This is a genomic window from Chitinophaga qingshengii (genome assembly GCF_014529935.1).
Classification (GTDB): Bacteria; Bacteroidota; Bacteroidia; order Chitinophagales; family Chitinophagaceae; genus Chitinophaga; species Chitinophaga qingshengii.
In genome coordinates, this window is sequence record NZ_JACVFC010000002.1 from 57,672 (window position 1) to 980,417 (window position 922,746).

A 922,746-nucleotide genomic window follows, 5' to 3' on the forward strand; every position below is an offset into this window, starting at 1 on the left:
CACAACGGACTAACCCGGCTGGATCCGGCCCGGGATAAGTTTCAGACCTATACCGTCAGCGATGGCCTCGCGGGTAATGTGTTCAACTACAACTCTTTCCTGCGCGACAGCCGCGGCGAATTCCTCTTCGGCGGCTATAATGGTATTACCAGTTTTTTCCCGGAACGTATCATCACCAATACCCATGCTGCTCCTATCCGGTTTACCGGTCTTCGTTTATTCAACAATCCGGTGGGCATCAGCGGGCAAGATCAACTGCTGGCAAAAGACATCAGTTATACAAAAACTTTGCATTTCCAGCACAACCAGGATGTATTCACCCTGGAATTTGCGCTGCTCAACTATATTAAAAGCAACAAAAACCGGTATGCCTACCGGCTGGAAGGCGGCGACGGCAGCTGGATAGAGACTACCACCCCAGCGGTGACCTACACGAATCTTTCATCCGGTCATTATACTTTTTGGGTAAAGGGCGCCAACAACGACGGCATCTGGAGTGAACCGGCCAAAATGGAGATCACCATCCTGCCGCCTTTTTGGCGCACCTGGTGGGCGTATGCCATCTATGGCGGATGTGTCATTTTGCTCGTCTTCTTCGTCACCCGGTTCTTTTTCCTGTGGGCATTGCTGCATAAAGAAGAAGAGTTGCACCAGGTGAAACTGAATTTCTTCACCCATGTGTCCCATGAAATCCGGACCCATCTGACCCTGCTGTTAGTGCCTGTGGAGAAGATGATGGATAATTTGAAGAAAGATGACCCGCTACAGGCCACCCTGTCGCAATTAAGGAACAACGCCGACCGGCTACTGAAACTGGTGAACGAGCTAATGGATTTCCGGAAAGCGGAAACCAATCATCTTACACTGCATGTGCACGAACAGGACCTGATCCCTTTCCTGGAGCGGATCTACAGCAGCTTCCGGGAACTCTCGCTGGACCGGAATATCCGTATCTCTTTCAGTCATGATGTAGAACAGGTGGAACTTTACTTTGACCGTGAACAGCTGGAAAAAGTATTTTTCAACCTGCTCACCAATGCATTCAAATTCACGCCGGATGGTGGTCATATACAATTGCATGTATCACCCGTACGGCAAAACATAGTAATCACCGTTACTGATAACGGCCGGGGTATCGCGCCCGAATACCTCGACAAACTATTCAACAATTTCTTCCAGGTGCAGGACCATGGCCTGCAGAATACCGGGTACGGTATCGGGCTGGCTTTGTCCAAAAATATTGTGGAGCAACACAAAGGTACCCTCACTGTAGAAAGCGAACCTTCCACGGCAGATAAAGAAGGGCGTACTTGCTTCACCGTTAGTCTGCCTACAGGTGCCCGGCACTTTGAAGGCACCCCGCACACGGTAGGCGGTGAACCAGCCCGGTCCGGCAACTCCCTGAAAATGCCGCTGGTAAACGAAGAACCGGACATTGTTATCTCTGATAAGCCACAACCTTTCACCATACTCATCGTAGAAGACAATCCCGAACTGCGGGCCCTGATCCGGGAAACCTTCCAGGGTCACTACAAAGTGCTGGAATGCGAAAACGGGGCGGCGGGTTTGACCGTCGCCACCACCCAGATCCCGGATATCATTGTCAGTGATGTAATGATGCCGGAAATGGACGGGCTGCAGTTCTGCCAGGCCCTTAAAACCGATGAACGCACCAGCCATATCCCGGTGGTGTTACTCACCGCCAAAAGTTCCCAGGCTGATCATGTCAGCGGACTGGAAACCGGCGCCGATCTTTACCTTACCAAACCATTCAGCACCCGGGTACTGGCGCTGAACGTCCGTAACCTGATTCTTTCCCGGGAGAAAATGCGGGAACGCTACAGCCGCCAGCTGCAAACCGAAACTGTTGTCCCCGACCCGCTACCCAACAGCCTGGACAATGCTTTCCTGGAAAAAGTGATTGCCCTGGTGGAAGAACACATGGATGATCCTGCATTCGGAGTAGAGATGCTGGCCCGGAAAGTAGCCATGAGTCAACCGGTGTTATATAAAAAGTTGAAAGCTGTCACCGATATGTCGGTGAATGACTTTGTAAAATCATTACGGCTCAAAAAAGCGGCGGCACTGATCCGTACCCGTCAGCATACGGTATACCAGGTAGCCTATATGGTGGGATACAACGACCGGAAGTATTTCAGCCGGGAATTCAAAAAACAGTTCGGGAAAACGCCCACGGAGTTCGCAGAAACGCCGGATTTGTGAAAATTCACCCTATTCACTTGGAAAAATCACCCCGCCGGCACAACGGGGATGCTTAGATTTGTTACAAATCCCACCGTTATGAAAATGAGAATTTTACTCCTGGTCGGACTGCTGTGCCATACCCTTGGCGCAGGAGCCCAGGAATACACCACCATCATGGACCGTATCCGGGAGGAACTGCTGTCCCAGGTATCCAACACCACTTCGCTGGACAATAACGTGGCTGCCACGCTGGCCACCTTACAGTCCAACGGCTCCTGGCCCGATGTAAGCTATGCCTACAGTGCCACCTCCTATACAGCAGATGTACACATCAACCGGGTGAAAACATTCGCCCAGGCCTATACGAAACCGGCCAGCACCTACTACCATAGTACCAGTCTTTTTGCGGCCATTGTGAGCAGCCTTTCCTACTGGAACACTGCCGACCCCAAAAGCTGGAACTGGTATCACAACGATATCTCCAATCCTCAACGTATCGGTGAAATCCTCATCCTGCTGGAAACAGCGCCGCAAAGCCTGGGTACCCTGCGTAACGCCCTGCTCACCCAAATGAGCCGTGGCAACCCCAGCAAACAAACCGGGGCCAACAAACTGGATGAAGCGACTCACTTTATGTACCGCTCCTGCCTCACCGCCAACGATTCCCTGATGCAGTATAGCGTTCAACAAGTTTTTGAGCCATTGCAGCTCACCACGGCTGAAGGGATACAGCATGACCTGTCCTACCATCAGCACGGTCCCCAGTTGTATTTCTTCGGCTACGGTACAGTACTGGTAGAAGGTGAAACCAAGGTGGCTTATTACCTCCGCGGTACCTCCTACGCCCTCTCCGGCGCATCACTCGATGTCTTCAGCAATTTTGTACGCAACGGTTTCCTGAAAGCCATGCGGGGCAAATACATAGACTATGGTACCAACGGCCGTAGTATCAGCCGGGTAAACGCGCTGTCCGCCGGTGTTACCTCCTTACTGGAAAAACTGAAAATACTGGACCCCGCCAATGTGGCAGAATATGATCAGAACATTGCACGGCTCAATGGTTCCCAGCCGCCAGGATACCAGTTACCTTCCCTGCACAGCCATTTCTGGCGCTCCGACTATACCCTGCATCATCGCAGCGGCTACCTGTTCGGGCTGCACCTGACTTCCACCCGCACCGCCAAACAGGAAAATGGTAACGGGGAAAACCTCAAAGGATATTATCTCTCCGACGGCTCTACCCATATCGCCGCCAGGGGCGACGAATATTACAACATCCCGCCGGTATGGGACTGGAGCCGTATTCCCGGCACTACGGTCCCCTACCTCACCAGCATCCCGCTACGTACTTCCTGGGGCGTTAACTTCGGCACCACCGCGTTTGCCGGCGGCGTGTCTGACTCGCTGTACGGCGTATCCGCCTTGCAGTTCTCCGATTATAATACACAGGCCCGCAAAGCCTGGTTTTTCTTTGATAAAGAAGTGGTTTGCCTCGGCGCGGGGATTAACTCCACCGCAGCGCAACCTATCAACACCACGGTAAATCAGTGCCTGCTCAATGGCGCTGTATCCGCTAAAGTGAACGGTTTCGTCAGCACCATCAGCAACGGCACCTACAGCTACAACAACACCTTAAAATGGATCACCCATAACGGTATCAGCTATTATTTCCCGGCAGGCGGACAGCTACAGCTGAGTATGCAATCACAGTCCGGTACCTGGAAAAGCATCAACAACGGCGGTACCACTACGGTACAAAATATGAATGTGTTTCAGCTGTGGTTTAATCATGGTAATGCGCCGGTCAACGGCAACTATGTATATTACGTATTGCCAGGGCAAGACATGAGCACCTACGACACTGCAGCCGTACGCATAGAACAGAATACGGCGGATATACAGGCGGTATATCATGCAGGGCTAGACATCCGGCAGCTGGTATTTTACCAGGCGGGTACCTTTCAGCAAGACTCCGTTACCATTACAGTAGACCGTCCCTGTGCGCTGTTGCTGCGCGGTATCGGCACCTCCGAAGTAAAAGTATCGGTAGCCGATCCGGCGCAGTCATCCTTACCGGTCAATATTTACCTGGCCTTACCAGGTATTTCGCAAACAAGGCATCTGGCAGCCACCCTGCCTTCCGGCCCCTATGCCGGTGCCACAGCCAGTTATGTTGTTAATAGCAGCACACCGGTATATACTGTGTCTGCTGTTACAGCCATTGCAGATGCCTACGTACGGGGTGGCACCTACAACACCACTAATTACGGTACCGGTACACTCGTATTGAAACAGGATGCCAGCGTGAGTTATACACGCGAGATATTTCTGAAATTTAATGTAAGTACGTTGCCCGCAGGCACCAACCAGGTGAACCTGCGCATGTATGTCAACTACGCCAATACCGGCATCGCCACGGTACCCTGGATCGCCCGGTTTGTCAGCAACGACAGCTGGACTGAATCCGGTATTACCGACAGTAACAAACCCGCCGTGACCAAATCGGTAGACACCATTATGGGTCGCGCCGCCGGTAACTTCGCAGAATGGGACGTAACAGATGTAGCACTGACCGAAAAATCCGGTGATGGTATACTGACGCTGAAACTCGAATCCGGACTGGCAGGCGCTACTACAGACGCTATCTTTATTTCCCGTGAAGGCAGCGACTCTACACAACGTCCCATGCTCGTTTGCAGTAGCAACAATACCAGCTCCCTCGCCATGATGGCGGTAGCAGATAAATCAAACGGGGCAGGTATCACCCTGTCACCCAATCCTGCCCGCGATTTCATTCGCATACAAACAAACACGCCCTGGCAACAGGCAGAACTAAGGGATGCCGCGGGAAAAGTAATTAAGACAGAGAAACTAAATGGCCGGCAACAGTTTGAATTACCCTTGACGAATGTGCAACCCGGCTTGTATTGGTTGGTGTTCAGCGGTCAGGGAAAACAGGTAGTGAAGAAGATAGTGAAGATGTGAAACAGAAAAGGCTGTTCTCAGGGGAACAGCCTTTTTATGATATCCTACAAAAACATTTTCCTGGAGCGGCAAAACTCCGACAAACAGTTTTTCAACGCTTTAAACCGCATGGAATAAACATAATGTGTATCTCCCTTGCGGATATACCTAAGCAGATAAAAAGATCCGTGATAATTATAGAGCATTCCATTGTCATCCTGCTCCAATACCCTGATACCTTCCTGTTCAAAATCGGCGACAATTTTTCCAATATCGGTCTTGAAGCGGCCATTTTTCAACGCATATACGCCGCCGTCAGCCAGCTCCAGTGACCTGTTTCCGTCTTTATCCACTTCTTCCACAGGGTTGTAATGGCTATTGGGATCCTTGCTCGAAAATGCCAGGCTGTCCGTCACCCCAAATTGATAGAAATTACTGCCCCCTGTTGAGAATTCGCGGAGGCGGTAATTGGCAGGCAATGTTACAGAAAGTGCTCCTACGGTGTGATTGACTCCCTTGGTATCACATCCAGGAAAATTATAGGCGTCACGACTAATACCTTTTTTCTCCGCTTTCAGCGAACGGAAGATGGATACCATGGGAAACAGTTCCGCCACTTCCTCCTTATTGGCAGTAGTTATATTAACATATCTATCAGCTACAGATACACTGTTGGTCAGCAGATAACCATCTGCACCTTTCTCCTTCGTATTCCAGGCATAATAAGGATGAGCGCTCAGCCATAGGTCACCTTCCTTCGCCACCGGCCAAAACTCCCTGAGAGACAGTGAATCATTGTTATTATAACCAGCAGTACTGATGGCAAAATCGCTCTCCGGCTCACCGTTTTTGGGAAGAAACTGGTAACTGCCAGGCGCAGACCGTACAATAAAATATTTATCACGGGGCAACTGCAGACTGTATCCATCGAGGTTTACCGCTACTGCATCATTGGCGGCGTCGTTTTTGGGCAGCTGAATGGCCGGAAGTTCTTTTATAGCAGCCATCAGATTGTTATGTACCTGCATTTTGCCCGCCTTTACCTGTTCCAGGAAGGCAGATTCATTGTCGGCTGCCGGTTTACAGATGAGGAAGCCAATGTTGTTATTGTTACCGTAAATAAGCACTTTGAGTTTCCCATCCACGATTTTTGGTGTGACAACCAATTCTTTTTTTCCCGATGTTTTACTATCAAAAGCGTTGGGCTTTAAATCCTGCGTATAAGCGTCATAATACCCGATCTCTCCTGTTGTCTGATCATATGTCAGGTAGTCCAGTGGGGTAAATTCCTGCATCAACACGTCAAAAAACAATGAGGTGACGATGACAGGTTTCGTATGCTCCACCTGCCAATAAGTTTTTTGTGCAGATGAACATAACGGGAACAACAATAGTAATATGGTTAATGGTCTCATGGTTGGTGGGGGGTAGTATTTTTCCTGATTTCAGGATCGTTAAAATAGTCTTCTGATTTGCTGTAAAAAGCTGGCTGTACCTGGTTATAGATAGTCAGCTTTCCATTGCGGCCATCCTGTTTAACACCATTCCTTGTTTCAGTCGCATTGCCGTCCAGCAACTCGTTTTCAATGGTAAGGCGCGCTACGACGCCATTTTTTTTCCAGATATACACGGCGCCGGTATAACTTTTCTCCCGCACTTTCTTTTCAGGTCCCCAGATGGCGCTCAGTTCTTTTCGCAGCGTCACCACATCATTATCAGAAAACACGCCTGCCATCTGCTGGCCTTTGGGACCGTGGTTACCGATGTCAGCAACAAAGATGACTAACCGTCCCTCTTTATCCATCAGTAATTTCGGGTCCCGCAGGGGAACAGACTTAAAATAGATGACCGGCTTAATCGTTTCTTTGCTCCAGTCGATGTTATACCGGGGGCTCACCACGCTGATGATTTGCTCCGGAACTTTTTCACCGTAAAGACCCACGGTGTAATTTTTGTTCTCATCAAAAACGACCGTGTCTGTCCGGATTCCTGCCGTCTTCAGCTGGGGGAATACCGGTGCTGTCAATAACTGAACAGCCTGCAATTGTTGTCCATAAACGTCGGGAATCACTATTCTGCCGGCTAACAACAATGCTGTAATAATAGAAAAACGTATATGCTTCAGGGTATACATTTTTCAAAAGTAAGCAATTTATTTTATCACGGCTTGGCCCAGAACAGGTCAGGATTGTTGGTCACATAAGTTGTATAGGAATTTTTCGCGGGATTTTCTGATTTACTACCTTCCTGGTTAAGCCCACCCAGAGGAACCAATTGTATGTAGTTCACCTGTTTTCCGGCTACTACTGTTTCCGTATTGTATACACTGGCAGCAGTACATTCCATACGATACAGGTTCTTGGCCATATAGGTTTCCAGGTATTTTGCTTTTGTCTGCGAGATCTTCCGGTTCCAGTTAGCGTCAGGGTTCAGGATCAGCTGTTGGCCATTGATAAGCCGCTCCCGTACTTCTTTCGGCCCCAGCAACTCCCCTTTTTCATCCATCACATAAGCATTAAAAGTAGGGTCCATCCAGATCCATTTTTGCGCATCGTTGGAATACACCATATTGATCACATGGCAGTCATCAAACTTCAGCTCTTTAGGCATACAGGTCAGAAAGCGGGATTTAAAGCCCATGGCCAGGTAACATTCGTTTAATACGGTACCCATCATACGACAATTAACCGCACGTCCTTCCTGTTTGCAGATACCAATAATATCGATGGCATTCTTGATAGCGGGGTTATTGGTATTGCCATCATGCCGGATAATGTTGTGTACCCATTGCATCAGGTTAATCATCCGGGAAATCTCATTGCCGCTGCCGGCAACAGAATCGAGTTTAAACTCCTCCCGGATACGCTTCAACGCCGGATCATCGGGCGATTGATAGGTAAAGGCCGGGAACGCCCGTTTGTCTGCGAAGTTGTACTTTTTTGCCTGCTTCAGCATCTCCAGGCGGGGAAGTTGAAAACTCACCCGGATAAGCGCCGAATCCTTATCATTCAACAGGATATAAAAATCCTGCGGCTTGTCCGGTTTCACCTTGATAACTATAGAATCCATATCCGTATAAAAAACTACTTTTTTGGCAGAAGTGGTATAAATATCCGGCTTAGTCGCCGGTTCAACAGTCCCGGCATTTTTGTAGAAATTGGGGCCGTCCTTGACACTCACAGTTTTGGAAGTAGCGCGAATCACAGGAAGCTGGTGTTGGGCTGATACAGGGATCGTCCATCCTGCTAAAAGGAGGAGTACAGGTAATGCTTTCATGTTTAGATAGATTTAATGACTAACATATGATGCATACCAAAGACGACCGGGAACGGAAAATGTTGCAGGATGATTACATTATAACGATTACTCGATTAATTTATGACAGAAAAATATTACTGTAACAACGGGACAATCTCTTTCCCGATCAGCTCAATGGAATGCATCAGTTTATCATGTGGCAGGTTAGCATTATCCATTTGAAAAGTAAACCGGGATATACCACCCAGTGCTTCGCTATGACGTTTAATCTTTTCGGCCACCTCCTGCGGACTGCCCACCAGCAAAGCGCCAGTCGGCCCGTTCTGTGCATCAAACTGGCCACGGGTAACAGGTCCCCAACCCCGCTCTTTACCAATACGGGTGAACACCTCGGCATAACCCGGAAAAAATTCATCCCTGGCCTGCTGCGATGTAGCAGCGACGTAACCCAACGAATGCAGTCCCACTTTCAGCCTATCTTCCGCATGACCAGCCTTCCTGCCAGCTTCCCGATAGAGGTCCACCAGGGGACGGAAACGATGCGTTTCGCCGCCAATGACAGCCACCATCAACGGAAGCCCTAACAAACCTGCTCTGACAAATGATTGCGGTGTGCCACCCACACCTACCCACACCGGCAACGGTTCCTGTACCGGCCTCGGATAAATAGCCGCATGTTGCAACGGCGCCCTGAACTTACCGCTCCACTCCACCCGTTCTTCATTCCTGATCTTCAGCAACAAGTCCAGCTTCTCGGTGAATAACGCATCGTAGTCGTCCAGGTTATAACCAAAAAGCGGAAAGGCTTCAATAAACGATCCACGGCCTACCACCATTTCCGCCCTGCCTTTGGAAATAATATCCAGCGTGGCAAAGCTCTGAAACACCCGTACCGGATCAGCGGCACTTAATACCGTTACCGCACTGGTGAGCCGGATGTTTTTAGTCCTGGCCGCCGCTGCCGCCAATATCAGCGTGGAAGCGGAATCCAGGAATTCCCGGCGATGATGTTCACCCAACCCGAATACAGCCAGGCCTGCCTGGTCCGCCAGGTCAATACGCGCCAGCAGGTTATCCATTTCCTGCATATCAGCGGCCGCATCATGGCCGCCACTTTGTGATTTGGTGGCTGCAAAACTGTCGATACCTATTTCCATAGTTCATGGTTTTTAATGATGGTAGATTTTTTGTGCATCCTTCGGAAGCTGTTGTACATGCATCACATAAGCCCTTACTTCTTTGTCCCATTCTTCCGGATAACTGTAACCTGATTCCGAGGCAACGAATGCCGCGGCATCCCTGAACAGGTCCATAGCCACGTACACCGACTCCCGGATAGCAGGCAGCGCTGCAACCGGATAAGTAGCCAGCAAACGGGCATACATTTCCGGTTCCAGGTAACGTTGATAGAATTTCCCCATCTTACCCGGGTTCACGGCAAATTCATGTTGGCAGCCAATATACCAATGCAGCATTTGCATTAACGCGCCACGGATTACCTGGTTCATCAATTCCTGCACCAGGATGACTTCCTCCCGCCATAGTCCCTTCGCCAATCCCGCATTGGTATACCAGAATTCGTTACAGCAGTCCGTGAAAGCACGTTCGGAGGGCTTTCTCACAATATAGCTGTCGTCGCTGGCAAGCGGCAATGGATGGTCTTTAAACAATCCCGCTTTATCCCAGATGATCTTACAAAGACTATCGGATGTAAAATGGGCTAATTTATCCAACGGCACCATCATCAGGTCAATGCGGTTACCATCCTTAAGCTGCATCAGGTAAGAGAAGGCTCCTTCCAGGTCGGGGTCAGGCGGATACAATTCCATGTCTTCCGGCAGCTGCATGATCATCCTCTCCCCGAAAACATCCACCCAGCGGTGGTCCCGCAGGAAAGGGGCTATGGTTTCCACTACATAGATGATATCATAATCCTGGAATATATCGGGCTTTACGTTGGGATTGGAGCGTGAGCCGTCTTGCAATACAGCCAGTATGCGGGAGTCTTTTTTTGCTACATCCAGTATCAAAGCCATCATCGTTTCCTCATTTCTGCTCATCATATCGTCAGAAGTTTAGGCTAATGTAGCAATAATTCTTCAGGGAACCGGCTAGCGGGTTAGTCCCCGGGCGGTGACCAGCAGCAGTATCAGGGCGTAGTCGGATAAGAGTTCATTGCTGAGCAGGCGCATGGCTTTGCTCATGTGTTTTTCCACCATGCTGACGGAGACTTTTAACCTGGCGGCAATTTCCCGGTGAGAGAGTCCTTGTTCCCGGTGCAACAGGTACACCTCCCGGCAGGCGTCTGGCAGCCGGTTTTCCTTCCCTGTCAATATCGAAAAAGACCAGCAGTATACTGGTGCCTGTCCGATAGCCCGGGTACCTTTCACGCAACAACGGTAACGAATACACGAAATACATCTGCCGGCACGGTAAAATTACGTCTGGTGCAGCTTTGTCCGGATGCGGACTCTGTCAATCTGCGCCTCGGTACCCAACTGCTGAGAGGCATACAAAACCTGCCGTACCGCAGCGTTTCCGGTTACGTGGAATATCCGCTGGCTGCTGACAGCACATTGAAACTACGGTTATTCAATGCCCGCGACACGCTGAACACCATCGCCCGGGCGGATTTACCGGTTACACCCGGACAGGTATACCTGTTGATTCTCCGGAACTACAGCAAAAATCACCAGTACAAGGATTATACAGGCCAGCTGGTCAATGTTATTCCCAGTGGAGTAATAATAAACGAGGGACCGGCTTTGAAGCCGGTCCCTCGTTGTACAAGAATAAGTTATGCTTTATTGAGCAACCAGGAATACCTTCGTGGATACACGGGAACCATCCCGCCATACAAAAGTATAGTAACCCATTTTCAACCCGGTCAGGTTAACCTGTGTTTTGGATTCCCCAGCTCCGGTTGTTAATGTTTTCACCACATTTCCCATCATGTCCAGGATCTGTACATTCGCCGGTCCTGCTGATACCGGGTGCTCCAGCCAAATAGCACCTATTGCCGGATTCGGATAAACGGATATGTTCTCCTCCGGCGCAGGCGTTGCAGGTTGAATAAAAGTAAAGCCGTTCAATATCAGTTGACGGTCTTTTTTATTGACCTGTACCAAGCCACTGGCGCCGGCTCCTACGATGGCTATCATCGTAGAATCGTTCATCACATTAAAAGTCCTGGCAGGCATGCCACCGAAAGTTACGCCAGTCGCACCGCTTAAACCTCGTCCCCTTATCCGTACAGTGGCTCCTTCCATGGCCTCAACAGGCGAGAACTCAAAAATGGCCGGCGGCAGGTATTCAAATATAGGCCCGGATAACGGTGCTCCATTTTTGAACCGGAGGCTCACAGGTCCGGTTTCTCCTGCGCCAACAATAGCGTTGATTTCATGATCTGAAATGATATGGAAAGCTGTAGCCGGCATATTTCCAAAGTATACTGCGGTTACTTCACCAAGATTGTCTCCCCATATAATAACATTGGTACCTTCTGTTCCGGACGGAGGCCACACCTTGCCAATGGCTGGTGTAACGGGTAAATACACAAATCCTGGTAAAGACAGCGTTCTATCATTCATAACAATCTTTACATTACCGCTCGCGCCTTCTCCTACAGTAGCCGTAATCACGCTATCCGAGAGCACCTGGAAGTTAAGTGCAGGTGAAGTACCGAAACTAACCTGCACCACATTGGCAAAGTTATGCCCCCTGATAGTAATACTGGTACCTGTTTTTCCTTCTGCCGGATAAAAACCGGTCATTACCGGAGACTGTATAAACGTAAATCCAGGCATTGCTGTTTTCCCTGTACGGGTTGTTATGCTAACGGCTCCTGTAGCCCCGTTTCCGATCGTAGCATTAATCACGCTATCGGAAGCAACCTGGAAAGAGGCCGCCGGCACATCCCCAAAAGAAACAGCTGTAACGTCAGTAAAATTGTTCCCATAAATCTTCACGGAAATACCCGTTTGGGCTGATTTCGGAAGAAAATCGCCGATATAGGGTGCTGGCACAGGCCTCTTAAAAATAAAACCCTCTAAAGCGGTGGTGCCGCCCTTAGTGCTGACCTGCACTGCTCCGCTTTCCCCCAGCCCTACTACAGCAACCATCTCATTTTCGGAGACTATCTGCCAGGAGGCAGCGGCAACACCTCCAAAGCTTACCGCAGTTACATCTTTCAGGTTATTGCCACGAATAGTTATCGTAGCTCCCTGCTCTGCTGTAACCGGATTAAATGAAAAGATAACCGGTGGTTTTATTACCTGGAAAGTACCCATCGTGTCTGCACCTACGGCATTCACTACCCGGACCAAACCAGTACTACCTCCTCCTACAACAGCATGAATAATACTGTCAGACAGTATTGTAAAGGATGCAGCAGCAGTACCGCCGAAACTAACAGAAGTAGTATTACTGAAACCGGTACCTCTTATTGTAACAACTGTACCGGATGTTCCTTCCTGTGGATCAAACGCTTTTATCCTGGGAGATGCCGCCGGTAAAGGACGGTAAATGAATCCATCGAGTAATGCGATGCCATTGGGCGTAGTAACCTGTACTACACCGGAAGTGCCATTGCCCGGAACAGCAGTGATTATCGCATCGGAAACTACCACGAAGGAACTGGCGGGAGTTCCTCCGAAAGAGACGTTGGTGGCGCCATTGAAGTTAATCCCCGTTATAGTCACCTGTTGTCCGGGTGTGTAGATAGCAGGTGAAAACGATAATATGGAAGGTGCCAGGTAAGTAAATCCACCCAAGGTATCAGCACCGCTGCCGGTCATTACGACTACGTTACCAGTAGCTCCTTTTCCCACCCTGGCGGTAATAACAGTATCTGCAACAACAGTAAAAACACTGGCAGGGACACCACCAAAAGAAACGGTAGTGGCGCCGGTAAACCCGGTACCGGTAATCGTTACATCAGTACCTTCAATTCCTCCCGCAGGTGTAAATGCGCTGACTTCAGGGACGGGTTGCAGGTACGTAAATGACTTATAGGAGATTGTTCCATCCGGTGTTGTTACCACCACTTCACCAGTGCTACCATTACCTACAGTTGCCGTCATCACCGTATCTGACACTACTGTCAAAGCAGTCGCGGGCACGCTGCCAAAGCTAACGGCAGTAGCCCCGGTAAAATGTTTACCATAAATAGTTACTACAGTGCCGGCAGTACCTTTTCCAGGAGTAATAGAATCAATGACAGGGGCTTGTGCGGCACCTGCCAGATTCAGGAAAACAGCCAGATTGCTCCCTACAGGCCACCCGGCATTTGCCATCACAATATCCTGTTTCCCGTCGCCATTAATATCTCCGGAATGGATGTCATAGACCATCGCGCCGGAAATCAGGTCCACTTTAGCCGCCAGCGCAATATTGCCGGGGCTGCTGTTATTTTCGAATAGACTGATCGATTTCCCATCTCTGTTATACACTACCACTTCCGGTTTTCCATCGCCGTTAAGATCATTCATCAACACCCCTTCTGACCGTTCTCCGGCGGTCATCTTCATCATCGTTCCGAAAGTAATCTTACCATCAGTGGTGGTGTTAGGGTAAATGGAGACAGTTCTTTCTCCTCGGTTGGCAGAAAGCATTTCTGGTCTTCCATCACTGTCAACATCTCCTACAAATACCCCATCAGACCAGGTTCCGGCATCATACGTGATGTCATGCGCAAACTGTATGTCACCCGGTTTACTTTTGTTTAATAACACCGACAGGTAGCTAGATGACACATTGGACTGCACGAGGTCTGGTTTCCCGTCCCCGTCAAGGTCGCCCACGGCTAGCTTCGCCGGGCTATTGCCTGCATTAAAGTCAGACCTGATAAAGGCAAGATAACCAGGTGCACTGATGCTGCGCAGCACACAAACACGGTAACCCAGGTCACTGTTGACGGCAATGTCTACACGGCCATCATTGTCAAAGTCTGCGACTACAACACCGGAAGCCCGGCTATCTACTTCAACGTCAACTACTGGTTCAAAAGCAATATGACCCTGTGTGCTGATATTTCTGAATACGCAAATTTTTCCTCCTCCATAAACAGAGACTATAATATCCAGCTTACCATCGCCGTCAATATCTCCGGTTTGAATGTTCCGGATACTGAACTTATCTTCTTGCAATGTAACCGGTGTCTCGAAGGTGATGTTTTTACCACTGCTGGTGTTTCTGCATACTTCCACCTGTGTACCTCCTCCTGAGGATATCAGGTCAACCAGACCATCACCGTCAATATCTGCCAATGATACATACAGTATCTCTTTGGGCGCCGGCAGGTCTATGCGGGGAGAAAAAGAAGCAGCTGTAATGTTGCCTCCATTGCTGAAAGCGGTGCTGAATTGTTTGGTAGAGATAGCGGTGAGCCCGTTCGTGGTGACGGTAACATACCGGTAGCTGGCGCCTGACGGCACTACTACACTGAGACTATTTGCAGTGGCTGAGGACACGTGGGCTTTAACAGGACCAAAGTACACAACGTTATTGGATGCCACCGGATCGAAGTGCTGGCCTGTAATAACAACTGTAGCGCCAACAGGAGCGACGAGCGGTGACACATTGGTAATAACCGGCGCCACCACGTACCCGAATCCATCTACAGAGGCAATCCCCCTGTTGGTGGTGACGGTTATTTTTCCAGCGTTACCAGTCCCCACCACAGCGGTAATCACTGAATCGGAAACTACGGTAAAACTGCTGGCTGCTACCCCTCCCAGCGTAACACCTGTGGCGCCTGTAAAAGAATCTCCTTTGATAGTAACCGTCGCTGCGAAACTTCCTGTTACAGGATAAAACCGGTTGATGACAGGTATACCGATGAACTTAAATCCGCTGAGGGTAGCAGAACCTCGTGGGGTCGTCAACGTTACATCTCCCGAGACAGTATTTCCTACTACAGCTTTGATAGTTGTATCATTCACTACCTGGAATGAAAGCACATTTACGCCTCCCAATGTAATACTGGTAGCAGTATTGATAAACGCTCCATGTATAGCGATGGTATCTCCGGCCGCAGCGGCTTTAGGAATAATCCGGTATAAGGAAGGAGGTGGAATAAAAGTAAAACCAGCTATGCTGGCTTTGTTGGCGGCTAAACCTGTTACAACGATCGTTCCGGACGCACCTTTACCCACAGTAGCCTGTATCTTGTCGTCTGCCAGCACCTGAAATGCGGTAACCGGAACATCGCCAATGGTGATCTGATTTACAGTAGACAAATAACGACCGGTAATGGTGATGATATCCCCTTCCCCGGCACTGGCCGGATTAAATGCCGACAGCTCCGGCGGTGGTATATAGATAAAGCCGGTAGCATTACCGGTACCTAACGGACCGGTGACTTGTATACCACCGCTGGTAGTGGCGGGTACTACTGCCGTTATTATTGAATCTGACAAAATCTTAAATGAAGTAGCCTCTTTCCCTCCCAGCTGCACACTGGAAACACCTGCGAAACCGCTTCCGCGGAGAGTGATAGTACTCCCCAGGCTAGCGGTATCCGGCCTGAAACTATCGACCTTAGGCGGTCCCGTAAGATTCTGAACCTGCACAACGTTCACCATATTTTGCCCGAAAGACGCCAAAATCAGCTCCGGGTGACCATCCCCGTTTATATCGGCAACATTAAGCCCATAACTGAATTCGTTGATCAGGTGTTTTGTCAACGACTGCTGGTCCAGGGTACCTGCAACTGCTTTATTTTTAAAGACAGCCACCGTCGACGAATTATAATTACCTACACAGATATCCGGTTTTCCGTCTCCATCAATATCTCCTATGGCTATTGTGTTAGGTCCATCCCCTGACACGTAATCAATCTTGTTTTCAAACGAGGCTGCAGTCAAACCGCCCGGAGTGGCCTTGTTTCGGAAAACCGACACGGTACCTCCCTTTGTATTGGCCACCACGAGGTCCGGCCGCTGATCGCCATCAATATCGCCCGCAACTACAAACTGCGGCCCGTTACCGGTAGGTATATCTATCGGCGCGGAAAAAGCGGGTTGACCGGATGTCGTGATATTTCTAATAATAGAGAGACCGTTAAGCCCCGGAGCAACAGTAATAACATCCTGTTTTCCATCCCCGTCCAGGTCAGCAACTGCAATGCTTTGTATCAGGTCATTCATACTGCCGGATGAGGTAATCCGATAGGGGCCGGCAAAAGAACCTTGTGTGATAGGGCCTTTGGTGATTGTATTCATCAGTATGCCCAGTTGCCCGTAACCAATGGCAAAAAGAATATCCGGTCGGCCATCAGCATCAATATCACCAATTTCCACCGCATAACTGATGTTAAAATAAGATGCCTTTTGTGTAAAGACGATATTACCGATGGTGGAGTTATTTTCAAAAACAACCAGTTTACCACCGTTGATATTGATGGCTACCAGGTCCAGCTTTCCATCACCATTCAAATCACTCAGGGCCACATTAACGGTATTATAACGATCACCGGCAGCTATATCTATGTGCGGGGCAAAACTATTATCATTAATGCTCCCGTTAACAGCAGTGTTCCGCAATACAGATACGGTACCATCATAATAATTGGCAGAAACAATATCCGGTTTACCATCCCCGTCCAGGTCTCCTACCGCCATTTTCGACGGACCTCCTCCCGTGGAAAAATAAGTTCCCGGGCCTGGTACCTGCTTAATCAGGGCATTCTCACCGGTTATACCGGGATATGTTGGTAAAAACGGTTGTGCGGAGTATCCCGTTAAACCAGTGCTGGTGTTCAAAACACTCACCGGCGCATAGGTGGCGCCAGCCGGTACCATTACCGTAAGATTATTGGAACTGGTACTGACAACGGCTGCTTTCACCGCGCCGAAATACACCACATTATCTGTTCCGAAATTATTTCCCTGAAGGGTAACTACCTCTCCCGGAGAGGCTGATCGGGGAATAACAGCACTAATGCTTGTTTGAGCTAACACAGGTAAGGTAAACAGTAGGGGCAATAAAGTAAATATATACCTTAGTTTACTGTGCGCAGATTCCTGGCACGAACGATTCATATTACTTTTTATTGTAAATGTAATATATTTTTATTTACACAATATATTATTATTCAAATATTATATTTTATTTCAATTAATATAAACTCAAGGGAGCAGTCGGTAATGTATGTCTGTATAATGTTATTTTTCTTTGATTGTTTATCCCTATAAAATTTTGAATCAAAAAATTCTGCAATTTTGGCCCCGATAAACAGACCTTTAATCTGTTCAACTCAATTAAAAAATTTAGACGAATGAAAAAATTGCTTTTAGCTGCTTCCGTAATTTCTTTGTTAGCGGCTTGTGGTGGTCCTTCCAGCGATAAGGCTACAACTGAAGAGAAAAAAGACGCAGCAGCAGTTACCGGTGAATCATTTACCATTGACACCGCTGCTACTACCGTTAACTGGCGCGCTACCCACAAAGGTGGTATGGCTCCCCGTTTCGGCACTATCCGCACCGATGCAGGTTCCCTTTCTGTTGAAAACGGCGCCCTGACAGCCGGTAACTTTGAAATCAACCTCACCAGCCTGACAACTGATACCGCTTCCGTAACTGAAGCCGGTAAAAAATCTACTGATCTGGATGCTCACCTGAAAAGCCCGGATTTCTTTGATGTGGCCAAATATCCTAAAGCGAAATTTGTGATCACCAAAGTAGCCCCTTACGACAGCCTGCAACAAAAAAGCCTGTTACCTGGTGCAACTAACTTAATTAGCGGTAACCTGACACTGAAAGACAGCACCCTGAACATCACCTTCCCGGCTCAGGTAGCTATCAATGGCAACGAACTGACTGCTACTGCTAAATTCACCATCGACCGCAGTGCATGGGGTATCTCCTACAAAACTGATGGTAGCCCTGAAAACTGGATGATCAGCAAAGACGTGGAAGTTGGCTTCAACGTGAAAGCGACTAAAAAATAATCATCGGTTTTTACAATAAAAAGCCCCTGCCTGGTAGTCAGGCAGGGGCTTTTTTATAGGCCAGCTATTGTTAATCCTTCAACCCCAAATAATCTTTCACCGCCTTATAATTATTCCAATCCACCGCATTCGCTTTCCGTGCCGCAGTGCCACCCGGAATAAGTATATACCGGTATTGAAGCACTTTCGCGCCTGCATTATTCAGGTACGTACCCGCGTTAACGTTGGCATCCAGCTGCAGGGACTCCTTGAAGGCCACATACCGGATGTAAATACCATTACCCTCATTATATGGCAACGGCGCAACAACCGGATCAGCAGCTGTACCCAGGTTAATATACACTTTCACCTCACCGGAAGTCAGAAGGCTGACAGACAACTTGGGAGCGCTAATACCAGCATACCAGCCGATCGTGTCAATTCTGCCACCAGCCATATGAACGGTATCAGGCTTAAAGGGAACATCCAACCAATCAGAGTAAATGACATTAGCCGTACCCGGATCACCTTTGGAACCGCCGGCGCCGGTATCGCCTTTATCACCTTTATCACCTTTTTGCCCTTGCTGACCGGCAGGACCAGCATCGCCTTTTTTGCTGCAGGAAGTAGTAAATAATACAGCTGTTGCCATTAACAACAGAATAGGGAGGGAATACATTAAACGTCTCATGGATAATTGAATTTTGGAGGTTTATATTATTAGAAGTTGGCTGAAAACAACTGGAATAGGCATAAGGAAAAAGTATTATTCAAAATAATACTATGATTAAAGATAATAAAAACCTGACCAAAGTCTAAGATTCCGCTTTCACCGCCTCAAACCAGGCATCAAAAACATCTTTGGATGTCTTTGTCCTGCTGTTGGTAAATTGCAGGCCATAACTGATTTTATTGTCGAGCTTTCCCGTAGCAGGCGCATAAACCAGCTGCATCAGCGTAGGTACGTCCCTGTTATCCTGCTGAAAAAGTGCCGTCATCTCTTTGAGGTAACTATTTCCCTGCGTTAATAACCGGAACATGCGCTCAGTGGATATATCACAGGGCTTTTTTAATACTGTATTGACTTTATGCAGCTTTACCAATTGCCCGTTAATACTATAAAAAACGTTGTAGGAACATCCGCCTTCCATGGAAGCATACAGGTAGATGTGATCTACCTCCTCACTGTTATGATGTACAAATTCGAAGGCAATTTCCACCATTTTAGCAGTAAGCTCCTGGAAAGCGTTGTCAAATACGTTATTCATATTTTCTATTACTATCGGTTTTAAGTGGGTTTGAATTTAAATAAAACTATGGTTATTCCGCTGCAAAAAGAAACATTACAGCTGGCAAAAGAAAAACAGCTGGAGGAAGATCCTCCAGCTGCCTGAAAATTTATCCTGGTGTCGGATCAAATCTGAACTTCTGTCGCCCTGGCTGTATATTTTCCGGTTATAATTTCCCCAAAATAGCGGGCAAGCTCTCCGGCATAAACATCCGGTTGCTCCATGGCTGCAAAATGACCTCCCTTATTCATTTTATTAAAGCTTACGACATTTGCCTTCCTTTCCGCCCATTCCAATGGGAATTGGGCTTCTTTCGGGAAAAGGGATACTCCTGTCGGTATCTCCACCCTTTTGGAAGATTGTAATCCTCCCATATAGGTCGCGCGCGCATTTTCGGCATACGTCCTTATCGTTGAATTGATCGATTGGCTTACCCAGTAAATCATGATGTTTGTAATCAATTCATCCTTTGTGAAACAGTTTTCCGGATTACCGTCGTTATCACTCCAGGCATAAAATTTTTCAATCATCCACGATGCCAGGCCGACCGGGCTATCGTTGAGGCCATAACCGAGGGTTTGCGGTTTGGTGGACTGGATCATGTTAAACGCCCCTTCCGTAAAGAACCAATGCTGTATTTGCTGTCCGAACGCCTGTTCTGCGGGAGTCATGGTACTCCAGTCCTCGTGGCCTTCAGGATAACCGACATCCGTCAGATGAATTGCTTTTACATTTTTGGGAAACTGCACCGCGAGCGATTTTGTAATCAAAGTGCCCATATCCCCGCCTGCGGCAAAATAGGTGGGATAGCCCAATACTTCCGTCATTAGCTTATTAAACAGGACAGCTGTCTTATCGGAATTTAAAGCCGTTTGCTCAGAGAAGCCAAAACCAGGTATGGAAGGGATGACCAGGTCATAAGCGTGGTCGCTGTCTGATGCCCCGGTCAGCATAGGAATGATCTTGATAAACCGGTAGAAGGAGTCGGGCCACCCATGGCTCAGGATGAGAGGGGACGTATTTTTTCCACGGCCTTTTACATGAATAAAATGAACGGTGATCCCGTCGATCTCGGCCTTGTATTGAGGGAATTTGTTGATCTCCGCTTCATGGGTCCTCCAATCGTACGCTGTCTGCCAATAGTCCACCAGTTCTCGTAAATACCCAGGGTTGGTACCGTAATTCCACCCGGCATTTTCGGGTTCATCGGTCCATCTCGTCTGCTTTAATCTTACTGATAAATCGTTTAATACTTCTTGCGGTACATTGATCTTGAAGGATTTCATATGTGTTGTATTTATTTTGTTGAAACAAAGGTAGACCACAGCGACTCTCCCGCATTGTAAAAAATTTACCTGCCAGCCAGTCAGCGATGCGTATCACTCCGTACCACCGTCATCAGGAATTTGCAGAATCACATCGGGGACCAGCTTATTTGCGTCCAATGCCAATTGTGATCCCAGATATTCCATTGGTTTTAAACCTGTAAAATGCGAAAAGTCCTTTATAAAATGAGCCTGATCAAAATAACCATACCGGTGAATGATGGCAAACCAATCAATATGGTCTTTATTCCGTTGAATTTCTGTCACCACCTGGTTTAATCGATGGATCCTTTGCAGGTATTTGGGGGAAAAGCCGGTATATGTTTTAAGCAGATGTATGACATGTTTTTGTGAATAACCCGATTTTTGTATTAACCAGTCGAGAGGCTTGTCTATATGCTGGTTTATAAATTTCACAATATGATCGCCCATATTCTCCTCAACCGAATACTGTAAAAAATAGCGCTCGATGAATGCAACTCTTTCAGCAAAGGAGCTGGCATTGAGCAATTGTTCATGTAACCGCATAAAGGAACTTCCGAAAACTGCTTCTGCTTCAATACCTACCTCGTCCAATGCTGCTACAGGGATCCTGGTAAGCGAAAAAAAACCGCCGGCTGTAAAGCGGATCGCCATGATAGTAGAATTCGGATTGTTTTTGTATACAATGGCCTGTTTCTGCATGCCGGAGATCCAGGCATTCTTTACAGCCTTCTTACTGCCGGTCATTACTTCCAGATAGACAGTATTTACAATATTTTCATTCAACTCGATCACCAGGTTTACACCGCCCTGCGGTAATTCGCTCAGGTGACGAATCGGTAATGCACCGCTTACGTAAACGATGTGTTGAATAAAGTTGCATAGCGGATATTTTGGGATATGCTGTTGTACCTGCATCATTGGTCTAAAGTTACGTTAGAAAAGCCAAATAAACAGTGGAGGAAAGCTAAACTTCTATTGATCAGGAAATGGAAAATAATCAAAAAAAGCGGTGAGGAAAAAATGGATACGTATGACTGATATACGAAAAAAAAGGAGCTTTTTAACAAAGCTCCCCAGGGGTTTAATTTTAAGTAAAAAGCACAATAAATAGAGGGATGCCTTTATATTTGCGACGAGGGCGTCACGTCAGACATCCATGCTACTTTCTGTTGGGACTGATGTTCCTGTCCAATAATCTCCCGATAGAGTTCGGGGCGGCGGGCCTGGATATAACGATACCCTCCGGCCATCCGTAGTTTTTCGCGAATGAGTGTGGCGGTAACCAATTGATCGCCAAGTTCGATACACTCTGCTATAATATCTCCAAAAGGATCGATTATCATAGACCGGCCGTTTCTGAGCTGGTCGTCGTCTATGCCAATGGGGTTAGAAAAGATACAATAGATAGCATTGTCATAGGCTCTTGCCGGCAGCCATTTCATTAACCAGTCCCGCCCTTTCATGCCTTCAAATTCCAGGCGCAAAGAAGTAGGGTCATTCTCTTTATTTTCCCATAGGCGGAGATCCACAAAACCCGCGCCTGGACGAGGTGATGGGGTACACATGGTGGCATGCGGCATAAAGATGATTTCGGCGCCCAACAACCGCGTTGCCCTTACGTGCTCAATTATATTATTATCGTAGCAGATTAAAATACCGCATTTCCAGCCAAAGAGGTCGAAAATGCAATACTCACTCCCGGGACTGATATGGGGATTGATAAAAGGGTGCAGCTTTCTGAATTTGGCAACAAGCCCGTTTTTATCTACGCATACGTAGGCTTTATAAAGACGCTGCTGTTCATCTTTTTCAAAGAGACCGGCAAGAATGACAACGCCATAAGTTTCAGAAATGGCCGCCAGCCTTCTTATGGAAGGCCCTTCCGGGATCAGTTCCGCCAGGTCCAGCATTTGCTCTTTGGAAAGTTTGCTGGCAAATGTATATCCCGTGATAGAACATTCATGAAAGGCGATGACTTTTGCGCCCAGTGCAGCTGCATTGGCAGTCATGCGTTCAATAGTATCAAGATTGTAGGACTTGTCCCCGCTACGATGCTCAAATTGAGCGGTCGCCATAATAAGTTTTTCCATAGGGTAAAATTGCACCAAGTCATTCGGAAAAAATTGTACAAACGCGACAGCTCTTTTTTCAGGATCACAGCCGAAGGAAATTGACCGCCAACGGTTCGGAATGCCTGAAATACTGGGATGGGGTGAGTCCTGTAATTTTCCTGAATTCCCGGATAAGGTGAGCCTGATCATAGTATCCGCTATCGTAGGCGCCGTGGGTGAGGTTGGGTTTGGACGCAGCGTTCTGTAAAGATTTAACGAAGCTGAGGGTTCGCACGATGTTACAGAAATGTTTGGGGCTGAGTCCAATAGCAGTTTTGAATTTACGCTCAAGCTGCCGGGTGTGGCAACCGATTCCGCCGGTAAGCTGCCGGATGGTAAGTACGCCTCTATGCTGGTGGATCAAATTCAACGCGGTGTCGACTAATGGGTCACCCATGAAACAATGGGTACTGAGTATCTTCCGAAGATAAAACTCAATACGCTCTACTTTTACACTTAGACTATCGGCAGCGCTTACAGCGCTTTCCAAAGCCAGGCCCACGCCGGCGAAAAGATCGGAGAGAGAAATGATCTTGTCATTTAACTCGCTGGCCGGAACGTTGAGGAGACGGTTGAGGCCATGAGGATGAAAGACAATAATAATTAACCGGGTATGGCCCTCGCAGCATATCTCTTTGTATGCCGTTATCTGTCCGTAACAAAAGGCCGTAGGAAGCGGCAAGGAATCAAGGAAAAGAGATGGATAGGGGTTGAGTACGATTCCGCTGCTGCCGTCCGAAAACAAACGGAGCTTTCGGCTATGATTTCCTGCTATGTCCAGGAAAAGATAATGCCTGATAAATCCGGATAGGTCTATGGAAGGAGGAACCTGCATTCGTAAATACACGGGAAATCTCTTTGTTTCCGCAACTTAAAGGTAGGGTATTTTCTTAGGCTTATGATGGCAAAAAATAAAAAGAGCTCATACAAAGTAAAATTCAAGTCCTTTTTTTAAGTACAATCGCTCTATGGCTTTCCCCCCACTTAATCATCTCCTGAATAATCTTTCCAAAAGAACGACAATGTTCCGTTGGTTCATATTCTATCAATACGGGCGTATCAGCATATACGGTTCTTTTAACCAGTTTGCTCATTTCCATTTCTTTTAATTCCTTAGACAGCATCCTGGTTGTTATTCCCGGGATACTGCGCTCTATCTCACGAAAGCGCTTATTGCCATTGCAAATAGAATTAATAATAGGGATGCGCCATTTGCCCCCGATAAAATATAATGTGTCTTGCAATGCCTGCAATTCGTTTTGTTGATTCCTTGCCATCTCAAAATATGTTATCTGATATACGCTGTTATACCGATTACAAAAGTATATCACACAAGGTTTACTTTTGTTAAAAAGTTTAAAGAAATGGATTTAAAAGACAAAATTGCCATTGTAACAGGAGGAAACAGTGGAATTGGTTTTGCAACAGCAAAAGAATTAATCAAACAGTCTGCAACTGTAATTATCACCGGCAGAAGAAAGGAGGCGATTGAAAAAGCCGCAGCAGAAATTGGGGCAGTCCCTTTTGTGGCTGACCAGGCAAATGTTCAGGACATTGTAGAACTCGGCAACTTAATTAAACAACAATTTGGCAAGGTGGATATTTTGTTTATCAATGCAGGAATAACCGGGGAACCTTCACTGATTGAAAATGCAAGCGAAGAGAATTTTGATGCGGTGATGGACATTAATTTCAAAGGAGCTTATTTTACCCTAAGCAGGTTTATTCCTTTGCTGAATGATAGTGCTTCGGTAGTATTTTTGTCATCTAACACAGCTACCATGCGAAGCCCTCAAAGTTCCATTTATCAGGCAAGTAAAGCAGCTGTAAATTCGATTGCGAAAACAGCAGCAGCAGAGCTGGCATACCGTAAAATCAGGGTAAACACCATAAGCCCCGGCCCTACACGTACAAATGTTCTAAACAGGTCGTATGGCGAAGAATCGGCAAACACAATTTGGGACAATCTTGCCAATATGGTTCCATTAAAGAAAATCGGAACACCCGAAGACGTAGCTAAAATGGTGGTCTATTTGAGTGGGGAAAATGCTACATACATAACAGGTGCAGATTTTCTAATGGATGGAGGAATGACTTTATAAAGATCTTTGGTAGTGTAAAATAAACTGTGTCGACATTTAATTTACAACCGTAATTTCAGCCGCTCACCAAATATAACTGATACTTGACAGGGTGTTTATTACCGCTAAATGCGATTCTTCAAATTCAGATTTAGTCCTTTATATATTAGATCGAATGAATTTTTAGTGTGATCCTTTGCTGTTTGGAAACGTTCATATGTGCCCTCAGCATATCCGACTTCAAGACCAATGGTCTTTTACATAATTTCATTATGGACAGCAAATTCACATCGCGCTGGATTCCATTTTTTCTCTAAACCAGACGCCTTAGGGTCTTTATCGACGCCGCATATTTCCTGGAATATTTACGATTTTGGGGCATTTCCAGGAAACAAAAAAGCCTGTAGATTTGAATATCTACAGGCTTTATGCACCTTTTACCAAGGCTATTTGCGGAGAGTCAGGGATTCGAACCCCGGGACCTGTTACAGTCAACAGTTTTCAAGACTGCCGCAATCGACCGCTCTGCCAACTCTCCAGTGGAGCGCAAAGGTATATAACAATTTTAAATTAACAAAATAATTTCTAATATTCTGTAAAACCGCTACTGTACTGCATTAAAAGCGCATAATAGAAAGAAAACCCCGTCCGGTAAAAACCGGACGGGGCCCCTTTTTCTATTTGGCTTACTATATTACTGTTGAACTTTTCTTTTGCTGTTGATTCTTCAAAACTGTCTGTTGATCTTTATTTATCATCATTGCCTTACTGTTATTCGTATATCCTTACGGGTGATAAAAGCCCTGCTGTTGTTTTTTTTTGATAGATGTTTATTTCCAGCCGCCACCGAGCGATCTGTACAGGTCCACCATGGCGCTCAGGCGCTGACGGTCCACATCGGCCTGGCCCAGTTCTGCCTGTAAGGAGCGCGACTGTGCCGTGATCACTTCCAGGTAGGTAGCCATACCGCTGCGGAACAGCATCTGGGCCTGTTGTACGGCTAACTGGGTAGTAGCCACCTGGTCGCCCGCAATCTGTTGCTGTGTTTTCAGCTTGTCCAGTTTTACCAGGGCATCGCTCACTTCGCCAACAGCGTTGAGCGTAGCCTGACGGAACTGGATCACAGACTGTTCGCGTTCTATTTTGGCTACTTCCAGTTGTGTTTTCAAGGCACGGCGCTGGAAGATAGGCTGTGTAATGCTACCCGCAACGGTCCCAAACAGGGACGCCGGCAGCGTAAACCAATTGCTGGCTTTAAACGCATTCACGCCACCGTTGGCAGTGATGTTCAGGGAAGGGTACATATTCCCCTGTGCGGCGCCTACACGCGCATTGGCGGCTACCAGTCCCATTTCCGCAGCCCGTACATCCGGACGGCGGCTCACCATTGCGGCAGGGATGCCGGTTGGCAGGGAATCGCTCACCTGGAAATCATGCAGGCGGCTGTTTCTGGCGATAGGCGCCGGCAGTTCGCCGGTTAAAATACGGATGGCATTCTCCTGGATGGCAATACCCTGCTCCAGCTGTGGTACCAGCAAAGCGGCGGTTTGTTTCTGGGAGATCGCCTGTTGCACGGCCAGCTCTGTCACTTCACCGGCTGTTTTCTGCAGGCGTATCATCTGTACGATCGTGTCGCTCAGGGCTACGTTGCGTTGGGCAACAGTCAGCTGTTTGTCCAGCATCAGCAGGTTAAAATAACTGCTGGCGATAGCGGCTACCAGCCCGGTTTGCACCGCCCGTTGTCCTTCGTAGGACTGTAAAAAAGTGGCCTGTGCGGCTTCACGCTGACGGCGGATTTTACCCCATACGTCAATTTCCCAGGACACGCCCACACCCAGGTTATAGTCTTCGATATGGTCCCCGAAATTGAAATTGCTCAGGTTCATACCGGTAAAACTATTCTTGGACGGGAAGTTGGTATTGGCAGCGGCAGTAGCGTTAACGGACGGCAGCCACGCGGCTTTGGCTTGTTTCAGGTAAGCCTGGGAAGCCTCTACTCTTTTTACGGCCAGCTGCAGGTCGTAGTTGCCGGTAAGGGCTTTGTCTATCAACTGCTGCAGGGTAGCGTCGGAGAAGAATTTTTTCCATTCCATTTCAGCAATACTGCTGTCAGATGGGGCCACGTTGCCAAACTGCTGGGGCAGCGCCACCGGGGGCCGCTCATAATTGCGGCCTACCCGGCAAGCTGCTAACCCTACAACTAAGGACAACAACAAAATTAAAAAGGTGCTATATCTGGTATTCATTGTCTGTTTTCGTTTCTGTTATAGATATGCTGACGGTTAGTGTACCAGTTCGGCGATCTCTTCTTTTTTCTCTTCTGCCACAATCGGTTTGCGGCTGATCTTTTCCTGCAGATACTGGAAAATCACATACAATACCGGGATAGCAAATACACCGAGTATCACACCGGTAAGCATACCGCCGGCAGCACCGGTACTGATGGAACGGTTACCCAGCGCCGAAGAGCCGGTAGCGCGCATCAGCGGCAACAAACCTGCGATGAAGGCAAAAGAGGTCATCAAAATAGGGCGGAGACGCAGGCGGGCCGCACGGATACCGGATGCTACCAGTCCCATGCCACTGCGTCTTCTCTGTACCGCGTATTCCACGATCAGGATGGCGTTTTTAGCCAACAACCCTATCAACATGATTAAACCTACCTGTACATATATATTGTTATCGATACCGAACAGGTTGATGAACGCAAATACACCGAAGATACCCAACGGTATGGAGAGGATCACCGCCAGCGGCAGGATATAACTTTCGTATTGCGCTGCCAGCAGGAAGTACACAAATATCAGACAGAGGGTAAAGATGATGGTAGACTGGCTACCGGCACTGATTTCCTCTTTAGACATACCTACCCATTCGTAAGTGTAGCCTCTCGGCAGGTACTGTGCCGCCACTTCTTCTACGGCCTTGATGGCATCACCACTACCGTAACCAGGTTTCGCTGTACCGTTGATGGTCACCGCATTGAACAGGTTGTTACGGGTTACTGTCTCCGGTCCGTATACGCGTTTCAGTGCTACTACAGTGTTGATAGGCACCATTTCATTATGCTGGTTTTTAACGTATACCCCATCCAGTGAGGAAGGGTCTTTACGCTGATCAGCATCTGCCTGTACAATCACCCGGTAATATTTACCAAAACGGTTGAAGTCGGAGGCAAACATACTACCATAGTACACCTGCATGGTCTGCAGGATATCGCTTACAGCAATACCCAGCTGTTTGGCTTTACGGTCGTCGATTTCTATTTCATATTGCGGGTGACCATTATTGAACGTGGTGAAGGCAAAAGCAATTTCTTTACGCTTCATCAGCTCTCCGATAAAACCCCAGGCGGTATTGCCCAGTTTATCCAGCGCTCCGGTACCGGTACGGTCCTGCAACACCATTTCAAAACCGGCTACGTTACTAAAGCCCGGTACGGTAGGCATGCTCATGCTAAACACCCTCGCTTCCGGTATGGTAGAGAACTTGGCCTGCAACATACCCATGATGGCATCCATGTCTTTGATCTTACCACGGTCGGCATGCGGTTTCATTTTGATAAAACCCACACCGGAAGTAGCACTGCTGGAGTTGCTCATGAAGTTGAAACCGGATACGCTCAGGTAAGCGTAGGTACCTTCCAGGTCTTTAATCATATTCTCTACTTTCTTCACCACTTCACGGGTACGTTCCAGGGAGGAACCGGGAGGCATGCTCACCACAAACACCGCAAAACCCTGGTCTTCTGTAGGAATAAAGCCGGTAGGCGTTTTCCGCATCATCCAGAAAGTAGCGCCACCAATCACGATCAATGCACCAATGGTGATCCATTTACGTTTGATCAGGAACTGCAGGCTACGGGCATATTTTTCAGTCATGGCGTTGAAACCCACATTGAAGGCGGCAAAGAAACGTTTGCCGAAACTTTGTTTGGGTTGTGGCGCATGACCATTCAGTTTACCATTTTCATGTCCGTGCCCCTCCGTGTGGTTGTTTTTCAGGATCAATGCACACAAAGCGGGGCTTAGCGTCAACGCGTTCAGCGCCGAAATCAGGATGGCGATAGCCAGTGTAAAGGCAAACTGCCGGTAAAACACGCCCACCGGGCCTTCCATGAAACCTACCGGCACAAACACCGCAGACATCACAAGCGTAATGGAAATGATGGCGCCGGATATCTCCTGCATAGACGACAAGGTCGCTATGCGCGGATTGGCGCCTTTCTCCATTTTCGAATGGACCGCCTCCACTACCACAATGGCGTCATCCACTACGATACCAATCGCCAGGATCAGGGCGAACAGCGTGAGCAGGTTAATGGAGAAACCAAAAAGTTTCATGAAGAAGAAGGTACCTATGATCGCCACCGGTACGGCAATAGCCGGAATAAGGGTGGAACGGAAATCCTGCAGGAAGATGAACACCACGATGAACACCAGGATGAAGGCTTCAATCAGTGTATGTTTCACCTGATCGATAGACTCGTCCAGGTATTCTTTTGTGCTGTAAATATTAAAGTATTCGATACCGGTAGGGAGAGATTTTTCAGCTTTTTTCATCAGCTTATTGATCTCTTCCTGTATTTCATTCGCGTTGGAACCAGCGGTCTGGTTGATAGCGATACCAATACCATACTTACCATTTACCCGGGTATCACTACCATAGGTGAAAGAACCAAATTCCACGCGGGCTACGTCTTTCAGGCGCAATACGGAACCATCCGCATTGGAGCGCAGGATGATGTCTTCATATTGTTTATCCTTGTTGAACTTGCCTTTATATTTCAATACATATTCAAAAGATTCCTGGCTGCCTTCACCAAAGCGGCCGGGAGCTGCTTCCAGGTTTTGATCGCGGATAGCACCCAGTACTTCCTGGGGAGACATATTGTAAGCTGTCAACCGGTCAGGGCGCAACCAGATACGCATGGAATAGTCTTTGGCGCCAAACACCATGGCTTGCCCTACCCCTTTTACACGCTGTATCTCCGGGATGATGTTGATCTTCGCATAGTTCTGCAGGAAGGTCTCATTATACTCCTCTTTGTCGCTCTGCAGGTTCACCACCATGATCATACCGTTCTGTACTTTCTGGGTGCTCACACCTGTCTGAATTACTTCAGCCGGTAATTGGCTGGTAGCTTTGGATACACGGTTCTGCACGTTCACCGCGGCCAGGTCCGGATCGGTACCCAGGCGGAAATACACCGTGAGGGCCATGGAACCATCGTTGTTGGATTGAGAGGTCATGTAGGTCATGTTCTCCACCCCGTTCACCGCCTCTTCAATAGGCGTTGCTACGGAACGGGCCACCACTTCAGCGTTGGCGCCCGGATAGGAAGCCGTTACGGAAACGCTGGGCGGCGCAATGTCCGGGAACTGGCTCATGGGAAGCGTAACCAGCCCCAGTATCCCCAGTAAGACCAGCAGGATGGATATAACGGTAGCCAATACAGGCCGTTCTATGAATTTTCTAAACATAATGTCAATAGTATTTAAACATCATCCGGAAGGATGACGGAATGAGGGTTATCCGCAAAGCACAGTGCCGGTAACGGCTGGCAGCCCCGCTTTGCGGATGCGTCACAAAAACATCAGAGTGGCCTTACTTTCAGCAGGCTGTCCAGTGACATTTGTTGCGGAGCGATCACGGCGCCGTCCTGCAGACGGTCCAGACCGGAGTAAACAATCCGTTGGCCGGACTTCACGCCTTTCTCCACAAAATAGTAGTTACCGCTTTTACCGGATATGGTAATGGGAACACCTGTCACTTTGTTGCTGTCAGCTACGATAAACACCATCACTTTGTCCTGCAGCTCGTAGGTAGCTTCTGTGGGAACCACTACCGCATCGCTGAACTGTTCAGGGATGAGGATCTTACCGGTGTTACCGGTACGCAGCAGTCCGCCGCCATTCGGGAAAGTAGCCCGGAAGCTGATAGCGCCCATGGTTTTATCAAACTGACCTTCCATGGTTTCTATTTTTCCTTTTTCTGCGTAGATGGTATTATCTGCCAGTTTCAGGCCTACCGCCGGTAACTGTTTTACTTTATCAGCGATGCTGCTGCCGGCAGTTTCATTTTTAAACTTCAGGAAGTCGCCTTCGCTCATGGAAAAGTAAGCGTATATCTCGTTTACATCAGAGAGTACCGTCAGTGGTTGTGGCTCAGCGCGGCCTACCAGGGCTCCCACTTTATAAGGAATCCTGCCAATATAACCACTCACAGGAGCGGTAATCAGCGTATAGCCTACATTGATACCTGCGCTGCCCAGTTGAGCCTGTGCCTGCGCTACGGCTGCCTTGGCAGCCTGGTAGTTGGCCTGTGCGGTTTTCAGCTGCACTTCGCCCACTACATTATTATTTACCAGCGGCGTAAGACGGTCCACTTCCAGCTGTGCCTTTTCCAGGTTAGCTTTAGCGGCCAGCAGTGTAGCGCTCGCATTGCTTTGTACTTCAGTATACACGCGGTCATTGATCTTAAATAGCGGTTGACCGGCTTTCACGTATGCTCCTTCATCTACATAAATCTTATCCAGTATACCTTCTACCTGCGGACGGATCTCCACATTGGTACGGCCCTCCAGCGTAGCGCTGAATTCACGGTAAGTGGTGGCCGGTACGGCATTCAGTTTCAGTACCGGTAAAGCGGCCGCCTGCGGTCCTTCCTGGTGCGCCTGCGAAGTACCGCAACCAGACAACAGGGAAAGAATCACGACACTATACAGTAAGCCTGCCGGCAAGTTTGCAAAAACGGATCTTTTTGGTTTCATGCTTGTTTTTTTAATCATACGACAAATAAATCTCCCCTCTGGTGTGAAGGCAATACAACTCACATTGCTTCACAGCAGCAGTTTTAGTAAACAGCGTTCGGGAGTGAAATACAGAAAGTCAACGTTGCGGCTTCGGGCCACGTATAACGTCACAGCATTGTTATACGTAAGCACGCAACAAAATGTTACTTCTGTAAATAATAAAATAAAAAAGAAGGGTGTTACGGCTAATCCGCAATCAAATCATTCATGGTTTTCAAATTTATAAATGATGTACGGGCAACATCATTTCTATTGATAACGATGCAAAATTAATATATTAATGTTAACGGACGTTTAAATTATTACGGGTTTAATTGTACTTTTCACGGGTCGTTTTCTGGAACGAGGCCGGCGTAAGTCCCGTATGTTTCTTAAAAAAACGGTTAAAGTAAGCATCATCCTCGAAATTCAGACGGGCGGCGATCTGTTTTACGGAGTGTTCTCCCCAGTACAATAGACGTTTTGCTTCCATCGTCCTTTTTTCATCGATCACATATTTGGCATTTCTGCCGAGCAGGCTTTTTACCGTGTCATTTAAATGTCCGGGCGTCACGAACAACATTTCCGCATAGTCAGACACTTGTGTCTTCTCATGGAAATGCTGGTCTACCAGCACTTTAAACTGACGCGCCATATTGAACTGCGAGTTCTCGGCACTCAGCCAGGAATTGGAAGGCTCCGAAATACGGCCGATAGCAATAACCAGCGCATTCAGCAGGTTACGGATCACCGCTTCCTTACGCGCCTTATCACTTTCATACTCCTGTTTCAGTAACCGGGCATAGGCCATCAGTTCATCCAGTTGTTCCTCATTCAACGGCACCATACCGGAATTAAAAATACAATGCCAGCAACTGATGACGCCCTGCATTTCAGGGACCAGGAATTCGTGTGTAAAAGAGATATTGATCAGCTCCACATCTTCCCCCATGGCATGCTGATGGACCTGGTCAGGCTCCATCAGCATGATGGCGGGTGCAGTTACTTCATATTGTCTGAAATCAATGGCTTGCCGGATAGTTCCTTTCAGCAGTATATCGATACTGAACACGTTGTGGCGGTGCGGCACACTCCAGTTTTCCAACGCCTCCTCATTACAACCATCTATCTGACCAATGTAAAACGGCATGCCGTCCACACAGTCTTCCAACCGGTACATGGGTATCTCTGCTATCTTTCCTGCTTTTGTAACTTCCATGGTTCTTTTTTTTGAAGTGATCAGTCAACGGGCTCTGTCGGCTTTTCCTGTACAACTACGAGGTCGCTCAATTTCACATTGATCGGAATGTTGCCCAGCTGTACAATACCGCGTTTGTCCCGGATTTCTATCAGGCGGCCTACCTGGCGGTTGGTCAGGATTTTCACCTGGTCACCCACCTTCACATCCTTGCCTACCTCTTCAAACTTATCCTGCACTTTTTTATTGTGCTTTTCATTGATTTGCTTTTCACGGCGACGGAACAGCAGTATCTCCGCCTGTTTCATCACCTTCTCTCTGTCGTTGCTGTCGCCGGCACGTTTCCATTCAACCACGATCTGCTTCAATTTGCGTTCCATATCCTTCAAATATGCCAAATCGGTTTCTTTGATCTGGTTTTGCAGTTTCAGGAACGTGATCTGCTGATGTTTTTTCTCTTTATCTGACAGAACTTCATACTCACGCTTCAACCTTTCATTTTCTTTGAGCAACTTCTGTAACTCTTTTTCTTTGGTCTCTACTTTCTGAAGATCCTGTTCTGCCTTGTTCAGCAACTTATCCAGCTGGAAATGACCTTCATCTACCAGCTTCTTGGCCCGGGCTATCAGCGCGGGGTTCAGGCCAATCCTTTCAGCGATGGAGAAAGTGTAGGAGCTACCGGGCTTACCGATCATCAGCTTATACATAGGCATCAGCGTTTGTTCGTTGAAGCCCATCGCGCCGTTGATGATACCTTTTACTTTGTTGGCCATCACTTTCAGGTTGAGGTAGTGGGTAGTCACAATGCCAAAAGCATGTTTCTTCGCCAGTTCCTCCATGATCACCTCCGCGAAAGCACCGCCCAGGTTAGGATCTGAACCACTACCCAGCTCGTCGATGAAGAACAGCGTCCTGCCGTTGGCAGTCTCCATAAAATATTTCATGTTCTTCAAATGGGAGCTGTAGGTACTCAGCTCAAACTCCAGGGACTGTGTATCACCAATATGGATCATCACCTGTTTAAAGATGCCCAGCTGGGAAGACGGATGTACCGGTACCAGGAGGCCGGACTGCAGCATCAGCTGTATCAGGCCTACCGTTTTCAGTGTCACCGTTTTACCACCGGCATTGGGACCGCTGATCACCAGGATATGCGCGTCTTTGTCCAGGCTGATACTCACTGGTATGGTAGGCTTACCGTTTTTGCGGTTATATAATAATAACAGCGGATGATAAGCCTGTACCAGGTGCAGCTGCGCATGGGGTACGAGTGACGGGTAGTTACCGTCCATATCCAGCGCCAGCTTGGCTTTTGCCCGGATAAAGTCGTACGTGCCCAGTATCTGGTGATAATTATTGAGCAGTGAACTATAACCGCTCAGCGAGCCCGTAAGTGATTTCAGGATGCGGTATACTTCCCGGCCTTCTTCTCTTTCGAGCGATTGAATGTCGTTGTTCAGTTCAATCGTTTCTTCCGGCTCCAGGAAGGCGGTTTTGCGGGTATCGGATTCGCCATGAATGATACCCTTGATCATGCGTTTGTTTTCTGCGTAGATAGCCACTACCCTTCTGCCATTGAGAAAAGCCTCTTCCTGGTCGGCCAGGTAATTGAGTTTCTGCAGTTTTTGAAGGATGCGGTCAAACACGCGGCGTAATTCTGTTCGCTTACGGAATAGCGAGATCCTGATCTTGGCCAGTTCAGGAGTAGCATTGTCGCGTACCTGCCCGGTTTCATCCAGCACTTCATCAATGAGTGCGGTGATCTTTTTCTCATAATAGGTGTCCTTGATCACCTCATACAAGCCACCGTACTGAATGCGCCGGTCATGGTCAAAAAACTTGACGATGCTGTGCATGCTCTCCGCCAGTTTACGGAGCGACATGGCCTGCTCACCGGCGAGTACAGCGCCCTGGATAGACAGCAACCGCAGTTCGGTATGCAGGTTCAGGACGTGATCATTGGGGAAATACTCCTGCAACAGGATCAGTTGTTTATATTCATGCGCCTGTTGCAAGGCAGCTTTAACGTAGTCTATATGCGTGTGCAAACGAAGCTCAACGGCCATTTGCGTACCCAGTTCCGTTTTACAATGGTCCTGGAGCAATGCTTGTACTTTATCGAATTCCAACTGCACCAACGCAGACTCAGGAAAATATTTCAAGTGATTATATATTTAGTTGGACGGCACTAACTTACAACAACAGAAGTAGGCTGCCGGTTAAATGAATGTGCTGCGGCTTCCGCCGGAGCCAGTAAATAATAAATATGCCGCTACTTTAAGCGCTGTAGCTGCTATGGGAGAAGTATGCTGGGAAATAATTAGTTCTTTCTCATCGGCTTTGTCATTGTACTATCAATAGTATCCGGTTTACCCGGTGTTTCTATCTATATTGCTGCTGCTGCTGACTACTTTTTTGAGGGCTTTCAGGCCCTTGATGGGTTCCTTCTGGCTAAAAAAGAATGTTAAAGTTACTAACTTGTAACTTAACCTGTATCATTTTTTCCGTAATTTATTATTGAAACCGGTGTTGCAAACATACAAAAATGTTCTGAAACACCGCTACAGTGCTGAATTTTACATATATAAAAAAGTAAGTATTTTTTAATAAAAATTTATGCGCAAATACTCAATATTCATCTTTTTCGTAACATTGGCCTTATTCGCCTGTGCGCAAAACAAGAAAGAAAAAGTTCCTGCAGATATGGAAATACCCAATAATATACATGTAGAAAAGGCCACTTTCGGAGGCGGCTGCTTTTGGTGTACCGAAGCGCAGTTTCAATACCTCGACGGTGTGCTTAAAGTGGAATCCGGCTATGCCGGCGGCCATGTACCCAATCCAACCTACGAACAGGTGTGCGAAGGCAATACTGGTCACGCTGAAGTTATCCAGGTAACCTACGATACGGCTAAAATCAGCTACGATGAGCTGTTACAGGCCTTTTGGGTAAGCCACGATCCTACTCAGCTGAACCGTCAGGGCAATGACGTAGGTACACAGTACCGCTCTGTCATCTTCTATCATACTCCCGAACAAAAGGAAAAAGCGGAGTACTACAAGAAAAAATTACAGGAATCCGGCGCCTACGATAAACCCATTGTCACGGAAATAGCACCGCTGACGACGTTTTATAAGGCAGAAGATTACCACCAGGACTACTACAACCTGAACGGACGGCAACCCTACTGCACGTACGTGATCCAGCCTAAACTGGAAAAATTCAAAAAGGTTTTTAAAGATCACCTGAAGAAACAATAGTCCTGATGTTGAAATGGAAAAAGCACTGACAGGCTGGCCCCAAAGGCCGGCCTGCCTTTTTATAGCCTGGTTTGTTGGCCAGCCTCAATTTATCGCCGCTAATTCGTATTTTTTTCCTATTTTAAAGAACAACTCCTAAAAGCTATTAATGACATCAATTCCACCAACTATCTGCCCCTATTGCGGCAACAAAGAGCTGATACGCACTGTTCCCGAAAAAGATCCATTTAATGTAATGGTGATCTGCCACAATTGCCAACGGGTGATCAGCCCTGAACAAACTGTTACTTCCGGCAAAAAAGCCGCTACTGTCAGCTCCATCGCCGAAAAAGCAATCCAGATATGCCTCAGTAACGGTAAGCTCCATGGCATCAGGTATTATTACACCGAGGTCAACAAACTATCCGACACCAAAACATCACTCCATCATGCCAAAGAAACGGTAGAAGCCCTGCTTCAAGCCCGCGGTTTGAGCAGCGCCGTTAAACAACCGGGCCGCAATGGATGTGTTATCGCGTTGATTATCATTCTTCTGATTGTTGCCAGCATTGTCTATTTCTATAGCCGGAGATAACCGGTCTCTGCCAACAGGATAATTTTTTTCCTTTCTCCCCATTTGGCGTACCTTTGTACTGTAATAAATAGAATTACAGAATGAATAACGCGCGGTTTCCCATATCCTTACATATTCTGACGCTTCTCGCAAGGGAGAACGGGGCACTGTTGTCTTCCGACTACATTGCCGGTAGTATCAACATTAACCCCGTACTGGTCAGAAAGGAAATCAGCAACCTGCGCAACCACGGCATGGTGGAAAGCAAGGAAGGTAAAAACGGCGGCGCCACCCTGGCCAAACCGGCGGAAGGTATCCTGTTGTCGGAAATTTATCACGCCGTGCAACAAACATCCCTGCTGGGTAACAGCCGAAACCATCCTAATCCGGATTGTCCGGTCGGCAAAAACATTAATCTGCACCTGGAAGATCTTTACAAGGAAATAGAAGGCGCCCTGCTGCGGAAACTGGAAAACATGACCCTGGCAGACTTCGCCAATAAATTTTGATATTTAGTCATTTGATTATTTGGTTATTACTGTCTACAGCACATCTTATTACTGAAGGAATAACGTTTACAAATGACAATCACCAATAACCAAATATCAAAATAACCAAATAACCAAATACCAAAATGAATATGGATTTACAAGGCTTTCACCATATCACCAGCGATTTAAAAACCGCAGAAAAGGCAATGCCGGTTATGTTTATCGGTCACGGTAATCCTATGAACGGCATCAGCGACAACGCATTCACCCATGCACTGTCACAGATGGGCCGGCAACTGCCCGACAGGCCACGCGCCATCCTCGTGATCTCTGCACACTGGCTGACAAAAGGCACCCACGTACTGGTAACACCGCAACCGCAAACCATCCACGATTTCGGCGGATTCCCGGAAGCCCTGTACCAGGTACAATACCCCGCACCCGGCGCTCCCGCGTTCGCCCACGCTACCAAAGCACTTATCACCTCCACCCGGGTAGTGGAAGATGACCAATGGGGACTGGATCACGGCGCCTGGACGGTACTGAAACACATGTACCCCGTGGCAGATATACCGGTATATCAGCTAAGCATCGACTATCACCAACCACCGGAATATCATTTCAAACTGGCAGCGGAATTGCAAGCCCTCCGCCATAAAGGCGTATTAATCATGGGTAGCGGCAACATCGTGCACAACCTGCGCCGCATCATATTTTCAGACGACGCCCAACCATTCGACTGGGCGCTATCTTTCGATGCACTGGTAAAGGAAAAACTGGAGAAAAAAGCGTTCGGCGACCTGGTCAACTACCATACCCTGGGTACTGCGGCAGAACTGTCCATACCCACCAACGACCACTACCTCCCGATGCTTTACACGCTCGGGCTGGTCAAGCCAAACGAAGAAATTCAATTTACCTACGAAGAAATACAAAACGGCAGTATCAGCATGCGCTGCTTCCGCACGGCATAATCAATCCGCCCGGAGGCTCTTCACCGGATTGGCCGCAGCTGCCCTGAATGCATGGTAACTGACGGTGAGCAAGGCTACCGCTGCTACACCGGCGCCGGTAAATACAAACACCCACACGCTGATGCCTGTACGATAAGCAAAATGCTGCAACCAACGGTCCATGATCCACCAGGATAACGGGAACGCCAGTACGGCAGCAAACAATACCAGGCGCAGAAAATCCTGCGACAACATCTTCACAATACTACCGGAAGACGCTCCCAGCGTTTTGCGTACGCCAATCTCCCGTGTGCGCTGCGCGGCCATAAAAGCAGCCAGACCAAATAATCCGAGACAGGCGATAAACAACGCCAGCACCGTAAACATCAGGAATATTTTCTCCTGCTGCTGTTCTCCGGCATACTGTTTGGCAAAATTATCATCGAGAAACTGGTAACTGAACGGATGCGAGGCATCGAAACGCCGGTACACCTTTTCCATATAAGCTAAGGCGGCGGGGATATTTTGCGGACTAACGCGCACGTACATATTATCCTCCATTTCCGGGAATGGCGCCATCTGCATGACCAGCGGCGCAATCTTATGCTGCAGCGAATAGGTATGGAAATCCTTCACAACCCCTACCACTACCCTTTCTGCGCGGGTACCTTTATTGTCTATCTTAAACTGCACCCGCTTACCCAGGGGATCTTTCAACTGAAACTCCTTCACCAGTGTTTCATTTACCAGCACGGCATGATAACGGTCTGCTTCGCCGGTATCTGAAAAATTACGTCCCTGTTGTAAAGCGATACCCATCGTTTTCAGGAAACCCGCATCTGCCATCAGGCTTTGGGCCAGGATAGAAGATTCGGAAATACTGCCGCTTTGTTCAAAAAAATAACCGCTGGTACCTAAATCATTACGCCCTATCGGGTTATTCACCGCTGCCACATCCCGGATCAGCGGATTGCCCAGCAGCTGTTGTTTCATAGCTGGAATATTCCTGCGGGCAGACACATCGCTGATATGGAAAGAAAGCAACTGCTCCCGGTTAAAACCCAGGTTGGTATGCATCACGTATTGCAGCTGATCATAAGCCACCAGCGTACTGGCAGTGAGCACAATGGCAATCATAAACTGGAAGGTGACCAACCCCTTTCGGAAACCCGCATGACTACTGCCACTCAAACGCCCTTTTAAAGCACTGATCACCCGGAAACCAGACATAAACACCGCCGGATATATACCGGCCAGCAACCCGGTCAACAATACCAGTAAGAGGATGGCGCCGATAGTCCGGGCTACTCCAAACTGCCACAACGACAACTGCCGGTGCGCAAAATTATTGAAATACGGTAACGCCAGTACGACTAATCCCAATGCCACCACACCCGCTATCACAGTCAATAACAACGATTCTGCCATAAACATCCGCGCTATTTCTTCACGGCCCGAGCCCATTGTTTTGCGTACGCCGATTTCCTTCACCCGGCTGGTGGCCCGTGCGGTGGACAGGTTCATATAGTTGATACAGGCTATCATCAATATCAATAAGCCGGTAAACAGGAACACATATACGTAGAGAACGTTACCATTCGATCCCATCTCATAACCCAGGTGCGAGTGCAGATGGATCGACGGGAGCGGCTGCAACGTCATGTTGTAGGTTACCTCACCCATGTGGGGTTTTACATACCGTTCTCCGAATTGCGGCAGTTTTTTTTCCAGCGCTTTTACGTTTGCCCCTTGCCGTAATAACAAATACGTATATACGTCAAAATTCTGCCAGCCATCGGCGTTATAGTTAGCGGGCAATACACGCACCGCACTAAAAGCAAAGTGAGAGTTGGAAGGTACGTCTTCGAGGATGCCGGTTACCTGGAACACCAGCGAACTGTCCTCTGTGCGGATCATTTTCCCCATGGCATCCAGGGGATTACCAAATATCTTTGCCGCCAGTGACCTGGTCAGCAATAAAGCGTTGGGCTGCTCCAGACAGTGTTTTGCATCTCCTGCTGCCAGCGGAAAAGGAAGTACTTTCAATAGCGTACTATCTGCAAAAATGATATCTTCTACCTGCATCTTTTTCCCACCATATTCCAGCAGGCTGCCACCATCGGGTAAGATGCGCGTCACTTCTTCTATTTCGGGATAATCTTTTTTAAGCGGTGCAGCAAAAGGCGCAGAAGTAGTGGCTACATTCAGGCTGCCGCCGGCCCAGCTGGCATTATTTACAGCACGATATACCCGGTCTTTATTGGTGAAAAAGTTTTCATAGCTGGTTTCTCCCAATACATACAACAACAGCAGCCAGCAGGTAGCCAGTCCAATTGCCAGTCCGGCAATATTGATCAGCGTGTAATACTTATGCCTGGTCAGATTACGCCAGGCGATCAATAAATAATTCCTGAACATGTGGTTACAGTTTAGGGTAAACATACCTTCACCTCATCCCGACGAATAAACATGCCACGCAGCGCCTGCTATAAAAAGAAAGGACATATGCATAACAAAAAATATACACATGTCCGTTTCTGATACACTCGTTGTTCGGTTATGCCTTTAGCAGATCGCCTTCCACCTGCACTACCTGGTTGGCGACGTTGATATCTATTGCTTTCAGGATCTCTTCTTTCATTTCTTCCGTCACCCGGCTATAGCCAAACAGTTTTGCGATAAAAGGCACCGCATCCTCCCGTTGTATGGCGATAGCGTCTTTAACTACTTTCTCCAATGCGGCCCCTATTTCTTCTACCGAAATATAACCGATTTTACGGGCAGCAGGCGGCAACAGGCTGCGATTACGTACCACCGGCTCTGGCAGGGCAGTGTGCCATAAAAACTGCCCTTTTATCTTGATACGTTTGCTGGCATCCGAATGCCTTACAGCATGCCGCAGTATCTCCCGTATGCGTGGGCCTACCCGCGTAATACCCGCTGCCTCCACCATACGGCGGGCCACTTCGTCGAAGTGTACCGGGCTTTCTATATTCACCACCTGCTCTATCCAGTCGCATAAACTGCCAATAGGCGTGGCATGAAATTCCTGGTCCCGGATTTCTTCCGGCAGCACGGCTACTTCATACAACTGCGTTTCATCGGTATCTTCGACGACCACCTCTCTTTTTAATGTTGGCGGGGCAGGCGGTATTTCTTCCTTCACTTCATCATCGATAGCCAACGCCGCTTTCGCCGCTTCGATGGCTGTTATCAGCCGCTCCAGTTCTTTAGCCGGATTACGGAACCAGTCCGTACTCCAGATCCGGTGTATCTTCCAGCCGATAGCTTCCAGCATCTGCTGCCGCAACCGGTCACGGTCACGCGCGGAGCGGGCAGAATGATAGGCCGCGCCGTCACATTCAATACCGAGTATATAACGTCCGGGATTATCCGGGTCCACAATAGCCATGTCGATATAAAATCCACGGGAACCTACCTGCTTCCGCACAATGTATCCTTTCTCTTCCAGCTTGGCAGCTACGTTCTCTTCAAAAGGACTATCGGCCGGCAATCCGGTTTCCACCGTCATATTGAGCCGTCCGTGCTGAGCATAGTACAGGAAGTTTTTCAACGCAGCAATACCCTGGCTTTGTGTCCGGTTCAGATCTATATCATCGGCGGTAAGGTTGGTAAACACCTCACAGCGCAATTTTGCACGGGTAATCAGTACGTTGAGCCGGCGTTCGCCGCCTTCGTTGTTGAGCGGACCGAAAGACATCGCCACATAACCTTCCTCCGTACGGCCGTAACCGATAGAAATAAAAATGACGTCTCTTTCATCACCCTGCACGTTTTCCAGGTTCTTCACAAAAAACGGCTCATCGGCATGCTGACGGAAAAAGGATTCCAGCTCAGGATTATTGCGGCGCCGCGTTTCCAGCGCTACCGTAATAGCTTCCCGCTGGGAGGTGCTGAAAGCCACCACTCCCAGGCTCAAACCCGGATGACGGCGCGCATGCTCCATCACCGCATCTGCCACCGTTTCCGCTTCTTTAGGATTGGAGCGGGTTTTACCACGGTCGTACGCGGTTTCCGGCAGATGGTGAAACACCAGGCCGCGGCTGTCTTTGGAACCGGGGCTGGGGAATATCACCAGTTTGTTATCATAAAATTCATGGTTGGACAACGTGATCAACGATTCATGGCGGCTACGGTAATGCCAGCGCAACATACGTTGCGGCGCACCTTGCGCATCACACAAACCGAGGATGCTCTGCATATCGGCGGTTACGTTCTCTTCGTCTTCCACTTCTTTCGTCAGCGTATCAAAGAAACTGGTAGGCGGTAACTGTTTGGTATCACCCACTACCACCAGCTGTTTACCACGCAACACCGCGCCCAGCGCTTCTACCGGCCTCACCTGGCTGGCTTCGTCAAAGATCACCAGGTCGAACTCCAGCGCCCCCGGCGGCAGGAAATTGGCGATAGACAAAGGACTCATCATAAACACCGGTTTAATGGCCTGAATAGCCAGCCCCGCTTCCTTCATCAGTTTCCGCACCGGCATATGCCGTGCTTTTTTGTTGAATTCTGTGCGGATAATATTTACCTGGCCGCCAGCCTCCATACGCGGTAGTTGTTCCCAGTGGCTCAGCGCGGCACGGGCACGGTTATACTGTAAGTTCATGGCATCGAGGCGGCGGAATTGTTGTACCAGTTCCTCATGCCCGGCCCTGTCGAAACGACGCAACGCAGGATGCGCTTTCACGGCGGATTCCAACAGGTATTCGTACCATGTTTTCTGTAATACCGTCTTCAGCAGGCGCGCCGCTTCCGGCCAGTCCGCCGACGGCGTGATCAGGCAGGATAAATTTTCCTGTGCAGCCGTATCCCTGATATTGTTCCAGGCAATGGTATGGTGTATTTCCGGTAACCGGTCTTTCCACATAGCCAGTTGTTGCGCTGTAGCGGTAAAAGCCGCCGGCCACTGATGGTCCGGCATATCCAGTTGTTGTAATACACCGGCTTGTAACGCACCTGTTTTATCGCAGGCCTGCTGTAATGCATCGCGGTCAGCCGCTGCTACCGCAGGGTCTATGTTTTTATGCAGACAGTCCAGCACGGCTTCCGGGCAGGTACCGGCAGCGATGCGTTTATGCATGTCCGTTATATAGGCAGTAGCCGTGTCCAGCGCATCCCAGTCGGTTTGATGTTTTTGCCAGCGCGGACCAAACAGGTCACGGGCCAGTGCGGCATGTTCCTGTAACAAAGCATCATGACGGCGATACTCCATGATACCGTCCACATATTGCAATTTTTCGTCGTTATCTTTTGGCAATGCGCCCTTACAGAGGGCGGCCAGTTGTTTATTACTGCGGTTATAGCTGCCGATCAGGAACTTGTACCACCTGGTGCCATGTGCCAGTAAGTTTTGGCGCACCTCCATCAGGTCCTGGGAAAAAGCTTCCGGTATCAGTACATCCTGGTAAGCCGTATGAATAGCCGTCAAACGGCGGCCGGCTTCCAGCCAGGAAAGGATATCCTGCTGTTGCAGCAACCAGGCTTTACTGCCGGTATTCAATCCGTTGAGGTCCGGTTGTTGCGACAGTAAATCGCAGATATGTATCAGTTGTTGCGTAGCTGATATATCAGGTGGTATCTCGAGTCCCATTTTTCCGGCAATGCGGGCAACGGCATCCTGTAATTCCTGTAATGCGGCCATCGTTTCCTGCAGTTGTTTTTGCAACGCTTCCTGCTGATGCGGCAGCAGCACGGTCAACCGGCTGCCCAGGAACAACAGTTGAGCAGGCATACCCGCTTCGCTCAAACAGGCCTGTATACGTTGAGCCATGGCCGTAGCCTTGTTCATAGCCGCAGTATCCCAGGAAGCCATGTCCGGCGGGGTGATGGCCGGCAACGTTTTACCCGCCACGGCTTCGTTTATACGTAACAGGTAGCCAGTGAGCCGATGCACCGAAAGACCGCTCTGTCCTACCGGTTCATTGATCGCCTCACAATATTCATTCAGCTCCTGCCGGTGTGTATTGAGCAGCAATACTTCTTCCCGTAACTTTTGCACGGAAGGGCGGCCCAGTTCCAGCACCCGGCGCAGTTCCTGGTGTAATTCTTTTTTATTGGCTTTATGGCTGTGCAGTTCCAGGCAGGCTTCTCCCAGCTGAATGTTATCCAGCCGGCGTTTTACCACTTCCAGCGCGGCCATTTTCTCTGCTACGAACAACACTTTTTTTCCACGCCCTACCGCATCGGCAATGATGTTGGTGATGGTCTGTGATTTACCGGTGCCCGGCGGGCCCTGTATCACCAGGTGTTTGCCTTCCTGTACGGCCAGCATGGCCAGTATCTGCGAACTATCCGCATCTACTACCTGGAATAGTTCATCGGCACGGGGTTCGTTGTCAATAAAAGCATCTTCCGCAATACCGGGTTGATTATCGGAAAAACCGCCGCCAAACAGGCTGTTGATGACGGGATGGTTCAGCGGTCCGTTTTCTTCCGGCCAGTTAGCGGCATCCAGATCGTTATAGATCATGAATTTCCCGAAAGAGAAGAAACCCAGCTCTATGGCGTCGGGCTCCACTTTCCAGCCGGGCATGCCTTCAATGGCGGCAGCTACGGCTTTAAAATATTCATCGATATCAAAATCCTCTGTCTCCGGTAGTTCGGGCAGCCCTATGTTAAAATCGGCTTTCATTTTCGCTTCCAGCGAAATGTTGCCCTCCACTTCTTCCTGGGTATATTTCAAACGGAAACGTTCCCGGATATCCGAACGGTCCAGTTGCACCGGCACCAGCACCAGGGGCGCCAGCCGGGCTTCTGTACTGCCGGCTTCGCACCATTGCAGCATCCCGAGCGACAGGTACAGGATATTAAAACCCTGTTCTTCTATGCTCATCCTGGCGGCATAGTAGGTGTTGAGCAAACGGGTATGCAGGTTCAGTTGCGATTCGTTGGTCTGTAGCCGGGTATCGTGCACGGCATCTTTACCGGTGGCAGCGGGCTGCTCCTGGTACACCACCTCGGGCTGTCCGGCTTTTTTATCCGGACGGTCGAGGAACGTCAGTGTTTTATTTTCCTTTACCAGCAACCCGTAAACGGCTGCGGAAACTTCGTCGACAATGTGTAACCCTTTGCTGGCAGATAACTTGTAGTTTAAAAGGGGATTTTTCAGTCCCAGATCCAGCAGCTCTTTTCGGGATGACTCCAGTCTGGTCAATATGGATGCAATCATAATTAGCCTGGCAAAATATAAACGTTGCAAATATACTCCTATTAACGGTGCACCCGAGGAAATATTTGATGATAACAAGATATAGTGAAGAAGCCCTTTCAGCAAAGATCCTGCCTGAAAATACATCCTTCCTTGGCGCATTAACTTTTTTATTATACTTTGCTGCTGCAAAAATACCCCGCCGAAGTCATGGACCATCGAAGAATACTGGAAGAAGTTACCCGGACCAGCATCGACCTACTGATGCAGGAACCTTTTTATTCCCATTTTTTTGCAGCGATCAATAAAGAAGTCACCAGCCCGGATTCAGATATCAGCACCATGGCTGTAGGCCTGCGTGAGAGAGGACATACCCTGTATATCAACCCGGAATTCTGGGACAATTTTTTTAAAGATAAGCGGCACCGTTATGGCGTGGTAAAACATGAAGTATTGCACATCGTCTTCAAACATACGCTGGTGAATGATCCGCTGGCCGACCGCCTGCTGGTCAACATTGCCATGGATATTGTCGTCAATCAATACATCGACCGCTCGCAGCTGCCGGACGAATCCGTTTTCCTGGAAGGTTTTCCGGAACTGGAACTGGAGAAAGACCAGACCTGGCAATACTATTACGCCAAACTGAAACACCTGAAAGACAACGCTGGCACGCTGTTTAAAGACTCCGCCTCCGCCGCCATGCTGGCAGCTATCACGGAAGCCTCCCATGGCATGGAACGCCATCGCCGCTGGCGGGAGATCTACAACCGCCTGCAGCTGGAAAAAGACCTGACCAGCGCAGAAATAGATAATCTCATCGGCATTGCACGGTCACGTACCAACGAAAAAACATATGGCAAGCTGCCCGGCGCTATCCGGTCCTACCTGGAATCTATCCTGCTGAAAAGCAAACCACTGGTAGACTGGCGCCGGGTGATCCGCCTGTTTTCCGAAAGCAGCAGCAAAACAAAAGTGCGCAATACACTCAAACGCCCGTCCAGACGCTTTGGCACCAATCCCGGTATTAAAATCCGGAAACAGAAAAAACTGCTGATCGCGGTAGATACTTCCGGCAGCGTAGGTGGCAATGATCTGGCCTCTTTTTTTAATGAAGTACATCATATCTGGCGCCAGGGCGCCGAAATACGGATACTCGAATGCGATGCCGCCGTACAACGGACCTACAGCTACAAAGGCACGCCACCCGAATTTGTATTGGGCCGCGGCGGTACCGATTTTAATCCGCCGATTCATTATGGCAACGATACCTTCCGCCCCGATGGACTGATCTATTTCACGGACGGATATGCACCACCACCAGATGCGACGCCCAGGTTCCCGCTTTTATGGGTCATCAGCACCGACGGCATAACCGCTGATTCCGCCGAATTCCGGCAGCTGCCGGGCAGAAAAGCCAAACTGATAGCATACTGAATATATACCGACTCAGAAAAATATTATGACAACAACGAAAACACTGCAATTCAACTACATCACCTACGGAACAAAAGTAAATGCCCAACAGGTGGAGAAAATGCTGGAACATGTAACCCATCAGCATTTTGACAACCCCGAACATGCCGGTAAACGCAGACCTACCCCCGTTTGTATCTGGGGTTTGCATGGCATTGGTAAAACAGAAATGGTGCGCGACTTTGCCCTGCGCAAAGGATATCAGTTCACCTATATTGCCCCCGCACAGTTTGAAGAAATGGGCGATCTCTTAGGGATGCCTAAAATAGCCCAGCAACAGGATAATGCCGCCACCTTGTTTGTTGCGCCCGACTGGGTACCCAAACAGGCCGGCCCCGGCATCTTCCTGATCGATGACGTGAACCGTGCCGATGACCGTATCCTTCGTGGTATCATGCAGCTGTTGCAGAACTACGAACTTATCAGCTGGCGCTTCCCCGAAGGCTGGATCATTGTACTCACCGCCAATCCTGACGGCGGCGACTATTCCGTATCTACTATGGACGACGCCATGCTCACCCGCATGATGCATGTGACCATGGAGTTTGATGTAAAAACCTGGGCACGCTGGGCAGAAGGCGCCGGCATTGACTCCCGTGGTATCGACTTCATTCTCTCCTATCCGGAAGTGGTGACCGGCGCCCGTACCACACCACGCTCACTGGTACAGTTTTTCCAATCCCTCGAAACGATTTCCGATTTGCGCGCCAACCTCGACCTGGTAAAAATGCTGGGAGACGGTTGTCTGGATGAAGCCACCACCACCGCTTTTATCACGTTCGTGAATATGGACATGGATAAACTCATCGAGCCACACGATATTATCCACGCGCCTAACTTCCAGATCATGGAAGCGCAAATAAAAGGGCTGGTAGATGGTAAAACCAAACGCATGGACATCCTCTCCGTGATGATGACCAGGCTGACCAACTACCTGCTTTATATGAAAGAAGAGCTCAACGATAAATCTTTCGCCAACCTGAAAGCCTTTATATTACTGGATTTCATCCCGAACGATCTGCGACTGTCTATGGCGCAGGACCTCGTTAACGCTTCCAGCAAAAGCCTGAAAAAACTGTATAGCATACCTGAAGTAGCCAAACTGCTGCTCACCAAAATGTAATGTCATGACTGATTTAAGTAGATATATCCGTTACACCCCTGCCCTCCGCTTCCTGCAAATCGATGATGCCGATGGCGCTCTGCATAGCCTTCCGGAGGACATCTTCCTGCAATATCCCAACACACAGGAACTTTCCATCACTGTAAAAAACCTGACGGTGTTGCCCGGTTCTCTTTTTACATTACAGCAATTAAAGGTGCTGTCCATCCGGGGAACTAAAGTAAAAGCCATACCAGCAGAAATAGTACAGCTGCAGCAGTTGGAAAGTATCGACCTCAGTAATGGCAATATGGATTTGAATAAAGGATTGCCACTACTGGCAAAGCTTCCGGCACTGCGTAAACTTTCACTGTATGACTGGCGGGGATATGCCTTTCCGGAGAATATATACCAGCTGAAGAACCTGACGCAGCTGGTCATTCAAAATAATAAAATGACCGGCAAAGTAAAGGAGATACTGGCATTACAACCGGCCATTCCGGCACTCCGTGAGCTGCGTGTTGCCGTTAACCAGGAAGACTATACGCAGTTACTTGCCCTGGAAAATATGCCCCAACTGGACAAACTCGATCTGTTAGGGCTGTGGCATATCAACTACTGGAATCTTCATTCGGTGAACAGCGCGTTATCGCTGGCTGTCACCAAACATGTCAACATGTATTATGATTTCAGCGATTCCCTACCGGCATTCCGTCACCGGATGAAAGGCAAGACCTATAATGCATCACAGCTGCAGCTGTTGTTTGCATTGCACGTGGAAATGATCGCTGCTATCAACCAGTTATTGCCTAACCTCCTGGCACAGGCCATTGCAGACAAAAAACAACCGAGCCTCTACCTGATGGTCAAACCCAAAGGAGAGAGCCAGAAATCCATCAACGAAAAGCTGGAAAAATACGGGATCAGCGTCAACAGTAAACAAACCGATGCCAACACCATCGTGGTGATTGGTCCGGGTACTACGATAGAAGAACTGATGCCTTTACTGGATGCCGGCTGCCAGGTGATTACGGTAGACCAGCTCTCCGAAATACTGATCGGACAAGGCGACCACTGGCTGCTACAAGACGACAATGAAGCCGCCAATACACAGCTCATGCGCTTGTTTGCCTCCAATGATCCGGACAACTACCGGCTCGCCTTTGAAATTATTGAAACCGGCGGTGCCAATAAAATCATACAAACCTTACTGGCTGTGGTGATGCTGGCCCATCCGGATAAAACGATCCATAAAAAAGCAGAAAAACTGTATGACAAATATGGTTCCCAGGCTTTTCGTCAGTATATAAAAAGCAATAAAATATCACTTCGTGTAGGCGGTAACGTTAACAGCAAACTGCAACGCATTGTGGTGAATAAAGACGATGTAGATGAAGTGATGTTCCGTCTCATGTACCAGCTGGTAGCAGGTTCCAACAATAACATCAGCAAGGTCCGCGCAGATGCTTTCAGTATGAAAGGCATCGCTAATATTACCCTGCCTCCTGAAGTAGCGTATTTTACACAGATTACCGACTGGGATTTTGAGAACTGCGAAGGTTTTAATATTGAAGCAGCTATTCCTGTTTTCCAGGAGATGACCAACATGAAGTACCTGCGGCTTAACTCCTGTCATATTCAAATACCCGCTTCCATCAACACACTAACGCAGCTGGAAAGACTGGAGATAGCGCACAATACCCTGGCCGTAGAAGATTCCCTGCAATCGCTGGTACATCTTCAATACCTGGATGCTACCGGGTTAAAACTACAAAACTGGGATTGGTTGCAATCGTTGAAAGGTCTTCAGACGCTGATGCTGAGCAACAATCAGCTGACGGCCATTCCGGCAGCGGTGTTCAACATGCAGCAACTTTCCCGCTTTGAAGTCCGGTATAACAAATTAACAACCGTACCGGAAACCCTGGGTCAGCTGCCTAAATTAGAACACCTGGATTTCAGCAATAACCTGATTAAAACGTTCCCTTATTTCCTGGGGAAATACAAGAACTCGACCTTGTTATTGCGCTCCAACAAAATACCGGAGATGGACCCACATCAACTGATGGCCGCTACCGGCGGTCAGCCGGTGGTATGGACCGACCTGAATCTTTCCCGTAACCTGTTGAAACAATTTGAGTTTACCGGCGGTAATATTAAAGTTGATGTCCTGGATATTTCGCACAATCAGCTGACGGTATTACATCCTTCGGTGTTTGAGAAACCAATGTCCAGTTTTTACGGGCATCATAACCAGATCAGCATTCTACCGCAAATGCAGCATGAACGGTTCCGGGATTTCTGGATGCAGCATAACCTGTTGGAGGAGCTACCCGCGCACCTTTCCCATGCACGGATAGAAAACGCGGATTTCAGCCATAACCGGATTTCATCCGTACATCCTCACTTTGAAATCTATGGCAACGAGAATTATTCCAGGCTTTACTGGAAAGTACATAACAACCCGTTACCTCCAGGTAAAATAGGCGGTATGTATCTGCGGTAGAAAATAAAACAGGCGGACAAAAATGTCCGCCTGTTTTATTTTTTTATGTAAAAATGTGTTTAATAACCGATACAGGCCAGTTTACCATCCATGGTGCTTACCAGCACTTTCCGGTCGCCAATGGGCAGCACCGCATTCACCAAACAGTTGGACAGTTTATGTTTCCATAATAACGTATGGTCTTTCGCGTTAACCGCATACACCACACCGGAATGGGTAGGGGTAAAGATCACGCCATCCCTTTCAATGGCAGCCGCAGGATTCAGCTCATAGCCCATTTCAATGGGTGATTGCCAAAGCAGCTGCATAGTATCAGCAGTAGCAGATACGCCATACAGGTTACCTTCCATGGTTTTAATGAAGGTCTGGCTACTATCTGCCGACAGTCCGATAGATTCGCGCATTCTCACATCAGCCCTGTTTTTACGCCATATAACGCGGCCGCTTTGCGCATCAAAAGCTGTCATGTAACGGTCCGGCGCCACGATGAACACACGGCCCTGTGCCCCCACCGGGTAACAGGCCGCCGGTGAAAACATGCGGTTGGAAGCGCCGTTGTTCCATTTCCATTTCAGCGCGCCGGTAGCAGCGTCAAGGGCATAAAAATCGTTGCCCCAGCTGCCGAAGTACACATTGCCCTGGTATACCAGTGGTTTATCTTCCACAAAACCTTTTACGCCCTCAAACTCCCATACCAGTTTTCCGGTATTCACATTGATGGCGCGGAAACGCCCGTCAGACGCGCCTACATAGGCGATACCGTTAGCGATCTGCGCACTGGCTACCACCGGTTTACCGGTTTCAACGCGCCAACGTTGTTTACCATTGGATGCCTGGATACAGTAGATATAATGATCGGAAGAGGCTACCACAATATTATCACCGTCTACTACCGGTGTAGCATATACTTTTCCACCGGTTTTGAATGTCCATTTCTTTTTACCGTTACCCGCCTGCAGCGCATATACTTCGCCAGCAGTATTGGTGGAGATCACCAGGTCTTTGGCCATTGCCATACCGGAACCGATATCGCTGTTATCCTGGAAAGCCCAGCGTACTTTTACTCCCGGGAAAGAATCATTCATGGCATATGACGGGCGCTCGAAAGGCGCAGCGTCATAACGGGCATGGTGGCTTTTCAGCGGTCGTACTGTCCACTCACGGTTTTTATGGATCAGCGGGGTACGTTCTTCAAAGGTAGCTTGCCCGTTGGCAACAGTGATGATATTATATCCACCGATGCTGTCTTTGGCCCGCAGGTTGGAACGGCACATTACACCCGGAATATTTTCAAAATCATAGGTCTTGTTGGTATGACCATGACCACAAAGGATCAGCTGGATATTATGTTGTTTCAGGCGATCCAGCGCCTCATACCAGTTATTGAGGTCCGCGTTTTGCGGGTAGTGGTTGATGTAAATAATCGGTGTGGTGGTATCTTTTGTTTTCAGCAAATTATCGAGCCACACTACATTTTCGCGGGGTACCTGCCCGGGGCCCATACGCATATTAGGACCGCAGTTGGTACCGATGAACCAATAACCCCCATGTTTAAACGAAAATGTTTCATTGCCGAATACGCGGCGGAAGGTGTTACCACCACTTTCAGACCATTTGGTATCATGGTTGCCGGGGATAATGTACCAGGGTTTATTCAGGCTGTCGAGTAAACGTTTAGCGAGTTTCAGTTCTTCATCCGCGCCAAATTCAGTGATATCTCCTGAAATAATCACAAAAGCAATGGATGGATTCTGATTAATATCGGCCACACTACGTTGTACGTCTTCTGCGGCGTTGTCACTGCCTACGTGGATATCGGTCATCAGTGCAAACCGGAAAGGTTGTTGGGCTACTGTCACTGTACTGCATAGGATAAGCAAGGCAAAGGTGCTCAGCAGGAAAAATTGTCTCATCATTTAGTCTTTAGGTGCATAGTATTTTGTTTTTTCCAGCCATGAGTTAAAGACAGTATAGAACACCGCCAGGATAATGGCGCCTTTGAACATACCCGTAAATCCCCATGCGACCATACCGCCGATAACTCCGAGGAAAAGCACAAGAAACGGAAGTTTTCCGCTTTTTGCAATGAGAATCGGTTTTAATACACTGTCCAGCACCAACACCCCGGCGCCGTAGATCGCCAGGAAGATAGCCCATCCGGTGCTTCCCTGCATAGCCATCCATATAACCAGGGGAATCCAAACCCACAGCGGTCCTACCTGTATCAGTACCAGGAAATACACCACCGCCGCTAATGCCAGGGCGAACGGAATACCGGCTATTTTAAACCCTATCCAGGAAACGACCGCAGCGGTAAGCGCGGTGCCCATTACACCGATAGAAACACCCTTAACAGCCTGTGCAGTGGCAGCCAGCAGGGCATAGCCGTCTTTATCACCAAACATGTGGGTCATGGTCGCCCGCACCGGGCGCATCAGCCGGTCGCCACTGACGAGGAAAATAGCAGAAACAACAATGCCCAGCACTACCTGCAGGGCCATACCCAGAATACCCACCCCTGTCGTCACTACGTGATGTACACTATGCATGATCTGCCTTTCGTAGATACCGGCTGTTTCCCGTGGACGCAGCTGTAGCTCATGCCAGAACTGCGCAATCTCTTTGCCTACCAGGGGTAAATTGGTGATCCATACGGGCAGGTCCGGAATGCCGTCTTCCCGCGCCGTCATTAACCACTGCCCTATATCTTTCAGGTGCTGGTTGATGGTAGAAACAGCATAGGCAAAGGGCAGCGCCACTACCGCTACCAGCAAAATGGAATAGATGACTGCCGTCAGCTTGCGCCGGCCCCCCAGCCATTTTACCCCCTTTTCGTATAGGTTAAACATGGAGACAGAAAAAATAATCGCGAAAGTGAACACCCCGAAAAATATCTTCAGGGCGTCGTACAAGGCATACATGAGCCCCAGCAGCAGCAACAGCACAATGATGGTTTCGATGATCCTCCGGGAGGTGGATGGAATTCGGGTGCTCATAATCGGAAAACCGGATTTATTTCGGATACAAACAAATTACTAAAAGATTGGCGAATAAGCAATGATCAACAGGGGTTAACAAAGAAGCCCCGGAAACGATATTGTTTCCGGGGCTTGTAATCGATGAATGGCATCAGGACAAATTACCAGGTATAACCAGGGTTTTGTGAAAGGGCGGGGGCATTTTGTATTTCAGAAGGTGGAATGAATAAAAGCAGTTTATCATTGGACCATGGTTGTTTTTCAGGAATCTTCCCCAGTACGTCCGCCGCTTTGCCGGTACGTTTCAGATCAAACCAGCGATGTCCCCATTCTACGAATAGCTCCACCCGGCGCTCCTGTGCTACTGCGTCCAGCAGCGCTTCCCCGGAAGCGGCCCTGGTAGCAGGCAATCCCGCACGGGAACGGATGGTGTTCAGATCGGTGGCGGCTCCGGCAAGGTCGCCTGCATGAGCCCGGGCCTCTGCCCTGATAAGATATTGCTCTCCCAATCGCAGCACCGTATAATAGGGAGGTATTATTTCCTGGTTCGCTGTGAACCGGGGATATTTGGCGGCAAAGCGGTAACTGATACCATTCCAGGGAGCCACAGCAGGAGCGGTAAGACTGTCCGTCCATTTATCCAGGCGCTTGTCGCCCGGTTCAAAAGCCTGTACCAGCTGGGCGGTCATGATATAAGGAGCAATAAACATATAACTGTATTCCCTGAACATGTCCGGCTCCAGCATCATCTCCCGGCTGGCTGGGTCCAGCAGCGATAAACTGGCCTGTGGCATCAGTAACCGTGGTTCTTCCATATCGGGCGAAATCCCATCGCCTTCTACAGCATGTTTCATTTGCCAGATCGCTTCAGCACTGCCAGGACCAAAAGTTTTTTCCAGTTCGGTGAGACTGAACTTTCCACTGTTGATGATGACGGTTGCCTGCGCCACGGCGTCTTCCCATTTTCCCATGTAGAGATATTGGCGCGCCAGTAGCGCTATCGCTGCATATTTGTTAGGCCTCACTTTTTCTCCCTGTGTCAGGTTAAAATTGTCCGGCAGTAGTTCAGCCGCTGCTTTGAGGTCTTCCACCATCTGTTCCCGGACTTTCTCAACCGGCTGGCGTTTTTGCCGGGCTTCTTCCATCACGGCGGTACTCAGCGGCATTGGCACATCTCCGAAATTATTCACCAGGTAAGCATAACAAAAAGCCCTGGCAAAACGGCATTCTCCGGTGAGCTGCCTTTTGATGCTGTCTGTGATAACAGGCGCAGTAGTTAACCGGATATTTTCCAGCAAAGCGTTAGTGAGATAAATCGCCTTGTAGGCACAAGTCCAGAAAATGGGCTGCACCAGTTCATTCTGTAACAGGAGCTTATTGGTATAAAACTGGTAGTCCACCGCTACGGCCGCGCCGCTGTAAGGATACAATTCATCGGCCAGCAGTCCGCCGTAGACCGTCATATGCCCGTTACTGAAAGTAGGCGTGCCGGTATTCGTCATCAGCGTATAATAAATGCCGGACAAGGCGGCAGTAATTTTTTCCGGATCGTTTAACACAACACCGGTATTCACAGAGTTGATCGGCGGATCAATTTCTATCAGCTTTTTACATCCGCCTGCCATCGTCAGCAGCACGGCAAGTACTACGGTAACGGTACTACGCTTATATTTAGGATAAACCATCACTTTTTTGTTTTAGAAGGATATATTACAACCCAGTGTAACCGTACGGATACTGGGAACAGCGCCTGAAATGTCAGGGTCTACCCCCGCATGGTAGTTGGTCAGCAACCACAGGTTATCTGCGTTCAGCGTGAATGCCAGTTGCGACATACGGGCTTTGGTTAACCAAGCCTGTGGCATATTCCAGGAAAGCAGCATTCCTTTCAGCCGGAATACATTGATCATTTTATAATTGGCATCTGAGTTATAAAAACGGTCGGGCTCCGTCGTTTTCACAGCCGTCATAGGTGGTAATAGTCCATCGGGCCGGTCGGGTGACCATTGATGTTCCAGTTGCCAATAAGACATATTACCTAATTCGGTACCATACGCCATATACCCTATCGGTTTAATGACACGTATAAAACTGAATGACGGTGAAATCCGCCAGCCTTTATACCGGAACGAGGTCTGAAATCCACCGCTGAATGCAGGATTCATATCCAGGAAAACTGCCCGGTCATCATCTGCCGTGCCTGGTGCAACGCCATAATTGTAGTTAATCTTTCCGTCACCGTTAAGATCCTGGTAATGCCCTTCCCCCGTTTTCGGATCTCTGCCGAGAAAATGGAAAAGTGCCTGGGCATTCAGGGACTCGCCTACCCTGTAGAGCGTAGCATAAGGCGACAGCTCCAGGCCGGGATAAGCCAGTAACTTGTTGAATTGACGGTTGATGTTAAAACTGATACTCCAGTTAATATCTTTCCGTTTCAACAACTCGGCATTCACCATCAGGTCTACACCGGCATTTTGCACATTCGCCACCGTATTGGCGGTAATGGTATTAAAACCTGTGAATAACGGCAACGGATATCCGAGCAACTGGTCGTCACAGCGGTTACGGTACCAATCGCCTATTATGTTGATCTTATCCCACATGCTGAACTCCAGCGCCAGTTCCAGCTTTTTGTTGGTTTGCCAGTGAAACTGATCGTTGGCAACGATCGTTTCCATCAGGGGCGCCACGCCATTGTATTTCAGCGGCGTATTTTTGATACCATCCGAATATTGCGGATATGCCCACTGTGATAAATATTGATAGTCACCCACACCATCACTTCCGGTAAGGCCATAGCTACCGCGCAACTTCAGAAAGCTGACTGCCGCTGGCAACCACTTTCTGACCCAGGATTCTTCACTCATAATCCATCCGGCAGCAATTGCCCAAAAATTACCAAACTGTTTTCCTGGTCCGAACCGGCTGCTGCCATCCCGGCGGCCACTCAGTGTAACCATATACCGGCCTGCCAGGTTGTAGTCGAGGGAACCGAAAACGCCCACATATTTGTATTGCCCCACATTATTCCGAACATTTATGCTGGGTGCAGCAGACAGGTCCCGGATCATATCGTCACTGAGATATCCTATGCCGCCGATATAGTTGCTTTTAGTAGTGTTGGACTGATACGTACCTCCCGCCAGCAGATTAAGTACCCCATTGCCAACCGGCTTGTTCCAGTTAAGTTTAGGCTCTACGGTGAGGTTGCTGATATTCGTACTGCCGGCACTATGCTGCCCCGTAGGAATTGAACCACTCACAGACTTAGGTGCCTCTGCCGACATCGGACTCAAATAATCGCTGCTATTGAATGAGCTGTTATAACCGATCTGTGCGGAAAGTTCCAGGCCGTCCATCACAGTGTACCCTGCACTAAATCCTGCGTTGATGCGGTTCGTTGTGGAAACATAATTCTGTCGCAGCCCTTTGAAGGGATAGTTCTGCCCCACTCTCTTGTATTCCACCCAGTTTAATTTACCCAGGCTGTCATATGCCTCTGGTTCGTGCGGACGCAGATTGCCCAGCGACCCCAGATTACCGGGGGATGAGTTAACGCTGTTGATATACATGGCGCTGAGAGATGACTTAAACCGGTTGTTCAGGCTGCGGTTATCCAGTTTTAACAATACGCTGGCCGACTGGTCTCTGGCACTGGAAGGCGTAATGTCGGTTTGCCTGGTATAAGTACCCGACACCATATAGGAGCTGGTGGCAGTACCGCCAGTCAGCCGCGGGTTCACCGTCGTATACAAACCGGTTCCTCCATACATATAACGTTGCCAGTCGGTATAACGCGTAGTGTCCATCAGGTATAGCTCCGGTGCATAACCATTCTGCCCCGGTACCGGCGAAGGAGTGAGGCCGCTGTTGGCATAGGCTTGCCGGCGCATAGCCAGATAGTCTTTTGTATTTAGGTACGGTTGATACTTTACGGCTGTTTTGATACCCTGGGACATATTCATGGAGAAGCGGGTTTTCCCCTGTTGCGTTTTTTTGGTGGTGATGAGGATCACCCCGTTGGCTCCACGGCTGCCATAGATAGCCGTAGCTCCGGCATCTTTCAGTACCTCGATGGACTCAATATCGTTCACGCCCAGCCCAAACATCATGTTCAGCCCTCTCCCCATTCCCGACTGATCGAGACCGTCAGATATAATATTCGCATTTCCACGGGGAGACTGTGGCTGCACGTCCAGTACAGTTTGCGGTACTCCGTCAATCACAAACAACGGGTCAGATGAAACAAGGCCATTGATGCCGTTTCTACCCCGGACTTCCACCCGTAACGGAGATCCGGGCGAGTTATTGGCCCGTGTAATCATTAATCCCGGCACCCTGCCTTCCAAAGCCATTAAAGGGTTTTGTACCGGCAAGTCCTGCAGTTCTTTACCGGAAACGGTGACAATGCTACTCGTATTGAAACGTTTGCTGGTAACCCCGTAGGCTTTTACCACCACTTTATCCAACAGGTTATCTGCCGGTTGCATCATTACATTGACAGTGGGTTGCGTAACAATGGCTTTATATTTTTCATACCCTACATAACTGACCAGGATCTCTTCTCCCAGCAACACCCCTTTCAGTTCAAACTCCCCTTTTTCGTTGGTGAGCGTAGTGCGTTGGGTAAAGGAAGAAGATACGGATGCATTTTCCAGGGGGCCGAATGTCTGCAGGGAAGTGACCCTACCCTTCACGGTAATGGACAAAGTATCCTTGGCTGCTATATTTTTTTCCGGCTTATTGTTCCGTAGCGCCGTATTGATGGAAACCACCTTGTCGGTCACTTCATAGCGGTAGGATGTACGGTCAAAGATCTCCCGCAGCGAGGTGTTCACATCTGCATTTTTCAATGCCACGGTCACCAGCGGATTGTTCTGCCGCAGGTTGGCCGGGTACACAAAATAGTACCCGGTTTGTTTTTCTACCTCTTTGCATACCTTTTCCAGCGGCATACGGTTGGCAGATAAAGTAACGGTTTGGGCGGAAAGAGAGACGGCAGGCAGTATCACGCTTAGCAGTAAACTGCCAAAGCAGCCGCTGCGGCGCAAAACATCTTTGCCAGCAGCGCTATGGCGCTGCCTGTTCACAGTTGGTTGTTGCATGTAACTAAACTTCGTTTAGATTGTTGGTTGTTGTTGTCAAGGCGCTACAGTAACAGTTTTCCCGGAAATACTAAAATGTACCCATCCGGTAGATTCCAATACTTTTAGCACAGCAGATAACTTCATATTACGCGGGATCTTCCCTACAAATTGTTGTTTCACTTCACCCTGGTATACAATGTCCACATCATACCAGCGGGCAATCTGCCGCATAATCTCTTCAATACCGGCTCCTTCCAGCGGGAATAAACCCTCTCTCCAGGCCAGCGCCGTTTCCATGTTGGCTGTACGTACTACCGGCGACTGGTCACCGGCTACCACGGCCTGTTGCGATGGCAGCAGCATCACCTGTTTGCCCGCGGCAGACACGCTTACTTTTCCGTTTACCAGGGTGGTAATATTATGCTGTTCGTCAGTATAGGCGTTCACGTTAAAAGCCGTTCCCAGCACGGTAATATCAGCCGGCCGCCTGCCTGTTACTTTTACCAGGAAATGTTTATCCGCCAGGGGCGCCACTTCAAAATAAGCTTCCCCCTTCAATTCCACCATCCTTTCGGCATTTGTAAAAGCCGTAGGGTAGCGCAGGGATGAAGCGGCGTTTAGCCATACCCGTGTGCCATCCGGCAATACTACCTGGTATTGTCCTCCTTTGGGTGTAGTAATGGTGTTAAAAACAACTGCTGCGCCTTTGGTGGTATTTACCGGCTCATACGCCAATGTACCGGCAGCGGTTTTCGTCACTACCGCTTGTTGCTGGCGTGCCAGTGGTCCGTTCGCTGCGCTGTCCAATACAATTATGCTGCCATCAGCCAGTTGCAGCGTGGCCTTGTTGCCACCCGGTAAGGCTTCGCCCTGGTAACGTTCTGCTACCGGTAACGTTGCCAGTGATGGTGATCGATGATGGCGCCACAACAGGCCAATGCCCGCTGACAACACCACAACAGCCGCTGCCACGCGGTACCATACCATCTTCCGGATACGCGGCGGCGTTATTTCTCCTGCCGGTTCAATTCGATGTTTTACCTCCTCGAGGGCAGCATCTTCCCGGATACTGTCCATCGTTGCGAGGTGCTTCTCCAGTGCCGGCCATTGCTGCAATGCTTCGTAAAACTGCCTGTCTTCCTGAGACCGGGCATCCATCCAGCGTTGCAACGCTGCGGTTTCCTCCTCCGTGAGACGGTCCTGCAGCCGGCGATGCAACAGCTCCGCCACCCATTCCATCGTCTCCAGCTGCTGCCGGTCTTTCTCTGATAATGATATCGACAAGTTGAACTTCTTTTAATGAGCTAAAATTTACCAACCCGAAAAATACCTCAGTACACACACATTTTCAGGCCATTAGCATTATAATAACAAATTTGTACCTGTTTAATGATTAAAACACGGTGTACAGATAGTTGAACTAGTCCGGCTGAAAAAAAAATTTTCCTGCCAGTTGTCCCGCTTGCAGGTATCCGCATATTTGATTAGTTTAGCCCGCCGGAGAGGGTCTGTCAACCAATACAGTTTATCGCAATGGAGAGTTTAGATAATTTGGAAGCAATTATTCCCGCGTTTCAACAAGGGAGCCCGCAAGCCTTTGATGCATTCTTCAAAGCATATTACAAGCCGCTGGTATTCTTTGCAGCACAGCTGCTTGCCGACGCAGATGAAGCGGAAGACATTGTGAAAGACTGCTATGTCAAACTATGGCATAAACATGCGGACTTTAATCATCCCAAAAGTATAAAAGGGTTCCTGTATACGTCTACCCGCAATGCCTGCCTGAATCAGCTGCGGCACCGGAAAGTGCAGGATCATTACCTGCAGGAAATGATCTACCTGGATGATCAGAAAGGGGAAGACTATATTCTGCAGCAGATGGTGCACGCCGAATTACTGCAATCCATTCACCGGGAAATTGCGTTATTGCCCGCCAAACGGCAACAGGTATTCCGTATGATTTATTTCGAAGGTTTACGGCTGGAAGCCGTTGCAGAACAACTGGGCATCTCCGTGTTCACGGTAAAGGAACATAAGGCCAAAGCGCTGGCGCAGCTACGGCTGCGGTTTTCGGACGAGCAGCTACTGTTATTTTTTTTACTCTCCGGCACCGCGCTACTCAAAGCGTAATCAACGAAAAAGCCCCGCGGATAGATATCCACAGGGCTGATCACAATGTTGTTGATTTTTGCTTATGAGAGCCTTTAAATATTCTTAGCCATCAGCGCTATTTTCTCACTCATCGATACCAGGTGTGCTTTCGTTAACTCATCAGCAGCACGGGGTATGGCTTTATTAATCATAGCAGCAATGGCGCGGATGTCCGCACTGGCGATAGACGACGCTTCCGATTCGCTGACGGTGGATTTACTGTCGCGGGTAATTTTGTACAGCGCCCCCAGGTACGTCTTCTGCATATTGCGATGATAAGCATCCACTTTCACACTGCCGCTGTTGAGATCTGACCAGATACCCTGATGCAGCAGTTGCATGTACTCTTCAATACCCAACGCTTTTACAGTGCCATAGCGGCGTTCCAGCATCATCACATAATTGATGCGGCTCGCATCCAGGAGGCTGTTTACCGCATTGACCTGCATCAGGTCTACGGGTGTCTGCACCGCCGGGTTATCTATCCGGTCAGTAATGGAAGGCTCCAGTAACCAAAGTGGCGTATTGAATAACTCATCGTTAAAGAACTTTACCGCCGCCAGCTGCCGGGCTTTGGGCACGGGCACATAAGACGGGCGGTCATCTCCGTCTGGATATACGGTGTACTGTACGGCTGCAATGTTTTTGGCTACATGTACCACATAACGGTGATATTGCTGCATCACATTTTCATACATGCTTTTCAGCGCCTGCCGCTGCCCGTCATCTTCGCGGGTCCATTTTTGCAGGTTGGCCATCACCCTTTTCAGGTTTTTAATGCCATAGATGCTTGCCCTGGCGGCATCATCTCCCAGGTCTTCTGTCTGGCACCGCGGGTCTATCTGCCGGCTCTCGCCATCTCCGAACCAAAGGCGGTTATTGGCTTCCAGACGGGTTGTTACCAGCTTGCCCATGATCTTGTTATCTTCTTCGGAAGTACGCGCGTTTACCACGCGGTACCCAAATTCAATGGCCCATTTATCATATTCACCGATACGGGGAAACAGCAACTCCTGCGGAATACGGTCTTCCGGCTGGGCTACATAATTAAAGCGGGCATAATCCATTATACTGGCGGTATGGCCGTATTTACGCAGATAAGAAATGCTGCGCAGGCTGTCAACCGGTGTCTGGCTGCTGCTGCCGAAGTTATGGCGCAGTCCCAGTGTATGCCCCACTTCGTGACTGGACACAAAACGGATCAGTTGTCCCATCAGCTTTTCATCGAATTTGGGCAGGCGGGCCTGCGGATCATTAGGGCCGGCCTGTATCATGTACCAGTTGTGCAACAGTTCCATTACATTATGATACCAGCCGATATGTGTTTGTATGATTTCTCCGCTGCGGGGATCATGGGTATTGGGACCGTAGGCATTGGATACCTCGGAGGCAAAATAATTGATAAAGGAGTAGCGTACGTCCTCCATATGCATGGTGGTATCGTTTTCAGGCCATTCTTTTGCGATGATGGCATTTTTGAAGCCGGCCTGTTCGAAAGCCACCTGCCAGTCGTTCACCCCCGCGATCAGGTATGGACGCCATTGTTTAGGCGTAGCCGGATCGATGTACAATACAATTGGCTTCGCCGGTTCCACCAGTTCACCCCGTTTATATTTTTCCATATCTTCCGGCTTAGGCTCCAGTCTCCAGCGGTTAATAAAAGCGCGTTTCTCTACTTTCTGCTGGTTATCGCCATATTCCATGAAATAGTCGGCAAAGTACCCTACCCGCTGGTCGGCAAACCTGCGCTGTAAAGGTTTTTCAGGCAGGGCGATAAAGGAGGTGTTGGTTTCCAGGGTAGCAGGGCGTGCCGGTACCGGCGTAAGACCGCCGATAGGTTTTGTCATCCCGTTTTTGGAAACCGCTATTTCCACGTTTTCCGGGAAGGCGAGGATGGACTGTACTTCCAGGTCTTTCATGGTTTTCACGTCCAGCGTTTTCTTCAACCCTTCATGCCCCTCTCCGGAATTCACAAAAGAGCCGGGTTCGCGTAAAAATTTGCTGACATCAATGACATAACTGGCAGTATCTTTTCCATATGCCTTGATAGGGAAGGTGGCGATCACCGGGTTCAGGTTGGATTTGGTAACGGCGCGGTAAATGGACTGGGAGGAGTCCGCATCGCTGATCACCAGGTTTAAGCGTATCAGGATAGTTTCATTCGGTCCTTTTTCAAAAATAATGGTATGATTGTCCAGTTCTTCGCCGGCATAGGCGCCGGTTCCACCGGGGGCCTTGCGGATACGGTTCACCACCAGTATATCTCTTCCTAATAGTTTATCACCTATTTCAAAAAATATGCTGTCCATTTCCGGGGTCTTATGTACCGTAAAAAGGCCTTTTTGAGTATTCAGGTTGGCAGTGATCACGGAAGCATAAGGTTTGACGCCGTTTTTGTTAGGTGCAGCTGCAGGTTTAACCGGCGTAGCGGCCGGAGTAACAGCAACAGCTTTTTTCTTTTTTTTATCTCCCCCTTTAAACACGGCACAGGAAGCCATTGCAGCTAAAAATGGAATATAGAAATAACGTTTCATTAGTGAATATGAATGGTTTTAGTAGATAATTTTTTCGATTTGTTATAACAGAGTGGAAAGCAGCGCTATCTTTTCCCGCAGATCTTCCAGGTGGGCTGTTACTACACTATTGGCGGCCGCTGGCAGCGCTTTGTTGATCATGCCGGACAGGATTTTAATTTCTGCGGTTGCTACCGTTACGGCATCCGATTCGTTCACATCCCGCTCCCCGCTTTTGATGATGGTAAAGAGCGCGCCAATGCAAGCCTTTTGCATATTGCGGTGATAGGCATCGATATGCACGGCAGGACTGGTCAGGTTCTGCCATATAACACCCCGTACCTTCGCCAGTGTTTCTTCCACAGTAAGTGTTTTGTCTGTTCCGAAACGTTTGGTCAGGCTTAGCAACGTGTTTAGTTTAGTGGCACTCAGCAGCACATTGACAGCCTTTATCTGCATATCCTCGATATAGTTCATCGTGTAAGGCAGGTGGCATTTGTTGAGGATGGCCGTATCCAATATCCATTCAGGAGTGGTGAAAAGCTCCTGATTAACATAGTTTAACGCTGCCACCTGTTTTTCTTTGTCTACAGGCACAAACGATGGTTGCTCATCCTCGTCGGCACGCAGGGTATAACAGATACCGCCAACATTGTTGGCTACATGATTGAGATAGTTATAGTATTGTGAGAGTATTGCGTTATAGGCGTTACCGAGATTTTCACGGAATCCACCCTCTACGGCTGTCCAGTCAGCCAGGTTAGCCATTACCCGTTTGAGGTTGCGGATACCCAGCGTATTGGCTTTCGCGTTATCATCACCCAGATCTTCGGTTTGACAGCGGGGGTCGCCTGAGCCGGACTCACCGTCGCCATACCATAACCGGGGATTGGCAGCCAGCCTGTCTTTTGCCAGCCGGTTCATGATGCGGCTATCCGCCTCGGGTGTAGCTGCATCTGTAAGCCGGTATCCCCATTCAATGGCCCATTTGTCATATTCATTTACGCGGGGAAAGAGCAGTTCCTGCGGGATGCTGTCTTCCGGTTGTGCTACATAATTAAACCGGGCATAATCCATGATGCTGGCCGTGTGTCCGTGCTGTCGCAGATAGGTGATGCTGCGCAGGCTGTCCACCGGTGTTTGGCTGCTGCTGCCGAAGTTATGCCTCAAACCCAGGGTATGTCCAATCTCATGGCTGGATACAAAGCGGATCAGCTGTCCCATCAACGCTTCGTCAAAGCGGGACATACGCGCCATAGGATCGTTGGGCCCGGCCTGTATCATATACCAGCTTTGCAGCAGTTCCACAATATTGTGATACCACCCGATATTGGTCTGAATGATTTCTCCGCTACGGGGATCATGGATATTGGGACCATAAGCATTCGTTATTTCTGAAGCCAGGTAGTTAATGAAAGAATAACGTACATCTTCCATATGCATACTGGTATCATTTTCCGGCCATTCTTTGGCAGTAATCGCGTTTTTAAACCCCGCCTGCTCAAAAGCCGGTTGCCAGTCATTAACCCCTTGTATCAGGTATTTACGCCACTGCCGGGGAGTGGCCGGATCGATATACAATACAATAGGATTGGCAGGTTCCACGAGTTCGCCGTTGCGATAACGTTCCCTGTCTGCCGGCCTTGGTTCCAGCCGCCAGCGGTTGATCAGGCCCCGCTTATCTACCGCCTGCTGGGTATCGCTGTAGGCTATCAGATCATCTGAAAAATATCCCACCAGCTTATTGGCATAACGCGGCTGCATCGGCTTTTCCGGCAGCATCACAAACGAGGTATTGGTTTCCAGACTGGCAGGCGAAGGTACTTTGCTATACAACGTTTTATCGGCCATCCCATTTTTGGAAACCGTTATTTCCACATTAGCAGGATACACCCGTATACCAGTCACCTCATGCTCTTTCATGTATTTTACCGTGAGAAAATTATTGATCTGTGCCCCTTCAGCATCATTCACAAAACTGGCAGGATCTTTCAAAACGGCGGTCATATTTACGACAAAACTGGCGCTGTCTTTTCCATAGGCGAGAATAGGCAAAACTGCCAGTACCGGTTGGGTGTTGGAGGCAGTCACCGCCCGGTGGATGGCCTGTGAACTATCGGCCCTGTTAAGCAGGTAGCGTTGCCGCAGCAACAATGTTCCGTTATTCCCTTTTTCAAAAAAGATAGTATTGTTGGCCAGTTGCTCCCCTGCATACATTTTTACCCCACCGGACACCTTCCTGATTCGGTTAATGGTGAGTATATCTTTTCCCAGCAACGGTTCCCCGATTTCAAACAATACGGTGTCCATACCGGCAGTATGATGTACTGTAAACAGGCCACGCTGAGTATGCATATTCGTTGTAATCAGCTTATTATAGGGTAACCTGCCATTTTTTCCGGCGGGGACTTCCTGTTGTACGGGCAGAGGCTGTTTACCGCCATTTTTCTTAAACATGGCACAGGAAGCCAATACCATTACGCATGGTATATAAGCATAACGATTCATTCTAAATTAGTGTTAGCGATTAGTAAAAGCAGCGTTTGGCAGGTGGATCTTGTAACAGTTGTCTGTCAGGAAGCCCGGTAGCGGGCAACTGCAACAGGAGGCTGTCATTGAGCAGCGGCCGGCTGGCATGAAGAACAAGTGGCAAGGTTTCTATCCATTGTATATACCGGTTGGCCCGTTCGGTGGTAGCGTCGTCCCATACCAGCACTGCCGGGAAAGATGTTTCTCCGGCCTGTACCAGGAATTCGGCTTTGTGTGTATGGTTTCCGTTGTTACGCAGATCAAGCAGGATACCCGTTTGCCGGGACGCCCATTGACCGATCAGCACAGGCGCCGCTATCTGGTAACGGTTTATCAGTTCATCCACTTTTTGATCATCGGCCATATCAGGCAACGACAGTACTACAAATTTTGCCTGGCGCCCGTTGAGCTGCCATTCCATATAACGCGGTACAAAAGGGAAACCGGCGGCATCATCTTTCCATTGGTCTGCCTGCTGATCTTCCCCCAGGTTAAGAATATGATGGTCGGGCAGCATGCTTCTGTCAGGCATCTCCTTCCCTCCCGGCGCCGTATGCCTGGCCCCACAGCCATACAGCAGGGTACATAACAAGACAGCTATTCCACCCAGTCCGCAATCTTTCTTTCTAAACAGCATCTGATTAACTATTTAGCTATTCAAACACGGGAAGGACGAATATGAACTAGTGGCCGGCGAAAATTTATCAGATTGCCGATGTACCATCCACATCCTATATTTTTGTAAAAATCATCCGTGTGAAAAAATTGGTCAAATACAGCCTGATATTCCTGGGTAGCGTGCTGCTACTCCTTCTTCTCCTTATCGGCGGCTTCTGGATAAGCTCAGAGCGGAAATTCCGGCAGGCGGAAGAAGACGGGGAAAAATACTCCCGGCTATGCGATACAATAAAGGTGATTACCGAAAAACCGGAGATCCGGTTTGTGGGATTCAAGCCCCGCGAGATCGGCCAACTGCGTTTTAAAATCCTGAGAGGAGGACAATTTATACGGGATACACTGGTAAAACCCCGGTTCAACTACTCGTCAACGGATAGTACTTATTTTACCATGTCGATGCCCTATGATATATTTTTGAAAACAGACACCGTTGTAGCTACTACTGCCGGTGGCTTGCAATATTACATCTCCGGTTACCATCATTATGCTTACCTGCATCATGGTATGATGGGTTATCTGGGCAGCCATGATTGCCGCTTTGCAGAAGGCTGTGTTATCAACAACGAACCTTCCAGCGGCGCCCTGGTGAAAAACGATGGATGGCTGCATCCTGAAAAAGAGTTGCTGAAAAAATTAATCCAGCCTGATACACCTGCATTTGACAGCGTTTCGGCGAATGCCGCCATATCCTACGAAAAAGCCGGAGAGATCTTCCAGGAGAACAGGCTCGATAAACAGAGCGCTTCCCGGATTACCTACCGGCTAGAACTCGGTGAAGAAGGTAACTTTTATGTATTTGGAGAAGAAGTGAATGGACATATTGATATCGTGAAAATCAATATGCAAACAGGCGCATGTGAACGAACGAAAAAATAAAGCCTTACAATATAGCATTGTAAGGCTTTTCAGGTAGAAATATCTTTAGCAACTACTTCCCGCTAATCAACTTGCGCACATATTCCATCTGAGTATCTTTTCCCTTCATGTAATCGTCGAACGTTTGCCACACTTCATGGTCAGGCATAATACCCCTGCCTTCCGGTTGCATAGGCTTCACAGGCGCATCCTGCTCAACATATACAATGGAAAACTTCGTTTTGATTTTCGAGTGCGGCAGTTCATACACCAATGGCGAATGACCATTATGCGCATAATAGCCACCCACTGTTTCCACTCCTGCGATGGTGACATTCCGCGCATAGGCTCTCACCAGAGAAGCCAGATGAGAGGCGGCGGAAGCCGTGTTTTCATCCATCATCAGGTATAGATGTCCTTTATAGGCTGGTTGTTTGGGGTGATAAACCGGGTTCACCGCAGGCGCCTGGTAGCTTCTTCCCTTGCTGTAGGGCTGGAAATTTTCTTTCAGGAACTTTTTGCCTTCCACCAGTTCTGCGGGCGTCATCCGGGCGGTAGTGCTCACCCCCCAGAAATACTGCATATAAGGAATCGTATCCCGGTCAAAATTAATATAGGCCTGCACATTTTCTTTAAAAGGATGATCGGTAAGATACATCATCGGTTGCTCAAAGGTAGGATCACTACCACCAGGATTGCCCCTGATATCGATGATGAGGTTGGGTACGGCATTCTTGTCCAATACCTGGAACACGCTGTCGATGAAACGTACATATCCCGGGAACCGTGGATCATCCGCACCATCTGCCATGCTGAATATCCGGAAACTGAGCAGTCCGGTGGAGGAGTCCATCATCCGGAAACTGTGCGTCGGCTGCACATTATAATCGATGATACTGTCCAGCGGTGCACTAAAACGCTGAAGCAGGTTCGCTTTACGGGCGTCCAGGGTAACAGCCGGCAGGGTAACCGTCTTTACCTCCGTACTGTACGGCGGTGTAAAAGTAACCGTAAAATGATCCTTTACACCGTATTCCAGCAGATAACGCAGCCCGAAGGAACGCTGTACGCTGCCGGTCAGTTTCTGCGTAATCGTATAGCCGTCTGCGGTGCAGTACTTGTAAAAAGATTGCATCAGCGCAGTGTCCGGTACACCGTTAACGCTCAACACACGGGACCCGGCCGGAATATCGGCCGTCTGATTGTTGAAAACGATTTTCCCTTCGATATACTTTACATCATAAGGGAAAAAACCACGCTGACGATTCAGGTAATCCAGTAAGTCTTTCCCTACTTCCGTATAATTATGGCAGCTGCCTTCAAAATCAGTCAACTGCAGCAGAATCTTATAGTACTCCGTGGTACTCAGGGGCTTTTTAGCTTCCCTGGCCGCCCACCTGTAAATACTATCGATCTGCTTTTGGGTACGGTAGCGATATAGCCCGGAATTGGCCTTTTCCCGGATGTCGCGGAAAACCTGCAGGTCCTCCTTCATTTGCCGGGGTGTCAGTACTTTGTTATAAATTCCGGTACTGTCGTTCGCCGGTGGCGTTCCGGCCATTATCTCCGGTGACAGTGATTGTGACAGCAAAAACAATAAAAACAGCTTTCTCATAAGTTATTCTCCAGTGGCAATGTTGGTTGATATATATTGCTACCTTGCGAATATACGCCTTAAATGGTTTTGAAAAACTAACGAGGTTTATCAATAAAATCAGGAAAAGGGCTAACAAAAAAGTATATTTAATATCACAATCTACCAACGGTAAACCGGTTACCCAAAAACAGCAACACCATGTTACAAACACATAAAGACAGCCTGTGGAAACAATTTGGCGCCAGCATCGATATGTTGATCAATGCTGTTTCCGCCTATCCTGAAAATCTTTGGTATACGGAGAAGAAGTTTTTCTACATCTCCTATCACGTAGCCGTTTTTCTCGATTATTACTTAACCATTCCTGCCGGCCCGCCCGCCTCCCCGCTTCCGTTCACACTCACGGAAGATATCCCGGAAGATGCCATCGACGATATTATCCCCGACCGCATTTATAGTCAGGATGAAATACTGTCCTATTTACAGGCCAGCAGAAAAAAATGCCATGACCTCCTCTTCAACATGACGGAAAACGATTTCACACAATCATGGGTAGAAGTAGAAGGAAACAAGGTAATGCCTGTTTTTGAGTTGTTCCTGTACAATATGCGGCATGTACAGCATCATGCGGCCCAGCTCAATATGCTGCTGCGGAAAGATACCGGCGATGCGCCGCGCTGGGTGAGGGCTGCCAAATAATCAACCCTTTCGCCTGATTTCATATTTCCCGTGGATAGCGGCCAGCTCGCGTTTCACGCTCTTTATGAGCGACATGCTTCCGGTGGCTACCAGCACTTCCCCTTTTTCCATAACAGACTTGATCTCTCCCAAAGGGATATTCAGTTTGTTCTTCAGGTACAGGGTAATTTTTGCATCTTGTTCACCTGCAGTCAGCAGGTATATTTCATATGTATTGACATCCATTACCAGAAAGCCTTCCCCTGACAGGTGTACGATCTGCTCAAATTCCGGTGTGGGTAAAACGAAGTAATAGTAACAATCGTGTCCGATATTCAGGTGCCCAAGGCTAAACCCTTCTGCATTCAAGGCTGCGTTCAGTGCATTGAATAATAAAGGAAGATATTCTCCCCGCTTGGGTTGCAAGGCAAGTATATCTTCTTCGATCCCGTCATTTTTCCATTGGAAGGAACCATGGTTTTGTATTGCCAACATGTGAGAAATAGCTGCTCTCACATCTCCCAATTCCTCTTCCCCGCTCCAGTCTATCACCGATACCAGTTGATGACCGACCGCCAGCGCCAATAAAAGCAATACCTCCTCAATACGATCCCGCTTATCATCTAGCAGGTAATCAACGTCTACAACACGTTCCAGTATATCCCGCTGTTGTTCTAAAAACGCTCTCACAGGCGTTTTTTGCAGCTCCTGGAGGAGGCGCTCAAATTCAACTGCTTTATCTTTTAATAGGTACCTGGCGATGGAATGCAACGCAGCTATCTCTTCTTCATAAGGATCTGCTATCTCATCTTCCATTACTATCTGAGCGTAGTTTCCGGTTAAGTAAGCAGGGTATGTGGCTCTCAGCTGCTTAAAGATCTCTTCCGGTGCTGTATCACATTCAGTATAACGTTTAAAATCGTCTATGGTGATGTTGATCGCTGCTGCAATAGCGTGATCTTCCAGCGCAATGTTATCCAGCAACGCCTTTTGCTTCAATACATCCACCGTAACAGTAAAAGATTCCTTCAGGGTCCGGGCGTCAATGGTTGCCTTAGTAGTATAGGCTTTTGTGATTTTTTTTGTCATAAATTGATAGGCATATTGGATTAACTGAAAAGAGAAGGTACGACAATCTGACTTTATAGGCATAAAAAAGAGGAAAACCGCTTCCGCAATTTTCCTCTTTCCTGTGTCCCGGATTGGATTCGAACCAATGGCCTACTGCTTAGAAGGCAGTTGCTCTATCCAGCTGAGCTACCGAGACTTATATTTTATTTTCCTTCTCAATGTGAAATAAATTCCTATATTTATCTCTCATTTTGGGAGTGCAAATTTATGGAAATATTTTCCAATAAATCAAATTTAATTTATTTTTTCCAAAATATTGATTGAAAAACTATGGATGTACAGATCGAAGAAAGCTGGAAAGAGATACTCAAAGATGAGTTCAACAAGAACTATTTCGCGGAGATTGTCATGCACCTGAAACACGAAAAAGCACTGGGAAAGACTATCTACCCTGCCGGTAACAACATCTTCAACGCGTTTGAGCAAACCCATTTTGACAACGTGAAAGTGGTGATCCTCGGACAAGACCCCTACCATGGCGCCGGACAGGCACACGGACTGAGCTTCTCCGTACCGGACGGTATTAAACCGCCCCCCTCCCTGGTTAATATCTACAAGGAAATGAAAACTGACCTGGGCCTGGAAATACCCACCAGCGGAAACCTCACCAAATGGGCGCAAAATGGGGTACTCCTGCTCAACGCCTTCCTGACGGTAAGAGCCAGTGAACCAGCCTCTCACAGTAAAATAGGCTGGGAAAACTTCACCGACGCGGTTATCCGGAAAATATCCGAACAAAAAAACAATGTGGTATTCCTGCTGTGGGGACGTTTTGCGCAGGATAAACAAATCCTCATAGATGCTACCCGCCACCATATCCTGAAAGCGGCGCACCCTTCGCCTTTCAGCGCAGCCAACGGATTTTTTGGCTGCAAACACTTTTCCAAAACCAATGAGCTGCTGCTCAAAGCCGGCATTGAACCGGTTGACTGGCGCCTCTGATCATTTCAGTATCTTTACCATAATCTGTCAGTTTATGTTAAAAAATATACTGGGAAGAATTTACGCATTGTACGCATTGTTACTCTTTGTGATCACAATGCTGATCGTCTTTATCCCTATATGGATCGCCTCTTTCTGGCCAGAGCCTAAGCCTACAGCCTTTTTTATTGCTATCGGCCGCCAGTGGATGAACATCTACCTGCCGCTGATCGGCTGCCGCGCCAGACTCAAAGGCCAGGAACACTTCGCTCCCGGTCAAACCTACGTCATCGTGTGCAACCACAACGCGCTGATGGACATCCCCATCACTACGGGCTATATCCCCGGCGCCAATAAAACACTGGCAAAGTCCTCTATGGCTAAAATCCCTGTGTTTAATGTGTTGTACAAAATCGGCAGCGTACTGGTAGATCGCAGCAGTGAAGCCAGCCGAAAACAGAGCGTCGCTGATATGAAACATACCCTCAGCCTCGGCGTTCATATGTTGCTGTACCCGGAAGGTACCCGCAACCGCACTGCCGAACCACTGAAATCATTCTACGACGGCGCTTTCGCCCTGGCTATAGATACTCAGACTCCGCTGATGCCCTCCGTACTGTTCAACACCCGGAAAATTCAGCCGCCGGAGAAAACGTTCTACGCCTGGCCACATCCCATCCACTATCATGTGCTGCCGCCTATTTCCACTACCGGCATGACACGCGAAGACCTGCCGGCGCTCAAGGAAAAGGTGTTTAAGATAATGTGGGATTACTACACTACCACCAAACTCTGATGGTCATGATGAATGCTGATTTCGCTGATGAGCGAAGATCAATACGAAGATAAAAAGGAAAGAACCCGTTTGATATTATTCAAACGGGTTCTTTCCTTATAGGCATAGGACAATAAAACAAACCTCTATAATCGCTCTTAGCCCAGGGCTTCAGCCCCGGATTTAGTACAACGGATTCTGCGTCATATTCGGATTCGCCAGCAATTCATTCAAAGGAATAGGATAACGAAAATCACGTTCTACATTACAGGAACGGGTTTCTACCATCGCCGGCTGATTGGTAGCCGGATCTACAGCCCCGAACACCTGCCCGTTCATTACATCTCCCAGGATACCCCAGCGACGGATGTCATAAAAGCGGGCCCCTTCAAACGCCAGCTCCGCGGTACGTTCACGGCGTATCAGCGCGCGCAGCTTGTCCTGACTGTTGTAACGGGCGGCATCAACTACGGGCATGCCTGCACGCGTACGGATATCATTGAGGTGTTTGATGATATCCGGATTCTGCCAGTCGCCCAGCTCTACCAGCGACTCTACATAATACAACAACACTTCTGCATAACGGATGATCATATAATCCAAAGATGGACTGGCGCCGTTACGGTCTTTAGGGTCCAGGTATTTTTTTACCCAGAAACCGGTAGCGGTGCTGTTCAGGATACCAATACGATCACTGCCTTCGCTGGCAAACGGACGTAAGGTGTCTTTTTCATAAATCTGTCCGGGTACCAGTACTGAAGCCACCAACCGCGGGTCACGGTTGTTCTTGTAGAAAGGATCTTTCTGGTAAATAGCCAGGGAATCGGGGCTCAGCTCCTGCAGGGTTTTACCCTGCAAGGTTTCAAAACTGTTCACCAGCTTCATGGTAGGCGACACCACTGTCTGTCCGCCTACACCATAAGGTGCAAAGGTTTTCCAGGCGTTGGAACAACCATTGTCCCTGAAAAATACCCGCTCTTTATTCAACTCGCCGGCGTAGGTAAACAATTCCGCAAAACTATTTACTTTGGTATTCGTGCTGCGGTATAAACTATATACGTTCTGATCTATTACTTTCTGAGCCGCCATTTTCGCGGTTTCGTACTGTTTGTAAAATATCGCCAGCTTGCTGATCAGGGCCCAGCATACACCGGAGGATATGCGCCAGGCTTCATTGTTATTGTACACATCAGGCAGGTGCGGCGCACATTCGGTCAACTCAGCAATCACAAAGTCGTACACTTCTTTTTCTGTGTTGCGGGAAGTATTGCTGTTGGAAGGCGCCAGTGATTTAGTGACAATCGGAATACCGCCGAAGAACAACATCATCTCCATATGATAATACGCGCGCATGGCCCTGGCTTCATACTTGTAACGGTCTTTCAGCGAAGAGTCCATATAACAGCGATCCACATTTTCCAGGAAACGGCAAGCACGACGGATGTCTTTATAGTCATCCTGCCACAGGCTCAAAGCCACGCCCCAGCTACTGTTCTGAAGCCCTTTGGCATACGCTTCGTAAGCGCCGCGGGAATCCTGACGGGCCACGGCTTCATCACTCAGCGCAGAAAGAAACATCAGCTGCCGCCCGCTGGAACCGCCGGGCAAACCAGCATATACAGACCCCAAAGCGCCGGTAGCATTGGATTCTATCTTCCACCAGTTATCATCGGTCACACTCACAGGATCATCATGCGTAAGGAATTTTTCACAACTGCTGCATATCAGCACCACGGCTGAAAAAATGACTGCATATATCTTTTTCATACGACCATTATTAAAGTTGAACATTAATACCGGCAATAAATGCCTTCATGATACCATACGTCCACTGATCACCCTGGCTTTCAGGATCGGTGAGCTTCAATTTGGTGAGGGTAAACGGATTCTGTGCGTTCATATAAAAACGGAGCCCACGGATACCTATACGTTTCAGCCTGTCTGACTGGGTGTTATAGCCTAGCTGTATGTATTTTACGCGCAGATAAGCGCCGTTCTGGAACCAGAAATCAGAAGACAATTTATTGTTGGTAGGTAACGTATTCAAACGCGGGAACATAGCGTTGGTACGCTCCGGTGTCCAATAGTTCTCAGAATAAAAACGGGTAGGTACACCACCATCTTTACTGTTGTCCATCGGCAGGGCCAGCATACCGGCCAGTACTACATCGGATTTGCCGGTACCTTGTAACAGGAACTCCAGGTCGAAGTTTTTATACGCTACGCGGAAGTTGGCGAAATAGTTCAACCTTGGAATCGGGTTACCAATATAAGTTTGGTCGGACCCATCGATAATTTTATTACCGCTGATGTCCAGATACTTGATGTCACCAGGTTGGGCGCCGGGTAATACCGGTATCAAGGGGTTGCCATCTTTGTCGAAATCGCTTGCCTGCAACAGCCCAGCGGTTTTGTAACCGAAGATACCGCCATACGGACCGCCTTCCTGCTGAATAGAGGTCGAACTTACATAAGGACCGTTCAACAGGGTAACGATCGTATTTTTGTTATAGGTAACACCTGGACGGAAAGACACCGAAACATTTTTGCCGATATTACCGTTGTAGTTGACAGATGCCTCCCAACCTTCGTTACGCAGCTTGCCGGCATTGACGGGCACTTTACCTTCAAAACCGCCGGTATAGGACAGTGGCGGACGCAGGATAATATCTTTGGTAAGTTTGTTATAATAATCCACCACAATTTCCAGCTTGTTGTTGAACAAGCCCAGGTCCAGCCCCACGTCAGCCATATTCACGGTTTCCCAGCTCAGGTCAGGATTACCATAGTTGGTTTCAAGACCACTACCGGAATTGATGGTGGTCTGGTATTGATACAGGTCCACATCGGATTCATTACCCAGCTGTCCGTAGGAAGCACGCAACTTCATGTTGCTGACGGCCTTTACAGACGACATAAATTTCTCCTTGCTGATATTCCACCCCAATGCTACGGAAGGGAAGAAACCATATTTGTGGCCTTTGGCGAATTTGGAAGAAGCATCCATACGGCCGGTCAGTTCCAGCAGGTATTTATCCTGGTAGGAGTAGTTCAGCTTGGCATAGGAAGACAACAGGGAGTTGATATATAAGTACGTACCTGCTGAACTGGCGCTGGTATTTTTCTCTTCCTGTGAATAACCTGCCATCAGGAAGAAATGATGATCTTTCAGATCGAGCGTATAGTCTGCATTGGCTGCGATGTAGTAATACGTGGTCCTCGCCTGGACATAAGCCCTTTGTTGTCCCCATGTTTGCAGCAGCTGACCGGTGTAATAATCGAAGAAGTTGTAGTTATCACGCAGACTGCCTGTCAGGTCGCTGTTAAGACGGTAGCTGAACTGACCTCGCAGGTTCAATCCGGGAATCACTTCCCATTTAGGTTGCAGGTTGATACTGGATTGTCCGTACTCATTGACCAAACGGCCACCTTTTTCCGCGTACGCCAGCGGGTTAACGATATCTACATAACGGCCATAGATGTCGTCAGCCCCCTCCTTCGTCGGGTACTTGGGCAGAATAGTGGGCGGCACCCGGAAGATGTCTTCCAGCAAACGGGTACCATCATGGCCAAGTGTTCTGTTGGGCAGCAGGATATTACGTTTGATAGCCAGCAGGTCCATGTTGATCTGGAAGTTTTTTGCCAGTGATACAGAGGTGTTGGCGCGGATGTTATATTTCTTGCTGCTGGTGAGTGGTGTCATACCATCCTGGTACTGGTAGTTGGCATTGAGGGCAAAACGGGCAAGGCTGTTACCGCCGCTCACTCCTACGGAGTGACTGGTGATGGGCGCTCTTTTGTTAACAATGACTTTCTGCCAATCGGTATTGGGGTATTTTATCGGATCGGTGCCGGCTATGGTTTGTTGAATATCGTCTTCGGAATACAGGGGAGCTTTACCGGAATTGGCGAGGGCTTCATTGTACATACGCATGTACAGCGGTGCATCTACCGTTGGGGGCATTTTAGTGGGAGATTGAATACCGTAGTAGCCGTCATACGTAACGGCTACACGGCCGGGCGTACCTCTTTTGGTGGTTACCAGGATAACGCCGCTGGCGGCTCTGGCGCCGTAGATAGAAGCAGCGGCGGCATCTTTCAGCACCGTTACGCTTTCTACGGTCAACGGGTCAATATAGTTCATATCCATCGGGATACCATCTACCAGTACCAGCGGATTGGAGCCGTTGAGCGAGGTGATACCGCGTATTTTGATGGTGGCCGCATCGCCGCCGGGCAGGCCGGAAGCCTGGCTCACCTGCAGGCCGGTCACACCACCCTGCAATGATTGCGAGATGGTGGTGATCGGTTTACCGCTCATGGCTGATTTTACATTGAGGGAAGCGACGGAGCTGGCGATATGTTTACGTTGTTGTTCTGTAATGCCCACTACCACTACTTCATCAAGGGCGGACACTTTTTCGTTCAACGCAATGGAAAGCCCGGTATTACTGCGCAACACATTGTATTCCGTGGCGATAAACCCCATCTGGCTGAATACAAGTGTAGCATTCTTCGGCGCCTGGATGGAGAAATAACCATCGGCATCGCTGGTAGTTCCGCGGGAAGTACCTTTCACTGCAATGGTAACGCCAGGTAAGGCCACCGGGGGCTCGTGGGTATCGTATACTCTACCTTTGATAGTGAGCAGACTGTCCTCGCGCAATTGTTTCAGCGGACGCACGGGTTGTTCATCTTTCGGGACAATCGCCACTTGCGTGCCTACAATCGTATAGCCGAGACCGGTACCATCCAATGCCTTGTCCAGCACCTCTACCAGCCTTTTGCCGCGCAGGTGCAGGGTGATGTTTTTCTCACCACGCATCAGTTCATCTTTATAAAAAATACGCCAGTTGCTCTGCGCCTGTATCTGGCGGAACAGCTCCGGTAGCGGAGCATTATTCACCCGCACATTCAGCGGGACATTCTGGGAGAAGGTTTTTCCGTGAGCGCTTACCAGCCCCACGAACAACAGGATCATGATTAGCCGCATAACATGCCATAATTTGGCTGGCGCCATGCCCGCAGGCAGGTAGCGCCAACAAACGTAAAATTTTTGCATACATTTGTTTGGTTTAATTAATGAAATAGTTAGCCGGGCCGCCTGTTACCGCAGGCAGTCTTCACCGGAAGATGTTACCGCATCTTCCGGTTTTTTTGGCTTTTCGCTGGTGCTTATTTGGTTTTAAAAATGATTGTGCTTCCCTCCCTTTCATACTTCAGGGAAGTAGTCGCTGCTATTATGTCAAGTACATCGTTCATTGTTTTCTGCAGATCAAGGTTACCCGAAAATGTTTCATTACCCGACCGCGTGTCTGTTGTTATTGGTTGATTGTAATACCTGGATAGTTTTCTCAGTATTTCATATAAAGAAGTATGTTCTGCGATAATAACACCGTCTTTCCAGGAGATAAACCCGGCAACGTCTACTTTGTCCACTGTCATATTGCCGTTCTTACCGGTGTACAAGGCCCGGGTACCGGGCGACAATTCTACCGGCGCTCCTTTCTTTCCCGGTCCCCTGAAGGCTTCCAGCCGAACGCTTCCACTGGCTAGTACTACCTGTGAAGCCGTCTCATCGTGGTAGGCAGAAATATTAAACGCGGTACCCAATACGGCTATCTTCATATCGTCGGCGTATACACTAAAAGGACGGTGTGCATCTGCGGCTACGTCAAAATAGGCTTCTCCTTCCAGGAATACTTCCCGCTGCTGCTGCCCGAAGGCGGCTGGATATACCAGCCGGGAACCGGCATTGAGCCATACTTTGGTGCCGTCTTCCAGCTGCAGGGAGGCTACGTTGCCATAGGGTACCAGCAGGGTATTAAATACCGGCCGGTCCGCTGCCAGCTCCTGCCGTATCTGCTGTGAATCTATCTTTAGCTGCGTGCCACTCGCCTGATACGCAATGGCGGCGTGACTATTATGGATGTTCAGCTGCTGCTGATTGCCCAGTATCATACGGGTGACAGTCGTATCTCCGTTGGAATAGGTCTGCCCGGCGGCATAGGCCACCAATGCCGGTAATGGTTCGTGCGGGCGTTGCCATTGCCACCATCCCAGGCCGGCAGATAACAGCATCACCACTGCGGCGGCCACTCTCCACCAGGAATGCCACCAGTGGCTGACGGGCGGTTGCACCATGCCGGCGGCTATGCGTTCCCATAACAGGGCCTTTTCTGCTACAGACAACTTTTCATTACCGGATGCCTGCACGATGGAAATCATCCGCTCTTTGTCCGCTCCGGCGCCTTCTTCCATACCATATAAATGGTTGTTCATGTCCATAGATAATATTTGCCCCTATATAACAGAGCAGGCTGATTCCATTTTATAGACTCCTTTCCGGAAATTTTTTTAAAAATTTTTCAGGCAGATCAATAATAACATACCGAAGGTTGGTAGTGTGTTGACCGGCATTTCCTGCCGGAGCTGACGAATACCCCTATAGGCAAGGGTTCGGCAGGTAGGTACGGAAATCTCCATCAGTTCAGCTACTTCTTCGTAGGAAAGCTCGCAGTTGTATTTCAGGTAGAGAATTTCTTTTTGTCGCGCAGGCAGTTTATTCATCTCCGCAGCCAGGCGGTTTAAAGCGGTCTGTTGCTCTTCCTGTGCAATCATATGGCTTTGTACGTCGTTGGCCTCGAAGGTAAGCCGGAAGTAGTTTTCGGCCCGGGCCATATCTTCCTGGAAAGAAAAACGGGATTTTTTCTTTAAAGCAGCATTCAGCCGTCGGCGGAAAGATACCAGTAAATAAAAACGGAGATTCACCTTCCGGGCCAGGTTCCGGCGTTGTATGTACAGATCGGTGAACAGGTCATGTATACAATCCATGATCATTTCCCGGTCGCTAAAATAGCGCAACGCATAAGCATACAGCATATCAGCCGAAGCTTCATACAATACGCTGAAAGCCTGCTGATCGCCTGCTATCACGTCTTTCCATAACGTTTCCTCATTGACTCCGGTTAGCTTCATCAGATCGTTGGATTATTGCAGATCGATATCAAACTTTAAGTTACATAACAGGATATAAAATTAAAAATACATAGACGGGTTTAATATTATGAAATCATTATCAAGCTGAGAAGGATGAAAAAGAGAGAAAATAACACCGGAATTTATAGATTTAGGGATTTACGGATTTACGGATTTCGGGATTTATAAAAAGCGAAGACCAGAGCGATATATGTTTGCTCAGGTCTTCGCTTTTTATAAATCCCGAAATCCGTAAATCCGTAAATCCGTAAATCCCTAAATTAAAAATCGTAGAACTGTCGCGATCGGTTGATCCGCAAATCCCGCAGGATACCCGCTTTCGGGTTGATAGTAATACTAAACTGCCGGAATGTACCGAATGGTATCAGGTTGATAGACATCTGCCAGCAATGCAGGTCCCTCGATATATACATATTCGTATAGGCGATCTGCATATTCGTGAAATCAAAACCACTGTTCAAACCCACTTTCCATTTAGGTGTCAGGCTGAAGTCGCCATTGAAACTAACGTATTGGGTTACACGCTTTACCACCCCGCCGGAATCAGGAATAAGCTGGTTGGTATACGATAAGCTGTAAGACAGGTCCACGCGCCAGGGTATATCAAAATCCACATATTCGCCCGGGTTGTTACGCATCATCTGTAGTTGCCGTTGCTGCGCTGCCATGGCAGCATCCGCATTGGTAATATTTTCAAGCGAATCTATCTTCTTCTGTTTGTCCTGCCCCTTCTTGTCTTTCGACTGGAAAGAAGTACTCAGTGAAACACTGGCAGTCGTTATCCGGCCGAGACTGAATTTACCCTGTTGCCATACATATTTATCAACAGGGTGTCCACGGCCGTCATCTGCATATGGGTTCAATGTCGCATTGGCAGAGATATTCACCTTATCAAACAGGTTGGTACGGGCATAAAGGGCGAAAGGCGATAATTTAAAGGAGTCGGCAACGAAGTTGTAACTGCCGGTAATACCGAAACCGTCTAACAACTTGACCTTCTTCTCATGATTACCCGATGTATCCTTCCTGGAAAACACTTTCATCTCCAGGTTATTGTCCAGGCCGAAGTTAAGCCCCCCGAAAGTACCGGCCTTGGGCACACCCACGATGGAACCGTCAAAATAGGAGATTCTCATACTATCCCGGTCGCCTTTACCATACCGGTACCCATAATAATAGGCGCTGGAGAAATCCGGGCTATAGTTGGCACTCACGGTAGGGCGCATCACGTGGCGGATGGCCTTGATATTGGAATGTTTGCTGAAAGCGTACATACCATACACCGCAGTAGACAGGGCAGCACTCATGGTCACATCGCGCGCGGTAAAGAAACCAGGAATATAGGTAGTATCCACACCTCCGAAGGAAGTATCGGTAATCCTTTTATTGTTATTCCATTTTTTAAATACTTTCTTGGTATACCAGTATTCGTTATAGTTGACACTGGGGGAGAAAGTCAGCGTTTTCAGCACCGGGATAGAAAAAGACACCGGGATGGAATGCTGCATACCACTCTGCATAGCGTTAAACATGGCCTGTTTACCAAACAGGGAGTCTTTGAAGCTGGCCTGGTTACGCAATATACCGTTATAGGAAATACCGATTTTTTCGTACCATTTGGGGGTGCCCACCATCTCTTTCGGCTGGAACGGATAGATGGTATTGACCGTAAAGGTACCATCCGGGAAAGAGATAGACACGTCGCGGGTAGCCAGGTTCTGGGAGTGGTTCAGCCCCAGGGTAAGGTTATAGGGCTTGCCCTGCCAGGTCTTGGAGAAGGTGACAGACGACCCGATGTTGTTGTTCACACGGGTGCTATAGTCAAATACGTTGAATCTGTTGTAGGAAGAGCTACCGAAGTTCACGCTGGCGCCGAAGTTCACCCCCGGACGGGCCTTGCTGTCCATACTGTGGTTCCAGGTAATGCGGAAGTCACGCGACTTGGTAAACTCCGAAGGTACCGCCGGGTCCCCGAAACGGGTATTGGCAAAGCTCAGGTTCAGGCCTCCATTGTATTTATACCGCTTCCGGTAGGTAGGACTGGCGGTCAGGCTCCAGCTGCCGTAGGAGTATACGTCGCCCCGCAGGGTGAGGTCCATATGCTCCCCCAGGCCAATGTAGTAGCCACCGTTTTCCAGGCCCATCCCCTTCTGCTGGTTCATCACATACTGTGGCGGCAGGATACCGGAGCGTTGTCCCTGGGTGATGGGGAAAATGGCAAATGGGATGTACAAAGGCGTGGGTATACCCATAATTTCCAGGTTTGCCGGCCCGGAAATGATTAATTTATCAGGTATTACCTTTATTTTACGGGCTCTGAAGCTAAAGTGCGGCGTATCCAGGTTACAGGTAGTATAGCCGTTTTTGAAACCGAAGATGGTATTATCCGATGCCTTTTTGGTAAGCTCACTGTGAACATAGCCTTCGCCGTACTGGGAGCGGGTATTGTAGATCTTTGCTTTCTGGGAGGTAAAGTTGTATTTGAGCGTATCCGACTCAAAACTCTGTCCCCCGTCGTTCATGACAGGGCGGCCGATAATCTTTCCTGCCGTATCTTTGGCATTAGTGGCCTGTAATACGCCGGTATTCTGGTCGAAATTCATTTTTTCGGCAGAAAGATCGATCGTTTTATATTTGGTGTTGGCAGAGCCATACAGGTAAAACTGCTTGTCAGGCACCATCAGGATGATGGAATCCTTGGCCTTGTAGGTTACCGGCGCATCCAGCGTATCTTTGGACACTTTGGGAATAAAAACGGTATCCACCGTCACTTCTTTGGAAGTGTCCTGGTCTTTGGATACCACATTGGTATCTGCTCCCGGTTTGGAAGTCACTTTGGGCACTTTAGGCGGTACGGTGTCTTTCCGGGCAGGAACGGTATCTGCCAAAGTTTTGTTAAAAGTCGGCGATGCGTGTGGCCTGGCGCCACCTGATGCATCTATAATAAAGGGAACGGCAATAACCACACCTGCAAAAGCCAGGTATGTCTGCCGTAAAAACTTTTTATAATTATTTTTGTAGCTAGAGCTCATGAGTTAAGGCGGGCACAAACCTACAAGAAATTATACAATTTATTACAAAAGACGACTTGTAAAGTTTGATGCCAGCCGGCGGACAAGAGACTGAAAACACGCATGGAGCAAAGGAATTACTATTTTAACAGATAAACTTATTTTTTTATTTTTTGTGATAACAGCACCCATTAAAATGAGAATCATGCGCTGGAACCGATTTTGGATTTTAGGACTGGGAACTCTTTTCACCTGTACCTTTTTTATTCAGGCAAAAAACAATCCAGTTTCAAAGAAACAGGAAAACCCTATCCGGACTATTGTAATTGATGCCGGTCACGGTGGCGAAGACCCCGGGGCCAGAGGAAGCTACTCCACAGAAAAACAGGTAACACTGGCCGTGGCACTGAAACTGGGGAAAATCCTGGAAGACAACCTGCCCGATGTAAAGGTAGTGTATACACGAAAATCTGACCGCTTCGATGATCCCCGCAAAAAAGCGCAGATCGCCAACGACGCCAAAGGCGACCTTTTTGTGTCTATCCACTGTAATTCTACCGGCAAAATCAGAAAGGTAACCGGCTATAAAACCGTCTACCATAAAAAAGGGAAAAAGAAAATCCCCGTAAAACAACCCATCTATTCCTATTTCGCGAGCAACGCCAAAGGAACGGAAACGTATATATGGGCCACCAGTAAGAACAACGCCAAAATGGAGTCCCTCAAACAGAACTCCGTGATCGTACTGGACGCCAATTCAGAAGAAACCAAACAACTGATGGATGATACCGACCCGGAAACCTTCATCCTCCTCAATACACTGCGTAACGCCTACTTCGACCAAAGCCTCCGGTTATCTACCCTCATCGAGGACGAATTTACCAAGGCTGGCCGCATCAGCAGGGGCGCCCGTCAGAGGAATGAAAAAGGTATCTGGGTACTTTCCGCTACAGCTATGCCCAGCGTACTCGTAGAACTGGGCTTCATCAGCAACCCGGAAGAGGAAGAATATCTCAACTCTATGAGCGGCCAACAGGAACTGGCCATGGGCATCTTTAAAGCCATCAAACGGTACCGCGATGAACTGGAACGGTTTACCAACAACCGCAGCTCTACCAACGGCGATGAAGCCACTGCCAGCCGCCCGCAGGCTTTCCATAAAGCCCGTAAACAAGCCGGTAAGGATAAAATTAAAGCCGGTAAAGAAAAACCGACCGTACCAGACCCCAACGACGACTACTGCATTCAATTAATGACCACCGATAAATTATATACACCGGGAGCTTCCATTTTCAGGAAGCTCCACGGTAATATCAGTCATGAACAGATCGTGCTGAATAAAAAAAAAATGCACCGATATACCTGGGGACACTTTAAAACAGACCGGCAAGCCTCCACGGCTGTACGAAAAGCCCGCAAACTCGGCTTCAGGGATGCTTTCGTAACTTCCTGCTGATCACTCACTTCCCCTCTCCCCCATACCCCGATACCCCGCTTCCCCCTTTTTATTACCAACATTTTCTCCCACCTACGCCCCGTGCATGCTTTTTGATTATTTTTGCGGTGAACGTATACGAATCTCATGCTCAAATTATCTAATGAAACCAAGGTAGGCATACTTACCGTGCTGGGTATCACCTTACTCGTACTGGGCTTTAATGTATTGAAGGGAAAGAGCCTGTTTTCACACAACAAAACCATCTATGCTGTCTACAAACAGGTAAATGGACTACAACCCTCCAATGCCGTACAGGTAAATGGACTGGTGGTTGGAAACGTTTCAGAGCTGAATGTAAAGGACAACGATCCCTCCAGGATACTGGTCACCCTTACCATTACCAAGAAAGTAAATATCCCCCGTAACTCAGTAGCCCGCATCAGCAGCGACCTGCTGGGCACCAAAACCGTGCAGATGGACCTCGGTAACGCTACCGAATACCTGCAAAACGGCGATACCATCTACGCTGCAGTAGACGGCTCCATGACAGACGCCATCAAGGAACAAATCACCCCACTGGTGAGCAAACTGCAAGGCACCCTGTCCAATATCGACTCTGTACTGCTGGCGGTAAGCGCTATCCTCGATACCACCGCCAAAGGTAACCTCCAGGAAACCATGCGCAACCTGAATGTCACCATGCGCAATTTCTCCCATACCTCCGCTTCGCTCAACGGTATGCTGGACCCGCAAAAAGGCAACATACAAGCCACTGTCAACAACCTGGCTTCTGTTACCGGCAACCTGAAAGCCAACAATGAAAAAATCGGCGGTATCCTCGATAATGCCAAAAAAGCCACCGACGCACTGGCAAACGGTAATATTGACAAAACCCTGCAGCAGTTGCAACAAACAACCGCCAGCCTCAATAGCACCATGGCCAAACTCAACACTACCGACGGAACCGCAGGCCTCCTGCTCAATGATAAAAAGGTGTATAACAACCTGCAATCATCGCTCGGTAACCTGAACAAACTACTGGAAGACCTCCGCGTCAATCCTAAACGTTATGTGCATTTCTCCCTGTTCGGCAAAAAAGATAAAACGAAACCACTGCCTTCCGATACTGCAGCGGTACAACAATAAGCGTACATGAATCAATATATCAGATCAGTCCTTTTACTGGCAGTGATATGCCTGGCAGCGATATTGCCGGCCCATGCCCAGGTGCCGGGCCAGCCCGCACCTAAAAAAGGTACCGTGATCGAAATCCTGGGAGCAGATACACTGCAGATTATCGAAAAAGATACCATCAACGTCACCCGCTTTATCGGCCATGCCCGGTTTAAACAAGGCACTACCCTGTTTTTCTGCGACAGCGCCATTAAAAACAATAAAACCAATATCGTAGACGCCTACGGTAACGTACATATCAATCAGGCAGACAGTGTCCACATCTACGGTAACTACCTCAACTACGACGGTAATACCCGTATCGCTATCCTCCGGGAAAACGCCCGCCTTACCGACGGGAAAGTGACCATCACCGGCCCGGAACTGCAATACGATATGAACGCCAAAATAGGCAGCTATGTAAAAACAGGCCGCCTGGTCAACGGGAAAAGCGTGCTCACCAGCGATGAAGGCTACTACTACACCGAAACCAAGGAAATGCATTTCCAGCGTAACGTGGTACTGGTAGACCCGGAATATACGCTTAGCACCGATGCCCTCCTGTACAATACCGAAACAAAAATTGCCAACATCATCGCCCCTACCACCATCAATGAAGGGAAACGCATCATGTACGCTACCAGCGGTTATTATGATACCGATAAAGGTTATGGCAACTTCGGCAACCGGCCTACTATCGAAGACAGCACCGGCACCCTCACCGCCGATAACATAGAAATGGACAAACTGACCGGCTTCGCCTATGCGACCGGTAACATGGTATATAAAGATACCGTCCGCAAAATGTCGCTGCTGGCTAACCATGGAACGGTCAACCAAAAAGAAAAGACCCTCCTGGCTACCCAGAAACCGCTGCTCATCATGGAAAAAGGTAAAGACACCATGTACCTGGCTGCTGATACCCTCTTTACGGGTGTCATCCGCCATGGCGACAGCCTCTCCATCCCCTCCGTGGCCGGCCTTAAAAAGGAACCGGTGAAAGAGCCGCTGCGCGCCGTTAAAACCATACGGCCACCCCGGGAACATATCCCTATCGGTATATCCCTCATCAACCAGGGCGACTCCCTGGCCAGAAAACAACTGGACAGCGTTCCCGGCACGATCATGATGATGGCAGCCGACAGCGCACTGGCCAAAACAAAAGATAAACTGGATTCCAACCGCGTTAAACTGGTGAAAATGGCACAACCGCCGCCTGTCGTCATGAAAGACTCGCTGCCGGGTATCAAACACCATGCAGACAGTATGGCGCTTTCCGCACCTAAAGACACGGCTGAACAACGGTATATCCTCGCCTATCACCATGTACGCATGTTCTCCGACTCCCTCCAGGGCGTGGCGGACAGCGTCTATTATTCTACCAAAGATTCCATCTTCCGCTTCTTCCGTGATCCGGTGATGTGGTCCAATAATACCTCCCAGCTCAGCGCCGATACCATGCTGCTGTTCACCAAAAACCAGGCAGCCGATAAAGTGCTGATGATTAAAAACGCTTTCATCATCAATGAAGCCGGCCCGGAAATGTACAACCAGGTAAAAGGCAATACCATCACGGGTTACGTCCTGGGAGAATCCATCGACTGGATGCATGTGGAAGGTAACGCGGAAACCATCAACTACGTTAAAGACCAGGGTGGCGCCTATATGAGCGTGAACAAAGCACAATGCGGTATCATCAATATCTTCTTTAAAAAGGGAGAAGTTGATAAAGTAGTGCTGATCAAAGACCCGGAAGGCACGGTGTATCCGTTTACACAAAGGCCCAAGGACCAGTTGCAATTAGATAACTTCCACTGGGATATCAAACGCAAGCCGAAGACAAAATATGAGCTGATGCAATAAAATTTATTTACTCATTTCGTCATTTGGCCATTTGAAGGAGGCTCCGCTTCCCTTAAATGGCCAAATGATTTAATAACAAAATATCAAAATGATTAGAAGCGCGTTTAAAACACTCCTGTCCCCGATTCACACATTTTTAAAAGATAGCCGCGCAGTAGGCATCATCCTGATCCTCTGCACCCTTGTCTCCATGATATTGGCGAATTCGGCCTGGCAGGAAGGTTATGTCGACTTCTGGAATGCACTCTTTGATCCTGCCGGCGGGCACCACTACCAGTACCGCGCCCTGCATCTGCCCAACTCCTATCTGTTATGGATAAACGACGGGATGATGGTACTGTTCTTTTTCCTGGTAGGCATGGAAATAAAAAGGGAACTCACCGTAGGTGAACTGTCGTCCCTGCGTAAGTCCATCCTGCCGGTGCTGGCAGCCATCGGCGGTATGTTGTTTCCGGCCCTTATCTTCAGCCTGTTTAATGGCGGCAGCGACTATGCACATGGCTGGGGCATCCCCATGGCTACCGACATCGCTTTCTCACTCGGCATCCTTTCCCTGCTGGGTAACAGGGTACCGGTAAGCCTGAAAATTTTCCTCATGGCGCTGGCTATCATCGATGACCTGGGCGCTATTCTGACGATCGCTATCTTTTATACGCCACATCTCAATGTCCAATATTTGCTGATGGCAGGTGGTATATTGTTGATACCCATTGCGCTGAACCTGCTGAAAGTTCAACGGCTGATCCTGTATTTTATTCCCGGTATTATATTGTGGTACTGCCTGTTCAATTCCGGCGTACATGCCACTATTGCTGGTGTATTACTTGCGTTCTGCATTCCGCAGGATAAAATCGCCGACCTGGTACATGGACTGCATGATCCGGTGAATTTTGTCATCATGCCCGTTTTTGCATTGGCCAATACTGCGATACAATTGCCGTCAGACATCATCGGCGCACTGCATAACGACATCAGTTATGGCATTATCGCCGGGCTCGTACTGGGCAAACCGCTGGGTATTTTTATACTTTCTTTTGCAGCAGTGAAATTAAAAATGGCCAGTCTGCCTTCCAAATCAGGATGGTTACAACTCATTGGCGTAGGGCTTATTGCAGGTATCGGCTTCACCATGTCTATATTTATATCTTCACTGGCATATGTAGAAAGGGAGTACCAGATTATTGCGATCATTTCCGTGATAGCCGCCTCCCTCATAGCCGGTATTGCGGGTTTCACCTTTCTTCGTTTATTGAAGCCCGTTATCCCGGTCAAGAAAAGTAAATGATGGATTGGCACTGTTATTGTAAGGCTATCCCGAATTTTATTCAACCGGATATACTTTAGAGAGAATAGCCAACGTTAATAGACGCAAACATTTTTTGCATTAATAAATAAGCAACATCTATGAAAAAAGTCGTGTTATTTTTGAGTTTGTTTGCCCTGCTGGCAGTACAAGCTAACGCGCAGAAGAAAAAAAGCTATGGCAACAATGTTGAAAACTACAACACCGCGCTGGGCATTCGCCTGAACCCGTGGGTAGTAGGTTTTACTATTAAACATTTTATCCAGGGCCCTCACGCCATTGAAGGTATCGTAAGCACCAACCACGAGCACAAAGCTAACGTAACTATCACTGGCTTGTATGAATATCACTGGAATATTGGCAGACCGGAACTGAATATGTATGCAGGTGGTGGCGCCCACATCGGTTTCTACGATCGTCGTGATTATGACTGGGACCGTTATGTAGACAAAGGCAAAGGTACTTATGTATCTCCCGGCCTGGACGGTATCATCGGTGTTGAATGGACCTTTAAGAAAATACCGTTGAACCTGAGCGCTGACCTGAAACCATACGTTCAGTTTGTTGGCCCGACCAACTACATTGGTGAAGAAATTGGTGGTGTATCTGCAAGATTCACCTTCTAAGATAGCGGAAACGCTAGTAACCCGTAAACGGATCATGAGGCAAGCATGATCCGTTTTTTTATGTTCCTTATTTTTGATTTACTTTTAGGAATATGAAAATCTTCACCGCTGCACAGATCCGGGAGGCAGACGCCTTTACCATTACACAGGAGCCTGTAAGCAGTACAGACCTGATGGCGAGAGCCGCAGGGAAGTGCGCAGACTGGCTCATGGATCGTTTTGCGCCATCTCATTCCTTCTTTATTTTCTGTGGAAAAGGTAACAACGGCGGCGATGGCCTCGTCATTGCACAGCGACTGCTGGAAGAAGGTTACCAGGTGACCGCTTGCCTGTTGGAATATGGTAACAGGGCCAGTGAAGATTATGTATATTATTACCGCCGGTTACAACAACAATATGCCGGCCGTATCCGTGAAATAGCCGATGTTACCGCCTTTCCGGAACTACCCGCGTCCGCCGTTATTGTAGATGCTATTTTTGGTACCGGTCTCAATAAACCCATTGAAGGCTGGCTGGCCGGTATGATCCATAAAATCAACGACCAGTATCCCCGCCATACTATTGTGGCCATTGATATGCCCTCCGGGCTGATGGCTGATGCCAGCTGCCGCAATACGCCTGTGATACAGGCCCATCATACCCTTAGCTTCGAATTTTATAAACTCGCCTTCCTGATGCCGGAAAACGCGGCACTCGTTGGTCAGGTACAAATAATACCTATCGGACTTTCACCGGACTATATAACGCATACGCCTGCACGCTATCATCTGGCAGATAAGGAGATGATGCACACCATTTACATGCCCCGGCCCCCCTTTGCACACAAGGGAACCTTTGGCCACGCCTTGCTGATTGCCGGCAGTATGGGAAAGATGGGAGCCGCCGTGCTGAGTGCCAAAGCCTGTCTGCGCTCTGGGGTAGGACTCCTTACCTGCCATATCCCCCGTTGCGGGTATGATATTATGCAGATCAGCGAGCCCGCGGCCATGAGCGTGACCGATGAACTGCAGGACCACAGCGCCCATTTTCATGAACAGGCCGATGCCCGCTATAAAACAATCGGCATAGGGCCCGGACTGGGTGCGGCTACTGCCACCGCCCGCTCCCTGGAAAAACTGCTGTCCACCTACAAACGCCCTATGGTGATTGATGCAGACGCATTGAATATACTCTCCGTATATCCGTCACTGTTATACCAGGTGCCGGCTGGTTCTATTCTTACACCGCATCCTAAAGAGTTTGAGCGGCTTTTTGGCGCTACCGCCAATGATTTTGAAAGACTGGAACTCCTATCCAGGCAGGCGGTACGGCTGCAGCTGTATATCCTGCTGAAAGGCCGTTATACAGCCATTGCCTGTCCGGATGGCGCGGTATACTTTAATGCCACCGGTAATCCCGGCATGGCTACCGGCGGCAGCGGAGATGTGCTCACCGGTATACTGACCGGTCTCCTGGCACAGGATTATGCCCCCAAAGCGGCCGTATTGCTGGGCGCCTGGCTGCACGGTTATGCCGGCGATCTGGCAGCCGCAAGCCTGTCGCAGGAAGCCATGACGGCTAATGACATCATTTCCCATCTGGGCGCGGCTTTCCTGGAATGTTTTTATTAGGATACAGGCCCAATGGCCCTTCGGGGAATTCCCGGATAAAATAACCATTCTACCGGTACGGATGACACGCTTCAAATCCGCTACCACATTAACTTTCTATTCATTTCTTTATTGCCTGCGGTAATTCCTGAACCGTAATTCGTAATTCAAAATTTTATTATTTATATTTATTGGATAACATTTATTCAATCAATACGCTATTTTTTCAACCGAGCAATTTAAATACGCTTCTATGAGTATCGTTTTCCTCGTTCCCTGTTTTGGATTACTGGCCTTGTTATTTACTGCAGTCCGCAGTTCCTGGGTTTCCCGCCAGGATGCGGGCAATGAAAAGATGAAAGAAATAGCGCAGCACATTGCGGAAGGCGCTATGGCATTCCTGAAAGCGGAGTATAAAGTACTCATCTACTTTGTTATCATAGCTGCGCTGTTACTGGGTTATATGGGAGCATCCCATCATACCTCCCACTGGTCGATAGGCCTGGCCTTCGTTATCGGGGCTGTCTTTTCTGCCACTGCCGGATTTATCGGAATGAAAATAGCAACCAAAGCCAACGTGCGCACTGCACAAGCCGCCCGTACCAGCCTGGCTAAGGCGCTGGGAGTATCCTTCACCGGTGGTTCTGTGATGGGTATGGGTGTTGCCGGCCTCGCGGTATTGGGGCTAGGCTCTCTGTTTATTATCCTCAAATCGTACTTTGGCGCCGCTGCCAATACTACTGAAATGATCAGAACCATCGAGGTGCTGACCGGTTTCTCCCTGGGTGCGGAGAGCATCGCGCTCTTTGCCCGTGTAGGCGGCGGTATCTATACCAAAGCGGCCGATGTAGGCGCCGACCTGGTAGGTAAGGTGGAAGCCGGCATCCCGGAAGATGATCCGCGTAACCCCGCCACCATCGCCGATAACGTAGGCGATAACGTAGGCGACGTGGCCGGTATGGGCGCCGACTTGTTCGGCTCCTATGTTGCCACCGTACTGGCTACCATGGTACTGGGCTCTGAAACAGCCTCCCAGGACATGTTTGGCGGCCTTGCTCCCATCCTCCTCCCCATGATGATTGCCGGTAGCGGTATCATTTTCTCCATCATCGGCACTTTCTTCGTACGCATCAGCGATAGCGCAGGGCTTAATACCGGCGTGGTACAGAAAGCGCTCAATATGGGCAACTGGGGTTCTATTATCCTCACAGCTATTGCTTCCTGGTTCCTGGTTAACTGGATACTGCCCGACGGCCCTATGGTGCTCCGTGGTCACGAATTCACCAAAGGCCAGGTATTCGGCTCTATCGTGGTAGGACTGGTAGTGGGTACCCTTATGAGCATCATCACAGAATATTATACGGCCATGGGTAAACGCCCGGTACGTTCCATCATCCGTCAATCTGCTACCGGCGCTGCCACCAACATCATCGGTGGTCTCTCTGTAGGGATGGAATCTACGGCGCTGCCTATCCTGGTACTGGCGCTGGGCATCTATGGTTCCTACGCTTTCGCCGGACTCTACGGCGTGGCGATTGCCGCTGCCGGTATGATGGCCACCACGGCTATGCAGCTGGCGATCGACGCCTTCGGCCCTATCGCGGACAACGCCGGTGGTATCGCTGAAATGAGTGAACTGCCGAAAGATGTGCGTGAAAAAACCGATATCCTCGATGCGGTAGGCAACACTACCGCTGCTACCGGTAAAGGATTTGCCATCGCTTCTGCTGCCCTCACCGCACTGGCGCTGTTCGCGGCTTTCGTAGGGGTAGCCGGCATCAAAGGCATCGATATTTATAAGGCCGACGTACTGGCCGGACTTTTTGTGGGCGGTATGATCCCTTTCATCTTCTCCTCACTGGCCATTGCAGCGGTAGGACGCGCAGCCATGGCGATGGTGGAAGAAGTACGGCGCCAGTTCCGTGAAATACCCGGCATCATGGAAGGAACCGGCAAACCGGAATACGATAAATGCGTGGCTATCTCTACCCAGGCTTCTATCCGCGAAATGATCCTGCCTGGCGCTATCGCACTCATCTCCCCCCTGCTCATCGGCTTTATCGCTGGTCCTGAAGTATTGGGCGGCTTCCTCGCCGGTGCTACTGTCAGCGGTGTACTGATGGGTATCTTCCAGAACAACGCCGGCGGCGCCTGGGATAACGCGAAAAAATCCTTCGAGAAAGGCGTGGAAATTAACGGGGAGACCTTCTACAAAAAATCTGAACCACATAAAGCATCTGTAACCGGTGATACGGTAGGTGATCCGTTTAAAGATACTTCCGGTCCTTCTATGAACATCCTCATCAAACTGATGTCGATCGTTTCATTGGTCATTGCACCTACCCTGTCAGAGAAATTCCACACCAAGGAAGAAGTACCACCGGTAGTAAAGGTAAAAACCGTTACACCGCCTGCTGTGAAAGCTCAACAGGCGTATGTCCTGGACCTGAAATAAAATAAAACCAGGCTCTGTCCTCCATATGATAGCGGACAATTAGCGGAAGCAGGTCATAATAACATGATTAACAATCAATTATTACCTATTCCCCCTAATTGTCCGCTTCTTTTTAAAAATTTACTGTAATTTATTTTGTTACAGTTAAAAAGAACCCTACTTTTGTGTTGTTAAACTGTAACAAAAAACAAAACAGTTAAACAGGTTATCGATTCAGATTGTTATTACATTACGATAAAATTGAACTAAATATGAAAGTAGCTATCATTGGTGCATCAGGATTCATTGGCAGTGCCATTTTAAACGAGGCCTTAAACAGGGGTCATGAAGTAACTGCGATCGTCCGCAACCCGGAGAAAATACAGGTTAAAAATGATCACCTTACTATTAAACAAGGCGACGTTACCAACGAAACGGAAGTAGCAGGCCTGGTAGCCGGCAACGACGCTGTCATCAGCGCCTACAGTGCCCATGATACCGCTACCTATGTGAAAGCCATCAGGGCCATTATCGGCGGACTGAAACAGGCTGGCATCAAAAGGCTCATCGCCGTTAGTGGCGCCGGTAGCCTCGAAGTAGCTCCGGGCCTGGAGTTACTGGATACCCCTGAATTTCCCGCTGCCTGGAAAGAAGGCGCCAGCGCTACCCGCGAAGCTTATAAAATCATCAAACAGGATAAAGACCTGCAATGGACGGTATTAAGTCCGGCAGCCATGATCGCCCCCGGCGAACGTACCGGCAAATTCCGCCTCGGAGGTAACCAACTCCTCACCGACGCCAATAACGAAAGTAAAATTTCTACCGCCGATTACGCTGTTGCCCTGATTGATGAACTGGAAAAACCAGCGCATATACAACAGCGGTTTACGGTAGCTTACTAACCGCTGAAGCCATGACTAGTGGTGATATCGCTGATTTGCGAAGATACCGGCATTACAAGTCATCAAATCTTATTTGTAATTTTTCATGATAAAAAGACAGCCCATCGAATAATCGATGGGCTGTCTTTTTATCAATATCTTACTCTCTATTAATGCAATAAAACATTCTCCGCTCCTATCTCCCCAAATCAGCGATATCAACACTAATCATGGCCATTACAGTCCATAGTGAGAGGGTGCCACTCCATACTTCTTCTTAAACGCACCACTAAAATGCTGAGGGGATGAATACCCGGCCTCTTCGGCGATCTCCGCGAGAGATTTACCACCGGCCAGGATCATTTCCCGGGCGAAGCCAAGGCGGTGATCATTGAAATAACCGAATACGGTATTGTCAAATACAGCTTTGAAACCGGATTTAAGTTTAAACTCGTTGAGACCGGTCAGGCGGGAGAGTTGTGACAGGGAAGGCGGTTCGTGGAGGTTCTGTAACAGCAGGAAGCGGGCGTGTTGCAATTGTTCCAGTTCCCGGCCGGTAATACTACGCTGCGCTACATGGGTAGGGCGGAATTCATTCTCCACCTGGTCACATTGCAGGGCCAGCAGTTCCATGGCTTTGGATTGGAGAAACAATTTCTTTAAGCCGCCTTTGAAACGGCATTGCCGTATCTCTGCCAGCACAGTTTTCATGCGGGGCGTGATATGCGGGTTTATCTTCTCCGTCAGGGCAACCCGTTTCTGGTTGGCTACCCTGTCGGCCATTTTACCCAGTACCTGCCCGTTGTTGTCGGCCAGATCAAGGAAACGCTCAGGGGAGAAATTCATACCGATCACCTGGATGCCTTGTTGTTTTTGCAAGACAGCGGTTTCCTCCCAATGGGGAGAATACATAATATTATGTTCCCGGGAAGAAAAACGAAACTGGCCGTTGACGCCCTGCAGACTGGCACGCACGTCGCCCTGCTCCATAAAAAGCATGGATACGTGAGGGGCAATATCGTCTGATGCAATGGTCACGTTTTGATAAACCTCTGCAGAACAGATGATCAGATGGATACCATCAAATTTACATTCCTGTATTTTATAGGCGCCAAAATCAAGTTGCTGCTCTTTACTTTCTTCTATCATACTCCTGGACGCAATGGCGCCTTCAGGCGAAAAAGGGAAACTTTCCTGCAGCAATACTTCGTTCAGCTCATTTTTGATCACTACAGCCATAAAATAATCCGTTTCGTATAAGTTTTAATCCTTTTCGTGTAACAGCTATACGGACAAACAGTAGCAAATTTGCACAAATATATTCCGCAATTTTCAAATCTTAAGACCATGATTGGAATATTCCGTACAAATATTAACACCGCCAAGGATAAAGACAACGTAGTTGACGCAATTTTTTCTCATTTTAGTGTAAACGCCTGCAGCGTGGACATTGAAGATTGTGACAAAGTACTGCGGGTGATCAGTCCCCAGCAACTGACCGAAAATGCTATTATCGACTTCGTTACCCGTCTGGGATTCAATTGTGATATCCTCGACTGATTCCCCGCAAAGCCTCTCCTATGCTGAATATTGAGCTTGAAGTACAAGCCCCATGCTTCAACCTCAATATTCTTTCTCACTTTTCCAGATTATCTTCACAACTAATATTAACCAAAAATAATCTGATCCCGGATAGGGGTACAGATTTCCCAGTCCGTCTTAATAGCAACGTCACAAAAACTGGAAACGTCATTAAAATCGAGATTTACCTATTATGAAAACTTTGGTCACCATGTGGATGACATTGCTGGTAGTAATATTGGCAATAGGTCCAACGCGCGCACAACAGCAACGTTTTACCGTTAGCGGTTATGTAAAAGACAAACAGAACGGGGAAAGTCTGGTCGGAATTTCCATCGGGAAACCGGGAACCTCCATCGGCACTGTTACCAACCAATACGGATTCTATTCACTGACGCTTCCTGCCGGAGATCATGAGCTGCAGTTTTCCTATATGGGATACGCTCCCGTGAAAACTACTGTCAGCCTCCATGGCAACAAAACGCTGGACATTCGCCTGGAAAGCAGCAGCAGCCAGCTCAATGAGGTCACCATCAACGGACAGAAACAGGAAAGAGCCGTCAATACACTCAACACCAGCATCAACCGCCTGGACATCGCCCAAATGAAAAAGATGCCCACCTTTATGGGTGAAGTAGACGTACTCCGTTCTATTCAGACCCTCCCTGGCGTAACAACTGTGGGTGAAGGTTCTTCAGGCTTCAACGTTCGGGGTGGTAACAGCGATGAAAACCTCATTCTGCTGGATGAAGCCCCCGTATACAACTCCAGCCACATGCTGGGCTTCTTCTCTGTATTCAACCCGGACGCGGTAAAAAGCCTCAACCTTATCAAAGGCGGCTTCCCGGCTGAATATGGTGGCCGAACTTCTTCTGTGCTCGATATCCGCATGAAAGACGGTAACAACCAGAACTTCAATGTCAACGGCGGTATCGGTAACATCTTCAGCCGCCTCTCCGTGGAAGGCCCGCTGGTAAAGGATAAATCGTCCTTTATCGTAGCCGCCAGAAGGTCTTATATTGATATCCTCATGAAACCTTTTATGAAAGGTGATATGAAAGATACCAAACTAAACTTCTATGACCTCACCGCTAAAGCCAACTACAAATTCGACAAAAACAACACCCTCTTTGTCAGCGGTTATTTCGGCCGTGATAAATTCGGTCTGGGTAAAGATGTGGACATGAACTGGGGTAATACCACCGCCACCATCCGCTGGAACCATGTATTCACCAACCGCCTGTTCCTCAACCTCACCACCTACTACTCTAAATACGATTATAGCCTCAACTTCAGCAACGGTTCCAAAAAACAGGAAGATGAACAACTGCAGGGTTATAAATGGACGTCCAACATCATCAACTACGGATTAAAACCATCTTTCACCTACTACGTAAACAGTAGCAACAGCCTGCATTTCGGAGTACAGGGTATCTACTATACTTTCCGTCCGGGTACGGGTACCGGTGTAGAAGGCGATATCACCCGTATCAAGGAAATGACCGAAAAACATGCGCTGGAATCTGCTGTATATGTGGACCATGAGTGGAAACCTTCCAAAAAATTCGGTATCCAGTACGGCGGCCGCCTGTCTGCCTATCAACTGCTGGGTAAGGGAACTGCCTACTATTTTAATGACACCACACCTGGTATCCGCAAAACACTCACCGGCAGCAAAACTTACGGCGCCAATGAACTGATCAAAGGTTACTACTACTTTGAACCCAGGCTCAGCGCCCGCTACGCTATCAACGATCAAAATGCGGTGAAAGTAGCCTATAGCCGTACTTCCCAGTTCATGCACCAGCTTTCCAATACGGCCTCTCCTACGCCGCTGGATATCTGGACACCGAGCACCAACAACATCCAGCCCAGCCTGTCTGACCAGTACACCATCGGTTACTTCTACAACTCTCCCAACGACTCTTATGAGTTTTCTGCGGAAGCGTTTTATAAAACCACCGATCACCAACTGGATTATATCGACAATGCCAACCTGCAGTTGAACCAGCTGATTGAAGCGGACCTGCTCCCTTCTCAGGGCCGTGCCTACGGTCTTGAGTTGTATGCTAAAAAAGATATCGGTAAAACAACCGGCTGGATCAGCTATACCTTGTCCCGCTCCGAAAGGAAAACGCCGGGTATCAGCATGGACGAGTGGTTCCTGAACCGCTATGACCGTACACACAACATCAACCTGGTACTTACCCATACCTTCACTAAACGTACCTCTCTGTCTGCCAACTGGGTATACGCTTCCGGCACACCCGGTACCTACGCCGACAACCGGCTTGAATTCCAGGACTGGGATATCCCCTATAACAGCACCGAGAAACGTAATAACTACCGCCTGCCCGCATTTCACCGTTTAGACCTCTCTTTCACCCTGAAAGGCAAACAACTGAAACGCTGGAAAGGAGAATGGGTATTTTCACTGTATAACGTATACGCCCGCAGAAATGCTTACAGTATCTACTTCAAGCAAAATGAAGATGATCCCAACAAACGGGAAGCCGTTCGCCTGTCTATTATCGGCTCCATCATCCCAGGTATTACGTACAACTTCAAGTTTTAATCTGTCTAAAAAAGAAACTACATGAAAAAACTGTCATTGTTCATCATATCAGCCTTCGCCGTGCTGACCGCCTGCGAGGATAAAATAGACCTGGATATCGCACCCGGAAAGTCTTACCCCGTGCTCGATGCCTGGATCACGACGGAAACTGGTCCGCAAACGATTAAATTCACGATGTCCGTGCCGTTTACAGATAACAGTCCGGCGCCTATTATCAACGATGCCAATATCACCCTGCTGGACGAAACCATCGGCAAATCCTATGCATTTGCCTTTAATAAAGACCGTTACAGCTACGATGCAGGCAACAACCCCATCGGTGTTGTAGGCCATGCCTATAAACTGCACATTGAGTATAAAGGGGAAATCTTTGAAGCATATGATACCATTAAACGGGTACCGCCGGTAGATTCCATCACCCTGAAATTTAAGACCAAGGAAGAATCCATGTCGGGCAAAGAAGGCTACTATGCCACGATGCACGCGAAAGATATCGAAGGCGGCCCAACGGATTATTACTGGATCCGCTCCTACCGTAACGATACTACCCGCCGTTTAAGGGATGCATTTTCTATCGACGGTTCCTACGATGAAGGCGTATCTGACGGCGCCACCTTCATTCTGCCCATCGCAGAAAGCATCACCGATTACAGCAAACCATTCCAGCTTAATGAAAAAGTGATTGTAAAACTGAGAGCCGTTACCAAACGCAGTCACGATTTCCTCACACAGGTAGACCAGCAGGTAAACGCCGGCGGTATGTTTGCCAAAGTGCTGGAAAACGTTAAATCTAATGTCAATAATATCACCCCTTCCGGGAAAACCAGAATCCTGGGCTGGTTTGGCGCCTCGGCAGTGAGCAGGGCGGAAAAACCGATAAAATAACGGGATATTGGATTATTTGGACATTTGGTTATCGATAGACGATCAAAAAATCGTAAATTATATAACCAAATGTCCAAATACCTTAATATCCAAAGCGTATGCCTCCTAACCTGATCATGTATGCCATTCCCGGCTTTGTGTTGCTGATATTGCTGGAGATCACCATTACCACTATCGACCACCGGCATTTGTATGAGCCCAAAGATGCCCTTAGCAGCATAGCCATGGGGCTGGGCAATGTCTTTATCGGCCTGTTTACCAAAGGCGTTATTCTCGCGATCTACCTTTTTGCTTACCACTATCGTTTTTTTACCCTCGGTTTTACCTGGTGGGCCTGGGTTTTATGTTTTTTTGCAGATGATTTTACCTACTACTGGTTTCACCGTAGCAGTCATACCGTCCGTTTCTTCTGGGCTTCCCACGTTATTCATCATTCCTCCCGGAAATACACGCTGGCAACCGCCCTCCGGCAAACCTGGACCGGTAATCTCTCCGGTTCTTTCCTGTTCTGGCTATGGATGCCGCTGGTTGGGTTTCATCCGGTGATGGTGTTAAGCATGCAGGCCATCAGCCTGATTTACCAGTTCTGGATACATACCGAGGTCATTAACAAACTTCCGCGGCCTATTGAGTTTATCTTCAATACGCCTTCCCATCACCGGGTACATCATGGTTCCGATATTGAATACCTGGACCGTAACCATGCCGGCATCCTCATTATCTGGGACCGGATGCTCGGCACCTTCACCCCGGAAAAACAACGTCCGGTATATGGACTCACCAAAAATATCAACACCTACAATCCTTTCCGTATTGCTACCCATGAATGGATAGATATCTGGCGCGATCTGCGCCGGTCGCGTTCCTTCCGGGAAGCCATCCATTACCTGCTGGATGCACCGGGCTGGAGCCCCGATGGCAGCCGGCAGACCACCAAACAATTAAGGGGCTGGTAAACGCTGAGCCTCCGGTTTGGATCCGGTGCCCGGAGTATTATCTACTGCTTCCGCTCATCCGGTTTTAAACTACTTTATCATTTTCTTCCACAATTAATTTTGCAATTACGAAAACTATCGTACATTAGCTACGAAGATATTCGTACAACAATAATCATCCTTGATAAAACATCATGACTGTGAAACAAATAAAGCCTACAGATAGTGAACTGGAAATACTGAGCATCCTCTGGGAGAAAGGGCCCCGCACCGTACGGGAGGTGCACGACATCCTTTCTGCCACCAAAGATGCCGGTTATACCACCACCCTGAAGCTGATGCAGATCATGCATGAAAAGGAGCTGCTGGAACGTGACACCAGCAGTAAAACACACGTATACAAAGCAGCTGTTTCCCAGGAAAAAACCAGGCAACAGCTCCTGAATAAAATGATCGATACCGTTTTTGGCGGATCGGCGTCCAGCCTGGTGATGCAGGCATTGGGACAACACCGCTCTTCCGATGCGGAACTGGAAAAAATCAGGGAATATTTAGCAGCGATAGAAAAACAAGAAAAGCGATAAAGGTAAAACAGCTACTACTATGAACTTATTACCTATTACCGGCGACCTGGTACGCGCGCTTGGCTGGAGTATACTTCATGCCCTATGGCAGGCTTTTTTCGTATATGCCTGTTTAAAAATAGTGCTGAAACTATGGCCCATGGCCAGTGCCAGGATTAAATACAATCTATCTTTTTTTGCTCTCTCAGGTATCTTCACCTGGTTCCTGATCACCTTTTATCAGCAATGGCAAACGGTTACCGTAGCCAGACAGTTGCTGGTACAATACACTCCCATGGAGGCGACCGAACCGGCACAACAAACAGCGGTTCCCTACACCGGGCAATTGAGAGCCATCGAACTCTTTCCCACCCTGGAACAGTGTTTCCCGATACTGGTAACCTTGTACCTGGCGGGCATGTTGCTCATGGCTATTAAATTCACTTCCGACCTGGTACAACTGCATCACATCCGTACCACCATGATAGAGCCGATGGGCGAAGCCTGGGAAAAACACCTGCAACAGCTGATGAAACGGTTGCAGTTATCCCGCCCGGTAAAACTGCTGATATCCCGTTATATCCAGGTACCGGTGATGCTGGGATTCCTGAAACCCGTGATCCTGCTGCCTGTCGCCATGGTCAACAACCTGTCGGAAGAACAGCTGGAAGCCATTTTGTTACATGAACTGGCACACGTCAAACGCAACGATTATCTGTTGAATATCTTCCAATCAATTGTTGAAACCATTCTTTTCTTCAATCCTTTCGTATGGCTGATTTCCCGTATCATCCGCCAGGAAAGGGAACACTGTTGCGACGACCTCGTTATTGCCGGTACCGTCCAACCCCTGCATTATGCCCAAGCCCTGATGGCGCTGGAAACGTACCGGTTAACTTCCAACCCCATGGCTATGGCTGCTGCAGATGATAAACAACATCTGTTTCACCGCATCAAAAGAATTATGGAGATGAAAACAAAACATCTTAACTATAGTCAAAAATTATTAGCAGTCCTCATCATCGCCAGCGGCCTTATTTCCATTGCATGGCTCAATCCCGCTAAAGGCAAGGACAACGGCAAAAAAGATCCTCAACTCATGATGGTAGGAGATACCAGCATACCAACACCCCCATCCCCTCCCGCTGCACCACCAGCGCCACCAACTCCGCCAGCTCCACCGGAACCAGCTGTCACCCCTGACCCAGTCGTAGTGCCCGATGTGCCAGATGCACCCGATGCTCCTGACGCTCCTGACGCTCCGGAAATCATGAATGACAACACACTGAATCTTCCGGCACTTCAAAACATGATGGTGATGAATGCGAAAGGCAGCCCTATGGTCATCATGTCCGACTCCACTCCTGTTCGTTTCAGCCATATCCGGAACACCGAGCAAATGAAAAAACAACTGCGTGAGGCTCAAAAAAGTGTAGAGCAAGCCATGCAACGCCTGAAGGAAGTCGATATGAAAAAAATCCAGGCCGAAGCACAAGCTGCCGTGAATAAAGTAGACTGGCAGGCGATAGCCAAAGAAACACAAGAGGCGCAACAAGCTGCCAGGGAAGCGCTAAAAAGCATCGACTGGAAACAAATCCAGCAGGATATCGACAGCAGCTTCGATTTTAAGTTTGACTTCAACGATGAAAACTGGAAAAGCGATCATGCTAAAATGCGCGCCGAATGGAACGCTGACCGGAAAAAAATGTACGTCAGCCAACAGAAAGCCATGAGAGCAACCCGGGAAAGAATGATGGCCGCCAACAAACAACGGATGATCGTTTTCCGTGATTCCGCCAGGGTATTCAACGATTCCCACAGACAGACGATGGACAGAAGAAGGGATTCTTCATTCCGTATAGCCGAAAGAGGCAGGATGGAAGCTGACAAAGCGCGCATCAGAGCCGACAATGCACGCAAAAGAGCCGACGAGGCACGCTCCAGAGCCGACGAGGCCCGCAAAAGAGCAGATGCCACTTCCAAAAAATATCACGAAATGATAGATAAAATGGCAGGAGACAATCTGATCGATAACAAACATACTTTCACCATCGAAAAAAATAAAGATGGCTTGTATATCAACGGTACCAAACAACCAGATAACGTGGCCGATAAATATCGCTCCTATCTGCAAAATGAACGGACTGTTATCAAACAAGCGGAACCCGGTAATCTGAGTATCAACGTAGAGAATTAATTACCTCTCTATAAAAGAAGAAGCGCAAAGAATGATACGGCTGGAGTTGCGACAGCGGCCCGTCATATTCTTTGCGCTTTCTTTATTTCAGGACTACCGCCTAATAGGGAAAAGCGGTAGTCCAGGCATAGGAAAGGAACACCAGAACCTGTTATCTAACCAGGTTTATATAGAAGGATAGCAACCCTTAAGAATGAGTTACGAATGGAGCATTACGAATTACGAAACGGCTTATAGCTATGCGTATTCACACGCGTATGAATCAGTCAACAACAACCCATAAAAGAATAACAATTGAATAGCGTTTGATGGGGCACTGAATAAAACGGAATACAGCTGCGCGCAACTCAAAAGACAACCATGAATAGCGGGGGCACTGAATATGACTGTATACAGCTGAACAGCACTAATACTATCAGATACAGCGCATTAATACAGGCAGCTTAATGCATACCGCTTAATGAAGAATGGTAAACCCTGACACATGCTGCACCGGTCCCACACTAATCTCCATTTCCGTTACTTTAGCCATGGCCGGTCCTTTCCGGCACCAGGACAGGAATTGTTCCATCACGGGTTCTTCCGCTTCCGCCAGAATCCATACCGCTTTATCCGGCATATTCCTGATTTGTCCCTGCACGCCCAGCAGATCTGCCATATGTTTTGCATTAGCCCGGTAGCCAACTCCCTGTACGCGGCCTTTCACAACGATCTCTTTGTGTACGATTGATTTGGTTGTCATAACGTCCATGGTTATTTCAAAAAATGTCTGAATCAGGGTGGATACAGATCAGCTGATCCATTGGTCCATAATAGGTTGAATGGCCAAACGAATGTAACATTTAATCCCGGGGCACTGAAATAGATTTCTCCGGCGGCATCGCCTGCCATCTGCGCAAACAGTTGTTGGCATTCAACTTACACCGGTTATGTAATAACAGCAACTCCCCGTTAAGAGGAAAGATAGAGAATGGTTAACTTGAGGGAAACAAACTACAGATGAAAACTGAAGGGGTCACAAAATAATAGCCTGCAAGTTCTTTACAGCATTTATGATACAGCTCGTTCAGTTTCCATCCAATGCATCTCCAATCCGGCTCTTCCCGATTCAGACAATGATATATAAAAAGTTCAACCTGCTAAGCAGCATAATTGAACAAAGATCCTGTCATATGTTCAATATCGCCAAACACGATATCCCGCACCCGTTGATACTTACCACCTGTTACCGGCCGCTTCAGCAGCGTAAAACAATGGCAGTTAAAACTCCGCACAAACAAACGTTGCGTTAAAGCCGGCAACACCTTGCCGATAGCAGTATCATCCAGCCCACGCGCAATCGTCATACCCGGCTTAAAGGCCTGTGGCTTCAGATCAAAACACTGCAGAATGCTCTTGTGCAGCTCCACCAATGGCTTAGGATTGGCCACATTCACACAGATACTCTGCCGGCCATCTGCATGCCGCACCGCCTCCAATCGCGATGTATAAATAGCAAAACCTGACTGACGTTTGGCAACTTCTTCCACCATGTCAATAAAGTCATCTTCAAAACGCGCCGGAAACTCGGATCTGAATAGTGGGATATGCACCGGGGATGTTATGCTTGCAGCATCCTCCAGGGACGTCGCAATAAACTGCCGTATACGGTTTACATCTTTCGCTACTACCACATCCGGATTCACTACCAGCAAATAATCAAATAACGCTTCCGAAGTTTCATAATTCGTATTCATAACCTGATATTTTAACACTGACTGTTAGAATGACAATACGAATATACAACCTTTTTTCGGAAATACTAATTTTTTTAGCATTTTATACTAAAAAAATACGCAGATTTTCAACCGGCGCATAAAAAACAGCAGGGATAAGCGTTTCCGCCTATCCCTGCTTCATGCTTTATGTTAAAAAATACTAACCCAAATGCTGGATAATCGCTACAAAATCATTCGCCACTAAAGACGCACCACCAATCAAACCACCGTCTACATCAGGATTGGCAAACAGCTCCGCTGCATTGCCCGGCTTAGCACTGCCACCATACAGGATGGTCAGATGCAATGCCGCCTCTCTGCCAAATTTATTAGCAATCTGTGAACGGATAAAGGCGTGCATATCCTGCGCCTGTGCTGCACTCGCAGTAAGACCGGTACCAATAGCCCAGATCGGCTCATAGGCAATCACTACATTTTTAAGCTGCTCTTCGGTCAGGTGATACAGGCTTTCTTCCAGCTGTTTGGATACATAAGCGTTCTGGGTTTCAGACTGACGCACTTCCAACGGCTCGCCACAGCAGAAAATAGGTTTGATACCGGCAGCCAGGGCCAGGTCCACTTTCTTGGCCAGCACTGCGTTGCTTTCCTGGAAATATTCCCTTCTTTCGGAGTGACCAATAATCACATAATCCACGCCGATAGACTGCAGCATGTCTGCAGACACTTCGCCGGTATAAGCGCCGGATTTTTCGCTGGCGCAGTTCTGTGCAGCCACATAGAAACCGGGATAGTTCTTCAACAGTGACTTAGCCTTGGTCAGGTACGGGAAAGGAGTGGCTACCACTACTTCCTGTCCTTCTGCCAGCTTAAGGCCAGCCTGCAGAATGTCATTGATCAATTGTTCACCCTGCGCCAGCGTGAGGTTCATCTTCCAGTTACCTGCAACAATTTTTTTTCTCATGATGTACTGTGATATTAAATTTTATGGTCGTTGTGTGTTTGTTTCGTGAAATATGGCTTCCAGTACCTTTCGATCGGTATCTTCCAGCTGCCGCCCTTTAAACGCCATCCAGGCAGCAGCATCGCGCAGCGCCTCAGGCAGGCGGTAGGCGGTCATCCCTACCTGGTGCCCCCAGCTGAAGGAGGGCATAAATGCAGGCGGAAACCCCGCTCCGAAAATATTACAGGATACCCCCACCACCGTACCGGTGTTGAGCATGGTATTGATACCGGTGCGACTGAAATCCCCCATCATCACGCCGCATTTCTGACCGGCCGGCTCTGTTGCCTGTTTGGCCTCCATCCACACTTTCACTACGGCAGCGTTGTTTTTTACATTGGAACAGTTGGTATTGCCTCCCAGGTTACACCACTCGCCTATCACGGCATCACCAACATAACCGTCATGTGATTTATTGGAATAGCCGAAAAATACGCTGTTTTTGATTTCACCGCCACCAATACAATAAGGCCCCAGGGTAGTGGCCCCATATATTTTAGTCCCCATTTTTAGCACGGCACCTTCTCCGAGGGCCAATGGCCCTCTTACGGCACAGCCTTCCATAATAAGGGCATTACGGCCAATATAAATGGGACCGGTGGCGGCGTTGAGTATGGAGCAATGTACGGCGGCGCCCGGCTCCAGGAATATATTTTCGGGATGCGATACCTGGCAGCCTTCCGGCAGCGGTGCAGAGCTCCGCCCTTCGGTTAACCGGGCAAAATCCTCCCGGATGGCCCGGTCATTTTGCATAAAAATATCCCAGGGCCTGAAAATACCGGCTACCGGGCCGGTATAATTTTTACGGCTCACAGCGGGCAACAGATGTACTTCCCGCCCCTGTATTTTTTTCGCAATCAGGCGATTATCCTTATACAACTCCTCATCAGGCGCTAATTCACCGATGGCAGCTACCAAGGCTGCGTCGGGCATAATATGCCCGCTGATCAATATGTTCACGGTAGTATCGCCTCCACGTTGCAGCGGATACTTCTCCTGCAAATATGGTACGGTAAAGTGACTGACGTCTGCCCCCAGCCAATGTTCCCACTTTTCCTGTATGGTAAGAATCCCTACTCTGCAGGCGGCAATGGGTCTTGTATGCGTAAAGGGGTATAACAGGTCACGTTCGGGCGTGTCGAAAAGAATGTAATTACGCTCCATAGGGGTTAAAAATAAAAAATCCCATCGATAAGCCGATGGGATTCTTTATAAAAATATTGTTGCGAACAACTAGGCTTTTTTAGCGTAGCGTTTGTTGAATTTGTCGATACGTCCTGCGGTATCCACCAACACATTCTTACCAGTATAGAAAGGGTGAGAAGTATTGGAAATTTCCAACTTAATCAACGGATACTCATTGCCATCTTCCCACTTTACAGTTTCTTTGGAAGGAGCAGTGGAACGGCTTAAAAAGCTGTGTCCGTTTGACATATCTTTAAATACCACAAATCTGTAATTTTCCGGATGGATTCCCTGTTTCATATCAAATATTATTGTAAATACAGGGTGCAAAGGTAACCAAATTTCTTTAACACCCAAAGTTTATTGTAAAAAAAATCAGGATTTCATATTTATATACTGCAACGGAATACCCAGGTTGGCTTCCCGGCACTTCTGTATAACCTCCTGTAAATCATCTATTTTTTTGCCTGTCACCCGAACAATGTCGTCCATAATGGCAGCCTGTACCTTGGTTCCGGAATCTTTGATCAACTTCACGATCTTTTTGGCATCTTCCTGTTTAATACCGTTCCGGATAGGCACTTCTTTCTTATATACCTTACCACTCTGATAAGGCTCTTTACTCTGGTCGTAAATGGTGGCTTCCAGGCCCTGCCGCATGGAACGCGAAATCAGCACGTCCAGCACCTGCCCCAGCTTCATATCACTGTCTACCTCTATGTTCAGCACCAGATCTTTTTTGTTCAGCTCTATTACCACATGTGAGCCTTTGAAGTCAAACCGGTTGGTGACTTCCTTCTTCACAGTGTTAACCGCATTATCCAGTGTCTGTAAATCTACTTTGCTAACAATATCAAAGGACGGCATAAATCAATTATTTTTATATTCGAACGACAAATATAAAAAAGAAAAAGCAGGTAGTGAACTACCTGCCCGTCATATATAAATCTAAATCTAAAAAAAATTAAATGGGACGCACGTTACCCATGCCGGAAACGGACTGAGTAACAGCGGGACTGCCTTTATACCTCACCTTTCCCACACCGGATACGCTTACATCCAGTTTTTTCTCTGCAAACACCTTGGCTTCACCGCTACCGGAGATAGCCACCTTCACCTCCTGTGTCTGAAAATCCAGGGCATTGATGTGCGCTGCGCCGGAAGCTCCGTAAGATACCTCGCTGCAAGTGCCTTTCAGGTCTACCTGGCTGGCGCCGGACATGCCGACTTCCAGTTTCCGGGCAGCCAGATTCAGATCGGCAGAGGTAGCGCCACTTAATACCACTTCCAGGTCATCAGATTTGATAGGCCCTTTCCCGGTAAAACTGCAGGCTCCGCTGGCGGTCAGTTTTTTCACCTGCTGGATGGTTACATGCACGATGATTTTTTTGGTAGGATCAATGTTGATTCCTTTGCGGGTGTAAATTTCCAGCTGATTGCCGGAGATGTTTGTCTCGATATATGGCAATAAATTTTCTTCTGCATCTATCTGGATACTGTTGGTGCTGCCTTGTTGCAGTTCTACATGGTACACGCCTCCAGTGCTGATTTTATTGAAATTACCGGCAGTCCGGCTTTCGGATTTCATTTGACCATTACCTCTTACACGTTCCTCCAATATTGCTCGGCTGATAGTGAAAGATGCCAGCAGGGCGCAAAACGCGACCAGGAAAGTGCCGGATACTACATACTTAAAAGTTGTTTTCATGTGGATCTTTTTTAGAAATTGATTTATAATCAGGTTTTAGAATGGGCGTTATAGATGATTAATATACACTCAGGCTGGCGTCTGCATTGGTGCCTTTTATCCGTATGACTGGTGAACTTTCGTTACCGCCACCTGCCTGGGCTTTATATATTATGGTACTGGATGTTTTATTGGAATTTACGTTTTTCAGTTCCAGGCCACTAACATTCACATTCCCATTCACCATCACGAAATCCAGTTGCAGCGGCAGCTTACGCGGTACGGCCATTTTTACATCGGAATAAGTCAGTATCAGGTCGGCACCTTTAAAGCCTGGCAAAATCCTTTTCACGTTCAGGTCGCCGTAGGTGATCTTCAGGTTGATGTTTCCTACCAGATCACCGAGATTGGTATCTGAAAAGGTAACACGGCCATCTACTTTTTCTACCCGTTGTATCTTGTAGTTATCGTAGTTGGAGGATACCTTCAGCGTTCCCAGGTTGGTAACATTATAGCTGCTATAGTTGGAGCTCACATCCAGCAACTCCAGCTGCTCTGCTTTCAGATCGGAGTAGTTACCTTTCATCACTACCTTGTTAGCTTTGCCGATACGGCCTCTGTCACAGTAATTGAGCTTCAGTGTCAGGTCCGCTGCGTCGCGGATATCGTAAGCGCAGTAGTTGAGCGATAACTCTGCGGGGAAGTTGAACTTATCTGCGATCACATCTCCGAAGTTATTGTCCACCTTCAGCCGGGAAAGGCTTTGCGGGATATATACCTCATAATCTATATTCACATACTCCTTGGAATCTTTTTTCCCGCCGGAGAAGATCCAGGAGCCGGACTTATATGCACTGTAATTGGTGGTAAGGCTTACGCCGGCACTGTTCTGGCTCGCATCGATGTTTACATTATCCACGATACCCTGGGATTCCTCACTGCTTTTACCAAAACCGGTAATGGTGATGACCGCTTTAATTTCATTTTTGCCCCAGGCATGAAAAACCACTTTACCATATTTATTGCTCAGGTTTAATACGGCCCCTGGGCTGACAGTAAATTCCTTGTTGATCGTTTTTTTATACGTTACGTCGCCTGTGGCGAAAGTGAACAGCGGCAACACAAGGCACAACAGCAAATTAAATTTCAGCTTCATATTGTTTTTTTGTGTGAGTGGGAGCTGCATGGCGTTCGTGCAACTCTTCGAGGATTTTGTCGAGCAACTCTAATTTGAGCTGGTAGTAGCGGACCATGGCGCCCCGGATTCGTTCGTTGCCCGGGTTCTTTTTGAGCTCATTTTCCAGCGTTTTATAGGTATCATTACGTAACTGCAATTCCTGTTTGGCGGTGCTGTCAAGCCCCAGCTCACTGGCCGGATAGGCGTTGATCAGTTCCAGCTTTTCGTTGATGCGGGTAGTATAATACACTTTGGCATCCTGCATTTCGGGGATCACCACGGCCAGGTCCTGCTGTTGTTGCTGTTTATGCCTGGCGAAATAAAACAGTACCGCGGCGTTGACCAACAGGACCGCAATCACAGCGGCTTTAAACCAGTTTTTGCCCAGCATCGACACTACCCTGCCTTTACGGCTTCCTTCCAACTCTTTTTCCAATGCGTCCCACACCCTGGGTGAAGGTCCGGGCTCGTCAAATGCACCCCGGTGCTGTTGGATAAAACTTTCAAAATCTTCCGGCATTAACGAATACAATTTTGTTGTTTTACAATTTGTCTTACTTTTTCCTTTGCCCGCATATACTGGGTTTTTACGGTAGATTCCGTAATGCCCATCATATCGGCAATTTCACGGTGGGAGTACTCTTCAAAAAGATAAAGGTTCAGTACTGTGCGGTATCCCTGCGGTAGTCCGTGAATAGCCGATTTAACGGCGGCCACGGTCCAGGTGAAGGATTCCTCGTCTATCCCCTTTTCTTCTGCCACTTCCACTTCTTCCACTTCTTCAAAGTACACTTTTTTCTTTCTAAGATTATTCAGGCAGTGGTTGACCACTATCCTTTTAATCCACGCTGTTACACTCGCGTCCCGCTCCAGCTTGCCAATGTTACGGTGTACCTGTATGAAGGCTTCCTGTAAGGTATCTTCCGCATCACTCACGTTTCCGGTCATACGCAAACAGATGTTGTACATGGCGCCAGCATAAGCATTATACAGTTCGCGAAATGCGCGAACATCCCCTCTTTTGCAGCGGTCTATTACATTCCCGTCTATTTGCGTCTGATTCAAGTTATTGGCTGATGCTTTCATTATAAAGACAATGATTGTAAAAAAGGTTGCATGTGGTAAGGCCGTTCTTTCGGATTTTTTCTACGACTGATAGGTAAGGCCTGTTGAAATATTACATCTAAGTATATAATTATAAATATTTTATATAGATATATACCTGTAATGTCTCTTTAAAAATTTTTCTAAAATTACTGGGAAGAGATGCTTTTCCTGTTTTAAAATCCACCAAACCCTGCTTTTTTGTGACGAAAACGGTTTTTTCAGCGAAACCGGAAGAAAACGCAGCCCTGACGAAAAGGGCCGCGTTTTTCCATCCTTATATATACCTAAAAAACCATCTTGAGTCCGGGTTTTAATTACCGCCTTTAACACGGTTTTGTTCTGCTTCCAGGCCGGTTTCGCGGCTACGGGCGGCTTTCACGTTACTGTTACCAAAACGGTAGTTAAAGGCAATTCTTACCTGTTGTGCATCCCATTTGCTGACCAGTGCGGTAGTTCTGCCGGCATTGTCGAAAGAGCCACGGAAATAATTGGTCCTGAACACATCGGTCACACTCAGTTTCAGCGTGCCCTTGCCTTTCAGTACTTTCTGTTGTACGCCCAGGTCCAGCCCATAGAGGGATTTCATTTTGAACAACCCTTCCTGCATCACCTGCGGAGAAAGATAAGTGAAGGTGGCTTCTGCACTGGTGTTTTTAGCCAGCGTGAAAGTCTGTTGCGTACGGCCCATAAAGCCTCCGGAAGAGAGTTTCACGTTGTTTTTATCTACTACGGTTTCGTAGCTGTTGTAGGAGAAGGATAAAGTAGTAAAGGATGTCCACCATTTGGTAACAGGTATCGGAACAGACACATTCAGGTTAAAGTTGTCGGCCTTGGCCACGTTCTGGTACCGGTAAATGATGGCGGAAGTATCGCCGGTAGCCGGATCAACCGCCGCTTCCAGAATCCTGGTCATCATATCTTTGGTATGGCTATATCCGAAAGAGGTGATCAGGAAATCTTTGAAAGTGTGCGTGAGCTCGAAGTTATTGGAATATTGTGGTCTCAGGTTCGGATTACCGGCTTCCCGGGTATAACGGTCCAGGTACCCTTCAAACGGATTAAGCTCTTCATAATCCGGGCGTTGAATACGGCGGCTGTAGGTCAGGCCCAGGCTGTTATTTTTATCCAGCTGGTAAGTCAATGCTGCACTGGGAAACAGGTTGATGTAGCTGGAATCGTTTTTGAGCACTTTTGCTTCCTGGTTTTTGGTGAACCGGGAATCGCCGCTGATATGGGTTTGTTCGCCACGGAGACCTACCTGTACATGCAGACTTTTAAACTGTTGGCTGTAATTGATATAGGCTGCATTTACATTTTCTTTGTAGATGAAGTGGTTGGAGCGGCGTTCATCCCGGATCCAGTTGCCGGTGCGGAGTGAGTCGAACTGCGCGTCGTTATCAGTGGTCACAAAACTCACTTTGGCGCCGGCTTCCAGTTTAGCGCCCCCTTTTAGCGGATGCACATAATCGATTTTGGCGGTTTTGATTTCAATGGTAGAAGGCCGGTTGTTACGGGAAGTATCACTGCCAAGGATGCCTTTGTCAGCACCATCGCGGGTGATAGCGAAGATAGAAGAGCTTTGCTTATTGGTATTCCGTGCGTAATCCAGGTCGATGTTCAGTTCTTTACCGGTAGAATCCAGGATACCGCGGTAGTTCAGGTTGTAAGCCCCGCGCTGCCATTTACTTTGATCAGGTGTAGCGGTATGCAGGATAGAATCGATGATATGACCGTTACCGATTTTAGTCACCGCATCACTGGGGCTTTTGCCGGTCCAGCTGGACAAATCAGCCATTACACCGATGGTATGGTTTTTAGAAACGAAATAATCCATTCCTACTTTACCCGCGTGGTAGTTTGATTTGTTTTCGGAGATATTGTTCTGATCAAATACCTGGTAACGGCCTTCGTTGGTCATGGTACGCAATACGCTCAGGTTCTGTTGCTGTTCCCGGTGGCTATAGTTATAAGACCCGAACAGGTTCATTTTTTCATTACGATGATTCAGATTGAGCCCGCCATTGGCGCGGCCCCTGATACCATAAGCGGCGCCGAGGTTCAGGCTCCCGTTGGTACCGTAGTTTTTATTCTTCTTAAGTTTCAGGTTGATGATACCCGCATTACCGGCAGCATCGAACTTGGCGGAAGGATTGGCGATCAGTTCTATTTGTTCCACATTGGAGCTGGGCATGCTTTTCAGCATCTCTGTCACATCCTGTGAAGACATATTGGTTGGCTTGCCGTCGATCATAATTACCACTCCGCTTTTTCCCTTCATGGAGATTTTACCATCCTTGTCTACATTGATAGTGGGCGATTTTTCCAGCACTTCCATCGCACTGCCGCCGGCGGCAGTGATGCTGTTTTCCACGTTTACCACCATTTTATCGGCTTTCTGTTCAATAAAAGGCTTGCGGGCAGTTACGTCAATCGCTTTCAGGTTTTTAGAAGCCGCTTCCATGGCAAGTACCGGTATGTTGATCGCACCTGTACCCATTTCAAAAGGTTTGCTGTAGGTTTTATTCATGCCAACGGCTGCTGCAGCGATCAGGTATTTACCCTGTTTCACCTGTTCAAATTCATATTTACCATTGATATCTGCTATGGCTCCTTTTACGAGGGAGGAATCGCCGGCTTTTAAGAGGGTAACCGTAGCAAATTCCATGGGTTGTTCGCCGGTACGAACGACTTTACCGGCTATTTTATTTCCGTTTTGTGCCTGGGTAGTTAACACAGCGCTTATCATTCCTGCTGTTAATGCAAACGCTTTGAAAATTGATCTCATAAGGGCAGATTTAGAATTTTTCTGGTTTTTTAGATTTTAGATGTTCCTGGTCCATTCATTCGGTTATACCATCTTAAAGAACCTTGGTTAATATACTACAGTGGTTTGTCAACTACAGTAGCTTATCAACTACATTGTAAAAGTAGGTATCATGCATTACATAGTACCAAATTGTTACACCAACGGTTCATATACAGGGATGAATGGTAATAAGTGACAGGAACAATAAGAAGACGACCCAAAAAGACAAATGTTTCAGCCCGGATACCGGGATATGCCGGGGGGTGAATTAGGGGTATAAGCGGTTTAAAAGGGATGAGGAACGGCAGGATTAGCAAACGCTGCCTTATGAGAAAGTCAGTTTTTTCGAGGAGCGTAATGGGGGAATGGATAAAAACCAGGCAGGTATCTTCCGAAGGAAGCAAAAGGCAAAACATCTCCCCAAAAACAAACATTAAATAAAAAAAGCGCCTATAGGCGCCTTTGCACAGTTATTTAGGTTTTCGCTGTGTTCACGTTCTTGATATATGCTTTCTCATTACGTCTTCAATTCAACCGCTCATCTATCCGGAACAACTCCTTCGGTTCCCGGCGGCGATGAATATACTGCATCACATATATAAATAACACCATCATCAACGATACCGCTACAAACAACCAGGTATCCAGGAGCCATTGGAAGAAATAACCGGCATCCAGCACTGTTCCCATACGCAGCACCCTTTCCGTCCAGGCAGCCATTTGATCGGTATGAGGGTTAAAATCCCGGTAACGCTGTCCGATAGGTATGTGTACCTGGCCAACCAGCGCGGACATCAGCGACCGTACCCGGTTTAGCTGCCCGGTTTTGGCAATAGCCGTCAGACTGAAGGCGCCGGTACGGGTGAGCATACGCACTTCATAATTAAGGATGGCGTTTGTTGAGCCTAGTTGCAACACACGTGGTAAGTGCAGGGTATTATCTGTTTCATGATAACCGGGGGGCAGCGCCCAGTACATGTAGTCCACTGTACACAGTCCTTTGCCGTCACGCCACTGGTTTTCAACCAGCAGATGCTGTTGCATTTCCTGCATCAGGTTGGTGTAGTTAAGTTCCCGGGCTTCCGGCTGACTAAGATACCCGGACTCATCCTCGGAGATTTCAACACCAAAAAGATCATCATCCTGTGCGTTGGGTAATAACACGCCCAGGAAGCCCGGATTCCGGGGATTGCCCCAGAGGCCTTCCACCAGCATACGGCCCTGGGCGGCATTCAGAAAACGGTATCCTTCCGGAATTACCAGCACAGTTCCGTTATCCAGCACTACTTTCCCTGTCTGATAAGAAAAGGAAGCACGGAGACTATCCTTCAGGTCCAGCTTTTCATACTTGCTCAAACTGTCCTCCCTTGTACCCGCGCAGGCAGCGGACAACCCGAATAAACAAGTGATTAAATAATATGTAAAAACCTTCCACATAAAACCCTTTGAGTGGTTTAATGGACGAACAAAAAATGGATACGGATGGGTTTATATAAGGATAGGATAAAATTAAGACGGATGGCTGCCATCAGTATGCACAGGTTAAGCTGGCAACCGGTCTGCCGCAGCGGATGGACCACCGCAGCAATGCTTCATTGTTCTTATAACAAGATATCAAAAACCTTTTACTTTTCCCACTGAATATTTTCCAGGACCTGGGGTAATTTTTCCTGGATCAGTTCAAAAAGCACTCTTTCCTCTTTTCGTATATGCGTTTCGAGGCTGGTGGCTATTTTGTCCATATCATCTTCCAACCGGGTACTCTCCGTTACAGCGCTGTACATACCGGAAATAATCCGGTGTTCTTCCTGTAATTCCGCGATCAGGGCGTCTATACGGGCATCATAGCCGGTACATTTTTCGAAAAGGTATTCCTCTTTTTGAATGTGCGGTACCATCACTTCCTGGAATACCTTCACCATGTATTCAAACCGGGCCTGTGTTTCCAGTGGGAACCCTTCGTAGGGCGCCGCATCCTTTTTCAGGTAGCGGCACACAAACAGGAGTCGTTTATGCTCGTGCGATAAAGGTATGAGTGTTGAATGTCTCTGCATGTAGAATTATCAGGAGGCTGCAGTAGCAGCTGCATTTTTTTTACGGCAATACCATATCCATACAAGACCGCCAATAACCATCAGGAAAGAGATAATTTCCGCCTGTGTAGGATGAAAACCGAAGATATTGTATTTGGTATTGACACGGATTTTCTCCACAAAGAAACGTTCCATACCATTGAACACCAGGTATATTCCGAAGATCACACCAGGAACGGTGATTTTCTTGCGGATAGCCCACAGCACGCCGGTCAGTATCAGGCAAGCCAGGATTTCATACAACGGTGTCGGATATACGCCTACGGGCAGTACGCGGCAGTAAGGCCCATCGCAGCCAGGCAGCTGAACACCTTCGTTCACTACGTTATGTGCGTAACCGGATGCAAAGAACCAGTCGGGCAGAAAGCTCAGTGCTGCCGGTTTGGCAAAAGCAGCATGGGGAATATGAGCGGTATCGCTGTATTGTTGCTGGAAGAAAGCAATATTCTGTTGTACAGCTTTGTTGAATTCAGCCGGAGGGACCTGTACCACATGACCGGTAGTATCTGTAATATAAGCGCTGTTGTAGATACCCCAGTCACCATCACCGGCAAACTGGCACCCCATTCTACCTACGGCATATGCCAGCATCAATGCAGGAGCAGCACTATCTATCAGGTGTTTGATGCCGATCTGTTTTTTACGGGCATAACGCAGGATCACGACCGTAGCCACAATCAGGCCGCCGTAGAAAGTGAGACCACTGAAAGAAAGCAGGGAACCGATAGGGTCCTGTACAAAGTCGTTCCAGTTTTCGAGGTTATGAAACACTTTCGCGCCCAGCAAACCGGCGATAGCAGCCATCACAATGATGTCCGGTACCCGCTGGTGAGGCCATATGCTGACGTTTTCCTTTTTGGCGGCAGTGCCTTTTTTACCTTTCGAGCCATTGTATTTCAGGAAGACAAACAAGGCCGCCAGGGCGAGACCAGCCAGGAAATTACCTTCCCCGGAAAGAATAAAGCCCTGGAAGTTTTGAGAAACTTTTTCCCAGTTAAGTATCAGGCCAATACCTTTCCAACCCAGCAGGAATCCAAGAATTCCGTTCGCAATATATTCATTGGTACCAGCGGGACCGCCTACAGTCACTGTTTCGGAAACAGGTTTTAACCACCCGAGTTTTTCACGGCGCTTCAGTTCTTTGGTTAATACATAGGCCCCTGCCAGGAAGGCAATTGCCACAAAGAAACCAAATGTCTGAAGGATTTTAAATACAGGAATCTCTATACCGAACAGATCTCTGAAAGCGTAATATAAATTAGGATACATAGCCTAAAAAAAATTGGTGATCTGAGTTTTCCTATGAACAAAGCCGAATTAGTCAACAAGGAAAATCAAACCACCAAAGTACGATGTAATTTCGAAATTCTGAATTGGAATTCCTGAATTAAAGTATTAGCAATATTGTTCAAATGCGTCAGCGAGGTTGGCAGCAATCATCTGTGCTGAACGGCCTTCGATCATATGACGCTCAATGAAGTGTACCAGCTGTCCGTCTTTAAACAGTGCGATAGAGGGGGAAGACGGAGGATAAGGCAGCAGATGGGTACGGATCTGTTGAACTGCTTCCAGGTCATAACCGGCAAAAGCAGTGGTCAGTCTGTCTGGTTTCTTTTCACTGTGGGCAACCGCCATCAATACACCCGGACGCGCAGTAGCAGCGGAGCAGCCACATACAGAATTGATTACGACCAGTGTGGTACCTTCTTTCTTCAGTGTGTCATCTACATTGCTGGTAGTCAGCAGCTCTTCAAATCCATTATCCGTCAACTCAGCCTTTCTAGGCATAACTAATTCCGCAGGATACATATTATTATAGTTTTTTTTGTTAAGATTTTCAACAAAGTTAAAGATATAGGAGCAAAAAGTAAAAAATCCCTCAACAAAAAAGACTTTTTGACACAACGCAAACAATCAAACAGACAAAATGTCGGTATCTGTAACCTTTTTACTAACAAAATAGCAGTTTTGTTGGCATGGTATCCCATTTGATCTATACAGGGCGTTGAACAACAAATTTGAATTCACACAAAAAAATTGATAGAAACTATGACACACGTAAAATTCAACCACAGCCCTCTCCCCAGATTAGTTGAAGACATTTTTAATGGCGGATGGAACAAGTATGTAAAAGACGATTTCCTGACCAGCGATTTCTTTTCTACCCATCCTCCGGTAAACATCGTAGAAACCAAAGATGCATTTCTGCTGGATGTTGTAGCACCCGGTTTTGCAAAAGAAGACTTTAAGATCAGCGCCGACGAAAAAGCGATTACCATCAGTGCGGAGAAAAGAGCAGAAACCAAAACCGAAGGCGACAAACAAGTACGCCGCGAGTTTAACTTCAAATCCTTTAAACGTTCCTTCAGCATCACTGATACAGTAGACGTGAACAGGATTCAGGCAAAATATGATAATGGTATCCTGAAAGTGACGCTTTCCAAAAAGGAAACCAAACAGGATGCTCCCAAAGACATAGTAGTGGAATAAGGGAAACATGGATGGCTTCCTCCCGGAAGTTGTCCGATACATGGGGGTTAAAAGGCTGACCAGTTTTGGTCAGCCTTTTCCATTATATGACCTGTGACTGCGATCTTAAATGTGTATAATTCACACAAACGTTGAAGCAACTGGTGCGTATTAATACAATAATTTGCTTTCTCAAGCAAGCGCTAATGGCAAAGCAATTCAGGAATGCCTGGTTATTCACCAAGAGCATTTACCTCAGCTCGGAGAAAGCAGTGATCGGCAATGTGCTGCAACGTACAGAAGACACCTACGAACAGGCAAAACTCCGGCTCATCTTTGATTATCTCTTTTTTTATATACTACTATTGTGTCCTGTCATGTTCATGGCCATGATCAGCCAGAACCAGGTAAATATGGTACTGATACCCTGCATGGCATGTATACTGTTGGGTTGCCTTTCACTGCTGAGAAAGGGCGTAGCGGCCCGGGTGGTGGGACTGGTTGCCTCCGCCAGCACTCTGCTGATACCCATGATTTCTTCTTTTTTTAATAACCAGGACCTGTCTCCCCGTTATGCTATTATATGGGTGATGAGTATTTTGCTGGCCTATATTACGGTCAACCTCCGCACGGCCCTCACCATCTGCGCCACCCTTTGCGGATACCTCTGCGTAGTGGCCTATATCAAAATCAATGGTATTACTACGTATGTCAGTTCCGGTTACTCCAGCACCTTTCTGCTGATATCCAATCCGGTAACGGTCATTCTGTATATGCTGTTCCTGATCCGCGCACTGGGACAGTATTACCGCAATATCATATCCATGGAACAACAACGTACGATGGAGAAACAAAAACAGCACCTGTCACTGATTAATCAAAACCTCACCAAACAGTTTTTACTGGTGAAGGGATTTTCCCGTTCCGGTAAATCAGCCTTTATGAATGGTGAAATGGAGCTGCTGGAGGCCTGCTTCACCGAAATAGAAAAACAATGTGGTTCCGCTATCGGTTATCTCAATGAAGCACAGGAAGACTGATACTACACGTCTGTGTGAGATATAACTTTTTTTTCTTTCGTATACCTTCGTTTTTGGGCAGAAGGGCGGGAAATGCTAATTTTTTGAAACTCCGCGTAAATGTTAACGATTTGTAAATGACCTGATGTTAAATTCACATCAAACTAACTAAAAGTTCACTTAAACAGATTATAAAAAATTACAACTATTAGGTCTTATCTAAACTAAACGGCTATACTATCTTTGTGATATCAAATTATTTCCTATTGTCCTTATGCTATTGGACATCATCTAACCTATGCCATGGATGGGGCTTTCAGTAATGAAAGTCCTTTTTTTTTGCCCTCTTTTGACAACTATAAAAAGAAGCCCCCCGAAAAATCGGGGGGCTTTCAGTAGGATTACTAACCCATTTTTTTAATAACCCAAAATCTTTAACATGCTCTGGGAAGTTTGTTCCTTGGCATACAGCCAATCTTTCAATTGTCCGTTTTTATCGTATCCCACAATAACGTGTTTGGGGGACGGGATAAGGCAGTGTTTGATACCGCCATATCCGCTCAGCTGGTCCTGGTAGGCGCCGGTATGGAAGAAGCCGATGTATAATGGCTCGCCATTAGGCTGCTGTTTCGGTAAAAACACCGCATTGATATGTTCCTCAGATGTATAAAAGTCGTATCCGTCGCAGGTAAGACCACCCAGGTGTACTTCCTGGTATTCCTGGTCCCACTTATTGATAGGCAGCATCAGGAACTTCTCCCCGATACCCCAGGTATCTGGCAGGGTGGTAATGAAAGAGCTATCGATCATATACCAGGATTCCCTGTCGTTCTGCATTTTTTCACCTACTACGCTGTAGATCACTGCACCGCTCTCTCCTACCGTAAAGGAACCGAATTCTGTATAGATGTCCGGTACCGGTACCTTGTTCTTTTTGCAGGTGCTTTTAATATTGGCTACAATTTCGTTGACGATATAATTATAGTCGTAGTCAAAGCCCAGGGAGTGTTTGATCGGAAAACCACCACCGATGTTGATACTGTCCAGTTCAGGGCAGATCTTTTTCAGCTGACAGTACAGATTGATCACCCTGTTGAACTGTGACCAGTAGAAGATATCATCCTTGATCCCTTTGTTCATGAAGAAGTGCAGCATTTTCAGCTCGAACTTCTCATTCCCTTTGATTTTGTCGACATAATATTCGAGAATGTCGCGGGGAGGCACGCCCAGACGGGAAGTATAGAAGTCGAAGCTGGGCTCTTCTTCCGCAGCCACGCGGATACCCAGTTTCACTTTATCTTTTATCCGGACATTACGTTTGTAGTCTTCCAGCTCCTCTTTATTATCCAGTACCGGGATCACATTTTTAAAGCCGCTGTTAATCAGTCTGGCAATAGCCCTGGTATAAGCTTTTGTTTTGAAACCGTTGCAGAGTACAAATGTCTCTTTGTTGATCTTCTTTTTTTCGTACAGTTTGTTTACGATATCGATATCGTAGGCAAACGACGTTTCGATGTGCACCCCATGTTTCAGGGTTTCTTCCATAATAAAGGAGAAGTGCGAACTCTTGGTACAATAGCAGTAATAATAATTACCATCATACCGGTTTTTCTTGAAGGCATCATGGAACATCTTCTTTGCCTTGTTGATCTGCATTCCGATTTTAGGAAGGTAGGTCAACTTAAAAGGCGTTCCGTACTTGTCAATCAGCGCCTTAATGTCCAAACCGTTAAACTCCAGGTAGTTGTCTTTTACGTCAAAGCCTTCCTGAGGAAATTCAAAAGTCTGTTTAACGAGGTCGGTGTAGGTGTTGTTCATTTAAATCTGCAAATGAATTAGTAATAAAATAAACTACAGGATAAATGCTCCTTTTCCTCGCTGGAAACTCCTGGTTTACACACCTACGTCAGTTCGAACCCAGCAAAATTGGTTGCAAAGCTAAATATTTTGTTGATTGCTGCATTAATTTTTTTCCGGTACTCCTATCGGGCAACAGGTCAACAACGGCGCAAATATACAAACAATTACAAATCAATTCATTAAATAATTTTATTTAATATTTATCGCGCATCATTTATTACCGCCAGGGACTGTTTTCCTTCGCAGAAAAGCAGGTCCAGGATGCTCAGGTCCGGCAGGAAACCGACACGTTCCTGGAACACCTGGGTATATTGGGCAGCATCTTCCGGTGCAGGGGTATTGGGCAGGATCAATTCCCGGGCATCAGTCACACCAAACACATCCTTTTGGTAACTTTCAGTGAAGGTAATAGTGGGATTAAGGCCGAGTTTGCTATTCACCCATTCGAAGCAGGCCATGTTCCAATCCAATAAAAAATTGAACGGTTGTTCAAACAAGCCCTGCAGTTCTTCTTCATAATATTCAAACCAGGGAGAGCGGCGGTAAGCAGACACCAGCGTTTTCCAGTGGAGCGACTGCCATTTCTCCTCATTACTGATCCGGACATCCTTCATTACCGTCCGCTGATTTTTACCCCGGGTTAATGGTACACTTAAAATCATACGGCCATTTGGACCAGCAAGGTAACAACGGTTCCGGTAACTGAGCTTTTGGTAGTGCTCATATTTCTCAATCTGTAATATATCGTGTTTAATTAAAGTTTTGTAGAAGCTAACCGGCGGAAAATACTGTGATTCAATTAATAATACTCCACTTTTTGCATTCTCTGTCATAATGTCAAAATTTTACACCGCCATTGCGGAAATGAATAGTTACAGCTGCTGATCTACTTATAGCAATCTACTTAATAATTAATTTCAAGTAGCTGGATAACAATTCATAGAAAAGTTATTCATATGCTAACGAAATTAGTATTTCACCGTTTAAAGTTAAATGGCAGACAAATGCAAAAATACTAAAGAAATTAGTTGCTTGCGAGATGATTTTAAGCAAGCTCAGGAAGGTTTTGAAAGATAATAAAGAATTCTAAAGAATATATTTTTTTATATTTATTTTTCGATTTATGTAAATAGATCCCTACCCGGCTCCACCATAAGTCCCCGTTAAATGTTTCCCAATTCAATCCCTGATTTTTGATAAATAAAACCTTTCCCGTAGGTTTGAAGATTAAAACGTCACCGATTATAATGAAAACAATCCGCCTGATTCTGATCATAATAGCCACCTGGGGACTGGCAAGCTCATGCGAAAAAATGAAGGATCTTCAGTTCGTGAGAGTAGCAAGTCTTCAAATGGATGAGATGGGTATGTCTAAAAGTATTGTACGGCTCACCCTGGCATATTACAACCCGAACAATTACCGCCTGCAATTAAAAGATGCCAACTTCAACGTATTTTTTGATGATACCGAAGTCGGCCGTTCCATTCAGGACACCATGATCAATATCCCCGCAAAGGATACTTTTTATTTCCCGGTGAAACTGGAAGTCAATATGGCCAATGTGCTGAAAAATGCCTTCACCGCTTTTTCCAGCAAGGAAGTAACTATTAAAGCTACCGGCAATTGTAAAGTAGGCAAAGGCGGCGTTTACCTGCCCTTCCCGATTAAATGCGAAACCAAACAGGCGCTGAATTTCTTTTGATAAACGGACATCTCCCGGAATGATATTTTTAGCCCAGGACTTTAGTTCCTGGGCTTTTTCATGGATTTACACCCTTCCCGGATGTTTTTGGGGCTTGACACAAACTCCCGGAGCCTGATATTTTCAGATAATCAATCCGATAATCTTCAGGATATGCTGCGCATCTTCCAGGCTCCGAACGGGCGACAGGCCAACCATCCCCCTCAACCTGTTAATATCCGGCAACAGTTCTCCGCTTAGTTGCCCCCAGGCTTTCACCGCTTTATAAGCCATCGCCGTTTTGAGGGCCGCCGCCTTGATACGCAGCGTATGCGGGCTGTACCGTCCAGGATGCAGATGTATGTACCGCAGCGGATCATCAGATAGTCGCAGTATCCAGCGGGAGGTATCTGACAGGATGATTTCCAGGTAGCCGTCCTGTTCTGCTACCTTGGCGGCAAATGCCACCGCCGTATGTATATCCCGGGCAAGCAGCTGCGTTTCGATCTCGGTAAAAATCGTTTCCGGCGTTAAGGTGCCGGTGTACATATCCATCTGGGAGGTGCCGATTTTCAGCAACGCTGCCGGCAAATCAGCAGGGTGCACCGATTCCAGCATCTGCTGCAATACGCCTAAATGGTGCTTAAACGGGTTAAAGAGAATCGGGGAAATAGGTGAAAAATTGAAGAATTGAGCAATTTCGGGGAAAAATGGAGCATTTGCCGTCCTTTCACGAAAACACCGGAAGTGCAAAGCTGCCCTTCCGGTGTTTAATTATAAGATCAACGACTTAGTGTTTTTTCTTTTCCATGCCGCCACCGTCTTCCGGTTTTTTGCAGCATTTAGGCAGTTTCGCGTAGCTTTCCGGATTGGCAGTTACATTATCTGCATCATAACCGGCATTGGCAATCCCGGTTTTGACATTCTCGATATTCGTACGGTCGTCCCAGTATTTAACGGTAGTGACGTGTTTTTTATAGTCCACTTTCACGGACTCCACGCCTTCTTCCTGTGACATATATCTTTCAATACGGTTTTTGCAGGACTCGCACTGCACAGTAGGCGTACTGATTTTGGCAGTCAGCAGGGCCTTTTTTTTCTGCTGGGCCATGGCCACGCTTACACTGGCCAGCAGGAACAGCATTACTAATTTTACGATGCGCATAGTATAGATTTTGACACCCGAATATACAAAAAAAGTAATATAGCCGCTTATTTACCCCACTGGTCAGGCGCTGTTCTCCAGGCTTGCAATGTGCTGATCTCATCGGCAGAAACAATTCCTTTTTCTTCTGCCAGGGCGATCATCGCGTTATAGTTGCTCAGCGACTTAAAGGGTACTCCAGCCGTTTCAAAAGCTTTCACGGCTACATCAAAACCATAGTTGAAGATAGACACCATGCCAATCACTTCACCACCGGCAGCACGGATAGCTTGTACCGCTTCCAGGCTGCTTTTACCGGTAGAGATCAGGTCTTCTACCACCACTACCTGCTGACCAGGCTGTAATACCCCTTCAATCTGATTACCCATACCATGTTCCTTCGGCTTGGAACGAACATAGATAAACGGCAGTTTCAGCTGATCGGCCACCAGAGCGCCATGAGGGATACCTGCCGTTGCTACGCCGGCAATCACCGCAGCATCCGGGAAGGTCTCAAATACCGTATTGCATAATTCGGATTTGATGTAATCACGCACATACGGAAAAGATAACAGTTTCCGGTTATCGCAATAGATCGGGGATTTCCAGCCGGAAGCCCATGTGAAAGGCTGGGCAGGACTTAACTTTACGGCCTGTACCTGCAGTAGTTTCTCTGCAACTTGTTTTTCGCTTACTGTACTCATACTGCGTCAAAGTTAAAGCATTTGATTATTTAGTTATTTAGATATTTGAACATTTTCGGATTCCTGTGTTTTTATTAATTCTTCAAATATCTAAATATCAAAATTTGCAAATAGCTACCTTTGCAACATGCAAGCAAACATGACGATCTACCTGAATGAGCGCCCCCTCATTATCAGCGCAAGTGAACAAAACATACCGGCAGGCATCAACGGAGCAAAGGTTTACCAGAATCCGGATACAGAGAAAATAGAGAAAGTGCTGCAGAAAATGGAAGAAGGGAAAAAGGAAGCTGCGGTGTTTCTGACCGAAGATGTAAAACAGCTGTTTAAAAAGGTGTCCCTTCACTTCACCGTACTGGTGGCCGCCGGCGGCCTGATCACCAATCCGGCCGGCGAAGTGCTGATGATGTTCCGCAGGGGAAAATGGGACTTGCCCAAAGGCAAACAGGACCCCGGTGAAGACCTGGAAACTTGCGCTATCCGCGAAGTAGCGGAAGAAACCGGTCTGCATACCATCGACCTTACCCATAAAATCACGGAAACGTTTCACTACTACCCCATGAAAACCAAAAAGGTCTTGAAACATACCTATTGGTACCGGATGCAGTTTACCGGCACTGAACTGACCGTGCCGCAGATTGAAGAAGATATCCAGGATATAGAATGGATAAAACCGGAAAATGTGGAGAAGTACCTGAAATACTCTTACGAAAACATCCGGGAAGTTTTCAAAGCAGAAAAACTCATATAACAATTACGAATTAGGAATTACGAATGGGATTCAATTCGTAATTCCTAATTCGTAATTGATTTTTATCTTTTAGTCAGAATAGCCATCGTCAACCGGCTCACACAGATCAATTTATGCTGGTCATCCGTGATCCGGATATCCCACACGTGACTGGTAGCGCCGATATGCAATGGTTTGGCGCAGGCATGTACATATCCGCTTTTTACCGCCCGCAGGTGGTTGGCACTGATTTCCATTCCTACACACATTTGTTTTTCCGGGTCGATGATCAGCGCGGAGGCCATACTGCCCACTGTTTCTGCCAGGGCAACAGAAGCGCCGCCATGCAACAGTCCGTATGGCTGTTTCGTCCGGTGATCTACCGGCATCATCAGTCTCAGGTAATCGGGACCAATTTCTGTAAACTCCATCCCCAAATAAGCTCCCATGGTGTTTTCACTCAGTTCATTGAGCCTGTCCAGAGACACATTCAGGGAATGCCAGATCGTTTTCATAGTAAGAGCTTTAACAGTTATCGCTTATGTTGTTGAATCCCTTCCAGCACTACTTTATGCAGAAATGGCTGAACATCGCCGCCATGCCGGTAGATATCCCTTACCAGCGTAGATGCCACACTGGAATATTGGGGCGTGGTGGTCAGAAAAATGGTTTCTATACCAGGGGCAATGGTGCGGTTAACGTCCGCAATCGCCTTTTCATATTCAAAATCACTTACATACCGGATACCCCGCAGGATAAAGTTAGCCCCAATTTCTTTACAGAAATTGATGGTCAGCCCCTCATAGGCAGCCACTTCTACCCTGGAGTCATCTTTATAGATTTCCCGTATCCAGGCCATCCGTTCTTCCAGGGTAAACATCGGCGTTTTGGCACTATTAATACCGATCCCCACCACCAGGCGGTCAAACAGATCGAGTCCCCGGTCAATTATATCGGTATGGCCCAGGGTAATGGGATCGAAAGTACCCGGAAATAAACAAATCCTCATGGAAAGTTGATGTATTGATTCAATAATGGCTTAGCGTTTCAGCTCTTCCCGGTTGATAAAAATCGAGAAGGTGGTTCCGCCATAGCTTCTTTCGGAGCGATAATAACTATAATCCCGGAAATCATTCTGCCGGGTATGTTCTATGACCAGCCAGCCTTCGGGGTTGAGCAGTTGTTGCTCAAAAATGATCCCTGGCAGCTTATACATGGCCTCCATGGCATAAGGCGGGTCTGCAAAAATAAAATCGAATTTTTCGGTACACTGTTGCAGGTACTTAAAAACATCCATCCGTATTACTTTCAGCGTAGGGATGTCCAGTAACTGTGCTGTTTTTGTGATAAATTCCGCCATCGCCGGATCTTTTTCCACGATGGTCATGTCGGTGGCCCCCCTGGAAGCCAGCTCATAGCTGATACTACCGGTACCGCCGAAAATGTCGAGTGTTTTTAAGGAAGGAATATCCAGATTGTTCTCAATGATATTAAACAGTCCACCTTTGGCAATGTCTGTAGTAGGCCTGGTATGAGGCATCTTTGCCGGTGGTTGTATCTTTCTGCCCCCACTTTCTCCTCCGATTATACGCATAATGCTAACGCATACAAGTTATGAAAATAATAGCCCGGGATTTCCTGCATAGGTCTGATATAACTGAATCCCGGTAATCTTTGTACCCATTCCAGGTTGGAAATGAACTTATACATTTCCTGGTACACCACGCTATCCATAGCCACTACGCCGCCCAGCTTCACTTTTACCTCGCTTTCGCTGAGGCCGAGCTGGCGAAGGGTGTTCACCAGCTGATACACCACATCCAGCCCCGCCTGGTATTCACCATCCTGCTGGATCAGGAGTTTACCGCCCGCATAGATGGTCAGTGTAAACGTGTTCCGCTGTACATGCACATAAGCCACTCCCTGCTCTGCCCTGTAGTCCAGGTCCAGCGGATAGGCCTGTAACAAGGCTGAATGGGCGTGCACCACCAGGTCCGTAGAGAACTCCTTCCGCAGAAATCCCAGCAGGTCCTTGTCAACACTGAATATATTCACCATCGGCAGTCCCGGTAGCAGATCAGCCAGGATGGCTTCCTGCATTTTTTCGGGCTGCGACAGGTGGAGGTAGTCTTTTTTGAGTGATGGCATATAATACACCTGTGGCACCAGTACGCCGCCGCCGGTATCGAAGGCCAGCAGTACGGATTTGAAGGCGGTGAACAACAGTTTATCTGTGTCAAACACCTCCTCTATCATTTCCAGATCGGCCAAGGCCATTTTCTGTGGCTGGAAATGGTAGGATTTCAGCGCCAGGAATTTTTTCGCTGCGGGATCAAACACCACATAACTGAAAGCGCCCCCACTTACCAGCACCAGCAGGTGACAAGCAGTAAGATCGGTTTCCAGTAAAGTTTCATCATCTACTGTAAATGCAGGATGGATGTTGTAAGCCACGGGCATATTTTACCTTTCAAATGAATTACAATAATAATCTTTTTAGTGAATTGGTGAGGCTATATCTTTGTTTTTTAATGAATATCAGATTCATCCCACGATGCAACTCGAAGTCAACAACCGGCAGATCATCAAGATAGCCGCACCTATATGCCTGGCACTGATTATCCCTCAGTTTAACCACATGACCAACACCGCTTTCCTGGGTCGGCTGGGAGAGCTGGAGCTGGCAGCCAACGGGATTGCAGGTATTTACTACCTGGTAATGTACATGATCGCCTATGGCCTCAACAACGGCCTGCAGGTACTGATAGCCCGGCGTGCAGGCCAGCAGCAGTATGACAATATCGGACGACTGTTTGCCAACGGGCTGGAAGTAGGTACCCTCTTTGCCCTGATGGCCATCCTGGTCACGCTGGCGGTAGCTCCTTACTTTTTTTCCAAAACCCTGCATAACCACGAAATTCTGGCAGCGGCCACTTCGTTCATCCGTATCCGTATCTGGGGCCTGCCTTTCTTAATGCTGCTCAGCATGGCCAACGCCTTTTATATCGGCAGTGGTAACTCCCGGATACTGGCTATTACCTCTCTTTGCCAGGAAACGATTAACATTTTCTTTGACTATACCCTTATCTTCGGTAAACTGGGATTACCTGCCCTGGGTCTGAACGGCGCCGCTATTGCATCTATTATCGCGGAAGTGACCGGCTGTTCCGTGGCGTTCAGCATTATCTTCCTGAGGCGATACCATATTAAATACAGCCTGTTCACCTACCTGAAGCCCAACTGGGACATGATCCGGAATATCCTGAATGTGTCCGCCCCGCTGATTGTTCAGTTTCTTTTCAGTATTGGCAGCTGGTTTGTCTTCTTCATTTTTATTGAACACCTGGGAGAAAGACCATTGGCTATTTCCAATATGCTGCGCAGTATTTTCGGCTTTTTCGGCATTTTCACCTGGGCGCTGGCGGCCACCTGTAATACGATGGTGAGCAATATCATCGGGCAAGGCAAAGAACACCTGGTATTCCGGATTATCAAGACCATTGCGATGATCAGCCTGGGTTGCGCGACGGTGGTCTGTATACTGGTGAACCTGTTCCCATACACCCTGCTGCATATTTATACCAACGATGCGTCACTTATCACCGCAGCCCTTCCGTCTATCCGGGTAATTACCCTTAGCACACTGCTGATGGCGATAGCGGCGGTCGTGCTCAGTGGCGTGACCGGCACCGGCAATACCCGTATGAACCTGCTTACCGAATGTACAGCGGTAGTGGGTTATCTGGTGTACTGCGATATCGTGATTGAAAGAATGCGTAGTCCGCTGCACCTGGCCTGGGGCGCAGATTTTATTTACTGGATACTGATATTCGGCATGAGTGCCTGGTATCTGAAAAGCGGTAAGTGGAAAGGTAAAGAGATTTGATTACTGCAGATCGTCCAGCATTTTTTTGCAATCTGCTTTGATGCTGGCATCATCTTCATAAATACTGCGAAGAGACAGTGCTTTTTTCAGTACTTCAATGGCTTTGTCCTGCTGGTCGTCTGCTTTATAGGCGCGGGCCAGTTCGTAATAGTTGAGCAGGAAAGAAGGGTCCAGCTGCCGGCATTTTTCGTAGTTGGCGATCGCATTTTTCAGAGAACCATCCGGCAATCCGCCGAAAAGCATTTTGGCTGCGCCCCTTTCAAATACATTCAGGTTAGCCACTTCATAGTTCCATTTACCGAGTACGTGATAAGCCTGTGCCAGGTTGGGATTGAATTTGATGGCCAGTTCGGCATATTTTTTCACATCTTTGGAGGCCGCTACCTTTTCCCTGGCGCCGGAGATGAGGGCCATACGTCCCATGGCGACTGACATGGCGAGGTTCGCATCCGCATTATTGGGATCTATTTTCAGCGCTTGCAGGGCGTATGTTTTAGCCTGATTAAAATAGTTTGTTTTAGCGCTTTTATCTTTCTGCCGATTACCGATGCGGGAGCACATCTGGCTCGCCTGGTTCAGCGCCCTGATTTCATTGGGTTGTATCTTCAGTATTTCCTTGTCTTTATCCAGTGCGGCTTCTTCCTTCATTTGTAGTTCCAGCTGCTTTGCCTGTTCCACCATTTCATCCACTGACTGGGCTTTTGCGAACAAAACAGAACAAAGCAGGAATGAAATTGTAAGCATCCGTTTCATCATAGGACTGGTTTTTAGCAGGGTAAGAAATACATGATTTACTTATTGCTATAAATCTACGGAAAATTACAAATAATTAGCGCGGGCAGACGGGGATTTTAGTATTCCTTTTCCAGCGATACCAGGGAGTTGCGGATGCTCGCGCCCATGGGCGGGTTGAGTTTCCGGAGCGTAACAATGCTGTGCCGGATCGCGGGATACCGTTGTTTGAGTGTATCGGACAGGGCATATACCACTTCTTCCAGCAACGGTTTCGGTTGAGCCATCACCGTTTTAGCGATTTCATAGATCCCCTGGTAGTTGACCGTATCTTCCAGGTCATCTACGGCCACGGAGCCGGGTATACGAACAGATATATCGAGGAGGAAGTCGTTGCCGATCACGGCTTCTTCCGGGTAAAGGCCATGATAGGCGCGGAAGGCCGCTTGTTCGAGGGCAATGGTCAACATTTGGGAATTTTGGAATTTAGTTATGTAGATATTTGATTATGTTATATTGCTTAACGCTCCTGAATCACGAATTACGAATGAGGGTATCATTCGTAATTCGTAATGGTTGTTTTTGATTCTGTTTGTAGATAACTACTGATAACGAAAACATTTTCAATTCGTCATTCGTCATTGATTATTGGTGTTCTTTGGCGGACAGGTATCTTTCTGCATCGAGAGCGGCCATACAGCCACTGCCGGCGGCAGTTACAGCCTGACGGTAGATTTTATCCTGTACGTCGCCGCAGGCGAATACGCCTTCGAGGTTGGTACGGCTGCTACCGGGAACGGTTACGATATAGTCTTGTTCATCCAGTTCCAGGTATTCTTTGAAGATAGCGGAGTTAGGCTGGTGGCCGATCGCTACGAAGAAAGCGCTGACAGGGATGTCTTTTTTCTCGCCGGTCTGGTTGTTGCGTACGCGGATAGCTTCTACTTTTTTATCGCCCAGTACTTCATCTGTTTCGGTGTTCCAGTACACGATGATGTTGGACGTTTTGAGTACGCGGTCCTGCATTACTTTAGAGGCGCGCATTTCATGTTTACGCACAAGCATATGTACTGTGCTGCACATTTTGGAGAGGTACAGTGCTTCTTCGGCGGCGGTATCACCGGCGCCTACGATGGCCACCTCTTTACCACGGAAGAAGAAACCGTCGCACACAGCGCAGGCAGAAACGCCGCTACCATTGAGTCTTTGTTCAGAGGGTAGTCCCAGCCATTTGGCGGAGGCGCCGGTAGCGATGATGATCGCGTCGGCAGTGATTTGTTTGTCCTCGTCGATGGTTACTTTATACGGTTGTTGGCTGAAGTCTACGGAAGAAGCCATACCGTAGCGGATATCAGCGCCCATACGGGTAGCCTGTTTTTCAAAGTCCACCATCATTTCCGGGCCCTGGATACCTTCCGGATAACCGGGATAGTTTTCCACTTCGGTGGTGATGGTCAGCTGTCCACCGGGTTGAATACCCTGATACAGTACTGGTTTAAGGTTGGCTCTTGAGGCATAAATAGCAGCGGTATAGCCGGCGGGGCCGGATCCGATGATCAATAAATGCACATGTTCTTGTTGCTTGTTTTCCATACTTTGTTTACTCTATAATTATTTCCTGATAATAATTCTTTTATAGGCTACTGCGTATCCGCCCCAGTAACCGAGCGCGCCGGGCACATTTCCTATGATTTTAGTAGGAGATGCGAACGGGTTGCCGTTACTGTTGTAGGCAAAATCGAGGGCCCGCCAGAAGCTGAAGGTCGCCTTATCGACGTTACAGAATTTGACCGTTACCGTATCGCCTCCGTTAAAGTAGCCGTAAGTCTCCGGGTCCACGCGTTTGATTTTATCAATACCCGCGTCCAGGGGAATTTCAAATGTTGTGCCGTTCACTACCTGGTCATCGAAGGTTGAATTAGCTCCTGCCAGAAATGGTTCCCTGTTACGCCGGGTAAAATACCGGGCGTAGTTACCGGGAGTGGCTGCATCCGTGATCCGGGCCCACAGGCGGGCTTTGAGGGTATCATCCTTTATCTTAACCCGTTGTGACCAGATGCTATCCAAATGGAAAGCATGCAGTGGTATAGTTGTCACCGATTCGTATGACTTATTGTCAGCAGTGATCTTTAAGGTATACCGGCTGCCGGTTTTCCCTTTAAAAACGGCGGAGGGCCTGGTGGTATCGGGTATATAGGCGAAAACGGCGCCTATTCCTGGTATTTGCACGATAGCTTCCTTCAGCGTCATACTGCGGGAGCTATCGGAAACGATCACCTGGGCGTTATGTACAAAGGAGTTCACCAGTGCGGCAGGATCTACTTTGGTGAAGTAGCTGAGACTGCGGGTGAGTACTACCTGCGGGTATTGGTTGGATTCGAATCGTCCTTCCACCACCAGCGATGCTTCTCCCTGTTGCGGATCGACGCTGATATCCTTCTCGCAGGCGGAGAGGACTACAGCGACAGTCACAATGATCATCAGGAAGTTGCGCATGTTTGCAAAAATAAGGGGTGTTCTCAATATAAAAACACCGGCCATGTATTTACAAGGCCGGTGTTTTTATAGATTAAGAGGATTTATATAATGATTTGGAGATTTTTGATTTCCGTATTGAAATCGAAAATCGGAAAATCGGAATATTATCCCAGGTAGGATTTCAGGGCGCCGCTATAACGGGCTTTCTGGAGCCTTTTGATAGCGCGTTCCTTAATTTGCCTGATTCTTTCTTTGGTCAAATCGTACTTCTGTCCGATTTGTTCGATTGTTGCGCCGTTTTCACCATCCAGACCGAAATAGGCATTCACAATTTCCGCTTCGCGGGGGCTCAGGGATTTTAATACCCGGCGTATTTCCTCGCGGAGGGAATCTCTCATCACGTCATCGTCGGTAATATCTCCACCTTCCAGCAGGTCTCCCATAGCTACGTCTTCAGCTTCATGTACTGGTGCGTCCAGTGACATATGGCGGGTGTTGCTCTGGAAAATGTTGTTAATTTCCGATTCAGACATTTCCAGGATTTCTGCGAGTTCCTCGGTAGAAGGTTCACGCTCGTTTTCCTGTTCAAATGCCATGTAAGCTTTGTTCGCTTTATTATAGGTGCCAATTTTGTTTTGTGGCAGACGAACAAGACGACCTTGTTCGGCCAATGCCTGCAGGATGGATTGGCGAATCCACCATACTGCATAAGAGATGAATTTGAAACCTTTCGTTTCATCGAAACGTTGCGCTGCTTTGATCAGGCCTAAATTACCTTCATTGATAAGGTCGCTGAGGCTAAGCCCCTGGTGCTGATACTGCTTGGCAACAGAAACCACGAAACGTAAGTTTCCTGTAGTCAATCTTTCAAGAGCCTTCTGATCGCCCATTTTTATGCGCTGCGCCAAAACGGTCTCCTCCTCAGGTGTTAACAAAGGGATCTTCGAGATTTCCTGCAGGTACTTTTCTACCGCCTGCGAATCACGATTGGTGATCTGGGTGGCAATTTTAAGTTGCCTCATATGAAAAATTGTATTGGTTTATAAATAAGAATAACAGCGGAAGAAATATTTTGTTTGAATTTTTTATTTAATTAACTTACAAAATTTCCAGCACTTTTATTCGTTTGTTTTTATTTAGCCTGCAAAGATCGTGCTAACCCACCACTCTACCAAATCCTTCTTTCTGACGTCTTCGCTATAACAAAGTACAGTTTAATAACGATATTTTATAGTGCTTTAGTCCTTGTTACCACACGCTTTATGCAAATTTTAACAATTGATAAATAATCATTATTAAATTAGCATCTTAACTAATTTATAGTCAAAGTCATTGCAAATTTTTCAATCATATGATAGACTTTCGCAGCGATACTTTTACACGCCCCACCCCTGGCATGTTACAGGCCATGTTACAGGCCGAAACCGGGGACGACGTTTTTGGTGAAGACCCCAGCATTAATAAACTGGAAGCCATGATGGCAGACTACTTTGGCAAAGAGGCAGCCCTTTACTGCCCTTCCGGCACCATGAGTAATCAGATCGGCATCAAAGTACATACGTTGCCGGGGGACGAAGTGGTTTGCAGCAACCTGGCCCATGTGTATATTTATGAAGGCGGCGGCATCGCTACCAACTCCTATGCCCAGGTACAAGCTATCGAAGGCGACCGCGGTATGATCACCGCAGCCCGGATAGTAGCTGCCATTAACCCCGACGATGTACATAAACCCCGCACCAGCCTGGTATGCCTGGAAAATACCTCCAACCGTGGCGGCGGCTGCTGTTACGACTGGGAAGAAGTACTCCGTATCCAAGAGGTTTGCCGCCAACATAAACTGGCGCTGCACCTGGACGGCGCCCGCCTTTTCAACGCCATCGTGGCTACCGGACAAGATCCAAAAGACTATGGCCAGGTATTCGACAGCATTTCCGTATGCCTCAACAAAGGTATGGGCTGCCCTATGGGTTCTGTACTCCTCGGCAGCGCCGCCTTTATCAAAGAAGCCCGCCGCATCCGTAAAAGACTGGGCGGCGGCTTACGCCAGGCCGGCTATATGGCGGCTACCGGCATCTATGCCATGGAAAACAATATCCAGCGCCTGGAAGAAGACCATCAACACGCCAAACAAATTGCACAGGCCCTGCTGGAAAAAACGTTCATCGGTCATATGCTGCCGGTGGAAACCAATATCCTCATCTTTGAAGTGACCGGCGGCGAATGGACACCTAAAAAACTGACCGATCATTTCCGCAAGGAAGGTATCCTCGTCATGGCCATCTCCCCTACCCAGGTGAGAATGGTGGTACACCTGGACATTACGCCTGACATGGTGGCAAAAACCTGTCAGGTGATTGCTGAAACAATGTAAGGTCCTCCTATATAAAGACGTTTATCTCTCCCAAAAGGTGCATCCCCGGATGCACTTTTTTTTCGTACAAAAACCGTTGGTGCAACCATACCGCAGCCTATACCGGGAAACAGTCATTACAGGGCCATTAATATTCTGTCCGCATTATTTCCTTCTCTGGTCAATCTCCGTTATTTTTGCAGACTTATATTATGAATAGCATGGAACTCTCGAAAAATTACCTGCCTGCAACGGTTGATGAAAAATGGTACCAACACTGGATGGACAAAGGTTATTTCCGCTCTACGCCGGATAGCCGCCAGCCCTTTACTGTAGTGATCCCCCCGCCGAACGTCACCGGGGTCTTGCATCTTGGCCATACGCTCAACGAAACCGTCCAGGACATACTGGTGCGCCGCGCCCGTATGAGCGGCTTCAATGCCTGCTGGGTACCCGGTTCCGACCACGCCTCCATTGCTACCGAAGCCAAAGTGGTAGACATGCTGAAACGGGAAAAAGGCATCGAAAAATCTCAACTCACCCGTGAAGAATTTCTGAAACACGCCTTTGAATGGAAAGATAAATATGGTGGTATCATCTACCAGCAGATCAAAAAACTCGGCTGCTCCTGCGACTGGGACAGGGTTACCTTTACCATGGACGACCACTATTATAAAGCGGTGATCAAAGTGTTCGTGGAACTGTATAATAAAGGCCTGATCTATCGCGGCGCCCGTATGATCAACTGGGACCCCAAAGCCAAAACAGCTTTGAGCGATGAGGAAGTGGAATACAAAGACGTCAGCGGTTACCTGTATCATGTGAAATACGCGATCACAGATGCAGCCGGCAAACCTACCGGCGAATTCATCACCATCGCGACCCAACGCCCGGAAACTATCATGGGCGATACCGCCATCTGTGTGAACCCGGAAGACGAAAGATATGCGCACCTGAAAGGACATTTTGCCATCGTTCCGCTGGTAAACCGCCCTGTGCCCATCATCTTCGATACCTACGTAGACAAGGAATTCGGTACCGGCGCCCTGAAAGTGACGCCAGCACACGATATCAATGACTATAACCTGGGCCTGAAACACAACCTGGAAATCATCGACACCCTGAATGAAGACGGTACGCTGAGCGCCGCCGCCGTAGTATTCGTGGGTGAAGACCGGTTCGTGGCCCGTAAGAAAACAGTAGCCGCCCTCGAAGAAGCCGGCCAGCTGGTAAAACAGGAAGCTTATACTACCCGCCTGGGCTACAGTCAACGTAACCCTACCACGGTAGTAGAGCCCCGTATTTCCACCCAGTGGTTCGTGAAAATGGCTGATATCGCCAAACCCGCGCTGGACGCAGTGGTAGACGGTGATGTGAAAATACATCCCGGCGACCGTTTCCTGGCTACCTACAAATACTGGATGGAAAACGTGAAGGACTGGTGTATCTCCCGCCAACTGTGGTGGGGACAGCAGATTCCTGCCTGGTACGCTCCTGACGGCACTTTCGAAGTAGCCGCCACTGCTGCAGAAGCCGTAGCCCAGTTTGCCCAAAAAGGCATCACCGTGGCCGCCGCTGATCTGAAACAGGACGAAGACTGCCTGGATACCTGGTTCTCTTCCTGGCTCTGGCCCATGGAAGTATTTAATGGAATTTCCAGCCCGGACAACGCAGACTATAAATACTACTACCCCGGTTCCGTACTGGTAACCGGTCAGGATATCATCTTCTTCTGGGTGGCCCGTATGATCATGGCCGGTCTGGAATTCAACGGACAAAAACCTTTCAGCGACGTATACTTCACCGGCATGGTGAGAGACAAGGAAGGCCGTAAGATGAGTAAACAACTGGGTAACTCACCCGACCTGCTGGAGCTCATTCACAGCTATGGCGCTGACGCCGTACGTTTTGGCGTAATGATCAGCTCTCCTGCCGGTAACGACCTGCTGTTCGATACTTCCAGCTGTGACCAGGGCCGCAACTTCAACAATAAGATGTGGAACGCCCTGAAACTGGTGAAAATGTGGGAATCCCGTCAGGCCGCCGATAATACCGATGCTGCCAGCCTCTTCCCCATCCGCTGGTTCCAGAGCCGCCTGAACCAGGTACAGGCCGAAGTAGCTGCGCTGCACCGCGATTTCCGCCTCAGCGAAGGCCTGAAAGCTATCTATAGCCTCATCTGGGACGATTTCTGCAGCTGGTACCTCGAATGGGTGAAACCCGGTTTTGAACAACCTATCTCCGCTGCCGTATATGCACAAACCGTTTCTTTCTTCGAACAACTGATGCAGCTGCTGCACCCGTATATGCCATTCATCACCGAAGAGATATACCAACAGCTGAAAACAAGGGAAGAAGCCGATGCGCTGATGATGAAACAATTCACCACCCCTGCCGCACCGGTACAAGCTACCCTGCTGGAAGGCGTACTGGCACAGGAAGTGATCACCGGTATCCGCGACGCCCGCGTGAAAAACCAGATCAAACCGAAAGAACAGATTGTACTGCATATCGAAACCAAACACGGGAATGCCTTCCAACAGATTGAAGACACCATTGCCAAACAGGTAAATGCCAAATCCGTACATTATGTACAGGAAGCCGTTCCCGGTTGTATTACCCTCGTAGTTCAGAAAGATAAATTCTACCTGGGTACAGAAACCGTACTGGACACTACTGCACAAAAAGAATCCCTGCTTAAAGACCTGGAATACCAACAGGGCTTCCTCGCCAGGATAGAAAAGCAGCTGTCCAACGAACGTTTCGTACAGAATGCCAAACCGGAAATTGTTGAGGCAGAAAGACGCAAAAAAGCGGATGCCGAAGCAAAAATCCAGGTGATAACGGAAAGTTTGAAATCTTTATAATTTTTGCAATCGCCCGGTCGTTAGTATACCGGGCGATTTTTTTTATCCTATCACTATCATGCTGAAACACCTGTCCGCATTCATTTTCCTGTTGTTAATGGTCAACATGGCTACCTGGGCGCAAGCCGGGAAAAAGCCTGCACCTGCCACCAAAGCGACGCCGGTTACCAATAAACGGCCTGCAAAATTGCGCAGCAGCTGGGGACTTTTCCTCAGTGACACCCTTCCTAAAAGCCAGGTGGCAAAACTGCTGGATTCCGCACTGGTAGTCCGCGACGAAAAAAATCACCTCTATACGGTGATCTCTTTTGCTTTCACCTACGAACAACACCAACCTTACCTCAACGATACTACCGGCATGCCCGCTGTTTATAAGGATTACACCGGTGATAACTTTAAGACCAACCGTCTCCCTGCACTCTGGAACGCCCGCTTAAAACAGGACCTGCAAACAGGGGATGTATTATATTTTGACGATATTCTCATCGAGTATGCACCGGATAAGTTATATAGGGCGCCTTCCTTGCGGATTGAGGTGAAATGATTTATGGATTTTTTGATTTATGGATTTTTTGATTTCGTTTGATGACATAAGCGATTCAGGCTATCGAATCACAAAATGGGAAAGACCTAAGCGATCAATTGCTTAGGTCTTTCCCATTTTACTTGCTTATATGAAACGTGAAAATCAGAAAATCGCTTAATAGTTAAACAACTGCTGTAATGGCAGAATAAAGTCCACCCGGTTCTGCGCATTGTCTATCGGATCTTTATCAAACAGGTGGCTGAACCGTACCCCACAGGTAAATGGCAGTGTATTACCGATGCGGGTATCCAGGAAAAGCTCCGCTCCGGCGGAAGTATAGCGGTTGTCCCGTTTGTTGACAAAATCCCGGGCCATACTGTAATCATAGAACAGATTACCGCGTACGCGGCTGAAATAGAGGATCTGTGCAAACCCCCAGTCCGGATAGGCTAACGGCAGGTGATAGTTGGCTCCTACCTTGTACACCCGGTCGTAGAAAGGGGTGTTATACCCTCTTGCATATACGAAGTTATCGGTGAACGTATAGTTAAAGTCGCGGTCGCGCTGCTGGTAAGCCCCCTGTAGCACGATATTATGATTCCGGGAGAAACCTGGCAGGTATTGATCGATACGGCCATAGAACTGTTCCGCAAACGGATTGCCCATAGAGTGGTTGTAATACAAGGCTATATACTGACCAAAGTGGCTGTAGATGTTTTGTTTGGCTTTGATACGCATGTTACTGAATACCAGCCGGTTGCTCAGGTATTGCAGGTCGTTGCTCCTGAATTTGAAATTCCCTTGCGGGTAGCGGTGCAGGAGATTGTAATCACTACCGATCACCAGGCTGCGGCTGAATAAGCCGGAGGAAAGGTTCAGCGGCACAGACAGGCCGCCGTGCCAGGTCAACTCATTCCAGTAGATACGCCCCAGGTTGGAGGTCAGGGTATTACGGTTGAAGATATAATCCACCCCGGTATTCAGGTAAGGGAACCAACCGCCAAAGGTAAAACTGGCGCTGACATCGGAGTATCCTTCGTTCCGGTTATAGGTATATCCGATAGATGTGTTGGTGGTATTGAGAATGTTTTCTCCCAGCAGGGAGATGCTGTAGTTGGGATCATTAAAAGAAGGTACCCAGCTATGGAAATTAAACGGACGGGTAAAGAGCGCGTACCGCTTTACCGGGAGTGAATCGTGTGGCACGGCGTCGAGGATATTGGTTCCTTCTTTTGCAGCCGGCTGCAACCATTTGCTGTGCTGTGACTGTGCTACCGCCGTTTCCTTCCAGGCCGTTTTCAGCGGAGCGCGGTAGAGGCGGTACCCGGTAGTGGTAAACTCACTGAATACGAGGCTATCCTGCTGCGGCGCAGCGGCCATGTGCAAAGCACTGTTGCCCCGGTCGGTGACTTCGTAGGTTTTGTGATCAGACAACGTCAGTGCATATACGTTATTTACATCGCGGGTAGAAGCGGTGAAATAAACAGTATCGCCTTGTACGGCTGGTACGCCCAGTACTACAAAACTAAAAGGGGTGAGTTGGTTGGTTTCTCCCGTTTCCAGCGACTGCTGCACGAGTGCCATCTCTCCCTGTTGGTTACGGACCGCGCTGATAACAGCTTTATCATCTCCCAAAAAACGGGGGAAGGTATAATACCAGTTATGTGGGTTAGGCAACACTTTATCAACCGCACCGGTATTAACATTGATGAGCTGAAGGCTATACTGCATATCCGGTGTAATAGCGGCCGCTATCACCCGTTGGCCGTCGGCGCTGATATCCGGAGAGAAAAATTTGCCCCGGGCAGATACCGTTTTCGTACGGCCGTTGCTGTTATCATGCACCCTGATAACGGAATAGTTTTTCCAACCCCAGCGGGTATCGAAGCGGGCGGCAGCCCATACGATGCGTTGATTGCGGTAACTGAAGAAATCATTATAAACGATGCCCGGCCTAACGAGGAGCTGTTCCCTGCCATCGCTGTGGAGGCGATAGATACCTGGCACTTTATTGTAGGCGTCTTTAAGCACGATCCATTCGCCCGGACCGGCAGCGTATACATATTTATAGTTGGTAACGGTGCGGCCGGAAGCAGTCAGCGGTACAGCCGGCGTAGTATCCGGACGGGCAGCATAGCTGTTCCACTGTGGCTGGTATTCTTCCAGCATAGCCTGGTAGAAGGCGGTGATATTTTTGCCTGTCCGTTTTTTCAGGCTATGGGAGAAGGGGTAAAAAAGGCCCCGGTAGCGCACCGCGTCGCTGGTAACCTCTTTCCAGAAATCGTTACCATAATGGTTGCGGCCGTAGGTGGAAAGCAGGTATCCCAGCGGGTAGTGGTCGGGAATGAAATCGCGGTAGGAACCGTTGCGGATTTTCATATAGTCGTACCGTTTACCCTCCAGCGACAGTGCCCTGAAACCATCGAAGAAGGCGGGCAGGCGGCCCCTCCCCTGCGGACTGAAAGCCGTTTCATTGATAACGGCATCGCCTTCCCAGAACCAGTTAGGCACTGCGATATTGGTAGCGGCAGCCTGGCCCAGTTGTCCGCCGAGTATGGAGAACACTTTGGACAGTCCCTGGCGGAAGTTCATATTTTGCAGTACGTGGCGGTATTCGTGGAGAGCCAGTTGTTCTGTCCAGTTCAGGGAACCGAGGTCCTGCGAAGACGGAGACGGCGCCAGGTAGAACTCGGAGCGGAAGGGCCCGAGCTGTACATAGCCGTTGGACTGCATGGTTTGGTTTTGCAGTACGATATCGACTTTCCGTTCCAGCGGACCGATAGAGGAACGGGTATTTTTATTCAGCCAGGTAACGATATTGGCTACACGCTCACCTTGCGCGCTCATTCCTTTCGGGAAAATAACGCGCACCGTATCAGTGTTGATTTGTTGCCATTTCAGAGAAGGAGGGTTGCCCCCGAATTGCTGGGCGGCGGCGGAAGTTGACAATAATAACAGGAGCCAGAAGTAGTGACGCATAAAAAATACGGATTACGATTGCGGTACTGAGCGCAGGACGAAAATATGTTTCTTTCTTAATATAAACATATTTAAATCCTGTGCGCTGTACCGCTGTTTCCGTACTTTATATTAGCATTCGCTAAGACTGATCGGGATGTTGACAGCAAGGCCACCATCGGAGGTTTCCTTGTATTTGGAGTTCATATCCAGGGCAGTGTCCCACATGGTTTTCACCACTGCGTCGAGGGATACTTTGGCCAGTTCGGGATTACTTTGGAGGGCCAGCTGGGAAGCCGTGATAGCTTTGATGGCGCCCATTGTATTTCTTTCTATGCAGGGGATTTGCACCAGTCCGCCGATAGGATCGCAGGTAAGGCCGAGGTGGTGTTCCATGGCTATTTCAGCCGCCATCAGCACCTGGCGTTGAGAGCCGCCGAGGCATTCCGTGAGTGCCGCAGCAGCCATGGCCGAGGAAACACCTATTTCCGCCTGGCATCCGCCCATGGCAGCGGAGATGGTGGAACGTTTTTTAAAGATGCTGCCTATTTCGGAGGCCGTCAGCAGGAACTGCATGATTTTATCGTCGTGCAGTCCATCGCAGAAAGCGATGTAGTATTGCAGTACCGCCGGGATAACGCCCGCGGCGCCGTTGGTGGGAGCCGTTACCACGCGGCCGAAAGAAGCATTTTCTTCATTCACCGCCAGGGCGAAACAGCTCACCCAGTCGAGCGTATAGCTGAAATGTTCGCCACCGGCGCGGATCGCGTCTATCCAGGAACTATAATCAGTATAGGTGCGGCCTTTCAGCAGTTTTTTATTGAGAGCGGCTGCACGGCGGGCTACTTTCAGTCCACCGGGCAGTTCACCGGTAGTATGGCATCCGCGGTAGGTACATTCCTGCATTACGCGCCAGATATTGAGTACGCCGGCGCGGGTTTCTGTTTCCGGTCTCCAGGCCAGTTCATTTTCCATGACCAGTTCGGAGATGCTGAAACCTGTTTTAATACACCACTGTAGCAGTTGACGGGCCGTATCGATAGGGAAAGGCAGGTCTACCGCGGTGGTGCCGCCGCCCATTTCGCCTTCCTGTACCACGAAGCCGCCACCGATAGAATAATAGGTCGCTGCACGTTTATCGCCGTCGGCGAAAGTTACGAGGAATACGAGGGCATTGGGGTGGAAAGGCAGGGATTCTTCAAAGAGGAATTCGATATCTTCCACCGGATCAAAATCGATTTCATATTTACCGGCCAGCATCATTTTACGGGTGCGGCGCAGGTCATCTATTTTACTATTGATTTTATTGACGTCGAAAGTAACGGGGTCATCGCCACAGAGTCCCAGCAGTACGGCGATGTCAGTACCGTGGCCATGGCCGGTTTTAGCGAGGGAGCCGTAGAGCAATACCTGCAAGCCGGTTACGGCTGACAGTTTGCCGGCCACTTCCAGTTCATGGAGAAAGCGCTGGGCGGCTCTCCAGGGGCCTAAAGTATGGGAGCTGGACGGACCTATGCCAATCTTAAAAATGTCAAAAACGGAAATACATTCGTGTGCCACTACATTATTGATTTACCTGTAAAAATAGGCCATTTAAGCATTCCGCTATTCAAGGATTTTGTTATTTTTTGGCAGAACGGGGTGGAAATGATAAGGGCTGACTTTCGTCAGCCCCGGAATATTATTTTTTAACAAGATCTTTCAGTGTCACGTCGAACAGCAGTACAGTATTCGGCGGGATAGAGCCTGAGCCTCCCGGGCCGTAGGCATAGTAAGATGGCAGGAACAGTTTGATGCGGCCGCCTTTCCCGATCAGGGGAATACCGATTTGCCATCCGCCGATCACGCGATTGAGATCGAATTTGATGCTATCGTTGCTATCGAAGGTTTTTCCATCGAGGAAGGTACCCAGGTATTTTACAGTTACGTTGCTGGTAACCGTTGGTTTATTGGCCACATCGCCGCTGTCAATGATCTGGTAAAAGATGCTGCGGGGATCGTGAGAAGCCGTGATATTGTTCGTTTTCAGATAGTTGACAATGATGGCGCTATCTTTATCGAATTGTGCAATAGCATCGTAAGCCGGCGTGTTGTCTTTTTTGGAGCAGGCAGCCAGCAGTGCCAGCGCTATTCCTCCCAGTAGAAAAACTTTCTTCATTCCGTTGATATTGGATTATATAATTATACAAAAAGTTATTTGATATCCACCAATTTTACATCAGAGATGAGGATGGCGTTGGGTGGAATGATATTCGGTACGCCAATGGACCCGAAGGCGAGGTATGGCGGGATGTACAGGCGGATTTTACCACCTTTGGAAATTTTTGACAGTCCGATTTGCCATCCGGGGATATGATTTTTCAGTTCCCGGTTATTAAAGTTGGTAACATCGAAGGAGGCGTCTACGATGGTACCATCTATGAGTTGATTGATATAGTCAACCGTGACAACGGAGGCAGCTTTGGCAAAATGGGTACTATCACCGGGGGTTAGTATCCGGTAGTACAGGCCTGAGGGGTCGCGTACAGCGATTTCGTTATGGGCAAAGAGATATTTTTGGATACGGGTATCTACTACCGCCATAGAGTCCATAGCCTGCATGTCGTCTGCTTTTTTGGAGCAGGAGAGCAATAACAATACAGGCAAACAGGCCAGGGCTATTTTCAGCAATAACTTCATTCAGTGTTAATTAAAATTTACCGGGGTATCAGTATAACGCCGTACCAGCGGGAAAGTTACAAGATAAAAAAAACTCCCGCAGAAATGTCTGCAGGAGTTTCTTTTTATTGTAAGGAGACTGATTAGTAGTCCATGCCCATACCGTGGCCGCCACCTGGCATAGCAGGAGCTGCGGATTTAGGTTCTGGTTTGTCAGCGATCACGCATTCGGTAGTCAGCAGCATACCAGCGATGGAAGCAGCGTTTTCGAGTGCGATACGGCTAACTTTAGTTGGGTCGATAACACCGGCAGCCAGCATTTTTTCATATACTTCAGTGCGGGCGTTGAAACCGAAGTCACCTTTACCTTCTTTCACTTTCTGTACTACGATGGAACCTTCGATACCAGCGTTAGCAGTGATTTGGCGCAGCGGTTCTTCAACAGCGCGTCTGATGATCGCGATACCGGTTTGTTCGTCGTTGTTATCGCCTTTCAGTTTTTCCAGGGCTTCGATAGCGCGGATGTAAGCCACACCACCACCAGGAACGATACCTTCTTCAACAGCAGCGCGGGTAGCGTGCAGGGCGTCGTCTACGCGGTCTTTTTTCTCTTTCATTTCCACTTCGGTAGCAGCACCTACGTACAGTACAGCAACACCGCCGCTCAGTTTAGCCAGGCGTTCCTGCAGTTTTTCGCGGTCGTAATCGGAAGTAGTTACTTCGATTTGTGCTTTGATTTGACCGATGCGGGCCTGGATGTCTTTTTTCTGACCTTTACCACCTACAACAGTAGTATTGTCTTTATCGATGGTTACGGACTCAGCCTTACCCAGGTAGGTGAGGTCGGCATTTTCCAGTTTGTAGCCTTGTTCTTCGCTGATAACGATACCACCGGTGAGGGTAGCGATGTCCTGCAGCATGTCTTTTCTTCTGTCGCCGAAGCCAGGAGCTTTTACAGCAGCCACTTTCAGGGTACCGCGCAGTTTGTTTACCACGAGGGTAGCCAGTGCTTCACCTTCCAGATCTTCGGAGATGATTACCAGCGGAGCGCCTTGCTGTGCTACTTTTTCCAGGATGTGCAGGATATCCTTCATAGTGCTGATCTTTTTATCGTAGATCAGGATGTAGGGATTCTGCAGTTCAGCCTGCATTTTTTCGCTGTTGGTGATGAAGTAAGGAGACAGGTAACCGCGGTCGAACTGCATACCTTCTACTACTTCCACAGTAGTGTCGGTACCTTTTGCTTCTTCCACAGTGATAACGCCGTCTTTGGTCACTTTTTTCATTGCTTCAGCGATGAGTTTACCGATTTCGGAGTCGTTATTAGCGGAGATAGAAGCAACCTGTTCGATTTTTTTGTTGTCGTTACCAACTTTTTCGGATTGTTTCTTCAGGTTTTCAACGATTGCTTTAACAGCTTTGTCGATACCGCGTTTCAGGTCCATTGGGTTAGCACCGGCAGCCACGTTTTTCAGGCCTTCGCCGATAATAGCCTGAGCCAGTACGGTTGCAGTGGTAGTACCGTCGCCGGCCAGGTCAGCGGTTTTGGAAGCAACTTCCTTCACCATCTGAGCGCCCATGTTTTCGATAGCGTCTTCCAGTTCAATTTCCTTCGCAACGGTAACACCGTCCTTTGTTACGCCGGGAGCGCCGAATTTCTTTTCGATAACTACGTTACGTCCTTTAGGACCGAGGGTTACTTTTACTGCATCAGCCAGGGTATCAACACCCTTTTTCATTCTGTTGCGTGCGTCTATATTGAAGAATAATTGTTTTGCCATATACTCTAACGATATTTAAAAGATTAGTTTTTAAAATACACAATCCAGCTTGTCATTAAACGATAGCGAGGATATCAGATTCTCTCATGATCAGGTAGTCTTCACCGTCGATAGGCAGTTCCTGACCGGAGTATTTGCCATACAATACGGTATCACCTACTTTTACAGTCACCGGCTCGTCTTTTTTACCAGGACCGGCGGCTACCACGGTACCTTTAACGGGTTTTTCCTTTGCAGTATCCGGGATGATGATACCACCTGCGGTTTTCTCTTCAGCGGCTGCAGGTTTTACGATGATCCTGTCAGCTAATGGTTTAATACTTAATTTCTTAGCCATAGTAGTTTTTATTTAAAGAAAGTAGTTTGATTGGTGATTGCTCCTTGCCACGAGAATTATGCCAAGGCAATTTTATGGTCAAAATTGCAGATTGTAAATGCAATGCAGGCCTTTATCACTGACAAATCATGACAGCCCACAGGAAAAAATGGCAGGAAACCATTTTTGAATTTAGATATTTAGATATTTTATTATTTGTTTTTATAGCGAGAATCCCTTTGTTTCAGACAGGTCCTTTTATCAGTCAATGATCAAATGCCCAAATGATCAAATATCCAAATTTTTGTCTAGTTTTGCGCCCTTATACCAGTTCTTTTTTATACGATGATCAGTAGAAGAAATATCCGGGTAAAAGTAATGCAAACACTTTACGCCCTGGAAACGATGGAGCAAAGCACTATTAAGCCGGGCACGGCTACCAGACTTCTGAATGAGAAGCTGGATCAGACCTGCCAGATCTTTACCTACTTACTTTATTCAGTGGTACAGGTGGCGCAATATGCAGAAACCGATGCTCAGACGCGTGCTTCCAAACATTTACCCTCTGCCGAGGACCTGGCGGTGAACACCAAGATCGCAGGGAATGAATTCATTTACCAAATAACCAATGACAAAGGCTTTCAGGTAAATCTGGAACAGTGGAAAATGCGCCAGCTGACAGATACCGACCTGATTAGAAAGCTTTATAATATACTGGCCTCTTCCGACACGTACAAAGCTTATATTGCAGACGAGAGTCGCTCTAAAGCCGGTGAAAAAGAGATCCTGGAATATATTTATAAAGAGATCCTCTCCAAAAATGAACTGTTTATCCAGCACATGGAAGACAACTTCCTTCACTGGAGTGATGATGAGGAAATGATGAGCATTCTGCTGGGCAACTATTTCAACAAGCCGCATTTGTTCAACTTTCTGCAACTGATCAGCAAGGAAAAACTGGATTATGCAAGGGAACTGCTGCTGACGGTGATCGACAAAAAGGAATACTGCCTGGAGCTGATCAAGCCTAAATTACAGAACTGGGACCCGGAGCGTATTGCGGCGGTAGACATGTTACTGATGGAAATGGGCGTTTGCGAGTTCCTGTATTTCCCGACTATTCCCACGAAGGTGACCATCAACGAATATATTGACCTGGCCAAAGCGTACAGCACGCCGCAAAGTGGTCAGTTCATCAACGGTATCCTGGATAACATCCTGAAAGACCTTGAAAAAGAGTCGCTGGTACAAAAACAGGACCGTCCGAAAAAGTAAGTGGAAAGCAGTATTTTTAAGCAAAAACAACACTTTTTATGAAAACACTGCTCTGTCTCCTTACCTGTGGCGCCTTTTTGATGGCTGCCTGTAACAATAACAAGCCGGCACAGGACAATGCCGCTTCCGCCGGTCAATCTGCCGCTTCCGGCACTACTGCTGAGTCCGGCAAAGCATCTGATCTTAATTTTGAAGAAAAGGTGCATAACTTTGGGGACATCGCCCAGGGTGAAAAGGTGGAATATTCCTTTAAATTTACCAATACCGGCAGCAGCCCACTGGTAATTGAGGATGCCATCTCCAGCTGTGGATGTACTGTTCCTGAATGGCCCAAACAACCGATTAAACCCGGAGAATCCGGCTTTATGAAGGTAATATTCGACAGTCATGGGAAATCCGGCTATACCGAAAAGGAAATATCCATCAAAACCAACCGGGGAGGTGGTTATCAGGTAGGCCCTAAAATCCAGTGTAATATCATTACAAAATAAGCGCTGTATTAGGCAAACTTTTTAAATCAATTTAGATGAACATCATGAACATTTTACTGATGGGACCGGCACAAGGTGGTGCACAAGGCGGTAGCCCAATGGTTTCTATCCTGTTTTTCGGCGGTATGATCCTGATCATGTGGCTCTTTATGATCCGTCCACAAACTAAAAAAGCCAAACAACAGAAACAATTCATTGACAACCTGAGAGAAGGCGATAAAATCGTGACCATTGCCGGCATCCACGGTAAAGTGAAAAAAATAAACGACAACAACACCCTGATCATAGAGGTTAGTCCTGGTACCGCCTTTACAATCGAACGCTCTGCTATCAGCATGGAATACACTTCCGCTCAACAGCAGAAACCGGCCGAGACCAAATAAGCATCCTGAAAAATACGATAAAAAATCCCGGCCATTACGTCCGGGATTTTTTTTATCCTTAGTTTACATTATTGATTCAACCATCTGGATTTATGTTAAAGGTAGGTATCACCGGCGGTATCGGTTCCGGCAAAAGCACTGTCAGCAAGATATTTGAACTGCTGGGCGTTCCTGTGTATTACGCAGACGAACGTGCCAAAGATATCCTTGTCAGAGACCCCGAGCTGGCTGCTGCCGTACGGCAGCATTTTGGAGCAGCCACTTACGATGCCAACGGCGCCCTGAACCGTAAATACCTGGGCAACATAGTATTCAACGACAAGGACAAACTGGCACTGCTCAACTCCCTGGTGCATCCTGCCACCATCCGCGATTCCAACCTCTGGGCCAGTCAGCAAACCACTCCCTATGTGCTGAAAGAAGCTGCCCTGCTGTTTGAATCCGAATCCTTCCACTACCTCGACAAAATCATCGGCGTATATGCCCCTCAGCCCCTGCGCATGTTACGGGTGATGAAACGGGATAACGTTACCCGTGAAGAAGTACTGGCCCGTATGCATAAACAGATCGACGAAAAGATCAAAATGCGTTTATGCGACTACGTTATACAGAACGATGAACAGCAGCTGGTGATACCGCAGGTACTGGCCCTGCACCAGGAACTGCTGCAGCTCGCCGGTGCTGCCCGGTAAAGGTTACCTGGCGTATACCACCTCTCCTGCCGCTGCCTGTTTTTCTTTAACTTTGCGAAAAACAGCGTACCCATGACCAACAGCTTTACTGCCCCCCTGCAACTGACCGACAACGCCACAGCCGTATTAAAACAGCTGCTGCAAGGCGACGTGGAAGCACCCTTTCTGCGTATAGGCGTAAAAGGCGGCGGATGTTCCGGCATGGCGTACATGCTGGGTTTTGATGCCCGTCAGGAAGATGATGACCTGTTTGATATTGGCGGTGTTCCCGTGATCATCAAAAAAGCACATGGTATGTATCTGGTAGGCCTGGAAGTAGATTACCAGGACCAGGGCGATACACGGGGGTTTGTGTTTAATAAACCAACATCCCTCCAGGGCTGAAGCCCTGGGCTAAGATGTCGTTCAATTTCCTGAGGATGAAGCATCCATTCGTTTAGGAATGATACTATATTAAATCCGGGATGATGACCTGGTTCCAATAAAAAAGCCTGCTATTTACATAGCAGGCTTTTTTTGTCAAACATATTTTTCAGCTATCACTTACTTATTTGGTAGCGGGCGTTGGTTTCTTTTCAGCAACAGCAATCGCGTCGCTTTCGTTGGACAGCTGGTTTTTCTTGTCGAAGTCTACCAGTACCGGTGCAGCCACGAAGATGGAAGAGTAAGTACCGGTGATAACGCCGATCAGCATAGCGAAGGCGAAACCGCGGGTTACTTCACCACCGAAGATGAACAGTACCAGGATGGTCAGGAATACCGTGAGAGACGTCATGATAGTACGGCTCAGGGTATCGTTGATCGCTTTGTTGATCACAGTATCCCTGTCTCTGCCATGTTCGCCGGTTTTAAAGTATTCACGGATACGGTCGAATACGATTACGGTATCGTTCATGGAGAAGCCGATCACGGTGAGGATAGCGGCGATAAAGTGCTGGTCGATTTCCAGGGTGAAAGGAACGATATCCTTAAACCAGGAGAACACAGCCAGGGTCAGTAATACGTCGTGCAGCAGCGAGAAGATAGTACCGATAGAGTACTGCCATTTGCTGAAGCGGATCAGGATGTATACGAAGATTACGAGGATGGACAACACGGTTGCTTTTACCGCACCGGCGCGCAAGTCGTCGGAGATGGTAGGTGATACCGTTTGTGAACCGATCACATAGCGGGTGTTGAACACTTCCGGTGTAACGGAGGCTTCGTAGTATGGTTTCAGGCCGTGGTACAGCTTAGCCATTACTTCCTGGTCAACCGCCAGGCTTTGCTGCTCAATTTTATAAGCAGTCGTGATGCTCAGCTGGTTGGTATTACCAATGGTTTTTACAAATACTTCGCCATCAAATTCCTTCTTCAGTACGTTAGCTACTTCCTGTCTGTTGGTTGGTTTTTCGAAACGAACCGTGAAACTACGGCCACCGGAGAAATCGATACCGTGGTCGAAGCCATGGAAGAAGGAAGTGATACCACCGATCGCAACGATGATGGAGATGATGTAAGCATATTTACGTTTACCTACGAAGTCGAAGGCGGCGTGTTTAAATACTTTCCTGGAGATCGGCGTAAAGTATTCGAAGTGTCTTTTCTTGTTAGTCCACCAGTCGGTGATCATCCGGGATACGAGGATACCGCAGAACAGGGACAGGAGCAGACCGATGATTTGGGTGGTAGCAAAGCCGAGTACCGGGCCCAGACCGAAGTAGAACAGGATAAACGCGGTGAGCAGGGAGGTAACGTGACCATCGAGTACAGGTGCATAAGAGCGTTTGTAACCGTGGGAGATCGCGTCAGGGTAGCTTCTGCCATGCGTGAGTTCATCCTTGATCCTTTCGAAGATAATTACGTTGGTATCCACCGCCATACCGATGGTGAGTACCAGACCTGCGATACCAGCCATAGTAAGCGTAGCTCCGAGGGAGGCCAGGATACCGAAGGTAAACAGCAGGTTGAGCACCAGGGCGATGTTAGCCACCCAGCCGGCGCTATTATAATATACCAGCATCAAAACGAAGATGATGGCGAAGGAGATCATGAAGGATTTGGCACCGGCGGCAATTGATTCAGCGCCGAGGGTGGGTCCTACGATTTGTTCCTGTACAATGCGGGCCGGAGCGGGCATTTTACCGGATTTCAGGATATTGGCCAGGTCATTGGCTTCTTCCATGGTAAAGCTACCGGAGATAGAAGAGCGGCCGCCTGCGATTTCGCCCTGGATAGACGGAGCAGAGTAAACGATATTATCGAGAACGATCGCTACGAAGTTCAGGGTAGAAGGATCTTTCGGGTTGGCGGGAGACAGTTCACCGGTCAGTTTTTTCCATTCATGGGCACCTACGTTGTCCATAGTCATGCTGATTTCCGGCTGGTTGTCCGGACCAACGTCCTGACGGGCATCCACGATCCTTTCGCCGCCAACGCGGGGAGAAGGATTAGCCGGGTTTACTTTCAGCACGTAGATAGCCATGAGGCCATGTTTATCGTCTTTATTTTCCGGGCCGAACGCAAATACCGCGTCTTTAGGCAGGATAGCCTGTACAGCCGGCATGCGGAGGTATTGGCGGAAAGTGGCGGTATCTTTAGGCAGGATACGGCCGATAGACGGGCTGGGAACCAGGGAGCCGGACTGCGGGTCGATCATGGGGATCATGATAGCGAACAGCGGGTTTTGTTTCCGTTGTTCAGCGAACATTTGTTCCTGGGATGATTTAGTGCTGTCTTTTACGGTTTTACCGGTATCTTTTTTAGCCAGGTAGTCGCTCAGTTTACCTTCCTTGCTGGTATCAGCCGGGTTAGCGTTTGCAGCAGCGGCAGTAGCCTGGGTAGTGTCGGTGGCAGCCGGTTTAGCAGCAGCGCCGCCCTGTGCAGTCCTGATGGCTTCATTCATCGGGTTCAGCACATTCTGGAAGAATTCAGGGCTGTTTTTGTAAACTTCGCGGAATTCCAGGTTAGCAGTAGCCTGCAGGTATTTACGTACGCGTTCAGCATTGTCCACACCGGCCAGTTCCACAGAGATCAGACCTTTATTTTCATCGAGGCTGATGTTTGGCTGTGCCACCCCGAATTTATCGATACGTTTTTGCAGTACGATATAGGTGTTTTTGATGGCTGCATGAGATTCCTTGCGGATCATGTCCAACACCTGCTGGTTGGAGGAGTTGAAGTTGATGTCTTTCTGGTACGCGTTGGCAAAGATAGTCGCCAGACGGCCCTGGGGAGCAACTTCAGCGTATGTCTGCCCGAACAGTGTAACAAAATCGGCCTGATTGGTCTTTTTGCGTTCTTCAGCCAGATCCAGCGCTTTGTTAAATGCAGGGTCCTTGGATTGACCGGAGAGGGCGCGGATAACATCTTCCACACTTACTTCCAGTACCACGTTCATACCACCTACGAGATCCAGGCCCAGATTCAGTTCTTTTTCTTTGGCCTTGGTGTAGGTAACGTACCATGGGAACCCGGCAATCTGTTTACCGCTGGTACTGTCCACGATCTCTTGTCTTCTTGTTTTGGTGAATCCTTTCAGCGTGTCAGAATAGAAGCCCTGCAGTTCTTTACTACCGGGATATTTCTGTTCAGGTGTAGGGAATTGCTTGGCCACATCGGTCTCAGCCTGCCGCTCTATCTTCTTCTCATAGTTCCGCACCAAAAACGTGAAGGACAGTTGATACAAAGAGATAAGGATCAGTGCGATGGCAAAAAATCTTACCAGTCCTTTTAGTTGCATGTTGTTTGTTTCGGGTTTATAATAAAAAAATTTTAAGAGTTGCAAAGATAGAATTTAAATTGATATATTAAAGCCCTTGTTAAAAGAGGAGGAAAATCAATATACGATTGACTTTAAAGGCTTAGTGACATCTATTTTTTCTAAATCCGCGATCTTGGTTTTTTCCAGTTTTTAGGTATATTTCTTTGCTTTACACTCAAGTAATACCGACAAATATATGCAAACCCACCATTATCCGGCAACAGATAATTTCCCTGAGGCGTTGCTTAAAAGTCGAAAAGCCGCTGTGGCCAAGGTATTCAGGGATGCCGCCGCCCACCGGCTGCAACTTATTTACACCCGGATAGACCGGGATAAGCAGCAGGGGCCGCATTTTACTGACTTTCACTTTGGCATAGGGCGGGGCTGGTATTGTTATCCGGCGTCCACCGTAAAGCTCCCCACCGCTGTGCTGGCGCTGGAGAAGCTGAATGACCTGCAGATTCCGGGGCTGAACCGGCATACCCCCATGTTCACCCGGGCGTTGCCCGGTGTTAATCCGGGAGTACTGCATGATTATTCGGCAGCCGGCAAGCTACCATCCATCTCGCATTATATCAAAAAAATTTTCCTGATCAGCGATAACGATGCCTATAACCGGCTCTACGAATTCCTTGGACAAGAGCCACTGAACCGGCGTTTATGGGAATTAGGGTATACCGGCACCGAAATCCGGCACCGGGTAGGGCTGCCTCTGCATGCTGCGGCCAATATGCATACCAACGGCGTTTATTTCCGGAGCGGCCGGCAGTTGCTGTATGAACAACCGGAGCAGGCCAGTACCCTGCAATTTCCCCTGCGTCGGGACCTGGCAGGTTTGCAGCATATTGACCACCGGGGCAGGCTGGAAAAGGGTCCTATGGACTTCTCCCACCGCAACCGTTTACCGCTCAACGAACTCCACCAGATGATGCGGCAGCTATTTTTTCCGGAGGCTGTAACAAATCTTTCACAGTTCCGTTTAACGGAAGAAGATTACAATTTTTTGTATTGTTGTATGTCCCAATACCCGGGGGAATCAACAGATCCGGTGTATGATGAGGGGCAATACCATCCGGCTTATGCGAAGTTGCTGCTTTTTGGCGGACAGAAAACAGCCTGCATACCAGACCATATCAGGATTTTCAACAAGCCAGGCTGGGCTTATGGTTTTTTGACGGATACGGCTTATATCGCGGACTATGCCAATCATGTAGAGTTTATGCTCTCTGCCAGCCTGCTGGTGAATAAGGACGGTCCCCTGGGTGATGACCAGGAAGCCTTTGAGTCGATCGGGAAACCATTTTTGAAAGCCCTGGGCGAACTGATATATGAAGAGGAATTACAGCGCAAAAAAAAGTATCAACCGAACCTGGATCGTTTCAGGATACATCAGAGAACACAAATTTTATAAACACCATACTAAAAAACTGTGAGCTAATGCAGATCAAAAAAAATCGTGTTTGGGCGATGGCCGCCCTGTTGGGTGGAGTAATCGGGCTTTCATCCTGCCTGAAACAAAATGACCCGGGACCACAACGTATGAACTATACCGGCGCTATCATCAACGGCGCTTATCTGCCTTCCAACGTAGATATTTTTAACAACGGCGGTAAAATGAACTCCGGCGCCTACAAAACCGGTAACTCTGCTCCTTTCCTGGACCTTCCGGGCCTCAAAACCTTCTCTTTCCGTCAGCTGAACGGTGTTGGCCTGGACTCTGTTACCCAGCAACTGGACTCCCTGAAGTATTACACTATTATTACCTATAACGACGGGACTAAGAAATTTACTTCCCGCCTGTTCCAGGAAGATTTCAGCTCCCTGTCACAGTCCAAAGTGAACTTCCGGTTCATTAACCTGAGCCCGAATGCAGGCGCAGTGGATCTTTACATCAACAATAAAAAAGTAGCCGAGAACCAGCCGTTCTCTGTGAATGCGTCCTGGCAATCAGTAGATCCTTTCAGCAATTCCGTGGAATATTATGTAACCGTGGCCGGTGAAACCGCTCAACTGGTGAAAGGTACTTCCCGTCAGTCTTCCGGTTCTACCCAGGTAGCATTCCAACCGGGATACGCTTATACCATTTACCTGGCAGGCGCTAAAGACAGCACCGGTGATAACAAACTGCAGCTGTACTACCTGTCCCACACATCCAGCTACTAGTTCTCGCAAAGAGCGCTAAGGAGCAAAGAGCGCAAAGATTATATAAGAAGATTATATATAATTATAATAAAGGAAGCAAAGGAGCGGAGATCAAATATTGATCTTCGCTCCTTTGCTTCCTTATTTAAACTAAAAAACTTTGCGTTCTTTGCTCCTTAGCGCTCTTTGCGAGAACTAAGCGAGAATTTTTATGTAGGTTTGTTCCGGTCAATCCAATATTTAGATATGAATCAACTAGCAGAAAGGCTGTCACGGATTTCCGAGCCTCAAACCATTAAAATGGCCAAACTTGGCCGAGAGCTGAGAGCACAGGGCATAGACATTGTAGACCTGAGTATTGGAGAACCAGACTTTGATACGCCCGAACATATCCGCGAAGCCGCCAAAAAGGCGATAGATGAGGGATTTACTCACTACACTCCCGTAGCTGGCTATGCAGAAGTAAGACAGGCAGTGGTGCATAAACTGAAGCGCGATAACGGTCTTGACTATACGCCTGAACAGATAGTCGTGACTACCGGCGCCAAACAAAGCCTGGCCAACGTAGTACTGAGTATTGTAAATCCGGGCGATGAAGTGATCATCCCTACGCCTTACTGGGTAACGTACTCCGAACAGGTGGCGCTTTGCCAGGGTACCGTGGTGTTTGTGCCCAGCAGCATCGAAAACAATTACAAGATTACGCCTGAACAGCTGGAAGCGGCCATCACGCCGAAAACCAGGCTGTTTATGTTCTCCTCCCCCTGCAACCCTACCGGTTCTGTTTATTCCAAATCTGAACTGGAAGGACTGGCTGCCGTATTTGCGAAACATCCGCAGATCTTCATCATTTCTGATGAAATCTATGAATATATTAACTACGTCGGCAAACATGAAAGCATTGCGCAGTTTCCCGGTATGAAAGAGCGCACTATCGTGATCAATGGCCTCAGTAAAGGTTTTGCGATGACCGGCTGGCGCCTGGGTTACCTGGCGGCTCCCCTGGATATCGCCAAAGCCTGCGATAAAATCCAGAGCCAGTTTACCTCCGCTACCTGCTCCATTACACAGCGCGCTGCCATCACCGCCCTCACCGGCGAACTGACCACCGCTGAAAATATGGTGGCCGAATTCAAAAAACGGCGCGCTTACATACACGAGGCCCTGCAAACTATTCCCGGGCTGAAAGTCAATGATCCGGAGGGCGCTTTTTATATGTTCCCGGATATCAGCGCATTCTTCAACAAATCATTTGAAGATGCTCATATTAAAAATGCAGACGACCTCTGTATGTACCTGCTGCACAAAGCGCATGTGTCTGTAGTGACAGGTGTAGCCTTCCAGCAGCCCAACTGTATCCGTCTGTCTTACGCCACCAGTATGGCGAACCTGGAAAAAGGCGTCGCCAGGCTGAAAGAATGGCTGGGCAAACTGAAATAATTACAGATTACGAATTACGAATTTTGCGGCGGCGCCGCGATTTGTAATTCGTAATTTACATTTAGTTATTTTTTTATATATATTTGCGGCTCAAAATGTTCTGATAAGATGAATTCCCAACAGATGCTGTACCTGGCATTGACGATTGGCGCCGTTGCCGTTGTGTACATGACCGTTCGTGATATTTTTAAGAAAAAAAAGGCCGCACCTGCTCCTGAAAGTCAGCCGCAGACGGTCAACCCTGCCGTGCTTCCTCTTCAATTGCAGGCCTATGAGCGGTTGGCGTTGTATATAGACCGTATTACGCCGCAGAGCCTGATCGGCCGTATCTTTCAGCCGGGCATGAGTGCAGTGGACATGCAGATTGCGATGGTACAGAGCATCAAATCAGAATATGAGCACAACATTACCCAGCAGATCTATGTATCTGCCATGGCCTGGGAAGCGGTGAAAACACTGAAGGAACAAACTATTTCCGTGATTAACCAGGTAGCGGTGCAATTAGCGCCCGATGCGCCGGCATTGGAACTGAACCGCCAGTTACTGGAAGTGTTTATGCAGGCAGGCGAATCTCCCGCCGAGCTGACGGCCCAGATCATTAATGCAGAAGCCAAAAGGCTGATGAAATAATTATTTAGCGCTGATCACTTCATTCAGCAAATATCCTTTTCCATCGAACAACATGTATAGCGGCGGCGCCTTATACCAGGGCACGCCGGCTTTACGGGCATGTGCCTGGATATGCAGGTGCGGCTCCGTGCTGAAACCGGAGTTGCCCACGCATCCCAGCGCTTGTCCCTGTTTTACATATTGCCCTTCCCTTACCACCACGCTGTTCATTTTCAGGTGACCTGCAAAGAAGTAGCAGTCGGCCCCTTCCAGCAACACCTGGTTGGTATTCCTGGGTCCGCGGTCCATATTGGGCGGAATATTATCGGGGTTATCACCATAAGCCCTGCGAACCGTACCATCGCAGGGAGCATATACCGTATCATTGAAGATCCAGTAATCATCCAGCTTACGGGAGAATACGCTGGCTGCACGGCAGCCGCGGCTGTCCAGCTTCACGATGTCCATTGCATAAACAGCCCCACGCAGACTGAAATGAAATACATTGGAAGGTAATCCTTTGCCGCCCTGCAATACAAAGTAGTGGCCGGATTTCAGCGGAAACATGAGGTTCACCGTGCGCGGTGTACCGGTAGTACCCGTGAAATACAGCATGGTAGCCAGTACGAACAGGGCCGACAACAGCAGGTTAGCGCCTTTTTTCCAGGCGGGCAGCGGCGCGGGCATATGGCGGCGGTTGAAAGGCAACCACGCTATCGCTAACAACAACAGTATACCGAATACATATTTACTGTAGACAGACAGGTACACCCAGGTGCCATAGAGATACAGAAAAGTACCCAATGACAGTCCCAGCAACAATACCGGATAGGAGCGGCTCAGTGGCCGGCGGCCGGCCCGGTACAACAGGTAAAGGCTATAGAGCGCCAAGGCGAGGGTAATACATAATAACGACCAGGTGATCATAGTAAAGCCAATCTTTCTGCAAATATCAATAATTTTTCACCGGGGCGAAGTACCATAATATTTATGTAACATTGTAACCCTAGTTATAACCATCATGGAAAAGATTATTCAAACCGACTCCGGTATTATCATCGATCCGCTGTACACCCAGCCGGTACCGATGGACGAACAGCCTGGCATCTTCCCTTTTACCCGTGGCATTCATGCTTCGATGTATCGTGATAAACTGTGGACCATGCGGCAGTATGCTGGTTTCAGCACCGCCGAAGAATCCAACAAAAGATATCATTATCTGTTGAGTCAGGGCGTGATGGGCCTTAGTGTCGCCTTTGATCTTCCTACCCAGATCGGATACGACTCCGACCATGCCATGTCTGAAGGGGAAGTAGGAAAAGTAGGTGTAGCCATTGATTCACTCGACGATATGGAAATCCTGTTTAAAGGTATCTCCCTGGAACAGATCTCCACCTCCATGACCATCAATGCCACCGGGTTTATCCTGCTGGCGCTTTATATTGCCCTTGCCAAAAAGCAGGGCGCCGATCTGAAAAAGATTTCCGGTACCATCCAGAACGATATCCTGAAGGAATATGCCGCCCGCGGCACCTTCATTTATCCGCCTAAACCTTCCATGCGGCTTATTACCGATATATTCGACTACTGCAGCCGGGAAGTGCCCAAGTGGAACACCATTTCCATTTCCGGTTATCATATCCGGGAAGCCGGCGCTAATGCCGTACAGGAACTGGCTTTCACCCTCTCTAACGGTAAAGCCTATCTGAAAGCCGCCCTGGAAAAAGGACTTGACATCAACGTATTTGCCAAAAGGTTGTCTTTCTTTTTTAATGCGCACAACCATCTCTTTGAAGAAGTGGCCAAATTCCGCGCCGCCCGCAGGATGTGGGCTCATATCACCAAAGAGCTGGGCGCTACAGACCCTAAAGCGCAGATGCTGCGTTTTCACACACAAACCGGAGGCAGTACCCTTACCGCCCAGCAGCCACACAACAACATTGTACGCGTAGCCATACAAACGCTGGCCGCTACCATGGGCGGCACACAGTCGCTGCATACCAACGGATACGACGAAGCCCTCTCCCTGCCCACCGAAGAGGCGGCCCGCATCGCTTTGCGTACCCAGCAGATCGTGGGTTATGAAAGCGGTGTAGCCGACACCGTAGATCCGCTGGCAGGCTCTTATTACGTGGAAGCGCTGACCAACGAAGTAGAAAACCGGGCCTGGGACCTCATCCACAAAATTGATGCGATGGGTGGTGCCGTCAGCGCCATTGAACAAGGTTTTATACAGGATGAAATCGCGCGAAGCGCGTATAAATATCAGCAGGAGGTAGAAAACAATGAAAAAATTATTGTGGGTGTCAACAAATTTGTGGCAGCCGATAATCAGCCTCCGGAAGTATTCCGCATCGACGACAGCATTCGCCAGATGCAGTCCGACCGGCTGAAAGCCCTGCGTGCCCGTCGTGATAATGACGCCGCAGAACAATGTCTGCAGCGTATCCGGGAGGCGGCGCAAACCACCGAAAACCTGATGCCGCTGGTCGTTACCGCGGTTGAAAATTATTGCACCTTAGGTGAAATTGCGGATGCACTTCGTCAGGTATGGGGAGAATATAAAGCATAACTTATCGAATTCGTTCACTTTTTATTCATAATTGATATTTATTTTTGGGGTCTAAAAAAAATTAACACTTGATCTATTACAATAGCTGTCCGCTTTGTGGTTCATCACAAATTCATGAAGCACTTACCGCTAAAGACTACACTGTATCCAAAGAAACATTTGCCATATTCCATTGCGGGGGTTGTGGCGGCCGTTTTACGCAGAATGTGCCGGACAATCAGCAAATAGGCCGGTATTACCAATCGCAGGAATACATTTCCCATTCTGAAACCCGCCAGGGACTCATCAACCGTTTATACCACAGTGTCCGTAAGATAACGCTGCGTTCCAAACAAAACTGGGTACGTAATGCTGCCGGTATAAAACAGGGGAACCTGTTGGATATAGGTTGCGGTACCGGCGCTTTCCTGCACTACATGCAGGTAGGCGGATGGACAGTTACCGGCCTTGAACCCGATGAAAACGCGCGTCACAATGCCAAAACACTTTACAATATAGATCCGCTTCCGATCGATCAGCTTTTTCAGTTGCCCCAACAACAGTACGATGCCATCACCATGTGGCATGTACTGGAACATGTGCATGAGCTGCATCGTTACCTGGACCGTATCCGGGAGCTGCTGAAACCTGGTGGCGCCCTGTTGATAGCGGTTCCCAACTATACGTCTTCCGACGCAGCACATTACGGTGAGTATTGGGCCGCCTACGATGTACCCCGTCACCTGTATCACTTCTCTCCTGCCGCTATGGAAAAGCTGCTGGGTCAGCACCAGATCAAACTGGTAAAAAAACATCCGATGGTATTCGATGGTTTTTATGTAAGCCTGCTGAGTGAGAAATACAAAACCGGCAAAAGCCGGCTGCTGGCTGGTTTCTTCCATGGTTTCCGTTCTTATCGGAAAGGACTGAAAAGAGTGGACCAGTGCAGTTCTATCGTATATGAGTGTAAGTTATAAACGTTTAACAGGTAGCCGTTCTAACGCGGGCGGCTATCTGTTGTTTGTATAGACCGGCAAACCTTTCTGGAAAGCGGTCTGGAAAATAAAAACTGTTGGGAGGGGCATGACGACACGGAACGTTATCACCGGTTCAAAATACTATCCAGGAGAATAAAAAGAATCGATGACCCTGTTTATCATCTATATCATCCACGAGGGACCAATTCCCAGCCTTTAAGTGCCGAAACTGAAATCTATAGCCGAAAAGAATATTTAAAATCTGTTCGTTACCGGCAGTAGATCTGTGGGAAATACATCAACCAGTTTTCATGGGGTATTCATCATTCAAACAAACAACCATGATCAGGAACTATTTTAAGACGGCATTAAGAAATTTATGGAAAAACAAGTTGTATACCTTTGTTAACATCTTCGGGCTTGGCATAGGAATAGCATCCTGCCTGCTGATTGTAATTTACATTTTCCATGAATACAGCTATGATAAATTCCATAAGCATGCGTCAAACATCTATATGATGTATGGCGAGCTAAGGATGGGTGAAAACAATATTCTTCTCCCTGAGGTCAGCTATCCTACCGGTGATATTGTACAAAAAAACTTTCCCGACGTTATCTCATTTGTACGTGTTAAACAAATAGAAAAGCCGGTAGCATTGGGCGTTTCCAACTCAGCCACGAATTTTTTTGAATCCAACATCATCTTTGCTGACCCTGCTTTCTTTAATATCTTTTCTTTTCCGTTGTTATCGGGTAACCCTGCGACAATATTAAACGCCCCCTTCAAAATAGTTATCAGCAAGCGGGCAGCCCGAAAATATTTCGGGAATGAAACACCTGTTGGAAAAACATTACAGTATGACAAGCATATCACCTTTGAAATAACCGGGGTTGCAGACACCCCTCCTTCCAACTCCAGTATAGACTTTGATTTTGTTGGTTCTCTCTCCAGTCTCCGGCAACTGGAGCAGTATCAATCGGCCTTCGGGCAGCAGGGAATTGGCTTGGGCGGATTTAAGACTTATTTTTATATCAACCCTGACAAGGTAGCGAAAACGGAAAAAAATATTAACCAGCTGGTATTCCAAACTGATCATGAAAACCCTGCAAAGTTCCATCTCATGCGGTTTGCTGATGGTCATCTCTATCTCAATTTTGGCGACATCTCCAATATAAAATATCTGAAAATTTTCTCGCTCATATCAGCGGTGATATTGCTGTTGGCGATCATCAATTATATCAGCCTGGCTATTACCGCCTATACGTCCCGGACCAAAGAAATTGGCATCCGGAAAGTTATTGGCGCCGGTAGATCCGGTATTGCATGGCAGTATTATACAGAGTCAGCCTTAAATGTATCATTTGCCTGTATGATCGGTTTTACTGTTTTTGTTTTGATACTTCCCCATTTCTACCGGCTGCTGGATTTAAAAATATCCGCGTCCTTTTTCCTGGAACCTATTGTTCTGGGAGGGTTGTTGTTAATTCCTCTTATCACCATTCTGCTTTCGGGGAGTTATCCTGCATTGGTATTATCCTCCCTGCTGCCGGTAGACGCCTTATACAAAAGAAGTAACAAGGTTCACAACGGGCGTATGATCAGAAAAACATTCGTCACACTTCAATTTGTTATCTCAGCGGTACTCATCATTTTCTGCATTGTTATGAACAAACAATTGCATTATATGAAGAACGCAGACACCGGCATTAACATGAATAATTTGGTGATGGTTCCTTTTGGGAAAGAAATTAACCAGCATTACACTTCCGTAAAAGAACAATTATCCGGTATAAACGGCGTACAAGCGGTATCTGCAGCTGGTTATCAGATGTATGGGGGATATGATATGAGCTTTGCAAAAATGGGCCAGAATGATGCATTTGTATCTATCCCGACGCTTCAGATTGACTCGTCTTTTATTTCCTTACTGCAATTGAAGTGGAAGTTTCGTCCCTCCGGGAGCTTTCACAATAATACCATCGTCATTAATGAGGCTGTTATCGCAAAATTAAAGCTCGCTGACAATCCGGTTGGAAGCCGCATTATCATTAACGACCAGGATTTTTTCGTTGGCGGCGTATTAAAAAACTTTCACTTCGCCTCTATGCAGTCTCCGATTGACGGCTTGTTTTTCAACATCCGTAACGATAGTTCAATGATGTGGAGCCCATATACAGATGGTTGCTTTTATATCCGGCTGCACAATGGCATCGATGCCGGACAGGTTATCCGGCAAATCAATTCGATTTATAATGCATATGAGACTAATATACCTTTCCAATATCAATACTTATCGACTGTGTTTAAAGACCTTTATAAGTCAGAAGACCGCCTGATCAGTATTATCACCTTTTTTACAGTACTGGCCATCGTTGTGGCTTCACTCGGATTGCTGGCGCTAGTCATTTTCACGACCCAGTTACGGACCAGGGAAGTAAGTATCCGGAAGATTATGGGGGCAGACGCCAATGCCATCATCCGGTTACTGTTACTGAATTTTCTGCAACCAGTATTAATAGCCATTTGTCTGGCTACCCCCCTGGCTTTACTTATCATTCGAAGATGGCTGGAGAACTTCGCGTTCATTATTACCGTAAAATGGTACTACTTTATGGAAGCATATGCGATTATACTGGTAATAGCGCTGCTTACCATCGGATACACTTCTGTAAAAGCCGCCCTCGTTAATCCATTAAAAAATCTAAACTAGCCTCCATGAGGTTCTCCTCAAAATTTCCTTTTTTCTGGCAAACGAACCGGATGGATTGCGGCCCTGTGTCTTCGGATGATTGCCTATGATAGCTTTACTGGTTTCATCAACCAGGATGACCTTTGCAAGCTAGATCATACCTCATAACAAAAAGGCCCGCAGCTAATCGCTGCGGGCCTTTTTATTTATCATTACACCAGTGTTATTTCACCAGTTTCATTTCATCAATAAGGCGGGTACAGCCGGCGTATTTATCCACGATAAACAGCACATAACGGATATCCACCATAATGTTGCGGCAAATAGACGGATCGTAGTTGATATCGCTCATCGTACCTTCCCAGGTACGGTCGAAGTTAAGACCAATCAGGTGCCCGTAGGCATCCAGCGCAGGGCTGCCGGAATTACCGCCGGTAGTGTGGTTGCTGGCGATAAAACATACCGGCATACGGCCGTTTACACCATAGCGGCCATAGTCTTTGTTTTTATGCAATTCAATGAGTTTAGCGGGCACATCGAATTCGTAATCGCCGGGAATGTATTTCTCCATAACTCCGTCGAGGTAGGTGTAGAAATCATAGTGAATGGCATCGCGGGGGCTGTAGCCATCTGCTTTGCCGTAGGTTACACGCAGGGTGCTGTTGGCATCCGGGTAAAAACGTTTTTTAGTTGCCATTACATCCATCTGCGCCTGCATGTAGGTGCGTTGCAGGTTATTGATGCTGTTTTGCAGATCGCTGACCGGTTTGCTGACATTATCCACAAAACCTTTACGCATGGCCATGATCAGGCGTGTACCCGGATCTTTCCACATCTGGGCCACCACCGCGTTGTAGGGTTGTTGCACAAATGCTTTGAGTTTTTCCAGGGAAGTGAGGCCTGAACCATTATAGATTTTATCTGCCAGTGCACGGCTGTCGTTATTGCTTTCGCCGCAGATCTGTGCATATTCCGTACCGGCGTACTGTTTAGGAACGCCTTTAGCGTAGATATCCAGCAGTTTAACCGCCACGTCGTGGTCTACCTGTGCATTGTAATTTTTATAAAACGACTGCATAGATTCCAGGAATTGCTGGCGCAGGGCTTCGTATTGTCCTTCGCCTTTGTCGCGTACTTCTCCGAGGAAACTGATGAGGCGGTCGCCGGCGGTGAACAGCTCCACGTTTTTCACCAGTTCACTGTAGTAGTCCCTGGTTTGAGCGTAGGGCCGTATGCGGCGGTACATTTCATTGAGGGAATCCAGCACACCGCTATATTTCACTTTCTGTTCCGCGTTAGCATCCAGCAGTTCGCGGTAGGTAGCTTCGTAGCGTTCCCTTTTTTCGATGCCACGGGTTTGTTTAACGCCCAGCATCTCGCCTTTCCATTTTTTCCAGGCATTGGCAGTGCTGGCGTATTTGGCAGCATACTGAATTTTGATTTGTTCATCTTTGCGCATATAGCCGTCAATTACTTCCAGGGCGGCATCGCGCATACCTACTTTGGCGGGATCGAGCGCTTCAACGGTCAGTTTCACCGCTTCAGAAGGCAGGTATTCGTTGGTACGGCCGGGGAACCCGAGTACCATGGTAAAGTCGTTTTGTTTCACGCCCTTCAGGGAGATAGGCAGGAAATATTTCGGTGACAGCGGCACGTTATCCTGTGAATAGGGCGCCGGGCGGCCATCTTTTCCGGCATAGATGCGGAACATGGAGAAGTCGCCGGTATGACGGGGCCATACCCAGTTATCGGTATCGGAACCGAATTTGCCGATAGAAGAAGGCGGCGTACCTACCAGGCGTACGTCGTTGAACGTTTCCGTTACGAACAGGAAATACTGGTTGCCTTCATAAAAAGGCTTCACCATCGTTTCCTGCCAGGATTCCTTACGGGCGTTCTGACGGATTTCGTTGAGGCGTTTATCGATGGCTGACTGGCGGTCGCGCTCGCTCATGCCGGGTTTAACATCCTGCAGGGCAGCTTTGGTAACATCATCGATACGCACGATGAAAGTTACAAAGAGGCCGGGGTTGGACAGTTCTTCCGATGCTGTTTTAGCCCAGAAACCATTTTGCAGGAAGTTGTTTTGCAGGGAGGAGTGTTTCTGAATAGACTCATAACCGCAGTGGTGGTTGGTGAGGATAAGCCCTTGTGAAGAGATCACCTCTGCTGTACAAAAGCCGCCGAAGCTGACGATCGCGTCTTTCAGGCTGCCTTTGTTGATGTTATAAATATCCGACGCATTGATTTTCATTCCCATTCCCTTCATCTCTTTCTCATTGAGTCCGGACAGCAGTTGTGGTAACCACATTCCTTCCGTGGCATAAGTCAGCTGAGACAGTAGCAGGAGCACTGCTATAGCCAGCGGCTTCACGATTCGTTGCAACATATCTGATATTCTTTTTATAGAACCGGCAATTTACTACAATTCGGGGAGGCGAGGAAAGATAAACCTGTGTTTCTGCGGATTCATCGAGATAAAGGCGGTGTTGACAGAGATGCAGTGCGATAAACAGGGGAATTGGCGCATATTGAAACTGTTTCTGAATATCTGTTGAGCATGTTTCGATCCAGGTTGATGGTTATAATGCTGCATATCACTGGTTGGGTGATATGTATGAGTCTTCCTTTGCTCTTTATCCGGGGGCAGTACTGGTACAATCATGTATTGGCCGTAGTGCTTTCCGTGGTGCTGAGCGGAGCGATTGAAGTCACCTGTCACCGGTGGCGCCAGTCGGAGCAGGCCTTACATAGTAAGGCACTGAAGGCAGCCGCCGAACTCTCTGCGCTGAAATCGCAGTTACAACCACACTTTCTCTTTAATACCCTCAACAATATTTATTCGCTGGCCATGTTACAGCATGAGCATACCGCTGCCAGCATTTTGAAATTATCGAACATGATGCGGTATGCAACTACCGACACGGGACATGATTATGTTTTATTACAGCGGGAAATAGAATGTATACACGATTATATTGACTTACAGCAGTTGCGGCTAACGCCCCGTACCCGCGTGAAATTTTCCGTATCTGGTAATCCGGGTATCAAGTGTATTGCCCCGATGTTATTATTACCCTTTCTCGAAAAGGCCTTCCAGTATGGTGTTAGCAACCAGGAGACCTCCGAAATAGTAGTGCATCTGCAGGCGACCGATCGTTGTATACGGTTTTATTGCAGTAACCGGCAGTTCCCCATACATAGCGATACCAATACTGCAACGGATATCCGTTATGCGCAGGAGCGCCTGCAACAGTTGTATCCACAACGGCATCAGCTGCAGATAAAGGAAGATAACGGGGTACATGTGGTGAAGCTATCGCTGGATATTTGAGCATTTGGTTATTTGATTATTGAAGTCATCAACAGTAAACCCTGACGACTTCAATAATCAAATAACCAAATATCAAAATGATTAGTGGTACAGATAGTTCAATGCAATGATGTCATTGGCATTGAATGTACGGTTACCGCCATTGGAGCAGGCCAGCATCCAGGAATTGGCATCAGGGCCGGAAGGAGTACCGGGGATGAGTACAGCGCCTACACCGCCATCACCTTCGTTAACAGCAGAACCTCCACAGCTGTAAGCACGGTTCATGTAGTCGGTATGACGCATACCGATACAGTGACCAATTTCATGCTGAATAACAGATCCTACGTACAATACGTTGGGATTGGTACCATAGGCATACTGGTTGGTGTTCATCTTGATAGTACCATAAGGATTACCGCTGCTGGTGGGGAAACCGGAAGATCCCAGGGTGATATATCCTCCACTGGGTCCCTGATTAAATCCTTTAATGGTAATATCCGGGGTACCACTGGTAATGCGCTGGAAGGTAATACGCAGTCCCAGTCTGTTATAACGGGCAATAGCCGTATCTGTACCGGCGATAAAGGCAGTACCCAGGTTGGTTACTTTAATTTTAATGAGGCGGGGCAAAGCATTCACCAGGTTGTTGGTCCGGTATTGTTCATCATTGGCAATGCGTAAGGTAGGAGTGCCAACTTTCTCCTGTAGTTGCTGCGCAGTTAACAGGATATCTCCTTCCACGAGATAACCATCTTCTGTTTGGCGTACGTTGTCAGTACTGAACCCATTGGCTTTTATCTGTGCCAGCACTTCACTGGACACCTGATCAGGTTGTGCCGCCTCCTGTTGTTTGTCGTTTTTGTTACAGGAAGAAATCATTACACCTGCGGCCAGACAGGCAATTACGGCGAACATTTGTTTTTTCATCAGTTCGGATTTTGGTTTAAAAAGAAAAAGTATTTCCTGCCGGTTGATATAACATCGACCGGCATATCAATTTCTTCATTACAGAAAACAACAGTGCATATCTGTTGGGGCAGTGCTACTGGCGGAAGTAAACAATGCTACCTACAAACAACAACTTGCATGGTGTTAACACATCCGAAAAAAGCGGGCTTTCAGTGCTCTTCTTTAGCAGACATATCACAGCGTTGATGTCTTTTTCAGGACACCTGCATGCATCTTCAATGATTGGCTATGATTCAGTAGTACCGGGTATTTCCGGCGATTCAGACTTGCTCTTCAGTTAACCCAATGGTTATCGGTTCTCTCGTATGGTTTAGATTTCGTTGCTCGTTTTCAATTAAATTATCGTGTTACCAATATTACAACTTTCGTTGAACTTAAAAAAAATATTTTGCGCCTGTCCGCATAAAAAATTGTGTTGAACGATTTATTGCAGTAGTTTTAAGTAACATCGTACCTCCCAGGATCTATCGCCCGTAAGCATGAAAAAGAAAACCGTCAAAGCACTGCCAGCATTCGTTGCGCTGTTATCCCTTCACTTCTCTGCCATGTCGCAGCAGCGCATGCAGGATAGTGTGATGATCAAAACATATGGCGCCGATACGTTAACTACATCGTCCGCATCATCCCCCCTGCTGGTAAAATTCGTTCGTGCACCGGATGAAAAAACACTGGCGGCATGCGGCGTTGTCAAAGCATTATCAAGCCACCACTACATCTTACAACAACTTCCTGCTGACACTACTTTCCGTAAAAAAATAGCGTACCATTATCCTGCCAACGCCAATTACAAAGCTACAGCGGCCTTGCTGGCGCAACTGGCATCATTGCGGCCAGCCGACAGTATAACGATACAGATATCCTATACCGGGGAACGGGCAACGGTACCACCCGCACGAATAGTACACCGCATTGACCGTTACCATGCTGCAGTGATTAAACTGCCACAACGCGACTGGCCTGCGGTAATTACATTACCTTACGTCACCACTGCCGATATAATACGACGTCCCGCACCGGAGGTGATCATCAACACCATTAATCCGTATGTGAACCGTATTAATGTGGCACAGCAACAGTTTCCAGCCGTACGAGGAAAACGTATAACCGTTTCCGTTAAAGAAGATTTATTTGATACTACTGATATTGATCTTTCGGGAAGATACCTGCGTTCTGCCCTGCAGTCATCCGACCGCAGCCCTCATGCCACCATCATGGCAACCCTGATAGCAGGCGCCGGCAACACAGGAATGAACGGGTTGGGGGTAGCTCCTGCAGCGTCGTTAAGTCCCAGCGGTTACGGTACCCTATTTCCCGACGACAACAGTTATTTTCAACAGTTTGGCATTACAGTGCAAAATCACTCCTATGGCAGTGGCATCGTCAACGAATACGGCTCCATGGCCGCCGCCTATGATCAACAGATCGCGGAAGCCGATACGCTGGTGCATGTATTTTCCTCCGGCAACAGTGGCGATAGTATCCCCCGTGATGGCCGCTACCAGGGACTTGGATTGTTTGCTAACCTAACGGGTAATTACAAACACGCTAAAAATGTGATCGCAGTGGGTGGTACAGAAGCCAATTTCGACATGAGCAGGGGCTCCTCCAAAGGCCCTGCCTACGATGGCCGTATCAAACCGGAAATAGCGGCGTACGGCCAGGATGGCACCTCCGGCGCTGCTGCCCTCACCAGCGGCGTAGTAGCGTTGATACAGGATGCCTATCGCCAGTTACATGGCGTGGCCCCCTCCGCCGCGTTGGTACGCGCCTTACTGATCAACAGCGCCGTTTTACCCAAAGGTGGCAGACCAGCTTATACCTATGGTTATGGTAACCTGCATGCTGCCGGCGCCCTTACTACATTAAACGCCGGGCATTACCGCCAGGGGACCGTTACCAACGGCGGCGCCACTTCTTTTGATATTCCCATACCCGCAGGTCTGCAGCAGTTGAAAGTCACCCTTTCCTGGAATGATCCCGCCGCAGCTCCCAATGCGCCGCAGGCGCTGGTCAACGACCTGGATATGCAGGCCGTCACCGCTGATGGCGCCACCTGGATGCCCTGGGTACTCAATCCGTTCCCGGCACTGGATTCCCTGCGACAGCCCGCCCACCGCGGCATTGACAGCCTGAATAACAATGAACAGATCAGCATCGATCGGCCGGTGGCTGGTAATCTGCATATCACCATAAAAGGGAAAAAACTTGCTACCGCCAGTCAACCGTTTTACCTGGTGTATACTTATATTACCGAACCGTCCTTTGCCTGGCAGAATCCTATTGACAGTGCGATGTTGCCCGCTTCACAGCCCACTCCCCTGCTATGGGAAACTACGTATAGTGGTAACGGTGATCTCTCCTACAGCATTGACAGCGGCGCCACCTGGACCACCATTGCACAACAACTCCCCCTGCAACAGCCTTACAACTGGAGCACCCCGAATACCTTCAGTAAAGTATGGCTTAAGCTAACGTTAACGGATACTTCGTTTATTAGTCCACCTTTTTTTATCGCGCCGCAACTCACCGTCTTCACCGGTTTCAACTGTACGGACACCGCCATGGTGTATTGGGACCGGTTACCCGCAGCGCGCCGTTACCAGGTATATGCCCTACAACAAGGTGTGATGGCGCCTTTCCGGCAGGTAACCGATACTTTCCTGTTTATTCCCAAACAAACCGCCACTTCTCTTTATTACGCCGTGAGCCCGGTTGCTCCTGCCGGCTGGGAAGGCGCCCGCAGCTATGCTTCCAATTACACGTTGCAGGGCGTAGGCTGTTACGTCAGCACTTTACTGGCCGACAGGACTGTCAACAACCAGGTGCAGCTCACGCTACAGCTGGGGTCTACTTATCTGCTTAAAGGTATTTATTGGGAAAGGCGCGCCCCCAACGGCTGGACGCGGTTGGGTAGTCAGCCTGTAACCGATGCTACCGACTACACCTTCCTGGACCAGCAACCTTATGAGGGCATCGTGCAATACCGGGTAGCACTGGAAACAGCAGATGGACGGTTTATTTATTCGGACATATCCTCCGTTAGTATATTGCTGGACCATAACATATTGGTGTTTCCTAATCCGGTGCTTAGTCAGCTAATCATACTGGACAAGGAGTTCCGGGTAAGGCAGGTCGTGCTGACCGATATGGGTGGCAGGATTGTTTTACAGCGGACGATTAGTGATATGCAGGAGTCTGTTCCGGTGGACCGGCTGGCGCCGGGAGTATATAATTGCAGTGTTTTTCTGGGGAACCAGCGTATTTATTCGAAGCAGATCGTCAAACAATAATAAAAGCAAAAGGCCTGCAATGCAGGCCTTTTGTATATCATACAACTTAAGTTGATTACAGGTGGATTGCTTCGCCGTAAGCTACTTCGATCGCATCTTTTACAGATTCGCTCATAGTAGGGTGCGGGTGGATAGAATCCAGTACTTCCTGGTAAGTAGTTTCCAGTTTGCGGGCAACTACTGTTTCAGCGATGATTTCGGTCACGTTAGCGCCGATCATGTGAGTACCCAGCCATTCGCCGTATTTAGCGTCGAAGATTACTTTTACGAAACCTTCAGTAGCGCCTGCGGCAGAAGCTTTACCGGAAGCAGAGAAGGGGAATTTACCCACTTTCACTTCGTATCCGGCTTCTTTAGCTGCTTTTTCAGTATAACCTACAGAAGCGATTTCCGGTGCGCAGTAAGTACATCCCGGAATGTTCATGTAGTCGATAGTTTCAGGTTTGTGTGCGTATTTTTTCTCGTTGTAGGCGATAGCTTCCACGCAGATGATACCTTCTTTAGAGGCAACGTGTGCCAGTGCCTGACCGGGAACCATGTCACCGATAGCGTAAACGCCCGGAACGTTGGTCTGGTAGTATTTATCAACAGTTACGCGGCCTTTATCGGTTTTGATACCCAGTGTTTCCAGGCCCAGGTTTTCGATATTGGCAGCGATACCTACAGCGCTCAGTACCACGTCTGCTTCGAGGGTTACTTCGCCGGTTTGTGTTTTCACTTTCGCTTTCACACCGTTACCAGCAGCTTCCACCGCTTCAACAGAAGCATTGGTCATGATTTCGATACCTTTCTTTTTGTAGATTTTTTCCAGTTCTTTGGAGATGTCTTCATCTTCCACTGGTACGATGCGTGGCATGAACTCGACGATGGTCACTTTAGTGCCCAGGGTAGCGTAGAAGTAAGCGAACTCCACACCGATAGCGCCGGAACCAACCACGATCATGGATTTAGGCTGTTGGGGCAGTACCATTGCCTGGCGGTAACCGATGACGTTTTTGCCGTCGATTTTCAGGTTAGGCAGCTCGCGGGCGCGGGCTCCTGTAGCCAGGATGATGTGTTTAGCGTCGTATACGGTAGCTTTACCGTCTTTATCAGTCACTTCCACCTGGCCTTTGCTTTTCAGCTTGCCGGTGCCCATGATTACGTCGATTTTATTTTTTTTCATCAGGAACTGTACGCCCCTGCTCATTTTATCAGCAACGCCACGACTGCGCTTGATAACAGCATCAAAATCAACCTTCGCATCTCCGATAGTGATACCATAGTCTTTGGAATGCTGTGTATATTCAAATACCTGCGCTGTTTTTAATAACGCTTTGGTTGGAATACAGCCCCAGTTTAAACAGATACCACCCAGGCTTTCTCTTTCCACTACTGCGGTTTTAAATCCCAGCTGCGAAGCACGGATAGCAGCCACATATCCACCAGGGCCACTACCAATTACGATTACGTCGTATGCCATATTGTTTAATTTTAATTGAAACTTGCCAAAGGTAAAACAATAATCGGGAATTGCGATTACGAAATTTGGGCGGAGATATAAGCAGAGAAGGGTCTCACCGCTCCTTCGCTTATAACTCCGCCCAAATTCACTATTTCTGATTCGCTATTCACCATTTTACCGGAGATCCACTACTTCTACACCCGGATATTTTTTAGCGTCAAATGTAAAAGTAGCATCTGTTACATTCGCGTTGGGGGTAAAGCTGGTAATCTCGTAAGTATAGTGGTTACCGTTTTTCTCGAACACTTTCATCTTAGCGATGCTCTGGCTCTTCTTGTCAACGGAAACGATGATTTTAAAGATATTCTTGGCCTTGTCTGTCGGCGTCATTTCGATGTTCTGTAATACCTTGCCCTTTTCGTTGCTTTCACCTTCCAGGCGGTACAGGAAATCTTTATCATAGAAATTGGTAAAGAGTTTGGCCGGTGTCATGGCACCGCTGCTCTGGTCCACATTATTGATGGTTACCTCATTCACATCCTTTGCGTATGTCCAGGAAGTTTTGTTATCACTGATGATTTCCTGACCAGGCAAGGTAACTTTATATTTAGCCCCTTTCAGGTATACGGTCCCTTTTTTGGAATCGTTTACGCTGTTGTTGGCGCCTTCTACTTTGAGGACGAAGTTGGCCACCACGGTTTTAAGGGTTTTGAATTTATTGCTGACACCGTCCAGGACCGTCTTGGCTTTGGGGTCGCTGGCGCCTTTGGACTGGGCCATGCCACTGAAAACAATACCACTTAACAACAATCCTGTCAATACAAATTTCTTCATTGTAGATTTTTTTGGTTTTCTAACCCAGCCATGTCAAATGCCATGCCGGTATGATGTTAGTTTTTTTAGTCGGAGGGGCAAAATTCGGTTTATTTTGTTAAAATCTATACCGCACACCCCGACATCTTAACATATTATAACAAATCATTAAGAATTTCCTGGAGTTCAGACTCACTTTTCACCAGCACATCACGGGCCTTGGACCCCATATTAGGCCCAACGATACCGGCGGATTCCAGCTGATCCATCAAGCGGCCTGCACGGTTATACCCGAGTTTCATCCGGCGTTGCAGCAAAGATGTAGACCCCTGCTGGGTTTGCACGATCACCTGGGCCGCTTCTTCAAACAACGGGTCTCTGTCGGCAAGGCTCAGCTCTTTACCATCAGTATCTTTATCATCCACATACTCCGGCAGCAGGAAGGCATCAGGATACCCTTTCTGATTGCCGATGAACTCAGCCACGCTTTCTACCTCCGGCGTATCCACAAAGGCGCACTGGAGACGTACCAGTTCCCCGTTGAAAGACACCAGCATATCCCCCTGGCCGATCAACTGTTCGGCGCCTCCAATATCGAGGATGGTACGGGAGTCTATCTTGGAAGACACCTTAAATGCCACACGGGCCGGGAAGTTGGCCTTAATGGTACCGGTGATAATGTTTACAGACGGGCGTTGTGTAGCAATGATCAGGTGAATACCCACCGCACGGGCCAGCTGGGCCAGACGGGCAATCGGCATTTCCACCTCTTTACCGGCTGTCATGATAAGATCCGCGAACTCATCCACTACCAGCACGATGAACGGCAGGTACCGGTGCCCTTTCTGCGGATTGAGGCGGCGTTGGGTAAATTTGGCGTTGTATTCCCGGATATTACGGGTACCGGCTTCCTTGAGCAGGTCGTACCGCAGGTCCATTTCTATACAGAGCGCGTTGAGCGTGTGGATTACCTTCTTCGTGTCGGTGATGATCGCATCCTCTTCTCCCGGCAGTTTGGCCAGGAAGTGCTTCTCGATCAGTTTATACAGTGATAATTCCACCTTTTTCGGGTCTACCAGTACAAACTTGAGCTGGGAAGGATGTTTTTTATACAGCAGCGACACCAGCAAAGTGTTGATACCAACGGATTTACCCTGACCGGTAGCACCCGCCATCAGCAGGTGGGGCATTTTAGCCAGGTCGGCGATGAAGTTTTCGTTGTCGATCTTCTTACCGATGGCGATGGGTAGATCCATGGTGCTGTTCTGGAATTTTTCCGATGCCAGCAGGGCTTTGAGGGAAACAATGCTCTTTTTAACATTGGGTACCTCAATACCGATGGTGCCTTTACCGGGAATAGGCGCGATGATGCGGATACCCAGGGCGGAAAGGCTCAGGGCGATATCATCTTCCAGGTTTTTAATCCGGGAGATGCGGACACCGGCGGCTGGCACAATTTCGTAGAGCGTAACAGTAGGCCCTACCGTAGCACTGATTTTCTGGATAGAGATATCGTAGTTTTTGAGGGTATCGATGATCTGGTTTTTGTTTTTCTCCAGTTCACCGGTATCCTGTACCACTACTTTGTCTGCGTTATGGTTTTCCAGCAGGTCGAGGCCCGGGTAGCGGTAATCGCGCAGGTCCAGCGACGGATCGTAAGGATCTACCGGCACAACGGGGCGGACGGTAGCCAGCTCCTCGACTTCATCTTCTTCATCCTTGAAAGTCTCCTTGATTTCAAAGGCGACTTCTTCCGGCTGATTTTTCTTTTTAGGGGTGGGGGCTGGCGGCAGATCTTCCGGCACTTCTTCCACATATAACAGTGGACCGGGGTCTTCCTCCTCCTCTTCTTCCATTTCATCCATGTCCATCTCCGGTTCCGGTGCAGCTACCGGAGGTGGTGTTACCGGTGGCACATAAGCCGCATGAGCAGCGGGGATCACAGTTACCTCCTCTTTTTCGATCAGCTGCATGGGAATTTCTTCCTCCTCTTCTTCCGGGTGCGGCGGGATCACTACCACGCCGCCATCGCCTTTGAGGGCGTTGCCTTTGGCTGTTTCAGGCGCAGGCGTAGGAACCGCCGTGCTGGCCACTGCCGGAGTAACCGGCGCTGCAGGTGCTACCGGTGCGGGTTTGGGGGGCTTCACTTTTTTCTCCGGCCATTTAAAATCGAAGTTGAACTTCCAGATGAGCCAGGAAAAGCCTGCTACGAGCAACAGCAGTGCGGTCCCGGTTTTACCGATAAAGCCGGAAGTCCACTTATCGAGCGCATTGCCCAGTGCGCCGCCCCAGGGGAAATCGGCCCCATTGGTAACAAAAGCCATAGCCATACTGATAAACAGCAGGCCGAAGATCATATATTTCACATTGCGCCAAACGCGGAACACGCGGCGGCCCACAATGAAATTAACGCCGATGATAAAGAAGAAATAGCAGAACAGGTAGGCGGCGATGCCTACACCGTTGTAGAAGAAGTTGTGGGAGACATAGGCGCCCAGGCGGCCCAGCAGGTTATCCACTTTTACATCACCGATCAGCAGTTCGCGGGTGGTATAGCGGAATACTTTGTCCTGGTCATCTTCCCAGGTAAACAGGTAGGAGGTGAAAGCGATAAAGCAATAGACAGACAGGAGCAGGAAGAACACGCCCATCACTTTATGGGTGCGTTCATCCTTGACCAGTTCTTTTACTTTTACCTCAGCCTCCTTGTCTTTCTTCAGCACTTCAGGGTTTGGTGTGGGGGCTTTCGGTTTTTTGCTCTCCGGTTTTTCGTTTTTCAGTTTATTCTTGGACATAATTTAACTTCAGTTGGGATTACCTGGCCCTTGGTGGCAGCTGGAGTATCCAGTGCGCTATAAATTCCGGCACCAGGGGGTCAATGGTTTGTTCCAGGTCGCCGTATTCTGCTACGGTGCAGGTTTTACAACGTTGGAACAAATGGTTTAATCCATCGAACTTACGTATGGTGACAAGCATATTCCCATTTTCGCGCAGGGCGCGTTCTATGGCATTTAAATTAGTGGTCGCGTCTACCTGGAGATCGCGGGTACCGTTGACAGCCATAAACGGACATTTGATTTGTTTCAGGTAGTCCAGCGGTTTATACAACAGGATGGATGACAGTTCCCGGTCGAATTGCATATCATTTACGAACGTTTCTTCAGACACCTGTTTCCTGATTTCATCCGGTGAGTTGCGGTAGATATCGCGCAGTACGTTTTTTGCCCTGGTAGCGGCCACCGTATAACTGGTATCGCTGGCTAATGCGTCCCAGTAAGGTTTCAGCCGTTGCAGGCGTTCTTTGATTTCCTCATCGGAAGCGCCGGACATCCGTCCATCGAGGACCACTTTCTGGTCCACCATTTCACGGCCGGTAACACCCAGTCCTGCCAAAGAAACTACAAAAGCTACCGACTTATTGTTTGCCGCAGCGATTTGTGCCACGATGGCTCCTTCGCTGTGGCCCAGCAGGCCTATCGTATACGGATCTACGTCTTTTCTTGTTTTCAGATATTCCAGGGCAGCTTTGGCATCATTGGCGAAGTCGTATATGCTGGCTTTGGCATATACGCCACCGGAACCGTTTACGCCGCGGTCATCGAAGCGGAGGCTGGCGATACCGTTGCGGGCCAGGAAATCGGCCAGCACCAGGAATGTTTTATGTCCGGCCATTTCATCGTCGCGGTCCTGCGGACCGGAACCGCTCAGCAGGATCACTACCGGGTAGCGGCCCCACGCTGCCGGACGGGTAAATGTACCAGCGAGGGAAATGTGATCGTGCGTATTGTCGAACTTCACTTCATCCGTATAGTAAGGATACGGTTTTTTTGGTTCCTGTGGGCGTTTATAAACATCGCTTTCCCTGATCTCTTTACGGGAGATGTTATATGTGCCTTTAACCCCACCCCAGGAGAAAACGCCTTCGAATTGTTTTTCGGCAGCGTTCCAAACGCCGGTGTAGGCGAATTGGATGGTATCTACGCGGAGCAGCAGGGTATCGCCACGGTAGATGATATGATCGAGGGAGATGGCTTCATCGTCATGATCGGGGTTTTGCAGTTCCCCGGTATAACCTTCTCCTTCTTTCGCCAGTACAACGGTGAGGCGTTGTTTATCGCCGTAGTAGGATTTGGTGATACCGTACCATTTACCACTGATATCTTTTGTTTGTTGTGCTACCGCTACGGAGCACCAGGTTATACACATCCACAGCAACCAATATCCTTTATACATATACGATCTGCTTTTTACGCTTTCATTTTCAATATTCCCAGTAAGAGGGAAATCCAGCCGGCGATGAATACCACGCCACCAATGGGGGTAATGATACCGATTCCTCTCAATCCTACGTTGCCCGTAGCTTTCAGCATGGTGAGCAGGTAGAGGGAGCCGGAAAACAGGAAGATGCCGATGATAAAACATCTGCCCGCCCATTCCAGCTGGCTGCCCGGAGCATAAGCAAAGAGGATGCCGGTTGCCAGCAGCGCAAACACATGATAGAACTGGTAAGTAACGCCTGTCTGAAAAGTAGATACTGTTTCGGGGGGCACCAGTTCTTTCAGTTTATGTGCGCCGAAAGCGCCTAAAATCACTGCGAGCGCGCCTAAAACAGCTGCCCAAACTAAAAATCCTTTATGCATGTTCAATATTTTTCGTAAAGGTATCCAATGTAATGTTATCGGATGTAATGATGTGCCTGGATTGTTCGTAGAAGGGCCTGCGTTCGGCCAGTTTTTTTTCCACGAAGTCGGCCAGGTCCTGATCATCGAGGTCCTGGATCAGGGGACGTTTATGTTTTTTGCGTGTCAGCCTTTCCACCATGGTCTCCAGGGGCGGATTGATCCAGATGGTAGTGCCTTTGTCGTTCATGAAGTCCATATTATCCTGGAAGCAGGGCGTACCACCGCCGCAGGATATCAGGAAGTTCTCCTGGCGTGATAATTCCCGGAGCAGCATGCTCTCCTTTTCCCGGAAATAGTCCTCTCCTTTTGTTGCGAAAATATCGCTGATGGCCATTTCTTCCGCTTCCACAATCACCTCGTCCAGATCGTAGTAGGGCAAATTCCAGTGATCTGCCAACTGCTTTCCCCAATAGGATTTTCCGGCTCCCATAAAGCCGAGCAAGAATATTTTCATAAGTCAAAATAACGCAACAGTTAGTAAAAAGCCTTTCCTCACACCGGATGGGTCCATGCCAGACACAGACCATTTTCCATTATATATTGCAAATATAACCGGGTATTTGAATCCGGCTTCACAAAATTAGCGGTGATAAAACCCGTAGGCTGATAAACAAAGGGTTGTAACACGAGATTTTCTTTAAAATCGACGCTACCCAGGCCATACCATTTAAACATGGCTTCTTTGGCGCTCCAGCAGATGGTTTTATGCGGCAGGGAATGCCGGGGATCTATAAAGTCCCGTTCATCGGGGGACAGGAATTTATGGGATACCCTTTCTATTTTGTCTTTTACTTCTTCAATGTCTATTCCTACAGCGGCTTTGGTGCTCACGATGGCCGCCACATGGTCGCCGCAGTGGGAAATAGAAAAATGAAAGCTATCGCACTGTAACAGGGGTTTACGGGATTCGCTGACTTTTATCCGGTTCAGCGGGAATTCCGGAAAAAGCGTTACCAGCAGATACCTGCCTGCAAAATGCTGTAACCGTTTGTGTGGATGATGAATACCGGGGCTGATATGTACCCTTTCCCGGAAAAAACTTTCCGGCTCTTCAATGCTCCACACGCCCAACCTGGTTTCCGGATCAATTTGTATGGTACGTATTAATGGCATATCTTGCCAAATTAAAGCAAAAAAGCAGAAATAACAGCAAAGGTTAAAGCTTTTTAACGCTTCCTTTAAATGCTGAAACCAACCTGCTACTACTAAAACACCTAACATGATCCTGTCAGACAAACGGATATTGGAAGAAATTGAAAAAGGCACTATCGTTATTTCGCCTTATGACCGGAAGTACCTGGGTACCAATTCCTATGATGTGCATTTGGGCAAATACCTGGCTACCTACAAGGACCGTATCCTGGACGCACGCAAACACAATGAAATAGAACATTTCGAGATTCCCGAAGAAGGTTATGTACTGCAACCGGGCACCCTTTACCTGGGTGTAACCCTCGAATACACCGAAACCCACGCCCATGTCCCTTTCCTGGAAGGTAAATCCAGCACGGGCCGCCTGGGTATCGACATCCACGCCACCGCCGGTAAAGGCGATGTAGGCTTCTGCAACACCTGGACGCTGGAAATTTCCTGCGCACAACCGGTACGTATTTATGCCGGCATGCCCATTGGCCAGCTGATTTATTTTGTGGTGGAAGGCGAAGTGGAAACCATGTATAACAAAAAAGGGAATGCCAAATATAATGGCCGTACCATCAGGCCGGTAGAAAGCATGATGTGGCGGAATGAGTTCTAGTCGCTTCATTCATCTCACTAAATAAAAAAAGAAAGGCGCGGATATTCGCGCCTTTCTTTTTTATGCTGCCAGCGAACATGCTCCAACATGTTCGCTTTTTTTTATTTGCCTTGTTTTACCATAATGGTACGTTTTGGTTGATCGATTACAAAGTGGACATCCGTTAGTTCTTCCAGCAGTTCCAGTACCTGGCTGATATTGGGGGATTTTTCGATGTTCCCTCCCAGGCGTCGTTGTTGCAGGGATGCATGTTCAAAGTTCACAGTATAGTCGTATTCGCGGCCCAGCCGGGTCATAATATCGCCCAGGCTGGTGTTGTCAAATACCAGCAGGCCTTCCTTCCAGGCGGTAAACTGTTCTGCGTCTACGTTGGCGACGGTCATGGTACCTTGCCGGTAAATGGCCTGCTGGCCGGGTGTCAGCTCTTTAGCGAGTGTACCGGCGCCTACCTTTACCTTCCCCGAAACCAGGGTCGTAAAAGTATTAGGCGTGTAGGCGTTGATGTTAAATTCCGTTGCCAGTACCGTTACCTGTATGTCGCCGGTTTTTACCAGGAAAGGTTTGCCCCCGGCAGGTGTTGTTTCAAAGCAGGCCTCCCCTTCCAGTTCCACTTCGCGGCTATCGCCGGAGAAAGCTACGGGGAAACGCAGCCGGGAATCAGCGTTGAGCCATACCCGTGTGCCATCGGAGAGTACTACCTTGTACGTATGCCCCCGGGGCACTACCAGCGTATTAAACACCAGCTGCTGCGCGGTTTGCACAGCCTCGTAGGAAATAGCGGTTTTGCCGGCGGAGATGCGGGTACCATCGGCTTCTTTCAGTTGGGTACCGGAGTCGGGTACAACTGTAGCGCCGCTGCCGGTAATCAGCTGTATTTGCTGATTATCGGCAGCATGTGCCGCTACAGTGGTGGTTGTTTTTTGCCGCGGTGATTTTAACAGGAATACCGCTCCTCCTGCAATCAAGCCGGTGACTACCGCTGCGGCGGCCACACGGAACCAATTAATGGCATGTGTCTTTTTATGGGTATGCTGTATCCGGGCAGCTACTTCCTGCCAGGCCGTTGTAGTGTTGAGTAAGGCTATTTCCTGCCAGCCTTCTGCCGCCTCCCGGATATCGAAAAACGCGGCTTCCTCCGGGGAAGACGGTTCTTCGGTCCGCGGATGTTCCAGTTTACCGGCCAGCTTGTCCCAATCGTGGGATGATTGATTTTCTGTCATAGCTTCTGATGATTGGACAGGAGCGTTTTAAAAAAGGGTAGGTACTATTGGGAAAATTTTTCAAAAAAATGGAATACTGTCAGCAAAACGCTGATCCATAGCGGTAAAAAAGCTTCATTCCGCAAAAAAACATAGGCCGCTTTGATATGAAACTTAACGGTATTGACAGAGATATTCAGTTCCCGGGCGATGTCCGCATACTTTTTATTACCGGCGGCGCTCATCAGAAATACACGACGGCGCTGCTCCGGCATACAATCAATTGCATGCGACAGTCGCTGATAAAACTGCTCCCTGTGCGCATGGCTGTTATCCGGATTATCCGGCGCCAAGGCGGCGAAAAGCTGCTGGTGTTTGTCCTGTACTTCCTGCCGGGCAATATAATTCAGACTTCTGTTCTTTACCGCACGGGCAGCATAAAGTTCAAAAGGTCCTCTTAATTGTATAGTGTGTTGCGTTTCCCAGAATTTCACGAAGAACTCCTGTACTACGTCTTTGGCGACATCCTTGTCTTTCACCACACTATATGCCAGCAGGGCTAATGGTTTGAAATGTTCCTTAAACAACAATTCAAATTCCTCCAACGAAAAAGGAGTCTCCTGCATACGTTGTCAAATGGTTGGCCCTATAATCTTATTAAAAACAATATGGGTAAAAAACATGGATATATCTCACAAGCGCCGCCAAGATAATCAATCCATAATTTTTCACCCATACTATTTTTAGCGCACCTGGTAAATCACCTCGTGCGCTTCTGTGATGGAGGGCACCTCCAGTTTGCTGATCAGTCTTTCCATAGCAGCAGCCGGCACAATATGTTCGCGCCGGTTGTTTTGCTGCAACAGCCGTGCCGCCGGCACTTCCACATATACAATGGTTACCGCAGCCTGATAGGTAAAGAACAGGCTGCTGAGTTGTTCCCGCATTTGCCGTGTGATGTTGGTAGCATTCCAAACGAAGGAACGGCCTTTACGCAGGTATTCCCGCGCCTGTTCTTTGGCGGCCTGTATCACGGTGCCATTACCGCTTTTATCGGTAGGCGCTATTTTCATGGCCCTTCTGATATCATCCAGGGAGATGACCGGCCATTCCTTATAATGCTGTTGCACCCAGGTGTCTTTACCGGCGCCTGGTAGTCCGCTCATCATCACCACCTGTGTTTTTGGTTGTTCATAAGGCACATAGTCCGGCGATACGTCTTCCTTCAACAGGTAGTTCATCCTGGCAGCAGCATTGGCAAAAGCGCGGGGCTGTCCCCAACATTGGTTTTCCCGGCATAGCTCCTCAAAGCAGTCCAACCGGTACAACAGATCTGCCTGATCATCGCAAATGCGGCCCAAAGCATCGGCGCGGGCCAGCATGGTCAGCAGCCGGGTATTGACCTCCAGGCTCGCTGTGATCACTGCCTTTTGCGGGTCTTTTTTATCGAACACCCACAACGGCAGGCCGTGGTACCTGACCAGTTTAGCAATTTCCTCGCGGATATGGAACGGTGTTGGAATGTCACGATAGAGGATCTGGCGGGCACGCATCTCCCCTTTGCGGGCGTGACCGGCGGAAGTGATCCGACCATCGGGCTCGTGTACGGTAGTGGAGTATTTCTCCACATCATGCAATAATGCAGCAGCCCACAGGATTTCCTGCTCCTGCGGCGTCAGCTCCTGGTAAACCGGTAGTTGTTGCAGTTGCTGCAATACCATCTGCGTATGTACGGCCACGTTACCCTCCGCATGGTGACGTGCATCCTGGGGTACGGATGCCATTACCCGTACCCATTCGAACTGCCGTTCCAGGGATGCCCAGTCTTTATGATCTGTAATCTGCCACATAGTTACCTCCTTCGTAATTTAACCGGGCCCGGCGCCAGTGGCGGGTCCAGTGTTCATCTGTTTTCACATGCCCTTTACGGACATACTTAAACACGTTGCGTGAAAATTCGCTCACCGGATAACCGGCAGCATTACGTGATACGATGCCTTCCATGATGGTCGGCTGGCCGCTAAAAGCATCATGTGGGTCAAAGGCTCCGCGGCCATTTACGAGCGACAGCGTGTCTCTTTCAAAGTCCTGCCGTGTAGCCGGCGGCGTTATTACACCGATCACCGGCACTGTCGGTAAGTCCAGCATAGCAGCGTAAAAGCGGGTTTCTTCCCAGCTTAGCCAGCGATCGTGCTCCCGGATACCAAACACATAAAAATGGTGATCCAGGTTTTTGTATTCAATAGAATGCACGGCATACAGGTTTTCCAGGAAAATTTCCAGGTCACCCAAATCATGCCGGATACTTTGCCAGTAACGGCGGATGCTTTCTGTCCACGGAGAGGTAGTAGGCGCCACATGGGAGCGCGCAAACACGCCATAACGGGAAAGACAGTTGTTCTCTCCGTCGAGTTTTTCCGTATGTATCAACTGCGGTATGTTTACCAGCCAGTCCCAGTAGTCATGCTGAATACGGTCATCGCTGGTAGTTCCCGGTGAGAACGGATAATGATAGGTACGGCCATATTTTTGAGAAATCGCCATATAATGAAAATTACGAATTACGAGTTACGAATTACGAATGAGAAGCGGTTTTTGTGGATGGGTATATCTGCAAAAAGCTTATCGTAAACGTTTTCTGTAACCGGGTTAGACAAAAAAATTCACAGGCCTGTTCCGGAGCGGAACGGCGAAAGCAGAAAGTTTAATATGCCTGTGAGATTACATGGCGCAAGGTTTTATCTTTTTTTAAGAATGAGCTGCAAAGATAACGCTGATAGATTTGATTTACAAATGATTTCGCTGATGGAACCACAGAAGGGCATGATTAGTACTGATTTCGCTGATTTCAGGAGATTGCAGCGGAAATAACAGCGGAGAAAATACCATAGGTAATATATGGGAATGCCCGTTTGGTAAAATTATTTATATTAGGTCCGACAATCAACAAAATCCTCCCATCATGAGAAAAATACTTCTTTGCGCCACTGCGGCTGCGGCGATGATTGCCTGTAACAACGGCAACAGCACCCAGGGCGGCGGGCAGGCGGACAGTGTGCTCAACAAAGCATTCGGCGCCTACCAGGAACATTTTATCGACCAGCTTTGGAAAGAAAACCCGGATTGGGCCACCAGCGTAGGCTATCATAAGTATGACAGCGTGCTGATTGTACCCGATAGCGCCGCCGCACAAGCCAGCCTTGCTTTTGCACAACGGCAGCTGGACTCCCTCAAAAGCTATGAACTGAGTAAATTATCCGATGCCAACCAGATAGACTATCATTTGATAGAAAACTATCTGAAATCCGTACAATGGGGCATTAAAGACCTGAAAAGCAATGAGTGGGACCCTTCCTCCTTTAATGTGAGCAATACCTTTGCCTTCATTCTCAACGAAAACTACGAGCCGCTGGAATCCAGGCTGCGCAGCTTCTCCGCTAAACTGGGTAATGTACCCGCTTATTATGAAGCCGCCAAAAAACAAATCAAGGACCCGGTACCTGAACTCACCTCCCTGGCTGTAGATCAGAACAATGGTGGTTTGTCCATTTTCGAGAAAGATTTTGCCGACTCCCTGCAAAAAACCAGCATCGGCGCCGATGAAAAGAAAACCATGATAGCCCGCGCACAAACAGCTGCCAAAGCTATCAAGGATTACGCCGCCTGGTTAAAAACGCTGAAACCGGCTAACCCGCGCAGTTTCCGTCTTGGTCAACCATTATACGACCAGAAATTTAACTACGGTATCCAATCTTCTTTTACCGCTTCACAGATCTACGATTCTGCGGTAGCGCGTAAAGCATATGTACATGGTCAGATGGCCAAAATCAGCCGTGAACTGTGGCCTAAATATTTCGGCAGCCAACCGGTACCCACCGATTCGCTGCAGCTGATCAGCCGCATGATCGACACCCTGTCCATCAAACACGTAAAACCGGAAGCGTTTCAATCAGCCATCGAAAAACAACTGCCTGAGCTGATTGCTTTCATCAAGGAAAAAGACCTGTTATATATTGATCCTACCAAACCGCTGGTAGTACGTAAAGAACCTGCTTATATGGCTGGTGTAGCCGGTGCATCTATCAGCGCTCCCGGCCCCTACGATAAAGGCGGCAACACCTACTACAACGTAGGCAGCCTGGAAGGATGGCCTAAGGATAAAGCAGAAAGTTATCTGCGTGAATACAATCACTATATCCTGCAGATACTGGACATCCACGAAGCGATTCCCGGTCACTATACCCAGCTGGTATATGCCAATCAATCTCCCAGCCTGATTAAATCCCTGATGGGCAACGGCGCGATGATTGAAGGCTGGGCGGTGTATACTGAACAGATGATGCTGGAAAACGGCTATGGCAATAATGAGCCGGAAATGTGGCTGATGTGGTACAAATGGAACCTGCGTGCGGTATGCAACACGATCCTCGATTACAGCGTACATGCTAAAAACATGAGCCGTGAAGAAGCTATCCAGCTGCTGACCAAACAAGCCTTCCAGCAACAGGCCGAAGCAGAAGGAAAATGGAAAAGAGTAAGTGTAACCAGTGTACAGCTGACCAGCTACTATACCGGTTACAAAGAAATCATTGATCTTCGGGAAGCCTACAAACAGAAGATGGGCAAAGATTACAGCCTGAAAGCATTCCATGAAAAATTCCTGAGCTATGGCAGCGCGCCGGTGAAATACATCCGGCAACTGATGCTCAAAAACATTTAGGGATTTTTTGATTTACGATTTTTTGATTTCGGGATTGATAAACAAAAAGACCGAAGCGCAGATATTGATTTAAAAAGCGAAGACCGAAGCAAATTCATAATTGCTTCGGTCTTCGCTTTTTATCATCCTCAAAATCAAAAAATCATAAATCAAGAAATTCCTAAATCCCTCAGGTGTCGCATGTCACTTCATCCCAGGGTTGATTACGGTAGCTGATCAGCCAGTTGAGCGCATAATGCCTTTCGTATACTACGCCCGGGTGTACCGGTGCTTCTTCATTTTTCAGGCGGGCATCCACGCAGGACCAGTGGGCACGGTAATACAGATCGTTGGCATCCAGTATTTCCGGGGTTGAACGCAGGGTGGTTGCTTTTTCGAAGAATACAGCCGGATTTCCGGACAGGCCACGGAAAGGAAATATTTCTTCCGGTATGAGGTCCATATTGCAGAGGTCCGTCATGTATCCCAATTCAGGCAATAAGTTGAGCGCCCACAGCAACACCCAGATTCCTTCACATTTCCAGGTCTCCTTCTTTTTCTGTTCTTCCGTAGGATTGTGGAGGAATGCCTTCTCCGCCGGGGTGGTATGTTCCCACAGTTGATTTTTTTGCAGATAGCTGATGATATCTGTTCCGGAGAGATACCCAAAAGCGACGGTGTTGATAGCAGTAAGGATCGCTACCCTTTGTGCTACTTCAGCTGCAGAGCGGATCACAGCCGTGCTTTCGTCGGCGATTGCCGGCAGCATAGCGCTGGAGCGGACGCCCATGGCCTGTAACTGCTGCAGGCTGCGGGCTTTTCTTTCCAGTGCTTCTGCGGATGGAGGCAGCTGGCTATCGAAATATTTTGTTTCGATGTTGACAGCGAGGTTGGTAGCGGTAGAGTGGCCGTTTACATCGAGGAGCAGGGCGCCTGTTTTATCCCAGAAGCCTTGTACGTCGGTATTGAAGATGACGTTGCCTTCGGAGAAAAAGAAAGCATCCAGTTCGTAGGCCAGTTCCATTACAGCAGAGCGAAGATCCCCGTTAAACGAGGGTTCTGCCTTAATGGCTATTTCAGTATTGATGGTCGGAATTTTTGCCAGCAGTCTGTCTTTCAGCTCCTGGTTATCGGCATCTATTTGTTGCACGAAGGCATACATGCCGTGAAGATTGACGACGACTGGTTCATCGCTGTGTTCCAGGGTGTAACCAGGCACTGCCCGTTGCCGGTAAGTAATTGTAATGGTATTCCCTTTCCTGAGACGTCTCTTTTTTGAAACTACGGTAATACTCTCCCAGTGTTCTTCCTGTCCGTTTACTTTCAGGGCAGATGCATCAAAATTCGCACGCATGCGTGTCAACACCTTCCCCATATCTACCTCATGTGTGTAGAGGGTACAATTTTCCATGCTATTTTTTTCGAGGGGCCAAAGGTAGCCTAAAGCTGTAAAAAATTAGCCTTGGAATTTTCATTTTTTCCTTAATCGGGAATAGTTCTTGCCCCTCGTATAATGAAAAACGACTATAACAATGGTAGTAAAACGTGTCTATTACCGGTGCGGATTAACGCTGATAGCCGCTGCCCTGGCGGTTGCCGGTTGTATCCCGCCGAGACGGCCGAAACCGCCCCGGCCACCGGGGCCACAGGTATCAAAAGATTTATTTGTGGCCTTTGTTCCGCTGTTGCAGCAGGTGCAATATTTTGTTGAGTTTCACCGGGTCATTGATGTAAGGTGATAAATCAAACAGTTCCACTTTACGGAACTGCACCGGGTGACTTTCACTTTGCAGGGAGATAGAACCTTCTGTGAGCAGTTTTCCATCCTGCTTCACAGCGGGATTGGCGTGTAACACGTTACCACCGCCGATCTGCGGTTTATTGAAAGTGAGTACGGTATCTCCTTCCACAATGTGTTTGATTACAGAATCACGCAGTACCAGTGCTTCTACATGCACCCATTGGTCGCCATGATAGGTTTTGGAGGTAGAGCTGATGCAGTGATCCGTAATCAGTTTACCGTTCATCACCACATTGGTGCCTGGTGTACACAGGTTGGCCGTTGTTCTGGGATCTTTGCCATTGCCGCCCAGGAGTTGTTCTTCCAGGGAGATAGGAAAATCCTGGTCTTTGGTCATGGTAGCTGCCGGCTGGCCATGCAGCATGATACCGCTGTTGCGGAAAGCCCATCCCGGACCGCCTTTCACCTGATCGCCGGTAAAACGGTATTCTGCTACTACCAGGTAGGCAGAAAAATTCTTTTTATAAAAAATATGTCCGAAGCGTTCTTTAAACTCATCGTATTTATCGTAGGCAACGGTGAGGTAGCCATCTTTTACGCGGAAGGTATTACCAAAGTTATCGTTGAGCTCATAGCCGGTTATTTTGATGTCCCAATCTTTCAAATCCTTGCCATTAAAGAGTTTCAGCCATTTATTGGGAGCTACTTCTTTTTGTGCCGAAGCATAAAGGCCGGAGAGTAACAATAACGTGGTCAGTATTTTTTTCATGTGTTCAGTGATTTGGTCGGTTAAGATAGGCTATCGGTAAGAGAAATGCAAACAGGCAGCCAGCTGTTACCGCAGAAAAGATATAGGTGAAGTATTGAATGCGACTTATGAGTAATGTGACGATAAGTGTGTAATTATTTACGCACCGTATCCATTGCGCCACAGGTATTTAAAGTAAAATTTAATATTTAGTTATTTGTTTATTATATAATTATGTGGTTCCGGCAAAAGTTGCAGGGTTTTCGCTCTTTTACCCCAAACTGTATCTAATGAGAAATATATCAAATGGTCATGTACCACCTAAAGCAGGACCGCTATATGAAGGCTCTAACATCATCAATGTAACTCCGGAGGGCAGGATTGTATCTATTTTCACAGGTGCGTGGCTGTTGGGCAGTGCTATCAGCAAGGTAGACAAAAGGCCGGCAGGCAGCCTGCTAAAGCTGCTGGGCGCCGGTTACCTGTTGTACCGTGGCATTTCCGGCAATGACCTGATTAACGGATTGCTGGGCAGGAGAAAACCCGACAAACACACTGCTTCTATCAATATCCGTACTTCCCTGAAGATAGACAATCCCAAAGAGGAGGTGTATTATTTCTGGCGGCAGTTAAGTAATCTGCCGGTATTCATGAAACATCTGAAAGTAGTGGAAGAAATAGATCCCTTGCATTCTCACTGGGTAGTGAAAGGCCCCGGGGGTATCGGCACCCTGGAATGGGATGCTGAAATTGTGAAAGAGATACCGGGTGAAATGCTGGGCTGGCGGTCTTTACCCGGATCGTCTATCGCTACGGCTGGCCGTGTTACCTTCCAGGAAACGATGAACGGCGGCACTGAAATAGATGTAATGATTTCTTATCGTCCGCCGGCAGGTTATATGGGTAGTGGCCTGGCCTGGCTGTTTAATCCGGCGTTTGAAAACATGATTGACCGGGACATTAAACGTTTCAAGAACTATATGGAAACGGGAGAAATCATCGGCTGATTTTGCTATTTATTTATTTTGATATTTGGATATTTAAAATGCAGGGCTTCCGCATTTAAATATCCAAATATCGAAATATCAGAATACTATGAAAGGGCTTCTCTTTTAAAACGATTGTATTTTCCCTGTGCTTTGTTGATCAGTCTTAATACACGTTCGCGTGTATCATCCTGAAGGCCTTCAATTTCTTTTTCGAACACTTCTTTGAGGTCTGACAGGTCTTCTCCACCGCGATTTACCATGCCATTAATTTTGTTACGCCAGTCATCCGCAGTATGCCTGATTTTCCTGCGGGTATTGTCGCCACTTTCAGGGGCTGTTAACATGCCAATAACGATCCCGGTAGTTAACCCTGCAATTGCTCCTGCTAAAAATTTGGTAGTAGACATAATGTGTAGATTTTATGTGGTTTAACAAAAAAAGCGCGTGCGTGGTTTAAACCTGCGCAGTTGAAGCAAGATTTTCAAATATCAGGCCATACCGGCCCCGGCAAATGTTAAGATAGCGTGAAAGAAAAGACGTGGAATTTATAAAAGCAAACGTGGAGGCCCTTAGTTTACCTACCGGAACAATCTCAGGATTGACATTGTTCCGGAGGTGGATTGGACAAGCGTGTTAGATAATGGAATTCATAAAGTCAAACGGAGCAGTAAAATAGGCAAGTTTTTTAATTTTTCAATACTTTTTGAAAGAGATGAAAAAATAAATTTTCTTAAAAAGTCAAATCCTTCCTGATAACGGTGTACCAGGAAGGATTTGCGCTTTTATATCCTTAATTATCAGGATTCGAGTAACTGGCTGATCAGTCTTTCGAAATCTGCTTTGAATTGTTCATAATGTTCGCCGGTGCCTGGTCCGGAGAAGCCGGTATGTACTTCTTTTACATTTCCTTTTTTGTCGATGAAAATGGTAGTGGGAAATCCTTTGATACCGGTGAGCTGCGGCAGGGTCTTCTCTCCTTTTTCGGGATCTCCGGGCGTTACACCGGTCACCAGCACAGGATATTGTACCTTAAAACGGTGGAGAAAACCGGTGAGTGCCTTTTTAGATTTTTCGAAGTCAGGCGTGCGTTCATATGCCAGTCCGATAACTTCCACGCCCCGGCCTTTGTTTTTCTCGTACCAATCGCTGAGGAAGCCGGTTTCGTCCATACAGTTGGGGCACCACGAACCCATGAGGGTAATTACCACCACTTTATTTTTGAAACGGTCGTCGTTGATGCTGACTTTATTACCGTTGAGATCGGGGAAGGCAAAATCGAGTTTTGACTGGCCTGGTTTCATGGTGGCGATAGTGCGTTCATCCGGGAGTTTGGCCGTATCATTTTTCACTGCGGACCAGTCTTCCACATGGTCACCGATACCGGCAAAGAAGCGGCCGTTGACGATGCTGTCTTTTTTCACCACGGCTTTGAAGAGGTAGGCATGAGAACCGTCGAATGTGGAGAGGCGGAGCGTATCACCGTCCATGTTACCATCCAGGAAGCGGTAGTCGCCCGTGGTGGTGAGGAAAGTGCCGTATACCAGGTCGCCCATTTGTTTGAATTCACCAATGGCGTTACTGGTTTTATTGTCTTTATCCACGAAGGTAGTTACCCAGCGGCCGGTGACCTGTTGCGTGGGTGCAGCGCCTTTAGGGAAACGCTCCGCCGTGTTGGGTTTTGCCGAAAACGGAACAGACACGTCCTTATCCGCCAGGTGCCGGGTCCATTGTCCTTCGAGGCTACCGCCCGTTGTAAAGCGGGCTTTGAAATCTGAATCGAAGAAAGGCATTTTGATGAATACGGAATCGCCGGTCACTTTTACATCGTCTACCAGCAGTTTATCCGTTGCATTGAGTACATAGAGTACTTTTTTGCCGGTGGTATCTTCCTTTACCAGGAAGTTAAAGACGATATCTGCGCCATCGGGGCGGTGCAGGCTGGCCTGCCAGGTACCCGGGGTGAGTTCTTTTTTTGCATGGCCCGTATTGCAGGCGGTGAAACCGATACCTGCGAGGCAGTAGATCCAAAGTTGTTTCATAAGTTTTACTGATTGTAGTTCCTTTCTCCAAACAGCAGGCTGCCGATGCGTACCATGGTGCTGCCCTCCTCCAGCGCGATGGTATAATCAGCGCTCATGCCGATGGATAGTTCCCTGAAATAATCCTGTGTGTTAAAAAAAGTGGTTTTAACAGACCCGAATAACTGGTGGAGCTGGTGGAACTCTTGGCGGACCTGTGTTTCATTATCGGTATTGGTGGCCATGCCCATCAAGCCGGCGATGCGGACGTGCGTCAGTTCAGATTGGTGGTTGTTCCACCAGGAGAGCAGTTGCTGTAACTCCTGCTCATCCATGCCGAACTTTGTTTCTTCCGCTGCGATGTGAACCTGTAAGAGGCAGTTGATCACCCGTTGGTGTTTGGCCGCCTGCTTATTGATTTCCTGCAGCAGTTTCAGGCTGTCTACCGCATGGATGGTGTGTACAAAAGGAGCCAGGTATTTGACTTTATTGGACTGGAGGTGCCCTATAAAATGCCATTGTATATCAGCCGGCAGTGCGGCTTGTTTTTCCACGAGCTCCTGTACGTAGTTTTCACCGAAGATGCGTTGTCCCGCTGCATAAAAAGCCTCGATATCTTCCAGGGGTTTGGTTTTGGAAACCGCCACCAGTTGGGCAGAAAAGGGCTTTAATTGGGACAGTACCGCCTGATAAGCATTGATGTTGATAGCCATCCCGCAAAAGTACGCAATGCTATTGTAAAATAAAGCGCCCCGGGTGTTGGCCCGGGGCAGCTGTGAAATATTTGGTGATGATTACGCCAGGATGGAGCGGCTGATCACGATACGTTGTACTTCAGAAGTACCTTCGTAGATCTGGGTGATCTTGGCATCGCGCATGAGGCGTTCAACGTGATACTCTTTCACGTAGCCGTAGCCGCCGTGTACCTGCACCGCTTCTGTGGTTACCCACATCGCTGTTTCAGAGGAGAACACTTTAGCCATAGACCCGCTGAGCGTATAATCGAGGTGTTGATCTTTTTCCCACGCCGCCTTGAGGCAGAGCAGGCGGGACGCCTCGATTCTGGTAGCCATATCTGCCAGTTTAAACTGGATGGCCTGGTGTTGGGATATCTCTTTGCCGAATGCTTTTCTTTCTTTGGAGTATTTCACGGCCAGTTCATAAGCGCCGCTGGCGATGCCCAGCGCCTGGGACGCGATGCCGATACGGCCGCCGCCCAGTGTTTTCATGGCGAATTTGAAGCCGAAGCCATCTTCACCGATTCTGTTTTCTTTGGGTACTACCACATCCTGGAACATGATGCTGTGGGTATCGCTGCCGCGGATGCCCAGTTTATTTTCTTTGGCGCCTACGGTTACACCGGGGCTGTTTTTTTCCACGATGAGGGCGTTGATACCTTTGCTGCCTTTTTCCGGGTGGGTTTGGGCCATCACCAGGTATACGCTGGCGGAGTTACCGTTGGTGATCCAGTTTTTGGTACCGTTGAGCAGGTAGTGGTCACCTTTATCTTCTGCCGTGGTGCGCTGGGAGGTAGCGTCGGAACCGGCTTCCGGCTCGCTCAGCAGGAAAGCGCCGATAATTTCGCCTTTAGCCAGGGGCACCAGGTATTTTTGTTTCTGTTCTTCTGTGCCGTAGGCTTCCAATCCCCAGCAAACCAGGGAGTTATTTACACTCATCACCACGGAGGCGGAGGCATCTACCTTCGATATTTCTTCCATCGCCAGCACATAGGAGATGGTATCCAGGCCTGCGCCGCCATATTTAGGGTCTACCATCATGCCCAGAAAACCCAGTTCGCCCAGTTTTTTAATCTGTTCTGCCGGAAACTTCTGTAGCTCATCGCGTTCTATCACCCCCGGTAACAGTTCCGTTTGGGCGAAATCACGCGCAGCCTTTTGAATCATAAGATGCTCTTCCGTAAGTTGAAAGTCCATGGTTTTAGTTGTTGTTTAAAAAGAATAGTGATAAATCCAAATTATTTATAAATCAGGACGTAAAAAAATGCCGCCCGGAAAATTCAACGTTGTCAACCATAACGCGGCAATTTTTGAATAAAATGCGAGGATATCACCACCCTATTGGATTTGGTTCATACAATATATGTCCTTTTTTCACCATTGCCTGGTGCGCTGCTTTGGGTGTTCTCCCAAAATCCTGTAGCTTGCCGGTAATGAGAACTTTATGAAGAACATTAAAATAATAGAAGTCAAGTCGGAAATAGGGGCAGGTACCCGTGGCGCGAGCCTGGGAGTGGATGCGATCAAGATAGCGGCATTGGACTTTATGAGCAACTTTTTTGTACACTTTCCTACCGAAGCCATTGAAACGGAGAACAAACTCCTTTTTGAACCCATTGAATCTCCCTATGCCAAAAGAATCAAGGGTACTGTGAACATGTACGAACGTATCAGCAAAAGTGTTTGTGAAACAGTAAAAGCCAACTGGTTCCCCGTATTATTATCCGGCGACCACAGTACCGCCGGCGCCACTATTGCCGGTCTGAAAATGGCGCATCCCAAATCCAAGCTGGGCGTGATCTGGATTGATGCCCATGCCGATCTGCACACCCCCTACACCACCCCTTCCGGCAATATGCACGGGATGCCGCTGGCTACCGCTATTGCAGAAGATAACCTGGATTGTAAGGTACATGAGCTGGACGAGCAGACTACCGGTATGTGGAATGCCCTGAAAAATATCGGTAAAATCGCTCCGAAAGTATTACCGGAAGATATTGTGTTCATCTCCCTGAGGGATTATGAAAAAGAAGAAGATTACCTGATCAAGCAGTACGGCATGAAGGTGATCACCACCAATGAAGTACGCCGTAAAGGACCGGAAAATATCTCCCGTTCCGTATTCCGCTACCTGAGCGACTGCGATTATATCTACGTATCATTTGACGTGGACAGCCTGGACGCCTCCATTTCCAAGGGTACCGGTACCCCGGTGAGCAATGGTTTAAGGGAGCGTGAAGCAGAAGACCTGATTGCCAAGTTTATGCAGCACCGTAAAATCTGCTGTTTCGAGATCACGGAGGTAAACCCGACACTGGACCGGGAGAACCTGATGGCCGAGATAGCGTTTAATATCCTGCAACGCAGCGTGAACGTGCTGATGATGAACTAATCATGATCAGCGTATTTTAAACCAGGCGATCAGCCATCCGGTTACTTCACTATAGCTGCGGATACCTTTCGTTTGTTTGTTGGCTTTAAGGTACTGGTCGTATAACAGCGTAGAATAATCATCTACCTTACCTGTATACTTCTCGTAGAAAGTAATGATGTTTTTATAGTCCGCTTTTACACCGGGGAGGGCCTGGCGCCAGATGTTTTTTGCCAGTGAGGTATCCCTTACCGCCAGCTGGCGTACACTGTAGAGGAACATATCGAAATTGGCCGCATAACGGAAATGGCTATCCTCCATACTGGTAGCAGCCAGATAACCTACAAAATTGGCATCTTCCTCCGGCGCATAGCCCAGCTGATGGGCAATTTCATGGCAGGTAATAATGGGTTGCAATACGGCGGGCACGGTTGTATTCACCTGCGCTTCCAGGGTAAAGGGATTGAGGTAGCCGGTAACGCCGGGATAGTTGAGCCATTCGCCGAAGAGGGCTTTTTTCACGCAGGGCGACTTATAACGGAAAGCGGGCCAACGTTCGGCGGCAATGCGGTAGGCAGTTGCCGCCTTGTCGAACAGGGGCTGGCGGTTGTCGGCCGGGGTAATGCCCAGCGTATCGCCCAGGCGTTGTTTTTCGGCGTTGGTGAGCCGCAGCAGGGTATCGGACAACTGATAGAGCTGTTGAGTATTGTAAGGTCCGGTAATGATGCCGGTATCACGCAGCAGGGAGTTACGGTCGTAGTTAAAACCCCAGAGGACCAGGAAGGCCAGGTATAGGCTCAGTAATGTGTGAATGCCGCGCAAGGTGAGTAAACCAGCGTTCAGCCATTCCATCCGTATGAGTTTATAACATAGTTTTAACAAAAAAAATAGGGCGCTTACAATCCAGGCGGTATATATTACGTCCCCGACACTGAATGGTACTATACCTGTTAACTGTCTGAACACCATACTGATACTGCTATACCACCTATGGAAGTATACATCGCTGAAGCGGTGGCTCCAGGAGAAGCATCCCTTTAACAACAGTATACCCGCAAGTGTTATTACAATACGGACGATCTTCTTTTTAATTTTGGCTTTTGTTTCCATATAAGCGGCGAAACATGATCGATGAAATTTTACAAAAACAACTGAGCACGGCGTTATCCGAACAGCTGAAAGTGAAAATACATATTAATGACGCAAAAAGCGTACATGGTGGTGATATTAACCAAACATTTCGTATAGGCACCAACGAGGGGTATTTTTTCCTGAAGTTGAATGATGCCCGGCGTTATCCGGATATGTTTGCCGCCGAGTATGCCGGTCTGGAGGCGTTACACGCCGCGCATGCGCTGACGGTGCCTCAACCGCTGGCTTACGGCCAGTGTAACGGGCAGACCTACCTGCTGATGGAGATGATGCTGAAAGGCACGGCGGTACAGGATTTCTGGGAACATTTTGCGCAGTCGCTCGCGCAGCAGCATAAAAAAACGCAGTCCCATTTCGGGTATGCAGCCCCCAATTATATTGGCAGTTTACGGCAGTTTAACACGCCTTACAGTAACTGGCCGGTGTTCTACGCCTTTAACCGGTTGTTGCCGTTGATCCGTATGGCATATGACCAGCATATTGCAGACCAGCGCATGGTGCAGCAGGTAGAGCGGTTATGCCGGCAATTGCCGCAGATTTTTCCCGTAGAGGCGCCGGCGTTATTGCATGGTGATTTATGGTCAGGAAATTTTATGGTAGGGCCGGATGGCAGGGCTTGTGTATTTGATCCGGCGGTGTATTACGGTCACCGGGAGATGGATTTAGCGATGGCGCGGTTATTTGGCGGTTTCGACACCCGTTTTTATTATGCCTATCAGGCAGCCTGGCCGCTGTCGCCGGGATGGCAACAGCGGATTGGTGTTTGCCAGTTATATCCGTTACTGGTACATACGTTATTATTTGGCGGCAACTACTACAACAGCATCAGGGAAGTGTTGCAGGCCTATTGATGAGGGTGTGATGCAGCGTCTACAAACTCCCGCATGCGGGTATATTCTTCATGTACGATGGGATAGTATTTATCTACGGCCGCTACAATTTCATCGAACAGGCGGGTAGTACCTTCCGGTTGTTGCGGTTCGCCGGTACGGAGGTTATTTTCGAGTTCCTGCATTTTGGCGCTGATCCAGGTGAGGCCCACCATGGCGAAGTTGGGTTTCAGTTTATGTACCTGGAATTTCACCCGTTCCCAGTCCCCCGTTTCCACGATATCATGTAGTTTTTTGATTTCATCCCGGATGGTCCGGATAAATATTTCGAACAGGTCTGCCGCATAGGAGATATTGTTCTCATAGAGGGCTGTGAGATATTTAACGTCCAATTCCGGATGGAACTCAAATCCGCTGATGTTCTGCACTTCTTCTTCCATTATTAGTTCTGTTTCGTCTTCGTTGAGATATTTATTAAAGATCTGTAGTAGCTGATCGGGCGTATACGGTTTAATGAGGATATCGGTGATACCTGCGGCTCTGACAGTGGCGGCCGTATTCTCCATCGCTACAGCGGTGGTGGCGATGATAGGGGTCGCCACATTAAACTGGTTTTCATCCGCTCTGATTTGTTGTGCCAGTTCCAGCCCATTCATGCCGGGGATACGGATATCCATGAGGATAAGATCATATTGCCGGGCGTTGAGGAACCAGGTGGCGTCGGGTCCATTGGTAGCCAGCTGATAATTGATTTTATATTTTTCCAGGAGGCTCATCATGTAACGCAGGTTCATCTGATTATCTTCCACCATGAGTACGCGGGCTTCATCAAAGGTACGTTGTTTCCCTTTTTTGCCTGGTTTGGCGCCGGAGGCTGAAATGGGTTTTCTGCTATCCATGAAAGGCAGATCGAACACAAAGCAGGTATTGTATCCCGGGTAATCTTCCACGCCGATGGTACCGCCGAGCAGTTCCACGAGTTGTTTTACGATAGCCAGGCCGAGGCCGGTGCCGCCGTATTTTTCACGGATATCTCCTTCCGCCTGTTTGTAGTTGTGGAAAATCAATTCCAGTTTGTCTTTCCGGATACCGATGCCGGTATCGCATACCCGGAAGCGTATCCAGAGCTTATTATCGAGCCAGCTTTCCTGGGTGGCTTTAATGGCTATTTCTCCTTCGCTGGTAAACTTCTCCGCATTACCTAACAAATTGAGCAATATTTGGTTCAGCAGCACATCATCGCCAATCAGCCAGGTATTGAGGTTCGCATCCAGTTCAGCCGTGATGGAGACAGGTCTGCGTCCCAGTTTCAGTTCAAATGTCTGGCGGAGGGACTGTATCAGTTCGCGGGGGTTAAATTCCCTTGGGTTGACTTGCAGTTCTCCTGCTTCTATCCTGGAAATATCGAGAATATCACTGACAATGCCCAGCAGTATGCCTGAAGAATGTTTCAGAATGTTGACATATTCCTTTTGTTGGGCATCGAGATTGGTTTCCTCGAGGAGGTGTGCCATGCCGATGATCGCGTTGAGGGGGGTGCGTATTTCGTGGCTCATGCTGGCCAGGAATTCCTTTTGGGCCAGGCGGGCTTCCTCTGCGAGGCGGCGGGCCTCTTCCAGTTCGCGCTGGAGGCGTTTTTCGCTGGTGATATCCATATGGATGCCGGCGCCGCCGGTGATGTTACCGTTGCGGTCGTATACATTGGCGGAGCTGGCGAGCACCCATCTGCGGGAGCCATCTTTCAGCACAATTTCCATATCGTACAGCAGGGGTACGTTTTCCGCCAGGCGTTTCTGACGGAGGGCGCGGGCGAAGGCCCTGTTTTCTTCCGGCACAAATACGTCCGTGATATTTTTACCGATCAGCTCTTTTTCCGAGTAGCCGGAGAGGCGGCAGAAGCTTTCATATACGCGGGTGATATTACCGTCGAGGTCTGTTTCGCACATGGCCGCGTTGAGGTTATTGAGCATCACGCGGAATTTGTGTTCATTCCGTTTGATTTCTTCCTGCACGTGATATTTGCGGGTAGTATCGACGACTTGCCAGATACTGCCTTTAAAGTGGGTATCGTTGAAAATGGGGGTAAAGGCCACTTCCACCGTGGTGCCGTTGAGGAGTACCAGTTCCCAGCCATAGAGGGGCTTTTTTTCCTGTTGTATGGCCTTCATTCTGGCAGCGAAGGTATCCGGGCTGGCAATGAGCGACTGTAAAAACAGGATCAGTTCGTCAAAAGTCAGGTTTTCCGGCAGCGGACGGGGCAGGCGCTGTAGAAGGATGTCATTTGTCCAGCAGCAACGGAAATCCTGATCTGTCACGATGATACCGGCGCTGGTATGGCGGAGCCAGGCGTGGATAGGCAGCGAGCAGATGTCCGGGATGTCCTGGGGCGGCGTTGTGACCGGGTCAGGGGCCGGGATTTTCCTTGCATTCTTTCCTTTGGATGTCATTAGTTATGATGGCCAGGGGACTTCAGGTTTTCAATTTCATGGTTTTATTGCAAAAACAGGTGGGAGATGAAGGTGAAAATGCTTACCTTTGCGGCTCACTCCTGCTGTAAGCAACAGCATGATCAATGATATACTGATATATAAATATATATAATTCAGCTATCGAAAGTGAACAAATTTAGGAAATTTTTGCAATTGCAAATATTTAATTACCTTTGCATCCCTCTAAAAGTGAGGACATTGATATGAAACCACTCCGCGAATTTGATATAGCCTTTGTTGGATTAAAGCCAGGGGTGCATTCATTTCAGTACGAGATTGGGGAGAGTTTCTTTGAGCATTTTGAAGGCGAAAGGGATTTCAGTGATTGTAAGGCGACAGTTAACCTGACGTTGGACAAGAAAGTAAATTTCTTTTTACTGAAGTTTGAGATCGGCGGTTCGGTTACAGTAACCTGCGACCGTTGTGGTCAGCCCTTTGAGCTCCAGCTCTGGGATGAGTTTAACCAGATTGTGAAGATGGTAGACAATCCTGAAGAGATGGCAAATGAGGATGCAGATCCGGATGTAGCGTATATTTCCAAGACGGAGAGCCATTTAAACGTGGCGGAATGGATATACGAGTTTATCCAGTTGAGCATTCCGATGCAGCGCATCCATCCTGATACTGCCGATGGCAAGAGTGGATGTGATCCCAAGGTGATTGAAATGCTGGAACGTATGAACCGGCAGGCTAACGAAAACGATAACCCAATCTGGAAAGGGTTGGATAAATTTAAGGACAATTAAAAATTAAATAAAATGCCAAATCCTAAACGCAGACATTCTCAGCAAAGATCAGCAAAGAGAAGAACGCATTACAAGGCGGTAGCGGATACATTAAGCACAGACAGCGCAACCGGTGAAGTGCACCTGAGACATCGTGCTCATTGGGTAGAAAACAAACTGTACTACAAAGGAAAAGTAGTGTTGGAAAAACAGAGCGCCGCTAAATAATAAATTTTACTAATTTTACCCGAGCTAACAAGACAAACTTGAGTTACATGAGAATCGGGCTTGATATGATGGGTGGCGACTTTGCCCCCGCAGCAGCAGTAAAAGGAGTAAAATTATTTTTAGACACCGTTGCATCTGATGCGCATCTGGTGCTGATAGGGGACGAGTCACAACTGGTCCCTTTGTTAGCGGATGCACAAGTGGACCAATCAAAATATTCAGTTGTTCATTCATCCCAGGTAATCGGGATGAATGAACACCCTACCAAGGCACTGAAAGAGAAGCCACAATCCTCCATCTCTATTGGCTTTCATTTACTGAAAAATGAGAAGATAGATGCTTTCATCAGTGCCGGTAATACCGGCGCCATGATGGTAGGCACCTTTTATTCTATTAAAGCCATTGAAGGAGTGCAACGTCCTACGATTTCTACTCTGGTCCCCCGTGAAAACGGTACACAAGGACTTATGCTGGATGTAGGTATCAACGCTGACTGCAAACCTGAAAACCTGGTGCAATTTGCTATTCTGGGTTCCCTGTATTCCAAACACATCCTGAAGGTGGACAATCCAAAGGTTGGCTTGCTGAATATCGGAGAAGAAGAAGGTAAAGGCAACTTATTGGCCCAGGCAACTTACCCGCTGTTAAAAGAAAACAAACTAATCAATTTCATTGGTAATATCGAAGGCAGAGATGTTTTGACTGAAAAAGCCGATGTAATTGTATGTGAAGGTTTTACCGGCAACATTATCTTAAAAATGGCCGAATCCATCTACGATATCGCGGCAAGACGTAATATCAACGATGAATACCTGAACAAATTAGACTCAGAATCCTATGGCGGCACTCCCGTACTGGGCGTTTCCAAACCGGTTATCATCGGTCACGGTATCTCCCAGAACGTAGCCTTCAAAAATATGATTCTGCTGGCACAACAAATGATTGAAAGCAAACTGCTGGAAAAGATCCAAGAGAGCTTCCACAGCAGCAACTAAGGAAAAGATATTGCAAAAAGGGCTGACCATTGAATGGTCAGCCCTTTTTGCGTTTAAGGGAAATGAATGTTATCTCCGCCGCGCGGAGGAAGGGGCGACACGGAATCACAGGGCACCAGGGCTGAAGCCAATTATAGGAGTTTTATTGAAGGAAATACATATTGTACATACCTGGCCTCAGATGTTTACCATGCGTTAATAATGGAATAATTAGCGCGAAGGAACCTGAATAACATCTTAGCCCAGGGTTTACAAGGCGAAGGATACCCTGCCCTGCCGGAACCGCAGGGAGGTATTTAAACCTGGCTTATTTTGGATTCAAAACAGTGGTTTATAATCGAAAGCTACCTGAATGTGAGACTATTGCCTGTCATACAACGGGAGCTTCACATAAAACGTAGTTCCTTCGTTGAGTTTGGTCTCAAACCAGATCTCTCCTCTTGTTTGTTCTGCGATATTCTTACACATGGCCAATCCCAGGCCGGTACCGGATGATTTGGTCGTGAAATTAGGGACAAAAATTTTGGACTGCACTTCCGGGGAAATACCGCCACCATTATCTGCTACACTCACAATAACATAATGGTCGGCTGTTTCCTGCAGCCTTACCCGGATATGGCCTTGTGTATCTTCCGGAATAGCCTGGATAGCATTGAGCAACAGGTTGGTAAATAACCGGTTCATTTGTGTTTTATCCGCAAATACATACAATGGCCGCCCCGGTTCCACATATTCGAGGTTACAGTCTTCCTGCGTCTGGTACAATCCTGTTAATGAAGACAGGACTTCATTCAACAGTACCACTTCGTTATTCGCCTCCCCGATACGGGCAAAGGCCGAGAAATCGGAGGCGATGTTGGATAAGTGTTCTATCTGTTCTACCAGTGTGCGGGCCACATTGGTGGAGAGTTCCTTCACATTGGGTGAATCGCCGGCGATAGCCCGTTGCAGGTACTGGATACTCAGCTTCATGGGCGTCAGCGGGTTCTTGATTTCATGGGCCACCTGCCGCGCCATTTCGCGCCAGGCCCCTTCCCTTTCGCTCTTAGCCAGGCGGGCGGCACTGACTTCCAGCTTACGCACCATTTTATTGTATTCCTTTACCAGCGCGCCAATTTCATCGTCTTTATCCCATTCAATCTCATCGTTGCGCTGACCCAGGTTCACATGCCGCAATTTCTCCGTTACCAGGGAGAATGACCGGGTAATGGAATTAGTGATCAGCAACGCCACCATACCAGCTATCAGGAAGATAAACGCGTTAAAATTGATGAGCGCCACCAGGAAGTTGGAGATCTGCTGGTTACGTTCCGTTTGCGTGGCGAAGTAAGGTACGTTGAGATAAGCCATCACATCGCCGGAGCGGTTACGCAGCGGCATATATCCCGACAGGAACGGCATACTGCCGATTTTTTCCGTTTGTATGAACTGAATATGTTGCAGGCGCGATATCTCATAATAAGCCATGGGCTCCATTTTGCCGGAGATCAACCCTTTTTCGGTCATGAGCGGTTGCGTTGTCAGGCGCAGGTTACCGTCTGCATCGTACACGTTGATATCGAGTGCCCGTTCATTGGCGATATTACCCAGGGCTGCCGTGAGTTTCTCTTTAAACACCGGATCGTACATGTTGTCGATCTCGTCCATGTCGCGCTGGTTGAGGAATACTGTTTCCACATCGGTGGCCACCTCTCCCATCGTTTTGCTGAGTTTCTCGCGGTTCTGTACTTCCGAACGCCAGATAAAGAACATGGTGGTCGTAATACCGAGTATCACAAAGGAAAACACGACTACGAAGATGATGGTGCCGTGTACCTTTTTGCGGATGCTGATGTTGATCAGTGAGCGGACGTTGCTGACCCGCATCCGCGCTTTGATGAGCAGGTCGAATACCTTATAGATAACGATAATCAAGAGGAAGAGGCAGAACATGTACGCAAAAAGCGTGATGAATTCTACAAACGTGCGACTTTGTTTCACCACAAATACCACCTTCTCCGAAGATGCCCGGTAGATCATTTGTGAATGCCCGTCCACATCTTTTACCGTGAGTTCGCCGGGTGGTATATCGCCGGGGTATAGGCGGATGGGGAATGGATAATCGCTGTAATGGCTGACCAGTATGCCTTTATCATAAATCGCATAGGAGTAATTGGCTTGTGATTCCCGGCTGCGGTCGTAGAGGTCCCCTTCCACCAGCAGTTCAGGATAAAGCCGTTCCTGGCTGAATATTTTAGGTTTGAGCACATATACCAGCGCCCCCGTACTGGTGTTGTCTATCGGATTATGGAATTCCTTTTTACCGATATAGTTATAGTCATTGAAATTGGGTTCGTAATAATAGAGGTCGTTGCCGCTGGTTTCTGAGGGCGATTGTTCAGATTCAAACAACATACGGCGGTTGAACGACACCATGCTGATCGTATCTCCCGGATAGATAGGCTGGCCGTTTTCATCATACGGATAAAATGAAACATCAAAACGGCTCAGGTATCCCTGGAAGTAATTCTGCAGCAATACTTCTTCCATGCGGGCTTTGGACTGTTTATGTCCTTTGTCGAGGAAAAAATATTGCATGTATTCGTCGTGTTCTATTTTTTTGCCCAGATCATTGAGCAGCATTTCCAGGTAAGGATCTTTCTGTTTAGAGAGATCGGCCGCCAGTTTTTCCCTCGCGGAGAGTTCTTTCTGCTGGTTGTAATACACCAGTGCGCCGGAAGTGGTGATCGTGAGCAGGAACAACCAAAACAGGAAAGGCACCGTGGCTACGCTGCTTTCAAAACGATCGGCGAGAAAATCGAGCAGCACGATGTACAGCAGCAGCCAGATAACCATCGCCACCGTGAACGGCAGTTCCGGGTTATGAATGCGGAACAGCAGCCAGATAATACCAATTGCCGCCAGCCAGATGTATTTGGTCCGGTACTGGAAATTGGTGAGTTCATTGAGCAGGTAGTTAATGATTTGGGAGAAGAACAGGAAGCTGAACGAGATGAAGCCCAGCACCACAAACCCTATCAGGCTGTATTCCGTGAGGCTGAACGGGTTGGTGACATCAAACGAGATACGCGAATCTATCACCAGACTCTGAATAAGATCAGCCAGGAACTGTTCCACCATATACAGCAGGAAACTGGCTACGATGATGACAATGCTTTGCATCCAGCGTTTACGGATAACAGGCAGGTTGATTGTTTTCACGTGTTCCCGGAAAAACAGGATCATCCAGAAAGCCAGTAGTACGTTGAGCAGCAGATCTCCCAGCGAATAGAATATTTCATCTTTCGCATAGATGATCGGATCGAATATGTTGAGTGCGCGAAGATGAAACGGGAAATTATATACGTAGCTGAGCACACGGAGGCCGAAGACCATTCCGAAGAGAAACAGGAAGCCGTAGAGCGGGTTGGTGTTTTTCGCCAGCAGTGTTGCAAAGAGATTAAAGAAAATCAGTACACAGATACATCCCAATACGCGGAGGATGACACTGAGGTTATTAGGCGGGTGCGCCCGCACACTTTTATTATAGTCCAGGAAAAAGAGGGTTTGATCTTCCCCGTTTTTCACCGGCAGGATGGTATGATCCGGCAGGATAAGGCTGGGGAGGTCCATATGGACAGTATATTCCTGTCCCAGTTCTGATTTATTATAAAAATGGCTGATGAGGAAGTCGTTCCGGATAGCGTATTCCATGCGTACCGGGATGGCAGCCACTACAAAATGCAGGTGATTGCCGGCTGTTTTCAGTTGCCGGGTAATGATTTCGTAATACCCGTTTTTCAGTTTCATGAAGCGGGAGCCGGGTTCCAGGGCTTCGTGCAGGTCATCCGGCTGCACCTGGCTGGTACTCCAGAAAGTGAGCCAGGTACCCTGTGCGCTGGAATCGTAGGCAAATACAAAGTAGTCGCGTTTACCCAGCCGTTCCAGTGTTTTATCATCATAATTACGCTGGAAGAGGCTATTGACCACGGTTGTATCCTTCAGCATTTTGTTGAAGGATTGTTCGCGTTGGTGCAGGCTTTTTTCCAGGCTACGTTTCACGCCTTGCGGAGAAGAATAGTACGCCCAGTAGTTACTGAACAGGAAGGCAAAAGTGAACAGCCATGCCGCGATGATCAGGAGATATCCATGCCGGAGGAAAAAAAGGCGTATTTCTTTTATATCCAATTTTCGTATTTGATTATTTGATTATTTGATTATTGAAGAGTTCCGGTTGAAACATGAGTCCATAAATAAAAAAATAGCCAAATGATCAAATTTCTAAATCTTTCGCTTTATTCCAGAGTGTATCCATTTCCGTTAGGTTCATATCATTGAGCCGGCGGCCCTGTTCGAGTGCGAGGGCTTCCATGTGCTGAAAGCGGCGCTGGAACTTTTTGTTGGTCCGTTCCAGGGCGTTTTCCGCATCGATATTCAGGAAGCGGGAATAGTTCACGAGGGAGAACATCACATCACCGAATTCGGCTTCTATTTCGTTCTGGTCGCCGGTATGCACCACTTCTTCCAGTTCATTCACTTCTTCCTTTACTTTCTCCCATACCTGAGCAGTAGTATCCCATTCGAAGCCGGTTTGTTTGGCTTTTTCCTGGAGGCGCATTGCTTTTACGAGGGCGGGGAGTGAGACGGGGACACCGCTGAGGACGGATTTTTTCCCTTCTTTCAGTTTCAGTTTTTCCCAGTTTTGTTTTACTTCTTCCTCGTCCTGCACTTTTACATCGCCATAGATGTGGGGATGTCTATGAATGAGTTTATCACAAACGCCGTTGATCACGTCGTTGATATCGAATTGTTGTTTTTCTGCGCCTATTTTAGCGTAGAAGACGATATGGAGCAGGATATCGCCCAGTTCTTCCTTAATGGACTTCCAGTCTTCATCCGTGATGGCATCGGCCAGCTCGTAGGTTTCTTCGATGGTCAGTTGCCGGAGGGTTTGGATGGTTTGTTTCCGGTCCCAGGGGCATTTCTCCCTTAAATCGTCCATTATCTGTAACAATCTGTTGAAAGTAGCTGTCTTTTCCATAGCCGTAAAAATACAGAGAGATTTTGTCATTTTGGCATTTTCGGGGTATTGGGTAATGGGGGTAAAATTGCTTTCGGTTTAAAAGGCTTTTTAGTTACATTTGCGAGCTGTAAAAAATTCAGCGATTTTAATATTTGACGGCAGGTTTTATACCGGTTTACAGTAAGGGTATCGGGTCTGTTGTCAACATAAGAAAATCCCAAAACGTATTGATATGAATCCGAAACACATTACGCTTATTTCATCCGAACTGGGCATCTCCGCCAAACAGGCAGAGAACACCATGGTGTTGTTGTCTGAGGGGTCTACTGTACCCTTTATCAGCCGTTACCGCAAGGAGGTGACGGGTAGTCTGGATGAAGTGCAGATAGGTCGAATTGAGGACCTGCAGAAGCGTTACAAGGAAGTGGACGACCGTCGTGAGTTTATCATCAAAACCATTACGGAGCAGGAGAAAATGACGCCTGAGCTGCTGGAGAAACTGGAGAGCACCTGGGTACTGGCAGAGCTGGAAGACATTTACCTCCCCTACAAGCCCAAACGCAAGACCCGCGCCACCGTGGCCATTGAAAAAGGGCTCGAACCGCTGGCCAAACTGTTGTTTGACCAACAGGATGGCGACACCGCCGCTGCGGAGACATTCCTTAACGAGCAGGTAGCCTCTTCAGAAGAAGCATTGAAAGGCGCCCGCGACATTATCGCTGAATGGATTAACGAGAACGCCGAATGCCGCGACAAGCTGCGTAAGCTTTTCACCCATACCGGCAAGCTGACTTCCAAAGTGGCCGAAGGCAAAGAGGAAGAAGGCAACAAATACAAGGATTATTTCGAGTTTTCGGAAGACCTGCGCGAAGTGCCGTCCCACCGGGTACTGGCTATTCTGCGTGCGGAGTCTGAAGGTATATTGTTCAGCACCATCGCCCCACAGGAAGAAGAAGCGGTGGAGCTGATCAACAAACAGTTTGTGACCGGTAAAGGCGCTGCTGCCGAACAGGTGACTAAAGCCGCTGCCGACGCATACAAACGTCTGCTCCGCCCCTCCCTGGAAAATGAATTCAGGGCCGTAGCCAAAGAAAAAGCAGATGCTGAGGCGATCGACGTATTCGCTGAAAACCTGCGTCAGCTGTTGCTGGCTGCGCCGCTGGGACCGAAAGCCGTGATCGCCATCGATCCGGGTTACCGTACCGGCTGTAAAACAGTTGCGCTGGACAACCAGGGCAACATGCTGGACCATGACGTGATTTTCCCCCTGGAGAAAAACTATAAAAGCGAGGCTGCCGAAGCCCTGCTGAAGAAATGGGTTGACAAGTACGATACCGCCGCCATTGCAGTGGGTAATGGTACCGCCGGCCGCGAAACTGAAGAGTTTGTTAAGAAAATAGACTTCGGTAAAAAAATCAATGTATTCATGGTGAATGAAAGCGGCGCCTCTGTGTATTCCGCTTCCGAAGTAGCCCGTGAAGAGTTTCCCGACCAGGACGTGACCGTTCGTGGCGCTGTTTCCATTGGCCGCAGGCTGATAGATCCGCTGGCCGAACTGGTAAAGATCGACCCCAAATCCATTGGTGTAGGTCAGTACCAGCACGATGTGAACCAGTCATCCCTCAAACAAAGCCTGGACCGTGTAGTGGTAAGCTGCGTGAACAACGTAGGCGTTAACCTCAACACCGCTTCCAAACACCTGCTGGCTTATGTTTCCGGTCTCGGTCCTTCCCTGGCTGAAAACATCGTAAAATATCGCAAGGAAAACGGAGCATTCAGCAACCGTACCCAGCTGAAGAAAGTGCACCGCCTGGGTGATAAAGCCTTTGAACAGTGCGCCGGCTTCCTCCGCATCGAAAACGGTGACAACCCGCTGGATAACTCCGCCGTACACCCTGAACGGTACACACTCGTGGAAGAAATCGCTGCCAAGCAGCACTGTACTATACAGGAGCTGATCGGGCAGGAAGATCTGCGTAAAAAAATCAATCCGAAGGACTTTGTCCGGGAAGATGCCGGTATGCTCACGGTGGAAGACATCCTGAAAGAGCTGGCCAAACCCAGCAGGGACCCTCGTGATGAGATAGCTATCTTTGAATATGCAGAAGGTATCCATAAAATCGAAGACCTGAAAACAGGGATGGTACTGCCTGGCGTAGTGACCAACATCACTGCCTTCGGTGCTTTCGTGGATATCGGCGTGAAACAGGATGGCCTGGTGCATATCTCTCATATGTCCAACAAATTCATCAGCAACCCCAATGAGGCCGTGAAACTGAATCAGAAAGTTCAGGTGACCGTTCTCGAAGTGGATATCGCCCGCAAACGTATCTCCCTTTCCATGAAAGACCAGGAGAAGAGCCAGGGTGGCGGCCAACGCAGGGAGCGCAGAGATGATCAGCGCGAGGAGCGTAACAATGACCGCCGGCAAAAACCTGCTAAAGAAGCACCATTGAATGATTTTCAGGCGAAGCTGGCAGCGTTGAAGAATAAGTTCGATAAATAGGTTTCCGCTGATTCACCCAGGCCGGTGGATAGCAAAACGAAATCAGTCATCTACCTAAAAAAAGAGAACGCCCTTTGTTGTGTAAAAACGACAAAGGGCGTTCTTTTTTTATCAGTGATTGATCCAATGTTTGAACTGTTCCGGATAGCTGGTATCTTTTTTTTCGGCATAGACGACCACATTTTTATGGAAGGAGTAACCGGCGTAGATGATATCACGATCCATGTCGATAGCCAGGGCAGCTTCGTAGGGGTTATCTGCCGCCGCAGCATGACCTTCATTAAATAGCACGTTATTTTCCACTTCGATGGGCGGGCATACTTTAAACCGTTCCAGGAAGGTTTTGCGGTTTTTACCCAGCAGGCGGTTGAGCCGGGATTTTAGCGGTTCCTGGTCCAGCAGGGCTACTTCTTCCGCAAACTGTCCTTTGTATTGTTCAAATTTTTTCCAGGAAGCCACGCGGGCAGTATGGATGGTATCGTGGTTGGTGATCATAGTGTCTGTAGGGGGTATAATGGTATCATCTGCCAGTATCACCGCCCTTATTTCCTGGGCAGGACCGTTGCAGGCAGTTGTGCAAATACCTATCAGGAAGGCTACAGGTAACAACTTAGCAGTCATGGTTAAATTTTTTAGTCATGGAAACAGGAACACTAAGCCGGCAGGTACCGCTCTCCTGTTACGGCAACAACTACGGGGCCAATATTTGGTTAACAATTCAAATAATAAAAAAGTTTAATAAAATTATTTATTGCCCGGTAAAATGGGGTGTTCTTTTTTCGGTAAAGGCCGCCATTCCTTCTTTCTGGTCTTTTGAAGCGAAGAGCAGGTAGAAGTTTTTCCGTTCAAACTGAAGGCCTTCATCGAGGGTAGTATCAAAGGCCTTGAGGACAGCCTCTTTCGCCATTTTAACCGCCAGCGGGGCCATGGCAGCCACCTCAGTTGCCAGTTTAACAGCTTCCTGCAGGTATAACTCCACCGGTACCACGCGATTGATAAGACCCGCCTGTTGGGCTTCCTGCGCCGTAATAAAACGCCCGGTGAGCACCATTTCCATAGCCAGGGCTTTTCCCACGGCGCGGGTAAGGCGTTGGGTACCGCCGGCACCGGGCATTACGCCCAGTTTTATTTCCGGTTGACCGAAGCGGGCCGTTTCGCTCGCCACGATCATATCACAGAGCATGGTCAGTTCACAGCCCCCGCCCAGGGCGAAGCCGCTTACTGCCGCGATGATGGGCTTTTTTGTTCTTTTGATGGTATCCCAGGTACTGAACTGGTCGGTATTAAACATATCGATCGCAGATTTCTCCGCCATCTGTTTGATATCGGCGCCTGCTGCGAAAGCTTTTTCATTGCCACTGAGGACGATGACCCTTACCTGTTCATCCGCATCGAGGAGTTTGAGCGCATCGCGCAGTTCACCCATCAGCTGGAGGTTGAGGGCGTTCAGTTCTTTCGGTCTGTTCAGCTGGATGTGGGCCACATAGGGCGCCACCTGTTGGTGTATGATAATAAATTCCGGTTGCATCACTCAATTTAAAGAAAAAAGATAATATTTTATCTTCTTCCATGATCATCAGTAGGAAAGCACCAGCAATATAAACGCAATGAATACCGTCAGCGCAATTGTCATGTAAGCGAAGAAAAGCAGGCTACCTTTCAGTAGCGCCTTCCAGACAGGCTGCTGGTAAGCATTTCTTAGTGCCAGGACCAGGTAAATGAAGGCACCCCAGTAGGCTAAATTCAGCGGTTGTTCACGATGAATGAAATAACGGACTACCAACCCCACCAATAGGATGATAAACAGAAATGAATGCATGTGTATGGTGAAGATAGCATGGTCATTATACACCAATTTACGTTTTCTGTGCGTCCATTTAACCATTAAAGCAAACAATGGCATCAACAGAAACATTATTTTGGGCAGGTTATGCATAAACATTTCTGTGATAACGTCTTCACCGGCACGAGTTTCTTCTGATAATTCGGCTAAACGACGTTGCCAACGGAGTTCCATGCCGGTAAGGCGCTTGTTGGGAGGAAGGGCTGCCTGTAAGGAATCAAATTCTTTTACGCCATTGTAGTGTCCAACCATGTCGTTGACACGTACTCCATTAATGCCTCCCGTGTGTCCCGGGCTATGGGTAAGTGTCGATAAAAACAGGAAAAATACGAAGGAGATAAATACATACAGTTTGATAGGATTAACATACCGTACCCTTCTGCCGGCCCAGTATTCTTTTGACAGGAAACCGGGGCGGATAGTGAGGTATTTGAGGGTTGTCAGGAACTGGGAATCGTAGTGAACGATATCTGCTACCACATGGCCCACGAGGTGACCGAAACTTTCATGTTGCACCGTATTTTCCTGGCCGCAATGTGAGCAATAACGTTCCGGCACTTCCGTACCGCAGTTGAGACAGTTTTTGTCTGACCGTAAGGGTTGTGTTTTCACGCGATTTAGCTGGTTGTAATATGAAATCGGGCAACAAGTTAAATAATAATCGTCATGTATCTTATGTGGTTAAAAAATTTTAATATGAAATTTGCGTTTTACATTTGTCATCATTGTCACCATTTTAAATTTACATGAAGAAGACGATCCTATTGGTATGGAGTATGCTGGCCTTAGGCAGCAAAGCCTACACGCAGTTTTATTTCCAGGACATCTATAATACCCAGCAGACTATGGCTACCATGGCCTCGCTGAAAGATAACAAAGTGAAGATCCAACGGGTGATCACCCTGGACGCCAATATGGAAATAGACCGGGATTTTCGTTGTGAGCGGAGTTTGAGTCCTACGTACCATCAGATGAAATCGCAGACACAATCTACCGCTACCGGGTATTCCTCACTGACATCTTCCTTTTCCACCAAAGGCCAGTTGACCAAAACCGTGGACAGTTCAGGCGCCAGTATCACTACCACCGTGTACCGTTATGATGCCCAGGGCAGGCTGCAGTCTGTCAGCAGCAACTCCGTTGCCCGTGACAGTAAGATGCGGTTTGATGAAAACCGTACCTATCGTTATGACACCGCCGGGCACCTGCAGCAGATGATCCAGAAAAAGAGCAACAGTACCGATTCCGTAGTGGTAACCTTCAAAACCGACAGTGCCGGTCATGTTACCGAAGAGCTGGAACAGCGTGGCAAACGGACGTTCTACAATTACGACAAAGCAGGCCGGCTGACCGATGTATACCGTTATCAGCCTGCGAAGAAACGTATGTTGCCCGATTATATCTTTGAATATGATGCGCAGGGACAGGTAACGAAGATGACTACCGTCAACGCCCAAACGTCGTCTTATACCATCTGGCAATATGAATACCAGGGTAACGGTTTACCAGCCAGGGAAACCTGTTATGGCAAAGGTAAAGAGTTGTTAGGTATGGTGAAATACAGTTATGAGCTGAACCCTTAGTTGCAGGTAAAAATTATCCTATACGTAAAATATTTTCCGTCAGTGCTAAAAAAATTTTGCAGCATCAAAAAGATTGCTATCTTTGCAGTCCCAACGAAAAAAGGGGTAAAAAAGTTCTTATAATACATCACCAGCGGAAGTAGCTCATTTGGTAGAGCACGACCTTGCCAAGGTCGGGGTGGCCGGTTCGAGCCCGGTCTTCCGCTCTGGATTCAATTTCAACACACACCCTGGTGGTGGAATTGGTAGACACGCGGGACTTAAAATCCCGTTTGCAGCAATGCAAGTGTGGGTTCGACTCCCATCTGGGGTACAACGCAGACGCGTTTAGAAGGCATCGATGTAAATCGGTGCCTTTTTTTGTTTATATTACTTATAGAAACATTAAGCTGAAAACCTCCATATCAACGCACTTCGTTCTGAAAGTGCATTTCAGCGTTTCCTTTATCACCACACCAGAAGAAAACAGATACTACGTTTTTTATAAGATATTAAATCATCCATCATGCCCATTAAACTTAATATGCCTTTTAATCAGAAAGATGAAGCGAAAAAACTAGGTGCTATATGGATTCCAGATAGATGCAGTTGTTGATGAGGGCTACTATTCTTACATTGATGACGGAGATGGATTCAGATTCTACGATGGGCCAACCTATCAGGAGTGACTTTAAACTTCTTGCATGAAAGTAAATTGCTGAATTTACACCGTCCAAGTCTGCTTAAAAAATGTATATCAACCTACTTAGTGAACCTGGCCTCAGCTGAAATGAACAATTTTCGTTGGGGGAAATTATTTCCTAACCGGCTATTGCACCTTACAAATAACAATACTGTCAGTGCCGGCAAATACCAGGTTGGGATGCCTATTCACCAACAAAAATAATTCATTATTATGATCAATTACCCGGTAATCCGAAAACGCTTTCGGAAGTTCCAGGTCAATAAGCTGTTTACTATCCAGCTCAAATAACTTCTGTTTGTTCTTCCAATCGTCTGATTTAAATGCCGGCGTTAGTATGGCATACTTGCCCGATGAAGAGAACGTGCATTCTTTACCTCCCTTTTTACTCTCTTTATATAATCTCCCAAGAGAAAATAATGTCTCTTTTACCGTTCCTTTTTCATCTACCGTACTTAATTCCGAGAACTCCATTCCCGGCTTTAAATAACCGCCATCCCTGTCGCCGATCCCGTACAGGAGTGAAACGTTCTTTCTATTCAAAGCATGCAAGATTGTAAATGGTTTTTGCGGCTTATCAAAACGCTCATTTTCCAGGGCGATCGATTGTTTGTTGTTCCAGTATTTTAAATCCAGCCAACTGGCTGTCCCCTTTTCTACATCAACCAGCAGGTTGGCTACATATACAGGTAACATGCCTGCATTGGTGAAAAGCATCGGTATTATGCTGGTATCAGTGTTGCCGGCTGAATGGTAATTAGACAGGGGTTTATCGAAATTAGGATACTTTGTTTTAGGAAGATGATTAGTGATAGAAATCCTGGTAGGAGTGTTTTTATTGCTTTCATCATATAGAATGACGATGTCATTTTTGGAAGAATAAAGCCCTACATAGTTTTGAAAATGGAAGAAAGCCGGAGTTTCGAAAACATCACAGGCTATTTCATCTACCTTTATCTCCACGATCTCATTTCCATTAAGCCACTCTAAAAAGCAGGTGTCGTTCTGTGAATAATATCCTACAACGGTTCCTGTATTTAAGAGTACGATCCTGTGAAATTGTTTTTGTCCGGCATCCTTGATTTCAAATGTCTGGGTGGTTATTAATTTCATTATGCTTTATTTGAGCCTTTGGCTGGTTTAGTACAGAAATTGATCTAATATAAGCAAACCAGCAAATGGGGGCAAATTTTCTTCGTACATGTTTTCAAGGTATTACTTTATCAGGATGATCGGAGGCAATTCGATCTCCCGCACATTTAGAGTGGACGCTCTTCGTGTTTTAACAAGCATCGTACGTTCATGGTGTAATTGATATACTTCCAATCCCATTTTCCAGCGCGACCTCCGGTCCTATAATTGCCTGCCCCTCGGCTCTGAAAACACCTGCTACATTGATCCCGATTAAAGTAAGAAAGGAACGTACATAAGGCGCCGTGAAATCATAGGCTTTCAGTTCGCCTTCCGAATAAATCCCGCCTGAAGTCATCGCGATATACGCCTGCTTATCTTTCAATAAACCTTCAGGTAACAATCCATTTCCTCTGTATTTAAATGTTATACCCGCCCTGGTAATATGATCGAAATACGCCTTTAGTGTAGAGGTGATGGTGAAATTGTACATCGGGGTCTCCACAACAAGAATGTCAGCATCAAGGAGTTGCTGAACCGCTTCGTCTGAGTACCTGATATTCTCCAACTGTTCTGCAGTCCTGTCTTCCATGGGTGTAAAAAAGGAATTGATATGAGATTCATCCAGATGAGGTGGTGGATTTTGGGCCAGGTCCCGCACTATCACGCTGTAGTCAGCATGTTTTTCTTTTATCTTTTCTATAATAGCATTCCCCAATTTCCTACTGGCGGAGGCCTCCATTCTAGGGCTTGAAATGATGTGCAATATTTTTTTCATTTTCATTTACTTTTTGATAAGCCAAAACTACCTACATTCGCTAATAAAAGGTTAGTAGTGAACTAAAGGTTAGTAGTAACCTACAGGTTATTTAATCCGGATAAGTATATGAAGAATCCAGATCCGCGGCAGGTGGCATGTGCTGTCCAGCTGACTGCAGTAGAAGATGCGATATATGTACTGGGGGGTAAATGGAAGCTCCGTATTGTGATCGCTTTGGTAACCGGCTACCATCGTTTTAACGAATTGCAGCGTGCTATTGAAGGCATTTCGGCACGGGTATTATCAACAGAGCTAAAGTCCCTGGAGCTGAACGGGCTGGTGAAAAGAGAGGTAAAGGCTGATCAGATACCGGTAGTGGTGGAATATTTGCCAACCGAATATGCAGAGAGTCTGAAGGAAGTGATAGCCGTACTGGGCAACTGGGGCCTAAAGCATAAACGAAAGATTACCGGAAAAGATGCGGCACCTGCTCCAGGGAAATTAACCAACAAAGGCACCTAAAATTTAGATGCCTTTGTTGGTTAGTATTTTATAAGATATTATGAAGTTTTATTTCCGATACTCATTAGCAGCGGCATTACTTTTCGGCTAGATGGCCCACGCCTTATCTCCTTTTTTATAAGGATAGGCACCGTCATAATGGCCTGGCGTATCCATGTATCGCAGTGCTTTTGTCATACCTACTTCCGAGCTAAAATATCCCCACAGTGTTAATTGTCTCATCATAGTAAAATAGTGGGGTGGAAAATTCTCTTTCAAATAAGCTGCACCAAAGTTTTTTCTTTCCTTTTCTGATTTGACCCAACTGTCCTGTTGCTTGTCAAAAGTTTCTTTTGCCTTCATGTAGGCATCCGTTTTAACATATCTGAGCGCTTCCTCATGTAATTGGGTAAGAAAGATTTCTTTTTCTGACCTGGTCAGGTTTATAAAATCCTTTTTATGCTTTGCAAGGCAGTCTTTCTTCAGTTCATCAATACCTTTTAGCATAACATTTCGTTCATTTTCAGTATAGCAGTCCGTAATAATATGGCTCATAAACGTCGTCAGACCGGCAGCCTTTCCACCTCCTGAATCAGGAGTAGCCGGAATAATGGTTTCCGCAATTTCATCCAACAACGCCAGGTCTTCCGGCTGAAATAACCCTTCCTTTTTTACGGATGGCTTGCATCCGGCAAGAAAGGCATCAGCGCCGATAATAGTGCCGCCCAGCAAAATACCCACATATGACAACGCTTCTCTTCTATTCATGATTTGAGATTTAATTCTCCGGTTATTTGGTACGCTGCAGATCACAGGTTCTGCTTCTTCAGCTCGTTTACTGCATGATCCACTGCACGTGCGGTAAATGCCATATAGGTCAATGAAGGGTTTACACAGCCTGCGGACGTCATGAAGGCACCATCTGTCACAAATACATTAGGGGCATCCCATAACTGATTCCACTTATTTAACACTGATGTCTTGGGATCATTTCCCATGCGTGCCGTTCCCATTTCGTGAATACCCTGCCCCATGACGCCATCACTATCGAATCCATACACGTTTTTTACACCTGCTTTTTCTAACATTTCTTTCCCATCGTTGACGATCTCCTTACGCATATTCAATTCATTCTCCTTCAATTCCGCATCAATCGCTAAAATGTTCAATCCCCACTTATCCTTCTTATTCTTGTCAAGTGTTACCATATTGTCGTGGTAAGGCAGTACTTCTCCAAAGCCGCCGAACCATACACTCCATCCGCCAAATTCTGTCAATGCCTGCTTTAAACCTACCCCTACGGCAATTTCTTCTGCGGCCTTCGTGCCTCTTCCTCTACCCGCCCCACCCTGGTATCCGAATCCACGTATATAGTCTCTTTTTTCATTATTCAAATTTCTGTAACGTGGAATATAAACACCGTTGGGCCGACGGCCATAGACGGTTTTGTCCTCATACCCTTCAACCCTGCCGCCAGCACCCGAACCAAGATGGTGATCCATCAGATTGTGTCCAAGTTCGCCGCTGCTGCTGCCGAGGCCACCAGGCCACACATCCGTAGCTGAATTGAGCAATAACCAGGTGCTGTTAAGTGTAGACGCGTTCAGGAATATGATCTTCGCTTTGAATTCATACGTCTTATTTGTCTCTGCATCCAGTACTTCCACACCCGTCGCCCGCTTTTTATCTTTATCATATAATACTTTCGTCACAATGCTCCAGGGTCTTAGCGTTAAATTCCCTGTTTTCATCGCTGCGGGCAAAGTGGAAGATTGTGTACTAAAATAGGCGCCAAAGGGACAGCCCAGGTGGCATTTATTTCGATACTGGCATTTGTTACGGCCAGGCAATTCCGCTGTAAGATGTGCACACCTCCCTATAATAATTCTACGTTGATCAATATCTTTATAGGCTTCTTTTACACGCGCTGCAATATCTTTTTCTACAACATTCATTTCCATAGGAGGTAAAAACTGACCATCGGGTAGTTGCGGCAGATTTTCTATACTACCACTAACGCCTATAAACTTTTCGACATGATCGTACCAGGGAGCGATTTCCTTATACCGGACCGGCCAGTCAATCGCCAGCCCATCCTTGCTATTGGCTTCAAAGTCAATATCGCTCCAGCGGTAGGTTTGTTTCCCCCATAACAGGGATCGCCCTCCTACCTGATACCCGCGGAACCAGTTAAATTGTTTTATCTCAGAATAGGGTGTTTCTGCATCATTCGCCCACCAGTCGAGATTCATTTCACCCGGCCCGAAGCCTCTGATGCGATTAGGGTTCGCTTTTCTTTGCGCCAATGTAAGATTTCCATGGTGCGGGAACTCCCATGGGCCCTTGGTGGCATTTACATAGTCTTGTATGTGTTTTACATCTTTACCCCGTTCCAACATCAGCACTTTTAACCCTTTTTCGGTCAGTTCTTTTGCGGCCCACCCGCCACTGATACCCGAACCAACAACAATTGCGTCATAGCTATTATCAGACATAGACAAAGTCCTCCCGATCCTGAAACAGGAGTCGAATTTTCAAAATTGAGTAATAAATAAAACGGCTTGATAAGCTACTACTATCCAGAGATTTCTGTTTTCATATCGTGGCTTCTAAAATGGACCAGACGGCAATAACAAATCTAATCCCGGACTAAATTAGGATCAGGCAGGCGTCCCGGCAAATGGTATTTTATTGAAAATATAAAGTATTTTAATCAAGGGGATCGGGATCGGTGACATTATGCATCCTGTACTTCCCTGTCGATAAGGGATATTTCCTCTAAACGCTCTGCACTAAGAAACGCTTTCCTGTAAGCTGAAGGGGTTATATTATGATACTTACGAAACTGATTATTGAAATGGGCTAACGTGTTGAAACCACTTTCATAACATATATTGGTGATGCTTTCCTGTGTATCGACTAATAGTTTGCAGGCATATCCTATCCTTATTTCGTTCAAAAAGTCAATATATTTTTTCTTTGTGCACTTTTTGAAATAACTGCAAAAAGTGGGAACACTTAATCCTACCATTTTTGCAACTTCTGAAATTAGAATGGGCCGTTTGAAGTTCTCCAATGTAAACTGAAAGATTTGATCAATGCGTTCCTGCTTCACTGCATTCAATCCTGTGTCTATTTGCGTTGAAAGTAAAGTATAGTCATTACCTCTCGCAATGATATCAAGGCATTCACATAATAATATGATGCGTTTTAACCCCGTTTGATTTTCCAGCGAAAGGATCAACGACGTCAGCGTCTGCTTACTTTTACCCTCAATGGCGAGTCCATGCAAAGCTATTTCAAACAACTTCAGAAGGTCTTTGTTTTCCGGTAATTTCAAAAAGGCATCTCCCCAAAAGTCTTCTTTGAATTGCACCACCATGGCGCTTGTAGCCAGGTCGGCATCTCTTTGAAAGGTATGCGGAACATTCGATCCGATAAAGAAGACGTCACCTGTCTCAAATCTTCCTACATGGTTACCGATGAAGCTAATTCCGGCACCTTCTTTTATTAAAATCAACTCCAGTTCGATGTGCCTGTGCCAGGGCACTTCGAAATTGGGTGTACTATAAGTTCGTGCTACAAACGAAGTATTATCAGAAAGGGGAAGCTTCTCAACAATTATTTTCATTTCAAATTATGTTAAATCTCATCACTATTAAAAGTGTCAGTGAAATTCTTCCTTTGACCATAATTTACGACAAAAAAAGTCACGAAATGCAGCATTCCGGAAAAGCACCTGGGGTAAATAATTCTTCAGCGATTCAAAAACAAACAGGACAGGATAAAAGACAAGCCTATCGCTCTACCAGTTCCTTCACCCGGTCACCGTAGAAATCTGTTTGTTCGGCATCTATTTTTAACAGCTTATACCAGCGTTTAAAGGTATTGATGAAGACCAGCAGCATGAGCAGCATGGCCAGTATAGCCAGTACGGCCAACAAATATTGCCCTTTGGGCAGATATACGTTCCTCACCTGTTCGTACCCGGCCCAGAAAGTAATGATGGCCATAAATACGCCTGGTATAGCGGCACACAAGGCATATTTTTTTCTGTTCATACGGATCAGCATGGTGGTGCATACAATCAACCCGCAGGCAGCCAGCAGTTGGTTGCTGATACCGAATAAAGGCCAGATACTGCTGACGTTCCCCGTATAAACCAGGTATCCCCATGAAAAAGTAAAGAGCAGGCTACTGATAATGATACCGGGCATCCAGTTCTTATCATTGAATTTGGGGATCACACCGCCCAACATTTCCTGCAGGAAGAACCTGCCCACTCTTGTTCCGGCATCTATTGCCGTTAGGATAAATACCGCTTCAAACATGATGGCGAAATTGTACCAGTACGCCATCACATTCTCCATAAAAGGTATTTTATTAAAGATATGAGCCATTCCCACGGCCAGGGATACGGCACCGCCGGTTCTTCCCTGTAGTTCAACGCCTATCCGCTGGCTGAAATAGTCCAGCTCCACTGCATGTAAAGAAGGGTTATTAGCCAGGAAACCTGCATAGGTGTCCGTAGGGGTATTGATGGCAAAATAATCGCCGGGCGCCAGTGTACAAGCTGCTATCAAAGCCATCAGCGCCACAAAGCCTTCCACCAGCATGGCCCCATAACCCACAAAAAGTATTTCTCTTTCGTTGGTCAGCATTTTCGGGGTAGTGCCTGTGGCAATGACCGCATGGAAACCGGAAATAGCGCCGCATGCGATGACGATAAAGATAAAAGGCAGTACGGGTCCGCCGATCACAGGGCCGCCGCCATTCACAAAGCTGGTGATAGCAGGCATCTGGATGGTAGGATGCACCAATATCACCCCAATGGCCAGCATGATGATCGTTCCGATTTTGAGATAGGTGGATAAATAATCCCTTGGCACCAGGAGCAACCACACCGGTAGTATAGAGGCCAGAAAACCGTATACCGTAATGGCGATGGAAATAGTCCCTACCTTCCAGTGGAACAGGCTGTTCAACGCGTCAAACTTCATCAGTTCATGGCCGCCTACAATTGCAGCAATAAGCAGTATACCTCCTAAAATACTGGCGAAGGTGACACTGTTTTTCCGGTAACGCATGATCAGGCCCATGATAATAGCGATGGGCATGGTAGCAATAACGGTGAACAAAGACCAGGAAGCTTCATGCATTGCACTGATACAAGCCAGCGAAAGCCCGGCCAGTGTGAGGATCAGAATGAAGAGGACGGCCACTCCCGCTATCAGCCCGGTGCCCTTGCCAATTTCTTTACCAGCGATGGTAGCCAGACTTTGCCCCTTATGCCGCACAGAAGCAAACAGCACAACCATATCATGTACGCCGCCGGCCAGCACACAACCGATTAAAATCCATAAGGTGCCCGGCAGGTAACCGAACTGGGCTGCCAGCACAGGCCCCACCAAAGGCCCCGCCGCCGCTATCGCTGCAAAATGATGCCCGAACAATACGTTCCGGTTCGTTGCTACATAATCTTTCCCATCTGCAAATTCCACAGCCGGCGTCAGGTGCGCATTATTGAGCTGCAGCACCTTATTGGCCATAAAAATACCGTAGAACCTGTATGCAATCGCAAATATCAGCAGGGCCGCGAATACAAGGGTAAGCGCATTGGCGCCGTTTAAAAACTCCATTATTATAAAATTATCCAGATTGATCAACAGATATCAGAAAAGCCGCATAGGCAGTCCATCAGACAGCACTTAAGATAACACCGATTTTTTTAATTTAAACTAAAATCTCTGCGACGGACGCTTCAACGCAGCACAGCGCCGGTCATAAATGTCATTTTTTTAATGCCAGACAATTTATAATAATTTTAATTACAAAGAAATAGATAATAAAATATTTTATTAACAATGTTACTTCCTTGTTTATTTACCTCTACTGCCGGCGGCGGCGTACAGAAAGCGTTAACAGAAAGAAAAAATATCACATGGTTGATTAATATTGATATAGCTCCCATAAAAGAGGCCAGGCATCGCTTCCGCAATGCCTGGCCTCTTTTAATTAAACTATGCATTAATTCTTCAGCACCTCGCTCAGTTCCACCGCCTTATAATCAGTGTCAAAATCAACAAAGTGACTGAACACAGAGATATGACCACTGCCGGCAATTACCATTATACGTTCATCCGCAGGAGTGGTGATTTTTTGCACCAGGGAGAACATATGCAGGTTCCTTTTATACCAGGCATTCACCACGTCCGCACCAGTGAAATCATGGAGCGCGCCACCTTTGTTTAATAACCGGATATACTGCCCCAGGTTGAGTTTACGGGTACTCATTTTGTTTTTTTCCAATAGCAGCCGGGTAAGTGACAATTTCTTCATTAAAGCATTATCATACTCACCTAATTACCCCGGCAACCATGTTATCCAGCCTTTTGATTATTATTGTCAGGATAATTTATTCGTATGTACGAACAGCTGACTAAATATATTACAGACAGGGTTCCCTTAGATGAAGCCGGCTTACAACAGGTCCTCTCCCGTTTTAACCTCCTGAAAGCAAAAAAAAATGAGCTGGTAGGCAGAACCGGGGAGCCATCGAGACGGATGTTTTTTGTCAATAGAGGATGTTTACGGGTGTACTTTATAAAAGCCGACGGAAGAGAAGCCACGCGCCGGTTTGCTTTCGAGAACGCTTTTTCCACCTCCCTCACCTCTTTTATCGATGGTTCATTGCTGAAAGAAGATACACAGGCAGTAGAGGCATCGGAACTGTTATATATACACCGGGAGGACTTTTATTCCCTGCTCCACACGATTCCCGGCTGGGAAGTATTTTACCGTGGTTTTCTGGAACATGCCTATATATCGAATACCAGGAGGCTGGAAGATTTTATTACACTCACCCCACGGGAGCGCTATCAATTACTGCTGAAGGAAAACCCTCAGATGGTGCTTCGTTTGCCGAATAAACTGGTGGCTAATTATCTCAATATCACCCAGGAGGCACTTAGCAGAATAAAATCCGTTATGTAATTATTTGATCAGGATCAATGATATCAATACAGGATAGCTGGACATTTGTTGCTCAATTCAATCAGCTATGCGTATTATCACTTTAGAAGAACACATCGCCTTACCGGAGTTCGCCGGAGAGATACAGCAGTGGCCACTGTCCCGGCAAGCACTGGAAAAACTCGCTGACATCAGCGGTATGCGCTTACAATCAATGGACGATAACGGTATTGATATGCAGGTATTGTCTGTTGTGGGCAGAGGCGCAGAGAGTTTACCCTTTCCTGAATCCATAAAGTTTGCCACCCGATACAATGATGCGCTTGCGGCCAGCATAGCCCCCCATCCTACCCGGTTTAAGGCGTTCGCCCATTTACCGATGTCTTCTCCGGAGGCTGCAGCAAATGAGCTGGAAAGAGCTAAAGAAGTACATCATTTCTGCGGCGCCCTGATCAATGGTCTTATCAACGATAAATTCCTGGACCTTCCCGAATTCAGGCCACTGCTGCAAAAAGCGGAACAACTGCAAATGCCGCTTTACCTGCATCCCGGCCTGCCGCCTGAAGCAGTGGCTAACGCTTATTACAACGATCTGCCAGGCCCCGCAGGCGTAATGCTTGCCTGCGGCGGTTGGGGATGGCATTCGCAAACAGCCTTGCAGGTGCTGCGTTTAATTATCACCGGTACATTGGACCGGTATCCCCGGTTAAAGCTCATCATCGGACATATGGGAGAAATGCTTCCCATGATGATGTCGCGGCTGGATGAAAAATTTCCTCTTACCAGTACCAGTCATCATCAGCGCTCTATTAGTCAAACATTGCGGGACCAGGTACACATCACCACCAGCGGCATTTTCACTTTACCGCCGCTGATGGCTGCACTGGGTACTTTTGGTATCGATAATGTGATGTTTTCAGTAGACTATCCTTTCAGTACAAACGAAGCGGGGAAACAACTGCTGAACAGTATTCCCTTAGCGCCCGAAGATGTAGCGAAGATTGCCGGGGGCAACGCGGAACGATTGCTGGGGCTGTAGCACATCACATCAGTCCCAGTTTCTTCATCGCCTTTATTCCATCTTCACTGGTGGGGTTCAGTTCCAGCGATTTTCTGTACATTTTTATGGCATCTTCCCGGCGTCCGGCTTCCAACAAAGCTTCCCCATAACTATCGTAGGTATTAAAATCAGCCGGCTGTAAGAACGTATTCAGTTTAAATGTCTCCAAGGCCCATTGCAGATGCTCCCGGGCCTTGGACTGGTACAGGAAATCATATCCCAGGAAATTCATTTCCCTGGGGTTAAAGTAATAATCTGTGCTATCTGCCTTACAAAGGTGTAATATACAAGCGGCATGATCTGCTCCTTGTACCATCAGCGCCCTGGCATATTCGTGGACAGCAGACCGCTTTAAGAACAAAGGAATGGCCGCTTGCTGATGCAACATATACAAACAGGAGGTCACATTGTCTCCCAGGGAGCTCTTCCCGTTTGTATAGGCTACTATCACCTGTTTATGACGGAGGTTATGATAGTAGAAAGTGGCCAGTCCAAATTTAAAGCCTCCATGCCCCACTCCTTTTCCGTATCCCGGCATGTTGAATATTTCCCAGCCAAAGCCATATTGTCCAATGCCTTCTCCCAACATCGTATCCATACGCTCTTCATACTCCTTTCCATTGTTGAGTTTAAGCGGGGTAATCGCTTCTTCTACTGCTGAAAGCGATAACAGTTTACCAGCAAAAAAAGCGTTATCGAATTTCAGCATATCCTCCACTGTAGTAAAGATATTGGAAGATCCTACACTTCCGCTATTGTTATACTCTGAATACCGGTAGCGTGTTACTTTATCGGCCTGCTGCCAGGTAGTATCGTAGAAGGTTGGTTTCACCTGCTGTTTTACCACCAGGGTATCGTCAGCATGATGCATATTGGCAACATACGTGTTTTTCATACCGGCCGGTTTAAAAATATACCTCTCCATATACACTGCAAAGTCAAGTCCCGAAACGCTTTCCACTATTAAGGCCAGCAGATTGAAGTTGGTATTACAATACCTGAACTCATCACCAGGTTTAAAATACAGGCCCTTTTTCCATCGTTTTAGCAACGGCAATATATTACCATTTGTGATGATCGTATCGGGATATTGTTTCACCAGCTCCTCGAAAAGCTCCAGGTTGGGTAAACCAGAAGTATGGGTTAACAGATGACGTAAAGTAATCCCGGTAAATGGAAAATCCGGAAGATACCGACCCACCTCATCTTCCAGTCGTAGTTTCCCTTTTTCCTTTAGTTGCAGGATAGCAGTGGCGGTAAATACTTTCGCAACAGATGCCAGGTTAAAACGGGACTGTGCTGTATTCCGCTGTTGTGTGGCATAATTGGCATATCCACCTGAATAAACATATACCTTATGTCCATTCTCTGCCAGTGCGATATTGCCATCGTAAAGCCGGTGAGCAGTGATCGTATCAAAATAGTTTTTAAGTGCCGTTTCCCGGTTCTGAGCCGGAGCTTGGGTAGCTATCAGGCAGATTGTTCCGATAATGATTGACCGCATAAGTATAAGTTTGATGGCGGAACAATAATATGGCATGTCTCGACCAGATCTGCCAAAATGGGATAAACAACCTGAATTGTGTGACGAAATGGGCGTTTTTAAGTTTCTGAAGACCATCCGTATTCAGGCCGCATGATTTCCACCAAAAGCACCTTGCCTATCAACGAAAATGTAACAATACATGGCCGCTATTAATAGCAGCAATCATGATCGTGGTTTCAGCGCCACGGTGTACTGGAAATACGGTATGAGTGAAGATCTCTATCAAAGTATCCGGCACGATGAAGGTGGTGCAGGGAGATAAATAAAAAGTCCGGTTGCTATACAACCGGACTTTTTTATTCAGATCTTTCCCAGCGAACGCCGCAACTCCAGAAACTTCTCCTTTGGCATCATGCCATTCACTGCAATGCTGCCATCTTCTGCTATGCGTATCTCTACTTTATTTTCAATCGTATGTAGTTGCTCTTCCAGGTGTTTGTACCGTTCCGTCTGGAAGAAGATACGTTGATTGCCGGAGCCTACCCAGGGACGGTCAAAACTGGTTAATGCCTTTACATAGGGACCGTCGATAAAAATATCGCAGAGAGCAATAATGCCGGCTTTATAATGGCAACCACTTTCCAGTATCGCTTCTTTCGTATAGCCGCTGAAGAGCATGAGCGACAAGCCGGAAGCCTTTACCCGTTCCAGGAACGGCAGCAGCGCCGCCGCCTGGTCCATCGGTTCGCCGCCTAATACGGTGATGCCTTCTATACCGGGTGTGGCGGCCAGCGTTTGTAATAACGTTGACGGATCTACGACCTTTCCCTTGCTTTTATCCCAGGTATGGGGTACCATACAATCTTCACACCGGATGGAACACCCTTGCACCCAAAGGCAAGCCCTGAGTCCTGGTCCTTCTACCGCCGTAACCGGTATAAAATCGTTTATATATAATTCCATCTGGTTAGAATTCAACTCTTCGTCCACCACCTGTGCTATCGTCTTTTCTTTTATTAGGAGGGTCTTCTCTCCCGGGCGGCTCCTCCCGTCTTTCAGGGGCTGCGTTATTATTTGTATTATTCACTTCAAAAGAGGTGGTGAACATCAGTCTGGCGGTTACGTCCTGCGAAAACCCCATACGTCTTTCCAGGTCATAGACATCTTCAAAATAGCCATTCCTCCTACGCTCACCGACGATGGCTTTCGCCAGGATCAGATTGATACCGGGAATTCTTGTCAATTCATTTTCTTCCGCCATATTTACGTTGGTATAACCCGCTACACGGTCATGGGGTATCACAGGCGTACTGCTACTGTAGGTAACCTCCGGCTCTGCAGCAGCTACCGGCGGCGCCACCGCCACGTTATCAAACATACGCCGTCCCAGGCTGACACAACCAACGAAACTGGCCAACAATCCCAATACGACCAATACCGTGCAGCCTCCTTCCGGGAAGTTAAATCTGTATTTCTCGTATGACTGGATGAAGATATTTAGCCGTTCAGCGATATATGCCTTTTCCTCCTCTGATTTTCCGAAGGGGACCTTGCTGGCAGCGGCCTCATTTTCTTCCCCGGTTTGTTCTTTAACCCTGGCCCAGTAAAAAGAATGTATTCTCCTGGCGGCAAGGATCAAATACCCATTGGTACGATACTCCAGCTTCAGCTCCCCGGCGGTGTCCAGCTCGAAAAAATGTTCCAGTTCGTTATGCTCCTGTATCAAATCCCGGCTCGTTTTTTTCAGTATGCCCGACATGGTCTGTTCGAATGCTTTGTAATCGTACAATGTTTGTGGGGAGAATGCCGTAGAGTCAAAATGACGCGTAAAAGTTGGTCCCCATTCCGCTGTCAGTATCTGCCGTTGTTCATCTATCTTATTCAGCCGAAACATGGACCAAACAACCATCCCTCCCAGCAACAGGAAAAAGATCCCCGTGCGGAATCTCTTTTGAACAAACGACATGGTCACACATGCGAGTGTATTGATTAAAGGGAAAAATCCGAAAAGTATACCGATGATGGCACCGGTCAACCGGTTTCGAAACATATGAAACGTTTTGACTTTTTAATATTCAATGACCCGGCCGCCTCTGCCTCTCAGCGCGTCGAAAGACAGGCTTGCGCTCATGCCGTCGATTTGTTCCCTAGAGAGGTCCATCCGTTTTTTCAGGTCGTTTACATCTGTGAAGTTTCCACCCGCACTTCTTTCCGCGATGATACTTTTCGCCAGTATCCGGTTCACTCCCCGTAGCTGCATCAGTTCAGCTTCGTCAGCAATATTGATTTTTACCATTGGCGGTAAGGGCGGGGGCGTCATTGGCGGCGGTGGCGGTGGCGGCGCTTCCTGCGGTAACGGCGCTCGCGGAGGTCCAGCCGGCATCAGTGGCGATGCCCACGAACGAAACAGGTCTGAATAATACAGCTGCGACGTATCACGAACAGGCGGCTCGGGCGGCGGGACAAACAAGTTCCGGGCATTGCGCACACAACCTACCCAGCAAAGAAGGTAAGTCAACCCAATTAAAATCTGTAGCAGCCAGTAACCGGAAAGATTTCCAGACTCCAGATAGGCATCAGTAAAACTAATCATAGCTGGCTCGCAGTGATTGATCATTGCGCTATCGATTTTCAAATCAAACCGGTGCTTCCCTTTGCTGGTATTAACCTTGAGCAGGTATTGCTCATACAAACACTGGCAAAAGCCAGCGTATTCCGCTCTGGCGTTCCCCGAAAAATCGTTTCTCTTCGCAGCCTCTAACAAGCCTTCCAGCGCTGCATCTTTTTCCATTTGCTCCATGGCCGCCTGACATAAAGCCTCTCCTACTGTGAACTTTAAAACCCCTAACTCCGCTTCAGTCTGCTGTTTTAGCGAAGCCTGATCCGCTAAGTGCTGTTTAAAAGATTGCAGAAAAACGGGGTTAAAACCTTTCTTTTTTTCATCAGCATAATATGATTTGCCCAGTGCAAAGACAAACACACCTGTCAGGATTGCATAGAACAGCGCTACCCGCTTCTTTTTTTTATAAAACGCCAAAAGTGTGGCTGCCAGGCAATTTACCAGGGGTATAGCTCCAATGAAAAAGCCCGCTAAAAGACCGCATATCCGTTTCAGGACCATACTACAGATTGTTTGACAATTGTGACCGGTCGTCGGTTTTCACTTCCTGTTCGTAGTACTCGGAAGTCAGGGTTTCATGGATGATATTCCCTTCCACCAGTTGTTCCACCAACTTCGTATAGTCTTTACAGGAAGGACCTTTCACCCCGTTTATTTCAGCGGTCACATTTCCTTCCTTATCTATGGAGATAATGAGTTTACGGCCGGACATCAGGCATTTAAATTAAAGGTTAATACAATAGACTGGTTCTTCTGCACGGCTTCCTGTTCCAATACCAGTCCCTTTTCTTCAGCTTTTGTTTTGATAGCGTTATAGACATAGTCCTGTACCATTCCCTGGTATTCCATTTCCATTTCTTTGATCATCCGGGTAATAGCAGATGCCTCCTCCGCGTAAAAATGCTGTACTTCAAAGAAACCGTTCCCGCTCATCTGAAATACCAGCTGGTAGCCGGATATCACCGTTTCGAAAATATTCCCGTAGTCGGTGGTGTATATACCGTACAACTTGGTCAGGGTATTCCGGATCAGTTCTCCGCTCTTCATATTAGTGGGAATGGAGAAAGCGCCCTGTTTCTGGACAGACTGGTTCCAGGTGGCTTCTCCCATAAGGATCAGGGGTCTTATATCAAATCTTACACTCATGTAAAAAGATTTTTAGAATTCTATGCTACGGCCTCCCCTGGAAGCCTCTTCATCCGGCTTTTTAGTATCCGCAGCCGGGTTACCGGTTATTTTATGATTCACTGCCGTAGCCGATACCGCCCGCACATTGGCCCAGTCCCTGATGGCACGGATTTTTTCTGACTGTGTTACCACCAGGGGAACAGTGTTGTCGATGGTGGTAATAAAATCATCCATTGCAATAGGCCTGTTTTCTGAGAAGGCCTCAAATAAGCCCCCGATCACCACCTGTTCCAATTCCGCCCCGGTGAATCCTTCGGTTTTTTCTACCAATGGATCTATAAAGCTGTCATCCAGCTTCAGATTACCCAGTACTTCCGGGTGTGTGAGGCGTTTTTTCAGGTGTATGTCGATGATCACTTTTCTTTCCGCCCTGGTAGGAAGATCGACAAAAAAGATTTCGTCGAAACGTCCTTTACGCATCAGTTCCGGTGGCAGGTAATCGATATTGTTGGCCGTGGCCACTACGAATACAAACTTTTCCTTCTCCTGCATCCAGGTGAGGAAGGTACCAAACAAACGGGTGGCGGTACCGCTATCACCGGAGGAGCCTACGCCGGAAAAGGCTTTCTCTATCTCATCGATCCACAGTACACAGGGAGACATGGCCTCGGCTGTTTGAATAACCGTACGCATATTACGTTCGCTGCTACCTACCAGACCGCTGAACACGGCGCCCATATCCAGTTTTAGCAACGGTACATTCCAGGAAGTGCTGACGGTCTTCGCCGTTAAACTCTTCCCACAACCCGGTAAACCGGTGATCAGCACCCCACGGGGAGCGGGGATATTATATTTTTTGGCTTGCTCCGACCAGCTATCAGCCCGTTTTTCCAGCCATCTTTTCAGATTTTCCAATCCGCCGATATCCTGCATTTTCAGCTTAGGCATACTGAATTCCAGCAGGCCATTGCGATGGAGGATCTGCTTTTTCTCTTCCGCAATGGTGGTGATATCGTTAATATCCAACACACCGTCATTAACCAGGGACAAGGCAAAGGCGTTCTCCGCTTCGTTCAGCGTAAGGCCGAAGGCCGCTTCACATAAACGGGCCGTTGCATTGGCGTTCAGTTCAAAACGCAACCGTTGGTTCTGCTTGTTCTGTTCTATCAGGTTGGATAATACCTGCTGTAACTCATCGGCGGTGGGCATAGAGAACTCCTTGATCAGGATCTCTTTCTGCAAAGCGTCCGGAATAAATTTATCATGACCGGTAATGATGATCGTCTTCAGCCAGTCACCCTCCTTGATACGCCAAACGAGATCTTTCAGTTTACGGATAATATTCTGTTCACAGTTAGGGTTGGCCAGTTGGGCGTACAGGTCCTTCAGGATAAGCACTCCATCTTCTTCCAGCTCATCGGCCACTTCCAAAGCCCGCATAGCGGTTTTCACATCGCCTTTCTCCAGCCGGTTATTTTTGAGGTAACCGTCTACTACCGTCCATTCCCATACAGGCCTGGGTTTGTTGAAGAGCGAGGTATCCTGTAACATGGCTTTTACCGTGTCAACAAATCGTTTTTCTTCCCAGGTAACAATATAAATAATCGGGAAACGCGCTTTAATCAGGGCTGCAAGCTCTTTTTTAAAATCAGTAGCAGGCATAATCGGTTTAGTTATTTTCTCCGGCAATTCACAGATTAGCGAGTGTAGTCATCACCGTTAAAAGTCTCAAATATCGGGGTAAATATATATTATTTTTATGCTGGCATAAAAAATCCCTGGTAACCGGGGCTACCAGGGATATTACTATCGTATACGTTTTTATGATTGTGGTTCCGGTTTCACCCCCCGGGAGGCAGCCAGCAAAGCGATTCCGAGGATACAAAGCACACTTTCAATCATTAACCATTGTTTTCCGAAAGCCCCCAGCGGCCCTTCCACGGACATAGTCATCAGCCTCGACACCGCATAGAGTCCCCATAACACCGTAGCAAAAACAATACCCTGCCGTATGTCCTTCAACGCCCACCAGGCCAGTGACAGGGAAATCGTTAGTCCTACCCCGCCATACACGCCCCTTATGGAACTGAAAGCGTCGTTATTCGGTAGTTTTACCTGTACCAGGTCCATTACCGACTGTGGATTGGAAAAAGCCATCAGGCTCACCATCAGCAGGCTGGCAGCAGAAAAAAAGAGGTAAATACGGGACAGGATAATACTTGCTCGTTTTTGTTTCATGTTACGTCATTTTTAATACTGCAAATGTGGGTGCTGACGGAGAGATAAATCTTGATATAGACAAAGATTTATGATGAACTCATGGCAGTTGCAACAGTCCCTGCGCCCGCCGGAGCCGGACCTGTGTCACCTTGTGATAGTATACCGCCTGCAGGTAATTGAGTTTGGCCTGTGTGAGTGCCAGCTCCGCATCGGTCAATTCCAGCCGGGTACTGAGGCCATTGCGGTAGCGGTCGTCCATCATGGTATAGCTGATGCCGGCCAGCTCCACTGTCCTTTGTTGTATACGCAGTTGCTCATTGGTTTCCTTCCACTGGGAGAGCAACGATGCCAGCTCTGATCTGACCGACTGCGCCAGGTCTTCCTGCCCGATAGTTTCCTGTTTGATCCGTATCTCCGCCTGGCTGACTTTTGTTTTTATCCGGTTGCCGTTAAAGATGGGTACGGCCACCTGCAGCCCGACGAAAGAAGTCGGCGGCCACGCATATTGTCCAAGGCGGAAATTATCGGCCTGTGCCTGTAACTGGTACTGCCCTACGGCGTTGATCTGCGGTATTCTTTCCGCCTTTGCCACGGCCAGTTCCAGCCCGCTTTTTGCTGTCAGCAGTTTTTGTACGGCCATATCCGGACGGTGCTGTACGGCGGTGGCTATGGCGCTCTCCAGCTCATAGGCGCCTTCGGCAGGTAGTTCGGCCACGAGGGTATCAGATAACCCGATCGTTACAGCATCATCCATACCGATGAGCCTTTTGAGCTGTATACCGGCTACATCGAGATTATTTTGCAGGTAAGCAATAGCAGTCCGCAGGTTCTCCACCGCGATGAAAGCCCGCAGCGTATCCTGTTTCAGGCTACGTCCCTGGGCAAAGAGGGAACGGGTATCTTTCAGCGCTTTTTCATTACGCGCCAGGCTTTGCTGGTGCAGCGCAATCTGTGACTGCATCAGCAGCATATCGTAGTAGAAAATGGAGATCTGCGTGCCGAGGTTGCCTCTCAGGTCGGCGGTTTTCTCCCGCTGTATCTTTTCGTCGTATACGGCGGTTTTTGTCTGGCGCCGCGCTCCTTCGTTGAGTAAAGGCTGACTGGCCGACACATAGCCGTTGAACGCATTCTTACCACCTACGGCTACGTCCTGCACCGGCTTTTCGGTGCCAGCAAAAGAACCCGGCAAAAAGATCACCTGCCGGTCAAAATACCGGAGATAACTACCACTGGCCGCTACATTGGGCAACAGCCGGCTCCTGGTTTCTTTGGTCACTTCGCGCTGGCGTACTTCTTCCAGGGCTTGTATCTGTAGCTGCCGGTTGCCGGTGGCGGCCATGGTCAGCGCTTCCGGGAGACTTATTCTTTTCACTGTCTGCGCCCCGCCATGAAGGGCCAGGAGCAACAGCGGTATCATGAGATTACTTCGTTTCATAGTATTGTTTTTTGTGATCAACCGGCATATTCTGTTTCAGCAACTGGTTCCTCTTCTTCCACCACTTTCCTGCGTTTGCTGCCTGACAGGTACGAATACACGGCGGGGATAATGAACAGGGTGAGTATGCCGGCGAAGATGAGGCCTCCGGCGATGACGATGCCCAGCGATTGGCGGCTGTTGTTCGTCATGGCAATAGGTAACGCTCCGAATATCATAGCCAGGGAAGTCATCAGGATAGGCCGGAAACGCTGTTCCCCGGCCTGGATGGCCGCATCAAATTTTGACAGCCCGGTGTCTTTCAGATGATTGGCAAATTCAACAATCAGAATGCCGTTCTTGGTAATCAGTCCCACCAATGTGATGATACCAATCTGGCTGAAGACATTCAGGCTCTGACCGAACCAACGCAGGCTCAATAAGGCGCCTGTTACCGCTACCGGCACCGTCAGCATAATAATCAGCGGATCGCGGAGACTTTCAAACTGCGCGGCGAGAATCATATAAATGAGCAGCAGTGCCAGTATGAGCGTGAAAGCAATGTTGCCCTGGCTCTCTTCATAGTCTCTCGATTGTCCGGCAAGCGAGGTTTTAAAATTAGGACCGAGTACTTCTTCGCGGATACGTTTCATTTCAGCGATACCTTCCGCAAGGCTCACCCCTGGCGCCAATCCGGCGGATACCGTGGCGGAGGTGTATTGATCATACCGGTAAATAGAAGCAGGGCTGATGCTTTCCTTGATGGTCACCAGGTTATCCAGCGAGATCATTTCACCTCCGGCAGACCGAACATAAATCGTTTTAAGATCGCTGATCTTACTCCTGTTCTCGCGTTCCAGCTGACCGATCACTTCATACTGCCGGTCGTTGCGCAGAAAATAACCATAACGTTGTCCGGACAACGACAACTGTAACGCCCGTGCCACTTCCTGTATAGAAACGCCCATCAGCGCGGCTTTCTGCCGGTCTATACTGATCTGTAATTCAGGCTTGTTGATTTTCAGATCGGCATCTACGAACATCAGTTTGCTGCTTTGCCGGGCAGCTTGCAGGAATTTATTCAGCGCAGCGGACACCGTATCGAGTGTGGGGCCCTGCAATACGAACTGCAAAGGCATACCGCCGCCGTAGCGTGTTCCGATAGTGGGTGGCAGATAAGGGAACAACAGCAGTCCTCTGAAATTAGCCGATGCGGCAGCGTATTGATTATACAGCTGCTGGGCAGACACTTTCCGTTCTTTGGGTTCTTTCAGGTAAATACTTTGCACCGCAAAACTGGTGGGTGCCGGTGCAGGAATGAAAGACACCGCCACCATGGAATAGGTCTGGTAGAGCCCCTCCGTGGAATCATTCACATACTTGCCCACGGCGGTCATTTGTTTTTTCATATAGTCGAACGATACACCTTCCGGGGCGATCGCAATCAGGCTCATATTGGAGCGGTCTTCCACCGGCGCCAGTTCAGAAGGCAGTCTTTTCCCGATGAACCAGATCACCACGCCGCCGCCTGCCAGGAATACCCAGGCCATCCAGCGGACTTGCATAAAACGTTTCAACAACCAGGCGTACCCGTTATTGAGGCGAATAAAGAAGGGTTCCGTTTTCCGTTGAAACCAGTTAGGCCGCTCCTGTTTCTTCAACAGGTAAGCGCTTAACATAGGCGACAACGTTAGTGCCACAAAGGCTGATACCAATACAGAACCGGATACCACGATAGCGAATTCCTTGAACAGCTGTCCGCTGATACCACCCATGAACACAATGGGCAGGAACACCGCCGCCAGCGTAATGGTAGTAGATATCACCGCAAAATAAATTTCCTTTGAACCTTTAAAAGCCGCTTGTATAGGCGTCATCCCTTCTTCTACTTTTTTGTAGATATTTTCCAGCACCACAATCGCATCATCTACCACCAGTCCTATCGCCAGCACCAAACCCAGCAGGGTCAGTACATTGATGGAGAAACCGAAAATGTACATAATGAAGAAGGCAGAGAGGATAGATACCGGTATGGCCAGCACGGGGATGATCGTAGAGCGCCAGTCTCTCAGGAACAGGAAGATGATCAGCACCACCAGTCCGAATGCGATGAAAAGTGTTTCTTCCACTTCTTTGATAGATTCCCTTACCGGTTTGGTGAAATCGAAACCAACGATCAACCGGTAATCTTTGGGGACCTCCCTGCGAAGCTGGTCCAGGCGGCGGTAAAACTCGTCCACTACTTCAATAGCGTTAGCGCCTCGCTGGATCTGGATAGCAATACCAACGCCCACGCGGTTGGCATTGCCTGTTTCATTGATGATGGCCGTACGTTCATTAAGTTCTCCCAGTTCCGCGAAGCCGATATCTTTCAGGCGTACCACGGAACCTTCCGATTGTTTGATGATCATCTCATTGAATTCCGTTGCCGTGGTGAGCCGGCCCATAGTACGGACACTCAGCTCCGTAGCGCTGCCTTCTATTTTACCGGAGGGGAGGTCCATGTTTTCCCGCAACAGCGCGTGGCGGATATCTTCCGGAGTAAGCCGGTAAGCGGCCAGTTTTACAGGATCGAAACGCAGGCGCATCGCGTATTTATGTTCACCCACCACTGCCACGCGGTTGATGCCGGGGATAGACTGCATACGGTCTTTGATAACGGTAGCAGCGAGGTGGCTCACCTCTTTGATATCTTTCGTATCGCTTTCCACTTCCAGGAAAGCCACCAGGTTATCCGGTGAACTGGCTTTCTCCACGATAGGAGGGTCCACATCCGCCGGTAGCTGGTTACGGGATTTGGCGACTTTATCGCGTACATCGTTCAGCGCATCTTCCAGGTCTACATCGCGGTTAAACTCCACCGAGATAACGCTGGCCTGTTCCCGTGATTCGGAGGAAATAGTGCGTACGCCGCCCGCTTCCGCCAGGGACTCTTCTATGGGCCGTGTAATTTTCGACGCAATTACATCAGGGCTGGCGCCGGGATAGAACGTCACCACGGAGATGACCGGCGCTTCTGTCAGCGGGAACTCCCGGATACCGAGGTTCTTCCATCCTACCAGTCCCATGATGATAATGAGGACGGAGAATACGCCACCGAGTACCGGTTTTTTTATACTTAGTGTTGGTAAATTCATAATCGTAAATGATTTGAGGTCCTATTTTGACACCACTGCCTGTACAGGCGTACCATCGCCCAGTTTGAGAATATTGGAGACAATTACACTATCGCCGTCCTGTAAACCAGCCGTAATAACAGCATGCGTATCCGTTCTGCCAGCGATCGTGACCGGGGACATTTTAGCCGCGCCGCCTTTTTTAATGAAAACAACATAGCCCTTGCCGCCCGGTATCAGCGCTTCCGTTGGTACGGTAATACCTTTTGCATTTGATTCCGCCGTTGAAAAGTAAACCCTGGCTGATAGTCCGCCTTTCAGCCGGCCACCGGGATTGGCTGCCACGGCCTGTACCAGGACGCTGCGGTTGTCTGCATTCACACCCGGCTCAGTAGCATGGATGGTAGCGGTGAATTGTTCTCCGGAAAGTTCGGTAGTGAAATGTACGGTGGCGCCAGTTTTCACCAATGGCAGGTATTTCTCGGGCACTGCAAAGTTGATCTTGATCTGTCCCAGGTCTTGCAGGCTCGCCAGTTCGGCATTAGGTGTTACGTAAGCGCCGGCCACCGCTTTGGTAATACCGATCCTACCCGCAAAAGGTGCATGGATAGTGGTTTTGGTGAGCTCGGCCTGCATGATTTCTTTTTGCGCCTGCAGGACATTCAGCCTGGTAGCCACTTCGTCATATTCCTGTTGTTTAACCGTTTCCGATTTGAGCAGATCGGACAGGCGTTTTTCGTTTAGCCCTGCGAGTTGTAATTCCGCGGAAAGCTGTTTTAAACGGGCTTGCAAGTCGGCGTCGTTTAACTTGTATAACAGCTGTCCTGCTGCTACTTCCGCGCCATCCCGGAAACCGACCTGAAGAATACGTTGCGGCACTTCGCTTCTGATAGTTACTTCTCTGAAAGGGAGCGTAGTGCCTGTTATGCTTTCAAGCTGGCGGAGCGTATCTGCTTTTGCCAGCACAATATCAACGGGAAGCGCCGGTGAAGGCGCTGCTGTAGCTTGCTGCGGGGTGGATTTACCGTTGCTGCAGGCAGCCAGGAAACTCACGGAAACAGCCAGTGACAGCAAGTTTGGAAAATTGGGAATTCGGAACATAACATTGTGATTAATATGAATGCTAATTGTTTCTAACTGATCACAAATGTAGCTGCCGTCATTGCCCGGGTTATTATACTATAGGCGTAAAGGTTTGTAAGATTTTTTTATCGGCCGGAGGCCCAAAAAAAGCCCGGCGGATGCCAGGCTTTATAATTTATCAAGAGATATCCGTTTACCGTTCTTTAATTGTTTATAAGTGCTGGGAGAGAATCCTGTTATCTTTTTAAATTGATTGCTTAAATAAGCCACACTGGAATAATTAAGCCGGTCAGCAATTTCACTTAAGGTTAGTTCATCATAGTCCAACAGTTCTTTGACCCGTTCTATCTTCTGGGCGATATAGTATTTTTGGATAGTGCTACCCGTTACCTCCGAAAAAACACCCGCCAGGTAACTGTAAGAGTTATTCAGCTCCAGGCTGAGCATATTTGAAAGATTGTTGCTCATCATGCTTTCCCGGGAATGTACCAGGTAGATGATCTTATGTTTTATACTTTCTGCTATCCGTGTTTTTTCATCATCAATCACTTCAAACCCAAAAGGAGTCAGGGTGTCCCGGAGCAGCGCTTTTTGCGCAGCGGTTATCTCTTGCAGGAAAATCACTTCTCCCAGCGTAACCTTTTGGAGGCTAAGATCCAGCCTCTCCACCTGTTGCTTTACCACCATCACACAGCGGTCGCAGACCATATTTTTTACGCTGACGGTCTCCATCGGTTAAGCGCGGCAGGTTTCCTTGAAATAAGATGGATTGAAACCGGTAGTGGCTTTGAACTGGCGCGACAAGTGGGCCGTACTGCTGAATCCCAGGCGGTATGCCATATCCGTGAGGGTTTCATCCGTTTGTGTCAGCAGCGCCTTTACTTTCTCAATACGATAGGTAATGATATACCGTTCCAGGGTCATCTCTTCCGCCTCAGAAAAAATACTGCTGGCAGTATCATAATCCCGGTGGAGCGTATTGACCACCAGATCGGAAAAACGGAAATGATCGGGGAAATCATAGTGTCCGGAATAAATCTGTTCAATCAACGCTTTCATATCCCGAACCAGTTTAGCTTTCCTGTCTTCCAACAAGGTAAATCCCAGTACATCCAATTGCCGGCTGAGCGCCGTTATCTCCGGTACAGACAAGGCCGACAGGGTGGTTACTTCTCCGAGATGAATATGGGCTACGGGGAAATTGAGGTGCTGGAAGACATCTTTTATTGTCAGGATACATCTATCGCAGACCATCCCTTTTATAAAAACCTTGTAATGGTGAGTCATAGGGCGCATTTATCTGATTGTATGCAAAAAAACAACAAGCCCCGGGGATACTGTTATACAATTTTTATAAACATTTACATGATTTGGGGTATAAAAAAACGGGTTACATATGTTGTAACCCGTTTTAACTTCAATAACAACGTTATTTCTTTGGTTTACCCCAGGCATCGAATTTTTTGTTCTGCAGGGTATATATCATGGAGACGCCCTCTCCATCGGTATCGTATTTATCGGACAAGGCAAACGGCACCACCTCGGCGCCGGAAGTGTTGATCAGCGCAGCTTCTATATCGGTACCTTTTCTACGGGTAACGAGCGATAGCCCCATGTTGAATGGTGTAGCGGAAGCATATTGGAATGGAATAGCCACTTTACCGCGGAGGTCCATAAAGCCGGTATTGCCTTCTTCGTTTTCCATCATCGCCAGTCCCTCTGTGAAGGGCTTCACATTGTAGTATGGTTTCAGATTGATCACCTTCTCTCCCTTCGGATTGATAAAATAATGGGTACCTGACTTATCACCCACCAGGAGCAGGCCATCGCTGAAATTTTGATAGATTTTATAAGGACCGGTGATGAGTTTACCGGTATTATCATAAATGGTGGTAATGACAACTAAATTATCCTCCAGTGACCTGCTCGCAAATATCAGCTTCGTATCCGGATCAATGGAAAAATCATCATACTCCATCGGCACTATCACCTGGCCATCAGGAGCCATGAGACCATATTTAGTATCGGTATCACTGTGACTTACCTTTACGAATGCAGATGACAATGGAAATACCATATCCTTCAGGGGAACCAGTTGTTTAGCGGCGGTATCCAGTCGGTAGAACTCATTACCTTTTCCTTCACCGCTCACAAAGAACCAGGGAGAAATTTGCGCCAGCTTTTTATAGTTGTAGGGGATAGCCAGCTTGCCGGTGTTGGTGGCTACAAATCCAAATTTGTGGCTGGCCGTATCTTCCACCATGATCATACCGGTGAGGTTGGGATCGTTGTTACGCAGCATCATGGTTTTAGTCACCTCTTTTTTACTTTCCCGGATATGCACCTTCACTTTATCCACATTGCCCTGGAAATAGGCATCCACATAACCTTCATCGGCATCGTCAAAAGCGGTGACGGCCGGCATTTTGTCCACAATTTCTTTTTGCAGGGCAGCGATATCTTTATACGCGCCTTTATCCAGCTTTGCGATAATATTTTCCAATATTTTGTTATATTTTTTCAGCTGATCCACCACATCTCCATTCCCTTCAGGTCCGCTGCTGTAGCTGGTTCTGTTCAGCAGCTTACCGTCTTTATTAAACCCTTCTATTTCCAGGTATCCATGAAAGGCTTCTTTTCCCAGGAGAATGCGGACGTAATTATCCTTGATACGCACCACTTTCAGGGTGGCGCCTTTAAAATCGGCCTTGTCATTTCGTTTGTCCAGTGGGATGGCAACTTCTTTAACGGGGTATTCATACTTCAGATCAGCCAGAACACTATCTACTGTTTTCACGGCGTGTAAACGTTTGCCTTCATTCAGGTCCAGCTTTTCGGAAGACTTCGTGCCGTCGTGGAAGTATATCTCTTTGGTGATACATTCCGGGTTGCTGACATTCATTTTATTTAAAGAAGGACCATCCAGCACCAGGTTACTATAGGTGCTGCTGAAAGTTTGCAAGAAACCGAGGTCACTCAAGGCTAGCTGCATATTGGCCGCTACCTGTGCTGTATCCGGTATGGAGAAAGGTGTTCCTTCCTGTTCTTCTTCCGGCTTAAAATGTTTGGGTTTGTCTTCTCCGAAGCCGGACATGAACCGGGCAAAAGAGCTCATTTTTTCATGTTCTTCCTTTAGCAGCTCCCTCGCTTCACTCAGACTTTTACCGTCTAATGCGTGTATAAACTCCTGTACATAGGGAGAAGGTTTTTTGCTTTTACAGGCCTGCACGCACAATATAACAGCTATGCATACACTTAATCGATGGAAGGTTTTTCTCATGATGACTATTAATAATAAACTTGGGGAATTGGATAACAAACCCTTTTTACGCCCGAAAAATAGTAAAAAACATTCAACTGTCAAATTTTCGCAGGGGACAGGCACGGATTTCCGCTTTATGCCGGCGTATCACAAGTAACTAATAAGGCTGACCTAAAAAGGCCAGCCTTATTATGTTACACTCCTTATGCTATGTTTATTGTTTAACAATCTTTTTCAGATACACCTGTTTCACGCCATTCTTCACCTTTATCAGATAAACGCCCGGAGGCAAAGCAGAAATATCCAGCTGTGAGTTAACGATACCCACTTCCCGGCGTAATACTTCGCGGCCGTGTACATCCAGTATGCTTACTTCCGATTTTCCGGTGAATCCTATAAGGTTAATATTTACGATATTATTGACAGGATTCGGGAACACCTCTACTTTTTGTTCCTTGTTTTCTTTACTGTCTGTTCCTTCTTTACTGATAACCACCTCACCGGCGCTGCGGCTGGCGGTACCTAATTGTACCCGCAATGTATAGCAGGAAGTTGCGCTGTTAGCGCCACTGTAGCCATACACCTGTGCATAGTAGGTGCCCGGGGTAACCGTTCTGCTGATTGTTTCATTGGAGGTGCCGGCGGCCTGTGAAATAGCCACCTGTGTACCGGCGCTGTTCAGCAGTTTCAGGTCATAGTCGCCGGGCAGTGTACGCAGCGTGATGGTGATAGTACCACCAGTGGTGATCACGAATCTGTAATGATCCACATCTCCACTCGGGCTGATAAGACCGGTAACATCCGTATTAAACGGAATGGTGGCCGCGCCCGCAGTGGTTCCATTGGTTGCCGTATCCAACGGATTGGCGCAACCGGAAGATGTCAGGGTGGTGAATTGTGCTGCTGTATAGGCACTGCTATCGCCGCTGCAATTGGTCCTTACCCTGTAGTCATACGTTGTTCCGGAGGTAAGCCCCGACAAGTTCACCGTAGTGGCAGCGGTCGCGGTAGCTGCATTGATCCAGGTGGAAGATGAAGTGGCTTTATAATCCACTTTGTAGGATGCAGCGCCGGATGCAGCCGTCCACCCTATCGTCGCCGATGTGGCAGTGATAGCAGAAGCAGTCAACCCGGACGGGGCATCGCAACCGGAAGCGGTTCCAATGCTGAAGTTAGTGTCGGAAATATCGAAGAAGATATTGCCTACCGCTTCTACTTTTATTCTGGCAGTGGTAGTGGGCGTATTGGGAATGGTCACCGTCTCGCTGCCATCATTAGGTGTGCTGGCCACCAATGTGCTAAAGGTATTACCGCCATCTGTAGAGAGGGATATTTTTACATTAGCGCAGCTTACCGCTCCTGTTGAGGTGTTCGCCACATTCCAGGTAACGGTTTGGGTGGAATTAGGCGCCCAGGTTACCTTGGTATTGGGAGCAGTTACCGCAAAAGGTCCGGAAGTATTAGTCACTATTATTGTTGCATCCGCAAAGTTGGTCTGTCCGATAGTTACCGGCGCCGTAGAGCTATAGGGTGCGTTATCCCTTACGGTCAACCGGAATTTCAATGTTCTTCCAACGGAGCTCAACGCTTCTGTGTTAGCACCGGCATCGCCGCCGGGCAATGGGCCGGACACCAGGCCCCCCGCGAGGATGGTCTCCAATTTCGGGAAATACCTCACAGGGGAGGTAGTAGGAGCATATGATATCCAGTTGGGGCCGGATGCCTTGGTAGGACTGGCCACGCTGGCGCTTCCTGTTTGTGAAGAGGTGGCGTTGTCGTTCTGTTCCCAGGAGTAAGTCAGTACGTCGCCGGCATTGGCGTCGGTAGCGGAGCCGGTCAGCGCAAAGGGCGTACTGACAGGGATGGTGAAATTACCTCCGGCATTCACCACGGGCGTAGCGTTATTGCCGGAAATGCTGGTCGTTACCGGACAGGTTTTGCCGGACAAATTTGCCTGGATCTGGGCAATAGAAGCCGCATGATAAAAGGCGATGGAATGCGGGGCAATGTCCTGGCTGGTAATACCGGCATAACCCATGATAGTAATACCGGAACCAGGTTCCACATTCACGCCGGTGTTTTCGTTGCTCATGGAGAAGGTATGGTTCGCCCCCAGCTGGTGGCCTACCTCATGCACTACGTAGTCGATATCAAAATTATCACCCTGGGGAATATTATCAGCAGGAGAAGTAAAGCCGCTCCCTTTCTGATTATCGACGCAGATACAACCAATACAACCGGCATTGCCGCCACCACCGGATGCACCAAACAGGTGACCGATATCATAATTCGCAGCGCCAATTTTAGTGTTCAGCGTATTCTGCAGCTCTCCGTTCCATGCGCCGCCGGCGCCGTTGATCGCATCAGAATAAGGGTCTGTTGCCGGATCATAATAGATTACATTGGTAGTAGCCGCAATAAGGTTCAGGTGAAGCGCCAGGTCTTTTTCATACACACCATTGCAACGCGTAAGCGTAGCATTGATGGCCGCCAGTACCAGGTTAACCTGTGAAGCGCTGGTGGCTCCAAAGTAATTGGAGTATTCGGCAGTAACAGATTGCGCCAGCCGCAGTGTTTTTGCATCGCCGGTGGACCTTGCTACAGTACCGGCCTGATGACCGATAGCGGTGGCCAGCTTCTGTTCAGGCGTAGAACATTTCCAGGGCAAATTCTTCGCTTGTTTTTTGAACACCGTATAAACGGTGTGGTCCGCAGAATAAGGTTCAATAAATTCATTCTCCCGCGCTGTACGGAAGATCATAGCTTGTACGCCCTGCGGTGAAATGCTCAGCTTTAAGGTAGCCTGTTTATCGGTAACCCCTTTTCCGGAGAACGCCCTGATCTCCGGGAACCGGGCTTGCAATGCAGGCTCAAAATTAGATGCTTCCTTAATTTCAAATTGCTCAATTTGCCCATCTGCGTTAGGCAAAGAGATAATAGTGGCATGTGCCTGTTTGTTGTCTACAGTTTTAAATACTTCACTCCTTAAAGGAGCCAGGTTCAGGTCAAACAATTTGAAGGTGGCTGGAAATGCAAGCCGGGCAACGGCTTTGTCGGTAGTGATCCTGGCGGCATCTGTATGTGGCCTCCAGTAATCCTGCGCAAACGATGCTGTGCTACACAACATCGCCATCGCGAGTAGAACTTTTCTCATGGATAGTTCAGATTTTGGTGAATAATGGTTGTTTCAATAATGGTTGCTTCAGTAATGGTTGTGATGATAAATTTAGATCACCTCTCTGCGGCTTGAATTGTACCGGTCAAAAAAAATCACTGCGCCCGATAGCAGTTAGAGGCTGATATGTAAGAGGATACCTAATAAAAAGGATAATATAATGGTCATTCCAAGGTTTCAGCTACAGACATAAAAAAACGGCGCAAAATGTATTTCTACACTTTACGCCGATCTTTCTATACAGCAGGTTATACGTGTATGTTTCAAGAAACAAATTCTTCACAAACACTCATCAGATCGCTGGCGACCGCACGGGCATCCCTGCCTTCAATACGATGCTTGGGAATGAAATAAATCAGTTCTTTGTCCTTAAACATGGCAAAGCTGGGGGAAGAAGGCGGAATGTCAGGGAAGTAACTTCTCATCCGTTCAGTCGCTTCCAGGTCCTGTCCTGCGAATACCGACACTATACGATCAGGTTTCTTAACACTGCTGTCTTCTATCAACATCCGCACTGCCGGACGAGCCATACCGGCTGCACAACCACAAACACTGTTAATCACGACCAGCGTAGTACCAGGCTGGTCCATCGCTTTGTCTACGTCTGCAGCAGTAAGCAGCTCCTGCACACCAACTTCTGTCAGTTCATCTTTAAAGGGCTTGATTAATAACGGAGAGTAGGGCATAACGACAATTTTTGAGGGTTTTTAAAAGGATATTCATGTCGTTTTTATAACACAGAAATATCTAAAAGGTTAACTGGTTTGTTGTTAATCGTTGATCTGCCCTCCGAACTCAGCTGCAGGTAGTCATCGTTATATTCATCTGCCGGTGCAGCTTCCGGCGAGCAGCGCGCTGCTGAATACTCCACAGCCGTGCATACAACTCATGCAGACTGAGCGGCAACGCATGAGTACCCGGCGGAACCCCCACCCTGCCACTTTATGCAAATGACAATGAGTTCCCTGGATGCACATGAGTGGCCTTCACCTGTGGAAAATGTTGTTTCAGCCAGTCGACCATAAAAACAGACCCCGGCTCTTCACTGGCGATATGCCCCAGGACAACCAGTGACAGTTTATCACCTTTAGCGCGGGCATCGCGGACATATTCCGCCGTTTCCCATTCTGCTATCTCTCCACAAACCAGTACGTCCGGCTTATACTTACCGATAGCTTCTATCTGTGCTTTCCCGCCGTAGGCGCCGGGCAGCAATAAAATTTTCTGACAATGCTGCTTCAGATCGCCCACATAACGCAAAGCGGGTATACCGAGCTTCTTTTTATAAAAAGCGATCAGTTCCCCCAGGCGCTGTGCAGCGGGTAAGTTAAACACGGGTTGCCCCTCCACACCGAACTGCTGCCAGCCCAGCGTATCTATCAATCCTTTACTCACCCCATCCGGATGCAGGGAATGTATATAATCATGATTGCGCCAGATGGCGATACTGTTTTTCTCCAGCAGTTCTTTTTTATAGCGATAAACATCATCCTGTTGTAACCAGTTTACATCATCGAGGTGATTGTAAAAAGCCGGTTCATGGGCGATGATAAAGTTGGATTTCAATTCGATGGCTTTGCGGATCACGTCTATGGTGGCAAACATCGTTGTCACCACACCGGTTACCTTCGTATCCCGGGAACCGGATTTCAGCGTATCAATGGTATGTGGGATGGTGCCGGAGGGCACCTGGGCAATAAAAGTATCGATGATCTGTCCTACGGACGGAGCTTCATCTATGCAGGGCCATTTTTTGAGCGGGCTGGCGGCTAATACGACTGATCCTGCCAGGAGTGCGCCGGAAGACAAAAATGCTCTTCTGCTGATAGCTGTTGATTTCATAAGTGGACTTGTTTGACGGAAAATAGATAAAAAATACCGGGAATCAAAGCTGATAGTGGTCACAAGGTAAATACAGTCCTTTTTGAAATTTTCCGGAAGTATATATATATTTTATACTAACTTACCCCTCGTTAGTTCACCAAAAGCCAGGAAGCACCGAAAAAAAATCACCAAAATCCCAGTGAACATTTGTGTATTTTTAATTGATCCTTAATATTCCGGTAATAAATAATTCTGATTTTTGTAACTCATATCGTCATGAGTCAATTAGGAGTGGAATGTATATCTAAAATAAAAGACGGGGATGCTACTGCGTTTCAGGAGTTGTTCTATGCCTACAAGGACGCCCTTTTCGGATATGCCTGTAAGTTATGCCGTTCATCTGAAATGGCGGAAGAGGCAGTGCAGGAGGTGTTCATGAAGGTCTGGATCAACCGGCAACAGCTCGATCCTACCCTGTCTATCCGGGCCTATCTGCATACGGCTGTCAGGCATTGTGTTTTCAACATCCTGAAAAAAGCGGCCCTGGATGAAAACCTGCGGCAAACGGTATTTCGTCTGCAGCCTCTCGCCGCCAATACCACCGAAGACCATGTAAACGCCGCCGAATTACAGCGGGTAAAAAGCAAAGTACTGGACATGCTGCCCCCACAGCGCAAACTGATTTTTTGCCTCAGTCGCATCGAAGGCCTCTCCCATGAAGAAATAGCGCTCCACCTGGGCATTTCTAAAAACACCGTCAAAGACCAGATCGTAAAAGCCAGCCGCTTCCTGCGCCAGCAGCTGGAGTATTTGGTTATTTGGCTATTTATTTATTTGGTTATTTGATTATTAGGCTATTTGATTATTTGATATTGATATTTTGATATTAAAACCAGAATCCTTAAATCAAATATCCCAATAGCAAAATAAAAAAATAAAAAAATCCCCCCTGCGATCGTCCCTTTTCTTTTTCCAATTGTATCATATAATAAAACGTACCCGATGTACCCGGATCCGGCATATATAAAGACGTTGTTTATCAAACATGCGAACGGCACTATTACACCTGAAGAAACCAGCCAGCTGGTGACTTTTCTTCAACAGGACGGTAATGAAGCGCTGCTGCCGCTGCCTGAAGAGATGGAGGATATACCGGCGCCGGGTATGGATACCGCTGCCACCAGCCGTATCCTGCAACAGCTCACCACGTTGACAACACCGCAGCCGGCTACACGTCGTGGCCTGTTAAGCAGGATCGTCACCATTTCCGCTGCAGCTGCCGCAGTAGCAGCCGCTATCATACTATTATATCATCCCGCTAAACAGCGGCCTGTACTGGCAACCATATCTACCAGTTACGGCCATATGAAAAAAATAATGCTCCCGGATGGCACCACCGTCACCCTGAATGCCAATTCCACGTTGCAATATGACAGTACCAGCTGGAATCCGGGCGCAAGGGAGGTATGGATCAACGGACAAGCTTTCTTTGACGTAGCGCCGGACGCTGCCGGGAAATTTATGGTCCATGCCGGTGAACAGCTAACGGTGCAGGTACTGGGTACCCGCTTCAATATTGCCGCGCGTGCACAAAGCATACAGGTAGTGCTCAACAGCGGTAAGGTAAAAGTAGAGAACAAAGCAACCGCATTGGTACTGCAACCGGGAGAAATGGCCTATTACCAGGCAACCAACGGGCAATTGTCCCGCCAAACCGCCGACACCCTGCAGCTCACCGGCTGGAAGGACAACCAGAAAGTATTCCGCGATGCCACCCTGAGTGATATAGCCGGCTTTATTAAAGAACAATTTGGCATACAGGTTACTTTCGCCACACCACAACTGTCGCAATTACAATTTACCGGCACTACTCCAGTCAACGATCTGGACATGCTGTTAAATATTCTTACCAAATCACTTGATATCAGGATCGATAAACAGAACAACCAGGTAATGATTATGCTGGCCAGGTAATCGCTGCCACTTAAAACGAACCCGAGATTTTATTAAAACGCATTGTTATGCAACGTAAACTACTTATACATCATAAGGTAGCAGGGATCTTATTGTGTCTGATGCCCGCGGCCTCCCTTAGCGCACGCGCCCAGGATATGATGGCTAAAGGCACGGCTAAGCAATCTGCACGCGAAAGTTATCCGCTGGCCGAAGTATTCCCTGTACTGGAAACTGCTCATAAAGTTAAATTCAGCTACAACAGCGCCATTCTTACCGGCAAGTCCGTCAGCTCCCAGGTGCTCAAAAAAATGGAGCTGGCTGATGTCATGACCGAATTACCCGCGTTGCTGCGTCCTTATGGACTTACCTGCGAACCGATACAGGGTAACTACTATGCTATTAAAACATTGTCCTCTATCGGTCAGGTCCAAACGCAGCTCACCGTAAAGGGTACAGTGACCGACGCCAGGGATAATACGCCACTGCCTGGCGCCGTCATCAGCGTAAAAGGCAAAACCAAAGGTGTTAACACCAACGGTAGCGGACAGTATATGCTTACCGGTATTGAGCCAAACGATATACTGCGTTTTTCCCTGGTGGGTTACAAACCGCAGGAAATAGCCGTCAACGGTCAAACCCAGATCAGCGTGGCCCTGCAACAGGATGTTGCAGGTTTGAATGAAGTGGTAGTGACTGCGCTGGGCATCCAGAAAGAGAAAAAATCACTGGGATACGCCGTGCAATCTGTTAAAGGCGAAAGCATGACCCAGGCCCGTGAACCCAACCTGGTAGGATCGCTTACCGGTCGTGTAGCCGGTCTCGTGATACGCAACTCCACCGATATGTTCCGCGACGCCGCTATCCAGTTACGAGGACAGAAACCGCTCATCGTGATTGACGGTATCCCCGACCAGACAGCCGATATGTGGAAAGTAAACCCCGATGATGTGGAGAGTATCAATGTGCTCAAAGGTACCTCCGCCTCTGCTTTGTATGGCTCCATCGGTCAGTTCGGCGCGTTAATGATCACTACCAAAAGAGGAAAAGGAAGAGATCTCGCAGTTGATTTTAACTCCTCTACCATGTTCCAGCCGTCTTTTATCCGTATCCCTGATGTACAAACCACCTACGGCAACGGTAACAAAGGCAAATACGCCTATGTAGACGGCTCCGGCAGCGGTACAGAAGGCTCCGGCTGGATCTGGGGTCCTAAACTGGACCAGAAAGATCCTTCTACGCCCAGCGGTTATTGGGAAACACCCCAGTACAACAGCCCCATAGACCCGAATACCGGTAAACCGGTGCCGTTACCCTGGGTATCACGGGGACGGAACAACGTACATAACTTCTTCCGTACCGGTATCATTTCCACCAACAGCCTGAGCATCACCAAATCCAGTGACAAAGGCAATTTCCGGGCTTCAGCCTCCCATATATACCAACTGGGGGTTGTACCCAACACACAACTCAACAACAGCTCCTTCAGCATTGCCGGTAATTATAACCTGACAGACCGGCTGAACGTAGACGCCCGCATCACCTACAACCGGCAGTATTCTGATAACTATCCCACAGTGGGGTACGGTCCTACCAACTACCTCTATAACCTGGTACTGTGGACCGGTTCCGACGTGGATATCCGCGACCTGCGCAACTATTGGGAACCGAAAAAGGAAAATTTACAACAACGCAACTACAACACATCCTGGTACAACAACCCCTACTTCCAGGCTTATGAGCTGCTGACCGGCTATTACAAGAACAATACCTTCGGATCGATGACGCTGGATTATAAACTGAATCACGATTTCAGCGTAAAACTACGGACAGGCATCAACGCTTTCGGACTGTCTGAAGACACCAAGGAACCTGCCAGCTATATCGGTTACAGCAGCAAGTCCAGAGGTAACTATACCGTCAGCTCCCGTAACTACTTCGATATCGTAACAGATCTTATCGGTCGCTATGAGCACACGTTCAGCAAGAATTTCTCCATACATGCCGAAGTAGGGGGCTCCAATTATTACCGTAACGATAAAACACAACAAAGCTGGACCGATGGTCTGAGTGTTCCCGGTTTATACAACCTGAGCAATTCCGCCAATCCCATCCAGGGAGAGAATAGCCTGGAAGAACGGCGTACCGCCAGCGTATATGGCTTCGTGGACATGGAGTTTATGCATGCTTTCTATATATCCCTTACAGGGCGTAATGATAAGATCTCTACGCTGCCTATTTCCAATAATTCTTTCTTTTATCCTTCCATCGCCGGATCCGTGGTGGTGTCGGAACTGTTAAAGATGCCCCGTTGGGTATCCTACCTGAAAGCCAGAGGCTCATGGTCGCAGGTGTCCAGTGGAATATTACCTACGGTGGCTAAAGACTATAGTTACTCCCATCTGCCTACCTATAACAAAGGCGACAAGTGGAACGGTGTTCCTTCTTTAACTTTCGACAAAACATTACCCAGCTCCAATATCCGTCCACAGACCACCGACGCCTGGGAAGCGGGTATAGAAACCAAACTCTTTGACAACCGCCTGGGTGTGGATGTTACCTACTACAGGGCCAGGGACTACAATAACATCGTAAAAATACCTGTCGCCGGCAGCAGCGGTTACGAGTACTACCTGGTGAACGGCAATGCTTTTGTGCGTACCGGCTGGGAGTTCATGTTAACCGGCACACCTATACGCAATACCAATTTTCGTTGGGACGTCATGGTTAACTTCAGCCAATACAAACGGATACTAAAAGAAATTTACGGCGATGCGGCAGAACTGGACAGAATTAAGCCAGGAGAGCGTATGGACAGGATCTTCGACGATGTATATGAGCGCGACCCGGCTGGAAACGTCGTATATGAGAGCAATGGATTTCCTAAAAATGATCCCTTCAAACGTTTCATCGGTAATAGTTCTCCCGACTGGACCTATGGTATGGAAAATACCGTACGTTACAAACAATTCAGTCTGCGTTTCCTGGTAGATGGCCGTATAGGCGGACTGATGTACTCCACCACTAATGCCAAAATGTGGTGGGGCGGTACCCATCCCGGCACCGTCAACCCTTTCCGGGATGACGCCAACGCCGGTAAAAATACCTACGTCGGTCCCGGTGTAATCGTCAGTTCCGGCGGCATTCAATATGATGCAGACGGCAACGTCATATCCGACGACCGGAAATTTGCACCTAATACCAAAGCGGTGAACTATATCGATTATATGATCAACACCAGCAATAGGGCCAATACCAATAACAACTACTATTCCCAGACTTTCCTGAAATTGCGTGAAGTAAACTTCACCTGGCAGTTACCGGGTAAATGGATGAAACAAACATTCATCCGGGATGCTTCTGTATCGCTGGTAGGCAGAAACCTGTTACTGTTCTCCAAATTACCCAACGTTGACCCTGACAGCGGAAAAGATGATCTTCAAACACCATCATCCCGTAGCATGGGCTTTAACCTGAATTTAAAATTCTAACCATCATGCGAAAATTATCACTTACTATATTTTGTTTTCTCGCAGTAGCCGTTAGTGGTTGTAAGAAGTTTGAACACTTTCAGACAGATCCGAATAAGCCTACCCAGGCTACGCCGGAACTGCTATTGTCCAACCTGGAAATGGTCGCCTTTAATGATATCAGTACCTCCGCAGCCTTCGCTTCCCGCTATCTGATCAATACCGACGATATCAGTGCCTCACAGTACTACAACTGGCAACGGTCCGATTTTACGGATTACAACAACCTGCGCCAGGTAGTGAAAATGGAAACAGAGGCCACCCGGACCAATCAAACAGTATATCCTGCGCTGGGGAAATTTTTCCGCGCCTGGTTTTACATGCGACTGACGCTCACCTTCGGCGATATTCCCTATACCGAAGCGCTGGAAGGCGCACAGGAGAAGTTTACCCCTGCCTATAACCGGCAGGCAGATATCTTCCTCAACATACTCGATGACCTCAAAGTAGCCAACAGCCAACTTGCCAACAGCACAGACGATATAAGAGGCGATATTATCTTCGCCGGAAAGAAAGACAAGTGGAGACGCCTTATCAATACATTCTCGCTAAGGATACTCATGAGCCTGTCCCAAAAAGAAGGTAATACCACCCTGAAAGTAAAGGAACGTTTTGCCGAGATCGTAAATAATCCCACCCAATACCCGCTGATGACCGACAACAGCGATAACGGGCAGCTGGTATTTGTGGACCAGCAGAAGAACCGCTATCCCTACTACAATAATAACAGCATGCAAACCGCTATGTACCTGGAAGAAAGTTTTGTGAACCTGCTGAAAGGTTTCAAAGATCCCAGGCTGTTTCGTTTTGCACAAAAGGCTCCACTGTATACAACACTGCCGGATACCGATTTCAACGCCTATGGCGGCGCTAAAGGCAGTGCCACCATTGATGTGAATAACGGTCTCGCGGTAGCCGGTAAAGTTTCCAGGATTGCCAAACGGTTTTACAATGATCCTGTTAACGAACCAGGTATTGTACTGGGATATGCCGAACTGCAGTTTATCCTGGCTGAAGCGGCCGTCCGTGGCTGGATCAGCGGTGATGCCAGCAGTTTTTACAAAAAAGGCATAAAGGCTTCCATGGAATTTTGTAAAATAGCATCGGATAACATCACCGACTATCTTGCACAACCTGCCGTACAACTGGTGCCCGGAAAAGAGCTGGAAGGTATCTTCAACCAGAAGTATATCAGCTTTTTTATGAACTCGGGCTGGCAGGTGTTTTATGAACAACGTCGTACAGGCCTTCCCGTATTTGATGTTTCCGGCGATGGAGTCCTCAACGATAAAAAGGTGCCTAAACGCTGGATGTATCCTGAAACAGAAATCAATCTCAACCGGCAGCATGTCAGCGAAGCGATCACCCGGCAATATCCGCAGGGCGATAATATCAACGGCGTGATGTGGTTACTGGTAAAAGAATAATAAAAAATTTGTCTGATGTTGAAAAAGATTATCCTTTCCGTGCTTACTTTCTCGTGTACTGCCCTGATAGTGCAGGCGCAGCAAAAGAAAGCCCTGTTTATTATCGTGGATGGCATCCCTGCAGATGTCATCGAAAAACAGCCAACACCTCACCTGCACAACATTGCTAAAGCAGGTGGTTATACCCGCGCTTACGTAGGCGGCGAAAAAGGCGGTTATTCACAAACGCCCACTATCTCCGCAGTAGGCTACAACAGCCTGCTGACAGGCACCTGGGTCAACAAACACAATGTCTGGGATAACGATATCGCTGCGCAGAACTATAGTTACGGCAGTATTTTCCGCTTCTTCAAACAGACCTACCCGCAAAAGAAAACTGCCATCTTCTCCTCCTGGCAGGATAACCGCACCAAACTGGTGGGTGATGGCCTGCCCCAAACCGGTCAACTGAAAATCGACTACCATGTGGACGGGCTGGAGAAAGACACCGTACGTTTTCCACATGACAAAGATAGCTGGTACATGCACCTGATCGATGAAGAAGTGGTGAATAACGCCGCTGATTATGTGCGTAAGGAAGCGCCGGACCTGACGTGGGTATACCTGGAATACACCGATGATATGGGGCACCGTTACGGCGACAGCGAAAAGTTCTATGCCGCCGTCAAAATGATGGACGACCAGGTAGGCCGTATCTGGGATGCACTGGAATACCGTCGTAAAAATTTCGGAGAAGAATGGCAAATATTTATCACCACCGATCATGGCCGCACCGCTGAAACAGGTAAAGGACATGGTGGACAGTCCGACCGGGAGCGTACCACCTGGATGGTTACCAATGCCAAAGGACTGAATGATTATTTCAAAAAAGGTCAACCTGGCATCGTAGATATTCTCCCTACCATGGCCCGTTTCATGAACATTAACATTCCGCTGGAAGATACCCGCGAACTGGACGGCGTTCCCCTGACCGGCAAAATCTCCCTGACACATCCCGGCGCCACGCTGGAAAACGGTTCGCTGCAACTCACCTGGAAAGCGGCCGAAAAGAAAGGCAAGGTGAAAATATGGGTTACCACCACTAATCATTTCAACACCGGCGGACACGACACCTACAAACTGCTGGGTGAAGTACCATTACAACAGGAACAAGCCAATATCCCTGTAAAAGACATGCCTTCCGGCTTTTATAAAGTAGTGATGGAAGGTCCGGATAACATGGTGAACCGCTGGGTAGGAAAAGAGAAGTAACGGTGGCGCGTATATGAATCTTTTGCAGCGGGTGTCTTTTAGGGCACCCGCTTTTTCACCATCCGACCAGTCCTTCCCGGTGGAAACGGCCTTGTACACGGTTTCAGGAGTGGCCTTAATAACCAGTCTGTGTTAAATGTTGTTCATAACCCATGGAGGTTGTTGAAGAATAAATGCGGGGGCTTCTAAGTATACGGAAGAGGCACATCCTGGAGGGGTAATAAGAAGCCCAGGGCATGCAGCCCCGGGCTCATGGTTTCGCTGATGAGCGAAGATGAACATCTATTTTATAGGAGGCGAATACACAATGGAAAACGGTTGCATCAGATAACATTCCATAGAAGATTGACTAACGCCGGGGAAATTAAACTGCTCTATAATTCCTTTCAGCCCGAAGGCCTTTAATCCATCATAATCACTGGATGTGACGGTAACAGGAAGAATGATCGCCATTCGTGGATTATTTTTTAATATCTCTTTCCATTCAACGCCGTTGTATAATGACTTATCAAGGACTACGTCCGCCAAGGCTTTCGGAAAAAGTTTGGAGCTCATCACGGTATCCAGTCGACCATCTTCATTGATAACAAATCTCAAGGAAAAGATAAAGGATGCCTGCGTTTCTCCCACTTCGCGGGATACACGAATATTTCTTCCAATGATCTTTATAAGTCTTTGTTCCGCTTTGTTATATAAAAAAGAGGACTGTGCATGACTATAAAAGGTCGTCAAAAACAGCGATATTAGTATTAAGATGTTCTTCATATCGTATTAATTTATTTATAGTGTAGTTATTATCGGCACCTGTTACCTTTTGTATGGTTTTGATCGTATTCTGCAATGGCCAGCAAGTAATTATTAGCGACAGTAGGATTAAGTGCACTCCAAGAGGTAGTCCAATACAATCCACCCCATGCCAGGGCTATAGCATCGGCATCACTCATCATTGGAAAAATGCTCCGAAGGGCAGCGTTCATCTCTTCTACATACTTGGATGCCATCAAATTATGTTGCACATACTCCGAAAAAATAACTTTTGGACGGCCTGCCAGGTTCCATTTCGCATCATACATTGCATGAATCGCTTCATGCAAGATCGTTGCTACGATATATTCTCGCGAACTACCCGGAAGCGTCAATCTATTCAAGGTAATTTCAATAATAGCTGGACTGGCGGTCCGGGTATCAGCAGAAACATCAAGCGGTAAATCTCCTTCATGAAATTCAATTGTAAATTCATCCGTACCAGCAAACATCTGGTTAAAAACGCCCGCAATCGTATTTTGTAATCCGTCAGCCAAAGCCATATCAATAGCAGCCAGCATGCAAGGGTCGGAAACTCCGGTCTTAATAATATCGGTTACTGAATTGCTACCAGGTACCGTAGTAGCAGGTGGTATCACTTCTACCGGTATATCCATCTCCTAGCAGGGTAAAATGTATTCAAGACCAGCTGGAGGTGGTGTATTAGGAACTGTATAATTAGGATCTGGATTGCAGTAGGAAGGCGCATAGTCCGAAGCCACCATAAAACCGCCGGAGCTCAATCCACCTCCGGGAACGTGTTCTTGTCCTCCAGGCGTCCCTCCCCCACCTACAGGAGTATCAAAATCAACCTCACAAGCATACTGAACTTCAACGATGGTGTTGGTTACGGAGCCTGGTGTTGGTTTTTTATAGCAAGTGCATTTGCTATACTCCGCGAAAGTATGGCCTTCACAAGGACAGGTAAAAGCTGTTGTAGTCTTGGTTACCCAAACATTGGCCCAACAATATTCCTTGTCTACCGGATCCGGATCAACAGGATTTTGCTCATCCCCTTCCCGTGCAGTTGAAAGTCCGTGCGTTGATATGGAAGGCGCTATCCTGGCATTGTTATCCCTGATAGCTGACCTATGCGACCCGGTGACAGTTTTTCCGTCCGCCATGGAATAAGATTTCTTTAACGTTCCGTTCAGCTCTCTGACCAGGATATTACCATCGAAGGCCCTGGATGATGTTGCATTAAACCATTTTTCCGATGGCATCAACTGTACCCATTCAAATACAAGGCTGTCATTAGTACTCTTGTAAGCCATTAAATAGTTCAGATAGCCAAACTTCACCATTTTGTTGTCTCCCACCTTTACATAAACGTCTCTAAGATAAAGTGGAGTGAGAACAGCATCGTCGCCTTGTTTGAGTTTTCTAAAGATTGCGGCATCCCATTGCGGCTGCTTTTGCTCCAAGGGAGTGCCCTCTTTCCGCCCTCCCGGCGTACTGGATGATCTTAGACGTGTTTCATAATAGTTTTTCACCGCTGATACAGTGAGCTGTTTCTGTTCCAGACCAGCGCCAGGCGCAATAACATCTCTTTGACAGGAAATCATTCCAAAGACAAAACATAACAATAAATGCAATAAAGGCCGACAGAATAAAGTGCTCTTTTCATAATTCATACTTGAAGGGTTATACGTTATTAGGGATTTAATTAACTCAACGGGAATTAGGATATGCTACTATTCTAAAACTAGGAAAAACAAATCAATATAAAAAAAATTTAACGGTTGATATATTTAGCAGACATAAAAAGCCGCCCCTTTAATCAGGAGCGGCTTTTTATTCCGTGGTGACAATCCTGTCACTGATTCGCCAGGCTCACCATCGCCGATACCTCCGCTACCGCGGCATCATCTCCCCCACTGAAACCGGTGAAGCGGAAACGGATATTACCTTTACCATCAATCACAAATTTGGTAGGAATACCCGTTACTTTATAGCTATCCACCACTTTATTCAAACCGGTTTCCGGATCTTTTAAATCCATCAATACTTCAAAAGGATAGTTATTGGAAGTAACGAATTTTTTGGCGCTGGCGATAGCCTGCTCTTCTTTCTCCCATGTATGTACGAAAAGGAACTTCACGTTAGGATCGTTCTTATATTTCTCCATCGCCTTTTTCATAGCAGGAAAAGATGCTTTACAAGGTCCGCACCAGGTGGCCCAGAAATCCAGTACGACCGTTTTACCTTTATAATCCGCCAGCGATACGGTATTGCCGTCCACATCCTTCAAAGTGAATCCCGGGGCCGGTTCTTTGATGATTTGTTTAGCGAATTCCTGCCGCATCTTTTCATCGAGACCACCTTTCAGGGAATCGATGTAATTTTCAAGACCTTTATCACCACGTACTTTAGCATAAGCCGTTGCTAAAAATTCCTTATTGACAGCATTCAGTTTTCCTTGTGCAACCACTTCACTCATACGTTGATAGGCCTGCCGATAGTCGCCTTTTGCCAGCAATACCCTGGCATACATTTCGTTGACCTGCGGGCGCACCGGCGTTTCCGCAGCTTCCGCCCGTTTCAGGTATACCAGGGCGGAATCGTATTCTTTATCGTCGAACAACAACTGCGCATAACTGCTCAGATAACCCGGATAACCCATGGCCGCAAAGCCTGCGCCTTCTTCCTCCTTACGGGTAGTCTTAAATTCATAAGCGTCTTTTATCGCTTTTTTCAGCAGTACTTTTGCCTCCGCAGTATGACCGTGTTTAAGAATACCCGCAGCAGTACCGGCCCACCCCTGCCCTTTCCAGAAAGGAGATTCAATACTATTGGCGTATTCCAGTGCCTTAGGCAGGTTATCCGCCGCTGCATAAGCGCTACCTACACTGTTACGTGCATAGTCATATATAATAACGTCTTTATTCAGCTTGCCCTGCGGAAATTTTTTGATCCATGCCTTGTATAATGTTTCTTTTTTTACCGGATCATTTTCATTGTAGATGGTTTCTACCGATTTATTACGGACAACAATACCCGCCGGGAATTTTTCACCCGCTACTTTATAGATGGAATCGGCTATGCTGTTTTTTTTCAGCTGATAGAACATATTGGCAGCTGTAAGCCAATCTGTTTCTTTTTTGCTTTTGGTTAATGCATACATTTGCTGCGTCAGCAATGCTTTGTCGCCTTCACTACCCTTAGCGAGCCGGCTATAGTAGCGCATCAGCGAATCCTGGTTTATTTTCGTTTGTGCATGAGTGTGAGCTGCGGTCAGCAGACAACCACCCAGCAGGACTGGAAGCAACTTTTTCATATATCAGGGTTGGTTTTATGATTAATTCGTGTATCCCGGATTTTGTGTTAAAGCGGGGTTAGATACCCGTTGCGCATCAGGGATAGGATACAGCACATCGGTGCTGGTCCAGGTAGCCGGACGCATACCGCCTATCACTTCATCGGCACGGGTTTTACCGCCGCCGGAAACAGCCGGCGTTCGTTTCAGATCAAACCAGCGATGGCCCCATTCACCGAATAACTCAGCGGCTTTTTCTTTTTCGATGGCCAGCAACAGTGCCGGTTGCGTGATGTTTTTATCCAGCAACGGCAGGCCAGCTTTGGAACGGATGCTGTCTACGTCCGAAACGGCGCCGGACAAATTGCCCTGCTGCGCCCGTGCTTCCGCCCTGATGAGATACTGTTCCGCCAAACGCAGCATCACGTTAAATTCGGTACCCGTCGTGCTACCGGCTGCCAGTACCCGTTGTTTGTATTTGGTGATCACTTTGTAGTTCCGTCCGCCGATATCTGTAGCTGATACCCAACTGGTTTTACGCTTATCTCCCGGCTCCAGTGTATTATACAGTGTATCCGTGAGGGTTACCGCCGGTATGGTACCGGCAGCAGCGGCGTAGCTGCCCCCGTTGGCGTCGCGATTGGTGGTGTAGGTGGACAAACCGTTCAGGGTAGACAACTGCCAGATTACCTCATTGCTGGTATTGCTGAAGGTGGTATTTAAATCTTTATTAAGACTATATAATCCCGAGTTGATCACAGCATTGGCTGCCGTTTCTGCTTTTGCCCAGTCCTTTTGGTATAGATAAGCCCTCGCCAGTAAAGCATTTGCCGTCTGCCGGTTAATGCGTATCCTTAACGGGGACGGGTAAACGTCGGCCAGGAGGCTCTGTGCTTCCGTCAGGTCACCGATCATCTGTGACCAAACCTGCGCCGTGGCGGAACGGGGTAAGGTGGCGTTACCCAAAGGATCATCCTTCACCGGTAGTGGCACCTCTCCGAATATATTTACCAGATACCCGTAAATAAAAGCTCTCCATACTTTGGTTTCGCCCAGCAACTGATTTTTTACCGGTGCAGAAAGCCCGTTGCTACGGGTGATACCCTCCATCATGGCATTGGCCTGGGCGACGGTAGCGTAGCTATAGCTCCACAACGATGGCAAAACTGTATTGGTAACAGTGAGACTATTGGTTTTAAATTCATCGTATGCCGGGCTCGAAACGTTGTTCTGCAGCTCATTGGCAGAAAGCCCCGGCAATTCACTCAAAGGAAACAACAGGTCGCGTGTAGCCGACATATTGTAAATACCCAGTACCGCACTGGTAGCTGTCGCATCGGAAGCAAAGGCCTGGTCCAGTCCCACCTGTGTGGTAGGCGGGCCAATCTCCACCAGTTTTTTACAGGAAGTAAAAACACCACCTGCCAGCAGCAGGCCTATCATCACTTTTTTATAGTTATTGAAAGATGACATCACAATCAGATTTTTTAGAATGAACAATTAATACCAAATACGATGGTCCGCAGCGGAGGCATGGCAATCATGCCCGTACCGAGGCCAGGAGGGCCTCCAGGCACGCTGGTTTCAGGATCATAGATGTATTTGTTCTTCATCCAGGTAAAAAGGTTCTGTCCTTCCACATATACTTTCATCCGCGCGATCTTTGCTTTTGACAACCATTTTGAAGGCAGTCCATAACTTAAAGCAGCAGAGCGCAGTTTCAGATAACTGGCATCGCCCCATAATGCAGTAGAACTGCTATACTGCGTATAGCCAAGATAGGCGGGCGTGCCGGGCGTTGTAGTCGCAACAGGATAAATGGCCGCGTCATCTGGTTGTTGCCAGCGATCCAGCAGGGAAGTGTTTTGATTACTTCTGCTACTGCCGACAGGTGTGCTGATATTGTTGATATTTCCTTTCCGGTGATGAAACTGCAGGAAGAAACTGAAATCCCATTCCCTGTAGGAGATGGTGTTATTCAGACCGCCAAAGAAAGGAGTACCCGGATTGATAATCTGCCGGTCGTTATTAAAGTCAATGATCCCATCGTTATTCAGATCAGCATATTGCGGAATACCGGTTTTAGGGTCATAACCAGTGTAAACATATTTTCTCACCAGGTCTATCGGCTGACCGACCAGGTAACTGCCGGCGTAGAAGGATTTTTCAATCCCCGGAAAGTCAACCAGTTTGTTTTTATAGAACGTAATATTCAGGCTGGTCGTCCATCCGAAGTCCCATCTTTTAAGATTGATAGTATTCAGTTCCAGCTCTATCCCGCTGTTTTGCACCAGGGCTGGCATGTTCACGGTATAGTTGCTATAGCCGGACTGTGTTGGCAAAGCGGCAGATAACAGTTGATCGGAAGAACGGTTACGATAGTAACCTCCGGTAAACCTGATTCTGTCCTGCAGGAAGCTCACATCCAGTCCGAGTTCCAGCTTACGGGTGGTTTCCCATTTAACGCCGGGGTTAGGCAATAAGGGGCGATATAACGCAGAAGCGCCCTGGTAAGTACCGGCAGCGGACAACAGCGGCAAATAGGTATAGTTTGAAATCTGATCATTACCGGTGGTACCGAAGCTGGCTCTCAGTTTACCATAGTTCAGCCAGGTAAGGTTGTCCTGTATAAAATTCTCTTCGGAAAACAGCCAGGCGGCGCCTACTGCGCCGAAATTACCGGCAATATTATCCGGTCCGAAACGGGAAGAAGCATCCCGGCGGAAAGTGACATTCAGCAGGTATTTCTGTTTATAATCATAATTAACGCGGCCAAAGACAGATGCAAAGCGGTAGTCAAAGTAAGCGACAGAATTCAGCACCAGCATCCCCGATCCGGTGAGAGAGCCCAGCAGCCCTTCGTTACTGTAGTTGCGGCCATCCACACTTTGCCCGGTAGAAAGGCTGCGTTGGTAAGTACCACCCAGCATTACATTCAGGTGGCTCTTCGCTGAACTGATGGTATAGTCGAGCGTAGGTTCCACGATATAATTCTCTGCCCTCGTGTTTGCAAAAGTGGCAGAAGATTGCGGGTTATTGACCGGGTTCTGCGTAGATGCCGGTTGCGGCTTCACCTGGTCCAGCGTAGTGTTTGTATACCCCAGGCTCACTTTAAACTTCAGGTCTTTCAGGATGGAATAACGCAGGTTGGCATTGGTCATCAGGTTACCGGTAGTACCGGTATAACGGCGTTGCATCAACGCCACCGGGTTATCGAAACCGGCGGACCATAACAATTTACCGGCGTCATCGTACAATGGCATATTGGGAGGCAGGTTATACATTGAAATCAAATCCGATCCCGGCAAAACTGTTTTATCGTTGGCATAGTTGGCAGTAATAGCAGCGTAAAATTTATCGTTGGCGGAAGTATGGTCGGCAGACAAACGGCCAGTGAAACGCTGGCTGTTAAAGTCTCCGGGGTAAACTGTTGTTTCCTTATGATACCCTGTACTGAAGAGGAAATGTGTTTTTCCTTCACCACCGGAAAGGGAGGCCTGTGCGTCGGTAGTTCTGGTGGTACCGCCTGCCAGAAAGCGTTGCCAGTCGGTATAGGCATGCTGGTCCCATACCGTTAGTTCTGGTGCGCTAACGCTGGTGGGTGTTACGTTATCATTTTTAAACGCTTCTTTTCTCAGCGCCAGGTACTGTTCCGTATTCATCATCGGAATAAAGCGGCTGATTTTTCCCGATCCGGTATATACGTTGACGTTAGCCCTGGTTTTACCGGATTTCCCTTTCTTCGTCGTGATAAGGATCACGCCATTGGCGCCACGGGCGCCGTAGATGGCAGTAGCATCGGCATCTTTGAGAATGTCTATCCTTTCGATATCATCGGGATTGATCATGCTAAAAGGGCTGATACCACCATTGGCGGCAGAAACACCGTTGGAATTAAGATTATCTGTAGGCGGATAGGCGCCGTTGAAATTGGTAAAGGGAACACCGTCTATAACATACAGCGGCAGCGTGCCGGAGTTCATAGAGCCCTGTCCGCGGATCTGCACTACCGCAGCACTGCCCGGCAGACCGTTCTGCTGGGTGATCTGCACACCGGGGATACGCCCTGGTAAGGCAGCCAGCGGATTGGATACCGGCTGCGTTTCAATTTCCCCGGCAGTAATACTGCTCACGGAACCGGTGTTCATCCTTTTAGTGGTAGTGCCATAACCGATCACCACGGCTTCTTCCAGCGATTTTAGCTGTTCCCTCATCACAATATCTATAATTGCGCGGCCATTGACCGGTATGCGCTCTGTTTGAAAAGAGATGTAGGAAACCGTCAGTGTGGCTTCTGCCGGCGCATTGCGGAGGATGTACTCCCCTTTCTCGCTGGTCATCGCTCCAAAGGGAGTACCCGGGATTATCACAGATACAGCCGGAAGCGGATTTCCTTTGCTATCGGTGATCTTACCCCGGATAGTGATCCCCTCATCCGCTGGTTTGATTTCATTGGCTGTTGCGTTCTTCAGCCGGACGGCGATAAATTTCCCCGACACTGAAAACGTAAATGGTTGGTTATTGAACAGTAATTTCAGTACTTCGTTCAGCTCCTGGTCCTGCACCGAAATATTGACCGGCGCCGCCTGGCTAAGCTGGTTCTTTCCATAGATAAAACTGTACCCGGTTTGTTTTTCTATTTCCCGGAAAGCTTTTTCCAGGGAACCGGATTTCAGGGTGATAGAGACTTTCTGTGCAAAAGTGGCGGTCGTTGTCAACATACAAACTGCCAGCAGGAAAACCCTGCAAAAGTTGACACCCGTTTTTTCATCTCCCGTTTGTAAAAGGCATAGCGCGCTGATTAGCTTTCTGACAAGCATCTCGTTTGGTTGATTTTTGGTAAATAATACCGCTTACGCGGATGACAAATGCTCCTCCCGCCTGTAAGATGGCCGGTCTTACAGGATAGGACAACTGGTGTATGATCTATTTAATCACGGTTACTTTCCGTCCTTCTATTTTGAAGTGCACGAGATTGGTCATCTCCAGCAGATTTAGCAATCGGGATACCGGAACATCCCTTGGAATTTTAGCAACAAAAAGGTCTTTGACATCGGCCTGATACGCGACGTCTATATCATAATATCGTTGTAATGCCGACATAATGGTGGTGATGTCGGCCCCGTTGAAATAAAACAGTCCTTCTTTCCAGGCTGTCGCTTCCTGCAAATCTGCATTGGTCAATAGTTGTACGGATCCGTTAGTACGAACAGCCAACTGTTCACCCGGATGCATCAGCTGTGAAGTAGCGGTGGTATTCACTTTCACCGCTCCGCTAACAAGTGTCACCTCCAGGTTGCCGGCATCGCGGAAAGCGCGAACGTTAAAGGCAGTACCCAGTACATCTATATTCGTATGGTTGGTAGTGGATATGACACTGAAAGGTTGTTGGCTGTTTTGCGCCACTTCAAAATACGCCTGTCCCGACATCATCACCTCCCGTTTACCGCCATGGAAGGCTGTGGGATAAGTCAGCGTAGCGCCTGCATCCATCCATATCCTGGTGCCATCCGCCAGCGCAATGGCCAGTGGCCTGCTTCCGGGCGGTACCTGGAGGGTATTAAAGCTGCTGCGCTGATCGTTGCCGGAATACACAATTTGTCCGGCGGCATTTTTAGCTACCTGTACCTGCCCTTGTAAGGCCAGTACACCGTTGCCGGCGCTGTCCAGCAGTATCTGCTGACCATTGCCCAAGGTCAGCACGGCATGACTACCGGCCGGCGCCGGAATGTCATTATGGAAACGAACCGCTTGTGGTTGCAGGTGTTCCCGCCCGCTGAAATAGTAGGTAGTACCAAAGATTCCGGCCACTGCTGCGGCTGCGGCCCATTTGTACCAACGCAGCATTTTGCCTGGGCGCCGCCGGGAAAGCACTGGTTGCAACCGTTGACGGATTGCCGTTTCCAGCTGCTGCTGATCACCCAATAGCTGCTCATCCCAACCGTCCTGCTCCTGAAAAGCATTGAACAACTGGTTGTATTGCAGTATCTCCGCCTCTGTAGCGGTACCGGATACAATTTTTTCTGCTAATAATATGGCCTCTTCTTTTCTCATACATAGCCTATCCTATACCTAGGCACTTGCAAAAACCGACACCCTTAAATGATCCTCAAATTTTTTTTGAGATGGGTGATATTTAATGATAATGGGCCATCATGGGGAGTAGTAACAGTGCGAGCAGGTGAGGGTCCACGGCTGCCCGGATACGTTTCAGCGCAATGGTTTTCTGCGCTTCGACCGTTTTAATGGAAATATTCAACAAATCAGCAATCTGTTGATTGGTTAGTTGTCCGTCCCGGCTGAGCAGGAAAATTTCCCGGCATTTTTCGGGGAGATTGTTCACCACCTGCGCAATGATCAATTTCAGGTCATTGAGCTCCAGGAAGTCCTGCGGACCAGCTGTTTCCGGCCATGACATTCCGGCCAGCACGGTATAAAACTCATCCCGGATTTTACCGGAACGGATATAGTTGGCCACCTTAAAACGAACGGCGCTCCGCAGATAGGAAGGAACCGCCTGAATATCCAGCTGTTCACGCTTCTCCCAGAGCCAGGTGAAAATATCCTGCACAATATCCATACAGGCATGCTGATCCCGCAGCAGGTAAAAAGCGGCCTGATACATACCAGACCAATGGCGGCTGTATAGTTGGTCAAATGCGCCCACATCTCCTCTTTTCAGCAGGCTTATCAGCTCCAGGTCACTATGGGAATCGCTCCTTATCAAAATATTTCTTTTTCCGCCGCTAAAATAAAAAAAGGAAAGTAGATAATATTTAAATCTTCACGGATCACCAGATGTTGTTATACGCGGATAATTAATTTATTTTGATAGGCAGCCCGCATCGTAGTATCGGTCACCACCTTGTTGGGTGCGTCTCCTTTGGCGGTCATTTCATCGTAGAACCGCCGGGCACTGCCCGCGAGCTTTTGTTCTTTCAGATAATTATCGAAGGCCGTCTGTGCTATTTCGGGTGAGCCAAAACAACAAAGAAAATCGATGGGCAGGTTCGCATGACGGGTATCAAAATGTTCGTTGAAAGCGACACCGTGGGTAGTAATATCCTGCAAGGCCTGTGGTATATCTTCAAATTTATCCAATAACGGTAAGGCATAAGTGACGATTAGTCCGCATAATTGGGGAATTACCTGGTCCTGGTTACTGACGGCCATGTTCCAATCCTGGTTTTTATTTTTCAGCGGTGTCAGGTTTTCCAGGCGCGTAGCGAAGATAGTACCAGTAGCATTTTTATTCCCATGCCGCTGTACCTGCCATTTTTTTAATACAGCAGAGTGGATGCTCAGATAAGGCCACAGCGATATGCTACCGCTCCAGTTTTTCATGCTCGATTGAAAATGAATGTCCAGGTGTATATTTTTATGTTGCGTCGTTTTTCGCAGCGTCTGTGCCTTCTGCATAGGTTTAAATCCATGTGGGGCTAATTGCGCCGCTATCTTCTCACAGGCTGCCAGAAATGTATCCCGGGTGTTTGTTTCCATCGTTATCAATAAAATATGAAAATACAGTAAATTGTCCATATGCAAATTCACACCACCTTTCTCGATAAAGTTGACCACCAGCCCCTTTCAGCGGATACTGTAGCGGATTATTTCCATCATCTTCAACCCGACGACCTTATTTATTCCAATGGCGGTTATTGTGAATTCCCGGGTATTATCCTGTTCTTTATCCTGTTGTCTCCGGATAAAATTTCTTTCCGATATGACTGCAATATACCCGATGCCCGGCGCGGATCAGCATGGTACAGTGTTACAGATATGGAGAACCGGGCTGTCGTGGATGCGGGCGATGAGCAGTTTGTTCCCCTCGCTTCTTTTGTTGATAAGGCAACGGCACTGGAGATTATTGCGCAGTTTTTCCGGCAACCGGAAGAGAAACCGGCAGCTGTTCATTGGGCGTCCGCCGATTTTTTTGAGTGGCCGGAATAAAAACCACTAAAGGATATTTTTTGCAACATTGTTTCATTTTCAAAATACATATCCTATATTTGCCACATGCAGCTAACACCACTTCACATCACCCGCAAGATACTGGCCTTCTTCCTGACGGCCCTGCTGGTTTTTGTGCAGCTGGTAAAACTGGTGCACCATCATCCGGATCAAAGCCGGCATTATGCGTCCCTGCAACACCAGGGACTACATGATCCGCAGTTACTGTCATCCCATGCCTGCGACATCTGCGATTTTCAGCTGGCAACAGCCGCTGCAGTACCCGATTTCATCTCCACTCCTGACATACTATCCTCTCCGTATAAAACGCAGTCCGCGTTCATAACTACCTGGTGCTCCGGTATACAACAGGCACATGCCAATAAAGGTCCGCCTGCTGTATAAAAATACTACGTATACCCCTTTCCGTTCTCCATTCTTTTCATTGGACCCGTATCGCTGTAATTTATGCTGCAAGCTATTGCGCTAACCAAAACATTTGGCCGGCATACCGCGCTGCATGCGCTTGATTTGTCTGTCGCCAAAGGTGAGATATGTTGTCTGCTGGGACCTAACGGCGCCGGCAAAACGACGACCATCAGTTGTTTCCTGGGATTTCAACAACCCAGCTCCGGTCGGGCGCTGGTAAATGGTATACCGGTAGATAGCCGGCCCCGGGAAGCCCGGCGGCACCTGGCTTATATACCCGAGACCGTTATGTTATATCCGTACCTGAGCGGGCTGGAAAATCTTTCTTTCTTTCATTCGCTCACCGGCGAACAACTTACCAAAGAAACGGCCACCCGTTTATTGCTGGATGCCGGTTTACAGGAATCTGCCATCCACCGGCGCGTACAAGGCTATTCCAAAGGGATGCGGCAGAAGGTTGGTATCGCCATTGCCACTGCCAAAAACGCCGGAGCGCTCCTGCTGGACGAACCTACTTCCGGCCTCGACCCCAGTGCCAGTAACGAATTCTCTGCATTATTACAACGTTTCAGCCGGGAAGGACGGGCAGTACTGATGGCCACCCATGATATTTACCGGGCCAAAGAAGTAGCAACCCGTATCGGTATCATGAAAGACGGACGACTGCTTACCATCATGGAAGCTGCCGCTATAGATTACTACTCGCTGGAGAACGCCTACATGGAATATATGGAAACATCCACCTGGTAACAAATATCTGTTATGCTCAAAACGATTGCCATCAAAGAGTGGCACATGGTCCTGCGTCAGCATACCCTGATCATCACGCTGTTGTCTGTGCTGATATTATCCGGCATCGCCGCGGTGGGCTCCCGGTTACAATACCGGCAGGAGCAGCAGCAGCGGGAAGTGGCTAACCGCGCATTCCGGCTGCAATGGGAACAGTTGCAGACCAACGATCCGCATAGTGCAGCGCATTTTGGTACTTATCTTTTTAAGCCACTCACCCCATTTAGCCGGTTCGATAGCGGCCTGGACCCCGTCACTGGTAGTTCCATGCGTATTGAAGCTCATGTGCGGCACAGTATGGCCACACCACCACTCCGTCCGGCTGACGCCTATCTCCGTTTTGGCGCGCTTACCCCTGCGAGCGTGTTACAGCTGTTCTTCCCCTTGTTTCTTTTCTTCCTGTGTTTCAACAGTTATACCCAGGAGAAAACCAGTGGTGCACTCCGGCTACAACTCATACAAGGCGCCACCATCAGTAACATCATACAGGGCAAAACAACGATGTACCTGGGTATTATGATAGCGTTACTGCTGTTATCCATGCTATTATATTTTCCGGTGATAGTACATCCCCGTGTACTGCTGTTGCTGACCGCCTATACTTGTTACGCCGCTATTTTCGTACTTATTGCGCTTGGGTTTCTATGATCGCCAGCCAACCGGGTCAATCGTTATTGTTGTTATGCGGTATCTGGCTGTGCTGGCATATCCTGTTGCCACGACTCGCAGTAGCCACCGGCGAAACATTATATCCGCTGCCTTCGCAGCCGGCTATCCAGGAAAAAATAGACCAGGCCATTAAAACGGGAATAGACGGAAACGATCCAGGAGATGCCCGGACCGCACGCCTGGAAACGGCCATATTACAACAATACAAAGTATCTTCTATCGATCAGTTGCCGGTAAATTTCGATGCCATCCGGCTGCAGGCGGATGAAGACTATACGCAACGGGTATACGATAAATATGCAGCCATTACCGATAGCCTGATAAGGTTACAAAACAATATTTCACATTACCTCGTGCTGACAGACCCTTACCTGGCTATCCGCAGCATTTCCATGGCATTATGCGGTACCGATTATACACACCAGTATCATTTCACGCAGGCTGCCCAACATTACCGCAACATGTTTATACGCCGGTTAAATCATGCCATGGCTTATGGCGGCGAAAAAGGCAAACAGCTGTATCATCAGATGCCGGTGTTTGAATACCAGCCCCCTGCCACCGGCGAGGTAGCCCGCAGCCAGTGGTTACCGGCGCTATCCCTGTTGTTATGGTTATTGCTGCTCCTTTCACTTTTAAAACGTACTGCCAGACATGCTGCTATGGTGTAAGATTATCCGGAACCTGTGGTTGCAGGAATGGCGGCAATTATGGCGTACGGCCCTGTTGCCGGCGATAGTGACGGTGTTACTTCCCACCGCTACCGCAGCATTGTATTACGGGCATTCAGTAGCAGTAAAACAACAAGCCACCGTGGACAGTCTCCAGCGTCATTACGAGCAACAACGCTTCACGCTTCGTCATCAGCTGCAGGCCGATACCAGCACCCCGCCCGGAAAAGCCGCCTATATCGCGGCCAGCTGGCCCATCGTGGCAGATCACCGGTTACATGCCAGTGCATGGCACCCGCCCGCACCCGGCGCTGTGCTGTCGGTAGGCATGAGTGATCTGGCTAAATATTTTTATCCGATAGCCGTGAAAAGCAGTTATGCTCCTACAGAAGAAAGAATCAGCAATCCACTGCAACTGGCTACCGGTAATTTTGATACCGCCTTTCTGCTCATCTACCTGATGCCGCTATTGGCTATCTGTATAAGTTATTCCCTCCTATCACAGGAAAAGGAACAGGGCATACTAACATTGTTACTCGTGCAGCATGGTACCCTGACAGGAATACTACTGCTCCGGTTACTGCTACGTTACCTCATCCTGTTGGCTGTTACCATACTCATCAGCACAGTGGGTATGGTGCTGGTCCAACAGCATTTTCCCTGGCAGGAATGGGTGGCCTGGAATGGTGTAACGGCCGCCTGGCTGGCCTTGTGGATGGCCATTATATGGCTGGTCATCGTGTGGAATCAAACCAGTACCAACAATTTGGTATGGCTGTTCAGCCTTTGGCTATTGTTGTTGATTGTATTACCTGCCGGCTATAGGTTGACGACCTACCGTCCTGCTGTTGACGACACAGCTACTAACGCCTCACTACAACGTGAACTGGAATGGGACACATGGGATCTTCCCAAACGGCAACTATTGGATAGCTTCTATCAAACCTATCCACAATACCGGAATGCGCAGGCTTATGATACCGGTATCAACAGCTCCCGCTATGCCATGGCTTATTATGCCCTGGTAGACAAGCGTATGCAACGTGTTCTTGCTATACAGGCAGCTGCACGGCAACTTGAGCAACAACAACTGACCACTTCGCTGCTCTATAACCCCGCAGTATATACGCAATTCCTGTTCAACAGCATTGCCCATACTGATGTGGCCGACTATCACTACTTCCGTGAACAGGCACAACGTTTTCGCTACCGCTGGCAACAGTTCTTCTATCAGCGGCACTTCAACAACAAACTGCTTACGGATGCGGACTATGCGTCGTTACCTGTTTACCAGCCAGCTTATGATCCCGGCAGTCCACCCCGCTGGCGCCGGGGCATCACCTACCTGTTGACATTAACCGTCATCGGCTTCACTACCGGCGTTGCCATACTCAAAAGAAAACTCAAACGATCTTTATAAACTATGCATATGAATAAAACATTACCGGTACTGATAGTGCTCTTTCCCGTTACCCTGTACAGCTATGGCCAGCATAAAACAGACAGCCTGCGCAAACAAAGACTACGGGAAATCATCGTGTTGGATAAAAAAAAGAGCATCAAGGCAGATAGCATGGCATCTACCTTACGCCTGGAAGGACGGATACTGGAAACACCACAAAACATCACCAGCGTCACCAACGAATTGATCCGTGAGCAAGGCGGTCTGGAAATAAAAGATATCGTACGCAACGCCAGTGGCCTTAAAATGGGCTATAACAGTTCGGTTTTTGATGCCTCCAGCACCGTCATGGTACGCGGTTTCGGCGCCATCACCTATGTAAACGGAATGCCGCAACGCAGCACCATGGGCGCCCTCATAGACGATGCAGCGATCATGGAACGGGTAGATTTTGTTAAAGGGCCCGCAGGTTTCCTCTTATCCGCCGGTGAACCGGGCGGTAGTATCAACATTACCACCAAAACACCCGGCCCCCAAGCCATCCGTCAGGTGGAACTAGCCGGTGGCAGTTTCGGATTACTACGTGTATCCGGCGACGTAGGCAGCGCCGTGAAAACAAAAGGATTTTCCTATCGTATCAATGCCGCCTATCAGCAACAGCAAAGCTTCCAGGATTTTATCAAAACCAGGAAATACATCGTATCCCCGGTACTGCAATACAACTTTAAACCCGGTACATGGTTGCTGGCGGAATACAACCTTATACGCATGACGGCAGATGGAGGCAGTAGTGTTACACAAGTAGGCACCGACGCTGACATACTGCAACATCGCATCGGCAACAACTACGCCGGCGATCCCAACCTGCCACAATCCTATACCGAATCGCAAAACGCCAGGCTATTGTTTTCCCATAGGTTCAACAGCGAATGGAAAATGACTGTCCAGTCAAAATACACCGTTACACCAGGCGCCGCCTGGTCTTTGTTGTCGGACAACTATTCTCCTGTAAATTTTGATCAGACCAATATTACCCGGCGTCTGCCGCAATACAGTGCGGTCACTGGCCGTGTGGCCGCAGCCCAGGCATATGTGAACGGAACGTTCAACACCGGGCGGGCAGTAAACCATCAGCTGGTAGCGGGCATAGATTACAACTATAGTAAAGATGAATTTTCCGTTGCTTACGGGCAATACACTTTTGCATTTGATAGGAAACAACCTCAATATGGGCTACCGGCAGATAGTGTGCAGGCACTCAGCAAACCCCGCGTAATTATGCGGGAAAACAACTGGTGGTCAGCTTTTGTATACAATACCACCCGTGTGCATCAAAACTGGCTGTTCAACTATGGTGGCAGGTTTACCTTTAATATGCCCGTCACCACCAATAGTAAAACGCCATTACGTAATGAAACAGCTTTTTCCCCACGGCTGGGCATTACACGCCTGCTGGGTGAAAACACCAGTATATACGCAGTATACGATCAATCGTTTATTCCGCAGGCAGGTGCTGACTTTGCGGGCAACAATTTTAAACCCTTGCGGGGCAATAGTATCGAGGCCGGGGCCAAAAGGGAGTGGTTTCAGCGCAAGCTGATCACTACCCTGGCCGTCTATCATATCGCTAAAAACAACTTGTTGGTATCTGACCTGCAACACCCCGGCTTCAGTCGCCAGATCGGTCAGGCTACCAGTACCGGCGTAGAAGCCGATATCATCGGACGGCTGTCTAATCGCTTTACGGTATCTACCAACTACGCCTACACGTATGCCATCACCAGCAAGGACAGCCGACCTGAAAACGAGGGTACCCGGCTGGCATTTACACCGGAACAGATGATCAATACATGGCTGCAATATGCCATCCCCGTTACACGGGAAGCCCGGTTAAGCCTCAGCGCAGGACAAACTACCGTTACCCGGACCGCCACCTATACGCCAGGTGTATACCTGAAAGGCTATACGAAGCTGGATGCAGGTGTATCCTGGGATGCAGGCCGGTGGTATGTACGGATCATTGCCGATAATCTCAGTAACAAAAGATATTTCTCCAGCGGGGATATTCTCATCGGTTCTATCCGACCGGGAGAAAAAAGCTACTACTACATAGAAGGAGCGCCTATCTCATTCAAAGCTTTCGCCGGTATCCGGCTATAAACATATTGCGCAATAAGGGGATATGCCGAAACCCCATAACAGTAGGCATTAACTATCAAAACACTATTTTTTATGAAAGAGCAATCCAACAACCTCCAACTGAGCATCGATGATCTGAAAATCGACAGCTTTGTTACCAGTCTCGACAATGAAATGAACATGCGTCTTGCCGGTGGCCTGGCAGGTCAAAGCCACCCTACGCATACTTTGCAAACAGATGATGAGCAGCACCTGTGCACCACCATTATCTGTTAATGTAAAAAGGCTGCCTCACAACATGAGGCAGCCTTTTTTATATCCGGCACCTTAAAGTACTTCCGGCCTAATCAAGCCTTGCTCCATCATGGAAATCGTTTGGGCTACCACTGCTGCAGTTGCCTGCTCACTTGCCGGTCCTTCCAAAAATGCAGACAGCACATCCCGCAAAGTACGCCCTGCCTGAAGGTTATCAAAGATAACAGCTGTCAGCTTTCCTACCGGGAAAACCGCCATACCATACTCCTGGTTTTGCAGCAGGTAATAATATATTCCCGGTTCATGCAAAATATCCTGATACCAGGGCCATTGGGTAACACACAACTGAGCCTCTTCTACCGGTATCCATTTGGTGTCGGGGACATGTTCCGGATCAATACTCTTTTGCCAGGTCATTTTTCTCTGCGCATAATACAATAACCCCTTATGATGTTTCCACAGCGCAGTCATCCGGTATTCGAGGGCAAAACAATCTGCCGCCTCGGCTGAAGCGGCTACCGCTTTTTGCAAAACCAGTTCTAATGCCGCTATATCAGGCATATCCGGCAGCTGCCATCCGTTAGCTTTTAACAACCGAAGTGTATGCGGATAGTACTTTGAAAATAACATCTTCTTCACCACGCCGGGAGGATACAAGGGAGCATCAGCGCTTTCTCCTGCGGGGATAACGGGATGCACTATCGCGTCCTCCCGGGGTGGCATCAGTACTGATAATAACATATACCCTACCCCGGACAATCCTGAGAAAAGTCCCGGGTCCTGCATCATCGTAGGGACGTAGCAGTTATAGGTGCCCTCAGCGTGGTAATAACAGACAGCCTCCCATGCCAGCCGTTGCGCTGTTTGCCGGAGTTCCGGTTGTTCCAGTGCGGTAGCTGCCTGCAACAGGAAAAAGACAATGCCGCCATAGCCGCTGCAAAGGGTGAAATCACCCCGGTTCAATGCCTGTACATCTTCCAGTGACCGCTGCACGGCATCCCGCACCTGCTGCAGCCAGTCGGCCCGTGGCGACTGTTTCCAGGCAAACAACCGGGCGATCCCCACTCCCGCCGCTCCGTGTGCCCAGGTATTGGTATCAGCGGCATCCTTACGGAAACGGGTTATCTCCCAATGAAAAATGGCCTCCCGCGCCAAACTGGTGCTGGTGAGGCGAAGATCCAGCCAGTTACGGGCAGCTGCATCATAATATTGCATCTCATAGTCCAGCGATTGTTCCGCCAGGTAATATAATCCTTCATCCCCGAAGTACGCAGCCACCTGCATCAGGGCGAAGGCAATGCCTGAAGCGCCATGAGAAAACCCGGTCAGGCTGTCATAACTCATCTTTACATGGCCCCACCGCAGGCCGTTTGGGGCGATACGCGCCTGTCGTATCAGGGTATCTGCCAGCGTGCGGATCAACGGAAGTAAGGTTTCCTCTTTCGTATATGCATGCAGGTGTGTGAGCACCAGGAGGTTTCCCGCATGACCGCTCAGCAAGTCGTCCTGCACCACCTGCTGCAGGAGTTCCGACCTAAAGTGGTTCACTAACTGCAAAGCCCGCTCCAGGTAGCGGTGATGACCGGAAGCTTCGTACAGTTGAGTGCATACGTACAACAGCCCGGCGGCGCCGGTATAAAAAGTAAAATATGGCGGTTGCAAAATATCCGGATGGTATAACAGTGTATCCGCCGCCGTTGTACAAACTTCCAGGTAATACGGCTCCCGGTAGTGTTCATACAACCGCAGGTAAAACAACATTACACCGGCACTGCCGTTGAACAGGTCTGTTTTCTCCATTAGCGTAGCCGGCTGCAAGGCAGGCAACACGGCCTTAGCAATACGGAGGAGTTCCGTCTCCAGCTTATTATCCAGGGATTCCATAAATATGTTCCAGGCATTTACCGGTGAAATACATAATATAGGCTTCATCGTGATTGGATACGCCCAGGCGGTTGTGCCCCATGTGCAGAAAACTACGGGTTATCGCACCCAGCCGGCCATCACGAATACCCAGCTGCCGGTATTGATTAAAAATGTGGTGATTACCTTTTGCAAATATTTGCAATGCAGCCGGTGCATTTTCATGTAACAGTTCCTCCCACAGGTTTACAGCGGCTTGCGTTAAAGTGGGCGCATAGGCAAGAAAACGTTCCTGCAACAGTTGCAGGTAATAGGCTTCCTGTTCCTGCCGGTCCTGTTGCGGATCATATAGGCGGGGTAACCACGATAATACAAACTGCCGGCATATATCCAGCGTTTGCAAGGGTGGTTCCCGCAAAGCCTGTAGTAGCGCCAGGTTTATTTTGATAGCGTGCAACAGTGTGTTGGATACACTCATTTGCTGTATCACTTCGAGTACGTACGTGGAAGAAAGTCCGAACTGTGCCTCCGCCAGGGACATAGTATCCTCATTGCCATAGCGGCTGATCTCCGGCACATAAGGTATATATTGCCAGGAATCGTTGGGTTGCAGCCCCCGTGATGAATACATGCTATCCTGCCGGAACGAGGGATATGCTGCAAAATAAGCAGTGGCAGCTGCTTCCAGTAATTGTCTCACCGCTGCCTGTTGATCGTGCCTGACATATAGCCGTAACCGTATATGCGGCCCGCCTTCCCGGTAACGAATAAAAAAATAAGGGCAGGCTACCTGCCGTACCACCGGCGCTATCAGCAGTTGCAGGAGCTTGTTGTGCGCTCCGGCATGAAACAGGTGCACAGATAACCATTCATTTCGCATAAACTAATATTGATACCAATGAAGCATATGTTCCGTTACAGTACCACGCTGCGAGGCATCCGGCAATACCTCTTCCATATAACAATAGCCGCCGGCGCGGGTTATCATCTTCCTGAAAACATTTACCAGCAATGGTTGCGTAAAATTGATATACTGCGGTTTATAGTCGTCCCGGTGAAGTTGCCCTTTCTTTCCGTCCCGGGCAGGTATGTAGGGCGATTTCAAAAACACAAACACCTGCTGTGGCAGGCTACGCGCGCTGCGCCAATACTGTAGCCGGAGAAAATAATCCGCCTCCGTTTCGTCATTCACAGGAACCGGAATGTCCGTGATGGTCACTAACCACCCTTTTCTTCTTAGTACCAGCCGGTTTTCAAAAACAATGCGGGGCAATATCTGCACAGGTCCAACAACCGAATGATAGTACTGGTCCACCGCCATTATAAAACTCCGCAATGGCAGCCTCGGCTCCGGATTAAAATGCGCTAGCAGGCGGTAAAAATGTGACCGGTTGTAAAACGATTCCAGGCACAGATCAAATGTATATACCGGTTTACCGCTGGGCACATGATACAGCTCTAACTGCCGCGGCTCCGCTGCCAATCGTATCACTATATCGTTCAGGGATACACGTTGCTCCGGCGGATAATTATTGCTGCCACCGGGAATGGTGATCTCATGGTCCAGCAATGGCGGGTGTATATTGGCATTAAAAACGGAGCCATCATTGAGTTCCATCATCAGGTGACCGGGATACAACGTCTTATTCCACTCGCGGAAAGTGGCCGTGATAGCAGGATCGAACAGATGCAGGAACCTGCCCGCTACTTTGCCCATACCTGGTAATAAGGCGTTGACGACCCCCATGACAGCGCCATGGTCAGGATAAAAAACCTGTACAAACATGCCCCTGGATACCGGTGTGGGTGACACCACCTTTTGACCGGAAACGTCCACCTGTTCACCGTTGATAGCCAACTGTACAGTGTCTGGTATATCCATCACCGTTGGACCGGCATCTGCGGATGGCTGTTTTTTTACGTGCAGATAATAAGTATGATAAAAATCCGCCACCGAAATCTGTTGTGTGGGATCGTATTGTTGCAGGAAAAAATCGAGCATCCGTTTTCTCTCCGGCTGTAACAGATCATAAGGCGCCAGCAGCGTGCATAACCGTTCCGCTTTTTCAGTCAGCGTCGTTGTATGTTCGGGAAGTACCTGCTGCTCCCTGGTATAGCTATCTTCATAAAAAATTTCAGACGGCAGGAAATGCCTGGGCGTAAAATGATGCACTTCAAATGCAGCCGCAGACGAAGGCAGCGCCGGGTTTACCGGTAATGCCGCTTCCTGCTGCAATTGCAGTAAAACGGTATTCAGTGCAGTTGCGGTTGTCTCCAGCAGCTGTGCACGCATAGCTGCATCCGAAGCAGCATACAAATTACGATGATGCGCCAGCAACCGCAATAGTTCGTTTAATGTTTCCCTGGCAATGCTTTCCGGTTGACTATCCGACAGAAATTCCATCAGGGCATGATCCCATTCCGGGTCCATACCGGAACAACCGATGCCTAACTCGAGGAAGCCGCTGGCAGATAGTTTCATTAGGAAGGACTTGATCTGTTCACGGGGTGTGTCTGGTATCTGTTGCATCAGTATATCCGTGAGCGTGCCCAGCCGAATGGAGGTTTTCAGGTGTTGAAACAGCCACAGTGCTATATTACGCGCGGGCAGACTTTGGAATGCTTCCACATTGAAATAGTTCACCAGGAAACGCAGGTGGGTATCATCCATCGTTACCGTCGCATTCAGTTTCACTTCCATCAACTCATTTATCACCGGATGATGTACCAGTAAACTCCGGAGATAGGTAAACAAACTGTTGTTCAACCGGATATTGCTGGTAACAGTGGCAGGGGCCACTACTCCCGGTTGCAGGCTACTGACACCCGTATACGTAAATGTACTGAAGGGCGAGGTCTTGGCTGCCATCCGGGTAATATAACGGAGCAGGCTATACTCATTTTTCAGTTCACCGGCTCTGAAGGCAGCGGGATCAGCAGCGATGAAGTGATGCAGCCGGGAAAAGAGTACGGGACTGGAAAGCAGGATGCCCTTACGGAGCGCTTCATTGCCGGACCAGCTTTGCAGCTGGCGACGATGCAGCAGTAATTGTTCCGCATAATATGCCTGCCAGGCCTCATATGCCCGCTGCCGTTGATAGTGCTGTTGCCGGTAATCCTGCAATGGAGCATGCAAGGCTTCAGGTATTTCTTCAGGTGGCGTACGCCCGTTGAATACAGCGCGTTTCCATCGCAGCAATAATTGGCGGGTATCATTGTCGGCCGCTTGCTGTATGGCAGTATACAACTGCTCACAAAGTTGTACCTGTAGCTGCCGGAAGGTCTGTTCCTGTAGTGCCCTATTTTCAAGGCATACAGGTAGATCAGGTATTTCCAAAGCCTTCAATGCAGAAAAATCCATCGCAGCGTAACGGAGCAGCGCGTAAGGAAAAAGTTTCACTGTCATATTCCTCTATTTTCCCAGCTCCAGCTGGTTTTTGACCAATTGATAATAGGCGCCGCGGCTGGCGGATAAGGTAGCGTGTGTACCGTTTTCCACGATGGTCCCTTTATCCATGACCAGTATCTGATCGGCGTGTTTAACAGTACTCAGCCGGTGGGCCACTACTACCACTGTTTTACCGGCAAAGAATTGTTGCAGGTTTTGTATGATAACACGTTCATTGTGTGCATCGAGGGCATTGGTGGCTTCATCCAGGAATACAAAGGAAGGGTTGCGATAAATGAGCCGTGCCAGCAGCAACCGTTGTATCTGCCCTTCGCTGAGACCGTAGCCATCTTTTCCAATCAGGGTTTCATAGCCAAACGGTAAGGAAGCAAAAAAATCGTGTATACAGGCCATACGGCAGGCTTCATGCAGGCGTTGATAGTCTTTGGCGGTGTCTCCGGCGAATACGTTACCGGCAATAGTATCGCGGAAGACGTATCCATCCTGCATAACGACACCGCAGTGCCGGCGCCAGGATTGAGCGGAGTATTCCTGTAGCGGCACATCTCCCAGCCATATTTCCCCTTCTTGTGGCGGATAAAATTTCAGCAATAGTTTTAACAATGTTGTTTTACCGCTGCCGCTCATACCCACTATAGCCGTTACTTTTCCAGCAGGAATCAGCAGATTGATATCGGATAGTATACGTGGCGAATGCCGGTGACCATAGCGAAAAGACACCTGACGAAGGCGTATATCCCTGCCGGTTACTGTGCCTGTAGTAATTTGTTTTAACAGCGGCGTGTCTTCTTCTGCCTCCCAATGTACCTCCGACATGCGTCGCAGGCTGAAACGGGTATTTTGCAAAGCCCTGATAAAATCGGTGAGCTGCGCCACCGGCACGCTGAGTTGCCCGCAGGTATAGGTGACCGCCAGCATGGCGCCTAAGGTGAGTTGCCCGTTCACCACCAGCACCGCTGCAAAACAAGTCACCAATACGTTGCGGGTTTCGTTGATAAACAAGGAAACACCCTGTACCAATTGATCCAGGCGCAGGCTTTCCAATTTTACAGCAACCGCTTGTTCCTGGATTGTTTCCCATTGCCCGGTTTTCTTCACCTCGCTGCCGGTGAGTTTTATCTCCTGCATGGCGCCAAACATTTCCAACAGCATGTCCTGGTTGGCAGACAGTACCCCGAACCGCTTCTGATCCAACCGGCTACGCCGCTCCCGGAAAGCATGGTTCCACCATATGCCGATAACACCGCCCAGCATAAACAAGGCGAACACCTGCCAGTGATAGTACAGCAATACCGCCCCGAGCACGATAATGGTGACAACCGATAAGGCAAAGCTCACCAACGATACAGTCAGAAAATCTTCTACCCGCTGATTGTCTGTCACCCGCTGCATGTTATCGCCTGCCTGGCGGTTATCAAAGAATGATAGTGGCAGCCGTAACAACTTATGCAGGAAGTCCTTCAACATGGCAATACTAACGTTGGCACCTATACGCAATAGCAGGCGGGCGCGGATAAACTCTGTCAGCATTCTGCCAGCAAAAAGCGCCAGCTGTGCAGCGCAGATCAGCATCAGCAGGGATACCTGCCGGTCGCGGATACCTCTGTCTACCACCGCCTGCGTCAGCAGCGGGGTAAGCAGGGCGAAGCCGCTGGCCAGTAATAATGTGGTGAGTACCGGCATCAGGCTTTTGCGGTGCGCTTTCAGATAAGGCCACAGCGGCTGTAAAGATGCTGGTGCATCGGCTATTTCAGGTGCTTCATAAAACGCTGCTGTGGGCTCGAGAAAAAGTGCACGGCCATAACCTGGTTGGTCGCCCGATTGCCATGCTGCCATAAAATCCGCCAGGGAGTAACGGCTACGTCGTCCCAGTGCCGGATCGGCAATATATACCTGTGTATCAGTAACACGGTACAGTACAACAAAATGTTGTTTATTCCAGTGGAGTATACACGGTAACGGCGCCTTTTTAGCCAATACCGTAAAAGGCAGTTCCGCAGGGAGCGTTTTAAAACCCAACTGTTCCGCTGCGGCTATGATGTCAGCAAATGTAACGCCCTGCCTGGATATACGACAGGCGTTGCGCAGGTATTGCAATGGGTATACACGCCCGTGCCAGGCTGCCATCATCTTCAGGCAGGTAGGGCCACAATCCATCGCATCCGACTGCCGGTAAAAAGGGAAGTTATCTCTACGAAACACTTTTTTGAAACATTGTTGCAATTTTAAAGATATATAAAATATGCAACAACGTTTCAAAAAAAAATAAAAAAATAAAAACAAACGTATTTTTACCCTAACATATCCTGGTAACTCCTTCTACCAGGCAATGATATGGATTGAATCCGCTGAATTCCATAGAACTTGATACGGTACCAAGATAGGCACGCCTGATAGCTCTTCCGGCAAGAGCAGGAAGCGAATAAGTACTTCTGAAATGCCTGTCCATATCCACAAATATCCGGGCGTGGGTATCACCGTTTTCACCGTTATCCCCGATGATCAGGTGTATCCATATTCTTCCGACCAATTCCCGTAAAGCTGCAATTGGTCCGGAAAAGTCTTCTCTGAAGTTTATCAGGGCTTCATCGAACAAACGGCACCATTTTTCGGACAGTGGCAGCAATTGCGGCTTGTCATACTCCATCGACATACAATCGGTTAACACATCAGTGGCAATATCATTACATCGATGGTATATTTCTTCGCTATAAACGTCTTCCAGCAAAACTCTTTTTAGCGTGCGGGAAACCAGGCCGGAAATGTCTGTCCCGGTGACAGTCCAGAGCGGGTCCCAGCTATCAGTATGTAATTGTTCTCCGGGTAATGTTTGGGCGATAACATTTCTTTCGCCCGGTTTGGCGGGTGCAAAAGCATTTTGTATAGCAGGGCTTCCCTTTTCCAATCCATCCAGCTGTGCCCTGATCAGGTAACGGGGAATGATGGCATACCAGAGACAACTGGCCATCGACATTTCTCCCACATCAATATGTCCTTCCTCTCCGCAATCACAATGAAAAACTTCATCTGTAACAGCGGCGAGTGCATGTGCATATCCCGCGATACCCTTGCTACCGGCGGCAGACATAGCCACCAGCGCTTCATTCAGGCCATCGCCCTGGGTAGCGTCAAATATAATGTCCACGGCTTCATCATAACGGATCAGGTTATCTACTGCACGCCTGATCTTTCCGCATTTCCTGGTAGCTGTAAAAACGCCGGTGTCGTCAGCCAGGTGACGATAACCATCCGCTCCCAGGCCTATCCGGTGATAGCCTACCATAGCCGCTTCCCACCATCGCATTGTCATAAACTCGCCGGGAGTTACCGGCCCGTTGTTATTTGCCAGCAACCGTTTCAGTTCTTCAATATCCCTTTTCATGGTGACTGCTGTCACCGCTTTCCGGGTCTGCATAAAAGCGGCACATAAAACAGCATCCCGGATAGCTGGTGTAACTGCCGATCCACCCAGACAGGCCAGGCCTTCATTCATGGCGCTCAGGTAAATTTCCATATCCCCCAGGCCGGGATCGTCGGCGGAACCCACGAAATCACTACCAGTAGTGATACACATGATAGCTCCTCCCAAATCATGAATACGGCCATCGTTTATGCGTATAAACTGCCATGCCAGCGCACTGCCGAAGAAATCCCGGATCATCATGGGCGCGGCATGTTCCATCTTACCCGAAGCCCATTTGCGATATTCCTGCCAGAGCGCCAGTACTTCATTTCCTTTTTTAGGAATCAGCACACCAACCTCCGGTATCCACTTACCTGCTTTTGTTTTTCCAACAGCCACTGTCGCCGCCGCTAATATCGCGGCTGTCGCCAGCGGTCCGGCTGATAATAGTTGTTGAAGGTCTTTGGAAAAAACAGCCTCAACAGCCAGGCGGCACATTTCATCTCCTACAGTGGTGGTAGATACTTTTCCCGACGTATAGGGCACATACCCCGGCTCGGCTATTACCTGCGTATATGGTTCACTTCCCGGTGAAGGATTATTACTCCGTCCTTCACACAAGGATATTAACCCGTGAATACTGGGTTCACTGTCTTCCACCAGTAAACATTCTTTCGGGCTCCAGATGTCAGGTGTTAATGTTTTCAAATAGGAACGATGCGCAGATATGCGGCTCTCTGCGAGCAATTCGATAGCATTGATCGACATGATGATGGTCTTTTGAGAATTAGTTGATGGTTATTTTGGATATGGTCACCTATATAGACTAAAAGTACTCCATACCGCTGAAGTATTACCGCAGTGACGAAAGCGGTATTTACCTGCATAGGTCGGATATAGATAGCCCCGGCGGCCATACCGGGGGCTATCCTGTTACTTCAGTTCAATTGCATACAGCTGCCCGGTGGCAGTCACCGCATATACTGTATTACCGGCTATGACCGGCGCAGTGGCAATGGGTCCGAGCCGATATAGTTTATCCATCACCGTTACCGTGGTGGAAAACAAGGCCGGATCGGCGCCGGCAGCGAGGTGCCTGAACCTGATTCGGCCGGTGCTGTCCAACAGCTGTGCCGCCAACCGTCGCCTCGCCGGGGTATCAAAAGTATCTACCTGTTGCCAGTTGTTGGTATTGACCAGGAAAAGACGACCGGTGAAATCGCCATAGCACAAGGTAGTACCGGATACCACCGGCGCCCCAAACACATAACCGCCGCCACGATGACGGCGCAATTCCTTCCCGGTAGCGGCATCGATGTCCAGCATCAGGTAACTATCGGATGTTCCCACGTAGACATGCCCGTTAGCCACAACGGCCGCACCTACAATCCAGGCGACGCCGGCACTGTATTCCCATTGTTTATTGCCGGTATGAAGGTCCAGCGCATATAAACGGGCATCGCGGGCGCCGATGTACACGGTATTACCGGCTACTACCGGTCGGGCCTGTATACCTTCCAATACGTGAGAGTCCGGATCTTCCCCGGTTTTAAAGCGCCACAACATCTTTCCGGAAGCTGCATCCAACGCATATACGTAGGTGTCCCAGCTGCCGGCCAGTACGATCCCCTGCCGACAGGCTACGCCGGCATGTATAGGTCCGCCTGTTTTGAACTTCCAGCGCAGCTTACCGCTGGATTTATCCAGGGCGTATACACAGCTGTCACTGCTGCCAAAGTAAACCGCCGCTTCGTCTGCTGCGGGGGCCGACAGGTATAAGTCGTACTGGTCTTCCATGTACATCGTATCCGGCTTCATGGTCCACAGGCCTTTGGCCCCGATCCTCCGCTCGCCTCCGGTGCGGAATTTCCAAAGCGCTTTCCCGGTACCCGCCTCGATGGCATAATAATACCCGTCATAGCTGCCGGCGAAAATAGTGGTACCGGATACCAGTGGCTCGGTAGCAATACCTTTACCGGCCTTGTACGACCATTTTAAGGCGCCTGTCTTTTGGTTGATGGCATACAGGCGCCCGTTCATCCCGGCCAGCAGAATATTATCTTCATACAAAACAGGGGTAGCAAAAACCTTATCATCTACCTTAAACAATTGACGGGAAGCGCCAAACTTTTGATGTTGTGCCTGCACATCAGTGATGATGAGAAGCAGGAAAACAGAGAGCTTAAATTTCATGAGTTAAATGAATTGTCTATAAAGCAGTATTGTCCGACCGAAATAAATCAATATTGGACAAAGCAAGACAGACAAGGATTTGCCAAGTTGATACAAGCCCATTCATTTTCGTGCAAGTTATCAAGCAGACAACTTTCGGTGATATTTCCCATTTAAAACAGGCACTCATACTGGTTTAGAAGAGTGACCGTTTCTTCTAAAGAAAAAGGCCGGCTCAACAGCCAGCCTTTTGTCTTTATCCTTCTAGTTATTCGTATCCCACCAGACACGGTCGTTGATGGTAGCTTTCTGATCAGGTTGCGGATTCGTCAGTAACTCTACCGCCGGGTATGGCCACCTTCTCGGAATACCTTTCGCTGTGGAACCTACATACGGTTTCAGCTGCGGGTACCCGGTACGGCGCCAGTCGTTGTATGCTTCGGGCGACAGGAAATCAGCAATATACTTTTCAGTGATGATCTGTTGCACGGCATTAGCAGCAGTCAATTCCGGACGGCTATCGATATACGTTTGCTGCGCAGCAGCCGGAACGCCCAGCATGGACATATGCGCGGCAATGGCATCCTTATAAACCGGTGCAGCCGCAGCGGCGCCGGATTTAATGAAGGTAGCTTCCGCTTTGATAAACAAGGCTTCGCTGTAAGTCACCAGATACAGTTTCGCTGCCGCATCCGCATAAAAACTATTCACGGCCGACAACATTTTCGGATCAGCCACAGGTATATCATTCACACCACGGCCCACATACTCTCCTGCCTTATTTTTAGTGGCGATAACAGGTAAACGCGGGTCCTGCCGGATTTTCAGCGAATCCACAAAAGATTGTCCCAGTACTACTCCGCCGGACGCCTCACCGGTATTATAATACCAGGGGTTGGAGGCGCTGCCGGTTCCCGGATACGGAACAAAAGCATTATCCGCATTGCTGCCGAAACCCTTTGCCAATGCAGTCAGCGCGCTGTCGGCCTGCAAGGCGGCCGTACGGCCCGGCGCTTTGCTCAGGCGCAGGTAATACCTTGCTTTAAGGGTATATACCAGTTTTTTCCACTGATCGATATCACCATTATAGATGTAATCGTCTGCTTCCGGAACGACTTTACTACCCGGCTTGTTCAGATTCAGCAAAGCGCTGTCGAGCAGTTGCTGAATGGTGATATACATTGCTTCCTGGCTATCGTATTTAGGCTTTGTTACCTGTGGCATACGGAACCCTTCCGAATAGGGAATATTGTTCCATAAATCGGCTGCAATAGCCAGGTTGTAGGCAAACAACGCCTGACCAAGACCGGCATATTCATATCGCTGGGCGGCCGTAGCCTGGTTGATCAGCACACGCACGTTCTGAAAGACAGTCGTGTACAGGGAATAGCTCCAGGTATTGTTCACATCCACATTCGTAATGTAGTAGGATTCCAGGTTAGGCGCCTGCTGATTCAGCGACAGATGCTGCATCCAATAGGCGGTAACGTTAGTACTGGTACCACCCACCACCAGCGTACTGGTGGCAGCTTCAATGGGCGACAACATCAACGACTCCTTTACAGTAAGCGGATTATTCGGATCATCATTGATGTCCAGGAATTTTTTACACCCGGTAAAAAGGAGCATGGAGCAACTCATCAAAGCGAGTGTTCTGATTATTTTCATGTAATTAGCTTTAAACATTCATTAAAAGGATACTTTCAAACCCACTATCACACTGCGGTTGGAAGGAACGTTGAAATTGGAGAAACCCTGTCCGTTGCCGGAGCCATCCAGGCTCACCTCCGGATCGGAGCCGGTATAGTTTTTATGCAGGATAAAATTGGTACCGGTAACAGATAATACCAATGAGCGGAAACAGCGCTGCTTTAACAGGGAAGCACTTAAATCATAGCTCAGGGACACCTGCCGCAGTTTCAGGAAAGAACCGTCTTCCACGCTGCTTTCGCTTACTTTGGAGTAAGACTCTTTGTAGTATTTCTCATCCAGCGTGATAGGAATATCGTTCTCTTTGTTGTTGGATTGTTTTACACCCGGTAATATCACAGTGGTGCCTCTGTTCTCGGTCGCTTTAGCAGTACCGTAGAAATAGAGATAAGAGTTATCCAGGTTGATCACATCTCCGCCGTGACGATGATCGAGCACAAAGGAGAAAGTAAGACCTTTATAAGTCAGGTTACTGGAGAGACCACCGGTCCATTTAGGCATGGCATTACCAATAGGTCCCAGGTCGGTGCTGATGATAGGATACCCTTCATCATTAATGAGCAGCTGGTTTTTATCATTACGCAGGTAGTAGTTGCCATAAATCACACCATAAGGCTGGTTGGCATAGGCAAAAATACCGGGACTGGTAAAGCCTGCAAACTGGATGTATTCCACGCCGTCGGCAAGGTTAAGTACCTTGTTGTCGATTTTCGTATAGTTGAGACTGAGGTTCCAGGTAAGATCCTTTGTTTTGATAGGCGTAACACCCAGGGTTACTTCTATACCCTTGTTCTGCATAGAACCTGCGTTAAGGGAAGAACCCGTGAAACCGGTACCGGGAGATACGGGAGAACCCGGCGTCAGCAGGTCCTGGCTTTTCCTGTTGAAATAAGACACATCCAGGGATGCCCTGTTGCGGAAGAACTTAGTCTCCAACCCTACTTCAAATTCTTTCAGTTTTTCGTTCCGTAAAGGGAAACCATAAGTGCTGGTGAGTGTGTAGCCATTCTGTCCGTTGAAAGGGAAATTTACGCCCGGAGAAGCCCGGTAATAGGGATTACTGAGCGAATAAGCGCCTACGTTATCGTTACCTACTGCGGAATAGGACACCCTTACCTTACCAAAGTTGAGGATTTTGTTATCCGCCATTTTTAATGGCTCGGTAAATACGAAACCGGCGCTGGCAGAGCCATAGGGATAAAACTGGTTATCTTTGGACAACACGGAGCTACCGTCATAACGGCCGGTGAGCGCCAGGGTGAGCATACGTTTGTATTCCAGGTTAGCTTGTCCGTAGAAGCCTACTTTACGGGTTCTGTAGTAACCATAACTGGAAGTTACTTCGGAGAAGTTGGTAATGTTATAAAGTTTCTCCACAGAGATACCTATTCCCTGTACAAAACTATTATCGCTGTAGTTGGCGAGGATGTTGTTACCCAGCAACAGGTTACCGAACAGGTCACTATTGAATTCTTTTTTGGCTTCTACCATAAAGTCGTGGCTGAACTGCTGGTTTTTGATATCTCTTTTATACATCTGTCCGTTGATCGGTGTAGTACCGTTGTTGCCCCATCCGATAGCACCGGGTGCTTCATGATAGTCGGTGGTGGTCACATACATATCGGCACCTACACGTTCAGTGATGGTAAGCCAGGAAAGCGGATTGTAGGCAAGGGTAATTACCGGTACGATGCGGTTGTTCCTGTCACGCAGACCGGTATTATCCAGTATCCAGTAGGGATTGTTACGGGCGGCGCGGTACAGGCGCTGGCTACCGTCCGGATTGGTAGTCGGGTGCGGGTCCCAGGACGGAGGGGCGCCATATACTGTCCACAACGGGTTCACGAAGTTGTTCCCTTCGAGATAACGGTGGTTGTCTGTTTGTATATAGTTGAACTGGGTAGACAGCTGGAGGTTATCCAACAGTTTTACACCGTACTTTACAAACAGGGCATGACGGTTGTAGTCGGTGTTGGGAATGGTACCATTTGTTTTCAGGTAGGAATAGGACACCATGTAATTGGAGCGGTCCGTATAGCCGGACACGTTAATATTGTTATCACTGGTATGTCCTGTTCTGAAGAATTCTTTAAACGGATTGTGTTTGGGTACCGGTGCGCCATTTACTTTCAGGGTATCCATGGCCGGTCCCCATACGGAAGAACTGATACCGCCGTTATTGCCATCCACGTATTTACCGCCCGTACCTTGCGCAAATTTTTCCTGCAGGTCCGGCATGTTAGGGTTTTGGAAAGAATAGCTGCTGCTGAAAGATAAGTTGGGTTTCCCTTGTTTACCTTTACCCATACCGTTTTTAGTAGTGATGATCACCGCGCCACGGGCAGCGGCAGAACCATACAAGGCGGTAGCCGCGGCGCCTTTCAGTATCGTCATGCTTTCAATGATATTAGGATCGATATCGCTGCCACGGTTGGCCGTGCCACCGGAATACATAGATCCGTTAGGGTTACCGGCCTCACTGTTGTCTATCGGCACACCATCGATCACGAACAACGCCTGGTTATTACCTACCAGTGAGGTAGCGCCCCTGATCACGATTCTGGCGGAACTGCCGGGTACGCCGCTGGAATTGGTGATCTGTACACCAGACACTTTTCCGGCGAGGGCATTCACCAGGTTATCCTGTTTAGCTTCTACCAATGTGGCACCTTTCACTTCTTCTACACTATAGGTCAGCATCCTTTTATCGCGTTTGATGCCTAATGCCGTTACCAGTACTTCATTGATCTGGCGGGAATTTTCCGACAGTGAAATATTGATCACGGCATCTTTTGTTACCTTGATTTCTACTGTATTGTAACCGAGGGCTGTTACCAGCAGGATATCCCCTTCTTTGGCGGCAATGTGGAAGGCCCCATCTGCCGAAGCGGCGGTTCCGCCGCCAGCGCCTTTAACACGCACCGAGGCCCCGGGCACAGGCGCACCATCTTTACTGGTAATTTTACCCGATATAGACGGGGCTTGCGCATAAGCAAAGGATAGCGCCAATAGCAGCATGACTGCTATCAAAAATTGTCTTTTCATAAGTGTTAGATTGATAAAATGATCAGCCGGTCGTAGGCCGGCCGGTGCTGGTGAGCGATTTCATTCAGACAGCGATAAATACCAGTTTTATATGTACGTGAATTACCAGGACGCGCTACAGTAGCAGCACACCCATATTGTTCCTTTTTTATGCGATCAAAAAAATTACCGGCGCAGTGTTGCCTGCAACCTATTTGTGGTTGACATCCCTTCAGATCTGTGACTGTATTTTTCAGTCTCCTGATTACACGATGAAATTAGGTCACATCGCGGTAGGTGATTACATTATATTTAACCACTTCTGTGCAGAAATTAACATGGCTTAAATAGGCAGGGAAACAATAATTACCTATCAAACATCATAGGGCAAAGGATTTCAAAAAACAAACAATGTAATTATCTATTCTAGTTAGTGCAAAATAAGAGAAGTCATTGAAAAGAGAAGCATTACTATCTGTTTAAACACCATTATCAACTAAACAGATCCCGATAAAATAATACTGATCTTTAACAAAAAAACACTGTCGAAAATTTCAATTTTAATGTATATTGCTTATATCCGCCCATTCCCAAATTAACGAGCGCAATCATCATAAAATTGAGTTTCATGAGCAATGAAAACTGATAACGCCATTATCATTAAATCGCCCCGGTATTAATACCAGAAAGCAAATCATCAGCCCAAACAGATTAAACAATAGCTAAAGTTACAAAGGTATCTGCCCGCCTCCGGCGGTATCGGTGAGCAAACTGATAAATGATCAGGTAAATCGTTTAACTAACGCATATATCAACCAGCGCGTTACAGCAGTCGTTGTAGCATGGTTATCCTTTTGTATTATTCTTCACCCAAAATTCATCCAAATGAAACAGCAATGTTTATCATTCAGTTTAGTAACCGTATTGATGATGATGCTTTTCGGCACCAGCTGCACGAAAGAGCTACGTTCTTCCGACACTGCACCCAACAGTGAATCCCTCAAAGCTTCCGTAACAGCAGTCACGGAATCGCTGGACAGCCTGCTGGCATACAAAAGCCGCCCTCATGAAATCTATGCAGCCTTTTACCGGTTAGAAGGCCCCTGTTACGGGCCGGCGCCATTTGGCACCAATTTCTCACAGGTACCGGACAGCCTGGATGTACTGATCCTATTCTGTTTCTCTCCTTCTTCTCCTGTAGCGTCCCAGGTACCCGGTTGGATCAATACACTCCATACCAAAGGCACCAAAGTGATCCTGACCGGCAACTTAAACCTCATTCCAGGCGCCACGCACGACTCTGTGGGTTATGCTATGACAGCCAGGTATATCATGGATAGCGTCGTCAATAAATACGGTTTTGACGGATATGACATTGACATCGAAAGTCAACCTTCTGGTCAGACATTGACAGATATGGCCGGCGTATACAAAGCACTTTCCAGATACCTGGGTCCGAAATCAGGCACCGGCAGGCTGCTGACCTTTGACACCAATCAGTCAGGCAGCAACAGCCTTTTTCAAAAGGTGTATACAATGGTCGATTATGTATGGCTACAGGCCTATGGACGCGGCGCCAGTACCCTGCAAGGTACCTGGGCTACTTTCGCGCCCTATATTACCTCCTCCCAGTTCGTGCCGGGATTTTCCTTTTATGAAGAACGTGGCGATCAGGCCGGCAATGTATGGTACGACATAACCTATCCCGTGAACGGTACCGGCAGAGCCTATGACTACGCCCGCTGGGAACCTGCCTCCGGCAAAAAAGGCGGCGTATTTGGCTATGCGATAGACAGGGATGCGCCATTAACATCTTCTACCGATAACAACGCCTATGCGCCCACCTACATCGTCAGCAAACAGTTGATTCAAATCATGAACCCGGCCAACGGCAGCAGCGGCGCAACCGGCGTGGTATTTTACCAGGACGCGAACTATGGTGGCGCTGCATCTCAGCCTATTGCCAAAGGCAGTTATACACTGTCTCAGTTACAGGCAAAGGGGGTAGTGAATGATTGGGCGTCGTCCGTAAAAATTCCTGCCGGCTGGTCTGTCACCATCTATGCTGATGATAACTTCTCCGGTACTTCATGGACACTGACCAGTAATAATAGCTGGCTGGGAGGATTATCGCCCAGCGCGAACGATAAAATGAGCGCTGCTAAAATCCAGTAACAGTTCGTATCAAAAAGAAAAATATGGCCCCGGACTGAATCTCCGGGGCCATTACTATTATCGGTTATAACAACGTACCGCAAATACCGCTGCCGGTACTTTATCCGAAGGATGTTCCACCTCCAGCACCAGCTGATCGGTGGTGACAGGCGTTGTTAATGGAATATGGTTATGGGTATGATAGTTTCCGGTAACTTCCGCCAGCACCGCTCCTGTGGCATCTTTGATGCGGTAGTTCCTTACACAGAAAGGCATCACTGTTTCAGGGTGCAGCATCAGTACTGATTCCATCGGATGATCATAGTCGGCATCAAAGAAAAGATCGATGTGACTGATGGTAACGGGAGCGTCCCAACGAAGCGTGAGTTGCGGTGCAGGATCTGTCCAATCGGCTACCCAGGCATTGGGAGCGCTGACTGGCCGGTCGGTTCCGTTGCGGATATTTTCCGCCTGGAAAAGCCGGATACCGTTTTCATATTTCAGGTCTATATTATGCCCCTCCGGACGCCGTTGCGGGCACCAGAACTCAAAGGCTTCCATGCCTATATCTTCCGGAGGTGTTTGTTTACCATAGTTGGATACTGCCCTATTGATACTATTAAAAACAGATAATATGCCGGTCACTCTTTTGTCGGTACGATGCAGTTGTACCAGGGGATTTTTTTGGAAGATGATAAACACATAGCCCACCTGATCCATCGTTGCGGAGAAGGTTAGTTGTACGCAGTTTCTGCCGGGATGAAGTGCAATCGTCTGTTTTTCCAGGGTAATATCCGGCGTATGATTGCCGGTTCTGCTGGTCACCCGTAACTCCACCTCCAGGGTGGTATCTTCGCCGGCATCGGCATGAAACACCATAGGCCCTATTTTTCCTTTGGGCAAAGGCAGCAGTTGCGCTGTGGATAACTGTAACGGTTGCACGAAAGTGACGCCGGGGAAACCGGTGAACACCAGTTCGCTGGAAGCGGCTATGTTGGCTGTTTGTACGAGATCGTCGGTATCCTGCAGAGCCAGTCCCGGGATATGCTGACCGGTTTGTTGTAATCTTTTTTGCAGCAGCGGTACCAGTCCTTCGTTGAAAACAGCGGCGGGCAACAGCTGCCGTTCCTTGCAGATGGCGGCTGCCACAGCGGTGGCCTGTGTAGCATAGGCGGCGGTGGCCATTACACGCGTAGAGGCAAAAGCCACGTGTGAGGCGCTGATGATACGGCCGCCCAGGAAGAGATTATGGATATTACGGCTATATAAACTACGGTAAGGTATCTGGTAGATGCCTTTGCTATGCCATTGATTACAACCTGGTTTCTCACTGAAAACACCATCGGCCGGATGCAGGTCCACCGACCAGCCGCCAAAAGCCACCGCATCGGGATGGGTGCGCTGTTCAATAATATCCTGCTGTACCATCATATAATCGCCTTCAAAACGGCGGCTTTCCCGTTTACCGGGAATCATGCCCACCCATTCCAGCGTCAGTGTTTCGGCTTCAGGGAAGTTGCCGGAATTTTTGATATAGTTCCATACGCCATACACCACTTTCCAGAGTTCCCATTTGATCTTCTCTGTATCGTGCACGGTATCGAGGCGGCCGCCGTATTCTATCCACCACAGTTTACAACCAAAGTCGGCGGCGTTAAAGGATTTAAAGCGGGGTATGGCAGTAATGTCTTTCAGCGCAAAAGCGGGCGGGATAAACTTCACCGGCCGGCTGGTATCTTTACTGTAGAAATAAAGGGAATGCCCCAGCAGCTCACCGTATGCTGCAGAAGGAGCAAACTTCTCCCCGAATTCTTCACTGCTTTCAGCGCCCATACGGAAAGCAGCGCCGGCGAGAAACCCTACTACGCCGTCGCCGGAGGCGTCGCAAAACAACGGCGCCGTTAAAGTATACGTCGTTTGGTTCTGGCTGCAGAAGGCCTGCAACGCCCCGATGGTGGCTTCATCCTTTTTTTCAACGGCATATACCGCTGTATTCAGCAGCAGCGTGATATTCGGCTCCTGTGTTACTTTATCCAGCAGTATCATATCGAAAATTACGGGGTTACTTTCGGGGTTACGGAAAGTATTCTCCACCAGTATTTCATTCACCAGTCCGCCTTCGCGGGCCCAGCGATTATTGTTGCCCATATGGGAAGTAGCGCCCAGTATCCATAACCGTACCTCGCTGCTTGAGTTACCGCCTAATACCGGGCGGTCTTGCACCAGCACCACTTTCAACCCTTGCCGGGCTGCGGTGATAGCGCCACATACGCCTGAGAGGCCGCCGCCTGTGATCACCAGGTCAGCATGTATGTTCACTGCGGGAAATGCACGGTCTCCTGTTGTTCCGGATGTAATCATGATGCTTTCAATTATATTTTTAGTAGTCTGCAAGTCGCCAAATTAACAACCCGGGTCCGGCAACGTCAAACGTTTGGACCACAAAAAAAACTGGGAACATTCCCATCTGCCGGGAATGTTCCCAACAGGCTGTTCCTGGGTTGTATTATTTAAAAACCGGGTTTTCCCCGCAATAAGATCTTACCGATATAGACCACGGTGCGGTCATATTTCTCCGGATGATGGGTGATATCTTCCTGTTGGGTACTGCCCAGTATCTTCCGCTTGTCGGCTTTTTGGGCCGCCAGGCGCAGGGTAACGGTATGTTTGCCCGGCGGCAGCAGGATCATCTCATGCTGTCCGCGATAACGGTTATTGCAATAGTAATTGAACCGGTTAATGGTAACGCTGCCGCTGCTGTCTGTTGTTTTGGCTTCACTGAGGAAATGCGTCCCCTGGGGGGAATAGCAGGCCAGTTTCATCACTTTCCCATCCACCACGGCTTCCAGCTGCCCGGCTTCCGGGCCGCCAATATCGAAAATGCCGAATAGGGTACCGGTAAAACGAAAGGTGAAAGCGGCGCCAGGTTGCGCTGCTGTCATTACATAAGGAAACCAGGGATGGAACTGCCGTAGCGGCAGCTGGTCAGTCGCCGTTTTTTTCCAGCCGTCGCCGAAAACGGCTATCTCCTGCGGATCATACATGCCGGCATCTTCCCAGTTGTCAGCCAGTAAAGGCGCGGGTAACGGGAGCGTATCAACGTCGCCGGCGGTTTGTATTTTGTGCATTCCCCTTGCCATAGCTGCGGCGTACAGGTTACCACCGGCGGTGATGGGATGGGTACCGTCGCGGGAGAAAACAATTTTTCCCGGTACATCTTCGGCACTTTTCCACAACAACTTTCCTTCCTGCTCCAGCTGCGCCACTTCCATGCCTAAATGAATAGAAGGAAGCTGGTAGTACGCCGCCAGCCGCTCCAGCCTTTGTATATTCTCCGGGATACCGCCGGCAGTATATATTTTCGTTTGCCCGTTATTAATAGTATAGATAAGACAGATATCCGTCTGCGGCGATGCCCGGCGGATTTGCCGGATGATACCCTCCATACCTTCGGGATAGGCGCCGTTTACCGCAAACTCCACAAACACCAGGTCGGGATGATATTGCAGCAGCTGACCCTGCAGGCGGCATGCGCCCAGGTCTGTACCCGTTCCGGATACACCGGCATTAATACCTTTCATGGCCGTACCGGGAAACATAGCCTGGATATACCGCGCCGCCTGCGGACGGTAACATGCATTCCCCTGGGTAATACTGCCACCGATGAAGCCGATGGTTAACGGTTGACCGGCAGCGGCCTTACGAAAAAAATGAGGCAGTCCTCCCCTCACCGTACATTCGTTGCCGTTACTCCAGGTACCCGGACTGACAAGTGGTACTGTCGTATCTCCCGGGTTAAAATACAAGAACGAAGCACCGGCCTGTGAAGCGGCTATCAGCTCCTGCTCTCCGCGTTGTTGGGCAGTAACGGTTGTTAACAGCGTCAGTAAAAACAAGGATAATATCCCGTATCGTTTATGGCTCATATTGAATTTCTATTACAGTCAGCCCGTAAGGCGCCATGTCTAAACGGAAATCGGGTGCGGTACCGGTAGCCTGCCGTTTTCCGCCGGCTTGTACATAAGCCGCAGTTTTGGGTTGCAGCGTTTCCCCGTTCAGCACTTTGGAATAATCCAGGTGTAACGTTTCCTTCATAGGCTGATGCCCGTTATTGAGCAACAACAGGAATAACTTCCGCTCTTTCCTGTTGATGGCGCAGTAATAATCCAGGTAGGGGCTGGCGCATTGCAGCATGTCTTCGCGCAGCAACAGGTCTGCCGGGGTGCCATATACTTTGCCGGGTGCAAATCCATACGTCTCATGCGGACCAACTTTCGGCGTAATAAATCCATGCGGGAAACTCACGTTACCGGATGAACGCAGTTGTATTTCGGCCAACAGGTAATCGGTGATCCATCCCACCTGCCACCAGGCATGATGCGGATAAGGGCCGGCGCCTTTATTCATGGTCGCCCAATAGTAGGAGGCTACACTGGTAGCGCTGTCTACAAAAGCATCCCTGCCAAAAGCCGCCGCACGGGCCATGTTCAGGAATAACGAATCTTTGGTGAGGCCAAACATACGTACAAACATACCGGCATGGCTGGCCAATAAAATCGGGCCGCCATGGTTGGCAGAGCCCATGATACCGCCATGTTCAAAGCTCAGACCTACCTGGCTGATTTCCCAGTCCTCCCGCACGCGGCCATTAACCGTCTTTTTCTCCGTAGTCGGTATCGGCTGGGTATAAATGGAAGTGGTATATAGTTTAGCTGTTTGAATGGCGGCCTGTAAGTACTTCTTGTCTTTTGTCACCTCGTAGAGGTCCAGCAAGGCGCCGGCACTCTGACCGGTAGCGAAATCGGCCACAAAGCGCACATCGCCGCATACGCCCAGGAAACAACCTTTCTCTATCGCGTTTGTAATGTACCAGTCAGCGCCTTTTTTAGCGGCAGCCAGGTATTTTTGGTCTCCCAGCATCTTATAGGCTATCAGCAAACCATAGAAAGTGGGCCGCAGATCCTCCACTTCGGTGAATAATTTTTTCTCCGTAGCATGATCATAGGCTACTTCCCATTTGCCGGCAGGCTCCATCCAGGCCAGCAGCCTGTCGGCCGCCTCCCGCAAAGCTTGTTTTAACGTTGTGTCGTGGGGGTTAAAGAGCAATACGTTGCCAATATCCATCGTCATATAATAGGTAGTGCCAATCGGTTCTACATAAGGCCCCCACTCTTCGGTGAACTGCCTGCTTTTAGCCAGGTAGTATTGTCCTGCGGCAGCACCGTGGAAAAAGCCGGGACGCTGTTCCTGCTGCATTAGTTTAAAATTGCGGGCATAGGGTAACCGGGTGCGCTGCAACACACTGTCCTGCGTGATGTTTGCCAGCATCCACATAGCGCCGTAATCGGAGTTTTTAAACGCATCTTTATCGGAGCCGTATACGCCTCCGAGATAGGCTTGCGCGCCTATTTCCATCCCTTTATAGGAGGCGGTTTTCCAGAAGGAAGTGCTGTCATCCACGAGGTAATGATGCATATGCAAAATGCGGCTGGTCAATGATTGTTTCGTTTGTTTCAGCGCCAGGAAATCCGGGAAACGGTAAATATCATTCACTGCATGTTTATACACCGTGTACCAGTCGGCCGGTTGCAAACTATAGCGGAAAGAAAAACTAACGGTCTCTCCTTTTTGCAGGTAAGATCCTTTTTCTCCCAATACCGGGTGGTAGGCAGTCGGCGTCAACAGCGCTTTACGATTCATCAGGGATAAGCCCAGCTGCCAGCTGCTGTTGCTGTGTTTATCTTTCTCCCAGGGATCGCGGGCGGTGCCCGGCGCAGGAATCACCGCCAGCGTTAATTGTTGCCGGGTGTTGATAAACGGCGCCAGTGTGCTGGCGGTACGTTCCCGTACAATCACGGGTTTATCGGGAATGCCCTGCATGTAGGCATACGACTTGATGAGATCTTTCTCTATGTAATTACTTTGAAAATATCCCGGGATAGCGGCCCATTGCAGATCCTGCTCGGACATGGTAGCCAGTGTAGGCGTAGCCAGCGAGTAGTATCCTGTTAATTTGGCACGGAGTTCCATTGTTACACAAATGTCGCCGGGATACTTCTCGTCCAGTTTCCAGCTGGCGGAAAGTGCGGCGGTGTTGTTTTCCCGGGTAAACACCAGGGCGCCGTCCGGTTGTTTCGTTACCGCTGCAGGATAAAAATATAAGGCTGTACCAGCCGTATTCATCGGCACCGGCGACAGCGCGGCTTCCCACACGGGGATATTGTACTTGTATTTACGCTCCGGGAATTCGATCGGTTGACCGGCTTTATCGTATAGGGTTAAGGGTTGGTTGTCCGCCGGCTTTGTCTCACTGTACAACAAGGTATACTCGCCACTGGCCTGTGGCAGCGATTGCCAGCCTTGCTTATTTTTAACGCCAATCTGTTGCAGCTGCCATCCGTTGGCCCCGTTTTTCCAGGATAAACGAAGGGCGCTGTTATTCATCGTCACTTCAGACGATTGGGCCACTACCGGTTGTACGCCAGCCAGCCAACATAAGAAAATAGCTACCACGCTTCTCATGACTGATAAATGCTTTTTGAAAGTTCAGATATAGGTTCAGTTTTTACTTTTCGTGCAGCCCTCAACGGTATCAGGGCAGACAACAGGATAGCGGTAGCGATGACCGCCACTACGGTAACACTCTTCCCTGAGAAAAAACAAAGTCCATAGAGCAGCAACGCAATAAAAGCGAGGGAGAAAGCAATCACTTTCAGGCCGAACCTGTTTTGTTTTTGTATTTCGATGGTTTCTTCCTCACTGGTTTCCTGTACGGCTGCCTTGCGCTGTGCGCGGCGACGTTGCAGCTGTATGTATTCATCGCTGGTAGCGCCCTTGCGGCGGGCATACCATTCATACCCCAGCAACATCACAAAAGGTAATCCTACGCCCAGCAACATCTCGTTGGCCCGGCTCAGTTTAAAGCCGGATGAAAGCGGGATGATCACCTTAAACGCCAGGTTCACCAGCAGGCTGATTACCGTAATATACAGGGTAGCCTTGCCCGTTAGCCTTTTGGAAAAAAGCGCCCAGATGGGAGGCGCCAGCAATGGTCCGCCGGTAATGGCCCCAATGCTCAGGGTGAATTCTACTATCCCTCCGATATAAGGCACAATCAATGCAATGACAATCATGCCCAGTCCAAAAAACCAGGAAGAGATGCGTGCTACGCGCATCAGTGTTTTATCGGACGCACCGGGATTAATGGAACCTTTGTAGATATCATTCGTAAAAACGGCCGATACCACGTTCAATGCTGTGTTGGCGGAAGCAGAGGTGGAAAAATACATACCGGTCAGTATCAGTCCCATTAAACCGGCGGGCAATACATGTTTGCAGATCATCAAATAGGCGTTCTCCGTATCCAGACCATGTAAACCCGGATTGATACTCTTATACAACATCGGTGGCAGCATCCACAACACGGGGCTCAGGATGTACAGCGCGGCAAAGAGATACGCTACTTTAGAGGCGGAAGACGGTTTATCTACACTGGTATAACGTTGCACAAACGTCCAGTTACCGCCAATATAAAACACATGGTACAAGGCAAAGGCCAGGATAAAACCCCAGGTATATTCCCCGTTTACCACGTTAAAAAATCCTTCGGGGGAGAAATGCAGGAAATGCTGCACCCCGCCGGCGGCATCAAAAGCCAGCGGAATAATGATCAGTACTGCGGCGGTGAGCACCACAAATTGCAGGATGTCGGTCACCATCACGGCCCAAAGACCGCCGACTGCGGTATAGGCGATCATAAACAGTCCCAGTACCACGGTAGAAGGTATCAGTGGCAGTCCCAGGGAGGCACTCACCAGTTTTGCCACGGAGTATAATACAGACCCTTTGATCAGCAGGGATACGATCATAAAAATATAGATGTAGGCCTTCTGCACTTTTTCACCCAGGCGTTCCCGGATGAATTCCGCCGCCGTGAGGTTGCCCGTAGCTTTCCAGCGGGGCGCCAGGTACAGCCCTGTTACCAGGGCGCCGATGCACATGGTCCATTGTATGGTAACGGCCACCCAGCCGTACTGGTAAGCGATGGAGCCCCAGGCTACAAAGGTGCCGGCAGAAAAGAAACTCATAAAAAGGGACAGTCCCCCGATAAACCAGGGTACCGCTTCTCCTGCGGCAAAAAAGGATTTAAGATTTCTCCCTGTCCTGGAAAAGGAAAATCCTACCAGCATAATAAACAGAGAAAAAACAACAATAACGGCTGTATCTATGGTCGCATTCATCAGGGTGTAATCGTTAAGGTTAGTGCCATGGAAATGTTCAGGTATAGTTTGCCTGCATTAACCTTGCTGACAATTGTTTTTCATACGTGTGAATTTGTTCAAAGATGTAAACAAACCAACACAGATAATACAAAAAAAGCCCGCATTTCTATTGGGAACATTCCCAATTTATGGGAATGTTCCCACCTTTCAAGGTTATTTCGTTTCTTTGGCCGTACAAATCCGAGTTATGAAACGACACCAGGTAACCATCGTTGATATCGCTAAAGCACTCAACCTGTCTAAATCCACTGTTTCCCGCGCCTTAACAGGCCATCCCAGCGTAAAGGAAGATACCCGTCAGGCCGTACTGGAACTGGCAGAAAAAATGGATTACCAGCGAAACATGCTGGCTATTAGTCTCATTACGCGGAAAACCAATACTATCGGCATTATTGTACCGGAATTTACCAGTTCCTATTTCCCGAATGTAACCATCGGCGCCCAGGAAGTAGCCAGCAAAGCAGGCTACACCACGGTTATCTGCCAATCCAACGAAAGCTACGAAACAGAAGTGGCGAATACAAAAGTGATGTTAGCCAACCAGGTCGACGGGATACTGGTATCACTCAGTAAGGAAACGCGGAACTTCGATCACCTGAAGATCTTCCAGCGTAAGGGGATTCCCATTGTCTTCTTTAACCGTGTATGCGACGACATGGACGTACCCAAAGTAATCGTCGATGATTTTGAAGGCGCCTTCAAGGCGGTGAGTTACCTGATTGAAAAAGGCCGCAAACGTATCGCACACCTGTCAGGCCCGGCTTCGCTGCGTATCAGCGAAAAGCGGCTGAATGGCTACAAGGCCGCGCTTAAAAAACACAACATTCCTTACGATGACAGCCTGGTGATTCCATATGACTTAAATACAGACATGGTGCACATCTACGTAACGCACCTGCTCAGCCTGCCCCAGCCGCCGGATGCGATCTTTGCCATCAGCGATCCAACCGCCATCGAAATTATCCAGGTCATCAAAAAGAAGGGATTAAGGGTGCCGGAAGATATTGCCGTGGTGGGTTTCAGTAATGATTTTGCTTCCGGGCTCATACATCCTTCTCTCACCACAGTAGCACAACCGGTGAAAGACATCGGACGAACGGCCGCGCAGCTGTTGATCGATCAGATCAACCGTGATCTGGCCGACTGGAAAAGTATTATACGGGTATTGAAAACCGAACTGATCGTCCGGGAGTCTGCCTGATCAGGAAGCCGTTTAATGATTTTTACCGTTGCAGATAATCGTACAACAACCCCGTCATGTAAGTCCAGCCTTCTTCGGTACGATCTGCGTAGGCAGCCCATTTCCCGTCCATATCATGTTCCAGTTGCAACAGGCAGCCGGTGGCGGTGGGTGTAATGCGGATCGTTACCACACTTTCATCGCCCGGTTCCTGGTCCACTCCCCAGGTAAACACCAGTAAGGAAGGCCGTTTTACTTCCAGGTAGTTGCCGATGTGATTCAGAATATCATTTCCTCTTTTTACCTGGTAACTGAAGCGTCCGCCGGGACGCGGATCATTGGTGAGGTTCAGGATTTCCTCGTTGCGTACGGCGGGTCCAAACATCCAGTGGCTCAGCAGCTCAATATCCAGCCAGGCATCGAATACCTTTTCTGCAGATGCCTCAAAAGCCTTCTCCACCTGAACGAACACGCGCTTATCGGTAACTTTTTTCATATGGTTAAACGGATTTTTTAACTGGATGATATTACCACATCTACCATGCCATTAGCATATTTTGGAAGACGTTAAACGAATCTATTTCTTTTAGGTCTACCTTAAAAGGAGGAATGTTTGATATCGATTTTTATCTTCCGAAATAGCTGCACTTATACCTATAACACTAATATGTTTATTTCTTAATACATACAAAACCCGCTACCATAGCGGATTGATTGTTAATGTAGCCAGATTGGCACAGAATATGCATAACTTCGCAAACAAGAAAAGTTCGAACTAAACCGCTGATAAAATTTGCCATCTTTTTATTGAGTTAACCGCTTGTTATTACTATGTTCCCCGGGTGAAAGAAAAAGAGCACTTCTTTATTTTAATGTATTTAATCATAACGCCATTGCGTGCAGACTGTCCATGCAGTACGGCGTGTTAGTTGTCATGCGTTTATTGTAAAGAGGCATTATCGATTATTCATACTGCAAAAATTATTTTATGTATAGTATTCTCTTAGTGGAAGACGATGAATTCGTTTGTAAGGCGATTGAGATTATTTTAAGGAAACAGGACTACATCATCAGCATCGCCAAAAACGGACAGGACGCTATGCAATATCTGCGGCAATCTAAATTTGACCTGGTCATCACCGATCTGATGCTTCCCTATGCCAATGGCATGGAGCTGGTCAGCAAGATGCGCAATGAACTCCATCTGGATGTCCCCATTTTAGTTTTATCTGCTATCACACACGAAAAAACCATCACCGAAGGTTTTGACCTGGGCGTAGATGATTACCTGAAGAAACCTTTTAATCCTTCGGAGCTGGCTTCCCGGGTAAAACGCCTGATTCAGCAAAAAGAAAAGAATACCATTTGATCCCATAACTGATTATTTATTTTATAATGAATGCAATGTCGTCGTTCCGCCAATGGCTGGAGGACCTGGTATATTATTTTGCCTATTTCCCGCTGGTAATACAAATCGCGATCATCGTGAGCGTGTTGGCTGTTGCGGGCACCGTGCTGGCATATATATACATGATCATCTACCGCTGGCAGAAAGAAAAGCAGGCTCAGAAAGAAATTCCCTTGCGGGAAAAAGGTGATGAGCTATTACTGGAACATATTATCTACAAATCGCTGGGCGGCGCCGATACGCCGGTGGCCTTACCCCTGGAGGCTTTTTCCGTATTACCACTGCAAAAGCCATGGGCTGCCCGTGTTTTTATCAGTCAGCTCATCGCTTACCGCGATAACTTCACCGGCGATATTCCACTGCTGCTTCGTCAGCTTTACCTGGAACTGGGCCTGCATCGCGCGGCCGCCGCAGCGCTGAAATCAGGCCGCCGCAAACAGGTAATCAACGCCCTGGTGGAATTGTCCGGCATGGGTGTATTACTGGAAAAAGACCATGTATTAACACTCACCCAAAGCAGCGACCAGCACATCCGGGAGATGGCCCGCTGTTACGTGGTACAATGTTCCCCGGACGCCCCGTTTGAATTCTTTAGTCATGTACAGGAACCACTGCTTCTCTGGGAACAGTTTGAATTATTCCGTATCATCTCCCTGCGTAAAGACATCCCCATGCCCTCTTTCGCCAGGTGGATAGACCCACAGTTTCACCCCAGCGTAATCACCCTTTGTTTGAAGCTGGCAGCCTACTTCCAGCAACCCGAGGCTATTCCGGCCATGATCCGTATGCTGCATACTGAAGATGAACAGCTGCGGGCCGTGACCATCAACAATCTCGGTAAACTGATGGCACTGGAAGCAGAGCCGATACTCGTAGAGATGTACCCGCAGCAACCCGACAGCTGCAAACTGGAAATACTCAAAGCATTGGGCCGTATCGGTTCCGGTAACTTCATCGGTTTCCTGCAACAGCAACTGGAACATACGGAAGATTTCCTGCTGATGAAACACGCCGCACATTCCATTGTGGCGCATAAAGCGCTGGCCAGCGGCTTAATTACCCAATTACAGCATTCGCTCACCGGGACCAGGCAGCAGGTGCTGCAACACAGCCTGAATCCCCTGATTAAATATTAATGATGTATTCTGCGATACTTAAACATATCACTGATTTTTACGAAAGCGCCATATTCGTTTATTGTGCGGGGCTATTTCTGTTTTATATCCTGCTTGCGGTATTGTCACTCGTGGCTATCCGCCGCAGCTTGTGGAAAAATAAAATAAGAGGCCAGCAAATGCTGGTAGCTTCTCCGCTCACCCCCGGCATCTCCGTGGTGGCGCCTGCCTACAACGAAGGCGTGACCATCATCTCCAATGTGCGCTCCCTGCTGGCCCTCAACTATCCCCGCTTTGAAGTGGTGATAGTCAACGACGGCAGTAAAGACGATACGCTGGAAAAACTGATCAACGAATTTGAACTGGTGGAAATCAGCTTCGCCTACCGGCAACAGATTCCCTGCCAGGAGGTAAAACGTTTCTTTAAATCCACCAACCCCGCCTACTCCAAATTACTGGTGCTGGATAAAGTCAATGGTAAAAGCAAGGCCGACGCCGTAAATGCCGGCATTAACGCCGCCGCCTTCGACTACTTCCTCAATACCGATGTGGACTGTATCCTCGCCCGCGATACCCTGCTGAAGCTCATCAAACCATTTATGGATGATCCTGAAAGAGTGATCGCCACCGGGGCGCCCCTCCGGGCGGCCAACTCCTGCGATGTGGAAGCCGGCGTTATTACCCGCGTCCGCGTGCCGGGAGCCCTGCTGCCCCGTTTCCAGGAAATGGAGTATATCCGTTCCTACCTGCTGGGCAAAATGGGCTGGACTTTCATCAACGCCGTACCCAACGTTTCCGGTGGCCTGGGTTTGTTTGATAAGGACATCGTTATCAAATCAGGCGGCTACGATCCCGCTTCCTTCGGGGAAGACATGGACATGGTGGTACGTATGTGTAAATACATGTGCGAACAGGACCTCCCCTACCGCATCCACTATATTCCTGAAACACTCTGCTGGACGGAAGTTCCTGCCACCTACAAAGTATTCTTCCGCCAGCGTATACGCTGGGCGCGTGGACTGGCGCAGATCTTCGGCACCCACAGAAAAGTGCTCTTCAATCCAAAATATAAAAAGTTAGGGCTGGTCATCTTCCCCTATAACTTTTTCTTTGAACTCCTGGCGCCGCTGATCGAATTCGCCGGCATCATCTACTACATCTATATTATTGTTAACCACCTGATCAACTGGGATTATGCAATTATCCTGCTGGTGTTTATCTACACCTTCTCCATATTGATCACCTCCCTCTCCATGCTGTGGGACCAGCTGATTTTCCGCTACTACAAAAGCTGGAAAGAGGTATGGCAACTGTGTATACTCGCATTGGCAGAACCGTTCATTTATCACCCCATGGTGCTTATCTGTGCTATCAGAGGATATTTTAACCAGCTGACCGGCAGGAAACATACCTGGGGAAATATGCAGCGGCAGGGATTCAATCAATCTTCAAACCTTCAAAAAAGTGTTTAATATCATGTTACAGCGAAGTGTGGGAAAGCGTTGTGTTGTTTTCTTTTTCTCTTTATTGTTTATATATACCGAACTAAGCGCGCAGCGCAGTGGCCTGGTATCTTCCGATGTGCTGTATAAAATGGCGCTGGAAGCCCGTAACGCCAAAGACTATACTAAGGCGATCAAATTTTGCAACAAAGCGCTGTCGCAAAGTCCGGACTATACCGATATCCGTATCCTGCTGGGTAAGTTGTACCAGGAAACCGGTCAACCGGTAGCCGCCGCCTTTGAATGGAATGTAGCGCTCAAAAAAGATCCGGGCAATACAGACGTACTGCATTCCCTGGTGAACCTTTACTACAGCCAGGGAAACAAAGCGGAAGCCATCTGTTATGTAGATATGCTGTTGGATAAAGACCCGCTGAACAAAGACCTGCTCCTGAAAAAATACGGACTGGTGGAAGAAAGCGGCGACCTGGCGGCACAATCCAAAGTGATGGCAGTACTGCGCGCCCATTATATTTCCGACCCGGTAGTAGCCGGTCTGCTGAAAGATTACCAGATGCAGGCCGCGCGTCGTGGCCGTAAATCCGGCGATCTGAACGGATCTGAAAAGATGTACGAACAGGTACTGCTGAAAGATAAAAACAACGTAGAAGCCTTACAGGGCATTGCCTCCACCCTCGAAGGGCAGGGCCGCTCCCGGGAAGCGCTCGCCTATTACAACCAGTTGCTGACTATCCAACCGGATAGCGCCACCTGGCGGTTAAAACGCTCTTCCATACAGCTCGCCAATGGTAACTATGCCGCTGCCCTGGAAGACGCTAAACGATTGTACCAGCAACATCCCGGACAATCTCTCTACAAACAACACCTGGCAGATGTGTATACAGCCCTGGCCCGGCAGCCCGATGCACCGGCCACCTATATGGAGCAGTTATTATTACTGCAACCCGGCAATAAAGCGATATATCAGCAACTCATTAACCAGGCTTATCAGCGCAGCGACTACAGCAGCGCCAACGATTGGTGTAACAAAGCGCTACTGGTTTTCCCCGGTGATGTGGATGTATTAAGAAAACAAATTGGCATTCAGGAAAAGATGCAGGACTACAGCACCGCCGCCACTACGGCGCAAAAGCTGTTACAGCTTCATCCAGGCGCCACACATGAGCAAATCTATACCGACCTGCAGCTGTCACGCGCCAACCGGCTGGTAGCACAGCAGCCGGGCGAAGCGGCTACCATCCTGCAAACGGCTTTAAAACAGGTTCCCGGCAAAAGAGAACTGTTGTTATTGCTGTCAAATGTACAAACAGCATTGGGCAAACCACAGGAAGCCCTGCCCCTGCTTGAACAGCTGCTGGCGAAACAACCAGCTGATACAGCCCTGCTGTTTAAAAAATCAGGTCTGCTGGAAACCATGCAACGGTATCCGGAAGCAGCAGCTGTCAGTCAACAACTGATGACCGCCTACCCAACGGAGCCCCGCTACCGGCAAGCCTACCTGGACCAGGCCATGGCGGGCGCCAGAAAAGACATCGCCCAACGGCAATATACCGCCGCAGAACCGGCGCTGTTAAAAATACTGCAACTTATGCCGGCCAATAAAGAGGCCTGGGTATATCTCATCAACCTGAAAAATGAGCAGCAACAAACGGCGCAAGCCCTTGATTATACCACCCGCGCTTTAGGTCATATCAGCAACGACTCCCTGTTGCTGCAAAAAAAATCCGCCCTGCTGCAACAGGCCGGAAGATATACCGAAGCCAGCGCCATCGCGGCAGATCTGCATCAGCGTTACCCTGCGGATACCGCACTGCGCAACATGTACCTCGATCAGTTGCTGGCACAGGGTAAACAGTTGCGCGAAAGACAACAGTGGGACAGCGCCTGGCAGCTATATCAAACGGCTTATGCGCTGGCGCCTGCTGACACCACCGTGCTGACGCAACTCACCGCCACGGCTACGGCACGCAAACAATACGATACGGTATTGGTGTACGCTGATAAAGGTCTCGCTGTAAAAGCAGATCAGCCGGAACTCCTGTCCCAGAAAGCGAATGCACTGGAACAACTGCACCGCTACGCAGATGCGGCGCTCGTGGCCGGCCAGCTTCGTAAGCTGCAACCCGGGGAAAAAAAATGGCAACAATATTCCGATCACCTGAACGGCTATACGTATAAAAACCAGATCGGCATCATCTACCTGCAATCTGTTTACAGCAGGGATTATGAGCCGGCCAGCATTACTTCCCTCCAATACCTGCACCGTTTCCAGCGCGGCACTGTCACCGGAAGGGTTAACTATGCCAACCGCGAAGCGGGCGACGGCGTACAGCTGGAAGCAGAGACCTACTACACCCATAATCCAAAGTATTATTCCTATGGATTGTTCGGCTGGTCCAACTCCAACGTATTCCCCAATATCCGGGCGGGTTACTCCCTTTTCCGCAACTTCAGCAAAGGCTGGGAAGGCGAGTTGGGCGCCCGTTATGTAAAAAGCGACAGCATCAATACGTATTCAGCGGTCGCCTCTGTAGGAAAGTATTTTGGCAACTATTGGGTGAACCTGCGCGGCTTCCTTACCAGCGATGAACATCAGTGGTACCAGGCCTATACGCTGACCAACCGCTTTTATCTCAACGACCGGCAGGACTTCATTGCCCTGATAGGCAATATCGGCGCCTCTCCGGATGACCGCAGCCGTAACTTCCAGTTCGGCAAAGTAGCCGGTTTTACTTCCACCTCGCTTACGGCAGGGTTCCAGAAGAATATCCGCGGCAGAGCTACCATCGGGGCTTACGGCTCCTGGATACGCCAGCAAATACCACAGCAATCATATCTGCATCAATTTGATACCTATTTGTTGTTCCTCTGGAATTTCAAATAACGAAAGCCAAAAAGGGAGTGCCTCAAAAGCACTCCCTTTACATTTCAGGTAAACCCGCTGCACTGCTTTGTTTCCGCAGCAAAAAGATAATAATTCCTTAACCTGACTGTCTGTGCAGGAGCAGTGGCGCTGTTTAATATTAGTAACACAAATATGATGCGCTATGCCCTATTTCCCTCAAACATTCCGGCAGTTCGTATTAAAGAACCCATTCAACCGCCAATACCTGTTGATCGCAGCAATAGCCATCGTGGTACAGCTGATCATCTTTAAAATACTCTATCCTTATGCCGATTTTTTTTCGGATTCCTATAGTTATATCTACGCCGCGATACTAAAACAGGAGGTCAACCTATGGCCCATCGGTTACACGATATTCCTGCGGTTGTTTCATGTATTCAGTCATTCGGATACCGCCCTGGTGGCCGTTCAATATATACTGATACAATGTTCGGCACTCTACCTTTTTTTTTCCGTGAGTTATTGGTTACAGCCAGGGGAACAAACGAGGAGGGTTATTTTTTATGTACTCCTGTTTAATCCGTTAATCCTATATATCAGCAACTATGTATCGAGCGATGGCCTTTTCCTGGCTATCAGTCTGGTTTGGTTTACACAGTTGTTATGGCTGCTGCACAGGCCTTCCTATGTTTTGTTGATAGCTCACGGGCTGCTGATCGCTATTGCTTTTACCGTACGTTACAATGCCATGTATTATCCATTGATCACGGCGTTGGTATTGTTACGTTGTCCGCAGAAGATCGCGTTCAAAGCATTGGGCATTGTGCTGCCGCTGGTATTAATAGGTGTCTTTATTAATTTCACCAAAGAGGCCACCCGTAAGGTGACCGGCACCGCTCAGTTCTCCGTCTTCGGTGGCTGGCAGATGGCGAACAATGCACTGTACATGTTCCCTTATCTGAAGGACTATCCGGAGCCTCCTGCCGGCTGCGAAGCTTTCCACAAAGAGGTCGTTCATTTTTTCCGGGATATCATCCCTAAAGGCGGCGGTATCCCCAGCCCTATGCAGGGAGCTATCTACCTGAAACATCCGCAGGCGCCGCTGAAAAAATTCCTGCAGCTTTCCTATGGTAACAAAGACGACACTACCGGCGGTATACATTCATGGGGCATGGTTTCGCCGGTATATGAGAAATACGGCAGCTATATGATACGGCAACATCCTTTTTATTTTGCGCGTTATTTCCTGTTGCCCAATACATTTAATTATTTTGTACCGCCACTGGAAAAATTATCGGAATACAATCTTGGCAGCTACAGCGTTTCCCCGGTAGCGCGGTACTGGTTCCATTATCACTCCAAACAACTGAGTTCTGTAGCGTCCATTGGTGCGCAGAAAGCATTGTTGTTTTTCTTTCCCATTCTATTCGGATTGTTGAACCTGATATTCCTGGGATTGATTTTTAAATGGTTTGTTTCCACCACCCGTAAAACCGCGGCCCGCCCGTACCGTGACAGCCAGCTGCTGGTACTGATAACGCTCGTCGTCAACGCCGGATTCGGTATACTGGCCTCTCCTATCGTTTTCCGTTACCAGGTGTTCCCGATGATCGTTTGTTTTATATTTATCAGCATACTGGCCGACAAACTTAAACCGGAACTACAGTCCACATGAATTAACATTGCCGGATGAAAAGGATATTGGATATTTGACAGCATTATTTAAAATGCTATCACGATGAAATACCCTGCCCCTCTCCTGTTATCGCTTCTTTTGTTAAGCCGGTTGGCCGTCAGCGGGCAGTCTCCGTGGACAGCCGAAAAGGCGAACGCCTGGTACCAGCAGCAAGGCTGGCTGGTGGGCGCCAATTTTATCCCGTCTACTGCTGTCAACCAGCTGGAGATGTGGCAGGCCGCTACCTTTGATACAACTACCATATCCCGGGAACTGGGTTATGCACAGGCTACGGGTTTTAACATCATGCGTGTATACCTTCACCACGTAGCATGGCAACAGGACAGAGCAGGATTTAAACGACGGGTCGGTCAATACCTCGATATTGCTGCACGGCATCATATCCGGACCATGTTCGTATTCTTCGATGATTGCTGGCGCGACGCCTATCAACCAGGCCCGCAACCCACACCTATACCGGGTGTACATAACAGCGGCTGGCTCAAAGACCCCGGCGGACTCATAGACCAGGATACAACGCTCATGGATACACTGCGTGTATACGTTCAGGATATTATCCGCACTTTTAAACAAGACCAACGGGTAGTCATCTGGGATTTATATAATGAACCGGGACATTTTAAACACGGCGCCAAAAGCTGGCCCCTGCTGAAAAACGTGGTTGCCTGGGCAAGAGCAGAACAACCGGTTCAACCACTGACCATCGGTATCTGGAATAAGGAGTTCACCGATTTTAACCAGTATCAGCTGGAACAATCGGATATCATCACCTTCCATAATTATCGTGATAGCACCTCCATGCAGGAAGCAATCGATACCCTGCAACGGTACAACAAACCGCTGATCTGTTCCGAATACATGAAACGCCCCAACAACAGCACTTTTGCCACCCATCTGCCCATGATGAAAAAAGCCCGCGTAGGTGCTATCAACTGGGGACTGGTAGCAGGTAAAACACAAACCAACTATCCACAGGGGAACAAAGGCGGAGAACCGGAACCAGCTATCTGGTATCATGACGTTTTCCGGGCAAGCGGCGCTCCTTTTGACACGCAGGAAACAGGGCTGATCCGGGAGCTGGTTGATCAGTAGTGCCGACGGCTGTTAAAAAACAAGGGAAACTTACCATGTCTGTTACGCTTCGCAAATAATGGAAGAAAAGCGTTAAATTTAATATAGCGCCAACACATGATTCCCTCAGCTTTTTTTCAACCCGTAAATAATATAGTTATGCTTCCCGAAAAATTGTCCCTCGAAAAAAAACTCTTCCTCCAGAAAGAGACCATTGCCGTTATGACTGACACTGATGTGGTGGATGCACCACAGGCAGTCAGTGCTCCTTTCCGCACCGCACTTTCCATGGACACGCCTTTACGTTGCTGGCCCTGCTGCGCCCAGCCTAATACGCAATCCGGTTGTCCTAACTAATGTTGTATTTTCCTGACAATGATATGGCGGGGCATTGTCCTGCCATATTGTTTTTAATCCACCCATATGACCGCCGGTTCCACGTTAACCCGCATCTACCAGGACCATCTGAAGGTGCTGGCCAATAAAGCCTATGATCCGTATTATGCAGAAAGTCTTTTTAAAGGGCCCTGGGGTCCTTTGTTATATCTTTTTTATTATGAAAGATATGTAGACAATAGTGCTCCCTGCGCAGGCAGTTGGTTACAAACACTGTATGCAGACCTGCAGCCGCAGCCGGTGGCCGGTTATGCCTATTGCAACGGTATCACCGGGCCATTTTGGTTGTTACAGCATCTTTATCAGCATCGTTTTATCGATATAGATATAGCGGAATTATCAGCCAGCTACATCACCGCCGCTATAGCAGAAAGTGAGCAGCAGCTGTCACAGCAAAACTTCGATTTCCTGCATGGGAGCGCCGGTATTTGCCATCTGTTGCTGGCTTATACACATCAGGAAGCGGTACGCAGCCATCTGGCCTCCTTTGTTGCCGCCCTGTTGGGCGCCAGTCGTATGACCGGCCAGGGGCGCAGTCTCCCCGTGTTTGTGTTGTTTGAAACGCCTGTAACTGCCGGTGTAGACACTTTCAGCCTGGCACATGGTACCTGTAGCCTCGTCATCCTGTTATCGCGGATATACCAGGCGGGTATAGCCCGGGATACCTGCAGGCAAGTCATCACCGAATGCATCGATTTTATGTGGCATCATCAGAATCCCCGTCAGCCGGATACGCCTCATGCCCTGTTCCCCGGCATCCTCGATGGCCGGGCGCCTTACAGCCGCCTGTCGTGGTGCTACGGCGATTTCAACGTAGCGCTGGCTTTATGGCGTTGTGGCCTGGCACTGGGCGAAAGCCGGTGGCAGCTGCAGTCCCTGGACATCATGCATTATACCCTGCGGAGAAATACCGACCAGGCAGCCGGTATTGTAGATGCTTGTCTGTGCCACGGTTCCAGCGGTATCGCTGCATTTTACCGGCACTTTTGGTATGAAACCGGAGAACCGGCATTTCGGGACGCGGCCCTTCACTGGCACAATAATACGCTGCAGAAGCTGGTGTTTCCGGATCAACCGGGCGTATATGGTATCCGTGGCTGGGAAGGGATAGACAAACAATGGGAATATTGCTGGGACCTGCTGGACGGCAGTAGCGGCGTTGGGCTGTCACTCCTGTCTCAGACCATCGACAAACCGCTACCCTGGGACGAAGCCTTCCTCCTATCCTGATATAATTTACTTTTCTAATAAGTGAAATATTATTAGTTTACATTTTTCAGAAATTAACGCATCTTGCAACCTTACCCACCGTTTTTACCTTGGAAGAACTGATACAAACCAAAGAGCAACCAACACAGCAGCACCTGAAGAGAGGCCTGCAAAACAGACACATTCAACTCATTGCATTGGGTGGCGCCATTGGCACCGGCCTGTTTCTGGGGATTGGTCCCGCCGCTGTACTGGCTGGCCCTTCTGTTATCCTGGGGTATGCCATGGCCGGCATCATCGCCTTCTTCATTATGCGCCAGCTGGGAGAAATGGTGGTAGAAGAGCCGGTATCCGGCAGTTTCAGCCACTTTGCCTATAAATACTGGGGCAATTTCGCCGGTTTCTCTTCCGGATGGAATTACTGGATGTTGTATATACTCGTAAGTATGTCGGAATTAACCGCCATTGGCCTGTATGTGCAGTTCTGGTGGCCGGAAGTACCCCTGTGGACTTCCAGTCTCTTTTTCTTTCTCGCCATAAATGCGCTGAACCTCAGTTCTGTAAAAGTATATGGTGAAGCGGAGTTCTGGTTCTCTATCGTAAAGGTGATCGCCATTATTTCCATGATCGTTTTCGGTGTATACCTGCTGTTAAGCGGCAACGGTGGCGCCCAGGCCAGTGTGAGCAATCTCTGGAACGATGGTGGGTTCTTCCCGAAAGGATTGCTGTCCCAGGATGCAAATGGTCAATACCAGGGACTTTTTGCGGCCATCGCCATGATCATGTTCTCCTTCGGAGGACTGGAACTGATTGGTATTACCGCCGCAGAAGCGGATCAACCGGAGAAAACCATCCCTAAAGCCACCAACCAGGTCATTTATCGTATCCTGATATTTTATGTAGGCGCCCTGGTGATCCTGTTCGCCTTATCTCCCTGGAGAAATATCACTACCGACAGCAGCCCCTTTGTAACGGTATTTGAAAGTCTGAAAGGTTTCCAGTTTAACCTTTTCGGCAAAGAGATCTATTTCACCAGCCTGATCGCCAATGCGCTCAACCTGATTGTACTAACGGCAGCCCTTTCCGTATATAACAGTTCCGTATATAGCAACAGCCGTATGTTGTACGGCCTGTCCCAGCAAGGCAATGCACCGGCGTTTTTATCACAGCTCAACAAAAACCATGTACCGGTAAAAGCCACGCTGGTATCCGCCTTGTTTGCCGCTATTTGTATTGTGGTCAACAAACTGATTCCCGAAAAGGCTTTGGGCGTGCTGATGTCGCTCGTGGTATCTGCCCTGATCATCAACTGGATCATGATTAGCGTAGTGCACCTGAAATTCAGGCAACAGAAACGTTTGGAGCAGGTACATACAAAATTCCCTTCTTTTATTTATCCGTTGTCCAACTACATCTGCCTGGTCTTCCTGGTGGGTATCCTGGTGCTGATGTGGATGACCGGCATGCGAATACCGGTGGAGATGATCCCCGGCTGGCTCATCTTCCTGTACCTCTGTTTTATCATAACGAATAGCGCTAAGGCGAAGCGGGCGGCATAACCGGTGCGGGTCCTGTAAAAAATATGACGGCCGTCAGTGGTAATACCACCGGCGGCCGTTCCTTTTATGTGTTCTCTTATCTTATCCTGAACACCGTTACCACCGCCGCATGGTCCGGCATTTCCCGTCATTAAATCCGGAGCGTTGCAGCTTAAAAGGCCGGGGGCGCTGCGCCCACTTTCTCTGCCTGGCAGATATTGGCAATTCCGCGGATCAGGGCATCCGGATTAAAGGAAATACTGTTGATACCCTCTTTTACGAGAAATGCTGCAAAGTCCGGAAAATCACTGGGCGCCTGGCCACAAAGACCGATCCGGACGCCGGCTTTCCGGGCAGCTTGTATCATCATAGCGATCATCTTTTTGGGAGCGGGGTCTTCTTCACTGAACAGATCGGCCACTAATGCAGAATCCCTGTCTAACCCCAGGGTGAGTTGTGTCAGGTCGTTGGAACCAATAGAGAACCCGTCAAATATTTCGGCAAAAGCCTCCGCTTCCAGCACATTGGAGGGTATTTCCGCCATCACGTACACCTCGAGGCCGTCAGCCCGGGAGAGACCATAGGCGGCCATTACGGACAACACCTTTTTACCCTCCGCCACCGTGCGGCAAAAGGGGATCATCACTTTTACGTTAGTGAGCCCCATGTCTTCACGCACCCTTCTCACTGCTGCGCATTCCAGTCCAAAGCCTTCCCGGTACAGCGGATTATAATAACGGGAAGCACCTCTGAAACCCAGCATCGGATTTTCTTCCAGCGGTTCAAAGTCTTTCCCTCCCAACAACTGCGCATATTCATTGGTCTTAAAATCACTCATCCGCACAATCACATCTTTAGGATAAAATGCGGCTGCTATGGTAGCAATCCCCTGTGATAATTTCTCAATGAAAAAATGTTTTTTATCTGCATATAAACCGGTTAATGCTTCAATAGCCGCTTTCTCCCGCTCATCTTTCAGCTGATCGAAATGCACCAATGCCATAGGATGTATACCAATGGCATGTGTTATGATGAATTCCATCCTTAACAGCCCAACGCCATCGTTGGGAAGGAACGATAACCGGAAAGCCTGGTCCGGGTCACTGATAATCAGCGCCGCTTCGGTGCTTTCGGGCATGGTAATATCCGAGAGGCTTACTTCCTTTTGTTCATAAGATAACACACCGGCATATACATAACCTGTTTTCCCTTCACAGCAGGATACGGTGACCGGCATTCCGTCCCGGATAACGGTCGTGGCCCCGGTGGCCCCCACAATGGCCGGCACGCCCAGCTCCCGTGCTACAATAGCCGCATGACTGGTACGGCCACCACTGTCAGTTATAATAGCGGCCACTTTCTTCAGCACAGGGTCCCAATCGGGACTGGTGTTTGTTGTTACCACGATGTCCCCCTCCTGTAATCTGCCGGCTTCCTGTGGAGAGGCCAGCAGGCGGGCAGTTCCGGTCGTCAGCTTTTCGCCTATTGCTTCTCCCTTTACCAGTACCGGGCCTTTTTCTTTCAGCACATACTGCCATTGGGTTTGAACCGTTTTGCCGGCATGTACTGTCTCAGGGCGTGCCTGCAACAGAAACAATTCACCAGTGACACCGTCTTTAGCCCATTCAATATCCATCGGGCAACGATAGTGTTCTTCTATCTCCAAAGCCCACCTCCCCAGCGTCAGTATTTCCGGATCTGTGAGTACATAACGCCGGCGGTCTTGTTCTGCTGTTGGTTTGTTCATCACCGGCTCCGCCGCACCGGGAGTATCATCCAAACATAGGGTCCATGCCTTATCGCCCAGTTTTTTTTGCAGTATAGCCTCCTTTCCCGCTTTGAGTGTAGGTTTGAAGAGATAAAATTCATCCGGCATTACTTTTCCCTGCACGATATTTTCTCCCAGTCCCCAGATACCGGACAACAGGATCACGTCCCTGAAACCGGATTCCGGTTCAAGGGTAAAGCCAACACCGGAACAACCTTTGTTCGTTTGCACCATCAGCTGGATACCAGCTGATAATGCAATCTTACTATGTTCAAATCCTTTGTCTTCCCGGTATTTGATAGCACGATCGGTATACAGGGAGGCAAAGCAACGTTGCACTGCCTGTAATACCGCTTCCTCACCGCAGATATTGAGATAGGATTCATGCTGACCCGCGAAGCTGGCTTCCGGCATATCTTCTGCGGTGGCGCTGCTTCTTACGGCTACCGGCAGCGCCCCGCCTTTTCCCAGTTGACGGTAAGCTTCGGTGATAGCTATTTTCAGTTCTTCCGGCAAAACAGCCCTCAGTATTAGTTTACGGGCAGCGGCCCCTGTTTCAGCCAGGTTGGAAAAACTATTCCGGTCCAATTGCTGCATCAGTGCAGCCAATGACGAGCGAATACCGTTGACGTCCAGAAAGGTCCAGAAGGCCTCTGCAGTAGTGGCAAATCCGGGAGGTACGCGGATGCCTTTATCTGTCAACGCAACAGTCATCTCACCCAGCGAAGCATTTTTTCCTCCTACTACGCCCACATCCGATAAGCGGATGGCCGCAAAGTCTATAATAAAACGGCTCATAGTAAACGATTTTATTTGTTATGGGCAATAAACAGCGGCAGGTTCAGTTTTGACATCAATACGTCCGCCATGCTTTCCCTGAACCATCGGGACACCGCCCCTCTGCGGTAGGCTCCCAATACCACCAGGGTATTGTTGGGCTGGTTTTGCAGATACCCGATAATTTCCGTTTCCGGATCGCCTTCCACTACCCGGTAGGTCGCCTTGGGGAAATGGCCGAGAATAAAATCGTGGACCAGGTGACGGTTTTGCAGATGATTACCCGCTTCATTGACAGATAACACGGTTACGCTGACAGGTAATACAGCAGCCAGCAGGTAACTATACATTTTGATGGCGTACACCGACGAAGGCTCCCCATCATACAGTAATACCACGTTGGCCCACTCCGGTGTTGAAGCAGCTTTACCCGAAGGCGTCAGCAATACCGGGCATTGTACGTCGGTTAGCAGGTCCCGGATAAAACGGGTAGGCGGATTCATCGTATCATGTGCGAATGTTTCTTTCCGGTCGACGATCAGTAAATCACTGTAAATACTGGTTTCCAGCACATCCAGCAATGACACGTTCCGATGGTGGTGGATACTGTAGGGAACATTCGCTTTCTGGCAGGCCGCTTCAAAAATAGCCGCTGACGCCTTCCTGGTAGCCTTATCGGCGTTTTCGAGTTTGTTGATCGTGTCCGCGTCTGCACCGGATTTTAGTACCTGGTACATCCCGAAACTATTGTAGGTGAAATCCTCCGGTAATACACCGTTCACATGTGCGCCCTGTTGTTTGGCTACCATCAGGGCATATCGTTGCACATTTTCGGAATACCTCAGGCCATCCAATATGGCTGCAATACTGATCATGATATAATATTTTATATGAAGATCGGCAGAAGTATCTCCATGAAATATGATAGCCGTTAGCATTACAGATGATTACCGTCACTTTTAACGGCATAACATTTTTTTTTCAAACAATCACGGGCCCATGCGTGTTGTAATTTAAATACCAACCCTTACCGTACCAATACCTTGATTTATTCACCCCAATAACGTTGTATGCGATGAAACCCTTGCTATTTAAATCCCTTTCTTATTTCCTTGGATATTTTATCCTGGCTTCTCCCATGATTGTTTCCGCCTGCACCGGCATTCAGCTCAGGGCAAAAGACGGAGCTGTTATTAGCGCCCGTACCATGGAATTTCCTAACGAGCTGCAAGCCCAGGTAGTCATTTTCCCCCGGAATTATCCTTTTAACGCCGTTAGTCCGGATGGCGCCAATAAAGGCCTGTATTGGAAATCCCGGTACGCCATTGTAGGCATCAACGCTATGGGCAAGGATGCTATTGCCGATGGTATGAACGAAAAAGGACTGGCAGTGGGTCTGTTCTATTTACCCGGATACGCCGGCTACATGGATATCCCTTCCCGGAAAATCGCCAAATCGATTAGTTCTACCGATGTATCTGCCTGGCTGTTATCTCAATTCGCAACGGTAGATCAGGTAAAAAGAGCAGTGGACAGTGGTATTCTGATCAACAAAGGCATTCCCCTCTATCTGAATGGGGGCATTCCTTTCCCGCTGCACTACAATGTGCACGATGCCCAGGGTAAATCGCTGGTAATCGAATGCGTAGGCGGAAAGCTGCGTTGCTACTACAACCCGTTAGGGGTATTAACTAACTCCCCTACGTTCGATTGGCACCTGACTAACCTGCAACGCTATGCGAACCTGCGGAATACCGAAACAGCGGCAGACTCCCAGCGCGTATGGCGGCAAAGCAATCTGCTGATGACCATACCAGGCGATTTCACGCCCCCTTCCCGGTTTGTTCGCGCGGTAGCCTATACGCAAAGCATGGAAGCCTGTACTACTGCAGCGGCAGCAGTTACCCAGGCCTTTCAGATCCTCAACGCTTTTGATATCCCCAAAGGAATGATCCAGGACCCCGCCCAGCCCCGGAACACGCCGTATACACAGTGGACCTGCGCCAACGACCTAAAAAACAAACGGCTTTATTTCCATACCGTCCATAACCGTACCCTGCATATGATCGATCTGGAGAAATATGCAGATACCGATAAAGTGTTGTTCTTTCCGATGGACGACGCGATGGAAATAGTACAAAACTGACTGGGTTTTTATGGCATATATGACTCCCGTAATCCTATTTCCATAGTAGATTGCGGGAGTACTTTTTTTCAGCACGGTCAACCAACCATCTGACGAACTTTACCCACTAATAAACATTTGATAACGATCAGCTGAGCTTCGCACGGTCCGAAAAACAGTACTGCGAGCAAACATATGACACAGGGGAATACATACAAATTTATCAGCCAATAAATGCCAAAAGCCGCTGCGGCAGTTACCACAACGGCTTTCTGCCGATCACCATATTTCTTCCTGCCGGGGGATAAAAAATCCTTTAATACAATTGGGATTCCGGATACATAACTGGATGTGGGTTTTGTCGTAGAAGCCGGCGTCTTCATAGATGGGGGTACCTTCGATGAAGACGCCTCTGACGGAGTCGTATGGCTTTTTCCCATCCTTACACATCTTTTCATGTAGATATTCAATTACCAGACAATCCAACTCACGGATGACTTTGTCCTGTAAATTTTCAGCACCGCCCTTGTTTCTGTTCCGGGGTAGTTTGCCTCCATTCTCCAATATAACATTCTCCATCGTTAGAAAACTACGCTTGAGATTTTGGATATGCCTTGTGTCTAACAAGTCCAGGCAATAATCCAAACTAATAACGGCACCCAACACCGCTGGATTCACCAGTTTTCTCCCATTCGGGGGATGAGTCGCAAAATCAAGGGCACGCTCATAGTTATTCTGCCAGAAATAAATTCCATGTCCCAACCATTCATATTTTCCCAGACTGGAGCGGAGCTTTTCCCTTTCATTAATCACGTCGTCCCGTAGGGAACGTTCACAACCGTGAAAGCCGATGACCAAGCCAGGCGTGGCAGTATACATCGAATCAGATATTAATCGGGTCATTTTCAAACAATGGTTTTTTTGGGTACAAACAATTATTTATGCCGTTTTAATCGCTTTAATTTGGCAGTGTCTTTCTCCTTTCTCCGTTTACTCTTTGTTCGCCAGGGAGTTCTTTTTTTTGGGAAGACAACCAAATGAAATATCCCCACATCACGGAGATACTGCATCGCCTCTTCCCTGGTAAAAGCGGCAGTGCGCTTTCTTTCCCTTTCGAACATTTCATCCATTCGCCGAAAATGTTCGGACCAGGTGTCAAAATATTGATATTTCGGTCTTTCCATCGTAATGTTATTTTAAGTAGTGAGTAAAAATGTTTAACAATAAACAGATATGTCAAAAACTTCAGTCATCCTTCAAACAATAGCTATCACTACAACAACTTATCTACGCCGCTTCAATCGTCTCAACTGCTCAGCATCCTTCTCCTTTCTTCGTTTGCTCTTAGTCCTCCATGGGTTTCTTCTCTTAGGGCCAACAAATAAATGATCCCCCCGCATCCCGTAGATATTGGGCTGCTTCTTCCGGAGTAAAGGATGCGATGCGCCTCCTTTGTTCTGCGAAACCTTCTCTAATTTGCCTGCGATTTTCCGTCTGCGTACTGAAATTTGATATGCTCCATCAAAACATAATTTAAATGGTTACTAAAAAGATACACGAGCATTACATGGAATAATGTGGAGGAGACTTTTCTCAGATACAAACAACTGTCAACGCCGCTTCAACCGCGCAGCATCTTTTCGATGAATTTTCTTAGCCAGGGATTTCTTTCCGGGGACCAACCGGTAAACAACGCTGCTGAGAGCCCTCAGCCACCGTCCGGGAGTACTGATATTTCGGTTTTTCCATCGTAACGCTTTTAAAAAATTAATAATAAATGTTTACAAAACAAAAAATCAAATGATAATCAATCTGTTAAACATCTAGCGAAACGATAAAATATCAATATAAAAATTGATAAACAGGGTTACCTTACAAATATACAGGATTAACACATACCACCAAAAAAATCATCCTGTTTCCTATATCCGTTCCCGTTTCCCTCCAATTGTTTAAGCTAATTTTAATGTCGCGGGCTCCTTTACATCCTTGGAGATTACCTATCTTGCCTCCGATTTCAGCGCCAGGCCATGTGAACAATACCCCTTACCGGCAAGGTAATATTACCGGTGAATGAACAAAAACCGCAACACAACAGTAATTATCTATAGCAAATAGTACAAAACAGGAATGCGTTACGCCATTTTTCTTATCTTCTCGTGTACGGTAGGCCTGCCCCTGGTGTCCGGGGCACAGACCACCCTCACTTTGCCAGGAGCACTCCATGCCGCCAGAGACAACAATCCTTTCCTTAAACCGGCCAGCCTCAATACCGCCATCGCCCAAAGCGATGTGGTCACGGCACGACTCAGGCCCAACCCGGTATTAAACAACCAGACCCTGCATATGACGGACCCGCACACCTGGGCCCCGGATACGCGGTTCTATAACGGAAAGAACAACCAGTACTGGTGGCAGCTCACCAAACAATTCCAGCTGGCCGGTCAACGGAAATACAAACAACAAGTCGCCACCGGAAACGTCACCGTAGCGGAAAAAGCCTTCGCCGACACGGAAAGAGGCGTGCTCACCGAAACCGGCAATAAATGGCTGGACGTATGGTTTAATAAAGTCAACCTGGAACTGATCCTTGAAGCCAGGCAAAACATCGACAGCCTCGTGAAAACACAGGAAATCCGGCTGAAGAACCAGGTAATCAGCTCCAGCGAACTGGCACGTACCCAGCTGCTGCTGGACCAGTACCAGATCCAGTACAGAAACGCAGAACAAGGCTATAATAATGAACTGCAAAACCTGAAACTGCTTACCGGTCAAACCGACAGCCTCACCATCGACGACCAGGACCCCGTCACTTCCCTGGAAATGACGCAGCAACTGGACAGCCTCCTCTCCCTCTCCATGGCTAAACGTCCGGATGTACAACAGGCCCAGGCGACCATCAACACCGCGAAAAACAACATCTCCCTGCAACGGTCACTGGCCATTCCCTCACCGGAGCTGGGCATTATCTGGAACCCCCAGAATACCGTCCCCTACTTCGGCCTCTATGCGACCATTGAACTGCCGTTCTTCAGCCGCAACCAGGGCGAAATCAAAAAGTCCAAAATACTGCTGCAGCAATCTGAACAGTCCTTCACTGCCCTGCAACGGCAGGTCAGCACCGAGGTACAGTCCACCTGGCATACCTACCAGGTAAACCGGGAGACCGTGGAAAAATATAAAAACATCCTGCCCAAAGCAGCAACCATCCTGCAGTCGGTAAAGTACGCCTATACGAAAGGCGGCACTACGATCATAGATTTCCTGGAAGCACAACGGACCTGGTTTGATACCCAGAAGATGTATTATGAAGCACTGTACAACTACCGTAAGAGCTACCTACAATTATTACAGGTAACCGGATTGATTAATCAACTATAATTTAACAGATGACAAAGACTGCCTTTGGCTTATCGATAGCAAGCATCGCATGGCTGGCTATGTCTTGCGGACAGCACCATGAAAACAAGCCTGCCGCCGCCACCAAAACCGTGGTGACAGACAGTGGACGAACCATTCAACTGCCTCCCGACAGCCTTACCCTACACTTTTTCAAAACAGAAGAAGCCGTTCAAAGCGACCTGAATGCCGAACTGATGGCACCGGCACACGTAGCCGCCACCGTTGTGCGCTCCTCCGGCAACGCCGCCCAGAACGTTGTACTGTTCGACAATCCGGACCTCACGGCCAGCTACACGGAAATGCTGCAACATATCATTAACATCCGGGAAAAAGGCAATATCATCCGGCAGAAAAAAGCCATCGCCGCCCAGAAACAAATAGAACTGGCCCGCTTTAAAGACCTCGCCGAACACGGCGCCGGTACCGGTAAAGATGTTTCCGATGCTAAAACCGATCTCATCTCTGCCGAAACAGAAAGCGCCATCGCTGAAACAGACCTGGCCAACGAAAAGACCTCCATCATCGAACACGAATCCAAACTGAAACTGGCCGGCTTCGATCCTCAGGCGCTCGTCTCCGCCAAAGCAGACAAAATATGGGTCATCTGTGAGATGCCGGAAAACCAGATCACCAAAGTAAAAGAAGGCAGCGGTTGCACCCTGCAGTTCAACTCCTACCCCGGCGAAACCTTCAACGGTACCATCGAAAACGTCGGTGAAGTAGTGGACAACATCACCCGCATGGTGAAACTTCGTATTACCATCTCCGATATACAGCATAAACTACGGGCAGGCATGTACGCTACCGTGAAATTCGGCGTGAGCGAAGGCAATACCCTTTCCGTACCCCGCAGTGCGGTAGTAACGGTTCAGGGTAAAAACTATGTCTTCGTGAAAAAAGACGACCGTACCTTCCTGCGCCGCGAAATTCTCTCCGGTGCGCAGGTCAACGACCGTATGGTAGTGCTCAGCGGTATCCAGCCGGGCGAGCAGGTGGTTACAGACGGCTCTATGCAATTAAAAGGTCTTTCATTCGGCTACTAAAAATACAGTTATGCTACAGGCACAGATTTTTATCGACAAAGACGATATGCATGGTACCCGTCCACTGTATGAGTACATTATGCAGCTCCTCATCAACAACAATGTGAAGGGCGCTACCGTATACCGCGGTGTGATGGGCTTTGGCATCAACCAACGGATGAAACGCCCGGATGAAATGTTTTCCTTCGATGAACCTCCTATGATGATCACCTTCATCGACGAGGACGATAAAGTGCGGGAAGTGCTGACACTCCTGAGAGCCTCCTATAAAGGAGGTTTTATTATTACCCATCACGTAGATCAATTTGAAGCATGATCCGCAATATTCTCATATTCTCTTTACGTAACCGTTGGGCGGTCATTATTGGCGCAGTGGTCTTGTCAGTACTCGGTTACTGGTGTTTTACCCAGCTGAAAATAGAAGCCTACCCCGATATTGCCGACACCAACGTGATCATTGTGGCGCCTTACGACGGCCGCGCTGCCGAAGAAGTAGAACAACAGGTGACCATCCCGATAGAACGGGCACTCAATAACGTCCCCCGTGTACTCGACCGCAGAAGCCGCACCATCTTCGGCCTTTCGGTAGTACAGCTGACGTTCCAGGACGGGACGGACGATTATTTCGCCCGTCAACAGGTGATAGAAAGACTCTCCTCCCTCTCCCTGCCGGCAGGAGTTACGCCGGAACTGGCGCCACTCACCACGGCGGTAGGCGAGATTTACCGTTATGTAGTGGAAGCGCCGCCCAGCTTCACACCGATGCAGCTGCGCGACCTGCAGGACTGGGTTATCCGCCCGGCTATCCTCCAGGTACCGGGTATTGCCGACGTGACCAACTTCGGCGGCCCGCTCAAACAATTTCATATCCTCACGTCGCCGGATAAACTCCGTAAGTACAACCTCACCCTGCAATCCGTTATCGATGCGGTAGAGAAAAACAACCTCAACACCGGCGGCAACGTGATTGAACGCGGCGGACAAGGTTTTGCCGTGAGAGGTCTCGGTGCGGTGAAGTCTGAAAAAGACCTGCGTAACATTGTGCTCACTGCGGTAAACGGTGTACCCGTTTACGTGAAAGATGTAGCCACCGTAGAAACGGCGCCCCCGCCGCCTTCCGGCGTATTGGGCTATGCCGTACCGGATGAAGGCATCGACAAGGTTGGTTCTCCCGAAGGCATCATCCTGCTGCGCCGTGGCGAAAACCCCAGTATCGCGCTGAAAGCACTGAAGGAAAAACTGGCCCTGCTCAGCGAAACAGAACTGCCGGAAGGCGTGAAACTGCGCGTACTGTATGACCGCAGCTTCCTTATTGATCATTCCCTGGAAACGGTAGCGCATACACTCTTTATGGGTGTAAGCATTGTGGTGATCGTACTGGTGTTTTTCCTGGGCAGTATCCGCTCGGCACTGGTGGTTACTGCTACCATTCCATTCTCCCTGCTGTTCGCGTTTATCCTCATGCGGCTCACAGGCATACCGGCCAACCTGCTGTCACTCGGTGCGATCGACTTCGGTATCATCGTAGATGGCGCCTGCGTAATGGCAGAACACCTGATCCGGCGCTACCGGAACGCTACGCCGCAGGAGAAAGCAGGCGGTATCATCGGTATTACCCTGGCTGCCGCGCAGGAAGTAGGCCGTGAGATATTTTTCTCCGTGACCATTATCATCCTCGCCTATACACCGATTTTGATGATGACCCGTGTGGAAGGCAAACTGTTCTCTCCCATGGCCCTCACCCTCGCCTTTGCCGTAATAGGCGCCATGATCTGCGCGCTGACGCTGATACCCGTGCTGATCTCCTATGCGTACAAAAAAGCGCTGGCATCCGATAAGCCGATGAAAGAGCATCGCAACCGCATCCTGGATTTCCTGGAACATATGTATCAACGGTCGCTCAATTTCTTCCTGCGTTTCCATAAACAAACCGTGCTCGTTGCAACGGTACTGATTGTGCTGCTGATAGGACTGGGAGGCAAACTGGGTACGGAGTTTTTACCGGAACTGGATGAAGGATCTATCTTCATGCGTTCCTTCATGCCCGCGGGCGTTACCATCCAGGAAAATGCCAAGATAGCGCCCATCATCCGCAAGGTGATCGCTTCCTATCCGCCGGTGAAATATGTCATCACGCAGACCGGCCGCAACGATGATGGTACCGACCCCTTCCCGGCCAACCGTACGGAAATACTGGTTGGTTTGAAGGACTATAAACTCTGGAGCGATACCATCACTAAAAAAGAGCTGGTGAGGCGTATTCAGGCCGATCTCGAAAAGAATTGCCCGGGTACTTCTTTCAACTCCGGTCAGCCTATCATTGACCAGGTAATGGAGATTGTGACGGGTAGCGCTGCCGACCTGGCTATTTCCGTAGTAGGCGACGATCTTGCCATTATGCGGCCCAAAGCCGACAGTATTGCAGCGATCGTAAAAGCCACACAGGGCTCTGCTTCCGTTAACATTGAACAGGAAGGTACCCAGGCGCAGCTGGCCATCAATATCAACCGCGAAAACGCCGCCCGCTTCGGTATCAACGTGAGTGATATCCAATCCATGATTGAAGCCGCTATCGGCGGTAAACCGATCGGTACATTATATGACGGTACCAAACGGTACGATATCATCGTTCGTTATCTGCCGAAAGACAGGAGCACCATAGAATCCATCCGTAACCTCCAGGTGCCTGCCGCCACCGGCGCGCTGATACCGATGGAACAGCTGGCAGATATACAGTTTATCGACGGACAAACCAATATTTACCGCATTGATGGTAAAAGGATGGTGACGGTTCGTACCAACGTAAGAGGCCGCGACCAGGGCTCTTTCGTTAAAGAACTGCAGGAGAAAATCGACAAACAGGTGCATGTATCCAAAGGGTATGATATCATCTATGGTGGTCAGTATGAAAACCTGGAACGTGCCGGTAAGCAGCTGTCACTCACTATTCCGCTGACGATTGTGATTGTGTTCGTGTTCCTCTTTATGCTGTTCAAAAGCATGAGACATACGTTTGTGACCATGAGCTGCATCCTCGTTGCCCTTGCGGGTGGTATCGTAGCGTTGTTCCTTCGTGGCTACCACTTCAACGTATCTGCCGGTGTGGGTTTTGTATCCATCTTTGGTATCTCGGTCATGGCCGGCGTACTGCTGGTATCGGCCCTCAACCGGGAAATGTATAAGTCTCCCCTTACGCTGCGCGCCTCCGTGCAAAAGGTGGCGGTAGATCAGTTCAAAGCCATTATGATGATGCTTATGGTGGCCATCATTGGTCTGGTACCGGCAGCCATCAGTACCGGTATCGGTTCCGATGTACAACGCCCGCTGGCTACGGTGATCATCGGCGGATTGACTTTCACGCTGCTGTTTACACCGGTAGTGATTCCTCCCTTGTACTACTGGGCAGAGAAGAAAAGACAACCGCCTGCTCCTCCGCAGGAACCTAAGGAATAACTATCTTATGCTAATAAAACAAAGGCTGATACGATAAAACGTATCAGCCTTTTGTTTTTCCCGGATAAAAAAGATTTTTCATTTTATACCAAATGGTATAATTTCGTTTATCAAATATGGGTATATGAACAAAGCAGCCAGAACGAAACAGTTTATTGTGGAAAAGACCGCTCCTGTGTTCAACGAGAAGGGATATGCCGGTACTTCCCTGACAGACATGACCAATGCCACAGGGCTTACCAAAGGCAGTATTTACGGCAACTTCGCGAATAAAGATGAAGTGGCCCTGGCTGCTTTTGAGTACAATATCCGGCAGATAACTGATATTATCCGGCAGGAGAAAGCAAAACATGATACCTACCGGGGCAAGCTGCTGGCCTATGTCCACACGTACAACAACTTTCTGAAGCACCCGTTCCCTGCGGGTGGTTGTCCCATTCTGAATACCGCTACGGAGGCCGATGATACGCATCCGGCCCTGAAAGAACGCGCCGCCTGGGCGCTGGGTAAATGGAAAGAAGCGGTTATGCAGGATATCACCCGGGGTATCCTGCAGGGTGAGTTCGACAAAGATACTCCCGTAGAACAGGCCGCCCTGACTATCCTGGCGATGGTAGAAGGCTGTCTCATGATTACCAAGCTAACAGGGAAAATGCATTATCGCAATGCCATTATGCAGTCGCTGGAAACTTTTATCCGCGAGCTGTAAGCACTTTGCTATTTTTTATGTCGATATTTTTTTTCGCTTAAAAATATACCAATCGGTATAATAATTCAATATTATGAAAACAAATGGTAACACGGTATTGATTACCGGCGGCAGTGCAGGCATTGGCCTGGCACTGGCACAAACATTATTGGCAGCGGGCAATACGGTCATCATCACCGGCAGGGATGCCCTCCGGCTGGAAGAAGCGGTTACAGGTACGCCGGGCCTTATTCCCATTGTATGCGATGTAACCAGGGACGCCCAGGTGAAGACACTGGTAAAGACGCTGCAGCAGGACTACCCGCAGCTCAACATGCTGATCAACAACGCCGGTAAGGCGCACGTATACCGGCTTTCCGAAACAGCCGGGGTTTTCGATAAAGCGGCAGACGAAATGCTGACCAACTACCTGGCTGTAATGCAACTCACAGAATTACTGCTGCCGCTGCTTGCCCGGCACTCCGAGGCTGCCATTGTGAACGTCAGTTCTGTACTGGCACTGGTGCCGATGTTGACCACTCCCTCCTATGCTGCCAGTAAAGCAGCACTGCATTCCTATACCCAGTCCCTCCGCCTGTCGGTAGCACCCATTCGGGTATTTGAATTGATGCCGCCACTGGCCAATACCCACTTCTCCCGCGATATCGGCGGCAGCAACGGTATTGCTCCGGAGACGGTGGCCACAGGCTTTATGGAAGCGCTGCAAAACGATGTCTATGAAATCCATGTCGGTCAAACCCAACAAGTATTCCAGCTGTTGCAATCCACCTCACCGGCCAATGCCCTGCAAATGCTCAATGCTCATCTTTTGTCATAAAATATACCATTCGGTATGAAAAAGAACATACTGATCGTCGCGGTAATCGCAGCGGCCATCATGGAACTGATAGACACCTCCATCGTGAACGTAGCGTTGTCGCACATGAGCGGTAACCTCGGCGCTACCCTGGAAGACACGTCCTGGGTGATCACGGCCTATGCCATCGCTAATGTGATCATCATCCCCATCACCGGTTTCCTGGCAGCACGGTTGGGGCAACGTAATTATTACATCGGCTCCATCCTGGCGTTTACGTTCTTTTCACTGATGTGCGGGCAAGCCACCAACATCTGGTCACTGGTGCTTTTCCGCTTCCTGCAAGGCATAGGCGGAGGAGCGTTGTTATCGGTATCACAGGTAATTGTGTTCAACCAGTTCCCGAAAGACAAACAACATGTAGCCAGCGCTATTTTTGGTATAGGCGTATTCGTGGGTCCTACGATTGGCCCTACACTGGGCGGGTACATCACCGAATACTACAGCTGGCCCTGGATCTTTTATATCAACGTACCGATCGGTATCCTGGTCGCTTTTATTTGTTTCCTGTTGCTGGACGAACCGCCACGGTCCACACATCAACCACGCATCGACTGGACCGGCATCCTCCTGCTTGCAGCAGGCGTGAGCGCGCTACAAACCGTACTGGAACGCGGCGAAACAGACGACTGGTTTGAGGCCGCCTACATCACCTGGCTGACAGTCATCGCAGTACTGGGCATCGGATTTTTTATCTGGTGGGAACTACGTATAGCCCACCCCGTTGTAAACCTGCGGGTACTGAAAAGCAGAAACCTGAGTATTGGCGCTGTACTGACTTTTGTATCCGGCACGGGTATGTTTGCGTCGGTATTTCTCACGCCGGTATTTGCACAACGGCTGCTTTATTTTACGCCGCTGCAAACAGGTATGTTATTATTACCAGGCGCCTTCCTGGCAATAGGCGGATTGGTGATCAGTGCAAGACTGCTGCAGCGGGGCCTTTCACCGGTGTTCCTCATTCTCGCCGGTATGGGCATGTTTATCTTTTTTAGCTGGCAAATGTCGCAATTAAACCAAAACGCCGGTGCCGGGGCAATCAGTCAATCGCTGATCTGGCGCGGGATGGGGCTGGCGCTTATCACGGTGCCTTTAACAACACTCGCGGTTTCTTCCCTGCCACCCGCAGATATACCACAGGGCGCCGCGCTGAATAACATGATGCGCCAGCTGGGCGGCTCTTTTGGCATTGCGCTGATTAATACCTACCTATCTAAACGCAATGCGCAGCATCGTTACGACCTGGTAAGCCATCTCAACACATCAGACCCGCAGGTATATAACCGCCTGCACGGCTATACGCAGTATTTCCAGGGAAAAGGCGCCTCATCGTCTCATGCGCATCAGCAGGCGTTGCAGCTGCTGGACCACGGTATAACGCGACAGGGCATGCTGCTCAGTTTCAGTGACGCCTATCTTGTGATGGGATTGGTATTCCTGGTAGCCTTGCCTTTATTATTGGTGGCATCGGGCAGTAAAAAAGATGCGCCCCGGGTGGTGGCTATGGACCATTAATCTTTTCAAGATGCCCGCAAACAGGGATTTCCGCTGGTCAGCCAAATTCATTATTTTGAAGCCCGTCAGGTACCTGCCTGTATTCAAAATACCACATCGATGAACAAACACCAGATGAATACCCTTTTGCGGCATCTTGCTGCTGTAGCTATTTTCGCGGCACTGGCCCTGCTATTTTGCAGTCCCGTGCTGGATGGCAAAGCCCTGTTCCAGTCAGACATGATGCATCACAAAGGCATGCAGCAGGAAGCACTGAACTACTACAATACCACCGGCGAAATACCGATGTGGACCAACAGTATGTTTGGCGGTATGCCCACGTATGTGATCTTTACCGGTCCACCGGTGAGTGCTGTCTGGTATCTCAACAAACTGTTCACCCTGTGGCTTCCTAATCCGGCCGATATGTTGTTTGTCAATATGCTCGGCATGTACTTACTGTTAAGCATACTCGATTTTCGTTACTGGATACGAATACTCGGCGCGGTGGCTTATGGTTTCGCTACTTTCAGTGTTGTGAGTATGGAAACGGGGCACATTACCAAAGTAATGGCTATGGCTTATATGGCGCCCGTACTGGCAGGAATCATCCTCACCTATCGCGGAAAGTGGATAGCTGGCGCCTGTTTAACCGCTATCACCACCAGTCTGCTGGTTTACAACAACCACCTTCAGATTACGTATTACACGCTCATCATGGTGATGGGATTGGCAATCAGCAGTTTTGTGACAGCCCTTCGGGCGAAGCAATTGCCCTCATTTTTCAAAGCCTCTGCCCTATTGGCCGTGGCGGCTGTCCTGGCCATATTGCCCAATATGGATAACCTGATGGTACTGAAAGAGTATACCCGTTACACCATCCGGGGCAGTGAATCGGAACTGACCCGTACCCAACAGGACAAAGCAGGATTGGATGTTGCTTACGCATTTCAGTGGAGTTACGGTCCAGGTGAAACCTTTACCATGCTGTTACCCGGTGTGGTGGGTAATTCCACTTCCGAAAAACTATCTGCCCGATCCCATACCTACAAAGCGCTGACATCCCTGGGCGTGCCTGCTGTACAGGCCGAACAGGCAGTGAACAGTGGCCGGTGGCCTTTGTATTGGGCCGGACAGCCTATGACAGCCGGACCGGTATATGTGGGAGTGATTATCTGCCTGCTCACCGTTTTATCCCTGCTCATCATCCGAAGTCCGCATAAATGGTGGTGGGTAGCCGTTGCAGGCTTTGCTATCCTGCTCAGCTGGGGTTATAACTTTGCGCCCTTCAATAACTTCTTGTTTTATCATCTTCCTTTATACAACAAATTCAGAGCGCCCACCATGGCGCTGGCGATCCCGCAGGTATCCTTTGTAGTACTTGCCTGCTGGGCATTACAGGAGCTGATGAGCGGAAAGCAGTCCAAAGCGCAGTTGATGCAGGGTTTACAAAAAGCGACTGTTATTACCGGTGGGCTGGTAGTTGGCATAGCCATTTTCGGATCGTTTATATTTTCCTTCAGCGGTCCAAACGATGCCAGCATTCTCCAGCAGTATACACAAATGATGGGCAGCAAGGATGCCGCCAATACCCTGATGGCAGCGCTGAAGAAAGACCGCAGCAGCTTATTGCTCCGCGATGGTTTCCGGGCGCTGATACTGCTTAGTATAGCCTATGGCGTTATGTGGGCTTATCTCAAAGACAAGCTGAAAGCCCTGCCGGTATTGCTGGTACTGGTGGCCGTCGTGTCGTTTGATTTAATCCAGGTGGATAGACATTATATGAATGAAGAAAGTTTCTGGCAACCCGATCAGCTGGCATCCTATATGGCGCCTACTGCCGCCGATGAGCAGATATTGCAGGACAAAACGCCCTATTTCCGGGTGTTGAACGCTACCACCAATCCGTTTCTTGACGCCAATACTTCTTACCTGCATAAATCTATTGGTGGGCAGAGCCCCGCTAAACTTTGGATTTACCAGGACCTGATAGAGCACCAGATTTCCAAAAACAACCGGGATGTACTGGATATGTTGAATACGCGGTATATCATCTCCCCTGATCCCGCTACGGGTCAACCGGTAGCGCAGCTTAATCCGCAGGCACTGGGCAATGCCTGGTTTGTGAAAGGTATTCACTGGGCCGTCAATGCCAACGCCGAAATGAGCGCTATGGACCATTTTAATCCGGCAGATACCGTTATCATTGATCGTCGTTTTCAGTCCGCCATTGGCGCTTTTACACCGGCGAAAGATAGCAGTGCCGGCATCACCCTGACGAAGTACGGTCTCAACGATTTGCATTTCACCAGTCAAAATACCGGGGATGGTTTCGCTGTTTTTTCCGACATCTACTACCCTGCCGGCTGGCGGGCATATATCGATCATCAGGAAACGGATATTATCCGGGTGAATTACGCATTAAGAGGATTGAAGATACCTGCCGGCAAACATGATATCGTATTTGAATTCAGGCCGAAAACCTTTATCGTAGGCAGAAAGATCGCTGCCGTATCTTCCTGGGTGCTGATAGGGCTTGTTGCCGGCGGGTTGTTGTGGGCAGGCATTACAGGGAGAAAACAGGGCCTTCATTTATAGTCCGGTCAACATACGGAGACGGATATACGTTAACGTATAGTCTACTGCAAGTCCTTACCCGCCGCCAGTTGCCGTTGTGCCTGTTCCAGTTCAGCGATGGTTTTTTCCAGTGTTGCGGTACGTTCCGCGATGATAGCTTCCAGTTGTGTGGTTCTGATCTGCAGCAACGCCCGTTCCTGCCGTTCCACTTTCAGTTTTTCCAGGGCCAGCCTGCGGGCAGCAGCCAGGTAATATACAACGGGGTATATGAGGGCGCCGACCAATATACCACGATAGGTGAGCCGGATCACCATCCTGGTCCATGGCATGTGCCGGATGACATCCAACGGGAAATCTTCAAAGGGAGAGAGATAATAAAAGGCGATGGAGGTAAGTACAGACAGGCATAAGGTACCGAACAGTTTTAACCAGCGGGGAATATAATCTGTTTGTGCGGCATAGGCAGCTATGAGCCATACCAGGAAACACCAGCCCTGGATCACCAGTTGAGATCCTACCAGGTTAAACGGATTATCCCATTGGCCTTCCCGCAAACGGATGCCCAGCACAGCATTTGCCAGCAGCAGTGTAATAAACAATCCGGGAACCACGAACCAGTCTGTTTTACGTGTCAAGGTCTCATATTCGTAGCTTTGCTGCATGATCAGTAGGTGTTGAACCCGACAAATATATAACCTGGCTTGTTAAAAAAATAGCAGTGGTAGATACCACTGCCCTGCTTCATGGATTATGTATTTGTGTTGTTGAGAGGGTGAGGCAAACTGTAGAAACAACACCTCAGCGGCAATCAACCCTTAGTACCGTGTTTTGCGCCTATCAGCACAAAAGCACAGAGCATAACAAAAAATAAAATAAACACGATGATGAACCATGTGAAGGCCCCATCCTCATCATCATAAAAAGGATCTTCCATAGCGGTGATGATTGGCGGATATCATACTGCAGTGGACTGATTATTGGTATACCTTATCTCATACTGAGAAGAAAATAGTCATTTTTAGAAATAATAAATTCTATTTCGTATCCATCATGGTCATTTTAAGAACAACAAACAGCAGATTAACCCCTTGATCTGTAATTTCCAATCAGAAATCATCAGAAATGGCAAAAGGGAAAGACCCAAGGTTTGATGCGGTACGCACACTGATAGAAGGAGGTCAAATTAAAGACCTCAGGGGTATCTATGATATTATTCCGATGACCACCGTCGGAACGGCGGTCGGTATACACAAGTCTACACTGTACAAAAAACTGATGAATCCCGGTTTGTTAAAAATCGAGGAATGCATTTTAATAGGCAAAGCATTCGGATTGACGCCACAGGTTATTATGACATTGGCGCTTAATCAGATGCATAAAAAATCCTCTTAAGCCATAAGCGCCCTTCCAGATATACGGTTTTACCCATCCAGGTTGATGTTTTGGTGAATAAAAGTCAAAAACGTAAACGCAATATACAATTTTACAAACAAAAAAACCAATTTCATAAACTTATATACCAATTTCGTAAACAATCAGGGCGATAAAGAATATATCTCAGTTACTTAGGGAAACAAGTCTAAGAGAAACTGAGTATATCCATGTTAATTGATGAATCAAGAAGAAAAAATCTTTCCAGGATGATCAGGATAGGGCTAAGTGCCCGGACTGAGGCTGAAAAGCGCGAGGTGCCCGGAATTGAAAACTTCACCGAACTACTGAAATATGTAGATCATAAAGAATTATGGATGGATGCGGGCTTCAATAAATCCACGCTTACTAAAAAGTTGACCCGACCCGACTTAATGAAAATAGCAGAATGCATCAAATTGGCGCCGGTACTCCATGTAACGCCGGAAGAGGTAGTAAGCCTTGCCCTGAATGAATTGAAGCTGGGCCTCCCGAAGCAACCCAAGCCTGGAAAAAATGCCCGCAGCAAGAAAAATGACGCTCCCGATACCGCTACCGAAGCAAACGATTAGTGCCGGAAACAGGGTTAAACAAAGCAACGATCAGTTCTGCCATCATCTCTCTATTATCTCTCTCAAAAAGTAAAAACAAAACACTTTTTCATCGCGAATCAGCGAAACCGGCTTACATCATGGCTATCACAGTTATGATCAGCATCATTGACAATTCATCGTTAAAAGACGCTCTTAATATTCGCAGCGCTTTTCGCATGTGTTGTTCTACTGTATTAACGGAGATGTGTAAACGCTCCGCTACTTCCTTGTTGGATAATTGTTCTTCCCGGCTGAGCAGGAAAACGGTGCGGCACTGATCCGGCAGTTGCTGGATTTTGCGCCGCAATTTTGTTTCCAGTTCTTTTAGTTCCAGTTTATCCGGCCCATTACCGGACGCTGGCATATAGTTTTCACGGAGAAGGGCTTCTTTTCTCAGCTGTAATAATTGTTGCCGGTGGTAATTATAAATACGGTTGCGGGTAGCAATAAAAAGGTAGTTTTCCAGGACGGTATTTTCGGGTAACCGTGACTGTTGGCGGTAAAGTGACAGGAACACATCCTGTACCAGTTCCTTTGACGCTTCCATATCCCCTGTTTTTTTACAGGCCAGGTTTACCAGCCGGATATAATGGCGGGCATAAAGCTGGTCAAAGGCTTTCTCATCACCGTTTTGCCAGGATCGGAGCAGTACTGTATCGGTATTTTCCGCGTGAAATTCGATGGCTATACGTTTTACATCAAATCTAACAATTATTCACTTTTATTTTACGGATACTATCATCCGGCTTTTCTTGAAAAAAATTTTCAGGATGGGATAACGGTAACGAATTAAATTGGTGTTATTTAATATAGTCAGTCGCATCATTATCGCTTATGGATGAAAAAAACTTGTATGTACTGTTACAGAAATATTGTCAGGGCACCTGCAGCGATGAGGAGTTAAAAACACTGGAAGCCTGGTACGCAGATCTGGGGCAGCATCTGCCGGATGAAGCGATAGATCCGCAAAGCGAAGCCGCACAACAACTGACGGCACAGCAGCTGACAGCGTTAAAAGCGCGACTGGCGACGCCCCTGAAGGTGGTAAAACCAGCGTCCTGGAAAAGGGTGTTGCGGTATGCCGCCATTTGGGCAGGCATATTATTACTGGCCGGCGCTGGTTACCAATGGTACAGGCACTACGCAGATCATCCGGGAACAGTACGACGGTATGCCAGTGGTCAGACAGCTTTTGACCGTTACCTGACGCTACCCGACGGCAGTACCGTTGTATTACATCGGGGAAGCCGCCTGGTATACCCGGAACAATTTAATGGTCCGGCCAGGGAAGTGACGCTGCTGGGGGAAGCCTATTTCGATATCCGGTCTGATAGTGGGAAACCCTTTATCATTAATACCGGTCAACTGAAAACCACCGTACTGGGCACCGCTTTTAATATCAGCGCTTACCCTGAAAGAACGGAAATAACGGTTTCGGTTACACGCGGAAAAGTAAAAGTGGAAGATGGTACCAAAGTGCTCGCGGTATTAACACCTGATCAACAAATCGTTTACGATACCCGGAGCGCGGCCGCCAGACAGGAATCTGTTAATGCGCTGGCCCGGACCAGCTGGACTACCAACGACATGGTTTTTGAAAACGCCACTTTTGAAACCATCGCCAACACACTCAGTAAACGTTATGAAGTGAATATCCGGTTTAGTGATGACGCCTTAAAACAATGCCCTATCCGGGTATCTTTCGCAGGTACCGAGTCACTCGAAGCAGTACTCGATGTCATCTGTTCCGTCAGAAATGCCACATATACAATAGAAAACGGCCACGACGTGCTCATAAAAGGCAAAGGCTGCTAAGACGACGATAAAAACACATTGCTCAAAACCAAAATTTTTAACTGTAAAGTTAGATGGACGAAGTGTGCCTTTTTTGCTAAATCAATTTAGCAAAACACAGCCACCCAGCCACGTTACCGATTCTACGCATCACTAAAATCTACATCGCATGAAACCACAATGATGATTACCAAACAACACATTCTCCTGTAAAACGTAAAAACACTTTAACCAGCAACTAAAGCTGTAAGTCCTGGTGGCGCCACCCTGCCACCAACGGCTGCCTATTTCCTAACAATTTTAAATGAATGCCCGTTATGCACAAGTTTTTAGCTGTGTCTCCACAGCTGATAGCCACGCTATTGCCCCGTATGCTCCGTCAAGGCAGACACCTGGTAAAAACCATCACCCTGGCCCTGCTGAGCATCTTGCTATTGTCTGCTGTACTCTCTGCCTCCCCTGGCAGAGCGCAGGACATCTCTACCAAACAAATTACCCTGACGCTTAAAAATGAAACATTGAAAAGCGCGCTCGGTAAAGTGGAAAGTTTGTCCGGATTCCGCCTGGCCTATCCGCCGGAACAGGTGAACCTGTATAAAAATGTGAGTCTGCCGAAAGCTACCCGCAGTGTAAAAGCAACATTGGAACTACTGTTGACAGACACTTACCTGCACTTCCGGCAATCAGACAATATCATCATCATCTTTCGCCCGTCGGAACAAAACGGTCATACCCCGGATACCACGGTACGTCCGCTGCCCCAAACCAATAACGGTCCTACACGCACCATTATCGGGTCGGTTATGGAAAACAAAACCAATGTGGTATTACCGGGCGTGTCTGTACAGGTAAAAGGTACCAACAAAGGTACCCAAACACAAAGCGACGGCACTTACAGCATACAGGTGCCTGCCAACATGAAAACGCTGGTCTTCTCATTCATTGGCTATGAAACCCGCGAAGTGGAAATCTCCGCTTCCAACCAGACAGATGTTACCCTAATGCCCTCCAGCCTCGGTCTGAAAGACGTAGTGGTAGTGGCTTACGGTCAACAGAAAAAAGCCACCGTTACCGGTGCTATCGCTTCTATCAGTACCAAGGAACTGGTGCAAAGTCCGGTTTCCAACCTCACCAATGCGCTGGCAGGACGCCTTCCCGGCCTCATCACCACCCAGCGCAGCGGTGAGCCCGGCGTGGATGCCAGTAACCTCTACATCCGCGGCGTAGGCACACTCAACGGCGCTTCCCCCATCATCATGGTAGACGGTATCGAAAGGCCCATGGATTATGTGGACCCCAACGATATCGAAACACTCACCATCCTCAAAGACGCCGCCGCTACCGCCGTACTGGGTATGCGCGGCGCCAACGGGGCTATCCTCATCACCACCAAAAGAGGGAAAGCCGGCGCACCATCTGTCAACTTCCGCGCTTCTACCGGTATCACAGAGGCTACCCGCCTGCCGAAATACCTCGGCTCCTACGACTATGCTACCCTGCTCAATGAAGCGTATAAAAACGACGGCGCCCAGCCTGCCTTCACCCAGGCACAGCTGGATGGCTATAAAAGCGGGAAACTGCCCAATACGGACTATTACAAGTTCATCATGAAGCCGTCTACCGTGGCACAGGGCAACCTCAACGTGAGCGGTGGTAACAACATAGCCCGCTATTTCATTTCTGCCGGCTACAATGTACAAGATGGCCTCTATGCCCATACAAAAGAAAACAACGACGGCTATACCGGCAACAACAACATGAAACGGTATAACCTGCGCGCCAACGTTGACGTGGACATCACGCCCGACCTGGCCGCCCGCGTAGACATTGCCGGTATCATGACCGACCGCCGCGACGGTAACAACTCCGCCAGCGATATCATGAACCTGGCTAACCGTATGGCGCCCATTTATCCCATCGTAAACCCCGACGGATCGCTCTGGGGGAATGGTACCTTTAAGTCCAATATACTCGGGGAACTGTCCCAGAAAGGGTACCGCCGCTGGTATAACAATACGGTACAGGGTACTTTCGCCCTCACCCGTAAACTGGACGTACTCACGAAAAATCTGAGCGCCAGGGTGTCTTTCTCCTACGACAACACCAACTCACCCTCTGCTTCCTACACCCGCAGCTATGCTGTATTTGAACCATTGTATGATGCACAGGGCAACATTACCAGCTATAAACAATCCGGTCAGGATACGCGGATAGATCCTAACGGCAGCTTCAACGGCGGCGGCGCTAACCGCAGCACCTACCTGGAAGCAGCCGCCAACTGGAACCGGCAGTTCGGCCGCCATGAAGCCACTGCCATGGTACTTTGGAACCGCCGTCTCAATGAAAGCGGTTCGACTATTCCCAAAGCCTACCAGTCGCTGCTCTTCCGGGGTACCTACAACTATCTGCAGAAATACCTGCTGGAATTCAGCGCCTCCTACCAGGGCTCGGAAAACTTCCCCAAGGAAAGCCGCTACGGTTTCTTTCCCTCCATTTCCGCCGGATGGGTACTGTCTGAAGAAAGTTTCATCAAAGACAATATCTCCGCTATCAGCTTCCTGAAAGTACGCGGCTCTTATGGTGAAGTGGGCAACGACCAGGCGGGCAGCGATCGTTTCCTCTGGTTCACCTCCTGGGGTGGCGGCGATCCCTATTTCTTCGGTACCAACAGCAGTCAGGCTAACGGCTGGAAACAAGGCGCCATCGGGAACCCCGGCGTTACCTGGGAACGTGGCCGCCAGGCTAACGTAGCCATTGAAGCCCGCCTGTGGAAAAACCTTTTCGGCTTCACCCTCGATGTATTTACCCAACGCAGAAGCAAGATCCTCATCCGCCGTAGTACCCTCTCCGATGTATTTGGCCAGGATATTAAAGCACAGAATATCGGCATTGTGGATAACAAAGGATTTGAGCTGGAACTGAGCCACGAAAACACCATCGGCCGGGTGCATTATTTTATTAAACCCAATGTCACTTTCGCCCGCAACAACATCGTATACCAGGACGAAGTAGCCAGGGCCTATTCCTGGATGAAACGGACCGGTCACCCTATCGGTACCAAATTCGGCCTCGTGTATGAAGGATTCTTTAAAGACCAGGCAGACATCGACAACAGCCCCTTTCAGAACTTCTCCGCTTATGGTCCCGGTGATATGAAATACAAAAAACTCACCGGTAAGGAATATGATTTCGTTCAATCTGATTTTGATGAAACAGCTATCGGTTACGCCCGTACGCCGGAGATTATGTTTGGCGCTACCATGGGCGCCGCCTACAGAGGTTTTGATATATCGCTGCTGTTCCAGGGCGCCGCACATACAGATGTAATGCTCAACAATGAAGCGGTGTATGAATTCTTCCAGGGCGGTAAGGTAAAACCTTTCCACCTGGGGCGCTGGACACCGGAAACAGCCGCCACTGCCACTTATCCCCGGCTGCACAGTAATACCAACGGCAACAACCACCGCGGCTCTTCTTTCTGGGTAAAGGACGCCAGTTACCTGCGCCTCAAAAACGCAGAAATAGGCTATCAGCTGCCCAAAAACTGGATTAAAAAGGTAGGCCTCTCCTACGTTCGTTTATACGCCAACGGTATGAACCTCTTCACCTGGGATAAATTGAAAGACTACCAGGTAGACCCTGAAATAGGCGATGGCAACGGCGCCATGTACCCTATTCAGCGCATCTGGAATTTCGGTATCGATGTAAGATTCTAAAAATGATCGTTATGCAACATTCATCTTTCTATAAAAAAATTATTCTCCTTTGCATGCTGGGCCTTACTTTGGGCGCCTGCAAAAAAGGATTCCTGGACAGGGCTGCCACCACCCAGCAACAGGACCCCGATATCTTCAACAGCTTTGCGATGACCGACCAGGTGGTTAACAATCTTTATTCCAGGCTGCGCGGGCAGTATACCTACCTGGGCGGCTACTCTATGTCGTCCGGCACCGACGAAGCCAAAGACGCGTCCAACTGGATGGCTTCCATGAGTTTCAACAACGGCTCCTGGTCCGGCAATAACAATCCGATCGGTAATACGTGGCGCGATAACTACGTGGCGATCCGCCAGGCGAACGCCATACTGGAAGGTGTCGCCAAATACAAAACGCCCGACGATGCCAACAATCCCGGCGCCCTGCAAAACCGCATCGGTGAAGTGTATTTCCTCCGTGCCTATTACCTGGCAGAATTGGTGCGCCAGTTCGGTGGTGTGATCATCGTCACCAAAACCATTGACCAGACGGACCAGGTAGCCCTTAACCAACCCCGCAGCGCTTATGATGCCTGTGTGAACCAGATCCTGGCGGATTGTGACGAGGCGATGAAACGATTACCCGTCAACTATCCCTCTACCCAGATAGGCCGCGTTACCAAAGGTACCTGTCTCGCGCTCAAAGCCCGTATGCTGCTCTATAGCGCCAGTCCGCTGTGGGCTATCGCCGGCAAAAACGGTTTTCTGGCCGACATCAGTTCCAACAAAACCGCGTCCGATCCGGAGAAATGGCGTAAGGCCGCCGCTGCCGCCAAAGCAGTGATAGACCTGCCATCAGCACAGGGTGGCACTGCCTACCGGCTCGAAAATACGCTGGCAGACAGGCTCACCATGTTCACCAGCAACACCCTGCTTAGCCCCGAAGTGATCTGGGTACGGATGAAAGAAACGGACCAGAGCTATGACCGCTATCTGTTCCCTAAAGGCAGCAACGGCTGGTCAGGTTGCTCTCCTTCCCAAAACATCGTAGATGATTATGAAATGGCAAACGGATTACCGATCTCCGATCCTGCTTCCGGTTATGACCCGGCACAGCCCTACAAAGGCCGTGATGCCCGGTTCTATACCGACATCAACTACAACGGCGCCCCCTGGAAAGGCCGGAAAATAGAAACCTTCGAAGGCGGGAAAGACGAACAAAATACACAGACAGACCATACCCGTACCGGTTATGGCTGCCGTAAACTGGTGGATGAAAGCATCACGCTCGATCAGGGACAGGGACGTATTGTACACGGTATCTTTTTCCGGCTGGCGGAGTTTTATCTCAGCTATGCAGAAGCGCTCAACGAATACGATCCCGGTAATGCAGACATTGCGAAGTATATCAACCTGATACGTGCCCGTGCCGGTCAGCCTCCGTTACCCGCAGGACTGAGCCAGGCCGATATGCGTCTCCGTATCCAGAACGAACGAAGAATAGAGCTGAGTTTTGAGAACCACCGCTTCTGGGATGTGCGGCGCTGGAAAATTGCGGAGAACACGGAAAAAACCATCTGGGGTATGCGCCCGATCGCCGATCCCAGCGCACCGGGCGGTTATCGCTACGAAAAATTCAAAGTGGAAGACCGTTTGTGGCGCAGTGCGATGTACGTAATCCCTGTCACTACAGACGAAATTCTCCGTAACACACAGCTAAAACAAAATGAGGGCTGGTAATATGAAAACGATCCGGTTATTATTGCTCTGCACAGGCTTGTGCTTCCAGGCCTGCGCCCATAGCAACAGCACAGATATCACAGCGCCCTCGCCGATGGCAGTTACCACCGACTCTATCACGCGTGGCGACTATACGCTGGTGTTCATCAATCAATCGCCCACTTTTGATAAACAGGTAAAGGAAAGAATGATCAACACTTTTTTCACGGTATATCCGGTATTAGCCAATGCCTATAATACCCATACGCTGAAGAAAGTCACCTTTGTCGTTGACCCGTCGTATAACGGCGTAGCCGCCACCAGCGGCGGACGGGTAGTGTATAATCCCGAATGGTTCCGGCAACATCCCGGTGATATAGACGTAGTAACCCATGAAGTGATGCATATCGTACAGGCGTACCCGGGAGATGCCGGTCCGGGTTGGCTGACCGAAGGCATCGCAGACTATGTACGTTACCGTTATGGGGTGGATAATGCCGGTGCAGGCTGGTCCCTTCCGGATTTTAATCCTTCACAGCGGTATGACAACGCCTACCGCATCACCGCCCGTTTTTTGCTATGGCTGGAAAAAAATGCCAACGATCAACTGGTGAAGATACTGGATGAAAACATGCGGAATAAAACCTATTCTGCCGGCATCTGGCAAACCCTGACAGGCAAAACATTGGATAACCTGTGGCAGGACTACGCCAGCCGGCCAGCGTTATAAATACCTGAATAAAAACGTCGTCCCGATTCTTCGGGATGTAATGATGCACGTTTTACAACGAGGCTGTCTGTTTAAGACAGCCTCTTGTTATTTTCCGGAATAGATAATCGTTCCCAGTCCCAGCGCGAACAACAAAAACATTCCGGCTATCAATCCGTTGGTGCCTTTAGGCGCATGCCTGAACTCCTTCCAGATAAATACACCCCATAAGGCCGCTACTAATGTAGCGCCTTGCCCCAGGCCATAAGACACCGCCGCTCCGGCTTTACCCGCAGCGATTAAACTCAGGGAGTTACCTAATCCCCAGATCATGCCGCCGAGAATACCCACGAGGTGGGTAGCGGGCTTACCTTTAAAATAATCCGCATAGCTCACCGGCGGACCGGCGAATGGCTTTTTCATCAGCAGCGTATTGAAGATAAAATTGCTCACGAAAATACCGGCAGAAAATACAAACACGGCGCTGTAAGGTGTCATCTTTCCGGCAGCAGGATGTACAAAATCGTTGAGGTCCATCGCCGCAGCAATGAAGCGGTAAAAGAAAGACATCAACACACCGGCCGCAATAGACAGCCAGATACCTTTGGAAGAAATACCGCCGTTGTTACCGGACATTTTACGATATGCCTGTGCGTTGAGGATAATAGCGACGGTGACCAATGCCACCCCCACAAAGAGCAGCGCAGCATTACCACTGGCGGCACCGATATAGTTAATCAGTACACCCAGTACCAGTGCCAGTCCTATACCCACCGGAAAGGCTACCGCCATGCCTGCAATAGCGATAGCCGCCGTCAGCAGGATATTGGCGGCATTAAAGATCACACCGCCCAGCAGCGCACTGGCGATGTTGCCTCCGGTGGCCTGCGACAGATCCTCCAGGAAGTTGCGGCCGGCAGTACCATGGCTGCCCAGCGTAAAAGCCGACAGCAGCGAAAACAACAGGATACCGGTCACATAGTCCCAGTAAAACAATTCAAAGCGCCAGGTTTTACCGGCCAGTTTCTGTGTGTTGGCCCAGGAGCCCCAGCACAACATGGTAACGATGCACAGGAGCACTGCCGTGCTATAATCAGGTACGATATACATAGGTTACGGTGTTTGGTAATGAACTAACGCATGGGCTGATGGGCCATCATCCGGTTGATGATTGCCTCCACTTCCTTCGGCGGTGCTTTTTCCACCAGGTAATACTGCCCGGTCGCGGTGCTATCCCAGGTATTGCTGCCATCCGCCGCTACGTTGATTTTCCCGGATTGCAGCGTATAATAAGGTCCATAGCCATGAACAGCCACCAGCACCGCGGTTTCATCCCAACTCATTCTGCCGGCGGAATCTTCCGGTGATTTTGGAATAGCGATGCGGAAAGCATCTTTCACCGGGCTATGCTGAATGTTTTCATTGTGGATAATTGGCAGACCGGTTTTTACATTCAGACCAATTTCAAAACCGGAATAGATCACCTTAGTGGGCCAGTTGTTTAACGCCGCTACGGAAGCAGTAGAATCGATGAACACATTAAACTCCCGGCCAGCCGGGAATTTGCCCGCCATGCTCACCAGCAGTTTCACTTTTTGTTTAACAAGATCGCGGCCATTGAGCGGTGACAGGCTATCTGCCTGCGAAGCCAGCAGGTTAGCCATATTGGTGAGGAATCCAACAGTGACGATCGTCACGCTGGTATCCGGTTCAGCCGCGAGTAACTTCCGGTATAAAGTCACCGCATCTTCCGCTTCCGCATTGGTTTTGATACGGTGCGGATAGTTAGCCAGCAGCGAATCGCTCCAGTGCTGGTTATCGCGCATATCGATACCCGGACCTTTCGGCACGCCGATAGGGATATCCGGCCGGTTGAAGTAAGTATTAAACACATCCAGTACGCCGGCAATGCCTTCATACTTGTTGCTGGCTACGGTAGCGAGTATACGCGCCTGCCCGGAATCAGCGAAAGCGTGGAGCAGCGCAATAGCGCCTACATCATCATAATCGGGCCCGATATCGGTGTCAAAAATAACCGCAACCTTGTTACCGGCAGATGATTCTTTGGTGGCTGTCTGTTGCCCGCATCCTGCCAGGAGTCCGCCCAGCAGCAGCATGTGTAGGAAGTATTTCATAATAAATAAATTTTTCAATTTTAAAATTTTGCTATTACCAGCCGGCATTCTGTTTATACACGCCATCACTCAGGTCAATCTGTTGGGTCGGGATAGGCAGGTATTCATCCCGGTTTTTAGCGAAATGTCCGATTTTCAGGTAACTACGCCGTTTACTTTCTACATCAAAATATTTATTTAAAACTTCTGCTGCAATACCCCAGCGTACCAAATCAAAAAAACGATAGCCTTCCATGCCAAATTCCAGGCGCCTTTCCCATTGCAGGGCCTGGCGGGCGGTGGCTTGCGTCCAGTTGATATTGATACCTGGTTTATACAACGCCACCACGTATTTCGAGTAGGGCTTACCGTTAGCATCCTTTAACATCCCCGTACTGTTCATGGCCCGTTGCCGGACACTGTTGATCAGGTCCAGCGCTTCATCCTGCCGCCCCAGTTCTATCAGCGCCTCGGCTTTCCAGAGGATCACATCATCCAGTTTCAATACATCGTTGTTCATGGAGCTGGCCGGATAGGCATACCCTTTAGCGGTGGTTAAACACGGACAATCGGCCTGTACAACGGTTTTCATACCGGAGAAAGGGCCGTATAATTCCGGGCCACGGGTCCAGGTTTCCGTACGGTAAATAATCTTGTTCTGATACTTAAAGGGGTGGCTGGGTAATCCTACGGTATGGTCTATACGCGGATCGAAAGAGTGGTCCTGGAAGTCGGCGGAGTCTTTCATTTCTGCGTTGTTAAACGTTTCAAACAGCGGCAGACCGTCGTTGCCGGTCTGGAACGCATTCACCAGGTTCTGGCTGGGCCGGTGGAAAGAGCAGCAGCCATAAGCCGGGTACATGGGGTAGTTGAGCGCGGTGGACATATCGATGCGACCGACCTCCGAACCATCGTTCAGGGAACGTTGCACGGCAAAGATGGACTCGCGGTTGTTTTCAAACTGCCAGAGGTAGTTTTTAGCATAATCATCGGACAATCCAAAACGGCCGGAATTAATTACCTGGGTGGTAAGGTCCACCACCTGGTTTAATTTTTCCTTGTTGATGTTGACCACGTTGTTTTTTTCATCCTGTTCATAGGCCTGATACAAACGTACCTTTGCCAGGTATGCCTTAGCCGTAAAGGAACCAGGCCGTCCCCGCTGTTCTTCCTGCACCGGCAGGTTATCAGCGGCGAATTGGAAGTCAGCGGCGATTTTATTCCACTGCTCGTCATTGGTGTATTGTACGTTGGATACCTTGTTGATATCGTCATCTTTCATCGATTCATCAATGAAAGGCACTTTCTTAAAATGTTCTTTTAACAGGAAATAAAAGTGTCCGCGTAAGAACCGTGCTTCCGCCTGCCGGTTTTTTAATTGGGGAAAGATACCTTCATTCATTTTAGCCAATCCTTTCAACGCCAGGTTAGCTCGTTGCACACCCATGAAGAGCCTTGTCCACAGCAGGTTACCACGGCTCTGGTTTTCCTGGATGGTAGAAAATACTTCGTACTGGGTAAACTCGCCCTGGTCGGCTGTTCCCAGTCCACCTTTGTAAGCATCATCCGACCGTACGCTGCCAAATACCCAGCCGCTGGTATAGGGCACTTCCCAGTGGTCATTTCCTAAACTTGCATAAGCGGCCACCACCAGTTTATCCACATTCTCCGGCGTATTCAGGTCATCGGCGCCCACCATGCCTTTAGGCGGTTCATTCAGAAACTTGCTGCAGGAAGACAGCCCTATCATCAACCCACATATCAATATCATATTTTTCATAACGCTGTTTTTTAAATTGTTAGAAGGAGACATTAAACCCGAAGATGATCTTACGCGGACGGGGGAAGCCATAACCGGGATCTTCCGGGTCCGGCGCGGTAAAGGAGCGGTCTTTGAAGGTGAGCAGGTTTTGGCCGGTGACATATAAACGGACAGGCTCCATTTTTTTCAGGGGCAACCGGTAACCGATGCTGACTTCCCGCAGTTTCAGGTAGCCACCGTTTTCAATGAAGTAGGAAGACAATCTGCCTTCGTTATTATTATCGGATAAAGTAACAGCAGGAATGGTGGAATTGGGATTGGAAGGGCTCCAGGCATCCAGTGTACGGCGGCCGTAGTTGGTGCCTGCCCACAGATCGGTGAAATCAGAAAACCGTTTACGTTCATTGTATACGGAGATACCTGCTACGCCTTGTAAAAAGATGCTGATGGAAAAACGTTTATATGCTCCCTGTAAATTCAATCCATAGGAATATTGGGGAGAAGAAATGCCCAGGTAACGTTGATCGAGCGTATTGATAACACCGTCACCGTTCAGGTCTGCATAACGGATACGGCCAATGCCTTTACCAGGTTGCACGGCGCTTTTATCTACCTCATCCTGGGTCTTAAAAAGTCCGTCAGCCACATAGCCAAAGATAGAATTCATGGATCTGCCCAAAATAGTTTGTTCGGAATTACCCGGGTAAGAGTGGACCACATTGGCCGGCAGATTGGTGATCCGGTCGCTGTAGTGCCCGATGTTCCCTGTAACGGTGTAGCTGAATTCCCCTAGTTTGTTCTGATAACTCAACGCAGCTTCAAAGCCTTTTGTTTCTACGGAAGCGCCGTTCACAAAACGGGTACCGCCTTCCCCCTGCACTGCCAGGTAGGCCGGCGAAATGAGAATATCTTTGGTAGAACGTTTAAAGAGATCGAAAGAGCCGGTGAGGTGCTGATCAAACAATCCGAAATCCAGGCCTATATTTCTCTCCGTAGTAGACTCCCAGCGCAGGTTATCATTACCGATTTGTATCTGCCGGAAACCGGATGCCAGCGGGCCGGAATCAGCACCGGCAATATCGTAGGCCGTACCATTATCGGACGTAAAAGGCATAGCGCCCAATCCGTAATAGGTTTCAAACAATCCCCACCGCGCTGTATTAGGTATTTCCTGGTTGCCTGTAGTCCCCCATCCACCGCGTAGTTTCAGGTCGGAGATAAACGCAACCCTGTCTTTCATAAAACTTTCTTCACTGATACGCCAGCCGGCAGATACCGCGGGGAAAGTACCAAAGCGGTTGTTTTTACCGAAACGGGAAGAACCATCATAACGCAACAAAGCAGAAATGAGATACCGGTTGTCAAAAGAGTAGTTCACCTTACCGAAATAAGACAACAACGCAGAACTGTTGGCATTGCCGCTGACCGTTTGATTGCCGCTGCCGGCGCTTTCCACAAAGTAGTCCAGCGTTTCCAGCGCGAAGTTTTCCTTGTAGGTGGAATTGACACGGTAGTTGTTTTTCACCGCTTCCGTACCCACGAGGAAAGTAACGTGGTGTTGCTGTGCCTCGAGGTTATATTGGATGGTGGTGTTGAAGTTCCAGTTAAACTCGGTGGACTTTGAATTTTTGAGTGAGTTAATGGTGCGGCTGATAAAGCCGGTGGAGAATTTGCGCTGTATATCCCGCACGGTGGTATTGGCATTTTCCGCACCCAGACTGGCGTTGATCGTCAGGTTTTTCGTTACATACACATTCGCATATACGTTACCGAATATATTGAGTGCATTGATCTGGTCCCACTGGTTTAGATCCAGGGCCATCAAGGGATTGGGATGGTCTACAAAGTTACCGTTGATAGGACCGGAATATGCTCCGTTGGGCAGGCGGACCGGCAGCACCGGCTGTATTTGCAGGGCATCAGCAAAAGAGGAAGTAGAGGCGTCGCCGTTATTGATACCATTCGTGATAGACAGGTTCTCTCCTATCTTCACTTTCCCGTTCAGGAAACGGTGATGAGAGTTGATGCGCAGCGACAATTTCTGAAAGTCCTTGAATTTTTCGATGTAGTTATCTTTCATATATCCCACCGACATATAGGCGCCACCGTTTTTACTACCGGAAGCCAGCGACAGGTTGTATTCCTGTATAAATCCGCTGCGGGAAATTTCATCGAACCAGTTGGTGTTTGCAGAAGGCACGCCCGGCGCCAGTTCGGCTGGAATAGTGAGGCCATGCAGCGTAGCCGTACCGTCCGGATTACGGCTCCAGTCATATTTTACATAGGGAATATTGTCGGGATTTAATCCGTCGTTAATAGTAGCCTGCCATTGTATCCGTGCGCGTTCCTCTGTGTTCAGCACTTTGGGAGCGGTAGTGTATTTGGAAGTCGTAAAACGGGAGCTGAAATTGACCACCGTTTTACTCACGTTGGCCTGTTTGGTGGTAACGATGATCACCCCATTGGAAGACCGGGCGCCATAGATCGCAGCGGAGGATGCATCTTTCAGTACCTGGATGGATTCAATATCTTCCGCATTGAGGATCTGAAAGGCACTCGATTTGGTAGGTACACCGTCGATGATATACAGCGGATCATTGTTATTGAGTGTATTCACCCCACGGATACGTACCGTAGCCGCACCGCTGGGGTCTCCGCTGGTGGTGATAAAAAGGCCGGGAACCTGTCCCTGTAAAGCCTGTATAGGATTGGGAGTAGAAGCATTTTTCAGGTTATTCACCGACACTACGGAAACAGCGCCGGTGAGGTCTACCTTACGTTGTGTTTGATAACCGACGGTTACAATTTCATTGAGTGTGGTAGAACCGGATTCCAGTGTAACCGTCAACGTTGTTTGACCAGTGTATATGATCTCCTGGTTTTTGTATCCGATATAGGAGAAGACGATCACCTGTTGCGCGTTGACGCTGATCCTGAAGTTACCCTGCTCATCGGTAGTAGTGCCGACGGAAGTGCCTTTTACGGCCACTGTTACGCCGGGTACGGGTTTGCCCTGACCATCGACGACTTTACCGGAAACGTTATTATACACATGGGGAAGGATGGATGATGTGACGGGAAGTGGAATCTCCCTGAAAGCGTACAACGGTATTGTATGCAGGATGCATATGGAGAGGCCCAGCGCCCCCCAAAAAGGTTTTACTTTCATAACGGGTAGAATTGGTTGATTGAACGATGGTAAACGAAGGCCTGGCGGTTGGTTCCTTATATTGTCCGGTTATATATTACCGGCGATGAATTCATTGCGATAGGGAATAGATGACTGGGCGCCCAGCCGGGTAACGGAGATGGCAGCAGCTTTGCAGGCAAAAGTCACCGCATCGGGGATATCTTTGCCTTCCGACAATGCTACGGCCAGCGCACCATTGAATACATCACCGGCCGCGGTGCTATCTACCGCCTCCACCTGTGGCGCCGGCACTACCTGTATTTTCCCTTCCTGGCATATCACCGCACCCAGTGGCCCCATGGTGACGACCACCGTATTCACGCCCTGACTGCAGATAGCTTTCGCCGCTTTTTTCGCACTGTCCAGGTTATTCACTTTAATACCCGATAACATCTCCGCTTCTTTTTTATTCGGCGTAATGATGTTCACACAACGTAACAACTCCGGTCCCAGCGTATTTGCCGGTGCAGGATTGAGGATCACACGCACGCCTTTCTCTGCGGCGTATTGCGCTACAAACTGCACCGTCTCCATTGGTATTTCCAGTTGCATCAGCAGGATACCTGCAGCGGCAATCTCGGGTAAGGCATCTTTCAGATCGTCGGGAAACAGGTTACCGTTCGCGCCCGAAGCCACTACGATGCTGTTTTCCCCCGCGTCGTCCACTGTAATCAGCGCTACGCCGGAAGGCATTTCCGCATCAGAGAGCACATGATAAGTATTAATACCTTCCTCTTCAAAAAGCTGGGCCGATTGTTTGCCAAACACATCGTTGCCGACTTTGGAAATGAAGATAACGTTACCGCCTAAACGTGCTACTGCGACAGCCTGGTTGGCGCCTTTGCCACCTGGATTCATAAAGAAGGAACCGCCTAAGACCGTTTCTCCGGGTACAGGTATATGACTTGTTTTCACCACCATATCCATATTGGTGCTGCCAACAACAACTATTCTTTTAATGTCCATACGAGGAATTTTTTATCAGCTTGTTAAACCAAAAATATCCGGTTAAAAATTCATTATTTGACCATTCTTTGTTATTTTCCTGAATTACAACCGCAGTAACCAGTTGGTTCAATATCTTATATATCATTGATTATCAACCATAATAATTAAAAGAATTCCAGGATTTTCCATTAATTTCAAAATTCTCCCGTTATGTCCCGGACAGCAGTTATTCGTTTAGTGAAAACTTTATCCAAATCGGAAAAACGCCAGTTCCGGTTGTATACCCGTAAACATACCGGTACAAAAGAATACATCACTTTATTTGATCTGATCGATAAAAATGATTTTACCCAACGGGAACAACTGGAAGAAAAATTCCGGCAGTCGCATGCCGGTATATCATTGGATAACGCCGCCCGTTATTTACTGCGCATACTGACCGATTGCCTGATACAATCCCGCGTGAAGGAAGACGACAGCTTTCAATTGTTATACGGTCTGCTGCGGGTAAATATGCTGAAAGAGCGCAACCTTCCCGAAGAAGGCTACCGCGAACTAAAAAAACTGCAACAGATGGCCGATGTTATACAAGATCAGTTTATCAATTACCTTTTTTTCCGCCAGGAACTCAATCACCTGGCTGCCTTTAATTTCCAGGGACTGACAGAAAAAAAACTGGTGGAGATACAAATGAAAGCGCGTAACGCCATCAAGGATATCCGCAGCACACATGAACACTACTCGTTGTATGAACTACTGAAATACCGGTTGCAAACTACCGGCAAAGCGGTGTCCGAAGAAGAGAAACGGCAGCTGAACGATCTTGTACTGAGTGAAATGAGTATTGTCAACGCTAAAGCAGGCAACAACCTGGAGTCGCGCAAACTGCACCTGCTTTTTCAATCTTCCTTCTTCACCAACATCGGCGACTATCGTTCGGCCTTAAAAACCTTTTATCAGCTCAACAGTCTCTTTGAAAAAAACAAAGTGCTGTGGCAACATCCGCCGCTCGATTACCTCGCCGCCCTGGATGGTATACTGGACAGTCTGCGCACCACCGGCCGTTATGAAGAAATGCCATTTTATGTAGCACGCCTCGGGCAACTGGATGACAACACCTATCCGGAATACTTCCGGTATATGGTACGTAAGTCCGTGATGATTTACCAGCTGGTGCTGCTGATGGGTACCGGTGAATACAACGCCGCTATTGCGTATATAGAAGACCGTGATGACAGCCTCTTAAAAGCCTATAGCATGGCCGATGAAGAAAAACAATGCGAGCTTTTCTTCTGTGCAGGCAGAGCCTACTACCATGCAGGGCAATACAAAAAAGCCCAGCAATTCATCAACGAAATCGTACTGATCGGCAAAGTCAGTCACCAGTCAGTAATATACCGGGCAGCACGCCTGTTGAGCATACTGGTACATTATGAAGGCGGCAACCTGGCTTATCTCGATTATGAAATCCGTTCCTTTAAACGGGCTTTCCAGTATGCCAGCGTCAGACTAAAAATTGAAAGTATGTTGTTTAAAACCATCAAAGCTACACCGGCTAAAAACGGGCCTGTCCGCAACCGGCAGCTATGGGAAAAGATTGGTCCGGTACTGGAAAGCGCGGAAAAAGATAAGTACGAAATGCAGCTGCGCAAATATTTTGATTTTGGTGGCTGGATTAAACAACAATTGACAAAATAATGCTCCCAGGGTTAATAGCTGCTTGCTCCAATAACGTAAGAGAAAAAAGCCCGGCACCTTGTGCCGGGCTGTGTACTACGCTAACGCATATACTTGAATTATTTCCGTCAATTGCTGCGTTGCCTGTTCTAATCCAGGCAATAATTCATCTGCTGACAGTACACCTGTTTCAGTCAACCGGTAATAATAATCAATGCCATTCGCCAGTTGTCCACAGAATCCCCGGTAATATTTTTGCTGTTGTGCCAGCGTATCTTCCCGGCGGGCTTTTGCCAGTTGCTCCGCCAGGTAATCCAGGTACAGCTTCAGTTCTGTGAGGAACATATGTGGCCTGTTGCTGCCTTTGAGAATATTGTCGCGGCCATAGATATGGTCCGTCATCGTTTGCAGGGACACTTCTTTATTAAAGTATGCAATACCAGGGCCGGGACAGATATTCACAGACTTCCGGCCTTTTACAAACGGCTGTTCATATTCGATTGCTGCGGCGTTGCTGAGGCCAACGCATAAACATTCCTTATCCAGCACTGCCTGTAGCTGTTCCTGGTATACCGGTTCCGGTAGTTGCTGCGCCTGCAGTTGTGCTACCTTTAAACGTTGATATTGACGGGAAGCAGTACAGATGGGTTTTTCGGTGAACTCCGTATTAAACGACAGGTGTTTCTCCGTACAGGGACTACCCGGTTTACCGGCCTGAATGCGGGCCAGCCTTTCCTCTTCAGCGGTACTGCCTTTCAGGTAATGGAAACGGGCGCCGAGCGGAGAATGATAGCTTAGCGTAAGATCTTCCGTGGTGGCTTTGCAGAGGCGTTGCCGCGTATCGTCGTCTACCGTAGTGGCTTCGGGTACCAGTAAGAAGGGTGTGCCCCAGCCGGTGCCGTCCAGTTCATAGTAGGTATGCAGCAGCAGGTCTTCTGCGGCGGTGCCAATACCACCCTGGGCGGAGATCTTTAACGGTGGCGGATATGGAAAGGTTTTTAGTCCCCTGTTTTGTAATGCAGGTTGATACAGGGCAAACAAGGCGTCAGTGAGTTCCTGCCGGCGTTGTTTAAACTCTTCGAGGATGGGCCCCATGAGTACGCCATCAGAGGGGAAAGCGTGGCCACCGCAATTGAGGCCGGATTCAATACGGAATTCGCTGACCCAGATACCTTTTTTGGCGAGGTACTTTCCCTGTATCAAAGCGGAACGAAAATCACTCACCTTGACGATAATTTTTTTGCTGAAGTTCCCGGCTTCATCGGCATTGAATTGCGGACATTTCTCCAGGTAGTTGTACAAACGCGGATTCATGCCGGCGGAAAATACGATAGCGGAATTTGTCAGGTCGCTGTTGACATACCCTCTCAAAGCGGCGATAGCGTCGGAACCATCGGTGATGACTTGTCCGCTTGCATCGTAATTGTCTTTGTCTGTTTTAGTCATGATGTTGACATCGATGCTGCCGGGTTTGATAGCCTGACGCAGGCGGGACGCCAGCGAAGCCTTCTCTTCCGCGTCGGAGGTGTTGGTCATCTGCCGGTACAATTGTTTCAGGGTGTGGTGGTCGGGCAACATCTCAAAGTAGCGGACCATCTCCGATCCTGCTTCAAAGGCTTTGGCTTTGAGTTGTTCTACCTGGTCTTTTACGATGCGGTTGACCAGGTTCAGGTAATCCGTAATGCGACGGGCCCTATAGTCGGGCGCTGTTACCGGGATGGGCTTGTACACCTCGCCTGCCACCGGGTAATAATGACTCCGCATCATTTCGATGAGCCGGTCTTCGATAATAGAGATGACAGAGGCGATGCCGAACCGCGCTACTTTAACGGGACTGTCGATCGTATAAGCCAGTCCCATCACAGGTATATGGAATGTGTGCATGTTGATGAAGTTGTTTTCAGGCAGCAATATTAGTAAAAAAGGACACAAATATCCTTTTTTAAATGTACCTTAGCTTCATTCTTTTAAAAACAACAGACCGGACATGTTACAGCTGACTAAAATTTTCAGTTTTGAGACCGCGCATGCCTTGCATGCCTATAATGGAAAATGTAAAAACATACACGGGCATTCGTATAAGCTCCACGTAACCGTGAAAGGCCGTGGCAGCAACGAGGAATACCTGCCTGCCCCGGGTATACTGGTGGATTTTAAGATCATCAAGGAGCTGGTACAGCAGACCATTGTACAACATTTCGATCATCGCCTGATCCTGTCGGCCGCCTATATGCAGGAGCATCCGGGTTGCAGCACACAGGAAAACCTGTGGGTATGGGAGATGGAGCCATCTGCAGAGAACATGGTGATCTATATGCAGCGGGCCTTACAGGCGGTGTTACCCACTGAGGTAACATTGGCTGGCCTCCGCCTGTATGAGACCAGCGATTCATACGCGGAATGGGTACCGGCGGTTTGACCGGTACCTCATTTCTTATTATCTTGCATCTGTCTGAATTGATATTATGCTGTCGAAAACTGCTGAATACGCCCTGAGAGCCACGATTTATATCGCTTTAAAGGGATCGGAAGATAACAAGCTGGGGATAGAGGAAATAGCGAAGGGCATTGATTCCCCCCGTTCATTTACGGCCAAGATATTACAGTTGCTCACGCAAAACAACCGTGTGATCAGTTCCGTGCGCGGCCCCAATGGCGGGTTTTACCTGACCGACCGTGCCCGGAAACTGCCGGTAAAGGCGATCCTGGCTGCCGTAGAAGAAGAAAATGTGATTACCAAATGTGTACTGGGCCTGAAAGAATGCTCCGAAACAAGACCCTGCCCCATGCATACCCAGTATAAAAACATTAAAAAACAGCTGAAACAGATGTTTGAAAAAACCGCCATCCAACAGCTGGTAGATGAATTCAATAAAGGCAACTACTTTATTGACAACCTCAAAGGCGTCCGTAAGCCTTGTTAACCCTCGTACTCTCCTAAGCCATACTTTTTCACCTGTTTGAAATCATGTGTCTTCCTGATTTATATCAGGTCGACTTTTTTGGCTGGTATATTCAAAGAAGATAATTTTGTCCTTAACAAATAAAGGATCGTTATCCTCCGGATGGCCTGCTACAGCACCTGTCCGCCCTGTTAATATGAAATGCTTAATACCCCTTGTTATATGCATGGCATCATCATTTACCAGTCCAAATACGGCGCTACACGCCAATATGCTGAATGGATCAGCCAGACACTGCAGGTACCGGCGATAGAAGCGAATAAAGTCACACCGGCGCAGCTGGCCACAGCAGACTTTCTGATACTGGGCACCAGTATCTATATCGGGAAAATGTTATTACGGCCCTGGCTGCAACAACACGAAGGACAACTGGCAGGCAAACCCTTATATCTCTTTGTAGTATGCGCTACCAAGCCGGAAGAAGCAGACAAACTGAACGGCTACGTAGCACAAAATATGCCCGCACTGCTCCTTGTTCACTGCCATCGTTATTTCCTCCCCGGCAAAATCAGGTTCAGCGACCTCTCGCTGGCCGATAAGCTGAAAGTCCGCGCAGGCAGTTTCATGGCTAAACTCACGGGCCAACAATTCGACGTATCGGATTTCAACCGCCTCGATCCGGTCCTCACCTCACCACTCGTACAGGATATTCAACAACGCTACCAGGTCCAATCCTAAATAGTCAACCGACATGTAATGGATCTTACATTCGTTATTGTATGTATTTTCAGGAAGAAAGACATATAAATAACAGGGGCCAGCCTATCTCTAAGGCCAGCCCCCTGTACTCCACAGCAAGCAATACGGTTGCTTAGTTGATGACCATACCGGGATTAAATTTTCTTACTCTTGCCGGTATCTGAAACGTGTATAGTCTGCTGTTAGGTTCCAGGACTGAAATTACGGCGCCTGTTTCTTTGTTGATACGCTTGATAGCCGGCATTCTGCCGTCGCGGTCCAGGCGTTTCATATCTGTCCAGCGTTGTCCGCTGTAAGCCAGTTCCCGGCGCCGTTCCGCCAGCACTATATCCAGGGCTTCCTCTTGCGTAACCGCCGTTAACGGATGGTAGCTATCGGTTTTAAAACGGGCTTTCCGGATCATGTTCACCAGGTTCATGGCAACGGGAATATTGCCTTTCCTCGCTGCTACTTCAGCACGGGTGAGGTATAATTCGGGAAACGTAATGCCGTAATTACCAAACCCTACGGGATCTGCGCGTGTAGTACCGCCGCCGGATTGACTCGTCTGCAGGGTATAACGCAGATCTCCTTCCTGAAAAAAGGTTTTCAATGTATCGGAATAGAGCATATCGCCCAATATCACGTATTCCATGCTGGCTCGCTGCCAGAGTATCTCCGGGTTAAAGTCCGTTGCAGGCAGATCCAGCCAATTGGGAAATTTATTATAATCCAGCAAAGCGTGTTTCGCTTTGAGGGCGCTGTCAGCAAACCGGTCGGCGTCGGCATAATTGCCCATATACAGGTAAATGCGTGACAACATGCCGCTGGCCGCATATTTCGTACATCGGTAAGTGTTAATATTTTCTTCCGGCAGCATGGGTATTGCCAATGTCAAATCATGCACGAGCGAATCCAATGTGTCCTGCAGGGAAGCGCGTGGTGGTATTTGCTCCGTCACATTGGTGGCAGTAACTATCGGTAATCCGGGGTCTTGTTTGGCTGTTGCCGGATTATACGCTTTAGCAAAGGCTGTCAGCATGGTAAAATATATTTCCGCCCTCGCCGCCAATCCTTCTCCCAGTATTTGTTTGCGTCGTTGTTCATTGCTTTCGGCGGCGTTCATCACGTTATTGATAATGATGTTGGCACGATATACGATCTGATACCCGCCTCCCCATATGGCGGGACTGGCCTGGTCGTCTACATCTATATCGGGGCGCCAGTAATAGGCATTAGCCGGGATACTCCGTTCCTGTAGGTTGTATACCCCGAAGTAATCGTCGGTACAATACAGCAACGCGGTAGGGAAACTGGATATCATTGTTTGTGAATTGAGTATCCCTTCAAAATCCGCCAGCTTCTCCGGGATCACCACTCCTTTGGGTTTTACATCCAGGAACTTATTGCAAGCGCTGCATACTGTTATCAATGCGATGATCATTCCTATTTTCTTCATGTCAACAGTATTAGAAGTTAGTGTAAAAAGAAAAACTGTAAAAAGGCTGTACGGGCAGGTTTCTGGAACCCGTTACCGGATCAATGGCTTCGGGGTCTACATCATTACCGCTAAAAGTATAACAGTATACATTCTGTGCCTGCAGTCGCAGCTGCGTGCGGTTCAACCCAATTCGCTGCAGGAAAGCGGAGCGGAGGTTGTACGTCAGAATCAGGTCACGCAACCGGATATAATCGGCCTTCCGGACAAACCTGTCGGCAAAGGAATAACCAAACTTGGCCGCATAGGAATAGTAGCCGGGACTATTGAATCTTGGGAAACCAGGTATATCGGTGTGATTTTCATCACCGGACTTTTTCCAGAAGTTACTCGCCCCCTGTAGCGGATAGTTACCGGTATAAATGATATCATCCGGGTCGGGCTGCTGTACCCTCATTACATGACCGCCATAATACATCAGGAGAAAAGAAAAATCAAAGTTGCCCAGCGAAAACTGGTTATTGAGCCCCAGTACAAGTTTAGGTGTGGTGGTACCGCTAAATACCAAATCCTCAAAAGCCACGTCCACAATATTATCGCCCATGGATTTCATAATCTTTTTGTCTTTATAACGGTTATACACAAACGGCTGCCCCAGTTCATTAAGTCCGCCATACTGATAACTAAACAGTGCATTCATCGGATACCCTTCCTTTACCTGGGCCCCTGTCACTATGTCAACGGAAGCGCCGGTGACGGCGGTCATCACCTTCAACACTTTGTTATGGTTGAAGGAAGCGGTCAATTGTGTTTGCCAGTTGAAGCGATTTCCTTTGATATTGATACTGCTGATCATCAACTCCAGCCCGTTGTTGCTGATGGACGCCGTATTGGCGCTGTACGTATTAAACCCGGTGGTAGGGTCAGCAGAGACAGTACCAAATACATCGGCCGTTTTTTTGTTGTACAGATCTATGGTGCCGGAAATACGATTATTGAACAAGGCATAGTCCAGTCCAACATTGAAATTGCGGGTGGTTTCCCAGCGGATGGACTGGTTTTCGGGGGATAACACATCATAATAGGGAACCGCTACTGCCGGCCATAAATTCACGCCTGAACTTAAGGTCAGAAAAGGGCCGCTCACCGTAGAGGGTACATTACCATTAAACCCGGTGGCTATACGTAATTGCAGGTTATTGAGCCAGGTAACCGGCTTCAGAAAATTTTCCTCCTGTATACGCCAACTGGCGCCGGCAGACCATAGGGGCTTGTTTTTATACGCGGGATCGGCGCCAAAGAGGTTGGACTGATCAATACGAAAACTACCCGTGGCAATGTATTTATTCAGATAGATATAGGTCGCCTGTGCATAGTATGACATAAACCTTCTGTCAAGACTGGTTTCCTTAAAATACTCTTCCGGTATAAAAGAGGCGCCGGAGCCGGTTTCTTTAAAGGCTGGTGTAATCAGCCATGAACTTAATGCCTGCATGTTAATAGGCCGGTTAATGAGCGACTCACCATCGTATCCAAAGTAAGCGCTCTTTACACCGGAGGCTGTACGCTTTCGTTGCTCTATTCCCGCCATCGCGGATATATTATGCCGGTTATCGTTCCAGTATTTATTAAGGTTCAGCTGCCCGCGCAGGGTATAGACAATGTCTTTCCCGTTGTCCAGCATATAAATATCTCCCTGTGGAATATCTACAAACAAGGGCTTGCCGGTTAAAGGGTCTTTCTTTGCTCTTGTATTGATCAGGCGGCGAACAGAATAGGCATCATCCGTCCTTAAAAATCCGGTAGTCGTTTGCTGATTTTCGTACACGCCGCCCAGGTCCAGCGTCAGCCAGTTCGTCAATGCTGCACTGAGTCGGCCTTGCAGGCGCAACGCCGTCAGGTTGACCTTCGTGCTGTTGGCAAACAATTCTCCATAAGGATAATACAACTGATCATAGAGGCCGAGCGCTTTAATTTTTTCGTTCTGCTCCACACTACGGGCAGAAAACATATCCCTGCGGGGGCCGTAGAAAGAAGCGATTGCCTTTCCCTGGTCGTCTGTATAATGTTGAAAGGGTAGCACATCTGTATATGGAACCACGTTACCACTTCTGTTGACACTATTGTTATACACAGCCCGGAAATCAAACGACAGGCGGTTGGAGAGCTTATAGATATTGGCAAAATTCAGTATGATACGCTGATTATCGGAGCGTTTAGGCGTAGGCGTTTCCCCGAGGTAGTTAATACCCAGGATATAGGTATTTTTTTCCGTTCCACCGCTGACATCAAAGTCTACCTGACGGGTCGTTCTCGTTTGATAAAAGAGCCGTTTATAATCTGCCATGTTGTTGTAACGGGCGATGTCTGCGATCTGGCGGTCTGCTTCATCAGCGGTCATGGTACCTTCCTGTACCCGAAACAGCAGATCAAATACCGGATCTACCGCTGAGCCGGGCAGTCTTTCCGAACGCGAATGACCACCAATATTCACACGGTCTTTCATCAGTTGCACATATTCGGAGGACCCGGCGTAGCGCATGTATCCAAAGTCGGGCCTGGCTTGCAGCGCATAGGTGGTACGCAGGCTAAACACAGGTTTACCGCTTTTACCTCTTTTGGTTTCAATCACAATCACGCCATTGGAGGCCTGTACTCCGTATATCGCTGCTGCTGCTGCATCGCGTAATACGGATACCGAAATGACATCGTTGGGGTTGATCGTGCTGATATCTATTTCTGTAGGGAAGCCGTCTACCACAATCAACGGGCGTTTCACCGCATCAAAGGTGGATACCCCACGGATAGACAGATCGCCGGACACGCCGTTGTACACCAGGCCGGAGAGTTTACCTTCCAGGTTTTCCAGGAAATTACCGGTAACGGCTGTACGCTGATCGTAATCCTTAGCCGATATCACGGTGGCAGCGCCGGTCAGTTGTGACTTTTCAATTTTCTGATACCCGGTAGACACGATAGACACTTCTTTCAGCAGGCTGGTAGAAGATTGCATCGTAATCGTATACCAGGAGCCGTTTTTCGGAGAGATGTCGATATGTGCCGCTTGCCAGCCGATGGCTGTTGCATCGAGTGTTCTCTCCGCCGCATCCACCTTTAGGGTAAACTCTCCTTCATTGTTGGTCATCCCCGCATACTGGCCGGCCTTTATGGTAACACCCGCCAATGGTTCGTTGTAACTGCTTACCACCTTGCCACGTATCTGCCGCATGGCAGCGGCTACCGGAAAAGGGTCGTCTTCCGGTTGTAATTGTTTTTTATTTCCGGGTTTGTTCTTCCGGGCTACAATCGTATAATGGTTCTTGTCCACATACAGGAACAGCAGGTCATTAGGATACAGGATGGTTTTCAGCACCTCCTCTACGGGTTTATTTTTCAGATCACTCAGGTCTGCGGTTGTGGTTTTATCAGCCAGCAAGGACACTTCATATACAAAACGGGTCCCCAGCGCAGCGGAAACCTTGTCCAGCGCAGTGATAAGAGAAATTTTCTTTTGCGCCGCAGCGGACAGGGACTGCATACATAACCACAGCAGCGAACTACAAAACAGTAGCGTTCTTTTCATTTTATGGGAAACGGTTAACTTTTATTGACCAGGTTTGAATAACAGCGTACTATCAGCTTTGTTAACCTCTATGCTTACATCGAGCATATTGGAAAGTATGTACAACAATGTTTGGGTGTTCTTCAATGGCAGTTCCCCATTGATTCTCCGGTTAGCGATGGAAGTATCTGACAGCATGACTTTATACCCGTAGGTATCTTCCAATACCTGTACAATTTCTTTCACCGATGTGTTGTGTAATATCATTTTATTATCCATCCAGGCAGCAGCGCCGGCATCGCCAGGATATTTGGTGAGTAGCTCCTCTTGCTGCCGGTATTGGACCTCTTCTCCCGGTTTCATGACCAAGGACTTGTCCGGCGTACCTGCATCCACCTTTACTGCTCCCTTTTCCAGGAATACAGTCGTAATACCCCGGCGTTGTTTTACGTTGAAAGCGGTGCCCAGTACTTCGATATCCAGTTGCCCGGTATGTACCCGGAAACCGCCTCCGTTTTGGTGTTGCACCTCAAAATAGGCTTCTCCGCTAAGCCACACTTCCCGCGGGCCGTTGTGGCCCCAATGTTTTGCATAACGCAGGCTGGAGTTGGCGTTGAGGGTCACCACCGAAGCATCGGGTAATGTCACCCTTTCTTTTTTACCATAGGCAGCGTAGATCGTTTGTGTGCCGGTATAATGGAGTAGATAATAGGCCAGTCCGGAGCCTGTCAATAGCAGGGCGATGGCTGCTGCCGCCCACCACCAGGGGCGTATACGGCGTACCGGTGTAGCCTCGGTAGTGTCTATGGCCGCTGTAATATGCTGCCATAACGTTTCCGCCGTTCCGGGTTGGGCGTGTATGCGTTCACCGGACAACAAATGGCGCAGCAGGAAGGTTGCGTCCCTGAATGCATCGCTATTAGGGGGCTGTTGTGCCAGCCATTGTTCCCAGAAGCGCGCAGCAGCAGGGTCTTCCCCTTTTACATAAGCCCGTACAGACGCATCTTCAAGGAAATCATTTTTTGTGTACAGATGATAGTCCAAATTCCTGTTCTTTTAATGATTTCTATAGATCAGGCATATAGGACAGCAGTAACCGTGGAAAACACCCCACGTTTTGGAATCTTTTTTTATTTTTTCAGGAAGATGTCAGCTTTTGTGCTGGGAGAGCAGTAACAATAGGGCAGGCAGCGAGATATGCAGTATGTCCTTCAGCGTTTCCAGAGCCCGGGCATAGAGTTTATAGGCCGCTTTGACTGTTATGCCCATCACGGCAGAAATATCCTCATATTCCATTTCTTCGTAAAAACGCAGGTAGATGATCTCTTTCTGGCGGGGACTCATTTTTTCCAGCGCATTCAGCAGCTGCTGCGATTGCAAGCTGGCAGATTCTTTTTTAATATAGGCCGATTCGGCGGAGAAGGTCAGGCGGAAATCGTGATGCTGTTCATAAGGTACCACCTTACGGTTGCCTGCCTGTTTCAGTTTATTGTAAATGGCTCCCCGAAGGGCTATCAGCAGGTAACGGCGGGGATCATGGGCCGCCTGCAGGTTACGGCGGTTGGTCCAGAGTTTAATGAACAGGTCCTGGATACAGTCTTTTATCAGTTCCTCCTGCTGATGCAACCTCACCCCATATTCGTACAATACCGGGAAATAAAACCGGTAAAGGGCCGACAAAGCGTCTTTATCCCCTTCCAGGAAAAATTTCCACCATGTGACAGGTTCAGCAGCCAGGTCGTTCATCAGTTAAAATTACCATGATAGTATCGCATTTCGCCGGTCTCCGCTAGTGACGGGAGACGGATGGGGCTAATTTACGTAATGTGGGTTAAAGTTGGGGGAATATATAAAAAACAGGGATATATAACGCCAAAGCGGTAAAATGGTCGATACCTATGATTGTAACAAAAGGAGTCTATTATTGGAGTTTAGTAAGATCAAAGTACATTAACCTTGTCGTTTCATCAACATCTTCATTAAGAAGAAAAATGAAGTCATTTTTCTGGTAAAAAGCTAATTGTTTTTCTTTATTGTAGGCATCAAGTAGCAGCAATCTACAGGCTGGTTTATGATCTATGGTAATCCATCCCTTGATAAAGTCTAATATTTGATTCCCCAGCCCTAGCTTCTGAAAATTCAAACTTATACCAATTCTTCCAATTTTCACTGCAGGATATTGTCTAATTCGCTTAGGGTTAGGCAATGATATTTTTCTGTGAAGCTTATTCCAAATGTTATTTGTAAATCCTTTTTGTTCCCCCAAATCATTCAGACAATCATTGGAAATCGTAAAATAGGACACTATTTCCCTATTCTCTGAGAGAAAGAGATACGTATTCCCCATTTTTTGATCCTGATAGTTTGAAGCATCATTGTGGAGGAAAGCATTAATATCCTCGTCTCCACAATTAAATGTAGAAAGATCTACTTCAGGGGTTAAAGCAACAAAACTGTAGTCGGAAAGTTCTGGCAATTTTATTTCGGGAGGTTACTGTTTGACAATACTTTATTAACCAAAGAATAAATCTTATTCTTGGTTTCTTCTGAAAGCTTTTTGTTCTTCTGAGCATTTAAAGTCTCATTGAACTTTCTGGAAGCTTCATTTTTTAAAGTAGGTGTTATTTTTATTGGCATTGCCATATTTGCAATATTATGTAATTATTTTTGTTTTTGAATATCGAATCCATATCTATATACATTTGCCTTATTTACTGGCATTTACGCATATATGACATTATCCTTATTTTTAACCAGGGTATAGCGCGATAATATTTGATTTGATATATTACTGCTCGTATAATAAACAAATTAGTGTAACAAAAGTGGTATACAAATGTAAAAAAATATGCTTCGCTTAGTATTTTCTATCTCTATCAATAAGAACAATGCCTTACAAACAAATTGGACGTTCTGCTCTTCAAACAATCTTCCAGCATATTACAATACGGTTTTCCAGATAAAACTTCTCACCGCCGCTACCACCACCATCCCCGCTCCTGCCAGTAATCCCCAGGCGGCCAGCCACAATCCCCACGGATACACTACGCCAGGCATTTTAAACACACCCGGCATCCCCTGTATCAGCAGCATTATCTCATTCAACGCCAGGGCAACAATAAACACCAGTATTCCCAGCCCGGCCAATACTTTCAGGGAAGTAAAATAACCGGCATATAACAGTTGTGCAAAGAGATACAATGTCACAAATCCCAGCATGACCAAATGCAGGTACATCATAATCATCGGTCGGTTTACAAAAACAGCGTTGCCAATAACCGGGAAAATAGTCGTCAGTTGGGCGAGGGTTTTTAAAGCAAAAGCGATGAGTGCCAGTGCGCCGATACGTTGTGCAAAAGGGTTTACACGATATAACTCCGGTTTAACGGAACGAAGCATTTCCGCAAAACGGGCCAGTACCAGTAGCAGCAAAGCGCTGCCTGTACCGGCTATCACCCGGATCATCACCGGCGACGGATGCCACAGGTAAGACAGAAACAAGGTCGGTAGTACCGCCGCACATAACGCCACCGCAAAACGGTAACGGATCTTTTCCGCGGTGGCCGGTCCCAGGTGGTGACAGAACAAGGCGAACACGCCGAGTGTAAAAAATCCGTTGTATTGCAGGTGCAGGTACGTATATACGGCATCGTGATACCACACGGTATCCTGCTGATGCGTGGCCATCATATAAGCCAGGGAAAAAGGCCCTGCCGCCGATAACGCCAGCGACGCCATCGCGCCTCCTGCCAGCAATGTGACAGACCGCTCCGTTCCCGCTTTCAGCAGGTCGCGGATAAATACCCATTCAAACACCCAGGTACAAACGATAAATAAGGTGGAAAAGATAATAGAGAAAAGCGCATAGCCCTGAAACGGGAAACTCAGCAACATTCCTACGGAGGTGATAAATACCCCCGCCAGCAAACGTGGATAAATCCGTTTGTTACTGCTGCCGGGTGGCAGTAGCCGGTAGGTCAGCAAGGTAAATAAACAAAGGGTGATCCATCCGCCGAAGGCGAAATGTGAGTGCGCATATAACCAGTTTCCAAAATGGATACCCGGTAAAGGGAAAAGCTGCGTTGTCCGCAATAATAATCCCAACAGGGCTACCACCATCAGGTTAACCAGCGCGATGGTCACCCATCTCCGCTCTGTTGCTCCGGTATTTGCACGCTTCATAGGCCAGCTTTTTTTGCCGGTGCTAAGTTACTATAAAGACAAAAATATCTTTTATAAAATAAAAAATTTGGCCGGTTTTTATAACCGGCCAAAACAAGGTATTAATGACCTGCGCCTAACAGCCGCTCCAGATGGGTATCCAGGGCTTCGTTGCTGCTTTCACTGTTGCCCACTAATTTGGCTACGATCTTTCCCTCCCGGTCAATCAGTATTTTGGTAGGATAGGCCTGTACATCATAGGCGTTTAATATGCCTTTGTCCTTTTCGGTACTGGCCACGGCGTTGAGCACATTGGGCCAGGTCATCTGGTCTTTGTCCATCGCCTGGGTCCATTTTTCCTTCCAGGTCGCCGGCTCTCCCCTTTCGTTGGATACGCCCAGTATCTCGAACCCGGCATCTTTATAACGGGCATATAAGGCCCGCAGGTGCGGGTGGCTCATGCGGCAGGGATAACACCAGCTGCCCCAGAAATCGAGGAGTACCACTTTTCCCTTCAGCGATGCCAGCGTAATGGTGCTGTCGTTGCGGTCTTTCAATACTACCGGCGGCGCAGGCTGACCAGGACTGATTTCCCGCGCTTTGGCCAGTCGCTTGCCGAAGGCTACCCCTTCGGGAGATGTTTTCAGGGAGGGCAACATACCGTCGTACAACGGGCCAATCACCGCAGGATCTATTTTAGTACGGGTATATTCCTTCAACAGTTTGAGCATAATCCCGGTACGAGGGTGCTGCTGCATGAATTGTAACTTGACGGCTTCCTGTTCAGCATCGCTTTTGGCAGAGAGGCGGCTCACTTCAGCTATGAGTACACTATCCTTAGCACTGTAAGCGGCATCCCGTTTAGGCTTCAGTACTTTTTCATCACGTTCGTAGATCTTTCTCCATGCTGCTTTCATTGCCTGCCGGTCTGTTTCCGCAGCACCGCCGGTAATCCTGGTATCCCACAACTCTTTTGCTGAGATAGCTACCATATTGCCGGCATCCAGGAAGAATGTATGCTCATAAGGCTTCAGCAGGCGTGTCTGTTTGTAATACGCTTCCTTCTCCTCACTTACTTTCAGGGACAGCGTTGCTTCTGCCGGGTATTCCACGTTACCGCTGAAATAATAATCCCCTTGTTGTAAGCGGCAACTATCTACAATAGTTTCGCCCCGCAGTTCATAACGCAGATAGATATACGGATTCACCGCCAGCGTATTTTGGGCCAGCTTTCCTTTGAGTGTAAACGTCTGCGCCTGTACGAAAAAATTACACAGGCTCATGGCCGTGATACTGAACAGGATTTTTTTAGTCATGGTTTATGATTATTATTCAGCATTACGCGGCATATCCGGGTTGAACTGCAATACAACGGATGGGATCTGTAAAACATACCGTGCGCCGTGTGGCGGTAAAGTAGTGATTACATTAGTACCGGCGCCATAGCGGGTGACTGCCGGCATTTTATTTTCTGCATCGAGACGGCGCATATCAAACCAGCGAAGCCCCCTGAAGGCCAGCTCCAACTGACGTTCGCGAAATACGTAACCCAGTACATCTTCTTTATTGGTAGAAGTCAGCGGCTGGTACACCTCTTTTTTAATACGGCATTTGCGGATATCGTTTACCTGTGTCAGCGCCTCCTCCAGCTTGCCGCTGCGGGCGGCGGCCTCCGCGATGATCAGCTTCATTTCTTCCACACCGGTACCAAAATTGGTAGTGGCGCCGGACGGGTTGAAATTAGCCACACCCCGCTGCGGATAGGTATAGTCGCCGGTTTTCTCATAGAACAACTTCAACCGCAGATCATTCACATCAAACATCTTCAGCATGGTAATGGTAGGATACTCTCTAAAGGAAGCGTTGGTAGAATAACGCGCATACAGGTCAAAAGGCCGGACTGCCATAGCAGGAATGGCCGCTTTGCTGGCAATTGTGTTATAATCCAGGATGGCGGGTGGTTTATCACCTAACGCCAACCTGGCATTTTGGGCAGCCTCCTCATAACGGCCCGTATACAGACAGGCACGAGCCAGCACACTGTATGCTGCAGGCACAGCTCCCCGGAAACGGTTGCCGGCGTTGTTGGCAGGCAGGTCAGGGATAGCGGCTTTGATATCGTTGAAAATATGATCATAGATTTCTTCCACCGTACTGCGAGGGGGTGTTTTATCTGCGATATCTATAGACGTCATAAACGGTACCGCCAGGTCCTGGCTGGCTGTAGCAGCATTATACGGTTTCGCATACAGGTTTACCAGATAGAGATATTCAAATGCCCTTCCCAATAACGCCTCCGCACGGATACGGCGTTTATCCTGCTCTGTACCATTACCGGCAGCGTCAATACCTTGTAATACTGCGTTAAAACGATAAATATTGCCGTAATGTTTTCCCCAGAACAACGGAGGCGTCTTGGTATCCGTAGTGAACTGTAAAGCCCAGAGATAAGCCAGATCTTCCGGTTTTTCCGGTACTGCGGGTATCGCCGGTATATCCACTTCGTCAGACATTACATTCAGTTCACGCGCCCCACTGGAGGTCAGGTCCTGACTATTCAGGAACAGGTCGTAATCGCTTACATTAGTGAGGATGATTTTGCCTTTAGGCGCTACATCCAGGTATTTTTGACAGGAAGCGGCCGTGGTAAGCAGTACAGCCAATCCGTATATCTTCCATTTGTTGTACATATGTTATTGTTGATACATTAGAAATTGGTGAATACGCCGATGGTATAGGTAGGTACCAGGTGTCTTCTCGCAAAGCTACCAGTAGCCAAACTGTAGTTAAATTTGTTGAACCCTATGGTAGCGATATTGGAGGCCTGCAGTTTGACTTCAAAGTTGGTGAAGCCCATCCGCCTGATAGCCGGTGTATTCCGGAAGTTGTACGACACGGTTACATCGCGCAGCACCAGGTAAGCTCCATTTACTACCCATCGGTCAGCATAGTTATACACGTAGGTATGATACAAATTCATCAGCCAATAAGGATAAAGTCCCATTACATCGGTGGCGGTCTCATCCCCCTTCTGGCGGAAGTAGCTCTCAGAACCAGCCAACGGGCGGCTGGCCGACGGTGATGGCGGAGGTGTTCTGGTGCTGAAACCACCGTAATAATCTACCATACAATACACATAGAAGTTACCAATGTCTATACGGTTGCTGATACCGGCGGTGATGGTCGGAATACCGGCGCCGTTATATACCAGGTCACTGAACCCTTCATCTGCTGCACTAAAACCCGGCGTCTTGATTTTTCCGGCAGCATTGTACATCAGGGGCAACCCGGCAGTATCCAGTCCGGCATAACGGTAGCTGAAAATTCCCCCGGCAGGATATCCCACCACATAGTTTCCATTAGAACCTAAATAGGAAGTGGAAGCTTTCTGGTTATTGATATAAAGGCTCAATACCTTGTTGGTGTTATGTGCCAGCGCGATCCCTGTATTCCAGTTGAACCGCCGGCGGCTGATCCAGTCTGCATGCAGATTTAATTCTACACCCTGATTTCGTATAGACGCTGCATTTAGTTTGGCGCTGCTGGCGCCTTTGGTAGGGTCCAGCTGTGCATCTGCCAGCAGATCGGTACTCTTGCGCTGGTAATAATCCAGGCTACCATATACGCGGCCTATTACCCTGAAGTCTAATCCTGCATTCAGGTTATCGGTCTGCTCCCAGCGAAGGGCGGCATTCTCCATAGACAACATGTTCAGCGCGGTAGATACCGGTGATGTACGCAGGTTGTTCACGTACTGCGCTACAATCAACGGAATGCTGGCCTTGGAAGTGTTGCCATTGATTCCATAGGCTACCCGTAATTTTAATGCGTCCAGCCATGTAAGTCCCTGCATAAAGGCTTCCTGGTCCAGATTCCAGGCGCCACCTGCCGACCAGAGCGGTTTATAACGGTAGCGAGGATCGGTACCAAAAAGGTTGGACTGATCTATTCTCAGGCTACCGGACAAGGAATACTTCCCGCGGAAAGTATATATGCCATTAAAATACCCCGACACATAACGATCATCCTGGTACGTTTTTCCAAAGAGTTTGTTAAACGACAACATGGGATTGGCGGCCGCAAAAGCCGATATCCAGGAGGAAGTAAGGATTTTGTTGTAATCAACCGGTGACTGTAACAAGGTTTGATCATTATAGCCAAAGGTGGAGCTGATGGAAGATTCACTGACCACTTTGCGGGTTTCCGCACCCAGTATCAGGTTAAGGGAATGCTGATCATGAATGATTTTGTTATAGTCCAGTTGCGCTCTCAATGTGTAACTCATGCTGTTCAGGTTGTTCTGATTGATATAACCACCTTTGGGCACATTAAACAGGATACCTGTAGCAGTTTGTTCTGCATATTGATTTACGTACTGGCGAGCTTCAGTAGACTTCTCACTGGCGTAGTGCTTCAGATCTGAGCGGGAATTTTCATAAATACCGCCAAAACGCAAACTAAAGCCATGGCCTATACGATAATTAAAATTGGCGATCACTTTATTGTTCACTGTCCTGTTCCGGTCCTTTACTTCATTCATATTAACCAGCGGATAGTTCATATTATCATACAGTCCTTTTTTAATGAGGGTATCATTAAATGCCGGATTCATAAATGATCCGCCAAAGATAGCGGCTGGTTTGCCGGATGCATCCTGGAAACGTTCGTAGGGATACAGGCTCATAAAATCCGGTACCGGCGCCACCTGTCCTTTGGTTTCGAGGTAGTCGGTGGTCAGTTCCAGGGAGAGACGTTTATTAAACCGGTAATTGGCACGCGCAGAGAGTAGGAAGCGGTTATCATTATTGTTTTTCTGCGTATAGCGGTTACCGGTATAGTTGGCGGATACATAATAAGTCGCTTGTTGCGTACCACCGGAAATATTCAGGTCATATTGCTGGTTTACGGCTGAACGAAGAAACAGGCGGCTATAGTCAGCCGCATTGTTATAGGACGCCAGTTGAGCGTAACGATCTTCCAGTTGGGCCTGGGTAATGTTACCGGCCTTTTTATCCAACAGAATATCATATCCGGGCTGATAATTGCGATAGGAATTGACATAGTAACTCCAATCTACCGGAAGGTCATCGCCGTCTTTGTTGAAGTCTCGCTGATAACGCAGCGGAACATCACCGGGCGCCAGGCGGTAAGTGCTATAGTTCTCTTTCGGCGTAATACCCAGGGTACTGCGGAACGCAAATTTAGTACGGCCTATCTCCGCCTGTTTCCGCTCAATGATGATCACACCATTGGAAGCACGCACCCCGTAGATAGTCGCGGAGGCAGCGTCTTTCAGCACGGTCACGGATTTGATTTCATTGGGATTGATCGCATCCAGTGTAAGTTCGGTAGGATAACCATCTACCACGATCAGGGGCTGTTTGTTGGCCGAGATAGTAGACAATCCCCTGATCTGGAACAGTGCGTTGTCTTCAAACTTGATGTCTTTGTTGATGAGCACACCAGGCAGTTTGTTCTGGATACCGGACAAAAAATCGGTGCTGATGCGGGACTCATAATCTTTCGTCGTGATAGCCGCAATAGAACCGGTACTTTGTTCCGGGCGGATACGCTGGTATGCCGTGCTTACTTCCACCACGCCGAGGCTGTGGCGGCCGAATTTCAGCACTACTTCAGACATAGCGGCCAGGTCTGCCGCTACAAAAGTACGCGGTTCATACCCTACGCAGGAAATACGCACCGTTGCCTTGGCTGCTACGTTGGCCAGGAAATAGGCGCCGCTGTTGGTGGTCATCATCCCGGTGGTGCCTACTGCTACTGTCACATACGGCAAAGGTGTTCCCTGGTCGTTTTTCACGACACCTTTTAACTGCACGGCAGGTTCCTGCTGTCGGTTGGCCGGCGCCGGTTTACGGAATACCGCAACGGCGTTGGGCAGTGCTTTGCAGGCCAGGTTAGTTTCCTGCAACAGCTGTCCCAGCGCATCACCCAGCGATTTGTTGGTACAGTGTATGGACATGTCTTTCCAGGCTGCCACTTCATCGGCAGGAAAAGAAATTTTACATCCGGCCTGTTTACCAGCTTCTGTCAGTATTACCGACAGTGGTTGGTGGTCCAGCGACAGGCTGATGGTTTTCTGTAAGATCTGGGCATACCCCAGGTGTACATGCATGGCAAATAAAAGCAACAGGCATACTCTCCTCATGGTAATAAGGCTTGGTTGATTTTTGAATTCCGTAATACGGATGATTATAGCGTTGTGATGGTTACAGTATTACCTGCAACAGAATAGGCATATCCAAGGGTAGTACAAACGATGTCTAAAATATCGTTCAGTGATTCGGTCCCATAAAAGGCATCGGTAATGGTAACCCGTTTCTCTTTGCTGACCTGCGCGTCGAAGGTGAAATGTACCTGGTAGCGGGCGGACAGCCGTTGGCATATCATTTCCAGGCTTGTTTCATTAAATAGCAGGTCTTTCGCCATCCATGCTACCTGGGGCGTGACATTCTCCAGGGTAGCCGGTACCGGTGGCTGATGTTCGCGGCAAACGAGTTCCTGGTTTTTAGTCAGTACCGCCATGATTTTGTTTTCCCGCTCTACCCTTACTTTTCCGCTGGTGACTGTAATGGTGACCTGTCGTTTACTACGTGTGTTAATGTTGAAAGCGGTGCCCAACACATACGTGTACACGTCGGCAGACCGTACTACAAAAGGATGGCGGGCATTGTGCCTGACTTCAAAATAAGCCTCGCCCTGTAAGGTAACGAGGCGGTCCGCCTCCTTAAAAGAGGATGACAACGACAGCGTACTGCCGGCACGTAACAGCACCACCGAGCTATCGGGCAGCACGAGGTGACGGTCGTAATTAACCGCCTGGTCCGAAGCCGGTGCGGGAGCAACCCGTGCAGTAATAACGGCAGCTGCCGGCGGAGTGGTATTGGCTACAGGCAATGGATAAAAGTGCCGGGCTGCCAGGGCGGATACCACGATGATAGCCGCTGCGGCAGCTACCCGTTTCCAGATCCGGCCCTGGCGGGTGACAGGTTTCAGAACGGCGCGTTGCTGAAATGCGGTATAGTGCTCCCGCAAGTACTCCTCATCATTTACATCCCAGGAAGGCGATTCAGAGGCGCCGCCCAGCCGATCATACCATTGCTGCAAAGCCTCCAGTTCAGCATCGCTGCACTGGCCGGTATGATATTTTTCCAGTAATTGATGAAGCTTTTCCTGTTCCATATACTGTTTGACGCGCCTCCGGCACGTTACCGTTACACCGGAAATAAATATTTTTTATGCTAATAAATATCCTTTACAGATAGATGACGTACGTCGACAGCCTGACCGTTACTCCCACCGGATATTTTTTTTCGATAGGTGGATTTTTTACAAAAGATTATATCTTTATCCCTGCCACACGTTGATGCTTTGATTTGAATTATACCGGAACACATAGGGACGACCAATCATTATTATCGCTCTGGAAGAGCGGTGATGAAACGGCTTTTGCCTGCCTGTACCGCCGGTATTTCCCTCTGCTGGTAACAACAGCCTATCAGAAAACGAAAGACCGCTACCTGGCGGAAGAACTGGCACAGGAAAGCCTGCTGGCTTTCTACTATAAAAAGGAATACCAGCTGGACAACGTAGCGGCTTATCTGCAGGTAATATTGCGGCATAAAACCTACGATCATTTCCGTAAGGTACTGGTACGGGAGCAACATACCACACAGGCAGCCCGGCAACAACCCGCCACCGTGGAAGATACCACCCAGCAACTTTACCGGACCGATCTGCTCAAAGCCTTGCAACAAAAAGTACAGGCACTGCCCGATCAGTGCCGGACGGTATTCCTGCTGAGCCGCGACCAACATATGTCCAACCACGAAATAGCGCATACCCTGGGCATTTCCGTCAACACGGTGGAACAACATATGCGTAAGGCCCTGAAACGCTTAAGGGAAGGTATCCTGCTCATATTGCTGATTTCGCTATACAAATAAAATTTTGTCGGATTCTCCCACCCTGAATGTCTCAATTGCCCCATCACTAATCAATACAATCATTGTATTTTTGGTATTCGAGAATTGTATCACTTAAAAAACTGTAATCCCATGGCATCATCATTGAATCCTTATCTGAACTTCTCCGGCAAGTGTGAAGAAGCCTTCAACTTTTACAAATCTGTTTTTGGCGGTGAATTCGCTACTGTCATGCGTTTTCAGGACATGCCAGCTGAATATGCCCCGGCTGAAAATGAAAAAAATCTGATTATGCACGTAGCCCTGCCCATCGGCAACGGCTCCATGCTGATGGGTAGCGACACCCCGGCACACATGGGTACTGTCACCAACGGCAATAACTTCTCCATTGCCATATCAGCAGACAGCCAGGCAGATGCCGATAAGCTGTACCAGGGGCTTTCCGCCGGCGGACAAGCTACCATGCCAATGGCCAACGCATTCTGGGGTTCTTATTTTGGTATGCTGAATGATAAATTTGGCGTGGGCTGGATGATCAGCTATGATAAAGCCAGATAACAGGGAACCGAAATTAAAAAGGCCTGCTCCGGCGATGGAGCAGGCCTTTTTAATCTTTTCAGGAAGATAATAGCCGGGTATCAGAATCCCCATTTTTTCATCGCCGCCAGGTCCTGTTTCGCTGATTCCAGCGGAGTGAGCGACTGATACGATTCCTGTTCCACAATAAAGTATTTGGTACCACCGGATTTACGGCCCAGATCCAGCACCTCTTTTACCGGGATGATACCTTTCCCCAATACGGTACTTTCATACACGCTGCCCATCTCTCCTTTACCAGCGGCTTTGATCTCATCTTTCACGTGCATCAGTTCAAAACGGCCGGGGTACTTGCGCATAATATCCAGCGCTACGCCTCCGGCATGATACATATTGCCGATATCCAGCTGCTGGGCTACCAGGGCCGGATCTGTATTTTCCAGGATCAGGTCAAACAGCTTCTTACCATTCAGTTCCGTACTGAATTCAAAATCGTGGTTGTGATAACCGAACTTCATGCCCGATTTCCGGCACAGTTCCCCACATTTATTGAAAACGTCCATATAGGCCTTAAAATCATCGTAGTTTTTACGGAGACTGTCATCCAGCCAGGGGCTGACAACAAAACGTTGCCCTACGGTGGCAGCATCTTCCACGGTCAGTTTCCATACATCCGTAAAATCTTTACGGGCGGCGTCCCAATGGGCAGGTCCCAGCACAGTATGTCCGCTGGGCATGGTCAGATTCAGGTCTGCCAGCACCTTTTTGAATTCCGTAGGTGCATACCCGTAAAATTTGCGGTTCACATAGTTGGCATGTTCTACATGGCGATACCCCATGGAGGACAACTGTTTGAGGGTGCCTAAAGGGTCTTTTTTCATATCCTCGCGGACAGAATACAGCTGTATGCCCGTTATTTCTTTTTTAGCGCCCGCTGCCAGCAGTGGCCGGGATAAAAGGGTAGCACCTGCCAGTGCCAGGCTGCCTTGCCGCAGGAAATTCCTTCTGGAGATATTCATTTTCAATGTCGTTATGACGTGGAAATAAAAAGGATGTCCTGCTCAAAATAATCAATTCGTTTAAATTTTTATACGAAAAAAGCGCCGGCAGGTACCGGCGCTCTGACTGATAAAAACAATAGTTTACCTACAATACTAACAAACCCAATAGGTTTCTGAACAGGTTACGTACTTCGTAATCGGCAGGGTGCGGTTATTATCAGCTACCGCGATGGTCTGACTGAGGGCCGCAATCTTGATTTTCGCCAGTTTCAGCCTGGATGCTGGTTTCTTTTTCATAATTTACCGGTTTTAATGATTAGAAATACTAACAATTTAGTACAAAGCCGACAGGCTGTAAATCCCGTAAAAAGGGGATTTTCCCTGCGACTTTGCCGCGTGAACGAAAGGCGCCCCAGGATTGTTATCTTATAACTGCCTGTTATATTTTTTTATTATGATAAAAAGCTTTCGAGAATCCCGTGTCTGGAGAAGGATCAGTATCACCCTGCAGCGCCGGTTCAACCTGAATTCCGACACCGCCGATGAAGGTGAGGTCATCAGCAGTATTACTAACAGCTCTGAATTTAAAGGCGCTAACCTGTGGACGTTGATATTTGCCATTTTTATCGCTTCCATCGGGCTCAATGTCAACTCTACCGCCGTTATCATCGGCGCTATGCTCATTTCCCCGCTGATGGGACCTATCATGGGTATCGGTTTGGGTGTAGGTATCAACGACTTTGACCTGCTAAAGAAAGGCAGCCGTAACCTGTTGATCGCCACGGTGATCAGTATTGCCACTTCCACCCTTTATTTTCTGATCACGCCCCTGCATGATGCACAGTCCGAACTGTTGGCCCGAACCACGCCTTCCGTATGGGATGTGTTTATTGCTTTCGTAGGTGGCCTCGCAGGCATAGTAGCCGCCACCCGGCAGGAAAAGAGTAACGTTATCCCCGGGGTGGCCATTGCCACCGCGCTGATGCCGCCTTTATGCACCGCCGGCTACGGGCTGGCCAACGGTAACCTGCTGTATTTCGCCGGCGCATTGTACCTCTATTTTATCAACAGCATTTTTATTTGTTTAAGTACCTTCCTGATCGTTCGTTTCCTTCATTTCCGGAAACGCCGGTTTGAAGACAAATCCTATGAACGGAAAGTATCCAGGTATATCCTCATCATTACCACGCTGACTGTCGTTCCCAGTATATACCTGGCTTATCGTATTGTAGATAAAAGCATCTTTGAAAATAATGCCCGCAATTTTGTGCGCGATGCTTTTAATTTTACCAATACCCAGGTGGTGAATCGTAATTTTCTGTACCACCCACAGCACAAGGAAATCAACCTGCTGCTGATCGGGGCAGAGCTGTCCGACACCACCATTGAACGGATCAGGGCCAGTATGGGGCAATACAAACTGCCGCATACACAGCTGGTAGTCAGACAGGGGCTTAATGCCCGGCAGGAGATCGACTTCTCCCAGATCAAAGCCAGCATACTGGAAGATGTGTTCCGCCAGGATAGTAGCCGGCAGGCCAATACCCAGGCGGCATCACCACAACAGGCTCCTCCCGATCTGACCGGCGAAATGAAGGCGCTGTTTCCCAACTGTCAGTATTACGCGGCTTCTCCTATGGTATTCCGCCGGCCGGACAGCAGCAGTACAGATACCTGTATGGTTGTGATGGCTGGCTTCTCCCGGAAAATAAAACCGGTAGAAAAAATCAAAGTGCAAAACTGGCTCAAACAGCGGTTATCGGTAGACTCCGTCCGCCTGGTGATCCAATAACAAAATAAAAAAATTCCCGGGAGATGTCCAATTTGATAACTTCCATTTGTTAAGGGGTGTTCTGCAACAATATTCCTTCACAACAAAAACAGACACATCATGAAAGAGTTTATGTTGATTTTCCGTCATGAAGATGGGAAAAAAATAGCCTCCCCCGAACAGATGCAGATATGGATGAAACAAACCATGGACTGGATCGGCGGTATTGCGGCACGCAACAAATTTGTAGTCGGCAATGGCCTGGATTTTGACGGCGCCCGCATTGTACATCACGACAAAATGGTCACCAACGGGCCTTTCGGCGAAATCAAGGAAACCCTGGGTGGCTATATTATCGTAAAAGCCGATTCTATTGATGAGGCGGTTTCTTTTGCCCAAGGCTGCCCCATCCTGGCAGGCGAAGGCAATACCGTGGAAGTCAGACGGCTCGTTCACGGCGACGAAATTCCTGGTTAATACAACAGCTCCTGCCTTACACAGGCAGGGGCTTTCTTTCCGGCATGCAACAACCCGCATTAATACCACATTTATTCCGGACAGAGTTCTCCAAAATAACAGCGGTGCTCTGTAAACATTTCGGTATTGATCATATCGAACTGGCGGAAGACATTGCCAGCGAGACTTTCCTGCTGGCAATGGAAACATGGCCCTATAAAGGCGTCCCGGAAAATCCGGTGGCATGGCTATACGTGGTAGCAAAAAACAAAGCGAAAAATTACTTTGCCCGCGCCCATCTCTTCCGTGAAAAAATTGCGCCTGTATTAAAACACGATACCGCCCAGGTAGCGGCCGATATCGATCTCTCCGAAAAAAATATCAGCGACAGCCAGCTACAAATGCTGTTCGCTATCTGTCATCCTGCTATTGCCGGCGAAGCACAGATAGGACTGGCGTTACGCATCCTCTGCGGATTTGGCATCGATGAAATAGCCAACGCTTTTTTGTCGAATAAAGAAACCATCAACAAACGCCTCTTCCGTGCCAGGGAAAAACTACGCACCGAAAAAGTAATCATCGAAATGCCGGATACGGCGGAAATACCCCAACGGCTACACGCAGTGCTCACCACCTTATACCTGCTTTACAATGAAGGCTACTACTCCGAAAGCCAGGATGCCGTTATACGGGAAGAGCTGTGCCTCGAAGCCATGCGCCTCACCAAACTGCTGCTGGACAATTCCCTGACCAACCTGCCACAGGTGAACGCACTCATGGCGCTGATGTGTTTTCATGCATCCCGCCTGCCTGCCAGGAAAGATGCCAACGGCGCACTGGTCCTCTATGAAGACCAGGACGAAAAGCTGTGGAACCGTACCCTGATCAGTGAAGGCGCCTGGTACCTGCATGTTGCGGCACAGGGTAATACTCTCTCGCGTTACCACCTGGAAGCTACGATCGCCTGGTGGCATACCATCAAGGAAGACACACCCGAAAAATGGGACAACATTCTGCAACTGTACAACCGGCTGCTGCAGCTACAGTATTCACCGGTAGCGGCATTAAACAGGACTTACGCCTTATCGAAAGTAAAAGGCAACGCCATCGCGATTACAGAAGCGGAGAAACTGGGCCTCACCGGCAATCCCTATTACCATGCGTTATTAGGAGAACTATACCGGGATATTGACACCCGGCAAGCATTGCAACACCTGCAAGCCGCCCTGCATCTTTCTAAAACACAACCGGAAAAACAAACCCTGCAACAAAAAATCGATCATCTGCCAATGACATGATGTTCTACAAAAAAAGAAAACAGATACTCCCGGTAAGCATTGCCAATCGTCAGTTCTTCGGCGCCTATTTGCACTTCCTGCGTATTCAGACTGGTCACATGCCGGAAATTAACCACCACCGACTTACTGATCCGCACAAAAATATCTTGTGGCAATTGTTCCAGCAATGCTTTCAGATTGATGCCCACCATCAGTTTACGATCGGACAGATGTAATACACAATAGTCCTTCACGCCTTCAATATAACGGCAATCGCTGAACACCACCCGGTGCAACCGCCGGTCGGCCCGTACAAATACATGATCCTGCCGCCCTGTGGCTACCTGCTGCTGTTGCAGCCTCCGGTGTCTTTTCAGATCGGCATAGTCCATAGCTTTTTGCACTGCCTGTGCAAAACGTGCAGGATGCACGGGCTTTACAAGGTAATCGATGGCGTTCACATCGTAGCTGTTCAACGCATATTCGGCATAAGCGGAAGTAAAAATTACCAGGGTGTCCTGTGGCAGCCTTCGCGCAAAGTCCAGTCCGGAGCCTCCAGGCATTTCCACATCCAGAAATATCAGGTCTACCGGGTTCAGGTCTATAAAATCTGCTGCTTTGTCCGTTCCGGAGAAGCAGCCCAGCAGTTGCAGTGACACGTCCTGCGCTGCCAGCAACCGGATTTTCTCCCGTGCCAGCGGCTCATCGTCAATTACAATACAGTTCATATATTGAAGGTTAAGGTTACCGTATATACCTCGCCGTTATTTTCCGTACGCAGCGTATGCTGACCAGGATATAACAACGACAACCGGCGACGTACATTTTTCAGGCCTGCCCCGCCATCAGCCACCGGTTCATGTGAGACGGCATTAACACAGGTGAAATGCAGGCTGCCGGGTGCAACGGAAACATGTACATGAATGTAGGCGTTACCGTTATAATTGTTGTGTTTAACTGCGTTCTCCACAAAAGGCATCAGCAGAAAAGGGTGCAGCAATACATCCTTTACACTGTCATCTGCCGTAACACGCACTTCCAGTATATCATGGCGCAGCTGTTCCAGATACAGAAAGTCTTCCATAAAATCCAGCTCCTGACGCAGGCATATCTTACCATTGCCCGACAGGTACAGCTGGTACCGCAATAACCGGGAAAGGGAATGCACCACCGCTGATGCCCGTTGCTGGTCGGTATAAATCAACGTATCCAGGTTATTGAGCGTGTTAAACAGGAAATGCGGCGACAACTGCTTTTTCAGGTTCTCCAGTTCTGTCTGCAAGCTGGCGGTGCGGTGATAGCTGGCCTGCACCCATTGCCAGAATAGCGGTATTGCTGAGGAAGCAGCCACCAGTGACAACATCATCACAAAAAATACTACCATGTCCTTTACCTGATAAGGTGCAAAAGCTTTTCCCGTTTTCAACATCGGTACCAGCAAAGGTTCTGACCAGACCGTCACACCAAACAACAGGGTAATCAGCAGCAATACCAACGCAGCATAGGCATAATACCGGAAGCGCAACAAAAACCGTGGTACCAGCACATACTGGTTCACATAAGGTGCCGTGAGGATAAAAAGGGTCCCCAATATTTTCAGAAGAGGTTGCCACTGCACCTGATAGTCGTTCATGCCAACAATGAAGTATAACACCACGGCAGGTGTCAAATGTTGCAACACAGTTTTAATTATTTTCCGCCGGCTCGCTTTCATTTCCATCATTTTCCGAAAGCCGCCCGGTAAACGAAATGAATAGTTCGCCACACCAACCGGCTGATTTGATCTACCATAATACGCGGCCCACCTGCTCCTACCCCTATCCCGACATTGTTGCCCCCGGAGGATGGTTGACCGTCTTCATAAGCCGCTTCCTATAATAGCGGTCACCCCATAACGGCATCCTCCCTTCATTTGTAAAAAAATCACATGAGAAACTACTGCTTAGGACTAGGACTCCTGCTGGCCGTTTGTGCCTGCAAAAAGAAAGACAAAGAAGACACCACCCCTCCCGTGCCCCTCAAAACTGAAAAAGTAGAAAAACAGATCGTTGTTCTTACGGATCAAATGAAAGTTCCGGGCATCGCCGTCGCACTGGTGGGACCGGATGGTGTGGTGTGGTCAAAGACAGCCGGCGTGGCTAATACCAGTACCAAAGAACCGGTAACCCCCAAAACCGTATTTAAGCTGGGGTCCCTGGCCAAACCATTTATTGGCCTGAGTATTATGCGCCTGGTAGAAGAAGGTAAATTAAACCTCGATACTGACATCAACACCTATCTGCCATTTAAGGTGCAGAACCCTAAAAACCCGGGCAAAAAAATTACGCTACGGTTATTGATGTCACACACTTCCGGTATTGTGGACGCGGTTTACGGCAATTTATTGTTCACAAATTTTTTTGTATTTGGGAAAGACCATCCAATGCCGCTTTCAGAATATGTGCGCGAAATGCTCGATCCTTCCGGAAAATTCTATAGCAGCGAATCTTTCGTTGACGACCGCGCCAAACCCGAATTTCATTATTCCAATCTGGCTTCCGCACTGGCAGGCTATATTGTAGAACTTACGACGAAGGAAAGTTTTGACACCTGGACGACCCGTCAATTCATGGCGCCATTGGGCACCACTACGCTGGTATGGCACATGCGCGATTATGCCACACAACCTTTCGCCATGCCATACCACTCACTCCCGCTGCCCATCGCCGATTTCAGCATGGTTGACTATTGTACCGGCGGACTAAACGCAAACCTGACAGATCTCTCTGCTTTTGCCAGCATGCTGGTTAACCGCGGGGCCAAAGATGGCAAACAGATTATCTCTGCCAGTACACTGGATGCCATGGGTAAAGTACAATTCCCCGAAGCACAAGCTGTTTACGGACTATACTGGCAACACAGGAAAGCAGGCAACCAGGATATTTTTGGCCATGGTGGCGATGTCCCGGGCAGCCACGCCATGTTATATGTTAACTACGCCACCAGGCGGGCGGTTGTTATGATGGTGAATGGAGATTTTAAGGATGGTAACGATGACGAATGGTACAAGTTACTGGAGATGATGTTTGAGCTATAGCACCTGAACATTACTTAAACGAAATCTTTCTCCATCAGGCGCCCAAATAAAAGGAGGGTGTATCAAAGTCTGATGCACCCTCCTTTTAATGATTATCGTATAACCTGCAATTGACGACTACCAGCGGGTTTGTGCAGCAACAGGCTATAAATGCGATACTTATCATTGGCAACACCCGTCATCGCCGATTCGCCCCTGAGTTCATCATCTGTCCGGATAAGCCCCACCACTTTTCCGTTTCCAAAAAACCGTAGTTCATAATGTTCCAGCGGCAGCATATCGAGGTGATAATTTTTTATTTCCGCAAACCGGTTCCAGAGATCAGTGGCATCGGCGGGTTTATCGAAGAACATCGCTTGCTGTACCTCTACTTCGCGGTTGTATACCAGTCCTGCTATTTCCTCCATTTTACCGGCTGCCAGCAATTCCCGGTACCGGGTATAGAATGCCAGCACTTCTTTTTTAAGCTGTGTTTTGTCTTCTTTTTTCAGATCCTGGCTTTCGCTCCAGCCTTTAAGCTGGTTGGGTGTGGTGGCATCAAACACGCCTGTAAACTCCAGATAGGGTACACTATCCTGTTGCACCACCGGCGTTTTATAGCGGAACAGCAGTTTATATTCCTCCGGTTTTTCTTTATCATTATCGCCAGCCACTACCTTCACTTCCAGTCCGGAGTTCTTTGCCCGTAAGAAGGAAGCCATTTTATCGTCGTCATCTACCTCCGGAAATACCCGGATGGTAATAGTTTGTTTTCCGCTTTTGAGAATAAAGGAAGATACCGGATAAGTGGCTCCCCCTATGTTTCCCGAGCTATAAAACGAAAATGCCGGCATATCATTTATCAGCACTTCATAGCTACAGTTATAGCTGTTAAGGTCCAGGTAAAAACGGGGCTGATAGTCATACTTTTTGATCAGCTGATAACTGTTGAGGTATTTTTCTTTGATACTATTGGTTCCCTGACCGCAGCTCTGCAGGGGTAGCATCAACATCAGTATACATACAATGGATAAGTTTCTCATTCGTTCCTTTTGGTTAAATATCATTCATCTTCAAATATACCGCAATTTTTACGCCTTAGCCGCTTTTCACTACATTTGCGCCATGCTACGGACGCACAGACCGCATTTCTCATTTGTTAACCACCCTTGCAAAAGTGTTAATGAGTGTTAATCCGGGCTTGCCGGCATAGTACCTTCGGTTATCTTTGTAAGATGGACTTCATTGTTAAACGGATCTGGTGGATCACTATTCCCACTGCGCTGGCGGTACTGGCCTTTCAGTTGTACTGGCTGCGGACAGCCTGGCTGGGACAGCAGGCCAGCTTCGTACAGGTGGCGTCTGACGGTTTACAGAAAGCCTATGACCGTTCCGTGATCAGCTCGGTCAAACAACTGGATAATCCCGGACAACATACAGACACCAGCCAGGCTATCCGCCACAAACGTGCCCTCCAGCTCAGCGCGGGCATCAGTATCCCCGATTCTCTCTTATCTTCAGATTCGGCGGAGGGCAACGGGCTGGTGAAAGTCATCTCCCGGGATAGCAGCGAGGCTAATACGGTGTTTCAGCAAAACTTCCGTTTGCAGGATGCTTCTATAGATATGAACCGGTTCCTGGCCGGCATCTTTGCTTTCAGCAACATGGTGGAGGCAGATACCGCCCTGCTGCGCAAATATTACCAGGAGGAGCTGGACAACCGTCATATTTCCCTGCCTTTCAGGATAGCTATTATTAAGAAAGACACCATCATCACTTCCAATGAACACATAGTGGCTATCCGTTCCACTTCCATACAAACGCCCCGCACCATCATTGCCAGGTTCGAAGGCGGCAGCAGTTTCCTGCTTGCCCAAATATTATGGCCACTGGTATTATCTTTCTGTATGGTGTTACTCATCAGCGGTTGTATATGGGTGTTGTGGCGCATTATCATCCGGCAGAAAAAGCTGGAGACCATGAAAAACGATTTCATCAGTAATATTACCCATGAACTGAAAACGCCGGTAGCTATTCTTACGGCTACCAATGAAGCGTTACTCACTTTCGGCGGCAGCAAAGACCCCGAAAAAACAGCACGGTACCTGCGGCTGGAGCAGGATGAGCTCCATAAACTACAGGGACTGGTAGACAATATCATGGCCCTCACCCGGCTGGAACATGAAGAAGATCCGCCTGCCACTGAAGAAACCGTGGACCTTCCAACGCTGGTAAAATCAGTCGTGGCCCGTTTTTCAGGGCTCCCCGGCGTTACCATACACACGCAGCTGCATGTAACGCAGGAGGATATACGTACACAGCCCGCGGCGTTAAGCACTATCCTGTCCAACCTGCTGGATAACGCGATCAAATACACGCCGGCAGACATTAAACCTGTCACGCTTACAGTAACGGAAACACCGCATTACTACCGCTTCATCATCGAAGACCAGGGCATCGGGATCAATAAAGCGCATCAGCCTTATATCTTTGATAAATTTTACCGGGTTTCCCAGGGTAACCTGCATACGGTTAAAGGTTACGGGCTGGGACTCAGCCATGTAAAAAGCCTGCTGACCAGAATGGGCGGCACTATCAGGGTAGAGAGCCAATCCGGACAAGGCAGTACCTTCACCATAGAACTGGCAAAATGATACCACAACAGATACGTTTATTACTGGTAGAAGACGAGGCCATACTGGCCGGCGTAGTGAAAGAAACCCTGGAGATGAAAGGTTTTGAAGTCATCTACGCCGCCGATGGACAGGAAGGCTGGCAGCTTTACCGCCAGCACCGGCCCGATGTATGTGTGATTGATATTATGATGCCCCGTAAAGACGGGCTCACGCTCGTGCAGGAGATCCGTGCTACAGATCCCCATACCCCGCTGATCTTTCTAACGGCTAAAAGTGAGGTACAGGACGTGCTCAAAGGTTTTCATGCCGGGGCTGACGACTATATCAAAAAGCCTTTCAGCATGGAAGAACTGATGCTCCGGATACATGCCCTGCTGAAACGCACCCTCCCCCCCGCAGCCACACCGATCTCCCAGGGGCAGATAAGATTGGGCGGTTACCTGTTCGACTATCCGCGGCAGGAGCTGCATTTTGGCGGCGAGCCCCAACGCCTTTCCCAACGGGAAGCCGACCTGCTGAAGATGCTGGCCGACAACGCCAATAACATCACCTCCCGCAAGGAAATGCTGCTCAGCATCTGGGGCGATGATAGTTTTTTCAATGCCCGTAACATGGACGTATATATTACCCGCATACGCAAATACCTGCGTCATGATCCCAGCGTCCAGATCGTGAACGTACGCGGCCGGGGCTTTAAATTACTGATCTGATTTTTTTAACATTCATTAAGAGTATATACAGACTCGTTAACCTATTCCCCACAGTGCACCCGGTAATTTTACCGCATGAAAACAATGATGCGAAAAATATACCTCGCGGGTATATTATCTGTTTACGCGCTCTCTTCTATCGCACAACAAATGCAGATCGGCGATGCCGCCACCGGTAAAGCCCTGAGCGGCGTAGCGGTTAAAGTCACGGCTGTACAGGACACCGCCGTTATTCGTACGGCCATGACCGATACACAGGGAAAAGTGTCCTTCTCTTTACCGAATGGTCATTACCATCTATACCTGCATAGCCTCGGCTACGCCGACACCACGCTATCCTTCAGTATCCCCGCCGGCCGCTTTCCGGCATTGCCCGCCTCCATTGGGCTCATAGCCAGCAGCAGACAGCTACAGGCAGTCACCATCAAAGACAACACACCGCCCATACAAATGAAAGGCGACACCATTGAATACAACGCCGGAAAATTCAAAACCAAGGACAACGCCGTTGTGGAAGAATTGCTCAGCAAACTGCCGGGGGTACAGGTAGCGCGCGACGGCAGTATCAAAGCACAGGGAGAAACCGTACAACGTATACTCGTGGACGGTAAGGAATTTTTCGGCAGCGATCCCTCCATAGCCACCCGTAACCTGCCGGCAGATATGATTGATAAAGTACAGATCCTCGATAAACAAAGCGATATGGCCGAATTCACCGGCGTACCCGATGGGAAACAGGCAAAGACCATCAACCTGGTGACCAAAAAAAACCGGAAACGCGGCTACTTTGGTAATGTCAGCGCCGGCGCCGGTACCATGGACCGCTACGAGGGCGGCATCAATGCCAACAGTTTTCTCAACGATATGCAACTATCGTTGCTGCTCAAAGGAAATAACGTCAACAAATCCGGATTCAGTGCGTCCGAACTGCTTAAAATGGCGGCTTCCAATCCGGATATGTTCGACAACCTGCCACCCGCAGCATTGTCTGAACTGATGCGTATGAAAGGGGTAAAAATATCCGGCACCCCGGAAACCCTCGCTGAAATAGCCCGTCCTATCGGCCTTACAGACACCCGCTTTGGTGGTGTTAACTTCAACAATGACTGGAACAATGGTTTCAAACTACGCAGCAGTTATTTCTTCAACGAAACCAACACCCGCGATAACTACGACTACGCCCGTCAATACCGGCTCACAGATACTGCCTATAATTATCTGCAAAACGGTAATTCCGCCAACTACAGCATGAACCAGCGGATAGATCTCAGCGCGGAAACACCGCTCAATGCCCGTACTACGCTGAAACTGATACCACATGCAGACCTCAATCATTTCAACAACAGTGGAGACCGCCTGTTCCACTCCTATTCAGCAGACGGCCTTACGCTGCTCAACCAGGGCGATCAAAACACCCATACCTCCGGTGATAACCGCCTCGGTAGTATGGAAGTTCAACTACGCCACCGCCTGGCCAAAGCCGGCCGCACCCTGATGTTGACGGCCAAACCGGAATATTACGAAAACAATACGGTATACCTCAACCGGTTCAACAGCACTTTTTTTCATCTCCCTACAGGAGAAAAAACAACCCATGTAGATCAACAACAAATCAGTAAAGCCAATATTTCCAGCATCAGCGGTAATATCGTTTATACGGAACCGTTATCCCGTCCGCTGAGTTTGCAGCTGGGGCAACAGCTTTATTACAGCAACGGCATCTATGACAGACAAACCAACAATCGCAGTGCCGGCGGCGCCTATGATGAACCAGACCTGTTATACAGTGACCATTACAACACCCGCAGATGGCAACAAACCACCAAAGCCTTACTGGCAGGTAACTATAACCGTTTCCGTTATACCGTTGGCGCCGGCTGGCAACGCAGTACCCTTAACGGCGGCTCCGATCTGAAAGGCTATCACATCGACCGCCAATTCCAGGCCTGGCTACCGGAAGCCTACGCCGAATGGAAAACCGGCGGCAGGCAGAAACTAACCTTCCGTTACAACACCGTGGCCACTATACCGGCTGTCAGCAACCTTCAGCCACTGACAGACAATACCGATCCGCTGTATGTGCGTCGTGGTAACGCTGCATTGGACCAGGAAAAAAGTCACCGCTGGTCGCTGTCGTTTAATGAAGTATCGCCGGGTTCCGGCAATGCCATCTATGCTACTGCGGGCTTCGACTGGTACAGCAGCCAGGTAGCCGATAGTACCAGTATCGATAAAAATACCGGGCAGCAACTGATTATCCCCGTGAATGTACGCGGTAACTACCAGGCTTCGTTTGCGGCTGGCAAAAGCCTTACCATCGGGCCCCGTAACTCTTCGCTGTCGCTGGGCTTCAACGCTACCTATGCCCGTAATACGTTGTTTAACAACGGAGAAAAAAACAGCAATACTGTATTGATGTTATCTCCCGATGTGCAGGTCAACTATTATCCGGCGAACCGCATCAGCCTCAATGCTACCGGTAACGCTACCTGGAACAACCGCCGTTTCGCTATTCGTAACGGACTGCCGGAAAAAAACTGGTTGCTCCGCTACAGCCTGGAGAGTATCGTTATCCTACCCTGGAACATGACGCTGGAAGCCAGCCTGGAAGGCTTTACCGCATTGGGCCTCGCCTCCGGATACAATAACACCATCCTATTGTTAAATACTTCTATTAATAAAGAAATAGGTAAACATTTTTCGTTGCAGCTGGCTGCCAAAGACCTGCTGGATAATAACGCCGGTATCAACCGCATTACCGGTAACGGCTATATCGAGGATCGCAAAAACACCGCACTGGGACAATATTTCCTGCTCAGCGCCATCTATAAATTCAGACATTTTCCCAAATCAAAAAACAAATGATTATGCTTCGCACAAACAACTTCCTGCTGGCGGTATTCCTCCTGCTGGGATTTTCCGCTACGGCACAAGACAAAACACAAGGTGTAATACATTACGACCTCACCATGTTTCTGCATGCTTCGCTTAAACCGGACCAGCTTCAATACAAGGACATGATACCGGAAACCGCCAGCAGTCAGGAAATCCTGTATTTCAAAGGCAACAAATCCAAAACATCCGTTAAACAACCGGAGCAGGTTAAAACAGAAGAAGGCGCCAATGTGCACATACAGATGGGGGATAGTGAAACGGCATTTTATGAAGATGGCGCCAGTGGCAAGGCCTGGGCGCTGACGGAAGCCAACGGCAAAAAAAAGCTCACAGAAAGAGAACATCCTGCATCAGCCCAACCAGGTACCGGCACCCGCAATATTCTTGGTTTTACCTGCAAAGCCGTTATTGTCAAGAGTAAGGAAGGCCCCCTCACCCTGTGGGTAACGCCGGATCTTCCGTTCAGAGGCGGTCCGCTGCACACCTGGACATCCGATGGCGCCGTGCTGGGAGTAGACTCCAAAAAATTCAAAGCCATCGCTACTGCTATCAATTATGAACCAATAAAGGACGAAGAAGTCATCATCCCCTCTTTATAAGCAATTTTTAAAACAAGAAGGGCAGCATTCCTGCTGCCCTTCGCTTTTGCTGTAAATGTACTTATCGCAACAGTTCCACCCATCCTTTGTACTTACGTATGCCTTGTTCCGTACGGAGTTCCAGTATATAATAATAAGTACCCTCACTCAATCCGTCTCCATTCCACTTGTTATCATAGTTCTTACTTTGATATACCTGGTTACCCCAGCGGTTATAGATGTAGAGCGCTGATCCCGGGAATTTGGTTAAACCCGGTATGAAGAAATTATCGTTCTTACCATCGCCATTAGGTGTTACGACATTCGGTATGAAGATATCTTCTCCTGTTACTTTTATAGGACCTATCACCGATGTATTGTCGCTAACATCCGGATCCTTTTCATTACCGCTGATGGTGGCTGTGTTGGCGATATCATCGGCTGACATCAGTTTCACGGTGAAGGTCAGCGTAGCGCTGGCCCCTGATGCCAGTTCCGGTATCTGCCAGTTGATGGTGGCCGCTGCAATGTCGTAAGTAGCCTGACCAGCTGTAGCATTGAGCGTAAGCGGTCTGCCCAGCATACCTGGCAGGCGGTCCTGCACTACTACGCCGGTAGCTTTATCCGGACCATTATTAGTCGCCGTGATCGTGAAGGTCAACGTACTGTTGACACTGAACGGCGGTGTGCTCGTCAGCTGTTTCACTACTTTGAGGTTGGCGAATTTCTCTGTATTGATGATAACCGTAGCAGTATCAGGAATACTTACTTCCGGCGGACCCGCGACTACCGCTATATTGCGGGTATTGCCGGTACCCGTGATGGTAACATCATAGCTCCAGCTGCGGGTAGCGCCGGCGCTCACCAAACCAACGTTCCATTGCAATACACGGGTGCTGCTGTTATACACGATGTTGCCTACCGGCGGATTGCTGTACACCGGATCGCTCACCAAACTGGCTGGTGGCAGGGTATCCAGCACCACCACAGGGTTTACACCGGCAGTACCGGTATTGTTTACCTGTAGCGTATAGCTGATCACCTGACCGATGCTGTAAGGACCGCTGGCCGGGTTGACAGATTTCGTGATTTTCAGTGGAGACTTAGCCCTGATAAAAGTGGATGCGGTGCTGCTGTTATTGGTGCTATCGATGTCTGTTACACCTGCCGGGGTGTTGACCACAGCTGTGTTCCGGATGCTGCCGGTAGTGTTGGCAGTGGCTGTTACCTGTAATACCACCTGCGCGCCTGCCGGGAAGGTACCCAACGTAGCATTCATGGTATTACCGTTCACACCTGCCTGCACGTTGGCGGCGCCACCGGAGACAGATACCACTGTTACGGAGGGCTGCGTAAGCGCCGCCGGCAGTATATCCGTTACCGTTGCATTGTCAGCGTTGGACGGGCCATCATTACTAATGGTCAATACATAACCGGCTTTACTACCTACGAAGACTTCCTGTGGACCGGTTTTGCTGATGATCAGATCTGTGGAGCTGCCGATATTGCTCACCACCGTATTGGAAGGTACATCCTTACCGCCCATATTATTCAGGATCGCGTGTGCCACGTTGGTGACACTGCCGGCAGGCGCGTTCTGCGCTACCGTACCTTTTACCTGGATAGTCAGTCCGCTGGTATCCGCCGCAGGCATATTCACATTTACTTTTACACTGTTGCCGCTACCGGTAGCGCCGCTATTGATGACGGTGCTGCGCAGCGGGGTAACACTCCAGGTTACATTGGTTAATACAGCCGGTATGAGATCCGTAATATCTGTATTGACAGCATCGCTTGGACCGTTGTTGATAACGCTGATAACATAGGTCACCTGGTCGCCGCGTATCATGGTAGCCGGACCGGTTTTGCTGATTCTTACCGCCGACTGTGTTATAATCTGCGTGGTAGCCGTAGCTGTTTCCGGTGTGGCGCCTGTTTCTGACGGTGTAACAGTTGCGTTGTTCACCAGCGTACCACTCGCATTACCCGCTACGTTACCATTAACGGTAACGACTATACTATTGTTAGTCCCCGCCGGCATATCGCCTGCCAGGCTGATATTATTACCAGTACCGGAAGAAGCGCCATGGATCACTGCCCCCCCGTTGGCCATCGCTTTCCAGCTCACCTGTGTGATAGTAGCCGGTACCACATCCGTAATGGTGAAGTTGACTGCATTGCTCAATCCACTATTGTTGACCAGGATGGTATACTGTATCGGCTGACCGGCAGTAGTGGTGGTCGGGCCATTTTTCTGGATGTGCAGTTTGGGTACCGCTGTAACCACTGTCCGTACCAGGGCGGAAGTATCAGGCTGCGCACCGGTTTCCGCCGGTGTAATGATGGCTGTGTTTTTCAAGGTATCGCGGAAGCCCGGATCCACGGTACCATTCACGGTAACGGTTACACGATTATTTGCGCCTGGTGGGATATTCGCTAACACATTGACCAGATTACCGTTGCCGGTAGCGGCGCCGTTGATTTGTGCATTGCCCGTTGCAACGGCGGTCCAGGTAACGTTGGTCACCTTCGTTGGAACTGCATCCTGGATGGAAGCGTTGGTAGCCATACTCGGACCGTTGTTGGTAGCGATCAACGTATAGGTGATCCGTTGTCCTGATTGCAGGGTGGCAGGTCCCGCTTTGGTGATCTGCACGGCAGGCATCAGGATAATGGTTGTTTGTACAGTAGATGAATCCGGTGTATTACCCGGCTCTGCAGCGGTTACAATACCGGTGTTGATGATATCACCGGCAAAAGTGGAATCTACTTTACCCTGTACCATCAGGCCGAGAGAGCCACCCGCCGGTATATTGGCGATCACCTGTACATTATTGCCGTTGCCGGTATTACCGCTGGTAACAGTGGTACCCGGGCTGGTAGCCTGTACCGTCCAGTTCACCTGTTTCACGATGGCAGGCACCTGGTCGCTGATCATCGCCTGGGTAGCGTTACTCAGGCCCTTGTTGGTGATGTCCAGCCAGTAGCTGATGTTTTCACCGGCATTCAGCTGTTGCGGACCGCTCTTATTGATGGTCAGTTCAGGATGCTGGCCTACTACGGTGGTAGTGGGCGGTGTTACCACCGGCGGTGTCTGCGGGTCAGGAGAAGTAACCGTTGCTGTATTGCGGATAGTATCTTTCGCATCCGGTTTCACGGTACCAGTCACCAGGATAGTGACTACCGCATCGCTGGTGGGCGCAATATCAGCTGTTACACTGAGCAGGTTACCACCACCGGCGCCTCCGGCAGTAACCGTTGCATTGCCGGCAGCGGTGGCGGTCCAGGTGATACCGGTGATACGGGCGTCAATAGTATCCGTAATCACCAGGCCACGGGCAAAAGCAGGACCATTATTCGTTACCGTAATCAGGTAACTGATCTTATCACCGGCGGTAATGTTGGTCGGACCGCTCTTATATACCTGTATGTCTGATTGTTTGGTGACCGCGGTGGTTACATTATCACTCACGGTGGGGGATTCGCTGCTGCCGGCAGTGGCCGTATTCACGATGTTACCGCTGAAATCATTATTCAGTGTACCCGTGATCGTGATAGCCACGCTATTACCTGCACCACCAGGGATATCCCCGGTAGTAGCCACATTGTTGCCGGTACCACTAAAAGGACCGGTGATGTCGGCGGCGCCGGTCACTACTGCTTCCCAGCTAACATTTTGTACCGTTGCCGGTACCACATCACTGATATTTACACCGGTGGCGTCTGAAGGTCCGTTGTTGGTTACCACTACCTGATAGGTAATGGTGTTACCTGCCTGTGCCTGTACCGGGCCGCTCTTTCGTATCTGCAAACCGGTAGTGCGGCCGACGTTGGTGGTCACCGTACTGGTATTGTTAGCAGGATTATAATCGACGATGCCATTCACCGCTACATTCGCCGTATTGACAATACTGCCGGAGGCGGCGCTGCCACTGACGGTACCGCTGATGTACACGGTAATATAATTAGCGCTGCCGGCAGACAGTTTACCCGGTATATTGATGTTGCTGCCGCTACTATCTATTTCCTGCGCGCCAATCACTTCGCCGGTACCCGTTACCACTGCTTTCCAGGTAACGTTGGTAACAGCAGCCGGTACGGCGTCGGTAATAACGAGCGATTGCACATCGGTCGGACCGGCATTAAATACCTGCAGGGTATAGTTCACCGTTTGTCCGGCTGTTACCTGCTGTGGTCCGCTCTTCACGATACTTACATCCGTTGACCGGTTGACGGTAGTGGTGATGGAGCTTGTTTTATTGGACCCTGCCACTACGGTTGCGGTATTGGTGAAGGTTGCATTGGCCGTGTTGTTCACCACACCGTCGACCAGGATGACGATCATATTGTTGCCTACCGGGATATCGGCCGTAGTGCTAATACTATTGCTGTTACCGGAAGTTGCGCCGGTTACTGTTGCTGTGCCGGTAGCCGCAGCGCCCCAGTTAAACACGCTTACATCTGCCGGCACCATATCGGTAATCTGAGCGTTGGTGATGTTGCCGGAACCACCGTTGGTCACCACAATTCTGTAATGAATCGTGTCGCCTACGTTAACTATGGCCGGACCGTTTTTACCGATGCGTACCACCGGATCATTATCGACAACAGTCGATACGCTGCTGGTATTATCAGCCGGATTAGGATCTGTAATCGGGCTGCCGGCAGGTAATGATACCGTAGCGGTATTGATCATAGTGGTTCCATTGATCATTGCCGGATTAACGACACCATTGATAGTGACCGTCAGTTTACCGTTTCCTGCCGGTATATCAGCAGTAACATTCACATTACCGGAACCACTGGCAGGGTTGATATTAGCCACCCCACCGGTGCTGGTCACTACCCAATTTGGATTCAGCAACCCGGACGGCAATGCGTCCTGAACAACTGCACCCTGCACGTTGCTAGGGCCATCATTATAAACATCCAGGGTGTATTGTATCGGCTGGCCAGCAGCTGCATTGGCAGGACCGTTCTTCACGATACGCAGGTTCGCCACCCGGTTGATGGTAGTCACCACACTCGCGGTATCTCCTACCGGCGTTGCAAACGACGGATCATTCAGCGCAATGGCCACATTGGTAATATTAGGCGCCGTATAGTCCGGATCTACTTTACCGGTTACCTGTACGGTGATTTTAGCAGCCGCCCCTACAGGAATATTACCATTTACCAATACATCCTGGGTGCCGGATGCACCGGCCGTAACAACAGCACCGCCGGAGGCTGTGGCTGTCCAGGTAGCATTCAGGATGCCGGCCGGGATAGCGTCTTTAATGGTGATGTTATGGGCATCACTCGGACCATTATTGACCACTTCCAGCGTATAGGCGATTACGTTACCCGCCGTGGTAGCAGCCGGACCAATCTTTTGTATTTTTATTTTAGCCTGCCGGCTGATGTTGGTCGACACATTGGAACTTACCGTCGGTACATTAGGCTCTGCCGGCGTAGCGGTAGCGGTATTGGTGATCAAGCCGGCAAAATCGGACTGCACCCTGCCGGAGATGAGGATCACCACACTATTACTGCTGCCCGCCGGAATATCAGCCACTACATTGAGCTGGTTACCGGAACCGGTGGCGCCGGTAGTCACCACCGCGTTCCCCCTGGCAGCGGCAATCCAGGTAGGATTCACAATCGTAGCCGGAATAGCGTCGGTGATCACGGTGCCGCGCGCATCGCTGGGACCCGCGTTTTCCACTTTCACCCCATAAATAATATACTCTCCGGCACTCCAGTTAGCCGGTGCATTTTTTTGAATGATCAGCCGCGGGCGCTGGCTGATAACCGTTGTAATCGTATCGGATGTTACCGGCGGCAGGCCGGATACGGCCGGATCGGCGGTAGCCACGTTTTTTATGGTGCCTGCCAGGGTAGCCGCTGGCAGGGTACCCGTTACCGTTATATTCACCGTACCGGTGGTCACCGGTACATTGGCTGTTACCTGCAGATTGTTACCTGTACCGGTAGCACCGGACAATACAGTGGCGCCGCCGGCAGCAGTGGCCGTCCAGCTGACGTTGGTCAGCAAGGCCGGCACCTGGTCGGCAATCACCACGCCTGCGGCATTTGACGGACCAGTGTTGGTGACGGTCAACAGGTATCGCACCGTTTCGCCGGCGTTAGCGGTAGCCGGACCGGTTTTCACCACATGCAGGGACGGTTTTTGTACAACGGTCGTCACTACCGGCGCCGATACGGCAGGCAGCGCGCCTGTCTCGGAAGGTTGCGCGGTAGCCTGGTTGGTGAAAGTGCCGTAGAAGGCAGGATCTACCACACCAGTGATCGTCAGCAGTACGCTGCTACCACCACCGCCGGGAATATTGGCATTCACCCGTACAGTATTACCCGTGCCGGTACCACCACTGTTAATTACCGCACTGCCGTTGATGGTGGCAGTCCAGCTGGTTTGTGTAACGGCAGCCGGCACAATATCTTCTATCACCAGGTTATCAGCATTGGATACACTTGTATTCGTAATAGTGACGGTATACGTAATGCGTTCGCCGGCTTTCAGTGTAGCCGGACCAGCTTTAGTCACCCTGATCACCGGCAGTTTTTTCACCACCAGGGTTTGGGTAGCCGTCACCGGTGGTACCGGCTCAGAAGGCGTAGCTGTAGCATGGTTCACGATATTACCGGAGAAACCAGGATCAGTTTTGCCCTTAACGGTGATCACCAGTTTATTGTCGCTGCCGGCAGGAATATTACCGGTCACCTGTACATTATTACCGGTGCCGGTGGCTGCGCCGGTGATAGAAGCCAGTCCCAGTGCCTGGGCAGACCATTGTACCCCACTCAAAGCGGCCGGCACTACGTCCGTCACCACCAGGTTGAGCGCATTGGAAGCACCGGTATTACCTACTTCGATGGTATAGGTCACGCTATCCCCTGCCAGTACGCCGTCTACCGCCGATTTGGTAATGGTGATTTGCGGCAGGCGTTTAACGAGGGTTTGTTTGGTAGCGGTATCACCTGTGCTGCCGGGCTCGGAAGGCGTTACGATAGCGGTGTTGGTCAGCGTACCGGAGAAAGCAGGGTCCAGTTTCCCACTAACGGTAATCACTATATTATTTCCGGTGCCTGCACCGATATCGCCGGCCAGGGAAACATTATTACCGCTGCCATTCACTCCGCTGGCGATGGTAGCGTTGCCATTGGCGACGGCTGTCCAGGTGACCTGTTGTAACGTTGACGGTACTACGTCCGTGATCTGCATATTGCGGGCATTGCTGGGACCATCATTACCCACAATGATTACATAGGACACCGAACTACCGGCAGTGGCGGTATCCGGACCGGTTTTACTGATGGTCAGGTCCGCCTCGGGGGTGACGGTGGTCACTACCTCATTAGAAGTCACCGGCGGGTAGCCGGGCTCGGAAGGCGTTACCATCGCCGTATTATGGATGGGGTTATAGGTAGGCGGTAAAATGGTCGCATGCACGATTACCCGCACCGTAGCCAATGCGGCCATGTTGGCGGTCACACTCAATTGGTTACCGGCGCCGGTTGCGCCGCCGGTGATAGTGGCCGTACCGCTTACCACACTAGCCGTCCAGGTGACGTTGTACAGTGATGCCGGAATCACGTCTGTGATGCTGGTACCGGTGGTATTGGACGGGCCTTCATTTTTCACATCGATGGTGTAAGAAATCTGTCCACCCGGAACAGCTGTAGCCGGACCGTTTTTCACAATGGTGAGTTTCACATTTTTTTGCACCGTCGCCTCGTCGGTATCACTTACCGCCGGTACGCCCGGTTCTGCAGGCGTTGCGGTGGCCGTATTGGACAATGTGCCGCTAAAATCTGCGCTGATAATACCGGATATACGGACGGTGATCACATTCGAAGATCCTGCGGGGATGTTACCCGTTACCTGTACCTGGTTACCCGTGCCGGAAGCGCCGGCAGTAACGGCGGCAGCTCCCTGGGCGGTGGCGGTCCACTGTACCTGTTGCACCGCAGCCGGCACCGCGTCGGTAATGACAGTTTGCACGGCATCGCTCGGGCCATTATTAATCAGCGTAATCACATACTGCACCGGTGTACCGGCCACCGCTATCACCGGTGTGGTGCGGCTCTTATCGATTACCAGTCCGGGTGAACTGCTGATAACAGTGGTCGTGGTATTGGAATTAAATGCGCTGACAGGTTCGGTAGGCGTTACGGTCGCCACATTCTGGATATTACCGGTGGCGCCGGCATTCACGGTGCCGGTTACACTGATATATACTTTACCGGTATCTGCCGGCGTATCGCCACCGGGGTAATTGGCCACGATGCGGATATTATTACCCGTACCGGTAGCGCCGGAGGTGATTGTTACCTTACCCGTGGCGGTAGCCGTCCAGCTGACGTTGGAGAGCTTGGAAGAAATAACATCGGTGAGCACGGCAGCATTGGCATCTCCCAGTCCGTTATTACGGGCAATGATACCAAAGCTGATAGATTCTCCGGCAATAGCCATGGCGGGCGCCGTTTTCACCACTTCAAAATATGGCCGGCGTATAACCGGTACCGTTACCGTGGCGGTAGCCCCGTCAGGATCCGGCACCACCGGTGATACGGCGGTCACCGTATTGGTCAGGTCTCCCTGGAAGGATGACAAAATGTTACCCGTTACCGTGATAGTGACACTGGCGTTGCCGGTAGGAATATCCGCGGTAACGTTAATATTGGTATTGGTGCTGCTATTCTGGATAATCTGGGCGGCTCCTGTGCTGGCCACAGACACATTGCTGGCTGTAAATCCGGCGGGCAGCGCATCGGTGATCTGTACACCCGGCGCGTTACTGGGACCGGCATTGGTGATATTGATCCGGTAGGTCAGTGGTTGTCCGGCCAGATAAGGACCGAATTCTGATACTATTTTCTGCGCCTTTATATCAGCCCGGCTTACATAAGTAATGGTTACCTGGTCTGGCAGCGGCGGACACACATTATTAGTGATGGTCCAGGCGAGGGTGGCGCTGGTATTAGGGGGAATGGTAATAGTGGTATGCGGGTCGGTAGGGTCAGCGATGGAAGGATTACCGCTGATGACCACCCATTTGCCGGTACCCACCGTCGGGGTATTGGCCTGCATATGGAAGATGCCGGAATTGTACTGTGTGGAATCCGGGCCAGCATCGGGAAGCGTGGTGTTGCCGTATTCCGTTACCTGCAAATCAGCGTAGGAAGGCGGACAGGCTCCGCCGCTGATGGTCCAGCGGAACACGTAGGTACCGGTTACCAGTCCGGACACATTTGTATTGGGCAGCTGTGGGTTGTCGATGGTAGCCACACCGGGACCGCTGACCTGGGTCCAGTTGCCGGTACCGGCAGCAGGCGTATTACCGGAGAGGGTAGTATTACTGGTACCGCATAGTTGTTGTGCTGGTCCTACGGTAGCGATGGTAGGCGTAGGATTGATATCCAGCGATACCGGGTAGGAGGCGGAACAGCCGCTGGCCTTGTGTTTAAAGGTAACCGTGAAATGATAGGTGCCCGGCGCCACATTAGCAGGGATCACCACATTCAGTGGGGAACCGGCGAGGGAGGCATCGGTCACGGCATTAAAGCCGGGCATATCGGAGGTAGTGATACTATAGGCGTTTGCATTACCCCCATTAACGGTATAGGGTATACTAAACAATGCCGTTCCCTGGCAGATAGGTTTTACCGTGCCGATGGTCATGCTGATATTGGGATTGACCACCACCCGGAACGGACTGGAAACGCCATCGCCGGAGCAGCCGTTAACGGTAGCGGTTACCCGGTAATAACGATTGGCTGTCAGCGTACCGGTATTGAGCGTAGCGCCGGTTTGACCGGCGATCACGGTCCAGCCGGTGCTGCCATCTGGACTGGTTTCCCAGGTATAGCTATAACCGGAAGCAGGGGTACCGGTACCGGCTTTGGGTGTGACGTTGGCCGTGAGCGTAGCGCTGCTGTTGTAGCAAATAACCGCCGGGCCATTAATAGAAGTGGTGTAATCGATTACTTTCAATTCTGCCGGGGCAGACACCACGCGGCAGCTGGTGTTGTTCATTTCCGCCATGCCGCCGGCTGCTACCACGCGGTATTCAAAACCTGCAGCTGCATTGAGAACATTGAAAGTATACTGGTTATTGGAACCATTGTTGATTACACCGCCTTGATTGGTCCAGGTGGTGGTACCCAGCGCCCTTTTCTGCAGCTGGAAAAAGTAGTTGGAATAGCTGCCTGTTGGGAGGCTCACCGAAAATCCGCCGGTACCGCCGGCACATACTACGCCGGTAGTTTGAGCAAAAGCGATAGGAGGTCCGCAGGCTGCGAAGGCGATATCATCCAGCGCCAGGTCATTACCATTACTATTGGGCGTATTACTGAAAATCCGCAGGATAATGGCGCTGGTAGTGGAAGGCATCTGGAAGATACCGGCCTGTCTTACCCAGGTGCCGGGACTTTGAAACGGCACGGTGCCGGTAGATACAGACTTCAGCGGAGTGCCGTTAGGGTTATTGGCATCCATAATATCAAAACGCAGACTGGGTTGAGAAACCCCCGATTGAGGGTTGATGTTCATGATCCAGGCGGAGAATTCAAAAGTGGTACCGGCACATAAACCGGTGATCGTACGTTCATAGAATTTATCCGGGGTGGCATTGGCGTCTACCACCATACAAAACCCGCGGCCATCGGTGCTGGTATGGTCCGGCCGGTCCACGAAATAGATGTTATTGTAGCCCCGGGTGGTGTTACTGATGGTATACTGCCCCGGATAAGGGCCTGTAGGCCGGGAGCCTACACCGGGCGCGTAATAGGTATACGTGGTAATACCCGCCGGCAGCGGAGGCCCCAGCGTTGGTTTAGCTGCCGTAGCCGCCGTACCGAATGTTTCCAGGAAAACCGGGTCACCCAGGGAGCCGGTACATTGCTGGGCTTTCACATGACTGCCTATCAGCAGTAACAGGAGCACATAACAACATTGTCTAACAGCACGGGAAATACGATTCTGAACATTTACACAAATGGACAGCTTTTTTACCATAGTAGCCGGGTTTGTACATTATTTTGGTTTCCCGACAGACTTATAGCAGGAAGGGGATAATGGCTTTCGCAAGGGTATAAATGAAAAAAGAGAGCCTGCGCATGCTCATTGCATCCGGAATAACTGCTGCGCTATAATCTTGTCGGTTCTGTGAATCGGGGATGATACCGGATCTACATACATTGAACTACACGGCGGTATCACTGCAAATACTAAACAGTAAAAACAGGATTATGTTCACCGAAGCGCATAAGTTTGATAACCAGCTACTCCGCTATAGCCCAATTATCTGCCAACAACATATTATCTTCCTGTATAATCTAAAAAAACAGCCTCTGCTGTGGACCAGGGCCATTGACGGGGAAACCGATGCTAAAACCCCTTTAATTTGTCGTGTTTAGTCTTTAACGCGGACCGCTTTAGGGAAGGCATGGCAAAACCTATTCGGATAATCATCGTTTTTTATAAAGCACAAAGGGAGTGACCATATTGGTTACTCCCTTTGTGCTTTTTCAGGCCTTCGGCCGATGATTATTTTATAGACTAAAGCCACCATCGCAGCGGAGGACAGTTCCGGTAGTATTGGTGTTGTGCATCAGGAAAATCACCGCTTCCGCTACATCGCCGGCCGCAGCTACTTTTCCGGTAGGCAACTGGGCGGCATACTGACTAAATGTATCCGCTTTGGCAGCAGCCGGCAGGAAGTCCCACCAGGGCGTATCTACCACACCGGGAGAAACAGCGTTGATCCGCAAGGGTTGCAATTCTTTCGCCAAACCGGGAATCATCAGTTCAAGGGCGCCGTTGATAGCTGCCAGTCCGGATGTACCAGGACTTTTAGCGATAGCAGAAATAGCCGTAATCAGCGTGATGCTGCCACCGGGGCGCATGTAAGGCAAGGCCGCCTGCAGGGTTTGCAGCTGTGGCCAGAACTTTCCTTCAAAGCCGGCGCGTAGCTCGTCGAGTTGCAGGTCTTTAAACATACCGGCGCCTTTCGCGCCGCTTAAAGCTATTACCAGGTGATCGATACTACCCTGCGCAGCAAAAAATTCGTCGAGTGCCGGACGGTCGTTGCCATCTACCACCGCGGCGGAAGCAGCTATTGTTTGCACCGCCTCCTGCAGGCGTGCTGCAGAACGGCCGGTGATGGTAACATGTGCGTTTTCAGCAGCGAGCAAAGTGGCGGTAGCGAGTCCTATACCAGATGATCCACCGGCAACGACTATACGGGCATTTTCAAATGAAGCAGACATAATGGGTTTCTTTTATGCTGTAAAATTGGTGCATAAAAGGCGGAGCATTGTTAACCCAATGCGGCATTAAATTAACGGAATGCTGCATTTTCCGTTTTACCGGGGTACCGCCTGTTTCCGGAATGCCAGCGGCGTCATACCCGTGTTTTCCTTGAAGAAACGATTAAACCCGGCCGGGTCGCTGAAATGCAGCTGATCCGATATATTGGCAATAGTACTATCCGTATAACGCAGGGATGCTTTGGCTTCCCGTACCAGCATGCCGGTAATGGCTTCGGAGGCCGTTTGACCGGTATGTTTCCGAACCGCCCGGTTCAGATGATTGGGCGTAACGCCCAGTATAGCGGCATAGTCTGCCACTTTTCTTTTGGTGAGAAAATGTTCGCTGACCAGTTTTTGATAACGGGGTACCAGATAAGCCGCTTTGTTTTCCTTCGGGGTGAGATGGAATCCCTGGCGTTCATAACTGCGTTTCAGCGCCAGCAACAGCAGGTTAAGATATAAACGGACCGCTTTATCATTGCCCGGTTGCTGTTGCTGTAGTTCCGTATTGATTCGTGCGGTGAGGTCAATAACGGTATCCAGTTCAGCGGGTAGCAGCTGCATAAACGGTACGCCGGAAAAAGCAAAAAAAGGAAATTCAACCGGTATACGGTCAGGCGGCAGGATATCTTCCAGGAAATCCGGCTCAAACAACAAATAGTAACCAAAGGCATCGTCGCTCAGACCGCGTTTGCTGAATATCTGTCCGGGGAAAGTAAAGCTGACAGTGCCGTTGCCGTGGGTAAAATCTTCCAGCCCCAGTTGAATTTCCGTAGTACCTCTTACGGAGACGCTTATACGATAATAGCTCGATTTCAGCGGGCCCATTTTTGTGCGGACTCCTTCGCTGGAATACATTTCAAAACCTTTTATACGGGCGGCGGCGTCGAGGTTGTTGTACCCGAACGCAGATACCTGTTCTGGCAGGCGATGCAGCGCCCTGGATTCTTCCAGGTTATAGTGTGGCAGGTTCATTACTTATACAATGAGCGGATAATATCATCTACCGGCTCGTCTTTACGGGCGGCCAGCATTTGTTCCCGGTATTTCACTTCCCGGCTGAATGCTGCATCTACAGCAGCAATCGCGTTTTTACCATAGCGTTCTTCCAGCATATCATCTATTTTTCGTTGTTTCCCTTCGGCAAGCGACTGCCGGCCGCGGTGCTGCGCCAGTCCAAGGATACCCACCAGGGCTTTTTTGTCTTCGTCTTCCACATCATGGTAGAGGATGTAGGATACTTTATACAGACTGGCGCCGATTTTATATAACAGCGCACTGCCTTTCTCCGTGATGCTGATCAGTTTCGCACGTTTGTCTGCCGGATCATTTTTCTCCGTGATCAGGGCTTTCTTTTTCATCCGGTTCAGTATATCGATGCCGGTTGACAACTCCAGCAGTCCCAGGTTGATGATATCTGTTTTACGCGCTTCTTTTTTACACTTGATAATATTAAGCAGATAAAACCATTCCAGCTCTATGTCCGGCCATTCGCGCATCATGATTTTGGAATAAGTGCTATGCATAGCGCCCATCCTGCCTATCAGCTCCGCCATCAGCGTTTCCATCCCATGTTCCGGCACTTCCCCGGATTTATCTTTTTTCCGGCTGGCCTGTTTGCGCAGATATTGTATACAGAAATCGGCTACCGCGGGCTTTTCGATCTTACCTGCATAGGCTTCCCAGGCGGTGATCAGTTCCATTAAAGGTGTCATCGAAAGCGTATTTAATTGTAAAAGAATTTATTTTAAAATTACACGATTTCGTTGTAAAACAAAACGATTTCGTTGTTTTTTCAGAAAAATATCTTTTCTTTGTCAGGGTAAATCACGATACCTTAAAAATGGCTTATGCAAACATTACAGGAGCAACTGATGACCGATTGCCAGGCCTCAACAGAACAGGCAATCGCCGCGCTCAACGATTTGGCGGCGCTACTCGAAAGACATGTACTGAATAAATATGAAGATCCTGCCAGCCGGCAGCAACTGGTCCACCGGCCCGATCTGGCGGACCTCCGACTGGAAACGAGGGATGTAACGGCTTTTAAACACCTGTTGTTTTTCCTGTTGATGAATTATCCTGACAGGGCGGCTGCCGTAGCCAGTTGCCTGAAAAAATGTTACGATCCGGCATTGACAACAGGGCTGTGTCAGGCCATAGCCGTTTACTGGCAACAGGACGATGCCGCTACCGTACAACTGACGGACGCCATCACCCACTCACAGGGGTATGATCAGTTCAGTGACACCGTGCTTGAATGGTTTAAAAAACTGGCCGCAGAAGGACTTCCGGAAACCCGGAAAACGATGGCCCAAAAATTCGCCTATTACCGCAAATTCTATGATGCGCAACTTTAGTATTATCGCTATGCTGATTGGACTAATGGAATCACCTCCCCTGCTTTTCGCGGAGTTATTAACGGAAACCGTTCAGCTACTACAGGAACTGGTGTTGGCGCTATTACCAACGTCCGGAAAATGAAACGGGACATCCAACAGTTTTTCGTTGGGTGTCTTTCGGTCACCACACCACCTATACATCTACCTATATCACCTACACCCGCCTATGACAAAGTAGCCAGCAAACACAACACACATAATACCAGGCACAAGGGTGTATACAAACGGGCATCCCGGCGGCCAAACGGTGTTTGTTTTATTTTACGGAACAAACCCACATAACGGAAATCACCGATCGCACGCAGCGCAAAAACAGCCGCTACGCCTCTGGTTAACCATACAACAAGGGTGCGGCTTACCCAGCTGTCGAAAATACCGGTGTTGGCAGTTACTATCAGGGCAAATACCAGGAGCCCTACCGCCACCACCAGCGTAGCCAAAGTACCGGGATTCAATACCCGTACGCCGTCGGTATTTTCCGGTAACGCCAGCCCAATGCCCCATTGACCGCCAAAGGCCCAATAAAAATGCAGCACGGCAATCGCCACCAGGATAGTGGCTGCTACAACAACAGGTAGTAACATACAATCTGTATTATACCTGCAAATGTAACCATTGCGTATATACGCGATACTGATAATTATCAGCTATTGCAGGAACAGGTAATGAAGTCCGCCGAAACACAGGCTCATCAAAATCAGGTATACTACGTTGAGCCGGTACCGTATCAGCAGGAACAACGACAACAGCATCCAGGCCAATGCGGTATAATCCAGGTTCGCCCAGGCTATGCCGCCGGGAAACAATACATCTTTTCCCAGGAAAAGCGTCAGGTTCAGGATCACGCCGGTTACCGCCGCGGTCACAAAACCCAATACACCCGCAATCGATTTGTTCTCCTGCGTTTTCTCTATCAGCGGCGCCCCCGCGAAAATGAACAGGAAACAGGGCAGGAAGGTATAAAACGTGGTGGTCAGCAAACCAAGGGTGCCCATCCACAAAGAGCCGTTAAAATGATTATAGCCGGCCATAAAGCCAACATAGGACAATACGATGATCAGCGGTCCCGGCGTGGTTTCCGCCAGCGCAAAACCATCTATCATCTGCATATTGCTTAACCAGTTGAGCTTACCTACGCTGAATTGCGCTACATAAGGCAATACGGTATAGGAACCACCCACCGTCACAAAAGCAGTTTGTGTAAAAAACAGCATCATCTTCTTCCAAAAAATAAAATCATCTGCCAGCCAGAAAAAAAGGGCAAAAGGCAGGGCCCATAACAACGAGGCCATACCAATTTGCCGGAACAACCGGGCCGCCACATTACCAGTGACAGGCGAATGGGTGAATTTATTAAGAAAATACCCCTGTTCCTCCGCCGCCTGCGCTTCTTCCTCGTGCACATCCCGCTCCACCCAGGCAGGCCGTATATACCGCACCAGCAACGCTATCCCGATAGTGCCCGCAATAATCAGCAGCAACGAAAGGTTAAACCAGAAGATACTCACAAAAGCGGCGGCAGCCAGTATATAATGCAGGGGCGTATGCAGGGCTTTCTGTCCCACCCGGATCATAGCGAGTATAATAATCGCTACCACCGCAGGCTTCAGTCCATTGAACATCGCATAAATCCAGGGTACATTCCCATACAACACATAGATCATACTTAATCCCAGGAGAATAAACATGGATGGCAACACAAACAGGATACCAGCTGCCAGTCCGCCTTTTTTACCATGCAACTGCCAGCCCACATACGTAGCCAGCTGTTGTGCTTCCGGACCAGGCAGGATCATACAATGATTGAGCGCATGCAGAAAGCGGCTGTTGCTGATCCATTTTTTCCTGTCCACCAGGTATTCATGCATAATCGCAATATGCCCGGCAGTGCCGCCAAAACTGATCCATCCGAGTTTAAACCAAAACTGCAGGGCTTCCCCGAATGAAGGCCGTTGCCGGTGATTGTTTTCTTTCATATCCGTTGTATCGTTTTTCTCACTATATCCCAAAAAAAGCCCCGCATCTGCTGTTTACAGATGTGTTAACAACTATTCATATGTTATCAGGGAATGATGTGCATCCTATAGTGTCTGCCGCTGTACAGGGCCTTTTTGAGCGACTGTAAATATACGAAATAGCCCCGCCCTATGCAAGCTTTTTTTGCCTTTTTTACCTAATTTGCACCTTTTCAACATTGCCATTTAAATTAACCCGCATGGAACAACGACTAGAGACGATTGTCAACGATATCAGCACGGCAGTAGGCCAATTGCTGCAAAAAATGGACGCCAGTAAAGACGCTGTCAGCATTATACGCCGCACTACCTTACAGGCAGGTATACACGATTATGTCCGTTTCTTTTATTATAACGGACAGGTACATTGTTTTGCAGACGACGCAGGCAGCGATCGCCCGGATGTAAAGTATGAAGGCACGAATGTTCCGCTTGGTAAAGAAGACCTGGCAGAGCTGCTCCCATTATTAAGGGAAAAACTGGAAGTACTCTACCTTTCCTATGATGACAAACCCATACTGGAGTATTATTTCACCGTAGATGCGAAATTCAGGATAGACGAAAAATTCTATAAAATGACCGCCCTGGAAACCAGCAGCGAAGCGAAGAAAACAGCGCTGCGAAAGGCTATCGATACCTATCTCACTAAAAAAATATATGAAGGACAATATCCCACCCAAGAGCTGGAGACGACCTTCCTGGCTAAACATCTTATCAGCCCGATATTATACCCGGAAATAGATGTACCGGCCGTTATCGCCATTTACGAAAAAATCAAAACACTAAATAAACACAAAAAGGAAAAACTGGCGCAACACCAGCACGCCATTACCTACGCCCTGCGCCGCTGGGCGGAAGATACCTTCCTGCCGGTTCACTACGACGTACATAAAAAGGACTGGGGACTACCGGAATTTACACGGAAAGAAACCCACACACAAAACGTATCCGAACAACTGTTGGACCTGCTCATCTATACAGGCGTAACCATCATCCGTCACGAGCCTAACTACAGCCGCCCCACCGGTGTAGGTTTCATTGAAAAAGCAAAAGAACTGGGCAGTACCAAAGCGGCACAGGTATTAAAAACAGGCAGCGGCACTTTCAGCGCCACAGATATCCAATACAAGGATACCGACGTTACCTGCACTGCCAACGACGTATTTGCCACCATCGACATCAACTTCAAAAACGAAAACGAAGCCGCTTACGGAAAAGCACTGGACTTTATCTGTAACCTGCTGGAAAAAGATTTTCCACAGAGCTATGAAATCAAATGTAAGTCCAAAGCCAAAAACTTCCTGCCGGTAAAAGGTCTGGGTAAAACCGCCACCCACAAATTCTTCGCCAATGCGTTACAATACCCCGCTCTTTTCCCGCAATTGGAAAAGTATGTACAACTGGCCATCCGTCATGAATATGAATGGTATAACGATGCAGAAGCAGAACTGTGCGCACGCCCGGGCACCTATGCCGTATTTGGTCTAACCCTGTCGGATATACGCTATTATCCCTTGTTGCAACAATACCTCGATAAAATAGATGATGAACATCAATCTGTACAAAATCATTTCCTGGTGCAGTTTGTACAACAGCATGGGGTAAATGCCGGCACGATTCCATTGATAGTGGATGTATTGAGATGTGCGCAGGATATTAAACCGATAAAGGAGTTAAAGGCACTGGATACAGTGGAGAATATAGCGATACTGAAACAATATATTCAATCGCTCGAATTAGAGCAATATGAGATAGATCATATTGCCTGGTTTATCTGGAAAGGAAAGAAAAAACTCTGATGGATATGATTAATGCTGATTTCGCTGATTGAGCGAAGACCATTACGAAGATAGTAGCGGATATCCTGTCTGTTATAATATCATTCAAAAAACATCCGGTCCTGTTATCTATCATTCATCTTTGCTATCATCTACGCAAAAGTCTTCGCTCAATCAGCGAAATCAGTATTAATCATGTTCATCATAGTTACCACCCAGCGCACGATACAACGCAATCACCGCCTGCCATTGCTGAAGCTGATCGTTGATACTTCCTATCTGTGCGCTTAATAAGTGCTGTTCTGAAGTCAATACATCTGTATAGTTGGTGCTGGAGCTATATTTCAACAATTCTTTGGTAAAGTCCACGGCTTTCTCCAGTGAGGCTAATTGTTTTTCCCTGCTTTCCTTTTTCTCTGAGGCGGATGTCAGTGAATAGAGCGCATCTGAGACTTCTTTCCCCGCTGTGAGCATGGTTTTGTTGAAGTTATACAGGGCCTCCTGTTGTTTGGCCTGCGCGGCCGTTAACCGGGCTTTATTGAGGCCGCGGTTAAAGATAGGCTGTGTGAGTCCGCCGACGATATTGCCAAACAGGCCGGCATCCGTGAACCACTGACTGAAATCGAAGCTGGTAAAACCAGAGGCAGCCGTGATATTAAGGGAAGGATAAAAGGCCGTGCGGGCGATGTTGGTGTTTTCAAATGCGTTACGGAAGGCGTATTCCGCCGCTTTAACATCCGGCCGGTATTGCAGCAGCTGCGCCGGTACGCCGGTGGACAGGTTTTGCGGCACCTGTTGCGCCGGCATATTACCACGGGCAATAGGACCAGGAGGCAATGCCAGCAGGATAGACAGCGCGTTTTCCGTTTCGCGTATTTGTCTTTTTACATCCGGGATAGCCACCGCTGCGGCATACTGGTTGGCTTCACTCTGCACTACGGCAGCGCCGTTCACGATACCGGATGCTTTCAGTTCCTTCATGCTGCTCACATCTTCTCCCCTGTTGGCCAGCGTTTGCCGGAGAACCTGCAGCTGCTGGTCCAGCGCCAGCAGCGTATAATACGAAGCGGCGATATCCGCTATCAGGCTGCTTTGTATGGCCTGTTGCGCCGCTACGGTACCCAACAAAGCCGCCTGCGCCGCTCTTTTGCCACTGCGTAGTTTTCCCCAGATATCTGCTTCCCAGCTGGCAGCCACGTTCACGTCGTACTGTGTGGCCGTGGTGATGAGACCATAACCTTGCGGAAAAGCCAGCCTGGATTCTTTCACGGAGGCGTTGGCATTTACATCGGGCAGGAAGGCGAGCCTGCTTTGTTTCAGTGCCGCCTGGGCTGCGATGATACGCTGCATGGCTATACGCAGGTCCAGGTTCTCCCGGATGCCGCGGGCTATCAGCCGTTGTAGGGCCGTATCGGTAAAAAAGGACTGCCAGGGCCGGGCAGCGATGGTGTTGGTATCGCCGTTGGGCTGATCACGGTATAAACCGTTGGTATTTATTTCCGGCGACCGGTAAGGCTGTGTGATCCGGCAGGCGGCTGCCAGCGTTAACAGCGCCAGCAGCCAGATATATCTTTTGTGTATCATTATTACTTTTTTAATCAGAAAAATCAAACGGCCAATTCCTCCAGTTCCTCTTCCGGCTCTTCCGCTTTACTCACCTTACCGGCTATACGCTCTTGTATGCCCTGGAAGATGACGAACAGTGATGGAATAACGAATACGCCAAACACGGTACCTATCAGCATTCCGCCTACAGCGGCCGTACCAATGGAACGGTTGCTCAACGCACCTACGCCGGAGGCCAGCATCAGCGGCATCAGACCGAAAATGAAAGCAAAGGAAGTCATCAGGATAGGCCGTAAACGCGCCGCCGCACCGGATATGGCTGCCCGCACCAGGCTTAACCCGCTCCTGCGGCGCTGTACGGAGAACTCTACGATGAGGATGGCGTTTTTAGCGAGCAAACCAATCAACATAATGAGACTGATTTGCAAAAAGATATTATTATCCAAACCAGCGAGACGGGCAAAAACAAAGGCGCCCGCGAGGCCAATCGGTAATGACAACAACACTGCTAACGGCAGGATATAACTCTTGTACTGGGCGCTCAACAGGAAATACACAAACACCAGGCACAATACGAAAATGAGTAATGTCTGACTACCACTGGAAATCTCTTCCCTGGTGAGGGCGCTGAAATCGAAGTCCGTCCCCCTGGGCAGCGTACTGGCAGCTACTTCGCGGAAAGCTTTGATAGCATCGCCGGAGCTGTAGCCCGGATTAGGCGCACCGCTCACCGCAGCCGAAGTGTAGAGGTTGAAGCGGTTGATAAATTCCGGTCCGCTGGTTTTGCGTAAAGTCAGGAAGGCTGACACCGGCGCCATCGCACCTTTGTTATTGCGGACAAATATTTTGTTGAGGTCCGCTTCCTCTGAACGGTAACGGGGATTGGTCTGCAACATTACCTTGTACTGTTTACCAAAGCGGTTGAAGTCAGATGCATAGATACCGCCCAGGTACCCCTGCAGGGTACGCAGCAGGCCTCCCACATCTACGCCGGCTTCCTTACAATGCGCTACATCTACCTGTACTTCATACTGTGGCAGGTTGGTATTGAACGGGGTAGCCGCATACATAATCTCCGGCCGCTTGTTCAGCGCTTCCATGAACTTGTTCACCGTGTTGCCAAAGTCGTGGTAGTTGCCGCCTGTTTTATCCAGCAGCTGCATTTCAAAGCCGCTGTTGTTACCAAAGCCCTGCAGCGTAGGCGCCGCAAAGAAGATGATCTGTGCGCCTTTGATGTGCGCCGTTTTGGCGAATAGCTGTCCGACGAGACTGTTGATATCCTGTCCTGGTTTGGTTCTTTCCTTCCAGGGTTTGAGTGCGAAGAACATAGCGCCATAGGAACCACCGAAGCCGCTGATGAGGTTCATACCACCCAGCCTGGAGCTGACCGCTATCTCCGGCATGCTGCGTGCGATGCTGTCCACCTGGTCCGCAATTTTGAGGGTTTGGTCCAGTGTAGATGCCGGTGGCAGGATGATATCGCCGTAGATGGCGCCGGAATCTTCATTGGGAACGAAGCCGGTAGGCGTTGTTCTCAGGAAGAACACCAGTATGGCAGCAAAAACAGCAATGCCTCCCAGCGCCAGCCACTTGCGGGCGATCAGTAATTTTACAATACGTATATACCTGCCCGTTACCGCCGCAAAACCCGCGTTAAAAGCAGCATAAAAACGTTGCAGGAAAGATTTCTTAACCGGTTCTCCGCCATGATGCGGTTTCAGCAGAATGGCGCATAACGCGGGACTGAGCGTGAGCGCATTGACAGCAGAGATGATGATCGCTACCGCCAGCGTGAGCCCAAACTGTTTATAGAACACGCCTGCAGAACCGGTGATAAAAGTTACCGGTACAAACACGGCCGACATGATGAGGGTAATGGACACGATGGCCGTGCTGATTTCACTCATGGCATGCATCGTAGCTTTACGCGCAGAACGGGCGCCCTGGTCCAGTTTGGCATGTACCGCTTCCACCACCACAATGGCATCATCTACCACAATACCAATGGCCAGCACCAGCGCGAACAGCGTGAGCAGGTTCAGTGTAAACCCGAATATTTTGAGAAAAAAGAAGGTACCTATAATTGCCACGGGTACCGCGATAGCGGGTATCAGCGTAGAACGGAAGTCTTGCAGGAAGATAAACACCACGATGAATACGAGGATAAACGCTTCAAAGATGGTTTGTATCAGTTTGGCGATAGACGCATCCAGGAAGTCGTTGGCGTTGATGAACACCGCCATCTTTACACCCGGAGGGTAATTGGCTTTGGCTTTTTCAAATACCTTTTCTACCTGCTGTATCACTTCGTGCGCGTTGGAACCTGCCGTCTGGCTCACTGCACCACCGGAGGAAGGATACCCTTGTGCGGTCATTTCGGTGGAATAATTGAAGGAGCCCAATTCCACGTCTGCCAAATCTTTGAGGCGAAGGATCTGTCCATCCGCAGTAGCGCGTACGACGATGTTTTCAAACTGCTCCGGTTTTTCCAGCCGCCCGGTATATTTCAGTACATACTGGAATGTTTTTTTGCTATTCTCTCCCAGTTTACCCGGCGCCGCTTCCAGGTTTTGTTCCGCGAGCGCGGCGATCACGTCATCGGGTACCAGGCCATAGGACGCCATCACATCGGGTTTGAGCCAGATACGCATGGAATAAGCCTGATCGCTCCATACCTGTACGTCGCCTACGCCGGAAATTCTTTTCAGTTCAGGGATGATGTTGATACGGAGGTAGTTGTCGAGGAAATTTTCGTCGTATGATTTATTCTCACTGTACAGCAGGAAGCCGAATACTTCACTGTTCAGTTTTTTGGTGGTGGTGATACCGGTTTTGATGACTTCCGCCGGCATGAGACCGGTGGCTTTAGCCACCCTGTTTTGTACGTTCACCGCCGCCAGATCGGGGTCGGTGCCTTGTTTAAAGTTGACCGTAATGACCGCAGAGCCGTCGTTACTGGCTTTAGAGGTCATGTAGGTCATGTGTTCCACCCCGTTGATCTGTTCTTCCAGGGGGATGATCACACTTTTCATCACCACATCGGCGTTAGCGCCCTGGTAGTTGGCCGTTATTTCCACGGTGGGCGGCGCTATTTCGGGGTATTGTGATATAGGCAGGGAGACGAGTCCCAGCACGCCCAATATCACGATGATAATGGAGATAACGGTAGATAAAACCGGGTTATCTATAAATTTTTTAAGCATACAATCATTTTTAAAAGGACAAAGCAGTAGCTACAGTACCGGCGTATAACCGGTACCGTGATAACGGGAGCCACGGGCAGTGATTAACGCGCAGCCGTTGTAGCCGCAGGCGTTACGGCTTTTATCTTCGTTCCTTCTTTGAGGGAGCCGATGCCGTCGGTGATGATTTTATCGCCTGCCTGCAAGCCGTTGCCTACGATATAGGCGTCGCCGGCAGAGAGTTTACCCACGGTAATTTCACGGGAGTGGACCGTGCCGGCTGTATCAACGGTGAAGACAAACTTTTTGCCCTGCATCTCATAAGTCGCTTTAGCGGGCACCATGAGCGCGTTGCTGACCGGCTGGCTGATACGGATGGTAGCGCTGCTGCCGCTGCGGATCAGGCCTGCTTTATTGGTAAACACCGCGCGCATGCTGATAGCGCCGGTACCGCTGTTGATAAGGCCACCGGTAGTTTCCACTTTTCCATTTTCCGTATATTCACTACCGTTAGCCAACACCAGTTGCACCGGTGGCAGTTGTTTCAGTTTGGCATCCAGTGAAGTATTGGCGTCTGTTCCGGCCAGGTCCAGCAGTTGTTTTTCTGTAAAAGAGAAGTATACGTGAACGTTAGCGATATCGGAGAGCACCGTGAGGGGCTGATCGCTGTTGGGCGCTACCAGGCTGCCGATTTTATAGGGCAGGGTGCCGATCACACCATCTGCCGGGCTATAGATGGCAGTATATCCCAGGTTGACACGGGCGTTTTGCAGGCTGGCTTTCGCTTGTGCCAGTTCAGCTTCGCGGGCTTGTAAGGCCAGTTCAGCGGCCTCCAGTTCGTAGTTGCTGACGATTTCCTTTTTCACCAGGGGCGTTACTTTACGTACCTGCATGCTGGCGGTATTCACGGCCGCTTCTGCGCTTTTAATCGCCGCCTGGGCAGTGAGTACTTCCTGTTCGTATTGTGGAGCGTTGATTTTAAAGAGGAGCTGGCCCTTTTTTACCGTGGCGCCTTCATCTACCATGATCTGTGCCATGTACCCGTCTATTTTAGGCCTGATTTCAATATTTTGCTGTCCCCGTACGGTAGCGGGATAGTCCATGTGCAGCGTAGTTTCCGAGGGTTTTAATGTCAGTACAGGATACTGCTGCGGTTCGTTGTTGTTATATGCATCGGTATGACCGCCGCCGCAGGCTGTCAGCATAGAGAGCACCACCAGGGTAGCAGCACTTCGTGATAAGATCGTTTGCATTGTTTCATGGTTTATGTGTGATACCGGTGCCGGAAGGCATGGCACTGCCGGTCCGCAGCGGGAGCTGCAGCGACAATTGCTTGCCATTCTGGTATGGGCACGGGGGTGAAGGCTGGTCCTCCTCTCCTTTCCAATACAGGAGCGGATTTCCGGCCAGTGAATTGTTAATCTGGTACAAAAATAGTAAATTTGCGAATAAACCAAATAAACACTTTGTTTATTATGAAAAATATTTTGCCGGAGAACGAAAAAGCGTTGTGGATATTGAAGACCAGGGGGCCTCAGCCTCTGACGGTAATAGCCGAAGCCCTGCAGGTAACGGTAGAGGGTGCACGTTTTCAGCTGTTAAAGCTGGCCAGCGATGGACTGGTAGAAGCTTCCAACGTATCCAAAGGAAGGGGCAGACCACAGCAGATATGGTCTCTCACCGCCAAAGGCCATAGCCGTTTCCCTGATTCGCATGCGGAACTGACGGTTCGTTTACTCAACACCATCCGGGATACGTTGGGTACCGACGCCCTGGATACGGTGATTGAAAACAGCAAAAAAGCAGGGCTTGAAAAGTATCTGAAAGCGGTCAGCCAGGAGCATACGCTGGAAGACAGGATCAACAAACTGGTAGAAGCAAGGGATGCCGAAGGGTATATGGCCAGCTGGGAAAAAGATGGCGACGATTATATGCTGATAGAAAACCACTGTCCGATATGTGTAGCAGCCCAGGTATGCCAGGGTTTCTGTTCTGCGGAACTGGAGTCCTTCCGGCAAATCATTGGTGAAGAGGCTGAAGTAAAACGCGAGGACCACCTGTTGAGCGGCGCCAGAAGATGCGCCTACCGCATTTCCCCGAAGCGGGAACAATGACAATATTGAAGGCTGGTATTGATTTTTAACTTATCTTGGTCGCAAAGCAGCTATGCCACGATGCTCCCGGCCAATCACATACAGGAACTGCAGCGCCGTATCAGCTTATATGACGACGAATCAGCCTATAAAGCGCTGTTCCTGCACTTCTATGAGCCGCTCGTACAATTTGCCGGATCATTCGTCCGCTCCGCTCCCATCGCGGAGGAAGTAGTATCTGATGTATTTATTAATATCTGGCAGGGCCGCCGGAGACTCACGGAAGTCAACAATCTGAGGGTGTATCTCTACGTTAGTACTAAGAATGTAGCATTGAAGTACCTGCTGCAACAGCAGAAAAAAAATGCGCTCTCCCTCGATGAACTGGAGCTGGACATGGAAAGTCCGCATTACAACCCCGAAGAACAACTCATCAGCGCCGAACTGCTGGCCAAATTTGAGCAGGCTGTCAGCGAGCTTCCTCCCCGCTGCAAAGTCATTTTTAAATTAATCAAAGAAGACGGTCTCCGTTACAAAGAGATCGCGGAAATACTGGATATCTCCGTTAAAACCATTGACAATCAGCTGGCCATCGCCCTTGCCAGGATTGCCCGGGCTATCAATACCTCTCTGAAAAGGCCCCAACGGCTCAAGCCTTAAAAATTTTTTTTTATTTCCTTTTGGTAGATTTTACGGGAATAATGATCCTGTAAGCAGAGCATCTTATTCACGTTATGAACACGAGACGTATATGGGAACTGATGGCACGGAAACTGGCCAACGAAGCCACTGCAGAAGAGCTCCGGGAGCTGTCTGCTTTGCTCCGGGACAATCCTGATATCGCATTACCGGCCGGTATGGTGGATGAACTGTGGCAAAAAACGACCGCCGGCGCCAGTGAAGAAGCCGCTATTACCGCACATGAACGGCATATCAACCGCATGCAGGCCATGGGCATCACTATTGGCGACAATATCACCGAAACACCGCTGACCGTAGTACGGCCCCGTCGCCGTTATATCTGGATGGCCGCCGCATCTGCCGGCGTCATACTTTGCCTGGCCGCCTGGTGGTGGACCGGCACTAAAAAAAACAGCGCTCCTATAGCCAGCGAAGTCACCACCCGCAACGGTTCCCGCACCAGTATCCAACTGGCTGACGGCACACGGGTATGGCTAAACGCCGGAAGCAAACTCACCTATAGCAAAGACTTTGGTAAAAATGACCGCAGCGTGACGCTTTCGGGAGAAGCATTTTTTGATGTAGCCAAACAAGCCGGCCGGCCATTTGTTATTCATACAACCACTATGGATATCCGTGTATTAGGCACACAATTCAACGTAAGGTCCTATCCGGAAGATAAAACCACGGAAGCCTCTTTGATTACCGGTAGCATAGAAGCCATTGTAAAGCACACCGCCACACGGATTGTCATGAAGCCCAGTGAAAAGATTGTCGTGCTGAACCAGTTGCCCGAAGCCACCCGCCGCACCGCGGTAGCTTCGCCACAGGAACGGAATATGGTCACATTAAGCCATGTATCCTACTATGCAGCCCAAACCACGGCCATCACAGAAACATCCTGGATGGACAACAAACTGGTATTTAAAGACGAATCCTTTGCAGATCTGTCACAACAGATGGAACGATTTTTCGGGGTAAATATCAAATTCGAAAATCCGCAACTGCAGCAGCTCCGGTTTACCGGTGTATTTGAACAAGAAACTGTACAACAGGCACTGAATGCACTACAGCTCACTGCCACTTTCCAATACGATATACAACAGGATTCCATCATTATCCACTGATATAATACGATAACGTTATGAACATACATCCAATCAACAGCTCATGATAAGACCAAAACAAAAACGGGAAATGCGCTAACACTTCCCGCCGAAGATCCAGGATTACAGGAAACTTGACAACCGCCAAGCCGCAAGCTTCCATCACTCTCACCTCTAGATTTAAAAGTATGAAAATATCGCTAAAGTTTAGGGACAGGAATACCTATGCCCTAAAAAAAGCACTTGTTATTATGAAGCTCACCACATTACTGTTGTTGGCGTGTTTTCTCCAGGTATCTGCCGCCGTTAAAGGGCAGGCGACCATCACCCTCAAGCTGAAAAAAGCGGAGATCGCACAGGTATTGAGTAGTATTGAACAACAGGGTAACTACCGTTTTCTGTACAACAATGCCCTTACCGAAATAAAAAGAAAAGTCAGCGTGGATGTCACCAATTCCGGACTGGATGCGGTGATGAACACCCTCTTTGCCGGTACTTCCCTCCGGTATAAGCTGGTGGAAAACAATCTGGTGGTGATCATGTCACAAGACATCAAAATCACCGGTAAAGTAACCAGCAAAAAAGACGGCACACCTATTCCCGGCGCTACCGTCACTATAAAAGGGACTTCCAAAGGCACCGTTACCTCACCTGACGGGTCTTTTACCCTGAATGCTCCCGACAACGCCACGCTGGTAGTGAGCTTCATCGGCTACACCAGCCAGGAGATACCGGTCAACAACCGCCAGGATATCCCTGTCTCCCTCGAAGAATCGGTGAGCCAGATGCAACAGGTAGTGGTAGTAGGTTACGGCGTTCAACGTAAAGTAGATATTACCGGCTCCATTGCACAGGTAAAAGGCGAAGAAATCAACAAACAGCCTGTGACCAACGCCATGAGCGGCCTGCAAGGTAAAGTGGCCGGCGTGCAGATCGTCAACGACGGTAAACCCGGCGCCCCTCCTACCATCCGTATCCGCGGTACGGGTACCGTATACGGCTCCCTCAGCCCATTGTACGTGGTAGACGGGGTATGGTATGATGATATCTCCTTCCTCAACCCCGGTGATATTGAAAACATGAGCATCCTGAAAGATGCCTCCAGCGAGGCTATCTATGGTATGCGCGCGGCTAACGGCGTGGTACTCATCACTACTAAAAAAGGTAAGTCCGGCAGGGCCAGTATCAACTATACCGGTTATGTAGGCATGCAAAAGGCCACCAACAAAGTGAAAATGGCTAACGGGAATGAATATGCCACTATCATCAATGAACTGAGCGCGATCAACAACAACTCCTTACGACTGGACCCTAACGCCTACGGCGCCGGTACAGATTGGTTTAAACAGGAAATGCGCAACGCTTTCACCACCAATCACCAGTTGTCTATCAACGGCGGTTCCGAAAAATCCAGCTATAACTTCTCCCTCAGTTATATGAAACAGGATGGTCTGATCAAAACAAATGACTTCTCCCGTATCACTGCCCGCCTGCAAAACGACTTCCAGGTATTTGAACCGCTGAAAATCGGTTATACCGTTACTGCAGCAGCCTATAACAACCACGATATTCCGGATGATTATTTCCTGCAGCTGTATCAATCAGCACCGATTGTAGCGGTATTCAACCCGGACGGCTCCTACGGCGACCCGGACAAACTGAACCTTGGTACCGGCGCGGGTAAAAACCCGCAGGCATCACTGGACTTCTACGACCAGAAGACACAACGCCGCGTGATCACCGGTAGCGCTTATGCCGATCTTCGTTTCGCCAAACATTTTGTACTGCACAGCAGCATCGGCGGCGAATACGGCGATAGTATCATCCGTAACTACACACCACAATACTTTGCTACGACCAACCAGTTCAATAAAGTCAGCAAGCTGACCCGCACTACGGCCAGCCGCCAGAACTGGATCGTGGAAAATACGCTCACTTATGACAATAAGTTTGAAAACCACAGCCTGAAAGTACTGTTAGGACAGGCAGCACAACAACGCCGTTACTATAAACTGATTGCCAGTGCAGACAACGTGCCCAACAATAACGAAGGCACCCGTTATCTGCGCCTGGGCAATACGGATGGCCGTTCCGTGACCGATGAGGGAGGGCTGTACAACATTGCCTCCTACTTCGCCCGCGTGAATTATGCCTATAAAGACAAATACCTGTTGACCGCCTCCTTCCGTGCGGATGGCTCTTCCCTGTTTTCCGCCGGTGATCAGTGGGGTTATTTCCCGTCCGTAGGTGTGGGTTGGGTGATGAGTGAAGAACCTTTTATTAAAAACCTGGGTATTTTCGATAATCTGAAACTGCGTGGCAGCTGGGGCCGGGTAGGTAATTCCTCTATTCCACCTTCCATCTCTGTACTCCGGGTTTCCCAGGACCCTTTCATGACCGCTATCTTCGGTGGTGTACCTCAAACCGGTGCCAGCATCAACACACTGGTGCCTCCCTCACTTGTTTGGGAGAAATCAGAAGGTATTGACGCAGGTATCGAAGCCAGTGTATTGAATAACAGGTTGTATGTAGAAGCAGGTTTCTTTAACCGGAAAACCCTCTCTTCCATCTTTGACGTCCCCATCCTGTTATCTCTCGGGACCAAAGACAACAACATGCTCGACAACCAGGCCACCTTCCGCAATCAGGGCTGGGAATTTGCAGCTAACTGGAAAGAGGAAACCAATAGTGGCTTCGGTTACTCCATCGGCGGCAACTTCACCATCATGAACAACAAGGTAAGTGAAGTAAGGACCGGTAGCATTCCGATATACGGCGGTGGTAGTGCTTCTACCGGCGGCGGCTTGCTGACACGCACCGTGGTAGGTGAACCTATCGGACAATACTATGGATATGTGGTAGACGGCGTTTTCCAGAATGCAGCAGAAGTAGCCGCTTCCGCACAACCTAACGCCAAACCGGGCGACTTCAAATACAAAGACATCAATGGCGATAAAGTGATAGACGCCAAAGACCGTGTTCCTATCGGCAATCCTAACCCGAAATTCACTTACGGTATCAACACCAGCTTCAACTATAAAAACTTTGATCTGGCAGTGGAATTCCAGGGTGTTGCGGGCGTGGATGTATACAATGCCAACATGGCGCTGCGTTTTGGTAATGAAAATTTCACCAAGGAATTCTTCGACAAACGCTGGCATGGTGAAGGCACTTCCAACACCTACCCTTCCGCCAATATCGGCGGCGGACAGAACTATCTGCCCAACACTTTCTTCGTGGAAAGTGGTTCCTATTTCCGTATCCGGAACATACAGCTGGGCTACACCGTACCCAAGGCCATCGCCAACCGCTGGAAGATGCAAAACCTGCGTTTCTTCGCCAGTGCGCAGAACGCGTTTAATTTCTTCAAATACCGCGGCTTCTCCCCTGAAATTGGTGGTATTCCTACCGCACAGGGTATCGACAAAGCTGTTTACCCGCTGTATGCTACCTACAACTTCGGTGTAAACGTGACCTTCTAATTTTAAAAGATGACGACCATGAAAAGTAATCACCCACTATATATAAAACGTATCGGCTACGCCCTGCCGGTACTACTGACACTGGCCGCGGGCTGCGGAAAAAGTTTCCTGAACGTAGATCCGCAAGGGCAACAACCCGCACAGGAATTCTGGGCTAACGAAGCGGATGCCACCAAAGCCGTCAACGCTATGTACGCCAATCTGCATGAATGGCGCCAGGTGGGCTTTGCAGCGCTGGCAGTGGAAGACCTGGGCTCCGAAGAAACAGAAAAAGGCAGCGACCCGAACGATGCCAGCTTCCTGAGCAACTTCGATAACTTCACCATTACCGCATCAGACGGACAGGCCACTGACTTCTGGAAAGGCCAGTACCAGGAAGTCAACTTCTGTAACCAGGTACTGGATAATGTGCCCAATATCAAAATGGATGAAACGCTGAAAAACCGCTACCTCGCAGAAGCCAAGTTTATCCGCGCCTACGCTTATTTCCGGCTGGTACGCGCCTATGGCGATGTGCCGCTGCGCCTTCATGTACCCAAAGGACCACAGGACTATAACCTGCCCCGTACGCCCAAGGCAGAAGTATGGGCCAATATCGAAAAAGACCTGACAGAAGCCGCTGCGGTACTGCCACCCACCTATGGCGCTACGGATATTGGTCGCGCTACCAAAGGCGCCGCCTTGTCTTTACACGCCAAGGTAGCCATGTACCAGAAAAAATGGCAGGACGTGCTTACTTACACCAACCAGGTGATGGGCATGGGTTACAGCCTTTTCCCGGATTACGAAAAACTGTTCCGTATTCCGAATGAAAACTCAGTAGAATCCATCTTCGAAATACAATGCCAGACCATTATCGGCAACAAAGACGCCTCCAACTCCCAATACTCCCAGATACAGGGCGTAAAGAGCCAGCCCGGTGGCGGGTGGGGTTTCAACACACCTACACAGGCACTGGTAGATGCCTATGAACCCGGCGACCCGCGTAAAAATGCCACCATCCTGTTCAGAGGTACCATCACCGTGGAAGGCGACAGTATCAAATACGCAGGAGTGAACCGCCGTTTTAATTACAAATCCTATGTGCCTTTCGGTCAGTGGCAATCCGGCTACAACGAAGGCGCAGACCAGAACGTGCGCGTGATCCGTTACGCGGAAGTACTCCTGATGAATGCAGAAGCGGCTAATGAGCTGGGCAACAGCGGTCAGGCATTAAGCTCGCTCAACGCTGTAAGAGCCAGGGCCCGCGCCGGCAACAACAGCATCCTCCCGGATGTAACTGTTACCGACCAGGCACAACTACGCCGCGCTATTTATCACGAAAGACAAATAGAACTGGCCATGGAACGGGACCGCTTCTTTGATGTGATCCGCCAGGGCCGGGGAACAGAAGTATTTGGTCCGCTGGGCTTCAAAGCCGGCAAAAGTGAACTGATGCCTATTCCGCAAACAGAAATTGATCTCAGTGATAACAAATTAACCCAGAATCCAGGCTACTAAACCGGAATGGCTGTCATGAAACAAATCATATCAATAATATGCCTGATATGCCTGCTCGCCTTTGGCGGGCAGGCACAGGTAAAAAAAACCGCCGCCAAACCAGACCTGCGTATCCGGCAAAACCTGAGCGACAGCGCCCTCCTCGACCTGGTACAACAACAAACCTTTCGTTACTTCTGGGACTTTGCCCATCCGGTATCCGGTATGGCGCGGGAAGGCAGCAACGAATCCGCCGTTTTTAACGGGGAGGTGGTCACCACCGGCGGTACCGGCTTCGGTATCATGGCTATTGTAGTAGCCACAGAAAGAGGCTGGATCACCCGCGACGCAGCTGTTAACCACCTGACCAGGATGGTTGACTTCCTGCGGAAAGCCGATGCCTACCACGGCATATTCCCGCACTGGCTAAACGGCACCACCGGCAAAACCGTTCCCTTCAGCCGTAAAGATGATGGCGCCGATATTGTGGAAACTTCCTTTCTCTTTGAAGGATTGCTCACTGCCCGGCAGTATTTTAACCACAGCAACGCCCAAGAAGAAGAGCTGCGCAATAAAATCAACTGGATGTGGAGAGAAGCAGAGTGGGACTGGCATACACGCGACGGGCGTAATGTGCTGTACTGGCACTGGAGCCCCAACAACGGATGGAGCATGAACCACGAAGTCAGGGGATGGAACGAATGCCTGATGACGTATATTCTGGCAGCCTCCTCGCCTACCTATCCCATACAACCGGCGGTATACCGCCAGGGATGGGCCAACAGCAATTACTTCCGGAACGACCGCACTTTCTTTGACATCAAATTACCGCTGGGATTCGATTACGGCGGCCCGCTTTTCTTTTCTCAATATTCTTTCCTCGGCCTTGATCCACGCGGATTAAAAGACCGTTATGCCGACTATTGGGAACAAAACAGAAACCATACGCTTATCAACCGTGAATACTGCATCCGTAATCCGAAAGGTTTTAAAGGCTACAGCGCCGATTGCTGGGGACTCACCGCCAGCGACACCTATAACGGTTACGATGCACATTCACCTACCAACGACCACGGCACCATCACCCCTACGGCCGCCTTGTCCGCTTTCCCCTATACACCGGAATACTCTATGCAGGCGCTCAAACATTTTTATTATCAGCTTGGGCCTAAGATCTGGAGCGAATACGGTTTTACCGATGCTTTCAACGAAAGCCAGCAATGGTATGCCAAAACACACCTCGCCATTGACCAGGGTCCTATCATCGTGATGATAGAAAACTACCGCAGCGGACTGCTCTGGAACCTGTTCATGAGTTGCCCGGAAATACAACAGGGATTAAAGAAACTGGACTTTACCAGTCCGCATCTGAAATAGTGAATTATGCCGATACTACGCCACTTATTGACAGCGCTGCTGTTCAGTCTCTCGCTACCATCGTCCTATGCGCAGCAAACCACTTATTGCAACCCTGTCAACGTAGACTATGGCTACTGCCCTATCCCCAATTTCACCGAATGGGGCAAACACAGGGCCACCGCCGATCCGGTGATCGTTACCTATAAAGGCGATTATTACCTTTTCTCCACCAACCAGTGGGGATACTGGTGGAGCCCGGATCTCAGCCAGTGGCATTTTGTTTCGCGCAAGTTCCTGAAGCCCTGGCACAAGGTGTACGACGAACTATGCGCCCCGGCCGTTTGGGTAATGGGCGATACCATGATGGTATTCGGCTCTACCTATAGCAGCAACTTCCCTATCTGGATGAGTACCGATCCAAAGGGCAACCAGTGGAAAGAAGCCGTAGACTCCTTTGAAGCCGGTGGCTGGGACCCCGCCTTCTTCCTGGATGATGATGGTAAATTATACCAGTACAACGGTAGCAGCAACCGTTATCCTTTGTACGGCGGGGAGGTGGACCGTAAAACCCTGCAGCTGAAAGGCGCACGTAAAGAGCTTTACCTGCTGGAAGATGAACGGTATGGCTGGCAGCGTTTCGGTGAGCATATGGACAACACTTTCCTCGACCCGTTCATTGAAGGCGCCTGGATGACCAAACATCATGGCAAATACTACCTGCAATATGGAGCACCCGGAACGGAGTTCAGCGGGTATGCCGACGGCGTAGTTGTTTCCGATAATCCGTTGGGACCTTTTACCCCACAGGCACACAACCCTTTCTCCTTTAAGCCCGGCGGCTTTGCCCGTGGCGCAGGCCATGGCAGTACCTTCCAGGATACCAAAGGCAACTGGTGGCATGTGTCTACCATGGTCATCTCTGTAAAAAACAGTTTCGAAAGAAGGCTCGGTTTCTGGCCTGCCGGTTTCGATAAAGACGATGTGTTGTATTGTAACACCGCTTTCGGAGATTATCCGCATTATCTCAACCGGGGTAATAACAGCGCTTCCTTTGAAAACGATGCCCGTAGTTTCACCGGCTGGATGTTGCTGAACTACAACAAGCCGGTAACCGTTTCCTCTACGTTGGGCGGTTATCTTCCCAATAACGCTGTAGATGAAAATATCAAAACCTATTGGAGCGCCGCCACCGGCAATAAAGGAGAATGGATACAGAGCGACCTTGGCGCTGTGAGCACTGTGCATGCCGTACAAATCAACTATGCCGATCAGGATGCTCCTTTCCTGGGCAAACAGACAGACATCTACCATCAATATCTCGTTTATTGTTCACAGGATGGAAAAAAATGGCAGGTATTGATAGACAAAAGTAAGAACCACAGCGATGTTCCGCATGATTATGTAGAACTACCCCAAACCGTAAAAGCCCGGTATATCAAATTGGAGAACAGGCATATGCCCGGTGGCAAATTCGCCATCAGCGGACTGCGGGTATTCGGTAAAGGCGATGGACCTGCCCCGGATAGTGTGAAATCATTTGTAGTGCTTCGCACGGAGAAGGATAAACGTAGTGCGTGGATTAAATGGGAACCGGTAGACAATGCTTACGCCTATAACATCTATTTCGGGATAGCCCCGGATAAGCTGTACAACTGCATCATGGTGCATAATGCCAATGATTATTTCTTTAAAGGCATGGATAAGGAGCTGCCTTACTATTACAGCATAGAAGCGATCAATGAAAACGGCGTTTCCGCCAGAACAGCTACCATCGCTGTAAAATAAAACAGGGGAGATCATCTTTTATGATCTCCCCTGTTGTTTATGTCAAGTTGCTATTACTATTTGATCTCAGCATCCATCTCCTGGTTGCCTCTTTCCCAGATTTTGTATTTCACCGCGAAACCTTTCGGCACAAACACCACGATGGGCAGTTTGCTGTTATATCTCACCAGTTTGGTATCTGCGATGAATTTATCCTGCAATGTCTTATCAGGACAGGCCATCAGGGTAGAACGTGTTTTACCGGCGGAGGTGTACTGATAATACGTGTACCCCCAGCCTTTTACATCTTTGGCAGCCCATTGACCAATCAGTCCATGATGATTACAATCTACCTTCATGTTCTTCCCGGCCATGATTTCCACCTGGTAATTATCTTCCGCATCTTTGGCGGGCAGCTGGATCACGTACCGTTCCATGCCTTTCAGGACTTTAGGAAACGGTTTCAGTTCCTTTTCCTGTGAAAAAGCCGTCGTGATACCGGCACTCCATAGCAGCAACAGGAGAATGATTTGTTTCATACAATAACGTTTTATGTTATGTTAACAGCCGGGAAGCAGAATTGTTCTGAAAATTATTTCAGAAAAACTTTCCGGATGGCATTGTTGTCCCGATCCAGCACATAGATATCTCCGTTTCTATCCACATGGATACCGTACATACTTTTGAACAGTGCTTCTTTCAGCGTACCGTCTTTATAACCTGATTTAAAGGATTCAAAAGTCCCTGCTGCACCAGTGACTGTTTTCACGGCGCCGGCAGGGGTGGCATACCGTATACACATATTCATGTTATCTACGAAATAGATATTGCCGGTAGTAGGGTCGATGGTTACACATAAGGGACTACCGACGCGTGCAACATTGGGATCTCCGTCCACAAAACCAAGATCGGAGAAACTACCGCTTAACAACCGGCTTTGACCTGCCGGGGGCACCACTGCAATAAACGGATTATAAAAATCACCTCCGGCATAATACAAAGTACCCGACGCATCTATCGCCATCTTATCAGGAACGGAGTGTGTATAACCGCCGAATTTAGTCAGTGATCCGTTGCTTTCACTTTTAAACACGCCCTGGTACATTTTGCTGACATAGACGGTACCGTTGTTGTCCACCCCCAGGCCACCGGACATATTATCCATCACGGTCAGTACGGTACTCACCATTCCGGCCGGCGTAATTTTACGGACATATATCCTTTGACCGGCACCATCCATGACATACAGGTTATCATAAATATCAGCGACGATCGTACGCGGATTCTGGAAAAGCGCTGTCGCCAGCGGGCCATCCACATGGCCTGCCGCGCTGCCGCCCGTATATACGCTGACGTTACCACCGGGAGACAGTTTATTCACCTGTTGTCCTTCCAGGAAATACAGGTTACCATTCCTGTCGCCCACGAGCCCTGTGGCACGGGCGAACATGCCGGTTCCCGGGCCACCGGCCAGCGTCATAACACCGGCCCGTTTAAACACCGGTCCGATCGCATACAGGCTGTTGACCTTCACATTCAGGGTACCGGTGCTTAAATTGGCCGGCGCCACCACCTCCAGGGTGGTAGCCGTGGCACTTACCACGGTGGCGGTCACCCCGTTGAAGGTAACGATATTCTCCGCAGCATTGGTACTGAAGCCCATACCGGTAACGGTAACGGCTGTACCGGCCAATCCATTGTCTGGTGAGAGACTGGCCACACCGAGGTTTTGCTCTTTAAATGGTGGGCCGCCGGTTTCCTGTCCGTTTACCCACACCTTCATGTTCCCGGCGCCTGCGCCCGCCGGGATCGTCACCAGCAATTCCTTTTCGGTAGCTTGTTTCACCACCGCTGCAACACCGTTAAACGTAACATTATTTTCGTCCAATACATTACTGAAATAATTGCCGGTGATGGTGACATCCTTTCCGGCAGGGCCACTCAAAGGTGCTACCGTAGCCAGAACCGGAGGAGGCACTACTGTAAATACGGGACCGACTGTTTTCTGTCCGTTAATGGTGACTGTTAGCGGACCGGTAGCTACGTCGTCCGGTGCGGCTACTACCAGCTGTGCGGCCGTGGCGCTGATCACCGTACCCGGCTTGCCGTTGAAGGACACCGCGTTATTGGCTGACAGGGCATTAAACCCTTCGCCGGTGATGGTTACCTGTGTACCTTTACCACCTTTCAGCGGCTTTATTTTTTCGATTTGCTGGAAGAGGAAGGAAGGGCCGGTAACCTCTTTGCCGTCCACGATCACCTTAATTTCCCCGGTACCCGCGGATACCGGTACCGCTGCAATCAGCAGAGTGTCATTCACGGAAGTAATAACCGCCTCCTTTCCATTGATCAGTACTTTAGCCGGAGCAGCGGTGCTGCTGAAACCTTCGCCTGCAATGGATACGTTGGTACCTGCAGGACCATTCAGCGGGCTGGCGCTGCGCATGCTCAGGTTCTGATAGGTATAGGTACCTGCTTCCAGTTCTTTACCATTGGTTTTAACGGATATTTTACCGGTGCTTCCGCCGGCAGGCGCCAGTACCGTCATCACACTATCATTGGCATCTACTACAGTAGCGGCGGTGCCGTTGAAAGAAACTTCATTGTCTTTCCGGCTAAAACCACCGCCATTAATCGTAACGATGGTACCGGCTTTTCCACTGTTGGGCCAGAAGGAACGAATGGAGGGTGGTATTTCCGCCGTAGCATCCTTGTTCCTTTTACAGGCCGTCAGCAGTAACAGCGCGCACAAAAAATATAATAATGATTTCATGGTCATCATTTTTAGAATGAGTATCTCATCCCGAGCTGTACCTGCGCACGGGAGTTAAAAAAGTCGATGGCATACGGTTTACCCGGATTTTCGTATAGGTATACCGGATAGTTGCCCGGATTTTGTTTGGCCGGGAAAGCCGGTGTCAGTCCCACGCTGGCTGTAGAGTTGAATGTATTGGGCGAGAAATAGGCTTTGCCCCAGTTTTTATTCAACAGGTTGGTGAAGTTCATCACGTCCAGGGTGAAAGTGATAAAGCGGCTGCCGGGATCTTCGGAGAAATGGAACTCCTGCGCAAAATGCAGATCTGCCTGGATATTCCATGGCGTACGGCCGGCATTCCGTTCGGTATATTGTCCGCGACGGCTGCGCAGGTACTTGTCGCCTTCGATGTAGTCGTTAAACGCCGCAGCTTGTGCTACTGCGGTAATGGTCTCTCCGGCTTTGTTCGTATAGTCCTGGAAGAATTTCACCGCGTCGGCGGCTTCGGGAATATACACCAGGCTTACCTGTTGCGGCAATCCCTGAATGCTGTTATTGACAATACCGTAGGTAAACGGACTTCCCGACTGTGCAGTGGCAAAAAGGCTCAGGGTGCTTACCCAGCTGGTATTCCATCGACGTACATATTGCAGGTTCAGCACTACGCGGTGACGGATATCAAAGTTGGAATAGGCCAGTCCCGGATTATTGGGGTTCAGCGCCTGGTTTAATTGCCAGTTACTTTCCATGGAGTTACGGATACCATTGGATACATCTTTGGATTGACCATAAGTATAAGCCAGTGAAGCGTACAAACCAAACGGATAGTTACGGTTCACACTACCGGTAACACTATAGCGGTAACCTTTGCTGGTATTGCTTAACTGGTAGGCGTTGGAAAAATGCGGATCAATGGCGCCGCTGAAAACAGGTTGCTGTTTCGTACTATCGTACCCGTAGTATTTCGGGTTATCCTTGATATTAACCTGCTGGAACAGCACATCCTTCAGGGTTTTGGTGATAATACCTTCGGCAGTGAACTTATATCCGTTGACGGTAGTATAATCGAGCGCCACGCTGGTACGCCATACCTGCGGCATCACGAAGTTGTTGTCAATCACGTCCACCTGGGTTTTACCTGCCAGCGGGCTATTGATTACCGCGCCGTTACCCGCGATAAAGTCAGCAATACCGTTCTGACCGGGTTTCACCGGATCGGAGCCGGGTACAAACACTTTCGTGTCCGCCTTCTGATCAAAGGAACCGTAATTGATACCGTTGTTATAATAAGCATAAGCCAGCCATGCAAAAGGAATACGGCCCGTAAACAAACCGGTACCCCCACGCAGCACCAGCTGCTGATTACCCAGCCAATCGTAGCGGAAACCCAAACGGGGTGATACCTGTACTTTGTTCAGGTAGTGGTTCTCAATACGGTTCAACGGCGTATAGGTATAGCTGGTACCAAAATAATCGTCCGTATAGGCGTTACGTGTTTGTTCGCTCAACGCAGGCGCATGAGGCAGCATGGTATAATCCGCCCGGATACCAGGTATCAGCCTCAGTTTCTCTGTTACCTGAATTTCATCCTGTACGTAGGCGCTCAGCAGGTTAACATTAAACCTTGCTTCCGGATGGGACAGGATATAATCGCGGTTGTTGTTGGCAAAGTTATAGCTACCGCGTACACGGTAAGGATTGTTGTTCAGATAATCGTCGATGCTGAGATAGTCCACACGGCCATTCCAGCTGTTAACGAAGCCATAGTCGATATGATAAAACTCGTTGTGCGTACCGAACAGCAGGGTATGTTTTCCTTTGCGCAGGGTGAGGTTATCGGTGACTTCCAGGGTACGCTGTTTCATATCGAAGATAGATGCTTCCCTGTCGGTACCCCAATAGATAGTCGTTCCCGGTGCGCGGCCCATAATCTGTATCTGCGGCAGTGCAGGGTTGGCAGTGGGATCGCGTTTATCATGTACCAGTGTATATCCTGCAATCAGGCTGTTGGAAAGACGGCTATTGAAGCGGGTCTTCAGTTCTGCAACCGTAGAAGTCTGGTTGTTGGTTTGTTCGTACGCCATGCTGCTAAAGCGGAAATCCTGCTGGTCGCGGTCCATGTTCATCGCAGATGAACGGATGGTATTGTTACGAACGGACAGCTGGTTTTGGCCGTTGATGTTCCAATCCACGCGGTTGAAGAACTTCACGGATTTAGACCAGGCATTGTAAACGCCGGCTGTACCGGGATCTACGTCCTTGCCATACCGGTTGATAGTAGCGTTACGGATGTCTTCCGCATCTTTGGTGCTGAGGATATGCGCCGTTTCGGGGCTACCTGCGACCAGCTGCGCAGGATCCTGGCGACGGGTGATTTCTTCATTGGTAAAGAAGAACAATTTGTTTTTGATGATGGGGAAACCCACGCGTACACCGGCCTGGTAATCATAAAAATCGTTGTTCATTTTACCCAGATGCCCCGCCTTGTCCTTACCCGTGATAGCGGCGTTACGGCCAAAGCCATACACGCTGCCCGTTACTTTATTGGTACCGCTGCGGGTCACCGCGTTGATACTGCCGCCGGTGAAGTTACCGATCTTCACATCGAAGGGAGCGAGGTATACCTGCATATCTTCGATGGCGTCCATGGATACCGCGTTGGTGCGGGTGCTGGAGCCGGGCATCCCGGAAGAACCGGTGATACCACCCATTGAGGGACTGAAACCAATCGCATCGTTGTTGATGGCGCCGTCGATGGTTACATTGTTGTAGCGGAAATTCGTACCGGCGAAAGAGTTATCTTTTGAGCCTTGCGGTACCATTTTGGTAATGTCCTGTATACTGCGCGAAATAGTAGGCATGTTAGCCACCTGCAGGCGGCTGATATGTTGTCCGGCGCCGAAGGTATTGGCTTTAGCGCCTGCCTTCGTGGCTTTCACCTCTACTGCTGAGAGCTGTTTGCCTTTATCTGTCAGGATAAAATTGAGTTGCAAGGGCTCCCCCAGGCGGATCGTAAAACCATCGCGGGACTGTGTTTCCATACCCATCATGCTCACGGTGATACTATAGGGGCCGCCTATACGAAGTCCGGGTAAATAGTATCGTCCATCGGCGCCGGTCACGGTTCCGTATCTGGTACCGGAAGGTAGGTGCACGGCTATCACCGTTGCGCCCGGCAGTTGTTCCTGCTGACTGTTGCTCACACGTCCGCTCCAGGTACCGTTGGTTTCCTGTGCATAGACACCCATCACCGACAACAGCAGCAAAGGGAGTAAGAATATTATGTAAAATACCTGCTTCATCTTGGCTTATTGGATTTATTGGTTTTCACTGAGCACACTGTTAATCACATGCAGCACGCCATTGCCCGCCAGCACGTTACTTTTAAGCACCGCTATCGGAGCGGTGTTCCCAGATCCCTGGACGGTAATACCGGAATATTTCACCCCTGTTTTCAACAAATGCACTACGATGTTATTACCGTTGTACATCGCTTGTTCACTTTTATCGGTAATATCGGTGGTGAGTATGTAGTCGTATACAAAACGGCGGCCGGGGAAAAAGGAATAGCTCAGCATTCGCTGCAGTACAGCCGGTTCGGTTCGTCCAACGCTATCTGCGGAAGGAAACCCTTTCATACGGAAAGCAGCATTGGTGGGGGCGAAAAAGGTGTAAACCGTTTTTTGGGCCATCAGGTCTTTCATACCTGCTTGTTGCAAAGCAACATTCAGGAAGGTGAGCGATGTATCGGCAGCAATAGCATCGGAGATCGTTGCATTGACCAATGGTTGCAGCACTTCACTCATAACCTGTATCAGACCGTTGCTGGCGGGAAGATTATAGGAAATAACGGGCGTGCCGTTGATGGTCAGCACGGTATCTGTTCCTTTTACCCAGCGGGTGGCGTACATTTTGGCGCCGCCGGCGGTAGTCAGTTCCTGGTTGAAGGCGAAAGGAAGTTTATTTAATTCCCAGGTGCCGCTCAGTACGTGGTAAGTCATGATGTTGTTCAATATCACCCCTCTTTCCTGCAAAACAGCATTCGTGTTGGCGTACCCTGCTTTGATGAAAGCGTTATTATCCGGTACCAATACAGTCAGCGGCCCTTCTCCCGCCAATTTTTGCGCATAGCCGGTACGTTCAATCACTGCATTGAAACTGGAAAAGTTAAACAGGTTATCTTCGATCACATAAGTGATACGGTTGCTCAACTGTTGGTTGACCGATGCCTTTTCATCTTTTTTACAAGCTGCCATACCCAACAGCAGTAAACCGGTATAGAAAATTTTTTTCATAATTGTTTGTTTTAGGGAGATGAATAACTAGGGCATGAACAACCCTTCGTTCACAACATGTATCACACCATTCAACAGACAGATATTGGTTTCTGCCAGCGGAAGCCTTGGGGACGAAGACCCCAGCCGCTTTACACCCAATTGGTTATTACCGGCTGCAAAATCCAGGTTATAGACAACAGGCGCATCACCATACAGAGCCCCAGGGCTCATCAGCATGCCTGAAACACGATGGTTCACCATCAGTTCGTTCACGAAATACACCGGGTAAATATTTTTTACACCGTTGAAGGCGACGAAATTTCCTGCATACCCCATACGGTTGGGTAACAACAGGGTATCCATCGAAGTCCTGGGATACTGGTAATAATGATTTTCATCGTAGTCCGGATCACCAAGGGGCAACGAGCGGTAGTTATACTCCCGTATATCTTCTATGGTATGAAATCCGCTCTTCTGAAATGCCTCATTGGTAGGAACAATCAGTGTAAACTGGCCACCCGATGACCCGCTGGCGGTATGTATAGGGGTGTTTAACTGAGTCGTTGACCACGGAGTTGCATCCTGGTAAAGACTGTCATTAATACGGCAGGCTTCCAGATAAAAGCTGAAACGTTCATCAGATTGGAGGAAAGCCAGCATATCCTGCATCGGTTTCTCTAATACCACGTCTATCGGATAAATAGTGGCAGTAGTGCTTTCAAGGGCCTGCCCCCATTTGCTCACTCCCCGTCCATTCACATACAGGCTATCGTGGTATACGCCGGCATACACGATATATTGATAAGGTTTACTCTCATCATACCCCGGCAGTACCGCTCTCAGCAGCGTTACCAGTGGAAGATTACCGGTAACCTGCGCCAGTGAAGCAGGATGTACCTGGTTGGCACTGATATGAAAAGACAAAAGCGTATCCAGCTGTTCCGGACTGGCCTGGCTGATTTTCTCCATGGTCCAGCCAGCCTGTTCAAAAGCCTTGTCTGTCGGCGCAAAAATGGTGAACGAATTGGTTGCGGCTCTCTCTAGGCGGTTGTCGATATTCGCTTTTTTCCAGGCTGCTTTAAAAAAGGTATAAGGAGATTTTTCCAGCGTTTCCTTTAAATTCAATATGGGCCCGGTGTAGGGTACCGGATCACCGATCGGGTCCGGTTCTATATCCTGCTTGCGGCAAGCCATGGCCAGCAGCAGCAATAGCGGCAGGCAGCATCTCAACAGCCTGTCTGATATGGTAACAGCAGTAAACACGGTCATTTTCATGTAGCTTTTAAATGATTGTTATTTGCGTAAAGTGGCAGGGTCCAGTAATAAATCATCGATACGATGTACCAGGCCGTTGCTGGTCAACTGATCGGTGCCAACGGCAAAGCCTTTCCGGTAGTAGATCGTAGACGGACCGTTGTTGCTAAAGCCTCCCTGAATAGCATCCATCATATTGATGTAGGTATTTTCTGTATTGTTGTACCAGTTATACTCGTAAGCAGGTTTGATAGCAAAATTACCGACGTTGATCATAGACGAGATTGGTCCATAGGTACCCGAAACCTGCACCCAATCGGTGGAGAAAATACGTTTGGGTTTTAACGCCAACGGGTATATGTTAAAAGCAATGGTTTGATATTTTTCCGGATCAAGCCGGGTAGCGCTGTCCGGGCTGATATTGTATTTCCGGAACACCTCATTGTCCGGTACAAATACGGTAAACGGTCCTTTCTCTTTCAATCCGTCCCACAGCTTACAACGTTTCATGACGGTCACAAAAATGGACAGGCTGGTATCGGCCTGCAGGTATTCCTGAATGGTAACCGGTTTAAAGTTGAGCGGTTTGCGGATCACATGAATTACGCCGTTAGACAACGCCACATTCCTTTTAGGCGCCGGGTATATCATCGCACCATTTACGAACACGTCCCTGGTTTCAGGTGGCGTATAGGTAGCATTAGGCGAGTTGGATACTGACACATACAACTCAGGACCAGCGAGGGTAACATATTTGTTTCCCATCTGCAAGGGGAATTCAGAGACATACTTACGGTCATTGAATACATGATATTTCACCAGCAGGCGCAGTGCTTCAGGGCTCATGGCGTCGAAGTCGGCCGGACTGTTAATCCCTATTTCGTTGAAGCCTTTGTTATCCGGGGCGAAACAGGTAAAGGAACCTGGTTGATTAAGACTGTCCAGCAGCCCGGTTTTTTGCATGGCTGCCGCCAACAGGCTCAGGTCGTAGTTGTTACGGATAAAATCTCCCATTGCACGGACAGGAGCGGTATCCCTCGGTGGCGTCAAATCATCTTTCTTACATCCTGTTATCATCAACAGAAAAAAGAAAGACAGACAAGACAACATATTATATCGCATAGACATCATTTTTTAAGCCTGTTAATACACAGGTGGTTCGTACTTCCGCTGAATAGTCATCAGGTAAAACTTACCATTGACATATTCGACGGTGTTAATTGTGGCAAAAGACCGGTTGAGGTATTTACCGGAACGGATAGTGACCACCATACCGGTAAGAAAGTCCGCCACCATGGGGAAAGCGATAAACCCGCCTGTGTTGGGCGGCCCAACCTGCAATGCGGTAAAGCGGCCATTAGATTCGTGCATGTGCTGTACGAAAGGGTTACTTTCAAAAGTATAGGGTGGCGCCAGAAATGTAAAAGTTTGCGCGGCTTTTCCATTGTATATCTTGCCGGCAGTAGTATCCGGGAACAAAGGGAAATTGTAATAAGGATGAACGGCCGGATCATGGGAACGTATCACAGCGCCCATCAATGCTCCCTTATGCCCTGCAATAGGTATGGCTTCATTGTGGTCGCCTATCTTGTTCAGGGTATAATACACGTTCATCGTGTCTTTCATCTTCAGGTTATTGATCTCTGAAATGTTCTGTAGTTTTCCACGTTCAAAGAAACCGCTGGAGCTGAGGTTGTAGAAATTCACATACACCATCGAATCAGAAAATGGCTGATGGATGAAGGTCTCTTTTCGTACATAGATTCCCGGTGTTTTGGTATCCACATCTTTTTCCAGTACATGCATAGTATACACTTCCCTGCTGGAAAAGTCCATCACTGTATCAATGATGATCTGGCGGCGCAGGTCTTTGGGCAGCTGGAAAAAAGGCACTTCACTGATAGGGCGGCTGAGGAACATCACCCGGTGTTTACCGGCGGGCACCTGTGCCCAGCTGGACAAGTCATAGCCATTGAGTACCGGTCCGGCCAATACCCTGGCACTGCCGGGGTATTCTGTCTGAAACAGGGTAGTATTAACGGCGTCGGGGTAAGGCCTTGCCCAGGCAGCGCGTTTATCGAGGAAATCGCCGGTGGTTTGCGCCGCAACAGGCGTACCATCCGCATCCAGTTCAGGGTCCATCAGGAAGGTAAGAAATGGCTGCGGGGCTTCTTTATTATCAACAGTGATATTATAATCCAGGTTATTGAATATCCGCAGATAGGCCGGCTCCGCAATGGTGGTGTATTCCGTTTTCCGGCAGGCTGTAGCTGCGGCTATGCACCATAAAAGCAAAAGGATAATTCTGTTATGCATGTTACTGATTGTGTTTGATGATGATCATCCGGGCTTTTTCAGATCCCGGCTTGCTGGTATTCAGGTTACCAATCAAAGCCACGGTATATACACCGGTTTCACTGAGTGGCGATTGCCCGGCAGCATATAGTTCCGGACGGGCAATGAAGTCGCGGCTCCGCAAGGGACTCACTTCCCGTAACCAGTTACCGGGTACTACGTTCTGTTGGGAAGCATAAGCCAATATGCGCTGGTAAAAATTGGCTTCCATTTTTGCATAGGGATTTTTCACCAATGGGATACCCAGTTGTAATCGTTCGCTGGCTACGCCATTTGCCAGTACCTGCCCATCGTCGGTAGTGAAAGTCGCTTCGGGCAAATCCGGACAGAAGTTCATAAAACGTATCCAGCTGGGGAATTCAATTTTTATGGTACTGTAACTCCCATCTTCTGTAGCACCGTTATAGTATTGGTTGCTCAGGTTATTGGCCACCAGGCTGATAGCGGGCTTACCGGCGGCTGTTTCGTATATCCATGCAGTTTGGTTATCGCCGGGCAGCAAAGTAAAAGTGCTGTCCGTCAATACTACGCCGGCAGCATCGGTTACTTTCAGTGTATGCGTTCCAGTTAAAAAGGCGTTAAAGGCCGATGCTGCGGAAAAGGAAAGCGTATTACCCAATGGGTTGCCATCCATAGTTACTTTAATGGATTTACCTGGAAGTACATTCACCGCCTGCAAACGGGCATAGGTATTATTTTGTGGTTCCACATCGGCAATAATGCGAAAGCCATTGTTTTTAGCCGGATAGGTTTCTCCGTTGGAACCGCCGGTGGGATTGCGGAAATTGTTATGCTCCGCTACCACTATAGTATATACGCCACCGGGCTGGTAGGTCTTCAGCGGGGCAAACGTCAGCTTAGAATCCACAAAACCATTGACAGGAGGTTTGGCATATACACCGGGCAGCATGATGGTACCGGTCTGTGGATTCACGACGTTAAAGTCCTGCCCGCTGCCGCCTACGCCGGGAACCGGCACGCCGTCCATTGTCATCACTTTCAGCTGGTAAGTACCATAAGGCAACTCTATATAATCGGAATACTGCCCGATACCTATGTTATCAAGTCCCGCAACGGTGGTACCGTCCGCCCACACTACCCGCATATTGCCGCCGGCAAGGGAATTGGCGGTGCTGAGGTTCAGCAGCCGTACTTTACAGCGCTGCGGGTTGGCAGGTGGCGATACCGACCGCGGGATGGGAAACAAAGAATCGGTCAATTGCCCTGTATTGGGCGCGAAATAAGTAAAATAGTAGTCAGTAGGGTGATTAAAATCATCTTTCGCTACAAAGCCCCTGGTCAATGCCAATGAGAAGTTGCGCACAAAGGAAGCAAAACGTATATCCTTTACCGTTCCATCAGCGCTCACAAACTGCTGCGGAATAGTATAGGTCAGTCCCATCCTGCCTGTTTCCGGAAAGAAAGGGGTTCCTTTGGTAGTAGTTTGATCGTAATACCCTTCCATATTGGGTAACATAAAAGAGGACAACTGCTTCCCGTTCACCATCAACTCTGTAGCGCCGCGCAGGTTAACAATACGAACGCTGGAAGCAGCATCCGCCTGCAGGTTGATCCGGTTGTCGTACGTAAAGTTTTCCTTTTTAGTACAGGACGTCAACATGCCGGCACTCAACAAAGACAACATCACCGTGTGTAAGCATCTTTTCATCATATTCAGATTAGCTTGTTTCTATTAATGTTTACAAAGTGTAGCTCAGTCCCAGCATAATTTCCGTACCGCGTTTATAACTGCGGCGGATATACTCTTTTCCATAGTATTTACCGCCGGTATTAGGGTTGGCATACACTTCCTGTAACGGACGGTCCAGGATGTTTTTGGCGTAGCCTTTAAACATCAGGCGTTTGTAAATGCGCTGGCTCAACACCAGGTCCAGCACAGGATTGGGACGGGTATACAGGTCAGGTGTACCGTCCAGGTTTACCTGGATCAGCCGCTCTCCCACCATGTTAAAAGTGGCAGTGATATCCGTACCGGCCTTGCTGTTTAAATAATTAAGGAATACATTCACCGAATAAGGCGCCTGCTCAAACAACGGACTGTTGGACGGTGCACGGCGGTCCAGCGCCTGTGAAGCCTGCATTCTTTCGGCGGTCTTTTTAATTTCACTCTGTGCGAGCAATAGGTTAGCGCCCAGGTTAAAGTATTTGAGCGCTGGCACCAATGTGCCTAAATTCTTTACCGCTTCCAGCTCTATACCGTATACCCGTCCTTTATTAGGATCATTCTGAAACTCGATAGCCGGGAATTCAGGGAAACGGGCATCGAGACCGGAAGTTTTCTGTTTGTATACTTTCGTCAGTTGGTTATCTATCTCTTTATAAAAAACAGAAGCAGATAACACCTCACCGGCAGCCGGGAACCACTCCCAGCGGAAATCGTAGTTGGTGGTCAACTGGTTTTTCAGCCTGGGGTTACCTACTACCAGGGCAAACTGGAACGGGTCGAAGTCAAAAACGTTGGTTAGTTCCCGTAGTTCCGGACGTGCCAGCGAGTTGCTGTAACCCAGCCTGAAGTTCATTTTTTTGTTCAGGGTATAGGTAAGGTTGGCGGAGTAATAAGGTTTGTAATCTGTTTTGTAGATGGAATTAGGTTCAGTATACACCAGGTTCACCTTGTTACCATCTTTATCCGGCGTGCTGATGGAAGGGTCGAGGAATACGCCGGCCGTATCTACCGCCGCCTGTATGTCTGTCAGCTCAAAACGCACGCCACCGGTAAGACGCAGGTTATCGGTCAGGTGTAAATCCAGCATGCCGTAGAAAGCACGGGTTTCATAAAAACCTTTATAGTTGTTGGGTGATTTCTGGATGTTATATAAGAATCCACCTGTAACCGGCTGCCCTTCAGGATTGTAGGAACCGGGAGGACGTACGCCAATGCGGTCGTAACCCACGAGGCGGTCCAGGTTACCACTTACTTCATACAGCGGCAACGCCTTGTTGGCAGCGTAGTTGGAACCAGGGAGGAACAATACGTTTTCGGTGAAATCGCGTTTACGGTGCAGGTAGTTCACGCCGGTTTTAAATTCTTGCCGCAATCCCAGCAGCTTAAAAGGGATAGCCAGATCGGCTTTGTAGTTATAGTTCGTTTCATGCAGCTTACGGAAACGGCGGCCATTGGGATCGGCCTGTATAATGCCATAGGGGCCGTAGCCATTCACGTATCCTGATACCAGGGAGTATAAATCGGTTGTAGCCACCCATTCTACGCTGTTACCCGGCTGTTGTGTCGGGCGTTGATAAGCGCTGCCACCAACGGGTTTATAGTCGGCCAGGTTCACAAAACGATAGTCCGGATCATCCTGGCTCGAAGAAGAAGTAGCCAGGTTGTAGCTCAGGCGCGGGCTGTATTCCCCTTTCAGGAACTTGTGCTCTCCCTGGAGATTGAAGGTATTCAGCGTGCGGTAGCTTTGTTTAAGTGAATAAATAATATTGGAAACAGTACCGGGCAAACCGGTATATTCATAGGCACCGTACAGGTTACTGGCTTTCGTTTCGGCGCCACGGCTGCCCAGGTACTGCATACTGATTTCATGCCGGGCGTTAAAACGATAAGCCAGGCCGCCCAAAAAGCCGTAGTTCAACGTTTGGATACCGGTATTCTCTTTATAGGTCAGGTATTTCCCGAGATGAATATTGTTAGGGGTGATATAATTGGGAATGATGCGCGGGCTGTACACGTCATTGCTGCCGGTGAGCACACCCTGGTAAATGCTCCACTGGGTGAGCTCTCCGCCATAGGTATCGGTTACACGGTTGTAATAGTTGGCGCCGGCGATCAAACCCAGCTGGTGTTTTTTAAATACTTTGAAGTTATTGCCATAAGTGAGTGCATACAGTTGATTGAGTGGAGCCTGTTTGTATTGTGTTGTCAACACCGGATCAAACTGGTGCATGATGCGGTTGATCCGTGCAGCTTCCGCCTGCATGGCGGGGTCGTTGCGGCTGTAGGCAATTTTATCCTGGATCTCGCGCAGCCCGTTCGGGTATTGTTTGGACAGGTTCAGGAACTCATTGGTCAGCCCTTTGTTTTTTATTTTTTCTCCGAGAAAACCACTTTCACTGTTGTAGAAGCTGTTTACTTTTCCACCGAATCCCACCTGTGTATTAAAACCGCTCTGTATGGTGATATTAAACGTTTCGCGGTCGGGGATGGATTTGGTTTTCAGTTCCACGATACCGGCAGAGGCATCAGCCGGTTTATCGGGCGTGCTGCTTTTATAAACGGTGATATTATCCAGCAGGCTGGAAGGTACCAGGTCCAGCGGGATAGCGCTACGGTCCGGGTCGGAAGAGGCCAGGCGCACACCGTTCAGCTGACCGATCACGCTGCGGTCGCCGAGGCCGCGGATAGCCACATATTTATCGTCGGTGATGGTAACGCCGGATACCCGTTGTAATGCCTGTGTAGTGGTAATACTCGCCGTTCTTTCGATGTTCTGTGCAGAGATACCGTCTGATATGACCGCCGCATTTTTCCGGTCATTGAGCAGCGAGGCTTCCGTATTGGTACGGCGGCGGGCTTCCACCGTTACGCCGCCCAATGTTTTGCTATCGGCCGGCATATGGATGTCAAGCGCATGGCTGGCGCCCACTTTCACCATTTTGGTAGCGTAGCCTACAAAGTATACCACCAACGCATCTACGGTGTCTTTTACTTCCGCAGTAAAACGGCCGTTGGCGTCAGCAGCGACGTGCTGACCGCTGCTTTGCACCAGGATTTCCGCACCACCGATGGGCGTATTTTTTTTACTGTCTCTCACCACCCCGCTGACGGTGCGCCATTTGCGGGGCGTTTCCGTTTTGGGTTGTGCTTTACGGATCACTACTTTTTTACTGTCGGCTAGTTCAAACTCAAGACCAGTACCTTGCAGCAGGTAGGTCACCACTTCGCGGAGCGTTTTATTATTAAAGCTGGTACTGTATTTCCTGCCGGCAGCATTTACTTCAGCAGGGTTGTAGAAGAAAGTAATACCACCACGCTGTTGCACCAGTTCGAGACAGCGTGCCAGTCCTTCTTCTTTAAAGCTGACACTGATCTTTTTGCCCAGCGCGTCGTCCTGGGCGGAGGTTGTTGTCAGGAAGCTCAACACCAGTGCCAGGCTGCATATCCATCTCCACCCTATCCGTTTTAATCCTGGTAAAATTTTTTCCTTCATTCGTTTTGATTGTTTTTTTGAAAAAAGATCCCCCATTACCACCGCTCGCGCAGTAGTGTAAACAGGTTTTAGTGTTTTGTTTTTTGCTGTTAGTGGCTGATGTTTATTGTTCCGTCTTTATGATGTTGAATGGTTAGCCGGTAAGATAAAGCGATGACCCTGAGCATGTCCGGTAAAGGGTCTCCGGCATCGAAAGCGCCGGTGAAAGTCAGTTGGCGGATGCTGGTATCGCTCACCTGTATTTTCACCTGGAACAGGTTTTCTATTTCCCCGAAGACTTCCGACAGGGCAACGTTGTTAAACACCAATTGTTTGTTGGTCCATCCCAGGTCTACTTCATGATGGCGATTGATGTTCACGGTGCCGCCGGCTTCGTCATAGAACAGTTCCTGGTTAGCCACGAGTTGGGTGGCGGGGAAACCTTTTGTTTCCGCCGATACCGCTACGCGGCCTGTTTTTACGCTTACCCTGGCAGCCTGAATATGGCTGCTGTCGGCCATTACGAAAGAAGTACCCAGTACCTGTACCTGCAGGTGTGGTGCAGAAATAGTGAAAGCTGCGGCAGCGTTGTGTGTGACATTAAAAAAAGCTTCCCCGTTGAGATGCACCTGTCTTTTCTTTCCTCTGAACCGGCGGGGGTAGCTGATTTCACTGCCGGCGTTGAGTACTACCACCGAGCTATCAGGCAGCACCAGTTGTTTTACCTGGAAGGCACTTGCAATCACGGTTTCCATGGGTATAGGATCAATGGCATCGAGCATATCATATTGATATTTCCAGGCGAGTGAGGCGCCACCGAGTAATACCACGCAGGCAGCGGCAATATTACGGAGGCGTGAAAAACGTATTACCTTTCCCGTTGGTATCTCCTCCATTTCCAAACGTAAGCGCTCCAGTACTAACTGGCGATGTGCCTCGCTCTGGTGGCAGACCGGCGTCTGCCGGGCCTCTTCCAGCGCGTTGTCGTACCAGGTATCTATCAACGCAGCTTCTTTACCCGAAGCATTTCCTGCCAGATACTTGTTGATGATTCTTTTTAGTTGTGCTACATTCATGTTGACCGTTATGTACCAGGCAGTTCATGCCTACGGGTAAAAAAACTGATTCGTCTCTATCTATATGTTCCCGGAAAAGGGGGCATTGTCCCGTGCGGTCAGGTTAAGGAATTATTAACAAACAAAAAGGTCAGCCACCACGAGGGCGATAGCGATATGATGCCGGAGGGTTTTGAGCGCGAGGTGCAGCTGATTACGGACAGTTTTTTCGGATACGCCCATACGTTCGGCGATTTCGGTGATAGAGAGTTGCTGGCGACGGCTCAGCAAAAACATTTCCCGGGTTCTTGGCGGCAGGGTTTCCAGTTGGGTTTCTATTTCATGGAAGAGATCGGATTCATGCAGTTTATGCCAGATGCTGTTGAGCACCGGCAGATAATGTTCGTGTACCCGGTCCAGGTTTTCGGGCCTGTCCAGTATTTCCTTGAGGCGTTTTAATGACTGATAGCGGACAGCCTGCAACAGGTAATGTTGCAGCGGCCCTGTAATATCCAGTTGTTCCCTTCTCCCCCACAGGGAGATGTATACCATTTGCACCACGTCCTTGGCATCGTCAGCCGATTTGAGTAAGCGTTCTGCCAATGCATATAATAAAGGCCAATGCTTATTGAAACAGGTTTCAAAAGCTTTTTTATCGCCGGCCTTAATCTGGTGGAGCAACTCGAAATCTTCACTGGTTTGCATGAGCAACAGGTTTTGACATTGCCCTGCAAAGTAAAGCAATCCATTCCCCGGGTTATTTTAATTTAATGTTATCAATTTTTTCATCAAGTGATATTGTAAGTCTGCGGGTTTTAAATATCATTAAAAATTCATGTGATATTTTTCGCCAGGCCAATGGAGGGAGTCGTTAAAACCTGCGTCTAACAAGAGAAGTATAATTGATTTCCGTGCCAAAGCAACACTTACCTACGCCTGTATTTTCGCTGACCGCAGCCAACCGTTTGCCATCGTGGTATCGACGCCCGATGCTTGTGACAATACTGTACTTCATTGGTACGCTGGTATTGTTTATCCAATCGCAGATGACGCAACGGTATAATAATTTTATCATTTTCCGCAGCTCATGGGACCATATGCTGCATCATATGCCGTTGTATCAGCTTTATCCGGACACTTATTTCGACTACTTTTTATACCACCCTACTTTCCCTATCCTGTTCGCACCGCTGGCCGTTTTACCGGTTGCAGCGGGACTATTTATCTGGCTGATGGGCAGCGCCGGTCTTTTTCTGTACGCACTGCGTCAGTTACCGGTAGCTGCCAACAAGCGTTATATCATCAGCTGGTTGTTGATATTGGAGTTGCTGAATGCAATCCAGTCTTCACAAACCAACCCGATGATGGCTGCCCTGATGTTGCTGACGGTCGTCAACCTGGACCGTGGCAAACCTATGCTGGCAGCGCTGTTCACTTGTCTTTGTTTTTTCATCAAAGGGTATGGCGCCATTACCGGCCTGGTATTTCTTTTCTACGATCATAAACTTACCTACCTGAAGTACTGCCTGTTATTTGGTATAGCCGGCACGGTGTTACCCCTGGCAGTACTGTCTCCGGCGGAACTGATACAGGCATACCGGGATTGGTTTCAGCTGATCACCAGTCCTGTTATTTTGGAAGATGGTTCCGTACGCGGTATGATCCATGCCCTGCTACATTTACCACAGCAGCCCGTGGGCAGGATCGACAAGACCGTGAATGCACTGGCTTTTTCCGGCCTGGCCGCCGCGCTTTTCTTTGCCTGGAAAAACAGGCCGCAACATTATCACTGGATCGTGGCAGGCTACCTGTTATTATGGGTGGTATTGTTTAATCAAAGTACCGAATCACCTACTTATATCATGGCTGTCACCGGCGCCGTAGCAGGATTGATGATGCTGCCCGAACGGCCACTGTCCGTCATTTTGCTGGGATTGCTGGTGCTCGTCACCTCGCTGTGTCCTACTGACCTGGTGCCTTCCTTTATCAACAAAATTGCGGTGAATTATCAGCTGAAGGCGTTGCCCTGCCTGTTGGTACTGTTGTATTTCCAGTACTACCTGTGCACCGGTAAGTCGCAAAAGGCCTAACCACCACGTTTATCCCCGTTTTACGGCGCTGGCGTACTTTACTTTTTTATATCAACGGGAACGGTTTACTTTGTTCCTTATGAAAAAGCAGGCGCATTTATCACCCTACTGGCAATGCCAGCTGGCGGGGTGGACTATCACCGCCCTTTACTGGGAAGTGGATGCTTTTGTTCGCAGTCCCACATTCAGCTACGCATTTGCTGCACTTAACCTCGTGGCAGACATAGGCATCAACCTGTTGCTGACAGACGCTTACCGCCGGTTTGCGCTGCAGCAGGGCTGGCAGCGGCTACGGCCCCGGGAACTGGCGGCACGCCTTATTCCCGCTGTCATGATACTCGCCATTTGCTTTACCCTGGCCGTGACGCTTCGTTTCTACCGGTGGGGACATTACCCCTTATCTTACCTGCAATACCTGCATAACAGCGGCTGGGTACCATTTACCACTGGCGTACGCACCATGGCGGTATGGGTACTGGCCTGGCACCTGTATCATTATGCACAGCAACGAAATGCCGCCACCCGTGAAAATGCCCGGCTACAGGTACTGGCGAGGGAGATACAACTCTATAATCTCAGCGCCCAGCTTAATCCGCATTTCTTTTTTAATTCCCTCAACAATATTAAATCATTGGTACCCGAAGATCCTGCGCTGGCACGCAGAGCCATAGACCTGTTATCCGATCTGCTGCGCAATGCGTTGTATAAACGGTCCGATCAACTGGTACCCTTACACGAAGAAATGTCGCTGGTCAGCGATTACCTGGAGCTGGAGAAACTACGCTTTGAAGACCGGTTGCAAGTGGATCTTCACATAGATCCGGCGCTGACGGGAATCGGCATTCCACCGCTCAGTATCCAGGCGCTGGTGGAAAACGCTATCAAACACGGTATCGATCATAGTATGGAAGGCGGGTGTATCGTAATCACGGTAACTAAAGAGGGTACGCATATTCATTTGTCTGTACAAAATCCGGGTACGCTGGCATCCTCCCATAGCAAAGGCCTGGGTCTCCGTAACCTCCGGGAGCGGCTACAGCTGCAATTTCAGGGGCGTGCTGCTTTTCAGATCAGGGAATTGCCCGAAGCGCAGGTATTGTCCGTTATTACTATTCCCGCTTAAAACGAATGAAGCATGCAGCCACTACGTGTAGCCATTATTGATGATGAACGTGCTGCCCGCGAAGAAATAAAGCGGGCGCTCACACCTTATAGCGATTATGAAGTAGTGGGCGAAGCGCGGAACATAAACGACGCACTGGTATTGGTACAACAACTACTACCCGACTTATTGTTTTTAGACGTACAAATGCCAGGCGGTAGCGGCTTTGATCTGCTGGCACAATTGCCCGCAGTACCCGATGTAATTTTCACCACGGCCTACGATACCTACGCCGTGCAGGCTTTTGACAACAATGCACTGGACTACCTGCTGAAACCCTTTCGCACAGAGCGGTTTGCACAGGCCATGGAAAAACACCGCACTAAAGTCCGGGAACGCGCGGCGCTCTCCGGTAGTACAGTTCCCGGTAAACAGCTTTTCATTAAAGACGGCGACCACTGTTTTTTCGTGCAACAGGATGATATTTACCTGGTAGAATCGGCGAATAACTACGCCCGTATCCATACCAGCCACCGGCAGGCGCTGATTAAAACATCCCTGACCCAACTGGAAGAACGGCTGGACCCGGGCGTCTTCTTCCGGATAAACCGTCATCAGTTGGTGCATACCCGTTATATCACCGCTATCGTCGCCATAGATGGAGGCCGGCTACAGCTCAGCATCGGTCATCAGCTAACTGTCATTGTATCCAGCCGTCAGGCTGTACGTTTCAAACAATGGAATAAAATGTAATCATCTTCCTACATATTTTTAAAGATAATTGACATGAGAAATTTTCTCCTGGCAGCACTGCTATGCCTATACGGGAATACTGCCGCACAGTCCTTTTCTTTTCCCCGGGCAACTGCCACCCATCCGGCTATATTACAACGCGCCATGCCGGTATTAGCCCAACAGGTATTGCCGTTGCTCCAACCCCGTGACGACACCTGGGGATACCTCCAGCAGCGGTTGATGGTAGAACTGACCGCACAGCACTACACAGCAGCGCTGCAAACCATTCAACAGTACCGCAACGCCTATGCGCAAAGTGATGCAGACAAAGCCGGTGTAAGGCTTATCCAATATGAGACCTATGCCCGGTCCATGCTGGACAAAGTGCCGTTCCGGAAAGCATTTCAATCCTCACTGGCACGCCTGCACGCAGGCAACCGCTATGACCTGGACAACTGGTATACCTGCGACAGTGCCTACCTGGCGGCCGATTTGCAACGGCAGTTGTCTCAGCTATCAGAGCGGGACAACATTACGTTACCCGAAGCTATACAGTTGTGCCGGCGTTATACCAGCTGGCAGTTGCTTCCCCCTTTAGCCGCCATGGCGAGGCCTTTGCTGCAACAGGTAAACCGCCGGCATTATCTTATTCAGGACAGTCTGCTGATTACCACCCGCGACAGCGTACCCGTGTCCGCTATCGTAGTGCGTCCCCTACAACAACAGCAACCGTTACCCGTGATTTTTTTCTTCAGCATTTACACCGATGGCAGCAATCTTGGTGTAGCCAAAGAAGCGGCTGACAAAGGTTACGTTGGCGTAGTGGCTAATACCCGGGGCAAGCGGCTCAGCCCTGTTGCCCCGGTACCCTATGAACACGACGGCAACGATGCCCGTGATGTCATTGACTGGATCAGCCGGCAGCCATGGTGCAACGGCAGCATCGGCATGTATGGCGGCAGTTATGTAGGGTTCACCCAGTGGGCCGCCGTGAAAAACGGCGTACCGCCCGCGCTGAAAACCATAGTACCTTCCGCCGCCGTGGTACCGGGTTTTGACGTACCCAAAGAAAACAATGTTTTCATGAGTTTCGTATATCCATGGATACCCTACACCACAAACGATAAATTTCTCGATAACACGACCTACTACGACCGCGATCGCTGGCGCCATATGCAGTTCCAATGGTACCATAGCGGCGCAGCTTATCAAACGCTGGACAGTATCGATGGCACGCCTAATCCTGTGTTTCATCGTTGGTTGAAACACCCGGACTATGATGCCTACTGGCAAAACATGACCGCCTACCGCGATGACTTCGCCCGGATCAACATTCCGATATTAAGTACCACCGGTTATTTCGATGGTGCACAGATCGGCGCCATGTATTATTTCCGCGAGCATATGCGTTACCGCCCACAGGCAGAGCATTACCTCGTAATAGGACCATATGACCACCTGGGATGCCAGCATGTACCATCATCATACGTCAACGGTTACACGCTGGATAAGATGGCGCGTATCAGCATACACCAGTTGATTTACCAGTGGTTCGATTATATCCTGAAAGGCGCTCCTAAACCGGCGTTGCTGAAAGACCGTGTGAATTACCAGGTGATGGGTACCAACACCTGGAAGCATGTTTCCTCACTGGAAAAAATGAACAATGATACCCTTACCTTTTACCTGGCTCCGCAACGATTGTTGCTGCAGCAACCGGTGGATACTGCGTTCATCGCGCAGCAGGTGGATCTTTCAGAGCGCCATGGTTCTTTCACGGGTAATTTCATCTTGTCCAACCTCGCTGATACGAGCATTAATACTGCCAACGGGCTGATGTTCGTGAGCGATCCGTTGCGGGCTGCATTATCTGTCAACGGGTCATTCCTGGGTCAACTGCAGGTTATCTCCAATAAAAAAGATATGGATATTGGTATCAATTTATACGAGCTGATGCCGGATGGACGGTATTTCCAGCTATCCTACTTCCTGGGCCGGGCCAGTTATGCCGGTGGCCTGGAAAAACGGGTATTATTAACACCGGGAAGTATCTGCGCTGTTCCTTTCCACAATACCCGCATGATCAGCAAACAGCTGTCGAAAGGAAGCCGGCTGGTGGTGGTCATCAACATCAACAAAAATCCTTTTGAAGAAATTAACTATGGTACCGGGAAAGATGTCAGTGAAGAAACAATTACCGATGCGCTTGAGCCACTACAGCTGCAATGGCGGAACGACAGTTACCTCCAAATTCCCGTGTACCGCGAATAGTACAAACACGACAACTTTAACAACTATATAATATTTTTAATTACAAACACTTTGACATATGAAAAACTATATATATTTTCGTTTCCGGAAAACTATTAGTCAACCCACGGCTTAATACCATTGACATTAAATCACACGTAGTATCGTTAAACCTATGAAGACGCCATCACCTGCATTGACAGGCACCTCATTGTTGTTTGTCAGCTGTTATCCTATAATAACAAAACAAACCCTTGAATATTACCAGTAGTTCATCTCATTCCAGCATCCCGCAACAACATAAAATCTTAAAATAAATGTCATAACGACAGTTAAACAACCTATAAAAACTAATAACGATCCATGAAAAAACAATTACTTGCACTGGCAAGTGCAGCATTATTGTTTGCTGCCTGCTCCAAAAAAGACAATGCTAAACCGGAAGAAGTATCTTTCACCGGTCTGCTGAAAACGATGTACAGCAAAATCGACACGTCCGTTTTTGAGTATAATAATGATAAGACTTTATCTAAATGGAGTTCTGCCTACACTGACAAAACCGATGTTGGCGGAGATGTTCAAACCATCGTTTATGCAAATGGCAAGGTTTCACAAATATGGCTTGCTTCTTATGCCGAAGACAGAAAACTGAGCGCCAGTACACTGAATATGGAGATGGTTTATGCCAACGATGGTAAACTGCAAAAAATCATCGGTTACGACGCCGATGACAAAGACAACGTTTATGAAATGCTCGTGTATAACAACGCAGGCAAATTAGAGAAAGTATTACACTATTCCGGCCCTAAGGGAGGAGAAGCCGTGAACACGCAGGTTGAACTCATTACCTGGACAGGCAACAATATTACCAAAGTTGTTCATCAATACATCAGTGGTACTACAGTAACGGAGGAGACGGACGAATACACTTTTGACGACAAGGAAAACTATATGTCCGGCGCGGGACTTGGCGGCATGGTAGACATGTTTACACCTGAAGTGTTCAATGCCAATAACATTACAAAAATGACATCCAAACGGGTCAACTATCCTGATAATGTGACTACATATACGTTTGAATACGCGGGCGCAAAACCGGTTAAGATGACCCGGGTTGAGAACGCAGGTACCACATCAGAAAGGAATGATGTATTCACGTTGGAATACTACAAATAATCATGCATATATCACATACGTTAAAACCGTCTCAGGTATTTCCTAAGGCGGTTTTAACGTATGCTTTAAACTTTACAGCAATACCTATGAAAAAACAATTACTCGCATTGGCAGGCCTCGCGCTGTTCTTTGCAGCCTGCTCTTCCAAAAAAGATGATCCACAACCGGAACCGGAAAAGCCCAAGTCACTCAGCGGTATGCTGAAAACCGTGTATACCTTAGGCGGTAATGATACCAGTCACGTTTTCTATAACGACGATATCACCCTACGGACGGTAAAATCCGATTGGAACAGGAATACCAGTGATACCGGTGGAAACATTGACTCTGTAGCATATGCTGATGGCAAACCTTCAGGAATCTGGGAAAAATACTATAACAAAGCGCTTCCCTATAATGACTATGCATTGGTGATCCGGTATGCTTATGCTAATAATAAACTGCAAAAAGTAATTATTCCGCCGCAGGACAACTATAGCGGTTACGACTCCATTGGCTACAATGCCAGCGGTAAAGCTGAAAAAGCATTTCGTTATGTCAGCATGGACGGTACTGCTCCCAAAGAAGTGGCGCGCCGTACATTCACCTGGACAGGAAATAACGTGACCAAAGTGGTGTACGAGACCATGGAGAATGGTAAGGTTTTGGCTACCTCTGAGGATAACTACACCTACGACGACAAACCCAACTGGCGTTTAGACGTTTCCGTGATAACACAAGGCGGCGGTTTGGTGCCCGAAGCGGTGAATGCCAACAACATTCTCAAACAGACCCGGACCGCTTCCGGCATCCCGGCAAAAACCAACAGCTTTACCTATCAGTACGATGATAAAAATAAAGTGGTTAAAGTTGAGGCGACCTATGAGTTTGATATGAACCCTGGTCTGAGGACTACCGTTATCGAATATTATAAATAATCTTCCCGGATTACTTAAAACAAAAAGAGATCGCAGGTTGCGATCTCTTTTTGTTTTAAGTAATTTATTTTGCAGGCGGATATTTCCGCCATACTTCCAGTAAAGAATAGTTCCCATCAGGCTCAAACCGTACCTTTTCAAAACCAGCTTTGGTAAACTTGTCTGTGATTTCATCTATATGCGCTGTCCAGGCTTTTCCACATTCCATGATGCGGAACCATTGCAGGCTTTTGATCTTCATAATATCGCCCAGGTTCTCCAGTTTGGAGCAGCCTAACATATCCAGTTGTTCCAGTTTGGGAAGATGTTCAAGCCCTTCCAGGGATACCAGTTTCTTATTCCATTTGATTTCAGCATCACGAAGATGGCTGTAACCTTTTAGTCCTTTAAAGTCCTCATTTTTGCCTTGTGCCCATGCCGCGAATTGCAGCTGGCCGGCCCCAGCCTGATTCATTGCGTCCACCGTATCCGGTTTGTTCAGAAACAGGTTCTTCAGATGCTGACATTTGGCGATTTCAGAAAGATCTAATTTTTTGTTTCCTGTTGTAATGACGAGCGTATTGGAAAGTCCCGGGAATGAGTCCGCATAAAAATCCGACTCTACCTGTCCCATGCTTAGTAATTTAATTTGTTTCAGTACTAACGCCTTATTCCAGTTTACCTTCGGTTTGTTTTCGCTTAAAACGCCCACCTGCAGGGCATCCAGGCCTGGTGGAAAATCTTCCGCCTTCAGGTGTGGTACAAACCAGGAAGGGATGATCAGTGTTTTGAGATTTGGAAGGCTAGCCACAACCGGTGGAATTTCCGTAGTGGTCTTATCATCAGGCCATAACTCCAGGAAATCGATATCAGACAGTTTGCTTTTGTCCACAACACCCCATGCAAGTCCTTTATCTGTATACCCTTTAAACTTTTCTTTCTCCGGTGTATGCAGCCTTTGTCCCATAAGCCAACGGGGTGCGCCCGATGGAATAACTTTACCGATATAACTGATAGACATTTACTGATGCGTTAAATATGGTGCTGATTTATTTACTCCTCTTCAATAAAATAAGCATCCTCTTTTAGCTGGTCTCTTTTTGACAATGCTATCAAGGTTTGTAAACTATTCTCCACAAATTGGGTTCCTTTACTGATAGCCTCCAGTTCAGCCAGATCCAGTTTAAAGGTCTGTGCATTTTCTATATCGGAAGCATCATCTACTTTTCGGTTAAATATGAACAGCTTTATTTCCGTATCATACGCTGGCAAATATGCATCTCCCTTAATTCCACCAAAATGTTTTTCATCACCTTTACTCAGTAAGTAAGTGGTGGTATTAATCGACTTTCTACGCATATCAGTCAGGTTATTTTGCAGGCGGATATTTTCGCCATACCTCCAGTAAGGAATAATTCCCATCAGGCTCAAACCGTACCTTTTCAAAACCAGCTTTGGTAAACTTGTCTGTGATTTCATCTATATGCGCTGTCCAGGCTTTTCCACATTCCATGATGCGGAACCATTGCAGGCTTTTGATCTTCATAATATCGCCCAGGTGTTCCAGTTTGGAGCAGCCTAACATATCCAATTTTTCCAGTTTGGGAAGATGTTCCAGCCCTTCCAGCGATGTCAGTTTTTTATTCCATTTAATCAATGCATCCTGAACACCGCCGTATCCTTTTATACCTTTAAAATCTTCATGTTTACCGTCCAACCAGCCAACGAAGTGCAGCGAGTCAGTACCTGCCTTACTTAACACTTCCACGGTATCCGCCTTGTACAGCCACAGGTTTTTCAGGTGTTTGCATTTTCCGATTTCGGCAGGGTCCAGCTTTTTATTACCCAAAGTAATAGAAAGGGAATTGGAAAGTCCGGGGAATCCTTCCGCATAAAAATCGGATACAACCGCGGTCAGATCCAGTAATTTAATATGTTTTAGCACCAATGCCTTATCCCAGTTCACCTTAGGATCTTTTTCGCCTCCTACTCCTATTTGCAGCTCTTCCAGACTGGGCGGCAGATCTGCTGCTTTCAGATGCGGCACAAACCAGGAAGGGATGTTCAGCGTTTTGAGGTTGGGCAGGGTAGCTACTACGGGAGGTATTTCCGTGGTGCTCTTGTCGTCAGGCCATAATACCAGGAAATCAATATCGGCGAGTTTGTTTTTCTCCACAACGCCCCACTCCAGCCCTCTGCCTTTATGCCTTTCGCCCCTTTCTTTTTCTGCAGTGTGCAGTGTTTGCGCCATCAGCCAGCGGGGCGTACTCGACAGAATCAATTTACCGATAAGATTGATAGACATTCCTAAATTTATTTATGATTAGAACTAGTTTTAATCGACCCAATCCGCCCCTGCCTTGGTACGCTCGCCCATGAACTCATCTACTCTTTTTTCAGCAGCGGCGCGGATAGAATTCTGCGAGCCTCCTTCACCGGGGATATTGGTTTTGTCATCCATCACCTCCTGTTCAAAGCTACGTAAAATATGATTTTTGCCCCGTCTCTCACCAATGCCTGTCTTTGAAACATCCCCCATGTCTACCTTTTTGATGGTCAACTTTACATCTTCTCTCAATTTACCTTCTGCATCAAACAACATTTCTGTTGCCTTTTTGTGTTTTTTCTCACCACTGGCCAATCTCTCCAGCAAGTTATCAGCGGAGCCAGTATACATCTCTCCATTATGCTCAATATGATATACGCCCGGTCCTTCTGGTACATTCAGTTTCCTCAGTTGCGCCTTACGGCATTCCAGTCCAAATACATCGATGAACGCATTGGGATCTTTAACATACGCATACAGGGAAGCACCATTACCTAACAGACCGATAGGGTCCTGACTGATATACAGCCCTTCTTCCGGGCTGTAATAACGGAAACGGTTATAGAACAATCCGGTCTCCACATCTTCATACTGTCCCTGGAAACGGAATGGTATAAAGTCCTTACTGCCTTCTAACTTACGTACATTCCCATAAATATCCAATTCAGCGCTCCATATTTTTTTACCCTCGCGGTTATACGCTTCGCAGGGTGTACCGAGATGATCGGTGATGATAGTATATTGGTCTGTTGCCGTCAATTTGGCGGCGGGGCACATCGTACCCTCGTCAAACACCCAGGTGACAAGCGTTTCAGGAGGTACCGGTTCCGGCCGGTCCATCACCAGTTCCCCATATTCATTCACTGCCGTTACCGGCTTTTCAGACAAGGGATAAGACCATTCATGCAACGGTTTATTGGCATCCCAAACATACCGGGTAACACGGCCGTTAAATATCTTTTCCGTTCTGCGGCCTAAAGCATCGTAGCGGAAAGAAACGGTTTTCTGATCAGGGCGTAACACCGATTTCAGCATACCGTTGCCATACCATTCATATTCCCATATTTGCGGCGTACCTGATTTCGTCACGATTTTTTTGCGCAGGAAACCTTCGGGGCTATATTCAAAACGGGCATTGTCTGTTTCCAGCAACCGGCCCCCTTCGCTGTATTTGCGGTCTTTCCGGCTCTGTGTTTTATAGAGGTTACCACCTTTGTCAGGGAGACGGTAATCATAGCTGCCATCCTCATATTGTGCCCAGGCTAAGTTGGACCATTCATCATAACCATAGTTGATTGTTCCCCGTGTCAGCGCATTCAACACCTGTTTGAGGCGCTGGTTGGCATCCCAGTGATATTGCCGGTGCCTGGTAACGTTGCCTTCGTGATGTACCTGGTGTACGTCCGGTGTACCGGCGGCAGATGAGCCGGGGTGATAGGTCCAGCTGCTTTTAATGCCTCCCGGCAACGTGCGTTCTATTTCCAGTCCCAGCAGGTTACGCTGAATATGCGCTATCCAGGGGTCCTTATCTTCCGTAGTAGCAGCGATACCGGTCAGCTCGCCGAAGCGGTCCCATTTCATTTGTATATCTGCTCCCAGGCTACTTTTCAGCGCCGTTCTTTTACCGTCGGTATTGTACTGGCTTTGGATCACGCATCCATCCTGCCATTCGGTAGTGATACGGCCCTGGCCATTTCTTTCAAACCGCACTACACCGTGGTTGTTAGCCGCTTCCCTGATTTGCCCGTTACGATCGTAGTTGAATGTTTCCCAACTGCCGTCGTTCCATTCTACACGCGCCAGGTCGCCGTTGGTGGTGTATTCAAAATGTGTCCATTGCTGCCCCGGACGATGTACCCGGATAACCTTGCCGGTGCTGTCCCGCTCAAAATGGCGTACCAGTCCGTCGAAGCCGGTTTCTGAAACGATTTGTCCCGCACTGTCGCGTGAGAACCGGTAAGTTTCACCCAACGGATTCACGATCGCCGTCAACTGTTCATCCTTGTTATAGATGTAATGTGTTTTCTGGCCGTTCTCATCGCGTTTTTTGAGGCTGCCGAGCGCTGTATATTCATACCGGACGTCATGCTGTTTATCCCGCGCATGTATTACTTCCTGGTATTCATTATAGGTGAGTTCAATATGGTTACCGTCCGGCAGCCATATATCGGTAGCGCGGCCTAGTGCGTCATAACGGAACTCCTGCCGTTCGCGGAAAGGATTGGTCACCCGCAGGCATTTCCCCCAGGCGTCATACTCCCATTCGCTATGCGCTCCGTCAGCCCTGGTCAAACTTTGAAGATTATAGTCTTCGTCGTAACTGAAGGCGGTAAAACCACCATCCACCTCTTCCACCCGGCTCATCAGCATTTGTTCATTATACCGGTAGATGCTGATGCGGCCGTCCGCTTCGGTAACGGTATGTAACAGCCCTGATTGCTCATAATAGATGAACGTACGGGTATTGCCTTCCGCATCCCGGACACTGACGATCCTGCCCTGTTCATCATAGGCGGCCGTGGTAGCGGTTCCATCCGGCTTTACCATGGATGTCTTATTCCCCCGTTCATCATACGTGTATCCGGTAACGTTACCTTCTGCATCTATCACCCGGTAAATTTCCATCTCCGGCGTATATTCGTAGAAGGTAGCATCACCCAAAGGATTTTTCACCTGGTGTATCACAAAATCAGGGGTATAATAGTAAGTGGTGATATGCCCTTCGGCATCGGTCACTTCGTTATAGCCTTCTTTGGGATGATAATGAATATACCCTTCCATCACGCCTCCATCACCCCAGGAATGCGTACAGCGGCGCATCCTGTCATATTCCCAATAGAAAGATATTCCGTCACGGCCGGTTTTCTTCACCATCAGGTGATCTTCATAGGTGATATGCGTAGTCTGATCCAGTGCATCCGTTACCGTTATCATGTCACCGGCTTCGTTATAACCATAACGGACCAACACTTTTTCGGTGTCGCGGTGCCTGCCGGCGACAGTGGTGATACGGCCTTTTTCATCGCTGCTGATCAGCAGATGCCGGCCGGCACTGTCAATGATACGCAGCAGATGCCCCTGCGCATTATAATGGAAAGAAAGGAGGAACCCCGACTCCGTACTGATGCTCATTAACCTGTATTGCTGGTCCTGCGGATGTATTTTCCGGAAGATGCAGGTATACCGGTTATCCTGTTGAAACAACGCAAATTCATCGGTGTGTGCGCGGGTGAGCTGTAATTTCTCATGCTGGTTATAATCGGTATTGCCGGCAAATGGCAACATGTCAAACAGCGCAGTGCGGCCATCTCCCAGCAACACGGCGGTAACGCCCTCCTGCGGCAGTTCTTCCAGTCGCATATCGTATTTCAGATGGTTGGCGCGGCCCAGCAGCCCCTCAAAAGGACTGTCACTGTTCCACGACCGTTCCCAGCGCAGTGGAATAGGTCCCGGCAATTCAAAGTCGGTATAGTCGTAAATCACAATGCCCTGCACCAGGTCTACCGGCTCCAGTCCTTTCTTACAAAGGGCGTTGCTGAGTTTATTGCTGCCTATTTTTTTCTGTAGCTTTTGATTAAATTTTGTCAGCCCCTTTTTCCCCAGTTTACCGACGCCTTTCATCAGTGCGCCAAAACCGTAGGACATAATGAGATTGAGCAACACACCTGCCCAGTCCGGTACATAAGGCCCGCCAACCATCACGGGTTTACCAAAAGACAACGGAATAGAAAAGGAAGTAGGCAGATAGAGGCTGGGGATAGGAATGAGTTTTTTGCCTGGCCGCAGGGACAAGGGCATACCAATATCATTGCAGGTCATCAGCATATGTCCGGATGGACTCAGCAGGTTACCTTCCGCTTTTACTCTTTTAGCGCCGAAAAAATTCACGGAGTCGTGACCAATCATCGGTGCTAACAGGAACGGCCCTCCCATGGGAATGTGAAAAAGGAAAATCAGCATACCATTGGTATCGCTTTTGCCGCGCGGCACATGGTTCACCCAGGTGGAAGCACCCATGAAGGGGATATAATCCATGGGATCAATCACCAGCCCGATAAACGGATGTGGCAAAGGAATGGGAAAACCGAAAAGAATAACAATGTGCAGGTCCAGCCCAAGGACCGGCGTAAAATGTTTATTCGTTACTAACATTGATATGGTTTTGGGGGTCAAAAAGCTGACCTGTTTTTCAACAAATGGATTTTGCTACGGGTATAAATAAAGATAAGAAATCCTAACCGGTATGAGCATATACCGGTAAAAAATTAATACTGAATTATTGGGAGGTAAAAATCAGCTCAGATTTCTGATTACCCTGGCGGGATTGCCCGCCGCGAGAGAATTGGCAGGAATATCTTTGGTTACTACGGCTCCTGCTGCGATAACGGAACCGCTTCCGATGGTAACACCCGGACAGATAATGGCGCCACCGCCTATCCAGCAATCATCTCCAATCACCACCGGCTTACCGTACTCTTCACTGCGGCGGTGTATTTTATCCAGCGGATGGGTGGCGGTGTATATCTGTGCCGACGGTCCTACCATTACGTTGGCGCCTATCCTGACAGGGCATACGTCCAGCACCACACAATTCACATTAAAATAAACATTCCCCTCCGTGAAAATATTATAGCCGTAATCGCAGTGAAACGGCGGTTCAACGTAGAACCGGCCTTTCGCATGGGGAACCAGCTCCCGGAGTACTTCGCGGGCAGTGTCGGTAACCAGGTATTCTGTAACGTTCAGGCGGTGCAATAGTTTTTTAGCCCTCAACATATCTGCCCTCAACTGCGGATCTGATGCATCGTACAACTCGCCGGCAATCATCTTTTCTTTTTCGCTTTTCATAAGATTTCCGTTGTATGCCTGAAAATAGAAATTTTTATCGGTTCACCAGGAAATGAACAATACGGCAGACACTGCCGGGTGTGGTGGTGATTTTCAGTGTATGGGTACCCGTGGAAAGGTTATCTCCCAGTAACAAATACCAGGGAAGATACAGGCTCCGGCTCCATTGGGTACGGGTATCCAGTTGCTGCTCCGGTTGTCCGTCGATACTATAACGGATAATCCCGGCATCCGGGCCGGACAGCAGCGCCACGCCTATGGCCCGGCCGGTAAAGGGCAGTTCCAGCGATGCTTCCGTATTACCGGACACGAGCATCGGCACCCGTACAAATCCGGGCCGGGTATGTACTTTGTCCGTTGGTTGCCATGATTCATCTGCCACAAAACCCTGTAAACGGGTAGCCTTGTGTATGTCCAGGTAGTTACCACGGGCATAGTTAAAGGCATCCGTCGGCGCGGGCAGCTTCGCCCGCTGCATTTTCCGGGGCGCCGGATGATCGAAAGCCCCGTCCAGCAACTGGCGGATGGTATTAAAATAAATCTCCTGGCCAAAGGGAGAAGGGTGCAGGTCTTTAAAATCTTCTTTCCAGGTAAACTCTCCCGCATCGATGCGTGCCGTCACTTCCTTCGCCAGGTTAATGAAAGGCAGATGGTAATACCGCGCCAGTTCCTCATGCAGCGCTACCTCCGCCGGTACCCTGCCGGCACGGTAGTCTGCCATCTTATCTTCATCCACAAAAGCCATCAGGACAATGTTCATATGAGGGTTGGCTGTCAGCGCGTGACGGATAATGCCTTCGAGTGCTCTGCGTTGTACCGTTGCCGGTGTACCGTTCACCTTGTCATTTACTGCCGCCTCCACAAAAAGCAGGTCCACCTGGCCTTTATCCAGCACATCCTGTTGCAACCGGAAAACATGCGGCAGGCTGCCCAGTGAAGGGATACCTGCATTGAGCAAGGTGAAAGCCGTGGCCGGATAGGTACGGACCAGGTAATCGCCTGTTTTTCCCCGCCAGCCTTCCATATTGGTAATAGAGCCGCCCAGAAAAGCCACCCTGGCCTGTTTACGGACACTTATCTGATGCCATACATTATCAAGCTTACCATAACGGGTAATAAAGGTTTCACTTTTTAACTGCGCTGCTGCCGGAAGAACAGCACATAACAATAATACCTGGAGTAATTTTTTCATAACGGAATTTTCCGGTAACAAGATAACCGGTGATCAGCAAACATTCCTGCTGAATTTTCGCAGGGGATGATTGAATTTTGATCCTCCGGAAGCTCCCGGAATTTGATTATTAATTTGATTTATCTATCTTAAAGCTGTGAATGCTGCCAACAGCGTTGATGTAATTTCACGGACCACATATGAATAACTTGCCTGATGATGTTGCTATGATGACGGGCCTGTACCAGGGTGACAGAGCGTCTTTTGTACTGCTGTATGAACAGCATGCAGGCGAGTTATACCGTTATATCTATCTTTTCATCCGTTCAAAGGAAGATGCGGAAGATATCCTTCAGAATGTTTTTACCCGTATCTGGATGAAACGGGAAACATTGGGAGAGATTAAGTCTATGCGCAATTTTCTTTTCCGTGTAACGCGCAACCAGGTATTAAATTATTTCCGCAGTGCCAAAGTGAAGCTGCGTGTACAAAAGATGATGGCCGCCGAAGATGCGCCTGAGAATGCCGATGCCGGTGAATTGCTGCAATACAAACAATATTACGAAATAGCCAAAGACGCCATTAACAAGTTACCCAAGCGCCGGCAGGAAGTGTTCCGGCTAAGCCACGAAAACGGGCTGAACACCCACGAAATTGCCGACCAGCTGCACATCTCCTCTTCTGCCGTAAAACAACACCTCTACGCGGCTTCGGACTTCATCCGTGACTATCTGCAAAAACATGGTGATATTACCGCTTCCCTGCTGGTTTTTATGACCCTGTTTGACAACTGTATCTAACTTATCATGTAGCACTATTAGCCTACGATTTAATTATCTTCCCTGCAATTAAAAAATTTTTTTTCTAATAGACCTGTCTTATTTTGGAACATGCGTGTCTTACTATAAGCTGTGCAACCAAAATGTCGCTTTATGAACAATGAAGAAGCAGGCCTCTTCGTGAAAAGATATGCAGCCGGACAGGCTACACCGGAGGAACATGCCGCCTTTGAGCAATGGATTCACGAACAACCGCTCGCCAGGGTACAAAGTCTGCTGGACGAATATACGCTGTTACTGGAGCAGCACCCGGTATGGTTACCCGCCAACCGGGAGCTACTGGAGCGTATGTTGCGGGATATGGACCATCAACAGCCTGCCAGGATAGTATCCCTGCCCTGGTGGAAAAGAAAACGTATGCTGGCGGCAGGCATTGCGTTGTTACTGGCAGCTACCAGCTATACCATCTGGCAACAACATACTTTTCATAAACATGGCTCAGTTGCCGCCGTAGCAGATATTCCGGCCGGCAGCAACCGCGCCACCCTACAACTGGCAGACGGTACTACTATTTCACTGGACAGCACAGGCGCCATCGGCGCCGCTACGCCCAGCCACGTCATGAAAATAACAGCCGGATTATTACAGTACGACCCCCAGCGGAGCGATGGTGCTGCGGTATACAATACCCTCACCACCCCGCGAGGGGGGCAATACCGGTTAGTGTTACAGGACGGCACACGGGTATGGCTCAACGCAGCCTCTTCTATCCGTTTTCCGGTAGCCTTTAACGGTAACGACCGTACGGTGGAAGTCACCGGTGAAGCCTATTTCGAAGTAGCGCCCCAGGCGGCCCAGCCCTTTATTGTAAAAGCAGGTCATATGCAGATTAACGTGCTCGGTACCCATTTCGCTGTTAGCGCCTACCCGGACGAAACACAGTTGCGCACTACCCTCGTGGAAGGCAAGGTGGCGGTCAGCTCCGGTAACCATACCCTGCAACTCACACCCGGTCAGCAATCTCTCCTGTCCAAAGGCAATGATGCTTTCACTGTCCGGACAGTAGACACCGATCAGGAAATGGCCTGGAAAGACGGACGTTTTATTTTCAACGGTAATATCCGCGATATTATGCCGCAACTGGAACGATGGTACGATATACAGGTGGAGTATGAAGGCAATATCAGTAATCAGGCATTCATAGGAGATATTTCACGGAATGAAAACCTAAGCGAAGTATTGAAAATACTGGAGTTTACAGGAGATATACATTTTAAATCAACCAACAGAAAAATAATAGTAACACCGTAATAAAAACAGCTTTTCGTATCAACCAAAATTAACATCATGTAATTCCATCAAAACAGGATCTCACCGAAGAAAAACCCAGACGCGGTCGCAACGCGTCCGGGGTAACTATTGCCCGGTCTAATCCTTCATCAGTGGACTGAATGAATTCTTAACATTAAACCAAGCGTACCAAATTTATGCTTTTTAAACAAAAGGTCAAACGGGGTAGGCAGGCCGGAGGCATGCCCCCCACAATTCTGCTGTTTATGAAACTGACGCTCGTCTTGATGATTGCAGCTACCCTACAGGCTTCCGCCGGCGCTTTTGGCCAGCAGGTAACACTTCACCGTAAAGACGCCTCGTTGCTGGAAGTGCTAAAATCTATCCGCAAACAAACCGGATGCAGCTTTATTGGCGACCGCCAGATGCTGCAACGGACACAGGGTATCGACATTACTGTTACCAATGCTTCCATGGAAGAAGCCCTGAAAGCCTGTATGAAAGATCTGCCCCTTACCTGGTCGGTAGTTGGCTCCACTGTTATTATCCGGGAAAAGGAAACACCAACGGCTATACGTAACGCAATTGCAGCCGATTCCTCCATCGTTATCCGCGGTAAGGTAACGGACAGCACCGGCCAGTCGCTCCCCGGCGTATCGGTCACCCTGCGGTCAGACCCTAAAAAAGGCGTTCAGACCGATGCCTCCGGTAACTTCACCATGAAGATGCCCGCTAAAGACGTGCTCATCTTTACCTACATCGGCTTCGACCGCAAGGAAATACCGGTCACCCATAGCGGCACGGTCAATGCAATACTGCAATCCGTGGACAGTAAACTGAATGAAGTAGCGGTAGTAGCCTACGGTACGCAGAAAAAAAGCAGCATGGTGGGTGCGGTAACCACCATCAACCCCAAAGAACTGAAAGGACCGACCAGTAACCTCACCACCATGATGGCCGGCCGGATCGCCGGCGTGATTTCTTTCCAGCGCAGTGGTGAACCCGGCCGCGACAACGCGGAATTCTTCATTCGTGGTATCACCTCTTTCGGCAGTGGTAAAGTAGATCCGCTGATCCTGATAGATGGTATGGAAAGCGGGTCTAATGACCTGGCACGCATCCAGCCGGACGATATCGCCGGTTTCTCTATCCTGAAAGATGCCACTGCTTCCTCCTTATACGGCGCCAGAGGCGCTAACGGCGTTATCCTGGTGACGACCAAGTCGGGGCAGCTAGGTAAAACCCGCTTCAATGTACGTGTTGAAAATTCCATGTCTTCCAATACGCGCAACTTTAAACTGGCGGATAACATTACCTATATGAACCTGGCCAACGAAGCGGTGATTACCCGGGAACCACTCACCAACAGGCCTTATACACAAAGCCAGATAGCTCATACGGCCGCCGGTGATGATCCATACCTGTACCCCAGCAACAACTGGATAAAGGAACTGATAAAAGATTATACCAACAACCAGCGTTATAACCTCAACCTCAGTGGCGGCGTGGACCGCGCACAATATTATATCGCCGCTACCTACAACATTGATAATGGCGTACTGCGTACGATTAACGACAACAACTTCAACAGTAACGTTAAAAGCCGTAACTATGAAGTAAGGTCCAACGTCAATATAAAACTCACACCTACTACGGAAGCGATAGTACGTACCTCCGGCAGGTTCTCCGATTACAACGGCCCTATCGGCGGCGGTGGCAATATTTTCCGTCAGGCCATGATGGCGACCCCGGTACGTTTCCCGGCCTACTTCCCCGCCAGTTTCGCGCCCGATGAAAAACATCCGCTCTTCGGTAATATGAAAGCGCAAAACGGCGGCTTTTATACCAACCCCTTCGCCAACGCAGTATCCGGCTTCCAGCAGGAAAGCTCCTCTACGCTCATTGCACAACTGGAACTGAAACAAGACCTCAACTTCTTCACCAAAGGTCTGTCGGCCAGAATGATGGCTTACACCAGGAGGTATTCGTTCTTCAACATGAGCAGACAGTTCAATCCTTTCTATTATAGTGTGAGCCTGGACCCGGAAGAAGGTTTCCGCGGCCTCACCCTGCTCAACGAAACCCAGGGAACGGAATACCTGAGCTACAGCCAGGGTGACAAACAAGTGACCACCTACACCTACCTCGAAGCGGCGCTGAACTATAACAAAACAATCCGTGACCGTCACGCTATCGGCGCGATGCTCATCACTATCCTCAACAATCAGCTGTCGGCCAACGCCGGCTCGCTCATTGCTTCGCTGCCGCGCCGCAACCAGGGCGTCTCCGGAAGGTTCACCTATGCCTACGACGACCGTTTAATGATGGAATTCAACTTCGGTTACAATGGCTCCGAAAGATTTGACAGGCATCACCGCTGGGGTTTCTTCCCTTCTATCGGTGGTGGCTGGACAGTGAGCAATGAATCTTTCTTTGAACCGCTGTTGCCGGTAATCTCCCGGTTGAAATTCAGAGCCACTTATGGTTTGGTGGGTAACGACCAGATAGGTGATACCAATGACCGTTTCTTTTACCTGTCCAACGTTAACCTCAATGGCGGTAATGGCTATACCTTCGGCGAAAACTTCACCGAAAGCAGAGCCGGTGTAAGGATCAACCGTTACGAGAATAAAGACATTACCTGGGAAAAAGCCTACAAAACAAATCTCGGTTTCGAACTGGAATTGTTCAAAGACCTGCATGTGGAAGCCGATTTCTTCCACGAACGCCGCACCAACATCCTCATGTCGCGTTCCTATATTCCTACTACTATGGGACTGTACGGCACGCCACAAGCCAACGTAGGTATCGCAGAAGGCCGCGGGGTAGATATGTCGTTTGAATATAAACGCAACTTCGGCAAAAAAACCTGGGCGCAAATACGGGGCACTTTCACTTATGCCACCAGTAAGATCCTGGTCAACGAAGAACCCAACTATCCTGATCAGAACAGATACCTCTCCAGGGTAGGATATCCTGTCTCCCAGTGGTGGGGCCTGGTAGCGGAGCGGTATTTCGTGGATGAGCACGAAGTACTCAATTCTCCCCGCCAAAACTATGGCGCGGCGATGGCCGGTGATATCAAATACAAAGACATCAACGGCGATGGCCAGATCACCGACCTGGACAAAGTGCCCATCGGTTATCCCACCACCCCGGAAATCAACTACGGCTTCGGTTTCACCTTCGGGTACGGCGCTTTCGATATCAGCGCGTTCTTCCAGGGGTCCGGCCGGTCATCCCTCTTCATTAACCCCAGCGATATCTCGCCTTTCGTCACCGGATACAACGGCGGCACAGTAGACCAGCACGGCCTGTTACAAGTGATTGCCAATAGCCACTGGTCAGAAAACAACCGCGATCTGTACGCCTTCTGGCCACGGCTCAGTTATAGCTACCAGGGCAATAACCTGCAAACCTCCACCTGGTGGATGCGTAACGGCTCCTTCCTCCGCCTCAAAACCGTGGAACTGGGATACACCCTGCCTGCCAGAGGTTTAAAACGTTATCGCCTCAGCAACCTGCGCATCTATGCCAACGGTTTCAACCTGCTCAGCTTCAGCAATTTCAAATTATGGGATGTGGAAATGGGAGGTAACGGTCTCGGCTACCCGGTGCAACGGGTATTCAACGCAGGCATCATTCTCGGTTTTTAATGCTTAATACTTGTTACATGAAAAAAAGTCTTCTACACAGCATATACGGAATAGCCCTCTCCGCAGGACTGTTTACCACCGCCTGCAAAAAGCCATTCCTCGATATTGTTCCCGACAACGTGGTGACACTGAAGAACGCATTCGCCAATAGAACAGAAGCAGAAAAATATCTGTACACCTGTTACGGCTATCTGCCGGACGTAGGACCCGTTTCCAACATCCTGTTTTTTGGTGCAGACGATATGTGGACGTATTACGAGAACAACTATTTTTATCAATCCCCCTGGAAAATAGCCCGGGGAGACCAAAATGTAGTAGGCCCCTGGGTAAATTTCTGGGATGGTGAAAACCACGCCAAACCTTACTTTAAAGCTATTCGCGACTGCAACATCTTCCTGGAAAACATGATGGAGGACGGCGCCTATAAACATATTGCCTACCTCGGCCCCGATATGCAAAAACGATGGATAGCGGAAGTAAAATTCCTCAAAGCCTATTATCATTTCTACCTGTTACGCATGTACGGACCTATCCCTATCACGGATAAAAGTCTGCCTGTTTCTGCTACACCTGAACAGGTAAAAGTTAAACGTGATCCTGTAGATAAAGTAGTGGATTATATTGTTGGATTGTTGGATGAAGCAGCGGCGGTGCTGCCGGAGGAAATCACCAACCGGGGAACGGAGTTGGGACGTGTTACCAAACCGGCGGCACTCATGCTGAAAGCCAAACTGCTAACGATGGCGGCCAGCCCGTTGTTCAACGGTAACCCCGACTATGCCGGCTTTAAAGATAAAGACGGCCAGCTGCTCTTTAATCCTACCTACGACGCCGGCAAATGGGAAAAAGCCGTGGCTGCCTGTGAAGCTGCTATTAAAAGCTGCGAAGGCGTTGGCATCCGCCTGTATCAATTCACTGATCCTTTCGTGAAAGTATCCCCCGCTACCGCCATACAAATGAGTATACGCGGCAGCGTAACAGAAAAATGGAATACGGAAACCATCTGGGCATTGTCCGGCAACCTGGACGGCGCCCTGCAGCGGTATTCCATGGTAGACAGGATAGACCCCGCTTTCCCTAATTCCACCTACCTCAACTCCTACATGGCGCCCACCATGAAAATGGCAGAGACATTCTACAGCAAAAACGGGGTACCCATCAATGAAGATAAAACCTGGGACTATGGCCGGCGCTACGAAACACGGGTAGGCACCTACGCAGACAGGCTCAATGTACAGGAAGGCTACACCACCGCCAACCTCAACTTCGACCGCGAAAACCGCTTCTATGCCAGTCTCGCATTTGACGGATGCCGCTGGTTCATGCAGAGCAACGCCTCCGATGAAAACGCCTGGAATGTAAAAGCTAAATTCGGGCAACCACAAGGGAAAGTATCCGACCAGTTTTATTCTCAAACCGGCTACTGGCCGAAGAAACTGGTGAACTGGAAATTTGTACAGACGAACAACGGCTATACGTCGGAAACCTATCCCTGGCCCGAAATGCGCCTGGCCGATCTGTACCTGCTGTATGCGGAAGGATTGAACGAAACCGGCAAAGGCACAGATGCTATCACCTGGCTCGATAAAATCCGCAAACGCGCCGGTCTCGATGGCGTCGTCAACTCCTGGAGCAATTTCTCTACCAGTCCCGGTAAATTCAGCACCAAAGAAGGCCTCCGCGATATCATCCACCAGGAAAGAATGATAGAACTGTGCTTTGAAGGCTCCCGTAACTGGGACCTGAGAAGATGGAAAGAAGCAGTGGTATATCAAAACAAACCGGTATTGGGATGGGACGTGAACCAACGCCTGGCGGCAGACTATTATCGCCCGCGCACCTTGTTCCAGCAAACATTTATAGCACCACGGGACTATTTCTGGCCGCTGAAGGAATATGACCTGACCGTGAACACCAATCTGGTACAGAATCCCGGCTGGTAAACCTATTTCTATCATCCTGTCAACACACGTTATATATGAAACGATATATTTTTCTACTGCTCGCAGGTTGCTCACTGTTCGCCTGCAAGGAAGAAATAATGAAACCTAACGCTGACGATAACACGCCGCCGGAGAGCGTAACAAAAATCACGGAACAACCCATCCCCGGTGGCGCCAAACTCACATACGTACTGCCTTCCAGCACCAACCTGCTGTATGTGATGGCAGAAGTTACGAACCAACAAGGCGTCACCCGCCAGTTCAAAGCCTCCTACTATACCAATACCCTGGTCATAGAAGGACTCGGAGACACCGCTCCCCGTGAAGTGAAACTGTATTCCGTCAACAAAAGCGAAGTACGTTCTACGCCGGCCACTATTACCATACACCCGCAGGAACCACCTTTCGCCGATGTGTACAAATCTTTCTCACTCGGGGCTGATTTCGGTGGGGTAAACCTGAAATTTAAGAACCCTACCGGGCTGGAACTGGAAATAGGTTTCTGTGGACCTGATTCCTTACAAAAAGGATTAGCCTTACTGGATACCTATTACTCCGCCACTAAAGAAGGCAACCACACCTTCCGCGGCCTGCCCGCTAAGAAAGCGCGTTTCGGCGTATTTATCCGCGATAAATGGGGCAACACCTCCGATACACTTTTCCAGGAACTGACACCACTGTTTGAGAAAATGCTCGACAAAGCGAAGTTCAGGGAAATCAAATTCCCCGGCGATGGCCCGATATACACCGACCAATGGAATATTGCCCTGAGTTTTATCTGGGATGGCAAATACTCCTCCACTTTCGATAGCCCCTACGACGGTAACGGCAACAACTGGCTCAACATATCCACCAACGGACCTACAGACGGCACTCCTACTTCCATCAGTATCGACCTGGGACAAACAGCACATATCAGCCGATTCCGCCTCAATCACTACTACCGGTTTATCAATAAAGCCGTACGCAAGTATGAGTTGTGGGGCAGTAACAATCCTTCAGCCGATGGCAGCTGGGACAGCTGGACCAAAATACTCTACTATGAACAGGTAAAACCTTCCGGCTTGCAAGGCGAACAATACAACGATGCAGATGCCGAAGTATGGCTGCGCGGCGATCAGGCCAACTTCCCCGACGGTTTGCCTTCTTTCCGCTACATCCGCGTGAAATGCCTGGAAAACTGGATGGGTAACGGTAATCTCAGTTTCTCTGAAATCACTTTCTGGGGAGATACCCAATAACGATCAAAAAAATCCTACATGAAAAATATACTTCTCTTATTAGGCTTTACAACAATACTGTTCAGCTGCACCAAGATGGACGCCTATCTTGATCTCGTTGGACGGCAGGAAATAGCTTACACCGGCCGGGTAGACTCGTTAAAAGTTTTACCCGGCGATGGCCGGTTACAACTCAACTGGCTGCTGATCTCCGATCCAAAGATTTCCGGTGTTACCATCTACTACAACACCAAAAGAGATTCTGTAGTGATACCGGTAAAACGCAGTGAAGGAGTAGATTCTATGCACTACCTCTTCGATAAAATGCCGGAAGGCACCTACAGTTTTGAAGTGTACACCTGGAACAGCACTGGCTCCCGTTCCGTACCGGCCTATATCAGTGGCCGTTCTTACGGTAACATCTACAAAAACAGCCTGCTCAACCGCGCACTCACCAATGTAGTGATCAGCGACGGCAATGCCGTGCTCACCTGGGGCCTCGTAGAAGAAACCGTTACCGGCATGGAAATCACTTATACCAATACCGGTGGAAAAACAGTAGTGATAAAGGAACCGCGTACCACCAACAGCACCACGCTGCCTGACTACAAACCCGGCAGCAGTTTCTCTTACCGCACCCTGTTCAGGCCCGATACACTGTGTATCGACACTTTTTATACCACTGCCATTACACGTACTCCTCAATAATTAACCACTTTTAAAAACGCACGTCATGCTTAAACTATCATTTTTACTGACGAGCCTGGCCTTTATGGTCTCTACAGCCTCTGTCACCACCTCCTGTCAGAAAGCAATGCTGACAGGTACGCCGGAAGAAGAAAAAAATGCCACGACGCTTAACTCTCCGACCGCCGTCAAACCACTGCCCTCCTGGTATATCTCCGATCTGGCGCTGATTTATCAGGGTGGTGTACATAGGCTACCATGGACTAAAGACCAGCTCAAACCTTATATATACCGCACTACCAGCACGGGTATCGACTGGCTGTTTGACGGATTCCTGTTCATCGAATTCACAGATGGCCAGGGACATGAATATGCAGAAGGCTATGATCCATTGCCTGCCGGCAAAGCAGAATGGCAATGGTTGCTGGACCGTAATTTTGAAAGCGGTAAAGCCCTGCATGCACTTGATGATGTGCTGGATAGCCTGGCGCAACTAAACATCAAGCCTGTACGAAAAAGAAAAGTAGTGCTCACGTTACCGGAGCCTATTCAGAAGCTGAGCAACTGGGGCGAGCTGAATGGTAAAATCCTCAACTTCGCAGACAGCGCCGACAGGGTGGCTGCCTGCAAATGGTATGTAGACACCGCCCTCGCTATGTGGCAGGCGGCTAATTTCAAACATATCGAATTACAGGGTTTTTATTGGGTAGCAGAACAAAACACCGGCGCCGCACAAATACTGCCGGTAATTGCCAACAATCTGCACGCCAAACAACAGCGTTTTTACTGGATACCCTACTATGGCGCAGCAGGCGCGGGCAACTGGAAAGCGATGGGTTTCGATATCGCTTATCAGCAGCCTAACTATTTCTTTGATCTGGCTTCGCCTTATTCCATCCTCACCGGGGCTATCAACTTTGCCAAATCCAATAAAATGGCGCTGGAAATGGAATTCGACGGCCGCCTGCTGACGGAGGCAGGTTATCGCCAGAAATACACCGACTATATTAATGAATTTGATAAAAGCGGCGCCTGGAAAAACTTACCGGTGGCCTACTATGAAGGAGGCGGCGGCTGGCTGCAGATGTCGCAAAGCACCGATACTACGATCGTCAGCCTGGTTAAACGGCTCTCCGATATTATCGTCACCCGGCAAAAAGCGGCAGACACGCACTAACGAACCATTCTTTTCCCTCAGTCATACATGTCACAGTTTAAGCACCCGGTCATCTTGTATGAACCGGGTGTTTTTGATGGCGCCGGGTCCATAAAAACGGTATTGCAGTCCTACAATTTCTTCCGCAGCATTGGGGCAATCCAGTTCGTAAGCCACTTTGCCATTGACCAGGAAACGCAGTTGATTCCCCTTACCTTCTATCCGCAGCGGTACCCAGCTGTCCAGCTCACAACCGAAACCGGAGAGGTCCGCATCACGGCTGGATACACCATGTCCCCTGCCATACAGCTCCAGGTCGCCCACACATCCTTTAGGGCACAGCGACACAATGATCACATCATCTTTACATAACAGTAACACCTGTACGTTTTGACACGCCACGGATTTATCATGCTTCGGATTTTTCACCATCGTTTCAAAAATGAAATGATCGTTTTGGAGGCCGCCCATATCCTGTACGTTCACAAAACGTACCATAGCTGGTTTGGGCCGATCGTAAAGGGAATATTTTTGTAACAGCGGGACGTCTACCGACAGTATACTATCCTGTGTAAACGCTTCTTTTTTGAAATATACCGGTACCGGCGCCTCTTCTTCACACAGGGCTACCCAGCCTCCGGAGCGGATCAACAGATCATGTGTTTTTACGATCTGTTCTCCTATCATCAGTTTAGCCTTGAAATAACCCGGCACATAATAAATTGCCGAATACTGATGTTTGTCTTTGGGCACCGCTACTTTGCGGCTTACATCCCAGGTTTGCGCGATAAACACCGTATCGTTGCCAGCCGCAGTAGCATCGTAGTGAAAGATCACTGAGTTGGGCACTCCTTCACGGATCATTTTATTACTGCTGAACTGATAAGCTGCCGGATCTGCTTTTTTCGCCGGCTGACGGCCCCACAGAAATATGCCCGCCGCCAGGGGCAATAACAGGAATGCCCACCACATGTACCCCTTGCGTTTTTTTTCTTCTTTCGGGAGATGACCAACGTTTGCTGCATTTTCCTCCGGGAGATGATTAACGTTTGAGATACCTTTTTCCCGGAGATGCCCAACACCGGGCATACCTTTTTCCGGGAGATGACCCACCATCGGGTCTGCATTTTCCTTCCGCTCCGTCTGCAAGCGGAACGCCCGCCAGTCGTCGTACCCTGCGAAACGGGCGATGGTGTTCAGCGTGGTCATGGCAGGCGTATGCTGATACGACAGCTTACCCCATAACCTTTTCAGGGTGGTTACACTCAATGATATACCGGTGACCTCCTGTATGTCTACACTGAGTTTTTCGAAGTCGTAGGTGTTCCATTCCGAAGAAGGTCCCCGGTTCAACTTCGTTTCCACTACGTTCAGGCATAAACGTATATAGTAGTTATCGATATTATTTTCCATTCAAAAACAACGGCTTATAAACTTGCACACACTTGCACCAACTTGTTAATGGTTTGTTTAGCCCTGAAGGTACTCATTATTCACTTTTGCGGCATGTGAATTTCAAATCCAAAAATCAACAGATCATGACAAGAAAAATCGCCGGAATGGTACTCCTGTTTTTCAGCATGCAAGTCAAGGCACAATCATCGGGGCAGATACCTTTAAAAGCAGCTCATTGGGAATTTGCGCCGGATAAGGTCCGGTTCATCACCCACCGTGATGTACCGGCTATGGCGTTAACGTCCGTCAACAGCCAGGCTATCCTGAAAAACCTGGATTTCCGGGATGGCACTATCGAATACGACATAGAGCCGGTAGGTGATGATTTTACCGCTATTTATTTCAGAAGAGCCGATAACAAAGAAAAAGAGTGCTTCTATTTCCGTACGCCAAGAGCCGGCAAACCACATGCGCCGCAGGGCGTACAATACGCGCCGTTCCTGGATGAAGTCAACCTTTGGGATTTGTACTACCAGTTCCAGGGGCCTGCCGATTTCGACAGGAACCGGTGGAATCATGTGAAGCTGATTATCTCCGGCAGACAGATGCGGGTATTTGTCAATCATCAGCCGGTACTGGAAATCCCCTACCTGGAAGGCAATACCGATCACGGTGGCATCGCCTTCGATGGACAGGCCTACATTGCCAATCTTGTCATCAAACCGGGTGTAACAGCAGGGCTCTCCCCTGTTCCCGGCCTCGATCCTACGTTTAGTGATGCCCGTTACCTGCGTAAGTGGCTGGTTAGTCAGCCGGATAGTATGCCACATGAGCCGGATATACTGCGCGATTTTCCTTCACCCAAAGCTACCTGGAGCCCCCTCATCGCCGAAAGACGCGGACTCGTGAACCTCACCCGGCAATTCGGCAAAAGTGTTACGCCTCGCCTCGTCTGGCTCAAAACCACCATCCAGGCGGATTCCGCCCAACTGAAAAAAATCAGTCTCGGGTTCAGCGATGATATATGGGTATACGTTAACGGGGCACCGGTATATGCCGATAAAAACAGGTTTGGCACGCCCATGGCCAAAGTACCGGCAGGCCGTTGTACGCTTGAAAACACTTCGTTTTACCTGCCGCTCAAAACCGGTAACAACGAGCTGGTTATCGGGGTAGCCAACAACTTCTTCGGCTGGGGCCTCATCGCCCGTATGGACGATATAGAGGGCATCCTGCTGGAATACTGATATTTACGGATTTTTTGATTTACGGATTTAGGAATTTATTTAGGAATTTTGACATTTTGGAAACCCATAAATAATAAAATATCCAACTAAATTCCTAAATCCGTAAATCAAAAAATCTCTACATAACGGTAGCCGCTTTCTTAACAGGCGCCGGCTTTGTTTTTTTCTTCTTCCGTCCCCACCAGATCAGGAAGCCTGTCACCGGCAGCGTAGCGCCGATAAGACTGGCAAAAAAAGCCAGGAACTTACCAGGCAGCCCCATAATACTACCCACGTGAATATCATAGTTCATGCGCCGCAGTTTGGTACCGAAACCGGCTTCTTCATACGGCTGCGCATACACGCTGCTGTCTTTTATTCGTGCAAGTGTATGCCGGTCAAACGCATACCGCACATTGTTATAATACTGTCCTTTGCTGGGATACACGATCAGAGAGATCGTGGATGCCGCTTTCGCCGTATCCGGGAAACCCATATAAAACCCATTCGCCTTCGGGTATTTGGCAGCCACCTGTGCCCAGGCGCCATCCATGGCCTGTCCTAAGGTCATATGATTGTTCGCCGCCCGGGTACTGTCTGATTTTAACTCCGTATACTCCGGCAATGGCTTCCCGCCGGCAGTTACCCAGTACAGTCCTTTACTGAACCATTCAATTCCCCAGACCATACCGGTAACGCCTATGGCAAACAATAACAACAAAGCGTAAAAGCCGAGTACATTGTGCAGGTCATAATTGACGCGTTTAAAACTGGCCCCCCACTTTATGTTGAAACTTTGTTCCCGGGTGCTTTTAGTCCACTTCTTCGGCCACCAAAGTACCAGGCCCGTCACCAGCGTGATCACAAATATCAGGGTGCTGTAATTGATAATAGGCCGGCCAATTTTATAAGGCAACCAGAGGAAACGATGCCCGTTTAATATCCACCGGAAAAAATCTACTTCGCCATCTTTACGGGTCACCTTACTGATCACTTCTCCCGTATAAGGATTCAGCTTGAGTGTAGAACCGCTGCGGCGTCCGCCCACATTCACTTCTACCGTCCTGCCATCTCTGTAGATAGCGTAACCCGCCTGTTTGTCCGGATACTCCCGCGCTGCTATTTCCAGGATACGGGATGGCGGTATCACCGGTTTATCCTGCCGGGCCACTTTTGTCTCCGGTTGCATCCACCCGGTGATTTCTTCGTTAAAAACCCAGATACATCCGGTCACACAAACGATGACCATAATGATACCGGTAATGAGTCCCAGCCACAGGTGCAGCCAGGCGGAGATGCGGTAAAACAAAGACTTGTTCTGTTTCTTTTTCATGGCTACCGATTAATAGATCATTTTAGTGATAGCGGTGATCGTACCACCTTCTACTTTCATTCCCCGGGACACTGTAGCCGCTGCAATATCTATTTTATAGATCCAGTTGCCGGATGGGGTGTTCAGTCCGATAAAAGCAGTTTTACCGTCATCAGACAGGGTGTTGTTATTATATGGCGCGGAAATACTGTTAATACTTTGCGGAGCGCCTTTCACCCATTCAAAAGTTTTGTTCACCAGATCTACCATAGCGAGTTTCAGGTCTCCTTTGAATGCGCCCGGTTTATCGTACATCATCAGCAACATTTTATTACCGGCCAGGTACAGCTGGGAAGCAATACGATAACCACCGGACTGCTCCTGTACATTGAAGAAGTAAGACTGGTCAAACTCAGTAGTACCTTGTAACACCCGCACAATAGCAGAGGGTTTGGTGGAGATATACTTAGAGCTGTTGGTAGCCGCTGCAGAGGAATAACCATATACGTCGCCATTTTCCGTCACGGCCAGGCCATTGGTAAAGTAGTTGCCAATAAAGCTGGTACGATTATCACGGATTACTTTTTCCAGGTGGAGATCAGGATAAGAGAAAACGGCAATCCAGCTGCTATCCGGGTAAGCGGTACCAAACGCGTCGCCACAACAACCTTTGATGCTCATGTAAGGGGCAAACACTTTATTGCCCACCTGTGTGGCCCAGGTAAAGTGAGCACGTTCCCCATTGGCGGCCAGTTGTACGATGTTCACCTGTTTTTCGCCGTTCACACGGGACTTCAGGGCATCAATGCGATAAAAGGACGCGTTTTCATTACCGGAACGGGGCACCTTCATCAGTAACAATTCATCCTGTACTTTAGCCAGCACCTGTACTGTCTCTGCCTGGAAAAACCGGGTCAGCACCAGTTTACCGGCCTGCGTAAGTCGGTAGGTAGTCACGTCACCAGGATTGCCCTGCCCATAAAGCAGGCTGAAAAATCTCCCCTTATGGGTGAGATAATACCGGTAAGAACCATCCTGCTCTTTTCCGTTACCGCTGGTGGAAACAGATCCGCTGTTCACATCATCGGCAGTCAGCAGATAATCTGCGATACCGGTTGTTCCTACAGGCGTCGCCGTTATAATATATTTGGTTCTGCCCTGTGGTGTATATTCCTGGAAATCTTCTGTACCCAGTGTATTGTCCTTATCACAGGCGGACATAAAAAACACAATGCCTGCCGCCAGTAACCAATATTTGCTGATTTTCTTCATAACTGTTTATTTAAACCGCGATCCTTATTATTTATTGAAAAAGTATCTCACCTTGGCATAGAAAGCACGCCCGGGTTTCTGCAGGGTGAAGTTGTCATACAACCGGTTATCCACCAGGTTCTTACATTCAAGGGCTATATTATACCGGCCGTTGGCCAGGCTGTACACCATATTTACGTCCTGGCAGAACTGCTGCGGTATTTCCAGCTTTTCATCACCCTGGCTGGGCCAGGAGAGGTAATAAGCATGTACATAGAGGAAGTTGTAACCCAGCGTCAGCGTATTCCCTTTCTTCAGCACATTATGGAAAAACAGGGATGCATCGGCATTGCCAAAGAGGTAAGGCATGTTGGGAATACGGTCACGGTACAACGGACTTTGTTCTTTCTGCCCTTCTTCAAACCGCGTATTGTTACGCAGGTTCTGATAGGTCATATTCACACCGGCAGTAAACAGCTGTTTGTAGGAATACCTTACTTCTCCATCTACACCCAGGTTGGTTACATCCGCCAGGTTGCCATTGGTCTGCTTCGTCTGGTTGCGGTTCAGCGTGGGACGAATAAAGTCTTTCGCATCGCGGTACAACAGGTTGGCATCAAAACTGAAACGGTGATCTGTACGGATATGAGTCTGATAGCTAATTCCCAGGTTGTAGTTATGACTGCTTTCCGGCTTCAGGTCGGTGTTCCCCTCCAGGTTGATCAGGTCGCCGAACAGCTCTTCTGTTTCGGGAAGACGGTAGCTTTTTTCATAAGAACCTTTTACCTGTAAAGTGGGTTTGATAAAATAAGTGGAAGCGATACCATATCCCACTTTGTTGAAGCTGGTCTCCAGGTATTTATAGGCCACGTCGCCCCAGTTTCCGGAGGGATTGTAGCTTTCGGAATATTTATTACGCTGGGCGTAATTTTTCACAAAAACAGATGTATTCCATTTTTCACTGTAATCGAACTTGTAACCCAGTCCTATAATGTTTTTCTGTACTTTTTTAGGCTGATCATATTTAGCATCATGGGGGAATAATTCATCCTTACCCGAACGGCTAAACGTATTGAATACATTGTTCAGGATAAAGGAATGGCGGCTATTTAACTGGTAGGACAGGTTGGCCGTAGCCAGCCCATTGTTGTTACGGAATTTATACATAGACCTTTCCCGTTCGCTGCCTTTACCGGCATATTGTTTATACTGCTGAAACCAGTTATAACGGCGGTACATGGTATCTATGTTTTGTTCGTACCCCAGGTTGTAGTTACCGGTGAGACTGAAGTTCAGTCCTTTCACAAACAGATCTTTTACCTGGTATTTAAGGCTTGGCATTACAATATTTCCCCTGCGGTGCCAGTCACCGAACACACTCACCATACGGGCGCCGGTTTGTATTTCGGAATAATTTTTCCCCAGGGTGATCCCTACCAGGAGTTTGTCCGCATATTTTTTTCCCACTACGCCTACGTTGGCGATTACCGTTTCATTATGATAAGTATCATGGAAACGTTTGATGTTTTGTTTCGGGAAATAATCGCCGGTATTGATATCGGCTACGTTTACCCATACTTTATAGTTATTGTCGGAATAATTCTGAAATGCGCTCAGCTGCACGGTGAAACCGGTTTTGGAAGTATAACCGGCATTCAACGTAGAGCGGTGTGTATTAAAAGAACCAAATGAGTAAGAGGCATCTACATAAGTACTGCGGTTGGTGTTGGTTACAATGTTAATAGCGCCACCCAATGCATCGGCGCCTAACCAGATCGGCACTACGCCTTTATATACTTCCACTCTCTCCGCCAGGTTAATAGGAATATTATTCAGCTGGAAAGAAGAACCGAAGTTATCCATGGGAACACCATCCAGGAAAAACTTCACTTGTCTGCCGGTAAACCCGTTGAGGGAGAAGTTCATCCGCGAGCCCAGGCCGCCGGCTTCCCGCACCCTTACGCCGGAAACCCGGTCCAGTGCGTGAGACAGGTCCAGTGTAGTATTATATAACTTTTTGGCATCGATGGCTGTCACGTTAAACGCCTGGCGGTTGACCTCCTGGTTCACAGTACGTCCAATGACTGATACCGCATTGATTTCGCTGATGGCAGCTTCCATTTTAATATTTAACTGTAGCTGTTCCCCCGCTTTCAGGTTCACCTCCTTTTGCTGGTTTTTAAAGCCTACGGCAGATATCAGCAGGATATGTTTACCCGCACGTATGTTTTTAACATGATAACGGCCTTCTTCATTGGAAACAGCGTAGGCCGTACCATGCTGTATTTTAATGGATACGCCGGGAACCGGGTCACCGGCGCCGTCTTTCAGCTGACCGCTGATACTGCATTGTGCATACAGGAATAGGGATAGCATGCTCAAAATACCTGTCAGTAGAATCTTTTTAATGTGCATTGTTTATATATTGATAGTTCGTTTTCGTTAGGTATAGGCAATACGATACCGGGCAGGAATCCCCACCTTCTTTTTTCGACGATAACCTATTTGTCTGGTCAGTATCCGGTGCTACAAATCCGGAAAAGAATATACAATGTGTTATAGGTAATTAACCGGATGCAAAAGTATCTCACGAAAAACAAAATCATTTTCATAATCAGGAAAAAATAGCGGTCTGTTTACGCAACCCGGAAAAAAAATTCCGTATCTGAACATTTTATCCCTTATTGTTCAACACCGCGGCAGGAGTGACATTTGTGACATCATTATAAAAACGATATACTATGACCACAAATGCAAAGCATAAAGTTACCGTGATAGGATTGGGAGATATGGGCGCCGCACTGGCCCATGCTTACCTTCAGCAAGGATATACCACTACAGTATGGAACCGTAGCGCGGCCAAGTCGGCGCCGTTACAAGCTGCAGGCGCAGCAGTAGCGGACAGTGTAACCACCGCCATTGCTGCCGGTGATATAATTATCCTCTGCGTAACCGATTATACCATTAGCCGCAGCCTCCTGCAAACGCCGGAGGTAACAGCCCTTCTGAAAACAAAAATTTTGATACAGCTGAGCTCCGGTACCCCCGGTGAAGCACGGGAGCTGGACAGCTGGGCTACCGAAAACGGGATCACCTTCCTCGATGGCGCCATCATGGCTATCCCTGACCAGGTAGGCCGCCCGGATACCGTAATATTTGTATCAGGCAACAAAGACGCCTATACGCAAAGTGAAGCCACACTGAAAGCGGTTGCCGGCGCACTGCAGTATATGGGAGAAGATCCCGGCGCAGCCTCTACCTGGGATATGGGTTTCCTGATCGTCCTGTTTGCCGCCATGAGCGGCGCTTTCCACGCCATCAAACTGTTTAAATCTGAAGGTCTGCCCGCTGCTGCTTTGGGTAATATGATACAACAGCTGGCGCCGGCACTGGGCGAAATGCTTAAACACCAGGCCGATATTATTGAAGGCGGTAACTATCACCTTCGTCATAGTTCACTGGACCTGTGCACTGGCTCCATGGACATGTTCATCAAACAGGCGAAGGAATCCAATATCTCCGCTGAAGTGCCGTCCTTTATTAAAGGCATCTTCAAACGCGCGCAGGATGCAGGCTTTGGTACCGAGCACGTAGCTGCTGCATACAAAACCTATTAATCTGTAATCAAATCTTCCACACGCTTTTCTAACCGGCGAAATATTGTTAGTATTGTAACCATGGAAAACAATACCAGTCGCTTTAGCAACCGTGTGGAAGATTATGTAAAATACAGGCCACACTACCCCGTAGAAATGATTACCTACCTGGAGCAGCAGTCAGTATTACAACCCGGTATGCTGCTGGCTGATATCGGTTCCGGAACCGGCATCTCTGCTGAATTGTTTCTGCGAAAAGGATACACTGTACTGGGTGTAGAGCCCAACCGGGAAATGAGAGAAAAAAGTGAAGACCTGTTACAATCGTATCCGCACTTCAACGCCATAGACGGCACTGCGGAACATACCACCATCGAAAAGCACTGCATCGATGTTATCATTGCCGGACAGGCATTTCACTGGTTCAACCAGGAAGCTGCCCGCACCGAGTTTGAACGGATACTGAAACCGGAGGGGTATGTAGTGCTCATATGGAACGAGAGAATGATGGAATCGCCTTTTGAAAAAGCTTATGAACAGCTGATCCTGCGGCATGGCAACCAGTACAAGGAACTCAACCACCGCAATATTGACATCGCCGTCATTGAAAAGTTCTTTCACCCCGCTGCCGTTAGGCTGACAGAATTTACCAACAAACAGGTATTTGATTACAACGGACTGGAAGGGCGCCTGCTCTCCTCTTCGTATATGCCTCCCCGGGATAGTGCGGGGTACCCTGCACTGGCAGCCGATCTGCAGCAGCTGTTTGACCAGTTCCAGCAGAACGGGTACATTACCATTCATTATACTACGCGAATGTATTGGGGGCAGTTTTCGCCGGGTAACGGCAACGCCTAATCTTTTTTTTGTTGATTTCTGACAGCATCTTCAATTGCGGCGGAGGTAAGCGTCACGCGTCAGAACGACGAGGGGGAGGGGGATTCCCCGCTATACCCAGGGTTAAAGCCCTGGGAACAAACGAGCTCTCGTCGTTCCCAGGGGATACCCCAAGCCAGGCATTCGTCAGCCTGGCTGTTCGGTACTAAAGCCATACTTACGGTAAATAGCCTTGGCGATATCGCTGGTCAGAAAATCCATGAAATCCGCTGCTGCCTGTTGGTGAGGTGCATTTTTCAGCTGTCCGGCCATATACGTGGCCGTTATATTGTGCTGATCGGGGATAGGTATTAATGCTACCGGATGCCCGATCATTTGCTGGTACCACGCTTCGGAATACCATACCGGTGCGGCATCACTCTGCCTGTACAAAATACGCATGGGCGATTGACGGTGATGGATCTGTGTGAGGTAAGTGGTGCTGTTCTTCACTTTGGTATCCATGATCTGCTGCTTCAGCTTTTCTCCACCAGCTTTTACATACGCCTCTTCAATCCTTTTGCCGATGCCTTCCCAGGCGGGATTGGGCATACTCACCCGTACACCGGGTTTTGCCAGGTCGGCCAGACTGTTCACTTTCGCGGGATTGCCTTTAGGCACCATCAGCGCCAGTTTATTATAGGCATACACTTCGGTACGACTAAAACGGTCCGCCATACCGTTGATGCGGGTTTTACCAGCGGTATACACATCCGGCTTCAGCGTGATACGCATGTTGCCCAGCGTCAGCGAACCGCCTTCTATCTGTTGCGCCAGGATGCCCGGCGGCAGCGTTTCGGCAAACACCCGCTGATAAGCCGGATATTGTTGTTTAAAAGCGGCCAGCAATTCATCGATACACATGAACTGGTTGCCGGCAAAAAATACCACCAGCTGCGGATCATTGATATCACCATAGAGGTCCGGGACATTATCCACACCAGGGACGGTGAACATCACCTTACTTTCCGGCGGTGTATTCCACGGCGGATCGAAGCGGTGGTCTTGCGCATGGGCGCTATGGACCAGTCCTGCGAGCAGCAGGACCGGAAAAAACAATCGTTTCATGAGTGTTATGGTTTTACGACAGACCAGCCTTCAGCCTGACGGATGATCAATTCTCCATTACCGCTGGGCACCAGGGCGATGAAGTCGTACAGTTGTTCTTTGGGTATTTTTCTTTCTTCCAGCGTGTTCTGGCACTGGGCTACGATCACGCCGCGGCCTACCAGCGCTTTCAGCGCCTCTTCATATTCACTGCCTTTAAGGAAGGCGTCCGTACCGGCAGAAAACGCGACCAGCTCTATCTCCAGTTTACCTTTCAGGCGCGGATCATTGAGGGCATTATTGATATTACGGATCGCCTTCTGGATCACCTTCGGGTCATTCTTGTCGAGCTGATAGATGGCATGATATTGTTTTTGTTTGGCTGTCGCGCCGGTGTATTCGCGGTTCTTGCGCAATTGTGCATCGGTCGTTTGTGCGTAACCGGTATACATTAACATCATCAGTGGAATTACCAGGAATCTCTTCATATATGGGTTTTTATTTTGTGATGGGTTGGGCATCCTTTATCGGTTGAAAAGGACCAAATTTATGCTGCTGCTCCGAAAAAGTGTCCGCATATGGTTTGAAAGGAAAATCTACCGGCTTCTTAGCCACTACTTTCCAGTCGCGGCCCTGATCCAGGTGTGGCCGTGGCCGGCTGTTTACAAACGCCGCCACATCCCAGGCTTCTGCTTCGGACAGGTGCGGTTGGTGGTAGTCTGTTCCCAGCGGCATATTGTTATATACGAAGCCGGCAAAATTACTTAAGCGGTAAAGCCCGGCGCCATCGTTATAACTATGCGGTCCCCACAAGGGCGGATAGCTGTATCCGGGTCCGACCGGGTTGGGCAGGCCTTCGCCGTTCTTACCATGACAACTACTGCATTTCTCATTGTACACCAGCTGGCCGGTGGCAGGGCTGGCGCCACGGTCCAGGTAGGGCAGCTTCATGATGCTGGTACCTTTAGGTTTGGCGCCCTGCGGCACGTCTTCGCCCAGCCACTTAATATAGGCGTAGATGGCCTGCATTTCGCGGCTGCCGGTGTCGGGCGCGTGACCGTTGAGACTTCTTTCAAAGCAATCCTTTACCCGGTCGTAGATGGTTTGCACACCGTTGTTCCTCGCGCGAAACAGAGGATACGTAGCATACACCTTGCCGAAGTTATTGCCATAAGGCACTGTACCCGCCTGCAGGTGACAGTTTTGGCAGTTCATGCCGTTGCTGATCTGCGCTACAGAGCCCTGCGGTCCCAGGTACTGCGCTGTGTTGGCGATCAGGTCGTGGCCGTATTGTATCAGGCGGCCACTTTCCGTAGAGGTGGGTATCTGGCTGCTGCTGCAGCCCCTCCAAACATTGTCCGGCTGGTGGGTTGTAAGCCAGGCGGCGTAGGCCTCGTCATCTCGTTGTCGCTGACGGTAGGCACTGATGCATTCCTTCGCCACCACGAGGCCGGTAGTGGCAAAGAGCAAAACGGGAATCCAGTCTTTTTTCATTGTACTATAGTTTCCAATCTCAATTCAATAGCTCAAAGGTAATAGCAGCCCCGTAGTAATTGTTATCACCATTAATTATCATCCATAACCGAAAGTTATAAAACCAATAACAAAAATCAAAACAGCAAGAAACGGGTTCCCCGGGGATATGCGACTTCCTACTTTTGCAGAAAGCAATAAAATATGAAAAATATCATTCACCGGTTGGAAGCACAGGACTGGGCAGCCATCACTGAAACGCTGCATGATAAAGGGTTCTGCGTAGTAGATCATATACTGACACCTGAGGAATGCCGGCAACTGATCACCAATTATAACACGGCTGATCTCTACCGTAAAACTATTTCCATGGAACGGTATCGTTTCGGTAGCGGAGAATATAAATATTTTAAATATCCGTTATCATCCCTGATTAACGGCCTGCGGCAAACGGTTTATACCCGTATTGCACCAGTGGCCAACAAATGGATGGAAGTATTACAGATACCCACAACATTTCCCGCTGCACATGAAACATTATTGCAGCAATGCAAAGCAGCAGGCCAGGACAAGCCTACTGTATTGATCCTGCAATACGGTGCTGGTGGCTTCAATACATTACACCAGGATCTTTATGGTGATATCTTTTTCCCGTTACAGATCGTGTTATTCCTCAACGAACCCGGCGAAGATTATACCGGCGGAGAGTTCGTGCTCACGGAACAAATACCCCGTGCCCAATCCAAAGCCAATGTGTTACAACCACGACAAGGCAGTATGCTTATCTTCACTACCAATTTCCGGCCTGTCAAAGGCAGTAAAGGTTATTACCGGGTGAACATGAAACACGGCGTCAGCCCGGTACATAACGGTAACAGGCATACGCTGGGTATTATTTTCCATGACGCATTAAGTTAAAACAGGATGTTTTATCATGCACAACTGGGCGCCAGCGCGTTTGCACGCAACCGGCAAATCTGCCGGCTCAGGCAGGAAGGGCTCCTATCATTGGGCGGCAACCGCCGACTGAAAATATACGGACTCCTCTCCTGCCACTCCGGCAAAAGAATGCATACTACCAACCGCGTATTTTTTTCAGGGGAAGAAGAAGCGGTCACACAGGGTTATCGCCCCTGCGGGCATTGCATGCCGGCAGCCTACCGCGAGTGGAAAACCGGCAAGATTAACTGGTTTTCCGGTAGTTCCAGATAGCCCAGCTGTTAAGCACCACCGCGAAAATGACGAGAAACAGGAACTCGCGCTGCACATCGGCAAAACCGCTGCCTTTGAGCACGACCATGCGCACCACTTTCACAAAATGGGTGACCGGCGTCAGGAAAGCAATGTCCTGTGCCCACCCAGGCATACTGTCCACGGCCGTAAACAGTCCACTCATCAACATAAAAATCATCACAAAAAAGAAAGCGACAAACATAGCCTGTAACTGGTTATCGGTATAGGTAGATACCAACAGACCGAAACCCAGCATAGCCACCAGGTATACAGCGGCAAACAGGTACAGCAACACAAAGCTGCCTACCGGCCAAATGCCATATACCACCCATTCTACCGTCAGCGCCAGTGTAAAGACTACCAGGCCCATTATCCAGAAAGGGATGAGCTTACCTAAAATAAACTGCCATTTTTTTATCGGCGTTACGTTGATCTGTTCAATGGTACCCATCTCTTTCTCTCTTACAATATTCAATGCAGAGAGGAAGCCGGCAATCAATGTCAGCAGCAACACCATCACAGCCGGTACCACATAAAAACGGTACTCCGCCAGGGGATTATACCAGTTGGAATACGTGATGTTAATATTCACACCCATACCCGGCGCCTTTTTCCCTCGTTCATTTAACCGGATATGCCGGTTAAAATCAGCGATGACGGCCATCAGGTAACTGCCGCCCAGCGCCGCTTTGGTACCGTTGATGGCATCCACGGAAACGCCTACATGCTGTTCGCCTTCCCGTACCAGGTTCCGTTCAAACCCTGGCGGAATCTCCAGCACCACATCGGCCTGCTCTCTTTCTATATATTCCAACGCCTGCCGGAAAGAAGGTGCCGCCGCCACGATGCGGAAATAACCGGAAGAACCTATTTTATGGATCAGTTGCTGCGACCAGGTGCTGTGATCATTATCCACCACCGCCAGGTTCACATTTTTCACATCAAAGTTCATGGCCAGCGGCAGGATGATCAACTGCACCGTCGGCATCACCAGCATCATGGCCAGGATCGTCTTGTCACGGAAAATCTGGCGAAACTCTTTTTTCAGGATGAAACGCAGCACACTCATGACAGACGGATTTTAAAGTTCTTCAAAGCGATAGAAAGTGCTACCAGCGTCATGCCCAGCAATACCGCCATTTCTTTCCAGATATAGGAGAAACCCAGGCCTTTCAGCATCACCGCCTTGATGATCAGGAAATACCAGCGGGATGGCACCGCGTTAGCAATCATCCGGAATATCCAGGGCATGTTTTCCAGCGGAAACATAAAGCCGGTAAAAATCAGCGTGGGTATCATCATGCCCATCATCGACAGCAGCAGGGCTGTCTGTTGTGAATTGGTGACATTGGAGATCATCAATCCGATGGACAGGCAAGCGATGATAAACAGCGTGCTCACCAAAAACAATAACAGGATACTTCCTTTGATTTCCACATCCAGCACAAATACCGCCATCACCAGTATCAGCGTGAAATTAGCCAGCGACAGCGCCAGGTAAGGCACTGCCTTCGCCAGCAACACCAGTAAAGGTTTGAACGGCGACACCAGCAATATTTCCATGGTGCCCAACTCCTTTTCGCGCACTACCGCTACGGATGTCAACGCGGTACAGACCAACATCAGCACCAGCGCCATCACGCCGGGGATAAAATTCAGCGACCCGTTTCCTTCTTCGTTATACAGCATCCGTTGCTCGGGAATAATGCGATAAGGCAGTTGTCCGCCGGCGCTGGTTTCCTGTTGGTAGGCCGTCAGGATAGCGGTGAGATAATTGACCACCGTCTTAGCCATATTGGGATCAGAGCCGTCTGTAATGATCTGTACCGGCGCCTCGCCGGTATGTTGTAAGTCGTTGCCGAAACCATTGGGGAAAATCAACGCACATTTGGCGGAACCTTTTTTAAAGGCGATCGTTACTTCATCATAGTTCAGTGCCGATTCGTCTACAATAAAGTAGGAAGATGATTTTATCTTGTTGATGATCTGTGCAGAATTCACATCCCTGGCCTGATCGATAACGGTGAGGGTTATATTTTTCACCTCACTGGTAAGGGCAAAACCAAAGAGTACAATTTGTACTACCGGCAAACCGAACATGATCAGCAGGGTACGTTTGTCCCTGAATACATGATAAAACTCTTTCCGGATAAATACCAGCAACTGTTTCATAACATCGTTTTAATCGGCCGATCTTTTGGCGCCACGGGCCAGTTGATAAAACACTTCATCCATAGAAGCCGCCTGGTACCTGGCTTTCAGGTTACCCGGCGTATCCAGTGCTTCTACTTTTCCATCTACCATCACGGTTATACGATTACAATATTCTGCTTCGTCCATGTAGTGGGTCGTCACAAATACAGTGATACCCGTTGCCGCTGCTTCATAAATCATATCCCAGAACTGCCGGCGGGTAATGGGATCCACGCCTCCGGTAGGTTCATCCAGGAATACGATCTGCGGATCATGGAAAATAGCCACGGAAAAAGCCAGCTTCTGTTTCCAGCCTAACGGCAAGGAACGTACGAGTTTACGCGCTTCCTGTGTCAGTCCCAGTTTATTCACCAGCCGGTCGCTGCGCCTGCGGATTTCTGCGGACGATAAACCGTACACCCCGCCAAAAAATTCTATGTTCTCTACCACCGTCAGGTTTTCATACAGGGAGAACTTCTGGCTCATATACCCGATATTCTTTTTGATGGATTCCTGCTGTTTGTAAACATCAAATCCTGCTACGGTGGCCTTACCTGAAGTAGGAAACGAGAGTCCGCAAAGAATACGCATGGCGGTTGTTTTTCCGGCGCCGTTAGCGCCGAGGAAACCGAATATCTCCCCCTTCCTCACGTCAAAGGATATATGATTAACCGCGATAAAGTCGCCGAATCGTTTGGTCAGTTCTTCACATATGATCACCTTATCATTCATGGTTGTGCGTTTTGTTTTTCCTGCATCAGGCGAATGAAACTGTCTTCAATAGAAGGCGATATTATTTTTACTTCCACCTGCTCATGCCCTTGTGCCGCCAGGGTTTGCTGCCAGGCCTGTAAATCGTGCGCCGCCTCGTCCCGGAAAGTAACATGCACATATTCCCCGAAAGCATAACAACTGCTGATGCTGTTATCCCCGCGCAGGCTTGTCAGCAGCCGGTAGATATCAGCTGCTTTCACCGCATAGAGTTTCACCGGGAAAGCTGCTACCACCTTGGCAGGCGTGTCAACAGACATGATCCTGCCATCCTGTATCAGCGCAATTCTTTCGCACAGTACTGCTTCGTCCATATAGGGCGTAGATACCACAATGGTAATGCCCTGTTGTTTCAGCGTCTTCAACATTTCCCAGAACTCCTTGCGGGACACGGCATCTACGCCGGTGGTAGGCTCATCCAGGAACAGCACTTCCGGTTTGTGTACCAGCGCACAGCACAGGGCCAGCTTCTGTTTCATACCGCCGGACAACTTACCGGCACGGCGGCCGCTAAAGGGTTTAATCTGTTCATAGATATCTTTGATCAGGCTGTAATTGGCTTCTATGGTGGTACCGAAGAGGGTGGCGAAGAAGTGCAGGTTTTCCGCCACGGTGAGGTCCTGGTAGAGCGAAAAACGGCCGGGCATATATCCTACGCTACGACGGATAGCTTTGTAATCTTTCACGCAATCCAATCCGTTCACGGCAGCGTGGCCTTTGTCGGGCAACAGTAAGGTAGTAAGGATACGGAAGATAGACGTTTTACCCGCGCCATCCGGACCAATCAGCCCAAACAGCTCTCCTGCCGCGACCTGCAGCGATACGTCATCTACCGCCAGCACCTTGCCGGCATCGTATGTTTTGGTTATATGGTCCAGCACTACTGCATTCATGATACTATGGTTGATGGATCAACATTTCACCATACATGCCTATTTTCAGATAACCATCATTTTTCACCCTTACCTTGATCGCATATACGAGATTGGCTCTTTCATTTTTAGTCTGAATGGTCTTGGGCGTGAATTCCGATTTATCCGATATCCAGGTGAGTACGCCCGAATAGGTTTTGTAGCCCTTGTTTCCCTGGTCTATCCGTACCGCTACTGTTTGTCCCAGTTTGATTTTCGGTAACGTAACACCCGTGACGTATGCTTTCAGGTACAACGTATCGATGTCCGCGATTTTATACAATGGTTTACCGACGGAAGCCATTTCCCCCCGCAGGGCGTAACGGGACAGCACTACGCCGGTCACCGGGTTAACGACCTGTCCTTTGCGGACCTGTTCCGCGTATTGTGCCATCGACTTTTCCAGCGGTCCCTGTTCCGCCAGGATAGAGCGGTTCTGCGTAGCGATATTGGCATTATACAGGTTACGTTGTTGCCGGGTAACGTTCAGTTGTTTTTCCAGCTGATCTACCTGTGCATTCATATCATCCAGTTGTTTTTGGGTGGCAGCGTCGCTTTTCACGAGGTTCTCCGTTCTTTTTCGTTCGCGGTACAACTGTTGCAGTTGCGCTTCCTGTACCAGCAGCTGACGTTCTACCAGCAAGGCCTGGGGTTGCGGATTATTGGTTTTGTCGTGCAGCGCCCGGATAGATGCCTGCACCTGTTGCTGTTGCAGGGCGGGAATGGTGACATCGATCTGGCCCACGACTTGCCCGGCATTGAGTTTATCGCCTTCATTCACCGGGAAAGAAAGTATTTCCCCATTCTGCTGTGCAGATACGATCACTTCATCAGCTTCGAAATTGCCGGAGGCATCGTATGCCGGTTTGCCGTCTCCGCAGGCACTGGTCATCATCACGGCGGCTGCTATCCAAATGAGATGTTGTTTCATGTTGCAAGAAATTAATCAGTTCCCGGAAGTGTTTTTATAGTTGTATTGTGCCTGTAATAGTTGTATCTGATGCAGGATGCGGGTTTGTTTGGCGAGGTTTTCCGCGTTGACCTGCGAGATGTATTCATGTACGGTGATAACGCCATTGTCCAGCTGGGCCCTGGACGATTCCAGCACGGCCGAACGCAGCCGGATGGCTTCCTCGTCCTGCTGCATAAGGATAGCGTACTTATCCACATCCTGCTGCTGTTGTTGCATGGTGAGCGTGGTGTTCAGCAGGAAAGTTTCCTTATTCACGTCAACGGTTGTACGATTAATATCCAGCATGCGGCGGTTGTTCTTAAGGGAGTAAAGGCTGCCGAGCGACCAGTTAAGCCGCAGGCCCGCCATCCACCAGCCGCCGAAGTTGTTATTCACAATATTGAGGGTGGGTCGTCCGTAAGCCCCCTGCAGAAAAGCATTCAGTTTGGGGAGATAGGCTGATCTCAACTGCCGTTCCTGTACATCGTAGGCTTTCCGCTGGTAATCATATAAGCTCAGTTCCGGGCGATGGATATCTTCCGCCGGTGGGGCAACATCCGGGTATGCCAGCACGGTACTATCTCCCAAAGGCTGATGGATAAAGGTGCCCAGCATTTTCAGATAGGCTTTACGGTTAGCCCGGAATTCGGTGGTGTTCATATCTGCATTCACAATTTCAGCCTGTAGTTCGGCCACATTGCTCCTATAGGCGACACCGTTAGCCAGGGCGGCTTTCATTTTATCGGCCGCATTCTGCAGGTTATCACGCCGCAGGGCGTTCTGCCGGAGTTGTGCCTCCATGAGGAGCACGGCAAAATAGAGTTGGGTAATCCGGTCGCGGATGGCGTAGAGGTTCACTTCCAGGCTTTGTTGCTGCACCTTTTCATTCGCGCGGCTGGCCTCCTGTTGATACCTGGCAACGCCGCCATCGAAGATTTGCTGCGATAGCTCAGCCTGAATGCGGTATTGGTCCTTACTGAACTCCGGTACATGCAGACCGGGAATAGTGGCTGGTAACACATCTGCGAAGTTGATGACGTCCGATTGGTAAGTGGCCTGTCCTGATACCGCGAGTTGTGGCAGGTACAGTTTACCGGCGTTGGCAACGGTATAGCGACTGGTGCGGGCTATCAGGTCATACTGTTTGATCAGCGGATAGTTCTGCCTGGCCAATGTATAACAGGTCTCCAGCGTCAGGACGGGTTGTTGTGCCTGCGCGGCGAGCCCGCCCCACATCATGATACCATACAGCAGTTTACATACTTTCATGATGCACGATTCGGTTTGAAATATTGTTTAAAAAAACTGTTCAATCCATCTGCAAAAAAAGGGGTATTACCCCAGCATGCCTTTCAGCCATAACGGAATCAGCTTTCTCCGTTCATTCATCAACGTTACAAACTCGTTGTCTTTCACCAGTTCGTTGCGCTCCAGTAATGGCCTCGCCAGAAAGGGCATCACCACCATACCAATCACATTCATCATAATATGCACCGGGTGTACGGAGAGTTTCCCAGCTGCTTTCAGCTCATACAGCTGCCGGAACAAATGCGATTTAAACAGTGTGTTCTGTTGTGCATAACGGGTAAACATATCATCCCCCGCAATGATTTCATTGACCAGGAACAGCGGAAAATCGGGGTTTTCCAGCAGCAGGTCGATATAATAGTTGATCGCTTTAGTGATCTTTTCCGGGATATCCAGTTGCTCGTCATTAAAAATGGTCGCAATTTCAAACACCAGCTTTTGCACGGCTTCTGCCATCACCACTTCAAACAACTTCTCTTTACTTCGGAAATAATAGTTCACCAGCGACAGATTAATATCCGCCTCCGCGGCAATATCACGCACTTTGGTAGCGGCAAAGCCCTTGCGTGTAAATACTATCCGCGCTGCTGCCAGTATTTTTTCTTCTGTGCTGGCATCCTGTTCTTTTTTTCCTGTAGCCATATGCCGATTTTAATCTAAAGGTAGCGTAATATCCGGTAATTGAACAACTTTTTTAAACAACTTTTCAAATTTTTTAAATATAGGCCATGGCAGGGGTTTAAGAGGACAACTTGGGGAAAGATGGATTTGCGGGGATGGATTGATGGGGATGGATTGATGGGGATGGATTGATGGGGATGGATACACGAAACCCAGGGCTGAAGCCCTGGGCTAATATGTTTTACGGGTATCTTAAAGCAACCAAGTGCATATTTACTGGGGAACATTCTTTTTAGACACTATCTCATAAACTGTGTAAATCATAAAAATCGGGGTGTTTCACTTCGATTTTTTAATTTTAAAAGAAATAAATGGGTCAATTCTTAAAAAGGTCTAACAAAGTTTCAAGGGCATCCGGTCCATGTAGTGTTTCTGTTTGTCCAAGCGTCATCTGAGTAGTTTCAAATGCACGCTTTCTCATCCGTTGTTCATAAGCAGCAATTGCATCTCGTGCCTCTACATACTCACTATTGGTCAGGCATTCGCTTAGCTCTAAAGCATCTAACATGGCCATGTTGACCCCTTCTCCTGCATATGGCGGCATTACATGTGCAGCATCACCAATGATCGTAATATCGGATTGGGTTTCCCAGGTTTGATGTAACGGCATATAATACTGAGGTCGGGGTATAAATTGGGTATGGTCATTAGTAAAAAGCTCTTCCCAAATCTTATCCCAGTTCTTGTAGGTTTCTTTAAACCACTCCAGCAACTGACGATGATCATTGAAGTTTATTCCACACTCTTTTACCCAAGACTCATCTACTTTACAGCCGGTGTAAAAAGAAAGACTGCCATCACCTTTAGCACTAGTTACCAACGTCTTATTGTCACCCAATGCAAAAACTTTACCCCCTTGGGTTAGCTCCCAAAGCCTCGGCGCATTTTGTGCGGCATCGTATACCGTACCTTCAATCATAGTTACCCCCGAATAAACAGGTACAATGTCAGTTACGAATTTTCTAATCTTTGAATTGGCCCCGTCTGCCCCGATCACCAAATCTGCACTTACCTGGGTTCCGTCCTCAAATTGTAGCATCCACAAACCATTTACTTTGGAAATGGAAACAATGTGGCAGTTCCAGACTACAGTATCCGGGTCAAGAGAATCTAATAAGATATTACGTAAAGGCCCTCTATCTATTTCCGGGCGAAAATATGCTTCTCCAAAATCTTGTCCCTTCCCTTGCTCATGCTGGTCATAACGTATCTGAGCAGTCTTATCTGTAACACGCATCAAATCAGCTCCAGGCCGATAATTTTCCCTAAAAGCATCCATAAGCCCTCCTTGCTCTAAGGCCTTTAAGCCCGAGTCGTCATGCAGGTCAAGTGTAGATCCTTGCACACGCACTTTCCTATCCTTATCTCTTTCATACACCTTAACTGTAGCCCCGTTGATTTGTAAAAGTCTTGCCAGAGTCAGCCCCCCAGGGCCACCACCTATAATTGCTATTTTCTTATTGGTTATACTCATTTTTATGATTTTAAGAACATTATATAAATTAAAGCATAGCAACGAATGAATTAATTTGCTCAACAACGAATAAAGGTTGTTCTATTTGTGGGAAATGACCAGCATCGGGAACAATTTTGAATTGCACCCCCTGTATCTGGTCCCTGAAATATTTTCCATAATCAGGTAACGCAATACGGTCACTGGCCCCCCATAAAAGAGTACCGGCAACCTCAAACCCTTCAACCACAATTTTAGAGATGGATTGGTCATGTAAGATGCCCCGCTGTATACTGATATTGCCATTGATAAGGTACCGGATAGTAATGATACGTTAGACAAATTTTTATTTTCCATAAGTTCAATGACAATTTTAAAACGCTACAACATCCATTTACTTAATTATGATTATAACCGTAAAAAACAATCATAATTCAAAAGTAAATAAACATTTACTTACTAACAAATTCTTTGTAAATTTGATTTTTACAACCCAACGGATTGGACGTATATCCATATATTCGCCAATGCCAACAAATCAAGGATAAAAAAACAACATGAGGAACCGTGACCTGCAAAAGGAAGATGCCATAAAGAAGACAGCTTTAAAGATGATCGCAGAAGAAGGGCTGGAAAACTTGACTATGCAAAAATTAGCCAGAGCAGCAAATATATCTCCACGCACCATCTATCTCAAATACGAAAACAAAGAAGATTTGCTGGTTAAATTATTTATTGAAGAAGTACTGGGTAGTTATGAAAAGAATGTGGTCATGAATTTTGACTCCTCAATGGATTTTAAAGAAGGACTGCGGGTTCTATGGACAAATTTGTTTAAGTATTTCATTGCAAACCATCATGCTTTTTGCCTGATGCAATACGGAAAGATATCACCGTTGCTCAACAGAGCTTTTTTGGAACGTGATATAAAAGAAGGAGATTATTTTACTGAAGTACATACTTTCTTGAATAAACAAATTAAAAAAGGTGTGATCAAATCATTTTCGATAGGGATATACCGTAGTCTGTTGTTCGCGCCTGTAATGGAGTTGGTATCAGAACATTTTGACCACCTTGACCGCTCTTCAAAATTGGTTACCCCAGAGGTATTTGAAGCTTGCTTGCAAGCTGTTATTGATGGGGTTCTGTTAAAAAAAGACACTATCTCATAAACTGTGTAAATCATAAAAATCGGGGTGTTTCACTTCGATTTTTTAATTTTAAAAGATATACAGTTTTATGAAGACAGAAGATTTTTATCAGACGACTTTCTGAAGCAGTTTAAAACGGTCGATCAGCTAAATATTATGCTGCCCCTACCAGACAGGCAGCAATGGCTGCTCTTGAAGCCCTGGATATTAAGTGGAGTACAAAGTATGCATACGCCATAAAAAGTTGGCGCGAAAACAGGGAAGACCTCACTGTCTTTTTTGACTTCCCCATGGAGATCAGACAAATCATCTACACGACCAATCTCATTGAAAATATCAATGGTAAAATTAGAAAATATACCAAAAACAAACTATCCTTCCTCACTGACGAAGCTGTCCTTAAATCAGTATACCTGGCTTTGCGGGAAGTATCAAAAAAATGGACCATGCCCATTAGAAACTGGGGGCATGGTCCTAAATCAGTTTTTAACTATTTTTGATAAAAGAGTGAGAATCTAATTACCAATCTGATTCCCAGATTTTTAAGTTTACACACTTAAATGAAATAGTCCCTCTTTTTGCAATTAGATCAGTATTACAGATGTATTCATTTCGACAACATACCCTTGCATGAAGCCATACACCATCAATAGGGCACCTGTAAAACATCTTAGCCCAGGGGACCGAGTGCATCCCCCTCGTGGCGTATTTACGTCCGTTTCTTCTCCTCTTCATTACCCGTTCCCCTAACTTCCCGTTTGCGGGTAGATTGCCCCAGTTTATAACTCACGGAAAGTCTGATATGCCGGTTCACCTGGAAATGAGTAAACGTCTGCGGAATATAATTCACCTCCGAGCGCACAATACTGGCGCTGGAACGGAACAGATCCGCCCCGTTGAGGGAAATGCTCATACGTTTTTGCAGGCAGAGCGCTTTCACCCCGAGGTCCATGTTATAATAGGTATTGGATTTCCCGTTATGGTCTACTTCCGGGAACTGGCACCAGAAATTGAGCGCCACCATCCAGGTTTTGTCTTTATTAAGCGCGATATTGTTATTGGTAGACAGGTAGACGCTCATCCCATCAATATCGGGAATATTAGGCAGGGCGCTGCGTGCTGCTGTATGATAACCGCTTACCTGGTTAATGCTTTCCAGCCAGGGCAATGGTTGCAGGTTAGCGCTCACAGACAGTCCATAACGATAGATCTGCAGGAAATTGACCGGCGTGGTATATACGGTATGATCATCCGGCGTAGCGATGGTAATGCGGTTAAAACCGTTGTTGGTAATATTCAGGAAAGCAGCAGCGGTGTAACGCTCGCGCCAGTGGTGCGACAGCTCAAAGTTGCTATTGTATTCCGGCTGCAGATAAGGATTTCCTTCCAGGTAGCTATAGGCCGTAGTGAGTGATTTATACGGATTCAGGTCCCAAAATACCGGCCGGTTGATACGTTTACCGAAAGTAAAATCCAGGTGATTATCATTCGCATAATTCCATGCGGCGGAGAAAGAAGGGAACAGTTTTACATAGTTGTTGTTCATGGACTTGTTCTGCACATGTGATACGCCTTTGGTTTGGGTGGCCTCCATACGCAGTCCTGCATTCAGTTTCCACTTCCCGGCTTCTTTGGAAGCGCTGGCGTAAACCGACTGCGTGTTTTCCGTATAGTCGTATTCGTTACTTAGATTCTTATCGTATTCCATTTCTCCGGCGAGATTCCTATAATAGAATACATTGCTGTAGTTATCAATAAAGCTCAGTTTTCCACCGAAGGCGTAGTTGGCAAAGGCCGTTGGTATTTGCAGGTCTGCCTTCAGGGTATAGATATTGATTGCTTGTTTATTGGTATCAAAGTATTTGGTGGTACCATTGGCGATGGCATTTCCTTTGGCATCATATCGCTGGCTGATGAAATCAGATTGGTCGGTACGGTAATAATTAAAGTAGTCCGCATCAACTGACAGTTGTTTTCCGCTGGAATCCAGTTTCGTTACCAGGTGCAGGTTTAAGCCTGTACTCCAGGCCACCGGCTGATAGGTGGCAAATGTGCGCAACAGGGAGTCCAGCTGACCATGATTGTTGTACACCGGGTTATTCACATGATCGTCTCCGAGGTAAACGGTACGGGCGCCGCTGTAATTAAACCCGATAGTAGTACGGTTGCTGATCTTATAATCGGCTCCCAGCACCAGGTTGAGGTTACGTATCTTATAATTGCCGGTATCGGTCTGTGACCAGCGCTGGTTCGGATACTGTAAATCAATGCCGAAACCTTCCAGGAAGCGGCCGTGCTCATAGTTCAGGTTACCATACAGCGACCATTTGGCCGTATTATAGCTGAAGTTGCCGCCAGCGGCCAAGGTACCGTAATTAGAAACGCCATACAGCGGTTTGAAGCCATAATCCGACAATTTGCCGCTGGCCTGTATTTCCCCGCTGAAACCCTGGTTTCTGTCGCGGCGGGTTACAATATTGATCAGGCCGGCATTACCGTCAGCATCATAAGCCGCAGAGGGATTGGTAATCACTTCTATCCTCGCAATTTCCCCGGCCGACATAGATTTGAGATACCGCTGCAGGTCCTCCCCTGCCAGCGGGATAATGCGGCCATTGACCATCACCTTCACGGCGCCTTTGCCGGCAATACCGATCAGGTTGTCCGTCACTCTTAGTCCCGGTACCCTAGCCATTACTTCCAGTCCATTAGCCCCGGCAGCGCTCACGCTGCTGGTCACATTATAAATAACACGATCTGTTTTCCGTTCTACCAGCGCTTTCTGTCGTACAATCGATATCTCCGACAGCTGACGTACCGCGGGCGGCGGCAAGGTATCCCTTTGTTGGGCATGCACACCCAACGATGTCATCAACAAAAGATCTGTGAACAGAAAAACGGGCAATAGGTTTTTAGATATACGCATGGTTGAATAAATGGTTATAGAAGAAAGCGGTGGCTAAAGATATAAAAGTTATATAACTTGCTACCCGTAATGTGAATTTCAACCAGTCAAGGAATAAGGAAACTCGCCATGAATATTGCGCACGAACTCAAAAAGATCTTACCGGATAATCGTATCAAGTCCAGGTATATTGACATTATTTCATTCGCCTCCGACGCAGGCTTCTATCACCTGGTGCCGCAGGCGGTAGTGCAGCCCATCGGCGAAGCGGAGATCGTAGCCTTGTTCCGTTTTTCGCAGCAATACCGTATTCCGCTGGTATTCCGTACCGGCGGCACCAGTCTCTCCGGCCAATCAATTACCGACGGTATCCTGGTAGACCTCAGCCAGTACTGGAATAAGATACAGATAGAAGAAAACGGGCAGGCCGTTCGTGTGCAGCCAGGCATCACCGGCGCTATGGTGAATACCTACCTGAAAAAATATGCCCGTAAGATAGGTCCGGACCCTTCCAGCATCAACTCCGCCATGATGGGCGGTATCCTGTCCAACAACTCCAGCGGTATGTGCTGTGGCGTGGCGCTCAACTCTTACCATACCACCCGTTACATCCGGTTTATACTGCCGGATGGCAATACCTTCAGTACCGAACATAAAAACGATTACGCCCGTTTTGAGATGGAATGTGCGCCGTTGTTCGTCAGCCTTACCAGCTTCCGCGACCAGATAGCCGCCGACCCCGCCTTACACGATCGTATCCGTTATAAATACCAGACAAAGAATACCGTAGGTTATGCGCTCAACGCCTTCATCGACTATCATCATCCGCTGGACATCATGGCCCACCTGCTGATAGGCGCTGAAGGAACCCTGGCATTTATCGCCGAAGCAGTGATGGACACGGTTCCTGATTATGCGTACAAATCCACCGCCCTGCTGTATTTCCCCACTATCTACGCCGCCTGCCAGGCCATCGTACCGCTGACCAACGCCGGCGCGCTGATGGTGGAACTGATGGACCGCGCTTCGCTGCGTGCGGTAGAAGACATGGACGGTATGCCCGCCATCGTAAAAACCTTACCGGAAACCGCCGCTGCCCTGCTGATAGAGTTCCAGGAACCCAATCAGGCAAATCTCGATACCCGTGTCAGCGATTTCATGGCTTCCGCTTCCAGCCTGGATATGTCCGAGCCGCCGGTATTCACCGTCGATCCGGCTGAACAGGCCTTCTTCTGGAAAATCCGTAAAGGGCTGTTCCCCGCTGTAGGCGCTGTACGCGCCAGCGGTACCACTGTTATCCTAGAAGACATCGCTTTCCCGGTGGACAAGCTCGGCGACGCTATCCTGGACTTACAAAAACTCTTTGCACAATACAAATATGATAATGCCATCATCTTCGGTCATGCGAAAGATGGTAATATCCACTTTGTAGTCACCCAGTCGTTCAACACGCCCGATGAAGTAACCCGCTACGAACTTTTCATGCAGGACGTAGTAGCCCTGGTAGTTAAAAAATACGACGGCACCCTCAAAGCAGAACATGGCACCGGTCGTAATATGGCGCCCTTTGTGGAAACAGAATGGGGAGGCGAGGCTTATGAGATCATGAAAAAAGTGAAAGAAGCCGCCGATCCGCACAACCTCCTCAACCCCGGCGTGATCATCAATCCCGATGCCCGCGCCCACCTGAAGCACCTGAAGGAACTGCCAACCGTTGAAGAAGAAGTGGACCGCTGTATTGAATGTGGCTACTGCGAACATAAATGCCCCAGCCGTGATATTACCACCACACCCCGCAGAAGGATCGTGATCCGGCGGGCACTCAAACAACTGGAGAAAAACGGCGACAAAGCCAACTACAAAGTATTGCTGAACCAATACCAATACGACGGCCTCGAAACCTGCGCAGTAGACGGACTCTGTGCCACCGCCTGTCCCGTAGATATCAACACCGGCGATCTTATCAAGCGGCTTCGCCGGGAGAACCACTCCAAAACAGCTAACAGCATAGCTCTCCAGGTCGCCAAACATTTTAAGACAGTGGAATGGGCCGCCAGGACCGCTATCAAGACCGGCACCGGTGTCAATAAACTATTCGGTAAACATACCATGACAGCCCTCACCAAGGGTATCCGTAAAATTATTCCGGCAGTGCCGATCTGGTCGGAGCAGCTGCAACCCGCGCCAAATCTTGATATATTAAAAGCGCGGCAGCCGGCCGATGCTTCCATCGTCTACTTCCCCGCCTGCATCTCCCGTATGCTGGGCACTTACGAAGGAAAATCCAAAAACCTGATGGAGACTTTCCTCAGCGTTTGCGGGAAAGCCGGTATCGGTGTAGTGGTACCCGATAACCTCAGCGGTACCTGCTGCAGCCAGATCTTCTCTTCCAAAGGATATAAAGACGCTTATCAGCATACCGCCAACCACATCGTGGAAAAGCTATGGAACGACACCCGTCAGGCTGCCTTGCCGGTAGTCATCGATGTAAGCTCCTGCGCTTATACACTGCACCATATCCGTCCCTCGCTCAGCGACGCCAACAAACAGAAATTCGATCAACTGCGTATACTCGATGCCGTGGATTTCCTCCACGACTTTGTACTACCGAAAGTCACCGCTGTACATAAGAAAAAAAGTATTGCGCTGCACCCGGTATGTTCATTGGAGAAAATGAAGACAGGGCATAAGTTTGTGCGCGTAGCACAATTTTTTGCAGAAGAAGTGATCGTGCCTAAATACGCCGGTTGCTGCGGTATGGCCGGCGACCGCGGATTCCTTTTCCCCGAACTAACCGCCTCGGCTACACGCCCGGAATCGCTGGAAGTAAAAACAGCAGAGCACGATGGATATTATTCTTCCACCAAAACCTGCGAGATAGCCATGTCGGCAGCGGTGAAGAAAAATTATGAATCCGTGTTGTACCTGGTGGATGAAGGATTGTAAAGAAGTTGAAAGCGGGGGTCTCAAAAATAAAGTGCCCCGCTGCTGCCCCGTGCTACAGATAATTCATACCTTGGTATCAATATCTTAAAGGCTCTTTCATCATGAATACCCAAACACTCCAAATAAAGGTATCTCCGGAAACAGGGCTTGTTTCAGCAAAGTATATCACCCCTGATCAGCCCGGATGTATCTTCACGCTGGCTCATGGCGCAGGCGCGGGCATGGATCATATCTTTATGGAAACACTCGCCAATGCCCTTGCCGGCGTGGGCATTGCTACCTTACGATTTAATTTCCCCTTTGCGGAGCACAGGAAAGGCCGGCCGGATTCGCCTGCTGTAGCGCATGCTACTATTGCCGCGGCGATCGCGAAAGCGCAGGAACTGCAACCCAAACTGCCACTGTTTGTCTCCGGTAAGTCTTTTGGCGGCAGGATGAGCTCTCAATACCTCGCCGCGCACCCCGACAGCCCCGCGAAAGGTATCGTCTTTTACGGCTTTCCTTTGCATCCCTCCGGCAAGCCTGCTATAGAACGGGCAGACCACCTGAAAACATTGAAAATCCCCCTGCTCTTTTTACAAGGCAGTAAAGACACACTCGCCACCTGGGATCTGATCGAATCCGTTTGTGCATCCCTGAAGAAAGCCACCCTTGTCAGGTTGGAAGGGGCAGATCACTCCTTCAAAGCGGGAAAAAATGATGTAATGTCACTGCTGGTAAAAGAAACAGAGAAGTGGGTACAGAAAATAATCAAATAGTTATACTATAAATCCTAAATGCTGAACTATGATTCATACATCCTATGAGGGTAGTATCCCTGCTATTTACAATGAGTACCTCGCTCCTGTTCTTTTTGACCATTATGCCCAGCACCTGGCAGCATATGTGGGCGCCATCCGTCCGGAACGTTTGCTGGAAATAGGCTGTGGCACCGGCATTGCTACCAGGCGCATAGTAGATGCTATTCCGGAGAACACGGAATACATAGTAACAGATCTTATCCCTGACATGCTTGATTTTGCGAAGGCACATACCAATGGCAGCAGGCCCCTCAACTGGCAGTTGGCAGATGTTACCGCCCTACCGTTTGATGACAAAAGTTTCGACACGGTCATTTCGCAGTTATCGGTAATGTTCTTTGACCGGCCCAAAGCATTCCGTGAAGTATGCAGGGTGTTGCAACCTGGTGGTCATTTTATTTTCAGCACCTGGGACAAACCCGTACATAATCCCTTGCTGCAGCTGGTACTGGATGCCGTGGAACAGCACCTGTCCCCCGAAACCACCGCATTCTACCGCTTGTTGTTTGCTTATAATGATCTTAATATAATTGAAAGCGAGACGGAACAGGCGGGATTTTCCGGCCTGCGTATCGAAAAAGTAAAACGGGAGGGATACAGTCCTACAGCACATCATATCGCTAAAGGCCTGATCTACGGTGGCCCCATGATTACTACCATCAACGAAATTAATCCCGCCCTCGCGGAGCCTATTGTGGCATCTATTGAAAAGAATATTGCCGGCGTATACGGCGAAAAGGAGCTGCATTTCCCCTTACAGGCATTGGTCGTTACGGCGGTGAAGTAATGATAGGAAAAGGAGCTGCCTCAAAGGTAATTGGAGGCAGCTCCCATGAAGCTAATCGTGTTTCTCCAAAATAAAAATATCTTCTACTTTTTTGCCGAATACCTTCGCTATCTTGAGGGCCAATATGGTGGAAGGCACGTATTTATTGGCCTCCATCGCATTGATGGTTTGACGGCTCACAGCAATTCTATTCGCTAATTCCTCCTGTGTTATATTGATAATCGCACGTTCCACTCTGATATTATTTTTCATCTGGCACCAGTTTAGTATTTCTGTATAAAAGATAATTGAACCTTATGATAAAGAAAATGAGCACCGTAAACATATTGTAAATCATGATGCCCAGGAAGTCCAACCCGTACACGAAAATAAACGCAAAAGCCAGTAAGACATAATTCACCAATACCGCCCACAGCAAAGAGGATAGTCGCAGGTTGGCAATAAATTCATCCTCCTTTTTTTGTTTCGAAAACACCACCAACATCAGCCCTATCAGTATTAATAAACCTGTAACTGTGTTGGGGATCTCTGTATTCTCCACTATAAACTTAAATCCTTTTAGCGAGTCCGGGAATTGAAGTTTCAGCACCGGGAGACTGGGCCATGAGGAGGTAGTAGATTCAGGGTTACTTTGCCAATAAATGTGCAACCCAAGTCCGATTAATAGGACAATCCAGCCTATTTTCTTGCATATGTTCGGTAGTAACAGTTTTTGCTTCATAGATATAATGTTTTTATGAATGTAAAGTATATTTTACATAATGACAAATATTTTTTACTAAATGTAAAGTAAACGCAACTATAGTGACAATTTTTTTGTTCTTTCTGGTGACGAAAAAAGCGAATGACTGAATACATTCTATTCTTTCACAGTCCGATAAAAACGAGGATGGAAGATACTGTACATTTCCGCATGTCATATTTCAATTCCTTTATGGTCCGATTAAAACTCACCGATGAACAGGGAAGGTATTTGGATCGATAGATTTCAATTCCTTTATGGTCCGATTAAAACAATAAACTGGGAACGGGCTGCGGCCCATGGTGTGACATTTCAATTCCTTCATGGTACAGTTAAGGTAAAACAATACAAATTTCAAGTCCTTAGTGATACGATTAATCAGTCGGGGGTATTATACTAACCCATAAACTTTCAAGTCCTTATAGTACGATTATAATTATTGGGGCAAACAATCGTGGTCGCCCAATTTCCGTTCCCTTATGGTCAAGTTTAAACCAATTGCGGATATTCGTGGACCGGGTAAGTATAAGACGTCTCAATTTCCTGTACTCCGACAAAATGGCTTTACACCATTCCTTTTTGATTTCAAATTCCCCTTTCAATTCCCTTTTGGTCCAATTAAAATTGTTAAGATATGTACTAAACATATCCTACTTCTGTATTAAGGCGTTACAGTGATTACATCTTTAGCACAACAATGCTTTCATGATGAAAACGATGCAGGTAAAAACAAAGCGGCCCCTCATCCCGTTCCACCTCATATAATCCCGGCAGCGACACCATAGCAGGGCTATCCCAGTGAACGGCCACAAACATTCCGATACGTGTAGCCGTTCTTCCACCGCCAATGGTATCATTATCACGATACGCTTCCGCCAGCTGCGCCAGTCGCCCACCAACCTGCAACTGCGGCGCAAAAGGCAGTAAACAACCTGAAAGAACACCTTGCGCGACAGGGCGCGCTGCTACTTCCCTTACAGATTGAATACACAACAAATCCTGGGAACGTCCCAGCGATGGGGTTCCAACCGGAGAATCGAAAAACGCCGCCCAATCCAGGCGGTCCAGCCATAGCGTAAGTGTAGGCTTCACATGAAATTCACGTATATACACATCCGTTCCCTTGGGATGCGGTTTCAATTGCTTGCCATCAAAAGCGAGCCTGTCCCGCGTTTCCAGGTCTTTAGCGGTATTATCAAAAGAATAGTGAAAACCTACCGCCACTTCTCCCGGCTCTACCATTCTGCCTATACAACAACCGATCAGGCCCAGCAACAGGGAATAAGTGGGTACCGGTAAACAAATAGCGCCGCCGGATAATACAAACGGCATACGGGGAGTGGCCGTCCAGCCGGAAAAACTGACCTCCAGCAGGTTCTTCATTGCAGGTGGTTTAGCGTAAACTGATGCACTATCTCCAGCGGTGAATCGATCACAAAACCATCTCCCAATAACTTCGTCGCTTCTTCTGCTTCCCGATGCAGGTAACCGGTACGCATCCCGATATACACCGGGGTAGCTAATTTATGCCGGTAATCCCGTACAATTTGCCGCAAGGTTTCCAGGTTAATGGCTGGTCGCCCGCCCTGACTGCCGAAAATATTATTGAACACAGGATTAGCGGATGCCATCCCTGCCAGTATCAATATCTTAGGGGATACATCGGCGCCGAATGCGGCTTGTTTGGCGCCGCCGCGCAGATACCCCAGTCCTTTCAGCAAACCCGCAGCCCTGGTATTACGCGTCAGCGCAGCATCTTTCAGTTCGTAACGTTTAAACTTATCATACAGACTGCTTTCCTTTAAACTGCTTTTATATTTTTCTACCAGTGAGGAAGATAATTCCTTCCGGCTACCGATATTATCGTATATGCCTAACCGGGAAAATTCCAGGTTAAAAAAACCTTCCAGGTGGGTAGCATAAAATTCGGTGGAATAAGGCAATGGCGTACCATCTTTCAGATGAACAAAGGCTTCATCCACCGAGGTAGCGCTAAGATCACGCAGCCCTTTTAACACAGAGGTTTTAAAGGGAGATGTACGCTGGATCGTCTCTTCCTTCCCCTTGCCACTCCTCATATAGCCAAAGAGATCATCTTCCGGGAAATCAATAGGATTCAGCTCGGTAGCGATTTTACTGGTGCTGCCTTTTTCAGATTCCTTGATCCCTCTCAGCTCACTGGGAGTCCATCCGTTTTCTTCATTGGCAGTATCCCGTAACCAGCGCCGCCAGGCCTGTGCAGACACATAGGGAGTCTTTTCATTACGGCCGTCAATTCTTTCTTTAAATGTTTTAGGGATCACTTTGTTTTTATCTTCACCACTACTCAATCCCGCTCCATTCAAAAAAGCAGCCGTAGCATCGATTAACAATGCCCCGGTAATGTTGTTTAAGTTCTTCATGATAATACTGATTCAGATAGATGATGATGATACCCTTTCAATAAACTTAATTTCAGGGCCACCGCAGCAAATAATACGGAGAAATCGCCTTCCGGGCTATATAACAGGTCTACAGACCATTTTCGGTTATGTCCGTCGTTCTTCAGCCAGTCATTGGTCCTGCCAGTCATCTCATAAAATGTATACATAAACGGACTACTCTCCAACGGGATACTCATCACGGTACGGAGGTATTTGTTCAGCGGTAATGCATCAGTTTCGGGGTGACTGTACACATCATAAAAGTAGGCCTGATAGTCTGCGGCAAAATCCGCGATCTGCTGTAACCATTTACGGACAGGCAATGGCGGGTAATTTTCCGGCAATGGCAACGTACTCACCGGAAAGGTTTCCTGTATAGGCTGATTAAAAAATATCCGTAACAAATCATTCAGCGCGGCTTTTACAAATGTATATTTCCGGGGATCTGTCAGTACATAATATACGTGCTCCACACACACTTCCGGCCGTTCAAAGGCACGGCATAAAAGTTTGTTATATCCCACCTGCATATACCGCTGTGGATCTGACAGATCGGCTATGATGCGGTAGGATAACTCATCCTGTTGTATCAGTCCAATCAACCAGTTACAGACCATGCTCACCGGCGACGTATTACCTTCCGGTATGGGAGGCATTCGTTCCCGGCGGACACCCTGCTGATAATAAAAATGGATACAGCGATACATGCTGTAACTAATTCCTTTTATTGGCATTTCCTGCAAACCTGGCAGCTGCAGGTGATGCGCCAGGCTCCATCTGCCGGCCTGTGTCGCTTTTATCAGTACCGCCTGCAAGTCGCTCCGGTAGTCTTTTTGCCTCCAGGCATCCGTCTTGTTCAGATACGTTTCAAAGCTATTGCTTTTAAATTCGCGGATCAGTGAGGCGATGTACCGGGCGTAAGGCAGCATCGCATCATCTCCGACGATACGCATATACGTTTCAAAAAACGCGATAGACACGCCCTTGTGATTCACCTGTTTCTTCCCCACACCAAATACGTTAGGATATAACAGGCCCCATTCCTGGTTGTCTTCCAGCGCTTCCAGGAAACTTCTGTTAATAGCCTCCGTCCTGAGTATCTTTTCCAGCTCTCTTCTTATCTGTACTGCATTCAGTTGGTACAACCTACGGAGAAGGCTACACGGTACCCGGTCAATCTGGCAACTGGCGCCGGTTCCGGAGTTGGAAAAGCTCCACAGATTAAGGTCAGCATAAATATCGGAGGCTTTTTCCTTTTCTTCCAACAGTTTTAATATCTCTGCCATATAGTGCCCTTTGGAATACGATACATTGGGAACCTCTTCCGCAGTGGATATCTGCTCTATCCGGGCCGTCATCTCCTGGTAGTTCATGGCTACGTAGGTACGTGCCAGTTGGAAGTCTGAGGAATCCATCAACAATATCCCTCCTCTGTACAACAGCGAAGAAAAAGGCAAAAACTGCAACAACGCAATACACACCGGATGTACTTTTACCATGTACTTCGCCTGTGGCAGCGCCTGGGCATCGGAACCCAGACTGCCAATCAACGGTATCCATACCCGGTTGACCGACAAATCCCTGCCGGCTATTTCCTTCTCGCTCACGCCTATACGTTCCAGTGCGGCAAGGTATACTTCTTCAAAGGAGCGGTTAAACCGAAGTCCCGACAGTTCACAAACCTGGCTGCCTTCGTATTCCACACTTCGTACAATTTCCCGGAACAGCGCGTCATATACCTCGCCATCATCCGGATAATATAAAGGCCCGTTAATGGTAAACAGCATGGAATAGTTCTTCAGCCGCCGGTTGACAGCAGGCAACTTTTTTTCTTCATACAGCCGCAGTAAAACAGCCGGGGTAATACCGGTAACATCCCGTAATTGCGCCATTGCTTCTACGGTCATCAACGACGCGTTGAGCAACGCATTCCCGGTATAGGAATGAAAAATCCCTTTCATGATGATGACATTATAAAATGTGCAGGCTGCCCATGCCCGAACTGTTATAAACGCCGGCGCCGGCGTCTGCCAATAGTTTCAGGGCTCTTCCCGCACCTTTCACTTTCAGGCGGAAGTTAGTGTAACCGCGTATCTTGGTTTCCTGTGGAGTATCTGCTTTGATCGTTACCAGCCTGGATTTGGGAGGACGTTCCATCATCACCACTTCTACTGTCACCGGGTCAAACACGGTGTCTGCCTGGTCTTCTCCATACATGGTGATAAATTTCTCCCGCCAGTTGTGCACCAGCTGTTTTACAAAATCAGGATGCTGTGGAGATAGAAAATCATAGTATCCCCGGTCGTTTTTAGTGCCGCATACCAGCGGGGAGAACGGCTGCAGCATTACTTCCCGGACTTCACCATCCGGAATGTCTTCCAGCGGCGTCATCACCGATTGTACTTCTGTAACGGTGAAAACCCCTTTACTGCGGCGATCCCCGATTTCGATCGTCTCATTCAGAAACAATCCCCGGATAAAGCTTTCGGCAGCCTGTGGCAAATGAAAAGAGATGGTAAACACCCCCTCATCAGAAAGGAAACGAAAACGGTCTCCCTCTATACGAAAGGCCGTGCGGATCTCTGAAAACGAAAACAGTTTAAATACTTTGAGGGAGCCAGGCCTCACATATCCTTTGTCATGGAGGAAAGCTGCATATTCTTCATCAGCCTGGTGCAGGATTTTAAAAATTACTGCCGATAAGGCATAAGGGTAGTTGATCGGAATGACGGTTGCTGGTTGAGAAGCTCTTAATTTAATTCTGAAACGCATGTTTACAATGAATAAATGATGGCTGTTGCAGGCAACAGCGCGAAATCAGATTATCTTCCTGGTGCTTGTCACCGAACTAGTAACTGCCTTACCCCCGAATAAGTACTATCGCCCCACTAAAAAAAAGTCCGCCACCCAACGAAAACACCCACACAACCCCCTGATTTTAACACCCACCACGGGCATATTTAACCAACTCAATCCATGAAACCGCAGAATTGGCGCGGCGATTTAACCGCGCCGCCTTAATTTTAGGTGGTCCTGTTTTTGCCTGCCAACTATCCCGGCCTTATTCAACAGCCAACGTGCGAAAAGATTGATCTGTGAAGACTATTTACCACCGGTACAGGTTATCAAAGCATAGGACACACGCGTCTATTCTCCGCTTTTTAAACACCTAAATATTCAGTTTTATGGAAACAACAACACTTCCGGGCTTGTATTGCCCCTTCCCTGGCCAACTTAATCCGCTGGTAGAAAAAGCCGACCGTCACACCGCCGCCTGGGTCAGAAAATTTGGATTAGACAACAGTAATGGCCAATGGCAGCTATACCAGGAACAGAAATTCACCTGGATGGTGGCCCGTATGTTCCCCAATGCCGACCTGTTCCGCCTCTCTATTGCGGCTGATTTTAACACCCTGCTGTTCGTTTGGGATGATGAGATAGACCGTATCACCCTCAACAATCCCGGTACCAGCTTTGAGGCGCTGGCCGGTAAAATGATCGGCATCCTGAAAGGCAAGTATGAGGCACTGCCGCACCAGGACCCGCCCCTGTTGCTGGCCATGCAGGACATCTGGCTGCGGATGATTCAAATAGGCCCGGCAGCATGGCAGCAACGGTTCACCACCAGCCTGCACGCCGCCTTTATGTCCAACAGCTGGCGTATGCAACATGTCACCGAAACCGGCGGCATCTCCCTGGAAGACTATATGCTGCACCGCCCCGGTATCGGCGGAGCCAATTTCTTCCTGGACCTGGCCGAAATCATGGAAACAGTGCACCTCCCCGCCGACTGGTATGCGGACCCGCTCATCAAAGACCTGGGCCTGCTTTGCAGTCGTACTATCTGCTGGGCCAACGACCTGTTCTCCTATACCAAGGAACTGGAACAAGGGGACGAGCTGAACCTGGTCATGATGATTAAAAACAAAAGACAGCTGACACTGGAAAAAGCCGTCAATGAAGCCGCAGCTATCCATGATGACGAGATCAGGCAGTTTCTGCATACCGCCGGGGTGCTGCTGTCGCTCAGTTCACCCGAAGACTACACCCTGCTGGACCGGTACATCCTCATGCTGGAACATATGATGGAAGGTAATATCTCCTGGAGCACCAGGGATACCAGCCGCTATGGGATAGCCGGTATTATGGATTATGCGGTGAATTTGTAAGGCGGAATTCATATTTGATCATTAACTCATGGAGCGTTTTCAAATCGAGGGGTTTAGCCAGAAAATCATCGGCGCCGGCAGTCAACATTTCCGTAATAGCTGCTTCTTCCGTGTCGCCGGAAACTACCACCACAATGGCATCATGCGTTGCAGGGTTATCCTGCAGCGCTGCCAGCGTGGCTTTGCCGTCCATACCAGGCATATGGGAATCGAGAAAAATAATATCCGGCTGTACCTCAACGGCCTTTTGTACCCCTTCTTCCCCATCAAAGGCAGCCGATACCTGGCATTCCATCCGTTCCAGGAAACGGACCAGGATCATGTTGCTCATCTGGTTGTCGTCCACTACCAGGGCCTTTACGCCCGGGAAGGTATGTAGCGGGATAGTCCTGCTGACAGGCGTTGCCGGTTCCTTCACTTCTTCCACGGCTGTCAGCGGCAGGGTAACGGTAAACACCGACCCTTCTCCCGCTTTACTGGTAACCGTAATCCTGCCATTCATCAGTTCCACAAAACGCTGTACAATCGGCAATCCCAGCCCGGTACCACCAAAAGCATGTTGCTCCGATACATAAGGGGAGAAGATCGTGGATAAACGTTCCGGTGGAATCCCTTCTCCGCTGTCTTTCACCTGCAACAGCCACTGTGGGCCATTGCGACTGATATGCACCGTTACCGTACTACCGGCATGAGTAAATTTGATCGCGTTAAACAAGAGGTTATTGAGTACCTGGGTGAGTTTGATTTTGTCGCCCTCCAGGCTGCCCGGCATCTGCGGATCTACCTCCAGCGCTATTTGCACATCCCGCACATTGGCGATATACTGGTAGATTTTAGTCGTTTCATCCGCCCACTCCCGCAGGTTAAAAACAGTTTTATCCAGCTGTGGCGCCACTCCTTCCTGTTGCCGGAGATGTTCCAGGTTATTGTTCAGTATCTGCAATACGTTTTGGGAAGCAGAGTACAGGTGTTCTACAGAGGACTTCAGGGCTGCCGGATATTGATCACTTTGTTGCACCTGCATGAGCAGGTCCTGCGAAATCCCCATCACCGCATTAAACGGATTCCGCATCTCATGGGAGGTTTCCATTGCCTGGCGGCGCGTAGCTTTATCCGCCAGCTCCAGTTCAGCCGCTTTCTGCTGCAGCTGGGCATTTTTACGCCGCAGGGTACGCACATATAAAGCGAAGGTAAGCACATCCAGCACCAGGATAGCCGGGATCGTTACCCAACGGATCAGGAACTGCTCGTTGTGTGATAACTCCAACGGCTGAATGAAATAGTAATAGTAGTTGAGTTCGCACAATACCAGGCATATCACGGAGATCGCTATACTCGCTTTTATCAGCAATGGTTTGCCATGAAATATCATCAGGGCAGCACCCAGCAGGAAAAAGAAAAGCAGGTATACTTCCGTTACCATACCCAGCAGGGCGCTGAAGTACACGATGGAAATATTATGTACCAAAGCAGTCAGGATAGCTGCTGTATTATGCCACCGGAAATAATTGAGCGAAAGCACCACCACAAACAGAAAAGCTTCTGTATAAGCGGGTACCAGTATCTCCAGATTGCCGGTAAGATAATAAATAACGGAACCAAAGATCAAACAAAGGGCAATCGACGCAAGACTGAGGGTGTTGATGATACTCACTCGTTTCTTCTCCTCTCCTTCCAGCCTGGCAGTCCCGGTACGTATAATTTCCCGCGCCAGCAGCACGGGGTGGAATAGTCTAAAATAGGCCATTGGGATATTGGTTTGCTGAAATCACATGCTCCACGGTAAACATCACATCCTTGATTTATTCTATTACGAAATTAATCACAATTCACCGTATAAAGATAAAATGTATTTTTGCAATATATTTTTATCTTTCGATGAATAAATTACTGATTTTTTCGCTGTTTTTAGCATTGGCTCCCCTGGCTGCAAAATGTCAAACCTACTTACCCATTACCAGCACCAATAAAACATTCCTGGCGACCGTTAAAGGCATCAGCTATACCTATAAAAACGGTGTTGTTACCGTCAAAAATAACGGCCAGTACAATATCGGTGAATTGCGTATTTCAGCAACATCTACCGTTGACAAGGAACTGTACGGCGTGGCCCTGTTTGAAGACGGCCTGGATAAGGGACAAACGTTAACGACCACGGTATATTTCACCCGTGGCCTCAATAACGACCGTGAAATCCCCCTGAAACAAATCGATCAGAAAAAACTGGAATTCTCCCTCGACAAGGCTACCAGGGCTCAATAAGCGATTGGGAAGCTTTGCCCCACTCATCCTGGTAATACAGCGTATTTTTCCAGCGGACCTGCGCAGACCGTTCCCAGTGGAACAGTTCTTTTGCATCCGTCGCCTTTACTGCTTTAATGCCGGTCAGCGTGGCTCCTTTCACATCGTCGAGGAACAGGGCGTAGCGACTGTCCCGTTTTTCATAATTGAAAGAACAGTCCGTTAGCGTCAACTCCACCACATGCCGGGCCCATAGCCCGTAAGCAGGCTGTATTTTCAGGTTGGACACATTATATTGCCCCACCCCCAGCTCCGGTGGCCGGCAAGCCGTATCCACCAGCGGATGCCCGCCTTTACTGGTAATATGTACATCCTTGAGCATCACATTCCGGATATAGCCGGTATGACGACCATCAGGCAGCGTGAAATCCAGTCCGCCTTCTACTGCCTGGGAAGCCGGCAGGCTATAACCCGCGATAATGGAAGTAGCCCTCGCCTGCGAACCATCGAAGGGTTTCCAGCGCACCCCGTTACCGAAAGAGCTGCCACTATAGACTTCCGTTATATCGATACTGTTAAGGAAGATATTTTCCACCTGGCCGATGTTTACGTTTTGCACCAGTAACTCTGTCCGTTTCCGGTTATCCTCCGTGAAAGTGTATTTCCCTACGGTAGCGCCGATCACCCGTCCCCGGTTGGATATAGAGATAAAAAACGGCGCCGTGGTACGCATCATCCGGGAGCGTTGGTTCACCGGACCGGTATGTCCGCAGTTAAGATGAATGTCTTTCACATGAGCGCCATCATTGGTAGAGATGGAAAAACCCGCCTTGTTAGCGCCGAGCACCCAGATGTTATCCACACAGACGTCCATAATATCATCCACCGTTTCAGAACCCACCTGGAACAGGTTGCAGTTGGTATCGCCAATCACATTGCGTACCCGGTAATGCCTCGCCGGCCGTGTGAATCCCAGGGAACAGTCCGATCCCGGTTTGATGATATCATCAGAACTTACCCGGGAATAAATATTCCGCACCGTCACCTGGTTACACGCCATAAAATCGTAGATGTCCCGCACATTGGTCTGGTTCATTTTTCCGAAGTGGGTATTGTGCACAAAAAGTGTATCCGTGCCCGTAGCCAGGAGTACAAAATGGCCGGCACGGTCTATCTGCAGCATGTTGCTATCATCGAATGAGACCGCGCCGTTTTTTTCCACATAATAAGGCGCATCCTTTTCTTCACTGTACCAAAGATCGTTGTCCCGGTGGATACCGCCGATTTCCACATTGGTACAAAGTTTCAGGGAAAACATCTTGTCCGCTCTTTTATCTGGAGCGTTGTTCATCACCTTGTCACTGGTCACGAGGTTGCCATTGCCGGTAATAAGGCCGTTGCCAATGATTTTGATATTATCCAGTCGCTCTCCGAAGAACATCGCATTATGGAAATAGTGATGCCCTACATCCTGCTTCGTCAGGTAGTTTTCCGGGTCTTCATAGGGACCGGGATCCGTAGGCGAAAGGCCGGAGCGGTAAGCCTTATCGCTGAACCAGGTAGTTTCCGGCGCGTCTGCGCCTCTGAGCGCGCGGATGACAGACTTCTTAGCGACATACAGGTATACGTTGCTTTGCAGGTGAATCGTACGCACGTTGAAGTTACCCTCGCTGAATAAGAGGGTGCCGCCGCCGATGTCATGCAGATAACGGATGGCAGCATTGATGCTATTGGTATGATCTGTTGTATCACTCCCGGTTATACCGAAGTAGCGGGTATCCACCAGGCCGGTATACGCCGCCGCCGTATTGGAAAATCCGCGCTGCGGGCCATCTTTCACCGCCAGGCGGAACAGGTATAATTTTCCTGGTTGCAGGTGGGTGATAATGGCAGTCCCTCGATCTATAGTCGCTTTAGCAGCAGACCAGCTACGTCCGCTGTCAGTCGACTGCTGCACTTGCGGAGAGCCTGTACCGGGTGACCATTGGCAATATACTTTCGTATAGTCGTCAGCGAGTTCATGATAGGGTTTGTCTTTTACGATCACGCGTTCAAAATCGGCGATAGTATTCACAGCGCGGAGCATGGCTGTTTCCGTGTTTTCTCCTGAGCTGGTGAGTATGTCCGGTTGTGAAGTCGTGTAACGGGCTTTTATGGGATAACTGCCGGTGTTTGTCAGCGTGATATTACTGATCGTTAGCACAATATCAGGGCCGTTAGCCGGGCGCAGGTCAAGGTGGCTGAGTGTGAGCCTGGTTCCTCCATGCGTTATGACGGCCTCGCCTACACGTTTATAGGAATAATGGGTACCCGTGCGGCCGATAGATTGCTGCCCTAAGTCTTTCAGCAATACCGCTCCCCGGCCGATCACATTGACAGTAGTGTTTTCCGGGGTGATGGTAATGCCCCTGGGGAAGTCGAAAGTTACCGTAGCATCCGGGCTTCGCTGTCCGGCTGTATAATGCAGCGTAAGTGTTTGCCGTGTTTGTACAGAAATGGATTGTTTGAGCAGTTCCAGCCTGCCGGTGAGGGCGCGTTTTTCCTGTAACAGGTAATAGATTTTGCTCCCCCCGGCGCCGGTGAGTATCAGCTTATCCCCCGTTACGATAACCCCAGCGTCTTTAGGCTTACCGTCAGCGCTGGTTACCCGGGCGTTCATTAATTCCAGTTCTTCCATGAGGTGTTTTACCGTAGTGGCAGTGGATACCAGGCCTTCTTTTTCCGGGGTGTCCACCGTATAGGCGTAGGTGCTACCCGTTACCACGCGGATGATGTCGTTGGACACTGAGGCGATATGGGGGGATACCGGTGCGGCGGTGACGCGGGGTAATGGTACATTACCGGGAACCGCTGTTACCTGTATTGTTGTTAATACCCCTATCAGGGAGATGATGAATTTGCTTTTCATAACAAAAGGGAATTGTGGTTAAAATACGCAATCGATTGAAATTTTTTAGTATTAGTTTTAAAAGTATATTGAATGCGGGTTTGGGATCCTTTGCAATTCATAGTACATTTCTTTAATAAGTCGTCGATCTCCGGGGGAAATCGTATCATTGGCGATCGACGACGGAGAGCGTTCTCAAATTGCGATTGGAGCGTTTGGGAGGCTTACTGGTGGCGGAGGGGTTTGGGCTAATGGAAGGGTTTTAATCGGACCATGAAGGAATTGAAATCGTAGTGCGGCTACCTGATTAACGGCTTCCTGGGCTGTTTTAATCGGACCATGAAGGAATTGAAATCTCGCTGGCCGGCGTTTTGGATTTTAAGTTGGACAGTTTTAATCGGACCATGAAGGAATTGAAATTAGCCTCCATAAATCCAGTTGTATACGTTTCAGCCAGTTTTAATCGGACCATGAAGGAATTGAAATGGGAATCCTTGTAGCCTTTCGCATTCCAGCGGAGTAAGGTTTTAATCGGACCATGAAGGAATTGAAATTTCTACCGTAGTATTCTCCCTCATTAAATCCACATTGTTTTAATCGGACCATGAAGGAATTGAAATTCAGATTTCCGGATGCATCGAAATTGACGAAACAATCATTTTAATCGGACCATGAAGGAATTGAAATTGTGTAACTTCATTCAGCAAGTTTTGTTTGGCTTTCTCGCTTTAATTGAACCATAAGGAATTGAAATAGCCAATCATGAAACTGCGATTGTAGTGGCTTCGCAAGTTTTAATCGGATTTAGGAAGACTTGAAATATATGAGCTTTTACGTGAAACTGCAACCAGTCCAGGTTTTAGTCGAACATAGGAATTGAAACGTTTTTCCATTACCTGGCTGCCCTTTTACCACGAACATCTTAATTGAACTGTAGAGGAATTGAAATGGAGATGATTTTGATTTTAATCTTATCGATCCCTGGAGCTTTAATTGGACTATATAAGAATTGAAATGGTAATACGCATGATAAGCATTAAGATTATATTACACTTAAATTGGATCATGAAGGAATTGAAACACCATATCCAGTCTGCTCCATCGCTCCTGTTCTTTGTTTTAGTTGGACCATAACGGAATTAAAATAGCTTATTGACGTCGCGTTCAAAGTTTTCAGCCACTTGTTTTAATCGGACCATGAAGAATTGAAACTACACTCTATTTGCATCCATCACACCGAAGCTGTTTGTTTTAATTGAACTATAAGGAATTGAAATTGAATTTTATCATCGCCTGCGAAAAGAGAAAGCCGCATTTTGAATTGGACTATAAAGGAATTGAAACAACCTAAAATCGCAGCTATACATGGTGAAGCCCTTTTGTTTAATCGGACTTTAAAAGAATTGAAATCGTAAAGTAAAACGGGAGTGATTCTGCCAACCCAACAGTTTAATCGAACCATGAAGGAATTGAAACTCGGCTGCCATGCCGAAGTATAGCGTTGCCCCCCGGTTTTAATTGGACCATGAAGGAATTGAAACTTATTATACCCAGAGAAATGGATAGACGAAAAATTGTTTTAATTGGACCATAAAAGAATTGAAAGCTGGTGTATTTACCAGCAGATTCGACCCAGGATTTTGTTTTAATCGGACCATAAAAGGAATTGAAAGAGGAGCGTAATGGCCAGGGTGCTTCCGAATTCGATATGTTTTAATTGGACTATAAGGGAATTGAAATGTAATATCAAATGGATGTCAGCTGTTTGTATCGAGCGCTTTAATCGGACCATAAAGGAATTGAAACATTTCAGACATAATATCTGCATGTGATAGATACGGAATCAATTGGACCATGAAGGAATTGAAATATACCCATTACGTCCCATGCTGTTATCTTCTCTTGAGGGAACTGAAACACCATATCCAGGGAGGTCCACCGCCCCTGTTCTTGATTTTAATTGAACCATAGGGAATTGAAATAGATCGACGATGAGTCCCAGGGCTTTGAAATCTACGGGTTTTAATTGGACCATAATGAATTGAAACTTGGCTACTGTAGTCACAACCGCAAGTGTGCGTCGGGATTAATTGGACCACAAGGAATTGAAACAGAGTAAGTGACTGCAGCTCCCGGACATGCCTTTAATTTTAATTGAACCGTGAAGGAATTGAAACTTAAACTCAAAGCCGCAGGCGAATCTATTTTTATCGTTTTAATCAGCCCACGAAGGAATTGAAACACGGTAATTTTCTTGTATTTTAGTACTGGTTAATCCGGGTTTAATTGGACAAAAAGGTAATTGAAACACAAATAGTGTGGAGGCGAGACGCTTTTTTCGTTCTGAGTTAATTGAACCATAAAGGAACAGAAATTCCATAAAGTGAGTTAAATTCGGCTGTTACACAAACTATATTAATTAGACCATCAGGAATTGAAAGATATTTTTAAAACAAAATACCAGATCCGGATTTCATGATTTAATTGAAGCACATTGGAATTGAAATTATTTATTCAGTGCAACTGCGACAAAATCCTCTCCGGTTTAATTGGACTATGGAGGAATTGAAAGCAAAAATACCCCCTTTTTATCGTCCGTGGTTGTATGGCTTTAGTTGGACCTTTAAGGACTCGAAAGACGAAATTACAAAACATGTCGGCTTGCGCACTCATCGTTTTAATCGAACCATGAAGGAATTGAAATCCGACTTTTGCTATGAGTTGAGCGTCTAGTACATCAGGTTTTAATCGGACCATCAGGAATTTAAATAGTGGTTTATTGTGCGCCTTTATGTCGGAAAAGGACCCGTTTTAATTGAACTATGAAGGAATTGAAACAAAATCGTCGGCCGAAGTACAATGATGATGATGCTTCATTTTAATTGGACCATAAAGGAATTGAAAACACACTTCATTTATCCTCCCACAAAATTCTCCGTACCTTCCTCCTCAAAACCACCTCCACATGAAAATCTCCCACCTCGACCACCTCGTCCTCACAGTCGCCGACATTCCCGCCACCTGCCGGTTCTACGAAGACATCCTCGGTATGGAAGTCCAAACCTTCGGCGATAACCGCAAGGCGCTTAAGTTCGGCAACCAGAAAATCAATCTGCATCAACAGGGAAAAGAAATAGACCCTAAGGCGGACCATCCGTTGCCGGGGTCGGCGGATTTATGCTTCATAACGGAAACACCTATACGGGAAGTAAAGGAGGAGTTAATAAGAAAAAACATTCCCATCCTGGAATCGGAAGTAAAAAGAACAGGTGCCAACGGTCCTATTATCTCCATTTACTTCCGTGATCCGGATGGGAACCTGATTGAAACGAGTAATTATTTAGCCATTTAGTTATTTGGTTATTTAAGAATTGTCTATTCAGAAACAGCTCTCTAAATAACCAAATATCAAAATAACTAAATATCCAAATGAGACTGGAATAACTCCAGGAACTTACCTACGTGATACCCATCCATCAGGGCATGATGTACATGCACAGATACAGGCATCGTCTTTTTTCCCTCTTTGTCGGTCATCTTCCCGAAAGCAACTTTCGGACAGCTGTCTTTAAAAGAAAAACTACGGGCATGTGATAAAGATGTAAAATCAATCCAGGGCATGGAAGAACAGTGTACCACGTTTTCACCGGATATAGCCGGAACCAGGCCTGTACTGTTTCGCACCCTTTCTGTTTCTTCACCTGCGGTAGCGGCAAACGTTTCAAAGTCCGCATGATACGGAAAATAAGCAAATCCAAAAGTACCATCCGGCCGGTTGATGGTGGGTGAAGCGTCAATGGAATCGTATACCCATACCTGTTGGTCGATGATGCGGTAACGGAACGGTTCTGTTTCATTCATCGCTACCATGGCTTTATGCAGATAGTACAGGAAAAATGAATATCCTTTAGCCTTCGCCACGTGGTAGGCACGGGTACAATCTACGGTGACGCATACACCGAAAAAGGGCTCCTCGAACTGAGTAAAAAACTGGTAGTGGTCCTTTCTGGCCCAGGTGTTAATGTCCAGTTGTTGTTTCATGACAATAGCTTCGGCAGTATGGCCGAAATGTTTTCAAATGAATAAAATCTTTCGTCTTTTACTTCGTCTTCCACGACTTCGTGTGCCCATACGGTATGGTAGGGAATATGGATAGCGTGACCACCAATAGCCAATACGGGCATGATATCCGATTTGATGGAGTTGCCGATCATGAGAAAGGCCTCCGATGGACAGTCCAGGTGACGCAGCAGCTTATGGTAATCTTTCTCTTTTTTGTCGCTCATAATTTCTATATGATGGAAATAATGCGCGAGGCCGGATTTATTCAGTTTCCTTTCCTGATCCAGCAGATCGCCTTTGGTGGCTACTACCAGCCTGTATTTACCTTTGAGCGCATCCAGCACGTCCTTGACGCCATCCAGCAGCTCGATCTCTTTATTCAGCTGTTCTTTTCCGTATTCCAGTACTTTAGCGATCAGCGCCGGACTGGCGGTATGGTTGGTCACCCGCAGGATCGTTTCTATCATAGAGAGCATGAAGCCTTTTACACCGTAACCGTACAGCGACAGGTTATCCATCTCTGTCTTAAACAGCTCCTGCGACACGGTATGATGGGGCAGATAATCTTCCAGCAGTCCGCAGAATTTGTTTTCTACCTCCTGGAAATAGGGCTCATTTACCCATAAAGTGTCATCTGCATCGAACGCGATGGTTTGTATGCCGTTCATAATTCCTAAATTTCCGGTAAAATTAATAGCTTCAACTGCGAAAAAATGGGACATTTGTCCCAACCTCACCATGATACATACGAATCGCGCTATTTTATCATTTATTGAAGACCAGCTGACCGAAGCCGAAAAAAAGGACCGGGTGTTTCTACAGACCTGGCCAGCCGGTGGACATATACTCCGCCAGGGACAAGGGAATAAATATGTTTTTGTACAACGGACCGGGCTTTCCAAGGTGCATATCACGGAAGATAACGGGAAGGATTTTATCGTCCAGTTTTTGGGAGAAGGAGAACTGATGGGAGAAATAGAGGTGATCCAGAAAAATCCTAACCTGACCACTATCACCGCCCTGACGGAAGTAACTGCCTGGTGCATCACGACTGATTATTTCGCTTACCTCATTACCCATAACGCGGAATTGAACAGGTTGCTGCTGATATCACTGGCACACCGGCTCAACCAAACTTCTGCCAGAGCGTCCTATCAACAGGTATATCCTGCTGAATATGCGATGTTAAAGCTACTGGCGGTGCTGGCCACCCTGGAAACGCCTTTTACCAAAAGAGACCTGGCGGACTACCTGGGTGTATCGGTGAGAAGTTTTAACCGCACCCTGAAACAATTGCGGGAAAGAAGTATTGTGCATCCCGATAGTTTCGATCTGTATATCAACCGCGATGCCTTTGAAAGACTGATGCGGGAATATGGAGAATAAAAAAAGCCCGGGAAATGTTCCCGGGCCAGCCTGCTAATATTTTTCCATCACTTGTTTCAGCCTGGATACAATATCCGGGTACCTGCCGGCCACATTGTGTTTTTCACTATTGTCCAGTGTGAGGTTATACAACTCCACTTCCGGCGTTTTACCACTTTCCACGGTAGCGATACGTAGTTTCCAATCGCCGATGCGTACCGCTTCCAGCTTACCTGATGCACTCAGGTAAAAGAGCGGTCTTTCCGGTAATTTTGACTGATGCCCCGTGATATGCTGCCAGCAACTTACTCCGTCGAGGTTGGCAGGCAGTGGCTGCGTATAGCCGGTAGCGGTAGCCAGTGTCGGTAAAACATCGTTGATGATAAAAGGCTGATCAGCGATGATACCGGCAGGAATGCGGCCGGGCGCCCATGCAATGAACGGCTCGCGGTGACCACCTTCGTAGGTATTGGCTTTACCTCCCCTGAAAGGACCGGTAGAACCGTGGTCCCAGGGTTTCACAATATCCCTTTGCAACATACGGTCGGGCATGGCGTTCCAGGGACCGTTATCACTGGTAAACATCACGATGGTATTTTTGTCCAGCTTCATCTGCCGTAACAGCGCTATAATTTTACCGATACAGGCATCCTGTTGCTCTATCACATCGCCATAAAGTCCGGCGGTTGACTTGCCGGCCCACTCCTGCGGCACGGCCAGCGGCGCATGCGGCATGGGGAATGGCAGGTACAGGAAAAACGGCTGCTTACTACGGCCGGCACGTTGTATATATGCCAAAGCACTGTCGGTATACCAACCCATCAGTTTACTGTAATCCGGTTTTTCAATCACCCGGGTATTATCATAGAATACTGCCAGCGTGGTATCGGTCTTCACGAAGGGCGACTGATAATCATGACTGTATAACATCCCAAAAAAATGATCGAAGCCGTGGGATAATGGGCGGCTATTGGCTTTATCGCCCAGGTGCCATTTACCGATCATCATGGTTTGATAATGATTGGTCTTGAACATTTTGGCGAGCGTGAAAATACTGTCAGCCAGCGCATGCCGGTCGCCTGGTGCTACGGCATAAGGCATGTCCACTTTATCGGGATAACGGCCGGTCAGCAGCGAAGCCCGGCTAGGCGTACAGGAAGGGGCAGACACCATAAAACCGGTACTGCGGAAGCCTTCTTTGGCCAGGCGGTCCAGCTCCGGAGTACGGATCTGAGGACTGCCATAGCAACTGGCATCGCCATAACCCATATCATCGGCCAGAATAAAGATCACATTAGGCTTGCGTTGCTGCGCTGTCACCTGCAGGGTCAGCAACGCCGGCAACAACCATAAGAACGTTTTTTTCATTGTTGTGGACTGTTTTACATGCTGCGAATTACAAATTTTACCCCGGATATTCCACAGAAATTATCCCCGGAGAAAACGTTCCAGGTAAGGAGCAGTGCGACTGCCGCTGGCTTTAGCCACCGTAGCCGGTATACCGGCAGCCACGATATTGCCGCCTTCTTCGCCTGCACCCGGACCAATATCTATCACCCAGTCACTGGCAGCTACTACCCGCATATCATGTTCTACTACAATCACCGAATTACCGGCTGCTACCAGGCCTTCCAGCTGGGTCACCAGCTTCTCTACATCCGATGGATGCAGGCCGGTAGTAGGTTCATCAAGCACATACAAGGTATCACCACGACCCATGCGTTGTAACTCTGTCGCCAGTTTAATACGCTGCGCTTCGCCTCCCGACAACTGCGTGGCAGGCTGACCAAGGCGCAGGTACCCCAGCCCCACTTCCCGTAAAACACTCAGGGAACGGTGTATCTTCACATCATCTTCAAAAAATTCCCAGGCTGCATCTACCGTCAGCTCCAGCACTTCCGCGATGTTTTTGTCTTTATAGGTAATCTCCAGCGTTTTAGCGTTGTAGCGGGCACCGTGACAGGTAGGACAAGGCGCATATACACTGGGCAGAAACAATAGCTCCACCATCACAAAGCCTTCACCCTGGCAGGTTTCACAGCGACCTTTGGCAACGTTAAAGGAAAAACGGCCGGCGTCATATTTCCGGGCACGCGCCGCTTTGGTATCGGCAAACAACTTTCTGACATGATCAAATAAACCGGTATAGGTAGCGAGATTGGAACGAGGGGTACGGCCTATCGGTTTCTGATCTACCTGCACCAACCGTTTTATCTGTTCCATACCACCGGTGATACGCCCGCCCAATGTCTGCGGGGCGGCCTGTTCCAGCCCCTCGCCTTCTTCTGTTTCTGTGGGAAGCTCCATCCCCAGGTGTTTCGCCACCAGTTCCACCAATACCTGGCTGACCAGGCTGGACTTACCGGAACCGGAGATGCCCGTCACTGCCGTCATACAACCCAGTGGGAAGGAGGCAGATAACTGGTGCAGGTTGTTACGGGTTACATCTTCTAACTTCAACCAGCCGGAAGGTGTGCGTGGCCGGGCAGTCTGTGGCCGCTCTTCGGTAAACAGAAACTCCCGTGTACGCGATGTTTTCACGGCCTTCAATCCGGCAGTAGGGCCGCTATACAGGATATGCCCTCCCTGCTCGCCGGCAGCAGGTCCTACGTCTACAATCCAGTCAGCATGACGGATCACATCCAGGTCATGTTCCACTACAAACAACGAGTTACCGGAGGCTTTGAGTCTTTCAAGGGCACGTAACAAAGCGGCGGTATCGGCAGGATGTAATCCTGCTGAAGGTTCGTCCAGCACATATACTACGCCGAAGAGGTTGGAGCGCACCTGTGTCGCCAGTCTTAACCGCTGCAGTTCTCCGGGCGATAAGGTAGGCGTGCTACGTTCCAGCAGCAGGTATCCCAACCCCAGGTCCAGCAGCACTTCCAGGCGACCTACCAGGTCAGCGGCAATACGCTGGGATACAATGGCTCTTTCGGGATGCGCCGTTTCATTCGTCGCCTTGCCTTCGGCATAAGGCCGCATCAGCTCCGTGAGCCGCGACAGTGGCAAACGCGCCATTTCACCAATATCCATACCGGCGAAAGTGACCGACAGCGAAGCCGGTTGCAGGCGCTTTCCATGACAGGTAGGACATTCCGCGCTTTCCATGTATTGCGATACCCGCTTCTTCATGGAAGCACTTTCCGTATTGGCAAAAGTGTGTAACACATAACGGCGGGCTCCCGAAAAGGTACCCATATAGGAAGGTTCTACTTTCTGTTTGATGGCCCGTTTCACTTCTTCATGCGTAAAGCCGGGATACACCGGCACTACGGGTTGTTCTTCTGTAAACAGTATCCAGTCCCGGTCCTTTTTAGGCAAATCTTTCCAGGGTTTGTCCACATCATACCCCAGGGTAATGAGGATATCACGCAGGTTCTGCCCATACCAGGCAGTAGGCCAGGAAGCAATGGCCCGCTCCCGGATGGTGAGTGTATTATCCGGTACCATAGAGCGTTCCGTTACCTCATACACCCTCCCCAGGCCATGACATTGCGGACAGGCGCCGGCGGGCGTATTGGGAGAAAAAGCTTCTGCTTCCAGGTGAGGCTGTCCTTTAGGATAACGCCCGGCACGCGAGTAGAGCATCCTCAGCAGGTTGGACAAGGTGGTAACACTTCCAACAGAAGAGCGGGTGGTAGGCAGTCCCCGCTGCTGTTGCAGCGCTACTGCCGGAGGTAACCCGGTGATCTCATCCACTTCCGGCACCGACATCTGATGAAACAGCCGCCGGGCATAAGGAGACACCGACTCCAGGTAACGGCGCTGCGCTTCCGCATAGAGGGTGCCAAATGCCAGTGATGATTTACCGGACCCGGATACACCGGTGAATACCACCAACGCATCCCTGGGTATGTCGAGATCCACATTTTTGAGGTTATGCTCGCGTGCCCCGCGTACGCGCAAAAATCCTGTTTGTTCCGGTGATGCTGGGTTTCCTGTCTTCTTTTGCATGATTTGGGCGCACAAAGACTGTGCCCGTTATACACCGCTTACCTGCCTTGCAGATCTGCCATACTTGCGGGATAACGTTCTCCCTGAAGGCTGATGTTATCCAAAGCCTTATTGATATCAGCTAAATCATCATCGCATAAGGTGATGTTTATACCACCTATATTTTCTGCTAAGCGAGTCATTTTTGTGGTTCCCGGAATCGGTACAATCCATGGTTTTTGTGCCAGCAGCCATGCCAATGCAATCTGTGCCGGCGTTGCGTTATGTTCTCCTGCAATCTTTGTTACGAGGTCGATAATGACTTGATTTCCTTCGCGGTTCTCTTTGCTAAAGCGAGGAAGGATGTTTCTGAAATCGGTTTTATCAAATTTAGTGTCCGCATTCATCTTACCCGTTAAAAATCCCTTGCCCAGCGGGCTAAACGGAACGAAGCCAATACCCAGTTCTTCCAGCAATGGAATGATTTCTTTTTCTGGTTCGCGCCAGAACATGGAGTACTCGCTTTGCAAAGCTGCCAGGGGTTGTACGGCATGCGCCCTGCGTATACTTTGCACGCTGGCTTCACTCATACCGAAATGCTTTACTTTGCCTTCGGCAATCAAATCTTTTACGGTGCCAGCAACGTCTTCAACAGGCACGTTCGGGTCCACGCGGTGTTGATAAAACAAATCGATATAATCGGTTCGCAGATACCGGAGCGAGTTTTCCGCCACCAACCTGATGCTTTCCGGGCGACTATCCAAACCATCTGTATTCTTACCGTTTGAAAAGCCAAATTTTGTAGCGATAATTACTTTATCACGCACATGATGCAATCCTTTTCCTACCAACTGCTCATTGGCGCCCTGGCCATACGCTTCTGCGGTATCAAAGAAAGTAATGCCCGATTCATAAGCTTTTTGAATGAGTGCAATGGCATCCTTTTCATTTGTCGCCGGACCATACCCATGGCTTAATCCCATGCAGCCAAAACCAAGTTCAGACACTGCTAATCCTGAGGTTCCTAATTGTCGTGTTTTCATGTTGTATGTTTGTATGTTTTCTCATCCAAAATTACAGGCCAGGGACGCGCCGTTTTGTATACACATTACTGGTTTTCTTACCAGTTTTACTGATTGGGGAGACCGGTACCCAAAAGACCTGCCGGAACCTGTAAATTTGCAGTGATAAAAGAATAAGGTATGGAAGAGATCGTAAAAATCAGCAGTATCGCGCAATACAACGCCTTGAGGGGCGTAACAACCAAACATCCGCTGGTTACAGTGATTGACCTCTCTAAAGCCCAACCAATGCCCGCCCAATCATTCAACTTTGATTTTTATGCGGTGGGCCTGAAAGAAATGAACAGTGGCCAATTACGCTATGGAAGAAGGCACTATGACTACCAGGAAGGAAGTCTGATATTTGTAGCGCCAGGACAGGTGGTAGGTGTGCAACCTGGCATTGAACTATTTGCCCCGACAGGCTGGGTATTGCTCTTTCATCCCGACCTGATCAACGGCACTCCGCTGGGCAAACACATGCAGGACTATTCCTTTTTTTCATATGATGTAAATGAAGCGCTTCACCTGTCGGATAAAGAAAAGAGTATTGTCATTGATTGCTTTTCAAAAATCGGGTATGAACTCGATCAAAATATCGACAAGCACAGCAAGAGGCTGATTTCCTCCAACATTGAGTTGCTGCTCAACTACTGCATCCGCTTTTACGACCGCCAGTTCATTACGCGCGACTATGCAAATAAAGGAATCCTGGAACGGTTTGAATACATATTGAACGGCTATTTTCTATCCGACAAACCGCAGAACGAGGGACTGCCTTCCGTAGCTTATTGCGCCGAATCCTTACATTTATCACCCAACTATTTTGGTGACCTGGTGAAGAAAGAAACCGGCAAATCTGCGCTGGAATACATTCAATCAAAAGTGATAGATGTGGCGAAAGAGAGACTGTTTGACAGGAATAAATCCGCGAGTGAAATTGCCTACGAATTGGGCTTTAAATACCCGCAGCACTTCACCCGTTTATTCAAACAAAAAGTAGGTATTACGCCGAATGATTACCGGACGATGGATGAATAACCTCGTTTAATAAACGAAAAACAGTAGCAAGCGAGAACCTGCTACTGTTGAATGTTACATTACTGTATCACCTATCGTTTCAGCACCACCCGCCCGGTATATACTTCCCGCGCACCCGTCCTGATTTCGATAAAGTAAATACCATTGGTCAGTTTGGAAGATAGCACCAACCGGTTATCGCGGAGGATGCTCCGCTGTACTTCAACGCCCTGCAGGTTCCTGATGATCAGTTCACTACCCGGCATTGATTTATCCAGCTGTAATCTGATCTCCCCGGTAGTAGGATTAGGGTACAGCTCCAGGGAATGTTTCAATGGTTGTTGTGACAATACGACCGCCTGTTGATAACACTGATTCACCACAATCGTCACCGGTGTACGTTCCGGGTACTCGCAGCCATATCCTGCACCGATATAGTAAGTCGTGGTACTTTGCGGACTTACCTTAAAATAATTCCCTACATACACCGGGATACCACCGGTAGGCGTAGTATACCAGCGAATACGCGCCAGTGTGTATACCGGTACAAAACCATGCAGGGTCGCACTGTCTCCCCGGCAGATACTCACCAGGTTCGTATCCACCTGGGGTTTACCTGCATAACCATCTGTATGAATGAGATTGTAAGCGGTATCAGACCGGCAACCGGTTAGGGAGTCAACCGCCTGGATATATACATCTGTCACTGCCGGTAAAGGCGGATAAAATACCGGCGTGGAAATAATATCGGTATGGGAAACCACAAAAGATGTATCCAGTAATATTTGCGGCGAATACCGGAACCGGAACCTTGCACGGTAACTGTAACCAGGCTGGTAGTTTTTTATTCTTATGTTGATGACACCGCAGGTCGGACCTTGCGGCACATCGTAAATGGGGAGCGGTAACTTACGGACATTCACCCTTACTTTCGTGCGGATAAGATTCTCGCAATAGTAGGCTGGCGTCACGTAGTAGTCAGTAGTATCAGCAGGACTCACCCTAAAATATTGCCCGGTATACAATAAGGTTCCTCCTGTAGGCTTATCATACCAACGCAGATGGATAAGGGTATTCCCCGGCTGTCCATGTGCCCAGGCATGGAGTGTTACGCTGTCTCCTTTACAAATGGTCACCTGGCTGGTATCTACATCGGCATAGGTGGAGTGTGCGCCAAAAACCATGGTTTGTTTCACTACATTGGACGCACAGCCGGTATATTTATTAACCGCCTGTATCTCAATATCCACATTGGCATTGAAGTAGGAATTAATATCACGTACAATCACCGTATCTGTATTGGTAACGATGAAAGACGTATCCAGTATAGGTCCGTCAAAATCATAGTAGAACGTATGCACCTTGTAAAAAACATCCGGGGTATAATTGGTCACTGGTATCGCCGCTGTGTTGCAGAGGTCTCCGAGATGAACTTTAAACGCCGGATCAGCCGGCTTGGGATGCACATGAACGTTAACGACACTACGCAGACTTGTACATCCGTTCGCGGAGGCTTCCGCATAATAATCGGTAGACACAACAGGGCTCACCATATAAATGCTACCGGTGTAAAGTAAAGTACCACCGGTGGGCGCATTATACCATTTCACCGTAGTACCGGCGGAGCCGGAAGCCACTACAAAAGTAGTATCGCCCTTACACAGGTGTAAGGTATCCAATACCGGCACAGGCGGCGCTATAGCGGGTTTACGGTAAGCGCCATAAAGATGGAACGACGTCAATAGTCCTACCAGGCTGCTGGATAAGGTCACCTTTACCCGGTCGAAAGCAGCTGAGGGCCGCAGTACAATTTCACCCCGGTTATTACCCCAGGCGCGGAAATTGGTACTATCTACAACATGGGCATCGTTATTGGCGGTAGTGCCGTTGAAGGTTTGCACCGTCAATCCACCTACCAGGTTCACCGATAACACCGCATTATCACTGCCAATGCCGATCACCAGCGAATCACAGCCAGCCGTACTCCCGGAAGGGAAAATAAGCGTCTGGTATACGGTAACACCCAATAAACCTACGCTGATGTTGTAAGTCGAGTAGTCGTTGAGGTTAGTATTCACCGCATTGTCTGCGTTCGTTACACCGCACAACAAACATAAACCGGTAACGCCGTTGGTTTGACTGTTGGCGTACACTTGTGCCTGCGTACGTTGTAATAACGTACTGCACAGCAATAGGATCAGGTACAAAAAGTAGAATTTTTTGTGCATAGTCAATAAGGGTTAAGTGAGGAATATAAAGCTACATGAGGGTCTATACAGGTTTTTATCGGAGCTGGGTAGTCTCCGGGATAGTATTTTATACCGGGGCAAAAATAGATAGGATGACTACACAAAAGGTCGCAGTGGGGCATAAAAAAAATCGGCGCATCCTATAAACTGAATGCACCGATTGTTATGAAGTTTATTTTATCGGGTTAACCGCTTCCGCAGGATATTCTGTAGCAAAGGCAGACTATCTTCCGTTTCCGGAAGTTCCTGGTCACGGCTATATACAATTTTTCCGGACGGATCTATCAGGAACAGAGTTGGCCATGCCGCCACGCCGTACCGTTCGCTCATAGCGCTTTTGTTGTATAGTTTGGTCCATTGCACTTCATGTTTATCCACTGCCTTCAAAAAGGCCGTAGTATCAGATTCTCTTGCAACACCGATCACCGCTAACTGATCTTTATTATAGGTATCGTATATCTTTTTGATGGCCGGCAATTCTGCCACACAAGGCGGACACCATGAACCCCAGAAATTTAATAATACATACTTCCCTCTATAATCAGCCAGGCATATTTTGTTGCCGTGTATGTCCCGTTCAGAAAATGCAGGCGCTTTCACACCAACGCCTACCTCCCGGTTCACCAGGGTAGTGAGGATACACGCTCTTTCAAAAGCATATTCTTTTTTCTTTGGTACTACCTCATCCAGTAGTGTTCTGATCTGTGCCGGCGTAACACCGGTGTATCCATAGGGAATAATATGTCCCATCCACAATATCTCCTGTTGCAGCAGCCATAAGCCATAGTAGGTATTCTTTTGCTGGCGCAGAAAAGCCAGTTTTACGCTATCCAGTGTTTTCATTTTTCCAAAGAAGACCTGCCGTTCTGCACTGCCCAACTTCATAATAGCCTCCGAATGGGCTTCCCAATAGGCATTTTTATCGTTTTCAGGAGCAGCTTTAACAGCATCGTAGGCATCGTGTCCGGCTTCGCTTACAGCCTGTGCATTTACCAAGGCAGGATGCTTCCAGTCGCCGGTAACACGAATAGTAGCAGGCTTTTCGGCCACCCAGTAACAGTTCCCGACAGTAACCTCCTGACCGGGACCGTTGTAATAAACACGGATCGTTACATAATGAGCCTGATACTCGCCGGAAATTTCCAGCTGATCATGTACCAGCTTCAGCTTTAAGGGATGCTTGATAGTACCGTCATCATAGCTGATCCAAAGTTTTTTTTCATCCGTACCGGGTGGCACGATCAGTGTTACCTTAAAATGTTTGGGTACCGCAAAACTCTGCATAGATAACAGTAACAGCAGCAAGGTCATTGTTCGGGTAAGGACAGTCATATTATTTTTTGGTTAGGCCACGAAAATACAGGCGGGCGATATTGCACCAACACAACAATTTGTTAATTGTATTTTTATTGACAAAAAGCACACAACCCCGACCTGCCTGCAGATCGGGGTTGTTATATCATTTTGCGACATCGCTATTTACTCACCGCCAGTTTTTTGATCGTTTCCTTTGAAGGAAGCCTGAACCACTCTTTAGCATAAGGTTTCAGCAGATTGCTGGCTGCTGCCGGTCCCCAGGAACCGGATTCATAAAACTGTAATTGTTTGGCCGGATATTTTTTCCAGGCATCGAGAATAGGCATCACTACTTTCCATGCCGCTTCCACCTGGTCGGCACGCATGAATAAGGTAGCATCGCCCTGGAGCACATCCAGCAGCAAGGCTTCGTATGCTTCCGGCAGCGACTCCGTATAGGCTTCCTGGTAAGTGAAGTCCATTTCTACTGGTACCAGCTTCATTTGCAGGCCCGGCACCTTGCTTTCAAACAACAGACTGATTTCCAGTTCCGGTTGTATACTGATGATAAGCCTGTTGGGAACAATATCGTCCTTGAAAATTTTATGCGGCGATTCCTTGAACTGCACTACAATCACGGATGACTGCCGTGTCATGGACTTACCCGTTCGCAGGAAGAAAGGCACACCATCCCAACGGGGCGTGTCGATAGCCATTCTCAGCGCCACAAATGTTTCCGTATTGGATTCGGGAGATACCTGCGCTTCCTGGCGGTAGGCCACCCTGGCTTCGTCGCCTACCTCGCCGGCGGTGTATTGCGCCCTTACTACGTTTTTAAATACCTGCGGCGTAGTAAACGGCTGGATGCTTTTCAGCACTTTGGTTTTAGCATCACGGATAGCTTCCGCTTTGTACTCGCCCGGACAGTCCATCGCCACAATACACAGCAATTGCAACAGGTGGTTTTGTATCATATCACGCAGGGCGCCGCTGGTTTCGTAGTAACCACCACGTTTTCCCACACTCACCTCTTCGGCTACACTGATTTGTATATGATCGATATAACTCTTGTTCCACAACGGTTCAAACACATAATTGGCAAAACGGAAGGCCATGATGTTCTGCACGGTTTCTTTGCCCAGGTAATGATCGATGCGGTATATCTGCTTTTCTGAAAAACGTTTGGCCAGGAAACGGTTCAGTTTCCGGGCGGTGTCCAGGTCGGTGCCAAAAGGTTTCTCCACCACCAGGCGGTCATGCGTTTTATTAACGCACAACTTACGGGTATACAACGCTTCCGCGATCACTTCAATAAACCGTGGCGCCACGGCAAAGTAGAACATACGGTTGCCCCGCTGTTTACCATCTTTTTCAAAGTCTTCAATTTTCGCCTTCAGTTCCAGGTAGGTTTCTTTTTTGGTAAAGTCACCCTGCAGATAGCTGATATGAGCGGAAAAGTCAGCCCATTTAGCCGGTTCGGCTTTACCACTGCGACTGAAGTCGTTCACACCGGTAAGCAGGTCGTTTTTAAATGCAGCTTCGTCTACGGTCTGAAAGTCCACACAGAAAATCTCAAACAGGGCAGGCAAATGATTCTCTATAAAAAGATTATACAGTGCGGGGATCAGCTTACGCCGGGTAAGATCGCCCCGGGCACCGAAAATCGTGATAGCGGCCGGAAATGCTTTTTTAGGTTTCATACCTTGAAAATAGCCAATTTCAGTTAACCCCGGTGCAACAGTTTTACAGTAGATCGATCACTTATCTATTTTTAAATTTTTTATCAAACAAAAAGATATTTATAAAAAAATTTAATTAATTATTATATTCATCTCCCGGTAATAATCTCCACAGCATATGAAAACACGCGTTATACTGTTATTGGTAGGTATATCAGTCAGCCTGCAACTCACAGCCCAATCAAAGTTCTCCATCTCCAAAAAAACATTACAGGATAAGATTAAAGGCGGATGGGCCGGACAAACCATCGGCGTTACGTTTGGCGGTCCTTATGAGTTCCGGTACAATGGTACTTTCATCCAGGATTATCAGCCGCTGGAATGGCATAAAGGATATGCGAAAGAAGTGATGGACAGCTTTCCCGGGCTGTACGACGATCTCTATATGGACCTCACTTTTGTGGACGTGATGGAACGTCACGGCCTCGACGCACCGGCCGATTCGTTTGCACAGGCTTTTGCCCACGCTGGTTATGTGTTGTGGCACGCCAATCAAACGGCCCGGTATAATATTCTCAACGGTATCCAACCACCCGCTTCGGGTCACTGGCAGCATAATATGCATGCGGACTGTATCGATTACCAGATAGAAGCCGATTACGCCGGTTTGATGAGTCCGGGCATGCCCAACGCGGCTTCCGGTATCAGTCATAAAATCGGGCACCTGATGAACTATGGCAACGGCTGGTATGGCGGCGTATATGTTGGAGCGATGTATTCGCTGGCTTTTGTGTCCAACGATATCCGGCAGATCGTGCGCGATGCGCTCCGCGTGATCCCCGCCCGCAGTAAGTTTCATCAATGTATGTCGGATGTGATCCGCTGGCATCGGCAGTATCCTGCCGACTGGCACCGCACCTGGTTTGAACTGCAAAAGAAATGGTCCTCCGATCTGAGCTGCCCCGATGCCATCTTTAATCCGACGAACATCGATGCCACCATTAACTGCGCCTATGTGATCATGGGATTATTATATGGCAACGGCGATTATGCGAAAACGTTAGAGATCTCCACCCGCGCCGGTCAGGATGCGGATTGCAATCCTTCCACTGCCGGCGGTATCCTGGGCACCATGCTGGGGTATGATAAAATTCCGCAAAAATGGAAAGACGGACTGGCAGGTTCAGAAGACATCAACTTTAAATACACCAGCATCTCACTGAACAAAGCCTATGATATCAGTTACCGGCACGCCCTTGAGAACATCAAACGGAACGGCGGTAAAGACCAGGGGGATAAAGTACTGATTGCCCTGCAATCACCCGAACCGGTAGCTTTTGAAGAAAGTTTCCCGGGCCTGGTGCCGACAAACAAAAAGGAGTTTTATGTAAATGGCAACGAAATCTCGCTGACAGTGGAAGGCAACGGTTTTGTATTAGGTGGTCATGCTGCTAAAAAAAGAGAGGTGGCGGATCATGTGATCATGGCTACCGTCAGCATCGACGGCCGGGTGACCGACACGATCCGGATGCCGACCAATTACCTGGTCCGTAAGGATGAGATCTACCATCACCTGGACCTCCCGGCCGGCAAACACACCATTAAAGTGCAGGTAATCAATCCGCATCCGGATTATGAGCTGCGTACAGGCTACTACGTTACCTTCCGCAAACAATAATATTATCCGCCTATCAGTCGCGCGATACCAAACGCGCAGCCTGCGGCAATAGTACCGATAACGGCTACACGAAGGCCGCCTTGCAGGGGATTCAGCCCGGTGAGGCGGCTTTTAAAATAGCCGAAGGTAAAGAGGCATACAATGGTAATCAGGGCAGATATTTTCAGTCCCTCCAGGCCGCTGCTCACAAAAAAATAAGGCATCAGTGGTATCAGGCCCCCAACAATATAGGACATACCGATGTTGAGCGCACTCTTGGTGGCCCTGCCGGCATCCGGTTTTTCCAGTCCCAGTTCATACTTCATCATAAAATCAGCCCAGCGGTCCTTATCGGTGACTAGTTCCGCCGCTGCCTGCTGCTGCAGTTCCCGGCTAAGACCCAGCTCGGCGAAAAACGTCTCCACCTCTTCCCTTTCTCTTTCCGGTACGGCTTCTATTTCTTCATATTCCCGTTTCAACTCACTGTTGTAATGATCCTGTTCTGTTTTACCGGCCAGGTAACCACCTAATCCCATGGCGATGGAACCTGCCGCTATTTCCGCCAGTCCGGCGACGACGATAAGGTTTACGTCTTTTACGGTGCCGCTAAGTCCCGCTGCCAGGGCAAAAGGGACTGTCAGCCCGTCGGACATGCCGATCACGATATCGCGTAACAGCGCTGATCCGGTGAAATGTTTTTCCTGATGTGTCATAAAATGAAGCTGTTTTAGAAAGCTGAGACAAAGGGGGGTACCCTGCAAAAATAAATCGTCTGCGCTAATTATTCGCGGTAAATTAAACGAAATCTCCCATGGAACGGGGAACCTCACCCCGGATACCATTGTCAAACCGGAGAAAGCCCTGGGATGGTGATTATTCCGGCGTCAAAGGATAGTAATCCCCCGTCTCCTGATTTTTTATCGGGCGCCAATTTCCAAATATGTTTATCTTTGACCCCGATAACTCATATATGAAAAAGGCCACTGCAATAATCCTTCTGCTTGTGTACCTGTTTGGCAGCACTGATGCCAGCCAGTTACTCAAGTTTCCTTTGCTGGTGGAACACTTCCAGAAACACAAACAGGAAAATGCACATACTACCCTGTTTTCTTTCCTGAAGCATCATTATATCGATGACCAACCTTTTGATGATGATTATCTGCAGGACATGCAACTGCCCTTCAAAACACCGGACGTTATCTGCATGACCCTTCCAATCTTAGTACCGGCGCCCGTTACCCTGTTTACTCCTGTGATAGAACTGCCCCGGGAAGATTACCAGGTCGTCAATGACGGCACTCCTCCCTACCGGTTACCGGACGTCCTCCTCCAACCTCCCAAATCCGTATCAGCACTTCTGTCCTGATATATACCTGAACAATGCAGGCCATCGTACCCTTACGTAACGTTTTCCGCTGCGATAACGGTCTTTTTTCCCGACGCCTGAACATTTGCTGCCTTCCCCGGGTTAAAAAACCAGGCCTTACACCTGTTGTTTTGCCTGCGGCGTAGCAGTGCATTCGTCACTTTTTTAAAGTTTTGTCGTTTTGTTAAACAGTATTATCCGTTTTTCGATCAAAAACAAGCTGATCATCGGCCTGTTTATACTGGCGCTGATCGGCTGGGGAACCTATTCCGTTACCCAGTTACCTATCGACGCCGTACCTGATATCACCAATAACCAGGTACTGGTGATCTCCTCGGCTCCCAGTCTGGGCGCCCCCGATGTGGAACGTTTTATTACCGTCCCTATCGAACAAGCTACCCGCAATGTTCCCGGCATTATTGAACAACGCAGCTTTTCCCGCTTTGGGCTAAGCCTGGTAACCATCGTCTTCAACGATCAGACGGATGTTTACTGGGCCAGACAACAGGTCAGCGAGCGACTGGCACAGGTACGCCAGCAGATCCCGGCCGGCATGGCAGAGCCCGAACTGGGGCCCGTTACCACCGGCCTGGGCGAGGTTTTCCAATATGTGGTGAAACCCAAACCGGGCTACGAAGGCAAATATGACCTCACCACCCTGCGCGACATACAGGACTGGACCGTCAGGCGCCAGCTGCTGGGCACGGAAGGCGTGGCTGATGTGAGCTCCTTCGGCGGTACCGTCAAACAATATGAGGTCGCCGTCAACCCGGATAAACTCAAAAGTTACCAGATCACTATATCGGATATCTATCGCAGCCTGCAGGAAAACAACCAGAATACCGGCGGCGCCTACATCGAAAAAGGCCCCGGCGTGTTGTTTATCCGTAGTGAAGGCCTGGTAAAAACCCAGGAAGATATCGGTAACATCGCTGTAAAAAGGATTAACGGCGGTATCCCCGTCCTGATCCGCGACGTAGCCACCGTCAAAATCGGTACCGCTATCCGCTATGGCGCCATGGTGCTCAACGGCGAAAGGGAAGTCGCCGGCGCGGTAGTGATGATGCTGAAAGGTGAAAACAGCAACAAGGTCATTAACAACATCAAACAAAAAATTGCCGATATCGAAAAAACACTGCCGGAAGGACTCACCATAGAGGCTTTCCTGGACAGGACCAAAATGGTGGACAACGCTATCTCCACGGTAGAACGTAACCTGCTGGAAGGCGCCGCAATCGTGATCCTGGTACTGGTGATCTTTATGGGTAATATCCGTGCAGGACTCATCGTAGCCTCGGTGATACCGCTGGCTATGTTGTTTGCCATTATCCTGATGAACCTGTTCGGTGTCAGCGGTAACCTCATGAGCCTTGGTGCGCTGGACTTCGGCCTGCTGGTGGATGGCGCCGTGATCATCATCGAAGCGGTGATGCACAAACTCACCCATGGCGCTACACTAAGCGGTGTAAAACAGCTCACCCAGGACCAGATGGACGAGGAAGTGGAATCTTCCGCCAAAACCATGATGAACAGCGCCGCCTTCGGACAGGTGATCATCCTCATTGTATACCTGCCCATTCTTTCGCTGCAAGGCATCGAAGGCAAGATGTTCAGACCGATGGCGCAAACCGTGTCTTTCGCCATCCTCGGCGCCTGCCTGCTGTCACTTACCTACGTGCCGATGATGGGCGCCCTCTTCCTGAATAAAAAACTCAGTCATAAGGACAGTTTCGCGGATAAAATGATGAAACGCGTAACACGCCTGTACGACCCGCTGTTACAGAAAGCCCTGGGCATCCCTAAACTGGTGATAGGCGTTGCCGTATTCCTGCTTATCATTGCTGCGTTTATCCTTTCCCGTATGGGCGGCGAATTTATCCCCCAGCTGGAAGAAGGCGACTTCGCGGTAGACACCCGGTTACTCCCCGGCTCCTCGCTTACCACCACGGTGAAAGCTACCGGACAGGCCGCACAGGTGCTCCGCAGGGAGTTCCCCGAAGTAGAAAAAGTAGTGATCAAAATAGGTTCCGGCGAAATACCGACCGACCCCATGCCCATGGAAGCAGCGGACCTGATGGTGATACTCAAACCCAAACACCAGTGGACCAGCGCCACCTCTTTCCCCGAATTAGCCGGTAAAATGAGTAAGGCCCTGGAAGAAATACCCGGTATCACCACCGGTTTCCAGTTCCCCGTACAAATGCGTTTCAATGAACTGATGACCGGCGCCCGCCAGGATGTGGTCTGCAAAATATTCGGGGATGACCTGGATACGCTGGCTGTCTATGCGGAAAAAATCGGCGCCGTGATCAATACCGTGCATGGCGCTAAAGATCTGTATGTGGAAACAGTCACCGGTATTCCCCAGCTGGTCATTAACTATAACCGGGAAGCCATTGCACGTTACGGTGCTTCTGTAACAGATGTCAACAATACCATACAAGCCGCGTATGCAGGCGCTTCCGCCGGACAGGTGTTTGAACATGAGCGGCGCTACGACCTGGTGGTGCGCATGAACGATGAACAGAAAAAAGACCTGGACGAAATTAATAACCTGCAGATAGGATTGCCCAACGGTGAACAAGTGCCCCTCCATGTGCTGGCCGACGTGAGCATACAGGATGGCCCCTACCAGATACAACGGGAAGATGCCCGCCGCCGTATTACCGTCGGCTTCAACGTGCGCGGCCGCGATGTGCAAAGCATCGTGAAAGAGTTACAGGCCAAAGTAGGCAAACAACTGAAACTGCCTGCCGGCTACTATGTCACCTATGGCGGACAATACGAGAACTTACAGCATGCTACCAAACGGCTCAGTATAGCCTTGCCCGTTGCCCTGCTGCTGATATTCCTGATGTTGTTCTTTGCTTTCCATAAACTAAAATACTGCCTGCTGATATTTTCCGCTATCCCCTTGTCCGCTATCGGCGGCGTGTTCACCCTGTGGGCGCGGGGCATGCCTTTCAGTATCTCTGCCGGCATCGGCTTCATCGCCCTGTTCGGCGTGGCAGTATTAAACGGTATCGTATTAATCGGAGAAATGAATCAGTTAAAAAACAGTGGCATGACCAACATCCGGCAAATTATCATACAGGCTACGCATGATCGGCTACGGCCTGTATTGATGACCGCCACCGTGGCTTCCCTCGGCTTCCTGCCAATGGCCCTCAGCAACGGCGCCGGCGCGGAAGTACAACGTCCGCTCGCCACTGTCGTGATCGGAGGCCTTATCACCGCTACCCTGCTGACACTGGTCGTATTGCCTGCCCTCTTTTTATTGTTTGAAGAAGGATGGAGAAAACCGAAGCCTGTTGTGCCTATGATACTCCTGCTGATAGCAGCGCCGGCATTACTGAAAGCACAGGATGCCCGTCCGCTGACCTTGCAGCAGGCCCTGCAAACGGCGCAGCAGCAGAACCTGCAATTAAAGCTCAACCAACAGCAGGCCGCCTACTACGAAGCGCTCACCCGCAGTAGTACCGATCTGCCTAAAACAGTGCTGTCCGCCGAACTGGGCAATGTCAACAGCGCTGCTTTTGATAATAAATTTATGCTGACACAGGGGTTCTCATTCCCGGCGGTATACAAACGCCAGCGGCAGGTGTATGAAGGAGAATGGCAACAGGCCAAACTACAGACAGCCCTGCAACAGGCGGAAGTAGCGCGACTGGTGAAGCTGGCCTATCTGCAGCTGCAATACCTCAAAGCGAAAAAAACATTGCTGCAGAAAACAGACAGCATCCTCTCCAGCTATTCCAGGGTAGCGAAAATCCGCTACGATAACGGGGAAAGCAACCTGCTGGAAAAAACAACACTGGACAATCAGTCCCAACAGGCACGGATACAACTGGATATGATCAAAGCGGATCAGAAAACAGCCGTAGCGCAAATGGGCATGCTGCTGCATGAAACCAATACCAACATCGATCCCGCGGATACGCTCAGCAACGCCGTAGTACTGTTTGACAGCACCGCCCTGCAACAACATCCCTTCCTGCGTGCGTATCAGCAACAGCAGGAAGTCAACAACAGCAAAACACAACTGGAAAAAGCAAAGCTGCTGCCCGACTGGTCGCTGGGATATACTAACCAGTCCTTCATTGGATGGCAGTCCAACAAAGAGCAGGTAGAACGTTACTATGGCGGCGGGTACCGTTTCTCTGCCGCACAAATCGGCATCGGCATTCCCATCTTTAATACCGCCCAGAAAGCACGGATAAAAGCGGCGCAGCGAATGCAGGCCAGCGCCGCTACCGCCACTGAACTGGCTACCGTACAGCTTCGTACACAGCTGGAACAAAACTGGAACGACTATCAGAAATATCAGCAGGCCATCCAATACTATCAGCAATCGGCCCTGAAACAATCGGATATCATCATCCAAACAGCCAATATCAGCTATAAAAACGGCGAAATAGGGTACATCGAATGGAGTACCCTCATCAGCAACGCCATCGCCCTGCAAAGCCAGTATATCGATGTTTTAAAGGAACTGAACACCCGGAAAACAGAACTGGAATATTTATTACAATTCAATCAGCAATAGTATATGCGGAAGATATTTATATACATCGTCATCACCGGCTTTTTATTCGCCTGCAAAAACAAACCGGCCGCGGAAAATAAAACAACAGCCAAGCCATCTGCTGCAGAAGAGAATACAGTTACACTCGACAGCACACAGAAAAAAAATGCAGGCATTACCCTCGATAGCGTCCGTATGGTCAATATGCACGCCTCCCTCCGGGCTACCGGCGTAGTGGATGTTCCGCCGCAAAACCTTATCTCTATCAGCTTCCCGATGAGCGGCTACCTGAAGAGTACCCGCCTGCTCCCAGGCAGCCAGGTGTCCAAAGGAGAAGTCATCGGCATCATGGAAGATCAGAGCTATATCCAGCTGCAACAGGAATACCTTACCGCCAAAGCCAATATGGAATACCTGTCTGCCGATATGGAAAGACAACGTACCCTCAGCGAGGCAGATGCGATCAGCAAAAAAAGATACCAGCAGGTACTTAATGAATATAAAACGGCACAGGTAACATTGAAGTCGGTAGGAGAAAAACTGCGGATCATCAACATTAATCCGGATAAACTCAACGTAGGCAATATCTCCCGCTCTGCGCCTATCTACTCTCCTATCAACGGTTATGTAACGAAAGTAAATGTCAATATAGGTCGTTATGTAATGCCCGCTGATGTGCTGTTTGAACTGGTGAACCCGGAAGATATCCATGCTGCCGTCACCATCTTTGAAAAAGATATTCCCGCTTTCCACAAAGGCATGCGTGGCAAAGTAACCCTGGTGGATAAACCCGGACAAGTATACGATATCGAAACCATCCTGGTAACCAAAAACATCAGCGATAACCGCAGCGGCCTTATACACTGCCACTTTGAAAACCCGGGCCACGACCTGCTGCCGGGCATGTTCCTCAATGCCACCTTCGACATGGACAACCAACAAACCCTCGCCGTACCGGAAGACGCCGTAGTACGTTATATGGGCAAGGAATACGTGTTCACCACCAAAGATGGCAACAGCTTTACACTCACCCCGGTTAATACCGGACTCAAAGAAAATAAGATGATACAATTATTGCCGGGCGGCAATGACCTGCGTAATGAAAGTATTGTAGTAGGCGGCGCTTATTCCCTGTTGGGTAAACTGAAGAATACCGCTGAAGAGGAATAACGATTGATTTACGGATTTTTTGATTTACGGATTTCGGGATTTCTTTGGGTACCCAGGGAAACCCCGAAATCCGTAAATCAAAAAATCCGTAAATACTAATGTAAAAGCGCGTCTAACTGATAGTCTTTGCCCGCTTCTGTATTGAGCACCACGATCTGATCGCGGTAACGTACCTGGCAGCCGCCGCCTTTGGTGGCATGCAGCGTAGCTGCTTCCAGCCTGCCTTCCTTCCACGACATATTTACCGTATAACCACCACGGGCACAAAGACCATTCACCTTTCCGTTTTTCCATTCTGCCGGAAGGGCGGGCAACAGCGTCACCATATTTTCATGGCTTTGCAGCAGCATTTCTGCAATACCGGCGGTAGCGCCGAAGTTACCATCTATCTGAAAGGGTGGATGCAGGTTGAACAGGTTAGCCGCTGATTTATCTTTCAGGATGATGTTAAACGCTTTCAACGCTGCCGGACCGTTTTTCAGCCGTGCCCAGAGGTTGGTCACCCAGGCGGCGCTCCATCCCGTTTGTGCGCCACCGTGTTCCAGGCGGTATTCGAGCGATTTGCGGGCCGCATTCACATATCGCGGGGTATTGGCTTCGTTAAAAGCATAACCGGGATAGAGGGCATATAAATGCGACATATGACGATGCCCCGGTTCTTTCTCCGGATAGGGCCTGGCCCATTCCATCACACGGCCATCTTCCCCTATCTGTGGTTGCAGCAAATTAGCTTTGGCCTCCTGCAGTTTGACAAGGATAGGATCTGCCTGTTGCAACACATTAGCGGCCTGTATCACATTGGTAAATAATTCTTCGATCACTTCCTGGTCATGCGACGGTCCCATACTGATACTGCCGTTGCTGCCATCAGGCGCTTCAAAAGCATTCTCTGGTGATGAAGCCGGACCGGATACCAGTTTGCCGGTTTCAGGATCTTTCACCAGCCAGCTCAGATAAAAGCGGGCGGCTTCCACCAGTGTGGGATATACTTTGCGCAGGTAAGCGGTATCACGGGTAAAAGCATAATGTTCCCACAGATGTTGACAAATCCATCCGCTGGCGCCGGTGGTGAGGCCCCAGGAGGGCTCTTCTCCGGGAGAGGTGAACCCCCATACATTCACAATCGGGTTGATGCACCAGCCTTCGGCGCCGAACTGCACGCGGGCCGAACGGGTAGCCGGTTTTTCAATACCCTGGATAAAATTGGTCAGCGACAAATGTAATTCTCCCAGGTTGGCTACTTCCGCCGGCCAGTAATTCATTTGTACGTTGATGTTGGTATGGTAGTCGCCGTTCCAGGGAGACAAGATCTTATTGGACCAGATACCCTGTAAATTGGCCGGCAGCGTATTTTTCCGGGCAGAAGCAATCAACAGGTAACGGCCGTACTGGAAGTACAACTCGGTGAGGCGGTTGTCGTTACCGGTGGTCTTCATCCGCGCTAACCGTTCATCGGTGGGTATATCGTCGGAAGTATCCTCTGACAGTTGCAGGGATACGCGGTTGTATAAACGTTGATAGTCCTTTACGTGAGCCTGCTTCAACTGAGCATAAGGCAGCGCCGTAGCGGCTTGCAGCGCTTTTGCGGTAAGCCCGGCAAAATCCCGTCCTTTGTATACCGGGTATTGAGGAAGATAGTCTGTGGAAGCTGACAGGTACAGCACTACTTCATCGGCGTTGTTCACCCGCAGTTCATGGCCGGTACAGGTCACCTGTCCGCCTTTGTTGCGGGCTTGCAGCCGGGCCATATATTTCATGCCGTCGCCGCCTTTGCCGTTGTTGAGGGCGCCGCTCATGATCAACTCTTTGCCGGCGGCTTTGGTGGTAAAACGTTCGGGCCGGTCCAGGGTAGCGGAAAAGCTAATGGCTCCTTTTTTATCGGCCGATAATCTTACCGCCAGTACATTAGCGGGGGCGCTTACAAAGTATTCGCGGGTATAGTGTACGCCGTCCTGCTCGTAGCTGACGCGCACAATGGCATCATCCAGCTGCAGGCTGCGCTGGTAGTTGGTGTAAGGGGTGTTTTTACCGAAATCGAGCCGGAGGTCTCCCAGCGTCTGGTAGGTGCCAAAAGGTACATTGGAGCCGTTACCATGACCGGAACCGGCGCCTTTGCAGATCTGCGTTTTGTTGGTGAGCGCGGTGGCTTCCTTAAACTTGCCCTGGAACAGGAGGTTCCGGATTTCGGGTACATATTTGGCTGCCTCCGGATTATCATTATCACCGTTGCTGCCGTTCCATAAGGTTTTTTCATTGAGCTGTATACGCTCCTGGTTTACGTCGCCAAATACCATGGCGCCGATGTTGCCGTTACCTAACGGCAAAGCCTGCAGCCAGGCAGGATCATCTTTAAATTGAATGCCGCCATCTTTGGTGGTAGCGCTGGCAGGGGACTTATACCACAGCCTGAGTGACGATTGCTGTGCGAATCCTGTGGCGGTGGTTGCTGCCGCCAGTAGACAGGTGATGAAGTATTTCATATGCGCTGCTGTTTACAATGGACGAAAGATAATAATATTATTGGCTGTCCGTATATCCGTAAACAGAACTTAACCTCCACTAATTTTATTTTAATGGAACGTAACGCTATTTTAACTTTTCCTGATAATTCCTATTCATTAAATTGATGGACAGAAACAGTTGTTTTATGGCTAATGAGAATAATAAGTCACCGCATATCCTCAATACCTCCAGTAATTTATTGGGATTTTGCCTGATAGTACTCACCTCTATCAAGGTAGCACATTTTAATTCAGTCACTATTATTGACGATTCTACGGGGATTGCGGCGGTATTGCTGATAGGCAGCTGTACGTTATCTTTTCTGTCGATGCGCTCGAAGCACAGAAGGCGGAGTGAAAAACTGGAGGAAGCTGCAGATTACATCTTCCTCCTGTCTTTGGTATGCATTGGTGTAACGATTGTTACGGTTTCATTTAACCTGTTGGCTTAACAGCTTATTTTTTGTCTTTAATACGGTAAGAATAACCCAGTACTACTACGCCGGCGCCGGTGTTGTTTTCACCGTTGACTTTGTCTTTCTGGATTTTTACGAAACCGTAGTTACCGCCACCTTCAATGAAGACTGCACTTCTGCTGTTGATGTGGTAAGCCACACCTACCTGGCCGGAGATACCCCAGTTGGCTTTCTTCAGGTCATTTTTGATGTCGGTAGTCCGGTTGAAATCCACTTCAGGGAACCCTTGTAATGGTTTAGACAGCGCTTCATCGTAGTAAACTGAACTTTTGCCATCGGTCACATTCTTGCCACTCAGCAGGAAGCTCACAAATGGGCCGGCAGCTACGTATAGGTCCCATTTAGGACTAAAGCCGAAATGGTATTTAGCCAACACCGGCACCATCAGGTAATTGAACTTCGCCTGATTGTTGTAGTTAGCATATACATAAGGCGGCACCGGTTGACCGGTGGCCTGGAAATACTGCGCCATTTCAGGCGAAGGCGTAAAGCCCTGTGTACCGTCTTTTTTGCCACCCTGAGAAGAATATCTTACTTCCGGTTGAATAGAGAAATGTTTGGTCAGGTGAAATTCTGCCTGTAAACCGGCGTCCAGCCCCAGTCTGGAGCTCCAGCCACTATTGATGGGATTGGAAGAATTACCGGATGTCAGATTAGGGATACTCAAGCCAGCCTTAACACCGAGATCTACTTGCGCCTTTGCCACAAACGGACACATGGCAGCCGCAATTACGGCAACGACTAAACGTACTTTGCTTTTCATAAGGTTTTGTTTGTAAAAAGAATAGTTTCCTCCCGGTAGCATTCCATACCGGCAGATCAGGTAAAGCTACAACTATACCATCAAATACAAACACTATTTTTGTTAACTACCCAGGCACGCCAATATAGCATCTGTCACCCGCCGCGTATCTTCGGGGTCTCTCACGGCCACACAACGTACACCAGCCTGAAAAGCGGGATAGTCGTTTCCTCCCGGAAACAGGGCATCTCCCACGAATAACATCTCACCAATCGTGAGGTGTAATGTATCACGCAACTTATGAATACCATATGCTTTATCGATACCTTCACGGGTAATATCAACCGATGTCATGCCACCGAGATTAATGGCAAACCCCGGTATCAATTTATCAAGTATCTGTTGTATTTTCTTTCGTTTGCTGAAATCAGGGTCCCACGTTTTTTTGGCATCTACCGGTGCTTCCTGCCCTAACGCTGACCACGTAATCTGACTTCCCCGGTCTTCTATCTGTTCTCCCCAGGTTTTTTCCACGGTGTAACCCGCTTCATTTATCGCTTCCTGCAAAGATTGAATGATCTGCTCTTTTTCTTCCGGTGTAAAATTCTCTGCATACAACAACTGCCATGATTGCTGGAAGTGATAAAACTGCGTACCACAGGTGGGCAGAATAGATAATGCCGGCAAACGCGCTTCCGCCGGCAAATGTTGCAGCACCTGCTTTTCAAACTGCTCCCACTTACCGCCGGAGATAATGGCTACCCGCGCTACCTGCAACAGCCGCGCCAGCAGCCCGGCCATCCCGTCGTCAATCGTGGATTTACTGACCGCCAGGGTACCATCCAGGTCAAACACGATCAACTTTTTCATGCTGCAATAGTTTACGTGATCTTTCCAGTATGTTTTCTACGGTGAAACCATAATGTTTGAACAACTCCTTAGCAGGCGCACTGGCCCCGAAATGAGAGAGCCCGATCATCACCCCTTTTTCGCCGATCCATTTTTCCCACCCTTCGGGAGAAGCCGCCTCAATGGCTACACGGGCTTTCACCGCCGGCGGCAATACCTGCTGCCGGTAAGCCTCCGATTGTTCGCTGAATAACTCCCAGCTCGGCATGCTGACCACCCTCGCGTCGATATCATTTTTCCACAGATGTTCCTGCGCCTCCAGCGCCAGCTGTACCTCCGACCCGGTAGCGATCAATATCAGCGCCGGCAAATTCCCTTTCTCCTTCGACAAAATGTAGGCGCCATGCTGAAGCCCACGGGCAGACCCTACTTTACTACGGTCAGATATCGGCAGCTTCTGGCGTGTTAACACCAGCATAGTAGGTCCTTTCGTACGGGCGATAGCGGTACGCCACGCCATAGCCGCTTCATTGGCATCTGCCGGCCGGATCACACACAGGTGCGGCATGGCACGCAACGATGCCAGATGCTCTACAGGCTGATGCGTGGTACCGTCTTCTCCTAACCCAATACTGTCATGCGTCATCACATAAATCACCGGCAACTCCATGATACAGGCCAACCGGATAGCCGGCCGGGCATAATCTGTAAAAATGAAAAAAGTAGCGGCGTAAGGCCGCACCCCGCCATGCAACTGCAAACCCGACGAAGCAGCACACATCACATGCTCGCGGATTCCCCAGGCAAGGTTGCGGTTTTCATAGTGTTCTTTACTAAAGTAACCGGATGATTTGATCAGCGTTAAGGTGGAAGGTTCCAGGTCCCCGCTGCCGCCTATCAGCCAGGGAAGTTTATCAGCTACCGCATTCAGAAAGCCGGAAGACACTTCCCGCGTGGCTTTGGGACCGTCTTCCGGTTTGTACGCCGGTACGTCATTGTCCCATCCCTCCGGCAACGCCTGATGAATATATTGCTGCAACAAGGCATACTGTCCCGGGTATTTATTATTGTAGGCTTCTGCCAGCTTATTCCAGGACTGTTCGGTATCCTTTCCTTGCTCAATTATCTTCTTCATATATTCCCGCACATCGGCAGGCACCAGAAAATCTTCGTCTGCCGGCCAGCCATAAAATTCTTTGGTGCGTTTTATCTCATCGGCGCCCAGTGGTGAACCGTGCGCCTCAGGCGTATCCTGTTTATTGGGAGCGCCATACCCGATATGGGTACGCAACAGGATCATAGAGGGTTTATCTGTCACTGCCTTTGCATTGGCAAAGGCTGCTGATATCGCTTTCAGGTCATTACCCTGATCGCCCAGGTCCTGCACATGCCAGTGGTACGCTTCAAACCGTTTGGCCACATCATCGGAATAGGTCAGCGATGTATTGCCCTCTATCGTGATATGATTATTATCATACAAGCATATCAATTTACCTAAACCGAGATGACCCGCTACAGAAGCGGCTTCATGAGAAGCGCCCTCCATCAGGTCGCCATCACTACAGAACACATAGGTGTAATGGTCCACAATCTTCATATCTTCTTTATTAAAAATAGCGGCCAGATGCGCTTCAGCCATCGCCATTCCCACCGCTGTCATGATCCCCTGTCCCAGCGGACCGGTAGTGGTTTCTATACCCGGCGTCAGGCCATACTCCGGATGCCCCGGCGTATTACTGTGCCACTGCCGGAAGGCTTTAATATCATCGAGCGAAATATCATAACCGGTGAGATGTAATACCGCATATTGTAGCATGGAAGCGTGGCCGTTGGACAACACAAAACGGTCGCGGTTAAACCAGTCCGGCTTCCGGGGATTATAACGCAGGTGTTCTGTCCATAATACAAATGCCGCGGGCGCCAGCGCCATCGGCGTACCCGGATGCCCTGAATTGGCTTTCTGTACCGCATCCATCGCCAGGCAACGAATGGTGTCAATACACTTCTCTTCGATAGTCATTGCTTTCATGATATGCCTTTTAAGTGGAGAAAACTGGTAAGCAAAACCACAAATAAGGTACCAACTGAAACAATGGTCCGTCCAAAAGAAAAGGCCGGAGACAAAGATGTCTCCGGCCTTTTCTTTTATTTTTTTAGTTTGACTTATTTGATCTCTTTCAGCATTTCCTGCACAGCTGCTTCCAGTTGCGCATCTTTGCCTGCCAGGAACTCCTCGTAACGCAGCGGTACGCGGATATCCGGTTCTACCTGCAGGTTCTCCGTCGGACGGCCTTCCTTACCAATAGTAGCAATCATCGGAATACCAAATACCAGGGATGGATCTATTTGTCTTTCCCACCATACGGCAGTACCGGTACCCGGTACCGGCATACCAATCAGTTTACCGATTTTGCCTTGTTTGTATACATATGGGAAGATAAATGCATCGCTGTAGTTGCCTTCACTCATCAGCACACAGCTGGGCGCCTGCCACTGACCTTGCGGCTCGCCACCTTTCAGCAAATCGCCCTGTGGTGCGAAGTCCAGGTATTTTTTACCGCTGAGGAAATTATAGAGGTCATCATGCAGCCATCCACCGCCATTGAAGCGGGTATCTACGATGAGGGCCTGTTTGCCCCTGTTTTTACCCATTACTTCGTCGTATACGGAGCGGAAGCTGGCGTCGTTCATGCCTTGTACGTGCACATAGCCTACTTTGCCACCGCTGAGTTTATCCACCATTTTGCGCATGTTGTTCACCCAGCGTTTGTACATCAGGGCGCCTTCTTCGCCGCCAGGGATAGGTTTCACGGTTTCTTCCCATTGTTTGCCGTCAGCGTCAGTGAAGCTGATGAGTACATTGTGACCCGCTTTACGGTTCAGTTGTTCTGCCCAGTCTTTTTTGGCCGTCACCGCTTCGCCGTCGATTTTGCTGATCACGGAACCGGCTTTCATTTTGCTGCCAGCTTTATCAAACGGACCACCCACGATCACTTCATCTACTTTCAGGCCGTCTTTAGTGAAACGTTCATCATACAACAGGCCCAGGCTGGCGGTAGCATCGCCATCAGGACGCATATTGGTATAACGGCCACCGGTATGGGAACCATTCAGTTCACCCAGCATTTCGCTGAGCAGCTCCTGGAAATCGTAGTTGTTGCTGATATGCGGGAGGAAACGGGCATATGCATCGCGGTACATTTTCCAGTCCATGTTACGGATGGTAGGATCGTAGAATTTCTCCTTCACTTGTTTCCAGGCATGGTCCAGGATGTAGGCACGTTCAGCCGCCTGATCTAGTAACATTTCAGAGCTGATGCTGATCGGGGTGATTTTACCGGAACCGGCATCAACTTTTACCACGCTGCCCCTGTTGCTTACAAAGAGGGAGTTACCGTCTTTGCTGAGTTCCAGGCTACCGGGCGTACCACCCAGTTTAGCGAGTATTTTTGTTTCACCGGTGCGTGGCTCCGTCACCCACAGATCGTAACCTTTTTCAAAAGCAGCGGTGTAATACAGTTTGCTGTTGTCTTTGCTCAGCACATAATCAGCGATTGAGGCGCTGTTGATGGTGAGCTTTTGCTGACGTTCTTCCAGGTTGCTGAAATCAGGACGGAAGTCTTTTTTCGCAGCAGTGGTGTCTTTTTTCGCGGTGGTATCTTTACCGCCTTTCTTCGCGTTGTCTTCCTGTTCTTTCAGCAGGTTAAATTCATCTTTGGATAGTTTGTATTTATCGAAAGCCTCCTGATCGAAGAATACTGCGTAGATATCTGTTTCACGGCTACCCTGGCGGGCCAGTGATTTGCGGCCTTCACGGCTGCTTTCCCAGGTCATCAGTTTACCATCGCTGCTCCATTTAAGGTTGCCTTCACCGAAACCGCTGTTTACCGGCCTGATGGTTTCTCCTTTGCCATCGGCAGGAATGATGGTAGCATTGCTGGTGAAAGCATAGCCACCCTGGTCTTCCACTACTACATATTTGCTGTCAGGGCTCCAGGAGAAAGACCAGTCGCCGTCTGAATAAGAGTGGTTATGGCCTTTCGGCAGCAGTACCCTGCTTTTACCGGAAGCGATGTTGAATACTTTCAGGATATTACGGTCTTCCACATACGCAATTTCTTTCCCGTCGGGAGAGAACTGCGGTTGGAACTCTTCGGCTGCCGTAGCGATAAGCGGTTCTTCTTTCAGCACGGTAGCCGCGAAGAAATAAGGTTCTTCCTTACGTACAATGGTACTTTGATAGATATCCCAGTTACCGTTACGTTCCGCGGCATATACCAGGCGTTTACCATCGGGCGACCATTGCACCATTCTTTCCTGTTGGGGCGTGTTGGTAATCCTTTTGGTCATGTTGCCTTCCACGCTGGTCACGAACACTTCTCCACGGGCGATAAAAGCCATCTGTTTACCATCGGGGCTCATCGCAAATTCCGTTACGTTGCCATTTACAGGCAGCGGTTTCTGGATGCTGTTACGGCCATCGTTGAAGATGCGCACATTTATTTTCTGTGGTTTATCCCCTTCTTTCAGCGTATATATTTCACCGTTATAGGTAAAACACAACAGGTTGTTGTTGGAGCGGGACAGGTGGCGCACCGGGTGTTTATCAAAACGGGTGAGTTGCTCCATCTTGTTTTTATCTGTCAGCGAGCCTTTGAACAGGTTCTGGGAGATGCCTCCTTTTTCACTCAGGTAATAGATGCTGTTATCGTTACCAAACAGTGGCTCGCGGTCTTCACCTTCATAACCGGACACCTGTTGGTAAGTGTTTTTGTTCACGTCCATCACCCAGATGTCGCGGGTAACGGAAGACACGTGGTGTTTACGCCAGGGATCTTCGTATCCTTTGCGGTCCTGGAAAATGATCTGATCGCCTTTGCTGTTGTAGCGGGCAAGTTCAGCACCGGCAGCACTTACCAGGGCAGGACGGCCACCTGTTACCGGTACGGTGTACAGGTTATCGAACAAACGGTAAGGGAACCGGATGCTGGTGGCCGGCGCATTGCGTCCGCTGCCAAAGAGCACCTGTTTGTTGTCGGGTGTAAAATCGTAGGGGTAGTCAGCACTGCTGTTGTTGGTGAGCCTTACCGGCGTACCACCTTCTGCAGGCATCACAAACACATCGAAATTACCATAACGGTCGCTCGCAAAAGCGATAGACTTACCGTCATGACTCCAAACGGGCATCATGTCTTGTGCCTCGTGAATGGTCAATGGAACAGCAACGCCACCGTTGGCGTCTACGCGGTAGATATCACCTTTGTATCCAAAGGCGATCGTTTTTCCATCGGGGGAGATAGCAGGATAACGCAGCCAGAGGGCGTTTTCCTGGGCATAGGTGACAGTGGCCATCAGCCAGGCTGCACAGGTGAATAGAACTCTCTTCATAAAGCTGTAAAGCGTTTTGTTGTTGTCAGTATGGCAAAATATAAAAAAGCAGGGGTAGTTCCCGGTTAATAAGTGATAAATGGCACTTTCAGGTGATGGTCAGTGGCAGGCTATATTCTTCAGCCTGCGGGGATGTTGCAGTGTGATGATTACATTCATTTTTTTAGACGTTCTGTCCAAATCAGGAGCTGTTGTTTCGTCATAGTTGTAAAATACATCCATGCAAAAGGACAAAATCATTTACCGGGCTGCTACAGCAGGCATTGCACTGATCTCCATCGGCGGAGGCGCCGGATTACTGTTTTCGGATTTTATGATCCGGACAGTGACCCGGATGGGATATCCCGGCTATTTCAGGGTGGAACTGGCCATCTGCAAGATCATCGGAGGAATACTGTTATGGGCGCCCGTACCTTCCCAGGTTAGGGAATGGGCTTACGCGGGCCTGCTGATCAACGTTATATCTGCTTTTCTGGCCTTTGCGGCCATCAACGGAGCGGCATCACAATATATATGGCCGGTGGTAGCCTTACTGTTGCTGATAATTTCCTATGTCTGCTTTCATAAAGAAAAACGCGCCGGCACGGAAACAGCCTAATTATCTCCCAAGCGGCTACCCTATTCACCCCGGGCGAAGGTCCGGGGTTATCCTATTTCCATTATTCAGCAACAAAAATTAATTTTATTAAATCATGGATCAATTTTATTAAAATTTACTTTAACTTTGTTGAACAATGAAAGCAATAAAGAAATCCTTACCACTGTCATGCCCAAGCTGTGCCTCTCCGTTAAAAGTAACGTCCCTGGCCTGTGAGGCCTGTGACACCATGGTTTCGGGCAGTTTTGAGTTACCGTTGCTGGCGCGGCTCGCGGCAGACGATCTGCAATTTGTGATTGACTTTGTGAAAAGCAGCGGTAGTTTAAAAGTGATGGCGCAACAACTGGGATTGAGTTATCCCACGGTGCGCAACCGGCTCGATGACATTATCCATAACATTGAAACGATTGAAAAAAATATAAAAACGTCTCCATGAACACGTGGTTATTTCGCCCGTTTACCTACATCGCCGGCGGCAAAGCATTGCTCACCGGTTGGCTCATTATGCTGTTTACTTCCGTAGTGGCCTACTTCAGTAAAACACATTTCGACGGCGCCATTGATGCCCATTCCAGTTTCCTTACCCTGCCTTACTTTGTGTATCTGCTGGAAACGCTCATCGCCTGGGGAAGTGTAGTAATTTGTTGCTATACCGCTGCCGTTATCTTTGCCCGCACCTCCTTCCGCTTTATCGATCTGGCTGGCACGACCGCCCTGGCACGAACACCCATGCTGGGTTTCGCCTTGCTCAACTTTATTGTACCACCGGTCACTAATATCTCCGACGTCACCCCCATGATGCTGGCATTATCGTTAGCAGGCCTCCCCTTCCTGATATGGACGCTGATACTCCTTTACCAGGCCTTCAGCGTTTCTACCAATATGAAAGGCAACAAAGCCATTCTCATTTTCATCGGCTCACTGCTGGTGGCAGAGGCGCTATCCAAAGTACTCCTTCATTATCTGTTTCCCATCATGGTCAATATCAGACCCTAAAAAAAATGTTATGAAAAGAATTTGTTTACTGACAACCCTGCTGTTAGCTTTTTTTATGAAGATGACAGCCCAGCACAACTATGCCATCGCTGCGGCGAAAGTGCAACGTTATTTTAACCGGCAACAGGCGGACAGCCTCTATACCATGTTTGGCTCTGCCATCAAATCCGCGTTACCGGCAGATCAGACACGGGCTATGCTTTCACAGCTGCATGGTCAGCTGGGCGACCTGGTGCAACTCACCCCTACCGGTGGCGAAAGCAGCTATCAAACCTGGAAGGCCGACTTTAGCAAAGGAACACTCACTATGATCCTCTCCCTGAATGCCAGCAACCTGCTGGAAGGTTTCCGCTTTGTGCCCTACCAGGAAAAATCCGCCCCGGCAAAGGAAGCAGACAACTACAACCTTACCACCTCTGATGATATCACGATTCACGGCACACTCACCATGCCGGTGAGCGACAAACCTGTACCCGTTGTACTGATCATCGCAGGCTCCGGCCCTACCGACCGGGATGCCAACAACAACATGAACTTAAAAACCAATGCCTACAAACAGCTGGCGGAAGTTTTACAGTCCAATGGCATCGCCTGCGTACGGTACGACAAACGCGGAGTGGCCGCCAGTGCAACCGGTAACATAAAAACAGATGTTTCGTTTGAAGGCACTGTTAATGATGCTGCCGGTTATATTAACCTGCTGAAGGCAGATAAACGATTTTCCAAGGTAATCGTGGCCGGGCATAGTGAAGGGTCCCTCATCGGGATCCTCGCCAGTCAGCGCAGCCCGGCCGATCAATTTATTTCCTTCGCCGGCGCCGGCGATCCTATAGATGTTATCCTGGAAAGACAAATAGGCGAAGAATCCATGGCGCTGGTACCCAAAGCCAAAGGTATGCTGGACAGTCTCAAACAGGGTTTGCGGGTGGTGAACACCACCCCGGAATTGGGAGGATTGTTTAATCCTTTGGTATTACCTTACATGATGGACTGGGTGAAATACAATCCGCAACAGGAAATCGCCAAACTGAAAATCCCTATCCTGATTATACAGGGGAACACGGATACACAGGTAAGCGTGCAAGACGCACAACACCTGAAACAGGGTGCACCGGCTGCGCAACTGAAAATAATCGATCAAATGAACCACGTATTAAAAACTGCCGGTCCAAGCAAAGGCATCAGCGATATCAGCTACCGTGATCCCAGTCTCCCCCTGCATCCACAGTTGGTGAAAGACGTGATACAATTTATCAAAAGCAATTAATCGCTATTGTTCACGGGAACTTCTTTTCCGCATATCTTCAAAAAACGGCGTCCTTCTTTCTTCTACACAGCGCAGCGCGTACAGATACAGGGCTGCCGACCACGACTGCCAGTTCTGTCCTTTAGGTAAAGCATCCTGTGCGCGCAGCCACTCATTGAAACCATAATCAAGATGCTGCGCGCGGGAAGGCTTCACTGCCAATGCCAGGGCATGCAATTTTCGCTCTGCCAGCTGGTATTTTCCGGTCGCCACTAACGCCGCTATATATACGCCGCAGATAAAAGGCCAGATGCCGCCATTGTGGTAATCGCCGGGCATATTAAACTCTTCATCGCGCCGCCGCCAGTCAGGATCGCCCGGTTTTACAAACGGGAAAAAATTAGGCGGTAGCTCCGAAGCCAGGTCCCCTCTCTCCCGCATCACACTACATTCCTCTTCAATCCAGGCTATCATCCGTTCTGCACGGGAACGGGAAGCGATGCCGGTAAGGATAGCCAGGCTGTTACCCAACAAATCAAATCGTTCACTACTGTATATTTTATAGGACCAGCAGGCGTAATACGGTTTATTCTTCACCGTGAGCCCTTCATGTACATGCCGGTGCATTATATTGCTGGTAATGGTAAAATGCCGCATCTCCTGTAAAAAGGCGTCTGCCCGCTGATGGCGGTCAAACATGCGTAGCCCGGCATACACCAGCGTATTCACATACAACCCATATCCCAGCACCCATTGTTCGTCGCGCCAGTCGCTGGTAGGTAACTGCGCTACCAGCAGGCGGTCGCCCGGACTCTGATAATACAACCAGGTGAGCGCTTTCTCTGCCGCTTCCTGCAAAAAATTTTCCTCTCCGCTGAGTTGCCGGTAGATACTGATCCCTACCAGGAACAATGGTGTGGTATCGCTCGCACCGAGGTTCTCCGGGTCATGCGCCAGTGAAGGAATATGTCCACGTTCCGTTTGGTTGCGTGCCAGCACTTCCAGCACCCTGCGCATACTGGCAATCAGTTGTTCATCTCCCGAAACAGCAATACCAAAGAAGGTAAATATCATATCCCGGGTATAGGGCTCCGGATAGCCCCAACCGGCAGTACGCGGCAATCCGGCACAGGGACCACGGCGGTTATGCTGTAACACTTCCAGCGCTGCTTTCCTGGCTTGTTCCACTTCTCCGGTAACGGTGTACATTTTCATACGATAGCTAATTTTTCCTGTACGATCTGTAGAAAACGGCGTGCCACCACGCGGTAATCAAAACGTTGTATCACGCGGGAGCGCCCTGCGGCGCCCATTTGCAACCGCAGTTCCCGGTTGACCAGCAATTCATTCAGGTGAACGGCAATATCCGCCGCATCAGCGCGATAGTCTACCGTACGCGGTGTATCAAACACCACGGTACGCTTGTCTCCCAAGCCGGCTTCCGCACCTACTACTACTTCCTTTAAAACGATCTCCCTGGCTACCCGTGCCAGCAGGGCCGTTTCGCCATGCACCAGTGTGTCCAGCATGCCCATAGCACCCAGACTGACCACCGGTTTACCGCAGGCGTTGGCTTCCACCTGCGTCATCCCGAAGCCTTCCAGCCGCGAAGGCGCGGCATAAATATCACAGGCGCCAATGAGGTAGGGCATAAAATTGCGGGAGATCTTGTACTCCGTATAAACTACCCGCTCATCTATCCCCAGCTCCTTTGCCAGTTGCATATCTGCTTTATTCTGGCGATCGGTGCGTTCCTGCGGCCATACTTTGCAGACATATTTCCACGGCGGCATTTTTCCGTTCAGCTGCGCGAGGGCATGCATCACCTCCTGCGCACCTTTGGAAGCCGCATCACCGCCAACGGTGAGGATCATCAGCTCGTTTGCATGAATACCCAGCGATTCGCGTACTGCCGCCACCTTCGGATCGGTGGCAGAAAACGGACGAAAGGCATCCGTATCACAGCCAACAGGCAACACTTCAATATCACGGCCGCTGATGCCGTCCCGCACATACATGTCCTTCACCCAGTTGGAGGTAACAAGGATGAGTGGTAATGTATTGAGCACATCCTGGTAGTTGGCGATGTAGCCGTCGGCTACCAGCCAGGGTACGGCCCTGCAACCAAAATATTGGGGATGCAGTACCAGGTGCGGGATATAGCCCCAGTACCCTACGCCGGTGACCACATCCGGCTTAAACCAGCGGTAGTACCATTCTTTTTCCTGGTTGGATTCGTAATGTACGGCGTGAACATCCACGCCCAGTTCTTTCAGGCCCCGGTAAAGCAGGTCGCCCTGTGTAGCGAGGCCGCCAGGGCCTGCAGGATAATCATATAAGACAAGTACTTTCATGGAAGGATACGGTTTCTGTTCAGCCATTGTGTCGCTCCCGCTACCGTGCTGAACGTCCGGAATGCTTCCGCGGAAGGGGTGATTTTCGCTTCCCAGCTATCGTGACTAAATCCGTATATGTCTGTTATCAATGCTTTTTTCTGTTGGAAAATGTTTGCCGGCAACGGCTGGTAAATATCCGCCGAAGGATCTGCCAACGGGTAATGGCGGCGATCGTCATCACCATAGGCAAAATACCAGAGCGCAGCGGTGGACAGGCGTCCTTCTTCCCAAAGCTGAAAAACGGCTTCGCTCACTTCTTCATGACGGCGGTGCCTGGTGTATTCCCCCGCTATATTGTGGGTAAGGATGAGGTCAAATTGGGTATGTGGCAACAGTTGCAGTATCTGTTCCGCCACAACGGGAATAGGCAGGGGCAGCTGTTCCGGCCCGTCGTCCAAATCCGCCATTTTCCCACGGGCGCCCAGCGCCTGCAATACAGCAGCGAAACGCGGCGCCCTGTCGGTATCGCCGGCCCTGCAAATGCAGGCCACAAAGCAATCCCATTCGGGGTGACTGAGCAATGTGCCGCCCGCCCACAGGGTTTCATCGTCCGGATGGGCCACAATAACGGCCACCTTTTTCTGATTAACAGATTGCATGGTTTACCGGTGCTGATATACCGGTGAAGCAGGCATCAAGAAACGTACCCGAACGTTGAAGGATGACCGTGATCATTTCATTATCATACTGATAAAAATCAATACCGGGATTTTCCCCGATAACAAATGTTTAACCATACCACACTCATAATGCAATTACATTTGCCAGCAACATTTATGGTCAGGATTACTAACATCGTATTTGTTAGAATTACAATTGCATGCGTAACGACCCATTAACAACCAAAGATCAAAAACTCCACTATTACGCAACCATCGCCGCCAGGCTGGACGAGCAGTTTGACATGATCGTCGGGCGGGGCGCCTTTACGGAACAAACCCTCACCCCACAAGCTATTCATGCATGGACCAACGACAACCATCAATACCAGGCATTAAACGAACCATGGGCAGCTGTCACACAGCACTTGCCGCAAAATGGTACCACCAGCGCTTTACCGGCATACGTCCCGTCAACTAACAACCAGGCATTACCCGTTATCCGCTTTCTTTCGCTGGTATATGATCTCTTCCTGCCCTTTCATGCCATGCTACCGCTGGCGCAGCGGGTTAAACAAAGCGCAGTAGTATGGTATATCAGCGGCAACAGCCCGGAGGGCATACAAGTATGTTTGTCTTCCTTGCGGCAAGCCATTGATGTACGGTACAACAGGCGCCTGCAATACACATGGTCCTGCAACCGGGCCATCAGTCTGCCGGTATCGGGAGATATCCTGTCATTTGTACGCATTATATTCCGTATACTGAAACTGCCGCCCGGCGACGATCATGATGATGAGCCCTTATTCCTGACAAACGGAATAAGGCTTGATCACGTTAAAAAAATGGATTTATGTATCGAAAAGACCTGCTCATTACTATCATCAATGAGCATATCGCTGTATTGGAGGCGAAACAAAATCAAAGTGAATATGAGCGGGATACACTGGAAATCCTGCAAATATTCCGTGAAGGGATACCGCAGATGAAAACCGCCGAGGCGCTTGAATGGTGGGAAAACGTTATCTGGATACTGATCACGGACCTGGAACATTGGGCGTACTGGGATTCCCACAACGAACCAACTATATAGATCGCCTGCATTAAAAAGGAGTAGCTACCTGCTACTCCTTTTTATATTTTCAGACTAACGATTTCCTGGTAAATACCATGATGACTGACAGACGCCATCCAGTCTCTGTCGCCACTCCGGATAAAAGGAATGCCCTGTTCATCTTTTAACAACACCTCTTCCGGTTGCCGGCCGTAAACCACTTTTGACCAGTACTGCAATCCTGCCACCGCTACGGTATGTAACAAGCTATCGTTGACGGATGTACGAAAAAAAAACAGCTGGCTGTCATATTGCACCAATCCTTTTCTTTCGCCCGAAAGCTGCACCTGGTATCGCTGCGGTGCGTAAGTCCGCCGGCGGGTAGCCCGGTGCACCATTTTATAGGCCGCTTCTTTGGCGCTCCACAGCATCCATACCATCATGTCCGGGTCAGTAGCCTCCGCAATCAACTGCTGCTCCTCCGGAGAGAAGACTTTGTCCAGGTAGCCCCGCCGGCGCCAGTTACTCTCCGTAGCCGCGAGTGACAGGTCTACCACATCATTGCCGATCATGAGGCAGCCAGTTTATTTTCCACCACTTCCATCGCCGCCCGCACATTGATCATCTTCTCCATAGAATCGTTATCGATCACGATATTAAATTTCTCTTCCACATCCAGTACCACATCTACCAGGTTGGCAGAATTAATTTTCAGGTCACGGATAAAGTCCGTGTCTTCATTCAGCGTGGCCAATGCTTCCGGATTTTTGGTATAAGGCTGCACCACTTCCTTGATGGTAGCCATTAAAGTAGTTTTATCCATGCTATCAGGGTTTATATTTTTTTAGAATAACACAGGCGTTCACATCACCGAAACCAAAGCTGGCTTTGGCAATTACCTGCAAATCTTTTTGTACCAGTTGTTGTGGTATCTTCTCCCGGGGCACAATGGCCGCAATCTCCGGATGCAGGTCTTCCGTATTGATATTGGGAAACAGGAAGCCCTGCTGTAATTGCAGCACCGCCGCCACCAGCTCTATACTGCCGGCAGCGCTCAAACAATGCCCGATCATACATTTCAGCGCATTCACATAGGGGAACTGTTCTCCGCTCCTGTTCAGCGCCTGGCTCCAGTTGACCACCTCCGTGGCATCTTTGCTGGTAGCCGTAAGATGGCCATTAATAACGTCAATTTCATCGGGATGCATACCCGCATCGCGTACGGCTTCGCGGATACAACGCTGTACCGCCTCGCTGTTGGGTGCCGTCATGCTACCTTCATTGCGTTGCCCGCCGGAGTTAATATGTCCGCCGGCAATTTCTGCGTAAATGGGCGCATTTCTTTCCAGCGCACTTTCCAGCGATTCTACTACCAGTGCACCGGCGCCTGCTCCCGGTACAAACCCGGAAGCGCTGGCACTCATAGGCCTGGAGCCTGCTGCCGGCCGGTCATTATTTTTGAAGGTACATACTTTCATGGCATCGAAACCTGCCCATACATAGGCGCCGCCGTCCGTAGTGCTGCCGGCCAGCATACGCCGGGCCTTGCCCGCCCGGATGCGTTCATAAGCCATCAGCACACTTTCTGCGCCGGTCGTACAGGCCGATGAATTGGTGGTTACCTGGTTGCCCAGTCCCAGCTTGCCTCCCAGCCAGGCGCTGATACTGCTGGTCATGGTCTGCGAAATAACGGTACTGCCTAAACGTCGTACCTGAAGTTCATCTACCCGGTAAATCGCTTCCCGCATCTTATCCACCCCGGAAGAACCGGTGCCGAATATCACACCACTGTCCCAGTCGGGTTGCTGTACGGCAGCTCCTGCCGGCAATCCCGCAGCCTGCCAGGCTTCCATGCCTGCCATCACACCATATAATACCGCCCCGCTATTAAAACCTTTCAGTTCCAACGGGTCGAAATACTGCAACTTCATAGCTTCCGTTACCTCCGGCGTGCCGGCAATGCGACAGGAAAAATCCAGCGCTTCCAGCTGCGGGTCATAACGGATGCCGGATACCCCCTGCCGGATCGCTTCCGTGAAAGCAGGTATACCGGCGCCATTAGGAGATACTACCCCCAATCCTGTGATCACTACCCTGTTCATCGATTGTGAATTACGAATTACGAATTTTATCCGGACCGATGATCATACCAGCTAATTCGCCGCTACTCACTGTTTCACCCTGTTCGTTGATCATCGTTACCCGGCATTTCAGTTTACCGAAACGGAAATATATTTTTTCACCGGTGACGGTTACTTTTTCTCCCGGTAATACAGGCCGCATAAATTCCACATGGGTGGAGGTAAGCCCGAAAGACAAGCCGGCCGGCCCTCCGGTGAGATAAATACCCATACATACCAGCCCTATCTGCGCCATCACTTCGGTGAGTAATACCCCGGGCGTGACAGGATATGTTTTAAAATGTCCCTTATAACAATCCATCTCCGGCCGGAATGTAAAACTTCCTGTTACCTTTTGTTCATCGATATATTCCAGTGTATCTACAAACAAAAAAGATTCCCCGTAGGGTAATTTCTCCAGTATTGTCGTTATCGTCATAAATCCGTTTACTGTATGTGCGCGCCTCCGTCTACCGGGATAATGGCCCCATTTACCCAGGCCGCTTCGTCTTTACAAAGCAGGTATACCATATTGGCTACATCGTCGGCTGTGGTGAGCCGCTGAAAAGGACTGCGGGCAATGCTATGTGCCAACAGCGCTTCATGTCCGGGAATCATACGCAGGGAACGGGTGTCCGTTACGCCTGCCTGCAGACAGTTGGACCGGATGCCATATGGCGCAAATTCCAGTGCAATACTACGGCTGATAGCTTCCAGCGCTGCTTTGGCGGCAGATACGGCGGCATAATGTTTCCAGGCCCGGCTACTGCCTTCACTGGTGAACGATAATACCCGCGCATCAGCGGCAAAAAGTCCCTGCTCCCATACGGCACGGGTCCAGTCGTACAAGTTCACCGCCATATGTTCCAGCGTAATCATCAGATCATCGTGCTGCAACCCGGGATCGTCTGTCATCGCTTTCAGCGTGCCTTTGGCCACGCTGTGCAACAAACAACGGACACGCCCTTCCGCCCCCATCTTTTTCTGTAACTCCTGCAGTACCAGCGTACGCCGTTCTGCCTGTGCCGCGTTGATGTTAAACGTAACCACTTCCACCCCGGTGGCACGGATGGCTTCAAAAGCCGCGTTAACCGCCTCCATCTCCACACCTGCGTTACGATGCACGATACAAAGGTGCATACCATGCGATGCCAGCTTATAGGCAGCCGCCAGTCCCAGCCCGCTGCTGCCGCCCAGCACCAATGCCCAGTATTGTTTGGATGCAAACTCTTTTACCATTGCAATAATATTCTTTGTGCGGAAAACCCCGGGCCAAAACTCAACATCAGTCCCTTGTCGCCCGCGGGAACGCCCCTGTCGAGGATGCGCTCCAATACATATAACACTGTAGCGCTCGACATGTTGCCGTATAACCGCAATACTTCTTTGGTATCATCTATATTTTTACCGGAACCGCTGAACAGCTCCTCTACTGTTTGAATAATTTTTCTTCCTCCCGGATGAAAGATCAGCTGGTTCACTTCTTCGATGGAGGTGCCGTGGCGCTCCAGGAAGGGATAAATAATATCCCCGAAGTGGGAAGCTATCTGCTCCGGTACGGCAATGTCCAGCACCATTTGCAAACCGTTGTTGGACAGGTGGAAACCCATCAGATGCGTGGCTTCATAAAAATGGTACATCTCCGTGCCCAGGATCACCGGACCAGGATCTTCTTCATGGGAGGAGAGTATCACACAGGCGGCGCCATCACCGAAGATGGCGGCGCTGACAATATTGGCCATGGAAAAATCCTGGTGCTGGAAAGTGGCTGTGGGCGATTCTACCGCTATCACCGCTGCCCGTTTACCCGGATTGGCTTTCAGGAACTGGTAGGCGTAGATCATCCCGGAAACGCCTGCCGCGCAGCCCATTTCTGTTACGGGCAGCCGCACAATATCCTGTCGCAGTTGTAATGCATTGATCAGGTAGGCATCCATGGAGGGGATCATAAAACCGGTACAGCTCACGGTGATGATAAAATCGATATCACCACCCTGGAGACCGGCTTTCTCCAGCGCGCCTTGCAGGCAACGTTTTCCCAGCTCCGTACCCTCACGGATGTACAGGTTATTTTTGTCTTCAAAGGAAGTGGTGCGAAAAACCTCTTCTGCATTCATAATAGAATACCGCTGGTCTACCGCCGCATTTTCGAAGATCTTTTTTACTTTTCTGATAAACCGTTCGTCTTGTCCGGCCAGCCACAGGTCCAGGTAGGGCATGATTTCGCCCGTAGGCCTGGTATATGGCGGCAATGCCTTGGCTACTGATTGAATTTTTACGCTCATAAGTTAGATATAACCCATTGGTAACGGAAAGCCCATCGCCAACGGAGACTTTGTCGCCTGATATTTAATTGTTGGGAAAGCTGTATCAGCTCCGACCGTTTGAAGCCGCGCATAATGGAAGTAAGGCCATCATAACGGGTCATCTCTTCCAGTCGCAGCGCATAACAGAGCAACTGAAATAACCGGTACGCCATACCGCTGCGATGCAGGTCGTTGACCACGATGCCTACTGCCGCGCAGCGACGGAATCCTTCCATCAGTGTCCGTATTTCAGCATCCGTAAAATGATGCAGCGTCAGTGTCAGCAACAGGATATCTCCTGTCATAGCCGATAAAGGGCCTTGTGTGACATCGAGGCACCGGTAGCTGATTTCCGGGTAGGCCACAGAAAGGTCGTCTGCCAGCCGGATAGTGAACGCGTTGGCATCGATGCCGGTGAGCCGTAGCTGCCATTGCTTTTTACGGCCGTAGTCGGCCAGCGCGCGCAACATATCACCATTACCACAGCCGATGTCCACGATATGCACTTCTTTACCCGCCGGCATAGCACGCATCAGCATGTCTACGCCTTTTATCGTGATACGGTTGCCACCCAGCCGCCGGTTGATTTGTGCAATCTTCTCCAGCGCGCGTTGCAGCTGTTCGCCTTCCATAGCAAAATCGTCCATGATCTCCGGCGCCAATATACGTTGTCTGGTATCCGGCATCATGAATAGCTTATATTTAATGGTCTGCCATGGGTTTGCCGGATAATAAACGGCAGCACAGCCGGCAGGGAAGCCATCTGTTGCACTGCCCAGGTAGAGAGCCGGTCCTTCAGGAAAAGGTGGTTGAGTAAACGTCCCATTTTCATCCGGCGGCTGAAAGCCTGTTCCCATTCCCTGCGGTAATCCGTTTCCATCCGGCGGCGGTCATACGCCGCGTCGTTGCAATAGCGTAGTATAGCCGTGGCGGCCATTCGGGCGCTGTGGATAGCCATTGCCATACCGTTGCCGCAAAGCGGATGAATGAGCCCGGCAGTATCGCCTGTTAATAATATATGTTGTTCTACTTTGGTTTTCTGTTCAAAAGAAACCTGGCTGATAGCCAGAGGCTGATCAAATAAAGGCCGGCTTTGTGTAAAAATTTCCTTCAGATGACGATTGCGGAACAGCACTGCTTCCCGGTGCTGATCGATATCGCCGTATGGCCGGAAGCTGTCCGTTTGTACCAGGTAGCAGATATTGAGCGCACCGGTTTCTGTTTTGGAAATACCGCAGTAACCGCCGGGAAAGTTATGTAAAGCCACCAGTCCATCGGGGAATGTTCCTGCATAATGTGCTTTAACGGCCAGCCAGGGAGCGGGTTTGCGGAGAAAAGCGCGCGAAAGCCGCTGGTCCAGGTTGGAACGTTTGCCGAAAGCGCCAAGCACAACGGTGCCGGTGATCATGCCCTGTGTTTTCGTATATACCTCACTGTAATCACCGTGGTATTGTACGCCGGTGACAGTATCGGTGATGAGTTGCATGCCGGCAGCGAGCGCTTTGTTTAACAGGAAATGGTCCAGCGTATAGCGGCTCACCCCGAAGCCGCCCAGGGGCAGCGGCGCGGTGATGGTTTTTCCGTTGGCCGCCGACAGCAGCAGCCGGGAAATAGGCGCAGGCGCCAGTACTGCCGGATCTGCATCCAGCCATTGCAGGTAGGGCAATACTTCATTGGAAATATATTCTCCGCACACTTTATGGCGGGGATAGGTATTTTTTTCAATCAGTGTTACCCGCAGTCCGGCCCTGCAGAGGTGGATAGCACTGGTGAGGCCGGCGAGACCGCCGCCGATAATGATGATATGATGCTCTAAGCCCATGTACATTAGCAATATACGATATATTTAACAGTACGGTTGGCCGTTTTACAGGCACAATACGATGATTTCAGCGCAACAATTGCGCCGATGGCTATTGATAGTATCGCTGGGGTGTATCAGGGAGAGGAGGGTGCGTGGAGAGAAAGTATATCTGTAGCAGCCGGACTGTTGCCTGCCGGGGCATTTTTTTTACTGATGATGATCACTTTACCGGATATTTCCCAGGAGAACTGAAGGGGGATGAGTAGTTCATCGAGTAGCCGGTACAGTTCCATACCATTTTGCTGAAGGGAAACTTTGGTATCGTAGGGAGTAGTATTAGTGCCGAAGAAACGGAGTCCGGTTTGTTGGCTGATGAGTTTTAAAACCTCCCGGAGCGGAGCATTGCGGACGTTTACATTGATTTTTATTTTTTCGGCCTGGTCAGACCAGTGATGCGGGGAGATGGTCAACTGGTATAGCCAGAAAAAGAGGAAGAAGGATAGCTTGATCATATAAAATATAGTGGAGGGAAATTTGGAATAGTGAATAGCTGATGGGGGTAATACCGGGCAGGGTTTTCAGTGACAGGTTTGTCGTTCTCCAAAAATTCAGTTACCTATATCAGAACGTATAGGGCAGGAAAAAAGTACTATGTCTTTTCATAAAATCAGGATTTGGTAACAAGTCACCGGTAATAAAATCGTGCTTTACAATTGCTTAACAAATCTGTGATGGCTGCGGCTGTTTGTCCGTTCCCGGAATATCTTAATTTGGTAACATTATATTAACCTATAGTTAATATCACAGAATCATTACTGTCTGATGACCCCTTCATTTTATATGATTCCCGGATAGCCATTAACAGATACAAGGGAATATACAGGAACCGGTAACGTTTATGCAAAAACACAATATTTAATAGGGGAAGATGGAGTCTTACACTGATGCACAATTGGTAGCTGATCTGAAGATCGGCAGCGAGTGGGCATTTACCCAGCTTTACAATCGTTATTACAAGCGTTTGCACATGGAGGCCAATTACATCCTGAAGGATGCGGAAGAGGCGGCGGATGTGGTGCATGACGTACTGATCGTGATCTGGAACCGGCGTGACAAGCTGGTGGACAATCTGCATCTGAAGAGTTACCTGGCTACCTGTATCCGGAACAAGTGTATGGACCGTATGCGGCGTACGGTGGTAAAAGAGCGCAACGTACATCAATATATGAGTTTAAAGGAACTGACCGTCTGTATCAATCCTATGGAACGTAAGGAACTGTCCCTACAGCTGGTAAACGCGATTAATGCACTGCCCTTAGCCCAGCGGACCGTCTTTGAAATGTCATACATAGAAGAAAAAACACAACGGGAAATCGTAGCGGAAAAAAATCTCTCTCTGCAAACGGTGAAGAATCAAATGAGCACTACCCTTAGAATTTTGAGAAAAAAATTAAAATCTTCCCGCGACGTATAGTACTTTTTGTCGCGCACGCCGTTAATAGGATAACATCCGCTTACAATGGATTATGAAAAAGTAAGAGATCTGTCCTTTGATGAGTTATCGGGTACTATCAGCGAGGAAGAAAAATCCTGGCTCCGTAACGCTATCAGGGAAGATCTGCAGGCACGCAATATCTGGGAGGATATCCAGCGCGATAGCTCCCGGCTACTGACTGATGCTAGTGACAGCTTCGATCAGCACCCCGCTGAAGAGGTCCTCGGTGGCCTCCAACAACGGAGGAGGCGTAGCTATCTCCTGAAAGTCAGCAGTATTGCAGCTGCTTGCCTGCTCGCCATGCTGGGCAGCTGGTACCTTTTCAGCACCAAAGCACCGCAGCCATTGGCCGCCAATGACAGCACCGCTCATACCATCCGTTTGGTGACCGCCGAAGGTAAAGTGATTGACCTGAGTAATGATTCCACCGGTATCCGGGTGGACAACGCCGTATTAAACAACAAACAGCATACGCTTAGCTTCGATGTCAGTCATCAGAACGGCAGCGGTATCAATACCCTCACCGTTCCGGCCGGCAAAGACTATCACCTTTTACTGGCGGATGGCACCAAAGTACAACTGAATGCCGCCACCACCATCAGTTTCCCGTTCAGCTTCACCGGTAAAACCCGGGAAGTAACCGTCAGCGGGGAAGCCTTTTTCCAGGTGGCCGCTAAAGCAGGGCAGCCGTTTATCGTGCACCTGCCCGGCAGCACCGTCAATGTACTGGGCACCGCCTTCAATATCAACACCTATGATTCGGGCGTCGTGAAGGTAGCACTGGTGGAAGGTTCCGTGAAAGTAGCTTCCAACAGGCACGATATAGTGCTAAAGCCGGGATATGAAATCACCACCACCAAAAACGGCGTCTCCAAAGAATCCTTCGATCCGGATCTCGTACTGGGCTGGCGCACCGGGCTATATACCTTTGAAGACGCCTCCCTGCAGGAACTGGCGCCCATCATACACCGGTGGTTCGGGGTTACTATCGCCCTGGATAATGCCAGAGTGGCCAGCAGACGCTTTTTTGGGGTCATAGACTGGAACCGGCCCCTGGAGGATTTCCAGCATAACCTGGAACGCGCAGACGGCATCAGATCCCACTATGATCAACAAGGTATCCTCCATTTTGAATAGGCCCCGTCCTATCCCCCGTCACTAACCAAAATAGCCGGCTGCAGCCTGTAAGCACCCGCATAACGTATATTATAGACATCGATTATCCAGTTATTATTAACCGACCTGAAACATGTTACGACAAATCAGCGTTGCATTCCTCGTTATAGGATGCACTACCCTCAGTATCCTCGCATCCGGCCAAACCGCCGCATCCTGGAAAATGAAATTTTCTCCCCTGCAAACCAGGTGGGCCAAAGAAGTTTCACCCGCCAATACCCTGCCCGAATACCCCCGGCCACAAATGGTAAGACCCAACTGGGAAAACCTCAACGGCATGTGGCAGTATACCATCACCGCCGCTGGTGAACAAACACCACCCTCGTCGTATAACGGGGAAATACTCGTTCCCTTTCCCCTCGAATCAGCCCTCTCCGGCGTACAAAAAACACTGCTGCCGGATCAACGCCTCTGGTATAAAAAAACTTTCAATAAACCAACCACTAAAGGAAAAGATAAAGTACTGCTGCATTTTGGCGCAGTCGACTTCAACGCGACAGTTTACCTCAATGGTAAAAAAATCGGTACCCATACCGGCGGCTATACCGGCTTCCAGTTCGATATCACCGATCAGCTGAAAGATAAGGACAACGAACTGGTGGTAGCTGTGCTCGATCCTACTGACCAGGGCGATAACCCGCACGGTAAACAGGTGCTGCAACCACGCAATATCCTCTACACCGGCAGCAGCGGCATCTGGCAGACCGTTTGGCTGGAAACCGTTCCGGCAGTGTATATCGACGGACTGAAAATGACACCACAGGTAGACCAGCAACAGCTGGACCTCCGCGTGAACACGGCAGGTAACATCAACGGCTACACGGTAGAAGCGGTAGCTGTCAGCAACGGTTCCGTTATTGGTACCGTCAAAGGTAAACCCAATACCAACCTGCAACTGCCCGTTCCCAGTGCCCACCTCTGGTCACCCAATGATCCTTTCCTTTACAACCTCACCGTTAAACTCCTGTACAACAATAAAGTAGTGGATACCGTAGGCTCCTACTTCGGTATGCGTAAAATAGAAATCAAAAAAGACGAAAACGGCCAGGAACGTATTTTCCTCAACGGTAAATACACCTATAACCTCGGCGTACTGGACCAGGGCTTCTGGCCCGACGGTCTGTATACCGCCCCTACTGACGCAGCCCTGAAATTCGATATCCTCGCCATCAAATCCATGGGCTTCAATACCATCCGTAAACATGTGAAAGTAGAACCCGCCCGCTGGTACTATCATTGCGACCATGAAGGTATTCTCGTATGGCAGGACATGGTTACCTGCCCGAATAACAGCGCTGACGCCCGCAAAAACTTTGAACAGGAAAACATCGCCACCGTGGAACAATGTTACAACTACCCTTCTATCGTATGCTGGGTACTGTTCAACGAAGGCTGGGCGCGCTACGATCAGCAACGCCTCACCGAAGCCATGAAACACATGGACCCCTCCCGTATCATCAACGGTCATACCGGTGAAAACTACGACCGGGAATCCCCTAAAGACCCGAACGAAAAATGGAAAAGCAGCGACCTGACAGACATTCATGATTATCCGGGTCCCGGCATTTCCCCTGCCCTCCCCGGCAAAGCACGCGTACTCGGCGAATGGGGCGGCGTACAGGTGAAAACACCTAACCACCAATGGAACGAAGCCGATGGATGGGGTTATATCTCTATCCCTGCCGCCAACTTCGCCCGCAAATATGCTTTCATGAACAAACACCTGAAAATATATGAAGAAGAAGGGCTGAGCGGCTCTATCTATACAGAACCTTTTGACGTGGAAACGGAAGAAAACGGCCTGATCTCCTACGACCGTGAAGTGATTAAAATACCGGTCACACAGTTAAGACAAATACATGGCGCCTTCGTACCACCTACCAGCGATGTGGCAGCAGCCTTCATCGTGAAAGATATCGACACCACTAATCCGGATAACCAGTACGCTACGCTGCTCGATGCCTACAACAAAGGCAAAAAAGACGCGCCTTTCCTGCAACAACTGGCACAAATGGCGCTACGGGTAAACGATAAGCCCAACGCGATTAAAATCTCCAACGATTATATCGGACAACTGAAAGCACCATTCACCAACAGTCAACTGGCCTTTATCAATAAATTCACCACCAGCAGCCACGACAAAGGTTTCTCCCTGCTGATGGCCAACCGGGAACAAATCAACAAAGCGCTCGGACAACGCCAGGCCGATATAAAACTGATGTCCATCATCTACGGCGAGGAAATAAAACCGTATACACAAGACGCTGCCGCTACACCCGACTGGAGCAAAATAGAAACAAAAACCAAACAATACGGCGCTCCCGGCGAAGAGATATTCCTGCGCGCCAAAACCATTCATTTCCTGAATCAGAAAGACTGGAACAACTTTGCTGCCACCGCCGACCAATACGTCGGTAAATGCGCCGCATTTATTACCCCCAATGAACTGAACACCTACGCGTGGACCGTCTTTGAAAATCTCTCTGATCCCACCCACCTCAGCAACGCCGCCAATTGGTGCCAGCATGCGCTGAAAGCCGGTGATAATCCAGCTTATATAGATACCTACGCTAATGTGCTCTATAAAGCAGGTAAAAAGGACGACGCCATCGCTAATGAAGAAAAAGCAGTTCAACTCGCTCCTTCCGGCGATAAAAAGACCTATCAGGATATCCTGGATAAAATGAAAAAAGGTGAAAAAACATGGAAATAAAATGAAGCCTGCAGCGCTATACTATGAAATGTCGTTATTAGCCGCTGCTCATTTTAACGTCCAACCCTTCCTGGCAGATTATGTGATGGTACATTCCCTTTTTCCGTTGTGCCATACCACCGCTGCCGGATATATGGAAAAAGGCGCCCTTAGAAGACTATTATTGAATACACTGGGCCGTTTCCGGGTGATGCCGGAAAAACACCAACTCCGGCTGATGTTTGAAAATGGTTATACGCTCGCTCATTTCAACAGCGATCTTACCTGGACCGAATTCTTTGCAGGAGGATCTATTCCGTTTGAAGGACCAACGCTGAATAAGATAAGGGCGCAGTATAAGGATTGGGGCTTAACCGCTGATGGGCATCATGAATGCTGATCTCGCTGATTTGGGGAGATGAGAGCGGAGATTATGTTTTCCTGATTTGGGAAGATGAAAGCGGATAATGACGAAATGTAAATCAGTTTGAATTAACAAATTAATGTCAATAAAAAAGTAAACAATTACACTATTTATAATAAAAAATAATTAATATTGTATACCATATTGTTTACATTTATAGGGTTATAGGAGAGGGCCTGCTTTTGCAGGCCTTTTTTTATTTAGATGCTTTCACTGTCTTCCAGGTTATCCACACTAACGGGAACGGTGCCACGATAACTCACGGCTATGCCGAAGGGATCACATATCCGGAACCGGCCTGCGGCAAACAACATCATCCATTCTTCTGATTCAAAAAAAGTGATTTGGGGAAATTCCAGTGGAAACTCGCTGATAGCTACGGGTAGCCAGGTCTGTTCTTCCGTAGTAATCCCGTACGCTTCAGGGTCATTGACCAGCGTTTGTTGAATAAACCGCAGCGATTTTTCAATATATGCGCCCGCATGGGCCACAATTTGTTCCGCAAAACCAATCATCGCCGGCGATAACTGTTCATCTTTGGTGATCAGGCATACAGGTATTTGACCGCTAAATAAGGGATGTTCCAGGGAAATATCTCCTGTCCACACAAACTGGTCATCGGGTGCAGCGGCTGCCGTTAGCAGCCCAAAAGCGGAAGAATATGTTGGCCGGAGGTTAGTCATCTCCCAAAAATATAACTTCCGGCAAAAATAAGCTCATGCTGCCCTCAAAAATCTCCGCTACTATCTTCCCAACAGCTAAAGAAAAATCCGTGGTCATCTCCCAAAATCGGGAAAAAATATCATCTCCGCTCCCATCTCCCCAAATCAGCGACATCAGCATTCATCATGCCTATCAGCGGTTACAGCCAATCTTCCGGCACGTCTGCCAGCTCCTGCACTACATTCAGCGTAGGCAGGAAAGCAAACCGCAACTGCATTTGATGAATGGCTGTCAGCAACCGCCGGAGCCAATCGGAGGAAGCGGCATCTACAAAATCGAAGAGTTCGGGGTAAAAGCATTGCATTCCCAGCAGATAAAAGCCGCCGTGTTGGGCAGGACCAATGACTACCTGGTTGTGTTTAAGGGCTGCGAAGGCTTCTTCAAGCAGTTCGGGCGACAGATAGGGGCAATCCATCCCAATCATGACTACTTCCTGGTAACCGGTAGCAAATACGAGGTTAAAAGCGAGGGACATAGATTCGCCGGCATCGTGGCCCAGCCTGGGGAAAATAATATACTCCTCCCATAATCCATGATCTGTCATGTCTTCCAGTACCACATATTTATCTATGTTGATATAGGAAGCTGTTTCCTGCGTATGACTCAACAGCTGATGGAGTATTTCACGGGTTTTGAAGTCTCCCACGGTATCTTTCAGACGGGTGTTGGCAATGGTGATCTCCTTGTCTCGGGCAAGAACAATCAATGCCTGGTTGAAAGCTATCATATAATCCAGGGTTTAAGGATTTAGCTATTGTCAATTTACGGTATTTCAGGGGTTACGGTTGTTTTAAGATTGTTAATAAAAACATTTACCCGTTGTAATTATTGTTAATCTTCTCACTATAACCCGCCATTAAACAACGCGAAAGCGGTTAAAATCTGACAAAAACGGTAAATTGTCCGATATTTGTTACCCTATTTCGACTTTATTATGAAAGTTTGCATTGCAGAAAAACCAAGTGTGGCCAGGGATATCGCAGAAATAATCGGTGCGAAACAACGCAAGGATGGCTACTACGAAGGCAATGGTTACCAGGTTACCTGGACTTTCGGCCATTTTTGCACCCTGAAGGAACCACATGATTATTATGAACAATGGAAATTCTGGCGGCTCGAAGATTTGCCGATGATACCGCCCAGTTTTGGTATCAAGCTGATTGAAAACAACGGTGTCCAAAAACAATTCAAAGTAATCGAGCAACTGGTGCAGCAATGCGATGAAGTGATCAACTGCGGGGATGCCGGCCAGGAAGGTGAATTAATTCAAAGATGGGTGCTGCTCAAAGCCAAATGCACCGCGCCGGTGAAACGCCTATGGATTTCATCTCTCACGGAAGAGGCTATACGCAACGGTTTCCGGCAACTCCGCGATGCGGACCAATATAATAACCTGTACGCCGCTGGTAGCGCCCGCGCTATTGGTGACTGGCTGTTGGGGATGAATGCTACCCGCCTGTTCACCAAAAAATTTGCGGTAGGTAAAACGGTACTGTCTATCGGACGGGTACAGACCCCTACCCTCGCTATGATCGTTGCCAGGCAGAAAGAAATCAACGCCTTCGTTTCGGAAGATTACTGGGAACTGAAAACGGTTTACCGCGATACGGAATTCACCGCAGCCATCGACCGGCTCGGCAGCGTGGAAAAAGCGCAAAAAGGCCTCGCCTATTTACAGGAACACCCGTTTGAAGTGACTTCCTTCGAGAAAAAAGACGGCAAGGAAGGCAATCCCCGCCTGTTTGACCTCACCTCCCTGCAGGTGGCCGCCAATAAAAAATATGCTTACTCGGCAGACGATACACTCAAATATGTGCAGAACCTCTATGAGAAAAAACTGGTCACCTACCCCCGCGTAGATACCACCTATCTTTCGGAAGACCTGCATCCTAAAGTAGCCGGTATCCTGCAGGACATGACGCCCTACGCCGCACTCACTGCGCCGGTATTGGCCAATCCGATCCCGAAACTGAAAACCGTGTTCGACGATAAAAAGGTGACGGATCACCATGCTATCATCCCTACAGGTGTGCATCCTGGCGGATTAGGACAGGAAGAAAAACGGGTGTACGACCTGATAGCACGCCGCTTTATCGCCGCGTTCTATCCGGAATGTAAAATATCCAACACCACCGTGCTGGGGAAAGTAGGCCAGGTGCCGTTTAAAGTCACCGGTAAACAAATCATTGAACCAGGCTGGAAAGAAGTGTACGCCAATGATGTCAGCATCAAAAAAGAAGGCGAAGAAGAAGAAAAATTCATCCCGGATTTTGTGGTAGGCGAAAGCGGTCCGCATACGCCGCGTATCCACCAGGGCAAAACCTCTCCGCCCAAAGCCTTTACAGAAGCCAGTCTGCTGCGTGCGATGGAAACCGCCGGTAAACAGGTGGATAACGAGGAAATGCGCGAACTGCTGAAAGACAACGGTATCGGCCGCCCTTCTACCCGCGCCAATATCATCGAAACATTGTTCCGCCGCAAATACATCGACAAAAAGAAAAAAAATATATTCGCTACCCAAACGGGTATCGATCTCATTGATACCATTCAGACGGAGCTGCTTAAAAGCCCGGAACTGACCGGTCAATGGGAACGTAAGCTGCGCCTGATTGAAAAAGGAGAATATGCCATGGACACTTTCAAGGATGAATTAATCACCATGGTGGTTGACCTGACGAAGGAAGTGAAAACGGCCAGCTACAAAACCATTAGCATTGTGCCGGATACACCGGCACCGGACAAAGCCGACAAAGCGGACAAAGCCGACAAACCCAAAAAAGAGCGCAAGCCCCGGGAAAAGAAACCGGTGGATATGGCGGCACTGACTTGCCCAAAATGCAAGGAACACCCGCTAATAAAAGGTAACAGCGCCTATGGCTGCGCCAACTTCAAAGTATGCGGTTTCAAAATTCCTTTTGAAGTGAAAGGAAAAAAACTAACAGAAAAACAGATACAAGACCTGGTTACCAAAGGGAAAGCCGGCAAACTCACCCTCAGCGCCACTTTTGAAATACAATAATATATCAGCCCCGGGAGCCAGGCTTCCGGGGCGGATATCCACTTAAAATCCCGTATTCACGGTTGTTTCTTTCCACGTTTCCAGTTCTCCTTTGATTGCATCAATTTTAGCGTGTACCAGCTGGTAAGCATCTTCACCCAGGAATAGATGTACCGGCGGGTTTTCCACTTCGCTTACGCGGATAAAGGCATCAGCGGCTTTCTCCGGATCACCGGCCTGGTTATGATTGATCTGATTCAGGTGTACATCCTGCGCTTCTCTAACCGCTGTATAATCTGCGATAGGATTGGCAGGCACCGCCAGGGAGGTGGTGGTCAGAAAATCGGTCCGGAAATAACCGGGCGATACGATGGTAACATGTATGCCGAACGGTTTTGCTTCCGCGGCCAAAGACTCAGAAAGCCCGTCTACCGCGAATTTGGTGGCGCAATAGATACCGAAACCAGGGAAGTTACCCGTGAAACCCGCGATGGAGGACACGTTGAAGATATGTCCGGAGTGCTGCGCCCGGAAATAAGGCATCGCTTTGCGGACTACGTTCAACGTACCGAAAACATTGATGTCGAAATTAGCGCGTGCTTCCTGATCAGTCAGTTCTTCCAGGCTGCCTACTATACCGTAACCGGCGTTGTTTACCACTACGTCTACCCGGCCAAAATGTGCTACGGTATCTGCCAGTGCTTTTGCCACGCTGGTTTCATCGTTCACCTGCATCGTCAGTGGCAGGAAATTATCGGAAGTGTCGATTTTGCGGAGTTCGTCGAGGTTGCGGGAAGTAGCAGCCACGGGATAACCGGCAGCCAGCAGTTTCCTCACCAGATCACGGCCCAATCCTTTGGAAGCGCCTGTCACAAACCATACTTTTTTGTTGCTCATAAGATTTTCAATTTTTATGACAACAAAATTAGGGGTGGCAGGTGTACCGGTTGTTACGCAAAACAAACGAATGATTGCAAAAATCAAACACTCCGAAAACTGGTCGGTGTGGTTTGGGTATGTTTTCTGAAGAAGTTATTAAAGTGGGAAGGTTCCTCAAATCCAAGGCTATAGCTGATCTCTGCCACATTCCAGCTGGAATGGCGGAGCAGCGCTTTAGCTTCGGCCACCACCCTTTCCGCGATGTGGTGGGTGGTTGTTTTGCCGGTTGTTTCCTTAATAGCCCGGTTCAGGTGGTTGACATGCACCGACAACTCCGTAGCAAAATCGCTGGCGGTACGCAGCCGGAACAGCTGTCCGGGCGCTTCAATAGGGAACTGCCGTTCCAGCAATTCCATAAACACCGCCGTAATCCTTTCGCTGGCATTGCGTTGCTGGTAAAGCTTTTCCGAAGGCTCCGTTTTCATCACCAGGTGTAACATTTCCATCAGGTAGGCACGGATCAGGTCATATTTACCCCGGTAATCACTCTGTATTTCGTCCAGCATTTTAAGGTACAACTGCTCCATCTGCTGCTGCAGGGCGGCATCCAGCTGGTAAGACACTTTGCCCCTGGGGGTGAACATGGGAAATTCTTTCGGGTTATTACGCCCCATTTCCGTTAAAAAAGACTCCTTAAAAATACAGAAGTAACCGGAGGGCGGCTCTTCGGACAGCATCTCCCAGGCATAAGGTACCTGCGGGTTAAAAAACAGCATGGTGCCGTCTTCCGCCTCCACGCTTCTATCCGGGAAATGATACAGGAACTTGCCCCGCAGGAGGCTTATTTTATAAAAATCCCGGCGGTTATAGCTCATACTCGGACTACCAGGCTGACAGTCCTCCATCCGGAACACGTTGAATTCGCCGATATCCTGCTTAAGATGATCCGGCACACAACTCATTTTTTCCTGGTAGAATTCCAGGAGTGATTGTGGTTTTGGCATAGTGCGAAGTTACGAAAATCAAACAACACCAAATTGGGCAGCATCATATTCCGGGCAGGCGCCTTCGCGGGTAGTCACAAACCCGCTGACTTCCACCGCCAGGTCCAGGGCGGCCGAAACAGACCGTCCTTTCAGTAGCTGTGACAGGAAGCCCGCCAGGAAGGAGTCGCCGCTGCCAACGGTATCTTTCACCACCACCTGTTTAGCGGGACGTTCGTAGTGTTCGTGCCGGTTTACATATACCGCACCTTTGCTGCCGCGCGTAATGATCAGCTGCGGTACGCCATAGCGCAGCATCACAGCCCGGGCGCCTTCGAGCGGCGTGGTGTACGTTTCCCCCGAGGCGGCGAGTACCAGCTGCAGCTCTTCTTCATTCATCTTCACCAGGTCCACCCGGTTCAGCAGCTCCCGGATGGTATCCATATCGCTGTGCGGCGGACGGATATTGATATCAAATACCTTGAAACGAGCGGCACCCAACAGTTTCCACAGTGTATCACGCGATACGCTGTTACGGATAGCGAGGCTGCCGAACACAAAAGCGCCGGCGTTGCGGACCAGTGTTTCCTGTTCCGGTTGCCAGGCAATAAAATCCCAGGCCACCGGTTGCAGGATATCGTAATGCATTTCGTGATTGGCATCTGCGGTAGCCAGTACCGCGCCGGTAGGCTGCTGCGGATCATGCTGGATCAGCGCTTGTGGTATCTGCCACGCGTGCAGGATGTTCCGCAGCTCATCGCCGGCTTCGTCTGTACCGGTACGACTGATAATATGGCTGTCCATTCCCAGCCGGGAAAGATGGTAGGCTACATTGAAAGGGGCGCCGCCGGGTTTACGGACACCATTGGGGAAAATATCCCAGAGCATTTCTCCAAAGCAAACGGTAACAGGCTTCATGCAAGTTCTTTTAAGACAGTATAGGAAGATACTATCTTTCTGTTATTCGCCGACCAGTTTTTCCAGCTGAGCGAGGGCCGTTTTCATATTGATCCCTTTTCCCAGCACGGGTTTGAAGATATCGCCCTGTTCCCGTACCCGCTGTACCGCATTATGGATCGTAAAATCCTTCATGGTGAGTCCTTTTTTCACTTCTTCCCAGTGCAGCGGCATAGACACGGTGGCGCCGGGTTTGGGCCGCAGGGAATAAGGTGCCGCCACAGTGGCCTGTGGCCTGTTTTGCAGAAAATCGATGTACATTTTCCGTTGCCGCCTGTTGGTGGCCCGTTCTATACTGGTAGTATCCGGTAACCGCCGATGCACCAGCCGCGCAATGATGCGGCCAAACTCCTTCGACTGTTCATAGGTGTATTTGGCGCCCAACGGAATATAGATATGCAGTCCCGTAGAACCAGAGGTTTTACAATATCCCGGAATACCGGCAGCGTCCAGTATCGCATGCGTCACCTGCGCCGCTTCAATCACCTGGTCAAACGTGGTTTTATCGGGGTCCAGGTCAATGATACACCAGTCGGGGTTTTCCGGCTTTTTTAACCGGCTGCTCCAGGGGTTGATTTCTATACATCCCAGCGAGGCCATATACAACAAAGTAGCTTCGTTTTCTCCTACCAGGTATTCTTTTCCCCTGGGCTCGTCGCTGCTGTGATAAGGAAACGTAGGTACCCAGTCCGGCGCTTTGCCGGAAACATCTTTCTGATAAAAGCTCTCGCCTTTAATGCCGTTGGGAAAGCGGTTGAGCGACTGTGGCCGGTCTTTGATATAAGGCACCAGGAAAGGGGCTATTTGATAGTAGTAGTTGATCAGGTCTCTTTTAGTGATTTTTTCCCCCGGCCAATAGATTTTACTGAGATTGGTAAACTTCAGCGCGTGACCATTGATAGTGCGTACCTGCGTTTCCTCCGTGGGGTTCAGCAGGGTTTGGCGGACTTTTGCAGCAGCGGGTTTCAGCGCCTTTTTCAGGGAAGCTGCTTTCGCTGGTTTTTCTTTGGCCATTTTATTTTCTTTAACCGGTTTTTCCGCTACTACCTGTGCCGGTGATTTATCTTCCCGCATCCCTTCAAAAGAAGGATGCCGCATTACCCCGTCGCTCGTCATTTCCCGGAAACTCACTTCGCAGATCAGCTTTGGTTTTAGCCATACGGCCTTCGCCTGTGGCGGATTGGGGCGGAAACGGCTGGGCTTATTCACATCAGGTATCACTACGAAAGGCGATTTTTTCATTTCCAGCGGTTTGAATTTTTTCATCATTTCCTGCTGTTGTGTGAGGGAAAATCCCGTACCGATTTTACCTGTGTATTGCAGTTTTCCCTTTTCGTATATCCCTACCAGTAAGGAGCTGAAAGGTTTGTTGGTACCCTCGTTGAGCGTATAACCACCGATGACCACCTCCTGCCGGTTGCTCGTTTTGATTTTGAGCCATTCCCGGGTGCGGGTACCCGGATAGTATTGGCTGTCGGTCTTTTTAGCCATGATGCCTTCGAGATGCAGTTTCTTTGCCTGGTCGAAGAAGTCGGTGCCCTCCGTTACAAATCCTTCGCTGAAACGCAGGATAGTGTTGTTCACCGGCATGAGTTGCCGCAATGTTTTTTTACGCTGCATCAGCGGCAGGCTGGTCATGTCTTTACCATTGAGCCACAGGATATCGAAGAGATAAAATACCAGTTGCCCATCGGCTTCGCTGCGCCATTCCTGTAACTGACTGAAAAGCGTATAGCCGTTTTCGTCAATCACTACAATTTCTCCATCTACCACGGCGTTGACTTTCCATTGTTCCAGCGCAGTTACGACAGGATAATACTTTTCGTTGAAAGATTTGTTGTTGCGTGACCTTAGTTCCACCTGGCCTTTGTTGAGAAAGGCCAATGCGCGATAACCGTCCCATTTGATTTCGTATAGCCATCCCGGTTCGTCCGTAGCAGCCGCCGCGAGGCTAGCCAGCATGGGCGTAGTGTTGCCGGGTTTAGGCATCATTTGCGCACCCATCAGCGGTAGGATTTTCGCCGGTTATACAACAAGGCGCCGGCAGCCACGAGGGTTACCACGCCGGCCAGTATGAGCCATCGCGGGATACGGGCAGCGGGTACATATTCCACACCATTTACACCAGCTACGGCGGCTTCTTTCACATATCTTCCGCAGCGGGGCCGGGCAACGGTTTTGAAGTTCTCCGCCAGCCATTGCAGGCGGCGTTGCATCCGTTCACCATAAAGCGGGCGGCCATGACCGGTAGCCGCTATCTCCGGTTGCAGATCCGCCAGTTTTTTCACGCTGGTTTCCGCCGATATCCAATCGGGGGTAAAGTATTTCGGCGGACCGGAAACATGTTTGGATTGAGTAATGGTGCTGCTCAACGCTTCCGACCGGGTGGTGACGAAGGCGTCGCCGGCGAGCAGCAGTTTATCTTCTTCCCGGAAAAGGCTGATGTGGCCGGGTGTATGGCCCGGCGTTTCGATATATCGCCAGCCATCCAGTCCGGGAATGGTTTTATCTTCCGGCAGCAGCAACAGGTGCCCATTGAGATTGATAGGATCTTTCGGGAAAGTCCACGACATCATCGTCATAAGGCCACCGCCTGCACAGGGGTCGGGCGGCGGGTAGGCCGAACGGCCCGTCAGGTAGGGCGCTTCCAGGTAATGTGCATATACCGGGACTTCCCAGTCCCGCAGTAGCGAAGGCAAGGCCCCAACATGGTCGAAGTGACCATGGGTAAGTACAATCGCCGATGGCACAAAGTGGGGGGCAAATAATTGCCGGGCCGCGGCTTTGATCTTCGGGGCCGATGTGCGAAGGCCCGCATCTACCAGTACCCAGGAGCGGGTGCGGGCATTCTGCACCAGGTACATGTTCACAAAAAGATCACGGATGCCCCATACACCCGGCGCCACCTGAAACCAGGGCCTGTCTGCCAGCTCCTCCACATTGGTAATGTTTTCCATAGTATGCACTTTTGGAGGTAGTTACCGCAATTAACGTTCCCGCTATAAAGTATGAGCCCGCTATTATATTAACAGGCCAATACAAACGGACCGGCACTGTCCACGAACTTCCGTTCATTGCTATGGATCGGCACGTCGTTAATGGAGGCAAACCGGCGCTGCATCAGCCCGTTAGCGTCAAATTCCCATAATTCATTGCCATAGGAACGAAACCAGTTACCGGCTTTGTCATGCCATTCGTATTCAAATCGTACCGCGATTTTATTGTCGGTAAAACTCCACAGTTCTTTTTTCAACCTGTAGTCCAGTTCTTTCTCCCATTTACGGGTCAGGAAAGCGACGACTGCTTCCCTGCCGTTAATAAACTGGTCGCGGTTACGCCATTCAGTGTCTATCGTGTAGGCTTTGGATACTTTTTCGGGATCACGGCTATTCCAGGCGTCTTCCGCCATTTGTACTTTCCGGAGTGCGGTTTCGCGGGTGAAGGGCGGGAAGGGAGGTTTCTGTTCCATGTTAATTATTTTGTTTTAAGAAATATATACAGATAGACCAGTCTGTCTATTTTAAAATAAAGGTAGGATTTATTGTTATTTGACAAGAATTTTTTTTGAGAGACGAATGTGCGATGATCAGGAAGCCTCTGCAAAAGCTATTGTTGTTTAACAGGAAATTCTTTTTGAGAGACGATTGAGTGATGATCAGGAAAGCTTTATGCAGGATCTATTGCTGCTTAAAAAGAATTGTTTTTTGAGTGACGAATACGTGGACAACCCGGAAACTCCATAAGCGTCAGCGAAACAACGGTATATTTTTTTACCCGACGAGCATTTTTTATTTATTTTGTACGCATGAAACGCCGATTCGTATTATTGATACTTTTGCTCATCAGCACCTCTTCCACTGCTCAATTTGCGGGCTATTACACAGCGGAATCAGTAGATGGATCAAAAGAAAAGGTACATCTTATACTGGAAGAAACGGGGCGTTTCCATATTTTCGGCGGAGCACAGTACCACATCGGAAAATGGAAAATGATCAATGCCAATAAGGTCAGCTTCGAATTTGGCCCCATGAACCTGGTAGATCTTTTTGTATCCAGTGGAAACGGCCATGCAGGACAAATCTGTTTCAGCGGCTTTGGCGAGCGGAAGGCCTTCGTGCACATGGGTCAACGCAATATGAAGGAACTTTTATTCCGGCCTGTATACGGCGAAACACCCAAATGCCCCTACGAAAACAACCCATACACCCACGCGGACAGGCATGATTACTCCGAAATAACAGTGGCGATAAAACTGCCGGCAGCCGGAAAGGATTCCCTCCCTTTTTTATATACCTGGCAAATACCTGAAAAGTACGACGAAGTGTATCTCGTTGTAAATAACAATGCTTTCCCACGGCAGCGTGATGTGAACATTGAGTATAAGAATGGGCGTTATATGCTGGGCAATATCGAACTACAAAAACAAAATACCGGATCATCCCCGCTCTCAGAGATACTTAAAACACAATTGGAGCAATCCGGCCAAAACCAGGAGAAAGCCTTCCGGAAGGAACTGTATGTTAAAAAAGGAGCAGTTGAAAAAATTACGCCGCAGATAAGCCGCAAGGCCATACAGGTGACTAACGACCCGGTTATCGTGGTTAATTGTCCCGGCGAGAATGCATTTCCACCTGTAGCGCCCCCACCTGTACCCCGAAAACAATAAAACGCTTTACCAACGCCCCTTTTAAAATCGGACTACTTTTAACAACACTTTATCTCCCCTTCAGTTTGGTATATCTTAAAAATCGACTAATTTAACCACGATCATTACACCAACTGTCAGCGTACCCAATTAACATCCACCGTTTATTAATACACCCAATATGCAGTTAGAGAACGTTTACATCACGGCTGCCGGCAAATATCTGCCAGGCGAACCTGTTCACAACGACGAGATTGAAGAATACCTTGGACTGATCAGCGGTAAGCCATCCCGCAGCAAAACCAGGATGTTATCCCAAAACGGCATACAATCCAGGCATTACGCCATAGATAAACAACAACGTACTACCCATACCGTTAGTGGCATGACAGCCAGGGCTATCGAAGATTGCCTGCATCGTAACGGTACCAGCAAGGAAGATATTGATTTTATATCGGCGGCTACTACGCAGTCGGACTTACCCGTGCCCGGTTTCGCCAGTATGGTACATGCCGATCTTGGTAACCCGGCTTGTGAAATTGCCAGTCACCAGAGCGTTTGCGCAGCAGGTCTCATGGCTATCCGGAACGCCTATACGCATATTCAAACGGGTAACGTACAAACAGCGGTAGCTTGCGCCGGTGAGCTTGCCAGCAGGCTGTTTAAAGCCAAACGTTTTGAGCAACAACAACGCATACTGGATGGCCATGGCCTGGAACTGGAAACAGATTTCCTCCGCTGGATGCTGTCAGATGGCGCCGGAGCGTTCCTCTTACAAAACAGGCCAGCCGCCCAACATGTCAGCCTGCAAATAGAATGGATAGACCTTCGCTCCTACGCCCACCGCTTCGAAGTGTGCATGTTTGCCGGCAGGAACAAGGAAAACACCCAATCCTGGATGGACTATGACAGTTTCACTGATGCCGACAAAGACGGAGCGCTCAACCTGAAACAGGATCTCCGCCTGGTAGACAATATGGTGAAACTCGGCGTACAACGGTTCTTTGAACTGATTGACGAAGGCAAATTCGCCGCATCGGGTTTTGACTGGTTCGTATGTCATTATTCTTCCCATCATTTCAAGGAAAAGATTATACAGCTGCTGGCAAAAGGCGGTGTTACCATTCCGGAAGAAAAATGGTTCAGCAACCTGTATAGCGTAGGCAATGTGGGCGCGGCATCCATCTTTGTATTGCTGGAAGAACTGCTGCGCACCAGATCGCTGAAAGCAGGCGAAAAAATATTGTGTATGGTACCGGAAAGCGGCCGGTTTATCACCGGGTTTATGATGCTCACCGTGGTACCGCCTACCGCTACACAAACCTTCGATCCTACTGCGCTGTTAACCGCCATTCAGGCGCCGGATATACGCATCCGCCAGGATAATCCTACCCTGGAATGGCTGATCCGTCAGCTAACCACTGTTTGGATAGATTTCGAAAGTGCATTGCGGCAGGTACCCATTGTGAAAAAGATATTCTCCGGTACGCTCACACTGGAAGAATATAAAGCGCTGCTGTTTAATCTCCGCCAGCAGGTGATTGACGGTTCCCAATGGATTGCCCGTGCAGCCTCCAACGTTAGTATCGAACATTTTGATATACGCTCCTCCTTCATCTCCCACTCCCGCGATGAACACCGGGACTACCAGATACTGGAAAAGAACTATATTCAATGTGGCGGCAGTCTGGAAGAAATGCAGCGAGGTGAGAAAAATATCGGTAGCGAAGCCTTGAGTGCCTATATGTTCCAAAGGGCCAGTCAGCCGGACCCCTTCGATCTGTTGGGCGGTATGTTCATCATCGAAGGATTGGGTAACCGCGTAGCCGGCAACTGGGGCCGCGCCATTCAACAACAATTACAGCTTCGTGATGACCAGGTATCGTTTTTCACCTACCATGAAACCAGCGATTCCAATGAAAATCACTTTGAACGGTTTGAGAACGCCATCCAGTCGGGGTTGCTGACCACCACACTCGCTGAACGGATCGTAAAAACGGCGAAGGTAACAGGTCGTTTATACCAGCTACAGCTGGAGCAAATCGGAAATTACTAGCGTATGAAAGACAGTGCTTATTTTGAACAACTGGAGAACAACCCCCGGGACCCCAGCCACTGGCATGCCCTGTTCCTGGACCACAGCATCCCGTTCAACCCGGATGCCAAAGCCGCGTTCCTGTATGATTCCGGCCGAAGGACCAAACAGTTCCTTTATCCTTTCGTGAAAGTGTTTGCGCGCCTGGGTATTATCCTGCTGCAGGTGTTTAAAGCCATCGTACCCAATGTGATCAATGCGCCGCAACGCCTGCACCGCTGGCTGTACAGAGGAATGAAGTATTGTATTACGCCGGAAGCCAATTTCCTGATATTACGGCACTTTTACCTGGGTTCGGAAGTGCTGCGGTTTATTAAGGATAATGTGAAAGAGATCGATGATATTCCCATGCATCCGCTGAAACCCGTGTCTATCAATGCCGTGAAGGATAATCTTTTTTTGCAGCATGATCTGAATCTCTACAACTTTATCATCAACCTGAATAATGCATTAAAGGCAAAAGGAAAAAGTATCACCAAAGTGGATAACCCGGATTTTAGCGCCATCAGCACTGGCCCGCTGCCTTTTGAAACGTTCCGTAATAAATGGACGAACTGTCTCGACCTGGCTACCGCCATTGAGATATTTACACCGGTATACCAGTTTTTCCTGACCGACAGTGATTTCTGGAGAGCTTCCAACTCTTTGCAGCTGGATGAAGTGATCGGGCTGTACGCTGCTACTATTATGGATTGCCCCGAGCGGCTGGTAGCGCTGAATAACAAACATCCCATGATACCGCTGCCTACTTATGGCGCAGCATTCCGGCTTATTTTACACGGCCTTTCCACCGAGGTGTTGCATGCCCTGCTGGTAGAACAAAAACTCAAACAGGCAGCAGCTACAGCAGCGTTGCCACCATCTTCCTAGCCTCCTGTACCGGCCATTGGTTGGCATACAACTGACTTTCTACCATGGCCGATTCAAACAGCAGGTATACATGGTCCTGTACCAGTTGTTTTTCTTTATTGAGAATGGAAGAAAAATAAGTGCGCAGTTCTTTTTTGTGGTCGCGGATAATACGCAGCGCTTCACCATCCTGTTCCGTGATTTCAGAGAGTATATTCAGGAATGCACATCCGCGGTAGTGTTCCTTTTCATTGATATAAAGCAGAAAGTCAAATGCCGCAAGGATTTTTTCCTTTGCTTTGGCATGTTTCTCCGTAAAGGATTTCAGGGCATCGAACCAGTAAGTATGGCGGTATTCCAGGAATGCCTCCAGCAGCGCTTCCTTGGAGGAGAAGTGCAGGTACAGGCTGGCACGGGCAACACCCGCTTCCTGCAATACCTGGTTAATACCCGTGGCGTGATAACCCTGCCGGTAAAAAAGATCTGTGGCGGTATCGAGCAACCGCTGCCGGGGATCGCTGATTTTCTGTTTCATCCTGCAAAGATAAGACAGACCGATCTATCTTTTTCTCGCAAAAGCACGCAGAGATTGTCGGTTGTTTTAAGGGCGCAAAGGAGCGGAGATCATCGCGGAGATGATGCAAAGGAGCGGAGATCATTGCGGAGATACCACCGTAACCCCGTCTTTACCCGCGATGATAGCTTCATGGGCCATTTGGTAAAACAGGGAGGTTTCCAATATACCCGGAATGGTTTTCAACTGTGGATTAATTTCTGCAACCGGGGGAAATGCCGTGAACCAGATATCCAGCAGGAGATTGCCCCTTTCCGTGATCACCGCTCCATCCTTTTTGTTGCTCAGTCGCAGTTGCAGGCGGGCATCGGGATAAAGGCGTTGCAAAGCCTGTTGTACGAAAGACAATGCATCGGGGATCAGTTCTATCACTACCGGCACGGTAGGCAACAGTTTCTGTACGTATTTGGAGCCGTCGCCCACCAGGATAAAACGTGTAGCCATGGCGGCCAACAGCTTTTCCAGGGTATGCACTCCGCCCCCGCTCTTCAGCGCGTTCAGCTGACGGTCAAACTGATCGCAGCCGTCGAAATGGAGGTCCAGTTGTGCTACCGCCGCCGTTTCCCGGACGTTAAAACCGTATTCCTGCAATAGCAGGCGGGTGTTAAAAGACGCAGTGGCTACGGTGATACTTTCCCGTAGCGCCGGTACCGCCGCCAGTTCCTTCACCAGGTGCGCAATAGTACTACCCGCACCCAATCCAACCGCATGACCTTTTTGGATATAGGTCAATGCCTTTTTCGCAGCCTCCGGTTTATAGTCAATCGTTTCCATGCTGTTAAATTTCACCTGAAAGTAACTAAATGCTTCAGGAAGAAATACTTAAAAAAGAGTTTTTTTTATCCGGAGTTTTTTTCTTTTCTTGCGATGCAAACGATTGCATAAATGAACACCATTAGTTATCCTGAAAGACCTGCAGCCCGGCATTGTTCCATCCTCACAAACCCTTCCCAACACCTTTTAAACATTCCACATGCAGAAAAAATTACTCTTCCTGTTTTTGTTATGCTGGCAGACAGTTGCGGCACAAACGCCGGTAACTTCGTTATCAGCCTTACAAACCGCTATTAACAACGCTAACCCCGGAGATGTGATCATCCTGGCCAACGGTACCTACACCAGCACGGCCGATATTTCGATCACCAAACAGGGAACGGCCGCACAGCCTATTACCATCAAGGCCCAATCGCCGGCAGGCGCCATCATTGCGGGTACCGGCGGATTTAACGTAGCCAGTCCCGCGAAATACATCATCATCCAGGGATTTAAATTCACCCATTCCGCCAGCAAAACTAAAACAGGCGCCGGTACCTCCTATTGCCGGTTCACCCGCAACATCTTTGAAACACCCGGCGACGGTGAGAACCTGACTATCGCGGGGAGCAACCATGAAGTAGACTACAACACTTTCCAGCACAAAAACGCCATGGGCCGTTTCCTGGCCATCCGCGGCAGCGGCAGCCAGATTGCCGAAAGCCTGTGGATTCACCACAACTATTTCCTGGACCAGCAACCGCAGACGGGCAACGGCGCTGAAACGTTCCAATTTGGACTCAGCGGCTACAGCATGTCTTCCAGCAACAGCATCGTGGAATACAATCTCTTTGAGCAATGCGCCGGAGAAAATGAAATGATTTCTGTAAAAGCATCAGCGGTAACGATACGCTACAACACTATCCGCGATTGCGCCGCCCAGTTCACCCTGCGGCATGGCAACAAATGTAAAGTGTATGGCAACTATTTCGTGAACACACCTGGCATCCGCATCTTCGGCGATGATCACGTCATTTACAGCAATCACTTTGAAAGCTGTAACCCTGCTATCAATATCGGCAATGGTGATGGCGAAGTAGCCGATGGCTCGCCACTCACCTGTCACGATCGTCCGGACCGCGTACTGGTAGCGTTTAACACCCTGGTCAACAATACCAGCAACATCACCCAATCCGGCCGTACCAACGGTTTGGGCGCCACCTATACCAACGTAGCCTACAACGTTATCCAGGGAGGCAGTAACGCCGCACAGATCGCCGGTCCGTATACCAACCCTACCTGGAAAGGCAACATCATCTACAATACCCCCAACGGCGCTATCCCCAGTGGTGGCTACGTGACTGCCAATCCGCTGGTAGCGCGTGATACCACCGGCACCTTCCACCTGCAAAGTGGTAGCCCCGCCATCGGCGCCGCTATTACGGCCTATCCGGATGTACTGTTCGATATGGACGGTCAGTCCCGCAGCGTTCCCCTGGACGCCGGCGCCGACCAGGTGTCTACCGCCCCGGTTACCGCCAGGATACTCACGCCGGCCATGGTAGGTTATAACGCCAACACCACTCCGCCCGTAACCCAATTCGTGGATATCACCGACAACGGCGGCGTAATCACCGGTCAGTACCCCAACACCACCAAACCTTCCGAAGATATACCCAGCCTGATAGACAACGATATCGCCAGCAAATATTTCCGCAGCGGCAGAACCGCACTGTGGGTGCAGTACAAGTCCAGCGTGCCTGCGGCAGTAACCAAATACACGCTCACATCGGCCAACGACGTGCCTGCCCGCGATCCTAAAAACTGGACGCTGCAAGGTTCCAATGACACCCTCACCTGGACCACGCTCGACAGCCGCTCCGGCGAAACATTCGCCACCCGTGGCCTTACCCGGACTTTCACCTGCAGCAATAGCACCGTCTACCGTTACTACCGGCTCAACATCAGCTCCAATAACGGTGACACAGGAACGCAGCTGGCAGAATGGGAACTGTTTGCACAACAAACCACCGGAGGCCTGATGGCAGCCACACAAAACGATATGCCCGTAACGGTGTATCCCAACCCTACTACCGGGATCTTTAAAGTAAAACTGGACGATAAAAAAAGGAAATCTTACCGGCTGATTGTATTGGACGCCAAGGGCACCCAGGTAGCCGCTACCCTGCTGCCGGAAGATCAAACAAACCGGGAAGCCAATTTTAATCTCACTGCCATGCCAGGCGGCATGTATTTCATCCAGGTGAGCGACGGCTTACATCAAACAACACGCAGTTTGTTTAAATACTAATACCGATGACATGCTTAGCCCCGGGAATAGAGGATGGATCACCATTTGCTCCGTTCCCGGGACTAAGATGCCGACCGGCATTTGGGGAACAAAATATAGTTAATAGAGACTAACAACAGATGAGGCAGACGTCCCATCACTACATAGATTCAGATAATTTCTTTCAGCGATTCAATAAAAAATTCAATTTCATCCGTGGTATTGTAATAATGCGGCGAAGCCCTCACTGCCCATTTCACGCCCTTGTCGTCAAAGTCCAGCACACCAAAGGCGCGGTAACTCGGTACAACATTGATCTTTCTTTTTAAAAGTCTGTTTACAATATTCACCGGATCTCCACCCGCTACATGGAAGGTTACCAGTCCGCCTTGTTTTATTCCCCGGTCCAATACCTTCACCTTATCTATCGACGCCAGCTGGTCCCGGGTGATCGCTGCCATCAGCTGTACCTGTTGCCAGATACGGTCTTCCCCGATCTGCAGGCAATATTCAATCGCCGCTTTGGTACCTACTACCGTAGCATAGGCAAATTCCCAGTCCTCGAAGCGTTTGGCTTCCGGGTGTTGTTTATAGGCGCCTTTTTCCGTCCATTCGGCGCCTCTCATATCAATGAACATGGGCTCCAGACCGGCTTGTAAGGCCTTGTCGCTGATATACAGGGCGCCGGTGCCCCGTGGGCCGCGCAGGAACTTACGGCAGGTAACACTTAAAAAATCGCACTGCAGCTGTTGCACATCCAGTTTCATTTGCCCGGCGCTCTGGCAGGCATCCAGGATATACCAGGTTTTATCCGGATGTGATTTCAGATAGGTGCTGTAGACAGCCGCAATTTTTTGTACCGGTTGCACCAGTCCCGAATTGGTGGGGATATGCGTAATCGCCAGCAGCCGGGGTTTGTAGTAATACAGCTTTTCCAGCAGATCGTTCAGGTCTACCCCGCCAACAGCAGCATTCCTGATGTGAACGATCTTCACCCCGAATCTTTTCTGTAAGGAGAGGAACTGTATCTGGTTAGACACAAAATCATCGCGGTCTGTCAGTATCACATCATCCTTTTCAAAAGGAATAGCGGATAAAGCCCTGGTGTAGGCATCGGTAGCGCTGGCCGTAAAAGCGATGTTAGTCGCCTTGCAGTTGAAGAGCAGTGCACATTGTTCATAGAAGCCGCTGATGGCATCTGCCTGCAAGGCGGCTGCTTCATAACCTCCGATGGCCGATTCCAGGGTAATGTGTTCCAGTTGCGCCTGGGTCACTATATCCGGCATGAGGCCGGAACCGGCGTTGTTCAGGTGCACCACGTGCCGGGTGCCGGTGGTTTCACTTCGGAAGCGGTGTATTTCATCCGCAGAAAAGGCGGTGCTGGCCGGTAGCTGAATAGAGGACGTGTGTATCATACCTGTTCGTTTTTCTACAAGCAAAATTACCAGCGCTCCGAAGACTAATTTTTGCGTTATCGCGTTTTAACCGGCATATTTTGCCTATTTTCCTATCATAAACGGGTAAATTATGTTTCAACTCGATGAATATGATAAAACATTGCTACGCCTGTTGCAGCAAAACAACCGGCTGACAACGGAACAACTCAGCGAAGCAGTGAACCTGAGCCAGAGTGCCGTACAAAGACGGCTGACCAAACTCCGGAACGAAAAAATCATTGAAGCCGATGTGGCGATTGTTTCACCGCTGGCAGCAGGCATTGGCGCCAGCTGCGTGGTAGACGTGGTATTACACGAAGGCAGCTCCAAAGCGATAGACGAATTTAAGCGCGCCATGAAAAGCTGCCCTGAAGTTGCACAGTGTTATTACGTAACCGGCACCTACGACTTTGTATTGATTGTACACACCAGGGACATGGCTCATTTTGAAGCCTTCTCCAAAAAACATCTCATGGATAATAGTAACCTGAAACATTTTTATACCCATGTGGTGATGGACAAAGTGAAGGTGAGCTACAACGTAGCGTTATAGCCGTTTCATGATCTCCATACAGGCGCGGGCGTTATGATAGGGACATTTCCATAATCCGGCTTTGTCCTCTTCCATTACAGTACCGTCTTCCCGGATACCCCAGTACCATTCGCCCTGCGCTTTGTCCAGCAAGTGTTTTTCGGTGAACCGCCATACCTCCGCAGCTCTTTGCAGGAACCTGCCGGAGGGTTGCAGTTGCCAGGCATTCACAAACCCCACGATGGCTTCCGCCTGCGGCCACCAGTGTTTTTCCGCCACCGTATGCCGGGTTGCCGGTTCATATTCATACCACAGGCCACCGTCACGGTCCAGCCCTTCTTCGGTAGCCAGCGCCATTTTCAGCGCCATCGCCCTGAAAGTGGCGATCAGCTCCTGGTTCTGTATTACCTGCGCCGCTTCCAGCAATAACCAGCTGGCTTCTATATCATGCCCGTAGGATACCGTATGCCCCTTTACCTGCCACTGCTCTTCAAAAAAAAGATGCAGATGCCCGCTCTTGCGGTCAATGATACGGTCTTTGAACAACCGCAATAAATCCTGGATATTCTTTTTCAGCGTACTTTCCGGCCACACCGTATATAGGTTGGCGTAAGCCTCCAGTATATGCAAATGAGTGTTCATGGTTTTCTTTTCGTTAGCGTCCTTTTCGCTGAGGCGCTGATCAGCCAAAGGTTTCCAGTCGCGCGTAAATGCCTCCAGGTAGCCACCGTGCCGGGGATCATAACTGTATTGCTGCAGGTTGTTGTACAAACGGATGGCAATAGCGCGTGCCGGTTCTTCTTTCGTAACCCGGTAATACTCGCTGTAGGCATAGATCGCAAAAGCGATCGCGTAGGTTTGTTTTTTGGTTTCCAGTGGCTGCCCCAGGTGGTCTACCGTCCAGAAAACGCCACCATGGACGGTATCCAGCAGCTGTTCCCTGAAGTAGGTTTCTGCCCGGCGCGCTACCGGCAAAAGGGAAGCATCTCCCAAAAGATGATAGGCAGCGGCGAAAGTCCACATAATACGTGCGTTTAGCACAGCGCCTTTAGGCGCCAACCGGTCTGGTGTATTACTATGATCTATCTTGCCATAAAAGCCACCCTGTTGTTCATCCGGCAGATATTGTTTCCAGTAATGCAGGATACGGTGTAATTCGGTTTGTAACGCCTGTTTCAATTCGTGTTGCATCATGAGTGAAGTTGTTGTTTGCGGACTGCCAGTTCTTTGCTGATAAAGGCGATGCGGTTTTCCGACAAAGGATATAAAACAATAAAAAGAATAGACAATAAAGATCCGGCAGCAGGCAGCCAGCTTAACATCAGCACAATGCCCTGCTGGGTTATGTGTTGTTGTGTACTGTTGGCCTGAAAACCAAAATACCCCAGCAACCAGCCGGTGAGCGCACCACCGATAGTCCAGCCGAATTTTTGCGACATGGAGGAAGAAGAGAAAATGAGTCCCGTTGCCCGCCGCCCGTTTTTCCATTCGGAATAATCTGCAATATCGGCATACATAGACCATAACAGCGGAAACACCATACCCGCGCATATACTGATGATCAGCTGAAATACATAAATAAGTACCAGCTGTTCTTTTTGCAGCCAGTAAAAAATAATGCTGCCTGCCGAAGCGATGATCATCGCTCCCAGGTAGGTGTTCTTTTTACCGATACGGTTCCCTACCGGCGATGCCAGCACCACGCCGAGGATATTGGCGCCCTGGCCAATCAGCAGGTAAAGTGTGGAATAAGTGACTTTTGTATGGCCCAGTTGAAAGGCAGCATCCTGCCGAATAAAATATTTGAAGTAATAGAGCGTAGCGCCATCGCGGATAGAATTGAAAATCAGCGCCGCCATACCGGCGCCCAGCAATATCCACCAGGGCTTATTTTGCCACAGATCACGCAGATCGTTCTTCAGGGAAGAAGACTGTTCCCCGGCTGACTGTACCCGTTCCTTCACCCAGGCGAAACATAACAGAAACAACCCTACGCAGATCAGTGCGATCACCATCACGCCCAGCTGCCAGCCGCGCTGCGGAGAAGCGCGTTCGCTGAAGAGGTCTACCATTGGCTCAATAAGCGCTACGGCAAATAAACTGCCACCGAAAGCAAACGCCATCCGGAAAGAAGCCAATGTATTCCTTTCACGGCCATCAGCCGAAATAACACCCAGCAAAGATGCATACGGCACATTGATCAATGAATAGATCATCATCATGGCGGAGTAGGTAATGTAGACATAGATCAGTTTACCGGTGGGACTGTAATCCGGCGTTGTGAAGGTTAGTACGCCGATTACGCCGAAAGGTATCGCCATATAAAGCAGATAAGGCCGGAATTTCCCCCAGCGGGAGCTGGTCCTGTCGGCTATGGCGCCGACCACCGGATCGAAGAGGGTATCCCAGATACGGGTAATAAGGAACATGGTACCTGCGGCCGCCGCGGTAATGCCCATGATATCAGTATAAAAAAACAACAGGTACATGCCGAACAGCTTCCAGAACATAGAAGAAGCCATATCGCCAAAACCGTAGCCGATTTTCTCCCGGAGCGTAAGTTGGTTGTCCATAACGTGGTAATAAAGCTGGCTGTTTGTCAGGCAGCATTATCCCCCCAAATTACATTTTCTCTAAAAATTATTTATCTAATTTGTTGTCCGGATTTTCAGCGGCGGGTTTTAATTCATAATGTACCGCATGTTGCAAGGTGCGGATAGGCATTCCTATATGCGATGACCAGGCATTGGTGAATGCCGCTCCGAAGTAGAAGATAATGGAAGAATAAAACATAAACAGCAACAGCAGCACCGTAGAGGCAGAAGCGCCGTACAAGGTATTGATACTGCTATAAGTGAGTAATACTTTCAGGACAATTTTGCCGATGCTGAAAAGAATACCGGTCACCAATGCACCCACCATACCTGGTTTCAGGCGTGGCCGCCCATCGGGGATAAAATAAAAAACAAGATAAAACCAGATGGTGACAATCAATACCGACAATACATAGTTGAGTGTACTGTTGTAATAAGAAGCCAATGCCGGCAGATAAATACTGATATACTTTCCCAGGAAAGCCTGCGCCGCTTCCGCAATAATATCAATGAGAAACAGCAGTCCCGCAAAAAAAATCACCAGCACCCCTCTCAGCCGCGATAACATGATCTGCCCGAAATTAGCCTTGTGCACCTGTTTGATTTTCCACAATTCGTTGATGGAACCTTTAATGATCCTGAACAAGGTAGTAGCTACGAACAACAGAAAGAGAAATCCGGCGATACCGATGACCCAGTTTTGGGCGATACCCCGGAAAGCCCGCAGCGTTTGTACAATCGCCTCCGCAGTTTCAACGCCAAACAACGCTTCCAGCTGCATAGACAAACGCCTGCCCGGATGTTCGAGGCGGAAAATCATCCGCAACAGCTGAATGAGAATAACGAGGATAGCCGGTAATGCAAACGTGGTAAAAAACGCGGTAGCCCCCGCCAGCCGCAACGGATCATTAGCCTGTAAAGACTGATAGGCATCTTTAAAGGACAGCAGCAGGAGACGCCAGTAAGGCGGCCGTTTTGTTGTTGTAATATCACCCATGTTTGAAACCCGATCCGTAATTACTACATTTACGGTGTAACCGCAAACGCAAATATAACAGAAAAAATCAAGGCTGTCGTGGCGAACAGCTTCATCCAAACTGAAATACGGATCATGAAGGCAACGGTACAGCAGCCCTGCGCAGAACTGAAAGATGCGATTGACTATTACTGGTACCATGAAACACCGAAGCTGCAACAGTCGGTGTATAACATCCCTTTTTTACACCAGGAGCTGGTCATCAATCTGGGCGGCGCTTTTACGATGACGCCACAGGGACAGGACCCGTTTGCCTATAGCCGTTCCGGTGGTATATCCGGTCTGTTTTCACAACCGGTGATGACAAGGGTATCCGGTCACTATAAAGCTATCGGTATCCTGTTTAAACCTTTTGGACTATACCGGTTGTTTGGCTTATCCGCTGCTATGCTGCAAGCAGGGCCATTATCCGGCAATCAGCTGTGGGGAGCGTTTACCGGCCAGCTGGTAGAACAACTGGAGGCGCAGCCTTCAGCAGCAGAGAAGTTAAAAACGCTGGAACGTTTCCTGCTGGCGCATGCGCGTCCTCATGTGGTACCTTCCGTGATCACAGACCACAGTCTGCCTGTAAGCCTGACGCGGGGGCATATCAAAACCCTGCAACAAGCACAGCAGGTGTCTCCCAAAAAATATATTCAACAGTTTCAACAAGCGGTAGGCAGTACGCCTAAAAAATATATCCAGTTACAACTGATCAATGCCTCATTGGCGCAGATAGCCGATAATCCCGCGATACCACTCACCGAAGTGGCTTACGATAATGGATTCTACGACCAGGCGCATTTTATCCGGGTGTTTAAATCATTTGCAGGTATGACACCGTTGCAATATAAGAAGGCCGTACAGGCAGGATTGGTACAGGTTTCTTTTCCGAATGCTATCATTCAACGATAAAAAGGCCACGGGATTCCCAGTAGGCATAGGTTTCATCTGACATGCCGCAGGCGCGCATCATACCGGTAAGATCTTCCCCTTCCATACTCCAGTCCACCGCGCTATCTGCCCATCTTCATAATTTTTCACCGCATAACATTTCCCCTTTGCGCACACTTCCCTCACCACGGCAGCCTTCGCATCTGCTATCTTGTCTACCTCTCCGGAAGCCGCCAGCCACCGGCGAAAGATATCCTCTTTTAACTCCGTCAGTTGCATATTATTTTTTTCATTTCGTAAGGTCGGAAAATTTTATACAATTTTTTGTATTCGGCGTTGCCGAATTTTGCGATATGAAAAGAAAAGTAAACCTATACATCGCCATTAGCCTGGACGGTTACATCGCGGATGAAAACGGACAACTGGAATGGCTGACAGGATTGCCCAATCCGGAAAAAACGGATTATGGATTCGCTGATTTTTTTGCTACTACGGATACAACGCTGCTGGGTTATAAAACCTATGCACATATTTTAGAGCTGGCAGACACTTATCCACATCCGAACCACGCCAATTATGTGTTTACGCGCAGCGAAAGACCGGCAGCGCCGCATGTTACCTTTGTACATGGCGAAGATATTCCTGGTTTTGTACAACAGCTGAAAGCACAGCCGGGAAAGGACATCTGGCTGATAGGCGGCGGTGAACTGAATGCGGTAATGCTGGAACATGATCTCATTGATCACATCACACTGCATATTATGCCGGTGGCATTGGGTAAAGGCAGACCATTATTTGCCGACAAAGCCTTTGAAAAACAGTTTACAGTAGAAGGGACGAAGATGTATCAAAGTGGCGCTATTGAAACGATGATGACGATTACACCAGCTGAATAGAAAACAGCGGTTATGACTGCGGTACTACAACATTCCTGCTGGTTATATTGTTAAGAGCATTCGTGTTGAATTGATACGCATCAACACAAAAATTATTCAATATGACAATAAAAAATGTAGTACTCGTACATGGGGCATTTGCCGATGGCTCGGGGTACAAAGGTCTTTATGAAAACCTTACCCGTCAGGGTTATAACGTGAGTATCGTACAAAATCCATTGACTTCCCTCCAGGATGACGTGACGGCTACTCACCTGGTATTGGATGCACAGGATGGCCCCACGATACTGGCAGGCCATTCCTGGGGCGGAGCGGTGATCACCGAAGCGGGTAATCATCCCAAAGTAGCGGCCCTGGTATATATCGCTGCCTTCCAGCCGGATAATGATGAAACTGCCCTGCAATGGTTCCGGTCTGCCCCGCCGGCACCTGAAAACGGTATATTACCGCCGAATGAAAAAGGTATCGTCTATTACGATAAGGCAAAGTTTCACGCCGGTTTCTGTGCAGACCTGAGCGAAGATGAGGCAGCTTTTATGTACGCTTCACAAGGAGCCTTTTATGGCGAATGTTTCCTCACTCCTATTACTGCTGCTGCCTGGAGAAACAAACCCTCCTTTGGTATTGTGGCGACCGACGACAAAAGCATCCACCCCGATATTCAACGCAATATGTATCAGCGCTCCAATACGAAAGTCACTGAAATCAAAGGCAGTCATGTTGTTTATATCTCCAGGCCGGAAGATGTAGCTGCTGTGATTACGGAAGCAGCGCGACAGGTATCCAACTGATTTCATTTATATCCTTTGAGCCCCATTTACGATCACCGTAAATGGGGCTTTTCATAATATTACGAAATACCGTAAATAACTCAGCTTCTCTTTTTTATTTATAATATTGATTATCAATTATTTGTAAAAAGGCATCCGAATTGACTTACCCGGACAAACTATTTACAAATGAAACCATCTACCAACTTATTGTCGCCCGACAATCATGCGCTTATCCTGATCGACTATGAAGGACAAATGGGTTTTGCCACCAAAAGTATCGCCTTAAGCGAGCTTAGGACCAACACCGCTATCGTTGCAGGAGCTTCCAGGATTTTTAATGTACCAACCGTTGTGACAACTGTAGCAGAAGAATCTTTTTCAGGACCTGTATTTCCAGAGATCGAAGAATTTTATCCACAGGCTACTTCCGGTTACATTGACCGCACCACAATGAATACCTGGGAAGATGAAGCAGCCTACAAAGCCATTACCGGCAAAGGCAAAAAGAAACTGGTGATGGCCGGTCTGTGGACAGGTGTTTGTATCGTAGGCCCGGCATTGTCTGCGCTGGAAGAAGGCTACGATGTATATGTGATCACAGATGCCTGCGGCGATGTAAGTGCGGAAGCACACGAACGTTCTGTTCAACGCATGATACACGCAGGTGTAAAACCGGTCACGTCTATTCAATACCTCCTGGAGTTACAACGTGACTGGGCCCGCCAGGAAACCTATAAGGCCGTTACCGACCTGATGAAAAAATACGGTGGCGCCTATGGTATCGGTATCCATTATGCCCACAATATGCTGAAACACTAAGCCACCAGTTAAAACCTGTTCCAATTGCCTGTCAAACGCCTTCCCCGTCCCATTGGACTTTCTGTACTTGTTATTACCTGTCTTTTATCCGTTACCCGGACAAAGGGGCAAAGTTTTAAACTCATGCGCTTCGATGAAGATTATTCAAATTTCAGCGACTCTACCCCTCATCTCTACCGGAAAATAAAATACCACCGCTTATCAAAAGATGGCAATACGTATGCTTCATTTGGTGGTTCAGCCAGGTTAGAGTATGTAGATTTTAACAATGAAGACTGGGGCAGGCTGGGCATTGGGCACAATGGTTTTCTCCTGCAGCGTTATGATCTGCACGCGGATCTGCATCTGCAAAATAGTTTCCGGTTTTTTACACAGATCAGAAGCGCCTGGGAAAGTGGCCGAAAGAATGGGCCTCGTCCTATTGATGAAGACCATCTGAATATACAGCAACTCTTTTTTGATACTAAAGTCATTAACCGGAATGATCAAACACTCACTATCCGTGCAGGAAGGCAGGAATTGGATTATGGGAGTGGCAGGCTTATTTCCGTAAGGGAAGGTCCTAACCTGAGATTGTATTTCGACGGTGCCAAACTCATGTACACCACGCCCAAATGGAGTATCGATGGATTTGTGATGATGGCCGATACTATCAATACAGGTGTATTCGACAATAAATCAAGCAAAGAAGTGAATCTCTGGGGCGTATACAGCAAAACCATCTTTCCTGCATTTCCCAATGTAGATCTGTATTACATCGGCATCAAAAGAAACCTTTCAGTATTTGAAGAAGGGCCCGGCCGTGAATTGCGTCACACCATCGGCACCAGAATCTGGCGATACGGAGGAGGGTTTATCTACAACTTCGAAGGCGCCTATCAATTCGGCTCTTTTGGCAATGGTCGTATTAGTGCCTGGACCGCCTCCGTAGAAGCGGGATATCTTTTTGAGGACGTATCCGGTAAACCATCCATTAACCTGCGTAATGATTATATCTCAGGCGATCGGCACAAGGGAGATGGCAATCTGCAATCATTTAATCCGATTTATCCCAAGGGCGGGTATTTCGGGTTTAGTCCGCAGATCGGCCCGGTGAACCTGATAGACCTGCATCCCTATGCCACCATCAATATAGGCCGGAAGATGCTCGCACAGGCAGACATCGTGCTAAACTGGCGCTACTCATTGCAGGATGGTATTTACCGGCCCGGCGGAGGTTTCAATCTGCCGGGAGCGACCTCCCGGGAAAGACATATCGGCACAGCCTATCTCGCCAGCATTGTATACAGTATGAATACATACATGTCCCTTAACTGCGGCCTTCAATATTTTAAGACCGGTGCTTTTATCCGGGATATGACAGCATCCCCCAAGGATGGTTTATTCATTAATACAAGACTCAGTTTCAAGTTCTAGCATACAAAAACGAAACACCATGAATTCAACACGCATCACCCGTTATCACAGGAAGCTCGTCACTTTGGCGGGTGCTATTCTCTTTTCCCTGCATTCCATTACAGCGGCAGCACAGCATACCGATAGTAGCATCAAACCCTCGCCCATAGGCACTAGCCGCGTGTGGGGCAAGATAGACGGCTTATCCATTATAGGCCTGGTGCAGGGTCCCTCCGCTGCAGCAGCGCCGTTGCAGATCGCCTGTGTATTTGAATATACGGAAGGAGACATCTTTCATCCTCCCGCCTTACCAGCAGCCCTCAATGGTATGGTACATCTGGACCAGGCCCTCAAAGGTCAGATCACCGAATTGAGAAAAGGCGGACAATTCACCGGTCATTACCTGGAAACCATACTGATCACACCGCCCAAAGGCGCCATGAAAGCCCCTCAACTGCTATTGATAGGACTGGGAGACCGGAATCATTTTGATGCAGATATGATGATCACGGTAGGCGCCGTGGCACTCCGGGAAGCTATCCGGATCGGCGTCTCCGGTTTTTCATTTGCCAGCGACATTAAGGATGCCGGTATTGATTCCCCCACAGCATTGGTAGCCGGTAACGTGACCAAAGGCATTATCAAAGCCTATCACACACAACGTTACCTGCAACAGCATCACCTTGCGCCCGTAAAACCGGTGACCAAAGCCATCCTGCTTGCAGGGCCCGCATTTTTTGAAACTGCCGGAGAAGGTATCAAAGAAGCCATTGCCTCCTTTCACCAATAAAACCGCCTATAATGATAAACAAAGCAGATACTGTTCTGTATAACGGGAAGATACATACGATAGACCATGACAATCCCCGGGCCACCGCAGTAGCCATTGGCGCGGGAAAGTTCGTTGCCGTTGGCGATGATACCACTATCCTCCAACAATTCAGCCAGGAAGGAGTTTTACTCATCGACCTTAAAGGGAAACGGGTTATTCCCGGGCTCAATGACTCCCATATTCACCTTATTCGCGGCGGACTCAATTATAACCTTGAATTAAGATGGGATGGCGTACCGTCGTTGTCCGATGCGCTGGCGATGCTGAAAAAACAGGTAGCCATCACTCCCTCTCCCCAGTGGGTCAGGGTTGTCGGCGGATGGACCGAACATCAGTTTGCTGAAAAACGAATGCCTACGCTGGATGAAATTAACGAGATCGCACCTGATACCCCGGTCTTTATCATGCATTTGTATGACCGTGCTTTTTTAAACCGCGCTGCACTTCGTGCGGTTGGATTTACCAGGGATACCCCGGCTCCTCCCGGTGGCGTTATCGAAAAGAACAGCAAAGGCGAACCTACAGGATTGATGCTGGCCAGTCCTAACGCCATGATCCTGTATTCCACCCTGGCGAAAGGGCCCAGGCTCTCCTACGAACATCAGCTCAATTCCACCCGTCATTTTATGACTGAGCTCAACAGGTTCGGCATTACCAGCGTAATTGACGCCGGCGGCGGTTTCCAGAACTACCCCGACGACTACCAGGTAATCAACGATCTCCATCAACAACAACAGCTCACTGTAAGGATTGCCTACAACCTGTTTACACAAAGGCCTAAACAAGAACTGGAAGACTTCAGGAACTGGACCAGCACCGTAACACTTCACCAGGGAGATGATATGTACCGGCATAACGGGGCCGGTGAAATGCTGGTATTTTCTGCTGCCGATTTTGAAGACTTCCTGCAACCCAGACCCGATCTGCCGGAAACCATGGAAGCAGAACTGGAAAAAGTCGTTCGTCACCTGGTAGAACATCGCTGGCCGTTCCGGCTACATGCCACCTATAATGAAAGCATTACCCGCTTCCTCAATGTTTTTGAAAAAGTGAACAGGGACATTCCATTCAATGGGCTGCACTGGATATTTGATCATGCAGAAACAATTGACGAACAGAATATTGACCGGGTAAAGGCGTTGGGTGGCGGCATTGCCATTCAAAGCCGAATGGCATTCCAGGGAGAATATTTCACGGACCGCTATGGTGCAACAGCGGCAGCACATACGCCCCCTGTAAAACGGATGTTACAGGCCGGCGTAGCGGTGGGCGCAGGTACCGATGCCACACGCGTCAGCAGTTACAATCCGTGGGTCGCCCTTTACTGGTTGTCTGCTGGCAAAACCGTAGGTGGACAACAGCTATACACCGACGCCAATAAGTTAAGCAGGGAAACCGCACTGGAATTATATACCAGGGGCAGTGCCTGGTTTTCCGGCGAACAGGAAATAAAAGGCAGTATCAAAACCGGTCAATTGGCCGACCTGGCCGTTTTGAACACCGATTTTCTTAAGATACCGGAAGATGACATCAAACATATCGAATCCGTATTAACCATTGTTGGAGGAAAAATTGTTTATGCCAGCGATGAATTTAACCGGTTCGCACCTGCACCCATTCCGGTTCTCCCCGATTGGTCGCCCATTAAACAATTTGGAGGATATCACTCCCTTAAAAACAACCGCATAAGCCTTCCCGCAGATGCCGCCACCAGCCATGTTCATAGTTGTGCAGGCAGCTGCCATGTTCATGGTCACGATCATCATATCGCCAGGCTTAATGATGTCCCCGTTAATAACTACAGTGCATTTTGGGGAGTGTTTGGATGTTCCTGTTTTGCATTTTAAAACCTGTTTTTTATGAATGAGATCATCAGCTATATACTCTATTCCGACGCAGGAAGTACAATCAACAATTACGCTATGCTGGCTTTCCGGGTATTACTGGCCTTTCAGTTATTCCGTGTGCATGGCATGAAAAAATTCCGCCGCGAAAACGGCCAAAAAGAACAGGTCCCCAATCCATTACATCTGCCGGAAACACTGAATGGACTGGTAGCGACTTTTGCTGATACGGCAGTACCCTTTTTGATAATACTGGGATTATTCACCCGTCTGGCTATACTGCCTGCAATAGGCGTTACTGCTATTGGTTATTGGGTGGTACACCGGAAAGACAGCCTGGAAATACGGGACGTGCCCTATATGTATACCCTGTCACTTTTGCTGCTCCTGGCGCTAGGCCCGGGGCGCTATTCCATCGACATGCAACTTTTATATCATCTTATTTAATATCTAAAACATATGCAAGTTAACATCGGAATCAAACAAGACTATCTCGCAGCCGTATCCCATTCCCTGGGAAAAATACTGGCAGATGAATTTATGCTGTATACCAAAACCCGCAAAGCCCACTGGTGCGTAACGGGGCCTGACTTTCACAACAAACACCTGTTTTTTGAGCGTCAATACCAACAGCTGGATGGCATCATTGACGACATAGCAGAACGTATTCGTACGCTGGGACATTTTCCACCAGCCACTTTAAAGGAATTTCTGGCGCTTACTCATCTCACTGAAATGACCAGGGAGAAAAATGACGGGGCAGGATTCATCAAAGACCTGTTACATGATCACGAAAGTATCCTTATCCATCTGCGGGAAAACATTAACGGCTATGCCACCGCCTTTCATGATGCTGGCAGCAGTGATTATATTACCTCACTGATGGAAACCCACGAAAAGATGGCCTGGATGCTCAGAGCGCATTTGGAATAACTCATCCTTTTAAACCGACAACCGGGTATGACAGAACAAAAACATAGCATCAACTGGGTAACCTTCCTGCTGGCATCGGTGGCGGGGTACTGCGACACGGCCACATTTGTAGCCGGCGATTCCATTTTTTCCGCCCATGTAACCGGCAACTTTATTGTATTTGCAGCGCAAATATCCGCAGGTAGCGGTAGTGCTACCGCCTGGATCAAATTAATTACCTTCCCCATATTCGTCATAGCCGTGATGATAGGTGGATGGCTGGCAGAAAAATCGGAGAAAAAATACCGCATTTTATTGGTGGAAGGTATAATTTTGATAGCTTGCGGGATTGCTGCTTTCTTCCTGCCAATATTCACAACGCTGGAAGAAAAAATGGTGACTTATTTTATTGTAATGGTAACTGTGCTGGGAATGGGCCTACAAAATGCTTTCGGTAAACTTTTTGCCAAAGAGACCCATGGCCCCACCACCATGATGACCGGAAATGTGACACAGGCTGCGCTGGACCTGGGTAATATTCTCCGAAAAGGCAGCGCAGGCAACGAGCTGGCCATATCCGGCCTTCAAAAACAAACCGTTACCATCGGCGGCTTTCTGGCTGGCTGTATTATCGGTGCACTCCTGTCCAGGTGGGTAGGATTGAGCGCGATGATGATACCTGGCGTTGCCATTGTGACCTGTTACCTTCAAGGCGAAATATCCGCGCAAAAACCAGAAGGGTAACCTTATGCACCGATACATAACCTATTCCGGCCTCAGGGCACTTGTGACCTGCCTGCTGTTGCCCGTATGTACACTGGCACAGTCAGACATAAATATTCATCATGCCAACGCCCTGCTCCGGGATGGGAAAACTGATACTACCACTATTGCCAGGCTCCTGCACACAGGAGAAGCATTTCTTGACAAACCGGAGTCACGCGAAGAAGACATGACAATGGCCTTCAGGATGGCGGAACAAATGGAAATCCGCAGCAGGCAAACCCATTATTTCAGAGGCCTTGGCCTGAGCAAACTGCTCAGGGCCAAGGCATTCCGCGAATCAGGACATGCCGGACAGGGAAGGCAAAGCAGTGAAGAAGCCCTTCAGTTGCTCAGCACCTACGGCACCGTCCTTGAGAAAGCCCAGGCTGTCATTGAACTGGGAGGTACCTATACCAACGATGTAAAAGATCTTCCCCGGAAAATTGAACTTTATCAACAAGGCGCCGATATATTTCTCCATAACGGAAACGAACAGGCGGCCGCCCAGTTGAAAGAGTTTATTGGAGACCTGCTACAGGTCAACAACGACTATCCCCGTGCACTGGAAGTATTGGAACAAGCCCTGGCCATCTACAAAAAAAACGGTTATCAACGGCTACAGGGCCTGTACTCCATTATGGGCGAAGCTTACCACGGCTCCAATAACTTTGTGCAATCCCTCCGCTATAACCTACTGGCCGTAGCAACAGCCGAAAAGCTGGGAGAACAAGGCCCATTGATGACTACCATCTATAACCGTGTGGGACTAAATTACTACAGCGTACATTACTATGATCAGGCACTCGACTATTTCCGTAAGGCCCTGGCACATGCGAAACAACTCCATGATACTGCCAGCACCAGGGGTATGTTATTAAACATTGCAGATGCGCTCAGACACCAAAAAGACTATCGCAGCAGCCTTGATACACTGAAAACAGTTGAGAAACTAGGGCCGGTTACCTGGGAAGACGAAATCGTACAAATGGAAGTAGGCTATCTTAAAAATCATATAGCACTTCATACACTACACCAGGCCACCCCCCATTATGAGAAGCTGCAAAAGTACGTGGAAAGCGGAAGCAAAGATCTGAAACCTATTCAGACAGCAAGACTCGCGATTATCTTTTACCTGCAGAAAGCTGGCATGTTCAGCAACACAGCGCAATATATCAGCGACTATCAACGTACCATGAAAGAAGTACCGATGCCATTGGTACAACAGGCTGAAGGAGAATATCTCGCTTTCCGGACCGACTCTGCACTTGGCCATCTTACTGCCGCCATCACACATTACCAGTACTTTAAATCCTTGTCAGATTCAGTTACCAGTACTAACCAAAGCAAGCAGCTGGACGTCCTCAGGCTGCAATTCGAAACCGTAAAAAAGGATAAGGACATTGAATTACTGACCCAGAAAAGTAAACTACAGGAAATCTCCCTGCAGAAAGGAAGAGTATTCCGTAACGTGATCATGGGCAGCATCTGTATGCTGCTGCTCATTCTGGCACTATTGTACAACAGGTACCGGCTCAAGAAGAAAAACGCCCTCCGGCTGGAACAACAACAGGAAGCCATTAACACACAAAACGAACTACTAAAAAAACTGGTAGATGAAAAAGAATGGCTATTGAAAGAGATACATCACCGGGTAAAAAACAATCTGCAGATCATCATTAGCTTGCTAAACACCCAATCACAATACCTCGATAACGCCGATGCTATAGCTGCCATTAAAAACAGCCAGCACCGCATGTTTGCCATGTCCCTGATTCACCAACGGCTTTATCATACAGACAACCTGGGCGCCATTGACATGAACTGGTACATCCGGGAGCTGACCGGGTTTATGCAGGAAAGCTTTGATACCCGCTCTGACATCACATTTTGTATTAACAGTGAAGCTATTCTGCTGGATGTCGTTCAGGCTATCCCCCTGGGACTAATACTGAACGAAGCTGTCAGTAATGCCATTAAGTACGCGTTCCCTCATAACAGGAATGGCACGATACAGATAACTTTCAAAAAAGATAGCGCCCAATATTGCCTCCTGACTATTTCAGATGATGGTGTCGGATTGCAGGCTGACTTTCTTCCCGAAGAATCTGACTCGTTGGGTATGAGCCTGATGAAAGGGTTGTCGGACCAATTGGAGGCATCATTTAACATACAAAGCAGCCAGGAAGGCGTTTCAGTACAAATTCTCTTCCTGGTGAAATCATTTAACGCTAACCATTAAAAAAAGGCTATGGACCGCAAAGAAAAGATATTGATCGTGGAGGACGAATTCATTGTCGGCAATGATCTGAAAATGATACTGATCAAAGGCGGCTATGAGATATGCGGTATCGCCCCATCCGTTGAGCAGGCGAGGATACTGATCCAGCAAAAGAAACCTGACTGGGTATTACTGGACATTATACTCAAAACACCTACCAGCGGCATTGAATTGGCCAAAGAACTGCTGCAACAGCGTATTCCTTTCCTTTATATATCGGCTAATACCAACCAACAAACACTTGAAGCCGCCAAAGCCACACAGCCCTATGGTTTCCTGGTAAAGCCTTTCCGGGAGAAAGACCTTTTCGTGATGCTCGATATTGCCCGCTATCGTCATGGTGTGGAAACCGGTATGATAAAAGACACCCTGCCTGTACCAACAGCGGAAACCACTTTCGATCCGAATATTATCGGTTGCAGCCAGGCCATGAAACAGGCACTGGATAAGGCAAATATAGTGGCCACCACCAATACGTCCGTCCTATTACTCGGAGAAAGCGGTACGGGCAAAGAACGTTTTGCCCGTGCCATCCATAAAAATTCACTCAGGAAGCACAAACCTTTTGTCACTGTCAATTGCGCCGCATTACCCTTTTCCCTGCTGGAATCAGCGTTATTCGGCCATGAACGCGGCGCTTTCACCGACGCCATCCAGCAACACACGGGAAAATTTGAACAGGCAAACGGTGGCACACTCTTCCTCGACGAAATAGGGGAACTTCCTCCCGAAGCGCAGGTGAAGTTACTCCGTACCCTGCAGGAAAAAGAGGTAGAGAAACTGGGCAGCGGTCAGGTCATTAAAGTGGATGTACGTTTAATCGCCGCCACCAACAGGAACCTGGAAAAGGAAGTCGCCGAGGGGCGGTTCAGGCTCGACCTGTATTATCGGCTCAATGTATTTCCGATTACGCTTCCTCCGCTGCGCGAACACAAGGAAGATATCCATGCATTAGCCATTCATTTTCTAAAAAGATTTGCAGACAATGCCGGGAGCGAAATAGCCGGTATCAGCGAAGCAGCACTGCAAACACTTCAGCAGCATGACTGGCCCGGTAATATCAGGGAGCTGGAGCACGTGATAGAACGACAGTATATTCTTGCAGGCGGCGCAATGATACATGCCATAGATATCCCGGAGTTGCCGGCTCCGCTGATACATGCCGAAGGGAAACTGGAAACAATGGAAGAAATGGAACGGTTACATATCATGAAAGTGCTGAAAGCCTGTAATGGACGGGTATCCGGTCAACAGGGCGCTGCTGATATCCTTCGGATACCAGCGCAGACATTGTATTCAAAGATGAAAAAACTGGGAATAAAAACTATTTATAAATGATCTGTCCATGGAAAAGGAAACGGCAAGAATAGAAGGCTTCAGCGATGGTGTATTTGCGATTGCTATCACCCTGCTGGTATTGGAATTACATATCCCCGATATTGAAGGCAGCAACCGGCAGGCATTGGTAAAAAGCCTGATAGCGAAATGGCCGTCCTTCCTGGCCTTCAGCCTGTCTTTCTTCAGCATTTTTATTATGTGGGTCAACCACCATAAAATATTCAAACAGATATACCGGCGGGACAGCGCACTGATGTTTACCAACGGTCTCATCCTGTTCCTTGCCAGCTGTATATCATACCCTACTGCGTTGCTGGCCCGTTATTACGGCACCCCCTCTTTATCTGTAGCGGTAGCTATTTATACCGGTTTATTTGTGCTGATCAACCTCGCCTTTAATTTGCTGTGGGGTATCGCCAGCCGGCATAAAGACCTGCTTCGGCCGGAGATCAGCCAGGTCGCCATCCGTAAAATCAAAAGGAATTATCAATATGGCATACCGGTACATCTGTCGGCCTTCCTGCTTTCGTTCTGCTGGCCGGAAGGTGCATTGATGTTATGTGCCCTTCTCTGGACATATTGGGCTTTTACCTCCGGCAAGCTGGACTTGTCTGCCAACAAAACCAGGGATATCTCTTAGTTGCCCTGCTGCTGTATATCCACAAAGTGTTCTTTCCGGATACCCAACTTCTGCATTTTTGAGATCAGGGTGGTGGAAGGCAGCTGTAGTTTGGCGGCAGCGCCATGGGGACCGGATATTCTGCCTTTTGACAATTTCAGCATATGCAGGATATGCTCCCGTTCCACATCTGCCAGGGAACGCACCTGCGTTTCCATTCCCATTTGCGACGACAGTACCTTATTTTTGACAGGCAGGCTTACTTCCGTGATATGGTGGGTGGATGTCAGCAACACCGTTCTTTCAATCAGGTGTTCCAGCTCCCTGATATTACCCGGCCATGGGTATGCCATTAATTTTGCCATCACTTTCGGGGCTATGCCGGTGATTTTTTTACCTGCGTTGGTAGCATACTTCTCCATAAAAAAGGCAGCCAGTGCAGGTATGTCTTCTCTTCGTTCTCTCAATGGCGGCAATACGACCGGGAATACATTCAGGCGATAATAAAGGTCACTGCGGAAACGGCCGGCCTGTACTTCGGCTTCCAGGTTTTTATTGGTAGCTGCAATAATGCGCACATTTACTTTATACACAGACTTCCCCCCGATACGTTCAATTTCTTTTTCCTGCAAGACCCTTAACAATTTGGCCTGCATTTCCATGGGTAACTCTCCTATTTCATCCAGGAATAGCGTGCTGTTATTTGCCAATTCAAACTTGCCAATCCGTCTTTCCAACGCCCCGGTAAAACTCCCCTTCTCGTGCCCAAACAATTCGCTTTCCACCAGGTTGACTGGAATAGCAGCACAGTTCACCTTGATCATCAGTTTATCCCGTCTGCGTGACGCCTCATGTACCTGGTGCGCCACCAACTCTTTTCCCGTTCCCGTTTCTCCCAGGATCAGCACCGTAGCTTCAGAAGGGGCCACCTTTGAAACCAGGTCATACACTTCCTTCATGGCAGTTGCGCTGCCCACTGTGTTACCGGTAAGATGCCGCTCCTTTTTCCATTCTTCTTTCAGATAACTATTCTCTTGCTCCAGCCGGGTTTTATATTTCCGGATTTCCGTTAGTTGCTGCACTATTTTTTCATTGGCGAGAATATTGGAAATACCTGTACCCAAATGATCTGCAATACCATTAAGAAAACTGTCGCGATTCCCGGAGAGTACGCCTGTCTTCCTGGAATAGAGGTACAGTACCCCTTTAGGCTCTTTACCATTACAAATCCTTACCAGCATCATTTCTTTCACACCGGCATTATACCAGTGAATAATATACGCAGGAATATCCTTTTGCCGGACCAGCCTTTCCATATTGAATAGTACCGGTTCTTCCGCCTCTATGGCCCGGTCAAATATACCGTCATGAACAGGGTGCCGCTGGTGGATGATGGGGTTTTCCCCGGTAATGGTACGTATCTTCTTTTCAGTACTATAGAGAAAAGGACTATGCGTAACTCCATCTTCATTGATCAGGCAAATGGTATAGTAACTGGCACCAAACGTCTCCAGTAATTGTTCATTGATGATTTCCCAAAGATCAGCACGATGCCTTGCTGCCGCTATCGCCTTGGAAAGACAAAGCAGGATTTCAAGTTCTTTCTTTTCCGAGGTATCTGTATCCATAAATCCCAGCGTATCACTTAATTAAGTGGACAGCTTGCTACTAAAGCATCAGGGCTCCTGTAACAACCAGACCAATGTAGTTGCAATAATAACAAAAGTCTTCATAAAATTACGGTATATCGTAAAACGACATCTTTCAAATCAAAAATACATAATTGATAATCAACAACATACAACAAGGTATAAACTTTGGCTATAGTACTTCGTTCCCTGACATACAAACGGGAGCAGTACCTGATCTGATATCATATCTTTTTATAACTATGTTTGAACGTATTGATCAATTTGTAGACCGTATCATCTCTCTTTCGCCGGAAGAAAAGCAGCAGTTCCATTCCCTGCTCAAATTCAAACGTGTCCGGAAACGCACCTACCTGCTGCAGGAGGGGGAAATATGCGATTTTGAAGCCTATATCGTTAAAGGGTGTATCCGCACCTATTACCTGAGTGACGAGGGCGCGGAAACCATTCTCTCCTTTGCTATTGAAGACTGGTGGGTGAGTGATCCGTCCAGCTTTACCGGGCAGACACCTTCCAATATGTTCATTGAATCACTGGAGGATTGTGAGCTGTTAATCCTTGACCATAAAAGCAAGGCGACACTTTACGAAAAAATACCGAAGTTTGAAACCTTGTTCAGGTTGTTGATGCAACGTTCTCTTTTTACGCTGCAACGTCGTTTTCATAGCCTTGTATCACAAACGGCGGAGCAGCGATACCTTGCATTCATTGAAAAATACCCCCAGGTGGTACAACGTGTGCCACAAAACCAGATAGCCCGTTACCTGGGGGTATCGCCGGAATTTCTCAGTAAAGTCAGAAACACCATACAAAAGAAAACAACGCAGTCCGGTTGCCTGTCAGCTAAACACCAGCCTGCCTGATTCTGTCTTTAATGGTGTGTGGTGGCGGGGGCAATTTCTTTTTTTAACCATTCGCAGTCCAGGTACCCTGGCATAAAAATCATAATTGCGCTGGGCATCGGCAGCAATAGCTGTAATATGGTGGATGTCCTGTATTTGTTTGTTCATTATCTTAGTTATTATTGGTTATTGTGATCGAGAGCGGCACGCAGTTCGTTTTCAAGAAGCCCGCTGCCGCCTCCGTAATGTCTTATTACAATTGTGGCTGAATGACGTATAGCCACTGCTTCCCGGATCACTTGCTCATCTGCTATCGTTACACCTACACATAACAACACCGCATCATACTTTTCATCGACTATGTTTTTTAGTCCGGCTGCTTTTGTGAATGCAACAACCCCGTTCCATCCGGTATGGCTGTTCAACAATCTGTCAACTACCTTCATAATGGCAGCATCGTACCCTATGGCAAGCAGCTTTAATTGTATCGTATTTTCCATGGAGATAAAATTATGATGGTTAAATAATCATCGGTACTTCCATCACCAGTAGCCGGGAATCTGAATCCATCACTTTTATGTCAATACCCCCGGCGTCCCACACGCCAAGGCCATCCCTTGCCGATAGTACCTTTCCATCGATAGAGAAGCGACCATTCACAACAAACACATACATACCATTACCTGGTTTGTGAACCTGGTAAGTAAGAGAAACATCATTGGCAAATTGCCCTATGCTCATCCACACATCTTTGCGAATGCTGATCCCATCCGGAGCAATAAACGTGTGTAACTGGTTGGGGGCCGTATCATAAGACAATCTACCCAGGGTATAACGCGGTGCCGTATTCAGTTCTTCGGGGTACACCCATATCTGCAGAAATTCAGCTATCTCATCAGCGCTGTTATTATATTCACTGTGAAACAAGCCGCTACCGGCATGCATTACCTGTACAGTACCGGTATTCGCTACCGCTTTATTTCCTGCAGAATCTTCATGCCTCAGACTTCCTTTTAGGGGGATACTGATGATTTCCATATTATCGTGGGGATGAAGACCAAACCCTTTACCTCCCGGTAACGTATCGTCGTTCAGTACCCGAAGGGCACCAAATCCCATTCTCTTTGGATTATAATAGTCTCCAAAACTGAACGTTTTTTTACTGTCCAGCCAGTCATGATGATCATGTCCACGGGTCTCTGCCTTATGGTAGGTGTATTGTGCCATCGCTTTCGTATTTTATACCACAAAGCTCCATTACCATGATGGTTTCACCTATGAACCAGGTTAAGAACCGATGTTAATCTACATTAAGATTTCGTTAGGCGCTACTATCAACAGCATTAGCCCGGAGTTTTTCCGGGCTAATGCTGTACTGAATAATTTATAACGTCGTCTATCCCTTGATAAAGGCCAGGAGATCTGCATTGATAGTAGCAGCTTCGGTGGTAGGCATTCCATGCGGGAAACCAGGATAGGTAATCAGCCTGCCGTTTTTCAATAGTCCAGCTGCTTTTATGCCTGTGGTAGCAATAGGAACAATCTGGTCGTCATCGCCATGCATTACCAGCACCGGTACCTCAACACTTTTAAGATCTTCTGTAAAGTCAGTCTCAGAAAATGCCTTGATACAGTCATAATGCGCTATGATGGCCCCCATCATTCCCTGACGCCACCAATTGTCCATAACGCCCTGTGATTTTTTAGCGCCTTCCCGGTTATAACCGTAGAAAGGAATGGTGAAATCCTGGAAGTATTGTACCCGGTTTGTAGCTGTATTGGCACGTATTTCATCAAATACAGACATAGGAACACCATCCGGATTTTTTTCATTTTTAACCATGATCGGAGTAACTGCACTTATCAGTACCGCTTTCGCAACACGCCCTTGTCCATATTTCGCCACATAACGGATCACTTCTCCCCCTCCTGTTGAGTGACCGATGTGTACAGCATTCTTTAAATCCAGCGCCTTAACAAGCTCCGCTACATCCGATGCGTAGGTATCCATATCATGACCGATAGCCGTCTGCGTCGATCTTCCATGCCCCCTGCGATCAAAAGCGATGACCCTGAATCCCTGATGCAGGAAAAAGGTCATCTGGGCATCCCAATCATCGGCTGACAATGGCCAGCCATGATGAAAGACCAGCGGTTGACCAGTTCCCCAATCTTTATAATAGATCTCGGTGCCATCTTTTACGGTAATTTTGCTCATTTTTTTGGTTTTTTGAAGTTGTTAATAAATAGAAACAAATTGAATATCAGGTAGGAAACGATTAAGTCTGGAACATGATTCCTTCTGTCAAATTGCTCAGCAAAAATCGCACTACTGTTACCAACATCCCAATAACCTATCTTAAGAATTGTGATTAATCTATATTAATAATCCGGGCATGTCCATACATTTGAAATAAATCATATAGTATAATTTTATCTCCCAAACCACATCATGAAACTTAACATAAAAGATGACAATACTTAACGAAAAAAAGCCAGGAAATGTTCCTGGCTTTTCTTTGTTTCAGACATGGTTGTCCTTGTTCCCTGTCCTTTACAATTTTTGCTCTATCAGTGGCGAAAAAACCATATCCTCCACCCCTTCTACCTTCACCCCTATACGAATAAATACAGATGCCTGCACCGGGTTGATAACCGGTACATTTACCTGTAAGGTGATATTGGCCGGGTCCTGAATATCGGCGCCATTCAGCGTTTGCGCAGCGATGTTATTGATACCATCCACAAACTGGGTTCTGTTCACGTATAAGGTAATACGTTCCACATTCCTGGCACGGGTATCCGTAATGATTTTATCCAGCTTGCAGGTGGCCGTTACCTGCCGGCCACTGGCGCTCACTTTCGCGTTCCTGACCAGGTAATAGGGCAGCACTTCTATGTCCATATTACGGTCGCCTTTCAGCGGTAACTGCGTAGTATCGGCATGGTCCGGCGGGGTAAGGTAAGGACCCTGCCCTTTGGGCAATACCAGCTGATAATTGCCATCGAACAGCAAGGCGGAGAAAGAACCATCCTGCGCTACGGCAACGTTGATGGGCGTACGTTTTCCCCAACCGGATTCCCATAATTCAAAAACCACCTCTCCCTGACTCACGTTCACCGCTTCGCCCTGGTATACGATGCGGCCTTTGAAACTGCTGCCGGGAGCGGCATAATTATCCTTTTTACAGGAAGCGGCGAGCAGTAATGCTATAACGAGAAATAAACTGTTTTTCATGTGATACGGTTTTACTGGTTTGGATTTTTAACCACCAACGGGTTGTTGTTCCGGATATCATCGCCGATGAAGGAATAATAGTTGCCCAATCTGAACTGATGCGCACTGGTAACATTACTGGGCAATACTTTTTTGAACACCCATTTACCATCCTGCGGTGTACCAGGGTTATAGATACGATAGGGCAACAACCCAAACACACGGGTACTGGCGGATTTCGCGCTTTCCGGATGTTTGGTTAAATCGGCCGATAATCCATCCCACACTACATGAGCCAGGCGCCATCGTTTCATGTCCCACAACTGATGACCTTCAAAAGCCAGTTCCACTTTCCTTTCATGCACGATGCGATCGAAAGTAATATCGGCAGCAGTGAGGGGTACAATGAGACCGGCACGCGCCCTTACCTGGTTGAGATACCCTGCCGCCGTGGCTTTATCGCCCAGTTCAAAAGCGGCTTCCGCTGCATTCAGCAGTACTTCCGCATAGCGGTACCGCACCCACCAGACTTCACTTTTGGTACCGATACGTCCGGAACCAACAGCAGGGTCCTGGTATTTGCGGACGTAGAACCCGGTCTGCGCGCTGAATTCGAGATTATCGATCGGGCCATCGAAACCCACTACCTGCACCAGGTTGCCACCCAACGACGCCTGACCGCCGAAATTATTGGCCGTTACAATACTGCCATCTTTCAGGATATAGCCGGCCCAGATGTCTACCTTTTTGCTTTTAAACTCGGTACCCGGTAAAATAACGGTACCGGCTAAACGCGCATCCCGGCCGGCAAAAATATCCCCGGGTTTATCATAATAGATATAATCTCCGTTGGCCGCATTGGTCATATAAGGTGCAAAAGTATTGTCGAGTTTTTCGAAACATTGCACCAGGTTGAGGGAAGGATTCAACCGCCCACCCTGTTGTTCTTCCGCCAGGGAACGCGGTTGGTTGGCCAATGTCCACTCCTGTACTTTACCGCTTTGCAGTTTAAAATCCTTTACGAAGATGACTTCGGAATTACCGCCTTTATCATAAAACAGTGCGGCAAAATTTTCAGAGAGATTATCCGGCTTTTTATTGTACAACGCATATTTGCCGCTGCTGATAATTTGTTGGGCCGCCTGTAACGCTGTCGTATAATATCCATCAGCCATAGCGGCAGGAATACCTACTTCTCCGCCAGGCAAAGACACCTGCGGCGTGGTAGCGCCATATTTGGCGATAGACGCGGCATACAAGGCGGCACGGGCTTTCAGGGCCAAAGCGAGACCTTTGGTAGCCCTGCTTTTGATACCGGCATCATCAGGCAATACCTGCATCACGGCATCCATTTCTTTCAGCACAAAATCGTATATCCCGGATTCCTTTTCCCTCGGCCTTTGCAGTGCGCCGGGATCGCCCTTGTAATCGTAGGTCAGCGGCTCCAGTATCAGTGGTACGCCACCCATACGTTTCACCAGTTCGAAGTATACGTTGGCGCGCAGGAAACGGGCCTCAGCCAGGAAACGGTCTCTCACCTCCTGCTTCAGCAGGTTAGCTTTACCACATTTATCGATAAACAGGTTTAACTCACGGATATACCCGTAGTTCCAGTAGCTCCAGGTGCCATAGCCGTATTGCTGGTTTTTGTGACGGCCGTACTGACCGGATTCGGAGGCAAACGCTTCATCAAAAGCGGCGAACTCCGACCAGTTTTCGATGGTTTGATAATCCGGGTAACGATCGTATAAATTGGCGATCACAGACAATACCAACACCTCGTCCTTCCATACCTGTTCATCCAGCAGGATATTGCTGGGAGGGCGGTTCAGAAAATCGTCATTGCTTTTCACACATCCGAATAAGGTTAGCATCAACAGTAGATACAAACAATATGTCTTCATAAAATAGCTTTTAGAAAGTGAGATTGAAGCCTACATTGATAAATTTATTCTGCGGATACTGTAGTCCGTTCTCATCGATTATCTCCGGTTCAATGCCCAGCTTTTTCACATTATCAATCGAAAACAGGTTGTAGGTATTTACATACAGTCTTACCTTTTTAATTTTGACCCTGTCCAGCCAGGGCTGTGGCAGCGTATATCCCAGCTCCATCGTCCGCAGACGGAGATAACGCACATTGGTGAGCCAGAAAGTAGAAGGTTTGTTATAGTTGCTATGACCACCGTCGTTGAAACGCAGCGCCGGGTATTTACCCGGTACCCAGGGACTATTCACATCAAACGGGTCCTGGCGGTGCCAGCGGTCATCATAGAACTGGCGTAACAGGTTGCCATTATTCTGATACGGCCAGCGCATTTCCCAGTTCTGTGAGAAAGAATACAGGGCGCCGCCGGAGAAGTCCGCCGCGAAGTCAATGCCTTTCCAGCGAAGGGCGATATTGAAACCGAAGCCGATAGTGGGATTTTTACCAGTCTGGTAGCCGATGGGGCGCACATCCTGTCCATCGATGACACCGTCGCCGTTAACATCTTTATAAATGAGGTCACCGGGCAATAGTGTTTTATTTCCTTTACCATCAATATTCACCGGATAATGATTGATATCCTCCTGTGATTTAAACTGGCCGATTACCTCATATCCCCAGAAGATGTCACTCCAGCGGTTTTCCTGTGAACTGTAGTAGTGGTCCAGTGAGTTGCCCCACAAAGGTTTGTAGGACTGCAGGAAACGGCCACGGGAGTACGAAAAATTACCGCCCACGGTAAACTGCAACTGACCTGCTTTTCCGTTATAGGCCGCCGATATTTCACCGCCTACCTGTGCATCACTGTTCACGTTTTCTTCCGGCAGCGAGTAACCGATTTCACTGGGCACGAGGATATCGTATTTAGGCCCCCGCAGACCTGTACGTTTACGATAGAAATAGTCCACCGCACCGGTTACCTTACCGTTCCACAACGAGTAGTCGACACCGATATCCGTGATGCGGGATACAAACCAGGACAGGCGGTTATTTGGGACTCCTTTATCCGCCGAGCCCACCACCACCTGGCCATCGAGGATAACCTTGGATGTGTTGTAGTTATACCCCGGCATATAGTCGTAGGCGCCGATACCGATGTCATCATCGCCCAGCTCTCCGTAGGAAGCGCGGATTTTCAGGTCGCTGAGGATACTGTTACGGCCGGTGAGGCGACGAAAGAAACCTTCTTCTGTAATACGCCAGCCGGCAGATACAGAAGGGAAGAAACCCCAGCGCCGGTCTGGTGCGAACTTCCAGGAAGCGTCACTTCTGCCGGCTACTTCTACAAAATATTTATCGGCATAGCCATAGTTCAGCCGCCCGATATAACCGATACGCGCCTCCGTAAAATCCTTGTCGTCGTAGGTATCCATATCGGCGAACTGGATCAGTGGCAATACATTGTTTTTGGGAACAGCGTGTACCCATACTTCTATCTCCCGGCGGGCAATGCGTTCCGCCACAAAAGTGGCGCCGATGCTGTGTTTACCGAAAGTATTGGTATAATTGGCCTGTCCCTGTGTTACCTGTTCGAGGATCTTGCGGGTACCGCGTTCCCGCCAGGGATTGGAACTGCCGCCGGTACGGCGGTAGGTGCTGTCCTGCGGATAAAACGTATAGGTATCGTACGTGTATTCGTGACCGTTCATGAGCCTGTCGGCGAAATAGTAGGAGTACAAACCTTTCAGGGTAAGCCCTTTTAGCGGAGTGGTATATTCTCCGGTGAGGTTGGTTTGCAGTACGCGCCAGTCTTCTGTCCAGTAGCCGGAAAGCGCCTTGGTCTGCAAGGCCCAGTTCTCGGTATTATGACCGATATCATTGGGATAGGCAGGGTTATCATTCGCGTAAGGCCGCTCTGTAGGCCGGTTACGGAACAAGGCGAAGCGGGGCGCCCAGTAATCGTCTACACCCGGTACGCCGGGGTTGTCCCGTTCTTCAATACGACCGTTGATCTGTACCCCAACTTTGAGGCGTTTGGTAATACGTGCGTCCACGTTACTCTGGATATTGGTGCGGTTAAAATCGAATTCACGCCCCAATACTGATTTCTGGTCCAGCCGGGTAACGGAGAGATAGTAATTGATGTTTTCAGAACCACCGGTAGCATTTACGTTGATGGAGCGTTGCGGCGCATTTTTTTTGATGATAAAATCGTACCAGTCGAAGCTCTGGTAGCCTTTTTCCGTGCCGGCTTTCCATTTCTCCAGTTCAGCGGGCGTGATTTGGGTACCGGGGTTTTCGCGGTTCATTTCTGCATCGGCTTTGCCCAGCATCCATTCGTAGGCGCCGACTGTTTTAGGGAAGCGTGACCAGTTCTGCCATCCCGTATATCCGTCTACGTTAATAAGGTTACCACTGCCGGTACGACCGCGTTTGGTTGTGACCACGATCACACCGTTGGCCGCGCGTACGCCATAAATAGCGGCGGATGCGTCTTTCAGTACCGTGATGCTTTCAATGTCGTTGGGAGAGATATTGTTAAACTGGCCGGCATCTTTCTGTATACCGTCAATGACATACAGCGGGTTACCCATGTTGCGGATCTGGATATTGGCAGAAGCGCCGGGCCGCCCATCGGGCATACGAAAGCTGACACCGGGAATTTTACCTGCCAGCGTGGCGCTGACGGTAGAACCATGTACCCGTTCCAGGTCTTTGGCCGTCACCGCAGATACCGCACCGGTAACGGATTCCTTACGCTGGGTACCATAGCCCACCACAATCACTTCACCCAGCCCTTTGTTATCCGGCTCCATTTGTACCTGCATAGGTTTACCGGAAATAGCCGGTAATTCTTTACGCTGATAACCGACATAACTGAAAACAAGGACCGCATGTTCATCGGGTACCGTGAGGGAAAAGATGCCCAGTTCATTGGTAGAAGCACCTTTGGTAGTGCCTTTTACGCTGACGCTGACGCCGGGCAACGGACTGCCTTTCTCGTCCGTGACTTTACCGGTGACGGGAATATCCGCCGCCATTGCGGGTATTCCACTCCATAACAGTAAACAGATGGCAATAAGGGGTAGGTTCCGGGCAAAGCCCGGAAATGGTAATGGTGTTTTCATAACGAAGCTATTTGGGTGATTTTGGTTTCCCACCCTGGGGCCTGCCCGACGGGTGGCTGTTAGTTACGTTTCAGTTTTGTCATCGTTGAAAAAAGTGCTGCTGACTAGTGCCTATCTGACTACGGGGAATGCTACGATTCTTACTTTGGTACATCCGTAAGGGACCAGCGTGATGGTTTCTTCTTCGGTGGAAGTGGGTCCCTTATAAGTGCCTTCCCTGGTGGTGACTGGCTGCGGCGCCACATCGTCCACCAGTTGCCAGGCCGGTATTTTTTTGGCAGTGGTGGTAATACTCACCGGGGCGTGTTCCAGGTTCCAGACAAAGTCGGCGGTCACCGGTTTGTCCTTGTGAACACTAAAATTAGCGGCAGGCGCTTTCACGGATTTTTCCAACAGGCCGAAGTTCCAGGCCCCTTCCGGGAATATGCTGAAATAACTGCCTTCCTGCTCATCGGTGGCTTTCTCCCAACGTTCGGATAACTTCAATGCATATACGAGCGGGCCTCTTTCCACCGCACGGGAATTACGCCCCCAACTGGATACCGTTACCTCCATGGGTAACTGCAACGTCAGCTGATCGTTGTTTTTCCAGGTCCGTTGCAGGGTGATGATTTGCCCGCCTTTGTCGCGCCGCAGCGGCTGCCCGTTGAGCGTAATAATGGCTTCCTTACACCAGGAAGGGATACGCAGCTGCAAAGGGAAGGTGGCTGTGCCCTGGGTTTGAAAGATGAACTGCACCTGGTCATCGAAAGGGTAAGCGGTTTCTTCCCGGATGGTAACCGGCTGTTGTTGTTTGCCTACTTTGGCCGTGACTTCATTCGGGCTATAAGTAAGTGCGGCCAGGCCCTGGCCTTCGGCGGCATACCACAGATGCGAGGTGAATTTAGTCCAGCCCTGGTGCATATTGGACGTGCAGCAGGTGTACCCGCTGCGCAGGCCGAACACGTTGTTCATGCCTCTTTCAAACGGAAGGGAGAAATTAAAAACCCCTTTTTTCACCTGTACCTGGTTAGCGATCTGGAAGTATTGTTTGTTATTGTAATCGTCTGTCGTCTGGGTGGGGAGGGCGTTGAAGGTCATCCGTTCCAGCGCGTCCATATAACGGATATCGCCGGTAATACCGATGATTTCTTCCAGGGAGAACATAGACTCCACGATAGCGCAGAGTTCCGTTCCCTGCGTAGGGGCGTTACCGTGAAGGTCTTCATCGGCGGAGAAAATACCCATGGGCAGGCCATGCAGTGTCATCAGGTCATGGAAGCCGGTATGTAGGGAATCCAGGTATCGCCGGTCGCCGGTACGTTGGTAATTGACCGCCGGGTCTTTGAGGCCCATACCTACGTTTACGCCGTGGCGGTGCATCCATTGGTGATCGTCCTGCTGCGTAGCCGCATCTATTGCCCAGCTGCGGTTGCCCAGCCAGTTGGTCCAGGGATAACTCTGGCGTTGTATAATGGCCGCCAGTTCCAACAGCGATGGGTCTTTGGTTTGCTGGTACAGCCATTGTACGATGAGGGCGTTATCAGCGCCACGGGAAGTGGCCCATTCCGTCCATTGGCCTATGGGGCACTTTTTTAGAACCTGCAGCTGATACTGAAAATATTTTTTCATGAAGGGGATCACCCGGGCGTCGTTGGTAGCGGTGTAGTACTGCTGCAGTACTTTCAGCATTACCATTTTAGGCCACCAGTCTTCTCCCGCCTCGGGGTTATTAACGGTAATGGCTATATTCTTTTCGCGCTCCGCTTTGGTAAGCGGACCAAAATAACCGGATGGACGCTGGTGATCCAGCGTCCAGTTTATATAGCGTAGCACTTTTTGCTGTAGTACAGCATCGTTCAAAAGATAGGCTAATGGCACCGCGCCATCGAGCCAGTAGGGAGTTTCCTCCCAGCCGTCTCCTTTTCCGCCTAACCAACCATTGTCATTTTTTATTTTGTTGTGAATTTCATCGAGGTGCCCACTGCTGCCGTCGCGCATGATTTGTAACTGATGCAGCAGCCAGCCTTTGGGTTTAACAGCGCCCAGTGGCAATTCCTGGTATACCGGCGCTTTAAAGGCGGTAGTAACCGGCGAATGATCAACATTCGCCGGTGTAAAACCAACAATAATGGAAGAGAGTGCGAACAACGTGGAATAGCGCATATATTAGGGTTTGAGCGTTACTAACGCAGGATTATAAAGCTTTTGGGTAACCGCTTTCAGTTTCTCCACCGGTACCTTCTGTACTTTACGGTCATAGGTCATCAGACCGTTGATTTCTACTTCCACATCCGTAGTTTGTGTGTATACCGCCGCTGACAGTCCGATTTTGATCAGCTCTTCCAGTCTGTCAGTGAAAGTGGCATAACGTTTAAACAGGTCATCTGCATTTTTAAAGCTCTGGTAGCCCCAGTTATCTTTCTGTTGCCATACATGCCCGTCCACCGGCAATCCCAGGCCGCCGTATTCACCCAGCACGATAGCCCTTTTATCTCCATAAATAGCCGGATCAGGCATCGCCGGCTCGGGATAGTTATGCAGGTCGATGATGGGGCCTATCGGATAAAAGTTGCCACCACTGGCCGTATTCACGAGGCGGGAAGGATCTTTCTGCATGGTCCAGGCAACAATATCCATGGTTTTAAACTGTCCCCAGGCTTCGTTAAACGGCGTCCATACAATGATGGAAGGGAAGTTATACAGGGTATTGATGATAGCGTTCCATTCCTTGCGGTAGTAGGCTTCAGACTCAGGGCTGCGTTGTTTGTCAGATGCCCTGTCGATAATACCCGGGCGCATTTCCCAGCCATTACCGAGGTCGCCGCTGGGCATATCCTGCCATACCAGCATACCTACTTTATCGCAGTAGTAGTACCATCTGGCTGGTTCCACCTTGATATGCTTACGGATCATGTTGAAGCCCATCGCTTTCGTTTGTGCGATATCGTATACCAACGCTTCCTCAGTAGGCGCGGTATACAGACCGTCAGGCCACCAGCCCTGGTCCAGCGGACCAAACTGGAATACAAAACGATTATTGAGCAACATGCGCTGTACACCGTTGTTGTCTTTACCGATAGAAGATTTACGCATCGCGAAGTAACTCTTTACTTCGTCGATCACTTTGCCCTTGCGGGTGATAGTGAAGCGCAGATCGTACAGGAAAGGGGATTCCGGTGACCACAATTTAGGCGACGGTATTTTCAGTTGCAGTGGTTGCGCTTCCAGGTTACCGGCAGCGACTTGCGTGTTGCCGTCCCAGGCGGTCACTTTCACGATATCGCCTGGCTGACGGCCAGGGATGTCCGCATTCACCGTCAGTTCACTGCGGTCGATGTCCGGTGTTTGTGTAGTGCCGGCAACATAGGCATCGGCCACACCTTCTACCCAAACTGTTTGCCAGATACCGGTTACCGGCGTATACCAGATACCGTTAGGTTTCTTTACCTGTTTGCCTCTGGGCTGCGGACCTTCATCTGTAGGGTCCCACACGCTGATGGTGATTTCCTGCGTGCCTTTTTTCAGCAGTGCGGTAATATCAAAAGAGAACGGATCGAAGCCTCCTTCGTGGGTACCCGCTTCTTTACCATTCACGTATACGGTTGTACGCCAATCTACCGCGCCGAAATGCAGCAATACCTTTTTACCTTTCATGGCAGCCGGCAACGTGAGGCTGGTGCGGTACCACAGCAGGCTGTCTTTACCGACAGTACGGCCTACACCGGACAAAGCAGATTCAATAGCGAAGGGCACCAGTATTTTCCCATCCCAGGAAGTGGGTGTGGCAGCGTTTTTTTCCCGGACAGCATATTGCCATAATCCGTTGAGGTTTTTCCAGTTACCACGCTCCAGTTGTGGGCGGGGATAATCCGGCAATACGGCAGCAGGGTTTACTTTTTCACTCCAGGGAGAAGTGATTTTGTTACCCGCAATTTTCCAGTCTTGTTGTTGTGCATCGGCCGTGGACAATAGTCCGAGGGATAAAGCCAGTACTAAAAGGTTGTTTTTTATCATAAGTTGTTGATTATCGGTTGAAGTTTATTCCCCCGCGGGTTTACGTTGTGGCGTACCTATTTTCACCGGTTCACCGATAACGGGCAAACCATTGTCATCCCAGGAGAAACGTTGTATTCTTGGATTACGTTGGCCGCCGCAGCCTTGTCCTGCGCGGGAATTAGCGTGATAGATGATCCAGTCCTCTTTGCCATCACCAGATTTGAAGAAGCCGTTGTGCCCGGGCGAGAAAGCGCCGTTTTCCGGTTTGCCGCTGAGAATGGGTGCCGGCATTTTGGTCCAGTTGGCCGCTACCAGCGGGTCAGCATTTTTCTTCAGGCGCATCAGACCGAGGGCGTAATCATCCGTCCAGCAGCCGCTGACGGAGAATACCAGGAATACATCCTGTTGTTTGTTGACCAGTATCTCCGGGCCTTCGTTGATACCGTTTTTCTCCCAGGCATATTGTGGCGCAGCAATTTCCACGCGGCCGGAAGCCAGTGTCCATGGGTTTTTCATGCGGGCGATGTAGATACGCTGCACATTATCTTTACCATTATGCCCGCTCCATATAAAGTAACGGTTTCCCTTATACGAAAAGACGGTGCCATCGATGGCGAAGTAATCAGCTGCGGTGTCGCGGATCTGGCCTTTGCTGGTCCAGGTACCCGTAGTTGGATCTGCCGCAGCGTTTTCCAGTACAAAGGTGTGCTGGGGATGGATGCTGTCTGATGAGCCGGCGGTGTAATACAGGTACCATTTACCATCCAGGCGGTGCAATTCAGGCGCCCATATATCGCGGGCATCCGGGCCTTTGGCCGGAGCAGTCCATACTACGGTGGCCGGCGCCGTGGATAAAGCTGACATGGCCTTTGTTTTACGGATCGTGATATTACGCCCGGTAGTAGCCATGTAATAATATACGCCCTGTTCCCGTATCACCCAGGGGTCGGGGCCACCGGGCAGTAAGGGATTGGTGAACGTTCCGGTAGTGTCCGGTTTGACTGTCTGGCTAAAACCGGTCATTGTCAGCAAAAGATATAAGGGCAACAGGTACCTGCCTTTCATAACATAGATGTTGATTGATTTAAGCGTACAAAAAACGCTTAACGTATTCTCCAAAGAAACAGTAAAGCCGGCTTTATAGTACACCTTTTTGTCTCATTCTTTTTACAAATTGTCTCATTTTTTAGGGTGGACAGTAATTCGTCAATGGAAATGGATATTATTATCTTTATAAAAACCTTTGTTTTTGCGGGCACGTTGTATTGTCATTTTCCTGTTGCTGTTTGCCAGCTTCCCGGCGCGCAGCCAGTCTGTCAACTTTATACATTACCAGGTAGAGAACGGGCTGTCGAACAATGCTGTGATCTGTACCTGGCAGGACAGGCAGGGCTTCATGTGGTTTGGCACCAAGGACGGCCTCAACCGGTTTGATGGTTATACGTTCCGGGTATTCCGTCACGATCCGCAGCAGCCCGGCAGTATCGGTGGTAATTACATTGCTGTATTGTGGGAAGATAATGACGGCCTATTGTATGTGGGCACAGATAAAGGCCTGTATGTGTACAACCCCGCCACTGAAGCGTTTAAAGCGATCCCCGCAAAGCCCGGTATTGTGCTGGCGATAGACAAAGACCCGGACGGTAATATCTGGTTCAGCGTAGATCTGAAACTATACCGTTACAACCCGCGTAACGGAGCGCTGATCGCTCCCGCGCATTACCCATCTGCCAGTAACCTTTGCAGGGCCGCTGATGGCAATATCTGGCTATCATCGCCCGAAGGGCAAATAGCGGTATACAACAAACAAACCGACCGGTTTACAGCTTATCCGTTATATGACCACTCTCCTCCCGTGACTTCTACCTGGATCACCAAAATGGTAGCTACCGGCCAGGATACTATCCTGGTGGGCACTACCACGCAGGGATTGAAAGTATTCAATACCCGGCTGCATACCTACCAGGACCAGCTTACCCTCACGGCCGAAGGCACGGGCACGTATGTACGCGATTTTCTGCGTCGTGGTCCGGATGAATACTGGATCGCCACGGAAAGCGGTATCTATATCTATCATCCTTCCAATGGCAGTTATATCAATCTCCGGAAAAAATACAACGACCCCTACTCTATTTCCGACAATGCTGTCTACACGCTGTACCGCGACCGGGAAGGCGGCATCTGGGCAGGCACCTACTTTGGAGGCGTCAATTATTTTACCGGGGCCTATACCGCGTTTGAAAAGTTTTTTCCGCGCACCGGTGAAAATGCGCTCGGCGGCAATGCCGTACGGGAAATTTGCGCCGACCGTTACGGTCAGCTCTGGATAGGCACCGAAGACGGAGGACTCAACAAAATGGATATACGTAGCGGCAATATCAGCAACATCCGGCCATTGCCCGGTGGTGGCGGTTTGTCGCACACCAACCTGCATGGATTGCTCGTTACCGGCGATACCCTCTGGATAGGCACTTTCGAGCATGGTCTCGACCTCCTGAACGTACGCACCGGCAAATTTTTCCGGCATTATTCCGCCGGCAACGGCCCCTACGACCTGCACAGCAATTTCATCTACAGTATTACGCAGGACCGGCAAGGCGATGTATTGTTCTGTACTTCGAGGGGGCTTTACCGTTATACGCGGGAACGCGATGGTTTTATTCCTGTTAAAGAAGTACCCGGCTATATTTTCTACACCTGCCTTTACCAGGATAGCGAAGGCACTTACTGGGCGGGTACTACCCGTGATGGGTTATATCATTTTAATCCGCATACAGGCAAAAAAGGCGTGTATCTGTTCAGCGATACAGATAGCACCAGTTTGCCCAACAACCGGGTAGACCACATCCTGGAAGACAGCCGCTACCAGCTCTGGTGCGCCACAGAAGGCGGTTTATGCCGGCTGGATAAATCCACCGGGCGTTTTGTACGGTATACCACTCACAATGGCCTGTTGAGCAATATGACCTATAATCTTTTGGAAGATGACCAGCACGATTTGTGGATCACCACCTCCAAAGGCCTTGCCCATCTGCATCCCGCAAGCGGCGCTATTAAAGTATACACCAAAGCCAACGGGCTGCTCAATGATCAGTTTAATTATAATTCCGCTTACAAAGACAGCTGCGGCACTTTGTACTTCGGCAGCGTAAAAGGTATGATACGCTTTAATCCTGCCAGTCTGCCGGCCGACAGCTATGTACCGCCGGTGTACCTCACCGGTTTCCAGGTATTCAACAAACCACTGTTACCCGGTGGCCCTGAACTGGCCCGCGCGATTAACTATACCGATACCATCACGCTCGCCTACGACCAGTCCTCTTTCAGTATAGACTTTGCCGCGCTGCGTTTTAATTCACCAGAAACCACGCCCTATGCCTATAAGATGGAAGGGCTCGACAAAGACTGGACTTACCTGGAAACCAACCGCAAGGCCGTTTTCACCAAACTATCACCCGGCACCTATCATTTCCTGGTGAAAGCCGCCAACAACAGCGGGCAATGGACCAGCGCCCCACGGCAGCTCACCATCCGCATCCTGCCTCCCTTCTGGGCCAGCTATCCCGCGTATGTCCTGTATCTTGTAACCCTGTGCAGCCTCGTCTGGTATATTGTCCGGCATTACCGTATCCGCAACCGGCAACAGCAGCAACGCCGTATGGAACTGCTGGAACACGAAAAAGAAAAAGAACTGTACCAGGCCAAGATTGAGTTTTTTACCCACATCGCCCATGAGATCCGTACCCCGCTCACCCTCATTAAAGGACCGATGGAAAAGGTGATACAACGTTCTGCTGAAGTACCGCAGATACAAAAGAACCTGCTGATCATGGAACGTAATACCAACCGGCTGCTGGACCTCACCAACCAGTTACTCGATTTCAGGAGCACCGAAATCAACGGTTACAAACTTAATTTCGTGAAAGCCCCTGTCCCCGCGCTGTTACAGGAGATACACCTGCAGTTCATACCCGCCGCTGAACAGAAAGAGCTGCAATTCCGTATAGCCTTACCCGTTCCCCATTTCTTTGCCTATGTAGATCTGGAAGCGTTCCATAAAATTGTGAGCAACCTCGTCAGCAATGCCATCAAATACGCCGCCGGTACGGTATTAATTGAACTGCTGCCTGTGGAAGAAAACGACCAATATTTCACGATTCACATTCAGAACGACGGCGTATTGATTCCATCCGAGATGAAAGAAAAAATATTTGAGCCTTTCTTCCGGGGCAAAAGCGCCGACAATCAGCCGGGTACCGGGCTGGGCTTATCCATAGCGCGATCACTCGTACAGCTGCATCAGGGAACGCTTACCTTACAATATGCGCATCACCGTTATAATGTATTTGTACTGACATTACCTATCCACCAGGAAATAGAATTTAATCTCAGCAAATGGAAAAACATATCATAACCCGGCCACAGTTGTTATTGGTTGACGATAACCAGGAGATACTGGATTTCATCGCCGATGATCTGGAAGAAAAGTACCAAATCATCACCGCCCGCGATGGCGTTGCTGCCCTGCAGATACTGCGTGACAGCACTATTCAGCTCATCATCAGCGACGTGATGATGCCCGAAATGGACGGGTTTGATCTATGCCGGCAGATTAAGTCCGATGTGGAATACAGTCATATCCCCGTGATATTGCTCACCGCCCGCAATACCTTACAGTCTAAAATCGAAGGCCTGGAACTCGGTGCAGACGCCTATATCGAAAAACCTTTCTCCCCCGCGCACCTGGAAGCACAGATCGCCAGTCTGTTAAGCAACCGGCAGAAAGTAAGGGACCATTTCACCTCCACACCAGCCGTCCATATCCGCAGCATGGCCATCTCCCGTGCCGATGAAGCCTTCCTGGATAAATTGCATGAGATTATCCTTCAGCATCTCACTGACGTGAATCTGGATGTGGAAGTCCTGGCCGACAAGATGAATATGAGCCGCCCTACGCTGTATCGTAAAATCAAAGTCATCTCCGATCTTACCCCTCATGAGCTGATCAATCTTACCCGGCTCAAAAAGGCCGCTATGCTGCTGGATAGCGGGTATTACAAAGTAAATGAAGCGGCAGAAATGACCGGGTTTGCGTCGCTGAATAATTTCAGCCGTAATTTCCAGAAACAGTTTGGGATGCTGCCATCGGAGTATCTGGGGAGGAAATGAAAATGTTAAATTTGGGCATGAGGACTAAGCATATATTAAATTAATATTTTAATGAATATAAACACAGCCTTTGCGCCCTTTCAAGGGCAACTGCTTACCCAAGCAATATTGTTGTCCATACTCAAAGGTTATAGTCAACCTACTGATAAGATTCAGACATTGGTACAAGAAAAAGTACTTTTCCCTATGAAAGAGGGGCTTTACATTCCTGGCCCCGCTCTCAAAATTCGGCGTCCAGAGCGCTTCCTCGTGGCTAATCATATATTTGGCCCCAGCTACGTTTCCCTTGATGTCGCGTTGTCCTATCACGGATTGATTCCGGAACGTGTATTTGAGGTATCTTCCATGACCACACAAGCCAGTTGCCAATTTGACACTCCAGTCAATCGATATGCGTATTATCATCTTCCTCTTCCATACTACACCTATGGTATAAAACATACGGAACTGTGGGAGGATCAATTTGCTCTTGTAGCGACCCCCGAGAAAGCCTTATCGGATAAAATTATTACCACTCCCGGCATTATACTAAGAAGCCGCCGAATGGCTATTGAATATTTGACCGAAAACCTTCGAATAGATGAGGATAACCTGGCGATGCTGAATGTCGCTGCCATACAGGAATGGTTGCCATATAGTACCAAGAAAAATAGCCTTCGAATGGTGATTGAGGCCATCAAAAGGCTGTAATTAGCCCCTACAAAGCCATACATTAAAAGTATTTCACTTGTCAACCCCCTGAAAAAATAATATATTAGCAAAGTTCAGAGATTCGAAAACTGGCTTTAACACATATGCCGGGGCGTTTACACGCTTTGGCATACCGTACATTTACGCAATCTATAAATCGATTTTTACTGTATGCATCTACCGAAATTGATTATTGACCTGGCATTGATCCTTGGAGCGGCAGGTATTATTACTTTATTATTCAGACGACTGAAACAGCCCATGGTATTGGGTTATATCATCGCCGGCTTTCTGGTGGGCCCGCATTTCCACCTTTTTCCCTCTATCAGTGATGAAGAGAGTGTTAAAATATGGTCGGAGATTGGCGTGATCTTTTTGTTATTTTCTTTGGGACTGGAATTCAGCTTTAAAAAGCTGATGCGTGTAGGAGGCACGGCGGCGATTACCGCCTTTGTGGAGATCGGCGTGATCACCGTGGCCGGGTATTTTACCGGTCAACTGATGGGCTGGAGTACGATGGACAGCCTGTTTCTGGGCGGTTTGCTCGCCAGTTCTTCCACCACTATCATTATCCGGGCTTTTGAAGAACTGGGTATCAAGAAAAAGCCTTTTACCAAAATTGTATTTGGCGTATTGGTAATAGAAGACATTGTGGTGATCCTGTTGATGGTATTACTTTCCACCATGGCGGTGAGCAAACAGTTTGAAGGTTCACAGATGTTGTTCACCATTGCCAAACTGATGTTTTTCCTCGCCGTATGGTTCCTGGCGGGCATCTTCCTGTTGCCTACCTTCCTGAAAAAGATGGAGAAATATATGAACAGCGAAACGCTGCTCATTCTCAGTATCGCGCTCTGTCTGGGTATGGTGATACTGGCTACCCAGGTAGGTTTCTCTGCCGAGCTGGGCGCCTTCATCATGGGTTCCATCATTGCGGAAACTACCTCTTCTGAAAAAGTAGAGCACCTGATACAGCCGGTAAAAGACCTTTTCGGCGCTATTTTCTTTGTATCAGTAGGGATGCTGATCAACCCGGAAATGATTGTGGAATACCGCTGGCCGGTGCTGTGGATTACGTTGCTGACCATCTTCGGTAAATTCTTCAGTACCTCCCTGGGCGCCCTGATATCCGGCCGGCCGTTGAAAGAAGCCGTGCAGGTAGGTATGAGTATGGCGCAGGTAGGGGAATTTGCTTTTATCATTGCCACGCTGGGGGTAACGCTGGGCGTAACCAGTCAATTCCTGTTCCCCGTAGCCGTAGGTGTTTCCGCCGTTACCACCTTCACCACGCCTTACATGATCCGCTTCTCCAAGCCCATGTACAACTGGCTGGAAAAAATCATCCCGGAAAAATGGCTGCTGGCGCTGAACCGTTATTCCGCCAGCTCCCAAACGTTGCAGGCGGAGAGCGACTGGCGCGTGGTACTCCACGCTTATCTGAAGGTCATTATCCTGAACGGCGTGATACTGATCGCCATCATCCTGCTCAACACCTACTACGTATGGCCTTTCATTGAAAGATATGTGCAAAACCAACTGCTCGCCAAACTGATCGCTGTAGTGCTGGCTATCGCCATGATGGCGCCTTTTATTTCCGCGCTCACCATCAAAAAAGTACAGGGTATCGCCTATAAGGCGCTCTGGCTTGATTCCAAGTATAACCGCGGCCCGCTGGTAGTAGTGGAAGTGATCCGCAACGTGATTGCCGTGCTGCTGGTAGGTTTCCTGCTCAATCAGTTCTTCACCTTCTGGCAGGCACTGTTGGGTACCACGCTGGTGATGGCAGTGGTATTGCTGGCCCTGCGCCAACAGTTGCAGAAATATTACAACCGCATCGAAAACCGCTTCCTCACCAATCTCAATGCGCGTGAAGCTGCCGATGCCGCCGCTAAAAAATCTGCTGCTGCCGATCTCCTCCCCTGGGATGCCCAGGTATCCGAAATAGAAATCAACCCATGGTCTTCGCTGATCGATACGCCGCTGGTGGACCTTCAGCTACGAGAGAAATACGGTATCAATGTAGGTGCTATCAAGAGAGGGAACGTCACCATCTACGCGCCTACCCGTCAGGAAAAACTGTTCCCTAACGACGTGATCGTCGCCATTGGAACAGAAGCGCAACTGGAAGAATTTAACCGGGTTGTCAACACGCTGAATGTGGAAAGAAGCGACGACATGGCGGACGACAATGTAGGCCTTACCAGTATTGTAGTAGACGAACACAATGGACTGACAGGACAAACCATCCGCAGCTCCGGTATCCGGGAAAGAACCAACGCCCTGGTGGTAGGCATCGCCCGCGGCACGGAACGTATCCTGAACCCGCCTTCCGATCTGGCTTTTGAATGGGAAGATGTGGTATGGCTGGTAGGTGACCGTAAAAAGATAGCCGAACTTGCCAAGAAATAAAAAATGGCTGACCTAAACGGTCAGCCATTTTTTTATCATCTAAGGCTTAACAGGCGCCGGCGGATACATGATCTGAATATCTTCTGCAGGCCTGAAAAAGGTAATATCTTCCTGCTGCTGTGTAATACTGCTCGCCTGGAGAAATGTCTTCTTTCCATAGGTACTTTCCGTCATGATGGCTAAAGCAGCGCCGGGTATTTTTTGTAAGAAAGAATATGGCGGTATCACGAATGCGGGTAAGTCCGGACAGTACCATATTTCCACGCTGCGTACAGGTCCGGCTTTACCCAGACTATCAGCATGGTATTGAATAATAGCTTTCCGGCACATATATCCCTGAATGGTAGTGGTATCTTCTGTAAGCGTGAGCGTACCCTTCCCCGGCGAATCGTACTCACTTTCGTTATCCCAATCAGCTACAGTGCTGTAGGTGGCAGTATCGGCTTTAGCTTCGCCCGGCAGATAGACATTCGTTTTCAGCTGTTTTCCGTAGTTCAGCGGCAACCCCAGTTTATCATCGATCTGAAGCAGCATTTTCCGGTGATGCCAAATGAGCCAGCTTCTTTCTTTTCCGTCATCCTGGACCAACATGCCATATAAATAATCGGGATTATAATAGACCGCCATGGCCACAGGCGGTTTTGGGGCGGGGACCACTTTAGCCGATGACATCAGCTCAATTGCCGCAGCAAACTCAATTTTACAGATATCCACTGTCGATGTATTTTCCTGTGCATGAAGCGTACCAATGCTGCTTAGCACACTCCCAATAATGATGAGAAAAGTTTTTCTGAAAGCCATCACCAAAGGTACAATATAATCGGTATCGCCCAATGCAAAGAGGAGGCTACTCCCCAAGGGTAGCCTCCTCTTCTGTTATTCAAATTCCCATTACTTCACGAATTCACTTTCAAACTTGTCCAGCCATACTTTACCGTCCAATTTCCAGGCGTCGTCTACCTTACCACCAAACCAGTAGATGATCTGGGGAAACAGGTCTGTATTCTGAATCACGTTCGTGAGGGGATATTCTTTACGCGGGCCACAATTATAAGCCTCGCTGAACTCCCAGGCATAACTGCCATTCAGCAACAGATTGGCTTTTGACGCACTTACATCTTTCATCACACCACCTAAACCATCGGTACAGGGCCAATAACCAATCAGATTGTTATTATAGGGATCTGCGGCGCCCACCGGCTGTGTACAGGGCAAAGAGCCGATCACATTATCCGGCAGTGCAGCATTGTAGAAACGGATATCCGCCATGCTCAACACCGGCCCGGTGCTCACATAACCCTGATTAAAACCCGCTACCAGGTCGGCCGTGTTGGTAATATCATAGCCGGTAATATCCGTAGGCGTATGTTTCTCTCCGTCCGTATATACGACACCGTAGCGTTTACCATTCTCTTCATATACTTTCAGGGTAAGCGCATGCCATTCGTTGAGCGGCAGATTTTTCCCGGTAAGGTATAATAAGGCTTTACCATTGGCGCCGATGATTACCCGCCATTCACCGGCAGCCTGGAACATAAACGCCCATCCGGGTTGCGCCCCGGTGGTATTGGCGTACTTGGTAAAAAAAGCCGGTTGTGTAACGCCTTTATTGTATATTTTTAGTTTTAGCTGGATGGTAAACTCCCCTTTGGTTTTGAGATTATAACGATCTGCATTGGCCGCTGCCACTTTTGCATTGATTGCGGTAGCATCTTTTCCTTGCATGCGTACTACCTCTACCTGGGGCGGAGCAGCGAGTTCTGTAGATTTAAACGAGGGGGAATAATACAGGGCGAAGATATTCCGCTCCGCTGCAGAATTACCGCCATAGCTGTTTCCACTGCCACCATGATTGGAAGTCACGGCTACCAGCCAATCTTCTTTATCATAATTTTTACGCGCTTTAATCGCCTCCAGGATATTGCCGATATAAGTATCCGTCTTTACAATAGCGTCCCTGTAGGCGGCTGCATCTGCAGAAAAGCCGCTGCTGATACCCGCCAAGTTGATACCGTTAAAATCAGCGACCAACAGATCATCATTCTGGGTATTGAGCCGGTCGATGATCTTGTCTTTTACCGCGGCGTCATTGGCCACCGTGAAAGGATCATCGGCATATATCAGCAGATTGTCGGACAGCTTTTTCCAGGAGGTAACGGCAGTGGATTTCCGGATTTTCCCCAGGTCCTGCAACCGTTGGATAAAGGTAGGATATACCGGTACAACGTCGTGTTCTCCGGCGCTGGCATTCAGTTCAAAGCTGCTGTCGGTGAACTGGTGCTTCAGCGAAGCCACGCCCCGCATAATACTGGTCAGCGTAGCCGGGTCGTTGGTGACCGGATCGCTGATCGCATTCCAGGTGTACTTGCTGTTTGCCAGCATCTGCTTGATAGCAGGCGGCATTACTTTACTGACTTCCTGTCCGGTAGCACCTTCCAGCACAATCAGCATGACCTTTCTTTTCTTTTTGATTTTCACGGAATCGGCCTGTTCATATACTCGTGGCGGATCTGCGTATTTTTTACAGCTACCGGTGAGCAATACCCCGCCCAAACCAGCCAGTAATAATACCAGCGGCACGCGGCGCCGGCGAAAAAGGTGCGTATTGTTGTTCATGGGAATCATCAGTTTGTATATTTGAGACTACTCAACGGGGATCATATTTCCATACCTGTTCGGTCAGCAGCGGGTACTTAGCCGACATCTTTCCTTTGGAGATATTGCTGATATACAGGCCCCAGGCATTCATAAAAGGTTCCATATCCTTTGTCGTATAGTCACACAAACACTCATAGAAAAAGTCCACTTTGTCCTGTGTATTGATAGAAGTAAACCTGGCGTTGCGGGCGCGGATATGCAGTTCTGTGAAGAAGCCGTAGCCGTATTTTTCAAAAATCTGGATAAACGGCGCCAGGCGGCCGGTCAGGTCGGTGAGGTCCGCATATTTTTTGGTAGCCGACACTGTAGCAGCGAAAGGAAGTCCGATGGCGATAGCCGTGTTGAAGTTGCCCCGGCGGATACCGTTGCGTTTGTCCACTTTAAACGAATACAGGTTGTTGCTCACTTCTCCCAGCTCCGGCCAGCTCCAAACGCCGCCCTGTTGCATATTGTGACCTATCTCGTGGAAGGCGCCCCAGTTGGCGCCATGCGTAAGGGCATCGGCGCTGGTAATCTGGCGGAACCAGTTATCATCCATCATACATACTACCGGGAAACCGGAGTGCGCATATCCTACTACCGGTTGTACATCCATTACAATACGCCAGGGTAACTGCGGCGCCAGGTGACGTATATCCGTTGCCGTATCGGATAAGCCCAGCCATTGGTTGTAATCCAGTGCAATCACTTTATCCCATTCCTGCATCAGCAGTGTAGGACTTTCCAGCGGGTACCGCTGCAGGCGGTCTTTGGGAATGGTGAGCACCATGCGTTTACCACGCAGTTCCAGCCAGGGTACCGTCGTTTTTTTAACCTGCTCCAGCCAGTCTGCATCGGTTGTTTCACCGAGCACAAAATCGGCGGACTTTGCAGCACCGCTGACATTCAGCGTTACAGTCTTGTCCAGGGAACGGGCTGCGATGATCCAGATAGTACCGCCGTACAGGTTACGGATATAGTTACGCCCGGGGAATAGCTGCGTGCGGGTATAGATGATCTCCGCACGTTTCAGGGGAGATACACCCGCCAGGTTATCCGTATGTGCGCCCACGTTAGCCTGCAAACCGTAGATACCTTCCGGCACGTCTATAGTGAGCAGTTCGCCGGCAGGAGCGAACAACCCGGTACTAAAATAAGGTTGTGGGGTCACGCTCACGCGGAGATCACCGCTCCGCACCTGCATATAAGCCAGGTTGAGGGTTATCTTATAATCTTTGAGCCGCGGCTCCGTAACGTCCATCATACCAGGGAATACCCGGGCTTGCGTGTACTGGGAACGGTCTACCTTGTACATGGAAGTATCCAGGTCCATGGTAACAGTATCCTTCTTTGGTTCGGTTTCAAATCCATTTTTAAAATCGTAACCATATTTTTTGCTGCAGCCCATCGTTGCAAACAGCAGGCATAAAAAAAAGAGTCTTTTCATAATGCACAATTGGTATAATGATTAGGGTTGCACATCCATAAAACCGGTTATCCGGGTACGGCCATCCAGCCCCCAGCTGGCATAGCCGGGCGCTTTCATCCAGTTGAAAATAGTATAGGGCAGATCTATGCCGCCAGGCATCGTTTGCACCACATTGGACGGTAACGGCGGCCGCATAAACGCACTGAGATCACTGAAAGAATTCCATTTGAAGGCGCCGTTGAGCTTCAGGTCTTTCTTCGACGGACTCAGATCTTTAAATACGCCACCGATGCCTTCGGTACACGGCCAGTAACCGATCAGGTTATTGATATTGTAAGCCTTTTTGAAATCCGGCACGGTAGATTTCGCGTCCTGCTGGATAGTAGCATCATCCAGGGCGACGTTGTAAATACGTATATCCGTGATCGTTTGGCTGGAACCGGTACTGATCCATCCCGGGGAGAAACCTACTGTCAGGTCCGCCGCATTGGTGATGTTGTAGCCGGTGAGGTCTGTAGGCGTATGTTTGGTATCATCGGTAAATACCACCCCGTAACGTTTGGCTCCTTCTGTATAGATTTTAAAGGTAAGCGTATGCCATTCGTTCAGCGGCAGGTTTTTACCCACCAGGTAAGCCAGGGCTTTACCGGTAGCGCCTACGATTACACGCCATTCTCCGGCCGACTGGAACATGAACGCCCATCCCGGCTGTGCTCCGGTGGTATTGGCATATTTGGCCAGGAAGGCCGGCTGCGGTGTACCTTTACCCAGTATCTTGATTTTACATTGCACCGTGTAATCCCCCTTGTCGTTGAAATTGTAAGCAGTAGCGCTGGCAGCGGGTAATGTAGCATTGATAGCGGATGCGTCTTTTCCCTGCAGGGTAACAGCATAACCGGTGTAAGGAATGGAACTGGTGTTGGGCCTTGCTACATAAGCAGGTGCAAAACGAGGATGATAAATCATCACAAACTGGTTCAGTCTCGGATCACTGAATACGGTTTTATCATCATCTGCCGGAGGCACGGCAAAATAGCCGCCCATATTGGATGCTACGATCACCAGCCAGTTTTCCCTGCCGTAATTGGGACGTGCTTTCAGTTTATCCACCAGCTCACCGATATAACTATCTACCTGCAAAATAGCGCCGCTATAAGCGGGTACGCTGGCATCATAGCCGTATTGCCGCCCAGCGGCATCTACGCTGCCAAACTGGGCCAGCACCACAGCGGCGCTATCGCGTTCCAGTTCTTTCAGTGCCGCATTTTTCACACTGGCGTCATCGTTATAACTTTCTTTCACATCGGCAGCGCTCACCAGGTTATCCTTAAAAGCTGCAGAAGCGCAGAAAGCAGTGGTACGCAGCGCAGGCTGGTCTTTTTTCAGTCGCTGGAAAAACATGGGCCAGGCAGCCAGCTGGTTACCGGAGAAATCAGCTTTGGTAACCTGGTGTTTTTCTTTATACACGCCGGTCAGCATATCTGCCCAGGCGGTCACCGGTAAAGCGATGGTATCTGCTACGGCGTTCCAGGTATACAGCGCATGTTCGGACATCTCCATCAAACGGGGCGGATTAACAGTCTGGGTACTGGTACCTCTGGCGCCATCTACGATCACATATAACACTTTGGGCGAACGATATACCAAACCGCTGCTATCGTTCCCTGTCTTAGGTTCCAGCCTGTTGTCAAAATCGTGGTTGCAGGAAGCAGCGCCAACAACAAAGGCTAACAGCCATATATTTTTCAGGATGCGTTTTTTCATAGTTTACACCTTTGATCAGTTGTTATTCAATACTACGCGCACAATATTGCCCACCTCCTTATTGTCGAACCGGTTAATAATACCCGTGAGCAATATAGTGGGCTGACCCAGCGCATTGCTGGTTTCTGTGATATCCGTTACAATGCCATTGAAGGAGCCGGTATTGTTATAACCTGCTGCCAGCGTACCATCAGGATTAAGGATCATAAAACCGGAACGGGTTACGTCGTTGTATTTTTTGAAGGTGCCGGTTACTACTACCAGCCCGCTGGTCAACTGTTGTGCGTGTATCACGCCACCACCGGTGAGCGGCGCCAGTACAAATCCGGGATTGATCACACCATTACGGTCTACCATAACCAAACCACTTGCATTGACAGTATTATAGCGTTTGAAACTACCGGTGAATATATACTGCTTTGTAGCGGCGTTATAGGTAATACGCGCTACCGCATCATCTGCGCTGGCGGTAAAACCGGGATCAATCGTACCGTCCGTATTCAGGCGCACAATATTACCCACGGGCTGTCCATTCAGTTTGGTGAAGCTGCCGGCAATCACAATTTTACCATCCCATGGCTGCTGAAAGGCATCATAGATGGCGCCGTTAAAACCTTCATTTCCCTTATGGGCGGCCAGGTTATAGTTATAGGAAGAATCCAGCGTACCGTCCATATTCAGCCTTGCCAGCTGTGGAATAGATACAAACTCGGAACGTTTGGTATCACGGGTGGAACGTTCATAGAAATACGTCGAGTAGCCGCTGAAGTTACCAATGGCGATAATTTTACCATTATCCAGGAACACCTTGTTAACAGCGCCTACCAGTCCGCCGTTGAATGCGGCCACCGTGTCGTAGTTGTTAGCCGGATTTTCCGGTGTCAGGTTCACCACCTCTACCTGCATGGTATCGAGCGAACCATTGGAATTGATACGGGTAAGGCCATTGATACCTTTGCGGCCATTGTAACTATTAAAAGTACCGCCCACGAGGTACTGCCCGTTGTTGAGGGGGACAATGCTGCTCAAAGTGCCATTCGGTCCTTTGCCGGCCATTAAGGAAGATTGATATTCACCATCGGCAGATACCATCACGATATTGTTCACCGGAGCGCTGGCCGCTTTTTTATCGAAGTCGGTGAAACCACCCAGCAACAGCCAGTTACCGGTAGCCATCTTAAAAACATCCAGGATAAGGCCGTTGGTGCCTACCTGTGTTTTGAAAGTAGCGTCGATGGATACACGACCTTTTACCACAAAGGAAGGCCCGAAGAACACCTGCCCGTCAACCTGGATGGTGGTACCGCCGGAACTGGCCGTCTCCGGCACTTTCAGCCGTATCGTGCTATCCGTCACCGCTATCACCGTAGCTGCTTCTTCATTCATGAAACATTTAATCCGGTCTTTAAAAGGAAGCAGCCCTTTTACTTTATATACCGTCTCCGAACCAGGCGCTCCCTGCGCCGGCACCGGCAGTGCATCAGAGAACTTAATCCCCAATGCTGATTCTCCTTTTTCATAGAGATCAGTACGGATCGATTCTTTTTTACTGCAGGAAACCGTACCGGCTACCAGGAGCGCACACAAGGCATTCCGCAGATATATCAGTTCATTTGTCATTGCTGGTTGATTAATAGGTCATTATTTTCCTACGCCGTTTTCAGTGGCTAACAGGATAAAGCGGGAGGGATCGAAACCAAAACTATGTCTGGAAAACATCAACACATGTACGATACCGTTATAAGGCGCTATATCTGAAGAAGCTACCGGCACGTTGAGCCAACGCAAACGAGGCTGGGAGAAATCCGGTATATAGGACAACATCAGCTGCCGGTATCCGGCGTACTTAATCACGGAGGTACCGCTTACGGCGTCATTGAAGATGACACCGATATTCTGCGGGCGTTCATTGTAACAAAGGAAACCCTGACCGTTGTAAGTATCCAGCGCCAGCGTGTCCACCTGCGTATAATCCCGCAATCGCTTTTTACCTTTGAACAGGTACAACTGCAACATGTTCTTCCATACTGCCGGTTTAATATCCGATAGCTGCTGCACTGTATCCCGGCCATTCACTTTCAGGTAGTCATTCAGCGACCGGATAGCCTGGAAAAAGCAGGGATCTGCCGGTGCAAAGAAGGTAATCTCATCTTTACTAAAAGTTTCTTCCATGCCCGCCAGTTTAATCACCTGTACCAGGGTGTCAAAATAAAACGGGTTGGATTGCAGGTATTGCAGCACGGTACCTTTATAATTCGGGTCATGCAGACCGGTATCGGTATAGTAGTTCTTTTTACAACTGCAGATAGCCATCACTGTTAGCATCAGCACCGGCAGCATTATCTTATGGATATATGTATTCATCTTCATACAGTTTTTATTGCCAGAAATCGTTCAGACGCATGTAAGGATTGTTTTTCATCGCATCCTTGCTGATAGGCCAGGTCCAGGCGCCTTGTATAAATTCTGAATAGGAAATAGGATTGTAGCAGTACTTGGGATCGATCAGCTTTTTCGTACGTACCAGGTCGTAGAAATAATGCCCCTCTCCCATTAGTTCCCGGCAACGTTCCCAGTACACGGCATCTTTCAGGTTGCCGCCGCCCGGTTCTGCGGGGAATAGCTCCGCACCGGCACGTTGACGGATACGGTTCAGCAAGGCGGTGGCTTCGTCATCGCGGCCCAGTTCCGCCAGCGCTTCTGCATGCAGCAACAAAGCGTCTGCATAACGGAAAATCATGAAGTTATCATCACTGGAACGCTCACCTTCGGAGTTATTGGCATATACGCTGAAGAATTTAAAGAACTGGAACAGCCCCGTTTCGTCATAGATGTATTGATCGAACCATTTCTCTTTACGGCCATCCGCCTGCGATTCAGGGTATATCTTTTTCATATACTGACTGTAGTATACCAGCTCGCTGTAAGGTTTTCCTTTACGATAGGGCTCATGTAATACCGAGAAGGAAAAACTCACGCGGCTGGCCACCAGTTCACCATAGTTAAAGTTCTGTGGTATTTCAAACAATCCCTCCTGGGAACGGCCGGAGAACAGTTGCACGCTCTCGCTCAGCGGCAACAGGCGATAAGCGCCCTGGCCTTTTTCACCCAGTTGTTCCAGCTCGTTTGCCAGCCGGTCTGTGGCTTCATAATAAGCCTGTTTTCTGGCAGGATCAAAACCAGCCAGCCACATATTCATGTGCATGCCCAATGCCAGCGCCGCGCCATGCATGGCTCTTACAGCCCTGTTGGCGGGATCATCGTAAGTCCAGGGCAGGTCATTTTTGATTTTTTCTACCTCAGCAATACAATTGGCTAATACCGTTTTCATATCGGTACGGGGCAGCGGGTCCTGGTTGTAGGGTGTGGTGTAATAAGGTACATCTCCGTATAGGCGTACCATAAAGAAGTAGGACAAAGCGCGCATAAACACCGCTTCTGCGTTGTACTTCGCTTTCAGGCTGCCGGTCAGCTCCGGGTCCGGCACATCGTTCAGCTTCTGAATCAGGATGTTGCAGGACTGGATCACCCGGTAGAAGTTATTCCAGTCAGGAATCATGTCGTAGCGTACGTTGGCCTGCCACCACTCCGTATATGGATCATATCCAGCCAGGGTCCTGTCAGCACGGGCTGCCAGGGCTTTCCGCAGGTTGTTCTGCGATATGTAGGTAAAATCCTGCCGCGCAGGGAAAGCGCTTTTCGATTGCTTACAGGGACCGCAACGGTAATCCGCCTGTATGATCAGGATATTGGAAGTGGCCGCCACCCTGAAGAGGCGGTAAATATCTTTGGTAAATGTTTCTACATCGTTTTTGCTCTTCCAGTAGTTGTTACCCGAGAGATTATCCAGTGGTTCCACATTCAGGAACTTCTTGCAGCCGGAAAATACGATTACCAGCAGCAACAACAGTATACGCAGAAAATGAACGCAACGTTTCATGGTTACTATTTTCATCATTTAAAAATCAGAATTGCACATTCAGCCCCAGGGTTACACTTCTCCTGTTAGGATAACCGTCGGAACGGTCACGGCCCAGGTCAGTCACGTTCTCAGGGTCCGGACCACTATAACGGGAGAACGTATACACGTTATTCACTGTGCTGTATACACGCAGTGAAGTAATTCCCCAACGTTTGGTCAGATTGCGGTCGATGTTGTAAGACAAGGTCATGGTATTGATCTTGAAATAGGAACCATCTTCCTGGAACAGTGTCTGGTTGTAGCGGTAAGGGTAGTACAACTCATACCGTTTGTAGTCCATGGGATTGGGATAAGTAGCTTTATCTCCTGCGGACTTCCAGTAGTTGTAGTCATCAATCGGCACCAGCGCATTCGGGTTATATGGGTTGTACAGGTTCTGGAAACGCTGTGCCAGTGAGTTATTCAGGATATCCCGTATAGCCGTGTACGACATGGTAATATTCAGGGAGAAATTTTTATAGGTAGTATAGGAAGTAACACCACCGGTGATAGCCGGTTGTGAATTACCCACCACTACCTGGTCGCGTGTATCCAGGATATAATCGCCGTTCACATCTGTCCAGTAAGGATCACCGGCGCGGAAGAAACTATTGGCGTTATTGCTCGTGCGGTAACGCAGACCAGTAGCCGGATCTACCGGAACATCCATATCATTGGCAAAAACGCCGCGGGTATGGTACAATACATTCGATAAACTGTTTCTGCCTAAACGGTACAGGATGGACTGATCGGTGATCTTATCACCAGGCACGAGGATTTCCCGCATATTGTCCGGCAGCCTGGCCAGTACGTCATGGTTGATAGCACCGTTGAAACTGAGCGTCCAGTTAACCGCACATTTACGAGGCAATGGCCGCACCATCAACGATACTTCATAACCATAGTTCACCATACTGGCTTCGTTGGTTTTGATATTGGTAAAACCGTTGTGGTTAGCCAGTTTTTTATTCCAGGTCATGTTATCCACCATCTTGTAATACACATCGGTGATCAGGGATACCTTCCCTTCAAACAGCCCGATTTCAAAACCACCGTTCAACTGGGTAGTGACGGTAGGCAGCAGCATGGTATTGGGCATGGTTCCAAAATCGAGACCGATAGCGGGTGAATTGTTGAACCGGCCGGCGAAATTGTATTTGCCATATGCATCGAAGATGTTACCGGAGGGTACAATATTTTTACCCCAGCTACCACGCAGTGAGCCGAAATCCAGCCATTTCAGGTCTTTCAGCAGGTTTTCCTTGTTGAAGTTCCAGCGCAGGCCCACAGAAGGGTTGCGGGTGTAAGCCACATCCGGACCGTTAGAGGAAGCCGCATCCCAGCGATAGGAAAAATCTACCACATACTTTTTATCATAGTTGTAGGAGAAAGATCCGGCAAAGGAGGCGGTACGCACTTCAGAGAAGTTGTTTAAAATACCTCCTTTGGAAAGGGCGCCACCTACCCCCAGCGGACCTTCGTACTGGTCGTTGGGAGAGCGCTCCTGCTGCATAATCTGCGCCTGGTAACGTTTTACGTTCAACTCATTGAAGCCGTAGATATTGAAATTATGTTTATCATTAATGGACTTCACATAGGTGAGCATGTTACGGTTATACAGACTACTACGACGATCATCATAGGTATAAACCTGGGCAAAGTTGTTGTTCGTCAGCGACGGGCGGAAATTATCTTCCACTCCGCTCGTATAGTCGTAACTAAAATTACTGTTCACATTCAGTCCTTTCAGCAGTTCATACTGCACTTCAATATTGGTGCGGATATTAGCCGTTTTATTATCGTTGCGGTTGGAGAAAGTACTCATCGCATCGGCGCCGCCGGTGAATTTAGATGCCGGCAACAGGGAAGATGTATTACTCGCACTGGCTACACCGGATTGGGTAACACCGTTACCACTGCCTTTCTGGTTTTTACCGAGTGAAGCCGCTACGGCGGTGAATAAACGAAAACGCGGCGTAGGCTGGAATTGGGTATTCATCGAGAGGGAATAACGGTCAAACCCGGTATTTTCTATAATACCCTTTTCATTGTAATAGCCCAGGTTGGCTTTGTAGTTAAAACGCTGGTCGCCACCGGAAGCAGACACGTTATGTGTTTGGTTGAAAGTAGTGCGGTAAAAGATATCCTGCCAGTTGGTGGAATTGTTATAATACGCATTCAAACTGTCGGACAGAAACGGGCTGTTGTTGATATTCTCCCGGCCGGCGTAGATAGTACTATCATACCTCATGATCTGCCAGATACGCATTTCCCGTTCATCTTTACCGCCAATGATCTGTTTCAGCTTCGGGGCGAAATTGGCGAAGAAGTTGGTGGTGTACTGGATAATCGGCGTTTTGGAATTACCCCGCTTGGTGGTGATGAGGATCACACCATAAGCGCCCCTGGCGCCATACAGGGAAGTAGCCTGGGAATCTTTGAGTACGTCCACGCTTTCAATGTCCTCGGTAGGAATCAGCGACAACGGGCTTAATCCCGGCCCTCCCTGTTGGAAACCATATTCATAGTTGGTATTTGGATCGATAGGTACCCCATCGATAACGAACAAGGGAGAAGTGGGTGTCAGGAAGGCGTCGTTGCCACCGCCACCGGAAATACCGATGCTGGACAGACCGCGGAGGAACATAGAACCACGCGCGCCGGGTGCGCCGCTGTTGTTCTGGATATTCAGGCCGGCTACCTTACCCTGTAACAGCTCCATCACGTTGGGTACCGGCACGCTTTGCAGGTCTTTACCACTAATAGATACAGAAGCCCCGGTAGCGGTTTCCCTGGTCTTTTTCTGATAACCGATGGCTACGTATTCCTTCAATGCATTGCTTTCTACTTCCATCCGTATCTGGATGTGTTGTTTAGCCGATGCTTTTATTTTGATGACCTTATAACCGATCATTTTAAACATGATCTCTGCGTTAGCCGGTACCGTTACAGAGAAATTACCATTGTTATCCCCTACGCCGATAGCTTTAGGCGGATTGCCCATCAGGATGCTGACGCCGGGCAATGGCCGGTCTTTCTCCTTATCGGTAATACTTCCTGTGATCACTACGTTCTGGGCTTTTACCGCCCCGAAGCAACACAGAAATGATATTGTCACTATTAAAAGATGTTTCATATCAGAATTTTATGCGGTGAGCCATTAGTCGTTGATGAACTTGGGATTTTCCCGGTTGAACCAGATGACCATCTCCCAATCTCCTTTCCGGTAGATGGCGAAGTTGATCTGAAAGCTGGCGTCCTGGCGGAGATTACCGAAGCCCTGACGGCTATAGGCAAATACCATTTTGGCCTGTTTCCCATCGAAGGTGGTGTAACGGGTAGGCATCTCTACCAGCGGTATAGGAAAGGCCACGTCGTAACGCACCGCTTCTTTTGTTTTCTGCATGTTAAAACCATGCAGCAGTTCATTCCATTTGGTATCCTTGAATAAATCAGGGTCCATCGGCTGCAGGCGTTTATCGAGGAAGCGCAGGGTGAGTGAATTACCCTCTCCTTTCCGGTAGAAATAAATGCTGATATCATCTGCCGACATGTTGCTGCCGGTAGAATCGGTGATCATATCCGTAACGGTAAACGGTTTGATAGCCGGATTGGAATTAGCGCCGGTAATTGGATTTTGGTTATTGGGTTCGTAGGGGCGTTCCCGGAAGGGACGCAACTTCATGTTTTTGAAGATACGTTTACCGCCGTCGTTAAAAGCTTCTACATCGAACAGGTAACCGGAATCCGGTTGCGCTTTCAGGATATCGGAAGTAGCGGAATTCCACATAATAAACTCACCGGAATGTTCCCTTATCTCGAACAGCGGATGATCCTCCGTGGCACGTTTGGCGGTGATCTCCGCTAATGTTTTCTCATCGCCGGTGTAGGGCTTCTTCCAGACTTCCACCGGGAAAAGTTTTAATAACTCCGGCGCCGGTTCATCGTTGAAGGTGCGGACGTTGATAATACGGAAGGTCAGCGGCAGCGTAGAGCCTTCCGCGTTAAAGTTGTTCGTCATCAGGGTAGTACGTCCCAGTACCGGTTGATAGAGGTCCTGCGTAAACTGGGATTCGAGGCTGAAAGCGGGGCGGTCTACCGGCAACATTTTTTTGCAACTGCCCAGTACCATCACCAGGGCTATACTCCACCAACCGGCAAACACAAAAGCTTTTCCTTTTTTCATTGATCAGAAATTTTACTTGTTCATGCGTAATACGAATTCTCCGAAACCAAATTCATGGGTAGGCACGAGGATGTGAATAATCCCGTTGCTGGTTTTGATGTTCACCGCCTGGGTGGTGGTCCGTTGCCAGTCACGCTGGAATTTGGAACCGCGTGTATCGCTGAAATAAATATTCTTGGGTCCGCCGGCTACATAACCACTGGCATTGGCATCCTGTATCTGCGCGTGCAGGGCGCGGTTGTAGCGGATGGAGTTAAAGTATACTCCATCGGTAAACAGCAGGCTGTCGGTCATATACAGACTGGAAGCAAAATAACGGGCGCTTAGCGTGTCCAGCTGCAGCGGGTCTACCGTAGCGAGGTATAACGGCGATTTACCCGCTGTTTTACGCAGCGCGTTCATATTCCGGATCACCAGGTCGAAGCTGCTGTTGGTAGGTGCAAATGCGGTTAGTTTACCCTTTTGCAGGGAGTCCTTCAACCAGGGTACCCGCTCCGCCACCAGCAGCAGTGAATCGTAGATACCCTTGTTGTGTTGCAGGTATTCATAAGTAGTGCCTGCATAGACATTCAGTTTGTTTTCAAAGTGGTAATCGCCGGTATCCTTGCTGCAGGCGGCCAGGGCCAGCAATACTGCGCAGGTGGCGAGGAAACGGTGTATATGGGAAAAATTCAGGTATTGCATGAGCCGTGGTTTTTATCTCCAGTAAGGTGTTTGTACCAGCAGGTTGTTGTTGTCCAGTGCGGTTTGTGCTACCGGCCAGTAAATGCCGCCCTGCTTCATCATGGCTGTAAAAGCGGGGTTGTTGTTTTTGATACGCTGGTAGCGTACCTGGTCAAACCATCTCCATCCCTCTCCCATCAGCTCACGACGGCGTTCCAGGAATATATCGGTGATGAGATCACCGGAACCGTTGAGGTATCTGTTCAGGCCACGTTTCTGGCGAACAGCATCCATGGCGCTGATAGCCTCGGTACGGTTGCCCAGTACGGCCATCGCTTCTGCATACAGCAGCGTGATCTCTTCCAGCCTGCTGAAAACAATGCCCGAAGAATAGATCGCGAGCGAACCATCGGTACTACCGTCGCGGATAACTTTTATTTTACTGAAGATGGGTTTTACGCCGGTCACCCCGGTGAAATAAGGCGTTACCGCTACGCCCGCAGAATCGATACTGAAACGTTCGTCCAGCGGTTCGGAGAAAATACGCAGCACCGTATCGGCAGATACATAGATATCCGGAACCGGTTTGGAGATCAGCGGGGCGGCGAGCGTCAAAGACTCCAGGTGCCCGTCTACCGTCGCTTCGCGGTTAGTCCAGTCGAAACTCAGCATAAAAAATTGTGAGGTGCTTTTGTTATAAAAGAAACCGGTGGGCGAAGTGAGCGAAGCGGTGGTAACATAACCTGCGGCTGCCTTGTCATAATTTTTCATGATGAGATTCGCATAGGCGGCAGCATCAGCATAACGGCTGTCCCACGCTGCAATATGCGCCAGCATGGCGTAAGCGGAGATCTTGTTGATCAACACGCCATCCCAGGTGGTATTGGTGGAACCGTAATACAACTGTGGTTTATTCACATCTGTACTTAAACCATAACGATAAGGCAGGTCATTCACCGCCGACAATAATTCTGTTTCTGCAAACGCCAGCACCTGTTGTTGCGGGGTACGGGCTTTTCTATCAAAATTCCCATCATGGGAAGTGACAATCAGCGGTACATCTCCCCATATGCGGGCCATACAGAAATAAGCAAAAGCTCTCAGCGCACGCACCTGCGCTACATCCATTTTGTAATTCAGCAGGGTATACTGTGGATCATTGTTGAGTACCTCTCCGGCGCGGTCTATAAAAATGGAAGCGCTGGATACCACGGCGTAGAACCGGCGCCAGTCGCTCAATGCCTGCAGGGAAGGATATGAGGCGTTCAGCTGACCGGCAATTACCGCCCGCAGATCACCTGAACCGGAGGCCTGAAAATCGCCGTTGCGTAATTCTCCGTATAACCAGTAGCCGTTATTATCGGCCAGGGCTGCACGCATTAATCCGTACGTTCCCAGCAGGGCGGAACGGGTATCCTGTATGGATTTCCAGTTGTTGGTTTCATTGACCAGGTGAGGCGAGTTTACCTCCAGCACCTTGTTGCAGCCACCCAGCAAGCTGCCGGCCAGCACACAGGCGATTACGATGGTCCAATGTTTTATTGTATATAACATAGTATGCTTCTATTTATGATTCACTAAAAATCAACCTTGATACCCAAGGTATAGGTACGGGGAATAGGAAGACCATAACCCGTATCATAACCGGATACATCTATCATCTCCGGATCACGGCCACTATAGGGCGTTACGGTCAACAGATTGGTACCGGTGGCATACAGCAGCAGGCGGTTGAAAATGTTATAGCGGCGAATGAGCGGCAATGCTGCCAGGTCATACCCTACCGTGAGTGAACGTAGTTTCAGAAAGGATGCTTTCTCCAGGAAGAGGTCCTGCTCTGCCTGATAAGGCAACACCTGGCTCCAGGGATTATACAGCGGGTATTGTTTGGGCGATCCTTCCTGTTGCCAGAAAGTGATTTCCCTGACGGCACCCAGGTTGTTGTCCGCATCCTGGTTCACGAAATCATATCTTTTCGCGGCCTGCTGATTCAATACCGTGCGCCCTAACGCGAAATAAAACTGAAAATCAACAGTGAATTTTTTGTATTGCAACTGGCTGTTGAAACCGCCGGATACCAGGGGCAAAGCGTGCCCGGTCAGCACCCTGTCTTTATCATCAATCACATGATCCCCGTTTACATCTTTCCATTTGGGATCACCGGCTTTCATGGGAATACCTTTATAGGTAACAGGTAGATGCGTATCCGGATTCACAGGTACTTCGCTGTTACTATTGTAAATACCTTCGTTCTGTAACAACCAATAACGGTCAATCGACTCTCGTACTTTCAGTTTACGGGCGCCGATACGGATTTCATCCAATCCATCAGGCAGTGCCTGCAGGCGGTTACGGTTGAAGTTGAAGTTTATACCGGCTGTCCAGCCCAGCTGGTTACGGTGCCCATCAAGTATCACCGCATCCATGGCTACATCCACACCGGTATTATTTACCGCCAGGCCGCTGCGGTATACCGCGTTATAACCGGATTCAGATGTGGTGGGGATACGCATCATCTGGTTGCGGGTGTTTTTCGTATAGGCTTCTACTTTAATACTAAGGCGGTTTTGAAAGAAACCGGCGTCGGCAGCGAGCGTATAGTTATCGGTGTATGCCCAGGGAATATCGTAACCGATCCAGCCGGAAGAATAAGGACGGGAAAGGGTACCGAAGCCGTTATAGGAATACATCGCGGGGTTATTGGTAAAACCCAGGTCTACATTGTATTGCGGACCGGCAGCAAAACCATCTTCCGGGATCGTGTTACCCATTCTGCCGGCAGAGGCTTGCAGGTCCAGTTTGCTCAACAGACTGCCGGCATGGGGAAAGAACGTCTGTTGCAGGTTCCAGCCGCCGGTGACTACCGGGGAAAGGAACCATCTGCTGCCAGGCTGCATATAGGAAGCGCCGTCGCTGCGCAAAAGCGCGTTGACATTCCAGATATGGTTATGATCGTAGCTCAGTTTACCATAAAAAGATAAGAGGCGTTGTTTCAGTTTATCGGTGAAACGGTACACCACAAAACCTTGTGGCAGCAGGTAATTCGCTTTTTTGGAATCGCCTTCTACGACGTTGATTTTAATAAAGTCGCTCGGGCCTTTATAACCATACGCATAGTTATATTTATTCACATCGCCCTGAAAGCTTTGTCCGCCTTCAAAGGCGAGGGAACGGGTATCACTGAAATGGTGCGTATAGGCGATCTTGTTATCTACAATAAAACGTTGGTTAAAACCGAAATAATTGGAGACGAAGTTGTTGGTTTCCATGAGCGTGCTGGGCCAAAATACATCACGGGTACCTTCGTTATAGTCGAATGCCACGCGGCTGATGTATTGCAGCTTACCCAGGTCAAAGGTGAGTGCAAAGTAACCTTGCACCAGGTTGTTTTTATTGGCGTCAATAGCCTTGTCGAATTCCGACAGGTATTTGCCGTACACGTTTTTGTTAGGCGACAGGGGATTGCTGAGATCAGGTATATAACGTGTTTCCGCAAACTGATCACGCAACGAGTGATTACGTTTGCGTTCCAGGCGGGTAGCGTTGATCATGCTGGAAATGGTGAGCCATTTAAACGGCAGCATATTGATAAAGAAGGCGCCGTTGTAGCGGTCCAGTTGTGTACCATCGGCGTTGGTATTACGGGTGCTGCCGCCGAAGAAGCGGAAGTTGGAACGGTCGGAACCGCCACTCAGACTGGCATTGATGCCGTGTACATAACTGTTTTTATAGTAGATGTCCGTCCAGTTGGAAGGCCCGAAATAATTCACATTGGAAGAGTCGCGCAGGTAGGCCGGGTAACTGTCGTAGCCGTGTGCATCGGCGTATTGACGATAAAAAGGCTCGCGGAAGTTGTGTTCTGATTTTGCGTTGCGGGTAGCCACACCATCCTGTTGCACCAGGCCGTAGAAGCTGTTGATGCTGATTTGCCTTTTGCCTGCATGTGCATTTTTGGTGGTGATGAGGATAGCGCCGTTTGTTGCGCGGGGACCATAGATGGCAGCATCTGCAAGTCCTTTTACGACGGTGATTTTATCGATGTTATCCACATCGTAGGCTGCAAACAGGTTGGTACCCGGACCGATCGTGGTAAAATCGGCCTGTTGAATATTATAGCTATAGGGATTATCCGTGATCAGCGGAATGCCGTTGAGGTATACAATGGGTTGCACGCTGGCCAGGTCTCTGTTGGAGAATACCGGGCGGCTGATTCCCCTGATGTATGTGGGTTGCGCCGTTCCTGGTTCACCGGAGGGTTCCTGTATATACAAGCCGGCGACGTCGCCTTTGAGCAGTTGCTGCACCGACATATATGGTTTGGTAGAAAGTGGTGACAGTACCAGGGTATCGGCCGGGATGAGGTTTTGCTGATGCCGGAATGAAGGGAATATAAAAACCGTGTCTCCGTTGCCGTTACCAACGGTATCGGCAGTACGCTTTTTCGAAGGGCGGCTGGAATCCCATCCAACAATCGATTGAAATCCGGAACTAAAAAAAAGGCGGGGGCCTTTTTTGGGTGCATATTTCCGCATATGCGGCCGGTTGGGGGCCTTCATCGCCATCAGTGCGATAGATGGCAGCACCAGCCATACAATAAATCTGCTTGCGTAGTGTTTCATGATGGATGTCGTTTACAACACTCCCGGCAGGGCAATACGCGGCCACACGCCTGCCAGGCGTTCGTATGATGTTTAGTTGATAAAATTTTGCCTGGTCATGGCACGGAAATCCCGGCAGCTGATAGCTGCATTGCCTGACGAATTACCGGATGATTAACAGATACATTTATGGTTACATGAAATGCATATTGTTCACTGAAAAAGTTTTAAATAAACGTGTTGATTACCGGGGACGACTACTAACAACTGCTCTTTTCTTCATGCTCCGGGAATTATAGGTTGTACAAGCTGGTATAGGCCTGTTTTTGGTTGATAATAATTCATTTGTTCACCAGCACAAGGTAAAAGCATAAATGCAGATGTACATAGGCGTGTCAGAAATAATGATTTTTAACAGACATACTAAAGCGGATTTAATTACAACGATTGAATTTTTAACTAATTCTAAATAAATAATTTAAACATTAAATAAATTTATTTAAAATATAGGTCAAGGGAAAATAATACCACTCATGGAGAATAAAGCATTTATATTCGTTAGATTTCGATTACAATTTTCTGACAAACAATTCATCAATGCTTAAATGATATGTTTGAAGGGGATGACAAAACAAATGGAAATCAATACGGTGGAAAATGCTGGCGCACGGCGGTCCCCTTCCCCTCGTCGCCTGAAGGCTTACCGCCGCCAAAAATAAAAGAGAGCCGACCATCGTGGTCAGCTCTCTTCCACCATTGCTAACGCCAACGGCTATACTTTACTCAGGAACGCGCGCAGTACATACTGCAGGATACCGCCGTTCCTGTAATACTCAATTTCAATCGCGGAATTCAACCGGCACTTCGCCTGAAAAACGATAGCCGCACCGCTGGCCGGTGTAGCCGTTACCGTTACCAGTTTACCAGGAGTGAGGTCCTCTGCAATACCGGTAATGGAATAGGTTTCCGTACCATACAATCCCAGGGAGGAAGCCGTTTCACCATTAATATATTCCAGTGGCAATACCCCCATCCCTACCAGGTTACTACGGTGGATACGTTCGTAGCTTTCTGCAATCACCGCTTTTACCCCCAGCAGGTTGGTGCCCTTAGCGGCCCAGTCGCGGGAAGAACCGCTGCCGTACTCTTTCCCTGCAAGTATGATCAACGGTACTTTTGCAGCGGCATATTGCATGGCGGCATCATAAATGGGCAACACCATGCCTTGCGGCATCAGCGTGGTAAAGCCGCCTTCTTTGGGTGACAATGCATTTTTGATACGCACATTGGCAAACGTTCCGCGGATCATCACTTCATGGTTACCTCTGCGGGAACCGTATGAGTTAAACATCTTCGGATCAATGCCTCTGTCGAGCAGGTATTTGCCGGCAGGTGTATCTGATTTAAAGGAGCCGGCAGGCGAAATATGGTCGGTAGTGACGGAATCGCCCAGCATCAGCAATACACGGGCATCCGTGATGTTTTCCGCAGCCGCCGGTACATCGGGTAAGTTGTAGAAAAACGGCGCTTCTTTGATATAGGTGGATTCATTACTCCAATGGTAATCCTGACCGGTAGGCGCCAGCAGCCCTTTCCACTGATCATCCCCCTCGAAAATAACGGAGTAGGTATCACGGAAATCTTCCTGTTTCACAGCAGCTGCCACGGCTTCGTTGATCTCTTCCTGGGTAGGCCAGATATCGCGCAGATATACCGGTTCCCCGTTAGGATCGTATCCCAGCGGATCGTTAAGCATATCCACATCCACCCGGCCGGTAATGGCGTAAGCCACCACCAGTAGCGGCGACGCGAGGAAGTTCATCTTCACCTGCGGATGCACCCGCGCTTCAAAATTACGGTTACCCGACAGCACGGAAGCTACAATCAAACTGCCTCTGTCTACCGCTTCAGCAATATGCGGCGGCAAAGGACCACTGTTACCAATACACGAAGTACAACCGTAACCGACGATATGAAAACGCAACGCTTCGAGTTCATACAACAGCCCCGAACGTTTCAGGTATTCGGTGACTACACGGGAACCCGGCGCTAAACTGGTTTTCACCCAGGGCTTCACATACAAACCACGACTGATCGCTTTTTTAGCGACCAGCCCTGCACCAATCATCACACTGGGATTGGAGGTATTGGTACAACTGGTAATGGCCGCTATGGCAATAGCGCCGTCACTCAGCACGTATTCTTCGTTTTTTAATTTGATACGCACGGATTTCAGGTAATCCACTTCTACGGCTACGTCTTCGGTATGTTTCTGAATTTCGTAGGTAAAAGCGGTACCGGAACCACCTTCGGATAACCAGGCGGTGTCGCGGCGTTTCCCTTCCGGGGTGTACATCCTTTTAAATTCCTTGTTCAGCAGCGTTTCAAATTCCGCATGCAGGTCTTTTACCAGGATACGGTCCTGCGGGCGCTTCGGACCGGCTACGGCCGACTGCACCTTCGACAGGTCCAATTCTATTACATCGGAATAAACAATGTTTTCATTACCATGACGCCACAGCATATTTTCCTTGCAGTAATGCTCCACGCGCGCCACCACTTCTTCTGAGCGGTTGGTACGACGCATGTACTGCAATGTTTGTGTATCTATCGGGAAATAGGTAACGGTACAACCGAACTCGGGTGACATATTGGAAATAGTGGCCCTGTCAGGCACGGAAAGATGATCCAGCCCATCGCCAAACACCTCCACGAATTTATCTACCACACCATATTTACGCAGCAATTGCGTGATCGACAATACCATGTCTGTAGCAGTAACACCTTCCGTCAGTTGCCCGGTCAGTTTCAGGCCTATCACCTGCGGACAGGAGAAATAAATCGGTTGACCCAGGATAGCAGCTTCTGCTTCTATACCACCCACTCCCCAGCCCAGTACGCCGATACCGTTTACCATCGGGGTATGCGAGTCGGTACCCACCAGCGAATCAGGGAAGATCCAGCCATCGCGCTCAATAACGCCATGGGCGAGGTATTCGAGGTTCACCTGGTGACAGATGCCCATCCCTGGCGGCACGACCGTAAAATTATCAAAAGCCTGTTGCGCCCATTTAAGCAGCTGGTAACGTTCTTTGTTACGCTCGTACTCGTAGGCCACGTTTTTCGTGTAGGCGTAGTCAGTCGCAAAAAAATCGACCTGTACGGAGTGGTCTACTACCAGGTCTACCGGGATAGCGGGATTAATTTTTTTACCGTCTTTTCCTCTGCGGATCACTTCTGCCCGGATCGAGGCAATATCCACCACAGCGGCTACACCGGTAAAATCCTGCATCAGTACCCGTGCAGGTTTAAAAGGGATTTCCTTGTCAGGCGGCGCAGGCTGCCAGTTCACCAGCGTGTCCACATGCTCATCTGTAATGGCGAAACCGTCATGGTTACGCAATACGTTTTCCAGTAAGATCCTGATAGAAAAAGGTAAACGGGATATCTGCCTGCCTTCCTTTTCCAGTTTGCTGAGAGATGCTATACGTTCCTTCATATGCTATATTGTTGACATTCCTAATGAAACAATGATATTCAGTAATTGTTCTGACTGCATCTTCAATGCACACGATAGCCTTATATTCAGTAAATAAAAATAACCATTTCTGATGACCCGGAAGTTAAAAGTTCCCGCTACCTCCCGGCTTGTTCTGGAACAGGCCATCAAGCTGTATGACAGCCCCCTGCAACAAGCGTATATCAATGCTATTGACTTCAGTGAGACCAGCCGCTTATCGCGCGATTTCAAACGGGCCTACCCACCGGTGGGAGAAACGGTGTACTACCGCAAGCAGGCGGTCCGCGATATGATACAACAACGCATCACACAATACCCCACACAACAGGTACTCATCCTGGGAGCGGGACTGGACCCGCTGTCCCTTTACCTGCTGGAACAGTATCCCGGACGCATCAGCCGTATTGTAGAGGTAGATAATGGATATATCGGAGAAAAGAAAAAAATCTATGAAGAAATATTACATATAAACGGGCCGCTGCATTTGCTGCGATGTGACCTGACCGATCCGCTGCTGCTGGAGACGATGTTAATACAAGCGGGCTATACGCCCGAAGAGCCGGCCATTATCATTATGGAAGGGGTACTGCCTTATATCAGCAACGAGGAATGTGTACAGCTGATGCAGCTCCTGGCAACACCTCAACGCCACCACCTGGGCATTTTCGATTATCTGATGGCGCTGCCGGATATCCCCGACAATTTCCTGGTATATCACCGCAATGTGCTGAACCTCATGGAAACCCAGCTTAACAGTCATATCAACGCCAATACCCGCGATCAGATCAAAGATATGATAACCCGTTTCGGGCGATTGGAATACCTGGAACCATTATGTGTGACGGAAAAAAAACTGACCGGCATAAACCGGACTTTTCATCAACCGGGACACGGCATTGTGGAAATGGCTGTTTTTAGTTTGTAAATATCGTATAATCGTTTCAGTTATAAAACCTGAAACGACTGCCTTTATTTTATCTTACCAGCAGCCGCTTTCCGCGAGCCATCAGCCGCAGCAACCGGGTATTACCAAAGAAAGCAGAATGGTACCGGGCGGCAGCCAACTGTCTTTCACTATAGGTATGCATGATCGCAGCAGCAGTAACTATACCCCGCAGCTGGTTATCTTCCACTACCGCCAATATGCTGAGACGGTATTTCTCCAGCTGCCGCGCTACCATATTGATATCATCGTTGGGTAGTACAAACGGCGCCGTGCGGGAGGTAAGTCGCCCTACCCGCGTATTTTCACCTGCCGGCTGCAACTGCTGCCGGTCCAGGTATCCGGCGAAACGCCCTTCCCCATCCGTTACCAGCAGATGTTGATAATAGTAGGCATGATTATCCAGCAACATATTCACCTGCCCCACAGTCAGTGTATCCGTTACCGTCATATCCGGTTGAGCCGCTACCATCGCAGCATTGATCTGTTGCATTACATCGGGGATATATTCCTCCGGTGCGGTAACGCCCCGGCGACGGATTTTTTCCGTCATGATAGTGCCTTTCATCAAAAAGAACGATACAAAGTAGGCGGCTGTACACGCACCGATCAACGGCAACAGCCCATGCGGCTGCCCCGTTGTTTCCATGGCAAATACAATCGCTGTCAGCAATGCCCGCGAGGCGCCGGCAAACATGGCGGCCATGCCGATCAACGCGGCCGTAGCCAGATTGATACCGCTACCGGGGAAGAGTTGCAGCACCGCCACACCTATCAGCGCGCCTAAAGCTCCGCCAATGGTAAACAACGGCGCCAGTGTACCACCGGAGGTACCACTGCCCAAAGAAATCACCCAGGAAAGATATTTCAGTACACACAATGATAACATCAGCGCCACGGTCACATTACCGGTAAGTAAGGTCCTGATATTGTCGTACCCTACGCCCATAGTATGCGGCGCTAAGTAACCAATCACACCCACCGCTACGGCCCCGATAGCAGGCCACCACATCCAGTGTACCGGCAGGTGCTCAAACATATCCTCTACCCAGTATACGGAACGGGATACCAGCGCAGCGATCACACCTACCGCAGCGCCCATGAGTACATAAGTGACCAGCGCCATGTCGGAAACCGGCGGAATAGAAGGCATAGCAAATACCGGATCATTACCAAACAACAACAGGTGCATCCCCGCCCCGGCTATGCAGGACAAGGCCACCGGTATGACCGAACGCGGTGAAAATTCAAACAACAACAATTCAATAGCTAATAAAACAGCCGCCAGCGGACTGCCGAAGATGGCCGACATACCCGCACAGGCGCCGGCTGCCAGCAATACCTTTCTTTCTGCGGATGAAATATGGATCACCTGCCCGGTAAAAGATCCCAGCGCCCCGCCGGTGGCGATAATAGGCCCCTCCGCGCCGAATGGTCCGCCGGTACCAATAGAAACGGCGGCCGATAAAGGCTTCAATAAAGTGATCACAGGCGGGATACGGCTTTCGTTCAAAATAATGTTCTCCATGGCCTCTGGGATGCCGTGCCCCCGGATGGCTTTGCTGCCAAAACGCGCCATTATACCCACAATAATACTGCCCGCTATCGGTATCAATATCACCATCCAGCCAAGATGGTTGCCCGCAGGGCCTCTCTCTTCCACGGAGAACTCCCCGTAAAAAGCCAGGTTGGTAAACAGATCGATCAGCAACACCAGCCCTTTGGCGATAAAACCTACCAATACCGCGTTGAGCAAGGCCTGCATGCTCAGATAAAACACCCTTTTTGATACTTTACCAGCCTTTTCAGGCTTATTTATATGATCCATGAAATAAAAAATAACATCTTAAAATTTAAAATCACCACAAAAATATGATTCAAATCATATTAAATGGCATTTTTTATATTAAAACATGGAAAAAGTATTACTATTGCAATCATGAAGAAAAACAGGGACTGCGATCTGAAGACATGTTTTTTATGCCAGCACGCAATACCAGAGTGGCTATCAGCCGTAGCAGCCAACCGGCGACATCAGGCTTTTAAAAAAGGGGAAATGCTGTTTCGGGAAGGCGAGCCGGCTACCGGCATCTACTTTTTGTACGATGGCAAAGTGAAGGTGCATAAACAATGGGGACCGGAAAAAGAACTGATCATCCGGCTGGCTAAAAAAGGCGACATCCTCGGTCACCGTGGCTTTGGTAGCGACCAGCGCCTGTACCCGGTATCGGCCACGGCCCTGGAAGATGGGACCTATTGTTATGTAAACAATGCCTTCTTTGAAGCATCCCTCAAAGTCAACCCTGCCCTCACCTACCGGCTCATGCAGTTTTATGCGGCGGAATTACAGGAAGCGGAAAAGAAAATGCGCAACCTTGTGCACATGGATGTAAAAAGCAGACTGGCAGATGCGCTGCTGGAAATAAGCCGGGTATACGGGGACAAACAATTTACGATCAACCGCCAGGACCTGGCATCGCTGGCGGGCGCCACCTACGAAACCATCTACCGCACCCTGCAGGATTTTACACAACAGGGACTGATTGAAGCGGAAGGGAAATCCATCACTATTTTACAGGAGAAAAAATTACGGCAGTTACTCACCGCAGCGTTATAAATCGCGCCACTCCGCCAACGCTTCGAGGATGGGTATCACTGCCTTTCCTTTTTCTGTCAGCTGATAATCCACCCGCACCGGCACTTCGGGTATCACCGTTTTGCTGATAAGCTTATCGGCTTCCAGCTCCCGCAATTGTTTACCCAACACCTGGTCAGATACGGGCAACAACTGTTTCAACAAACTGAAACGGTTCTGTCCCTCTGAAATATGTATCAGTATCAAACCCTTCCAGCGGCCTGCTATCATATCCAATGCACCATTGATACGGCATACCTTGTACAGGAACTGCCTGTTTGCTGCATTTGAAGTATTTTCCTTGATCATATATCACTCATTTTTTTGTGAGTAACTCACAATTTCACGGGTTATTGGTGACCCTTACCCCGCTCATTAGCTTTGTTCAAAATTACGTACATGCAGGCAATTGTCTTACATGGATTTGGTGATGTCCATCAGTTTCACCAGGCAGAACTGCCCACCCCTTCGTTTGGAGAAGCGGAATTATTGATAGCGATCAAAGCTGCCGCCTTCAATCCTATTGATTATCAGATGCGGCAGGGACGCCGCGAAAGTGAACATATGCACTCCCCTGTACTGGGCCGCGAACTGGCAGGCATTGTAGTGGCTGCCGGCGCACAAACACAGGGTTTTGCTCCCGGTGATGAAGTGATCGCCGCCGCGGGCAGCAAAGGATCTAACGGTACCTATGCTACCCACATTGCCCTCGACTACCGGATGGTGGCACATCGCCCGCCAACGCTGCCGTTTAGCACCGCGACGGCCATTCCTGCCGCCGGACTAACTGCCTGGCAAACCTTCCGCCGGATGCAACCCAAACCAGAGGACCTGCTTTTCCTCACCGGCGCTGCCGGCGCAGTCGGTAGTTTCCTCATCAAACTATTGAAAGCACACGGCATCCATCAATTGTTTACCACCGCCGGCAGTGAACAAAGCAAGGCTGCGCTGGAGGCGATCGGTTTACCGCCAGCACATATCCTCGATTACCGGCAACCCGGTCTCACACAACGTGTACTGCAAGCCAGCGGGCAGCGTTACTTCGACTGGGCCATAGATATTGCGGGAGGAAGTATTTCCGAAACAGCAGCGGAGGTACTGGGGTTGAATAAAGGTTATGCAGATATCACTTTTTTGGGTACTCCGCGCACCAGGGAGTTATTGTTTGATAAAGGGGCACATATCCTCAATATCTCTAACTATGCGTACGCTGTCGCAGGCCGCACGGCATGGTATGGCGAAAACCTGCGGGAACTCACCACCTTGCTCAACGATGGCGCCATTGCACCACCTGCGGTACAGGTAGTGGGCAGCTTCAGCGCCGATACGGTGAAAAAAGCGCATACCATGATGGAAAACAACCAGACCTACGGCCGTAAACTGGTTATGACGATGGACTAACGCGTGCTATCTTCCGGGCAAAACGCTCCTGAAAATTATTCCAGACATCGGCATATTCCGGCTTACCGTCGTACCGTTGTTTGGCATAAGCGTAGGTGGAGGCAGACAGGTGCCAGTTGAATACATTTTCAACATATTTGATATCATCCGCTATCACGCGCTCGAGTACACGCTGTTTGGAGATGCCTGCCTGCTGACAGTACCGGTCCAGCCACGCACCACGGCCAGATTTTACATACAGCACCATCATGTCTTCTGTCATAAATGCCATGGGCACATGTTCCATTTGCCAGTCCGTTTTCTGGATCACCTGGCATAACAACGCATGTTCATAAAAACGTTCAGGGATATCCAGTTTCAGGATACCGCCGGTTTTCGCAGCAATGTAACACAGTTCCCGTGTGATCAGCTCCGGTGGCAGGTAACGTAATGCTTTTCCATCCCGCTCCGTAGCAGTTTTCGCTAGTTCCGGGGTGATGGTGCCCGGCGGAAAATATTCCAGCGCACCAATATAATAGGTCATCGCCTCCTCACAGAAGTTGGCCGTGCGCATTTCCATCGGTACCCGTTTCAGGTCGCGCCAGTTGCGGCGCACTTTATTCCGCCAGTATTCGGAGGTCCTGTCCTGTGGTTGCAGCACGCTTTCCCCGGCGCCGAGGTCACGGATAATTTCTTCAAACTCCGTTGTCAGCGGATTATTCAACAGGCGCCGCAGGTTATCAGCAATAACCGGATCACCGTCTTCCGATTCGCCGCATTGGTTTTCTTCCGGCATGTGGGAGTCCCTGTCGTTGTAGTAAAACTGGCTGATGTCTTTACGGAAAGACATCAGGTGGTAATCGTCCACGATCATCACGGGAGCGGTAAAGGTGCCGTCACATTGCATCCAGCCGTGGTTATAATGCAGCAGGATTACTTCCTCCACGCGGATATCACCTTCTACCCTTACCGGGGAACCCCCAATCAGGAAATTGCGGCAGGTGACGTTACCAGCTACGTATAGCGCAGGACCATAGTCGCCTGTTTCATTGAGAATACCGCCATCCACCGTAAGGTTGCCGATGACGGCAAAACCTGCCGCAGGCCGGCCATCAGGCATAGGGTCGGACTTGTCCATATCCAGTATCAGGTCGCCCTCCAGGTGAAGATCACCTTTATGCACATAGAAGTAACCTTCTGTTCCGACTATATCCGTGAAAGCTTCTTCACTTTCAAAGAATTTTATCTGTATCTGATGGCGATTCATTGTCTCCTCAGTGGTGACAATATCAAAATCTTTAAGCATAGCGCTAATATCGTACTTTTATAAACTTATAAAAATGGGAAAATATCAACCTATGGACAAAAGAGTAAAATTTGATTTCGATATCCGCTTCACCAACGGTGGCGGCATCAAAGGCGAAGATTTCCGGCTGGACATTGCAGGCGATGATATCTCCGATAAAGAGCTGGCAGACTACCTCGTAGCAGACATGCGCCTGCTCATGGTGGGTGAAACCCGTATCCTCAACAAAGAAATTCTTACGGAGCCGCACAAACGAAAACCAGTGGATGCCGGTGGACAAAGTTACCTGGTAGACCTGAGCCATACTATTGAAAACGGACTGGTGACTTATAAAGGTCTCCCTGCCCCTGTGATCTGCGATTTCCTCAGCCGGGAAGATTCCCGCCACCTGTACGATGGAGAAACCACTTTCCAGATCGGCAAAATAGAAATGGTGACCAATACCGGTACTTATATCGACTGCCCTTTTCATCGCTACCCTGATGGTAAAGACATGGCTGAAGTACCACTGGAACGCTTCGTTGACCTGGACGGCATCGTGATCCGCGCACCATACGCACAGGGTCTTGCCGTTACGGCCGACAGGCTGCGGAATCATGAAATACGCAATCGCGCCGTATTAATCCATACCGGCTGGGCCGAACACTGGAATACTTCCACGTATTACGAAAATCACCCTTACCTTACCGCCGATGCAGCAGAGTACCTGCGCGATTGCCAGGTGCAATTGACAGGCATCGATTCCCACAACATCGACAATACCCAGGGACGTACCCGGCCGGTACATACTACCCTGCTGGGCGCTGACATCCTGATTGTGGAACATCTCTGTCACCTGGAACTATTGCCGGACGATGGGTTTACATTTAGCGCGGTGCCGCCTAAATTCAAGGGCGTAGGTACATTCCCGGTACGGGCGATGGCGAAAATGAAAAGATAATGTGTAATTTTGCGTTCCTCATGGCTCTTCAAAGAGGTGTGTACGATCACTGATGCTTATAGAGATACCGCAAGCTACTGAAGCCAACGCGCGACAATACCGGACAGCCGTTTCCGTTTTCTTTTTTATCTCCGGCCTGGGTTATTCCACCTGGGCGTCCAGGATACCTTCTATACAACAGCAGTTGCACCTCAACGAGGCGCAGCTGGGACTGGTACTGCTGGCCCTTCCCATTGGGCTGATGCTTACCATGCCTGTTACCGGTAAATTACTGGGTAGTTTCAGCAGCCGCAAGATCATGGTGATAGGCGCGATGGTGTTTAACCTGGTACTGAGCCTTCCCGGTTTCACCACCAGTTTGTGGCAGCTGGCGCTGACCTTGTTCTGTTTCGGGTCTTCCCGCAACCTGCTGAACCTGTCTATGAACGCACAGGCCGTGCAGGTACAGCATATGTATCCCAAATCCATTATGACCACCTTCCACGGTATCTGGAGTATTGCCGGTTCTACCGGCGCCGGTATCGGCTACCTGATGGTGTCTATGCAGGTAGCGCCGTCCTGGCATATGCTGATGGTGAGCGTATTGTTGCTGGCTTTTACGTTGTACTATGGTCCACGTACCTATCCCGACCAGCCGGTACCCAACCCGGTGAAAAAACCGGCGTTCTCGCTGCCGGATAAATCGTTGTTGCGTTTTTCCTTTATCTGCTTTGCCTGTATGGCAACAGAAAATACCATGTACGACTGGAGCAGCATCTATTTTCATAAAGTCGCCGGGGGCACCGCTACCGCCGCTACGGCATCTTTTATGATATACATGGCAGCCATGACGCTGGGTCGTTTTATGGGTGACCGGCTCGTGGCGCAGATGGGCATTAAAAATATGTTGTTCTATAGCGGGTGGCTGATTCTTTCCGGTTTATTGCTGGCTATTTTCCTTCCTCATCCGCTGATCACCGGTATCGGCTTTATTTTTACGGGATTGGGCGTATCCTGTGTGGTACCGCTGGTTTTCAGCCTGGCTGGCAAATCCCGCAACGCCAACAGCGGCCAAACGCTGGCTTCCATTTCTACGATCGGTTACCTTGGATTCCTGGTAGTACCGCCACTGGTGGGCTTTGTAGCCCAGGCTACCCATCTGCGGGTATCTTTTGGTATCATGGCTTTATGCGGATTACTGATTGTACTGATGGTGAAAGGCTTGCCTGACCAGCAAAGGGAAGCCCCGGTAATTGATACCAGGGCTGATTCATAGGGGTTTCTCAGATAGCTATAATTTAAAAAATATCTTTCGTTTATACAGCCAGTAACACAGGCCCCATTCCAATACCAGTACTGTTAAGGCGGACAATACTTCCCTGACTTCTTCCGGTATGCCCGCCATGGCGGTGAAACCTTTTATAAAGATACCCGTAGTGGGGTCCAGCCATTGTGCGCCCACCGTTTCAAAAAACAGGTAAATGAAGATGGCATTCATACCGGCTACCGTGGCTATCCAGGCGTAACGTACGTATCCTTTTACATCAGCCAGCCAGTAGGCTACCGCCAGCATCAGCATTACCCAACCGCCGGAGGCCAATACAAAAGAGGCGGTGCTGATTCGTTTAATGATAGGCGTTATATGCGCAGCATCCAGTCCAAAACCGGCCACCAGACCGACAACACCCGCTATCACCAGGATCAGCACTTTCCGGAGCGGTGTTTTATCGCTGATCAATAGTTTACCCACCAATACGCCCCAAATGGTATGCGCCGCCGTTGGAATACAATTGATCGCCACCCAGCCATCCGGGTTGATCTTTCCCATCAATACCGTATCTATATAGGCGCCGAAATTATGCCCCTGTGTAAAAGACTCTTCAAAGCCTGGCAAATAAATAAACCGATACATACAATCAGTGGCCAGTAACAGCAACAGGCTGATGACCAGCTGAAAAACTACAGAACGACGAATAATCAGATATGCAATGATCGTGGTTACAGATAACTGCGTGAGCACATTCCATAACTCCCAGACTAACCGGCCCGCATATACGCAGTGTAATGCGGTACCGAATATAAATAATTTCCCGCAACGCCACGCAATATGTCTAAAATTTTGTTGCCAGCCGATACCCTGTTGCGACTTGGCATTCCACGATAAATACATGGCAGTGCCGGCTATGGTCATGAACGCCGGCTGCACCAGGTCCCAGAACCGTAGCCCATTCCAGGGGTCATGGAAAAACTGTTGCATGAAGGTATGCCATAAGCCATCAGATTGTAAACTGTCGAGTGACCAATACAGATGAGCGCTTTCTGCTGCCAGCAGCAGCATAATGACTCCCCTCAGCATATCGAGGGATAGTAACCGTTGGTTCATAGGGAGATTTGAGTTGATAAAATAAACAATCTTTCTCATATTTTTTAGCATACCGGGGAAAAAACGGGGCCCGGGACAGCATGTCCCGGGCCCCTTCCTATGCAGGAAAAGTTGGTGTAGTTATTCTTTGTTCATCCGCACAATAGCCGGCATAAACTGCCCTTCCACGGTCACCAGTTCGTGCTGCGCATGCATCACCTGCTCTATATCCTTGTAGGCCAGCGGATTTTCTTCCACGCTGCCGCCGATCAGTGTCACACCCGCGTCGGCAGTCATTTTCTTCAGCGCCGACATGGTCACTTTTTGCCGGGCTTTGGAGCGGCTCATCGCCCTGCCGGCGCCATGGGAAGCGGAGTACAAGGCCTGCTCCACCCCTTTGCCACGTACCAGGTAGGCGGGGGTAGTCATGCTGCCGGGTATAATACCCAGTTCACCTGCATGTGCCGGTGTGGCGCCTTTGCGGTGTATGATCACTTTCCGTGTATCCGTCAGCGTTTCCTCCCACGCAAAATTGTGGTGATTCTCGATGGTAGCCAGACTCTTCAGTCCCGTCGCCTTCGCCAGGTGACGATGGATCTGCTGATGACAGGCACGGGCGTAATCACCGGCCAGGTTCATACTCAGCCAGTACTCCTGACCGGCATCGCTGTTCATATCCAGCCAGGCCAGTTGTTTCGCTGAGCGGGGCAACTTACAGGTGTCTGTCGCTATTTTCGTATAGTGCTCTGCGATAGCAGCGCCCAGGCCACGGCTGCCGGAATGCGACAACAACGCCAGGTACTGTTTGGGCGGCAGTTGCAGGGAATTATCTGCTTCCAGTGTCAGCAAACCAAATTCCACGAAGTGGTTACCGCTGCCGGAAGAACCCAGCTGCCGCACCGCTTTGCCATGCAGTGCTTTTAATAAGGCGGTATCACGGAACTCGGGCCTGTCCAGCACCTCATGCTCCTGGTAGAAACCCAGACCGCCTTCCATACCAAAATGCGTATATTCTTTCATCGCCACGTTCAGTTGGTAACTGTAGCGTTTCAGAAAACTCTCCCCTTCATCGAAAAGGGTGAGCGCCATGCGGCAACCAATGTCCACACCCACGGCGTAAGGGATGACAGCATTGTCGGTAGCCAGTACACCGCCTACCGGTAAACCGTAGCCCATATGTGCGTCCGGCATCAGCGCTCCCCGTACCGTTACCGGTAAAGCCATGGCCACTTCCATCTGCTGACGGGCAGCCTGTTCTATTTCCCTGCCACCGTAAATTTTCAGCTGACCGGTGGTTGCCAGCAACTCGTACGACTCAAACGTCCGCATCTGCGGCTCATCAGCAAAAACAGCCGCTATTTTTCCCAATACTTCATCCTGCAGGAAATCAGCCGGACGCTCTTTAATAGCTGTCAACAGCTGTATGATGGCGGCTTTATCATGATGTTTGAAATGCCGCGCCATAATATTGATCACCAGGCTCCTGGCCCGGTCATCGGTATAACCGATTTTACTCAGTTCTTTTGTTTTTAAACCAGACAAAACGTATCTAATTAAGGGGTCATAAATATGATAACATGCCGTTGCTTTCACTGCCGGTTAATCGCAGCAGACGATACCCTTCCATCACAGGCACAAAACATGTGTACAGACAGGTAACCGTTAGCCGGTTATTTAAAACGGCCAGTAACAGTGCTGAAAAAAAGCAGGAAAATAATCCGGCGGGACGCCTTTTAGGCGGCCATTACAAGGGGCGATATGTGGGTATGTTCTGTCATGGTAGTTCGTTTTATCAGGTGAGAAAAACGAATTGCGGTGCAAAGATATATTATTTTGTTATTTGGCTATTTTTTTATTTGATTATTTGATTTACGGATTTATGAATTTATAAATGCAGCGAAGAGGATGTTTGAACGAATGGCAGGCCACTTGAAAAACAGCTAAGGTTATGTTATATTTTTCATTGAGTTAATGTTATACTACTTACATATATATACCAATCATGTAGTTATGCAGGTTATGCATACATTTATTATACCGATCTTCGCTGCATTTATAAATTCATAAATCCGTAAATCCCAAAATCCGTAAATTTGTATACAGTGTTTACCCCCGCACATGATAACCTCCGGGCCACTCCCGGTGGGGTATTACAACAATAGTAAAACCTTACACATGGACAAACAACTCATCCGTAACGCTTACAAACTTTATTGGCTGGAAAACGGTAAGGCGCCTGTTTCTGTATATAGCCTTTGTAAACAGCTCGACATCACAGAGAGCGCGTTTTATGAAAATTACAGCTCCCTGGAAGCCATCGAAAAAGATATCTGGCTGGCTGTTTTTGAAGACACCCTCGCGCAACTGCGTGACGACGAAACCTACCAGCAATATTCCGCACAGGAAAAACTGCTGGCCTTTTATTTCCTCTGGGTACAGAAATTAAAGGACGACCGCAGCTACTTCCTGCAGCAAAAGGAACAATTCCGGCTGCCGGACCTTTATCGCAACAAACTGGAAACTTTCAAACAAGCCTTCTACGCCTACGTAAGGGAACTGGTAAAAGAAGGGTATACTTCCAACGAAATCAAGGAAAGGAAATATATCTCCGATCAATATGTACATGGCTTCTGGGTACAAGCCTTATTTGTACTGAAATACTGGCTCAATGATACCAGCGCCAATTTTGAAATGACCGATGCCGCCATCGAAAAAGCAGTCAACCTGAGCTTCCAGCTCATCAAATCCAATACGCTGGATTCCCTGCTCGACTTTGGCAAATTTATCTTTACGCGGAAATAGGCTTTATGAAAGAACAATCCAATATTCCCACCTCCAAAGTGGAAAGGGCGGGAAAATTTGTCACCACCGGGCTGAAAGTAGGAACCAACTATATTAAACATTATACACGCAAACTGGTGGACCCTTCCCTCACCAGGGAAGCGCTCCACCAGGATAATGCCGCCGATATTTACGAAACACTCAGCAGCCTCAAAGGCAGCGCCCTGAAAGTGGCTCAAATGCTCAGTATGGACAAGGGTATGCTGCCCAAAGCCTATACGGAGAAATTTGCCATGTCTCAATACAGCGCGCCGCCGCTCTCCGGGCCGCTGGTAGTCAACACATTCGTTAAAACGCTGGGTAAATCCCCCACGCAACTCTACGATAAATTCGATATGCACGCCTCCAATGCGGCCTCTATCGGACAGGTACACAAAGCCTGGAAAGATGGCAAAGCGCTGGCGGTGAAAATTCAATACCCCGGCGTAGCCAACAGCGTAAAATCTGATCTCCGCATCGTAAAACCTTTTGCCATCCGCATTGTGGGCATGAACGAAGTGGATATGGATAAATATTTCGAAGAGATAGAAAGTAAACTGCTGGAAGAAACGGACTATAAACTGGAACTCAATCGCTCTATGGCGCTTTCCCGCGAATGCGCCCATATCCCCAACCTGCTTTTCCCACAGTATTACCCCGAATTGTCATCAGACAGGATCATCACCATGGACTGGCTCGATGGCCAGCACCTGAAAGAATTCCTGCAAACCAATCCCTCCCAGGAGGCCCGTAATGAAATAGGCCAGGCCCTTTGGGACTTCTACCAATTCCAGGTACACCACCTGAAACAGGTACATGCCGATCCGCATCCGGGCAACTTCCTCATGCGGCCGGATGGTACCGTGGGCATCTTCGACTTTGGTTGTGTAAAAGAGATCCCCGAAGATTTTTATTACAACTACTTCCTGCTTACCGATAAGGAAGTGCTGAAAAACGAAAAACGCCGCCACGAGATCTATACTAACCTGGAAATGATCCATCCCAGCGATACGCCCAAAGAAGTGGAATTCTTCTCCGGCCTTTTCCAGCATATGATTGACCTGCTCACCCTCCCCTTCACGGTAGAACATTTCGATTTCGGCAATGAAGCCTACTTCAATGAAATCTACGCATACATGGATGAACTTTATAACATGAAGGAAGTCCGGGAATCCAAGGTAGCCAGGGGGTCCAGGCATAGTCTGTATATTAACCGTACTTATTTCGGGCTGTATTCTATTTTAAGTGACCTGAAAGCCAATATTATCACGAGCGCCAGCAGGTTCTCCCCCAAAAGGTAAGTTGATCGCTGTATTCCGTAGGTTGGTCGCAAAGTTGCCCGGCGCCGTCGTCATTAATTCCTAAATTGCGGCATGGCAAACGAATGGTATAACCGCAAATGGGCTATTGTCGCTACGCATGCACTGGTGTGGGCGCTGTTGTACTCGCTCCCTTTCCTGTTACGTCCCACCTACGAGAAGGCCTCTCCTGCTGAGATGGCTGAACGAGCTTCCTGGTTTTATTTTATACTGGGCTTTTATCTTACCCAGATCATATTTTTTTATACCAACGCTTTCTACCTGATTCCCAAGTTGGTGCAACAGAAGCGGAGCATCGAATATACCATCGTACTGCTGCTGGTTTTCTGTTTCTTTTGTGGGATGCGGTACACTTTTGAACGTTTTTACCTGGGTAAGGCCGTGGTAGACCTGAAACCCACCATCCTGTTCACCGTATTTACCTTCCTGTTTATCATCTCGGCCAGTACGGCCTTCCAGATGGTACGGGAACGTATATTAATGGACCGGAAAGTGAGCGCCCGGGAAAATGAGAACCTGAAAACAGAGTTGTCGCTGTTGCGTTCCCAGGTGAGCCCGCACTTTATGTTCAACGTGCTGAATAATATGGTGTCGCTGGCACGGAAAAAGTCTGACCTGCTGGAACCCTCCCTGATCAAGTTATCCTCCCTGATGCGGTACATGCTCTACGAAACAGACGAAGAAAAGATGCTGCTGCAGCGGGAAGTGGAGTATCTGCAAAGTTATATCGACCTGCAACGGCAACGTTTCGGCAAAAATGTGGAGATCAATGTGGAGATGAATGTGCCGAATAATCATTATGAGATAGAACCCATGTTGCTGATTCCTTTTGTGGAAAACGCCTTCAAACATGGCACCGGTTTCATTATGAATGCCCGGATCGACATTAACCTGTTTACCACGGCGGATAAGCTGTTTTTTGCCGTAAGAAATAAATACAATACCCTTTCTGAAGAAATAAAAGACAAAACCAGCGGGATAGGGCTAGCCAATGTAAAACGCCGGCTCAACCTGCTTTACGGGAATAATTACGTACTCCAGATCAATAGCAAAGATGACTGGTTTTACGTAACATTGCAGCTGGACCTGCATTAAATGCCAAAATCCACCTTTGTTCAATGAGATGTATAGCCATTGACGACGAACCGCTGGCGCTCGATTTGCTGGAAGATAATATCAGCATGGTGCCTTATCTGCAACTGGTAGCCAAATGCAACAATGCTTTTGAGGCCATGGAAGTACTGCGTACCCAGCCTGTGGACCTGATCTTCCTGGACATCCAGATGCCGGGCCTTACCGGCCTGCAATTCCTGCAATCCATGGCCAGCAAACCACTCGTGATCCTGATCACGGCTTATGAGAAATATGCCCTGGAAGGCTTCAACCTCGATGTAACTGATTACCTGGTAAAACCCGTGTCGCTGGAACGTTTTGTAAAAGCCTGCAACAAAGCCAACGAGCTTCACCAGCTCCGGAGCGCCGGTAAAGCCGCCCGGGACCAAAGCGATTTTTTCTTTGTCAACGTGGACTACAGCCTGTTCAAAGTCGTTTTCTCCGATATCATCTGGATAGAAGGATTAAAAGACTATGTAAAAATCCACCTGAAAAGCTCTTCCAAACCGGTTATCACCCGTATGAGCATCAAAAGCCTGGAAGAACAGCTGCCCGCCGCCCGCTTTCTCCGTATCCACAAATCATACATTATTTCCGTGGCCGCTATCACCGCCATCCGGAAAAACAGCGTTTTCCTCCAGGATATCGAATTACCGGTGGGCGATACCTACCGGGATGCCCTTTATGCCATCGCCGGAAAAAGTCAACCCTGATAAACCGCGTTTTGTATCAAAATATCGACCACTCATCTCATTTGCCTAGAAAATCGATTCGGCAACTATACTTTTGTATCCTTGAATTTTTATACAATGCGAAAAATCTACTTGTTTTTCATGTTCGTGCTGTTCCTGGCACAAGCACACGCCCAGGCCCCAGGCGGAAAAATGCCAGGCGGTATGGCCGGTAAAGGTCCCGGCAATATCGGTCATGTTTATGGGAAATTAATTGATGCCGAAGGTAAACCCGTTGGCTACGCCTCCGTTATTATCCTGCAGGGCCGTATGGACACTGCTACCAAAAAGATGAAAGATGTACTGGTCAAAGGCGTACTCACCAAAACAAATGGTGAATTCAGCCTCGATGAGCTGCCACTGAGAGGGCCCCTCAAGTTGCAGGCCTCCGGCACAGGTTACAAAACCTTTACCAAGGCAGTGACATTTCCTCCCATTGAGAAAGATCTCGGCAACATCAAAATGGAGTCCAGCACCACCCAGCTGCAAGGCGTCACCGTAACCGGTTCCAAACCCCTGATGCAGATGGATATCGACAAAAAGGTATTTAACGTAGAAAAAAATCTCGTGAGCGCCGGCGGTACTGCCCTCGACGTCATGAAAAACGTGCCTTCTGTGAACGTAGACATCGATGGCAATGTTACCCTGCGTAACAGCACCCCTCAACTGTTCATCGATGGCCGTCCTACCACGCTCACCCTGGAACAGATCCCTGCCGATGCCATCGAAAATGTGGAAGTAATCACCAATCCCTCCGCTAAATACGACGCCTCCGGCGGTAATGCAGGCATCCTCAACATCGTGCTGAAGAAAAACCGCAAAACCGGCTACAATGGTAACGTTCGCGCCGGGGTGGACAAACGTGGCGCCCTCAACGGCGGCGTGGACTTCAACGTGCGTCAGGGTAAAATCAACTTCGCGGCCAGCGCAATGGGCAACCAGATGAAAAGCCGTACCAACGGTAACACCGACCGCTTCAACTTCGGCGATGATCCGGCCACCCGCATCCAGCAGGAAAACAGCAACCGCTCCAATGGCGGCTTCGCTTTTGGTAAAGTAGGGGTGGACTGGTTCGCTACCAACCGCACTACGCTGTCCATCTCCGGCATCAAAGTACATGGTCAGTTTAAACCGGAAGAAAACATCACCATCAATACAGACACCATCCGCGGAAAAGATCTCTTCCACCAGTACAGCGAACGTAACTCCCATTCCAAAATGGAATTCGATGCAAACGGACTGGTACTGGGTATGAAACACCTCTTCCCTAAAGAAGGAGAAGAACTGACCGTTGATGCAAACTACTTTGGCGCCAAAAGCAACAACAATGCAGATTACGTGACCAAATACGTCCCGAATAGTAATGGTATTGGTCTCAACCGCCTTGATCAGCAACGTATACTCGGCAACGGAAAAATATCCTTCTTCACGGCACAGACTGACTACGTAAAACCGTTTACACCGAAGTTAAAACTGGAAACAGGTCTGCGTTTCTCCAGCCGTGTTACAGAAAGTAATTTCAACAACTACTTCTTCCAGGATGGCGATTATAAACTGATTCCGGCAGCGTCCAATAATTTCAAAAACACGGACAACGTATATGCAGCATACGCCAGCATTACCCACAACATCAACAACTTCGGTTACAAAGTGGGACTGCGTGCGGAAAGCTCCGACTATAGCGGGGAACTGATCAATGTAAAACAACATTTCAAAAACAGCTACCCCATCAGCCTGTTCCCTTCCATCTTCCTTAGCCAAAAGCTGAAACATGACCAGGAACTGCAGTTAAGCTATACCCGCAGAATCAACAGGCCTAACTTCTTCCAGCTGATTCCGTTTACCGACTCTACCGATAAACTGAACATCACGAAAGGTAATCCTGGCCTGATACCGGAGTTCACCCAGTCTGTGGAAATGTCTTACCTCAAAACTTTCAAAGGCAACAACACCCTCATGGCGACTGTGTACTACAAATACACCACCGACCTGATCACCCGTTTCCTGACCAAGGAAACCGATCCGGCCACCGGTAGTGAATTGCTGGTGAATACCTACATCAACGCTAACTCCAGCTATTCCACCGGTGCGGAAATAACGTCCATGAATACACTTACCAAATGGTGGTCGTTGTCTACCAACGTGAACCTGTATAACTCGAAAATTAATACGGCCAACACCGGGCAACCCTCGCAGGACGCTATGTGGGCGTGGTTTGGCAAGCTGAACAACACCTTTAAGCTGCCGCTCAATTTCGAAATACAGCTGAGTGGTTTGTACCAGTCCAAAACCAACCTGCCTGTCAATGATAACAAAGGCCGACAGGACGGACCTCCTATGCAGCAATCCCAGAACGCATCGCAGGGTTATATCGCCTCCTTCTATGCAGTGGATGCCGCTATCAAAAAGAGTTTCCTGAAAAACAATGCCGCCTCTGTGACATTGGCATTCAGCGATATCTTCAGAAGCCGTAAGATGGACCAGTATTCTGAAAGCCCTTACTTCACACAATACTATAGCCGTCTCCGTGACCCGCAGATGATCCGCCTGAACTTCGCTTACCGTTTCGGTAAAGTGGATATGAGCCTGTTCAAACGCAAGAACATGGCCGGTGGTATGCAGGGTATGCAGGAAGTTTCCGGAGGACAGTAATTTTTTGATTTACGGATTTTTTGATTTACGGATTTTGGAATTTAAAATGCAGCGAAGAACATGTTATATAATGTAATCTCCGCTGCATTTTAAATTCCAAAATCCGTAAATCAAAAAATCCGTAAATCCTTTCTACGTAGTTTCCCTTATTTTTCTCTTCCTGGATTACTACTGATACCCGCCCCTTTTCTCTACGATACCTTTGCCGTATAATCAACCCCACATGCAAAGGAATTTTCTTTATCTGTTGCTACTGTGCCTGCTGTTTTCCTGCAGAAAAAAAGATACGCCAACACCTGTACCTGAGCCGGTAGAAAACAACAAACTCGATGCTTACGGAAAAGCACTGGTAAAAGTAGAGGCAGCCATCAATGAACTGGATTTTATCGGACTGAAGGTGTCAGGTAACCTGGACGGCTATAAGAACGGCAGCACCTGCCTGGCATGTGCCGACGTAACAACAGGCATTACCCCGGAAGGGTACCGTCAAATCACGCTGACATTCGATCCCGCTAAAACATGTACAGATAAATATGTGCGAAAAGGCCAACTGGTACTGATCTACAACGAAGCACGCGGCTCTCTGATGATACAGCTCAATAATTACTACAGCAACGGTGTCCGGATAGAAGGCAATTATGGGTTTGGTTACAGCAATGCCCACAAAGTGCGCAACCTCGTTATCACCAATGGCGTACTGAAAAAGGAAGGCAGCTCCTTTATCAATTTCGACGCCTATCGTGATATTGTATGGAAAGCCGGGGAACTAACACCAGACAATGACGACGACAATATCCTGGAAGTACAGGATGCCTATTACAACCTCTCCATCCAGGACCTGGGATTATTATCGGTAGATGTCCCGGAAACCAAACCACTGCTGCTCAAATGGGGTTGTTATGGCGCCACCCATTACCTGCCGGTAGCGGGTGTAACCACCAACAAAACACCACAGGGCAAATTCAGCTATACCAATTATGGTAACGGGCAATGTAATAGTTTTCCTATTTCAGAGTATTGACAATACAGTATAGGTAGGGTTTAAGTCTGGCCGGAAACTAAGCGTTCCGGCCTTTTTCGTTGGGGTATAACAGGTAGGCCGGATCACTCTGCCATACCTCCTTGGTATCCATATTCATAGCCGACAGCTTGCCGGTAAAAGCAGCACCGGTGTCTATATTAAACACGTTCACCCGGTTCATCGGCATGTCTTCATCATAATTCAGCGTAGGGGTGTGACCGATAAATATTTCTTCGTATAGTAGTAACCGTTTGGGATAACAGCGGGAATCCTTTTTCAGCCGTTTATCCATTGCCAATGCCAGCTCCCACAGGGTACGGTCCCAGTAACACATGGCTTCAAACCTTTCATAGGCAGGCCCGTGCATGGAAGCATAACCGGCGTGGATAAACAAGCGGTCATTTTCTTCGTAAAAATTCAACATGCGGTTGAAAAAGGCCAGGTGATGCAGCTTTTCCTTTTCCGACAGTTTGTTGTAACTGGCCACAGTAGCCCTGCCACCATGCTGCAGCCAGCTAGGCACCGGTTGTTCGCCGGCCAGCCACATTTCGCACCAGGCATCGTGGTTGCCCTTGATAAATATACAGGTGTACTGTGTTGACAACTCCATCAAAAACTGAATCAGTTCTGCTGATTCAGACCAGCCATCTACATAATCTCCCAGAAAAATAAACCGGTCGTTCTTTTCCGGCTGAATCCTCTCCAGCAGCTGTTGCAGTGCTTTCAGGGCGCCGTGAATATCGCCAATAACATATGTAGCAGGCATGATTCCCTTCTATTTATACATGATGTCTGACCGTAGCACATACTTGATACCTGCTGTCAGCAATGTACCTTCATGCAGCAACGGATGATAAAAAATAAGCGCCGTCCCCGTTTCCGGCCGCACCTCTTCTCCCGTCCGGAAAATAGTGCTGCCACCGGTATATCCTTCGTTCAGATAAATCAGGAAGGTATACTGGCTGGCCTCTGTGGGATTCCGCACAAAACTACCGTCCTTGTGCATTTTAAAACGCTGTCCGGGACTGTATTTGTAAAAGCGGAACAACTCATTCAGGCCGCAGGCAGTACGGTTGTCCGTACCTGCCGGCGCATAAGGTCGCAGCTTTTCCCACATAAAGGTAGCATATGCCGCATCTTTATACAACACTCTTTCATTATTCCTCACGCCCTTGATCATGCGTTGCTGGCCATTACCTACGTCTACCGTCGCTTCTTCATACCCCATCGCTTCGCTCCGGGCGATCAGGTCCCGGCATTCATCAGCAGAAAGAAAATTTTTTAAGGTGAAAATTTCGGGGGTGTAAGTATGTTTTTCCATGGCATGCGGTTTTAAGGTAAGTCGATGATACGCTTCAGGGCAACATCTTCCAGGGGGTACACCGCTTCTTCCGGCACCAGCAGGGCGTCAGGATCACGAAGCAGTACAGCATGCTGCTCTTTTACAAAATCGGTGATATCTTCAATGGCAACGATTTGCCGTTGCCCGAACTCTTCCAGGATACTGCCTTTGAGGCCCAGCTGGATAGCCCTTCTCTCCAGTTTATTTCCCCAGGGGTCATGGTCCGGGTCCCACTGTAGCCTTACTTCTTTGGTTTGCAGCGCTGCTTCCCAGGTATTTTTTTCGGGGAAAAGATGAGGTTTGTAGGAAGAAGGAACTGCCTCTGCCAATATTTTTTCAAAGAATTTTTTAGGGAGATGAATAGCGAGTACTCTTTCCTGCCCTTCTTTTACCGCCCAACCGCAACGGTACATCATCCAAAGAAAATTGGGTTTTATCCATGACATGCGGTCATAACTGTAGGTATTGCCACCAAAGCGCTGGTGGGCCATGGCATAATTGGCGATAGCGGGTCTGTAGGCCTGGTACACTACCAGGGTGTCATCTGCTTGTTGGGCAATCAGTTGTTTACCGGAGGCCGGTAAGGTTTCCTGCAACTTTTTCCAGGAAACGGTTTTTAGTTTCATGTGGCGTTAACATTAATCTGAAAACTGTTCTTTTTCAGTTTTTTATTGAATTTATATAATTCAGGATGACGATTTTGCAATCCTTCTCTTTTGGTACCGGTATTGATCACATATTCCGCGTCCAGGATCTTACGACGGAAATTGCGCCGGTCAATGGTGGTTTGCAGGATACATTCGTACAATTCATGCAATTCCGTGATGGTGAACAACTCATCCAGCAACTCAAAGCCCACGGGGTCATATAGTATTTTGGACTTGAGACGCTGCAACGACAACCGGAAAATATGTTCGTGATCAAATCCCAGCTTAGGCAGTTTACGGACATCAAACCATTTTACATCATTAGCCATACTACCGGCAATGATATTAAAACGGGCGGGGTTAATGAGCGCATAATACCCCACGGCGATAACACGCCCACGCGGGTCTCTGCCAGGCTCGTCGAAAGAATACAATTGCTCCAGGAATACATCGTCCATGCCTGTCTTCGTTTTCAGAATGCGGGAGCAGGTATCCAGGAAGGTTTCCTCCATCTGGAGAAAACCACCGGGAAGTGTCCAGCAATCCTTAAACGGTTCCTCTTTCCGGTTGAGCAGCAACACGGAAAGGGTTTTGTCATGATAACCGAAAATTACCAGGTCAACCGCCAGCGATGGATTTTTGTACTCATGAAATAATTTGCTCATTTCGTTTGCGTCAATTTAACGTGAAGTAAACAAATTTTTCGCAAATAGCCTAAAAAATGGGGAATATCTGAAAAAATTAACCCCGGGCCTTCAACCCGGGGTTAATAGATTTATCAGGTCGGGAGTGTTAAGATAACTGTGTAAAGGGGAAAGCTAATATGTAGAGGCTGCTGTAGTAGTCCAGCGTGAGATTTACTAATCCCTGTAATATTTTCGATATTCGATAATATTCAAATCAGTAGAATCATCTTTTTGTTTAGTATAGGTTTCATATTCTTTAAACCCAAGTTTTTCAGGGATTTTCCGACTTCTAATATTTTCTTTATCAACTGGATAGATAATATAATCAATCTCAATATTTTTCTCCACAAAATTAATTAGACCATTAATAATTTCTGCTCCAAATCCTTTGCTTTGACTATCTTCTTTAAGCCACAATCCAAGTTCTACCGATTTTAAATTTATATCGTGTATTCCGCAGCATCCAATGAAAACATCATTTTTGTCAACAATAACAAATACAATATCTGTTTTTCTTTTAAAGTTGGTTAAAGAAATTTCTACGAAATTTTCGACTTCTTTTCTTTTCCCACTCGGGTTGAATGGCATATACTTAGTAACTTCTTTCGTGAAATTGGAATTAATTTCATCAATATATTTTTCGTGAACAACTTTCAGCACCAAGCTTTTCGTTTCTATTATCAGATCTAAATTAAACTCCATAAATTTTATTATAATTTGTTTTAAATTATAATGCTAACTAAAAACACTAATGAGGTAGGGTTAAATTGGACAGAAAATTTAATTTAATCCAAACAAAGCTAATGATTTTCGATTATTCTATCACTTTATGCCTGGTTTACAAGAAAACCATCGAAACGTTCTGTGGACAAAGAAATCCTTTGTAAAGAGATTGAAGATCTCTTTCACAAAAGCAAAGGCCGATATGGCCGTCCTAAAGTAGTTGCAGAGCTAAAGTCGATGGGCTTACATGCATCCAGACCCAGAGTGGACAGGACACTATTTCAAAAGCTTTATCACATAAAATCACGGCGTCATATAATGTTGCTGATGCCGGATAAATTGTGTGTAAAGAAGGTGCTTTTTTGCAAATGACAACTGAACAACATCGTTACCCAGGGCTTCAGCCCTGGGTAATCAGGGAAAACACCCCAACTGTTCGGCGCCTAAAAGGATACCTCATCCTAAAACCTCACCGCCACCCCCGCTTTCAAATAAAACGGCGCCCCCGGTGTAAAACACATATCGGTTACCGATTGTGCTTCATGTTGTAAACGGGTTTCTGTTTCAAACTGTGCTTCATTCCAGTTGGTATTAAACAGGTTCTGCGTCTGTACGGTAAACTGGAGCTGGCGGTGCGTATAGGCCAGCATCAGGTCATTGACGAAATATCCTTTCGCTACCAGGCTGTTGTTTTCGTTAGCGGGACGGTCCTTCATATAACGATACCGCAGATTGGCGGAAAAGCCCATCGGCAGGTTTACACCAATACCGCCTGTACTGGTGAGTACCGGCGCCAGCGGAATGTAGTTTTCTCCTTTCGGCTGACCGATCTCCCGCGCATTCGCATAGTTCACATCGGCATCGAGATAGAGCCATTTAACGGGTTGATATCGCACACTCACGTCTACGCCCATACGCCGCGTTTTACCCGAAGGCTCCACGACCGCTTCATCTCCAACATATACGAATTCCTGCTGCAGGTACAGGTACCATAGCGCCGGCTGTATCAATAGGTTGGGTACCGGTTTCAGCACCACGCCCAGGTCGGCACCGGCTGAAAAAGGCAGTATATCCCTGCCATTCTGTTGCATCACTACCCGCATATCGTTGGAATGGAAGCCCATGCCTGTTTTCAGGTACCACTGCGCAATACTGCCGGTAGAATAGGAAAAGTTCAGCTTGGGACTTACCCGCGTTGCATTCACACCAGGATCGCCGTTGGCGGGTTTCAGTTTATCCTGATAATTGAAAATAAAATGATCTACCCGCACTGCCGGATGGATGCTCCAGTGACCGGTATGCCAGGTCAATCCCGTGTATGCGTGTAGGTTAGTCTCCCGGCCACTGCCAGCAGACAGCCTGTCCAGCAAGGAATCGCGGTGGTATACATGGTTCAGTTCCAGGTCCCGCATATCATCTAGCCGCAGCCCGGCGCCGGACTGCCACGTCAACCGGCCATTGCCTGCATTATAGTCATGCGTGTATTGTTGTTCAAACCCATAGATGCTGCGATTATCCTTTTGCTGGATTTCATCGCCATTAACGGGATTTTTCAGGAAGAAGGTAAAGTTGGAATACAGGTTGAACTGGTAACGGCTATAGAAGAAAAAGCTCTGCCACGATTCCCGGGCACTGGCCTGATGCCGGTAAGTCAGTGCGGCATTGGTGCGGGAAGTGTTGCCACCCTCTGTTGGGTCAATAGAACCCCAGCGGCTGATAATCCCTTCTGCTACGGCTCTTTCGGGAATCTGCCCGGAGGCGTTCCAGCCGGAAGTAAAAGTGGATGCCTGGAATGAAATATAATCTTTGTCATTCAGCCATTGATTGTATTTGGCAAACAGGTTAAAGCGGCTGAACTGTTGTTGCACATCGAACGGACCGTTGGTATAGTTATACTCCGTGGCCACATAGGCGTTGCGTCTAGCTGCGCCGGTATCTGCCAGCAGCTTGAATACGCCCGCCAGACGCATGGTATTAAAGGAACCGCCTTCTACTTTCATCAAACTGTTATCCACGTGATCGTAGGTGGAGAAATTCACATAGCCGGCAGTGTTAAAATCACCTTTACCGGCATAATAGGCGCCTTTACCAAAGTCAATGCCTTCAATGGTTTCCGGTATCAGGAAGTGCAGATCGGAATAACCTTGCCCATGTGCATGGGAGACAATATTCACCGGGATACCATCGGCCGAAATATTAATATCGGTACCATGATCACAGTCAAAACCCCGTAGGAAAATCTGTTCCGCTTTACCGCCACCGGCATGTTGGGAGATAAACAATCCTGGTACTTTACGTAGCAGGTCCTGCGCGGTATTCACAGGAATTTTTTTCAGGTCAACGTGCATCATCGCTTTTTCGATGCGCGGCGCACTGACTACAATTTGTCTTAATTGGGTGTGGGCGCTGTCTGCGGGTTGTTGCGCCCATAACATTGGCGCGGCAGACAGTAAGCCCATGGTTGTCCATAATTTTTTCATCTGTTAATCCTTGATTCTTATGCCCATTTTTTGTAAAAGATGCTGTAGAGCCAGGGTTATCCAACTGGCTGCTACAAACGGGAAGGTTAACACAGCCATGTGTTGTTGCAGCATCCACACATCCAACAGTACGGAAAGCACGACGGAAAAAAGCACCCAAATACCATCCCTTGGCTTGTTCCCGGCAAAAGTGATAGCGCAAAGTACAGCATTAAAACTAAATAATCCCATGTGAATATCGGGAGCCGGTTCTGCAAACTGCAGTGAAATAAACGCACCTAACAGGGAAGCACATACGCCATATAAAGCAGCTATCGGTGAACTGATAAACACCGCTACAAAAAAGATAATACCGGCCACCACACTACCCTGAAAAATAACTTCTCCAAAACCGTTGGTGGCAGTGGTAAAATCATCGCTCACAGGCATGGCACCGGCTACGGAAGCAGCAGCGCCCGGCCTATATACGTGCAGGAACAGGTACAACAGTATCCAGGTAACGAGGATAAACGGAAAAGTAAATCCCGGTAACCCGCGACTGATAAATACATGCTGCAGCCATGTAGCAGCTACGGAACCCAATACAACGGCGATCCACACCACTGGAACGGGATTAAAATAAAAGGTGAGCGCTACACCTACCAGCGTAGCGCTGAAGCCATACAATCCGGCTTCTATGTCTGCTTCGTTATAACGAAAGAGTTTAGCCGTCAGCGTGCCTGTCACCACCGCTACTACTGCTGCAATGCCCATGATTACGGAATCATAAAAGATCCCTGCCAGAAAAAGCGCCCCTGTCCAGGCGTTGTTTTGCAACATGATTTGCCCTACTCCCCTCAGATAGGGAAGCATCATTGGTTTCCGTTGTGTCACTATTTTTTGTTTAGATAATGAAGATGATTTAATGCATTTGAGGGTTTACCATCCGAGAAACACCATTCCTATACCACACATCGTTACCACGGCGCCGCCGATGGCATGTACATATCGTTCCAGTTTATCGGTCTTCAGAAAAGAATAACCATAACAACCAATCAATACCATGGCCAGCATGGTGAGTACGGTGGTGATGGTGAAAACACTGATCAGTACAATCACTTCCAGCGTGGACCGGTGTGAGCCGGAGTAAAACAACAGCGGTACCAGCGGTTCACTGGGACCCATCACGAAAATGGCGAACAATATCCAGGGCGTTACTTTCACCCGGTTTTGCGGATATACGATATCACCATGACGATGCTCATACACATAAATATCGCCGCCTTCATATACGTCAAAATGTTTGTGGGGTTTATTGAGATAAGCCTGACGCAGCCCCCACAACAAATACACTACGCCGAAACCCAGCAGGCACCAGCCCGACATATTGCCCCTCACATCCTGGAACCAGGTCAGTTTAGACAATTGCCATCCCAGCAGTACGCCGATTAAGCCAATCACGACCGAGCTGAGGATATGCCCGAAACCGCATAATACTGTCCAGAATATCGTTTTAGGCATCGTCCATTTTTTGGAACGCGACAGCACAATAAACGGCAGGTAATGATCCGGTCCGGTAGCCGTATGTAAACAACTGATGGTAACAGCTGATACCGCCAGTGTGGTAAGTCCTATATTCATGCGATAGCTGTTTTAAATGTTTCGCCGACAACGGAATCGTTGGCAGCATTTTGCCAGAAATAGTGCTGCATTTTGCGCAGGCAGTTGAACAGCTGTTCACCGCCGTCGCCCAGTATACGCACCACCAGGCAGCGCGGGTCCGGCAGAGATATACCGCAGGCGATGTCCTGTTCTGTTTCCAGTATCTCCCGTAGTTCGCTCACCCGGGTATCCATATCGGCAGCGCCTGTATGCACATGCAGTAAGGTGGCCTGGTGGGTATATCCTTCCATCTGGCCAATAGCCTGCATGGGCAATAACTGCGGCTGTAGCAACAGATTGTCTTTTACGATGAGCTTACCACGGTGATATATTTCAGTGATGCTGTGCAGCTTGGAAAAACGGAACACTTCACCGGAATGTTTGCGGCCACAGGTAATGATTTCGCCAAAAGTAAACTGGCAATCATCTTCCAGGTGCGCCACGGTATGTGATTTAAAAATCGCGTTTTCATGCGGCACCAGCGGATGCTGTACGTAGCTGAACACACTCTGCGCTTCCATGTAGATGCGCTGTTGTTGCTGTGCGCCCTTTCGCATGTTAAACAACCGCTGATACGATTGCGACTGCAACTGCAACCGGCTGTGCGACTCCGTACGGATATCAATATCGTAATGGTCCCCGTCCAATATCCCGGGCGAAGAGCTCATCACCATCAGGTATAAAGCCGGGTCCTGCTTGTAGATGCCCACATTGGCCAGTTTAAAAGGCCGTGTGCAGTAACTGTCCTTCTGCCAGGTGCGCCCGTTTTTATACCCGCTTATTAAACTCAGTTTATTCATGGTCGTTATCTTACCAATGCCGGTTCTTCGGTTTCTTCCAGCAGTGCGTATTTTTTAATCCAGCCGATCACGATGTCCAAACCCTGTAATGACATGAGGTTGGTAAATACAAAAGGTTTACCGTTGCGCATTTTACGGGCATCTCTTTCCATCACGCCGAGGTCTGCATGCACATATGGCGCCAGGTCAATTTTATTGATCACCAGCAGGTCGGAACGGGTAATACCAGGACCGCCTTTGCGCGGTATCTTATCGCCTTCCGCTACGTCGATGACGAAGATGGTCACATCCGCCAGGTCGGGACTAAAAGTAGCCGACAGGTTATCACCACCGCTTTCAATGAGGATCAGTTCTATCTCCGGAAAACGGGCCGCCATTTCATCCACCGCTTCCAGGTTCATGCTGGCATCTTCACGGATAGCCGTGTGCGGGCAACCACCGGTTTCTACACCGATAATACGCTCTCTGGGAAGGAGACTGTTTTTGGTGAGAAATTCAGCATCTTCCTTAGTATAAATATCGTTGGTGATCACACCCATGTCATAGGTGTTCATCAGGGCGCGGGACAACCGTTCTATCAGGGCTGTTTTACCGGAACCTACCGGTCCGGCTACGCCTATTTTTACATATTTTCTTTCGCTCATAATATAATTTCGTTGCGTTAATTAAGACATATAAAGCCGGGAATACAGCTGTTCATGCTGCATGCAGCGGATATCGAAACCGATGTTGCACACGCCTACCAGGTCCCGGTCCAGTTCCATCGTGGATTTCACCAGCGGGGATATCACCGTTTGCATGCGAAACAATATATCCTGTCCGTCCAGCTGTCCCAGCGGCACCAGTTTCACAGCGTTGGTCACCATGCCGACTGCCGCGTTGTAAAAAAAAGCATACAATGCTTCCGGCAAGGGAATGCCCATTAGGCTCGCATAAAGCCCAAAGGCAATGCTGTAGTGCCCTTCCGCTTTCTTCGCCACGGTGGCTGCTTCATATTGCTGCGCCAGCGAAAAAGTCTGTTGACGGCTGAATATTTTCATCAGCCGCACGCCCAGTTTCTGGCTGGCCTGCCGTATTTCCCTTGGCATCTTCAGCGCGGAGGCTTCTTCATCGAGCGCCAGCAGGGCGTTGAGATCACAGACAGCAGCAGCGCGGTAAGCCAGGCATACAAAAGCGGCGTCGTTATACTGCAGGTTGTTACTGAGCATGTGCTGCACAAACTGCTCTGCGGAAGCCACATTGTTTACCAGTCCCAGCTGCACATAAGTTTCCAGTCCGTTGGAATGGGTGTAGCCACCGATGGGCAACGTCGGATCACTCAGGTGCAACAGGCTGCCGAGAAAATGGAAGGTGTTATCGTTCTTTTGCTGCAAGGCTCATAATTTTTGAGAAGAGAGAACTCCCGCCATTACCATGCGAATGTGGCTGTACGTTTGCATTCAGCAGGTTGGTCAGTTTCGTATGTGCTTTTACGGTATCATACCCTCCGGCCTGCAGCCAGCGGAAGATGGGTTCTTCAAAAGGCATCAGCACCTGGTCGTCCTGTATAAATACAGGCAGGTGTTTGTTGCCGATCTCATAGCATACGCTGCCCATTTCCAGCAGCGACCGTGGTGTAACCACGATCGCATCGCTGGGAATAATATCTACCACTACTGCCCGGTTGTCGTCCATATAAAGGATATCGCCGATACGCAGGCGTTGTCCTTCTTTCAGGAAGCGGATGGCGATCTCCATGCCCTGCTGCGTATGCTTGCGCTGTATGCGCTTGGTGGTTTCAAACCATTCCAGCAGCAGCGGATCTATGGTACGCCCTTCCAGTGACAGGGTGTTGGTATTACCGATGATTTTATCAATAATCATGTTATCTGACTTTTAGAACAGGAAGTACCGTTGCGCCAGTGGCACGGTGTCTACCGGTTCACAGGTGATATGTACACCATCTACCCGTACCTCGTAATTTTCCGGGTTGACGGTGATTTCCGGTGTTTTATCGTTATGAATCAGGTCTTTTTTAGAGATGTTGCGGCAACCGGATACGGGCAACACCATTTTCTGCAAACCATATTCGGCTACGATGCCTTTATCCAGGGAAGCCTTGGATACAAAGGTGGCGCAGGTTTGATGCATAGCGCGGCCATGAGCGCCGAACATGGTACGGATGATCACGGGCTGTGGTGTAGGAATCGATGCATTGGGATCACCCATTTTGCTGGCGATGATCATACCACCTTTGATGATCATTTCCGGTTTAGCGCCGAATAATGCTGGTTTCCACAGCACGATGTCCGCCATTTTTCCGGGCTCGACAGAACCCACGTATTCGTCGATACCATGCGCTATAGCCGGGTTGATGGTGTATTTAGCCACATAACGTTTAGCGCGGAAATTGTCGCTTTGTGCCGTCGCATCTTCATCGAGGAAGCCGCGTTGTTTTTTCATTTTGTCGGCAGTCTGCCAGGTGCGGGTAACGACCTCGCCTACACGCCCCATGGCCTGTGAGTCGGAACTCATGATGCTGAACACGCCCATATCGTGCAGAATGTCTTCTGCGGCGATGGTTTCCGGACGGATGCGGGAATCTGCGAAGGCCACGTCTTCGGGGATGCTTTTGCTCAGGTGGTGGCATACCATCAGCATATCGAGGTGTTCATCGATGGTGTTAACGGTATAAGGCCGGGTAGGGTTGGTAGAAGCGGGCAACACATTGGGATACATGGCCGCTTTAATGATATCGGGTGCGTGACCACCACCGGCGCCTTCCGTGTGGAAGGTATGGATTACACGGCCGTTGATAGCGTTGATGGTATCTTCCAGGAAACCGGCTTCGTTGAGTGTATCGGTGTGGATCGCTACCTGTACATCGTATTTATCCGCCACATTGAGCGCGGCGTCAATCACGGCAGGGGTAGCGCCCCAGTCTTCGTGGATTTTCACGCCGAGGGCGCCGGCTTCCACCTGCTCGGCGATAGGCGCTTCGGTGGAGCAGTTGCCTTTTCCGAAGAAGCCGAGGTTCATGGGGAAGTCGTCTGCCGCCTGCAGCATTTTGGCAATGTACCATTTACCGGGAGTTACAGTAGTGGCATTGGTACCATCAGCCGGACCGGTACCACCGCCGATCATGGTGGTGATGCCGCTGAACAGGGCGGTTTCTATCTGTTGCGGGCTGATGAAGTGGATATGCGTGTCGATACCGCCGGCAGTGGCGATAAGGCCGTTGCCGCCGTGTACTTCCGTAGAGGCGCCGATCACCATGTTACGTTCTACGCCGTCCATGGTATCCGGGTTACCGGCTTGTCCGAAGCCGACAATTTTGCCGTCTTTGATACCTAAGTCACCTTTCACGATACCCCAGTGATCAATCAGTACCACGTTGGTGATCACCATATCGAGCACGCCCTGGTCGCGGGTAGCGGTGCTGGACTGGGCCATGCCGTCACGAACGGTTTTACCGCCGCCGAATTTGCTTTCATCACCGTAGTGATTAAAGTCTTTTTCTATTTCGATGATGATATCGGTATCGCCTAAACGAACTTTGTCGCCTACGGTCGGACCGTACATATTTACATATTGTTCTCTGTTGATGATCAGGCTCATGATTGCTGGTTTTTGAAGTTGGAAGTCGCGAGTTTCGCCATTGCTTTTTCCCTGCTGGATTCGAGGGCGGTGTCGCCCTGAACGAGGTTATTGAGACCAAAGGCACGGCGGGCGCCGCCCAGTTCTACCAGGGTAACTTCTTTCTCCTCTCCCGGCTCAAAGCGTACGGCCGTGCCGGCGGGGATGTTGAGTCTTTTACCAAAGGCCTGGGCCCTGTCGAAGCTCATCTGGCGGTTGACTTCAAAGAAATGGTAGTGAGAACCAATCTGCACCGGTCTGTCAGCGGTATTGATCACTTTGATGGTCACCGTTTTACGGCCTTCGTTGCAGTGGACATCGCCTTTGCCGAGAAAATACTCTCCGGGTATCATGTTGAAATGGTTTTAGCTGTTAACGGATAGGTTGGTGAACGGTGACGAGTTTAGTGCCATCCGGGAAAGTGGCCTCTATCTGTACATCGTGGATCATTTCCGGGATGCCTTCCATGACATCTTCCCGGGTAAGGATGGTGGCGCCGTACTGCATCAATTCAGCTACCGATCTGCCATCCCTGGCGGCTTCCAGTAGTTCGCTGCTGATCAGGGCGATCGCCTCCGGATAATTGAGTTTGAGTCCTCGTGCTTTGCGTTTGGCAGCCAATTCTCCAGCCAGGTGAAGCAACAGCTTTTCCGTTTCTCGCGGTGTTAAATGCATATGAAAAATTTTAATATAAACAATTACAGGTATTCCAATAGGAAGTTAAGCCGAAATAAGAAAAATTAAAAACATAGTAATTATTTTACTATATAAATCTTCGGCAACTGCAAGCCGGACAGGACGCACTTCTCCGGAGCTTCGGAGCCAATAAAATCAATACCAGAAAAAAAGATGATTAAGCCTGGTGAGCAGGAATAATAAGGGTGTGGAATAAAATAAAACGGGGAACCCGCTTCACGGAGCTGTCAGGATGCTCCTGCCGGTTGTCACCGGTCAACTGGTTATTATCGGTTGTCAGGAATAAAGCCTGGTAATAGGTAGCAAAAAGAGTGGTAAAACGTTGTAACCGGGAGCCATGTAATACATCGTTCTCGTCATCCGTACTGTCATCATTCACAAAAGAAAACAACTGTAAAAAATCGAGATGGTCTTTTGTTGACAGCAAGGTATCCGAACAACTTTTTCCTGCTTCTTGAGATGAATAACCGGCCCTGGCAGACAATAAAGGAATTTTGTTATGGCCTGTGAAAGTAAACCCAATCAGGAAAAACAGTAATAATATGTACCGAACGATGGCTTTCATTTACAGCGTGCAAGGTAGATGTTAAAACAACTGATGAATAGCACAAATCCCGCATTTTTTTTCACAAATCCCCCTACCTTAGTAGCGGATATGAAATCATCAGTTAAGTTATTCACCAATTTCGAATATAAGAAATCCTTCCTCCCGGGCGTATCCAGGCAGGTGCTGTTTAACGATGCACAATTACAGGTATACCGCATCGAGAACTACCTGCGCAACATCGTGATTCCGGTACCACCCTACCGCACCTCCTTTAATTTCCTGCTCTTTGTCACCAAAGGCACGATTATACAACAACTGGAAGTACCCTCCATCACAGTAAGCGCCAATTCCGTTCTGCTGATCAAACAAGGCAGTATCACCGCTACACTGGAAATATCGCCGGATGCGACCGGCTTTTTCATCGTTTATGAAAATGAGATCATCAACCGGTTCTCCCTCAACAATAACCTGCTTAACTTCTTCTTTGCCTCACCACTGGTAACCCTGCCGGCTAAAGCGGTGAAGTGGCTGGCGCAACTCAGCGCCCTGCTGGAAGAAGAACTCAGTCTGGTCAACAGCTCCATGGAAATATGTATACCACTGTTCCGTGCCCTGCTCAATAAAATACTGCTGCATGAAACTCCCCGTCCGGTGGTACCCAACCGCAGCCTCGATATATCTCTGCGTTTCCGGGAGAAAGTACAGCGGCATCATCTCCGGGAAAAAACGGTGGAATACTATGCCCGGCAACTCAACATCTCCGAAAACTATCTGAATAAATGCGTGAAGGAAGCTACCGGCAAACCACCTAAACAATGGATCAATGAAATCAGTATCCTGCACAGCCAGATACTGCTGCAAGACCCCCATCGTGACATCGCCGGCATCGCCTTTGAACTCAACTATCAGTCTGCCTCCTACTTCACCCGTCTCTTTAAACAGGTAACAGGCGTCTCCCCTTCTGCCTACCGGAAAAAAATCAAGGTCAGCTAAACCAACTACCCCCTTTGTATGTTTTAAGGAAATTTTAAGCCGCTGCCGGGCACGTTTTGGCCCAATGGCAAGAAAATTGAATTACCAGGCATACAAAAACATTAAAACACATGAAAAAGTTAATTGCTGCTATCGCCATTATGCTCGCCGTATCTCCGGCTTTCGCACAAACTGCTCCTACTGCACCTGCCCCGGCACCCGCCAAACAAGCGCCGGTGAAACCAGCCAAAGCTCCCAAAGCAGTGGCCGCCCCGGAACAACGCGCCGCCCAGTACGCAGATGAGCTGAAAACAAAACTGAATCTTACAGATGATCAATATAAAAAGGTATTAGCCGTCAATACTGAATGTATCAAACGTAAAGATGCACTGAAGGCTTCCGGCCAGAAAGACGTGGCAGGCAAAAAAGAAATTGCTGCTTACCGCAAACAACAATACGCCACTATCCTTACACCGGACCAGCAGGCGAAACTCAAAGCCCTGAATGCACAACACCACGGCAAAGGACAAAAAGATAACGACGCAGGAGAAAATAAATAAATAACAAAATAATAAATAAAAGAGGCTATCCATGTTAAAAGGGATAGCCTCTTCTATCGAGACTCGGATAAGATTATTCCAGCCACTATATAACCTACAACTGTTACACTGTTAAAGTAACAAGTTACAAAGGTACGTCGCCGGATTTTAATAATGCACTTTACTTTCCTCGAGGTTACCGCCTATTTTCCGGCCACGGCAAAGGTTTTCCACTGACTTTATCTATCGGCATAGGCGCATGCCACTGCTGCAGCTGTTGTGATAGCATCGTCAGCAAGGCTTGTACCTTATCGGGGTAAACGGCCCCCAGGTCGCGCTTTTCACCAATATCGGCCACGAGGTCATATAGCTCCGTACGGCGCTGCACCTGGTCATATACGATTTTCCAGCGGCCCTGCCGGAGCGCACTTTTGTAGTTAATACCCGGGCCTCCGTTGGGTATCCATTTATTCGGATAATGCCAAACCAGCGCCCGCAGGGAGTCGGTAGCCGCAGGGTCTTCCAGCAGCGGCACAAAACTCCTCCCATCGATCTGCTGCACCGCATCATACAACTGCATCCCCGCCATCTCCAGGATGGAAGGAAAAAAATCTTCTATCATCACATACTGTTGTACCACGCTACCCGCTTTCGTTTTCCCCGGCCATTTTACCAGCATCGGTTCACGGATACCGCCTTCGTATACCGATCCTTTCCCAGCGCGTAAGGGCAGGTTCTGGGTATGCGGCGCACCACCCCGGGGCGGCGCCAGGCTTAGCCCGCCGTTGTCGCTCATAAATAGGATAACGGTATTACCGGCTATTTTTTTGGTAGTCAGATAATCCATCACCGCACCCAGACTGGCATCCATCCCTTCTATCAGCGAAGCATACTTTGCTTCTGCCGCATCCAGCCCGATGTCCAGGTAATGCTGATAGTAGCGTTTATCTGCCTGCAACGGCACATGCACCGCATAATGCGCGAGGTAGAGGTAAAAAGGCTGTTGCCTGCTGACTGGCTCGTCCAGCGCTTTCAGCGCTTCCCGTGTAAGCGCTTCCGTGAGGAAAGTGCCGGTACCATAATATTCCTCCAGGTCGGGCACCGCCTGCGGCGTAGCCTTACCGGGCATATTACCATAGTTCTCTTCCGACAGGTAACTCTGCGGATGCCCCGCCGCATGACCGGCGATATTCACCAGGAAACCCATATTGTAAGGATTGGCGCCGGGCGTGCCCATAGCTCCCCAGTGAGCCTTACCGGCGTGGATGGTATAATAACCGGCCGTTTTTAATAAGGCAGGCAACGGGGTAGCATATACGGTTTGCGGGACGCCTTTCACCGGACTGAAACCATTTTGGTTCCAGGGCGCGCTGTCCAGCATACTGTCCGGCGCATCAGCGTTTACGTCTTTATGCGGCGACGTCCAGTTGGTGACGCCGTGATGAGCTGCGTTCATGCCGGTGATCATACTCACCCGCGACGGCGTACAAACCGGTGTAGCATATGCGTTGGTGAACTTCACCCCTTCCTGGGCCAGCCGCTCCATATTGGGTGTACGGAAACGTTTATTCTTGTCCGTGAGTTGGTCCCAGAAAGGCACGGAAGTATCTTCCCAGCCCATATCGTCTACCAGGAATACGATAATGTTAGGCTTCGGTTTCACCGGCCGCGGGTCTTTAAATTGCGCGGAGGTATTCAGTGTAGCCGACATGAGCAAACAGATGCCCGGAATGATTGTCTTCATATCACTAAAGATAATACCTCCGCGCGAACAATAACAGTGCTGTCAGCCCTCGCGTTCCCAGAACCTGTGCTGCGCAATAGCGGTTATAAAGGCCTTGGCCTGCCCGTTGATCACCACGCCCGGCGCTTCCTTCGGAGGTACCCCGGTGGCTTTGAGCACCTGCAGCCCTTCACTGGCTACCGCAATAGCTTTACAATGACGGTAGGCTTCATTGATAAAGCGGATGGCATCGGGATGTTGTTGCAGCAGATTTGCGCTGTCGGCGCCGCCGGGCACAAATACGGCATCAAACAATACAGATGCGGCGGTCAACAGGCTTTGGTCCGCTTGTACATCACTGCTACCCACTGTTTTTACGCTGCCAAGATGTGGTGCGATCAGCTGTACCTGCGCCCCGGCTTTCAACAGGGCCTCTTTCATCCCCGTGACTTCCGTGGAGTTCACCCCGTCGGCCACCAGGAAGGCGACTATTCTTGTTTTAATAGTATCCTTCACCGTATTGGCCATACTGAGTGCAGCAGATTTTTCCACCGGCTGTTTTACGGTATGGGGCTGGTATTGCGCCGGGTCGCCATCAGCGGGGATACTGCGGTTAATCGGTTCTTCCAGCTTCTCCGGCACCTTTATACCCAGACCTTCCGCCACAGCGGAAGCCAGGGTCATATCCACCTCGGATAGTAATCCTACTACCCGTATACGTATATCCGTGTTGGTTACCTTGCCCAGTTCGAAGCGGAGGGCATTGATGATGTGGCGTTGCTCCGCTTCCGACTGGCTATGATAAAACAGCGCAGCCTGACTGAAATGGTCGAAGAAGCTCTTGCTTCTGCCCCGTATTTTCTGTCCGTCTATCCGTTCGGTATAAGAATGGAAACCACCATCAGCCATTTTGGCCTGGAATGGGCAACCGGCGCTCATGGTATTCGGCTCATAGGCCGTACCGCTCCGGTTAATGGTTTGCCGCATATGTCCGTCACGCTGATTATTATGCACCGGCGCTACCGGCCTGTTGATAGGGATTTCATGGAAGTTGGGGCTACCCAGGCGCGACAGCTGGGTATCCAGGTAGGAAAACAGCCGTCCCTGTAACAACGGATCATTGGTAAAATCGATGCCTGGTACCAGGTGACCGGGATGGAACGCCACCTGCTCCGTCTCCGCAAAAAAGTTATCCGGGTTACGGTCCAGTACCATTTTCCCGATACGTTTCACCGGCACCACTTCTTCCGGGATGATCTTGGTAGGGTCCAGCAGATCGAACGGGTATTTATGTTCATCTTCCTCCGGTACCAGCTGTACACCTAATTCAAATTCGGGGAAATTACCGCTTTCGATGGCATTCCAAAGGTCACGGCGGTGGAAATCCGGGTCTTTGCCGGAGATCTGCTGCGCTTCTTCCCAGGCTACGGAATGTACCCCCAGCAATGGTTTCCAATGGAATTTCACAAAGCAGCCTTTGCCGGCTTCATTGATCCACCGGAAAGTATGTACGCCGAAACCTTCCATCATGCGCAGGCTGCGGGGAATGGCACGGTCGCTCATCACCCACATGATCATATGCATGGATTCCGGCATAATGGAGATAAAATCCCAGAAAGTATCATGTGCGGAGGCCGCCTGCGGCATCTCATGCTGTGGCTCCGGTTTTACCGCATGGACGAAGTCCGGAAATTTTACCGCATCCTGGATAAAAAACACCGGCATATTGTTGCCTACCAGGTCGTAGTTACCTTCATCGGTGTAGAACTTAACGGCGAAGCCTCTTACATCGCGGGCCAGGTCGGTAGAGCCGCGGGAGCCCGCTACAGTGGAAAAGCGGACGAATACCGGCGTACGCCGGGCGGGATCGTTGAGGAACCCAGCCTTCGTATACTCCGCCATAGACTCATACACCTGAAAATAGCCATGGGCGCCGGAACCACGGGCATGTACAATACGTTCGGGAATCCTTTCATGATCAAAATGGGTAATTTTCTCCCGCATGATGAAATCTTCCAGCAGGGAAGGTCCTCTTTCTCCCGCTTTCAGCGTATTTTGATTGTCATTGATACGAACGCCCTGGTTGGTCGTCAGAAACTGGTCCGCCCCGTCTTCTGTATGCGGTGCCAGCTGCTCCGCCTTCTTATCGGAAAGTGTGGTCTTTTTCTTTGCCATGGTTATCCGGGTTTAGTGGTGAGAAACAATGTCGTTCTGGTCACAGATTTTATGCCGGGGCTGGCAAACTCAACATTCCGCATTGTTATTAGAAATTTTAAATATTATATTTGCGGCATTATTAATTTAATCAAATTACCCCGGTCATTTGTTTTTGTTTAATCCAGATAATCGCCATTTCACTATGAACAAAAATTTCCTTTACACAGCCATTGGTGTGGCTATGCTTGCTGTATCTGTATCTTCCTGCGACAATAGTAAGGGCGGCAAAGGGCCTGCTGCCTACGAGAGCAACTCCGTAGAAAAGGCCAGTCATGTGATTGAGTACACCAACCTCCTGATTGATATAGCCAACAAACAAAACAGCTATATCACCCGGGTAGCAGAGAATGCAGACAAAATTGAAAAAGGGCTGAAGAACCCTTCTGACCGTTTTGCCTTTATCGGCGTCTTCCCTCCTTCCTACTTTGAATCGCCCCGGGCTTTCAATAAGGTGAAGCCAGACGAGCCGGTAGATGAGCTGAGCAGCGACGACAAAAAATTCTTCAAGGAAAAATGGGCCTCCTATAGCGCCAGTTTCAAAAAGGTGCAGGACCAGTACAAACAGCTGAGCGACTACCTCAAAGCGGAAGACTACAAAGATGACAAAAGCGCCAAAGGCTTAGCACTGGTAGATTCTATCCGTTCCACTACCCAACAGCTGATGGCTGAGAAAGTAGTGCTGATGAAAAAAGTCAATGAAATTGCTGATGCCAGCGAAGTCATTGTTCTGAAAGAAAGCCCGCTGAAAGATTACATCATCGCCATGAAGGGCGACCTGAAAGCGGTACGTGATTTCGTGGAACTGGTAGAAAGCAGCGAAGGCGATTACAACGCCATCAAACCTAAAGCAGAAGCCGCTTATGCAGCCCTGGAAAAAGCCAAAGAGGAACACAGCCAGCTGAACATGGACAACGCCAAGAAAGAGAGAAAGGATGGTTACTACAAATCATTCTATGATCGTGTGGGCGATTTCCTGATTGAAGCAAAGAAAATCATGCGTGACAGCGCTGAAAAAGGTAAAATCAATGAAAACCAGGCGGAAACGCTGGGCCGTAGCTACGACAGCCTGATTTCTGCTTACAATTCTTTCAATAGCTAATTCTTACACCATAGCGGCAAAGCTTCATTGCTTTGCCGCTATGGTGTATACTTAATCTGACTGACAAATGAAAACACAGCACTTCCCTGCCGGTGAAAGAGGGGTAAAAGACATCGGATGGCTGAAAAGCAATTTTTGCTTCAGCTTCAGTGATTATTACAATCCTATGCGTAGCGCCTTTGGTACGCTGGTGGCTTTTAATGATGATTTTGTAACGGCCGGAAAAGGCTTTGGTATTCATCCGCATGTGAACATGGAAATTATTTCCGTGTTACTGAAAGGAAAGATGAATCATAAAGACACCCTCGGCTACAGCACAAAGATAGAAGCCGGCGGCGTACAGATCATGAGTGCCGGAGAAGGACTGCGACACGAAGAATACAATATTGGCGAAGGTGATGTGAACTTCCTCCAGATATGGATTCAGCCCAAATTACAAAACATCACGCCCCGCTACCAGCAACGGAGCTTCCCGCGCGACAAAAGGAAAAACCAGCTGACCACCATCGTTTCCGGTGAAGAAGGCCTGGCCCATTGCTGGATCAATCAAAATGCGAAACTCTCCCTGGGATATTATGACTTACCAGGTTCAGTACCCTACACCCTGAACCCGGTCAATAAATGCCTGTTTATTTTCCTGATAGAAGGCACCCTGAAAGTAAACAACCAGGTACTGCACCCCCGCGATGCCATGGGTATCTGGGAAGTTAGCGAAATCAGCCTGCAACATGGTGAAGAAACGGAGTTCCTGATCATAGAAACCCCGATCAACCAGAAATAGGTTATTCTCCCCGTAAACTTTTTACCGGATTAGCCAGTGCCGCCCGCACAGCGTGAAAACTCACGGTGGCCATTGCTATTACTACGGCGGTAATACCGCCTGCGGCAAATATCCACCAGCTGAGGCCCACACTGTAGGCATAGCCATGCAGCCACTGTTGCAGGAAATACCAGGCCAGCGGAACCGCCAGCACAAAAGCAATACCTACCATCACGATAAATTCCCGGGAAAACAGCAGAATAATATTCGTCACCGTGGCGCCGAGTACTTTGCGCACGCCTACTTCTTTTACCCGTTGCACCGCCATATAGGACGCCAGCCCGTAAAGCCCCAGACAGCTCAGGAAAATAGCAATGCCCGCAAACAGGCGGTAGAGCACAGACAGCTGCATTTCATGCGTATAAAACCTGGCTATTTCTTCGTCGAGGAACTGGTATTCAAACGGTGTATCAGGGTATACTTCATCCCATGCTTTTTCCACACTCCGCATAGCGGCGGACAGATCACCTCCCGCCAGGCGCACCGTGGCGTTAAAACACGGCTCTTTAAAGTTATACATCAACAGCGGCGCTACCACTTCTTTCAGGGAAGTGGCATGGAAATCCTTTACTACGCCTACTACCGTCCCTTTCATAAAGCCCCACATTTCAACGCGTTTATTGAGTACTTCTTCCGGTTGATGATAACCAAGTTTTTTAACCAGTGTTTCATTGAGCAGAAACTCCCGGACAGAGTCGGTGGAGGTAACATTACGGCCTGCTGCCAGCGGAATTTTGAACAAAGGCACGTAATCAGCATCGATGGCTTTATGAATAGCGTTGAGATCTGAACTTTTAGGATTGTTGTCAAAAGTAAAATCAGTCCACCAGTTGTCATCCGAAGCTGGTGGAGCGGTGTTAAAACTCAGCCCTGTAACCTGCGGCAGTCTGGAGAGACGGTCATGGAACAGGTCCCGCTTACCAGCCATCGGTCCGCCCGGCATCGGCAGGTTCACGATATACTCTTTCTCAAAGCCCATGGAAGCGGTGCGGAAAAAGTCCATCTGCCTTACAATAATCAGGGTACCGATGATGAGCGCCTGTGCTATCATAAACTGGAATACCACCAGCCACTTACGCAGGGAAAAGCCATTGGTACGTTGTTGCAGCAACCGGCTTTTCAGGGAGTTTACCGGGTTGGTGCGGGCCAGTACCATAGCGGGATAGCACCCCGACAACAGGGTAACGGTCAGCAGCACACCCGGTAAAAACAATGCGGTGGCCGGCTGGAATAGCACTACCTCTGGCAGTGGGATACCCAGTATCGCGCCCAGCGGGCGCAAAAGCAGCCCGGCGATAGTGAAGCCCAACAGGCAGGAAAACAATACCAATATAAAAGTCTCTATAAAAAACTGTAGCCGTAGTTGCCCCGGACCACTGCCCAATACCTTGCGTATGCCCGCTTCCCGCATCCGTTGCACTACCTGCGCTGTAGAGAGGTTGATGAAATTAATACAGGCGATCAGCAAAATAAATCCGGCGATGCACCACATAGCGCGTATCCGGTCGGGTGTGATGCCATGGGAGGCGATATTCTCCGGCAGCTGGCTCAAATGCACGTCCTGTAAAGGTTGTAGCAGGAAAATATTTTTCAGGTCTTTGGGAAGATATTTCCGGGCCAGCAAAGCCAGTTGCCGGTCTACCTGCGCCACATCTGCATTTGGGGTCAGCAGCACATAACATTGATATACGGAAGATAACCCGCCCCAGCTGTCATTACGCGCATAAGGCGTGGCACAATAGGGTATCAGCAGATCGAATAAAAACTCCGTATTACCCGGCCGCTCCACGATTCCGCCTACCTGCAGCCGTAAATCCGCCCCCAGCTGAATGGTTTGTCCCAGCGCCTTTTTCCAGTCGCCGAAATAACGCGTGGCGGTTTCCCTGGTAAGTACCAGTCCTTGTTTATCCGCCAGCACCGCAGGTGTTCCCGCCAGCCAGGTAAAATCCAATATTTGAAAAAAGTCAGGCGTCACGGTAAAAACACCTTTCTTTTCCTTGAAAGTTTTCCGGCTCAGGCTGTTTTCTTCCGGCAACTTCACTTCCATATCCGGTATTTGTACAAACGGGCTCACCGCGGCGATACCCGGTACTTCGGCTTTTAATACGCTTTGTAGGGGAACAGATACGGAGCCTGCCAGAAAAGAGCCTCCATTGGGTTTGGCCATTTGGGTCAACACCCGGTATACCCGGTCCTGTTTACTGTGAAACCGGTCGATCCCCGTTTCAAAACGGATGATCGCAAAAATCACCAGGCAAATGGCAATACCGGCTGATAAGCCGAGTATGTTAATAGCAGTGTACACCCTGTTGCGGCGTAGACTGCGTGCGGCGGTTTTGAAGTAGTTCATCAACATAGCTGGAAATGGGCACGCGATTGATATACCAGGATTATATCGACTCAAAATGATAATTTTACCAATTAAAATTAAAAATAACTTGTCCAAATATGCAAAGAGATTGTCCGAATTCGGACGACTTGTATTTTTATAACAAGGATTGCTTATTTTTATAGAAGACCCTTTCAAATCCATGACCACCACAAGTACTGCGCACGTGCCAGGTTTTGAGCTGCTCTTTAACCATGCTACCCAGGGCATACTCCTGGTAGATGGGGCCGGCCTGATACGGGCGGCTAATCCCTGCATCCTGGAATGGAGCGGCCATACACCGGAAGAAGTGGAGGGCCAGCCGCTCAGCAGTCTGCTGGCAGGTGATATCCGGTCATGGCTGCGTTGCAAAAACGGCCAGGCGATACCGGTGAATATGACCTGTACGTCTTACCTGCAGGCCGATCAGCATTACCAGGTTTGTTTTATCAACGATCTGTCTGCGCAACAACAAACGGCCGATGCATTGAAACGCACACAGGATGCGCAACAGCTGGAAGCTCACATCATGGCGGGAAAAGAGACTGCCTACCGGCGCGTCAGCAATTTCCTCAACAGTATCTGGACCAACCTCGATGCTATTCTGATCGTGACCGAACCGATGGGGCATATCCGTTTTTTTAATCCGGCAGCTGTCAGAATGCTGGGGTATCCCTCCCGCGAGATAACAGATACCGGCTCACTGATACAGTTTCACGACTTCCAGGAACTGGAACGCCGCGCGGCCAAACTATCGGAAGAGCTGCAACAAACCGTGGAACCAGGCTTCGACACCCTTACCATCAAAGCCAGGCTCAATTTACCCAACGAATACGAATGGGCTTATATCCGTAAAGATGGTAGCCGCTTCCCCGTAGCACTAACGGTATCGGCTATACGGGATGAGAGTCAGCATATTACCGGTTACATCGCTATCGGCCTCGATATCTCGGCGCGGCGTAAATCGGAAGCAGAGTTGCGGCAGGCGCTGGACAAGGAAAAGGAGCTCAACGTACTGAAGTCCCGCTTTGTGTCTATCGCCTCACATGAGTTCCGCACACCACTCAGCACGGTGTTATCCTCTACCTATCTGCTGGAAAAATATACCAACACAGAAGATCAACCGAAGCGACTGGCACATATCCGGAAAATATCTTCCGCCGTACACCTGTTGACCGACATCCTGAATGATTTCCTGTCACTGGGAAAAATTGAGGAAGGTAAGATAGTGGTACGACCAGCGTTGACGGACATACGTAACCATGTGGAAAAAATTCTGGCGGAAGCCGAAGGACTCAAAAGGGGCCGGCAGCAGGTGGTTTACCAACACGAAGGAGAAACAGAGAGTACGCTCGATGGCAACCTGCTTCGCCATGTATTGACCAACCTGGTATCCAATGCCCTGAAGTTTTCTCCGGAAGAAGGTACCGTACACGTACATACGCATGCCACACCTTACCGCCTGTTACTGTCGGTAAAGGATGCCGGTATTGGCATTAAACCGGAAGACCAGCAACACCTGTTTGAAAGATTTTTCCGCGGCAGCAATGTGGAAAATATACAGGGTACCGGCCTGGGCCTGCATATCGTCGCCAAATACACGGAACTCATGAAAGGACAAGTTACCTGCCACAGTGAACCAGACAAAGGCACCGAATTCATCGTACATATTCCCACCCCCAAAACCTGACATATCTTGGAAAAAATCCTGCTCATCGAAGACAACAAAGATATCCGCGATAACCTGGCGGAAATCCTGGAACTGGCCAATTATGAGGTACTGACCGCCTCTAACGGCAAGGAGGGCGTGACCATTGCCCTGGAGCAACAGCCCGACCTGATTGTATGCGATATCATGATGCCCGTACTCGACGGCTACGGCGTGCTGCATATGCTGCATAAAAATGAAAGCCTCCGGCCTATCCCTTTCATTTTCCTTACCGCCAAAACCGAACGCACCGATGTACGGAAAGGCATGGAAATGGGAGCCGACGACTACATCACCAAACCCTTTGAAGGCGCCGAACTACTGAGCGCCATCGAAAGCCGGTTACGGCGATGCGCGGAAATACGGCAGCCGGAAACCACCGGTATCAGCGGATTACATACGTTGCTGTCCAACACGTCCGGTAAAGATTTGCTGGCTTCTCTCAAGGAAGACCGCAATACCAATCACTACAAAAGAAAACAACAGATATACGTTGCCGGTAACCGGCCGGAGCGCCTCTATTACATCATGGAAGGCAAGGTAAAAACGTACCAGCGCAATGATGATGGTAAAGAACTCATCACCGGACTGTATAACGAAGGAGATTTTCTGGGCTATACGGCTTTACTGGAAGGAGGCGCTTACCAGGAAAGTGCCGAAGCCATTGAAGATACCGTGCTGGCCATTATTCCGCACCAGGATTTTGAGGAGTTGGTTAACAATAACCCGGAAGTACTAAGCCGTTTTGTACAACTGCTCGCAAAAAATATTGCAGAAAAGGAGCAACAGCTGATTGCGCTGGCTTACAGTTCCCTTCGTAAAAAAGTAGCTTCCGCCCTCATTACGCTGGACTATAAGTACAACACTACACAAAAACCGCATTTTGAAATAGATATCAGCCGGGAGAATCTGGCTGCTGTGGCCGGAGTGGCCAAGGAGTCATTAATACGTACACTGGGGGATTTCCGGGATGAGCAACTGATTTCGCTCAGAGACGGTACGATTGTGCTGATGGAAAAAGATAAAATTGCCGCGATGCGCAACTAACGTTCTTTAAACACTTTTTGCCCCGGGCCAGTGGAGCCCGGGGAACAAAAAATGATCTCACACATCGTCACATTCACATTCCCCACAATGTCAATCTCACATCTCTGCGTAGCACTTTCACATTCCCCTCCATTCACAAATCATCCCTACAATTCATTTTCACATTCCATCATTCACAAACCATCGCTGCATTCTCTTTCACTCATTCACATGTTCACTTTTCTACAAATCCATGCTATCATTCCTTCGTACATTCACATCTACAATCTTTTACTTAATTCCTTCTCATTTATCAATCATTCAGGTATACTACTCTAATTGCCAGTTGCGCAACAGGCTATTGAACGCCCCTTTCATCTTTTCAAATTCTTCCTGCATTTTTCGCATGTCCTGCGTCAATACCGGCCAGTCGTGTGGCGCTTCTTCCCTGGGTTGTGGTACAATGTCCAGCCAATCCAGCTGTTCCATCACTTCGTGCCGCAATAATTTCAGCGATTCATTCTTTGCGATCATTTTTTCCTGAAACGCTTCAGCCTGGTCCAACAACTCACGGGAATTAATATGGCGCAGAGAGGCGGTCAGCCTGTCGAGCAGTGCTGTATTCTCCTTTCTCAAGCCTTCCAGAATACTCAGCCATCCTCTGCATATTTGCTGATCCTGCAGATTCTTGCCTCTGATTTCTTCCCGGTTGTTCATAGTCAGTATTGCTAATTATAATACACCTGCAGGCCGTTGAGTCGCTGCTGGTCTTCCCAATGCTGCAACAAATCAACCATTCCGCGCTGTATCAACGACATCTCCTTGATACCGTTGATCAGGTCCTGCATTTTCCTATCTGCACAAATATCATAAATATTACTGTCACTATCAATACACTTCTGTAAATATTTTGCGGTCCGGTTACTTTCCCGGATAAATGCTTTCATCACATCGCGCACATTGCCGTGGTAATCGGGGCGGAAGCTCTGCAACGGGGCGTCATCAGCCTTGATACGGACAGCCGGCTTCATCTCTTTTTCCAGGCTTTCCAGGACTACCACCTGATACGTGCTCAGTTCGCGGTAATAGGTCATGATCATTTCATTAAACTCACCTAACCCTACTGCATTGTATTGCATCTCCTGGCGGCTGGCTACATACAACGCTTCCAGCTTACGGGAAAGCTTTGCTGCATGCGGTAAGGCCGTTTCTTTCAGTTGCCGGGCCAATTCCGACGCATAGTAACCGTTGAAATCAAATATCTCTCGCTGATGGTCCAGCAGGGTTTTGATCCCGGACTTTGATTTATACTGTTTATAAATATATCCTCCGTACTGGCGCAGCCTTCTGATCGGATAAAAAAGAAAGCCTTCACAAAATCTCCGCTGCAGGGATGAGGAAAAAAAACCGGTAAACATATGCGTTCATATTAAAAAAAGAAAAACATTAAATATTCCCGACAACACAAAGGTACCTCCACCCGCCCCCCTGGACAATGATGTTTGTGGCAACATGCAATGATTGTCATCAACGCTACCGGTGACCGCCGTCATCCAAATCCGGCTGATTATCGTAAATTAGTGATAATGATCTATTTGCAAACCCCCTTAAAGCCACCATCGTATGCTATCCTCCGCGGAAAAACTGAAACAACTGGAGAATGTGGCCTCACCAGCCTACTCCTTTCAATACCTGCTGCTGGTCAGCGGCGGTGATTACGCCTTCCTGAAAGAAATAGCCACCCTCTACCTGGATGCTATGCTACATTATGTGGACGACTGCCGCCAGATAGCAGCCGACAAAGACCTCAACGCGCTGAAACAACAAACCCATAAAATAGCTACGTCTTTTAATTGCCTGGGTATGGACTACCTCCAGCCCTGCTTCGACCAGATTAAACATACCAGCCATTGGGACCAGGAAACGGCCAACAGCCTGCATATGCTGATTGCCACCGTGCAGGATAATGTCCCACTGGTGAGAAAAGACCTGGAATAACAGCATTATTCAGCCGCCGGCTGCGTAGGTGGCTGATAATCGAAACAACGAAACACGAGAAACTTACGTACTACGCGGCCATGCAGTTTTACAATAATAGGCGGTAACGGCTCAATGCCGGCAAAATAAGGGCGCAGGTCCTTTACAAACGCCTGCTCATCCTTATCGTCATCTACATCAGTCAAAGAGTTGATAAAAATAGCATTCCTGCCTTCCAACCGGCGCAGGTTAGTACCAATATAATCAAATTGAAGCGCATTCTCCCCGATCACATTCCGGGAATACACCATCTCATGCAGGTAAAAATTGAGCATGGCGCTTGTTTTATAATCATCCGCTGAAAAAATAAAATCATCGGGATACTCGTTACGCACCGCCTGTACCCCTTTTCCCAGGCCTTCCCAGCCTATCATGGTATCATCGGAATGAATAGGCACAGGGTAAAAAAGTATCTCTACCGCCATTGCCAGATGCACCACCAAAGACACCACCCACTGCCAGCGGATATATCTTATGCCCATCCACGCACTCACCCAGATAATACCGGTGATATAAGCCGGCATCATCCAGTTCAGCTTCACCCAGTAGATGGGAGATATCAACATAAAAATTAAAAACAAAGGCAGGAAAAAACAAAACAGGAACAGCTGCCGCGCCGGTACCCGCCACGCTTTCCGCCGGTAATGCCCAAACGCTTTATACAGGTAATACACCAACGCGCCCAGCAACACCGGTCCCAGTATGAACGCCTGATGCCCGATCACCCCGAAGAAATCCATGGGATGCAACTCCAGGCCACCTACCCTTCCGGAAGATTGAAAACGGAACGAAGCAAACTGGTTGTCCACATTCCAGATCACCACCGGAGAGATGGTCAGTAAAAAGAACGCAATAGCCAGCAACAACCACGGTGACCAAAGATAACGCCGGTAAGGGGCGCACAACAACAAAAACAAAATAGTACCCGCAGGCAGAAAAATACCGGTGTACTTACTGTCAAATGCCAGTCCCATCGCAATACCGACCCCTATCCACGCCATACGCCGGCCCTCAAATACGGCCTTGTACAAAGCCAGCAAAGAAACGCCCCACCACAACATCAACGGCACATCCGGCGTAGATACAAGCGACAGCAACGTGATCATCAGCGTGGAATACAACAGCAGCCCTGCATGCCAGGCACGGCGCCGGGACAGGAACAAAGTGGCCAGCCGGTAAAACACCAGCAAGGTGCCGATGGTTACCAGCGTATCAGCGAGTTTAATCACCCAGGCATGCCTCCCCAATACGTCCGTAAAAATCCGCAACGTATAGGCCAGCATCGGCGGATGATCGAAGTAGGACAAAGCCAGATGTTGACCGTAAAAAAAATAATACGCATCCTGAGGCATCAGCCCCATCGCGCCTACGAAGGAAAGTCTTAATACAGTAACTATACAGATAGCAGTTAATAACCACTTATTAGCAGAGATATATCTGATAAATAGATGAATCGGACCCGGTTTCCGCATGAGTAGTGACGACAGTTAGATAAAGTAAACCACAATAACCATTCCGACATATTCTTCCCATTGAAGGTAACACTTTTTGCCCCCTACCACTATTATTTATTATATTCGGCATACAATCGTTTTCTTCTTCCGAATGCAAACTGTGGCGGTTTTCAACGATAGTATCAACATAAAAACAGGCGTATGGCAGTAAAAATCAATCTTCCGGAAAATATCAGCGGCCTTGATGATGCAGGCGTAAAAGCCTCCAGGGAAGAAAACGGCCGGAATGTTCCGCCGGAACCCTCTATCAATCCGGTATTGGCGCTGCTCAAAGAAATACTGCAGGAGCCGATGCTGATGCTGCTGATTGCTGTCACCGCCATTTATTTTGTGCTGGGTGAATGGGGCGAGGCCTACTTTATGCTTGCCGCTATCGCCCTGGTATCGGGCATTTCATTCTACCAGGATAGCCGTAGCCGTAAGGCGCTGGAAGCGCTGGAAAAAATGAACGAGCCATTGAGCCGGGTCATCCGCAACGGATCGCTGCAATCTATTCCCACAACGGATATTGTAATCGGCGATATGCTCGTGGTATCCGAAGGCAATACCATCAATGCCGATGGTGTAATCGTACACAGCAACGATTTCTCTGTCAACGAATCTGCCCTCACCGGCGAAGCCTATGCTGTTTTTAAAGAAGCAGTCAGCGACGATCCCCGCGTATATAGCGGTACCGTGGTTGTATCCGGCCTCGCTATCTGCCAGGTGGAAAAGATCGGGGAACAAACCAAAATAGGACAGCTCGGCAGAGCCATTCTCGATATCCGCGAAGAGCCCACGCCACTGCAACAACAGATAGAACAGTTCGTAAAGGGGATGGCTATTATCGGCATCGGTGTATTTTTAGCGGTGTGGTTGTACAATTATATTCAGAGCCGCAGCCTGACGGACAGTCTCCTCAAAGGCCTCACCCTCGCCATGTCTATTCTGCCGGAAGAAATTCCCGTTGCGTTTACCACCTTTATGGCGCTGGGTTCGCGGCGACTGATGCAGCTGGGTATCATTGTAAAAAAGATACGTACCGTGGAAGCCCTGGGCAGCGCCACTGTTATCTGCACCGATAAAACAGGCACCATCACAGAGAACAGGATGAGCCTTCAGTCCGTGTATAACGCTGCCGACCATACGCTGTATGAAAATGATAATTGGCCTGCCGACGTTATCCGCGCCGCTATGTGGGCCAGTGAACCGGTCCCGTTTGACCCGATGGAAAAAACGCTGCACCAGTTGTATGCCCAAACTACGGGTACGGATGAACGCCCGCAGTACCGTATCGTACACGAGTATCCCCTGGAAGGCAAACCACCTATGATGACACACGTGTTCGCATCCGATAACGGGCAACGTATTATTGCCGCTAAAGGCGCTCCGGAAGCTATTCTCCGCGTTAGTCATCTGCCGGAGGCAGAAAAAAATAAAGTACAGCAACAACTGCAGGCACTGGCAGATAAAGGTTACCGTATACTGGGCATCGCCACCTCTTCCTTTACCGGTAACGATTTCCCGGAACAACAACAGGACCTGCCCTTTACCTTCGTAGGACTGGTAGCTTTTTACGATCCTCCCAAAGCCAATATCGGTCAGGTTTTTCAACAGTTTTACCAGGCGGGTATCAACATAAAAATTATTACGGGAGATAATAGCGCTACCACCAAAGCTATTGCCACACAGGCCGGCCTCCGGCATGCGAACGAAGCGGTGGATGGTGAAGCGCTGATGCAACAATCCCTGCCCGATATGCAGGCCACCTTACAACGCGTTAATATTTTTACACGTATGTTCCCCGAAGCCAAACTGGCAGCCATCGATGCATTGAAAGCAGACAACCAGGTGGTAGCCATGACCGGCGACGGTGTGAACGACGGCCCCGCTCTGAAAGCTGCCCATATCGGCATTGCCATGGGACAAAAAGGTACCGAGATCGCCAAACAGGCAGCCGCGCTGATCCTCGTCAACGACGACCTCTCCGGCATGGTAGACGCCGTAGCCATGGGCAGAAGAATCTACACCAACATCAAAAAAGCAGTACAGTATATTATCTCCATTCATATTCCGATTATCCTCACCGTATCGCTCCCGCTGTTCCTGGGATGGGTATATCCCAATATCTTTACCCCGGTGCATGTGATTTTTCTGGAACTGATCATGGGCCCTACCTGCTCTATCGTATACGAAAACGAACCCATGGAACCGAACGCTATGCAGCTACCGCCAAGGCCTATCAGTCAAACCTTCCTGTCCCTCCGGGAAATGGCCGTCAGCCTGCTGCAAGGCTTGTTTATTACCGCAGGCGTGCTGGGCATTTATCAATACAGCCTGGCACAGGGGCACAGCGAAACGTATACCCGCAGTATGGTATTTACCACGCTGGTACTGGCCAACGTATTTCTGACACAGGTGAACCGCTCTTTTTATTATTCCTTTATCGCCAGTATGCGCAACCACAACCGGCTGATGGTAGGTGTGATCCTGATTACGCTGCTACTACTGGCCGCCATGCTGTACATTCCGCCAGTGGCGGGTTTCTTTCATATCACGGCATTGGATATACGTTCTTTACTGACCTGCGCCGTCGTTGGTGCGATATCTGTACTGTGGTTTGAAATATGGAAATGGGGAAAACGATTTAGGAATTCACGGATTTAGGAATTTATGGATTTCGGGGATTGATCGAGTAATGATAAGGCACCCTACCACTCTCCCCAAAATCAAAAAATCGAAAATCAAAAAATGTTTTATGAGGGTTTTTGCGACAAGAATTATTCCTCCTGATGGACTGGCTTTATTACAACGTGCAGGCATCCACGTTACCCAATGGACCGAAAAGCGGGGCCTCTCCGCAGCCGAGCTGATAGCCCATTGTCAACAATACGACGCATTACTGCTGGCGAGCGACAATCATATAGACCGCGCCTTCCTGGAACAATGCCGGCACCTGAAAGTAGTGGCGCTGCTGTCTGTCGGTTACGATAAAGTAGATGTAGCTGCCGCTAATGAGCTGCGTGTGCCGGTTACCAATACGCCCGGCGTGCTCAGCGCCGCTACAGCCGATACCGCTTTCCTGCTGATGCAGGCCGTCGCCCGCAAAGCCTTTTTCCACTATAAACGTATTCTCCATGGTGAATGGAACTTCTCAGAACCTACTGCCAACCTGGGTTTCGACCTGGAAGGCAAAACGCTCGGCATCTGGGGACTGGGTAATATTGGATATGTGATGGCCCAACGTTGTGTCAGCGCATTCCATATGAAAGTGATTTATCATAACCGCGGCCGCAATGAAACGGCAGAAAAAGAACTCGGCGCCGTGAGAGTTTCTTTTGAGGAACTGCTCGCACAGAGTGACGTACTCTCGGTACATACTGCCCTTACGCCGGAAACAGCCGGCGTGTTTAACAAAGCAGTATTTAAACAAATGAAACCGTCAGCTGTTTTTATTAACACCGCCAGGGGTGGTATTCACAACGAAACGGACCTCATTGCCGCACTGGAACAGGGCACCATCTGGGGCGCCGGGCTGGACGTCACCAATCCCGAGCCTATGCAACCGGATAATCCCCTGCTGAACATGCCTACTGTGGCGGTATTACCACATATTGGCTCCGCCACCGTGGAAACACGTAATGCTATGTCGGTCATGGCAGCCCAAAACATTGTAGCGGCCTTTAATGGAACACCACTGCCCAACCAGGTGACCAGCCTCTGACAGCATCGCCGCTTCTTTCATTTTCAGTAACTTTAGGTAAATACACTTTATGAGAAAAGTGGCCATTATCGGCGGAAAACGTATCCCTTTTGTCAAATCGTTTAAGGAATATAACCGGGTGTCCAACCAGGAAATGCTCACTACCTGCTTGCATGCCCTGGTCAGCAGTTACCAGCTGGAAGGCAACCGTATCGGTGATGTAGCACTCGGCGCACTGCTGAACCGCTCCACTGAATGGAATTTCGCGCGGGAATGTGTGCTGGGCACGGCACTCGATCCGCATACACCGGCCTATAATGTACAACGCGCCTGCGGTACCAGTCTGGATGCCACCATCCAGCTGGGTTTGCGCATTGCAGCGGGACAAATAGAAACCGGCATTGCCGGCGGCAGCGATACCAATAGCGATCTCCCGTTGATGCTGCAGCAACAGCTTTCATGGAAACTCACCGCCCTTAAAGGCGCTAAAACACTGGGCGAAAGACTACGTATACTCACCTCAATCCGCTTCCGGGAACTGTCGCCCCTCTATCCGTCCATTGTAGAACCGCGTACCGGTCTTTCTATGGGACAACATACTGAAAAGATGGTGCAGGAATGGGGCATCAGCCGGCAGGACCAGGATGCGCTGGCATACACCAGTCATATGAACGCCACCCGCGCTTATATCGCCGGGTTCTTCGACGGCCTGGTGATCCCTTTCAAAAACGTAAGTCGCGATACGATTATCCGTTCGGATACCACACCCGAGAAACTCGCCACCCTGAAACCAGCCTTCGACCGCAGCGGCAAAGGCACGCTCACCGCCGGTAACAGCACAATCTACACCGACGGTGCAGCAGCGGTATTGCTGGCCTGCGAAGAATACGCCCAACGCAGGCAATGGCCGGTACAGGCTTACTTTGTAGATGGAGAAACCGCCGCCGTGGATTACGTACAGGGCGAAGGGCTACTGATGGCACCTACCTACGCTGTAGCCAGGATGTTGAAACGCAACAACCTGCGCTTGCAGGATTTTGATGTATATGAAATTCATGAAGCCTTTTGCGGACAGGTATTGTGCACCCTTAAAGCCTGGGAAGATGCTGCTTATTGTAAAAAACTGGGACTGGATGCCCCATTGGGGAGTATTGACCGGCGTAAACTAAATACGAAAGGTGGCAGTGTGGCTATCGGTCATCCTTTTGCCGCTACCGGCGCCAGGATAGTGGCGCAAACAGCAAAGATACTCCAGGAACGCGGCGAAGGCAGGGCTTTGATATCCATTTGCACTGCCGGCGGTATGGGCGTTACCGCGATCCTGGAGCGGTAAATATTATTTCAGCAATTTAGCAAGTTCTTCCTGCAGCGCCTCTCCACGCAGGTTGGAAGCGATAATCTTTCCGTTAGGATCGATCAGGAAGTTCTGCGGAATAGAACGGATCATGTACAACGCTGCAGCGTCTGCCTTCCACCATTTCAGATCGCTCACATGATACCAGGTCAGGCCGTCTTTTTCGATGGCTTCTGTCCATTTCTCATGCTGGCCTTCACGGTCCAGCGATACACCTAATACAGTGAAGTTTTTGTCTTTATACTGCTGGTAAGCTTTTACCACATTAGGGTTTTCCGCCCGGCAAGGACCGCACCAGCTGGCCCAGAAATCGAGCAGTACGTATTTACCTTTCAGGTCAGAAAGTTTCAAGGTTTTACCATCCGGAGTAGTAGACGCAAAGTCAGGCGCCGGTTGATGAATGCTCAGTTTAGCGGAAGCATTCATCAATTCCTGGATAGACAGTCCCAGGGAAGATTGACGCAGTGCCGGGGTGAATTTATTGAACAGCTCTTTTGTAGCAGCCACATCTTTTACACGGGTACCCAGGCTTTCTTTAAAGTTAGCGAGAGCGATGTAGTAGTCAGGATGCGCGTCGATAAAAGCGGTGGTAATGGCTGTCTGTTTTTTAAACATCACTTCCATGCGCTTGCCCATCGCCATCATAGCGGCCGTATCAACCGGACCGCCGTTGGATGCCCGCATCACGGCATAATATTCTGTACGGGCGGAATCAATCTGGTGTTTTACATCTTTCAGCTGTGCTTGTAATTGATCATCCTGCACGTTGAGCGGCGCACCTTTTACCACGCCTTTCGCCAACAAATTGCCTCCGCTGGTGTCTTTAACAGTCAGCGTTACTTTGTTGCCCGGCGCCAGATACAGGCTTTTGCTACCCCAATAGGATTTTCCTTCTTCTTTTTTCCTTACCTGTAAAGTGGCCTGAACAGTGTCTTCCAGCGGGAAAGACAGTTTAAACGCACCTTTTTCCACTTTAGCGGAATCCAGTACGCCGGATCTGCCCTTCAGCAGATAGATATACTCATTGTTAAAAACAGGTGGAATTTTACCTGTGACAGTGGCCCCTGGCTTTTGCGCATACAGGGAGGTCATAGCTGACATGGCAGCACATACGAGAAAAACTCTTTTCATCAGTGTTAATGGTTGGTTGTGGCCGGAAAATTATTAAAAAAAAAGTGATAATGATTTACCGCTCATCCCTATGGCGTAGTCTTTGTGACCATTGGTATAAAACCATGTGGTATGGCAAAAAATCGCAAACCCGCCGGACAACCGGAAGGCGAAGAACATCGCACTAAACGGGATGATACTGGTGAATTTCAGCAAACTGAGCAAACCAGTAATTATAACGAGACCGATGATCCCAAAAAAAGACAGGAAGAAAAGCAGGACCAGGAAGACCAGGAGGAACTGGAATATGATGAAGACCTGGACGAAAATTCCGAAGCTGAAACTGATGAAGAAAACCCGTAAAACAATTACGAATTACGAATGAAGTGTTTGTTGAGGAAACCAGGCATTACTTATTAACCGGCAAAATTCGTAATTCGTAATTCGTAATTCGTAATTCGTAATTCGTAATTAAAGTTTATGTAACTGGAAGTATCCGAGGAACAACTCGTCTTCCTGGGCAGATGCCTCCGCAGGCGTTATTTTCAGCTGGTATTGCGCACGTATGGTTGCTGGTAGAATATCTTTTACCGGAACAATATCATCTACATCCACCCCGTACTTGTCATCTACATGGGAGGTAGCGGTATCGAAAGTAGTGTGTTTGTAAAACGCCGTTTCTTTTGCTTCGCGGATAGCCGCCCCAATGTCTTTGCTGACACGGAGCATTTTATAATGGAACTCTTCCATCTCTCCCGGTTTGTATCCGCCCAGATTCAGGAAATACAACTGTTCGGCGTTTTCTATGGCTTCATCGCGGGATACGATGGCGATGTCATAATTGCCTACCCTGTTGACTTCACGCCAGCCGTCAACATGTAATTTATCACCGGCTTCGGGCCAGAAAGCTTTCATATCCGGTACCAGGTCGCTCACTTTACGGGCGATGCCGAAAAAAACATCATGCTGCTCCGTATGCCTGCCTGGCAACGTACATCCCAGCAATAACATGTATAATTTTAAAGGTTCCATTGACAAAGGATTTAACGAACGCAAAGCTACTTAATTCCGCGTCAGGACGTAATGGTTATATGCAGTGTTTCATCTTTATGCAAGGTAACTGCTTCATCCAGGCGGATAGTTACCTGGCCATCCTCTTCGACAAACGTAGCCGGTAGTTGGCGATTGCCCATCTTTACCACTACTGTATCCGGATTGGCTTGTTCAAAACAACAGAGGCGTAATGATAAGCTGCCGTGTTTCAGCATGAGCTGGTATTCGCCCCGATGGCCTTGTTGTTGCTGCGTGTAAGTACCCCACCCTGCCGCCGTTACAAAAGGCGCTTTAAAATTCTCCCGCTGCAAGGCAGGTGCAAAGCGGATGTACTGCGCCGGACCATGAAACACAAACCCGCATGCCGTCACGAAAGTACCGTAGCTGGCCATAGCACGGGCATAGTGGTCACTGCATTCTATTTCATTGAACGGATTACGTTTGGCCGCATGGTAACGGTCATGCACCGCCCTGGTGAGTGTAAGCGCTTCTGTAGTCATGCCTTCAGCCATCATATGGGAAGCCACCTGGTGCTCAAAACCACTCATGCACTCGTTGAAATAGCCCAGCTGCCAGGCATCTTTTACCCCAAACGGAAATTCTTCCTTATAGGGATTGGTATTCATGATCATACCACCCTCGCCGGCCAGCGCGTAAGGACGCCCGCCCGGATGAGCAGCGATATAAGGGCCTACATCCTGCATAAAATTATATTTCCACAAGGCCCGCAGGGCTGATAACGTTTTTTCTTTGTCCAGTATTCTGTCCATGCCCAGCTGGAAGGCCCAGCTCTGGCCATATACCTGGTCGATATGGCAGGTGTTGTAGCTACCAATTACAGAGCGGCCTTTTACTTTATCCGGCTGATGAATGAAGTATTCGCCGTTGTATAACTGCGATTCCATGTTACGGCGGCCTTTTTCCACATAGTCATTACAGATGTCTGCGAAATCGGTATCTCCTGTTTCCAGCGCCATGATTCCACCGGCTTTTACCGCTGCAATACACAACCCGGTTATCCAGGCAATCTCTCCATCCCAGATGGCGTCCAGTGTATTTTCCATGGGAGTGTCTTCCAGCCCGTCGCCGTTGCGGTCCTGGTGGAGAATGAACTGAGTCGCTTTTTTGATCTGTGGCCAGTTCTGTCGCAGGAAGCGGTCATCGGTACTCATCTGGTGCTCGCGGTAAATGCGCAGCACGGTGCCGGCCTGTCCATCGATAGCGGGGCGTTTTTCTGCTTCGCCGCGAAACAGGATACCGCCGTCCGGCATCATAGCGATGCCCAGGTCCACCCGCTGCCGTGTGTCGCGCTCCAGGGCGGGGAATATTCTGCCTACCGCCTGTGCATATTGCCATACATGCGTACAGGTGCCTTCACAGGCGCCTACGCCTTCCCAGGCATAAAAGCGGCCCGACTGAAAACGATGTGCCGTAGTAGTAGCCAGCGTGGAGATATTCATAAACGTGCGTTCCATGAGCCACCAGGGCAGTGTAGCATCGTACCAGGTAGCTTTCCACAGGCGGCTGTCGCCGGCGAGGCGGGTATGATGATGGCGCACATACCCCATCACTGCTGCCGCATCGGCAAACTGGTTGGCATAATACCGGCCTTTGCCCTGTATATCCTTAAACGACAGATTAGGAAAGTACCAGCTGATAGCGAAATCGCAGCGTGTATCCTTACCCGGTAGTAACCAGTGTTTAACCATTACTCCGGCGGTTAGTTTTTGGTTAATATTGCGAACCGACTGTTCACTACGGCGCCGACTAAACGTAGCAGCGCTGATGGGTAGTTCCAGTTGGGTATGGATGACAGCTTTTTCATCGAAGGCAGCGAGACAGAGATTGCCATAGTCCGGACTTTGCTGCAAGGCCGCACCGGCAGCGTCTTTGGCGCGTACGGCAGCCAATACGCCTTTCCAGCCTTTGCCTCCGGCAGCGGTGTTGGTCCGCTCGTGCAGGTTTTCTTTGGCGTGGTGCAGGGCGGCCTTGTTTTCCAGCCATCCCAGCAAAGTAGCTTCTACCGGCACTTTGCCTTTGTTATGTATATGAAAGGATAACAACGTGACCGGCAGTCCGGAATCATCTTCATTCAACGGAATAAAGGGAGAAAAGGCTTCCAGTGTAAGCGTTACCGGTAGTGCAGGGTCTACATACCGGATGGTGGCTATGGGGTAAGTGGCTTCGAAACTGATCTCCGGCCAGCTGGCTTCATCCAGCGGACGAATGATGGTCTCCTGACCTATCTTCAGTTGCAGTGCCATACCCTGGTCCAGCGGACGGATATTTTTAGACGGCTGTATATAACAGGCCCCATCACGGGAACGGACTTTTTTGGCTTGTCCCGGTACGGCTTCCTTCCATTCCACCTCTTTGGGTTCTATGCCTTCCTGGTTCTGGTTAAAAATATCCCACAGCCACAAACGGCCGTCCCCACCGAGATACACGGTGCCGCACATAATACCGCCCACCGGCATACCGATGTATTGTAGTTCGTTTTTTGTTTTAAGATAAGTGGTAGCCTGCCCCCGTTCGAATAAAGACGCCAGCCATGCGGCATCCCGCTGCGGTGCGAGCAACAGGCCGCCGCTCTGGTCAATAGCCCGTCCCAGCGCCGGTATCCTGATCATCCAGGCGCCGGCCATGGTGAGCCCTATATTCTTCAGAAATCTTCTGCGTGCAAGTCCCATAGGAGATGAATTGGTCAAGAGCAGAAAGATAATAAAATCAGGAAGGAATATTTTCCAAATATGGAGGAATGGGGCCGGTAGCTGTCAGGTGCAGAATATGCATGGCCCTGGTGCAGGCAATATACAGCATACTTCTTTCGATGTCTGTCTGATAGTTGGCTGCCGTTACGAAAGGGATGATCACCTGATCAAACTCAAGTCCTTTGGATAACTGTGCGCTGATGAGCATGACGCCATCCGTAAAACGGTGACTGGTATCGGTGAGCAACTGCACCGGCAAACCATCGAGTGTTTCCATCAGGGATGCCGCTATGGCAGCAGTTTTACAAATAATAGCCAATGATTTGTACCGTTGCTGTTGTGTAAAGGCAGTGATTCGTTGACGGATATACGTTATTTCTTCCTGTGGGTCTGTGGCGCGAAACAACGTAGGCGCCTGACCGTGGCGCTCCATCGGCAACAGCGTGGGATTGTAAATAATCTGCTGCGCCACCTGCAATATTTCCAGGGTAGAACGGTAACTTTTATTCAGTGTCATCTGGCAGGATTGCGGAAAAATACGCCGAAGGCTGTCCAGGTCGGTTTTACGCTCAGGATTCAGGGATTGGTGGATATCACCCAACAGCGTGATTTTACCCGAAAATAATTTGGCGATCACCGCATACTGCACCGGCGAATAATCCTGCATTTCATCTATCAGCAGATGTTTCACCTTTCGATGGGTGAATATCCCTTCCAGGCAGATTTTAAGATAAGCCAGTCCAAATGCATCGGGGTATTCCAGTACTTTTCCTTTCATTTTGAACAGGGCAGGCCGTCCTATCCATTTAAAAAAATCCTTGTACAACCGCAGGCTGTTCGCATTCCCCAACATCGCCGACACAGCTTTTTTCAGCAGTGCCTTATCTTTCGCACTGGCTTCATAGTGGTGTTTATACAAGAGGTATTTTACCAGTGCAGCGGCTGTTTCCGGACCTCTTTTCAGCAACGGCAACCGGTGATAAGCCTGGTATTGTTCCATGACCACATTTACCGGTATCGTGAAACGCGCCACAGATATGGATGCCGGTTGAAAAAGATGATTATTGAGATACACAACATATTCATTCAGTTGCTGCAGAAACCCGAACCCGGATTTATAATGTACGCTTTGCGTAAAAATATTGTTGTTGTTTTCCAGCAGAGCGGTTACCTGTTCAAACAAACTACCGATGGTATACTGATGATCCAGTATTTCGTGGACAAGCAGTCCCATACTGGTTTCCGGTACATTCTCCTCTCCCAGTTCCGGTAATACCTGTGAAATGTAATCGGCAAATATTTTGTTGGGAGAGATAATCAGTATATCCTTTGACGTGAGTGTATCGCGGTGACGGTACAACAGGAAAGCGATCCGGTGCAGGGCGATGGAAGTTTTACCCGAACCTGCTACTCCTTGTATGATCAGCACGGGTGAGGCCTCGTTGCGTATAATGGCGTGCTGGTCCTGCTGAATGGTGGCCACGATATTCTTCATTTTTTCATCCGTGCTAACGCTGAGTTCCCGTTGCAATAATTCATCGTATACCGGCGCGGTCGTGTCGATCATAAATTCCATCATCCCGTTTTTGATCCGGTATTGTCTTTTCAGGGAGATGTCTCCTGCGATAGTACCTGCCGGGGCTTCATAGGAAGCGGCGCCTGTCTCATAATCGTAGAACATACTGCTGATGGGAGATCGCCAGTCGTAGATGAGCGGGGTGCCGGCATCCGGGTCTTTCAGTGTGCACACCCCGATATATACCGGCAGCGCTTCCGGTTGATCGCTGGCTTTAAAATCTATTCTGCCGAAATAGGGTGTCTGCAGCAAGCGACCCAACTGTTTTGCTTTAGCCAGCGCCGCTTCGCCGCTGCCCGCTGTTTGTACGATGGATGAATGGAGAATAGCCTTCTCGTCCCTGTTATCCCGGATATATGTTTTTTGTTCCAGCAAGTCCGCCGCCCGCTTGTCTGCCAGGCGTTTACCGGCGGTGATCATAGCAGTGATCCGGAATTGTACCGCTGCCAGGTGTTCTTTTTCTTCTCTTTCAGTGAAGATGTGCATAGTTAATTATTTAATGAGCACTCATTCATTTAAACAAGCAAAAAAATTTTAAGGCTTCATTCCTTTCAGGGTATGGGCTAACGTTTGGAGCAGCAGTTCATCTGTCAGGGTGAACTTCCGTTTGCGGTGTATATGCTGACGGCTGAAGCTGATCAGTTGATACAACGGAGCAAAAGCGAGTGACCAGTACATTTCAAAAGGCATTTCCGCCAGCTGTTTATCTGCCACCGCTTTGGTGAGAAAAGCCAGCAACAGTTTACCATAGCGGGCTGTCAGCCGTTCTTCTATAGATTCGTATACACTGGTATACCGTACTTTTTCAATAAAGGCCACTTCTTCCGGATGCAGACGGGAGAACTGGTACCGGTTTTTCCATTGCAACTGCATGCCTTTGGCAAAAGGCATATCCGGCTCCAGGCCTTGCAGGCTGGATTCGAGGATACGCTGACTCACCTCCTGGCAAAGTGTTAACAGCAGCGCTTCCTTGTCCTTAAAATAGATGTAGATAGTACCGGGAGCCACGCCGGCCGCTTTGGCCAGTTTATTGACGCCAAAGGCTTCAATGCCATCCCGGACAATCATTTCAATTGCTTTCTGCTTTAACTGGATAACCTTGTTTTCATCTCTTGGCCGCATGCTGCAAATATAAATGAACAGTCGCTCATTTAAAAATTTTTATGCTGACAACCAGGGAAACATCTACCTAAAAAATCAGGGGAGGGAAAAATGCAGTTCATTACCGGCAAAGTAATAACGGGCCTGGCTGGAGGTTTCCACCGCTTTCAGAAACGCAGGCAGGTGATTTTTTTCCAGCGGTCCCGCCACCGTAAGATTGGCGATCTCCGGTTTATCAAATATCACCTGTACGGCAAACCAGCGTTCTATGATAGGTTTCAGGTCGCGCAGTTTCTGACCGTTGATAGCATATCCTTCCCCCTTCATCCATCCGCGGATGGTGGCGGTATCAAAAGGGGCGGTACGGAAACCGTTATAGTCGCCATAAACCGCTTCCATACCTGGTTTCAGCGTACGTTCTTCTCCATTGGCGCCGGCGATGGTAACGGCGCCTGCTACCAGCGACACGCGCACCCGTTCACCGTCATAGGCATTGAGATTGAAATCGGCCCCGGTGACGATCACCGAGGTATTGGGCGTATGTACTTCAAAGAGTTGTTGCGTGTTGGGCGTTACCTTAAACCAGGCTTCCCCTTCCAGGTATACTTCCCGTTTATGGTCCGGGAAATTGAACGGGAAACGCAGTTTGGAAGAAGAGTTCAGCCAGACTTCCGTTCCGTCTGACAAGGTTACCCGGTAATCTGCCCCCGGCGGTACCAGCAGGGTATTGAGCCCGTATCCTTTCGCCATACCTGCGAAACGGAGATTACCGGCATCGTTGCGCAGTTGTATTTGTCCCACCTGCCATAACTGAAAAGCACTGTCGCCCGTCAGCGCCAAAGAAATCCTGCCGGGCACTACCAGCTGCACCGGAATCCTCAGTGGCACAAAATCACGCGTTAGCGCGGTATGTGAGAGATCATGCCGGCGGGTATGATAAATGAAAAAACTACCGACAGCGCCAATGCATAGCAAAACGGCAGCAGCCCAGGCAAACCATTGACCGGAAAGACGGCGGGGAGGCGTGATAGGTTTATCTATTTGATCAGGATCGTGGGTCATTACATCAAAATAACAAAAAATAAATACCTGATCATGCATTTCTTCTCCGGTAGTATCAGGCATGTTCCCGGATAAAGGCCAACGCCCGTTGTTCTGACCAGTAATAGGGTTCGTTAAAGGTGACAAAACCAACGTGGCCTCCATTAAACGGTGTTTCCAGGAAAAAAGTATCGTTTTCCTCCGCTATTTTATAGGGATAACAGGCCGGACTCAAAAACGGATCATCCTTGGCATTGATCAGCAATGTGGGAATACTGATCTGGTGCAGTACACGGAGGGAACTGCATTGTTCCCAGTAGTCCGGCGCATCGCGGAAACCATGCATAGGCCCCGTATAACGGTCGTCGAACTGCCGGAAGGTGCGGATATGTTCAAATCCTTCCAGGCTGATGCCATCAGGATATTGTAGCTGTTTCTGTTGCAGCTTTTCCCGCAGATTACGGATAAACCGCTGCATGTAGATGATGTTGTGTTTCTTTTCCAGTTCCGCCGAACTGCCCGCCAGATCACAGGGTACGGAAATAGCCACCGCCGATTTGATCACCGGCAGCAAAGCCTTGCCACGCTCTCCGATATACTTCAGCGTAACATTGCCACCCAGCGAAAATCCGATCAGATGAATGGCTTTATACTTTCCAAGAGATATCAAATATTCGATCACAGTGTGCAAATCCTGCGTTTCGCCACTGTGGTAAAAACGCAGCAACTTATTCGGTTCTCCACTGCATCCCCGGAAGTTCATAGACACGGTATCAAAACCGGCTTCATTAAAAATATGCACCATTCCCAGCACATACTTCCGGGTAGAATTACCTTCCAGTCCGTGTAAGATCACCACCACCTTATCTTTCCCCTGTTCGCTGAAATCCAGGTCCAGGAAATCGCCGTCCGGTGTATCGATACGCCGCCGATGATAGGCAGCCGGTTTTATCTTCCGGAAAAGGGAAGGGTAGATGGTCTGCATATGACGATTACGAAAAAAGAAAGGCGCACTGAAACCCGACCCCATGATGGACATGATTAATACTGATTACATGATTCGCGAAGATCTCCTGACAGATCCCCTTTTGCTGTTTTTAATATGATCAGATCGAATTATTTCTCAGGATGATTGATCTGTATCAGAACACAAAGATAAACAGTAAATTGCCAGCAGGAAAGTATTATCGGAACAAAAGGTGATCTCCTCGAATTATGTAATCAGTATTAATCATGTCCATCAGGGGTTCGTCTTCGCTAATCATATAAATCAGCAATCATCATGTCCATCAAGGGGTTACGGGTATGGGGAATTGAAAAAATCTTCAATCTGCCTTATAAGCAGGAAGATTTTAAGCTCCTGCAACATGAGCCCATCAATTCGCCCGTGATAGAGGAAGCGCATAAGCATGATTTTTTTATGTTGCTGATGGTGGGGAGTAAAGGTAGTGGCACACATACCATCGACTTCAGGGATTACAAGGTAGCGCCGCGGACCGTTTTTTTCCTGGCGCCCGGACAGGCCCACCAGTGGAACCTTTCACCGCATACCAACGGTTACCAGGTAATGTTTTCCGGTAGTTTTATGTTGCAGAAAGGCCCCCTATGGCCTTTTTTCACCCCTTCGGCTACGCCGGTGCTGAAACTGTCGGCCGAACAATATACCCAGCTGGCAGCCGAATTGCAGCTCATGGTGGGGGAAACCGCTGCCAATATTACCCAGCACCGGTTACAGGTTATTTTGTTGCTGCTGCAACGCTGGTATGCCATAGCTTATCCTACCGAAACAGCCGCTTCCGGCAACCGGTTGATCAACCGTTTCCTGCAACTGCTCGAAAAACAATATGCCCAGCACAGCGAGGTGAACTATTACGCTGCACGCCTGCATGTAACAGCCAGTTATCTTAATACCGTCTGCAAAAAGGAATCCGGGACCACTGCCGGTGAATACATCCGGGAAAGGTTGCTGCTGGAAGCCAAGCGCCTGCTGATACTGACAGACATGGATGTGAAAGAGATCGCTTTTTCCCTGGGCTTCAATGATACCTCCTATTTCTCCCGCTTTTTCCGCAAGTATACTACCCAAACGCCCGTAGATTTTCGTCGCCACGCCGATCATCTATAAAAAGTACCCGTCATTTGATAGTAAGTACCATTTTTCGCTTTGCAGCCATGCTACTTTTGCCGTAAACGAATGATTGTATGAAAAATGTGATGACGCTGCCCTTTGAAAGGAAAGGCAGCCGGATAACAAATGCTTTGGTCGTACTGATGGCCGTTACCTGTGGCATGGTCGTGGCTAATATCTATTATAACCAGCCACTGTTACTGATGATGGCCGGCACCTTTGGTGTGAGCCATGAAAAAGTAAGCATCATTGCAACGATTACCCAGGTAGGATATACTCTGGGATTATTGTTTGTTGTACCGCTGGGGGATAAAACAGAGAGACGTAAACTGATATTGTGGAAACTGGCCGGCGCCACGGTTTGTATGTGGCTGGCAGCTGCCTCGGTGCATTATTACATGATGGTAGCCGCCAGTTTATTCATCGGCTTTTTCTCCGCAGTGCCACAGCTGTTGCTGCCCATGGCCGCTACACTGGCACCCGATGAATCCCGTGGAAAAGTAGTCGGTAAAGTGATGAGCGGACTGCTGATCGGTATCCTCTTATCACGCACCCTTAGCGGCATCATCGGCGCTCACCTTGGCTGGCGGGCGGTGTTCCTGTCAGGCGGCGTGATGATGGCTATTTTACTGGCAGTATTATATCGCATGTTGCCGGCAGATCCACCCTCTTTCGCCGGTAGTTACGGTAGCCTGATGAAATCGCTGGTATCGCTGGTAAAAACCTATCCGCCGCTGCGACAGGCAGCCTTCACCAGCTTCCTCACTTTCGGCGCCTTCAGTGTGTTCTGGACGACGCTGGTATTTCTGCTGGAAGGCGGTCCCTTCTTTTATAAAAGCGATATGGTAGGTCTGTTTGGCTTGATAGGCGCCTGTGGCGCGCTGGCAGCGCCTGCAGCAGGCAAATCGGCCGACAGCAGAGGACCACAGTTCACCCTGCGCCTCGGTATCTTAGCCATGCTGGTGGCTTTTGTGATCATGGGATTTTCTTCCGCCTCACTCATAGGATTGATTGCCGGTGTTATCCTGCTGGATATCGGTCAACAGGTAGCGCATATCTCCAACCAGTCGAAAGTATTTTCGCTGTTGCCCGAAGCACGCAGCCGGCTCAATACCGTATATATGACCAGTGCTTTCTCCGGCGGCGCCCTCGGCTCCCTGCTGGGTGCACAGGTATGGAGCCACTGGCAGTGGACCGGCGTTTCTTTCCTCGGTGGCACCTTCGTGCTGGCAGCACTTTTAATGAATCTTCAACAACGGAATAATACAGCATCATGAAAAAAAGTACAATGATTTTCCTCTCTTTACTGGGAGGAATCACCGTCTCCGCACAACAACCGGCGGACCTGATCATCACTCCCGTAAAAGTGATCGATGTCAACACCGGGAAGATCACGCCTAACCAGGCGATTGTAGTACGCCATGATACGATTCTGGCCGTTACCACACCACAGAAAGCAAAGCAATATATAGCCACCCGAACATTCGACGGCGGTAACCACTACGCCATGCCCGGCTTGTGGGATAACCATATGCACTTCGGTGGCGGCGATACCCTCGCTGATGAAAATAAAAACTTCCTGCCGCTCTACCTGGCGCATGGCATTACCACCATCCGCGATTGCTCTGCCGATATCAGTCAGGATGTATTGAAATGGCGGGAGGAAGTCAATAGCGGTCAGCTGCAAGGCCCTACCATTTTCACTTCCGGTCCCAAACTGGAAGGGTATAAGTCCGTATGGCTCAATGATCTTGAAATAGGTACCACTGCCGAACTAAACCAGGCGCTGGACTCACTGCAACGGATACACGTTGATTTCGTTAAAATCACCGACAACACCATCAAACCGGAGCTATACCTGGAAGCGGTGAAAGCAGCACGCAAAAGAGGGATGATCATCTCCGGCCACGTACCGTATGTACTGACGATGCAACAGGTCACCGATGCTGGTCTTAGCTCCGTAGAACACCTGTCATACGTTTGGAAAGCAGGCGTAAAAGACGAAGCAGCCCTCTCCCGCGCCATCGCCAGCGGAGACCTCAAAGGCCGCGATATTAACCGGTATATACTGACCCATTTTGATACCACCGCCGCGATGAAGGCCTATCGCCATATGGCAGCCAAAGGCACGGCGGTTACTCCTACCCTTTCCCTCGGAAAGATACTGGCTTATTTCGATCAGGACGATCATGCGCATGATCCTTACCTGGCTTATATCGGTAAAGGGTTACAGAAGACCTATGAGATGCGTGTGAAACGGGTGATGCGCGACGACAGTGCCGCCATCGCCTACCGCAAAGAGATATACGAAAAGGAATCTGCTATCCTGCCGCTGCTGCAAAAAGCCGGCGTAATGATCATGGCAGGCACCGATGCCGGTTACCTCAATTCATTTGACTATCCTGGTATCGGGCTTCACCGGGAACTGGCGCTGATGGTACATTTCGGGCTTACTCCCCTACAGGCGTTACAGGCATCCGTGGTCAACTCACCGGTATTCCTGCATCAGCAAAGATATGGCACACTGGCTGCCGGCAAAAGAGCAGATATTCTATTGCTGAATGCTAACCCACTGGAAGATATCCACAACACGGAAAAAATTCAGGCTGTCGTAACAAAAGGACAATTGCTGGACCGCGCCACACTGGACCAGTTGCTCAATAAAATCAAAGCGGGCAACGCTCATTGATATAGCGAAATATCGTAAACACCAATACCTAGGGATGGGTATTGGTGTTTATCTTTCGCAAAATGAATGAAATCTTCACCAGCTCGGGACAATAAACCATTCTCCATCATTTAATCAACGTAAAAAACCTGCTCCAGCGGATATAAAAATCCTTATAGGTTTTGTGGAAGCTAAACCATATCAACCACGCTTTGCCGATCAGATGATCTTCCGGTACAAAGCCCCAGAAGCGGGAATCGATGGACTGGTGACGGTTATCTCCCATCATCCAGTAATAATTCATTTGAAAGGTATAGGCAGTTGTTTGCCTGCCGTTGATAAATATTTTATCGCCTTTCACTTCCAGCTGGTTGTGTTCATAATTTTCGATGATACGGCGGTACAGTGGTAACACACAGGTATCCAGTTGCACGGTAGCACCTTTTTTAGGCACGTAAATCGGCCCATAGGTATCTTCACTCCAGGGGTAATTGTCCGGGTTACCCGGAAAGATCCCCTTTCTCGTTTTAACTTTAGGGTCTGGCTGAATGGTATCTCCCCATTGTTTTATCAACGCCGCTTTTTCCGTAGTGAGATCGTACAGGTAATAGCGGGAAGAATCTTCTCCCAGTCCATATCCCGCATCGAGGTGCAGGTCTTTTTGTTGTTTGTCATTAAACGGTTTGCCCGTCCTTGTTTTCACCCGGTAACTGGTGAGCGCTTCCGGTGGCGCGAATCCCGGTTCGCCGTTTACAAACAGTTGTCCGTCTACTACCATGATGGTATCTCCGCTAATGCCCACACAACGTTTGATCCAGGTCTCCCTTTTATCTACCGGCCGGTAGATAGGGTCACCGTAAAACAGTTTGAGTGTGTCCGGTGTCAGGTTGCGCTTCATCACATAATAGTCCGCATCATCGCCTGATTTGCTGTATATAGCAGTATCTCCCAGCGGATAGTTAAACACGATGACATCGTTTCGTTTTATCTTACTGAAGCCGGGCAATCGCATATAGGGCCACTGGATAGCCGTGGAAAAGGCTTTCGTGGTTTTGGTAAAAGGCAGGGTGTGATTGGTAAAGGGCCATGCCAGCGGGGTCATGGGAATCCGTGGACCATAGCTGATCTTGCTGACAAACAGATAGTCGTGAATTAACAGGGTCCTTTCCATAGAGCCGCTGGGGATCATAAAAGCCTCAAACAGGAAGGTCCGGATCAGCGCAGCCACCACGATCGCAAAAACGGCAGCTTCTATCCATTCCCTTACTTTTGACTTCTTTTTTTGGGGTCCCCCGGCTTTTTTCCTCTTCCAGAAAAATAGCTTCATCGAGTTGGCTTTAGGATAATCAGTTGTCTTAACAATTTAACCAATAAAAACCATATCCGTACAAAAATTATTTGGCCTCAAATCCGCTGCAGTAAAGCCGCAGCAACATTTTCTGCGGGGATAAAACCTTTTTCTTAATTTCGGTCATTATCCACGTTACAAACAATATTATTTATCAGATGCATAACTCACGACGTTCATTTATTCAGCAGGCCGGATTACTGGCCGCCGGCATAATGCTCCCCGGCCGTCTTTTCGCACAAACGGAAAAGAAAGGCCTCACCCGCAACATCGGGCTGCAATTGTACACGCTGCGCGACCAGCTGGACAAAGATGTGAAAAGCACCATCATCCGTGTTTCACAAATCGGCTACAACGAGGTGGAAACCTATTATGGCTACGAAGGAGAAAAAGATAAGGGCACTTTCTGGGGCCTCAAACCTTCCGAATTAAAAGCCCTGTTCCAGGAATACCAGCTGGCAACACCCAGCGGGCACTATCAGCTCAATGACTACCTTACCCGTGGCAACGGTAACCCCGCAGCATTACAACCGCAGATTGACCTGGCAGCGCAACTGGGACAACAATATTTTATTGTACCCGTACTTCCCCTTTCCCTGTGGGATAAAAAACTGACTACCGACGATTACAAGTTCATGGCCGAACAACTGAACAAAGCCGGTGAACTGTGTAAAAAATCCAACCTGCATATCGGTTACCACAACCATTACTGGGAATTTAAAAAACTGGCTGACAAGCCGAATACCACCGGCTATGATGTGCTGCTCAAAAACACGGACCCTTCCCTCGTGTCTTTTGAACTGGATCTTTTCTGGGCCGTCAAATCCGGCGTAGATCCGCTGAAATTATTCTCTCAGGCGCCCGGCAGATTTGTAGCCTGGCATGTGAAAGACATGGATAAAAAAAATACCGCCAGCCTTACCGCCGCAGGCACTGAAAACAAAACTTCCATGGAACTCCTGTCCGGCGTATCTTTCGCAGAAGTCGGCACTGGCAGCATCAACTTCCGCCAGATCTTCGCGCATGCGAAACAGGCAGGCGTTCAACATATCTTCGTAGAGCAGGATAAAATTACCATCGATCCGTTCGATAGCATTACCAAAAGTTATAACTACGTGAAAAACGTATTGTTAAAATAAATCCCTAACCCCGGGCAGTTGCCCGGGGTATCCATATCACCAGCAGGGCGGCATATATTACCCCCAACAATACCCAGGTGGCGGTTAACACAAATCCGCTCCATACTGCCAACCCCAAAGCACATGTAATCAGGCTGGTCACCGGCATTAAATCCCACGCCTGTTTCAGTGGTTTCCATACACTGAATAATACCAGCAACTGCGATACTCCCAGTAACATTACCGGCAGAGACACCACCCATTGATAACGCATATTCAGCCCATGTTCCCATACCATCGTCAACCACATCAGTTCAATCTCATACAAACGCCATTCAAACATATGCTGGAAATAAAGCAATAAACTACAGCCTACCAGGCAGATTTTGGCAATAGGAAGCAGGATATTTTTCATCAGGTATTTTTTTTATTAAGATGTCTGCCTGCGCTTTTTTCCACAATGCCTTATTTTCGCATCTCAAACAAAGCGCACCCAAGATATGTCGATGCACGAAATAGAATCCCTGGTAGAGATGTCCGTTTACTGCCTGCATGAAAGCCAGGACAATACCCTGGACCGCAGAAGCCTCTTTTACAACCTGTATGAACTGCAATCACTGTTCGATACCGGCTTTACCCATTTCCGGGTAATGGATATCCTGATAGAACACCGCTTCGTATATACCTTTCCGATAACTGCGCATCCATCGTATGCACAGCACCAGGCCTTCCTCGATGCCCTGGCGGCCTCCCAAAAATTCAGTTTCATCTATACCCGACCTGAACAGGAATGGGATGCTGAAACCAATCCCGTAGCCGGATACGCCCACTTCGACCAGCAAAAACAGACTTACCTGCTGTACTGTGATGCCGGTTCACCGCTATGGACCGCCCTCGTAGCCAACGGTACTTTACAAGGTCCTGATGCTGTGGCGCCAGCCGTCACCGATGTATTTTCCCTCGCGCTGGTAATTGCCCGGAACGCAGCACAGCAACAATACCGCGACCTGCTCAACAGCTGGTACCTCCTGCTGCCATACATGGTAATGGCTGCCGAACAGGAAAACGAACCGATCAATCAGGATGCCCTGAAAGAAATACTGGACCTCGTTGTTGCACAGGATGCCATTTACGCTGAAGGTCTGCCACCCTTGGACGAGCTGCCCAACGGCGGCGAGCTGGGCAAGTTCTGCGAATGGTGGTACGCTCCCGCTAAAGATAAAATGAAGACTGCCGCTGAAATGGATAACGGCATTGACCTCGACGCGGTGCCCTTTACCCAGGAAGTGGAAAAAACCGCCGGCTGGTACGACAGCCAGGTAACCAGCCTGCTGGAAAGCATCCACCACAGCATTTCCTTCATGGAAGACAACGGCTACAACGAAGACACCCAAAAAAGTGTGGAAGGCCGGCTGCAACTGGCGCTGGATTATGCCCGCAAAGGCATTGAACTGGCTCCGAATGAACCCGGGCTGCTGGTCAACATGGGCTCCCTGTATCTGCTGGTACAACAATACGAAGAAGCCCTGGCCTGCTACAACAAAGCCCTGGCCCTCGCGCCGGACAACACTTACGTGCACCTTAACCGTGCGATCCTCTTCTATCATATGGAAGACATCCCCATGGCCATCGCCTCCTTTGAAAAACTGCTGACGCTGGAACCAGACAATGAATTTGCACAACAGTGGCTGGCACAACTCAAAAACAATGGATAACCACCTGCAAGATATTTCCACAGCACTCGGCATTACCCTGCCGGGTGCTTATGCCCGTTTCCTCGAAACGGCACAACTCCGGGAAAGTCGCCTCGTAACCGATCTCGTGAATCTTTACGGTACCAATGATCTGATTACCCGTAACCAGGACTACCAGGTACAAAAATACCTCCCCGGATACCTCAGCATCGGCGACGATAGCGGCGGCCGTGGTATACTCCTCAATACCACCGCCACCACGCCCACCCTGTATATCACGGGATATGGCGCCCTCGACCCGGATTGCCTGGATGTACTCAGCGATGATTTCCTCCGGTGGGCAGCGCAAGGCTATTCCCTGGAAATTATCCGCGAAGCGCCCGCTTTTATAGCCGCCCGTAATTCGCCGGCAGCGCAGTTGCGCAATGCCCTGGCACAATTATACAAAGCCCTCTCCAACCTCGAAGCCGCCAAATCCGGCATGGACCTCAAAACCTATCTGCTGCAAAAACGCCGCCTGCAACAGGAGATACAGCACCTGGAAGCCGCCGCACCAAAAAACGATTAAAAAAGCGGATATGATGGGACTTAACGCTTCCCCGGGGCGAAGATGTTGTCCAACCACCCTTCTTATTACAAGGCTAAAACCTTGTACTTTTTTTACCAATTTATCACCCTATCTTTGAACACCCCGGTTGCCATTCTTTCATCACTGTTGTATCCATAAAATTTATGGGCCTAAACCTCACCGGGATATCAATCATTTTGACAGATCAGTATCGGGACACAGGATGCAGAACGACGTAGTACAGGAAACAATATTATTTGACCGGATCGCGGAAGGAGATGAAACAGCTTTTGAAACACTGTTCCACCTTTATGCTCCCCGTATCCAGCCTGTCATCCGTCAAATCATCCAGGAAGACGCCCCGGTAAAGGATATCATCCAGGAAGTGTTCCTCGGCCTCTGGCTGGGACGCGACAAATTGCCCACTGTCAGCAGTCCGCGTAACTGGATCTTTAAAATAACCTACCACCGCTCCTATAGCTGGCTACAGAAACAGGATGTCCGCGAAAAAGCCCGCCACCAGCTATCCTGGAACGAAAACGAATACACGAATATCACGGAAGACAACCTCTCGCTCTCCGAAACCTCGCGGCTGATACGGGAAGCTATCGAACAACTACCTCCCCAGGCACTGAAAATATACCGCCTGAGCCGGGAAAATGAGCTGAAAATAGCAGACATCGCCCATCAACTCGATGTCTCAGTCCAGACCGTAAAGAATTCACTGGTACGCTCCCTGCGTGCTATCCGGGAATATCTTCTCAAACATGGTATTAGTATACCATTGCTGTTGTTTTATTACACTATTCCACACTTTTTTTAATTTTTTTTTCAGATTGATAGGTACTATCGCATCGTTCGCGGTACGTATAGGCAAGGGCACCCCTTTGCAACCAGGGCATCCCCACCAAAATCCAGTTGTTCACGCGATATAAAAACCACGTCATTGCCAGATACTGAGAGACTGATATACTTACTATCACAAGCCCGCCGACGCCTTGCTACCAGCGAGGAGTATACGGAACTGCTGGATATGATCCGGGCAGACGATACCGGTGTGATCAACGCAGAAATAGCTGCGTTCCATGGCCCGGCAGCGCCCGATAATACCACGGACCCTGCGGAATGGCAGCTGCTGGCGACTGCTATACTGGCGGCGGACAAAACCCCGCCACACCGCATACGTTCATTCCGCTGGAGATGGGCAGCTGCAGCCTGCCTGCTGCTATTGGCCGGTACCACCTGGTGGTGGCTGCGCCCCACTCATGCACCGGCCCCTGCTGTGGCACAGCTCACCACACCGGATGTCGCCCCCGGCGGCAATAAAGCCATACTCACCCTCAGCGATGGTTCGCAAATCACACTCGACAGCGCCAGCAACGGGATACTGGCACAACAAGGCAACAGTAAAGTCTCCAAACTCGCCAACGGACAGGTAGTGTACGATGCCTCCGGCGCCAGTCAGGGTAAAATACTGTACAATACCATGAGCACACCGCTTGGCGGCCAATATAAACTTACCCTGCCCGATGGCTCCCACGTATGGCTCAATGCCGGCTCCTCCATCACCTATCCCACTGCCTTCACCGGCAACGAGCGGAAGGTAACCGTTACCGGGGAAGCCTATTTTGAAGTAGCCCGCAATGCTGCGATGCCCTTCCGCGTAATAGCCAACCAAACAGCTGTCGATGTATTGGGTACCCATTTTAATATCAACGCCTATACGGATGAAGCTACTATCAATACCACATTGGTGGAAGGCGCTGTAAAAGTCTCGGCACATAACCGTCAACTGGTATTGAAACCGGGTCAGCAGGCACAGGTAGGCCAACGGGAGGTACAAATAGCAGACCAGGTAGACCTCGCCTCCATTACGGCCTGGAAAGAAGGGTACTTTTCGTTTAACAACGCTGACCTCCCTACGGTGATGAGAGAACTGGCCCGCTGGTACAACCTGGAAGTAACCTACGAAGGAAAAATACCGGAACGTGTATTTAACGGGGAAATAGGCCGCAGCCTTACCTTATCACAAGTGCTGAAAGGACTTTCCAGGACAAGAATAAAATATCGCATTGAAGATGGCCACCGGATTATTATCCAGCCATAGTCTTTATAAACGAACAATGAAAAACAACCACGAACAATGATCAACTCAGGTTAACAAAGCTGTATTCCCATGTACTTTAATGAAATAAGCCGGGGATTAAGATTGGCGTCAGAACCCCGGCCTTAGTTCAGTTAAACCAACAAACAAGTCGGTAAACATTATTTATTAATTCAACCAAACATTGCAAAAGTATGCAACTAAAGGCTATTTGTAATTCCGGGCCCGGATGTCACCCAAAAAAAGCCGGGCTGTTCAACAAACTTTTGTTAGTTATGAAGCTAACTTCCGTACTGCTCCTCCTGGCTATTTTACAGGTAAGCGCCCATACCAGCGCACAGACCGTCACCTGGTCTGCCCGTGCTGTCAGCCTCCAGAAAGTACTGAACGTCATCCGCCAGCAAACCGGCTATGCTTTCTTTTACGACCGGGAGGACCTGAAAAACACTACGCCGGTAACCGTAGATATGAAAAACGTGTCCCTCTCAACCGCCATGGACATGGTGATGCAACATCAGTCACTCAGCTACGAGATACAGGGAAATACGGTGTTCATCACCCGTAATGAAAAAAATGAGAAAGATACCAAACCGGTACTGAACAACACCCCGCCACCCATCACCATCACCGGTAAAGTGGTGGATGAAAAAGGCGTAGGTATCCCCGGCGTGTCCGTCATGGTAAAAGGTACCACCAAAGGCGCTATCACCACCGCTACCGGCGATTTCCAGCTGGCAGGCGTGGATGAAAACGCCGTGGTGACTGTCACCAGCATCGGCTATACGCCGCAGGAAATCAGCCTGAAAGGTAAAACACAGCTGAACATCACGTTGCTGGCAGATGTAAGCTCCCTGAAACAACTGGTGGTGGTAGGTTACGGCACACAGAAAAAAGCGAACCTCACCGGCGCCGTGTCCAGCATCGGTAATAAGGAACTGACCAACCGCCCGGTGACCAACGTCAGCAACGCATTACAGGGCACCATGCCGGGCGTTACGGTAACATCCGCGGTCAGCGGTCAGCCAGGCGCTGATACGGCTAAAATACGCATCCGCGGTATCGGTACGCTGAACAATGCCGACCCGGTGGTGGTGATCGATGGCGTGATCGCTAACCTTAATACACTCAACAATATCAACCCGGATGATATCGCCTCCATGTCTGTACTGAAAGATGCTGCCTCCGCAGCCATCTATGGCTCCCGTGCAGCCAATGGCGTTATCCTCATCACTACCAACCAGGGCAAAAAAGGGGCGCCACGCATTGTGTATAACGCTTATTTAGGTAAACAGAAAGCCACCGGCCTGCCCGATTATCTCCCTTCCTGGCAGGTAGCTGAACTGGAAAACCAGGCCGCCGCCAATGAAGGCTCCGGTCCCAAATACACCCCGGATCAAATTGCCAAATACAAAGACGGCTCCGATCCTTATAACTACCCTAATACAGACTGGCTGAGCCTCTTTTACAAAGGCAGCGGTATCCAGCAAAACCACTATCTCGGCATGTCCGGCGGCACGGAAAAAACACAATACGCCTTCTCCCTCGGCCTCTTCGATGAGAACGGTATCGTGAAAAAAACAAATGCCAAAAGATATACTTCCCGTTTGAACCTTACTTCACAGCTCACTAACCGCATTAAGGTAAATGCCAATATCGGCTTTACTTCCAGCGGCCGGAAAGAACCATCCAATCCCTACACCGGCGATTTCCAGCAGCTGATCAGACAAATCAACCGCATCAACCCGCGTATTCCGTATAAGTATGAGAATGGCCACTACGGCTCCATTGGCGATGGTAACCCCATGGCCTGGCTGGAAGGAAACAGCCTGAACCAGTTTACGACGTATGACCTGGTAGGCAATGTAGGCGTGGACTGGGAAGTGGTGAAAGACCTGCACATCAGACCATCATTGGGCTACATCATGAATATTATTCATGCTAAAAAATTCGCTGCGGAACAACAATACTACAATGCCAGCGGCAACAAGTCCTTCTACCAGGGACCCAGCTCTGTAACAGATGTCAACGCTTTTTCCAATACCATCACCCAGCAGCTACTGGTGGAATACAGCAAATCGTTTGATAAACACAACTTCAAAATACTCGGCGGCGCTTCCCAGGAACAAACCAAATACACCTACGATGAAGGCTACCGCAAAGGATATGTCAATACACAGCTGACCGATCTGAACCTCGGTAGCCCTGCCGGCCAGTATGCGCTCAATTATGGCTATAACATGGGCCTGCGCTCTTTCTTCGGCAGATTGAACTACGACTATGACGGCAAATACCTGCTGGAAGCCAACCTGCGTTATGACGGTTCTTCCCGCTTCGCCTCACAGAACAGATGGGGCCTGTTCCCGTCTTTCTCCGCCGGCTGGAACCTCGACAGGGAAGCCTTCTTCGAGCCGCTGAAACCAGTGGTGTCCAACCTCAAGCTGAGAGCCTCCTGGGGACAGCTGGGCAACCAATACGTAAAAGGACCGGATGACAACAAGTATCCTACTTATCAGTATTATCCGTATCTCTTTACCATCCTCGGTAACCAGAACTATGTATTTGGTGGTACCGCCGGTACCGTGGCACAGGGCGTAGCGCCCATCAACGGCGCTAACCCGGATATCCAGTGGGAAACAACCACAGAAACCGGCGCCGGTATCGATGCAGGCTTCTTCGATGGTAAAATAAATTTCAGTGTGGACTACTTCCATAAAGTAACCAGCAACATCCTCATGGCTATCCCGGTAGGCGCAGTGTATGGATTAAAAGCGCCGGTGCAGAACGCAGGTACCGTACTTAACCGGGGTTGGGAATTCCTGTTGGGTTATAACGACAGTAAAGGTGATTTCAGCTATGGAGCATCCTTTAACGCAGCAGTTATCCACAACGAAATTACCGATCTCCATGGGGTCGGACCTATCATCGACGGTTATACGGTGCAGCAGGTAGGATATCCTGTAAACTCCCTCTATGGCTACATTGCAGACGGCATCCTGCGCTCTAAGGATGAGGTAAAAAATACACCTTACTACCTGCCCACCATCGCCCCAGGCGATCTGAAATACCGCGATATAGACGGTAACGATACCATCACCGGCGCGGATCGTCAGTACCTGGGCAGCTATTTCCCGAAAGTCACTTTCGGCCTCAACCTGAATGGCTCCTGGAAAAACTTTGATATGAGCATTCTGCTGCAAGGCGCTGCCGGCGTGAAAACCTACATCGATGCCGGTAAGATCGGTGCTATTGGTGGTAACGCCAATAAACCTACTTCCGCCTTCCTCGATAACTGGACACCGGAAAATCCAAATGCATCCATGCCGCGTGCCTGGTACAACTACAAACAAAATGACCCTTCCGGTACACCTTCTTCTTTTTGGGTGAAAGATGGTTCCTACCTGCGATTAAAAAACCTGCAGATAGGTTATTCTCTCCCGGAAAAACTGATCAAACGGGCAGGACTCACCAAAGTACGCTTCTACTACAGCGGTCAGAACATTCTCACGTTTGACCACCTGTACAAATGGATAGATCCTGAAGCATCGATCAAAAGCAGTATCTACTACTACCCGCAGGTAAAAGTGCACACGTTTGGCGTCAATGTTAGTTTTTAACCGTTACGAAAAATCACGATCATGAAAAGAAACCTTCTCTATATATTGTTAGCGGGTGTGCTCACGCAGACTGCCTGTCAGAAAGACTTTCTGGACAAATCACCTACCGATGGCTACACCAATGAAACGCTATGGACAACAGAAGCCGCTGCTGCTGCGGCGCTCGCCGGTTGTTACAAAGACTGGGAAACCAGCACCAATATTTTTTATATGGATGCGGTGAGCGATAACAGCTATAGCCAGTGGGCCTGGGATAACTATCAGCACCTGGGAAATGGTACCGCCACAGCTACAGATCCGCAGGTAGTGAGCCAATGGGATTATGTAACCATACAGAAATGTAACTGGTTCATCGAAAACGTAGGAAAGGCGCCTATTGCAGACGATATCAAAACCCGGTTTACTGCGGAAGCCCGTTTTCTCCGGGCTTATCGCTATTTCCTGTTGACACAATTGTATGGAAATGTACCATTGGTGGTCAAAAACCTTTCTACCACAGAAGCAGGCACTGTTACGAAAACGCCCAAAGCAGAGGTTCGGAAATTTATAACCGATGAACTGGCCGCCATCGCACAGGTACTGCCGGATAAATATACAGGCAACGATATCGGTCGCATTACTAAAGGTGCGGCATTATCTCTCCGGGCCAGGGTAGAACTGTACGACAAAAACTATGCGGCCGCCATTGAAGACTGTAAAAAAGTAATGGCACTCGGTTACGGCCTGTTTCCCAACTACACGGACCTTTTCCGTCCGGACAACGAAAACAACAAGGAAGTTATCCTGGACATACAATACAAAGCCAATGAAAAAGATAACGAGAATGAAAATATCGGCATTCTTCCTTCTTCCGGCTATGGCGGCTGGGCTTCACTGAGTCCTACGCAGTCACTGGTAGACGCCTACGAAATGGCGAACGGCAAAACCATCGATGATCCGGCTTCCGGCTATAATGAAAATGATCCCTACACCGGCAGGGATCCTCGGTTAGCCGCCAACGTGGTATATCCCGGCTTACAGTACAGCGGTAAGATCTACGATCCTATTACGCCCGGCAGCGATAACTATTACAGCGAAGGCAACAATTCTCCTACCGGTTACCTGGTGCGGAAATTCGCGCCTTTCCTATCCGATTTTCCGGATATGTGGCATACCGGTCTGAATATCATAGTGATCCGTTATGCCGAAGTTTTGCTCACTTATGCAGAAGCACAGGTAGAATCCGGTGTGATAGACAACAGCGTATACCAGGCACTCGATGATATCCGTCAGCGTGCCGGCATGCCATTGGTAGACCGCGCCGTATATAACGATGTTACTTCCCTGCGCAAACTTATCAGGCGCGAACGCCGGGTAGAACTGGCGCTCGAAGGGCTGCGCTGGTACGACATACAGCGTTGGCAGATAGGCGCCGACGTTAGGTCCGGCGCTGTATACGGCACCCGCCTCGGCACTGTTGACGCCACTACCGGTAAGGTAACCCTTACAGGAGATCATATCGTCACAGAACGCCGCGTCTTTAATCCGCAAAGAGATTACCTGTGGCCGGTACCACAGAAAGAAATAGATATCAACAAAGGACTGGGACAGAATCCCGGCTACTAGTTCACGCAAAGACGCAAAGCAGCAAAGGCGCAAAGATTATTGAAGCGAATATTAAGAAAACAAAGGAGCGAAGATCAAATGTTGATCTTCGCTCCTTTGTTTTCTTTGCTCACTTATGTAACCTTTGCGAGACTCCTTTGCTTTCTTAGCTCGCTTATATCATCTTTGCGCCTTTGCTGCTTTGCGTCTTTGCGTGAACTCTTGCAGATATGTTAAAAAAAGGGTACCTTTTTGCCACATAAAACCCTTGTGTATATGTCACAAGCACCTAAAGAAAACCCGACCACACCGGGTAAAAAGGACAAGCACGAAGCCAGGCGTGACTTTCTGAAACAATCTTCCGCGTTGATGGCGCTGGCGCTCACCCCGCCACTGGTGGTAAAAGCCGGTGAAAATGATGAAGCGATAGCCGGCCTCTTTGAAAAGATGCCTGTCAGCATGCATATCAACGGCAAAGCCTATCAACTGTCGGTAGAACCCAGGGTAACACTGCTGGACCTGCTGCGGGAACAACTGGCGCTCACCGGTACCAAGAAAGGTTGCGATCATGGTCAATGCGGCGCTTGTACTGTTCACGTAGACGGTCAGCGTATCAATTCCTGCCTGACCCTCGCCGTGATGCAGGAAGGGAAAAAAATTACCACCATCGAAGGGCTTTCACAGGGAGATGACCTGCATCCTGTACAGGAAGCTTTTATTAAACATGATGGCTTTCAATGCGGTTACTGCACACCCGGCCAGATCATGTCGGCAGTGGCCTGCATCCGGGAAGGGCATGCCGGTTCACCGGAAGAAATACGCGAATTCATGAGTGGTAATATTTGCCGCTGCGGCGCCTATGACAACATTGTAGCCGCTATTATGGACGTAAAACAAGGAGGGCACAACGTATGAACCAGTTTTCCTATGTAAGGCCTGCGAGCCAGCAGGCCGCTATTGACGCCCTCACCAGGGATAGCTCCGCCCGTTTCATCGCCGGTGGCACCAACCTGCTGGACCTGATGAAAAACGGTGTGCTGGCGCCGGAGAAGCTGGTAGATATCAACCGGCTGCCCCTGAAAAATATTGTGCTGAACAATAACATTCTGCACATCGGTGCGCTGGCGCTCAACAGTGAAGTCGCCGCGCATCCGCTGGTAAAAACGCATCACCCGTTGTTATCGCAGGCCTTGCTGGCCGGCGCTTCGCAACAGCTCCGCAATATGGCCACCACCGGCGGCAATATGATGCAGCGTACCCGTTGCAGTTATTTCTACGACATCACCATGCCCTGCAATAAAAGAACACCCGGCAGCGGTTGCAGCGCTATCGGCGGCATGAACCGCATGCACGCCATTTTCGGCGACAGCGAGCAGTGTATCGCCGTACATCCCAGCGATATGTGCGTGGCGCTCGTAGCGCTCGATGCAACGGTACTGGTAGCCGGTCCCAAAGGCAACCGCCGCATTCCTTTCGGCGATTTCCACCGCCTGCCCGGCACTACCCCCGACAAAGACAATAACCTCGGTAAAGGTGAACTGATTACCGGTATTGACATACCCGCCAGTCCTTTTACCCGGAATGTATATTACCTCAAGGTACGCGACCGCGCTTCCTATGCTTTTGCACTGGTATCTGTTGCCGCCGCGCTGGATATCAGCAACAACACTATCCGCGGTGTACGGCTGGCAATGGGTGGTGTGGCGCACAAACCCTGGCGCCTGCACGAAGCGGAAAAAGCACTGACAGGCAAAGCGCCGACGACAGAAAATTTCCGTATAGCCGCTACCGTAGCTACACAGTCAGCGCACCCTTATACGCATAATGCCTTCAAAGTGCCCATGGCCCAGAACAGTATCGTTACCGCCTTACAAAAAGCCGCCGCCGTATGAAAAAGCAAGCAGTAGGACAATCCATGGACCGCGTAGACGGTCGCCTGAAAGTAACCGGGGCCGCCCGTTACTTTGCTGATCATCAGCCGGAAGGTATGTTGTACGCAGCACTGGTATGCAGCACCATCAGTAGTGGCCGCATTACCGCGATAGATGCCGCCAAAGCACTGCGGGCGCCCGGTGTGGCCGATGTGGTGTCCCACCTCAACGCACCGCCTGTTCCGGGTTACCAGGTAGAAAATCCCAATCCCAAACAGGGACTGAAAATATTTCACGACGACCGTATCTATTCCAATGGACAACCGGTAGCCATTGTAGTGGCCAACACCCTGGAACGGGCAGTATACGCCGCCTCCCTCGTGAAGGTAAGCTACGCAAAGGAAGCACACGAAACGGATTTGGCTGCCAGTATGAACAAAGCTTTCCAGGTCGCCAAAATAAAAGATTACCTCCGGGGTGAAGCCGATGCCTGGAAAAAAGCGCCGGTAAATATGGAGGCGGAATACAATATTCCCATTGAAGTACACAACCCTATGGAGCTGGCAGGTATGATCGCTCATTGGGAAGCACCGGATAAACTCACGGTCTACGCGAAAACGCAGGGTGTTAAAAGTGTGCAGCAAACATTGAAAACACTCTTTCAATTACCGGAAGATCATATCACCGTACACTCGCAGTTCGTAGGCGGCGCTTTCGGAATGGCACTGCGTATCTGGCCTATGGAAATAGCCACCATCCTGGCTGCGAAGAAAGCAGGCAAACCGGTGAAACTGGTGATCAACCGTAAAGAGATGTTCACGCTGGTAGGTTACCGCCCAGCCGCTACGCAACGTATAGGCATTGGCGCTACTGCCGATGGCAAACTGACCGGTATCACGCACAGCGCCGTAGCCAACACCTCACCCTATGAGGATTTCACCGAGGCGATCGTGAACATGAGCCGCATGATGTACGCATGTCCGAATGTAAACACCCGGTATCAGCTGGTACCGCTCAATCTCAGCACCCCGGTGTGGATGCGCGGTCCGGGCGAAGCCACCGGCGCCTTCGCGCTGGAATCAGCCATCGATGAACTGGCGCATAAACTCAACATGGACCCGCTGCAGCTGCGAATACTGAACCATGCGGATACCGATCCGGATAAAAACCTGCCTTATTCCAGCAAATACCTGAAGGAAGCCTATGATATGGGCGCAGCTAAAATAGGTTGGCAACAACGCCGTCAAACGCCCCGCCAGCTGGAAGAAGACGGCTGGCTCGCAGGTTACGGTATGAGTAGCGGCGTATTTAGCGCCAGTCGCGGTAAAGCTACCGCCAGCGCTACACTCAGGTCCGATGGTTCGCTTATTATCCGCAGTGCCGCTGCTGATATTGGTCCCGGTACCGCTACCGCCATGGTACAGATAGCCGCTGATGCCACCGGCATCGATGTGAAGAAAATAAAATTCCTGCTGGGAGAATCGGAATACCCCGAAGCACCCCGCCAGGGCGGTTCTTCCACGGTATCTACCGTAGGCAGCGCTGTCAACGACGTATGCCGTACGCTGCAACAAAAGCTGGGTGAACTGGCCACGGCGAATATCCCTGCATTCAAAGCATTGAAGCCGGCAGACATACAACATGAAGCCGGCGCACTGGTATCCGGTACTTCCAGGCTGGACTATGCCGCACTGCTGCAACAACAACAGCTGCCGGAACTGGTGGTCGCCGCTACTTCCCAGGCCGGCGATGAACGGAAACAATACGCTATGTATTCTTTCTCTGTTCATTTTGCGAAAGTACACGTTCATCCTGCCACCGGTGTGGTACGGATTAAACATATTGTAAGTGTGGCCGATTCGGGCACCGTGGTCAACACTAAAACCGCCCGTAGCCAGATGATCGGCGGCGTGGTAGGCGGCATTGGTATGGCGCTTACAGAAGAAGCTTTGATAGATCAGCGTTTCGGCCGTTATGTAAACAACAACTATGCGGACTACCATGTGCCTGTGAATGCAGATACGCCACCTACAGATGTACTGTTTATCAACAAAAAAGATCCCGTTATTAACCCAATGGGCGCTAAAGGTATGGGCGAAATAGCGCTGATAGGCTTTGCTGCCGCTATTTCCAACGCGGTCTTCAATGCTACCGGCAAACGGGTGCGCGACCTGCCCATTACACCCGATAAACTGATTTAATATTATGCAGAAAGAGCTGGAAGATATTGTGAAGGCCTATCTCATCGCCAGTGAGCAAGGTATGCAGACAGCCCTGGCTACCGTGGTACATGTGGAAGGTTCCTCCTACCGGCAGCCCGGCGCCAGAATGCTGATTACAGAAAACGGGGCGCTAACAGGCGCCATCAGTGGCGGCTGCCTCGAAGGAGATGCCTTGCGTAAGGCACAACTGGCCATGCTGCAACAAAAGCCCATGCTGGTCACCTACGATACTACTGATGAAGATGATGCCACCATCGGCGTTGGCCTGGGCTGTAACGGTATCATACATATCCTGCTGGAACCGCTGGGCCCGCACAGAACACTCTGCCCGCTTACCTTATTGCAACAACAGGTAGGTAACAGGGACACTACTGTGCTGGTCACCCTGTTTAATCTTACCCGGCGTTCCGCACCACAACCCGGTACCTGCGTACTGATCACAGATGGCGGAGAAAGACAGGTGCAGCTGGAAGAAGGCCCTTTACGCACCGCTATACTCACGGATGTATGCGCCGCCTTCACCGCGCGGCAATCGGCCGTTAAAACCTATGATACCGGCCAGGATCAAATCACCGCGCTGATCGCGTGGCATCCGCCGGCTATTCAACTGCTGGTCGCCGGTGCCGGCAACGATGTACAGCCCCTGGTGAAAATGGCTGCTATACTGGGTTGGCATACGACAGTAGTGGATGGCCGCCCCGCGTATGCACAGCCGCAACGTTTTCCCGAAGCTGCCCGGGTAATCGTCGCCAAACCCGTGGAGGTACTGCAGCACCTGCAACCCGACGACTATACCGCAGCTGTACTGATGACACATAACTACAACTACGATATCGCTTTATTATCGGCACTGCTGCCGCACCGGTTGCCTTATATCGGTGTACTGGGACCTGCCAGGAAACTGCAACGCATGTTACAGGAAATGGAAGATACCGGCGCCGCTATCACACCGGAACAACGGGCACGTATATACGGACCAGTAGGACTGGACATTGGCGCCGATACACCGGAAGAAATAGCCCTATCCGTTATCAGTGAAGTAAAGGCGGTAATGGCCGGCGCTCCCGGCGATTCGCTGCGCAACAATCCGGTGGCCATCCACCAGCGCGCCCACCAGCAGATCATTCAAAAACAACTATGATGCGCCGCACAGGGATCGTTATACTGGCTGCCGGCGCATCGCAACGTCTGGGAACACCCAAACAACAGGTGCGTTTTGAACAACAAAGTCTGCTGAAACGTATCATTCATACGGCGCAGCAGACCAGTGCCCGCCCTATCGTAGTGGTACTGGGTGCTTTCGCTGACAACATCCTTCCCGAAACAACAAACAGCGAAGCGATAGTCATCATCAACCCACACTGGGAAACCGGTATGGGCAGCTCTATACAAGCCGGTGTACAACACCTGCTACATATAGCCAACAACGTGAGTGATGTACTCATCCTCCTCTGCGATCAGCCTTTCATTACGGCAGCCCTGCTGGAAGAATTAATCACTACACATTTACGGGAAAACAAGGGTATTACTGCCTGCACCTATGGTAACACTACCGGTACGCCCATTATCTTTCACCAAAAGTATTTCCCTCTCCTGCAAACTTTATCCGGTCAGGAAGGCGCGAAAAAAATTATCTATCAACATCCAGACGATGTGACTACTCTCCCTTTCCCGGAAGGCAGTATTGATATCGATACCCCGGAAGATCTTAAAAAACTACACATCTAACATTATCATTATCAATCACCGAAAAAAAATTAAACACCCCTTGTATTTTTTATCAGATCTTTTCACTTATATTTGTCTACAGAATTAGTAGACTAATAAAATCTACCTTTATGAACAGTTATCATCAACATCTAAACCTGCGCCTACATCCGCTTTCATCTGCCAGTCAAGCTACTGTCTGCTCCTGTTGTTGTTAATCCTACCCTCTCTTGTTGCGGTCTCCCCACCAACCTCCGCACATTTCACAACATTTCAGTCTATCATTTTACTGTTACAAAAAAACTGCTTCGTCATGAAAACGAATAACCAACCCGTATTTGAACTGGGGAAAACCATTTCTGCACCTCAACTGTCCTATTTTCAACAACATGGTATTATACAATTTAAAAACTTCCTCGACAAGGAAACGTTATCCGCTGTCCTGGATGAAGTGACACAGGTACAGAATTTCCTGCTACGCAACCAGGTGCAGAAAGTCAACGGTATCCCGTTAAAATTCGGTACCGATACCAATGGTGCGCCACTGATACAGCGCATCGCCTTTGCATCGCATTACAGCAATGCCCTGCGTGAACTATTGAAAGATGAACGGTTGCTGGCGCTTACCAGCCTTCTCGGCCCCTATGACGGCCGTATCGGTGAAAACGAAAAAGATGGCCTCGTGATCAATCATTACGTCAATACCGACAGCAGCCAGTTCCGGCAGTTAGGATGGCATACCGATAGCCCGCGGGATCTTTTCCTCGGCTCCCGTATCCTGCCTATGCTCAACGTAGGCATCCATCTGGATGATTGCCCGCTGGAAAACGGCGGACTACGCGTACTCGCCGGTACGCATCACCAGAGCATCTTCCGCTTATTATTCCGGAAAAAATATTTCATTGACCATACACCTGATAAACGCGAAACAGGCTTCGACATTGAAGCGGGCGACCTTACCGTGCATGACGGCCGCCTATGGCACCGGGTGCAGCAATCACCCTTCACCGGCGAAAAAAGCCGCCGGCGGGTGATGTACATCCCGGTAATCACCGGCGCTTATCAGCCTAAACATGCACATTCTCCTACACCATTTTATCACAAACTGGCTCAGCTAAAACAACATTTATACGGCGGCAAACCACAATGGACAACGGTTAAAGCCGCCGAAGGCAAACTGGCAAAAGTCAACAGTACATCTATCTAAAAAAATTAAGTATATGTCTTATGCATTGGTAACCGGCGCCGCCAAAGGAATTGGCAAAGCCATCGCAGCAGAACTGGCACAGCGGAATTATCACCTCCTGCTGGTGGATCTCGATGATGTATCTCTGCAGGAAACGGCGACAGCATTAGTGGGGCTCTATCACGTCAACGTACACACGCTTCATCAGGACCTGTCCCAGCCGAATGCATTATCGAAGGTAACCGCCTGGAGCAGCCGCTGGCACGATCAACTCACCGTAGTCGTCAACAATGCGGGTTATGGCATCAACGGGGCGTTTGAACAACTCTCCCTGGAGGAACAGTTCAATGTCATCGATGTCAACATCAGGGCACAGGTGGGGCTGTCTTATGCCTATATCCCGGTGCTGCGCCGGTTTCCAAAAGCCTGGCTGCTCAATCTCGCCAGCACTACGGCTTATCAAACCGTCCCCTATCTCAATATATATGCAGCTACCAAGGCTTTTGCCTTGTCCTTCACGAGAGGACTGCGTTACGAACTGCGGCATTCCCCCATCTCGGTGAGCGCACTCAGTCCCGGTAGCACCGATACCGATTTTGTGAACCGCGCCCGCATGGGACAACAAACCAGGAAACTGGCGGACCGGTTTAACATGACGCCCGAAAGCGTGGCTAAAATAGCCGTCAACGGACTGTTTAAAGGAAAAGCGGAAATTGTTCCCGGGTTTATCAACAAACTCAATGCTTCGCTGCCTAAATTTTTCCCAAAATCATTGGTGGAGAGAATTGCGGGGAATATCTACGAACAAAAGGAAAAAGCGCCGGTGGTGGCTATTACACCGGGCTGACCGGTTACGCCCGGAACACCTTTTGCAGCTGTTGGCCTATGGCTAAAAAAGGAATCTATATCGGCACTTCCGGCTGGAGCTATAAACACTGGAAAGAAATTCTCTACCCTCCGACACCGCCTATGCAGCCAAAATAAAAAAATGGCATGCCGCCCAACATGCTGTATGGGCTTTCTTCAATAACGACGGCCACGGCTATGCGCTCAAAAACGCCGTGGAACTTAAAACGCTGTTGGAGGTGTAAAACAGGGCTTACTTATACTCCGCCTGTTCATCGGTGTAATAGGTCTTACCACCGGCCGAAACATGTTGTATTGCCGCGCCGCCCGGACTCTCCGTCAGCTTATGGCTATGCACCAGCATATAATCCCGTACTTCTCCATTGATAATATCAGGATGATGTTCACGGATATTTTTTTCGGCCGTGGTGAGTACTTTATGTATCGCCTTATGCAACGCTTTCACCGCGGTAGCAGGAATTTTATTGGAAACGGAAAACGGGGAAATACGGGCCTCCCACAAAATATCGTCCGCATAGGCATTGCCAATGCCAAGAATATTATGCTGATCGGTTAAAAACTTTTTGATGGCTGTTCTTTTCTTAGCCAGTGTTTCTTTCAGCCATCCCTCGCTCATTTCCCTGGAAAGAGCATCCGGCGCTTCTTTCTCCGCCGGGTCAAGGGTAATGTTTGCCTGGCCCTGATAATCCGTCAGTGCCAGGCCTTTACCACCTTTGAATAATAAGGTGCAGATAGTATGTTTCTGCTCATTCTTTTCGTCAAACAAATATAGTTTGCCATGCAGCATGAGATGCATCCCCAGCACATGGCCGTTTTTAAAAGTAAAATGCAGTTCTTTGCCCACCCGGTGGATGGATTCCAGGCGTTGCCCTTCCAGCGCTGCTTTTAGCGCTTCCTCCGGCGTACGGAGCTTCTTTTTCACCACCACAGTTATTTGCTCCAGCTGTTTATGCAGCAAAACTTTCTCGAGGTTGTGACTGAACACATTCAGGTCAGGTAATTCAGGCATAGCTTTTATTTTTTATCGCTGCAACAATTGATCCGCAAAACGCCACCTTGTTTTAAAATCCGGTGTCAGTGACTGATTGGTAATGATAGCCCGGAACATCTCAACCGGGATGGCATTCTCATGCAGGAAAGCATCATGGAATTGTTTCTCGGTCATTTTACCGCTATCGATCACTTCGTGATGCAGCGCTCTCAGCTGCAATCCGCCCATCATATAAGCGATCTGGTACAGCGGACCATAATTCCCCTCAAACGACCGGCGTACTTCTGAGGTAGCACTGAAACGTTCATGCCCCACCCGGTCTACCAGGAAGTCGATACACTGCTGCGGCGTCCATTTGCCCAGGTGATAATTCAGGGAGAAGATAATGCGGGCGCAACGGTGCATGCGCCAGAACAACGCGCCCACCTTCTGTTCGGGGGTGGCATGGAAATTTTTATTCCATAACAACATCTCCCAGTATAACGCCCACCCCTCTACGGAGAATGGTGTGCTGAACATACGGCGATAAGGTTTATAGCGTTTGTTCATAAAGCCTTGCAGGTTGTGTCCGGGTATCAGCTCATGAAAAACGGTGGCATGGGAAAAGGCGTAGTTGTTGCTACGCAGGCTCATGGCCCGGGTGGCCTCATCCATATCATCGGTAGGATATGCTACCAGAATGGATTCCCCACCCAGGAAAAACGGCGCAAAACGTTGTTGTTCCCTGGTGAGCATAAACATACGCCACGCTTCTTTGGCCAGTGGCGGTACGGTAACCAGGTTGCTGTCCTCCACAAACTTAATGGCTTCGTCTGCCAGGCGGTGTATTAATTCAGGTTGTTTGCCAGGCTCCACGTGGTTTCCCTTTACTTTCTCCAGCGCCTTTTTCCAATCCTTTCCAAATCCCAGGGCGGCAGATGCTTTGAGCATTTCTGCATCGCACCAGGCAAATTCTTTGTTAGCCATCTCCACCAGCTCTTCCGGTGAATAGGGGATCATTTCATACTGCAACTGTGTGATCAGCGCTTCCCGGCCTATAGGCGTGCCTTTGATACCGGAGGCGTCCAGCGATTTATCGCTTTTATCCGCCAGCTCCTGTCCCAGGAAGCGACCGTAGAGCGCCAACAGACTGTCTGTTTGCTGATACGGTTGTTTCACCTGTTTAGTGAAAGCCGGTTCGTAACCATAATAGAAGGTATACACATTTTTAAGTCCATCCCGCAGTTCTCCGACGATCTCTGCAGCGGTGCGGGCTTGTGCAGGGGTGAGCCCGCTTTGTTTTTGCAGGGCAGCTTTTGTCTGGATAATCTGTTGTTGTATAGTACCCAGGTCCGCCGTTATTTTAGGCACATTCGGGTTATCGCCCCGGCGGCGCTTCACCTGCATAGACATAATAGTTTCTGCAAAAGGAATGACGCCGGGCTTTAATTGTTTATATACTGCCTCATTTTCGTCGATTTCCTGCATTTCCCGGGTTAGCTTCCGCTTCAGCAGGATATAATCCACTTGTTCAGCCACCGGCAGGGAGGCGAAGGGTATGTTTTCCAGGCTGACCTGTACTGAATGGTAATAGGTACGCATGCGTCCGAAATATTCCGGGCTGTACCGGAATATATACACTTTGTGCAGATCATCCACATCGGCAGTCATCTGCTGGATCAGTTCCTTAACGGGCTCACCGGTACTGGCATAGGTGCGGAAGCAAAGAAACAGCAGGGGAATAAAGACCAGGTATCTTTTTATCATAGCGCAAAGCTGGTTTAGCGGTATTAAAGATAATCATCCATCCCTGAGTTGCTATGCTGATATTGTCCCGTTTTTCACGAAAATTGCCCCATATCAATATTTTCTGTGTATGTCAACATATTGTTAAATATGCCGGGAAGCGAGCGGGTTGCACTTTTTGAGGTGTGGATTTCCTGTGGATAATCCTTATTTTCGTTCGGTCTGAAATGATTACCTAACCTTGATAAACATTTTACGGAAGTGATATTGAAAGTGAAGAAGTTTTTAAAACCGTTAATTTTTATTGCAACCATCGGTTTTTTCGTATTCCTGATTACCGCCTTTTCCGCTGCTGAAAAAAATCCTGCCTCCGCTTATCGCACCCTTATACCGGCAGTAAACGATTCACTGCAGGAGGAAAGTTTGTACGACAGTATGCGCCTGGATACCACCGGGCTTTCCAGGGATGCCTTTGAAAATGCCATGCAAGGATTTGCACAACTGGAAGAAAAAGGCCGGATCAAAAATCCCGACATCCTGTCTATCATCGATTTTTCGCTGCCATCCAGCAAAAAACGACTCTTTGTGATCGACGTTAAAAACAAGCTGCTGCTGTTTAATACATTGGTGTCTCATGGCAGAAACTCCGGTACGCTGCTGGCTAATGCTTTCTCTAATAAAATGAACAGCTATAAAAGCAGTCTCGGTTTTTATGTAACCGGTGATACCTACAACGGAGAACATGGGTATTCCCTGCGACTGGAAGGCGAAGAAGCCGGTATCAACGACAATGCGCTGAGCCGCGGCATCGTGATGCACAGCGCTGCGTATGTAAATGAAGCACTGATTAAAAGCCAGGGATATATTGGCCGCAGCCTCGGCTGCCCGGCTATCCCGGAAAAAATACACCGCAAAGTCATTGAACGTATTGCCAACGGTACCTGCCTGTTTCTTTACAGCCCGGACAAATACTACTCCCTGCATACCAGGATGCTGACAAAAGACACGCTGAACGGCTAAAACATTTTTTGTTTCATCACAGCGTCGTGCCCGTATACATCAGGTACCAGGTGTAAGGTACCATCTTCATCACCCCAGGCGGTGAAGTAGGTAATAATCACCGGTACCGGATGTTTGACAGCTACATATTTCTGTTTGCCGGCATTCATAGCTTCGTCTATCTTTTCGTCGGTCCATTGGGGTGAGTCCTCCAATACAAACCTTGCCATTTCAACCGGATCTTTTAAACGTATGCATCCATGGCTGTAAGCCCGGTTATCGCGGCTGAACAACCTTTTCTCCGGTGTATCGTGGAAATAAATATTAAAGCTGTTGGGGAACAGGAATTTAACGCGCCCCAGCGCATTGTGCGCCCCTGGCCGCTGCCGGATGACCGGCAGCCCGTTTACATGCCCGGTAATTTCCATGTTCTTGCGCGCCAGGTAACCACTGTTGCGCGACATAGCCGGTAATATTTCCTTGCGCACAATGCTGCGCGGTATGTTCCAATACGGACTAAACACCACCTGGTTCAACTTCCCTGAAAACATCGTCGTGCTATGCCCTTCTTTGCCCACTACTATCGGCATATCAAACACCTTCTTTCCATTATCCGTTACATGCAGCATAAAAGCAGGAATGTTCACCACGATCAGTTTTCCTTTGGGAGTAGCAGGCAGCCACTTCATCCGCTGCATATTGATCAGCAGCTGCTTTAAGCGTTCTACCGCGGGTACATTCATGGCCTGAATCACCGTATCATTAATCACGCCATTTTCCGTATATCCATGTCCGTTACGAAACTTATTGATGGCTGTTTCCAGTTCATCGGTAAACAGGGCGCTGCTGTCTTTTTCCCTGAGTTCTCCGGTGATAGCCAGCCTGTTTTTGATGGCGATGATGACGGGAGATGATTGCCCTTTTTTCAGGCTTTTGACGGATGAATCCACTGATGCCCATCCACCCTTTTTTACGATATCACGATACTGCCGCAAGGCCGGTTTCAGAGCCGCCACGGCCGGATACTGCTGCTCGCTGGTATGCAGCATAGAATCAGCCGTCACCATCATATCCTGTTTTTGCATGGGCACCATATGCTCCATCTGCTCCACGGTCCCTCCATTCTGCCTGAAATACCGCACCAGTCGCCAGGTAAGCATCAGCTCTGTCTGTATCATATCAGGATCGCTGGCTTTTACCTGCATACTATCTTCTTCCAGCAGCCGGTCCAGCTTATTGTTCAGCGGCTTATCGCCTGCGGTATCGGTACTTTGATTAAACAGGCTGCGGAAAGCGGCGGCTTCTTCTGTCAACCCACGACTGTCTATCCACGCAAACTGATAGTTACGGGCATTGTAAAAACTGCGTAACCGGTTGGCTACGGAGTCGTTCAGTTGCCGTTTGGCAATAAAACCTGACAGCGCAACGCTGTCCAGGAAAAGATCGTTATAGGCGTTTTCATGTGTAATCGCCGTATTCCGGGGAGTTATCACCTCAGCGGTTACTACTTCGGTTTTATCAGGCGAAGAAGGGGTATTGCAGCCTGAAATAAGATATGCCAACAGTGTAAGCAGGAAAAGGTATCTCATGCCTTTTCCATATCAAAATAAACACCAAATTATTTGGGTATTTGGCTATTTAATTATTTAGTTATTGATGGGTTATCTAACTGAATAACAACCTCTTCAATAACTAAATAATTAAATAGCCAAATAACTAAATGTCTATGCCATGGCCGGATCGCTGGTACTTTCAGCACCGGTTTCCACCCTGCCGGCAAAACGTTGTTCGAAACGGTCGTTGCCTTCCACTTTTATGGTAAAGTCGTACCACTGATGGCTTTTGCTGTTATCAACGATAATAGCGGTCTGGGTATTGGGGGCGATAGTTTTGCGCACCACGGCTTTACCATAGGCGTTGTCCGTCACTACTACGGTAATAGCTTTGGCACTGCGGTTGGTGACACGCAGATCGGTGTTGCCGGTCAACTGTTTACGGCTGCGTATGGACCGTTGGTACTCGCAGTTGATATCCAGCTGCGGGTCCTGGGCGGTACCGGCAAATTCGCGGTAAAAACCATTAGGGCCGTAAGTGCGCAGGCGGTATTGTTCATTTTCAAAAGAAGACAGCGGCCATGCATCTTTCAGCTGATCGCCGGCAGTAACGGCGTATGACCAGGTACGTACCGGCTCCATCTTACGGGTATCGGCCTGTAAATACTGACCGGGAGCATATACGTTGAAAGGCGACCCGGCAGCCTTTTTACCAAATACTTCATTGGAAGCGGCAAAACTGATTTCAAACGTCTTTTTGTCGGCGCCCAGTTTACCATTTACATACAGCTGGTAAGGCAATGCACAGGCAACACGGGTACCCGCTTCCTGCCGTGGCATCCACTCAGCCTTAGCCGGATTGGTATTGATCTTTTCAATTTCGGCGGCGGTAAGCTGCTTAAATTCATCCGGCAGTTTTTTGAAACGGGCATTGTATACCCCTTCTATAAACTCGTTTCTTTCCTGGAAAGGTACTTTTACCTTTTCTCCGTTGAACGGCCTGAATACGGAAGTCAGGTCGCCACATACCGTACGGCGCCAGGCGGAAATATTCGTTTCCTTCATCTGTTTGCCGGTTTTATGTTGCAGGAAATCTTCCATAAACTGCAGGATGGAAGTATGGTCAAACACCTGTGAATTCACATAACCGCCACGGCTCCAGGGGGAAGCAATCACCAGGGGGACACGGTATCCCAGGCCAATCGGGCTTTCCCTTACGGAGCCTTCTCCTACGTGCCCTTTGGCACGCTCCTGTTCTTTGGTTACATATTCCACGCCGGTATCGATACCTTTGGAAACGAGGCCGGTTCCGGGTTTGAAAGGCGCCACGAAAGGCGGTACGTGGTCAAAGTAACCATCGTTCTCATCATAACAAAGGATAAAAATAGTTTTCTTCCACACCTCTTCTTTCTGTGTCAGGATGTCCAGCACTTCAGACACATACCAGGCGCCATACCAGGGCGAACCGGGATGGTCGGAGAATTCACCGGGGGCTACCAGCCAGGAAACAGTGGGCAGCTGTCCGTTATTCACATCGGTGCGGAACTGATGCAGGATATCTCCTTTGGGCACCTGTACGGTCCTTTCGGTATCGCCGTCTTTATAACGTAATGTTTCCAGTTCATGATAATCCGGATCTGCGATGTTGGTGGTAAACGCCTTGCGGTGCAGGTTCTGCGCGCGTGGCGACAGTTTGGCGAAATTAGCGGCAGTAAATGTTTCCGCATCTTTCTTCACTTTTTCCAGCTCCTGTTTTTTCTGTTCCAGTTGCTGTTGCAGTTTCTTCACTTTGTCGGCATCGGCGTCAACGATGGCGGCGGTCAGTGCTACGATTTCTTCCGGTAACTGCTGTACACGGCGTTGCAGGTATTGTATATGGCCGGTGGCAAACCGCACGTTAAAAGCGGAAAACCACTCAATAGGATTGTCGGTAAAATTGGCCAGCATACCGTCTTTCTCTCCTTCGAGGCCGGCGGCGCTGATTTCATTCTGGTAGATCTTCCAGCTAATACCGTTGTCTTCCAGTCTTTCGGGGAAAGTAGGCCAATGTGCTTCTGCGCCATAATCCACGTCTTCATTCCATACGTTGGGTTTGGCACTGGCTTTCTGTTCATCGCGCAGAGTGCCGGTCCACAGGTACAGGCGATTGGGCGTGGTGCCGGTCAGCGAGGAACAGAAGTTCTGGTCACATACGGTAAAAGCATCTGCCAGGTCGTAATAAAAAGGAATATCTACGCGGTTGTAGTAACCCAGTGTGAGCGGCATCTTTGCCCAGTCCTTATTACCCGATTGCTTCACCTGCAGCCATTTATCATACCGGCCATTGTTACGGGCATCTACCTGGTTGGTCCAGGAGTGGGGCAGACTGCTCATCCAGGTGGCTTTGGTATCCCGGATGTTCAACCGGAAAGGGGCATAGGTTTCGTTTTTATCGTTGGTTTGCAGCCATACCAGGTTGTTGTTGGGTAAGTGGATAGCGCGGGGGTCATTGTATCCTCTGACGCCTCTGAGGGTGCCATAGCAGTGGTCGAACGACCGGTTTTCCTGCATCAGGATCACGATATGTTCGGCGTCGCGGAACGTGGTACCGGGATGGGGATCAATGGCCAATGCACGCTGGATGGAACCTGGCAGGGTCCCGGCTACGCCGGCGGCACCAGACAGCATAGCTGCTTTTTTGATAAAATCTCTTCTGGTGTTCATGAAATACTTTTTTTTATTGTTCGCTGTGGGCATCCAACAGATGCTTTAAGCGGGTTAAAATAACAAAAAGTATGTTATGCCACAATTAACTTGGGAAGAGTGGCGCCACCAGACAAGAAAAAAGGCTTCCGCATTGCTGCGAAAGCCTTTCTATACATTAAATGGTAAAAGCCTTATTAGTTCTGTACGGAAGGCACGATCACGACCTTAAAACGCATGTTAACATTAGGCACCTGTGCTTTGGTACCATTAGGCCCACGCAATTCAATCGTTACCTTACCAGTCTCGTGTATCACATTGTAGTACTCATTGTTAAATACTTCCGGCAGCAGCTCGTAAAAACTGTAAGCACCGTTCGATTGACGGGAAACCGATACAACCACACCATCCACCTGGTTGGCGTCCGATGTCAGTTCAGGTAAATCTTTGAATTGTACGAAATAAACATCCCCATCCAATATCCAGGAATTGGGAGCTACGTCAAAGAAGATTGTCTTATTTGGGATAACAACTTCGTTGGTAGTTTTTGTACAGCTGGAAAACACTACAGCCAGCAATAGCAGTGGTAAGTATAGCCAATTTTTCATATAGAAGGTGTTTGGTATGGATTTACCCAAATACAATGCCATAAATATTATTCTCCACAAATGAAGAAATACAGATATTTGTAAGACGCTTTATTTTTATAATTTCCCATGTATGTTATATCGTTTACCGCAGGAATTCGGCAGTTTCCCTGGTATGTGCGTCCGTCGGACCGGTAAATCTGTACTCGCCTTGTTTAAACTGGTAGAACATCAGGCGAAGGCGGAAGGCTTTCTCACGGAGAATACGCTTGTATTCATCCTTTCTGGCAGCAAACACATTCATTTACCGGAAGAAGAAATCATTGCCCGCGCCGGCGATCTGATACTGCTGAAAAGAGGCACCTATTTTATGTCTGCCCTGCTACCGGAAGCTGCCGGCGCATTCCAGGGATTAATGCTTTTTGCAGATGATCACATCCTGCGCCTCTTTCTGGAAGAAATGGACAACATCCGGAAAGCGCGTACAAATATCCCCATGGTGTTGCCCTGCTCCGAACAGCTGGTCATGGTACGCAACAGTATCATCGACTATATGCAACACCCTCACGACAACACGCGTAAACTACTGGAACTGAAAATACAGGAAGTATTCCTGCTATTGCTTTCCGGCCCGCATCGCGCACAGGTGCTGGCTTTCCTGCATCACATGCTGGATAGCAGCTCAGAAAATCTTACTCTCACTATCCGGGAACACCTGCTCAAACCTTTGTCACTACAGGAATACGCCGCTTTATGCGGACTAAGTCTTTCTGCCTTTAAACGGGAATTTGCGAAAATATACAACGCGCCCCCCAAGAAATGGATCAACGAAGAAAGGTTGAAACATGCCGACTACCTGCTGCGCAACACGCAGAAGAATGTCAACGAAGTGGCCGACGAATGCGGGTTTGAAAGCACTTCCTACTTTATCAAACAATATAAAAGCCAATATGGCGATACGCCCAAAAATGTGCAGCGGGCTAAAATTGCTATTTTCTGAGCGCTTTCTGTTATCATACCACCTCTCCCGGCGTTTACCTTTGCCCTAAACATACAAACACCATGAAAAAAATTCGCCTTCTGATTCCCCTGCTTGCCGCCGCCAACATCGGTTTCGGACAAATGAAACAACTCAACAAAACTTCCATGAAAGCCCCCGAGAGTGTATACATACACGGTAGTAACTATTACATCTCCGACACCGGCGGCGATCCCACCAAAAAAGATGGGGACGGCTTTATTTACAAAATGAACAGCCAGGGAGCGGTCAGCGTATTTGTCAGCGGCCTCGATTCCCCCAAAGGACTGTGGCAGCTGCATAACATCCTGTACACACCGGATGTGGACAAGGTCAAAGGTTTCGACCTGGCTACCGGCAAAGAAGTGTTTACCCTCGATATGTCTGCTACCGGCACCTCCATGCTCAACGATATCGCTCCCATGAACGATTCCACCGTGTTTGTATCTGCCACCGATATCAGCAAAGTATACATCGTACACCTGGGTAAACATCCCCGCTACGAGGAATTGGTCTTTGATAACCCCGTCCTTGGCGCCAACGGCGTGATTTACGATGCCTCACGGAAACGCCTGTACGTATGTGGATTTGGCAGTATGGGTACCCCGAACGGCCAAATAGGTTATGTAGACCTTACGCCTTCCCATAAAAAGTTTGTACTCCTCACCGGCCGCACCGGTTACTACGATGGTATTGCCCTTACCAAACACAATACCCTGCTGGTATCTGACTGGGTAGCGTTTGAAAAGAAGGGTGTAATCCTGGAAATAGATCTCAAAACCGGTAAAACCACTACGGTCAACAAGGAGCCCATCCCCGGCCCCGCCGATTTTACGCTCAATCCACAAGGCGATATCGTTACGCCCGCTATGATGGAAGGAAACGTACTGCAATTTTCACCGGAACACTAACGTTGACGGATATATAAAAAGGGAGCGGATAAAATCCGCTCCCTTTTCTGTTTTAAACACTGGCAACCGTTTATAATCTTACCTGGATACCTGCCTGACCACCTACATAAACCCCTTTGAACTTGTCGTTTCCATAATGATCAGACCAAATGTAATATGGTGCAAGGTTTTCACCGATCCCCCCTTTGGTGTGTACCCAGTTAATGGTAGGACCAGCAAACGCTTCTATGCGGTTCCCAAACCGGTAGGCCGGGTAAACACCAAAAGCACTTTTGTGGAATCGGACCTTGTGGAAATCGGTGAGGGTGGTACTCGTCGTTTCCAGGTTGAGCCGGAAATGAGAACTCATGAAGAGGTGCATACCCAAACCGGCCTGTAAAGCATAGCGGGTTTCCGCATTGTCTTTGAAATTGACGCCTCCACCCACAATACCGTATACAACGCGGCCACCTGATTTAAACGACAGGATGGTAGTGCCGATTTCATCTACGCTCAGGCTGATTTGTCTTTCGCCATGTTTCACGATGTTGATCAAACCAATCGGATAATCGCTGCTATCTGCAATATTCAGGAAACCGGCTACCTGTACGCCTTTTACTTTTTTGGCGACGTTCATAAAACCAGCTACCTGCACATCTGCATCTTTAACCGTGTTGATGAAACCGGCTACCTGTACCTTTGCGGAACGATGGCTATTGATAAAGCCCGTAACAGCCACGTTCACGCTGTCGGTACGGTTCATGAAACCGGATAACTGTCCGCTGCTGCCATCACTTTTGTTGGCAAAGTTGGCAAAGCCGGCCACCTGGTATCCCTGCAGTTTACCGGCATGGTTCATGAAGCCCGTTATCATGGCACCATGCGCGTTTTCCCGCGCCATATTCATAAAACCGGAAATAGCTGCACCCCTGGTGATATTGCCGATATGATTGGAGAAACCGGCAATAGCAGCACCACTGCTACTTTCTTTGATAATATTGGAAATGCCTGAAATAGCTGCACCTGTTTCTCCTTTGGACAAACCGGCAATTACATGTAAAGAAAAATGATTGACATACTTGCTCGCCTGGGAACCGTTTGTGCTAAGCGGATAAACCAAACCAACGTGCGCCGGTCTGATTTCCGATTGCCCCAATACCTTTACAGCAAAGCATATGACGGTCAGGATAGATAAGGTTGAAATTCTGATAAAGGTGATTGTTCTCATATCTGTGTGTATTAATGCGTACTGATTAACGACACGTTCAGGAACATCTACCCCTATGTGAATTCAACAAAAATTAAAAGATGCTGATACCTGCCTGCCAGCCAAGCCAGCCGGCGCCTTCTTTTCCGAGTGTAAAGAAACTATATCCCGCCGGCGGAATTTTCTGGATATATCCTTCTTTAGGTTTCCATTCCTCTGCCAGGAAAAGTGCCATCGACGGTCCTGCAAACACAGCTACTTTATTGGATATTCTGAAGTTGAGCAGCGGTTGTATACGATATATCTGCGAAGCCTCACTGGTGCCGGTATACAGGCTTTGTCCCGTAATTTCCGCCGCGAGAAAAAGATGCCGTGTAAAGTTGAATTCCTTTCCAACACCATACCCGATAGAGTATACTTTTTTATCGCCGGTATTAAAACCTGCCAGCACAATGCTGTACAGCTCTTTACGCCCTGTTTTCCACGCTACGTTGTAGTTGATCACATCCGTGGTATAAAGCGACAGTTTATGATAACCGTGTTTGACAATATTGACCAGACCAAGGGAATAACCGGTAGAAGTATCTGAGATATTGACCAGGCCTATCTGTACGCCTTTGAGATGTTTGGCATAGTTGAAGATCGTACCGAGTTGTAGGCCTTTTACCGTACCGTGGCTGATGTTGCCGATAGTGGATAGCTGCGCCCCGCCTGCACCGCGGCCGGCATAGTTGTATACGCCGGAAAGCTGCGCCCCGTTGATTTCTCCACTGGTATGATTGCCTATACCAGCAATTTGCCAGCCACTGACATTTCCACGGGTAACACTTTCTACACCGGACAACTGTACACCGCCCATGTTACCATGTATCTCTCCTAAAACGCCGGATATCTGTACACCATCCTGGTTGCCTTCCACTACGTTGCTCACGCCACCTATCTGTACGCCGTTCATAGAATCCAGCACCTGGTTATGTACGCCTGCAATCTGCACACCGCGGGTTTTTCCGCCCACAATGTTGACACCGCCGGCAATCTGTACTTTTTGCACATCCCCCTTTACAATGTTGAACAGGGTCCCTAGCTCAAAACCATCCACACCGGCGGTATAACCGCCAACAACGTTTACGGAAAATTTATTGACCACCTGGCTGCTCATTTTACCATGTGTACCTAATCCCGGCGCCAGTGAAAACTGATAAGGTTTATCGGCGAAGAAGCCTGCAATATTGATACCCTGTACTTTCTGGCGGGAAGACAGCATCGTGCGAGCCCACCAGGTTTTTTCCACCCGCATATGGCCCGTTACTTCAACGGTGCGGAGCTGATAACTGATGGGAGATATATTCACGCTCAGCTCCTGGTCATGCCCTGCGTGTACCATCAGGGAGGTATCGGTATACAGGTCCTTACTAACGCTGATGGCTGCGGTGGGACTTTTGTCCCGTAACCGCAGCCTGAAATAACCGTCGTTGTTGGTAAGTGTAGAAATGAGTTGCTGTCGCTCGTACACGCTGGCATTGGGGACTCGCTGTCCCGTCTTGCTGTCCGTGACAAACCCCGTGACCTGGTAATAACTTTGTCCGGGGAATTTTTTGAACAGGATAATATAGTTACCGGATTCTTTGTAGAGATATTCTCCTTCCAGCAGCAGATCCAATGTTTGCCGGACAGTTTTATTTTTTACCGATATACTCACCAGGCTATCCTGGGGTAGTATGTTACTGATATAGGAGAAATAAAAACCACCCTGTTTGGCAATGATGTTCAGTACATCGGAGAGTTTTTGTTTTTTGACTTCTACCGTCACCGTTTTGTTCAGCAGGCCTTGTGCCTGCGTTGTCAGAGAGATGGTAGTGATGAGTATCAGTATTGTCAGTAATCTGCTAAATGGCATACGGTTATTTCAGTGTGATATTGGTTCCGTTTTTTTCCACGGTGATGTTGTAGGTCAGCGCGATGATTTTAAGCGCATCATCCAGCGAAGTGTTCTGGAAGGTAACGTCGATCGGCATGTCCTGTTTATCAGCATTTCCAATCACAATGTTCACATCGTATGCTTCATTCAGGATATTGACCAGTTTCCACAGGGGCGTTTTTTTACAAACGAAGGTTTGTGTACGGTAGTAATTATACAGTTCATCTGTATTTTCCTGTTTTACCGGCGCCGCGTCCTGATCGGTCACTACTGCTTTTTCGTTGTGTTGCAGCTGTACGCTGTTATGTTTTTTGGTAACTTCTACCGCACCGGTTTCCACAATCACTTCTGTTTTACCGTTGGCGCTTTTGATATTGAAAGAAGTACCCAGCACTTTTACGGTAACGTCGTTTACCTTGATCACAAAGGGACGGCCCGGGTCCTGGGCAACATTGAAGAAGGCCTCCCCTTCCAGTTTTACATGCCTTTCTTTTGTGAAGGAGCTGGCATAACTGATAGAGGATTGTTTATTCAGCGTAACAAAAGAACCATCGGGCAATGTATCCAGTTTTACTGCGTTACTGGCGTATACCACATGTTGCGGGTGAGATGATTTCAGGAGCCAGAATCCGGCTGCGCCCAGCAGTACCAGTAACGAAGCCGCGATGGCCAGGTTACGGCGCCAGGTAGAAAAATCTGTTTTGATAATACGGGCGCCGTCACCGGCATTTTCGTTGGCCCCTACCCGTTGCTGGAAACGTTTCCAGGCATCGTCTTCATTCACGGTACTTACCGCGGCCAGTTTTTTACTTTCATTCCAGATAAGCCGGAAATGTTCATAATATTTTGCGTTGGCAGCATCCGTCGTTATCCATGTTTCCACAGCTGTTTGCTCTGCCGGGGTAGTGATACCCAGCATGTGCTTTACCAGCAGATCATCGTTTATATGGTCAGTTTGCTTTTTCACGGTAGAAGGTTTAGAGATGGAGCAATATTAACAACAGCGGCAGGAAATCCACCAGGTTGAGCCGAAGCAGCTTCAAAGCCTTTCCCATCTGATTTTCTACAGTTTTAATGGATATGTCGAGTTTGTCGGCAATCTCCTGGTATTTTAATTCTTCAAAGCGGCTCATCTGAAATACAGTCCTGCACTTCTCCGGTAACTCCCGCAGTGCTTTGTCCAGTTTTTCTTCCAGCTCCCTTAAGGTCACTTTGCCGGAAGTGTTACCCGTATCCCTGTTATTGCTCATTTGATACTGTGTGTGTGCCTGATGTGTAGCTTTTACTTTCTGATGGCGCAGATAGTTGATGCTTTCATGGTATACCGCTCTGTACAGATAACCGGAGATCGTTTGTTTGATCTTGATATCACCCGACTTCTCCCACAGTTTACAAAATACATTTTGCACCATTTCTTCCGCCATTACTTCATCTTTCAATATGGTACAGGCATAGGCATGCAGACCCTTAAAATGGGTTTTAAATGCCTGTTCAAAGGTTAATACGTCTTCTTTTTCCAGTAGCGAGGTATCACCTGGATGTTGCAACTCCATGCTGAGGTTTTGATAACTAAAGTCAAAGATAAGTCCTTCTGCCAAATTGAAACGCTTTCCATAACGACACCCGAAGATGCTGTTACCCCTACAGAAGGTAAAAATTTTAGCCCGGGCGAGGCCCTGATTTCGGTACAAAATTGCGAAAAAATATATTATATCAAATATTAAATTGTTGCTACCGGAATACCAATAGATAAAGTCAACGGTATCCAGGGAACCCACCGTAATGCAGGAAGAGGAGACTGGGCTTATTCGTTTTATCATGTGGGTGGAATGGCAGACCCCCATGATGACAATTTAACATTCTCTTATATATCTATTCCATAATATTGCTGAAAACTATACCATGAGATTTTTGTGCACTGTCGCCCTGATGCTGATGATGAGTACTGCAGCATTCTCACAGAAGACCGCCTACATTAATTTCCAGCAGCTGATTGCTGCCATGCCGGAAACCAAACAGGCAACGGATACCCTGCAAAAATACCAGCAGGAACTGGCCAAAGACGGACAGTACCTGGTGGCAGAATATACCCGTAAACTGCAGGAATATGATAGCCTGGCTACCAAATGGAGCCAACAGATCAAAGAAATCAAAGAAAAGGAATTGCAGGACGCACAAGCGGGCATCCAGGAGTACCGCCAGCGTATGGAAGAGAAGTTACAGCTGAAAGACCAGGCACTGCTCGTACCGATTATGGACAAAGCTAAAAAAGCACTGAAAGCCGTAGCCACCGAAAAGGGCTATACGCTGGTCATTGATAATTCGAAAGATGAAGTATTAATAGGATCAGATGCCGACGACCTGATGGTGCCGGTAAAAGCGAAACTGGGGCTGAAATAAGAACATTTTATTATTTAGATATTTAGTTATTTGGTTATTTAATTGAGCTGTTTTAATAATTAAATTGCTTGCAACCTTAGATGCTTCTCTCCTACCGCCATTCAGGAAAAGTAACTTTCCAACAGCAGCGCAGTAATTGAAGCAGCCCGACTAAATAATCAAATAACTAAATAGCTAAATATTTCTACATTAGATATGAAGTCCGTGCGCCAGCAATGTTTTCCATTTAGGATTGCTACGCACATATTCCGCTACTTTTTTGCTGGAAGGGACCATCCGGATATTTTGTGCTGAAATTTCCTCCATCACTTTACCCAGCATCACCGGCAACACCCCCTGCTTTTCCAGGGTAGGCGGCACCTCTGCACCAGTCAGGAAAATGCGGCTGCCATTTCTTTCATAAATAACCTTTGCCAGCTGTCCTGCGATATGCGCCTCAAACTGCCTGGCCTCTTTGTTGTCAATAATTTTGAAATCCTTCATGACTATTCGTTAGTTTTTACACTTCAATGTTTTGGTAGCGTACTAAAGGGAAGTTTCTATAAAGGGAAGTTGGAATAAGATAGTGCGTCTGGTATTAAAATACCCTAAAAAAGCTCGTTCATACCTACAAAAGTACGAAAAAAATACGAGACTACCGTGAAACATTTACATCTATATAAAACTAATATTTAAAATGATTGACAGGCAGGCCTTTAAAAGGTAACTTCGCGTGAAACACGTTTCCACTCATAGGATAAGCCTCCATTTGTTTGGGAGTCATATGCTCTCTGGCTGTAGTAATCAGCATTTCCTGCATATCCGGACCGCCAAAAACACAACAGGACACCTGTAAAGCCGGTACTTCTACTTTGCCCAGCAGTTCCCCATTGGCCGGATTCCAGCGGTATACCCCGCCTCCACCCCAGTGGGCTACCCATAACATCCCCTCCGTATCAATCGTCATCCCATCCGGACTACCCAATTCAGCCGGGATCATGACAGCATTACGCAGGAACCTGATATCCCCTGAATTCACATCATAGGCATATTCCTGTATCCTGCCGGTGGCAGTATCATTAAAATACATACGGTCCCCAAACCAGGCCAGCCCATTGGAAATACTCACCTGCGGGATTTTGATTACCGGCGGACGATTATGGTCCAGGCAATACAACGCCCCATTATCCCGTTGCTCTGTCAAATGCATGGTACCAATCCATAAACGGCCGGCAGGATCACATTTACCATCGTTGCACCGAAGACCAGGATTGCCGTCCAGCACCGCCAGCGTACGGCCCAGTCCATGCTCCGGTGTAAACCGTGCCACACGTCCATGCAGCCCCAGTAACAGCTCATTACTACCTTGTACCGGCACCATCATACTCACGTACTCGCCTATATGATATTGTGTGCGCCGGCCCTTACTATCCATCATGTAAAGGGAATGCCCCAGGATATCTACCCAGCACCATGCTGAATGTTCCGGCCACCAGAAAGCTCCTTCACCCAATTCAAAAGGTCCTTCGGAAAATAAAGTTGACTGATATATCTCCATTACCCCAAAATAGCAAAGAAATTATGAAATGCGCCCTTAATTCGTAAATTCACCGCATGAACATTGATACTTTCTCCAAACTCCAAAAAGAAGGATTGATCAGTGACGAGGAAATGCAACGTATAACCCACACGGAAAACACCCGCCTTTTCTCTCTTCACTGGGAAATCAAAACCGTCCTTTACCTGGGCGTACTGCTGCTGAGCGGAGGCCTCGGCATCCTGGTGTACAAAAACATTGATACCATCGGTCACCAGGTTATTCTGCTTTTTATCGCTTTGCTGTGTATTGGCTGCTATGCCTACTGCTTCCGGCACCGGCCGCCCTTTTCCCGCGAAAAGTCCGAATCTCCCAACGCATTCTACGATTATGCGTTACTGTTAGGCGGCCTCACGTTTGTCACCTTCATCGGCTACCTGCAATACCAGTATACGGCTTTCGGCACTGCGTACGGCCTCGCTACCTTCATCCCGATGGTGGTGTTGTTTGCCACGGCCTACTATTTCGATCACCTCGGCATCCTCTCCATGGCCATCACCAACTTCGCGGCCTGGCTGGGAATCGCCATCACGCCTATGCAGATTCTGTCGCAGAACGATTTTGAAAACAATGCACTGATATACACCGGTGTGGCGCTGGGCATAGGGCTCGTAGTATTGGCGGAACTATCGGAAAAACGTGATTTTAAAAAACACTTTGCCTTTACCTATCGCAACTTCGGCGTACATATCTTTTTCATCGCCTCCATGGCAGGCATGATCATCTTTGAAAATTATTATGGATACTGGTTCCTGCTGATAGCCGGCGGCGTTTATCTCACCTGGCTTCGCGCATTCCGGGACCGCTCCTTTTATTTCGTACTGGTGGCCGTTTTATATGGCTACTTCGCCCTCAGCACCTTCCTGGCACACCTGATCTTCAACCACCTGGATGAAACGATTTACCTGGCGTTCATGTATATGATCGTCTCTACAGTAGGGGTCATCATCCTGTTAATTAACCTCAACAAAAAAATCAAACAATGATCGCGTGGTCTTCTGTCACACTCGACAATCTTTATATACAGGACGAAGCTGACAAAGCGCAGCAACAAGGCTGTATCAGCCCCGAAACACGGGAAGCTATACGGCAGGCGCATCCTGTTAAGCTGTACATGCCCAACATTTTTACCCGGGTAGGGCTTTTTATACTCACCTGCATCGTAATAGCCTTCAGCATTGGTTTCATGACGTTGCTGTCTATTTCGGCTGACGGCGGATGGACAGGCTTCCGGGCAATCCTTATATTCGCGGCCCTTCTTTGTATTGCTGCACTGGAATTTGGTATCCATGAAAAAAAATCCTACCGCTCGGGGATCAACGAATCCCTGTTGTGGAGCGCGATAGGATTGATCCTGACCGGTGTCATCATTGAAAATTATGATATACCTCCTACGGCCATTGCATTACTGATATTCGGGCTCACCTTCCTGGCCACGCTCCGTTATGCGGATATGGTATGCGCCGCAGCGGCCTTTCTTTCCTTACTGGCGGTGATATACATCAGGCTGGCCGGACCAACAGATACCTGGCTGCCGATGTTTATGATGGCGCCTTCGCTGCTCATGTACCTGGTTGCTACCGTACTGGTAAAACGCAAGGCACTGCGGCACTACAGTAATTGCCTTACGTTATTACAGATATTGTCCCTCATCACACTCTACCTCACGGGTAATTACTACGTAGTCCGGGAAACCTACAGCATTGCGTACGACATGACCTTTGAACCTGGTCAGCGTATTCCGGGAGAAAGCTTTTTCTGGACATTTACGGTGATGATTCCCCTGGTATATCTTTTCCTGGGTACCCGTAAAAAAGACGCTATCCTGCTACGGACCGGCCTCATCTTAGTCGCTATGATTGTATTCACCATCCGTCATTACCATAGCATAATGCCGCTGGAAACCGCCATGGTTATCGGCGGACTGATCATGACCGGCGGCGCCTGGGCACTAATCCGGTACCTGCACCCGCCTAAACACGGCTTTACCTACCTGGCATCTGATGAACCCGGCATGGCCGACAAACTGAAGGTAGAATCATTGATTATTGCACAGACATTCACACCGGCAACTGGTCCTGCCGACCCCGGCTCCCCGAATTTTGGTGGTGGCTCCGGCGGCGGTGGCGGCGCCAGTGGTGATTTTTAACGATATTAAGCATTGAAATAAAATGCAGCAGGCGTGCCGGTTCCGGTACGCCTGTTGTGTTTTAGGTGGTGACCTGTCACCATACGATGAGATTTCCCGGTTTCCCATGGCTGAAGCCATGTGGGATATGGGGGAAACAAAAAAGCCTGATCAATCTGATTGATCAGGCTTTAGAGCGGAAGACCGGGCTCGAACCGGCCACCCCGACCTTGGCAAGGTCGTGCTCTACCAAATGAGCTACTTCCGCAATTTTGACTAAGAACTTTTTTTGCCGGAATAAAAACGGCTTGGAGCGGAAGACCGGGCTCGAACCGGCCACCCCGACCTTGGCAAGGTCGTGCTCTACCAAATGAGCTACTTCCGCAGGTGTTTTAAAACATAAAACTTTTAAGAACTTCCCAACTGTTGGCGCTTTCAGCGTGTTTGTTTTGCCGTGTACCGTTTTCGTTGGGATTGCAAAGATAGGAAACGGACCGAAAACACAAAATATTTTTTCAAAGTTTTTTAAAATTTATTTGCACACAATTGTAAAACATCCTCCCCAACACAATACCATAGCCTATTTCAGCGAAACAAAAATATTGACAAATTTATACAGCATTCAATCGCGCAACCGGCTTTACGGCTTTCTTTTTCGATTTTTTTTGTTTACCCCACCAAATATAAAACCCCGTCACCGGTAACGATCCGCAAATAAAACTGATGATAAAGGCGATCATTTTTCCGGGCAAACCACCGATGGCACCTACATGTATATCGTAATTCATAGCCAGCAGTTTCTCGCCACGGTTCTTTTTCGCATAAGGACTATAACCCAGCATTTTACCGGTATACTGATCAAACTGGTATTCGTCGCTGCCAAAATAAATATCCTTTCCGCGGTAACCACCAATCATATGTACCCCCTCCGGATACGCTGCCGGATATACGAAAACACGGGTGGCATCTTTAAGCAGTGGTAGTGCCGTTTGAAAAGCGATATCCAGCGGATTACCGCTGGCAACGGCTGTAGCCGGACCAGAACTTACCTGCGTCGTGGCAGGCGGCGTAGCACTGCCCGCTGCCGCCACGTACACTGCTTTCTCAAACCATTTAAAGGCCCATACCATGCCGGTAAGCGCCAGTACCAATGCGATCAGCAGACTATAAAAACCCAGCACATTATGCAAATCATAATTGACCCGTTTAAAACCGGCCTTCCATTTAATTTTAAAACTCTGATCGCGCCCCGCTTTGTTCCAGCGTTTGGGCCACCACATAATGAGACCGGTGATCAGCAGGATCACAAATATCACCGTGCTCCAGCCTACGATCGGCTGGCCGTATGGAGTACTCAGCAATAGGCTCCAGTGGATGCCTTTGACGATCATAAAAAAGTTGTACTTATAGTTGATACGCCCGGTGATGGCCCCATTGTAAGGGTTTACCAACACAGACTCATAATAATCCATACTACCAAAATAAGTGATGGCTGAGTCGTTGGCCTTGTAGGCCATAAATTCCCAGGCCCGGTCCGGCTCCCGCCAGGTGGTCATGGAGAGAATAGGTTTATCTCCCAAAGCCTGCTGCGCACGCGCACGCAGTTCGCTTAGCGGCAGGGTATGCTCCTGCGGCGTTATGTACATCTCTTTGTGGTATGCCCACTCATTGATTTCCCGCTGGAAAACAAACAGGCATCCGGTTACACTGACAATCAGCACTATGATGCCGGAAGCCAGTCCCAGCCAAAGGTGCAGCTTATCCACCACTACCCTTGCCATTGATTTCTTACCTGGTTTGTGCGCTTGCTTTTTTTTCCGTTGGACCATTGTTGTCATAAAGCCATGCCGGGATTTTCCGACACTACAAAATTCCGGGCTTATCCGGATACCAGGTTATCACATCGGGAATATTATTTACGCAATAGGGAAAAGGAACCGCCGACGACCATGATTATGACATGATTCCGCTGATTCCTGTCTTTTGTTGGATGTTTTAATGAAAATAAAAAGCCTCCCGGGATCACCGGGAGGCTGGATAATTATATTTGTAAGCAGTATGTAAGCGTTCGCTTATCTTACTTATTTGTATTTTGGATTATACAAGGAACTTTCCTGTACGGTAACATCAGGTTTACCCTGGTATTTATGTTTATACAGGTTGTAGCAACCGCCCAGCATAAATGCCACTAAACAAAACAGACCCACATAATAAAAGAAACGGGAGCGGGAAACCCTGGAGCGGGTGATGTCATTCTTATTTTCTACGGTGTTGTGTTCCATATTCAGTTTATTTCCGGTGCAAACCTAATAAATATTTTGGATTTATTGCTGTAGTAATGATGATATTTTAGGGAGAAAAATGCATTTTCTACACCAAATCCCTGAATTTTTTTCTTCTCAGGAAATAATAACGCCAGATCATGATTCCATGGAAGACACCTTTCATCTTCATCAATTTCATTTCCGGCAGATCGTGTTTGTTGACATACTTCCTTCGCCAGCGGTAATAATCGCGGTAAGCGCGGTAGATAGCCGCCATGTCCTTAGGTTTACCGGACACCAGGCTTTTAACACCGGCCAGGATATCGAGGAAAAAGCGTTGAAACAGCACAATCCAGCGATCTTCGCTATGCAGGTTTTTCCACAGCATCATGAGGTTGTTGCGGAAATTGAGATATAGTTTACGCGGATTGCCTTGAGGCAGGCTGCCGCCGCCTACGTGAAATACTTTGGAATCCGGGCAGTAGCAGATACGGTAACCGGCTCTTTGCAGGCGCCAGCACAGGTCTACTTCTTCCATATGTGCAAAGAAATCGCGGTCAAAACCACCTACTTCATGAAAACAGGCCGACCGTATAAAGAGCGCAGCACCGGTCGCCCAGAAAATATCCTGCGCATCGTCATACTGTCCTTCGTCTTTTTCGGTAGTATAGAGGATACGGCCGCGGCAGAAAGTATACCCCAGCACGTCCATCCAGCCACCGGCAGCACCGGCATATTCAAACTCGTCGGGCTGATGATAGGCCCGCATTTTGGGCTGGCACGCGGCAATCCGCGGATCAGTCTCCATCAGCGCTACCACGGGCTCTATCCAGTTGGGCTCTACTTCCACGTCCTGGTTCAGCAACACATAAATATCGGCCTCCACATGAGCCAGCGCTTCATTATAGCCGCCCGCAAACCCATCGTTGGAAGGGTTACGGATAATACGGACAGATGGGTAGTGGGTTTGTACAAACGCCACACTATCATCTGTAGAAGCATTGTCTGCCAATACCAGCTGCAGATTACCATAGGTGGAGCGGCATACGGACGGCAGAAACTTCTCCAGGAAAGCCTTCCCGTTCCAATTTAAGATTACAACTGCAACTGATGGCAATATGGGCAACGGATATTACGTTTATGCGTGAATAATAAAATTAAGAGATGCAAATATGCAACAAAGGATTCTAATATTTGCTAATCATCCCGAATCATCAAAGTGGAATAAGGCTTAAATTAGCTATATGTTTAGACAATACATCGGGTGGAAGTTCGTACTGGCCTCCATAGCAGTGCTCATTATCGTGACCACCATATGGTTCGTCAGCAACCTGACAAAAAAAATCCAGGATGAAGAACGCAAAAAAGTCGCCACCTGGGTAGAAGCCAACCGGGAACTGCTCAAGTCAGCCCCCGATGCCAACCTTAACCTCGCGGTGGAAATCGTTACCACCAACACCACTATCCCGCTTATCCTGACCGATGAACAGGGGCATATCCTCGACAGCCGCAACCTCGATTCCCTGCGTATTGCCCAAAATCCGGACTATCTGCCGGAACAGCTGCTGGCTTTTAAAAAACAACATCCCCCCTTTATCATGGAAGTGGATGCCCGGCATAAACTATACAACTATATCTATTACGGCGATTCCCTTATCCTCAAACAAATCCGCTACTACCCTTATATACAGCTGGGGGTGGTCACGCTATTCATCGCCCTGGTACTCTTTGCCCTTTCCAGTACCAACCGTGCCACCCAAAACCAGGTATGGGTAGGCCTTGCCAAAGAAACGGCCCATCAGCTGGGGACGCCGCTGTCCTCTATGGAAGCATGGCTGGAAATACTACGCGATAACGAAGCCAATACCATGATGGTCACCGAACTGGCTAAAGATGTGGACCGGCTTAAACTGATCACCGACCGCTTTTCCAAAATAGGCAGCGTCCCCAAACTGGAAGAACGGAATGTGCTGGAACAAATCGAAAACATGACTGCGTACATCCGGAAAAGAGCGCCGCAGAAAGTACGTTTCTCCGTTCACGCTACCGAACAGGAACTGCCCGTGATGATCTCTCCGCCACTGTTTGACTGGGTAGTGGAAAACCTGCTGAAAAACGCGCTGGATGCCATGGAAGGTAGCGGTAACATCGATATCAACATCGAAAACCATCCCACTTTCGTGACCATCGATATCTCCGATACCGGTAAAGGCATTCCGAAAATGCATTTCGAAAAAGTGTTCAAACCCGGCTTCAGTACCAAAAAAAGAGGATGGGGACTGGGCCTCTCCCTGGCCAAAAGAATCATCGAAGAATATCATAAAGGCCGGCTTTTTGTAAAATCTTCAGAAATCAACAAAGGCACTACTTTCCGCATCCTGCTTAGAAAGTAGCCTGTAGAAGGAATGTTGTCAAAGACACATTTTTGAGAAAAAGCATAAATAAATTTGCTTATTTCTAAAAAGCCATTATTTTTGCAGCCCATTCTACCAGATGCGAAGGTGGCGAAATTGGTAGACGCGCTACTTTGAGGTGGTAGTGCCTGAAAGGGCTTGGGAGTTCGAATCTCCTCCTTCGCACCACAACAAATTGAAGCTCAGTGTTTTACACTGAGCTTTTTTGTTTTATACATCTCCACTGCTGTCACACTTCTTAACAATTACATCATCATGGCTTAACGTTCTGCTAATACGAATAGCAGAAATTAGCAGTAGCCCCCAGACAGGAAATTGAAACTATCTTTATTGAAAACCTTATTAACTATTGTTTGTGCCGTTATGTTGACTGGAAGGAAGTCGTGTTCCTTCCTTTTTTTATTCGTTCCCTGCAAATTTTCTAAACCCCTATCTTTACGTAATTTTTGTACTGAAATTATGGGAACATCTATTACCTGTCCCAATTGCAGACACCAGTTTGTCATGGAGGATGCTTTTGCCGCAGACATTGAAAAGGAAATGAGGGGGAAAATGGAATCGGAATGGCGCCGGCGCCTCGATTCCCTGCAGGCAGAAAAAAACAGCCTGCTATCGGAGAAAACCCGCATGGCGCAAGAGCGTCAGCAGATAGAAACACTGCGTCAGCAACAGGAACAGGAAGTCGCCCAACGGGTACAGGCAGAAAAAAAACGACTGCAGGAAAGCCTGACCGAAGAACTCCGCAAATCCATCACCGCCGATTTTGACACCCAGGTGGCCTCTCTCCGGGAAGCCAACCAGGAACAGGAAGCCCGCCTCCGGGAAGCCCGTAAACAGGAACTGGAATTTCTCCGCAAAGAACAGGAACTGAAAAATAAAGAACAGGAACTGGAGCTGGACCTGCAGAAAAAACTCATGGACGCCCGGAGTGAACTGGCAGATAAAATCCGCCGGGAAGAAACAGAACGCAATAAACTGAAAGATACCGAATACCAGCTGCGCATGCGCGAACTGGAAACACAGCTGGAAGCACAACGTAAACTGGCCGACGAGATGAAACGCCGCGCCGAACAAGGCTCTACACAGCTGCAAGGCGAAGCGCAGGAACTGGTGCTGGAAGAAATGCTCCGCACCACTTTCCCATTCGACGAAGTCACACCGGTGGGTAAAGGCGTACGCGGGGCCGATTGTGTACAACTGGTACGCAACGCCCTGGGGCAGGAATGTGGCCGTATCATCTACGAAAGCAAACGCACCAAGGAATTTTCACGCGACTGGGTGGAAAAACTCAAAGCCGATATGCGCAGCCAGGGCATCGATGTGGCGATCCTCGTCACCCAAACCATGCCGCGTGATATGGAACGTTTCGGCGAAAAAGAAGGTATCTGGATCTGCACCTTCACGGAAGTAAAATCGCTGGCCTACGTGCTGCGTGATAGTATCATCAAAATCGCCGGCAGTATCCGCACCCAGGAAAACAAGGGCGACAAAATGCATATGCTGTACGGTTACCTTACCAGCAGTGAATTTGCGGAGCAATGGAAAGCTATCCGCGAAGGTTTTATGGCGATGAAACTCTCTATACAACGCGAACGAGACGCCATGGAGAAACTGTGGAAAGCCCGCGAAAAACAGCTCGAAAAAGTATTACTCAACGCTGCTCATATAAAAGGTTCTATCGAAGGCATTGCCGGTAGTGATTCTGTAGATCTCAAATTGCTGGAAGATGCTTCCGACGAATTATTAGACTAACCTTTAAACCCAATCGCTTTCTAATCGTCATAATTACCTATGAAAAGCCAAACGACTAACGTGTACGACACAATTATTTTTGACCTGGGATCGGTATTGATCGACTGGAATCCCCGTTATTTATACCGCAAAATATTTGCTACCGAAGCCGAAATAGACGACTTCCTGGAAAACATATGCACCTCCGACTGGAACGAAGAACAGGATGCCGGCAGAAGCCTGCAGGAAGCCACCGAACAACTCGTGGCCGACCATCCGGCACAGGAAGCACAGATACGCGCTTTTTATGGCCGCTGGAAAGAAATGCTGGGTGGTGAAATACCAGGTTCCGTACAACTGCTGCGCCAACTGAAAGACAGTGGTAAATATAAACTGTATGCACTCACCAACTGGTCCAACGAAACATTCCCCCTCGCCCTGGTGGAGTTCCCCTTCCTGCAATGGTTTGACGGTATCGTGGTGTCCGGCCGCGAAAAACAACGCAAACCCTCTCCCTCTTTTTATCAGTTATTACTCAACCGTTACCAGGTAGATGCTGATCATGCCTTATTTATCGACGACAACCTCCGCAATGTAAAAGCCGCGGAAGCAGAAGGCATCGATAGCATTCACTTCGTTCATCCGGAGCAGTTAAAAGATGTATTAGTTTCCAAAAACATATTAAATTAACACTCTTTGTTAAAAGCTCATTTTGTTAACCCTCTTTTCATTTTAAGATTCCCTTAACATTATATCAGTAAACTTTCTGTAACATCTTTCTATCCAAAGCGTTGAACAATAAAGGAAAACGGAAACTTCCTGCAGCCGCGTGCCAGCCGGCGTTATTTGTTAACATATGACACGCACTCCGCTGTTAACCTTAACGGAAGAGATCCAATCATAAAAATTAATACGCGAGGATATGAAAAGAACAATGTATTTACTAAGTGCTGTTGCCGCCCTGGTGGCAATGATTTCCATCAGCAGCTGCCGTAAAGACCCCTTGAAGGATATGACAGATGAGGAGTCCCGGATTTATATCACCAACCACGACAAAACTGCTGATTTCACTTCTTACACTACTTTCAGTATTGTCGACTCTGTGGCCGTATTGAGCCGAAACAGCGATTCCGCTAAAAAAGCCCTGACTGCCTACGACAAACAACTGATCTCTTCTGTGACGGCTGCCATGCAGCAACGCGGCTACACACTGGTGGACAAAGCTGCCAAACCCGACCTGGGTATTAACCTGACCAGGATAGATAATTCCTACACGTCCGTCAACTGGAACCCAGGATGGTGGGGCGGTCCCGGCTATTGGGACGCAGGATGGTGGGGTTATCCCGGCGGTGGTTGGTACTGGCCTTCCTACTACACCGTATACCAGGTCAATGAAAGGCAAACTGCGATCGATCTCTTCGATCTGAAAAATGCGAAGAACGATAAGTTTAACGTTATCTGGAACGCCCTGTGGCGCGGCTCCGGCGTATGGAGCACCAACAACGTAGATCCAATGGTACAGGCTTCCTTTGCACAATCAGCCTACCTGAGCAAAAGCAAATAAGCCCATTCCGAAAATTTTAAATTGATAGAGAGATGAAAAAGATAAAAAACTGGCTGCTGATTTTCGCAGGATGTATTGCTGCTCAGACGGTGTCTGCGCAAAGCCGTCCACCCTTGTCCATTGATATCAACTATTCCATTGCCCAACCTCTTGGCTCCCTGAAAGATTATGCCAATAAAACCAGCTTCCGTGGCTGGACTGCAGGGTTGTCCTATATGCTCAACGACCGCCTTTCAGTTGGCGTACGCAGCGGCTACCAGGATTTCTACGAAAGACTGCCCCGCGCGGTATACCCCGATAAACAAGGCGATGTATCTGCTGTACAATCACGTACCCTGCAGGTGGTACCTATTCAGGCCACGGTAGGATATGCCTTCACTCCTGCCACCAGCGCCGTTATTCCTTATGGCGTACTCGGGGTAGGCGCAGCCAGTATGAGCTATGAAAAATACTGGGGCGAATTTGTGGAGAAAAATAACAGCTGGCAGTTTATGGTTAGCCCGGAAGTGGGTATCAACGTACCTTTCGGCCGTTATTCACCCGTGATGTTCAACGCAAACGTGCGGTACAACTACGCGCCGTACAAATACAACGAGATCACCAGCTTCAATACCGTTCAGGGAAACATCGGTATTAAAGTACACATACACTAAAACACTTTTTATCCATATTCATGAAAGAGGAATCGTGAGGATGCGCCCCGCTCGTTTTAACGCAGCGGGGCTTTTTATTTATAGATTTTGTTATCTAGAGACTGCCGGGACATCCTCTAAATGAAAAAACTATAACATAAGAAAATCTTTGAAGCCGGGGCTGTAAGCCTCTTTAATACTGCCATCCGCAGCCTTGTAGATATACAGAGCCTCCAGTCCGTAAGCCGGATGCTGCGCTATAAATTTCAGTCCTTTCTCCACTCCCATTAATATCAGCGGATTATCAAATGCATCGGCTGTAAAACAATCTTTTGCAATCACTGTAACGCTGATAATCCGGCTATGCAGCGCGATACCACTAACCGGATCTATGGTGTGCGCAAAGCGGGTACGTCCCTGGTCAAAAAAACGGCGATAGTTACCACTGGTGGCGATGCCTTTGTCCTGTAGCGTTACCATAGCCTGTATAGGTTCGTAGGTAGTATCTCCGGGCGCAGGACGCTCAATACCGATACGCCAGGGATTGCCCATTTGATTTACGCCTTTGGCACACAGCTCCCCGCCTACATCTACCAGGTAGTCGTGAATACCCAGCTGGTCCAGGAAGCGGCCCAGCACATCCACCGTATACCCTTGTGCGATACCGTTGCAATCGATCTGTACACCTTTTTTTGTTGTAGTGAGATGATCACCTTTTATTTTTAAATAACGGTAACCCACATACGATAATGCCTTTTTAATACTGTCAGTTGGCGGTACACCTTTAAAAGAAGGTTTGGTAACGCCAAATCCCCAGAGGTATACCAGTGGCTTTACGGTGATATCAAAAATACCGTTGGTGGCTTTGCTGGTGTAAATCGCTTTATCAATCACGGTACGCATGTGCGCATCCATTTTCACCTCGCCGGTAGCGTTGAATTGATTGATCAGTGAGCCCGGTTTATACAGGGAGAGTGATTGATCGATGACAGCAAATACAGAATCGATACGTGTTTGCAGCGAAGCCGTATCGGAAGAAAGATATTTTACAATAAAATAGGTACCCTGCGCTTTTCCTTCACAGACCACCAATTTGGGCGATGATCCGGGCGTTTGTGCCATGGCCACGGTACAAAAACACATCAACAGCAATAAAATCATCTTCATAAAAAAACAGATAACATGGATAAAGGGCAGGTAAGATAATATTTTGTGATGGGTTTTCAGCAAAACTGCTAAAGAGGTGATTTTTCGGGCGCCGGCACCCAAATCAGGAGATAAATTACTACTATCAGTGCAATACAGGCTGTAACAAAAAAAGCTGCTACGGCACCAAATTGAAACCAAATCCAACCTGTGAAGGAACTGGCTACCATAGCACAAATGCTCTGGAAACCCGTAAAGGTGCCAATAGCTGTGGCAGTATCTGTTTTTTTCGTGACATTGCTGATCCAGGCTTTAGCAATGCCTTCGGTAGCAGCAGCATACAGTCCGTATAAAAAAAACAGACAGCCATACCAATACCAGCTACCGCTTATACCCATTCCGGCATATACCATCACAAACAATATCAGCCCTGTCACAAAAATTTTTTTCAGGCCAATACGGTCTGCCAGTATACCCAGCGGAAAGGCCGACAGCGCATATATCAGGTTGTAAAAAATGTAGGTGCCAATAGTAGCGGTGTCGCTAAGTCCCGCTTGTTTCATCCGCAACAACAGAAAAACATCGGAGCTGTTGCACAAGGTGAATACAAGTAAACCCACCACCAGGTGACGATAGGCGGACGGGCTTTCCTTCCAGTAGTGCAAAAAGGCAAAAACACGGGGTTTCGCAGTCTTTTCTTCCTGTGTAACAGCGCGGTCCTTCAGGAATAACGATAATACAATAGCGAACAGGCCGGGAAGAAAGGCCAACAGGAACATGGTACGATAACTCCCCGGGTAAAAATAGAGCAACAACAGCGCAAACGCCGGCCCCAATACAGCCCCCAGCGTATCCATAGAACGATGAAAACCAAATACACGGGCTTTGGTATCAGCAGTCGACTCGTCAGACAACAACGCATCCCTGGCGCCTGTCCGGATACCCTTGCCCAGCCTGTCCACCGTACGGGCGAAAAATATCCAGAGCGGATATACGAATATCGCCATCATCGGTTTGGATACCGCACTCAGTGCATACCCCAGGCGTATAAAGGGCGTACGCCTGTGGGTATGGTCCGATAGTTTTCCAAAATATCCTTTGCTTAAACCGGCAGTAGCTTCCGCCATACCTTCCAGTATGCCTATCAGCAACACCGAAAAACCAATGTTTTGCAGGTATATTGGCATAACGGGATAAAGCATTTCGCTGGCGATGTCAGTTACCAGGCTAATGCAGGAGAGTATCCATACCGTGCGTGTCAGATACTTCATATTAACAGAAAATACTGTTATTTGAATGCGTCGAAACCGGTAACATCCATACCGGTAATGAGCAGATGGATCTCATGGGTGCCTTCGTAGGTCAGCACACTTTCGAGGTTCATCATATGCCGCATCACAGGGAATTCACCCGTAATGCCCATACCACCCAGGATAGAGCGGGCGTCGCGGGCTATTTTAGTAGCCACTTCACAGGAATTGCGTTTAGCCATGGAAATTTGTGCCGGCGTGGCTTTCCCCTCATTTTTTAATACCCCCAGGCGCCAGTTGAGCAACTGTGCTTTGGTGATCTCGGTCACCATCTCCGCCAGTTTCTTCTGGGTGAGCTGGAAACCACCAATCGCGCGGCCAAACTGACTGCGTTCTTTGGAATAACGCAGCGCCGTATCGTAACAATCCATCGCGGCGCCGATAACACCCCAGGCAATACCGTAGCGGGCGGAAGAAAGGCAACTCAGCGGCCCTTTCAATCCTTTCACCAACGGTAATATATTTTCTTTGGGCACTCTTACATTGTCGAATACCAGTTCACCGGTGGCGCTGGCACGCAGGCTCCATTTACCTTTTGTTTCCGGCGTAGTAAATCCTTCCATGCCTCGTTCCACAATAATGCCGCGGATCACGCCTTCGGGGTCTTTAGCCCATACCACCGCAATCTGCGCGAACGGGGCATTGGAAATCCACATTTTAGCACCATTGAGAATAACATGGTCACCATCTTCGCGGAAGTTGGTGATCATACCGGCAGGATTAGAACCATGATCCGGCTCGGTGAGGCCGAAGCAACCCATCCACTCTCCTGTGGCCAGTTTAGGAAGATATTTTTGTTTTTGTGCTTCACTGCCGAAAGTAAAAATAGGATACATCACCAGGGAACCCTGTACCGAAGCGGTAGAACGGATACCGCTGTCGCCGCGTTCCAGCTCCTGCATCATCAGGCCGTAGGCGATATGATCCATACCGCCACCACCGTATTGCTGCGGTATCGTGGGACCAAAACATCCCAGCTCGCCTAATCCCTTCAGGATATGCGACGGGAACGCAGCACGCTGGCAATAATCTTCAATAATGGGCGAAATCTCTTTCTTCACCCATTGCCTTACTGTATCGCGGATCAACAGGTGTTCTTCTGTCAACAAACCATCTACAGCATAATAATCCGGTGACTGGAATAAATCTTTAGACATCTCCTTGGGTTTAATACCCCAATATAACCAATTACGAATTACGAATGATGAATGACGGGCGGCGGTTATTATACATTGCCTTACGTCCTATGACATGGCAGCCCTCGCTAACTAATTAAAAATCAATTAATCACCCCTTTAATTTATCATCGAATAACTATCTTCGGGATAAAATTTTAACCAATTATGGCAAGCAAAGTTATTCCTGCAATATTACTGCTGGGATTTCTGGTTATCGTGATGGTATCTTTTCATCCTGTTGCTTTACCATCTATCTCCTCATCGCTGGCAGCCCGTGAAAAACCTACTCCTGATACTAACCTGAAACGCTATTGGATGGTGTTTCTCAAAGGAGGTCCACATCGCAATCAGACCGCGGTAGCGGCAGCGGGCATTCAAGCCGCACATCTGCAGCATATCCATCAGTTATCGAAGGCAGGCAAACTGCTGGTGACAGGGCCTTTTGATCAGGAAGGGAATCTGAAAGGTATTTTTATACTCGATTGCAGGGACAGCCTCGAGGCAGTAAAGCTGGTGAAGGAAGATCCGGCAGTGCGGACGGGGAGGTTATGTTTTGAGATACTTCCCTGGTGGACGGAGAAAAACTGCGTATTCAGGTGAACGGTAGCTTTCAGTCTTCCGGAAAATATTTTCCGCCTCGACTGAAAGCTAACGTCAACGGCTGTATTAAAGGCTGACAGCTGTCTGATTCAGGTAGGTAGCCATTTCCTGCTGGTATTGCAGGGCAGCGTTGCGGGCGTCTACCGCAAAATCTTCACCGTTGCCGGCATAGATGATACCACGACTTACATTTACCAGCAGACCACAGTCCTTGTTCATGGCCTGTGTGGAGATCTCCTGCAGGCTGCCACCCTGGGCGCCTACGCCTGGTACCAGGAAGAAGTGGTCCGGCACCATTTTACGGATATATCCCAATTGAGAAGATTGAGTAGCGCCTACCACAAACATCAGGTTATCCGGCGTGCCCCATTGCATCGCTGTTTTCATTACTTTTTCAAACAGCATTTCATCGCCCGCCTGTTGCAGTTGGAAATCCTGGCTGCCTTCGTTGGACGTGAGTCCCAGCAAAATGGTCCATTTCTCGGGGAACTGCAGGAAAGGCAATACGCTGTCTTTTCCCATATACGGGGCTACCGTAACGGAATCAAACTTATACGTATCAAAAAAAGTTTTAGCATATTGGGTAGATGTATTGCCGATGTCGCCGCGTTTGGCGTCAGCAATAGTGAAGATACCGGAGGGGATGTATTCTACAGTACGCTGCAGGCTTTCCCATCCGCGGATGCCCATACTTTCGTAAAAGGCCGTGTTGATTTTATAGGCTACACAAAGATCTTTGGTAGCGTCAATAATTGCCTTGTTGAAGGCAAACACCGGATCTGCGTGTGACAGCAGGTGTTTCGGAATCTTTTGAATGTCTGTATCCAATCCTACGCACAGATAAGATTGTTTTTCCTTAATAAGATTCACCAATTCCTGTCGATTCATAGTCGGTTTTATTTGGGGCGCAAAGTTAAGTAAAACTTAGCCATTGCGGCGGTTTAAACATATTATGATTACCTCTAAAATATTTTGCTGCGTGGTAGTTGTTGTGGTCGTTATGCTGTACCGACAATCATTTCGGAGGATGACTCCAGCTAAAGGTAAGGAAAAAAAGAAGAAGATTTCTCCAAAAAAACGGCGAAGACAGGGCGGATGATGCCGCTTTATCTTCGCCGTTATATATTGTCCGGTTTCCCGGATTTTACACGATAATATCCACAATTTTAGTGGGAGCGATATTGGCATTCCGCATAGCAATACTTCTGGCAGCTGCGCCGGCTACATCCAGGAAAGCTTTGCGGGTAACCTTATCATCGCCGGCCATGGCTGGCTGGCCGCTGTCGCCGCCTTCACGGATGCCCTGTACCAGCGGGATCTGGCCGAGGAAAGGTATTTCCAGGTCTTCCGCCAGTTTTTTACCGCCTTCTTTACCGAAGATGTAGTATTTATTTTCCGGCAGCTCTGCCGGCGTGAAATAAGCCATGTTTTCTACCAGGCCGAGGATAGGCACGTTGATCTGCTGCCCGCTGAACATGGCGATACCTTTCTGCACGTCTACCAGGGCTACGTCCTGCGGGGTAGTGACCATCACGGCGCCGGTCACCGGCACGGTTTGTACCAGGGTCAGGTGAATATCACCGGTACCCGGCGGCATATCAATAACCAGGTAGTCGAGTTCACCCCAATACACGTCGGTCAGGAATTGACGGAGAGCGCTGCTGGCCATAGGGCCACGCCAAACCACCGCTTGTCTTTCATCGATCAGCAGGCCGATAGACATGACTTTGATACCGTATTTTTCAATCGGCTGAATCATACCTTTGCCTTCTACTTCCACCATCATAGGCCTTTCGCCACGCAGGCCGAACATAATGGGCACGGATGGTCCGTAGATATCGGCATCCATGAGGCCTACCCGGGCGCCATCGCGGCCCAGCGCCAGCGCCAGATTAGCCGCTACCGTTGATTTACCCACGCCTCCCTTGCCGGAAGCCACGACAATAATGTTTTTCACACCTGCCAGTACGCCTTTTCCTTCCGTGCGGCGCGAACTTACGTTGGCGGTCATCACTACTTCCACTTCAGCGTCTTTGCTCACCATCATATGGATCGCATTCACACATGCGTTCCTGATAAGATCTTTCAACGGGCAGGCCGGTGTTGTCAGCACTACCGTAAACTTCACCTTATTGCCGTCTATCTCTATATCTTTTACCATGTTCAACGTCACCAGATCCTTTCCCAGATCGGGTTCTTCGACGTTGCTCAGGGCCTGTAAAATCTGCTCTTTCGTCATCATAAATTGTTGTTAAAATTCGATTCCTGCCTGCAAAGTTAACCCAATTGGAAGTTAATTTACAACTTCTTCTTGCGGTCATCCATCGCAGGGAGACAAGTAAATTAATTTCTATATCTTAGGGCCGGCATGCATCACAAAAGATCCTACATACTGTCACTCATCCTGGTATTTCTTTTATCTCCTTTCCTGTTGAAGGCCCAAATCGCCGATTTCAGAGACAGTGTTATACAGATTTCCGGTCTTACCATGACAGCAGACAGCCTCCGGGCCATCCCCGCCGTCAGCATTGTGGTAAGAGGCCAGGGAAGAGGGACCATCTCCAATTCCGCTGGTGTATTCTCCATCGTGGTATTCAAAGGGGATACCCTCACTTTCAGTGCAGTAGGTTTCAAAAAGAAAGACTATAAAATACCCACCACCCTTAAAGGCAATAATTTCTCCCTGATACAACTGATGGTGGAAGATACCACCTATCTCCCGGTAACCATCATCAAACCCTACCTCAACCGGCAGGAGTTTGAAAGGGCCTTCGCCTCCATGGACATTCCCGATGATGCCTATGAGATAGCCCGCAAAAACACGGAGAATGCCCGCATGAGGGCAATGACCCGCTTTACGCCCATCGATGGTGCGGAAGGCACCAATATGTATCTCAATAAACAGGCACAGTCCCTGTACTATGCCGGTCAGCCACCACCACAGAACATCTTCAACCCACTCGCCTGGGCACAGTTTATCCAGGCCTGGAAACGAGGTGACTTCAAACGAAAAGATGATTACTAACTTCGATAGCCATGATTTTTGCTGACTAGCGGAGATGAAAGTGGAGACCTGCGCGGAATCATGTTTTTAGGGAGATGTGCCGGCAATCATTTGCATTTTAGTTATATTGCCCGATAATACAGAAACCAAAATAATCTCCATGCAAAAAGTAGCGGTTATAGGCGCAGGCACCATGGGTAATGGAATTGCGCACGTATTTGCCCAAACGGGTTATGCAGTAACCCTGATAGATGTATCAGCTGCAGCCCTCGAAAAGGCATTACAAACCATCGGCAAGAACCTCGACAGACAGATCGCCAAAGGCGCTGTTACCGAAGAACAAAAAACACAGACACTCGCTAACATCACTCCCCTCACCTCTATTCCGGAAGGTGTAAGAGACGTGTCCCTGGTAGTGGAAGCTGCCACTGAAAATGTAACGCTGAAACTTAAAATATTCCAGGACCTCGATCAGCACGCCCATCCGGACGCGATCCTGGCAACCAATACTTCCTCTATTTCCATCACTAAAATTGCGGCAGCTACCAAACGCCCCGGGAAAGTGATCGGCATGCACTTCATGAACCCGGTGCCTGTCATGAAACTGGTGGAAATCATCAACGGCTATGCTACGGATAAAAATGTAACACAACAAATCGTTGCCCTCTCTGAAAAACTGGGCAAAGTACCCTGTGTTGTCAACGACTATCCCGGCTTTATCGCCAACAGGATTCTCATGCCCATGATCAATGAAGCCATTTACTCCCTCTTTGAAGGCGTAGCCGGCGTAGCGGAAATAGATACCGTGATGAAACTGGGTATGGCCCATCCCATGGGACCCTTGCAGCTGGCGGATTTCATCGGGCTGGATGTATGCCTTTCCATCCTCAATGTACTACATGATGGATTCGGCAATCCGAAGTATGCCCCCTGCCCGCTCCTGGTGAACATGGTCACCGCCGGTTACCTGGGCGTGAAAAGCGGAGAAGGATTTTATAAATATACCGCAGGCAGCAAAGAGCTGGTGGTAAGCCCACGGTTTTAAAATCAGGAAGGAAGGGCTTTTTTACAACACGATTATTCACTAACCGTCCAATAAAAAAAGTCCTTCCTTCGTTATTAACTTCGTCCGATATTGAACATCGTGCGGTTACTTTCGGACAATCTTATCTACTAAAGCATTTATAACTTATTCATTTTCAAACTGTACATTTCTGGCATATTCTTTATTTCCCTTTGATATCACCCTGAAATCTTACCGCCATGTTGAAACATTATCGATTCTTTTTAGTTGTAGCAGCCGTAGGAGGCACCTTGCTGCTTTTAAAAAGAGTATGTGTTGACCTGGAAGCGCCGGACGCCTCCCGGTCCCCTTTCCTCTGCCTGGAACTATTTGCCGACTTCCACCACACCGGTAAAGATGCTTCGGCTACTTCACCTGCTTTATCTCCAGTCCGTGAATGTCACGAAGCCGCAAAAGGCACAACTCTTCGTTCGACCTGGGCACCCCTATGTCCATAGTACAAAACAGTTGCAACTCCTGTGACAACACCGTGCAATTGTTTTGTTTCACTACCATCATCACATCGTTCATAATGGTATAATCAAACGTGAGATGATATTTTGATTCAATATTTTTCTGTACAGCCGGTACCAATTGCAGTACCATAGAAGCGCTTAACTTATAGGCATTGATTAACCCCGGAACACCCAGCAACGTACCACCAAAATAACGTACTACTACAATCAGCACATCGGTCAACTGTTTACTGTCTATCTGCCCCAGGATCGGTTTGCCCGCAGAACCGGAAGGTTCGCCGTCGTCATTGGCGCGGAACTGATTGCCGTCAGTACCCAGCCGGTAAGCATAACAATGATGGGTAGCTTTGGGATGCTCCTTTTTCACTTCCATCAAACAATCCTTCACCGCTTCAGGCGTCTTCACGGGAAATACATAAGCGAGAAATTTGCTGCCCCTGTCCTTGAACTCAGCGACAGCGGTTTTATCAATAGTAAAATAAACCTCCATCTATATAATTTAGAAAAACCAGATATGCTTGTCTTAACCGCGACGGTATATATCAATACGATCCTCCTGCAGGTACAGGCGCTCTTCTATTACCGCCTGCGGCAATGCCGGCGCTGCCAGTCCATCCGGCAGTGTAGCCGTTCCCGTTATCACGCGCGCTTCATCCCACAGGTCTGTTTCCAGGAAACGCTGTAACACATAAGGACCACCTTCTACCAACACGCTCTGTATATGACGCTGGTAAAGGTGTTGCATCAGTTGTGGCAACAACGGCAGGGTAAAATCCAGCTGCATCATTTCCACCTTTCCTTCCTTCACCGATTGTTCCGCAGTGATGAAGATAGTAGGAATACGGCCATCCCACAGGTGATGGGTACGCGGCACCGTCAGCGCCCTGTCAATCACCAGCCGCACGGGGCTTTTACCAGGCCACAGCCGGGTATTGAGCTGAGGATTGTCTACTATCGCCGTGCGGGTACCTACCAGGATAGCCATCTCCTCACTGCGCCAGCGGTGTACCAGCCGGTCGCTCCATTGGTTGGAGATACGTACCGGAGCGCCACCGGGGCCTGCCACAAAGCCATTCCGGCTCTGTGCCCATTTGAGGATGATATAGGGCCGCTGTTGTTCATGAAATGTAAAGAAACGGCGGTTGATAGCTCTGCAGGCCGCTTCCAGTATACCGGTGTGTACTTTGATGCCTGCCTTTTTCAGTTTTTCGATACCCTTTCCTGCTACCGCTGAAAAAGTATCCACACAACCGATTACTACTTCCGGGATTTTCTCCGTTACGATCAAATCCGCACAGGGTGGCGTTTTACCATGATGGGCACAGGGTTCCAGGCTCACATACATGGTGGCCCGCTGTATCAGTGGCCGGTCTTCCGCGGTGACGCTGTTCACACAATTCACCTCCGCATGTGCCTGTCCATATTGCCGGTGGTAGCCTTCTCCGATAATACGGCCCTGATGTACCAGTACCGCGCCTACCATTGGATTGGGCGCCGCGTTACCGCGACCCATAGCGGCCAGTTCCAGACAGCGCCTCATAAAAAATTCATGGTTCGTGCTATTCATGATACCCTGTTAAGTAATATTTTTGCCAAAATTACGTTTTTAGCCGACGGAAAATGCTAATAAACCCCTGGTTTGTGTTTTTCAACGGATTCTTAAATTATCAATTTTGACAATACAAACAGCCTTTACCTATATCACAGGTGCCATAGGCGATTTATACGATACGCGCGAAGCCGCCAATATTGCCCATCTCGTATTGGAGCATATAACAGGCATGAATAAACTGGACCGGCTCGTGCACAAAGCTAAATTGTTGACGCCCGACCAGAACGTACGCCTCAAAAGCGCTATAGAAGCGCTGCAACGCATGGAGCCTGTACAATATGTCACCGGTTCCAGCTGGTTTTACGGGATGGAACTCACGGTGAACCAGCATGTACTCATTCCCCGGCCGGAAACGGAAGAACTGGTCGCCTGGATTATACAGGACCTGGCGGGGCATCCCCGTCCGCATCTGCTGGACATCGGCACCGGCAGTGGTTGTATTCCGCTGGCATTAAAACAAAACATCCCCGGGGCCATAGTGGCTGCCATTGATGTGAGCGAAGCAGCGCTGTCCGTAGCGAAGGACAATGCTGTCCGCCTGCGGCTGGAAGTAGATTTCCTTTACCTCAGCGCCCTCGATGAACAGCAAATGAATACCCTGCCTGCATTTGACGTGATCGTCAGCAATCCGCCTTATATCACACAAAGTGAACAGGCCAGTATGCAACAGCAGGTATGGGGATTTGAACCATCACTCGCCCTGTTTGTGCCCGACAATGATGCCCTGTTATTTTACCGGCATATTGCCCGTACCGCACTACAGAAGCTGCATCCCGGCGGCGCCCTGTATTTCGAGATCAATGAATCACTGGGCCGGGAGGTAGTGGCCCTGCTGCAATCCATGGGATTCAAAGATGTTGTCCTGCGACAGGATATGTTCGGGAAAGACAGAATGGTGAAAGCATTTGTATAGGGTTCTCGCAAAGACGCAAAGCAGCAAAGAGCGCAAAGATTATTAAAGCGACTAAAGAAAGCAAAGGAGCGAAGATCAATTGCTGGTCTTCGCTCCTTTGCTTTCTTTAAAAAACTTAATAAAAAACTTTGCGCTCTTTGCTGCTTTGCGTCTTTGCGAGAATCAGCGGCAAACTACTGTTTAGCCGTAGCCAGCACTACTTTCGCGCCTATTTGTTTGGCGATCTCCATCACATTCACCACATCTTCAATCGGCACTGATTTCTCAGCATTGATCACAATGGTAGGGTCCACCTTTTCGTTGGCGACAGCCGGAGCCAGAGCCTGTTTCAGGCCTTCAAAAGGTACTTTGGTGGTTCCTACGAAGAACTCGTGTTTTTCGTTGATGCTTACTACCACCGTTTGTTTGGCTTTGGTATTGCTCTGTGCTTTTGGCAACATCAGTTTGATGACGTTGGGATTGGCCAGTGTGGAAACAATCAGGAAGAACAACAGCAGAATGAACAGGATGTCATTCAATGCCGAGTTGTGCATCTCCACGTGTTTCTTATTTCTCCTGCGTAAATTCATGAGCGGTGGTTTTTAGCGGGTAGGTTCCTGCAGAATGTCAGTAAACTCAGCTGAAGCGCCTTCCATCTTGTTAACAACCTTGTCTATCTGTGCATTCAGGAAACTGTAACCGATAAAGGCCACAATACCGATGATCAAACCAGTGGCGGAAGTAATCATCTTTACATAGATACCGCCTGCGATAGTACCCAGGGTAATATCAGAAGTAATGGAGATATTAAAGAAGGTCTGGATCATACCCGCAATGGTACCCAGGAACCCGAACATCGGCGCGATACCTGCGATGATAGAAAGGATCACCAGGTTCTTTTCCATCCGGTAAATTTCCAGTTTACCGACGTTTTCCATGGATTTCTCAATGGAATCGATTGGTTTGCCGATACGCTGGATGCCTTTATCAATCATCCGGGCAATAGGTCCCTGCGTGTTTTTAGCGAGGGAACGGGCGCCCTGGATATTACCGGAAGTGATCTGGTCACGGATCATCGGCATAAAATTATCTTCCAGCCGGCCAGCTTTTGCAATCGTCAGATACCTTTCTACAAACACATATACGGCTACCACGGAGAGTACGCCCAGGGGAATCATGAGTACGCCCCCCTTCATGAGCATATCGATCAGGTGTATCTGTTGTTGCGGTGCAGCGGTGGCATTGGCGGCCTGCGATAAAGAGTCGGCCTTGGTCAGCAATGTATCCTGCAAAAATGTGATGAGCCCTAGTATCATGTTTGGATTTTCTTTCTATTAACGGTTAAAATAGTAAAATAATTACGAATTGTGAACAACGAATGATGAATGGCCTTCATCATCCGTTATACACCCGTTGTAACTGATCAGGCCTTTTCCTCCCAAACTTGTGCCAGATATACGATTGTCTGTACGGCTTTCTGCATATCCTGGATACTTACGTATTCCTGTTTGCTGTGGAGAGCCATTTCACCGGTAAAAATATTAGGGCAGGGCAATCCCATGAAAGACAGGCGGGAACCGTCTGTACCACCGCGGATGCTCATTTTCAGCGGCTGTACGCCGGCCCGGCGGATCGCTTCTGCGGCATAGGCAGTCACCTCCGGATGGTGGTCCAGTACTTCTTTCATATTACGGTATTGTTCCGTCACCTTCAACGTAGCCCTGGCGCCGGGATAGCGCTCCAGTACCTTGTCCATCTGGCGGCGCAGGAAAGCCTCGTGGGATTCCAGGTTGGATGTTTCAAAGTCACGGATAATAAAATCGATCTCTGTTTTTTCTACGGTACCACCTATACGTACCGGGTGGATAAATCCTTCCCTGTCTTCTGTTGTTTCGGGAGAAAGAATATCTTTTGGCAGGGCATCCACAATTTCACCGGCGATCTTGATAGCACTCACCAGTTTATTTTTAGCCGCGCCGGGATGGGCGCTGATACCATATACGGTAATACGGGCGCCGTCGGCAGAGAAGTTCTCATCTTCCAGGGAGCCCAGTTCGCCGCCATCCATGGTATAACCAAATTGTGCGGCGAGTTTTTTCATGTCTACTTTTTCCACACCACGGCCCACTTCTTCATCCGGAGTGAACAGAATGCGGATAGCGCCATGTTTTACTTCCGGATGCGTCATCAGGAAATGAGCGGCGTCCATGATTTCAGCTACACCGGCTTTATCGTCTGCGCCCAGCAGTGTGGTACCGCTGGCGGTAATGATATCATCCCCTTTTTTTTCCGCGAGGTAAGGATGTTCACGCGGACTGATCACTACATGACTATCATCAGGCAATACGATGTCGCCTCCGTCATAGTTGCGATGCACGATCGGCTTTACGCCGGTGCCGCTGCTATCAGAAGAAGTGTCCACATGGGAACAGAAACAAATCACCGGTACCTGTTTATCGGTATTAGCCGGAATGGTAGCGTATACGTAGCCATGTTCATCCAGTTCTGCGTCTGTAATGCCCATCTCGTGCAGTTCCTGTACCAGGAGGCGGGACAGGTCCTTTTGTTTCTCTGTAGTCGGAAAGCTGGTGCTTTGCGGATCGGATTGCGTATCTATCTGCGCATAACGAATGAAGCGCGTATCAACTGTATAAGCGTAATTTTTAAACATATTGCAAACCTAAGGAAAAAACCGGTGCTCCCTTTTGCCGTAAAATATTCTGTTTAACCATCGCCCACAATGTCATATTCCGTAAAATATTCTACATAATGGCGTTTATTTAACACAAAACACCAAATATTTTTATAATAACAAAACAAACATACAAAATAATAGGTTTGCCGGGAATAAAATACATCCTACATATGATGACCAATATTCCAGGCTACCCACGGATAGGCAGCCAGCGGGAACTGAAGAAAGCTTGTGAAAACTACTGGGCCGGCAAAATTTCTCTTGAGAAACTGGAGCTAACGGCAAGGCTACTACGAAAAGAACACTGGGAAACCCTTCAGCAGGCCGGTATAGACCTGATCCCCTCCAACGATTTCTCTTTTTATGATCAGATGCTCGACATGAGTATGGCCCTGGGTGTGATACCCGCCCGTTTCCAGGAGCTGCGCCGCTCCTTTGCCAACCCTCAATGCCTGGAGCTGTATTTCGCCATGGCCCGGGGTTATCAGAAAAACGGCTTCGATCTTACGGCAGTGGAAATGACCAAATGGTTCGATACCAATTATCATTACCTGGTACCTGAATTCGACGACAGCCAGACATACGGACTGCAATCCAATAAGAGTGTAACGGAATTCCAGGAAGCGCTGCAACAGGGCATCCGTACCAAACCGGTACTCATCGGCCCCGTTACGTATATACTTTGCGGTAAAATAAAAAAAGCGGAACTTACCCATGCGGCCCTGCTGCAACAGCTGCTACCCGCGTACCTGGAACTGCTGGCAGCACTCCGCAACGCCGGAGCCGACTGGATACAACTGGATGAACCCTGCCTGGTAACCGACCTCGATCCGGCTGACCAGCTACTGTATCAGCAGGCTTACGCCGCTATCCGCGAAGCATTTCCGGAATTGAAACTTTTGCTCACCACTTATTTCGGTGCGTTGGAAGACAATACCAGTCTGGCTTTATCACTGCCGGTGAATGCGCTGCATATAGACCTGGTACGCGCACCGGAACAACTGGAAACCATCCTCACTGATTTTCCGGAAACCATGCAGCTCTCACTGGGCGTGGTAGACGGCCGCAACATCTGGAAAAACGATTATACTGCTTCGTTGGCGCTGATTAACCGCGCTGTGCAGGCCCTCGGCCAGGAACGGGTGATACTGGGCACTTCCTGCTCCCTGCTGCACACCCCCTACAATCTGGATGACGAAACTACGCTGGACCCTGTCATCAAACAATGGATGGCTTTTGCCAGGCAGAAAGTAGCGGAAGTGGTAGCACTGAAACAGATCGCTGCCGGAGATACCACGTTGCTGACAGCCAATCAACAGGTAATGGAACAGCGCAAAACAGCCCCCGGTATTCATGTACCGGCTGTAAAAGCACGCATGGCAGGCATTACCGCCGACGACTTTGCCCGTCAGCGGAGTTTTGCGGAACGCCAGCCCCTGCAACAACAGAAACTGCAACTGCCCCTGCTGCCGACTACTACCATCGGTTCTTTCCCGCAAACCGTAGAAATACGGCAATTACGCTCCAATCTCAAAAAAGGATATATCACCGTAGCACAATACGATGCGGATATCAGCGCCGCTATCCGCGAAGTCATCAGCTGGCAGGAATCCCTGGGACTGGATGTACTGGTGCACGGCGAATTTGAGCGGAATGACATGGTAGAATATTTTGGTGAACAACTGGAAGGTTTTCTTTTCACGCAAAACGGATGGGTACAGAGTTATGGGTCCCGTTGTGTAAAACCACCTGTCATCTACGGCGACGTATGGCGTCCGCAGCCGATGACCGTTGCCTGGAGCCAATACGCACAATCGTTGACCAGCAAACCGGTGAAAGGAATGCTGACCGGTCCGGTGACCATTCTGCAGTGGTCTTTCGTGAGAAATGACCAACCCCGTATGGATACTGCGTTTCAGATAGCGCTGGCCATCCGTGATGAAGTAAAGGACCTGGAAGATGCAGGTATTACCATCATACAGGTAGATGAACCGGCGCTGCGTGAAGGTTTGCCGCTGCGCAAAAGTCAGCAGGACACCTACCTTCGGCAGGCAGTGGATGCATTCCGGTTATCCGTAGCCCCGGTGCAGGATACCACACAGATACATACCCACATGTGTTATGCTGAGTTCAACAATATCATCGCACACATCGCTGCGATGGATGCAGACGTGATTACCATGGAGACTTCCCGTTCCCAGATGGAACTGCTGGAAGCTTTTGCCGACTTCCGTTATCCGAATGAAACAGGACCGGGTGTATACGATATCCATTCTCCCCGTGTGCCGGGCGTAGTTGAAATGAGTAAGCTGCTGCACCGGGCCGCTGCACTGCTACCGGCGCGCAATATCTGGGTAAACCCCGACTGTGGCCTTAAAACAAGGAAATGGCCGGAAACGGAACAGGCCCTGCGTAACATGGTACAGGCAGCCCGCGAAGTGAGGAAACAGCTGGCCTGATTTTCATTCCTTCAGCATTTCGTACATTTGGTACATGCTGAAACATGAAATCGTCTCCTGCCCCCGCTGCAACCGGACTTTTGAATGCCGGGTCAACAGTATTCATCGCTGCCAGTGCAGCGGGGTACCACTTACACTGGAAGAACGTTTCAGAATCAGCGAAAAATACCAGGGCTGTCTCTGTGCAGACTGTCTGCTTGAACTCAAGGCTGTATTGGAACACCAGCCCAACGCTCCACTATAAATCATATCATGGCATACGAAGAACAGATCGAGAAATCAGTGACACGCATTTTCAAAGCAGTATTTCCCAACACAGTAAACCATTACGACACGCTTTTCGGCGGCACCGCCATGCATCTCATGGATGAAGTAGCCTTTATCACCGCTACCCGTTTTACGAAAATGCGCACGGTCACTGTATCATCAGACAGGATCGATTTCAAAAAACCTATTCCGCACGGAACTATTATCGAGCTGGTAGGAACAGTTGTGCATGTGGGTAATACCAGTCTGAAAGTAAGGGTGGATATTTATGTGGAGCAGATGTACATCGAACACCGGGAGCACGCTATCAGCGGCACTTTCACCTTTGTAGCGATAGATGAAAATAAAAAGCCGGTACCCATAAAAGTACCGGCATAAAAATATGACCGTTTGGTTATTTGATCATTTAAATATTTAAATGATCAAATAACCAAATATTATGCGATTTCCACCAGTTCCAGGTCAAACACCAGGTCCTGACCAGCCAGCGGGTGGTTAGCATCCAGGGTGATGAACTCAGAACCTACGGCTGCTACTCTCACCTGGAACACATGTCCTTCGGGATTGCTCATCTGCAATTCCATACCCACTTCAGGATTCAGATCGGGAGGAATGTTCGCTTTCGGGAACTCCATGATCATCTCATCGTTCTTCGGACCATATGCCTGATCAACAGGGATATGAATAGTTTTCTTCTCGCCCGGCTTCATATCCAGTACGCCATCCTCAAAGCCTTTGATGACCATGTGTGCACCTACTTTGAATTCCAGTGGAGCTCTACCCTCTGAAGAATCAAAAACGGTGTTATCGGTCAAACGGCCCGTATAGTGTACTTTCACAGTATCCCCGTTTTTAACAGCTTGCATAAATTAGTTGTTTATAGTGAATAATAGCCGCAAGATACTAAAACCGACCATATCTGCTCAATTTTTCTCTCTCCCATACTGGTTTTGACGTATCTTGACCCCATGAACCGTATATTGATCATTTGCACGCTTTTATGCGGCCTGCTCAGCTCCACGCAGGCACAGTACGCCTCCCATGTTATTACCGGAGCAGCACAAACCAATCAATACCTGCCACTGCTGAAAAACAAACGCGTGGCGCTGCTGGTCAACCAGACAGCCACGGTTGGTCAAACGCATCTGGTAGATACCCTGTTGAAACTACAGGTACACATCGCTAAAATATTCAGCCCCGAACATGGCTTCCGTGGCCAGGCAGATGCCGGTGAGAAAGTAGGTAACAGCACCGATAAAAATACCGGTCTCCCGGTGGTATCACTGTATGGCCAACACCGCAAAGCCACCGCAGCTGATTTGCAGGATGTAGATGTACTCATCTTCGATGTACAGGATGTAGGCGCCCGCTTCTATACCTACATCTCTTCCCTGCAGGAACTGATGGAGTCAGCTGCAGCCAACAACAAACCCATCATTGTATTAGACCGGCCTAATCCCAATGGCGATTATGTAGACGGTCCCGTGCTGGACACCGCTTTCCGTTCCTTTGTAGGCATGCAGCCTATTCCCATTGTACATGGCATGACAGTGGGCGAATATGCGCAAATGCTCAATGGTGAAGGCTGGCTGGCAAAAGGCTCAAAGTGTCAGTTGACTGTGATTCCCTGCGAAAACTACACCCATCACACGTTCTACAGCCTGCCGATCCCACCGTCACCTAACCTGCCCAATATGGCCGCAGTGAACCTGTACACTTCCCTCTGTTTCTTTGAAGGCACGCCTGTGAGCCTGGGACGGGGTACCAACAAGCCTTTCCAGCTGTTTGGCTCGCCGTTGTTTCCAAAGAAAGGATTTTCCTTTACCCCCCGCAGCGTAGCAGGCGCTAAAAATCCGCCGCTGAAAGACCAGCTGTGTTACGGTTTCGATCTCAGCGGAACAGCGGAATCAAAACCGGCAGCGCACCGTCAGATAGCTCTCAAATGGCTGTTGCAGGCCTATGCCCTGTACCCGGAAAAAGATAAATTCTTCAATTCGTTTTTTAATAAACTGGCCGGCAATGCACAGTTACAGGAACAAATCAAAAGCGGTATGTCCGAAGCGTTGATCCGCAAAAGCTGGGAACCCGGGCTGCAACAGTTTAAAGCGATCAGGGCAAAATACCTGCTGTACGAGGAATAATTCATTTACTTTTGTGATCTATGAATAAACAGCTTCGCATTGTTTTTATGGGAACGCCTGATTTTGCAGTCGCTTCCCTCGACATACTGGTAGAAAATGGATTTAATATCGTCGGCGTGGTCACAGCACCCGACAAGCCCGCTGGCCGTGGTTTACAGCTGCAGGAAAGTGCTGTTAAAAAATATGCTGTCAGCAAAGGGTTACCGGTATTGCAACCGGAGAAACTGAAAAATCCGGAGTTTATTGCACAGCTGTCCGCTCTCCGGGCCGACTTACAGGTAGTAGTCGCTTTCCGTATGTTGCCGGAAATGGTGTGGAATATGCCACCGGAAGGCACCATCAATGTACATGCCTCCCTGTTGCCCAATTACCGCGGCGCAGCGCCTATCAACTGGACGATCATCAACGGAGAAAAAGAATCCGGCGTAACCACTTTCAAACTACAGCATGAAATTGATACCGGTGATATTCTCTTCTCCGATAAAGTAGCGATCCGGGAGGATGAAACCGCCGGAGAACTGCATGATGAACTAATGCATACCGGCGCCCGCCTGTTGCTCAAAACAGTACAGGCCATTGCGGCAGGTAATGTACACGAAACACCACAGGCCCATATCGCAGCAGCAGATGTCAAACATGCACCTAAAATATTCAAGGAAACCTGTCAGATCAACTGGCAGGAGCCGCTGGATAAAATCTATAACCTGGTGCGCGGCCTGAGTCCGTATCCGGCTGCCTGGACCATGTTACAAGACAAAAGCATCAAGATATACAAAGCGCACAAGGAAGCCGGCCAGCCATCTATCGCTCCCGGTGAGTTTGATACAGACGAGAAAACCTATGTAAGAATCGCTGCTACTGATGGTTATCTTTATCTCGATGAAGTACAACTGGAAGGCAAAAAAAGAATGGATATCGCCGCGTTTTTGCGGGGATACCGGTTTTAGTCTCGCAAAGCATTCTAAGAGAGCAAAGAGCGCAAAGGCTTTTTGTTAAGATTAATAAGAAAGCAAAGGAGCGAAGATCAAATGTTGATCTTCGCTCCTTTGCTTTCTTTGCTCAGTTATGTAACCTTTGCGAGACTCCTTTGCTTTCTTACTATTCGCTTGAATGACCTTTGCGCTCTTTGCTCTCTTAGAATGCTTTGCGAGACCTAGTTATCGTAGCTCAGTTCGCAGTAGAAGCGGGTATCGCTGGTACCCAGTGCCTGCATGGCGCCATCGCTCAGTTTTACGATCAGGCCGGCATTGGATTTCATCTGCGGGATAACGTCCAGTACTTTAGCGTAGATAGACTTACCGTTCAGCGGGTTGGTGACTTTGATGATGGTACCCCGTGCTGCAGTGTTATGCAGCGCGTAGTATTTACCAACTGCATTGCTTTTAAACCAGGTACCAGGGCCTTTTTCCGAGGTAGCCTTTTTACCGCCGTTGGTTTGTTGTTCGTACATTTTTTCAAAGTCGCCGTTGGCTACCACCGGCGCAGAAGGTTTGGATACCGGAGCGGGTGCTGGCGTGGACTCCGGAGAATCCACCACCGGCCGTGTTTCCGGTTCTTTTTTCACTTCCTTGCGGGGAGCTTCCACAACAGGTGTTACAGTCTCTGCCGGAGGCGCCTGTTCTTTAGGTTCATTTTTCGCTACTTCTTTACGGGGAGCCGGAGGCGGCGGGGCGCCTGCGCCACTGCCACTTTTCAGGTAACCTACAATGAGGTAGCCATCTTTTTTCAGACCATCGCCCTGGAAATTATTCCATTGGCGGATATTGTCCAGGGGAACTTTGTTGTGATTAACACTTACGCGGTATAAAGTTTCTTTGTCAGTCACTTTATGATACACCGGCGTACCACTGGCGTCCGCTTTCTGGGAGAAATTGGAAGCTGTGAGTGGAATATGCAGCATATGTCCCAACTGCAATCCCTGATCCATCGTAATCTTGTTGGCGGCAGCAATTTCTTTGGGGGGCACGCCGTAAGCACGGCTCAGGCTATAGAAGTTCTCTCCTTTTTTAACCACATGAGAGATGTAAAGAGCCGGTGTGGTACCCTGTACCAGCAGGGTATCCTGCGCTTTTACCACTCCTGCACTTAAACCAAACAAGGCTATTGATAGCATCGATTTTACCATACTAACTCTTTTTATGATTGAATGACCGTCCTCTTTCGGGCAACGAATATATGCGATAAAATTGATAAAAATATTTAATAAAACAAACGAAAAAACATGCTTTTTGTTGTTGGCATACGATCACATGTAATTCCGGCACATACCTGCAAACACTTGTTGGCAGCCTATTTCACAAATATGTAATCACGGGGTAAATAGCGCAGACATTTTTTTATAGTCCGCTGATATCTTTTAAAATACGGAGTTCTTTAGGATAATAATTATTCATGCGGTTGGGCAGTATTTTCGCCCAGCCCAGGGACATCTGACCGTAACGCATCAACGCCCAGCCTTTCACTGATGTATCGATGCCCGGATCTTCCTTACGCAGGTATTGCAACGCCGCTTTAAGCTCCAGGTCCACCACCGGCACGGAAGCTACCGTCAGTGGGCTCATCGCCAGCTGGTGATCGGGTATCAGTTCCTTCTTTCCCAGCTGCCCGGCTTTAACGCCCGCTTTGCGAATATACAACTGTTGTTGCAACAATGCGATGTCTGCCCCCAGCTGAGGTGATAAAATCAGGATTTCATCCTGGTGAGGCCAGTAACTGTAGCCATCGGGCAACTGTATCCATTGCGACAACAATTCTTTTTCTTTAACGCTAACAACAGGTTGTTTGGTTTCTTTACGTTTGCCGCTGCCTGCCATGTCCCGCTTGCGGAAACAGCTGATAAAGAATCCTTCTCCCTTCAACCGGTTGGGATAAAAACGGTACCCGGTACAATTTCGTTTAGTCGTTACCGTTGGTACTATCTGCCATGCTTCCGGTACATCCAGCGGGATATTTTCCAGTTCAAAATGATCAGCCAGCCAATCCAATATCACCTCATCTTCTTCTCTTGAAAAAGAACAGGTGGAATAAATCAACACGCCATCTTCTTTCAATGCAGGCAACACATCGGCTAAAATGCGCTGCTGCCGCTGACTACAGAGCGCCACATTTTCCAGCGACCATTCCGGTATCAGTTCCGGATCACGACGGAAAAGACCAGAACCGGAACAGGGCGCATCAATTACCACCAGGTCAAAATATCCCGGCAGCCGGCCGAAATCACGCGGATCATTATTGCTTACCACTACGTTGGCAGCGCCCCATTTACTGAGATTGTCCGCCAGCAAAGCAGCACGGGGTTTGATCACCTCGTTGGCCACCAGCAGGCTTTGTTCATTGAGCAACGATTGCAGCAAGGTAGATTTACCACCCGGCGCAGCGCAGAGGTCCAGCACCTTCAGCGGCTGACGAAGGTCCATCGTAGCCCGCACCGCATGTTCCAGGAACATGGAAGAGGCTTCCTGCACATAATAAGCGCCTGCATGGAAATAGGGATCAAACGTAAAAGACGGTCTTTGAGACAGGTAATACCCCGTTGTACTCCAGGGTACCCGTGCAGCATCAGCATCCGACAAAGCGGCAAGTATATTTCCCTGTACCCCGGGGGTACGTACTTTCAGCGGATTAAAACGTAAGGAAGTGATTTTTTCTGCGGCTGCATGTACCTGCTCAAACGGCGCCCGGTCAAAACCGGGAAGGCCCTCCAGAGAGGTTATCAGTGCTGCGGGTAATGGATTGGACAATGCGCTTTTTTCGCAAAAATACGGAGTGTTCACGCAAAGGTGCTAAGTTTTTTGAGCTTTTTTTAAGGAAGGGTTTTTATGAGGAATTTAAGAACGCAAAGGAGTGGAGATTATATTCTGTTTATTATCACAAAAACATAAAACAAAACAGGATCATACAAGGCAATCTCCGCTCCTTAGCGTTCTTAAATTTTCCTTAAAAAAAGTGCAAAAAACTTTGCGTCTTTGCGAGCAACTATTACACTTGCTTGATTTCTGCCACCAGCTGCTGTAATACCTGTTTGGCATCACCAAACAGCATGGAAGTCTTTGGTTGAAAAAACAGTTCGTTTTCGATGCCCGCATAACCAGGCTTCATACTACGTTTATTCACAATGACCAGTTTGGCATTTTCTACCTCCAGGATAGGCATCCCGTAGATAGGACTGGCAGGATCATTCTTGGCAGCGGGGTTTACCACGTCATTGGCGCCCAATACCAGCACCGCGTCTGTGGTAGACATTTCAGCATTGGCATCTTCCATTTCCAGCAATTTCTCGTAAGGCACATCAGCTTCGGCCAGCAGCACATTCATATGGCCGGGCATACGGCCAGCCACCGGATGTATCGCATATTTCACCTCCACCCCTTTATCTTCCAGCAATTTTTCCAGCTCATGACAGGCGTGTTGTGCCTGTGCTACCGCCAGCCCATACCCCGGAACAATCATCACTTTATTGGCGTAGGCCATTACCACCGCCGCATCAGACAGGCTGATTTCCTTGTAACTGCCCTGTTCCTTGCTGGTGGCCGCTGCTGCGGCGCCGCCACCAAAAGAGCCTATCAACACGTTTTTCAGCGAGCGGTTCATGGCTTTACACATCAGGATGGTGAGGATAGTACCGGCAGACCCTACCAGGATACCACCGGTGAGCATCACCGGGTTATTGTACAGGAAACCGCCGCAGGCTGCGGCTACGCCTGTAAAAGAGTTGAGCAGGGATATTACTACCGGCATATCGGCGCCGCCTATCGGCAATACGAAGAGGATACCGTAAATCAGCGCACAGATCAATATGAGATAAAACAATAATTGAAAAGAAAGCAAACCATCTACAGAACCGGCATCTACAGCAGCCTGTACACGCTGGTTCACTGTCAGAACCAATACGGCTGCCCCTATCACCACAATAGCCATGACCACCAGGTTCACAATATGTTGTCCTTTAAAAGCAAAATCCTTGATACGGCCATTAAGTTTTCCCCAGGCCACCACACTACCTGCAAAAGAAACAGCGCCGATAATGAGTCCCAGTAAGATAATCAGCAGATGTCCCCGCAGATCGGGATGCATACCGATTGTCACATTTCCGTTTCCATCGGCAACACCCTGCAATATCCGCTGCAGTTGTTGCACCATTTGTTCCCCTGCTGAAGAAAGCACCTCTCCGACATTAAAACGGGAATGTACCAGGTGATTAAACTCCACCACGGAAATCAGTGCCGCGCAGGCGCCGCCCATACCGTTGAACATACTCACCATTTCCGGCATGGCCGTCATCTTCACTTTTTTGGCAGCCATTACGCCGATCACCGTACCGATGAGGAGACCGGCAGCTATCCAGCCATAGTTATGCAGGTGTTTTCCTTCAGATTTATACAGGAAGATAGTGCCGAGAATAGCGAGCACCATACCGGCTGCCGCCACCAGATTGCCTTTGCGGGCGGTGTCCGGCTTACTGAGCATTTTGAGGCCAAGGATAAACGTAACAGAGCCGATCAGGTAGATAATAGATAGTACACTGAGTCCCATAAACATTGCGCTTTAAACCGTGATTACTTTTTCTTTTTGAACATCTCCAGCATACGGTCTGTTACCACAAAACCACCTACTACGTTGACCGTGCCCAGGATAACCGCCAGGAAGCCCAATATCAGCGCCAGGTAATTATCTGCCTCCGCCTGTCCCATGACAATAATGGCGCCTATGATCACTACTCCGTGAATAGCGTTGGCGCCACTCATCAACGGCGTATGCAACACGGAAGGTACCCGTGATATCACCTCCACCCCCAGGAAAATGGAAAGGATCACGATATAGATCAGCTCTATATGTTGTTGAAAAAAAGATAGGATATATTCCATGCTTGCGGTATTTGATTAGTCGGTACGGAATTACAATCCAGCGTCAGATACTGCTGGCAGCCGGTTTTGCGCTTTTCAGGCGCTCATGAACAACTTCACCGTTGTGGGTGATGCAGGCGCCCCGCACGATATCGTCCTCGAAATTCAGCTGCAGGTTTCCCTCTTTCGTCAATATGAGTTTAAGAAAATTGAATACGTTTTTAGCGTACAGTTTGCTGGCATCTGCCGGCATGGAAGCGGCGAGATTGGAGTTACCGATGATACTGACGCCCTGGTATAGCACGGTTTCATTGTTCTGTGTGAGGGCGGTGTTGCCTCCGGTGGCGGCGGCCAGGTCCACAATCACCGAGCCGCTCCGCATCTGGTCCAGCATAGGCTGGGTGACCAGCACCGGCGCTTTTTTGCCGGGTATCTGGGCGGTGGTGATCACAATATCCGCTTTGGCAATACTTTCTGCGATTTTAGCCTGTTGTTTTTGCTGATAGTCCGCACTTTGTTCTACCGCATATCCACCGGCAGCGGAGGCATCGGCTGCACCGTCTACTTCCACAAAACGGGCGCCGAGGCTCATCACTTCTTCTTTCACAGCGGGACGGGTGTCAAATACTTCCACTACCGCTCCCAGCCTTCTGGCGGTAGCAATGGCCTGAAGGCCAGCCACACCGGCGCCTAATATCAGCACTTTAGCCGGTGCAATACTGCCCGCGGCCGTCATAAACATGGGGAAATAACGGGAATAGCTATACGCCGCCAGCAATACCGCTTTGTACCCGGCAATATTGGCCTGGGAACTGAGTACGTCCATCACCTGCGCACGCGTGGTGCGGGGAATGGCATCAAGACTGAGGGCTGTAATATTACGGGAAGCCCAGTATTCCACCTCTTCGGGATGGAATAAGGGTTGTAATACACCCAGGATGATTTTCCCGGGCGGTATCTGCTCCGCCAGCTGCCGCGATGGCGGCTGGAGCGTAAAAATAATATCGGATTGGGAAAGGATGTCTGCCGCAGTTTTGATCTGCGCGCCCGCCTGCATATAGGCGTCATCGTTATAAAAGGCTTGTGCGCCGGCACCCTGCTCCACCCACACGGTTACCGACATCTGCTGCAGCTGCTTCACGATTTCAGGCGTGAGGGACACCCGGGTTTCGCCATTTTTTTCTTTTAAAATTCCTGCAATCATCTGGTGGAAATTTATAATGGAATTTAAAGAAAAAACGGCAACTACGAAACAAATTTGTTGATTAATTTTTCTTCAGCCTGTCCGCCAGTATGGCGGCATGCTGTATCAGCGCAGGCAACGCCACCCCCTGCACAAAATTACTTTTGAGCAGGATACCGGGATAGTTATGCTCCATCGTGGCAACGGCACTACGCAACTTTGCATGTCCGATGTTCAGCTGCGGAATGGCTTTCTGCAGAAAACTGAAATGCTGCATCATAGGAGCGGCGGTAAGCCCCAGCAGGGAACGTATTTCTTTTACTACCGTTTCCTGCAACTGCGCCGTTCCCAGCTCATCGAAATAACGCTCCTGCCGGGCGCCACCGATAAATACCGTCAGCAATAACTTGCCGGCCGGCGCTTTATGCGGGAAAATGGCGGAATTACAGATAGCGCCGAGGAAATGGAGCTTTTCTGCATCCGGTACCAGGAATCCGAAGCCCTCCAGCGGCTGAGGCAGGGCGCTGGCCTCAAAACCAAGATGCAACACGCCCATACGCGGATAGTATACCTGTTCCAGCAAGGCGGCCAACTCCCTATCGAGGGCAGACAACTGTTGCGCCGCAGTGAACGCCGGCGTGGTAACAATGATATGGTCCGCCTCCAGCAAGGTTTCCGTGCCTTTCTCTTCACACACCACCTGGTAACCACCATTAGCGGAAACCCTGATATTTTTTACGGTACACTGAAAACGTACCGGTGATTGCAAACGTTCCTGTAAACGCCGCGTCAGCGTTTGATTACCGCCGGCGAGACTAATGATTTTACGGCCACCCATTACGCCCTTTTCTTTCATAAGGCCTTTGGTAACACTACCGTATTCCCGCTCCCAGCGCGGCAATGCGGGCAATACCTCGCCGATGCTCAGCAAGTCAGGATTACCGGCATAGATACCGGACAAGATCGGATCAAATAAATAATCAGCTATTTCTTTGTTGAACCGGCGCTCCACAAAATGCGTCACGCTCTCTTCTCCCTTTACCGGCGCAGGTTTGCGAAATCGCTCGGTAAACAGGCGCCATTTGCTGCCACGACTGATATAATCAGACCCCATGATTTTGAACGGATGTGGCGACACAGCATGCAACCGGTTGTTTCTCACCAGGAAACGGTTTTTACTGGCAGCGGCAGCAGGTTGTATTTCCGGCTCCAGTCCCAGCTCCGCCAGGAACACCATCGTTTCCGGGGTAGCCGCAATGGTATTCGGACCAGCGTCCAGCTCAAAACCTTCCTTGTTGAATGACTGTATCATACCACCGCTATGGCCGGCAGCTTCCAGTACCTGGCAGGGTACGGACCTCTTTTGCAGCTCATAGGCGATGCTCAGGCCGGAAATACCGGCCCCAATGATCAAAACGGGTTTCTGTGGCATATGAACAAGATTATACGGTTTCCGTTTGCATGATCTGCTGACAATACTGAACAATGGCTTTTACCCACATCGGGTGTACATTCAGACATGGAATCATGGTAAAACTGTCACCACCGTTGCTGAGGAAAGTATGTTTTCCTTCTACCGCAATTTCTTCCAGTGTTTCCAGGCAATCAGACACAAATGCAGGACATACCACCAGCAGTTTTTTCTTTCCTTCTTTCGGTAAAGTTTCTAACAGTCCGGCTGTATAAGGTTTCAGCCATTCTTCCCGGCCCAGCCGCGATTGGAAGGAGATACCCCATTTCTCGCGCGGCAGTCCCAGTTTGGCTGCTACCAGTTCCGCTGTAATCGTTACCTGGTGGCGATAACAATATCCATGCGCGGGCGATTTCACATGGCAGCAATCAGTCACCTTCATACAATGCTGACCGGTAATATCCCCTTTGCGGATATGCCGCTCCGGCACGCCATGGTAGCTGAACAACACGTAGTCATGCTGCTGTTGCAGAAACGGGCGCATACTTTCTGCTACCGCATCGATATAAGCCGTCTCATCATAGAATGGCGGTATAATAGACAGCCTGAACTTGTATTTTTTCTTTTTGTAAATTTCTTTCGCATACTCCGCCGCTGTTTCATAGGAAGACATGGCGTAATGCGGATATAAAGGCAATACAATCACTTCCTTCAGCTGCGGGTTCTTTTTCAGCAGATTGTCAAACGCCACCTGTGGATGCGGATTACCATACCGCATGGCTATTTCCACCGGTACATCCATATCATGCTGCACCGCTGCCTGTAATTGTTTTGTCAGTACAACCAGGGGAGAACCATCTTCCCACCAGATAGAAGCATAAGCCTCCGCAGACTTCTCCGCACGGCGGGGAACGATGATGCCTTCAATCAGTATTTTACGGAACAGCCATGGATAATCAATCACGCGCTTGTCCATCAGAAACTCCAGCAGATAACGTTTTACATCGGGAACTGCCGTACTATCGGGTGAACCCAGATTCATCAGAATAATGCCAACTTCAGATTTAGATACCATGTGCTTTATAAATTGTTGCAAAAGTAAAGAACAAATACACATAAAATGCTACCGCTGCATAGGGCGTCCAGGGCCTGCTGCCAGCCCAAATGTCATGTTTTTGTAATGAATGGAATGGTATTTTTCGTATATTCGTGTCATCATCCGCCACAGGACACACGACATGCAAAAACTGATAAAAATCATTTTTTCATCGTACAGAACACCAGTAGGAGAAATGACACACTAATGACAGCCTAAACCCTTTTGTTTGCGGCGTATCCAAGTATTTTTGCAGCCGGAAGCTTATTCAAGAACATGCAGGTCAGTCACTCAAAAGAAATAGCAAATTTTCATATCGTTGGGATCAACTATAAGAAAACAGACGCTGCTATCAGGGGATTATACGCCATTAATCCGGCCCAATACCAACAACTCCTGGAGCATGCCAGGACTGTGCAATTAGATGATCTCTTTGTACTTTCCACTTGTAACCGAACAGAGATATACGGGTTCGCCAATACTCCCGGCGACCTGATAGACCTCTTATCCCGTGAAACACAGGGAGATCGTACACAACTGGAAGCACTTGCCTATATCAAATCCGGCGAAGAAGCCATCCGTCACCTGTACCAGGTAGGCACCGGCCTCGACTCCCAGATATTGGGCGACTATGAAATCATCGGCCAGATACGCAACGCTGCCAAATTCTCCAAAGCGCAACAGTGCCTGGGAAGTTTCCTTGAACGACTGGTCAACAGTGTGTTACAGGTATCCAAACTAATCAAAACAGAAACCGGTCTTAGTAAAGGCACCGTATCTGTGGCTTTTGCTACCGTACGCCTGCTGGAACGTCAATGCCCGGATATCCGCCATAAAAAAATAGTACTGGTAGGCGTCGGCAAAATAGGCCGTAACACCTGCAAGAACATGATAGAATACCTGGGCGTGAAAGAGGTAACCCTCATTAACCGTACCCTCCAGGTGGCCGCTGATTTCGCCGGCCAGCACGGACTACGTTATGCACCCTATGAAAACATGGTACCTGAAATGCAGGCCGCCGATGTGGTGCTCGTAGCTTCCAATGCGCCCGAACCTACCGTACTGGCTTCCCACTTCCGGGAATCCTCTCCCAAACTGATCGTTGACCTCTCCATTCCATTCAACGTGGAATCGGCTGTGGGCGACCTCGATCATGTTTCCCTCATCAACGTGGATGAACTCTCCAAAGTACAGGACGAAACCCTGCAAAACAGGCTGGGTGAAGTGCCTAAAGCGCTCGCCATTATCGACGAGCATATGACGGAATTCCTGTACTGGTACAAAATGCGCAAACATGCCGTTGTACTCAAAGCAGTGAAAGACAAACTACAGGAGATTCATACCCGCGAAATACAACAACAGAAAAACGGCTCCGGCTATAAAGTGGAGGATATGGAACAGGTATCTTCCCGTATCATCCAGAAAATGATCAACCTCATGGCAGGAAAGGTCCGCAAGGAAACAGACAAAAGCGACCTGTATATTGCGATGATCAACGATATTTTCGAGGCAGGAGTTAAGCAGGACTAATTATCATGGATAAAATTATCAGGATAGGCACAAGAGAAAGCCAGTTGGCCTTATGGCAGGCTCACCAGGTTAATGATCTGCTCACTGCACAGGGCTATAAAACAACCCTGGTGCCTATCAAAAGCGAAGGCGATATTGATCTCGTCACTCCCCTCTACGAAATTGGTGTACAGGGTATCTTCACCAAAAGCCTCGATCTGGCATTACTGAACAACCGCATCGACATTGCCGTTCACTCTTTTAAAGACGTGCCTACCCAGCTGCCACAACAGATTGTACAGGCAGCAGTGTTACCACGCGGACCGGTAAAAGACCTGCTGGTATATAAAACCGATACTGCTTTCCTGGACCAACCCGGCTATGTGGCTAATATCGCCACCAGCAGCGTTCGCCGTAAAGCACAGTGGTTACGGAAATATCCGCAGCACCAGCTGCACAACCTGCGCGGCAACGTCAATACCCGCCTGCAGAAGCTGGCCGCTGAAAACTGGGATGGCGCCATCTTCGCGGTGGCCGGCCTGGAAAGGATCAACGTACGCCCCGCTAATTCCATTGATCTCGACTGGATGCTGCCAGCCCCAGCGCAAGGCGCCGTGGTGGCCGTATGCCGGGAAGATGATCCTTTCTGCCGGGAAGCCTGCGCCGCTTTTAACCATGCAGAAACAGCCCTGGCAACCCATATTGAACGCGAATTCCTGCGCACCCTGATGGGCGGATGCACCACCCCTATCAGCGCGTACGCCCAAATAATTAACAACACCGTTCACTTCAGCGGAGAACTCTGCAGCCTCGATGGCTCAAAGTTCTTCAGCACCAGCCGCGAAGTACCGGTAGAACAGGCACAACACCTTGGCCAATCCGCTGCGGAAGAAATGATGGCCCGGGGCGGTGCTGAAGTAGTAGCTGAAATCAGAAATGCCCGATAATGTCAAATACCGCGTATTGTGTACCAGATCCCTGTCTGGCGAACTGATCACCGAAGCCGGTGATCACGGTATTGCTGTGGATGTACAGGATTTTATCCAGATAAAACCTGTAATCAACAAGGAATTGCTGGGAGAAGAAAACATGCGCCGTATTTTCAGCAATAGCGAAATACCACTCGTTTTTACCAGTGCACATGCGGTGAAGGTCTTCTCTGATCAGTATCTATACCAGGACGACACTTGTTTCGTAGTCGGCAATCCCATCTGTTGCATAGATGGCAATACCAAAAAACTGGTACAGGAAGAGTTTCCAACAAATGTTATTCTGGCGGAAGCCTCCTATGGCACAGACCTCGCAGCGGCCATCGTTGCCCTGGGCAACATCCGGGAAGTACATTTTTTCTGCGGTAACCAACGCCGCAACGAATTGCCGCAAGGCTTACGGGATGCGGGTATCAAGGTGAATGAATACGTGATCTACGAAAATAATCCTACGCCCGAAGTAGTAACCGATGCATACGATGGCGTCCTGTTTTTCAGTCCCAGTGCGGTAAAGAGCTTTTTCTCCGTCAACAAGCCTGCTCCTGAAACAGTTTGTTTTGCGATCGGTACCACCACAGCCGCAGCACTGGAAGATTATACCGATAATAAAATCATCACGGCGCCGTATACCGATGCGGCCTCCTTGGTGAAAACAGCTATATTTTACTTTAACAACATTAACTGCTACGAATGAGCGCATTGAAGAATGATTTATTGCTGAAGGCCCTTAGAGGCGAAACTGTTTCCCGCACACCCGTATGGATGATGCGTCAGGCAGGCCGCTATTTACCGGATTATATCAAACTGCGTGATAAATATAGCTTCTTTGAACGCTGTGAAAATCCTGAACTGGCTACTGAAATCACCGTGATGCCGGTAGACCAGGTAGGTGTGGATGCTGCCATCATTTTCTCCGACATCCTCGTGGTGCCGCAGGCAATGGGCATGGAAGTACAGCTGGTGGAAAAAGTAGGTCCCCTGCTACCCCAACCGGTGAAAGGCGCCCAGGATCTGCAACGTTTATGCGTTCCCGATGTACATGAAAGATTACATTATGTATTCGATGCCCTGAAGCTCACCAAACAAACCCTCGCCGGCCGCGTGCCGCTGATCGGCTTTGGCGGTGCGCCCTGGACATTGCTCTGTTATATGGTACAGGGTAAAGGCTCCAAAACTTTCGATGAAGCCAAAGCCTTCTGTTACCAGCAACCTGCTGTAGCCCATCAGCTGCTGCAGATGATCACCGACACCACCATCGCTTACCTGAAAGCACAGGTAGCCGCCGGCGCAGACACCGTACAGGTGTTTGATTCCTGGGGAGGCCTGTTGAGCCCGCAGGACTTTGAAACCTTCTCCCTGCAATACATCCGCCAGATCGTGGCTGCGATGAAAGACGTTTGTCCGACCATCGTATTTGCGAAAGGCGCCTGGTTCGCCCTGGAAGACATGGCCGCTACCGGCGCGCATGGCCTGGGTATCGACTGGTGCATCAAACCGGAACTGGCCCGCCAGTTCGCCGGCAGCAACATCACCCTGCAGGGCAACTTCGATCCGGCTAAACTGCTGGCCCCCATTCCTGAAATTGAGAAGTCAGTGAAAGAAATGCTGAAAGGATTTGGCCGTCAGCGTTACATCGCCAACCTGGGTCATGGCATTCTGCCTAACGTACCGGTAGATCATGCCAAAGCATTTGTTGAAACTGTTAAAGCACACGGCTAAACATACCATGAGCATCAAAAACGAATTCATCGCCTTTATCCAGGGCCTGCAGGATGAAATATGCAGCGCCTTTGAAAAAATAGACGGTAAAGCCACCTTCCGGGAAGACCATTGGGAACGCCCCGGCGGCGGTGGCGGCCGCTCCCGCGTAATCGCCGATGGCAACGTATTTGAAAAAGGCGGCGTCAGCACCTCCGTCGTACATGGCGACCTGCCGGAAGTGATGGCACAACAGTTCGGTGTCAGCAACAGCAAATTCATGGCCTGCGGCATCTCCCTGGTGATACATCCGCTCAACCCCTTCGTGCCCACCGTACACGCCAATTTCCGTTACTTCGAACTGTATGATCAGGACGGACAACTGAAAGACAGCTGGTTTGGCGGCGGCGCCGATCTAACGCCGTATTATCTCGAAGAAAAAGACGGCAGTCATTTCCACCGCACTTTCAAAGAAGCCTGCGACCCTTTCGGCACAGACCTCTACCCGAAATACAAACAACATTGCGATGAATATTTTATCAATAAACATCGTAATAACGAAGCCCGCGGTATAGGCGGTATCTTCTACGATTACCTGCGGCCCAATGCCGAAAAAACAGCCGATCAGCTCTTCGCTTTCTCCAAAGCCAATGGCAACGCTTTCCTGAAAGCCTACCTGCCCATTGTGGAGAAAACCAAAGACCTCCCCTATACCGAAGCACACAGAAGCTGGCAAGCGTATAGGCGCGGACGTTATGTGGAATTCAATCTCATTCACGACAGGGGTACCCTGTTCGGCTTAAAAACCAATGGCCGCACAGAGTCCATCCTCATGAGCCTTCCACCCGTGGCCCGCTGGGAATACGATTTCCATCCGGCTCCCGGAAGCCGGGAAGCGCAGCTTGTAGAATGGCTGAAACCACGCGACTGGATTAATATTTAGGGATTTACGGATTTTTTGATTTTGGGATTTTGGGGAGAGGAAGGAGGATATGAATATGAAATATTAAGGAAATATTGTGGGTATTGGGTAAATTGATTAACAATTGATTTGTTAACCAACCCTCAATATCATGGATAAGTTCACTTTACAGGAGAGAACCAAAAAGTTTCATATTGCTGTTATTCAATTGTGTGAAACTTTACCTAAAAACGCTGCTGCGTATGAAATTGCCAAACAATTGATTAGATCAGCTGGCAGTGTAGGAGCAAACTACCGGGCTGCCTGCCGGGCAAAATCCAGAACAGATTTTATCTATAAAATTAAAGTTGTGCTGGAAGAAACCGATGAATCATTATACTGGCTGGAAATTTTGACTGCCGCAAAGATTATGACTTCCACCGCGGTGAATACATTGATAAAAGAGGCCAGGGAGCTGGTATTAATATTCAATGCGACAGACAAAACAGCTAAGGATAATTTAATCAAATCAAAAAATCCGTAAATCAAAAAATTCGAAAATAAGATGATGCTAAGAAGAAACCGCATTTTACGCACCTCCCCTGCCATTCGTGCAATGGTAGCAGAAACAATATTGCGGCCCAGCGATTTTATCGCGCCCCTGTTTGTAACTGAAGGAGAAAATGTGCAGGAAGAGATCAGCTCGATGCCCGGCTATTTCCGGTATTCACTGGACCTCACTATCAGAGAGGCCAAAGAACTGTGGAGCCTCGGTATCAAAAGTGTATTGCTTTTTGTGAAGGCCCCCGATAGCGTTAAAGATAACAAAGGTACAGAGGCCGTTAACCCGGACGGTTTGATGCAACGCGCTATCCGCGGCATTAAAAACGCCATCCCTGAGATGGTAGTCATGACCGACGTGGCGCTGGACCCCTACTCTTCCTACGGTCACGATGGTATCGTAGAAGGTACGGAGATTGTCAACGATCCTACCGTGGAAGTACTGGCCCGTATGAGCCTCAGCCATGCGCAGGCTGGCGCCGACTTCGTAGCGCCCAGCGATATGATGGATGGTCGTATCCTTGCTATCCGTAATATCCTGGAGCAGCATGGTTTCGATAAAACCGGTATCATGTCTTACAGTGCCAAATATGCCTCCTGCTTCTACGGTCCTTTCCGTGATGCACTGGACTCCGCTCCGGGCTTCGGCGATAAAAAAACTTACCAGATGGACTACGCCAACTCCCGCGAGGCCATCAAGGAAACACTGATGGACATTGAAGAAGGCGCTGATATTGTGATGGTAAAACCCGCTATGGCTTACCTCGATATCATGCGCATCATCAAAGACAGTACGACCGTTCCCGTTAGTGCCTACCATGTGAGCGGCGAATATGCCATGATCAAGGCAGCAGCACAAAACGGCTGGCTGGATGAAAACAAGGCTATCCTGGAAAGCATGACCAGCATCAAACGTGCCGGCGCCGACCTGATTGCCACTTATTTCGCTAAAGATGCCGTAAGATTGCTGAACGCTTAATTCAGTATCTTGCAATCAGAAAATAAAAAAATAACTAAATAACCAAATAAAAAAGGTTTCCTTTCATGTACAGCTACAGCAAAAGTGAAATGTTATTCGGGAAAGCCAAAGAGGTCATCCCCGGCGGCGTAAACTCCCCCGTGCGTGCATTCAAAAGCGTAGGCGGTGTACCGGTATTCATGCAACGCGCCCTGGGCGCCTTTATGTATGATGTGGACGGTAACAGGTATATTGACTATATCAACTCCTGGGGCCCTATGATCCTCGGACATGCCTACGAACCGGTGGTAAAAGCCATCCAGGAATATGCCGCCTTCTCCACTTCCTTTGGCGCGCCTACAGAACTGGAAATAAAAATTGCGGAACTCATTGTGAGCATGGTGCCCAACATCGACATGGTGCGCATGGTAAATTCCGGTACAGAAGCCTGTATGACTGCCCTCCGGCTGGCGCGTGGCTATACCGGCCGCAACAAATTCATCAAATTTGAAGGCTGTTATCATGGGCATGCGGATGCATTCCTGGTAAGCGCGGGCAGCGGCGTGGCTACCCTCGGTATCCAGTCCGTTCCCGGTGTAACCGCTACCGTTGCAGATGATACGCTGACAGCGCCTTACAACAATCTCCCTGCGGTAGAACAGCTGATCGCCGATAATCCGGAACAGATCGCTGCTATTATCGTAGAACCGGTAGCCGGCAACATGGGCTGTATCCTGCCCCAGCCGGGCTTCCTCGAAGGGCTGCGCCAGCTCTGCGACGCCAACGGTATCCTGCTCATTTTCGATGAGGTAATGACCGGTTTCCGTCTCGCCCGTGGTGGGGCACAGGAACTGTTCGGTATCCGCGCCGACCTGGTGACCTTCGGTAAAATTATCGGCGCTGGTATGCCTGTGGGCGCTGTGGCGGGTCCCAAAGAAATCATGGAAAACCTGGCCCCTGCTGGTAAAGTATACCAGGCAGGCACCCTCAGCGGCAACCCTATCGCGATGATTGCCGGTTATACGTTGCTGCAAACACTCAATGACAACCCGGTTATCTACCAGCAATTACAGGAAAAAGCCGATTACCTGGTGAGCGGCCTCCGGGAAGCGTTTGGCGCCTCCGGCAGCGTGTACCAGATCAATCACCTCGGTTCCATGCTCAGCGTACACTTTACCGAATATCCGATTATTGATTTCACCAGCGCTTCCGCTGCCAATAACGAATTATTCCGGCGCTTCTTCCATGCTATGCTCGAACGCGGCGTATATCTGCCACCATCAGCGTTTGAAAGCTGGTTCATGTGTAATGCGCTCACCAACGAAGAACTCGATGCCACTATACAAGCTGCTAAAGCAGCGATGCAGGCTATCAAACAATAATGATCAGTAAAAGGGGAAGGGTTGGCTATAGCCAACCCTTTTTTTATGCACTCATCTTACCGATTATCAAATAACCAAATCCGCAAATCAAAAATTAGAATTATTTTCGTGGTCCATGAGCCTGCCGTCACACATATTCAAACGTTGGATGTTGGTGTTCCTGCTGTTGATCACACAGCTGGTCACCGGTGTATTGCCGTCTATGGCGTCACACAGACACCTGATATTTGAACAGATCCACCGGCAGGCGGCATTGGAAGATTATCTCGAAAATCTAGCTTCGAAACTGCCGCCTCAGCTGGAAACAGATGACCCGGAAGATGATCAGGAAGCCATACATGCTACCAAACACCGCCGTAAAACACGGTATTACCTCAGCGCTTCCTCCCAGCAGTTTAGTATTGCCACCCGTGTGGCTTATATTGAGGGCGGCAACCCTTCCAATTATTGTCTTATCAAAGAAAACCTGCCCGGCGAATATGGCCGGCAGAAGGCTTTTTTACCCGCCTACTACAGTTTCCTTTTCCGGTTTACGCCCTTCTGAGTACGCTTTCCCTTTTTTTTTTACTGTTTTTCTTTAATCATTTTTTAGGGAGATGACAACCTTTACCGCTACCCTGGCGGAATGAGCCTTCCTATGTGTTGAACTAATCTTTCCGGCACCACCGGAAACAATAACTGTTATATCTATGCGTCAAAATACAGGGATTTACGTATCGCTGCTCGCGTTATTCGCGGCGGGTTGCGTAACCAAAGGAGAAAGTACCGGAAATGAGGAATTGAAATCATTACCTGTTACCAGCCTGGTGGTAAAAGATACCACGCTGCACCGTACTTATGTGACCGACATACAAGCTGTTCAGAATGTGGAAATACGCGCCCGCGTAAGTGGTTTTCTGGATAAAATTTATGTGGATGAAGGGCAGGAAGTAAAAAAAGGACAGCTGCTGTTTGGTATCAGCGATGCGGAATACAGCGCTGAACTTACCAAAGCGAAAGCGGTGCTCAGCAATATGGTGGCGGAAGCCAAATCTGCCAGCCTGGAACTGGAACGCGTAAAAATGCTGGTAGAGAAAAAAGTAATTGCCGCCTCCGAACTGGAAGTAGCCAAGGCACGCCTGGCTGCTGCTCAGGCTAAAATAGACGAAGCCCGCTCGGCGGAAAGCAATGCTGCTATGCGTCTCTCCTATACCAGCGTTCGCGCACCTTTTGATGGCATCATCGACCGTATACCGCTGAAAAAAGGAAGCCTCATCAGTGAAGGCGCCCTGCTGACCACCGTGTCAGATACCCGCGAGGTATATGCCTATTTCAACGTATCCGAAACAGAATATCTCCAATACAGCAAAGCCATCGCCAAAGGCGACAACAGCTACAACCAGGTGCACCTGGTACTCGCCGATGGCAGTGATTATCCAAACGTCGGCAAAATCGAAACCATGGAAAGCGAATTTGAAGAGAACACCGGTTCCATCGCTTTCCGCGCCCGCTTCCCCAATCCTGTCAAGCTCCTGAAACATGGCGCCAGCGGTAAAGTACGGCTCACTTCAGAAATGGACAGCGCTATCATTATCCCGCAAAAAGCGGTGTTTGAAATGCAGGACAAAAACTATGTCTTCGTAGTAGACGCTTCCAACAAGGTGACGATGCGGAACTTCGTTCCACAAGCCCGGTTCTCTCATTTCTACATCGTAAAATCCGGCCTCAAACCCGGTGAACGTATCGTATGCGAAGGGGTACGCAATATCCGCGACGGCGTACAGATTGCTCCCCGCACGGTACCGATGGACAGTTTACTGAGAATATAAATCACTACGCTTATTAGCTGAAAACGAGAGATCAATGTTTGAAATATTTATTAAAAGACCGGTGTTATCACTGGTCATATCGCTTATTATCACCTTGCTGGGCCTGCTGGCGCTGTTTACACTGCCGGTTACCCAGTTCCCCGATATCGTACCTCCCTCTGTAACGGTAACGGCCAAATACACCGGCGCCAACGCCGAAGTATCGGCCAAAGCGGTATCCACTCCGCTGGAACGCGCTATCAACGGGGTTCCCGGCATGACCTACATGTCGTCGGTATCCAGTAACGATGGTATCACCGTCATACAGGTATTTTTCCAGGTAGGCACCGACCCCGACCAGGCGGCGGTAAACGTACAAAACAGGGTGGCTACCATTATCGATGAATTACCGGAAGAGGTGATCAAAGCCGGGGTAACCACCGAAAAAGAGGTAAACAGTATGCTGCTGTATCTCAACGTGATGAGTGAAGACACCTCACTGGATGAACAGTTCATCTACAACTTCGCCGATATTAACGTATTGCAGGAACTGAAACGTATTGACGGGGTAGGCCGCGCCGAAATTATGGGCGCCAAGGAATACGCCATGCGCGTATGGCTCAAACCAGACCGCATGCTGGCCTACAACGTATCTGCCGATGAAGTCATCGCCGCTATCCGCAAACAGAACATCGAAGCAGCTCCGGGCAAAACCGGCGAGAGCTCTGATAAAAATCCCCTGTTGCTGCAATATGTACTCCGTTATACCGGCAAGTTTTATGAACCGGACCAATACAAACAAATTGTACTGAGAGCCGGCGCCGATGGTTCGGTACTGCACCTCAAAGACGTAGCCGACGTGGAATTTGGCTCTCTCACCTACAGCATGGTGTCTAAAACGGATGGCAAACCATCTGCTTCCATCATGCTTAAACAAAGGCCCGGCTCCAATGCCCGCGAGGTAATCACCAATGTGAAGAAAAAGATGGAAGAGATGAAAAACACCTCTTTCCCGCCGGGCATGACCTACAACTTCAACTACGACGTGTCCCGCTTCCTGGATGCCTCTATCCATGAAGTGGTACGCACCCTCTTTGAAGCCTTCTTGCTGGTGTTTATTGTGGTATTTATTTTCCTGCAGGATTTCCGTTCCACGCTCATCCCGGCGCTGGCCGTACCCGTGGCCCTGATTGGTACGCTTGCCTTTATGCAGATGATGGGCTTCTCTATCAACCTGCTCACCCTTTTTGCACTGGTACTGGCGATCGGTATTGTGGTGGATAACGCGATCGTAGTGGTGGAGGCCGTCCACGTTAAAATGAGCGAAGATCACCTGCCGCCCATGGAAGCTACCATTGCCGCGATGCGCGAAATCAGCGGCGCACTGGTGGCTATCACCCTGGTGATGTCTGCGGTGTTCATACCGGTAGCATTCCTTTCCGGTCCGGTAGGGGTGTTTTACAGACAGTTCTCCCTCACCCTCGCTATCTCCATCGTGATATCGGGTATCAACGCAGTAACGTTAACGCCTGCACTCTGTGCCATCATGCTGAAAGACACGCATGGTAAGCCACGTAAAAAGAGCCTGCTGCAACGTTTCTTCAATGGTTTCAACAAAGGATATACCGCTACCGAAAACAAATACGCCAAACTGGTAAGCTTCATCGCAGGCCGGAAAATGATCACACTGATCGCACTCGCCGGATTCTTCGTGGCTACCTGGGGCGCCAGTGCTATCCTGCCTTCCGGCTTCATCCCTACGGAAGATCAGGGCATGATCTATGTCAACGTAACCGCTCCTCCCGGTGCTACGGTAGAACGTACCGAAGAAGTGCTGGACCAGATACAGGCGATCGCTGCCAGGCTGGACGAAGTAGAATCGGTGTCCACCCTGGCGGGTTACAGCCTCGTGAACGAAGTAGCCGGCGCCTCTTATGGCATGGGCATGGTCAACCTGAAACCCTGGGACGAACGCAAGGCTACGGTGAACGATATTATCGCCAAACTGCAAAAGCTGACTGCCGGCGTATCGGATGCCAGTATAGAATTTTTCCCGCCACCAACGGTGCCCGGCTTCGGCAACGCCAGCGGTTTCGAACTGCGCCTGCTGGACCGCAGCGGCAGCGGTGACCTGCGGCAAACCGCCCAAATCACCAACAACTTCATCGATGCCCTGAAAAAACGGCCGGAAATCGGTAGTGCTTTTACCAGCTTCGATGCGGAATTCCCTCAATACCTGATTCATGTGGACCAGGGCATGGCGGCTAAAAAAGGCGTCAGCATCGATAATGCGATGAGCAACCTGCAAACGTTGATGGGTAGCTACTATGCTTCCAACTTCATCCGCTTCGGACAGATGTACAAGGTAATGGTGCAGGCAGATCCCGCCTTCCGGGCCAAACCCGACGACCTGCTGCGCCTGCACGTAAAAAACGATCGCGGTGAAATGGTGTCCTACGCCGACTTCGTCAAACTGGAACGGGTATACGGCCCGGAACAACTTACCCGCTACAACATGTACACTGCCGCTATGATCAATGGTGACGCAGCTCCCGGATACAGCAGCAGCCAGGCTATCGAAGCGGTGCAGGAAGTCGCCGCCAAAGAACTGCCCAGGGGCTATAGTTACGAATGGAGTGGTATGACCCGCGAACAAATCCTTTCCGGCAACCAGGCGGTATACATCTTCATCATCGTATTGGTATTCGTATACCTGCTATTGGCTGCCCAGTATGAAAGTTTCCTGTTGCCTTTGCCGGTGTTATTGTCACTGCCCGCGGGTATCTTCGGCGCCTTCATCTCTTTAAAGCTGGTGGGACTGGAAAACAACATCTACGCGCAGGTAGCCCTCGTTATGCTGGTGGGTTTATTGGGTAAAAACGCCATCCTCATTGTGGAATTCGCCATTCTGCGGAACAAACATGGCGCCTCCGTACTTGATGCCGCCAAAGAAGGCGCGGTGTCCAGGTTACGGCCCATCCTCATGACCTCCTTTGCCTTTATTGCCGGCCTGATACCGTTGTGTATCGCTTCAGGCGCAGGTGCTATGGGCAACCGTTCCATTGGTACCGCTGCTGCCGGTGGTATGCTGATAGGCACCCTCTTCGGGGTGATCATCATCCCCGGCCTCTATGTGCTGTTTGCCTCCATGATTCCGAAAAAGAATGTTGAACTGAAAGCTTACACCAATGAATAAACGAATATATCAATATACACTGGCCGCTTGCCTGCTGACCGGCGCAGGCGCATGCACCACGCAGAAAGCACTACAGTTGCCGGAAAGCACCCTGGCTACCGCCACTACAGCACCGGATACGGATACTTTATCCTTCTCCGGCTTTGACCGTATTTTCCAGGACGCCCACCTGAAAAACCTGGTGGACAGCGCCCTGCATCATAACTACGACCTGCTGGCCGCCACCCGGCGTATTGCAGCCGCGCAGGCCAATCTGATGATGGCCCGCAATGCCTGGCTGCCATCCGTCAACCTTTCGCTTACTGCCGGCGTAGACCACTTCGCGGATTACACCATGACCGGTGTCGGTAACTTCGATACCAATAAATCTCCCAATATCAACAACGATCAACGGGCTCCTGACCCTACACCGGAATATTTCGCCGGCATCCGGAGTTCCTGGGAGATAGACATATGGGGTAAACTAAAACAGCAGCGTCATGCTACTATGGCCCGTTTCCTCGCTACCAGCGAAGCACGCCGCCTGCTCACCACCCAAATTGTAGCAGGCATTACCGGCCTGTATTATGAGTTGCTGGCCATGGATAATGAACTGACCATCATCCACCGCAACATCAAATTACAGGAAGCGGCCGTAGCCACCGTACACATACAGAAAGATGCAGGCCGCGCTACCGAACTGGCAGTACAGCAATTCACCGCACAGCTGCTCAGCACAAAGGCGCTCGAATACGGCGTTAAACAGGAAATAGCCGCCATTGAAAACCAGCTCAACGCCCTGATGGGCCGGCTGCCACAGCCTATTGTACGCAGCACCGTAGCGGATACCGGCAGCCTGCCACTCAGCGTGCCGTCCGGTATACCGGCCCAGCTGCTGCTGCAACGCCCGGACATCCAAAAGGCCGAGCTGGAACTGAGCGCTACAAAAGCAGACGTGAAGGCCGCCAGGGCCGCCTTTTTGCCCGGTCTTACCATTACGCCTTATGCCGGTTTTAATGCCTTTAAAGCAGGACTGCTGTTTAAATCACCCGCCTCCATCGCCTGGGGCGCACTGGGCAGCATCACCGCTCCCATTTTCAATAAAAAACAATTGAAGGCACAATACAACATTTCTACCGCTAACGCCTATACGGCATTCTACGAATACCAGCAGGCTATCATAAACGGTTACCAGGAAGTAGCAACCGCCCTTAATAAGGTGGAGAATCAACAACAGGCCTATGACCTGAAATCGAAGGAGGTACTGGTATTACAACAGGCCGTATCTACAGCCAACATTCTGTTTACCACCGGTTACGCGAACTACCTGGAAGTGATCACTGCCCAGAAAAGCGTACTGGAAGCGGAACTGGCGTTGGTGACGACAAGGAAAAATGTGTACCAGGGGCTGGTATCGCTGTATAGGTCATTAGGCGGCAACCGCTAATGGCGATGATGTATGCGGATTTCGCCGATGAGCGGAGATGAGCGCGAAGCGTAGAATCGATAGATAGGAGTGATGAATAAAACCTTCTTTTTTTAGATGATGATTTGACCCGGAAGGTTTTAAAGAGCAAAGAGGCAGCCGTAGGGCTGCCTCTTTTATTTCGGGATGGAATTATTTCTTTTTATGCGAAAACAGCCACCGGAACAAGTCTGGTTCTACAAAAACATTATCCCAGCTGTTGTGCCCTACGCCGGGGTATTCCGTGTATTTGTATTCCGCTTTCAATGATTTCAGTTTCTCATCGTAAGCACGGGAGGCTTCAACGGGTACCACACCATCGGCGCCGCCGTGGAAAATCCAGACAGGCACTTTACCGGCGAAACGGCCGGCTTCATCCACATTACCGGCGCCGCAGATGGGGAAGGCAGCAGCAAAGAGCTCCGGTCTTTTGGTGATCAGGTAAAAAGTACCCATGCCGCCCATAGAGAGACCGCCGATGTACACCCGTTTTTTATCGATTTTACCGGTACCCAGCAGGCTGTCCAGCAGGGTATTGAGCGCTGCCGTGGCTGGCGGGGCCGGAGCGTCGAGGGGGAAAGTGGCAGCGGTGATTTTACCGGTAGCGTCGCGTTTGTAGTCCATCGGCGCCCACCAGCTGCCGGTAGGGCATTGCGGCACCAGTACAAAAGCGGGGTATTTGTTCCGCAGGCTGTCGCGGAGGAACATGGTTCCGCCGTGCAACAGTTGCGCGTTGTTATCGTATCCCCGCTCTCCTGCTCCATGCAGAAAAACGACGAGCGGATATTTTTTATGAATATCGTAGTTGGCGGGCATCAGCAGGCGGTAACGCAATGTATCGCCGTGATGGTAATAGGTTTCATAGCTAAAAGCGTCTAAGTCCTGGGCATGGCTCCAAAGGCTTGTCGCCAGCAGGCAACAGCAAAGCAGTACGTATCTGAGGTAGTTCATATGAGGAATTTGTTCCTAATATACTACCTGCATTCGGTATTTTTAATATTTCAGGGTGAAATGCTGTTTTACTTTGAAGTCTTTCCGGAAAAACACCAGTCCGATAAAAAACAGGTCGATGGTCATGGTTACCTGTTCATGTTCCCGGATGGTATGCCAGGCTGCCTCCATATCCGGTGTCCAGTGGATATCGTCGAAAATCAGGAGGGAATATTCGTGCACATATTGCAGGCATTGCTCAAAATATGCCAGGGTGGGTTCTTTCCGGTGGTTGCCGTCGATGTATACCCAGTCGGGCCGCTGCATCTGGCGGAGCACGTCGGGTAGTACCGTATCGAAGTTACCGGTCACCTGGGTAATATTATTGAGGTGCAATGCATCGAAGTTTTTGCGGGCTCTGGCGGCAATATTAGGGCAGCCCTCGATGGTATATACCCGGGCGCCAGGGGCCGCTTTGGCCATATAAGCCGTGGAAAGGCCCATAGAGGTGCCTAATTCCAGCAGTTGCTTCGGTTGAAGGTATTGAACGAGCCGGTAGAATAATTGCCCGAATTTGGGCTGTTTGGCGGCATAGCGGGTAATGTCGCTCACTTTCCGCTCGTTGCCGGAAGAAATAAGGGAACCGGCCCCCAGGTCGGTGACCTGGAGGGTTTCGGTGCTGGCCAGCAATTGTTTACGCAGCTCTTCAATTTCACCGAAGGCGGCATGGTTGGTTTTATCCAGCAATACGTCTTCTATCAGGGAGAAAACGAAAGGGGAATGAACATCATGACGGTTCCCGGCGGTAAAATAATACCGGAGGTATTTGGTGGCTAATCGGTATTGCTGCGCTAAACTCACTGACTATACGAATTTTTTAATAAATTTTTCCTTTAAGGAGGCCCCACATATGCAGGCGGTGTTGCAGGGAAACCCGCAGTACACCCAGTCCATAGATGGCGCTCCGTTTGAAGTTGATGCTCGACGCCTCTTCAAAATATTTGGTCGGGCAGGTTATTTCCGCAATATCGTATCCTTTCATGAATATCTGCGAAATCATTTCATTATCAAATACAAAGTCATCGCTATTGGCCATGTAGTTGATACTTTTCAACACCTCTCCGGAGAAGGTACGGTAACCGGTGTGATACTCGCTCAGCTTCTGCCCTATCAGGACATTCTGCGTGAACGTAAGCATACGGTTAAATATGTATTTGTACATCGGCATTCCGCCTTTCAGTGCGCCTTTACCCAGGATACGGGACCCGAAAACAACCGGATACAGATCGTTGGCGATGATACTGCACATAGCGGTAATCAGTTTGGGCGTATACTGATAGTCCGGGTGAAGCATCACCACCACATCAGCTCCCAGCTCCAACGCCTTGTTGTAGCAGGATTTCTGATTGCCGCCATATCCTTTGTTATTGTCATGGCGGATCAGGTGCTTAATCCCCAATTGTCTTCCTATTTCCAGGGTTTCATCTTTGCTGGCATCATCTACCAGTACCACATCGTCCACGATGTCGAAAGGGATTTCCCGGAATGTCTTCTCCAGTGTAAGTGCTGCGTTGTAGGCCGGTAACACTACCACTATCTTTTTGTCATTCAGCATGAAAGTGGATCAAATTTGGGTGCAAAGGTAACTCACCTGCTGATAATTCAAAATATATTGCTCAAATGGGCATGTGTACCACCCATCATGATTTAATTTTAACTATTATTAATTATTTATCTTTGTAGCTTGATGATTTTGGCATCATATTTTCTAAAATTTTTGTTAACAAAAAGCAAAAAGAACATGTTAAAACACCTACCAACGGAAATGAAGCATGGCAATGGGTTTGAAACCACTTGTAATCATTCGTTACCGTTAGTACAGCCCGGAAAAAAATCCTGGACTTCGAAATGGATGAAAGTGCTGCCGGCACCCTTTATCTTTTTGTTAACCTTTCAGGCCGCACAAGCACAGGACCCGGAATTGAAGGCCATCACTTCCCCGGTCATCAAAACACAGGACACTACCATCCGCAAACTGGTGGAAGAAATGCAGCGCATTACGGACAACGATAAAACGAATTCCAATGCTATCCAGGCCCTGCTGCAGGGTAAAGAGATCGATAATATGAGCAAATACGATCTCATTAAAAACAATATCATTAACGCGAGTGAAACCTATTATCTGCTCAACAAAAAAATCATTGACCTGAAATCGCGTACCACCACCAATAACCTCGATGTATTTATTACCTCGCTCAATAACCCGGAAAGTAAAGCCCTGGGGTTCTCCCTGAGCGACCGCATCGTGGAACTGGTGGAAAAAATCATCCTGAAAAACAAATCGGATAAGGGCGAAAAAAATTCAAAGATCGTGGAATCCACCAAATCCATTATCAACAGCCCTATTTTCCAGAGCTTTACCTCGCTGACGCCGCCACTGGCCATTGCCAACTCGGTGATGAACTTCCTGCACAGCGTCAGCGTCAACAACAAACAAATCAACCAGAAATCACTGCAGGACTTTGAAAAAGAACTGAATAAGTATGTAGTGTATTATACAGCGCTGAATGATGCCAACCAGAAATTTGAGTACGGGCTCAATTTCAACAAGGACCAGCTTAGCCTGTTACAGGATAACCTGTTTGATCACCTTTCCTTTACCGCCACTTCCCTGAAGTTCCCGGCGCCACAGAAAGGCAACAAACCTTTGAGTCAAACCATGAATGAATATTTCTACGAGTTCAAAAAAGAAAAAGTAGTAGAATATTTTGGTCAGCTGGAAACCAAATACACCAAAAATAAACGCATCGATTATGAATCGTTGCTGCGGGAAAACCCCAATTTGAAAGAGGTGAACAACCAGCTGGAAGACCTGGTGCTGCAAACCAAACGTTTCGAAAATCTGTATAACGAATACTTCACCCTGCTGGACTCTTACTACACCAAGGTGAACAATTCGCTGAAGATCGCCCAGGACAACGGATTAGCCGATAAAAGCATTATCGACAACAAACAGGCGGAATTCCGTAACCTGAAAACCGATGCCGTGCAGGAAATCCAGGCATCTATCAACATCCGCGAACTGTATAGCAATACGGAAAAAATCAAGTACCGTTACCGCATATTCTAATTACGAATTACGAATTACGAAAAAAAGCGAAGATCATATACTGGTCTTCGCTTTTTTCGTAATTCGTAATTCGCAATTCGTAATTGTCTATCTATAGATTTTATCAATATCTTTGCAGCATGACAACGGTTCAATTGGAATACATAGTTGCGGTAGATACCTACCGGAGCTTTGTGATAGCGGCGGAAAAATGCTTTGTTACGCAGCCTACGCTGAGCATGCAGATACAAAAACTGGAAGATGAGCTGGGCATTAAACTGTTTGACCGCAGCAAACTGCCGGTAGTTCCTACTGAAATAGGCATTGCGGTCATCTCACAGGCCAGGATTATCCTGAAGGAAAACGCCCGTATCCGTGAAATCATCGCTGACCAGAAAAAAGAAGTACAGGGTAACCTGAAAGTGGGCATTATCCCTACCCTGGCGCCTTACCTGCTTCCCCGCATCCTGACGGGATTCATGAAAAAATATCCCAAGGTAAAGCTCGAAATATGGGAATATCCCACCGAACAAATTATTCACCAGCTGAAACAGGAGCTGCTGGATTGTGGACTGCTGGCTACTCCCCTGCATAATCCCCATTTGGAAGAACACCCGCTGTTTTATGAATCGTTTGTGGTATATGCCGCTAAAAGCAACCCGCTTTACGAGAAAAAAGTGGTGAAAGCAGAAGAGCTGGAGCTGAAAGATGTATGGTTGCTCAATGAAGGGCATTGTATGCGCAACCAGGTATTGAATATCTGCAAGGATAAATTCACCATGGGCGAACATAAAAACCTGGAATACAATACCGGCAGCGTGGAAACGCTCAAACGTATGGTAGACCTCAACGAAGGATATACGATTCTGCCGGAATTATCCCTGCAGGACCTCTCCACCCGCCAGCTCAATATGGTACGTTATTTTAAATCGCCCGAACCGGTGCGGGAAATCAGCCTGGTGACGCATCGTCACTTTATCAAACAGGCATTGATAGAGGCTTTTAAAAAAGAGATCCTGGCCCATGTGCCGGAGAAGACCAAGGTGCAGAAAAACAAGAAAGTGATCGAAATCGATATTTGATTTACGGATTTTTTGATTTACGGATTTCGGGGATAAAAGCGAAGATAAAACACGAAGACCGAAGCGATACGTATATCGCTTCGGTCTTCGTGTTTTATCAATCCCGAAATCCGTAAATCAAAAAATCCGTAAATATTATCTGGGCTTATAGTATTTCATGGCTTCCGGCATCAGCTGTTGCAGTTGCTGTACGCGTCTGGCGTCGCTGGGGTGTGTGCTCATGAATTCCGGTGGTTTCTGGCCGTTACTCATGCTGGCCATACGTTGCCAGAAAGGAATGGATTCCTGTGGATTGTAACCGGCCATAGCCATAAAAATAACACCGAGGTGATCGGCTTCCAGTTCGTTCTGACGGGAGAAGGCCATGATGCCCAGGTTACCGCCTACGCCGAAGGCCTGGTTAAAAAGATTAACCGCAGTAGGGTTTTTACCCAGGGCTACTGAGCCGGCTACCTGGATACCTTGTGCTACCAGACCCTGGCTCATACGTTCGTTACCGTGACGGGCAATGGCGTGGGCAATTTCGTGTCCCATTACGCAGGCCAGTGCTGTTTCATTCTGGGTAACAGGCAACAGTCCGGTATATACCACCACTTTACCTCCCGGCATACACCAGGCATTCACTTCTTTACTATCTACCAGGTTAAATTCCCATTTGTAGTCGGCGATCTGGTTGCTCATACCGTTCTGATTCATGTAGGCAGTAACGGCGGCGGCAATACGTTGACCTACCCTTTTTACCATCTCCGCATCCCTGTTGGTGCTTTGCGACACTACTTTGTTGGAGGAGAGAAAGGACTGGTATTCCTGGAGTGCCATGGACTGCATGGTGCTTTCGGGGAGTAGGTTTAACTGGCTACGGCCTGTAATAGGCACGCGTGTACACGCTGCTAACAGTCCGATGCCGGCAGTAAAGATAAGTGCGATCTTTTTCATGGGTGAATCAAATTTATAATGCAGAAAAGCATAAAGCAAAAAGCGTGCACACTTCATGTTGGCCCGGCTTTCTACTTTATGCTTTGATGTCTATATCCGAAAAAGTTGAATTAATGTTTTTCTTTTCTGTTCCTGAACAAAGGCACTTTGCTTTCGTTTCCTTTCAACAGACGGGTAATGTTTTTCTGATGTGTTAACACTACCATCAACGCTACAGCGATGGCGAAAATGCGATAATATATTTCGGGTTCGTTAAAGATATACAGGATCAGGACCGGAAATGCAATGCTGGCGATGATAGAGCTTAAAGATACATAACGGGTGAGGAACAGGATCATCAGGAATACGCCTACGCAGCAGAGCGCCACTACCGGTTGAATAGCCAGCACCAGGCCAAACAGGGTAGCGATACCTTTACCGCCACGGAAACTGGCCCAGATCGGGAAAATATGCCCTACTACCGCAGCCAGCCCCAGCCCAATCTGGAGATTGACCAGCTGTGTCAGGTGTTCGGGATCTTGATAGTAAGAAGCCAGATATGCTAACCGTACAGCCAGTACGCCCTTCAACATGTCCACCACCATCACAAAAGTTCCTGCTTTGGGGCCCAGTACCCGGAATGTGTTGGTAGCACCGGCATTGCCGCTGCCATATTCCCTGATATCCATCCCGAAGACGCCTTTACTTACCCATACCGCTGTCGGAACAGAACCGATCAGATAAGCACAAAAAAGCAATAAAATTTCTGTCATCACTATAAGTTAGGATTGCTAAGATAACAAATTCTGTGTTAAAATTAAGCAAACATTAGAAAAGTTCGTAACACAAAAGTTGGATTATCAGCACTTTTCATATAAAGTTTTATACTATTCCTTGCCCGAGGCCTTCAGTTTCAGTGCCAGCCAGTTGTCTTTCTCTATTTTTTCCACCGGAGTGAAGCCTGCCGGAATAGCTGCTGCCAGGATTTGTTGTTCATCGGATGGCATGATGCCGCTCAACAGGAGAATGCCTTCCGGCACCAGCAAACGGCGCATATCATGCATAAAACGCAGTAATACATTCAGATTGATGTTGGCCAGAACAATATCATAAGTGCCGGTTACTGCCTCCAGGTTGTCTGCCTGCCATACCGTTGTATGCCGGGTATGGTTGGTTGTAATATTCTCCAGCGTGTTATTCACCGCCCACTCATCATAATCAATCGCATCGGTTTGCGCGGCCCCCATTTTATCGGCCAGGATAGCCAGGATGCCCGTACCTGTACCGAAGTCAAATACCTTCTTCCCTTCAAATGAAATGTGTTGCATCAACCGTATCATCGATGAGGTAGTAGCGTGATGCCCTGTACCAAATGACATTTTAGGTGTAATCACAATCTCATAGGTGGGCGCCGGTGTAAACGGCGGATGAAAAGCAGCCCTGATGCCACAAAAACTGTCTACCACTACAGGCTCAAAATTGCTTTCCCACAGTGCGTTCCAGTTGGTCTGTTGAATCGTTTCTTTCGTATAGGTAATACCGTAAGATAACAAGATGGACTGTAATAATGCTTCATCGAAATCAGCTTCCGGAATATAGGCAACCAGTTGGTCCGTCTGCTCCTCAAACCCCTCGTAATTCGCCTCCGACAACTGTGCAATCAACAAATCAGCCTGTTCTGCACTGACCTGTAGCGTAATAGCTATATGTGACATATGCGGCAAATATAATCATTTGCCCGAAACAACCGCCAGACCGGATAAATAGTAAGGAAATATTTACCCGGCAGCTAATTTATAACAAATTATATTAATATTATTATATTTGACATATAAACACTAACCGATATTACCTATGAAAACGTTACTGCTCCTGCTCGCAGGCATTGCCTGCTCATGGGCCGCCAGCGCACAAACAGTGATCAAAGTGCAGCCGCCCTCCGAACCCTTCCGGGATTCTATCATGTACCAGGGAGATAATGCGGTCCTGATTTTCGACCGTCAGCACCTGATGGATTATATGATCACCATGGATACCACTTTGCGTAACAACAAAAACAGCAACAAAGTATTCCGTAATATTCAATTTGCGAAGCTGAGTACGGTTGATATGGCCAACCATTTCCTGAAAGCCTATTGTTTCCTGGAAGATACGCTCAACCGGGAAATCAGTCTGCGTACCGACCGGATGAACCTGCTATGGGCAGAAGATTGCGGCATCCTGATGCCTTATGTGGAAGAGATACTGCCGGACCTGCTGGCTACAGGCAATCTGAAAATAGTAGAGCGGGGCAGCAAAGTAGTGCAACCAGCCTATAAGCTGATCTTTGAACCGATTAACAACAACAACTACCGGGTATTCCGGATGAACAACGGTAAGGAGATTTTCCGGGAGAGCACTTTCTGTGTAGAACAGATGACGCGGAGATAGCTATTTACATTTTCCCGAAAACAGAAAAGCAGCCACTAGACAGTAGCTGCTTTTTCATTTATCTAATTTCAGTTATAAATACCGTAGTTGGATAAACCGGGCCTATTCCTCATCGAAAGTAGGCTCTTGTGGTTTTTCAGGACGATCCTGACGTTCCGGACGAGGGCCACGGTCGCGGTCACCTCCACGGTCACGTCTGTCTCTGTCGCCACCACCACCGCGTCTGTCGTCGCGTGGACCACGATCGCGCCTGTCGCCGCGATCACCGCGGTCGCCACGATCACGGCGATCACCTTCTTCTCTTTCCGGTCTTTCTACATAACCTTCCGGTTTAGGCATCAGCACTTTGCGGCTCAGTTTGAACTTACCGGTTTTAGGATCGGTACCGGTGAGTTTCACTTTTACTTTTTCGCCTTCTGTAAGTACGCCTTCCATCGTTTCCAGGCGTTTCCAGGACACTTCGGAGATGTGCAGCAGGCCTTGTTTGCCAGGCATGAACTCTACGAAAGCACCGTAAGGCATGATGGATTTTACGACAGACTCGTACACCTCTCCTACTTCCGGAACGGCTACGATGCCTTTTACCCATGCAACGGCTCTGTCCAGGCCATCTTTCTGTGCAGAGAAGATGCTCACTTCGCCGGTTTCGCCTACTTCTTCGATATTGATGGTAGTACCGGTTTCGCGTTGGATTTCCTGTATGATTTTGCCACCGGGTCCGATCACAGCGCCGATAAATTCGCGGTCGATGATGATCTTCTCCATACGTGGTGCGTGTGGTTTTGGTTCAGGACGGGCAGCAGGAACAGCGGCATACATCGCTTCCACGATGTGCAGGCGTCCTTTTTTAGCTTGTTCCAGCGCAGAACGCATCACGTCCATGCTGAGGCCGTCAACTTTGATATCCATCTGGATACCAACGATACCATCGCGGGTACCGGTTACTTTAAAGTCCATATCACCCAGGTGATCTTCATCGCCGAGGATATCGGTCAGAACTGCCCATTTGCCGTCGGAAGCACGGGAGATAAGGCCCATCGCTACGCCGGAAACGTGTTTCGGCAGGGGAACACCCGCGTCCATCAGTGCCAGGGAGCCGGCACATACGGTCGCCATAGAAGAGGAACCGTTAGACTCGAGGATATCAGAAACTACACGTACTGTGTAAGGGTATTCGGAACCAGGCATCATTTGCTTCAGAGAGCGCATAGCCAGGTTACCGTGCCCTACTTCACGACGGCCGGGGCCGCGCATCATTTTCACCTCACCGGTGGAGAATGGCGGGAAGTTGTAGTGCAGGATGAATTTAACGTAGTTGGAAGTAGCAGCGCTTTCGATCAGCAGCTCATCTTCCGGAGTACCCAGGGTAACAGTAGTCAGGGACTGTGTTTCACCACGGGTAAACAGTGCGGAACCGTGCGGGGAAGGCAGCAGATCTGTTTCCATCGCCAGCGGGCGCACCTGGTCCAGGGAACGGCCGTCGAGACGTACCGATTCGTCCAGGATCATGTTGCGGATCACTTCTTTTTCCAGGTCGTGGAAGTATTCACCTACTAATGGTGCATCTTCTTCCGGTAATTCGCCCAGATGCTCTTTCAGTTCCTCAGCGATTTTTTTGAAAGCATCGCTGCGGTCGTGTTTGGCAGAAGCAGATTTAGCTACCGTATAGATTTTATCTTTTGCAAAAGCGATCACTTTTGCTTTGAGTTCTTCGTTCTGGTGAGGCTGTGCGTATTCACGTTTGCCTTTTACGCCTTTCAGGTCACGCAGCTCTTCCTGCGCTTTCACCTGTACTTTAATAGCAGCGTGTGCAGCTTCAATAGCAGCGATCAGGTCTTCTTCCTGGCATTCCTTGCTCTCCCCTTCCACCATCATGATGTTCTTTTCAGTAGCACCGATGATGAAGTCCATATCAGCTTTCGCCAGATCGGAACGGTTAGGGTTGATTACATATTTACCTTCGATACGGGCTACTCTTACTTCAGAGATGATTTCCTGGATGGGCACGTCAGAAACGGCCAACGCAGCAGATGCCGCCAGGCAGGCCAGGGCATCAGGCATTACTTCAGGATCAGAAGAGATGAGGGAAACCAGTACCTGAACTTCGCAGAGATAGTTATCGGGGAACAGCGGGCGCAATGCACGGTCAATCAGGCGGGAGATCAGGACTTCATAGTCGGAGAGTCTGCCTTCACGTTTGAAAAATGATCCGGGGATACGGCCGGCAGATGCAAATTTTTCCTGGTAGTCAACAGTAAGCGGGAAGAAGGACTGGCCGGGCTTCGGTTCTTTATTCGCTACCACAGTGGCCAGCAGAATTGCATTACCCAGACGCACCGTTACCGCTCCGTCAGCCTGGCGGGCCAACTTACCGGTTTCGATGGTCACTATACGACCGTCTCCTATATCGAATTTCACTGAGATAGGTGTCAGATTCATAAAAAAGTGAGGATTAATTAGATAACGTTATCCATTTACAATCACAAGGATAACAAAAGGTATACATACAAAAAAACTATTCCCAACATAAAAGTTGGGAATAGCGCTATAATTAAGTCATGGTTACTTCCTGATACCTAACTTCTCAATGAGGGCACGATAGCCGGTGAGGTTGGTTTTGGACAGATAAGAAAGCAAACGCTTTCTCTGACCTACCATTTTCATCAGACCGCGATGAGTGGAGAAATCTTTTTTATTTTGTTTCAGGTGACCGGAAATGCTGTTGATACGCTCAGTCAGCAGGGCAATTTGCGCTTCCACAGAGCCTGTATTTTTCTCGCTTCCGCCAAATTCCTTAAAAATATTGGCTTTCTTTTCAACAGTTAAGTAAGACATCTTTAAAAATAATAAGTAATGATAATGTTTTTTGTCGCTATTTTTCCGGTGCAAAGGTAATTTAAAAAATACGAATTACCAATAAAGCCGGAATTTATAATAAATTCGGATTTATCTATATCTATAATATTATACAAATCAACTAGGCAGAGAAATTCAGCGCTGCGTTATCTGTTACATGCCCGTTTTCAGTCTTCAACACACGGGAAGGGAACTTCTGCAAAACGATATAATCATGGGTAGCCATTACAATAGCGGTACCCTCCCGGCAAATACGGAATAAAAGCTGCATAATACCATCAGACGTTTCCGGGTCCAGGTTACCGGTAGGCTCGTCTGCCAGGATCAACCGGGGAGAATTAAGCATTGCCCGGGCAATATCTATACGTTGTTGCTCACCGCCAGACAATTCATAAGGCATTTTGAACCCTTTGGTGCTCAACCCAACCTTGTCCAGTACGTCCGCAATTTTATCTTCCATCTGCTTATGGTCCTGCCAGCCGGTAGCCCGCAAGGCAAATTTCAGGTTGTCGTGCACGTTACGGTCGGTCAACAGCTGAAAGTCCTGAAACACTACGCCCAGATTACGACGCAGGTATGGAACCTTCTTCCAGTCCATCTTCTTCAAATCAAACCCTACTACCTGGCCGGTACCATCTTTTAAAGGCAGATCCCCGTACAGGGTTTTCAGCAGGCTGGACTTACCCGTTCCCGTTTTACCAATAAGATATACAAACTCCCCCTTGTTCACCGTAATATTCACATCAGATAATATCAATGTATTCCCCTGGTAAATACTGGCATTCGTTAATTGGATAATCGGTTGTTCGGACGTCATGTACTTGTTCGGTTTAATGCTAAACTGCGTTATGGCGACAAAAATAACCAATTAAAAAATAATTCGTTGTGTGTGTGGACATCTTCCTGACAAAAAAGGCTTTTATCGTTAAACTAAAAAAATAGTTGTCAAACTAAAAACTTAGTTGTATTTTAGATTTAACAATTTCAACGTATGAAACAACTAACCAAAGCGGAAGAGCAGATCATGCAGGCGCTCTGGCAAACCGGGCCAGCTTTTGTGAAAGATATTATTGAAGCGCTCCCGGAACCGAAGCCGCACTACAACACGGTATCCACCCTGGTAAAAATCCTGATGGAGAAAGGTTTTGTGGACTTTAAGGCATTTGGCAAATCACACCAGTATTTTGCCCTGATCACCAAAGAAGCCTATAGCCGCAAAACGCTGAACAACCTGGCCAAGAGCTACTTTGGCGGTTCCTTCAGTAATATGGTGTCTTTCTTTGTGAAAGAAAAGGAACTCAGCGTGAACGACCTGGAACAGCTGGTGCAGAAAATAAAAGACCACGAAAAAAAGTAACTGCAAAACTTTATTCCGTCAACCTGAATTATGCATCCCATGACACCGCTTATTTACCTGGAGAAAGTGGTACTCTGCAGCGCCCTGCTGTATGGATATTACCACCTCGCCCTGCGCAACAACCGTTTCCATCAATGGAACCGTTATTACCTGGTGCTCATCACGCTGGTATCGCTGGGCGTTCCATTGTTAAAGATACCGTTGCCCGGAGGCCAGGACGCGCCTTCCGCCGTATATGCCTATACCAGTAAGATCGTGGTGCTGCGGGAAACCGTAGTAGCGCCGGCAGCACAGCCTTCCGACTATTTACGTATATCCATCACCGTTATCTACGCATTAGTCGTGTTATTCGCCATATACCGGCTGCTGGCCGGTATCTTCAGTATCCGCAGACTGATACGCCACAGCCACGTACAGGACATTCCACCCTTCCGCTTTGCCCGTAATCCGGAAGTGAAAGCGCCGTTTTCCTTCTTCCGCTATATCTTCTGGGATATGGAGTCCAGCCTGGACACGCCCCAAAACAAACAGGTACTAAAACACGAGCTGGTACATCTGCAGGAAAAACACAGTCTCGATAAGATGTTACTGGAAGTAATCACCGCCTTTTGCTGGATCAACCCTTTCTTTCACCTGATTAAAAGAGAGCTGGCACTGGTACATGAGTTTATCGCCGACAAAAAAGCCGCCGGCGACGAAGTGGCCGGTTACGCCGAAAATATTCTCCGCAGCGCCTTTGACAGCCCGCAGTTTTCCATTACCAATGAATTTTTCCATCCGCCTATAAAACGAAGAATTCTTATGCTTACGCAATTCCGCCAACCCAGATTCAGTTATTTACGCAGGATACTCGTGCTGCCGTTAGCAGCCACCATATTCTGCTCATTAGCCTTTGTGGTTGACCAGCGCCCCGCCGCCATTCGGGCGCTGGTACCCACCGGCATCCTGCCTGCTGCCCCTTCCGGAAACACCGTTGCCGCTGAAGCGCCGGTGGTTGTTGCAGACACCACTCCTTCCAAACGCAAACAGGAAGACGCCAGGGTAGTGTATGTTGACAATACCTCTAATCTGACAGTCCACCCTTCATTTCCCGGTGGACAGGAGGAACTGGCCAGATTTCTGACCAAAAATATCCTGTATCCCAAGCCAGCTCAGGAAAAAGGTATCTCCGGACTGGTGAAAGTGCACTTTGTCGTTGAACCGGATGGCAGTATTACCGGTATTTCCACCATCAACGACCAGCTGGGAGGCGGCCTGGAAGAGGAAGCCATCCGCATAATAAAGATCATGCCCCGTTGGAAACCCGGAGAATCGAATGGGAAAAAGGTGCCGGTAGATTACATCCTTCCCATCAGGTTTACGGTACAGGAAATGAACCCGGTGGTGGTAACTACCTCTAACAAGGTCCAGTTTTCGCCACCCCCTGCGCCTGCCGGCAACTCTTCCAACGAAGAGATATTCACTTTCGTGGAACACCCGCCCACCTTTGTCGGTGGTGAAGAAGAGCTGGCAAAATATCTGTCCAAAAACATCAGATACCCCAAAGATGCTGTGGAACACAAAGCTACGGGCACTATATTCGTGCAGTTTGTGGTAGATAAAGAAGGACATATACAACAAGCCAGAACCGTAGGCTCCAAAAAGGGTTATGGTCTGGAAGAAGAAGCGCTTCGCGTAGTGAAGGAAATGCCTGAGTGGAATGCAGGCGTACAAAACGGCAGAAAAGTAAACGTACAGTTCAACCTGCCTATCCGTTTTACCATGCAATGATTTCCTGTTTGATAAAAGCAAAAGCGCCGGGCAATACTGTCCGGCGCTTTTGCTTTTATTTGAAAGATGTTATTGGTAGATGAAAGTGCCTGCCGGCGCTTTCACAGTCACTTGTTTTTGTGCAGCTGCTTCTACCCTTCCGATGATTTGTGCATCGATGTTGAAGCTTTTGGAAATGCTGATGATATCTGCCGCAATCGCTTCCGGCACATACAACTCCATACGGTGCCCCATATTGAACACCTGGTACATTTCTTTCCAGGACGTGCCGGACTGCTCCTGTATCAGGGTAAACAGCGGCGGAACCGGGAACAGGTTGTCCTTGATCACGTGCAGGTTTTCAATGAAGTGCAGCACCTTTGTTTGAGCGCCGCCGCTGCAATGCACCATACCGTGAATTTGCGGACGGAACTGCTCCAGTACTTTTTTGATTACCGGCGCGTAGGTACGGGTAGGTGACAATACCAGTTTACCGGCATCCACGGCGCCGAAGCCAGGGATATCTATTTTGTCTGTCAGGGCTTTTTTGCCGCTGAACACCAGTTCAGCCGGAATACCCGGATCGAAGCTCTCCGGATATTTGGCTGCCATAGCTTTATTAAACACGTCGTGACGGGCGCTGGTAAGACCGTTGCTGCCCATACCGCCGTTATATTCCGTTTCATAGGTGGCTTGTCCGTAGGAAGCCAGTCCCACTACCACATCACCGGCCTGGATACGATCGTTGGAGATCACATCGCTGCGTTTCATGCGGGCGGTTACGGTAGAATCCACGATGATGGTACGTACCAGGTCGCCCACATCGGCCGTTTCACCGCCGGTAGAATAGATGCTGATACCGTGTTTACGCAGTTCGGCGAGAATATCTTCGGTGCCATTAATAATAGCCGCGATCACTTCACCGGGCAGCAGCTGTTTATTACGGCCGATAGTAGAAGATAACAGGATGTTATCCGTAGCGCCTACGCAGAGCAGGTCGTCCATGTTCATGATAATGGCATCCTGAGCAATTCCTTTCCAGACGCTAAGATCACCGGTTTCCTTCCAGTACATATAGGCCAGGGAGGATTTGGTACCCGCGCCATCGGCATGCATGATGTTGCAATAAGCTTCATCGCCGCCCAGGATATCCGGCACTATTTTACAGAACGCCTTCGGAAAAAGGCCTTTATCAATATTTTTTATGGCATTGTGCACATCTTCCTTGCCAGCTGAAACACCACGTTTGGCGTAAATATTATTATCCACCGGAAATCGAATAAATATGAGAATAAAGTAACAATCTGGCTGCAAAAGTAACAGATTCCCTGCAGAATGCCCGCTGAATGTGTTAGATTTGCATGGCATTTTTGATGTTATTGAATTATATGCAGGTTCACAGGGACTTAAAGCATTTACCGGAAATCCGTAATGCAATTATCACGATAGGCACTTTTGATGGCGTACATGCAGGGCACCGCTTCATTATACAACAACTGGAGCAGGCTGCTGCGGAGTGTGACGGAGAGACCGTGATCGTCACCTTTGACCCGCATCCGCGGGAAGTACTGGCGCCCCGCCCCAATAATATCCGGCTGCTTACCACTTTACCGGAAAAGATCGCCCTGCTGGAACAGGCCGGTATTGATCACCTGGTGGTAGTGCCTTTCACCCAAGCCTTCTCCGAGCTTTCTGCCCGCGAATACCTGGAAGATTTCCTGGTAGCGCGTTTCAAACCACATACCATTATCATCGGCTACGACCACCGTTTTGGCCACAACCGCGAAGGCGGACTGGAACTGCTGGAAGCAGAACAACAACAATACGGTTTCCGGCTGCTAGAGATTCCCCAGCAGGTGGTCAACGACCTGACGGTGAGCTCTACCAAAATCCGTAAAAGTTTGCAGGAAGGCGAAGTATTACTGGCCAATGAGTTACTGGGGTACCCGTATTTCCTGAGCGGCACCGTGGTTCATGGCGATAAAATGGGCCGGCAGCTGGGTTACCCTACCGCCAACCTGCACCTGAACGACGAACGGAAACTGATCCCGGCAGAAGGTATTTATGCCGTATGGGTGAAAGCCCCCGGCCATGACGAGCTGTTACCCGCCGTGATGAGCATCGGCTTCCGCCCTACCTTCAATGGCACCGACCTTCGCCTGGAAGTCCATTTGTTTGATTTTAATGAAGATTTATACGGCCAGGAGCTGACCATTTACTTCGTGGAATATATCCGTGCCAACCAGAAATTTGACGATATTAAAGACCTGATCGTGCAGATGGACAAGGATTCTGCGCAGTCCAGGAAGATTCTGAAGCGTTAAAATTCTTCTCCCAGAAATTCAATCTTTTCTTTTTTCTTCTCTACCCGCGGGCGGCAGAGTTTATATCCTTTGTATAAACAAAACCAGGTTATAGCGAGGAAGATGCAACCTACCAGCGTCAGAACGGTCCATACGATGACCTTTGTAGTAGTGTCTTTCGGCATAACATGATTGGTGTCTGCAATGGCTTGCCAGATATAAGCCAGGTCGAATATTGCCAGTAAAAATCCTACTATCAGTAATAAAACGCCTAAAATGCCACGTAGTACAGGATGCATAACAATGTCAGTTTTAAGTATAGGTATGAAAGCTTACAGGTCTTCCCCCAGGAATTCGATAGGCTTCTCTTTCTTCGGCGGTTTCAGTAATTTATAGGCCCTGTAGAAGAAATAACAGCTCAATGCCAATCCGCCCAGCAACATTCCCCCCGACTGCAGTACATAGGTGGTGGTATAACCGCCGTTTTTTATGACAGGGTGGAGCTTTATCATCATCCAGATAAATGTGACACTGGCGTACAGTGCATAAAACCCGCCTATCAGTACCAAAATACCAAGTAATACACGTAATACAGGATGCATCTCAGATGAATTTAATCAGTGCATTATTTTATACATCAGTTCTTTCATCAGTTCACCATCTTCCACGCCGGCATCATTGATACCGATGCTCCGCAGGTTATACTGGTGCAGCAGCAGGATGGCCTTCTCTGCGCCTTCCGGGCCATATTGACGGGCAGCGGCCATATAATCTTTCACAAAAAACGGGTGTACGCCCAGGGTAGCTGCAATTTCCTTTTCGCCGCCTTTCACCCCGAATACGAGGTTTACCTTCGCAAAGAAGTTATACAGGGCGGGCAATGTCATCTGGATAGGCGCCGCTTTGGGATTAGCCGCAAAGTAGGAGATAATACGGAACACCTTATCGGCATTTTTTTGTCCGAGGGCGTTTTGCAGTTCAAATACGTTGTATTCCTTGCTGATACCTACATATTTTTCGATATCCCCTTCATCTATTTTTTTGCCGGCAGGCAGGTTGACCAGCAGTTTATCGATTTCATTGGCGATGCGGGACAGATCGTTGCCGATATGATCAACCAACAGGATAGCCGCTTTTTGTGTGATAGCCAGTTCCCTGCCGCTGACGAAGGCTTCCACCCAGGCAGGCAGCTGGTTGTCGTACATTTTTTTGGTAGACAGCAGTACGCCTTTTTCCTTGATAAGTTTGGCCATTTTACTGCGGCCATCTATCTTACCCTGTTTATGCGCCACCACAAACACGGTGGAAGGCATAGGATTATCGATATAGGCTTCCAGTTTAAGCAGGTCGCGCATGGCCTGGGCTTCCTTGAGCACCACCACCTGTTTTTCCGCAAACATGGGATAGCGGCGGCAGGAATTGATAACAGCCGTCCAGTCGGTATCTTTCCCGTATAATACGGTGAGGTTAAAGCCTTTCTCCGCTTCATCGAGCAGGTGGTGTTCGGCGAAGTTGGTCACCTGATCGATAAAAAACTCTTCCTCCCCTTCCAGCCAGTAGAGGGGCCGGTATTTCTTTTGTTTCCAGTCGCGTATAATATCCTGATATTCCATTGATCTGTGTTTTTGCCTGCTTATTTTACCAGGACGAGCTGGTCTTCCCGCAGCAGGGGCAGTCTTTTAAACCGGAGCAGCAGTTGGGCTACCGCGGTGACATCTTTCTGGCAATAAGCCACGATTCTTTGCAGGTCGTGTGTTTGCCAGTAAACCTTTCCCACCATGCTACCGTCGATATCGTCTTTGGGCGTTTCAATGCCCAGTACCGCGGTGAGTAGTTTCAGGGAGGTATAATGCCGCAGGTCGCCGAAGCGCCAAAGATGGAGGGTGTCCAGCATGGGCATTTCCCAGGGTTTGAAACCATGCAGTTGCAAAGGTTTGGGCAAAGATAACTGATGAATAACAGACCGGCGGCAAATAAAAGGAATATCAAATTCTTTTATGTTATGGCCGGCAAACTGGAAGTGGGGATATTTCTCATGGAATTTTTCCACTAATGCTAAAAAACCGTTTAGCACAATTGATTCATCGTCATCATAAAACGATTTCATCCGCAAATAATAGGCGCCATTTTCCAAATTAAAGAAGCCGACAGATATACATATAATTTTTCCAAATTCGGCGTAGATCCCAGCCCTGTCCGCATATAGTTCCGCTTCATTTTCTGATTCTGGCGCAGTTTTTGCCATTTTCTCTCCCCAGAGCCGCTGCAAATCATCCGGCAACTGATCCAGTTCCGCGGTGGCCGGTGTGGTTTCTATGTCCAACAATAGTAATTGATCTAATGCAATATTGGGTAACACGTTTGAAGACTTTTATATGTTTTATAAAATAAAGATATTATTGTATTAATTTTGAATAATGATTTTTAACCATATAACAATTAAACATAAAACAAACGACTATGACTGAGAACACTTTTAACACACCTGCCCCGGGTTCACCCGGACCAGAAAAACCGCGCAGCCGCAATGGTCTAATTTACGGTATTTTAATTGCGGCACTGGCAGGTACCTGGATTTATATGCTCTACGACAAAAATAAATCCAGTGAGCAAATTGCACAAAAGACCGTTCAATTAGATTCTGTTTCTTCTTCCCGTGATGCCTTACAACAAGAGTATAACGCAGCTAACGCCCGTCTGGACGACCTGATTTCCCAGAATACCCGCATGGATAGTCTGGTAAAAACCAAGGATAAGGAAATTCAGGACATGAAAGCCCGTATTTCCAGTATCCTCAGCAACAAAAATGCTACCCAGGCACAGCTGGCAGAAGCCCGTCGCCTGATTGAACAGCTGAAAACCAACATTGAAGGTTACCAACAGACTATCGAGCGTCTGGAAGGTGAAAAAATTGTACTGGCAGGTGAAAGAGATGTGGCCCGTAAAGAAAGGGATTCTGTAGGCGTAGTAAAAGACAGCCTGAATAAAAAAGTAGACCTGGGTTCTGTATTACATGCTTCCAATATCCAGTTGCTGCCGCTCCGTATAAAACATAACGGTAAAGAAGTAGAAACTTCCAAAGCCAAACGTGCTGACATGATGCGCGTGAGCTTCGACCTGGACGACAACAGGATCGCCCCTACCGGTGACAAAGAAATTTTCGTAGCCATCACAGCGCCTGATAACACACCGCTGGCGGTAGAAGCACTGGGTTCCGGCCGCTTCACCCTGGAAGATGGTACCGAGAAACTGTACACTACCAAAAAGACTGTAGCTTATGTAACTGGTCAGAAACAATCCGTAAGCATGGATTGGAAACAAAACTCCGATTACAAAGTAGGCGATTATACCGTTGAAATTTATCACAACGGTTATAAAATCGGTCAGGGTAAAGTTACCCTCAAAAAAGGTGGGTTGTTCTAGTACGATAAGATATCAACATAAAAAAGCAGGACAAGTGATATTGTCCTGCTTTTTTTATGAGCGCCCAATTCCGTTACATGCCTCCAAACATCCCCATTGCGGATCAAGAATAGATTTCTCTCAAAACCCGCCAGCAATGCGGATGATTGATATTTTTTTCACGGCATCAAATTGTTAACGATTAGTTATTGATAAAAAGTTATATATAAAAATAAAATTAAATTAACGTTCTTTGCGACTATAATTACAAAATAGCCTAAGCCACCCAAAATGGTGGAGAACCGGGACCAATGCTTTTGAATCGAGGATGTGACCTGAATATATGTACCAGCTTTAACCCGTTTTATGTCATGAAAACGATCTGCGATTTCAGTATTTGTTATACCCTGGAATTCGTAGTCATTGAATGCGAACAGGAACACTGATACAGGAAACACTCCCTTTTTTTGTGTGCCGATGCTATTTGTGACCGGATGAGTTCAGCAGCCCAATTAAAACTAAGCATGGAAGACATGAACAAAATAGTGTACGTTGTAGATGATGATGAGATTTTTCATTTCATTATCAAAAAAATGTTGGGACAACAGGACGATAACCTTGTCATCACTTCCTTCCTGTGTGCTGAAGAAGCGCTGGAACAGTTAACCAACAATCCACAGCCCACGCTGCCCTCCCTGATCATCCTGGATATGAATATGCAGCGGATGAACGGATGGGACTTCATAGAGGCTTACCGGGGGCTCAAATCATCGCTCAAAAACAATATTCCTATTATCATGTGCTCCTCCTCCGTGGACGTGCGAGACATGCAGAAAGTACAGCATACCCCTGAACTAATGGCGTATATTACCAAGCCCTTAGACAAACACAAGATGAAGGTAATTGAAGAATACCTTTGATCATTACCAACCACTATTCCAACTTAAAAAGCGAAGACCTGAGCAAATGCTCAGGTCTTCGCTTTTATGCAATATTTGTACTTATTAAGCTAATACCGCGTTACCATACATTTCTTCTCTCAGTACTTTTACGCGCTCATCGGCCAGGTATTCGTCGAAGGTCATCATACGATCGATGATGCCTTTAGGCGTCAGCTCAATGATACGGTTGGCTACTGATTGCATGAACGTATGGTCATGCGTGGTGAACAGCACAATACCCTTGTAGTTGATCATGCTTTCGTTGAAAGACTGGATAGACTCCAGGTCCAGGTGGTTGGTAGGTTCGTCCAGTACCAGTACGTTAGGGTCCTGCAGCATCATACGGCTCACCATACAACGTACTTTTTCACCACCGCTCAGTACGGATGTTTTCTTCATGATTTCATCGCCGGCGAAGAGCATTTTACCGAGGAATCCGCGCAGGAAGGGTTCATCCACGTCTGTTACATGCGCAGGCACGTATTGACGCAGCCAGTCCATCAGGTTCAGGGAGGCATCGGTGAAATAAGCGGAGTTATCGTTGGGCAGATAAGCGCTGGTAACGGTAGTACCCCATTCCAGTTTACCGCTATCGGCCGGCAGTTCGTTGTTGATTACCTGGAAGAAGGTAGTCAGCGCCAGGTGGTCTTTAGACAGGAAAGCGATCTTATCGTTTTTATTCACGGAGAATGTTACGTCTGTAAAGATTTTACGGCCGTCGATCGATTTTTCCAGTTTTTCCACGTTCAGGATCTGGTTACCTACTTCACGCTGTTGTTTGAAGATAATACCCGGGTATTTACGGTTAGAAGGCTGGATATCTTCAATCACCAGTTTTTCCAGGGCTTTCTTACGGGAAGTAGCCTGCTTACTTTTGGAAGCGTTGGCGCTAAAGCGGGCGATAAAGTCCATGAGGTCTTTCCGCTTATCTTCCATTTTTTTGTTCTTATCCGCGATCTGGCGGGCCATCAATTGGGAAGACTCGTACCAGAAAGTATAGTTACCGGAGAAAATCTGAATTTTAGCGCGGTCTACGTCGGCCACATGCGTACATACGGCATCGAGGAAGTGACGGTCGTGGGATACCACGATCACGATATTTTCGTAGTCGGCCAGGAAGTTTTCCAGCCAGCCGATGGTTTCCACGTCCAGGTCGTTCGTGGGCTCATCCAGCAGCAGGATATCGGGGTTACCGAACAGTGCCTGTGCCAGCAGTACCCGCACTTTCAGGCTACCGGCGATGTCTTTCATCAGTACGCCGTGCAAGTCTGCATTTACGCCCAGGTCTCCCAGCAGCACGCCCGCATCACTTTCTGCAGTATAACCGCCCATTTCGCCGTATTCTGCTTCCAGTTCACCGGCACGCATGCCATCTTCCTCAGAAAAATCTTCTTTGGCATAAATGGCATCCTTTTCATTGGCTATTTCCCACAGTTTCCGGTTGCCCATCAATACTGCATTCAGTACCGTAACCTCATCAAACTCAAAGTGGTTCTGTTTCAGTACGCTCATGCGCTCTCCGGGAGTGATTTCCACGGTGCCTTTGTTCGGCTCTATTTCGCCGGACAATATTTTCAGGAAGGTAGATTTACCCGCTCCATTAGCCCCAATCACACCATAACAGTTCCCTTTCGTGAAATTGAGGTTTACTTCGTCAAACAATACTCTCTTACCGAAAGAGAGCGTTACGTTTTTAACACTGATCATGCTGGCTATTTGTAAATTTTGAAGCTGCAAAGGTACGAATACTATAACTGGATTCCAAGTTAACAGATCTATATCAAAATCAATATTTAACGATTGGTTTTTAAGGGTTTGCATTCCAATAACCATTCTGTACGTATCTTTAGCGCTAAAAATATCACTGCATGACAACTTATAAACAGGTATTTGAAAACAACCGCCAGTGGATATCCTCCAAACTGGCCACAGACGCGGAGTTTTTTGAAAAAATGGCTGACACTCAGTCCCCGGAGTACCTTTATATTGGCTGCAGCGATAGCCGGGTACCTACCAATGAAATCATGGGCCTGGGTGCCGGTGAAGTATTTGTGCACCGTAACATCGCTAACGTAGTGCCCAATACCGACCTCAACGTTATGGCGGTTATCAACTACGCCGTGGTACACCTGGAAGTTAAACACATCGTTGTCTGCGGCCACTACAACTGCGGAGGGGTGAAAGCGGCCATGCAACCCAAAGACCTCGGCATCCTCAACCCCTGGCTGCGGAATATCCGCGATGTATACCGCCTGCATATGGACGAGCTCAACGCCATCACCGACGAGCACGACCGTTACAATCGCCTGGTGGAACTCAACGTCCAGGAACAGGCCATCAACGTGATCAAGACCGCCGCCGTACAGAAATCCTACCTGGCTAAAGGCTACCCTACCGTACACGGATGGGTGTATGACGTTAAAAACGGCTTATTGAAAGATCTGGAAATCGACTTTGAAGGCGTATTACACGAAATCCAGCGGATATACGATCTCACCGGTTCCGGCCTGATGCAGAAAGACAAAGACATTAATCAATAAAGCATACCATCATGGGGCCTATCGGCGTTTTTGATTCCGGCTACGGCGGACTCACCGTTCTCAAGGAAATCATCGCGGAACTGCCGCAATATGAATACATCTACCTGGGAGACAATGCCCGCGCACCTTACGGTAACCGTGGCTTTGATACCATACACGCCTATACGCTGCAGTGTGTACAACAACTGTTCGATATGGGCTGCCCGCTGGTGATCCTGGCCTGTAACACCGCCTCTGCCAAAGCATTGCGCACCATCCAGCAGAAAGACCTGCCCCGCATAGCTCCCGACAAACGGGTGTTGGGCGTAATCCGTCCTACTACCGAGATGGTAGGCACGCTCACCCAAACCGGCGAAGTGGGTATCCTGGCTACCAAAGGAACCATCGCCTCTGAGTCGTACCCGATAGAAATCAAGAAGTTTTTCCCGGAAGTACAGACTTATCAGCTGGCCTGCCCCATGTGGGTACCACTGGTGGAAAATAATGAGCACGAAAGCGCCGGCGCCGATTTTTTCGTGAAGGAGTACCTGGATAAAATCCTCTCCCAGTCGTCCAACATAGACACACTGGTACTGGGATGTACCCACTACCCCCTGCTGATGAAAAAAATCAAACAATATCTTCCGGGAGGCATTACCGTGCTCTCACAAGGCAAGATTGTGGCCCATAGCCTCAAAGACTACCTGAAAAGGCATCCGGAAATGGAATCCCGCCTGAGCCGCCAGGCGCAGCGCCGGTTTTTCACCACCGATGATCCGGGTATTTTTGATGTGATGGCAGAGATCTTCTTTGGGAAAGCGGTGCAGTCGGAGAAAATACTCGTATAGGGTTCTCGCAAAGGCGCAAAGCAGCAAAGAGCGCAAAGATTATTAAAGCGAAAATAAGAAAGCAAAGGAGCGAAGATCAATGTTGGTCTTCGCTCCTTTGCTTTCTTAAAAAAACTTAACAAATAACTTTGCACTCTTTGCTGCTTTGCGCCTTTGCGAGAAACTACTTCGCGAGTTTCAGCAAAAATGCATATTCCAACGCCACTTCCTTCAATGCCTCAAACCTTCCGGAAGCGCCGCCATGGCCCGTTTCCATATCCGTATGCAACAACAGCAGGTTGTGGTCTGTTTTCAGTTCCCGTAACTTGGCCACCCATTTGGCAGGTTCCCAGTACTGTACCTGCGAATCATGGAGACCGGTGGTTACGAGCAGGTTGGGATAGGCTTTCGCCACTACGTTATCATACGGAGAATAGGACTTCATGTAGTCGTAGGAATCCTTGTTTTTAGGATTTCCCCATTCATCGAACTCACCGGTCGTCAACGGAATGCTTTCATCCAGCATGGTCGTCACCACATCTACAAATGGCACCTGCGCCACCACGCCATGGAAGAGATCCGGCCGCATGTTGATCACCGCGCCCATGAGCAAACCGCCGGCACTGCCGCCCATAGCGTACAACTGACCAGGGCTGGTATAGTTTTCCTTCACCAGGTAGCTGGCGCAGTCGATGAAGTCCGTGAAAGTGTTTTTCTTTTTAAACATCTTACCATCTTCATACCACTGACGGCCCATTTCCTGACCACCGCGTATATGCGCAATGGCAAAGGCGAAACCACGGTCCAGCAGGCTAATACGATTGGAACTAAACGCAGCATCCAGGCTATGGCCGTAAGAGCCGTATCCATATAGCAATAACGGGCCTTTGCCGTTTTTATGAAAATCCTTTTTATAGACGATGGAAACCGGAATTTTGGTACCATCGGTGGCAGTCGCCATCAGCCGTTCGGTAGCGTAGTTTTTGGGGTCATAGCCGCCCAATACTTCCTGCTGCCGTTTCAATTCCTGTTTGCCGGTTTCCATGTTATAGTCGTACACGGAATTAGGCGTGATCATAGAGGTATAATGGTAGCGCAATTCCTTGCTGTCCATTTCGGGGTTGGCGCCCACATAGGCATCGTAGGCCGGTTCAGCGAAAGCAAGGTATTTATCTGCATGTGTTTTATCGTCCACTACACGGATCTGGGTAAGGCCGTTCTTTCTTTCTTCCAGCACCATAAAATCCTTGAACAATTCGATGCCACTCAGCAGCACATCGCTGCGGTGGGGGATCACTTCTTTCCAGTGATCACGGCCGGTTTGATTCAAGGGCGTTTCCATCAGCCGGAAATTCAGCGCATTCCAGTTAGTGACGATGTAGAACTTATCGTTTTTATGATCGATATCGTACAACATGTCTTTGGTACGGGGCTGAAAAACGGTGAAAGCGCCATCCGGTTTGGAGGCATCGAGTATCCGGCTTTCGGAAGAAAGGGTGCTGCCGCTGTGGATAACGATATATTTACCGGATTTGGTTTTTTGTACGTTGAGGCTGAAGGTTTCATCTTTCTCGTGATATACTTCCTTCTCTGCGCTACTGCCCAGGGTGTATCGCATGATACGGTCGGCCCGCAGGGTAACGGTATCTTTACGGCTGTAGAAGATGGTTTTGTTATCGTTGGCCCAGCAGGAGCTGCCCGTAGTTTCCATCACTACATCCGGCAACAGTGCACCTGTTTCCAGGTTTTTGATATGGATGGTATAACGGCGACGGCTAACCGTATCAATACCATACGCCAGCAGTTTGGTATCGGGACTAACGCTTAGTCCGGCTACCTGGCAATAAGCGTGGCCGGCGGCCAGTTCATTGACGTTAAGGATCACTTCCTCCTCTGCTTCCAGGCTTCCTTTCTTGCGGCAGTAGATGGGATATTCTTTTCCTTTTTCATACCGGACATAGTAGTAGTAACCGTTTTTCAGATAAGGTACGGTCATATCTGTTTCCTTGATACGGCCTTTCATCTCTTCAAACAGTTTAGTGCGCAATTCCTTTTCGGGCGCCATCACAGTATCGAGGTAAGCATTTTCCGCTTTGAGCCAGGACAGTACTTTGGGGTCTTCCCGGTCATTCATCCAATAGTAGTTGTCAATTCTCGTGTCCCCGTGCATCGTCAGTTCCTTCGGTATCTTTTCCGCAACGGGTGGCTGGAGGTTCTCCTGATTATTCATATTTTTTTTCTTTTCGTGACAAGACATGAACACAATTCCTGCAAGTAAAAGTAAACTTACCTTTTTCATGTAAACAGGTTTTACTCAATTTAAGCAATTGCGGGCGATATTTTCCGCATAAAAAAGCGCCATGGAAAGAATACCATGACGCCCATAATGTTTGATATGATTGTGCTTAACCTACTACCTTCATTTTCACCGGGTCCCAGCGCAACTGCTTTTTGCTGAAGTAGCTCTGATTCGTTACCAGGGCTGGTCCGGCAGCACGGAGACCGAAAGTAGCATCTTCCACTACGGCCTTGCCTGTACGCATAGATTCAAAGAAGTTTTTGAAGTGGTCCAGGCGGTCGTCGTAACCGGCTGGCGCCGCGTAGCTGCTGGTGGTTTCAATGGGCTTGCCATCGTTGGTACCGTAGCGGGCATTGTATGCTTTTACGTATTCGGCCTGTTGTTTTCCGGAGAAGGTACGGAAGGTATCCCATCCGCCGTAGCCGGGCGCTTCAGGCAGTTTATGTTTTTTTATTTTGAAGTCGTTCCATCCGAATTCCAGTACCCCGTCGGTACCGATCAGGCGCGTATAATCACCGCCACCGCTGCCGTCAGCGAAGTTAACGCGGAGCGTCATCTGGAAGGCCGGGTGTTCTTTGGTTTCAGGGTAGTCGAAGATGGCGACTACTACGTCCGGTACATCGCGGCCATCTTTCCACTGTACCAGGTTACCGCTGGCATAGATGCTGGTGGGGCCAAGTGAGCCGGTGATGAAGTGCAGACCGGAAATCAGGTGTACAAACAGGTCGCCGGGTATACCGGTGCCGTATGCCTGATAGTTACGCCAGCGGAAGAAACGTTTGGCGTCGAAAGGTATTTTCGCCGTGTCTTTGAGGAAAGCGTCGAAGTCCACAGTTGCCGGCGAAGCATCCGTAGGGATGGAGTACTGCCAGGCACCCAGGGCACTGTGGCGGTCCATACGGGCTTCGACTACGTTTAACCGGCCAATTTCACCAGCCTGGTAACGTTTACGCGCCTCCGCCATGGCGATGCTGCTCACACGCTGGCTACCCACCTGGAACACCGCTTTAGTGCGTTGCTGGGTGGCGATTACTTTATGTCCTTCTTCAATCTGTTGTACCATGGGTTTTTCGCAGTAAACAGCTTTACCTGCTTCCATGGCCGCAATAGAGATAGTATCATGCCAGTGGTCGGGCGTAGCCACGATAATGGCATCGATATCTTTCCGATGCAGCAGCTCGCGGTAGTCGCGGGTGGTGAATACCTGGGAACCGTATACTTCTTTTACCCGGTCGAGGTGGCCGGTATACAAATCCGCCGCGGCCACGAACTCCACGCCTGGTACTTTAATAGCCGTATCCACATCCCCAAAGCCCATGATGCCCATACCTACACAGGCAACACGGATTTTGTCGTTAGCGGAGAAATTGTTTTCCGGTTGCAATATCGTTACCGGTTCATTTTCCTGACCCAGGGCGGCCAGATGGCCAATGCCCAGCAGCGCCGCTGTGCTGCCTATATGTTTGATAAACTTCCTGCGGGATTCATCTGACATAATAATAAGTTTTTAAAAGGAACACCATGATAATAAAAAAAATCAGCAATGTATCATCCGAATTATGAGCGGTCAATACGTCATTTTGATGGCCTGCTAAAACGCTTCAGCGTGTTTGCGGAAACTTAATACAAACTTCACAATTCCTTCATAAACACTTAACGGCCTCTATAGTGCTATAGTGCTGGAAGAACGGTTATTTCGCCCCCGGATAAAACCTTTTCTGTATGAGATTATTTTTACCACTACTTCTTTTCATGTTGTGGGGATTTGGTGCTATGGCACAGACAACCACTTCCGTGAAGGGCAATGTAACCGACAAACAAACAGGGCAGCCGCTGACAGGTGCAGCGGTAAAACTGAAAAACGAACACTATACCGCCTCCGGCACCACCGGTCTGGATGGTAGTTTCGTATTTCGCAACGTACCTGCAGGAGCGTATGAGATCAAAGTGAAAGACCTCGGCCATCATGAAGTGGAACAGAAAATCCGTTGTGAAGGAACAGTACACACGGTGAATGTTGCGATGGAACCTAAAGACGTGGCGCTGAACACTCTCACCGTTATCGGCAAAGGTGACAAAGGCAGCGAAAAAAGTGCCCTGAAAACCGTTCAGAAAGCAGACATGGTACTCAACGCCGTATCTGCCGCCGCGATACAGGTATCCCCGGATATCACCATCGCCAACGTGATGCAGCGTGTATCCGGCGTATCGCTGGAACGCAGCAACAACGGCGATGGTCAGTACGCCATCATCCGTGGTATGGATAAAAGATACCAGTATACCCTGATCAACGGTATTAAAATCCCCAGCCCGGATAACAAAAACAGGTATGTCCCGCTGGATATCTTCCCGGCCGACCTGGTAGACCGCCTCGAAGTATACAAATCTATTACCCCCAGCATGGAAGGCGACGCCATCGGCGGCGCTACCAACATGGTCATGAAAGATGCGCCCAAACATTTTATGCTGAATGGCAACGCCGCTATCGGTTACGCACAAACGCTGTTTGATAACGACTTTACCCGTTTCAGCAGAAGCGGTTCCGCCAAAACCTCCCCCCGTATTCGCATGGGCAACAACTACGAAGCCAACATCAGCGAGTTTACCAATAACCCGCTGCACCTGAATACCGGTAAAGCACCTGTAGCCAGTGTGTTTGGCATCAGCGCCGGCGGCCGCAGCAAAAACGGTAAACTGGGTGCTATCGCAGGCATCAGCTATCAGAATACCTATCGTTCCAATCAATCATTATACCTGCAAACAGAAGTAGATAAAAGCAACAACGAACCTGCTTTTACTGCCGCCAAAAACAGAGAATATTCTATCCAGCAACAACGGGCAGGCATGCACGCTAAAGTGGATTACCGGTTCAATGACGACCAACACATCTCCCTGTATGCTGCCTATATGAGCCTGGGGCAAAACCTCTTCCGCTTCAGTTCCGACACCAGCCTGGAGCTGGGCCGCACCGTACCGGGTTCCGGCAGGGTGAGCAACAACTACCGCAGCGAACGCAGCGTACAACAGATCAGCAATTTCACCTTACAGGGTAACCATAAAGTGGCTGACCAGCTGTATATGAACTGGTCTGCCGTGTACTCCAAAGCTACCGCCAACGTACCTAACCGCACTGAACTCAATGTAAACACCGGCGTTACCCCGCAGAAGGACGGCTCCCTGAAACAACAGCCGGTATTACTGGATGCACTGGAAGGCGTTACCCACGAATGGTCCCGTAACTCTGATGAAGATAAAAGCGGTTACCTCAATTTCACCTATTCTCCCAAAATCGGTAACATACAGCCGGAAATTTCCGTAGGTGGTATGTACCGCAACAAACAACGCCATAGCTACTATGACGAATACACGCTGCGCCCTGACTCTACCACACAGCCTTTCTTCGGCAATATCGATGACCACCAGCTTACCCTGTTTAACAGAGTAGGTGCACCTGATAATGCATTGAACTACGATTTCACCGAAAACGTAGGCGCTTATTACGGTCAGGTAAAATTCCAGATCGGCCGCCTGCAAACCCTTGCCGGTGTGAGAATAGAGCATACCAAAGCCACCTGGGCATCTGCCGTACCGGCCAACGTGGAAGGTAAAACCGGCAGTGTTAAATATGTAGACGTACTGCCCGGCATCCACTTCAAATACATGCCGGATAACAAACAGAACGTACGCCTCTCCTACTACTCCGCTATCAGCCGGCCCGGTTTCTATGAAACCATTCCTCACCGTGGTGGTGATCCGGACCAGGACTATCCTGAAGTGGGCAATCCTTACCTGAAAAGAGCCACCTCCGATAACTTCGATCTGCGTTACGAATATTTCCCTAAAGCGCTGGACCAGCTGCTGGCAGGCGTATTCTACAAACGCATCAAAGACCCGATCGAATCGGCTCTGGTACAGAACGGCCGCAGTATCAACCTGATGAGCGGCAACTTCGGTACCGCTACCAACTATGGTTTTGAACTGGAAGCCACCAAGTATATCCGCAAATTTGGTATCCGCCTGAACTACACATTCACCAACTCTTCCATCACCAGCAATAAAATGCTGTGGTACCGCGAAGACAACGGTAACATCACCCAGAAAACCGTTAGCCAGGAACGTCCGTTGCAAGGGCAATCCAAGCATATCGGTAACCTGTCGCTGCTGTACAAGGACGCTCACTCCGGTTTCGATGCACAACTGGCCATGGTATATACCGGCGAACGTATCGACATCGTGTCCCAGTTCCTCAACAACGATATCTGGCAGAAAGGATTTGTACAACTGGATTTCTCTACTGAAAAAAGAATCTGGAAAAAACTGTATGCCTATGCCAAAGTGGGTAACCTGTTGAACACGCCGTACGAGCTTTTCATTAAAAGCCCCAACACGGAAAAATCTGCTGCCGGCGTACCACAACAAACCGTTGGTAAAAACGCTTCCGTACGCAAAAACACTTACGGTCAGACTTACCTGCTGGGCCTGCGTTTCAAACTCTAAACCACTAACATCATGAAATTACATACCTATATACTTGCCGCCATTGCTACCAGTTCCGTACTTACAGCCTGTCATAAGGAAGCTGTAGTAGAAGTATCCAAACCAGTGATCACGCCCAGCAAACCTATTACTTCCGATACGTTGTCCGGCGCCATCCAGGGTACTTTGTTAGCCGGTAAAACCTACTATTTCGCTACCGATATCACTATCAACGACGGTGATACCCTGTTCCTGCAAAGTGGTGTAAAACTGATTGCCCTCGGCGATGGCAGCAGTCAGCTGAAAAGTCCGCAGATCACGGTGAACGGTAGTTTGATCAGTCTTGGTACCAAAGAAGCGCCTAACTATATCACCGTATCAGAAGCGCTGCGTACGCCTGAAAACGCCTTCAAAGGCATCTGGGGCGGTATTCAGTGTACACCAGCCAAAGACAAACAGGGTGGTGACCTGATCCTGAAATGGACACACCTGGAATATGCCGGTGGTCCTGTAGCCATTGGCAACGACGTATACAAAGCAGGTGATCCCCGCTATATGATTTACTTCGCCAATGTAGACAAGAACTTCATCCTGGAAGACAGCTGGATCACCGGCAGCAAGGACGATGCCATCCGTACAGATGGCGGCCGTATCAGTATCATGCGCAATACCTTTGAAATGTGCGGTGAGAAAGGCGGCGAGGCGCTGAACATGAAATCCGGCACTATCGGCGACGTGGCCTATAATGTAGCTATCGGCACTGCTACCAACGCTTTCAAGGTCTCCAACTCCGGCGATAAAACCATACAGGCCAATGTGAATATCTATAACAATACCATGATCAATTGCGGTTTCCGTCAGACCAAAGAAGGTCGCGGTGGCGGTATCAACTACGAAGCATTCGCCAAAGGCAAGGCATTCAATAACCTCTTTATCAATTGTCGTGTAAGCATGCGCGTAGTAGGTGGCGCCGGTACCGGTGCAGACCTGGCCAACCTCAGCTATGGCAATAACCTCTATTACGGCAACGCCCCTACGCTGGTAACACAGTTCAATGCTACCGATGGTGTTTCTACCTTCGGCGCCACCGATATTCACGGCGATATCAAACAGAACAGCCCTGTTTTCTATGCCTATGATGTAGATCAGTTTGACTACGCCACCCTGGGTGGCACCAACAAAGCGCCTGCTGTTAGCTGGAAACAACAGGCATTACCATTGCTGCGCCAGGGAACTTCCAACTTCCGTATCAGGCAAGGTTCTCCCGCTATTGGAAAAGGTAACACCCAGTTTGCACCGATGAACATCACAAGCATGAAAAATGAAGGCGCCGCTGCCGAAGTAACCCGTCCCGGGAAGGATTTGGGTGCTTACCAGCTGGATGGCACCGGCAACCAGCATTAATATTTACGGATTTTTTGATTTTGGAATTTTTTGATTTTGGGATATATGAAATACGGAATAATGGCAGTAGCCGGTATTATTGTTGGTTTGGCTGCCTGCAAACATAAAAAAACGATACCGGCGCCGGCTGCAGATGCCGTTAAACCCGTAGCCGTAACCGCTGCCACGCAGTACGACAGCGATGATCCGGCTATCTGGATCAACAAAACAGACAGTAGCAAAAGCCTGATCATTGGCACCGATAAAAACACCCATGGCGCTTTGTATGTATACAACCTGGATGGCCAGATCGTAAAAAAGATAGAAGGCCTGAAACGGCCTAACAACGTGGACATCGCCTATGGTTTATTACTGAATAATCAACCGGTGGATATCGCTGTTACGACTGAACGGGAAACCAATAAACTGCGTATTTACCGCTTGCCTGATATGGAGCCTGTTGACAACGGCGGACTGGAAGTATTTGCCGGCGAAAAAGAACGTGGTCCGATGGGTATCAGTTTGTATACCCGTCCGGCTGACAAAGCCATTTTCGCTATCGTGAGCCGCAAATCCGGTCCTGCGCAGGGTTACCTGTGGCAATACCAATTGACTGACGACGGCAAAGGGCAGGTAACGGGAACGGTAGTACGTAAGTTTGGCGCTTACAGCGGTAAAAAGGAAATAGAGAGTGTAGCGGTGGACAATGAGCTGGGTTATGTATATTATTCCGATGAGCAGACCGGCGTTCGCCGTTATCATGCAGATCCGGCGCAGGGCGACCAGGAGCTGGCGCTCTTTGGCAGCGGGGAGTTCAAGGCCGACAACGAAGGGATCAGCATTTACAAAACAAGCGACAGCACCGGTTATATCCTGGTATCTGACCAGGATGCCAATGCATTCAACGTATATCGCAGAGAAGATGCGAAGCCGGTATTACTGGCCAAAGTACCGGTGTCTGCTATCAACAGCGATGGTTCTGACGTAGTGAATGTGAATCTGGGGGCGAAATATCCGCAGGGTATTTTTGTAGTGATGAGCACCGACAAAACCTTTCATTACTATGACTGGCGGGATATTGCCGCGAGGATAAAATAGTGCACTACTATCATACAAAAACGGCGCAGGTAAAATACCTGCGCCGTTTTTTATTGCATTATATGGTCAAGACTATTTCTCAGAAGTAAAGCCGGCACCAATGAATTCCCGGTTGAGGCGGGCGATATTGGTGAGGGAGATTTCTTTCGGGCATTCTGCTTCGCAGGCGCCGGTGTTGGTACAGCTACCAAAACCTTCCTTATCCATTTGCGCCACCATGTTGAGGGCGCGGGTTTTGCGTTCCGGATCGCCCTGTGGCAGCAGTGCCAGCTGGGATACTTTCGCAGATACGAACAGCATAGCAGAAGAGTTCTTACAAGCCGCTACGCAGGCGCCGCAACCGATACAAGCCGCTGCAGCAAAAGCCAGGTCGGCGCTGTGTTTATCTACCGGGAGGCAATTCGCATCCTGTGCGTTACCCGTGTTTACAGAAATATAACCACCTGCTTCGATGATACGGTCAAAAGCAGTTCTGTCAACCGTCAGGTCTTTCAGTACAGGGAAAGCGCCGGATCTCCAAGGTTCTACCGTGATGGTATCACCGTCTTTGAAAGCGCGCATATGCAGCTGGCAGGTAGTAGTACCAGCCCATGGACCGTGTGCGCGGCCGTTGATATGCATAGAGCACATACCGCAGATACCTTCGCGGCAGTCGTGGTCAAATGCAACAGGTTCTTTTCCTTCGTTGATCAGTTGCTCGTTCAGCACGTCAAACATTTCCAGGAAAGACATTTCAGAAGAAATGTTTTTTACGGAATATGTTTCAAATCCACCCTGAGCATTGGTATTTTTTTGTTTCCACACCTTTAAGGTGAGGTTCATGTTATAATGTTCCATATTCGCTGGACAATTATTTTATTTTATAATTCCGGTCAACCGTTAGGCAGTCTGGCCGGTAATCCTTATTTGTAGCTACGTTGAGTTGGTTTACATTCTACGAATTCCAGCGGTTCTTTGTGGAGTTCGTACTGGCCGTCGCCTTTGTATTCCCATGCAGCTACGTAACTGAAGTTAGCGTCGTCGCGTTGTGCTTCACCGTCCGGAGTCTGGGACTCTTCGCGGAAGTGGCCACCGCAGGATTCGCGGCGGTGCAGTGCGTCGATACACATCAGTTCACCCAGTTCCAGGAAGTCGGCAACGCGGCCGGCTTTTTCCAGTTCGGGGTTAAATTCATTTTCACTGCCCGGGATACGCACATCTTTCCAGAACTCAGCGCGCAGCGCTTTGATTTCTTCGATGGCTTCTTTCAGACCTTGTTCGTTACGTGCCATACCGCACTTATCCCACATGATCTTACCGAGTTTTTTATGGAAGTGGTCTACAGACTTGGTGCCTTTGATAGACATCAGTTTGGAGAGGGTGCTCTTTACTTTATTTTCGGCTTCCACGAAGGCCGGATGGTCTGTTGGGATGGGTTTGGTGCGGATTTCGTCAGCCAGGTAGTTACCGAGTGTGTAAGGGATGACGAAGTAACCATCAGCCAGGCCTTGCATCAGCGCGGAAGCGCCGAGGCGGTTAGCTCCGTGGTCAGAGAAGTTGGCTTCACCGAGGGAGTACAGGCCGTCTACGGTTGTTTTCAGTTCGTAGTCTACCCACAGGCCGCCCATGGTATAGTGTACCGCAGGATAGATACGCATGGGTTGTTCGTATGGGTTTTCGCCGGTGATTTTAGCGTACATATCGAACAGGTTACCGTATTTCTCCGCTACTACTTCTTTACCCAGTTTAATGATTTCAGCTTTGGAAAGATTGGAGAGCTGGCGTTTACCGGCTTCAATGTTACCATAACGTTCGATCGCTGCGGCGAAGTCGAGGTATACCGCTTGTTTGGAAGTACCAACGCCATAGCCGGCATCGCATCTTTCCTTGGCAGCGCGGGAGGCCACGTCGCGGGGAACGAGGTTACCGAAGGCAGGGTATCTTCTTTCCAGGTAGTAGTCTCTTTCATCTTCCGGAATATCGCTGGCTTTGCGGGTATCGTTTTGTTTTTTAGGTACCCAGATACGGCCATCGTTACGCAGTGATTCTGACATGAGAGTCAGTTTGGACTGGTGATCGCCGGATACGGGGATACAGGTAGGGTGGATCTGTGTAAAGCAGGGGTTAGCGAAGTAAGCACCGTTTTGGGTAGCTTTCCAGGCTGCCGTTACGTTAGAACCCATCGCGTTGGTAGACAGGTAGAAAACGTTACCATAGCCGCCGCTGCAGATCAGTACGGCATGGCCGAAATGGCGTTCCAGTTCACCGGTAACGAGGTCACGGGCAATGATACCGCGTGCTTTGCCGTCTATCTTAACGATATCGAGCATTTCGTGGCGGGAATACATTTTCACGTTACCCAGGGCTACCTGGCGTTCCAGTGCGGAATAAGCGCCGAGCAGCAGCTGTTGGCCGGTTTGACCAGCCGCATAGAAAGTACGTTGTACCTGCGTACCACCGAAAGAGCGGTTGCTGAGCAGTCCACCGTATTCACGGGCAAAGGGAACACCCTGCGCCACGCATTGATCTATAATATTGCCACTCACCTCCGCCAGGCGATGCACATTGGCTTCGCGGGCGCGGTAGTCGCCACCTTTTACTGTATCATAAAACAGACGGAAAACAGAGTCACCATCGTTCTGGTAGTTTTTAGCCGCATTGATACCACCCTGGGCAGCAATACTGTGCGCACGGCGCGGGCTATCCTGAAAGCAGAATGCTTTAACCTTATACCCCAACTCACCTAATGAAGCCGCTGCTGAAGCGCCGGCCAAACCAGTACCAATCACGATCACTTCGAGGCTGCGCTTATTGGCAGGGTTCACCAGTTTACAATGTCCTTTATAGTCTTCCCATTTGTTGTTTAACGGGCCGGCTGGAATTTTTGCGTTCAACATATATCCTTACTTTACAGAATTATTTTTTTAAATAGATAACAATCGGGATCAGGGCAAAGCCAATTGGGATAAGGATACCGAAGATCCATACGCCCACGAAGTTGATCAAACCGTTGTATTTTTTGTGGTTCAGGCCGAAAGTCTGGAAAGCGCTTTTGAAGCCGTGGATCAGGTGGAAGGACAGGCCTATCATACCGATCACATAGAGGATTACCAGCCACAGGTTCTGGAAAGTTTCGTAGCTCAGGGCATAGAGATCTTTCAGTGGTTCTTCCATACCGGCATAAGTGTGGGTAGGCATTTCAGCATAGTGAAATTTACCCCAGAAATTGGCCAGGTGGATCACAATGAAGATAAAGAGGATGCTTCCCATGATCGCCATCTGGCGGCTGAACCAGGAAGATGTTTGGTTACCCGGGTTCACGGCATATTTCACCGGACGGGCAGCTCTGTTGGAGAAGGTGAGTTTGAGCGCAATGATGGCGTGGATGAGGATCACCACTTTTAACCCCCAGGCGATAAACTGAATCAGGCTGTTGTGCCCCATGAACTGGGCATACGCGTTAAAGGCCTTGCCTTCGTCGTTATACAACAGCTGGAAGTTCCCTGCCAGGTGCACAATAACAAAACTGCAAAGAAACAAGCCGGTAGCACCTACCAATAACTTCTTACCGATAGATGTATTAAAAAACTGTGACCACTTCATAAGTAAAATTCTAAGCTTCCTTTGTATAAAAGTTGATTGAAATGTCGGGCAAATTTAGCGCAGGAAAAATAAAAACCAAATGATATTTATCAGGTTTTGAAATGCATAATCAGAATATATTATATATAATTCAAATGAAAATCAACAGATTTTTGTATATTATCTTTCATTTCATACTGAAAATATAATACAAATTATTCCAATCGTTTTAGCATGATATTGTCTATCATATTATACAAATGCAATGGTTGATATGTTCGCCATTTATCATCTTCCAGCAGGTGAATGTAATGATGCAGGCGTGCTCTTTCGAACTCCTGCCTGGTTTGCTCAGGCATATTGAGGGCTACGATCCATCCGCCTTCATCTTTGATATCGTCCCACCATTCTTCATAATAACAATCATCGGAAGAGTGGAAGTTCATCACATTTTCAGCGATCAGGATAAACTTGTAGATCCCTTCTGCAATGAGCACATCGATGATTTCCCGTTTGAGGGTCATGATATCGTTATCGATGGCATCGTTCCATTCTCCCAGCAGTTCGATGATAGCGAAATTGTACTGGTAATCGGCGAAGAGGATTTTCAGGTACAGGTTGCGGGACCCAAAGTCGTCCCATTGCGGATGAACATAATAGTTGTAAACCGTATTGGAGAATTCAAACTCGCTGTATTCCCTTCCATAGAAAGGCGACAGCTCGTCTTCTTCGGCGGCGTACAGATGTCTCCAGTTATAATATGGTTCAATAGTATGCATGCGTAGTTTCCGGCTACAAATGTCAGATTTAATCAGGCTTTGGCAAAATCGTCCACCGCCTTTTTCACGCTGCCTGCTTTCAGCAGCAGTTGCTGGGCCTGTTCATAATCGGTAATAGACAGCTTCTCCATCAGCATTTTCACACCTCTGTCCACCAGCTTTTCATTGCTCAGCTGCATGTTTACCATTTTGTTATCTTCTACCCTGCCCAGCTGTATCATCACGGCAGTGGACACCATATTCAGCACCAGTTTCTGTGCGGTACCGCTTTTCATGCGGGTGCTGCCGGTCACGAACTCAGGGCCAACCACTACTTCCACGGGAAAGTCGGCGGAGGCGGATACCGGCGATTCCGGGTTACAGCTGATGCTACCGGTAATGATACCGTTGGCGCGGCATTTATCGAGGGCGCCGATCACATAGGGAGTGGTGCCGCTGGCAGCGATACCTACCACTACGTCTTTATCGGTGATATTGAATTCCTGTAAATCTTTCCAGCCTTGTTCACGATCATCTTCGGCGAACTCAACGGCTTTACGGATAGCAGCGTCGCCACCGGCAATGAGACCAATCACCAGCCCCTGTGGTACGCCAAAAGTAGGCGGGCATTCTGAAGCGTCTACGATACCCAGGCGGCCGCTGGTACCGGCGCCGATATAAAACAAACGTCCACCTGCCAGCATTTTGTCTGCTATTGCTGCCACGAGTTTTTCAATCTGTGGGATGGATTTTTCCACGGCCACGGGAACTGACCTGTCTTCCTTATTGATGTTGGTCAATAACTCCGTCAGGCTCATCTTTTCGAGGTGACGATAATTTGAAGTCTGTTCAGTTACTTTTTCAAATGCCATATATGTGCTGTTGTAGAATTGATTAACGATGGTGATAGTCAATAAGTCCTTCCATAGGAGTGCGCAGGATTTTGCCGATAGGCAGTTCATAGAGTTCACACAGTTCTTTCAGGATGTCCTGAAAATGCCAGGCGATACCTCCGGTGAAGTGCAGTGCGGTTGTCCAGCTCTCCCGGTACTTATAGAGATGGTTGAAGAAAAAATCATTCAGGCCGTCTTCCAGGATATTTTCCACCAGGAAGTGCCCCCTGTTTTCAGACAGGAACGTGGAAAACGTGGATAGATAACGATTGGCCAGTGGTTTACGGTATACGTTTTCGAGGATTTCGTCCTTATTGGTATTGTATTTCATGTCGAAGCGCATCATCAGCTCCTCATCGAAGGAGTTGTACAGATAGTACTGCAGCACTTTTCTGCCCAGATAAGCGCCACTGCCTTCATCGCCCAGGATATACCCCAGGCCGGGGTTATTTTTGATGATGTTTTCGCCATCGAAATAGCAGGAGTTGGAACCGGTGCCCAGGATACTGGCGATACCAGGTGTACGGCCGCACAGGGCACGGGCGGCTCCCATCAGGTCGTGATTCACATCTACAGCGGCAGCCGGCCATACCGCCCGGAGGCAGTTTGTTACCAGTTGGATGTTCTTTTGCTGGGAAAGACCGGTGCCATAAAAATATATCTCATCAATCACCGTACCTGCCGGCATCTGTGGGATCAGCTCCACTTCCAGGATCCGGCGGACATCTTCTGCCGTTTGAAAATAGGGGCTTACGCCCTGGGTATTGTAAATCCCCGGCTCGTGGTCTCCCAACAAGGCCCACTCCGTCTTTGTAGATCCGCTGTCAGCGATCAGCTTTGTTCTTGCAGCCATCCTGTAATTTATGAAATTAAAGAATCATAAGCGTTTGCTCCTGATTTATGCTATTTTTGTCACAATTTAAACAAAAGGGTTTCATAAAAACAAATGCCACCCCTGAGTTTAAGCTATGATAATGCATGCGCGCAGCAGATTTCTATCCACCTGCGGCTTATATTACATGGTTAGATTGGTCATAAATTAGCGGGATAATCATCAAATTATGTCAAACAGGAAGCTGAATGTTTTTTTACCTCTTCTATTCGCGGTAGTACTGGCCATCGGAATGTTCCTCGGCCACAAAATGCCGGGATCCAACACCGGCGGAACCACAGTCTTTTTCACCAAACCCTCCCGGGGACCATTACAGGAAGTGATGGATCTCATCAGAACAAAATATGTAGATACACTGGATGCCGATAAAGTACAACAGGAAGCCATCGATGGTTTACTGAGCCACCTCGACCCTCACTCTATTTATATCCCCCCATCCCAGCTGCAACAGGTAAATGAAGACCTGGAAGGTAATTTTCAGGGAATAGGGGTGGAGTTTAATATTACCGCGGATACGGTGAACGTGATCTCCGTCCTCAGCGGCGGCCCGTCTGAATCAGCCGGCGTACAAACCGGTGATAAAATCCTCAAGGTCAATGACAGCCTGGTTGCCGGTAATGGCATCACTCCTGATAAAATCCGTAAACTGCTGCGCGGCCCTGCCGGTTCTCTTGTCAACACGGTTTTGTTACGTCAGCAGAAACAAATCCAGGTACCTATTAAAAGAGGCGTCATTCCCATCTACAGTATAGATGCCAGCTATATGGCCGCACCCGGAGTAGGTTATATCAAGATCAACAAGTTCTCTGCCACTACCTTCGACGAGTTCATGAAAGCCATGCGTAAGCTGGACCAGCAAGGCATGAAAAAACTGATCATCGATGTACGCCAGAACCCCGGCGGATTTATGGACGCCGCTGTTCGCATTGCGGATGAACTGCTGGGCGACGATAAACTGATCGTATATACCAAAGGGAAAGACTATCCCCGTACCGACTATAAAACCAAACGTCCGGGTATGTTTGAAAGAGGCGCCCTGGCCGTTCTCACCGACGAAGGCTCCGCTTCCGCCAGCGAAATACTGGCCGGCGCTATCCAGGACTGGGACCGTGGTACCATTATCGGCCGCCGTACCTTCGGCAAAGGCCTGGTACAGGAACAATATGACCTGGACAATGGCGGCGCCCTCCGCCTGACTGTAGCCCGCTACTACATCCCTTCCGGCAGAAGTATCCAGAAGCCTTACGGCGATGGCACTTCCTATGATGATGATATCCTCGAACGTTATCACCACGGTGAACTGGTTAATAAAGACAGTATTAAAATCACCGATACCGTTCCTTATAAAACAGCCTCCGGACGCCGCGTATACGGTGGCGGCGGTATCACGCCCGATATCTTCGTGCCGTTTGATACCTCCCGCTACTCTCCGACTCTAACGGCCATCTATACACGTAATACACTCAGCAATTTCGCTTACCAGTATTACACCAGCAATAAGGAAGCCTTTAAACAATATAAAGACGCAGAAAATTTCACCAAAACCTTCCAAACCAGTCCTGCCCTGTTTGAAGAATTCAAAACATATGCGCAGAAAGACAGCATCCCTGGCTTGCAACACCTGACCAGCCGCGACGATCTCGAAATCAAAACCCGGCTGAAAGCGATGCTGGCCCGCCAGCTGTATCGCACAGAAGGGTTCTATGAAACGATTAATACCACAGATCCGGTAATGAAGAAAGCGCTGGAGCAGCTTGGTACTGAGAAATAACGTTGGTATCCATGAAGCCCTGGGCTAAGATGTTATTCAATTGCCATTCTATGATGGATACTGTGAATTAAGAATGATTTATTACATATCATCAATATAATAAAAAGAGCATCGCCCATTGATATGATATCAATGGGCGATGCTCTTTTATGTTTTCTCTTTTTATGCTTTTTATGATCTGCTTTTAGCTACCTACCAATCTTCGCTAATCAGCGAAATCAGCATTCATCATGTACATCACAGTTATCGGTTCGGTTTGCGTTCCATCTTCGGTAGTGACATTACAATCAGATCATTCATCACGTTCACGGCTTCGTCGAGGTAGATATCTTTGGTTCTTACCTTGATCCAGTCTTTATTACGCGCGATTTTGGATGAGTCGTTACCGAGTTTTTCCATATCTGATTTGATGTTAACGATACTCAGTTCTTTCACTTTATCGTTTACGGCATCATATTTTTTCAGTGCGGCGGTATTGGTTTTCTGTTCAGCCTTGTAGGTTTGCAGGTTCAGTGAATAACTTTCCTGTTTTTCGAGTTTCTTCAAGGTGTTCAGATTTTCGGTGAGCAGTTTGAAAGCAGGGCTGCCGGCCATTCTTTTCTCACTGTTTCTTTTCAGCGCTTCGGTAGGTACCGGGTTGACCCAGGGAGTAAAGGCAGCGCGGGGGATTTCGTCCCAGGCGAGTGCATCGCTGTCTTTACGTTCGGCCACATCATAATAAGGATCTGGCAGTACCACATCGGAGGCTACGCCTTTCAGCTGGGTAGAGCCGCCGTTAGCGCGATAGAATTTCTGTTGGGTCAGTTTCAGGGCGCCGAGGCTGCTACCATCTTTCACCGGATAGAACTCATCCAGGTTGAAGAGGCGTTGTACGGTACCTTTCCCGAAGGTCTGGCCACTACCGATGATTACGGCGCGTTTATAGTCCTGCATGGCAGCGGCCATGATTTCAGATGCGGAAGCACTGTATTCATTGACCATAATAGCCAGCGGGCCGTCGTATTGCACATTTTTGTCGCGGTCGCGGAGTACCACTGCATCACCGCCTCTGGAGCGAACCTGTACTACAGGGCCTTCCGGAATGAACAGGCCGGCCATCTGTACTACGTCCTGCAAGGAACCGCCGCCATTAAAGCGGAGGTCGAGGATAATACCTTCTACTTTTTCCGCTTTCAGTTTAGCGACTTCTTTAGCCACATCTTCAGCGCTGCGGGCGCCGTTGCGGTCGTTGAAGTCGGCATAGAATTCCGGCAGGTAGATATAGCCGATTTTATGCTGGCCGTTGATGATAGCAGATTTAGCAAACGTTTCTTCCGTTACGATTTCGTCGCGGACGATAGTGACATCTTTGGTAGTACCATCTACACTTTTCACCGTCAGTTTCACCGGGGTACCTTTTTTACCACGGATCAGTTTCACCGCGTCTTCTACCGGGTAACCGGTGATGTCTACCGGTTCAGTGTTGCCCTGTGCTACTTTCTGGATTACATCATTAACTTTCAGCTGGCCTTGTTTCCAGCTGGGGCTACCGGTTACGATGCTGATAACTTTGATACGGTCGCCTTCTTCCTTCAGCTGGGCGCCGATACCGAAGAATTTACCGGCCATCTGTTCTTCGAAGGCGCGTTTTTCATCCGGCGGGAAGTAGTCGGTATGCGGGTCCATCGTGGTGGTGATGGCGTTTACATATAAGTTGAAACGGTCGTTATCGTTTTGTCTGGTTTTCAGGCGGTCGAAATAGCGGTCGTACAGCTGTTTTACCTTCAAACGGGCGTCGCTCTCCAGCTGGGCGTCAGTTTTGGATTTAATGCTGTCGGTGGCTTTGGCCTTGTCTCTCAGCTCCTGGAGATCGGTCAGTTTTTCGAGGGTGCGATATTTCAGCACTTTGCGCCAGGCTTCCTTACGGGCGGCTTCGTCAGCGGGAAAATCCAGCTTCTCGGGGTCGATCGTCACTTTTTCGTCCACGGTAAAGTCGAACGGTTTGGAGAGGAGTTCGGGATAGATGTTGGCCGCTTCCGCCACCCTTTGTTTGATAAGGGTATTGACATTACGGAAACATTCTACCGGTGCGCCTTTCAGTTCATCATCGATATGGGTGGCCAGGGGTTCCAGACGGTTAATATCGGATTTGAGGAAAAATTTCTTTTCCACATCCAGGCTACGCACATATTTATTGAAAACTTCTTTGGAGAAGGCGTCGTCTATGGGTTTGGGTTGGTAGTGTCCTTCCTTCAGCATCTGGCCCACCAGGTTCATGATGACTTCATAACGGCCCGGGGGATCGTCTGTATGGCCGAGCTTGTTAAAAGCCAACACTCCAGCGGATATGCTGAGCAGCACAACCGGGATAATCACTTTCAGTCTCATATGTATCTCTATTAACGTAAACGTTGTCTGATCAAATATAAAATAAAATCGCCCGTTGCTACGGGAAATTATTTCCTTTTAACAAAAAATTGGGCCAAACGGTCAAGCGGAAGGATTTCCCGCAAAGGCGCTACCTTTTTTGGCTTTTTTTTAAGGAAATGTAAGAACGCAAAGGAGCGAAGATCACATGATAAGATTTTGTTTACTACGGGAAACTTTCTAGTTCTTCACCAGCTTGTATACCGCTCCTTTGAAGCCATCTTTGGTGGACATACTGGTCAACATATAAATTTCACCTTGTTCATCTTCTCCCCAGCTGAGAATGAACGGGTTATCGGCCGGACGGTTGGACAGCTCCAGGTCGGCCCGTTCCCATTTACTGCCGTTGGGTATCAGTACAAAGGCTTTACCGTTATAGTCTCCGAAAACATACGCACCTTTCAGCGAAGGGATGGCGCTGCCCCGGTAAACATAACCGCCGGTGATGCTAATGCCCAGATCGTGGTCGTATTCGTGTATCGGCGGGGTCAGTTTGTTGCGGTCGGCCCCGGCAGGCACATTAAATTCGTGGTATCCTTCCATGATGCGCCAGCCGTAGTTGCCGCCCCTGGTGATGATGTCCACTTCCTCGTATTTAGCCTGCCCTACATCACCGGCAAACAGTTTACCGGTAGCTTTATCAAAAGAAAAACGCCAGGGATTACGCAGGCCATAAGCCCATATTTCCGGTTTGGCGCCGGCTGTTTTCACAAACGGGTTGTCGGCCGGTACTTTATACGGTGTACCATTCACGTCTATACGAAGTATTTTCCCCAGCACAGTGCCCAGGTCCTGAGCATTGCCGATAGTGCCGTGTTTGTCGCCACCGCCGCCGCCATCGCCCAAACCGACGTACAGGTAACCATCGCGGCCAAAAACCAGCTGGCCGCCGTTATGATTGGATTCCGGCTGGTCTATTTCCATGAGTATTCTTTTGGAAGCAGGGTCGGCAACATTGGGGTCTGTAGCAGAGGCGGTAAATTCCACCAACCTGCTTTTATGGTCCAGTACCCGTTTTACAGGGTTCGGTACCGGTGAACTGTAATACACGTAGAACTTGCGGTTCTTTTTGAAATCCGGGTGGAAAGCCATACCCAGCAGCCCTCTTTCATCATAGGCCGGGTTTACCTTCACCATGTCGGCGCTTACATCCAGAAAAGGTTGGGACAGTTGATTTCCCTTCTTATCCACAATCCATACTTTTCCTTCTTTCTGACAGAAAAATAACCGGCCGGTGCCATCGTGCGGCACAGCCATGTTCACAGGGGAAATAAATTTGTCTGTTACCAGTTGCAGTCTGGCTTTTCTGGCAGGAGGCGCTGGTTTATCCGGTTCGCCAGCCAGGACAGCCTGGGTAAATAAGAGTGGGAGAAGCATTCCACATAACAACCCTTGTTTTTTCATATCGTACAGAATTTTGCGGACTAAAAATAACAGATTCTCCGGGCTGTACTGATGACTTTTTGCTTTTTCCCTCCTGCTTTTTACCTTAGCATCAAATTACACCCGATTGGACACAACGGCCTCTACACCCAGAAACGACCCATACGCTTCGCTACGCTACAAGGAGTTTAACTATTACCTGGTCATCCGCTTTGCATTGGTATTTGCGCTGGCCATGCAGTTTGCCATCATCGAATGGAAAGTATATGCCTTGTCTCACGATCCCTTTTCTCTGGGAGTGATTGGTTTATCGGAAGTGATCCCTGCGGTAACCCTGGCCCCTTTTGCAGGGCATCTGGTGGATAAGCGGGAAAAACGGGGCATGTTGCTCAAATGTGTGATCGCCTATATTTTTATCAGCACCGGTCTTTTTCTATTGACCTGGGACCAAGCCGTAGCTGGTTTTTCCACACAATGGGTGTTGATATCGATTTATATCCTGGTATTTATCGGCGGTGTGGTACGTTCTTTTGTCAGTCCCTCGAATTTTTCCCTGATGGCGTTGCTGGTACCCCGCGCCTTATATGCCAACGCCTCCACCTGGAGTAGTTCTGCCTGGCAGATTGGCGGCGTACTGGGACCTGCATTGGGCGGCCTATGTATCTACTGGTTCGGTGTACATTGGTCGATGTTGCTGGTAGTAGGCGTTTTCCTGGCGCCGTTGTACAGCCTGATCAATATCAAACCCAAGCCTATCTACTACAAAGAAAAAGGGGAGTCTTTCTTCCAGGGGCTTACCAGCGGGATGCGTTTTGTATGGAACACCAAGGTGGTATTAGGTGCGATGGCACTTGATATGTTTGCCGTATTATTTGGGGGCGCAGTAGCGATGTTACCGGCTTTTGCCACCGATGTGCTGCATGCAGGCTCTTTAGGTTATGGGCTGTTACGTTCTGCGCCGGCCGTAGGAGCGTTGATTACCATGTTCATCATTGCACACCGCCCACTGGTTAATAAACCGGGTATCAAACTACTGGCAGCAGTATTCGGCTTTGGGCTGTGTATCATTGTCTTCGGTCTGTCTACCAGTTTTTATCTCTCTATGGCGGCGTTGTTATTGAGTGGGGCACTGGATGGCATCAGCGTTATTATCCGTCAAACCATCCTCCAGCTAAAAACACCCGACGAAATGCGGGGGCGTGTGGCTTCCGTGAGTTCTATGTTTGTAGGTTCATCCAATGAGCTGGGCGCCTTTGAAAGCGGTTTTATGGCGCGCAAACTGGGCCTTGTCACCTCCGTGGTATTTGGCGGTTGTGTGACACTGGGCGTCGTGGTAACCACTTACATAATCAGTCCGGCGATGCGTAAGCTGGACCTGAAACCGTAGATATTTACGGATTTTGGGATTTTGGGATTTCGGGATTTCGGGGATGATAAACCCGAAGATCGTAAATCCGTAAATCTCAAAAACCGTAAATCTCAAAAACCGTAAATATTCAACATGGTCTTCGGGTTCATCATCCCCGAAATCCGTAAATCCGTAAATCCAGAAATCTCTAAATCTTCAGTTTATCCTTCAACTTTTCCAGTACGTAAAATACAGCAGGACAAACGGTGCTGTTTTCGTAGGTGATGTTCGGGCGTTTGAAGAAGTCGTAGCTATCCGTATAGGGGTAGTTGGCGCAGTCGCCGGGGCGCACATCATAGATACTGCAGCCGTTGTCTTCGCCCAGGAAGGGGCATGGGCTTGACTTCACCACATAATCCTCATCTTTATCTATTCGCAGGTAGGTGTCAATGAAAGCGCCTTCTTTCATGCCCAGGTATTTGGAGATCCTTTTAATATCCGGGGCTTTGAAGCGGGGGCTGATAGATTTGCAGCAGCGGGCGCAGTCCATGCAGTCGATATGGCTGAATGCTTCGTCGTGGAGGTCCGGCAGCAGTTTCTCCACCCCTTTACCACGGCGGGTCTGCAATTTCTGCAGAAATTGTTTATTGGCCTTTTGTTTGTCTTTGGCCTTCTGTTCCCAGTCTTCTAAAATCTTGTTCATTGCCGCAAAGATAAGTAAATACCCGGTGGACAAAGTCATGACAGAAGCAGTGGAAACAATCGCTTCATTTATCACTGTTTTCCCTCTCCCCGGCCCGTTGTTTGGCGGTTGCTTAAAATCTGCATAGCTTTGCGCATTCTATTACAAACTACCTGCTTACATCATGAATCTTTTTGATATTCAACAAATTGAATTCGTGCACCGTCACATTGGTCCGAATGAAGCTGAGAAGAACCAGATGCTGGAGACAATTGGTACCGCCAACCTGGATGAGCTGATTAACAAAACTGTTCCCGGCGCCATCCGCATGCAGCACCCTCTGGCCGTTCCGGCAGCGATGAGCGAAAGCGACTACCTACGCCATCTGAAAGACATTTCCCTGAAGAACAAGGTAATGCGTAATTACATTGGTCAGGGTTACTTTGACACGATCACCCCGAGTGTGATCCTGCGCAATGTATTCGAGAACCCGGGATGGTACACCCAGTACACGCCGTATCAGGCAGAAATTTCACAGGGAAGACTGGAAAGCCTGTTGAACTACCAGACGATGGTAAGCGACCTGACAGGTTTACCGATTGCCAACGCGTCGCTGCTGGATGAAGCCACGGCTGCCGCGGAAGCGATGACCATGTTCTTTAACGCCCTCAACAAAGACCACGACCACGTAACCAGGCCTAAGTTTTTTGTAGACGTCAACGTTTATCCCCAGACACTGGATGTTATCCAGACCCGTGCCACTCCCCTGCACATCGAAGTAGTAACCGGCGACTATAAAACCGCCCAACTCGACGCTTCTTACTTTGGCGCCCTGATTCAGTACCCCAACAATGTGGGTGCCGTTGAAGACTACCAGGAGTTTATCCAGCGTGTACATGCTGCAGATGCGTTCGTAGGCGTAGCCACTGATCTGCTGGCACTGACCCTGCTGACCTCTCCGGGTGAGCTGGGTGCTGACGCTGCTTTCGGTTCTGCACAGCGTTTCGGCGTTCCCCTGGGCTTTGGTGGCCCTCACGCCGCATTCTTCTCTGTGAAAGACGACTTCAAACGTTCTATTCCCGGCCGTATCATTGGTGTGAGCATCGACGCACAAGGCCAGCGTGCCCTGCGCATGGCGCTGCAAACCCGTGAACAGCACATCAAACGTGAAAAAGCAACTTCCAATATCTGTACAGCTCAGGCCCTGCTGGCCAATATGGCTGCCATGTACGCTGTGTACCATGGCCCTGCGGGACTGAAGAACATCGCTACCCGTGTAGCCCTGCTCACCGCTGCGCTGGCAGAAAAATTACAGGCTAAAGGTTTGAAACTGGCTGCTACTTCTTTCTTCGATACCATCGTAGTAGAAGGCGCCGCCCATGTGAAAGCGGCTGCTGAAGCAGCGGGCATCAACCTGCGTTATTTCGCCAATGGCCAGGTAGGCATCTCTCTCGATGAAACCGCCACTATTGGTGACGTAAACGATCTGCTGGCAGTATTTGGCGCCGGCAGCATTGATGCAGCCAGTGTTTCCAACGGTAAAGCAGCTGTTCCTGCTTCGCTGGAACGTACTTCCGCTTACCTGGAGCATCCGGTGTTCAATAGCCATCACAGTGAATCGCTGATGATGCGTTACCTGAAAATGCTGGAGAACAAAGATCTTTCTCTCAACACCTCTATGATCTCTCTCGGTTCCTGCACCATGAAACTGAATGCAGCTTCCGAAATGATTCCGCTGAGCTGGGCTCACTGGAGTAAGATGCACCCATTTGCTCCCAAAGAGCAGGCAGGTGGTTATCTGCAGATGACTTCCGAGCTGGGCGAATACCTCAGCCAGATCACCGGTTTCGACGCCTGCAGCCTGCAACCTAACAGCGGCGCCCAGGGCGAATATGCTGGTCTGCTGGTGATCCGTCAGTTCCACGAAAGCAGAGGCGAAGGACACCGTAACATCATGCTGATCCCTATCAGTGCGCACGGTACCAACCCTGCTTCCGCAGTAATGGCTGGCTTCAAGGTAGTAGTCGTAAAAGCGCTGGAAAACGGTTATATCGACGTAAACGACCTGAAAGCCAAAGCTGAATTACATGCGAAAGACCTCGCCGGTATCATGATCACTTACCCGTCTACCTACGGTGTATATGAAGAATCAGTAAAAGATATCTGTGCTACTATCCACGAACATGGTGGTCAGGTATATATGGACGGCGCGAATATGAACGCCCAGGTAGGTTTAACGGCTCCCGGTCTCATCGGGGCAGACGTATGCCACCTGAACCTGCACAAAACCTTCGCTATCCCTCACGGTGGCGGCGGTCCCGGTATGGGCCCGATCTGTGTAGCCAAGCACCTGGCGCCTTTCCTGCCAGGTCATGTGGAAACCAACAACGGTAAAGTATCTCATGCCGTATCTGCAGCACCATTCGGTTCTGCCAGCATCCTGCTCATCTCCTATGCTTATATCCGCATGCTGGGTAACGCAGGTCTGAAAAATGCTTCGGAATACGCTATCCTGAATGCCAACTATATGAAGGCAAGACTGGAAAAAGCATACGATATCCTCTACACCGGTGTTAACGGCACCTGCGCGCACGAATTCATCGTAGACCTCCGTCCGTTTAAAGCAACTGCCGGTATTGAAGCCGAAGATGTGGCCAAACGCCTGATGGACTACGGCTTCCACGCTCCTACCATGAGCTTCCCGGTACCGGGCACCATCATGATTGAGCCTACCGAAAGTGAAGACAAAGGTGAACTGGATCGCTTCTGCGATGCCCTGCTGGCTATCCGTGAAGAAATCCGCGCAGTAGAAAATGGTAGCGCAGACAAACAAAACAACGTACTCAAAAATGCACCGCATACCCAGTTCGTGATCACTGCTGATGAATGGAACCGTCCTTACGGCCGTCAACAGGCAGCTTACCCGCTGGAATACGTGAAAGCCAACAAATTCTGGCCTTCCGTAAGCCGTGTGAATAATACTCACGGCGACAGAAACCTGATCTGCACCTGCGAACCCGTAAGTGCTTATGAGGAATCCGTTGCATAAAAGACTTATCTGCATAAAAAAAGCTGCTCCGTCGGGAGCAGCTTTTTTTATGCCTGTATGTTTCTATTGCTGATTGAGTATGGGTTCCAGCACTTCTATTTTGCCATCTATCGGTTGGGTGATATCCAGACCGAGAATACGGGCAACTAACGGATATACATGCACGTTTTCAAAAGTAGCGATGCGTGTATTGGCTTTGAAAGCGGGCCCCCAGGCCATGAAGGTCGCATTCATTTCTGTGAGGTTGTTATCAAAACCATGATGACCGGGATGCATTTTTTTATTGGCCTCTTCGAAAGCGTAGTTCGCTTCTGCCACTACCACAATATCCCCGATACGGTTATAAATATCTTCCTGGCCGTAGTGCCATCTTTCCGGTGTCTCCTTTTTCAGGTACACTGTAAAGTGATTTTCGTGTTGTTTGAGGAAATCGTATGCCGCTTTTATCTCCGCTTCATTATTGCTATAGAGCATTATTTTTTCATTGCCCGGCACTTTACGCAGTGGCTGTAACACCGGGCTGTCGGGCAGTGACAGGGTACGTTCCGTATCCACCTTCAGCATACCGTGGTCTGAAACGACGATAAAGTTGACCGGCAGGTTCAGTTTATTCACTGCCGCCTGCATGCGGCCGATGGCAGCATCCACGAACTGCACCGCACTTCTTACACTGTCGCTTTCAGGGCCGTAGCGATGGCCCATATGGTCTACTTCCGGGAAATAGAACGTAATGAGGTGAGGCCGTTGTTCTACCGGGAGCTGCAGCCAGTTTACTACCTGTTGAATACGCTGATCGATACCTGTTTTCTCCTGGTATTTGAAGTAATAGGAAGGGCGGATATTTTGTATCGCGCTTTCAGAGCCCACCCAGAAATAGCTGGCGCTTACCATCTGTTGTTTTTCCGCCAGTACCCATAATGGCACACCGTTGTACCAGGTGCCATCTTCCACAGCATCGCGGTTATGCACTTTATAAACAGCGTCACGTTTACGGTCGTAGAACGTGTTATCTACCAGGCCATGGTGGGCAGGGTACATACCCGTAGCCAGTGTATAGTGGTTTGGGAAAGTAAGCGTAGGGAAAGATGGTTGCATAGCCGTAGCCCTAACGCCTTCACCGGAGAGGCGGAGCAGGTTTTGTGCATGGTATTTTTCTGCGTAATCATAACGGAAACCGTCGATGGAGATCATGATCACATAAGGTTTTGTTTGCTGGGAGGCGCTGTTTTTCCGACCTTCCACCACCTGTTGAGCCGTATCCTGTGCATACACGCTGTGGATGCTGAGGAGTGCTGCTGCCAATAAGATGAGAATCCGCTTCACTATCGTTGTTTTAGTTTATTGATCTTGTTGTTTGATGGGGAATAAATAAAGGATGGGCTAAAAACGCGCAAATTAGAAAACTTATTTCATTTCCGGCGGCGTGTGGAATTATATAAACGTTAATGTAAGATTTATCATATATGATAATATTTTGTCTCAAAAATTATCATCTCGCTAAAATATCAGCAAAATCACAATCATTAATTAAAATATTATATATATAAATTTAATTAATTAATTGTTTATCTATATATTAGCCAACTGAAAAACCATCGAACTATGTCCGACTACACCTTTATTACTACCGAGGAAAACTTTTTACTACAACAAGCACTGAAGCGGAACAAACAGCAGTTAGGGAAATTTGCTTTAATCAGTTTTATTGTGTTGCTGGTAGCGGCCATCATCCCGCAGATTTACCTGTACACACAACACACGAAGGGAGATGCTGACCAATCGCTGTTTTCCTATAAGAACATTTGGTTTTGGGTATGGATGATCTGTTTTCTGGTGGCCCTGGTTTTTGCGTTGATCAAAGTGACTGATATCCGTTACTGGGCATTGAAGAAAGACCTGGTAGCCCTGCAAAAAGCAACGCTGCAGGCGCCCATGGAAGCTGTATACCTGGAGAACAACGATACACAGACCAATATCATGATTATGCTGGAGAACAAGAAAAAACGCCTGTTTTACTGGATGAGAGGAGCCCTCGAAGGGTACCGTGCCGGTCAGGAAGTGGAAATTACCTATGCCCGCTATTCCCGGGTAATTATTTCCATCAACAAAAAATAGCTTTAACCTACATCTAAAACCGGTACGGTGACCAGTTCCATCGTACCGGTATATACTTCAACTTATCTACCTCCCGCTATTAAATATGGCCCTTAATGTTTATCTTAGGATGGCTTCATTCCGCCCCTCGTATGCCATACCTCAGAAAATACGGTTTATTATACCTGCTGGCCACACTGTGGATACTGGCGCCTTCCTGCCAATGTAAAAAAGAACATATTAATCCGCCGGAACCACCGCCGCCACCGCAGGATGTTTACCTGGTCACCTCCATCAGCCTCAATCACGTACCCAAAGACAGTTTCGTATACAACGACCAGCAACAGCTCATCCAACATTGGGACTATAACACCACCTACCGGCAATGGCAGAACTACATCACTTTCGATTATAACGCCGACGGCTATGTGAAAACAGCCCGCTACTATAACGAAAACGACAATACGGAGAAAAGCCTGAGTCAGCAGGACCAGCTCTCCTGGAATACCGGTAAACTGCTCGTCTACACCACCCGCTACCGGGAATTGGGACAGGCCATTTCAGGATACGATACCACCACCCTGCTGGTAAATGCCAATAAACAATTTACCCTCTCCGGTTCGAAAGACACCTTTGTCTTCAACATCGGCATTTACGGCAACATGGTAGCGTTCAAGGAATATGCCTACCAACAGCAGGATGTGGGGCAGTTTACCGCACATAACTACATGAACGTTACCGGTGCTCCCCTGATATTTGAAGAATACCGTTATACCATGACCTACGGGAACCAGCCCAATCCGCTGTATCCCTACCTCAGCAAAAATCCGTTGCTGCTGCAGATCGTCACCGCCGACCTGCAAAACAAATGGAAAGGTTACCCTTACCTCGCCAGCGAACATCTGGTCACCAGTTTCCGGTATGAAGAGGCTAACGGCGACCACGCCACTATTCCCGTTACGTACACACCTTTTGCTTCCTCAGCATATCCACAGGACCAATTGATCGGATCCGATATCATCAGTTACCGGTACCGGGTTATCAAGCACCAATAGTTGCGGGCTAATATGACTATTAATCATTATTTTACAGTTCCTTATTCATCCGCATGTTATACCGGCAACGATATTATTGGCTTTGTCTGTTCGCTGTTCTTTATCTGCTGGCCCCCTCCTGCCAATGCAAAAAAGAACATGTAGCGCCCTCCGGGCCACCACCAGCCCCGGCACCGGATGGTTACCTGGTAACTTCCATTTGTATCAACGGTACGCCCAAAGACAGTTTCGTGTATAACGACCAACAACAACTTATCCAACGCTGGGATTATAACACTACCTACCGGCAATGGCAGAACTATGCCGCTTTCACGTATTACGATGACGGCTATCTGAAAACGGTCCGGTACTATAACGAAAACGACAATACGATCAAAAGCTTGTCCCAACAGGATTTAGTGGCATGGACACCCGGTAAACTGATGATCTATACCACCTATTACCGGAATTTGGGGCAGGAAATATCTGGTTATGATACCAGCTATTTGCTGTTGAATAACAATCGCCAGTTGTCGCTGGTTGGTTATAAAGACACGCTGCCATTCTTTTTTGGCAGAATGATGAGTTACGAGGAGTATACTTACCAGCAACAGGATATTCAGACTTACCATGCAGTCAACTATGTGGAACAAACCAATCTTCCACCCAACACCGAAGCCTACCAATATGATATGACCTATGGCACTCCGCTAAATCCGTTGTACCGCCATCTGTCCAAAAACCCTTTGTTGTGCCGGATGGTTACCGCCGATTTGCAAAACAGCAACTGGAAAGGTTTTCCCTTCCTTGCCAGCGAACACGCTGTAAACAATATCCTGTATGCAACTGCCACGGCTACCGCCACCAATATTCCCGTCACCTATTTCAGACCCGATACCATGCTGTACCCATTAGAACAACGACTCGCCTCCGGCACCACCATCAGTTACCGGTACCGGATCGTGAAACCATAATGCCAACAATCATTGCTCATTTTATAACCAGTTAACTACTTTTCTGTAATGAAGACAACCAATGCTTTTCAACGTTATACCTGTGCTGCAGCGGCATTTTTATTACTCGCCACTGCCTGTAGCAAAAAAGACAATGACGTTAAACCGCCAGAGCCCACCGGCCCCGTTACCTATCTGATAGAAACCATCACGACTACCGCCGATAATACCACCAAAACTGATAGTTTCGTCTATAACAACAAACAACAACTCATCACCATATACATACCACAAAAAGACAGGGGGCCGGAGTTTACCACCAGTTATCATCTCACGTATGATGATGCCGGCAAGGTGTCCAAAACTACCACCATGTTTAAAGGCGCCGCAACGGCTGTGGGTACTCCTACCTGGAAAGATGGAAAGGTGGCTGTATTGGAGCAATCTGCCGGCGCTACCGGTGGTGACCGTAACTGGGTATATGAGTTCAACAGCCAGGGACAAGCAACACTGATCGGTTCCAAAGACTCCCTTTTCGCCCCGGGTATAGTACGATATTTTGAGTATACCTATGAAGGCAAGGATGTCATCAAACAATATGCATACACCGGTCCTAAAACCCATGATCCACAACAGGGAAACACGTATACGTATAAGTATGACAAAGGCCCTAATCCCTTTTATGCTATCTACAAAAACAATCCCTATGTTCACTTCTACTCTGAGCTGACCAGCTATCAGGTATTACCCAGTGAGCATAACCTCACCTACTTTGAACGCGGGGGAACGATCTATAATTTTGAAAACACCTATGATCAACAAACTGGTTTGCTGTTGGCACAAAAAGCCACAGCCACCAACGGATCCGTGGTGTATGTTACTTCCGCCAAGTTCAAATACGTACGTATACAGCATTGATTTTTTTGCGGGTAAGTAAATATGTGAGCGTAAAACCACCGCTCTCTATACTAAAAGTGAGTGCCGTACGGCACTCACTTTTTTTTATATTTGTTGTCCAAACTCTCCTCACTCATGGACATCGAACAATACCGCGAATACTGCCTTTCTCTTCCGGGTGTTACGGAAGAATTTCCTTTCGGCGAAAATACCCTTGTATATAAAGTTGGCGGCAAAATGTTTGCCCTTACCGACCTGGAAGAATTTACCAGCGTTAACCTGAAATGTGATCCGGATGAGGCTGTAGAGCTACGCGAACGTTACGACGCTGTTACACCCGGCTGGCATATGAATAAAAAACACTGGAATACAGTGGAAACTCAGTCCAACATTCCCAATAAGCTGTTAAAGGAATGGATCAAAAATTCCTACGACCTGGTAGTGGCCAGTTTGCCTAAAAAAGTGCGGGAAAAGCTGGCGGAATAACCGTTCGCCCATTTCTGCGGCCATATTACCTGAATTTTTTGCTACTTTAGCCCCCGTCTAAAACAAACCGTTTATGAGAAAATGGCTGCTGCTGGCCTGTGCCGCGCTGTTCGTCTTTCCAGCTGTTACTAAAGCTGTTAACCAGGACTCCCTCTGGATGTATACCCACTACACTAAAAAAGAAGTGTATATCCCCATGCGGGATGGCGTAAAACTGTTTACGTCTATTTATCTGCCGAAGGACCAGTCAGAGAAACATCCTATCCTGATGACCCGTACGCCCTATTCCTGCGCACCTTATGGGGAAACCAATTTCCGACCGCTGTACAAAAACCATCATCTCCAATACCTTAAGGAAGGTTATATCATGGTGATCCAGGATGTTAGAGGCACCTGGATGAGTGAAGGTAAGTTCGTGAACGTTCGTCCTTTTAACCCCAATAAAAAAGGCAAGAATGACATCGACGAAGCCAGCGATACCTACGACACCATTGACTGGCTGGTAAAGAACCTCGCCGGTAACAATGGTAATGTGGGCATCTTCGGCACCTCCTATCCTGGCTTTTACTCCACGATGGGCGCACTGAGCGGTCATCCGGCGCTGAAAGCCGTGAGTCCCCAGGCTCCGGTAACCGATTGGTTCATCGGCGACGACTTCCACCACAACGGCGCTTTTATGCTGTCTGACGCATTCTCTTTCTACACCGTATTTGACCACCCGCACCCTAAGCCTACCAAGGTAGGACCTAAAGGCATCGAATATTACACCCACGATAACTACAAATACTACCTGGAGACAGGCGCATTACCTAATTTCTCCAAAATTATCGGTGATAGCGTGACCTTCTGGCATGAGATGTATGCACATCCTACCTACGACAGCTTCTGGCAGGCGCGTAACGTCCGCAACTACCTGAAGAACGTAAAACCGGTGATGCTGGTCGTAGGTGGCGTATTTGACGCCGAAGACTGCTTCGGCGCGTGGCAGACCTACAAAGCCATCGAATCCCAAAGCCCTAAAACGAACAACCGTATCGTGATGGGTCCGTGGTATCATGGCCAATGGTCTTCCAACGACGGTACCCACCTCGGCAACGTACGTTTTGGCAGCAACACTTCCGAATACTACGCCAACAACCTCGAAGTCCCTTTCTTTAACTACTACCTGAAAGGAAAAGGACAAGGAGCTGATATCGCAGAAGCGACCATCTTCTTTACCGGTAAAAACGAATGGAAAAAGCTGGCTCAATGGCCTCCGGCAGATATGAAGGAACAACCGTTATTCCTGCAGCCCGATGGTAAACTGGCCTTCACGCAACCGACTGTGAGCAACAGCTTCAGCGAATATATCAGCGATCCGTCCAAACCGGTACCATATACGGAAGACGTACACTTCAGCCGTACTATCAGCTATATGACCGATGACCAGCGTTTTGCTTCCCGTCGCCCGGATGTAGTAGTATTTGAATCCGATGTACTGGACAAAGACATTACCCTGGCCGGTCCGGTTATCGCCGATATCGTGGCCAGCACGACCGGTACCGATGCCGACTTCGTGGTAAAACTGATAGACGTGTTCCCGAACGATTTTAAATATGAAGAAGATGCACCGTCCGAGCACCGTCGTGTACCGTCTTCTACTTATCCCATGGGAGGCTACCAGATGCTGGTGCGTGGTGAGATCATGCGTGGTAAGTTCCGCAACAGCTTTGAAAAACCCGAAGCCTTTGTTCCGGGTCAGCCTACTGCAGTGAAATTTACCCTGCCGGACGTAGCACATTCCTTCCAGAAAGGCCACCGTATCATGATCCAGATACAGAGCAGCTGGTTCCCGCTGGCTGACCGCAACCCACAACAGTTCATGGATATCTACAAAGCCACTGACAAGGATTTCAAAAAGGCAGATATCAAAATTTACCACGATGCTACCCACGCCTCCAAGGTAATACTGCCCATTTCACAGTAATGTTATTTATCAGCATAAAAAAAATACCGCTTGACAACACAAGCGGTATTTTTTTTATAACACAAGCCATCATGGCTATCAGAGTTTCCCGCCGCCTCCCCACTCAATCCAATCCGCGGCCGCTCCATTTTGTGTTTTAAGACCTATCTGTAAAAATCCATATTTGCTGACATTATACCTCAGTGCCACCCGCAGGAACCAATCCCCTTTCTCTCCATCGCGGCGCCACAGATAGGTACCCGCCTGGGTAATGAGATCAAAGCGCTGTAAATGCAGGGTGTGGCCAATATGGGCGCCTAACAGCATTCTATCGAAAGTGGAAGATTTACCATATTTCCGGTCATAAATCAGGCCCAGGGAACCATCGTAGAAACCGTCTACACCGGCGCCAAAGCTGCATACATGACTGTACTGGTAACTCCAGTCGAGTACGGCGGACGCAGTGCCATAAAAAGCATCTACCCCATAACGGCTGTCTGCCTGCACTACGCCGAATGCACCGTAAATGCTCCAGTCCTGTTTATGTTTTACTTTCGTACGCGGGCTGTCAATAAACGTAGGCCGTATATGCGCTACGTAATGCGGGTCTATCTGTTGCTGTACAATATTGCGAATTGTGTTATAATGCACCCGCAGGCCGGCATGAACACCAGGCATATTGAGACCCAGATTAGGCGTATGGGTACGGCCGTTGGAAAAATGGGTGAGATCCAGCCCGTATACAAAGTCGAATAATTCAGACAAACGCCATATTCCACTCACTCCCACATTGAAGTACACATCTACTTTGGAGCTGATAGCATCATTGAGCGGGTTGGTTTCCTTGTTATAGGCCTTCAGATCGTAGGTGAAGCCCAGTGAAAGGCCGGCTTCAAAATGGTGCCTCTTCCGGCGGTTAAAGGGAGCATAAAAGAAGCCATATATACCGCTGGGGTTACCCAATACTGTAGCGTCACCGATATTACCCGTATAAAAGCCGATACCATAACTGGGGTAATTCAACACCCGCTGCCATTCCTGCTTACCGGTAGACATCCAGCCCATTCTGAGTTCAACGGACTCATAGCCGTGTTCCAGTATGTTGGACATTTCTTCGCCGTTATACAAGTGGCTGCCCGTATGCAGCTTGAGTTCTATATATTTCTGTCTGCCCAGATTGGGATTGGCTTTTGCCTTTGACCATAGGTCTGTTGAGTCCTGTGCCTGCAGCCTGCCGGTCAACAGTACTGCCACCATTATTAAAACTTTTGTTCTCATAGACGCCTGAACGGTTAACTTACAGGTTTTATTTTTACGCCAACAAAGCAGGATGCCCTTTTGTTGTACCAGGGCAACAGCGCTTCTATATAGTTAATTCCTTAACTTGCGGGGGCTTTACCAAAACCTTATTTGTTTCAAAGTTATTGACAATCACAAATTTATGTACAAAAAATACATTTTCACCGGCATTCTGGGCTTATTCGCCCTGCAAGGATTCAGCCAGGCCAAGCCTGCCGCCAAAGCCAAGCCGGTATCCCATACCGCCGCGAAACCAGGTGCATTGAAAAACAAAATTGACTCCGTCAGCTATGGTATCGGTGTTAATATTGCCGAAAGCCTGAAAGCCCAGGGATTGAACAATGTCAACACAACCCTGCTGGCCAAAGCAATACAGGATATGTTGACCAATAAAACATTAACATTATCTAAAGAACAGAGTGAGATGAGCATCAGTAATTACCTGCAGCAACTGAAAGCAGAAAAAGTTGCCAAAAACAAAGAAGCCAGCGATAAATTCCTGGCGGAAAACAAAAGCAAACCGGGCGTGGTAGCGCTGCCCAGTGGTCTTCAGTACCAGATCCTGAAAGAAGGTAACGGTCCTAAGCCTACGATCAACGATAAAGTAAAAACCCATTACCATGGTACGCTCATTGACGGTACTGTGTTTGACAGCTCCGTAGAAAGAGGTGAGCCGATTTCCTTCCCGGTGAGCGGTGTTATCAAAGGCTGGACAGAAGCCCTGCAGCTGATGCCGGTAGGTTCCAAATGGCGCCTTTTTATTCCTTCCGACCTGGCTTACGGTGACCGTGGCGCCGGTGCGAAGATCGGTCCGGGCGCTGCACTGGTATTTGATGTGGAGTTGCTGGAGATCGTTAAATAATGCACTGATTAGTGCTGATTTGCGAAGATGAAAGCGAATAACAGATTTGTATAAAAAGAATCCCGTTTGATACAAGATCAAACGGGATTCTTTTTATGCTTCTTTTCTACTAAAGCCTATTGTTTACGGGCGGTTTATAACCCTTGGACGGAATTGTTCCAGCAGCATAAAATCTGCCAGTACCATGGCTGTCACCGCTTCCAGTACCACCGGTACGCGCAGGGCGATACACAGGTCGTGACGGCCTTTTACGCTGAAGGTTTCCACCTGTCCGCTGGCGATGTTCAGCGTTTGTTGTTCTTTCGGTGTGCTGGAAGTAGGTTTTACCGCGATGCGGAATACCAGCGGGTTGCCGTTGGTGATACCTCCAACTACGCCACCGGCGTTATTAGTAGCTGTTTTGCCGGTTTTATCCAGGATAGGATCGTTGTGTTCCAGTCCTTTCATTTTCGCTGCGGCGAAACCGGCGCCGAATTCGATACCTTTTACCGCAGGGATGGCAAATACAGCGTGGGCCAGGTTTGATTCCAGGGAATCAAAGAAAGGTTCACCGAGGCCGATAGGCAGCCCCTCCACTACACATTCCACGATGCCACCTACAGAGTCTTTGGCTGCAATCGCTGCTTCCAGGCCTTCTTCGGGGTTGGTATATCCGCCTACTTCCGTAATCACCGCTTTCACCTGAATGCTGTCACCCAGGATCTTTTTGGCGATGACGCCGGCAGCTACCAGGTTGAGCGTTAGCCTGCCGCTGAAATGGCCGCCACCGCGATAATCTTCAAAGCCACCGAATTTTTGGGTAGCCACAAAATCAGCGTGGCCGGGCCTTGGGAATTCGCGCAGTTTCTCATAATCGGTACTGCGGGTATTGTTGTTCTCAAAGAGAATGGTGACCGGAGCACCGGTAGTATGATCGTTGAATACGCCTGACTTGATAAAGGGCAGGTCCTCTTCCTTGCGGGGAGTAGTGCCTCTGGAACCGCCTTTACGGCGTTCCAGGTCGGGCAAAAAGTCTTCCTGTTTAAGTGGTATCCCTGCCGGTATCCCGTCGATATTAACACCAACGCTGGCGCCGTGGGATTCACCGAAAACATTTACCCTGAATAATCTGCCAAAACTGTTCACACACTGATGATTTAAAATTGAATAAAAGGGATGCCTTAGCTGTTGGCTGCGACGGCTATTTGCCCGCCCAGCAGCTGCAGGTGGTCGTAGAATTCAGGATACGACTTATTCACCGCTTCCGCGTTTTCGATCACTACCGGTCCGTCTGCCGTGAGCGCTGCTACGGCGCAGGCCATGGCAATACGGTGGTCGTTATGGGAATGTACGGATGCGCCTTTGATGCCGGTACCACCATGCACCAGCATGATGTCTCCTTCCAGGTCTATACGGATGCCCATTTTACCGAATTCCTGCTGTAAGGTAAGTCCACGGTCACTCTCCTTGTGCGCGAGACGGCTCACGCCTTTAATTTTCGTAGTACCGTTACAGTTAGCAGCCAGCGCTACCAGCGGCGGAAACAGGTCCGGACAGTCGGTAGCATCTATTTCAAAAGCATGGAGCTCATTTTTCTGTATGTTGACAGTGAACACTCCTGGCATAATATGCGCGCCTGCTTTTTCCAGGGCTTCCAGGATAGCTTTGTCGGACTGGGCGGAGGAGGTATTGAGGTGCTGTACCTCCGCTTTACCGGCCACTGCAGCGGCTACCAGCAGGAAAGCGGCGCCACTCCAGTCGCCTTCTACCGTATAGTCGGTGGCGTTATAGGACTGTTTTTTACCAAAGCGGAACTGTTCAAAATTTTGCTCTTCCACCTTTACCCCGAAGTGTTCCATCAATTGCAGGGTCAACGCAATGTAGGGTTTACTTTTAAGATCTTTTACGGTGATGGTTACATCTTCCGCCGCATCGCCATAGGCCATGAGCAGGCCGGTGAGGAACTGAGAACTGAGAGAGCCGTCGATGGTAATATTTTTCGGTTGCAGCGGGCCCTGTATATGCAGGGGCAGTTTACCATCCTGGGTACTGCATTTCACCTCCAGCTGTGGCAGCACTTCTTCAAAGAAATGCATAGGGCGGGTGGTGAGACTGCCGTGTCCTGCGATGGTGATCGGAATAGAAGCCAGCGCAGCGATGGGTGTAAACATACGGATACCGAGGCCGGATTCTCCGCAGTTGATTTCATCATAGAATGGTTTTACACCATGGCTGGTGATTTCAAAATGATCTTCTCCCCTTTTTATTCTGGCACCGAGGTTTTCAGCGACCTCGAGTGCCGCCAGGCAATCGTTGCTCAGGCCGGGGTTACGGATAACCGAGGTGCCCTTTGCCAGCAGCGCAGCGGCTACCGCGCGTTGCATAGCGCTTTTGGAAGGGTTGGCCGTAACAGAGCCTTTAACGATGCCGGGTGATACAGTAACTTGCATATATATGTCGTCCGCCTTTAGATGTTTAGAAAATAATTACAATTCCTGCATCAGCAATTGCAGGTCTGTGATAGGAACCGGCATAGTAGTGGCCTTTCCTATTTTTTCCAGCAGCACAAAATGGATGGCGTTTTTTTCCCGCTTTTTGTCCAGCTTGAAGATATCAAACACTGCGTCTTTATCGGAATTGAAAGCTACCGGCAGCTGGTAATCACTGATCAGTTTTATCAGCCGCAGGGTTTGTTCGTTGGGGAAGTCTATCAGTTTTTCGGAGAAGCGGGCAGCTGCCACCATACCGATAGCCACCGCTTTACCGTGTGCGATGTGTTCCAGTTTTTCCACCGCGTGGCCCAGGGTATGACCGAAATTGAGCCAGCGACGCGGCCCGTTTTCAAATTCATCTTCCAGCACCACTTTGGTTTTGGCGGCCACAGATTTTTCCACCAGGTATTCCAGTACCGCCACATCTCTTGCCAGGGCCTTTTCCCGGTTTACTTCGAGGTAGTCAAACAGTTCCGCATCCATGATACAGGCGTATTTGATGATTTCCGCGAAACCGTTGTGCCATTCCTCCGCAGGCATGGTCAGGGGCAGGGCATAGTCGAAGAGGATGAATTCCGGCTGCCGGATGGTACCGAGCAGGTTTTTATGTTTGCCGTGGCTGACGCCATTTTTACCGCCAATGGAAGCATCTACCTGTGCCAGCAGGGTGGAAGGCACAAAACCGAAAGGGATACCTCTCATATAAATGCTGGCTGCAAAACCGGCCACGTCTGTGATCATACCGCCACCGATACCTACCAGCGTGGTTTTGCGGTCAGCCTCGTGGGCAATCAGTCCATCGATGACTTTTTCCACGGTAGCCATGTTTTTTTCTTCTTCACCGGCAGGTACCACGATCTTTTTCCAATCGTGCAGATGATGGCCGTGGAGCCTTTCCACGTTTTCATCGATCACCAGTACAGCGCGGTGTTTGTCTACATGGTTTCCCAACTGCAGCAGGCTTTCTCCCATGAAATAGGTAGTGGCCTGCTGCTGAAAATTATTGGTTAGCTTTTTCATTCATTGATTTTAGCGATCAGTAAATGATGCTGTTATTTTTCTTCGTTCATCACCCTGTTCTGGCGGTTGATGGATTCCAGGTGTACCGCATCGAAATATTTCAGGATGAATTCCTTTGTCAGGCCCAGTTTCTCGCCTTTAGCGATGTTACGGTCCAGGATTTCGTTCCAGCGGTTGGTTTGCAGGATGGTGATGTTATTTTCTTTTTTGTACATACCGATTTTCTCAGCGATTTTCATACGGTTGCCGAGCAGCAGCATGATTTCATCATCTACCTGGTTGATCTGCGCACGCAGTTTTTCCAGGGCAGTGTTGAAGTCTTTTTTATCAGTATGTTCTCTTCTCCAAACGATACCATCGAGCAGTTCAGCCAGTTTTTCAGGGGTTACCTGTTGTTTGGCATCGCTCCAGGCGTTGTCCGGGTCTACGTGTGTTTCGAGCATCAGACCATCGTAATCCAGGTCGATCGCTTCCTGGGAAACTTCCTGCAGGATATCGCGGCGGCCGGAGATGTGGCTTGGATCGCAGATCATAGGCAGTTCAGGCATACGGCGTTTCAGCTCGATAGCCAGGTGCCACATGGGTGCATTGCGGTATTGGGTATTACCGTAGCTGGAGAAGCCGCGGTGGATAAGACCCACTTTGCTGATGCCTGCTTTCTGGATTCTTTCCACAGCACCGATCCACAGTTCCAGATCAGGATTGATCGGGTTTTTGATCAGCACGGTAGTGTCCACACCTTTCAGCGCATCTGCTACTTCCTGTACAGAGAAAGGATTTACTGTGGTTCGGGCTCCTACCCACAGGATATCCACACCAAAGTGCAGTGCATCTTCCACTTGTTTAGCGGTAGCTACTTCTACTGCCAGCGGCAGGCCGGTGAGTTCGCGGGCTTTCTGCAGCCAGGCCAGGCCTTTGGTGCCAATGCCTTCAAAGGAACCCGGACGGGTACGCGGTTTCCAGATACCGGCGCGCAGTACGTCTACTTTACCGGTTTTTTGTAATGCCAGCGCGGTAGCTAATACCTGCTCTTCCGTTTCAGCGCTGCAGGGGCCGGAGATGATCAGCGGCTTTTTGTCAGAGGAAGGATCTGAGAATTTGGTTTTGGATAATATTTCTTCCATTGTCTGTACCATAAGTATTGAAGTTAAGTAGATTGTTAGAATTTATGTTTATTTCAGGATTTTCCTGATTTTGTTTGATTTCTGAATCAGCTTGTAGAAGGTGTCGTAGTCTTCTTCTTCCAGCAGTGATTTCATTTGTTGCAGCTGATGGATGTGTTCATCGAGCACATCGAGTACGTTGCTGCGGTTGTGTTTGAAGATGGGCACCCACATATCCGGCGAGCTTTTGGCGAGGCGAACGGTAGACTCAAAACCACCGCTGGCCAGTTCAAAGATGCGGCCGGATTCTTTCTCTTTTTTGAGTACGGTGAGTGCCAGCGCAAAAGAGGTGATGTGGGAGATATGCGACACATAAGCCGTGTGCAGATCATGTTCTTCCCCATTCATATACACGGTGCGCATCTGTAGTTTGTCTACCATTTCTTCTACCATTTCCAGAGCGTCTTCATCGCTGTTTTTCACATCGCAGAGCACCATGGTTTTGTGGGTGAAGAGGTTGCGTATAGCGGCATCAGGGCCGGAATACTCGGTGCCGGCCATCGGGTGTGCCGCCACAAAACGGCCGCGGTTGGGATGACCGGCAACGAGTTGCAATATTTTTTGTTTGGTAGAACCTACGTCCATGATCACTTGTCCGGGGCGTACTTTATCCATCAGTGTGGGCAGAACCTGCAGTACGGCATCTACCGGGATGGCGAGTATCACCAGGTCGGAGCATTCCATTGCCTGATCGAGCGGCATGCCTTCATCGATGATGTTGAGCTCTTTTGCCCGGTGCAGGTGTTCCTCCTGCTGGTCTACCCCGATGATCTTCTCCGCCACTCCTTTTTCCCGGAGGGTGATGGCCATCGAGCCGCCTATTAAGCCTGTTCCTATTATCGTTGCAATCATTTTATCGCTGATTTTATGCGGTCAATCGCTTCCTGGAAAACCTTCTCATCCTGACAGAGGCTAACCCGGATATAGCCGTTACCGTTACTTCCGAAAATGCCGCCGGGGGTAATAAACACCCGTGCTTTCTGCAATACCTCATCGCTGAGCGTGTAGCCGTTATCGTAAGTCGCCGGGATGCTGGCCCAAACGAACATGCCTACCTGGTTTTTATCGTAGGTGCATTGCAGCAGGTCCAGCAGCTGGAATACTTTTTCGCGGCGGCCGCGGTATATTTTATTGAGCTCATCGTACCATTCCTTTCCCAGTTGCAGCGCTTTTACAGCGGCCATTTGCAGGGGCTGGAACATACCGGAGTCCATATTACTTTTAAAGCGGAGCACGTCGGCGATCCATTCGGCTTTACCAACCAGCATTCCAACGCGCCAGCCGGCCATATTGGAGGATTTGCTGAGGGAGTTGAGTTCCAGTACCACGTCTTTCGCTCCTTCAAACTGCAACAGGCTTTCGGGCTGTTCGTTGAGGATGAAGCTGTACGGGTTATCGTGGCAGATCAGGATATTATGCTGTTTGGCAAAAGCAATGAGCTTAGCCGCAAATTCCTTGTTCACCTTAGCGCCGGTGGGCATATGCGGGTAGTTGACCCACATGATTTTCACTTTGCTCAGGTCTTTTTTTGCCAGGGCGTCCAGATCAGGGAGCCAGCCGTTTTCCGCTACCAGGTCGTAATCCACTACTGTGGCGCCGCTGAGGTTGACAGCCGAGCGGTAGGTAGGGTAACCCGGGTTAGGGATCAGTGCTTCATCGCCGGCCTGGAGGTAGGTCATACAGATGTGCATGATACCTTCTTTGGAACCGATGAGGGGCAGCACTTCCGTATCGGGGTTCAGCGTAACCTGGTAGTAGTGCTGATACCAGTCGGCCATTGCCTTACGCAGGGCCGGGATACCTTTATAGCCCTGGTATGCGTGGGTATTGGGCAGGGCGGCCTGTTCGTGGAGGGCTGCTACCACAGACGGGTGTGGTGGCAGATCCGGGCTTCCGATACCCAGATTAATCACTTTAGGCGTGGTTTGGTTCATTTCCTCTATTTCCCGCAGTTTTTTAGAGAAATAGTATTCTTCTGTTCCCTGTAATCTTTTAGCAACCTGTATCTGCATATTCCTGATTTCTGAAGACTTGATTAATGTGTTTTGCCTTTTCTGTAGATGCCGAGCACTTTCAGATTTTCGGTCAGCGGCTCTATTTTGGCCAGTGCTTTTTCGAAATGTGCCGGGTTATCGAATTCCATATCGGCGTGGAAGTAATAGTTCCATTCTTTCGCCGGGATGGGAAAAGACTGCAGCTTGGATAAGTTGATACCGGCATCCGCGATTTTGGTGAGTACCTTGGCGAGGGTACCTCTATCGTGGCTGGTATGAAAATAAACAGAGGCTTTATTGGCGTCCGGGGCGGTGGGTACAGGAGTACGGGACAGCGCCAGGAAACGGGTATAGTTGTTTTTATTGGTTTGGATATTGGGCGCAATGATATCCAGTTCATAGATTTCAGCGGCCAGTTTACCTGCGATGGCAGCCACGCTTTTCAGTTTTTTCTGGCGAACGTGTTTGGCGCTGAGGGCGGTATCTTCCGTTTCCACCAGTTTGATATGCGGGTGTTTCTCCAGGAAGTCGATACACTGCAAAAGTGCCATGGGATGGGAATGTACTTCCCGGATATCTTCCAGTTGCTGACCGGGCAGTACCATCAGATGCTGATTGATCTGCAGGTATACTTCGCCGATGACGTGCAGGCCGGAATTTTTAAGGAGGCTGTAGTTCGGTAAAATGCTGCCTGCGATGGAATTTTCGATGGCCATGATACCTGCATCCACGCCGGGGTCTTGTTTCGCCTTCCGCACCAGTTCGGAAAAGGTAGCACAGGCTTCTATTTCGGTTTGTTTTCCGAAGAAACTTTGTGCAGCGATCTGGTGGAAAGCACCTTCAAACCCTTGTATGGCAATTTTCATGTGTATGGAGTTGATTTTTTTATTGTTTTAGTTGCTGTAGCAACTAGCTATTTAAAACAAAAAGGGCCCCGTCTCCGGGACCCTTTGCTTTTTTACCTTTTATGTAAAGTAAGTTTATTGCAAACGAGTCCCCGGCTTCTTCGCAAAAAAGAAGTAATAAAAATAATAAGTGCTAAAGCGGCGGTTTGACATATTACAATATTTGATTAATTAAAAAGCCTCCCGTTTTCGCGGGAGGCTTTTGTAATTTCTTTTATTTTATACAAACGACCTCCCTATTCCTGGTACCAGAAATAATAGAAGCCAAAAAATCCAAAAGTCGTTTGTGTGGTCATATTCTTTTGTTGAACGTGCTACAAAAATACAGCACGATTTTAATTATCCAAGCACGTTACTTAAAAAATACATTTTTTTAAATAATCAGTGCTTTTTATTGAATTAAATCTAAAATTGCAGAAAAATAAGAACAGTCGTGTATATTAAACCGGTAGTCCGGTATCAAATTAAAAAAAGGCAAACGGTGGTCATCTCCCAAAACAGGAGACAAAAAAAGACCGCTATGGCAATGCCATAGCGGTCCGTATAAAATTAATCAGAGATTGCTAATTAGTGTTTAACAGCAGAGTCAACTTTTGCAGCAGCAGAATGAGCAGCAGAATCAACTTTTGCAGCAGCAGAGTCGATAGTGTTAGCAGCAGCACCAGCAGCGGCGTCAACTTTTGCAGCAGCAGAATCAATAGTGTTAGCAGCGTTGTTGATAGCAGCAGAGTCAGAAGCAGGTTTTTCACCACCACCGCAAGCTACAGCGAACAAACCGAAAGACAGAGCCAGGAAACCGAGTTTAATTACGTTCTTCATCGTACAAATAATTTAAGGTGTTTTTTGAATGATTTACCCTTTATACCCGGATCACCCAAAAGGTAACCCAAACTTTTAAAAAATTTTTTTTTCGGTACTTTGGGTTACCAAATGCCTAATAATAGTATTAAGAGTGAAGCAATATCAAGACATAACAAAAGACAGGGAATTATTGCTGGGATTGGCAAGAAGTGATGATAAGTCATTGGAAACCATCTATTCCGAGAATTTTCCGGTAGTGCTGCGCATGATTTTACAACACAATGGCAGCGAAGACGATGCTAAAGATGTTTTCCAGGAAGCCATCATCATCCTATATGAAAAGGCCTGCGAAGGTAATTTTAACCTGACCAGCCGGCTCAAAACATTCCTTTATTCGGTTTGCCGCCATATCTGGCTGAAAAAAGTACAAAGCACCTACGGGCTTTACTCGATTCCGCCGGAAATGGAAGAAACGATCCCGGCCACGGAAGTGGTAGACGAGCACAGCACCAAAGACGAACAGTTTCGTATCATGGAAAGTGCCATGGGCAGCATTGGCGAACCCTGCAAGACTATTCTGGAAGATTATTATATACAGAAGAAGTCCATGCAGGAAATAGCAGACAAATTCGGTTATACCAATGCCGAAAATGCCAAAAACCAGAAATATAAGTGTCTGATGCGCCTGAAAAAGTTATTTTTTGATCAGTATAATACATCCTTATAAGCAGCAACGGCCATGAAAGAAGACATGAATTTACTACGTGAAATTGAGCGTTACCTGGAAGGGGAAATGAGCGGACAGGAAAAAGCCGTTTTCGATGAACTGCGTAAAAACAATCCGCAAATCAACCGTCAGGTAGAGGAGCATCAATTTTTTGTGCAGCAGCTGCAACATTTTGGTCAGCGCCAGTCGCTCCAGGCTAAAATGGATCATCTTCACCAGCAGTTGGATATGCCTACCCTGCGTAAACAGGCCCAGGATGAAAACCAGGCCGCTAAAAGGGTATCTATCCGCCGCCGTACCATTACCAACCTGGCGGCCGCTGCCTGCATCGCCCTGGTGACTTCACTGTCCACCATCGCTGTATTGCAGAACGCTGCCAAAAACAAATCTACCGCCCAATACGAGGACGTCAGAAGGGTGCTGAACAATATCCAGCGCTCCCAGAATGCCCTCATCAACGATATCAATAATAAAAAGAAGGCGCCGGTTAACCCCGGCACCTACGGTGGCACCGGTTTCGCAGTATCCGGCAATGGTTATATCGTAACCAACTATCATGTAGTAGCCGGCGCAGATTCGGTATATGTGCAGAATAATAAAGGGGAAGCATTTAAGGCGGTCAGCGTTTTTGAAGACATCTCCAGCGACCTGGCAGTGCTGAAAATCGCAGATTCCACCTTCAAAAGCCAGCCCCTGCCCTACGCCCTGAAACCACAGAACGTAAAATTGGGCGAAGAAGTCTTTACCATGGGCTTCCCCCGCGATGAAATCGTTTATGGCAAAGGTTATATCAGCGCTAAAACCGGTTTCAACGGTGATACCACCGCCTACCAGGTGTCTATCCCGGTTAACCCGGGCAACAGCGGCGCTCCGCTGATGGATGCCCAGGGAGATGTGGTAGGTATCGTTACCGGCAAACAAACGACCTCCGATGGTATTGCTTTCGCGGTAAAATCAGCTCACCTGAAAAGATTACTCGATGAAATGCCGAAAGATAAAGGCATGAAGAAGGAAATAGCCCGCAAAAGCCATCTGGAAGGGCTAAACAGGATAGATCAGATTAAGAAACTGGAAGAGTTTGTATATATGGTGAAGGTGTATAACTAAGTTTGAACACATAGTAGCATAAATCAAAAGGGTGAAGACTTCGGCTTGTTCTTCACCCTTTTTCATTTTGGTATTTTGAAATTTTGGTATTTGGCTATTTCTTTTGCCAGGCTTTGTATTTATCTGTGATCCAGTACAGCAGGTCGTTATGACCAATTGCCCGCAATGTTTCGTAGTCCGGATAATTATCTCTCATAAATAACTGGAGCGAATCGCCTTTTAATCCGGTCACCTGGCTCACCAGTACCGGGGTGAAGCGGGAATCGATGTATTTCTCTTTCTCCATCTGTTCGTAATTCTTTTTGAACTGTCTTTTCTGTTTTTCGCTTTTGGAATAGCGGGTAAACGGACTAAAGACGATACCTGCGCCTTGCGGCGTGCTGCCACCTGCCAGTGGTTTATTGGGCAGGTCCAGCAAGTAGCCGTACTGCTGGCGGCGCTCGATAGAGTCCAGCTGGTAAGGGGTATACTGCGAAGAGATTTCTACGCCTTTAAGAAAACGGCTGGCCACCACCAGTTTTACGTTGATGGTTTGGGTACCGGTCGTTTGTGTCACCTTTACCGTGTCTGGCAGATATCCCACAAAAGAGAAAACGATTTTATCGTTCCGGGTACCATCAATTTTGTAAAAACCGCCCTGGTCCGACAAGGCATGTTTGCCTGTGGTCAGGTTGGTAATGGTGGCGTATGGCAGCACCAGTCTGTTGCTGTCCGAAATCTGTCCGGTTACGATGACCTGTGCTTTTGCAGCGAAAGGGAATAACATCCCGGCGAAGCAACCCAGCAACAGCATACGCATGTGAGCCTTCATAAATTGTACTTGTTTTTGATCCTGACTATCCTTCCTCTCCCTGAACAACCAATACTGTGTGTGTATTGTTCATCTCCATTCCAGCCCACAATTTAAATAAATTGAGGCGGTTGTTAAAAAAACAAATCCTCCGGTGATGAGCCGGAGGATGTGGTATTATGCAGTTATTTTTATCGTGGTATCAAAAACCCGGTTTTCGCCGGCGGCCAGCGTGACCAGCCCGATTCCGTTATTAAAAGCATTGGGCGCCCCGCTGAGGTTTTCCACAGCAACACTGTTGCGGTGCGGCGGAATATACACCTGTAAAACCGGGTAATGTTTGCCAGGGAAAAATTCTACCCTGATATTTTTTACCGGATCAAAGAGCGATGCCAGCGGCTGGGGATGGGTGAAATCCAGTATAAAGGAATTATCCAGTTCCACGCCTGCCAGTTTTTTGCCGGCGTTAAATTCCGTGTAGGGCAATGTTTTCCCGGTAGGGATCAGTTTCGCATCAAACTCCACCATTTCTTTGGCCGTGAAAGTGAGGACCAGCTCATCTACCGGGGTACCGGTAGTAAAATAAGGATGCCAGCCATCCATCACCGGGATAGCGGTGTTACTCCGGTTGACCACTTTGGTGGTTACCTGCAACTCATTACCCGGACGGAGCGTGTAAGTAGCGTGGCAGTCGTAGCTGAAAGGATAACCGGTGTCTTCCGCCTTAAAACTATAGGACAGCGTAACAGTCGCTTCCCCGTTGGACGCCCGCTGTTCTGTTACAACGAATTTTGCATCGTACAGGAGGCCATGGATGGCGTTACCGGGTGCAATGGTTTTTTCGATGCTATAGGCGTTACCCTCCCACTCATAGGCTGCATCCTTGATGCGGCAGGCAAAAGGACTCAGTTTTACGCTTTTGAAGCTGATGTGCAGGTTTTCCCGGAGATCTTCCAGGCTGCTGTAGCTGTCTATCAGGTTGATGAGCTGTCCCTGGCGCTGTACTTTAAAAGCATGCAGCAGTGCGCCGTGGGCGGGCACAATTTCCACCTGGGTACCGCTTTGTTCGTCTGTGAGGGCGATGGTGTCAAATCCGGCCTCCTGAAAAGTGTTGATTGTCATTGTTCATTGTTTTTTTCACGCAAAGGCGCAAAGCAGCAAAGGAGCAAAGAAAGGTATTTATTGATTGACCTTTGCTCCTTTGCTGCTTTGCGCCTTTGCGTGATTAGATACATCCGTTGATAATATTTTCCAGCCATTCCTGTTTGCCGCTGATCTGTTGGGGTTCGCCATTGGAAGCGGCAATATTGCGCAGGTCTTCCAGGGTAAGCTGCCCCTCTTCAAATGCTTTGCCTTTACCTGCGTCGAAGGAAGCGTAGCGATCTGAGCGGAATTTTTTATAGGCTGTTTTTGTCAGTACTTTTTCTGCGATGATAGCCGCTCTTGCGAACGTATCGATACCACCGATATGCGCATGGAAGATGTCTTCCAGGTCGGTGGAATTGCGGCGGGTTTTAGCGTCGAAGTTCACACCGCCACCGCCAAAGCCGCCGGCTTCGAGGATCACGAGCATGCTCTCCACCAGTTCGTTGAGGTTGGTGGGGAACTGGTCGGTATCCCAACCGTTCTGGTAATCGCCGCGGTTGGCATCGATACTGCCCAGCATACCCGCATCCGCCGCTACCTGCAGCTCATGCTGGAAGGTGTGGCCTGCCAGCGTAGCGTGGTTGACTTCAATATTCAGTTTAAAATCCTTGTCCAGACCATATTGGCGCAGGAAACCGATCACCGTAGCACTGTCGTAGTCGTACTGGTGTTTGGTGGGTTCGCAGGGTTTAGGTTCTATGAAGAAAGTGCCTTTGAAGCCCTGTTTCCGGGCATAATCGCGGGCGATGGACAGGAAGCGGGCCAGGTGTTCCTGTTCCCGTTTCATGTTGGTATTGAGCAGCGTCATATAACCTTCGCGGCCGCCCCAGAAAACGTAATTTTCCCCGTTCAGCGCGATAGTGGCGTCCAGCGCGTTTTTCACCTGGGTACCTGCATAGGCCAGCACAGCAAAATCCGGATTGGTGGCTGCGCCATTCATATAACGGGGATGGCTAAACACATTAGCGGTACCCCAAAGCAATTTCACGCCGCTGACATCCTGTTTTTGTTTGGCATAGTCAACGATTTGCTGCATGCGGCTTTCGTATTCGGCGATGGTAGCGCCTTCATCCACCAGGTCTACATCATGGAAACAATAGTAAGGCAGGCCCAGTTTGGTGATAAACTCAAAAGCGGCGTCCATTTTATCGAGCGCGCTTTGCATGGGATCAGCAGACACCATCCAGGGGAAATGTTTGGTACCCGGACCGAAAGGATCGCCGCCGGTGCCACAGAAGGTATGCCAGTAACACACCGCAAAGCGGAACAGCTCCTTCATGGTTTTGCCGGCGATGAGACGGTTCTCATCGTACCAGCGGTATGCCAGCGGATTGTCGGATTCCGGTCCTTCATACTTAATCTCGCCGATGCCTTTGAAGTACTCGTGGTTTCCAAGTGTAATGCTCATAATAGTGGATTTTAAAATATCGTTTATTGATCACCGTTAGCCAGCAAAGAACGTAGTCCGGTGAGCCACCGGCCGTAAGCTTCTGCGTAACGTTCACACTGTTGCGTATCCGGTTCTATCACTGCCAGGCATTCCATGCCCCGGAAAGCGGTTTTCAACTCCAGGTATCCGGCTCCTACAGCGGCGCCTCTGGCAGCGCCCTGTGCGCCGTCTGTATTATACAGTTCAATCACCACATTGGCCGTATTGGCTAATGCTTCACGGAAGAGCGGGCTCAGGAACATATTGGCCTGTCCGGCCCTGACGCGGTGTATATCCAGGCCCATGTCTGTCATGATATTCATGCCGTAACGGAGACCGAAAACGATGCCTTCCTGAACAGCCCTCAACATATGTGCCCGTTGATGGCGGTTGAAGTCCAGCCCGCTGACGGTGGCGCCGGTACTTTTGTTGCCCAGTATACGTTCTGCCCCGTTGCCAAAAGGAAACACCAGCAGTCCGTCGGCGCCTGCGGGGGCCTGTGCGGCTTCCCTGTTCATATCCGTGTAGCTGATATCACCGATCAGGTTACGCAGCCAGGAATGAGCGATGCCGGTGCCATTGAGGCACATGAGCACACCGTCGCGGGTATGCCCTGCATCGTTGTTCACATGCACAAACGTATTGACCCGGCTTTCCCGGTCGAAGGTGTGTTGATCATGCACGGCATATACCACGCCGGATGTGCCGGCCGTAGTAGCCGCTTCACCTGGTTCCAGTACGTTGAGTGAAAAAGCGTTGTTGGGTTGATCGCCGGCGCGGTAGGTGACCGGTGTGCCGGGCGCCAGCTGCAAAGCAGCAGCAGCAGCGGCAGTGAGCTGTCCCTGAAGGCCGAAGGTGGGCACTATGGAGGAAAGCAGCTGCGGATCGATCTGGTAATAATCCAGCAGGGCGGTGCTGACGGTATTGGCGGGGAAGTCCCAAAAGGTACCTTCCGACAGGCCGGAGATGGTGGTAGTGGCTTCCCCGGTGAGTTTCAGGGCGATAAAATCGCCGGGCAACATCACCTTATGAATACGTTCGTAGATCTGTGGTTCGTTTTCGTGTATCCATCGCAGTTTGGACGCGGTGAAGTTACCGGGGGAATTGAGCAGGTGCGTCAGGCAATAAGGTTCGCCGAGTGCGGTGAACGCCTGCCTGCCGGTGGCGACCGCCCGGCTGTCGCACCAGATAATGGCAGGGCGCAGCACCTGGTTGTTTTTATCAACACATACCAGGCCATGCATCTGATAAGCGATACCGATACCTTTTACCGCAGAGGGATCAAAAGGATGTTGCCGGCGCAGGAGTGCGGTGGCGTTCACCACCTCCTGCCACCAGCTTTCCGGGTCCTGCTCCGCCCAGTCAGGCTGCGGCACCCGGATAGGCATCTCGCGGGAGGGACTGGCGGCCGTTGCCAGGCAACGGCCTGTATCTGCGTCCAGCAAGGCTGCTTTAATAGAAGAAGAGCCGATATCGTAGCCAATAAAATACATACACGATTACCAATATACGGTATACAATGCAATGAGGATACCGATAATAAACAGGGCGCCAATGGTAAACGGCATCGCTGTTTTGAACATGCTGCTGTCTATTTGCAATCCTTTCGGATTGTTTTTGCTTGCAGGATCTGCCAGGGAGATGATGATCATGCCTATTATACAAATCACGAACACAACGCCCATACGATCGATGAAGGCCATTTCATAAACACCGGCAGCGTTGGGAGCGGCCCATCCAAACTGGTAGAGCGGCTGCAGGTCTACCCAGTTCGGCAGGAACTTCAGCACAAAAGACATCAGTAAACCAACGATCATGGCAAACAGTGCGGCGTTGGAGGTGGTACGCTTCCAGAAGAAACCCATGATGAACATGGCAAACACACCGGGAGAAACGAAGCCGGTATATTCCTGGATGAACTGGAAACCGCCTTTTTTATCGATGCCCAGGAAGTTGGACAGGATAATGGCGAGCACCATGGCGACAATCACGGTGGTACGGCCTACGCTCACGATTTTCTTTTCGTCAGCCTCTTTGTTATATATCTTCTTATAGATATCCAACGTAAAAATGGTAGAAATACTATTGGCTTTACCAGCCAGAGAAGCCACTACAGCGGCAGTCAGCGCGGCAAATGCCAGTCCTTTCAGACCACCGGGCAGGAGGTTGAGCAGCACCGGATAAGCATTGTCCGGGTTCAGGGAGCCCCCCTGCATCATCTCTGTCTGGAACTGGCCCTGCTGGTACAGCACATAAGCCGCAATACCCGGTAGTACCACGATGATAGGCATGAGCAACTTCAGGAAACCGGCAAACAGCAGACCGCTGCGGGCCGTTTTCAGATCGGCGCCCAGTGCCCGTTGCGTGATATATTGGTTACAACCCCAGTAGTTGAGGTTCACAATCCACATACCGCCTACGAGTATACTTAACCCCGGCAAGTCGAGATAGTGTGCATCTGTCTTTTTAAAGATCATGTGGAAATGATCGTCGGCATGCTGGTGCAACAGGCTGAAACCCTGCATCACGCCGCCGCCGCCGAAATGTTTTGCCACCAGGTCCAACGCCAGGTAGGTAGTAGCCAGACCGCCCAGGATCAGGAAAAACACCTGTATTACGTCGGTATAGCCGATCACTTTCATGCCGCCCAGGGTAATAAGCACCGCAAAGAAGGACAGCGCCACCATGCAGACATAAAAGTCGATACCGGAGATTTTGTTGATCGCCAGTGCCCCCAGGTACAGGATAGACGTGAGGTTTACCACCACATACAACAGCAACCAGAACACCGCCATGATGGTACTTACCGTTTGGTTGTACCGGCGCTCCAGGAACTGGGGCATGGTGTAGATCTTGTTTTTCAGGTAAATGGGGAGGAAAAACACCGCCACTACAATCAGGGTGGCTGCCGCCATCCATTCATAGGTGGAGATAGCCAGGCCCATAGAGAAACCGGAGCCCGACATGCCGATGAACTGTTCCGCCGAGATATTGGACGCAATCAGGGAGGCGCCGATAGCCCACCAGGTAAGGGAACCTTCAGCCAGGAAGAAGTCCTTGGAATCGGTGGTCGCCTTCTTTTTCTTCTGATAGATGTAATACCCGTAGCCGGCCACGATTACGAAATATACCAGGAATACCAGGTAATCGACGTAGTGTAGTAAGTTTGGTTGCATAAATGTTCAAACGTGGTTTGTATAATAAATTTGGCGAATCAATATAGTGAAATAAATGTATTAAATACACTTATGCACCATAAAAAAAGCTAAAACTAAAAACCGCAGTTTGGACTGCGGTTCCCCAAGAGATCAAATCTATACATTTAAAATTGCTATCAAAGCGCTTTAACAAAAAAACGGAGGGGCGTAGGGGTTATAGCGTAAAGTGGCCAGCAGCAAGGCTACTGCTGTGCCATCGCCGCAATTTTATCACCTATTAATGACCCGATAGCCACTCCCATGCCGCCCATACGCACACCGAGGAGGATGTTTTCCGTATAGGATTGCACGATAGGTTGTTTGGTATGACCGAAAGCCATGATGCCGGTCCACCGGTCGGCGATGGTGAACGGCCGCCCCGGGAGTATCACATGGCGTAACATTTCCTCCAGTTCCTGCTGGATGCGGTCGTTGTACCGGAATTCGGTGGAGGTTTCACCGGAGAAGTCCAGCTGCCGCCCGCCACCGAGCAGTACCCGGCCATCCAGCTCGCGGAAATAAAAATATCCTTCTTCCAGGTGGAAAACACCTTTGAAGGGCAGTCCGGGTATGGGCGCTGTAATCAGCACCTGTCCCCTGCCGGGCGTTATTTCCAAATCAGGCAGCAGTTGACGGGTAAACGCATTGGTACATATCAGCAGCTTACGGGCCTGAAAAACCACATCTTCCTTCAATACCTGGTTGGAGACTACCACTTCCACGCCTGCACGCAGGTCTTCTATGCGGGTAACCGGGCAACCGGTTTTGATTTCAACGCCCATGGCGATAGCTTTATCAATCAGCGCCCGCATCATCTTGCCGGTATGCAGTTCCCCTTCATAATGGTTGCAGACCATCGCCTTCACATGCGTGGTGGCGAAACCAAAAGTCTTCACCTTACCGGTAGCCAGGGAAAAAGCCGGTGTTTTATCCAGCACGCCTGCCAGCATTTGGTTCACCTCGTCCAGCTGATGCAACGCCCATTCTTCCCGGGCGCCGATCAGTTCATAGCTGCCGTTTTCGTGGTAGCCGATCCGTTCATCACCCAACCGTTTACGCAGTAGCTGTAAGCCCGCGCGACGCATGGATACCAGGTTCAGCACCGTTTCCGTGGACATGTTCTGCAAATCCGCCAGAATTTCCGTGAGACTGCCGATACAGGCGAAGCCCGCATTTTTGGTACTGGCGCCGGTAGGCAGTACCTCTCTTTCCAATACCAGCACCCGGGCATGCGGGTTGCGTTCCCGGAGACTGATGGCCGCGGAGAGGCCCACGATACCGCTGCCTACCAGGATATAATCGTACTGAAGCAGACTTTGCTTTTCCCAATAACTTAACATGTTACTAAGTTACTCAGGATTTTCATCATCATAAACCTGCTTAAAAAACCTTAGTTTCGGCTATCAAACCCAAGCGACCATGATTGAAACCAAAGCTTACGCCGTTCAAAACGCTACTTCCCCGCTGGGCCCCTGGAATTTCCAGCGGAGAGAGGTAGGTCCCCATGATGTGCAGATCGAAATCCTGTATTGCGGAGTATGTCATTCCGATATACACCAGGTACGTAACGAATGGGGCGACTCAACTTATCCCATGGTACCGGGCCATGAAATTGTAGGCCGCATCATTAAAGTGGGCGACCATGTCACTAAGTTTAAAGTGGGCGATCTGGCAGGCATCGGCTGTTTTGTGGATTCCTGCCGGGAATGTGATCCTTGCAAGGCCGGAGAAGAGCAATATTGTGAAAAAGGCAATGCCAGTACCTACAACGGCACCGAGATGGACCGTAAGACACCCACCTACGGCGGTTATTCCACCCAGATTGTAGCAGATGAACAATATGTCCTGAAAGTATCTGATAAGTTACCGCTGGAAGGCGTGGCGCCGTTGCTGTGTGCCGGTATTACCACTTACTCCCCGCTGCGTCACTGGAAAGTGGGCAAAGGCCACAAAGTGGGCGTACTGGGTCTCGGCGGCCTGGGACATATGGCCGTAAAACTGGCCAATTCCTTCGGTGCGGAAGTGACCATGCTGAGCACCTCCCCTTCCAAGGAAGCGGATGCCAAAAGATTGGGGGCGCATCATTTTGCGCTGATCAACGATAAAGAGCAGATGAAACAGCTGCGCAACAAATTTGATTTTATTATCAATACCGTTTCCGCCCAGCATGAGTACAGCCAATACCTGAAACTACTGACACTGAATGGCGTCATGATTTGTTTGGGCATACCACCGGAACCTTCCACAGTACCGGCTTTTCACCTTATCATGGGTCGCCGCAGCATTGCCGGCTCCCTGATAGGCGGCATTCGTGAAACCCAGGAAATGCTGGACTACTGTGCCGAACATAACATTGTCAGCGACGTGGAAGTGATCGATATCAAAGATATTAACACTGCTTACGAACGCATGATGAAAGGTGATGTGAAATACCGTTTCGTGATTGACATCGCCAGCCTGAAAAAATAAATATTCGGGAAACTATCTTGTAAAAAGCAGGTCTCCGGGCCTGCTTTTTATATTTGTTGTAAATAAGATCAGCTTATGTTTGTTAAACTATTAATGATAGATCATCAGCCAGCGGGAGATGATTACATTATCCATCCCAACCTGGATGATGTGCTGCAATCGTGCCGGCAATTAAACGGCAGCACCCGTACATACATAGGCTTATATGCCACCGAAACGCCGAATGCCGATGAGTTTATGCTGGTAGGAGGCGGTGGCAGCCACTATACCTGCTGTTATTATAAAGACGGTGATGAATATTACCTGTTAAATCCTCATGTCAATAATCCCGATCAATTAGTTCATATTCCTATCGGCCAGCTGAACATAAAACCAATGAAATACTGCAGCAGCAGTATGGAGGATATTTTGCAAGCGTTGCAAACGTATTGCACGACCGGAGAAATGGACGCAGCATTAACCTGGGAACTTTCTTAAAAACGTTATCATGCATTATGTAGATAAGCAGCTGAAATCCAGTTATACCTTTTTACAGCGCTGGCAACATGCGAAGGCAAAAGTACGGGAGTTTTCCGCTTCCCACCTGCATTTGACCATCCGGCTGGAAAAGGAAAGCGTGAAAGGCAATCTGCATGTGGTTTGTATTGAGCCGGTGACTTTCAACGGGAAATTCGCGTGGGAGGATGCCTGTCTGGAGGTGGTTTATGCTGCGCCATATTTTGAATTACGGGACGCCGGCGTACAGCTGAGACTGGTATGCGGGGATATTCAATGTCATGAAAATTGCCAACCGGTATTTTAACGTAGTATCAAAAAAATAAGATAAATTATCATTCATCTTCCTTAAAAAGTAAAACATAACAATGGGCTATGACAGGCGTTGACTATATTGTATACACCCAACAAAACCAGGAGGCTTTCATTCAAAAAATGAAAGACACACTTCCCTTTTGGGACAGCCCACATTATGTAATAGATAACGAAGACGCCACAACGGATATTTTTGTAACCAAAAGCGAAGCGATGTTTCAACAGATGGAGGAAAAAGGGTTTTACACGGTGCCTGGCTCCGGCGAAGGACCTTTTTTAGTGATGTTTAACAGCCACTATTCGCCTGAGCATAATCGTATTACCGTGGTACTTCCCAAAGCCGTTCAACATTCCGAATTTGCACAGAAAGTATTAACCTGGATACAGTCTATTTTATAAATACCGGTTTTATGTTAGCAGAAGCCATGAATACCTACAATATCGCCTTGTATACCATCCGGGAAAAAGGTTATACCATAACAACCGAACAGGACGAAGCGCAGGAAGAAATTACTTCGTGGATAGCGGTGAAAGGCGAAGCGCGCGTCTCTGCTTTTACGCCTTTATCGTTGCTGGCATTAGTAGTGGTATTTGAGGAATATGGAGTGGGGTGGAAACAAATAAAAACCGGAAATTTGTATGAAGAAATATTAGAACAATGATTCAAACTTACACCAGCCATGAAACTAAAAACCGACCTCTTATACGCTTTGAAAGATCAGCTGCTTAACTGGCAGGGGCTTCCAGAACAGCACCTGGAAGCATTGGTACAGCAATTTGAAAAAATACCGAGAGATGAAGTGTCTACCTTTTATACGCCAGCATTAACAGACAGTGAGCTAGGATCTGCGCTGGTAGCTATCGGGAATCAATTTCCGGACAACAATAAACTGCAGATCAACGTTGTGTCCGCTTTGGGTAATATGGTATGGAGATATCAGCTGCATCCCACTGATGAAATGTTTACTTTTTTGACGGTCGCCACCGCCAACAAAAAAGCCAATTTTTATGTAGCCCTGCACATGCCGGTGTTTCCGCAGTACTGGTTATGGGAAGGGAAATGGCAGTACCTGTTGTCTGTTCCGAATATTGCGCCGAAGAAAAAATCTTTTACGGTTTTTCATGATACCGTTAAACGCGTTCTGGAAAACCATGATGAAATGCCGTTGGCCGTTAAACAACAGATTATCCGGAAGCTACAAACCAGGATGGAAGAAGCGGATACGCCTCCTGTGCTGAAAGATGAGTACCTGGCGACTATTCATGCGTTAATCAACCAGTAACCGCATAAAAAAGCCCGCTCATAAAAATGACCAGGCTGCTATTACTCTTAAAACAACTATTTGTCAAACTCCTAAACGAGATAACCAAAGAGGTTATCATCTTTATTCAGTTCGGTGAACTGAAAATTATATTTCCGGAAATTGGCGATGAGGGTATCGTAATCCTCTCTGCACTTGAGTTCTATGCCTACCAGTGCTGGGCCTGTTTCCTTATTGTGTTTCTGAATAAATTCAAAGCGGGTGATATCGTCGTTGGGTCCGAGAATATGATTCAGGAATTCTCTGAGTGCGCCGGGGCGTTGTGCAAAACGAACGATAAAGTAATGTTTCAGTCCTTCGTACAGGAGTGAACGTTCCTTTATCTCCTGCATACGGTCGATGTCGTTGTTGCTGCCACTGATCACACAAACCACCTTTTTCCCTTTGATTTCTTCCGCATAATCCTGCAAGGCAGTAATAGAGAGCGCGCCGGCGGGTTCCACCACAATGGCGTCTTCATTATACAGTTTGAGGATGGTAGAGCATACCATGCCTTCCGGCACGAGGTGCATTTCGTTGATCACTTCCCGGCAGATATCATAATTGAGGGTTCCTACTCTTTTTACCGCAGCGCCATCCACAAAACGTTCAATTTCATCGAGGGTTACCGGGCCGCCATTTTCAAAAGCGCGGAGCATAGAGGGAGCGCCTTCCGGTTCTACGCCGATGATGCGGGTTTTAGGGCTATAGGTCCTGAAGTAGGTACCTACGCCGGCAGCGAGGCCGCCACCGCCTACGGGTACGAACAGGTAGTCGATATTGGATTGGTCTTCCAGGATTTCCACGGCTACCGTTCCCTGGCCTTCAATAATTTTAGCGTTATCGAAGGGAGGAATGAAGGTCATGCCATTGGCAGCAGTGAAGGCCTGGGCTTCAGCGGAGCAATCATCGAAAGTATCGCCGATGAGGCGTATTTCGATATTATCGCCGCCAAACATATTTACCTGATTTACTTTTTGCTTTGGTGTGATGATCGGCATGAAAACCACGCCTTTGATGTTCATAGCTTTACAGGCGTAGGCGAAGCCTTGTGCGTGGTTACCGGCACTGGCGCAGGTAACGCCTTTCGCCAGCAGTTCGGCAGGCAGGCTGCTGATCAGGTTGTAGGCTCCGCGGAGTTTATAGGAGCGTACAATCTGCATATCCTCTCTTTTCAGATATACATCACAGTTATAGCGACGGGAGAGCGTAGCGCTATAAGTCAACGGCGTGCGGTTCACCACAGGCTTCAATTTCACCGAAGCATCGAGGATATTGAGCGGGCTAACGCCAGATATTAAGTTAGAGGACATATCAAAAATATTTGGAGATTTTTTGATTTTCGATTTTTTGATTTTGTGGTTTGATGAAACAGATTTTTATTTTTCTGGTCAATCATCACACAAAATCAAAAAATCAAAAAATCGAAAATCAAAAAATCAATTAAGCGTTGGGTCTGAGCTTACGCACAGCAGCACCTGCTTGCCACATTTCGCTTTCGCGCAGTTCTTTCAGTTCTTCGTTCAGTTTCTCGCGGTAGTCCGGAGTGCTGTTGGAAGCGATAGAACGGGCAGCTTCTTTACCGGCAGCTACGCTGGCGTACAGTTCGTCGAATACCGGCTGGGTAGCGTCTTTAAATTTCTTCCACCAGTCGAGCGCACCACGTTGAGCGGTAGTAGAGCAGTTAGCGTACATCCAGTCCATACCGTTTTCAGCAACGAGTGGCATCAGGGACTGCGTCAGTTCCTCTACGGTTTCGTTGAATGCTTCAGACGGAGAGTGACCGTTTCTGCGCAGTGTTTCGTATTGAGCAGCGAAGATACCCTGGATACAACCCATCAGGGAACCGCGTTCACCGGTGAGGTCGGAGAATACTTCTTTTTTGAAGTCTGTTTCAAACAGGTAACCGGAACCCACGCCGATACCCAGTGCTACAACGCGTTCTTTAGCGCGGCCGGTAGCGTCCTGGAAGATAGCGAAGCTGGAGTTCAGGCCCTGACCAGCCAGGAACAGGCGGCGCAGAGAAGTACCCGAGCCTTTGGGTGCTACCAGGATTACGTCTACGTCAGCAGGAGGAATGATACCGGTTTGTTCTTTATAGGTAATACCAAATCCATGGGAGAAGTACAGTGCTTTACCAGGAGTCAGGTGTTGTTTCAGGGTAGGCCACAGGGTGATCTGACCTGCATCAGATAACAGGAACTGGATAATAGTACCTTTAGCAGCAGCTTCTTCGATATCGAATAAAGTTTCGCCGGGAACCCAGCCATCAGCTACCGCTTTATCCCAGGTTTTGGAATTTTTACGCTGACCAACGATAACGTTGAAGCCGTTATCTTTCAGGTTCAGTGCCTGGCCGGGGCCTTGTACACCATAGCCGATAACAGCGATGACTTCATTTTTCAGGACTTCCCTTGCTTTTTCCATTGGGAATTCTTCCCTGGTTACTACTTCTTCGAGTACACCTCCAAAATTGATGGTTGCCATGTTTTGTTTTTTTAGCTTTTAGCTACTAGCCATTAGCTATTAGCTGTAAATTGTAAGTGAATGAATAAAGGCTTGTTTATAGGTTGCAGTGCGCGGGGCTTATGCTTCCGATGATGACTGCAATTCTTTCAGGTGGTCATGGAAACGGCGGCTCCATTTGATGATAGCCACCCTGCCGCTTTTCGAATATTCTATCAGACCATAGGGCTCCAGTTTTTTGATAAAGTCTGTCAGCTCCTGCTGGTGACCGGTTTTTTCGATCACGAAATAGTCTGCCGTGATGGTCAGGATACGTGCCTGATTTTCACGGATCAGGCGTTCGATATCGCCGGTATCCAGTGATTTGGTAGAAATCTTATACAATGCCAGTTCCTGGTACACCACTTCCTCTTCCTCGTGTACAAAGGCACGGTGAATTTCAATCAGTCTTTCGATCTGACCAACCACCTTATCCAGTTTTTCACGTGTAGACATCACCGTTATAATGAACTTATACACGCCAGGGATCTCTGTTTCAGCAGTAGTGAGACTGGTGATATTGATCCCTCTGCGGGTAAAGATAATGGTGATACGGTTGGTAATACCTATACGGTCTTCCGTATAAACCGTAACTGTATATTCTTTTTGCATAAAAACAGCTTGGGCATCCTCCCTCTTTTTTCCGGCCTTTGGCCGGTCAAAAAGAGAGGCATTTCTTGTAAAAAATTTATTTACTTGTCTGTTATAATCGGGTGGTGTTATTCCAGTCTGATAGTGGTAACAGGAGTACCGGCAGGAATCATCGGGAACACGTTGTCTTCTTTTTCCACCACTACTTCCAGCAGATAGGCGCCGTCGGTAGCGAGCATTTCATCAATAGCAGCGGAAATATCTTCTCTGGCGGTCACTTTTTTGCCCGGGATAAAAAATCCTTTGGCGATCTGCACAAAGTCGGGGTTCACCATTTCGGTGGAAGAATAACGTTTATCGAAGAACAGCTGCTGCCACTGGCGTACCATGCCGAGGAAGTTGTTGTTCAGGATCACGATTTTCACCCCTATTTTAGATTGATAAATGGTGCCCAGTTCCTGGAGAGTCATCTGGAAGCAGCCATCACCGATAACAGCCACGACTTCTTTTTCCGGAGTGCCCATTTTAGCCCCCATTGCGGCTGGCAGGGAGAAGCCCATAGTGCCCATGCCACCGGAGGTAATGTTGGTATTTGGATTTTTGAAGCGGTAGTAACGGGAAGCGACCATCTGGTGCTGTCCCACATCCGTCACCAATACTGCTTCACCTTTTGTTTTTTCAGAGATCAGGCGTACTACTTCCGCCATTTTCAGTTCGCCCGCTTCGGGATATAGTTCACGATGCTGAACTTTATCGTATTCCTTTTTATCGGCAGCCCTGAACTCAGCCAGCCATTCCTCATGTTTAGCCGGCTGTACTTCTTTCAGCAACGCCTGCAGCGCGGTTTTGGCGTCCGCATGCAGCGCTACGTCGGCTTTGATGATTTTATTGATTTCGGCCGCATCGATTTCGATGTGGATTACTTTGGCATTGGCTACATAGGTGCTCACGTCACCGGTTACACGGTCATCGAAACGCATACCTACCGCGATCACCGTATCACATTCACCGGTGAGGATATTGGGCGCATAGTTACCGTGCATGCCCAACATACCTACATACAGCGGATGATCTACCGGAACGGCAGACAAACCGAGCAGTGTGGAAGCCATGGGTATCTGTGCTTTTTCCGCCAGTGCTATCAGTTCTTTTTCAGCACCGGACAATAGTACGCCGTGACCTACCAGCAGATAGGGTTTCTTCGCCGAGTTGATCAGCGCAGCAGCTTCTTTCACCGCGTCCAGCCTTAATTCCGGTACCGGTTGATAACTACGTATATGCGTGCACGGTACATACTCATATTCACATTCGCCCACCTGTGCATTTTTGGTGATATCCACCAGCACCGGTCCCGGGCGGCCGCTACGGGCGATATAAAAAGCTTTGGCGATAGCGCCGGGAATATCTTCCTGGCGGGTCACCTGTATATTCCATTTAGTGATAGGCATGGTGATACCGATCACGTCTGTTTCCTGGAAAGCGTCTGTACCGAGCAGGGAAGCAGCCACCTGACCGGTGATGCATACCATGGGCGTACTGTCCATATAAGCGTCTGCAAGCCCGGTGACCAGGTTGGTAGCGCCCGGACCGGAGGTAGCGAAAGCTACGCCCACTTTACCGGAGCTACGGGCATAACCCTGGGCTGCATGTGTAGCACCCTGTTCATGCCTTACCAGTATATGATGTACCTGGTCCTGGAAATCATACAGGGCATCATAGATAGGCATGATGGCCCCGCCGGGGTAACCGAAGATTGTGTCCACCCCTTCAGCGATGAGGGAACGGATTACGGCTTCAGAACCGGAGATGACAGGCTTTGCAGACAACCGCTTGTCAGCTTTCTCAGCTTTCATCGGTAACACATCCTTCTGTTGCATTTTTAACAAGTTTTGCGTACTTAAATAAGATTCCATTGGATACCTTCAATGCCGGAGCGGTCCACCGGGCCCTGCGGGCAGCCAGTTCTTCGTCGCTCACTTTCATATTGATCGTATTGTTCACTGCGTCTATTTCAATGATGTCGCCATCTTCTACCAGCGCGATGTTTCCACCTTCAAAAGCTTCCGGAGTGATATGTCCTACCACGAAGCCATGTGTACCGCCGGAGAAACGGCCATCCGTGATCAGCGCCACGCTTTTGCCGAGACCCACGCCCATGATGGCACTGGTGGGTTTCAGCATTTCAGGCATACCCGGCGCGCCTTTCGGGCCTACCTGGCGGATGACGACTACATCCCCCTCTTTTACTCTGCCGGATGTAATACCAGCGATGAGTTCAAATTCACCATCAAATACACGGGCAGGACCGGTGAATTGTTCGCCTTCCTTACCAGTGATTTTGGCGACGGAGCCTTTTTCAGCGAGGTTGCCGTATAATATCTGGATGTGGCCGTTGGCTTTCAGCGGCTTCTCCACGGGAACGATAATATCTTGTTGGCCGAAATCGATATCCGGAACGCTTTCCAGGTTTTCGGCGAGGGTTTTGCCGGTCACGGTGAGACAATGACCATGCAGGAGACCTTGTTTCAGCAGGTATTTCATCACCAGGGGCACACCACCGATGTTGTGGAGGTCTTCCATGAGATATTTACCGCTGGGTTTCAGGTCTGCGATGAGCGGGGTTTTGTTACTGGACTGCTGGAAGTGTTCCAGTGTCAGCGGCACGCCCACAGATTTCGCGATCGCGATAAAGTGCAGTACTGCGTTGGTGCTGCCACCCAGGGCCATGATCACGGTGAGGGCATTTTCAAAAGCCTCTTTGGTCATGATGTCTCTGGGTTTGATATCTTTTTCCAGGAGCAGGCGGATGTATTTGCCTACGTTGGCACATTCTTCCTTTTTTTCCTTGCTCAGGGCGGGGCTGGATGAGCTATAAGGCAGGCTCATACCGAGTGCTTCGATCGCAGAAGACATGGTATTGGCCGTGTACATACCGCCGCAGGCGCCGGCGCCGGGGCAGGAGTTTTGTACGATGCCTTTAAAGTCGCCTTCATCGAGTTTACCGGCCATTTTCTGACCCAGTGCTTCGAAGGCGGAGATGATGTTGAGGTCCTGGCCTTTGTATTTACCAGGAGCGATAGTACCGCCGTATACCATGATAGACGGGCGATTGAGGCGGCCCATCGCCATCAGGGAGCCGGGCATATTTTTATCGCAGCCGGGCACGGTGATGAGTGCATCGTAGTATTGAGCACCACAAACAGTTTCAATGGAATCAGCAATCAGGTCACGGCTTACCAGGGAGTAGCGCATACCGGGCGTACCATTGCTCATACCGTCGCTGACGCCGATGGTGTGGAAAGTGAGGCCGACCAGGTTATGAGCCCAGACGCTTTTTTTCACATCCTGTGCGAGGTCATTGAGGTGCATATTACAGGTGTTGCCGTCATAGCCCATGGAGGCGATGCCCACCTGTGCTTTTTTCAGGTCTTCTTCTGTGAGGCCGATACCGTAGAGCTGTGCCTGCGCAGCGGGCTGCGTAGGGTCCTGTGTAATCGTTTTGCTATATTTATTTAATTCCATTGCTGTTGATATTTCATGGATTACCAGCTGTTTATAGTAATCCTATTTTAAAAATCCTTCACAAAATACCCGGAGAGGCTGGCAAATTCAAACCAAATATTTCCGGCAAACCGGTCTTCAAATCTGCCCTGAGGCCTTTCAAACCCTTTGCTGTAGAGGATTTTCTATTTTTCGTTTTACAAGGTCCAAGGGACGCTTTTAGTTTTTAGCTGTCAGCATTTAGCGCTGACAGCTAAAATACTAACAGCTACGGCTATGCTAATTGTGCTTCGCGTTGAAAGGTTTTGTCCAGCACTTTTGCTTTATATGCCTGTTGCAATACTTTTCCGAGAGAAGAGGCCCATGGTTTGCCGAAGGGCTGTCCGTCGAGAGATTCGAGGCCTACCACTTCCGCAGCGGTACCGCAGAAGAAGGCTGCGTCGGCTTGTTTTAATTCAGCGATGGTGAACAGTTTTTCTTCGATGGGAATTTGCAGTTCGTGGCAAAGTTCGATAACGGTGGCGCGGGTGATACCGGGGAGAATGTTACCGGGAGGCGGGGTAAAAATGCGGCCATCTTTTTCAAAGAAGATGTTGGCTCCTGGTCCTTCTGCCACGTTACCATTCATATCCAGCAGCAGGGCTTCATCGTAGCCTTTTTGTTTTGCTTCCTGGGAGGCCAGTATCGAGTTTACGTAGAGGCCGGCCGATTTGGATTCTATCTGGAATGCTTTCGGGTTGGGGCGTTCGAAAGAGGAAGTCATGATGCGCAGGAGTTTTTCACCGAGGTAAGCTCCCCATTCCCAGGCGCAGATGAGGATATTGGATTGGCTGGCTGCTTTCAGTGTCATGTTTGGCGGACAGAACACCAGCGGGCGGATATATGCTTCCTGCATATTGTTCATCTCCAGCACTTTATAGGATGCTGCGATCAGCTCGTCGTTATTGAAATTGTAAGGGATGTGGATCAGTTCGCAGGAGCGCTTGAGGCGGTCGAAGTGTTCTTTTGCTTTGAAGATCTTCACTTCACCGCTGTCTGTTTTATAAGCGCGGATACCTTCGAATACGGCGTAGCCGTAGTGGAGCGATTGACCGAAGAGGTCTGTGGTGGCGGCTGTTGCTTTCAGATACTCACCGTCGAGATAGAGAAAAGTGTCGTTGTTGTAATAGCTATACATAAAATTGAATTATTAGCGTCAAAATGTTGTGGTCAAAAAAAAAGCCTTCCTCTTTGCGGAGGAAGGCGTTATATCAGTTTTGATTATGCACGTGTACCTATCCTCCATAGTGGTGGCTAATAATGACAACGACGATAATCACGACCTTCGTGATAGCCCAGTTGAGCTGAGGTACGATGTGATTAAGTTTTATGTTGTCTTTATTTACCCACATAGAGAGGTGATTGTTGTTTCTATCGATACAAATGTATTCGTGAAAAAAATAAAAAACAACAAAGGGCTCAATATTTCGTCAAAAATTAATCCCTTTATATGTTTTTGAAAATATTCAAAAAAAGAAGAGGAATATTGATCTATTTCTAACAAACCATGAAAACCGGTTATCAATTATCAACAATCAGGTGAGGTCAAAAAGCGGGAGAAATGGGGCGGGCATAAAAAAATCCCGGTGTATTACACCGGGACTTTGGAAAGATTTCATTTAATTGTTCACTAGTCTAAACCTGTTCACTGACATGGAGGCATTTATCGATGATCGCCTGCAATATATCTTGTTTTTCGATGAGCCGCTGTAGCAGTACGAGCTGGTTGTGTGCGCGGTCGAAGTTGTGCCGGGCGTACTTAATCGGGTAATACACATCACCGTTGAGGTAGTCTGTGAGGAACCGGATTCCCTGCATGTAGATCATGAACTTGCCTGCAAAAAAGAGCTGTTCTTTTTCCACTTTTGATAAAGTGCCGCCGATTTCTTCGAGGTATCCCTGCATGAGGGCTTCAAAGTATTCTTCGCGGATAACGATTTGGCTGACATCCGGTTCTTCTTCGGAAACGGGGCAGACGTAGGTGCGTACCATGTCTCCGAGGTCTGAGATGATTTTTCCCGGCATCAGTGTATCCAGGTCGCAGACGCAGATACCTTCATATGTGTCTTTGTTGAGCAGCACATTATTGATTTTGGTATCATGGTGCATCAGGTGATCTCTGAATTCGGGATTTGTTTTCAGCTGTTCGTACGTGACTGCGATATCGGAGTATCGGAGGAAGGCTTCAATCATCTCTTCTGCTGCTGCCTTTCTGTCTTCCCTGGCGTTACGGATAGCTTCCTGGAAAGCGCTGTAGCGGAGGGTAAGGTTGTGAAAGTTCGGAATTGAAGCTTTAAACGGCTTCAGGTCGATGCCCGAAAGGTAACTGGCAAGGCGGCCAAACTGTTTGGCGGCTTCATATGCCTGCTTTGGGTTGTCGGCCTGATCTACCGTCACGGACCCGGCAATAAACGGAATCATTCGCCAGTATTCGTTGTTCATTACAAAGAGCTCTTCCCCGTTGGTAGTGGGTATTGGCGTAATGAACAGATACCCCGGATGATGTGCTGCGAGATAATCGGCGGCCATTCTCTGATTGGCGGCTATTACTCCAGGTTCCTTAAATACGTTTACATTGATTTTCTGTAAAACATATTTGCTGCCGTCCTTCTTCTTTTCGAGCAGAAAAGTGTTGTTGATGTGTCCTGATCCGAATCTTTGGACGTTTAATCCTTCAGGCTCCAGTCCGAAAGCCTGAAGGATTAATTTGTTGGGTATTATTTCCATAAATTGTCGGGATATGCTCCGTTGTTAACCAATTCCGACAAACTGGCCTGCACCCCGGGTGCATCTTCTTTGTAAGTAACCCCAAACCATTTCGCTGTAGTAGGCAGTACTTTTACTTTACCGATGTTGCGGCGAATAAATTCGTCGGCCACAATCGGAATAAAGAATTCCGATTTCGGATTGGTACCGTTTTTCTGCAGGAACTCGTTGAACAGCGATTGGCTCAGGTCAAATACGCTGGGATGGAACCCCCAGAAGTTCATGGAAACCGGCGTATCCGCTGAGAGCGGGTGTTTGCTGCCATCAGCTTCTTCATAAACGATCTGACCGTTGTCTGTATAAATTTTTGTTCTTTCATTGATGGCAGACAGGAAACCCTGACCGTCTACCGCACAAACGCCGCGGGATACGGAACCATGTTCACTCACGGTTTTACCCAGCTCATATCCTACTACACTATAGATATCTGCTGCGGTCTCCCCTTTCAGGAACGCTGCCATTTTTACAAAAGCATCTGCGCCATAAAAATCATCTGCATTGATAACGGCAAATGGTTCGTTGATAGCGTTTTTAGCACACAGGATAGCGTGTGCAGTACCCCAGGGTTTGGTGCGGTCAGCCGGGATCTGGTAACCCTCGGTGAAAGAGTCCATATTCTGGAATACATAATCAGTGGCTACGCGGCCTTTGAGTTTAGGTTCAAAAATCTCCTTAAACTCAGTGGCAAAATTTTCGCGGATAATAAACACGATCTTGCCAAAGCCAGCACGGATAGCGTCGTAAATAGAGTAGTCAATGATAGTCTCACCACTAGGCCCGAAAGCCTGGATTTGCTTCAAACTGCCATATCGACTGGCCATACCGGCCGCTAGAATCAATAAAGTCGGTTGCATCTTTCTGATATTATTTTATAATTTTCAATGATTTACCTGAAAATATCGGCGCTAAATATAATCATTAAACCTATTTTCACGCTTTCTTTTTGTGGGCAACACATATTTTAATGATTAATTTAAACGGAACAATGAAAAGATTACTTGTGCTGGGAGCCTGTGCCATGCAGCTTTTTATGAGTGCCAATGCGCAACAGAAAACCAATCCGGAAGACATCAAAGGGAAAATGCAGTGGTTTGCCGATGCCAAACTGGGCATCTTCATCCACTGGGGCATTTATTCGGTAAAAGGAATTGATGAATCCTGGTCTTTCCACAACAAAAAAATCTCCTACCCTGATTACATGCAGCAGCTGAAAGGCTTTACTGCCAGCAACTACAACCCGCAGGCCTGGGCCGATCTGATCAAAGAATCCGGCGCCCGCTACGCGGTTGTGACCACCAAACACCACGACGGCGTGGCTTTGTGGGATAGCAAATACAGCAAACTCGATGTAGTTAACAGCACGCCCGCTAAACGGGACGTACTCACCCCCCTGTATGCTGCTTTGCGCCGCGACAGTATCAAATGTGGTGCCTATTTTTCGTTGATCGATTGGAGTTATCCCGATTATCCACAGTTCCTGAAAGACAGCAACCGTTACGATATCAAGACACAACCCGCACGGTGGCAGCGTTTCCTGAAATTCTACGAAGGCCAGATGGAAGAAGTAATGACCAAATTCAACCCTGACCTCTGGTGGTTCGATGGCGACTGGGAACACTCCGCTGAAGAATGGGAAGCCCCCAAAATGCGGACCATGCTCACCACCCATAACCCCAACACCATTATCAATGGCCGTTTGCAGGGATATGGCGATTACGATACACCAGAACAGAATTTCCCCGTCACCCGCCCGCACTACCACTGGTGGGAACTGTGCATGACCATCAACAACAACTGGGGATGGCAGCCACAGGATACCAACTGGAAAACACCTTTTGAAATCATCACCATCTTCGCAGATGCCGTATCCAATGGCGGTAACCTGCTGCTGGATATAGGTCCCAAAGCCGATGGCAGCATCCCCGAAGAGGAAATTCATACGCTGAAAGAACTGGGCGCCTGGAATAAAAAGAATGGCGAAGCGATTTTTAACACCATCGCCGGACTGCCACTGGGGCACTTCTACGGGCCTACCACCCTGTCTAAAGACTCCAGCACCCTGTATCTCTTCCTGCCCGGCAAAACCAGCGGCCAGGTGGTGATCAAAGGATTGAGCAACAAAATTGAAGATATCAGCGTAGTAGGCAACGGCACTAAACTGAATCATAAAGTAGTGGGTAAAATATCCTGGAGCCCTGTACCAGGACTCGTTTATATCGATGTCCCCGAAAACGTACAGGACAAATACGTTACCGTACTGAAAGTGAAACTGGATAAGCCGGTGAAGCTGTATCGCGGTAAAGGCGGGTTCTTAACGAATGAATAAAAAGGTATCGTTCCTCCACCATGTTGGATGGAGGGCATCCCAGGGGACCCGGGGTTTCAACCCCGGGTCCCCTGGTTTTTTTTATAATTTTGGAAGATGAATACCGGGAAGATCACTTTAGACACCCTCCATCCTTCCTGGCTGCCGCAGCAGCCGGAAGCCGCCATGCTGCGTCTCGACAAACTGGATGCGGAGATCTCCGGCAATAAATGGTTCAAGCTCAAATACAACCTGGAAGCCGCCCGTAGTGAGGGTAAGACACATATCCTCACCTTTGGCGGCGCTTACTCCAATCATATAGCGGCTACGGCCGCCGCCTGTCGCCAGGCCGGACTGCCCTGTACCGGTATCATCCGGGGCGAAGCACCACAGGTACTGAGCCATACGCTGGAAACCGCGCTGGCACAGGGTATGCAGCTGGAGTTTGTGAGCAGGGAAGCGTATAAAAACAATTGCGCCACTTTTGAGGAACGCCCTGATACCTATGTGATTCCTGAAGGCGGGCATAATGCCGCCGGCGCCCGTGGCTGTGAAGAAATTCTATCCCTCTTCCCTACCGGACATTTTACGCACATCCTTTGTGCCGTAGGCACCGGCACCACCCTGGCCGGACTGATCAACAGCGCCACGCCGGACCAAACCGTCATCGGTATCCCGGTATTGAAAGGAGCCGGCTACCTGGAAGCCGAAGTAAAGGCGCTCCTGTATTCCGGTAAAACACGCCACTGGCAACTCTTACATGATTTTCATGGGGGTGGGTATGCTAAAGTAAAACCGGCACTTATAGATTTTATCAATACTTTTTTTGCAGAAACCGGCATTCCAACAGACATCATTTACACCGGAAAACTGGTGTATGCTTTCCATGAATTAATCCGCCAGCGCTATTTTACAGACAATAACAAAGTATTATTAATACATACCGGTGGCTTACAAGGCAATCTTTCCCTGCCTCCGGGCGTTCTGTCCCTATAAAAACTGTTCGTTATATTTGAACGGTAGTGTATTTTTGTCAACTTTAAGAGATCACGGATTTTTTGTATGAAGCAGGTTGCGCGTTTAACATTCGCCATAGGACTTTTTTTATCGATTGCACTCACTGGTAAGGGACAGGAAATGCTGCCTCCGGTACTGCCTGAATTTACGGCCACCATTAAAACCGGTAAAATCCAGCTGGACTGGATATCCGGCTTCATGGAGGTAAAAGAGATCGGCATCCAGCGTTCCCTGGATAGCTTACTGAACTTTAATACCATCGGCTACGCCAGTTACCCCACCCAAACCAGGAACGCTTACCTGGACAATAAACCATTACCCGGTAGCAACTACTACCGCCTTTTTATCCTCTTTAACAATGGCCGCTTTATGTACAGCAAAACCATGCTGGCATTACCGGACAGTACTATCAGAGCAGATATGAAACTGCAATACGCCGATATCAGGGATGCCGCCAAAGCGGCCGGTAAAGCCGGTGAAGAGAACAACAAAGAACCCAAAGTGGTATGGCATCCGTCCAACTATATCTATACCACTGCCGATGGTAATGTCAATATTAAACTGACAGATGCCCCCCATAAAAAATATTCCGTGAAGTTTTATGAGCCTAACGGCTCCTTCCTGTTTGAAATAGAACAGGTAAAAGGCCCTTCCCTCATCCTGGAGAAAGCTATTTTCCTGCATGCCGGCTGGTTCAACTTTGAACTGTTTGAAGAAGGACATCTGAAAGAGAAATGGAACTTCTTTATTCCGTTGAACTATAGAATGTAACCGGAACTGTGATAGTCATGATTAGCGCTGATTAGCGAAGATCGAAGCAGAGATTGCGTATTAACCGGATTAAAATATAAGCCCCCATTGATGTGTATCAATGGGGGCTTTTTATTGTAATAGTATCGAAAGCGCTGCGAAAAAATCCGCTACGGTCTTCGCTAATCAGCGAAATCAGCAATAATCATGGACATCACAGTTAAATACCTCGCCGAAATGCTTTTTCAGCTTGCTTTTCACTTCTTCTTCCGATACAGCCCTGCCCAGTTCCTTATCCAGGGTGGCTACCTTTTTATCGGCGATGCCACAGGCGATGATGTTGTCGAAATAGTTCATGGGAGTATTTACGTTGAGGGCAAAGCCGTGCATGGTTACCCAGCGGCTGCAACGTACGCCCATAGCGCATATTTTACGGGCTTTGGTTTTATCGTGCGGGTCCAGCCATACACCGGTTTCTCCGGGTGAGCGGTCCCCTGTCACACCGTATTCTGCCAGGGTGCGGATCACCACTTCTTCCAGGCAACGGAGGTATTTGCCGATATCAGTAAAGAAATTCTCCAGGTCGATGATGGGATACCCCACAATCTGACCGGGACCGTGAAAGGTAATATCACCGCCACGATTGGTAGGTACAAAGCCAATGCCCTGATCATCCAATTCCTGCCGGCTCAGCAACAGGTTTTCTATATGCCCGCTTTTACCCAGGGTGTATACTGGCGGATGCTCACAAAAAAGAAGGTAATTGGTAGTGGGTTTAGGCCATTGGTCGTGCGCCTGGGCCTTCAGTTGTACATTTTCCTTCAACAACTGCTCCTGGTAGTCCCAGGCCTCCTGGTAATCGATTTTGCCAAGGTCTCTGGCAATGATCTCCTGCTTTTCCATACTGAAACGTGCTACACTCCTATACTTTTACCGGATGGGATGATCCGGGTGTAAGGAGCTGAATCTCCGGATGCAAAGATAGGAAAGAAAGCGCCAACCAGCGAAATCAGCTAAAATCATGGACATCAGAGTTTTTTTTACCTTTGCCAAAATTTATCTAATGGCTGAAGAATTGCTGGAACTGGAAGATGAGCTGGAGAACGGGGATGGCAGTGAGGAACTGTATGAGAAAATCAATATGGTGGTTGACAAAGGCCAGGAACCTATCCGCATCGACAAGTTCCTGACTGCCCGTATTGAAGGCGCTACCCGCAACAAGGTCCAGATTGCACTGGATACGGAGATGGTGTTGGTAAACGACAAGCCCGTTAAATCCAACTACAAGATCAGACCGCTGGACAGGATCGTGGTATTTTCCAATAAAAACCCGGAAAGTACGGAAGTATTGCCGGAAGAGATCCCTCTCAATATCGTATATGAAGATGATGATGTGATGGTGATCGATAAACCTGCCGGCATGGTGGTACACCCTGGTTGCGGCAACTACACCGGTACCCTGGTGAACGGCCTTTCCTGGTACCTGGGCGATAAAACTCAAGCCACCACGCCTGCTATTCCGCGCTTCGGACTGGTACACCGCATCGACAAAAATACAACCGGCCTGCTGGTAGTGGCAAAGTCCGAAAAAGCCATGACCGACCTGGCGAAACAGTTCTTTGACCACACCGTACACCGCCGGTATATGGCCCTTGTATGGGGTGATTTTGAAGAAGATGAAGGTACGGTAGTAGCGCACGTAGGCCGCCACCAGCGCCTGCGCAAGATTATGGACGCCTATCCCGACGGCGAATATGGCAAAGAAGCTATTACCCACTACCGCGTGCTGGAACGTTATAATTATGTGACCCTGGTAGAATGCCGCCTGGAAACCGGCCGCACCCACCAGATCCGCGTGCATATGCAGCATATAGGTCACTCCCTTTTTAACGATGATACCTATGGCGGCAACCGCATCCTGAAAGGCACCATCTTCGCCAAATACAAACAGTTTGTGGAAAACTGCTTCGATATTCTGCCCCGGCATGCCCTCCATGCCCAACAGCTGGGCTTTATCCACCCCCGCACCCGCCAGCAGATGTACTTTGAAAGTCCGCTGCCAGCGGATATGACCCAGGTGCTCGAAAAATGGCGCCGGTATACCACGGCAAGACCGCTACAGGAAGAAGAAGAACAATAACATTCATATCATAGGGCCGATCGAAAGATGGGCCCTTGTTTTTGAACCCCAGGGCTGAAGCCCTGGGTTACCCGGGTGCCCGCATGAACATTCCATTCCGGTCCCCAACCGCTGCATTCACTTCATCATAAATTATTATCATTTATTTACATATTTCAATTATCTTAGCGCCGATTACCATGTCAACACATGAGAAGCCTACACATCAGTCGTCCCTTTAGCACCTTATTTCTTTTACCGGCTTTGTTGCTGGTGGCTTTTACCACCAAAGCGGCCACTATTTTCACCTCCTCATCCACCTGTGTGCAGGACAGCGTTTTTTTCGTGATTCAACAACCTGCAGGAATCGATTCTGTGAAATGGTATTTTGGTGATCCCCCTTCCGCTGAAAAAGATTCTTCCGATAAAATAAAAGGCGCTTTCCATGTTTACCAGTCAACCGGTACCTATACCGTTACCCTGGTAGCCTGGCGCGGTGGCGTGAAAGACGTTACCACACAACCTATCACCATCGTTACGCCTGTCATCTATGACCTGGGCCCACAGGATATTACCCTCTGCCAGGGTAGCACCATGACACTCAGTGCACCGGTAATACCCGGCGCCACTTACCTGTGGCAGGACAGCTCCACCGCCTCGGACATACTGGTAGACACTTCTGCCACCTATAAAGTAAAAATCAACGGGTGCCTGATACCTGACTCTGTCAATGTGTTCTATACCCCGATACCGAAGATAGACCTGGGCCCGGACCTGGTGCTGTGCTCGGGCGAACAATTACAGCTGGACGCCACCGCACAAAACTGTACCTATCTCTGGAATACCGGCAATACCGAACCCACCCAGGAGGTACGCACCACCGGCACTTACAAGGTGCGGGTATTTCCAAAAGGCTGTGCCGAAATAGACGATGAAATTACCATCACTTTTACCGGTCCGCCGTATCCTTTCAGCCTGGGACCTGATACCCTGCTATGCCCCGGCGAATCCATTACCCTGGCGCCTTCCGTACCGGAAGCCACCGCCTGGAAATGGAGTAACGGCGCCACTACCCCTTCTATCACCGTCAATTACGAGGCTAATATCTGGGCGCTGGTAGAAATCAACCATATTTGTAATGTGGTAGATACCATTTTTGTGAATTTTAACCGGCTGCGCAAACTCAACCTGGGCAATGATACTACCATCTGTAAAGGTAATTTCCTGGTATTGACGGCCGATTTCGGCAATGGACAATACCGCTGGCAGGATAACTCCGACCAGGCCACCTATTATGTTACCAAACCCGGCTATTATTTTGTGCACGCGCAGATCGGGCGCTGCGAATCGTCCGATACCATTCATGTATCGTTTAATGATACGCTGCGGGTAAACCTGGGGCCAGATACGATATTATGCCGCAATGAAGTATACGAGATCCCGGTGGTGGGCGCGGGCGGTGCACCTTTTAAGTGGCAGGACAGTACCAGCATACCGCAATTCATTGTACGGCAGCCGGGAATCTATTCCCTTACCGCCTGGAATGCCTGTGGCAAAAGTGTGGATTCTGTCAGGGTATATTTCCAGGATTGCGAATGCACCGTACATTTCCCCAATGCGTTTACACCCAATGGAGATGGGCGCAACGACTACTTCCGGCCCCGTTACCGGTGCCCGGTAGACCAATATATTCTCAGTATCTACAACCGATGGGGGGAACGGGTGTTTTATACCAACGACCCGCAGATAGGCTGGACCGGCCATGTTAGAGGTTTACCGGCAGATCTGGGTACTTACGTCTGGATTGTGGACTACCGCGAAGTGAATACACGAAAAGTAGTACACAAGACCGGTACCGTTACGGTATTATACTAGCGGTTACTCTCCGGCCTTAAAATCATAGAATTTAGCGATAAAAGCGGCGGTTTCCCGTTTTTTGAAAGCTACGTCCCAGGTACCGTTGTAGGTAACCAGGGCGGGTATCAGCAGGCCGAATTGTTTGGTCATCTGCACATTCATCTTCACATTAAAATCAAACAACATCGTTTTATAGGAGAGGGCATATTTGCGGCCTACGATTTCAAAATTTTCTTTATTGAACCAGGTGATCAGTTCATCGATCACTACATCTCCCCGATCTATCCGGCTCAGGGTGGGCTTGGTTTTGGCGGTGAATACATAACAAGGGGTGCCATCCACATAGTTTTCTGCGCTGATGGAGAAATCATAAAACCGCATCACATCCCGATCAAAGATGGCTACTTTAGGGCCTACGATGGGTACGCCTTTCACCGGTTTACCGGGATTGAAGATCAGCTGTTTCAATTGTGCTTTATGACGGGCCATGGCGCCGCTGGCGTTTTCAGGCGTTTCGCCGTTGCCATCCACACATACGGTGCCGTTGGTAAAAAACAGGTTACCATACAGTTCAGCGGTGTAATAGTTGTAATTGCCTTTGCGGGTATAGAAGTCGCCGGTCACCTGTTGCTCGAGTACTTCCATATTGCGGCAGCGGCCTTTTACATGCTGCCCGGTTTTGCTTTTAAGGGAGGCTTGTACCTGTCCTTTTTTGTCGAAGATACGGATGTCATTGTCGGCCTGAAACCCAACGATATGCAGGTTTTTGAAGGCACGGTAGAAGGTAGTGTCCTCTTCTACCCTTTTGATGAAGCTATTAACATCGAAGCCAATACGTTTTGCTTCCACGATCACTTCATCCAGGTTAACCGTCATTCCTTTATACCGCGCGGTATCCTGGGCTGACAAATGAGTAAGTTGCAGGCAGCACACAACAACGGTTGCGGCTATACTTTTCCAAAAATGTGACATGCTGCAATTTAGGGAAAACCGGGAAGCTTTCGGGTGTTAGGGATTCGTTAAAAAACAGTGAAGGCGTATCTCTGCTGTATGCAGTGGTGTAAACGGGCCGGCAGCAGGGGCTACCGGCAGGGAGGGTTATCAGCCCGGAACTTTACCGGACACATACAACTGCCCCAGGGTGGGAGTATCGGCGCCGCCTTTCTTTTCCAGGGTAATGGCAAACATTTGTGCATTGCCGGCAATCTTCAGTTTTTGCAGCAGGTGGGCTTTATCGCCCATGTCAAACACGCCTGCGTCCACCGCCTTGTCGTCTACAATGGCCCATAGCTGGTATTGTTTGCCGGTAGCGGGTTCCGGCAGGTTATTCGCTTTGAGGTACACCTGCTTATTGTCCTGATTCCAGAATACCGTTGCCACGGCTGTGGGGAATGAATCGGTACCAGGCATGATCACTTTCAATACTTTCGGATCTTCCATGACAGCCATAGCATTCTTTAGCTGTTCCAGTTTGATTTTGTCTTCATTAACGGGCAGTGGCGTGGCTGCCAGTGACTGGTTTTTAGGGTAATCTGCCTGGAATTCTTTCCACAGGCTGAAGTAAATAATATTGAAAGCTACGCTGATCAGCAGCAGCACGGCGGCTGCGGTAGCGATCCATTTCCAGGAAACCTGTTTCTTTTCCCCGGCGGGCGCAACGCTGGCGGGTGTTATGGGAGATGTATCGCCACCCGTGGCTATGGTATCATTCGCCAGGGAGGGATCTGTTTGTATCAGGTGTAAAAGGCGCGTTTTGATATTCTCCGGCGGAGATACCGCCTGTAACCGTACGTATTCTTCCAGGTTACGCTGACAGGCGCCTACCGCAGCGGCTACTTCCGGATAGTGGTGCATGGCTTCTTCCAGCTCCTGGCTTTCCTGATCGGAAGTGAGCCCGGCAGTATACAATTCAATCAGTCCGGATGATAGGATGAATTGGATGTCCACGCAACGTATTTATTTGTTTAAAATCACCCTCAATTGGATGATGGCATTACGCAGCCTGGTTTTTACGGTACCCAGGGGAATATCGAGTACCCTGGAAATTTCTTCCTGTGTGCAGCCTTTGTAATAAGCCAGATCAATAAGGGTGCGTTGTTCTTTGGTCAGTTTGTCCAGGACTTTGGAAAAACCGAGATGATCGACGGACGGGTACACGGTTAACGAGCCGCCATCAAGATGTACGTCATCTGTGATGTTTTGGATTTTTTGTTCCAGTTTATAGGATTTGGAACGGAGCACATCGATAGCGGTATTACGGGCGATGTTCAGCATCCAGGTGAACAGGCGGCCTTTTTCTTCATTGTATTGTTCGGCATAGCGCCATATTTTCAGGAATACGTCCTGCAGTACATCTACTGCCAGGCCATGATCGTTCAGCACCTTTACGATCACGCCATAGAGAGCAGGCGAATAGTGATCATAAAGGAAACCGAATACTTTCTGGTCGCGGGCGTGTAAACCCTGCACCAGTTCAGCTTCTGTGTATGTTACATGATAATCCACAACAAGCAGCCAGGTTTGGTTGACAGAACTTTTTTGGGTGAATTCATTCCATGACAATCATAGGTAGCGCCAACCGCCGCTGAAAAATCTATATGACTACCTTACTAATCTGAGTAAACTGTGCCGAGCGTGTTACTAATGGTTTAACGAGGGTATTATCAGCAATTTACGGATTAATCAATTATAACCCGTGCATGCCGGTTACTATTTTCTGTTTTATTGTATCAGGTATTTTTTTCTTTCGCGGAGCGGGCCGGGCCTGGTGCACGCAGTTCATCCGGCAACAGGCTATTCCCTGCCGTCGTTTCTTCTTCCCGGATAATGTTCAGCAGCCGGTCTTTGATATCCATAGGCGGTGCCATGGCGTACAGCTGTACAAATCTTTCCCGGTCCTGCTGCAGTTCCTGCACCGTTGCTTTTACAGCAGGGTATTGCGCGATAATGATTTCCACTTCGCGTTGTTCTGTTTCGGACAACAGCCCGAATACATAACTTTCAAGAATACCGGATGATATGTAGCCTTGTACATCCACTGTCTGCTATAATTGTTTTAGGAGGATTCTTAACTGCATAATTGCGTTGCGCATTCTGGTTTTCACGGTTCCCAAAGGAATATCCAGTGTTTTAGCAATTTCCTCCTGTGTACAACCTTTAAAGTAAGCCAGGTCAATAATAATACGCTGGTCTTTGGGAAGACCTTCAATTACTTTTGTTAATCCAAGATGATCTACAGAAAGGTGTACAGCCAACTGGGGCTCATACATCAGGTTTGCGCTGGTGACGTCCTGTACTTTTTGGTCAAGTTTGTGGGCTTTTGACCGTAAACTGTCTATGGCAGTGTTCCTGGCGATGTTTAACATCCAGGTAAAAAGACGCCCTTTGGAGGGGTCGTAGCGATCAATGTTCTTCCAGATCTTAATAAATACTTCCTGGAGCACATCGCCGGCGGAAGCATCATCCGTAACTATTTTGAGTGCCACCCCATATAATGCGGGTGAATAGTGGTCATACAGATAACCGAATAACTTCTCATCCCTGGCTTGCAGTCCCTGAACAAGTTCTATTTCAGTATATGATAAGGTAGTTCCCAAAATGGATACGGATGGTTAATCTTTACAATACCAAAATAAAGGGTTTTCTTTACATTACAAAATTATTTCCTATTTAGGAAATGTCATTTTATAGTCTACCCTTATCTTTCCTTTGGTAATATCATCGAGTTTGCTTTTCAACATTCTGCGCTTCAGCGGCTTGAGGTGATCGATAAATAATTTGCCGTCGATATGATCATACTCGTGTAAAATCACACGGGCGGTAACACCGCTGAAAGTGCGTTGCTGCGGCTCAAAATTTTCGTTCACATAAGACAGGGTCACGGTTTCATCGCGGTATACATCTTCCCGTACTTTAGGAATGCTCAGGCAACCTTCGTTGTAAGCCCATTCCTTGCCGCCGGTTTCTACGATATGCGCGTTGATAAACACATCCTTTACGCCTTCATCTCCAGGATAGTCGTTCTTTTCATCGTCTTCCAGGTTATCGATGATCTGTTTGCTGTCTACCACAAACAAACGGATGGATTTGTTGACCTGAGGGGCGGCAATGCCAACTCCATTGGAGCCGTACATTGTTTCCCACATATTGGCGATTAGTTCCTTCAACTGAGGATAGTCGGGCGTAATATCTTCTGCTACTTTTCTCAGTACCGGGTGCCCGTATGCAACAATTGGCAATATCATGATCTTGTGCTGGTTTTAATTGATCTGCAAAGGTACGACATTTGGTTATTTTGATATTTGGATATTTGGTTATTTAAGGGGATTCCCTGATCAAATATCTAAATATTTAAATAAAAAATATCTAAATTTTATTTTGCAGGTACTCCTGTAAAATGATGGTGGCGCTGATTTCATCCACCAGGCCCTTATTCTGGCGGTCCTTTTTCTTCAGACCGCTGTCTATCATGCTTTGGAAAGCAATCTTGGAAGTAAAACGTTCATCTACCTTTTTTACCGGCACCTGCGGGAAATTTTTCCGGAGAATGCGGACGCATTCTTCCACCAAAGGAGTGGCATGCGTAGCATTGCCATCCAGGTTTTTAGGTTCACCTATGATAATAGCCTCCACTTCTTCGGCGGCAAAATATTTTTTCAGGTAAGGGATCAGTTCATGTGTAGGGACGGTGGTAAGCCCGCTGGCAATCAGCTGCAGCGGATCTGTTACCGCCAGCCCGGTCCTCTTTTTCCCATAATCAATAGCCATTACACGCGCCATAACATTTAGAAATTTTGATATTTGGATATTTTAATATTTAGTGAACTGTTTTTAAATATGAGTTATTTAGGTACTGAAAGATCTTTTTAATTAAATAACTCAATAACCAAATAACCAAATATCAAAATAACAGCATGTCAGCAATGACAAAAACAGCAAACACTACGCTGGCAATACCATTGGTGGTCATAAACATCACATTCACCTTGCTCAGGTCATGTGGTTTTACCAGCAGGTGCTGAGAGATGAGCATAGCAATAAAGACAGCCGCGCCTATCCAGAACAACCAGTGATAGTGGCCATAGATGCCGATAGTGATCACCAGCGCCGCCGAAATAACGTGCAGCAGCTCAGAGAAACGCAAAGCACCGGAAAGGCCCAGCCATGCCGGGATAGAGTTCAGCTGCTGGGATTTATCAAAATCTTCATCCTGCAGGGAATAGATAATATCAAAACCGGATACCCAGGTCAACACCAGTACCGACACCAGTACCGGCAACAGGGCAAACTCGCCGGTCACCGCCAGGTAAGCCCCGATAGGCGCCAACGACAGGCCAACCCCCAGCACCATATGGCACAAAGCTGTAAAACGTTTGGTATAACTATATCCCAGTACCACCAGCAAGGCTACGGGCGACAGGAAAAAACAGATACGATTGATAAACCAGGTAGTTAGCACAAACAACATCACGTTAATCAGAATGAAAAACATGGCGTTTTGCGGAGAAATAATACCAGCAGGGATTTCACGCCTGGCCGTACGCGGATTCAGCTTGTCGATGTCCATGTCCAGCCAGCGGTTAAACGCCATAGCCGCACTGCGGGCAAATACCATACATAATACGACCAGTCCGAAGATAGTCCAGCTAAAGCTGCCCCCTCCCCTGGTAGTGGCCATGAAAAAACCCGTCAACGCAAATGGCATCGCAAAGATGGTGTGACTGAACTTTACCAGCGACAGGTACTTGTTAATAGTAGTAATCATATGTAAACAGTTGAGCTAACAGCTCTTAAATAAAATCATCCTTTATTGGCCGCAGCCTTCAGTTTTACAAAGATATCCCAAACTACAATACCGGTACTGACGGAAATATTCAAAGAATGTTTCATGCCTGATTGAGGGATTTCGATACAGCCATGCGCTTCTTTCATCACCGTAGCATCCACACCGCTCACTTCATTACCGAAAACCAGTGCCAGGGGCTGGGTAGCAGGCGGTGTAAAAGCATCCAGCATCACACTACCGGCAGCCTGTTCGATGGTCATAATAAGATATCCTGCTTTTTTCAGGGCCTGTACTGCTTCTATCGTCGTAGGAAAATATTGCCAATCCACGGTTTCGGTAGCGCCGAGGGCTGTTTTATTGATATCCCGGTGCGGCGGTACCGGCGTATAACCACACAACACGATGCCCTGTAACAGGAAAGCATCTGCCGTACGGAACACCGATCCAACATTATGCATACTGCGTACATTGTCCAGGACCAGTACAACGGGGGTTTTATCTGCTGCCTTGAACTCGTCCACCGTTTTACGGCCCAGTTCATCCATGCTTAACTTTCTCATGATCTGCAAAGATAACCGGATCGGATGAGTTTTATATATTTGCGCCATGGCAAAAAGTAAATCAGAAGAAACGCCACTGATGCTACAGCATAAGGCTATCAAGGATAAATACCCGGATGCAGTACTATTATTCCGTGTAGGCGACTTTTATGAGACCTTCAACGAAGACGCCGTGATCGCCTCCAGGGTACTGGGCATTGTGTTAACCAAAAGGGCCAATGGATCTGCTTCTTATGTGGACCTCGCAGGATTTCCCCATCACTCGCTGGACACCTATCTTCACAAACTGGTGAAGGCAGGCCATCGTGTAGCCGTTTGTGATCAGCTGGAAGACCCTAAAACAGTAAAAGGTATTGTCAAACGCGGTGTTACCGAAATGGTTACGCCCGGTGTAGCGGTCAACGATAAATTACTGGAGAACGCCAGCAACAACTTCCTGGCAGCCGTTCATTTCGGCGCCGATATTACCGGGGTCTCTTTCCTGGATATATCTACCGGCGAGTTTATCATTGCCGAAGGCAGTACAGAATATGTGGATAAACTGTTGCAGAGCTTTCGCCCTGCAGAAGTAGTATTTGCCCGTCAGCAACAGAAACACTTCAAAGCTACTTTCGGCAGCCGCTTCTACACCTACAACCTCGACGAGTGGATTTTTACCACCCAGTATGCACAGGATATCCTGCTGAAACACTTTGAAACACAATCCCTCAAAGGCTTTGGCGTGGAAGGCATGAATGCCGCCATCATTGCGGCCGGCGCCACCATGCATTACCTGAAAGATACCGAACACCCGCATCTGCAACATATCACCCGTTTACAACGTATCAGCCAGGAAGATTTTCTGTGGATGGACCGCTTTACCGTGCGTAACCTGGAATTGTTGCAGAGCAGCGTGGAGAACGGGCATACCCTGCTGAAAGTGCTGGACAACACCGTCACCCCCATGGGCGCCCGCCTGCTGAAACGCTGGCTGGTATTCCCGCTGCGCGACAAAGAGCAAATCAATCAAAGACTGGATACACTGACCTATTTCATCAAGGAAACGGAGCTGTCACAGAAACTGGTGCATCATCTTAAACTTACCGGTGACCTGGAAAGGCTGGTATCCAAAATCCCGCTGCGTAAAATCAATCCGCGGGAAGTGATGCAGCTGGCCCGTTCCCTGGAACAGGTGCAAGCTGTGCAGGAGCTGTTATCCAAAAGCGGCAACGACTACCTGCTACGCCTCAACGAAAAACTGGATATCTGTGAGCCGATTCTGCATAAGATACTGAACGAGGTGATGGAGAACCCATCGGTACAGGTGAGTAAGGGCGGCGTTATCCGCGATGGTGTGAACGCAGAGCTGGACCAGCTGCGTGGCATCGCCACCAAAGGCAAGGACTACCTGTTGCAGATACAACAGAAAGAATCCGAAGCCACCGGTATCCCTTCCCTGAAAATAGCCTTCAACAACGTGTTTGGCTATTACCTGGAAGTCACCAATACCCATAAGAACAAAGTGCCCGAAACCTGGATCCGTAAACAAACGCTGGCCAATGCCGAACGTTATATTACGCCGGAGCTGAAAGAATATGAAGAAAAAATAGTGGGCGCCGAAGATAAAATACTCAGCCTGGAAACGCGCCTGTTCGACGAACTGCTGGCAGCGCTTCAGCCCTTCATTGAGCCGGTGCAGCGCAATGCACAGGTATTTGCGCAGCTGGACTGCCTGCTTTGTTTTGCCCACAACGCACTGCAATACAAATACCGCCGGCCGGTGATCACCGACGACTACCAGCTAGATATCCGGGAAGGGCGCCATCCGGTGATAGAAAGAGGTCTGCCTGCCGGAGAAGCATACGTAGCCAACGATATACAGCTCAATAAAGACAATCAGCAGATTATCATTCTCACCGGTCCCAACATGAGCGGTAAATCGGCCTTATTGCGGCAAACCGCCCTGATCACGCTGATGGCGCATATGGGCAGCTTTGTACCCGCTACCAGCGCCGATATAGGACTGACCGACAAAATATTCACCAGGGTAGGCGCTTCCGATAACCTGAGTGGCGGCGAATCTACCTTCATGGTGGAGATGAACGAAACTGCCAGTATTATCAACTCCATTACCCCCCGCAGCCTGGTGATACTGGATGAAATTGGCCGTGGTACCAGTACCTACGATGGTATTTCCATTGCCTGGAGCATCGTGGAGTATTTGCATGATATGACCCCGCATCGTCCGAAAACGCTGTTTGCCACGCACTATCATGAACTGAATGAGCTGGAAAACAAACACGAACGCGTGAAGAACTTTCATATCACCAATATGGAGTCGGGCAACAAAATCATTTTCCTGCGTAAGCTGGCGCCGGGCGGCAGCCGTCACAGCTTTGGTATACATGTGGCCCGTATGGCCGGTATGCCTCCGGAACTGATCAACCGTGCCAACGAAGTGCTGGCTAACCTGGAAGAAAAACATATCGATACCTCTTTACAGAAGAATATCAAAAATATTGCAACGCCCACACAGAAGCTGCAACTCAATATTTTTGATGCACATAGCGATACGTTTCAACAGATACGGGAGAAACTGGGCACAGTGGACATCAACCGGCTTACCCCGGTAGAGGCTTTGCTGAAACTCAGTGAGATCAAATCAATGATTAATTAATCGTCTGTAATATTATAGCCCCGGGGTCTTCAAACCGGGGCTATAATATTGTAGAGAATGCCGGAACTGTGGATACAGCCAGCCGCTTTTATCTGATAAGAAAACAGCCACAGTGCCGGCTACCACCCCGGTACTGGACCATGGTCCTATGCTTGCCAATTGGGGTTACTACACCCTGGAATCACCCCGGTGTATCATTATTTAGATTTCCTATGCTAAATCCTTGAAAATAATTGCGTTAGCAAACTTACTCCACTATTCTCCGCCGTTTTGTAGCAATTGATTGAAGTTGAAATAGAATTAATACTATATTTTGTAGAAATATTACTACAACGCCTATCGGAAAAGAATGAGAGTTTTGTACCGACCATACCTATTACTATGCCATCGTTCCTGATTGCCGACGACCACAGTGTGGTACGAATGGGCGCTATCCTGATGATCCGTGAAGTATTCCCGCATGCTGATATTGCAGAAGCAGAAACTTTCGATGAAGCCATTAAAAAGCTGGAAAAGCAGTCTTTCGACATGTTGTTACTGGATATCCATATTCCCGGAGGAGATACCATTCATATGATACCCGCCGTGAGACTCAGGCAGCAACAGACAGCCATCCTTATTTTTTCCAGCTACAGTGAATCGTTGTATGCGCCCGAGTACCTGAAAGCAGGAGCAGACGGTTATCTCGCTAAAAATGCGCCACCAGAGGAGTTTAAGGGCGCCATCCAGAAAATATTCCGGGGCAAAAAATACATCAGTGACGTATTACAGGACAGGTTAGTCAACGAGTTACTGAAACCCAAAAATGCGCCTGTCGGGGAAACCGTGCCATTGTCCCAGCGGGAAACCGAGGTGATGCACCTGCTCATCAAGGGCGCCAGCGCCAAGGAAATTAAACAGGCACTGAGTATCCATGATTCTACCATCAGTACCTACAAAACCCGGATTTTCGAGAAACTGCAGGTAACGAATGTAATTGAGCTGGCAGAAAAAATCAGGATGTCCGGGCCTGTATACAAAAACAGCAGCCTTCACCAGGGAGAGAAGACACATACAGCTCCAGTTCCAGAAGGCTGATCAGTTCCTTAACAATCATGAGTCCCATGCCACTTTGCGATGGCACAGGGAGGTCTTTTTCGTTTAGCCATTGCAGTAATCCGGCCGGCATACCCGGGCCGGTATCTTTTACCAGGATAACCGTTTGGTTATGCCGTACTTCGGTACCAATGGAGATAGTGCCGTTGCGGGTAACCTTCACCGCATTGTCTACCAGGTTATGCAGGACAACCGATAATAATTGCATGTTGCCTTCCCATTCCAGCTGTGCAGGCACATCGTTATGTGTTTCCGTTCCTTTTTCCAGGGCGATACCCTGGAAGATCATCAATACATCGCGGACTAAATTTGCCAGGAGGAAAGTTTCTTTTTGGAGCGGACCGGAGGCCACCTGTACTTTCAGGTATTTGAGCAGGTTATCTGTCATAAAGGAAAGCCTGTGGGTATGGTCATGCACCAGTTTAGCCAGTTCCGTGAGGGCGGGTAACCTTTCCTGGAAAAGACTTTCATACAGCTTGCGGGACAACAGTTGCTGGTATTTCAACGGTGTTTGAATATCATGGCTCACGGAGCGGATGATACGTTCCTGGATATCGGTACGTTGTTGCAGTTCTTTTGTTTTCAGGGTTACTGCCGCTTCCAGCTGGGTATTGCGCCGCTGGATATAACGGATACGCAGGTGTATAAACATAAAACTGCCGGCAAGGATGCCCATCATAAACAGTATCCTGGCCCAGGTGGTCTGGTACCAGGCTACTGCAATACTGAATGTGATGATTTTCTCCTCATAGTTATTTTTACCGAAACCATTCAATTTCCTGATCACCAGGGTATAATCCCCACTGGAAAGCATAGACAGGGAAATTGTACCATCTTCCGGTACGGGCAACCATAATACGGGTTGATTGTCTTCCTGCAGGGAGTAAGCAATCTGTAAATTCTTACGGTTACCCATATACGGAGAGCTTACCTTAAAGCTTAGCTGGTTGAGTTTACGAGGCAGATTGAGATGTCCCGCAACAGGCATTTCCCGTTTATCCGCAATAATCTTATCCACAAACAGGTGGTTTTCCGGTAAAGATCCCCGGATGCTGTCCGGATTAAAAAACACCAGACCCCGCAGCGAGGGCAGTGACAGTATACCATTGTCCAGCTTCACTGCACAGGGTACACAATCGCCGTTAAACTCATTGGTCAGGAAGCCATCATTTTTATCATAATAATGATAATACAAAGTGGTAGTGGTGTCTTTTGTATAATTTCTGAGGTCATCCTGACTAATCTGGAATAGGCCGTTGTTAGTCGTAATCCAGAAGTATCCCTGTTTATCCGGTACGATACAATGGGCGGTGGATAAATAGTTGTTGGCATCGGGCGGCAAGGCCGTCAGTTTGTTTTTATAATACCGGAAAAAGCCATCGCCGTAGGTGGTGATCCACATTTCTTCCGGACCCGAAATATAGAGGCTGCGGATCTGCTTATGTTCCAATTCCGGTATGGAGGTTATGTTGCCCGATCGCAGGTTTATGCGGTAACATCCCCGTTTCGTTGCCACATACACCGTTTTTTCCCAACGGGCGAAGAAAGTGATTTCATCCTCAACGGTCAATAGTTTCCGAGGGACAGCATTTGGCTGGTACATGGGTAAGGCCACCAGGCCAGCCCCACGCATACCCGCCCATATTTCCCCATTGCCGGCATCATAGAGCTAGGCTATTTCACCCGGCAGACTCCATTTCCGGAGAACAGCAAACGTAGTTCCATCCAACTGATAGAGCTGAGACCCCCACCTTACCCAGATGCGATGCAGACTATCCGTAAGGATACTGAGATAATCACTGGGTACCAGCTTCTGTACAGCGTTTATTCTTTTCGTATATCCATTGGTTCCCAGAATATCTCCTTTTGCAGTAAGTATGGTGTTATGGGTATAAGCTGTCTGACCATAGTACACATCCCCTGCTCCAATATGCCCGGTATAAAATTTCGGCGTTGACAGCATAAACAAACCATTTGTGAAACTACCGAGGTATAATTTCTGATCTGTTTCATCATAAAACACATTCTTTATTTCATCGTTTTCCGGCATGCTGAATCCCGATATGATTTTCCGGCTTGCCGGGAGCCCGTTAGCGCCAACTGTGATTAAATAAAAATTGTTGTTAATATATATAAGCCCCTGGGTGGGCATATAAACATTCCAGAATAAGGTTACCTTTTTTTATTATTACCCGGCCTGGGTTCTTTCATAATTTCGCCACCCAGTTCCAATGTTTGCGGGGTTGATGAGAACAGCGTTACCGTAAGGTTTTTGTGAAGATAATATAGCCTTTTGCCCAGCAGGAAAAACTCCCAGCGGTTTTGGGAGGAAAAGGGAACCGTATAACGCAGCGTTCCTTTTTCATAAAAAGCGACGTTATATTGCGTACACTCGTAGTAGCTGTCTTTATCCAGGTAATATATCAATTTGCGGATGCAGGCCCGTTCAGACAGCATTACTTCCGGCCGGTAGGCCAGGTAAAAACGCCCTGTATCCTGGTAGTTATCCTTTGCATACCATTGATAGAAGCTCCTGGGATATTTATGGGGTAGAGTATCGCGAACAGCCTTACCATCCAGCAGTTTCAGCCTTTCCTCATTTGAATTATAGGCCCATAGTTCGCCCGAAGGGCTTGTCAGAAAAGTGATAAAACGATTGGAGGTGATGCCTGTATTACTTCTTTCATAGTTGGTGAAATGCGCACCATCAAAGCGGGTAAGGCCATTTTCCGTGGCAAGCCAGATAAATCCGGATGCATCTTTTACGATGGATTTGACACTGTTTTGGGGCAGCCCATTCGTATTATCAAAATGTTGCACATAACAGGAATCAGGCAGGGAAGCGTTTTCAGCGGCACACACCCGTGTGACGAACAACAAGACAATCAGTATAGCGGACAAGGGTTTCCGGCAAGCGCACATAGGTATAAAAGATTCAACTCCAACGTATATACGAAGTTTATGCCAATTTTAGAACTTAGTACCATATTTGTTTCGGACACGATAAATTAAGAAGCGGCTTCCCGGTACCGGGAGAGCCGCTTCTTTTCTCGTATAGCGAAGATTGCTATGTATGCATACTTGCTATCAACCTATTTTTTATCCCACCATACACGGCCGGTGAAATCGTTGTCACCATTACCATATTCGCCGGTTTTCTGCATTTCGGTGATGGCATTTCTCCAGTTGGTCTGGTTGGCGATGGTTGGCTGAGGCAGCGCCCAGCGACGTGGAATGGCTACCGGCTGGCCGGAAACAGTCATACGTTCCAGTGGCAGCAGCTTACTGTCTTCTTTAGGAATACCTGTTCTTTTCCAGGCGCCCCAGGCTTCCCAGGGAGATTTGAACAGGTTCAGGAAGTTCTGGATATTAATTTTTTCCAGTTGTTCGTCAGCACTACCGGTAAAGGCTATACCTGGTTTAGCCAGGTAATCGGTGATCGCGGTAGCTGCCAGCGGCGCATAGTCGCGGATTTTTGCTTCACGGGCCATATCATCGTATGCTTTGATAGAGGCTTCCACACCATTGTTATAATAGGTAGCCGGATCTCCGCTGATAATACCCCGTACACTCAGTTCCGCGAGCATGAAACACTGTTCGGCATAGCTCAGGATCGGCTGCGTATAGCGGGCGCCGTTATTAGTGCCGTTTTCAGCATCCAGGTTAAACAGGCGGCGTTGTACGGCGGATACGGTATCCAGGGTACGGGTGATTTCCTGCACTTTACCATTTACCGTGAATTTCATCGTATAACGTTTCACCTTAAAGACGGCGGCATCCGCTGCCTGGTCTCTTCTGTCGGGGTTGGCAGGCAGACCGATATAACGTTGATCATTATATTGAGCAGTCGCCGGGAAAGCGCCACCTTTAATGAGACTGTCGATCAGTTCTTTGGTATAGCTGTTTTTCTCATAGAAGATATTCAGGCGTGGATCGCTGTTGTTCTGCATGTAGTCCAGCATGTTTTTGCCGGCAGAGAGCGGGCTGTTGTCCATCGCCCAGTTACCGCTACGGCCGAAGCTTTGGTCAGCGGAGAGAAATTTCCAGTCATCCGCATTGCTTACGAACAGGCCGTTCTTAACGCTCATCGCATCTGCGATGATAGCTTTAGCTTCATCCGGTGTTCTTTTCAGCACACGCATAGCCAGCTTAATACGCAGTACGTTACCCGCTTTCGCCCATTTGGCAATATCGCCGGAGTAGAAAATTTCCGCGTTACCGGGAGAAGCCTGCGTAGGGAGTGTGCTTTGCAGTGTGGCCACCGCCGCTTTCAGCTCGGCATCCCACAGCGGGAACAGTTTTTCCTGTGTATCGTAAGTGGGTGTGTAGTTAGCGTCAGAGCGAGCCTGGAAGGCGTTGGTGTAAGGCATGCTGCCATTGGCGTCGGAAGCTCTCCAGGCGCTGTACACCTTCAGGATCTTCGCAATGGCTATCAGAGAGCTATACTGTGCACGCTCGCCTTCAGGTCTTTTAGCTACTACTGATTCAATTTCTACCAGGTTACGACCAATACCTTTATAAAAGGCATTGTAAAAATCGTTGGTATTGGTAGGGCTGAAAAGGCCGGTGGAAGAAGATCCCGGAGCGGCCACACCAAACTGCAGCCATTGCAGCTGGTAGCTGTAAGCATCGTAGAACCAGTCGAAATCGCGGTCTACAATACCTTTTTCTGACTGTGTGATCAGCATTTCCGGTGGCACGTTCTCGCTCACCTGTGGATTTTTATTGAGATCTTCAAAGTTTTTGGTACAGGCGCTCAGCATCATACCTGCTACTGCTACACCTAATCCCCATTTATTGATATTTTTCATGTTTATCAGTTGTTACACGGTTATTAGAATCCTACCTGTACGGTTACGCCCATGTTGCGCACAAATGGTACAGCGCCATACTCGGAGAAGGCAGATGTTTTATTGTTACGCACCGCTTCCGGGTTGATATGATCCGGCAGGTTGTTGAACAGGTAACCCAGGTTACGGCCTACGAGGGATACACGCAGGCTGTTCAGTCTCCAGCGTTGAACCATTTCAGTTGGCAGTGAGTAGCCGAGGGATACTTCACGCAGCGCTACATAAGAAGCGTCGAATACAGAAGCTTCGCGGATACCGATACCCCAGTCGCCTACCATGCCATAGTACTGGTATGGTGTGAGCGGCGTTACATACCCTTTTTCATAAGCCTGTTGGTAGGTCATACCGTCGAGTACTACGTCCTGACCGTCTTTACCTTTGATTTTAGTACCCTGCTGGAACACCGCGTCCGGAATCATACCATCGTTGCGGGTTACACCGGCAGCGTTGGTCCAGGTGATACCACCGTGTTCAGTATCGCGGCCGTACATGGTGTTGGCAGTGGTACCACGACCGGTACCATATTGGTGGGAAGCAGAGAAGAAGTCACCGCCGATACGGGCCTGGATCAGGACACCCAGGCTCCAGTTTTTGTAGGTGAAGTTGTTCTGCAGACCCAGGTTGAAGTCGGGCATGATGTTACCTACAACCGCTCTTCCGCGTACGAATTTGTAAGGAAAATCGCTGCCACCCAGGGTGATCAGGGGTTTACCGTTGGCGTCGCGGGTATAACCGTAGTCAGTGATCAGGTTACCGTAGCTACCGCCTACAGAAGCGATGGCTTTCACGCCCTGGTCTTCGTTCAGCTCCAGCTGGTCAACACCAGGTGTGAGGCTAACGATTTTGTTTTTATTGCGGCTACCGTTGAGGGTTACGTCCCAGGTAAAGTTTTTGTTCTGGATAGGCGTACCGTTGATGGACAGCTCAATACCCCTGTTGATCATGCTGCCGGCATTGATATAACGGGAAGTAACACCGGATTCAATGGGCGTCGGCAGGTTAATGATCTGGTTGGTGATATTGGTGCGGTACCAGGCAAAGTCAAAGCCCAGACGGTTGTTGAAGAAACGAACATTGGCACCCAGCTCCCAGCTTTTAGAGATAGAAGGTTTCAGGTTCATGTTCGGCAGGATGTCTGAGTTGTAGATGTTTACCAGCGGCAGGCTTTTACCCGTAGAAGCACCCTGGAACAGGCCGGTAGTGTAGTAGCCGGTATTGATCTGATAAGGATCGAGGTCACCGCCCACCATCGCATAAGAAGCGCGCAGTTTACCATAGCTGATCCAGGAAGGCATTTCCTCTTTCAGTGTTTGGGTGAATTCCCACGCAGCACTTACAGACGGATAGAAGTAAGAGTTGGTGGTATTTCCTTTGCTGCCTGCAGGGTAGGTCAGCGCGGAAGACCAGTCGTTACGGCCGGTTACATCCAGGAACAGTTCATTATTATAAGCCAGGCTGGCTGCGAAGAATACGGAGTTGATACGTTTGCGGAGCAGCGGATCATTTTTTACGACAGGCGCATTGACACTGTTGGTGATATCATACAGGAACGGAATACGCAGACCACCATCGGAGTAGTTATTGTATTGTTTACCGATACCGCTGTTCCATGTTTCACCACCCAGGTTCAGGCTACCGTCGAATTTTTTACCCAGTTTCGGTGTGATGATCGCCATACCGGTGAAGGTGTACTGGGATTTATTAACGCCCGCGATAGAGTAGAACCCATCAGATCCTTTGAAGAAATCGCCGGTACCCACTTCTTTGCGTTCATCAGTAGATTGTTCAGAGCTGAAGTTGGCTTTACCAACGAATTTCAGCCAGTCGTTAGCTACTGCGGTGAGGGAGAAGTTACCGGTGATGAGGGATTCCTTGCGGGTCCAGCTGTTGTATGCCTGCTGGTAGAAGAAATCCGCGCCGGGATTGGTATTCAGGTTAGCACGGCCACCATTGGGTCCGAGATAGTTTTCCGGTTTGCTCCAGATAGAAGGATCGTAGTTACGCGGGAACACATATACCCATTTACGGCCGATGTTATAGTTGGTGTAGTCGCCACCCTGGCGGTCGGGGTTCAGTGTTTTGGAAGTAGCGTAGGTAACACCCGCATCGGCGCTCAGTACTTTAGATATCTGGGAAGAGCCACGGAACGCGAAAGTGTTTCTGCCAAAGCTGTTGTTGGGAGAAACGCTGTTATTGTCCAGGTGGGAGTAAGACAGGCGGAAAGTTCCTTTGTCGTTACCACCTTCCATGGCTACGTTAGTATTGAAGTATTTGCCGGTCTGGTAAAGATCTTTAGCATTGTTGGGTTTGGGAGTATACGGTACCATCATGCCGTTGGCCAGTTGTACCATTCTACCATCCATTGGGGCGCCGAAGCTGTTACCGCCTTTGGTGTTGTCGTAAGTACCGTTGGTACCCTGGCCGTAGCTGTTTTGCAGGTCGATAGCGCCGCGGTATACTTTTTCCATTTGTGCAGTCTGGCTAACGGTAACGCCTATTCCTTTTCTTGCATTACCCTTTTTGGTGGTAATGAGGATAGCACCGTTGATCGCGCGGGAGCCATAGAGTGCGGTAGCAGCAGCACCTTTCAGCACGGTTACAGACTCATAGTCGTCCGGGTTGAGGTTTTTCAGTACGTTACCGAAGTTAACGTCAGCAGCACTTTCATCGTTTTCAAAGATAACACCGTCCACAATGAAGATAGGCTGGTCTTTACCGTTCAGTGATTTAGCGCCACGCAGCACGATACGGGGAGCAGCGGCAGGACCACCGGCAGCGGCGGAGATATCGAGGCCGGCTACTTTACCCTGCAGGGCAGATACCGGGTTGATGGAATTGGTTTTAGCCACATCCGCACCTTTCAATTCTGTAACCGCATAGCCGAGTTTACGTTGTTCACGTTTCATACCCATAGCGGTCACCACTACTTCATTCAGGTTTTTATTGTCTTCTTTCAGTACGATCGTCAGGGAGGTTTGACCGTTTACCGGCACTTCCTGGTTGATAAAACCGATGTAGGACAATACCAGTGTAGCATTGGGAGCTACCTGTACTTTAAAGCCGCCATCAGCACCAGACATGGCACCGTTGGCAGTTCCCTTTTCCTTTACCGTAACACCCGGTAAAGGGGTTCCTTTTTCATCTTTTACGGTTCCCGTAACAGCTTTTTTATCCTGCGCCCATACAGCGAAGCTACAGCACAAAAAGAGCAACGTGGTGAGAAGAAATGATCTTCGCATGGCTTCCTTTTGGTTTAAATTATAACAAGTGTTCAGTCACATGGTATTACATCGATACACGGGAATGCCTTTACCGGCAAATGTTTGCAGCGCGCAGCAAAGAAGGCAGGCAAAACATAGTTTCCGTTTCCGTATTTAAATGGACCTACTCCATTTGGCAATTTCATTGTTCACTGCTCTCGTTTCGCTACAGTAGTAAAACGTTTTAGCAACCTGTTCTAAAAAAAACTTGTCAATATTCCGTCGCTCCATTTTCAATTCACAGACAAGTATTCGCTATAGCAATTACAGTTTCAAACTTAGGGATAATTATGAGAAGTGCAAAAAAGATTTAACAATTTTTTGATGTTTCGTTAACAAGCGGTTAATTCCATTAAAATAATATAGCTCATCAGGAAAATACTATCAGTTTGCATTCCTGTTGGATAAAAACGACTTCAATAGTGGGAAATGTTTGATAACCAAAAGCCCGTCCAAACAAGCAGACGGGCCTTTTCATTTTGGGATTTTGGAATTTTGGAATTTGATGATTTATTTATTCATTGGGTTATTTATTCATTTATTTATTGCCTCAATCATCAGTCTGGCGGCGGTTTCATCGAAAGGTTCCCGGTAATCATTGAGAAACTTACGGGCCGCAGCCTGCGCGTCGGGGTCCTTCCCCAACGCCTCCAGCAAGGCCTTTTTACGGATAGAGACTTTCACCGGTACCTGGTCTTTTACCAGGTAATAGGTATATGCTTTTTTGTATTCATCATAATTTTTGCCGGTTTGCACCATGCCTTTGTCTACAAAATCGGCCTGCTGAAAAGTTACTTTCACGTCTTTCACCAGCCTGTATTTACCCGCTGCCAGCTGCTCCACGAATTTATGCACCCCATCGAGCTGCATGGCCACAAACGCGTTTTCTTCATTTCCTTTCTTAAAATGGAACGCCTGCACATCATTCACCTCCGGCGCATAGGCTTTCCCGTCGCCACCTTTCACAATCAGCATATTTTTTTCCAGGTCAATATTGGCGTCGTATACCACAGAACGGGCTACCCGTTTGTTGTCCATAGAATCAATCCATAAACGGCCCCAATCGGTATATAAATAAGGAGTGCCAACGGTATTTTCCTTCGGATGAAAAGAATATACGGAACCGAACTTTACCCCCATATTACTGGATACGGCATTGCGGAAACTAATGCCTTGTGAAAGTCCCGACGAATCCTGCGCCTGAACGACCAGGCAGGCTAATACAAAAATGGTTGAAAACAAACTGATTTTTTTCATGGCGTTTTTATTATGGTGTTGGTTAATACGGTCAGGGTTTGTCCCACCACACGGGTGTCATAAAAATATCAGGTCCCTGTGCTGCGTTGGCTGCTTCCACATTTGCCCTGTTGACATCGTAATCATTCCTGGGATACCGCAACCGCCGGGGTATCTGCCCGTTGGTTTCATTGTTTTTATAGTTCACCGGCGTAAGTACCGGGAAACCACTGCGGCGCCAATTGGCATACGCCTCGTATTCATTCAGGAAAGTGGTAATATAATACTGGGTGTTGATAGCCTCCAATTGAGCGCTCAAAGCTCCGGCCAGCGCAGCTGCCTGTGCATTGGCATAGGTGGTAGCGGCGCCATCGTCGTACACAATAGATGAGGAATACAGCGACCATTGCCAGATACCGGACTTCACCCCGGCGGTAAAAAACGGTACCGGACTGCCGGTAATCCAGCCCCGGGCGGCCGCTTCGGCCAGCATGAGCTGTACTTCTGAATAGGTGATAAAAATATTGGGGGAGTTGGGTTGTACAATCACTTGTTTAGGCTGCGAATAATGCGCCAGGTTGGCATCACCGGTGGAACCAATGCCAAATACCGGATCGGAACTGTTATCAAAACCATTGGGCAGCCCTTTCTGCAAGGCAGGGTTATCCGATCCGCCAGGGGTGGAATCCGGCTTAGGCAATTCGGAGATCATCTGTAACCGCGGATCAGCCCTGGATTGCAGCAGGTTGACAAAAAACTTCGACAGCTTAATGCTAAGGTTATCTTTCCCCGTTTCTGCCCTGCTGCCCGGATATACCCCTATCACATGGCTATTGGGATTATCATAATCGCCGGCGGCATGCTGGATGTAAAAAGCATCGGTATTGGCCGTGAACACCCCACCAGCCAGGGCTTGCTGTACCCAGGCTTTCCCTTTTGAAGGGTCCGCCTTTTTTGACAAACGTAAACCTACCCGCAGCAACAACGAATAAGCCAGTTTTTTCCACTGTGCAGGAGAGCCGCCATAGCCGGAGATATCAGCACTGCCTGGCGTGGGCTTGGCAGGGTCCAGCTGCGCCGCCGCGGCCTGCAACTCTGCGGCAAAACCAGCGTAGATCGCCTCCTGCGGATCATACGCAGGGGTGAAATTCTGATCAATAAATCCTTTACCGGCTGCAACATAGGGCACATTGCCATACAGGTCGGTCAACCGCTGCAACATGATCACCCTGGCAATTCTGGCCATAGCGGTGTAGTTGTCCTGGTTGGCATCGTTCTTCGTTTGTTCTATCAGCGTGGTCAGTATCTTCACGCCATTCGGATAAAACGAGTTAAACGCCGAGCCGCTGTAACCGTCGTTATAGAGATATTTATCGCCTACATAAGTCAGACTGGTAGAAGCAAGATGCTGTACCATCGGACCGCAGTAAATAAGATTGGCCCGCCATGCTTCAAACTCGCCGCCGGAGACATACAACAGCCCCCGGGTGAGCAATATACCCGGCGACACGTTCGGCGCGGCAGTAGGGTCTGTATTGATCTGTTCAAAATTTTTGGTGCAGGACGTCAGCGACAGCCATAACAGCAGTACGATGGTCCCATATGTATATATTGACTTAACCATGATCGAAGCGATTTAGAATTTTACATTCAGGTTTAAACCGTAACTCCTGGACTGTGGATAACCCAGCAGTTCAGCGCCCTGGCCGGCACCGTTGCTATAGGTGGATTCAGGGTCCACATTGGGTATATCTTTATAAATGATCCAGAGGTTCCTGGCCACAAACGACAGCGAAGCGCCGGTAAACGGTGATTTACCTAGGATACCGGCAGGCAGGTTGTAAGTCAGTATCACCTGGCGCAGCTTTATAAAAGCGCCGCTGTATATAAATGGCTCAGCGATGTTAAATGCAATATTCTGAAAGTAATCCTGCGCATCTACGGTCTTATTCACGTACTTGGTAGGATCGTTGGGGTCCTGCGCTTTAATGGTGATACCACCGTTACGGCCTTGCAGCGTAGCTTTCTGCAAACCGTAATAATAGGCGTAGTCGTTGGTACCGGAATATATTTTGTTACCCCAGCGGGAATCAATGAGTACACCCAGCGAGAAGGCTTTATAGGTGAAGGTGTTGGTCAGGCCCAGCGTATAAGGCGCCACGCCGGTTCCAAAGATGGTAAGCGGCCCTTGCAGCGGTTTGCCTGCGGAATTAAACAGGATGTTGCCCTGATCATCGCGCTGGAAGCTGTAGCCCTGTATCACACCAAACGGATAGGTAGGCACCTGTTGAATGGTGACGTTAAACGTACGTACATCCGCTACTTTCAGCGCATTCAGTTTCCCATCCAGCTGAATCACTTCACTTTTATTGTAGGCGAAGTTGGGCGTGATGTCCCAGGTAAAGTTCTTACTCCGTACAGGCGTTCCTGTTACCATCAGTTCCACACCTTTATTGCTCACTTTACCCACATTGATAAAGGCAGTATTATACCCGGAAGCATTGGAGATGGTAGTTTGTACGATATCGTCCTTTGTTTTGCGGGTGTACCAGGAGAAGTCTACCGACAGGCGGTTATCAAAGAAACGTGCTTCAAAGCCGGCTTCATAGCTGGTATTGACATAAGGCCGCAGATGGGCATTGGGAACAGCGTAACTGCCATCCTGTGCCTTTTTTACGTCGGCCACCGGCAGACTGGTAGTGCCCAGCACCAGTGGGTTTTGCACCTGGTAGGCCAAGCGGAGCCTGTACGGATCGGTATCGCCACCCACCTGCGCCCAGGATGTACGCAGCTTTGCGTAGTTGATCCATTTGGGCATAGTTAGTGCATCGGAGAGCACAAAACTGAGGCCGGCAGAGGGATAGAAGATACTGTTACTGTTGAGCGGCAGCGTGGAGAACCAGTCATTACGCCCGGTGAGGGTCAGGTACAGGTAACTTTTATACGATAATTCCGCCGAACCGTATACCGAGTTGATTTTCTTTTCGAAGATATCGTTGGTAACGGTTTTTGTCTGCAGATTGCTTTGATCGTAGAAGTAAGGAATATTGAAGGTATTACCGTTGAGGAACAGTTTATCATTTTTGTTACGCATTACGTTAGCGCCGATAAAGCCGGACACCCGCCATTTTTCTGCAAAACCTTTTTCTACGCCCACCATCACATCGGCATTGAGTTCATAAAAATGCTGACGGGTTTGATCGTTGATTTGTCCGCCGGGAATATAGGCGGTACCGTTAGGTGTCACCCCTTTGTTATCGCGGTAAAACATATCCGCGCCGATGCGGCCTTTCACGTAGAGCCAGTCGAGGATATCGTAGCGGAGTTCGGCAGCGTTGATAAAACGGTCTTTTTTATCTGCCTGTTCAAAGTCGTATACTGAGAACCAGGGGTTGGTAGTATATACATTGTCCTGCCAGCGGAACTCGTTGCCGTTGGCATCGAGTTTACTATCCTTCAGTGTTTGCACCGCCAGGGAAGTAGGCAGCAGGTAGAGGGCGAAGTTGGCGTTACCGGGTGAGTCGGATACGCGGGGCCTGTTGGTAGTACGTTCGCGGATATATTTGGCGTACACGTTGAGGTGCAGTTTTTTACCGAGCCAGGCGGACACATTGAGCGAGAGGTTATCGCGGCGCATACCGGAGTTGGGAAGCGTAGCCTCATTTTTCATGTCCGTAGCGCCGAAACGCCAGGTTACCTTGTCGTTGCCGCCGCTGGCAGCCACGGAGTTGGTGAAGGTGTAACCGCTGCGGTAGAATTTTTTGAAATTATTTTTCACCGCACTGTACGGGCGACTGATGCCATCATACTGGATCACAGACGAGCCGTCGAGCGGAGCGCCCCAGCTGAAAAGACCGGCAGCGCGGGCTTCTGCCGCCGTCTGCGGTTTCAGGCCATTGAGGCCCATCCCGTAGTCGTATTGCCAATCGAGGTTTTCCACAACAGGCCGGTCGAGTACAATATTGCTGCTGAACTCCACCCCTACCCCTTTGCGACTGGCGCCGCCTTTGGTAGTGATGAGGATGACGCCGTTGGAAGCGCGGGAGCCGTATAACGCTGCCGCCGTGCCGCCTTTGAGTACAGAAATGGTGGCAATATCATCCGGGTTGATACTGGAAATACCATCGCCTGCGTCCATACCGCCGTATTCACCGGCAGCGCCGAGGTTATCATTATTGATAGGAATCCCATCTACTACGATAAGGGGTTGGTTGTTCCTGTTTTTATCGATGGAAGTATTACCGCGGAGGATAATACGGCTGGATCCGGCCGGACCGGTAGCGGTGGAGGTAACGTTCAGGCCGGCCACTTTACCGGAGAGCGCATTAGCGATATTGGTAGTGCGTGCCTGGGTGAGCTCCTCTCCTTTTACTTCAGACACCGAGTATCCCAGCGCCTTCTTTTCCTTTTTGATACCAAGTGCCGTGACCACTACTTCACCCAGGCTTTTTTCATCGGGCACCAGGGAGATGTTGAGCTGGGCCTGGTTACCCACAGGTACTTCCTGTGTGACGTAGCCCAGGAAGCGGAAAACGAGTGTACTGCCGGGTGGCAGAGACAATGAAAAATTTCCGTCGCCATTGGTAACGGTGCCTTTGGAGGTACCTTTTACCAGGATGTTGACGCCCGAAAGCGGTTGACCGGTATTGTCGGTTACCTTACCGGTAATAGCCTGTTGTGCCCATACTACAGGGGTAACTAATAACAACAATACGAATAGCAGTACCTGCGTAAAGATTCTGATCATATGTCATGCGGATAAAAGTGAAAGATGGTGTTTTGGTTGAATAGGGCTTTCAGACCTGGTTGAGGCGCAGGGCAGAAAACTATTTTACATAACAACAATGTAGCACTTTTTGTTTCCCTGATCACCGCAGTGAACAGGAACATATGAT

Annotated in this window: 730 protein-coding genes, 7 tRNA genes and 1 CRISPR repeat array (1 of these 738 cut by a window edge); of the genes, 310 read left to right on the forward strand and 427 right to left on the reverse strand. The window is 48.8% G+C overall.

What is annotated here, in order from left to right; translation table 11 throughout:
* Together ICL07_RS15600 and ICL07_RS15605 are read left to right on the forward strand one after the other, a co-directional pair.
* On the forward strand, positions 1-2,223 hold the 3' portion of the coding sequence (locus tag ICL07_RS15600) for a hybrid sensor histidine kinase/response regulator transcription factor (RefSeq protein WP_188088960.1). 1,752 nt of this gene lie to the left of the window's left edge; the window shows 2,223 of its 3,975 coding nt (coding positions 1,753-3,975); the start codon falls outside the window, past its left edge; it ends in the stop codon at positions 2,221-2,223.
* Between the two features lie 78 nt (positions 2,224-2,301).
* Positions 2,302-5,190 (forward strand): polysaccharide lyase family 8 super-sandwich domain-containing protein, encoded by a 2,889-nt coding sequence (locus ICL07_RS15605; protein ID WP_188088961.1) that lies wholly within the window; start codon positions 2,302-2,304, stop codon positions 5,188-5,190.
* A 44-nt stretch (positions 5,191-5,234) separates the two neighbouring features.
* Here the strand turns inward: ICL07_RS15605 and ICL07_RS15610 are convergent, their stop codons facing one another.
* The 7 genes from ICL07_RS15610 to ICL07_RS15640 form a co-directional block, all read right to left on the reverse strand.
* Positions 5,235-6,515, reverse strand: coding sequence for a hypothetical protein (locus ICL07_RS15610; protein WP_188088962.1), 1,281 nt, complete (start codon positions 6,513-6,515; stop codon positions 5,235-5,237).
* Between the two features lie 65 nt (positions 6,516-6,580).
* A complete protein-coding gene (locus tag ICL07_RS15615; protein WP_188088963.1) occupies positions 6,581-7,303 on the reverse strand; it encodes a hypothetical protein in 723 nt (240 codons plus the stop codon).
* A 26-nt stretch (positions 7,304-7,329) separates the two neighbouring features.
* The gene (locus tag ICL07_RS15620) at positions 7,330-8,445 is read right to left on the reverse strand and encodes a transglutaminase-like domain-containing protein (protein ID WP_223151946.1); all 1,116 of its coding nucleotides are present in this window, start codon (positions 8,443-8,445) and stop codon (positions 7,330-7,332) included.
* 116 nt (positions 8,446-8,561) lie between these two features.
* On the reverse strand, positions 8,562-9,584 hold the full coding sequence (locus ICL07_RS15625; protein WP_188088964.1) for an LLM class flavin-dependent oxidoreductase: 1,023 nt from the start codon (positions 9,582-9,584) through the stop codon (positions 8,562-8,564).
* Positions 9,585-9,596: 12 nt separating this feature from the next.
* Positions 9,597-10,490, reverse strand: coding sequence for an aminoglycoside 6-adenylyltransferase (locus ICL07_RS15630; RefSeq protein ID WP_188088965.1), 894 nt, complete (start codon positions 10,488-10,490; stop codon positions 9,597-9,599).
* Between the two features lie 48 nt (positions 10,491-10,538).
* Positions 10,539-10,817 carry a sigma factor-like helix-turn-helix DNA-binding protein gene (locus ICL07_RS32445; protein WP_223151948.1) on the reverse strand — a complete coding sequence of 93 codons (279 nt, stop codon included), beginning with the start codon at positions 10,815-10,817 and terminating at the stop codon, positions 10,539-10,541.
* Between the two features lie 414 nt (positions 10,818-11,231).
* The gene (locus ICL07_RS15640; protein WP_188088966.1) at positions 11,232-17,387 is read right to left on the reverse strand and encodes an IPT/TIG domain-containing protein; all 6,156 of its coding nucleotides are present in this window, start codon (positions 17,385-17,387) and stop codon (positions 11,232-11,234) included.
* A gap of 317 nt (positions 17,388-17,704) precedes the next feature.
* On the opposite strand from ICL07_RS15640, the gene ICL07_RS15645 reads away from it, so the two are divergent.
* Positions 17,705-18,376: a YceI family protein gene (locus tag ICL07_RS15645; RefSeq protein WP_188088967.1), complete on the forward strand. Its 672-nt coding sequence runs from the start codon at positions 17,705-17,707 to the stop codon at positions 18,374-18,376.
* A gap of 70 nt (positions 18,377-18,446) precedes the next feature.
* Here the strand turns inward: ICL07_RS15645 and ICL07_RS15650 are convergent, their stop codons facing one another.
* From ICL07_RS15650 to ICL07_RS15680, 7 genes are all read right to left on the reverse strand, one after another.
* Positions 18,447-19,046, reverse strand: coding sequence for a collagen-like triple helix repeat-containing protein (locus ICL07_RS15650; protein WP_188088968.1), 600 nt, complete (start codon positions 19,044-19,046; stop codon positions 18,447-18,449).
* 124 nt (positions 19,047-19,170) lie between these two features.
* Positions 19,171-19,623, reverse strand: coding sequence for an immunity protein YezG family protein (locus ICL07_RS15655; protein ID WP_188088969.1), 453 nt, complete (start codon positions 19,621-19,623; stop codon positions 19,171-19,173).
* 146 nt (positions 19,624-19,769) lie between these two features.
* A complete protein-coding gene (locus tag ICL07_RS15660; RefSeq protein WP_188088970.1) occupies positions 19,770-20,930 on the reverse strand; it encodes an epoxide hydrolase family protein in 1,161 nt (386 codons plus the stop codon).
* A 93-nt stretch (positions 20,931-21,023) separates the two neighbouring features.
* Positions 21,024-21,872 (reverse strand): helix-turn-helix domain-containing protein, encoded by an 849-nt coding sequence (locus tag ICL07_RS15665; RefSeq protein WP_188088971.1) that lies wholly within the window; start codon positions 21,870-21,872, stop codon positions 21,024-21,026.
* 203 nt (positions 21,873-22,075) lie between these two features.
* Positions 22,076-23,029: a nitrilase family protein gene (locus tag ICL07_RS15670; protein ID WP_246485075.1), complete on the reverse strand. Its 954-nt coding sequence runs from the start codon at positions 23,027-23,029 to the stop codon at positions 22,076-22,078.
* A 79-nt stretch (positions 23,030-23,108) separates the two neighbouring features.
* Entirely contained in the window at positions 23,109-23,912 is an 804-nt protein-coding gene (locus ICL07_RS32710) for a DUF6597 domain-containing transcriptional factor (RefSeq protein ID WP_188088973.1), read from the reverse strand.
* A 91-nt stretch (positions 23,913-24,003) separates the two neighbouring features.
* The gene (locus ICL07_RS15680; protein ID WP_188088974.1) at positions 24,004-24,342 is read right to left on the reverse strand and encodes a winged helix-turn-helix transcriptional regulator; all 339 of its coding nucleotides are present in this window, start codon (positions 24,340-24,342) and stop codon (positions 24,004-24,006) included.
* 87 nt (positions 24,343-24,429) lie between these two features.
* Between ICL07_RS15680 and ICL07_RS15685 the strand changes: the two genes are divergently transcribed.
* On the forward strand, positions 24,430-25,167 hold the full coding sequence (locus ICL07_RS15685; RefSeq protein ID WP_188088975.1) for an SDR family oxidoreductase: 738 nt from the start codon (positions 24,430-24,432) through the stop codon (positions 25,165-25,167).
* Between the two features lie 432 nt (positions 25,168-25,599).
* On the opposite strand, the gene ICL07_RS15690 is transcribed toward ICL07_RS15685, so the two are convergent.
* The 6 genes from ICL07_RS15690 to ICL07_RS15715 form a co-directional block, all read right to left on the reverse strand.
* A tRNA-Ser gene (locus ICL07_RS15690) sits at positions 25,600-25,684 on the reverse strand.
* A 292-nt stretch (positions 25,685-25,976) separates the two neighbouring features.
* Positions 25,977-27,392, reverse strand: a complete 1,416-nt coding sequence (locus ICL07_RS15695) for an efflux transporter outer membrane subunit (protein WP_188088976.1) — start codon at positions 27,390-27,392, stop codon at positions 25,977-25,979.
* A 36-nt stretch (positions 27,393-27,428) separates the two neighbouring features.
* The gene (locus ICL07_RS15700; protein ID WP_188088977.1) at positions 27,429-30,629 is read right to left on the reverse strand and encodes an efflux RND transporter permease subunit; all 3,201 of its coding nucleotides are present in this window, start codon (positions 30,627-30,629) and stop codon (positions 27,429-27,431) included.
* Between the two features lie 113 nt (positions 30,630-30,742).
* Positions 30,743-31,918 carry an efflux RND transporter periplasmic adaptor subunit gene (locus ICL07_RS15705; protein ID WP_188088978.1) on the reverse strand — a complete coding sequence of 392 codons (1,176 nt, stop codon included), beginning with the start codon at positions 31,916-31,918 and terminating at the stop codon, positions 30,743-30,745.
* 352 nt (positions 31,919-32,270) lie between these two features.
* Complete coding sequence (locus ICL07_RS15710; protein ID WP_188088979.1) at positions 32,271-33,158, reverse strand: helix-turn-helix domain-containing protein; 888 nt, start codon at positions 33,156-33,158, stop codon at positions 32,271-32,273.
* A 20-nt stretch (positions 33,159-33,178) separates the two neighbouring features.
* A complete protein-coding gene (locus ICL07_RS15715; protein ID WP_188088980.1) occupies positions 33,179-35,299 on the reverse strand; it encodes an endonuclease MutS2 in 2,121 nt (706 codons plus the stop codon).
* 454 nt (positions 35,300-35,753) lie between these two features.
* On the opposite strand from ICL07_RS15715, the gene msrA reads away from it, so the two are divergent.
* The 4 genes from msrA (at position 35,754) to ygiD (ending at position 38,416) form a co-directional block, all read left to right on the forward strand.
* Complete coding sequence (msrA, locus tag ICL07_RS15720) at positions 35,754-36,398, forward strand: peptide-methionine (S)-S-oxide reductase MsrA (protein ID WP_246485076.1); 645 nt, start codon at positions 35,754-35,756, stop codon at positions 36,396-36,398.
* A gap of 148 nt (positions 36,399-36,546) precedes the next feature.
* The gene (locus tag ICL07_RS15725; RefSeq protein WP_188088981.1) at positions 36,547-36,972 is read left to right on the forward strand and encodes a hypothetical protein; all 426 of its coding nucleotides are present in this window, start codon (positions 36,547-36,549) and stop codon (positions 36,970-36,972) included.
* A gap of 80 nt (positions 36,973-37,052) precedes the next feature.
* A complete protein-coding gene (locus tag ICL07_RS15730; protein ID WP_188088982.1) occupies positions 37,053-37,460 on the forward strand; it encodes an Rrf2 family transcriptional regulator in 408 nt (135 codons plus the stop codon).
* A gap of 125 nt (positions 37,461-37,585) precedes the next feature.
* Positions 37,586-38,416, forward strand: coding sequence for a 4,5-DOPA-extradiol-dioxygenase (gene ygiD, locus ICL07_RS15735; RefSeq protein ID WP_188088983.1), 831 nt, complete (start codon positions 37,586-37,588; stop codon positions 38,414-38,416).
* On the opposite strand, the gene ICL07_RS15740 is transcribed toward ygiD, so the two are convergent.
* Together ICL07_RS15740 and ICL07_RS15745 are read right to left on the reverse strand one after the other, a co-directional pair.
* Positions 38,417-40,813: an ABC transporter permease gene (locus tag ICL07_RS15740; RefSeq protein WP_188088984.1), complete on the reverse strand. Its 2,397-nt coding sequence runs from the start codon at positions 40,811-40,813 to the stop codon at positions 38,417-38,419. It abuts the gene before it with no gap.
* Between the two features lie 139 nt (positions 40,814-40,952).
* Entirely contained in the window at positions 40,953-45,587 is a 4,635-nt protein-coding gene (locus tag ICL07_RS15745) for a DUF3320 domain-containing protein (RefSeq protein WP_188088985.1), read from the reverse strand.
* Between the two features lie 189 nt (positions 45,588-45,776).
* Here ICL07_RS15745 and ICL07_RS15750 point away from each other — a divergent pair, with 189 nt between their 5' ends.
* Genes ICL07_RS15750 through ICL07_RS15760 form a run of 3 tightly spaced genes read left to right on the forward strand, consistent with a single transcriptional unit; the run spans position 45,777 to position 50,650 of the window.
* A complete protein-coding gene (locus ICL07_RS15750) occupies positions 45,777-47,003 on the forward strand; it encodes a vWA domain-containing protein (protein ID WP_188088986.1) in 1,227 nt (408 codons plus the stop codon).
* Between the two features lie 25 nt (positions 47,004-47,028).
* Positions 47,029-48,165, forward strand: coding sequence for an AAA family ATPase (locus ICL07_RS15755; protein WP_188088987.1), 1,137 nt, complete (start codon positions 47,029-47,031; stop codon positions 48,163-48,165).
* Between the two features lie 4 nt (positions 48,166-48,169).
* Positions 48,170-50,650, forward strand: coding sequence for a leucine-rich repeat domain-containing protein (locus ICL07_RS15760; protein WP_188088988.1), 2,481 nt, complete (start codon positions 48,170-48,172; stop codon positions 50,648-50,650).
* A 59-nt stretch (positions 50,651-50,709) separates the two neighbouring features.
* On the opposite strand, the gene ICL07_RS15765 is transcribed toward ICL07_RS15760, so the two are convergent.
* From ICL07_RS15765 to ICL07_RS15785, 5 genes are all read right to left on the reverse strand, one after another.
* Positions 50,710-52,566, reverse strand: a complete 1,857-nt coding sequence (locus ICL07_RS15765; RefSeq protein WP_246485077.1) for an outer membrane protein assembly factor BamB family protein — start codon at positions 52,564-52,566, stop codon at positions 50,710-50,712.
* Positions 52,567-53,646 (reverse strand): AI-2E family transporter, encoded by a 1,080-nt coding sequence (locus ICL07_RS15770; protein WP_188088989.1) that lies wholly within the window; start codon positions 53,644-53,646, stop codon positions 52,567-52,569.
* A gap of 143 nt (positions 53,647-53,789) precedes the next feature.
* The gene (locus tag ICL07_RS15775; protein WP_188088990.1) at positions 53,790-55,313 is read right to left on the reverse strand and encodes a RagB/SusD family nutrient uptake outer membrane protein; all 1,524 of its coding nucleotides are present in this window, start codon (positions 55,311-55,313) and stop codon (positions 53,790-53,792) included.
* A 12-nt stretch (positions 55,314-55,325) separates the two neighbouring features.
* Positions 55,326-58,733, reverse strand: a complete 3,408-nt coding sequence (locus ICL07_RS15780) for a SusC/RagA family TonB-linked outer membrane protein (protein ID WP_188088991.1) — start codon at positions 58,731-58,733, stop codon at positions 55,326-55,328.
* Positions 58,734-58,769: 36 nt separating this feature from the next.
* Positions 58,770-59,999: a FecR family protein gene (locus tag ICL07_RS15785; protein ID WP_188088992.1), complete on the reverse strand. Its 1,230-nt coding sequence runs from the start codon at positions 59,997-59,999 to the stop codon at positions 58,770-58,772.
* A 249-nt stretch (positions 60,000-60,248) separates the two neighbouring features.
* Here ICL07_RS15785 and ICL07_RS15790 point away from each other — a divergent pair, with 249 nt between their 5' ends.
* Positions 60,249-60,845 (forward strand): RNA polymerase sigma-70 factor, encoded by a 597-nt coding sequence (locus ICL07_RS15790; protein WP_188088993.1) that lies wholly within the window; start codon positions 60,249-60,251, stop codon positions 60,843-60,845.
* Between the two features lie 74 nt (positions 60,846-60,919).
* On the opposite strand, the gene ICL07_RS15795 is transcribed toward ICL07_RS15790, so the two are convergent.
* From ICL07_RS15795 to ICL07_RS15805, 3 genes are read right to left on the reverse strand one after another with little or no spacing between them, the layout of a single operon-like run.
* Positions 60,920-63,400: a zinc-dependent metalloprotease gene (locus ICL07_RS15795; protein WP_188088994.1), complete on the reverse strand. Its 2,481-nt coding sequence runs from the start codon at positions 63,398-63,400 to the stop codon at positions 60,920-60,922.
* A gap of 42 nt (positions 63,401-63,442) precedes the next feature.
* Positions 63,443-65,887 carry a zinc-dependent metalloprotease gene (locus tag ICL07_RS15800; protein ID WP_188088995.1) on the reverse strand — a complete coding sequence of 815 codons (2,445 nt, stop codon included), beginning with the start codon at positions 65,885-65,887 and terminating at the stop codon, positions 63,443-63,445.
* Between the two features lie 19 nt (positions 65,888-65,906).
* Positions 65,907-66,545 carry a hypothetical protein gene (locus ICL07_RS15805; RefSeq protein WP_188088996.1) on the reverse strand — a complete coding sequence of 213 codons (639 nt, stop codon included), beginning with the start codon at positions 66,543-66,545 and terminating at the stop codon, positions 65,907-65,909.
* A 119-nt stretch (positions 66,546-66,664) separates the two neighbouring features.
* On the opposite strand from ICL07_RS15805, the gene ICL07_RS15810 reads away from it, so the two are divergent.
* Positions 66,665-67,462, forward strand: coding sequence for a hypothetical protein (locus tag ICL07_RS15810; protein WP_188088997.1), 798 nt, complete (start codon positions 66,665-66,667; stop codon positions 67,460-67,462).
* Between the two features lie 52 nt (positions 67,463-67,514).
* Here the strand turns inward: ICL07_RS15810 and ICL07_RS15815 are convergent, their stop codons facing one another.
* Positions 67,515-69,056, reverse strand: coding sequence for a S41 family peptidase (locus ICL07_RS15815; RefSeq protein WP_188088998.1), 1,542 nt, complete (start codon positions 69,054-69,056; stop codon positions 67,515-67,517).
* 180 nt (positions 69,057-69,236) lie between these two features.
* Here ICL07_RS15815 and ICL07_RS15820 point away from each other — a divergent pair, with 180 nt between their 5' ends.
* On the forward strand, positions 69,237-69,737 hold the full coding sequence (locus ICL07_RS15820; RefSeq protein ID WP_188088999.1) for a DinB family protein: 501 nt from the start codon (positions 69,237-69,239) through the stop codon (positions 69,735-69,737).
* On the opposite strand, the gene ICL07_RS15825 is transcribed toward ICL07_RS15820, so the two are convergent.
* Together ICL07_RS15825 and ICL07_RS15830 are read right to left on the reverse strand one after the other, a co-directional pair.
* Positions 69,738-70,805 carry a DUF6630 family protein gene (locus ICL07_RS15825; protein ID WP_188089000.1) on the reverse strand — a complete coding sequence of 356 codons (1,068 nt, stop codon included), beginning with the start codon at positions 70,803-70,805 and terminating at the stop codon, positions 69,738-69,740.
* Between the two features lie 104 nt (positions 70,806-70,909).
* Positions 70,910-70,983 (reverse strand) — tRNA-Arg (locus tag ICL07_RS15830).
* Positions 70,984-71,117: 134 nt separating this feature from the next.
* On the opposite strand from ICL07_RS15830, the gene ung reads away from it, so the two are divergent.
* The gene (gene ung, locus ICL07_RS15835) at positions 71,118-71,789 is read left to right on the forward strand and encodes a uracil-DNA glycosylase (protein ID WP_188089001.1); all 672 of its coding nucleotides are present in this window, start codon (positions 71,118-71,120) and stop codon (positions 71,787-71,789) included.
* A 34-nt stretch (positions 71,790-71,823) separates the two neighbouring features.
* On the forward strand, positions 71,824-72,564 hold the full coding sequence (locus ICL07_RS15840) for a lysophospholipid acyltransferase family protein (RefSeq protein ID WP_188089002.1): 741 nt from the start codon (positions 71,824-71,826) through the stop codon (positions 72,562-72,564).
* Between the two features lie 162 nt (positions 72,565-72,726).
* Here the strand turns inward: ICL07_RS15840 and ICL07_RS15845 are convergent, their stop codons facing one another.
* The 5 genes from ICL07_RS15845 to ICL07_RS15865 form a co-directional block, all read right to left on the reverse strand.
* Positions 72,727-74,310, reverse strand: coding sequence for a RagB/SusD family nutrient uptake outer membrane protein (locus ICL07_RS15845; protein WP_188089003.1), 1,584 nt, complete (start codon positions 74,308-74,310; stop codon positions 72,727-72,729).
* 10 nt (positions 74,311-74,320) lie between these two features.
* Positions 74,321-77,605: a TonB-dependent receptor gene (locus ICL07_RS15850; RefSeq protein WP_188089004.1), complete on the reverse strand. Its 3,285-nt coding sequence runs from the start codon at positions 77,603-77,605 to the stop codon at positions 74,321-74,323.
* 113 nt (positions 77,606-77,718) lie between these two features.
* Positions 77,719-78,825, reverse strand: a complete 1,107-nt coding sequence (locus ICL07_RS15855) for a FecR family protein (RefSeq protein WP_188089005.1) — start codon at positions 78,823-78,825, stop codon at positions 77,719-77,721.
* 75 nt (positions 78,826-78,900) lie between these two features.
* Entirely contained in the window at positions 78,901-79,521 is a 621-nt protein-coding gene (locus tag ICL07_RS15860; RefSeq protein WP_188089006.1) for an RNA polymerase sigma factor, read from the reverse strand.
* Between the two features lie 281 nt (positions 79,522-79,802).
* Positions 79,803-82,574, reverse strand: coding sequence for a putative LPS assembly protein LptD (locus tag ICL07_RS15865; RefSeq protein ID WP_188089007.1), 2,772 nt, complete (start codon positions 82,572-82,574; stop codon positions 79,803-79,805).
* 184 nt (positions 82,575-82,758) lie between these two features.
* Here ICL07_RS15865 and ICL07_RS15870 point away from each other — a divergent pair, with 184 nt between their 5' ends.
* From ICL07_RS15870 to ICL07_RS15905, 8 genes are all read left to right on the forward strand, one after another.
* Positions 82,759-84,009: an N-acetylmuramoyl-L-alanine amidase family protein gene (locus ICL07_RS15870; RefSeq protein ID WP_188089008.1), complete on the forward strand. Its 1,251-nt coding sequence runs from the start codon at positions 82,759-82,761 to the stop codon at positions 84,007-84,009.
* A gap of 126 nt (positions 84,010-84,135) precedes the next feature.
* Positions 84,136-85,137 carry an MlaD family protein gene (locus tag ICL07_RS15875; RefSeq protein WP_188089009.1) on the forward strand — a complete coding sequence of 334 codons (1,002 nt, stop codon included), beginning with the start codon at positions 84,136-84,138 and terminating at the stop codon, positions 85,135-85,137.
* Positions 85,138-85,143: 6 nt separating this feature from the next.
* Positions 85,144-87,027 (forward strand): OstA-like protein, encoded by a 1,884-nt coding sequence (locus ICL07_RS15880; protein ID WP_188089010.1) that lies wholly within the window; start codon positions 85,144-85,146, stop codon positions 87,025-87,027.
* Between the two features lie 88 nt (positions 87,028-87,115).
* Positions 87,116-88,312, forward strand: a complete 1,197-nt coding sequence (nhaA, locus tag ICL07_RS15885; protein WP_188089011.1) for a Na+/H+ antiporter NhaA — start codon at positions 87,116-87,118, stop codon at positions 88,310-88,312.
* Positions 88,313-88,431: 119 nt separating this feature from the next.
* A complete protein-coding gene (locus tag ICL07_RS15890) occupies positions 88,432-88,956 on the forward strand; it encodes a hypothetical protein (RefSeq protein ID WP_188089012.1) in 525 nt (174 codons plus the stop codon).
* A gap of 92 nt (positions 88,957-89,048) precedes the next feature.
* Positions 89,049-90,566 carry an NAD(P)H-hydrate dehydratase gene (locus tag ICL07_RS15895; protein ID WP_188089013.1) on the forward strand — a complete coding sequence of 506 codons (1,518 nt, stop codon included), beginning with the start codon at positions 89,049-89,051 and terminating at the stop codon, positions 90,564-90,566.
* 232 nt (positions 90,567-90,798) lie between these two features.
* A complete protein-coding gene (locus tag ICL07_RS15900; RefSeq protein WP_188089014.1) occupies positions 90,799-93,000 on the forward strand; it encodes a sodium-translocating pyrophosphatase in 2,202 nt (733 codons plus the stop codon).
* A gap of 251 nt (positions 93,001-93,251) precedes the next feature.
* The gene (locus tag ICL07_RS15905) at positions 93,252-93,881 is read left to right on the forward strand and encodes an NAD(P)-dependent oxidoreductase (RefSeq protein WP_188089015.1); all 630 of its coding nucleotides are present in this window, start codon (positions 93,252-93,254) and stop codon (positions 93,879-93,881) included.
* Positions 93,882-94,097: 216 nt separating this feature from the next.
* Here ICL07_RS15905 and ICL07_RS15910 read toward each other — a convergent pair whose 3' ends face one another.
* On the reverse strand, positions 94,098-95,099 hold the full coding sequence (locus ICL07_RS15910; protein WP_188089016.1) for a helix-turn-helix transcriptional regulator: 1,002 nt from the start codon (positions 95,097-95,099) through the stop codon (positions 94,098-94,100).
* Between the two features lie 108 nt (positions 95,100-95,207).
* Between ICL07_RS15910 and ICL07_RS15915 the strand changes: the two genes are divergently transcribed.
* The 6 genes from ICL07_RS15915 (at position 95,208) to ICL07_RS15940 (ending at position 102,596) form a co-directional block, all read left to right on the forward strand.
* Positions 95,208-95,420 carry a hypothetical protein gene (locus ICL07_RS15915; RefSeq protein WP_188089017.1) on the forward strand — a complete coding sequence of 71 codons (213 nt, stop codon included), beginning with the start codon at positions 95,208-95,210 and terminating at the stop codon, positions 95,418-95,420.
* A 214-nt stretch (positions 95,421-95,634) separates the two neighbouring features.
* Entirely contained in the window at positions 95,635-98,016 is a 2,382-nt protein-coding gene (locus ICL07_RS15920; protein ID WP_188089018.1) for a TonB-dependent receptor, read from the forward strand.
* A 21-nt stretch (positions 98,017-98,037) separates the two neighbouring features.
* Positions 98,038-98,901, forward strand: coding sequence for a DUF4249 domain-containing protein (locus ICL07_RS15925; RefSeq protein WP_188089019.1), 864 nt, complete (start codon positions 98,038-98,040; stop codon positions 98,899-98,901).
* Positions 98,902-98,999: 98 nt separating this feature from the next.
* Positions 99,000-99,857 carry a sterol desaturase family protein gene (locus ICL07_RS15930; RefSeq protein WP_188089020.1) on the forward strand — a complete coding sequence of 286 codons (858 nt, stop codon included), beginning with the start codon at positions 99,000-99,002 and terminating at the stop codon, positions 99,855-99,857.
* A gap of 173 nt (positions 99,858-100,030) precedes the next feature.
* On the forward strand, positions 100,031-100,420 hold the full coding sequence (locus ICL07_RS15935) for a BlaI/MecI/CopY family transcriptional regulator (protein WP_188089021.1): 390 nt from the start codon (positions 100,031-100,033) through the stop codon (positions 100,418-100,420).
* Between the two features lie 19 nt (positions 100,421-100,439).
* Positions 100,440-102,596, forward strand: coding sequence for a M56 family metallopeptidase (locus tag ICL07_RS15940; RefSeq protein WP_188089022.1), 2,157 nt, complete (start codon positions 100,440-100,442; stop codon positions 102,594-102,596).
* A 457-nt stretch (positions 102,597-103,053) separates the two neighbouring features.
* On the opposite strand, the gene ICL07_RS15945 is transcribed toward ICL07_RS15940, so the two are convergent.
* The 15 genes from ICL07_RS15945 to ICL07_RS16015 all read right to left on the reverse strand — a co-directional run bounded on the left by ICL07_RS15945 (position 103,054) and on the right by ICL07_RS16015 (position 117,178).
* Entirely contained in the window at positions 103,054-103,338 is a 285-nt protein-coding gene (locus ICL07_RS15945) for an acylphosphatase (protein ID WP_188089023.1), read from the reverse strand.
* 397 nt (positions 103,339-103,735) lie between these two features.
* Positions 103,736-104,332: a 2'-5' RNA ligase family protein gene (locus ICL07_RS15950; protein WP_188089024.1), complete on the reverse strand. Its 597-nt coding sequence runs from the start codon at positions 104,330-104,332 to the stop codon at positions 103,736-103,738.
* A 181-nt stretch (positions 104,333-104,513) separates the two neighbouring features.
* A complete protein-coding gene (gene tpiA, locus ICL07_RS15955) occupies positions 104,514-105,275 on the reverse strand; it encodes a triose-phosphate isomerase (protein WP_188089025.1) in 762 nt (253 codons plus the stop codon).
* A 21-nt stretch (positions 105,276-105,296) separates the two neighbouring features.
* Complete coding sequence (locus tag ICL07_RS15960) at positions 105,297-106,478, reverse strand: putative sugar nucleotidyl transferase (protein WP_188089026.1); 1,182 nt, start codon at positions 106,476-106,478, stop codon at positions 105,297-105,299.
* Between the two features lie 69 nt (positions 106,479-106,547).
* Entirely contained in the window at positions 106,548-106,799 is a 252-nt protein-coding gene (locus tag ICL07_RS15965) for a type B 50S ribosomal protein L31 (protein WP_168805214.1), read from the reverse strand.
* 75 nt (positions 106,800-106,874) lie between these two features.
* Complete coding sequence (locus tag ICL07_RS15970; protein WP_188089027.1) at positions 106,875-107,366, reverse strand: YajQ family cyclic di-GMP-binding protein; 492 nt, start codon at positions 107,364-107,366, stop codon at positions 106,875-106,877.
* Positions 107,367-107,463: 97 nt separating this feature from the next.
* Entirely contained in the window at positions 107,464-108,207 is a 744-nt protein-coding gene (locus ICL07_RS15975; RefSeq protein WP_188089028.1) for a head GIN domain-containing protein, read from the reverse strand.
* Positions 108,208-108,265: 58 nt separating this feature from the next.
* Positions 108,266-109,342 (reverse strand): hypothetical protein, encoded by a 1,077-nt coding sequence (locus ICL07_RS15980; RefSeq protein WP_188089029.1) that lies wholly within the window; start codon positions 109,340-109,342, stop codon positions 108,266-108,268.
* Complete coding sequence (locus ICL07_RS15985; protein WP_188089030.1) at positions 109,326-109,895, reverse strand: hypothetical protein; 570 nt, start codon at positions 109,893-109,895, stop codon at positions 109,326-109,328. Before ICL07_RS15985 ends, ICL07_RS15980 begins: the two co-directional genes overlap by 17 nt.
* Entirely contained in the window at positions 109,883-110,428 is a 546-nt protein-coding gene (locus tag ICL07_RS15990; RefSeq protein ID WP_188089031.1) for an RNA polymerase sigma factor, read from the reverse strand. Before ICL07_RS15990 ends, ICL07_RS15985 begins: the two co-directional genes overlap by 13 nt.
* Before the next feature lie 352 nt (positions 110,429-110,780).
* Positions 110,781-113,255, reverse strand: coding sequence for a TonB-dependent receptor (locus tag ICL07_RS15995; protein WP_188089032.1), 2,475 nt, complete (start codon positions 113,253-113,255; stop codon positions 110,781-110,783).
* Between the two features lie 546 nt (positions 113,256-113,801).
* A complete protein-coding gene (locus ICL07_RS16000; protein WP_188089033.1) occupies positions 113,802-114,632 on the reverse strand; it encodes a DUF2167 domain-containing protein in 831 nt (276 codons plus the stop codon).
* A gap of 269 nt (positions 114,633-114,901) precedes the next feature.
* Positions 114,902-115,330 (reverse strand): hemerythrin domain-containing protein, encoded by a 429-nt coding sequence (locus ICL07_RS16005; protein WP_188089034.1) that lies wholly within the window; start codon positions 115,328-115,330, stop codon positions 114,902-114,904.
* Positions 115,331-115,339: 9 nt separating this feature from the next.
* Positions 115,340-116,638 (reverse strand): prolipoprotein diacylglyceryl transferase, encoded by a 1,299-nt coding sequence (locus ICL07_RS16010; protein WP_188089035.1) that lies wholly within the window; start codon positions 116,636-116,638, stop codon positions 115,340-115,342.
* Between the two features lie 126 nt (positions 116,639-116,764).
* The gene (locus ICL07_RS16015) at positions 116,765-117,178 is read right to left on the reverse strand and encodes a BrxA/BrxB family bacilliredoxin (RefSeq protein ID WP_188089036.1); all 414 of its coding nucleotides are present in this window, start codon (positions 117,176-117,178) and stop codon (positions 116,765-116,767) included.
* Between the two features lie 240 nt (positions 117,179-117,418).
* Here ICL07_RS16015 and ICL07_RS16020 point away from each other — a divergent pair, with 240 nt between their 5' ends.
* Positions 117,419-117,859: an Hsp20/alpha crystallin family protein gene (locus ICL07_RS16020; protein ID WP_188089037.1), complete on the forward strand. Its 441-nt coding sequence runs from the start codon at positions 117,419-117,421 to the stop codon at positions 117,857-117,859.
* A 185-nt stretch (positions 117,860-118,044) separates the two neighbouring features.
* The gene (locus tag ICL07_RS16025) at positions 118,045-118,878 is read left to right on the forward strand and encodes a hypothetical protein (protein WP_188089038.1); all 834 of its coding nucleotides are present in this window, start codon (positions 118,045-118,047) and stop codon (positions 118,876-118,878) included.
* A gap of 396 nt (positions 118,879-119,274) precedes the next feature.
* Here the strand turns inward: ICL07_RS16025 and ICL07_RS16030 are convergent, their stop codons facing one another.
* Positions 119,275-120,675, reverse strand: a complete 1,401-nt coding sequence (locus ICL07_RS16030) for a type III PLP-dependent enzyme domain-containing protein (protein WP_188089039.1) — start codon at positions 120,673-120,675, stop codon at positions 119,275-119,277.
* Between the two features lie 242 nt (positions 120,676-120,917).
* Positions 120,918-121,550, reverse strand: a complete 633-nt coding sequence (locus ICL07_RS16035; protein WP_188089040.1) for a WbqC family protein — start codon at positions 121,548-121,550, stop codon at positions 120,918-120,920.
* Positions 121,551-121,964: 414 nt separating this feature from the next.
* On the opposite strand from ICL07_RS16035, the gene ICL07_RS16040 reads away from it, so the two are divergent.
* Positions 121,965-122,420 carry an LEA/WHy family protein gene (locus ICL07_RS16040; RefSeq protein ID WP_188089041.1) on the forward strand — a complete coding sequence of 152 codons (456 nt, stop codon included), beginning with the start codon at positions 121,965-121,967 and terminating at the stop codon, positions 122,418-122,420.
* A gap of 123 nt (positions 122,421-122,543) precedes the next feature.
* On the opposite strand, the gene ICL07_RS16045 is transcribed toward ICL07_RS16040, so the two are convergent.
* The 3 genes from ICL07_RS16045 to pyrE all read right to left on the reverse strand — a co-directional run bounded on the left by ICL07_RS16045 (position 122,544) and on the right by pyrE (position 124,247).
* Entirely contained in the window at positions 122,544-123,026 is a 483-nt protein-coding gene (locus tag ICL07_RS16045; protein ID WP_188089042.1) for a hypothetical protein, read from the reverse strand.
* Positions 123,027-123,189: 163 nt separating this feature from the next.
* A complete protein-coding gene (locus ICL07_RS16050) occupies positions 123,190-123,564 on the reverse strand; it encodes a heavy-metal-associated domain-containing protein (protein WP_078667885.1) in 375 nt (124 codons plus the stop codon).
* Positions 123,565-123,611: 47 nt separating this feature from the next.
* Positions 123,612-124,247: an orotate phosphoribosyltransferase gene (pyrE, locus tag ICL07_RS16055; protein WP_188089043.1), complete on the reverse strand. Its 636-nt coding sequence runs from the start codon at positions 124,245-124,247 to the stop codon at positions 123,612-123,614.
* A 127-nt stretch (positions 124,248-124,374) separates the two neighbouring features.
* Between pyrE and ICL07_RS16060 the strand changes: the two genes are divergently transcribed.
* Positions 124,375-124,998, forward strand: a complete 624-nt coding sequence (locus ICL07_RS16060) for an NUDIX hydrolase (protein WP_188089044.1) — start codon at positions 124,375-124,377, stop codon at positions 124,996-124,998.
* Positions 124,999-125,060: 62 nt separating this feature from the next.
* On the opposite strand, the gene ICL07_RS16065 is transcribed toward ICL07_RS16060, so the two are convergent.
* Genes ICL07_RS16065 through ICL07_RS16080 form a run of 4 tightly spaced genes read right to left on the reverse strand, consistent with a single transcriptional unit; the run spans position 125,061 to position 127,431 of the window.
* A complete protein-coding gene (locus ICL07_RS16065; protein WP_188089045.1) occupies positions 125,061-125,492 on the reverse strand; it encodes a hotdog fold thioesterase in 432 nt (143 codons plus the stop codon).
* 17 nt (positions 125,493-125,509) lie between these two features.
* Entirely contained in the window at positions 125,510-125,986 is a 477-nt protein-coding gene (coaD, locus tag ICL07_RS16070) for a pantetheine-phosphate adenylyltransferase (RefSeq protein WP_188089046.1), read from the reverse strand.
* Between the two features lie 30 nt (positions 125,987-126,016).
* Complete coding sequence (locus ICL07_RS16075) at positions 126,017-126,517, reverse strand: RsmD family RNA methyltransferase (RefSeq protein WP_246485078.1); 501 nt, start codon at positions 126,515-126,517, stop codon at positions 126,017-126,019.
* A gap of 44 nt (positions 126,518-126,561) precedes the next feature.
* The gene (locus ICL07_RS16080) at positions 126,562-127,431 is read right to left on the reverse strand and encodes a DUF3822 family protein (protein WP_188089048.1); all 870 of its coding nucleotides are present in this window, start codon (positions 127,429-127,431) and stop codon (positions 126,562-126,564) included.
* 100 nt (positions 127,432-127,531) lie between these two features.
* On the opposite strand from ICL07_RS16080, the gene ICL07_RS16085 reads away from it, so the two are divergent.
* Positions 127,532-128,863, forward strand: coding sequence for an MATE family efflux transporter (locus ICL07_RS16085; protein WP_188089049.1), 1,332 nt, complete (start codon positions 127,532-127,534; stop codon positions 128,861-128,863).
* Here the strand turns inward: ICL07_RS16085 and ICL07_RS16090 are convergent, their stop codons facing one another.
* The 5 genes from ICL07_RS16090 to ICL07_RS16110 form a co-directional block, all read right to left on the reverse strand.
* Positions 128,864-129,619 (reverse strand): tetratricopeptide repeat protein, encoded by a 756-nt coding sequence (locus ICL07_RS16090; RefSeq protein WP_188089050.1) that lies wholly within the window; start codon positions 129,617-129,619, stop codon positions 128,864-128,866. It abuts the gene before it with no gap.
* A 95-nt stretch (positions 129,620-129,714) separates the two neighbouring features.
* Positions 129,715-130,065: a dihydroneopterin aldolase gene (locus ICL07_RS16095; protein WP_188089051.1), complete on the reverse strand. Its 351-nt coding sequence runs from the start codon at positions 130,063-130,065 to the stop codon at positions 129,715-129,717.
* A gap of 175 nt (positions 130,066-130,240) precedes the next feature.
* Positions 130,241-131,188 carry a thioredoxin-disulfide reductase gene (gene trxB / locus ICL07_RS16100; protein ID WP_188089052.1) on the reverse strand — a complete coding sequence of 316 codons (948 nt, stop codon included), beginning with the start codon at positions 131,186-131,188 and terminating at the stop codon, positions 130,241-130,243.
* A gap of 18 nt (positions 131,189-131,206) precedes the next feature.
* Entirely contained in the window at positions 131,207-132,091 is an 885-nt protein-coding gene (locus ICL07_RS16105; RefSeq protein ID WP_188089053.1) for a DUF4249 domain-containing protein, read from the reverse strand.
* 146 nt (positions 132,092-132,237) lie between these two features.
* Positions 132,238-133,095, reverse strand: coding sequence for a sigma-70 family RNA polymerase sigma factor (locus tag ICL07_RS16110; protein WP_012793808.1), 858 nt, complete (start codon positions 133,093-133,095; stop codon positions 132,238-132,240).
* Positions 133,096-133,424: 329 nt separating this feature from the next.
* Between ICL07_RS16110 and ICL07_RS16115 the strand changes: the two genes are divergently transcribed.
* The 3 genes from ICL07_RS16115 to ICL07_RS16125 all read left to right on the forward strand — a co-directional run bounded on the left by ICL07_RS16115 (position 133,425) and on the right by ICL07_RS16125 (position 137,834).
* Positions 133,425-134,444, forward strand: coding sequence for a threonine aldolase family protein (locus tag ICL07_RS16115; RefSeq protein WP_188089054.1), 1,020 nt, complete (start codon positions 133,425-133,427; stop codon positions 134,442-134,444).
* A gap of 200 nt (positions 134,445-134,644) precedes the next feature.
* Positions 134,645-137,290 (forward strand): valine--tRNA ligase, encoded by a 2,646-nt coding sequence (locus tag ICL07_RS16120; protein WP_188089055.1) that lies wholly within the window; start codon positions 134,645-134,647, stop codon positions 137,288-137,290.
* Positions 137,291-137,348: 58 nt separating this feature from the next.
* Entirely contained in the window at positions 137,349-137,834 is a 486-nt protein-coding gene (locus ICL07_RS16125; protein ID WP_188089056.1) for a hypothetical protein, read from the forward strand.
* Positions 137,835-137,990: 156 nt separating this feature from the next.
* Here ICL07_RS16125 and ICL07_RS16130 read toward each other — a convergent pair whose 3' ends face one another.
* The 6 genes from ICL07_RS16130 to ICL07_RS16155 all read right to left on the reverse strand — a co-directional run bounded on the left by ICL07_RS16130 (position 137,991) and on the right by ICL07_RS16155 (position 145,550).
* On the reverse strand, positions 137,991-140,795 hold the full coding sequence (locus ICL07_RS16130) for a TolB-like translocation protein (protein ID WP_188089057.1): 2,805 nt from the start codon (positions 140,793-140,795) through the stop codon (positions 137,991-137,993).
* 111 nt (positions 140,796-140,906) lie between these two features.
* Positions 140,907-142,334, reverse strand: a complete 1,428-nt coding sequence (locus ICL07_RS16135; RefSeq protein WP_188089058.1) for an L-serine ammonia-lyase — start codon at positions 142,332-142,334, stop codon at positions 140,907-140,909.
* Positions 142,335-142,455: 121 nt separating this feature from the next.
* A complete protein-coding gene (locus ICL07_RS16140; RefSeq protein ID WP_188089059.1) occupies positions 142,456-142,932 on the reverse strand; it encodes an FKBP-type peptidyl-prolyl cis-trans isomerase in 477 nt (158 codons plus the stop codon).
* Between the two features lie 35 nt (positions 142,933-142,967).
* The gene (locus tag ICL07_RS16145) at positions 142,968-143,453 is read right to left on the reverse strand and encodes an FKBP-type peptidyl-prolyl cis-trans isomerase (RefSeq protein WP_188089060.1); all 486 of its coding nucleotides are present in this window, start codon (positions 143,451-143,453) and stop codon (positions 142,968-142,970) included.
* A gap of 122 nt (positions 143,454-143,575) precedes the next feature.
* Complete coding sequence (groL, locus tag ICL07_RS16150) at positions 143,576-145,213, reverse strand: chaperonin GroEL (protein ID WP_188089061.1); 1,638 nt, start codon at positions 145,211-145,213, stop codon at positions 143,576-143,578.
* 55 nt (positions 145,214-145,268) lie between these two features.
* Positions 145,269-145,550, reverse strand: coding sequence for a co-chaperone GroES (locus tag ICL07_RS16155; RefSeq protein WP_078667864.1), 282 nt, complete (start codon positions 145,548-145,550; stop codon positions 145,269-145,271).
* A gap of 324 nt (positions 145,551-145,874) precedes the next feature.
* Between ICL07_RS16155 and nusB the strand changes: the two genes are divergently transcribed.
* The 5 genes from nusB to ICL07_RS16180 all read left to right on the forward strand — a co-directional run bounded on the left by nusB (position 145,875) and on the right by ICL07_RS16180 (position 148,754).
* Positions 145,875-146,804, forward strand: coding sequence for a transcription antitermination factor NusB (gene nusB / locus ICL07_RS16160; RefSeq protein WP_188089062.1), 930 nt, complete (start codon positions 145,875-145,877; stop codon positions 146,802-146,804).
* 38 nt (positions 146,805-146,842) lie between these two features.
* Positions 146,843-147,295, forward strand: a complete 453-nt coding sequence (locus ICL07_RS16165) for a DUF1573 domain-containing protein (RefSeq protein WP_188089063.1) — start codon at positions 146,843-146,845, stop codon at positions 147,293-147,295.
* 35 nt (positions 147,296-147,330) lie between these two features.
* A complete protein-coding gene (yajC, locus tag ICL07_RS16170) occupies positions 147,331-147,678 on the forward strand; it encodes a preprotein translocase subunit YajC (RefSeq protein WP_246485080.1) in 348 nt (115 codons plus the stop codon).
* Between the two features lie 92 nt (positions 147,679-147,770).
* Complete coding sequence (gene coaE / locus ICL07_RS16175; RefSeq protein WP_188089064.1) at positions 147,771-148,370, forward strand: dephospho-CoA kinase; 600 nt, start codon at positions 147,771-147,773, stop codon at positions 148,368-148,370.
* Positions 148,371-148,442: 72 nt separating this feature from the next.
* On the forward strand, positions 148,443-148,754 hold the full coding sequence (locus ICL07_RS16180) for a HesB/IscA family protein (RefSeq protein WP_188089065.1): 312 nt from the start codon (positions 148,443-148,445) through the stop codon (positions 148,752-148,754).
* Between the two features lie 163 nt (positions 148,755-148,917).
* Here ICL07_RS16180 and secDF read toward each other — a convergent pair whose 3' ends face one another.
* On the reverse strand, positions 148,918-152,091 hold the full coding sequence (secDF, locus tag ICL07_RS16185) for a protein translocase subunit SecDF (RefSeq protein WP_188089066.1): 3,174 nt from the start codon (positions 152,089-152,091) through the stop codon (positions 148,918-148,920).
* A gap of 217 nt (positions 152,092-152,308) precedes the next feature.
* Between secDF and ICL07_RS16190 the strand changes: the two genes are divergently transcribed.
* The 4 genes from ICL07_RS16190 to ICL07_RS16205 all read left to right on the forward strand — a co-directional run bounded on the left by ICL07_RS16190 (position 152,309) and on the right by ICL07_RS16205 (position 156,324).
* Positions 152,309-153,523 (forward strand): serine hydrolase, encoded by a 1,215-nt coding sequence (locus ICL07_RS16190; RefSeq protein ID WP_188089067.1) that lies wholly within the window; start codon positions 152,309-152,311, stop codon positions 153,521-153,523.
* Between the two features lie 26 nt (positions 153,524-153,549).
* Entirely contained in the window at positions 153,550-154,275 is a 726-nt protein-coding gene (locus ICL07_RS16195; RefSeq protein WP_188089068.1) for a DUF4397 domain-containing protein, read from the forward strand.
* 225 nt (positions 154,276-154,500) lie between these two features.
* On the forward strand, positions 154,501-155,694 hold the full coding sequence (locus ICL07_RS16200) for a pyridoxal phosphate-dependent aminotransferase (RefSeq protein ID WP_188089069.1): 1,194 nt from the start codon (positions 154,501-154,503) through the stop codon (positions 155,692-155,694).
* Between the two features lie 108 nt (positions 155,695-155,802).
* Positions 155,803-156,324 carry a DUF7935 family protein gene (locus ICL07_RS16205; protein ID WP_188089070.1) on the forward strand — a complete coding sequence of 174 codons (522 nt, stop codon included), beginning with the start codon at positions 155,803-155,805 and terminating at the stop codon, positions 156,322-156,324.
* Here ICL07_RS16205 and ICL07_RS16210 read toward each other — a convergent pair whose 3' ends face one another.
* Positions 156,325-157,230, reverse strand: a complete 906-nt coding sequence (locus ICL07_RS16210) for a M23 family metallopeptidase (RefSeq protein WP_188089071.1) — start codon at positions 157,228-157,230, stop codon at positions 156,325-156,327.
* 94 nt (positions 157,231-157,324) lie between these two features.
* On the opposite strand from ICL07_RS16210, the gene ICL07_RS16215 reads away from it, so the two are divergent.
* The 3 genes from ICL07_RS16215 (at position 157,325) to ICL07_RS16225 (ending at position 162,542) form a co-directional block, all read left to right on the forward strand.
* On the forward strand, positions 157,325-158,875 hold the full coding sequence (locus ICL07_RS16215) for an acyl-CoA mutase large subunit family protein (RefSeq protein WP_188089072.1): 1,551 nt from the start codon (positions 157,325-157,327) through the stop codon (positions 158,873-158,875).
* 68 nt (positions 158,876-158,943) lie between these two features.
* A complete protein-coding gene (locus ICL07_RS16220; protein ID WP_188089073.1) occupies positions 158,944-159,831 on the forward strand; it encodes a class I SAM-dependent methyltransferase in 888 nt (295 codons plus the stop codon).
* Positions 159,832-160,172: 341 nt separating this feature from the next.
* A complete protein-coding gene (locus tag ICL07_RS16225; RefSeq protein WP_188089074.1) occupies positions 160,173-162,542 on the forward strand; it encodes an ABC transporter permease in 2,370 nt (789 codons plus the stop codon).
* Positions 162,543-162,744: 202 nt separating this feature from the next.
* Here the strand turns inward: ICL07_RS16225 and ICL07_RS16230 are convergent, their stop codons facing one another.
* Complete coding sequence (locus ICL07_RS16230) at positions 162,745-164,910, reverse strand: S46 family peptidase (protein ID WP_223151950.1); 2,166 nt, start codon at positions 164,908-164,910, stop codon at positions 162,745-162,747.
* 228 nt (positions 164,911-165,138) lie between these two features.
* Between ICL07_RS16230 and ICL07_RS16235 the strand changes: the two genes are divergently transcribed.
* The gene (locus ICL07_RS16235; protein WP_188089075.1) at positions 165,139-165,855 is read left to right on the forward strand and encodes a sensor histidine kinase; all 717 of its coding nucleotides are present in this window, start codon (positions 165,139-165,141) and stop codon (positions 165,853-165,855) included.
* Positions 165,856-165,936: 81 nt separating this feature from the next.
* Here ICL07_RS16235 and ICL07_RS16240 read toward each other — a convergent pair whose 3' ends face one another.
* Positions 165,937-166,764 (reverse strand): M57 family metalloprotease, encoded by an 828-nt coding sequence (locus ICL07_RS16240; RefSeq protein ID WP_188089076.1) that lies wholly within the window; start codon positions 166,762-166,764, stop codon positions 165,937-165,939.
* Between the two features lie 521 nt (positions 166,765-167,285).
* Here ICL07_RS16240 and ICL07_RS16245 point away from each other — a divergent pair.
* On the forward strand, positions 167,286-170,096 hold the full coding sequence (locus ICL07_RS16245) for a S8 family serine peptidase (RefSeq protein WP_188089077.1): 2,811 nt from the start codon (positions 167,286-167,288) through the stop codon (positions 170,094-170,096).
* A 55-nt stretch (positions 170,097-170,151) separates the two neighbouring features.
* Here ICL07_RS16245 and lpdA read toward each other — a convergent pair whose 3' ends face one another.
* From lpdA to ICL07_RS16280, 7 genes are all read right to left on the reverse strand, one after another.
* Positions 170,152-171,558, reverse strand: a complete 1,407-nt coding sequence (gene lpdA / locus ICL07_RS16250) for a dihydrolipoyl dehydrogenase (RefSeq protein WP_188089078.1) — start codon at positions 171,556-171,558, stop codon at positions 170,152-170,154.
* A gap of 156 nt (positions 171,559-171,714) precedes the next feature.
* Complete coding sequence (gene lolA1 / locus ICL07_RS16255) at positions 171,715-172,374, reverse strand: outer membrane lipoprotein periplasmic chaperone LolA1 (RefSeq protein WP_188089079.1); 660 nt, start codon at positions 172,372-172,374, stop codon at positions 171,715-171,717.
* A gap of 134 nt (positions 172,375-172,508) precedes the next feature.
* Positions 172,509-175,148, reverse strand: coding sequence for an FtsK/SpoIIIE family DNA translocase (locus ICL07_RS16260; RefSeq protein ID WP_188089080.1), 2,640 nt, complete (start codon positions 175,146-175,148; stop codon positions 172,509-172,511).
* A 19-nt stretch (positions 175,149-175,167) separates the two neighbouring features.
* Entirely contained in the window at positions 175,168-176,586 is a 1,419-nt protein-coding gene (locus ICL07_RS16265) for an alpha/beta hydrolase family protein (protein WP_188089081.1), read from the reverse strand.
* 14 nt (positions 176,587-176,600) lie between these two features.
* Positions 176,601-176,993, reverse strand: a complete 393-nt coding sequence (locus tag ICL07_RS16270) for a DUF423 domain-containing protein (RefSeq protein ID WP_188089082.1) — start codon at positions 176,991-176,993, stop codon at positions 176,601-176,603.
* On the reverse strand, positions 176,986-177,489 hold the full coding sequence (locus ICL07_RS16275; RefSeq protein ID WP_188089083.1) for a shikimate kinase: 504 nt from the start codon (positions 177,487-177,489) through the stop codon (positions 176,986-176,988). The genes ICL07_RS16270 and ICL07_RS16275 overlap by 8 nt, the downstream gene beginning before the upstream one ends.
* 38 nt (positions 177,490-177,527) lie before the next feature.
* Positions 177,528-178,148 carry a 4'-phosphopantetheinyl transferase family protein gene (locus ICL07_RS16280; protein ID WP_188089084.1) on the reverse strand — a complete coding sequence of 207 codons (621 nt, stop codon included), beginning with the start codon at positions 178,146-178,148 and terminating at the stop codon, positions 177,528-177,530.
* A 106-nt stretch (positions 178,149-178,254) separates the two neighbouring features.
* Here ICL07_RS16280 and dcd point away from each other — a divergent pair, with 106 nt between their 5' ends.
* Positions 178,255-178,791, forward strand: coding sequence for a dCTP deaminase (dcd, locus tag ICL07_RS16285; RefSeq protein ID WP_188089085.1), 537 nt, complete (start codon positions 178,255-178,257; stop codon positions 178,789-178,791).
* Between the two features lie 101 nt (positions 178,792-178,892).
* Here the strand turns inward: dcd and ICL07_RS16290 are convergent, their stop codons facing one another.
* The 4 genes from ICL07_RS16290 to ICL07_RS16305 form a co-directional block, all read right to left on the reverse strand.
* A complete protein-coding gene (locus tag ICL07_RS16290; protein WP_188089086.1) occupies positions 178,893-180,011 on the reverse strand; it encodes a FecR family protein in 1,119 nt (372 codons plus the stop codon).
* A gap of 44 nt (positions 180,012-180,055) precedes the next feature.
* Positions 180,056-180,616 carry an RNA polymerase sigma-70 factor gene (locus tag ICL07_RS16295; protein ID WP_188089087.1) on the reverse strand — a complete coding sequence of 187 codons (561 nt, stop codon included), beginning with the start codon at positions 180,614-180,616 and terminating at the stop codon, positions 180,056-180,058.
* A 117-nt stretch (positions 180,617-180,733) separates the two neighbouring features.
* The gene (locus tag ICL07_RS16300) at positions 180,734-181,840 is read right to left on the reverse strand and encodes an AAA family ATPase (protein WP_188089088.1); all 1,107 of its coding nucleotides are present in this window, start codon (positions 181,838-181,840) and stop codon (positions 180,734-180,736) included.
* Positions 181,818-182,534: an RNA ligase family protein gene (locus ICL07_RS16305; protein WP_188089089.1), complete on the reverse strand. Its 717-nt coding sequence runs from the start codon at positions 182,532-182,534 to the stop codon at positions 181,818-181,820. The genes ICL07_RS16300 and ICL07_RS16305 overlap by 23 nt, the downstream gene beginning before the upstream one ends.
* 418 nt (positions 182,535-182,952) lie before the next feature.
* Between ICL07_RS16305 and ICL07_RS16310 the strand changes: the two genes are divergently transcribed.
* Positions 182,953-184,710 carry a DUF885 domain-containing protein gene (locus ICL07_RS16310; RefSeq protein ID WP_223151952.1) on the forward strand — a complete coding sequence of 586 codons (1,758 nt, stop codon included), beginning with the start codon at positions 182,953-182,955 and terminating at the stop codon, positions 184,708-184,710.
* A gap of 169 nt (positions 184,711-184,879) precedes the next feature.
* Here the strand turns inward: ICL07_RS16310 and ICL07_RS16315 are convergent, their stop codons facing one another.
* Both ICL07_RS16315 and ICL07_RS16320 read right to left on the reverse strand, forming a co-directional pair.
* Positions 184,880-186,100: a DUF4272 domain-containing protein gene (locus ICL07_RS16315; protein WP_188089090.1), complete on the reverse strand. Its 1,221-nt coding sequence runs from the start codon at positions 186,098-186,100 to the stop codon at positions 184,880-184,882.
* A gap of 250 nt (positions 186,101-186,350) precedes the next feature.
* Positions 186,351-187,199 carry a 3-keto-disaccharide hydrolase gene (locus ICL07_RS16320; protein WP_188089091.1) on the reverse strand — a complete coding sequence of 283 codons (849 nt, stop codon included), beginning with the start codon at positions 187,197-187,199 and terminating at the stop codon, positions 186,351-186,353.
* A 269-nt stretch (positions 187,200-187,468) separates the two neighbouring features.
* Here ICL07_RS16320 and ICL07_RS16325 point away from each other — a divergent pair, with 269 nt between their 5' ends.
* Positions 187,469-188,185, forward strand: a complete 717-nt coding sequence (locus ICL07_RS16325) for an SRPBCC family protein (protein WP_188089092.1) — start codon at positions 187,469-187,471, stop codon at positions 188,183-188,185.
* A gap of 86 nt (positions 188,186-188,271) precedes the next feature.
* Here ICL07_RS16325 and ICL07_RS16330 read toward each other — a convergent pair whose 3' ends face one another.
* From ICL07_RS16330 to ICL07_RS16345, 4 genes are all read right to left on the reverse strand, one after another.
* Complete coding sequence (locus ICL07_RS16330; protein ID WP_188089093.1) at positions 188,272-188,574, reverse strand: YtxH domain-containing protein; 303 nt, start codon at positions 188,572-188,574, stop codon at positions 188,272-188,274.
* A 390-nt stretch (positions 188,575-188,964) separates the two neighbouring features.
* A complete protein-coding gene (locus ICL07_RS16335; RefSeq protein ID WP_188089094.1) occupies positions 188,965-190,206 on the reverse strand; it encodes a TlpA disulfide reductase family protein in 1,242 nt (413 codons plus the stop codon).
* A 5-nt stretch (positions 190,207-190,211) separates the two neighbouring features.
* A complete protein-coding gene (locus tag ICL07_RS16340) occupies positions 190,212-190,898 on the reverse strand; it encodes a YggS family pyridoxal phosphate-dependent enzyme (RefSeq protein ID WP_188089095.1) in 687 nt (228 codons plus the stop codon).
* Between the two features lie 81 nt (positions 190,899-190,979).
* Positions 190,980-192,119 carry an acyl-CoA dehydrogenase gene (locus tag ICL07_RS16345; RefSeq protein WP_188089096.1) on the reverse strand — a complete coding sequence of 380 codons (1,140 nt, stop codon included), beginning with the start codon at positions 192,117-192,119 and terminating at the stop codon, positions 190,980-190,982.
* A gap of 247 nt (positions 192,120-192,366) precedes the next feature.
* On the opposite strand from ICL07_RS16345, the gene ICL07_RS16350 reads away from it, so the two are divergent.
* Positions 192,367-193,314 (forward strand): arginase, encoded by a 948-nt coding sequence (locus tag ICL07_RS16350; RefSeq protein ID WP_188089097.1) that lies wholly within the window; start codon positions 192,367-192,369, stop codon positions 193,312-193,314.
* 6 nt (positions 193,315-193,320) lie between these two features.
* On the opposite strand, the gene ICL07_RS16355 is transcribed toward ICL07_RS16350, so the two are convergent.
* Entirely contained in the window at positions 193,321-194,403 is a 1,083-nt protein-coding gene (locus ICL07_RS16355; RefSeq protein ID WP_188089098.1) for a DUF3810 domain-containing protein, read from the reverse strand.
* Between the two features lie 14 nt (positions 194,404-194,417).
* On the opposite strand from ICL07_RS16355, the gene ICL07_RS16360 reads away from it, so the two are divergent.
* On the forward strand, positions 194,418-195,296 hold the full coding sequence (locus ICL07_RS16360) for a fructosamine kinase family protein (protein WP_188089099.1): 879 nt from the start codon (positions 194,418-194,420) through the stop codon (positions 195,294-195,296).
* Here ICL07_RS16360 and ICL07_RS16365 read toward each other — a convergent pair.
* Positions 195,290-197,722: a PAS domain-containing hybrid sensor histidine kinase/response regulator gene (locus tag ICL07_RS16365; RefSeq protein WP_188089100.1), complete on the reverse strand. Its 2,433-nt coding sequence runs from the start codon at positions 197,720-197,722 to the stop codon at positions 195,290-195,292. The two genes, ICL07_RS16360 and ICL07_RS16365, sit on opposite strands and share 7 nt — an antisense overlap.
* Positions 197,723-197,967: 245 nt before the next feature.
* Between ICL07_RS16365 and ICL07_RS16370 the strand changes: the two genes are divergently transcribed.
* Genes ICL07_RS16370 through plsX form a run of 3 tightly spaced genes read left to right on the forward strand, consistent with a single transcriptional unit; the run spans position 197,968 to position 199,712 of the window.
* Positions 197,968-198,510 (forward strand): YceD family protein, encoded by a 543-nt coding sequence (locus tag ICL07_RS16370; protein WP_188089101.1) that lies wholly within the window; start codon positions 197,968-197,970, stop codon positions 198,508-198,510.
* Positions 198,511-198,522: 12 nt separating this feature from the next.
* A complete protein-coding gene (gene rpmF, locus ICL07_RS16375) occupies positions 198,523-198,717 on the forward strand; it encodes a 50S ribosomal protein L32 (RefSeq protein ID WP_073079237.1) in 195 nt (64 codons plus the stop codon).
* A 47-nt stretch (positions 198,718-198,764) separates the two neighbouring features.
* Positions 198,765-199,712, forward strand: coding sequence for a phosphate acyltransferase PlsX (gene plsX / locus ICL07_RS16380; protein WP_188089102.1), 948 nt, complete (start codon positions 198,765-198,767; stop codon positions 199,710-199,712).
* Positions 199,713-200,072: 360 nt separating this feature from the next.
* Here the strand turns inward: plsX and ICL07_RS16385 are convergent, their stop codons facing one another.
* A complete protein-coding gene (locus tag ICL07_RS16385) occupies positions 200,073-203,879 on the reverse strand; it encodes a sensor histidine kinase (protein WP_188089103.1) in 3,807 nt (1,268 codons plus the stop codon).
* An 85-nt stretch (positions 203,880-203,964) separates the two neighbouring features.
* Positions 203,965-204,732, reverse strand: coding sequence for a nucleoside triphosphate pyrophosphohydrolase (gene mazG / locus ICL07_RS16390; RefSeq protein WP_188089104.1), 768 nt, complete (start codon positions 204,730-204,732; stop codon positions 203,965-203,967).
* A gap of 214 nt (positions 204,733-204,946) precedes the next feature.
* Between mazG and ICL07_RS16395 the strand changes: the two genes are divergently transcribed.
* Positions 204,947-207,220 (forward strand): Tex family protein, encoded by a 2,274-nt coding sequence (locus tag ICL07_RS16395; RefSeq protein WP_188089105.1) that lies wholly within the window; start codon positions 204,947-204,949, stop codon positions 207,218-207,220.
* 111 nt (positions 207,221-207,331) lie between these two features.
* On the opposite strand, the gene ICL07_RS16400 is transcribed toward ICL07_RS16395, so the two are convergent.
* From ICL07_RS16400 to ICL07_RS16410, 3 genes are all read right to left on the reverse strand, one after another.
* Positions 207,332-207,841, reverse strand: a complete 510-nt coding sequence (locus ICL07_RS16400) for a hypothetical protein (protein ID WP_188089106.1) — start codon at positions 207,839-207,841, stop codon at positions 207,332-207,334.
* 127 nt (positions 207,842-207,968) lie between these two features.
* Positions 207,969-208,748, reverse strand: coding sequence for an enoyl-CoA hydratase-related protein (locus ICL07_RS16405; protein ID WP_188089107.1), 780 nt, complete (start codon positions 208,746-208,748; stop codon positions 207,969-207,971).
* A 48-nt stretch (positions 208,749-208,796) separates the two neighbouring features.
* Positions 208,797-209,675 (reverse strand): DUF3667 domain-containing protein, encoded by an 879-nt coding sequence (locus tag ICL07_RS16410; protein ID WP_188089108.1) that lies wholly within the window; start codon positions 209,673-209,675, stop codon positions 208,797-208,799.
* 134 nt (positions 209,676-209,809) lie between these two features.
* Between ICL07_RS16410 and ICL07_RS16415 the strand changes: the two genes are divergently transcribed.
* From ICL07_RS16415 to ICL07_RS32810, 4 genes are all read left to right on the forward strand, one after another.
* Positions 209,810-210,646 (forward strand): RHS repeat domain-containing protein, encoded by an 837-nt coding sequence (locus tag ICL07_RS16415; RefSeq protein ID WP_188089109.1) that lies wholly within the window; start codon positions 209,810-209,812, stop codon positions 210,644-210,646.
* Positions 210,647-210,779: 133 nt separating this feature from the next.
* Positions 210,780-210,852: transfer RNA gene (locus tag ICL07_RS16420), tRNA-Gly, on the forward strand.
* 21 nt (positions 210,853-210,873) lie between these two features.
* Positions 210,874-210,959: transfer RNA gene (locus tag ICL07_RS16425), tRNA-Leu, on the forward strand.
* Between the two features lie 192 nt (positions 210,960-211,151).
* Positions 211,152-211,241 (forward strand): DUF5710 domain-containing protein, encoded by a 90-nt coding sequence (locus ICL07_RS32810; protein ID WP_425490620.1) that lies wholly within the window; start codon positions 211,152-211,154, stop codon positions 211,239-211,241.
* Positions 211,242-211,454: 213 nt separating this feature from the next.
* Here the strand turns inward: ICL07_RS32810 and ICL07_RS16430 are convergent, their stop codons facing one another.
* Positions 211,455-212,441, reverse strand: coding sequence for a hypothetical protein (locus ICL07_RS16430; RefSeq protein WP_188089110.1), 987 nt, complete (start codon positions 212,439-212,441; stop codon positions 211,455-211,457).
* A 187-nt stretch (positions 212,442-212,628) separates the two neighbouring features.
* Complete coding sequence (locus tag ICL07_RS16435; protein WP_188089111.1) at positions 212,629-213,237, reverse strand: FMN-dependent NADH-azoreductase; 609 nt, start codon at positions 213,235-213,237, stop codon at positions 212,629-212,631.
* Positions 213,238-213,345: 108 nt separating this feature from the next.
* Between ICL07_RS16435 and ICL07_RS16440 the strand changes: the two genes are divergently transcribed.
* Positions 213,346-213,741 (forward strand): winged helix-turn-helix transcriptional regulator, encoded by a 396-nt coding sequence (locus ICL07_RS16440; RefSeq protein ID WP_188089112.1) that lies wholly within the window; start codon positions 213,346-213,348, stop codon positions 213,739-213,741.
* An 87-nt stretch (positions 213,742-213,828) separates the two neighbouring features.
* Here the strand turns inward: ICL07_RS16440 and ICL07_RS16445 are convergent, their stop codons facing one another.
* The 5 genes from ICL07_RS16445 to ICL07_RS16465 all read right to left on the reverse strand — a co-directional run bounded on the left by ICL07_RS16445 (position 213,829) and on the right by ICL07_RS16465 (position 220,059).
* Entirely contained in the window at positions 213,829-214,488 is a 660-nt protein-coding gene (locus tag ICL07_RS16445; RefSeq protein WP_188089113.1) for a gluconate 2-dehydrogenase subunit 3 family protein, read from the reverse strand.
* A 41-nt stretch (positions 214,489-214,529) separates the two neighbouring features.
* Positions 214,530-216,215, reverse strand: coding sequence for a GMC oxidoreductase (locus tag ICL07_RS16450; RefSeq protein WP_188089114.1), 1,686 nt, complete (start codon positions 216,213-216,215; stop codon positions 214,530-214,532).
* 242 nt (positions 216,216-216,457) lie between these two features.
* Positions 216,458-217,351 (reverse strand): AraC family transcriptional regulator, encoded by an 894-nt coding sequence (locus tag ICL07_RS16455; RefSeq protein WP_188089115.1) that lies wholly within the window; start codon positions 217,349-217,351, stop codon positions 216,458-216,460.
* Positions 217,352-217,517: 166 nt separating this feature from the next.
* Positions 217,518-219,359: a carbon starvation CstA family protein gene (locus tag ICL07_RS16460; protein ID WP_188089116.1), complete on the reverse strand. Its 1,842-nt coding sequence runs from the start codon at positions 219,357-219,359 to the stop codon at positions 217,518-217,520.
* 388 nt (positions 219,360-219,747) lie between these two features.
* Positions 219,748-220,059, reverse strand: a complete 312-nt coding sequence (locus tag ICL07_RS16465) for a DUF5694 domain-containing protein (protein ID WP_188089117.1) — start codon at positions 220,057-220,059, stop codon at positions 219,748-219,750.
* Between the two features lie 84 nt (positions 220,060-220,143).
* Here ICL07_RS16465 and ICL07_RS16470 point away from each other — a divergent pair, with 84 nt between their 5' ends.
* Positions 220,144-220,713: a Crp/Fnr family transcriptional regulator gene (locus ICL07_RS16470; protein ID WP_188089118.1), complete on the forward strand. Its 570-nt coding sequence runs from the start codon at positions 220,144-220,146 to the stop codon at positions 220,711-220,713.
* 67 nt (positions 220,714-220,780) lie between these two features.
* Positions 220,781-221,731: an amidohydrolase family protein gene (locus ICL07_RS16475; RefSeq protein ID WP_188089119.1), complete on the forward strand. Its 951-nt coding sequence runs from the start codon at positions 220,781-220,783 to the stop codon at positions 221,729-221,731.
* 4 nt (positions 221,732-221,735) lie between these two features.
* Here ICL07_RS16475 and ICL07_RS16480 read toward each other — a convergent pair whose 3' ends face one another.
* Positions 221,736-223,256 (reverse strand): serine hydrolase domain-containing protein, encoded by a 1,521-nt coding sequence (locus ICL07_RS16480; RefSeq protein WP_188089120.1) that lies wholly within the window; start codon positions 223,254-223,256, stop codon positions 221,736-221,738.
* Between the two features lie 181 nt (positions 223,257-223,437).
* On the opposite strand from ICL07_RS16480, the gene ICL07_RS32615 reads away from it, so the two are divergent.
* Positions 223,438-223,560: a hypothetical protein gene (locus ICL07_RS32615; RefSeq protein WP_281389582.1), complete on the forward strand. Its 123-nt coding sequence runs from the start codon at positions 223,438-223,440 to the stop codon at positions 223,558-223,560.
* Between the two features lie 38 nt (positions 223,561-223,598).
* Here ICL07_RS32615 and ICL07_RS16485 read toward each other — a convergent pair whose 3' ends face one another.
* From ICL07_RS16485 to ICL07_RS16560, 16 genes are all read right to left on the reverse strand, one after another.
* On the reverse strand, positions 223,599-224,201 hold the full coding sequence (locus tag ICL07_RS16485; protein ID WP_188089121.1) for a 4Fe-4S single cluster domain-containing protein: 603 nt from the start codon (positions 224,199-224,201) through the stop codon (positions 223,599-223,601).
* 4 nt (positions 224,202-224,205) lie between these two features.
* The gene (locus ICL07_RS16490) at positions 224,206-225,288 is read right to left on the reverse strand and encodes a ComEA family DNA-binding protein (protein WP_188089122.1); all 1,083 of its coding nucleotides are present in this window, start codon (positions 225,286-225,288) and stop codon (positions 224,206-224,208) included.
* A gap of 18 nt (positions 225,289-225,306) precedes the next feature.
* Positions 225,307-226,359 carry a ComEA family DNA-binding protein gene (locus tag ICL07_RS16495; RefSeq protein WP_188089123.1) on the reverse strand — a complete coding sequence of 351 codons (1,053 nt, stop codon included), beginning with the start codon at positions 226,357-226,359 and terminating at the stop codon, positions 225,307-225,309.
* 1 nt (position 226,360) lies between these two features.
* Entirely contained in the window at positions 226,361-226,570 is a 210-nt protein-coding gene (locus ICL07_RS16500; RefSeq protein WP_188089124.1) for a DUF2997 domain-containing protein, read from the reverse strand.
* Complete coding sequence (locus ICL07_RS16505) at positions 226,570-227,004, reverse strand: hypothetical protein (protein ID WP_188089125.1); 435 nt, start codon at positions 227,002-227,004, stop codon at positions 226,570-226,572. The genes ICL07_RS16500 and ICL07_RS16505 overlap by 1 nt, the downstream gene beginning before the upstream one ends.
* 12 nt (positions 227,005-227,016) lie before the next feature.
* Entirely contained in the window at positions 227,017-228,648 is a 1,632-nt protein-coding gene (locus ICL07_RS16510) for an AAA family ATPase (protein WP_188089126.1), read from the reverse strand.
* Between the two features lie 159 nt (positions 228,649-228,807).
* Positions 228,808-229,224: a DUF4345 domain-containing protein gene (locus ICL07_RS16515; protein ID WP_188089127.1), complete on the reverse strand. Its 417-nt coding sequence runs from the start codon at positions 229,222-229,224 to the stop codon at positions 228,808-228,810.
* Between the two features lie 79 nt (positions 229,225-229,303).
* Positions 229,304-230,641, reverse strand: a complete 1,338-nt coding sequence (locus tag ICL07_RS16520) for a TolC family protein (protein WP_188089128.1) — start codon at positions 230,639-230,641, stop codon at positions 229,304-229,306.
* Positions 230,642-230,658: 17 nt separating this feature from the next.
* Positions 230,659-233,757, reverse strand: coding sequence for an efflux RND transporter permease subunit (locus tag ICL07_RS16525; RefSeq protein WP_188089129.1), 3,099 nt, complete (start codon positions 233,755-233,757; stop codon positions 230,659-230,661).
* Between the two features lie 21 nt (positions 233,758-233,778).
* The gene (locus ICL07_RS16530) at positions 233,779-234,837 is read right to left on the reverse strand and encodes an efflux RND transporter periplasmic adaptor subunit (RefSeq protein WP_188089130.1); all 1,059 of its coding nucleotides are present in this window, start codon (positions 234,835-234,837) and stop codon (positions 233,779-233,781) included.
* A 150-nt stretch (positions 234,838-234,987) separates the two neighbouring features.
* Positions 234,988-235,551, reverse strand: a complete 564-nt coding sequence (locus tag ICL07_RS16535; protein ID WP_188089131.1) for a helix-turn-helix domain-containing protein — start codon at positions 235,549-235,551, stop codon at positions 234,988-234,990.
* Between the two features lie 3 nt (positions 235,552-235,554).
* A complete protein-coding gene (locus tag ICL07_RS16540; RefSeq protein ID WP_188089132.1) occupies positions 235,555-236,106 on the reverse strand; it encodes a helix-turn-helix transcriptional regulator in 552 nt (183 codons plus the stop codon).
* 142 nt (positions 236,107-236,248) lie between these two features.
* Positions 236,249-238,099, reverse strand: a complete 1,851-nt coding sequence (locus ICL07_RS16545) for a WG repeat-containing protein (RefSeq protein WP_188089133.1) — start codon at positions 238,097-238,099, stop codon at positions 236,249-236,251.
* A gap of 196 nt (positions 238,100-238,295) precedes the next feature.
* On the reverse strand, positions 238,296-241,235 hold the full coding sequence (locus tag ICL07_RS16550; RefSeq protein WP_188089134.1) for a reprolysin-like metallopeptidase: 2,940 nt from the start codon (positions 241,233-241,235) through the stop codon (positions 238,296-238,298).
* A gap of 284 nt (positions 241,236-241,519) precedes the next feature.
* On the reverse strand, positions 241,520-241,942 hold the full coding sequence (locus ICL07_RS16555) for a BrxA/BrxB family bacilliredoxin (protein WP_188089135.1): 423 nt from the start codon (positions 241,940-241,942) through the stop codon (positions 241,520-241,522).
* 256 nt (positions 241,943-242,198) lie between these two features.
* Positions 242,199-243,098: a Nif3-like dinuclear metal center hexameric protein gene (locus tag ICL07_RS16560; RefSeq protein WP_188089136.1), complete on the reverse strand. Its 900-nt coding sequence runs from the start codon at positions 243,096-243,098 to the stop codon at positions 242,199-242,201.
* A 258-nt stretch (positions 243,099-243,356) separates the two neighbouring features.
* Between ICL07_RS16560 and ICL07_RS16565 the strand changes: the two genes are divergently transcribed.
* From ICL07_RS16565 to ICL07_RS16585, 5 genes are all read left to right on the forward strand, one after another.
* Positions 243,357-243,926, forward strand: coding sequence for an RNA polymerase sigma-70 factor (locus tag ICL07_RS16565; RefSeq protein ID WP_188089137.1), 570 nt, complete (start codon positions 243,357-243,359; stop codon positions 243,924-243,926).
* A gap of 156 nt (positions 243,927-244,082) precedes the next feature.
* A complete protein-coding gene (locus tag ICL07_RS16570) occupies positions 244,083-245,054 on the forward strand; it encodes a FecR family protein (RefSeq protein WP_188089138.1) in 972 nt (323 codons plus the stop codon).
* 47 nt (positions 245,055-245,101) lie between these two features.
* Positions 245,102-248,524 carry a SusC/RagA family TonB-linked outer membrane protein gene (locus tag ICL07_RS16575; protein ID WP_188089139.1) on the forward strand — a complete coding sequence of 1,141 codons (3,423 nt, stop codon included), beginning with the start codon at positions 245,102-245,104 and terminating at the stop codon, positions 248,522-248,524.
* Positions 248,525-248,529: 5 nt separating this feature from the next.
* The gene (locus ICL07_RS16580; protein WP_188089140.1) at positions 248,530-249,990 is read left to right on the forward strand and encodes a SusD/RagB family nutrient-binding outer membrane lipoprotein; all 1,461 of its coding nucleotides are present in this window, start codon (positions 248,530-248,532) and stop codon (positions 249,988-249,990) included.
* A gap of 15 nt (positions 249,991-250,005) precedes the next feature.
* Positions 250,006-251,241 carry an alkaline phosphatase family protein gene (locus tag ICL07_RS16585; RefSeq protein WP_188089141.1) on the forward strand — a complete coding sequence of 412 codons (1,236 nt, stop codon included), beginning with the start codon at positions 250,006-250,008 and terminating at the stop codon, positions 251,239-251,241.
* Between the two features lie 282 nt (positions 251,242-251,523).
* Here the strand turns inward: ICL07_RS16585 and ICL07_RS16590 are convergent, their stop codons facing one another.
* From ICL07_RS16590 to ICL07_RS16630, 9 genes are all read right to left on the reverse strand, one after another.
* Positions 251,524-252,006: a hypothetical protein gene (locus tag ICL07_RS16590; RefSeq protein WP_188089142.1), complete on the reverse strand. Its 483-nt coding sequence runs from the start codon at positions 252,004-252,006 to the stop codon at positions 251,524-251,526.
* A gap of 29 nt (positions 252,007-252,035) precedes the next feature.
* Positions 252,036-252,662: a hypothetical protein gene (locus ICL07_RS16595; RefSeq protein ID WP_188089143.1), complete on the reverse strand. Its 627-nt coding sequence runs from the start codon at positions 252,660-252,662 to the stop codon at positions 252,036-252,038.
* 3 nt (positions 252,663-252,665) lie between these two features.
* Positions 252,666-253,679, reverse strand: coding sequence for a hypothetical protein (locus ICL07_RS16600; RefSeq protein WP_188089144.1), 1,014 nt, complete (start codon positions 253,677-253,679; stop codon positions 252,666-252,668).
* 182 nt (positions 253,680-253,861) lie between these two features.
* Positions 253,862-255,322 carry a TlpA disulfide reductase family protein gene (locus tag ICL07_RS16605; protein ID WP_188089145.1) on the reverse strand — a complete coding sequence of 487 codons (1,461 nt, stop codon included), beginning with the start codon at positions 255,320-255,322 and terminating at the stop codon, positions 253,862-253,864.
* A 21-nt stretch (positions 255,323-255,343) separates the two neighbouring features.
* Positions 255,344-256,774, reverse strand: coding sequence for a RagB/SusD family nutrient uptake outer membrane protein (locus ICL07_RS16610; protein ID WP_188089146.1), 1,431 nt, complete (start codon positions 256,772-256,774; stop codon positions 255,344-255,346).
* 14 nt (positions 256,775-256,788) lie between these two features.
* Positions 256,789-260,121 (reverse strand): TonB-dependent receptor, encoded by a 3,333-nt coding sequence (locus tag ICL07_RS16615; protein ID WP_188089147.1) that lies wholly within the window; start codon positions 260,119-260,121, stop codon positions 256,789-256,791.
* A gap of 106 nt (positions 260,122-260,227) precedes the next feature.
* The gene (locus tag ICL07_RS16620) at positions 260,228-261,355 is read right to left on the reverse strand and encodes a FecR family protein (RefSeq protein ID WP_188089148.1); all 1,128 of its coding nucleotides are present in this window, start codon (positions 261,353-261,355) and stop codon (positions 260,228-260,230) included.
* 82 nt (positions 261,356-261,437) lie between these two features.
* Entirely contained in the window at positions 261,438-262,028 is a 591-nt protein-coding gene (locus tag ICL07_RS16625; protein WP_188089149.1) for an RNA polymerase sigma-70 factor, read from the reverse strand.
* Between the two features lie 77 nt (positions 262,029-262,105).
* Complete coding sequence (locus ICL07_RS16630) at positions 262,106-262,801, reverse strand: DUF4304 domain-containing protein (protein ID WP_188089150.1); 696 nt, start codon at positions 262,799-262,801, stop codon at positions 262,106-262,108.
* Positions 262,802-262,840: 39 nt separating this feature from the next.
* On the opposite strand from ICL07_RS16630, the gene ICL07_RS16635 reads away from it, so the two are divergent.
* From ICL07_RS16635 to ICL07_RS16670, 8 genes are all read left to right on the forward strand, one after another.
* Positions 262,841-263,251: a hypothetical protein gene (locus tag ICL07_RS16635; RefSeq protein ID WP_188089151.1), complete on the forward strand. Its 411-nt coding sequence runs from the start codon at positions 262,841-262,843 to the stop codon at positions 263,249-263,251.
* Between the two features lie 66 nt (positions 263,252-263,317).
* On the forward strand, positions 263,318-263,656 hold the full coding sequence (locus ICL07_RS16640) for a hypothetical protein (protein WP_188089152.1): 339 nt from the start codon (positions 263,318-263,320) through the stop codon (positions 263,654-263,656).
* A 63-nt stretch (positions 263,657-263,719) separates the two neighbouring features.
* A complete protein-coding gene (locus ICL07_RS16645) occupies positions 263,720-264,430 on the forward strand; it encodes an ABC transporter ATP-binding protein (protein WP_188089153.1) in 711 nt (236 codons plus the stop codon).
* Between the two features lie 12 nt (positions 264,431-264,442).
* Positions 264,443-265,117, forward strand: a complete 675-nt coding sequence (locus tag ICL07_RS16650; protein ID WP_188089154.1) for an ABC transporter permease subunit — start codon at positions 264,443-264,445, stop codon at positions 265,115-265,117.
* The gene (locus ICL07_RS16655) at positions 265,114-265,809 is read left to right on the forward strand and encodes a DUF3526 domain-containing protein (RefSeq protein ID WP_188089155.1); all 696 of its coding nucleotides are present in this window, start codon (positions 265,114-265,116) and stop codon (positions 265,807-265,809) included. The genes ICL07_RS16650 and ICL07_RS16655 overlap by 4 nt, the downstream gene beginning before the upstream one ends.
* Positions 265,793-267,229, forward strand: coding sequence for a DUF3526 domain-containing protein (locus tag ICL07_RS16660; protein WP_188089156.1), 1,437 nt, complete (start codon positions 265,793-265,795; stop codon positions 267,227-267,229). Before ICL07_RS16655 ends, ICL07_RS16660 begins: the two co-directional genes overlap by 17 nt.
* Positions 267,230-267,238: 9 nt before the next feature.
* Positions 267,239-269,371, forward strand: a complete 2,133-nt coding sequence (locus ICL07_RS16665; protein WP_188089157.1) for a TonB-dependent siderophore receptor — start codon at positions 267,239-267,241, stop codon at positions 269,369-269,371.
* Between the two features lie 72 nt (positions 269,372-269,443).
* Positions 269,444-269,626: a pinensin family lanthipeptide gene (locus ICL07_RS16670; protein WP_188089158.1), complete on the forward strand. Its 183-nt coding sequence runs from the start codon at positions 269,444-269,446 to the stop codon at positions 269,624-269,626.
* Positions 269,627-269,677: 51 nt separating this feature from the next.
* Here ICL07_RS16670 and ICL07_RS16675 read toward each other — a convergent pair whose 3' ends face one another.
* The 8 genes from ICL07_RS16675 to ICL07_RS16710 form a co-directional block, all read right to left on the reverse strand.
* Positions 269,678-271,537 carry a lanthionine synthetase LanC family protein gene (locus tag ICL07_RS16675; RefSeq protein ID WP_188089159.1) on the reverse strand — a complete coding sequence of 620 codons (1,860 nt, stop codon included), beginning with the start codon at positions 271,535-271,537 and terminating at the stop codon, positions 269,678-269,680.
* On the reverse strand, positions 271,473-272,348 hold the full coding sequence (locus ICL07_RS16680) for a thiopeptide-type bacteriocin biosynthesis protein (RefSeq protein ID WP_188089160.1): 876 nt from the start codon (positions 272,346-272,348) through the stop codon (positions 271,473-271,475). Before ICL07_RS16680 ends, ICL07_RS16675 begins: the two co-directional genes overlap by 65 nt.
* Positions 272,349-272,351: 3 nt before the next feature.
* A complete protein-coding gene (locus tag ICL07_RS16685) occupies positions 272,352-274,874 on the reverse strand; it encodes a lantibiotic dehydratase (RefSeq protein ID WP_188089161.1) in 2,523 nt (840 codons plus the stop codon).
* 6 nt (positions 274,875-274,880) lie between these two features.
* Positions 274,881-277,079 carry an ABC transporter transmembrane domain-containing protein gene (locus ICL07_RS16690; protein WP_188089162.1) on the reverse strand — a complete coding sequence of 733 codons (2,199 nt, stop codon included), beginning with the start codon at positions 277,077-277,079 and terminating at the stop codon, positions 274,881-274,883.
* 94 nt (positions 277,080-277,173) lie between these two features.
* Positions 277,174-279,048: a hypothetical protein gene (locus tag ICL07_RS16695; RefSeq protein ID WP_188089163.1), complete on the reverse strand. Its 1,875-nt coding sequence runs from the start codon at positions 279,046-279,048 to the stop codon at positions 277,174-277,176.
* A 165-nt stretch (positions 279,049-279,213) separates the two neighbouring features.
* On the reverse strand, positions 279,214-280,473 hold the full coding sequence (locus tag ICL07_RS16700) for an outer membrane protein assembly factor BamB family protein (RefSeq protein WP_188089164.1): 1,260 nt from the start codon (positions 280,471-280,473) through the stop codon (positions 279,214-279,216).
* Positions 280,474-280,716: 243 nt separating this feature from the next.
* Positions 280,717-282,120: a SusD/RagB family nutrient-binding outer membrane lipoprotein gene (locus ICL07_RS16705; protein ID WP_188089165.1), complete on the reverse strand. Its 1,404-nt coding sequence runs from the start codon at positions 282,118-282,120 to the stop codon at positions 280,717-280,719.
* A 21-nt stretch (positions 282,121-282,141) separates the two neighbouring features.
* Positions 282,142-285,207 carry a SusC/RagA family TonB-linked outer membrane protein gene (locus tag ICL07_RS16710; RefSeq protein ID WP_188089166.1) on the reverse strand — a complete coding sequence of 1,022 codons (3,066 nt, stop codon included), beginning with the start codon at positions 285,205-285,207 and terminating at the stop codon, positions 282,142-282,144.
* 864 nt (positions 285,208-286,071) lie between these two features.
* Between ICL07_RS16710 and ICL07_RS16715 the strand changes: the two genes are divergently transcribed.
* The gene (locus tag ICL07_RS16715) at positions 286,072-287,361 is read left to right on the forward strand and encodes an EndoS/ChiA family endoglycosidase (RefSeq protein ID WP_188089167.1); all 1,290 of its coding nucleotides are present in this window, start codon (positions 286,072-286,074) and stop codon (positions 287,359-287,361) included.
* A 57-nt stretch (positions 287,362-287,418) separates the two neighbouring features.
* Here the strand turns inward: ICL07_RS16715 and ICL07_RS16720 are convergent, their stop codons facing one another.
* The 4 genes from ICL07_RS16720 to ICL07_RS16735 all read right to left on the reverse strand — a co-directional run bounded on the left by ICL07_RS16720 (position 287,419) and on the right by ICL07_RS16735 (position 295,580).
* Positions 287,419-289,701, reverse strand: coding sequence for an FAD-dependent oxidoreductase (locus ICL07_RS16720; protein WP_188089168.1), 2,283 nt, complete (start codon positions 289,699-289,701; stop codon positions 287,419-287,421).
* A gap of 149 nt (positions 289,702-289,850) precedes the next feature.
* Complete coding sequence (locus ICL07_RS16725) at positions 289,851-291,266, reverse strand: SGNH/GDSL hydrolase family protein (protein ID WP_188089169.1); 1,416 nt, start codon at positions 291,264-291,266, stop codon at positions 289,851-289,853.
* Positions 291,256-293,862, reverse strand: coding sequence for a glycoside hydrolase family protein (locus tag ICL07_RS16730; protein WP_188089170.1), 2,607 nt, complete (start codon positions 293,860-293,862; stop codon positions 291,256-291,258). The genes ICL07_RS16725 and ICL07_RS16730 overlap by 11 nt, the downstream gene beginning before the upstream one ends.
* Complete coding sequence (locus ICL07_RS16735) at positions 293,859-295,580, reverse strand: sodium:solute symporter family protein (protein ID WP_188089171.1); 1,722 nt, start codon at positions 295,578-295,580, stop codon at positions 293,859-293,861. Before ICL07_RS16735 ends, ICL07_RS16730 begins: the two co-directional genes overlap by 4 nt.
* A gap of 229 nt (positions 295,581-295,809) precedes the next feature.
* On the opposite strand from ICL07_RS16735, the gene ICL07_RS16740 reads away from it, so the two are divergent.
* Positions 295,810-296,823, forward strand: coding sequence for a LacI family DNA-binding transcriptional regulator (locus tag ICL07_RS16740; RefSeq protein ID WP_188089172.1), 1,014 nt, complete (start codon positions 295,810-295,812; stop codon positions 296,821-296,823).
* A gap of 22 nt (positions 296,824-296,845) precedes the next feature.
* Here the strand turns inward: ICL07_RS16740 and ICL07_RS16745 are convergent, their stop codons facing one another.
* Positions 296,846-297,298, reverse strand: coding sequence for an SRPBCC family protein (locus ICL07_RS16745; RefSeq protein ID WP_188089173.1), 453 nt, complete (start codon positions 297,296-297,298; stop codon positions 296,846-296,848).
* Positions 297,299-297,790: 492 nt separating this feature from the next.
* Here ICL07_RS16745 and ICL07_RS16750 point away from each other — a divergent pair, with 492 nt between their 5' ends.
* From ICL07_RS16750 to ICL07_RS16790, 9 genes are all read left to right on the forward strand, one after another.
* Positions 297,791-298,171, forward strand: coding sequence for a response regulator transcription factor (locus tag ICL07_RS16750; RefSeq protein WP_188089174.1), 381 nt, complete (start codon positions 297,791-297,793; stop codon positions 298,169-298,171).
* 35 nt (positions 298,172-298,206) lie between these two features.
* On the forward strand, positions 298,207-299,346 hold the full coding sequence (locus ICL07_RS16755) for a HEAT repeat domain-containing protein (protein WP_188089175.1): 1,140 nt from the start codon (positions 298,207-298,209) through the stop codon (positions 299,344-299,346).
* Positions 299,346-300,797 (forward strand): glycosyltransferase family 2 protein, encoded by a 1,452-nt coding sequence (locus ICL07_RS16760; protein WP_246485081.1) that lies wholly within the window; start codon positions 299,346-299,348, stop codon positions 300,795-300,797. The genes ICL07_RS16755 and ICL07_RS16760 overlap by 1 nt, the downstream gene beginning before the upstream one ends.
* Positions 300,798-300,801: 4 nt before the next feature.
* Positions 300,802-303,672 (forward strand): tetratricopeptide repeat protein, encoded by a 2,871-nt coding sequence (locus ICL07_RS16765; protein ID WP_188089177.1) that lies wholly within the window; start codon positions 300,802-300,804, stop codon positions 303,670-303,672.
* Positions 303,673-303,835: 163 nt separating this feature from the next.
* The gene (locus tag ICL07_RS16770) at positions 303,836-305,308 is read left to right on the forward strand and encodes a hypothetical protein (RefSeq protein ID WP_188089178.1); all 1,473 of its coding nucleotides are present in this window, start codon (positions 303,836-303,838) and stop codon (positions 305,306-305,308) included.
* Positions 305,309-305,371: 63 nt separating this feature from the next.
* On the forward strand, positions 305,372-306,421 hold the full coding sequence (locus ICL07_RS16775) for a cellulase family glycosylhydrolase (RefSeq protein WP_188089179.1): 1,050 nt from the start codon (positions 305,372-305,374) through the stop codon (positions 306,419-306,421).
* A gap of 138 nt (positions 306,422-306,559) precedes the next feature.
* Positions 306,560-306,757, forward strand: coding sequence for a class I lanthipeptide (locus ICL07_RS16780; protein WP_188089180.1), 198 nt, complete (start codon positions 306,560-306,562; stop codon positions 306,755-306,757).
* A gap of 66 nt (positions 306,758-306,823) precedes the next feature.
* Positions 306,824-308,026 (forward strand): lanthionine synthetase LanC family protein, encoded by a 1,203-nt coding sequence (locus tag ICL07_RS16785; protein ID WP_188089181.1) that lies wholly within the window; start codon positions 306,824-306,826, stop codon positions 308,024-308,026.
* An 89-nt stretch (positions 308,027-308,115) separates the two neighbouring features.
* Entirely contained in the window at positions 308,116-309,564 is a 1,449-nt protein-coding gene (locus tag ICL07_RS16790) for an amino acid permease (protein WP_223151954.1), read from the forward strand.
* A gap of 151 nt (positions 309,565-309,715) precedes the next feature.
* On the opposite strand, the gene ppsA is transcribed toward ICL07_RS16790, so the two are convergent.
* Positions 309,716-312,109, reverse strand: a complete 2,394-nt coding sequence (gene ppsA, locus ICL07_RS16795; RefSeq protein ID WP_188089182.1) for a phosphoenolpyruvate synthase — start codon at positions 312,107-312,109, stop codon at positions 309,716-309,718.
* An 11-nt stretch (positions 312,110-312,120) separates the two neighbouring features.
* Positions 312,121-312,963 carry a universal stress protein gene (locus ICL07_RS16800; protein WP_188089183.1) on the reverse strand — a complete coding sequence of 281 codons (843 nt, stop codon included), beginning with the start codon at positions 312,961-312,963 and terminating at the stop codon, positions 312,121-312,123.
* Positions 312,964-313,163: 200 nt separating this feature from the next.
* Here ICL07_RS16800 and ICL07_RS16805 point away from each other — a divergent pair, with 200 nt between their 5' ends.
* Positions 313,164-314,234 carry a linear amide C-N hydrolase gene (locus tag ICL07_RS16805; RefSeq protein WP_188089184.1) on the forward strand — a complete coding sequence of 357 codons (1,071 nt, stop codon included), beginning with the start codon at positions 313,164-313,166 and terminating at the stop codon, positions 314,232-314,234.
* 258 nt (positions 314,235-314,492) lie between these two features.
* Here ICL07_RS16805 and ICL07_RS16810 read toward each other — a convergent pair whose 3' ends face one another.
* On the reverse strand, positions 314,493-315,122 hold the full coding sequence (locus ICL07_RS16810) for a hypothetical protein (RefSeq protein WP_223151956.1): 630 nt from the start codon (positions 315,120-315,122) through the stop codon (positions 314,493-314,495).
* A 1,221-nt stretch (positions 315,123-316,343) separates the two neighbouring features.
* On the opposite strand from ICL07_RS16810, the gene ICL07_RS16815 reads away from it, so the two are divergent.
* From ICL07_RS16815 to ICL07_RS16850, 8 genes are all read left to right on the forward strand, one after another.
* Positions 316,344-317,594 (forward strand): TolC family protein, encoded by a 1,251-nt coding sequence (locus ICL07_RS16815; protein ID WP_188089186.1) that lies wholly within the window; start codon positions 316,344-316,346, stop codon positions 317,592-317,594.
* An 8-nt stretch (positions 317,595-317,602) separates the two neighbouring features.
* The gene (locus ICL07_RS16820; protein WP_188089187.1) at positions 317,603-318,658 is read left to right on the forward strand and encodes an efflux RND transporter periplasmic adaptor subunit; all 1,056 of its coding nucleotides are present in this window, start codon (positions 317,603-317,605) and stop codon (positions 318,656-318,658) included.
* A 10-nt stretch (positions 318,659-318,668) separates the two neighbouring features.
* On the forward strand, positions 318,669-318,974 hold the full coding sequence (locus ICL07_RS16825; RefSeq protein WP_188089188.1) for a DUF190 domain-containing protein: 306 nt from the start codon (positions 318,669-318,671) through the stop codon (positions 318,972-318,974).
* Complete coding sequence (locus ICL07_RS16830) at positions 318,971-322,111, forward strand: efflux RND transporter permease subunit (protein WP_188089189.1); 3,141 nt, start codon at positions 318,971-318,973, stop codon at positions 322,109-322,111. Before ICL07_RS16825 ends, ICL07_RS16830 begins: the two co-directional genes overlap by 4 nt.
* A gap of 124 nt (positions 322,112-322,235) precedes the next feature.
* Complete coding sequence (locus tag ICL07_RS16835; RefSeq protein ID WP_188089190.1) at positions 322,236-322,820, forward strand: TetR/AcrR family transcriptional regulator; 585 nt, start codon at positions 322,236-322,238, stop codon at positions 322,818-322,820.
* 73 nt (positions 322,821-322,893) lie between these two features.
* On the forward strand, positions 322,894-323,637 hold the full coding sequence (locus ICL07_RS16840; protein WP_188089191.1) for an SDR family oxidoreductase: 744 nt from the start codon (positions 322,894-322,896) through the stop codon (positions 323,635-323,637).
* 15 nt (positions 323,638-323,652) lie between these two features.
* Complete coding sequence (locus ICL07_RS16845; protein ID WP_188089192.1) at positions 323,653-325,191, forward strand: DHA2 family efflux MFS transporter permease subunit; 1,539 nt, start codon at positions 323,653-323,655, stop codon at positions 325,189-325,191.
* A gap of 99 nt (positions 325,192-325,290) precedes the next feature.
* Positions 325,291-327,768 (forward strand): YfhO family protein, encoded by a 2,478-nt coding sequence (locus ICL07_RS16850; RefSeq protein ID WP_188089193.1) that lies wholly within the window; start codon positions 325,291-325,293, stop codon positions 327,766-327,768.
* 41 nt (positions 327,769-327,809) lie between these two features.
* Here ICL07_RS16850 and ICL07_RS16855 read toward each other — a convergent pair whose 3' ends face one another.
* The gene (locus tag ICL07_RS16855; protein ID WP_188089194.1) at positions 327,810-328,409 is read right to left on the reverse strand and encodes a hypothetical protein; all 600 of its coding nucleotides are present in this window, start codon (positions 328,407-328,409) and stop codon (positions 327,810-327,812) included.
* 460 nt (positions 328,410-328,869) lie between these two features.
* On the opposite strand from ICL07_RS16855, the gene ICL07_RS16860 reads away from it, so the two are divergent.
* Both ICL07_RS16860 and ICL07_RS16865 read left to right on the forward strand, forming a co-directional pair.
* Positions 328,870-329,139, forward strand: coding sequence for a hypothetical protein (locus ICL07_RS16860; RefSeq protein ID WP_188089195.1), 270 nt, complete (start codon positions 328,870-328,872; stop codon positions 329,137-329,139).
* Positions 329,140-329,348: 209 nt separating this feature from the next.
* Complete coding sequence (locus ICL07_RS16865; protein WP_188089196.1) at positions 329,349-329,729, forward strand: hypothetical protein; 381 nt, start codon at positions 329,349-329,351, stop codon at positions 329,727-329,729.
* Positions 329,730-329,841: 112 nt separating this feature from the next.
* Here ICL07_RS16865 and ICL07_RS16870 read toward each other — a convergent pair whose 3' ends face one another.
* The gene (locus tag ICL07_RS16870; RefSeq protein ID WP_188089794.1) at positions 329,842-330,465 is read right to left on the reverse strand and encodes an RNA polymerase sigma-70 factor; all 624 of its coding nucleotides are present in this window, start codon (positions 330,463-330,465) and stop codon (positions 329,842-329,844) included.
* A gap of 119 nt (positions 330,466-330,584) precedes the next feature.
* Here ICL07_RS16870 and ICL07_RS16875 point away from each other — a divergent pair, with 119 nt between their 5' ends.
* From ICL07_RS16875 to ICL07_RS16890, 4 genes are all read left to right on the forward strand, one after another.
* Entirely contained in the window at positions 330,585-331,565 is a 981-nt protein-coding gene (locus tag ICL07_RS16875) for a FecR family protein (RefSeq protein WP_188089197.1), read from the forward strand.
* Positions 331,566-331,861: 296 nt separating this feature from the next.
* Entirely contained in the window at positions 331,862-335,260 is a 3,399-nt protein-coding gene (locus ICL07_RS16880) for a SusC/RagA family TonB-linked outer membrane protein (protein ID WP_188089198.1), read from the forward strand.
* An 11-nt stretch (positions 335,261-335,271) separates the two neighbouring features.
* Entirely contained in the window at positions 335,272-336,978 is a 1,707-nt protein-coding gene (locus tag ICL07_RS16885; protein ID WP_188089199.1) for a RagB/SusD family nutrient uptake outer membrane protein, read from the forward strand.
* A 1-nt stretch (position 336,979) separates the two neighbouring features.
* Positions 336,980-337,687 carry a basic secretory protein-like protein gene (locus tag ICL07_RS16890; RefSeq protein ID WP_188089200.1) on the forward strand — a complete coding sequence of 236 codons (708 nt, stop codon included), beginning with the start codon at positions 336,980-336,982 and terminating at the stop codon, positions 337,685-337,687.
* A gap of 87 nt (positions 337,688-337,774) precedes the next feature.
* Here ICL07_RS16890 and ICL07_RS16895 read toward each other — a convergent pair whose 3' ends face one another.
* The 5 genes from ICL07_RS16895 to rbsK all read right to left on the reverse strand — a co-directional run bounded on the left by ICL07_RS16895 (position 337,775) and on the right by rbsK (position 345,698).
* Positions 337,775-338,776, reverse strand: coding sequence for a GRP family sugar transporter (locus ICL07_RS16895; protein ID WP_188089201.1), 1,002 nt, complete (start codon positions 338,774-338,776; stop codon positions 337,775-337,777).
* 23 nt (positions 338,777-338,799) lie between these two features.
* Positions 338,800-339,801, reverse strand: coding sequence for a nucleoside hydrolase (locus tag ICL07_RS16900; protein ID WP_246485082.1), 1,002 nt, complete (start codon positions 339,799-339,801; stop codon positions 338,800-338,802).
* Between the two features lie 34 nt (positions 339,802-339,835).
* Complete coding sequence (locus tag ICL07_RS16905) at positions 339,836-341,560, reverse strand: RagB/SusD family nutrient uptake outer membrane protein (protein WP_188089202.1); 1,725 nt, start codon at positions 341,558-341,560, stop codon at positions 339,836-339,838.
* A gap of 19 nt (positions 341,561-341,579) precedes the next feature.
* A complete protein-coding gene (locus ICL07_RS16910; RefSeq protein WP_188089203.1) occupies positions 341,580-344,711 on the reverse strand; it encodes a SusC/RagA family TonB-linked outer membrane protein in 3,132 nt (1,043 codons plus the stop codon).
* A 69-nt stretch (positions 344,712-344,780) separates the two neighbouring features.
* A complete protein-coding gene (rbsK, locus tag ICL07_RS16915) occupies positions 344,781-345,698 on the reverse strand; it encodes a ribokinase (RefSeq protein ID WP_188089204.1) in 918 nt (305 codons plus the stop codon).
* 192 nt (positions 345,699-345,890) lie between these two features.
* Here rbsK and ICL07_RS16920 point away from each other — a divergent pair, with 192 nt between their 5' ends.
* The gene (locus tag ICL07_RS16920; protein ID WP_188089205.1) at positions 345,891-347,378 is read left to right on the forward strand and encodes a hypothetical protein; all 1,488 of its coding nucleotides are present in this window, start codon (positions 345,891-345,893) and stop codon (positions 347,376-347,378) included.
* A gap of 75 nt (positions 347,379-347,453) precedes the next feature.
* On the opposite strand, the gene ICL07_RS16925 is transcribed toward ICL07_RS16920, so the two are convergent.
* Positions 347,454-349,241: a hypothetical protein gene (locus ICL07_RS16925; RefSeq protein WP_188089206.1), complete on the reverse strand. Its 1,788-nt coding sequence runs from the start codon at positions 349,239-349,241 to the stop codon at positions 347,454-347,456.
* Between the two features lie 103 nt (positions 349,242-349,344).
* Here ICL07_RS16925 and ICL07_RS16930 point away from each other — a divergent pair, with 103 nt between their 5' ends.
* The 3 genes from ICL07_RS16930 (at position 349,345) to ICL07_RS16940 (ending at position 350,998) form a co-directional block, all read left to right on the forward strand.
* Positions 349,345-349,776, forward strand: coding sequence for a 6-pyruvoyl trahydropterin synthase family protein (locus ICL07_RS16930; protein ID WP_188089207.1), 432 nt, complete (start codon positions 349,345-349,347; stop codon positions 349,774-349,776).
* Positions 349,777-349,822: 46 nt separating this feature from the next.
* The gene (locus ICL07_RS16935) at positions 349,823-350,281 is read left to right on the forward strand and encodes an RrF2 family transcriptional regulator (RefSeq protein ID WP_188089208.1); all 459 of its coding nucleotides are present in this window, start codon (positions 349,823-349,825) and stop codon (positions 350,279-350,281) included.
* Between the two features lie 201 nt (positions 350,282-350,482).
* Positions 350,483-350,998: a flavodoxin domain-containing protein gene (locus ICL07_RS16940; protein ID WP_188089209.1), complete on the forward strand. Its 516-nt coding sequence runs from the start codon at positions 350,483-350,485 to the stop codon at positions 350,996-350,998.
* A gap of 133 nt (positions 350,999-351,131) precedes the next feature.
* On the opposite strand, the gene ICL07_RS16945 is transcribed toward ICL07_RS16940, so the two are convergent.
* From ICL07_RS16945 to ICL07_RS16990, 10 genes are all read right to left on the reverse strand, one after another.
* Positions 351,132-352,457, reverse strand: coding sequence for a RagB/SusD family nutrient uptake outer membrane protein (locus ICL07_RS16945; RefSeq protein WP_188089210.1), 1,326 nt, complete (start codon positions 352,455-352,457; stop codon positions 351,132-351,134).
* 10 nt (positions 352,458-352,467) lie between these two features.
* On the reverse strand, positions 352,468-356,019 hold the full coding sequence (locus tag ICL07_RS16950) for a SusC/RagA family TonB-linked outer membrane protein (protein WP_188089211.1): 3,552 nt from the start codon (positions 356,017-356,019) through the stop codon (positions 352,468-352,470).
* Between the two features lie 21 nt (positions 356,020-356,040).
* Positions 356,041-357,042, reverse strand: a complete 1,002-nt coding sequence (locus ICL07_RS16955) for a FecR family protein (RefSeq protein WP_188089212.1) — start codon at positions 357,040-357,042, stop codon at positions 356,041-356,043.
* 105 nt (positions 357,043-357,147) lie between these two features.
* On the reverse strand, positions 357,148-357,744 hold the full coding sequence (locus tag ICL07_RS16960) for an RNA polymerase sigma factor (RefSeq protein WP_188089213.1): 597 nt from the start codon (positions 357,742-357,744) through the stop codon (positions 357,148-357,150).
* 175 nt (positions 357,745-357,919) lie between these two features.
* Positions 357,920-358,474: a GNAT family N-acetyltransferase gene (locus tag ICL07_RS16965; protein WP_188089214.1), complete on the reverse strand. Its 555-nt coding sequence runs from the start codon at positions 358,472-358,474 to the stop codon at positions 357,920-357,922.
* Between the two features lie 464 nt (positions 358,475-358,938).
* Complete coding sequence (locus ICL07_RS16970; protein WP_188089215.1) at positions 358,939-360,180, reverse strand: hypothetical protein; 1,242 nt, start codon at positions 360,178-360,180, stop codon at positions 358,939-358,941.
* A gap of 101 nt (positions 360,181-360,281) precedes the next feature.
* A complete protein-coding gene (locus ICL07_RS16975) occupies positions 360,282-361,475 on the reverse strand; it encodes a TlpA disulfide reductase family protein (RefSeq protein ID WP_188089216.1) in 1,194 nt (397 codons plus the stop codon).
* Between the two features lie 12 nt (positions 361,476-361,487).
* Positions 361,488-362,849 (reverse strand): RagB/SusD family nutrient uptake outer membrane protein, encoded by a 1,362-nt coding sequence (locus ICL07_RS16980; protein WP_188089217.1) that lies wholly within the window; start codon positions 362,847-362,849, stop codon positions 361,488-361,490.
* Positions 362,850-362,866: 17 nt separating this feature from the next.
* Positions 362,867-366,325, reverse strand: coding sequence for a SusC/RagA family TonB-linked outer membrane protein (locus ICL07_RS16985; RefSeq protein ID WP_188089218.1), 3,459 nt, complete (start codon positions 366,323-366,325; stop codon positions 362,867-362,869).
* Positions 366,326-366,369: 44 nt separating this feature from the next.
* Positions 366,370-367,359, reverse strand: coding sequence for a FecR family protein (locus tag ICL07_RS16990; RefSeq protein WP_188089219.1), 990 nt, complete (start codon positions 367,357-367,359; stop codon positions 366,370-366,372).
* 194 nt (positions 367,360-367,553) lie between these two features.
* On the opposite strand from ICL07_RS16990, the gene ICL07_RS16995 reads away from it, so the two are divergent.
* A complete protein-coding gene (locus ICL07_RS16995; protein WP_188089220.1) occupies positions 367,554-368,123 on the forward strand; it encodes an RNA polymerase sigma factor in 570 nt (189 codons plus the stop codon).
* A 111-nt stretch (positions 368,124-368,234) separates the two neighbouring features.
* Positions 368,235-368,660: a VOC family protein gene (locus tag ICL07_RS17000; RefSeq protein ID WP_188089221.1), complete on the forward strand. Its 426-nt coding sequence runs from the start codon at positions 368,235-368,237 to the stop codon at positions 368,658-368,660.
* Positions 368,661-368,740: 80 nt separating this feature from the next.
* On the opposite strand, the gene ICL07_RS17005 is transcribed toward ICL07_RS17000, so the two are convergent.
* Entirely contained in the window at positions 368,741-369,658 is a 918-nt protein-coding gene (locus ICL07_RS17005) for a sugar phosphate isomerase/epimerase family protein (RefSeq protein ID WP_188089222.1), read from the reverse strand.
* A gap of 135 nt (positions 369,659-369,793) precedes the next feature.
* A complete protein-coding gene (locus tag ICL07_RS17010; protein ID WP_188089223.1) occupies positions 369,794-369,937 on the reverse strand; it encodes a hypothetical protein in 144 nt (47 codons plus the stop codon).
* A gap of 157 nt (positions 369,938-370,094) precedes the next feature.
* Between ICL07_RS17010 and ICL07_RS17015 the strand changes: the two genes are divergently transcribed.
* The 3 genes from ICL07_RS17015 (at position 370,095) to ICL07_RS17025 (ending at position 373,165) form a co-directional block, all read left to right on the forward strand.
* Complete coding sequence (locus ICL07_RS17015) at positions 370,095-371,432, forward strand: TIGR00341 family protein (protein WP_188089224.1); 1,338 nt, start codon at positions 370,095-370,097, stop codon at positions 371,430-371,432.
* A gap of 99 nt (positions 371,433-371,531) precedes the next feature.
* Positions 371,532-371,888: a YciI family protein gene (locus ICL07_RS17020; RefSeq protein WP_188089225.1), complete on the forward strand. Its 357-nt coding sequence runs from the start codon at positions 371,532-371,534 to the stop codon at positions 371,886-371,888.
* Positions 371,889-371,932: 44 nt separating this feature from the next.
* Positions 371,933-373,165: an RNA polymerase sigma factor gene (locus ICL07_RS17025; protein WP_188089226.1), complete on the forward strand. Its 1,233-nt coding sequence runs from the start codon at positions 371,933-371,935 to the stop codon at positions 373,163-373,165.
* Here the strand turns inward: ICL07_RS17025 and ICL07_RS17030 are convergent.
* Positions 373,147-373,872 (reverse strand): LytR/AlgR family response regulator transcription factor, encoded by a 726-nt coding sequence (locus tag ICL07_RS17030; RefSeq protein WP_188089227.1) that lies wholly within the window; start codon positions 373,870-373,872, stop codon positions 373,147-373,149. The two genes, ICL07_RS17025 and ICL07_RS17030, sit on opposite strands and share 19 nt — an antisense overlap.
* Entirely contained in the window at positions 373,869-374,825 is a 957-nt protein-coding gene (locus tag ICL07_RS17035) for a histidine kinase (protein ID WP_188089228.1), read from the reverse strand. Before ICL07_RS17035 ends, ICL07_RS17030 begins: the two co-directional genes overlap by 4 nt.
* A 246-nt stretch (positions 374,826-375,071) precedes the next feature.
* On the opposite strand from ICL07_RS17035, the gene ICL07_RS17040 reads away from it, so the two are divergent.
* Positions 375,072-376,220: a serine hydrolase domain-containing protein gene (locus ICL07_RS17040; protein WP_188089229.1), complete on the forward strand. Its 1,149-nt coding sequence runs from the start codon at positions 375,072-375,074 to the stop codon at positions 376,218-376,220.
* Between the two features lie 92 nt (positions 376,221-376,312).
* On the opposite strand, the gene ICL07_RS17045 is transcribed toward ICL07_RS17040, so the two are convergent.
* Positions 376,313-377,242, reverse strand: coding sequence for a hypothetical protein (locus tag ICL07_RS17045; RefSeq protein ID WP_188089230.1), 930 nt, complete (start codon positions 377,240-377,242; stop codon positions 376,313-376,315).
* Positions 377,243-377,434: 192 nt separating this feature from the next.
* Here ICL07_RS17045 and ICL07_RS17050 point away from each other — a divergent pair, with 192 nt between their 5' ends.
* From ICL07_RS17050 to ICL07_RS17065, 4 genes are all read left to right on the forward strand, one after another.
* Complete coding sequence (locus ICL07_RS17050; RefSeq protein ID WP_188089231.1) at positions 377,435-378,853, forward strand: sensor histidine kinase; 1,419 nt, start codon at positions 377,435-377,437, stop codon at positions 378,851-378,853.
* Positions 378,850-379,545, forward strand: a complete 696-nt coding sequence (locus tag ICL07_RS17055; RefSeq protein WP_188089232.1) for a response regulator transcription factor — start codon at positions 378,850-378,852, stop codon at positions 379,543-379,545. Before ICL07_RS17050 ends, ICL07_RS17055 begins: the two co-directional genes overlap by 4 nt.
* 75 nt (positions 379,546-379,620) lie before the next feature.
* Complete coding sequence (locus ICL07_RS17060) at positions 379,621-382,410, forward strand: TonB-dependent receptor (protein WP_188089233.1); 2,790 nt, start codon at positions 379,621-379,623, stop codon at positions 382,408-382,410.
* A 2-nt stretch (positions 382,411-382,412) separates the two neighbouring features.
* A complete protein-coding gene (locus ICL07_RS17065) occupies positions 382,413-383,039 on the forward strand; it encodes a GLPGLI family protein (RefSeq protein WP_188089234.1) in 627 nt (208 codons plus the stop codon).
* Between the two features lie 61 nt (positions 383,040-383,100).
* Here ICL07_RS17065 and ICL07_RS17070 read toward each other — a convergent pair whose 3' ends face one another.
* From ICL07_RS17070 to ICL07_RS17085, 4 genes are all read right to left on the reverse strand, one after another.
* Entirely contained in the window at positions 383,101-394,038 is a 10,938-nt protein-coding gene (locus tag ICL07_RS17070; RefSeq protein WP_188089235.1) for a T9SS type B sorting domain-containing protein, read from the reverse strand.
* 536 nt (positions 394,039-394,574) lie between these two features.
* Positions 394,575-395,291, reverse strand: a complete 717-nt coding sequence (locus ICL07_RS17075; protein ID WP_188089236.1) for an SDR family oxidoreductase — start codon at positions 395,289-395,291, stop codon at positions 394,575-394,577.
* Positions 395,292-395,387: 96 nt separating this feature from the next.
* Positions 395,388-396,308 (reverse strand): AraC family transcriptional regulator, encoded by a 921-nt coding sequence (locus ICL07_RS17080; protein WP_188089237.1) that lies wholly within the window; start codon positions 396,306-396,308, stop codon positions 395,388-395,390.
* Entirely contained in the window at positions 396,308-397,048 is a 741-nt protein-coding gene (locus ICL07_RS17085; RefSeq protein ID WP_188089238.1) for a MarR family winged helix-turn-helix transcriptional regulator, read from the reverse strand. Before ICL07_RS17085 ends, ICL07_RS17080 begins: the two co-directional genes overlap by 1 nt.
* Positions 397,049-397,183: 135 nt before the next feature.
* Here ICL07_RS17085 and ICL07_RS17090 point away from each other — a divergent pair, with 135 nt between their 5' ends.
* Together ICL07_RS17090 and ICL07_RS17095 are read left to right on the forward strand one after the other, a co-directional pair.
* Complete coding sequence (locus tag ICL07_RS17090) at positions 397,184-397,693, forward strand: hypothetical protein (RefSeq protein WP_188089239.1); 510 nt, start codon at positions 397,184-397,186, stop codon at positions 397,691-397,693.
* Complete coding sequence (locus ICL07_RS17095) at positions 397,677-397,817, forward strand: hypothetical protein (RefSeq protein WP_188089240.1); 141 nt, start codon at positions 397,677-397,679, stop codon at positions 397,815-397,817. Before ICL07_RS17090 ends, ICL07_RS17095 begins: the two co-directional genes overlap by 17 nt.
* A gap of 82 nt (positions 397,818-397,899) precedes the next feature.
* Here ICL07_RS17095 and ICL07_RS17100 read toward each other — a convergent pair whose 3' ends face one another.
* Together ICL07_RS17100 and chrA are read right to left on the reverse strand one after the other, a co-directional pair.
* Complete coding sequence (locus tag ICL07_RS17100) at positions 397,900-398,319, reverse strand: DUF3995 domain-containing protein (protein ID WP_188089241.1); 420 nt, start codon at positions 398,317-398,319, stop codon at positions 397,900-397,902.
* A 63-nt stretch (positions 398,320-398,382) separates the two neighbouring features.
* Positions 398,383-399,711 (reverse strand): chromate efflux transporter, encoded by a 1,329-nt coding sequence (gene chrA, locus ICL07_RS17105; RefSeq protein ID WP_188089242.1) that lies wholly within the window; start codon positions 399,709-399,711, stop codon positions 398,383-398,385.
* A gap of 239 nt (positions 399,712-399,950) precedes the next feature.
* Between chrA and ICL07_RS17110 the strand changes: the two genes are divergently transcribed.
* Positions 399,951-401,549 (forward strand): DUF6138 family protein, encoded by a 1,599-nt coding sequence (locus ICL07_RS17110; RefSeq protein ID WP_188089243.1) that lies wholly within the window; start codon positions 399,951-399,953, stop codon positions 401,547-401,549.
* 168 nt (positions 401,550-401,717) lie between these two features.
* Here the strand turns inward: ICL07_RS17110 and ICL07_RS17115 are convergent, their stop codons facing one another.
* The 4 genes from ICL07_RS17115 to ICL07_RS17130 all read right to left on the reverse strand — a co-directional run bounded on the left by ICL07_RS17115 (position 401,718) and on the right by ICL07_RS17130 (position 407,707).
* Entirely contained in the window at positions 401,718-403,112 is a 1,395-nt protein-coding gene (locus ICL07_RS17115) for an efflux transporter outer membrane subunit (protein WP_188089244.1), read from the reverse strand.
* 23 nt (positions 403,113-403,135) lie between these two features.
* Positions 403,136-406,297 carry an efflux RND transporter permease subunit gene (locus ICL07_RS17120; protein ID WP_188089245.1) on the reverse strand — a complete coding sequence of 1,054 codons (3,162 nt, stop codon included), beginning with the start codon at positions 406,295-406,297 and terminating at the stop codon, positions 403,136-403,138.
* A gap of 83 nt (positions 406,298-406,380) precedes the next feature.
* Entirely contained in the window at positions 406,381-407,529 is a 1,149-nt protein-coding gene (locus ICL07_RS17125; RefSeq protein ID WP_188089246.1) for an efflux RND transporter periplasmic adaptor subunit, read from the reverse strand.
* 4 nt (positions 407,530-407,533) lie between these two features.
* Positions 407,534-407,707 carry a hypothetical protein gene (locus ICL07_RS17130; RefSeq protein WP_188089247.1) on the reverse strand — a complete coding sequence of 58 codons (174 nt, stop codon included), beginning with the start codon at positions 407,705-407,707 and terminating at the stop codon, positions 407,534-407,536.
* 44 nt (positions 407,708-407,751) lie between these two features.
* Between ICL07_RS17130 and ICL07_RS17135 the strand changes: the two genes are divergently transcribed.
* The 7 genes from ICL07_RS17135 to ICL07_RS17165 all read left to right on the forward strand — a co-directional run bounded on the left by ICL07_RS17135 (position 407,752) and on the right by ICL07_RS17165 (position 418,261).
* The gene (locus ICL07_RS17135; RefSeq protein WP_188089248.1) at positions 407,752-408,390 is read left to right on the forward strand and encodes a helix-turn-helix transcriptional regulator; all 639 of its coding nucleotides are present in this window, start codon (positions 407,752-407,754) and stop codon (positions 408,388-408,390) included.
* Positions 408,391-408,450: 60 nt separating this feature from the next.
* Entirely contained in the window at positions 408,451-409,029 is a 579-nt protein-coding gene (locus tag ICL07_RS17140; RefSeq protein WP_188089249.1) for an RNA polymerase sigma factor, read from the forward strand.
* Positions 409,030-409,103: 74 nt separating this feature from the next.
* Positions 409,104-410,177: a FecR family protein gene (locus ICL07_RS17145; RefSeq protein WP_188089250.1), complete on the forward strand. Its 1,074-nt coding sequence runs from the start codon at positions 409,104-409,106 to the stop codon at positions 410,175-410,177.
* Between the two features lie 230 nt (positions 410,178-410,407).
* Positions 410,408-413,638 carry a TonB-dependent receptor gene (locus ICL07_RS17150; protein ID WP_188089251.1) on the forward strand — a complete coding sequence of 1,077 codons (3,231 nt, stop codon included), beginning with the start codon at positions 410,408-410,410 and terminating at the stop codon, positions 413,636-413,638.
* An 18-nt stretch (positions 413,639-413,656) separates the two neighbouring features.
* Entirely contained in the window at positions 413,657-415,138 is a 1,482-nt protein-coding gene (locus tag ICL07_RS17155) for a RagB/SusD family nutrient uptake outer membrane protein (protein ID WP_223151960.1), read from the forward strand.
* Positions 415,139-415,153: 15 nt separating this feature from the next.
* The gene (locus ICL07_RS17160) at positions 415,154-416,494 is read left to right on the forward strand and encodes a glucoamylase family protein (RefSeq protein WP_188089253.1); all 1,341 of its coding nucleotides are present in this window, start codon (positions 415,154-415,156) and stop codon (positions 416,492-416,494) included.
* A gap of 6 nt (positions 416,495-416,500) precedes the next feature.
* Positions 416,501-418,261, forward strand: a complete 1,761-nt coding sequence (locus ICL07_RS17165) for a family 43 glycosylhydrolase (protein WP_188089254.1) — start codon at positions 416,501-416,503, stop codon at positions 418,259-418,261.
* Between the two features lie 56 nt (positions 418,262-418,317).
* Here ICL07_RS17165 and eco read toward each other — a convergent pair whose 3' ends face one another.
* The 11 genes from eco to ICL07_RS17220 form a co-directional block, all read right to left on the reverse strand.
* On the reverse strand, positions 418,318-418,779 hold the full coding sequence (gene eco / locus ICL07_RS17170) for a serine protease inhibitor ecotin (RefSeq protein WP_188089255.1): 462 nt from the start codon (positions 418,777-418,779) through the stop codon (positions 418,318-418,320).
* Between the two features lie 53 nt (positions 418,780-418,832).
* A complete protein-coding gene (locus ICL07_RS17175; protein WP_188089256.1) occupies positions 418,833-421,013 on the reverse strand; it encodes an IPT/TIG domain-containing protein in 2,181 nt (726 codons plus the stop codon).
* Between the two features lie 11 nt (positions 421,014-421,024).
* On the reverse strand, positions 421,025-424,297 hold the full coding sequence (locus tag ICL07_RS17180) for a TonB-dependent receptor (protein WP_188089257.1): 3,273 nt from the start codon (positions 424,295-424,297) through the stop codon (positions 421,025-421,027).
* A 15-nt stretch (positions 424,298-424,312) separates the two neighbouring features.
* Positions 424,313-425,290, reverse strand: coding sequence for a fasciclin domain-containing protein (locus ICL07_RS17185; protein WP_188089258.1), 978 nt, complete (start codon positions 425,288-425,290; stop codon positions 424,313-424,315).
* Between the two features lie 27 nt (positions 425,291-425,317).
* Positions 425,318-426,541, reverse strand: coding sequence for a fasciclin domain-containing protein (locus tag ICL07_RS17190; RefSeq protein ID WP_188089259.1), 1,224 nt, complete (start codon positions 426,539-426,541; stop codon positions 425,318-425,320).
* A gap of 24 nt (positions 426,542-426,565) precedes the next feature.
* A complete protein-coding gene (locus tag ICL07_RS17195; RefSeq protein WP_188089260.1) occupies positions 426,566-427,648 on the reverse strand; it encodes a fasciclin domain-containing protein in 1,083 nt (360 codons plus the stop codon).
* A gap of 21 nt (positions 427,649-427,669) precedes the next feature.
* Positions 427,670-428,842: a hypothetical protein gene (locus tag ICL07_RS17200; RefSeq protein ID WP_188089261.1), complete on the reverse strand. Its 1,173-nt coding sequence runs from the start codon at positions 428,840-428,842 to the stop codon at positions 427,670-427,672.
* A 1-nt stretch (position 428,843) separates the two neighbouring features.
* Positions 428,844-430,553 (reverse strand): DUF4397 domain-containing protein, encoded by a 1,710-nt coding sequence (locus ICL07_RS17205; RefSeq protein WP_188089262.1) that lies wholly within the window; start codon positions 430,551-430,553, stop codon positions 428,844-428,846.
* A 28-nt stretch (positions 430,554-430,581) separates the two neighbouring features.
* Entirely contained in the window at positions 430,582-434,061 is a 3,480-nt protein-coding gene (locus tag ICL07_RS17210) for a TonB-dependent receptor domain-containing protein (RefSeq protein ID WP_188089263.1), read from the reverse strand.
* Between the two features lie 89 nt (positions 434,062-434,150).
* Entirely contained in the window at positions 434,151-435,116 is a 966-nt protein-coding gene (locus ICL07_RS17215) for a FecR family protein (protein ID WP_188089264.1), read from the reverse strand.
* A gap of 114 nt (positions 435,117-435,230) precedes the next feature.
* Complete coding sequence (locus ICL07_RS17220) at positions 435,231-435,800, reverse strand: RNA polymerase sigma factor (protein ID WP_188089265.1); 570 nt, start codon at positions 435,798-435,800, stop codon at positions 435,231-435,233.
* Positions 435,801-436,006: 206 nt separating this feature from the next.
* Here ICL07_RS17220 and ICL07_RS17225 point away from each other — a divergent pair, with 206 nt between their 5' ends.
* The 6 genes from ICL07_RS17225 (at position 436,007) to ICL07_RS17250 (ending at position 443,365) form a co-directional block, all read left to right on the forward strand.
* A complete protein-coding gene (locus tag ICL07_RS17225) occupies positions 436,007-437,185 on the forward strand; it encodes a glycosyltransferase 87 family protein (RefSeq protein ID WP_188089266.1) in 1,179 nt (392 codons plus the stop codon).
* 79 nt (positions 437,186-437,264) lie between these two features.
* Entirely contained in the window at positions 437,265-438,308 is a 1,044-nt protein-coding gene (locus tag ICL07_RS17230) for a sensor histidine kinase (RefSeq protein ID WP_188089267.1), read from the forward strand.
* A 12-nt stretch (positions 438,309-438,320) separates the two neighbouring features.
* Entirely contained in the window at positions 438,321-439,040 is a 720-nt protein-coding gene (locus tag ICL07_RS17235) for a LytR/AlgR family response regulator transcription factor (RefSeq protein ID WP_188089268.1), read from the forward strand.
* 33 nt (positions 439,041-439,073) lie between these two features.
* Positions 439,074-441,293 (forward strand): CocE/NonD family hydrolase, encoded by a 2,220-nt coding sequence (locus ICL07_RS17240; protein ID WP_223151962.1) that lies wholly within the window; start codon positions 439,074-439,076, stop codon positions 441,291-441,293.
* Between the two features lie 342 nt (positions 441,294-441,635).
* Positions 441,636-442,448, forward strand: coding sequence for a hypothetical protein (locus ICL07_RS17245; protein ID WP_188089269.1), 813 nt, complete (start codon positions 441,636-441,638; stop codon positions 442,446-442,448).
* Between the two features lie 86 nt (positions 442,449-442,534).
* Positions 442,535-443,365 carry a hypothetical protein gene (locus ICL07_RS17250; RefSeq protein ID WP_188089270.1) on the forward strand — a complete coding sequence of 277 codons (831 nt, stop codon included), beginning with the start codon at positions 442,535-442,537 and terminating at the stop codon, positions 443,363-443,365.
* A 64-nt stretch (positions 443,366-443,429) separates the two neighbouring features.
* Here the strand turns inward: ICL07_RS17250 and ICL07_RS17255 are convergent, their stop codons facing one another.
* The 6 genes from ICL07_RS17255 to ICL07_RS17280 form a co-directional block, all read right to left on the reverse strand.
* Positions 443,430-444,365, reverse strand: coding sequence for a leucine-rich repeat domain-containing protein (locus ICL07_RS17255; protein ID WP_188089271.1), 936 nt, complete (start codon positions 444,363-444,365; stop codon positions 443,430-443,432).
* A gap of 32 nt (positions 444,366-444,397) precedes the next feature.
* Positions 444,398-444,703 (reverse strand): hypothetical protein, encoded by a 306-nt coding sequence (locus ICL07_RS17260; RefSeq protein WP_188089272.1) that lies wholly within the window; start codon positions 444,701-444,703, stop codon positions 444,398-444,400.
* Positions 444,704-444,713: 10 nt separating this feature from the next.
* Positions 444,714-445,649, reverse strand: coding sequence for a leucine-rich repeat domain-containing protein (locus ICL07_RS17265; RefSeq protein ID WP_188089273.1), 936 nt, complete (start codon positions 445,647-445,649; stop codon positions 444,714-444,716).
* A 30-nt stretch (positions 445,650-445,679) separates the two neighbouring features.
* Positions 445,680-449,822: an RHS repeat-associated core domain-containing protein gene (locus tag ICL07_RS17270; RefSeq protein WP_188089274.1), complete on the reverse strand. Its 4,143-nt coding sequence runs from the start codon at positions 449,820-449,822 to the stop codon at positions 445,680-445,682.
* A 141-nt stretch (positions 449,823-449,963) separates the two neighbouring features.
* Positions 449,964-450,518 (reverse strand): sugar O-acetyltransferase, encoded by a 555-nt coding sequence (locus ICL07_RS17275; RefSeq protein ID WP_188089275.1) that lies wholly within the window; start codon positions 450,516-450,518, stop codon positions 449,964-449,966.
* Positions 450,519-450,552: 34 nt separating this feature from the next.
* Entirely contained in the window at positions 450,553-451,710 is a 1,158-nt protein-coding gene (locus ICL07_RS17280) for an SGNH/GDSL hydrolase family protein (RefSeq protein WP_188089276.1), read from the reverse strand.
* A gap of 179 nt (positions 451,711-451,889) precedes the next feature.
* Here ICL07_RS17280 and ICL07_RS17285 point away from each other — a divergent pair, with 179 nt between their 5' ends.
* From ICL07_RS17285 to ICL07_RS17315, 7 genes are all read left to right on the forward strand, one after another.
* Positions 451,890-452,489, forward strand: a complete 600-nt coding sequence (locus ICL07_RS17285; RefSeq protein ID WP_188089277.1) for an RNA polymerase sigma factor — start codon at positions 451,890-451,892, stop codon at positions 452,487-452,489.
* Positions 452,490-452,621: 132 nt separating this feature from the next.
* Positions 452,622-453,779, forward strand: coding sequence for a FecR family protein (locus tag ICL07_RS17290; protein WP_188089278.1), 1,158 nt, complete (start codon positions 452,622-452,624; stop codon positions 453,777-453,779).
* Between the two features lie 245 nt (positions 453,780-454,024).
* A complete protein-coding gene (locus ICL07_RS17295; protein WP_246485083.1) occupies positions 454,025-457,414 on the forward strand; it encodes a SusC/RagA family TonB-linked outer membrane protein in 3,390 nt (1,129 codons plus the stop codon).
* Positions 457,415-457,431: 17 nt separating this feature from the next.
* Positions 457,432-459,357, forward strand: a complete 1,926-nt coding sequence (locus ICL07_RS17300) for a RagB/SusD family nutrient uptake outer membrane protein (protein ID WP_188089280.1) — start codon at positions 457,432-457,434, stop codon at positions 459,355-459,357.
* A gap of 35 nt (positions 459,358-459,392) precedes the next feature.
* Entirely contained in the window at positions 459,393-460,598 is a 1,206-nt protein-coding gene (locus ICL07_RS17305; protein WP_188089281.1) for a DUF5000 domain-containing lipoprotein, read from the forward strand.
* An 18-nt stretch (positions 460,599-460,616) separates the two neighbouring features.
* Positions 460,617-461,285: a DUF4998 domain-containing protein gene (locus tag ICL07_RS17310; RefSeq protein ID WP_188089282.1), complete on the forward strand. Its 669-nt coding sequence runs from the start codon at positions 460,617-460,619 to the stop codon at positions 461,283-461,285.
* Between the two features lie 25 nt (positions 461,286-461,310).
* A complete protein-coding gene (locus tag ICL07_RS17315; RefSeq protein ID WP_188089283.1) occupies positions 461,311-462,441 on the forward strand; it encodes a DUF4855 domain-containing protein in 1,131 nt (376 codons plus the stop codon).
* Positions 462,442-462,471: 30 nt separating this feature from the next.
* Here the strand turns inward: ICL07_RS17315 and ICL07_RS17320 are convergent, their stop codons facing one another.
* Positions 462,472-463,833 (reverse strand): hypothetical protein, encoded by a 1,362-nt coding sequence (locus ICL07_RS17320; protein WP_188089284.1) that lies wholly within the window; start codon positions 463,831-463,833, stop codon positions 462,472-462,474.
* Between the two features lie 125 nt (positions 463,834-463,958).
* On the opposite strand from ICL07_RS17320, the gene ICL07_RS17325 reads away from it, so the two are divergent.
* Positions 463,959-465,062, forward strand: a complete 1,104-nt coding sequence (locus tag ICL07_RS17325; RefSeq protein WP_188089285.1) for a LamG domain-containing protein — start codon at positions 463,959-463,961, stop codon at positions 465,060-465,062.
* Between the two features lie 118 nt (positions 465,063-465,180).
* Here the strand turns inward: ICL07_RS17325 and ICL07_RS17330 are convergent, their stop codons facing one another.
* From ICL07_RS17330 to ICL07_RS17340, 3 genes are read right to left on the reverse strand one after another with little or no spacing between them, the layout of a single operon-like run.
* Complete coding sequence (locus ICL07_RS17330; RefSeq protein ID WP_188089286.1) at positions 465,181-466,374, reverse strand: PepSY-associated TM helix domain-containing protein; 1,194 nt, start codon at positions 466,372-466,374, stop codon at positions 465,181-465,183.
* Between the two features lie 9 nt (positions 466,375-466,383).
* Positions 466,384-467,625, reverse strand: coding sequence for a DUF4374 domain-containing protein (locus ICL07_RS17335; protein WP_188089287.1), 1,242 nt, complete (start codon positions 467,623-467,625; stop codon positions 466,384-466,386).
* Between the two features lie 27 nt (positions 467,626-467,652).
* On the reverse strand, positions 467,653-470,019 hold the full coding sequence (locus ICL07_RS17340) for a TonB-dependent receptor (protein WP_188089288.1): 2,367 nt from the start codon (positions 470,017-470,019) through the stop codon (positions 467,653-467,655).
* A 326-nt stretch (positions 470,020-470,345) separates the two neighbouring features.
* Here ICL07_RS17340 and ICL07_RS17345 point away from each other — a divergent pair, with 326 nt between their 5' ends.
* Positions 470,346-471,221 (forward strand): NAD(P)-dependent oxidoreductase, encoded by an 876-nt coding sequence (locus tag ICL07_RS17345; protein WP_188089289.1) that lies wholly within the window; start codon positions 470,346-470,348, stop codon positions 471,219-471,221.
* Positions 471,222-471,281: 60 nt separating this feature from the next.
* Positions 471,282-472,058 (forward strand): class I SAM-dependent methyltransferase, encoded by a 777-nt coding sequence (locus tag ICL07_RS17350; protein WP_188089290.1) that lies wholly within the window; start codon positions 471,282-471,284, stop codon positions 472,056-472,058.
* Positions 472,059-472,223: 165 nt separating this feature from the next.
* On the opposite strand, the gene ICL07_RS17355 is transcribed toward ICL07_RS17350, so the two are convergent.
* Genes ICL07_RS17355 through ICL07_RS17365 form a run of 3 tightly spaced genes read right to left on the reverse strand, consistent with a single transcriptional unit; the run spans position 472,224 to position 474,617 of the window.
* Positions 472,224-473,144, reverse strand: a complete 921-nt coding sequence (locus tag ICL07_RS17355) for a molybdate ABC transporter substrate-binding protein (protein ID WP_188089291.1) — start codon at positions 473,142-473,144, stop codon at positions 472,224-472,226.
* A 5-nt stretch (positions 473,145-473,149) separates the two neighbouring features.
* Positions 473,150-473,611 (reverse strand): DsrE family protein, encoded by a 462-nt coding sequence (locus tag ICL07_RS17360; RefSeq protein WP_188089292.1) that lies wholly within the window; start codon positions 473,609-473,611, stop codon positions 473,150-473,152.
* 10 nt (positions 473,612-473,621) lie between these two features.
* Positions 473,622-474,617, reverse strand: coding sequence for a c-type cytochrome (locus ICL07_RS17365; RefSeq protein ID WP_188089293.1), 996 nt, complete (start codon positions 474,615-474,617; stop codon positions 473,622-473,624).
* A 183-nt stretch (positions 474,618-474,800) separates the two neighbouring features.
* Here ICL07_RS17365 and ICL07_RS17370 point away from each other — a divergent pair, with 183 nt between their 5' ends.
* Both ICL07_RS17370 and ICL07_RS17375 read left to right on the forward strand, forming a co-directional pair.
* The gene (locus tag ICL07_RS17370; protein ID WP_188089294.1) at positions 474,801-475,514 is read left to right on the forward strand and encodes a 2OG-Fe(II) oxygenase; all 714 of its coding nucleotides are present in this window, start codon (positions 474,801-474,803) and stop codon (positions 475,512-475,514) included.
* 6 nt (positions 475,515-475,520) lie between these two features.
* On the forward strand, positions 475,521-475,808 hold the full coding sequence (locus ICL07_RS17375; protein ID WP_188089295.1) for an Ada metal-binding domain-containing protein: 288 nt from the start codon (positions 475,521-475,523) through the stop codon (positions 475,806-475,808).
* Here the strand turns inward: ICL07_RS17375 and ICL07_RS17380 are convergent.
* From ICL07_RS17380 to ICL07_RS17415, 8 genes are all read right to left on the reverse strand, one after another.
* Positions 475,780-476,898 carry an ABC transporter permease gene (locus tag ICL07_RS17380; protein WP_188089296.1) on the reverse strand — a complete coding sequence of 373 codons (1,119 nt, stop codon included), beginning with the start codon at positions 476,896-476,898 and terminating at the stop codon, positions 475,780-475,782. The genes ICL07_RS17375 and ICL07_RS17380 overlap by 29 nt on opposite strands.
* A complete protein-coding gene (locus ICL07_RS17385; RefSeq protein WP_188089297.1) occupies positions 476,895-478,001 on the reverse strand; it encodes an ABC transporter permease in 1,107 nt (368 codons plus the stop codon). The genes ICL07_RS17380 and ICL07_RS17385 overlap by 4 nt, the downstream gene beginning before the upstream one ends.
* Before the next feature lie 9 nt (positions 478,002-478,010).
* Positions 478,011-478,754, reverse strand: coding sequence for an ABC transporter ATP-binding protein (locus ICL07_RS17390; RefSeq protein WP_188089298.1), 744 nt, complete (start codon positions 478,752-478,754; stop codon positions 478,011-478,013).
* Positions 478,751-479,686, reverse strand: coding sequence for an ABC transporter ATP-binding protein (locus tag ICL07_RS17395; RefSeq protein WP_188089299.1), 936 nt, complete (start codon positions 479,684-479,686; stop codon positions 478,751-478,753). Before ICL07_RS17395 ends, ICL07_RS17390 begins: the two co-directional genes overlap by 4 nt.
* A gap of 4 nt (positions 479,687-479,690) precedes the next feature.
* Positions 479,691-480,635, reverse strand: coding sequence for an HlyD family secretion protein (locus ICL07_RS17400; RefSeq protein WP_188089300.1), 945 nt, complete (start codon positions 480,633-480,635; stop codon positions 479,691-479,693).
* Positions 480,636-480,650: 15 nt separating this feature from the next.
* Entirely contained in the window at positions 480,651-481,925 is a 1,275-nt protein-coding gene (locus ICL07_RS17405) for a TolC family protein (protein ID WP_246485084.1), read from the reverse strand.
* Positions 481,926-481,991: 66 nt separating this feature from the next.
* Positions 481,992-482,606 (reverse strand): TetR/AcrR family transcriptional regulator, encoded by a 615-nt coding sequence (locus tag ICL07_RS17410; RefSeq protein ID WP_188089301.1) that lies wholly within the window; start codon positions 482,604-482,606, stop codon positions 481,992-481,994.
* A 355-nt stretch (positions 482,607-482,961) separates the two neighbouring features.
* On the reverse strand, positions 482,962-484,119 hold the full coding sequence (locus tag ICL07_RS17415) for an FAD-dependent oxidoreductase (protein WP_188089302.1): 1,158 nt from the start codon (positions 484,117-484,119) through the stop codon (positions 482,962-482,964).
* A 536-nt stretch (positions 484,120-484,655) separates the two neighbouring features.
* On the opposite strand from ICL07_RS17415, the gene ICL07_RS17425 reads away from it, so the two are divergent.
* Positions 484,656-485,270, forward strand: a complete 615-nt coding sequence (locus ICL07_RS17425) for a TetR/AcrR family transcriptional regulator (protein ID WP_188089304.1) — start codon at positions 484,656-484,658, stop codon at positions 485,268-485,270.
* A 161-nt stretch (positions 485,271-485,431) separates the two neighbouring features.
* The gene (locus ICL07_RS17430) at positions 485,432-485,749 is read left to right on the forward strand and encodes a transposase (RefSeq protein WP_425490621.1); all 318 of its coding nucleotides are present in this window, start codon (positions 485,432-485,434) and stop codon (positions 485,747-485,749) included.
* 209 nt (positions 485,750-485,958) lie between these two features.
* On the opposite strand, the gene ICL07_RS17435 is transcribed toward ICL07_RS17430, so the two are convergent.
* Positions 485,959-488,175 (reverse strand): outer membrane beta-barrel family protein, encoded by a 2,217-nt coding sequence (locus tag ICL07_RS17435; protein WP_188089305.1) that lies wholly within the window; start codon positions 488,173-488,175, stop codon positions 485,959-485,961.
* A gap of 108 nt (positions 488,176-488,283) precedes the next feature.
* Here ICL07_RS17435 and ICL07_RS17440 point away from each other — a divergent pair, with 108 nt between their 5' ends.
* The 3 genes from ICL07_RS17440 (at position 488,284) to ICL07_RS17450 (ending at position 492,687) form a co-directional block, all read left to right on the forward strand.
* Positions 488,284-491,100, forward strand: a complete 2,817-nt coding sequence (locus tag ICL07_RS17440; RefSeq protein WP_188089306.1) for an FAD-binding and (Fe-S)-binding domain-containing protein — start codon at positions 488,284-488,286, stop codon at positions 491,098-491,100.
* Positions 491,101-491,201: 101 nt separating this feature from the next.
* A complete protein-coding gene (locus ICL07_RS17445) occupies positions 491,202-491,858 on the forward strand; it encodes an alpha/beta hydrolase family protein (protein ID WP_188089307.1) in 657 nt (218 codons plus the stop codon).
* 28 nt (positions 491,859-491,886) lie between these two features.
* Positions 491,887-492,687: a class I SAM-dependent methyltransferase gene (locus ICL07_RS17450; RefSeq protein ID WP_188089308.1), complete on the forward strand. Its 801-nt coding sequence runs from the start codon at positions 491,887-491,889 to the stop codon at positions 492,685-492,687.
* 51 nt (positions 492,688-492,738) lie between these two features.
* On the opposite strand, the gene ICL07_RS17455 is transcribed toward ICL07_RS17450, so the two are convergent.
* The 6 genes from ICL07_RS17455 to cas6 all read right to left on the reverse strand — a co-directional run bounded on the left by ICL07_RS17455 (position 492,739) and on the right by cas6 (position 498,624).
* Complete coding sequence (locus ICL07_RS17455; RefSeq protein WP_425490622.1) at positions 492,739-492,921, reverse strand: helix-turn-helix transcriptional regulator; 183 nt, start codon at positions 492,919-492,921, stop codon at positions 492,739-492,741.
* A gap of 7 nt (positions 492,922-492,928) precedes the next feature.
* Entirely contained in the window at positions 492,929-493,408 is a 480-nt protein-coding gene (locus ICL07_RS17460; protein ID WP_188089310.1) for a hypothetical protein, read from the reverse strand.
* A gap of 699 nt (positions 493,409-494,107) precedes the next feature.
* Positions 494,108-494,812 carry a Cas5 family CRISPR-associated protein gene (locus tag ICL07_RS17465; protein WP_188089311.1) on the reverse strand — a complete coding sequence of 235 codons (705 nt, stop codon included), beginning with the start codon at positions 494,810-494,812 and terminating at the stop codon, positions 494,108-494,110.
* Complete coding sequence (gene cas7i, locus ICL07_RS17470) at positions 494,809-495,831, reverse strand: type I-B CRISPR-associated protein Cas7/Cst2/DevR (RefSeq protein ID WP_188089312.1); 1,023 nt, start codon at positions 495,829-495,831, stop codon at positions 494,809-494,811. Before cas7i ends, ICL07_RS17465 begins: the two co-directional genes overlap by 4 nt.
* Positions 495,828-497,813, reverse strand: a complete 1,986-nt coding sequence (locus ICL07_RS17475; RefSeq protein ID WP_188089313.1) for a hypothetical protein — start codon at positions 497,811-497,813, stop codon at positions 495,828-495,830. The genes cas7i and ICL07_RS17475 overlap by 4 nt, the downstream gene beginning before the upstream one ends.
* A gap of 10 nt (positions 497,814-497,823) precedes the next feature.
* The gene (cas6, locus tag ICL07_RS17480) at positions 497,824-498,624 is read right to left on the reverse strand and encodes a CRISPR-associated endoribonuclease Cas6 (RefSeq protein ID WP_188089314.1); all 801 of its coding nucleotides are present in this window, start codon (positions 498,622-498,624) and stop codon (positions 497,824-497,826) included.
* 413 nt (positions 498,625-499,037) lie between these two features.
* On the opposite strand from cas6, the gene ICL07_RS17485 reads away from it, so the two are divergent.
* Positions 499,038-500,021, forward strand: coding sequence for a terpene synthase family protein (locus tag ICL07_RS17485; RefSeq protein ID WP_188089315.1), 984 nt, complete (start codon positions 499,038-499,040; stop codon positions 500,019-500,021).
* On the opposite strand, the gene ICL07_RS17490 is transcribed toward ICL07_RS17485, so the two are convergent.
* Positions 499,996-501,768, reverse strand: coding sequence for an ATP-binding response regulator (locus tag ICL07_RS17490; RefSeq protein WP_188089316.1), 1,773 nt, complete (start codon positions 501,766-501,768; stop codon positions 499,996-499,998). The genes ICL07_RS17485 and ICL07_RS17490 overlap by 26 nt on opposite strands.
* 131 nt (positions 501,769-501,899) lie before the next feature.
* Between ICL07_RS17490 and ICL07_RS17495 the strand changes: the two genes are divergently transcribed.
* On the forward strand, positions 501,900-502,283 hold the full coding sequence (locus ICL07_RS17495) for a hypothetical protein (RefSeq protein WP_188089317.1): 384 nt from the start codon (positions 501,900-501,902) through the stop codon (positions 502,281-502,283).
* Here the strand turns inward: ICL07_RS17495 and ICL07_RS17500 are convergent.
* Positions 502,267-505,170, reverse strand: coding sequence for an endopygalactorunase (locus ICL07_RS17500; protein WP_188089318.1), 2,904 nt, complete (start codon positions 505,168-505,170; stop codon positions 502,267-502,269). The genes ICL07_RS17495 and ICL07_RS17500 overlap by 17 nt on opposite strands.
* A 238-nt stretch (positions 505,171-505,408) precedes the next feature.
* Positions 505,409-505,837: a CRISPR direct-repeat array (repeat unit 30 nt; unit sequence GTTTTAATCGGACCATGAAGGAATTGAAAT).
* Positions 505,838-508,114: 2,277 nt separating this feature from the next.
* On the opposite strand from ICL07_RS17500, the gene ICL07_RS17505 reads away from it, so the two are divergent.
* Complete coding sequence (locus ICL07_RS17505) at positions 508,115-508,501, forward strand: VOC family protein (RefSeq protein ID WP_188089319.1); 387 nt, start codon at positions 508,115-508,117, stop codon at positions 508,499-508,501.
* Positions 508,502-508,566: 65 nt separating this feature from the next.
* Here the strand turns inward: ICL07_RS17505 and ICL07_RS17510 are convergent, their stop codons facing one another.
* Positions 508,567-509,190: a chloramphenicol acetyltransferase gene (locus ICL07_RS17510; RefSeq protein ID WP_188089320.1), complete on the reverse strand. Its 624-nt coding sequence runs from the start codon at positions 509,188-509,190 to the stop codon at positions 508,567-508,569.
* Positions 509,187-509,879: an HAD family hydrolase gene (locus ICL07_RS17515; RefSeq protein ID WP_188089321.1), complete on the reverse strand. Its 693-nt coding sequence runs from the start codon at positions 509,877-509,879 to the stop codon at positions 509,187-509,189. The genes ICL07_RS17510 and ICL07_RS17515 overlap by 4 nt, the downstream gene beginning before the upstream one ends.
* 70 nt (positions 509,880-509,949) lie before the next feature.
* Between ICL07_RS17515 and ICL07_RS17520 the strand changes: the two genes are divergently transcribed.
* Positions 509,950-510,597 (forward strand): Crp/Fnr family transcriptional regulator, encoded by a 648-nt coding sequence (locus ICL07_RS17520; RefSeq protein ID WP_188089322.1) that lies wholly within the window; start codon positions 509,950-509,952, stop codon positions 510,595-510,597.
* Positions 510,598-510,630: 33 nt separating this feature from the next.
* Here ICL07_RS17520 and ICL07_RS17525 read toward each other — a convergent pair whose 3' ends face one another.
* From ICL07_RS17525 to ICL07_RS17535, 3 genes are read right to left on the reverse strand one after another with little or no spacing between them, the layout of a single operon-like run.
* Complete coding sequence (locus ICL07_RS17525; RefSeq protein WP_188089323.1) at positions 510,631-511,944, reverse strand: sulfatase-like hydrolase/transferase; 1,314 nt, start codon at positions 511,942-511,944, stop codon at positions 510,631-510,633.
* A gap of 60 nt (positions 511,945-512,004) precedes the next feature.
* Entirely contained in the window at positions 512,005-514,533 is a 2,529-nt protein-coding gene (gene uvrA / locus ICL07_RS17530; protein WP_188089324.1) for an excinuclease ABC subunit UvrA, read from the reverse strand.
* Between the two features lie 38 nt (positions 514,534-514,571).
* Positions 514,572-515,555 carry an aldo/keto reductase gene (locus ICL07_RS17535; protein ID WP_188089325.1) on the reverse strand — a complete coding sequence of 328 codons (984 nt, stop codon included), beginning with the start codon at positions 515,553-515,555 and terminating at the stop codon, positions 514,572-514,574.
* A gap of 159 nt (positions 515,556-515,714) precedes the next feature.
* Here ICL07_RS17535 and ICL07_RS17540 point away from each other — a divergent pair, with 159 nt between their 5' ends.
* Positions 515,715-516,614: a helix-turn-helix domain-containing protein gene (locus tag ICL07_RS17540; protein WP_188089326.1), complete on the forward strand. Its 900-nt coding sequence runs from the start codon at positions 515,715-515,717 to the stop codon at positions 516,612-516,614.
* A 71-nt stretch (positions 516,615-516,685) separates the two neighbouring features.
* Here the strand turns inward: ICL07_RS17540 and ICL07_RS17545 are convergent, their stop codons facing one another.
* From ICL07_RS17545 to zwf, 3 genes are all read right to left on the reverse strand, one after another.
* Positions 516,686-518,821: an Ig-like domain-containing protein gene (locus ICL07_RS17545; RefSeq protein ID WP_188089327.1), complete on the reverse strand. Its 2,136-nt coding sequence runs from the start codon at positions 518,819-518,821 to the stop codon at positions 516,686-516,688.
* 198 nt (positions 518,822-519,019) lie between these two features.
* The gene (locus ICL07_RS17550; RefSeq protein WP_188089328.1) at positions 519,020-520,174 is read right to left on the reverse strand and encodes a peroxiredoxin family protein; all 1,155 of its coding nucleotides are present in this window, start codon (positions 520,172-520,174) and stop codon (positions 519,020-519,022) included.
* Between the two features lie 143 nt (positions 520,175-520,317).
* Positions 520,318-521,838, reverse strand: coding sequence for a glucose-6-phosphate dehydrogenase (gene zwf, locus ICL07_RS17555; RefSeq protein ID WP_188089329.1), 1,521 nt, complete (start codon positions 521,836-521,838; stop codon positions 520,318-520,320).
* 157 nt (positions 521,839-521,995) lie between these two features.
* Here zwf and ICL07_RS17560 point away from each other — a divergent pair, with 157 nt between their 5' ends.
* Positions 521,996-523,495, forward strand: a complete 1,500-nt coding sequence (locus tag ICL07_RS17560) for an ADP-ribosylglycohydrolase family protein (protein WP_188089330.1) — start codon at positions 521,996-521,998, stop codon at positions 523,493-523,495.
* Between the two features lie 2 nt (positions 523,496-523,497).
* On the opposite strand, the gene ICL07_RS17565 is transcribed toward ICL07_RS17560, so the two are convergent.
* On the reverse strand, positions 523,498-524,187 hold the full coding sequence (locus tag ICL07_RS17565; RefSeq protein WP_188089331.1) for a VIT1/CCC1 transporter family protein: 690 nt from the start codon (positions 524,185-524,187) through the stop codon (positions 523,498-523,500).
* Positions 524,188-524,444: 257 nt separating this feature from the next.
* Here ICL07_RS17565 and ICL07_RS17570 point away from each other — a divergent pair, with 257 nt between their 5' ends.
* The 3 genes from ICL07_RS17570 to ICL07_RS17580 all read left to right on the forward strand — a co-directional run bounded on the left by ICL07_RS17570 (position 524,445) and on the right by ICL07_RS17580 (position 530,535).
* The gene (locus ICL07_RS17570; protein ID WP_188089332.1) at positions 524,445-524,840 is read left to right on the forward strand and encodes a hypothetical protein; all 396 of its coding nucleotides are present in this window, start codon (positions 524,445-524,447) and stop codon (positions 524,838-524,840) included.
* A gap of 181 nt (positions 524,841-525,021) precedes the next feature.
* The gene (locus ICL07_RS17575) at positions 525,022-529,386 is read left to right on the forward strand and encodes a CusA/CzcA family heavy metal efflux RND transporter (protein ID WP_188089333.1); all 4,365 of its coding nucleotides are present in this window, start codon (positions 525,022-525,024) and stop codon (positions 529,384-529,386) included.
* 3 nt (positions 529,387-529,389) lie between these two features.
* Positions 529,390-530,535: an efflux RND transporter periplasmic adaptor subunit gene (locus ICL07_RS17580; RefSeq protein WP_188089334.1), complete on the forward strand. Its 1,146-nt coding sequence runs from the start codon at positions 529,390-529,392 to the stop codon at positions 530,533-530,535.
* Positions 530,536-530,630: 95 nt separating this feature from the next.
* Here ICL07_RS17580 and ICL07_RS17585 read toward each other — a convergent pair whose 3' ends face one another.
* Complete coding sequence (locus tag ICL07_RS17585; RefSeq protein ID WP_188089335.1) at positions 530,631-533,015, reverse strand: glycoside hydrolase family 95 protein; 2,385 nt, start codon at positions 533,013-533,015, stop codon at positions 530,631-530,633.
* A gap of 167 nt (positions 533,016-533,182) precedes the next feature.
* Here ICL07_RS17585 and ICL07_RS17590 point away from each other — a divergent pair, with 167 nt between their 5' ends.
* Entirely contained in the window at positions 533,183-533,488 is a 306-nt protein-coding gene (locus ICL07_RS17590; protein WP_188089336.1) for a hypothetical protein, read from the forward strand.
* A 4-nt stretch (positions 533,489-533,492) separates the two neighbouring features.
* Here ICL07_RS17590 and ICL07_RS17595 read toward each other — a convergent pair whose 3' ends face one another.
* The 4 genes from ICL07_RS17595 to ICL07_RS17610 all read right to left on the reverse strand — a co-directional run bounded on the left by ICL07_RS17595 (position 533,493) and on the right by ICL07_RS17610 (position 540,491).
* Complete coding sequence (locus ICL07_RS17595) at positions 533,493-534,275, reverse strand: porin family protein (protein ID WP_188089337.1); 783 nt, start codon at positions 534,273-534,275, stop codon at positions 533,493-533,495.
* A 102-nt stretch (positions 534,276-534,377) separates the two neighbouring features.
* On the reverse strand, positions 534,378-535,124 hold the full coding sequence (locus ICL07_RS17600; RefSeq protein ID WP_188089338.1) for an HAD-IIB family hydrolase: 747 nt from the start codon (positions 535,122-535,124) through the stop codon (positions 534,378-534,380).
* Positions 535,102-537,132, reverse strand: coding sequence for a transketolase (tkt, locus tag ICL07_RS17605; protein ID WP_188089339.1), 2,031 nt, complete (start codon positions 537,130-537,132; stop codon positions 535,102-535,104). The genes ICL07_RS17600 and tkt overlap by 23 nt, the downstream gene beginning before the upstream one ends.
* A gap of 134 nt (positions 537,133-537,266) precedes the next feature.
* Positions 537,267-540,491, reverse strand: coding sequence for a S41 family peptidase (locus ICL07_RS17610; protein ID WP_188089340.1), 3,225 nt, complete (start codon positions 540,489-540,491; stop codon positions 537,267-537,269).
* A gap of 220 nt (positions 540,492-540,711) precedes the next feature.
* On the opposite strand from ICL07_RS17610, the gene ICL07_RS17615 reads away from it, so the two are divergent.
* The 4 genes from ICL07_RS17615 to ICL07_RS17630 all read left to right on the forward strand — a co-directional run bounded on the left by ICL07_RS17615 (position 540,712) and on the right by ICL07_RS17630 (position 543,352).
* A complete protein-coding gene (locus ICL07_RS17615; protein WP_188089341.1) occupies positions 540,712-541,089 on the forward strand; it encodes a DoxX family protein in 378 nt (125 codons plus the stop codon).
* A 136-nt stretch (positions 541,090-541,225) separates the two neighbouring features.
* On the forward strand, positions 541,226-541,525 hold the full coding sequence (locus ICL07_RS17620; protein ID WP_188089342.1) for a DUF2089 family protein: 300 nt from the start codon (positions 541,226-541,228) through the stop codon (positions 541,523-541,525).
* Positions 541,522-542,085: a YIP1 family protein gene (locus tag ICL07_RS17625; RefSeq protein ID WP_188089343.1), complete on the forward strand. Its 564-nt coding sequence runs from the start codon at positions 541,522-541,524 to the stop codon at positions 542,083-542,085. Before ICL07_RS17620 ends, ICL07_RS17625 begins: the two co-directional genes overlap by 4 nt.
* A gap of 10 nt (positions 542,086-542,095) precedes the next feature.
* The gene (locus ICL07_RS17630; protein WP_188089344.1) at positions 542,096-543,352 is read left to right on the forward strand and encodes a serine aminopeptidase domain-containing protein; all 1,257 of its coding nucleotides are present in this window, start codon (positions 542,096-542,098) and stop codon (positions 543,350-543,352) included.
* Between the two features lie 3 nt (positions 543,353-543,355).
* On the opposite strand, the gene ICL07_RS17635 is transcribed toward ICL07_RS17630, so the two are convergent.
* Genes ICL07_RS17635 through ICL07_RS17645 form a run of 3 tightly spaced genes read right to left on the reverse strand, consistent with a single transcriptional unit; the run spans position 543,356 to position 546,326 of the window.
* Entirely contained in the window at positions 543,356-544,546 is a 1,191-nt protein-coding gene (locus ICL07_RS17635) for a glycoside hydrolase 100 family protein (RefSeq protein WP_223151964.1), read from the reverse strand.
* Positions 544,543-545,685 carry a glycosyltransferase family 4 protein gene (locus ICL07_RS17640; protein ID WP_188089345.1) on the reverse strand — a complete coding sequence of 381 codons (1,143 nt, stop codon included), beginning with the start codon at positions 545,683-545,685 and terminating at the stop codon, positions 544,543-544,545. Before ICL07_RS17640 ends, ICL07_RS17635 begins: the two co-directional genes overlap by 4 nt.
* The gene (locus ICL07_RS17645; protein WP_188089346.1) at positions 545,682-546,326 is read right to left on the reverse strand and encodes a PIG-L deacetylase family protein; all 645 of its coding nucleotides are present in this window, start codon (positions 546,324-546,326) and stop codon (positions 545,682-545,684) included. Before ICL07_RS17645 ends, ICL07_RS17640 begins: the two co-directional genes overlap by 4 nt.
* A gap of 221 nt (positions 546,327-546,547) precedes the next feature.
* On the opposite strand from ICL07_RS17645, the gene ICL07_RS17650 reads away from it, so the two are divergent.
* Positions 546,548-547,315 carry a hypothetical protein gene (locus tag ICL07_RS17650; protein WP_188089347.1) on the forward strand — a complete coding sequence of 256 codons (768 nt, stop codon included), beginning with the start codon at positions 546,548-546,550 and terminating at the stop codon, positions 547,313-547,315.
* Positions 547,316-547,460: 145 nt separating this feature from the next.
* Here the strand turns inward: ICL07_RS17650 and ICL07_RS17655 are convergent, their stop codons facing one another.
* The 9 genes from ICL07_RS17655 to ICL07_RS17695 form a co-directional block, all read right to left on the reverse strand.
* The gene (locus tag ICL07_RS17655) at positions 547,461-547,952 is read right to left on the reverse strand and encodes a 4'-phosphopantetheinyl transferase family protein (protein WP_188089348.1); all 492 of its coding nucleotides are present in this window, start codon (positions 547,950-547,952) and stop codon (positions 547,461-547,463) included.
* On the reverse strand, positions 547,949-548,203 hold the full coding sequence (locus tag ICL07_RS17660; protein ID WP_188089349.1) for an acyl carrier protein: 255 nt from the start codon (positions 548,201-548,203) through the stop codon (positions 547,949-547,951). The genes ICL07_RS17655 and ICL07_RS17660 overlap by 4 nt, the downstream gene beginning before the upstream one ends.
* Positions 548,204-548,207: 4 nt before the next feature.
* A complete protein-coding gene (locus ICL07_RS17665) occupies positions 548,208-549,482 on the reverse strand; it encodes a beta-ketoacyl-[acyl-carrier-protein] synthase family protein (RefSeq protein WP_188089350.1) in 1,275 nt (424 codons plus the stop codon).
* Between the two features lie 10 nt (positions 549,483-549,492).
* Positions 549,493-549,939, reverse strand: coding sequence for a 3-hydroxyacyl-ACP dehydratase FabZ family protein (locus ICL07_RS17670; protein ID WP_188089351.1), 447 nt, complete (start codon positions 549,937-549,939; stop codon positions 549,493-549,495).
* Between the two features lie 8 nt (positions 549,940-549,947).
* Complete coding sequence (locus ICL07_RS17675; protein ID WP_188089352.1) at positions 549,948-550,739, reverse strand: SDR family oxidoreductase; 792 nt, start codon at positions 550,737-550,739, stop codon at positions 549,948-549,950.
* On the reverse strand, positions 550,733-551,785 hold the full coding sequence (locus tag ICL07_RS17680; protein WP_188089353.1) for a type III polyketide synthase: 1,053 nt from the start codon (positions 551,783-551,785) through the stop codon (positions 550,733-550,735). Before ICL07_RS17680 ends, ICL07_RS17675 begins: the two co-directional genes overlap by 7 nt.
* Positions 551,782-552,495, reverse strand: coding sequence for a methyltransferase domain-containing protein (locus ICL07_RS17685; RefSeq protein WP_188089354.1), 714 nt, complete (start codon positions 552,493-552,495; stop codon positions 551,782-551,784). The genes ICL07_RS17680 and ICL07_RS17685 overlap by 4 nt, the downstream gene beginning before the upstream one ends.
* A complete protein-coding gene (locus tag ICL07_RS17690; RefSeq protein ID WP_188089355.1) occupies positions 552,492-553,628 on the reverse strand; it encodes an NAD(P)/FAD-dependent oxidoreductase in 1,137 nt (378 codons plus the stop codon). The genes ICL07_RS17685 and ICL07_RS17690 overlap by 4 nt, the downstream gene beginning before the upstream one ends.
* Before the next feature lie 116 nt (positions 553,629-553,744).
* A complete protein-coding gene (locus ICL07_RS17695; protein ID WP_188089356.1) occupies positions 553,745-554,122 on the reverse strand; it encodes a hypothetical protein in 378 nt (125 codons plus the stop codon).
* 416 nt (positions 554,123-554,538) lie between these two features.
* Here ICL07_RS17695 and ICL07_RS17700 point away from each other — a divergent pair, with 416 nt between their 5' ends.
* The 4 genes from ICL07_RS17700 (at position 554,539) to ICL07_RS17715 (ending at position 559,373) form a co-directional block, all read left to right on the forward strand.
* Complete coding sequence (locus tag ICL07_RS17700; protein WP_188089357.1) at positions 554,539-555,084, forward strand: RNA polymerase sigma-70 factor; 546 nt, start codon at positions 554,539-554,541, stop codon at positions 555,082-555,084.
* Between the two features lie 45 nt (positions 555,085-555,129).
* Positions 555,130-556,242 carry a FecR family protein gene (locus ICL07_RS17705; RefSeq protein WP_188089358.1) on the forward strand — a complete coding sequence of 371 codons (1,113 nt, stop codon included), beginning with the start codon at positions 555,130-555,132 and terminating at the stop codon, positions 556,240-556,242.
* 112 nt (positions 556,243-556,354) lie between these two features.
* Positions 556,355-558,994 (forward strand): glycoside hydrolase family 2 protein, encoded by a 2,640-nt coding sequence (locus tag ICL07_RS17710; RefSeq protein ID WP_188089359.1) that lies wholly within the window; start codon positions 556,355-556,357, stop codon positions 558,992-558,994.
* Between the two features lies 1 nt (position 558,995).
* Positions 558,996-559,373 carry a hypothetical protein gene (locus ICL07_RS17715; protein ID WP_188089360.1) on the forward strand — a complete coding sequence of 126 codons (378 nt, stop codon included), beginning with the start codon at positions 558,996-558,998 and terminating at the stop codon, positions 559,371-559,373.
* A 224-nt stretch (positions 559,374-559,597) separates the two neighbouring features.
* Here the strand turns inward: ICL07_RS17715 and ICL07_RS17720 are convergent, their stop codons facing one another.
* Positions 559,598-560,080, reverse strand: coding sequence for a hypothetical protein (locus ICL07_RS17720; protein WP_188089361.1), 483 nt, complete (start codon positions 560,078-560,080; stop codon positions 559,598-559,600).
* A 179-nt stretch (positions 560,081-560,259) separates the two neighbouring features.
* Positions 560,260-560,847, reverse strand: coding sequence for a TIGR04282 family arsenosugar biosynthesis glycosyltransferase (locus tag ICL07_RS17725; RefSeq protein ID WP_188089362.1), 588 nt, complete (start codon positions 560,845-560,847; stop codon positions 560,260-560,262).
* A 207-nt stretch (positions 560,848-561,054) separates the two neighbouring features.
* Here ICL07_RS17725 and ICL07_RS17730 point away from each other — a divergent pair, with 207 nt between their 5' ends.
* On the forward strand, positions 561,055-563,139 hold the full coding sequence (locus tag ICL07_RS17730) for a type IA DNA topoisomerase (protein WP_188089363.1): 2,085 nt from the start codon (positions 561,055-561,057) through the stop codon (positions 563,137-563,139).
* 42 nt (positions 563,140-563,181) lie between these two features.
* Here the strand turns inward: ICL07_RS17730 and ICL07_RS17735 are convergent, their stop codons facing one another.
* From ICL07_RS17735 to ICL07_RS17760, 6 genes are all read right to left on the reverse strand, one after another.
* Positions 563,182-564,015 carry an oxidoreductase gene (locus ICL07_RS17735; protein WP_188089364.1) on the reverse strand — a complete coding sequence of 278 codons (834 nt, stop codon included), beginning with the start codon at positions 564,013-564,015 and terminating at the stop codon, positions 563,182-563,184.
* 83 nt (positions 564,016-564,098) lie between these two features.
* Positions 564,099-565,001 (reverse strand): helix-turn-helix domain-containing protein, encoded by a 903-nt coding sequence (locus ICL07_RS17740; RefSeq protein WP_188089365.1) that lies wholly within the window; start codon positions 564,999-565,001, stop codon positions 564,099-564,101.
* A gap of 18 nt (positions 565,002-565,019) precedes the next feature.
* The gene (locus ICL07_RS17745; RefSeq protein ID WP_188089366.1) at positions 565,020-565,898 is read right to left on the reverse strand and encodes a carbohydrate kinase family protein; all 879 of its coding nucleotides are present in this window, start codon (positions 565,896-565,898) and stop codon (positions 565,020-565,022) included.
* A gap of 42 nt (positions 565,899-565,940) precedes the next feature.
* Positions 565,941-567,941: a DNA ligase D gene (gene ligD, locus ICL07_RS17750; RefSeq protein ID WP_246485085.1), complete on the reverse strand. Its 2,001-nt coding sequence runs from the start codon at positions 567,939-567,941 to the stop codon at positions 565,941-565,943.
* Entirely contained in the window at positions 567,941-568,894 is a 954-nt protein-coding gene (locus ICL07_RS17755) for an MBL fold metallo-hydrolase (protein ID WP_188089367.1), read from the reverse strand. The genes ligD and ICL07_RS17755 overlap by 1 nt, the downstream gene beginning before the upstream one ends.
* Positions 568,895-568,962: 68 nt before the next feature.
* The gene (locus ICL07_RS17760; protein WP_188089368.1) at positions 568,963-569,406 is read right to left on the reverse strand and encodes a nuclear transport factor 2 family protein; all 444 of its coding nucleotides are present in this window, start codon (positions 569,404-569,406) and stop codon (positions 568,963-568,965) included.
* 336 nt (positions 569,407-569,742) lie between these two features.
* Between ICL07_RS17760 and ICL07_RS17765 the strand changes: the two genes are divergently transcribed.
* The 3 genes from ICL07_RS17765 (at position 569,743) to ICL07_RS17775 (ending at position 573,547) form a co-directional block, all read left to right on the forward strand.
* On the forward strand, positions 569,743-570,603 hold the full coding sequence (locus ICL07_RS17765) for a hypothetical protein (protein WP_188089369.1): 861 nt from the start codon (positions 569,743-569,745) through the stop codon (positions 570,601-570,603).
* 160 nt (positions 570,604-570,763) lie between these two features.
* On the forward strand, positions 570,764-572,638 hold the full coding sequence (locus tag ICL07_RS17770) for a beta-ketoacyl-ACP synthase III (protein ID WP_188089370.1): 1,875 nt from the start codon (positions 570,764-570,766) through the stop codon (positions 572,636-572,638).
* A 3-nt stretch (positions 572,639-572,641) separates the two neighbouring features.
* Positions 572,642-573,547: a DUF6999 family protein gene (locus tag ICL07_RS17775; protein ID WP_188089371.1), complete on the forward strand. Its 906-nt coding sequence runs from the start codon at positions 572,642-572,644 to the stop codon at positions 573,545-573,547.
* Here ICL07_RS17775 and ICL07_RS17780 read toward each other — a convergent pair.
* The gene (locus ICL07_RS17780) at positions 573,519-574,061 is read right to left on the reverse strand and encodes a TetR/AcrR family transcriptional regulator (protein ID WP_188089372.1); all 543 of its coding nucleotides are present in this window, start codon (positions 574,059-574,061) and stop codon (positions 573,519-573,521) included. The two genes, ICL07_RS17775 and ICL07_RS17780, sit on opposite strands and share 29 nt — an antisense overlap.
* 120 nt (positions 574,062-574,181) lie before the next feature.
* On the reverse strand, positions 574,182-574,874 hold the full coding sequence (rpiA, locus tag ICL07_RS17785; RefSeq protein ID WP_188089373.1) for a ribose 5-phosphate isomerase A: 693 nt from the start codon (positions 574,872-574,874) through the stop codon (positions 574,182-574,184).
* Positions 574,875-575,073: 199 nt separating this feature from the next.
* Here rpiA and ICL07_RS17790 point away from each other — a divergent pair, with 199 nt between their 5' ends.
* Positions 575,074-577,164, forward strand: a complete 2,091-nt coding sequence (locus ICL07_RS17790; protein ID WP_188089374.1) for a chondroitinase-B domain-containing protein — start codon at positions 575,074-575,076, stop codon at positions 577,162-577,164.
* A 149-nt stretch (positions 577,165-577,313) separates the two neighbouring features.
* On the opposite strand, the gene ICL07_RS17795 is transcribed toward ICL07_RS17790, so the two are convergent.
* Complete coding sequence (locus tag ICL07_RS17795; protein WP_188089375.1) at positions 577,314-578,558, reverse strand: aminotransferase class V-fold PLP-dependent enzyme; 1,245 nt, start codon at positions 578,556-578,558, stop codon at positions 577,314-577,316.
* A gap of 112 nt (positions 578,559-578,670) precedes the next feature.
* On the opposite strand from ICL07_RS17795, the gene ICL07_RS17800 reads away from it, so the two are divergent.
* A complete protein-coding gene (locus tag ICL07_RS17800; protein ID WP_188089376.1) occupies positions 578,671-579,132 on the forward strand; it encodes an Lrp/AsnC family transcriptional regulator in 462 nt (153 codons plus the stop codon).
* On the opposite strand, the gene ICL07_RS17805 is transcribed toward ICL07_RS17800, so the two are convergent.
* The 3 genes from ICL07_RS17805 to ICL07_RS17815 all read right to left on the reverse strand — a co-directional run bounded on the left by ICL07_RS17805 (position 579,127) and on the right by ICL07_RS17815 (position 582,702).
* Positions 579,127-580,305 (reverse strand): AGE family epimerase/isomerase, encoded by a 1,179-nt coding sequence (locus ICL07_RS17805; protein WP_223151966.1) that lies wholly within the window; start codon positions 580,303-580,305, stop codon positions 579,127-579,129. The two genes, ICL07_RS17800 and ICL07_RS17805, sit on opposite strands and share 6 nt — an antisense overlap.
* The gene (locus ICL07_RS17810) at positions 580,302-581,684 is read right to left on the reverse strand and encodes an MFS transporter (protein WP_188089377.1); all 1,383 of its coding nucleotides are present in this window, start codon (positions 581,682-581,684) and stop codon (positions 580,302-580,304) included. The genes ICL07_RS17805 and ICL07_RS17810 overlap by 4 nt, the downstream gene beginning before the upstream one ends.
* Before the next feature lie 67 nt (positions 581,685-581,751).
* A complete protein-coding gene (locus ICL07_RS17815) occupies positions 581,752-582,702 on the reverse strand; it encodes a YihY/virulence factor BrkB family protein (protein WP_188089378.1) in 951 nt (316 codons plus the stop codon).
* 114 nt (positions 582,703-582,816) lie between these two features.
* Between ICL07_RS17815 and ICL07_RS17820 the strand changes: the two genes are divergently transcribed.
* On the forward strand, positions 582,817-583,635 hold the full coding sequence (locus ICL07_RS17820; RefSeq protein WP_188089379.1) for an AraC family transcriptional regulator: 819 nt from the start codon (positions 582,817-582,819) through the stop codon (positions 583,633-583,635).
* A 57-nt stretch (positions 583,636-583,692) separates the two neighbouring features.
* Here ICL07_RS17820 and ICL07_RS17825 read toward each other — a convergent pair whose 3' ends face one another.
* The gene (locus ICL07_RS17825) at positions 583,693-583,893 is read right to left on the reverse strand and encodes a hypothetical protein (protein WP_188089380.1); all 201 of its coding nucleotides are present in this window, start codon (positions 583,891-583,893) and stop codon (positions 583,693-583,695) included.
* Between the two features lie 74 nt (positions 583,894-583,967).
* On the opposite strand from ICL07_RS17825, the gene ICL07_RS17830 reads away from it, so the two are divergent.
* The 12 genes from ICL07_RS17830 (at position 583,968) to ICL07_RS17885 (ending at position 596,106) form a co-directional block, all read left to right on the forward strand.
* The gene (locus tag ICL07_RS17830) at positions 583,968-584,510 is read left to right on the forward strand and encodes a dihydrofolate reductase family protein (protein WP_188089381.1); all 543 of its coding nucleotides are present in this window, start codon (positions 583,968-583,970) and stop codon (positions 584,508-584,510) included.
* Between the two features lie 101 nt (positions 584,511-584,611).
* Positions 584,612-585,301 carry an alpha/beta hydrolase gene (locus tag ICL07_RS17835; protein ID WP_188089382.1) on the forward strand — a complete coding sequence of 230 codons (690 nt, stop codon included), beginning with the start codon at positions 584,612-584,614 and terminating at the stop codon, positions 585,299-585,301.
* 168 nt (positions 585,302-585,469) lie between these two features.
* The gene (locus ICL07_RS17840; RefSeq protein ID WP_188089383.1) at positions 585,470-586,102 is read left to right on the forward strand and encodes a hydrolase; all 633 of its coding nucleotides are present in this window, start codon (positions 585,470-585,472) and stop codon (positions 586,100-586,102) included.
* 123 nt (positions 586,103-586,225) lie between these two features.
* Positions 586,226-587,518 (forward strand): alginate export family protein, encoded by a 1,293-nt coding sequence (locus tag ICL07_RS17845; RefSeq protein ID WP_188089384.1) that lies wholly within the window; start codon positions 586,226-586,228, stop codon positions 587,516-587,518.
* 19 nt (positions 587,519-587,537) lie between these two features.
* Entirely contained in the window at positions 587,538-588,287 is a 750-nt protein-coding gene (locus ICL07_RS17850) for a M17 family peptidase N-terminal domain-containing protein (protein ID WP_188089385.1), read from the forward strand.
* Between the two features lie 11 nt (positions 588,288-588,298).
* Positions 588,299-590,176, forward strand: coding sequence for an amidohydrolase (locus ICL07_RS17855; protein WP_188089386.1), 1,878 nt, complete (start codon positions 588,299-588,301; stop codon positions 590,174-590,176).
* 12 nt (positions 590,177-590,188) lie between these two features.
* Positions 590,189-590,620 carry a DoxX family protein gene (locus ICL07_RS17860; protein ID WP_188089387.1) on the forward strand — a complete coding sequence of 144 codons (432 nt, stop codon included), beginning with the start codon at positions 590,189-590,191 and terminating at the stop codon, positions 590,618-590,620.
* Between the two features lie 12 nt (positions 590,621-590,632).
* Entirely contained in the window at positions 590,633-591,106 is a 474-nt protein-coding gene (locus ICL07_RS17865) for a Dps family protein (RefSeq protein WP_188089388.1), read from the forward strand.
* A 27-nt stretch (positions 591,107-591,133) separates the two neighbouring features.
* Positions 591,134-591,829 carry a YoaK family protein gene (locus tag ICL07_RS17870; RefSeq protein WP_188089389.1) on the forward strand — a complete coding sequence of 232 codons (696 nt, stop codon included), beginning with the start codon at positions 591,134-591,136 and terminating at the stop codon, positions 591,827-591,829.
* Between the two features lie 4 nt (positions 591,830-591,833).
* Entirely contained in the window at positions 591,834-594,089 is a 2,256-nt protein-coding gene (locus tag ICL07_RS17875) for a tetratricopeptide repeat-containing sensor histidine kinase (protein ID WP_188089390.1), read from the forward strand.
* A 9-nt stretch (positions 594,090-594,098) separates the two neighbouring features.
* Entirely contained in the window at positions 594,099-595,466 is a 1,368-nt protein-coding gene (locus ICL07_RS17880; RefSeq protein ID WP_188089391.1) for a sigma-54-dependent transcriptional regulator, read from the forward strand.
* A 7-nt stretch (positions 595,467-595,473) separates the two neighbouring features.
* Entirely contained in the window at positions 595,474-596,106 is a 633-nt protein-coding gene (locus tag ICL07_RS17885) for a TMEM175 family protein (RefSeq protein ID WP_188089392.1), read from the forward strand.
* On the opposite strand, the gene ICL07_RS17890 is transcribed toward ICL07_RS17885, so the two are convergent.
* Complete coding sequence (locus ICL07_RS17890; protein WP_188089393.1) at positions 596,103-597,713, reverse strand: sigma-54-dependent Fis family transcriptional regulator; 1,611 nt, start codon at positions 597,711-597,713, stop codon at positions 596,103-596,105. The genes ICL07_RS17885 and ICL07_RS17890 overlap by 4 nt on opposite strands.
* A 263-nt stretch (positions 597,714-597,976) precedes the next feature.
* On the opposite strand from ICL07_RS17890, the gene ICL07_RS17895 reads away from it, so the two are divergent.
* On the forward strand, positions 597,977-598,597 hold the full coding sequence (locus ICL07_RS17895; RefSeq protein WP_188089394.1) for a Crp/Fnr family transcriptional regulator: 621 nt from the start codon (positions 597,977-597,979) through the stop codon (positions 598,595-598,597).
* 158 nt (positions 598,598-598,755) lie between these two features.
* Here the strand turns inward: ICL07_RS17895 and ICL07_RS17905 are convergent, their stop codons facing one another.
* The 9 genes from ICL07_RS17905 to ICL07_RS17945 all read right to left on the reverse strand — a co-directional run bounded on the left by ICL07_RS17905 (position 598,756) and on the right by ICL07_RS17945 (position 611,891).
* A complete protein-coding gene (locus tag ICL07_RS17905) occupies positions 598,756-599,076 on the reverse strand; it encodes a hypothetical protein (RefSeq protein ID WP_188089395.1) in 321 nt (106 codons plus the stop codon).
* A gap of 19 nt (positions 599,077-599,095) precedes the next feature.
* Positions 599,096-599,803 carry a pirin family protein gene (locus tag ICL07_RS17910; RefSeq protein ID WP_188089396.1) on the reverse strand — a complete coding sequence of 236 codons (708 nt, stop codon included), beginning with the start codon at positions 599,801-599,803 and terminating at the stop codon, positions 599,096-599,098.
* Positions 599,804-599,972: 169 nt separating this feature from the next.
* Complete coding sequence (locus tag ICL07_RS17915) at positions 599,973-600,794, reverse strand: alpha/beta fold hydrolase (protein WP_188089397.1); 822 nt, start codon at positions 600,792-600,794, stop codon at positions 599,973-599,975.
* A gap of 336 nt (positions 600,795-601,130) precedes the next feature.
* Positions 601,131-601,814, reverse strand: a complete 684-nt coding sequence (locus ICL07_RS17920) for a DUF3823 domain-containing protein (protein ID WP_188089398.1) — start codon at positions 601,812-601,814, stop codon at positions 601,131-601,133.
* A gap of 11 nt (positions 601,815-601,825) precedes the next feature.
* Entirely contained in the window at positions 601,826-603,697 is a 1,872-nt protein-coding gene (locus ICL07_RS17925) for a RagB/SusD family nutrient uptake outer membrane protein (protein ID WP_188089399.1), read from the reverse strand.
* Between the two features lie 10 nt (positions 603,698-603,707).
* Positions 603,708-606,848: a SusC/RagA family TonB-linked outer membrane protein gene (locus ICL07_RS17930; protein WP_188089400.1), complete on the reverse strand. Its 3,141-nt coding sequence runs from the start codon at positions 606,846-606,848 to the stop codon at positions 603,708-603,710.
* Between the two features lie 111 nt (positions 606,849-606,959).
* Positions 606,960-608,993, reverse strand: a complete 2,034-nt coding sequence (locus ICL07_RS17935; protein WP_188089401.1) for a beta-L-arabinofuranosidase domain-containing protein — start codon at positions 608,991-608,993, stop codon at positions 606,960-606,962.
* A gap of 3 nt (positions 608,994-608,996) precedes the next feature.
* Positions 608,997-610,844, reverse strand: coding sequence for a glycoside hydrolase family 2 protein (locus ICL07_RS17940; RefSeq protein WP_188089402.1), 1,848 nt, complete (start codon positions 610,842-610,844; stop codon positions 608,997-608,999).
* A 24-nt stretch (positions 610,845-610,868) separates the two neighbouring features.
* Entirely contained in the window at positions 610,869-611,891 is a 1,023-nt protein-coding gene (locus tag ICL07_RS17945; protein ID WP_246485086.1) for a glycoside hydrolase family 43 protein, read from the reverse strand.
* Positions 611,892-612,075: 184 nt separating this feature from the next.
* On the opposite strand from ICL07_RS17945, the gene ICL07_RS17950 reads away from it, so the two are divergent.
* The 4 genes from ICL07_RS17950 to ICL07_RS17965 all read left to right on the forward strand — a co-directional run bounded on the left by ICL07_RS17950 (position 612,076) and on the right by ICL07_RS17965 (position 619,094).
* On the forward strand, positions 612,076-615,240 hold the full coding sequence (locus tag ICL07_RS17950; protein WP_188089403.1) for a ligand-binding sensor domain-containing protein: 3,165 nt from the start codon (positions 612,076-612,078) through the stop codon (positions 615,238-615,240).
* A complete protein-coding gene (locus ICL07_RS17955) occupies positions 615,222-615,995 on the forward strand; it encodes a response regulator transcription factor (RefSeq protein WP_188089404.1) in 774 nt (257 codons plus the stop codon). Before ICL07_RS17950 ends, ICL07_RS17955 begins: the two co-directional genes overlap by 19 nt.
* A gap of 51 nt (positions 615,996-616,046) precedes the next feature.
* The gene (locus ICL07_RS17960; RefSeq protein ID WP_188089405.1) at positions 616,047-616,685 is read left to right on the forward strand and encodes a type IV toxin-antitoxin system AbiEi family antitoxin domain-containing protein; all 639 of its coding nucleotides are present in this window, start codon (positions 616,047-616,049) and stop codon (positions 616,683-616,685) included.
* A 171-nt stretch (positions 616,686-616,856) separates the two neighbouring features.
* Entirely contained in the window at positions 616,857-619,094 is a 2,238-nt protein-coding gene (locus ICL07_RS17965; RefSeq protein WP_188089406.1) for a cation:proton antiporter, read from the forward strand.
* 39 nt (positions 619,095-619,133) lie between these two features.
* Here the strand turns inward: ICL07_RS17965 and ICL07_RS17970 are convergent, their stop codons facing one another.
* From ICL07_RS17970 to acnA, 13 genes are all read right to left on the reverse strand, one after another.
* Positions 619,134-619,895, reverse strand: coding sequence for a hypothetical protein (locus ICL07_RS17970; RefSeq protein WP_188089407.1), 762 nt, complete (start codon positions 619,893-619,895; stop codon positions 619,134-619,136).
* Between the two features lie 90 nt (positions 619,896-619,985).
* A complete protein-coding gene (locus ICL07_RS17975) occupies positions 619,986-621,710 on the reverse strand; it encodes a DUF4983 domain-containing protein (RefSeq protein ID WP_188089408.1) in 1,725 nt (574 codons plus the stop codon).
* A 31-nt stretch (positions 621,711-621,741) separates the two neighbouring features.
* Positions 621,742-623,178: a M60 family metallopeptidase gene (locus ICL07_RS17980; RefSeq protein WP_188089409.1), complete on the reverse strand. Its 1,437-nt coding sequence runs from the start codon at positions 623,176-623,178 to the stop codon at positions 621,742-621,744.
* Positions 623,179-623,199: 21 nt separating this feature from the next.
* Positions 623,200-624,924, reverse strand: a complete 1,725-nt coding sequence (locus ICL07_RS17985) for an alkaline phosphatase family protein (RefSeq protein ID WP_188089410.1) — start codon at positions 624,922-624,924, stop codon at positions 623,200-623,202.
* A 15-nt stretch (positions 624,925-624,939) separates the two neighbouring features.
* On the reverse strand, positions 624,940-626,544 hold the full coding sequence (locus ICL07_RS17990) for a DUF5008 domain-containing protein (RefSeq protein WP_188089411.1): 1,605 nt from the start codon (positions 626,542-626,544) through the stop codon (positions 624,940-624,942).
* A 21-nt stretch (positions 626,545-626,565) separates the two neighbouring features.
* Positions 626,566-627,288 (reverse strand): fasciclin domain-containing protein, encoded by a 723-nt coding sequence (locus tag ICL07_RS17995; RefSeq protein ID WP_188089412.1) that lies wholly within the window; start codon positions 627,286-627,288, stop codon positions 626,566-626,568.
* Between the two features lie 13 nt (positions 627,289-627,301).
* Positions 627,302-628,864 (reverse strand): RagB/SusD family nutrient uptake outer membrane protein, encoded by a 1,563-nt coding sequence (locus tag ICL07_RS18000; RefSeq protein ID WP_223151970.1) that lies wholly within the window; start codon positions 628,862-628,864, stop codon positions 627,302-627,304.
* A 25-nt stretch (positions 628,865-628,889) separates the two neighbouring features.
* A complete protein-coding gene (locus tag ICL07_RS18005; RefSeq protein WP_188089414.1) occupies positions 628,890-632,021 on the reverse strand; it encodes a SusC/RagA family TonB-linked outer membrane protein in 3,132 nt (1,043 codons plus the stop codon).
* Positions 632,022-632,045: 24 nt separating this feature from the next.
* A complete protein-coding gene (locus ICL07_RS18010; protein ID WP_188089415.1) occupies positions 632,046-633,071 on the reverse strand; it encodes a DUF5007 domain-containing protein in 1,026 nt (341 codons plus the stop codon).
* Between the two features lie 12 nt (positions 633,072-633,083).
* Positions 633,084-633,755, reverse strand: a complete 672-nt coding sequence (locus ICL07_RS18015; protein WP_223151972.1) for a hypothetical protein — start codon at positions 633,753-633,755, stop codon at positions 633,084-633,086.
* A gap of 12 nt (positions 633,756-633,767) precedes the next feature.
* Complete coding sequence (locus ICL07_RS18020) at positions 633,768-635,288, reverse strand: RagB/SusD family nutrient uptake outer membrane protein (RefSeq protein WP_188089416.1); 1,521 nt, start codon at positions 635,286-635,288, stop codon at positions 633,768-633,770.
* 23 nt (positions 635,289-635,311) lie between these two features.
* Complete coding sequence (locus tag ICL07_RS18025; RefSeq protein WP_188089417.1) at positions 635,312-638,353, reverse strand: SusC/RagA family TonB-linked outer membrane protein; 3,042 nt, start codon at positions 638,351-638,353, stop codon at positions 635,312-635,314.
* Positions 638,354-639,104: 751 nt separating this feature from the next.
* Positions 639,105-641,831: an aconitate hydratase AcnA gene (acnA, locus tag ICL07_RS18030; RefSeq protein WP_188089418.1), complete on the reverse strand. Its 2,727-nt coding sequence runs from the start codon at positions 641,829-641,831 to the stop codon at positions 639,105-639,107.
* 112 nt (positions 641,832-641,943) lie between these two features.
* On the opposite strand from acnA, the gene ICL07_RS18035 reads away from it, so the two are divergent.
* Entirely contained in the window at positions 641,944-642,777 is an 834-nt protein-coding gene (locus tag ICL07_RS18035; protein ID WP_188089419.1) for a class I SAM-dependent methyltransferase, read from the forward strand.
* Between the two features lie 49 nt (positions 642,778-642,826).
* On the opposite strand, the gene ICL07_RS18040 is transcribed toward ICL07_RS18035, so the two are convergent.
* Complete coding sequence (locus tag ICL07_RS18040; protein WP_188089420.1) at positions 642,827-644,623, reverse strand: chloride channel protein; 1,797 nt, start codon at positions 644,621-644,623, stop codon at positions 642,827-642,829.
* A 111-nt stretch (positions 644,624-644,734) separates the two neighbouring features.
* On the opposite strand from ICL07_RS18040, the gene ICL07_RS18045 reads away from it, so the two are divergent.
* Entirely contained in the window at positions 644,735-645,412 is a 678-nt protein-coding gene (locus ICL07_RS18045; protein WP_188089421.1) for a Crp/Fnr family transcriptional regulator, read from the forward strand.
* Here the strand turns inward: ICL07_RS18045 and ICL07_RS18050 are convergent.
* On the reverse strand, positions 645,407-645,739 hold the full coding sequence (locus tag ICL07_RS18050) for a winged helix-turn-helix transcriptional regulator (RefSeq protein ID WP_188089422.1): 333 nt from the start codon (positions 645,737-645,739) through the stop codon (positions 645,407-645,409). The two genes, ICL07_RS18045 and ICL07_RS18050, sit on opposite strands and share 6 nt — an antisense overlap.
* A 90-nt stretch (positions 645,740-645,829) precedes the next feature.
* On the opposite strand from ICL07_RS18050, the gene ICL07_RS18055 reads away from it, so the two are divergent.
* Positions 645,830-646,831 (forward strand): quinone oxidoreductase family protein, encoded by a 1,002-nt coding sequence (locus tag ICL07_RS18055; protein WP_188089423.1) that lies wholly within the window; start codon positions 645,830-645,832, stop codon positions 646,829-646,831.
* On the opposite strand, the gene ICL07_RS18060 is transcribed toward ICL07_RS18055, so the two are convergent.
* The gene (locus tag ICL07_RS18060) at positions 646,815-648,116 is read right to left on the reverse strand and encodes a bactofilin family protein (protein WP_188089424.1); all 1,302 of its coding nucleotides are present in this window, start codon (positions 648,114-648,116) and stop codon (positions 646,815-646,817) included. The genes ICL07_RS18055 and ICL07_RS18060 overlap by 17 nt on opposite strands.
* Positions 648,117-648,168: 52 nt before the next feature.
* Between ICL07_RS18060 and ICL07_RS18065 the strand changes: the two genes are divergently transcribed.
* Together ICL07_RS18065 and ICL07_RS18070 are read left to right on the forward strand one after the other, a co-directional pair.
* Positions 648,169-649,056 (forward strand): cyclase family protein, encoded by an 888-nt coding sequence (locus ICL07_RS18065; protein WP_188089425.1) that lies wholly within the window; start codon positions 648,169-648,171, stop codon positions 649,054-649,056.
* 52 nt (positions 649,057-649,108) lie between these two features.
* Positions 649,109-650,311 carry an MFS transporter gene (locus ICL07_RS18070; protein WP_188089426.1) on the forward strand — a complete coding sequence of 401 codons (1,203 nt, stop codon included), beginning with the start codon at positions 649,109-649,111 and terminating at the stop codon, positions 650,309-650,311.
* A 15-nt stretch (positions 650,312-650,326) separates the two neighbouring features.
* Here the strand turns inward: ICL07_RS18070 and ICL07_RS18075 are convergent, their stop codons facing one another.
* Together ICL07_RS18075 and ICL07_RS18080 are read right to left on the reverse strand one after the other, a co-directional pair.
* Complete coding sequence (locus ICL07_RS18075; RefSeq protein ID WP_188089427.1) at positions 650,327-651,418, reverse strand: acyltransferase family protein; 1,092 nt, start codon at positions 651,416-651,418, stop codon at positions 650,327-650,329.
* Positions 651,419-651,538: 120 nt separating this feature from the next.
* On the reverse strand, positions 651,539-652,939 hold the full coding sequence (locus tag ICL07_RS18080; RefSeq protein ID WP_246485088.1) for an RtcB family protein: 1,401 nt from the start codon (positions 652,937-652,939) through the stop codon (positions 651,539-651,541).
* Between the two features lie 633 nt (positions 652,940-653,572).
* Here ICL07_RS18080 and ICL07_RS18085 point away from each other — a divergent pair.
* From ICL07_RS18085 to ICL07_RS18110, 6 genes are all read left to right on the forward strand, one after another.
* On the forward strand, positions 653,573-654,199 hold the full coding sequence (locus ICL07_RS18085; RefSeq protein ID WP_188089428.1) for a TetR/AcrR family transcriptional regulator: 627 nt from the start codon (positions 653,573-653,575) through the stop codon (positions 654,197-654,199).
* A 5-nt stretch (positions 654,200-654,204) separates the two neighbouring features.
* Positions 654,205-655,518 carry an ABC1 kinase family protein gene (locus ICL07_RS18090; protein WP_188089429.1) on the forward strand — a complete coding sequence of 438 codons (1,314 nt, stop codon included), beginning with the start codon at positions 654,205-654,207 and terminating at the stop codon, positions 655,516-655,518.
* 72 nt (positions 655,519-655,590) lie between these two features.
* Positions 655,591-656,631 carry a sensor histidine kinase gene (locus ICL07_RS18095; protein WP_188089430.1) on the forward strand — a complete coding sequence of 347 codons (1,041 nt, stop codon included), beginning with the start codon at positions 655,591-655,593 and terminating at the stop codon, positions 656,629-656,631.
* Between the two features lie 23 nt (positions 656,632-656,654).
* Positions 656,655-657,362 carry a LytR/AlgR family response regulator transcription factor gene (locus ICL07_RS18100; protein WP_188089431.1) on the forward strand — a complete coding sequence of 236 codons (708 nt, stop codon included), beginning with the start codon at positions 656,655-656,657 and terminating at the stop codon, positions 657,360-657,362.
* Between the two features lie 96 nt (positions 657,363-657,458).
* On the forward strand, positions 657,459-660,032 hold the full coding sequence (locus ICL07_RS18105) for a TonB-dependent receptor (protein ID WP_188089432.1): 2,574 nt from the start codon (positions 657,459-657,461) through the stop codon (positions 660,030-660,032).
* A gap of 223 nt (positions 660,033-660,255) precedes the next feature.
* Positions 660,256-661,053: a hypothetical protein gene (locus ICL07_RS18110; protein ID WP_188089433.1), complete on the forward strand. Its 798-nt coding sequence runs from the start codon at positions 660,256-660,258 to the stop codon at positions 661,051-661,053.
* A 37-nt stretch (positions 661,054-661,090) separates the two neighbouring features.
* Here the strand turns inward: ICL07_RS18110 and ICL07_RS18115 are convergent, their stop codons facing one another.
* From ICL07_RS18115 to ICL07_RS18135, 5 genes are all read right to left on the reverse strand, one after another.
* Positions 661,091-661,819: a metallophosphoesterase gene (locus tag ICL07_RS18115; RefSeq protein WP_188089434.1), complete on the reverse strand. Its 729-nt coding sequence runs from the start codon at positions 661,817-661,819 to the stop codon at positions 661,091-661,093.
* A 9-nt stretch (positions 661,820-661,828) separates the two neighbouring features.
* Positions 661,829-662,374: a 2OG-Fe(II) oxygenase gene (locus ICL07_RS18120; protein WP_188089435.1), complete on the reverse strand. Its 546-nt coding sequence runs from the start codon at positions 662,372-662,374 to the stop codon at positions 661,829-661,831.
* Between the two features lie 11 nt (positions 662,375-662,385).
* Entirely contained in the window at positions 662,386-663,021 is a 636-nt protein-coding gene (locus tag ICL07_RS18125; protein WP_188089436.1) for a DUF4291 domain-containing protein, read from the reverse strand.
* Positions 663,018-663,707: an NUDIX hydrolase gene (locus ICL07_RS18130; RefSeq protein ID WP_188089437.1), complete on the reverse strand. Its 690-nt coding sequence runs from the start codon at positions 663,705-663,707 to the stop codon at positions 663,018-663,020. The genes ICL07_RS18125 and ICL07_RS18130 overlap by 4 nt, the downstream gene beginning before the upstream one ends.
* A gap of 195 nt (positions 663,708-663,902) precedes the next feature.
* The gene (locus ICL07_RS18135) at positions 663,903-664,430 is read right to left on the reverse strand and encodes a GNAT family N-acetyltransferase (protein WP_188089438.1); all 528 of its coding nucleotides are present in this window, start codon (positions 664,428-664,430) and stop codon (positions 663,903-663,905) included.
* A 162-nt stretch (positions 664,431-664,592) separates the two neighbouring features.
* Between ICL07_RS18135 and ICL07_RS32815 the strand changes: the two genes are divergently transcribed.
* Positions 664,593-664,823: an IS3 family transposase gene (locus ICL07_RS32815; protein ID WP_188089439.1), complete on the forward strand. Its 231-nt coding sequence runs from the start codon at positions 664,593-664,595 to the stop codon at positions 664,821-664,823.
* Between the two features lie 89 nt (positions 664,824-664,912).
* Here ICL07_RS32815 and ICL07_RS18145 read toward each other — a convergent pair whose 3' ends face one another.
* From ICL07_RS18145 to ICL07_RS18195, 11 genes are all read right to left on the reverse strand, one after another.
* A complete protein-coding gene (locus ICL07_RS18145; protein ID WP_188089440.1) occupies positions 664,913-666,931 on the reverse strand; it encodes a TonB-dependent receptor in 2,019 nt (672 codons plus the stop codon).
* 3 nt (positions 666,932-666,934) lie between these two features.
* Positions 666,935-667,786: an urea transporter gene (locus ICL07_RS18150; protein ID WP_188089441.1), complete on the reverse strand. Its 852-nt coding sequence runs from the start codon at positions 667,784-667,786 to the stop codon at positions 666,935-666,937.
* 63 nt (positions 667,787-667,849) lie between these two features.
* Positions 667,850-668,551: a hypothetical protein gene (locus ICL07_RS18155; RefSeq protein ID WP_188089442.1), complete on the reverse strand. Its 702-nt coding sequence runs from the start codon at positions 668,549-668,551 to the stop codon at positions 667,850-667,852.
* A complete protein-coding gene (locus ICL07_RS18160; protein WP_188089443.1) occupies positions 668,548-669,372 on the reverse strand; it encodes an urease accessory protein UreD in 825 nt (274 codons plus the stop codon). The genes ICL07_RS18155 and ICL07_RS18160 overlap by 4 nt, the downstream gene beginning before the upstream one ends.
* Positions 669,373-669,377: 5 nt before the next feature.
* A complete protein-coding gene (gene ureG, locus ICL07_RS18165; protein WP_188089444.1) occupies positions 669,378-670,016 on the reverse strand; it encodes an urease accessory protein UreG in 639 nt (212 codons plus the stop codon).
* A 21-nt stretch (positions 670,017-670,037) separates the two neighbouring features.
* Positions 670,038-670,745: an urease accessory protein UreF gene (locus ICL07_RS18170; protein ID WP_188089445.1), complete on the reverse strand. Its 708-nt coding sequence runs from the start codon at positions 670,743-670,745 to the stop codon at positions 670,038-670,040.
* Positions 670,726-671,235: an urease accessory protein UreE gene (ureE, locus tag ICL07_RS18175; RefSeq protein WP_188089446.1), complete on the reverse strand. Its 510-nt coding sequence runs from the start codon at positions 671,233-671,235 to the stop codon at positions 670,726-670,728. The genes ICL07_RS18170 and ureE overlap by 20 nt, the downstream gene beginning before the upstream one ends.
* Positions 671,236-671,247: 12 nt before the next feature.
* Positions 671,248-672,969, reverse strand: coding sequence for an urease subunit alpha (ureC, locus tag ICL07_RS18180; RefSeq protein ID WP_188089447.1), 1,722 nt, complete (start codon positions 672,967-672,969; stop codon positions 671,248-671,250).
* Positions 672,966-673,340: an urease subunit beta gene (locus ICL07_RS18185; RefSeq protein ID WP_188089448.1), complete on the reverse strand. Its 375-nt coding sequence runs from the start codon at positions 673,338-673,340 to the stop codon at positions 672,966-672,968. The genes ureC and ICL07_RS18185 overlap by 4 nt, the downstream gene beginning before the upstream one ends.
* 19 nt (positions 673,341-673,359) lie before the next feature.
* Complete coding sequence (gene ureA, locus ICL07_RS18190; RefSeq protein WP_188089449.1) at positions 673,360-673,662, reverse strand: urease subunit gamma; 303 nt, start codon at positions 673,660-673,662, stop codon at positions 673,360-673,362.
* 178 nt (positions 673,663-673,840) lie between these two features.
* Positions 673,841-674,110: a hypothetical protein gene (locus tag ICL07_RS18195; protein ID WP_188089450.1), complete on the reverse strand. Its 270-nt coding sequence runs from the start codon at positions 674,108-674,110 to the stop codon at positions 673,841-673,843.
* A 228-nt stretch (positions 674,111-674,338) separates the two neighbouring features.
* On the opposite strand from ICL07_RS18195, the gene ICL07_RS18200 reads away from it, so the two are divergent.
* Both ICL07_RS18200 and ICL07_RS18205 read left to right on the forward strand, forming a co-directional pair.
* Positions 674,339-675,223: a helix-turn-helix domain-containing protein gene (locus tag ICL07_RS18200; RefSeq protein ID WP_188089451.1), complete on the forward strand. Its 885-nt coding sequence runs from the start codon at positions 674,339-674,341 to the stop codon at positions 675,221-675,223.
* A gap of 110 nt (positions 675,224-675,333) precedes the next feature.
* The gene (locus tag ICL07_RS18205; RefSeq protein WP_188089452.1) at positions 675,334-675,762 is read left to right on the forward strand and encodes a hypothetical protein; all 429 of its coding nucleotides are present in this window, start codon (positions 675,334-675,336) and stop codon (positions 675,760-675,762) included.
* A gap of 175 nt (positions 675,763-675,937) precedes the next feature.
* On the opposite strand, the gene ICL07_RS18210 is transcribed toward ICL07_RS18205, so the two are convergent.
* Together ICL07_RS18210 and ICL07_RS18215 are read right to left on the reverse strand one after the other, a co-directional pair.
* A complete protein-coding gene (locus ICL07_RS18210; RefSeq protein WP_188089453.1) occupies positions 675,938-677,485 on the reverse strand; it encodes a sulfatase in 1,548 nt (515 codons plus the stop codon).
* Positions 677,486-677,527: 42 nt separating this feature from the next.
* A complete protein-coding gene (locus ICL07_RS18215) occupies positions 677,528-679,639 on the reverse strand; it encodes a catalase (protein ID WP_188089454.1) in 2,112 nt (703 codons plus the stop codon).
* Between the two features lie 184 nt (positions 679,640-679,823).
* Between ICL07_RS18215 and ICL07_RS18220 the strand changes: the two genes are divergently transcribed.
* Complete coding sequence (locus tag ICL07_RS18220; protein ID WP_188089455.1) at positions 679,824-680,780, forward strand: YiiG family protein; 957 nt, start codon at positions 679,824-679,826, stop codon at positions 680,778-680,780.
* Positions 680,781-680,847: 67 nt separating this feature from the next.
* Positions 680,848-681,561, forward strand: coding sequence for a pirin family protein (locus ICL07_RS18225; protein ID WP_188089456.1), 714 nt, complete (start codon positions 680,848-680,850; stop codon positions 681,559-681,561).
* A 1-nt stretch (position 681,562) separates the two neighbouring features.
* Here the strand turns inward: ICL07_RS18225 and ICL07_RS18230 are convergent, their stop codons facing one another.
* On the reverse strand, positions 681,563-683,950 hold the full coding sequence (locus tag ICL07_RS18230; protein WP_188089457.1) for an ABC transporter permease: 2,388 nt from the start codon (positions 683,948-683,950) through the stop codon (positions 681,563-681,565).
* A gap of 181 nt (positions 683,951-684,131) precedes the next feature.
* On the opposite strand from ICL07_RS18230, the gene ICL07_RS18235 reads away from it, so the two are divergent.
* Both ICL07_RS18235 and ICL07_RS18240 read left to right on the forward strand, forming a co-directional pair.
* Positions 684,132-685,658, forward strand: coding sequence for a sensor histidine kinase (locus ICL07_RS18235; protein WP_188089458.1), 1,527 nt, complete (start codon positions 684,132-684,134; stop codon positions 685,656-685,658).
* Positions 685,659-685,664: 6 nt separating this feature from the next.
* Complete coding sequence (locus ICL07_RS18240; protein ID WP_188089459.1) at positions 685,665-686,723, forward strand: response regulator; 1,059 nt, start codon at positions 685,665-685,667, stop codon at positions 686,721-686,723.
* Positions 686,724-687,032: 309 nt separating this feature from the next.
* On the opposite strand, the gene ICL07_RS18245 is transcribed toward ICL07_RS18240, so the two are convergent.
* On the reverse strand, positions 687,033-687,419 hold the full coding sequence (locus tag ICL07_RS18245) for a hypothetical protein (RefSeq protein WP_188089460.1): 387 nt from the start codon (positions 687,417-687,419) through the stop codon (positions 687,033-687,035).
* A gap of 11 nt (positions 687,420-687,430) precedes the next feature.
* Positions 687,431-688,120: a hypothetical protein gene (locus ICL07_RS18250; RefSeq protein WP_188089461.1), complete on the reverse strand. Its 690-nt coding sequence runs from the start codon at positions 688,118-688,120 to the stop codon at positions 687,431-687,433.
* Between the two features lie 205 nt (positions 688,121-688,325).
* Between ICL07_RS18250 and ICL07_RS18255 the strand changes: the two genes are divergently transcribed.
* A complete protein-coding gene (locus tag ICL07_RS18255) occupies positions 688,326-688,700 on the forward strand; it encodes a hypothetical protein (protein WP_188089462.1) in 375 nt (124 codons plus the stop codon).
* Positions 688,701-688,705: 5 nt separating this feature from the next.
* On the opposite strand, the gene ICL07_RS18260 is transcribed toward ICL07_RS18255, so the two are convergent.
* The gene (locus ICL07_RS18260) at positions 688,706-690,100 is read right to left on the reverse strand and encodes an ArnT family glycosyltransferase (RefSeq protein WP_188089463.1); all 1,395 of its coding nucleotides are present in this window, start codon (positions 690,098-690,100) and stop codon (positions 688,706-688,708) included.
* A 294-nt stretch (positions 690,101-690,394) separates the two neighbouring features.
* Between ICL07_RS18260 and ICL07_RS18265 the strand changes: the two genes are divergently transcribed.
* From ICL07_RS18265 to ICL07_RS18275, 3 genes are all read left to right on the forward strand, one after another.
* Entirely contained in the window at positions 690,395-692,899 is a 2,505-nt protein-coding gene (locus ICL07_RS18265) for a cation-translocating P-type ATPase (RefSeq protein WP_188089464.1), read from the forward strand.
* A 91-nt stretch (positions 692,900-692,990) separates the two neighbouring features.
* Positions 692,991-693,956: a 2-hydroxyacid dehydrogenase gene (locus tag ICL07_RS18270; protein ID WP_188089465.1), complete on the forward strand. Its 966-nt coding sequence runs from the start codon at positions 692,991-692,993 to the stop codon at positions 693,954-693,956.
* Positions 693,957-694,005: 49 nt separating this feature from the next.
* The gene (locus ICL07_RS18275; protein WP_223151974.1) at positions 694,006-695,268 is read left to right on the forward strand and encodes an acetyl-CoA C-acetyltransferase; all 1,263 of its coding nucleotides are present in this window, start codon (positions 694,006-694,008) and stop codon (positions 695,266-695,268) included.
* Between the two features lie 3 nt (positions 695,269-695,271).
* Here ICL07_RS18275 and ICL07_RS18280 read toward each other — a convergent pair whose 3' ends face one another.
* Positions 695,272-696,420 carry a TlpA disulfide reductase family protein gene (locus ICL07_RS18280; RefSeq protein WP_188089466.1) on the reverse strand — a complete coding sequence of 383 codons (1,149 nt, stop codon included), beginning with the start codon at positions 696,418-696,420 and terminating at the stop codon, positions 695,272-695,274.
* A gap of 111 nt (positions 696,421-696,531) precedes the next feature.
* Between ICL07_RS18280 and ICL07_RS18285 the strand changes: the two genes are divergently transcribed.
* Complete coding sequence (locus ICL07_RS18285; protein WP_188089467.1) at positions 696,532-696,762, forward strand: hypothetical protein; 231 nt, start codon at positions 696,532-696,534, stop codon at positions 696,760-696,762.
* Between the two features lie 108 nt (positions 696,763-696,870).
* Here ICL07_RS18285 and ICL07_RS18290 read toward each other — a convergent pair whose 3' ends face one another.
* From ICL07_RS18290 to ICL07_RS18315, 6 genes are all read right to left on the reverse strand, one after another.
* Positions 696,871-697,431 carry a DUF1543 domain-containing protein gene (locus tag ICL07_RS18290; protein WP_188089468.1) on the reverse strand — a complete coding sequence of 187 codons (561 nt, stop codon included), beginning with the start codon at positions 697,429-697,431 and terminating at the stop codon, positions 696,871-696,873.
* Positions 697,432-697,472: 41 nt separating this feature from the next.
* Positions 697,473-700,142, reverse strand: coding sequence for a GH116 family glycosyl-hydrolase (locus ICL07_RS18295; RefSeq protein WP_188089469.1), 2,670 nt, complete (start codon positions 700,140-700,142; stop codon positions 697,473-697,475).
* A gap of 37 nt (positions 700,143-700,179) precedes the next feature.
* Complete coding sequence (locus ICL07_RS18300; protein ID WP_188089470.1) at positions 700,180-702,225, reverse strand: HelD family protein; 2,046 nt, start codon at positions 702,223-702,225, stop codon at positions 700,180-700,182.
* A 48-nt stretch (positions 702,226-702,273) separates the two neighbouring features.
* Complete coding sequence (locus tag ICL07_RS18305; protein ID WP_188089471.1) at positions 702,274-702,861, reverse strand: TetR/AcrR family transcriptional regulator; 588 nt, start codon at positions 702,859-702,861, stop codon at positions 702,274-702,276.
* Between the two features lie 75 nt (positions 702,862-702,936).
* On the reverse strand, positions 702,937-703,965 hold the full coding sequence (locus ICL07_RS18310) for a FecR family protein (protein ID WP_188089472.1): 1,029 nt from the start codon (positions 703,963-703,965) through the stop codon (positions 702,937-702,939).
* Complete coding sequence (locus tag ICL07_RS18315) at positions 703,958-704,911, reverse strand: YheT family hydrolase (RefSeq protein WP_223151976.1); 954 nt, start codon at positions 704,909-704,911, stop codon at positions 703,958-703,960. The genes ICL07_RS18310 and ICL07_RS18315 overlap by 8 nt, the downstream gene beginning before the upstream one ends.
* 252 nt (positions 704,912-705,163) lie before the next feature.
* On the opposite strand from ICL07_RS18315, the gene ICL07_RS18320 reads away from it, so the two are divergent.
* From ICL07_RS18320 to ICL07_RS18330, 3 genes are all read left to right on the forward strand, one after another.
* Positions 705,164-706,006 carry a helix-turn-helix domain-containing protein gene (locus tag ICL07_RS18320; protein WP_188089474.1) on the forward strand — a complete coding sequence of 281 codons (843 nt, stop codon included), beginning with the start codon at positions 705,164-705,166 and terminating at the stop codon, positions 706,004-706,006.
* Positions 706,007-706,083: 77 nt separating this feature from the next.
* Complete coding sequence (locus tag ICL07_RS18325) at positions 706,084-707,286, forward strand: MFS transporter (protein ID WP_188089475.1); 1,203 nt, start codon at positions 706,084-706,086, stop codon at positions 707,284-707,286.
* Entirely contained in the window at positions 707,283-708,698 is a 1,416-nt protein-coding gene (locus ICL07_RS18330) for an amidohydrolase family protein (protein ID WP_188089476.1), read from the forward strand. The genes ICL07_RS18325 and ICL07_RS18330 overlap by 4 nt, the downstream gene beginning before the upstream one ends.
* A 106-nt stretch (positions 708,699-708,804) precedes the next feature.
* Here the strand turns inward: ICL07_RS18330 and lepB are convergent, their stop codons facing one another.
* On the reverse strand, positions 708,805-710,004 hold the full coding sequence (gene lepB, locus ICL07_RS18335; protein ID WP_188089477.1) for a signal peptidase I: 1,200 nt from the start codon (positions 710,002-710,004) through the stop codon (positions 708,805-708,807).
* Positions 710,005-710,183: 179 nt separating this feature from the next.
* On the opposite strand from lepB, the gene ICL07_RS18340 reads away from it, so the two are divergent.
* Positions 710,184-711,164: a sugar phosphate isomerase/epimerase family protein gene (locus ICL07_RS18340; protein ID WP_188089478.1), complete on the forward strand. Its 981-nt coding sequence runs from the start codon at positions 710,184-710,186 to the stop codon at positions 711,162-711,164.
* A 4-nt stretch (positions 711,165-711,168) separates the two neighbouring features.
* Here the strand turns inward: ICL07_RS18340 and ICL07_RS18345 are convergent, their stop codons facing one another.
* Positions 711,169-711,558 (reverse strand): hypothetical protein, encoded by a 390-nt coding sequence (locus ICL07_RS18345; protein WP_188089479.1) that lies wholly within the window; start codon positions 711,556-711,558, stop codon positions 711,169-711,171.
* 85 nt (positions 711,559-711,643) lie between these two features.
* Between ICL07_RS18345 and ICL07_RS18350 the strand changes: the two genes are divergently transcribed.
* The 14 genes from ICL07_RS18350 (at position 711,644) to ICL07_RS32820 (ending at position 728,784) form a co-directional block, all read left to right on the forward strand.
* Positions 711,644-712,858 carry a tetratricopeptide repeat protein gene (locus tag ICL07_RS18350; RefSeq protein ID WP_188089480.1) on the forward strand — a complete coding sequence of 405 codons (1,215 nt, stop codon included), beginning with the start codon at positions 711,644-711,646 and terminating at the stop codon, positions 712,856-712,858.
* A complete protein-coding gene (locus ICL07_RS18355) occupies positions 712,851-713,405 on the forward strand; it encodes an SMI1/KNR4 family protein (protein WP_188089481.1) in 555 nt (184 codons plus the stop codon). The genes ICL07_RS18350 and ICL07_RS18355 overlap by 8 nt, the downstream gene beginning before the upstream one ends.
* Positions 713,406-713,628: 223 nt before the next feature.
* The gene (locus ICL07_RS18360; protein WP_188089482.1) at positions 713,629-714,228 is read left to right on the forward strand and encodes an RNA polymerase sigma factor; all 600 of its coding nucleotides are present in this window, start codon (positions 713,629-713,631) and stop codon (positions 714,226-714,228) included.
* A gap of 123 nt (positions 714,229-714,351) precedes the next feature.
* Complete coding sequence (locus ICL07_RS18365) at positions 714,352-715,512, forward strand: FecR family protein (RefSeq protein ID WP_188089483.1); 1,161 nt, start codon at positions 714,352-714,354, stop codon at positions 715,510-715,512.
* Positions 715,513-715,784: 272 nt separating this feature from the next.
* Positions 715,785-719,123: a TonB-dependent receptor gene (locus ICL07_RS18370; protein WP_188089484.1), complete on the forward strand. Its 3,339-nt coding sequence runs from the start codon at positions 715,785-715,787 to the stop codon at positions 719,121-719,123.
* A gap of 21 nt (positions 719,124-719,144) precedes the next feature.
* Entirely contained in the window at positions 719,145-720,728 is a 1,584-nt protein-coding gene (locus ICL07_RS18375) for a RagB/SusD family nutrient uptake outer membrane protein (protein WP_188089485.1), read from the forward strand.
* A 255-nt stretch (positions 720,729-720,983) separates the two neighbouring features.
* Positions 720,984-721,622: a (2Fe-2S)-binding protein gene (locus ICL07_RS18380; RefSeq protein ID WP_188089486.1), complete on the forward strand. Its 639-nt coding sequence runs from the start codon at positions 720,984-720,986 to the stop codon at positions 721,620-721,622.
* A complete protein-coding gene (locus tag ICL07_RS18385) occupies positions 721,619-722,599 on the forward strand; it encodes an FAD binding domain-containing protein (protein ID WP_188089487.1) in 981 nt (326 codons plus the stop codon). The genes ICL07_RS18380 and ICL07_RS18385 overlap by 4 nt, the downstream gene beginning before the upstream one ends.
* Complete coding sequence (locus tag ICL07_RS18390) at positions 722,596-724,779, forward strand: xanthine dehydrogenase family protein molybdopterin-binding subunit (protein WP_188089488.1); 2,184 nt, start codon at positions 722,596-722,598, stop codon at positions 724,777-724,779. Before ICL07_RS18385 ends, ICL07_RS18390 begins: the two co-directional genes overlap by 4 nt.
* A gap of 4 nt (positions 724,780-724,783) precedes the next feature.
* Entirely contained in the window at positions 724,784-725,941 is a 1,158-nt protein-coding gene (locus tag ICL07_RS18395) for an XdhC family protein (protein WP_188089489.1), read from the forward strand.
* Positions 725,938-726,528, forward strand: coding sequence for a nucleotidyltransferase family protein (locus tag ICL07_RS18400; RefSeq protein WP_188089490.1), 591 nt, complete (start codon positions 725,938-725,940; stop codon positions 726,526-726,528). The genes ICL07_RS18395 and ICL07_RS18400 overlap by 4 nt, the downstream gene beginning before the upstream one ends.
* A 292-nt stretch (positions 726,529-726,820) precedes the next feature.
* Positions 726,821-727,714 (forward strand): phytanoyl-CoA dioxygenase family protein, encoded by an 894-nt coding sequence (locus ICL07_RS18405; RefSeq protein WP_188089491.1) that lies wholly within the window; start codon positions 726,821-726,823, stop codon positions 727,712-727,714.
* Between the two features lie 13 nt (positions 727,715-727,727).
* On the forward strand, positions 727,728-728,540 hold the full coding sequence (locus ICL07_RS18410) for an SDR family NAD(P)-dependent oxidoreductase (protein ID WP_188089492.1): 813 nt from the start codon (positions 727,728-727,730) through the stop codon (positions 728,538-728,540).
* 88 nt (positions 728,541-728,628) lie between these two features.
* On the forward strand, positions 728,629-728,784 hold the full coding sequence (locus tag ICL07_RS32820; protein WP_188089805.1) for a DUF72 domain-containing protein: 156 nt from the start codon (positions 728,629-728,631) through the stop codon (positions 728,782-728,784).
* A gap of 8 nt (positions 728,785-728,792) precedes the next feature.
* On the opposite strand, the gene ICL07_RS18420 is transcribed toward ICL07_RS32820, so the two are convergent.
* Together ICL07_RS18420 and ICL07_RS18425 are read right to left on the reverse strand one after the other, a co-directional pair.
* Positions 728,793-729,569, reverse strand: coding sequence for a DNA-formamidopyrimidine glycosylase family protein (locus tag ICL07_RS18420; protein WP_188089493.1), 777 nt, complete (start codon positions 729,567-729,569; stop codon positions 728,793-728,795).
* Positions 729,570-729,581: 12 nt separating this feature from the next.
* A complete protein-coding gene (locus tag ICL07_RS18425; protein WP_188089494.1) occupies positions 729,582-731,297 on the reverse strand; it encodes a DUF885 family protein in 1,716 nt (571 codons plus the stop codon).
* A 252-nt stretch (positions 731,298-731,549) separates the two neighbouring features.
* Here ICL07_RS18425 and ICL07_RS18430 point away from each other — a divergent pair, with 252 nt between their 5' ends.
* Positions 731,550-732,296 (forward strand): murein L,D-transpeptidase catalytic domain family protein, encoded by a 747-nt coding sequence (locus tag ICL07_RS18430; protein ID WP_343071076.1) that lies wholly within the window; start codon positions 731,550-731,552, stop codon positions 732,294-732,296.
* Here ICL07_RS18430 and ICL07_RS18435 read toward each other — a convergent pair.
* The 3 genes from ICL07_RS18435 to ICL07_RS18445 form a co-directional block, all read right to left on the reverse strand.
* The gene (locus ICL07_RS18435; protein WP_188089495.1) at positions 732,293-733,864 is read right to left on the reverse strand and encodes a L,D-transpeptidase family protein; all 1,572 of its coding nucleotides are present in this window, start codon (positions 733,862-733,864) and stop codon (positions 732,293-732,295) included. The two genes, ICL07_RS18430 and ICL07_RS18435, sit on opposite strands and share 4 nt — an antisense overlap.
* Before the next feature lie 135 nt (positions 733,865-733,999).
* Entirely contained in the window at positions 734,000-736,531 is a 2,532-nt protein-coding gene (locus tag ICL07_RS18440) for a phosphocholine-specific phospholipase C (protein WP_188089496.1), read from the reverse strand.
* 176 nt (positions 736,532-736,707) lie between these two features.
* The gene (locus ICL07_RS18445) at positions 736,708-737,118 is read right to left on the reverse strand and encodes a hypothetical protein (protein ID WP_188089497.1); all 411 of its coding nucleotides are present in this window, start codon (positions 737,116-737,118) and stop codon (positions 736,708-736,710) included.
* Positions 737,119-737,230: 112 nt separating this feature from the next.
* On the opposite strand from ICL07_RS18445, the gene ICL07_RS18450 reads away from it, so the two are divergent.
* Positions 737,231-738,097, forward strand: coding sequence for a helix-turn-helix transcriptional regulator (locus ICL07_RS18450; protein WP_188089498.1), 867 nt, complete (start codon positions 737,231-737,233; stop codon positions 738,095-738,097).
* 62 nt (positions 738,098-738,159) lie between these two features.
* Entirely contained in the window at positions 738,160-739,026 is an 867-nt protein-coding gene (locus ICL07_RS18455; protein WP_188089499.1) for an SMP-30/gluconolactonase/LRE family protein, read from the forward strand.
* 70 nt (positions 739,027-739,096) lie between these two features.
* On the opposite strand, the gene ICL07_RS18460 is transcribed toward ICL07_RS18455, so the two are convergent.
* The 4 genes from ICL07_RS18460 to ICL07_RS18475 all read right to left on the reverse strand — a co-directional run bounded on the left by ICL07_RS18460 (position 739,097) and on the right by ICL07_RS18475 (position 743,683).
* Positions 739,097-740,233, reverse strand: coding sequence for a hypothetical protein (locus ICL07_RS18460; RefSeq protein WP_188089500.1), 1,137 nt, complete (start codon positions 740,231-740,233; stop codon positions 739,097-739,099).
* Positions 740,234-740,306: 73 nt separating this feature from the next.
* Positions 740,307-742,109, reverse strand: a complete 1,803-nt coding sequence (locus tag ICL07_RS18465; RefSeq protein ID WP_188089501.1) for an LA_2272 family surface repeat-containing protein — start codon at positions 742,107-742,109, stop codon at positions 740,307-740,309.
* 4 nt (positions 742,110-742,113) lie between these two features.
* Positions 742,114-743,097 carry a FecR domain-containing protein gene (locus ICL07_RS18470; RefSeq protein ID WP_188089502.1) on the reverse strand — a complete coding sequence of 328 codons (984 nt, stop codon included), beginning with the start codon at positions 743,095-743,097 and terminating at the stop codon, positions 742,114-742,116.
* Between the two features lie 10 nt (positions 743,098-743,107).
* On the reverse strand, positions 743,108-743,683 hold the full coding sequence (locus tag ICL07_RS18475) for an RNA polymerase sigma-70 factor (RefSeq protein WP_188089503.1): 576 nt from the start codon (positions 743,681-743,683) through the stop codon (positions 743,108-743,110).
* A gap of 349 nt (positions 743,684-744,032) precedes the next feature.
* Here ICL07_RS18475 and ICL07_RS18480 point away from each other — a divergent pair, with 349 nt between their 5' ends.
* Positions 744,033-744,530, forward strand: coding sequence for an OmpH/Skp family outer membrane protein (locus ICL07_RS18480; RefSeq protein WP_188089504.1), 498 nt, complete (start codon positions 744,033-744,035; stop codon positions 744,528-744,530).
* A 189-nt stretch (positions 744,531-744,719) separates the two neighbouring features.
* On the opposite strand, the gene ICL07_RS18485 is transcribed toward ICL07_RS18480, so the two are convergent.
* Together ICL07_RS18485 and ICL07_RS18490 are read right to left on the reverse strand one after the other, a co-directional pair.
* The gene (locus ICL07_RS18485; protein WP_188089505.1) at positions 744,720-745,013 is read right to left on the reverse strand and encodes a GNAT family N-acetyltransferase; all 294 of its coding nucleotides are present in this window, start codon (positions 745,011-745,013) and stop codon (positions 744,720-744,722) included.
* Positions 745,014-745,194: 181 nt separating this feature from the next.
* Entirely contained in the window at positions 745,195-746,067 is an 873-nt protein-coding gene (locus ICL07_RS18490; RefSeq protein ID WP_188089506.1) for an SMP-30/gluconolactonase/LRE family protein, read from the reverse strand.
* Between the two features lie 56 nt (positions 746,068-746,123).
* Between ICL07_RS18490 and ICL07_RS18495 the strand changes: the two genes are divergently transcribed.
* Both ICL07_RS18495 and ICL07_RS18500 read left to right on the forward strand, forming a co-directional pair.
* The gene (locus ICL07_RS18495; protein ID WP_188089507.1) at positions 746,124-747,092 is read left to right on the forward strand and encodes a DUF2157 domain-containing protein; all 969 of its coding nucleotides are present in this window, start codon (positions 746,124-746,126) and stop codon (positions 747,090-747,092) included.
* Entirely contained in the window at positions 747,089-748,255 is a 1,167-nt protein-coding gene (locus ICL07_RS18500) for a hypothetical protein (RefSeq protein WP_188089508.1), read from the forward strand. Before ICL07_RS18495 ends, ICL07_RS18500 begins: the two co-directional genes overlap by 4 nt.
* A 174-nt stretch (positions 748,256-748,429) precedes the next feature.
* Here the strand turns inward: ICL07_RS18500 and ICL07_RS18505 are convergent.
* The 5 genes from ICL07_RS18505 to ICL07_RS18525 all read right to left on the reverse strand — a co-directional run bounded on the left by ICL07_RS18505 (position 748,430) and on the right by ICL07_RS18525 (position 751,615).
* Positions 748,430-748,502, reverse strand: a tRNA-Gly gene (locus ICL07_RS18505).
* A 41-nt stretch (positions 748,503-748,543) separates the two neighbouring features.
* A tRNA-Gly gene (locus ICL07_RS18510) sits at positions 748,544-748,619 on the reverse strand.
* A 226-nt stretch (positions 748,620-748,845) separates the two neighbouring features.
* On the reverse strand, positions 748,846-750,072 hold the full coding sequence (locus ICL07_RS18515) for a PepSY-associated TM helix domain-containing protein (RefSeq protein WP_223151978.1): 1,227 nt from the start codon (positions 750,070-750,072) through the stop codon (positions 748,846-748,848).
* A 243-nt stretch (positions 750,073-750,315) separates the two neighbouring features.
* Positions 750,316-750,516, reverse strand: a complete 201-nt coding sequence (locus tag ICL07_RS18520) for a hypothetical protein (RefSeq protein WP_188089509.1) — start codon at positions 750,514-750,516, stop codon at positions 750,316-750,318.
* Between the two features lie 88 nt (positions 750,517-750,604).
* Positions 750,605-751,615: a glycosyltransferase family 2 protein gene (locus tag ICL07_RS18525; RefSeq protein WP_246485089.1), complete on the reverse strand. Its 1,011-nt coding sequence runs from the start codon at positions 751,613-751,615 to the stop codon at positions 750,605-750,607.
* Between the two features lie 127 nt (positions 751,616-751,742).
* On the opposite strand from ICL07_RS18525, the gene ICL07_RS18530 reads away from it, so the two are divergent.
* The 6 genes from ICL07_RS18530 to ICL07_RS18555 all read left to right on the forward strand — a co-directional run bounded on the left by ICL07_RS18530 (position 751,743) and on the right by ICL07_RS18555 (position 756,860).
* On the forward strand, positions 751,743-752,891 hold the full coding sequence (locus tag ICL07_RS18530) for a sensor histidine kinase (RefSeq protein WP_188089511.1): 1,149 nt from the start codon (positions 751,743-751,745) through the stop codon (positions 752,889-752,891).
* Between the two features lie 102 nt (positions 752,892-752,993).
* Positions 752,994-753,080 (forward strand) — tRNA-Leu (locus ICL07_RS18535).
* 291 nt (positions 753,081-753,371) lie between these two features.
* Positions 753,372-754,664 (forward strand): DUF2130 domain-containing protein, encoded by a 1,293-nt coding sequence (locus tag ICL07_RS18540; protein ID WP_188089512.1) that lies wholly within the window; start codon positions 753,372-753,374, stop codon positions 754,662-754,664.
* 39 nt (positions 754,665-754,703) lie between these two features.
* Complete coding sequence (locus tag ICL07_RS18545) at positions 754,704-755,333, forward strand: HAD family hydrolase (protein ID WP_188089513.1); 630 nt, start codon at positions 754,704-754,706, stop codon at positions 755,331-755,333.
* 232 nt (positions 755,334-755,565) lie between these two features.
* Positions 755,566-756,207, forward strand: coding sequence for a DUF4136 domain-containing protein (locus ICL07_RS18550; RefSeq protein WP_188089514.1), 642 nt, complete (start codon positions 755,566-755,568; stop codon positions 756,205-756,207).
* A 32-nt stretch (positions 756,208-756,239) separates the two neighbouring features.
* On the forward strand, positions 756,240-756,860 hold the full coding sequence (locus tag ICL07_RS18555; protein WP_188089515.1) for an outer membrane beta-barrel protein: 621 nt from the start codon (positions 756,240-756,242) through the stop codon (positions 756,858-756,860).
* A 129-nt stretch (positions 756,861-756,989) separates the two neighbouring features.
* Here ICL07_RS18555 and ICL07_RS18560 read toward each other — a convergent pair whose 3' ends face one another.
* From ICL07_RS18560 to ICL07_RS18570, 3 genes are all read right to left on the reverse strand, one after another.
* A complete protein-coding gene (locus ICL07_RS18560) occupies positions 756,990-758,006 on the reverse strand; it encodes an FAD:protein FMN transferase (RefSeq protein WP_188089516.1) in 1,017 nt (338 codons plus the stop codon).
* A 68-nt stretch (positions 758,007-758,074) separates the two neighbouring features.
* Complete coding sequence (locus ICL07_RS18565; RefSeq protein ID WP_188089517.1) at positions 758,075-759,256, reverse strand: MFS transporter; 1,182 nt, start codon at positions 759,254-759,256, stop codon at positions 758,075-758,077.
* A 17-nt stretch (positions 759,257-759,273) separates the two neighbouring features.
* The gene (locus ICL07_RS18570; RefSeq protein WP_188089518.1) at positions 759,274-760,452 is read right to left on the reverse strand and encodes an acyl-CoA dehydrogenase family protein; all 1,179 of its coding nucleotides are present in this window, start codon (positions 760,450-760,452) and stop codon (positions 759,274-759,276) included.
* A gap of 186 nt (positions 760,453-760,638) precedes the next feature.
* On the opposite strand from ICL07_RS18570, the gene ICL07_RS18575 reads away from it, so the two are divergent.
* A complete protein-coding gene (locus ICL07_RS18575; protein WP_188089519.1) occupies positions 760,639-761,073 on the forward strand; it encodes a YciI family protein in 435 nt (144 codons plus the stop codon).
* 66 nt (positions 761,074-761,139) lie between these two features.
* On the opposite strand, the gene pyrF is transcribed toward ICL07_RS18575, so the two are convergent.
* Both pyrF and ICL07_RS18585 read right to left on the reverse strand, forming a co-directional pair.
* A complete protein-coding gene (gene pyrF, locus ICL07_RS18580; RefSeq protein ID WP_188089520.1) occupies positions 761,140-761,961 on the reverse strand; it encodes an orotidine-5'-phosphate decarboxylase in 822 nt (273 codons plus the stop codon).
* Between the two features lie 256 nt (positions 761,962-762,217).
* Positions 762,218-763,315: an Mrp/NBP35 family ATP-binding protein gene (locus ICL07_RS18585; RefSeq protein WP_188089521.1), complete on the reverse strand. Its 1,098-nt coding sequence runs from the start codon at positions 763,313-763,315 to the stop codon at positions 762,218-762,220.
* Between the two features lie 126 nt (positions 763,316-763,441).
* Here ICL07_RS18585 and ICL07_RS18590 point away from each other — a divergent pair, with 126 nt between their 5' ends.
* On the forward strand, positions 763,442-764,098 hold the full coding sequence (locus tag ICL07_RS18590; RefSeq protein ID WP_188089522.1) for a carboxypeptidase-like regulatory domain-containing protein: 657 nt from the start codon (positions 763,442-763,444) through the stop codon (positions 764,096-764,098).
* 139 nt (positions 764,099-764,237) lie between these two features.
* Positions 764,238-765,122 (forward strand): 3-hydroxyacyl-CoA dehydrogenase family protein, encoded by an 885-nt coding sequence (locus tag ICL07_RS18595; RefSeq protein ID WP_188089523.1) that lies wholly within the window; start codon positions 764,238-764,240, stop codon positions 765,120-765,122.
* Between the two features lie 384 nt (positions 765,123-765,506).
* Here ICL07_RS18595 and ICL07_RS18600 read toward each other — a convergent pair whose 3' ends face one another.
* Both ICL07_RS18600 and ribD read right to left on the reverse strand, forming a co-directional pair.
* Positions 765,507-766,106 (reverse strand): IMPACT family protein, encoded by a 600-nt coding sequence (locus ICL07_RS18600; protein WP_188089524.1) that lies wholly within the window; start codon positions 766,104-766,106, stop codon positions 765,507-765,509.
* Between the two features lie 33 nt (positions 766,107-766,139).
* On the reverse strand, positions 766,140-767,183 hold the full coding sequence (gene ribD / locus ICL07_RS18605) for a bifunctional diaminohydroxyphosphoribosylaminopyrimidine deaminase/5-amino-6-(5-phosphoribosylamino)uracil reductase RibD (RefSeq protein WP_188089525.1): 1,044 nt from the start codon (positions 767,181-767,183) through the stop codon (positions 766,140-766,142).
* Between the two features lie 106 nt (positions 767,184-767,289).
* On the opposite strand from ribD, the gene prmC reads away from it, so the two are divergent.
* The gene (gene prmC / locus ICL07_RS18610; protein WP_188089526.1) at positions 767,290-768,141 is read left to right on the forward strand and encodes a peptide chain release factor N(5)-glutamine methyltransferase; all 852 of its coding nucleotides are present in this window, start codon (positions 767,290-767,292) and stop codon (positions 768,139-768,141) included.
* 173 nt (positions 768,142-768,314) lie between these two features.
* On the opposite strand, the gene ICL07_RS18615 is transcribed toward prmC, so the two are convergent.
* The 3 genes from ICL07_RS18615 to pepT all read right to left on the reverse strand — a co-directional run bounded on the left by ICL07_RS18615 (position 768,315) and on the right by pepT (position 770,791).
* A complete protein-coding gene (locus tag ICL07_RS18615; protein WP_168806256.1) occupies positions 768,315-768,710 on the reverse strand; it encodes an ExbD/TolR family protein in 396 nt (131 codons plus the stop codon).
* Between the two features lie 12 nt (positions 768,711-768,722).
* Positions 768,723-769,436: a MotA/TolQ/ExbB proton channel family protein gene (locus ICL07_RS18620; RefSeq protein ID WP_188089527.1), complete on the reverse strand. Its 714-nt coding sequence runs from the start codon at positions 769,434-769,436 to the stop codon at positions 768,723-768,725.
* Between the two features lie 107 nt (positions 769,437-769,543).
* Entirely contained in the window at positions 769,544-770,791 is a 1,248-nt protein-coding gene (gene pepT / locus ICL07_RS18625; RefSeq protein WP_188089528.1) for a peptidase T, read from the reverse strand.
* Between the two features lie 194 nt (positions 770,792-770,985).
* Between pepT and metE the strand changes: the two genes are divergently transcribed.
* The 3 genes from metE to ICL07_RS18640 are packed head-to-tail and all read left to right on the forward strand — an operon-like array spanning position 770,986 to position 773,919.
* Complete coding sequence (gene metE / locus ICL07_RS18630; protein ID WP_188089529.1) at positions 770,986-773,274, forward strand: 5-methyltetrahydropteroyltriglutamate--homocysteine S-methyltransferase; 2,289 nt, start codon at positions 770,986-770,988, stop codon at positions 773,272-773,274.
* A gap of 34 nt (positions 773,275-773,308) precedes the next feature.
* Entirely contained in the window at positions 773,309-773,518 is a 210-nt protein-coding gene (locus ICL07_RS18635; RefSeq protein ID WP_188089530.1) for a cysteine-rich CWC family protein, read from the forward strand.
* Between the two features lie 8 nt (positions 773,519-773,526).
* Entirely contained in the window at positions 773,527-773,919 is a 393-nt protein-coding gene (locus ICL07_RS18640; protein WP_188089531.1) for an acyl-CoA thioesterase, read from the forward strand.
* Positions 773,920-773,978: 59 nt separating this feature from the next.
* Here the strand turns inward: ICL07_RS18640 and ICL07_RS18645 are convergent, their stop codons facing one another.
* The gene (locus ICL07_RS18645) at positions 773,979-774,407 is read right to left on the reverse strand and encodes an FKBP-type peptidyl-prolyl cis-trans isomerase (RefSeq protein ID WP_188089532.1); all 429 of its coding nucleotides are present in this window, start codon (positions 774,405-774,407) and stop codon (positions 773,979-773,981) included.
* Positions 774,408-774,509: 102 nt separating this feature from the next.
* Here ICL07_RS18645 and ICL07_RS18650 point away from each other — a divergent pair, with 102 nt between their 5' ends.
* Both ICL07_RS18650 and fmt read left to right on the forward strand, forming a co-directional pair.
* Positions 774,510-775,682, forward strand: coding sequence for an exo-beta-N-acetylmuramidase NamZ family protein (locus ICL07_RS18650; protein WP_188089533.1), 1,173 nt, complete (start codon positions 774,510-774,512; stop codon positions 775,680-775,682).
* Positions 775,683-775,702: 20 nt separating this feature from the next.
* The gene (gene fmt / locus ICL07_RS18655) at positions 775,703-776,629 is read left to right on the forward strand and encodes a methionyl-tRNA formyltransferase (protein ID WP_246485090.1); all 927 of its coding nucleotides are present in this window, start codon (positions 775,703-775,705) and stop codon (positions 776,627-776,629) included.
* Between the two features lie 206 nt (positions 776,630-776,835).
* On the opposite strand, the gene ICL07_RS18660 is transcribed toward fmt, so the two are convergent.
* The 7 genes from ICL07_RS18660 to hemH all read right to left on the reverse strand — a co-directional run bounded on the left by ICL07_RS18660 (position 776,836) and on the right by hemH (position 785,194).
* Positions 776,836-777,807: a LysM peptidoglycan-binding domain-containing protein gene (locus ICL07_RS18660; protein ID WP_188089534.1), complete on the reverse strand. Its 972-nt coding sequence runs from the start codon at positions 777,805-777,807 to the stop codon at positions 776,836-776,838.
* Positions 777,808-778,018: 211 nt separating this feature from the next.
* A complete protein-coding gene (locus ICL07_RS18665) occupies positions 778,019-779,455 on the reverse strand; it encodes a methyltransferase RsmF C-terminal domain-like protein (protein ID WP_343071078.1) in 1,437 nt (478 codons plus the stop codon).
* 205 nt (positions 779,456-779,660) lie between these two features.
* Positions 779,661-781,214, reverse strand: a complete 1,554-nt coding sequence (locus tag ICL07_RS18670; RefSeq protein WP_188089535.1) for an NAD(P)(+) transhydrogenase (Re/Si-specific) subunit beta — start codon at positions 781,212-781,214, stop codon at positions 779,661-779,663.
* Positions 781,215-781,237: 23 nt separating this feature from the next.
* Positions 781,238-781,546, reverse strand: a complete 309-nt coding sequence (locus ICL07_RS18675; protein ID WP_188089536.1) for an NAD(P) transhydrogenase subunit alpha part 2 — start codon at positions 781,544-781,546, stop codon at positions 781,238-781,240.
* Between the two features lie 43 nt (positions 781,547-781,589).
* Positions 781,590-782,729 carry a Re/Si-specific NAD(P)(+) transhydrogenase subunit alpha gene (locus tag ICL07_RS18680; RefSeq protein WP_188089537.1) on the reverse strand — a complete coding sequence of 380 codons (1,140 nt, stop codon included), beginning with the start codon at positions 782,727-782,729 and terminating at the stop codon, positions 781,590-781,592.
* A gap of 61 nt (positions 782,730-782,790) precedes the next feature.
* The gene (hemG, locus tag ICL07_RS18685) at positions 782,791-784,140 is read right to left on the reverse strand and encodes a protoporphyrinogen oxidase (protein ID WP_188089538.1); all 1,350 of its coding nucleotides are present in this window, start codon (positions 784,138-784,140) and stop codon (positions 782,791-782,793) included.
* 10 nt (positions 784,141-784,150) lie between these two features.
* Positions 784,151-785,194, reverse strand: coding sequence for a ferrochelatase (gene hemH / locus ICL07_RS18690; RefSeq protein WP_188089539.1), 1,044 nt, complete (start codon positions 785,192-785,194; stop codon positions 784,151-784,153).
* 297 nt (positions 785,195-785,491) lie between these two features.
* On the opposite strand from hemH, the gene hemA reads away from it, so the two are divergent.
* The 12 genes from hemA to ICL07_RS18750 all read left to right on the forward strand — a co-directional run bounded on the left by hemA (position 785,492) and on the right by ICL07_RS18750 (position 799,622).
* A complete protein-coding gene (gene hemA, locus ICL07_RS18695; protein ID WP_188089540.1) occupies positions 785,492-786,745 on the forward strand; it encodes a glutamyl-tRNA reductase in 1,254 nt (417 codons plus the stop codon).
* Between the two features lie 5 nt (positions 786,746-786,750).
* Positions 786,751-787,671, forward strand: coding sequence for a hydroxymethylbilane synthase (hemC, locus tag ICL07_RS18700; protein WP_188089541.1), 921 nt, complete (start codon positions 786,751-786,753; stop codon positions 787,669-787,671).
* Between the two features lie 16 nt (positions 787,672-787,687).
* The gene (locus tag ICL07_RS18705; RefSeq protein WP_223151984.1) at positions 787,688-788,407 is read left to right on the forward strand and encodes a uroporphyrinogen-III synthase; all 720 of its coding nucleotides are present in this window, start codon (positions 787,688-787,690) and stop codon (positions 788,405-788,407) included.
* Positions 788,404-789,432, forward strand: coding sequence for a uroporphyrinogen decarboxylase (hemE, locus tag ICL07_RS18710; RefSeq protein WP_188089543.1), 1,029 nt, complete (start codon positions 788,404-788,406; stop codon positions 789,430-789,432). The genes ICL07_RS18705 and hemE overlap by 4 nt, the downstream gene beginning before the upstream one ends.
* 7 nt (positions 789,433-789,439) lie before the next feature.
* Entirely contained in the window at positions 789,440-790,354 is a 915-nt protein-coding gene (hemF, locus tag ICL07_RS18715; RefSeq protein ID WP_223151986.1) for an oxygen-dependent coproporphyrinogen oxidase, read from the forward strand.
* Positions 790,355-790,484: 130 nt separating this feature from the next.
* A complete protein-coding gene (locus ICL07_RS18720; protein ID WP_188089544.1) occupies positions 790,485-790,856 on the forward strand; it encodes a four helix bundle protein in 372 nt (123 codons plus the stop codon).
* Between the two features lie 21 nt (positions 790,857-790,877).
* Entirely contained in the window at positions 790,878-791,852 is a 975-nt protein-coding gene (gene hemB, locus ICL07_RS18725) for a porphobilinogen synthase (RefSeq protein ID WP_281389627.1), read from the forward strand.
* 65 nt (positions 791,853-791,917) lie between these two features.
* Entirely contained in the window at positions 791,918-793,213 is a 1,296-nt protein-coding gene (gene hemL, locus ICL07_RS18730; RefSeq protein WP_188089545.1) for a glutamate-1-semialdehyde 2,1-aminomutase, read from the forward strand.
* Positions 793,214-793,328: 115 nt separating this feature from the next.
* Positions 793,329-793,757 (forward strand): hypothetical protein, encoded by a 429-nt coding sequence (locus ICL07_RS18735; RefSeq protein ID WP_188089546.1) that lies wholly within the window; start codon positions 793,329-793,331, stop codon positions 793,755-793,757.
* Positions 793,758-793,902: 145 nt separating this feature from the next.
* Entirely contained in the window at positions 793,903-795,021 is a 1,119-nt protein-coding gene (locus ICL07_RS18740; RefSeq protein ID WP_188089547.1) for an efflux RND transporter periplasmic adaptor subunit, read from the forward strand.
* Between the two features lie 34 nt (positions 795,022-795,055).
* Entirely contained in the window at positions 795,056-798,196 is a 3,141-nt protein-coding gene (locus ICL07_RS18745) for an efflux RND transporter permease subunit (protein WP_188089548.1), read from the forward strand.
* Positions 798,189-799,622, forward strand: a complete 1,434-nt coding sequence (locus ICL07_RS18750; protein ID WP_188089549.1) for a TolC family protein — start codon at positions 798,189-798,191, stop codon at positions 799,620-799,622. The genes ICL07_RS18745 and ICL07_RS18750 overlap by 8 nt, the downstream gene beginning before the upstream one ends.
* 171 nt (positions 799,623-799,793) lie before the next feature.
* Here the strand turns inward: ICL07_RS18750 and ICL07_RS18755 are convergent, their stop codons facing one another.
* From ICL07_RS18755 to ICL07_RS18765, 3 genes are read right to left on the reverse strand one after another with little or no spacing between them, the layout of a single operon-like run.
* Positions 799,794-800,591, reverse strand: a complete 798-nt coding sequence (locus ICL07_RS18755) for a carboxylesterase family protein (protein ID WP_188089550.1) — start codon at positions 800,589-800,591, stop codon at positions 799,794-799,796.
* Positions 800,592-800,633: 42 nt separating this feature from the next.
* Complete coding sequence (locus tag ICL07_RS18760; protein WP_188089551.1) at positions 800,634-801,431, reverse strand: class I SAM-dependent methyltransferase; 798 nt, start codon at positions 801,429-801,431, stop codon at positions 800,634-800,636.
* A gap of 16 nt (positions 801,432-801,447) precedes the next feature.
* Positions 801,448-802,185 carry a glycosyltransferase family 2 protein gene (locus ICL07_RS18765; RefSeq protein ID WP_188089552.1) on the reverse strand — a complete coding sequence of 246 codons (738 nt, stop codon included), beginning with the start codon at positions 802,183-802,185 and terminating at the stop codon, positions 801,448-801,450.
* A 186-nt stretch (positions 802,186-802,371) separates the two neighbouring features.
* Here ICL07_RS18765 and ICL07_RS18770 point away from each other — a divergent pair, with 186 nt between their 5' ends.
* Complete coding sequence (locus ICL07_RS18770; protein ID WP_188089553.1) at positions 802,372-803,700, forward strand: hypothetical protein; 1,329 nt, start codon at positions 802,372-802,374, stop codon at positions 803,698-803,700.
* A gap of 119 nt (positions 803,701-803,819) precedes the next feature.
* On the forward strand, positions 803,820-804,761 hold the full coding sequence (locus tag ICL07_RS18775) for a hydrogen peroxide-inducible genes activator (RefSeq protein WP_188089554.1): 942 nt from the start codon (positions 803,820-803,822) through the stop codon (positions 804,759-804,761).
* Between the two features lie 135 nt (positions 804,762-804,896).
* Here the strand turns inward: ICL07_RS18775 and ICL07_RS18780 are convergent, their stop codons facing one another.
* From ICL07_RS18780 to prmA, 3 genes are all read right to left on the reverse strand, one after another.
* A complete protein-coding gene (locus ICL07_RS18780; protein ID WP_188089555.1) occupies positions 804,897-805,697 on the reverse strand; it encodes a M48 family metallopeptidase in 801 nt (266 codons plus the stop codon).
* Between the two features lie 110 nt (positions 805,698-805,807).
* Positions 805,808-806,449 (reverse strand): glycerol-3-phosphate 1-O-acyltransferase PlsY, encoded by a 642-nt coding sequence (gene plsY, locus ICL07_RS18785; protein ID WP_188089556.1) that lies wholly within the window; start codon positions 806,447-806,449, stop codon positions 805,808-805,810.
* 114 nt (positions 806,450-806,563) lie between these two features.
* Positions 806,564-807,391 carry a 50S ribosomal protein L11 methyltransferase gene (gene prmA, locus ICL07_RS18790; RefSeq protein WP_188089557.1) on the reverse strand — a complete coding sequence of 276 codons (828 nt, stop codon included), beginning with the start codon at positions 807,389-807,391 and terminating at the stop codon, positions 806,564-806,566.
* A 139-nt stretch (positions 807,392-807,530) separates the two neighbouring features.
* Between prmA and ICL07_RS18795 the strand changes: the two genes are divergently transcribed.
* A complete protein-coding gene (locus ICL07_RS18795; protein ID WP_188089558.1) occupies positions 807,531-808,106 on the forward strand; it encodes a hypothetical protein in 576 nt (191 codons plus the stop codon).
* Positions 808,107-808,208: 102 nt separating this feature from the next.
* On the opposite strand, the gene ICL07_RS18800 is transcribed toward ICL07_RS18795, so the two are convergent.
* From ICL07_RS18800 to ICL07_RS18810, 3 genes are all read right to left on the reverse strand, one after another.
* Positions 808,209-810,545 (reverse strand): polyribonucleotide nucleotidyltransferase, encoded by a 2,337-nt coding sequence (locus tag ICL07_RS18800; RefSeq protein WP_188089559.1) that lies wholly within the window; start codon positions 810,543-810,545, stop codon positions 808,209-808,211.
* A gap of 123 nt (positions 810,546-810,668) precedes the next feature.
* Positions 810,669-810,941, reverse strand: a complete 273-nt coding sequence (gene rpsO / locus ICL07_RS18805; protein ID WP_079470431.1) for a 30S ribosomal protein S15 — start codon at positions 810,939-810,941, stop codon at positions 810,669-810,671.
* 142 nt (positions 810,942-811,083) lie between these two features.
* Positions 811,084-811,779: a cell division ATP-binding protein FtsE gene (locus tag ICL07_RS18810; RefSeq protein WP_188089560.1), complete on the reverse strand. Its 696-nt coding sequence runs from the start codon at positions 811,777-811,779 to the stop codon at positions 811,084-811,086.
* A 174-nt stretch (positions 811,780-811,953) separates the two neighbouring features.
* On the opposite strand from ICL07_RS18810, the gene ICL07_RS18815 reads away from it, so the two are divergent.
* Positions 811,954-812,319 carry a BlaI/MecI/CopY family transcriptional regulator gene (locus tag ICL07_RS18815; RefSeq protein ID WP_188089561.1) on the forward strand — a complete coding sequence of 122 codons (366 nt, stop codon included), beginning with the start codon at positions 811,954-811,956 and terminating at the stop codon, positions 812,317-812,319.
* A gap of 39 nt (positions 812,320-812,358) precedes the next feature.
* Positions 812,359-814,089 (forward strand): M56 family metallopeptidase, encoded by a 1,731-nt coding sequence (locus tag ICL07_RS18820; protein ID WP_188089562.1) that lies wholly within the window; start codon positions 812,359-812,361, stop codon positions 814,087-814,089.
* 69 nt (positions 814,090-814,158) lie between these two features.
* On the opposite strand, the gene ICL07_RS32715 is transcribed toward ICL07_RS18820, so the two are convergent.
* Entirely contained in the window at positions 814,159-815,337 is a 1,179-nt protein-coding gene (locus tag ICL07_RS32715; protein ID WP_188089563.1) for an AIR synthase related protein, read from the reverse strand.
* 119 nt (positions 815,338-815,456) lie between these two features.
* On the opposite strand from ICL07_RS32715, the gene ICL07_RS18830 reads away from it, so the two are divergent.
* Positions 815,457-816,392: a bifunctional riboflavin kinase/FAD synthetase gene (locus ICL07_RS18830; RefSeq protein ID WP_188089564.1), complete on the forward strand. Its 936-nt coding sequence runs from the start codon at positions 815,457-815,459 to the stop codon at positions 816,390-816,392.
* Here the strand turns inward: ICL07_RS18830 and ICL07_RS18835 are convergent.
* From ICL07_RS18835 to ICL07_RS18850, 4 genes are read right to left on the reverse strand one after another with little or no spacing between them, the layout of a single operon-like run.
* Positions 816,389-816,670, reverse strand: a complete 282-nt coding sequence (locus ICL07_RS18835) for a hypothetical protein (RefSeq protein ID WP_188089565.1) — start codon at positions 816,668-816,670, stop codon at positions 816,389-816,391. The genes ICL07_RS18830 and ICL07_RS18835 overlap by 4 nt on opposite strands.
* Positions 816,671-816,703: 33 nt before the next feature.
* Positions 816,704-816,973: a hypothetical protein gene (locus ICL07_RS18840; RefSeq protein WP_188089566.1), complete on the reverse strand. Its 270-nt coding sequence runs from the start codon at positions 816,971-816,973 to the stop codon at positions 816,704-816,706.
* 15 nt (positions 816,974-816,988) lie between these two features.
* Complete coding sequence (gene holA / locus ICL07_RS18845; RefSeq protein WP_188089567.1) at positions 816,989-817,984, reverse strand: DNA polymerase III subunit delta; 996 nt, start codon at positions 817,982-817,984, stop codon at positions 816,989-816,991.
* Between the two features lie 20 nt (positions 817,985-818,004).
* Positions 818,005-818,730 (reverse strand): ribonuclease H-like domain-containing protein, encoded by a 726-nt coding sequence (locus ICL07_RS18850; protein ID WP_188089568.1) that lies wholly within the window; start codon positions 818,728-818,730, stop codon positions 818,005-818,007.
* 101 nt (positions 818,731-818,831) lie between these two features.
* Between ICL07_RS18850 and ICL07_RS18855 the strand changes: the two genes are divergently transcribed.
* Together ICL07_RS18855 and ICL07_RS18860 are read left to right on the forward strand one after the other, a co-directional pair.
* Entirely contained in the window at positions 818,832-819,794 is a 963-nt protein-coding gene (locus ICL07_RS18855; RefSeq protein ID WP_188089569.1) for a hypothetical protein, read from the forward strand.
* A gap of 512 nt (positions 819,795-820,306) precedes the next feature.
* A complete protein-coding gene (locus ICL07_RS18860; RefSeq protein WP_188089570.1) occupies positions 820,307-820,693 on the forward strand; it encodes a response regulator in 387 nt (128 codons plus the stop codon).
* 84 nt (positions 820,694-820,777) lie between these two features.
* Here the strand turns inward: ICL07_RS18860 and ICL07_RS18865 are convergent, their stop codons facing one another.
* Positions 820,778-822,421: an ABC-F family ATP-binding cassette domain-containing protein gene (locus ICL07_RS18865; protein ID WP_188089571.1), complete on the reverse strand. Its 1,644-nt coding sequence runs from the start codon at positions 822,419-822,421 to the stop codon at positions 820,778-820,780.
* Positions 822,422-822,582: 161 nt separating this feature from the next.
* On the opposite strand from ICL07_RS18865, the gene ICL07_RS18870 reads away from it, so the two are divergent.
* Both ICL07_RS18870 and murI read left to right on the forward strand, forming a co-directional pair.
* Positions 822,583-823,254 carry a carbonic anhydrase gene (locus ICL07_RS18870; RefSeq protein WP_188089572.1) on the forward strand — a complete coding sequence of 224 codons (672 nt, stop codon included), beginning with the start codon at positions 822,583-822,585 and terminating at the stop codon, positions 823,252-823,254.
* Positions 823,255-823,265: 11 nt separating this feature from the next.
* Positions 823,266-824,081 carry a glutamate racemase gene (murI, locus tag ICL07_RS18875; protein WP_188089573.1) on the forward strand — a complete coding sequence of 272 codons (816 nt, stop codon included), beginning with the start codon at positions 823,266-823,268 and terminating at the stop codon, positions 824,079-824,081.
* 163 nt (positions 824,082-824,244) lie between these two features.
* Here murI and ICL07_RS18880 read toward each other — a convergent pair whose 3' ends face one another.
* Both ICL07_RS18880 and ICL07_RS18885 read right to left on the reverse strand, forming a co-directional pair.
* Positions 824,245-826,290: a S9 family peptidase gene (locus tag ICL07_RS18880; protein WP_223151990.1), complete on the reverse strand. Its 2,046-nt coding sequence runs from the start codon at positions 826,288-826,290 to the stop codon at positions 824,245-824,247.
* Between the two features lie 175 nt (positions 826,291-826,465).
* Positions 826,466-827,854, reverse strand: coding sequence for a Gfo/Idh/MocA family protein (locus ICL07_RS18885; RefSeq protein WP_188089575.1), 1,389 nt, complete (start codon positions 827,852-827,854; stop codon positions 826,466-826,468).
* Between the two features lie 227 nt (positions 827,855-828,081).
* Here ICL07_RS18885 and ICL07_RS18890 point away from each other — a divergent pair, with 227 nt between their 5' ends.
* From ICL07_RS18890 to ICL07_RS18900, 3 genes are read left to right on the forward strand one after another with little or no spacing between them, the layout of a single operon-like run.
* Positions 828,082-830,856: a TonB-dependent receptor gene (locus ICL07_RS18890; RefSeq protein ID WP_188089576.1), complete on the forward strand. Its 2,775-nt coding sequence runs from the start codon at positions 828,082-828,084 to the stop codon at positions 830,854-830,856.
* 12 nt (positions 830,857-830,868) lie between these two features.
* Positions 830,869-832,239 (forward strand): hypothetical protein, encoded by a 1,371-nt coding sequence (locus ICL07_RS18895; RefSeq protein ID WP_188089577.1) that lies wholly within the window; start codon positions 830,869-830,871, stop codon positions 832,237-832,239.
* A 45-nt stretch (positions 832,240-832,284) separates the two neighbouring features.
* The gene (locus ICL07_RS18900; protein WP_188089578.1) at positions 832,285-833,316 is read left to right on the forward strand and encodes a phytase; all 1,032 of its coding nucleotides are present in this window, start codon (positions 832,285-832,287) and stop codon (positions 833,314-833,316) included.
* A 72-nt stretch (positions 833,317-833,388) separates the two neighbouring features.
* Here the strand turns inward: ICL07_RS18900 and ICL07_RS18905 are convergent, their stop codons facing one another.
* From ICL07_RS18905 to ICL07_RS18930, 6 genes are all read right to left on the reverse strand, one after another.
* A complete protein-coding gene (locus ICL07_RS18905) occupies positions 833,389-834,153 on the reverse strand; it encodes a succinate dehydrogenase/fumarate reductase iron-sulfur subunit (protein WP_188089579.1) in 765 nt (254 codons plus the stop codon).
* A 65-nt stretch (positions 834,154-834,218) separates the two neighbouring features.
* Positions 834,219-836,192 (reverse strand): fumarate reductase/succinate dehydrogenase flavoprotein subunit, encoded by a 1,974-nt coding sequence (locus ICL07_RS18910; RefSeq protein ID WP_188089580.1) that lies wholly within the window; start codon positions 836,190-836,192, stop codon positions 834,219-834,221.
* Positions 836,193-836,211: 19 nt separating this feature from the next.
* Complete coding sequence (locus ICL07_RS18915; RefSeq protein WP_188089581.1) at positions 836,212-836,898, reverse strand: succinate dehydrogenase cytochrome b subunit; 687 nt, start codon at positions 836,896-836,898, stop codon at positions 836,212-836,214.
* Positions 836,899-837,092: 194 nt separating this feature from the next.
* A complete protein-coding gene (locus tag ICL07_RS18920) occupies positions 837,093-837,656 on the reverse strand; it encodes a hypothetical protein (protein ID WP_188089582.1) in 564 nt (187 codons plus the stop codon).
* A 32-nt stretch (positions 837,657-837,688) separates the two neighbouring features.
* Positions 837,689-838,507 carry an N-acetylmuramic acid 6-phosphate etherase gene (murQ, locus tag ICL07_RS18925; protein ID WP_188089583.1) on the reverse strand — a complete coding sequence of 273 codons (819 nt, stop codon included), beginning with the start codon at positions 838,505-838,507 and terminating at the stop codon, positions 837,689-837,691.
* 22 nt (positions 838,508-838,529) lie between these two features.
* The gene (locus tag ICL07_RS18930) at positions 838,530-839,381 is read right to left on the reverse strand and encodes an N-acetylglucosamine kinase (RefSeq protein ID WP_188089584.1); all 852 of its coding nucleotides are present in this window, start codon (positions 839,379-839,381) and stop codon (positions 838,530-838,532) included.
* A gap of 208 nt (positions 839,382-839,589) precedes the next feature.
* On the opposite strand from ICL07_RS18930, the gene ICL07_RS18935 reads away from it, so the two are divergent.
* Positions 839,590-841,191: a S41 family peptidase gene (locus ICL07_RS18935; protein ID WP_188089585.1), complete on the forward strand. Its 1,602-nt coding sequence runs from the start codon at positions 839,590-839,592 to the stop codon at positions 841,189-841,191.
* Between the two features lie 243 nt (positions 841,192-841,434).
* Here ICL07_RS18935 and ICL07_RS18940 read toward each other — a convergent pair whose 3' ends face one another.
* Positions 841,435-843,558 (reverse strand): carboxy terminal-processing peptidase, encoded by a 2,124-nt coding sequence (locus ICL07_RS18940; RefSeq protein WP_188089586.1) that lies wholly within the window; start codon positions 843,556-843,558, stop codon positions 841,435-841,437.
* A gap of 219 nt (positions 843,559-843,777) precedes the next feature.
* Positions 843,778-845,001 (reverse strand): PQQ-dependent sugar dehydrogenase, encoded by a 1,224-nt coding sequence (locus tag ICL07_RS18945; RefSeq protein WP_188089587.1) that lies wholly within the window; start codon positions 844,999-845,001, stop codon positions 843,778-843,780.
* Positions 845,002-845,107: 106 nt separating this feature from the next.
* On the opposite strand from ICL07_RS18945, the gene ICL07_RS18950 reads away from it, so the two are divergent.
* Positions 845,108-846,367: an MFS transporter gene (locus ICL07_RS18950; RefSeq protein WP_188089588.1), complete on the forward strand. Its 1,260-nt coding sequence runs from the start codon at positions 845,108-845,110 to the stop codon at positions 846,365-846,367.
* Between the two features lie 169 nt (positions 846,368-846,536).
* On the opposite strand, the gene ICL07_RS18955 is transcribed toward ICL07_RS18950, so the two are convergent.
* Positions 846,537-847,031, reverse strand: a complete 495-nt coding sequence (locus ICL07_RS18955) for a YkgJ family cysteine cluster protein (RefSeq protein ID WP_188089589.1) — start codon at positions 847,029-847,031, stop codon at positions 846,537-846,539.
* Positions 847,032-847,194: 163 nt separating this feature from the next.
* Here ICL07_RS18955 and gcvP point away from each other — a divergent pair, with 163 nt between their 5' ends.
* The gene (gene gcvP, locus ICL07_RS18960) at positions 847,195-850,059 is read left to right on the forward strand and encodes an aminomethyl-transferring glycine dehydrogenase (protein ID WP_188089590.1); all 2,865 of its coding nucleotides are present in this window, start codon (positions 847,195-847,197) and stop codon (positions 850,057-850,059) included.
* 63 nt (positions 850,060-850,122) lie between these two features.
* Here gcvP and ICL07_RS18965 read toward each other — a convergent pair whose 3' ends face one another.
* Positions 850,123-851,382, reverse strand: coding sequence for an alkaline phosphatase family protein (locus ICL07_RS18965; protein ID WP_223151992.1), 1,260 nt, complete (start codon positions 851,380-851,382; stop codon positions 850,123-850,125).
* A gap of 279 nt (positions 851,383-851,661) precedes the next feature.
* On the opposite strand from ICL07_RS18965, the gene ICL07_RS18970 reads away from it, so the two are divergent.
* The 6 genes from ICL07_RS18970 to ICL07_RS18995 all read left to right on the forward strand — a co-directional run bounded on the left by ICL07_RS18970 (position 851,662) and on the right by ICL07_RS18995 (position 857,489).
* Complete coding sequence (locus ICL07_RS18970) at positions 851,662-852,174, forward strand: hypothetical protein (RefSeq protein ID WP_188089591.1); 513 nt, start codon at positions 851,662-851,664, stop codon at positions 852,172-852,174.
* Positions 852,175-852,305: 131 nt separating this feature from the next.
* Positions 852,306-853,208 (forward strand): hypothetical protein, encoded by a 903-nt coding sequence (locus ICL07_RS18975; RefSeq protein WP_188089592.1) that lies wholly within the window; start codon positions 852,306-852,308, stop codon positions 853,206-853,208.
* A gap of 53 nt (positions 853,209-853,261) precedes the next feature.
* The gene (locus tag ICL07_RS18980; protein WP_188089593.1) at positions 853,262-854,161 is read left to right on the forward strand and encodes a hypothetical protein; all 900 of its coding nucleotides are present in this window, start codon (positions 853,262-853,264) and stop codon (positions 854,159-854,161) included.
* Between the two features lie 48 nt (positions 854,162-854,209).
* Positions 854,210-855,058: a hypothetical protein gene (locus ICL07_RS18985; RefSeq protein ID WP_188089594.1), complete on the forward strand. Its 849-nt coding sequence runs from the start codon at positions 854,210-854,212 to the stop codon at positions 855,056-855,058.
* Between the two features lie 114 nt (positions 855,059-855,172).
* Positions 855,173-855,523 (forward strand): MmcQ/YjbR family DNA-binding protein, encoded by a 351-nt coding sequence (locus ICL07_RS18990; protein ID WP_188089595.1) that lies wholly within the window; start codon positions 855,173-855,175, stop codon positions 855,521-855,523.
* Between the two features lie 73 nt (positions 855,524-855,596).
* On the forward strand, positions 855,597-857,489 hold the full coding sequence (locus ICL07_RS18995) for a CocE/NonD family hydrolase (protein ID WP_188089596.1): 1,893 nt from the start codon (positions 855,597-855,599) through the stop codon (positions 857,487-857,489).
* Positions 857,490-857,567: 78 nt separating this feature from the next.
* Here ICL07_RS18995 and ICL07_RS19000 read toward each other — a convergent pair whose 3' ends face one another.
* Positions 857,568-858,746: an acyloxyacyl hydrolase gene (locus ICL07_RS19000; RefSeq protein WP_188089597.1), complete on the reverse strand. Its 1,179-nt coding sequence runs from the start codon at positions 858,744-858,746 to the stop codon at positions 857,568-857,570.
* Between the two features lie 163 nt (positions 858,747-858,909).
* Between ICL07_RS19000 and bamJ the strand changes: the two genes are divergently transcribed.
* Positions 858,910-859,629 (forward strand): BamJ family beta-barrel-assembly machinery protein, encoded by a 720-nt coding sequence (gene bamJ / locus ICL07_RS19005; RefSeq protein ID WP_188089598.1) that lies wholly within the window; start codon positions 858,910-858,912, stop codon positions 859,627-859,629.
* A gap of 123 nt (positions 859,630-859,752) precedes the next feature.
* Here the strand turns inward: bamJ and ICL07_RS19010 are convergent, their stop codons facing one another.
* The 8 genes from ICL07_RS19010 to ICL07_RS19040 form a co-directional block, all read right to left on the reverse strand.
* Positions 859,753-860,754, reverse strand: coding sequence for a chorismate synthase (locus tag ICL07_RS19010; protein ID WP_188089599.1), 1,002 nt, complete (start codon positions 860,752-860,754; stop codon positions 859,753-859,755).
* A 35-nt stretch (positions 860,755-860,789) separates the two neighbouring features.
* Entirely contained in the window at positions 860,790-862,058 is a 1,269-nt protein-coding gene (gene aroA, locus ICL07_RS19015; protein WP_188089600.1) for a 3-phosphoshikimate 1-carboxyvinyltransferase, read from the reverse strand.
* A gap of 36 nt (positions 862,059-862,094) precedes the next feature.
* Positions 862,095-863,120: a 3-dehydroquinate synthase gene (aroB, locus tag ICL07_RS19020; protein ID WP_188089601.1), complete on the reverse strand. Its 1,026-nt coding sequence runs from the start codon at positions 863,118-863,120 to the stop codon at positions 862,095-862,097.
* Positions 863,121-863,152: 32 nt separating this feature from the next.
* Positions 863,153-864,256, reverse strand: coding sequence for a chorismate mutase (locus ICL07_RS32315; RefSeq protein ID WP_235021448.1), 1,104 nt, complete (start codon positions 864,254-864,256; stop codon positions 863,153-863,155).
* A 36-nt stretch (positions 864,257-864,292) separates the two neighbouring features.
* A complete protein-coding gene (locus tag ICL07_RS32320; RefSeq protein WP_223151994.1) occupies positions 864,293-865,135 on the reverse strand; it encodes a prephenate dehydrogenase in 843 nt (280 codons plus the stop codon).
* Entirely contained in the window at positions 865,132-866,295 is a 1,164-nt protein-coding gene (locus ICL07_RS19030) for a pyridoxal phosphate-dependent aminotransferase (RefSeq protein WP_188089602.1), read from the reverse strand. Before ICL07_RS19030 ends, ICL07_RS32320 begins: the two co-directional genes overlap by 4 nt.
* A gap of 23 nt (positions 866,296-866,318) precedes the next feature.
* Complete coding sequence (locus ICL07_RS19035; protein WP_188089603.1) at positions 866,319-867,143, reverse strand: prephenate dehydratase; 825 nt, start codon at positions 867,141-867,143, stop codon at positions 866,319-866,321.
* 606 nt (positions 867,144-867,749) lie between these two features.
* Positions 867,750-868,001 carry a hypothetical protein gene (locus tag ICL07_RS19040; protein ID WP_188089604.1) on the reverse strand — a complete coding sequence of 84 codons (252 nt, stop codon included), beginning with the start codon at positions 867,999-868,001 and terminating at the stop codon, positions 867,750-867,752.
* Positions 868,002-868,134: 133 nt separating this feature from the next.
* Here ICL07_RS19040 and ICL07_RS19045 point away from each other — a divergent pair, with 133 nt between their 5' ends.
* Complete coding sequence (locus tag ICL07_RS19045) at positions 868,135-868,710, forward strand: sigma-70 family RNA polymerase sigma factor (protein WP_188089605.1); 576 nt, start codon at positions 868,135-868,137, stop codon at positions 868,708-868,710.
* 24 nt (positions 868,711-868,734) lie between these two features.
* Entirely contained in the window at positions 868,735-869,817 is a 1,083-nt protein-coding gene (locus tag ICL07_RS19050) for a S1C family serine protease (protein ID WP_188089606.1), read from the forward strand.
* 94 nt (positions 869,818-869,911) lie between these two features.
* On the opposite strand, the gene ICL07_RS19055 is transcribed toward ICL07_RS19050, so the two are convergent.
* The 6 genes from ICL07_RS19055 to ICL07_RS19080 all read right to left on the reverse strand — a co-directional run bounded on the left by ICL07_RS19055 (position 869,912) and on the right by ICL07_RS19080 (position 877,719).
* Positions 869,912-870,628 (reverse strand): carboxypeptidase-like regulatory domain-containing protein, encoded by a 717-nt coding sequence (locus ICL07_RS19055; protein ID WP_188089607.1) that lies wholly within the window; start codon positions 870,626-870,628, stop codon positions 869,912-869,914.
* A gap of 156 nt (positions 870,629-870,784) precedes the next feature.
* Complete coding sequence (locus ICL07_RS19060; protein WP_188089608.1) at positions 870,785-871,729, reverse strand: aldose 1-epimerase; 945 nt, start codon at positions 871,727-871,729, stop codon at positions 870,785-870,787.
* 103 nt (positions 871,730-871,832) lie between these two features.
* Positions 871,833-873,161, reverse strand: coding sequence for a xylose isomerase (xylA, locus tag ICL07_RS19065; protein WP_188089609.1), 1,329 nt, complete (start codon positions 873,159-873,161; stop codon positions 871,833-871,835).
* 23 nt (positions 873,162-873,184) lie between these two features.
* Positions 873,185-874,675 carry a xylulokinase gene (locus ICL07_RS19070; RefSeq protein ID WP_188089610.1) on the reverse strand — a complete coding sequence of 497 codons (1,491 nt, stop codon included), beginning with the start codon at positions 874,673-874,675 and terminating at the stop codon, positions 873,185-873,187.
* Positions 874,676-874,681: 6 nt separating this feature from the next.
* Complete coding sequence (locus ICL07_RS19075) at positions 874,682-876,358, reverse strand: sodium/sugar symporter (RefSeq protein WP_188089611.1); 1,677 nt, start codon at positions 876,356-876,358, stop codon at positions 874,682-874,684.
* A gap of 224 nt (positions 876,359-876,582) precedes the next feature.
* The gene (locus ICL07_RS19080) at positions 876,583-877,719 is read right to left on the reverse strand and encodes an NAD(P)/FAD-dependent oxidoreductase (RefSeq protein ID WP_188089612.1); all 1,137 of its coding nucleotides are present in this window, start codon (positions 877,717-877,719) and stop codon (positions 876,583-876,585) included.
* Positions 877,720-877,798: 79 nt separating this feature from the next.
* On the opposite strand from ICL07_RS19080, the gene ICL07_RS19085 reads away from it, so the two are divergent.
* The 6 genes from ICL07_RS19085 (at position 877,799) to ICL07_RS19110 (ending at position 880,941) form a co-directional block, all read left to right on the forward strand.
* Complete coding sequence (locus tag ICL07_RS19085; RefSeq protein WP_188089613.1) at positions 877,799-878,848, forward strand: NAD(P)-dependent alcohol dehydrogenase; 1,050 nt, start codon at positions 877,799-877,801, stop codon at positions 878,846-878,848.
* 75 nt (positions 878,849-878,923) lie between these two features.
* A complete protein-coding gene (locus ICL07_RS19090; RefSeq protein ID WP_188089614.1) occupies positions 878,924-879,325 on the forward strand; it encodes a hypothetical protein in 402 nt (133 codons plus the stop codon).
* 10 nt (positions 879,326-879,335) lie between these two features.
* Positions 879,336-879,650, forward strand: a complete 315-nt coding sequence (locus ICL07_RS19095; RefSeq protein WP_188089615.1) for a hypothetical protein — start codon at positions 879,336-879,338, stop codon at positions 879,648-879,650.
* Between the two features lie 68 nt (positions 879,651-879,718).
* Positions 879,719-880,057, forward strand: coding sequence for a hypothetical protein (locus ICL07_RS19100; protein ID WP_188089616.1), 339 nt, complete (start codon positions 879,719-879,721; stop codon positions 880,055-880,057).
* Between the two features lie 11 nt (positions 880,058-880,068).
* Complete coding sequence (locus tag ICL07_RS19105) at positions 880,069-880,320, forward strand: hypothetical protein (protein ID WP_188089617.1); 252 nt, start codon at positions 880,069-880,071, stop codon at positions 880,318-880,320.
* A gap of 18 nt (positions 880,321-880,338) precedes the next feature.
* Positions 880,339-880,941 (forward strand): hypothetical protein, encoded by a 603-nt coding sequence (locus tag ICL07_RS19110; RefSeq protein ID WP_188089618.1) that lies wholly within the window; start codon positions 880,339-880,341, stop codon positions 880,939-880,941.
* A gap of 71 nt (positions 880,942-881,012) precedes the next feature.
* On the opposite strand, the gene ilvA is transcribed toward ICL07_RS19110, so the two are convergent.
* The 8 genes from ilvA to ICL07_RS19150 all read right to left on the reverse strand — a co-directional run bounded on the left by ilvA (position 881,013) and on the right by ICL07_RS19150 (position 891,215).
* Positions 881,013-882,272, reverse strand: coding sequence for a threonine ammonia-lyase IlvA (gene ilvA / locus ICL07_RS19115; RefSeq protein WP_188089619.1), 1,260 nt, complete (start codon positions 882,270-882,272; stop codon positions 881,013-881,015).
* A gap of 130 nt (positions 882,273-882,402) precedes the next feature.
* Positions 882,403-883,446, reverse strand: a complete 1,044-nt coding sequence (gene ilvC, locus ICL07_RS19120) for a ketol-acid reductoisomerase (RefSeq protein ID WP_188089620.1) — start codon at positions 883,444-883,446, stop codon at positions 882,403-882,405.
* A 99-nt stretch (positions 883,447-883,545) separates the two neighbouring features.
* A complete protein-coding gene (ilvN, locus tag ICL07_RS19125; RefSeq protein ID WP_188089621.1) occupies positions 883,546-884,076 on the reverse strand; it encodes an acetolactate synthase small subunit in 531 nt (176 codons plus the stop codon).
* 107 nt (positions 884,077-884,183) lie between these two features.
* Positions 884,184-885,932, reverse strand: coding sequence for a biosynthetic-type acetolactate synthase large subunit (gene ilvB, locus ICL07_RS19130; RefSeq protein WP_246485091.1), 1,749 nt, complete (start codon positions 885,930-885,932; stop codon positions 884,184-884,186).
* On the reverse strand, positions 885,898-887,577 hold the full coding sequence (gene ilvD, locus ICL07_RS19135) for a dihydroxy-acid dehydratase (protein WP_188089622.1): 1,680 nt from the start codon (positions 887,575-887,577) through the stop codon (positions 885,898-885,900). The genes ilvB and ilvD overlap by 35 nt, the downstream gene beginning before the upstream one ends.
* Positions 887,578-887,830: 253 nt before the next feature.
* Positions 887,831-888,733 (reverse strand): branched-chain amino acid transaminase, encoded by a 903-nt coding sequence (locus ICL07_RS19140; RefSeq protein WP_188089623.1) that lies wholly within the window; start codon positions 888,731-888,733, stop codon positions 887,831-887,833.
* Between the two features lie 497 nt (positions 888,734-889,230).
* A complete protein-coding gene (locus tag ICL07_RS19145) occupies positions 889,231-890,322 on the reverse strand; it encodes a phosphotransferase enzyme family protein (protein WP_188089624.1) in 1,092 nt (363 codons plus the stop codon).
* Entirely contained in the window at positions 890,313-891,215 is a 903-nt protein-coding gene (locus ICL07_RS19150) for a sugar phosphate nucleotidyltransferase (RefSeq protein WP_188089625.1), read from the reverse strand. The genes ICL07_RS19145 and ICL07_RS19150 overlap by 10 nt, the downstream gene beginning before the upstream one ends.
* Positions 891,216-891,346: 131 nt before the next feature.
* On the opposite strand from ICL07_RS19150, the gene ICL07_RS19155 reads away from it, so the two are divergent.
* The 3 genes from ICL07_RS19155 to ICL07_RS19165 all read left to right on the forward strand — a co-directional run bounded on the left by ICL07_RS19155 (position 891,347) and on the right by ICL07_RS19165 (position 894,454).
* On the forward strand, positions 891,347-892,687 hold the full coding sequence (locus tag ICL07_RS19155; protein WP_188089626.1) for an alpha-L-fucosidase: 1,341 nt from the start codon (positions 891,347-891,349) through the stop codon (positions 892,685-892,687).
* Between the two features lie 96 nt (positions 892,688-892,783).
* Complete coding sequence (locus ICL07_RS19160) at positions 892,784-893,662, forward strand: 1-aminocyclopropane-1-carboxylate deaminase/D-cysteine desulfhydrase (RefSeq protein ID WP_188089627.1); 879 nt, start codon at positions 892,784-892,786, stop codon at positions 893,660-893,662.
* A gap of 66 nt (positions 893,663-893,728) precedes the next feature.
* On the forward strand, positions 893,729-894,454 hold the full coding sequence (locus ICL07_RS19165; protein WP_188089628.1) for a hypothetical protein: 726 nt from the start codon (positions 893,729-893,731) through the stop codon (positions 894,452-894,454).
* A gap of 174 nt (positions 894,455-894,628) precedes the next feature.
* On the opposite strand, the gene lipB is transcribed toward ICL07_RS19165, so the two are convergent.
* Positions 894,629-895,336 carry a lipoyl(octanoyl) transferase LipB gene (lipB, locus tag ICL07_RS19170; protein WP_188089629.1) on the reverse strand — a complete coding sequence of 236 codons (708 nt, stop codon included), beginning with the start codon at positions 895,334-895,336 and terminating at the stop codon, positions 894,629-894,631.
* Positions 895,337-895,496: 160 nt separating this feature from the next.
* Here lipB and ICL07_RS19175 point away from each other — a divergent pair, with 160 nt between their 5' ends.
* On the forward strand, positions 895,497-896,573 hold the full coding sequence (locus ICL07_RS19175; RefSeq protein WP_188089630.1) for an RluA family pseudouridine synthase: 1,077 nt from the start codon (positions 895,497-895,499) through the stop codon (positions 896,571-896,573).
* 189 nt (positions 896,574-896,762) lie between these two features.
* On the forward strand, positions 896,763-898,427 hold the full coding sequence (locus tag ICL07_RS19180) for a T9SS type B sorting domain-containing protein (protein WP_188089631.1): 1,665 nt from the start codon (positions 896,763-896,765) through the stop codon (positions 898,425-898,427).
* A gap of 3 nt (positions 898,428-898,430) precedes the next feature.
* On the opposite strand, the gene ICL07_RS19185 is transcribed toward ICL07_RS19180, so the two are convergent.
* From ICL07_RS19185 to ICL07_RS19225, 9 genes are all read right to left on the reverse strand, one after another.
* Complete coding sequence (locus ICL07_RS19185) at positions 898,431-899,381, reverse strand: hypothetical protein (protein ID WP_188089632.1); 951 nt, start codon at positions 899,379-899,381, stop codon at positions 898,431-898,433.
* 129 nt (positions 899,382-899,510) lie between these two features.
* Positions 899,511-900,356, reverse strand: coding sequence for an anti-sigma factor domain-containing protein (locus ICL07_RS19190; RefSeq protein ID WP_188089633.1), 846 nt, complete (start codon positions 900,354-900,356; stop codon positions 899,511-899,513).
* 9 nt (positions 900,357-900,365) lie between these two features.
* Positions 900,366-900,914 carry a sigma-70 family RNA polymerase sigma factor gene (locus tag ICL07_RS19195; RefSeq protein ID WP_188089634.1) on the reverse strand — a complete coding sequence of 183 codons (549 nt, stop codon included), beginning with the start codon at positions 900,912-900,914 and terminating at the stop codon, positions 900,366-900,368.
* Between the two features lie 224 nt (positions 900,915-901,138).
* Positions 901,139-901,447, reverse strand: a complete 309-nt coding sequence (locus ICL07_RS19200) for an anti-sigma factor (RefSeq protein WP_188089635.1) — start codon at positions 901,445-901,447, stop codon at positions 901,139-901,141.
* 6 nt (positions 901,448-901,453) lie between these two features.
* Entirely contained in the window at positions 901,454-902,005 is a 552-nt protein-coding gene (locus ICL07_RS19205; protein WP_188089636.1) for an RNA polymerase sigma factor, read from the reverse strand.
* 69 nt (positions 902,006-902,074) lie between these two features.
* Positions 902,075-902,653 carry a peptide deformylase gene (def, locus tag ICL07_RS19210; protein WP_188089637.1) on the reverse strand — a complete coding sequence of 193 codons (579 nt, stop codon included), beginning with the start codon at positions 902,651-902,653 and terminating at the stop codon, positions 902,075-902,077.
* 121 nt (positions 902,654-902,774) lie between these two features.
* Positions 902,775-903,188 carry a Holliday junction resolvase RuvX gene (gene ruvX, locus ICL07_RS19215; RefSeq protein ID WP_188089638.1) on the reverse strand — a complete coding sequence of 138 codons (414 nt, stop codon included), beginning with the start codon at positions 903,186-903,188 and terminating at the stop codon, positions 902,775-902,777.
* Positions 903,189-903,309: 121 nt separating this feature from the next.
* Entirely contained in the window at positions 903,310-904,173 is an 864-nt protein-coding gene (locus ICL07_RS19220) for a UbiA-like polyprenyltransferase (RefSeq protein ID WP_188089639.1), read from the reverse strand.
* 35 nt (positions 904,174-904,208) lie between these two features.
* The gene (locus tag ICL07_RS19225) at positions 904,209-904,754 is read right to left on the reverse strand and encodes an RNA methyltransferase (RefSeq protein WP_246485092.1); all 546 of its coding nucleotides are present in this window, start codon (positions 904,752-904,754) and stop codon (positions 904,209-904,211) included.
* Between the two features lie 46 nt (positions 904,755-904,800).
* On the opposite strand from ICL07_RS19225, the gene mutS reads away from it, so the two are divergent.
* Together mutS and ICL07_RS19235 are read left to right on the forward strand one after the other, a co-directional pair.
* Complete coding sequence (mutS, locus tag ICL07_RS19230) at positions 904,801-907,410, forward strand: DNA mismatch repair protein MutS (RefSeq protein WP_188089640.1); 2,610 nt, start codon at positions 904,801-904,803, stop codon at positions 907,408-907,410.
* 381 nt (positions 907,411-907,791) lie between these two features.
* The gene (locus tag ICL07_RS19235; protein ID WP_188089641.1) at positions 907,792-908,487 is read left to right on the forward strand and encodes a response regulator transcription factor; all 696 of its coding nucleotides are present in this window, start codon (positions 907,792-907,794) and stop codon (positions 908,485-908,487) included.
* On the opposite strand, the gene ICL07_RS19240 is transcribed toward ICL07_RS19235, so the two are convergent.
* The 8 genes from ICL07_RS19240 to ICL07_RS19275 form a co-directional block, all read right to left on the reverse strand.
* Positions 908,405-910,138, reverse strand: coding sequence for a sensor histidine kinase (locus tag ICL07_RS19240; protein ID WP_188089642.1), 1,734 nt, complete (start codon positions 910,136-910,138; stop codon positions 908,405-908,407). The two genes, ICL07_RS19235 and ICL07_RS19240, sit on opposite strands and share 83 nt — an antisense overlap.
* A gap of 36 nt (positions 910,139-910,174) precedes the next feature.
* Positions 910,175-910,555 carry a hypothetical protein gene (locus ICL07_RS19245; protein WP_188089643.1) on the reverse strand — a complete coding sequence of 127 codons (381 nt, stop codon included), beginning with the start codon at positions 910,553-910,555 and terminating at the stop codon, positions 910,175-910,177.
* Between the two features lie 122 nt (positions 910,556-910,677).
* Positions 910,678-911,385: a two-component regulator propeller domain-containing protein gene (locus ICL07_RS19250; protein WP_246485093.1), complete on the reverse strand. Its 708-nt coding sequence runs from the start codon at positions 911,383-911,385 to the stop codon at positions 910,678-910,680.
* 212 nt (positions 911,386-911,597) lie between these two features.
* Positions 911,598-913,316, reverse strand: coding sequence for a SusD/RagB family nutrient-binding outer membrane lipoprotein (locus ICL07_RS19255; RefSeq protein WP_188089645.1), 1,719 nt, complete (start codon positions 913,314-913,316; stop codon positions 911,598-911,600).
* 23 nt (positions 913,317-913,339) lie between these two features.
* Positions 913,340-916,594 carry a SusC/RagA family TonB-linked outer membrane protein gene (locus ICL07_RS19260; RefSeq protein WP_188089646.1) on the reverse strand — a complete coding sequence of 1,085 codons (3,255 nt, stop codon included), beginning with the start codon at positions 916,592-916,594 and terminating at the stop codon, positions 913,340-913,342.
* A 555-nt stretch (positions 916,595-917,149) separates the two neighbouring features.
* Positions 917,150-917,872: a hypothetical protein gene (locus ICL07_RS19265; RefSeq protein ID WP_188089647.1), complete on the reverse strand. Its 723-nt coding sequence runs from the start codon at positions 917,870-917,872 to the stop codon at positions 917,150-917,152.
* 31 nt (positions 917,873-917,903) lie between these two features.
* Positions 917,904-919,475 (reverse strand): SusD/RagB family nutrient-binding outer membrane lipoprotein, encoded by a 1,572-nt coding sequence (locus ICL07_RS19270; protein WP_188089648.1) that lies wholly within the window; start codon positions 919,473-919,475, stop codon positions 917,904-917,906.
* A 12-nt stretch (positions 919,476-919,487) separates the two neighbouring features.
* Positions 919,488-922,598 (reverse strand): SusC/RagA family TonB-linked outer membrane protein, encoded by a 3,111-nt coding sequence (locus ICL07_RS19275; protein WP_223151996.1) that lies wholly within the window; start codon positions 922,596-922,598, stop codon positions 919,488-919,490.
* Positions 922,599-922,746: the final 148 nt, after the last annotated feature.

Excerpts from the sequence above, each read along its gene's own strand:
- ICL07_RS17165 (WP_188089254.1), top strand. The coding sequence starts at position 416,501 with ATGCCGATACTACGCCACTTATTGACAGCGCTGCTGTTCAGTCTCTCG.
- ICL07_RS17475 (WP_188089313.1), bottom strand. The coding sequence starts at position 497,813 with ATGAAAGGGATTTTTCATTCCTATACCGGGAATGCGTTGCTCAACGCG.
- ICL07_RS15805 (WP_188088996.1), bottom strand. The coding sequence starts at position 66,545 with ATGCTGTTTAGAAAGAAAGATTGCGGACTGGGTGGAATAGCTGTCTTG.
- ICL07_RS18870 (WP_188089572.1), top strand. The coding sequence starts at position 822,583 with ATGACAACTTATAAACAGGTATTTGAAAACAACCGCCAGTGGATATCC.
- hemL (WP_188089545.1), top strand. The coding sequence starts at position 791,918 with ATGTACAGCTACAGCAAAAGTGAAATGTTATTCGGGAAAGCCAAAGAG.
- ICL07_RS18970 (WP_188089591.1), top strand. The coding sequence starts at position 851,662 with ATGTCCGACTACACCTTTATTACTACCGAGGAAAACTTTTTACTACAA.
- ICL07_RS18740 (WP_188089547.1), top strand. The coding sequence starts at position 793,903 with ATGCGTCAAAATACAGGGATTTACGTATCGCTGCTCGCGTTATTCGCG.
- dcd (WP_188089085.1), top strand. The coding sequence starts at position 178,255 with ATGATCCTGTCAGACAAACGGATATTGGAAGAAATTGAAAAAGGCACT.
- ICL07_RS18275 (WP_223151974.1), top strand. The coding sequence starts at position 694,006 with ATGAGAAAAGTGGCCATTATCGGCGGAAAACGTATCCCTTTTGTCAAA.
- ICL07_RS16565 (WP_188089137.1), top strand. The coding sequence starts at position 243,357 with ATGAGTCAATTAGGAGTGGAATGTATATCTAAAATAAAAGACGGGGAT.
- ICL07_RS32320 (WP_223151994.1), bottom strand. The coding sequence starts at position 865,135 with ATGATTGCAACGATAATAGGAACAGGCTTAATAGGCGGCTCGATGGCC.
- ICL07_RS17380 (WP_188089296.1), bottom strand. The coding sequence starts at position 476,898 with ATGAGTGTGCTGCGTTTCATCCTGAAAAAAGAGTTTCGCCAGATTTTC.
- ICL07_RS15825 (WP_188089000.1), bottom strand. The coding sequence starts at position 70,805 with ATGACAAAAAAAATCACAAAAGCCTATACTACTAAGGCAACCATTGAC.
- tkt (WP_188089339.1), bottom strand. The coding sequence starts at position 537,132 with ATGAAAGCAATGACTATCGAAGAGAAGTGTATTGACACCATTCGTTGC.
- ICL07_RS16640 (WP_188089152.1), top strand. The coding sequence starts at position 263,318 with ATGCAGCTAACACCACTTCACATCACCCGCAAGATACTGGCCTTCTTC.
- eco (WP_188089255.1), bottom strand. The coding sequence starts at position 418,779 with ATGAAACAAATCATTCTCCTGTTGCTGCTATGGAGTGCCGGTATCACG.
- bamJ (WP_188089598.1), top strand. The coding sequence starts at position 858,910 with ATGTACAAAAAATACATTTTCACCGGCATTCTGGGCTTATTCGCCCTG.
- ICL07_RS15615 (WP_188088963.1), bottom strand. The coding sequence starts at position 7,303 with ATGTATACCCTGAAGCATATACGTTTTTCTATTATTACAGCATTGTTG.
- rpmF (WP_073079237.1), top strand. The coding sequence starts at position 198,523 with ATGCCAAATCCTAAACGCAGACATTCTCAGCAAAGATCAGCAAAGAGA.
- ICL07_RS16125 (WP_188089056.1), top strand. The coding sequence starts at position 137,349 with ATGCTGAAACACCTGTCCGCATTCATTTTCCTGTTGTTAATGGTCAAC.
- ICL07_RS18010 (WP_188089415.1), bottom strand. The coding sequence starts at position 633,071 with ATGAAAAAAGGAAAAGCTTTTGTGTTTGCCGGTTGGTGGAGTATAGCC.
- ICL07_RS18500 (WP_188089508.1), top strand. The coding sequence starts at position 747,089 with ATGATCGCGTGGTCTTCTGTCACACTCGACAATCTTTATATACAGGAC.
- ICL07_RS16850 (WP_188089193.1), top strand. The coding sequence starts at position 325,291 with ATGAACAAACACCAGATGAATACCCTTTTGCGGCATCTTGCTGCTGTA.
- hemE (WP_188089543.1), top strand. The coding sequence starts at position 788,404 with ATGAGCGCATTGAAGAATGATTTATTGCTGAAGGCCCTTAGAGGCGAA.
- ICL07_RS15850 (WP_188089004.1), bottom strand. The coding sequence starts at position 77,605 with ATGCAAAAATTTTACGTTTGTTGGCGCTACCTGCCTGCGGGCATGGCG.
- ICL07_RS16205 (WP_188089070.1), top strand. The coding sequence starts at position 155,803 with ATGAATTCCCAACAGATGCTGTACCTGGCATTGACGATTGGCGCCGTT.
- ICL07_RS18220 (WP_188089455.1), top strand. The coding sequence starts at position 679,824 with ATGAACAAAAATTTCCTTTACACAGCCATTGGTGTGGCTATGCTTGCT.
- ICL07_RS17390 (WP_188089298.1), bottom strand. The coding sequence starts at position 478,754 with ATGAATGATAAGGTGATCATATGTGAAGAACTGACCAAACGATTCGGC.
- ICL07_RS16465 (WP_188089117.1), bottom strand. The coding sequence starts at position 220,059 with ATGAAGAAATTGTCACTTACCCGGCTGCTATTGGAAAAAAACAAAATG.
- murQ (WP_188089583.1), bottom strand. The coding sequence starts at position 838,507 with ATGGCATTTGAAAAAGTAACTGAACAGACTTCAAATTATCGTCACCTC.
- ICL07_RS16555 (WP_188089135.1), bottom strand. The coding sequence starts at position 241,942 with ATGCCCTACTCTCCGTTATTAATCAAGCCCTTTAAAGATGAACTGACA.
- ICL07_RS17735 (WP_188089364.1), bottom strand. The coding sequence starts at position 564,015 with ATGAGCAACAAAAAAGTATGGTTTGTGACAGGCGCTTCCAAAGGATTG.
- ICL07_RS16495 (WP_188089123.1), bottom strand. The coding sequence starts at position 226,359 with ATGGTCCTGAAACGGATATGCGGTCTTTTAGCGGGCTTTTTCATTGGA.
- ICL07_RS18460 (WP_188089500.1), bottom strand. The coding sequence starts at position 740,233 with ATGAGAACAATCACCTTTATCAGAATTTCAACCTTATCTATCCTGACC.
- ICL07_RS18260 (WP_188089463.1), bottom strand. The coding sequence starts at position 690,100 with ATGGGGCTGATGCCTCAGGATGCGTATTATTTTTTTTACGGTCAACAT.
- ICL07_RS16520 (WP_188089128.1), bottom strand. The coding sequence starts at position 230,641 with ATGAAACGAAGTAATCTCATGATACCGCTGTTGCTCCTGGCCCTTCAT.
- ICL07_RS15680 (WP_188088974.1), bottom strand. The coding sequence starts at position 24,342 with ATGGCAAGGAATCAACAAAACGAATTGCAGGCATTGCAAGACACATTA.
- cas7i (WP_188089312.1), bottom strand. The coding sequence starts at position 495,831 with ATGAAGAACTTAAACAACATTACCGGGGCATTGTTAATCGATGCTACG.
- ICL07_RS15730 (WP_188088982.1), top strand. The coding sequence starts at position 37,053 with ATGAATAACGCGCGGTTTCCCATATCCTTACATATTCTGACGCTTCTC.
- ICL07_RS19245 (WP_188089643.1), bottom strand. The coding sequence starts at position 910,555 with ATGCCGGAAAACGATGAAATAAAGAATGTGTTTTATGATGAAACAGAT.
- ICL07_RS18115 (WP_188089434.1), bottom strand. The coding sequence starts at position 661,819 with ATGCCTGCTACATATGTTATTGGCGATATTCACGGCGCCCTGAAAGCA.
- ICL07_RS17915 (WP_188089397.1), bottom strand. The coding sequence starts at position 600,794 with ATGAGCAAAATTACCGTAAAAGATGGCACCGAGATCTATTATAAAGAT.
- ICL07_RS17385 (WP_188089297.1), bottom strand. The coding sequence starts at position 478,001 with ATGAAACAGTTGCTGGTATTTATCCGGAAAGAGTTTTATCATGTATTC.
- ICL07_RS17945 (WP_246485086.1), bottom strand. The coding sequence starts at position 611,891 with ATGAAAGGCAGGTACCTGTTGCCCTTATATCTTTTGCTGACAATGACC.
- ICL07_RS18135 (WP_188089438.1), bottom strand. The coding sequence starts at position 664,430 with ATGGAGTTTAATTTAGATCTGATAATAGAAACGAAAAGCTTGGTGCTG.
- ICL07_RS16470 (WP_188089118.1), top strand. The coding sequence starts at position 220,144 with ATGTACGAACAGCTGACTAAATATATTACAGACAGGGTTCCCTTAGAT.
- ICL07_RS16880 (WP_188089198.1), top strand. The coding sequence starts at position 331,862 with ATGCACAAGTTTTTAGCTGTGTCTCCACAGCTGATAGCCACGCTATTG.
- ICL07_RS16800 (WP_188089183.1), bottom strand. The coding sequence starts at position 312,963 with ATGATCAGTATTGCAGCCATATTGGATGGCCTGAGGTATTCCGAAAAT.
- ICL07_RS16435 (WP_188089111.1), bottom strand. The coding sequence starts at position 213,237 with ATGAAAAAAATATTGCACATCATTTCAAGCCCTAGAATGGAGGCCTCC.
- ICL07_RS16065 (WP_188089045.1), bottom strand. The coding sequence starts at position 125,492 with ATGAAAACGATCTGGCATTCCCTGAATGTGTCTCTGGACAGGCTCAAT.
- ICL07_RS19035 (WP_188089603.1), bottom strand. The coding sequence starts at position 867,143 with ATGAAAATTGCCATACAAGGGTTTGAAGGTGCTTTCCACCAGATCGCT.
- ICL07_RS17065 (WP_188089234.1), top strand. The coding sequence starts at position 382,413 with ATGCTTCGCACAAACAACTTCCTGCTGGCGGTATTCCTCCTGCTGGGA.
- ilvB (WP_246485091.1), bottom strand. The coding sequence starts at position 885,932 with ATGCAACAGAAGGATGTGTTACCGATGAAAGCTGAGAAAGCTGACAAG.
- ICL07_RS17510 (WP_188089320.1), bottom strand. The coding sequence starts at position 509,190 with ATGAAACAACAACTGGACATTAACACCTGGGCCAGAAAGGACCACTAC.
- ICL07_RS18575 (WP_188089519.1), top strand. The coding sequence starts at position 760,639 with ATGGCAAGCAAAGTTATTCCTGCAATATTACTGCTGGGATTTCTGGTT.
- prmA (WP_188089557.1), bottom strand. The coding sequence starts at position 807,391 with ATGTCACATATAGCTATTACGCTACAGGTCAGTGCAGAACAGGCTGAT.
- ICL07_RS17425 (WP_188089304.1), top strand. The coding sequence starts at position 484,656 with ATGAGGAACCGTGACCTGCAAAAGGAAGATGCCATAAAGAAGACAGCT.
- ICL07_RS18300 (WP_188089470.1), bottom strand. The coding sequence starts at position 702,225 with ATGCACATCTTCACTGAAAGAGAAGAAAAAGAACACCTGGCAGCGGTA.
- ICL07_RS15630 (WP_188088965.1), bottom strand. The coding sequence starts at position 10,490 with ATGATGAGCAGAAATGAGGAAACGATGATGGCTTTGATACTGGATGTA.
- ICL07_RS18660 (WP_188089534.1), bottom strand. The coding sequence starts at position 777,807 with ATGGTAAAATCGATGCTATCAATAGCCTTGTTTGGTTTAAGTGCAGGA.
- ICL07_RS16525 (WP_188089129.1), bottom strand. The coding sequence starts at position 233,757 with ATGAATTTACCAACACTAAGTATAAAAAAACCGGTACTCGGTGGCGTA.
- ICL07_RS16265 (WP_188089081.1), bottom strand. The coding sequence starts at position 176,586 with ATGTATAAAGGATATTGGTTGCTGTGGATGTGTATAACCTGGTGCTCC.
- ICL07_RS16620 (WP_188089148.1), bottom strand. The coding sequence starts at position 261,355 with ATGAGAAAAGAAGAGGCCATATTATTAGCAGAAAAAATTGTATCCGGT.
- ICL07_RS17675 (WP_188089352.1), bottom strand. The coding sequence starts at position 550,739 with ATGGTAAAAGAGTTTGCATCCAAACAATACTGGGCATTGGTGCTGGGC.
- ICL07_RS19080 (WP_188089612.1), bottom strand. The coding sequence starts at position 877,719 with ATGTTAAGTTATTGGGAAAAGCAAAGTCTGCTTCAGTACGATTATATC.
- ICL07_RS32615 (WP_281389582.1), top strand. The coding sequence starts at position 223,438 with ATGGCCGCTATTAATAGCAGCAATCATGATCGTGGTTTCAGCGCCACG.
- ICL07_RS16595 (WP_188089143.1), bottom strand. The coding sequence starts at position 252,662 with ATGGATATACCGGTAGAAGTGATACCACCTGCTACTACGGTACCTGGT.
- ICL07_RS19040 (WP_188089604.1), bottom strand. The coding sequence starts at position 868,001 with ATGAAGAACGTAATTAAACTCGGTTTCCTGGCTCTGTCTTTCGGTTTG.
- ICL07_RS17655 (WP_188089348.1), bottom strand. The coding sequence starts at position 547,952 with ATGATCGGCAATGATGTGGTAGACCTGTCACTCGCGGCTACGGAGAGT.
- tpiA (WP_188089025.1), bottom strand. The coding sequence starts at position 105,275 with ATGAGAAAAAAAATTGTTGCAGGTAACTGGAAGATGAACCTCACGCTG.
- ICL07_RS19260 (WP_188089646.1), bottom strand. The coding sequence starts at position 916,594 with ATGCGAAGATCATTTCTTCTCACCACGTTGCTCTTTTTGTGCTGTAGC.
- ICL07_RS16985 (WP_188089218.1), bottom strand. The coding sequence starts at position 366,325 with ATGAGGAGAGTATGCCTGTTGCTTTTATTTGCCATGCATGTACACCTG.
- ICL07_RS15820 (WP_188088999.1), top strand. The coding sequence starts at position 69,237 with ATGTTACAAACACATAAAGACAGCCTGTGGAAACAATTTGGCGCCAGC.
- ICL07_RS18200 (WP_188089451.1), top strand. The coding sequence starts at position 674,339 with ATGAAATCATCAGTTAAGTTATTCACCAATTTCGAATATAAGAAATCC.
- ICL07_RS17280 (WP_188089276.1), bottom strand. The coding sequence starts at position 451,710 with ATGAAAAAATTACTCCAGGTATTATTGTTATGTGCTGTTCTTCCGGCA.
- ICL07_RS17145 (WP_188089250.1), top strand. The coding sequence starts at position 409,104 with ATGAACACGAGACGTATATGGGAACTGATGGCACGGAAACTGGCCAAC.
- ICL07_RS16865 (WP_188089196.1), top strand. The coding sequence starts at position 329,349 with ATGTTAATTGATGAATCAAGAAGAAAAAATCTTTCCAGGATGATCAGG.
- ICL07_RS18395 (WP_188089489.1), top strand. The coding sequence starts at position 724,784 with ATGCAGAAAGAGCTGGAAGATATTGTGAAGGCCTATCTCATCGCCAGT.
- ICL07_RS17990 (WP_188089411.1), bottom strand. The coding sequence starts at position 626,544 with ATGACAAATGAACTGATATATCTGCGGAATGCCTTGTGTGCGCTCCTG.
- ICL07_RS17885 (WP_188089392.1), top strand. The coding sequence starts at position 595,474 with ATGGAAAAGGAAACGGCAAGAATAGAAGGCTTCAGCGATGGTGTATTT.
- ICL07_RS16685 (WP_188089161.1), bottom strand. The coding sequence starts at position 274,874 with ATGACAGTGAAACTTTTTCCTTACGCGCTGCTCCGTTACGCTGCGATG.
- ICL07_RS15915 (WP_188089017.1), top strand. The coding sequence starts at position 95,208 with ATGATTGGAATATTCCGTACAAATATTAACACCGCCAAGGATAAAGAC.
- ICL07_RS16010 (WP_188089035.1), bottom strand. The coding sequence starts at position 116,638 with ATGTATCCTAATTTATATTACGCTTTCAGAGATCTGTTCGGTATAGAG.
- ICL07_RS19165 (WP_188089628.1), top strand. The coding sequence starts at position 893,729 with ATGAAGCAGGTTGCGCGTTTAACATTCGCCATAGGACTTTTTTTATCG.
- ICL07_RS18130 (WP_188089437.1), bottom strand. The coding sequence starts at position 663,707 with ATGAGCAAATTATTTCATGAGTACAAAAATCCATCGCTGGCGGTTGAC.
- ICL07_RS18615 (WP_168806256.1), bottom strand. The coding sequence starts at position 768,710 with ATGAATTTACGCAGGAGAAATAAGAAACACGTGGAGATGCACAACTCG.
- ICL07_RS18620 (WP_188089527.1), bottom strand. The coding sequence starts at position 769,436 with ATGATACTAGGGCTCATCACATTTTTGCAGGATACATTGCTGACCAAG.
- cas6 (WP_188089314.1), bottom strand. The coding sequence starts at position 498,624 with ATGCGTTTCAGAATTAAATTAAGAGCTTCTCAACCAGCAACCGTCATT.
- ppsA (WP_188089182.1), bottom strand. The coding sequence starts at position 312,109 with ATGAGCCGTTTTATTATAGACTTTGCGGCCATCCGCTTATCGGATGTG.
- ICL07_RS17135 (WP_188089248.1), top strand. The coding sequence starts at position 407,752 with ATGAAAAATATTTTGCCGGAGAACGAAAAAGCGTTGTGGATATTGAAG.
- ICL07_RS18855 (WP_188089569.1), top strand. The coding sequence starts at position 818,832 with ATGACTGAGAACACTTTTAACACACCTGCCCCGGGTTCACCCGGACCA.
- ICL07_RS16505 (WP_188089125.1), bottom strand. The coding sequence starts at position 227,004 with ATGAGTGTAAGATTTGATATAAGACCCCTGATCCTTATGGGAGAAGCC.
- ICL07_RS17565 (WP_188089331.1), bottom strand. The coding sequence starts at position 524,187 with ATGACACATCAGGAAAAACATTTCACCGGATCAGCGCTGTTACGCGAT.
- ICL07_RS18750 (WP_188089549.1), top strand. The coding sequence starts at position 798,189 with ATGAATAAACGAATATATCAATATACACTGGCCGCTTGCCTGCTGACC.
- ICL07_RS17295 (WP_246485083.1), top strand. The coding sequence starts at position 454,025 with ATGAAACTGACGCTCGTCTTGATGATTGCAGCTACCCTACAGGCTTCC.
- plsY (WP_188089556.1), bottom strand. The coding sequence starts at position 806,449 with ATGACAGAAATTTTATTGCTTTTTTGTGCTTATCTGATCGGTTCTGTT.
- ICL07_RS16275 (WP_188089083.1), bottom strand. The coding sequence starts at position 177,489 with ATGAAAATATTCTTGCTCGGCTTTATGGGAGCCGGAAAATCCTATTGG.
- ribD (WP_188089525.1), bottom strand. The coding sequence starts at position 767,183 with ATGAATAGCACGAACCATGAATTTTTTATGAGGCGCTGTCTGGAACTG.
- ICL07_RS18915 (WP_188089581.1), bottom strand. The coding sequence starts at position 836,898 with ATGAAGTGGTCACAGTTTTTTAATACATCTATCGGTAAGAAGTTATTG.
- ICL07_RS19085 (WP_188089613.1), top strand. The coding sequence starts at position 877,799 with ATGATTGAAACCAAAGCTTACGCCGTTCAAAACGCTACTTCCCCGCTG.
- ICL07_RS16140 (WP_188089059.1), bottom strand. The coding sequence starts at position 142,932 with ATGAAGAAAGTTTTTCTACTGGGAGGAATAGCGCTGGCACTGCTGGCT.
- ICL07_RS17205 (WP_188089262.1), bottom strand. The coding sequence starts at position 430,553 with ATGATGAAAAGATGCTTACACACGGTGATGTTGTCTTTGTTGAGTGCC.
- ICL07_RS19180 (WP_188089631.1), top strand. The coding sequence starts at position 896,763 with ATGAGAAGCCTACACATCAGTCGTCCCTTTAGCACCTTATTTCTTTTA.
- ICL07_RS18940 (WP_188089586.1), bottom strand. The coding sequence starts at position 843,558 with ATGAGACTGAAAGTGATTATCCCGGTTGTGCTGCTCAGCATATCCGCT.
- ICL07_RS17485 (WP_188089315.1), top strand. The coding sequence starts at position 499,038 with ATGGAAACAACAACACTTCCGGGCTTGTATTGCCCCTTCCCTGGCCAA.
- ICL07_RS17100 (WP_188089241.1), bottom strand. The coding sequence starts at position 398,319 with ATGTTACTACCTGTTGTTGTAGCAGCCACTATCCTGGTGGCGATTGCC.
- ICL07_RS16670 (WP_188089158.1), top strand. The coding sequence starts at position 269,444 with ATGAAAGAGCAATCCAACAACCTCCAACTGAGCATCGATGATCTGAAA.
- ICL07_RS18835 (WP_188089565.1), bottom strand. The coding sequence starts at position 816,670 with ATGCATCCTGTACTACGTGGCATTTTAGGCGTTTTATTACTGATAGTA.
- ICL07_RS18100 (WP_188089431.1), top strand. The coding sequence starts at position 656,655 with ATGAGATGTATAGCCATTGACGACGAACCGCTGGCGCTCGATTTGCTG.
- ICL07_RS18185 (WP_188089448.1), bottom strand. The coding sequence starts at position 673,340 with ATGATACCCGGAGAGTATTTTCTCGGCAAAGGCGATGTCCACTGCAAC.
- ICL07_RS15685 (WP_188088975.1), top strand. The coding sequence starts at position 24,430 with ATGGATTTAAAAGACAAAATTGCCATTGTAACAGGAGGAAACAGTGGA.
- ICL07_RS18050 (WP_188089422.1), bottom strand. The coding sequence starts at position 645,739 with ATGATCAAGGAAAATACTTCAAATGCAGCAAACAGGCAGTTCCTGTAC.
- ICL07_RS17155 (WP_223151960.1), top strand. The coding sequence starts at position 413,657 with ATGAAAAGTAATCACCCACTATATATAAAACGTATCGGCTACGCCCTG.
- ICL07_RS16245 (WP_188089077.1), top strand. The coding sequence starts at position 167,286 with ATGAAAAAGAAAACCGTCAAAGCACTGCCAGCATTCGTTGCGCTGTTA.
- ICL07_RS17520 (WP_188089322.1), top strand. The coding sequence starts at position 509,950 with ATGATACATACGAATCGCGCTATTTTATCATTTATTGAAGACCAGCTG.
- ICL07_RS17270 (WP_188089274.1), bottom strand. The coding sequence starts at position 449,822 with ATGTTAGTAACGAATAAACATTTTACGCCGGTCCTTGGGCTGGACCTG.
- ICL07_RS15890 (WP_188089012.1), top strand. The coding sequence starts at position 88,432 with ATGAAAAAAGTCGTGTTATTTTTGAGTTTGTTTGCCCTGCTGGCAGTA.
- ICL07_RS17600 (WP_188089338.1), bottom strand. The coding sequence starts at position 535,124 with ATGAAAAAGTTGATCGTGTTTGACCTGGATGGTACCCTGGCGGTCAGT.
- ICL07_RS15900 (WP_188089014.1), top strand. The coding sequence starts at position 90,799 with ATGAGTATCGTTTTCCTCGTTCCCTGTTTTGGATTACTGGCCTTGTTA.
- ICL07_RS19275 (WP_223151996.1), bottom strand. The coding sequence starts at position 922,598 with ATGATCAGAATCTTTACGCAGGTACTGCTATTCGTATTGTTGTTATTA.
- ICL07_RS17635 (WP_223151964.1), bottom strand. The coding sequence starts at position 544,546 with ATGAAAATGTACACCGTTACCGGAGAAGTGGAACAAGCCAGGAAAGCA.
- ICL07_RS16840 (WP_188089191.1), top strand. The coding sequence starts at position 322,894 with ATGAAAACAAATGGTAACACGGTATTGATTACCGGCGGCAGTGCAGGC.
- ICL07_RS17055 (WP_188089232.1), top strand. The coding sequence starts at position 378,850 with ATGATACCACAACAGATACGTTTATTACTGGTAGAAGACGAGGCCATA.
- ICL07_RS16700 (WP_188089164.1), bottom strand. The coding sequence starts at position 280,473 with ATGAAATTTAAGCTCTCTGTTTTCCTGCTTCTCATCATCACTGATGTG.
- ICL07_RS17840 (WP_188089383.1), top strand. The coding sequence starts at position 585,470 with ATGAAACCATCTACCAACTTATTGTCGCCCGACAATCATGCGCTTATC.
- ICL07_RS17210 (WP_188089263.1), bottom strand. The coding sequence starts at position 434,061 with ATGAAGGAAAAAATTTTACCAGGATTAAAACGGATAGGGTGGAGATGG.
- ICL07_RS17920 (WP_188089398.1), bottom strand. The coding sequence starts at position 601,814 with ATGAAAAACAGTTTATTTCTCGTTATAGCATTACTGCTCGCCGCTTCC.
- ICL07_RS16325 (WP_188089092.1), top strand. The coding sequence starts at position 187,469 with ATGAGAAATATATCAAATGGTCATGTACCACCTAAAGCAGGACCGCTA.
- mutS (WP_188089640.1), top strand. The coding sequence starts at position 904,801 with ATGGCAAAAAGTAAATCAGAAGAAACGCCACTGATGCTACAGCATAAG.
- ICL07_RS17690 (WP_188089355.1), bottom strand. The coding sequence starts at position 553,628 with ATGGGCTTAGAGCATCATATCATCATTATCGGCGGCGGTCTCGCCGGC.
- ICL07_RS17490 (WP_188089316.1), bottom strand. The coding sequence starts at position 501,768 with ATGGCCTATTTTAGACTATTCCACCCCGTGCTGCTGGCGCGGGAAATT.
- ICL07_RS16460 (WP_188089116.1), bottom strand. The coding sequence starts at position 219,359 with ATGGAGTTTTTAAACGGCGCCAATGCGCTTACCCTTGTATTCGCGGCC.
- ICL07_RS17150 (WP_188089251.1), top strand. The coding sequence starts at position 410,408 with ATGAAGCTCACCACATTACTGTTGTTGGCGTGTTTTCTCCAGGTATCT.
- ICL07_RS17765 (WP_188089369.1), top strand. The coding sequence starts at position 569,743 with ATGAAACGCCGATTCGTATTATTGATACTTTTGCTCATCAGCACCTCT.
- ICL07_RS18110 (WP_188089433.1), top strand. The coding sequence starts at position 660,256 with ATGCAAAGGAATTTTCTTTATCTGTTGCTACTGTGCCTGCTGTTTTCC.
- ICL07_RS16550 (WP_188089134.1), bottom strand. The coding sequence starts at position 241,235 with ATGAGAAAAGTTCTACTCGCGATGGCGATGTTGTGTAGCACAGCATCG.
- ICL07_RS16120 (WP_188089055.1), top strand. The coding sequence starts at position 134,645 with ATGGAACTCTCGAAAAATTACCTGCCTGCAACGGTTGATGAAAAATGG.
- ICL07_RS17020 (WP_188089225.1), top strand. The coding sequence starts at position 371,532 with ATGAAAGAGTTTATGTTGATTTTCCGTCATGAAGATGGGAAAAAAATA.
- ICL07_RS16660 (WP_188089156.1), top strand. The coding sequence starts at position 265,793 with ATGCTGCTATGGTGTAAGATTATCCGGAACCTGTGGTTGCAGGAATGG.
- ICL07_RS18325 (WP_188089475.1), top strand. The coding sequence starts at position 706,084 with ATGAAAAATGTGATGACGCTGCCCTTTGAAAGGAAAGGCAGCCGGATA.
- ICL07_RS17890 (WP_188089393.1), bottom strand. The coding sequence starts at position 597,713 with ATGGATACAGATACCTCGGAAAAGAAAGAACTTGAAATCCTGCTTTGT.
- ICL07_RS17015 (WP_188089224.1), top strand. The coding sequence starts at position 370,095 with ATGATAAAAAGCTTTCGAGAATCCCGTGTCTGGAGAAGGATCAGTATC.
- ICL07_RS17215 (WP_188089264.1), bottom strand. The coding sequence starts at position 435,116 with ATGAATGTAGCACAACTAAAAAGAATCATCAACAAGTATCTGGCAGGA.
- ICL07_RS18420 (WP_188089493.1), bottom strand. The coding sequence starts at position 729,569 with ATGCCTGAATTACCTGACCTGAATGTGTTCAGTCACAACCTCGAGAAA.
- ICL07_RS17045 (WP_188089230.1), bottom strand. The coding sequence starts at position 377,242 with ATGAGAAACTTATCCATTGTATGTATACTGATGTTGATGCTACCCCTG.
- ICL07_RS18270 (WP_188089465.1), top strand. The coding sequence starts at position 692,991 with ATGAGGGTTTTTGCGACAAGAATTATTCCTCCTGATGGACTGGCTTTA.
- ICL07_RS16440 (WP_188089112.1), top strand. The coding sequence starts at position 213,346 with ATGAAGAATCCAGATCCGCGGCAGGTGGCATGTGCTGTCCAGCTGACT.
- ICL07_RS17645 (WP_188089346.1), bottom strand. The coding sequence starts at position 546,326 with ATGCAATCTGTTAATCAGAAAAAGGTGGCCGTTATTGTGGCCCATCCG.
- holA (WP_188089567.1), bottom strand. The coding sequence starts at position 817,984 with ATGGAATATCAGGATATTATACGCGACTGGAAACAAAAGAAATACCGG.
- ICL07_RS19090 (WP_188089614.1), top strand. The coding sequence starts at position 878,924 with ATGTTTGTTAAACTATTAATGATAGATCATCAGCCAGCGGGAGATGAT.
- ICL07_RS19220 (WP_188089639.1), bottom strand. The coding sequence starts at position 904,173 with ATGATTACTACTATTAACAAGTACCTGTCGCTGGTAAAGTTCAGTCAC.
- ICL07_RS16910 (WP_188089203.1), bottom strand. The coding sequence starts at position 344,711 with ATGAAAGTAAAACCTTTTTGGGGGGCGCTGGGCCTCTCCATATGCATC.
- ICL07_RS17965 (WP_188089406.1), top strand. The coding sequence starts at position 616,857 with ATGCATCTACCGAAATTGATTATTGACCTGGCATTGATCCTTGGAGCG.
- ICL07_RS17960 (WP_188089405.1), top strand. The coding sequence starts at position 616,047 with ATGAATATAAACACAGCCTTTGCGCCCTTTCAAGGGCAACTGCTTACC.
- ICL07_RS15800 (WP_188088995.1), bottom strand. The coding sequence starts at position 65,887 with ATGAATCGTTATGCTTATATACCATGCGTAATGGTATTGGCTTCCTGT.
- ICL07_RS16740 (WP_188089172.1), top strand. The coding sequence starts at position 295,810 with ATGAAACGACACCAGGTAACCATCGTTGATATCGCTAAAGCACTCAAC.
- ICL07_RS18280 (WP_188089466.1), bottom strand. The coding sequence starts at position 696,420 with ATGAAAAGAGTTTTTCTCGTATGTGCTGCCATGTCAGCTATGACCTCC.
- groL (WP_188089061.1), bottom strand. The coding sequence starts at position 145,213 with ATGGCAAAACAATTATTCTTCAATATAGACGCACGCAACAGAATGAAA.
- hemF (WP_223151986.1), top strand. The coding sequence starts at position 789,440 with ATGAGCATCAAAAACGAATTCATCGCCTTTATCCAGGGCCTGCAGGAT.
- lpdA (WP_188089078.1), bottom strand. The coding sequence starts at position 171,558 with ATGGCATACGACGTAATCGTAATTGGTAGTGGCCCTGGTGGATATGTG.
- ICL07_RS17620 (WP_188089342.1), top strand. The coding sequence starts at position 541,226 with ATGAAAGCAATAAAGAAATCCTTACCACTGTCATGCCCAAGCTGTGCC.
- ICL07_RS16575 (WP_188089139.1), top strand. The coding sequence starts at position 245,102 with ATGCAACGTAAACTACTTATACATCATAAGGTAGCAGGGATCTTATTG.
- ICL07_RS17010 (WP_188089223.1), bottom strand. The coding sequence starts at position 369,937 with ATGAAAAAGAAACCAGCATCCAGGCTGAAACTGGCGAAAATCAAGATT.
- ICL07_RS17220 (WP_188089265.1), bottom strand. The coding sequence starts at position 435,800 with ATGCAAACCAGTGAAGATTTCGAGTTGCTCCACCAGATTAAGGCCGGC.
- ICL07_RS17585 (WP_188089335.1), bottom strand. The coding sequence starts at position 533,015 with ATGAAATACTTCATCACCTGTCTACTGGCGGCAGCAACCACCGCCACA.
- ICL07_RS32315 (WP_235021448.1), bottom strand. The coding sequence starts at position 864,256 with ATGGTACAGACAATGGAAGAAATATTATCCAAAACCAAATTCTCAGAT.
- ICL07_RS18495 (WP_188089507.1), top strand. The coding sequence starts at position 746,124 with ATGAACATTGATACTTTCTCCAAACTCCAAAAAGAAGGATTGATCAGT.
- ICL07_RS18775 (WP_188089554.1), top strand. The coding sequence starts at position 803,820 with ATGACAACGGTTCAATTGGAATACATAGTTGCGGTAGATACCTACCGG.
- ICL07_RS17000 (WP_188089221.1), top strand. The coding sequence starts at position 368,235 with ATGGCATCATCATTGAATCCTTATCTGAACTTCTCCGGCAAGTGTGAA.
- hemC (WP_188089541.1), top strand. The coding sequence starts at position 786,751 with ATGGATAAAATTATCAGGATAGGCACAAGAGAAAGCCAGTTGGCCTTA.
- ICL07_RS17545 (WP_188089327.1), bottom strand. The coding sequence starts at position 518,821 with ATGCACAAAAAATTCTACTTTTTGTACCTGATCCTATTGCTGTGCAGT.
- ICL07_RS16260 (WP_188089080.1), bottom strand. The coding sequence starts at position 175,148 with ATGTCCAAGAATAAACTGAAAAACGAAAAACCGGAGAGCAAAAAACCG.
- ICL07_RS16235 (WP_188089075.1), top strand. The coding sequence starts at position 165,139 with ATGAGTCTTCCTTTGCTCTTTATCCGGGGGCAGTACTGGTACAATCAT.
- ICL07_RS19100 (WP_188089616.1), top strand. The coding sequence starts at position 879,719 with ATGACAGGCGTTGACTATATTGTATACACCCAACAAAACCAGGAGGCT.
- acnA (WP_188089418.1), bottom strand. The coding sequence starts at position 641,831 with ATGAAGGAACGTATAGCATCTCTCAGCAAACTGGAAAAGGAAGGCAGG.
- ICL07_RS17985 (WP_188089410.1), bottom strand. The coding sequence starts at position 624,924 with ATGAAAAAACGCATCCTGAAAAATATATGGCTGTTAGCCTTTGTTGTT.
- ICL07_RS18555 (WP_188089515.1), top strand. The coding sequence starts at position 756,240 with ATGAAAAAGATAAAAAACTGGCTGCTGATTTTCGCAGGATGTATTGCT.
- ICL07_RS16050 (WP_078667885.1), bottom strand. The coding sequence starts at position 123,564 with ATGCGCATCGTAAAATTAGTAATGCTGTTCCTGCTGGCCAGTGTAAGC.
- ICL07_RS18150 (WP_188089441.1), bottom strand. The coding sequence starts at position 667,786 with ATGATGCTTCCCTATCTGAGGGGAGTAGGGCAAATCATGTTGCAAAAC.
- ICL07_RS16610 (WP_188089146.1), bottom strand. The coding sequence starts at position 256,774 with ATGTCATCTTTCAATAACTATAAAAAAGTGATGATAGGCCTGCTGCTG.
- ICL07_RS19255 (WP_188089645.1), bottom strand. The coding sequence starts at position 913,316 with ATGAAAAATATCAATAAATGGGGATTAGGTGTAGCAGTAGCAGGTATG.
- ICL07_RS17770 (WP_188089370.1), top strand. The coding sequence starts at position 570,764 with ATGCAGTTAGAGAACGTTTACATCACGGCTGCCGGCAAATATCTGCCA.
- ICL07_RS18125 (WP_188089436.1), bottom strand. The coding sequence starts at position 663,021 with ATGAAACTAAAAACCGTTTCCTGGAAAAAGTTGCAGGAAACCTTACCG.
- ICL07_RS16835 (WP_188089190.1), top strand. The coding sequence starts at position 322,236 with ATGAACAAAGCAGCCAGAACGAAACAGTTTATTGTGGAAAAGACCGCT.
- ICL07_RS18600 (WP_188089524.1), bottom strand. The coding sequence starts at position 766,106 with ATGGAGGTTTATTTTACTATTGATAAAACCGCTGTCGCTGAGTTCAAG.
- ICL07_RS18900 (WP_188089578.1), top strand. The coding sequence starts at position 832,285 with ATGAAATACGGAATAATGGCAGTAGCCGGTATTATTGTTGGTTTGGCT.
- ICL07_RS17365 (WP_188089293.1), bottom strand. The coding sequence starts at position 474,617 with ATGAAAAAAGACTGGATTCCCGTTTTGCTCTTTGCCACTACCGGCCTC.
- ICL07_RS18995 (WP_188089596.1), top strand. The coding sequence starts at position 855,597 with ATGAGAAAATGGCTGCTGCTGGCCTGTGCCGCGCTGTTCGTCTTTCCA.
- ICL07_RS16485 (WP_188089121.1), bottom strand. The coding sequence starts at position 224,201 with ATGGAATTATATATAAACGATTTTATACCGGTTACGGCGGTAGAAGGA.
- murI (WP_188089573.1), top strand. The coding sequence starts at position 823,266 with ATGGGGCCTATCGGCGTTTTTGATTCCGGCTACGGCGGACTCACCGTT.
- ICL07_RS17285 (WP_188089277.1), top strand. The coding sequence starts at position 451,890 with ATGAATAACTTGCCTGATGATGTTGCTATGATGACGGGCCTGTACCAG.
- ICL07_RS16445 (WP_188089113.1), bottom strand. The coding sequence starts at position 214,488 with ATGAATAGAAGAGAAGCGTTGTCATATGTGGGTATTTTGCTGGGCGGC.
- ICL07_RS15700 (WP_188088977.1), bottom strand. The coding sequence starts at position 30,629 with ATGTTTAGAAAATTCATAGAACGGCCTGTATTGGCTACCGTTATATCC.
- ICL07_RS17625 (WP_188089343.1), top strand. The coding sequence starts at position 541,522 with ATGAACACGTGGTTATTTCGCCCGTTTACCTACATCGCCGGCGGCAAA.
- ICL07_RS18780 (WP_188089555.1), bottom strand. The coding sequence starts at position 805,697 with ATGAAAAAGATCGCACTTATCTTTACTGCCGGCATCGGACTGTTAGCA.
- ICL07_RS16780 (WP_188089180.1), top strand. The coding sequence starts at position 306,560 with ATGCTTCCCGAAAAATTGTCCCTCGAAAAAAAACTCTTCCTCCAGAAA.
- ICL07_RS17610 (WP_188089340.1), bottom strand. The coding sequence starts at position 540,491 with ATGAAGAGAGTTCTATTCACCTGTGCAGCCTGGCTGATGGCCACTGTC.
- ICL07_RS18910 (WP_188089580.1), bottom strand. The coding sequence starts at position 836,192 with ATGTTGAACGCAAAAATTCCAGCCGGCCCGTTAAACAACAAATGGGAA.
- ICL07_RS17075 (WP_188089236.1), bottom strand. The coding sequence starts at position 395,291 with ATGTCTGCTTCATTTGAAAATGCCCGTATAGTCGTTGCCGGTGGATCA.
- ICL07_RS16305 (WP_188089089.1), bottom strand. The coding sequence starts at position 182,534 with ATGGCGATTTCTCAAAAATATGGCCGTACCTATCATTATCCGTTCTCA.
- ICL07_RS16860 (WP_188089195.1), top strand. The coding sequence starts at position 328,870 with ATGGCAAAAGGGAAAGACCCAAGGTTTGATGCGGTACGCACACTGATA.
- ICL07_RS17025 (WP_188089226.1), top strand. The coding sequence starts at position 371,933 with ATGCAACAACCCGCATTAATACCACATTTATTCCGGACAGAGTTCTCC.
- ICL07_RS18005 (WP_188089414.1), bottom strand. The coding sequence starts at position 632,021 with ATGAAACATCTTTTAATAGTGACAATATCATTTCTGTGTTGCTTCGGG.
- ICL07_RS15775 (WP_188088990.1), bottom strand. The coding sequence starts at position 55,313 with ATGGTTTATCCTAAATATAAGCGTAGTACCGTTACCGTAGTACTTGCC.
- ICL07_RS16145 (WP_188089060.1), bottom strand. The coding sequence starts at position 143,453 with ATGAAGTTATTGCTGAAAATAGCCCTGGCCTGTTTGCCTGTATTGTTA.
- ICL07_RS17745 (WP_188089366.1), bottom strand. The coding sequence starts at position 565,898 with ATGAAGCCTGTTACCGTTTGCTTTGGAGAAATGCTCTGGGATATTTTC.
- ICL07_RS17350 (WP_188089290.1), top strand. The coding sequence starts at position 471,282 with ATGGAAAACAATACCAGTCGCTTTAGCAACCGTGTGGAAGATTATGTA.
- ICL07_RS17955 (WP_188089404.1), top strand. The coding sequence starts at position 615,222 with ATGGAAAAACATATCATAACCCGGCCACAGTTGTTATTGGTTGACGAT.
- ICL07_RS17110 (WP_188089243.1), top strand. The coding sequence starts at position 399,951 with ATGGAACAACGACTAGAGACGATTGTCAACGATATCAGCACGGCAGTA.
- ICL07_RS15875 (WP_188089009.1), top strand. The coding sequence starts at position 84,136 with ATGCTCAAATTATCTAATGAAACCAAGGTAGGCATACTTACCGTGCTG.
- ICL07_RS16580 (WP_188089140.1), top strand. The coding sequence starts at position 248,530 with ATGCGAAAATTATCACTTACTATATTTTGTTTTCTCGCAGTAGCCGTT.
- ICL07_RS15815 (WP_188088998.1), bottom strand. The coding sequence starts at position 69,056 with ATGAGAAAGCTGTTTTTATTGTTTTTGCTGTCACAATCACTGTCACCG.
- ICL07_RS17580 (WP_188089334.1), top strand. The coding sequence starts at position 529,390 with ATGCGGAAGATATTTATATACATCGTCATCACCGGCTTTTTATTCGCC.
- ICL07_RS18145 (WP_188089440.1), bottom strand. The coding sequence starts at position 666,931 with ATGAAAAAATTATGGACAACCATGGGCTTACTGTCTGCCGCGCCAATG.
- ICL07_RS17400 (WP_188089300.1), bottom strand. The coding sequence starts at position 480,635 with ATGAAACAACATCTCATTTGGATAGCAGCCGCCGTGATGATGACCAGT.
- ICL07_RS18585 (WP_188089521.1), bottom strand. The coding sequence starts at position 763,315 with ATGATGACGAAAGAGCAGATTTTACAGGCCCTGAGCAACGTCGAAGAA.
- ICL07_RS17180 (WP_188089257.1), bottom strand. The coding sequence starts at position 424,297 with ATGAAGCAGGTATTTTACATAATATTCTTACTCCCTTTGCTGCTGTTG.
- ICL07_RS17190 (WP_188089259.1), bottom strand. The coding sequence starts at position 426,541 with ATGACCGTGTTTACTGCTGTTACCATATCAGACAGGCTGTTGAGATGC.
- ICL07_RS16240 (WP_188089076.1), bottom strand. The coding sequence starts at position 166,764 with ATGAAAAAACAAATGTTCGCCGTAATTGCCTGTCTGGCCGCAGGTGTA.
- ICL07_RS16490 (WP_188089122.1), bottom strand. The coding sequence starts at position 225,288 with ATGTTTCGAAACCGGTTGACCGGTGCCATCATCGGTATACTTTTCGGA.
- ICL07_RS15920 (WP_188089018.1), top strand. The coding sequence starts at position 95,635 with ATGAAAACTTTGGTCACCATGTGGATGACATTGCTGGTAGTAATATTG.
- ICL07_RS16190 (WP_188089067.1), top strand. The coding sequence starts at position 152,309 with ATGCAAACCCACCATTATCCGGCAACAGATAATTTCCCTGAGGCGTTG.
- ICL07_RS17805 (WP_223151966.1), bottom strand. The coding sequence starts at position 580,305 with ATGATGCAACACGAATTGAAACAGGCGTTACAAACCGAATTACACCGT.
- ICL07_RS16630 (WP_188089150.1), bottom strand. The coding sequence starts at position 262,801 with ATGGAAACAAACACCCGGGATACATTTCTGGCAGCCTGTGAGAAGATA.
- ICL07_RS18890 (WP_188089576.1), top strand. The coding sequence starts at position 828,082 with ATGAGATTATTTTTACCACTACTTCTTTTCATGTTGTGGGGATTTGGT.
- ICL07_RS18380 (WP_188089486.1), top strand. The coding sequence starts at position 720,984 with ATGTCACAAGCACCTAAAGAAAACCCGACCACACCGGGTAAAAAGGAC.
- ICL07_RS15980 (WP_188089029.1), bottom strand. The coding sequence starts at position 109,342 with ATGAAGCTGAAATTTAATTTGCTGTTGTGCCTTGTGTTGCCGCTGTTC.
- ICL07_RS18680 (WP_188089537.1), bottom strand. The coding sequence starts at position 782,729 with ATGATTGCAGGAATTTTAAAAGAAAAAAATGGCGAAACCCGGGTGTCC.
- ICL07_RS18090 (WP_188089429.1), top strand. The coding sequence starts at position 654,205 with ATGAAAGAACAATCCAATATTCCCACCTCCAAAGTGGAAAGGGCGGGA.
- ICL07_RS19225 (WP_246485092.1), bottom strand. The coding sequence starts at position 904,754 with ATGAGAAAGTTAAGCATGGATGAACTGGGCCGTAAAACGGTGGACGAG.
- ICL07_RS16815 (WP_188089186.1), top strand. The coding sequence starts at position 316,344 with ATGCGTTACGCCATTTTTCTTATCTTCTCGTGTACGGTAGGCCTGCCC.
- ICL07_RS17535 (WP_188089325.1), bottom strand. The coding sequence starts at position 515,555 with ATGAAAACACGACAATTAGGAACCTCAGGATTAGCAGTGTCTGAACTT.
- ICL07_RS16545 (WP_188089133.1), bottom strand. The coding sequence starts at position 238,099 with ATGAGAAAAACCTTCCATCGATTAAGTGTATGCATAGCTGTTATATTG.
- ICL07_RS18320 (WP_188089474.1), top strand. The coding sequence starts at position 705,164 with ATGTCCATCAAGGGGTTACGGGTATGGGGAATTGAAAAAATCTTCAAT.
- ICL07_RS16560 (WP_188089136.1), bottom strand. The coding sequence starts at position 243,098 with ATGAAATCAACAGCTATCAGCAGAAGAGCATTTTTGTCTTCCGGCGCA.
- ICL07_RS17160 (WP_188089253.1), top strand. The coding sequence starts at position 415,154 with ATGAAACAAATCATATCAATAATATGCCTGATATGCCTGCTCGCCTTT.
- gcvP (WP_188089590.1), top strand. The coding sequence starts at position 847,195 with ATGAATCTTTTTGATATTCAACAAATTGAATTCGTGCACCGTCACATT.
- coaE (WP_188089064.1), top strand. The coding sequence starts at position 147,771 with ATGTTAAAGGTAGGTATCACCGGCGGTATCGGTTCCGGCAAAAGCACT.
- ICL07_RS16820 (WP_188089187.1), top strand. The coding sequence starts at position 317,603 with ATGACAAAGACTGCCTTTGGCTTATCGATAGCAAGCATCGCATGGCTG.
- ICL07_RS18550 (WP_188089514.1), top strand. The coding sequence starts at position 755,566 with ATGAAAAGAACAATGTATTTACTAAGTGCTGTTGCCGCCCTGGTGGCA.
- ICL07_RS16415 (WP_188089109.1), top strand. The coding sequence starts at position 209,810 with ATGAAGAAGACGATCCTATTGGTATGGAGTATGCTGGCCTTAGGCAGC.
- ICL07_RS16345 (WP_188089096.1), bottom strand. The coding sequence starts at position 192,119 with ATGGACTTTCAACTTACGGAAGAGCATCTTATGATTCAAAAGGCTGCG.
- ICL07_RS19160 (WP_188089627.1), top strand. The coding sequence starts at position 892,784 with ATGAATACCGGGAAGATCACTTTAGACACCCTCCATCCTTCCTGGCTG.
- ICL07_RS15995 (WP_188089032.1), bottom strand. The coding sequence starts at position 113,255 with ATGAGATCAATTTTCAAAGCGTTTGCATTAACAGCAGGAATGATAAGC.
- ICL07_RS18035 (WP_188089419.1), top strand. The coding sequence starts at position 641,944 with ATGACCCGGAAGTTAAAAGTTCCCGCTACCTCCCGGCTTGTTCTGGAA.
- ICL07_RS19070 (WP_188089610.1), bottom strand. The coding sequence starts at position 874,675 with ATGTATTTTATTGGCTACGATATCGGCTCTTCTTCTATTAAAGCAGCC.
- ICL07_RS17050 (WP_188089231.1), top strand. The coding sequence starts at position 377,435 with ATGGACTTCATTGTTAAACGGATCTGGTGGATCACTATTCCCACTGCG.
- ICL07_RS17895 (WP_188089394.1), top strand. The coding sequence starts at position 597,977 with ATGTTTGAACGTATTGATCAATTTGTAGACCGTATCATCTCTCTTTCG.
- ICL07_RS16200 (WP_188089069.1), top strand. The coding sequence starts at position 154,501 with ATGAATCAACTAGCAGAAAGGCTGTCACGGATTTCCGAGCCTCAAACC.
- ICL07_RS18595 (WP_188089523.1), top strand. The coding sequence starts at position 764,238 with ATGCAAAAAGTAGCGGTTATAGGCGCAGGCACCATGGGTAATGGAATT.
- ICL07_RS17995 (WP_188089412.1), bottom strand. The coding sequence starts at position 627,288 with ATGAATACATATATCCATAAGATAATGCTGCCGGTGCTGATGCTAACA.
- ICL07_RS16675 (WP_188089159.1), bottom strand. The coding sequence starts at position 271,537 with ATGAAGCCTATATTATGTATTTCACCGGTAAATGCCTGGAACATATTT.
- ICL07_RS18475 (WP_188089503.1), bottom strand. The coding sequence starts at position 743,683 with ATGGAGTTGCAACATCCAGGTGATACCTCGCTACTGGAAAAAGAAGAC.
- ICL07_RS16655 (WP_188089155.1), top strand. The coding sequence starts at position 265,114 with ATGATCGCCAGCCAACCGGGTCAATCGTTATTGTTGTTATGCGGTATC.
- ICL07_RS16760 (WP_246485081.1), top strand. The coding sequence starts at position 299,346 with ATGATGTATTCTGCGATACTTAAACATATCACTGATTTTTACGAAAGC.
- ICL07_RS16395 (WP_188089105.1), top strand. The coding sequence starts at position 204,947 with ATGAATCCGAAACACATTACGCTTATTTCATCCGAACTGGGCATCTCC.
- ICL07_RS19105 (WP_188089617.1), top strand. The coding sequence starts at position 880,069 with ATGTTAGCAGAAGCCATGAATACCTACAATATCGCCTTGTATACCATC.
- ICL07_RS17755 (WP_188089367.1), bottom strand. The coding sequence starts at position 568,894 with ATGGAAAACATTACCAATGTGGAGGAGCTGGCAGACAGGCCCTGGTTT.
- fmt (WP_246485090.1), top strand. The coding sequence starts at position 775,703 with ATGAATAAACAGCTTCGCATTGTTTTTATGGGAACGCCTGATTTTGCA.
- ICL07_RS16330 (WP_188089093.1), bottom strand. The coding sequence starts at position 188,574 with ATGTCTACTACCAAATTTTTAGCAGGAGCAATTGCAGGGTTAACTACC.
- ICL07_RS17550 (WP_188089328.1), bottom strand. The coding sequence starts at position 520,174 with ATGACTGTCCTTACCCGAACAATGACCTTGCTGCTGTTACTGTTATCT.
- ICL07_RS17640 (WP_188089345.1), bottom strand. The coding sequence starts at position 545,685 with ATGAAAGTACTTGTCTTATATGATTATCCTGCAGGCCCTGGCGGCCTC.
- ICL07_RS16455 (WP_188089115.1), bottom strand. The coding sequence starts at position 217,351 with ATGAAAATAATTGTTGAGAAGCTTCCCCTTTCTGATAATACTTCGTTT.
- ICL07_RS18800 (WP_188089559.1), bottom strand. The coding sequence starts at position 810,545 with ATGAATCTGACACCTATCTCAGTGAAATTCGATATAGGAGACGGTCGT.
- ICL07_RS18920 (WP_188089582.1), bottom strand. The coding sequence starts at position 837,656 with ATGCATACTATTGAACCATATTATAACTGGAGACATCTGTACGCCGCC.
- ICL07_RS18455 (WP_188089499.1), top strand. The coding sequence starts at position 738,160 with ATGAAAAAAATTCGCCTTCTGATTCCCCTGCTTGCCGCCGCCAACATC.
- ICL07_RS18830 (WP_188089564.1), top strand. The coding sequence starts at position 815,457 with ATGCAGGTTCACAGGGACTTAAAGCATTTACCGGAAATCCGTAATGCA.
- ICL07_RS16475 (WP_188089119.1), top strand. The coding sequence starts at position 220,781 with ATGCGTATTATCACTTTAGAAGAACACATCGCCTTACCGGAGTTCGCC.
- ICL07_RS15650 (WP_188088968.1), bottom strand. The coding sequence starts at position 19,046 with ATGAGACGTTTAATGTATTCCCTCCCTATTCTGTTGTTAATGGCAACA.
- ICL07_RS18545 (WP_188089513.1), top strand. The coding sequence starts at position 754,704 with ATGAAAAGCCAAACGACTAACGTGTACGACACAATTATTTTTGACCTG.
- ICL07_RS17500 (WP_188089318.1), bottom strand. The coding sequence starts at position 505,170 with ATGAAAAGCAAATTCATCATCTCCCTGATAGGGGTATTAACAACAATA.
- ICL07_RS16295 (WP_188089087.1), bottom strand. The coding sequence starts at position 180,616 with ATGCAGGAGACTCCTTTTTCGTTGGAGGAATTTGAATTGTTGTTTAAG.
- ICL07_RS17395 (WP_188089299.1), bottom strand. The coding sequence starts at position 479,686 with ATGAATGCAGTAGTGCTGGACCATATAACCAAAACATACGATGCCGGC.
- ICL07_RS19050 (WP_188089606.1), top strand. The coding sequence starts at position 868,735 with ATGAATTTACTACGTGAAATTGAGCGTTACCTGGAAGGGGAAATGAGC.
- ICL07_RS17720 (WP_188089361.1), bottom strand. The coding sequence starts at position 560,080 with ATGACTAACCTCCGGCCAACATATTCTTCCGCTTTTGGGCTGCTAACG.
- ICL07_RS16645 (WP_188089153.1), top strand. The coding sequence starts at position 263,720 with ATGCTGCAAGCTATTGCGCTAACCAAAACATTTGGCCGGCATACCGCG.
- ICL07_RS17265 (WP_188089273.1), bottom strand. The coding sequence starts at position 445,649 with ATGTCTATCAATCTTATCGGTAAATTGATTCTGTCGAGTACGCCCCGC.
- ICL07_RS16980 (WP_188089217.1), bottom strand. The coding sequence starts at position 362,849 with ATGTACAACAAATGGAAGATATACGGATTGGCTGTACTGCTTACCACG.
- ICL07_RS15645 (WP_188088967.1), top strand. The coding sequence starts at position 17,705 with ATGAAAAAATTGCTTTTAGCTGCTTCCGTAATTTCTTTGTTAGCGGCT.
- ICL07_RS15780 (WP_188088991.1), bottom strand. The coding sequence starts at position 58,733 with ATGCAACAACCAACTGTGAACAGGCAGCGCCATAGCGCTGCTGGCAAA.
- ICL07_RS18025 (WP_188089417.1), bottom strand. The coding sequence starts at position 638,353 with ATGAAACACTACGCAAGCAGATTTATTGTATGGCTGGTGCTGCCATCT.
- pyrF (WP_188089520.1), bottom strand. The coding sequence starts at position 761,961 with ATGAATCGACAGGAATTGGTGAATCTTATTAAGGAAAAACAATCTTAT.
- ureC (WP_188089447.1), bottom strand. The coding sequence starts at position 672,969 with ATGAGCCTGATCATCAACAGAGAACAATATGTAAATATGTACGGTCCG.
- ICL07_RS17710 (WP_188089359.1), top strand. The coding sequence starts at position 556,355 with ATGTTACGACAAATCAGCGTTGCATTCCTCGTTATAGGATGCACTACC.
- ICL07_RS17495 (WP_188089317.1), top strand. The coding sequence starts at position 501,900 with ATGAATAAATTACTGATTTTTTCGCTGTTTTTAGCATTGGCTCCCCTG.
- ICL07_RS16735 (WP_188089171.1), bottom strand. The coding sequence starts at position 295,580 with ATGAATGCGACCATAGATACAGCCGTTATTGTTGTTTTTTCTCTGTTT.
- ICL07_RS18815 (WP_188089561.1), top strand. The coding sequence starts at position 811,954 with ATGAAACAACTAACCAAAGCGGAAGAGCAGATCATGCAGGCGCTCTGG.
- ICL07_RS16930 (WP_188089207.1), top strand. The coding sequence starts at position 349,345 with ATGTTACAGCTGACTAAAATTTTCAGTTTTGAGACCGCGCATGCCTTG.
- ICL07_RS17905 (WP_188089395.1), bottom strand. The coding sequence starts at position 599,076 with ATGGAAAATACGATACAATTAAAGCTGCTTGCCATAGGGTACGATGCT.
- ureE (WP_188089446.1), bottom strand. The coding sequence starts at position 671,235 with ATGATTATTGATAAAATCATCGGTAATACCAACACCCTGTCACTGGAA.
- ICL07_RS15670 (WP_246485075.1), bottom strand. The coding sequence starts at position 23,029 with ATGGCGACCGCTCAATTTGAGCATCGTAGCGGGGACAAGTCCTACAAT.
- aroB (WP_188089601.1), bottom strand. The coding sequence starts at position 863,120 with ATGAAAAAGCTAACCAATAATTTTCAGCAGCAGGCCACTACCTATTTC.
- ICL07_RS17870 (WP_188089389.1), top strand. The coding sequence starts at position 591,134 with ATGACAGAACAAAAACATAGCATCAACTGGGTAACCTTCCTGCTGGCA.
- ICL07_RS15745 (WP_188088985.1), bottom strand. The coding sequence starts at position 45,587 with ATGATTGCATCCATATTGACCAGACTGGAGTCATCCCGAAAAGAGCTG.
- ICL07_RS17355 (WP_188089291.1), bottom strand. The coding sequence starts at position 473,144 with ATGAAACGATTGTTTTTTCCGGTCCTGCTGCTCGCAGGACTGGTCCAT.
- ICL07_RS17815 (WP_188089378.1), bottom strand. The coding sequence starts at position 582,702 with ATGGGTGATATTACAACAACAAAACGGCCGCCTTACTGGCGTCTCCTG.
- ICL07_RS17410 (WP_188089301.1), bottom strand. The coding sequence starts at position 482,606 with ATGGCTACAGGAAAAAAAGAACAGGATGCCAGCACAGAAGAAAAAATA.
- metE (WP_188089529.1), top strand. The coding sequence starts at position 770,986 with ATGATGACCAATATTCCAGGCTACCCACGGATAGGCAGCCAGCGGGAA.
- ICL07_RS16605 (WP_188089145.1), bottom strand. The coding sequence starts at position 255,322 with ATGAAAAAGTTGCTTCCAGTCCTGCTGGGTGGTTGTCTGCTGACCGCA.
- ICL07_RS18075 (WP_188089427.1), bottom strand. The coding sequence starts at position 651,418 with ATGAACCAACGGTTACTATCCCTCGATATGCTGAGGGGAGTCATTATG.
- ICL07_RS16770 (WP_188089178.1), top strand. The coding sequence starts at position 303,836 with ATGCCCTATTTCCCTCAAACATTCCGGCAGTTCGTATTAAAGAACCCA.
- ICL07_RS18515 (WP_223151978.1), bottom strand. The coding sequence starts at position 750,072 with ATGACAACAATGGTCCAACGGAAAAAAAAGCAAGCGCACAAACCAGGT.
- ICL07_RS16515 (WP_188089127.1), bottom strand. The coding sequence starts at position 229,224 with ATGAAACAAAAACGAGCAAGTATTATCCTGTCCCGTATTTACCTCTTT.
- ICL07_RS16340 (WP_188089095.1), bottom strand. The coding sequence starts at position 190,898 with ATGGCTATCAACATCAATGCTTATCAGGCGGTACTGTCCCAATTAAAG.
- ICL07_RS18465 (WP_188089501.1), bottom strand. The coding sequence starts at position 742,109 with ATGCCATTTAGCAGATTACTGACAATACTGATACTCATCACTACCATC.
- ICL07_RS15945 (WP_188089023.1), bottom strand. The coding sequence starts at position 103,338 with ATGACAACCAAATCAATCGTACACAAAGAGATCGTTGTGAAAGGCCGC.
- ICL07_RS18290 (WP_188089468.1), bottom strand. The coding sequence starts at position 697,431 with ATGGAACCTTTAAAATTATACATGTTATTGCTGGGATGTACGTTGCCA.
- ICL07_RS16085 (WP_188089049.1), top strand. The coding sequence starts at position 127,532 with ATGCAACTCGAAGTCAACAACCGGCAGATCATCAAGATAGCCGCACCT.
- ICL07_RS18565 (WP_188089517.1), bottom strand. The coding sequence starts at position 759,256 with ATGAAGTATCTGACACGCACGGTATGGATACTCTCCTGCATTAGCCTG.
- ICL07_RS18070 (WP_188089426.1), top strand. The coding sequence starts at position 649,109 with ATGCTTATAGAGATACCGCAAGCTACTGAAGCCAACGCGCGACAATAC.
- ICL07_RS17595 (WP_188089337.1), bottom strand. The coding sequence starts at position 534,275 with ATGAAAAGCAAAGTACGTTTAGTCGTTGCCGTAATTGCGGCTGCCATG.
- ICL07_RS15740 (WP_188088984.1), bottom strand. The coding sequence starts at position 40,813 with ATGTTCAGGAATTATTTATTGATCGCCTGGCGTAATCTGACCAGGCAT.
- ICL07_RS17080 (WP_188089237.1), bottom strand. The coding sequence starts at position 396,308 with ATGAACCTGCCACACTATAACCTGGAAGAATCCAGGGCGCTGCATCGC.
- ICL07_RS19150 (WP_188089625.1), bottom strand. The coding sequence starts at position 891,215 with ATGCAACCGACTTTATTGATTCTAGCGGCCGGTATGGCCAGTCGATAT.
- ICL07_RS16215 (WP_188089072.1), top strand. The coding sequence starts at position 157,325 with ATGGAAAAGATTATTCAAACCGACTCCGGTATTATCATCGATCCGCTG.
- ICL07_RS17855 (WP_188089386.1), top strand. The coding sequence starts at position 588,299 with ATGATAAACAAAGCAGATACTGTTCTGTATAACGGGAAGATACATACG.
- ICL07_RS16180 (WP_188089065.1), top strand. The coding sequence starts at position 148,443 with ATGACCAACAGCTTTACTGCCCCCCTGCAACTGACCGACAACGCCACA.
- ICL07_RS19140 (WP_188089623.1), bottom strand. The coding sequence starts at position 888,733 with ATGTATAGCTATTACAACAACGACACTTTTCTCTATCTCGACGGTGAG.
- ICL07_RS16270 (WP_188089082.1), bottom strand. The coding sequence starts at position 176,993 with ATGCATAAAGGATTTTTAGTTTGGGCAGCTGTTTTAGGCGCGCTCGCA.
- ICL07_RS17090 (WP_188089239.1), top strand. The coding sequence starts at position 397,184 with ATGCAAACATTACAGGAGCAACTGATGACCGATTGCCAGGCCTCAACA.
- ICL07_RS19060 (WP_188089608.1), bottom strand. The coding sequence starts at position 871,729 with ATGACAATCAACACTTTTCAGGAGGCCGGATTTGACACCATCGCCCTC.
- ICL07_RS15710 (WP_188088979.1), bottom strand. The coding sequence starts at position 33,158 with ATGGAAGTTACAAAAGCAGGAAAGATAGCAGAGATACCCATGTACCGG.
- ICL07_RS15725 (WP_188088981.1), top strand. The coding sequence starts at position 36,547 with ATGACATCAATTCCACCAACTATCTGCCCCTATTGCGGCAACAAAGAG.
- ICL07_RS16365 (WP_188089100.1), bottom strand. The coding sequence starts at position 197,722 with ATGACATCCAAAGGAAAGAATGCAAGGAAAATCCCGGCCCCTGACCCG.
- ICL07_RS17680 (WP_188089353.1), bottom strand. The coding sequence starts at position 551,785 with ATGAGCGTAAAAATTCAATCAGTAGCCAAGGCATTGCCGCCATATACC.
- ICL07_RS17705 (WP_188089358.1), top strand. The coding sequence starts at position 555,130 with ATGGATTATGAAAAAGTAAGAGATCTGTCCTTTGATGAGTTATCGGGT.
- ICL07_RS17505 (WP_188089319.1), top strand. The coding sequence starts at position 508,115 with ATGAAAATCTCCCACCTCGACCACCTCGTCCTCACAGTCGCCGACATT.
- ICL07_RS17005 (WP_188089222.1), bottom strand. The coding sequence starts at position 369,658 with ATGAATATCTCCAGAAGGAATTTCCTGCGGCAAGGCAGCCTGGCACTG.
- ICL07_RS17230 (WP_188089267.1), top strand. The coding sequence starts at position 437,265 with ATGAAAAAGCAGGCGCATTTATCACCCTACTGGCAATGCCAGCTGGCG.
- ICL07_RS18315 (WP_223151976.1), bottom strand. The coding sequence starts at position 704,911 with ATGGGGTCGGGTTTCAGTGCGCCTTTCTTTTTTCGTAATCGTCATATG.
- ICL07_RS16960 (WP_188089213.1), bottom strand. The coding sequence starts at position 357,744 with ATGAACGACCTGGCTGCTGAACCTGTCACATGGTGGAAATTTTTCCTG.
- ICL07_RS15605 (WP_188088961.1), top strand. The coding sequence starts at position 2,302 with ATGAAAATGAGAATTTTACTCCTGGTCGGACTGCTGTGCCATACCCTT.
- ICL07_RS15665 (WP_188088971.1), bottom strand. The coding sequence starts at position 21,872 with ATGATGCAGGTACAACAGCATATCCCAAAATATCCGCTATGCAACTTT.
- ICL07_RS16570 (WP_188089138.1), top strand. The coding sequence starts at position 244,083 with ATGTACCCGGATCCGGCATATATAAAGACGTTGTTTATCAAACATGCG.
- ICL07_RS17320 (WP_188089284.1), bottom strand. The coding sequence starts at position 463,833 with ATGGAAAATAATATCGATAACTACTATATACGTTTATGCCTGAACGTA.
- ICL07_RS18820 (WP_188089562.1), top strand. The coding sequence starts at position 812,359 with ATGACACCGCTTATTTACCTGGAGAAAGTGGTACTCTGCAGCGCCCTG.
- ICL07_RS16480 (WP_188089120.1), bottom strand. The coding sequence starts at position 223,256 with ATGCGGTCAATCATTATCGGAACAATCTGCCTGATAGCTACCCAAGCT.
- ICL07_RS16300 (WP_188089088.1), bottom strand. The coding sequence starts at position 181,840 with ATGTGGCAGATTACAGATCATAAAGACTGGGCATCCCTGGAACGGCAG.
- ICL07_RS32810 (WP_425490620.1), top strand. The coding sequence starts at position 211,152 with ATGCCCATTAAACTTAATATGCCTTTTAATCAGAAAGATGAAGCGAAA.
- ICL07_RS16925 (WP_188089206.1), bottom strand. The coding sequence starts at position 349,241 with ATGCACACATTCCATATACCTGTGATGGGACTGGCTTATACGATCGAC.
- ICL07_RS17450 (WP_188089308.1), top strand. The coding sequence starts at position 491,887 with ATGATTCATACATCCTATGAGGGTAGTATCCCTGCTATTTACAATGAG.
- ICL07_RS17670 (WP_188089351.1), bottom strand. The coding sequence starts at position 549,939 with ATGACGATAACGACAATACTGGAGAAATTACCCTACGGGGAATCTTTT.
- ICL07_RS15930 (WP_188089020.1), top strand. The coding sequence starts at position 99,000 with ATGCCTCCTAACCTGATCATGTATGCCATTCCCGGCTTTGTGTTGCTG.
- ICL07_RS16105 (WP_188089053.1), bottom strand. The coding sequence starts at position 132,091 with ATGCGCAACTTCCTGATGATCATTGTGACTGTCGCTGTAGTCCTCTCC.
- ICL07_RS17250 (WP_188089270.1), top strand. The coding sequence starts at position 442,535 with ATGAAAAAACAATTACTCGCATTGGCAGGCCTCGCGCTGTTCTTTGCA.
- ICL07_RS17850 (WP_188089385.1), top strand. The coding sequence starts at position 587,538 with ATGAATTCAACACGCATCACCCGTTATCACAGGAAGCTCGTCACTTTG.
- ICL07_RS16905 (WP_188089202.1), bottom strand. The coding sequence starts at position 341,560 with ATGAAAAATATGATATTGATATGTGGGTTGATGATAGGGCTGTCTTCC.
- ICL07_RS18310 (WP_188089472.1), bottom strand. The coding sequence starts at position 703,965 with ATGCCTGATACTACCGGAGAAGAAATGCATGATCAGGTATTTATTTTT.
- ICL07_RS17875 (WP_188089390.1), top strand. The coding sequence starts at position 591,834 with ATGCACCGATACATAACCTATTCCGGCCTCAGGGCACTTGTGACCTGC.
- ICL07_RS18485 (WP_188089505.1), bottom strand. The coding sequence starts at position 745,013 with ATGAAGGATTTCAAAATTATTGACAACAAAGAGGCCAGGCAGTTTGAG.
- ICL07_RS17780 (WP_188089372.1), bottom strand. The coding sequence starts at position 574,061 with ATGAAACAGAAAATCAGCGATCCCCGGCAGCGGTTGCTCGATACCGCC.
- ICL07_RS19175 (WP_188089630.1), top strand. The coding sequence starts at position 895,497 with ATGGCTGAAGAATTGCTGGAACTGGAAGATGAGCTGGAGAACGGGGAT.
- ICL07_RS18905 (WP_188089579.1), bottom strand. The coding sequence starts at position 834,153 with ATGGAACATTATAACATGAACCTCACCTTAAAGGTGTGGAAACAAAAA.
- ICL07_RS16290 (WP_188089086.1), bottom strand. The coding sequence starts at position 180,011 with ATGACAGAAAATCAATCATCCCACGATTGGGACAAGCTGGCCGGTAAA.
- ICL07_RS17175 (WP_188089256.1), bottom strand. The coding sequence starts at position 421,013 with ATGAAATCATTATTATATTTTTTGTGCGCGCTGTTACTGCTGACGGCC.
- ICL07_RS18650 (WP_188089533.1), top strand. The coding sequence starts at position 774,510 with ATGAACCGTATATTGATCATTTGCACGCTTTTATGCGGCCTGCTCAGC.
- ICL07_RS18755 (WP_188089550.1), bottom strand. The coding sequence starts at position 800,591 with ATGAACTACCTCAGATACGTACTGCTTTGCTGTTGCCTGCTGGCGACA.
- zwf (WP_188089329.1), bottom strand. The coding sequence starts at position 521,838 with ATGAAACCTAAAAAAGCATTTCCGGCCGCTATCACGATTTTCGGTGCC.
- ICL07_RS16025 (WP_188089038.1), top strand. The coding sequence starts at position 118,045 with ATGGCAAAGCAATTCAGGAATGCCTGGTTATTCACCAAGAGCATTTAC.
- ICL07_RS16310 (WP_223151952.1), top strand. The coding sequence starts at position 182,953 with ATGAGAAAAATACTTCTTTGCGCCACTGCGGCTGCGGCGATGATTGCC.
- chrA (WP_188089242.1), bottom strand. The coding sequence starts at position 399,711 with ATGAAAGAAAACAATCACCGGCAACGGCCTTCATTCGGGGAAGCCCTG.
- ICL07_RS17825 (WP_188089380.1), bottom strand. The coding sequence starts at position 583,893 with ATGCAACTGACGGAGTTAAAAGAGGATATCTTTCGCCGGTGGCTGGCG.
- ICL07_RS17435 (WP_188089305.1), bottom strand. The coding sequence starts at position 488,175 with ATGCGTATATCTAAAAACCTATTGCCCGTTTTTCTGTTCACAGATCTT.
- ICL07_RS18225 (WP_188089456.1), top strand. The coding sequence starts at position 680,848 with ATGAAAACACAGCACTTCCCTGCCGGTGAAAGAGGGGTAAAAGACATC.
- ICL07_RS17860 (WP_188089387.1), top strand. The coding sequence starts at position 590,189 with ATGAATGAGATCATCAGCTATATACTCTATTCCGACGCAGGAAGTACA.
- ICL07_RS17370 (WP_188089294.1), top strand. The coding sequence starts at position 474,801 with ATGAAAAATATCATTCACCGGTTGGAAGCACAGGACTGGGCAGCCATC.
- ICL07_RS15855 (WP_188089005.1), bottom strand. The coding sequence starts at position 78,825 with ATGAACAACCATTTATATGGTATGGAAGAAGGCGCCGGAGCGGACAAA.
- rpsO (WP_079470431.1), bottom strand. The coding sequence starts at position 810,941 with ATGTCTTACTTAACTGTTGAAAAGAAAGCCAATATTTTTAAGGAATTT.
- ICL07_RS16320 (WP_188089091.1), bottom strand. The coding sequence starts at position 187,199 with ATGAAAAAAATACTGACCACGTTATTGTTACTCTCCGGCCTTTATGCT.
- ICL07_RS16950 (WP_188089211.1), bottom strand. The coding sequence starts at position 356,019 with ATGAAAAGAACGCTACTGTTTTGTAGTTCGCTGCTGTGGTTATGTATG.
- hemH (WP_188089539.1), bottom strand. The coding sequence starts at position 785,194 with ATGGTATCTAAATCTGAAGTTGGCATTATTCTGATGAATCTGGGTTCA.
- ICL07_RS16710 (WP_188089166.1), bottom strand. The coding sequence starts at position 285,207 with ATGAAAAGACAATTTTTGATAGCAGTCATGCTGCTATTGGCGCTATCC.
- ICL07_RS18720 (WP_188089544.1), top strand. The coding sequence starts at position 790,485 with ATGGATAAGTTCACTTTACAGGAGAGAACCAAAAAGTTTCATATTGCT.
- ICL07_RS19055 (WP_188089607.1), bottom strand. The coding sequence starts at position 870,628 with ATGAAGGCTCACATGCGTATGCTGTTGCTGGGTTGCTTCGCCGGGATG.
- ilvN (WP_188089621.1), bottom strand. The coding sequence starts at position 884,076 with ATGCAAAAAGAATATACAGTTACGGTTTATACGGAAGACCGTATAGGT.
- ICL07_RS15965 (WP_168805214.1), bottom strand. The coding sequence starts at position 106,799 with ATGAAACAGGGAATCCATCCGGAAAATTACAGATTTGTGGTATTTAAA.
- ICL07_RS17335 (WP_188089287.1), bottom strand. The coding sequence starts at position 467,625 with ATGAAGAAAATCAGCAAATATTGGTTACTGGCGGCAGGCATTGTGTTT.
- ICL07_RS15620 (WP_223151946.1), bottom strand. The coding sequence starts at position 8,445 with ATGAAAGCATTACCTGTACTCCTCCTTTTAGCAGGATGGACGATCCCT.
- ICL07_RS17740 (WP_188089365.1), bottom strand. The coding sequence starts at position 565,001 with ATGCCAAAACCACAATCACTCCTGGAATTCTACCAGGAAAAAATGAGT.
- ICL07_RS16665 (WP_188089157.1), top strand. The coding sequence starts at position 267,239 with ATGAATAAAACATTACCGGTACTGATAGTGCTCTTTCCCGTTACCCTG.
- ICL07_RS18590 (WP_188089522.1), top strand. The coding sequence starts at position 763,442 with ATGCATCACAAAAGATCCTACATACTGTCACTCATCCTGGTATTTCTT.
- uvrA (WP_188089324.1), bottom strand. The coding sequence starts at position 514,533 with ATGCAAAAGAAGACAGGAAACCCAGCATCACCGGAACAAACAGGATTT.
- ICL07_RS16035 (WP_188089040.1), bottom strand. The coding sequence starts at position 121,550 with ATGACAGAGAATGCAAAAAGTGGAGTATTATTAATTGAATCACAGTAT.
- ICL07_RS16725 (WP_188089169.1), bottom strand. The coding sequence starts at position 291,266 with ATGAGCCATAAACGATACGGGATATTATCCTTGTTTTTACTGACGCTG.
- ICL07_RS16030 (WP_188089039.1), bottom strand. The coding sequence starts at position 120,675 with ATGAACAACACCTACACCGACCTCGTTAAACAGACTTTTGAATTTCCT.
- ICL07_RS17540 (WP_188089326.1), top strand. The coding sequence starts at position 515,715 with ATGGAAGAGATCGTAAAAATCAGCAGTATCGCGCAATACAACGCCTTG.
- ICL07_RS18795 (WP_188089558.1), top strand. The coding sequence starts at position 807,531 with ATGAAAACGTTACTGCTCCTGCTCGCAGGCATTGCCTGCTCATGGGCC.
- ICL07_RS15750 (WP_188088986.1), top strand. The coding sequence starts at position 45,777 with ATGGACCATCGAAGAATACTGGAAGAAGTTACCCGGACCAGCATCGAC.
- ICL07_RS17650 (WP_188089347.1), top strand. The coding sequence starts at position 546,548 with ATGCGTAACGACCCATTAACAACCAAAGATCAAAAACTCCACTATTAC.
- rpiA (WP_188089373.1), bottom strand. The coding sequence starts at position 574,874 with ATGGAAACGATTGACTATAAACCGGAGGCTGCGAAAAAGGCATTGACC.
- ICL07_RS18295 (WP_188089469.1), bottom strand. The coding sequence starts at position 700,142 with ATGGGACTTGCACGCAGAAGATTTCTGAAGAATATAGGGCTCACCATG.
- ICL07_RS18840 (WP_188089566.1), bottom strand. The coding sequence starts at position 816,973 with ATGCATCCTGTATTACGTGTATTACTTGGTATTTTGGTACTGATAGGC.
- ICL07_RS17615 (WP_188089341.1), top strand. The coding sequence starts at position 540,712 with ATGCAAAAGGACAAAATCATTTACCGGGCTGCTACAGCAGGCATTGCA.
- ICL07_RS17460 (WP_188089310.1), bottom strand. The coding sequence starts at position 493,408 with ATGAAGCAAAAACTGTTACTACCGAACATATGCAAGAAAATAGGCTGG.
- ICL07_RS17935 (WP_188089401.1), bottom strand. The coding sequence starts at position 608,993 with ATGCGCTATTCCACGTTGTTCGCACTCTCTTCCATTATTGTTGGTTTT.
- ICL07_RS18230 (WP_188089457.1), bottom strand. The coding sequence starts at position 683,950 with ATGAACTACTTCAAAACCGCCGCACGCAGTCTACGCCGCAACAGGGTG.
- pyrE (WP_188089043.1), bottom strand. The coding sequence starts at position 124,247 with ATGAGTACAGTAAGCGAAAAACAAGTTGCAGAGAAACTACTGCAGGTA.
- ICL07_RS18060 (WP_188089424.1), bottom strand. The coding sequence starts at position 648,116 with ATGCTTAAAGATTTTGATATTGTCACCACTGAGGAGACAATGAATCGC.
- ICL07_RS18985 (WP_188089594.1), top strand. The coding sequence starts at position 854,210 with ATGAAGACAACCAATGCTTTTCAACGTTATACCTGTGCTGCAGCGGCA.
- ICL07_RS17940 (WP_188089402.1), bottom strand. The coding sequence starts at position 610,844 with ATGATAAAAAACAACCTTTTAGTACTGGCTTTATCCCTCGGACTATTG.
- ICL07_RS15860 (WP_188089006.1), bottom strand. The coding sequence starts at position 79,521 with ATGAAGCTAACCGGAGTCAATGAGGAAACGTTATGGAAAGACGTGATA.
- ICL07_RS15865 (WP_188089007.1), bottom strand. The coding sequence starts at position 82,574 with ATGAGCTCTAGCTACAAAAATAATTATAAAAAGTTTTTACGGCAGACA.
- ICL07_RS16750 (WP_188089174.1), top strand. The coding sequence starts at position 297,791 with ATGTATAGTATTCTCTTAGTGGAAGACGATGAATTCGTTTGTAAGGCG.
- ICL07_RS18250 (WP_188089461.1), bottom strand. The coding sequence starts at position 688,120 with ATGTTTACCGGTTTTTTTTCCTCATCCCTGCAGCGGAGATTTTGTGAA.
- ICL07_RS16695 (WP_188089163.1), bottom strand. The coding sequence starts at position 279,048 with ATGTCGATCAATGCTATCGAATTGCTCGCAGAGAGCCGCATATCTGCG.
- ICL07_RS17085 (WP_188089238.1), bottom strand. The coding sequence starts at position 397,048 with ATGACACCTTTAATGGAACTGATCACCGCCTGGGAAGCCTATGCAGGT.
- ICL07_RS16730 (WP_188089170.1), bottom strand. The coding sequence starts at position 293,862 with ATGAGAAGCGTGGTAGCTATTTTCTTATGTTGGCTGGCTGGCGTACAA.
- ICL07_RS17790 (WP_188089374.1), top strand. The coding sequence starts at position 575,074 with ATGCAGAAAAAATTACTCTTCCTGTTTTTGTTATGCTGGCAGACAGTT.
- ICL07_RS17665 (WP_188089350.1), bottom strand. The coding sequence starts at position 549,482 with ATGAACAGGGTAGTGATCACAGGATTGGGGGTAGTATCTCCTAATGGC.
- ICL07_RS16280 (WP_188089084.1), bottom strand. The coding sequence starts at position 178,148 with ATGCCATTAATACGTACCATACAAATTGATCCGGAAACCAGGTTGGGC.
- ICL07_RS19265 (WP_188089647.1), bottom strand. The coding sequence starts at position 917,872 with ATGAAAAAAATCAGTTTGTTTTCAACCATTTTTGTATTAGCCTGCCTG.
- ICL07_RS16210 (WP_188089071.1), bottom strand. The coding sequence starts at position 157,230 with ATGATCACCTGGTCGTTATTATGTATTACCCTCGCCTTGGCGCTCTAT.
- ICL07_RS18355 (WP_188089481.1), top strand. The coding sequence starts at position 712,851 with ATGGATAACCACCTGCAAGATATTTCCACAGCACTCGGCATTACCCTG.
- ICL07_RS18000 (WP_223151970.1), bottom strand. The coding sequence starts at position 628,864 with ATGAAACGTTGCGTTCATTTTCTGCGTATACTGTTGTTGCTGCTGGTA.
- ICL07_RS16540 (WP_188089132.1), bottom strand. The coding sequence starts at position 236,106 with ATGACTCACCATTACAAGGTTTTTATAAAAGGGATGGTCTGCGATAGA.
- ICL07_RS17240 (WP_223151962.1), top strand. The coding sequence starts at position 439,074 with ATGAGAAATTTTCTCCTGGCAGCACTGCTATGCCTATACGGGAATACT.
- ICL07_RS16600 (WP_188089144.1), bottom strand. The coding sequence starts at position 253,679 with ATGAATTATGAAAAGAGCACTTTATTCTGTCGGCCTTTATTGCATTTA.
- ICL07_RS15840 (WP_188089002.1), top strand. The coding sequence starts at position 71,824 with ATGTTAAAAAATATACTGGGAAGAATTTACGCATTGTACGCATTGTTA.
- ICL07_RS18120 (WP_188089435.1), bottom strand. The coding sequence starts at position 662,374 with ATGGAAAAACATACTTACACCCCCGAAATTTTCACCTTAAAAAATTTT.
- ICL07_RS15895 (WP_188089013.1), top strand. The coding sequence starts at position 89,049 with ATGAAAATCTTCACCGCTGCACAGATCCGGGAGGCAGACGCCTTTACC.
- ICL07_RS17235 (WP_188089268.1), top strand. The coding sequence starts at position 438,321 with ATGCAGCCACTACGTGTAGCCATTATTGATGATGAACGTGCTGCCCGC.
- ICL07_RS17275 (WP_188089275.1), bottom strand. The coding sequence starts at position 450,518 with ATGAAAAGCGAAAAAGAAAAGATGATTGCCGGCGAGTTGTACGATGCA.
- ICL07_RS16825 (WP_188089188.1), top strand. The coding sequence starts at position 318,669 with ATGCTACAGGCACAGATTTTTATCGACAAAGACGATATGCATGGTACC.
- ICL07_RS18440 (WP_188089496.1), bottom strand. The coding sequence starts at position 736,531 with ATGAACACCAGAAGAGATTTTATCAAAAAAGCAGCTATGCTGTCTGGT.
- ICL07_RS18645 (WP_188089532.1), bottom strand. The coding sequence starts at position 774,407 with ATGCAAGCTGTTAAAAACGGGGATACTGTGAAAGTACACTATACGGGC.
- lepB (WP_188089477.1), bottom strand. The coding sequence starts at position 710,004 with ATGAAGCTATTTTTCTGGAAGAGGAAAAAAGCCGGGGGACCCCAAAAA.
- ICL07_RS17980 (WP_188089409.1), bottom strand. The coding sequence starts at position 623,178 with ATGAAAAGACTCTTTTTTTTATGCCTGCTGTTTGCAACGATGGGCTGC.
- ICL07_RS16230 (WP_223151950.1), bottom strand. The coding sequence starts at position 164,910 with ATGTTGCAACGAATCGTGAAGCCGCTGGCTATAGCAGTGCTCCTGCTA.
- ICL07_RS15705 (WP_188088978.1), bottom strand. The coding sequence starts at position 31,918 with ATGAAACCAAAAAGATCCGTTTTTGCAAACTTGCCGGCAGGCTTACTG.
- ICL07_RS18045 (WP_188089421.1), top strand. The coding sequence starts at position 644,735 with ATGAAGAAAAACAGGGACTGCGATCTGAAGACATGTTTTTTATGCCAG.
- ICL07_RS18055 (WP_188089423.1), top strand. The coding sequence starts at position 645,830 with ATGCAGGCAATTGTCTTACATGGATTTGGTGATGTCCATCAGTTTCAC.
- ICL07_RS17445 (WP_188089307.1), top strand. The coding sequence starts at position 491,202 with ATGAATACCCAAACACTCCAAATAAAGGTATCTCCGGAAACAGGGCTT.
- ICL07_RS17375 (WP_188089295.1), top strand. The coding sequence starts at position 475,521 with ATGTTTTATCATGCACAACTGGGCGCCAGCGCGTTTGCACGCAACCGG.
- ICL07_RS17715 (WP_188089360.1), top strand. The coding sequence starts at position 558,996 with ATGAAGCCTGCAGCGCTATACTATGAAATGTCGTTATTAGCCGCTGCT.
- ICL07_RS18670 (WP_188089535.1), bottom strand. The coding sequence starts at position 781,214 with ATGGGACTCAGTGTACTATCTATTATCTACCTGATCGGCTCTGTTACG.
- ICL07_RS18015 (WP_223151972.1), bottom strand. The coding sequence starts at position 633,755 with ATGCAATACCTGAATTTTTCCCATATACACCGTTTCCTCGCCACCTGC.
- ICL07_RS16990 (WP_188089219.1), bottom strand. The coding sequence starts at position 367,359 with ATGGAACAGGAAAAGCTTCATCAATTACTGGAAAAATATCATACCGGC.
- ICL07_RS16005 (WP_188089034.1), bottom strand. The coding sequence starts at position 115,330 with ATGCAGAGACATTCAACACTCATACCTTTATCGCACGAGCATAAACGA.
- ICL07_RS18350 (WP_188089480.1), top strand. The coding sequence starts at position 711,644 with ATGTCGATGCACGAAATAGAATCCCTGGTAGAGATGTCCGTTTACTGC.
- hemA (WP_188089540.1), top strand. The coding sequence starts at position 785,492 with ATGCAGGTCAGTCACTCAAAAGAAATAGCAAATTTTCATATCGTTGGG.
- xylA (WP_188089609.1), bottom strand. The coding sequence starts at position 873,161 with ATGAGCATTACACTTGGAAACCACGAGTACTTCAAAGGCATCGGCGAG.
- ICL07_RS18735 (WP_188089546.1), top strand. The coding sequence starts at position 793,329 with ATGAGCCTGCCGTCACACATATTCAAACGTTGGATGTTGGTGTTCCTG.
- ICL07_RS15870 (WP_188089008.1), top strand. The coding sequence starts at position 82,759 with ATGCGCTGGAACCGATTTTGGATTTTAGGACTGGGAACTCTTTTCACC.
- ureG (WP_188089444.1), bottom strand. The coding sequence starts at position 670,016 with ATGAGCGAAAGAAAATATGTAAAAATAGGCGTAGCCGGACCGGTAGGT.
- ygiD (WP_188088983.1), top strand. The coding sequence starts at position 37,586 with ATGAATATGGATTTACAAGGCTTTCACCATATCACCAGCGATTTAAAA.
- ICL07_RS18635 (WP_188089530.1), top strand. The coding sequence starts at position 773,309 with ATGCTGAAACATGAAATCGTCTCCTGCCCCCGCTGCAACCGGACTTTT.
- ICL07_RS18450 (WP_188089498.1), top strand. The coding sequence starts at position 737,231 with ATGTTATATCGTTTACCGCAGGAATTCGGCAGTTTCCCTGGTATGTGC.
- ICL07_RS18210 (WP_188089453.1), bottom strand. The coding sequence starts at position 677,485 with ATGAAGACAATCATTCCGGGCATCTGTTTGCTCATGTCGGCTACACTG.
- ICL07_RS17725 (WP_188089362.1), bottom strand. The coding sequence starts at position 560,847 with ATGATAGCTTTCAACCAGGCATTGATTGTTCTTGCCCGAGACAAGGAG.
- ICL07_RS17515 (WP_188089321.1), bottom strand. The coding sequence starts at position 509,879 with ATGAACGGCATACAAACCATCGCGTTCGATGCAGATGACACTTTATGG.
- ICL07_RS16715 (WP_188089167.1), top strand. The coding sequence starts at position 286,072 with ATGAAACAGCAATGTTTATCATTCAGTTTAGTAACCGTATTGATGATG.
- ICL07_RS16585 (WP_188089141.1), top strand. The coding sequence starts at position 250,006 with ATGTTGAAAAAGATTATCCTTTCCGTGCTTACTTTCTCGTGTACTGCC.
- ICL07_RS18765 (WP_188089552.1), bottom strand. The coding sequence starts at position 802,185 with ATGCTGAATGACAAAAAGATAGTGGTAGTGTTACCGGCCTACAACGCA.
- ICL07_RS18935 (WP_188089585.1), top strand. The coding sequence starts at position 839,590 with ATGTCAAACAGGAAGCTGAATGTTTTTTTACCTCTTCTATTCGCGGTA.
- ICL07_RS16680 (WP_188089160.1), bottom strand. The coding sequence starts at position 272,348 with ATGCGAAATGAATGGTTATCTGTGCACCTGTTTCATGCCGGAGCGCAC.
- ICL07_RS15795 (WP_188088994.1), bottom strand. The coding sequence starts at position 63,400 with ATGAAACGTTATTTCTATATTCCATTTTTAGCTGCAATGGCTTCCTGT.
- ICL07_RS18675 (WP_188089536.1), bottom strand. The coding sequence starts at position 781,546 with ATGGAATATATCCTATCTTTTTTTCAACAACATATAGAGCTGATCTAT.
- ICL07_RS17775 (WP_188089371.1), top strand. The coding sequence starts at position 572,642 with ATGAAAGACAGTGCTTATTTTGAACAACTGGAGAACAACCCCCGGGAC.
- ICL07_RS18895 (WP_188089577.1), top strand. The coding sequence starts at position 830,869 with ATGAAATTACATACCTATATACTTGCCGCCATTGCTACCAGTTCCGTA.
- ICL07_RS15755 (WP_188088987.1), top strand. The coding sequence starts at position 47,029 with ATGACAACAACGAAAACACTGCAATTCAACTACATCACCTACGGAACA.
- ICL07_RS17930 (WP_188089400.1), bottom strand. The coding sequence starts at position 606,848 with ATGAAAACACCATTACCATTTCCGGGCTTTGCCCGGAACCTACCCCTT.
- ICL07_RS15655 (WP_188088969.1), bottom strand. The coding sequence starts at position 19,623 with ATGAATAACGTATTTGACAACGCTTTCCAGGAGCTTACTGCTAAAATG.
- ICL07_RS15625 (WP_188088964.1), bottom strand. The coding sequence starts at position 9,584 with ATGGAAATAGGTATCGACAGTTTTGCAGCCACCAAATCACAAAGTGGC.
- ICL07_RS19235 (WP_188089641.1), top strand. The coding sequence starts at position 907,792 with ATGCCATCGTTCCTGATTGCCGACGACCACAGTGTGGTACGAATGGGC.
- ICL07_RS17115 (WP_188089244.1), bottom strand. The coding sequence starts at position 403,112 with ATGATACACAAAAGATATATCTGGCTGCTGGCGCTGTTAACGCTGGCA.
- ICL07_RS18095 (WP_188089430.1), top strand. The coding sequence starts at position 655,591 with ATGGCAAACGAATGGTATAACCGCAAATGGGCTATTGTCGCTACGCAT.
- ICL07_RS16975 (WP_188089216.1), bottom strand. The coding sequence starts at position 361,475 with ATGACTAAAAAAATCCTGTTCAGTATCACGGCCATGAGCCTGTGTAAT.
- ICL07_RS17325 (WP_188089285.1), top strand. The coding sequence starts at position 463,959 with ATGACAAGAAAAATCGCCGGAATGGTACTCCTGTTTTTCAGCATGCAA.
- ICL07_RS17865 (WP_188089388.1), top strand. The coding sequence starts at position 590,633 with ATGCAAGTTAACATCGGAATCAAACAAGACTATCTCGCAGCCGTATCC.
- ICL07_RS19270 (WP_188089648.1), bottom strand. The coding sequence starts at position 919,475 with ATGGTTAAGTCAATATATACATATGGGACCATCGTACTGCTGTTATGG.
- ICL07_RS16900 (WP_246485082.1), bottom strand. The coding sequence starts at position 339,801 with ATGAAATACTTCCTACACATGCTGCTGCTGGGCGGACTCCTGGCAGGA.
- ICL07_RS16430 (WP_188089110.1), bottom strand. The coding sequence starts at position 212,441 with ATGAAATTAATAACCACCCAGACATTTGAAATCAAGGATGCCGGACAA.
- ICL07_RS16830 (WP_188089189.1), top strand. The coding sequence starts at position 318,971 with ATGATCCGCAATATTCTCATATTCTCTTTACGTAACCGTTGGGCGGTC.
- ilvC (WP_188089620.1), bottom strand. The coding sequence starts at position 883,446 with ATGGCAACCATCAATTTTGGAGGTGTACTCGAAGAAGTAGTAACCAGG.
- ICL07_RS18065 (WP_188089425.1), top strand. The coding sequence starts at position 648,169 with ATGGACAAAAGAGTAAAATTTGATTTCGATATCCGCTTCACCAACGGT.
- ICL07_RS17880 (WP_188089391.1), top strand. The coding sequence starts at position 594,099 with ATGGACCGCAAAGAAAAGATATTGATCGTGGAGGACGAATTCATTGTC.
- ICL07_RS17070 (WP_188089235.1), bottom strand. The coding sequence starts at position 394,038 with ATGGTAAAAAAGCTGTCCATTTGTGTAAATGTTCAGAATCGTATTTCC.
- ICL07_RS16615 (WP_188089147.1), bottom strand. The coding sequence starts at position 260,121 with ATGCTTGTCAGAAAGCTAATCAGCGCGCTATGCCTTTTACAAACGGGA.
- ICL07_RS18570 (WP_188089518.1), bottom strand. The coding sequence starts at position 760,452 with ATGTCTAAAGATTTATTCCAGTCACCGGATTATTATGCTGTAGATGGT.
- ICL07_RS17260 (WP_188089272.1), bottom strand. The coding sequence starts at position 444,703 with ATGCGTAGAAAGTCGATTAATACCACCACTTACTTACTGAGTAAAGGT.
- ICL07_RS15960 (WP_188089026.1), bottom strand. The coding sequence starts at position 106,478 with ATGGAGCGTAATTACATTCTTTTCGACACGCCCGAACGTGACCTGTTA.
- ICL07_RS17760 (WP_188089368.1), bottom strand. The coding sequence starts at position 569,406 with ATGGAACAGAAACCTCCCTTCCCGCCCTTCACCCGCGAAACCGCACTC.
- ICL07_RS17795 (WP_188089375.1), bottom strand. The coding sequence starts at position 578,558 with ATGATACACACGTCCTCTATTCAGCTACCGGCCAGCACCGCCTTTTCT.
- ligD (WP_246485085.1), bottom strand. The coding sequence starts at position 567,941 with ATGGGTGCGCAAATGATGCCTAAACCCGGCAACACTACGCCCATGCTG.
- ICL07_RS16315 (WP_188089090.1), bottom strand. The coding sequence starts at position 186,100 with ATGGAAAATTGTACCCTCTACACACATGAGGTAGATATGGGGAAGGTG.
- nusB (WP_188089062.1), top strand. The coding sequence starts at position 145,875 with ATGATCAGTAGAAGAAATATCCGGGTAAAAGTAATGCAAACACTTTAC.
- ICL07_RS17570 (WP_188089332.1), top strand. The coding sequence starts at position 524,445 with ATGAAAAAGGCCACTGCAATAATCCTTCTGCTTGTGTACCTGTTTGGC.
- ICL07_RS16095 (WP_188089051.1), bottom strand. The coding sequence starts at position 130,065 with ATGTTGACCATTGCCCTCGAACAAGCGGCCTTCCGCGCCTATCATGGC.
- ICL07_RS18445 (WP_188089497.1), bottom strand. The coding sequence starts at position 737,118 with ATGAAAAATTGGCTATACTTACCACTGCTATTGCTGGCTGTAGTGTTT.
- ICL07_RS18215 (WP_188089454.1), bottom strand. The coding sequence starts at position 679,639 with ATGGCAAAGAAAAAGACCACACTTTCCGATAAGAAGGCGGAGCAGCTG.
- ICL07_RS15970 (WP_188089027.1), bottom strand. The coding sequence starts at position 107,366 with ATGCCGTCCTTTGATATTGTTAGCAAAGTAGATTTACAGACACTGGAT.
- ICL07_RS18400 (WP_188089490.1), top strand. The coding sequence starts at position 725,938 with ATGATGCGCCGCACAGGGATCGTTATACTGGCTGCCGGCGCATCGCAA.
- ICL07_RS16335 (WP_188089094.1), bottom strand. The coding sequence starts at position 190,206 with ATGAAACAACTTTGGATCTACTGCCTCGCAGGTATCGGTTTCACCGCC.
- ICL07_RS17040 (WP_188089229.1), top strand. The coding sequence starts at position 375,072 with ATGAGAAACTACTGCTTAGGACTAGGACTCCTGCTGGCCGTTTGTGCC.
- ICL07_RS18255 (WP_188089462.1), top strand. The coding sequence starts at position 688,326 with ATGCTATCCTCCGCGGAAAAACTGAAACAACTGGAGAATGTGGCCTCA.
- ICL07_RS17340 (WP_188089288.1), bottom strand. The coding sequence starts at position 470,019 with ATGCACATTAAAAAGATTCTACTGACAGGTATTTTGAGCATGCTATCC.
- ICL07_RS16020 (WP_188089037.1), top strand. The coding sequence starts at position 117,419 with ATGACACACGTAAAATTCAACCACAGCCCTCTCCCCAGATTAGTTGAA.
- ICL07_RS17060 (WP_188089233.1), top strand. The coding sequence starts at position 379,621 with ATGAAAACAATGATGCGAAAAATATACCTCGCGGGTATATTATCTGTT.
- ICL07_RS17910 (WP_188089396.1), bottom strand. The coding sequence starts at position 599,803 with ATGGCACAATACACCTACCATAAGGCAGAGACCCGTGGACATGATCAT.
- ICL07_RS16765 (WP_188089177.1), top strand. The coding sequence starts at position 300,802 with ATGTTACAGCGAAGTGTGGGAAAGCGTTGTGTTGTTTTCTTTTTCTCT.
- ICL07_RS17440 (WP_188089306.1), top strand. The coding sequence starts at position 488,284 with ATGAATATTGCGCACGAACTCAAAAAGATCTTACCGGATAATCGTATC.
- ICL07_RS19075 (WP_188089611.1), bottom strand. The coding sequence starts at position 876,358 with ATGCAACCAAACTTACTACACTACGTCGATTACCTGGTATTCCTGGTA.
- ICL07_RS17685 (WP_188089354.1), bottom strand. The coding sequence starts at position 552,495 with ATGATGCCGGATACCAGACAACGTATATTGGCGCCGGAGATCATGGAC.
- plsX (WP_188089102.1), top strand. The coding sequence starts at position 198,765 with ATGAGAATCGGGCTTGATATGATGGGTGGCGACTTTGCCCCCGCAGCA.
- ICL07_RS17820 (WP_188089379.1), top strand. The coding sequence starts at position 582,817 with ATGAAGGCAACGGTACAGCAGCCCTGCGCAGAACTGAAAGATGCGATT.
- ICL07_RS16075 (WP_246485078.1), bottom strand. The coding sequence starts at position 126,517 with ATGCCTCATACCAGGCCTACTACAGACATTGCCAAAGGTGGACTGTTT.
- ICL07_RS15910 (WP_188089016.1), bottom strand. The coding sequence starts at position 95,099 with ATGGCTGTAGTGATCAAAAATGAGCTGAACGAAGTATTGCTGCAGGAA.
- ICL07_RS19095 (WP_188089615.1), top strand. The coding sequence starts at position 879,336 with ATGCATTATGTAGATAAGCAGCTGAAATCCAGTTATACCTTTTTACAG.
- ICL07_RS17310 (WP_188089282.1), top strand. The coding sequence starts at position 460,617 with ATGAAAAATATACTTCTCTTATTAGGCTTTACAACAATACTGTTCAGC.
- ruvX (WP_188089638.1), bottom strand. The coding sequence starts at position 903,188 with ATGGCGCGTGTAATGGCTATTGATTATGGGAAAAAGAGGACCGGGCTG.
- ICL07_RS16755 (WP_188089175.1), top strand. The coding sequence starts at position 298,207 with ATGTCGTCGTTCCGCCAATGGCTGGAGGACCTGGTATATTATTTTGCC.
- ICL07_RS17195 (WP_188089260.1), bottom strand. The coding sequence starts at position 427,648 with ATGCGATATAATATGTTGTCTTGTCTGTCTTTCTTTTTTCTGTTGATG.
- ICL07_RS16510 (WP_188089126.1), bottom strand. The coding sequence starts at position 228,648 with ATGCCTGCTACTGATTTTAAAAAAGAGCTTGCAGCCCTGATTAAAGCG.
- ICL07_RS17525 (WP_188089323.1), bottom strand. The coding sequence starts at position 511,944 with ATGAAAAAAACGTTCTTATGGTTGTTGCCGGCGTTGCTGACCCTGCAG.
- ICL07_RS17630 (WP_188089344.1), top strand. The coding sequence starts at position 542,096 with ATGAAAAGAATTTGTTTACTGACAACCCTGCTGTTAGCTTTTTTTATG.
- ICL07_RS17415 (WP_188089302.1), bottom strand. The coding sequence starts at position 484,119 with ATGAGTATAACCAATAAGAAAATAGCAATTATAGGTGGTGGCCCTGGG.
- ICL07_RS16940 (WP_188089209.1), top strand. The coding sequence starts at position 350,483 with ATGCATGGCATCATCATTTACCAGTCCAAATACGGCGCTACACGCCAA.
- ICL07_RS16060 (WP_188089044.1), top strand. The coding sequence starts at position 124,375 with ATGCAAGCAAACATGACGATCTACCTGAATGAGCGCCCCCTCATTATC.
- ICL07_RS17590 (WP_188089336.1), top strand. The coding sequence starts at position 533,183 with ATGGCTAATGAGAATAATAAGTCACCGCATATCCTCAATACCTCCAGT.
- ICL07_RS17835 (WP_188089382.1), top strand. The coding sequence starts at position 584,612 with ATGACAATAAAAAATGTAGTACTCGTACATGGGGCATTTGCCGATGGC.
- mazG (WP_188089104.1), bottom strand. The coding sequence starts at position 204,732 with ATGGAAAAGACAGCTACTTTCAACAGATTGTTACAGATAATGGACGAT.
- ICL07_RS18160 (WP_188089443.1), bottom strand. The coding sequence starts at position 669,372 with ATGAATAAACTGAGTTTAATAAGCGGGTATAAAAACGGGCGCACCTGG.
- ICL07_RS16590 (WP_188089142.1), bottom strand. The coding sequence starts at position 252,006 with ATGAAGAACATCTTAATACTAATATCGCTGTTTTTGACGACCTTTTAT.
- yajC (WP_246485080.1), top strand. The coding sequence starts at position 147,331 with ATGAACATCATGAACATTTTACTGATGGGACCGGCACAAGGTGGTGCA.
- ICL07_RS17345 (WP_188089289.1), top strand. The coding sequence starts at position 470,346 with ATGACCACAAATGCAAAGCATAAAGTTACCGTGATAGGATTGGGAGAT.
- ICL07_RS16935 (WP_188089208.1), top strand. The coding sequence starts at position 349,823 with ATGCTGTCGAAAACTGCTGAATACGCCCTGAGAGCCACGATTTATATC.
- ICL07_RS17975 (WP_188089408.1), bottom strand. The coding sequence starts at position 621,710 with ATGAACAACAATACGCACCTTTTTCGCCGGCGCCGCGTGCCGCTGGTA.
- ICL07_RS16920 (WP_188089205.1), top strand. The coding sequence starts at position 345,891 with ATGTCCCGGACAGCAGTTATTCGTTTAGTGAAAACTTTATCCAAATCG.
- ICL07_RS16890 (WP_188089200.1), top strand. The coding sequence starts at position 336,980 with ATGAAAACGATCCGGTTATTATTGCTCTGCACAGGCTTGTGCTTCCAG.
- ICL07_RS17120 (WP_188089245.1), bottom strand. The coding sequence starts at position 406,297 with ATGCTTAAAAAATTTATAGATAACCCGGTTTTATCTACCGTTATCTCC.
- ICL07_RS15770 (WP_188088989.1), bottom strand. The coding sequence starts at position 53,646 with ATGAGCACCCGAATTCCATCCACCTCCCGGAGGATCATCGAAACCATC.
- ICL07_RS18040 (WP_188089420.1), bottom strand. The coding sequence starts at position 644,623 with ATGGATCATATAAATAAGCCTGAAAAGGCTGGTAAAGTATCAAAAAGG.
- ICL07_RS15925 (WP_188089019.1), top strand. The coding sequence starts at position 98,038 with ATGAAAAAACTGTCATTGTTCATCATATCAGCCTTCGCCGTGCTGACC.
- ICL07_RS17700 (WP_188089357.1), top strand. The coding sequence starts at position 554,539 with ATGGAGTCTTACACTGATGCACAATTGGTAGCTGATCTGAAGATCGGC.
- ICL07_RS15975 (WP_188089028.1), bottom strand. The coding sequence starts at position 108,207 with ATGAAAACAACTTTTAAGTATGTAGTATCCGGCACTTTCCTGGTCGCG.
- aroA (WP_188089600.1), bottom strand. The coding sequence starts at position 862,058 with ATGCAAGTTACTGTATCACCCGGCATCGTTAAAGGCTCTGTTACGGCC.
- ICL07_RS18305 (WP_188089471.1), bottom strand. The coding sequence starts at position 702,861 with ATGCGGCCAAGAGATGAAAACAAGGTTATCCAGTTAAAGCAGAAAGCA.
- ICL07_RS16845 (WP_188089192.1), top strand. The coding sequence starts at position 323,653 with ATGAAAAAGAACATACTGATCGTCGCGGTAATCGCAGCGGCCATCATG.
- ICL07_RS16400 (WP_188089106.1), bottom strand. The coding sequence starts at position 207,841 with ATGACTGCTAAGTTGTTACCTGTAGCCTTCCTGATAGGTATTTGCACA.
- ICL07_RS18410 (WP_188089492.1), top strand. The coding sequence starts at position 727,728 with ATGTCTTATGCATTGGTAACCGGCGCCGCCAAAGGAATTGGCAAAGCC.
- ICL07_RS16040 (WP_188089041.1), top strand. The coding sequence starts at position 121,965 with ATGAAAACAATCCGCCTGATTCTGATCATAATAGCCACCTGGGGACTG.
- def (WP_188089637.1), bottom strand. The coding sequence starts at position 902,653 with ATGATATTGCCAATTGTTGCATACGGGCACCCGGTACTGAGAAAAGTA.
- ICL07_RS18285 (WP_188089467.1), top strand. The coding sequence starts at position 696,532 with ATGGCAAAAAATCGCAAACCCGCCGGACAACCGGAAGGCGAAGAACAT.
- ICL07_RS16360 (WP_188089099.1), top strand. The coding sequence starts at position 194,418 with ATGATCGATGAAATTTTACAAAAACAACTGAGCACGGCGTTATCCGAA.
- ICL07_RS18405 (WP_188089491.1), top strand. The coding sequence starts at position 726,821 with ATGAAAACGAATAACCAACCCGTATTTGAACTGGGGAAAACCATTTCT.
- ICL07_RS16405 (WP_188089107.1), bottom strand. The coding sequence starts at position 208,748 with ATGCAACCGGAATTTATTATCATACACCAACAGGTGGCGCCCTATGTG.
- ICL07_RS18745 (WP_188089548.1), top strand. The coding sequence starts at position 795,056 with ATGTTTGAAATATTTATTAAAAGACCGGTGTTATCACTGGTCATATCG.
- ICL07_RS16875 (WP_188089197.1), top strand. The coding sequence starts at position 330,585 with ATGGATGAAAAAAACTTGTATGTACTGTTACAGAAATATTGTCAGGGC.
- ICL07_RS15880 (WP_188089010.1), top strand. The coding sequence starts at position 85,144 with ATGAATCAATATATCAGATCAGTCCTTTTACTGGCAGTGATATGCCTG.
- ICL07_RS16225 (WP_188089074.1), top strand. The coding sequence starts at position 160,173 with ATGATCAGGAACTATTTTAAGACGGCATTAAGAAATTTATGGAAAAAC.
- ICL07_RS18530 (WP_188089511.1), top strand. The coding sequence starts at position 751,743 with ATGTTTAGACAATACATCGGGTGGAAGTTCGTACTGGCCTCCATAGCA.
- trxB (WP_188089052.1), bottom strand. The coding sequence starts at position 131,188 with ATGGAAAACAAGCAACAAGAACATGTGCATTTATTGATCATCGGATCC.
- ICL07_RS16705 (WP_188089165.1), bottom strand. The coding sequence starts at position 282,120 with ATGAAAATAATCAGAACACTCGCTTTGATGAGTTGCTCCATGCTCCTT.
- ICL07_RS17830 (WP_188089381.1), top strand. The coding sequence starts at position 583,968 with ATGAAAAGAAAAGTAAACCTATACATCGCCATTAGCCTGGACGGTTAC.
- ICL07_RS17095 (WP_188089240.1), top strand. The coding sequence starts at position 397,677 with ATGATGCGCAACTTTAGTATTATCGCTATGCTGATTGGACTAATGGAA.
- ICL07_RS17360 (WP_188089292.1), bottom strand. The coding sequence starts at position 473,611 with ATGAAGAGATTCCTGGTAATTCCACTGATGATGTTAATGTATACCGGT.
- ICL07_RS17125 (WP_188089246.1), bottom strand. The coding sequence starts at position 407,529 with ATGCAAACGATCTTATCACGAAGTGCTGCTACCCTGGTGGTGCTCTCT.
- ICL07_RS18155 (WP_188089442.1), bottom strand. The coding sequence starts at position 668,551 with ATGAATATAGGACTTACCACACTGGCGGTATCAGCTGTTACCATCAGT.
- ICL07_RS18085 (WP_188089428.1), top strand. The coding sequence starts at position 653,573 with ATGGACAAACAACTCATCCGTAACGCTTACAAACTTTATTGGCTGGAA.
- ICL07_RS16195 (WP_188089068.1), top strand. The coding sequence starts at position 153,550 with ATGCAGATCAAAAAAAATCGTGTTTGGGCGATGGCCGCCCTGTTGGGT.
- ICL07_RS19145 (WP_188089624.1), bottom strand. The coding sequence starts at position 890,322 with ATGGAAATAATACCCAACAAATTAATCCTTCAGGCTTTCGGACTGGAG.
- ICL07_RS15950 (WP_188089024.1), bottom strand. The coding sequence starts at position 104,332 with ATGAATACGAATTATGAAACTTCGGAAGCGTTATTTGATTATTTGCTG.
- ICL07_RS16110 (WP_012793808.1), bottom strand. The coding sequence starts at position 133,095 with ATGAGGCAACTTAAAATTGCCACCCAGATCACCAATCGTGATTCGCAG.
- ICL07_RS18340 (WP_188089478.1), top strand. The coding sequence starts at position 710,184 with ATGCATAACTCACGACGTTCATTTATTCAGCAGGCCGGATTACTGGCC.
- ICL07_RS17255 (WP_188089271.1), bottom strand. The coding sequence starts at position 444,365 with ATGTCTATCAGTTATATCGGTAAAGTTATTCCATCGGGCGCACCCCGT.
- nhaA (WP_188089011.1), top strand. The coding sequence starts at position 87,116 with ATGATTAGAAGCGCGTTTAAAACACTCCTGTCCCCGATTCACACATTT.
- ICL07_RS16165 (WP_188089063.1), top strand. The coding sequence starts at position 146,843 with ATGAAAACACTGCTCTGTCTCCTTACCTGTGGCGCCTTTTTGATGGCT.
- ICL07_RS16350 (WP_188089097.1), top strand. The coding sequence starts at position 192,367 with ATGAAGAACATTAAAATAATAGAAGTCAAGTCGGAAATAGGGGCAGGT.
- ICL07_RS17330 (WP_188089286.1), bottom strand. The coding sequence starts at position 466,374 with ATGAAAAAGAAACAGAACAAGTCTTTGTTTTACCGCATCTCCGCCTGG.
- ICL07_RS16885 (WP_188089199.1), top strand. The coding sequence starts at position 335,272 with ATGCAACATTCATCTTTCTATAAAAAAATTATTCTCCTTTGCATGCTG.
- ICL07_RS18375 (WP_188089485.1), top strand. The coding sequence starts at position 719,145 with ATGAAAAGAAACCTTCTCTATATATTGTTAGCGGGTGTGCTCACGCAG.
- ICL07_RS18990 (WP_188089595.1), top strand. The coding sequence starts at position 855,173 with ATGGACATCGAACAATACCGCGAATACTGCCTTTCTCTTCCGGGTGTT.
- ICL07_RS17405 (WP_246485084.1), bottom strand. The coding sequence starts at position 481,925 with ATGAAAGTATGTAAACTGCTGTATGGTATCATGATGTGGGGCGGGCTC.
- ICL07_RS15760 (WP_188088988.1), top strand. The coding sequence starts at position 48,170 with ATGACTGATTTAAGTAGATATATCCGTTACACCCCTGCCCTCCGCTTC.
- ICL07_RS19030 (WP_188089602.1), bottom strand. The coding sequence starts at position 866,295 with ATGCAGATACAGGTTGCTAAAAGATTACAGGGAACAGAAGAATACTAT.
- ICL07_RS17845 (WP_188089384.1), top strand. The coding sequence starts at position 586,226 with ATGCGCTTCGATGAAGATTATTCAAATTTCAGCGACTCTACCCCTCAT.
- ICL07_RS17810 (WP_188089377.1), bottom strand. The coding sequence starts at position 581,684 with ATGGACAACCAACTTACGCTCCGGGAGAAAATCGGCTACGGTTTTGGC.
- ICL07_RS15935 (WP_188089021.1), top strand. The coding sequence starts at position 100,031 with ATGACTGTGAAACAAATAAAGCCTACAGATAGTGAACTGGAAATACTG.
- ICL07_RS17315 (WP_188089283.1), top strand. The coding sequence starts at position 461,311 with ATGCTTAAACTATCATTTTTACTGACGAGCCTGGCCTTTATGGTCTCT.
- ICL07_RS18360 (WP_188089482.1), top strand. The coding sequence starts at position 713,629 with ATGCAGAACGACGTAGTACAGGAAACAATATTATTTGACCGGATCGCG.
- ICL07_RS16775 (WP_188089179.1), top strand. The coding sequence starts at position 305,372 with ATGAAATACCCTGCCCCTCTCCTGTTATCGCTTCTTTTGTTAAGCCGG.
- ICL07_RS19155 (WP_188089626.1), top strand. The coding sequence starts at position 891,347 with ATGAAAAGATTACTTGTGCTGGGAGCCTGTGCCATGCAGCTTTTTATG.
- ICL07_RS16635 (WP_188089151.1), top strand. The coding sequence starts at position 262,841 with ATGCAAATTCACACCACCTTTCTCGATAAAGTTGACCACCAGCCCCTT.
- ICL07_RS18205 (WP_188089452.1), top strand. The coding sequence starts at position 675,334 with ATGAAAAAGTTAATTGCTGCTATCGCCATTATGCTCGCCGTATCTCCG.
- msrA (WP_246485076.1), top strand. The coding sequence starts at position 35,754 with ATGCGCAAATACTCAATATTCATCTTTTTCGTAACATTGGCCTTATTC.
- ICL07_RS18860 (WP_188089570.1), top strand. The coding sequence starts at position 820,307 with ATGAACAAAATAGTGTACGTTGTAGATGATGATGAGATTTTTCATTTC.
- ICL07_RS17290 (WP_188089278.1), top strand. The coding sequence starts at position 452,622 with ATGAACAATGAAGAAGCAGGCCTCTTCGTGAAAAGATATGCAGCCGGA.
- ICL07_RS18640 (WP_188089531.1), top strand. The coding sequence starts at position 773,527 with ATGGCATACGAAGAACAGATCGAGAAATCAGTGACACGCATTTTCAAA.
- ICL07_RS18345 (WP_188089479.1), bottom strand. The coding sequence starts at position 711,558 with ATGAAAAATATCCTGCTTCCTATTGCCAAAATCTGCCTGGTAGGCTGT.
- ICL07_RS16155 (WP_078667864.1), bottom strand. The coding sequence starts at position 145,550 with ATGGCTAAGAAATTAAGTATTAAACCATTAGCTGACAGGATCATCGTA.
- ICL07_RS16530 (WP_188089130.1), bottom strand. The coding sequence starts at position 234,837 with ATGTTCCGAATTCCCAATTTTCCAAACTTGCTGTCACTGGCTGTTTCC.
- ICL07_RS16500 (WP_188089124.1), bottom strand. The coding sequence starts at position 226,570 with ATGTCCGGCCGTAAACTCATTATCTCCATAGATAAGGAAGGAAATGTG.
- ICL07_RS15845 (WP_188089003.1), bottom strand. The coding sequence starts at position 74,310 with ATGAAAAAGATATATGCAGTCATTTTTTCAGCCGTGGTGCTGATATGC.
- ICL07_RS18560 (WP_188089516.1), bottom strand. The coding sequence starts at position 758,006 with ATGAAGATGATTTTATTGCTGTTGATGTGTTTTTGTACCGTGGCCATG.
- ICL07_RS16535 (WP_188089131.1), bottom strand. The coding sequence starts at position 235,551 with ATGGAGACCGTCAGCGTAAAAAATATGGTCTGCGACCGCTGTGTGATG.
- hemG (WP_188089538.1), bottom strand. The coding sequence starts at position 784,140 with ATGCCACAGAAACCCGTTTTGATCATTGGGGCCGGTATTTCCGGCCTG.
- ICL07_RS17560 (WP_188089330.1), top strand. The coding sequence starts at position 521,996 with ATGAAAACACGCGTTATACTGTTATTGGTAGGTATATCAGTCAGCCTG.
- hemB (WP_281389627.1), top strand. The coding sequence starts at position 790,878 with ATGATGCTAAGAAGAAACCGCATTTTACGCACCTCCCCTGCCATTCGT.
- ICL07_RS18020 (WP_188089416.1), bottom strand. The coding sequence starts at position 635,288 with ATGTTATATACAATAAAACATTGGACCATCGTAATCGCCTGTGTGCTG.
- ICL07_RS18520 (WP_188089509.1), bottom strand. The coding sequence starts at position 750,516 with ATGGAACACAACACCGTAGAAAATAAGAATGACATCACCCGCTCCAGG.
- ICL07_RS16805 (WP_188089184.1), top strand. The coding sequence starts at position 313,164 with ATGAAACCCTTGCTATTTAAATCCCTTTCTTATTTCCTTGGATATTTT.
- ICL07_RS18865 (WP_188089571.1), bottom strand. The coding sequence starts at position 822,421 with ATGATCAGTGTTAAAAACGTAACGCTCTCTTTCGGTAAGAGAGTATTG.
- ICL07_RS15695 (WP_188088976.1), bottom strand. The coding sequence starts at position 27,392 with ATGAATACCAGATATAGCACCTTTTTAATTTTGTTGTTGTCCTTAGTT.
- ICL07_RS18490 (WP_188089506.1), bottom strand. The coding sequence starts at position 746,067 with ATGGAGATATATCAGTCAACTTTATTTTCCGAAGGACCTTTTGAATTG.
- coaD (WP_188089046.1), bottom strand. The coding sequence starts at position 125,986 with ATGAGGATTTGTTTATTTCCGGGTACTTTCGATCCCATTACCCTGGGC.
- ICL07_RS17800 (WP_188089376.1), top strand. The coding sequence starts at position 578,671 with ATGTTTCAACTCGATGAATATGATAAAACATTGCTACGCCTGTTGCAG.
- ICL07_RS18370 (WP_188089484.1), top strand. The coding sequence starts at position 715,785 with ATGAAGCTAACTTCCGTACTGCTCCTCCTGGCTATTTTACAGGTAAGC.
- ICL07_RS18435 (WP_188089495.1), bottom strand. The coding sequence starts at position 733,864 with ATGAGATACCTTTTCCTGCTTACACTGTTGGCATATCTTATTTCAGGC.
- ICL07_RS16855 (WP_188089194.1), bottom strand. The coding sequence starts at position 328,409 with ATGCAGCAAAGCTACGAATATGAGACCTTGACACGTAAAACAGACTGG.
- ICL07_RS17140 (WP_188089249.1), top strand. The coding sequence starts at position 408,451 with ATGCTCCCGGCCAATCACATACAGGAACTGCAGCGCCGTATCAGCTTA.
- ICL07_RS18930 (WP_188089584.1), bottom strand. The coding sequence starts at position 839,381 with ATGGCTGCAAGAACAAAGCTGATCGCTGACAGCGGATCTACAAAGACG.
- ICL07_RS18885 (WP_188089575.1), bottom strand. The coding sequence starts at position 827,854 with ATGTCAGATGAATCCCGCAGGAAGTTTATCAAACATATAGGCAGCACA.
- ICL07_RS16945 (WP_188089210.1), bottom strand. The coding sequence starts at position 352,457 with ATGAAGAAAATAGGAATGATCATCGCATTGATAACAGTATGCAGCGCT.
- ICL07_RS17925 (WP_188089399.1), bottom strand. The coding sequence starts at position 603,697 with ATGAAGACATATTGTTTGTATCTACTGTTGATGCTAACCTTATTCGGA.
- ICL07_RS18770 (WP_188089553.1), top strand. The coding sequence starts at position 802,372 with ATGTTAAAACACCTACCAACGGAAATGAAGCATGGCAATGGGTTTGAA.
- ICL07_RS16745 (WP_188089173.1), bottom strand. The coding sequence starts at position 297,298 with ATGAAAAAAGTTACCGATAAGCGCGTGTTCGTTCAGGTGGAGAAGGCT.
- lipB (WP_188089629.1), bottom strand. The coding sequence starts at position 895,336 with ATGGAAAAGCAGGAGATCATTGCCAGAGACCTTGGCAAAATCGATTAC.
- ICL07_RS17695 (WP_188089356.1), bottom strand. The coding sequence starts at position 554,122 with ATGATCAAGCTATCCTTCTTCCTCTTTTTCTGGCTATACCAGTTGACC.
- ICL07_RS17430 (WP_425490621.1), top strand. The coding sequence starts at position 485,432 with ATGGCTGCTCTTGAAGCCCTGGATATTAAGTGGAGTACAAAGTATGCA.
- ICL07_RS17245 (WP_188089269.1), top strand. The coding sequence starts at position 441,636 with ATGAAAAAACAATTACTTGCACTGGCAAGTGCAGCATTATTGTTTGCT.
- ICL07_RS16130 (WP_188089057.1), bottom strand. The coding sequence starts at position 140,795 with ATGCGTCACTACTTCTGGCTCCTGTTATTATTGTCAACTTCCGCCGCC.
- ICL07_RS18810 (WP_188089560.1), bottom strand. The coding sequence starts at position 811,779 with ATGACGTCCGAACAACCGATTATCCAATTAACGAATGCCAGTATTTAC.
- ICL07_RS18945 (WP_188089587.1), bottom strand. The coding sequence starts at position 845,001 with ATGAAAAAACAAGGGTTGTTATGTGGAATGCTTCTCCCACTCTTATTT.
- ICL07_RS17305 (WP_188089281.1), top strand. The coding sequence starts at position 459,393 with ATGAAACGATATATTTTTCTACTGCTCGCAGGTTGCTCACTGTTCGCC.
- ICL07_RS17185 (WP_188089258.1), bottom strand. The coding sequence starts at position 425,290 with ATGAAAAAAATTTTCTATACCGGTTTACTGCTGTTGGGTATGGCAGCT.
- ICL07_RS18105 (WP_188089432.1), top strand. The coding sequence starts at position 657,459 with ATGCGAAAAATCTACTTGTTTTTCATGTTCGTGCTGTTCCTGGCACAA.
- ICL07_RS16650 (WP_188089154.1), top strand. The coding sequence starts at position 264,443 with ATGCTCAAAACGATTGCCATCAAAGAGTGGCACATGGTCCTGCGTCAG.
- ICL07_RS18955 (WP_188089589.1), bottom strand. The coding sequence starts at position 847,031 with ATGAACAAGATTTTAGAAGACTGGGAACAGAAGGCCAAAGACAAACAA.
- ICL07_RS15790 (WP_188088993.1), top strand. The coding sequence starts at position 60,249 with ATGGAGAGTTTAGATAATTTGGAAGCAATTATTCCCGCGTTTCAACAA.
- ICL07_RS16970 (WP_188089215.1), bottom strand. The coding sequence starts at position 360,180 with ATGAAGCGTGCAAATACCGGAGCAACAGAGCGGAGATGGGTGACCATC.
- ICL07_RS18980 (WP_188089593.1), top strand. The coding sequence starts at position 853,262 with ATGTTATACCGGCAACGATATTATTGGCTTTGTCTGTTCGCTGTTCTT.
- ICL07_RS16450 (WP_188089114.1), bottom strand. The coding sequence starts at position 216,215 with ATGTCTGATAATAGCTATGACGCAATTGTTGTTGGTTCGGGTATCAGT.
- ureA (WP_188089449.1), bottom strand. The coding sequence starts at position 673,662 with ATGCATTTAACACCGCGAGAAACGGAAAAGCTGTTGCTTCACCTGGCT.
- secDF (WP_188089066.1), bottom strand. The coding sequence starts at position 152,091 with ATGCAACTAAAAGGACTGGTAAGATTTTTTGCCATCGCACTGATCCTT.
- ICL07_RS19110 (WP_188089618.1), top strand. The coding sequence starts at position 880,339 with ATGAAACTAAAAACCGACCTCTTATACGCTTTGAAAGATCAGCTGCTT.
- ICL07_RS15765 (WP_246485077.1), bottom strand. The coding sequence starts at position 52,566 with ATGATGAGACAATTTTTCCTGCTGAGCACCTTTGCCTTGCTTATCCTA.
- ICL07_RS17970 (WP_188089407.1), bottom strand. The coding sequence starts at position 619,895 with ATGGCTTTCAGAAAAACTTTTCTCATCATTATTGGGAGTGTGCTAAGC.
- ICL07_RS16370 (WP_188089101.1), top strand. The coding sequence starts at position 197,968 with ATGAAACCACTCCGCGAATTTGATATAGCCTTTGTTGGATTAAAGCCA.
- ICL07_RS16785 (WP_188089181.1), top strand. The coding sequence starts at position 306,824 with ATGACCGCCGGTTCCACGTTAACCCGCATCTACCAGGACCATCTGAAG.
- ICL07_RS16895 (WP_188089201.1), bottom strand. The coding sequence starts at position 338,776 with ATGTATATCGTACCTGATTATAGCACGGCAGTGCTCCTGTGCATCGTT.
- ICL07_RS15660 (WP_188088970.1), bottom strand. The coding sequence starts at position 20,930 with ATGAAATCCTTCAAGATCAATGTACCGCAAGAAGTATTAAACGATTTA.
- ICL07_RS17200 (WP_188089261.1), bottom strand. The coding sequence starts at position 428,842 with ATGCATAACAGAATTATCCTTTTGCTTTTATGGTGCATAGCCGCAGCT.
- ICL07_RS17465 (WP_188089311.1), bottom strand. The coding sequence starts at position 494,812 with ATGAAGAACCTGCTGGAGGTCAGTTTTTCCGGCTGGACGGCCACTCCC.
- ICL07_RS18425 (WP_188089494.1), bottom strand. The coding sequence starts at position 731,297 with ATGATAAAAAGATACCTGGTCTTTATTCCCCTGCTGTTTCTTTGCTTC.
- ICL07_RS18480 (WP_188089504.1), top strand. The coding sequence starts at position 744,033 with ATGAGATTTTTGTGCACTGTCGCCCTGATGCTGATGATGAGTACTGCA.
- ICL07_RS18245 (WP_188089460.1), bottom strand. The coding sequence starts at position 687,419 with ATGAACAACCGGGAAGAAATCAGAGGCAAGAATCTGCAGGATCAGCAA.
- ICL07_RS18265 (WP_188089464.1), top strand. The coding sequence starts at position 690,395 with ATGGCAGTAAAAATCAATCTTCCGGAAAATATCAGCGGCCTTGATGAT.
- ICL07_RS16015 (WP_188089036.1), bottom strand. The coding sequence starts at position 117,178 with ATGTATCCTGCGGAATTAGTTATGCCTAGAAAGGCTGAGTTGACGGAT.
- ICL07_RS18330 (WP_188089476.1), top strand. The coding sequence starts at position 707,283 with ATGAAAAAAAGTACAATGATTTTCCTCTCTTTACTGGGAGGAATCACC.
- ICL07_RS16720 (WP_188089168.1), bottom strand. The coding sequence starts at position 289,701 with ATGATTACATCCGGAACAACAGGAGACCGTGCATTTCCCGCAGTGAAC.
- ICL07_RS19000 (WP_188089597.1), bottom strand. The coding sequence starts at position 858,746 with ATGAGAACAAAAGTTTTAATAATGGTGGCAGTACTGTTGACCGGCAGG.
- ilvD (WP_188089622.1), bottom strand. The coding sequence starts at position 887,577 with ATGGAATTAAATAAATATAGCAAAACGATTACACAGGACCCTACGCAG.
- ICL07_RS18385 (WP_188089487.1), top strand. The coding sequence starts at position 721,619 with ATGAACCAGTTTTCCTATGTAAGGCCTGCGAGCCAGCAGGCCGCTATT.
- ilvA (WP_188089619.1), bottom strand. The coding sequence starts at position 882,272 with ATGTCCTCTAACTTAATATCTGGCGTTAGCCCGCTCAATATCCTCGAT.
- ICL07_RS16355 (WP_188089098.1), bottom strand. The coding sequence starts at position 194,403 with ATGGAAACAAAAGCCAAAATTAAAAAGAAGATCGTCCGTATTGTAATA.
- ICL07_RS18540 (WP_188089512.1), top strand. The coding sequence starts at position 753,372 with ATGGGAACATCTATTACCTGTCCCAATTGCAGACACCAGTTTGTCATG.
- ICL07_RS19240 (WP_188089642.1), bottom strand. The coding sequence starts at position 910,138 with ATGCGTGGGGCTGGCCTGGTGGCCTTACCCATGTACCAGCCAAATGCT.
- ICL07_RS16090 (WP_188089050.1), bottom strand. The coding sequence starts at position 129,619 with ATGATGAAACGGATGCTTACAATTTCATTCCTGCTTTGTTCTGTTTTG.
- ung (WP_188089001.1), top strand. The coding sequence starts at position 71,118 with ATGGATGTACAGATCGAAGAAAGCTGGAAAGAGATACTCAAAGATGAG.
- pepT (WP_188089528.1), bottom strand. The coding sequence starts at position 770,791 with ATGTTTAAAAATTACGCTTATACAGTTGATACGCGCTTCATTCGTTAT.
- rbsK (WP_188089204.1), bottom strand. The coding sequence starts at position 345,698 with ATGGACATTAAAAGAATAGTTGTTGTTGGCAGCACCAATATGGATATG.
- ICL07_RS17300 (WP_188089280.1), top strand. The coding sequence starts at position 457,432 with ATGAAAAAAAGTCTTCTACACAGCATATACGGAATAGCCCTCTCCGCA.
- ICL07_RS16115 (WP_188089054.1), top strand. The coding sequence starts at position 133,425 with ATGATAGACTTTCGCAGCGATACTTTTACACGCCCCACCCCTGGCATG.
- ICL07_RS18975 (WP_188089592.1), top strand. The coding sequence starts at position 852,306 with ATGCCATACCTCAGAAAATACGGTTTATTATACCTGCTGGCCACACTG.
- ICL07_RS18880 (WP_223151990.1), bottom strand. The coding sequence starts at position 826,290 with ATGAATAATCAGGAGAACCTCCAGCCACCCGTTGCGGAAAAGATACCG.
- lolA1 (WP_188089079.1), bottom strand. The coding sequence starts at position 172,374 with ATGAAGAAATTTGTATTGACAGGATTGTTGTTAAGTGGTATTGTTTTC.
- ICL07_RS15940 (WP_188089022.1), top strand. The coding sequence starts at position 100,440 with ATGAACTTATTACCTATTACCGGCGACCTGGTACGCGCGCTTGGCTGG.
- ICL07_RS15905 (WP_188089015.1), top strand. The coding sequence starts at position 93,252 with ATGAAAGTAGCTATCATTGGTGCATCAGGATTCATTGGCAGTGCCATT.
- ICL07_RS17030 (WP_188089227.1), bottom strand. The coding sequence starts at position 373,872 with ATGAACTGTATTGTAATTGACGATGAGCCGCTGGCACGGGAGAAAATC.
- ICL07_RS19185 (WP_188089632.1), bottom strand. The coding sequence starts at position 899,381 with ATGTCACATTTTTGGAAAAGTATAGCCGCAACCGTTGTTGTGTGCTGC.
- ICL07_RS17660 (WP_188089349.1), bottom strand. The coding sequence starts at position 548,203 with ATGGATAAAACTACTTTAATGGCTACCATCAAGGAAGTGGTGCAGCCT.
- ICL07_RS18390 (WP_188089488.1), top strand. The coding sequence starts at position 722,596 with ATGAAAAAGCAAGCAGTAGGACAATCCATGGACCGCGTAGACGGTCGC.
- ICL07_RS18235 (WP_188089458.1), top strand. The coding sequence starts at position 684,132 with ATGACCACCACAAGTACTGCGCACGTGCCAGGTTTTGAGCTGCTCTTT.
- ICL07_RS17730 (WP_188089363.1), top strand. The coding sequence starts at position 561,055 with ATGAAAGTTTGCATTGCAGAAAAACCAAGTGTGGCCAGGGATATCGCA.